This window comes from Pseudomonas putida (genome assembly GCF_005080685.1).
Classification (GTDB): Bacteria; Pseudomonadota; Gammaproteobacteria; order Pseudomonadales; family Pseudomonadaceae; genus Aquipseudomonas; species Aquipseudomonas putida_V.
Genome location: NZ_CP039371.1, coordinates 569997 through 1492742, shown reverse-complemented (window position 1 = coordinate 1492742; position 922746 = coordinate 569997). Strand labels below are relative to the sequence as shown.

Annotated in this window: 837 protein-coding genes, 16 tRNA genes, 6 rRNA genes, 2 other RNA genes, 20 pseudogenes and 2 riboswitches (1 of these 883 cut by a window edge); of the genes and pseudogenes, 367 read left to right on the top strand and 514 right to left on the bottom strand. The window is 63.0% G+C overall.

Annotated elements, in window-relative coordinates; genetic code table 11:
• The 19 genes and pseudogenes from E6B08_RS07140 to E6B08_RS07050 form a co-directional block, all read right to left on the bottom strand.
• Positions 1–443 carry the beginning of a glycoside hydrolase family 5 protein gene (locus tag E6B08_RS07140; RefSeq protein ID WP_238349345.1) on the bottom strand. It extends 691 nt beyond the left edge of the window, so the window shows 443 of its 1134 coding nt (coding positions 1–443); it begins with the start codon at positions 441–443; the stop codon falls past the left edge of the window.
• A 172-nt stretch (positions 444–615) separates the two neighbouring features.
• Complete coding sequence (locus E6B08_RS07135) at positions 616–1344, bottom strand: adenosylcobinamide-GDP ribazoletransferase (protein WP_136913382.1); 729 nt, start codon at positions 1342–1344, stop codon at positions 616–618.
• Between the two features lies 1 nt (position 1345).
• A pseudogene (gene cobC / locus E6B08_RS07130) lies at positions 1346–1902 on the bottom strand (alpha-ribazole phosphatase family protein).
• A complete protein-coding gene (gene cobT / locus E6B08_RS07125; protein ID WP_136913381.1) occupies positions 1899–2954 on the bottom strand; it encodes a nicotinate-nucleotide--dimethylbenzimidazole phosphoribosyltransferase in 1056 nt (351 codons plus the stop codon). The pseudogene cobC and the gene cobT overlap by 4 nt, the downstream one beginning before the upstream one ends.
• Positions 2951–3472, bottom strand: coding sequence for a bifunctional adenosylcobinamide kinase/adenosylcobinamide-phosphate guanylyltransferase (cobU, locus tag E6B08_RS07120; protein WP_136913380.1), 522 nt, complete (start codon positions 3470–3472; stop codon positions 2951–2953). Before cobU ends, cobT begins: the two co-directional genes overlap by 4 nt.
• Before the next feature lies 1 nt (position 3473).
• Complete coding sequence (locus tag E6B08_RS07115) at positions 3474–4928, bottom strand: cobyric acid synthase (RefSeq protein WP_136913379.1); 1455 nt, start codon at positions 4926–4928, stop codon at positions 3474–3476.
• Entirely contained in the window at positions 4925–5917 is a 993-nt protein-coding gene (gene cobD / locus E6B08_RS07110) for a threonine-phosphate decarboxylase CobD (protein WP_136913378.1), read from the bottom strand. Before cobD ends, E6B08_RS07115 begins: the two co-directional genes overlap by 4 nt.
• Positions 5910–6818, bottom strand: a complete 909-nt coding sequence (gene cbiB, locus E6B08_RS07105; protein WP_136913377.1) for an adenosylcobinamide-phosphate synthase CbiB — start codon at positions 6816–6818, stop codon at positions 5910–5912. Before cbiB ends, cobD begins: the two co-directional genes overlap by 8 nt.
• Positions 6815–7465, bottom strand: coding sequence for a 5,6-dimethylbenzimidazole synthase (gene bluB / locus E6B08_RS07100; RefSeq protein ID WP_136913376.1), 651 nt, complete (start codon positions 7463–7465; stop codon positions 6815–6817). Before bluB ends, cbiB begins: the two co-directional genes overlap by 4 nt.
• Positions 7462–8757, bottom strand: a complete 1296-nt coding sequence (locus E6B08_RS07095; RefSeq protein ID WP_136913375.1) for a cobyrinate a,c-diamide synthase — start codon at positions 8755–8757, stop codon at positions 7462–7464. Before E6B08_RS07095 ends, bluB begins: the two co-directional genes overlap by 4 nt.
• Positions 8754–9365, bottom strand: a complete 612-nt coding sequence (cobO, locus tag E6B08_RS07090) for a cob(I)yrinic acid a,c-diamide adenosyltransferase (RefSeq protein WP_136913374.1) — start codon at positions 9363–9365, stop codon at positions 8754–8756. Before cobO ends, E6B08_RS07095 begins: the two co-directional genes overlap by 4 nt.
• Before the next feature lie 121 nt (positions 9366–9486).
• Positions 9487–9708: riboswitch (cobalamin riboswitch) on the bottom strand.
• Positions 9709–9762: 54 nt separating this feature from the next.
• Positions 9763–9972, bottom strand: coding sequence for a hypothetical protein (locus E6B08_RS07085; protein ID WP_136913373.1), 210 nt, complete (start codon positions 9970–9972; stop codon positions 9763–9765).
• Between the two features lie 117 nt (positions 9973–10089).
• Positions 10090–12054, bottom strand: a pseudogene (locus E6B08_RS07080) (dermonecrotic toxin domain-containing protein); the annotation flags it as partial.
• Positions 12055–12072: 18 nt separating this feature from the next.
• Positions 12073–12306, bottom strand: coding sequence for a hypothetical protein (locus E6B08_RS07075; RefSeq protein WP_136913371.1), 234 nt, complete (start codon positions 12304–12306; stop codon positions 12073–12075).
• A gap of 111 nt (positions 12307–12417) precedes the next feature.
• Positions 12418–12951: a C40 family peptidase gene (locus tag E6B08_RS07070; RefSeq protein WP_136913370.1), complete on the bottom strand. Its 534-nt coding sequence runs from the start codon at positions 12949–12951 to the stop codon at positions 12418–12420.
• Positions 12952–13092: 141 nt separating this feature from the next.
• Positions 13093–13728, bottom strand: a complete 636-nt coding sequence (locus E6B08_RS07065) for a C40 family peptidase (protein ID WP_136913369.1) — start codon at positions 13726–13728, stop codon at positions 13093–13095.
• A 126-nt stretch (positions 13729–13854) separates the two neighbouring features.
• Positions 13855–14559, bottom strand: coding sequence for a DnaA regulatory inactivator Hda (hda, locus tag E6B08_RS07060; RefSeq protein ID WP_133331767.1), 705 nt, complete (start codon positions 14557–14559; stop codon positions 13855–13857).
• Positions 14560–14716: 157 nt separating this feature from the next.
• Positions 14717–15790 carry an AI-2E family transporter gene (locus tag E6B08_RS07055; protein ID WP_136913368.1) on the bottom strand — a complete coding sequence of 358 codons (1074 nt, stop codon included), beginning with the start codon at positions 15788–15790 and terminating at the stop codon, positions 14717–14719.
• A 12-nt stretch (positions 15791–15802) separates the two neighbouring features.
• The gene (locus E6B08_RS07050; RefSeq protein WP_136913367.1) at positions 15803–16864 is read right to left on the bottom strand and encodes a DUF2066 domain-containing protein; all 1062 of its coding nucleotides are present in this window, start codon (positions 16862–16864) and stop codon (positions 15803–15805) included.
• Positions 16865–17360: 496 nt separating this feature from the next.
• Between E6B08_RS07050 and purM the strand changes: the two genes are divergently transcribed.
• The 4 genes from purM (at position 17361) to E6B08_RS07030 (ending at position 20150) form a co-directional block, all read left to right on the top strand.
• Positions 17361–18419 (top strand): phosphoribosylformylglycinamidine cyclo-ligase, encoded by a 1059-nt coding sequence (purM, locus tag E6B08_RS07045; protein WP_136913366.1) that lies wholly within the window; start codon positions 17361–17363, stop codon positions 18417–18419.
• Complete coding sequence (gene purN, locus E6B08_RS07040; protein WP_136913365.1) at positions 18419–19072, top strand: phosphoribosylglycinamide formyltransferase; 654 nt, start codon at positions 18419–18421, stop codon at positions 19070–19072. Before purM ends, purN begins: the two co-directional genes overlap by 1 nt.
• A gap of 8 nt (positions 19073–19080) precedes the next feature.
• Positions 19081–19791, top strand: a complete 711-nt coding sequence (locus tag E6B08_RS07035; protein WP_136913364.1) for a DUF3108 domain-containing protein — start codon at positions 19081–19083, stop codon at positions 19789–19791.
• A gap of 176 nt (positions 19792–19967) precedes the next feature.
• Positions 19968–20150, top strand: coding sequence for a hypothetical protein (locus E6B08_RS07030; protein WP_136913363.1), 183 nt, complete (start codon positions 19968–19970; stop codon positions 20148–20150).
• A gap of 46 nt (positions 20151–20196) precedes the next feature.
• On the opposite strand, the gene E6B08_RS07025 is transcribed toward E6B08_RS07030, so the two are convergent.
• The 7 genes from E6B08_RS07025 to E6B08_RS06995 all read right to left on the bottom strand — a co-directional run bounded on the left by E6B08_RS07025 (position 20197) and on the right by E6B08_RS06995 (position 28556).
• Positions 20197–20736 carry a DUF2058 domain-containing protein gene (locus E6B08_RS07025; RefSeq protein WP_136913362.1) on the bottom strand — a complete coding sequence of 180 codons (540 nt, stop codon included), beginning with the start codon at positions 20734–20736 and terminating at the stop codon, positions 20197–20199.
• Between the two features lie 24 nt (positions 20737–20760).
• Entirely contained in the window at positions 20761–21594 is an 834-nt protein-coding gene (gene mazG, locus E6B08_RS07020) for a nucleoside triphosphate pyrophosphohydrolase (RefSeq protein ID WP_136913361.1), read from the bottom strand.
• 113 nt (positions 21595–21707) lie between these two features.
• Positions 21708–23948, bottom strand: a complete 2241-nt coding sequence (gene relA / locus E6B08_RS07015; RefSeq protein ID WP_136913360.1) for a GTP diphosphokinase — start codon at positions 23946–23948, stop codon at positions 21708–21710.
• A 96-nt stretch (positions 23949–24044) separates the two neighbouring features.
• On the bottom strand, positions 24045–25403 hold the full coding sequence (gene rlmD / locus E6B08_RS07010; protein ID WP_136913359.1) for a 23S rRNA (uracil(1939)-C(5))-methyltransferase RlmD: 1359 nt from the start codon (positions 25401–25403) through the stop codon (positions 24045–24047).
• Entirely contained in the window at positions 25404–26303 is a 900-nt protein-coding gene (cysM, locus tag E6B08_RS07005; RefSeq protein ID WP_136913358.1) for a cysteine synthase CysM, read from the bottom strand.
• Positions 26304–26435: 132 nt separating this feature from the next.
• On the bottom strand, positions 26436–27836 hold the full coding sequence (locus tag E6B08_RS07000; RefSeq protein ID WP_136913357.1) for a sensor histidine kinase: 1401 nt from the start codon (positions 27834–27836) through the stop codon (positions 26436–26438).
• A gap of 3 nt (positions 27837–27839) precedes the next feature.
• Positions 27840–28556, bottom strand: a complete 717-nt coding sequence (locus E6B08_RS06995) for a response regulator transcription factor (protein WP_136913356.1) — start codon at positions 28554–28556, stop codon at positions 27840–27842.
• Between the two features lie 191 nt (positions 28557–28747).
• On the opposite strand from E6B08_RS06995, the gene E6B08_RS06990 reads away from it, so the two are divergent.
• The 5 genes from E6B08_RS06990 to E6B08_RS06970 all read left to right on the top strand — a co-directional run bounded on the left by E6B08_RS06990 (position 28748) and on the right by E6B08_RS06970 (position 33923).
• Positions 28748–31504, top strand: coding sequence for a response regulator (locus E6B08_RS06990; protein WP_136913355.1), 2757 nt, complete (start codon positions 28748–28750; stop codon positions 31502–31504).
• Positions 31505–31685: 181 nt separating this feature from the next.
• Positions 31686–32675: a 2-hydroxyacid dehydrogenase gene (locus E6B08_RS06985; RefSeq protein WP_136913354.1), complete on the top strand. Its 990-nt coding sequence runs from the start codon at positions 31686–31688 to the stop codon at positions 32673–32675.
• 31 nt (positions 32676–32706) lie between these two features.
• Positions 32707–33144 (top strand): hypothetical protein, encoded by a 438-nt coding sequence (locus tag E6B08_RS06980; RefSeq protein ID WP_136913353.1) that lies wholly within the window; start codon positions 32707–32709, stop codon positions 33142–33144.
• Positions 33141–33545: an META domain-containing protein gene (locus E6B08_RS06975; protein WP_136913352.1), complete on the top strand. Its 405-nt coding sequence runs from the start codon at positions 33141–33143 to the stop codon at positions 33543–33545. The genes E6B08_RS06980 and E6B08_RS06975 overlap by 4 nt, the downstream gene beginning before the upstream one ends.
• Positions 33546–33692: 147 nt before the next feature.
• Entirely contained in the window at positions 33693–33923 is a 231-nt protein-coding gene (locus E6B08_RS06970; RefSeq protein WP_136913351.1) for a ubiquitin-like protein, read from the top strand.
• A gap of 23 nt (positions 33924–33946) precedes the next feature.
• Here the strand turns inward: E6B08_RS06970 and E6B08_RS06965 are convergent, their stop codons facing one another.
• Positions 33947–34411, bottom strand: a complete 465-nt coding sequence (locus tag E6B08_RS06965; RefSeq protein ID WP_133331749.1) for a TlpA disulfide reductase family protein — start codon at positions 34409–34411, stop codon at positions 33947–33949.
• Between the two features lie 85 nt (positions 34412–34496).
• Here E6B08_RS06965 and arsC point away from each other — a divergent pair, with 85 nt between their 5' ends.
• From arsC to E6B08_RS06950, 3 genes are read left to right on the top strand one after another with little or no spacing between them, the layout of a single operon-like run.
• Entirely contained in the window at positions 34497–34850 is a 354-nt protein-coding gene (gene arsC / locus E6B08_RS06960; protein WP_136913350.1) for an arsenate reductase (glutaredoxin), read from the top strand.
• Entirely contained in the window at positions 34847–35452 is a 606-nt protein-coding gene (gene wrbA / locus E6B08_RS06955) for an NAD(P)H:quinone oxidoreductase (RefSeq protein ID WP_136913349.1), read from the top strand. Before arsC ends, wrbA begins: the two co-directional genes overlap by 4 nt.
• Positions 35445–35858: a DUF2069 domain-containing protein gene (locus E6B08_RS06950; protein ID WP_136913348.1), complete on the top strand. Its 414-nt coding sequence runs from the start codon at positions 35445–35447 to the stop codon at positions 35856–35858. Before wrbA ends, E6B08_RS06950 begins: the two co-directional genes overlap by 8 nt.
• Positions 35859–35990: 132 nt before the next feature.
• On the opposite strand, the gene E6B08_RS06945 is transcribed toward E6B08_RS06950, so the two are convergent.
• Positions 35991–36662, bottom strand: a complete 672-nt coding sequence (locus E6B08_RS06945; protein WP_136913347.1) for a DNA-3-methyladenine glycosylase I — start codon at positions 36660–36662, stop codon at positions 35991–35993.
• A gap of 4 nt (positions 36663–36666) precedes the next feature.
• The gene (gene ttcA / locus E6B08_RS06940) at positions 36667–37491 is read right to left on the bottom strand and encodes a tRNA 2-thiocytidine(32) synthetase TtcA (protein WP_136913346.1); all 825 of its coding nucleotides are present in this window, start codon (positions 37489–37491) and stop codon (positions 36667–36669) included.
• 262 nt (positions 37492–37753) lie between these two features.
• Between ttcA and E6B08_RS06935 the strand changes: the two genes are divergently transcribed.
• Both E6B08_RS06935 and E6B08_RS06930 read left to right on the top strand, forming a co-directional pair.
• On the top strand, positions 37754–38353 hold the full coding sequence (locus tag E6B08_RS06935) for a Yip1 family protein (protein ID WP_136913345.1): 600 nt from the start codon (positions 37754–37756) through the stop codon (positions 38351–38353).
• A gap of 143 nt (positions 38354–38496) precedes the next feature.
• Entirely contained in the window at positions 38497–38991 is a 495-nt protein-coding gene (locus E6B08_RS06930) for a SprT family zinc-dependent metalloprotease (RefSeq protein ID WP_136913344.1), read from the top strand.
• Between the two features lie 72 nt (positions 38992–39063).
• Here the strand turns inward: E6B08_RS06930 and E6B08_RS06925 are convergent, their stop codons facing one another.
• The 4 genes from E6B08_RS06925 to E6B08_RS06910 all read right to left on the bottom strand — a co-directional run bounded on the left by E6B08_RS06925 (position 39064) and on the right by E6B08_RS06910 (position 43431).
• Complete coding sequence (locus E6B08_RS06925) at positions 39064–40386, bottom strand: dicarboxylate/amino acid:cation symporter (RefSeq protein ID WP_136913343.1); 1323 nt, start codon at positions 40384–40386, stop codon at positions 39064–39066.
• Positions 40387–40717: 331 nt separating this feature from the next.
• On the bottom strand, positions 40718–42064 hold the full coding sequence (locus E6B08_RS06920) for an ATP-binding protein (RefSeq protein ID WP_136913342.1): 1347 nt from the start codon (positions 42062–42064) through the stop codon (positions 40718–40720).
• Positions 42061–42738 carry a response regulator gene (locus E6B08_RS06915; protein ID WP_136913341.1) on the bottom strand — a complete coding sequence of 226 codons (678 nt, stop codon included), beginning with the start codon at positions 42736–42738 and terminating at the stop codon, positions 42061–42063. The genes E6B08_RS06920 and E6B08_RS06915 overlap by 4 nt, the downstream gene beginning before the upstream one ends.
• Before the next feature lie 87 nt (positions 42739–42825).
• Positions 42826–43431 carry an outer membrane beta-barrel protein gene (locus tag E6B08_RS06910; protein ID WP_136913340.1) on the bottom strand — a complete coding sequence of 202 codons (606 nt, stop codon included), beginning with the start codon at positions 43429–43431 and terminating at the stop codon, positions 42826–42828.
• A gap of 136 nt (positions 43432–43567) precedes the next feature.
• On the opposite strand from E6B08_RS06910, the gene E6B08_RS06905 reads away from it, so the two are divergent.
• Both E6B08_RS06905 and E6B08_RS06900 read left to right on the top strand, forming a co-directional pair.
• On the top strand, positions 43568–44359 hold the full coding sequence (locus tag E6B08_RS06905) for a dienelactone hydrolase family protein (protein WP_136913339.1): 792 nt from the start codon (positions 43568–43570) through the stop codon (positions 44357–44359).
• A 205-nt stretch (positions 44360–44564) separates the two neighbouring features.
• Positions 44565–45266: a 4'-phosphopantetheinyl transferase family protein gene (locus E6B08_RS06900; RefSeq protein WP_136913338.1), complete on the top strand. Its 702-nt coding sequence runs from the start codon at positions 44565–44567 to the stop codon at positions 45264–45266.
• A gap of 2 nt (positions 45267–45268) precedes the next feature.
• On the opposite strand, the gene E6B08_RS06895 is transcribed toward E6B08_RS06900, so the two are convergent.
• Together E6B08_RS06895 and E6B08_RS06890 are read right to left on the bottom strand one after the other, a co-directional pair.
• Entirely contained in the window at positions 45269–46876 is a 1608-nt protein-coding gene (locus E6B08_RS06895) for an ATP-binding protein (protein WP_136913337.1), read from the bottom strand.
• Complete coding sequence (locus E6B08_RS06890) at positions 46873–47571, bottom strand: response regulator transcription factor (protein ID WP_136913336.1); 699 nt, start codon at positions 47569–47571, stop codon at positions 46873–46875. The genes E6B08_RS06895 and E6B08_RS06890 overlap by 4 nt, the downstream gene beginning before the upstream one ends.
• A gap of 767 nt (positions 47572–48338) precedes the next feature.
• On the opposite strand from E6B08_RS06890, the gene E6B08_RS06880 reads away from it, so the two are divergent.
• The 3 genes from E6B08_RS06880 to E6B08_RS06875 all read left to right on the top strand — a co-directional run bounded on the left by E6B08_RS06880 (position 48339) and on the right by E6B08_RS06875 (position 53229).
• Positions 48339–51218: a ribonucleoside-diphosphate reductase subunit alpha gene (locus E6B08_RS06880; protein ID WP_136913334.1), complete on the top strand. Its 2880-nt coding sequence runs from the start codon at positions 48339–48341 to the stop codon at positions 51216–51218.
• Positions 51219–51380: 162 nt separating this feature from the next.
• Entirely contained in the window at positions 51381–51512 is a 132-nt protein-coding gene (locus E6B08_RS31290; protein ID WP_265411738.1) for a hypothetical protein, read from the top strand.
• A gap of 466 nt (positions 51513–51978) precedes the next feature.
• The gene (locus E6B08_RS06875; protein WP_136913333.1) at positions 51979–53229 is read left to right on the top strand and encodes a ribonucleotide-diphosphate reductase subunit beta; all 1251 of its coding nucleotides are present in this window, start codon (positions 51979–51981) and stop codon (positions 53227–53229) included.
• A gap of 548 nt (positions 53230–53777) precedes the next feature.
• On the opposite strand, the gene E6B08_RS06865 is transcribed toward E6B08_RS06875, so the two are convergent.
• The 15 genes from E6B08_RS06865 to tagH form a co-directional block, all read right to left on the bottom strand.
• On the bottom strand, positions 53778–54233 hold the full coding sequence (locus E6B08_RS06865; protein WP_136913332.1) for a hypothetical protein: 456 nt from the start codon (positions 54231–54233) through the stop codon (positions 53778–53780).
• Positions 54234–54265: 32 nt separating this feature from the next.
• Complete coding sequence (locus tag E6B08_RS06860; RefSeq protein ID WP_136913331.1) at positions 54266–54697, bottom strand: hypothetical protein; 432 nt, start codon at positions 54695–54697, stop codon at positions 54266–54268.
• Positions 54694–55599: an NAD synthetase gene (locus E6B08_RS06855; protein ID WP_416194371.1), complete on the bottom strand. Its 906-nt coding sequence runs from the start codon at positions 55597–55599 to the stop codon at positions 54694–54696. The genes E6B08_RS06860 and E6B08_RS06855 overlap by 4 nt, the downstream gene beginning before the upstream one ends.
• A gap of 113 nt (positions 55600–55712) precedes the next feature.
• Entirely contained in the window at positions 55713–56612 is a 900-nt protein-coding gene (gene tagQ, locus E6B08_RS06850; protein WP_136913330.1) for a type VI secretion system-associated lipoprotein TagQ, read from the bottom strand.
• Between the two features lie 71 nt (positions 56613–56683).
• Positions 56684–58462, bottom strand: a complete 1779-nt coding sequence (locus E6B08_RS06845; RefSeq protein ID WP_136913329.1) for a formylglycine-generating enzyme family protein — start codon at positions 58460–58462, stop codon at positions 56684–56686.
• Complete coding sequence (locus E6B08_RS06840) at positions 58455–59657, bottom strand: FtsX-like permease family protein (protein WP_136913328.1); 1203 nt, start codon at positions 59655–59657, stop codon at positions 58455–58457. Before E6B08_RS06840 ends, E6B08_RS06845 begins: the two co-directional genes overlap by 8 nt.
• Positions 59657–60361 (bottom strand): ATP-binding cassette domain-containing protein, encoded by a 705-nt coding sequence (locus E6B08_RS06835; RefSeq protein ID WP_136913327.1) that lies wholly within the window; start codon positions 60359–60361, stop codon positions 59657–59659. The genes E6B08_RS06840 and E6B08_RS06835 overlap by 1 nt, the downstream gene beginning before the upstream one ends.
• Positions 60361–63378, bottom strand: a complete 3018-nt coding sequence (locus tag E6B08_RS06830; RefSeq protein ID WP_136913326.1) for a serine/threonine-protein kinase — start codon at positions 63376–63378, stop codon at positions 60361–60363. The genes E6B08_RS06835 and E6B08_RS06830 overlap by 1 nt, the downstream gene beginning before the upstream one ends.
• Before the next feature lie 8 nt (positions 63379–63386).
• A complete protein-coding gene (locus E6B08_RS06825; RefSeq protein WP_136913325.1) occupies positions 63387–64106 on the bottom strand; it encodes a PP2C family protein-serine/threonine phosphatase in 720 nt (239 codons plus the stop codon).
• Positions 64103–64759 carry a type VI secretion system-associated protein TagF gene (gene tagF / locus E6B08_RS06820; RefSeq protein ID WP_136913324.1) on the bottom strand — a complete coding sequence of 219 codons (657 nt, stop codon included), beginning with the start codon at positions 64757–64759 and terminating at the stop codon, positions 64103–64105. The genes E6B08_RS06825 and tagF overlap by 4 nt, the downstream gene beginning before the upstream one ends.
• Positions 64756–68265, bottom strand: a complete 3510-nt coding sequence (gene tssM, locus E6B08_RS06815; protein ID WP_136913323.1) for a type VI secretion system membrane subunit TssM — start codon at positions 68263–68265, stop codon at positions 64756–64758. The genes tagF and tssM overlap by 4 nt, the downstream gene beginning before the upstream one ends.
• Entirely contained in the window at positions 68262–69575 is a 1314-nt protein-coding gene (locus E6B08_RS06810; protein ID WP_136913322.1) for a DotU family type VI secretion system protein, read from the bottom strand. The genes tssM and E6B08_RS06810 overlap by 4 nt, the downstream gene beginning before the upstream one ends.
• Positions 69576–69798: 223 nt before the next feature.
• Complete coding sequence (gene tssK, locus E6B08_RS06805; protein ID WP_136913321.1) at positions 69799–71133, bottom strand: type VI secretion system baseplate subunit TssK; 1335 nt, start codon at positions 71131–71133, stop codon at positions 69799–69801.
• Between the two features lie 15 nt (positions 71134–71148).
• Entirely contained in the window at positions 71149–71646 is a 498-nt protein-coding gene (tssJ, locus tag E6B08_RS06800) for a type VI secretion system lipoprotein TssJ (protein ID WP_136913320.1), read from the bottom strand.
• A 39-nt stretch (positions 71647–71685) separates the two neighbouring features.
• Entirely contained in the window at positions 71686–73095 is a 1410-nt protein-coding gene (gene tagH / locus E6B08_RS06795; protein ID WP_136913319.1) for a type VI secretion system-associated FHA domain protein TagH, read from the bottom strand.
• 393 nt (positions 73096–73488) lie between these two features.
• Between tagH and tssA the strand changes: the two genes are divergently transcribed.
• From tssA to E6B08_RS06730, 13 genes are all read left to right on the top strand, one after another.
• On the top strand, positions 73489–74520 hold the full coding sequence (gene tssA / locus E6B08_RS06790; protein ID WP_136913318.1) for a type VI secretion system protein TssA: 1032 nt from the start codon (positions 73489–73491) through the stop codon (positions 74518–74520).
• 72 nt (positions 74521–74592) lie between these two features.
• The gene (gene tssB, locus E6B08_RS06785; RefSeq protein WP_050703367.1) at positions 74593–75108 is read left to right on the top strand and encodes a type VI secretion system contractile sheath small subunit; all 516 of its coding nucleotides are present in this window, start codon (positions 74593–74595) and stop codon (positions 75106–75108) included.
• A gap of 11 nt (positions 75109–75119) precedes the next feature.
• Positions 75120–76616, top strand: coding sequence for a type VI secretion system contractile sheath large subunit (tssC, locus tag E6B08_RS06780; protein WP_136913317.1), 1497 nt, complete (start codon positions 75120–75122; stop codon positions 76614–76616).
• A gap of 43 nt (positions 76617–76659) precedes the next feature.
• The gene (locus tag E6B08_RS06775; RefSeq protein WP_136913316.1) at positions 76660–77148 is read left to right on the top strand and encodes an Hcp family type VI secretion system effector; all 489 of its coding nucleotides are present in this window, start codon (positions 76660–76662) and stop codon (positions 77146–77148) included.
• A gap of 162 nt (positions 77149–77310) precedes the next feature.
• Entirely contained in the window at positions 77311–77826 is a 516-nt protein-coding gene (gene tssE / locus E6B08_RS06770) for a type VI secretion system baseplate subunit TssE (RefSeq protein ID WP_133331713.1), read from the top strand.
• On the top strand, positions 77823–79685 hold the full coding sequence (tssF, locus tag E6B08_RS06765) for a type VI secretion system baseplate subunit TssF (RefSeq protein ID WP_136913315.1): 1863 nt from the start codon (positions 77823–77825) through the stop codon (positions 79683–79685). Before tssE ends, tssF begins: the two co-directional genes overlap by 4 nt.
• Complete coding sequence (tssG, locus tag E6B08_RS06760; RefSeq protein WP_136917342.1) at positions 79649–80698, top strand: type VI secretion system baseplate subunit TssG; 1050 nt, start codon at positions 79649–79651, stop codon at positions 80696–80698. The genes tssF and tssG overlap by 37 nt, the downstream gene beginning before the upstream one ends.
• Entirely contained in the window at positions 80691–83366 is a 2676-nt protein-coding gene (tssH, locus tag E6B08_RS06755) for a type VI secretion system ATPase TssH (protein ID WP_136913314.1), read from the top strand. The genes tssG and tssH overlap by 8 nt, the downstream gene beginning before the upstream one ends.
• A gap of 11 nt (positions 83367–83377) precedes the next feature.
• Positions 83378–85315: a type VI secretion system tip protein VgrG gene (locus E6B08_RS06750; protein ID WP_136913313.1), complete on the top strand. Its 1938-nt coding sequence runs from the start codon at positions 83378–83380 to the stop codon at positions 85313–85315.
• A 12-nt stretch (positions 85316–85327) separates the two neighbouring features.
• Entirely contained in the window at positions 85328–85762 is a 435-nt protein-coding gene (locus E6B08_RS06745; RefSeq protein WP_136913312.1) for a DcrB-related protein, read from the top strand.
• A 9-nt stretch (positions 85763–85771) separates the two neighbouring features.
• Positions 85772–90130 (top strand): RHS repeat-associated core domain-containing protein, encoded by a 4359-nt coding sequence (locus E6B08_RS06740; RefSeq protein ID WP_136913311.1) that lies wholly within the window; start codon positions 85772–85774, stop codon positions 90128–90130.
• Positions 90131–90132: 2 nt separating this feature from the next.
• On the top strand, positions 90133–90795 hold the full coding sequence (locus E6B08_RS06735; RefSeq protein ID WP_136913310.1) for a hypothetical protein: 663 nt from the start codon (positions 90133–90135) through the stop codon (positions 90793–90795).
• A 172-nt stretch (positions 90796–90967) separates the two neighbouring features.
• The gene (locus E6B08_RS06730) at positions 90968–91489 is read left to right on the top strand and encodes a hypothetical protein (RefSeq protein WP_136913309.1); all 522 of its coding nucleotides are present in this window, start codon (positions 90968–90970) and stop codon (positions 91487–91489) included.
• Positions 91490–91525: 36 nt separating this feature from the next.
• Here the strand turns inward: E6B08_RS06730 and E6B08_RS06725 are convergent, their stop codons facing one another.
• The 21 genes from E6B08_RS06725 to E6B08_RS06625 form a co-directional block, all read right to left on the bottom strand.
• Positions 91526–92326 carry an IclR family transcriptional regulator gene (locus E6B08_RS06725; protein ID WP_136913308.1) on the bottom strand — a complete coding sequence of 267 codons (801 nt, stop codon included), beginning with the start codon at positions 92324–92326 and terminating at the stop codon, positions 91526–91528.
• Positions 92327–92386: 60 nt separating this feature from the next.
• The gene (locus E6B08_RS06720; RefSeq protein WP_136913307.1) at positions 92387–93697 is read right to left on the bottom strand and encodes an MFS transporter; all 1311 of its coding nucleotides are present in this window, start codon (positions 93695–93697) and stop codon (positions 92387–92389) included.
• Between the two features lie 95 nt (positions 93698–93792).
• Positions 93793–94941: a galactonate dehydratase gene (dgoD, locus tag E6B08_RS06715; protein WP_136913306.1), complete on the bottom strand. Its 1149-nt coding sequence runs from the start codon at positions 94939–94941 to the stop codon at positions 93793–93795.
• Between the two features lie 40 nt (positions 94942–94981).
• On the bottom strand, positions 94982–95611 hold the full coding sequence (locus tag E6B08_RS06710) for a 2-dehydro-3-deoxy-6-phosphogalactonate aldolase (protein WP_136913305.1): 630 nt from the start codon (positions 95609–95611) through the stop codon (positions 94982–94984).
• Between the two features lies 1 nt (position 95612).
• Entirely contained in the window at positions 95613–96623 is a 1011-nt protein-coding gene (locus E6B08_RS06705; protein ID WP_136913304.1) for a 2-dehydro-3-deoxygalactonokinase, read from the bottom strand.
• Between the two features lie 325 nt (positions 96624–96948).
• Positions 96949–97848: a LysR family transcriptional regulator gene (locus E6B08_RS06700; RefSeq protein WP_136913303.1), complete on the bottom strand. Its 900-nt coding sequence runs from the start codon at positions 97846–97848 to the stop codon at positions 96949–96951.
• Positions 97849–97909: 61 nt separating this feature from the next.
• Positions 97910–99931: a pyridoxamine 5'-phosphate oxidase family protein gene (locus E6B08_RS06695; protein ID WP_136913302.1), complete on the bottom strand. Its 2022-nt coding sequence runs from the start codon at positions 99929–99931 to the stop codon at positions 97910–97912.
• A gap of 27 nt (positions 99932–99958) precedes the next feature.
• Positions 99959–100582 (bottom strand): glutathione S-transferase family protein, encoded by a 624-nt coding sequence (locus E6B08_RS06690; protein ID WP_136913301.1) that lies wholly within the window; start codon positions 100580–100582, stop codon positions 99959–99961.
• 124 nt (positions 100583–100706) lie between these two features.
• Positions 100707–101261, bottom strand: coding sequence for a UPF0149 family protein (locus tag E6B08_RS06685; RefSeq protein WP_136913300.1), 555 nt, complete (start codon positions 101259–101261; stop codon positions 100707–100709).
• A 97-nt stretch (positions 101262–101358) separates the two neighbouring features.
• A complete protein-coding gene (locus tag E6B08_RS06680) occupies positions 101359–103002 on the bottom strand; it encodes an acetolactate synthase large subunit (RefSeq protein ID WP_136913299.1) in 1644 nt (547 codons plus the stop codon).
• A gap of 47 nt (positions 103003–103049) precedes the next feature.
• Positions 103050–103778 (bottom strand): transporter substrate-binding domain-containing protein, encoded by a 729-nt coding sequence (locus tag E6B08_RS06675; RefSeq protein WP_136913298.1) that lies wholly within the window; start codon positions 103776–103778, stop codon positions 103050–103052.
• A gap of 97 nt (positions 103779–103875) precedes the next feature.
• Positions 103876–105129, bottom strand: a complete 1254-nt coding sequence (locus E6B08_RS06670) for an OprD family porin (RefSeq protein WP_136913297.1) — start codon at positions 105127–105129, stop codon at positions 103876–103878.
• A gap of 95 nt (positions 105130–105224) precedes the next feature.
• On the bottom strand, positions 105225–106541 hold the full coding sequence (locus E6B08_RS06665) for an MFS transporter (RefSeq protein WP_136913296.1): 1317 nt from the start codon (positions 106539–106541) through the stop codon (positions 105225–105227).
• A 63-nt stretch (positions 106542–106604) separates the two neighbouring features.
• The gene (locus E6B08_RS06660) at positions 106605–107657 is read right to left on the bottom strand and encodes a lactonase family protein (RefSeq protein WP_136917341.1); all 1053 of its coding nucleotides are present in this window, start codon (positions 107655–107657) and stop codon (positions 106605–106607) included.
• Positions 107658–107915: 258 nt separating this feature from the next.
• Positions 107916–110588 carry an aconitate hydratase AcnA gene (gene acnA / locus E6B08_RS06655; RefSeq protein WP_136913295.1) on the bottom strand — a complete coding sequence of 891 codons (2673 nt, stop codon included), beginning with the start codon at positions 110586–110588 and terminating at the stop codon, positions 107916–107918.
• Positions 110589–110736: 148 nt separating this feature from the next.
• Positions 110737–111627 (bottom strand): LysR family transcriptional regulator, encoded by an 891-nt coding sequence (locus E6B08_RS06650; protein WP_136913294.1) that lies wholly within the window; start codon positions 111625–111627, stop codon positions 110737–110739.
• A 135-nt stretch (positions 111628–111762) separates the two neighbouring features.
• Positions 111763–111878: ribosomal RNA gene (gene rrf / locus E6B08_RS06645) — 5S ribosomal RNA — on the bottom strand.
• 147 nt (positions 111879–112025) lie between these two features.
• Positions 112026–114918 (bottom strand): 23S ribosomal RNA (locus E6B08_RS06640).
• 247 nt (positions 114919–115165) lie between these two features.
• Positions 115166–115241: transfer RNA gene (locus E6B08_RS06635), tRNA-Ala, on the bottom strand.
• Between the two features lie 6 nt (positions 115242–115247).
• Positions 115248–115324, bottom strand: a tRNA-Ile gene (locus E6B08_RS06630).
• A 79-nt stretch (positions 115325–115403) separates the two neighbouring features.
• Positions 115404–116940: ribosomal RNA gene (locus E6B08_RS06625) — 16S ribosomal RNA — on the bottom strand.
• Together the 16S, 23S and 5S rRNA genes with 2 tRNA genes alongside form the textbook arrangement of a ribosomal RNA operon.
• Positions 116941–117928: 988 nt before the next feature.
• Between E6B08_RS06625 and E6B08_RS06620 the strand changes: the two genes are divergently transcribed.
• Complete coding sequence (locus E6B08_RS06620) at positions 117929–118804, top strand: formate/nitrite transporter family protein (protein ID WP_136913293.1); 876 nt, start codon at positions 117929–117931, stop codon at positions 118802–118804.
• 4 nt (positions 118805–118808) lie between these two features.
• Here E6B08_RS06620 and E6B08_RS06615 read toward each other — a convergent pair whose 3' ends face one another.
• Positions 118809–119903: an MBL fold metallo-hydrolase gene (locus E6B08_RS06615; protein ID WP_136917340.1), complete on the bottom strand. Its 1095-nt coding sequence runs from the start codon at positions 119901–119903 to the stop codon at positions 118809–118811.
• A 130-nt stretch (positions 119904–120033) separates the two neighbouring features.
• On the opposite strand from E6B08_RS06615, the gene E6B08_RS06610 reads away from it, so the two are divergent.
• Positions 120034–121107, top strand: coding sequence for a diguanylate cyclase (locus E6B08_RS06610; RefSeq protein ID WP_136917339.1), 1074 nt, complete (start codon positions 120034–120036; stop codon positions 121105–121107).
• A 15-nt stretch (positions 121108–121122) separates the two neighbouring features.
• Here E6B08_RS06610 and E6B08_RS06605 read toward each other — a convergent pair whose 3' ends face one another.
• Positions 121123–121443, bottom strand: a complete 321-nt coding sequence (locus E6B08_RS06605; RefSeq protein ID WP_136913292.1) for a DUF2025 family protein — start codon at positions 121441–121443, stop codon at positions 121123–121125.
• Between the two features lie 185 nt (positions 121444–121628).
• Between E6B08_RS06605 and E6B08_RS06600 the strand changes: the two genes are divergently transcribed.
• The gene (locus E6B08_RS06600; protein WP_136913291.1) at positions 121629–122843 is read left to right on the top strand and encodes a GAF domain-containing sensor histidine kinase; all 1215 of its coding nucleotides are present in this window, start codon (positions 121629–121631) and stop codon (positions 122841–122843) included.
• Between the two features lie 16 nt (positions 122844–122859).
• Here E6B08_RS06600 and E6B08_RS06595 read toward each other — a convergent pair whose 3' ends face one another.
• From E6B08_RS06595 to E6B08_RS06575, 7 genes are all read right to left on the bottom strand, one after another.
• Positions 122860–123729 carry an HlyD family secretion protein gene (locus E6B08_RS06595; RefSeq protein WP_136913290.1) on the bottom strand — a complete coding sequence of 290 codons (870 nt, stop codon included), beginning with the start codon at positions 123727–123729 and terminating at the stop codon, positions 122860–122862.
• 11 nt (positions 123730–123740) lie between these two features.
• On the bottom strand, positions 123741–123947 hold the full coding sequence (locus E6B08_RS06590) for a DUF1656 domain-containing protein (RefSeq protein ID WP_136913289.1): 207 nt from the start codon (positions 123945–123947) through the stop codon (positions 123741–123743).
• Positions 123934–125922: an FUSC family protein gene (locus E6B08_RS06585; RefSeq protein WP_136913288.1), complete on the bottom strand. Its 1989-nt coding sequence runs from the start codon at positions 125920–125922 to the stop codon at positions 123934–123936. The genes E6B08_RS06590 and E6B08_RS06585 overlap by 14 nt, the downstream gene beginning before the upstream one ends.
• Before the next feature lie 183 nt (positions 125923–126105).
• Positions 126106–126222, bottom strand: a complete 117-nt coding sequence (ccoM, locus tag E6B08_RS31380; protein ID WP_322349406.1) for a cytochrome c oxidase subunit CcoM — start codon at positions 126220–126222, stop codon at positions 126106–126108.
• A 134-nt stretch (positions 126223–126356) separates the two neighbouring features.
• Complete coding sequence (locus E6B08_RS30785) at positions 126357–126518, bottom strand: hypothetical protein (RefSeq protein WP_192938625.1); 162 nt, start codon at positions 126516–126518, stop codon at positions 126357–126359.
• A 67-nt stretch (positions 126519–126585) separates the two neighbouring features.
• The gene (locus tag E6B08_RS06580; protein WP_136913287.1) at positions 126586–126915 is read right to left on the bottom strand and encodes an aspartate-semialdehyde dehydrogenase; all 330 of its coding nucleotides are present in this window, start codon (positions 126913–126915) and stop codon (positions 126586–126588) included.
• Between the two features lie 100 nt (positions 126916–127015).
• Positions 127016–127711, bottom strand: coding sequence for a M949_RS01915 family surface polysaccharide biosynthesis protein (locus E6B08_RS06575; RefSeq protein WP_136913286.1), 696 nt, complete (start codon positions 127709–127711; stop codon positions 127016–127018).
• A gap of 130 nt (positions 127712–127841) precedes the next feature.
• Here E6B08_RS06575 and rapA point away from each other — a divergent pair, with 130 nt between their 5' ends.
• Together rapA and E6B08_RS06565 are read left to right on the top strand one after the other, a co-directional pair.
• Entirely contained in the window at positions 127842–130688 is a 2847-nt protein-coding gene (rapA, locus tag E6B08_RS06570; RefSeq protein WP_136913285.1) for an RNA polymerase-associated protein RapA, read from the top strand.
• A 176-nt stretch (positions 130689–130864) separates the two neighbouring features.
• Positions 130865–133129 carry a putative bifunctional diguanylate cyclase/phosphodiesterase gene (locus E6B08_RS06565; RefSeq protein WP_136913284.1) on the top strand — a complete coding sequence of 755 codons (2265 nt, stop codon included), beginning with the start codon at positions 130865–130867 and terminating at the stop codon, positions 133127–133129.
• Here the strand turns inward: E6B08_RS06565 and E6B08_RS06560 are convergent.
• A complete protein-coding gene (locus E6B08_RS06560) occupies positions 133029–133916 on the bottom strand; it encodes an NAD(P)-dependent oxidoreductase (RefSeq protein WP_136913283.1) in 888 nt (295 codons plus the stop codon). The two genes, E6B08_RS06565 and E6B08_RS06560, sit on opposite strands and share 101 nt — an antisense overlap.
• 196 nt (positions 133917–134112) lie before the next feature.
• Here E6B08_RS06560 and E6B08_RS06555 point away from each other — a divergent pair, with 196 nt between their 5' ends.
• Positions 134113–136296 carry a hypothetical protein gene (locus E6B08_RS06555; protein ID WP_136913282.1) on the top strand — a complete coding sequence of 728 codons (2184 nt, stop codon included), beginning with the start codon at positions 134113–134115 and terminating at the stop codon, positions 136294–136296.
• Between the two features lie 190 nt (positions 136297–136486).
• Here E6B08_RS06555 and E6B08_RS06550 read toward each other — a convergent pair whose 3' ends face one another.
• Positions 136487–136789, bottom strand: a complete 303-nt coding sequence (locus E6B08_RS06550) for a DUF2288 domain-containing protein (RefSeq protein ID WP_136913281.1) — start codon at positions 136787–136789, stop codon at positions 136487–136489.
• 357 nt (positions 136790–137146) lie between these two features.
• Here E6B08_RS06550 and E6B08_RS06540 point away from each other — a divergent pair, with 357 nt between their 5' ends.
• From E6B08_RS06540 to nhaA, 8 genes are all read left to right on the top strand, one after another.
• Complete coding sequence (locus E6B08_RS06540) at positions 137147–138262, top strand: branched-chain amino acid ABC transporter substrate-binding protein (protein ID WP_136913280.1); 1116 nt, start codon at positions 137147–137149, stop codon at positions 138260–138262.
• A gap of 230 nt (positions 138263–138492) precedes the next feature.
• Positions 138493–139416 (top strand): high-affinity branched-chain amino acid ABC transporter permease LivH, encoded by a 924-nt coding sequence (gene livH / locus E6B08_RS06530; RefSeq protein WP_023379080.1) that lies wholly within the window; start codon positions 138493–138495, stop codon positions 139414–139416.
• Positions 139413–140669: a high-affinity branched-chain amino acid ABC transporter permease LivM gene (locus E6B08_RS06525; RefSeq protein ID WP_136913279.1), complete on the top strand. Its 1257-nt coding sequence runs from the start codon at positions 139413–139415 to the stop codon at positions 140667–140669. The genes livH and E6B08_RS06525 overlap by 4 nt, the downstream gene beginning before the upstream one ends.
• On the top strand, positions 140666–141433 hold the full coding sequence (livG, locus tag E6B08_RS06520) for a high-affinity branched-chain amino acid ABC transporter ATP-binding protein LivG (RefSeq protein ID WP_136913278.1): 768 nt from the start codon (positions 140666–140668) through the stop codon (positions 141431–141433). Before E6B08_RS06525 ends, livG begins: the two co-directional genes overlap by 4 nt.
• Positions 141434–142135, top strand: a complete 702-nt coding sequence (locus E6B08_RS06515) for an ABC transporter ATP-binding protein (RefSeq protein WP_136913277.1) — start codon at positions 141434–141436, stop codon at positions 142133–142135.
• A 217-nt stretch (positions 142136–142352) separates the two neighbouring features.
• A complete protein-coding gene (locus E6B08_RS06510) occupies positions 142353–143027 on the top strand; it encodes a COG3650 family protein (RefSeq protein WP_136913276.1) in 675 nt (224 codons plus the stop codon).
• Between the two features lie 103 nt (positions 143028–143130).
• Positions 143131–144738: an NAD(P)/FAD-dependent oxidoreductase gene (locus E6B08_RS06505; RefSeq protein ID WP_136913275.1), complete on the top strand. Its 1608-nt coding sequence runs from the start codon at positions 143131–143133 to the stop codon at positions 144736–144738.
• A gap of 220 nt (positions 144739–144958) precedes the next feature.
• Entirely contained in the window at positions 144959–146134 is a 1176-nt protein-coding gene (gene nhaA / locus E6B08_RS06500; protein ID WP_136913274.1) for a Na+/H+ antiporter NhaA, read from the top strand.
• Between the two features lie 873 nt (positions 146135–147007).
• Here the strand turns inward: nhaA and E6B08_RS06495 are convergent.
• The 6 genes from E6B08_RS06495 to dinG all read right to left on the bottom strand — a co-directional run bounded on the left by E6B08_RS06495 (position 147008) and on the right by dinG (position 155258).
• Positions 147008–147472: a glycine zipper 2TM domain-containing protein gene (locus E6B08_RS06495; RefSeq protein ID WP_136913273.1), complete on the bottom strand. Its 465-nt coding sequence runs from the start codon at positions 147470–147472 to the stop codon at positions 147008–147010.
• Positions 147473–147658: 186 nt separating this feature from the next.
• Positions 147659–148306, bottom strand: a complete 648-nt coding sequence (pdxH, locus tag E6B08_RS06490; protein ID WP_136913272.1) for a pyridoxamine 5'-phosphate oxidase — start codon at positions 148304–148306, stop codon at positions 147659–147661.
• Positions 148307–148324: 18 nt separating this feature from the next.
• Positions 148325–149335, bottom strand: coding sequence for an OmpA family protein (locus tag E6B08_RS06485; protein ID WP_136913271.1), 1011 nt, complete (start codon positions 149333–149335; stop codon positions 148325–148327).
• A gap of 98 nt (positions 149336–149433) precedes the next feature.
• Entirely contained in the window at positions 149434–150579 is a 1146-nt protein-coding gene (locus E6B08_RS06480) for a serine hydrolase domain-containing protein (RefSeq protein WP_136913270.1), read from the bottom strand.
• A 167-nt stretch (positions 150580–150746) separates the two neighbouring features.
• On the bottom strand, positions 150747–152984 hold the full coding sequence (locus tag E6B08_RS06475) for a beta-galactosidase (protein WP_136913269.1): 2238 nt from the start codon (positions 152982–152984) through the stop codon (positions 150747–150749).
• Positions 152985–153113: 129 nt separating this feature from the next.
• Positions 153114–155258: an ATP-dependent DNA helicase DinG gene (gene dinG / locus E6B08_RS06470; protein ID WP_136913268.1), complete on the bottom strand. Its 2145-nt coding sequence runs from the start codon at positions 155256–155258 to the stop codon at positions 153114–153116.
• A 98-nt stretch (positions 155259–155356) separates the two neighbouring features.
• Between dinG and E6B08_RS06465 the strand changes: the two genes are divergently transcribed.
• A complete protein-coding gene (locus E6B08_RS06465; RefSeq protein WP_136913267.1) occupies positions 155357–155821 on the top strand; it encodes a CopD family protein in 465 nt (154 codons plus the stop codon).
• A gap of 42 nt (positions 155822–155863) precedes the next feature.
• Here E6B08_RS06465 and E6B08_RS06460 read toward each other — a convergent pair whose 3' ends face one another.
• The 4 genes from E6B08_RS06460 to E6B08_RS06445 form a co-directional block, all read right to left on the bottom strand.
• Positions 155864–156622 (bottom strand): collagen-like protein, encoded by a 759-nt coding sequence (locus E6B08_RS06460; RefSeq protein ID WP_136913266.1) that lies wholly within the window; start codon positions 156620–156622, stop codon positions 155864–155866.
• Positions 156615–156890, bottom strand: coding sequence for a DUF1145 domain-containing protein (locus E6B08_RS06455; protein ID WP_136913265.1), 276 nt, complete (start codon positions 156888–156890; stop codon positions 156615–156617). The genes E6B08_RS06460 and E6B08_RS06455 overlap by 8 nt, the downstream gene beginning before the upstream one ends.
• A 50-nt stretch (positions 156891–156940) precedes the next feature.
• The gene (locus E6B08_RS06450; protein ID WP_136913264.1) at positions 156941–157654 is read right to left on the bottom strand and encodes an OmpA family protein; all 714 of its coding nucleotides are present in this window, start codon (positions 157652–157654) and stop codon (positions 156941–156943) included.
• An 88-nt stretch (positions 157655–157742) separates the two neighbouring features.
• Positions 157743–158432 (bottom strand): OmpA family protein, encoded by a 690-nt coding sequence (locus tag E6B08_RS06445; protein ID WP_136913263.1) that lies wholly within the window; start codon positions 158430–158432, stop codon positions 157743–157745.
• A gap of 158 nt (positions 158433–158590) precedes the next feature.
• On the opposite strand from E6B08_RS06445, the gene E6B08_RS06440 reads away from it, so the two are divergent.
• From E6B08_RS06440 to pdeM, 10 genes are all read left to right on the top strand, one after another.
• Entirely contained in the window at positions 158591–159085 is a 495-nt protein-coding gene (locus E6B08_RS06440) for a DUF6231 family protein (RefSeq protein ID WP_136913262.1), read from the top strand.
• Positions 159086–159087: 2 nt separating this feature from the next.
• Positions 159088–159564, top strand: coding sequence for a YchJ family protein (locus E6B08_RS06435; protein WP_136913261.1), 477 nt, complete (start codon positions 159088–159090; stop codon positions 159562–159564).
• Between the two features lie 2 nt (positions 159565–159566).
• Positions 159567–160043: an LEA type 2 family protein gene (locus E6B08_RS06430; RefSeq protein ID WP_136913260.1), complete on the top strand. Its 477-nt coding sequence runs from the start codon at positions 159567–159569 to the stop codon at positions 160041–160043.
• Positions 160044–160050: 7 nt separating this feature from the next.
• On the top strand, positions 160051–160254 hold the full coding sequence (locus E6B08_RS06425) for an SEC-C metal-binding domain-containing protein (RefSeq protein ID WP_012313055.1): 204 nt from the start codon (positions 160051–160053) through the stop codon (positions 160252–160254).
• A gap of 205 nt (positions 160255–160459) precedes the next feature.
• Positions 160460–162901, top strand: coding sequence for a penicillin acylase family protein (locus E6B08_RS06420; protein WP_136913259.1), 2442 nt, complete (start codon positions 160460–160462; stop codon positions 162899–162901).
• A gap of 377 nt (positions 162902–163278) precedes the next feature.
• A complete protein-coding gene (locus tag E6B08_RS06415) occupies positions 163279–164295 on the top strand; it encodes a ligase-associated DNA damage response exonuclease (protein ID WP_136913258.1) in 1017 nt (338 codons plus the stop codon).
• Complete coding sequence (locus E6B08_RS06410; protein WP_136913257.1) at positions 164292–165950, top strand: ATP-dependent DNA ligase; 1659 nt, start codon at positions 164292–164294, stop codon at positions 165948–165950. Before E6B08_RS06415 ends, E6B08_RS06410 begins: the two co-directional genes overlap by 4 nt.
• A 119-nt stretch (positions 165951–166069) precedes the next feature.
• Positions 166070–167185 carry a succinylglutamate desuccinylase/aspartoacylase family protein gene (locus E6B08_RS06405; RefSeq protein ID WP_136913256.1) on the top strand — a complete coding sequence of 372 codons (1116 nt, stop codon included), beginning with the start codon at positions 166070–166072 and terminating at the stop codon, positions 167183–167185.
• A gap of 67 nt (positions 167186–167252) precedes the next feature.
• Positions 167253–169697 (top strand): ligase-associated DNA damage response DEXH box helicase, encoded by a 2445-nt coding sequence (locus E6B08_RS06400; RefSeq protein WP_136913255.1) that lies wholly within the window; start codon positions 167253–167255, stop codon positions 169695–169697.
• The gene (gene pdeM / locus E6B08_RS06395; RefSeq protein WP_136913254.1) at positions 169694–170350 is read left to right on the top strand and encodes a ligase-associated DNA damage response endonuclease PdeM; all 657 of its coding nucleotides are present in this window, start codon (positions 169694–169696) and stop codon (positions 170348–170350) included. Before E6B08_RS06400 ends, pdeM begins: the two co-directional genes overlap by 4 nt.
• Here pdeM and E6B08_RS06390 read toward each other — a convergent pair whose 3' ends face one another.
• Both E6B08_RS06390 and dcd read right to left on the bottom strand, forming a co-directional pair.
• Entirely contained in the window at positions 170351–170578 is a 228-nt protein-coding gene (locus tag E6B08_RS06390) for a hypothetical protein (RefSeq protein ID WP_136913253.1), read from the bottom strand. It lies immediately after the preceding gene.
• A 99-nt stretch (positions 170579–170677) separates the two neighbouring features.
• On the bottom strand, positions 170678–171244 hold the full coding sequence (gene dcd, locus E6B08_RS06385; RefSeq protein ID WP_012313046.1) for a dCTP deaminase: 567 nt from the start codon (positions 171242–171244) through the stop codon (positions 170678–170680).
• A gap of 324 nt (positions 171245–171568) precedes the next feature.
• Here dcd and E6B08_RS06380 point away from each other — a divergent pair, with 324 nt between their 5' ends.
• A complete protein-coding gene (locus E6B08_RS06380; RefSeq protein ID WP_027594207.1) occupies positions 171569–171778 on the top strand; it encodes a cold-shock protein in 210 nt (69 codons plus the stop codon).
• A 111-nt stretch (positions 171779–171889) separates the two neighbouring features.
• Here the strand turns inward: E6B08_RS06380 and apbC are convergent, their stop codons facing one another.
• Positions 171890–172984: an iron-sulfur cluster carrier protein ApbC gene (gene apbC, locus E6B08_RS06375; protein WP_136913252.1), complete on the bottom strand. Its 1095-nt coding sequence runs from the start codon at positions 172982–172984 to the stop codon at positions 171890–171892.
• 160 nt (positions 172985–173144) lie between these two features.
• On the opposite strand from apbC, the gene metG reads away from it, so the two are divergent.
• The 8 genes from metG to E6B08_RS30780 all read left to right on the top strand — a co-directional run bounded on the left by metG (position 173145) and on the right by E6B08_RS30780 (position 178834).
• On the top strand, positions 173145–175184 hold the full coding sequence (gene metG, locus E6B08_RS06370) for a methionine--tRNA ligase (RefSeq protein WP_136913251.1): 2040 nt from the start codon (positions 173145–173147) through the stop codon (positions 175182–175184).
• A 91-nt stretch (positions 175185–175275) separates the two neighbouring features.
• Positions 175276–175554: a hypothetical protein gene (locus E6B08_RS31060; RefSeq protein ID WP_238349289.1), complete on the top strand. Its 279-nt coding sequence runs from the start codon at positions 175276–175278 to the stop codon at positions 175552–175554.
• Between the two features lie 32 nt (positions 175555–175586).
• Positions 175587–175814 (top strand): hypothetical protein, encoded by a 228-nt coding sequence (locus tag E6B08_RS31055; protein WP_238349288.1) that lies wholly within the window; start codon positions 175587–175589, stop codon positions 175812–175814.
• A complete protein-coding gene (locus E6B08_RS06360) occupies positions 175811–176794 on the top strand; it encodes an RnfABCDGE type electron transport complex subunit D (protein WP_136913250.1) in 984 nt (327 codons plus the stop codon). Before E6B08_RS31055 ends, E6B08_RS06360 begins: the two co-directional genes overlap by 4 nt.
• The gene (locus tag E6B08_RS06355; RefSeq protein ID WP_136913249.1) at positions 176791–177393 is read left to right on the top strand and encodes an RnfABCDGE type electron transport complex subunit G; all 603 of its coding nucleotides are present in this window, start codon (positions 176791–176793) and stop codon (positions 177391–177393) included. Before E6B08_RS06360 ends, E6B08_RS06355 begins: the two co-directional genes overlap by 4 nt.
• Entirely contained in the window at positions 177386–177910 is a 525-nt protein-coding gene (locus tag E6B08_RS06350) for an Rnf-Nqr domain containing protein (protein ID WP_136913248.1), read from the top strand. The genes E6B08_RS06355 and E6B08_RS06350 overlap by 8 nt, the downstream gene beginning before the upstream one ends.
• Positions 177911–177914: 4 nt before the next feature.
• On the top strand, positions 177915–178553 hold the full coding sequence (nth, locus tag E6B08_RS06345) for an endonuclease III (protein WP_136913247.1): 639 nt from the start codon (positions 177915–177917) through the stop codon (positions 178551–178553).
• A gap of 104 nt (positions 178554–178657) precedes the next feature.
• Positions 178658–178834, top strand: coding sequence for a PA3496 family putative envelope integrity protein (locus E6B08_RS30780; protein WP_192938624.1), 177 nt, complete (start codon positions 178658–178660; stop codon positions 178832–178834).
• Positions 178835–178879: 45 nt separating this feature from the next.
• Here the strand turns inward: E6B08_RS30780 and E6B08_RS06340 are convergent, their stop codons facing one another.
• A complete protein-coding gene (locus tag E6B08_RS06340; protein WP_136913246.1) occupies positions 178880–179506 on the bottom strand; it encodes a response regulator transcription factor in 627 nt (208 codons plus the stop codon).
• A 352-nt stretch (positions 179507–179858) separates the two neighbouring features.
• Here E6B08_RS06340 and E6B08_RS06335 point away from each other — a divergent pair, with 352 nt between their 5' ends.
• Positions 179859–180320, top strand: coding sequence for a hypothetical protein (locus tag E6B08_RS06335; RefSeq protein ID WP_136913245.1), 462 nt, complete (start codon positions 179859–179861; stop codon positions 180318–180320).
• A gap of 875 nt (positions 180321–181195) precedes the next feature.
• Here the strand turns inward: E6B08_RS06335 and E6B08_RS06330 are convergent.
• Positions 181196–182413, bottom strand: coding sequence for an argininosuccinate synthase (locus E6B08_RS06330; protein WP_133331831.1), 1218 nt, complete (start codon positions 182411–182413; stop codon positions 181196–181198).
• 126 nt (positions 182414–182539) lie between these two features.
• Positions 182540–183496, bottom strand: a complete 957-nt coding sequence (locus E6B08_RS06325) for a flagellar protein MotY (RefSeq protein ID WP_136913244.1) — start codon at positions 183494–183496, stop codon at positions 182540–182542.
• Between the two features lie 130 nt (positions 183497–183626).
• On the opposite strand from E6B08_RS06325, the gene pyrC reads away from it, so the two are divergent.
• A complete protein-coding gene (gene pyrC / locus E6B08_RS06320) occupies positions 183627–184673 on the top strand; it encodes a dihydroorotase (protein WP_136913243.1) in 1047 nt (348 codons plus the stop codon).
• Between the two features lie 59 nt (positions 184674–184732).
• A complete protein-coding gene (gene rnt / locus E6B08_RS06315) occupies positions 184733–185344 on the top strand; it encodes a ribonuclease T (protein WP_236409926.1) in 612 nt (203 codons plus the stop codon).
• A gap of 67 nt (positions 185345–185411) precedes the next feature.
• Here the strand turns inward: rnt and E6B08_RS06310 are convergent, their stop codons facing one another.
• Positions 185412–186014 carry a peroxiredoxin gene (locus E6B08_RS06310; RefSeq protein WP_136913241.1) on the bottom strand — a complete coding sequence of 201 codons (603 nt, stop codon included), beginning with the start codon at positions 186012–186014 and terminating at the stop codon, positions 185412–185414.
• Between the two features lie 210 nt (positions 186015–186224).
• On the opposite strand from E6B08_RS06310, the gene E6B08_RS06305 reads away from it, so the two are divergent.
• Entirely contained in the window at positions 186225–186446 is a 222-nt protein-coding gene (locus E6B08_RS06305; RefSeq protein ID WP_136913240.1) for a bacterioferritin-associated ferredoxin, read from the top strand.
• 200 nt (positions 186447–186646) lie between these two features.
• Complete coding sequence (bfr, locus tag E6B08_RS06300) at positions 186647–187120, top strand: bacterioferritin (protein ID WP_136913239.1); 474 nt, start codon at positions 186647–186649, stop codon at positions 187118–187120.
• A gap of 65 nt (positions 187121–187185) precedes the next feature.
• On the opposite strand, the gene grxD is transcribed toward bfr (E6B08_RS06300), so the two are convergent.
• Complete coding sequence (grxD, locus tag E6B08_RS06295) at positions 187186–187521, bottom strand: Grx4 family monothiol glutaredoxin (RefSeq protein WP_136913238.1); 336 nt, start codon at positions 187519–187521, stop codon at positions 187186–187188.
• A gap of 91 nt (positions 187522–187612) precedes the next feature.
• Complete coding sequence (locus E6B08_RS06290) at positions 187613–189721, bottom strand: molybdopterin oxidoreductase family protein (protein WP_136913237.1); 2109 nt, start codon at positions 189719–189721, stop codon at positions 187613–187615.
• Positions 189722–190085: 364 nt separating this feature from the next.
• Here E6B08_RS06290 and argF point away from each other — a divergent pair, with 364 nt between their 5' ends.
• A complete protein-coding gene (gene argF / locus E6B08_RS06285; RefSeq protein ID WP_136913236.1) occupies positions 190086–191006 on the top strand; it encodes an ornithine carbamoyltransferase in 921 nt (306 codons plus the stop codon).
• Positions 191003–192112 carry an ABC transporter ATP-binding protein gene (locus E6B08_RS06280; protein WP_136913235.1) on the top strand — a complete coding sequence of 370 codons (1110 nt, stop codon included), beginning with the start codon at positions 191003–191005 and terminating at the stop codon, positions 192110–192112. The genes argF and E6B08_RS06280 overlap by 4 nt, the downstream gene beginning before the upstream one ends.
• A 104-nt stretch (positions 192113–192216) precedes the next feature.
• On the opposite strand, the gene ybaK is transcribed toward E6B08_RS06280, so the two are convergent.
• Entirely contained in the window at positions 192217–192687 is a 471-nt protein-coding gene (ybaK, locus tag E6B08_RS06275) for a Cys-tRNA(Pro) deacylase (protein WP_136913234.1), read from the bottom strand.
• 50 nt (positions 192688–192737) lie between these two features.
• Complete coding sequence (locus tag E6B08_RS06270; protein ID WP_136913233.1) at positions 192738–192992, bottom strand: hypothetical protein; 255 nt, start codon at positions 192990–192992, stop codon at positions 192738–192740.
• Between E6B08_RS06270 and E6B08_RS06265 the strand changes: the two genes are divergently transcribed.
• The 4 genes from E6B08_RS06265 to glpD all read left to right on the top strand — a co-directional run bounded on the left by E6B08_RS06265 (position 192991) and on the right by glpD (position 198010).
• Positions 192991–193842: an MIP/aquaporin family protein gene (locus E6B08_RS06265; protein ID WP_136913232.1), complete on the top strand. Its 852-nt coding sequence runs from the start codon at positions 192991–192993 to the stop codon at positions 193840–193842. The two genes, E6B08_RS06270 and E6B08_RS06265, sit on opposite strands and share 2 nt — an antisense overlap.
• A 51-nt stretch (positions 193843–193893) precedes the next feature.
• Positions 193894–195393: a glycerol kinase GlpK gene (gene glpK / locus E6B08_RS06260; protein ID WP_136913231.1), complete on the top strand. Its 1500-nt coding sequence runs from the start codon at positions 193894–193896 to the stop codon at positions 195391–195393.
• A gap of 147 nt (positions 195394–195540) precedes the next feature.
• Positions 195541–196296, top strand: coding sequence for a DNA-binding transcriptional repressor GlpR (gene glpR / locus E6B08_RS06255; protein WP_136913230.1), 756 nt, complete (start codon positions 195541–195543; stop codon positions 196294–196296).
• Positions 196297–196471: 175 nt separating this feature from the next.
• Positions 196472–198010 carry a glycerol-3-phosphate dehydrogenase gene (glpD, locus tag E6B08_RS06250; RefSeq protein ID WP_136913229.1) on the top strand — a complete coding sequence of 513 codons (1539 nt, stop codon included), beginning with the start codon at positions 196472–196474 and terminating at the stop codon, positions 198008–198010.
• Positions 198011–198050: 40 nt separating this feature from the next.
• On the opposite strand, the gene E6B08_RS06245 is transcribed toward glpD, so the two are convergent.
• Complete coding sequence (locus tag E6B08_RS06245) at positions 198051–202451, bottom strand: NEL-type E3 ubiquitin ligase domain-containing protein (protein ID WP_192938623.1); 4401 nt, start codon at positions 202449–202451, stop codon at positions 198051–198053.
• A 329-nt stretch (positions 202452–202780) separates the two neighbouring features.
• On the opposite strand from E6B08_RS06245, the gene E6B08_RS06240 reads away from it, so the two are divergent.
• The 7 genes from E6B08_RS06240 to E6B08_RS06210 all read left to right on the top strand — a co-directional run bounded on the left by E6B08_RS06240 (position 202781) and on the right by E6B08_RS06210 (position 209649).
• Positions 202781–203698, top strand: a complete 918-nt coding sequence (locus tag E6B08_RS06240) for a glutamate/aspartate ABC transporter substrate-binding protein (RefSeq protein WP_136913227.1) — start codon at positions 202781–202783, stop codon at positions 203696–203698.
• 142 nt (positions 203699–203840) lie between these two features.
• Positions 203841–204587, top strand: coding sequence for an amino acid ABC transporter permease (locus tag E6B08_RS06235; protein ID WP_136913226.1), 747 nt, complete (start codon positions 203841–203843; stop codon positions 204585–204587).
• The gene (locus E6B08_RS06230) at positions 204588–205259 is read left to right on the top strand and encodes an amino acid ABC transporter permease (protein ID WP_136913225.1); all 672 of its coding nucleotides are present in this window, start codon (positions 204588–204590) and stop codon (positions 205257–205259) included.
• Positions 205256–205990 carry an amino acid ABC transporter ATP-binding protein gene (locus tag E6B08_RS06225; protein WP_136913224.1) on the top strand — a complete coding sequence of 245 codons (735 nt, stop codon included), beginning with the start codon at positions 205256–205258 and terminating at the stop codon, positions 205988–205990. The genes E6B08_RS06230 and E6B08_RS06225 overlap by 4 nt, the downstream gene beginning before the upstream one ends.
• A gap of 68 nt (positions 205991–206058) precedes the next feature.
• Positions 206059–207963 (top strand): sensor histidine kinase, encoded by a 1905-nt coding sequence (locus tag E6B08_RS06220; protein WP_136913223.1) that lies wholly within the window; start codon positions 206059–206061, stop codon positions 207961–207963.
• Positions 207960–209288 (top strand): sigma-54-dependent transcriptional regulator, encoded by a 1329-nt coding sequence (locus E6B08_RS06215; RefSeq protein ID WP_136913222.1) that lies wholly within the window; start codon positions 207960–207962, stop codon positions 209286–209288. Before E6B08_RS06220 ends, E6B08_RS06215 begins: the two co-directional genes overlap by 4 nt.
• Positions 209289–209313: 25 nt before the next feature.
• Complete coding sequence (locus E6B08_RS06210; RefSeq protein ID WP_136913221.1) at positions 209314–209649, top strand: GlpM family protein; 336 nt, start codon at positions 209314–209316, stop codon at positions 209647–209649.
• A 13-nt stretch (positions 209650–209662) separates the two neighbouring features.
• On the opposite strand, the gene E6B08_RS06205 is transcribed toward E6B08_RS06210, so the two are convergent.
• On the bottom strand, positions 209663–210658 hold the full coding sequence (locus E6B08_RS06205) for an alpha/beta fold hydrolase (protein WP_136913220.1): 996 nt from the start codon (positions 210656–210658) through the stop codon (positions 209663–209665).
• A gap of 197 nt (positions 210659–210855) precedes the next feature.
• Between E6B08_RS06205 and metR the strand changes: the two genes are divergently transcribed.
• On the top strand, positions 210856–211773 hold the full coding sequence (metR, locus tag E6B08_RS06200) for a transcriptional regulator MetR (RefSeq protein WP_136913219.1): 918 nt from the start codon (positions 210856–210858) through the stop codon (positions 211771–211773).
• Here metR and E6B08_RS06195 read toward each other — a convergent pair.
• The gene (locus tag E6B08_RS06195) at positions 211757–212170 is read right to left on the bottom strand and encodes an NUDIX hydrolase (RefSeq protein ID WP_136913218.1); all 414 of its coding nucleotides are present in this window, start codon (positions 212168–212170) and stop codon (positions 211757–211759) included. The two genes, metR and E6B08_RS06195, sit on opposite strands and share 17 nt — an antisense overlap.
• Before the next feature lie 140 nt (positions 212171–212310).
• On the opposite strand from E6B08_RS06195, the gene E6B08_RS06190 reads away from it, so the two are divergent.
• Positions 212311–216591: a DEAD/DEAH box helicase gene (locus tag E6B08_RS06190; RefSeq protein WP_136913217.1), complete on the top strand. Its 4281-nt coding sequence runs from the start codon at positions 212311–212313 to the stop codon at positions 216589–216591.
• A gap of 121 nt (positions 216592–216712) precedes the next feature.
• Entirely contained in the window at positions 216713–218323 is a 1611-nt protein-coding gene (locus E6B08_RS06185) for an FMN-binding glutamate synthase family protein (protein WP_136913216.1), read from the top strand.
• 186 nt (positions 218324–218509) lie between these two features.
• Here the strand turns inward: E6B08_RS06185 and E6B08_RS06180 are convergent, their stop codons facing one another.
• Positions 218510–219856, bottom strand: a complete 1347-nt coding sequence (locus E6B08_RS06180; protein ID WP_136913215.1) for a glycosyltransferase family 39 protein — start codon at positions 219854–219856, stop codon at positions 218510–218512.
• A 671-nt stretch (positions 219857–220527) separates the two neighbouring features.
• Here E6B08_RS06180 and E6B08_RS06175 point away from each other — a divergent pair.
• The 3 genes from E6B08_RS06175 to E6B08_RS06165 all read left to right on the top strand — a co-directional run bounded on the left by E6B08_RS06175 (position 220528) and on the right by E6B08_RS06165 (position 225052).
• Positions 220528–223665 (top strand): transglycosylase domain-containing protein, encoded by a 3138-nt coding sequence (locus tag E6B08_RS06175; protein WP_136913214.1) that lies wholly within the window; start codon positions 220528–220530, stop codon positions 223663–223665.
• A 90-nt stretch (positions 223666–223755) separates the two neighbouring features.
• Positions 223756–224301 (top strand): PadR family transcriptional regulator, encoded by a 546-nt coding sequence (locus E6B08_RS06170; protein ID WP_136913213.1) that lies wholly within the window; start codon positions 223756–223758, stop codon positions 224299–224301.
• On the top strand, positions 224294–225052 hold the full coding sequence (locus tag E6B08_RS06165) for a siderophore-interacting protein (protein WP_136913212.1): 759 nt from the start codon (positions 224294–224296) through the stop codon (positions 225050–225052). Before E6B08_RS06170 ends, E6B08_RS06165 begins: the two co-directional genes overlap by 8 nt.
• A gap of 135 nt (positions 225053–225187) precedes the next feature.
• Here E6B08_RS06165 and E6B08_RS06160 read toward each other — a convergent pair whose 3' ends face one another.
• Positions 225188–225823, bottom strand: coding sequence for a Pr6Pr family membrane protein (locus tag E6B08_RS06160; protein WP_136917337.1), 636 nt, complete (start codon positions 225821–225823; stop codon positions 225188–225190).
• 1 nt (position 225824) lies between these two features.
• The gene (locus E6B08_RS06155; RefSeq protein WP_133332077.1) at positions 225825–226046 is read right to left on the bottom strand and encodes a VF530 family DNA-binding protein; all 222 of its coding nucleotides are present in this window, start codon (positions 226044–226046) and stop codon (positions 225825–225827) included.
• A 172-nt stretch (positions 226047–226218) separates the two neighbouring features.
• Between E6B08_RS06155 and E6B08_RS06150 the strand changes: the two genes are divergently transcribed.
• The 4 genes from E6B08_RS06150 (at position 226219) to E6B08_RS06135 (ending at position 234112) form a co-directional block, all read left to right on the top strand.
• A complete protein-coding gene (locus E6B08_RS06150; protein WP_136913211.1) occupies positions 226219–228258 on the top strand; it encodes a TonB-dependent receptor in 2040 nt (679 codons plus the stop codon).
• A 307-nt stretch (positions 228259–228565) separates the two neighbouring features.
• On the top strand, positions 228566–230977 hold the full coding sequence (locus tag E6B08_RS06145) for a glucose/quinate/shikimate family membrane-bound PQQ-dependent dehydrogenase (protein WP_136913210.1): 2412 nt from the start codon (positions 228566–228568) through the stop codon (positions 230975–230977).
• A gap of 170 nt (positions 230978–231147) precedes the next feature.
• The gene (gene lon / locus E6B08_RS06140; RefSeq protein WP_136913209.1) at positions 231148–233568 is read left to right on the top strand and encodes an endopeptidase La; all 2421 of its coding nucleotides are present in this window, start codon (positions 231148–231150) and stop codon (positions 233566–233568) included.
• A gap of 148 nt (positions 233569–233716) precedes the next feature.
• Positions 233717–234112, top strand: coding sequence for a protease inhibitor I42 family protein (locus tag E6B08_RS06135; RefSeq protein WP_136913208.1), 396 nt, complete (start codon positions 233717–233719; stop codon positions 234110–234112).
• A 7-nt stretch (positions 234113–234119) separates the two neighbouring features.
• On the opposite strand, the gene E6B08_RS06130 is transcribed toward E6B08_RS06135, so the two are convergent.
• Both E6B08_RS06130 and E6B08_RS06125 read right to left on the bottom strand, forming a co-directional pair.
• Complete coding sequence (locus tag E6B08_RS06130; RefSeq protein ID WP_136913207.1) at positions 234120–235040, bottom strand: alpha-xenorhabdolysin family binary toxin subunit B; 921 nt, start codon at positions 235038–235040, stop codon at positions 234120–234122.
• A 3-nt stretch (positions 235041–235043) separates the two neighbouring features.
• Positions 235044–236237: an alpha-xenorhabdolysin family binary toxin subunit A gene (locus E6B08_RS06125; protein WP_136913206.1), complete on the bottom strand. Its 1194-nt coding sequence runs from the start codon at positions 236235–236237 to the stop codon at positions 235044–235046.
• A gap of 237 nt (positions 236238–236474) precedes the next feature.
• On the opposite strand from E6B08_RS06125, the gene cmoA reads away from it, so the two are divergent.
• Together cmoA and cmoB are read left to right on the top strand one after the other, a co-directional pair.
• Positions 236475–237218 carry a carboxy-S-adenosyl-L-methionine synthase CmoA gene (gene cmoA / locus E6B08_RS06120; RefSeq protein ID WP_136913205.1) on the top strand — a complete coding sequence of 248 codons (744 nt, stop codon included), beginning with the start codon at positions 236475–236477 and terminating at the stop codon, positions 237216–237218.
• Positions 237215–238171, top strand: a complete 957-nt coding sequence (gene cmoB / locus E6B08_RS06115) for a tRNA 5-methoxyuridine(34)/uridine 5-oxyacetic acid(34) synthase CmoB (protein WP_136913204.1) — start codon at positions 237215–237217, stop codon at positions 238169–238171. The genes cmoA and cmoB overlap by 4 nt, the downstream gene beginning before the upstream one ends.
• Positions 238172–238225: 54 nt before the next feature.
• On the opposite strand, the gene pdxJ is transcribed toward cmoB, so the two are convergent.
• The 10 genes from pdxJ to rpoE form a co-directional block, all read right to left on the bottom strand.
• On the bottom strand, positions 238226–238948 hold the full coding sequence (gene pdxJ / locus E6B08_RS06110; RefSeq protein ID WP_416194388.1) for a pyridoxine 5'-phosphate synthase: 723 nt from the start codon (positions 238946–238948) through the stop codon (positions 238226–238228).
• A gap of 61 nt (positions 238949–239009) precedes the next feature.
• Complete coding sequence (gene recO, locus E6B08_RS06105; protein WP_136913202.1) at positions 239010–239693, bottom strand: DNA repair protein RecO; 684 nt, start codon at positions 239691–239693, stop codon at positions 239010–239012.
• A 69-nt stretch (positions 239694–239762) separates the two neighbouring features.
• Positions 239763–240665: a GTPase Era gene (era, locus tag E6B08_RS06100; RefSeq protein ID WP_136913201.1), complete on the bottom strand. Its 903-nt coding sequence runs from the start codon at positions 240663–240665 to the stop codon at positions 239763–239765.
• Positions 240658–241347 carry a ribonuclease III gene (gene rnc, locus E6B08_RS06095; protein WP_136913200.1) on the bottom strand — a complete coding sequence of 230 codons (690 nt, stop codon included), beginning with the start codon at positions 241345–241347 and terminating at the stop codon, positions 240658–240660. The genes era and rnc overlap by 8 nt, the downstream gene beginning before the upstream one ends.
• A gap of 161 nt (positions 241348–241508) precedes the next feature.
• On the bottom strand, positions 241509–242363 hold the full coding sequence (lepB, locus tag E6B08_RS06090; protein ID WP_136913199.1) for a signal peptidase I: 855 nt from the start codon (positions 242361–242363) through the stop codon (positions 241509–241511).
• A gap of 5 nt (positions 242364–242368) precedes the next feature.
• The gene (gene lepA / locus E6B08_RS06085; protein ID WP_136913198.1) at positions 242369–244168 is read right to left on the bottom strand and encodes a translation elongation factor 4; all 1800 of its coding nucleotides are present in this window, start codon (positions 244166–244168) and stop codon (positions 242369–242371) included.
• A 183-nt stretch (positions 244169–244351) separates the two neighbouring features.
• The gene (locus E6B08_RS06080) at positions 244352–245749 is read right to left on the bottom strand and encodes a DegQ family serine endoprotease (RefSeq protein ID WP_416194387.1); all 1398 of its coding nucleotides are present in this window, start codon (positions 245747–245749) and stop codon (positions 244352–244354) included.
• Between the two features lie 210 nt (positions 245750–245959).
• Entirely contained in the window at positions 245960–246931 is a 972-nt protein-coding gene (locus tag E6B08_RS06075; protein WP_136913196.1) for a MucB/RseB C-terminal domain-containing protein, read from the bottom strand.
• 12 nt (positions 246932–246943) lie between these two features.
• Complete coding sequence (locus E6B08_RS06070) at positions 246944–247534, bottom strand: sigma-E factor negative regulatory protein (RefSeq protein WP_136913195.1); 591 nt, start codon at positions 247532–247534, stop codon at positions 246944–246946.
• Between the two features lie 31 nt (positions 247535–247565).
• Positions 247566–248147: an RNA polymerase sigma factor RpoE gene (gene rpoE, locus E6B08_RS06065; protein WP_003252049.1), complete on the bottom strand. Its 582-nt coding sequence runs from the start codon at positions 248145–248147 to the stop codon at positions 247566–247568.
• Between the two features lie 435 nt (positions 248148–248582).
• Between rpoE and nadB the strand changes: the two genes are divergently transcribed.
• Positions 248583–250187, top strand: a complete 1605-nt coding sequence (gene nadB / locus E6B08_RS06060; RefSeq protein WP_136913194.1) for an L-aspartate oxidase — start codon at positions 248583–248585, stop codon at positions 250185–250187.
• Here nadB and E6B08_RS06055 read toward each other — a convergent pair.
• A complete protein-coding gene (locus tag E6B08_RS06055) occupies positions 250174–250632 on the bottom strand; it encodes a protein YgfX (RefSeq protein WP_136913193.1) in 459 nt (152 codons plus the stop codon). The two genes, nadB and E6B08_RS06055, sit on opposite strands and share 14 nt — an antisense overlap.
• On the bottom strand, positions 250616–250870 hold the full coding sequence (locus tag E6B08_RS06050; protein ID WP_136913192.1) for a succinate dehydrogenase assembly factor 2: 255 nt from the start codon (positions 250868–250870) through the stop codon (positions 250616–250618). The genes E6B08_RS06055 and E6B08_RS06050 overlap by 17 nt, the downstream gene beginning before the upstream one ends.
• A 135-nt stretch (positions 250871–251005) precedes the next feature.
• On the opposite strand from E6B08_RS06050, the gene E6B08_RS06045 reads away from it, so the two are divergent.
• Together E6B08_RS06045 and E6B08_RS06040 are read left to right on the top strand one after the other, a co-directional pair.
• Positions 251006–251947 (top strand): YgfZ/GcvT domain-containing protein, encoded by a 942-nt coding sequence (locus E6B08_RS06045; RefSeq protein ID WP_136913191.1) that lies wholly within the window; start codon positions 251006–251008, stop codon positions 251945–251947.
• 54 nt (positions 251948–252001) lie between these two features.
• A complete protein-coding gene (locus E6B08_RS06040) occupies positions 252002–252808 on the top strand; it encodes an HDOD domain-containing protein (protein ID WP_136913190.1) in 807 nt (268 codons plus the stop codon).
• Between the two features lie 88 nt (positions 252809–252896).
• On the opposite strand, the gene E6B08_RS06035 is transcribed toward E6B08_RS06040, so the two are convergent.
• Both E6B08_RS06035 and E6B08_RS06030 read right to left on the bottom strand, forming a co-directional pair.
• Positions 252897–254276, bottom strand: a complete 1380-nt coding sequence (locus E6B08_RS06035; RefSeq protein WP_136913189.1) for a sensor histidine kinase — start codon at positions 254274–254276, stop codon at positions 252897–252899.
• On the bottom strand, positions 254269–254940 hold the full coding sequence (locus E6B08_RS06030) for a response regulator (protein ID WP_136913188.1): 672 nt from the start codon (positions 254938–254940) through the stop codon (positions 254269–254271). Before E6B08_RS06030 ends, E6B08_RS06035 begins: the two co-directional genes overlap by 8 nt.
• Positions 254941–255140: 200 nt before the next feature.
• On the opposite strand from E6B08_RS06030, the gene E6B08_RS06025 reads away from it, so the two are divergent.
• The 5 genes from E6B08_RS06025 to E6B08_RS06005 all read left to right on the top strand — a co-directional run bounded on the left by E6B08_RS06025 (position 255141) and on the right by E6B08_RS06005 (position 260597).
• Positions 255141–256430, top strand: a complete 1290-nt coding sequence (locus E6B08_RS06025) for an OprD family porin (RefSeq protein ID WP_136913187.1) — start codon at positions 255141–255143, stop codon at positions 256428–256430.
• A 34-nt stretch (positions 256431–256464) separates the two neighbouring features.
• A complete protein-coding gene (locus E6B08_RS06020) occupies positions 256465–257445 on the top strand; it encodes a Bug family tripartite tricarboxylate transporter substrate binding protein (RefSeq protein ID WP_136913186.1) in 981 nt (326 codons plus the stop codon).
• Positions 257446–257596: 151 nt separating this feature from the next.
• Positions 257597–258055 carry a tripartite tricarboxylate transporter TctB family protein gene (locus tag E6B08_RS06015; protein WP_136913185.1) on the top strand — a complete coding sequence of 153 codons (459 nt, stop codon included), beginning with the start codon at positions 257597–257599 and terminating at the stop codon, positions 258053–258055.
• A 3-nt stretch (positions 258056–258058) separates the two neighbouring features.
• A complete protein-coding gene (locus E6B08_RS06010) occupies positions 258059–259573 on the top strand; it encodes a tripartite tricarboxylate transporter permease (RefSeq protein ID WP_136913184.1) in 1515 nt (504 codons plus the stop codon).
• Positions 259566–260597: an AbrB family transcriptional regulator gene (locus E6B08_RS06005; protein ID WP_136913183.1), complete on the top strand. Its 1032-nt coding sequence runs from the start codon at positions 259566–259568 to the stop codon at positions 260595–260597. The genes E6B08_RS06010 and E6B08_RS06005 overlap by 8 nt, the downstream gene beginning before the upstream one ends.
• Positions 260598–260706: 109 nt before the next feature.
• Here E6B08_RS06005 and ung read toward each other — a convergent pair whose 3' ends face one another.
• On the bottom strand, positions 260707–261399 hold the full coding sequence (ung, locus tag E6B08_RS05995; protein ID WP_136913181.1) for a uracil-DNA glycosylase: 693 nt from the start codon (positions 261397–261399) through the stop codon (positions 260707–260709).
• Between the two features lie 127 nt (positions 261400–261526).
• Here ung and E6B08_RS05990 point away from each other — a divergent pair, with 127 nt between their 5' ends.
• Positions 261527–262633, top strand: a complete 1107-nt coding sequence (locus E6B08_RS05990; RefSeq protein WP_136913180.1) for an enoyl-CoA hydratase/isomerase family protein — start codon at positions 261527–261529, stop codon at positions 262631–262633.
• A 17-nt stretch (positions 262634–262650) separates the two neighbouring features.
• Here the strand turns inward: E6B08_RS05990 and E6B08_RS05985 are convergent, their stop codons facing one another.
• Complete coding sequence (locus E6B08_RS05985) at positions 262651–263097, bottom strand: hypothetical protein (RefSeq protein WP_136913179.1); 447 nt, start codon at positions 263095–263097, stop codon at positions 262651–262653.
• Between the two features lie 140 nt (positions 263098–263237).
• Here E6B08_RS05985 and E6B08_RS05980 point away from each other — a divergent pair, with 140 nt between their 5' ends.
• The 6 genes from E6B08_RS05980 to E6B08_RS05955 all read left to right on the top strand — a co-directional run bounded on the left by E6B08_RS05980 (position 263238) and on the right by E6B08_RS05955 (position 268625).
• Positions 263238–263459 (top strand): cysteine-rich CWC family protein, encoded by a 222-nt coding sequence (locus E6B08_RS05980; RefSeq protein ID WP_136913178.1) that lies wholly within the window; start codon positions 263238–263240, stop codon positions 263457–263459.
• A 31-nt stretch (positions 263460–263490) separates the two neighbouring features.
• Entirely contained in the window at positions 263491–264183 is a 693-nt protein-coding gene (locus E6B08_RS05975; RefSeq protein ID WP_136913177.1) for a 16S rRNA pseudouridine(516) synthase, read from the top strand.
• 344 nt (positions 264184–264527) lie between these two features.
• Entirely contained in the window at positions 264528–265412 is an 885-nt protein-coding gene (locus E6B08_RS05970) for an alpha/beta fold hydrolase (protein WP_136913176.1), read from the top strand.
• A gap of 111 nt (positions 265413–265523) precedes the next feature.
• Positions 265524–265597: transfer RNA gene (locus tag E6B08_RS05965), tRNA-Gly, on the top strand.
• A 211-nt stretch (positions 265598–265808) separates the two neighbouring features.
• A complete protein-coding gene (locus E6B08_RS05960; protein WP_136913175.1) occupies positions 265809–267506 on the top strand; it encodes a SulP family inorganic anion transporter in 1698 nt (565 codons plus the stop codon).
• 108 nt (positions 267507–267614) lie between these two features.
• Complete coding sequence (locus E6B08_RS05955) at positions 267615–268625, top strand: DUF4917 family protein (protein ID WP_136913174.1); 1011 nt, start codon at positions 267615–267617, stop codon at positions 268623–268625.
• Between the two features lie 11 nt (positions 268626–268636).
• Here E6B08_RS05955 and E6B08_RS05950 read toward each other — a convergent pair whose 3' ends face one another.
• The 3 genes from E6B08_RS05950 to E6B08_RS05940 all read right to left on the bottom strand — a co-directional run bounded on the left by E6B08_RS05950 (position 268637) and on the right by E6B08_RS05940 (position 270776).
• Entirely contained in the window at positions 268637–269137 is a 501-nt protein-coding gene (locus tag E6B08_RS05950; RefSeq protein WP_136913173.1) for a helix-turn-helix transcriptional regulator, read from the bottom strand.
• A gap of 2 nt (positions 269138–269139) precedes the next feature.
• Positions 269140–269415: a hypothetical protein gene (locus tag E6B08_RS31050; RefSeq protein WP_136913172.1), complete on the bottom strand. Its 276-nt coding sequence runs from the start codon at positions 269413–269415 to the stop codon at positions 269140–269142.
• A 146-nt stretch (positions 269416–269561) separates the two neighbouring features.
• Entirely contained in the window at positions 269562–270776 is a 1215-nt protein-coding gene (locus tag E6B08_RS05940) for a class I SAM-dependent methyltransferase (protein WP_136913171.1), read from the bottom strand.
• Positions 270777–271038: 262 nt separating this feature from the next.
• Here E6B08_RS05940 and bglX point away from each other — a divergent pair, with 262 nt between their 5' ends.
• The 4 genes from bglX (at position 271039) to E6B08_RS05920 (ending at position 278084) form a co-directional block, all read left to right on the top strand.
• A complete protein-coding gene (gene bglX / locus E6B08_RS05935) occupies positions 271039–273327 on the top strand; it encodes a beta-glucosidase BglX (RefSeq protein WP_136913170.1) in 2289 nt (762 codons plus the stop codon).
• Between the two features lie 86 nt (positions 273328–273413).
• A complete protein-coding gene (locus tag E6B08_RS05930) occupies positions 273414–275171 on the top strand; it encodes a sensor histidine kinase (RefSeq protein ID WP_136913169.1) in 1758 nt (585 codons plus the stop codon).
• Positions 275165–276499 carry a sigma-54-dependent transcriptional regulator gene (locus E6B08_RS05925; protein WP_136913168.1) on the top strand — a complete coding sequence of 445 codons (1335 nt, stop codon included), beginning with the start codon at positions 275165–275167 and terminating at the stop codon, positions 276497–276499. Before E6B08_RS05930 ends, E6B08_RS05925 begins: the two co-directional genes overlap by 7 nt.
• Before the next feature lie 265 nt (positions 276500–276764).
• Complete coding sequence (locus E6B08_RS05920) at positions 276765–278084, top strand: MFS transporter (RefSeq protein ID WP_136913167.1); 1320 nt, start codon at positions 276765–276767, stop codon at positions 278082–278084.
• Between the two features lie 765 nt (positions 278085–278849).
• Here the strand turns inward: E6B08_RS05920 and E6B08_RS05915 are convergent.
• Positions 278850–280028 (bottom strand): integrase core domain-containing protein, encoded by a 1179-nt coding sequence (locus E6B08_RS05915; protein ID WP_136913166.1) that lies wholly within the window; start codon positions 280026–280028, stop codon positions 278850–278852.
• Positions 280029–280239: 211 nt separating this feature from the next.
• Positions 280240–280992, bottom strand: coding sequence for a hypothetical protein (locus E6B08_RS05910; protein ID WP_136913165.1), 753 nt, complete (start codon positions 280990–280992; stop codon positions 280240–280242).
• 351 nt (positions 280993–281343) lie between these two features.
• Between E6B08_RS05910 and E6B08_RS05905 the strand changes: the two genes are divergently transcribed.
• Positions 281344–281631, top strand: coding sequence for a hypothetical protein (locus E6B08_RS05905; protein ID WP_136913164.1), 288 nt, complete (start codon positions 281344–281346; stop codon positions 281629–281631).
• A 115-nt stretch (positions 281632–281746) separates the two neighbouring features.
• A complete protein-coding gene (locus E6B08_RS05900) occupies positions 281747–282352 on the top strand; it encodes a flavin reductase family protein (RefSeq protein WP_136913163.1) in 606 nt (201 codons plus the stop codon).
• A 13-nt stretch (positions 282353–282365) separates the two neighbouring features.
• On the opposite strand, the gene E6B08_RS05895 is transcribed toward E6B08_RS05900, so the two are convergent.
• Positions 282366–282599, bottom strand: coding sequence for a hypothetical protein (locus tag E6B08_RS05895; RefSeq protein ID WP_136913162.1), 234 nt, complete (start codon positions 282597–282599; stop codon positions 282366–282368).
• Positions 282600–282665: 66 nt separating this feature from the next.
• The gene (locus E6B08_RS05890) at positions 282666–282959 is read right to left on the bottom strand and encodes a putative quinol monooxygenase (RefSeq protein WP_136913161.1); all 294 of its coding nucleotides are present in this window, start codon (positions 282957–282959) and stop codon (positions 282666–282668) included.
• 219 nt (positions 282960–283178) lie between these two features.
• Between E6B08_RS05890 and E6B08_RS05885 the strand changes: the two genes are divergently transcribed.
• Positions 283179–284099 (top strand): AraC family transcriptional regulator, encoded by a 921-nt coding sequence (locus tag E6B08_RS05885; protein WP_136913160.1) that lies wholly within the window; start codon positions 283179–283181, stop codon positions 284097–284099.
• Positions 284100–284108: 9 nt separating this feature from the next.
• Here E6B08_RS05885 and E6B08_RS05880 read toward each other — a convergent pair whose 3' ends face one another.
• Positions 284109–284723 (bottom strand): NAD(P)-dependent oxidoreductase, encoded by a 615-nt coding sequence (locus E6B08_RS05880; RefSeq protein ID WP_136913159.1) that lies wholly within the window; start codon positions 284721–284723, stop codon positions 284109–284111.
• A gap of 106 nt (positions 284724–284829) precedes the next feature.
• Between E6B08_RS05880 and E6B08_RS05875 the strand changes: the two genes are divergently transcribed.
• Positions 284830–285738 (top strand): LysR family transcriptional regulator, encoded by a 909-nt coding sequence (locus E6B08_RS05875; protein ID WP_136913158.1) that lies wholly within the window; start codon positions 284830–284832, stop codon positions 285736–285738.
• Positions 285739–285821: 83 nt separating this feature from the next.
• Positions 285822–285995, top strand: a complete 174-nt coding sequence (locus tag E6B08_RS30775; RefSeq protein WP_192938622.1) for a hypothetical protein — start codon at positions 285822–285824, stop codon at positions 285993–285995.
• 19 nt (positions 285996–286014) lie between these two features.
• On the opposite strand, the gene E6B08_RS05870 is transcribed toward E6B08_RS30775, so the two are convergent.
• The gene (locus E6B08_RS05870; protein ID WP_136913157.1) at positions 286015–286884 is read right to left on the bottom strand and encodes an isocitrate lyase/PEP mutase family protein; all 870 of its coding nucleotides are present in this window, start codon (positions 286882–286884) and stop codon (positions 286015–286017) included.
• A gap of 366 nt (positions 286885–287250) precedes the next feature.
• Here E6B08_RS05870 and E6B08_RS05865 point away from each other — a divergent pair, with 366 nt between their 5' ends.
• Positions 287251–288702 carry an MDR family MFS transporter gene (locus E6B08_RS05865; protein ID WP_136913156.1) on the top strand — a complete coding sequence of 484 codons (1452 nt, stop codon included), beginning with the start codon at positions 287251–287253 and terminating at the stop codon, positions 288700–288702.
• Between the two features lie 80 nt (positions 288703–288782).
• Here the strand turns inward: E6B08_RS05865 and E6B08_RS05860 are convergent, their stop codons facing one another.
• Positions 288783–289415 carry a TetR family transcriptional regulator gene (locus E6B08_RS05860; protein WP_136913155.1) on the bottom strand — a complete coding sequence of 211 codons (633 nt, stop codon included), beginning with the start codon at positions 289413–289415 and terminating at the stop codon, positions 288783–288785.
• A 256-nt stretch (positions 289416–289671) separates the two neighbouring features.
• Between E6B08_RS05860 and ttgA the strand changes: the two genes are divergently transcribed.
• The 6 genes from ttgA to E6B08_RS05830 all read left to right on the top strand — a co-directional run bounded on the left by ttgA (position 289672) and on the right by E6B08_RS05830 (position 298622).
• Positions 289672–290826 carry a toluene efflux RND transporter periplasmic adaptor subunit TtgA gene (ttgA, locus tag E6B08_RS05855; protein ID WP_136913154.1) on the top strand — a complete coding sequence of 385 codons (1155 nt, stop codon included), beginning with the start codon at positions 289672–289674 and terminating at the stop codon, positions 290824–290826.
• Between the two features lie 3 nt (positions 290827–290829).
• Positions 290830–293982: a multidrug efflux RND transporter permease subunit TtgB gene (gene ttgB, locus E6B08_RS05850; RefSeq protein ID WP_136913153.1), complete on the top strand. Its 3153-nt coding sequence runs from the start codon at positions 290830–290832 to the stop codon at positions 293980–293982.
• Positions 293979–295433, top strand: coding sequence for an AdeC/AdeK/OprM family multidrug efflux complex outer membrane factor (locus E6B08_RS05845; RefSeq protein WP_136913152.1), 1455 nt, complete (start codon positions 293979–293981; stop codon positions 295431–295433). Before ttgB ends, E6B08_RS05845 begins: the two co-directional genes overlap by 4 nt.
• A gap of 225 nt (positions 295434–295658) precedes the next feature.
• A complete protein-coding gene (locus E6B08_RS05840; protein ID WP_136913151.1) occupies positions 295659–296912 on the top strand; it encodes an OprD family porin in 1254 nt (417 codons plus the stop codon).
• Positions 296913–297103: 191 nt separating this feature from the next.
• Entirely contained in the window at positions 297104–298027 is a 924-nt protein-coding gene (locus tag E6B08_RS05835) for a LysR family transcriptional regulator (RefSeq protein ID WP_136913150.1), read from the top strand.
• 70 nt (positions 298028–298097) lie between these two features.
• Complete coding sequence (locus tag E6B08_RS05830; protein WP_136913149.1) at positions 298098–298622, top strand: DUF962 domain-containing protein; 525 nt, start codon at positions 298098–298100, stop codon at positions 298620–298622.
• A gap of 152 nt (positions 298623–298774) precedes the next feature.
• Here E6B08_RS05830 and pcaC read toward each other — a convergent pair whose 3' ends face one another.
• From pcaC to pcaR, 7 genes are all read right to left on the bottom strand, one after another.
• Entirely contained in the window at positions 298775–299170 is a 396-nt protein-coding gene (gene pcaC / locus E6B08_RS05825) for a 4-carboxymuconolactone decarboxylase (RefSeq protein ID WP_136913148.1), read from the bottom strand.
• 10 nt (positions 299171–299180) lie between these two features.
• Positions 299181–299972 carry a 3-oxoadipate enol-lactonase gene (pcaD, locus tag E6B08_RS05820; protein ID WP_136913147.1) on the bottom strand — a complete coding sequence of 264 codons (792 nt, stop codon included), beginning with the start codon at positions 299970–299972 and terminating at the stop codon, positions 299181–299183.
• An 11-nt stretch (positions 299973–299983) separates the two neighbouring features.
• Positions 299984–301336: a 3-carboxy-cis,cis-muconate cycloisomerase gene (locus E6B08_RS05815; protein ID WP_136913146.1), complete on the bottom strand. Its 1353-nt coding sequence runs from the start codon at positions 301334–301336 to the stop codon at positions 299984–299986.
• A 9-nt stretch (positions 301337–301345) separates the two neighbouring features.
• Complete coding sequence (locus tag E6B08_RS05810) at positions 301346–302635, bottom strand: MFS family transporter (RefSeq protein WP_136913145.1); 1290 nt, start codon at positions 302633–302635, stop codon at positions 301346–301348.
• Positions 302636–302820: 185 nt separating this feature from the next.
• Entirely contained in the window at positions 302821–304026 is a 1206-nt protein-coding gene (pcaF, locus tag E6B08_RS05805; protein WP_192938684.1) for a 3-oxoadipyl-CoA thiolase, read from the bottom strand.
• Between the two features lie 207 nt (positions 304027–304233).
• On the bottom strand, positions 304234–305580 hold the full coding sequence (locus E6B08_RS05800; RefSeq protein WP_136913143.1) for an MFS transporter: 1347 nt from the start codon (positions 305578–305580) through the stop codon (positions 304234–304236).
• Positions 305581–305900: 320 nt separating this feature from the next.
• Positions 305901–306776: a pca regulon transcriptional regulator PcaR gene (gene pcaR, locus E6B08_RS05795; protein ID WP_238349287.1), complete on the bottom strand. Its 876-nt coding sequence runs from the start codon at positions 306774–306776 to the stop codon at positions 305901–305903.
• Positions 306777–307217: 441 nt separating this feature from the next.
• On the opposite strand from pcaR, the gene E6B08_RS05785 reads away from it, so the two are divergent.
• Both E6B08_RS05785 and E6B08_RS05780 read left to right on the top strand, forming a co-directional pair.
• Positions 307218–307418: a hypothetical protein gene (locus tag E6B08_RS05785; protein WP_136913141.1), complete on the top strand. Its 201-nt coding sequence runs from the start codon at positions 307218–307220 to the stop codon at positions 307416–307418.
• A 302-nt stretch (positions 307419–307720) separates the two neighbouring features.
• A complete protein-coding gene (locus tag E6B08_RS05780) occupies positions 307721–309193 on the top strand; it encodes an inorganic phosphate transporter (protein WP_136913140.1) in 1473 nt (490 codons plus the stop codon).
• A gap of 110 nt (positions 309194–309303) precedes the next feature.
• Here the strand turns inward: E6B08_RS05780 and E6B08_RS05775 are convergent, their stop codons facing one another.
• Complete coding sequence (locus E6B08_RS05775; protein ID WP_136913139.1) at positions 309304–310779, bottom strand: helicase HerA-like domain-containing protein; 1476 nt, start codon at positions 310777–310779, stop codon at positions 309304–309306.
• A 98-nt stretch (positions 310780–310877) separates the two neighbouring features.
• Here E6B08_RS05775 and E6B08_RS31430 point away from each other — a divergent pair.
• The 5 genes and pseudogenes from E6B08_RS31430 to E6B08_RS05755 all read left to right on the top strand — a co-directional run.
• Positions 310878–311966, top strand: a pseudogene (locus E6B08_RS31430) (cache domain-containing protein); the annotation flags it as partial.
• A gap of 90 nt (positions 311967–312056) precedes the next feature.
• Positions 312057–312821 (top strand): methyl-accepting chemotaxis protein, encoded by a 765-nt coding sequence (locus E6B08_RS31425; RefSeq protein WP_416194386.1) that lies wholly within the window; start codon positions 312057–312059, stop codon positions 312819–312821.
• Positions 312822–313041: 220 nt separating this feature from the next.
• Positions 313042–314163, top strand: a complete 1122-nt coding sequence (locus E6B08_RS05765; protein ID WP_136913137.1) for a glycosyltransferase family 4 protein — start codon at positions 313042–313044, stop codon at positions 314161–314163.
• Entirely contained in the window at positions 314156–314920 is a 765-nt protein-coding gene (locus E6B08_RS05760) for a DUF2334 domain-containing protein (protein WP_136913136.1), read from the top strand. Before E6B08_RS05765 ends, E6B08_RS05760 begins: the two co-directional genes overlap by 8 nt.
• Complete coding sequence (locus tag E6B08_RS05755; RefSeq protein WP_136913135.1) at positions 314917–315909, top strand: lysylphosphatidylglycerol synthase transmembrane domain-containing protein; 993 nt, start codon at positions 314917–314919, stop codon at positions 315907–315909. The genes E6B08_RS05760 and E6B08_RS05755 overlap by 4 nt, the downstream gene beginning before the upstream one ends.
• On the opposite strand, the gene purU is transcribed toward E6B08_RS05755, so the two are convergent.
• Positions 315910–316761 carry a formyltetrahydrofolate deformylase gene (gene purU, locus E6B08_RS05750; RefSeq protein WP_136913134.1) on the bottom strand — a complete coding sequence of 284 codons (852 nt, stop codon included), beginning with the start codon at positions 316759–316761 and terminating at the stop codon, positions 315910–315912. It lies immediately after the preceding gene.
• A 296-nt stretch (positions 316762–317057) separates the two neighbouring features.
• Here purU and mvaT point away from each other — a divergent pair, with 296 nt between their 5' ends.
• Positions 317058–317435: a histone-like nucleoid-structuring protein MvaT gene (mvaT, locus tag E6B08_RS05745; protein WP_136913133.1), complete on the top strand. Its 378-nt coding sequence runs from the start codon at positions 317058–317060 to the stop codon at positions 317433–317435.
• Between the two features lie 71 nt (positions 317436–317506).
• On the opposite strand, the gene sbcB is transcribed toward mvaT, so the two are convergent.
• The 3 genes from sbcB to E6B08_RS05730 all read right to left on the bottom strand — a co-directional run bounded on the left by sbcB (position 317507) and on the right by E6B08_RS05730 (position 319858).
• Complete coding sequence (gene sbcB / locus E6B08_RS05740; RefSeq protein ID WP_136913132.1) at positions 317507–318943, bottom strand: exodeoxyribonuclease I; 1437 nt, start codon at positions 318941–318943, stop codon at positions 317507–317509.
• Between the two features lie 45 nt (positions 318944–318988).
• Positions 318989–319348 carry a PilZ domain-containing protein gene (locus tag E6B08_RS05735; RefSeq protein WP_136913131.1) on the bottom strand — a complete coding sequence of 120 codons (360 nt, stop codon included), beginning with the start codon at positions 319346–319348 and terminating at the stop codon, positions 318989–318991.
• A gap of 123 nt (positions 319349–319471) precedes the next feature.
• Complete coding sequence (locus tag E6B08_RS05730; RefSeq protein ID WP_136913130.1) at positions 319472–319858, bottom strand: tetratricopeptide repeat protein; 387 nt, start codon at positions 319856–319858, stop codon at positions 319472–319474.
• A gap of 181 nt (positions 319859–320039) precedes the next feature.
• On the opposite strand from E6B08_RS05730, the gene pyk reads away from it, so the two are divergent.
• Positions 320040–321494: a pyruvate kinase gene (gene pyk, locus E6B08_RS05725; protein WP_136913129.1), complete on the top strand. Its 1455-nt coding sequence runs from the start codon at positions 320040–320042 to the stop codon at positions 321492–321494.
• Between the two features lie 140 nt (positions 321495–321634).
• Here the strand turns inward: pyk and E6B08_RS05720 are convergent, their stop codons facing one another.
• Complete coding sequence (locus E6B08_RS05720; protein ID WP_136913128.1) at positions 321635–322555, bottom strand: iron-sulfur-binding ferredoxin reductase; 921 nt, start codon at positions 322553–322555, stop codon at positions 321635–321637.
• 241 nt (positions 322556–322796) lie between these two features.
• On the opposite strand from E6B08_RS05720, the gene E6B08_RS05715 reads away from it, so the two are divergent.
• The 6 genes from E6B08_RS05715 (at position 322797) to E6B08_RS05690 (ending at position 336612) form a co-directional block, all read left to right on the top strand.
• Positions 322797–324320, top strand: coding sequence for a fumarate hydratase (locus E6B08_RS05715; protein WP_136913127.1), 1524 nt, complete (start codon positions 322797–322799; stop codon positions 324318–324320).
• A 176-nt stretch (positions 324321–324496) separates the two neighbouring features.
• Entirely contained in the window at positions 324497–326440 is a 1944-nt protein-coding gene (locus E6B08_RS05710) for a hypothetical protein (protein ID WP_136913126.1), read from the top strand.
• 112 nt (positions 326441–326552) lie between these two features.
• A complete protein-coding gene (locus E6B08_RS05705; RefSeq protein WP_136913125.1) occupies positions 326553–329180 on the top strand; it encodes a hypothetical protein in 2628 nt (875 codons plus the stop codon).
• Positions 329177–331663, top strand: a complete 2487-nt coding sequence (locus E6B08_RS05700; protein WP_136913124.1) for an RHS repeat-associated core domain-containing protein — start codon at positions 329177–329179, stop codon at positions 331661–331663. Before E6B08_RS05705 ends, E6B08_RS05700 begins: the two co-directional genes overlap by 4 nt.
• Before the next feature lie 21 nt (positions 331664–331684).
• Positions 331685–334129: an RHS repeat domain-containing protein gene (locus E6B08_RS05695; protein ID WP_192938621.1), complete on the top strand. Its 2445-nt coding sequence runs from the start codon at positions 331685–331687 to the stop codon at positions 334127–334129.
• Positions 334130–334164: 35 nt separating this feature from the next.
• Entirely contained in the window at positions 334165–336612 is a 2448-nt protein-coding gene (locus E6B08_RS05690) for an RHS repeat domain-containing protein (RefSeq protein WP_136913122.1), read from the top strand.
• A gap of 23 nt (positions 336613–336635) precedes the next feature.
• Here E6B08_RS05690 and E6B08_RS05685 read toward each other — a convergent pair whose 3' ends face one another.
• From E6B08_RS05685 to E6B08_RS05655, 7 genes are all read right to left on the bottom strand, one after another.
• On the bottom strand, positions 336636–337226 hold the full coding sequence (locus E6B08_RS05685; RefSeq protein ID WP_136913121.1) for a GNAT family N-acetyltransferase: 591 nt from the start codon (positions 337224–337226) through the stop codon (positions 336636–336638).
• A gap of 147 nt (positions 337227–337373) precedes the next feature.
• Positions 337374–337952: a DJ-1/PfpI family protein gene (locus E6B08_RS05680; protein WP_136913120.1), complete on the bottom strand. Its 579-nt coding sequence runs from the start codon at positions 337950–337952 to the stop codon at positions 337374–337376.
• A 51-nt stretch (positions 337953–338003) separates the two neighbouring features.
• Positions 338004–339161, bottom strand: coding sequence for a phospholipase D-like domain-containing protein (locus tag E6B08_RS05675; protein WP_136913119.1), 1158 nt, complete (start codon positions 339159–339161; stop codon positions 338004–338006).
• 1 nt (position 339162) lies between these two features.
• Positions 339163–339744: a YceI family protein gene (locus E6B08_RS05670; RefSeq protein WP_136913118.1), complete on the bottom strand. Its 582-nt coding sequence runs from the start codon at positions 339742–339744 to the stop codon at positions 339163–339165.
• A gap of 43 nt (positions 339745–339787) precedes the next feature.
• Complete coding sequence (locus E6B08_RS05665; RefSeq protein ID WP_136913117.1) at positions 339788–340084, bottom strand: amidase; 297 nt, start codon at positions 340082–340084, stop codon at positions 339788–339790.
• On the bottom strand, positions 340081–341148 hold the full coding sequence (locus E6B08_RS05660; protein WP_136913116.1) for a serine hydrolase domain-containing protein: 1068 nt from the start codon (positions 341146–341148) through the stop codon (positions 340081–340083). The genes E6B08_RS05665 and E6B08_RS05660 overlap by 4 nt, the downstream gene beginning before the upstream one ends.
• A gap of 139 nt (positions 341149–341287) precedes the next feature.
• Positions 341288–342175, bottom strand: a complete 888-nt coding sequence (locus E6B08_RS05655; RefSeq protein ID WP_136913115.1) for an acyl-CoA dehydrogenase — start codon at positions 342173–342175, stop codon at positions 341288–341290.
• Between the two features lie 158 nt (positions 342176–342333).
• On the opposite strand from E6B08_RS05655, the gene olsB reads away from it, so the two are divergent.
• Together olsB and E6B08_RS05645 are read left to right on the top strand one after the other, a co-directional pair.
• The gene (gene olsB, locus E6B08_RS05650) at positions 342334–343089 is read left to right on the top strand and encodes an L-ornithine N(alpha)-acyltransferase (RefSeq protein ID WP_136913114.1); all 756 of its coding nucleotides are present in this window, start codon (positions 342334–342336) and stop codon (positions 343087–343089) included.
• Complete coding sequence (locus E6B08_RS05645) at positions 343089–343877, top strand: lysophospholipid acyltransferase family protein (RefSeq protein WP_136913113.1); 789 nt, start codon at positions 343089–343091, stop codon at positions 343875–343877. The genes olsB and E6B08_RS05645 overlap by 1 nt, the downstream gene beginning before the upstream one ends.
• 124 nt (positions 343878–344001) lie before the next feature.
• Here the strand turns inward: E6B08_RS05645 and E6B08_RS05640 are convergent, their stop codons facing one another.
• The gene (locus E6B08_RS05640) at positions 344002–344586 is read right to left on the bottom strand and encodes an ACP phosphodiesterase (RefSeq protein ID WP_136913112.1); all 585 of its coding nucleotides are present in this window, start codon (positions 344584–344586) and stop codon (positions 344002–344004) included.
• Positions 344587–344749: 163 nt separating this feature from the next.
• On the opposite strand from E6B08_RS05640, the gene E6B08_RS05635 reads away from it, so the two are divergent.
• Both E6B08_RS05635 and E6B08_RS05630 read left to right on the top strand, forming a co-directional pair.
• Positions 344750–345052 (top strand): ArsR/SmtB family transcription factor, encoded by a 303-nt coding sequence (locus E6B08_RS05635; protein WP_136917335.1) that lies wholly within the window; start codon positions 344750–344752, stop codon positions 345050–345052.
• A gap of 29 nt (positions 345053–345081) precedes the next feature.
• On the top strand, positions 345082–346131 hold the full coding sequence (locus E6B08_RS05630; protein WP_136913111.1) for an alkene reductase: 1050 nt from the start codon (positions 345082–345084) through the stop codon (positions 346129–346131).
• A 54-nt stretch (positions 346132–346185) separates the two neighbouring features.
• Here E6B08_RS05630 and E6B08_RS05625 read toward each other — a convergent pair whose 3' ends face one another.
• From E6B08_RS05625 to E6B08_RS05615, 3 genes are all read right to left on the bottom strand, one after another.
• Entirely contained in the window at positions 346186–347010 is an 825-nt protein-coding gene (locus E6B08_RS05625) for an ATPase (protein ID WP_136913110.1), read from the bottom strand.
• An 87-nt stretch (positions 347011–347097) separates the two neighbouring features.
• Entirely contained in the window at positions 347098–348093 is a 996-nt protein-coding gene (locus E6B08_RS05620) for an NAD-dependent epimerase/dehydratase family protein (protein ID WP_136913109.1), read from the bottom strand.
• 49 nt (positions 348094–348142) lie between these two features.
• Entirely contained in the window at positions 348143–349033 is an 891-nt protein-coding gene (locus E6B08_RS05615; RefSeq protein WP_136913108.1) for a LysR family transcriptional regulator ArgP, read from the bottom strand.
• Positions 349034–349154: 121 nt separating this feature from the next.
• Between E6B08_RS05615 and E6B08_RS05610 the strand changes: the two genes are divergently transcribed.
• From E6B08_RS05610 to E6B08_RS05570, 9 genes are all read left to right on the top strand, one after another.
• Entirely contained in the window at positions 349155–349754 is a 600-nt protein-coding gene (locus E6B08_RS05610; RefSeq protein WP_136913107.1) for a LysE/ArgO family amino acid transporter, read from the top strand.
• Between the two features lie 206 nt (positions 349755–349960).
• Positions 349961–350557, top strand: a complete 597-nt coding sequence (locus E6B08_RS05605) for a superoxide dismutase (RefSeq protein ID WP_028635149.1) — start codon at positions 349961–349963, stop codon at positions 350555–350557.
• Positions 350558–350873: 316 nt separating this feature from the next.
• On the top strand, positions 350874–352925 hold the full coding sequence (locus E6B08_RS05600) for a putative bifunctional diguanylate cyclase/phosphodiesterase (protein ID WP_192938620.1): 2052 nt from the start codon (positions 350874–350876) through the stop codon (positions 352923–352925).
• A 145-nt stretch (positions 352926–353070) separates the two neighbouring features.
• Positions 353071–354408 carry an imelysin family protein gene (locus E6B08_RS05595; protein WP_136913105.1) on the top strand — a complete coding sequence of 446 codons (1338 nt, stop codon included), beginning with the start codon at positions 353071–353073 and terminating at the stop codon, positions 354406–354408.
• A 310-nt stretch (positions 354409–354718) separates the two neighbouring features.
• Positions 354719–356146: a di-heme oxidoredictase family protein gene (locus E6B08_RS05590; protein WP_136913104.1), complete on the top strand. Its 1428-nt coding sequence runs from the start codon at positions 354719–354721 to the stop codon at positions 356144–356146.
• Positions 356147–356163: 17 nt separating this feature from the next.
• Positions 356164–357228 (top strand): imelysin family protein, encoded by a 1065-nt coding sequence (locus E6B08_RS05585; RefSeq protein WP_136913103.1) that lies wholly within the window; start codon positions 356164–356166, stop codon positions 357226–357228.
• Between the two features lie 2 nt (positions 357229–357230).
• Positions 357231–358328 carry a DUF1513 domain-containing protein gene (locus E6B08_RS05580; protein WP_136913102.1) on the top strand — a complete coding sequence of 366 codons (1098 nt, stop codon included), beginning with the start codon at positions 357231–357233 and terminating at the stop codon, positions 358326–358328.
• Positions 358329–358562: 234 nt separating this feature from the next.
• The gene (locus E6B08_RS05575) at positions 358563–359711 is read left to right on the top strand and encodes an efflux RND transporter periplasmic adaptor subunit (RefSeq protein ID WP_136913101.1); all 1149 of its coding nucleotides are present in this window, start codon (positions 358563–358565) and stop codon (positions 359709–359711) included.
• Positions 359712–359723: 12 nt separating this feature from the next.
• Positions 359724–362768, top strand: coding sequence for a multidrug efflux RND transporter permease subunit (locus E6B08_RS05570; RefSeq protein ID WP_136913100.1), 3045 nt, complete (start codon positions 359724–359726; stop codon positions 362766–362768).
• 52 nt (positions 362769–362820) lie between these two features.
• On the opposite strand, the gene E6B08_RS05565 is transcribed toward E6B08_RS05570, so the two are convergent.
• The 5 genes from E6B08_RS05565 to colR all read right to left on the bottom strand — a co-directional run bounded on the left by E6B08_RS05565 (position 362821) and on the right by colR (position 366525).
• Positions 362821–363048, bottom strand: a complete 228-nt coding sequence (locus E6B08_RS05565) for a hypothetical protein (protein ID WP_136913099.1) — start codon at positions 363046–363048, stop codon at positions 362821–362823.
• Entirely contained in the window at positions 363048–363746 is a 699-nt protein-coding gene (locus E6B08_RS05560; protein ID WP_136913098.1) for a lipopolysaccharide kinase InaA family protein, read from the bottom strand. Before E6B08_RS05560 ends, E6B08_RS05565 begins: the two co-directional genes overlap by 1 nt.
• A gap of 6 nt (positions 363747–363752) precedes the next feature.
• On the bottom strand, positions 363753–364433 hold the full coding sequence (locus E6B08_RS05555) for a class I SAM-dependent methyltransferase (protein ID WP_136913097.1): 681 nt from the start codon (positions 364431–364433) through the stop codon (positions 363753–363755).
• 108 nt (positions 364434–364541) lie between these two features.
• Positions 364542–365852, bottom strand: a complete 1311-nt coding sequence (locus E6B08_RS05550; protein ID WP_136913096.1) for a sensor histidine kinase — start codon at positions 365850–365852, stop codon at positions 364542–364544.
• Complete coding sequence (colR, locus tag E6B08_RS05545; protein WP_003255215.1) at positions 365842–366525, bottom strand: two-component system response regulator ColR; 684 nt, start codon at positions 366523–366525, stop codon at positions 365842–365844. Before colR ends, E6B08_RS05550 begins: the two co-directional genes overlap by 11 nt.
• A 179-nt stretch (positions 366526–366704) precedes the next feature.
• Between colR and E6B08_RS05540 the strand changes: the two genes are divergently transcribed.
• Entirely contained in the window at positions 366705–367433 is a 729-nt protein-coding gene (locus E6B08_RS05540) for a phosphatase PAP2 family protein (protein ID WP_136913095.1), read from the top strand.
• A 156-nt stretch (positions 367434–367589) separates the two neighbouring features.
• On the opposite strand, the gene groL is transcribed toward E6B08_RS05540, so the two are convergent.
• The 5 genes from groL to E6B08_RS05515 all read right to left on the bottom strand — a co-directional run bounded on the left by groL (position 367590) and on the right by E6B08_RS05515 (position 372257).
• The gene (gene groL, locus E6B08_RS05535) at positions 367590–369230 is read right to left on the bottom strand and encodes a chaperonin GroEL (protein WP_136913094.1); all 1641 of its coding nucleotides are present in this window, start codon (positions 369228–369230) and stop codon (positions 367590–367592) included.
• A gap of 48 nt (positions 369231–369278) precedes the next feature.
• A complete protein-coding gene (locus tag E6B08_RS05530) occupies positions 369279–369572 on the bottom strand; it encodes a co-chaperone GroES (protein WP_009395550.1) in 294 nt (97 codons plus the stop codon).
• A 266-nt stretch (positions 369573–369838) separates the two neighbouring features.
• Positions 369839–370300 carry an FxsA family protein gene (locus E6B08_RS05525; RefSeq protein ID WP_136913093.1) on the bottom strand — a complete coding sequence of 154 codons (462 nt, stop codon included), beginning with the start codon at positions 370298–370300 and terminating at the stop codon, positions 369839–369841.
• A gap of 65 nt (positions 370301–370365) precedes the next feature.
• Positions 370366–371097: a HugZ family protein gene (locus tag E6B08_RS05520; protein ID WP_136913092.1), complete on the bottom strand. Its 732-nt coding sequence runs from the start codon at positions 371095–371097 to the stop codon at positions 370366–370368.
• A gap of 149 nt (positions 371098–371246) precedes the next feature.
• Positions 371247–372257: a DUF481 domain-containing protein gene (locus tag E6B08_RS05515; protein WP_136913091.1), complete on the bottom strand. Its 1011-nt coding sequence runs from the start codon at positions 372255–372257 to the stop codon at positions 371247–371249.
• Positions 372258–372410: 153 nt separating this feature from the next.
• Between E6B08_RS05515 and E6B08_RS05510 the strand changes: the two genes are divergently transcribed.
• Together E6B08_RS05510 and E6B08_RS05505 are read left to right on the top strand one after the other, a co-directional pair.
• Positions 372411–372764 carry an MGMT family protein gene (locus E6B08_RS05510; RefSeq protein WP_136913090.1) on the top strand — a complete coding sequence of 118 codons (354 nt, stop codon included), beginning with the start codon at positions 372411–372413 and terminating at the stop codon, positions 372762–372764.
• Between the two features lie 43 nt (positions 372765–372807).
• Positions 372808–374355, top strand: coding sequence for an AmpG family muropeptide MFS transporter (locus E6B08_RS05505; protein ID WP_136913089.1), 1548 nt, complete (start codon positions 372808–372810; stop codon positions 374353–374355).
• 131 nt (positions 374356–374486) lie between these two features.
• Here E6B08_RS05505 and E6B08_RS05500 read toward each other — a convergent pair whose 3' ends face one another.
• From E6B08_RS05500 to E6B08_RS05485, 3 genes are all read right to left on the bottom strand, one after another.
• On the bottom strand, positions 374487–375725 hold the full coding sequence (locus E6B08_RS05500) for an MFS transporter (protein ID WP_136913088.1): 1239 nt from the start codon (positions 375723–375725) through the stop codon (positions 374487–374489).
• A 225-nt stretch (positions 375726–375950) separates the two neighbouring features.
• Entirely contained in the window at positions 375951–376793 is an 843-nt protein-coding gene (locus E6B08_RS05490; protein ID WP_136913086.1) for a mechanosensitive ion channel family protein, read from the bottom strand.
• A gap of 115 nt (positions 376794–376908) precedes the next feature.
• Positions 376909–377394 (bottom strand): YajQ family cyclic di-GMP-binding protein, encoded by a 486-nt coding sequence (locus E6B08_RS05485; protein ID WP_054884610.1) that lies wholly within the window; start codon positions 377392–377394, stop codon positions 376909–376911.
• A gap of 102 nt (positions 377395–377496) precedes the next feature.
• Between E6B08_RS05485 and E6B08_RS05480 the strand changes: the two genes are divergently transcribed.
• The 3 genes and pseudogenes from E6B08_RS05480 (at position 377497) to E6B08_RS05470 (ending at position 381052) form a co-directional block, all read left to right on the top strand.
• Positions 377497–378414, top strand: coding sequence for a putative 2-dehydropantoate 2-reductase (locus E6B08_RS05480; protein ID WP_136913085.1), 918 nt, complete (start codon positions 377497–377499; stop codon positions 378412–378414).
• Positions 378415–378453: 39 nt separating this feature from the next.
• Positions 378454–380484, top strand: coding sequence for an ATP-binding protein (locus E6B08_RS05475; RefSeq protein WP_136913084.1), 2031 nt, complete (start codon positions 378454–378456; stop codon positions 380482–380484).
• Positions 380481–381052 (top strand): annotated as a pseudogene (locus E6B08_RS05470) (cob(I)yrinic acid a,c-diamide adenosyltransferase). The gene E6B08_RS05475 and the pseudogene E6B08_RS05470 overlap by 4 nt, the downstream one beginning before the upstream one ends.
• A gap of 135 nt (positions 381053–381187) precedes the next feature.
• Here the strand turns inward: E6B08_RS05470 and E6B08_RS05460 are convergent.
• From E6B08_RS05460 to secA, 4 genes are all read right to left on the bottom strand, one after another.
• A complete protein-coding gene (locus E6B08_RS05460; protein WP_136913082.1) occupies positions 381188–382132 on the bottom strand; it encodes a Nudix family hydrolase in 945 nt (314 codons plus the stop codon).
• The gene (locus E6B08_RS05455) at positions 382129–382761 is read right to left on the bottom strand and encodes a glutathione S-transferase family protein (protein WP_136913081.1); all 633 of its coding nucleotides are present in this window, start codon (positions 382759–382761) and stop codon (positions 382129–382131) included. The genes E6B08_RS05460 and E6B08_RS05455 overlap by 4 nt, the downstream gene beginning before the upstream one ends.
• Before the next feature lie 89 nt (positions 382762–382850).
• Complete coding sequence (gene argJ / locus E6B08_RS05450) at positions 382851–384068, bottom strand: bifunctional glutamate N-acetyltransferase/amino-acid acetyltransferase ArgJ (protein WP_136913080.1); 1218 nt, start codon at positions 384066–384068, stop codon at positions 382851–382853.
• A 191-nt stretch (positions 384069–384259) separates the two neighbouring features.
• Positions 384260–386995, bottom strand: a complete 2736-nt coding sequence (gene secA / locus E6B08_RS05445; RefSeq protein WP_136913079.1) for a preprotein translocase subunit SecA — start codon at positions 386993–386995, stop codon at positions 384260–384262.
• A 344-nt stretch (positions 386996–387339) separates the two neighbouring features.
• Between secA and E6B08_RS05440 the strand changes: the two genes are divergently transcribed.
• A complete protein-coding gene (locus E6B08_RS05440; protein ID WP_136913078.1) occupies positions 387340–387798 on the top strand; it encodes a DUF721 domain-containing protein in 459 nt (152 codons plus the stop codon).
• 52 nt (positions 387799–387850) lie between these two features.
• Here the strand turns inward: E6B08_RS05440 and lpxC are convergent, their stop codons facing one another.
• The 18 genes from lpxC to rsmI all read right to left on the bottom strand — a co-directional run bounded on the left by lpxC (position 387851) and on the right by rsmI (position 407264).
• Complete coding sequence (gene lpxC, locus E6B08_RS05435) at positions 387851–388762, bottom strand: UDP-3-O-acyl-N-acetylglucosamine deacetylase (protein ID WP_136913077.1); 912 nt, start codon at positions 388760–388762, stop codon at positions 387851–387853.
• Between the two features lie 112 nt (positions 388763–388874).
• Complete coding sequence (gene ftsZ, locus E6B08_RS05430) at positions 388875–390071, bottom strand: cell division protein FtsZ (protein WP_133329862.1); 1197 nt, start codon at positions 390069–390071, stop codon at positions 388875–388877.
• A gap of 55 nt (positions 390072–390126) precedes the next feature.
• Entirely contained in the window at positions 390127–391383 is a 1257-nt protein-coding gene (gene ftsA / locus E6B08_RS05425) for a cell division protein FtsA (protein WP_136913076.1), read from the bottom strand.
• 14 nt (positions 391384–391397) lie between these two features.
• Positions 391398–392267 (bottom strand): cell division protein FtsQ/DivIB, encoded by an 870-nt coding sequence (locus E6B08_RS05420; protein ID WP_136913075.1) that lies wholly within the window; start codon positions 392265–392267, stop codon positions 391398–391400.
• 5 nt (positions 392268–392272) lie between these two features.
• Entirely contained in the window at positions 392273–393229 is a 957-nt protein-coding gene (locus tag E6B08_RS05415) for a D-alanine--D-alanine ligase (RefSeq protein ID WP_136913074.1), read from the bottom strand.
• Positions 393226–394674: a UDP-N-acetylmuramate--L-alanine ligase gene (murC, locus tag E6B08_RS05410; RefSeq protein ID WP_136913073.1), complete on the bottom strand. Its 1449-nt coding sequence runs from the start codon at positions 394672–394674 to the stop codon at positions 393226–393228. The genes E6B08_RS05415 and murC overlap by 4 nt, the downstream gene beginning before the upstream one ends.
• Positions 394667–395746: an undecaprenyldiphospho-muramoylpentapeptide beta-N-acetylglucosaminyltransferase gene (gene murG / locus E6B08_RS05405; protein ID WP_136913072.1), complete on the bottom strand. Its 1080-nt coding sequence runs from the start codon at positions 395744–395746 to the stop codon at positions 394667–394669. The genes murC and murG overlap by 8 nt, the downstream gene beginning before the upstream one ends.
• Positions 395736–396950, bottom strand: coding sequence for a putative lipid II flippase FtsW (gene ftsW / locus E6B08_RS05400; protein ID WP_136913071.1), 1215 nt, complete (start codon positions 396948–396950; stop codon positions 395736–395738). The genes murG and ftsW overlap by 11 nt, the downstream gene beginning before the upstream one ends.
• Positions 396947–398293 carry a UDP-N-acetylmuramoyl-L-alanine--D-glutamate ligase gene (gene murD / locus E6B08_RS05395; protein ID WP_136913070.1) on the bottom strand — a complete coding sequence of 449 codons (1347 nt, stop codon included), beginning with the start codon at positions 398291–398293 and terminating at the stop codon, positions 396947–396949. Before murD ends, ftsW begins: the two co-directional genes overlap by 4 nt.
• 6 nt (positions 398294–398299) lie before the next feature.
• Complete coding sequence (mraY, locus tag E6B08_RS05390; protein ID WP_136913069.1) at positions 398300–399382, bottom strand: phospho-N-acetylmuramoyl-pentapeptide-transferase; 1083 nt, start codon at positions 399380–399382, stop codon at positions 398300–398302.
• Entirely contained in the window at positions 399382–400749 is a 1368-nt protein-coding gene (locus E6B08_RS05385; RefSeq protein WP_136913068.1) for a UDP-N-acetylmuramoyl-tripeptide--D-alanyl-D-alanine ligase, read from the bottom strand. The genes mraY and E6B08_RS05385 overlap by 1 nt, the downstream gene beginning before the upstream one ends.
• Positions 400742–402232 (bottom strand): UDP-N-acetylmuramoyl-L-alanyl-D-glutamate--2,6-diaminopimelate ligase, encoded by a 1491-nt coding sequence (locus E6B08_RS05380; RefSeq protein WP_416194370.1) that lies wholly within the window; start codon positions 402230–402232, stop codon positions 400742–400744. The genes E6B08_RS05385 and E6B08_RS05380 overlap by 8 nt, the downstream gene beginning before the upstream one ends.
• A complete protein-coding gene (locus E6B08_RS05375; RefSeq protein WP_192938682.1) occupies positions 402229–403977 on the bottom strand; it encodes a peptidoglycan D,D-transpeptidase FtsI family protein in 1749 nt (582 codons plus the stop codon). Before E6B08_RS05375 ends, E6B08_RS05380 begins: the two co-directional genes overlap by 4 nt.
• Complete coding sequence (gene ftsL / locus E6B08_RS05370; protein ID WP_136913066.1) at positions 403977–404270, bottom strand: cell division protein FtsL; 294 nt, start codon at positions 404268–404270, stop codon at positions 403977–403979. Before ftsL ends, E6B08_RS05375 begins: the two co-directional genes overlap by 1 nt.
• Complete coding sequence (gene rsmH, locus E6B08_RS05365; protein WP_136913065.1) at positions 404267–405214, bottom strand: 16S rRNA (cytosine(1402)-N(4))-methyltransferase RsmH; 948 nt, start codon at positions 405212–405214, stop codon at positions 404267–404269. Before rsmH ends, ftsL begins: the two co-directional genes overlap by 4 nt.
• Positions 405211–405666, bottom strand: coding sequence for a division/cell wall cluster transcriptional repressor MraZ (gene mraZ / locus E6B08_RS05360; protein WP_011535546.1), 456 nt, complete (start codon positions 405664–405666; stop codon positions 405211–405213). The genes rsmH and mraZ overlap by 4 nt, the downstream gene beginning before the upstream one ends.
• 308 nt (positions 405667–405974) lie before the next feature.
• An RNA gene (rnpB, locus tag E6B08_RS05355) (RNase P RNA component class A) lies at positions 405975–406334 on the bottom strand.
• A gap of 54 nt (positions 406335–406388) precedes the next feature.
• Positions 406389–407264 carry a 16S rRNA (cytidine(1402)-2'-O)-methyltransferase gene (gene rsmI, locus E6B08_RS05350; RefSeq protein ID WP_136913064.1) on the bottom strand — a complete coding sequence of 292 codons (876 nt, stop codon included), beginning with the start codon at positions 407262–407264 and terminating at the stop codon, positions 406389–406391.
• A 187-nt stretch (positions 407265–407451) separates the two neighbouring features.
• On the opposite strand from rsmI, the gene E6B08_RS05345 reads away from it, so the two are divergent.
• The 4 genes from E6B08_RS05345 (at position 407452) to E6B08_RS05330 (ending at position 410895) form a co-directional block, all read left to right on the top strand.
• Positions 407452–409269, top strand: a complete 1818-nt coding sequence (locus tag E6B08_RS05345) for a penicillin-binding protein activator (RefSeq protein ID WP_136913063.1) — start codon at positions 407452–407454, stop codon at positions 409267–409269.
• Entirely contained in the window at positions 409269–409640 is a 372-nt protein-coding gene (locus E6B08_RS05340) for a YraN family protein (RefSeq protein WP_136913062.1), read from the top strand. The genes E6B08_RS05345 and E6B08_RS05340 overlap by 1 nt, the downstream gene beginning before the upstream one ends.
• Positions 409641–409726: 86 nt before the next feature.
• Complete coding sequence (locus E6B08_RS05335) at positions 409727–410320, top strand: phosphoheptose isomerase (protein WP_136913061.1); 594 nt, start codon at positions 409727–409729, stop codon at positions 410318–410320.
• Positions 410317–410895: a BON domain-containing protein gene (locus E6B08_RS05330; RefSeq protein WP_136913060.1), complete on the top strand. Its 579-nt coding sequence runs from the start codon at positions 410317–410319 to the stop codon at positions 410893–410895. The genes E6B08_RS05335 and E6B08_RS05330 overlap by 4 nt, the downstream gene beginning before the upstream one ends.
• A gap of 57 nt (positions 410896–410952) precedes the next feature.
• On the opposite strand, the gene E6B08_RS05325 is transcribed toward E6B08_RS05330, so the two are convergent.
• The 7 genes from E6B08_RS05325 to rplM form a co-directional block, all read right to left on the bottom strand.
• Positions 410953–411384 (bottom strand): ClpXP protease specificity-enhancing factor, encoded by a 432-nt coding sequence (locus E6B08_RS05325; RefSeq protein WP_136913059.1) that lies wholly within the window; start codon positions 411382–411384, stop codon positions 410953–410955.
• A gap of 10 nt (positions 411385–411394) precedes the next feature.
• Positions 411395–412018: a glutathione S-transferase N-terminal domain-containing protein gene (locus E6B08_RS05320; protein ID WP_136913058.1), complete on the bottom strand. Its 624-nt coding sequence runs from the start codon at positions 412016–412018 to the stop codon at positions 411395–411397.
• 120 nt (positions 412019–412138) lie between these two features.
• Positions 412139–412918, bottom strand: coding sequence for a cytochrome c1 (locus tag E6B08_RS05315; RefSeq protein WP_136913057.1), 780 nt, complete (start codon positions 412916–412918; stop codon positions 412139–412141).
• Positions 412918–414129, bottom strand: a complete 1212-nt coding sequence (locus E6B08_RS05310) for a cytochrome b (protein ID WP_136917333.1) — start codon at positions 414127–414129, stop codon at positions 412918–412920. Before E6B08_RS05310 ends, E6B08_RS05315 begins: the two co-directional genes overlap by 1 nt.
• Positions 414129–414722 carry a ubiquinol-cytochrome c reductase iron-sulfur subunit gene (petA, locus tag E6B08_RS05305; RefSeq protein ID WP_136913056.1) on the bottom strand — a complete coding sequence of 198 codons (594 nt, stop codon included), beginning with the start codon at positions 414720–414722 and terminating at the stop codon, positions 414129–414131. Before petA ends, E6B08_RS05310 begins: the two co-directional genes overlap by 1 nt.
• A 263-nt stretch (positions 414723–414985) precedes the next feature.
• Positions 414986–415378 (bottom strand): 30S ribosomal protein S9, encoded by a 393-nt coding sequence (gene rpsI / locus E6B08_RS05300; protein WP_009404633.1) that lies wholly within the window; start codon positions 415376–415378, stop codon positions 414986–414988.
• Positions 415379–415392: 14 nt separating this feature from the next.
• On the bottom strand, positions 415393–415821 hold the full coding sequence (gene rplM, locus E6B08_RS05295; RefSeq protein WP_008097538.1) for a 50S ribosomal protein L13: 429 nt from the start codon (positions 415819–415821) through the stop codon (positions 415393–415395).
• A gap of 257 nt (positions 415822–416078) precedes the next feature.
• Here rplM and E6B08_RS05290 point away from each other — a divergent pair.
• A pseudogene (locus E6B08_RS05290) lies at positions 416079–417118 on the top strand (NADP(H)-dependent aldo-keto reductase).
• Between the two features lie 296 nt (positions 417119–417414).
• Complete coding sequence (locus E6B08_RS05285) at positions 417415–418311, top strand: GlxA family transcriptional regulator (protein WP_192938680.1); 897 nt, start codon at positions 417415–417417, stop codon at positions 418309–418311.
• 33 nt (positions 418312–418344) lie between these two features.
• Here the strand turns inward: E6B08_RS05285 and zapE are convergent, their stop codons facing one another.
• The 3 genes from zapE to E6B08_RS05270 form a co-directional block, all read right to left on the bottom strand.
• Positions 418345–419439 carry a cell division protein ZapE gene (zapE, locus tag E6B08_RS05280; RefSeq protein WP_136913055.1) on the bottom strand — a complete coding sequence of 365 codons (1095 nt, stop codon included), beginning with the start codon at positions 419437–419439 and terminating at the stop codon, positions 418345–418347.
• A gap of 105 nt (positions 419440–419544) precedes the next feature.
• Positions 419545–420894: a tryptophan--tRNA ligase gene (locus E6B08_RS05275; RefSeq protein WP_136913054.1), complete on the bottom strand. Its 1350-nt coding sequence runs from the start codon at positions 420892–420894 to the stop codon at positions 419545–419547.
• A 24-nt stretch (positions 420895–420918) separates the two neighbouring features.
• Positions 420919–421554, bottom strand: a complete 636-nt coding sequence (locus E6B08_RS05270) for an alpha/beta hydrolase (RefSeq protein WP_136913053.1) — start codon at positions 421552–421554, stop codon at positions 420919–420921.
• A 135-nt stretch (positions 421555–421689) separates the two neighbouring features.
• On the opposite strand from E6B08_RS05270, the gene E6B08_RS05265 reads away from it, so the two are divergent.
• Complete coding sequence (locus tag E6B08_RS05265) at positions 421690–422127, top strand: YhcB family protein (RefSeq protein WP_136913052.1); 438 nt, start codon at positions 421690–421692, stop codon at positions 422125–422127.
• Positions 422128–422294: 167 nt separating this feature from the next.
• Here E6B08_RS05265 and E6B08_RS05260 read toward each other — a convergent pair whose 3' ends face one another.
• On the bottom strand, positions 422295–423491 hold the full coding sequence (locus E6B08_RS05260) for a methionine gamma-lyase (RefSeq protein ID WP_136913051.1): 1197 nt from the start codon (positions 423489–423491) through the stop codon (positions 422295–422297).
• A 127-nt stretch (positions 423492–423618) separates the two neighbouring features.
• Here E6B08_RS05260 and E6B08_RS05255 point away from each other — a divergent pair, with 127 nt between their 5' ends.
• The gene (locus E6B08_RS05255; RefSeq protein WP_136913050.1) at positions 423619–424098 is read left to right on the top strand and encodes an Lrp/AsnC family transcriptional regulator; all 480 of its coding nucleotides are present in this window, start codon (positions 423619–423621) and stop codon (positions 424096–424098) included.
• Between the two features lie 1564 nt (positions 424099–425662).
• Here E6B08_RS05255 and E6B08_RS31420 read toward each other — a convergent pair.
• The 4 genes and pseudogenes from E6B08_RS31420 to E6B08_RS05235 all read right to left on the bottom strand — a co-directional run.
• A pseudogene (locus E6B08_RS31420) lies at positions 425663–425821 on the bottom strand (hypothetical protein); the annotation flags it as partial.
• A 462-nt stretch (positions 425822–426283) separates the two neighbouring features.
• The gene (gene cysN, locus E6B08_RS05245; RefSeq protein WP_136913048.1) at positions 426284–428185 is read right to left on the bottom strand and encodes a sulfate adenylyltransferase subunit CysN; all 1902 of its coding nucleotides are present in this window, start codon (positions 428183–428185) and stop codon (positions 426284–426286) included.
• Between the two features lie 16 nt (positions 428186–428201).
• Positions 428202–429119 (bottom strand): sulfate adenylyltransferase subunit CysD, encoded by a 918-nt coding sequence (cysD, locus tag E6B08_RS05240; protein ID WP_054884652.1) that lies wholly within the window; start codon positions 429117–429119, stop codon positions 428202–428204.
• A 142-nt stretch (positions 429120–429261) separates the two neighbouring features.
• The gene (locus E6B08_RS05235; protein ID WP_136913047.1) at positions 429262–430020 is read right to left on the bottom strand and encodes a Nif3-like dinuclear metal center hexameric protein; all 759 of its coding nucleotides are present in this window, start codon (positions 430018–430020) and stop codon (positions 429262–429264) included.
• A 157-nt stretch (positions 430021–430177) separates the two neighbouring features.
• Here E6B08_RS05235 and algW point away from each other — a divergent pair, with 157 nt between their 5' ends.
• Positions 430178–431338 (top strand): Do family serine endopeptidase AlgW, encoded by a 1161-nt coding sequence (algW, locus tag E6B08_RS05230; protein ID WP_136913046.1) that lies wholly within the window; start codon positions 430178–430180, stop codon positions 431336–431338.
• 192 nt (positions 431339–431530) lie between these two features.
• On the opposite strand, the gene E6B08_RS05225 is transcribed toward algW, so the two are convergent.
• The 4 genes from E6B08_RS05225 to E6B08_RS05210 all read right to left on the bottom strand — a co-directional run bounded on the left by E6B08_RS05225 (position 431531) and on the right by E6B08_RS05210 (position 435688).
• Positions 431531–432295 carry an amino acid ABC transporter ATP-binding protein gene (locus tag E6B08_RS05225; protein ID WP_033702861.1) on the bottom strand — a complete coding sequence of 255 codons (765 nt, stop codon included), beginning with the start codon at positions 432293–432295 and terminating at the stop codon, positions 431531–431533.
• Between the two features lie 10 nt (positions 432296–432305).
• A complete protein-coding gene (locus E6B08_RS05220) occupies positions 432306–433403 on the bottom strand; it encodes an amino acid ABC transporter permease (RefSeq protein WP_136913045.1) in 1098 nt (365 codons plus the stop codon).
• A 10-nt stretch (positions 433404–433413) separates the two neighbouring features.
• Positions 433414–434592 carry an amino acid ABC transporter permease gene (locus E6B08_RS05215; RefSeq protein WP_136913044.1) on the bottom strand — a complete coding sequence of 393 codons (1179 nt, stop codon included), beginning with the start codon at positions 434590–434592 and terminating at the stop codon, positions 433414–433416.
• Positions 434593–434659: 67 nt separating this feature from the next.
• Entirely contained in the window at positions 434660–435688 is a 1029-nt protein-coding gene (locus E6B08_RS05210; RefSeq protein WP_136913043.1) for an amino acid ABC transporter substrate-binding protein, read from the bottom strand.
• A 332-nt stretch (positions 435689–436020) separates the two neighbouring features.
• On the opposite strand from E6B08_RS05210, the gene E6B08_RS05205 reads away from it, so the two are divergent.
• Positions 436021–436677 (top strand): alpha/beta hydrolase, encoded by a 657-nt coding sequence (locus tag E6B08_RS05205; RefSeq protein ID WP_136913042.1) that lies wholly within the window; start codon positions 436021–436023, stop codon positions 436675–436677.
• A 101-nt stretch (positions 436678–436778) separates the two neighbouring features.
• On the top strand, positions 436779–438257 hold the full coding sequence (rhlB, locus tag E6B08_RS05200; protein WP_136913041.1) for an ATP-dependent RNA helicase RhlB: 1479 nt from the start codon (positions 436779–436781) through the stop codon (positions 438255–438257).
• Between the two features lie 191 nt (positions 438258–438448).
• Here rhlB and moaE read toward each other — a convergent pair whose 3' ends face one another.
• From moaE to E6B08_RS05175, 5 genes are all read right to left on the bottom strand, one after another.
• Entirely contained in the window at positions 438449–438895 is a 447-nt protein-coding gene (gene moaE, locus E6B08_RS05195) for a molybdopterin synthase catalytic subunit MoaE (RefSeq protein ID WP_136913040.1), read from the bottom strand.
• Positions 438896–438897: 2 nt separating this feature from the next.
• A complete protein-coding gene (locus E6B08_RS05190) occupies positions 438898–439143 on the bottom strand; it encodes a MoaD/ThiS family protein (protein ID WP_136917331.1) in 246 nt (81 codons plus the stop codon).
• Positions 439143–439613, bottom strand: coding sequence for a cyclic pyranopterin monophosphate synthase MoaC (gene moaC / locus E6B08_RS05185; RefSeq protein ID WP_136913039.1), 471 nt, complete (start codon positions 439611–439613; stop codon positions 439143–439145). The genes E6B08_RS05190 and moaC overlap by 1 nt, the downstream gene beginning before the upstream one ends.
• Before the next feature lie 224 nt (positions 439614–439837).
• Positions 439838–441232, bottom strand: a complete 1395-nt coding sequence (locus E6B08_RS05180) for a PhoH family protein (RefSeq protein ID WP_136913038.1) — start codon at positions 441230–441232, stop codon at positions 439838–439840.
• A 281-nt stretch (positions 441233–441513) separates the two neighbouring features.
• Complete coding sequence (locus tag E6B08_RS05175; protein ID WP_136913037.1) at positions 441514–442653, bottom strand: polysaccharide deacetylase family protein; 1140 nt, start codon at positions 442651–442653, stop codon at positions 441514–441516.
• A 149-nt stretch (positions 442654–442802) separates the two neighbouring features.
• On the opposite strand from E6B08_RS05175, the gene yaaA reads away from it, so the two are divergent.
• From yaaA to E6B08_RS05100, 15 genes are all read left to right on the top strand, one after another.
• A complete protein-coding gene (yaaA, locus tag E6B08_RS05170) occupies positions 442803–443582 on the top strand; it encodes a peroxide stress protein YaaA (RefSeq protein ID WP_136913036.1) in 780 nt (259 codons plus the stop codon).
• 1196 nt (positions 443583–444778) lie between these two features.
• Complete coding sequence (locus E6B08_RS05165; RefSeq protein ID WP_136913035.1) at positions 444779–446095, top strand: nucleotide sugar dehydrogenase; 1317 nt, start codon at positions 444779–444781, stop codon at positions 446093–446095.
• A gap of 76 nt (positions 446096–446171) precedes the next feature.
• Positions 446172–447653, top strand: coding sequence for a mannuronan synthase (gene alg8 / locus E6B08_RS05160; protein ID WP_192938619.1), 1482 nt, complete (start codon positions 446172–446174; stop codon positions 447651–447653).
• A gap of 36 nt (positions 447654–447689) precedes the next feature.
• Positions 447690–448856: an alginate biosynthesis protein Alg44 gene (locus E6B08_RS05155; RefSeq protein ID WP_136913033.1), complete on the top strand. Its 1167-nt coding sequence runs from the start codon at positions 447690–447692 to the stop codon at positions 448854–448856.
• Between the two features lie 13 nt (positions 448857–448869).
• Positions 448870–450297 (top strand): alginate biosynthesis TPR repeat lipoprotein AlgK, encoded by a 1428-nt coding sequence (gene algK, locus E6B08_RS05150; protein WP_136913032.1) that lies wholly within the window; start codon positions 448870–448872, stop codon positions 450295–450297.
• Positions 450294–451772, top strand: a complete 1479-nt coding sequence (locus E6B08_RS05145; RefSeq protein WP_136913031.1) for an alginate export family protein — start codon at positions 450294–450296, stop codon at positions 451770–451772. The genes algK and E6B08_RS05145 overlap by 4 nt, the downstream gene beginning before the upstream one ends.
• Before the next feature lie 19 nt (positions 451773–451791).
• Positions 451792–453351: a mannuronan 5-epimerase AlgG gene (gene algG, locus E6B08_RS05140; RefSeq protein ID WP_136913030.1), complete on the top strand. Its 1560-nt coding sequence runs from the start codon at positions 451792–451794 to the stop codon at positions 453349–453351.
• A gap of 13 nt (positions 453352–453364) precedes the next feature.
• A complete protein-coding gene (locus E6B08_RS05135; RefSeq protein ID WP_136913029.1) occupies positions 453365–454816 on the top strand; it encodes an alginate O-acetyltransferase in 1452 nt (483 codons plus the stop codon).
• A gap of 8 nt (positions 454817–454824) precedes the next feature.
• Positions 454825–455919 (top strand): mannuronate-specific alginate lyase, encoded by a 1095-nt coding sequence (locus E6B08_RS05130; protein ID WP_136913028.1) that lies wholly within the window; start codon positions 454825–454827, stop codon positions 455917–455919.
• 120 nt (positions 455920–456039) lie between these two features.
• Entirely contained in the window at positions 456040–457500 is a 1461-nt protein-coding gene (locus E6B08_RS05125; RefSeq protein WP_136913027.1) for an MBOAT family O-acyltransferase, read from the top strand.
• A gap of 11 nt (positions 457501–457511) precedes the next feature.
• On the top strand, positions 457512–458669 hold the full coding sequence (locus E6B08_RS05120; protein ID WP_136913026.1) for an alginate O-acetyltransferase: 1158 nt from the start codon (positions 457512–457514) through the stop codon (positions 458667–458669).
• Positions 458670–458690: 21 nt separating this feature from the next.
• Entirely contained in the window at positions 458691–459338 is a 648-nt protein-coding gene (locus tag E6B08_RS05115; RefSeq protein WP_136913025.1) for an alginate O-acetyltransferase AlgF, read from the top strand.
• A gap of 35 nt (positions 459339–459373) precedes the next feature.
• Positions 459374–460828, top strand: coding sequence for a mannose-1-phosphate guanylyltransferase/mannose-6-phosphate isomerase (locus E6B08_RS05110; RefSeq protein WP_136917330.1), 1455 nt, complete (start codon positions 459374–459376; stop codon positions 460826–460828).
• Positions 460829–460967: 139 nt separating this feature from the next.
• Entirely contained in the window at positions 460968–461432 is a 465-nt protein-coding gene (locus tag E6B08_RS05105) for a multidrug transporter (protein ID WP_136913024.1), read from the top strand.
• Between the two features lie 128 nt (positions 461433–461560).
• Positions 461561–462385, top strand: coding sequence for an SDR family oxidoreductase (locus E6B08_RS05100; RefSeq protein WP_136913023.1), 825 nt, complete (start codon positions 461561–461563; stop codon positions 462383–462385).
• Between the two features lie 146 nt (positions 462386–462531).
• Here E6B08_RS05100 and E6B08_RS05095 read toward each other — a convergent pair whose 3' ends face one another.
• From E6B08_RS05095 to E6B08_RS05075, 5 genes are all read right to left on the bottom strand, one after another.
• Positions 462532–462993, bottom strand: coding sequence for an SDR family NAD(P)-dependent oxidoreductase (locus tag E6B08_RS05095; RefSeq protein ID WP_136913022.1), 462 nt, complete (start codon positions 462991–462993; stop codon positions 462532–462534).
• 13 nt (positions 462994–463006) lie between these two features.
• Complete coding sequence (locus E6B08_RS05090; protein WP_136913021.1) at positions 463007–464455, bottom strand: efflux transporter outer membrane subunit; 1449 nt, start codon at positions 464453–464455, stop codon at positions 463007–463009.
• Positions 464452–465513: an HlyD family secretion protein gene (locus E6B08_RS05085; RefSeq protein WP_136913020.1), complete on the bottom strand. Its 1062-nt coding sequence runs from the start codon at positions 465511–465513 to the stop codon at positions 464452–464454. The genes E6B08_RS05090 and E6B08_RS05085 overlap by 4 nt, the downstream gene beginning before the upstream one ends.
• Positions 465514–465541: 28 nt before the next feature.
• Positions 465542–467083 (bottom strand): MFS transporter, encoded by a 1542-nt coding sequence (locus E6B08_RS05080; RefSeq protein WP_136913019.1) that lies wholly within the window; start codon positions 467081–467083, stop codon positions 465542–465544.
• Positions 467084–467316: 233 nt separating this feature from the next.
• Entirely contained in the window at positions 467317–468225 is a 909-nt protein-coding gene (locus E6B08_RS05075) for a LysR family transcriptional regulator (protein ID WP_136913018.1), read from the bottom strand.
• Positions 468226–468493: 268 nt separating this feature from the next.
• Here E6B08_RS05075 and E6B08_RS05070 point away from each other — a divergent pair, with 268 nt between their 5' ends.
• Entirely contained in the window at positions 468494–468943 is a 450-nt protein-coding gene (locus E6B08_RS05070; protein ID WP_136913017.1) for a universal stress protein, read from the top strand.
• A 78-nt stretch (positions 468944–469021) separates the two neighbouring features.
• On the opposite strand, the gene E6B08_RS05065 is transcribed toward E6B08_RS05070, so the two are convergent.
• From E6B08_RS05065 to E6B08_RS05050, 4 genes are read right to left on the bottom strand one after another with little or no spacing between them, the layout of a single operon-like run.
• Positions 469022–469885 (bottom strand): HlyD family secretion protein, encoded by an 864-nt coding sequence (locus tag E6B08_RS05065; protein WP_136913016.1) that lies wholly within the window; start codon positions 469883–469885, stop codon positions 469022–469024.
• Between the two features lie 10 nt (positions 469886–469895).
• A complete protein-coding gene (locus E6B08_RS05060) occupies positions 469896–470096 on the bottom strand; it encodes a DUF1656 domain-containing protein (RefSeq protein WP_008097766.1) in 201 nt (66 codons plus the stop codon).
• Positions 470097–470100: 4 nt separating this feature from the next.
• Positions 470101–472278, bottom strand: a complete 2178-nt coding sequence (locus E6B08_RS05055; protein WP_136913015.1) for an FUSC family protein — start codon at positions 472276–472278, stop codon at positions 470101–470103.
• Positions 472275–473804 (bottom strand): efflux transporter outer membrane subunit, encoded by a 1530-nt coding sequence (locus tag E6B08_RS05050; protein WP_136913014.1) that lies wholly within the window; start codon positions 473802–473804, stop codon positions 472275–472277. The genes E6B08_RS05055 and E6B08_RS05050 overlap by 4 nt, the downstream gene beginning before the upstream one ends.
• A gap of 191 nt (positions 473805–473995) precedes the next feature.
• Here E6B08_RS05050 and E6B08_RS05045 point away from each other — a divergent pair, with 191 nt between their 5' ends.
• Both E6B08_RS05045 and E6B08_RS05040 read left to right on the top strand, forming a co-directional pair.
• Positions 473996–474943, top strand: a complete 948-nt coding sequence (locus E6B08_RS05045) for a LysR family transcriptional regulator (protein WP_136913013.1) — start codon at positions 473996–473998, stop codon at positions 474941–474943.
• Positions 474944–475028: 85 nt separating this feature from the next.
• Complete coding sequence (locus E6B08_RS05040) at positions 475029–476006, top strand: 2-hydroxyacid dehydrogenase (protein ID WP_136913012.1); 978 nt, start codon at positions 475029–475031, stop codon at positions 476004–476006.
• A gap of 24 nt (positions 476007–476030) precedes the next feature.
• Here E6B08_RS05040 and E6B08_RS05035 read toward each other — a convergent pair whose 3' ends face one another.
• From E6B08_RS05035 to E6B08_RS05020, 4 genes are all read right to left on the bottom strand, one after another.
• Positions 476031–477002 carry a glycosyltransferase family 2 protein gene (locus tag E6B08_RS05035; RefSeq protein ID WP_136913011.1) on the bottom strand — a complete coding sequence of 324 codons (972 nt, stop codon included), beginning with the start codon at positions 477000–477002 and terminating at the stop codon, positions 476031–476033.
• Positions 476999–477373: a GtrA family protein gene (locus E6B08_RS05030; RefSeq protein ID WP_136913010.1), complete on the bottom strand. Its 375-nt coding sequence runs from the start codon at positions 477371–477373 to the stop codon at positions 476999–477001. The genes E6B08_RS05035 and E6B08_RS05030 overlap by 4 nt, the downstream gene beginning before the upstream one ends.
• 426 nt (positions 477374–477799) lie before the next feature.
• Positions 477800–479056, bottom strand: coding sequence for a glucosyltransferase domain-containing protein (locus E6B08_RS05025; RefSeq protein WP_192938618.1), 1257 nt, complete (start codon positions 479054–479056; stop codon positions 477800–477802).
• Between the two features lie 380 nt (positions 479057–479436).
• Complete coding sequence (locus E6B08_RS05020) at positions 479437–480333, bottom strand: DMT family transporter (protein WP_136913008.1); 897 nt, start codon at positions 480331–480333, stop codon at positions 479437–479439.
• A gap of 188 nt (positions 480334–480521) precedes the next feature.
• On the opposite strand from E6B08_RS05020, the gene E6B08_RS05015 reads away from it, so the two are divergent.
• Positions 480522–481400: a helix-turn-helix domain-containing protein gene (locus E6B08_RS05015; RefSeq protein WP_136913007.1), complete on the top strand. Its 879-nt coding sequence runs from the start codon at positions 480522–480524 to the stop codon at positions 481398–481400.
• An 18-nt stretch (positions 481401–481418) separates the two neighbouring features.
• On the opposite strand, the gene E6B08_RS05010 is transcribed toward E6B08_RS05015, so the two are convergent.
• From E6B08_RS05010 to E6B08_RS04985, 6 genes and pseudogenes are all read right to left on the bottom strand, one after another.
• On the bottom strand, positions 481419–483719 hold the full coding sequence (locus E6B08_RS05010) for a TonB-dependent siderophore receptor (RefSeq protein ID WP_238349342.1): 2301 nt from the start codon (positions 483717–483719) through the stop codon (positions 481419–481421).
• A gap of 319 nt (positions 483720–484038) precedes the next feature.
• Complete coding sequence (locus E6B08_RS05005) at positions 484039–485022, bottom strand: FecR family protein (protein WP_136913006.1); 984 nt, start codon at positions 485020–485022, stop codon at positions 484039–484041.
• Positions 485019–485590: pseudogene (locus E6B08_RS05000) on the bottom strand (RNA polymerase sigma factor). The gene E6B08_RS05005 and the pseudogene E6B08_RS05000 overlap by 4 nt, the downstream one beginning before the upstream one ends.
• A gap of 3 nt (positions 485591–485593) precedes the next feature.
• On the bottom strand, positions 485594–485920 hold the full coding sequence (locus E6B08_RS04995) for a DUF3325 domain-containing protein (protein ID WP_136917328.1): 327 nt from the start codon (positions 485918–485920) through the stop codon (positions 485594–485596).
• Positions 485920–487488, bottom strand: a complete 1569-nt coding sequence (locus E6B08_RS04990) for a PepSY-associated TM helix domain-containing protein (RefSeq protein ID WP_136913005.1) — start codon at positions 487486–487488, stop codon at positions 485920–485922. The genes E6B08_RS04995 and E6B08_RS04990 overlap by 1 nt, the downstream gene beginning before the upstream one ends.
• Positions 487485–487787 carry a DUF3649 domain-containing protein gene (locus E6B08_RS04985; protein ID WP_136913004.1) on the bottom strand — a complete coding sequence of 101 codons (303 nt, stop codon included), beginning with the start codon at positions 487785–487787 and terminating at the stop codon, positions 487485–487487. The genes E6B08_RS04990 and E6B08_RS04985 overlap by 4 nt, the downstream gene beginning before the upstream one ends.
• A gap of 232 nt (positions 487788–488019) precedes the next feature.
• On the opposite strand from E6B08_RS04985, the gene E6B08_RS04980 reads away from it, so the two are divergent.
• Positions 488020–488367: an HPF/RaiA family ribosome-associated protein gene (locus tag E6B08_RS04980; protein ID WP_136913003.1), complete on the top strand. Its 348-nt coding sequence runs from the start codon at positions 488020–488022 to the stop codon at positions 488365–488367.
• Positions 488368–488488: 121 nt separating this feature from the next.
• Positions 488489–488791, top strand: a complete 303-nt coding sequence (locus E6B08_RS04975) for a DUF3509 domain-containing protein (RefSeq protein ID WP_136913002.1) — start codon at positions 488489–488491, stop codon at positions 488789–488791.
• A 2-nt stretch (positions 488792–488793) separates the two neighbouring features.
• On the opposite strand, the gene E6B08_RS04970 is transcribed toward E6B08_RS04975, so the two are convergent.
• The gene (locus E6B08_RS04970; protein ID WP_136913001.1) at positions 488794–489099 is read right to left on the bottom strand and encodes a hypothetical protein; all 306 of its coding nucleotides are present in this window, start codon (positions 489097–489099) and stop codon (positions 488794–488796) included.
• A gap of 113 nt (positions 489100–489212) precedes the next feature.
• Positions 489213–489683, bottom strand: coding sequence for a phosphate-starvation-inducible protein PsiE (locus E6B08_RS04965; RefSeq protein ID WP_136913000.1), 471 nt, complete (start codon positions 489681–489683; stop codon positions 489213–489215).
• 228 nt (positions 489684–489911) lie between these two features.
• Between E6B08_RS04965 and E6B08_RS04960 the strand changes: the two genes are divergently transcribed.
• Complete coding sequence (locus tag E6B08_RS04960) at positions 489912–490175, top strand: YebG family protein (protein ID WP_136912999.1); 264 nt, start codon at positions 489912–489914, stop codon at positions 490173–490175.
• 140 nt (positions 490176–490315) lie between these two features.
• Here E6B08_RS04960 and E6B08_RS04955 read toward each other — a convergent pair whose 3' ends face one another.
• The gene (locus E6B08_RS04955; RefSeq protein WP_136912998.1) at positions 490316–491335 is read right to left on the bottom strand and encodes a Glu/Leu/Phe/Val dehydrogenase family protein; all 1020 of its coding nucleotides are present in this window, start codon (positions 491333–491335) and stop codon (positions 490316–490318) included.
• Positions 491336–491459: 124 nt separating this feature from the next.
• Here E6B08_RS04955 and E6B08_RS04950 point away from each other — a divergent pair.
• A pseudogene (locus E6B08_RS04950) lies at positions 491460–492265 on the top strand (SirB1 family protein).
• Here E6B08_RS04950 and maiA read toward each other — a convergent pair.
• Genes maiA through hmgA form a run of 3 tightly spaced genes read right to left on the bottom strand, consistent with a single transcriptional unit; the run spans position 492259 to position 495496 of the window.
• Positions 492259–492891, bottom strand: a complete 633-nt coding sequence (gene maiA, locus E6B08_RS04945; RefSeq protein WP_136912997.1) for a maleylacetoacetate isomerase — start codon at positions 492889–492891, stop codon at positions 492259–492261. The pseudogene E6B08_RS04950 and the gene maiA sit on opposite strands and share 7 nt — an antisense overlap.
• A 13-nt stretch (positions 492892–492904) precedes the next feature.
• Positions 492905–494197, bottom strand: a complete 1293-nt coding sequence (gene fahA, locus E6B08_RS04940; protein WP_136912996.1) for a fumarylacetoacetase — start codon at positions 494195–494197, stop codon at positions 492905–492907.
• Positions 494198–494200: 3 nt separating this feature from the next.
• Complete coding sequence (hmgA, locus tag E6B08_RS04935) at positions 494201–495496, bottom strand: homogentisate 1,2-dioxygenase (protein WP_136912995.1); 1296 nt, start codon at positions 495494–495496, stop codon at positions 494201–494203.
• Positions 495497–495616: 120 nt separating this feature from the next.
• Here hmgA and E6B08_RS04930 point away from each other — a divergent pair, with 120 nt between their 5' ends.
• Positions 495617–496399, top strand: coding sequence for an IclR family transcriptional regulator (locus tag E6B08_RS04930; protein WP_136912994.1), 783 nt, complete (start codon positions 495617–495619; stop codon positions 496397–496399).
• Positions 496400–496621: 222 nt separating this feature from the next.
• On the opposite strand, the gene E6B08_RS04925 is transcribed toward E6B08_RS04930, so the two are convergent.
• From E6B08_RS04925 to E6B08_RS04915, 3 genes are all read right to left on the bottom strand, one after another.
• Positions 496622–497527, bottom strand: a complete 906-nt coding sequence (locus E6B08_RS04925) for an alpha/beta fold hydrolase (protein ID WP_136912993.1) — start codon at positions 497525–497527, stop codon at positions 496622–496624.
• 171 nt (positions 497528–497698) lie between these two features.
• Positions 497699–498385, bottom strand: coding sequence for an LrgB family protein (locus E6B08_RS04920; RefSeq protein ID WP_136912992.1), 687 nt, complete (start codon positions 498383–498385; stop codon positions 497699–497701).
• Positions 498375–498761, bottom strand: a complete 387-nt coding sequence (locus E6B08_RS04915; RefSeq protein ID WP_136912991.1) for a CidA/LrgA family protein — start codon at positions 498759–498761, stop codon at positions 498375–498377. Before E6B08_RS04915 ends, E6B08_RS04920 begins: the two co-directional genes overlap by 11 nt.
• Positions 498762–498859: 98 nt before the next feature.
• On the opposite strand from E6B08_RS04915, the gene E6B08_RS04910 reads away from it, so the two are divergent.
• Positions 498860–499738 (top strand): LysR family transcriptional regulator, encoded by an 879-nt coding sequence (locus tag E6B08_RS04910; protein WP_136912990.1) that lies wholly within the window; start codon positions 498860–498862, stop codon positions 499736–499738.
• A gap of 19 nt (positions 499739–499757) precedes the next feature.
• Here the strand turns inward: E6B08_RS04910 and E6B08_RS04905 are convergent, their stop codons facing one another.
• Positions 499758–500213, bottom strand: a complete 456-nt coding sequence (locus E6B08_RS04905; RefSeq protein WP_136912989.1) for a flavodoxin — start codon at positions 500211–500213, stop codon at positions 499758–499760.
• Between the two features lie 104 nt (positions 500214–500317).
• Here E6B08_RS04905 and E6B08_RS04900 point away from each other — a divergent pair, with 104 nt between their 5' ends.
• Complete coding sequence (locus tag E6B08_RS04900; protein WP_136912988.1) at positions 500318–500746, top strand: PAS domain S-box protein; 429 nt, start codon at positions 500318–500320, stop codon at positions 500744–500746.
• A gap of 59 nt (positions 500747–500805) precedes the next feature.
• On the top strand, positions 500806–501423 hold the full coding sequence (locus E6B08_RS04895) for a hypothetical protein (RefSeq protein WP_136912987.1): 618 nt from the start codon (positions 500806–500808) through the stop codon (positions 501421–501423).
• Here E6B08_RS04895 and E6B08_RS04890 read toward each other — a convergent pair.
• Positions 501408–502340 (bottom strand): MerR family transcriptional regulator, encoded by a 933-nt coding sequence (locus E6B08_RS04890; protein ID WP_136912986.1) that lies wholly within the window; start codon positions 502338–502340, stop codon positions 501408–501410. The two genes, E6B08_RS04895 and E6B08_RS04890, sit on opposite strands and share 16 nt — an antisense overlap.
• A gap of 164 nt (positions 502341–502504) precedes the next feature.
• Between E6B08_RS04890 and folM the strand changes: the two genes are divergently transcribed.
• The 3 genes from folM to E6B08_RS04875 are packed head-to-tail and all read left to right on the top strand — an operon-like array spanning position 502505 to position 503849.
• On the top strand, positions 502505–503209 hold the full coding sequence (gene folM / locus E6B08_RS04885; protein WP_136912985.1) for a dihydromonapterin reductase: 705 nt from the start codon (positions 502505–502507) through the stop codon (positions 503207–503209).
• A 9-nt stretch (positions 503210–503218) separates the two neighbouring features.
• On the top strand, positions 503219–503515 hold the full coding sequence (locus tag E6B08_RS04880) for a DUF1244 domain-containing protein (RefSeq protein ID WP_136912984.1): 297 nt from the start codon (positions 503219–503221) through the stop codon (positions 503513–503515).
• Entirely contained in the window at positions 503508–503849 is a 342-nt protein-coding gene (locus E6B08_RS04875; RefSeq protein ID WP_192938617.1) for a HopJ type III effector protein, read from the top strand. Before E6B08_RS04880 ends, E6B08_RS04875 begins: the two co-directional genes overlap by 8 nt.
• Before the next feature lie 27 nt (positions 503850–503876).
• On the opposite strand, the gene E6B08_RS04870 is transcribed toward E6B08_RS04875, so the two are convergent.
• The 5 genes from E6B08_RS04870 to E6B08_RS04850 all read right to left on the bottom strand — a co-directional run bounded on the left by E6B08_RS04870 (position 503877) and on the right by E6B08_RS04850 (position 507587).
• Positions 503877–504785 carry an alpha/beta fold hydrolase gene (locus tag E6B08_RS04870; protein WP_136912982.1) on the bottom strand — a complete coding sequence of 303 codons (909 nt, stop codon included), beginning with the start codon at positions 504783–504785 and terminating at the stop codon, positions 503877–503879.
• Positions 504786–504850: 65 nt separating this feature from the next.
• Entirely contained in the window at positions 504851–505537 is a 687-nt protein-coding gene (locus tag E6B08_RS04865; protein WP_136912981.1) for a GNAT family N-acetyltransferase, read from the bottom strand.
• Between the two features lie 157 nt (positions 505538–505694).
• Positions 505695–506906 carry an enoyl-ACP reductase FabV gene (fabV, locus tag E6B08_RS04860; protein ID WP_136912980.1) on the bottom strand — a complete coding sequence of 404 codons (1212 nt, stop codon included), beginning with the start codon at positions 506904–506906 and terminating at the stop codon, positions 505695–505697.
• Between the two features lie 175 nt (positions 506907–507081).
• Positions 507082–507348 (bottom strand): PepSY domain-containing protein, encoded by a 267-nt coding sequence (locus tag E6B08_RS04855; RefSeq protein WP_136912979.1) that lies wholly within the window; start codon positions 507346–507348, stop codon positions 507082–507084.
• Positions 507349–507407: 59 nt separating this feature from the next.
• Complete coding sequence (locus tag E6B08_RS04850) at positions 507408–507587, bottom strand: hypothetical protein (RefSeq protein ID WP_136912978.1); 180 nt, start codon at positions 507585–507587, stop codon at positions 507408–507410.
• Here E6B08_RS04850 and E6B08_RS04845 point away from each other — a divergent pair.
• Complete coding sequence (locus E6B08_RS04845; protein ID WP_136912977.1) at positions 507571–508749, top strand: acetyl-CoA C-acetyltransferase; 1179 nt, start codon at positions 507571–507573, stop codon at positions 508747–508749. The two genes, E6B08_RS04850 and E6B08_RS04845, sit on opposite strands and share 17 nt — an antisense overlap.
• A gap of 171 nt (positions 508750–508920) precedes the next feature.
• Here E6B08_RS04845 and metE read toward each other — a convergent pair whose 3' ends face one another.
• Positions 508921–511230, bottom strand: coding sequence for a 5-methyltetrahydropteroyltriglutamate--homocysteine S-methyltransferase (metE, locus tag E6B08_RS04840; RefSeq protein ID WP_136912976.1), 2310 nt, complete (start codon positions 511228–511230; stop codon positions 508921–508923).
• Positions 511231–511458: 228 nt separating this feature from the next.
• Between metE and E6B08_RS04835 the strand changes: the two genes are divergently transcribed.
• Both E6B08_RS04835 and E6B08_RS04830 read left to right on the top strand, forming a co-directional pair.
• Complete coding sequence (locus tag E6B08_RS04835; RefSeq protein WP_136912975.1) at positions 511459–513018, top strand: methylenetetrahydrofolate reductase C-terminal domain-containing protein; 1560 nt, start codon at positions 511459–511461, stop codon at positions 513016–513018.
• An 85-nt stretch (positions 513019–513103) separates the two neighbouring features.
• Positions 513104–514060 carry a bile acid:sodium symporter gene (locus E6B08_RS04830; protein ID WP_136912974.1) on the top strand — a complete coding sequence of 319 codons (957 nt, stop codon included), beginning with the start codon at positions 513104–513106 and terminating at the stop codon, positions 514058–514060.
• Here E6B08_RS04830 and E6B08_RS04825 read toward each other — a convergent pair.
• From E6B08_RS04825 to E6B08_RS04815, 3 genes are read right to left on the bottom strand one after another with little or no spacing between them, the layout of a single operon-like run.
• Positions 514024–514767 (bottom strand): type 1 glutamine amidotransferase, encoded by a 744-nt coding sequence (locus E6B08_RS04825; protein WP_136912973.1) that lies wholly within the window; start codon positions 514765–514767, stop codon positions 514024–514026. The genes E6B08_RS04830 and E6B08_RS04825 overlap by 37 nt on opposite strands.
• A 20-nt stretch (positions 514768–514787) precedes the next feature.
• Positions 514788–515681 carry a dihydrodipicolinate synthase family protein gene (locus E6B08_RS04820; RefSeq protein ID WP_136912972.1) on the bottom strand — a complete coding sequence of 298 codons (894 nt, stop codon included), beginning with the start codon at positions 515679–515681 and terminating at the stop codon, positions 514788–514790.
• A 43-nt stretch (positions 515682–515724) separates the two neighbouring features.
• Entirely contained in the window at positions 515725–516507 is a 783-nt protein-coding gene (locus tag E6B08_RS04815) for an aldolase (protein ID WP_136912971.1), read from the bottom strand.
• A gap of 137 nt (positions 516508–516644) precedes the next feature.
• Here E6B08_RS04815 and E6B08_RS04810 point away from each other — a divergent pair, with 137 nt between their 5' ends.
• From E6B08_RS04810 to E6B08_RS04800, 3 genes are all read left to right on the top strand, one after another.
• Positions 516645–517181, top strand: coding sequence for a helix-turn-helix domain-containing protein (locus tag E6B08_RS04810; protein WP_136912970.1), 537 nt, complete (start codon positions 516645–516647; stop codon positions 517179–517181).
• 106 nt (positions 517182–517287) lie between these two features.
• Complete coding sequence (locus tag E6B08_RS04805) at positions 517288–517584, top strand: DUF3144 domain-containing protein (RefSeq protein ID WP_133329634.1); 297 nt, start codon at positions 517288–517290, stop codon at positions 517582–517584.
• A 168-nt stretch (positions 517585–517752) separates the two neighbouring features.
• Positions 517753–518448 carry a DUF1963 domain-containing protein gene (locus tag E6B08_RS04800; protein ID WP_136912969.1) on the top strand — a complete coding sequence of 232 codons (696 nt, stop codon included), beginning with the start codon at positions 517753–517755 and terminating at the stop codon, positions 518446–518448.
• Between the two features lie 34 nt (positions 518449–518482).
• On the opposite strand, the gene E6B08_RS04795 is transcribed toward E6B08_RS04800, so the two are convergent.
• The gene (locus E6B08_RS04795) at positions 518483–519469 is read right to left on the bottom strand and encodes an emopamil-binding family protein (protein ID WP_136912968.1); all 987 of its coding nucleotides are present in this window, start codon (positions 519467–519469) and stop codon (positions 518483–518485) included.
• A 91-nt stretch (positions 519470–519560) separates the two neighbouring features.
• On the opposite strand from E6B08_RS04795, the gene E6B08_RS04790 reads away from it, so the two are divergent.
• On the top strand, positions 519561–519863 hold the full coding sequence (locus tag E6B08_RS04790) for a hypothetical protein (protein WP_136912967.1): 303 nt from the start codon (positions 519561–519563) through the stop codon (positions 519861–519863).
• A 266-nt stretch (positions 519864–520129) separates the two neighbouring features.
• Positions 520130–520753, top strand: coding sequence for a hypothetical protein (locus tag E6B08_RS04785; RefSeq protein ID WP_238349286.1), 624 nt, complete (start codon positions 520130–520132; stop codon positions 520751–520753).
• A gap of 278 nt (positions 520754–521031) precedes the next feature.
• Here E6B08_RS04785 and E6B08_RS04780 read toward each other — a convergent pair whose 3' ends face one another.
• Complete coding sequence (locus E6B08_RS04780; protein WP_136912965.1) at positions 521032–521838, bottom strand: hypothetical protein; 807 nt, start codon at positions 521836–521838, stop codon at positions 521032–521034.
• 154 nt (positions 521839–521992) lie between these two features.
• On the opposite strand from E6B08_RS04780, the gene E6B08_RS04775 reads away from it, so the two are divergent.
• The 6 genes from E6B08_RS04775 to E6B08_RS04750 are packed head-to-tail and all read left to right on the top strand — an operon-like array spanning position 521993 to position 525947.
• A complete protein-coding gene (locus tag E6B08_RS04775) occupies positions 521993–522343 on the top strand; it encodes a metalloregulator ArsR/SmtB family transcription factor (protein WP_136912964.1) in 351 nt (116 codons plus the stop codon).
• Between the two features lie 9 nt (positions 522344–522352).
• Positions 522353–523642: an arsenic transporter gene (locus E6B08_RS04770; RefSeq protein WP_136912963.1), complete on the top strand. Its 1290-nt coding sequence runs from the start codon at positions 522353–522355 to the stop codon at positions 523640–523642.
• 9 nt (positions 523643–523651) lie between these two features.
• The gene (locus tag E6B08_RS04765) at positions 523652–524122 is read left to right on the top strand and encodes an arsenate reductase ArsC (RefSeq protein ID WP_136912962.1); all 471 of its coding nucleotides are present in this window, start codon (positions 523652–523654) and stop codon (positions 524120–524122) included.
• On the top strand, positions 524122–524856 hold the full coding sequence (gene arsH, locus E6B08_RS04760) for an arsenical resistance protein ArsH (RefSeq protein ID WP_136912961.1): 735 nt from the start codon (positions 524122–524124) through the stop codon (positions 524854–524856). The genes E6B08_RS04765 and arsH overlap by 1 nt, the downstream gene beginning before the upstream one ends.
• 15 nt (positions 524857–524871) lie before the next feature.
• Positions 524872–525417, top strand: coding sequence for an arsinothricin resistance N-acetyltransferase ArsN1 family B (locus E6B08_RS04755; protein ID WP_136912960.1), 546 nt, complete (start codon positions 524872–524874; stop codon positions 525415–525417).
• Between the two features lie 56 nt (positions 525418–525473).
• On the top strand, positions 525474–525947 hold the full coding sequence (locus E6B08_RS04750) for an OsmC family protein (protein WP_136912959.1): 474 nt from the start codon (positions 525474–525476) through the stop codon (positions 525945–525947).
• 26 nt (positions 525948–525973) lie between these two features.
• Here the strand turns inward: E6B08_RS04750 and E6B08_RS04745 are convergent, their stop codons facing one another.
• On the bottom strand, positions 525974–527629 hold the full coding sequence (locus E6B08_RS04745) for a GGDEF domain-containing protein (RefSeq protein WP_136912958.1): 1656 nt from the start codon (positions 527627–527629) through the stop codon (positions 525974–525976).
• Positions 527630–528012: 383 nt separating this feature from the next.
• On the opposite strand from E6B08_RS04745, the gene E6B08_RS04735 reads away from it, so the two are divergent.
• Positions 528013–528636 carry a glutathione S-transferase family protein gene (locus E6B08_RS04735; protein ID WP_136912957.1) on the top strand — a complete coding sequence of 208 codons (624 nt, stop codon included), beginning with the start codon at positions 528013–528015 and terminating at the stop codon, positions 528634–528636.
• A gap of 62 nt (positions 528637–528698) precedes the next feature.
• Here the strand turns inward: E6B08_RS04735 and E6B08_RS04730 are convergent, their stop codons facing one another.
• Both E6B08_RS04730 and E6B08_RS04725 read right to left on the bottom strand, forming a co-directional pair.
• Entirely contained in the window at positions 528699–528968 is a 270-nt protein-coding gene (locus tag E6B08_RS04730) for a DUF3077 domain-containing protein (RefSeq protein ID WP_136912956.1), read from the bottom strand.
• 324 nt (positions 528969–529292) lie between these two features.
• Positions 529293–529535 (bottom strand): hypothetical protein, encoded by a 243-nt coding sequence (locus E6B08_RS04725; RefSeq protein ID WP_136912955.1) that lies wholly within the window; start codon positions 529533–529535, stop codon positions 529293–529295.
• A gap of 535 nt (positions 529536–530070) precedes the next feature.
• Here E6B08_RS04725 and E6B08_RS04720 point away from each other — a divergent pair.
• Positions 530071–530481, top strand: coding sequence for a GNAT family N-acetyltransferase (locus E6B08_RS04720; protein WP_238349341.1), 411 nt, complete (start codon positions 530071–530073; stop codon positions 530479–530481).
• 168 nt (positions 530482–530649) lie between these two features.
• Here the strand turns inward: E6B08_RS04720 and E6B08_RS04715 are convergent, their stop codons facing one another.
• Together E6B08_RS04715 and E6B08_RS04710 are read right to left on the bottom strand one after the other, a co-directional pair.
• Complete coding sequence (locus E6B08_RS04715) at positions 530650–531105, bottom strand: GFA family protein (protein WP_136912954.1); 456 nt, start codon at positions 531103–531105, stop codon at positions 530650–530652.
• Between the two features lie 97 nt (positions 531106–531202).
• Positions 531203–532045, bottom strand: coding sequence for a LysR family transcriptional regulator (locus E6B08_RS04710; RefSeq protein WP_136912953.1), 843 nt, complete (start codon positions 532043–532045; stop codon positions 531203–531205).
• Between the two features lie 102 nt (positions 532046–532147).
• Between E6B08_RS04710 and E6B08_RS04705 the strand changes: the two genes are divergently transcribed.
• Positions 532148–532537 carry a tautomerase family protein gene (locus tag E6B08_RS04705; RefSeq protein WP_136912952.1) on the top strand — a complete coding sequence of 130 codons (390 nt, stop codon included), beginning with the start codon at positions 532148–532150 and terminating at the stop codon, positions 532535–532537.
• A gap of 429 nt (positions 532538–532966) precedes the next feature.
• Here E6B08_RS04705 and E6B08_RS04700 read toward each other — a convergent pair.
• Together E6B08_RS04700 and E6B08_RS04695 are read right to left on the bottom strand one after the other, a co-directional pair.
• Positions 532967–533042 (bottom strand) — tRNA-Thr (locus tag E6B08_RS04700).
• A gap of 52 nt (positions 533043–533094) precedes the next feature.
• Positions 533095–533523, bottom strand: coding sequence for a pilin (locus E6B08_RS04695; protein WP_136912951.1), 429 nt, complete (start codon positions 533521–533523; stop codon positions 533095–533097).
• Between the two features lie 328 nt (positions 533524–533851).
• On the opposite strand from E6B08_RS04695, the gene E6B08_RS04690 reads away from it, so the two are divergent.
• Genes E6B08_RS04690 through yacG form a run of 4 tightly spaced genes read left to right on the top strand, consistent with a single transcriptional unit; the run spans position 533852 to position 536749 of the window.
• Positions 533852–535060 (top strand): type II secretion system F family protein, encoded by a 1209-nt coding sequence (locus E6B08_RS04690; protein WP_136912950.1) that lies wholly within the window; start codon positions 533852–533854, stop codon positions 535058–535060.
• Between the two features lie 2 nt (positions 535061–535062).
• Positions 535063–535929, top strand: coding sequence for a prepilin peptidase (locus tag E6B08_RS04685; RefSeq protein WP_136912949.1), 867 nt, complete (start codon positions 535063–535065; stop codon positions 535927–535929).
• Entirely contained in the window at positions 535929–536552 is a 624-nt protein-coding gene (gene coaE / locus E6B08_RS04680) for a dephospho-CoA kinase (RefSeq protein WP_136912948.1), read from the top strand. The genes E6B08_RS04685 and coaE overlap by 1 nt, the downstream gene beginning before the upstream one ends.
• A complete protein-coding gene (yacG, locus tag E6B08_RS04675; protein WP_136912947.1) occupies positions 536549–536749 on the top strand; it encodes a DNA gyrase inhibitor YacG in 201 nt (66 codons plus the stop codon). The genes coaE and yacG overlap by 4 nt, the downstream gene beginning before the upstream one ends.
• A gap of 197 nt (positions 536750–536946) precedes the next feature.
• Here the strand turns inward: yacG and E6B08_RS04670 are convergent, their stop codons facing one another.
• Complete coding sequence (locus E6B08_RS04670) at positions 536947–537630, bottom strand: energy-coupling factor ABC transporter permease (protein WP_136912946.1); 684 nt, start codon at positions 537628–537630, stop codon at positions 536947–536949.
• 104 nt (positions 537631–537734) lie between these two features.
• Here E6B08_RS04670 and E6B08_RS04665 point away from each other — a divergent pair, with 104 nt between their 5' ends.
• From E6B08_RS04665 to E6B08_RS04655, 3 genes are all read left to right on the top strand, one after another.
• Entirely contained in the window at positions 537735–538364 is a 630-nt protein-coding gene (locus E6B08_RS04665; protein WP_136912945.1) for a DUF1780 domain-containing protein, read from the top strand.
• A 132-nt stretch (positions 538365–538496) separates the two neighbouring features.
• Entirely contained in the window at positions 538497–538670 is a 174-nt protein-coding gene (locus E6B08_RS04660; protein ID WP_136912944.1) for a DUF3094 family protein, read from the top strand.
• 84 nt (positions 538671–538754) lie between these two features.
• Positions 538755–540050, top strand: a complete 1296-nt coding sequence (locus E6B08_RS04655; protein ID WP_136912943.1) for an NAD(P)/FAD-dependent oxidoreductase — start codon at positions 538755–538757, stop codon at positions 540048–540050.
• Between the two features lie 197 nt (positions 540051–540247).
• Here the strand turns inward: E6B08_RS04655 and E6B08_RS04650 are convergent.
• From E6B08_RS04650 to rluD, 6 genes are all read right to left on the bottom strand, one after another.
• A tRNA-Lys gene (locus E6B08_RS04650) sits at positions 540248–540323 on the bottom strand.
• Positions 540324–540329: 6 nt separating this feature from the next.
• Positions 540330–540406: transfer RNA gene (locus E6B08_RS04645), tRNA-Pro, on the bottom strand.
• A 4-nt stretch (positions 540407–540410) separates the two neighbouring features.
• Positions 540411–540486 (bottom strand) — tRNA-Asn (locus tag E6B08_RS04640).
• A gap of 442 nt (positions 540487–540928) precedes the next feature.
• The gene (gene clpB / locus E6B08_RS04635; protein ID WP_136912942.1) at positions 540929–543493 is read right to left on the bottom strand and encodes an ATP-dependent chaperone ClpB; all 2565 of its coding nucleotides are present in this window, start codon (positions 543491–543493) and stop codon (positions 540929–540931) included.
• A 249-nt stretch (positions 543494–543742) separates the two neighbouring features.
• On the bottom strand, positions 543743–544483 hold the full coding sequence (pgeF, locus tag E6B08_RS04630) for a peptidoglycan editing factor PgeF (protein ID WP_136912941.1): 741 nt from the start codon (positions 544481–544483) through the stop codon (positions 543743–543745).
• A complete protein-coding gene (gene rluD, locus E6B08_RS04625) occupies positions 544480–545442 on the bottom strand; it encodes a 23S rRNA pseudouridine(1911/1915/1917) synthase RluD (protein ID WP_136912940.1) in 963 nt (320 codons plus the stop codon). Before rluD ends, pgeF begins: the two co-directional genes overlap by 4 nt.
• Before the next feature lie 147 nt (positions 545443–545589).
• Between rluD and E6B08_RS04620 the strand changes: the two genes are divergently transcribed.
• The 10 genes from E6B08_RS04620 (at position 545590) to E6B08_RS04575 (ending at position 555488) form a co-directional block, all read left to right on the top strand.
• On the top strand, positions 545590–546609 hold the full coding sequence (locus E6B08_RS04620) for an outer membrane protein assembly factor BamD (RefSeq protein ID WP_136912939.1): 1020 nt from the start codon (positions 545590–545592) through the stop codon (positions 546607–546609).
• A 94-nt stretch (positions 546610–546703) separates the two neighbouring features.
• Positions 546704–546925: a PP0621 family protein gene (locus E6B08_RS04615; RefSeq protein WP_136912938.1), complete on the top strand. Its 222-nt coding sequence runs from the start codon at positions 546704–546706 to the stop codon at positions 546923–546925.
• A 256-nt stretch (positions 546926–547181) separates the two neighbouring features.
• Positions 547182–547967: a FadR/GntR family transcriptional regulator gene (locus tag E6B08_RS04610; RefSeq protein WP_416194369.1), complete on the top strand. Its 786-nt coding sequence runs from the start codon at positions 547182–547184 to the stop codon at positions 547965–547967.
• Between the two features lie 92 nt (positions 547968–548059).
• Positions 548060–549262, top strand: a complete 1203-nt coding sequence (locus E6B08_RS04605; protein WP_136912936.1) for an ABC transporter substrate-binding protein — start codon at positions 548060–548062, stop codon at positions 549260–549262.
• 66 nt (positions 549263–549328) lie between these two features.
• Positions 549329–550189: a branched-chain amino acid ABC transporter permease gene (locus E6B08_RS04600; RefSeq protein WP_136912935.1), complete on the top strand. Its 861-nt coding sequence runs from the start codon at positions 549329–549331 to the stop codon at positions 550187–550189.
• Between the two features lie 2 nt (positions 550190–550191).
• Positions 550192–551211: a branched-chain amino acid ABC transporter permease gene (locus E6B08_RS04595; protein ID WP_136912934.1), complete on the top strand. Its 1020-nt coding sequence runs from the start codon at positions 550192–550194 to the stop codon at positions 551209–551211.
• Positions 551211–551963 carry an ABC transporter ATP-binding protein gene (locus tag E6B08_RS04590; protein WP_136912933.1) on the top strand — a complete coding sequence of 251 codons (753 nt, stop codon included), beginning with the start codon at positions 551211–551213 and terminating at the stop codon, positions 551961–551963. Before E6B08_RS04595 ends, E6B08_RS04590 begins: the two co-directional genes overlap by 1 nt.
• Positions 551963–552658: an ABC transporter ATP-binding protein gene (locus E6B08_RS04585; RefSeq protein ID WP_136912932.1), complete on the top strand. Its 696-nt coding sequence runs from the start codon at positions 551963–551965 to the stop codon at positions 552656–552658. The genes E6B08_RS04590 and E6B08_RS04585 overlap by 1 nt, the downstream gene beginning before the upstream one ends.
• Positions 552659–552799: 141 nt before the next feature.
• On the top strand, positions 552800–554077 hold the full coding sequence (locus E6B08_RS04580; protein ID WP_136912931.1) for a Zn-dependent hydrolase: 1278 nt from the start codon (positions 552800–552802) through the stop codon (positions 554075–554077).
• 1 nt (position 554078) lies between these two features.
• Positions 554079–555488 carry an amidase gene (locus E6B08_RS04575; protein WP_136912930.1) on the top strand — a complete coding sequence of 470 codons (1410 nt, stop codon included), beginning with the start codon at positions 554079–554081 and terminating at the stop codon, positions 555486–555488.
• A 130-nt stretch (positions 555489–555618) separates the two neighbouring features.
• Here E6B08_RS04575 and thiO read toward each other — a convergent pair whose 3' ends face one another.
• The 5 genes from thiO to E6B08_RS04550 are packed head-to-tail and all read right to left on the bottom strand — an operon-like array spanning position 555619 to position 558443.
• Positions 555619–556713, bottom strand: coding sequence for a glycine oxidase ThiO (gene thiO / locus E6B08_RS04570; RefSeq protein ID WP_136912929.1), 1095 nt, complete (start codon positions 556711–556713; stop codon positions 555619–555621).
• Positions 556714–556746: 33 nt separating this feature from the next.
• Positions 556747–557136 carry a type IV pilin protein gene (locus tag E6B08_RS04565; protein ID WP_136912928.1) on the bottom strand — a complete coding sequence of 130 codons (390 nt, stop codon included), beginning with the start codon at positions 557134–557136 and terminating at the stop codon, positions 556747–556749.
• 1 nt (position 557137) lies between these two features.
• Positions 557138–557608 (bottom strand): hypothetical protein, encoded by a 471-nt coding sequence (locus E6B08_RS04560; protein ID WP_136912927.1) that lies wholly within the window; start codon positions 557606–557608, stop codon positions 557138–557140.
• A complete protein-coding gene (locus E6B08_RS04555) occupies positions 557608–558246 on the bottom strand; it encodes a PilW family protein (protein WP_136912926.1) in 639 nt (212 codons plus the stop codon). The genes E6B08_RS04560 and E6B08_RS04555 overlap by 1 nt, the downstream gene beginning before the upstream one ends.
• Complete coding sequence (locus tag E6B08_RS04550) at positions 558243–558443, bottom strand: type IV pilus modification PilV family protein (RefSeq protein WP_136912925.1); 201 nt, start codon at positions 558441–558443, stop codon at positions 558243–558245. Before E6B08_RS04550 ends, E6B08_RS04555 begins: the two co-directional genes overlap by 4 nt.
• A gap of 110 nt (positions 558444–558553) precedes the next feature.
• On the opposite strand from E6B08_RS04550, the gene E6B08_RS04545 reads away from it, so the two are divergent.
• A complete protein-coding gene (locus tag E6B08_RS04545; RefSeq protein WP_136912924.1) occupies positions 558554–559033 on the top strand; it encodes a GspH/FimT family pseudopilin in 480 nt (159 codons plus the stop codon).
• Between the two features lie 37 nt (positions 559034–559070).
• Here the strand turns inward: E6B08_RS04545 and ispH are convergent, their stop codons facing one another.
• From ispH to murJ, 6 genes are all read right to left on the bottom strand, one after another.
• The gene (ispH, locus tag E6B08_RS04540) at positions 559071–560018 is read right to left on the bottom strand and encodes a 4-hydroxy-3-methylbut-2-enyl diphosphate reductase (protein ID WP_136912923.1); all 948 of its coding nucleotides are present in this window, start codon (positions 560016–560018) and stop codon (positions 559071–559073) included.
• Positions 560019–560032: 14 nt separating this feature from the next.
• On the bottom strand, positions 560033–560470 hold the full coding sequence (gene fkpB, locus E6B08_RS04535; protein WP_136912922.1) for an FKBP-type peptidyl-prolyl cis-trans isomerase: 438 nt from the start codon (positions 560468–560470) through the stop codon (positions 560033–560035).
• Positions 560463–560978: a signal peptidase II gene (gene lspA, locus E6B08_RS04530; RefSeq protein ID WP_136912921.1), complete on the bottom strand. Its 516-nt coding sequence runs from the start codon at positions 560976–560978 to the stop codon at positions 560463–560465. Before lspA ends, fkpB begins: the two co-directional genes overlap by 8 nt.
• On the bottom strand, positions 560971–563802 hold the full coding sequence (gene ileS / locus E6B08_RS04525) for an isoleucine--tRNA ligase (RefSeq protein ID WP_136912920.1): 2832 nt from the start codon (positions 563800–563802) through the stop codon (positions 560971–560973). The genes lspA and ileS overlap by 8 nt, the downstream gene beginning before the upstream one ends.
• Positions 563799–564749 carry a bifunctional riboflavin kinase/FAD synthetase gene (gene ribF / locus E6B08_RS04520; protein ID WP_136912919.1) on the bottom strand — a complete coding sequence of 317 codons (951 nt, stop codon included), beginning with the start codon at positions 564747–564749 and terminating at the stop codon, positions 563799–563801. The genes ileS and ribF overlap by 4 nt, the downstream gene beginning before the upstream one ends.
• A 118-nt stretch (positions 564750–564867) precedes the next feature.
• Positions 564868–566406: a murein biosynthesis integral membrane protein MurJ gene (gene murJ, locus E6B08_RS04515; protein ID WP_136912918.1), complete on the bottom strand. Its 1539-nt coding sequence runs from the start codon at positions 566404–566406 to the stop codon at positions 564868–564870.
• Positions 566407–566656: 250 nt separating this feature from the next.
• On the opposite strand from murJ, the gene rpsT reads away from it, so the two are divergent.
• Entirely contained in the window at positions 566657–566935 is a 279-nt protein-coding gene (gene rpsT / locus E6B08_RS04510; RefSeq protein WP_136912917.1) for a 30S ribosomal protein S20, read from the top strand.
• A 179-nt stretch (positions 566936–567114) separates the two neighbouring features.
• Here the strand turns inward: rpsT and E6B08_RS04505 are convergent, their stop codons facing one another.
• From E6B08_RS04505 to mrcB, 17 genes are all read right to left on the bottom strand, one after another.
• Positions 567115–569415, bottom strand: coding sequence for a PqiB family protein (locus E6B08_RS04505; protein WP_136912916.1), 2301 nt, complete (start codon positions 569413–569415; stop codon positions 567115–567117).
• Complete coding sequence (locus E6B08_RS04500) at positions 569408–570031, bottom strand: paraquat-inducible protein A (protein WP_136912915.1); 624 nt, start codon at positions 570029–570031, stop codon at positions 569408–569410. The genes E6B08_RS04505 and E6B08_RS04500 overlap by 8 nt, the downstream gene beginning before the upstream one ends.
• Positions 570018–570677, bottom strand: a complete 660-nt coding sequence (locus tag E6B08_RS04495) for a paraquat-inducible protein A (protein ID WP_136912914.1) — start codon at positions 570675–570677, stop codon at positions 570018–570020. The genes E6B08_RS04500 and E6B08_RS04495 overlap by 14 nt, the downstream gene beginning before the upstream one ends.
• Before the next feature lie 161 nt (positions 570678–570838).
• A 5S ribosomal RNA gene (rrf, locus tag E6B08_RS04490) occupies positions 570839–570954 on the bottom strand.
• A 147-nt stretch (positions 570955–571101) separates the two neighbouring features.
• Positions 571102–573994, bottom strand: a 23S ribosomal RNA gene (locus E6B08_RS04485).
• A 247-nt stretch (positions 573995–574241) separates the two neighbouring features.
• A tRNA-Ala gene (locus tag E6B08_RS04480) sits at positions 574242–574317 on the bottom strand.
• A gap of 23 nt (positions 574318–574340) precedes the next feature.
• A tRNA-Ile gene (locus E6B08_RS04475) sits at positions 574341–574417 on the bottom strand.
• A gap of 86 nt (positions 574418–574503) precedes the next feature.
• A 16S ribosomal RNA gene (locus tag E6B08_RS04470) occupies positions 574504–576040 on the bottom strand.
• Positions 576041–576584: 544 nt separating this feature from the next.
• Positions 576585–577196 (bottom strand): protein-methionine-sulfoxide reductase heme-binding subunit MsrQ, encoded by a 612-nt coding sequence (gene msrQ, locus E6B08_RS04465; protein WP_136912913.1) that lies wholly within the window; start codon positions 577194–577196, stop codon positions 576585–576587.
• Complete coding sequence (gene msrP, locus E6B08_RS04460; RefSeq protein WP_136912912.1) at positions 577196–578209, bottom strand: protein-methionine-sulfoxide reductase catalytic subunit MsrP; 1014 nt, start codon at positions 578207–578209, stop codon at positions 577196–577198. The genes msrQ and msrP overlap by 1 nt, the downstream gene beginning before the upstream one ends.
• Positions 578210–578287: 78 nt before the next feature.
• Positions 578288–579139: a CDP-diacylglycerol--serine O-phosphatidyltransferase gene (gene pssA, locus E6B08_RS04455; RefSeq protein ID WP_136912911.1), complete on the bottom strand. Its 852-nt coding sequence runs from the start codon at positions 579137–579139 to the stop codon at positions 578288–578290.
• Between the two features lie 151 nt (positions 579140–579290).
• On the bottom strand, positions 579291–580307 hold the full coding sequence (ilvC, locus tag E6B08_RS04450; RefSeq protein ID WP_003250043.1) for a ketol-acid reductoisomerase: 1017 nt from the start codon (positions 580305–580307) through the stop codon (positions 579291–579293).
• Between the two features lie 55 nt (positions 580308–580362).
• Entirely contained in the window at positions 580363–580854 is a 492-nt protein-coding gene (gene ilvN / locus E6B08_RS04445) for an acetolactate synthase small subunit (protein WP_003250040.1), read from the bottom strand.
• Between the two features lies 1 nt (position 580855).
• Entirely contained in the window at positions 580856–582580 is a 1725-nt protein-coding gene (locus E6B08_RS04440; RefSeq protein ID WP_136912910.1) for an acetolactate synthase 3 large subunit, read from the bottom strand.
• A 409-nt stretch (positions 582581–582989) separates the two neighbouring features.
• The gene (locus tag E6B08_RS04435; RefSeq protein ID WP_136912909.1) at positions 582990–583322 is read right to left on the bottom strand and encodes a YqcC family protein; all 333 of its coding nucleotides are present in this window, start codon (positions 583320–583322) and stop codon (positions 582990–582992) included.
• Positions 583322–584089, bottom strand: a complete 768-nt coding sequence (locus E6B08_RS04430) for a tetratricopeptide repeat protein (RefSeq protein ID WP_136912908.1) — start codon at positions 584087–584089, stop codon at positions 583322–583324. Before E6B08_RS04430 ends, E6B08_RS04435 begins: the two co-directional genes overlap by 1 nt.
• A gap of 15 nt (positions 584090–584104) precedes the next feature.
• Entirely contained in the window at positions 584105–586426 is a 2322-nt protein-coding gene (gene mrcB, locus E6B08_RS04425; RefSeq protein ID WP_136912907.1) for a penicillin-binding protein 1B, read from the bottom strand.
• Positions 586427–586542: 116 nt separating this feature from the next.
• On the opposite strand from mrcB, the gene E6B08_RS04420 reads away from it, so the two are divergent.
• The gene (locus E6B08_RS04420; protein WP_136912906.1) at positions 586543–588105 is read left to right on the top strand and encodes an AAA family ATPase; all 1563 of its coding nucleotides are present in this window, start codon (positions 586543–586545) and stop codon (positions 588103–588105) included.
• A 151-nt stretch (positions 588106–588256) separates the two neighbouring features.
• Complete coding sequence (locus tag E6B08_RS04415) at positions 588257–588535, top strand: TfoX/Sxy family protein (protein ID WP_136912905.1); 279 nt, start codon at positions 588257–588259, stop codon at positions 588533–588535.
• A gap of 182 nt (positions 588536–588717) precedes the next feature.
• On the opposite strand, the gene E6B08_RS04410 is transcribed toward E6B08_RS04415, so the two are convergent.
• From E6B08_RS04410 to E6B08_RS04395, 4 genes are read right to left on the bottom strand one after another with little or no spacing between them, the layout of a single operon-like run.
• Entirely contained in the window at positions 588718–589605 is an 888-nt protein-coding gene (locus E6B08_RS04410; RefSeq protein WP_136912904.1) for a ChaN family lipoprotein, read from the bottom strand.
• A gap of 9 nt (positions 589606–589614) precedes the next feature.
• Entirely contained in the window at positions 589615–590382 is a 768-nt protein-coding gene (locus tag E6B08_RS04405; protein WP_136912903.1) for a heme ABC transporter ATP-binding protein, read from the bottom strand.
• Positions 590382–591365 carry a FecCD family ABC transporter permease gene (locus tag E6B08_RS04400; RefSeq protein ID WP_192938678.1) on the bottom strand — a complete coding sequence of 328 codons (984 nt, stop codon included), beginning with the start codon at positions 591363–591365 and terminating at the stop codon, positions 590382–590384. The genes E6B08_RS04405 and E6B08_RS04400 overlap by 1 nt, the downstream gene beginning before the upstream one ends.
• A 50-nt stretch (positions 591366–591415) precedes the next feature.
• Entirely contained in the window at positions 591416–592291 is an 876-nt protein-coding gene (locus tag E6B08_RS04395; RefSeq protein WP_136912901.1) for a heme/hemin ABC transporter substrate-binding protein, read from the bottom strand.
• 149 nt (positions 592292–592440) lie between these two features.
• On the opposite strand from E6B08_RS04395, the gene E6B08_RS04390 reads away from it, so the two are divergent.
• Positions 592441–592758 (top strand): Rieske (2Fe-2S) protein, encoded by a 318-nt coding sequence (locus E6B08_RS04390; RefSeq protein WP_136912900.1) that lies wholly within the window; start codon positions 592441–592443, stop codon positions 592756–592758.
• Here E6B08_RS04390 and sfsA read toward each other — a convergent pair.
• A complete protein-coding gene (gene sfsA, locus E6B08_RS04385; protein WP_136912899.1) occupies positions 592748–593461 on the bottom strand; it encodes a DNA/RNA nuclease SfsA in 714 nt (237 codons plus the stop codon). The two genes, E6B08_RS04390 and sfsA, sit on opposite strands and share 11 nt — an antisense overlap.
• The gene (locus E6B08_RS04380) at positions 593461–594633 is read right to left on the bottom strand and encodes a pyridoxal phosphate-dependent aminotransferase (RefSeq protein ID WP_136912898.1); all 1173 of its coding nucleotides are present in this window, start codon (positions 594631–594633) and stop codon (positions 593461–593463) included. The genes sfsA and E6B08_RS04380 overlap by 1 nt, the downstream gene beginning before the upstream one ends.
• 211 nt (positions 594634–594844) lie before the next feature.
• Between E6B08_RS04380 and dksA the strand changes: the two genes are divergently transcribed.
• The 14 genes from dksA (at position 594845) to E6B08_RS04305 (ending at position 614589) form a co-directional block, all read left to right on the top strand.
• Positions 594845–595291: an RNA polymerase-binding protein DksA gene (gene dksA / locus E6B08_RS04375; protein ID WP_136912897.1), complete on the top strand. Its 447-nt coding sequence runs from the start codon at positions 594845–594847 to the stop codon at positions 595289–595291.
• 63 nt (positions 595292–595354) lie between these two features.
• Positions 595355–596242: a tRNA glutamyl-Q(34) synthetase GluQRS gene (gluQRS, locus tag E6B08_RS04370; RefSeq protein ID WP_136912896.1), complete on the top strand. Its 888-nt coding sequence runs from the start codon at positions 595355–595357 to the stop codon at positions 596240–596242.
• A 142-nt stretch (positions 596243–596384) separates the two neighbouring features.
• The gene (locus tag E6B08_RS04365; RefSeq protein ID WP_010796831.1) at positions 596385–596561 is read left to right on the top strand and encodes a hypothetical protein; all 177 of its coding nucleotides are present in this window, start codon (positions 596385–596387) and stop codon (positions 596559–596561) included.
• Positions 596545–599520 (top strand): sensor histidine kinase, encoded by a 2976-nt coding sequence (locus tag E6B08_RS04360; protein ID WP_192938616.1) that lies wholly within the window; start codon positions 596545–596547, stop codon positions 599518–599520. Before E6B08_RS04365 ends, E6B08_RS04360 begins: the two co-directional genes overlap by 17 nt.
• A gap of 4 nt (positions 599521–599524) precedes the next feature.
• The gene (locus tag E6B08_RS04355) at positions 599525–600976 is read left to right on the top strand and encodes a sigma-54-dependent transcriptional regulator (RefSeq protein WP_136912894.1); all 1452 of its coding nucleotides are present in this window, start codon (positions 599525–599527) and stop codon (positions 600974–600976) included.
• 1467 nt (positions 600977–602443) lie between these two features.
• Entirely contained in the window at positions 602444–603835 is a 1392-nt protein-coding gene (locus tag E6B08_RS04345) for a polynucleotide adenylyltransferase PcnB (protein ID WP_136912893.1), read from the top strand.
• Positions 603832–604311, top strand: a complete 480-nt coding sequence (folK, locus tag E6B08_RS04340) for a 2-amino-4-hydroxy-6-hydroxymethyldihydropteridine diphosphokinase (protein ID WP_136912892.1) — start codon at positions 603832–603834, stop codon at positions 604309–604311. Before E6B08_RS04345 ends, folK begins: the two co-directional genes overlap by 4 nt.
• Before the next feature lie 261 nt (positions 604312–604572).
• Entirely contained in the window at positions 604573–605373 is an 801-nt protein-coding gene (panB, locus tag E6B08_RS04335) for a 3-methyl-2-oxobutanoate hydroxymethyltransferase (RefSeq protein WP_136912891.1), read from the top strand.
• Positions 605370–606233, top strand: coding sequence for a pantoate--beta-alanine ligase (gene panC / locus E6B08_RS04330; protein ID WP_136912890.1), 864 nt, complete (start codon positions 605370–605372; stop codon positions 606231–606233). Before panB ends, panC begins: the two co-directional genes overlap by 4 nt.
• Before the next feature lie 214 nt (positions 606234–606447).
• Complete coding sequence (pgi, locus tag E6B08_RS04325) at positions 606448–608112, top strand: glucose-6-phosphate isomerase (protein WP_136912889.1); 1665 nt, start codon at positions 606448–606450, stop codon at positions 608110–608112.
• Between the two features lie 100 nt (positions 608113–608212).
• Positions 608213–608575, top strand: a complete 363-nt coding sequence (locus E6B08_RS04320; protein ID WP_136912888.1) for a hypothetical protein — start codon at positions 608213–608215, stop codon at positions 608573–608575.
• A gap of 154 nt (positions 608576–608729) precedes the next feature.
• Entirely contained in the window at positions 608730–610664 is a 1935-nt protein-coding gene (gene acs, locus E6B08_RS04315; protein ID WP_136912887.1) for an acetate--CoA ligase, read from the top strand.
• Positions 610665–610704: 40 nt separating this feature from the next.
• Entirely contained in the window at positions 610705–611574 is an 870-nt protein-coding gene (locus tag E6B08_RS04310) for an oxygenase MpaB family protein (RefSeq protein ID WP_136912886.1), read from the top strand.
• Positions 611575–611652: 78 nt separating this feature from the next.
• Positions 611653–614589, top strand: coding sequence for a DUF748 domain-containing protein (locus tag E6B08_RS04305; RefSeq protein WP_136912885.1), 2937 nt, complete (start codon positions 611653–611655; stop codon positions 614587–614589).
• Between the two features lie 84 nt (positions 614590–614673).
• Here the strand turns inward: E6B08_RS04305 and E6B08_RS04300 are convergent, their stop codons facing one another.
• The 16 genes from E6B08_RS04300 to rlmE form a co-directional block, all read right to left on the bottom strand.
• Positions 614674–615027 carry a BON domain-containing protein gene (locus E6B08_RS04300; RefSeq protein WP_136912884.1) on the bottom strand — a complete coding sequence of 118 codons (354 nt, stop codon included), beginning with the start codon at positions 615025–615027 and terminating at the stop codon, positions 614674–614676.
• A 286-nt stretch (positions 615028–615313) separates the two neighbouring features.
• Positions 615314–617419, bottom strand: a complete 2106-nt coding sequence (gene pnp / locus E6B08_RS04295) for a polyribonucleotide nucleotidyltransferase (protein WP_136912883.1) — start codon at positions 617417–617419, stop codon at positions 615314–615316.
• A 249-nt stretch (positions 617420–617668) separates the two neighbouring features.
• Positions 617669–617938 carry a 30S ribosomal protein S15 gene (gene rpsO, locus E6B08_RS04285; protein ID WP_012274241.1) on the bottom strand — a complete coding sequence of 90 codons (270 nt, stop codon included), beginning with the start codon at positions 617936–617938 and terminating at the stop codon, positions 617669–617671.
• Positions 617939–618086: 148 nt separating this feature from the next.
• Positions 618087–619004 (bottom strand): tRNA pseudouridine(55) synthase TruB, encoded by a 918-nt coding sequence (truB, locus tag E6B08_RS04280; RefSeq protein ID WP_136912881.1) that lies wholly within the window; start codon positions 619002–619004, stop codon positions 618087–618089.
• Positions 619005–619007: 3 nt separating this feature from the next.
• Positions 619008–619406, bottom strand: a complete 399-nt coding sequence (gene rbfA, locus E6B08_RS04275; RefSeq protein ID WP_028632620.1) for a 30S ribosome-binding factor RbfA — start codon at positions 619404–619406, stop codon at positions 619008–619010.
• A gap of 118 nt (positions 619407–619524) precedes the next feature.
• Positions 619525–622062: a translation initiation factor IF-2 gene (gene infB / locus E6B08_RS04270; protein WP_136912880.1), complete on the bottom strand. Its 2538-nt coding sequence runs from the start codon at positions 622060–622062 to the stop codon at positions 619525–619527.
• 27 nt (positions 622063–622089) lie between these two features.
• Positions 622090–623571 (bottom strand): transcription termination factor NusA, encoded by a 1482-nt coding sequence (nusA, locus tag E6B08_RS04265; protein WP_136912879.1) that lies wholly within the window; start codon positions 623569–623571, stop codon positions 622090–622092.
• A gap of 59 nt (positions 623572–623630) precedes the next feature.
• Positions 623631–624089 carry a ribosome maturation factor RimP gene (gene rimP, locus E6B08_RS04260; RefSeq protein ID WP_192938677.1) on the bottom strand — a complete coding sequence of 153 codons (459 nt, stop codon included), beginning with the start codon at positions 624087–624089 and terminating at the stop codon, positions 623631–623633.
• A 130-nt stretch (positions 624090–624219) separates the two neighbouring features.
• Positions 624220–624296 (bottom strand) — tRNA-Met (locus tag E6B08_RS04255).
• 100 nt (positions 624297–624396) lie between these two features.
• Positions 624397–624482 (bottom strand) — tRNA-Leu (locus E6B08_RS04250).
• Between the two features lie 21 nt (positions 624483–624503).
• Positions 624504–624896 (bottom strand): preprotein translocase subunit SecG, encoded by a 393-nt coding sequence (secG, locus tag E6B08_RS04245; RefSeq protein ID WP_136912878.1) that lies wholly within the window; start codon positions 624894–624896, stop codon positions 624504–624506.
• A gap of 4 nt (positions 624897–624900) precedes the next feature.
• Positions 624901–625656, bottom strand: a complete 756-nt coding sequence (gene tpiA / locus E6B08_RS04240) for a triose-phosphate isomerase (protein WP_136912877.1) — start codon at positions 625654–625656, stop codon at positions 624901–624903.
• Positions 625657–625722: 66 nt separating this feature from the next.
• Complete coding sequence (glmM, locus tag E6B08_RS04235) at positions 625723–627063, bottom strand: phosphoglucosamine mutase (RefSeq protein ID WP_136912876.1); 1341 nt, start codon at positions 627061–627063, stop codon at positions 625723–625725.
• A 16-nt stretch (positions 627064–627079) separates the two neighbouring features.
• A complete protein-coding gene (folP, locus tag E6B08_RS04230) occupies positions 627080–627931 on the bottom strand; it encodes a dihydropteroate synthase (protein ID WP_136912875.1) in 852 nt (283 codons plus the stop codon).
• Between the two features lie 8 nt (positions 627932–627939).
• Positions 627940–629844 carry an ATP-dependent zinc metalloprotease FtsH gene (ftsH, locus tag E6B08_RS04225; RefSeq protein ID WP_136912874.1) on the bottom strand — a complete coding sequence of 635 codons (1905 nt, stop codon included), beginning with the start codon at positions 629842–629844 and terminating at the stop codon, positions 627940–627942.
• A 201-nt stretch (positions 629845–630045) separates the two neighbouring features.
• Positions 630046–630672, bottom strand: a complete 627-nt coding sequence (gene rlmE / locus E6B08_RS04220; protein ID WP_133330418.1) for a 23S rRNA (uridine(2552)-2'-O)-methyltransferase RlmE — start codon at positions 630670–630672, stop codon at positions 630046–630048.
• 102 nt (positions 630673–630774) lie between these two features.
• Between rlmE and yhbY the strand changes: the two genes are divergently transcribed.
• Complete coding sequence (gene yhbY / locus E6B08_RS04215) at positions 630775–631083, top strand: ribosome assembly RNA-binding protein YhbY (protein WP_054892619.1); 309 nt, start codon at positions 630775–630777, stop codon at positions 631081–631083.
• A gap of 161 nt (positions 631084–631244) precedes the next feature.
• Here the strand turns inward: yhbY and E6B08_RS04210 are convergent, their stop codons facing one another.
• From E6B08_RS04210 to grpE, 8 genes are all read right to left on the bottom strand, one after another.
• A complete protein-coding gene (locus E6B08_RS04210; protein ID WP_136912873.1) occupies positions 631245–631685 on the bottom strand; it encodes an MFS transporter in 441 nt (146 codons plus the stop codon).
• Entirely contained in the window at positions 631663–632145 is a 483-nt protein-coding gene (greA, locus tag E6B08_RS04205; RefSeq protein ID WP_192938615.1) for a transcription elongation factor GreA, read from the bottom strand. Before greA ends, E6B08_RS04210 begins: the two co-directional genes overlap by 23 nt.
• On the bottom strand, positions 632142–635363 hold the full coding sequence (gene carB, locus E6B08_RS04200) for a carbamoyl-phosphate synthase large subunit (RefSeq protein ID WP_136912872.1): 3222 nt from the start codon (positions 635361–635363) through the stop codon (positions 632142–632144). Before carB ends, greA begins: the two co-directional genes overlap by 4 nt.
• A 106-nt stretch (positions 635364–635469) precedes the next feature.
• On the bottom strand, positions 635470–636606 hold the full coding sequence (carA, locus tag E6B08_RS04195) for a glutamine-hydrolyzing carbamoyl-phosphate synthase small subunit (protein WP_136912871.1): 1137 nt from the start codon (positions 636604–636606) through the stop codon (positions 635470–635472).
• Positions 636607–636805: 199 nt separating this feature from the next.
• The gene (dapB, locus tag E6B08_RS04190; RefSeq protein WP_136912870.1) at positions 636806–637612 is read right to left on the bottom strand and encodes a 4-hydroxy-tetrahydrodipicolinate reductase; all 807 of its coding nucleotides are present in this window, start codon (positions 637610–637612) and stop codon (positions 636806–636808) included.
• Positions 637613–637625: 13 nt separating this feature from the next.
• Entirely contained in the window at positions 637626–638750 is a 1125-nt protein-coding gene (gene dnaJ / locus E6B08_RS04185) for a molecular chaperone DnaJ (protein ID WP_136912869.1), read from the bottom strand.
• A gap of 203 nt (positions 638751–638953) precedes the next feature.
• Entirely contained in the window at positions 638954–640879 is a 1926-nt protein-coding gene (gene dnaK, locus E6B08_RS04180) for a molecular chaperone DnaK (RefSeq protein ID WP_136912868.1), read from the bottom strand.
• A gap of 101 nt (positions 640880–640980) precedes the next feature.
• Positions 640981–641535, bottom strand: a complete 555-nt coding sequence (grpE, locus tag E6B08_RS04175) for a nucleotide exchange factor GrpE (RefSeq protein WP_136912867.1) — start codon at positions 641533–641535, stop codon at positions 640981–640983.
• A 190-nt stretch (positions 641536–641725) separates the two neighbouring features.
• Between grpE and recN the strand changes: the two are divergent.
• Positions 641726–643398: pseudogene (gene recN, locus E6B08_RS04170) on the top strand (DNA repair protein RecN).
• Between the two features lie 75 nt (positions 643399–643473).
• Here recN and fur read toward each other — a convergent pair.
• Positions 643474–643878 carry a ferric iron uptake transcriptional regulator gene (fur, locus tag E6B08_RS04165; RefSeq protein ID WP_016391775.1) on the bottom strand — a complete coding sequence of 135 codons (405 nt, stop codon included), beginning with the start codon at positions 643876–643878 and terminating at the stop codon, positions 643474–643476.
• Between the two features lie 97 nt (positions 643879–643975).
• Between fur and E6B08_RS04160 the strand changes: the two genes are divergently transcribed.
• A complete protein-coding gene (locus E6B08_RS04160) occupies positions 643976–644515 on the top strand; it encodes an outer membrane protein assembly factor BamE (protein WP_136912866.1) in 540 nt (179 codons plus the stop codon).
• Positions 644516–644581: 66 nt separating this feature from the next.
• Here E6B08_RS04160 and E6B08_RS04155 read toward each other — a convergent pair whose 3' ends face one another.
• Positions 644582–645016 carry a type II toxin-antitoxin system RatA family toxin gene (locus tag E6B08_RS04155; protein WP_136912865.1) on the bottom strand — a complete coding sequence of 145 codons (435 nt, stop codon included), beginning with the start codon at positions 645014–645016 and terminating at the stop codon, positions 644582–644584.
• Between the two features lie 162 nt (positions 645017–645178).
• Here E6B08_RS04155 and smpB point away from each other — a divergent pair, with 162 nt between their 5' ends.
• The gene (smpB, locus tag E6B08_RS04150; protein WP_133330396.1) at positions 645179–645661 is read left to right on the top strand and encodes an SsrA-binding protein SmpB; all 483 of its coding nucleotides are present in this window, start codon (positions 645179–645181) and stop codon (positions 645659–645661) included.
• A 124-nt stretch (positions 645662–645785) separates the two neighbouring features.
• On the opposite strand, the gene E6B08_RS04145 is transcribed toward smpB, so the two are convergent.
• Positions 645786–646553, bottom strand: a complete 768-nt coding sequence (locus E6B08_RS04145; protein WP_136912864.1) for a GntR family transcriptional regulator — start codon at positions 646551–646553, stop codon at positions 645786–645788.
• A 255-nt stretch (positions 646554–646808) separates the two neighbouring features.
• Here E6B08_RS04145 and E6B08_RS04140 point away from each other — a divergent pair, with 255 nt between their 5' ends.
• The 8 genes from E6B08_RS04140 to E6B08_RS04105 all read left to right on the top strand — a co-directional run bounded on the left by E6B08_RS04140 (position 646809) and on the right by E6B08_RS04105 (position 656947).
• Entirely contained in the window at positions 646809–648479 is a 1671-nt protein-coding gene (locus E6B08_RS04140; RefSeq protein ID WP_136912863.1) for a lactate permease LctP family transporter, read from the top strand.
• Positions 648480–648540: 61 nt separating this feature from the next.
• Positions 648541–649686, top strand: a complete 1146-nt coding sequence (lldD, locus tag E6B08_RS04135; protein WP_136912862.1) for an FMN-dependent L-lactate dehydrogenase LldD — start codon at positions 648541–648543, stop codon at positions 649684–649686.
• 80 nt (positions 649687–649766) lie between these two features.
• Entirely contained in the window at positions 649767–652577 is a 2811-nt protein-coding gene (locus E6B08_RS04130; protein ID WP_136912861.1) for an FAD-binding and (Fe-S)-binding domain-containing protein, read from the top strand.
• 326 nt (positions 652578–652903) lie between these two features.
• Positions 652904–653185 (top strand): hypothetical protein, encoded by a 282-nt coding sequence (locus tag E6B08_RS04125; RefSeq protein WP_136912860.1) that lies wholly within the window; start codon positions 652904–652906, stop codon positions 653183–653185.
• 150 nt (positions 653186–653335) lie between these two features.
• Positions 653336–653587, top strand: coding sequence for a DUF3077 domain-containing protein (locus E6B08_RS04120; protein WP_136912859.1), 252 nt, complete (start codon positions 653336–653338; stop codon positions 653585–653587).
• Positions 653588–653723: 136 nt separating this feature from the next.
• Positions 653724–654017 (top strand): hypothetical protein, encoded by a 294-nt coding sequence (locus tag E6B08_RS04115; protein ID WP_136912858.1) that lies wholly within the window; start codon positions 653724–653726, stop codon positions 654015–654017.
• A gap of 102 nt (positions 654018–654119) precedes the next feature.
• Positions 654120–654511: a transfer-messenger RNA gene (ssrA, locus tag E6B08_RS04110) on the top strand.
• Positions 654512–654784: 273 nt separating this feature from the next.
• A complete protein-coding gene (locus E6B08_RS04105) occupies positions 654785–656947 on the top strand; it encodes a methyl-accepting chemotaxis protein (protein WP_136912857.1) in 2163 nt (720 codons plus the stop codon).
• 43 nt (positions 656948–656990) lie between these two features.
• Here the strand turns inward: E6B08_RS04105 and E6B08_RS04100 are convergent, their stop codons facing one another.
• From E6B08_RS04100 to E6B08_RS04070, 7 genes and pseudogenes are all read right to left on the bottom strand, one after another.
• Positions 656991–658937, bottom strand: a complete 1947-nt coding sequence (locus tag E6B08_RS04100; RefSeq protein WP_136912856.1) for a response regulator — start codon at positions 658935–658937, stop codon at positions 656991–656993.
• Positions 658927–659793 carry a sensor histidine kinase gene (locus E6B08_RS04095; RefSeq protein ID WP_136912855.1) on the bottom strand — a complete coding sequence of 289 codons (867 nt, stop codon included), beginning with the start codon at positions 659791–659793 and terminating at the stop codon, positions 658927–658929. The genes E6B08_RS04100 and E6B08_RS04095 overlap by 11 nt, the downstream gene beginning before the upstream one ends.
• Positions 659786–660796 (bottom strand): ATP-binding protein, encoded by a 1011-nt coding sequence (locus tag E6B08_RS04090; RefSeq protein WP_136917325.1) that lies wholly within the window; start codon positions 660794–660796, stop codon positions 659786–659788. The genes E6B08_RS04095 and E6B08_RS04090 overlap by 8 nt, the downstream gene beginning before the upstream one ends.
• Positions 660793–661197: an anti-sigma regulatory factor gene (locus tag E6B08_RS04085; RefSeq protein WP_136912854.1), complete on the bottom strand. Its 405-nt coding sequence runs from the start codon at positions 661195–661197 to the stop codon at positions 660793–660795. Before E6B08_RS04085 ends, E6B08_RS04090 begins: the two co-directional genes overlap by 4 nt.
• Entirely contained in the window at positions 661194–661556 is a 363-nt protein-coding gene (locus tag E6B08_RS04080; protein ID WP_136912853.1) for an STAS domain-containing protein, read from the bottom strand. The genes E6B08_RS04085 and E6B08_RS04080 overlap by 4 nt, the downstream gene beginning before the upstream one ends.
• A gap of 4 nt (positions 661557–661560) precedes the next feature.
• Complete coding sequence (locus tag E6B08_RS04075) at positions 661561–662409, bottom strand: STAS domain-containing protein (RefSeq protein ID WP_136912852.1); 849 nt, start codon at positions 662407–662409, stop codon at positions 661561–661563.
• A 179-nt stretch (positions 662410–662588) separates the two neighbouring features.
• Positions 662589–663188: pseudogene (locus tag E6B08_RS04070) on the bottom strand (PDDEXK nuclease domain-containing protein); the annotation flags it as partial.
• On the opposite strand from E6B08_RS04070, the pseudogene E6B08_RS04065 reads away from it, so the two are divergent.
• Positions 663188–663316, top strand: a pseudogene (locus tag E6B08_RS04065) (DUF1016 N-terminal domain-containing protein); the annotation flags it as partial. The pseudogenes E6B08_RS04070 and E6B08_RS04065 sit on opposite strands and share 1 nt — an antisense overlap.
• Positions 663317–663520: 204 nt before the next feature.
• Here E6B08_RS04065 and gabP read toward each other — a convergent pair.
• From gabP to E6B08_RS04050, 3 genes are all read right to left on the bottom strand, one after another.
• Positions 663521–664912, bottom strand: coding sequence for a GABA permease (gene gabP / locus E6B08_RS04060; protein WP_136912851.1), 1392 nt, complete (start codon positions 664910–664912; stop codon positions 663521–663523).
• Between the two features lie 1163 nt (positions 664913–666075).
• Complete coding sequence (locus E6B08_RS04055) at positions 666076–667419, bottom strand: MFS transporter (RefSeq protein ID WP_136912850.1); 1344 nt, start codon at positions 667417–667419, stop codon at positions 666076–666078.
• Between the two features lie 95 nt (positions 667420–667514).
• On the bottom strand, positions 667515–668456 hold the full coding sequence (locus E6B08_RS04050; RefSeq protein ID WP_136912849.1) for a 2-hydroxyacid dehydrogenase: 942 nt from the start codon (positions 668454–668456) through the stop codon (positions 667515–667517).
• Between the two features lie 99 nt (positions 668457–668555).
• Between E6B08_RS04050 and E6B08_RS04045 the strand changes: the two genes are divergently transcribed.
• Positions 668556–669443, top strand: coding sequence for a LysR family transcriptional regulator (locus E6B08_RS04045; RefSeq protein WP_136912848.1), 888 nt, complete (start codon positions 668556–668558; stop codon positions 669441–669443).
• Positions 669444–669536: 93 nt separating this feature from the next.
• Here E6B08_RS04045 and gudD read toward each other — a convergent pair whose 3' ends face one another.
• The gene (gene gudD / locus E6B08_RS04040) at positions 669537–670892 is read right to left on the bottom strand and encodes a glucarate dehydratase (protein WP_136912847.1); all 1356 of its coding nucleotides are present in this window, start codon (positions 670890–670892) and stop codon (positions 669537–669539) included.
• Positions 670893–670911: 19 nt separating this feature from the next.
• A pseudogene (locus E6B08_RS04035) lies at positions 670912–672263 on the bottom strand (MFS transporter).
• A 262-nt stretch (positions 672264–672525) separates the two neighbouring features.
• Here E6B08_RS04035 and E6B08_RS04030 point away from each other — a divergent pair.
• A complete protein-coding gene (locus tag E6B08_RS04030) occupies positions 672526–673224 on the top strand; it encodes a FadR/GntR family transcriptional regulator (RefSeq protein ID WP_136912845.1) in 699 nt (232 codons plus the stop codon).
• Between the two features lie 192 nt (positions 673225–673416).
• On the opposite strand, the gene E6B08_RS04025 is transcribed toward E6B08_RS04030, so the two are convergent.
• From E6B08_RS04025 to E6B08_RS04010, 4 genes are all read right to left on the bottom strand, one after another.
• Positions 673417–674427 (bottom strand): zinc-dependent alcohol dehydrogenase family protein, encoded by a 1011-nt coding sequence (locus E6B08_RS04025; protein ID WP_136912844.1) that lies wholly within the window; start codon positions 674425–674427, stop codon positions 673417–673419.
• A gap of 102 nt (positions 674428–674529) precedes the next feature.
• Positions 674530–675120: an HAD family hydrolase gene (locus E6B08_RS04020; protein ID WP_136912843.1), complete on the bottom strand. Its 591-nt coding sequence runs from the start codon at positions 675118–675120 to the stop codon at positions 674530–674532.
• Positions 675117–675986, bottom strand: a complete 870-nt coding sequence (tesB, locus tag E6B08_RS04015; protein ID WP_136912842.1) for an acyl-CoA thioesterase II — start codon at positions 675984–675986, stop codon at positions 675117–675119. The genes E6B08_RS04020 and tesB overlap by 4 nt, the downstream gene beginning before the upstream one ends.
• Positions 675987–676075: 89 nt before the next feature.
• On the bottom strand, positions 676076–676648 hold the full coding sequence (locus E6B08_RS04010) for a GNAT family N-acetyltransferase (RefSeq protein WP_136912841.1): 573 nt from the start codon (positions 676646–676648) through the stop codon (positions 676076–676078).
• 163 nt (positions 676649–676811) lie between these two features.
• On the opposite strand from E6B08_RS04010, the gene E6B08_RS04005 reads away from it, so the two are divergent.
• The 3 genes from E6B08_RS04005 to E6B08_RS03995 all read left to right on the top strand — a co-directional run bounded on the left by E6B08_RS04005 (position 676812) and on the right by E6B08_RS03995 (position 679886).
• Positions 676812–677498 carry a histidine phosphatase family protein gene (locus E6B08_RS04005; protein WP_136912840.1) on the top strand — a complete coding sequence of 229 codons (687 nt, stop codon included), beginning with the start codon at positions 676812–676814 and terminating at the stop codon, positions 677496–677498.
• Between the two features lie 82 nt (positions 677499–677580).
• A complete protein-coding gene (locus tag E6B08_RS04000) occupies positions 677581–678495 on the top strand; it encodes a histone deacetylase (protein ID WP_136912839.1) in 915 nt (304 codons plus the stop codon).
• A gap of 149 nt (positions 678496–678644) precedes the next feature.
• Positions 678645–679886 carry a TIGR03862 family flavoprotein gene (locus E6B08_RS03995; protein ID WP_136912838.1) on the top strand — a complete coding sequence of 414 codons (1242 nt, stop codon included), beginning with the start codon at positions 678645–678647 and terminating at the stop codon, positions 679884–679886.
• Positions 679887–680027: 141 nt separating this feature from the next.
• Here the strand turns inward: E6B08_RS03995 and E6B08_RS03985 are convergent, their stop codons facing one another.
• From E6B08_RS03985 to E6B08_RS03970, 4 genes are all read right to left on the bottom strand, one after another.
• Positions 680028–681356 (bottom strand): DEAD/DEAH box helicase, encoded by a 1329-nt coding sequence (locus tag E6B08_RS03985; RefSeq protein ID WP_136912837.1) that lies wholly within the window; start codon positions 681354–681356, stop codon positions 680028–680030.
• 55 nt (positions 681357–681411) lie between these two features.
• Positions 681412–682323, bottom strand: a complete 912-nt coding sequence (gene yedA, locus E6B08_RS03980) for a drug/metabolite exporter YedA (protein WP_136912836.1) — start codon at positions 682321–682323, stop codon at positions 681412–681414.
• A gap of 231 nt (positions 682324–682554) precedes the next feature.
• On the bottom strand, positions 682555–683034 hold the full coding sequence (locus tag E6B08_RS03975; RefSeq protein ID WP_133330296.1) for an NYN domain-containing protein: 480 nt from the start codon (positions 683032–683034) through the stop codon (positions 682555–682557).
• 64 nt (positions 683035–683098) lie between these two features.
• Positions 683099–683875, bottom strand: a complete 777-nt coding sequence (locus tag E6B08_RS03970; RefSeq protein WP_136912835.1) for a DUF2076 domain-containing protein — start codon at positions 683873–683875, stop codon at positions 683099–683101.
• Between the two features lie 155 nt (positions 683876–684030).
• Between E6B08_RS03970 and E6B08_RS03965 the strand changes: the two genes are divergently transcribed.
• Both E6B08_RS03965 and E6B08_RS03960 read left to right on the top strand, forming a co-directional pair.
• Positions 684031–684687, top strand: coding sequence for a YciC family protein (locus E6B08_RS03965; protein WP_136912834.1), 657 nt, complete (start codon positions 684031–684033; stop codon positions 684685–684687).
• Between the two features lie 62 nt (positions 684688–684749).
• Positions 684750–685829: an endonuclease/exonuclease/phosphatase family protein gene (locus tag E6B08_RS03960; protein ID WP_136912833.1), complete on the top strand. Its 1080-nt coding sequence runs from the start codon at positions 684750–684752 to the stop codon at positions 685827–685829.
• Positions 685830–685836: 7 nt separating this feature from the next.
• On the opposite strand, the gene E6B08_RS03955 is transcribed toward E6B08_RS03960, so the two are convergent.
• Positions 685837–686718 carry a LysR family transcriptional regulator gene (locus E6B08_RS03955; RefSeq protein ID WP_136912832.1) on the bottom strand — a complete coding sequence of 294 codons (882 nt, stop codon included), beginning with the start codon at positions 686716–686718 and terminating at the stop codon, positions 685837–685839.
• A gap of 148 nt (positions 686719–686866) precedes the next feature.
• Here E6B08_RS03955 and E6B08_RS03950 point away from each other — a divergent pair, with 148 nt between their 5' ends.
• The 7 genes from E6B08_RS03950 (at position 686867) to accC (ending at position 693143) form a co-directional block, all read left to right on the top strand.
• Positions 686867–687292 (top strand): VOC family protein, encoded by a 426-nt coding sequence (locus E6B08_RS03950; RefSeq protein WP_136912831.1) that lies wholly within the window; start codon positions 686867–686869, stop codon positions 687290–687292.
• 219 nt (positions 687293–687511) lie between these two features.
• Positions 687512–688822 carry an MFS transporter gene (locus E6B08_RS03945; RefSeq protein WP_238349284.1) on the top strand — a complete coding sequence of 437 codons (1311 nt, stop codon included), beginning with the start codon at positions 687512–687514 and terminating at the stop codon, positions 688820–688822.
• Between the two features lie 28 nt (positions 688823–688850).
• Positions 688851–689609 carry a 5-oxoprolinase subunit PxpB gene (gene pxpB / locus E6B08_RS03940; protein ID WP_136912829.1) on the top strand — a complete coding sequence of 253 codons (759 nt, stop codon included), beginning with the start codon at positions 688851–688853 and terminating at the stop codon, positions 689607–689609.
• On the top strand, positions 689606–690550 hold the full coding sequence (locus tag E6B08_RS03935; RefSeq protein ID WP_136912828.1) for a biotin-dependent carboxyltransferase family protein: 945 nt from the start codon (positions 689606–689608) through the stop codon (positions 690548–690550). The genes pxpB and E6B08_RS03935 overlap by 4 nt, the downstream gene beginning before the upstream one ends.
• Complete coding sequence (locus E6B08_RS03930) at positions 690543–691307, top strand: LamB/YcsF family protein (protein WP_136912827.1); 765 nt, start codon at positions 690543–690545, stop codon at positions 691305–691307. Before E6B08_RS03935 ends, E6B08_RS03930 begins: the two co-directional genes overlap by 8 nt.
• A 33-nt stretch (positions 691308–691340) precedes the next feature.
• Positions 691341–691778 carry an acetyl-CoA carboxylase biotin carboxyl carrier protein gene (gene accB, locus E6B08_RS03925; RefSeq protein WP_136912826.1) on the top strand — a complete coding sequence of 146 codons (438 nt, stop codon included), beginning with the start codon at positions 691341–691343 and terminating at the stop codon, positions 691776–691778.
• A gap of 9 nt (positions 691779–691787) precedes the next feature.
• Positions 691788–693143, top strand: a complete 1356-nt coding sequence (gene accC / locus E6B08_RS03920) for an acetyl-CoA carboxylase biotin carboxylase subunit (protein ID WP_136912825.1) — start codon at positions 691788–691790, stop codon at positions 693141–693143.
• A 10-nt stretch (positions 693144–693153) separates the two neighbouring features.
• Here accC and csiR read toward each other — a convergent pair whose 3' ends face one another.
• Positions 693154–693846, bottom strand: a complete 693-nt coding sequence (gene csiR, locus E6B08_RS03915) for a DNA-binding transcriptional regulator CsiR (protein WP_136912824.1) — start codon at positions 693844–693846, stop codon at positions 693154–693156.
• Positions 693847–694027: 181 nt separating this feature from the next.
• Between csiR and glaH the strand changes: the two genes are divergently transcribed.
• The 5 genes from glaH (at position 694028) to E6B08_RS03890 (ending at position 699408) form a co-directional block, all read left to right on the top strand.
• Positions 694028–695014 carry a glutarate dioxygenase GlaH gene (gene glaH, locus E6B08_RS03910; protein ID WP_136912823.1) on the top strand — a complete coding sequence of 329 codons (987 nt, stop codon included), beginning with the start codon at positions 694028–694030 and terminating at the stop codon, positions 695012–695014.
• A 57-nt stretch (positions 695015–695071) separates the two neighbouring features.
• On the top strand, positions 695072–696313 hold the full coding sequence (lhgO, locus tag E6B08_RS03905) for an L-2-hydroxyglutarate oxidase (RefSeq protein WP_136912822.1): 1242 nt from the start codon (positions 695072–695074) through the stop codon (positions 696311–696313).
• Between the two features lie 123 nt (positions 696314–696436).
• Positions 696437–696931 (top strand): hypothetical protein, encoded by a 495-nt coding sequence (locus tag E6B08_RS03900; RefSeq protein ID WP_136912821.1) that lies wholly within the window; start codon positions 696437–696439, stop codon positions 696929–696931.
• A 408-nt stretch (positions 696932–697339) separates the two neighbouring features.
• Positions 697340–698503 (top strand): ATP-binding protein, encoded by a 1164-nt coding sequence (locus E6B08_RS03895; RefSeq protein WP_136912820.1) that lies wholly within the window; start codon positions 697340–697342, stop codon positions 698501–698503.
• 623 nt (positions 698504–699126) lie between these two features.
• Positions 699127–699408: a DUF3077 domain-containing protein gene (locus E6B08_RS03890; protein ID WP_136912819.1), complete on the top strand. Its 282-nt coding sequence runs from the start codon at positions 699127–699129 to the stop codon at positions 699406–699408.
• Between the two features lie 92 nt (positions 699409–699500).
• Here the strand turns inward: E6B08_RS03890 and E6B08_RS03885 are convergent, their stop codons facing one another.
• Positions 699501–700454: an IS110 family transposase gene (locus tag E6B08_RS03885; protein WP_136912818.1), complete on the bottom strand. Its 954-nt coding sequence runs from the start codon at positions 700452–700454 to the stop codon at positions 699501–699503.
• A gap of 272 nt (positions 700455–700726) precedes the next feature.
• Between E6B08_RS03885 and E6B08_RS31415 the strand changes: the two genes are divergently transcribed.
• Complete coding sequence (locus tag E6B08_RS31415; RefSeq protein WP_136912817.1) at positions 700727–701152, top strand: DUF3077 domain-containing protein; 426 nt, start codon at positions 700727–700729, stop codon at positions 701150–701152.
• Here the strand turns inward: E6B08_RS31415 and E6B08_RS03875 are convergent.
• The 9 genes and pseudogenes from E6B08_RS03875 to hrpB (E6B08_RS03835) all read right to left on the bottom strand — a co-directional run.
• Positions 701108–701542, bottom strand: coding sequence for a hypothetical protein (locus tag E6B08_RS03875; RefSeq protein WP_136912816.1), 435 nt, complete (start codon positions 701540–701542; stop codon positions 701108–701110). The genes E6B08_RS31415 and E6B08_RS03875 overlap by 45 nt on opposite strands.
• A gap of 413 nt (positions 701543–701955) precedes the next feature.
• A complete protein-coding gene (locus E6B08_RS03870; protein ID WP_136912815.1) occupies positions 701956–702555 on the bottom strand; it encodes a hypothetical protein in 600 nt (199 codons plus the stop codon).
• Positions 702556–702764: 209 nt separating this feature from the next.
• Entirely contained in the window at positions 702765–703127 is a 363-nt protein-coding gene (locus tag E6B08_RS03865) for a hypothetical protein (RefSeq protein ID WP_136912814.1), read from the bottom strand.
• Between the two features lie 10 nt (positions 703128–703137).
• On the bottom strand, positions 703138–703602 hold the full coding sequence (locus E6B08_RS30955; protein ID WP_202877486.1) for a hypothetical protein: 465 nt from the start codon (positions 703600–703602) through the stop codon (positions 703138–703140).
• Between the two features lie 246 nt (positions 703603–703848).
• Positions 703849–704346, bottom strand: coding sequence for a DUF2247 family protein (locus tag E6B08_RS03855; protein WP_136912813.1), 498 nt, complete (start codon positions 704344–704346; stop codon positions 703849–703851).
• Between the two features lie 10 nt (positions 704347–704356).
• Positions 704357–714439: a hemagglutinin repeat-containing protein gene (locus E6B08_RS03850; protein WP_136912812.1), complete on the bottom strand. Its 10083-nt coding sequence runs from the start codon at positions 714437–714439 to the stop codon at positions 704357–704359.
• A 2-nt stretch (positions 714440–714441) separates the two neighbouring features.
• A pseudogene (locus E6B08_RS31410) lies at positions 714442–715287 on the bottom strand (filamentous hemagglutinin N-terminal domain-containing protein); the annotation flags it as partial.
• Positions 715288–715310: 23 nt separating this feature from the next.
• A complete protein-coding gene (locus tag E6B08_RS03840) occupies positions 715311–717044 on the bottom strand; it encodes a ShlB/FhaC/HecB family hemolysin secretion/activation protein (protein ID WP_136912810.1) in 1734 nt (577 codons plus the stop codon).
• Positions 717045–717159: 115 nt separating this feature from the next.
• Positions 717160–719307 (bottom strand): annotated as a pseudogene (gene hrpB, locus E6B08_RS03835) (ATP-dependent helicase HrpB); the annotation flags it as partial.
• Between the two features lie 89 nt (positions 719308–719396).
• Between hrpB (E6B08_RS03835) and E6B08_RS03830 the strand changes: the two are divergent.
• From E6B08_RS03830 to E6B08_RS03810, 5 genes are all read left to right on the top strand, one after another.
• Positions 719397–721670, top strand: a complete 2274-nt coding sequence (locus E6B08_RS03830) for a hypothetical protein (protein WP_136912809.1) — start codon at positions 719397–719399, stop codon at positions 721668–721670.
• The gene (locus tag E6B08_RS03825) at positions 721657–723753 is read left to right on the top strand and encodes a site-specific recombinase (protein WP_136912808.1); all 2097 of its coding nucleotides are present in this window, start codon (positions 721657–721659) and stop codon (positions 723751–723753) included. The genes E6B08_RS03830 and E6B08_RS03825 overlap by 14 nt, the downstream gene beginning before the upstream one ends.
• Positions 723740–724351: a hypothetical protein gene (locus tag E6B08_RS03820; RefSeq protein WP_111533185.1), complete on the top strand. Its 612-nt coding sequence runs from the start codon at positions 723740–723742 to the stop codon at positions 724349–724351. The genes E6B08_RS03825 and E6B08_RS03820 overlap by 14 nt, the downstream gene beginning before the upstream one ends.
• A complete protein-coding gene (locus E6B08_RS03815) occupies positions 724344–725750 on the top strand; it encodes a tyrosine-type recombinase/integrase (protein ID WP_136912807.1) in 1407 nt (468 codons plus the stop codon). The genes E6B08_RS03820 and E6B08_RS03815 overlap by 8 nt, the downstream gene beginning before the upstream one ends.
• Positions 725751–726214: 464 nt before the next feature.
• Complete coding sequence (locus E6B08_RS03810; RefSeq protein ID WP_192938614.1) at positions 726215–726775, top strand: hypothetical protein; 561 nt, start codon at positions 726215–726217, stop codon at positions 726773–726775.
• Between the two features lie 52 nt (positions 726776–726827).
• Here E6B08_RS03810 and istB read toward each other — a convergent pair whose 3' ends face one another.
• Both istB and istA read right to left on the bottom strand, forming a co-directional pair.
• Complete coding sequence (gene istB, locus E6B08_RS03805; RefSeq protein WP_136912806.1) at positions 726828–727583, bottom strand: IS21-like element helper ATPase IstB; 756 nt, start codon at positions 727581–727583, stop codon at positions 726828–726830.
• A 20-nt stretch (positions 727584–727603) separates the two neighbouring features.
• On the bottom strand, positions 727604–729118 hold the full coding sequence (gene istA, locus E6B08_RS03800; protein ID WP_136912805.1) for an IS21 family transposase: 1515 nt from the start codon (positions 729116–729118) through the stop codon (positions 727604–727606).
• A gap of 184 nt (positions 729119–729302) precedes the next feature.
• Between istA and E6B08_RS03795 the strand changes: the two genes are divergently transcribed.
• The 3 genes from E6B08_RS03795 (at position 729303) to E6B08_RS03785 (ending at position 731035) form a co-directional block, all read left to right on the top strand.
• The gene (locus E6B08_RS03795) at positions 729303–729695 is read left to right on the top strand and encodes a hypothetical protein (RefSeq protein ID WP_238349283.1); all 393 of its coding nucleotides are present in this window, start codon (positions 729303–729305) and stop codon (positions 729693–729695) included.
• A gap of 26 nt (positions 729696–729721) precedes the next feature.
• A complete protein-coding gene (locus tag E6B08_RS03790) occupies positions 729722–729910 on the top strand; it encodes a type II toxin-antitoxin system Phd/YefM family antitoxin (protein ID WP_238349282.1) in 189 nt (62 codons plus the stop codon).
• Between the two features lie 462 nt (positions 729911–730372).
• Positions 730373–731035 carry a hypothetical protein gene (locus E6B08_RS03785; RefSeq protein ID WP_136912804.1) on the top strand — a complete coding sequence of 221 codons (663 nt, stop codon included), beginning with the start codon at positions 730373–730375 and terminating at the stop codon, positions 731033–731035.
• 80 nt (positions 731036–731115) lie between these two features.
• Here E6B08_RS03785 and E6B08_RS31045 read toward each other — a convergent pair.
• The 3 genes and pseudogenes from E6B08_RS31045 to E6B08_RS03770 form a co-directional block, all read right to left on the bottom strand.
• Positions 731116–731325 (bottom strand): annotated as a pseudogene (locus tag E6B08_RS31045) (hypothetical protein).
• Positions 731322–731711 (bottom strand): hypothetical protein, encoded by a 390-nt coding sequence (locus tag E6B08_RS03775; RefSeq protein ID WP_136912803.1) that lies wholly within the window; start codon positions 731709–731711, stop codon positions 731322–731324. Before E6B08_RS03775 ends, E6B08_RS31045 begins: the two are co-directional and overlap by 4 nt.
• A gap of 27 nt (positions 731712–731738) precedes the next feature.
• The gene (locus E6B08_RS03770; RefSeq protein WP_136912802.1) at positions 731739–732104 is read right to left on the bottom strand and encodes a hypothetical protein; all 366 of its coding nucleotides are present in this window, start codon (positions 732102–732104) and stop codon (positions 731739–731741) included.
• 17 nt (positions 732105–732121) lie between these two features.
• Here E6B08_RS03770 and E6B08_RS03765 point away from each other — a divergent pair, with 17 nt between their 5' ends.
• Positions 732122–732571, top strand: coding sequence for a 3'-5' exoribonuclease (locus E6B08_RS03765; protein ID WP_136912801.1), 450 nt, complete (start codon positions 732122–732124; stop codon positions 732569–732571).
• Here the strand turns inward: E6B08_RS03765 and E6B08_RS03760 are convergent.
• The 6 genes from E6B08_RS03760 to E6B08_RS03735 all read right to left on the bottom strand — a co-directional run bounded on the left by E6B08_RS03760 (position 732561) and on the right by E6B08_RS03735 (position 735751).
• Entirely contained in the window at positions 732561–732863 is a 303-nt protein-coding gene (locus E6B08_RS03760) for a nucleotidyltransferase family protein (RefSeq protein ID WP_136912800.1), read from the bottom strand. The two genes, E6B08_RS03765 and E6B08_RS03760, sit on opposite strands and share 11 nt — an antisense overlap.
• Positions 732864–732949: 86 nt before the next feature.
• Complete coding sequence (locus E6B08_RS03755; protein WP_136912799.1) at positions 732950–733159, bottom strand: hypothetical protein; 210 nt, start codon at positions 733157–733159, stop codon at positions 732950–732952.
• Between the two features lie 62 nt (positions 733160–733221).
• Positions 733222–733452, bottom strand: a complete 231-nt coding sequence (locus E6B08_RS03750; protein WP_136912798.1) for a hypothetical protein — start codon at positions 733450–733452, stop codon at positions 733222–733224.
• A 218-nt stretch (positions 733453–733670) separates the two neighbouring features.
• A complete protein-coding gene (locus E6B08_RS03745; protein ID WP_104444417.1) occupies positions 733671–734039 on the bottom strand; it encodes a histone-like nucleoid-structuring protein, MvaT/MvaU family in 369 nt (122 codons plus the stop codon).
• Positions 734040–734190: 151 nt separating this feature from the next.
• Complete coding sequence (locus E6B08_RS03740; protein WP_136912797.1) at positions 734191–735366, bottom strand: DUF3800 domain-containing protein; 1176 nt, start codon at positions 735364–735366, stop codon at positions 734191–734193.
• 16 nt (positions 735367–735382) lie between these two features.
• Complete coding sequence (locus E6B08_RS03735) at positions 735383–735751, bottom strand: hypothetical protein (protein WP_136912796.1); 369 nt, start codon at positions 735749–735751, stop codon at positions 735383–735385.
• Positions 735752–735991: 240 nt separating this feature from the next.
• Between E6B08_RS03735 and E6B08_RS03730 the strand changes: the two genes are divergently transcribed.
• The gene (locus tag E6B08_RS03730; RefSeq protein WP_136912795.1) at positions 735992–736336 is read left to right on the top strand and encodes a stress-induced protein; all 345 of its coding nucleotides are present in this window, start codon (positions 735992–735994) and stop codon (positions 736334–736336) included.
• Between the two features lie 54 nt (positions 736337–736390).
• On the opposite strand, the gene E6B08_RS03725 is transcribed toward E6B08_RS03730, so the two are convergent.
• The 3 genes from E6B08_RS03725 to E6B08_RS03715 form a co-directional block, all read right to left on the bottom strand.
• Positions 736391–737671 carry a Y-family DNA polymerase gene (locus tag E6B08_RS03725; protein ID WP_136912794.1) on the bottom strand — a complete coding sequence of 427 codons (1281 nt, stop codon included), beginning with the start codon at positions 737669–737671 and terminating at the stop codon, positions 736391–736393.
• The gene (locus E6B08_RS03720) at positions 737658–738086 is read right to left on the bottom strand and encodes a LexA family protein (protein ID WP_136912793.1); all 429 of its coding nucleotides are present in this window, start codon (positions 738084–738086) and stop codon (positions 737658–737660) included. The genes E6B08_RS03725 and E6B08_RS03720 overlap by 14 nt, the downstream gene beginning before the upstream one ends.
• An 84-nt stretch (positions 738087–738170) precedes the next feature.
• Positions 738171–739088, bottom strand: coding sequence for a bifunctional helix-turn-helix transcriptional regulator/GNAT family N-acetyltransferase (locus E6B08_RS03715; RefSeq protein WP_136912792.1), 918 nt, complete (start codon positions 739086–739088; stop codon positions 738171–738173).
• A 190-nt stretch (positions 739089–739278) separates the two neighbouring features.
• On the opposite strand from E6B08_RS03715, the gene E6B08_RS03710 reads away from it, so the two are divergent.
• Positions 739279–739971 carry a DUF421 domain-containing protein gene (locus E6B08_RS03710; protein ID WP_039612654.1) on the top strand — a complete coding sequence of 231 codons (693 nt, stop codon included), beginning with the start codon at positions 739279–739281 and terminating at the stop codon, positions 739969–739971.
• 245 nt (positions 739972–740216) lie between these two features.
• The gene (locus E6B08_RS03705; protein WP_136912791.1) at positions 740217–741011 is read left to right on the top strand and encodes an OBAP family protein; all 795 of its coding nucleotides are present in this window, start codon (positions 740217–740219) and stop codon (positions 741009–741011) included.
• Positions 741012–741188: 177 nt separating this feature from the next.
• Here the strand turns inward: E6B08_RS03705 and E6B08_RS03700 are convergent, their stop codons facing one another.
• Positions 741189–741380: a hypothetical protein gene (locus E6B08_RS03700; protein ID WP_136912790.1), complete on the bottom strand. Its 192-nt coding sequence runs from the start codon at positions 741378–741380 to the stop codon at positions 741189–741191.
• A gap of 98 nt (positions 741381–741478) precedes the next feature.
• A complete protein-coding gene (locus E6B08_RS03695; RefSeq protein WP_136912789.1) occupies positions 741479–742387 on the bottom strand; it encodes an alpha/beta fold hydrolase in 909 nt (302 codons plus the stop codon).
• Positions 742388–742727: 340 nt separating this feature from the next.
• On the opposite strand from E6B08_RS03695, the gene E6B08_RS03690 reads away from it, so the two are divergent.
• Positions 742728–743291, top strand: a complete 564-nt coding sequence (locus tag E6B08_RS03690; protein WP_059394583.1) for an isochorismatase family protein — start codon at positions 742728–742730, stop codon at positions 743289–743291.
• Positions 743292–743334: 43 nt separating this feature from the next.
• On the opposite strand, the gene E6B08_RS03685 is transcribed toward E6B08_RS03690, so the two are convergent.
• From E6B08_RS03685 to E6B08_RS03670, 4 genes are all read right to left on the bottom strand, one after another.
• Entirely contained in the window at positions 743335–743529 is a 195-nt protein-coding gene (locus E6B08_RS03685; protein ID WP_080709236.1) for a helix-turn-helix domain-containing protein, read from the bottom strand.
• A 183-nt stretch (positions 743530–743712) separates the two neighbouring features.
• On the bottom strand, positions 743713–744213 hold the full coding sequence (locus E6B08_RS03680; protein ID WP_009681418.1) for a ferritin-like domain-containing protein: 501 nt from the start codon (positions 744211–744213) through the stop codon (positions 743713–743715).
• A 24-nt stretch (positions 744214–744237) separates the two neighbouring features.
• On the bottom strand, positions 744238–744468 hold the full coding sequence (locus E6B08_RS03675) for a hypothetical protein (protein ID WP_136912788.1): 231 nt from the start codon (positions 744466–744468) through the stop codon (positions 744238–744240).
• A 15-nt stretch (positions 744469–744483) separates the two neighbouring features.
• The gene (locus E6B08_RS03670; protein ID WP_029886731.1) at positions 744484–745362 is read right to left on the bottom strand and encodes a manganese catalase family protein; all 879 of its coding nucleotides are present in this window, start codon (positions 745360–745362) and stop codon (positions 744484–744486) included.
• Positions 745363–745624: 262 nt separating this feature from the next.
• Between E6B08_RS03670 and E6B08_RS03665 the strand changes: the two genes are divergently transcribed.
• Positions 745625–746134, top strand: a complete 510-nt coding sequence (locus E6B08_RS03665) for a ferritin-like domain-containing protein (protein ID WP_029886732.1) — start codon at positions 745625–745627, stop codon at positions 746132–746134.
• 61 nt (positions 746135–746195) lie between these two features.
• Positions 746196–746417: a DUF2061 domain-containing protein gene (locus tag E6B08_RS03660; RefSeq protein WP_009681421.1), complete on the top strand. Its 222-nt coding sequence runs from the start codon at positions 746196–746198 to the stop codon at positions 746415–746417.
• Here the strand turns inward: E6B08_RS03660 and E6B08_RS31040 are convergent.
• Both E6B08_RS31040 and E6B08_RS31035 read right to left on the bottom strand, forming a co-directional pair.
• Positions 746414–746701 (bottom strand): hypothetical protein, encoded by a 288-nt coding sequence (locus E6B08_RS31040; RefSeq protein WP_029886733.1) that lies wholly within the window; start codon positions 746699–746701, stop codon positions 746414–746416. The genes E6B08_RS03660 and E6B08_RS31040 overlap by 4 nt on opposite strands.
• A 103-nt stretch (positions 746702–746804) precedes the next feature.
• Positions 746805–747245: pseudogene (locus E6B08_RS31035) on the bottom strand (DNA polymerase ligase N-terminal domain-containing protein); the annotation flags it as partial.
• A gap of 205 nt (positions 747246–747450) precedes the next feature.
• On the opposite strand from E6B08_RS31035, the gene E6B08_RS03645 reads away from it, so the two are divergent.
• The 3 genes from E6B08_RS03645 to E6B08_RS03635 are packed head-to-tail and all read left to right on the top strand — an operon-like array spanning position 747451 to position 750258.
• Positions 747451–748653 (top strand): zinc-dependent alcohol dehydrogenase, encoded by a 1203-nt coding sequence (locus E6B08_RS03645; RefSeq protein WP_009681423.1) that lies wholly within the window; start codon positions 747451–747453, stop codon positions 748651–748653.
• 13 nt (positions 748654–748666) lie between these two features.
• Entirely contained in the window at positions 748667–748900 is a 234-nt protein-coding gene (locus E6B08_RS03640) for a PLD nuclease N-terminal domain-containing protein (RefSeq protein ID WP_009681424.1), read from the top strand.
• 32 nt (positions 748901–748932) lie between these two features.
• A complete protein-coding gene (locus E6B08_RS03635) occupies positions 748933–750258 on the top strand; it encodes an SDR family oxidoreductase (protein ID WP_009681425.1) in 1326 nt (441 codons plus the stop codon).
• Between the two features lie 57 nt (positions 750259–750315).
• Here E6B08_RS03635 and E6B08_RS31030 read toward each other — a convergent pair.
• A pseudogene (locus E6B08_RS31030) lies at positions 750316–750594 on the bottom strand (hypothetical protein).
• A 267-nt stretch (positions 750595–750861) separates the two neighbouring features.
• Between E6B08_RS31030 and E6B08_RS03625 the strand changes: the two are divergent.
• Both E6B08_RS03625 and E6B08_RS03620 read left to right on the top strand, forming a co-directional pair.
• On the top strand, positions 750862–751314 hold the full coding sequence (locus E6B08_RS03625) for a response regulator (RefSeq protein WP_009681427.1): 453 nt from the start codon (positions 750862–750864) through the stop codon (positions 751312–751314).
• A 136-nt stretch (positions 751315–751450) separates the two neighbouring features.
• Positions 751451–751669, top strand: a complete 219-nt coding sequence (locus E6B08_RS03620; protein ID WP_004573951.1) for a general stress protein — start codon at positions 751451–751453, stop codon at positions 751667–751669.
• 376 nt (positions 751670–752045) lie between these two features.
• On the opposite strand, the gene E6B08_RS03615 is transcribed toward E6B08_RS03620, so the two are convergent.
• Positions 752046–753593 carry a sensor histidine kinase gene (locus tag E6B08_RS03615; protein WP_059394586.1) on the bottom strand — a complete coding sequence of 516 codons (1548 nt, stop codon included), beginning with the start codon at positions 753591–753593 and terminating at the stop codon, positions 752046–752048.
• A 183-nt stretch (positions 753594–753776) separates the two neighbouring features.
• Between E6B08_RS03615 and E6B08_RS03610 the strand changes: the two genes are divergently transcribed.
• Positions 753777–754154 (top strand): response regulator, encoded by a 378-nt coding sequence (locus tag E6B08_RS03610; RefSeq protein ID WP_024652013.1) that lies wholly within the window; start codon positions 753777–753779, stop codon positions 754152–754154.
• 32 nt (positions 754155–754186) lie between these two features.
• Here E6B08_RS03610 and E6B08_RS03605 read toward each other — a convergent pair whose 3' ends face one another.
• The 4 genes from E6B08_RS03605 to ligD all read right to left on the bottom strand — a co-directional run bounded on the left by E6B08_RS03605 (position 754187) and on the right by ligD (position 758124).
• Positions 754187–754597 (bottom strand): response regulator, encoded by a 411-nt coding sequence (locus E6B08_RS03605; RefSeq protein WP_136912787.1) that lies wholly within the window; start codon positions 754595–754597, stop codon positions 754187–754189.
• A gap of 83 nt (positions 754598–754680) precedes the next feature.
• A complete protein-coding gene (locus E6B08_RS03600) occupies positions 754681–755115 on the bottom strand; it encodes a DNA methylase (protein ID WP_136912786.1) in 435 nt (144 codons plus the stop codon).
• Entirely contained in the window at positions 755112–755336 is a 225-nt protein-coding gene (locus tag E6B08_RS03595) for a DUF2188 domain-containing protein (protein WP_136912785.1), read from the bottom strand. Before E6B08_RS03595 ends, E6B08_RS03600 begins: the two co-directional genes overlap by 4 nt.
• Positions 755337–755340: 4 nt before the next feature.
• Positions 755341–758124, bottom strand: coding sequence for a DNA ligase D (ligD, locus tag E6B08_RS03590; RefSeq protein WP_136912784.1), 2784 nt, complete (start codon positions 758122–758124; stop codon positions 755341–755343).
• Positions 758125–758761: 637 nt separating this feature from the next.
• Here ligD and E6B08_RS03575 point away from each other — a divergent pair.
• Positions 758762–759724, top strand: a complete 963-nt coding sequence (locus E6B08_RS03575) for a hypothetical protein (protein ID WP_136912783.1) — start codon at positions 758762–758764, stop codon at positions 759722–759724.
• A gap of 371 nt (positions 759725–760095) precedes the next feature.
• Here E6B08_RS03575 and E6B08_RS03570 read toward each other — a convergent pair.
• From E6B08_RS03570 to E6B08_RS03550, 5 genes and pseudogenes are all read right to left on the bottom strand, one after another.
• Positions 760096–760233 (bottom strand): annotated as a pseudogene (locus E6B08_RS03570) (transcriptional regulator); the annotation flags it as partial.
• A gap of 347 nt (positions 760234–760580) precedes the next feature.
• Positions 760581–761147 (bottom strand): hypothetical protein, encoded by a 567-nt coding sequence (locus E6B08_RS03565; RefSeq protein WP_136912782.1) that lies wholly within the window; start codon positions 761145–761147, stop codon positions 760581–760583.
• A gap of 81 nt (positions 761148–761228) precedes the next feature.
• Positions 761229–761612, bottom strand: coding sequence for a hypothetical protein (locus E6B08_RS03560; RefSeq protein WP_136912781.1), 384 nt, complete (start codon positions 761610–761612; stop codon positions 761229–761231).
• Positions 761613–761614: 2 nt separating this feature from the next.
• Positions 761615–762085, bottom strand: coding sequence for a hypothetical protein (locus E6B08_RS03555; RefSeq protein WP_136912780.1), 471 nt, complete (start codon positions 762083–762085; stop codon positions 761615–761617).
• A 42-nt stretch (positions 762086–762127) separates the two neighbouring features.
• Entirely contained in the window at positions 762128–762526 is a 399-nt protein-coding gene (locus E6B08_RS03550; RefSeq protein WP_136912779.1) for a DUF6957 family protein, read from the bottom strand.
• Positions 762527–762670: 144 nt separating this feature from the next.
• On the opposite strand from E6B08_RS03550, the gene E6B08_RS03545 reads away from it, so the two are divergent.
• On the top strand, positions 762671–763132 hold the full coding sequence (locus E6B08_RS03545) for a helix-turn-helix domain-containing protein (protein WP_023089457.1): 462 nt from the start codon (positions 762671–762673) through the stop codon (positions 763130–763132).
• Positions 763133–763192: 60 nt separating this feature from the next.
• Here E6B08_RS03545 and E6B08_RS03540 read toward each other — a convergent pair whose 3' ends face one another.
• The 3 genes from E6B08_RS03540 to E6B08_RS03530 are packed head-to-tail and all read right to left on the bottom strand — an operon-like array spanning position 763193 to position 767272.
• Positions 763193–763411: a hypothetical protein gene (locus E6B08_RS03540; protein ID WP_238349281.1), complete on the bottom strand. Its 219-nt coding sequence runs from the start codon at positions 763409–763411 to the stop codon at positions 763193–763195.
• Between the two features lie 52 nt (positions 763412–763463).
• The gene (locus tag E6B08_RS03535; protein WP_136912777.1) at positions 763464–765656 is read right to left on the bottom strand and encodes a DEAD/DEAH box helicase; all 2193 of its coding nucleotides are present in this window, start codon (positions 765654–765656) and stop codon (positions 763464–763466) included.
• Positions 765653–767272, bottom strand: coding sequence for a dsDNA nuclease domain-containing protein (locus E6B08_RS03530; protein ID WP_136912776.1), 1620 nt, complete (start codon positions 767270–767272; stop codon positions 765653–765655). The genes E6B08_RS03535 and E6B08_RS03530 overlap by 4 nt, the downstream gene beginning before the upstream one ends.
• 224 nt (positions 767273–767496) lie before the next feature.
• Between E6B08_RS03530 and E6B08_RS03525 the strand changes: the two genes are divergently transcribed.
• The gene (locus E6B08_RS03525; RefSeq protein ID WP_136912775.1) at positions 767497–768477 is read left to right on the top strand and encodes an IS5 family transposase; all 981 of its coding nucleotides are present in this window, start codon (positions 767497–767499) and stop codon (positions 768475–768477) included.
• A gap of 130 nt (positions 768478–768607) precedes the next feature.
• Here E6B08_RS03525 and hrpB (E6B08_RS03520) read toward each other — a convergent pair whose 3' ends face one another.
• Both hrpB (E6B08_RS03520) and E6B08_RS03515 read right to left on the bottom strand, forming a co-directional pair.
• Positions 768608–771124 carry an ATP-dependent helicase HrpB gene (hrpB, locus tag E6B08_RS03520; protein WP_136912774.1) on the bottom strand — a complete coding sequence of 839 codons (2517 nt, stop codon included), beginning with the start codon at positions 771122–771124 and terminating at the stop codon, positions 768608–768610.
• Positions 771125–771337: 213 nt separating this feature from the next.
• Positions 771338–771751: pseudogene (locus tag E6B08_RS03515) on the bottom strand (DEAD/DEAH box helicase); the annotation flags it as partial.
• 117 nt (positions 771752–771868) lie between these two features.
• Between E6B08_RS03515 and E6B08_RS03510 the strand changes: the two are divergent.
• Together E6B08_RS03510 and E6B08_RS03505 are read left to right on the top strand one after the other, a co-directional pair.
• Positions 771869–772288 (top strand): polyribonucleotide nucleotidyltransferase, encoded by a 420-nt coding sequence (locus E6B08_RS03510; protein ID WP_136912772.1) that lies wholly within the window; start codon positions 771869–771871, stop codon positions 772286–772288.
• Between the two features lie 23 nt (positions 772289–772311).
• Positions 772312–773181 (top strand): cation diffusion facilitator family transporter, encoded by an 870-nt coding sequence (locus tag E6B08_RS03505; RefSeq protein ID WP_136912771.1) that lies wholly within the window; start codon positions 772312–772314, stop codon positions 773179–773181.
• Between the two features lie 11 nt (positions 773182–773192).
• Here E6B08_RS03505 and E6B08_RS03500 read toward each other — a convergent pair whose 3' ends face one another.
• Entirely contained in the window at positions 773193–774029 is an 837-nt protein-coding gene (locus E6B08_RS03500; RefSeq protein ID WP_136912770.1) for a DUF6515 family protein, read from the bottom strand.
• A gap of 394 nt (positions 774030–774423) precedes the next feature.
• Here E6B08_RS03500 and E6B08_RS03495 point away from each other — a divergent pair, with 394 nt between their 5' ends.
• Positions 774424–774900 carry an Lrp/AsnC family transcriptional regulator gene (locus E6B08_RS03495; protein ID WP_003249795.1) on the top strand — a complete coding sequence of 159 codons (477 nt, stop codon included), beginning with the start codon at positions 774424–774426 and terminating at the stop codon, positions 774898–774900.
• Positions 774901–774918: 18 nt separating this feature from the next.
• Positions 774919–775122 carry a DUF2788 domain-containing protein gene (locus tag E6B08_RS03490; RefSeq protein ID WP_133330244.1) on the top strand — a complete coding sequence of 68 codons (204 nt, stop codon included), beginning with the start codon at positions 774919–774921 and terminating at the stop codon, positions 775120–775122.
• A 52-nt stretch (positions 775123–775174) separates the two neighbouring features.
• On the opposite strand, the gene E6B08_RS03485 is transcribed toward E6B08_RS03490, so the two are convergent.
• The 4 genes from E6B08_RS03485 to E6B08_RS03470 form a co-directional block, all read right to left on the bottom strand.
• Entirely contained in the window at positions 775175–775804 is a 630-nt protein-coding gene (locus E6B08_RS03485) for a pseudouridine synthase (protein ID WP_136912769.1), read from the bottom strand.
• Between the two features lie 6 nt (positions 775805–775810).
• Positions 775811–777274, bottom strand: coding sequence for an AMP nucleosidase (amn, locus tag E6B08_RS03480; protein WP_136912768.1), 1464 nt, complete (start codon positions 777272–777274; stop codon positions 775811–775813).
• Positions 777275–777343: 69 nt separating this feature from the next.
• The gene (locus E6B08_RS03475) at positions 777344–778999 is read right to left on the bottom strand and encodes an acyl-CoA dehydrogenase family protein (protein ID WP_136912767.1); all 1656 of its coding nucleotides are present in this window, start codon (positions 778997–778999) and stop codon (positions 777344–777346) included.
• A 95-nt stretch (positions 779000–779094) separates the two neighbouring features.
• A complete protein-coding gene (locus E6B08_RS03470) occupies positions 779095–781086 on the bottom strand; it encodes a hybrid sensor histidine kinase/response regulator (protein ID WP_136912766.1) in 1992 nt (663 codons plus the stop codon).
• 265 nt (positions 781087–781351) lie between these two features.
• Between E6B08_RS03470 and E6B08_RS03465 the strand changes: the two genes are divergently transcribed.
• The 4 genes from E6B08_RS03465 to E6B08_RS03450 all read left to right on the top strand — a co-directional run bounded on the left by E6B08_RS03465 (position 781352) and on the right by E6B08_RS03450 (position 784824).
• Positions 781352–782149: a hydroxymethylpyrimidine/phosphomethylpyrimidine kinase gene (locus E6B08_RS03465; RefSeq protein WP_136917322.1), complete on the top strand. Its 798-nt coding sequence runs from the start codon at positions 781352–781354 to the stop codon at positions 782147–782149.
• A 14-nt stretch (positions 782150–782163) separates the two neighbouring features.
• Positions 782164–782787 carry a thiamine phosphate synthase gene (thiE, locus tag E6B08_RS03460; RefSeq protein WP_136912765.1) on the top strand — a complete coding sequence of 208 codons (624 nt, stop codon included), beginning with the start codon at positions 782164–782166 and terminating at the stop codon, positions 782785–782787.
• Positions 782788–782804: 17 nt separating this feature from the next.
• Positions 782805–784088: a glutamate-1-semialdehyde 2,1-aminomutase gene (gene hemL, locus E6B08_RS03455; protein WP_136912764.1), complete on the top strand. Its 1284-nt coding sequence runs from the start codon at positions 782805–782807 to the stop codon at positions 784086–784088.
• A 190-nt stretch (positions 784089–784278) separates the two neighbouring features.
• Positions 784279–784824 carry a tetratricopeptide repeat protein gene (locus E6B08_RS03450; RefSeq protein ID WP_136912763.1) on the top strand — a complete coding sequence of 182 codons (546 nt, stop codon included), beginning with the start codon at positions 784279–784281 and terminating at the stop codon, positions 784822–784824.
• A 3-nt stretch (positions 784825–784827) separates the two neighbouring features.
• Here the strand turns inward: E6B08_RS03450 and E6B08_RS03445 are convergent, their stop codons facing one another.
• A complete protein-coding gene (locus E6B08_RS03445; RefSeq protein ID WP_136917321.1) occupies positions 784828–785154 on the bottom strand; it encodes a DUF1820 family protein in 327 nt (108 codons plus the stop codon).
• A 184-nt stretch (positions 785155–785338) separates the two neighbouring features.
• Here E6B08_RS03445 and E6B08_RS03440 point away from each other — a divergent pair, with 184 nt between their 5' ends.
• The 4 genes from E6B08_RS03440 to lnt are packed head-to-tail and all read left to right on the top strand — an operon-like array spanning position 785339 to position 789195.
• A complete protein-coding gene (locus E6B08_RS03440; protein ID WP_136912762.1) occupies positions 785339–786337 on the top strand; it encodes a PhoH family protein in 999 nt (332 codons plus the stop codon).
• Positions 786330–786803, top strand: a complete 474-nt coding sequence (gene ybeY / locus E6B08_RS03435) for an rRNA maturation RNase YbeY (RefSeq protein ID WP_136912761.1) — start codon at positions 786330–786332, stop codon at positions 786801–786803. Before E6B08_RS03440 ends, ybeY begins: the two co-directional genes overlap by 8 nt.
• A gap of 26 nt (positions 786804–786829) precedes the next feature.
• On the top strand, positions 786830–787669 hold the full coding sequence (locus E6B08_RS03430; RefSeq protein WP_136912760.1) for an HlyC/CorC family transporter: 840 nt from the start codon (positions 786830–786832) through the stop codon (positions 787667–787669).
• Between the two features lie 8 nt (positions 787670–787677).
• Positions 787678–789195, top strand: a complete 1518-nt coding sequence (gene lnt / locus E6B08_RS03425) for an apolipoprotein N-acyltransferase (protein WP_136912759.1) — start codon at positions 787678–787680, stop codon at positions 789193–789195.
• A gap of 152 nt (positions 789196–789347) precedes the next feature.
• Here lnt and E6B08_RS03420 read toward each other — a convergent pair whose 3' ends face one another.
• Together E6B08_RS03420 and E6B08_RS03415 are read right to left on the bottom strand one after the other, a co-directional pair.
• A complete protein-coding gene (locus tag E6B08_RS03420; RefSeq protein WP_136912758.1) occupies positions 789348–790109 on the bottom strand; it encodes a YdcF family protein in 762 nt (253 codons plus the stop codon).
• 127 nt (positions 790110–790236) lie between these two features.
• Positions 790237–790551: a hypothetical protein gene (locus E6B08_RS03415; RefSeq protein ID WP_133330217.1), complete on the bottom strand. Its 315-nt coding sequence runs from the start codon at positions 790549–790551 to the stop codon at positions 790237–790239.
• A gap of 225 nt (positions 790552–790776) precedes the next feature.
• Here E6B08_RS03415 and leuS point away from each other — a divergent pair, with 225 nt between their 5' ends.
• The 5 genes from leuS to E6B08_RS03390 all read left to right on the top strand — a co-directional run bounded on the left by leuS (position 790777) and on the right by E6B08_RS03390 (position 796866).
• Positions 790777–793383, top strand: a complete 2607-nt coding sequence (leuS, locus tag E6B08_RS03410; protein WP_136912757.1) for a leucine--tRNA ligase — start codon at positions 790777–790779, stop codon at positions 793381–793383.
• A gap of 60 nt (positions 793384–793443) precedes the next feature.
• Positions 793444–794049, top strand: coding sequence for an LPS assembly lipoprotein LptE (gene lptE / locus E6B08_RS03405; protein WP_136912756.1), 606 nt, complete (start codon positions 793444–793446; stop codon positions 794047–794049).
• A gap of 37 nt (positions 794050–794086) precedes the next feature.
• A complete protein-coding gene (gene holA, locus E6B08_RS03400) occupies positions 794087–795124 on the top strand; it encodes a DNA polymerase III subunit delta (RefSeq protein ID WP_136912755.1) in 1038 nt (345 codons plus the stop codon).
• Positions 795125–795324: 200 nt separating this feature from the next.
• Positions 795325–795489, top strand: a complete 165-nt coding sequence (gene arfA / locus E6B08_RS03395; RefSeq protein ID WP_016489355.1) for an alternative ribosome rescue factor ArfA — start codon at positions 795325–795327, stop codon at positions 795487–795489.
• A 60-nt stretch (positions 795490–795549) separates the two neighbouring features.
• A complete protein-coding gene (locus E6B08_RS03390) occupies positions 795550–796866 on the top strand; it encodes a lytic murein transglycosylase (protein WP_136912754.1) in 1317 nt (438 codons plus the stop codon).
• 148 nt (positions 796867–797014) lie between these two features.
• Here the strand turns inward: E6B08_RS03390 and E6B08_RS03385 are convergent, their stop codons facing one another.
• From E6B08_RS03385 to E6B08_RS03325, 13 genes are all read right to left on the bottom strand, one after another.
• Positions 797015–797953: a S66 peptidase family protein gene (locus tag E6B08_RS03385; protein ID WP_136912753.1), complete on the bottom strand. Its 939-nt coding sequence runs from the start codon at positions 797951–797953 to the stop codon at positions 797015–797017.
• 86 nt (positions 797954–798039) lie between these two features.
• Positions 798040–799056 (bottom strand): lipoyl synthase, encoded by a 1017-nt coding sequence (lipA, locus tag E6B08_RS03380; protein ID WP_136912752.1) that lies wholly within the window; start codon positions 799054–799056, stop codon positions 798040–798042.
• Positions 799057–799058: 2 nt separating this feature from the next.
• Entirely contained in the window at positions 799059–799706 is a 648-nt protein-coding gene (gene lipB, locus E6B08_RS03375; RefSeq protein ID WP_136912751.1) for a lipoyl(octanoyl) transferase LipB, read from the bottom strand.
• Positions 799706–799981 (bottom strand): DUF493 domain-containing protein, encoded by a 276-nt coding sequence (locus E6B08_RS03370; protein WP_136912750.1) that lies wholly within the window; start codon positions 799979–799981, stop codon positions 799706–799708. Before E6B08_RS03370 ends, lipB begins: the two co-directional genes overlap by 1 nt.
• A 73-nt stretch (positions 799982–800054) precedes the next feature.
• Positions 800055–801215: a D-alanyl-D-alanine carboxypeptidase family protein gene (locus tag E6B08_RS03365; RefSeq protein WP_136912749.1), complete on the bottom strand. Its 1161-nt coding sequence runs from the start codon at positions 801213–801215 to the stop codon at positions 800055–800057.
• Between the two features lie 218 nt (positions 801216–801433).
• Positions 801434–802435: a septal ring lytic transglycosylase RlpA family protein gene (locus tag E6B08_RS03360; RefSeq protein ID WP_136912748.1), complete on the bottom strand. Its 1002-nt coding sequence runs from the start codon at positions 802433–802435 to the stop codon at positions 801434–801436.
• Entirely contained in the window at positions 802435–803457 is a 1023-nt protein-coding gene (gene mltB, locus E6B08_RS03355) for a lytic murein transglycosylase B (protein WP_192938674.1), read from the bottom strand. The genes E6B08_RS03360 and mltB overlap by 1 nt, the downstream gene beginning before the upstream one ends.
• A 5-nt stretch (positions 803458–803462) precedes the next feature.
• Positions 803463–804566 carry a rod shape-determining protein RodA gene (gene rodA / locus E6B08_RS03350; protein WP_192938673.1) on the bottom strand — a complete coding sequence of 368 codons (1104 nt, stop codon included), beginning with the start codon at positions 804564–804566 and terminating at the stop codon, positions 803463–803465.
• A gap of 38 nt (positions 804567–804604) precedes the next feature.
• Positions 804605–806494, bottom strand: a complete 1890-nt coding sequence (mrdA, locus tag E6B08_RS03345; protein ID WP_136912745.1) for a penicillin-binding protein 2 — start codon at positions 806492–806494, stop codon at positions 804605–804607.
• A gap of 16 nt (positions 806495–806510) precedes the next feature.
• Positions 806511–806978 carry a 23S rRNA (pseudouridine(1915)-N(3))-methyltransferase RlmH gene (rlmH, locus tag E6B08_RS03340; protein ID WP_136912744.1) on the bottom strand — a complete coding sequence of 156 codons (468 nt, stop codon included), beginning with the start codon at positions 806976–806978 and terminating at the stop codon, positions 806511–806513.
• A gap of 9 nt (positions 806979–806987) precedes the next feature.
• Complete coding sequence (gene rsfS, locus E6B08_RS03335) at positions 806988–807407, bottom strand: ribosome silencing factor (protein ID WP_136912743.1); 420 nt, start codon at positions 807405–807407, stop codon at positions 806988–806990.
• Positions 807408–807450: 43 nt separating this feature from the next.
• On the bottom strand, positions 807451–808143 hold the full coding sequence (nadD, locus tag E6B08_RS03330; RefSeq protein ID WP_136912742.1) for a nicotinate-nucleotide adenylyltransferase: 693 nt from the start codon (positions 808141–808143) through the stop codon (positions 807451–807453).
• A complete protein-coding gene (locus E6B08_RS03325) occupies positions 808112–809383 on the bottom strand; it encodes a glutamate-5-semialdehyde dehydrogenase (RefSeq protein WP_136912741.1) in 1272 nt (423 codons plus the stop codon). The genes nadD and E6B08_RS03325 overlap by 32 nt, the downstream gene beginning before the upstream one ends.
• 488 nt (positions 809384–809871) lie before the next feature.
• Here E6B08_RS03325 and E6B08_RS03320 point away from each other — a divergent pair, with 488 nt between their 5' ends.
• Positions 809872–810564, top strand: a complete 693-nt coding sequence (locus E6B08_RS03320) for a DNA-3-methyladenine glycosylase (RefSeq protein WP_136912740.1) — start codon at positions 809872–809874, stop codon at positions 810562–810564.
• Positions 810565–810567: 3 nt separating this feature from the next.
• Positions 810568–811884 (top strand): bifunctional DedA family/phosphatase PAP2 family protein, encoded by a 1317-nt coding sequence (locus E6B08_RS03315; protein ID WP_136912739.1) that lies wholly within the window; start codon positions 810568–810570, stop codon positions 811882–811884.
• Positions 811885–811906: 22 nt separating this feature from the next.
• On the opposite strand, the gene E6B08_RS03310 is transcribed toward E6B08_RS03315, so the two are convergent.
• Genes E6B08_RS03310 through E6B08_RS03300 form a run of 3 tightly spaced genes read right to left on the bottom strand, consistent with a single transcriptional unit; the run spans position 811907 to position 813582 of the window.
• Positions 811907–812497 carry an LON peptidase substrate-binding domain-containing protein gene (locus E6B08_RS03310; RefSeq protein ID WP_136912738.1) on the bottom strand — a complete coding sequence of 197 codons (591 nt, stop codon included), beginning with the start codon at positions 812495–812497 and terminating at the stop codon, positions 811907–811909.
• Positions 812498–812506: 9 nt separating this feature from the next.
• Entirely contained in the window at positions 812507–813223 is a 717-nt protein-coding gene (locus E6B08_RS03305; protein WP_136912737.1) for an LrgB family protein, read from the bottom strand.
• On the bottom strand, positions 813220–813582 hold the full coding sequence (locus E6B08_RS03300) for a CidA/LrgA family protein (protein ID WP_136912736.1): 363 nt from the start codon (positions 813580–813582) through the stop codon (positions 813220–813222). The genes E6B08_RS03305 and E6B08_RS03300 overlap by 4 nt, the downstream gene beginning before the upstream one ends.
• Before the next feature lie 143 nt (positions 813583–813725).
• Between E6B08_RS03300 and E6B08_RS03295 the strand changes: the two genes are divergently transcribed.
• The 3 genes from E6B08_RS03295 to E6B08_RS03285 all read left to right on the top strand — a co-directional run bounded on the left by E6B08_RS03295 (position 813726) and on the right by E6B08_RS03285 (position 816656).
• Positions 813726–814181 (top strand): MaoC family dehydratase, encoded by a 456-nt coding sequence (locus E6B08_RS03295; RefSeq protein ID WP_136912735.1) that lies wholly within the window; start codon positions 813726–813728, stop codon positions 814179–814181.
• Between the two features lie 70 nt (positions 814182–814251).
• Positions 814252–815985 (top strand): C13 family peptidase, encoded by a 1734-nt coding sequence (locus E6B08_RS03290; RefSeq protein ID WP_136912734.1) that lies wholly within the window; start codon positions 814252–814254, stop codon positions 815983–815985.
• Between the two features lie 26 nt (positions 815986–816011).
• Positions 816012–816656: an oxidoreductase gene (locus E6B08_RS03285; protein WP_136912733.1), complete on the top strand. Its 645-nt coding sequence runs from the start codon at positions 816012–816014 to the stop codon at positions 816654–816656.
• Positions 816657–816745: 89 nt separating this feature from the next.
• On the opposite strand, the gene E6B08_RS03280 is transcribed toward E6B08_RS03285, so the two are convergent.
• From E6B08_RS03280 to E6B08_RS03265, 4 genes are all read right to left on the bottom strand, one after another.
• Positions 816746–817033, bottom strand: coding sequence for a YceK/YidQ family lipoprotein (locus tag E6B08_RS03280; protein ID WP_136912732.1), 288 nt, complete (start codon positions 817031–817033; stop codon positions 816746–816748).
• Positions 817030–817659, bottom strand: coding sequence for a flavin prenyltransferase UbiX (gene ubiX / locus E6B08_RS03275; protein ID WP_136912731.1), 630 nt, complete (start codon positions 817657–817659; stop codon positions 817030–817032). The genes E6B08_RS03280 and ubiX overlap by 4 nt, the downstream gene beginning before the upstream one ends.
• Positions 817656–819005 carry a UDP-N-acetylmuramate:L-alanyl-gamma-D-glutamyl-meso-diaminopimelate ligase gene (gene mpl, locus E6B08_RS03270; protein WP_136912730.1) on the bottom strand — a complete coding sequence of 450 codons (1350 nt, stop codon included), beginning with the start codon at positions 819003–819005 and terminating at the stop codon, positions 817656–817658. Before mpl ends, ubiX begins: the two co-directional genes overlap by 4 nt.
• Positions 819006–819071: 66 nt before the next feature.
• The gene (locus E6B08_RS03265) at positions 819072–820913 is read right to left on the bottom strand and encodes a sigma-54-dependent Fis family transcriptional regulator (RefSeq protein ID WP_416194367.1); all 1842 of its coding nucleotides are present in this window, start codon (positions 820911–820913) and stop codon (positions 819072–819074) included.
• Between the two features lie 406 nt (positions 820914–821319).
• Between E6B08_RS03265 and E6B08_RS03260 the strand changes: the two genes are divergently transcribed.
• From E6B08_RS03260 to E6B08_RS03215, 9 genes are all read left to right on the top strand, one after another.
• Complete coding sequence (locus tag E6B08_RS03260; RefSeq protein ID WP_136912729.1) at positions 821320–822840, top strand: aldehyde dehydrogenase family protein; 1521 nt, start codon at positions 821320–821322, stop codon at positions 822838–822840.
• 227 nt (positions 822841–823067) lie between these two features.
• Positions 823068–824516, top strand: a complete 1449-nt coding sequence (gene eat / locus E6B08_RS03250) for an ethanolamine permease (protein ID WP_136912728.1) — start codon at positions 823068–823070, stop codon at positions 824514–824516.
• 49 nt (positions 824517–824565) lie between these two features.
• Entirely contained in the window at positions 824566–825960 is a 1395-nt protein-coding gene (locus E6B08_RS03245) for an ethanolamine ammonia-lyase subunit EutB (protein ID WP_136912727.1), read from the top strand.
• Positions 825961–825969: 9 nt separating this feature from the next.
• The gene (eutC, locus tag E6B08_RS03240; RefSeq protein WP_136912726.1) at positions 825970–826788 is read left to right on the top strand and encodes an ethanolamine ammonia-lyase subunit EutC; all 819 of its coding nucleotides are present in this window, start codon (positions 825970–825972) and stop codon (positions 826786–826788) included.
• A 109-nt stretch (positions 826789–826897) separates the two neighbouring features.
• Positions 826898–827356: a GNAT family N-acetyltransferase gene (locus E6B08_RS03235; protein WP_136912725.1), complete on the top strand. Its 459-nt coding sequence runs from the start codon at positions 826898–826900 to the stop codon at positions 827354–827356.
• Between the two features lie 262 nt (positions 827357–827618).
• Positions 827619–828266 (top strand): DedA family protein, encoded by a 648-nt coding sequence (locus E6B08_RS03230; RefSeq protein ID WP_136912724.1) that lies wholly within the window; start codon positions 827619–827621, stop codon positions 828264–828266.
• A gap of 7 nt (positions 828267–828273) precedes the next feature.
• Complete coding sequence (locus E6B08_RS03225; RefSeq protein ID WP_136912723.1) at positions 828274–829089, top strand: zinc-dependent peptidase; 816 nt, start codon at positions 828274–828276, stop codon at positions 829087–829089.
• Positions 829090–829181: 92 nt separating this feature from the next.
• Positions 829182–829709: an inorganic diphosphatase gene (gene ppa / locus E6B08_RS03220; RefSeq protein WP_136912722.1), complete on the top strand. Its 528-nt coding sequence runs from the start codon at positions 829182–829184 to the stop codon at positions 829707–829709.
• 178 nt (positions 829710–829887) lie between these two features.
• On the top strand, positions 829888–830598 hold the full coding sequence (locus E6B08_RS03215) for a LexA family transcriptional regulator (protein WP_136912721.1): 711 nt from the start codon (positions 829888–829890) through the stop codon (positions 830596–830598).
• Positions 830599–830854: 256 nt separating this feature from the next.
• Here E6B08_RS03215 and E6B08_RS03210 read toward each other — a convergent pair whose 3' ends face one another.
• From E6B08_RS03210 to E6B08_RS03200, 3 genes are all read right to left on the bottom strand, one after another.
• Positions 830855–831511, bottom strand: coding sequence for a hypothetical protein (locus E6B08_RS03210; protein ID WP_192938613.1), 657 nt, complete (start codon positions 831509–831511; stop codon positions 830855–830857).
• Positions 831504–832169 (bottom strand): hypothetical protein, encoded by a 666-nt coding sequence (locus E6B08_RS03205; protein ID WP_136912719.1) that lies wholly within the window; start codon positions 832167–832169, stop codon positions 831504–831506. Before E6B08_RS03205 ends, E6B08_RS03210 begins: the two co-directional genes overlap by 8 nt.
• A 166-nt stretch (positions 832170–832335) precedes the next feature.
• Positions 832336–834513 (bottom strand): TonB-dependent siderophore receptor, encoded by a 2178-nt coding sequence (locus E6B08_RS03200; protein ID WP_136912718.1) that lies wholly within the window; start codon positions 834511–834513, stop codon positions 832336–832338.
• Between the two features lie 356 nt (positions 834514–834869).
• Here E6B08_RS03200 and E6B08_RS03195 point away from each other — a divergent pair, with 356 nt between their 5' ends.
• The 3 genes from E6B08_RS03195 to E6B08_RS03185 all read left to right on the top strand — a co-directional run bounded on the left by E6B08_RS03195 (position 834870) and on the right by E6B08_RS03185 (position 837923).
• Positions 834870–835562: a response regulator transcription factor gene (locus E6B08_RS03195; RefSeq protein WP_136912717.1), complete on the top strand. Its 693-nt coding sequence runs from the start codon at positions 834870–834872 to the stop codon at positions 835560–835562.
• A complete protein-coding gene (locus E6B08_RS03190; RefSeq protein ID WP_136912716.1) occupies positions 835562–836908 on the top strand; it encodes a sensor histidine kinase in 1347 nt (448 codons plus the stop codon). The genes E6B08_RS03195 and E6B08_RS03190 overlap by 1 nt, the downstream gene beginning before the upstream one ends.
• Positions 836909–837002: 94 nt before the next feature.
• Positions 837003–837923 carry an alpha/beta hydrolase gene (locus E6B08_RS03185; RefSeq protein WP_136912715.1) on the top strand — a complete coding sequence of 307 codons (921 nt, stop codon included), beginning with the start codon at positions 837003–837005 and terminating at the stop codon, positions 837921–837923.
• Here E6B08_RS03185 and E6B08_RS03180 read toward each other — a convergent pair.
• Positions 837914–838936, bottom strand: a complete 1023-nt coding sequence (locus E6B08_RS03180) for a zeta toxin family protein (protein ID WP_136912714.1) — start codon at positions 838934–838936, stop codon at positions 837914–837916. The genes E6B08_RS03185 and E6B08_RS03180 overlap by 10 nt on opposite strands.
• Positions 838937–839023: 87 nt before the next feature.
• A complete protein-coding gene (locus E6B08_RS03175) occupies positions 839024–840229 on the bottom strand; it encodes an RtcB family protein (protein ID WP_136912713.1) in 1206 nt (401 codons plus the stop codon).
• Between the two features lie 90 nt (positions 840230–840319).
• Positions 840320–840461, top strand: a riboswitch (FMN riboswitch).
• Positions 840462–840540: 79 nt separating this feature from the next.
• On the opposite strand from E6B08_RS03175, the gene ribB reads away from it, so the two are divergent.
• From ribB to E6B08_RS03150, 5 genes are all read left to right on the top strand, one after another.
• Positions 840541–841191, top strand: coding sequence for a 3,4-dihydroxy-2-butanone-4-phosphate synthase (gene ribB / locus E6B08_RS03170; RefSeq protein ID WP_136912712.1), 651 nt, complete (start codon positions 840541–840543; stop codon positions 841189–841191).
• Between the two features lie 457 nt (positions 841192–841648).
• A complete protein-coding gene (locus E6B08_RS03165; RefSeq protein WP_008092375.1) occupies positions 841649–841891 on the top strand; it encodes an exodeoxyribonuclease VII small subunit in 243 nt (80 codons plus the stop codon).
• Entirely contained in the window at positions 841888–842775 is an 888-nt protein-coding gene (gene ispA, locus E6B08_RS03160) for a (2E,6E)-farnesyl diphosphate synthase (RefSeq protein WP_136912711.1), read from the top strand. The genes E6B08_RS03165 and ispA overlap by 4 nt, the downstream gene beginning before the upstream one ends.
• Positions 842776–842884: 109 nt before the next feature.
• Positions 842885–844780 (top strand): 1-deoxy-D-xylulose-5-phosphate synthase, encoded by a 1896-nt coding sequence (gene dxs, locus E6B08_RS03155; RefSeq protein ID WP_136912710.1) that lies wholly within the window; start codon positions 842885–842887, stop codon positions 844778–844780.
• Positions 844781–844886: 106 nt separating this feature from the next.
• Positions 844887–846758: a TonB-dependent receptor domain-containing protein gene (locus E6B08_RS03150; RefSeq protein WP_136912709.1), complete on the top strand. Its 1872-nt coding sequence runs from the start codon at positions 844887–844889 to the stop codon at positions 846756–846758.
• Here E6B08_RS03150 and E6B08_RS03145 read toward each other — a convergent pair.
• From E6B08_RS03145 to nrdR, 11 genes and pseudogenes are all read right to left on the bottom strand, one after another.
• Positions 846736–847544 (bottom strand): annotated as a pseudogene (locus tag E6B08_RS03145) (cobalamin-binding protein). The gene E6B08_RS03150 and the pseudogene E6B08_RS03145 sit on opposite strands and share 23 nt — an antisense overlap.
• 13 nt (positions 847545–847557) lie before the next feature.
• Entirely contained in the window at positions 847558–848175 is a 618-nt protein-coding gene (ribA, locus tag E6B08_RS03140; protein WP_136912708.1) for a GTP cyclohydrolase II, read from the bottom strand.
• 128 nt (positions 848176–848303) lie between these two features.
• Entirely contained in the window at positions 848304–849047 is a 744-nt protein-coding gene (locus E6B08_RS03135; RefSeq protein ID WP_136912707.1) for a substrate-binding periplasmic protein, read from the bottom strand.
• Between the two features lie 16 nt (positions 849048–849063).
• Positions 849064–849567 (bottom strand): phosphatidylglycerophosphatase A, encoded by a 504-nt coding sequence (locus E6B08_RS03130; RefSeq protein WP_136912706.1) that lies wholly within the window; start codon positions 849565–849567, stop codon positions 849064–849066.
• Complete coding sequence (gene thiL / locus E6B08_RS03125; protein ID WP_136912705.1) at positions 849564–850526, bottom strand: thiamine-phosphate kinase; 963 nt, start codon at positions 850524–850526, stop codon at positions 849564–849566. The genes E6B08_RS03130 and thiL overlap by 4 nt, the downstream gene beginning before the upstream one ends.
• Before the next feature lie 18 nt (positions 850527–850544).
• Positions 850545–851045 (bottom strand): transcription antitermination factor NusB, encoded by a 501-nt coding sequence (nusB, locus tag E6B08_RS03120; RefSeq protein ID WP_136912704.1) that lies wholly within the window; start codon positions 851043–851045, stop codon positions 850545–850547.
• The gene (gene ribE, locus E6B08_RS03115) at positions 851042–851518 is read right to left on the bottom strand and encodes a 6,7-dimethyl-8-ribityllumazine synthase (RefSeq protein ID WP_133330105.1); all 477 of its coding nucleotides are present in this window, start codon (positions 851516–851518) and stop codon (positions 851042–851044) included. The genes nusB and ribE overlap by 4 nt, the downstream gene beginning before the upstream one ends.
• A gap of 92 nt (positions 851519–851610) precedes the next feature.
• Positions 851611–852702, bottom strand: coding sequence for a bifunctional 3,4-dihydroxy-2-butanone-4-phosphate synthase/GTP cyclohydrolase II (gene ribBA, locus E6B08_RS03110; RefSeq protein ID WP_136912703.1), 1092 nt, complete (start codon positions 852700–852702; stop codon positions 851611–851613).
• A gap of 17 nt (positions 852703–852719) precedes the next feature.
• Positions 852720–853385 carry a riboflavin synthase gene (locus E6B08_RS03105; RefSeq protein ID WP_003255399.1) on the bottom strand — a complete coding sequence of 222 codons (666 nt, stop codon included), beginning with the start codon at positions 853383–853385 and terminating at the stop codon, positions 852720–852722.
• A 40-nt stretch (positions 853386–853425) separates the two neighbouring features.
• Positions 853426–854556, bottom strand: coding sequence for a bifunctional diaminohydroxyphosphoribosylaminopyrimidine deaminase/5-amino-6-(5-phosphoribosylamino)uracil reductase RibD (ribD, locus tag E6B08_RS03100; protein WP_136912702.1), 1131 nt, complete (start codon positions 854554–854556; stop codon positions 853426–853428).
• A gap of 2 nt (positions 854557–854558) precedes the next feature.
• Positions 854559–855023, bottom strand: coding sequence for a transcriptional regulator NrdR (gene nrdR / locus E6B08_RS03095; protein WP_192938612.1), 465 nt, complete (start codon positions 855021–855023; stop codon positions 854559–854561).
• 105 nt (positions 855024–855128) lie between these two features.
• Here nrdR and E6B08_RS03090 point away from each other — a divergent pair, with 105 nt between their 5' ends.
• Genes E6B08_RS03090 through trxA form a run of 3 tightly spaced genes read left to right on the top strand, consistent with a single transcriptional unit; the run spans position 855129 to position 857159 of the window.
• Entirely contained in the window at positions 855129–855581 is a 453-nt protein-coding gene (locus E6B08_RS03090) for a YbaY family lipoprotein (protein WP_136912700.1), read from the top strand.
• Positions 855581–856240 (top strand): class I SAM-dependent methyltransferase, encoded by a 660-nt coding sequence (locus E6B08_RS03085; protein ID WP_136912699.1) that lies wholly within the window; start codon positions 855581–855583, stop codon positions 856238–856240. The genes E6B08_RS03090 and E6B08_RS03085 overlap by 1 nt, the downstream gene beginning before the upstream one ends.
• Positions 856241–856271: 31 nt before the next feature.
• Positions 856272–857159, top strand: coding sequence for a thioredoxin (trxA, locus tag E6B08_RS03080; protein WP_136917320.1), 888 nt, complete (start codon positions 856272–856274; stop codon positions 857157–857159).
• A 449-nt stretch (positions 857160–857608) separates the two neighbouring features.
• Here the strand turns inward: trxA and E6B08_RS03075 are convergent, their stop codons facing one another.
• Positions 857609–857950 carry a hypothetical protein gene (locus tag E6B08_RS03075; protein ID WP_136912698.1) on the bottom strand — a complete coding sequence of 114 codons (342 nt, stop codon included), beginning with the start codon at positions 857948–857950 and terminating at the stop codon, positions 857609–857611.
• 132 nt (positions 857951–858082) lie between these two features.
• Between E6B08_RS03075 and E6B08_RS03070 the strand changes: the two genes are divergently transcribed.
• The 5 genes from E6B08_RS03070 to E6B08_RS03050 all read left to right on the top strand — a co-directional run bounded on the left by E6B08_RS03070 (position 858083) and on the right by E6B08_RS03050 (position 861964).
• Positions 858083–858658 carry a DUF2796 domain-containing protein gene (locus E6B08_RS03070; protein WP_136912697.1) on the top strand — a complete coding sequence of 192 codons (576 nt, stop codon included), beginning with the start codon at positions 858083–858085 and terminating at the stop codon, positions 858656–858658.
• Positions 858659–858660: 2 nt separating this feature from the next.
• Entirely contained in the window at positions 858661–859371 is a 711-nt protein-coding gene (locus E6B08_RS03065; protein WP_136912696.1) for an ATP-binding cassette domain-containing protein, read from the top strand.
• On the top strand, positions 859371–860636 hold the full coding sequence (locus E6B08_RS03060; protein WP_136912695.1) for an ABC transporter permease: 1266 nt from the start codon (positions 859371–859373) through the stop codon (positions 860634–860636). The genes E6B08_RS03065 and E6B08_RS03060 overlap by 1 nt, the downstream gene beginning before the upstream one ends.
• 10 nt (positions 860637–860646) lie before the next feature.
• Positions 860647–861171, top strand: a complete 525-nt coding sequence (locus tag E6B08_RS03055; RefSeq protein ID WP_416194366.1) for a DUF3299 domain-containing protein — start codon at positions 860647–860649, stop codon at positions 861169–861171.
• Positions 861172–861280: 109 nt separating this feature from the next.
• Positions 861281–861964 carry an OmpW/AlkL family protein gene (locus E6B08_RS03050; protein WP_136912694.1) on the top strand — a complete coding sequence of 228 codons (684 nt, stop codon included), beginning with the start codon at positions 861281–861283 and terminating at the stop codon, positions 861962–861964.
• A gap of 362 nt (positions 861965–862326) precedes the next feature.
• On the opposite strand, the gene E6B08_RS03040 is transcribed toward E6B08_RS03050, so the two are convergent.
• On the bottom strand, positions 862327–863259 hold the full coding sequence (locus E6B08_RS03040; protein ID WP_136912692.1) for an NAD-dependent epimerase/dehydratase family protein: 933 nt from the start codon (positions 863257–863259) through the stop codon (positions 862327–862329).
• On the bottom strand, positions 863252–864136 hold the full coding sequence (locus E6B08_RS03035) for a sugar nucleotide-binding protein (protein WP_136912691.1): 885 nt from the start codon (positions 864134–864136) through the stop codon (positions 863252–863254). Before E6B08_RS03035 ends, E6B08_RS03040 begins: the two co-directional genes overlap by 8 nt.
• Positions 864137–864387: 251 nt before the next feature.
• Here E6B08_RS03035 and E6B08_RS03030 point away from each other — a divergent pair, with 251 nt between their 5' ends.
• Together E6B08_RS03030 and E6B08_RS03025 are read left to right on the top strand one after the other, a co-directional pair.
• The gene (locus E6B08_RS03030; protein ID WP_136912690.1) at positions 864388–865428 is read left to right on the top strand and encodes a hypothetical protein; all 1041 of its coding nucleotides are present in this window, start codon (positions 864388–864390) and stop codon (positions 865426–865428) included.
• 14 nt (positions 865429–865442) lie between these two features.
• Positions 865443–866237 (top strand): TSUP family transporter, encoded by a 795-nt coding sequence (locus tag E6B08_RS03025; protein WP_136912689.1) that lies wholly within the window; start codon positions 865443–865445, stop codon positions 866235–866237.
• 3 nt (positions 866238–866240) lie between these two features.
• Here E6B08_RS03025 and E6B08_RS03020 read toward each other — a convergent pair whose 3' ends face one another.
• Positions 866241–867050, bottom strand: a complete 810-nt coding sequence (locus tag E6B08_RS03020; RefSeq protein ID WP_136912688.1) for an XRE family transcriptional regulator — start codon at positions 867048–867050, stop codon at positions 866241–866243.
• A 176-nt stretch (positions 867051–867226) separates the two neighbouring features.
• Here E6B08_RS03020 and E6B08_RS03015 point away from each other — a divergent pair, with 176 nt between their 5' ends.
• Positions 867227–868669, top strand: coding sequence for an alanine/glycine:cation symporter family protein (locus tag E6B08_RS03015; RefSeq protein WP_136912687.1), 1443 nt, complete (start codon positions 867227–867229; stop codon positions 868667–868669).
• 72 nt (positions 868670–868741) lie between these two features.
• Entirely contained in the window at positions 868742–869731 is a 990-nt protein-coding gene (locus E6B08_RS03010) for an asparaginase (protein ID WP_136912686.1), read from the top strand.
• A gap of 95 nt (positions 869732–869826) precedes the next feature.
• Here the strand turns inward: E6B08_RS03010 and E6B08_RS03005 are convergent.
• From E6B08_RS03005 to fdnG, 7 genes are all read right to left on the bottom strand, one after another.
• Positions 869827–869922 (bottom strand) — tRNA-Sec (locus E6B08_RS03005).
• Positions 869923–869928: 6 nt separating this feature from the next.
• Entirely contained in the window at positions 869929–871851 is a 1923-nt protein-coding gene (gene selB, locus E6B08_RS03000; protein ID WP_136917318.1) for a selenocysteine-specific translation elongation factor, read from the bottom strand.
• Entirely contained in the window at positions 871848–873275 is a 1428-nt protein-coding gene (gene selA, locus E6B08_RS02995; protein WP_136912685.1) for an L-seryl-tRNA(Sec) selenium transferase, read from the bottom strand. Before selA ends, selB begins: the two co-directional genes overlap by 4 nt.
• Before the next feature lie 159 nt (positions 873276–873434).
• Positions 873435–874355 (bottom strand): formate dehydrogenase accessory protein FdhE, encoded by a 921-nt coding sequence (gene fdhE / locus E6B08_RS02990; protein WP_136912684.1) that lies wholly within the window; start codon positions 874353–874355, stop codon positions 873435–873437.
• Positions 874356–874359: 4 nt separating this feature from the next.
• A complete protein-coding gene (locus tag E6B08_RS02985) occupies positions 874360–875019 on the bottom strand; it encodes a formate dehydrogenase subunit gamma (RefSeq protein ID WP_136912683.1) in 660 nt (219 codons plus the stop codon).
• Positions 875016–875966, bottom strand: coding sequence for a formate dehydrogenase subunit beta (fdxH, locus tag E6B08_RS02980; protein ID WP_136912682.1), 951 nt, complete (start codon positions 875964–875966; stop codon positions 875016–875018). Before fdxH ends, E6B08_RS02985 begins: the two co-directional genes overlap by 4 nt.
• On the bottom strand, positions 875966–879034 hold the full coding sequence (gene fdnG, locus E6B08_RS02975) for a formate dehydrogenase-N subunit alpha (protein WP_136912681.1): 3069 nt from the start codon (positions 879032–879034) through the stop codon (positions 875966–875968). The genes fdxH and fdnG overlap by 1 nt, the downstream gene beginning before the upstream one ends.
• A gap of 816 nt (positions 879035–879850) precedes the next feature.
• Here fdnG and E6B08_RS02970 point away from each other — a divergent pair.
• Together E6B08_RS02970 and E6B08_RS02965 are read left to right on the top strand one after the other, a co-directional pair.
• On the top strand, positions 879851–880126 hold the full coding sequence (locus E6B08_RS02970; RefSeq protein ID WP_136912680.1) for a hypothetical protein: 276 nt from the start codon (positions 879851–879853) through the stop codon (positions 880124–880126).
• A 4-nt stretch (positions 880127–880130) separates the two neighbouring features.
• Complete coding sequence (locus tag E6B08_RS02965; protein ID WP_136912679.1) at positions 880131–880403, top strand: DUF3077 domain-containing protein; 273 nt, start codon at positions 880131–880133, stop codon at positions 880401–880403.
• A gap of 48 nt (positions 880404–880451) precedes the next feature.
• Here E6B08_RS02965 and E6B08_RS02960 read toward each other — a convergent pair whose 3' ends face one another.
• The 3 genes from E6B08_RS02960 to E6B08_RS02950 form a co-directional block, all read right to left on the bottom strand.
• Complete coding sequence (locus E6B08_RS02960) at positions 880452–880934, bottom strand: hypothetical protein (protein ID WP_136912678.1); 483 nt, start codon at positions 880932–880934, stop codon at positions 880452–880454.
• Between the two features lie 223 nt (positions 880935–881157).
• The gene (locus tag E6B08_RS02955; RefSeq protein ID WP_136912677.1) at positions 881158–881706 is read right to left on the bottom strand and encodes a single-stranded DNA-binding protein; all 549 of its coding nucleotides are present in this window, start codon (positions 881704–881706) and stop codon (positions 881158–881160) included.
• A 9-nt stretch (positions 881707–881715) separates the two neighbouring features.
• Complete coding sequence (locus E6B08_RS02950; RefSeq protein WP_136912676.1) at positions 881716–883110, bottom strand: MFS transporter; 1395 nt, start codon at positions 883108–883110, stop codon at positions 881716–881718.
• A gap of 129 nt (positions 883111–883239) precedes the next feature.
• Here E6B08_RS02950 and uvrA point away from each other — a divergent pair, with 129 nt between their 5' ends.
• Positions 883240–886074: an excinuclease ABC subunit UvrA gene (gene uvrA, locus E6B08_RS02945; protein ID WP_192938611.1), complete on the top strand. Its 2835-nt coding sequence runs from the start codon at positions 883240–883242 to the stop codon at positions 886072–886074.
• A 71-nt stretch (positions 886075–886145) separates the two neighbouring features.
• On the opposite strand, the gene bfr (E6B08_RS02940) is transcribed toward uvrA, so the two are convergent.
• From bfr (E6B08_RS02940) to birA, 50 genes are all read right to left on the bottom strand, one after another.
• Entirely contained in the window at positions 886146–886610 is a 465-nt protein-coding gene (bfr, locus tag E6B08_RS02940) for a bacterioferritin (RefSeq protein WP_133330047.1), read from the bottom strand.
• A 162-nt stretch (positions 886611–886772) separates the two neighbouring features.
• Positions 886773–888212, bottom strand: a complete 1440-nt coding sequence (locus E6B08_RS02935; RefSeq protein WP_136912675.1) for a catalase — start codon at positions 888210–888212, stop codon at positions 886773–886775.
• Positions 888213–888387: 175 nt separating this feature from the next.
• Complete coding sequence (gene rplQ, locus E6B08_RS02930) at positions 888388–888774, bottom strand: 50S ribosomal protein L17 (RefSeq protein ID WP_003255451.1); 387 nt, start codon at positions 888772–888774, stop codon at positions 888388–888390.
• A 42-nt stretch (positions 888775–888816) separates the two neighbouring features.
• The gene (locus tag E6B08_RS02925; RefSeq protein ID WP_003255452.1) at positions 888817–889818 is read right to left on the bottom strand and encodes a DNA-directed RNA polymerase subunit alpha; all 1002 of its coding nucleotides are present in this window, start codon (positions 889816–889818) and stop codon (positions 888817–888819) included.
• A 22-nt stretch (positions 889819–889840) separates the two neighbouring features.
• Positions 889841–890461: a 30S ribosomal protein S4 gene (rpsD, locus tag E6B08_RS02920; RefSeq protein WP_009681977.1), complete on the bottom strand. Its 621-nt coding sequence runs from the start codon at positions 890459–890461 to the stop codon at positions 889841–889843.
• A gap of 15 nt (positions 890462–890476) precedes the next feature.
• On the bottom strand, positions 890477–890866 hold the full coding sequence (gene rpsK / locus E6B08_RS02915; RefSeq protein WP_003255454.1) for a 30S ribosomal protein S11: 390 nt from the start codon (positions 890864–890866) through the stop codon (positions 890477–890479).
• Between the two features lie 18 nt (positions 890867–890884).
• The gene (rpsM, locus tag E6B08_RS02910; protein ID WP_003255457.1) at positions 890885–891241 is read right to left on the bottom strand and encodes a 30S ribosomal protein S13; all 357 of its coding nucleotides are present in this window, start codon (positions 891239–891241) and stop codon (positions 890885–890887) included.
• Positions 891242–891372: 131 nt separating this feature from the next.
• Positions 891373–891489 carry a 50S ribosomal protein L36 gene (gene rpmJ / locus E6B08_RS02905; RefSeq protein ID WP_002555468.1) on the bottom strand — a complete coding sequence of 39 codons (117 nt, stop codon included), beginning with the start codon at positions 891487–891489 and terminating at the stop codon, positions 891373–891375.
• Positions 891490–891519: 30 nt separating this feature from the next.
• A complete protein-coding gene (secY, locus tag E6B08_RS02900; RefSeq protein WP_016393394.1) occupies positions 891520–892851 on the bottom strand; it encodes a preprotein translocase subunit SecY in 1332 nt (443 codons plus the stop codon).
• The gene (gene rplO, locus E6B08_RS02895) at positions 892852–893286 is read right to left on the bottom strand and encodes a 50S ribosomal protein L15 (RefSeq protein WP_023382625.1); all 435 of its coding nucleotides are present in this window, start codon (positions 893284–893286) and stop codon (positions 892852–892854) included. It abuts the gene before it with no gap.
• A 3-nt stretch (positions 893287–893289) separates the two neighbouring features.
• Entirely contained in the window at positions 893290–893466 is a 177-nt protein-coding gene (rpmD, locus tag E6B08_RS02890) for a 50S ribosomal protein L30 (RefSeq protein ID WP_029614570.1), read from the bottom strand.
• 2 nt (positions 893467–893468) lie between these two features.
• Positions 893469–893969, bottom strand: coding sequence for a 30S ribosomal protein S5 (gene rpsE / locus E6B08_RS02885; RefSeq protein ID WP_003255465.1), 501 nt, complete (start codon positions 893967–893969; stop codon positions 893469–893471).
• Between the two features lie 3 nt (positions 893970–893972).
• The gene (rplR, locus tag E6B08_RS02880) at positions 893973–894323 is read right to left on the bottom strand and encodes a 50S ribosomal protein L18 (protein WP_009397496.1); all 351 of its coding nucleotides are present in this window, start codon (positions 894321–894323) and stop codon (positions 893973–893975) included.
• A 10-nt stretch (positions 894324–894333) separates the two neighbouring features.
• Positions 894334–894867 carry a 50S ribosomal protein L6 gene (rplF, locus tag E6B08_RS02875; protein WP_060478898.1) on the bottom strand — a complete coding sequence of 178 codons (534 nt, stop codon included), beginning with the start codon at positions 894865–894867 and terminating at the stop codon, positions 894334–894336.
• 12 nt (positions 894868–894879) lie between these two features.
• Positions 894880–895272, bottom strand: coding sequence for a 30S ribosomal protein S8 (rpsH, locus tag E6B08_RS02870; protein ID WP_019097628.1), 393 nt, complete (start codon positions 895270–895272; stop codon positions 894880–894882).
• 209 nt (positions 895273–895481) lie between these two features.
• Positions 895482–895787 (bottom strand): 30S ribosomal protein S14, encoded by a 306-nt coding sequence (gene rpsN, locus E6B08_RS02865; protein WP_009681970.1) that lies wholly within the window; start codon positions 895785–895787, stop codon positions 895482–895484.
• A 13-nt stretch (positions 895788–895800) separates the two neighbouring features.
• The gene (gene rplE / locus E6B08_RS02860; protein ID WP_003255474.1) at positions 895801–896340 is read right to left on the bottom strand and encodes a 50S ribosomal protein L5; all 540 of its coding nucleotides are present in this window, start codon (positions 896338–896340) and stop codon (positions 895801–895803) included.
• A 20-nt stretch (positions 896341–896360) separates the two neighbouring features.
• On the bottom strand, positions 896361–896675 hold the full coding sequence (gene rplX / locus E6B08_RS02855; RefSeq protein ID WP_003255476.1) for a 50S ribosomal protein L24: 315 nt from the start codon (positions 896673–896675) through the stop codon (positions 896361–896363).
• Between the two features lie 11 nt (positions 896676–896686).
• Positions 896687–897055 carry a 50S ribosomal protein L14 gene (rplN, locus tag E6B08_RS02850; protein WP_008089810.1) on the bottom strand — a complete coding sequence of 123 codons (369 nt, stop codon included), beginning with the start codon at positions 897053–897055 and terminating at the stop codon, positions 896687–896689.
• A 23-nt stretch (positions 897056–897078) separates the two neighbouring features.
• The gene (gene rpsQ, locus E6B08_RS02845) at positions 897079–897345 is read right to left on the bottom strand and encodes a 30S ribosomal protein S17 (protein ID WP_008089812.1); all 267 of its coding nucleotides are present in this window, start codon (positions 897343–897345) and stop codon (positions 897079–897081) included.
• A 2-nt stretch (positions 897346–897347) separates the two neighbouring features.
• A complete protein-coding gene (rpmC, locus tag E6B08_RS02840; RefSeq protein ID WP_002555481.1) occupies positions 897348–897539 on the bottom strand; it encodes a 50S ribosomal protein L29 in 192 nt (63 codons plus the stop codon).
• Positions 897539–897952: a 50S ribosomal protein L16 gene (gene rplP / locus E6B08_RS02835; protein ID WP_003255479.1), complete on the bottom strand. Its 414-nt coding sequence runs from the start codon at positions 897950–897952 to the stop codon at positions 897539–897541. The genes rpmC and rplP overlap by 1 nt, the downstream gene beginning before the upstream one ends.
• Before the next feature lie 12 nt (positions 897953–897964).
• Positions 897965–898651, bottom strand: coding sequence for a 30S ribosomal protein S3 (gene rpsC / locus E6B08_RS02830; protein WP_003255481.1), 687 nt, complete (start codon positions 898649–898651; stop codon positions 897965–897967).
• A gap of 13 nt (positions 898652–898664) precedes the next feature.
• Positions 898665–898997: a 50S ribosomal protein L22 gene (rplV, locus tag E6B08_RS02825; protein WP_003103908.1), complete on the bottom strand. Its 333-nt coding sequence runs from the start codon at positions 898995–898997 to the stop codon at positions 898665–898667.
• A gap of 11 nt (positions 898998–899008) precedes the next feature.
• Positions 899009–899284 carry a 30S ribosomal protein S19 gene (gene rpsS / locus E6B08_RS02820; RefSeq protein WP_003255482.1) on the bottom strand — a complete coding sequence of 92 codons (276 nt, stop codon included), beginning with the start codon at positions 899282–899284 and terminating at the stop codon, positions 899009–899011.
• 16 nt (positions 899285–899300) lie between these two features.
• Positions 899301–900125, bottom strand: a complete 825-nt coding sequence (gene rplB / locus E6B08_RS02815) for a 50S ribosomal protein L2 (protein WP_003255483.1) — start codon at positions 900123–900125, stop codon at positions 899301–899303.
• A gap of 14 nt (positions 900126–900139) precedes the next feature.
• A complete protein-coding gene (rplW, locus tag E6B08_RS02810; RefSeq protein ID WP_003255484.1) occupies positions 900140–900439 on the bottom strand; it encodes a 50S ribosomal protein L23 in 300 nt (99 codons plus the stop codon).
• Complete coding sequence (gene rplD, locus E6B08_RS02805) at positions 900436–901038, bottom strand: 50S ribosomal protein L4 (protein WP_003255485.1); 603 nt, start codon at positions 901036–901038, stop codon at positions 900436–900438. The genes rplW and rplD overlap by 4 nt, the downstream gene beginning before the upstream one ends.
• Before the next feature lie 12 nt (positions 901039–901050).
• Entirely contained in the window at positions 901051–901686 is a 636-nt protein-coding gene (gene rplC / locus E6B08_RS02800; protein WP_028633080.1) for a 50S ribosomal protein L3, read from the bottom strand.
• Between the two features lie 80 nt (positions 901687–901766).
• A complete protein-coding gene (gene rpsJ / locus E6B08_RS02795; RefSeq protein ID WP_003186070.1) occupies positions 901767–902078 on the bottom strand; it encodes a 30S ribosomal protein S10 in 312 nt (103 codons plus the stop codon).
• A gap of 141 nt (positions 902079–902219) precedes the next feature.
• Positions 902220–903413 (bottom strand): elongation factor Tu, encoded by a 1194-nt coding sequence (gene tuf, locus E6B08_RS02790; protein WP_054881963.1) that lies wholly within the window; start codon positions 903411–903413, stop codon positions 902220–902222.
• Positions 903414–903440: 27 nt separating this feature from the next.
• Positions 903441–905588: an elongation factor G gene (gene fusA, locus E6B08_RS02785; protein ID WP_136912674.1), complete on the bottom strand. Its 2148-nt coding sequence runs from the start codon at positions 905586–905588 to the stop codon at positions 903441–903443.
• Positions 905589–905618: 30 nt separating this feature from the next.
• A complete protein-coding gene (rpsG, locus tag E6B08_RS02780; RefSeq protein ID WP_003246741.1) occupies positions 905619–906089 on the bottom strand; it encodes a 30S ribosomal protein S7 in 471 nt (156 codons plus the stop codon).
• A 107-nt stretch (positions 906090–906196) separates the two neighbouring features.
• A complete protein-coding gene (gene rpsL / locus E6B08_RS02775; protein WP_003255492.1) occupies positions 906197–906568 on the bottom strand; it encodes a 30S ribosomal protein S12 in 372 nt (123 codons plus the stop codon).
• A 211-nt stretch (positions 906569–906779) separates the two neighbouring features.
• Positions 906780–910979, bottom strand: coding sequence for a DNA-directed RNA polymerase subunit beta' (rpoC, locus tag E6B08_RS02770; RefSeq protein WP_136912673.1), 4200 nt, complete (start codon positions 910977–910979; stop codon positions 906780–906782).
• Positions 910980–911043: 64 nt separating this feature from the next.
• The gene (rpoB, locus tag E6B08_RS02765) at positions 911044–915117 is read right to left on the bottom strand and encodes a DNA-directed RNA polymerase subunit beta (RefSeq protein WP_136912672.1); all 4074 of its coding nucleotides are present in this window, start codon (positions 915115–915117) and stop codon (positions 911044–911046) included.
• A 220-nt stretch (positions 915118–915337) separates the two neighbouring features.
• The gene (rplL, locus tag E6B08_RS02760) at positions 915338–915703 is read right to left on the bottom strand and encodes a 50S ribosomal protein L7/L12 (RefSeq protein WP_003255496.1); all 366 of its coding nucleotides are present in this window, start codon (positions 915701–915703) and stop codon (positions 915338–915340) included.
• 80 nt (positions 915704–915783) lie between these two features.
• Positions 915784–916284 (bottom strand): 50S ribosomal protein L10, encoded by a 501-nt coding sequence (rplJ, locus tag E6B08_RS02755; RefSeq protein WP_136912671.1) that lies wholly within the window; start codon positions 916282–916284, stop codon positions 915784–915786.
• Between the two features lie 196 nt (positions 916285–916480).
• Positions 916481–917176 carry a 50S ribosomal protein L1 gene (rplA, locus tag E6B08_RS02750; protein WP_136912670.1) on the bottom strand — a complete coding sequence of 232 codons (696 nt, stop codon included), beginning with the start codon at positions 917174–917176 and terminating at the stop codon, positions 916481–916483.
• Positions 917176–917607: a 50S ribosomal protein L11 gene (rplK, locus tag E6B08_RS02745; RefSeq protein WP_011531881.1), complete on the bottom strand. Its 432-nt coding sequence runs from the start codon at positions 917605–917607 to the stop codon at positions 917176–917178. Before rplK ends, rplA begins: the two co-directional genes overlap by 1 nt.
• A 119-nt stretch (positions 917608–917726) precedes the next feature.
• Positions 917727–918260 carry a transcription termination/antitermination protein NusG gene (gene nusG / locus E6B08_RS02740; protein WP_003255501.1) on the bottom strand — a complete coding sequence of 178 codons (534 nt, stop codon included), beginning with the start codon at positions 918258–918260 and terminating at the stop codon, positions 917727–917729.
• 9 nt (positions 918261–918269) lie between these two features.
• Positions 918270–918638 carry a preprotein translocase subunit SecE gene (secE, locus tag E6B08_RS02735; protein WP_136912669.1) on the bottom strand — a complete coding sequence of 123 codons (369 nt, stop codon included), beginning with the start codon at positions 918636–918638 and terminating at the stop codon, positions 918270–918272.
• 44 nt (positions 918639–918682) lie between these two features.
• Positions 918683–918758: transfer RNA gene (locus tag E6B08_RS02730), tRNA-Trp, on the bottom strand.
• 54 nt (positions 918759–918812) lie between these two features.
• Positions 918813–920006 (bottom strand): elongation factor Tu, encoded by a 1194-nt coding sequence (gene tuf / locus E6B08_RS02725; protein ID WP_054881963.1) that lies wholly within the window; start codon positions 920004–920006, stop codon positions 918813–918815.
• 78 nt (positions 920007–920084) lie between these two features.
• Positions 920085–920160 (bottom strand) — tRNA-Thr (locus E6B08_RS02720).
• Between the two features lie 29 nt (positions 920161–920189).
• A tRNA-Gly gene (locus tag E6B08_RS02715) sits at positions 920190–920263 on the bottom strand.
• Positions 920264–920287: 24 nt separating this feature from the next.
• Positions 920288–920371: transfer RNA gene (locus tag E6B08_RS02710), tRNA-Tyr, on the bottom strand.
• 152 nt (positions 920372–920523) lie between these two features.
• Positions 920524–920949 (bottom strand): hypothetical protein, encoded by a 426-nt coding sequence (locus E6B08_RS02705; protein WP_136912668.1) that lies wholly within the window; start codon positions 920947–920949, stop codon positions 920524–920526.
• A 7-nt stretch (positions 920950–920956) separates the two neighbouring features.
• Positions 920957–921706: a pantothenate kinase gene (locus E6B08_RS02700; protein ID WP_136912667.1), complete on the bottom strand. Its 750-nt coding sequence runs from the start codon at positions 921704–921706 to the stop codon at positions 920957–920959.
• Positions 921696–922655, bottom strand: a complete 960-nt coding sequence (gene birA, locus E6B08_RS02695) for a bifunctional biotin--[acetyl-CoA-carboxylase] ligase/biotin operon repressor BirA (protein ID WP_136912666.1) — start codon at positions 922653–922655, stop codon at positions 921696–921698. The genes E6B08_RS02700 and birA overlap by 11 nt, the downstream gene beginning before the upstream one ends.
• Positions 922656–922746: the final 91 nt, after the last annotated feature.

The window sequence follows — 922746 nt, the reverse complement described above, 5'->3', positions numbered from 1 at the left end:
GCGAGCTTTTCCGGCGCAGGCTCGTTGATCAGGTTATAGGCAGCAATGGCTGGATGGTCCTTGAGTTCCGCCGCCAGGTCGCGCCAGAATTCGGCAGCCTGGGTCCAGTAGGCCTTGTCTTGCCACAAGCGGTCGTCGAACTGGCCTTGGTTGTTCTGCGACCAGCGCATGCCAGGCAAGGACAGTGGCGCGATGACGACCTTGAGACCGGCCTGGTGAGCGCGGTCCAGGGTGCTGCGCAATTGCTTCAGGTCGGCAGCCGGCAAGCCTTGGTAGTGGTCGGCGTTGCCGAGCAGGAAATCGCGCTGCGCGGGCTGCCATTTGTCGTAGGACAGTCTCACCCAGCTAGCGCCATAACCCCTCAGGGCATCGAAGTAGGATTGATCGGGCGGCAGACGATTGAAGCTATTGCCACCATGGCGCGGGGTGTCCCAGAAGTCGATGAGGTCGGCCGCGAAGACAGGCGCGGTCAGTACTGCCAACCAGCCAGCGAGGATCAGCTGCAACATGTGGGCCTCCCTGGCCGTTGGAGAAAGAAGCCGAGATTACCCCATACGGCTTGCCAGGCAGGGACAGAAGCATTGCCGGACATTGCCGCCAGCGCCGGGGCCGGCCCTACAATGCCAGCCCCAGCAGCACGGTGAGCTCCAGCAACTCCAGCATCGCCCCGGCCGTATCCCCGGTCGTCCCGCCGAGCCGCCGGCACATCGAACGACGCAAGCAGAAGAACACACCCGTGGCCACCAGCAGCGGCCAGAACGCCACCCAGCCACCCAGCAGCAGGCAGCCCATCGCGCTGGCGAGCAGCACCCAGCCTGCGGCCCGGCGCGGCAAATGCTCGGCCAGCGCCTGCCCCAGGCCGCCCTGGCGCACATACGGCGTGCCAAGGAACAACCCGAGCATCGCTGCCCGCCCCACCACCGGTGCCAGCACCAGCAATCCACCCGCTCCACGCTCGACCAGCACCCACAGGGCGCAGAACTTGAGCAGCAGGGTCAGCACCAGCGTCACCACGGCAATCGGCCCGCTGCGCGGATCCTTCATGATCCGTAACGTGCGCTCGCGATCACCAAAACCACCAAGCCAGGCGTCGGCGGTATCGGCCAGTCCATCCAGATGCAACGCGCCGCTGAGCATGACCCACAAGGCCAGCAGCAGGGCTGCCTGCAACGGTGCCGGGGTTCCTTGCAACAGATGGCTGGCCAGCCACAGCAGCACCCCGAACAGCAGCCCCACCAGCGGATAGCACAGCAGCGAACGCCCCATGTCACGCGGCTCGGGCATGCTTGCCAGGCGCACCGGCAGGCTGCTCAGAAACTGCAAGGCGATCCACAATGGCAGCATTTCACTCCCCCTCGACCAACGATCCATCGGCGTTCACCTGCAGACGCACCAACGCGCCGTGGCCGACCTCCACCTGCATCAGCTGCGCCCGGGCAGCCCACGGGCCTTGGCCAGCAACAGGCGCATCACACCGCCGTGGGTCACCAGCAGCACGCGCTTGCCGGCATGTTCCGCGGCCAGGCGGCCGATCGCATTCAGTACGCGTTCGGCAAACGCGGCGACCGGCTCACCGCCAGGCGGGGTAAAGCCGTAGGGGTCGGCCCAGAAGCGCCCCAACTCATCGGCCTGGTCCTGCATGATCTGCAACGCGCTACGGCCTTCCCACTCGCCGAAATGCAGCTCCTGCAGGTCCGCCTCCAGTTGCACCGGCAGGCCTAGGGTCTCGGCGAAGCGCGCACAGCGCTGCAACGGAGAACTGATCAGGATCTGCCACGGCCCCGCTGTGAGCAGTGCCTCGCGCATCTGCATCCAGCCCTTTGCGGTCAATGCATCGTCCAGGCTGCCGCGAAAGCCGCCGCCTTGCTCGGTCTCACCATGGCGCAGCAGGTCGAGGATCATGCCGGGCGGTCCGCCACTGCCGCTTCGGCGAAGGTCGCCATTTGCCCATGCAGCGCGCAGGCCAGGCGCATCAACGGCACGGCCAGCGCCGCGCCACTGCCTTCCCCCAGGCGCAGGCCCAGGGCCAGCAATGGCTCGGCCTGCAGGGCTTCGAGTACAGCCTGGTGGCCTGGCTCGGCGCCCTGGTGAGCGAACAGTAGCCAGTCCTGGCTCTGCGGGTTCAGGCGAACGGCCAGCAGCGCCGCGACACTGCAGATGAAACCATCGACCAGCACCGCGATACCCGCCTGGGCGCAGGCCAGATAGGCGCCAGCAAGCGCGGCGATCTCCAGGCCACCGACGCAGGCCAGCACCCGCAGCGGCTCGTCGGCGCGCAAGCCATGCAGCGCCCGCGCCCGTTCGATGACCTCGGCCTTGTGCCGTACCCCGGCTTGGTCCAGGCCGGTACCCGGACCGCTGAGCGTCAGCGCCGGGCAGTCCAGCAGGACACAGGCCACGGCGGCGGCGGCCGTGGTGTTGCCAATGCCCATTTCACCGCCGATGAACAGCTGTGCGCCGCCCTCGGCTGCGCGTAACGCGCTGTCGCGCCCGGCCTGCAAGGCGGCCTGCAACTGACCGTCGGTCATCGCCGGCTGGCGGGCGAAGTTCGCGGTACCGGCCGCCACGCGTAGATGACGCACACCTGGCAATGCCAGGGCAAGGTCGACGGTGCCCAGGTCGACCACCTCGAGATTGGCCCCCAGCTCGCGGGCCAACACACTGATAGCTGCGCCGCCGCTGACGAAATTGCGCAGCATCTGCCCGGTTACCGCTTGCGGATAGGCCGAGACTCCCTCCTCCACCACGCCGTGGTCACCCGCGAACAGGCCGATCGCGACCCGCTCCAGGCTGGGCCGCTCGCAGCCTTGCAGGCCGGCCAGGCGCTCGGCCAGGCCTTCAAGACGGCCCAGCGAGCCGGCGGGCTTGGTCAGTTGCCGCTGGCGCTCGCGGGCCTGCTGCAGGGCGGTGTGGTCAAGCGCTTGGCAAGCGTCGCGCCACCAGGTCTGGGTCATAGTGCGGGTCCTTTGAGCATGAGAGGCAGGCCGGCCACGGTCAGCACCACGCGCTGGCAGCGCTCGGCCACTGCCTGGTGCAGCCAGCCGGCCTGGTCGACGTAACGGCGGGTCAGCTCGCCCATGGGCACCACGCCCAGGCCGGTTTCATTGCTGACCAGGATGATCGTGCCGGGCAGTCGCTCCAGGCACTCGAGCAATGCATCGCGCTCCGCGGCCAGGCGCTGGTCGTCTTCGAGCATCAGCAGGTTGGTCAACCACAGCGTCAGGCAATCGACCAGCAGGCAGCGCCCGGCAGCGGCTTCGGCACGCAGCACGCGGGCCAGTGCCAAGGGCTCCTCGATAAGCCCCCATGCGGCAGGCCGGCGCTCGCGGTGCAGGCGCACGCGTTGGTTCATTTCACCATCCAGCGGCTCGCTGGTGGCGATGTAGGTGACCGGCAGGCCGCTGTCACTGGCCAATTGCTCGGCCAAGCGGCTCTTGCCCGAGCGGGCACCGCCGAGAATCAGGTTGCGCATGTCAGGCGACTCCACAGAGTTGGCGCAGCAGCGTGGTGTCCAGGTGGTTTTCCACCAGGTCGGCCAGGCGCTCGATGTCGCGTTCGCGCAGGGCCTCGTAGTCGACCTGTTGCACGTCCTCCAGGCCCGCCCAGCGCAGCAGCGCAGCGCACGACTCGGGGCCTTCGAACAGGCCGTGCAGGTAGGTGGCGAGAATCTGCCCATCGGCGCTGATCGCGCCGTCGCAGCGGCCATCGGCCAGTTGCACGGCAGGCTGCTCCAGGGCCGGGCCACGGGTGACGCCGGCATGAATCTCATAACCGGCCACCTTCGATGCTGCCAGGCTCAAGGTCCCGGTGACGTTACGCAGTTGCTTGTCGGCTTCCAGCACCGTGGCGTAATCGAGCAGGCCAAGCCCAGGACTGGAGCCGGCCGCTCCTTCCAGACCGAGCGGATCGTGCACCTCTCGGCCAAGCATCTGCAGCCCACCACAGATGCCGATGAGCTTGCCGCCATAGCGCAGGTGGCGGTCTATGGCACTGTCCCAACCGCGCTCACGCAACTGGGCAAGGTCACCACGCACGCTCTTGGAGCCAGGCAGGATGATCAAGTCGGCCGCGGGGATCGGCTGCCCCGGGCCGATGAACTGCAAGTCCACCTGCGGGTGCAGGCGCAATGGGTCGAAATCGGTATGGTTGCTGATGCGCGGCAGCACCGGCACGATCACCTTGAGCACGCGTTCGGCCTTGTGCGCCTGGCGCACGTCGATGCCATCCTCGGCTTCCAGGTGCAGGTCGGTGACGTAGGGCAGCACGCCCAGAACCGGTTTGCCGGTGCGCTGCTCGAGCCAGTCCAGGCCCGGCTGGAGCAAGGCGATGTCGCCACGAAAACGGTTGATGACGAAGCCCCTGACCCGCGCCTGCTCGCTTGGCGAGAGCAGCTCGAGGGTGCCGACCAGGTGGGCGAAGACTCCCCCACGGTTGATGTCGGCGACCAGGATCACCGGGCAGTCGACCGCCTCGGCGAAGCCCATGTTGGCGATGTCGCCAGCGCGCAGGTTGATCTCGGCCGGCGAGCCCGCTCCCTCGACCAGCACCACCGGGTAGGCGGCGTCCAGGCGCTGGTGCGAAGCCAGGACCGCCTGCATGGCGATGGCCTTGTAGTCGTGGTAGGCCACCGCGTTCATGCTGGTGACCGCGCGACCATGGATGATCACCTGGGCACCGGTATCGCTGTTGGGCTTGAGCAGCACCGGGTTCATGTCGGTGTGTGGCGCCAGCCGGCAAGCCTGCGCCTGGACAGCCTGGGCGCGGCCGATCTCGCCACCGTCGGCGGTCACGGCGCTGTTGAGCGCCATGTTCTGCGGTTTGAACGGCACCACGTCGACGCCCTGGCGCAGCAGCCAGCGGCACAGGGCAGTGACCAGCGTGCTCTTGCCAGCATCGGAGGTGGTGCCTTGCACCATGAGGGTGGTCATGCCGTTTCCTTCTGATAGGCGGCCAGGGCCTGGGCCAAGCGGCGTTCGTCCGCGCCGTTGGCGGGCAGGCCCAGGCGTACCGCCGCAGGCTGCACGAACAGGCGCACGAGGATGCCGCGGCGGGCGAGAAATTCATGCAGTTGCGCGGCGTCTTCGCGGCGCACGTACTGGAACAGGTCACAGCCGCCGTCGGGCGCCAGCGCGTGCTCACGCAGCAACGCGGCGAGACGCTGGCTGGCCATATTGCTGCGCGCCATTTGCTGCGCATGCGCGGCCTGGTCGGCGAAGCACGCCTGGGCAAGCACCCGGGTCGGACCGCTGACGGTCCACGGCCCAAGCGATTCGGCCAGGCGCTGCAGCAGCGGCAGTTCGGCGACCACACAGCCCAGCCGTACACCAGCCAGACCGAAGAACTTGCCGAACGAGCGCAGCACGATCAGGCCGCGGCGCTCGGCACAATCGACCACGCTGTGCGCGGGCGTGTTGTCCATGAACGCTTCGTCGACCACCAGCCAGCCGCCCCGCGCAGCCAGCCGCGCATGCCACTCCAACAGGCGCTCGCGTGGCACGCAGCGGCCGGTGGGGTTGTTGGGGTTGACCAGCACCAGCACGTCGAGGCTGTCGAGTACTGCATCGACCCCGTCATCAGCGAGCTCGACCAGCTCATGACCGGCGCGCTGCCAGGCCAGCGGATGCTCGGCGTAGCAAGGCGACAGCACGCCGACCCGACCAATCTGGCGCAGTGTCGGCAGGGCCTGGATCGCGGCCTGGGAACCTGCCACCGGCAACAATTGGCGTGCGCCGTAGTAGCGACGCGCCGCCTCTTCCAGGCCGTCCTCGGTCTCGGGAAGCCTGGCCCAGGCTTGCGTGGGAATCGGCGGGATCGGGTAAGGCCATGGGGCAATGCCACTGGACAGGTCGAGCCAGTCTTCGCGAGGGATGCCGTAGTGCCGCACCGCCCTCAACAGGCGGCCACCGTGCTCAAGCATAGAAGTAGCCTCCAAGGGCGATCAGCAGCAGCCATAGCCACACGCCGCGCTGCACCAGGTTCCAGCCGCGCTCGATGGCGTCGGCGTCGGCCATCGGCCCCTCGCCCAGGCGCGGGCGGTCGTGCAACTCTCCGTGGTACACAGCCGGGCCTCCCAGCTCGACCGCCAGGGCACCGGCACCGGCAGCCATCACCGGCCCGGCGTTGGGGCTGTCCCACAGGGGCGCTTGTTTGCGCCAACAGGTCAGCGCCAGGCGGGTCTTGCCAAGCAGCGCATAGGTCAGCGCCACCAGCCGTGCCGGGATGTAATTGAGGACGTCATCGATACGCGCCGCACACCAGCCGAAGCGCTCGAAGCGTTCGTTGCGGTAGCCCCACATCGCATCCAGGGTATTGCTCAGACGATACAACACAACCCCCGGCGCGCCTGCCACCACGAACCAGAACAGCGCGGCGAACACCGCATCGCTGCCGTTCTCCAGCACCGACTCGGTGGCCGCCCGCGCCACGGCGGGCTCGTCCAGCTCGCGGGTTTCGCGGCTCACCAGGTAGCCGACCCGTCGCCTCGCCTCTTCCAGGTCGCCCACGCGCAGTGCATTGGCCACCGGCAACACATGCTCGCCCAGGCTGCGCAGGCCCAGGGCGCAGTACAGCGCCAACACTTCCACCAGCCAGCCGATATAGGGCAGCCAGGAAAGGATCAACGCCACCAGGGTCAACGGCACCACGGCCAGGAACCAGGCGCTCACGCCATGGCTGCGCCAGCCACGCCCACCGGCATTCAGGCGCCGCTCCAGGCCCGAAGCCAGGTTGCCAAAGCCCACCAGCGGATGGCGCCGGCTCGGCTCGCCCAACAAGGCATCCAGGGCCACCCCGGCCATGGTCAGCAAGGCCACGCTCATGGTTGCTCTCCCCAGCGGTTTTCAAACAGCATGTCGCTCAAGGGCCGTTCCTCGGCCCAGTGTTCCTGCACCAGCATGGGCGCGGCATAGAATTCGTGGACTGGCCCCAGGCACAGCACCGCCACCGGCTTGGCGCCGGCCGGCATGCCCAGCAGCTGGGCCAGGGCCAGCGGGTCGAACAACGACACCCAGCCCATGCCCAGGCCCTCGGCACGGGCCGTCAGCCACAGGTTCTGGATGGCGCAGGCGAGCGACGCCAGGTCCATTTCCGGCAGGGTGCGGCGGCCAAAGATGTGCGCCTCGCGCTTGTCCATCAATGCCGCCACCAGCACCTCGGCGCAATCGTCGATGCCTTCGACCTTGAGCTTCATGAACGCGTCGGAGCGCTCGCCCAGGGCCTCGGCCGTGCGTACCCGCTCCTCTTCCACCAGAGCCTGGATACGCCCGCGCAGATCGCGCTGGCTGATGCGGATGAACCGCCACGGCTGCATCAGGCCGACACTCGGCGCCTGGTGCGCGGCAGCCAGCAGACGCCCTAGCACCTCGGGGGCCACCGTGCCACCGGCGAAATGGCGCATGTCGCGGCGTTCGCCGATGGCCCGGTAAATGGCCGCGCGCTCGGCAGCGCTGTAGGCATGCTCGTTCATGGTCGCAGCAACGCCGCCGTCGCTTCTGGGTTGGAGGGGAAATAGAAGTGCACGTACGAGGCGGTCAGGCGCCCCAGGCGATACACCGCTTCGTTGCCGCGCCCGCCATTGGGGCTCTGGCCGCGGGCGATCGGCTGCAGTTCGGTGCTGGTCAGCGAATGGTGATAGGTGTGGCCACGCAGCGTGCCTTCGGGCAACTCCACCGCTTGCAGGGCCAAGGCCGCCAGACGCTTTTGCATCGTTGCCTCTCCGGGCAACAGGCCGAGCAGCTCGGTGCGCTCGCCGGCCACGTCGGTCAGGGCTTCGAGCAGATAGAGCATACCGCCGCACTCCGCCAGCAAAGGCTTGCCGGCAGCATAATGGGCACGGATCGCCTCACTCATCGGCATGTTGGCGGCCAGCGCGTGGTGGTGCAGTTCGGGATAGCCGCCCGGCAGGTACAGGCTGTCCACTTCCGGTAGTTGGCGATCGTGCAGCGGCGAGAAGAACGCCAGATGCGCGCCCAGCTGACGCAGCAGGTCGAGGTTGGCGCCATAGGTGAAGGCAAACGCTTCGTCCCGCGCCACGCCGATGCGCACGCCGCCCAGTGAAGTGGCGAGCGCCTTTGGCTCGGGTTCGGCGAAGGCCACCGGAGGCGGCAGCGTGGCATCGCAACTGGCGCCTAGCGCTTGGGCGGCGGCATCCAGGCGGGCATCCAGGTCGTTCAATTCGCTGGCCTGGACCAGCCCCAGATGACGGCTGGGCAACTCGATGCCACGCTCGCGTGACAAGCCACCATACCAGCGCAGGCCTTCGGTCAGGCTGCCTTCGAGCAGTTGCGCATGGCGCAGGCTGCCGACACGGTTGGCCAGCACGCCCGCGAACGGCAGGTCGGCCTGGTAACGGGCCAGGCCAAGGGCCAGGGCGCCGAAGGTCTGGGCCATGGCCGTGCCATCGATCACCGCCAGCACCGGCACGCCGAAATGCCGCGCCAGATCGGCACTGGACGGGGTCCCATCGAACAGGCCCATGACCCCTTCGATGAGGATCAGGTCGGCCTCGTCAGCCGCTTCCCACAACATCCGGCGGCTTTCCTCGGCGCCGATCATCCACAGGTCGAGCTGGTACACCGGCGCGCCGCTGGCGCGTTCGAGAATCATCGGGTCGAGGAAATCGGGCCCGCACTTGAACACCCGGACCTTGCGTCCGAGGTTGCGGTGCAAACGAGCCAAGGCCGCGGTGACGGTGGTCTTGCCCTGGCCGGATGCCGGCGCCGCGATCAACACCGCCGGGCAGTGACGCGATCGGCTCACAGTTCGACGCCCTTCTGCGCGCGGATGCCGGCCTGGAAGGCGTGCTTGAGCATGCCCATCTCGGTCACGGTATCGGCCATGTCGATCATTTCCGGCTTGGCCGCACGACCGGTGACGATCACATGCTGCATCGGCGGGCGGGCCTGGAGGTCGGCCAACACCTGGTCGAGGTCGAGGTAGCCGTGCTTGAGGGCGATGTTCAGTTCGTCGAGCACCACGAACTGTACAGACGGGTCCTGCAGCAACTGCCGCGAAACCGCCCAGGCCGCTTCGGCAGCGGCGATATCGCGCTGGCGGTCCTGGGTTTCCCAGGTGAACCCCTCGCCCATCACGTGATAGCGCACCTGCTCGGGGAAGCGCCGGAAGAACAACTCCTCGCCAGTGCTGTTGCGGCCCTTGATGAACTGCACCACGCCGCACTGCATGCCATGGCCCAAGGCCCGGGCGAGCATGCCGAAGGCCGAGCTGCTCTTGCCCTTGCCGTTGCCGGTCAGGACCAGCAGCAAGCCGCACTCGTTGGGGGAATTGGCGATACGCTCGTCGATGACCGCCTTCTTGCGCTGCATGCGCGCCAAGTGGCGTTCGTCGCGTTCGGTGGTTTCGCTCATCTGGGTTCTCCGCTGGCTGACGCCACGCGAAAAAAGCGGCGACAGATCGATAGGCAGGCAAACGGAGAGCGCGCAGGAGCCGCGGCCACAGGCCACGGTGCACCGCGCATCACCCTCCGTGATGCCGTTGGCAGTAACAGGCCGGTCTCCGGGCTTGTGAGTGGGACTGGGCCCGGGCCTGCGCGCCTTCCCGGGTACCGCTACCCAGTGGCCATGCGCGGCCTTCATCTCACCTACCGTTGCGGGGGCAGCGCCGGAATCGCGCCTTGCTGGCGCCCACCGGCTTCCCAGTTTCACCCTGCTCAGTCGAGGCTGGCAGGGCACCTGAAACACGCGCGAAGGTTAGAGGGTTGCACCCTGAGCGTCAATCGAACGGGGGCAATTGGCGCACGCCCGGTCAATCGCCGAAGAACCGGTCGACCAACGCCTGCTCGCGCAGTCGCAAGCGGTACAGTGCCTTATCGAACAAGGCGCCGGTACGCAGGTCGTACATCGGCCCGGAAGCTGGCTTGGCCACTTTGCTCAACGACACCAGGATGAAGCGGTAGCCTTCGCCATACACCTGCTTGAGCGAGTCGACGCGAAAATGGTTGCCAGGGAGAAACACTGTCTCCGCCTCATCCCAATACATCGAGAAGGCACTGATTGGCGTACCCCCTGGTAATGCCCCGTCGGCAATTCGAAGATCACCGAGCTGTCGTCGAACAACCAATGCCGCTCGCCTTCAGTGATCAGCTCGGCGGCGAAACTGGGGGGCCATGTAGGGGTTTTCGGTGAACGAGGTGAAGTCGGTATTGACCAGCACGTCACCGACGACGATCTGGCCAGTGCGAAAATGTCGCCCTCCCGTGCCGCGGCTATCGGAGCCACCGCGAAATAGCGTGACTTCGTTGCTTTTCGGCAGTTGCTCCAGGGAGTCGGCCAGGTCCTTGATGTAGTCGGTTTCGTCACCGTAGCGGTAGCTACCCGTGCGAAAGACATCGTTGATCTTCGCATCGCTGTCGGTGTAGTACTCGATCAATGCATTGTAGTAGCGTCCATCGGCGTCCCGGTAGCTGTACTGGCGAGCACCTTCACCGAGCACGCAATCCAGGCCATGCACGTCGACGTCCGGCACCTGCCCAGGTGCCAAGGTCGGTATCTGGGCGTTCTTGAGCAGACGTTTCTGTCGGGATATGGCGCGGGCAGACGCGATCTGCGTACGACTGACGTCATAGCGCACATACTCGTCCCACAACGCTGACGGCTCACTGGCCATTGCGGGCAAGGACGGTGGACTGCCACCTATCAGGTTCGGCGGTGCCAACAACTGCCATTCACCGCTGGCATCGAGACGCACCGGGCGCAATGGGCCAAAAGCGAAGGGATTGTCCGGCGGCACGATCAACCACGCGGACAACTCGTGACTAAAGCGTACCCGGTAGGTCAAGCCCTGCATCTCGATCCAGTAGCTGCCATCGGGCCGGATCTGGATACCCCGCAGCGGCCCCTCATTCACCAACTCGGCCAGCACCAGGTCATTGACGTCCAACTCTGCCAGCAACATGCCCGGAGCCTCGGCCGCCTGCCAGTGCTCGAGCGTGGCGTGCACCTCGTGCATCGGCGCCTGGTAGGCCAACATGGCGAAACTGGTCTGAAAACCGATGTCGGTCAGGTACAACGCGCCAAACAGGCTTTCGAGCATGGCCTGGCGCAAGGCGTCCTTGCGCATCTGGGCATCGCGGGCTCGGGCAGCAGCATCGACATCGAGCGCTACCTTGGTGAACGTGGCGCCCAGAATGGTCAGGGCCACGGGCCAACCCAGCGGTGCCAACCCACCAAACACATTGAGAAAGGCCGCCAGGTACCCGCGCAGCATGGCCTTGCGCAGCTCGGCGTTATCCAGCATGGTCTGGGCACTGCGCGCCATTTCCAGCCCGGCTTTTTCCGCCATTCGGGCGAAAACACTGCCCTGGAACGTACGCTGTCTGGTGTGCAAGATGGCCAGCGCATCCTCGACCGTGGCGCTGTCGGCAATGCTGCGCAAGGTCGCTTTCGCTTCGTTCAGGCGCGTCTGGTCGCCCTGGTCATCCACGGTCGCCTCGGCATAGTCCGTCAAGGTGGCGAGGTTGCCCAGCGTCAGTCGTAACCATTGCGCGACCGCCAGCTCATCGGTAAAACCGCGCATGCCCTGAGCCTGCCAGGGCACCCAGAGCAACGTGCGACCGTCGCTGGCGTGCAAGGTGTAGAAGGTGTCCCGGCTGTCTCGCGCCAACTGGTAGGCCTTGACCTCCAGCACCGTCGATGCACTGTGCTGGCGCAATTGCTCCAGGGACGGCATCTGGTGCGGTGCCAGCCCGGCGATCACCAGGCTGCGCAGACGCACCATGTCGGTGGCATCAATGAGCCCTGCCCGGCGCGCCTGCTCGGTTTCGCCGAGCAGGGTGACTTTGGCCAATACGCGAAAGTCGTCGCCATAGGTAGCCCAGAAACGCTCCACCTGCGCACGGTACAGCACGGCGAAATCCAACGCCCAGAGGTCGGCCTGCACCGCACTGCCGAGCATGGGTACTTCGTTGCGCTCCTCGAAACGGATGGCATGGCGGCCTTGCCGGTAAAACCCGCCATAGAGGTCCAGCTCATCCGGGGCATGTTGAAAGTGCAAGTCGAAACGCTGGATCACCAGCTCGACCAGGCTCAGCGAACGAACTGGGGTACCGCCGTGCTGTCAGCCGGTGAAGGTGCGACTGCTGGTACTGGCGCTGTCGAACTGATGCCACCAGACGAACCGGGGGTCGATGTTCTTGCCGGTATGCTTGCGCAGGATGCGTCGTGCGTGCTCGATCGCCAGCACGAAGGGATCGGGATAATCACCGATGATCTGGTCGATCAGACGTACCCACGCCTGGCCGGTCTGCAGAGCCTCGAATTCCAGCTGCGCCCGTACCGTTAGGTCACTCATTTCCCGCTCCGCCGTGGTAGTTATCGAGCAGTGATGCTCGCAACTCGCGCGGCCACTTGGCGGTACAGTGTTATGGCTTGCTACCAGGGACCGGGCCGGCCCCCATCGCGGTCAGGGATTCTGTGCCAGGTGCCCCGATGGAATCACTCGCTTGGCCTGCAGGTAGGCCTTGGACCAGTAGCTGTTGGACAGGTAGTCCAGCCGCACCGTGCCGCCTGAAGAGGGCGCGTGGACGAAGCGCCCCTCGCCCACGTAGATACCGGCATGGCTCACCTGCGACCCACCGTTGGTGGCGAAGAACACCAGGTCACCCGACTGCAGCGAATTGATCGCCACCGTCGGCGCGCGCATGACGATCATGTCGCGGGTGGTGCGCGGCAGGCTGATGCCGGCGGCATCGCGATACACGTAGCCGATCAGGCCGCTGCAATCGAAGCCGGAATCCGGTGTGTTGCCACCCCATCGATACGGTGTGCCGACCAGACCGATGGCGCGGATCAGCACGTCGTCCGCCACTGGCGAGACCTCGGCCTGGCTGTAGGTGACCTGCGGCTGTACCACCGGCGGCGGTGCCGGGGCACGGCTGGAACAGGCGGCAAGCAATGCCACCAGGGAAAGAAATGCAAAACGCGCCATCATCGCCATGGCCAGAACATCCTGTCTGAGACCGCACGGCCGCAGTCGAAAAGAGTTGAGAATTTAGATTAGACGCTTTCTGTAAATGCGCACGGCGGCGAGCTTTTTTCAAAGCATCGCCGCCGCGAAAGAGGATATATCAATTTGATATCAGTTGCGCGCGATATTGGTCGGCGCCATGGCCAAGGCACGCTTGGCTTCGATGAAGGTCTTGCTCCAGTAGCGATCACCGAGGTTGTCGATGCGTACGCCACCGCTGCGGCGGCTGCTGGAGTGGATGAACTGGTTGTCACCCAGGTAGATGCCGGCATGGCTGACGCGGCCACGGCCATTGGTGCTGAAGAACAGCAAGTCGCCTGGCTTGAGTTTGTTGCGGGCCACTTTCGGGGCATCGACGTTGATCATTTCGCGGGTCGAGCGCGGCAGGGTCATGCCGGCCTCTTCACGGAACAGGTAGCCGATGAAACCGCTGCAGTCGAAGCCGGACTTCTCCGAGGTACCGCCAAAGCGGTAGCGGGTGCCGATCAACGACATGCCGCGCTCGAGAATGCTGTCGGCCAGGGCCGGCAACTGGTAGGGCTTGCTGCTGGAAAATGCCTGAAGGTCATCTTCAGTGGCCACTTCCTCTTCGCCGAACACGGACGAAGCAGGCGTGGTTGCCTTGGCGGCCGAATGAGCGGCGACCGAAGGGTGATCCTCCGTCTGCGAGACCGGGCCATGGGAGGCGCAGCCGAACAGCAGGGTCACGAGTGCGAGTGGCACGAGGGGTGCGAAGCGCTTGAGCATGGGCACGACCGTGTCTTTAATCCTTTAGAAGGGTGCGACTATGCCTTCTATCAGGATCATTTGCAAATTTTATCGAAAAAGATGTGACTTTTCCTGATTGCGGCTGCAGGCCAGGTTTTACGGGGCCTACCAGCCCAGTGTTTCCTTGAGGAAGGGGATGGTCAGCTTGCGTTGCGCCTGCAACGAAGCCTGGTCGAGGCGCTCGAGCAGGTCGAACAGCGCGCTCATGCTGCGCGTGCCGCGGGTGAGGATGAAATGCCCGACCTCGTCGGTCAGGTGCAGGCCGCGGCGTGAGGCACGCAGTTGCAGGGCACGGAGCTTGTCTTCGTCGGACATCCCGCGCATCTGGAAGATCAGCGCCAGGGTCAGCCGCGACTTGAGGTCGGCGAGCTTGATCGGCAGTTCACGGGGCGAACTGGAAGCAGCCAGCAGCAAGCGCCGGCCACTGTCGCGCAGGCGATTGAACAGATGGAACATGGCCTCTTCCCAATCGGCCTTGCCGGCGATGACGTGCAGGTCGTCGATACACACCAGCTCGTATTGCTCGAGGTGATCGAGCAGTTCGACGCCGCGATCGAGCAACTGTGCCAGGGGCAGATAGACGGCGGGCTCGCCCAGTTGCTGGAAGCGGTGGGTAGCGGCCTGCAACAGGTGGGTACGCCCCACGCCCTGCTTGCCCCACAGGTAGATGAGGCTTTCGGTCCAGCCGGCGTCGGCCTCGCATAACCGCTCGACATAGCCCAACGCCGCGGCATTGGCGCCCGGGTAGTAGTTGATGAAGGTAGCGTCATCGCGTAGACGCACACCCAGGGGCAACTGGATCGGTTTCATGCTGACGGGCGGTCGAGGGGACCCTTTCTGAACAGTGTGCAAAGTCTATACCTGCAACGCGGGCGGCACAATCGCGCAGGCGCAGACCCCAAGTAAAATCAACGAGTTGCGCCACTGCCGGCGACACCTGCAATGATCGCCGGCACACCATCGGCGCTCAGAGCTCGGGGTCGACATCACCGCCGTACATGTCCGACTCCTTGTACAGGTCGTGCACATGGCGCAGCAGTACCATGATCACCGCCGCCACCGGCAATGCCAGCAGCACCCCGGTGAAGCCGAACAACTCGCCACCGGCAAGGATCGCGAAGATCACCGCCACCGGGTGCAGCCCGATGCGATCGCCCACCAGCAGCGGCGTCAGCACCATGCCTTCGAGGGCCTGGCCGACCATGAAGACGGCCACGATGCCCAGCAGCGGGTACAGGTCGCCACCGAACTGGAACAGACCTGCCAGCAATGCGGCGCCGATGCCGATGATGAAGCCCATGTACGGCACGATCGCGGCAAGGCCCGCGAGCATGCCGATCAACAGGCCCAGCTCCAGGCCCACCAGCATCAGCCCGGCGGAATAGATGAAGCCCAAGGCGACCATCACCAGCAGTTGCCCACGGACGAAGGCACCGAGCACCTCATGGCACTCCCCGGCCAGCCCCACCACCTGCGATTCGCGCTGGCGCGGCAGCAGGCTGCGCAGCTTGGCCATCATCAGGTCCCAGTCGCGCAGCAGGTAGAAGCCCACCACCGGAATCAGCACCATGTTCGCAAGCCAAGCCAGCAACGCCAGGCTCGAGGCGGTAGCGTGGGACAACAGCATGCCGACGATGTCGGTGGTCTGGCCCATGTGCGCGCCAATGGCCGCCTTGATCTTGTCGAACTTCCAGAAGCCATCGGCCAGGCCCAGGCGGGTCTGCACCCACGGCAATGCCTGGTGCTGCAGCCAGTCGAGCATTTGCGGCGCCAGTTCGTACAGGCGCACCAACTGCTTGGCCAGCATCGGCACCAGCACCAGCAGCAAGGCCAGCAGCACCAAGGTGAACAGCCCGAAGACCACCACCACGCCCCAGGTGCGCGACAGCCCCAGGCGCTCCAGGCGGTCGACCAGCGGATCGGCGAGGTAGGCCAGCAGTATGCCGACCAAGAACGGTGAAAGAATGTTGTGCAGGCTATACAGCAGCACAGCGACCAGCAGTGCGATGCCCAGCCAGATCCAGCGGCGTGTGTCCATCATGTGCAAGGCCCCTTACCAGCGAAAACGCAGGCCGTCGAACGGCTTGGGCGCAGCTGGCTGCGGGGTGCCGCCAGGCTCTGGCGTGGCGGCCGGTGGGCTGGCGGGCGCCGCAGGTACCGGCTCGGCCGCGACCTCCTGAAGCTTGGCCAGGCTCAACTGCGCACGCAGCTGCTCGCGATTGGCGGTCACGGCGTAGGTCAGCGTATCGCCTTCAGCCATCTGCAGACGCGGGCCATAGGGTTCGAGCACACGCCCGAGCTCGGCATAGCGTTGCAGGTTGGCGCCCTTGAACTGCACCTGCAGGGCGTCGCTGGCACCGGGCTTGGTCACGTAGCGTGGCGCCAGACGGCTGCTCACCGCCAACATCACCGCATCGGCCAGGGCGGCCTGGTCGGCACCTTCGGCGCTGCCCTGCTCACGCTGATCGCCCAGCCACAGCTGCCACTTGCCTTGCCACTTGCCGTCGGTTTCATGGGCATGCACGGCTAGCAGGGCATCGGCGGCGTAGCGCTCGGAGGCGCTGCGTAGTGGCGCAGCATCACTGCCTTCGAGCGTTTCGGCATTGGCCACCAACTGCTCCTGCAGATCGGCCAGAGGCAGGCGCAGCGGCAGGCCGCGGTGCTGGGCGGCACGTCGCAGCGGCTCGGCACTGGCCTGGCCGTCGCCGACCAGGCTGCTGCCATCGACATTGTCGTTGAGCCACCAGCCGATGATCGAGGGACGGTTGCTGCCCCACATGGCCAGGCCGGCTCGGCGCAAGGCGCGCTCGGTGCTACCAGGGTCGAACTCCACCACCACCGACTCCGGCGGGCCTGCCTCGGTGCCGACCTGGTTGATGATCTGTTGCGGGTCCTTGCGCAGGTCGGCCAGCGCCGGGCTCTGCACTGCCTTGGGGTCGCCGGTCAGGCGCAGTACCAGGGTTTCCAGGGCCTTGCCAGTGGCCTGGGTGCGCGCCTCGGCGCCTTGGCCATCGAGCGGTTCGCGCACCTGGTAAAGACCGGAAACGGTTGCGGCTTGCGTGGCGACGCTGGCCAGGGCCAGGCATACAGCTACCGATAAGTTGAGAAAACGCATGGAGGATTCCTGTCCGGATGACAAATGGCGCGGGGCCTGTCGTGCTGGCTGTGACCGCCGACGAGGCGAAACGCTCCCCACGGGCGGGCATTTCGTGCCGTAGCCTTTCCTATACCTTATACAGCCACCCGGGCGGCAACCAGTCGCAGCCACGCAATGGCGCTTTTTTTTGGTTCTTCAGGGATTGTCGGGGAATTGGCTTGGCTTGTTGCCATTGAGATTGGGGACGGTCCATTTTGTGTAGCGCCGCTACATCCCTCGGACCCGCCACCCAATCCCAAAGCCCCAGCCCAAAACCCAAAAACCCAACCCGTGAAGCACCTTATTTCATGTTTTGATCGCCTGCCCGTCGGCCTGAGGATGGCCGCTGCACGGCAACCCTGATAAAATCGCGCGCCTTCACAGACCTCTGACGTTTCAGGCAGCCGCCGCTTCAATGCCGGCCTTGGCCGTCGCGGTCGTTTTTAGAATCCCTCCCTCCTAAAGGCCTGGATCAATGAGCAAGCAACCCTCCCTGAGCTACAAGGACGCCGGTGTAGACATCGACGCCGGCGAAGCACTGGTCGAACGCATCAAGGGCGTCGCCAAGCGCACCGCACGCCCTGAAGTCATGGGTGGCCTGGGTGGCTTCGGCGCCCTCTGCGAGATCCCGGCCGGCTACAAGCAGCCGGTGCTGGTCTCCGGCACCGACGGCGTCGGCACCAAGCTGCGCCTGGCACTGAACCTGAACAAGCACGACAGCATCGGCCAGGACCTGGTCGCCATGTGTGTCAACGACCTGGTGGTGTGTGGCGCCGAGCCGCTGTTCTTCCTCGACTACTACGCCACCGGCAAGCTCAACGTCGACGTGGCTGCCACCGTGGTCACCGGCATCGGCGCCGGTTGCGAACTGGCCGGCTGCTCGCTGGTCGGTGGTGAAACCGCCGAAATGCCTGGCATGTACGAAGGCGAGGACTACGACCTGGCTGGCTTCTGCGTTGGCGTGGTGGAAAAGGCCGAGATCATCGACGGCTCCAAGGTCGCCACTGGCGACGCGCTGATCGCCCTGCCATCCTCGGGCCCGCACTCCAACGGCTACTCGCTGATCCGCAAGATCCTCGAAGTGTCGGCCACCGACATCGAGAACACCCAGCTCGACGGCAAGCCGCTGACCGACCTGCTGATGGCCCCGACCCGCATCTACGTCAAGCCGCTGCTGCAGCTGATCAAGAAAACCGGCGCGGTCAAGGCCATGGCCCACATCACCGGTGGTGGCCTGCTGGACAACATCCCGCGCGTACTGCCGAAAAACGCCCAGGCAGTGGTCGACGTGGCCAGCTGGCAGCGCCCGGCGGTGTTCGACTTCCTGCAGGAAAAAGGCAACGTCGACGAACACGAAATGCACCGCGTGCTGAACTGCGGTGTCGGCATGGTCATCTGCGTCGCCCAGGACCAGGTCGAAGTCGCCCTGAACGAACTGCGCGCCGCGGGTGAGCAGCCATGGGTCATCGGCCACATCGCCGAGGCAGCCGAAGGTGCCGCCCAGGTCGTGCTGAACAACCTCAAGGCACACTGATGCCGAGCACGCCTTGCAACGTAGTGGTACTGCTGTCGGGCTCCGGCAGCAACCTGCAAGCCCTGATCGACAGCAGCAGCGCCGAAAACAGCCCGGTCCGTATCCGCGCGGTGGTGTCCAACCGCGCTGATGCCTATGGCCTGCAACGGGCCGCAGCCGCGGGCATCGACACGGTGGTGCTCGAGCACACCGGGTTCGACGGCCGTGAAGCCTTCGATGCCGCGCTGATGGCGCGCATCGACGGCTTCGCCCCGGACTTGGTGGTGCTCGCCGGTTTCATGCGCATCCTCAGTGGCGATTTCGTGCGCCACTACCAGGGCCGCCTGCTCAACATCCACCCGTCGCTGCTGCCCAAGTACAAGGGCCTGCATACCCACCAGCGGGCATTGGAAGCAGGCGACGCCGAGCATGGCTGCAGCGTACACTTCGTTACCGAGGAACTCGATGGCGGGCCTCTGGTCGTACAGGCTGTGGTAGCGGTGGCGCCTGACGACACGGCCGAAAGCCTGGCCCAGCGCGTCCATCATCAGGAACACCAGATCTACCCGCTGGCGGTGCACTGGTTTGCCCAAGGGCGCTTGCGCCTGGGCGAACAGGGTGCGTTACTGGATGACCAACCGCTGCCGGCCAGTGGTCACTTGATCCGACCCTAGGAGAATTTATGCGTCGCGCCCTGCTCTTGGCTCTCGCCGTGCTCGCCCTGCCCCTCCAGGCAGCTGAACTCAAGCCCTTCTCGGCCAGCTACACCGCCGACTGGAAGCAGCTGCCCATGAGCGGTACCGCCGAGCGCAGCCTGGTCAAGAATGCCAACGGTACCTGGGACCTTAACTTCAAGGCTTCCATGATGATCGCCAGCCTGACCGAGCAAAGTACCCTGCGCATGGAAAACGACACCCTGCTGCCGCAGAAGTACCACTTCGAACGTGGCGGCCTGGGCAAGGCCAAGAAGGTCGACCTGGACTTCGACTGGTCGAGCAAGAAGGTCACCGGCAAGGACCGGGGCGATGCCATCAACCTGCCGCTCAACCGCGGCGTGCTCGACAAGTCGTCCTACCAGCTGGCCCTGCAACATGACGTGGCCGCCGGCAAGAAGAGCATGACCTACCAGGTGGTCGACGGTGATGAGATCGATACCTACGACTTCCGCGTGCTGGGCACCGAGAAGGTCAGCACCAAGACCGGCCAGGTCGATGCAGTCAAGGTCGAGCGCGTGCGCGACCCGAGCCAGAGCAAGCGTATCACCGAGCTGTGGTTCGCCAAGGACTGGGACTACCTGCTGGTGCAACTGCGCCAGGTCGAGACCGATGGCAAGGAGTACGTGATCGTGCTGCAGGACGGCACGGTCGATGGCAAGTCGGTGAAAGGCAACTGATCCAGCATTGCCGGCAACCCAGGAGCCCCGCCTTGTGCGGGGCTTTTTCCTATCTGCTGCGCCGTTTTCATGAAACTTGTTTCATGGCCGTTTTATTTACTTAGGCTGCTAACAAACTCTATAAAGGGGTTGTGCGACACAGTGTCGCAGCCAACCTCAAGAAGTGGAGTTTAACGATGACTGTCCATGTAACCGAACGCGACGAATCGAAAATGTCCCACGAAGGCCTGGCCGCTGGCGTGCGGATCTGGGATGTGCACCAACAGGGCGAACTGGTGGGAATGTTCCACAGTGAGCACGAGGCTCACCTGTACCGGGTAGAACTCGAAGAGCTGGAAAGCCAGCGCGGTACGCAATGACACAGACTTTCCAAAAAAAACCCCGCCTAGGCGGGGTTTTTCGTGCTTACCACATCAAGTCGTCTGGAATCTTGTAGGCCGCATACGGATCATCCTCGTCGGCTTCCTCGACATGGGTGTTGAGCAACAGGATGCGATTGGCATCGCGCTCCTGGATCTTCACCGCCGCTTCGCGCGGGATCACTTCGTAGCCGCCGCCATGCGAGACGATGGCCAGCGCGCCGTTGCTCAACTTGCTGCGCATCAGCGCGTTGACGGCGATACGCTTGACCTTCTTGTCATCGACGAAGTTGTAGTAGTCCTCGGTGGTGAGCTTGGGCAGGCGGGTCGCTTCGATCAACTGCTTGATCTGCGCGGCGCGGGCCTTCTGCTCGGCCTTTTCCTGCTGTTGGCGATTCAGCTCCTGGTCGCGCTTGGCCTTATCGGCCATGGCTTCCTTGGCCAGCCGCTGCTGGGTGTCGTCTACCTCGACCTGGCCTTTATGCTCCAGGCGTTTCTGTTTCTTCTCGGCCTTGTTGGCCTGGGAAACCTGTTTCTGGTTGACCAGACCGGCTTTGAGCAATTGGTCGCGAAGGGAAAGGCTCATGTTTTCACTCACTTATGCATCAGCTCAGCCGCAGCTGGGCAGGTTCTTTTCCTGACGCTTGGCTTCCCCCCAAAGGGCATCCAGTTCGTCAAGGTTACAATCTTCGATCGGCCGACCGCTGTCGCGCAATGCCTGTTCGATGAAGCGAAAGCGCCGCTCGAACTTGCGATTGGCCCGACGCAGGGCATTTTCCGGGTCGTGCTTGAGGTGGCGGGCCAGGTTGACCGTGGCGAACAGCAGGTCGCCGAGTTCGTCTTCGAGGGCGTCGCTGTCGCCATCGGCCATGGCTTGCAGGACTTCATCGAGTTCCTCGCGGACCTTGTCCAGCACCGGCAAGGCCTCAGGCCAGTCGAAGCCGACGGTGGCCGCGCGCTTCTGCAACTTGGCCGCGCGCGACAGCGCGGGCAATGCCGCCGGTACGTCGTCGAGCAGCGACAACTGTTCGGGCGTGGTTTTCTCGGCGCGTTCCTCGGCCTTGATCTCTTCCCAGCGCGACTTGACCTGGGCCTCGCTCAGGCTGGGTGTATCCAGCGGCGCGTAGAGTTCGCCGGTGGGGAATACATGGGGATGGCGGCGGATTAGCTTGCGGGTGATGCTGTCGACCACGCCATCGAACGCGAAGCGCCCCTCCTCCCGAGCCAGCTGGCTGTAATAGACCACCTGGAACAATAAGTCGCCAAGCTCGCCCTGCAGGTGCTCGAAATCACCGCGTTCGATGGTATCGGCAACCTCGTAGGCCTCTTCGAGGGTGTGCGGGACGATGCTCGCGTAGTTCTGCTTCAAGTCCCACGGGCAGCCGTACTGCGGGTCGCGCAGGCGGGCCATGAGGTGGAGCAGGTCTTCGAGGGTGTAGGTCATGTAAGCAGGTCCTTCAGTGACAACTTCTTCGCGGGACAAGCCCGCTCCCACCGTTACCCTGCTTGAACCAGGATGTGGGAGCGGGCTCGCCCCGCGAAGGGCGCGCCGTGGCGTCAAGGGGTTCGATTACGCCGCGTCTCGATGATGTTCGGCAGCTGCGAGATCCTCCCCAGCAACCGCCCGAGGGCATCCAGGCCCGGAATCTCGATGGTCAGCGACATCAGCGCGGTGTTGTCTTCCTTGTTCGAGCGGGTGTTGACCGCCAGCACGTTGATCTTCTCGTTCAGCAGCACCTGCGACACGTCGCGCAGCAGCCCCGGCCGGTCGTAGGCACGGATGACGATATCGACCGGGTAGGTCTGCACCGGGATCGGCCCCCAGCTCACCTGGATGATCCGCTCCGGCTCGCGCCCCGCCAACTGCAGCACCGAGGCGCAGTCCTGGCGGTGGATACTGACCCCACGGCCCTGGGTGATGTAGCCGACGATGGCGTCCCCAGGCAGTGGCTGGCAGCAGCCGGCCATCTGCGTGAGCAGGTTGCCGACGCCCTGGATCTGAATGTCGCCACGCTTGCCACTGCGGATGCCGGTGGGCTTGCGCAGCGGCAGTTCGATCTGCTCGATGCGCTCGGGCTCCAGCAATTGCTGGGCAGCGTTGACCAGGGGCGCCAGGCGCAGGTCGCCAGCACCGAGGGCTGCGAACATGTCCTCGGCGGTCTTGACGTTGGTCTTCTCCGCCAGGCGCTCGAAGTCGACCTGTGGCAAGCCCAGGCGGCTGAGCTCACGCTCGAGCAGGGTCTTGCCGGCGGCGACGTTCTGGTCGCGGGCCTGCAGCTTGAACCAGTGGACGATCTTTGCCCGGGCGCGCGAGGTGGTCACGTAACCCAGGTTGGAGTTCAGCCAGTCGCGGCTCGGGTTGCCGTGCTTGCTGGTGATGATCTCCACCTGCTCGCCGGTCTGCAGGCTGTAGTTGAGCGGCACGATACGCCCGTTGATCTTGGCGCCACGGCAGTTGTGGCCGATCTCGGTGTGCACGCGGTAGGCGAAGTCCAGCGGCGTCGCCCCCTTGGGCAGGTCGATGGCGTGACCGTCAGGGGTGAACACGTAGACACGATCGGGCTCGATGTCGACGCGAAGCTGCTCGGCCAGGCCGCCGATGTCGCCCAGTTCTTCATGCCATTCGAGCACCTGGCGCAGCCAGGAGATCTTCTCTTCGTAGTGGTTGGAGCTGGACTTGACGTCGGTGCCCTTGTAGCGCCAGTGGGCGCAGACGCCAAGCTCGGCTTCCTCGTGCATGCCGTGGGTACGGATCTGCACTTCCAGCACCTTGCCCTCGGGGCCGATCACCGCGGTATGCAGCGAGCGGTAGCCGTTCTCCTTGGGGTTGGCGATGTAGTCGTCGAATTCCTTGGGAATGTGCCGCCACAGCGTATGCACGATGCCCAACGCTGTGTAGCAGTCACGCACCTCCGGCACCAGCACGCGCACCGCACGCACGTCGTAGATCTGGCTGAATTCCAGGCCCTTGCGCTGCATCTTGCGCCAGATCGAATAGATGTGTTTCGCCCGGCCACTGATGTCGGCCTTCACGCCGGTGGCCAGTAGCTCGTTCTGCAGTTGGTTCATCACGTCGGTGATGAACCGCTCGCGGTCCAGCCGGCGCTCGTGCAGCAGCTTGGCGATCTGCTTGTACTGATCGGGTTCGAGGTAGCGGAAGGAGAGGTCTTCCAGCTCCCACTTGATATGGCCGATACCCAGGCGGTGGGCCAGAGGCGCATAGATGTCGAACACCTCGCGCGCAACGCGCAGGCGTTTTTCGTCATCGGCAGCCTTGACCGCGCGGATCGCGCAGGTGCGCTCGGCCAGCTTGATCAACGCCACGCGGACGTCGTCGACCATCGCCACCAGCATCTTGCGCAGGTTCTCGACCTGCGCCTGGGAGCCCAATACCAGCGACTGGCGCGGGCTTAGGCTGGCACTGATGGCGGCCATGCGCAGCACGCCGTCGATCAGCTTGGACACCACCGGACCGAATCGCTGGCCGACTTCGGCCAGGGTCACCTTGCCCTCACGCACCGAGCGGTAGATAACCGCCGCGACCAGCGAGTCCTGGTCGAGTTTGAGGTCGGCGAGGATTTCGGCGATTTCCAGGCCAGCCTGGAAGCTGGACGTACCGTCGGCCCAGGAATGCTTGGCCGGGTTGCCCTTCTTCTCGACCTCCAGAGCGAACTCGCAGGCCTCCTTCAACGCCAGTCGGTCCAATGCCGAGTCGACGCTCACCACATGATCCAACCATGCTTCGAGATTGATACTGCCGTCGGTGTTGACCGGCTGGTGCACTCTCACCTGTACCATCTTTGTTTTACCTTTCCATGCAGCGCACCACTCGGGTGCACTGGCGATCACCGTGTGGCTTCCAATCCCTGGAAGCCGCACCAAGGGGCCAGACTGCTAGCCCACTTCGAATAACGCCATGGCCTCGACATGCGCCGTCTGAGGAAACATGTCGAGAATCCCGGCCCTTTTTAACCGATACCCTTGGGCGACCAGTACCTGGGTGTCGCGTGCCAGCGTGGCCGGATTGCACGAGACGTAGACCAGGCGCTTGGCCTTGAGGCGTGCGATGCCTTGCACCACCTCGAAAGCCCCGTCGCGCGGTGGATCCAAGAGTACCGCAGAAAAGCCTTCGGCGGCCCATCCGGCGCCAGCCAAAGGCTGCGATAAATCGGCCTGAAAAAACGCCGCGTTATGCACAGCGTTGTTCCGGGCATTGGCCGCGGCCCTGTCGACCATGGCCTGTACACCTTCCACTGCCACCACCTCGCGTGCCTGCCTGGCCAGCGGCAGGGCAAAATTGCCCAATCCGCAGAACAGGTCGAGGATTCGCTCGTCGCCCTGCGGCGCGAGCCAGGCCAGGGCCTGCTCGATCATCGCCGTGTTGACCTGGGCGTTGACCTGGACGAAATCGCCCGGACGCCACGCCAGCTCCAGTTGCCACGGCGCCAGGGCAAAGCCCAGCTTGGCGCCAGGATCCACAGGTTCGGGCTCGCCTTCACCCTGCAGCCAAAGCTGCGCACCCGCTTCATCGCAGAAGGCACGCAAGCGTGCCAGGTCGTCGTCCGGCAACGCCGAAACGTGGCGCACCAGCACCGCCTCGGCGGTACCACTGAACAACTCCACATGACCGATGGACTGAGGCTTGGTCAGCGAGCGCAACACGGTCGGCAGATGACGAAGAATAGTTTGCAAAGGCTGTACCAGCACGGCGCAGTCATCAATGGCGACAATTTCCTGGCTGGCTTCGGCACGGAAACCCACGTCCAGTCGACGCGCCTTGACGTCCCAACGCACCGCAACCCGCGCCCGGCGCCGGTAGCCGAACTCCGGCCCGCTCAGGGGCGCGGCCCACTCGTCGGGCTGCACGCCGGCGACCCGCTGCAGTTGCTCGGCCAGGGTGCGCTGCTTGAGCGCCAACTGGGCCTCGTGCGGCAGGTGCTGCAGGTTGCAGCCACCACATTGCTGGTAGAACCGGCACGGCGCCTCGCGCCGCTCGGGGCTGGCTTGCAGCACCCGCTCCAGGCGCGCCTCGACCACTTTGCCCCGGGCGTTGAGCACGCGGGCCTCGACCGCTTCACCGGCCAAGGCACCACTGACGAACCAGGTACGCCCCTCGACGAAGGCGATGCCACGGCCGTCACCGGCCAGGCGCTCGATGTCCAGGCGCTGCTTCTTGCCCACGGGGACCTGGGGCGTGCGATTGCCACCGGCCGGCTGGAAGCGCAGCCCGGTACTGGGTTTCTTTCTGGACATTTAGCTCGGGTCGAACAGGCCGGAGGACAGGTAACGGTCGCCACGGTCGCAGATGATCGCGACCATCACGGCGTTTTCCACTTCGCGGGACAGGCGCAACATGCCAGCGACCGCGCCGCCGGACGATACGCCGCAGAAGATGCCTTCTTCGCGCGCCAGGCGGCGAGTGGTGTCCTCGGCCTCCTGTTGGGACATGTCCAGCACGCGGTCGACGCGGGTGGCGTCGAAGATCTTCGGCAGGTAGGCCTCGGGCCAACGGCGGATGCCTGGGATGGCCGAGCCTTCCATCGGCTGCAGGCCGACGATCTGCACGTTGGGGTTCTGCTCCTTGAGATACTGCGAGCAACCCATGATGGTACCGGTGGTCCCCATGGAACTGACGAAATGGGTGATGGTGCCCTGGGTCTGCTGCCAGATCTCCGGGCCGGTGCTGGTGTAGTGGGCGATCGGGTTGTCGCCGTTGGCGAACTGATCGAGCACCATGCCACGGCCTTCGGCCTGCAACTTCTCGGCGAGGTCGCGAGCGCCTTCCATGCCCTCCTCCTTGGTCACCAGGATCAGCTCGGCGCCATAGGCGGTCATCGCGGCCTTGCGCTCTGCCGTGGAGTTGTCGGGCATGATCAGGATCATCTTGTAGCCCTTGATCGCCGCCGCCATCGCCAGGGCGATGCCGGTGTTGCCGGAGGTGGCTTCGATCAGGGTGTCGCCGGGCTTGATCTGGCCGCGCAGTTCGGCGCGGGTGATCATCGACAGCGCCGGGCGGTCCTTCACCGAGCCGGCGGGATTGTTGCCTTCGAGCTTGAGCAGGAGGGTATTGCTGGTTTCGCCAGCAATGCGCTGCAGGCGAACCAGAGGCGTATTGCCGACGCAATCGGCGATGGTTGGGTACTGCAAGGTCATGGCGTGCTTCACAATCCGGACGGCAGGGGCGCCTATCATACCGGCAAACCCTTCGCGGCCATATCACGCAATCTGTGGTCGGTATAGCTACAAGCTATAAGGACGCTTTGCGGCGGGCCGGCTCCCGTGTTTTCAGGAACTTGGCTGCGCTTGCAGGAGCCGACTTGCCGGCGATACGGCCGCTACCGCCTGTGCATGAGCCGGCAGGCGCATGCACAAGCGCAGCCCATGCTTGCCGTTCTCCGCCCACAAGGTCCCGCCCTGGCGCTGGATGGCGCTGCGGGCGATGCTCAACCCCAGGCCGAAACCGCCGTCCCCAGGGCGTGAACCATCGAGTCGGGAGAACGGCGCGAAGATTCGCTCAAGGTCTTGCTCTGCCACCCCGCCGCCTTCGTCTTCCAGCCACAACCGCCAGTAGTTGCCCTCGCGCAACCCACCCAGGCGCACCAGGCCGTTCGCCGGCGAATGACGAATGGCATTGCGCAGCACGTTTTCCATGGCCTGGGCCAGGTGGTTGAGGTTGCCCTGGACCCAGCAGTCGGCCGGCAGCTCACAGCGCAGCCGCGCAGGCGCCCAACCGCTCTCGTAGCAGGCATCCTCGGCGAGCAGGTCCCAGAGGGCCTGGACCTGGATCGGTTCGAGGTTCATCGGTGCGCGCTCGGCGTCCTGCCAAGCCAGTTGCAAGGTGCCCTCGACCAACTGCTGCATGCAGTCGACCTCGCGCCCCAGGCGTTCGCGCAGGCGCTGCAGGTCGGTTTCACCGTCGCAGGCCACGCGCAGGCGGCTCAACGGGGTGCGCATTTCATGAGAGAGGTCACGTAGCAATTGCTGCTGCATCGCCACCGTGCCCTGCAGGCGCTCGGCCATCTGGTCGAAGGCCCGCGCCAGCTCGCCCAGCTCGTCATGGCGGGCAGTGGTTCGCGCATCCAGGCGCGCCGAAAGCTGGTCGGCGCGCCAGGCGTTGGCCTGCTCGCGCAACTGGTTGAGCGGAACGATCAGCATACGGTACAGGCCCACGCACAACAGCAGGGTGAACAGCCCCGGAATGACGCCGTTGGTGACGATCTGCCAGAACATGCGCAACTGGCCTGGGTTGAAGCGCTGTGGCAACTCCATCACCAACATGCCCTGCTCCGGGGCTGCGGGAAACGGCAGGCGCAACCAGGGCTGATCGACGCTGCGCCGGCTCATGGGCCAGTCGGCTCCGCGCAGGCGGGTCAGGCGCTGCATGATCTGAGAGCCAAGGACGGCGCTGTCGAGCGGCTGCAGGTGCATGTCCAGCACCCCGATCCAGCCCCGCTCGCGCTGGCGCATCTGCGCCACCCAAGCGTCCAGCCCCACTCGCCCGCCGCTACGCCAGGCCTGCTCGGCCTCGGCGGCGTAGCCACGCAGCACCTGCCGGGCCGGCTCGCTGAGAAACGCGTTGCGGGTTTCCATGTGGCGGCCCCAGGTGTAGCTCAGGCCAATCATCAGCAGGCAGAACCCCACGAGCAGGATGGCCAGCTTCCAGAACAGCGAGTGACGGTCGAGCATGCTTCAACCCACCTCGCCGGCACTGAGCACGTAACCCTTGCCCCACACGGTGCGGATCTGCCGCTCGTGATAACCGATACCCTTGAGCTTGCGGCGGATCTGGCTGACGTGCATGTCCAGGCTGCGATCATGCCGCGAATAGCCCCGCTGCAGCACCTGCTGATAAAGGAAGGGCTTGCTCAAGACTTCGTCCAGATTGCGGTTGAGTACCTCCAGCAGGCGATACTCGCTAGGCGTGAGCCCGGCGCGCTGACCATTGAGGCTGACGTCGCAGGCGCCATCGTCGAAACCCAGTTCGCCATTGGCAGGCTCGGGCGCCGGCATATGGCGGCGCTCCAGCGCCACCCGACGCAGAATCGCCTCGATGCGCACCTGCAACTCGGCCATGCTGAACGGCTTGGGCAGGTAGTCGTCGGCCCCACGCTGAAAACCGCTGATGCGATCGGCCTCGGCGCCCAGCGCCGACATCAGGATCACCGGGGTGGCGCTGTGCCGGCGCAACTGGGCCAGCGCGTCGAGGCCATTGAGCCCAGGCAGCAATATATCCATCAGGACCACGTCGAACGCCTGCCGGCCAGCGGCTTCCAGACCCTCCAGGCCATTGCGACACCAGGTGACCTGAAAACCACCGCGCTGCAGCTCTTCGTGCAGGTAGGCACCGAGCACCGGATCGTCCTCGATGGCGAGGATACTAGAGGTGTGAATAGCTACGGGATTCATTGGCAACTGCCATGCATTCTCAATTGCGCAATTATTGTGCATGCAAGACATCCAGGCAACAGCCCATCGACCAACGCCCGCCACGAGAAACGATATGAAATACAAATGAGTGCATTACATCGGCGAGCGGAGTAACTTTCCGCTTTGATCCGCCACGCAGGCGGTGTGCAGGCACATGACAGGAGACAGGTGTGCTCGATCGTTGGGGAATCAGAAGCCGGGTCATGCTGCTGGCCTTGCTGCCCGCCAGCCTGATGGCTTTGGTACTGGGCAGCTATTTCACCTGGCTGCAGCAAAGCGAGCTGCGCACCCAGTTGCTGCAGCGCGGCAAGATGATCGCCGAGCAGTTGGCGCCATTGGCCGCCCCTGCCCTGGCCCGCAGTGCCGGCACGCAGCTCGAACGCATTGCCGCGCAGACCCTGGAACAGGCCGACGTGCGCGCGGTGGCGTTCCTCGCCCCGGACCGCACGCGCCTGGCCCACGCCGGCCCGAGCATGCTCAACCAGGCGCCCAGTGGCGGCACCGGCACGCAATTGCTGCAACGCAGCGGCAACGATGCCACGCGTTACCTGATGCCGGTATTCGGCCACCACCGCGACCTGGCGACCGATGCCGTTCCCGCCGAAGCCGAGCGCTTGCTCGGTTGGGTCGAGATCGAGCTGTCCCACGACGGCACCCTGCTGCGCGGCTACCGCAACCTGTTCACCAGCCTGTTGCTGATTCTCGTCTGCCTGGCCTTGAGCGGCTTGCTGGCGCTGCGCATGAGCCGGGCGATCAACGATCCGATTGCGCGCATCAAGCATGCGGTCAACCAGCTCAAGGACGGCCACCTCGAAGAGCGCCTGCCGACGCTGGGCAGCCATGAACTGGACGAGTTGGCCGGCGGCATCAACCGCATGGCCGAAACCTTGCACAGTGCCCACGAGGAACTGCAGCACAGCATCGACCAGGCCACCGAGGACGTACGCCAGAACCTCGAGACCATCGAGATCCAGAACATCGAGCTGGACATGGCGCGCAAGGAAGCCCTGGAAGCCAGCCGCATCAAGTCGGAGTTCCTGGCCAACATGAGCCACGAGATCCGCACGCCGCTCAACGGCATCCTCGGCTTCACCCATCTCTTGCAGAAAAGCGAGATGACGCCGCGTCAGCTCGATTACCTGGGCACCATCGAAAAGTCCGCCGACAACCTGCTGGGAATCATCAACGAGATCCTCGACTTCTCCAAGATCGAGGCCGGCAAGCTGGTGCTCGACAGCATTCCGTTCAACCTGCGCGACCTGATTCAGGACACCCTGACCATCCTCGCCCCGGCCGCGCATGCCAAGCAGCTCGAACTGCTCAGCCTGATCTACCGCGACACCCCGACCTCGCTGATCGGCGACCCGCTGCGGCTCAAGCAGATCCTCACCAACCTGGTCAGCAATGCCATCAAGTTCACCCGCGAGGGCACCATCGTCGTGCGCGCCATGCTCGAGGATGAGCAGGAAGACAGCGCACAGTTGCGCATCAGCGTGCAGGACACCGGTATCGGCCTGTCGCCGCAAGACGTGCGCACGCTGTTCCAGGCCTTCAGCCAGGCCGACAACTCGCTGGCACGCCAGCCTGGCGGCACGGGCCTGGGCCTGGTGATCTCCAAGCGCCTGATCGAACAGATGGGCGGCGAGATCGGTGTCGACAGCACGCCGGGCGAAGGCTCGCAATTCTGGATCAGCCTGAACCTGCCCAAGGCCCTCGACGACATCGAAGAGCGCCCGCTGCAACCCTTGCTGGGGATGCGCGCGGCCATCGTCGACAGCCATGAGCTGGCACGCCAGGCGCTGGAGCACCAACTCGAGGACTGCGGCCTGAGCGTCAGCCTGTTCGGCTCGTTCGAGCAACTGCTGCAAGCGGTCCAGGCCGCAAGCCAGGCTGGCCAGCCTTTCGACTTCGCGGTGCTGGGCGCCAACCTGGGCAACCTGTCGCCCGAGCAATTGGGCCAATACCACCAGAAACTCGAACGCCACCATTGCCAATGCGTGGTGCTCTGCCCCACCACCGAGCAGGCGCTGTACCACCCCTACCTGCCCAATGGCCACGGCCAGCTGCTGTCCAAGCCCAGTTGCACGCGCAAACTGCGCCGGCTGCTGCTGGAACTGGTGCAGCCGCGTCGTCCGCTGGGCGAAGCGGGCAAAGTCAGCGGCCAGCAGGCGCCGAAGATCCTCTGCGTCGACGACAACGCCGCCAACCTGCTGTTGGTCAAGACCCTACTCGAAGACCTCGGCGCCGAGGTGTTGGCGGTGGACAACGGCCAGGCCGCGGTCCAGGCCGTGCAGGACGAACCGTTCGACCTGGTGCTGATGGACGTGCAGATGCCGGGCATGGACGGGCGCGCCTGCACCGAACAGATCCGCTTATGGGAAAACACCCGCAGCGCCAGCCCGCTGCCGATCGTCGCCCTCACCGCCCACGCCATGGCCAACGAGAAACGCGCCTTGCTGCACAGCGGCATGGACGACTACCTGACCAAGCCGATCAGCGAGCGGCAACTGGCCCAGGTGGTGATGAAATGGACCGGCATGAGCCTGGGTACGTCTACGCCGGACCTGCTCAGCGAGCAGCAGGGCGAGGCGCACGAACTGCCGGTGCTCGACCCCGACGAGGGACTGCGCCTGGCTGCCGGCAAGGCGGACCTGGCGGCCGACATGCTGGCCATGTTGCTGGCGTCGCTGCACAGCGACCAACAAGCCATTCGTACCGCCCGCGAGAACGAGGATCGCAACCTGCTGATCGAGCAGGTGCACCGCCTCAATGGTGCCACGCGCTATTGCGGTGTACCCCAGCTGCGCGCCGCCTGCCAGCGTAGCGAGACCTTGCTCAAGCAGGAGAACCCGCAGGCGCAACAGGCGCTGGACGAACTGGATGCGGCGATCGACCGGTTGGCCGAACAGGCGCGTCTAAGCGCCTGAAGTGGCGGGCTGCGAAGCCTCTGTGGGAGCGGCCTCGTGTCGCGAAAGGGCCGCGACGCGGCCCGGCAATAGCTATAGCGCAACTGATATCGTGGGGCCGCGCTGCGGCCCCTTCGCGACACAAGGCCGCTCCCACACCTGGTCGCGGCGTTCCTGAATCTCATGCTCGAGGAGTTTCACCATGCGCGCCCTGTTGTTCAGCAGCCAGCACTACGACCAGGAAACCTTCACCCAGGCCGCCAGCGACCGCGCCCTGGACCTGCACTTCCAATCGGCCCGCCTGACCCTCGACACCGCCGCCCTGGCCCAAGGCTACGAGGTGGTGTGCGCCTTCATCAACGACGAACTGGACGCGCCGGTACTGGAACGCCTGGCCGCCGGTGGCACCCAGCTGATCGCCCTGCGCTCGGCCGGCTACAACCATGTCGACCTGGTGGCCGCGCAGCGCCTGGGCCTGGCCGTGGTGCGGGTGCCAGCCTACTCGCCACACGCCGTGGCCGAACACGCCGTGGCGCTGATCCTGGCCCTGAACCGGCGCCTGCACCGCGCCTACAACCGCACCCGCGAAGGCGACTTCACCCTGCACGGGCTGACCGGCTTCGACCTGCATGGCAAGACCGTGGGCGTGGTCGGCACCGGCCAGATCGGCGTGGCCTTCGCCCGCATCATGGCCGGCTTCGGCTGCCAGTTGCAGGCCTACGACCCCTACCCCAATCCCGAGCTGCTGGCCCTCGGCGCGCGTTACCTGGAACTGCCCGAGCTGCTGCGCCAGTCCAGGATCATCAGCCTGCACTGCCCGCTGACCGAGCAGACCAAGCACCTGATCAACGCCCGCAGCCTGGCCGAGCTGCAGCCTGGCGCGATGTTGATCAACACCGGGCGTGGCGCGCTGGTCGACACGCCGGCACTGATCGACGCGCTGAAAAGCGGTCAGCTTGGCTACCTCGGCCTGGATGTCTATGAAGAGGAAGCGCAGTTGTTTTTCGAGGACCGCTCGGACCTGCCCCTGCAGGACGATGTCCTGGCCCGGCTGCTGACCTTCCCCAATGTGATCGTCACCGCGCACCAGGCGTTTCTCACCCGCGAAGCGCTGGACGCGATCGCCGCCACCACGCTCGACAACATCATCCGCTGGGCGGCGGGTAATCCGCAGAATCTGGTCACGGGTTGATGCTAGGATACGCGGCATTTCTGGAGGACCCATGGTCGAGCACGATTTCCGTTACACCCTCTTCAACCCGCAACACACCCTGATCGAGTGCCGTGCACTGGTGCCGGGCCGCTACCAGGTCACCGGCAATGGCGGCTCGATGCACAAGGGCGACGTCCTGCTGGTCACCCTCAAGGGCAGCAAGGACCTGGCCATGCGCCTGACCGTGGAAAGCGTGCGCCACCTGATCAACCCACGCGGTCAGTGGGTCGCCGTGGCCACGGGCCCTGTGTTCAACGAACTGGAGATCCTCAACTGGCAGGTCGCCTGTGACCGCTGCGAGGCGCTGCTGGACTTCGAGTTCGCCGTCGACGCCAAGCTCGGGAAAAAAGCCCGCCAGCCGGCCGCGACCGCACGCATCGCCGAACTGGGCTGGGCCAGCCAGGGCGAGAAGCACCTATGCCCGCGTTGCCAGGAGAGCGCCGAGTGAAGAATGTGCTGACCGGCGTGCTGATCGCCACCGGCCTGCTAGGCTGCGCGGCTGAACCCTCCAAGCTGCAGCAGGAGCGCAGCTATGTGCTGGAGTGGATCGGCGAACGGCCGTTGATCGACTACAGCCACCTGACCCTGACCTTGGCCAGCGATGGCCGGGCGTACGGCAATGCCGGCTGCAACCACTGGTTCGCGCCCTACACCCTGGACGGCGAGCACCTGAGCTTCGGCAAGGTCGGCAAGACCCGCAAGCTCTGCGCCCCAGCGTTGATGGAACAGGAAGCGCGCTTCCTCCAGGCGTTGGAGACGGTGCAGCGCTGGGATGTGTCGCCAGTCGAGCAGCTGCGTTTCTGGCCGGCCGAGGGCAAGCCGTTGCGGTTCTGGCCTGAGGAAGGCTGAGCCGCTCGCTTGAACGTGGCCGATCATGCAAGCTCGGCAATGGGCTGACACCGCGATCAAGCCAAGGAATACCTGACAGTTTTGCCAGTTGCTGGAGAGCAACAGCAGGTTGATAGTTGTTGCTCATTCATCGATAGGTGCACTGACATGAAGATCTTCGTGTCGACACTCACCGGTAAGACCTTCACAGTTGAAGTCGAGCCTGGTGACAAGGTTGAGGACGTCAAGGCGAAAATCGAGGACCAAGAAGGCATTCCGCCAGATCAGCAGCGGCTCATTTATGCTGATAAGCAGCTTGAAGATGGAAGGACTCTCTTTGATTACAACATTCAGAGAGAGTCGACTCTTGAGTTGGTACTGAGGCTGCGCGGAGGTTAGTCCAATCCCTCAGGCCCACGAGATCAGGCGCCTTTGAGTGCCTTGATCTTCGCCTGCAGCCCTTCCAGGGTCTGCTCGCCCATCAGTTGCTCACGCACCTTGCCCTTGTCATCGATGATGTAGGTCACCGGCAGCGCCTCGCTGCGCGGCAGGTCGTAGCGCTCGGCCGGGTCCTGGGCGAGCACGGTGAAGCCGATGCCCAGGGTGTCGGCAGCCTGTTTCAGGTCCTGGCCCTGCAAGCCATCGAAGTTCACCCCCACCACCTTGATGCCCTGCCCCTCCCACTGCTTGGCTGCGGTGTTCAGTTCGGGAATTTCGGTCCGGCACGGGCCGCACCATTCCGCCCAGTAGTTGAGCACCAGCCAGTGCCCGTCGATCTGTTCGGCCTTTACCGTGTTGCCGTGCTGGTCCACGCCGTAGTCGGCACCGCAACCACCGAGCAACAGGCTCGCGGTGATGGCCAATACTGCTGCCAAACGCCTTGCCATGGGTCAATCCTTCTCGAAGTTTCAAGCGAAAGGGTCAGTCGCAATGGTTAGAATAGCCGCCACACCCCGCTGGATGCGAACCGACATGACCGACCTTACGCTCTATCATAACCCGCGCTGCTCCAAATCCCGCGGCGCCCTGGAACTGCTCGAAGCCCGTGGCCTGGCGCCGACCATCGTGCGTTATCTCGATACCCCACCCGACGCCGCCACCCTCAAGGCGCTGCTCGGTAAGCTGGGCATCGCTGCGCGCCAGTTGCTGCGCACCGGCGAAGACGAATACAAGGCACTGAACCTAGCCGACCCGGCGCTGAGCGATGCGCAACTGATCGCTGCCATGGTCGAACACCCCAAGCTCATCGAGCGCCCCATCCTGGTGGCCGGTGACAAGGCCGTGATCGGTCGTCCGCCGGAGAAAGTCCTGGAGCTTCTGCCATGAGCGAGCCGTACATCCTGGTGCTGTATTACAGCCGTCACGGCTCGACCAGCGAAATGGCCCGGCACATCGCCCGCGGCGTCGAAATGGCCGGCCTGGAAGCGCGCCTGCGCACCGTGCCGGCGATTTCCACCGAGTGCGAAGCGGTCGCGCCGGACATCCCGGCCAGCGGCGCGCTGTACGCCACCCTCGACGATTTGCGCCACTGCGCCGGCCTGGTGCTGGGCAGCCCGACTCGCTTCGGCAACATGGCCGCGCCGCTCAAGTACTTCCTCGATGGCACCAGCAGCCTGTGGCTGGGTGGTGAGCTGGTGGGCAAGCCGGCCGGGGTATTCACCTCCACCGCCAGCCTGCACGGCGGCCAGGAAACCACCCTGCTGTCGATGATGCTGCCGCTGATGCACCACGGCATGCTGGTGATGGGCCTGCCGTACAGCGAGTCGGCCTTGCTCGAGACCCGCGGCGGTGGCACCCCGTATGGCGCCAGCCATCATGCCGGCGCCGACGGCAAACGCGAACTCGACCCGCACGAGATCGCCCTGTGCCGCGCCCTTGGCCAACGCCTTGCCAGCACTGCCAAGGCCCTGGAGGCCCAACGTGGCTAGAAAGCCCAAGGTGTTGCCGACACTGCAGTGGCTGGTGCCGCGCCTGCGCCTGACCCGGGCGCTGAGCCTGGCATTTTTCCTCGGTCTGGTCGCCCTGCTGGTGGTGAACAACCTGTGGTTCGCCAACCTGCACGGTGCACGGGTCGAGGTGATCCTGGCGATCGAGCTGGTGCCCTTGCTGTTGCTGCTACCCGGGATGCTGCTGGGCAGTGCCCGGGCACATGCCTGGACCTGCTTCGTGGTGAACATCTACTTCATCAAGGGCGTGCTGGCGGCGTTCGACCCGGCTCGGGCGGTGTTCGGCTGGGTCGAGGTGCTGGTCAGCCTGGGGTTGTTCGTCAGCGGGCTGCTGTACACGCGCTGGAAGTTTCAGTTCGAACGGCGCGTGGCGGGCGAAGGGCGTTAGTTTCTTCGCGGGCGAGTCGGGGCGCCGAGCCGCCGCTCCCACAGGATTTGCACCGCCATTGAACCTTGTGGAGTCACAGTGGGAGCGGCGGTTCGGCGCCGCGACTTGCCCGCGAAGAGGACGCCACAGGACTCAATGGTTGACGGTATGCGCCAGCATCACCGACAACTGGCACAGCGGTCGTCCGCTTTGCTCGTGCCACTGGTTGAACGCTTGCTGCACCAGGGCCAGGTCGCGCTGACTGGTCGGCTGCTTGTCGATCACCTTCTGTGCAATCAACGCCGCCGCCATGTCCTCGGTAGGGATGAACGTATCCTTGCCGACCATGCGCAGGAAACGCGGCGCCGACAATCCACCCAGCTGGTTGCCATGCTTGGCCAGGTACTTCCACAGGCCGACGATATCGGTCACCGGCCAGTCGGCGATGAACGCGCCGAAGCTGCCCTTCTGCCTGGTCACGTCGAGGATCATCTGGGCATTGCGCGGTACGCTCTTGAGCTTGCCCAGGTGGCGGATGATGCGCTCGTCCTGCATCAACCTCTCCAGGTGCTCGGCGCCCATCAACACCACTTTCTCCGGATCGAAGCCAAAGAACACCTGCTCGAACGCCGGCCACTTGGCATCCACCAGGCTGTGCTTGAGCCCGGCGCGGAACACGCGCCGGGCCAGGGTCGACAGGTAGCGATCATCGCTGATGTCGCGCAACTGCGCCGGAGTGTGCGGCTGCGGCAGGAAGGCCTCGAGGGCCTGGGCCGAGCCGAAGCGGTTCAGGCAGTATTCATGCAGCCACTGGTAATCGCGCATGGGCTCAGATGTTCAGCACGTCGAGGAAGCGCGGGGTGGCGCTCTCGTCGATCTTCAGGCTGGTGAAGTCGAACAGGTTGCGGTCGGCGAGCTGCGACGGCGCCACGTTCTGCAGGGCGCGGAAGATGCTTTCGGTACGCCCCGGGTGCTTGCGCTCCCACTCCACCAGCATGTCCTTGACCACCTGGCGCTGCAGGTTTTCCTGCGAGCCGCAGAGGTTGCACGGGATGATCGGGAATTCCTTCATGTCCGAGTAGGCCTGGATGTCCTTCTCGCTGCAGTACGCCAGCGGGCGGATCACCACGTTGCGACCATCGTCGGCACGCAGCTTCGGCGGCATGCCCTTGAGCGAACCGTTGAAGAACATGTTGAGGAAGAAGGTCTCGACGATGTCGTCGCGGTGGTGCCCAAGCGCCATCTTGGTCGCGCCGATCTCGTCGGCGAAGGTGTACAGGGTGCCGCGACGCAGGCGCGAGCACAGCGAGCAGGTGGTCTTGCCCTCTGGCACCAGTTCCTTGACTACCGAGTAGGTGTCCTTCTCGACGATGTGATACTCGACACCCAGTTCCTTCAGGTACGCCGGCAGCACGTGCTCGGGGAAGCCCGGCTGCTTCTGGTCCATGTTCACCGCGACGATGTCGAACGTGATCGGCGCCACCTTCTGCAGGTGCAACAGAACGTCGAGCATGGTGTAGCTGTCCTTGCCGCCGGACAGGCAGACCATGACCTTGTCGCCATCCTCGATCATGTTGTAGTCGGTGATGGCTTCGCCGGCGAGACGACGCAGGCGTTTTTGCAGTTTGTTCTGGTTGACCGAGAGGGTGCCCATAGCGCTTGGATCCGCGAGGTGTGACAAAAGGCGGGTATTTTACGCACAAACGGCGCGATGCTGTAGGCATTCCGTCAAAGACTTCAAGGGAATCAGCCCGGGCATTGACAGCGCAATTTGCTCTAAAAAGCCGGGTTTGTGCAGGGTACGGCTTCCTATACTGCGTCATAAGGCCACATTACCGCTTGCATCGGTGTCCTGGCCTCGGGCCGCTTGCGCTCCATGTGGGGGGCGATTGGCAACACTGAGAGGAGTGACCGGCATGATTCATCACGTAGTGGGGCTGTTTACCCATCCGGATCAGGAGTGGCGGGAAATCCGTGGCGAGGAAGAAAGCATCAGCCACATGTACCTGACCCATACTTTGATTTTGGCGGCGATCCCTGCCGTTTCGGCGTTTATCGGCACAACCCAGGTCGGCTGGGTGATCGGCGGTCGGCCAGCGGTGATGCTGACCATGGAAAGCGCGCTATGGATGAGCATCATGTCCTACCTGGCGATGCTCGCCGGGGTAGCGGTGATGGGGGCGTTCATCCACTGGATGGCGCGCACCTACGACGCAACCCCGTCCATGGCCCAATGCGTCGCCTTCGCCACCTACACCGCCACCCCGCTGTTTCTCGGCGGCCTGGCGGCGCTGTACCCGCACCTGTGGCTGGGCATGATGGTCGGTACTGCGGCCATCTGCTACACCGTCTACCTGTTGTATGTCGGCTTGCCGACCTTCATGAACATTCCATCGGATGAAGGCTTCCTGTTCTCAAGCTCCGTGCTGGCAGTGGGGCTGGTGGTACTGGTGGCGATCATGGCCGCGACCGTGATCATCTGGGGACTGGGCGTGGGGCCCGTCTACACCAACTAGCTGCACATCAGAACAGATCGACCGACACCGGAGCATCAAGCCAGGGGCCGCTGCAAAGCGGCCTTTGCCTGTGCGCTGACAAGCGGCTCGGCAGGTTGAAGGGGCTTGCGGCATAATTGCCGTTCGAGGAGAACCACCCTGCCATGCCCGAGCTGCTCAAGCAACGCGTCGAAACCTGTTACCAACAAGCCGAAACCTTCTTCAAACGCCCCTTCCCGCGCCCGGAAATCAGCTTCAAGCTGCGCGGCCAGAAGGCCGGCGTCGCCCACCTGCACGAAAACCTGCTGCGCTTCAACCTGCAGCTGTACCGCGAAAACCAGGAAGACTTCCTGCGCCAGACGGTTGCCCACGAAGTGGCGCACCTGGTCGCCCACCAACTGTTCGGCGACCGTATCCAGGCCCATGGCGAGGAATGGCAACTGATCATGCGCGGCGTCTACGAACTGCCGCCCAACCGCTGCCACAACTATGAAGTGCAGCGGCGCGTGGTGACCCGCTACATCTATCGCTGCCCGTGCCCGGAGAGCGATTTCCCGTTCACCGCGCAGCGCCACAAGCTGGTGCGCCAGGGGCGCCGCTACCTGTGCCGGCGGTGTCGGGAGATATTGGTGTACAGCGGTGAGACCCGCTTCGAGTGATCGGGCCTCTGCAAGATTCACAGGCATGAAAAAGGCGACCCGAGGGTCGCCTTGTTCATTGCAGCATCACGATCAGCGAACCGGAGTCTCGGCGACACCCAGGTCATCGGTCGGTGCATTCAGCTCCAGCGGCGCGCCACCGGAAGCCAGCTCCGAGGCCAGCTTGTCGTTGTCCATCTCTTTCACCCACTTGGCCACCACCACGGTGGCGACGGCGTTGCCGACCAGGTTGGTCAGGGCGCGGGCTTCGGACATGAAGCGGTCGATGCCGAGGATCAGCGCCAGGCCGGCAACCGGCAGGTGGCCGACGGCCGACAGGGTGGCGGCCAGCACGATGAAGCCCGAACCGGTTACGCCGGCAGCACCTTTGGACGCGACCAGCAGCACCAGCAGCAGGGTGATCTGGTGGGTGATGTCCATGTGCGTGTCGGTGGCCTGGGCGATGAACACCGCAGCCATGGTCAGGTAGATCGAGGTACCGTCGAGGTTGAACGAGTAGCCGGTCGGGATCACCAGGCCAACCACCGATTTCTTCGCGCCCAGGCGCTCCATCTTGGCCAGCATGCGCGGCAGGGCCGATTCCGACGAGGACGTACCCAGTACGATCAGCAGTTCTTCACGGATGTAGCGGATCAGCTTGAGTACGCTGAAGCCGTGGGCACGGCAGATACCGCCCAGCACCACCAGCACGAACAGCAGGCAGGTGATGTAGAAGCAGGCCATCAGGTAGCCCAGTTGCACCAGCGAACCCACGCCGTACTGGCCGATGGTGAAGGCCATGGCACCGAAGGCACCGACCGGGGCCAGCTTCATGATCATGTTGATGATGTTGAACATGACATGGGCGAAGCGGTCGATCAGGTCCAGCACCGGCTTGCCGTAGCTGCCCAGGCGGTGCAGGGCGAAGCCGAACAGCACCGAGAACATCAGCACTTGCAGGATGTCGCCGTTGGCGAAGGCGCCGACCACGGTGTTGGGGATGACGTTGAGCAGGAAGCCGACGGTGGTCTGCTGCGCGCCGGCGGCGGCATAGGCGGCCACGCTGCTGGCGTTCAGGGTGCTGACGTCGATGTGCATGCCGGCGCCCGGCTGGACCACGTTGACCACGACCAGGCCGATGATCAGGGCGACGGTGGAGACGATTTCGAAGTACAGCAGCGCGTAGCCGCCGGTCTTGCCGACCGACTTCATGCTCTGCATGCCAGCGATGCCGCTGACCACGGTACAGAAGATGATGGGCGCGATGACCATCTTGATCAGTTTGACGAAACCATCACCCAGCGGTTTCAGGGCGACGCCGGTTTCGGGGTAGAAGTGGCCAAGCAGGATGCCGATGGTGATGGCGACCAACACCTGGACATACAGGGATTTGTACAGCGGCTGACGAGTCGTCATGGCTAATTTTTCCTCAAGTGTGCCGGGTTCACCCTTCCCAGGGTGGCGGCACCTGAATCGCTAACCCCCCTGCACCTGGGGAGATTTGTCGTTGTGTTCGAGCTGCCTTCGCAGGCCTCTGTCCAGACTGATAGCAAGGGCGATGCCAAAATGCCCAGCGAGGGTGCAGAGGCCGTGTTTACAAGGGAAAAATGCCCTGGGACGGGGCGATTTGCTTGAGGAATGATGGCGGATTTCCGCCCGATGGCGGGATTTGTACAGGGGGGCTGGCGGGAATCCGCCTGGCAGGTGTTCAGCCTGTACCGGCGAAAGGGCCGGCACAGGCTACGCATCAATCCAGATGAAAGGTGATGCGGAAAGCCGCCCCACCCAGCGGCGAATCCTCCAGGCTCAACTGGGCGTCGTAGCTCTCGACGATGTCCTTGACCACCGCCAGGCCGATACCCTGCCCCGGATGCTGCCGGTCCAGCCGCTCGCCGCGCTCGAGAATCCGCTCGCGTTGGTCGACCGGCACGCCTGGCCCGTCATCCTCCACCGCCAGCACCATCCGGCCCGGCGCTTGTTCCAGGCTCACGCGGACCTGCCCCAGGCACAGTCGATAGGCGTTTTCCAGAAGGTTACCGAGCAATTCCAGCAACGCGCCCTGCTCCATCGGCACCTGGGCCTGCTGCGGCACCTCGATATCCACCCGCACCTGCTTGTCACGGTAGACCTTGGTCAGCGTGCTGCACAGGCTGTCCAGCACGGGTCGCAATTGCACCGAATGACGCACCAACCCGCTTTTGCGCAAGCTGGCGCGCTGGAGTTGGTAATCGATCTGTTGGCTCATGCGCTCGATCTGGGTCTGCAGTACCCGTGCCTGCTCGCGTTCGCCGTTGCGCTGGACCATGCTTTCACCCACCCCTTGCAACACTGCAAGGGGGGTTTTCAGGCTGTGCGCCAGGTCGCCAAGCGAGTCCCGGTAGCGCTGGCGCTGTTCGCGCTCACTGCGCAGCAGGCGGTTCAGCGAACCGGTAAGACGTAGCAATTCACGCGGGTGCTCGCGGCTCAGCCCGTCGCGGGCCCCGGTCTCGACCTCGTCCAGTTCCAGGCTGAGCCGGCGCAACGAACGCAGCGCCCAGGTCAGGCCGGCCCAGAGCAGCGCCAGCAAGGTCAGCAAGGCCGCGCCAAAGCCCAGGTAGAGGTCTTCGCGCAGGCCATCGAGGGTGTGTTCGTACTCCCGCACCGGCTGCAGGGCGACGATGCTGTAGGCCGCGCTTTGCCCGCCGAGCAGCTTGACCTCGACGTCATAGACGAAGAATTCCTCGCCATCGTCCTGGTGAATACGGGCGAACTCGTTGCCGCGCCCATCGTAGCGGGGGCGGTAGTTGATGTGCTTGTCGACGGTGGCCTTGGAACGCCACACCAGTTGCCCGTCACGGTCGAAGATGTAGCCGAGCAGGCCGGTGTACGGCAGGTTGTAGCGCTCGTCCGGCAGTGTGTCGGGCATCTGCAGATGGGCCTGCTCGATGCGCGCCGCGGAGATCAAGGTGGTCACGTCCGAGGCCAGGCGCTGCTCGATCGACTCCTGCAAGGCCAGGCTGAAGGCCTTCTGCAGGGCCGGCAGCATGGCCAGCATGAACAGCAAGGCCAGCACGGTGCCGGCCAGCATCAGGCGTACCCGCAGCGAGCGGATCATCGGCAGCGCTCGGTGAACAGGTAGCCCAGGCCACGCACGGTGTCGATCGGCTTGAAGCCATGCTCGCCCTCAAGCTTGCGCCGCAGGCGGCCGACCAGCACCTCTATGACATTGGGATCACGCTCCTCGTCGTCGGGGTAGAGCTGCTCCATCAGGCGATCCTTGGCCACCACCTGCTGGTGATGACGCATGAGGTATTCGAGGATGCGGTATTCGTAGGCGGTCAGCGCCAGCGGTTGCTCTTCCAGGGTCGCCTGCTTGCGGTTGAGGTCCAGTACCAGGGGGCCGGCGGCGATGGTCGATTGGGTGAAGCCGCTGGAGCGGCGCAACAGGGCGTTCAGGCGCGCCTCCAGCTCTTCGAACTGGAAGGGCTTGACCAGGTAGTCGTCGGCGCCGGCGGCCAGGCCTTCGACCTTGTCCTGCCAGTTGCCGCGGGCAGTGAGGATGAGGATGGGGAAGGTCTTGTCCTGGCTGCGCAGTCGGCCGATCAATTCCAGGCCACTCATGCCGGGCAGGCCCAGGTCGATCACGGCCAGGTCGAAATGGTACTGCTCGGCCTGGTACAACGCTTCCTCGGCGTCACCCACGGCCTGGACCACGTGGCCGCTTTCGCCCAGGCGGGTGTAGAGGTGATGGCGTAGCAGGGCTTCGTCCTCGACCACCAGCAGTTTCATGTGCGGCTCCTTGTTTGGTAGCAGATCTGAGGCCCTATTGCCGGCAAGCCGGCGATAGGGCCTGTACAGGTTACCCTGTGAATCGAGTCAGAACTTGTAGTTGGCCGACAGGTAGGTCTGCGCGCTGCTGTGCAAGCGCAGGGTGCCAGCCTTGGGCCCGCCATGCTCGCCCACTTCGGTGGCGGCGTTGGTGCGCAGGTAACGATAGCCCAGCTCGACCGAGGCTTTGTCGGTGAGTTCCTGGATCACGCCGGCCTGCAGGCCCACCGCATAACCGTAGTCCTTGTCGCGGCTCATGCCGGGCGAGTCCTGGGTCATCTTGGTGAGACCGGCGGAACCGCCGCCGAACAGTTTGGTGGTGTCGCCAACCGGCAAGAACATATCGTAGCTGCCGAGCAGGTTTTCCTGGCGCAGCTTAAGTCCGCTGTGGTCGCCGGAGACGTTGTCGTAGGTCATGTAGTAGCGGCGTTCTTCGTTGATCTTACCGACCCGCACGCCCCAGGTATCGTCCTTGCCGATGATACCGTCGGCATTGAGGTGGTCGGTGTTGCGCTGCAGCAGCCCGGATTTCTTCACTTTGTCGCTGGTCTGGCCGTAGGTCACGCTGGCGAAGTTTTCGTCGGCGGCCTGGACAGTGGTGATACCTGCGGCGCAAACGGCCAGGGCGGCGATCAGGGAAGGAAGGGTTTTCATGGTTTGACACTCCGTAGTGGGCGTTGCCTGTGTGTGAAGCTAGAGTAAGGAAGGCCCCCTGAACCGTGGCTGAACCCTGGCTGAACCTTGGCTGAACGACTTGAACGCCGACTTTTCCCGAACATGGAGCGTAAACATGCGTGCCCTGCTGGCCCTGACCCTGATGTGCCTCGCCACGCTCGCCCAGGCGGCGGTGCAGACCCGCGAAATCCGCTACCAGGACGCCGACGGCAATGCCCTGATCGGCTACTACGCCTACGACGACGCCGTGGAGGGCAAGCGCCCCGGCATCGTCGTGGTGCATGAATGGTGGGGGCTGAACGACTACGCCAAGCGCCGCGCCCGCGATCTCGCCGCGCTCGGCTACAACGCGCTGGCCATCGACATGTACGGTGACGGCAAGAACACCGAGCACCCTGCCGATGCCAAGGCGTTCATGATGGAAGCGACCAAGGATCCGCAGGCAGCGGCCAAGCGCTTCGAAGCAGGGCTGGAGCTGCTCAAGCTGCAACCGAACATCAACAAGCATCAGCTGGGCGCGGTGGGCTACTGCTTTGGCGGCAAGGTCGTGCTCGATGCCGCGCGGCGTGGGGACAAGCTCGACGGCGTGGTGAGTTTCCATGGGCCACTGGCCACTCAGTCGCCGGCCAAGCCTGGCGTAGTGCGGGCAAAAATCCTGGTGGAGCATGGCGCAGCCGACAGCATGGTGCCCGAACAACAGGTCGCAGCGTTCAAGGCAGAGATGGATGCAGCCAAGGCCGACTATGAGTTCGTCAGCCTGCCTGGAGCCAAGCACGGCTTCACCAACCCGGATTCCGACCGTTTGCGCCATGGCAAGCACGGCGGACCGGACATCGGCTACAACAAGGAAGCGGACGAGAAGTCCTGGGCGGACATGCAGGCATTCTTCAAGAAGGCGTTCGACTGAGCCCGACAGGCCACGCCAAAACGGTGCGAGCGGATTTGTATTGTGGGAGCGGCCTTGTGTCGCGATTGGGGCGCGCAGCGGCCCCAGAACATGAGTAGCGCCCTGCCAGTGCCGGGCCGCTGCGCGCCCCACTCGCGACACAAGGCCGCTCCCACCTGGTTTCAGTGACTCCCACGCTGTCCGTTTGGCTGGCACAATACCCGCCATGAACACACTCCCCGCTTGCTGTTCCCCGCTCCAGCATCATTGGCCATTGCCCCAGCCACTGCCCGGCGCGGTGCTGGTCAGTTGTGCCTTCGATCCGGCAAACCTGGCCGCCGACGACTTCCAGCGCGCCGGCATCACCCCCAGCGCCAGCCTGCAACGCTCGGTGGCCAAGCGCCAGGCCGAGTACCTGGCCGGTCGCGTCTGCGCCCGCGCCGCCCTGCAGCGCCTGGATGGCCGCGACTACGTGCCGGGCACCCACGAGGACCGCTCGCCGATCTGGCCGACGGGTATCCACGGCTCGATCACCCATGGCAAGGGCTGGGCCGCCGCCGTGGTCGCCGCCGACGGCAGTTGCCGGGGCCTGGGCCTGGACCAGGAGGCATTGCTGGACGACGATCGTGCCGAGCGGCTGCTGGGTGAAATCCTCACCCCGGCGGAGGTCGAGCGCCTGGACCGCAAGCAGATGGGCCTGGTCGTCACCCTCACCTTCTCGCTCAAGGAGAGCCTGTTCAAGGCGCTGTATCCGCTGACCCGACAACGCTTCTACTTCGAACATGCCGAGGTGCTGGCGTGGTCCGCAGACGGCCAGGCGCACCTGCGCCTGCTCACCGACCTATCGACCGAATGGCGCCACGGCGCCGAGTTGCAGGCCCAGTTCAGCCTGCACGACGGCCATCTGCTCAGCCTGGTCAGCGTCTAGGCCTACTGCGGCGCCTGCTCGCGGGGCCAATCGAGGCTGAAACAGGCGCCACCGAGCTCGGGACTGCGTCCCACCGAGGCGCGGCCAGCGTGCCAATAGATGATCCGCCGCACGATCGACAGACCCAGGCCGTGCCCACCGGAGGCGCGGGTGCGGCTGTCGTCGAGGCGGGTGAAGGGGGTGAAAATCCGATCCCAGACCCCTTCGGGAATGCCCGGGCCATCGTCCTCCACGTCAATCCGGCAGCGTTGCTGGCCTAATTGGTAGCTCAGGCGCACTTCGCTGCGGGCGTGGCGCAGGGCGTTGCTCACCAGGTTCTGCAAGGCCCGGTGCAGGTAGCGTGGTTCGGCCTCGACCCAGGCTGGCTCGCTGCCCTGGGCCTGGCAACTGCCGCGCAGCAGCCGGACCTCGACATTCAGCGGTGCCAGCTCGTCGATCACCCGGTCGAACAACACATCGAGGTCGACCCGTTCGAACTCAAGTGCCGGCGCGCCTTGCTCCAGGCGGGCATAGGTGAGCATCTCGTCGACCAGCCGGTCGAGATCCTGGATATCGCCATCCATGCCGGCCAGGTGCTTGGCCCGCGCTTGCTCGGTCGGCGCGCTTTCGATCATCTCCAGGCCAAAGCGCAACCGCGCCACCGGTGTGCGCAACTCGTGGGAAACCGCCCGCACCAGTTCGCGCTGCATGTTCAACGAGCGCTGCAGGTGCTCGGCCATGCCGTTGAACGCCGCAGCCAGGCGCCCCACCGAGTCGGCATCGGCAGCCGGCACGCGGGTGTCGAGGCTGCCTTGGGCAATCCGCGTGGCGGCGACTTCCAGGCCCGACACGCGCCGCTCCAACTGGCGTACCAACAAGTACACCACCAGGCCGATCAAACACAGTCCGAGAAAGGTGATGAGGATCAACAACTGCGGTGGGTAGGGATTGAGTTGATGCAGCGGCCCGATCTCCAGCACCCAGGGCGAGCCCGGAACACCCGCGAACACGCGAATGGCATCGCCGTCCGGGCCCAACGCCATGACCGTGTCGCCCTCCTCCACCCGGCGCCGCTGGTCATCGTCCAGACCGACCCGCTCCAACCGCTGGAGGGCCACGCCGAAACCAAAACCCTTGCTCTGGCGGATGTCCGCCAGGCGTTGCTGCTGTTCGGTCACCGGGTAACGCACCAGCTCGTCGGTCAGCAAGTACAGGGTGGCGCGCGCCAACTGCTCGCTCACCTGCTTGATCTGCGCCACCAGCAACAGATCCTGCTGGCCGACCTTGCGCAGCACCTGCGCGGCATGCGGCCCGGTCTGCTCCACCACCACCAGGCCACGATACAGCCGCGCACGCTGGACGCCATCGAGACTACGCGCCGACATCGGCTGCAGCGCCAGGGGCACGCCGAGCAGGCGCTCCCAGATCAGCAGCGAGCGCTTGCGCTCGGTGTCATCCTGCTGCGCCAGGTTGTCGGCCATCAGGCTGAAAGTGCCCTGGGCCAGGCGCTCGCGGTGTTGGGCAGCGCGTACCTCGTTGACCAGGTGCAGGCTGAGCACGCCCAACAGCGCCACCAGCACCAGCACGGCGAGCATGCCGCCATAGATGCGCAGGAAGATCGAGTTGTTCATGGGGCATCGCCGACGAACAGGTAGCCTTTGCTGCGCAATGTCTTGATCAGCCGCGGATGATCTGGATCGTCGCCGATGCGGGGGCGAATGCGCGAGATCCTCACGTCGATGGAGCGGTCCTGGCCGTCATAGCCGACGCCGCGCAGCGAGGTGAAGATCTGCTCGCGCGAAAGCACCTTGCCGGCGTTGCTGGCCAGCAGCCAGAGCAGGTCGAATTCAGCCCCGGTCAGCTCGATCGGTTGCTCGCCCAGCCAGGCCTCGCGTAGGCGGTTGTCGATGCGCAGCGCACCGAAGGCCAGAGCCTGGCCTTTGCCTTGGGCGGGCTCGCTGCGCCGCAGCAGGGCCTGGATGCGCGCCAGCAACAGGCGTGGGCGCACCGGCTTGCAGACGTAGTCGTCGGCGCCCAGGTCCAGTCCCTGAACCTGATCGAGTTCGTCGCTGCGGGCGGTGAGCATGAGGATGGGGCCTGGGTATTGGCCGCGGACCCGCCGGCAGATGCTCAGACCGTCTTCGCCGGGAAGCATCAGGTCGAGCACCACCAGGTCGGGCTGGCTGTCGAGGATCCGGCGCACGGCGCGGGCGCCATCGTGCTCGATGGCCACATCGAAGGCGTTGGCCTGCAGGTATTCGGCGGTGAGTTCGGCCAGGCGAGGGTCGTCTTCGACGATGAGGATGCGGGGTGCGGGGTGCGCCATGGCTTCGTGCCTTTTGTTGTTCTACTGCCGGTGCTGGCCCCTTCGCGGGTAAACCCGCTCCTACAGGATGATCACCGCCCGCTGGGAACGGCGCAGTACCTGTAGGAGCGGGTTTACCCGCGAAGGGGCCAGCACAAGCAACGATGATCGTTAACCAAAGAGCAATATCTGCCCAGGATACTAAGGGCTGCCCAGGGCACTGCCAAGCCGCCGGACGGTCCCCTCGACTGAACCGTTTTTTGTGATAGGGTTCGCGCCCGAAAAAAACTGCCTCGGGGCGGCGACGCAGAGAAAAATAGTGCAAACCTCTTGGTATAAGGCCTACAGCGAATACCCACCCTTCACTCACAAAGTACGCACAAGTTATCCACAGGCGATCGCCTTGCAAAGCCCCCGAGACCGCATTATCTTGTATCCCTATCGCAGCGAACCACTAGATATTGGGTTTGGCTCACAATCGCCAACACCAGCCAGCGGAGAAATTCAAGCGAAATTTCTCGCAGGTTTTACGTGGTTCCATCAGCCAAACCGCTCCAGCGGAAGCATTGAGAGCAACAGCTTTTGGTCGTGGACCAACAGCATTTGACTTCGGCCAGGGAGCGGCAGGTTTTTTGCCCCTTATTCCTGATCTGTCCCGAAGTCGGTACGCCCGAGCGGGCGGATGCGCGTGCATGTCGCATCCCCCAGCGGGCCATCGAGCAAGTGGACGGAACGGTGGGCGCGCAAAACGCGCCTGAACAATATAGAAACTGTGGAGACACCCACCCATGCAAACCGACACAACTCGCGAGAACTCGCAGGCCAAGGTGCCGCAGGCCGCCGATGCCAACCAGGATCTGGCTGCCACCGCCCCTGGCCAACTGCGCGTGATCAAGCGCAACGGCACGGTCGTCCCCTACACCGACGACAAGATCACCGTGGCCATCACCAAGGCGTTCCTCGCAGTTGAAGGTGGCACCGCCGCCGCCTCGTCGCGCATCCACGATACCGTTGCGCGCCTGACCGAGCAGGTCACTGCCACGTTCAAGCGCCGCATGCCATCGGGTGGCACCATCCACATCGAAGAAATCCAGGACCAGGTCGAACTGGCCCTGATGCGCGCCGGCGAGCAGAAGGTCGCCCGCGACTACGTGATCTACCGCGACCAGCGTGCGAAAGAGCGCGCCACCCGCGCTCACACCGACGCCGTTGTCGAGCCGCACCCAAGCATCCGCATTACCCTGGCCGACGGCAGCCTGGCGCCGCTCGACATGGCGCGCCTGAACACCATCATCAGCGAAGCCTGCGAAGGCCTGGCCGAAGTCGATGGCGACCTGATCCAGCGCGAAACCCTGAAGAACCTGTACGACGGCGTGGCCGTGAAGGACGTCAACACCGCCCTGGTGATGACCGCCCGTACCCTGGTAGAGCGCGAGCCGAACTACTCGTTCGTCACCGCCCGCCTGCTGATGGACACCCTGCGCGCCGAAGGCCTGGGCTTCCTGGGCGTGGCCGACAGCGCCACTCACCACGAGATGGCCGACCTGTACGCCAAGGCCCTGCCGGCCTACGTCGCCAAGGGTATCGAGTTCGAACTGCTGAACCCGGAACTGGCCAACTTCGACCTGGAAAAACTGGGCAAGGCCATCGACCACGAGCGTGACCAGCAATTCACCTACCTGGGCCTGCAGACCCTGTACGACCGCTACTTCATCCACAAGGATGGCGTGCGCTTCGAACTGCCGCAGGTGTTCTTCATGCGTGTGGCCATGGGCCTGGCGCTGGAAGAAAAGGACAAGGAAGCCCGTGCGATCGAGTTCTACAACCTGTTGTCGTCCTTCGACTACATGGCCTCGACCCCGACCCTGTTCAACGCCGGTACCCTGCGCCCGCAGCTGTCGAGCTGCTACCTGACCACCGTTCCGGACGACCTGTCGGGCATCTACCACGCGATCCACGACAACGCCATGCTGTCGAAATTCGCCGGTGGCCTGGGCAACGACTGGACCCCTGTACGTGCACTGGGCTCCTACATCAAGGGCACCAACGGCAAGTCCCAGGGCGTCGTGCCGTTCCTCAAAGTGGTCAACGACACCGCCGTCGCGGTCAACCAGGGTGGCAAGCGCAAGGGCGCTGTCTGTGCCTACCTGGAAACCTGGCACCTGGACATCGAAGAGTTCATCGAGCTGCGCAAGAACACCGGTGACGATCGTCGTCGTACCCACGACATGAACACCGCCAACTGGATCCCTGACCTGTTCATGAAGCGCGTCTTCGACGACGGCAAGTGGACCCTGTTCTCGCCATCGGAAGTGCCAGACCTGCACGACCTGACCGGCAAGGCCTTCGAAGAGCGCTACGAGTACTACGAAGCCCTGACCGAGTACAACAAGATCAAGGTGTTCAAGACCATCCAGGCCAAAGACCTGTGGCGCAAGATGCTGTCGATGCTGTTCGAGACCGGCCACCCATGGCTGACCTTCAAGGACCCGTGCAACCTGCGTTCGCCGCAGCAGCACGTGGGCGTGGTCCACAGCTCGAACCTGTGCACCGAGATCACCTTGAACACCAACAAGGACGAGATCGCGGTCTGCAACCTGGGCTCGATCAACCTGCCGAACCACATTGTCGACGGCAAGCTGGACACCGCCAAGCTGCAACGCACCGTGAACACCGCCGTGCGCATGCTCGACAACGTGATCGACATCAACTACTACTCGGTGCCGCAAGCGCGTAACTCGAACTTCAAGCACCGTCCGGTCGGCCTCGGCATCATGGGCTTCCAGGATGCGCTGTACCTGCAGCACATCCCGTACGGCTCAGACGCTGCCGTCGAGTTCGCCGACAAGTCGATGGAAGCGGTCAGCTACTTCGCCATCCAGGCTTCCTGCGACCTGGCCGACGAGCGCGGTGCGTACGAGACCTTCCAGGGTTCGCTGTGGTCCAAGGGCATCCTGCCGCTGGATTCGCAACAGATCCTGATCGAGGCCCGTGGCCAGAAGTACATCGACGTCAACCTGGAAGAGACCCTGGACTGGGCGCCGGTACGTGCCCGCGTGCAGAAAGGTATTCGTAACTCGAACATCATGGCCATCGCGCCGACCGCGACCATCGCCAACATCACCGGCGTGTCGCAGTCCATCGAGCCGACCTACCAGAACCTGTACGTGAAATCGAACCTGTCGGGCGAGTTCACGGTGATCAACCCGTACCTGGTCCGCGACCTGAAGGCCCGTGGCCTGTGGGACTCGGTCATGATCAACGACCTGAAGTACTACGACGGTTCGGTTCAGCAGATCGAGCGTATCCCGCAAGAGCTGAAGGACCTGTACGCTACCGCGTTCGAAGTCGAGACCAAGTGGATCGTCGATGCCGCCTCGCGTCGCCAGAAGTGGATCGACCAGGCCCAGTCGCTGAACCTGTACATCGCCGGCGCCTCGGGCAAGAAGCTGGACGTGACCTACCGCATGGCCTGGTACCGTGGTCTGAAGACCACCTACTACCTCCGTGCCCTGGCCGCGACCAGCACCGAGAAGTCGACCATCAACACCGGCAAGCTCAACGCCGTTTCCAGCGGTGGCGACAGCGCCCCGGTCCAGGCAGCCGGCCCTGCGCCAGTGCCGAAGGCCTGCGCGATCGACGAGCCTGACTGCGAAGCCTGCCAGTAAGGCCTGATGCCGCGCGGGGTGCCCACGGGCGCCCCGCGCGGCATTTTTGTATCCGTGTCACCGAGAGGCCTTACCCCCTGCGTTGCACCCTGGGTATTGGGTAAAAGAGCACGACCGGCGCCGTCCTGGCACCGGCCTGATCATTACCCTGAGGGCGTTCACATGGCTCGGAAAAAACCCGCGACACGCAAGATTGGCCGCAACGCCGAAACCGGCCGTTTCACCACGGTCGAAGAGGCGCGCAAGCATCCTCGGACCCATGTGGTCGAGACACTGCGCAAGCGCTGCAATTAGGCGCCCATCGCCGGCAAGCCGGCTCCTACAGGTACCCCAGTGCGCCGAGGTACCTGTAGGAGCCGGCTTGCCGGCGACTACGCTTGAAAAACACAACATCTAGTGCACTAAAAATATTCCACCGCAACATGTGGTAGATCCAGACATTTGCCGCTACACTCTCCTCCCGTGGAAAACGACACGAGATACGTGAACGGATGCGCGCAAAACCGGTCGAAAAATTACCCCGTCCGCACGTGTTGCGCGTCCCGATTCCGAGCGAATTCCGTTATACTTCGCGCCCTTTTGTTCACGTGCCCTGGCCCCTTCCGAGGCTTGGCCAGGCACATGCCAGAACACATTCAGATGTAAACGAGAGTCAGCCTCTCGAGCTGTCCTAACGCCGTAACGGCCTTGCGTACAGGCATCACACTTTTACTATCCAACCGGTTGCCCGAGGGTGACCCTCAAGCAGGAGCCAATGACCATGCTGAGCTGGGACGAATTCGACAAGGAAGACGGCGAAGCCGCCGCCAAAGGCGCCGCAGCCCCACAGGGCAACGCCGCAGCCACTCTGGACAAGCTCGACAGCGCCGGCGGTGCCGCCGCCCTGGAAGCCCGTGCTGCCACTGCCGCCGACTCCGAGGCGGTGAAGCGCGCCAAGGCCGCCCTCGACGCCCTCGACATCGCCGAAGGCCTGGCCGAGCTGGAAGGTTCCTCGGCCCGCGTCGCCGTTGACGAAAAGCGCATGATCAACTGCCGCGCCGACCTCAACCAGCTGGTACCGTTCAAGTACGACTGGGCCTGGCAGAAGTACCTCGATGGCTGTGCCAACCACTGGATGCCGCAAGAGGTCAACATGACCGCCGACATCGCCCTGTGGAAGAGCCAGGACGGCCTGACCGAGGACGAGCGCCGCATCGTCATGCGCAACCTCGGCTTCTTCTCCACCGCCGACTCGCTGGTCGCCAACAACCTGGCCCTGGCCGTGTACCGCCTGATCACCAACCCGGAGTGCCGCCAGTACATCCTGCGCCAGGCCTTCGAAGAGGCGATCCACACCCACGCCTACCAGTACTGCATCGAGTCGCTGGGCATGGATGAAGGCGAGATCTTCAACATGTACCACGAGATCCCATCGGTCGCGAAGAAAGCCGCCTGGGGCCTGAAGTACACCCGCGCCATCTCCGATCCGGAATTCAACACCGGCACCGTCGAGACCGACAAGGAGCTGCTGCGCAACCTGATCGCCTACTACTGCGTACTGGAAGGCATCTTCTTCTACTGCGGCTTCACCCAGATCCTGTCGATGGGTCGCCGCAACAAGATGACCGGCGTTGCCGAGCAGTTCCAGTACATCCTGCGTGACGAGTCGATGCACCTGAACTTCGGTATCGACGTGATCAACCAGATCAAGATCGAGAACCCGCACCTGTGGGACGCAGCGATGAAGGAAGAAGCGACCCAGATGATCCTGCAAGGGACCCAGCTGGAGATCGAATACGCCCGTGACACCATGCCGCGCGGCGTGCTGGGCATGAACGCAGCGATGATGGAGGACTACCTCAAGTTCATCGCCAACCGTCGTCTGACCCAGATTGGCCTGAAGGAAGAGTACCCGGGGACCAACAACCCGTTCCCATGGATGAGCGAGATCATGGACTTGAAGAAGGAGAAGAACTTCTTCGAGACTCGGGTTATCGAGTATCAGACCGGTGGGGCTTTGAGCTGGGATTGATGTTCCTAGGTTGAATCAGCATTGAAGAAAGGCTGCCGAGAGGTGGCCTTTTTTATTGGGCGTCTTGGTAGTTGCAGCGTCGCGGATATCGAGCGCCGCCACGCATTTACAGACCCTTCCTACAGCCAACGATACTGTGAACACATCCCACGGACGTTAGCTTGTACAAGCGCTAAGAACGCTTCGCAGCGCAATCCCGTTCCCGTTAGCAACGGCTCTTCTATTTCCGGAAGGCCCACCATGATCGATCAATTCCCCCCCACCCTCTTCACCCGCCACAACCGCCCGCTCCACGCCCTCTGGCTCGAATCCCAAGTCTGGTTCTGCGCCCAGGAGCTTGGTCGGATGGCTGGCCGGCATTACGACCATCACGGCGTCCGCCGACTCGACCCCGACCAGCACCGCAGCGTGCGCCTACACCGTCATGGCCTGTACCAAGACACCCGCTCCTACAGGGCCAGCACCGTTCACCGAGGGGGCGGTGGGTATCTAGGTCGGGTCCATCGGAGTGCCGAGCGCCGCGCACCGGACTAAGGCCGGTCATGCGGCTATTCGGCCTCGGTCGGGGGCTCCACCCGCTCTACCACCACCTGCATACGGCTGGTCATGTCCGTCACGATCACCTGCCCTTCGGCATACTCCGGGGTCAGCATCAGCGAACGAATCAGGTGCTGGCTGGTGCCCTTTTTGATGTTCTCGAACGCCACGATGATCGTTTCGTTGCGCCAGTTGCTGATATCGAAACCACCCGCAGCGATGAATTCGCGGATGTCGCGCTCGTCGTCGAAGACCTTGGCAGGCAGGATCAGCAAACGGTCCTTCAGGAACACTTCGTAGTACTGGCGCGTGCCCGCTGGCCAGTTGTGCGCCATCACGTGCTCGATGCGCCAGTGATGGACGTTGTTCTCATACACCACGACCCGTTCGACCTTGTGCCCGTTGCAGGCGGCGAGCAGTGGCAAAAACAGGTATCCGAGCCCGGTACGCAGGCGGCGCAATATCATCGAAAATTGCCTCGTTGTATCAGTGAGAGTGGTCACTTCAGCGCCTGACGGTTGGCCCTGCGAATCTGCCGGTACTCTACCAGTTGAACGCGCATCTCTCGGTAGCGCTGACTGTTGACGATCAACAACGCCGTCAAGCCGAACAGCAATATCGAGACGTAACCGCCCATGTGCGGTCGGTAGCCATAGCTCGGCAGCACGGCGAGAAGCGCAATCACGACCAGCCCAATCACCCCACGCACGCCCCAGGCATAGCCGCGCACCATGGCGATATGCGAAGCCGCACTCACCACCGCTACCAGGGCCAGCGCCATGACGGGCTGCGCGCGGTCGGGGCTACGCAGATAGGTGGAGAATACCAACGAGACGGTGCCGCCCAATGTCAGGCAGGACAGGAAAAACTCGGCGATGAACACGCCGAAATAACGGGAAAGAAATCGCTGTAGTTCCTGGCCACGTGTCACTCGCTGATCTCCTCGTAAAGCCCCACTGCAACCGATTGCACGAAGCTACTGCTGCCAAAGCCAGACAACGCGCCGATCGAATCCTGGATAAGGGTCTTGGTGGCGTGCTGGATCTCTGTGGGGGTAAAACGCTTGATCGCCGTGCCCGCAGCTTGCTGCAGCTTGAGCTGCTTGGCCGTGAGCGACGGGTGCTTGATCAGCAATAATTCCTTGGCCAGTGCCTTGCGTTGCTGGCGGCTGAGGTTATGGAACAGCTCTGTCCAGCCTTTACCGGTCGCGGCCTTACGCACTTGCAGGAAACGCACCGTGGTCGCGCCCGAGGCGCCGACGCCCAGCAGCGAGACACCATCGAGGATACCCATCACAGTCTGCACGGTGTCGTTGTTATCGAGCCAGTCGTTCTGCTCCGGGTCGTTCATTTCGTTGTAAACGCGATAAGCGCCCATCATGCACTGCCCGGTACCCGCAGCGGCAGCCGCGTAACCCACTGCAGTGAGGGTCAAGCTGGCGCCGGCGGTGAACGGTACGGCGACGGTGCCACTGAACATGACGATCCAACCCAGGGCTGCCGACAGGCAGGTGGCGGTCGCATTCACGGCCTCGCTGACGACCTTGCGCTCCCGAGCGCCGGTCTGCAACTGGGTCATGAACTGTTCGGGCGAGGTATAGGGCGGCGCCTCCTGCAGGATGATGCGCTTGGGCGCGATGCTGCAGATCGGCTGAAATTCACGTAGCACGATGACGTTGTACTGGGCATCGATATAGACGACGCCTGCGCCGACGATGCCAGGGTCGGCATCGATGGCCCTGAACAGCTTCTGCTGATCGAGACTCAACAACAGACGCTGACGCGCCATCTGCTGGCGGTTGCTGCCCAGCACATCGGGCAATAGATCATTCACGACAACTCTCCTTCGGTCGACAAGCCGCTGCGCCGGCCCACGCACTTGCCCGGCAGGTCAGAAGACCTGCTCGGGGCTGCACGTGCGCTGGCGCGAGCGCAACGAAGCGTGGGTTACACGTTCGGGCAAGGCACCGGCGCCCAGTCACCCATGTCGGGGCTGCGGCACATTTTGTTGACCTGGTCCACGCCGGCATTGGCCACCTGCTGGGCCTCGGCCTTCTTGGCGGTGGCGTTCTGCAGGGTCTTCTCGGTGGCAACGGCCTCTTGCGGCACCGCCGTGTTGGTTTTCTTGGCCTGGGTCTTCTTGCCAGTGGTCTTGGCCGGTGCGGCCACGGTAGCGACTTCGGTACGCGCCACACCTACTTGCTTGAGGTCTTGCTCATAGGCCTGGGTGTAGCTGTCGAGGTTTTCCGCGACACGGCCATTGACGGTGGCCAGCAGCTTGTTCGACTCCTGCAGGCCGGAGACGATCTCGGCCAGGCGCTTGCGCCCTTCGGTGTCGTTGATGCGGTTGGCCTTGCGGCCTTCGATCAGGCTGCTGAATTCACGCTGGTAGCAGCTCTGCGAAGCCTTGGCATAGGCAGTGGTGCGGTCCAGGTCGGCAGCGCTCTTGTCGATGTCGGTGGCGTACGAGGCGATGCGTTGCTTGTCGTCGCTGATCTGCTTCTGGCGCTCGGTGTAGTAACCGGCTGCGCCGCCCACCAGGGCACCGCCCGCTGCACCGATGGCGGCGTTGCGGCCACGGTTTTCCTTGTCGACCAGGGCACCGGTCAGGGCACCGCCGAGCGCACCGATGACCGCACCGCTGGCAACCGACTTGGTCATGTCGCCGTCGGTGGAGCGCAGGTGTTGCACCGGCTCGTAGCAGCTCGGGTAGTACTCGACCTTGGTCGTGGCACCGACCTTGGAGATCGGCGAGCTGGAGCAGCCGGCCAGCAGAACGGTGCTGAAGCCTGCTGCCAGCAGCAGGGTGGAACGGGCCTGGGAGGCCGTGATGAAGGTCTTGAACATGTCGCTTTCTCACGTGGGTGGGTCGAAACGGGGGGCTCATGCCACCCCGGGGTTACGTCAGGCAGAAGCCACTACGAAGGCCGCGCGGCGGCCGATGCCAGGAGCTCCTTGAGGATCGTCGCCGGGTCGGCCCGCCGGTTCTGGCGGTACTCCCCAACGTGGCGGACGAACAGGGTGGCGCGGCTGACCAGGCTGTTGCCCAGGACCGGCTTGCGATTGAGCTCTTCCTTGACCCGCTGGAACTGCGCCTGGATCACCGCATCGGTGTAGCGCGTGCCACTGGCCAGGTTGTCGATGTAGATCGCCACCGCGCCGTCGAGGGCGGAGCGCCCGTTGGCGATGGCTGCGGCGTACATGCGCACGGTGGTCTGGTCGCCGCGTGCCTTGGCCTCGGCCTGAGTGTTGCGCAGGTTGGTCAGGCGGATGTTGTAGTTGTTGATGGTCTCGGCCACCAGCGCGGCCGACTGGATCAGGTTGCCGGCGGCTTCTTCGCGCTGGCGGCCGATCAGCGAGACGCTGCGCTTGAGTTCTTCGTTGACCAGGCCCAGTTCGGCCTGCTGGCGTGGGTCGACGGTGGCGGCGATGATGCTGTCCAGGCGCTTGGTCGGGTCCTGGGCGGCGTCGATGTCGTCGGTCAGGCTGGCCAGGCGGCCCTCTTTCTGCCATTGCTCGAACAATTCCTGATAGCGCGAACGGGGCGCCGACAGGGCACCGATGGCGACCCGGAAACCGGTGGTCTCGTTGCGCTGCTCGGTACCATCGGCGCCGAACAGGGGGTATTCGCGGCGCATGCCAGTGAACAGCGTGCCCTCGCCTTCGAGGTAGTTGCCGCCCTTGACCACGAAGCCGCCATAGGCGCCTTGCAGCCTGCCGGCATGCACCAGTTGGAACGATTCCTGGACCATCTCGGCGGCATTGCCGATCACATCGAACAGCCCCAGCGGGTTGGGCAGCTTGGTGCCGATCGGCATCAGCCGCGCAGCCTGGCCAGTGCCGCCGGCCACCTGGTTGAACACCGCCCAGTCGCCCAGCGGCCCGTCGCTGTCACTGCCCTGGACCTTACGTGGGAACAACCGCCCTTCCAATTCCTGGCGGCTCACCGCCGAGCCGCCACGGGCAGCGAACTCCCACTCCACCTCGGTCGGCAGGCGCACGAAGCCGACCCCGCCCTCCTCGGCCTTGCTGCCACGGCCACTGACCGGCAGCAGGTCGCGGTGATTCTTGAGCAGCCAGGCGCTGTACACCGCGGCAAAGCGCTCGGCCTCGAAACGCGACAGCTTGACCTTGGGCAGGCGCCCCGCCGCCGTGGTCTCGGGCTGGCAGGCCGGGGCTGCCTCGCCACTGGCCAGCGACTGGGCCTGGGCCATCACCTGGGCGTATTGGCGCGCGGTGACCTCGTACTTGCCGATGAAGTACATCATCGGCTTGAGCGGGCCGCCCTGGTCGAGTTTCGGCAGGCTTGGCGCGACAGCCTTCTGCCACGCGGGAGACAGGTCCTGCAGGCCAAACTGGCCATTGATGAAATCGCGTCGGTAGCCGGAGATGAACGACTGCTTGTAGCCGGCCTCTCCTTCGCTGAACGGGTAGCCGAGGTTGACCTCGCGGTCGTCCAGACTGCCCTGGGCCAGTACGTAGACGCTGCGCAACACCAGCTCGCCGCCGCATGGCAGCGGGAGGCTGACATCGCCCGGCAACGGCTTGGGGTTGTCGAGCTTGGCGCTGTCGACCGGCTGCGCCGAAGTGCGAGCCGGGGCGCCGGGCTTGGCCGGCTGCTCGTCGCCAGGCGAACAGGCCGCCAGGCTCAGGGTCGACAGGATCAGGGCCGCGGCCCCGAGGCGAAGGTCAGACATCACGGATTCCTTGGCTGGCATCGATGCGCGCCACCCGCCAGCCGCCCAGAGCAGCGGCGGCCATACTGGCCAGCAGCACGGCGCTTAGCGCAACGAGGTAGTGCATGGGCAACAGGTGGCAGGCGTATTCGCCCGGCACCTGCATGAACATTCGGTTGAGGCCGTGCTCGGCCAACAGGTACAGCGCCCCGGCAGCCGCCGCCGCCAGCACGCCGCTGTACAGCGCCTGCAGCACCACGAACAGCAACAGCGCCGCTGTGCCAAAGCCCAGCAGGCGCAGCACCGCCAGCTCGCGCTGCTTGCGCTGCACCGCCGCCACGGCACCTGCGGCGATGGCCGCCACGGCACCCGCCACGGCCAGGCTGGTGATGATCCAGAACACCAGGTCGAGGTTGCGGCTGAGAGTCTGCACCTGGGCGATCTGCGCCGCCTGGGTCGACACCAGCCACTTGCGCGCGGCGAAGTACTCACGCAGCGGCTCGACGTCGGCAAGCCCGCGGGCGTACAGGCGAAACGCCGGATACACCCGCTGGGCGTCGCTGCCCGGGGCCTCGCCTGGCCAGCCCAGCGCAGGCACGGCGAGCCCATCGCGGTAGTCCTCGACAGCCTCGAGCAGGGACGTCGAGGCGAACAGGCCATCGCGCTCGAATGCTACCAGCGGCAGCACGGCCGCCACCTGCACGGCTACCTGGCGCCATTGCACCTGGCCGGCCTGCTGGCGGCTGAAGCTGGCCTGCAGCTCATCGCCGGCGTGGGCGCCAAGCTTCTCGGCAGCGGTGAAGCTCAGCACTACCTGTTGCACGCCAACCGGTGGCGCAACCTGCTGCAGCAGCGGGTCACCGGCGGCAGTGGGGACCATCTCGACGGTCACCCCGCGCCCCTTGGCCGGCATCAACAGTTCGGCAGTGGCGGCGATCTGCCGGGTGCGGGGAATGGCAAAGGCCACGTCGGGACGCTGCGCCAGTTCATGGATCAGATCGGCGCGGAAACGGCCGCCACCCAGGGGAATGATCTCGCGCACGGCAGGGTCGCGTTGCAGCCGCTCGGTCAGGCTACCGACCAGGCCGAACTTGAGCCCGAACAGCACCAGCAGCGGAGCGATCACCGCGACCAGCGCCAGCACGCTGCACGCCGACAACCGCGCATCGTTGCGGTAGTCCTGCCAGGCCAGGCCGGCGATCAACCCGGGGCGCATCAGGCGGCTTGCTCCACTGTGGCCGTCACACCGCCGTCGGCATCGCGTCGGCAGGCCATGCGCAGCACGCTCAGCCCGGCGCGGCGCGCCAGTGCTTCGTCGTGGGTGGCGACCACGCAGGTTACCTGGCGCGCCTGCGCCTCGCGCAGCAGCAACTGCATGACCCGCTCGGCGTTCACCGGGTCGAGCGCCGCAGTGGGTTCGTCGGCCAGCAACAACGCCGGCGCATGGGCCAGGGCCCGGGCGCAGCTGACCCGCTGGCGTTGGCCAAGGGACAGCGCAGCCGGCTTCTTGGCCAGTTGATCGTGCACGTCCAGCGCTTCGGCCAGGCGCTCGACGCTGCCGTCCTCGCCCAGCCCCAGCAATTGCCGCGGCAGCCGGATATTGCCACGTACATCGAGAAACCCCAGCAACCCGCCCGCCTGCAGCACGTAGCCCAGTTGCCGGCTACGCAGCGCGGCAAGCTGGTCGAGGCGGCGCTGGCGCCACAACCCGGCAACGTCGGTTTGAGCAAGGACGAAGCCCTCGGCGACGTCCGGCGCCAGCACCAGCGCCAACAGGTCGAGCAAGGTGCTCTTGCCGCAGCCGCTGGGGCCAACCAGGGCCACTCGCGCCCCCGCCGCCAAGTGCAGGCGGTCGACCTGCAGGCTGTAGCGCTGGGCCCCCTGCCCGCGCGTCTTGCGCACCCCGTGCAGATCGATCATCACGGCAGCGTCGACAAAGGAACACGGTACAAGGCATCACCCGGTTCGGCCTTGCCGAAGCGCACCCAGTTGGCCATGTCGTTGTGGAAGGTCTCGTACAGGCGGATCTTCGAGTCGAGCTCGTCGATGAAGTCCTCCTGCTCGGCCACCGACAGCGACAGCCACAGGTCCTGGGTCATGCTCAGCGACTTGCTGCGGTACGGCAGCCCTTCGAGGTATTCGCCCAAGACGCCGCCCTGGGCCAGGTTGGCGCCCTTGCGCAGGGCGCCCGGGTCGCGGCTCATGTAGGCACTGGCGCTGGCGATCTCGTTGAAGAAGTCGCCCGGCGAACTGCGGGTCTTGCGCGCGGCGTCGACGATCAGCTTGAGCGACTGCTGCAGGTCGTTGAGCTGCAGCTTGGTCAGCATCACGCACACCTGCAGGCTCGGCAGCGCCGGGTTGGTCAGGTCGCGGTCGGCGGCCCAGGCACCGACCAGCTGCGGCGCCTGGCTGGCGCTGTGACGGCCGAGGAAGTCCATGTGCATGGCGTAGCCGATGGCCTGGGACTTGGCCGCCAGACTCGCGCCTGCGCTCAGTTGCGGCACGGCCTGGGGCTGCTGCTCGCGCACCTGGTGCACCAGCTCGGCGAAGGTCGAGCCGATCTCGCGCACACGCTCGCCAAAGGCGCCGACATCGCCGCCCGGTACGCCCACGTACAGGTCGCCGATCTGCGGGTTGCTGTCGGCGGTGAGTACCCGGTACTGGCTCTCGGCCGAGGCATGGTTCTTGACACCGGCTGGCGTGCGCAGGTGCAGGGCGTAGATCTTGATCTGCTTGCTCAACGCGGCCTGGCGCACCTCGGCTTCGTTCATCTGGGTGCTGCTGTAGGGGTCGTTCTTGCGCAGGGCGCCGGCATCGCTGACCAACAGGACGATGCGCCCGCCATAGCCGGACCAGTCCATGCCCTCCACCGCCTGCATCACCCCGGCGAAGGCATCTTCGTTGAACGAATGGCTGGACACGCTGGTGGCCTTGACCTGCGCGGCGGCCTTGAGGAAGCGCGCCGGGTCGCGCCCCTCCTCCAGGCTGACCAGGGTCTTGCTCAGGTAGTCCAGGCCCGGGGTGCGCTTGACGCTGTTGCGAAAGCCGACCAGGCCGAAACTGACGCTGTCCAGCTCGCCACGCGCCGCCAGCTGCTGCTGCAGTTCGCTGACCACCTGGCGCACGCGGTCGATGTAGGGCTGCATCGAGACCGAGGTATCGACTACCAGGACGATGCCGGTACGGAAGCTGTTGTCCGCCGCCACTGCCGCGCCGGCCGCCCTGGGCGCGCTGTCGCGGGCGCTGGCGCCGGGGTCGATGGAGGCGACGTTGAGCAGTTGCACCGGCTGGCCGTCGGCGTCGAAGCTCTCGCGGTAGTCGAAGATCGGCATCAGGTAGAACTGGTTCTGCGGCACTGCGCTGGCCGCCGGCTCCAGGGCCAGCACCTGGGGCACCTCATCGGGCTCGTTCTGGGCCTTGAGCAAATCGGCGCGGGCCTTGCCGGTATCGTCGAGCAGCTGCTGCACATCGTCGGCCTGGCGCATGAACATCACCGGCGAACGGCCCGAACGCTCGGTGAACTTCAGTACCAGGCTCTGCTTCCAGTCGCTGGTCTGCGCCGCCAGCAACCAACCTTCGCGCTGGCCATCGCTGGAGGCACCGACCTCCAGCCACTGCTGGCCGTCGATGTCCTTGCGCTGGTACACGTACAGCACCGAGAACGCCGGCAGCGGCTCGCCCGATGCATCGCCGGGCTTGGCCAGCAACTGCGCCTCGGGCTTGCTCAGCACACGCTGGAACAGGGTCTTCTTGCCTGGCATCAACAATGGCCGGCCATCTTCGCTCACGGCTGGAGGCGGTGTGTTCGGGGTGACCGGCTCGCTCCCAGCCTGCACCGCGGGCACCTGCGAAGCCGCATCATCGTTGCCACCGAGCAACCAGAAGAACGTCACGCCCAGGCCCAGTGCGGCGGCAATGGCCAGCGCCAGCACAGCCTTGGCCGGTTTGCCCGAGCCGGATTCGAGCGCTGCCGCTGGCTTGGGCCGAAGCTGCTCCATGCCTGGCTCGGGCTTGGCGGGGGACGGCGGCACAGGCGCCGCTGCGGCTTGCGGGATATCGATTGAAACCGGCGTCAGTCCGCCAAGGTCGGCCTTCACAGGCTCGGCCAGGGGCAACGGCCGGATTACCGTGCTGTCGTTGTCCTCAGCCGGCAGGCGGTCGAGTGCGGCCAGCAGTGCGGCGGCATCGGCAAAACGCTCGGCAGGGTCCTTGGCCAGCAGCCCGCGCAGGATCTCCTGGTAGCGGCCATGTTCGATGGGTAACTCCGGCAGCGGCTCGGTCAAGTGCGCCAGCGCCGTCGACAGCGCATCGGTGCCACGGTAGGGCAGCTCGCCAACGAGGATCTCGTACAGCACCACACCCAGCGCATAGAGGTCGGCACGCCCGTCGATGTCCATGCCCCGCGCCTGCTCCGGGCTCATGTAGCTGGGCGTACCGACGGCGAAGCCGGCCTGGGTGAACTGGGTGCGGTCATCCAGCGACTTGGCGATGCCGAAGTCCGAGAGCACGGCGGTGCCGTCGGCGCGGAACAGGATGTTGGCGGGTTTGACGTCGCGGTGCACCAGGTCCTGGGCGTGGGCATAGCCCAGCGCCTGGGCGATCTGGCGCACGTACAGCAGCCCCTGTTCGGGCGAGAGGCCTGCGCCGATGCGCTCCTTGAGCGTGCCGTTGGGCAAGTACTCCATGGCCATGTAGTACAGCTCGCCGACATTGCCGATGTCGTGGATGGTGGCGATGTGCGGGTGCGACAGCCGCGCCAGGGTGCGCCCTTCGCGCAAGAAGCGCTCGCAGAAGGTGGGGTCGGCGGCAAGGCTGGCGGCCATCACCTTCAGCGCCACCTTGCGCTGCAGCGAGCGCTGGGTAGCCAGGTAGACGCTGGCCATGGCGCCCTGGCCAATCTCGCTGTCGATGTCGTATCCGGGAATCTGCATGTTCATGGTGCTCTTCAGTTCGCCTTCACGACCACGGCGGTGATGTTGTCGGGAGCGCCACGGGTCAGCCCCAGGTGCACCAGGCTGCGCACCACCTGGTAGGCGTCGGCGTGGCCGAGCACGTCGGCGATCTCGTGGTCCTCGGCGGTCTTGTTCAGGCCATCGCTGCACAGCAGGTAGGTGTCGCCGGGCTGTACCTGCACGCTGACGGCCTGCAGTTCGAGCCTGTCCTGCACGCCGATGGCGCGGGTGACGATGTTGCCGCGTGGGTGTACACGGGCCTCGGCCTCGTTGAGCAGGCCGCTGTCCTGCAGCTCCTGGACGTAGCTGTGGTCGTGCGACAGGCGCTCGATGCGGCCACCGCGCAGGCGGTACAGGCGGCTGTCGCCGGCCCACAGGCCCACGGCCTGGTCGCCACGTGCGGCCAGCACCACCACGGTGCTGCCCATCATCGTCACGCCACGGCGCACGGTCTCCTCGCGCACGGCGTGGTTGACCCGGCCCAAGGTGTCACGCACGGCCTGGGTGAGATCCTCCAGGCCATCGACGATCGGCAGCTGGCGCAGGCTGTCCACCGCCAGGCTGCTCACGTAGTCTCCGGCAGCGTGCCCGCCCATGCCATCGGCGACGGCCCACAGGCCATCCCAGGTCAGTTCCAGGCAGGCATCTTCGTTGACCTTGCGAACCATGCCGACATGGCTGTAGCTCGCCGCGCTGTAGTGCATGCCGCTCATGCCGGGCCGCCCTCGCAGCCCAACAAAAAGGCGGCGAACTGGTCGCTACGCGGCAGGCCCTGGCTACGCTTCAGGCCCGGGGCAATGCGCTCGCTGCCCTGCCCCCACCACAGGCTCACGCCCTCACAGGCGCATTCGGCCAAGGCCGAAGTCCTGTCCTGTGGCGTCACCGCATCCAGCCGCTGCAACCCGCCCACGGTCATACGCGAACCCTGTGGGAGCGGCCTTGCGTCGCGAAAAGGCTGCAAGGCAGCCTCGAAGTCCTCGAACGCCGCATCAGGCTCAAGCGTTCCCAACAATGCCCGTTCGACACCTTCGAACCAGTCGTCAGCCCCGCCGACCACACCAGCCACAGCCCCCCCAGGCTCCAGCACCTGGGCCACGGTCAGCGGAAAGTACCGCCCGACCCGGTCGATGCTCGGCATCAGCACACCCACCACCGCATCCGCCCCGCACACACCCGGCGCCAGCGCAAAGCGCCACAGCGGGCTGATCAGATAGGCCTGCAGCCACTGCTCGCCCAATGCCTGCTGGCTGGCCTGAATACCGGCGGCCAGCCACTGGTCCCAGGGCTGGATGAAAGTCTGCGGCAGGCCGCGGCTGACGAAGTCGCCACGGCAGGCCAGTTTTCCGTAGAAACCCACGTCGTTCACAGATGCTCCGGCAAGCTGAAACCGCTGACCACTCGGCTGCGGAACGGGTTGAAGGCGCTGCTGGCACGCAGCTCGTACGAGACGCTGGCGCCATCGACGCGCAAGCGCAGATTGAAGCGCTCCGGCGAGCTGCCGGCCACCAGGTCGGACTGGTCGAGCAGGCGGAACCACGCCCATGGGCCTTCGACGGTCAGCCCCGAACGGCCACTGGCCGAAGGCGGCGTGATCGACAGGCGGACCACACCGATGCTGTTGGGGTTGGGCCATTGCAGCGCCACCGGGCGGCTTGGCCCGTGGTCGTAGCTGACCTGCTGGCCGTCGAGGTCGAGCAGGAACTGGGTGATGGTCGCGTCCATCGCCACCGGCTTGAGTTCGAAGCGCACGCCCGGCTGCAGGCCGCTGCCGCTGCGGAAGAAGGCATCGCGGATGGTCGCGGCGCGCTGGAAGGTGTACAGCACGCCGCTGTTGATGCCGAGCTTCTGCGCAGCACCGGGCTGCCAGCTCCACGGCGTGCTGGAGGTGTTGACGTAGGGCTGCAGGTACTTGCGGAAGTAGTTGTCCATCACCCCGCCAACCCCGAAGAACTGGCCGAAGTCCTCCAGGGTGGCATCCCGCGAGCTGCCGGCGACCATCGGGTAGCGGCCGCTCAGCGACTGGCGGTAGACGTTGACCACCTCGCTCGACCAGGCGGCGTTGAGCTGATTGCGTACCCCGCCCATGACGATGTTGTGGGTGGAGCCGAGCACCGAACTGACCAGGTTCTGCACTACCTTGGGCTGGCGCGCCGCACCCAGGGCGACGCGCTGGGCCGCGGCCTGCGCCTGATTCTTGGCCTCGCCGAGCAAGGCGTCGCCACTGGCGCCGACCATCGCGCTGACCTGCACGTAGAGCGCGTTGAGGTCGGTGAGCAGGCCGTCGATGGCCGCTGGCTGACCTTCGCCGGTGTCGACCAGCGTGGCCAGGTCGGCGAAGTGCGCGGTCACGGGGTCGACCGCGCGCGCTGCGTCGGTGTCACTCGGCATTGGCGCGTCGCCCAGTAGCCCGCCGAGGCGTTGACGCAACTGGTCGACGCCGGCCTGCTCGGCCTTGTCCTTGACCTTGTCGAGGGTGGTCGGCTGCCCCAGGTTGGTCTCGTGGGCCACCGCCTGCAACAGTTGCTTCATAGGCGAGGTAGGGCCGGACAGCACCCGCAGTACGTCGGCAGCCTGCCCGACACTGGTGATCGGCACGAAATCCAGGTCGTCGAGCAAGGCATCCCAGTGGCGAATGTAATCCTGGTAGTAAAGCTGCTGCACGTCGTCTGCCAGGCGCTTGGCATCGCCCGCCTCGCCCGGCGCACGGCCCAGCACCCAGCGCTCTTCGGCAAGCGTGGTGCTCTGCGCCAGGCTCGCGGCGAGAAATGCCTTGCGGTAGCCCTCCACGGTGAACAGCCCTGGCAATGGCTCGCTCAGGGGCTTGCCGTTCTTGAAGCGGAACACCAGCGCGGCATCGCGACCGGCTGCCTCGCTGACGCGCAAGTCACTGACGCCAGCGGGCAGCTTCTGGCGTTTGACCCGGTCGTACACGCGCTGGGCCACCGGCAGTTGCTGCAACTGGCGACGGGTATCGTCGATCAGGCGCTGGTCCAGGCGGGCATTCGGCGGGCGCTTGTCGAACAGCGCCGCCAGGTGCTGCTCCAGGGCCTGGCGCAGGTCGGGCGCAAGATCGCGAGGCAGTTGCCGCTCCCAGTCGAGGGTGATCCAGGCCTTGAGGAACTCGGGGTCGTAATGCTCGCCGTCGGCCAGCATCAGGTAGGCCTTGAGGCCTTCGTAGAGGTAGTCGGACGGGCCGCCGGCGTACAACTGCTCCTCGATGCGGGTGACCAGGCGCGGGGCGAAGATGGCGATCAGCAGCTTGCGGTAGAGGCTCTGCGATTCGCTTTCGAGCATGTCGCCCTGGTACAGGCCCAGGCCCTCGGCCCAACCGGGCGGATCATCGGCCAGGCGCCGCACGGCGTTGAGCAGCGGCAACACGTCGACCACGTTGCGCTGCGCCGGGCTCAGGCCCTGCACGCTCTTGCCCAACGGCTGCAGACGGCTGTCGACTTCGGCGATGTACTGCTGGTTGGCGCGGTAGCTGAGCGTCCACAGAGTGCCGACCAGCACCACCAACGCCACGCTCAGTGCCAAGGCGCCACGGGCGATCCACTTGCGCCGCCGCTCCACCTTGGGGTTGCTGCCGACCAGGCCACGCTCGGCGAAGGCGACCGCGCTGAACAGTTTCTCGATGAAGTAGCTGCGCCCGCTGCCGCTCTGGCGGGCCAGGTGCGCACGGTCCAGGCCCATGCTCTGCGCCATGCTGCCGATCAATCGGTCGATGGGGCTGCCTTCCTGGGTGCCGCTGGTGAAGTACACACCACGCAGCAGGGCACGGTCCTCGAAGGCATTGGGCTTGAAGACGCCGTCGAGGAACAGCTTGAGGTTGCCACGCAAGGCGGCGAACTGCTGCACGAAGCCATAGATCAGGTCGCGCCGGGCCGGGTCGCGCTCCTGCTGCAGGCGCTCGACCACGCGTTCGCCGAGGCGCTGTTCGAGTAGCCCGAACTCATTGCCGAATTGCGCCAGCGGGTCGCTGCCACCCTGCTCCAGGGTATCGAGCGGGAAGGTCATGCCCCACACCTGGGCGCGTTCGTCCTTGCCCAGGTTGTCGAAGAATTCCATGAAGCCCGGCACCAGGTCGAGCTTGGTCAGCATCAAGTACACCGGGAAGCGCACGCCCAACTGGCTGTACAACTCCTGGATACGGGCGCGGATGGCTGCGGCATGCGCCGCGCGCTCGGCGTCGCTACCGAGCAACAGGTCGGACAGGCTGATGGCGATGAACGCGCCATCGATCGGGCGACGTGAACGCTGGGTCTTGAGCAGGTCGAGAAAGCCCAGCCAGGCGGCCTTGTCGACCTGGGCGTGGCTGTCCTGGGTGGTGTAGCGGCCCGCGGTATCGAGCAGCACGGCCTGGTCGGTGAACCACCAGTCGCAATTGCGCGTGCCGCCCACGCCTCGAATGGCGCCTTCGCCCAGTTGCGCGGCCAGCGGGAAGTGCAGCCCCGAATTGACCAGCGCGGTGGTCTTGCCCGAGCCGGGCGGGCCGATGATCACGTACCACGGCAACTCGTACAGGTTGCGACGCTCGTCACCGCCGAGGCGGGCTTTCTTGAGCAGCGCCAGGGCTTCGTCCATGCGCTGGCGCAAGGTCGCCAGCTCTTCGGCGGTGGCCACGCTGGCAGGGTCCGGCGCGGTTTCGGCGGCCAGGCTCTGCATCACCTTGGCCGCCTGCCGGCGCGCCTGCACGATGCGCCAGGCGCGGTAGCCGATCCAGGCAGCGAACAACAGGACGATCAGCGCCCAGCGCGCGGCCGCGGGCGCCAGCACATCGAGCAACGGCCCGACGAACCAGATGATCAAGCTCAAGGCGATCAAGCCCAGCAGCGGGATCACCCAGCGAATGAGAAAACCGACAAACGCCTTCACTCGACGCCCTCCGCCAGAACGGTGATTTCTACCCGGCGATTCTTCGCCCGGCCTTGCGCGGTGTCGTTCGACGCCAGCGGCTCGGTGTCGCTCAGCCCCTGGGCACTGAAGCGCTCGGGTTGGCCTGTGCGCGCAGCGAGAATGGCCTTGACCTCTTCGGCTCGCGCCTGGGACAACGCCCAGTTGGACGGGAAGCGCAGCGTGGCGATGCGCTGGTTGTCGCTGTGGCCGCTGACCCGGACGTTACCCTTGACCTTGGCCACGGCCTCGGCGATGCGCAGCATCAGGGGCTGGAAGTCGCCCTTGATGCTGGCGCTGGCACTGGCGAACAACTCGTCGCCACGGATGGTCACCACCGAGCGGTCCACGGCATCCTCCACGGCGACGCGGCCCGCCTTGATGTCTTCGGCCAGGAACCCGGCCAGGCGCGGGCGCTCCACGGGCTTGGGTTGAACTACCGGGCGGTCCATGGCCTGCACCGGAATTTCACCCAACGCATGGATGCCACGGAACACCGGCTCGGCGTCGGCGGCCAGCTTCAGGCGCAGGCCGAACAGCACCAGCAGCAACAACGCCAGGGCCACGGCCAGGCCGACCCAGGGCGGCACGAACTGCGCCAGGCGGTCACGGCTGACGGTCACCCCGCGCCAATGCGGCGACAATTCGCGCTCACGTTCGCCACGAGCGCTGCGGATGGCTGCCGCGGTGCGCTCGCGCAGGGCTTCGAGCTGGGCGCGGCCATCGTTCATGACGCGATAGCGACCTTCAAAACCGAGGCTGGTGCACAGGTACAGCAGCTCCAGCAGATTCAGGCGTTCGCGTGGGCTCTGCAGGCAATGCTCCATCAGCTGGAACACCTTCTCGCCACCCCAGGCCTCGTTGTGAACGGTGATCAACAGGCTCTGCCGGCCCCAGTCACTGGCACTGCCCCACGGCGTGCTGAGTACCGCTTCGTCCAGGGCGGTGCACAGCGCATAACGCGCCAGCAGCACCTCGTTGCGGACGATACCGGCGGCTTCGGCGCGCTCCTCGAACTGGCGCAGATAGGCCAGCAACTGCGCCCGCAAGCTGGCCGGCGCCGGGTGGGCGATGGTGTTGCGCAGACGGGTGAGCAAGGCCAGCAACGGCCCGGCCGCCTGTTCGAGCGGGTTCAGGCCCACGCCCTGGCCTGGCGCCAGGGGCTCGGCAGGCACCTGCAACGGCGGCGGCGCGGCCTGCGCGCCTGTCGCGGCGGCCGGTTGCGGGCCGCGGCCACCGGGGCGTGGCATGAACTGGGTGCGGTCGTTGGCCTGTGGGTCGTCCGGGTGCATCGCGGCTTAGTCTCCAGTCCTTGCAAAGGGGGTGGCGCAGCGGGACGCATTGATGCGGACGCTGTGGGAGCGGCCTTGTGTCGCGATTGGGCTGCGCAGCGGCCCTGGCGGGATTTGCCGTGATGCGGAAATTCGGGGGCCGCGCTGCGGCCCTTTCGCGACACAAGGCCGCTCCCACAGGGCACTCGGTATGGCTGACAAGTCAGTATCGAAAATCATGGCTTCACCCTCGAATGGCCCAGAAGGCCAGGCTCAAGCCGGGGAACTCGCCGGCGACGTAGAAGGCGAAGCCACCGGAGTGCTGCAGTTGCTTCCAGTGCTCGCTGCCACGGTCGAGCTCGAAGTAGGTGGAGCCGGCGTGGAATGGAATCTGCCGCGGCGCCACCGGCAACGGCAGCAGGCCGATACCCGGCAGCTGCAGATTGACCAGGTCGCGGATGTGCTCCACCGAACCGATCTTGCTTTGCTGGCCGAAACGGCTGCGCAGGGTCTCGCTGGGCACATCGGCGCGCACCACCAGGATGAAACTGGCGCTGTCGAGCAGGCTGCGGTCGGCGAGCATGCCGACGTGGATGCCGTAGGCCTTCTCGACGATGGGAATAGCCACCGCCTTGCTGTCGATCAACGTCGACAGGGCCTCGCGCAGCGCGGCCATCACCGGGGCGAAGGTCGCGGCCAGGTCGTCGTGCTGGTACACCGGGAAACTGTGCGGGCGACGGCCATCGCGGGTGAAGGTGGCGAACTCGCCGGCCAAGGCCACCAGTTCGCTGTACAGCCGTTCGGGATGCAGCGGGCTGAGTTGGTTGAGGTGCTCGACCAGCGGCTGGGCGCGGTTCACCAACTGCAACAGCATGAAGTCGGCGATCTCCGAAGCGCCGCCATTGGCCGAGGCCACCACGCGTCCGGCCAGCGCTTCGCCACGTTGGTGCAACAGGCCCAGCAGCTCGCCGCAAAAGCCTGAAAGCTGTTGGCTGGCCGCCACGTCGAGCACTGGCGGGATATAGCTGTCGTCCACCACCAGCGCTCGGTCGGCGCGCTTTTCACGGATGCGCAGCATGCCCAACGCGGCATGGTCGCTCAGGCCATCCTCGCTGCGCAGCAGGCGCAGGGCGCGGCTGCCCAGTGCCAGCGTGGCGCGATTCTCGAACGGTGCGTTGTCGTCGCGCACTTCGCTGACCCGGCTGATGTAGCGGGCACCGGCGACAGCTTCGCCCTCGTCGACGGTGTCGCGGGCACCGGCACGCTTGAGCGGCAGGCCCAGGTGGATGATCCCGTCGCGCAGTTCGTCCGGCACCTCCAGCGGTGCAGGCGGCAGGTCGTCGCGGGGGATGTCGAACGGCGTGCCGTCGGGCAGCAGGCCGCGGGCGCTGAGGATCGCCAGCTTGCCCTGGGCCAGCAGGCCCTGGTCGAGCAGCAGTTCCGAGAAGCCCCAGGCAGCGGCGCTCAATGGGCGGCTGCGGGCGTCGACCAGGTGCTCCAGGTAGCGGTCGTGCTGTTGGAAGTGCTGGGTCGAGATGAACATGCCTTCCGACCAGACCACGCGATTGTTCCAGGACATGGGGGCTCCGATTGCCTAGCGCACAGGCAGAGGTTGTGGGGTGGCCACGGCGCTGCGCACGGCACGCACATCGAGGCTGATCTGATAGTCACGGGGTGGCACAGCCAGCACGCTGCGCCACTGGGCCTGGTCGATCTCGCGGTAACCGACCACCAGGCCGAGCTGGCGGGTGGCCGGGTCGAGCGGGCGCTCCAGGCGCAGTTGCTCGCCGGGCTGCAGCAGCACTTCGTCCTGGTCGATCAGGTCGGCACCGAGCGTCGCCTGGGCACGCTCGGCCAGGGCGAAATAATCAGCGCGGGCGAAGGCTGCGCTGTTCTTCAACTCATACAGGCGGACCCGTACCGGCGCGGGCGTGCCGCCAGCGCCTGGATTGAGCCCGGCGGCAGCACTGAAATACAGGGTGACGGCCGAGCCATTGGCCGCGCTGTCGGCGGCGGGGGCTTGGGCTGCGTCCTTGCTGCAGGCACTGAGCAGCACCAGGGTCAGTGCTGCGATCAGTCGTGTCGCGTTCATCCTCGTCCTCATGACGTACTGTGGTCTTCCTGTGCTCGCTCAGGAGCGTTGCAAGCGGCTGTTGTGGGCCTCGTAGGCACGGCTGAACTCGCGGCCGAACAGGTCCTGGAAATCGTCTTCGGCTTCCTGGGAAATCTGCCCGTAGAGCTCGGTAAACTGCTGCCAGCAGTGCGCCTGGCGCGAGCCACCGAACAGCTTGGCCAGCCCGCCGGCGGGCGCCAGGCGCTGCTCCAGCCGGGCCGGCTCGAACCGTGCGAGCAGGTGCTTGATCGCGGCTTCCACACCGGCCATCACGGCCAACTGGTGGGCGCGCACATCGTCGAAGCTCTCGCGCACGGCCTGGTCCGGCCCCATGAACGCCTCGTTGCCGTGGCGCAGCAACAGCAGCAGCGCTTCATCGGCGTTGGGAGCGAATTTCAAGGGGTTGTTCTGCACCGGGGCGATGGTGGTCTGCTGCATGCGGAACTCGCCCTTGAGGCTACTGCGTGCGCGCAGCACGTCGATCAGGCCCTCGACCATCAAGCGGTAGCTGCGGCCGATGGCCTCCATCTGCGCTGCGGCATCGGCGGCATCGATGCGCAAGTGCTCGATGCCGGCGCCGCGCAGGAACGCCAGAAGCTGCGCATCGCCGGTTACGGCCGCTGCCGGTGGCGCAGCGACAGGTGCGGCTGTCGGCTGTTCAGCGACGAGCTCGGCCTGCTGCGCAAGCGGAACCATCGGCATCGGCGCGGGTGCGACGGTCGCGGGCGGCTCTACTGCTGGTGCGGGTGCGGGAGCCGGAGCCGGAGCCTGCGGCGTGTCGAACAGGTTCCAGTCTTCCGGAATCATCCCCGGCGCGGCAGCTTCGACCACAGGCGCAGGCGGTGCCGGTGGCACCACCGGGGTCGGCGGCCGGAAATCATGCTGCTGGGCCGGCACATGGTCGGGCTGGCTGATCGGTGGCACGCTCGAAGGGCCGAGGAAATCGAACAGGTCGGGCAGCGTATCGTGGCTCGATGCGCCCTGCAGGAACGCTGCCGGCGCGCCGGAAATCGCAGGGCTGGCAACCACCGGAGCCGATACCTGGTTGGCCATCAGCGCCTCGAAACTGTGTGGCTCGGGCTCGCTGCCAACGGTGGCGCAAAGACCGGCGTCGATGCGCGCCTGAATCTCGTACTCACCTATTCGGATAACTTCGCCGTCCATCAACGGTTCACTGTTGCCGCGACGCAAGCGAATACCGGCGTGTACTAATTCCACACCATTGGTACTGTTATCGGTCAAATAATAACGGCCATCCTTGAACTGGATCACACAATGCCTGGCCGATACGAGCCGCTCTGGATCAGGAAGAACCCAATCATTATCCGCCGAACGGCCAACAGTGATGGCACCGGTTTCCAGCAACTTCTCCGGGCATTGCCCGGGAGTAATCTTGTGATAACTGGTGATAGTCAGGCAAAGTGCCATCACGCCTCCTTGCATATATTTGAAACGCAAAGCCATTCATTTGAATGGTTTTATCCAGCCATTCAAATGAGTGCCAAACCCTTTGATAACAAAGGGTTTCACGCGAAATACCGAATATTGGCCTGGGCATTCAACCCTTTTTTTCAGGCACTTTCATGGCAGCCGACAAATGGTACTCGGTGGCTGCCAACTGGGTCACACCCGCTGTTCGGGCGCGTAGCTTACCTTGACACTCGCGAACAAATAAACCATAAATGCGCAACTTCGAAGTACCAAAACGATATCACAATGATATCACCTCGGTGCTCTTTGCCAAGTTTGTGCGCCCGTTCACATTTGTAACTTCGCACAAGAACCTGCCCCACCACGGGCCGATATGGAGATCGATTTCTGGTGAACTCATCGCAGTTGCTCGCCGCTGTTTCTGCAGACTTTCCCTGCGGCGATGACCTCGAATACGACGCCGATTTCCTGCAACTGGAACGTGATGCCCAGGGCCGCCCCGAGCGTGTGATGGGCGACGCGATCCAGCCCGCCGAGCCGCCCCAGTGGCGCGATATCGAACAGGCCTGCACTGCCCTGCTGCAGCGCAGCAAGGACCTGCGCATCACCCATTTCCTGCTCCAGGCCAACCTGGCCCTGCATGGCCTGCCGGGCCTTGCCGCCAGCCTCGAACTGATCCGCGACCTGCTCGGCGAGTACTGGCTGTACCTGCACCCGCAGCTGGACGCCGCCGACGACAACGACCCCACGGTACGCGTCAATGCCCTCTGCGGCCTGACCTGCGACACCAACATCGGCCTGCTGCGCGACGCCGTGCTGGTGCGCTCGCGCGCCTTCGGCCCGGTCACCTTGCGCGCCGCCCTGCATGCTGCTGGCGTGCAGCACTTCGCCAGCGAACAACTGAGCGCCGAGGAACTGGCTGCCGCGCTGCGTGACGCTGATGACGAGCAGTTGCAGCAATGCCACCAGGCGCTGCAACTGGCGCGCGAAGCCGTGGACGCCATCGAGACGCGGGTCAACGACCAGGTGGGCTCGGCCAGCGGCGTCGACCTGTCGGCCCTGCGCCAGCCCCTGCGCCAGGTGCAGCAGGTGCTGGGCGACTACGGCCCGGCCGGTACGGTGCCTGCACCAGAGGCCGCTGCCGCGCCTGCCGACGACACCGTTGCCGACCAGCCCGCCGCCAGCAACGTCAGTGCAAGGCCCACCGCACGGCCTGGCGAGATCAGCAGCCGTGAGGACGTCCAGCAGAGCCTCGACCGCCTGTTGCAGTACTACGCCCGCCACGAACCTTCGAGCCCGCTGCCGGTGCTGCTGCACCGGGCCAAGAAGCTGGTCAATGCCGATTTCGCAACCATTGTCCGCGACCTGATTCCCGATGGCTGGTCGCAATTCGAGAACCTGCGCGGCCCCGAGGACGACTGACGCCCTCGCGCCGCATCCATACCGACGCCCGCAACGAACAGAGCCGCCGCACCGGCGACCAGGAGGAACAACGTGGCGAAAGACAGCTCCCAGAAATTCATCGCGCGCAACCGCGCGCCGCGGGTGCAGATCGAATACGACGTCGAACTCTACGGCGCCGAGAAAAAGGTCCAGTTGCCGTTCGTCATGGGCGTGCTCTCCGACCTCGCCGGCAAGCCGGCCGAGCCGCTGCCGGCGGTGGCCGACCGCAAGTTCCTGGAAATCGACGTCGACAACTTCGACTCGCGCCTGAAGGCGATGAAGCCACGCGTGGCCTTCAACGTGCCCAACGAACTGACCGGGGAAGGCAACCTGAGCCTGGACATCACCTTCGAGAGCATGGACGACTTCAGCCCCGCCGCCGTGGCGCGCAAGGTCGATGCCCTCAACCAACTGCTCGAGGCGCGCACCCAGCTGGCCAACCTGCTGACCTACATGGACGGCAAAACCGGAGCCGAGGACATCATCCTCAAGGCCATCAAGGACCCGGCCTTGCTCCAGGCCCTGGCCAGCGCGCCGAAACCCGCCGACAACGAGCCCAAGGCCTGAGGAGACAGCCCATGAACGATCCATTGCGCGACGCCCAGGCCCAACCGGCCGCGGGCACCCAGGACCCGAGCGAATTCGCAAGCCTGCTGCTGCAGGAGTTCAAGCCCAAGACCGAACGCGCCAAGGAGGCGGTGGAAAGCGCCGTGCGTACCCTGGCCGAACAGGCCTTGGCGCAGACCAACCTGGTCTCCAACGATGCCATCGGTTCGATCGAGCAGATCATCGCCGCCATCGATGCCAAGCTCACCGCCCAGGTCAACCAGATCATCCACCACGACGACTTCCAGAAGCTGGAAAGCGCCTGGCGTGGCCTGCACTACCTGGTCAACAACACCGAGAGCGACGAGCAACTGAAGATCCGCGTGCTCAACGTCTCCAAGACCGACCTGCACAAGACCCTGAAGAAGTTCAAGGGCACCGCCTGGGACCAGAGCCCGATCTTCAAGAAGCTGTACGAGGAAGAGTACGGCCAGTTCGGCGGCGAGCCCTATGGCTGCCTGGTCGGCGACTACTACTTCGACCAGTCGCCACCGGACGTGGAACTGCTGGGCGAAGTGTCGAAGATCTGCGCCTCGATGCACGCGCCGTTCATCTCCGCCGCCTCGCCGACCGTCATGGGCATGGGCTCGTGGCAGGAGCTGAGCAACCCGCGTGACCTGACCAAGATCTTCACCACACCGGAGTACGCAGGCTGGCGTTCGCTGCGTGAATCGGAAGACTCGCGCTACATCGGCCTGACCATGCCGCGCTTCCTGGCGCGCCTGCCCTACGGCGCCAAGACCGACCCGGTCGAGGCCTTCGCCTTCGAGGAAGACACCGACGGCGCCGACAGCAGCAAGTACACCTGGGCCAACGCCGCCTACGCCATGGCCGTGAACATCAACCGCTCGTTCAAGTACTACGGCTGGTGCTCGCGCATCCGTGGCGTGGAATCGGGCGGCGAAGTGCAGGGCCTGCCGGCGCACACCTTCCCCACCGACGACGGTGGCGTGGACATGAAGTGCCCGACCGAGATCGCCATCTCCGACCGCCGCGAAGCGGAACTGGCCAAGAACGGCTTCATGCCGCTGCTGCACAAGAAGAACACCGACTTCGCCGCGTTCATCGGCGCCCAGTCGCTGCAGAAACCGGCCGAGTACGACGACCCGGACGCCAGCGCCAACGCCAACCTGGCCGCGCGTCTGCCGTACCTGTTCGCCACCTGCCGCTTCGCGCATTACCTCAAGTGCATCGTTCGCGACAAGATCGGCTCGTTCAAGGAAAAGGACGAGATGCAGCGCTGGCTGCAGGACTGGATCCTCAACTACGTCGACGGCGACCCGGCGCACTCCACCGAGACCACCAAGGCCCAGCACCCGCTGGCAGCGGCCGAGGTGGTGGTCGAGGACGTCGAAGGCAACCCGGGTTACTACAACTCGCGCTTCTACCTGCGCCCGCACTACCAGCTCGAAGGGCTGACCGTGTCGCTGCGCCTGGTGTCGAAGCTGCCTTCGGCCAAAGGGGCCTGATGCCCCGCCCACCCGTTAATCGACACGCAATTTCGAGGACATCATGGCTGTAGATATTTTCATCAAGATCGGCGACATCAAGGGCGAGTCCAACGACAAGGCGCACAAGGACGAGATCGACGTGCTCAACTGGAGCTGGGGCATGTCCCAATCCGGCAACATGCACATGGGCAGCGGCGGCGGTTCGGGCAAGGTCAACATCCAGGACCTGTCGATCACCAAGTACATCGACAAGTCCAGCCCCAACCTGATGGCCCACTGCTCCAGCGGCAAGCACATCGACAAGGTCAAGCTGACCGTGCGCAAGGCGGGCGGTGAAAGCCAGGTCGAATACCTGATCATCAACCTCGAAGAAGTGCTGATCAGCTCGCTGAGCACTGGCGGCTCGGGCAGCGACGATCGCCTGACCGAGAACGTGACCCTGAACTTCGCCAAGGTCACCGTCGACTATCAGCCGCAAAAAGCCGACGGCAGCAAGGAAGGCGGACCGATCAAGTACGGCTGGAACATCCGTTCCAACGTCAAGATCTGACGTGGCCAACCCCTGTGGGAAATCTCCTGCCGATTGCGCTTCCTGTAGGAGCGGGCTTGCCCCGCGAAACAGACGCCGCGGTACATGGCACCGGCTTTGCCGGTGTTCGCGGGGCAAGCCCGCTCCTACAGGGTCCCCCTCATCTCTGCGAGACCTTCTGAAGTGGTAGCCGAGATTGCCGCCCGTGACCGCCTGCAGCCTTCGCTGCTCGATCGCCTGACCGACGACGACCCGGGCAACCCGCAGGAAGCCCCCGACAAGCGCGTGCTCAGCCTGCAACAGCTCAAGGCGTCGGTGCTGCGCGACCTGGCCTGGCTGCTCAACACCACTTCGCTGCTGGACGCCAGTACCACCCTCAACGCCCCCGCCGGCGCCTCGGTGGTCAACTACGGCTTGCCCGCCCTGGCCGGCAACAGCGCTTCGAACATCGACCTTAACGTGCTGGAGCGCATCATCCACCAGGCCATCGTCACCTATGAGCCGCGCATCCTCGCCCATACCCTGAAGGTGCGCGCCCAGGCAGCGCCCGGGCAGATGAACGCCAACGCCCTGAGCTTCGAGATCGAGGGCGACCTCTGGGCCCAGCCCGCCGCCCTGCCCCTGTTGCTGCAGACCGACGTCGACCTGGAATCCGGGCATGTCAGCGTGGCGCCGGCCGACCGCAGGAGGCGTGCATGAATCCACGCCTGCTGGAGCTGTACAACCAGGAACTGCAGCACATCCGCGAAGGTGCCGCTGAGTTCGCCAAGGAATACCCGAAGATCGCCGGACGCCTGACGCTGTCCGGCATCGAGTGCGCCGACCCCTACGTCGAACGCCTGCTCGAAGGTTTCGCCTACCTCACCGCGCGGGTGCAACTCAAACTCGACGCCGAGTACCCGACCTTCACCCACAACCTGCTGGAAATCGCCTACCCGCACTACCTGGCACCCACGCCGTCGATGACCGTGGTGCAGTTGCAGACCGACCCGGACGAGGGTTCGCTGGCGGCCGGTTTCCAGCTGTCACGGGGCAGCGTGCTGCGCGCCAACCTGGGCCGCAATTCACAGACCCCGTGCGAGTTTCGTAGCACCCAGGACGTGACCCTGTGGCCGCTGCAGGTGGCCCGCGCCGATTACTTCGGCAACCCCGGCGCGGTGCTCGGGCGCCTGGCCGCCAGCGTGCCGCAGGCCCGTGCCGGCTTGCGCCTGACCCTGCGCAGCGGCGCCGAAGTGCCCTTCGCCAGCTTGCCGCTGGCTCACCTGCCGCTGTACCTGAACGGCGCCGACGAAACCCCGTTCCGCCTCTACGAGCAATTGCTGGGCAGCGCCTGCGCGGTGTTCGTGCGCCAGCCCGGAGCCGACTGGGTCGAACGCATCCCGGTGGAGCAAGCCTTGCGCCCATGCGGCTTCGATGACCACGAAGCGGCGTTGCCAGTGGTGCCCCAGGCATTTCAGGGTTACCGCTTGCTGCAGGAGTACTTCGCCCTGCCGCAACGCTTCCTGTTCGTCGACTTCGCGGGCCTCGAGCGCGCGGTGCAGCGCTGCAGCGGCCAGGAACTGGAGGTAGTGGTGCTGTTCGAGCGCTTCGACCAGAGCCTGGAAAGCAGTGTCGGCGCCAGCCAGTTCGTGCCGTTCTGCACGCCGGCGATCAACCTGTTCCCGCGCCGGGTCGACCGCCTGCACCTGACCGACCGGGTACACGAGCACCACGTGATCGCCGACCGTACCCGGCCCACCGATTTCGAGATCCATTCGCTGCAGCGGGTCACCGGCCACGGCACCGGGCCGGATCAGGAGTTCCTGCCGTTCTATGCGGTGCGCGACCCCTCGCGCTATGGCCGCGACCAGGCTTATTACATCGTGCGCCGTGAGCCACGGGTGCTGTCCAGTGAGCAGCGGCGCAACGGCACCCGCTCCAGCTACATGGGCAGCGAGACCTTCGTCAGCCTGGTCGACGGCCAGCAGGCGCCCTACCGCCATGACCTGCGCCAACTGGGCATCACTGCCCTGTGCAGCAACCGTGACCTGCCGCTGTTCATGAACGTCGGCGACGGGCGCAGCGACTTCAGCCTGGCCGACAGCGCGCCGGTCGCCGGCGTGCGTTGCCTGGCAGGCCCCAGCCGGCCCAAGGCCAGCCATGCTCACGACAACCGTGCCTGGCGCCTGATCAGCCAGCTGTCGCTCAACTACCTGTCCTTGGCCGAGCAAGGCCAGGGCGCAGCCGCGCTGCGCGAACTGTTGCGCCTGTACGGCGATCCTCAGGACAGCGCCTTGCAGTTGCAGATCGACGGCCTGCGCGAGGTCAGCAGCAAGCCTTGCACCCGGCGCCTGCCGATGCCCGGACCGATCGTCTTCGGCCGTGGCCTGGAAATCACCCTGACGTTCGAGGAAAACGCCTTCCGCGGCACCGGCGTGTTCCTGCTCGGGGCCGTGTTCGAGCGCTTCCTGACCCGCTACGTGTCGATCAACAGCTTCACCGAAACCGTGCTGCGCACCAGCGAACGTGGCGAGATCATGCGCTGGACCGCCAAGCCCGGGCGCAGGCCGACCCTGTGAGCATCCTCCAGGCCATGCAGGCCGAGCCCTGGGAGTACGATTTCTTCCAGGCCTTGCGCCGCCTCGAGGCAGAACACCCCGAGCTGCCGCGCTTCGGCCACTCGCTGCGCCTGGCCGACGAGCCGGTGCGCCTGGGGCAGCGCCTGGACTGCAGCTTCGCCCCGGCGACTCTGGCCTCGGTCGATGCCGCAGAGGACGGGCCGGCGCGCCTGGAGCAGTTCTTCTTCGGCCTGGGCGGGCCCAACGGCCCGCTGCCGCTGCACCTGACCGAATACATGCGCGAGCGCCAGCGCAACCATGCCGACTCGACCAGCAAGGCCTTTCTCGACGTCTTCCACCATCGCCTGCTGAGCCTGTTCTACCGGGCCTGGGCCGAGGCGCGCCCGACCGTCAGCCACGACCGCCCCGGCGATGACTACTGGGCCGCTCGCCTGGCGGCGCTGAGCGGTCGTGGTCAACCGGAACTGCTCGGCCAGGGTCCGCTGGCCGATACCGCCAAGCTGCACTGGTCGGGCCATCTGAGCGCGCAGACCCGCTACCCCGACGGCCTGTGCAGCATCCTCAGCGGGTACTTCGGCGTACCGGTGACGCTTGAGGAATACGTCGGCCAATGGCTCGAACTGCCCGAGCGCAGCCAGCTCGGCGTACGCGCCAATCGTCTGGGGGTGGACCTGTGCCTGGGCCGCTACGTCTGGGATCGCCAGCACAAGTTCCGGCTGTGCCTGGGCCCGCTCAGCCTCGACCAGTACCACGCCCTGCTGCCCGGAGGACAGGCCTTCGTCGAACTGGCGGCGTGGGTCGCCGAATACCTGGGCCAGGAGCTGGACTGGGACCTCAACCTGATACTCGCGCAGGACCAGGTGCCGGCGCTGCAACTCAATGCTGGCCAACGCCTGGGGTTCGATACCTGGCTAGGCCGCCCATCGCACGACGCACGCGACCTGAAGCTGGCCCGGTACTACGCCGACCAGCCGGCCGCCGCCCCACTGACAAGGAACCAGGACCATGGGTGAAATAAGCCGCGCCGCGCTGTTCGGCAAACTCAACAGCGTCGCCTACAAGGCCATCGAGGCCGCCACGGTGTTCTGCAAGCTGCGGGGCAACCCTTACGTAGAGCTGGTGCACTGGCTGCACCAGTTGCTGCAGTTGCAGGACAGCGACCTGCACCGCATCGTGCGCCAGTTCAACGTGGAACCGGCGCATCTGGCCCGCGACCTGACCGATGCCCTGGATCGGCTGCCACGTGGCTCGACCTCGATCACCGACCTGTCGTCACAGGTGGAGGAAGCGGTCGAGCGCGGCTGGGTGTACGGCAGCCTGATGTTTGGCGAAAGCCAGGTGCGCACCGGCTATCTGCTGGTCGGCATCCTCAAGACGCCGAGCCTGCGCAATGCCCTGTTGGGCCTGTCGAGCGAGTTCGCCAAAGTGAAGATCGAGGCCTTGAGCGAGCGCTTCGACGAGTATGTCGGCGACTCGCCGGAGAACCACCTGGCCGCCACCGACGGCTTCAGCGCTGCGGTCCCCGGTGAAGCCAGTGGCGCCGTGGCCCCGGCGGCGATGGGCAAGCAGGAGGCGCTCAAGCGCTTCACCGTCGACCTCACCGAACAGGCCCGCAGCGGCAAGCTCGACCCCATCGTCGGACGCGACGAGGAGATCCGCCAGCTGGTCGATATCCTCATGCGCCGCCGGCAGAACAACCCGATCCTCACCGGCGAGGCTGGCGTCGGCAAGACTGCGGTGGTCGAAGGCTTCGCCTTGCGCATCGTCGCCGGCGACGTGCCGCCGGCGCTCAAGGACGTCGAGCTGCGCAGCCTGGACGTTGGCCTGCTGCAGGCCGGCGCCAGCATGAAAGGCGAGTTCGAACAGCGCCTGCGCCAGGTGATCGAAGACGTGCAGGCTTCGCCCAAGCCGATCATCCTGTTCATCGACGAAGCCCATACCCTGGTGGGGGCCGGGGGCGCGGCCGGGACCGGCGATGCGGCCAACCTGCTCAAGCCGGCCCTGGCCCGTGGCAGCCTGCGCACGGTGGCGGCGACCACCTGGGCCGAGTACAAGAAGCACATCGAGAAGGACCCGGCACTGACTCGCCGCTTCCAGGTGGTGCAGGTCGACGAGCCAAGCGAGGCCAAGGCCTTGCTGATGATGCGTGGCGTGGCCTCGACCATGGAGAAACACCACCAGGTGCAGATTCTCGACGAAGCACTCGAGGCCGCCGTGAAGCTGTCGCACCGCTACATTCCGGCGCGGCAATTGCCGGACAAGTCGGTCAGCCTGCTGGACACCGCCTGCGCCCGCGTGGCCATCAGCCTGCATGCGGTGCCGGCCGAGGTCGACGACAGCCGGCGACGTATCGAGGCGCTGGAAGTGGAGTTGGCGATCATCGCCCGGGAAGCGGCCATCGGCGTGGATACCACACAGCGCCAAGCCCAGGCCGAAACCCTGCTGGCCGAAGAACGCCAGCGCCTGGCCACGCTGGAGGGCCGCTGGGCCGAGGAAAAGGCCTTGGTCGACCAACTGCTGGCCACCCGTGCGCAACTGCGCGAGCAGGTTGGCGTGGTCGACCAGGAAGTGGCGACGCAAGGCAGCCATGAGCTGCGCGAATCCCTGGTCGACCTGCAGCGGCGCCTGAGCACCCTGCAGGGCGAGACCCCATTGATTCTGCCGACCGTGGACTACCAGGCGGTGGCCTCGGTGGTGGCCGACTGGACCGGCATCCCGGTGGGGCGCATGGCACGCAACGAGATCGAGACCGTGCTCAACCTCGACAGCCACCTGGCCAAGCGCATCATCGGCCAGGACCACGCGCTGAAGATGATCGCCAAGCGCATCCAGACCTCCCGCGCCGGCCTGGACAACCCGAACAAGCCGATCGGCGTCTTCATGCTCGCCGGCACCTCGGGCGTGGGCAAGACCGAGACCGCCCTGGCCCTGGCCGAGGCGCTGTACGGCGGTGAGCAGAACCTGATCACCATCAACATGAGCGAGTTCCAGGAAGCCCACACCGTCTCCACCCTCAAGGGCGCCCCACCCGGCTACGTCGGCTACGGCGAAGGCGGCGTGCTGACCGAGGCGGTGCGCCGCCGACCGTACAGCGTGGTGCTGCTGGACGAGGTGGAAAAAGCACACCCGGACGTGCACGAGATCTTCTTCCAAGTCTTCGACAAAGGGGTGATGGAAGACGGCGAAGGCCGCCAGATCGATTTTCGCAATACCCTGATCCTGCTCACCACCAATGCCGGCACCGAGCTGATCGCCCGCACCTGCAACGACCCACAGGCCCTGCCCGATCCGGACACGGTGGCCACCTCGCTGCGCAAGCCGCTCCTGGAAATCTTCCCGCCGGCGCTGCTTGGCCGCTTGGTGACCATCCCCTACTACCCGCTCAGCGACGCCATGCTCAAGGCCATCACCCGCCTGCAGCTTGAGCGCATCCGCAAGCGCGTGGAGGGCACGCACAAGGTCGGCTTCGCCTACGACGAAGGCGTGGTGGACCTCATCGTCTCGCGCTGCAGCGAGACCGAAAGCGGTGGCCGCATGATCGACGCCATTCTCACCAACGGCCTGCTGCCGGACATGAGCCGCGAGTTCCTCACCCGCATGCTCGATGGCAAGCCGCTGGCCAGCGTCAGCATCAGCCGCCGCGACAACGACTTGCACTACGACTTCGGCGCCGCCGACTGACAGGATCGACCATGCTGTTCACGCAGTTCACGCGCCTGGCGCGAATCGACAGCCCCTTGGGGCCGGACAAGTTGATCCTTGCCGAGATGGGCGGCAGCGACGAGCTCGGCCGCCCGTTCGACTACGAGCTGCGGCTGACCAGCGACGACCCGGCCATCGACCTCAACGCCCTGCTGGGCAAGCCGATGTGCCTGAGCGTGCAGCAGGACCTGGGCACCTCGCGGCACTTCCACGGCATCGTCGCCCGCTGCAGCCAGTCGGTGGACCAGGGCCAGTTCGCCAGCTACCGGGTCACCCTGCGCCCCTGGCTGTGGTTGCTGACCCGCACCAGCGACTGCCGCATCTTCCAGCACCTGAGCGCGCCGCAGATCATCAAGCAGGTGTTCCGTGACCTGGGTTTCTCGGACTTCGAGGACGCCCTGAGCCGCAGCTACCGCGAGCGCGAATACTGCGTGCAGTACCGCGAGACCAGCTTCGACTTCGTCAGCCGACTGATGGAGGAAGAAGGCATCTACTACTTCTTCCGCCATGAGCAGGAACGCCACGTGCTGGTGCTGGCCGACGCCTACGGCGCCCATCCGCAGGTGCCGGGGTACGAGAGCGTGCCCTACTACCCGCCGGACGGGCAGCATCGCGAACGCGACCACATCAACGACTGGCACCTGGCCCAGGAGGTCCAGCCAGGTTCGCTGGAACTCAACGACTACGATTTCCAGCGCCCCAGCGCGCGCATCGACGTGCGCTCGGCCATGCCGCGTCCACACCAGGCCGGCGACTACCCGCTGTTCGACTACCCTGGGGCCTACGAGCAGAGCCAGGACGGCGAGCACTACGCGCGCACCCGTCTGGAGTCGTTGCAGAGCCTGCATGAGCGGATCGAGCTGCGCGGCAACGCGCGCGGCCTGGGCAGCGGCAACCTGTTCAGTCTGAGCGGCTTCACCCGCCAGGATCAGAACCGCGAGTACCTGATCGTCGCCGCCCGCTACTACGTGCATCAAGAGCGCCTGGAGAGCGGCAGCGGCGGCGGCGAGGCGCAGTTCGAAGGCAACCTCAGCTGCATCGACGCGCAACAGAGCTTTCGCCCCCAGGGCAGCACCGTGCGGCCCATCGTCAAGGGCCCGCAGACCGCTGTGGTGGTCGGCCCGGCTGGCGAGGAGATCTGGACCGACCAGTACGGACGGGTCAAGGTGCACTTCCACTGGGACCGCCACGATCAGTCCAACGAGAACAGCTCGTGCTGGATCCGCGTGTCGCAGGCCTGGGCCGGCAAGAACTGGGGCTCGATGCAGATCCCGCGGATCGGCCAGGAGGTCATCGTCAGCTTCCTCGAAGGCGATCCCGACCGGCCGATCATCACCGGGCGGGTGTACAACGCCGAGCAGAGCGTGCCCTACGACCTGCCCGCCAACGCCACGCAAAGCGGCATGAAGAGCCGATCGAGCAAGGGCGGCAGCCCGGCCAACTTCAATGAAATCCGCATGGAGGACAAAAAGGGCGCCGAGCAACTGTACGTGCATGCCGAGCGCAACATGGACACCGTGGTCGAGCAGAACCAGACCTTGTCCGTGGGCATCAACCGCAGCCAGACCGTTGGCATGCTCGAGACCATCACCATCGGCCAGGACCGCATCCGCGCCGTGCGCCGCGACGACATGCTGCTGGTCGGTGCCAGCAAGACCGACAGCGTCAGCACCAGCTACCTGATCGAAGTGGGCGAGAACCTGCGCCTGGTCTGCGGCAAGAGCGTGATCGAGCTCAATGCCAGCGGGCAGATCAACATCAGCTGCGAGCAATTCAGCTTCCATGCCAAGCAGGACGCCGAGATCAACACCGACGGCACCCTTGACCTGAACGTTGGCAGCGGCGCGCAGACCGCGCCGGACAACCAGGGCGTGAAAAAGACCATCGACGACGCGGTGAAGGCCCTCTTCCCCAACGCCGGCAAGTAACGAGACTTCCCCATGAACTACCGCCTCAACGAATTCCGCCTGGCCCTGCCCGACACCGCCGTGCAGGACAGCAGCATCAACATCCTGCGTTTCGACGCCCTGGCCACCTCGCTGATCGTCAGCCGCAGCCTGCTGGCCGAGGGCGAGACCTTGCAGAGCAACTTCGACGGTCAGTTGCAGCGCCTGCAGCAGCAGGTCAAGGACCTGCGCATGCAACCGGCCCAGGCCGTGCAGGTGGGTGCCGGCCAGCCCATCGCAGCCATCGAGCTGAGCAGCCAGTTCAGCAAGGGCCAGGAGAAGGTCTACCAGTACCAGTTGGCCCTGGTGCTGCCGGGCACGCGCAAGATGTTCGCCCTCAGCTACGTCAAGGCGAGCCCCCTGGGCGCGGCCGAGGCTGCGCACTGGGCAGCCATCAAGCAGTCGCTCGACTTCGACAACCTCGGCTGACCCTGCGCCATGTCCGACGCCTTGTGGGCCGCGCGCGAAGGCGACGCGCTGATGCACACCTCGATGCTCGCCGACATCGTCGGCGGTGTGCTGGAGATTGCCGCCACCGTGGCCATCGGCGCCCTGGCCACTGCAGCGGTGGCTGCGGCATTCGGCCTGACCGTGGCCACCGGCGGCCTGGGCTGCTTCGTGCTCGGCGCAGTGGTCGGCCTGGTGGTGGGGGTGGTCATGGCCAAGACCGGGGCCGATACCGGGCTCAGTCGATTATGCGAGGGCATCGGCAACTTCCTGTTCCCGCCCTCGGTGCAGGCGACCATCGCCAGTGGCTCGTCGAACACCAAGACCAACGGCAAGCGCGCCGCCCGTGCCGCCGGCATCGTCACCGGCCCGCCGGCGCCGCTGGAACAGGCCGGCGCCGAGGCAGGCGAGGCCAAGGAAGAAAGCTTCCTCGACATGGCCAAGGGCTTTTTCTCGCAGATGTGGCGACCGACCGTGGCCACGCCTGCGGCCAACACCCAGGAAGCGCCCGACGACAAGATCGCCTGTACCAAGCACCCGGCGATGCCACCCCAGTACCTGGCCGAGGGCTCCAGCAAGGTGCTGATCAACGGCCACCCTGCCTGCCGCAGCGGTGACCGCAGCACCTGCGAGGCGGTGATCGTCGATGGCGGCCTGGTGTCGAACAACGTGCGCATCGGCGGCGAGCCGATCGTGGTGCGCGAGATCCGCAGCGGCAAGACGCCGGGCATCGGTTTGGCGGTGACCGCGCTGATGCTGCTGCGTGGGCGCGGGGGCAAGTTCTATAGCAAGTTTGGTTGCATGTTGGTGGGCGGGGTCAGCAGCTTCGTCACCGGCCAGGTGACAGGCGCCCTCACCCAGGCCATGGCAGGTTCGCCAAACCCGGTGCATGCCGCCACCGGCGCGAAAATCCTGTGCGCCGAGGATGATCTGGATTTCACCGTGCAGGCGACCCTGCCGATGGTCTGGCAACGCTTCTACAACAGCCACGACGAGCGCGTCGATGGCTTGTTTGGCGCTGGCTGGAGCCTGCCCTACGAGGTTTCGGTGCAGGTCGATCCGGGTGATCGTCTGGTCCTGATCGATGAGCAGGCACGCCGGGTGGAAATGGGCGTCATCCCGCTGGGCGATGCAGTGTTCAGCGTCGGTGAGGGGCTCAGCGTGCGCCGCGCCCACCACGGCGAGTTGCTGACCGAGAGCCGCGAGGGCGAGTATCGCCTGTTCCAACCGACTCCTGGGCGGCCGGAGCGGTTGCGCCTGAGCCAGGTCGGCGATCGTAACGACAACCGTATCTATCTGGACTACGACGACCGGGGCCGTCTTTGCCAGTTGCGCGATGCCTTCGATCAGGTGCGTGTGGTGCTGAGCTACAGCGAACAATGGCCGCAACGGGTCAGCCACGTGGACCATCAGGCAGCCGACGGTCAATCGCGACGACTGGCCAGTTATCGCTACGACGCCAGCGGCGATCTGGCCCAAGTGCTGGACGGTGCGGACCAGGTGGTGCGCAGCTTCGCCTACGACCCTGCCAGGCGCATGATCGAACACCGCACCGGCAGCGGCCTGCGCTGTTTCTATGAATGGGCGCAGCATGACGACGGCTGGCGGGTGGCACGGCATTGGACCGACGCAGGTGACAGCTACGTTTTCGAGTACGACCTCGCTGCTGGCATCACCCGCGTGACCGACAGCCTCGATCGCGTTGCCGTGCGCCACTGGAACGAGCAGTACCAGATCATCGCCTACACCGATGAACTGGCGCGGACCTGGCGTTTTGAATGGAACGACGAGCGCCAACTGCTGGCGGCGAGCGACCCGATGGGTGGGCGTTGGCAGTATTTCTACGATGCGTCGGGCAACATTGCCGAAACCATAGACCCACTGGGACGCAGCGAGTCCACCGAGTGGCTGGAACATTGGTCGCTGCCGCGCAGCCAGACCGATCAGGCCGGCCAGCGCTGGTCCTTCGCCTACGATCAACGCGGCAACTGCATACGCGAAACAGACCCGCTGGGCCAACACACCCAGTATCGCCATGACAACCTGGGCAATCCCGTCGAGATCATCGACGCCAACGGTTCGAGTCGGCACCTGCGCTGGAATGACCTGGGGCTGCTGGTCGAACACAAAGATTGTTCCGGATACCTCACCCGCCTTGGTTACGATCCGTTGGGCCATCTGCAGTCAATCACCGACGCCCAGGGCGAGCGCACCGAGTACCATCACGATGGCAAGGGTCGCTTGCGCAGCGTGACCCTGCCCGATGGTCGTAGCGAAACGTTCGAACTCGACGGTGCTGGCCTGTTGATCCAGCACCTGGACACAGCGGGTCATGTCACCCGATACCAGCGTAATCGCCGCGGCCAACTGGAGCTGCGCATCGACCCGCTGGGCCGGCAGGTACGCTACCAGTACGACGGTTACGGTCGCCTGCTTGCCCTCTACAACGAAAATGGCGAGGCCTACCGCTTCGATTGGGACGCGGGCAACCGCTTGATCGCAGAACACGACCTCGACGCAAGCTCGCGACGCTACCAGTACGATGCGCTGGACCATCTTGAGCAAGTGACTTTCGTACCCGCGCCAGGCAGCGAGCAAGCACCGATCGTTCATCGCATGGAGTACGACGCGGTCGGCCGGCTTCTCACTCGCCATACCGCTGATGCACGTACCGACTACAGCAACGACCCGCTGGACAACGTAGTCGCCATTCGCCGCACCGCCCTGGACGGCCAGGTAGACGAGCTGGACTTCGTCTTCGATGCGCTCGGCCAATTGCGCGAGGAACGCAGCGCCGACGGCAGCGTGCAGCACCAGTACGATCCGTTGGGCAACGTCACCCGCACGCGGGTGCCCGATGGCCGCTGGATCAACCGTCTGTACTACGGCAGTGGGCACTTGCACCAGGTCAACCTCGACGGGCAGGTGGTGTGCGATTTCGAGCGTGATCGCCTGCACCGCGAGACCCTGCGTCTGCAAGGCACCCTGGCCACCCAGCGTCTTTACGACCGCACCGGGCGCCTGCGTACCCTGCTCCGCCGACCGGCATCGCAACCCAGCCAGTTACCGGCGCCGAGCCAACTGCGCTATCGGTTCGACGCTGCCGACCAACTGGCGATGCGCGAGGTGCAGCACCCGGGCATGGGCTATCTGCAGGCACTCCAGCACGATGGCAGCGGCCATGTGCTGGGCAGCCAGGACAGCCCCAGCGGGCAGCGGGAGGCATTCCGCTACGACCCGGCGGGCAACCTGCTCGACCCGGCAGCTGTCGGCGCAGGCTTGGTCAGGCACAACCGCCTGGTCACCTTCGAGGACAAGCGCTACCGCTACGACGGCTTCGGTCGGCTGGTGGAAAAACGCAGCCGCCGACGCGGCACCCAGCATTTCCACTATGACGCCGACCACCGGCTGATACGGGTGCGCAACCTGCACCCCGGCCGCGAGCGCATCGTCGACATGCGTTACGACCCAATGGGCCGGCGCACCGAAAAGATCGAATCGACGCTGGACGGCCAGGTGGTCTGCCGCACCCGCTTCAGCTGGAGTGGCCTGCGCCTGCTCGGCGAACAACGCAACGGGCTGTCGACGCTGTATCTATACGAGGACGATGGCCATGAACCGCTCGCCCGTGTCGACGGCCAAGGCGCACATCAGCAACTGCGCCACTACCACAACGACCTCAACGGGATGCCTGAGCAACTGACCGACGACCACGGCCAGGTGGTATGGTCGGCGCGCTACCTGACCTGGGGCATGAGCTGGGAGGAACAGCGGGCCACGAGGCTGGTCGAGGAACAGAACCTGCGTTTTCAGGGCCAGTACCTGGATCGCGAAATCGGTTTGCACTACAACCTGTTCCGTTTCTATGACCCAGATATCGGTCGTTTCACACAGCCTGATCCGATCGGGCTGGCCGGTGGCTTGAATCTGTATGCTTATGCGCCCAATCCATTCACTTGGATCGACCCGTGGGGGCTGCTCAAGGAGGGCGAAACCGCAGGGTATGGTGCCAAAGCGCACCGGGGCGATGGTTTGGAAGCCCATGAGATCCTGCGCAACAAGTTCCTGCAGGACGTCGGACTGGCGCCGAAAAAGCGTCGGATGCGCGGCAACCCATCCATTGCCCTGACACCCAAGCACCACGACCGAGTACACGCCGCCGAGAACCGCTTGCGCAAAGCCATGGGCATAAAGCACAACCAGATGCTTAAGAGCGGCAGGCTGGAAATCCGCTTGATGTCCCAAGCCATCTACCAATCGTTGGTCCGCCACGGGCATGTCACAATCCAACAACTCAGAACCGCTCGGCGGTACGCCAAGTCGTTCGCCAAAAGCAAGGGGTGTTACTAGCCATGAAGAAAATCGTGCTTTCCCAACACAATCGTGGCTTCGGCCAGGTAGGCGGTGGGGCTTTGCTCAAGGACATCGCGCTGTGGCCCGCGAATCCGGAAACCGGCGAATTGCTAACACCTGTTCTAACGTTGACCGAGCGTTTCCAGGCGGCGACGTTCATCCCACCGGGCATGGCCATTACCGTCTTTCTCGCTGCCGAGCGCCAGTCGGGTGGCAGTTTCAACCGCACGCTCCAACGTCGCTACACGGTCAATCAGCAGTCGGAACTAAAGGCTGCTATCAACAGCGGTTTTGCTCGGGTAATACTCCATGAACTGGCCGACCATTCACTCGAACCCAGCGATCATCCCTTATTGCTAAATCGCGCATTCATCGACTTCGAAGACATGAGCGATGACGAAGAGCAGGAGGAGCATGAGGACGAGGACAGTGGAATCGACTTGAGCAAGTCCAGCGGCCGGCCATGCTGGCTGCAAGATCCGATCTACGAACCACAACGCTACATGTTCATGATGCAACTCCTTGATGCGGACGTGGCCGAAGCGAGCCCTCAGCACGAGGGATTGTTCGCCGAGGGTATTGGCTACCTGTTCGTCGACTTGCAAGCTCGTCGCGGCAAGGAAGGTGACGAAGCCGGATTTTTCTTTATCCAGTTCACGTGATGCCAAACCAACATCTCCGGCGGTTACTTCGCTCGTGGCTCCGGAGCACGAGGGCATTTTCCTGGATGGCGTTGGTTTCGTGTTTCTGGACAAGCAGGTGTGTTGTAAAAACAAGGCGACGAGGCTGGTCTGTTCCTTGTTCAGTACGCCTGAATAGGCGCAGGCTCACGCGATGCTGATAGGTAACACACGAACACTGGCCATCGAATATCGCGTGGCCAACCCGGAGTCGATGACCGGGCATGCCCGCCTCTGGTTCGCGAGCCAATCGCTGGGCAGTCTGGAAGACCGGATCTACCTGGACGGATACCTGTTGGGTTGCTTGCTCGACATGAGAAAGAAACCGCTTCTGACCGCGCGCTATCAGGGCAAGGACGACCATCAACTGTTCAGCACCCTGAATCAGGACCTGGAATCCTGGGATGAAGACGACGACAAGGACTTCAGCGAGGAGGCTCGCCCCTACTTGCTCATCTGCGGGACGTTGTTCGATTGCTACACGGTGTTCTCTTACCGGTTGGACGAAACGCACGGACGAATCATGTGGCACATCACCTGCGACGAGGAAAACACACCCTTCGAGGACCTTAGAACCGCGTCTCGCGATGTGCATTTCGCGACCTTTGACTACACCGAGCTCGCCAGTCTGATCAGCGAACTCCGGTCAGTGCTCGAAGGCGGCAAAGGGCATTGACCACCGCCGAACGGTAGGGTCCTGTAGAGCCCGCGCTCACGCCCGCTTGCACCCCAACTCCGCCGACAACCGCGCCGTCACCGCCTTGATCACCGGTACCAGCTCGCGCATCTTCTGCTCGGGCATGTACGGCACGGTGCTGGCCACGCTGATGCCGGCGACGATGTGCCCACTGGCGTCCCTGATCGGCGCCGCGACGCAGCGGATCGACGGTTCGTTGTCTTCCAGGTCGAAGGCATAGCCGCCCGCCACGTACTCGACCATGCGCTGTTCGAACTGCGCCCAGCTCTGTTCGGTGTGGCTGGGCCAGAAGCTGCTCTTGCCGCCTACCGGCAGGCTGGTCTCGTACAAGCGCTGCCACTGAGCCGGGGTGTCGTCGAGCATCAATGCCTTGCCGATACCGGTGCGCGCCAACGGCATGCGATGGCCCACCCGCGAGCGCATCTCCGGGCCGTTGCGCCCTGGGGTCTTGTGCAGGTAGAGCACTTCGTCACCCTCGCGAATCGCCAAGTGGATGGTGTCGCCGGTGAGCGCCGACAACTCGTCCAGGTACGGCCCGGCGAGGGTGACCAGGGGCAGTTCCTCACGGGCCTGGAAACCCAGTTCGATCAGCTTCGGGCCGAGCAGGTAGCCCACCTGCGGCAGCACCCGCAGGTAACGCTCGTCGACCAGGCAACTGACCAGGCGGTGGGTGGTGCTGCGGGTGGTACCGAGCGCCTGGGCGATTTCCTTCAGGTCGCGGGCACCCGCGGCCACCGCCTGCACCACGGCCAGGCCGCGCAGCAGGGTCTGGGTGCCGGTTGGCGCGGCAGCGGATTTCGAAGCGTCTTCCTGCATGGGCAGCCTTTAACGTTGAACCAGGGAGCAGGCGGCATTATGTTCGCCCGCCGGCCACGACTACAACTCGATACGCTCCACCTTGCCCACCAGCAGGATGTACGACAGGGCACCGGCCAGCGCCACCAGCGAGATGTAGGTGATGGCCGGAGCGAACGAGTCGCCGCTGGCAAGGAAACCGATGACGATCGGCGTGACGATCGCCGACAGGTTGCCGATGAAGTTGAACACCCCGCCGGTCAGCCCGAGCAAGCGCGCTGGCGCCAGGGTCGAGACCAGCGACCAGGTGATCGAGGCCAGGCCGTTGCCGAAGAACGCCAGCGCCAGGAAGGCGATCACCCAGGCGGTGGAGTCGACGAAGTTGGCGCCGATGATCGCCGTTGAAATCAACAGTCCGCCGATGATCGGCAACTTGCGGGCGAAGCCCACGCTGGCGCCACGGCGGATCAACCAGTCGGAGAAGAAGCCCGAGCAGAGCACGCCGACGAAGGCCGCCAGGAACGGCAGCGAAGCCAACAGGCCGGACTTGATGAAGTCCATGCCACGGTATTTGACCAGGTAGGTCGGGAACCAGGTGAGGAAGAACCACAGCGTCGAATTGAGGCAGAACTGGCCCAGGTAGATGCCCCACAGCTTGCGTTTGCTCAGCACCACGCCCAGGTCGGTCCAACTGAACCGGGCCTTGACCTTGGCTTGCTCGGCCTGGATATCGACCAGGCCGCCACCTTCGCGGATCAGCTCGATCTCGCCGTCGTTGACGCCCTTGAAGTCGCGCGGCTCGCGATACACCGCGTACCAGATCACGGCCCAGAGAATGCCCACCGCGCCGGTAGCGACGAACACCATGTGCCAGCCGTACTGGTGTTGCAACCAGGCCAGCACCGGGGTGAGGAAGGCCAGGCCGACGAACTGCCCGGACGTGTAGAAACCAATGGCGGTGGCGCGCTCGCGTTCGGGGAACCAGGTGGTGACCACGCGGCTGTTGATTGGGTAAGCCGGAGCCTCCAGGGCGCCGACCGCCATGCGCAAGACGAACAGGGCGATGAAGCTGGCAGCGAAGCCGAGCAGCACCGTGGCGATCGACCACAACGCCAGCGCGGCTGTGTAGAGGATGCGCGGCGGCACCCGATCGACCAGCCAGCCACCGGGAATCTGCATGGCGGCGTAGGTCCAGCCGAAGGCGGAAAAAATCAGACCGACATGAATCGGGTCGATGCCCAGGTCACTGGTCAAGGCAGGTGCTGCAATGGACAGGTTGCTGCGGTCGAGGTAGTTGATCACCACGGTGATGAACAACAGCACCATGACGAAGAACCGCTTGCGGCTGGGTGTCGCCAACGCAGCCTGCCCGGTCAGGGTATTCGGATGCATGGGAAGTGCCTCTTCTTATGTTTATTGAGGTCGCGGTTGGCCCAGGGTGCATGCAGGCCCCTGGGCCTTGGGCTCTGGAGTGGCTCAGCGGCGCATCACCACTCGGCGAAGCTGCCGTCGGCGTGGCGCCAGATCGGGTTGCGCCAGCGGTGGCCGAGCGCTGCGCGCTCGATGACGTATTCCTCGTTGATCTCGATGCCAAGGCCCGGCCCGTTGGGAATCTTCACGAAGCCCTGGTCGTAGTCGAACACGCCGGCATCCTTGACGTAGTCGAGCAGGTCGTTGCTCTCGTTGTAGTGGATGCCCAGGCTCTGCTCCTGGATGAAGGCGTTGTAGCAGGCCGCGTCGAGCTGCAGGCAGGCAGCCAGGGCGATCGGGCCCAGCGGGCAGTGCAGGGCCAGCGCCACGTCGTAGGCTTCGGCCATGTTGGCGATCTTGCGCGTCTCGGTGATGCCACCGGCATGCGAGGCATCGGGCTGGATGATGTCGACGTAGCCTTCGCTTAGCACGCGCTTGAAGTCCCAGCGCGAGAACAGCCGCTCACCCAGGGCGATCGGCGTGCTGGTCAGCGGCGCCAGTTCCTTGAGCGCTTCGTAGTTCTCGCTGAGCACCGGCTCTTCGATGAACATCAGCTTGTAGGGGTCGAGCTCTTTCATCAGCACCTTGGCCATGGGCTTGTGCACCCGGCCATGGAAGTCGACGCCGATGCCCACGTTCGGACCCACGGCATCGCGTACGGCAGCGACGTTGGCCAGGGCCTGTTCGACCTTGTCGAAGGTATCGATGAACTGCAGCTCTTCGGTGCCGTTCATCTTCACCGCGGTGAAACCGCGTGCGACCGCTTCCTTGGCCGCGCGCGCGGTGTCTGCCGGGCGGTCGCCACCGATCCAGGAGTACACACGGATCTTGTCGCGGACCTGGCCGCCGAGCAAGTCGCTGACCGACACGCCGAGCGCCTTGCCCTTGATGTCCCACAAGGCCTGGTCGATGCCGGCCAGGGCGCTCATGTGCACCGCGCCGCCGCGGTAGAAGCCACCGCGGTAGAGCACGGTCCAGATATCTTCGATGTTGCGCGGGTCCTTGCCGATCAGGTAGTCGGCCAGTTCCTCGACGGCGGCAGCCACGGTGTGGGCACGCCCTTCCACCACGGGCTCGCCCCAACCGGTCACGCCCTGGTCGGTCTCGACCTTGAGGAAGCACCAGCGCGGCGGCACGATGAAAGTGGTCAGCTTGGTGATTTTCATCTTGTTATCTCTCTTGTTGGATGCGGCGCCCTGGGCGCCGTCAGAGGTCTTGGCCGAGCGCGGCCCAGGCAGCGACATAGGCCTCGGCATTGGCCGCCACTTGCGCTGGGGTCATGCCCGGCTTGTACAGGCCGGAGCCGAGCCCGAAGCCCCTGGCGCCAGCGTCGAAGAACTGCTGCATGTTGCCGGGGTTGATACCGCCGACCGGGGCCAGGATGGTCCCGGCGGGGAGCACGGCGAGCCAGGCTTTCACCACCGCAGGGCCCATCTGCTCGGCGGGAAACAACTTGAGCACATCGGCACCTTCGGCGAGGGCCGCGAACGCCTCGGTGGGGGTGGCCACGCCTGGGCTGAGGAACAATCCCGCAGCTTTTGCCGCACGCAATACCTGGGGGTCGCTGTGCGGCATGACGATCACCTGCCCGCCTGCGGCCTTGACCTGTTCGACCTGTGCCGGGGTGAGCACGGTGCCCGCGCCGATCAGGCAATCGGCGGGCAAGGTGTCACGCAGGATGCGGATGCTGTCGAAGGGGGCCGGCGAATTCAGCGGCACCTCGATGACGCGAAACCCTGCGCGGTACAGGACTTCGCCGATGGCCGCCGCTTCTTGCGGGCGCAGCCCGCGCAGGATCGCGATCAGGCCGTTTTGCGCCAGTGCTTGCTTGAGCATGTCAGAGCTCCATTGAAGGGGAAGGAATCGCGGCGTGGCCTACCAGCCCCGCCGCCACGGCCAATTGCCACAGGCCACGCTCGGTGGCCTGCTCGGCCTGGTCCACCTGAGGGAAGCCGCACGCCTCGAGGGCGCGCTGGTAGCGAGCGCAGAGGCTGGCATTGCCGATCAGCAGCACCGAGGGCAATGCCATGGCCTTGCGCCGACGCCGTTGCACGGTGGCAAGGGCGGCCAGCTCGTGGCCGATCAGCAGGCCGGAAAGGTAATCGGGCTGGGCTGTCGCACTCAGTTCGCCGGTCAGGCCCAGACAGCGAGCGCTGAAGATGGTCGACAACGGGCCACTCTCACCGTCTGCCGACAGGGCCACCTGCACGCCGCGGTCGAATGCAGCGGCGTCGAAGCCCTGGCCGCGCTGCTGGGTGCGGCCGAGGATGCTGTGTTCGCTGAGCACGGCGAATACCTCGCCCGTCATGAAGGTATCGAAGCGTTCAATGCAGCCTTCGGCCACCTGCACCCATTTCGAATGGCTGCCCGGCAGGCCGATCAGCAGGTCACCGGCCGCCTCGCCGGAGACGCTGTGCAAAACACCGAGCACCTGGGTTTCTTCACCACGCATCACGTTCGGCAGCGTCGAGCGCTGGATCACGCCGGGGACGATATGCACCTCGGTGCCGCGGCGGCTGCGCACGATCTGCAGGGAGGAGCCCAACGTGGCGACGTTGGCGGGCGTCTCGCGGTAAGCCGCTTCGCGCCAGCCCTGCGCGCTGCCGACCATGCCGCAGGCGATCACCGGCAGCTCCGGCTGGGCGTCGAGCCAGTCGCCACAGGCGTCGTCGAACGCCAACTCGAAGCCGTCGCTGCACGGCTGGCCGGCGACAAGGCGGGGCGTCTTGGGCAACTGCATGATGCCCGACGTCAGCGAGCGCTGGGCGAGCACCTGCCCGTCCTGGGCCAGTTTGTAAGCACGGAGGGAGGTCGTTCCCCAATCGAGCGCGATCAATTGCGCCTGCATCGCTTCACCTGTTCTGTTCTTGGCAGTGAGTGAGCGGGACTATAAACCTAGGCGCGGGGAAATACCAATATATAAACATGCATCCCACATATTGGGAATAGACGAATAGAACGTGCCGCTGGCTTGGCGGCGAAGCAGATACAGCGGGGTACCTGTGGGAGCGGGCTTGTCCCGCGAATGGGGCGACGCGGTGGATGGCACCGGCTTCGCGGTGTTCGCGGGACAAGCCCGCTCCCACAGATCCCCGCTAAATCAATGAGTTATGTTTGTTCTATGAGAGCGGGCTTGCCCGCGAGGCAGACACCGCCGCCCCAACGCGCGCGCCTCAGTTCAGGTAGCGGTGCTCGCCCAGCATGCTCACCAGCAAGTCGATGAAGGCCCGTACCTTGGCCGAGCCGTACTTGCTCTCGCGGTGCAGCACATGGATCGGCCAGGGGGTCTCCTCGAAGTCTTCGAGTACCGTGCGCAAACGCCCGGCGACCAGGTCATCGGCCACTTGGTAGGACAGCAGGTGGGCAATGCCCAGGCCGGCAGTGGCGGCAGCGATCGCCGCATCGTTGCTGGTGACGTTCAGCCGCGGTTTGACGCGGACCGACAGCGGTACCTGAGCTTCGCGGAATTTCCACTCCAGGCCCGCGCCCACGCCGTTGGCGGCGATCAACGCATGTTGCGCCAGCTCGCTGGGATGGCGCGGCGTACCATGGCGTGCCAGGTAGTCGGGCGATGCGCACAGCAACCGGCGTACCTGGCCTACCTGGCGCGCCTTGAGCCCGGAATCGGGCAACGGGCCGATACGCACCGCAACGTCCATGCCCTCCTCCACCAAGTTCACCACCCGGTCGAGAAACAACGCCGAGACGTCCACCTCCGGATAGGTCTGCAGGTAGCGCACGATGCAGGGCATGACGAAAAACTTGCCGAACAGCATCGGCGCGGTCACCGCCAGGTTGCCACGTGGCGCGGCATTGACCCCCGCGGCAGCCTCATTGGCCTCGCGCAGGCTGGCGAGGATGTTGCGGCTGTCTTCCAGGTAGCGGCTGCCGGCCTCGGTCAGGCGCACGCTGCGCGTGGTGCGCAGCAGCAACTTGACCCCGAGGCTTTCCTCCAGCGCCCCGACCGCGCGGGTCACCGCCGCCGCTGAAATGGCCAGGCGACGGGCGGCGGCGGCGAAGCTTTCGAGCTCGCCGACCGCCACGAACACACGCATCAGGTGGATATGGTCCATGCCGCCTCCAGGGCATCAAAGGTTTGGAGATTATCCCTTATCCACGCTGCATGAGGTCGTCTCAGATATCCAGCACCAACGGCTGCTCGCTGCTCGCCGGCACGGCGCAGCAAATCAGCACCTCGGCGTCTGGCGGCAGCTCGGCCGGCGGGTTGGGGTAATGCACCTGGCCACTGATCAACTTGGTCCGGCAGGTGCCGCACGAGCCACCCCGGCAACTGAACTCGGGGGCGAGCCCACGGGCCTCGGCCAGCTCCAGCAAGGTACCGCTGCCGGGCGCCCAACGCGCTTCCTTGGCGGACCCTGCGAAATACACCGGTACGGCTTCGCTGGCAGCGGGAGGCTGTTGCAGGGTCGGCTGATCGCCATCGCCATGACGCCGCAGCGTGGAAGGGCCGAACGCCTCGGCGTGGATTCGACCATCCGCCACCCCCACGGTGCGCAAACCTTCATAGAGGTCCTGGGTGAACGCCCCTGGCCCGCACAGGTAGAAGTCGTAATCGTCCAGTGCCAGGTTCGCCTTGACCTGCTCGATACCGAGGCGGCCTGCATGCTCGTAATCACGCCCCGGCACAGCGTCTGGCTCCGGTTGGCTCAGCGAACGGTGCAGGCGCAGCAGGCCACCGGCGCGCTGTTGCAAGGCGGCAAGCTCCTTCTGGAACGGCAGGTCGGCCAGGCTACGGGCGCCGTGGAACAGGTAGATAGGCCGGGCGGTGCCCCCCGCCAACTGTTCGCGGAGCATGGCGATCAGCGGCGTGATGCCCACCCCGGCACCTATCAGTACCAAGGGTCGGGGGCTGTGGCTATCGAGGATGAAGCTGCCCATGGGCAAGCGCACTTCAAGCCTGTCACCCACCTCGATGTGTTCATGCAGGTAGCGCGAAGCCGGCCCTTGCGCTTTGACGCTGATCCGCAGCTGGCCGTCCGATGGCGCGTTGGAGAGGCTGTAGGTTCGGATCAGCGGAGCCTGCCCCGGCAAGGCGATACGCACCGGTATGTGCTGGCCTGGCACGAATGCCACAGGCGTGTCCGTCGCCAGGTGAAAGGAGCGGATGTCCCGGCTTTCCTGCTCGATGCGCACCACCTGCCAGCCCAGCCACTGGCGTTCGCGGCGCTGCTGCTGGAGGCGCTGCTCGGCCTCGCGCCAGGTTCCGGTGAGCAGGCTGGTGGGCGCATATTCATGGAACGTCCAGCGCAGCGACAGCGCCGCGGGACGCCTCACCACCTGCTCGACCTCCACCACCCAGAGCCGCTCGGCGCCCTCGAACGCCTGGATCAGCGGGCTGTCGAGGATCACCTCGGTGCGTCCGCTGATCTGCAGCACATCACCACTGCGAAAATCCACGAACAACAGCCCGGCCCGTGGGTTTTCCAGCAAGTTGCCAAGGGTGTTGAAATGCAGATTGCCGGCGTAGTCGGGGATGGTCAGGCGATTGCCTTCGACGCGGACGAAGCCCGGTCGCCCGCCACGGTGCGAGACATCGACCGCACGCTGGCCGCTGGCATCGGTGAAATAGCTGGCGACGAAGAAAGTATCGGCGCCCTCGATCATCCTCGTCGCCGCCGCATCGAGGCTGCTCGAATCCTGCCGCGGGCCGGCCGGCTCCGCGACGCGAACATAATCACGCAGCTGGATGTACTGGGGACAATTGCCAAAAGACTGCTGCACCCGCACCTGCAGCAGGCCGTCAGCCGACGCCTGCAGCACGCCATTGAGGCGGTTGCGCCGCCGCGTATGCAACTCGATGCCCAATAGGCCGATGGCCTCCCCCGCCGCCAGGCCCGCAGCCGCCGGGTCTTCGCTGCCGGGTGCGGCGTGGATCAGCAACTGCCTCGGGTCGGGCGATTCGACGAAACCTTCCGGCCCCTCGAGCAGGGTCGCCCAAGGCCGGCCAGCGGCATCCACGGTGCCGGCGACCATGAACGGCAATTGCTGGAAGAAGGTCCGGTGCTGGTCGGGCATGTGGTCACGGATGACCTTCTGCCCGAACGCCTCCATGCGCTGCGCTACACCGGCGCGTTCCTGCAGGCGTTTTTCGCCGACATGCCAGGGCGAAAGGTCAGGCTTGGGAATCTGCTGCATGGCCGTACACCTCACTGGGAGAATGGCTCAGGCGCGGGTCTCCAGACCCACGGCGGTACGCGGCATGCCGACGAAGCCCGGCAGCGCTTCGATGCGTGCCAACCAGGCGCGCACGTTGGGATAAGCGTCCAGCGAGACATTGCCCTCAGGGGCATGGGCGATGTAAGAGTAGTTGGCGATATCGGCAATGGTGGGCTCGTTGCCGACCAGGAACGGGGTCTTGCCAAGCTCCGCGTCCATGACCTTGAGTAGGGTGTGAGCGCGAGCGATGACTTCGTCGCTGTTGAACGAGGCGCCGAACACCGTGACCAGGCGGGCGGCAGCCGGGCCGAAGGCCAACGGCCCGGCGGCGACCGACAGCCAGCGCTGCACCCGGGCGGCGCCGAGCGGGTCGCGGGGCAACCATTGGCCACGCGCATCGTAGGTGCTGGCAAGGTAGACGAGGATGGCGTTGGAGTCGGCGAGGACCGTGCCGTTGTCATCCAGCACCGGCACCTGGCCGAACGGATTCAAGGCCAGGAAGTCCGGCTGTTTGTGCGCCCCCTTGGCCAGGTCGACGAACACCAGCTCGGCAGGCAGTTCGAGTAGCGACAGCATCAGCTCGATGCGATGGGCGTGGCCGGACTTGGGGAAGTTGTAGAGTTTGATCATGATCGGGCTCCTGGGCGGCACCGGGCTGGTGCGGGTCAGGAGCCATGCTGCGCCCGTTCCGCTGGCAGTAGAATCAGCGCCGGGAGCAATCCATAATTTCGCTAAGCGAAATAATCCTGTCGGCTCAGTGCCGCTGCTGCTTCTGGTACCGGTACAGTCCCCGCGACGCCTCGACCACCTGCGGCACACACGCCTGCAGTTCATCGAAACTCATGGCATCGAGCACTTCGAAATTGTCTTCCAACCCATGCAGCGAAATGGCCTTGAGCAAGCGGTCCTGCTCGGGCGGCAGTTCGCCCCAACCGGCCACCTGGGTACCGCGCATGTAGCCGAAGCACCACTCTTCCATGATCACTGCCGGCCCCTCCTCGGCTTCGCTCTGCTCGAACAGCGGCTCGAAGTGCTCAAGGTCGTCGGCCAGGGTTTCGCCGATCTGATGGGCATAACGCAGCATCAGTGCCGTGTAGGCCTCTTCGTGGGCGGGTTTCTTGAATTTGGGGACCTTGCCACCGGCCACGGCAGGCAGCCATTGCTCGGGATTGATGCGGGTCGGGGAACTGGCCAGGGCGGTGAAGAAACCGTTGAGCTCGGCCAGGTTGAGCACCGAATAGTCGTTGCCGTAGGTGATCAGCAGGTCTTCGAGGCGGTCGAGTTCTTTGTCGCTGAGCGCGGGGAGCATGGGTGGGTGTCCTGGAAGGCAGATTTGCCTGCACCCTAGCACAAAAGCATCGCCGGCAAGCCGGCTCCTGCTGGAGCCGGCTTGCCGGGATCAGGCCTTACACCGCCAGCGCGCGCTCACGCAGCTCGCTGTTGAGGATGCGGTCGTTCTCGCTGTAGTCGACCGGGCAGTCGATCACGTGCACGCCTGGGGTCTTGATGCAGTGCTCGAGCAGCGGCAGCAAGGCCTCGGCGCTTTCGACGCGGTGGCCATTGGCACCGTAGGCTTCGGCGTACTTGACGAAGTCCGGGTTGCCATAGTCCAGGCCAAAATCGGTGAAGCCCATGTTGGCCTGCTTCCAGCGGATCATGCCGTAGCCGTCGTCACGCAGGATCACCACGGTGATGTGCATGCCCAGGCGGACTGCGGTTTCCAGCTCTTGGCTGTTCATCATGAAGCCGCCGTCGCCACACACCGAGATCACCGGGCGATCCGGGTACACCAGGTGCGCCGCCATGGCCGATGGCAGGCCAGCGCCCATCGTCGCCAAGGCGTTGTCCAGCAGCACGGTGTTGGGCTTGTGCGCCTTATAGTTGCGGGCGAACCAGATCTTGTAGATGCCGTTGTCCAGGGCCACGATGCCTTCGGACGGCAGCACGCGACGGATGTCGGCGACCAGGCGCTGCGGGTAGACCGGGAAGCGGTCGTCATCGGCGCCTTCGGCGATCTGCACTTCGTTGGCTTCGCGGATCGCCAGCAGGCGGGTGAAGTCCCAGTGCGAGGTGTCGCCCAGCGCTTCGCCGATCTGCCACACGGCGTTGGCGATGTCGCCGATCACTTCGACCTGGGGGAAATACACGGCATCGACCTCAGCCGAGCGGAAGCTGATGTGAATGACTTCGGTGCCGCCACGGACCATGAAGAATGGCGGCTTCTCGATCACGTCGTGGCCGATGTTGATGATCAGGTCGGCCGCTTCGATGGCGCGGTGAACGAAGTCACCGGACGACAGCGCAGCGTTGCCGAGGAAGCGTGGGTGACGCTCGTCGACCACGCCTTTACCCATCTGGGTGGTGATGAACGGGATGCCAGTGTTGTCGATCAGTTGCTTGAGGACCTTGGCGGTCATCTTGCGGTTGGCGCCGGCACCGATCACCAGGATCGGGCTGCGGGCCTTCTGCAGCTTCTCGACGGCGGCTTCGATGGCCACGTGCTCGGCCAGCGGGCGACGGTGCAAGCTACGCGGGATCGGCAGGGCATCGGTCTGCTCGGCGGCGATGTCTTCCGGCAGCTCCAGGTGCACGGCGCCCGGCTTCTCTTCTTCGGCCAGGCGGAAGGCTTCACGCATGCGCGCCGGAATGTTGTCGGCCGAGGCGAACTGGTGGGTGTACTTGGTGATGGGGTCCATCATGCCGCACACGTCGATGATCTGGAAACGGCCTTGCTTGGACTTCTTGATCGGCTTCTGGCCGGTGATCATCATCATCGGCATGCCGCCGAGATAGGCGTAGGCACTGGCGGTCACCAGGTTGGTCGCACCAGGGCCCAAGGTCGACAGGCTGACGCCGGTCTTGCCGGTCAGGCGGCCATAGGTGGCGGCCATGAAGCCCGCGGACTGCTCGTGGCGGGTCAGTACCAGCTTGATCTTCGACTTGCGCAGGGATTCCAGCAGGTCGAGGTTTTCCTCACCAGGAATGCCGAACACATACTCGACACCTTCGTTTTCCAGGCATTGCACAACGACATCGGCGGCCTTGGCCATCTTGCTTGTAACCTCAAGTGATATTGCGGTGGTGAATCCAGGAGTCTTCAGCGCGGTGCGCTGACGTCGGATTGTCCGGTGGCAAGCAGAGCCCCCCGAACAAATCCTTGACGTAGGCAACGTTCGATAAAGTCACGTACAAATTCAGCCGAATTGTCGCACCCACGCGGTACCGCCATGGCCTGGCGGATGGCAGTGAATGCACCGTCCAGCACGCGGTAGCGCGGATCGGCTTCTGCGGCCTTGTGCAAAGGCTGCCGTACACCGGCCGCCGCGTCGAGGTTTTCTTCGAAGAATTGATCGACGGCAGCGGCGGACGTGTCGGCGCGCACCAGTTCGGCGTGCTGCAAGGTGCGGCTGAGGAACAGGTCGTAGGCCGCACCCTTGCCCACCGCCAGGCGCAAACCTGGCTGGTCGAGGTCGTCGACGTGCTGGTACGGGGCGTCGCGCTTGACCAGGTAGGTGCCTTCGATCAGCACGTAGGGCTCGCTGAAGGCGATCTGCGCTTCGCGTACCGGTTCGATGGCGAGGAAGGCCAGGTTCCAGGCGCCTTGCTCGAGGTCGGCGAAGACTTTGCCGGCGGCATCGTAGGTGCGCATGCGCAGGGTGACGCCGAGTTCTTCGGCGAGGGCCTTGGCCAGGGCGACCGAGACGCCTTGGGGTTCGCCGTCTGGGCCGCGCTGGGCGAGGACCGGGTTGCCGAAGTTGATGGCGGCGGTGAGGATGCCGCCGGGGGCAAGTTCGGCGAGGAGTTCGGGGGTGATGGCGATGGGCATGGAGTTCTCCGTTGTCTCGGCGGGCCTCTTCGCGGGCAAGCCCGCTCCCACAGGATTTGCGCAATCCCTGCGGGAGCGGGCTTGCCCGCGAAAGACTTCACCAGATAGGCAGGGTGTAGGACACGATCAGGCGGTTCTCGTCGGCGCCACGGGCAAAGTTGGAACGATAGGCGGCATTACGCCAGCGAACGCCGACATTCTTCAAGGGCCCGCTCTGGATCACATAGGCGATATCGGTATTGCGCTCCCACTCACGGCCCTCACCTGCCAGGGTGGCGGCATCGGCATGGTCGCCCTTGACGTAGCGGGTCATGAAACTCAGGCCAGGCATGCCCACTGCGGCGAAATCGTAGTCGTAGCGCAACTGCCAGGAGCGCTCGCCGGGTTCGGCGAAGTCGTTGATCTGGATGTAGTTGGTCAGGTACGGGTCGGTGCCGTTGAGGAACGGCATGGAGGTTTCGCCATTCATCTTCTGCAACCCCAGGGCAAAGGCATGACCGCCCAGGCTGTAGGTGAACATTCCGCTCAGCGCGCCGCTGTCGATGTTGCCACCCCGGGCGTTACCGGCGTCCTCGCTGAGCATGTAGCGCAGATCGCTCTTGAGCTTGCCGGGGCCAACGTTCCACACATGGTTGATACCGAAGAAATTCTGCCGGTACACATCCTGCAGCTCGGCGTACTGGTAACTCAGGGTCAGTTGCTTGCCTAGCGCATAATCAGCACCGCCGACCCAGTAATCATCCCCCTCCACTGCTCCGGCAAAGCGCCGGTTCTTGTTGTTCAGGGTGATCTTCGTGGCGTTGGTCGAGTCGCGATCGGTCATTCGGTCGAAGCGTGCAGCAGTAAACGTCAGGCCGTCGATCTCCCTGGCGGTGAACAAGCCACCCTCGAAGGTCTGCGGCAAGATGCGACCGGTGTTGGCCTGCACGGTCGGCAGCTTGGGGATCAGCGTGCCGTACTTGAGCTCGCTGGCCGAGACCTTGACCTTGGCGGTCAGGCCCAGGCGGCTGAACTCATCGGCGGCGCGACCATCGTCATGCACCGGCAGCAAACCGGAACCGGCGCGGTCCGGGCTGGAGTCGAGCTTGATGCCGAGCATGCCCAGGGCGTCCAGGCCGAAGCCGACGGTGCCAGGGGTGTAACCAGAGCGAAAATCGAAGAGAAAGCCCTGGGCCCACTCTTCACGCTTGGACTGTCCGGCACCATCACGAAAGTCGCGGTTGAAGTAGTAGTTCTGCAGTTGCAGGCTGGCCTTGCTGTCGTCGAAAAAGCCTGCGGCGTCGACGGGGCTGGCCAGCAGGCAGGGGGACAGGGAAATCAGGGTACGCAGGATGTTCTTGTTGTTGTGCATCTGGCGGGTCCGTATGGGCGACAGGAAACCAGAGGCCGCGTCGCGGCCCCTTCGCCGGCAAGCCGGCTCCTACAGGTTCGAAGGGGATTCGAGGGTCAGTGCGCGGAGGCCGGTACCGGGGGATCCAGTTCCTTGTTGCCCACGCGCATCAGCACCGTCATCAGGAAAGCCACCAGCAGCAGCGCGCTGAGGAACATCAGGCCGGTCGCAGCGCTGCCGCTCTGGCCCTTCACCACACCGATCAGCGACGGCCCAGCGAAGCCGCCGAGGTTGCCAATGGAGTTGATCACGGCGATCGACACGGCAGCGGTGGCTCGGTCGAGGAACAACGTCGGCAGCGCCCAGAATGGCGACTTGAAGCTGTAAAGCCCGGTGAGCGCAACACAGATCATCGCCATCGAGGCCACGGGGCTGGGCAGCATCGCCGCGCCCACCAGGCCCAGCGCCGCCACCGCCAGCGGTATGGCCGAGTGCAGCTTGCGCTCGTCGCGTCGGTCGGAGCTGCGCGACCACAGCACCATCAGGATCGTCGCGACGATGTACGGCAGCATGGCGATCAGGCCGATCTGGGTGTGGGTCAGGCTGCTGGAGAAGCCCTTGATGATCTGCGGCATCCAGTAACCGACGCCGAGGCTGCCGCACTGGTAGACGAAATAGATGAACGCCAGGTAAAGCACCTTGGGGTTGACCATGGTCTTGAACACGCTCAGGCGCTTGACGTTCTTGCGGCTCTGGCGATCGCGCTCGAGCTCGGCAAGCAGCCAGTCCTTCTCGGCTTGGCTCAACCACTTGGCCTGCTCGGGCTTGTCGGTGAGGAAGAAGAAGCAGGCCACACCGAGGAACACCGCCGGCACGCCTTCGAGGAACAGCATCCAGCGCCAGCCGCTCCAGTCGAGCCACTTGATGTTATCCATGATCCAGGTCGAAAGCGGCGCACCGATGATATAGCTGACCGGGATCGCTGCGGTGAACAGCGCCACGGTGGTGGCTAGTTCCTTGGAGCGGAACCAGTAGGTCAGGTAGACGATCACGCCGGGGAAGAAGCCAGCTTCGGCCACCCCCAGGAAGAACCGCAACACATACAGCTGGTTGGCGGTCTGGGCGAACGCGGTGGCGGCCGCGATGGCGCCCCAGGTCACCAGGATGCGAGCGATCCACACCCGCGCGCCGTACTTGTTGAGCATCACGTTGCTCGGCACTTCGAACAGAAAGTAGCCGATGAAAAAGATCCCAGAAATGAAACCGAAGGCCTCGCTGGTCAGGGCGAGTTCCTTGTTCATTTCCAACGCGGCGTAGCCGATGTTGGCGCGGTCCAGGTAGGAAACGATGTAGAGCAGGAACATGAAAGGAATGATGCGCAGGGTGACTTTGCGCACCGTTGCCTGCTCATCGACTGTCTTGTTGTTGTTCATGGCGACCTCACTGTGGGGCAGGCCATGGCCCGCCCCTTGTCATTGTTATCTGTGCAGCACGGTTCAGGCAGAAAAAACCATGCACACCGGACTACCGGTCGAAACCGAGAACCCGGTCTTGCTCAAGCGTCCGTGCTGCGCATCGACTGCCAGGGCAATGATGCTGTCGCTGTCTTCGTTGAGGGCGAAGACGAAGCGCTGGTTGGGGGTCAGGGCAAAGAAGCGTGGGGTCTTGCCGGCAGTCGGCTCTACCTCGACCAGGCTCAGCAGGCCGCTCTGGGCATCGATGGCGTACACCGCGATGCTGTCGTAGCCGCGGTTGGAGGCGTACAGGAAGCGGCCACTGCGGTCGACTTCGATTTCCGAGGCGCGGCTGTTGCCGGTGAAACTCGCCGGCAACGAGGAAAGAATCTGCAGCGGGTGCAATGCGCCGCTCAGCGGGTCGAAGCGGTAGGTGGTGACGGTCGAGTCCAGCTCGTTGACCACATAGGCCAGCGGCGCCTTCGGGTGCAACGCCAGGTGCCGTGGGCCGGCGCCCTCGCGGGTGGTAACGAACGGCTGATCGGCGGGGAACAGCTTGCCGTTGTCGAAGCGGAAGCTGAACACCCGGTCCAGCCCTTTGTCCGGCACCAGGACGAAATTGCCCGAAGCGTCGAAAGGATTGAAGTGTGGTTTGGCGAAGGGCTGCTCGACGCGATGTGGGCCGGTCGGGCCTTCGAGCTTGAGCAACTGGTTGAGGCTGCCCAGACGGCCATCCTGCTCGACGTTGAGCACGGCCAGGCTGCCACCGATATGGTTGGATACCACCAGGAAGCGCTCGCTCGGATCCAGTGCCAGGTGCACCGGGTTCTTGCCCTCGCAGCTCTGGCGGTTGAGAAAGCTGAGCTTGCCGCTGGCTTTGTCGACGGCGAAGGCGCTGATTTCGCTGAGATCGCCATGCACGGTGTAGAGGCGGTTGCCAGCGCGATTCAGCGCCAGGAACGATGGATTTACCAGATCGCCGACCACCTGGACCTTGTCCAAGGTGCCGGCTTGCTGGTCCAGGCGATAGACCGTGATGCCGTCGCCCCGGGCATTGCGCTCGCGGGTGGTGCGAGAGCCGACATAGGCGTACATAGGGGTTGTTCTCCCATTTGCGGATACGTTGGAATCCTGGCTGCCAGCGGCCAGGGCGATCCCCGGCGGCAGCAGCGTGCCGAGCAGCGACACACCGGCCGCAGCACTCAGCTGTTGAATGAAGGTGCGTCGGTGCAGCCCCGCTTGGGCTTCAGGCAGGCGCGTTGCCGCGCCCTGATCGTCGCCTTGCATGCTGTCTTCCTTTTTTGTTGTTGTGAGGAGTACAGGGCGGCCCCAGGCGGGGCCTCTGATAAAGGGTCAAGCGCGCGTGCGTCGCACCACCTTGCGGATCACGTAGGGCAGCACGCCACCGTTGGCCAGGTAACGGATCTCCTGCTGCGAATCGAGGCGCGCCACCAACTCGGCCTCGTCGCGACGACCATCGGCACGCAGGATCTGCAGGCGAATGCGGTTCTCGCCCACCGTCAGCTCATCCAGGCCGATGAAGTCGAAGCGCTCGCTGCCATCGAGCTGCAGGTCGTCCACGCCCTGCCCTTGCGGGAACAGCAGCGGCAGCACGCCCATGCCGATCAGGTTGCTGCGATGGATGCGCTCGATGCTACGCGCGACCACTGCACGCACGCCGAGCAGGGCCTGGGCCTTGGCTGCCCAGTCGCGGCTGGAGCCGGCGCCGTAGTTGATACCGGCAAACACCACCAGCGGCGTGCCGGCATAGCTCTGCGCGGCCTCGAACAGTGGCAGGCACTGGCTGTGGTCGGCGTTCCAGGCCCAGGCACCGACACCGGGCTGCAGGTCACCGAGCAAGCGGTTACGCACCGACTTGTTGGTGAACGCGCCGCGCAGCATGACTTCGTGGTTACTACGACGAGTGGAGTACTGGTTGAGGTCCTGAGGGTCCTCGCCGCGTTCGAGCAGCCATTGCCCGGCCAGGCTGTCGGCGGGGATCGCCCCGGCAGGGGAAATGTGGTCGGTGGTCACGTTGTCACCCAGTACCATCAGCGCGCGGGCACCGTGGATCGCCAGGCTGGGGTTGGCCTGCGCCTTGACCTCGGCCAGGTACTGCGGGCGGCGCAGGTAGGTGGACGCGGCGTCCCAGGGGAACTGCACGCTGCCTTCGGCAGACAGGGCCTGCCAATGGTGTGTACCGTCCCAGACCGTTGCCAGGCGTTGGCGGAAGAACTCGGGTTTGACTACTTGGGCGACCAGGGCAGCCACTTCGTTGTCGCTTGGCATCAGGTCATGCAGGTAGACCGGCTTGCCGTTGGCATCCTCGCCAAGCGCTTCGCGGGTCAGGTCGGTGTCGATACGCCCGGAGATGGCAAACGCTACGCACAGTGCGGGCGAAGCCAGGTAACCGGCGGGCACCTTGGGGTTCACCCGGCCTTCGAAGTTGCGGTTGCCGGAGAGCACCACCACGCCCTTGAGGCCTTGATCGGCAAAGGCCTCGACATGTGTTTCGAGCTTGCCGGAGTTGCCGATGCAGGTCATGCAGCCGAAACCGGCCAGGTCGAAACCGAGCGCGGAAAAGTCTTGCAGCAGGTCGGCTTCGGCGAGGTAGTCGGCTACCACCTGAGAACCGGGCGACAGCGAGGTCTTGACCCAGGGTTTGCGTTGCAGGCCCAGGCGCCGGGCGTTACGGGCCAGCAGGCCGGCCTGGATCATCTGCGCCGGGTTGGCGGTGTTGGTGCAACTGGTAATGGCCGAGAGCACTACCGCGCCGTGGCTGATCGGGGTCTTGAAGGTAGGCTCGAAGAACTGTTGCTCGGAAGGGCCGGCAATCAGATTCGCACCACCGAGCACTTGTTCGCGGAACGACGCGCCGGCAGCCGACAGCGGCTGGCGTTGGTGTGGCTGGTACGGGCCGGCAACGCTCGGCTCGATACTGGCGAGGTCCAGCTCGATCAGTTCGTCGAACTCGGGTTCGGGGAGGTCGTCGCGTCGGTGCAGGCCCTGGGTGTGCATGTAGGTCGCGGCCTGCAAACACAGTTCGGCGCTGCGGCCGGTGAGCTGCAGGTAGTCCAGGGTCTGATCGTCGAACGGGAAGAAGACTACGGTCGCGCCATACTCAGGGGCCATGTTGGCCACTGTGCCGCGGGCCGCCCAGCCAAGGCTCGACAGCCCAGGGCCGGTGAACTCGACAAACTTGCCGACCACCGACCGCTGGCGAAGGATCTCGGCTACATGCAGGGACAGGTCGGTAGCGGTCACGCCCGGGCGCAAGGCGTTGACGACCCGCAAGCCGATGACCTTGGGAAAGTTGATCGGCACCGGTTCGCCGACCATCGCGGCCTGCCCTTCCAAGCCACCCACACCCCAGCCGAGCACGCCGATGGCGTTGATCATCGGGGTATGGCTGTCGGTGGCGACCATGTCGTCGGGATGCAGCAGCCGCTGGCCGTCTTCGGTGCGGCTTTCCCACACCACCTTAGCCAGAGCTTCCATGTTCATCTGATGGATGATGCCGGTGCCTGGCGGGATCACACCGAAATTGTCGAGGCTCTTCTGCGCCCACTTGATGAAGCGATAGCGCTCGCTGTTGCGGCGGAAATCGATGTCCAGGTTCTGCTCGACGGCATCGGCTTCGGCGTATCGCTCGACGATCACCGAGTGGTCGATGGTCAGCACGGCGGGGATCTGCGGATTCATGGCGCTGGGATCGCCACCGAGCTCGGCGACCACGTCACGCATGCCGGCGAAGTCGGCCAGGGCTGGCAGGCAGGTGGTGTCGTGGAACATCAGGCGGTTGGGCTGAAAGGGTACTTCGCAATCCGGGCCTAGACCGATGGCTCGGGCCAGCACGGGTGCCAGCGCGTCGGGAGTGCAACGGGCGACATTCTCCAGAAGGATGCGAATGGAGTAAGGCAGACGTTGCAGCTGGCTGGCGCTTAGCAGCTTTTTCAGATCGATGTAGACGAATTGCGCCTGGTCGATCTCGAGGGTACTCATCAGGTCGCGGGCAGTGTCGGTCATGCGCGTATCGCTCGGTTTCTTATCGTTGTGGTTGGCCATGACGTAGACGTCGGGCTCAACGGATAAGGCGATACTAGGGGGCAGAGGCGCTGGTGAAAATTGATCAATTACCACGGCAGCGTTCTCCAATGGAGAACGCTCGACGGGGTTAGTCGACGGGTTGACTGAGGTGATCGATGAAGGTTCGCAGGGTCGGCGCGGCGGCCTCATCCTTGCGCAGGACCAGCAACAGCGAGCGACGCGCCCAGGGTTCGTTCAATACCACGCGCTTGAGCCGATAGCTGCGCAAATAAGGCTCGACCACGCTGCGTGGCAGCACTGCCAGACCGAGGCCGTTCGAGACCATGCGACACATGCAGTCGAAGCTGCTGATGCGGATGCGCAGCTTCAGCGATTGGCCGAGCTTGTCGGCCTCGCGGGTCAGCAGGGCATGCAAGGAGCTGTCGAGGTGGGGGCCAACGAACTCGTGCTCGATCAACTCGTTGAACTGCACCGATTTGAGCGATGCCAAGGGGTGGTTGCCTGGCACCACCAGCGTCAGTTCGTCGTGGCGATATGGGAGGGTTTCCAAGCCTTGGGCGGGAGTATGCGAGGCAATGATGCCCAAATCCGCCCTGCCATCGGCAACCGCACGAATTACCGCCGAGCCGACCCGCTCTTCGATATCGAACTTGATCTGCGGGTAGCGCTCGGCAAAGCCAGCCACGTCCTGGGGGAGGAACTGCGACAGCGCCGAGGTGATGGCATGGATACGGATATGGCCTTTGACACCGGCGGCGAACTCACTGAGCTCATTGTCGAGCTGGGCCATGGTCTGCTTGAGCTGGCGTGCGTAGAACAGCAGCGACTGGCCGGCCGGGGTCAACTCGACACCACGGGCATTGCGAATCAGCAGCGGCGAACCGATCTGGGCCTCCAGCTCGCTGATGCGTTTGCTGACGGCCGAGACGGCCAGGTGCTTGATGCCTGCGGCGCGGGTGAGGTTGCGCTCCTGGGCGACGGTGATGAAGAGGTCCAGGCTGGTGAGGTCGTAGCGCATGACGGGTACGGGTAGCTGTTCAGGAGGCACACCATACGCTTGGGACATTATCACCGGCAAGCCGGCGCCTGCATCGCTAGCGCAGAAAGACAAAACCCCTATCTGCTCGCGCAGATAGGGGTTTTGCGAAATGAATCTTGACGATGACCTACTCTCACATGGGGAAACCCCACACTACCATCGGCGATGCATCGTTTCACTGCTGAGTTCGGGATGGGATCAGGTGGTTCCAATGCTCTATGGTCGTCAAGAAATTCTGTTGCCAGAATGTCCAGATGGACAGCCCAGCGAATTCGGATATGTGAATTTGTGCTGCTTTTAATTTGTGAGCCGAATTTTCGGTTCTTTCGTCTTCACCACCACAATTTGGCTCGGCGCGCAAATTGCTTGGGTGTTATATGGTCAAGCCTCACGGGCAATTAGTATTGGTTAGCTCAACGCCTCACAGCGCTTACACACCCAACCTATCAACGTCGTAGTCTTCGACGGCCCTTTAGGGGATTCAAGATCCCAGTGAGATCTCATCTTGAGGCAAGTTTCCCGCTTAGATGCTTTCAGCGGTTATCTCTTCCGAACATAGCTACCCGGCAATGCCACTGGCGTGACAACCGGAACACCAGAGGTTCGTCCACTCCGGTCCTCTCGTACTAGGAGCAGCCCCTCTCAAATCTCAAACGTCCACGGCAGATAGGGACCGAACTGTCTCACGACGTTCTAAACCCAGCTCGCGTACCACTTTAAATGGCGAACAGCCATACCCTTGGGACCGGCTTCAGCCCCAGGATGTGATGAGCCGACATCGAGGTGCCAAACACCGCCGTCGATATGAACTCTTGGGCGGTATCAGCCTGTTATCCCCGGAGTACCTTTTATCCGTTGAGCGATGGCCCTTCCATACAGAACCACCGGATCACTAAGACCTACTTTCGTACCTGCTCGACGTGTTTGTCTCGCAGTCAAGCGCGCTTTTGCCTTTATACTCTACGACCGATTTCCGACCGGTCTGAGCGCACCTTCGTACTCCTCCGTTACTCTTTGGGAGGAGACCGCCCCAGTCAAACTACCCACCATACACTGTCCTCGATCCGGATGACGGACCTGAGTTAGAACCTCAAAGTTGCCAGGGTGGTATTTCAAGGATGGCTCCATGAGAACTGGCGTCCCCACTTCAAAGCCTCCCACCTATCCTACACAAGCAAATTCAAAGTCCAGTGCAAAGCTATAGTAAAGGTTCACGGGGTCTTTCCGTCTAGCCGCGGATACACTGCATCTTCACAGCGATTTCAATTTCACTGAGTCTCGGGTGGAGACAGCGCCGCCATCGTTACGCCATTCGTGCAGGTCGGAACTTACCCGACAAGGAATTTCGCTACCTTAGGACCGTTATAGTTACGGCCGCCGTTTACCGGGGCTTCGATCAAGAGCTTCGCTTGCGCTAACCCCATCAATTAACCTTCCGGCACCGGGCAGGCGTCACACCCTATACGTCCACTTTCGTGTTTGCAGAGTGCTGTGTTTTTAATAAACAGTCGCAGCGGCCTGGTATCTTCGACCGGCGTGGGCTTACGCAGCAAGTGCTTCACCCTCACCGGCGCACCTTCTCCCGAAGTTACGGTGCCATTTTGCCTAGTTCCTTCACCCGAGTTCTCTCAAGCGCCTTGGTATTCTCTACCTAACCACCTGTGTCGGTTTGGGGTACGGTTCCCAGTTATCTGAAGCTTAGGAGCTTTTCTTGGAAGCATGGCATCAACCACTTCGTCGCCTAAAGGCAACTCGTCATCAGCTCTCGGCCTTGAGATCCCGGATTTGCCTAAGATCTCAGCCTACCACCTTAAACTTGGACAACCAACGCCAAGCTGGCCTAGCCTTCTCCGTCCCTCCATCGCAATAACTGGAAGTACAGGAATATTAACCTGTTTTCCATCGACTACGCTTTTCAGCCTCGCCTTAGGGACCGACTAACCCTGCGTCGATTAACGTTGCGCAGGAAACCTTGGTCTTTCGGCGTGGGAGTTTTTCACTCCCATTGTCGTTACTCATGTCAGCATTCGCACTTCTGATACCTCCAGCAAGCTTCTCAACTCACCTTCACAGGCTTACAGAACGCTCCTCTACCGCATCATCATACGATGATACCCGTAGCTTCGGTGCATGGTTTGAGCCCCGTTACATCTTCCGCGCAGGCCGACTCGACTAGTGAGCTATTACGCTTTCTTTAAAGGATGGCTGCTTCTAAGCCAACCTCCTAGCTGTCTAAGCCTTCCCACATCGTTTCCCACTTAACCATGACTTTGGGACCTTAGCTGACGGTCTGGGTTGTTTCCCTTTTCACGACGGACGTTAGCACCCGCCGTGTGTCTCCCATGCTCGGCACTTGTAGGTATTCGGAGTTTGCATCGGTTTGGTAAGTCGGGATGACCCCCTAGCCGAAACAGTGCTCTACCCCCTACAGTGATACATGAGGCGCTACCTAAATAGCTTTCGAGGAGAACCAGCTATCTCCGAGCTTGATTAGCCTTTCACTCCGATCCACAGGTCATCCGCTAACTTTTCAACGGTAGTCGGTTCGGTCCTCCAGTCAGTGTTACCTAACCTTCAACCTGCCCATGGATAGATCGCCCGGTTTCGGGTCTATACCCAGCGACTAAACGCCCTATTAAGACTCGCTTTCGCTACGCCTCCCCTATTCGGTTAAGCTCGCCACTGAATATAAGTCGCTGACCCATTATACAAAAGGTACGCAGTCACCTAACAAAGTAGGCTCCCACTGCTTGTACGCATACGGTTTCAGGTTCTATTTCACTCCCCTCTCCGGGGTTCTTTTCGCCTTTCCCTCACGGTACTGGTTCACTATCGGTCAGTCAGTAGTATTTAGCCTTGGAGGATGGTCCCCCCATATTCAGACAAAGTTTCTCGTGCTCCGTCCTACTCGATTTCATTGATAAGAGATTTTCGTGTACGGGGCTATCACCCACTATGGCCGCACTTTCCAGAGCGTTCCACTAATCTCAAATCAACTTAAGGGCTGGTCCCCGTTCGCTCGCCACTACTAAGGGAATCTCGGTTGATTTCTTTTCCTCAGGGTACTTAGATGTTTCAGTTCCCCTGGTTCGCCTCTTGCACCTATGTATTCAGTACAAGATACTCAGCTTGTGCTGAGTGGGTTCCCCCATTCAGAGATCTCTGGATCACAGTCTGTTTGCCGACTCCCCAAAGCTTATCGCAGGCTACCACGTCTTTCATCGCCTCTGACTGCCAAGGCATCCACCGTATGCGCTTCTTCACTTGACCATATAACCCCAAGCAATCTGGTTATACTGTGAAGACGACATTCGCCGAAAATTCGTACGTTGCGCTTTCGCGCAGAACTCACAAATTTTACCTTAGCCTGATCCACCAGCAGTGAAACTGGTGTTCAGTCTATATCTATCACATATCCGAATTTTTAAAGAACGATCTGACAAAAGCCAGAAATCAACATTCATTCACGAATGTTCATTTCTAAGTTCTGATCAAGTACTACGCGTTACAGCAAACGTGGTGGAGCCAAGCGGGATCGAACCGCTGACCTCCTGCGTGCAAGGCAGGCGCTCTCCCAGCTGAGCTATGGCCCCGCATATTGGTAGGTCTGGGCAGATTTGAACTGCCGACCTCACCCTTATCAGGGGTGCGCTCTAACCAACTGAGCTACAGACCTATATAGGGTCTTGATCGTCTTCAACTTCTTGAATCAAGCAATTCGTGTGGGAGCTCATCAGCAGGCTGATGTCGTCGATTAAGGAGGTGATCCAGCCGCAGGTTCCCCTACGGCTACCTTGTTACGACTTCACCCCAGTCATGAATCACACCGTGGTAACCGTCCTCCCGAAGGTTAGACTAGCTACTTCTGGTGCAACCCACTCCCATGGTGTGACGGGCGGTGTGTACAAGGCCCGGGAACGTATTCACCGCGACATTCTGATTCGCGATTACTAGCGATTCCGACTTCACGCAGTCGAGTTGCAGACTGCGATCCGGACTACGATCGGTTTTGTGAGATTAGCTCCACCTCGCGGCTTGGCAACCCTCTGTACCGACCATTGTAGCACGTGTGTAGCCCAGGCCGTAAGGGCCATGATGACTTGACGTCATCCCCACCTTCCTCCGGTTTGTCACCGGCAGTCTCCTTAGAGTGCCCACCATAACGTGCTGGTAACTAAGGACAAGGGTTGCGCTCGTTACGGGACTTAACCCAACATCTCACGACACGAGCTGACGACAGCCATGCAGCACCTGTGTCAGAGTTCCCGAAGGCACCAATCCATCTCTGGAAAGTTCTCTGCATGTCAAGGCCTGGTAAGGTTCTTCGCGTTGCTTCGAATTAAACCACATGCTCCACCGCTTGTGCGGGCCCCCGTCAATTCATTTGAGTTTTAACCTTGCGGCCGTACTCCCCAGGCGGTCAACTTAATGCGTTAGCTGCGCCACTAAAATCTCAAGGATTCCAACGGCTAGTTGACATCGTTTACGGCGTGGACTACCAGGGTATCTAATCCTGTTTGCTCCCCACGCTTTCGCACCTCAGTGTCAGTATCAGTCCAGGTGGTCGCCTTCGCCACTGGTGTTCCTTCCTATATCTACGCATTTCACCGCTACACAGGAAATTCCACCACCCTCTACCGTACTCTAGCTTGCCAGTTTTGGATGCAGTTCCCAGGTTGAGCCCGGGGCTTTCACATCCAACTTAACAAACCACCTACGCGCGCTTTACGCCCAGTAATTCCGATTAACGCTTGCACCCTCTGTATTACCGCGGCTGCTGGCACAGAGTTAGCCGGTGCTTATTCTGTCGGTAACGTCAAAACAGCAAGGTATTAGCTTACTGCCCTTCCTCCCAACTTAAAGTGCTTTACAATCCGAAGACCTTCTTCACACACGCGGCATGGCTGGATCAGGCTTTCGCCCATTGTCCAATATTCCCCACTGCTGCCTCCCGTAGGAGTCTGGACCGTGTCTCAGTTCCAGTGTGACTGATCATCCTCTCAGACCAGTTACGGATCGTCGCCTTGGTGAGCCATTACCTCACCAACTAGCTAATCCGACCTAGGCTCATCTGATAGCGCAAGGCCCGAAGGTCCCCTGCTTTCTCCCGTAGGACGTATGCGGTATTAGCGTTCCTTTCGAAACGTTGTCCCCCACTACCAGGCAGATTCCTAGGCATTACTCACCCGTCCGCCGCTGAATCAAGGAGCAAGCTCCCGTCATCCGCTCGACTTGCATGTGTTAGGCCTGCCGCCAGCGTTCAATCTGAGCCATGATCAAACTCTTCAGTTCAATACTGCTTGGGTTTTTAAGAAACCCTAAACTTGGCTCAGCAATCTCAAATGACTATGTGATTTCTCGCATGGTCACTTGTGATGCTGATAATCTTTTTGACTATCAGTCCGTACTCACAAGCACCCACACGAATTGCTTGATTCAATTTGTTAAAGAGCGTTTGGCTAAGAGCGCTTCGTCTCAACCGAGGCGCGCATTCTACGCTTTCCTCATTTCGTGTCAAGCGTTTATTTTGAAGTTTTTTCCGAGAAACTCGTTTAGCTTCAAACACTTGACTCGCTGCGATCTCTCGTAGCGGGAGGCGAATAATACAGCGTTTAAAACCGCTGTCAACTGCCTTTTTCACCGCTGCCGATCAGTTGATCGAAGCCCTTTCAGCGTCACCGAACTATCTAACTCGTTGAATCTCAAGGAGTTTTTCGTTCCGTTGTCGCTGGAAGTGGTGCGCATTATAAGGAGATTCGAAACGGCGTCAACAGGTAATTTGATGAAAATCAGATATTTAGGGAAAAGGACCGCGTTGAGGCCACCAGGGGCCCGCCACAACACCTTCAGCGCCCATGAGATCGAGCGCCGCCCGCGCGGCGCATTGCGACGCAAGGCCGCTCCCACATCTGTTTCGGGCCAATTATGTCTGGTAGGGCATGGTTGCCAGCCTGGTGGGCCCGGGGCGATATTTGTTTTGGCGCCGGGCGCACCACGATATTTCGTGGTGCCGCCAAAGGCGAACAACCATGGCCTGACAGAAAGTGGCACGTTGCAACAAATGTGGGAGCGGCCTTGCGTCGCGATGCGCCGCGCGGGCGGCGCTCGATTTACGCGCCGCTGCAAGAGCCATGGCGTACACCTCCCCGCCTCACCCCAAACTCCACGGCGAGCCCCTTACCCCCTCACCACAAAACCCACAGCGCCCCTCCCCCACCCCGCAACTATTCCCGCCACATTCGATCTGTTAGAGAACCACCCCCACCAGAGCGTAACGGCCATGAGCGATGCGCAGAACGAGAAAACCCCCGGCCTATCCCCAGACGAGGAACAGGAGGTCAGCCACAACCAGCCGCCCAGGGCCGCCGTGCTCCACGAAATCATTCGCAGCCAGGGCGATCAGGAGCTGGAACGAACCGTCGCCGCCCTCTGGTGGTCGGCCCTCGCCGCCGGGCTGACCATGGGCTTGTCGCTGATGGCCATGGGTTTGCTCTACGCTCGCCTGCCCGAAAGTCCAGGCGCCCAGGTCATCGCCAGCCTTGGCTACAGTGTCGGTTTTCTCGCCGTCATCCTGGCACGCCAACAGCTGTTCACCGAAAACACCCTGACTGCCGTGCTACCACTGATGACTGCCCCTACCCTACGCAACCTGGGCCGCCTGCTGCGTCTGTGGAGCGTGGTGCTACTGGGCAACCTCGCGGGCACCCTACTGGTCGCCTGGGTGATGCTCGAGCTGCCGATCTTCGATAGCAAGACCGATGTCGCTTTCCTCGAAGTCGGCCGCAAGGTGATGACCAACGACATCAGCCAGATGGTCGCCAAGGGCATCGTCTCAGGCTGGATGATCGCCACCATGGTCTGGATGATCCCATCGATGGAGCACGCCAAGATCTGGATCATTCTGACCATCACTTACTTGATGGCACTCGGGGACTTCACCCATATCGTCGTAGGCTCGGTGGAAGTGTCCTACCTCGTATGGGCCGGCGATGAAACCTGGAGCCGTTTCTGGCTGGAGTTTGCCCTGCCGACCCTGCTGGGCAATATCATTGGCGGCAGCTTCATCTTCGCGTTGATCAGCCATGCGCAAGTACGCAGCGACAGCGGCAAGCCACCTTCGCAGCTATTAAAGGAAGAAAAGCGCGCCGACGGTTGATACCTCAGCGCACGGCCACCGAGCGTTCGCGCTCGTGATCGCGCTGGCGCAGGGGCATGGGCTGCCACCAGTTCTGCCCCGCATGCGGCGAGTCGAGGCTCACCCGCTCGCCCATCTGCGGTGTGCACAACCGCACCTGGGCCTCCTGGCTGAGGGCGAGGATCCGTTCGAACGGCTCCTGCCAGCCATGGATGGATAAGTCGAAGGTGCCGTTGTGGATCGGCAACAGCCAGCGCCCGCGCAGGTCAAGGTGGGCTTGCAGGCTCTGCTCGGGCTGCATGTGCACGGTCGGCCAGGCCACGTTGTAGGCGCCGGTCTCTATAAGGGTGAGATCGAAGGGGCCTAAGCGTTCGCCAATTTCACGAAACCCGTCGAAATACCCCGTGTCGCCACTGAAGAACACACGCAGGTGTTCGTCGATGATGACCCACGATGCCCACAACGTCCGGTTGCTGTCGAACAGCCCACGGCCAGAAAAATGCTGCGCCGGCGTGGCGACAAAACGTACCCCGTCGACCTCGGTTTCCTGCCACCAGTCGAGCTGTGTCACCTTCTCGGCCGCAACGCCCCAGCCGATCAGCACGTCCCCAACGCCCAACGGGGCCAGGAAGCGCTCGGTCCTGGGGGCTAGCTGCCGGATTGCCTGCTCGTCCAGATGATCATAATGGTCATGGGAAAGGATCACCGCAGCCAGCGGCGGCAGTTCTTCCAACGCCAGCGGCGGCGCATGGAAGCGCAAGGGGCCAGTCCACTGCACTGGCGATGCGCGTTCGGCGAACACCGGGTCGGTTATATAGAAGCGCCCGCGCAGCTTCAGCAATACTGTGGAATGGCCCAACCGCCAGAGGCTGTGGTCGGGTGCATCGAGCACCTGCTGGCGGGTCATGGCTTGCATGCGGATCGGTGTGGCGGGGCGGGTTTCGGGGGGTTTGCGCAGGAACAGGTACTTGAGCCCGATACGCAGCTTTTTCAGCACACCATCACGCGGCTGCACGACCTGGTTGTGGAAGCGTCCGTCGCGCTGGGGAGCCGGCTCACCGGCAGGGGTAGCCATGGGCGTCATGAGCAGCAGCACTCCAATCAGCAGGAAAGCCTTCATCTTACCCCACAGTGGTCGCATCAACCGTGAAATGGCTTGCAAGGTCATTTTTCGATCATGAAGCAGTGTTCAACAATATTCACGCGAGTTATGCGATAAACGGCGCCTCAGCAGAAGAACGACAACCATGATGGACAATCGAACCGGCAAGGGACTTTCTTTCGTCAAGCGGATCTATCTGCCGCGCATCATCGGCCTGGGCATTGGCCTGCTCAGCGTCATGGCTGCGGTACAACCGCTGTCGCCGCCGCCCTGGGTCTGGGCGCTGCTGCTGTTCAATGGCCTGGCCTGGCCCCATGTGGCCTACTACTGGGCGCTGCGTTCACGTACGCCCTACCAGGCGGAACAACGCAACCTGGTGCTCGATTCGCTGCTGGGTGGGTTCTGGACCGCCACCATGCAGTTCAACCCGCTGCCCAGCGTGACCGTGTTGTCGATGATGACCATGAACAATGTAGCTGCTGGCGGCAAGCGCCTGGTGGTGTGTGGCGCGTTGGCACAAGTGGCAGGCATGCTGCTGTCTATGGCGCTGTTCGGCTTCCACGTGCAACCCGATGCCACCCCTTTGCAAGTGTTTGCCTGCTTGCCCATGCTGACCCTCTACCCCCTGGCATTGGGGCTGGTCTGCTACCAGTTGGCCTTCAAGTTGGCCGAGCACAAGCGCAAGCTGCGTGACCTGAGCCTCACCGACAGCTTGACCGGGCTACTCAACCACGGCGCCTGGAAGGATCTGCTGCTGCTCAGGTTCCAGGACTGCCAACAGCAGCAATTGCCCGCCGTAATCGCGCTGATCGACGTCGACCATTTCAAGACCATCAACGATACCTTCGGCCATGTGGTCGGCGACGGCGTGCTACGCCAGATGAGTGAGGAACTCAAGCATAACCTGCGTGAAGGCGACCAGGCCGGACGCTACGGCGGCGACGAATTCTGCGTGATCCTGCCAGGCACCAACGAGGCCCAGGCGTGCCAGGCCATGGAGCGCTTGCGCGAACAGGTGGCCGCCTATCGCAACCCGCAGCTGCCGCAACTGCGCATCAGCCTGAGCATCGGCCTGTCGGCCTTCCACGCCGACCTCGAATCGCCGGAGCATTGGCTGGAGCAGGCGGACCAGGCGCTGTACACCGCCAAGCACCAGGGGCGCGACCAGGTCAACTTCGCCCAGCTCGAGGCAGGCCCGTTGCGGCTGGCCTACCCCGACTGAACGGCCCTCGACCTGTCAGCGCAGATTTCGCTCGGCGACGATCTCCGGCAAGTCGGTGCGCTGTAGATAGATGCGCAGTGGCTCGCCAATATGCAGGCGGTCGTCCACATGCTGCTCCAGCAGCAATGCCAGGCGTTCTCGGCACAAGCTCATGCGCACCCCGGAAACCGGCCGCCAGACGAATTCGCTGCAAGGGGTGATGCTGTCGTCGGCCACGTCCATGCCGAACGAGTCCTGCGAAAAGCGCACGATATGCTCGCCACGCTTGCCATGAAAACCGACGAAGCCTTGAAGCTGGTCGGCAGCGCTGCAGATATCCTGGGATGTAATGGCCATCGCGTAACCTCGCAATAAAATCGAAAGTGACGCACGCCGGGCAGTGAGCGGTCGCCTCTGATGGGCAACGCGCCGAACAAGCCTAACGTAACTACCAACCCGCTTGCCAAGGTTTTCCAGCATGGCCCGCCAGGCCCGCTAGACTGGTACTTCGAACTCGTTCGTCGCCAACATTGGGACCGTACATGACCGACGCCATCATTTCCGATATCGCCACCATCGGCCGTATCAAGGCCGTGCCCGCCATCCTCCAGGTCATCTGCGAAACCACCGGCATGCGTTTCGCCGCCGTGGCCCGCGTCACCGACAGCAGTTGGACCGCCTGCGCAGTGCTCGACACCCTCGGCTTCGGCCTCGGCGTAGGGGGTGAGCTGGATGTGCAGAGCACGCTGTGCCATGAAGTGCACCACACGCGGCGCACCATCGTGATCGACAAGGCCAGCGCTGACGAAGAGTACTGCCAGCACCACACGCCACGGATCTACCGCTTCGAAAGCTATATCTCGGTGCCGGTACTGCGCACCGATGGCCGCTTCTTCGGCACCATCTGCGCGCTCGACCCCACCCCGGCGTCGCTCAAGGGTAGCGCCATCCAGCCGATGATGGAGTCGTTCGCGCGCCTGCTCTCGCTGCAGATCGAAAGCGAGGAAAACGCCCAGCGCACCGAGCTGGCCCTGCGTGAAGAGCGTGCCATGGCCGAGTTGCGCGAGCAGTTCATCGCCGTGCTCGGCCACGACCTGCGTAACCCGCTGTTCGCCATCACCGCAGGCGCCGAGCTACTGGCCCAGCGCCTGCCGGACGACAAGAACCGCGCCATCGCCCGTCATATCCACACCTGCGGGCGGCGCGGCTCGCAACTGGTACGTGACGTGCTGGACTTCGCCCGTGGCCGACTGGGCGACGGCATCCCCTTGAACCTGCAGCCCTGCCCTGACCTTGCCGAAGGCATCAAGCACGTGGCCTCGGAGCTGCAGCGGGTACACCCGGACCGCCAGATCATCCTGGAACTGGGCGACATCGGCGGTTTGTTGTGCGACCGTGAACGCGTGACCCAGTTGCTGTCCAACCTCATCGCCAACGCCCTGAGCCATGGCGAGCCTGGCGGCCCGGTGACGGTCTGCGCTGCAATCCAAGCCGATGAGTTCGTGCTCAGCGTGCACAATCGTGGTGAACCGATTGCCGCGCACACCCTGGCGCAGCTGTTCCAGCCGTTCTCAAGACCGGTGTCGGACACGCCGCGCCAGGGCCTTGGCCTGGGCCTGTACATCGCCGACCAGATTGCCATATCCCACGGTGGACGCATGGATGTGCAGTCAAACGAGGCGGACGGGACCCTGTTCAGCTTCCATCTGCCGATGAATCGCCTGCCCCCTTCGCCGCGCCGAACCGGCGCCGCCTGACCGCCCCGGCCGAGCCTCAGCGCTCGGGCTGGTCGTCGTGCACCTGCACGCTGGCGGTCATGCCGGCACTCAAGGTGACGCCGTCCGGCACCTCGTCGAGGCGGATACGTACCGGTATGCGCTGGGCCAGGCGTACCCAGTTGAAGGTCGGCTCGACCTCTGGCAGCAATTGGCTGTCGGGGTTGCTGTTGCTGTCGGTGATACCTCGACCGATGCTTTGCACATGGCCAGGCATCGCCTCGCCCGCGCCCATCAGCCACACCTTGACGGTATCGCCCACGCGAATGCGCGGCAGTTTGGTTTCCTCGAAGTAGGCCTGGATATAGAACGTCGCGTCATCGACCAGCGCCATTACCGACTCGCCGGTATTGACGTAGTTGCCCTGGGCCAGGCGCAAGTTGGTGACATGGCCGTTGCGCGGCGCACGCACTTCGCTACGCTGCAGGTTGATCTGCGCCACCTGCAACAGCGCCTTGGCTTCATCCAGTTCACCGCGAGCGATGGCCGCATTGATCTGGGCGTTCTCGCGCAACTCGGCACTGATCGCCTCAGGCCCCAGGGCGGTCCGCCGCGCGGCTTCCCGTTCGCGCAGGCGCAATTGCTGGGCACGGGTTTCGGCAACCGCCTTGGCCTGGTCGAAAGCGGCCTGGAAACGCTCGCGATCGATGCTCATCAACAGGTCGCCTGCCTTGACCTGCTGGTTGTCGTGCACGTTCAGTTCGCGCACCCAACCCGACACGTCGGGAGCAATCACCACCACATCGGCCCGCACCCGCGCATCACGCGTCCATGGGGTCAGCATGTAGTACTGCCAGAGCTGGTAGCCGGCGAACACGGCAAGGGCCACCACGCACAGGGTGACCAGGGTACGTACGGCTGCACGCATCGACTTACTCCTTACAAGGGCCCCAGCAGACGTACCACCAGGAACAACACACAAACGAACAATGCCGCATCGAACAGGGCTTCATGCCAGATCCAGCGTCCCAACGGGGTCGCCTGGACCACCAGGCGCAGCACCCCGGTCAGCACCAGGGCCATCAACACGTACACCAGAAACGGGCTGAGCAGCACTCCGCCCAGCGCCCACTCACGCAACCCCATGGGCTTCCTCCTGCCAGCGGCACCACTTGCGCCAACTTTTCTGCAATTGCAGGACCGCGCCCATGGCCAGGCGCAACGGGTCGCTGCCGGGCTGCAGGCGCAGTACTTCCATGAAGCGTTCGCTGGCGGCATCGAGTCGCTCGCCACGCCCAGGGCCAGGCCCCTGCTCGAGAATCTGCTCGACCTGTCGCAGGTATTCGCGCTCGGCATTGCCCAACGGCGCTTGGGCGACCGCCAGACACATGCGCAAGTGCACCAGTTCGTCGCCGATATCCAGGCCATGCAGGCCATCGTCCCAGCGCTTGCGTTCGGTCTCCGGCAGCTCGCCGGCATGCCGGGCCAGTTGCATCAGGCGGTCGGCCATACGCCCACCAAACCAGCTGTCGGCACCCCGCAGGTCACGCCGGGTAAGGCGCACCAGGTCGCTCTGGGTGGCGGCGCGCAGGCGCCGACCGAGCCATTTCGGGTGGCGGATCACCACCAGGCGGAACGCCATCACCGCGGCGCCGACGCCCAGCAGCATGGCCTGGGCGCTGTTGAGCATATTGGCGACGTCGAACTGCATCGCATTGAGCGGCGCCACCAACACGATGAAGTGCAGGCAATAGGAAGTCGCCGTGGCGCCGGTGCGCGGGTGAGCCATGCCCAGCGCCCCGAGAAACAGCGGCACGCCCATGCCCAGGCAGAGCATGGCGAAGCTGCTCCACTGAGGCAGCAGGATTTGCCCGACCAGAAAAGCCGCGGGGATTGCCAGCAAGATGCCGCGCAGGAAGCTCAGGCCGATCTGCGCACCGTTCTCGCGGCTGGCGAACAAACTGCAGACCACGCAGGTGAGCACCAGCCCGCCCGGCGCCGACGGCCATGCCGTGGCCAGCCAGAAGGCGCTCATCACCAGAAAGGCCAAGGCGCTGCGCGAGCCGAACAGCAGCGCCAGGGGCAGATCACGGTGCACGGCCAGGCCCTGGCCGCCATCGGTCGGCGCCCTGCCCGCCTCGACGTCGTCCAGCGCCTGCGTCGCGGCCATGGCGTAATCCAGCAGCAGCGCCGTCCGGGCCAGGCAGTAATGCTCGACGGAGCTGATCCGCTCGTCCTGGGCGGCGTCCCAGATACGCTGGCGCAACAGCAGCAGGCTGGGTTGATCGGGCTTGTCCAGCAGCGCGCGCACCTCTGTAAGCCAGGGCGCCAGTCGCTGCGCCTCGCTTTCGTCGAGTTGCCGCCACTGGCGTCGCACCGAACGGGAAATACGCAGCAGGACCATCAGTTTCTGGCTCAGGCCGCGAATGGCCTTGGCCCGCTGACGGCCACGACGGCCTTCGAACCAGGCGTTTTCGCGCTGGGTATCGATGGCCACCACACGCCCGAGTATTTCCAGCAATCCCTTGCGCGCCTCATCCTCGCCGCCGAGCATGGCGCTGGCGGCCTGCAATCCACACTGCCACGCCTGGCGCGCCTGGCCCGACAACTGCTGCTCGACCCGCAACGGCCAAAGCAAGGCACTGGTGGCGGTGGCGCAGAAGATGCCCAGGCAGATCTCGGTGCACCGCGCCACCGCCTGGTCGAAGACCCGCAGCGGGTGATCGACCGAAGGCAAGGCAATGATCGCGGCGGTGTAGCCGGCCAGGACGAAAGCGTAGGCCCAGGCACTGCGCAGTTGGGTGGAAGCTGCCGTGCTCAACGCCAGCCACAGCGCCAGGGCGATCAGGAACAGGCCCGGCGTCTGGGCGAACAAGGCGATGAACACCACCGACATGACGGTACCGACCAGGGTCCCGGCCAGTCGCGCCAGGCCCTTCTGCACCACCATGCCAGACAACGGCTGGGCAACGATGAACGCGGTCATCAAGGCCCAGGACGGTTGCTCCAGGCCCCAGCGCATCGCCAGCCACAACGCCAGGCCGCCGCCAAGCAAGGTCTTGATGGCGAACTTCAGGGCAAGAGGCGTTGGCGCGAAAAGGGCCTGAAAAGTGATGGGCACGAACCGTACCTTGAGCGGGGAGTTAGCTACACGATAGTCAATGCGGCAAGGATACTGCGCCAGCAATTAATTAGCTAGCTAATCATCTAAGAGACCGACCACTGCTTGAATGCAATTTCAGGCAAAAAAAATGGGCGACTCGAAGTCGCCCTAAATGCCTTGCGTGCTCGTGAACCTGAAAGGTCAGCGCGGTTTGCGCCTGTTCGCGTCCTTCCAGATGAAAAGTCCCAGACCGGCAAAGAACACCAACATCAACCCGACCGTTACCACGCCAGCGATAACCACATTGTCGAAGAACATGTTGGCCTCCCGTTCGTGTGCCGTTGTCCGATGGGTGCAAGGTATCGAATAACACGGGCAGGAAAATTGACCAGGGTCAATGGTGCCCGGGGCCGGGCACGCGAGGCGGGCGCAGGGTTGACCTGCGTCAAGGTTCAGCGCTTCTTGGGCTTGCCCTTGGGTTTCTTTTTCTTCGATGTGCCGAGCGGCATCGCCTGCTCGAAGGCCTGGCGCACCTCGTTGAGGCGTTTTTCCTTGAGGTCGTGGATGCGCTTGGCGCGTTCGGCATCGAAGTCGATGAGGTTTTCTTGGCTCATGGGTGGGCTCGACGATCTGCAGAGACTTGCATGATGAAGCCAGGCGGCGGCGGTGACCAGCCCCGCCTCAGACTTCGATGTCGACCAACAAGCCCTGACGCGCATGCTCGCCCATCAGCGGGGCCACCGGCACGGTATTGTCGGCGTTGACCTCGTCCCCAGGCACCGCGCTGTAGCGGTCCTCATCGGCCTTGGCGTTGCGGCGCTGCTGCCGGCGCTGCTCGTCGCGCAGCAGCAGGGCCTGCTCCTGCGGGTCGCGCTGGTGTTTCAGGTCGATGGCGGTTTCACCCGAGGACGGCTGCGCAGGCACTACCGGCTTGATATCCGGGGTGGGCTTGACCGGATCTTGCTGAGAGGTAACGGGCACGGCACTGAGCGGGATGATCGGCGGCAGCATGATGGTTCTCCTGTGCCTACTGTGTCGGCCGGCCCACATTCGCCTTGAGCATGAGCGAACGAGGATGTGCGGGCGGTCACACGCCCATGCTGACTTGCAACTACTCGGCTTCGTCGTCGGGGTCGTCGTCCGGGGCCGGGCTGGCCTCGCTCCACGGACGCTTGTAGACCTGCTGCCAGACCTCGTCCATGTGATCGCGCACATACTGCGGAGCCTGCTTCAGCGAGGCGCTGTCTTCGCGATCGCCGCCGATCGGCTCTTCGCCGGCCGGGGTGATCAACGACTGGCCGGTGATGGTATAGGCAGCCTGGCCTTCGCGCAGTTCGATGGCGATGTCGTGCGGGTCGATGCCGCCGCCACAGAACGCGTGGCTGGCCACGGTGACCTCGGCCACGCCGTCCTTGTTGAGATCGGTCACGTCGCTGACGTCGCTGTAGAAGTCGACGTCCAGATCCAGGCCCGCGCAGGTGGTTTCCTGCTCGACCTGCCAGCGCGCCTTGAAGGCATCGTTGCCGGAGCTGCGCCCATAGAGCGTGGCCTTGAGCACCACCTTGTCGACTTCCTGCTCGGTCTGCCCGTCGACGGCCTGGCCGTCGACGCGGCTCAGCACCAGCACCGCCTCACCGTCGCGGTCTCGGAAATGCACACTCTTTATAGGCGTCTGCACGCCGAGCACCTCCAATTGCTCGACCGGGATCGGCGCCAGGGTCTCGAATTCCTTCTGTTCGCATCCGGCCAGGAGCAGCAGACTGCCCAGGCCCAGGCAGAGGTTGAGCGAGCGGTGCTTGAGCGGCATGGCGGTACTGAGCCCTCATGGCATGACGATATGACGCAATGAAACAGCTAGACTGTGGTCTTCACCACTTTGGTCTGCCCGGCCGATCCGTTAACATAGCCGGCTTTTTCATCGCGGGAGTTCAGCCAGTATGGCGCAGCAGTATCAACCGGGGCAACGCTGGATCAGCGACAGTGAAGCCGAGCTCGGCCTGGGTACCATCCTGGCCCAGGATGGCCGCTTGCTGACCGTGCTGTACCCAGCCACGGGCGACACCCGCCAGTACTCCCTGCGCAATGCGCCGCTGACCCGCGTGCGTTTCTCGCCAGGTGACCAGATCACTCACTTCGAAGGCTGGAAGCTGACCGTGCGCGAAGTCGAGGATATCGACGGCCTGATGGTCTACCACGGCCTCGATGGCCAGAACCAGCCACGCACGCTGCCCGAAACCCAGCTGTCGAACTTCATTCAGTTCCGTCTGGCCAGCGATCGCCTGTTCGCCGGGCAGATCGACCCGCTGTCCTGGTTCTCGCTGCGCTACAACACCCTGCACCATACCAGCACGCAGATGCAGTCGTCGCTGTGGGGCCTGGGCGGTTGCCGTGCGCAACCGATCGCGCACCAGCTGCACATCGCCCGTGAAGTTGCCGACCGTAGCGCGCCGCGGGTGCTGCTGGCCGACGAAGTGGGCCTGGGCAAGACCATCGAGGCCGGCCTGGTGATTCACCGCCAGTTGCTCTCTGGCCGCGCCAGCCGCGTGTTGATCCTGGTACCGGAAAACCTCCAGCACCAGTGGCTGGTGGAAATGCGCCGGCGCTTCAACCTGCAGGTTGCGCTGTTCGATGCCGAACGTTTCATCGAGAGCGATGCCAGCAACCCGTTCGAGGATGCCCAGCTGGCCCTGGTCGCCCTGGAATGGCTGGTCGACGACGACAAGGCCCAGGACGCACTGTTCGCCGCTGGCTGGGACTTGATGGTGGTCGACGAAGCCCACCACCTGGTATGGCACGAGGAGCAAGCCAGCGCCGAATACGCCCTGGTCGAGCAACTGGCCGAGGTCATCCCTGGCGTGCTGCTGCTCACCGCCACCCCCGAGCAGCTCGGACAGGACAGCCACTTCGCTCGCCTGCGCCTGCTCGACCCCAACCGCTTCCACGACCTGGCGGCATTCCGCGCCGAGAGCGAGCACTATCGCCCGGTGGCAGAAGCCGTGCAGGAGCTGCTCGACGAGGGCCGCCTGTCACCCACCGCGCACGCGACCATCCAGGGCTTCCTGGGCGCCGAAGGCGAGGCCCTGCTGGCTGCGGTCAGCGACGGCGACAGCCAGGCCAGTGCCCGCCTGGTCCGTGAACTGCTCGACCGCCATGGCACCGGCCGCGTACTGTTCCGCAACACCCGCGCGGCGGTCCAGGGCTTCCCGGAGCGCAACCTGCACCCCTACCCGCTGGCCAATCCAGAGGCGTATCGCGACCTGCCTGCCGGCGAGCATGCCGAGCTGTACCCGGAAGTTGCCTTCCAGGCCCAGGGCGAGAGCAGCGACGAAGAGCGCTGGTGGCGTTTCGACCCACGCGTCGACTGGCTGATCGACACCCTGAAGATGCTCAAGCGCACCAAGGTCCTGGTGATCTGCGCCCACGCCGAGACCGCGATGGACCTCGAGGACGCCCTGCGCGTACGTTCGGGCATCCCCGCCACGGTCTTCCACGAAGGCATGAGCATCCTTGAGCGCGACCGCGCTGCCGCCTACTTCGCCGACGAGGAGTTTGGCGCCCAGGTGCTGATCTGCTCGGAAATCGGCAGTGAAGGCCGCAACTTCCAGTTCGCCCATCACCTGGTGATGTTCGACCTGCCGGCCCACCCCGACCTGCTCGAGCAGCGTATCGGCCGCCTCGACCGCATCGGCCAGAAGCACACCATCGAACTGCACGTGCCCTACCTGCAGGACAGCCCGCAGGAGCGCCTGTTCCAGTGGTACCACCAAGGCCTCAACGCCTTCCTCAATACCTGCCCGACCGGCAACGCCCTGCAACATCAGTTCGGCCCGCGCCTGCTGCCGATGCTCGAAGGCGGTGACGGCAAGGCCTGGGACGCCCTCGTTGCGCAAGCCCGCGGCGAGCGCGAACGCCTGGAAGCCGAACTGCACAGCGGTCGCGACCGCCTGCTGGAGCTCAACTCCGGTGGCGCCGGTGAAGGCCAGGCATTGGTCGAGGCGATCCTCGAGCAGGACGATCAGTTCGCCCTGCCGATCTACATGGAAACCTTGTTCGACGCCTTCGGTATCGACAGCGAAGACCACTCGGAAAACGCCCTGATCCTCAAGCCAAGCGAGAAGATGCTCGATGCCAGCTTCCCCCTGGGCGACGACGAAGGCGTGACCATCACCTACGACCGTGGCCAGGCCCTGTCGCGCGAAGACATGCAATTCCTGACCTGGGAGCACCCGATGGTGCAGGGCGGCATGGACTTGGTGCTGTCCGGCTCGATGGGCAACACCGCGGTGGCGCTGATCAAGAACAAAGCCCTCAAGCCCGGCACCGTGCTGCTCGAACTGCTGTTCGTCAGCGAGGTGGTGGCGCCGCGCAGCCTGCAGTTGGGCCGTTACCTGCCGCCTGCCGCGCTGCGCTGCCTGCTCGACGCCAACGGCAATGACCTCGCTTCGCGAGTGGCCTTCGAAACGCTCAACGATCAACTCGAAAGCGTACCGCGGGCCAGTGCCAACAAGTTCGTCCAAGCCCAGCGCGACGTATTGGCCAAGCGCATCAGCGGCGGTGAGGCGAAGATCATGCCGACCCATGTCGAGCGCGTCGCCGAAGCCCAGCGCCGCCTGGCCGCCGAAGCCGACGAAGAACTGGCGCGCCTGACGGCGCTCAAGGCAGTCAACCCGAGCGTGCGCGACAGCGAAATCGACGCCCTGCGCAAGCAGCGCGAAGAGGGCCTGGCGATGTTGGAAAAGGCCGCGCTGCGCCTGGAGGCGATTCGCGTGCTGGTCGCAGGCTGAGGTCCCTGCCTCCATTCCCAGGCACGGGGCATGGGGGCACGGCTTGGTTAGAACGCTTGAATAGCATATCAATAACCAAATACCATAAAGCAATGTGCCATTAGTGTGTCGAGGTCAGGCCAGCCTTTCTATACTGCTTCTGCAACCGTCATGCATCCGCGACGAAGAGGCAACCAATGGAATGGCTGGGGCTGCACCTGTTCACTGAACTCCCGGCCAGCGGTCGGCTGATCCTCGATTGCCGCCACGAACCGGTGCTCCTGGTCGTGGCTTTCGGCGTGGCCATCGCGGCCTGCTTCGCGACCCTCGACATGGTCGAACGTCTCTCCCACGGCGAAGACCCCATGGCCCATCGCCGCTGGCGGCTATTGGGCGCCTGCTGCCTGGCCGGTGGCATCTGGGCCATGCATTTCATCAGCATGCTGGCCTTCCAGGCACCGCTGGAAATCCATTACGACGTCTCGCTGACCGGCCTTTCCCTGCTGATCGCGCTGGTCGCCGCCTGGCTTGCGATGAGCAGCCTGGACCGCCAGCACATGCGGCCACGCCATTACCTCCAAGGTGCGGTGCTCATCGGCCTGGGTATCGTGTCCATGCACTTCGTCGGCATGGCTGCGCTGCAAACCGGCGCCCACCAGTACTACCAGAGCGGCCTGCTGCTCGTCTGCGTCACCATCGCCATCCTCACCAGCCTTGCCGCGCTGCTGCTGGCGCATGGCCTGAGCAAAGGCAGCGGCAGCAAGCACCTGTCGCTCAGACTCGGTGCCAGCGTGCTGATGGCCTGCGGCATCGTCGCCACCCACTTCACCGGCATGTCGGCCATGACCCTGGTACTGCCGGATGACACCCCGCTCAGCCTGGTTTCAGGCGACAACCGCGTGCAGTTGGGCTTGACCATCGCCGTCATCGCCTTGCTGATCAGCGCCAGCAGCCTCAGCGCGGCGTTGGCCGACAAGAAGCTGCAAAGTAAGGAACACGACCTGCGCCGGGTAAACACGCTGCTCAACCAGCTGGACCTGGCCCGCGCCCAATTGCAGCAAGCCGCCCACTACGATGCCCTGACCAACCTGCTGAACCGCCGCGGGTTCAACCAGGTGTTCGCCGAGCGTCTCGCCGAACAGTCCGTCGACGGCCATCGCATGGCCGTGATGTTTCTCGACATCGATCACTTCAAGCGCATCAACGACAGCCTCGGCCACGCAGCCGGAGACGAACTGCTCAAGGTGATCGCCGACCACATCCAGGCGGCCACGCGTAGCCAGGACCTGGTGGCACGCCTGGGTGGCGACGAGTTCTGCGTGGTCACCAGCCTCAAGAGTCGAGACGAAGCCCGTCATCTGGCGCAACGCATCATGCAGCGAATGAAGGACCCCATCGAACTGGGCGGCCGGCGCATGGTGATGACCACCAGCATCGGCATCAGCGTCTACCCGGAAGATGGCGTTACCGCCAACGAGCTACTCAAGCATGCAGACCTGGCGCTCTACCAATCCAAGGGCGCTGGGCGCAACAGCCTGAACTTCTTCGACAACGGCCTGCGCAGCCGCGCCACCCTGGAGCTGCAACTGGAAGAGGAACTACGCGTCGCGCTACTCGAGGAGCGTGGCCTGTGCGTGCACTACCAGCCAATCTATAACGCAGCCACTGGCCAGGTGGCCAAGCTCGAGGCGCTGGTGCGCTGGCAACACCCGCAACATGGAATGCTGAGCCCCGACCGGTTCATCTGCATCGCCGAGGCCAATGGCCTTATCGCCGACCTCGACCTCTGGGTGCTGCGTCGCGCCTGCGAGGATCTGGCCCGCTTGGTACACCACGGCTACACCGACCTCAAGGTCACGGTAAATTGCTCGGCGCTGACCCTGGGCCGCGACGCATTGGTCAGCGAAGTCCAGATGGCGCTGCGTCACGCGGGCCTCGGCGCCCAGCATCTGGAACTGGAGGTCACGGAAAACGCTTTGATGGGCGACATCGCGCGCACGATCAACTTGCTCAAGCGTATCCGCACCCTGGGCGTGGCGCTGTCGATCGACGATTTCGGCACCGGTTACTCGTCACTGGCCTACCTCAAACGCCTGCCACTGGACGTACTGAAGATCGATCGGTCGTTCCTGCAGGACGTACCCGACAACCAGAAGGACCGCGAGATCATCCAGGCTATCATCATCATGGCCCATACCCTGCACCTGAAGGTGATCAGCGAAGGGATCGAGACGATCGAGCAGCACGCGTTTCTCGCCGATCACGGCTGTGACTACCTGCAAGGCTACCTGCTGAGCCGACCACTGCCGTTCGCCGAGCTACGGCCGATTCTCGAGTCGCTGGAGCGCAACCAAACTTCGTTCATTGCGGGTCGCGATAAAGCGCCACCAGAGTCGCCGGGTCTTTTTCCAGATAACCCTGGCTACCGTGCAGGCGCATCAGTTGTGCGGCAAGGCCACTGATCGGCGTCGCCGAGCCTTGCTCCCGGGAATATTTCACGGCGCCATCAAGGTCCTTTAGCAGTGTGCGCACATGCCACTTGATCGGCTCGAAGCGGCTCTCGGCCATCTGCGGCGCGAGTATCTGCAGGGGCTTTGAGTCGGCAAAACCACCGGCCAACGCCTCGGCGAGCAGGCTCGCATCCACCCCTGAGCGTTCCGCCAGCGCCACCACCTCGGCGATAACCAGCGCGTTGCAGGCCACGATCATCTGGTTGCAGGCCTTGGTCACCTGCCCCGCCCCCACTGCGCCCATGTGCGTCACGCGCTGCCCCAGCACCTGCAGTACCGGGCGGGCCCGGGCAAGGTCGCCAGCCTCGCCACCGACCATGATCGCCAGGCTGCCGGCTTCGGCCCCAGGTGTGCCGCCCGACACCGGCGCATCCAGCCAGGCGATGCCGCACTGAGCGGCCAACGCCGCGGCCATTTCACGGGTGGCGGTAGGCTCCAGGCTGGAAAGATCGATCAGCAACTGCCCGCTGCGTCCGCCCTGGGCAATGCCCTGCTCACCGAACACCACGTCCCGCACCACCGCCGTATCCGCCAGGCACAGCAATACCATGTCGCTGTCACGGCACAGTTCGGCCGGGTTGCTGGCCAGGCGTGCGCCGGCTTGCACCAGCTCGGCGCATTTGTGCGGGCTGCGGTTCCACACGGTGAGCGGGTAACCGGCCGCCAGCAGCCGCCGGCACATCGGCAGGCCCATCAGGCCGATTCCAGCGAACCCCAGCGAAGGCAATGCAGTACTCATGAACGACTCCAGAGAGAAGATTAAAGAAGCGCGGTTTTTTGACGATGCAATGCCGGTGCGATGGAAACAGACTTAGAAGAAGTCAGGCAAACCCCTATCGCATCCGTGAAAGGCGCACTGATAAAGTCGCCCCGTTACCAATGATGGCCAGATGACATCCCGTCCAACAGCCAACCACCCAGGCAAATGGCGCACTATGACCTCTAAGAACATTTCTGCCAATGCGCTCTCCGAGTCGACGATTGCGTTCACCTCGCCGAATGCCGGCGCCGTTGCTGACCCATTTCCGGTACGTGCCACCCAGCCTGGCCAGTATCTGTACTTCACCGAACAGGATATCCAGCGCATCCTCGACAACCTCGACGGCCTGCGCGACCTGGTGTTCCCGCAGAACCTGCACATCGAGGACGAAAACCAGCTGCGACTGGAACAGCAGTTCCCTTCGGTATGCCTGATCGGCCTCGGCCGCTGCGGGTCGAACATCGCCCTGGACGTGGCCGAGCTGGTCTACAACGCCCGCACCTTCTTCCTCAACGAGTTCAACAACGAGGACCGCAACCGCGCCGAATCCGGCTACAGCCCGGCGCGCTGGATCCGACAGAACCTGCGTTTGGTACAGAACAAGGCGGCCAAACCGGTGTTCCTGGTGGAACCGCTGGTGATGCTAGGCGACCTGGACAAGGACATTGCCGGGCGCATCCGTTTCTCGCGCAAGGGTGAGCGCGGCGGTTTCCTGCGCGACTACAGCAAGATGAAGATCATGGACCTGTCCGAGGTGCACGCCGGCGGTGCCGGTAACGCGCCGATCCTCGGCCAGTACCTGGCCAAGATCATCCTCAACAAGGACACCCAGCGCTTTTCCAGCAGCGACTGGAAGCTGATCCACTCGTACCTGATTGACTCCTGCGGCATCAAGGCCAACCAGTCGCGCCTGTACTTCTACATTTTCAGTGCCGGCGGCGGTACCGGCTCGCGCATGGCCTCGGAATTCGGCCTGGCCCAGCAGTATTCCTACATGAACAAGACCTTCGACACCAAGCCGGCCGAGGAAAACGACGGCAAGAGCGGGCATTCGTTCGTGTTCGAGCCGATCTTCACCAGTGGTATCTGCGTGCTGCCCAATGCCTCGGACCACCGCAGCGAAATGTCCGAAGCGCTGCACATCAACGCCGGGCGGTTGCTGTGCAAATACCTTTCGGAAGAATGGGACTTCTCGTACAACTTCGATAATGAAGACAGCAGTGAAGCCAGTGTCATGGGGCGCATCCGCCCTTGGAACGCGATGATGCTCATCTCCAACGACATCATGCGCTACGCCGAGGAAAGCGATGACGGCACGATCCATAACATCGACGTCAACGCCATGGAAAAGCACGCCAACCAGTACATTTCCCAGCAAATCTTCAACATCCTCACCGCCCAGGCGGTAACCACCGACTACGACCAGAACTACTTCCGGCGTGCGGGCATCGATATCGGCGAAACCATCCGCCTGGATGCCAACGACCTGTTCATGAGCCTGGCCGGCCCGGTGGCCATCGCCTATGCCGAGTCGGTGGTGCCGGAGATTCCTGCCCAGGGTTCGGACAAGTTCAAGGTGTTCGAGCGGGAGATGCCGCGCCTGGACATCGACGACCTGTTCCTGCGCTCGATCGATCTGCCGCACTTCAACAAGCAGACCCAGGCAATCGAAGGCATCAGTTTGCTGCCGATCGAGTCGCGTCGCTACCGCGCAGCCCTGGAGCAGTACAAGGCCTCAGGCTATGACGCTGCCGCCCTGCACGACCTGCATTTCTTCAAGAATTGCTCGTCGGTGGTGTCGATCGTCTCGCTGCCCAAGGATTACAAGCTGTCGTACATGGACCTGAACCGGTTGAAGACGCACCTCAACAGCCTGTTCCCCAACACCACGCTCAAGCGCTACGCGCTGGTCATCGGCGCCTCGGCGAATCTTTCGCTGACAACGCTGATCGCCAAGAGCCCGTGCCTGTCGGACGACTTCCTGACGCTGATCGTGGCGTTCATCAAGCGCTGCTTCGCACGCACGCCCTACCGTTTCGATGACACCCTGGACAACGCCATTCTCGAGTTCATCACCAGCGAGCACTTCGATGAAGCTCGCATCGACGACCTGCTCAACGAGTTCGAGAACCCGGCGAAGATCCTCGATACCAACTGGTATGCAATCAAGCCGATGTACGAGAAGAAGTACCGCGAGTTGATCAACGACAAGAGCCGCTTCGTGTCGATCAACGATATCCGCCTGTCGCGCGAATGCGTGAAGAAGGCGGTGAAGTACCTGCGCGAGATCTTCCGTCATCGCATCGGCAAGACCCGGGTGATTTCCCTGAACAACCACACCGGGCGGGTCGACTACTGACCTTGATTGGGCCGTCTCCAAGCCCTTCGCGGCACTTTGGCGCGAGGGGCCGCGAGGCAGCTTTCATTACGCATCCCGTAAACTGTTACCGCCACGCCGAATTGTTACCGACCTCTACCCCGTCTGAGCGCGAGCAAGCACCTAAACGGGGCGCGTGCGCGATTTCGCGCACCATCAACGCTCCAGCGATTCAGTCGCCCTTCGCCTGGATCACGATGAACGGCGAAACAACCACTGCCCATATCTCTGGATCGCGGGTTTGCAGGTCGAGCGCTTGTTCGGCCGACACCGGCCCGACGGTGCCATCACTGCGCCACTTGGCGAAGATCTCGCTGCGATTCTCGGCCATCGCCTCGGCTACGGTAATCAGGTCGAGGGACGGGTCGACCCAAATCAGGTCACCTTTGGCCCAGAAGCGCTCCAACGCTTTCCACTCGATGGTCGCCGTCTCGCCGAGCAATTTGGCATAGAGGGTGCTTGTTTGATCAGTCATGGGTTATCTACCGCAGAATTCGGCCAATTAAAAAGGCCGGCATTTTTGCAGAAAAACCCGGTTTCAAATACGTAATTTGGTCGATTGGCCCTGAAATCCCAGGCCACAGCGATGAGTAAAGGCAAATTGATGGCGCCTTTTCATATCTTTGTGTCGACCAAGCGACAAGCCCGGACCTTGGCACTTTTAGCCCGCTTTTCAAGCGCTCGACGAGGGCTCTACACTGTACCGGTACAGTTCCGGGAGATTTTCCGGGGAGTCGAGCAAGTGGCATGGCGTGGCCATTGCCCAAGCCCGACCGGTCTGTAGACCTGGCCGCCAGGACTCTAAGAATTACAACAGAATGAGTGGAGCATTATGATCAAGATTTCCAAGCTGTTCGCCGCGATGGCACTGGCCGGCGTTGCCAGCCAGGCATTTGCCGCCGATACCATCAAGATCGGTATCGCCGGTCCGAAAACCGGTCCGGTCACCCAATACGGCGACATGCAGTTCATCGGCGCCAAGCAGGCCATCAAGGACATCAACGCCAAGGGCGGCGTGGATGGCAAAATGCTCGAAGCCAAGGAATACGACGACGCCTGCGACCCTAAACAGGCCGTGGCGGTCGCCAACAAAGTGGTCAACGACGGCGTCAAGTTCGTCATCGGCCACCTGTGCTCCAGCTCCACCCAGCCAGCGTCCGACATCTACGAAGACGAAGGCGTAATCATGATCACCCCGGCCGCCACCTCGCCGGAAATCACCGCCCGTGGCTACAAGCTGATCTTCCGCACCATCGGTCTGGACAGCGCCCAGGGCCCAGCGGCCGGCAACTACATCGCCGACCACGTCAAGCCGAAAGTCGTCGCGGTCCTGCACGACAAGCAGCAGTACGGTGAAGGCATCGCCACCGCGGTCAAGCAGACCCTCGAGCAGAAAGGCACCAAGGTTGCCGTGTTCGAAGGCCTGAACGCCGGTGACAAGGACTTCTCCTCGATCATCCAGAAGCTCAAGCAGAACAACGTCGACTTCGTCTACTACGGTGGCTACCACCCAGAGCTGGGCCTGATCCTGCGCCAAGCCCAGGAAAAAGGCCTGAAGGCCAAGTTCATGGGCCCAGAGGGCGTGGGTAACGACTCGATCTCGCAGATCGCCCAGAACGCCTCCGAAGGCCTGCTGGTCACCCTGCCGAAGTCGTTCGACGCCGACCCGGAGAACAAGGCCATCGTCGATGCCATCAAGGCCGATGGCAAGGACCCTAGCGGCCCGTTCGTGTTCCCGGCGTACTCGGCCGTGGAGCTGATCGCCAAAGGTATCGAAGCGGCCAAGTCCGAGGACACCGAGAAGGTGGCCGAGGCTATCCACGCCGGCTCCTTCAAGACCCCGACCGGCACCCTGTCGTACGACGAGAAAGGCGACCTGAAGGACTTCAAGTTCGTGGTCTACGAATGGCACTTCGGCAAGCCGAAGACCGAAGTATCCCCTCAGTAACTGCGTGACTAATAGCTGACCGAGAAGCCCACTGTGCGAGCAGTGGGCTTTGTTTTACGAGGTTCATGGACCAGATTCCCGCGATCCGGGAGCCGGTTCACCTGAAAATCTTAAAACCGTCACCCGCGGTTTCCTGGCCGTGCCCTGCCATCGTTGCAAAGACCACGAGGCAGCCCACAGGGGTCACCCCCCGCCAGTGAAATGCAAATCAGGTTTTTAGGAGCGCTGTAATGCCTGAGATCTACCATTTCTTCCAACAACTGGTTAATGGATTGACCATCGGCAGCACCTACGCCTTGATCGCCATCGGCTACACGATGGTGTACGGCATCATCGGCATGATCAACTTCGCCCACGGCGAGGTGTACATGATCGGTTCCTACGTGGCCTTCATCGCCCTCGCCGGCCTGGCCATGATGGGCATCCATTCGTTGCCGATCCTGATGACCGTCGCGTTCGTCGCGACGATCTTCGTTACCAGTGCCTACGGCTACAGCATCGAACGGGTTGCCTACCGGCCCCTGCGTAACAGCAACCGTCTGATCCCGCTGATTTCCGCCATCGGCATGTCGATATTCCTGCAAAACACCGTTTTGCTTTCCCAGGATTCCAAGGACAAGTCCATCCCCAACCTGATCCCTGGGAGCTTCTCCTTCGGCCCGGGCGGCGCGGAGGAGGTACTGGTTTCCTACATGCAGATCCTGGTGTTCGTGGTCACCCTGGTGGCCATGACCTGCCTGACCCTGTTCATCTCCCGTTCCCGCCTGGGGCGCGCCTGCCGCGCCTGCGCCGAGGACATCAAGATGGCCAACCTGCTGGGCATCAACACCAACAACATCATCGCCCTGACCTTCGTCATCGGCGCCGCCCTGGCGGCGGTAGCAGCCGTGCTGCTGAGCATGCAGTACGGGGTGATCAACCCCAACGCCGGCTTCCTGGTGGGCCTCAAGGCCTTCACCGCAGCGGTATTGGGCGGCATCGGCAGCATTCCGGGCGCCATGCTCGGCGGCCTGGTGCTGGGCGTGGCCGAAGCGTTCGGCGCCGATATCTTCGGCGACCAGTACAAGGATGTGGTGGCCTTCGGTCTTTTGGTTCTTGTCCTGCTGTTCCGGCCGACCGGCATCCTGGGCCGTCCGGAGGTTGAAAAAGTATGAACAGAAATCTCAAACAGGCGTTCTTCAGCGCCTTGCTGGTCTGGGCCGTGGCATTCCCGGTGCTGGGCCTGAAGCTCAGCATCGACGGCATCAGCCTGGTGGTCCACAGCCAAGGATCGTTCACCATCGGCATCATCGCCGTCTGCTCGCTGCTGATGTTCCTGCGCGTGCTGTTCGACCGGCAATGGAGCGCGGTCATGGGCCGTCGCTCGGACCGCAAGCTGATCCCACCGGCCGTGAGCAACTACCTGACCCTGCCCAAGACCCAGCGCTACGTGATCATGGGCCTGATCGTCGCGGCACTGGTGTGGCCGTTCTTCGGCTCGCGCGGGGCGGTCGACATCGCCACGTTGATCCTGATCTACGTGCTGCTGGGCCTTGGCTTGAACATCGTGGTTGGCCTCGCTGGCCTGCTCGACCTGGGTTACGTCGGCTTCTACGCCGTGGGTGCGTACAGCTACGCGATGCTCTCGCACTACCTGGGCTGGAGCTTCTGGGTCTGCCTGCCGATCGCCGGCCTGATGGCCGCCACCTTCGGCTTCCTGCTCGGCTTCCCGGTGCTGCGCCTGCGCGGTGACTATTTGGCGATCGTGACCCTCGGCTTCGGCGAGATCATCCGCTTGTTCCTGCGCAACCTCACCGACTGGACCGGCGGCCCCAACGGCATCAGCAACATCCCCAAGCCGGAGTTCTTCGGCCTGACCTTCGAGCGCCGCGCCGCCGAGGGGATGCAGACCTTCCATGAGTTCTTCGGGCTGCAATACAACTCGATCAACAAGGTCATCTTCCTCTACCTGGTGGCCCTGCTGCTGGCCCTGCTGGCGCTGTTCGTGATCAACCGGCTGCTGCGCATGCCGATCGGCCGCGCCTGGGAAGCCCTGCGCGAGGACGAGATCGCCTGCCGCGCATTGGGCCTGAACCCCACCGTGATCAAGCTCTCGGCCTTTACCCTCGGCGCCTGCTTCGCCGGTTTCGCCGGCAGCTTCTTCGCCGCGCGCCAGGGCCTGGTGACGCCGGAGTCGTTCACCTTCATCGAGTCGGCGATCATCCTCGCCATCGTCGTGCTTGGCGGCATGGGCTCGCAACTGGGCGTGATTCTCGCGGCCATCGTGATGATCCTGCTGCCGGAGCTGATGCGTGAGTTCAGCGAATACCGGATGCTGATGTTCGGTGCGCTGATGGTGTTGATGATGATCTGGCGTCCGCAAGGCCTGCTGCCTATGCAACGTCCCCATATGGAGCTGCGTCGATGAGCCGCGAAATTCTGCAAGTCAGCGGCCTGAGCATGCGCTTCGGCGGCTTGTTGGCGGTCAACGGCGTGGGCCTGACCGTCAAGGAAAAACAGGTGGTGGCACTGATCGGCCCGAACGGCGCCGGCAAGACCACGGTGTTCAACTGCCTGACCGGTTTCTACAAGCCCAGCGGCGGCACCATCCTGCTCGATGGCCAGCCGATCCAGGGCCTGGCCGGCCACCAGATCGCCCGCAAAGGCGTGGTGCGCACCTTCCAGAACGTGCGCCTGTTCAAGGAAATGACGGCACTGGAAAACCTGCTGATCGCCCAACACCGCCACCTGAACACCAACTTCTTCGCCGGCCTGTTCAAGACGCCCAGCTTCCGCCGCAGCGAGAAAGAGGCCATGGAGCGGGCACAGTACTGGCTGGATAAGGTCAACCTGACCGAGTTCGCCAACCGCACCGCAGGCACCCTCGCCTATGGCCAGCAACGCCGCCTGGAAATCGCCCGCTGCATGATGACCCAGCCGCGCATCATCATGCTCGACGAACCGGCAGCGGGCCTGAACCCAAGAGAGACCGAAGACCTCAAGGCATTGATCGCCTATCTGCGCGAATCCCATGACGTGACCGTGCTGCTGATCGAGCACGACATGAAACTGGTGATGAGCATTTCCGACCATATCGTCGTCATCAACCAGGGCACCCCCCTGGCCGACGGCACGCCGGAGCAGATTCGCGACAATCCTGATGTGATCAAGGCCTACCTGGGGGAAGCGTAAATGCTGAAGTTCGAGAACGTTTCCACTTTCTACGGCAAGATCCAGGCGCTGCACAGCGTCAACGTGGAGATCAACCAGGGCGAGATCGTCACCCTGATCGGTGCCAACGGCGCCGGCAAGTCGACCCTGCTGATGACCCTCTGCGGCTCGCCGCAGGCGCACAGCGGCAGCATCAAGTACCTGGGTGAGGAACTGGTCGGCCAGCCCTCCTCGCACATCATGCGCAAGAGCATCGCCGTGGTCCCCGAGGGCCGCCGCGTGTTCGCCCGCCTGACCGTCGAGGAGAACCTGGCCATGGGCGGGTTCTTTACCGACAAGGGCGACTATCAGGAGCAACTGGACAAGGTCCTGCAACTGTTCCCACGGCTGAAGGAACGTTTCGTCCAGCGTGGCGGCACCATGTCCGGCGGCGAGCAACAGATGCTGGCCATCGGCCGCGCACTGATGAGCAAGCCCAAGCTGCTGCTGCTCGACGAGCCGTCGCTGGGCCTGGCGCCGATCATCATCCAGCAGATCTTCGACATCATCGAACAGTTGCGCCGCGATGGCGTGACGGTGTTCCTGGTGGAGCAGAACGCCAACCAGGCGTTGAAGATCGCCGACCGGGCCTATGTGCTGGAGAACGGCAAGGTGGTGATGCAAGGCACTGGCGAGGCCTTGCTGACCGACCCGAAGGTGCGCGACGCGTACCTGGGTGGTTGATGGAGAAAAGGCCTTCGGGCCTTTTTTTCTGCCTGGGGGTTTTGGGTTGCCTGTACCGGCCCCATCGCCGGCAAGCCGGCTCCTACCGCGATTGCTTCGGACCTGTAGGAGCCGGCTTGCCGGCGATGGGGCCGGTACAGGCAACCGAGAACTTGTGATCCGCACCCAGCCTGAGTAACGTGGCCAGCTCTTTCGCAACAGATTGCCGGAGCCCACCATGCGCCTCACCCCTTCCCTGCTGCTTGCCGCGGCCCTGCCCCTGTTCGGCGGCTGCCAGATGCTGGCGGACACGCCCAGCGACCCGAACATCGGCACCACGCGCATGCAGGGCGAACTGAGCGCCGGGGGCGGCCAGCTGCTGTTCAAACCGTGCCACGAAAGCCGCCAATTCGTGATCAACGATGCAGCCGGCACCGGCATCCTCCAGGAAGCCGCCAACCTCGCCACGGACGCCAACGCCAAGCTGTTCGCCGACGTGCGTGGGCGCCTTACCGGCAGCAAGCAGGCCACTACCGACGGCCAGCTCGACGTCCGCGCACTGTACCGCCTGACGCCCTCGCCACAGGCCTGTGACGACCCCAACTTCAAGCAGCTGACCCTGCGTGCCAGCGGCAACGAGCCGTTCTGGGCGGTAAAAGCCAGCGGCCGCGGGATGGTCATCGAACGTCCCGGCAAAGACCCATTGCCCCTGCCGTTCCTCGAAGAAGAAATCCCCGGCGGTGGCCTGACCCTGTCCAGCGAAGCCAACGGCGAGCGCGTGGAACTGTGGGTCGCCCCGCAGCGCTGCGTCGACAGCGCCAGCGGCGCGATCAACCACCTGCGTGCCGAACTGCGCATCGACGGGCAGACCCTGCAAGGCTGCGGCTACTACGGTGGCGCGCGCGACAACTGATCGCCGGGCGCTTTTATCCTGCCAGTAGGGGCGGCGAACAGCTTATACTTGGCGGTTTGTGTAAAGCCGCCGGCCGCCCATGGCCGGGATACTGGACCCTGCCATGCTACGAATCACCGAACTGAAGCTGCCCCTGGATCATCCCGACGAAGCGCTGCGCGAGGCCATCGTGGAGCGCCTGGGCATCAGCGACGAGCAACTGCTCGGTTTCACCCTGTTCAAGCGCAGCTACGATGCGCGCAAGAAGAACAGCGAGCTGCTGTTCATCTACACCATCGACCTCGAGACCAGTAACGAAGCGGAACTGCTGCGCAAGTTCGAAGGCGATCGCAACATCGGCGTTGCCCCGGACACACGCTACCAGTTCGTCGGCCAGGCCCCTGAAAACCTGCAGGAGCGCCCGATCGTGGTCGGTTTCGGCCCGTGCGGCATCTTCGCCGGGCTGCTGCTGGCGCAGATGGGCTTCAAGCCGATCATCCTCGAACGTGGCAAGGAGGTGCGCCAGCGCACCAAGGACACCTGGGGTCTGTGGCGCAAGAGCGTGCTCAACCCCGAGTCCAACGTGCAGTTCGGCGAGGGCGGTGCCGGTACCTTCTCCGACGGCAAGCTGTACAGCCAGATCAAGGACCCGCAGCACCATGGTCGCAAGGTGCTCGAGGAGTTCGTCAAGGCTGGTGCGCCGGACGAGATCCTCTACATCAACAAGCCGCACATCGGTACCTTCCGCCTGACGGGCATGGTCGAGCAGATGCGCCAGGACATGATCGCCCTGGGGGCCGAAGTGCGCTTCCAGGAGAAGGTCACCGACCTGCTGGTCGAAGACGACCAACTGACTGGCGTGGTCCTGGAAAGTGGCGAGCAATTGCATTCCCGCCATGTGGTCCTGGCCCTGGGCCACAGTGCCCGCGACACGTTCCGCATGCTCCATGCCAAGGGCGTGTACATGGAAGCCAAGCCATTCTCGGTCGGTTTCCGCATCGAGCACCCGCAGACATTGATCGACAAGGCGCGCCTGGGCAAATACGCCGGCCACCCGAAACTGGGCGCAGCCGACTACAAGCTGGTGTACCACGCCAAGAACGGTCGTTCGGTCTACAGCTTCTGCATGTGCCCGGGCGGCACCGTGGTTGCGGCCACCAGCGAGCCTGGTCGGGTGGTCACCAACGGCATGAGCCAGTATTCGCGTAACGAGCGCAACGCCAACTCCGGCATCGTCGTCGGCATCGATCCGGAGCGCGATTACCCAGGCGGTCCATTGGCAGGGATCGAACTGCAGGAGCGCCTCGAAGCCCACGCCTACGTCATGGGTGGCAGCAACTACCAGGCACCGGCGCAGCTGGTCGGCGACTTCGTTGCAGGCAAGCCGTCCACCGCGCTGGGCAGCGTCGAGCCTTCGTACAAGCCGGGGGTGACCCTGGGTGACCTGGCGCCGAGCCTTCCGGATTTCGCCATCGAGGCGATCCGCGAAGCGCTGCCCGCGTTCGATCGCCAGATCAAGGGCTATAACCTGCACGACGCGGTGCTGACCGGCATCGAGACGCGTACCTCCTCGCCACTGCGTATCACCCGTGGCGCGGATTACCAGAGCCTCAACCTCAAGGGGCTGTTCCCGGCGGGTGAAGGGGCTGGCTATGCCGGCGGCATCCTCTCGGCCGGTGTCGATGGCATTCGCATTGCCGAGGCAGTGGCGCGGGACATGCTCGGGTTGTAAATCGACGTTGCGGCTACTGGCCCCATCGCCGGCAAGCCGGCTCCTACAGGTACGATGCGATCGTTGTGGGAGCCGGCCTGCTGGCGATAGGGCCGTCGACAACATGTGTAAATTCCCACCCCACTTTTAGAACTCTCCTCCCCCTCTCCCGCCAACAGCATCTAGGCTTGCCTCAGGCCTGACCCGACCTGCCCACTCACTCATGGAGAGCATATAGCCCGTGCGTAGGCTCCTCACCCGCTTCTTCCAACTGGAAGCCGCCAGCGGCCTGCTGCTGATCGCTGCGGCGATTCTGGCGCTGGTCATCAACAACTCACCGCTGTCCCACGTCTATAGCGTCCTGCTCGATGTTCCGGTTGCCGTGCAGGTCGGAGCACTGGAAATCGCCAAGCCCTCGCTGCTGTGGATCAACGACGGCCTGATGGCCCTGTTCTTCCTGCTCATCGGCCTGGAGGTGAAGCGCGAGGTAGTGGATGGCCAGTTGTCCAAGCCCTCGCAGGTCATCCTGCCCGCCACGGCTGCCATCGGCGGCATGGTGGTACCGGCGCTGATCTATTGGTCGATCAATCGTGACAACCCGGCGGCGGTAGCCGGATGGGCCATTCCCATGGCCACCGACATCGCCTTCGCCCTTGGCGTGTTGGCGTTGCTCGGCAAACGGGTACCGGTATCGCTGAAGTTGTTCCTGATGACCTTGGCGATCATCGACGACCTGGGAGCGATCATCGTCATCGCCCTGTTCTACTCCGGCACCCTGTCGAGCGTGTCGCTGGTACTGGCCGCTGCCTGCCTGATCGTGCTGCTGACCATGAACCGGCTTGGCGTGACCAAGCTCGGCCCGTACCTGGTGGTCGGCCTGATTCTCTGGGTGTGCGTGCTCAAGAGCGGCGTGCACGCCACCTTGGCCGGCGTTGCCCTGGCTTTGTGCATTCCGCTGCGCACCCGCCATGCCGAAGCCTCGCCGCTGCTGGCCTTGGAGCTTGCCCTGCAACCCTGGGTGGCCTACGCCATCCTGCCGTTGTTCGCCTTCGCCAACGCCGGTGTGTCGCTGGCCGGCATAAGCCTGGACAGCTTCACCCACCCTGTGCCGATGGGCATTGCCGTGGGCCTGCTGCTAGGCAAGACCGTAGGGGTGTTTGGCTTGACCTGGCTGGCGGTGAAATTGCAGTTGGCAGCACTGCCCAGTGGCGCCAGCTGGGGGCAGTTGCTGGGGGTGGCGATTCTCTGCGGCATTGGCTTCACCATGAGCCTGTTCGTCGGCTCGTTGGCCTTCGTACCTGGCAGCAGTGAGTATGCCGGCATGGACCGAATGGGGATTCTTAGCGGCTCGTTCTTTGCCGCACTGATCGGTTACGGGGTCACTGCGATGGCCAGTCGTAAGCGCAGTGCAGAATGATTGAGCCGGCAGAATAAAAGGTTCTTCACGGATTGTCGGGAAGTTGGCTTGGCTTGGCTTGGCTTGGCTTGGCATTTAGATCGTGAGCTGATCCATTGTGTGTAGCGGCGCTACTGGCCCCTTCCGCCTTTACGGCGGGCTCCTTTGTTCTTGGACAAAGGAGCGCAAAACCGCTCGCTCCTGCATCCGGCCCTCCGCTGCGCTACGGGTCCCCTCGCTTCGGCGCCTTCCGGGCCCGCGCGGCCTACGACTTGCTCCGCAAGTCTACATCTCGCGCCTTCGGCTACGCCGAAGGGTGCTGCGCACCTGGCCCTACAGGCGCCTACGCTCGGCCTCCTGACGTCGCGAAGTTAGCGGCGGCGCCTGCACTGGCGTTATCTTCGAAAGAGACACCGCGCTATCCGCTACAACACAAAGCGATAGGTAAACCGCGAGAGCGCAGCGATTCGCCTGCCGTTGCTCTGGCTGTTGATCTTGCTCTGGCTGTTGATCTTGATCTTGATCTACCCGCGACCTCAGGAGGCCGAGCGTAGGTGGCTGGAGGGCCAGGTGCGCAGCACCCTCCGGCGTAGCCGGAGGCGCGAGATGTAGACTTGCGGAGCAAGTCGTAGGCCGCGCGGGCCCGCAAGCCGCCGGAGCGAGGGAACCCCGAAGCGCAGCGTAGGGGCCGTATGTGGGAGCAGGCGGTTTTGCGCTCCTTTGTCCAAGAACAAAGGAGCCCGCCGTAAAGGCGGAAGGGGCCGCTAGCGCCGCTACACAAACTGGACCGTTCCCAGCCTCAAGGCCAAACCAGCCCCCCCGACACTCCCTGAAGAACCAATAAAAAACCCCGACTAGCCACACCAGTCGGGGTTCTTCGAAGCCCTACCGCGATCAGTGAGCGACGCGGCTGGTGCCATCGACGGTCATGATGCGTACGCGATCACCAACACGGAAGATTTCGTTCTCCTGTACCGCCTGGACATAGGCACGCATGCTGCCGTCATCCTCACGCACGGTGATCTCGACGCCCTGGGTACGGGTCAGGCCTTCTTCAGCAGCGGAACCTGCCAGGCCACCGGCAACGGCACCGATGACTGCCGCCACGATACTGCCGCGACCGCCACCTATGGCACTACCCGCCACACCACCGACAACGGCACCGGCGCCGCCGCCGATCGGAGTCTTGGTGCCTTCGATCTTCACCGGGCGCAGGGATTCGATGGTGCCCATGCGCACGGTCTGCACGCGACGGGCCTCATCACGGGAGTAGCTGTCGCCAGACAGGTTCGAAGCACAGCCACCCAGCAACAGCGACATGGCAGTGAAGCTCGCCACCAGCAAAGCGGATTTACGCATAGGGGAAATCTCCTTGAGTCAGGTGTCCATTAGACGCCGCGGCCAGCCGGGTGTCACGAGACATACGTAACAATTTCAGTTTCATTCAGCTCCAGTACAGCCCAGCCTGGGCCGTACCGGTTACCTGCAGCCTTGGACCAAGGATAGTCGCAGATTGCACCATCTCGAACGCCTGGAAGGCTGGTGTCAGGGAGCGAGGCGCTCGCGAAGCCAACTGGCGTCGACCATCCGGTAGTTCAGGCGATCGTGCAAACGGCTCGCCCGACCTTGCCAGAACTCGATGCGCTCGGGCAGCAGGCGGTAGCCGCCCCAGTGTTCGGGGCAATGCGGTTGGGTATCGCTGAAGCGTGCCTCGGTGGCCTTGACCAGCCGCTGGAGCTCCTCGCGATCGGCAATCACCCGGCTCTGCGGCGACGCCCAGGCGCCCAGGCGGCTACCCAAGGGGCGCACCTGGTAGTAATCGTCCGACTCCTTGGCCGTGACCTTTTCCACCCGTCCCTCGATGCGCACCTGACGCTCCAGCGCCGGCCAGAAAAACGTCATGGCGGCGAAGGGGTTGGCCAGCAGTTGCTGGCCCTTGGCGCTGTCGTAGTTGGTGAAGAAGGTGAAGCCACGCTCGTCGAGCCCCTTGAGCAACAACACCCGGCAGTGCGGTCGCCCCTGGCCGTCGACAGTGGCCAGGGTCATGGCATTGGCCTCCACCGGTGGCTGCTCGGTCTTCACCGCGTCAGCGAACCACTGTTGGAACAGGGCGAACGGCTCGCCCGGGGCCTGGGCTTCTGCCAGGCCGTCACGGGTGTAGTCGCGGCGCATATCGGCCAGGGATTGAGTCATGGCTCAGGTCCTTGAAAATCAGTTGCTCTTGGCGGGGGTGTTGGCGGCTACCTTGTTGTCGGTGGCGGCCTTCTTGGTCGCTGCCTTGGCCGGAGCGGCCTTCTTCTTGGCTGCGGTCTTGGCCGGCGCCTTGGACTTGGCGACGGTTTTCTTCGCAGCCGGCTTGGCGGCAGGCTTGGCTGCGGCCTTGACGCTGGCCTTGCCCTCGGCAGCCTTGGCAGCCGGCGCCTGAACGGTCTGCGCCGCGACCATCGAGGCGGCAGCGGACGAACCAGGCGTCTGGTACTTCGCCAGCAGCGCGATCATGGTGTTCTGCGGGGTCAGGAGCATTTCCACGCGGCGGTTCAACGCCCGGCCTTCGGCACTATCGTTGGCAGCACGCGGCATTTCAGAGCCCATGCCCTTGAGCATCAGGCGATCACGTTGCAGGCCGCTGAGGCGGAAAATGGCCGAGACCGAGGCGGCACGCTCCAGGCTGAGCTTCTGGTTAGCGGCGTTGACGCCACTGCTGTCGGCATGGCCGAGGATCAGCACGGCAGTCTTGTTATCGCCCTCGACGGTCTTGGCCACACGGGTGATCGGGCCCAGGCTCAGTGGCAGCAGCATGTTCGGCCGATCCGGGTTGTAGGACCCGTCCACCGGCAGGGTCACCGCCAGCACGTTGTCACGGCGCTCCAGCTCCAGCTTGCTGTCCTTGATGGCTTCACGCACCTTGGGTTCGTACTCGTCGAGCCAGGCCTGGGTGGCTTTCTGGTCGATCTTCGGCACCGCTGCCGCCTTGGCCTGTTTGTCGTCACCGCCGAAAGGCCACCACCAGCGGGCACCGCTTTCAGCCTTGGCTTCGGACTTGGCCTCTGACTTAGCCACCTTTTCGGTCACGGCTGCCTTCACTTCCTGGTCGGCCACCTGGTCCGAACCAAATGGCCACCAGCTCAGGCCGCCCTCCTTGGAAGCATCCTGAGAATGGCTGGCGCAACCGGTCATGGCGGCCATGCACAGAGCGAGTGCTAAAGTTTTGTGTGAAGACATCAGCGATACACCATGAAAATTAAAGGAATTTTGCCCGCGCATTGAGGCGTTGGCATTGAGGATAGTCAAAGGATCCGGCCAATACCCGCATTACCCGATCAAAGGCAACTGCCAAGTACACGCACCAGCTTTTGCGCCCTGGGGTCCATCAACACGTAGGGGCCGAGTGTGTTGACGACGAAACCGAAAGCGACGTCATGTTCCGGGTCGGCAAAACCGACCGAGCCACCTGCCCCCGGATGCCCGAATGCGCGGGCGCCGAGGCCGAACGTGGCATTGGCGACTTCTGGCTGATCGAGCATGCAGCCCAGGCCAAAGCGAGTCTGGGTCAGCAAGGTCCGGTCCCGGCCGAAACTGTGTTCGCGGGTCAGCTCATCGAGCAACTCGGACTCGAGCAGGCTGCCGTCCAGCAGGCCGGCATAGAAGCCCGCCAGGCTACGGGCGTTGCCATGGCCGTTGGCCGCAGGCTGTTGCATGCGTCGCCACTCGGGCTTGTTGGTGCTGGTGAGAATTGCCGGAGGGTTGGTGAACGCGCGGGTCGACAAGGCTTCGGGCTCACGCATGGTCACCTGCAGCAGGCGCTGCGCCGCCGCATCGCCGGGGTTGCCCTTGCCGCGGGCGATATGTGCCACGCGATGAAACTCTTCGTCCGCCAGGCCGACGTGGAAGTCCAGGCCCAGGGGCCTCGCGGTACGGGCCACGATCGAGTCGCCGGGACCACGGCCATCGGCGCGGCGGATCAGCTCACCGATCAGCCAGCCATAGGTGATCGCCGCATAGCCGTGTTCGCTGCCCGGCGTCCACCAGGGCGTTTCCGCGGCCAGTGCATCGACCATGGTTTGCCAGTCGTACAGGGCTTCGGCGGGCAGCAACTCACGAATGGCCGGCAAACCGGCACGATGGCTGAGCAACTGGCGCAGGGTGATGGACTGTTTGCCCGCCTGAGCGAATTCTGGCCAATAACGGGTGACAGGCGCATCCAGCGCCAGCTTGCCCTCGCCGACCAGTTGCAGCGCAGTGACTGCGGCGAAGGTCTTGGTGCAGGAGAACAGATTGGCGATGGTGTCGCTGTGCCAGGCCTGATGACCGTCCTTGTCGGCGCTGCCGGCCCATAGGTCGATCACGGTCTCGCCGCCGACCTGGATGCATAACGCTGCGCCACGCTCCTGCGGATCGTCGAACAGCTCGGCGAATGCATCGCGCACCGCCTCGAACTTCAGCTCATAGTGACCCTGGATCTGCACCCGCCTTTACTCCATCCGACCTTGCTGGCAAAGGCATGCATTGTTTCAGTAGTTGAGGCGTTTGCAAACTGGGTCTAGCTAGAAGGTCGTAAGGAAAAAGTTCCCAAGGGCGAGTGCTTTTTCCGGCCCGAACCCGTCTCGTCATGCCGACGGGACGGGCCGCGGGCTCAAGGTGCCGGTTTTGCCAGCTGGGCGCGCAACTGACCGATGGTCTGCTGATTGACCTTGCGCACTGCATCGATGAAGCCCGAATAAGGCACGTCGGTGATCGCCACCAGCCCCAGGTGGCCGTTCTCGCCATCGAGCAAGCGCCCGCTGGCCGGTTGGTCGAGGTACTGGAACCAGTGCGCGCCAACGATCATCGGCTGGGCCAGCGCGGCTTTGAGGAAGTTGCCATAGGCCGGCCCACGGTCCTCCTCCCGCGCGACTTCCAGCGGCCCTGGCCAGAACGGCCCGCGGTCGCGCGACCCGAACTGGAACTCGCTCACCAGCACCGGCTTGTCCAGTTCGGCCAGGCGAGCGAAGTCGTAGCCGTCCTCGGGCTTGAGCGTATAGAAGTTGAAACTCAGCACATCGCAGAATTCGGCGCAGGCCTTGACCGCTTCCGGGGTGTTCACGGCATAGCGGCCGCCCAGCAGCAGGTGATTGGGCGCATGCCATTTCAGCGCATCGGAGATGGTCTTGAAGTAGGTCTCGGCGAACACCTGCTGGAAGTGCTGGAAGTCGCGCTCGATCTCAGGGTGCTCCGGATCGGGCAGAGGTGCCTCGAAGCCTGGGTCCTCCATCAATTCCCAGGCCTTGAGATCAATGCCCCAGGCCTTGGACAGGCCTTCCTGGTTGCGGTACTTGTCGCGCAGTTGCTTGAGGAACGCGCGCTTGGCAGGTACGTCGGTGGTCAGCCGCAACGTGCCGTAGGCCAGCCCATAGCGTGCCTGTGGAGCGTCGCCGGGCGCCGCCCAGGCCAGTTCGTTGTCGGCAAAGTAGCCGATCAGCCAGGGGTCGTCACGATGGTCGCGCGCAGCGATGGCCACGGCCCGTTCGGTGGCCATGGCGAAGCGCGGGTCGAACGGATCGGGCATACGGCCCCACCAGTCCATGCCGGTACTGATGCTGGCGTAATCGCCGACGATCGACAGTGGCAGGGTATAGGCCATGCGCTGGGCCAGGCCCAGCGCCGGATCGCTCCAGTTACCCAAGGTGTTGAAGCCCCAGGCCTGCAGGCGGTCCAGCGTGTGGCCCTGCCAGCGTGCGGCGTCCAGCGCCAAAGGCGGGCAGGCCACAGGCGGCTGCTCCGGGGAATTGGCCGAACAAGGCTTGCCATAGGTGCGCTGAAGGTTGGCGGCGTAGAAGTCGAACCAGCGGCCCTGCTTGAAGCCACGCCCCTGGGACGAAGCGTTGCCGTCGTCGTTGTTGCCGTCGCCATAGAAGGCAGACTGGGCATCGCCTTCACCCGGCAGGTTCTGGAACATGGCCTCACGGCCCGTGACGTAGGTGCGGCCATCGCTGGCGGTCACGGCGTTGACGCCCAGGGAATAGAACGGGTGCCCCTCGGGAGTGACCAGATACCAACGGCCATCACGCTTTTCGGTGCGGAAAAAACCCTTGGCCTCGAACGCAGGCCCCGCGACGAAGCCACCGTAGGTATCCAGCTGCTGCTTGCCGCGCTCGGCCAGCCAAGCCTTGAGCTGCTGCTGTTCACGGCTGTCGGCGGCCTTGAGTTGCTCGTCGTTGACGATCTTTTCTGGCCAGCGGGCGCGGGTGGACTGGCCGTAGCCGTCGATCAGCCCTTGATAGGCTGCCTTGTAGGCCAGGTCGTCATCCTGTACCCCGACCTTTTCGATCAGTAGGCTCTGTGCCACCTTGGGCTTGGGGATACTCAGGCTGACCGCCACCACCTGCTTGAGGTCGATTTCCCCGGCACTGCTGGCCAGCAGCAGGCGTTGGCCTTCATGGACCCAGGGCATCGGCGGCCCAGCACGCATACCCTGGCTCAGCGGCGAAGTAGCCTTGAGCGGCACCATGACCGTCTGTGCCGGCCCCGCCGGTAGATCGACACGGCTGGTCAGGCTGCGACCATCGCTGCTCTGCACCGTGACATCCACGGTCAGCGCCCAGTCCATGCCGCTTTGCAGGCGCAAGGTGAGAAACTGCCCGCCCGACCAGTCCCAGGCGCCCTGTTGGGGGCTGAGGCGCAGGGTCGGTCGTTCCACCGGGTTGAATACCACCCGCCGCAACACCTCGCCTTCGGCCGTCTGCTCGGCGTTGTACTGCGGCATGCCGGCATTGTCGGTCGCCACCTCGACCACCGAGGCCGGGCGCACGAAGCTGAACAGCATCTGATTCGCTGCCAGCAGCGGCATGCTGAACAACAAGCTGACTAGCAATGGCAGGGTGCGGCGGATCATGGGGCTGAGGTTCTCCTTCCAGGGCCTGGGATCGTGTCGCGCAATGGGGCGGTTCGACTACCGCCCCTGCAATCCATCAAGGCGCACGATTGAGTGATGGACAACGCACCGGCACACAAGCTCCGGGCGTCAGCTGATTTCCCGCCGGAACGGCGGCAGCGCGTTGAGAATAGCCTTGCCGTAGCGTTGAGTGACCAGACGCCGGTCGAGCAAGGTGATGACGCCGCGGTCCTGCTCCGTACGCAACAGGCGACCACAGGCCTGGATCAGGCGCAGTGAAGCATCGGGCACGGCGATTTCCATGAACGGGTTACCGCCACGCGCTTCGATCCACTCGGCCAAAGCCGCCTCGACCGGATCGTCCGGCACGGCGAAGGGGATCTTGGCGATGACCACGTGCTCGCAATATGCCCCGGGCAGGTCGACACCCTCGGCAAAACTGGCCAGGCCGAACAGCACACTGTGCTGACCGTCGTCGACCCGCGCCTTGTGCTTGTTGAGGGTTTCCTGCTTGGACAGGTTGCCCTGGATCAGCACCAGCTTGCGCCAGTCACGGTCCAGACCATCGAACACATCCTGCATTTGTTTACGCGAGGAGAACAGCACCAGCGCGCCGCGGGCCTCCTCGACGATCTGCGGCAGTTCGCGGATGATCGCCGCGGTGTGCGCGGTCGCATCGCGCGGGTCGGCCTTGAGGTCGGGGACCCGCAGCAGGCCGGCATCGCCATGCACGAAGGGGCTGGGTACCACGCAGGTCACGGCATCGCGGGGCAGCCCCGAGCGCATGCGGAAACGGTCGAACTTGCCCAGGGCAGTGAGCGTTGCCGAGGTGACCAAGGCTCCATGGGCAACGCTCCACAGGCTGCGTCGGAGCATTTCGGCGGCCAGAATGGGGCTGGCATTGACTTCGATGTCGAACAGCGCACCCGTCTCGGCCAGGGTCAACCAACGCGCCATCGGCGGGCTGTCTTCCGGGTCTTCGGCGGTAAAGGCGGTCCACAGCTCCCAGTTGCCCTGGGCGCGAGTCACCAGGCTGCCGAACAACGGGTACCATTCCTCGGCCTGGTGGCTGGCGATGCCGATGTTGACCTCGCCATCCATGCCTTCCTTGAGCAGGTCGGCAAGGCGCGTGAACAGATCGTTGAGCCGGGCAAAGCCCTTCTTCAACTCGATGCCCACCTCGCGCATCTGCTCCGGCACCACACCCCCCTCGAAGCGATAACGCGGGCGCTCACGGCCTTCGGTGTCCTCGCCTGGGCGGAAGTCGGCAACCTGCTCGCACAGGGTGAACATGAACTGCTGCTGGGTGCGCACCTCGCGCGCCAGCTCCGGCACCTGTTCGATCAACTTGCCCAGGTCGCCGGGCAGCGGATGCTGGGCCAGCAGTTTGGTCAGGTTCTTGGCGGTCTGCTCGAGCCAGTCGGCGGTGGAGCGCAGGCGCGAATAGTGAGCGAAATGGCCAATGGCCTTGTCTGGCAGATGGTGGCCTTCGTCGAACACATAGATGGTGTCGCGCGGATCGGGCAGCACCGCGCCGCCGCCCAGGGCCAGGTCGGCCAGGACCATGTCGTGGTTGGTGACGATCACATCGACCTTGCCCATGCCTTCGCGCGCCTTGTAGAACACGCACTGCTGGAAGTTCGGGCAGTGGCGCCCGGTGCATTGGCTGTGGTCAGTGGTCAGGCGTGCCCAGTCCTGGTCTTCCAGGGCCTCGGGCCAGCTGTCGCGGTCACCGTCCCAACGGTTGCCGGCGAGCTTCTCGATCATGCTGTTGAACAGCTTCTGGCTTCGCTCGTCGACCTCGATGTGAAAGCCTTCTTCCTCGAACAGCTGGGCCGTGGCGGACTGCGCGTGGCCCTCCTGCAACAGGACGTCGAGCTTGGACAGGCACAGGTAGCGACCGCGCCCCTTGGCCAGGGAAAAGCTGAAATTGAGGCCGCTGCTGCGCATCAGGTCGGGCAGGTCCTTGAAGACGATCTGCTCCTGCAGGGCGACGGTGGCGGTGGCGATCACCAGGCGCTTGCCGGCGGCCTTGGCGGCGGGGATGGCCGCCAGGCTGTAGGCGACCGTCTTGCCGGTACCGGTGCCCGCCTCGACTGCCACCACGGCAGGCTCGCCGGCACGGCGACCCTCGTCGTCGCACGCGATGTCGCCAAGCACCTTGGCGACTTCGGCGATCATCAGGCGCTGGCCATAGCGCGGCTTGAGGCTCTTGGCTTCGAGAAAACGCGAGTAGGCGCCCTGGATGGTGGCTTTGAGTTCGTTGCTGATCATAGTCTGCAGGCGCCCGGAGGGCTGGATATATTTTCAGTGTTTCGCATGGGGCGGCTATCATACCCCGCTATTGCCCTTTATGCCGCATGGAGATCCGGATGCTCGCCTTTGCCCTGCCCTACACACTGCATGTCCTGGCCGCCCTGGTATGGGTTGGCGGCATGTTCTTCGCCTGGCTGGTACTGCGTCCGGCCACGGTTGCAGCCCTGGAGGGGCCTGCCCGGTTGCGCCTTTGGGTGGAAGTTTTCCGACGTTTCTTCGGCTGGGTCTGGTTGGCCGTGGTCATTTTGGCGATAAGTGGTATCGGCATGTTGCACATGCGCTTCACGGGCTTCGAGACCGCGCCACGCTATGTGCAGGTGATGATCGGCGGTGGCATCGTCATGTTCGCGTTGTTCATGCGTATCCAGGCCTTGCTGTTGCCTGAGCTGAAAACCGCAGTGCAGGATGAAGACTGGGCCACGGGTGCCGCAGTGCTTGGCCGGATCCGCCGTATGGTCGGCATCAACCTGTTGCTGGGGCTTGCCGTGGTCGCAGTGGCAAGCTCCCGTATCATGCTCTGAGCGCGCCCGCCCCAGGCAAACGCAGCGGGGCCTGCACCGCGATCAGAGACGTTGCAGGATCAGTTCCCCGGCCGCGCCAGCCAGGCCAGGCTGGCCTGCTTGCCCTGGCCGACCATTGGCACCGGCATCGGTGCGGTACACCAGGCAGCCCTTGCTAGCACCACCCTTGCCCGCCTTGCCGGCGGCACCGGCCTTGCCTGCTGCGCCGCCATCCAGACGCACCACGATACGTTCCTCGGCAAAGCCCTGTGGCACGCTCAGGCGGACTCGCCCGCCAGGTGCGCCATCGTGTCCGTTACCCCCATCGTCGCCATTGGCGCCTCGGCTGGCCTGGCCCCAGGTGCAGCCGCCGGCTTGGCCATTGGCACCATCGAGGCCGACGTACCCAGGGGCGCCAGCGCCGCCACGAGCGTCGATCGCCAGCCGCTCGGCATCGAGTTCATCGAGCTTCAGGTCGAGGTTGCGCCCCGACCGGGCGGCGCGCTCATAGCTGCCCGGCGCGCCGGGGGCGCTGAATTCGCTGCCTGGGCCCAAGCGGGCGGAGCGTGCCTCGATCAGCAGTGGGCTGTCCGAGGGGGCGATGGCGATCCGGGCATTCTGCCCCAGTTCGAGGTGGTCGATACGCAGCTCGGTGAGCGTGGCAGGCAACAGCAGGGTGGCCGAATCATCCACACGCAGGTGCTCGAGATGCACGCTGGCCGACTTGTTCGGCAGGCGCAGCATCGAGTTGGCGGCAACGTCCAGGCTATCGGCCTGGGCCAGCGGAGCGGCCAATGCGGCCAACAACATCAATTTACGCACGACTCGGCGCCTCCTGCGGTCGGGGAATGGACATGACATGGAAAATACCCGTCAGCAGGATTTGCAGACGGTCGAACCAGCGATGGCTGCGGCCACGCAGGCTGCCATTGAAGCACAGTACTTCGAGCAGGTGCAGGCCCAGCAGCGCGATACCGGCGGCATTGATCAGCAGATTGAACGGCAGCGGTTGCGGCATCAGCCAGTTCGCCAGCACCACCCACCAGAACGCTACGGTCAAAGCCTTGCCCAGCCCAAGGATGAACGCCATGTCCTACCTCCCTTTCGTTCGTTGTCAGACGGTCACGCAGGCGCCTCGCTTCAGTTCAGGTGCAGGTCGACCCGACGGTTGTGCGCCCGTCCTTCTTCGGTGTCGTTGTCGGCGATCGGCTCGCTTTCCCCGCGGCCCTGGCTGGTCACCTTGTCCGGAGCCAGCCCCTGGCTGATGAGGTACTGCGCGACGCTGCTGGCCCGACGCTCGGACAGTGCCTGGTTGTAGCTGTCGGACCCGACGCTGTCGGTATGACCGACCACCCTGATGCGCGTCACGCCCAGTTCCTGCAAGCGCGGCAGCAGGCTTTGCAGACGTTGCTCGCTGCCCGGCGTCAACTCGGCGGAGTTGAAGGCGAACATCACCTGTCCCTGGTCGTCGAGGGTGATCACCTCGGCTTTGGGCTCTGGCGCGGGCTGGGAAGGCGGGTACTGCGGCAACGGGCACCCCATGTGGTCGACCGGGGTGTTGGCCGGGGTATCGGCGCAGCGGTCGCGGCGGTCGAAGACGCCGTCGCCATCTTCGTCACCATCCTGGGCAAAGCAGATCAGGCCACCGGCGATCGCACCGAGGGCACCGCCGCCGGCAGCCCAGCTGGAACTCTCGATAGCGCCCAGGCCACCACCGACCAGGCCGCCGAGCAGGCTGCAGATGGGCCAGTTGCGTTGATTGAGGGGCGCGCTGCCATCGCTGTGGGTCGCACAACCGGTCAATAGGCCGCAGACCACCAGCAGCGGCAATGCCGCTTTCGACATGACACTCATGATGAATGCTCCTGTGTGGCCGGCCGCTACCGGCTACACAGGATTAAAGACGCACCCGCACCAGTTCTCAAGGCGCGGGCGCGCGCCGTCAACGCTGGATCTTGATCTCGGTGCGACGGTTCATGGCGCGGCCTTCTTCGGTGGCATTGTCCGCCACTGGCTGGGTCTCGCCAGCACCCACGACCGATATGAAGCTGCTGCGCGGCACGCCACTTTCGACCAGGTAATCGGTCACCGAGTGGGCACGACGCTCGGACAGTTTCTGGTTATAGCTGTCGGAGCCGACACTGTCGGTGTGGCCGGTCACACTCAACCGAGCGCTCGGGGCTTCCTGTTTCAGGCGCGTGGCGACCGTGTTCAAGCGTTCCTTGTCGCCAGCGGTCAGGCGCGCCGAATCGAACTCGAAGCGCACGTCACGGATGACGATGACTTCTTCCTTCTGGACCACGACCTCTTCAACCGGTGCTGGTGGTGGCGGGCAACCATTGGCATCGACCTGCACGCCGCGCGGGGTGCCGGGGCACTTGTCGCGGCTGTCCGGCACGCCGTCACCGTCCTCGTCGCCATCGCCATGCGACCAGCAGTAACCCGCCGCCAGGCCGCCGCCGAGCAGCGCTCCCCAACCGGCCCAGCTGGAACTTTCGATAGCGCCCAAGGCAGCACCGCCTACACCCCCGACGGCAGCACACTTCGGCCAGTCGGTTTTTTGCAAACCTGCACAACCAGTCAACACACTGGTGAGCAGGACCAGAGGTATCGCTGCGCGTACTATGCTCATTCGTTGCGTCTCCTAGGGGGAATCGACATAACGCCGATCAGTGGCAGTAAAGACCGCGTGATCGATCCCTGCCAGCAATAAGCCACGACAGGGTCAGTTGCCCTTTGCCCGCACGCGCCAGCCCCGCTAGTCTTGGGCCACCTGAACGAGGATTGGCAATGACCGACGGTTTTTCCCAGCGCACGCCGCAACAAGCCCTGGCCGCCCTGCTGGAGCGCTTCACTCCAACCCGCCTGTTGCTGGTGGGCTCGCATTTCCCGGCCCTGGACGCCTTCGCCCAGGCCCACCCCGGCGTGCACATCGTCAGCGCCGCGCCAGGCCCGCTCCCTGCCGAAGTGGCGGCGCAACGCTTCGACCTGGCGATCCTGGTCGACTGCCTGGAGCATCTGCCCAAACGTAGCGGGCTTGAACTGCTGGGTGGCATCCGCAATCTCAATGCAAGCCGGGTCGCGGTACTGGCCGACCTGACCGCGTGCGGCTGGCAAGACACCGACTTTTTTGCCCTGGCGCTGTCGGCCAGCGAGAAATTTCGCCGTGACGAGCAGCAATTGAGCCTGTTCACCTATGATTTACACGATTACAAGCAGGTCCCGGACTGGCTCAACGCCAAGTTCTGGGCCAACCCTGAAAACTTCGGCAAGTATTGGTGGTGACGATGAGTGTCTCGGTATGCCCCTGTGGCAGCGGCAACCTGCTCGACGCCTGCTGCGGGCATTATCATGCCGGTACCCCGGCGCCGGACGCACAGGCGTTGATGCGCTCTCGCTACAGCGCCTACGTGCTGGGCCTGGTCGACTACCTGGTGGCGACTACCCTGCCGGCCCAGCAAGCCGGCCTGGACCGTGCCGCCATGGCGCACTGGAGCGCCCAGAGCACCTGGCTGGGGCTGGAGGTGGATGGCGCCGAGGTACTCGGCGGCCAGCCCGAGCACGCTTTCGTCACCTTCACCGCGCGCTGGCACGACCAGGCGGGCGATCATCAGCACCACGAGCGCTCGGCGTTCGTCCAGCATGCAGGGCGCTGGTACTTCATCGACCCGACCGTCAAGCTCCAGGCACAGCGCAACGACCCCTGCCCCTGCGCCAGCGGGCAGAAATTCAAGAAGTGCTGCGCAAGCTACGTGGGTAGCTGACGGTGGCGGCCCTGGCGCGTACTTTCCTGCTTGGCGCCCTGCTGGCGCTGCTGGCAGGCTGTGCCAGCTGGGGCGGCAGCGACTGGCGCGAGCCTGAGGTGCATCTGCTGCGGGTCGAGACGGTCAAGGCCCGGCTGCACCAGCAGGAGTTCGTCCTGCACCTGCAGGTGGTGAACCCCAACGACAGCCGGCTGTTCATCCGTAACCTGGGCTATTCGGTGCGCCTCAACGACCTGCTGCTGGTCGAGGACGAAGAAAGCTTGTGGCGTAGCGTAGGCGGCCACGCCGAGCGCACCTTCAAGATCACTGCACGGACCAACCTGTGGCAGCACCTCAAGCCGCTGGCCAAGCTGCTCAGAAGCAAGCAGCCGTTGCACTATCGCCTGCAGGCCGAACTGAACACCGGGTTGATCGTCCATCGGAGCCTGCACTTGTCGCGCAGTGATGAGATAATGCCCGGCGATCTCATACCGGAGTAACCCTGCAATGACCCAACAACCCCATGTCCATGGCCCCGACTGCAACCACGGTCACGATCATCACCATGATCACGACCACGGCCATGTACACGGCCCGCACTGCAACCACGGCCACCAGGAGCCGGTGCGCAACGCCCTGAAGGACGTCGGCCGCAACGACCCCTGCCCCTGCGGAAGCGAGAAGAAGTTCAAGAAGTGCCACGGTGCCTGAACGCAAAGCCCGCGTTGCGCAATTGCTCTGAGAAACGCAGCTGCCTTCGGTGCCAGCCGAAGGCAGTCCTGCCCAGCCAATTCATGGAACAGCGCCCCCTGCGCTACCACTCGTAAATAAAGCTTCGCGGCACCTTGCACAGCGGCTGTGCGCTCACTACCTTAGCGCCTTTCCAAACCCGCCACGCCCTGCAGGAGCCCTTGTCATGGCCGCCCCCGTCCTTCCTCCCTTCCGCCCGCGGTTCGTCACCGCCGCCACGTTGCTCGGCATGCTCGGGCTCGCCGGTTGTCAGATGGGTGTGCAACAGGACAGCGTTCCCCCCACCACCGGGGTGCAACCGCTCAAGGGCCTGGCACAGAACGTCTCGGTCCGCCGCAATGCCATGGGCGCCCCTCTGATCGAGAGCAGCAGCTTCCATGACGCACTGTTCAGCCTCGGCTACGTGCATGCTGGCGATCGCCTGGAGCAGATGCTGGCGATGCGTTTGCTGGCCCAGGGCCGCCTGGCCGAAATGGCCGGCCCCGATGCGCTGGATATCGACCGCCTGATGCGCGCCGCCAACCTCAAGCAGAGCGCGGCCCGGCAGTACGCCGATGCATCCCCCCGGCTAAAGCGCTTCTTCGAGGTTTACGCCCGTGGCGTCAACGCCTACTTGTTCCGCTACCGCGACCGACTGCCAGGCGAGCTGGCCAGCAGTGGCTACCGCCCCGAGTACTGGAAGCCCGAAGACTGCGCCCTGGTGTTCAGCCTGTACGCCTTCAGCCAGTCGGTGAACCTGCAGGAAGAGCTCAGCGCCCTGACCCTGGCGCAACAGGTCGGCATCGACAAGCTGGCCTGGCTGCTGCCCGGCGCGCCAGACGAACCATTGGCCGAAGCGGAACTGGACAAGCTCAAGGGCCTGTCCCTGGCCAGCCAGTTACCGGGCCTGCCAGCCCTGGCCGCCACCAGCCAGAAACTCGCCGACCTCGGGCTGCTGGGCAGCCCCGGCTCCGCCAACCTGGCCCTGGCGCCGCAGCGTAGCCGCAGCGGCAAGAGCCTGCTGGCCAGCGACAATCGCGCCGCCTGGGCCCTGAGCCCGGTGCAGATCCAGACCCGCAAGTACCAGGTGGCAGGCCTGTCGCTGCCCGGCCTGCCAATCGTGCTGGCTGGCTACAACGGCAAACTGGCCTGGAGCAGCAGCGCGGTGATGGCCGACAACCAGGACCTGTACCTGGAACAGTTGCGCCACCAGGGCAGCCAGGTCACCTACCTGGCGGACGGCAAGTGGCTGCCGGCCCGTTCGCGCAGCGAAACCTTCTTCGTCCGCGGCCAGCGCCCGCAGCGCGAGGTGATGTACGACACCCGCCACGGCACCCTGCTGGCACAACCCGGCAATGCCAGCCTGGGCCTGGCCCTGAACCTGCCACAACTGCAGGGTGACCGCAGCCTCGATGCCCTGTTCGACCTGACCCGTGCGCAAAACGTCGAGCGCGCCTTCGACAGCACCCGCGAAGTGGCCAGCGCTGCGCTGAACTTCGTCTTCGCCGAACCCGAGCACATCGGCTGGCAGGTCAGCGGCCGCTACCCCAACCGCCGCGAAGGCCAGGGCCTGCTGCCCTCGCCGGGCTGGGACGGGCGCTATGACTGGGATGGCTACGCCGACCCGATGCTCCACCCCTACGACCAGGACCCGCCCGCCGGCTGGATCGCCCACGCCAACCAGCGCAGCCTGCCGCGCGGCTATGGCATGCAACTGTCCAGCACCTGGTATTACCCCGAGCGCGCCGAGCGCCTGGCCCAGTTGGCTGGCAACGGCCGGCATGACAGCCGCAGCCTGATGGCCCTGCAGAACGACCAGACCACCCTGATGGCGGAAAAACTCAAGCATATGTTCGAGGCTCCTGGCATGGCCCAGCCACTCGAACAGGCCATCGCCAAGCTGCCGGCGCTCGAGCGCGACCGAGCACGCAATGCCTTGACCCGGCTCAAGGCTTTCGATGGCCGCCTGAGCCCAGTCTCGGCAGATGCCGCATTGTATGAGTTGTTCCTCCAGGAAGTGGCCCGACAGACCTTCCTCGACGAACTCGGTCCGGAAGGCGGCCCGGCCTGGCAGGCCTTCGCCAACAATGCCCGGTTGTCCTATTCGGCCCAGGCCGACCACTTGCTCGGCCGCGACGACAGCCCTTTCTGGGACGACCGCGCCACCGCGCAGCAAGAAGACAAGCCGATGATCCTCGCCCGCAGCCTGGCGGCGGCGGTGGACACCGGCATGGCCCGCCTGGGCAACGACATGCGCACCTGGCAATGGGGCAAACTGCATCAATACCGCTGGCCAGCGCCGGCCTACCATGGCCTGGGCGATGCCATCAGCCGCTCGCCGCTCGCCGCAGGTGGCGACTTCAGCACCTTGGCTCTGACGCCATATGCCTGGGGCCGGAATTTCGACACCTACCTGCCGGCCTCGGCGCGCATGATCGTCGACTTCGGCCAGGCCGAGCCGCTGCAGGTACTGACCAGCAGCGGCCAGTCCGGCAACCCGGCCAGCAAGCATTTCGGCGACGGCCTCGATGCCTGGTTCCAGGGACGCTTCAGCAGCCTGCCGCTGCAACCGCAGAATTTTGCCCGGGCGTATGGCAACCAGCGCTTGACGTTGGTGCCGGGGCGGTGAGGGTGACGGTGCAGGCAACGTGCGCTTGAGGCATGCGGTGCCGCTGAAATCGAGCGCCGCCCGCGCGGCGCATCGCGACGCAAGGCCGCTCCCACATCTGTTTCGGGCCAATTATGTCTGGTAGGCCATGGTTGTCAGCCTGGGCGCACCACGATATTCCGTGGTGCTCCCAAAGGCGAATAATCATGGCCTGACAGACAGTGGCACGTTGCAACAAATGTGGGAGCGGCCTTGCGTCGCGATGCGCCGCGCGGGCGGCGCTCGATATCCGCCACAACGGATATCTCCAGGCAGGCACCTATCCCCGAAATCCCACCCGAACTTCCCCACCCCACCACCGCTCCTAACTGGTAACCCTCCACCCAGCAGGCAGCGCCATGGATCTCGTCATCGCCCGCCCCGAAGGCCTGTATTGCCCACCCGGCGATTTCTACATCGACCCCTGGCGGCCCGTGGAGCGTGCGGTGATCACCCACGGCCATGGCGACCACGCGCGCACCGGCAATGGCCACTACCTCACTGCCGCCCCCGGCGCCGGCATCCTGCGCAGCCGCCTCGGCCAGGACATCAACCTGCAGACCCTGCCCTACGGCGAGCGTCTGGTGCACCATGGGGTCACGCTCAGCCTGCACCCAGCCGGCCACGTACTGGGCTCGGCCCAGGTCCGCCTGGAATACCAGGGCGAAGTCTGGGTGGCCTCCGGCGACTACAAGGTCGAGCCAGATGCCACCTGCACGCCCTTCGAGCCCGTGAGTTGCCATACCTTCATCACCGAATCCACCTTCGGCCTGCCGATCTACCGCTGGCCGCCGCAGGCCGAGATCTTTACCGACATCAACGCCTGGTGGCGCGCCAACAGCAAGCTGGGCAAGGCGTCGGTGCTGTTCTGCTACGCCTTTGGCAAGGCCCAGCGCATCCTCCACGCACTGGACCCAGGCATCGGCCCGATCCTGGTGCATGGTGCGGTCGAGCCGCTGAACCGCGTTTACCGCGAAGCCGGTGTCCAACTGCCCGACACCCGCCACGCCAGTGACCTGCCGCGCAACGACCCGTTGATGCGCCAGGCCCTGGTGCTGGCCCCGCCCTCCGCCGGTGGCAGCAGTTGGATGCGCCGCTTCGGCGACTACAGCGATGCCTTCGCCAGCGGCTGGATGCGCTTGCGTGGTACGCGGCGGCGGCGAGGTGTAGACCGAGGCTTCGTGCTCTCCGACCACGCCGACTGGCCGGGGCTGCTCTGGGCTATCGGCCAGACGGGTGCCGAGCGGGTGATGGTCACCCATGGCTCGGTCAATGTACTGGTGCGCTACCTCAGCGAGCAGGGCCTCGATGCCCGTGCCTTCGTCACCGAGTACGGCGAGGAAGACGATGCTACGGCGACGGAGGCCGAGGCATGAAGGCCTTCGCCGACCTCTACCTGCGCCTCGATGCGACTACCTCGAGCAACGCCAAGCTGGAGGCGCTGCGCGATTATTTTGCCAGCGCCCCACCCCAGGACGCCGCCTGGGCGGTGTACTTCCTGGCCGGCGGACGCCCGCGGCAACTGGTGCCGACCCGCCTGCTGCGCGAGCTGGCGACCGCCCTCGCCGGGCTACCGGACTGGTTGTTCGAGGAAAGCTACCAGGCGGTGGGCGACCTGGCCGAAACCATCTCGCTGCTGTTGCCGGAACACCCCCACGCCAGTGACGACGGGCTGGCGCATTGGGTGGAGGTCAACCTGCTACCGCTGCGTGGCCTGCCTGCGCAAGAAATCCAGCAGCGCCTGCCGTCGCTGTGGGCACAACTGAACCGGCCCAGCCTGATGCTCTGCCTGAAGCTGGTCACCGGCAGTTTTCGCGTGGGCGTGTCGAAATTGCTGGTCACCCGCGCCCTCGCGCAACTGGCTGGCCTGGACGCCAAGCGGGTCGCCCAGCGCTTGGTGGGTTATACCGACATCAGCCACCGTCCCAGTGCCGAGGGCTACCTGAAACTGATCGCCGCCGAGAGTGCCGACGAACACAGCCAGCGCGGTGGCCAGCCCTATCCGTTTTTCCTCGCCCATGCGCTGCAAGCCCCTACCGAGCAGTTCGACACCCTGCTCGGTCCCCCCAGCGACTGGCAGATCGAATGGAAGTGGGACGGCATTCGCGCCCAGGTGGTCAAACGCGACGGGCAGGTGTGGATCTGGTCGCGTGGCGAGGAACTGGTCACAGAACGTTTCCCGGAACTCCATGCCTTGGCCCAGGCCCTGCCGGACGGTGTCGTGCTCGATGGCGAGATCCTGGTCTGGAAGCCCGGCAACGCTACCGACGTACCCGCCGTGCAGCCCTTTGCCCTGCTCCAGCAACGCCTGGGCCGCAAGACCCTGGGCAAGAAGCTGCTGGCCGACGCGCCCGTGGTGCTGCAGGCCTATGACCTGCTCGAATGGCAGGGCGAGGATTGGCGCAATCGCCCACAGCATGCGCGGCGCAGTCAGCTGGAACGCCTGGTCCAGGCGTATCCGCTGGCGCCCTTGCTGTTGTCACCGTTGCTCGCAGGCCCGGACTGGACCGATCTCGCCCGCCAACGCGAACAGTCCCGCAGCCTGGGCGTCGAAGGGCTGATGCTGAAACAGCGCGAGGCGCTCTATGGTGTCGGCCGGACCAAGGACATGGGGCTGTGGTGGAAGTGGAAGATCGACCCGTTCAGCGTCGATGCGGTGCTGATCTACGCTCAGCGCGGCCATGGCCGACGCGCCAGCCTCTACAGCGACTACACCTTTGCCGTGTGGGACGCACCGGCCGGCACCCCCGAGCGTAAGCTGGTGCCGTTTGCCAAGGCCTATTCCGGGCTCAGCGACGAAGAAATGCGCAAGGTCGACGCCATCATCCGCAAGACCACGGTGGAAACCTTCGGCCCGGTGCGCAGCGTCAGCCCGACGCTGGTGTTCGAGTTGGGCTTCGAAGGCATCGCGCTGTCCAAGCGCCACAAGAGCGGGATTGCCGTGCGTTTTCCACGCATGCTCCGCTGGCGCCTGGACAAACCGGTGGATCAAGCCGACGACCTGGCGACCTTGCAGGCGCTGCTGGCCTGAACAACCGCGTCGGCTTGTCGGCGATGGGCGACGCGGTAAAGCACGATCGGCAAAACTATGCTTCTATCTCTGTGCCGACCCGTGTCGCAGACCGTTTTCGCCACGCAGCCAGGACCACCATGCACCATTCGACCCACGACCTCCTCTCCCCCGTACCCGGCATCACTCGCCAGCTCCACAGCTTCCACTTCGGCCCCCGAGGTGGTGGCAAGGTGTACATCCAGGCCTCGCTGCACGCCGACGAACTGCCCGGCATGCTGGTTGCCTGGCACCTCAAGCGCAAGCTGGTGGAGCTGGACCGCCAAGGCCGCTTGCACAAGGAGATCGTCCTGGTACCGGTGGCCAACCCGGTGGGTTTGGAGCAGGTACTGCTGGACGCACCGCTGGGGCGATTCGAACTGCAGAGCGGCGAGAACTTCAACCGCAATTTCGTCGACCTGTCCGACAGCATCGGCGACCAGATCGAGGGCCATCTGACCCAGGATACGGCTCACAACGTCGCACTGATCCGTGAATACCTGCGCCGCGGCCTGGACGCCCATCCGGCGCGCACGCCGCTGCAATCCCTGCGCCTGACCTTGCAGCGCCTGGCCTGCGATGCCGACATGGTGCTAGACCTGCACTGCGACTTCGAAGCCGTCGAGCACTTGTACACCACCCCCGAGGCATGGCCACAGGTCGAACCGCTGGCTCGCTATCTCGGTGCGCAGGCCAGCCTGCTGGCCACCGATTCGGGCGGGCAGTCGTTCGACGAATGCTTCAGCCTGGTCTGGTGGCAACTGCAGCAACGCTTCGGCAAGCGCTATCCGATACCGCTCGGCAGCTTCTCGGTCACCGTCGAGCTGCGCGGTCAGGCCGATGTCAGCCACGAACTGGCGGGCAAGGATTGCCAGGCCCTGATCGACTTCCTCACCCATGCCGGGGTGATCGAAGGCCCCGCCGCGCCCATGCCGCCCCTGCCGCGGGCAGCGACGCCGCTGGCTGCGGTCGAGCCGGTGGCGGCGCCGCTGGGTGGCCTGCTGGTCTACCACGCCCGGCCCGGTCAATTTCTCGAAGCCGGCCAGTTGATCGCCGAAGTCATCGACCCGCTCAACGACCGCGTCACCGCCGTACGGAACAGCCAGGCCGGGTTACTGTACGCCCGTAGCGTCAGGCGCATGGCCACGACCGGCATGGTCATCGCCCACGTCGCAGGCGAAGAGGTGTATCGCAGCGGCTACCTGCTGGCCAACTGATCCGGTAAAACCAACACGCCCGAGGCGGGGTCAGTAGAAGCACACCCTGCCAAGGACGCCGCGCCCGATGCCCGCCTCTTCCGACCTCGCCAATGCCTGGTTCGCCTCCCGCGACTGGACGCCCTTCGCCTTCCAGCGGCGGGTCTGGGCGGCGGTTGAGCGCGGCGAGTCGGGCCTGCTGCACGCCAGCACCGGCGCCGGCAAGACCTACGCCGTCTGGCTCGCCGCGCTGCGCGCCTTCGCCAGGCAACCGGCTGGGCGCCTGCCGGCACCGTTGCAAGTGCTGTGGATCACCCCGATGCGCGCCTTGGCCGCCGATACCGCCCGTGCGCTGCAGGCTCCGCTGGATGAGCTTGGGCTCGACTGGCGCGTGGGCGTACGCAGTGGCGACACCGGCAGTGCCGAACGCGCACGCCAGGCCCGACGCCTGCCCAGTGCCCTGATCACCACACCGGAAAGCCTGACCTTGCTGATGACCCGCGCGCAGGCCGGCGAAGACTTCGCCAGCCTGCGCCTGGTGGTGGTGGACGAGTGGCACGAGCTGCTGGGCAACAAGCGCGGCGTGCAGTTGCAACTGGCCCTGGCGCGTCTGCGCCGCTGGCACCCGGGACTGGTGGTCTGGGGGTTGTCGGCTACCCTGGGCAATCTGCAGCACGCGCTCGAAGTCCTGGTGCCGGCTGGCGGGCTGCTGGTGCAAGGTCGCCAGGACAAGCGCCTGCTGGTCGACACCTTGCTGCCAAGCGCCATAGAGCGCTTTCCCTGGGCCGGGCACATGGGCCTGAAGATGCTCGCCCAGGTCGCCGCCGAAATCGACACCAGCGCCAGCACACTGGTCTTCACCAATACCCGCGCCCAGGCCGAACTCTGGTACCAGGCCCTGCTCGATACCCGGCCCGACTGGGCCGGCCTGATCGCCTTGCACCATGCCTCGCTGGCCCGCGACACCCGCGACTGGGTCGAACGCAGCCTCAAGCAGGGCACGCTGAAGGCAGTGGTGTGCACCTCCAGCCTCGATCTCGGGGTGGACTTCCTGCCCGTGGAGCGCGTCCTGCAGATCGGCTCGGCCAAGGGTATTGCCCGGCTGATGCAACGCGCCGGCCGCTCGGGCCATGCGCCTGGAAGGCCTTCGCGAATCACTCTGGTGCCGACCCACAGCCTGGAACTGGTCGAGGCGGCCGCTGCGCGCAGCGCCGTGGCTGCCGGCCACATCGAGGCGCGCCGCTCACCACGGCTGAGCATGGACGTGCTGGTGCAACACTTGGTGAGCATGGCTTTGGGCAGTGGTTTCCGCCCGGCCGAACTGCTGCGCGAGGTACGCAGCACCTGGGCCTTTCGCGAGCTGCGCGACAGCCAGTGGCAATGGGCGCTGGACTTCGTCCGCCATGGCGGCAACTCGCTCAGCGCCTACCCCGACTACCAGCGGGTCGAGGCCCACCCCGACGGCATCTGGCGGGTGGCCAACGAGCGCCTGGCGCGGCGCCACCGGATGGGCATCGGCACCATCGTCAGCGACGCCAGCCTGCAGCTCAAGTACTGGAGCAAGGGCGGTGGCGGCAAGCACCTGGGTAGTGTCGAGGAAGCGTTCATCGCCCGTCTGCGTCCAGGCGACACCCTGTTGTTCGCCGGCCGGGTGCTGGAGTTGGTGCGGGTGGAAAACATGACCGCCTACGTGCGCCGCAGCACCTCGCGCAAGGCGGCGGTAGCGCGCTGGAACGGCGGGCGCATGCCGCTCTCCAGCGAACTGGCCGATGCCCTGGTGGCGCAACTCGATGCCGCCGCCCAGGGACGCTACGAAAACCCCGAGCTGCGTGCCGTACGGCCTCTGCTGGCGCTGCAGGCGCAATGGTCGGCGCTACCCACGCAACGGACGCTGTTGGCCGAGACCCTGACAACGCGCCAGGGATCGCACCTGTTCCTCTACCCGTTCGCCGGGCGCATGGCCAACCTGGGCCTGGCCAACCTGATCGCCTGGCGGGTCAGCCGGGTGCAGCCGTTGTCGGTGTCGATCGCCGTCAGCGACTATGGCTTCGAACTGCTCAGCCCCAGCGAAGTCGACTGGGCCCGCTACCTTGCCGACGCCCTGTCGACCGAGCGACTGCTGGAGGACGTGCTGGCCAGCCTCAATGCCGGTGAGATGGCCCTGCGGCGCTTTCGCGAGATCGCGCAGATTTCCGGCCTGGTGTTCGGCGGCTATCCCGCTGCACAGAAGAGCACCCGGCAGATACAGGCTTCCAGCGGATTGTTCTACGAAGTCTTTCGCAAGCACGATGCCGACAACCTGCTGCTCGGCCAGGCGCGGGACGAGGTGCTGCGCGAGGAGTTGGAGATCGAGCGGCTGCAGCGCCATTTGCTGAAAATGAGCGCGTTACACCTGGACCTGCGCCCCCTGTCACGCCCAGGCCCCTTGGCCTTCACCTTGCTGGTCGAAGGCATGCGCGAAACCCTGAGCACCGAGAAACTGGCGGACCGCATTGCGCGCATGGTCGCGGATCTGGAGAAAGTGGCGGGATGAACTACCTGGCGATCGAGCACTGTGGCCAGACGCTCTGGCTGCTGCCGGACAAGGCCCTCTACTGGCCAGCACGCAGAACCTTGCTGGTGGCCGACGTGCATATCGGCAAGGCCGCGAGCTACCGCGCGCTGCACCAACCGGTGCCCAGGGGCACCACCACGGCGACATTGACGCGCCTGGATGCCTTGCTGGCCGCGTTCGAATGCGAGCAATTAATCGTGCTCGGCGACTTCCTCCACGCCCGCCATGCCCACGCCCCCGCCACCCTGACCCGCTTGCGGACCTGGCGGGCGCAGCATGCCGACCTGCACATCGTGCTCATACGCGGCAACCATGACCGCCATGCAGGAGACCCTCCAGCCGACCTGCGTATCGAAATGGTCAACGAGCCCTGGCTGGTCGGGCCGTTCGCCCTGTGCCACGAACCCGAACCGCACCCGACACATGCCGTACTGGCCGGGCACGTGCACCCCGTGTTCATGCTACGCGGGCGCGGTCGACAGCGGCTGCGGCTACCATGCTTCGTGATCGATGCACGGGTCAGCCTGCTGCCGGCCTTTGGCGAGTTCACCGGTGGTTGGAGAGTCGACCCGCTGCCAGGCAACCGGGTGTTCCTGGCAGGGGCGGATCAGGTCTGGGCGCTGCAGGGCTGATCAGGCGACCGGGGCAGGCGGTGGATCGTCGGGCAAGGTTGGCTCGCCGGGTTCCATGGGTGGGTCATCACCCGGCTGGGGGGCCGGCGAAGGGTCGGGATCGGGTTGTCCCGGAATACCGCCTGCGTGCATCGGCAGCGGATGCGCCAGCAAGGTCCAGGCCAGCAGGCCGACCTGGTTGGGCTGCAGAACAGCCAGCTTCGCACTGATTGCGGGATCTAGTTTCATTGGCGACTCCTGACAGGGGCCGATGCGCGTCATGCGCATGCGGCACTGTTCAGAACGTTGGAGTGCCAACGCGGGAAGGAATTCCCCGCGCTCGTCGGCTCAGGTGCGCGGCAGGGTGACGCCGCGCTGGCCCTGGTACTTACCGCCACGGTCCTTGTAGGACACTTCGCATTCTTCATCGGACTCGAGGAAGAGCATCTGCGCCACGCCTTCGTTGGCGTAGATCTTCGCCGGCAGCGTGGTGGTATTGGAGAACTCCAGGGTCACGTGGCCTTCCCACTCCGGCTCGAGTGGCGTGACGTTGACGATGATGCCGCAGCGCGCGTAGGTGCTCTTGCCCAGGCAGATGGTCAGGACGTTGCGCGGAATGCGGAAGTACTCGACGGTGCGCGCCAGGGCGAAGGAGTTCGGCGGGATGATGCAGACGTCGCTCTTGACATCGACGAAGCTGCCGGCGTCGAAGTTCTTCGGGTCGACAGTGGCCGAATTGATGTTGGTGAAGACCTTGAATTCGTCGGCGCAGCGCACGTCGTAGCCATAGCTGGAGACGCCGAAGGAGATGACTCGGCTGTCGTGCTCGCCGCGCACCTGGCGCTCGACGAACGGTTCGATCATGCCGTGTTCCTGCGCCATGCGGCGAATCCACTTGTCCGATTTGATGCTCATGGCGGGGAGTCCTGAAGAGTTGCGGAGAAAAAACCAAGGCGCATCTTACCGGTCCCGGCGCCCAGGTTAAAGTTCCATGCCGCATCCCGCGCGGGACGGGCCTGCAGCGGCCGTCGATCCGAATTACGGTAAAGCGCCTTCTGGGCATTGGCAGGTCGCGGAAAGTGGGTTAAGGTGACGCCACTGTGCTGCACGTGACACCGAGAATCTCTAGTTTGATGCACGATCCTGATCGGCCCATCGCTGAATTTTCTGCTCTCTTTGCGCTCAGTCCCGGGCAGGGTTTTTCCTGACCGTTATCAAATTGTCCAAGGAGACAGAAAAATGTCCAACCGTCAAAACGGTGTTGTTAAGTGGTTCAACGATGAAAAAGGCTACGGCTTCATCACCCCTCAGTCGGGCGACGACCTGTTCGTGCACTTCAAAGCCATCCAAGCTGACGGCTTCAAAACCCTGAAAGAAGGCCAGGCTGTTACTTTCGTCGCTACCCGCGGCCAGAAAGGCATGCAGGCTGAAGAAGTTCAGATCGCCTAAGTCGATCTCGCTTCCTCGCTTTCAAAAAACCCGCCTTCTGGCGGGTTTTTTTATGCCGATCGAAAATTGCGTGGAGATGATCGCCAGCAAGCCGGCGACCACCTCGATGAATCAGTCCTCGCTGATGGTGATGCTCGGCATCGCTGGCGCCGCCGCCTCCTGCAGGACGATCCGCGCACCGACCTGACGTGCCAGCTCCTGGTAGACCATGGCGATCTGGCTCTGCGGCTCGGCGATGGCCGTGGGCTTGCCGCTGTCGGCCTGCTCGCGGATCAGCATCGACAATGGCAGCGAGGCCAGCAGCTCGACGCCATACTGGGCCGCCAGCTTCTCGCCACCGCCTTCGCCGAACAGGTGCTCGGCATGGCCGCAGTTCGAGCAGATGTGCACGGCCATGTTCTCCACCACGCCCAGCACCGGGATATTGACCTTGCGGAACATTTCCACGCCCTTCTTGGCGTCCAGCAATGCCAGGTCCTGCGGGGTGGTGACGATCACCGAACCGGCCACCGGGACCTTCTGCGCGAGGGTCAGCTGGATATCGCCAGTACCCGGCGGCATGTCGATCACCAGGTAATCCAGGTCGTCCCAGGCGGTCTGGGTCACCAACTGCAGCAGCGCACCCGAGACCATCGGACCGCGCCAGACCATCGGTGTGTTGTCATCGGTGAGAAACGCCATCGACATGACTTCCACGCCATGGGCCTTGATCGGCACGAACCACTTCTGTTCGCGTACCTGCGGCCGCGTCCCCTCGGGAATGCCGAACATCACACCCTGGCTGGGGCCGTAGATGTCGGCATCGAGGATACCCACGCGAGCGCCTTCGCGAGCCAGCGCCAGGGCCAGGTTGGCCGCGGTGGTGGACTTGCCGACGCCGCCCTTGCCCGAGGCGACCGCGACGATGTTCTTCACGTTGGCCAGCGCCGGCACCTGGGCCTGGGCCTTGTGCGCGGCGATCACGCAGTCGATCGACACCTCGGCGCTACTGACGCCGTCGAGATTCTCGATGGCGGTACGCAGTACCTGCGCCCAGCCGCCCTTGAACAGGCCGGCGGCATAGCCCAGCTGCAACTGGACCGCGACCTGCCCACCCTGGATGTCGATGGCGCGCACGCACCCGGCGCTGACCGGGTCCTGGTTCAGGTAGGGATCGGTGTACTGGCGAAGCACACCTTCGACGGCGGCACGGGTGACGGCACTCATGGAGACTCCCATTGGCAAACGATTTAGTGAATCAGGCGCCTATCCTAACCCGTCAATCGTCAGCAGATGCGTCCTTGGGGTGAAATATCTTCGCCAGCCCTTTATAGTGGCCGATCAACCTAATTTTTTACCCCGTCGCCAGATAAGTAGCCGAGCCACCATGTCCGAGCCACGTCAGATTCTCGTCACCAGCGCCCTGCCCTATGCCAATGGATCCATCCACCTTGGCCATATGCTCGAGTACATCCAGACGGACATGTGGGTGCGCTTCCAGAAACTGCGCGGCAACCAGTGCATCTACGTCTGCGCCGACGACGCCCACGGCTCGGCCATCATGCTGCGCGCGGAAAAGGAAGGCATCACCCCCGAGCAGCTGATCGCCAATGTCCAGGCCGAACACAGCGGCGACTTCGCCGACTTCCTGGTCGACTTCGACAACTTCCACTCGACCCACTGCGAAGAAAACCGCGAGCTGTCCAACCTCATCTACACCCGCCTGAAAGATGCCGGGTACATCGCCACCCGTTCGGTCACCCAGTACTACGACCCGGAAAAAGGCATGTTCCTGGCCGACCGTTTCATCAAGGGCACCTGCCCCAAGTGCGCGGCCGAAGACCAGTACGGCGACAACTGCGAGAAGTGCGGCGCGACCTATGCACCCACCGAGCTGAAAAACCCCAAGTCGGCGATTTCCGGCGCCACCCCGGTGCTGCGTGATTCCCAGCACTTCTTCTTCAAGCTGCCAGACTTCCAGGCCATGCTGCAGCAGTGGACCCGCAGCGGCACCTTGCAGGACGCCGTGGCCAACAAGTTGGCCGAATGGCTCGACTCCGGCCTGCAGGAATGGGACATCTCCCGTGATGCGCCGTACTTCGGCTTCGAGATCCCCGGCGAGCCTGGCAAGTTCTTCTACGTCTGGCTGGATGCGCCGATCGGCTACATGGCCAGCTTCAAGAACCTCTGTGCGCGCCGCCCGGAACTGGACTTCGACGCCTTCTGGAATGCCGACTCCAAGGCCGAGCTGTACCACTTCATCGGCAAGGACATCGTCAACTTCCACGCCCTGTTCTGGCCAGCCATGCTCGAAGGCGCAGGCTACCGCAAGCCGACCGGCATCAACGTGCATGGCTACCTGACCGTCAACGGCGCCAAGATGTCCAAGTCGCGCGGCACCTTCATCAAGGCCCGCACCTACCTGGACCACCTGCAGCCCGAATACCTGCGCTACTACTACGCCGCCAAACTGGGCCGCGGCGTCGACGACCTCGACCTGAACCTCGAGGACTTCGTGCAGAAGGTCAACTCAGACCTGGTCGGCAAGGTCGTCAACATCGCCAGCCGCTGCGCCGGCTTCGTCCACAAGGGCAATGACGGCGTGCTGGTGGCAGGCGACGCCGCCCCCGAGCTGACCGAGGCATTCCTGGCCGCCGCGCCGTCCATCGCCGAGGCCTACGAGGGCCGCGACTTCGCCCGTGCCATGCGCGAGATCATGGCACTGGCCGACCGCGCCAACGCCTGGATCGCCGACAAGGCGCCATGGTCGCTGGCCAAGCAGGAAGGCAAGCAGGCCGAGGTCCAGGCGATCTGCGCCCAGGGTATCAACCTGTTCCGCCAGCTGGTGATCTTCCTCAAACCGGTGCTGCCGGTACTGGCCGCCGACGCCGAGGCGTTCCTCAATGTCGCGCCGCTGACCTGGACCGATCACCTGGCGCGCCTAGAAAACCACCAGCTGAACGCCTTCAAGCCGCTCATGAGCCGCATCGATCCGGCCAAGGTCGAGGCGATGGTCACCGCCAGCAAGGAAGACCTGGCTGCCACCCAAAGCGCAGTCCCGGCAGGTAACGGCGAGCTGGCCAAGGATCCGCTGTCGGCCGAGATCGAATTCGACACCTTTGCTGCCGTCGACCTGCGCGTAGCGCTGATCGTCAAGGCCGAGGCCGTTGCCGGTGCGGACAAGCTGCTGCAACTGACGCTGGACATCGGTGACGAACGCCGCAACGTGTTCTCCGGCATCAAGTCGGCGTACCCGGACCCTTCCAAGCTGGAAGGCCGCCTGACCATGATGGTTGCCAACCTCAAGCCGCGCAAAATGCGCTTTGGCATTTCCGAGGGCATGGTCATGGCGGCCGGTCCTGGCGGTGAAGAGATCTACCTCCTGAGCCCCGACAGCGGCGCCAAGCCAGGTCAACGTATCAAGTAAGTCCCCAAGCCCCGGCCTCAGCGCCGGGGCTTTTGCATCCGCTGGCGACCTCGGCCGACATGCTGAGCGGATGACGGCTATCGTCATTGCCATGAACGATTCCGTCTTGCTACTGGTCGGCGCCGTGCTGATCAATCTCCTGGCCTCGAACGCCTCAGCGCATCAACGCAAGGCGCTGGGGCCAACCTGCGCACTATTGATCGCGCTTGGAGTCAGCGGTGGCTATCTGCTGGACAGCCGGCTGCTGGCCCCCTGGCAACTGCAAGACCTGCGCCTGTTCGTCTTGCTGCCCTGGCTGGCACTGCTGGCCTGGGCAGTGCCCATGCCCTGGCCAGGCTGGGCTTCGCGCGAGGGCATCTCGGAACGCTAGCACTTCTGGCGGTGAACGTGCTGGTGGCAGGCTTGATCTTGCACCTTGGCGACCGCCACGACAGTTTGCCAGCGGGAATGGCCTGGGGCGTGCTGGGCGGCCTGGGCTTGTGGCTGGCCTGGGAGCTGTTCGACGACCTACGCCAGCGCACACAGCACGACGGTGTGCCAGCCGCTCTGCGCGGCCTGCCCATCGAACTGCTCGGCGCTGGCGTCATGGCCATGGCGTTCAGCGGACTCAACGGGCTGTTCTCACAATGAGCCAGACACAATCCATCGATGCCCAGCGCCTGCGCCAGACCATGGGCCTGGTATTGCTGGCCAGCACCCCCGGCGTGCTGGCCCTGTTGTGGCAATACGGTTGGGGCGTGGTGTTCAATTTGCTGCTGACCACCCTGGCTGCGCTGGCCAGTGAAGCGTTGCTGCTGACCTTGCATAAACGCCCTGTCGGCGCCACCCTCGGCGACGCGAGCGCGCTGGTCACGGCGGTACTGCTGGCCATCGCCCTGCCTCCCGCTGCGCCGTGGTGGCTACCGGTGATTGCTGCATCCGTTGCCATCGGCGTGGGCAAGCAGGCCTTCGGCGGGGTGGGCCGCAACCCCTTCAACCCGGCCATGGTCGGCTATGCCTTCGTGCTGCTGAGCTTTCCGCTGCAAATGAATCACTGGCCAGGACAGTCAGGCGACCTGCTGGGATGGCTGCAAGCGGTGTTCGCTGGCGGCGCGCCAATCGATGCCTGGGCCCAACCCACGGTGCTCGATGGATTGCGTCACAACCGCAGCCTGACCATCGACGAACTGTTCGCAAGCCATCCTGGTTTCGGCGCGGTCGGCGGACGGGGTAGCGAGTGGGTCAACCTGGGTTTTTTGCTCGGAGGGCTGGCGCTGCTGCAACGCAAAGTCATCAGCTGGCATGCTCCCGCAGGGTTGCTTGCGGGCTTGGGGCTGTTCAGCCTGCTGGCGTGGAATGGATCGGGGTCGGACTCCAATGGCTCCCCGCTGCTGCACCTGTTCTCTGGCTCGACGATGCTGGCAGCCTTCTTCATCATCACCGAACCTGTCTCGGCACCCAAGGCTGCGCTGGCCAAGCTGCTGTATGGCTTTGCTGCAGGGCTGCTGATCTATCTGATCCGCACCTGGGGCAGCTACCCCGACGGCACCGCTTTCGCGGTGCTGCTGGTGAACCTCGCGTCTCCCGGCCTTGAACGATTTGCAGCACGCCGCCAGCAGGCCGCGCCATGAGCGCTGGCGTACGCAGCACCCTTGCCGTGATCGTGATCGCGGCGCTGGCACTGTCGGCAACGCTGGCCTGGCGACAGTGGACCGAACAAGCCAGGGCCCATGCCCTGGTACACCTGCAAATCGAGCAGAGACTGGCCGTCCTGCCCGCGCAAAGCTATGACAACCAGCCACTGGACACCCCGCTCGCGCTCCCCGAACCCCAGCTGCCGAACAGCCGGATCCTGGCGGGTTATCTCGCGACCCTGGCGACACAGCCCACGGCGGTGCTGCTGATCAGCCAGACCCAAGGCTACTCCAGCGCCATCACCCTGGGCATCGCGATAAGCCCCGATGGACGCCTATTGGCCAGCCGCGTCATCGAACAGCAGGAAACCCCGGGGCTGGGCGGCCGTCTGGGCGACCCGCAAGTGGGTTGGTTGGCGCAATTTGCCAATCGCCGAGCAACGGACAAGTGGATGCTCAAGCGCGATCACGGTGACTTCGACCAGCTGGTCGGTGCCACGGTCACCTCCCGAGCGGTGATGGAGGCGCTGCAGGAAGCCTTGGGCTACTTCGACCAGCATCGCAACGAGCTCCTCGGAGTACCCGGCCATGAATAGGCTCCACCTGCTGGCCGTGGGCCTCGCACCCTTGCTGGGTGCCACCCAGACCTTCGCTCAAGGCAGCCTGATTGGCCTGTACGCCGTGACCCTTACGGCACTGCATCACGTTTTTCTGACACCGCTACGCAGCCAGTTGAGCGGCCCCGCCTACCGCCTGGCCAGCCTGGTGTTGCTGGCCGCCCTCGGCAGTTGCATGCAATTGGCTCTCGCGGCGTGGGCATTGCCCTTGGCCATCGAGCTTGGGCACTGGCCAGCGCTGTGCGCCGTGCAATGCCTGCTGATCGACCATCTGCTCGGTAAATCACCGGGCTGGCGACCATTGGCCATGTACTTGATCGGCCTGTTCTGCGCCAGTGTGCTGATTGGCGCCTGCCGCCAGGGGCTTGGTCAGTGGACAGGCATGCAATTGGCAAACCTCGCCCCCGGCGCATTGATGGTGCTCGGATTAGTGCTGGCCTTGTACAATCGATTGAAAACGGGCAAAGCCCGACCAAGCCGTGAAGGAAAGCCCTGATTCCATGAATGCCGCCAAACGCCTCGAAATCTTTCGCAGGCTGCACGAAGACAACCCGGACCCGAAGACCGAACTGGCCTATACCACTCCTTTCGAATTGCTGGTTGCCGTGACCCTATCGGCACAATCCACCGACGTCGGCGTGAACAAGGCTACGGCGCGGTTGTTTCCGGTTGCCAATACCCCCGAGGCCATCTATGCGCTGGGCGTCGAGGGCTTGAGCCAGTACATCAAGACCATCGGCCTGTACAACAGCAAGGCGAAGAATGTGATCGAGGCCTGTCGCCTGCTCATCGAGCGTCACGGTGGCCAGGTCCCGCAAACTCGCGAAGCCCTGGAGGCCTTGCCAGGCGTAGGCCGCAAGACCGCCAACGTGGTACTCAACACGGCCTTCCGGCAGCCGACCATGGCCGTGGACACGCATATTTTCAGGGTCAGCAACCGCACCGGTATCGCACCGGGCAAAACGGTGCTGGAGGTCGAACGCAAGCTGGTCAAGTTCGTCCCCAAGGATTACCTGCTCGACGCACACCATTGGCTCATTCTCCACGGCCGCTACGTCTGCCAGGCGCGCAAGCCCCGCTGTGGGAGCTGCCGGATTGAGGATCTGTGCGAATTCAAACACAAGACCTCGGACGATTGAGCCGATAGTAAAAAAGCTGGCACTGCGATTGAAAAAATCTTTTTTACCAAGCTTCGCTTTCTCGTTATAAGGACGGCCAATGGCCCCTTGGCTTGGAGCGACTCATGAGTACCGACAAAGAAGACCTGTCGATCGAAGATGACATTGACACCGTGGAGGACGATGTAGAGCCTCAAGTGGAAACGGCGAAGACCAACCTGAGCAAGCGCCGCACCATCGATAACCTGCTGGAGGAGCGCCGTCTACAGAAGCAGTTGGCCGACTTCGACTACGACCTGTAGTGCCGCTGGAAAGCCGCCGCACGGGGGCTTTCCGGGGTCTGCCTATCACACCAGGCCGTGGCGCTGGGCGAGTTCGATCAGGTCGACCAGTGAGCGGGCGTTGAGCTTCAGCAACAGACGTGTCTTGTAGGTACTGACCGTCTTGTTGCTGAGGAACATGCTTTCGGCAATTTCCTTGTTGGACCGTCCCCTGGCCAGCTGTTGCAGGACTGTCATTTCCCGCGCCGAAAGCCGGTCGACCATTTCCGTTTCGCTGCCACCTCCCAATCGGCCCCGCGACTTGTGCAGGGCCTGATTGGGGAAGTAGCTGTACCCTGACAACACCGCCTTGATCGCGCTGAGCAGCTCGGTGAGTTCCTGTTGCTTGCACACATACCCCGCCGCTCCCGCCTGCATGCAGCGCATCGAAAAATGCCCAGGGGCCTGTGACGTCAATACCAGCACGCGGCTGCGAGGGCTGACACCGGTTACCCGGGTGATGACTTCGAGACCATCGAGCTTGGGTATACCGATGTCGAGCACGACGATGTCCGGCAGATAATCCCGAACCAGTTGCAAGGCAGCTACACCGTTGTCGGTCTCGCCGACGATATCGTAGCCATGCCGCTCCATCAGCATGCGTACGGCCAGGCGTATGACCGGATGATCATCCACAATAAGGACTTTATTCATGCGATATCCATTCAACAATATTTTAGTTTTGAAGCGCCACAATAACCGAGCAAAACCTCGGAGCGCGCAACCATTCCCTGTTTAAACACATGAATAGATAAAACCTACAGCGATCAGCGAAAATTCCTACACGCAATAGTTGCTAATCAACTTAATTTCTAACAGGCGAAACGCTAACAAAGCACCCGCAAGGTGCCCAGTTGCCATTGCAACAGCGACTTGAGAGATTTTTCGCTTTTACGTCGGTATCGAAGTTATCGGGAAAGTGTTCAGCAACAGGAAAGACTTGGCACTTCTCCTGCGTCTGCGTAACCGCTATCGATAGCTGGAAGATCTGACGGAGGCCACGCCATTGGCCCGCTTACAACCTGTCGCGCCACTCACTATCATCGCTATATTCGCCGGCATAGCCGAGGCTTCGGCCCTGGCTACGCTGCCGTTTCTCAGCGAGCACAGCCAAGCGCTGTATACCTGGTTCCTGGTGGGCTTCCCGTTCTTCCTGACGGCGCTGTTCTTCATCACGCTGAACTTCAACTACAAGTCGTTCTACAAGCCCGACCCGCGTCGAGCAGCCGCGCGACGCGCCAATACGACAAGCGAAGCACTCGCCGAGCGGACGGAAAATGCTGGAACTTCAACCGTCACGCTTTCCGGGCCAGCAGCACAACGAATGATCGAGAGCCAGATCCTACACTCCCTGGCGCAAGCCGGATCGGGCGAGTGCCATTGGGTGTTCTATAACCAGGACAAGCGCCAATGCATACGCTTTTCGCTCACCGAACTGCCTGAAGAGGCAGCCACCGACGCACCCTGACCCACCTAGAGAACAGGCACAAAAAGGTTCTTCACGGATTTTCGGGGAGCTGGCTTGGCTTGGCTTGGCTTGGCTTGGCTTGGCATTAGATCGTGAGCTGATCCATTGTGTGTAGCGGCGCTACTGGCCCCTTCCGCCTTTACGGCGGGCTCCTTTGTTCTTGGACAAAGGAGCGCAAAACCGCTCGCTCCTGCATCCGGCCCTCCGCTGCGCTACGGGTCCCCTCGCTACGGCGCCTTCCGGGCCCGCGCGGCCTACGACTTGCTCCGCAAGTCTACATCTCGCGCCTTCGGCTACGCCGAAGGGTGCTGCGCACCTGGCCCTACAGGCGCCTACGCTCGGCCTCCTGACGTCGCGAAGTTAGCGGCGGCGCCTGCAATGGCGTTATCTTCGAAGGAGACACCTCGCTATCCGCTACAACACAAAGCGATAGGTAAACCGCGAGAGCGCAGCGATTCGCCTGCCGTTGCTCTGGCTGTTGATCTTGATCTTGATCTTGCTGTTGATCTTGATCTACCCGCGACCTCAGGAGGCCGAGCGTAGGCGGCTGGAGGGCCAGGTGCGTAGCACCCTTCGGCGTAGCCGAAGGCGCGAGACGTAGACTTGCGCAGCAAGTCGTAGGCCGCGCGGGCCCGCAAGACGCCGTAGCGAGGGGACCCGTAGCGCAGCGGAGGGCCGTATGTGGGAGCAAGCGGTTTTGAGCAACTTTTTCCAAGAAAAAAGTTGCCCGCCGTAAAGGCGGAAGGGGCCGGTAGCGCCGCTACACAAAATGGACCGTTCCCAGTCTCAATGCCAAACCAGCCAGCTCCCCGACAATCCGTGAAGAACCAAAAAAAAACCCCGGCCTGAGCCGGGGTCGATACAACGAGGTTGCCTCAGAGCAGCGAACGGCCCTTGTTGGCTGCAATGCGCATGCGCAGTGCATTGAGCTTGATGAAGCCAGCAGCGTCAGCCTGGTTGTAGGCGCCGCCATCTTCCTCGAAGGTCGCGATGTTGGCATCGAACAGCGAGTCGTCGGACTTGCGACCGACCACGGTGACGTTGCCCTTGTACAGCTTCAGACGCACGACGCCGTTCACGTTGACCTGCGAAGCGTCGATCATCTGCTGCAGCATCACACGCTCCGGGCTCCACCAGTAGCCGGTGTAGATCAGGCTGGCGTACTTGGGCATCAGCTCGTCTTTCAGGTGAGCGACTTCGCGGTCCAGGGTGATCGATTCGATCGCACGGTGGGCCTTGAGCATGATGGTACCGCCCGGGGTCTCGTAGCAGCCGCGGGACTTCATGCCGACATAGCGGTTCTCGACGATGTCCAGGCGGCCGATGCCGTTGGCACCGCCGATGCGGTTCAGGTCGGCCAGCACGGTCGCTGGCGTCTTCTCGACGCCGTCGATGGCGACGATGTCACCGTTGCGGTAGGTCAGCTCGATGTAGGTCGCCTGGTCGGGGGCGTTCTCCGGGGAGACGCTCCAGCGCCACATGTCTTCTTCGTGCTCGGTCCAGGTATCTTCCAGGACACCGCCTTCGTAGGAGATGTGCAGCAGGTTGGCGTCCATCGAGTACGGCGATTTCTTCTTGCCGTGGCGCTCGATCGGGATGCCGTGCTTCTCGGCGTAGTCCATCAGCTTCTCGCGGGACAGCAGGTCCCACTCACGCCATGGGGCGATGACCTTGACGCCTGGCTTGAGTGCATAGGCACCCAGCTCGAAACGCACCTGGTCGTTGCCTTTGCCGGTGGCGCCATGGGAAATGGCATCGGCGCCGGTTTCGTTGGCGATTTCGATCAGGCGCTTGGCGATCAGCGGACGGGCGATGGAAGTACCCAACAGGTACTCGCCTTCGTAGACGGTGTTGGCGCGGAACATCGGGAACACGAAGTCACGCACGAATTCTTCGCGCAGGTCATCGATGTAGATCTCTTTGACGCCCATCGCCTGGGCCTTGGCGCGAGCCGGCTCGACCTCTTCGCCCTGCCCCAGGTCAGCGGTGAAGGTCACCACTTCGCAGTCGTAGGTATCTTGCAGCCACTTGAGAATCACCGAAGTATCAAGGCCGCCGGAATACGCCAATACGACCTTTTTTACGTCCGCCATGCCATCACTCCACGGGGTTGTACGGAAAGGGATCGATTCTACCGGCCTTGCGCAAGAATTTACAGTGGGGCGACAGCTTCTGACGACAAAGCGACAGTATCTGTCGTCAGTGCGACGAGTGGTCGATCAGGACGATTTAGTCGCCGGTGGAGCGCCCTTCGCGTCGGTTGCGGGAGCTTGAGGCGACTGGGGCGCAGGGGCCACTGGCGTCGGGGCTGGATTCTCGACCGGCGCAACGCGGTCCAGCTCGATGTTCACACGGCGGTTGCGCGCTCGGTTGGCGGCACTGTTGTTTTTCACCAGCGGATAGCGCTCGCCATGGAAACGCACGCTGATCTGCTCTTCCGGCACGCCATGGGCCTTGAGGTACTCGGCCACGGCCAGCGCGCGCCGGCGCGAGGTGTCGCGGTTGGTCAGGCGGTTGCCACTGTTGTCGGAATGGCCATTGAGCTCGATGCGATTAACCGATGGGTCGGCCTTCAGGTAGTCGAGGATCACGTCCAGGCGCGCACGGGCCGAGGCATCCAGGTCGATGCCGCCGCCAGGGAAGCCGACCTGGGTCTGGCGGATCTGGTCGAAGTTCATCGGCAGCATCTTGCCGGCGCAGGCCTGGTAGTCGCTGTAGGCCTTGGCGAAGCTCACCGGCAGCACGCGCACCTCCATGGCCCTGCCGCCCTCACCGGTGTAGTTGCGCACCACCGTGCTGCGGCCATCGAGCAAACCATTGATCAAGCGGCTGGCCTGGCCCTGGGACGAGGTGAACAACACACCGGTGCGGGACATGCGCACCGCGCCCAGATTGACATCGCCACGCCCCGGTTGCCAGGGCGCGGCGGCGGCCAGCAGGGTGGCAGACCCGGCGCCCAGCACGTTGCTGTCCGAGCGCAAGCGAAACACCGGTTGCTCGCCTGCCCGACGCACGAATTCGCCACTGCCGAAGCCGTCGATAGGCTGGATCAGACGGCATTCGAACTGGTCGCCCTCGACCTTCCAGGCGACATTCTCCATGCGGGTCTGGAAGGTCAGCGCGCCCGCCGGCAGGCTGGCGAACAAGGTGAACAGGGCTAGGTAACGCTGGCGCACGGGCGGCTCCACATATTTTGACGGCTTACCTGGAGGCTATCGGGCGCTGGAGGGAAAACTTGAAGCCCGTGCTCGCCCCAGGGTTTTCCGGTAGCATTGGGCCTTGAGTTCGACCCGCCTGGAATCCCCAATGTCCGATCGCCTGACCCTCCTGCGTCCCGACGACTGGCACATCCATCTGCGTGATGGTGCCGTCCTGCCTCATACCGTTGCCGATGTGGCGCGCACCTTCGCCCGTGCCATCATCATGCCCAACCTGGTTCCGCCGGTGCGCAATGCCGATGAGGCCAGTGCCTATCGCGAACGCATCCTCAACGCTCGCCCGGCCGGTAGCCGCTTCGAGCCGCTGATGGTGCTGTATCTAACCGACCGCACCAGCCCCGAGGACGTCCGTGCAGCGAAGGCCACTGGCTTCGTGTACGCCGCCAAGCTGTACCCGGCCGGCGCCACCACCAACTCCGATTCCGGCGTCACCAGCATCGACAATATCTTCCCAGCGCTCGAGGCCCTGGCCGAAACCGGCATGCCGCTGTTGGTGCACGGTGAAGTGACGCGCAGCGAGATCGACGTGTTCGACCGCGAGAAGCGTTTCATCGACGAGCACCTGCGCCGTGTGGTCGAACGTTTCCCTACGCTGAAGGTGGTGTTCGAGCACATCACCACCTCCGACGCCGCGCAGTTCGTCAGCGAAGCCCCGGCCAACGTCGGCGCCACCATCACTGCCCAGCACCTGCTGTACAACCGCAACCACATGCTGGTCGGTGGCATTCGCCCGCACTTCTACTGCCTGCCGATCCTCAAGCGCAACACCCACCAGGTGGCGTTGCTGGACGCAGCCACCAGTGGCAACCCGAAGTTCTTCCTCGGCACCGACTCCGCGCCGCACGCGCGTCATGCCAAGGAAAACGCCTGTGGTTGCGCCGGTTGCTACACCGCCTATGCGGCGATCGAGCTGTACGCCGAAGCGTTCGAGCAGCGCAACGCACTGGATAAACTGGAAGGCTTCGCCAGCCTCCACGGCCCGGCCTTCTATGGCCTGCCGGCGAACACCGACACCATCACCCTGGTGCGCGAGGAGTGGACCGCCCCGGATAGCCTGCCGTTCGGCGAGCAGACCGTCGTGCCGCTGCGTGCGGGCGAAAAACTGCACTGGCGCCTGCTGGAGGACAACGCGTGAGCGAAGACCTCTACGAAGACGACCAGGACGTCCAGCCCGGCAGCGGCTCGCGCCATCCAATGGCCGAACGCTTTCGCGGCTACCTGCCCGTGGTGGTGGACGTCGAGACCGGTGGTTTCAACAGCGCCACCGACGCCCTGCTGGAAATCGCCGCCGTGACCATCGGCATGGACGAGAAAGGCTTCCTGTTCCCGGAGCACACCTACTTTTTCCGGGTCGAGCCATTCGAAGGGGCGAATATCGAGCCTGCAGCGCTGGAGTTCACCGGCATCAAGCTGGATCACCCCCTGCGCATGGCGGTGAGCGAGGAAAGCGCCCTGACCGACATCTTCCGTGGCGTGCGCAAGGCGCTCAAAGCCAACGGTTGCAAACGGGCGATCCTGGTCGGCCACAACAGCAGCTTCGACCTTGGCTTCCTCAACGCTGCGGTGGCACGCAACGATCTCAAGCGCAATCCGTTCCACCCGTTCTCCAGCTTCGACACGGCCACCTTGGCCGGCCTCGCCTATGGCCAGACCGTTCTGGCGCGGGCCTGCCAGAGCGCCGACATCGACTTCGACGGGCGTGAAGCACACTCGGCGCGCTACGACACCGAGAAAACCGCCGAGCTGTTCTGCGGCATCGTCAACCGCTGGAAAGAGATGGGCGGTTGGCGCGACTTCAACGACTGATCGCCATCGGACAATCTTGAAGCACAAAAAAACCGGCCACCAGGGCCGGTTTTTTTGTGCTTGGCAATTACAGCTTGCCGGCGTTCTCGCTCAGGTAGGCAGCGACGCCTTCTGGCGAAGCGGTCATGCCCTGGTCGCCTTTCTTCCAGTTGGCAGGGCAGACTTCGCCGTGCTCTTCGTGGAATTGCAGGGCGTCGACCAGACGCAGCAGCTCGTCCATGTTACGGCCCAGTGGCAGGTCGTTGACGATCTGCGAACGGACAACGCCGTTCTTGTCGATCAGGAAAGCGCCACGGAAGGCCACGCCGCCTTCGGACTCGACGTCGTAGGCCTTGCAGATTTCGTGGGAAATGTCGGCAGCCAGGGTGTACTTGACCTGGCCGATGCCGCCACTGTTGACCGGGGTGTTACGCCAGGCGTTGTGGGTGAAGTGCGAGTCGATCGAGACGCCGATCACTTCCACGCCACGAGCGGCGAAGTCAGGAATGCGGTTGTCCAGGGCGATCAGCTCGGACGGGCAGACGAAGGTGAAGTCCAGTGGGTAGAAGAACACCAGGCCGTACTTGCCCTTGATGGCCGAGGCCAGGTTGAAGCTGTCGACGATTTCGCCGTTGCCGAGGACGGCTGGGACGGTGAAGTCGGGGGCTTGTTTGCCAACGAGTACGCTCATTGTAATCTCCTGATGAGGTTGAAGAACCGTTTGCCGGCCAAGCGATGGCCCGACATCCTACAAAGGCCGACCATCATACACGGCTTCTCATGACAGGCCGAATCCAACCGCCGGTCGCTCAAGCGCGGCCCTGCCGCAATGTGCTTTGACAAGCATTCTCATTACCATTACTCTCCAACCCATCGACTCAACCAGCGATGGTCCGACTTTATGTATGTGTGTCTTTGTGTCGGCGTGACCGACGGCCAGATCCGCGACGCGATCTATGAAGGATGCTGCAGTTACAAGGAAGTCCGAGCCGCGACCAATGTCGCCAGCCAGTGTGGCAAATGCGCCTGCCTGGCCAAGCAGGTGGTCCGGGAAACCCTGACCGAGTTGCAGGTGAGTCAACAGGCCGCCCTGCCCTACCCGGTGGAATTTACCGCCGCCTGAATCCATCGATTTCAAAGAACCGGACCCAGTGTCCGGTTTTTTTATGCCCGCAATTCAATAAGTTAGCGTTCCAACGCGGTTCACAAACATTCTTATTCCTATTAATTTTCACTTAGTATTCAAGAACTTAGGTTTGACAGCCCCCGATATCGGGCTCAAACTTCCTGTATTGGCACTCTTCTACAGGGCAGGAACCCGCAATGAAAGGCGACGTAAGCGTCATCCAGCATCTCAACAAGATCCTCGGAAACGAGCTGGTCGCAATCAACCAGTACTTCCTGCACGCCCGCATGTATGAAGATTGGGGCCTGAACAAGCTCGGCAAGCACGAGTACACAGAATCCATCGACGAGATGAAGCACGCTGACAAATTGATCAAGCGTATTCTGTTCCTCGAAGGCATTCCCAACGTTCAGGACCTGGGCAAGCTGCTGATCGGCGAGCACACCAAGGAAATGCTCGAGTGCGACTTGAAGATCGAGCAGAAAGGCCTGGTCGATCTCAAGGCCGCCATCGCCCATTGCGAAACCCTGGGCGACTTCGGTTCGCGTGACCTGCTCGAAGATATCCTCGAGTCCGAGGAAGAGCACATCGACTGGCTGGAAACCCAGCTGGGCCTGATCGACAAGATCGGCATCGAGAACTACCTGCAGTCGCAGATGGGCGAGGAATGATTCGCCACTGCTGATTCTCAGGCATAAAAAAACCCGCTCATGGCGGGTTTTTTATGACCTGAAAATCAGGCTTCGGAAGCCTTGGCCTTGGCGGCCGCTTCCTTGATCAGGGTTTGCAGCTCACCCTTTTCGAACATTTCCAGCATGATGTCGCTGCCGCCGACCAGCTCACCGCCGACCCACAGTTGCGGGAAGGTCGGCCAGTTGGCGTACTTGGGCAGGTTGGCGCGGATTTCCGGGTTCTGCAGGATGTCGACGTAGGCGAACTTCTCGCCACAACCCATCACGGCCTGCGATGCACGCGCAGAGAAGCCGCACTGCGGGGCATTCGGCGAGCCTTTCATGTAAAGCAGAATGGTGTTGTTGGCAATCTGCTCTTTGATCGTTTCGATGATATCCATGTAGCACCTCGGCTGAACTTTCCGACGCAAATGTCGGCACGGTGACGCATTGTAACGGAAACCCGATCAGCATGCTCGGCCTTGCCGCGCTTCAAGCGGCCTCTATCTGCACAGGCACGCCATTGAGCGCGGCGTTGCCTGAGATCGGGTCGCGCAGGCGCTCGTCAGTGAGGTCATTGGCGCTCACGCCGGCCTGCGCCTGCGCGACTCGCAGGTGCACGCCAAGGCGAGCATGGCCGAAGCCATGGGGCAGGCTGACCACGCCGGGCATCATGTCCTCGCAGGCCTGCACCTCGACCTCCAGGATGCCGGTGCGCGAACTTATCCGCACCCGTTGGCCATCTTGCAAGTGCCGCTGTCGCAGGTCTTGCGGGTGCATCAACAGTTGATGGCGTGGCTTGCCTTTGACCAGGCGATGAAAGTTGTGCATCCACGAATTGTTGCTGCGCACATGACGCCGGCCAATCAACAACAACTCGCCAGGCGCAGGCGGCGCCTGCCGAGCCAGCCGCTGCAGGTCATCGAGCAGCAACTGCGGCGCGACCTCGACGGCATTGCTGGCGGTAGCCAGGCGTCTGCCGAGATTGGCGCGCAACGGGCCAAGGTCCAGGCCATGGGGGTGTTGCTCCAGGGTTGCCAATGAAAGGTTCCAGTCCGAGGCCTCGCCGTAGCGCCCGCTGCGAAGGGCGTGGTCGATCATGCGCGAGGGCGCCAGGGTGGGCCTGAGTTCGACCCCGGCTCGCCTGGCGAACGCCTGGGCCAGACCAACGAAGATCTCCCAGTCGTGCAACGCCCCTTCCGGCTTGGCCAGGATCGCCCGGTTGAACCGGGTCACGTTGCGCACCGCGAGCAAATTGAAGGTGCTGTCGTAATGGTCGTTCTCCAGTGCCGAAGTGGATGGAAGGATCAGGTCGGCATGGCGAGTGGTCTCGTTGATATAGAGGTCGATGCTGAGCATGAAGTCCAGATCCGCCAGCGCCTGGTCCAATTGCCGGCCGTTGGGGGTGGACAGCACCGGGTTGCCCGCCACGGTGACCAGGGCGCGCACCTGGCCCTCGCCAGGCGTCAGTATCTCCTCGGCCAAGGCTGCCACCGGCAATTCGCCGCCGTATTCGGGCAGGCCCGAGACCCGGCTCTGCCAGGCATTGAAGTGGCCGCCCGCAGTGCTCGCCACCAGGTCCACGGCAGGCTCCGTGCACAGCGCCCCGCCTTCGCGGTCGAGGTTGCCGCTGACCAGGTTGATGACTTGCACCAGCCAGTGGCACAAGGTGCCGAAGACCTGGGTCGAGACGCCCATGCGGCCATAGCAGACCGCCTTGTCGGCTGCAGCGAAATCCCGGGCCAACTGGCGGATTTGCGCGGCGCCGATGCCACAGTGCGCGCTCATGGCCTCGGCGCTGAACGGCGCGATCGCCTCGCGCAGCTGTTGCAACCCATTGACCGGCAGATGCGAGCCGCGCGCCAGCCCTTCGGTGAACAGGGTATTGAGCAGTGCGCAGAGCAATGCGGCATCGCCGCCTGGGCGCACGAACAGATGCTGGTCGGCCATCGCCGCCGTTTCGCTGCGCCGCGGATCAACCACCACCAGCCGCCCACCGCGTGCGCGCAGGGCCTTCAGGCGCTTCTCGACGTCCGGCACGGTCATGATGCTGCCATTGGAAGCCAACGGATTGCCACCGAGGATGAGCATGAAGTCGGTATGGTCGATATCGGGAATCGGCAGCAGCAGGCCGTGGCCGTACAGCAGGTGGCTGGTCAGGTGCTGGGGCAACTGGTCGACCGAGGTGGCGGAGAAGCGGTTGCGGGTCTTGAGCAACCCCAGAAAGTAGTTGCTGTGGGTCATCAGGCCATAGTTGTGCACGCTGGGATTGCCCTGGTACACCGCCACGGCGTTGCGCCCATGGGCCTGCTGGACCGCCCAGAGCCGGTCGGCCGCCAGGGCGAACGCCTCTTCCCAATCGATAGCCTGCCACTGCTCGCCCACGCGCTTGTGGGGCTGGCGCAGGCGGTCCGGATCGTCCTGGATATCCTGCAGGGCCACAGCCTTGGGGCAGACATGGCCACGGCTGAACGGGTCCAGCGGATCGCCCTTGATCGACAAAATCCGTGACCGTCCGTCGTCGTCCCGGCCGACCTCGATGCTCAACCCGCAGATCGCTTCGCATAGGTGGCAGGCACGGTGATGCAGGGTCTTGGTCATGGCCGCCTCGCCCTCTTGTTAGGTCAGCCCAGACTATGCGCCCTGCCCCCAGTGCCTGCCAGCGTGCTTCGCGGCGTGAATCGCGCGACATCAGCCTGGCCATGGGCGACCCCCGATTTGCCAAATCGCCGGCAAGCCGTGTACAACCGCTGTAGCAAATAAAGAACAGCAGCGAAGTTCGGGGCAACGACACCCTTTGCAACAGTGACGCTGTTTCTCCCCTTGGTTTCAGGCGACATTTAATTATAGTATTGCGCCTTTCCCTATTTCGTCCGCCCCGTGCGGCTTACGCCGCAGGTCACTCCCGTTGTCAAAAAAAACCATACGGTCGACCTGCATACCGTTGCAGATAAGGTAGTCAAACATGAGCGCTAGGCACTTTCTCTCCCTGATGGATTTCACCGCTGACGAATTGCTCGCCGTGGTCCGTCGAGGCATCGAGCTGAAGGACCTGCGTAACCGCGGCGTACTGTTCGAACCGCTGAAAAACCGCGTGCTCGGCATGATCTTCGAGAAGTCCTCGACCCGCACCCGCCTGTCGTTCGAGGCCGGCATGATCCAGCTCGGCGGCCAGGCGATCTTCCTTTCGCCACGCGACACCCAACTGGGTCGCGGCGAACCGATCAGCGACAGCGCCATCGTCATGTCGCGCATGCTCGATGCCGTGATGATCCGCACCCATGCCCACGGCACCCTGACCGAGTTCGCCGCCAACGCTCGCGTGCCGGTGATCAACGGCCTGTCGGACGAGTCGCACCCGTGCCAGTTGCTGGCCGACATGCAGACCTTCCTCGAGCATCGTGGCGCCATCCAGGGCAAGACCGTGGCCTGGGTCGGCGACGGCTTCAACATGTGCAACTCGTACATCGAGGCAGCCGTGCAGTTCGATTTCCAACTGCGCATCGCCTGCCCCGAAGGCTACGAGCCCGATCCACGCTTCCTGGCCCTGGGCGGCGAGCGCGTGCAGATCGTCCGTGACCCGCGTGAAGCCGTGAAAGGTGCGCACCTGGTGACCACCGACGTCTGGACTTCCATGGGCCAGGAGGAGGAAACTGCACGGCGCCTGGCGCATTTCGCGCCTTACCAGGTCACCCGCGAACTGCTCGACCTGGCGGCACCCGACGCCCTGTTCATGCACTGCCTGCCCGCCCACCGTGGCGAGGAAATCAGCCAGGACCTGCTCGACGACCCTCGTTCGGTCGCTTGGGACCAAGCTGAAAACCGCCTGCATGCGCAGAAGGCCCTTCTCGAATTCCTTGTCGAACCGGCTTACCACCACGCATGAGTCAACCCCTACTGCTAAACCTGCGCGACCTCGCCTGTGGCTATGGCGACCAGCGCATCGTTCAGAACCTCAACCTGCACCTGAACGCAGGCGACATCGGTTGCCTGCTCGGCTCATCGGGCTGCGGCAAGACCACCACCTTGCGCGCCATCGCCGGCTTCGAACCGGTGCATGAGGGTGAAATCCAGCTGGCCGGCGAAGTCATTTCCCGGGCAGGCTTCACCCTGGCACCGGAAAAACGTCGCATCGGCATGGTGTTCCAGGACTACGCGCTGTTCCCCCACCTCACCGTGGCGCAGAACATCGCCTTCGGCATTGCCAAGCACCCCAACCAGGCGGCAGTCATCCAGGAGATGCTGGACCTGGTCAAGCTTGGCGGCCTGGGCGGGCGTTACCCACACGAATTGTCCGGCGGGCAGCAGCAGCGGGTAGCCCTGGCCCGGGCACTGGCCCCGGAACCGCAACTGCTATTGCTCGACGAGCCGTTTTCCAACCTCGATGTGGAATTGCGCCGGCGCCTGAGCCATGAGGTTCGCGACATTCTCAAGAGCCGTGGTACCAGCGCGATCCTGGTCACCCATGACCAGGAAGAAGCGTTTGCCGTCAGCGACCATGTGGGTGTGTTCAAGGAAGGTCGCCTGGAGCAGTGGGATACCCCCTACAACCTGTATCACGAGCCGCAGACCCCCTTCGTCGCCAGTTTCGTCGGCCAGGGATACTTCATTCGCGGCCAGATGAGCAGCCATGATGCCGTCACCACCGAACTCGGCGAACTGCGCGGCAATCGTGCCTACGGCATGGCGCTGGGCAGCTCGGTGGACGTGCTGTTGCGCCCGGACGATATCGTGCATGCGCCCGACAGCAGCCTGCGCGCCAGCGTCATCGGCAAGAGCTTCCTCGGTGCCTCGACCTTGTACCGCCTGCAACTGCCGACCGGTAGCCAGCTCGAGGCGATCTTCCCGAGCCACATCGATCACCAGGTGGGTGAGGAAGTGGGCATCGATGTCGCGGCCGATCACTTGGTGCTGTTCGCGGCGCCTGGTAGCGTCGCGGCGCAACTGCCACGCCAGGAGAACGGCGTGCGTCGATACAGTTCGGCGACCTAACACCAACGCCTTCGTGGGCCGCGTTGCGGCCCATCGTCGGCAAGCCGGTTCCTACAGAAAACAGCACCGCTCGGATAGGAACCGTCTGATCGGTGATACTCCCCTCAACCCCGACCGATTCCGGCGAACACACCCTTGGTATGCTCGGCCAGCACCGCGGCCGCCAGCTCCACCTCCAACCCGCGCCGCCCAGCGCTGACATGAATGGTCGCAAAGTTCTGCGCGGTCTCGTCGATGAACGTGCGCAGGCGCTTCTTCTGCCCCAACGGGCTGATGCCGCCGACCAGGTAACCGGTAGCACGCTGCGCCGCCATGGGGTCGGCCATTTCGCACTTCTTCACCCCTGCCGCATGCGCCAGCGCCTTTAGATCCAAGGTTCCGCCCACCGGTACCACCGCCACCAACAGCTCGCTCTTTTCAGTGCTGGCCAGCAGTGTCTTGAACACCTGCTGCGGATCGAGGCCGAGCTTTTCCGCGGCTTCCAGCCCATATGAAGCCGACTTGGGGTCGTGCTCGTAACTGTGCACGCGATGTTCGGCGCGCGCTTTCTTCAGCAAGTCGAGGGCGGGGGTCATGGGGTGCTCCGATCTGGGACTGGACGGCGGCTACTTTAGGGCAAATCCCGTCAAGCGGCCAATCTAGCGCCAATGCGCGCCTCTAGCGCGGCATTTACGCCTTGAATACGGCGCCGAATCGTGACCGACCGTTCACTTTCGACCTTTGACATCAGCGTTTCTTGTCTATATTTTTTCGTTTGTGAATAATCAGTGCACTCAAAATGTGCATTTTTCAACATCCGCCTGGCGTCAATGGGGATCGACTCCAGGCCTTGCTGTCGAGCGCTTAGCGCCTCACAACAAAAACAATCGAGGTCATACATGACGACTGCTCTTCGCGAACCCACACTGTCCAGCCAGTGCCTGGCAGAGTTCCTCGGCACCGCGCTACTCATTTTCTTCGGCACCGGCTGCGTTGCCGCCCTCAAGGTCGCAGGAGCCAGCTTCGGCCTCTGGGAAATCAGCATCATCTGGGGTGTGGGGGTGAGCATGGCGATCTACTTCACCGCCGGCGTATCCGGTGCGCACCTCAACCCGGCCGTAAGCATTGCCCTGACCCTGTTCGGCAGCTTCGAACGACGCAAACTGCCGTTCTACATGCTCGCCCAGATTGCCGGCGCTTTCTGCGGAGCGGCACTGGTCTACACGCTGTACAGCAGTCTGTTCTTCGATTTCGAACAAAGTCACGCCATGCTGCGTGGCAGTGCCGAGAGCCTCGAACTGGCCTCGGTGTTCTCCACCTATCCACACCCTGCCTTGTCCATCGGCCAGGCATTCCTGGTCGAAATGGTGATCACGGCCATCCTGATGGCCGTGATCATGGCCCTCACCGATGATAACAATGGTTTGCCGCGTGGCGCGCTGGCACCGTTGCTGATCGGTTTGCTGATTGCGGTGATCGGCAGCGCCATGGGTCCACTGACCGGGTTCGCGATGAACCCTGCTCGTGATTTCGGGCCAAAACTGATGACTTTCCTCGCCGGATGGGGCGAAATCGCCTTCACTGGGGGGCGGAGCATCCCTTATTTCCTGGTACCGGTATTCGCGCCGATTCTTGGCGCATGCCTGGGTGCCGCAGGCTACCGCAGCCTGATTGCACGCCACCTGCCGGTGGCGCAGAGCGCGGATGCCGAAACCTCTGACAATTGCCGGGGCGATACCCAAGTCAGCTGACGCAGCCGCGTGCCCAAGCCCCGACCTCCTTTACTTGCAAGGCCTACGACCATGACAGACACCCAGGATAAGAACTACATCATCGCCCTGGACCAGGGCACCACCAGTTCGCGGGCCATCATTTTCGACCGCGACGCCAACGTGGTAGGGACCTCGCAGCGCGAGTTCGCCCAGCATTATCCGCAAGCCGGCTGGGTCGAGCACGATCCGATGGAAATCTTCGCCACACAGAGCGCGACCATGGTCGAGGCCCTGGCCCAGGCCGGCATCAGCCACGCCCAGGTGGCAGCACTGGGTATCACCAACCAGCGTGAGACCACGGTGGTTTGGGACAAAGAAACCGGTCGCCCGGTGTACAACGCCATCGTCTGGCAATGCCGCCGCAGCACCGAGATCTGCGCCCAGCTCAAGCGTGATGGCCACGAGCAATACATCCGCGAAGCCACGGGCCTGGTCACCGATCCGTACTTCTCCGGCACCAAGCTGAAATGGATCCTCGACAACGTCGAAGGCGTACGTGAACGCGCCGAGCGCGGCGAACTGCTGTTCGGCACCATCGATACCTGGCTGATCTGGAAGTTTTCCGGCGGCAAGGTGCACGTCACCGACTACACCAACGCCTCGCGCACGCTGATGTTCAACATCCACAGCCTGCAATGGGACGACCAGTTGCTGGAGATCCTCGGCATCCCGCGGCAGATGCTGCCCGAGGTGCGCCCCTCCTCCGAGGTGTACGGCCATACCAAGAGCGGCATCGCCATCGCCGGTATCGCGGGTGACCAGCAATCGGCGCTGTTCGGCCAGATGTGCGTGGAGCCCGGCCAGGCCAAGAACACCTATGGCACTGGCTGCTTCCTGCTGATGAACACCGGCGACAAGGCGGTGAAATCGTCCCATGGCCTGCTTACCACCATCGCCTGCGGCCCTCGCGGCGAGGTGGCCTACGCCCTCGAAGGCGCGGTGTTCAACGGCGGCTCGACCGTGCAGTGGCTGCGCGACGAACTGAAAATCGTCAACGACGCCCTGGACACCGAGTACTTCGCCAGCAAGGTCAAGGACAGCAACGGCGTGTACCTGGTACCGGCGTTCACCGGCCTGGGTGCGCCCTACTGGGATCCGTACGCGCGTGGCGCATTGTTCGGCCTGACTCGCGGGGTGAAGGTCGACCACATCATTCGTGCGGCCCTCGAATCGATCGCCTACCAGACCCGCGATGTCCTCGACGCCATGCAACAGGACTGCGGTGAGCGCCTGTCCGAGCTGCGCGTGGACGGCGGCGCGGTGGCCAACAACTTCCTCATGCAGTTCCAGGCCGACATCCTCGGCACCTGCGTCGAACGCCCGAAAATGCGCGAGACCACGGCCCTGGGCGCCGCCTACCTGGCGGGCCTGGCCAGTGGCTTCTGGAGTGGCCTGGAAGAGCTGCGCGACAAGGCGATCATCGAGCGCGAGTTCAGCCCGCAGCTCGACGAAGTACACAAGGAGAAGCTGTACGCGGGTTGGAAGAAAGCGGTCGAGCGCACGCGCGATTGGGAAGATCACGAGGCCTAACAGCAAACGATAGCCATCTTCTGTGGGGGCGGCTCCGTGCCGTTCCTACAGAAAAACCTCTGATCCCAAGCCTGATAGTCCACTGGCCGTCATCCCTTTCCTACGGCATCATTGCAGAATTTGTCCGGCAGCCCCAAAGGACCGCCCATGAATCTGCCCCCTCGCCAACAACAAATCCTCGAACTGGTGCGCGAACGCGGCTATGTCAGTATCGAAGAAATGGCGCAGTTGTTCGTCGTGACCCCGCAAACCATCCGTCGCGATATCAACCAGCTCGCGGAGCTCACCCTGCTGCGCCGCTACCACGGCGGTGCCGCCTACGATTCGAGCATCGAGAACACGGCCTACGCCATGCGCGCCGATCAGATGCGCGATGAAAAGCAACGCATCGCCGAAGCCGTGGCGCGGCAGATCCCCGACCATGCCTCGCTGTTCATCAACATCGGCACCACCACCGAGTCCATCGCCCGGGCGCTGCTCAACCACAGCCATCTCAAGGTGATCACCAACAACTTGCACGTGGCGTCGATCCTGGCTGCCAAGGATGATTTCGAGGTGCTGGTGGCCGGCGGCACGGTGCGCCGCGACGGCGGTGTGGTAGGCCAGGCCAGTGTCGACTTCATCAGCCAGTTCAAGGTCGACTTCGCCCTGGTGGGCATCAGCGGTATCGACGAGGATGGCAGCCTGCTCGACTTCGACTTCCAGGAAGTGCGGGTTTCCCAGGCGATCATCGCCAATGCCCGGCAGGTGGTCCTGGCGGCCGACTCGAGCAAGTTCGGGCGCAATGCCATGGTCCGCCTGGGCTCGATCAACCTGGTCGACTGTTTGGTGACCGATCAGGCGCCGACGGTGGCGCTGGGCGAGTTGCTGAACCAGTACAAGGTGCGGCTCGAAGTGGTGTAAGGGTTCTCCGGAGCCCTGTCACCTCGCACAAATTTTCGTTTTTGTTCATTTCGCGTCATCCGATCAGTTTTTTCTATAGACACTGACTGGCGACCGCCCTCCTGTTGCGCTAATATTTTCGCAAACGAACATTGATGTTCACATTCGCTACGAACGCCCTCAGGAGGCCTTGCCCGTGTCCCAGCCCGTTTCGTCCCAGCCCCCACTCGCCGACTGCTACGACCTCGCCGTGATCGGCGGTGGCATCAATGGCGTGGGCATCGCTGCCGATGCCGCGGGGCGCGGGTTGAAGGTGTTCCTTTGCGAAAAGGACGACCTGGCCCAACACACCTCCTCAGCCAGCAGCAAGTTGATCCATGGTGGCCTGCGCTATCTGGAGCACTACGAGTTCCGCCTGGTGCGCGAAGCGCTCGCCGAGCGCGAGGTACTCCTGGCCAAGGCCCCGCACATCGTCAGGCCGATGCGCTTCGTGTTGCCGCATCGTCCACACCTGCGCCCCGCCTGGATGATTCGCGCCGGCCTGTTCCTGTATGACCACCTGGGCAAGCGCAAGCGCCTGGGCGCCTCGCGCAGCCTGCGCTTCGGCCCCGGCTACCCGCTCAAGCCAAACATCACCCGTGGTTTCGAATATGCCGACTGCGCCGTCGATGACGCCCGCCTGGTGGTGCTCAACGCCATGGCTGCCCGCGAACACGGCGCACACATCCATACCCGCACCCGTTGCCTGCGCGCCGAGCGCGTCGATGGGATCTGGCAGGTGGAGTTGCAACTGGCCGACGGCAGCCTTCGCAACATTCGCGCACGCGCCTTGGTCAACGCTGCCGGGCCGTGGGTCGCGACCTTCATCAAGGACGACCTCAAGCTCGATGCGCCTTATGGCATCCGCCTCATCCAGGGCAGCCACATCATCGTGCCGCGTCTGTACGAAGGCGAACATGCCTACATCCTTCAGAACGAAGACCAACGCATCGTCTTCTGTATCCCCTACCTCGAGCGCTTCACCCTGATCGGCACCACCGACCGCGAATACAGCGGCGACCCCGCCAAGGTAGCGATCACCGAGCAGGAAACCGACTACCTGTTGAACGTGGTCAACGAACACTTCAATCAGCCGTTGAGCCGCGCCGACATCCTGCACACCTACTCCGGCGTCCGCCCGTTGTGCAATGACGAATCGGACAACCCCTCGGCAGTGACCCGCGACTACACCTTGGCGTTGTCGGCCAGTACCGGCCAAGCGCCGCTGCTGTCGGTGTTCGGCGGCAAGCTGACGACCTACCGCAAGCTGGCGGAATCGGCCATGGCCGAACTCAAGCCGTTCTTCACGCAGATGCGTGGTAGCTGGACGGCCGCGGCGCCGCTGCCAGGCGGTGAACAGATGACCACCGCGCAAGCGCTGGTGGACCAGTTGCTGGGCAAACACAGCTGGCTGCCCGTCGATATCGCCAAGCGCTGGGCGGTTACCTATGGCAGCCGCGTCTGGCAGATGCTCGACGGCGTCAGCGGCCCGGACGACCTGGGCCAGGCCATCGGGGGCGGCCTGTTCGGGCGCGAAGTGGACTACCTGCGCGACATCGAGTGGGCGGCCGACGCCGACGACATCCTCTGGCGCCGCACCAAGCTCGGCCTGTTCACTAGCCCGACCGAACAGCAGGCCCTGCGCGCTTATCTGAATCGGTCGCAAGGCGACAACGACCAGATCAGCGCAGCCTGAGCACGGTCCAGGCTGCGGCTCCGAGGGGCCTCAACAGGGTTTACTGCAGCCAGCGTTGGCAGGCAGTTTCGGCCAGTGAATGCCGCAGCTGCCGCTCGGCAGCCTGCAAGGCCAACATGAGATTGTTCGCACGCTGCAGGTACTGCTCTTCGCTGATTGTGCCTGCGCTTGAAAGGGCCTGAGCCCCCTCCAGCTGCGCGTGGAACGGATCGGCCAGAGCGGCGAAATCGGCAGAATGACGCTGTTGGACATGGCCATCCCAGAAAGGCCGTTCGGCCAATGAGTCGACCACGGCCTGCACGCTCTCGGCCTGCAGAATCTCACGCTCGGCATTATCGATGTCCCCGACCGTAACCCTGGCGGATCCAGGATAATGCATGCGCCTGGGCTGCTCGGGCAATCCGAGTCGCCGTGCCAGCCTGACCCGGTAGAACAAGCGTGTTTCGATCTCATCCACCAGCGTGGAAGGGGATTGCCCCGCCTGAGCACCCTCCAGGCGAGCCATGGCCTGACGGTCGGCCTCATGAAGCGCCTGTGTATGGGCAGCTGCGATACGATCAACTTCATCCAGGCGATACAATCCGCGCCCCAATTCCACCAGACGTCTTTCGACCTGGGCATCCGCCTGCTCGACGACAACTTGGTGGCCCAGCATGCCCACCTCCAGTTGACTCAGAATCAGCAACAATCGGTCCTCGCAGGTTCGCGCACCGCCTGTCTCGTTGAACACGAACCACCTCAGCGACTCGTGTTGTTCGCAAGCCTCGAGAATATGCCAGACGCGATCCCGATAGTCCCAGGTGGAGTAGCCGAACTCTTCAGTGCGAGTGAAATCCGCAAGAAAGCGAAAGAGATCGGCTGAGCCTGCTTCGCTGCTCAACCGATTCCATAAGCTCGTACGGCGAGCACGCCTATTGCTCGTATCATTACCTAACCATTCGGCCAGAACGGCATCATTGTTGGCTTGATGTGCCCGCGCGATCCCTTGGCGCGGGATAGAGGCCCCTCTAGCGGCCTCCAGTGCAACTCGGCTCTCCTCATTCAGTGGGTTATCGTGTAACACCATGCGCTGCAGGCTGCTACCCAATGCTTGCAACTCTGCGCGTACCTCGCGCAGACGATTGTCTCGATAGTCCACCAAACTCCGCCAGGGCAGCTCCTGAGGCGAGTGTGGCAAGTCTTGCAGGTTGCATCCACGCAAGGAAAACAGGCGCAGGAATCTCAATCCCTCGACGGCGGGCGGTCGCAGCAGTGGGTTGTAACTTAGGTTAAGCGTGTGCAACCGCGAGAGCGCTTGCAGCCGACGCTCACCCGCCGGGTCGAGAACGATACGATTGCGTGAAAGATCGAGCCGCCTGAGCTGGCGCAACTGTTCCAGTCCCTCGGGAACGATCATCAAGCGGTTGTCCGCGAGGTCCAGCTCCACGAGATTGGGGAAGCGACCGAGGAAATCCGCATCAATCTCCCTGAGGTCCATATTGCGTAAGCTCAATCTGCGCACATGGTCGAAGCTCAACCCCGTAGGCAGCTCCGGCAAGGTGTTGATCCATTCACCCTCGATCATCAACTCATACTCGCCATCCAACCCCACCAATTTGCGCCGCCAGCAGCGACGCAGCGCAGTCGCAACGCGACGGCGACGCAGGGCCCGCAACGGGTTACTCCAATGGCCGCGCCAATCTCGCAAACTGCTGCGCAATAGCGTCAACTGCCGCTGCAGCTGGCTGTAATGCTGCCAGAGGTCGACATGCTGATTGATCAGTGGCAGAAGGTAATGCTCCAGTTGCGTGTCGGTCATCGTCGGGAATATCTGGTGTATTCCTCTGCGACAGGCTTGCCGCCCATTACCGGGGCGCCCACTCAACGGGTAACCGAATCGACCATCGCCCAGACGCCGAGGTAGTCGCACCCCGACACCCACCGGCGCCATGCCTATGTGCTTCGCGGCTTGCGCGCGGTCGGCGCTTGCCTGGTGCAACAGCAGGTCGGCCAGCTGCAGCTCACCCGAATCGGCAGGGGACAACTGGGCCAGTTGCTCGTCGTCCATGCTCAGCCACAAGGCTCGCAAAAGGCTGTCGGAGGCTAAAGCATGGACTGCACGCGGACCGTCCAGCAGTTGATAGCCCTGTCCTGTCGCCAGAATACGTCTTGCCGATGCAGTGGCCGGGGCCGATGACTGCAACGAAGGCGTGCGATCCAGACCACCATCGTAGATCTCCACCCTGACGTCGGTCCATGGCGCGATTCGCTCGATCAAGCCCACTGCCAGCCGACGCGTGTCAGCATTGACAGCCGCTCGCTGACACAGGCCGGCGCAAGCGCGATCAAGCCGGGCGTCATACAAGTGCCAGCGAGCACGCTCGGCGAGACTGAGCGGTACCCGTCCGCTGCGACCAAGCTCGGTAATGTGCTGAGCGGTTGCCGATACGAGGATTTCCCGCGTCGCACGCAACGACAGGCCCGGAAAGTCACGCATCACCACGGACTCATCGGCGTTCGGAGTTTTCTCACGTGCCTGCATATGCTGTTCGAAGGCTTCACCTTGCAGCTCGGGATGCTGGTCATGGGCCTGATAGCGGTCGAACGCATCGAGCAAGCGAGCAGGCGCAGCCGCCCCTTCGACATGCAAACCACGCAGTTGCTCCTCGTTGAAACCGGTGCATAGGAGTAGATCGTCAGCGGCCGCGTCGGATACCGCCGCAAACTGGCTGCTCAATCGCTGCAACAGGTAGGTGCTGCCCTGCCACTCCTGCGGTAACTCAAACGCGTGCCGCCAACCGCCACTGCCGTTATGCTCCAGGAGGGGAGCAGCTGTACCGCTGCGGTTTGGATGGGTAACACGCCACGCATGCTCCTGGGCGTCTTCGCTCACGGTATAGACGTTTTCCTGCACACGCAGACGCCAGCGATCGCCTACCTGGATTTTCTGCCCGAATGGCTCATCGAGCGCGGGCAACCTGAAGGCGGACAAGCTTCGCTCATTGAGCATCACTGACGCCGAATCAGAGACCGACGGAGCCAAGTTGTCGACGAACGCTGCACGCTTGAAGGCGCCTGCCAATGCGTTCCCCCCCGTTGCCATCACCGCGCCAAGGGCAATCGTCTCGGCCACGCCAAAGAAGTGACCCAGCGCCTCCTGTCGATCACCCAGCCGCCAATCTTGGTAGCCCTCATAGACCTGATCGACGAGCTGTACGGCACCTACGGCCAACATGACCTCACCCAGTACCGGAACGAACATGCCGATCAGACCAAGCAAGTCCAACCCTCCCGAGAGATAGCCCTGCAAGCGCTGACGACGATCGGCTTCGTCTTCTTCGTCCGTTGCCACAGCCAGCACCCGAGCATCATCGAGCAACGTGTCGATGCGCTGAGCACGCAGATGCTCGAACAACGGTATGGCGATCTGAGTGTTCCGGCCATCGAGCTCGACCGTACGGCCCCACTTGCTGGTCTTGAGTAAGCCGGCGAGCACGCTGAAGAACCCCGGCCGGTCCCGCTCGCTGACAAAACGCAGAAAAAACTGGCGGTAATCTCGCCCGCGCAGGCGCAAGGCAATCATGTCGTAAAGAGCCTGCCATGAAGCATGGCGGCTCATCTCGCCCTGCGGATCGCCAGGAATCCAGGCAATCACAGCCTCGACCTCGGCATCCTCGGTAGGTCGTGCCTCCACGGCCACGATGCCACGCATGCATTTTCCCAACAGATACAGCTGACGAGGCCGAACGATCCCCGCGAGTGGCGGTACGATAGGGTTAAACGAAGCAATCGGCACCATCTGCAGATAACTGCGCTCGTCCAGCTCATCCTTGAGCCTGGCCAAGCGCACCGCAACATCGAGATGGGCCCTGAAGCTTTCTTCAAACAAGCTGGCCAGTGCCTGGCGCCGTTCGCCGGGTGCATCTGCGGGCTGGTCACTGGGCCGCAACTGAGTATTGAGCAAGGCCTGATAACCACCGCCCAGGTCGAGGCGTCGGCACAATGCGGCGAACTGCTCCAGCGAAAGCGACAACCGTTGCCCCTGCGCATTTTCCAGGCGCCCCTGGCGCAACAGCGAAGGTTGCGTCTCGCTAAGGTGGAAGTTGTGCAGCGCTGCAGCCAGAAGGCTTTGGGTGGAGGTAGACACCACGCGTTGCACCGGCAGGGTAGCCGCTGGCGAAGGCACTATTTGGGTGTGATTAACAGTGACGTGGCTCGCCTGGACATCCGCATTGGCCACTCCCGCCTCGCTCAGGGCACGCATCAGCAAAGGAGCAGCGTAGGCAGCCAGGTCCGGAATACTGCTGAGTCTGGCGGCCAGGCTGTGACTGGCGACCTGCTGTCGGTGCAATGCCTGGTGCAGCGCGCGAATTCGCTCAGGCTGGGAGCGGACAAGCCAGGCTGGAAGTCGGCTGGCAATCAAGGTGTCGATAGAGTCGGGGGCAAAAATGGCCTCTGGCATGGGCGTAGTCCTGGTAGGTGAAGTGTCGATCACATCACCATCGAGCTTTGCCTTGGCGGTACATACAGCATTGCACGCACGCCACCTCGTTCGGATTACCGAACACATATAAGCCACTCGTACGGATTCCCGGACGCTCTATCCCAGCCCTTAGCGTCAAAAAAGATTCATACCCCCGGTTTTCGCGGCTTATGATCGATATCGGGGGCTTGGCACGACTCATGCTCTACACTCTTCAACCGAATGCACATCGCTTCATGCTGTATTCGCTGAACGAAGAGCCCCGCCAACGGCTCCATAAGAAAAACAAACACGTCGAGGAAAATTTGATGCGTATCGTTCGTCAATTGCTGGGCGCCGCCATCGCGGCTGCGGTCATCGCTTCGCCGGCCATGGCCGAAGAGCTGACCGGCACACTGAAGAAGATCAAGGATTCGGGCACCATCACTTTGGGCCACCGCGACTCCTCCATTCCGTTTTCCTACCTGGCCGGCAAGCCCGAGCCCGTGGGCTACTCCCACGACATCCAACTGGCTGTCGTCGAGGCCCTGAAGAAGCAACTGGGCACCGACATCAAGGTGCGCTACAACCTCGTCACCTCCCAAACCCGTATTCCACTGGTGCAGAACGGCACCGTCGACCTCGAGTGCGGCTCTACCACCAACAACGTCGAGCGCCAGCAGCAAGTCGGCTTCTCGGTCGGCATCTTCGAAGTCGGCACCCGCCTGCTGACCAAGGTCAAGGACGGTCAGCCTTCCTACAAGGACTTCCCGGACCTGGCCGGCAAGAACGTCGTGACCACCGCCGGTACCACCTCCGAGCGACTGCTCAAGGCGATGAATGCCGACAAGCAGATGAAGATGAACGTGATCTCCGCCAAGGACCACGGCGAAGCCTTCAACATGCTCGAAAGCGGTCGCGCCGTGGCGTTCATGATGGACGACGCACTGCTCGCCGGCGAAATGGCCAAGGCCCGCAAGCCTAGCGACTGGGTCATCACCGGTACCCCACAATCGTACGAAATCTACGGCTGCATGGTGCGCAAAGGTGACGATGCGTTCAAGAAAGCGGTCGATGATGCCATCGTCGGGTACTTCAAGTCGGGCGAGGTCAACAAGAGCTACGACAAGTGGTTCCAGCAGCCAATCCCGCCGAAGGGCCTGAACCTGCAATTCCCGATGAGCGACGAGCTGAAGAAACTGATCGCCGAGCCCACCGACAAGGCCGCGGACGAGAAGAAGTCCTGATCCCCAGATAGTGGCCTGGTGCTCGACAGCACGAATCAATTCTGCAGGCCACTCATTAGTGTCTAACCTTTCATCCGAGGGCGCATGCCGCCCTTGGATGCTCGAAGGTGCCCGTGAAACAACCGTCTGAGGGGAAATCCCGATGAATTACAACTGGGACTGGGGCGTGTTCTTCAAGTCCACCGGCGTGGGCAGCGAAACCTATCTGGACTGGTATATCACCGGCCTGGGCTGGACCATCGCCATCGCCATCACCGCCTGGATCATCGCACTGTTGCTGGGGTCGCTCCTTGGCGTCATGCGTACCGTGCCCAACCGTCTGGTATCGGGCATCGCCACCGCCTATGTGGAGCTGTTCCGCAACGTGCCGCTGCTGGTGCAGCTGTTCATCTGGTACTTCCTGGTACCGGACCTGCTGCCTGAAGGGCTGCAGGAATGGTTCAAGCAAGACCTGAACCCGACCACTTCGGCACTGATCAGCGTGGTCGTCTGCCTTGGCCTGTTCACTGCCGCACGGGTCTGCGAGCAGGTGCGTACCGGTATCCAGGCGCTGCCAAAAGGCCAGGAAGCTGCCGCCCGTGCCATGGGTTTCAGCCTCCCGCAGATCTACAACAACGTGCTGCTACCACAGGCCTACCGGATCATCATTCCGCCGCTCACCTCCGAGTTTCTCAACGTCTTCAAGAACTCCTCGGTTGCCTCGCTGATCGGCCTGATGGAGCTGCTGGCGCAAACCAAGCAGACCGCAGAGTTCTCCGCCAACCTGTTCGAGGCGTTCACCCTCGCCACGTTGATCTACTTCACCCTGAACATGGGCCTGATGTTGCTCATGCGCCTGGTCGAGAAGAAAGTCGCCGTGCCCGGTCTGATTTCCGTGGGAGGCAAGTAAATGGAAATGGATTTCAGCGAAATCATCCCCGCCCTGCCCGCCCTCTGGGACGGCATGATCATGACCCTCAAGCTGATGGTCATGGGCGTGGTCGGCGGTATCGTGCTGGGTACGCTACTGGCGTTGATGCGCCTGTCGTCGAGCAAGCTGCTGTCGAATGTCGCCGGCGCCTACGTCAACTACTTCCGCTCGATCCCGTTGCTGCTGGTGATCACCTGGTTCTACCTGGCCGTGCCGTTCGTGCTGCGCTGGATCACCGGCGAAGACACCCCGGTGGGTGCGTTCACCTCCTGCGTGGTCGCCTTCATGATGTTCGAGGCCGCGTACTTCTGCGAAATCGTCCGTGCCGGCGTGCAGTCGATCTCCAAAGGGCAGATGGGCGCTGCGCAAGCGCTGGGCATGAACTATTCGCAGACCATGCGCCTGATCATCCTGCCCCAGGCCTTCCGCAAGATGACTCCACTGCTGCTGCAGCAGAGCATCATCCTGTTCCAGGACACCTCGCTGGTGTACACCGTTGGCCTGGTGGACTTCCTCAACTCGGCACGCTCCAACGGCGACATCATCGGGCGCTCCCATGAGTTCCTGATTTTCGCCGGGGTCGTCTACTTCCTCATCAGCTTCTCCGCTTCGTGGCTGGTCAAGCGCCTGCAAAAAAGGATCACCGTATGATTTCCATCAAGAACGTCAACAAGTGGTACGGCGACTTCCAGGTACTGACCGACTGCAGCACCGAGGTGAAGAAGGGTGAAGTGGTGGTGGTCTGCGGCCCTTCGGGGTCGGGGAAATCCACCCTGATCAAGTGCGTCAACGCACTGGAGCCATTCCAGAAGGGCGACATCGTGGTCGATGGCACCTCGATTGCCGACCCGAAGACCAACCTGCCCAAGCTGCGTTCGCGGGTGGGCATGGTGTTCCAGCACTTCGAGCTGTTCCCGCACCTGACCATCACCGAGAACCTGACCATCGCCCAGCGCAAGGTACTCGGCCGTAGCGAAGCAGAGGCCACCCAGAAAGGCCTGGCCCTGCTCGAGCGCGTCGGCCTCAGTGCCCACGCCAAGAAGCACCCTGGCCAGCTCTCCGGTGGCCAGCAACAGCGGGTGGCGATCGCCCGTGCGCTGGCCATGGACCCGATCGTCATGCTGTTCGACGAACCAACCTCGGCACTGGACCCGGAAATGGTCAGCGAGGTACTGGATGTGATGGTGCAACTGGCCAACGAAGGCATGACCATGATGTGCGTGACCCACGAGATGGGCTTTGCCCGCAAGGTCGCCAACCGGGTCATCTTCATGGACAAGGGCAGCATCATCGAGGACTGCACCAAGGACGAGTTCTTCGGTGACCAGAGCGCCCGCGACCAACGCACCCAACACTTCCTCAGCAAGATCCTGCAACACTAAGTCGGCAACCGTTTCCGCTGCCCGGGCACCTTCGGGCAGCGGACGCTGGTCGTGACAAGGCCACTGTGATGAAATGCGACCCCTCGCTTCTTCTCCCTGCCAAGCCTGTCGTGAAATCCCGCCTGATTCGCCAATTGCTGCTACCGCCGTTGATCATCCTGCTGATGGTCGGCCTGGGTTTTGCCGGCTATCTGATCAGCGAGAGCAACGGCATCCGCACCTTGAGCGAAAACGGCGAGCGCCAGCTCGAGCTGCATGCGCGCACGGTCGAGAGCGAAATCAGCAAGTACACCTATTTGCCGAGCCTGCTGGAACTCGAAGACAGCGTCTCGCAACTGCTCACCGATCCCGACGGCGGCAACCGCCAGGCCGTCAACGAATACCTCGAAGGCCTGAACCGGCGTAGTCGCAGCCGGGCGATCTTCGTTCTCGACACCAACGGCCGGGTGCAGGCCAGCAGCAACTGGCGCGATGCCGACTCGTTCCTCGGCGAGGACCTGTCGTTCCGGGCCTACTTCCAGACCGCCGTGCGCGGTGAGCCAGGGCGCTTCTACGGGATCGGCAGCACCACGGGCGAGGCCGGGTACTACCTGGCCCACGGCCTGGAGGAACACGGCAAGATCATCGGCGTGGCGGTCATCAAGGTACGCCTGGACACCCTCGAAGAGCGCTGGCAACGGGCGCGCCTGGAAGCCTTCGTCAGTGACGAGAACGGCATCATCATCCTCTCCAGCGATCCGGCCCGGCGGCTCAAGTCGGTACGCCCGCTGACCCCGCAGATCAAGGAGCGGCTGGCCCGCAGCCTGCAGTACTACTGGTGGCCGCTCAACGAGCTGGAGCCGCTGGACCGCGAGATCCTCGCCGACGGCGTGGAAAAACTCACCTTCCCGGCCAACCTCGAGACCGCCCACGGCACGCCCCACGAAGTCACCTACCTGGCCCAGACCCGGCGCCTGGTCGATACGCCGTGGCACTTCACCCTGCTGACGCCGCTGCAGGACCTGCGCCGCGAATCGATGGTGCAAGGTGTATTGGTGGCCGTGGCCTTCGCCCTGCTGGCGATCCTCGGCATCGCCTGGAACGAGCGACGCAAGGTGATCGCTACTCGGCTTGCCGCGCGCGAGGCACTGGAAGAGGCCAACAGCCAGCTGGAACGGCGCATCACCGAACGCACCGCCGACCTGCGCGCCAGCAACGAACGGCTCAAGGGCCAGATTCGCGAACGCCGCCACGCCGAGCAGACCCTGCGCCATGCCCAGGACGAGCTGGTTCAGGCCGGCAAGCTGGCGGCCATCGGGCAGATGTCGACCAGCATCGCCCACGAATTGAACCAGCCGCTGGCCGCCCTGCGCACGCTGTCAGGCAACACCATTCGGTTTCTCGAACGCGGCGCGCTGGACACCGCGACCACCAACCTGCGTACCATGAACGAGTTGATCGACCGCATGGGCCGCATCACCGCGAGCCTGCGCTCGTTCGCCCGGCGTGCCGACGACAGCGGCCAGGCTTCGCTGGCCAAGGCCGTGGAGGCCAGCCTGCAGCTGTTGGGCAACCGCATCAGTGGCTGCCGGCTGCAGGTACATAGCCAGCTCGACGACCCGCAGCTGGCCATCGACCAGACCCGCCTGGAGCAGATCCTGGTCAACCTGATCGGCAACGCCCTGGATGCCATGACCCACCAGCCCCAGCCGCAACTGTGGCTCGAAGGCGAGATGCAGGGCGACAAGTACCGCCTGCGCGTGCGCGACAACGGCCACGGCATCGACAACGAGGCGCGCAAGCACCTGTTCGAGCCCTTCTTCACCACCAAACCAGGCGAACACGGCCTGGGCCTGGGCCTGACCCTCTCGGCGAGCCTCGCCGCCGCCGCCAAGGGCAGCCTGAACGTCGAGCACCCCGCCAGCGGCGGCACGGCCTTCGTGCTCGCCCTGCCCTTGGCCAACCCTATTCAGGAACCTGCGGAGCACCCATGAAGCCAACGCCTCTCACCGTCCTGATCGTCGAAGACGACCCGCATGTGCTGCTCGGCTGCCAGCAGGCACTGGCCCTGGAGGACATCGCCTGCGAAGGTGTCGGCAGCGCCGAACAAGCCTTGGAACGCGTCGGCGATGACTTCGCCGGTATCGTCGTCAGTGATATCCGCCTGCCCGGCATCGATGGCCTGGAGCTGCTCAACCGCCTCAAGGCCCGCGACCGCAGCCTGCCGGTGGTGCTGATCACCGGCCATGGCGATATCGACATGGCCGTCGGCGCCATGCGCAACGGCGCCTACGACTTCATGGAAAAGCCGTTCTCCCCCGAGCGCCTGGTCGATGTGGTACGCCGCGCCCTGGAGCAACGCGGGCTGTCGCGCGAGGTGTCGGCCCTGCGCCGGCAACTGGCCGAGCAGGGTAGCCTGGAGGGGCGCATCATCGGGCGCTCGCCGGCGATGCAGCACCTGCGCGAGCTGATCGCCAATGTTGCCGATACCTCGGCCAACGTACTGATCGAAGGCGAAACCGGCACCGGCAAGGAGCTGGTCGCCCGCTGCCTGCACGATGCCAGCCGGCGCCACGGCCAGCCCTTCGTGGCGCTCAACTGCGGCGGCCTGCCGGAGAACCTGTTCGAAAGCGAGATCTTCGGTCATGAGGCCAACGCCTTCACCGGTGCCGGCAAGCGCCGCATCGGCAAGATCGAGCACGCCAATGGCGGCACGCTGTTCCTTGACGAGGTCGAGAGCATGCCGATCAACCTGCAGATCAAGCTCCTGCGGGTATTGCAGGAACGCACCCTGGAGCGCCTGGGCTCGAACCAGAGCATCGCGGTGGACTGCCGGGTGATCGCCGCGACCAAGGCCGACCTCGATAGCCTGGGGCAGAGCGGCCAGTTCCGCAGCGACCTGTACTACCGGCTGAACGTGGTGACCCTGGAGTTGCCGCCGTTGCGCGAGCGCCGCGAAGACATCCTGCAACTGTTCGAGCACTTCCTGGAGCAGTCGGCGTTGCGCTTCGACCGCCAGGTGCCGACGCTCGACAGCCAGACCCTGTCGCGCCTGATGGCCCATGACTGGCCGGGCAACGTGCGCGAACTGCGCAACGTCGCCGAACGGTATGCCCTCGGCCTGCCGGCGTTCAAGAAAGGGGTCGGTGGCGGCGCCAGCCAGGGCCTGGGTTTTGCCGAGGCGGTGGAGGCCTTCGAACGCAATCTGCTGAGCGATGCATTGCAACGCACCGGTGGCAATCTCAGCCAGGCCAGCCAGGAGCTGGGCATGGCCAAGACCACCCTGTTCGACAAAGTGAAAAAGTACGGCCTCGGCTGACCCCAACCCCTTCTGGATAGACAACGTGGATCTGGTTTTCAAAGCTGCCTTGGGCGCTGGCGTGGTAGTCCTGCTGGCGATCCTGTCGAAGACGCGCAACTACTACATCGCCGGCCTGGTCCCGCTGTTCCCGACCTTCGCCCTGATTGCCCACTACATCGTCGGCAAGGGCCGTGGCGTGGACGCCCTGAAGACCACCATCGCCTTCGGCATGTGGTCGATCATCCCCTACTTCGTGTACCTGGCGACGCTCTACGTGCTGGTCGATCGCCTGCGCCTGGAGGCGTCGCTGGCCCTGGCCACCGTCGCCTGGCTGATGGCAGCGACGGTGCTGGTTACCCTATGGGTGCGCCTGCACTGAGGCGCCTGCCGGCTTACAGCCCGGCCAGGTGGGTCATGTCCTGCCGGTGCGCTTGCAGGTAGGGCAGCACGGCGCCCAGCAGGGGCGCCTTGAACGGCGCCTGGAAGCGGTGCGCCAACCCCGGGATCAGGCGCAACTGGCTGCCCTGGATGTGCGCGGCCAGGTGCACCCCGTGCATCACCGGCAGCAATGGATCGGCCGTGCCGTGCACCACCAGGGTTGGCACGCGCAATTGATTGAGCAGCTCGACCCGGCTCGGCTCGGCCAGTATCGCCATAATCTGGCGCTTCGCCCCCTCGGGGTTGAACGCCCGATCGTAGGCGGCTGCCGCCTGTTGCAACAGGGTCTGACGATCGTCGTGCACCTGCGGGCTACCCAGTGCCGCCAGCAGGTCGGCCTGCTGTTCGATGGCCACCTCGCGGCTGGGCGCACTGCGCCGGGCCAGCAGCGCTACCAGCGCCGGGGCCGGTGCCGGCAGGCCTGCCGCACCGGAGCTCGACATCACCAAGGTCAGGCTGCGCACACGCTCGGGCGCCATGGCAGCCATGTGCTGGGCGATCATCCCGCCCATGCTTACGCCCAGTACATGAAACTGCTGGATCTGCAGGGCGTCCATCAGGCCCAGCCCGTCATCGGCCATGTCGGTCAGGGTATAGGGCGCGGTCACTGCCAAGCCCAGCTTGTAGCGCAGCAGTTCGACGGTCAGGTTGGCCGCAGGTGGCGGCTGGTTCCAACGCGACAGGCCGGCATCGCGGTTGTCGTAGCGAATCACCCGGAAACCTTGGCGGCACAGGGCCTCGACCACGTCGTCGGGCCAGTGGATCAATTGCCCGCCAAGGCCCATGACCAGCAGCAGCGCCGGGTCGCGAGGCGCACCGACGCTCTGGTAGACCAGGCTGATCTCGCCCACCTCGGCACGTTGCACCGGTACATCGGTGGCGCAACGCTGTTCGGCGAACGCCATTGGCATGCTGAATAGAAAGAAGACAAGAACACGTAAAGCCCGCATGAAAGAAACACCAGAATGCAGATCCCCAGTAGATCGCGAGTCTGATGAATTCCATGCGTTCGCGCTGCCACAGTTCAGTGACAGTTTGATGACCGCTGCCGAGCGGTCACTGACAGTCACCTGTCGACAGACGCAGCAACATGAGGGAAACTCAACTCGTCCCGTTTGTTCCCCCATTTTCGTTCCCGGAGTCAGCCGTGCTGGAGATGCGTCACCTGAAAACCCTTCATGCCTTGCGCGAGGCCGACAGCCTGGTGGAGGCCGCCGAGCGCCTGCACCTGACCCAGTCGGCGCTGTCGCATCAGTTCAAGGAACTTGAAGAGCGCCTGGGCCTGCCGCTGTTCGTGCGCAAGACCAAGCCGATTCGCTTCACCAGCGCAGGCCTGCGCCTGCTGCAACTGGCCGACGCTACCTTGCCGCTGCTGCGCGGCGCCGAGCGCGATATCGCGCGGCTGGCCGGCGGCACGGCCGGACGCCTGCACATGGCCATCGAATGCCATAGCTGCTTCCAATGGCTGATGCCGACCATCGACCAGTTCCGCGATGCCTGGCCGGAAGTGGAACTGGACCTGGCTTCGGGCTTCGCCTTCGCCCCCCTGCCCGCCCTGGCGCGCGGCGACCTGGACCTGGTCGTCACCTCCGACCCGCTGGACCTGGCCGGTATCACCTACGTGCCGCTGTTCACCTACGAGGCCATGCTCGCGGTGGCCAACCAACACCCGTTGGCGAGCAAGCCATATATCGTGCCCCAGGACCTGATCGACCAGACACTGATCACCTACCCGGTGGAACGTGATCGCCTGGATATCTTCACCCGTTTCCTCGAACCCGCCGACATCGAGCCTGCCGCCGTGCGCACCTCGGAGCTGACGGTGATGATGATGCAATTGGTGGCCAGCGGCCGTGGCGTCTGTGGCATGCCGCACTGGGCATTGCACGAGTACAGCTCGCGGGGCTACGTGAAGGGCAAGCGCCTGGGCGAGAAAGGCCTGTTCGCCACGCTCTATGCCGCGGTGCGCACCGACATGCTCGATGCGCCCTACATGCGCGACTTCCTGCTGACCGCCAAGGACACCTCGTTCGCCACCCTCGACGGCGTCAGCGCGGTGCGTTGAGCGCCTGGCGGTACAGCGGCAGGATCAGGTCGCGGGTCAGGGGCGCCAGCGCCAGGGCTGGCGCCTGATCGGGGGCCAGCCAGACCACCTCTTCGATTTCCGCGGCGGGAGTGACCACGGCGTCGGTCTCGACCCGGAACAATTGCGCCTGCACCTCGAAACCCGGCTCGTTGGCCGCCGGGGCACTGAACTGGCCCAGGTGGCTGGCCTGGGCCGGGTCGATGCGCAGGCCAAGTTCCTCGTGCAGCTCACGCACCAGGGCCTGCACAGGCGTCTCGCCGGCGTCGATGTTGCCGCCAGGTTGCATGAAGGCCTGGGTGCCGCGCTTGCGTACCAGCAGGGTACGACCCTGAGAGTCGATCAGCAGGGCGGCGGCGATGCGGATGGTGTTGGGCATGGGGGGCTCGCTGGGAAAAGTGAAATGGCGTCTCTACCGGCCTTATCGCCGCCAGACCGGCGACAGGGCCGCATCAGTCTACCGGGATCCGCGACGAACGGCCCCTTGCTAAAACCGATCATCCCCACCATAACCACTACATGAACCTGCCAGCCCACCAGCACCCGGTGCTCGAGCTGTTTCACCCTGCCGTCGGCGCCTGGTTCCGTCGCCATTTCGCCACGGTCACCGACGCTCAGGCTCGCGCCTGGCCGCTGATCCATGCCGGCCAGTCGATGCTGCTCGCCGCCCCGACCGGGTCCGGCAAGACCCTCAGCGCCTTCCTTGCGGTACTCGACGAACTTTTCCGCGCGGGCCTGGCCCACGGCGGCGAACTGCCCGCGCACACCCAGGTGGTCTATGTCTCGCCGCTCAAGGCGCTGTCCAACGATATCCGCCTGAACCTGCAAGCCCCGTTAGAAGGCATCGCCCAGCAGCTCGACGAACAGGGCCTGCCAGCACCGCGCATCACCACTGCGGTGCGCACCGGTGACACCCCGCAGAAAGAACGCGCAGCCATGCGCAAGCTGGCCCCGCACATCCTGGTCACCACCCCCGAATCGCTGTACGTATTGATGGGCTCGGCCTCCGGACGCCAGGGCCTGGCCAACGTGCACACGGTCATCGTCGACGAGATCCACGCCCTGGCCGGCAACAAGCGCGGATGCCACCTGGCACTGACTCTGGAACGCCTGCAAAGCCTGTGCGGCCGACCGTTGCGGCGCATCGGCCTGTCAGCCACCCAACGTCCGGTGGAGCGGGTCGCGCAGTTTCTGGTCGGCCAGCATCGCCCCTGCGCGATCGTCGACGTCGGCCATGCGCGCCAGCGCGACCTGGCCATCGAGGTGCCGCCGGTACCGCTCGGCGCGGTCATGGCGACCGATGTCTGGAACCTGGTGTACGACCGCCTGGCCGCCCTGGCCCGCGAACATCGCACCACCTTGGTATTCGTCAACACGAGGCGCCTGGCCGAGCGCCTGACGCGCCACCTCAGCGACCGCCTGGGCAAGGAAGCGGTCGCCGCGCACCACGGCAGCCTGGCCAAGGAGCTGCGCCTTCAGGCCGAGCAACGCTTGAAGAGTGGCCAGTTGCAGGTCCTGGTGGCGACCGCCTCGCTGGAGCTGGGCATCGACATCGGCGATGTCGACCTGGTCTGCCAGATCGCCTCGCCGGGCTCGATTGCCGCGTTCCTGCAACGGGTGGGCAGGTCCGGACACCAGGTCGAGGGCACTCCCAAAGGCCGCCTGTTCCCCACCTCGCGCGACGACCTGATCGAATGCGTGGCCTTGCTCGACTGTATCCGTCTGGGCGAACTCGACCAGTTGCACATCCCCAAGGCACCGCTGGACGTACTCGCCCAGCAGATCGTCGCCGAGACCAGCAACCAGGACTGGCCGGAACAGGCGTTGTTCGACTGCCTGCGCCAGGCCACGCCCTACGCCGACCTCGACATTGGCCACTACCAGGCCCTGCTGCGCATGCTCGCCGAGGGCTACAACGGCCGCCAGGGCGTACGCAGTGCCTACCTGCACCGCGATGCGGTCAGCGGCATGCTGCGCGGGCGCCGGGGCAGCCAACTGACCGCGCTGACCAGCGGCGGGACCATTCCCGAAACCGCCGACTATGCCGTGCTGCTCGAACCCCAGGCGCTGAACATCGGCAGCGTCAACGAGGACTTCGCGGTGGAGAGCATCGCCGGCGATATCTTCCAGTTGGGCAATGCCTCGTACCGCATCCTGCGGGTCGAGCCCGGACGTGTGCGCGTGGAAGACGCCCACGGGCTGCCGCCGACCATCCCGTTCTGGCTGGGCGAGGCGCCGGGGCGCAGTGACGAGTTGTCCGCCGCAGTGGCGCGGCTGCAGGCCCGTCTCGACGAGCAGCTGGCGCTCGCCGGCGGCGACTTCGCGCAGGTTCTGGCCTGGCTGCAGGCAACCTTCGAGCTGGGCGAGGACAGCGCCAGCCAATTGCTCGACTACCTGGGTCGCACCCGCGAAGTGCTCGGCGCCCTGCCCTCCCAGCAGACGCTGGTGATGGAGCGCTTTTTCGACGAGTCCGGCGGTACCCAGCTGATCATCCACTCGCCCTATGGCAGCCGGATCAACCGGGCCTGGGGCCTGGCGCTGCGCAAGCGCTTCTGCCGCACGTTCAATTTCGAACTGCAGGCGGCGGCCAGCGAGGATGCGATCGTGCTGTCGCTGTCCACCAGTCACAGCTTCGAACTGGACGAAGTCTGGCGCTACCTGAACAGCCGCAGCGCCGAGCCCATCCTGGTCCAGGCACTGCTCGACGCGCCGTTGTTCGGCGTGCGCTGGCGCTGGAACGCCGCCGTTGCCATGGCCCTGCCGCGCTATGTTGGTGGGCGCAAGGTAGCGCCGCAGATCCAGCGGATGAAAAGCGAGGACCTGATCGCCGCGGTGTTCCCAGACCAGATCGCCTGCCTGGAGAACCTCGCCGGCGAACGGGAGATCCCGGAACATCCCCTGGTTGAACAAACGCTCGACGATTGCCTCCACGAAGCGATGGACAGCGAAGGCTGGCTGGCCCTTTTGCGGCGCATGGAAAGCGGCGAGGTGCGCCTGCTCAGCCGCGACCTGCCCGCGCCCTCGCCGCTGGCCTCGGCCATTCTCAATGCGCGGCCCTATGCCTTCCTCGACGACGCGCCGCTGGAAGAGCGGCGCACCCAGGCGGTACTCAACCGACGCTGGAACGAAGTGCACAGCGGCGACGACCTGGGCGCGCTGGACGCCGATGCCATTGCCGCCGTGGCTGCAGAAGCCTGGCCGCAGCCAACCCGTGCCGACGAGATGCACGAAGCCTTGATGAGCCTTGGCGCCATCAACCAGGAGGAAGTCCAGGCCAACCCCGGCTGGGACCTGCTGCTGCGGCAACTGGCCAAAGGTGGCCGCGCCCTGCGCCTGCCGGATCACAAGCTGTGGCTGGCCCGCGAACGACAGAACCTGTTGCAGGCGGTATACCCAGGTGCGCGCGCCGAGCCGCAACTGCCGCTGCTGCCCGGTTTTGACCAAGTCATCGAGCCCGACAACGCCCTGAGCGAACTGCTACGCGCACGCATGAGCGGCCATGGCCCGTTGACCCTGGCGCAGATCGCCGCGCCACTGGGCAAGCCAGGCCCGGCGGTGGAGCAGGCACTGGCCCGCCTGGAAGCCGATGGCTATGTGCTGCGTGGCCATTTCAGCCCAGGGCAGGCCAACGTGCAGTGGTGCGAACGCCACCTGCTGGCGCGCATCCATCGCTACACGGTCAAGCGCTTGCGCCGCGAGATCGAGCCGGTCAGCCTGCAGGACTACATGCGCTTTCTTTTCGACTGGCAGCACCTGGCTGCCGACGCACGCCTGCGCGGGCCACAGGCAGTGGCCGAAGTGCTGGGCCAGTTGCAGGGGTTTCCCAGCGCAGCCGGGGCCTGGGAAGCCGAGTTGCTACCGGCGCGCATCGCCGACTACAGCCCGCATTGGCTCGACGAGGCCTGCCGCAGCGGGCAGTTCAGTTGGTGCCGACTGGCGGCGACGGTCTCCAGCAATACCTTGTCGAGCACGCCCCTGGTGTTGCTGGCGCGTGAACACCTGGCGCAATGGCGCAGCCTCGCCCCGGTGCCGGCGCTGGACGAGCTGGGCGCACGTGCGCAACGCGTGCATGCCGTGCTGCAGGAGCAAGGGGCGCTGTTTTTCGACGAACTGGCGCAGGAGGCCCACCTGTTGCCCAGCGAGCTCGAAAGCGCCCTACAGGGGCTGGTCGGCGCCGGGCTGGTCGGTGCCGACAGCTTCAGCGGCCTGCGCAGCCTGATCACCCCGGCGGCTAAACGCTCATCGCGCAATAGCCGGCGCGGCCATCCGCCGATCTCCAGCAGCATGGCCCATGCCGGACGCTGGGCACTGCTGCGCCGGGGTACTTCAACGTTGGACGAGCACCAGCGCCTCGAGCACATCGCCCACGCCCTGCTGCGCCGCTACGGGGTGATCTGCTGGCGACTGCTGGAACGCGAAAGCGATGTGCTGCCGCCCTGGCGCGATCTGCTGCGCTGCTACCACCGCCTGGAGGCGCGCGGTGAGATTCGTGGCGGGCGCTTCATCGCCGGGCTCGCTGGCGAACAATTCGCCTTGCCGGAGGCAGTCGGCTTGCTCAGGCAGGTACGTCGGCGCGAACCCACCGGCGTGCTGACGGTGATCAGCGCCAGCGATCCGTTGAACCTGATCGGCTCACTGCTGCCCGGGGCGAAAGTGCCGGCGATCAGCGGCAACCGCCTGCTCTATCGCGATGGCGTGCCAGTAGCGGCGCGAGTGGCCGGGCGCTACAGCTACCTGGTCGAGGCCTCGCCAGAGCAACAGCAAAGCTGGCACCAGAAATTGCTCCGCGACATGCTTTGAGCCATTTCTTTCGCGAATCATTTTCGATACCCCGATTTTAATTTTCAACCGCTGCGCATCCCGGCTATGTTCGACGTTTGCCCAGGCCCTGAGCCTGACCGAGCCATCGCAAGGACCCTGTATGAGCCTGTCACTTCTCAGTCGCTATGCCGTCTTCGCCGCCTGCGTGTTGTTCACCCTGGCGACCCTGCCGCTGCTGCACCACGAATGGTTGTGGCCATTCACCTTGACCACCGGCGTGCTCAGCCTGATCGGCCTGTTCGACTTGCTGCAGAGCCGCCACGCGGTGCGCCGCAACTATCCGATCCTCGGCAACATCCGCTATCTGGTCGAAGGCATCCGCCCGGAAATCCGCCAGTACCTGCTGGAGGCCGACAGCGAGGCACTGCCGTTCTCCCGCGCGCAACGCTCGCTGGTGTACGCGCGCGCCAAGAACGAGGGCGCGGACAAGCCTTTCGGTACCTTGATCGACGTGTACCAGTCGGGCTTCGAGTTCATTGGCCACTCCATGCGCCCCGCCCCGCTCGCCGACCCGGCGAGCTTTCGCATCATCGTGGGTGGGCCGCAGTGCACCCAGCCCTACTCGGCTTCGATCTTCAATATCTCGGCGATGAGTTTCGGCGCACTCAGCGCCAACGCCATCCGTGCCCTCAACCAAGGTGCCAAGCTCGGTAACTTCGCCCACGACACCGGCGAGGGCAGCATCAGCCCTTACCATCGCGAGCACGGCGGCGACCTCGTCTGGGAACTGGGCAGCGGTTACTTCGGTTGCCGCACCGCCGATGGGCGCTTCGATCCGCAGCGTTTCGCCGAACAGGCGCGCAACCCGCAGGTGCGGATGATCGAGATCAAGATGAGCCAAGGTGCCAAGCCCGGCCACGGCGGCATTTTGCCCAAGCACAAGGTAACCCAGGAAATCGCCGAGACCCGTGGCGTGCTGATGGGCGAGGACTGCATCTCGCCCTCACGCCACAGCGCGTTTTCCACCCCGGTCGAGATGATGCACTTCATCGCCCAACTGCGTGAGTTGTCCGAAGGCAAGCCGGTGGGCTTCAAGCTCTGCCTGGGCCATCCGTGGGAGTTCATGGGCATCGCCAAGGCCATGCTCGAGACCGGCATCCTGCCCGACTTCATCGTCATCGATGGCAAGGAAGGCGGGACCGGCGCAGCACCGGTGGAGTTCACCGACCACATCGGCGTGCCGCTGCGCGAGGGGCTGCTGTTCGTGCACAACACCCTGGTCGGCCTCAACCTGCGCGACAAGATCAAGCTGGGTGCGAGCGGCAAGATCGTCAGCGCCTTCGATATCGCCAGCGTGCTGGCCATCGGCGCCGACTGGGCCAACTCGGCCCGTGGCTTCATGTTCGCCATCGGCTGCATTCAGTCGCAAAGCTGCCACACCAACAAATGCCCGACCGGCGTTGCTACCCAGGACCCGTTGCGCCAACGTGCGCTGGTAGTGCCGGACAAGGCCCAGCGGGTGCTGAACTTCCACCACAACACCCTGCGCGCCCTGGCCGAAATGCTCGCTGCGGCGGGGCTGGAACACCCGGCGCAGTTGGAGGCAAAGCATCTGGTACGACGCGTGTCGGCCACCGAGATCAAGCTGTTCTCGCAGATGCATGTGTTTCTCAAACCCGGCGAATTGCTGACCGGCGAGATCAGCGGCGAGTTCTATTCGCGCATGTGGCGGATGGCGAGGGCCGACAGTTTCGAACCGCATGCCGCTTAGTGCGTGAGGTTCACCTTCCTGCAGACGAGGGCGCAACGAACAGCAATGCTCGGGATGTGCCCTTGCCGATCTCGTCCTGTTTGATCAAGGACCGTTCGAGCTCGCGCTCGGCGGTCGATACCTTTCCATCGCTTAGCCACCACATTCGCTTGTGTTGTCGCACCAGCATCGACGGATTGGTCACGATCAGTTGGAGCGAAGCAGGATAAAGCGGTCGGTCATTCTTCTTGGCGGGGTGTCGCTATATACATACAGGGGTTGACCTGACTTGTTGTAGAAGTCGAGGATCAATGGCGATGTGCCGGCCACGAGAACATCGCCGGGCTGCCAACGCTTGCCGACCTCGGCCATGACGCAATCCAGCCGATTGCCGATCCAACTGGTTCCCCCGTTCAGATTCGACGATTGCGTATAGAGGTAGACCAGCCCCACGCCCTCGAGCGCGAGACAGGTGCCCAATGACAATGCCAGCCGATACCAGGATAGCCTGGAGAAGAAGATCGCCAGCAGTATGGGCATGCAGAGCAAGGCAAAGAGCAAATAGCGCTCCATGAACATAGGTCTGTAGTAAGAGCCGAACCAGGCAGCCAGGAGCGGAACGCAACAGAAGCCAGCCAGTATCCAACAGAGCCGACCACGCGTCTGATCCAGGCGAACCGCAAGGGCCCCGGCGATCAGCAAGATGGCTAGCAGCAGCGACATCAGCACAGCGACATAGGGCGCCTCGACACCCAGGGTGAACGCTCGCCATGTGGCAAGTGGCAACGTCTGGACGCTGGGGCGCTCGATCCAGTTCAACCCCCTGGGCTCCGTTGCCTGCCGGAGCATCGTTGCCAGCCAGGGCAACAAGGCCAGAGCGATGGTCAAATTGCACAACCACCAAGACCGCGCCAGGATCAAGCGACGACCGCCATCGCCGCGGAGCAACGCTACGCACACCCAACTGGCCATGGCCGCCAGCAACGTGAAGTAATGGGTATACATGCCGAGGATCATCAGCAGCATATAGGCCAACAGGTAGCCGCTGCGTTGCTGCCTGGTCCATGCCGACAACGCGTACAACGCCGATAGCATCAAGAAGCCGTGCATGGCGTACATGCGTGTTTCCTGGCTGTACCGCACGGCGATGGGAAACAGGGCGAGCAACAGGCCCGCCATTACCACCGTCGGCCAGGCGTATACACGGCGTACGAGCAACATTCCCACCGCTACCGTGGCCGTACCGAACAGGACGCTCAAGCCCCGCACAGCCAGTACGCTGTCGCCCAACCCGACCATCCAGTAATGCAGTACCAGGTAATACAGGGGTGGATGCACGTCAGATGCCGTGAAATAGATCATCTGCTCGAGGGGCAGGCGCGCTAGCCATACACTGAACGCCTCGTCAAACCAGATAAGCGGTACGCCGACCTGGTTGAGGCGGGCGATGACGGCTATCAGCAAGATCAATCCGACCGTCCCCACCTTGCTCAGGCTTGCCGCTCGCCATGATGAAGGGGTAGTTGCGGACATTTCCGACGTTCGTTCCAGCATCCTTGCGGCCTCCCAAGCTCCCCACTGTCAAGCTTGGCGATATTCAGTCGGTAGAGCTACTGACAGAATTATCAGTTGACAGCCTGGCTTGCCATTGAGACTGGCAAAGATCCATTTTGTATAGCGCCGCTCCTGGCGTTATCTTCGATAGACAGACCGCGCCAGCCGCGCCTACACGAAACGAAGGTAAACAGCGAGAGCGCAGCGATTCGCCTGCCGTCGCTCTGGCTGTTGATCTTGCTGTTGATCTTGATCTACCCGCGACCTCAGGAGGCCGAGCGTAGGCGGCTGGAGGGCCAGGTGCGCAGCACCCTCCGGCGTAGCCGGAGGCGCGAGATGTAGACTTGCGCAGCAAGTCGTAGGCCGCGCGGGCCCGCAAGTCGCCGAAGCGAGGGAACCCCGAAGCGCAGCGTAGGGGCCGTATGTGGGAGCAAGCGGTTTTGCGCTACTTTGTCCAAGAACAAAGTAGCCCGCCGTAAAGGCGGAAGGGGCCGGTAGCGCCGCTACACAAAATGAATCGTGCCCACTCTCAATGCCAAACCAAGCCAAGCCCCCCAGACAATCCGTAAAGAACCTTTTCAACCCACGGATTCGACAATTTTTTCACCTCACCCCGCCAACGTCTAAGCTTCAGGCAAGCAAGACGAAAACACCTGGCCGGATTGAAGACTATGGGCGCACTGTGGCAATCGGAACCAAGCAGAACGGAAGCACCCACGACACCTCAGGCCGAAGTGCCACAGCCTAAGTCCCCACGTCAGCGCCGGCTGTGGTGGCGGCTGATCCTGCTGATCCTGCTGGTGGCGATCATCGCCATCGGCTTCGCCGCGTATGACGAGTTCCGTACCTCCAACCTGCAATCACGTGAATTCAGCCGCCTGGCCGGTACCCTCACCTACTCCCTGCAACGCGGCCCGAGCGACGCTATCGTCTACCCCGGCGAAGGGCCTTTCGACAAACGCCTGGGGTATAGCGCACTGGGCGAGTTCCTGCCGCGCCTGCTCAAGCGCGACTACCTGATCAGCGAGCAGGTGCAGTTCTCGCCAGCCTTGATGAGCTACGTCAACCATGGTCTGTTCGCCCCCTACATAGAGAAGATCCAGGCCGGGCTGTCGATCACCGACTGCCGCGGCGACACCCTCTACCAGTACAACTACCCGCAGCATCTGTATCCCGACTTCGCTGCCATCCCGCCCGTGATGGTCAACAGCCTGCTGTTCATCGAGAACCGTGACCTGCTGGATACCAAGGACCCGCGCAACAACCCGGCCGTGGACTGGCCACGTTTCGCCAAGGCCGCCTACAGCCAGGTGGCCAAGTACCTCGCCCTGCCGGGCCAATCCGCCGGGGGCAGTACCCTCGCCACGCAGCTGGAGAAGTACCGCCACTCGCCCGACGGCCTGACCGTCTCGGGGGCCGAGAAGATCCGCCAGATGATTTCCGCCAGCGTGCGCGCCTACCAGGGCGGCCCGGACACCACAGAGGCGCGGCAACGCATCGTGCGCGACTACCTCAACAGTGTGCCGCTGTCGGCAGTACCAGGGCATGGCGAGGTACACGGCATGGCCGAAGGCCTGCGCGTGTGGTACGGCGCCGACTTCGACCAGGTCAACCAGGCCCTGACCTCCACCGCCAGCGACGCCGAGAGCATGGCCGCCCGCGGCCTGGCCCTGCGCCAGGTGCTGTCGCTGATGATCGCCCAGCGCCGGCCGTCGCATTACCTGTCCAAAGGCCGCACGGAGCTTGCCGAACTCACCGACTCGCACATCCGCGTGCTGGCCGCCAACAACGTGATCGATCGCCCCCTGGCCGACGCGGCCCTGGCCAGCAAGGCGATATACCGCGACTGGGTGGCGCAACCGACCATCGTGCCGATCATCACCAACAAGGGCATCAGTCTGGCACGCAACCGCCTGGCTGGGATGCTCAATCGCCCGTTGTACGACCTCGACCGCCTCGACCTGTCGGCCACCAGCACCTTGCAGGCCGACCTGCAGGTCCAGGTCAGCCAGTATCTGAAAAACCTCGCCGACCCCGAGTTCGCCGCGCAGATGGGCCTGATCGGCGAACGCCTGCTGACCTCCAAGACCACCGACCAGGTGAGCTACAGCTTCACCCTGTTCGAACGCACTGGCGATGGTTCGCGGGTCCGGGTGCAGACCGACAGCACCGACCAGCCGTTCGACATCAACGAAGGCAGCAAACTGGAACTCGGCTCGACCGCCAAGCTGCGCGTGCTCACCACCTACCTGGAAATCATCGCGGAGCTGCACGACAAGTACGCAGGCAAGCCGGCTGCCGAGCTGAAGAAGGTCGAGGTCGCCGAACTCGACCGCATCACCCAGTGGTCGCTGGAGTGGCTGGCGCTAAACAGCAAGAACCAAAGCCTGGATGCCATGCTCGACGCAGCGCTCGACCGCAAGTACTCGGCCAACACCGGCGAGGCGTTCTTCACCGGGGGCGGCATGCACGTGTTCAACAACTTCCGCAAAGAGGACAACGGCCGCAACCCGACCCTCAAGGATGCCCTGCGCGAATCGATCAACCTGCCGTTCATCCGCCTGATGCGCGACATCGTGCGCTACGTCACCTACCAGCAGCCGTACAACCGCGTACCGTTGCTCAAGGACGATTCCGACCCACGCCGCCAGGAATATCTGGCCCGCTTCGCCGACAAGGAAGGCTCCAACTACCTGATGCGCTTTTGGAAGAAGTACCAGCGCAAGACCTCGCAGCAGCGCCTGGATACCTTCCTCGACAGCATGCGCGTCACCCCGCAGCGGCTGGCCGCGGTGCACCGCTACCTGTTCCCCGAGGCAGGCCAGGAAACCTTCAACGCCTTCGTGCGCGCGCACAGCAAGGACGACAAGGCAGCGCTGGCCAAGCTCACCGACGGACGCCTGGTGGAGATGTACGACGCCTATGGCCCCGGCAAGTACGACTTGCCCGACCAAGGCTTCATCGCCAAGGTCCACCCGCTGGACCTGTGGTTGCTCGGCTACCTGCTGAAAAACCCCAGCGCGACCCTGACCGAAATGCTCAACGCCAGCCACTTCGAGCGCCAGGAAGTCTATGGCTGGCTGTTCAAGAGCCGCCACCAGGGCGCCCGCGATAGCCGCATCCGCACCATGGTCGAGATCGAGGCCTTCACCGAGATCCATCAGCGCTGGAAGCGCGTGGGTTACCCGTTCGACCATCTGGTGCCATCGCTGGCCACCGCGATCGGCAGCTCCGGCGACCGGCCAGCCGCCTTGTCCGAGTTGGTCGGTATCATCCAGAACGATGGCGTGCGTCTGCCGACCCTGCGCATCGACACCCTGCACTTCGCCGCCAACACGCCCTACGAAACCAAACTGATCAGCGACCCGGACCGCGGCCAGCGCATCCTTCCGGTGGAAGTGGCGCGAGCGCTCAAAGGTGCCATGTCGCAGGTGGTCGATGCCGGTACCGCCCGGCGAATCTCCGGCAGCTTCAAGCTGCAGGACGGCACTCCACTGGTGATGGGCGGCAAGACCGGTACCGGCGACAACCGCATCGAGAGCTTCGGCGCCGGCGGCCGGCTGATCGGCTCGCGTTCGCTCAACCGGACCGCCACGTTCGTGTTCTACCTGGGCGACAACCACTTCGGCACCCTCACCGCATTCGTACCGGGCAAGACCGCCGAGGCATTCAAGTTCACCTCGGCGCTGCCTGTGCAGGTACTCAAGGGCATGGCGCCGATCCTCATGCCGTACCTGCAGCCGGGCAACCCGAACGAGTGCAAACCGCCGCAGGTGGCCATACGTTCGGGCAACCCATCGAATAGCTAGATGAGAATCATCGGCATTTAGAGGCTTGTGTTTAGATATATCTTGAGTAATATCTTGCGATATATCTAAACACACACGGAGCCTCACCCCATGCGCGATCCCTACGCCCATGATCCCTTGGAGCGCCGCCCCGGCCGCGGTGAGCGTGGCCCCCGGGTATTCGCCCCCGGCGACCTGAAGCTGTTGATCCTGTCGATGCTCGCCGAGCAGCCTGGCCACGGCTACGACCTGATCCGCCAGATCGAAAAACTCTTCGATGGCAGCTACAGCCCGAGCCCCGGGGTCATCTACCCTACCCTCAACTTTCTTGAGGAGGCCGAGTTGATCAGCGGCCAGCCCCAGGGCAGCAAGCGCCTCTACGCCATCACCGACGCTGGCCGCCAGGCCCTCACCGAACAGGCGGTCGCCCTCGACGGCGTGCGCATGCGCATCGACGTCAGCAAGCGCGCCCTGCGCGGCCATGATCGCCCGCCGGAAATCCACGAGGCGGTCGGCAACCTGCGCCACGCCTTGCACATGCACAGTGGCCGCTGGACTCCGGAAGAGATCGAACGGGTCCGCAGCCTGCTCAACGAAACCGCCAAGGCCATCGCCTCCGGGCCGGCCGCCCTTGTCACGGAGAACACCCATGAGTGACACCATTCACCGCGTCAACCACGAAATTCGCCGCCGCCGCCTGGAGGTGCTGCGCGTCACCGACCTGACCCCACGCATGCGCCGCATCACCGTGGGCGGCCCGGAGTTGCAGGGTTTCACCAGCCTGGGCACTGACGACCATATCAAGCTGTTGTTCGCCGAAACGCCCGAACAGCAACAGGCCCTGGAGGCCGGGGGCCTGGGCCGGGATGGCGGCGTGCGACCGACCATGCGCGAATACACGCCACGGCGCATCGACCTGGTCGCCAACGAACTGGACATCGATTTCGTCCTGCACGGCGACGGCCCCGCGTCGACCTGGGCCGCCCAGGCGGCGCCCGGACAGGTACTGAACATCGCCGGGCCACGGGCATCGATGGTGGTGCCCGACATCTTCGAAAGCTACCTGCTGATCGGCGACGAAACCGCCATTCCGGCTATCGGCCGGCGTCTTGAGGAACTGCCAGCCGGTCGCAAAGTGCTGGCGGTGATCCAGATCGAGGACGACCAGGAGCGCCAGCCGCTGCCAAGCCAGGCGCAGGTCGAAGTGATCTGGGTGAAACGTGAGGAAAACCTGCTGGCGCTGATCCAAGGGCTGACACTGCCTGCGGGCAAGCTGTACAGCTGGGTGGCCTTGGAGAAATCACTGACCCGCCAGGCCAAGGCGCTGCTGCTGGACAAGGGCGTGGCGGACGATGCGCTCAAGGCCGCGGCCTACTGGCGCGCCGATGGGACTGCGGACGACGAGTGATTCGTCGTCTGTCCTGCCCCCATCGCCGGCAAGCCGGCTCCTACACGATGGCAACTCGCCTTTGAATTGCGCTGCAGACGTTGAGGCGCGCCCTATGTGTAGGCGCCGGCTTGCCGGCGATAGGGCCCCTACGACCTACGCGAAACCCCGCGACGCCCGCCACCGGTCCAGTCCCAGCAACACCAGGCCGATAGCCCAGAACCCCGCCAGTACCCCCAGCGCATTGAGCATGACCTGCCCATACCCGAGGCTGGCCACATCGATGAACGGATAGGCATACACGCCGATCTCACTCCCCCGCCACAGCGCATAGGCGAAATACACCGCCGGATACAACGCCCACAGCGCCAGGTGCCAGAGCCGCAGGCTGCCCTTGGGGACCTCGGACCACCAATACAGCACGTATAGCAGCGGCATCACGTCGTGCAGCAATTCGTCCGCCAGCCACTGCCAGCCCTCGGGATGCCAGAGGTGGCGCAGCAACAGGCTGTAGGCGAGCGCCACCAGCACGATGCTTGCAGCCACCGCCGAACTCACCGCAGGCGACAGGAAAAAGCGCCTCGCGCGGCCCTCATGGCCGAATGCGGCGTAACTGAGCACCGTCGCCACCAAGGTATTGCTCAGCACCGTGAAGTAACCAAACACATTGACCAGGCCGCCGATCAGGCTGGCCTGTTCCTGCCAGCGGGCCAGCAGCACCAGGTAGACCTGCACCGCCAGGGCGAACCAGCCAAGCACGGCCGCTGCGGTCAACCACGGGCGGGCCGGCAGCTCAGGCATTGCGCTGCAATTTGACGTAGAGCTGCTCGACCTTCTCCCGCGCCCAGGGCGTCTTGCGCAGGAAGGTCAGGCTCGACTTGATGCTCGGGTTGCTCTTGAAGCAGCGCACGTCGACGCGCTCGGCCAGGCCCTGCCACTGATAGTGGGCGACCAGTTCGGTGAGGATCTGCTCCAGGGTCTTGCCGTGCAGCGCATTGTGTTGGGCCGTGCTCATGCCAGTGCTCCGTAAAAGATGCGCACCTTACACGAGTGTAGTGGCCGATGCTGAGCACGATGCTCGCGGCGCCCTTGCAGAAAGCGCTGGCCAAGGCTCAAGTCCCTGTGCTGAAATAGTGATGTTATACAGTAACAATACAAAAGAATCTGCCAAGGAACGCCTCGCCCCCATGCAGCACATCCCGCTACGCCTCTCCCCCCTCGCCATCGCACTCTGGCTGGCCGCTTCACCCAGCCAGGCCGTGGAACTCGCCCCCCAGGTCATCACCGCCAACCCGCTGGGCAATGGCCAACTCGCCGCGCCCAGCACCGTGCTCGAAGGCGACGACCTGCTCCAGCAGCAACATGGCAGCCTGGGCGAAACCCTGAACAAGCAACCCGGTGTCGCGTCCACCTGGTTCGGCCCCGGTGCCAGCCGACCGGTGATTCGTGGCCTGGATGGCGATCGCATCCGCATTCTGCGCAACGGCGTCGGTGCCCTGGACGCCTCGTCGCTGTCCTACGACCATGCGGTGCCTCTGGACCCGGTCACCGTCGACCGCGTCGAGATCGTGCGCGGCCCGGCAGCGTTGCTGTATGGCGGCAATGCCATCGGTGGCGTGGTCAACACCTTCGACAACCGCATCCCCGACGCCCCCATCGAGGGCATCCACGGGGCCGGTGAACTGCGCTATGGCGGTGCCGACACCACTCGCAGCAGCGCCGGCAAGCTGGAAGCCGGCAACGGCGCATTCGCCCTGCATCTGGATGCCAACAGCCGCCAGTTCAACGACCTGCGCATTCCCGGTTATGCGCAAAGCTCGAACGTGCGCGACGCTGACAATCCCGGCAAACACGGGCGCCTGGAGAACAGCGACGGGCGTCAGGATGGCGGCGCCATCGGCGGCAGCTACCATTGGGACCACGGCTACGCGGGCCTGTCCTACAGCCGCTACGACAGCAACTACGGCTCGGTGGCCGAGTCGGGTGTGCGCCTGGACATGAAGCAGGACCACTACGCCTTCGCCTCGGAACTGCGCGACCTCGACGGGCCGTTCAGTTCGGTCAAAGTCGATGCCGGCTACACCGACTATCAGCACAGCGAGATCGAAGAAGGCGAGGTGCACACGACCTTCAAGAACAAGGGCTACGAGGCCCGCATCGAGGCCCGCCACCAGCCGCTGGGGCCGCTGGAGGGGGTGATCGGCGCGCAGGTCAGCCGCAACGAATTCTCCGCCCTGGGTGAAGAAGCCTTCGTCCCGCACACCGATACCGACAGTCTGGCGCTGTTCGCCCTAGAGCAATGGCAGGCTACCGAGCGCCTGAACCTCAGCCTGGGTGCACGCATGGAGCACACTCGGGTCGACCCGGACGCCAAGGGCAACGAGAACTTCGTCGATGCCGACAGCAGCAGTACCTTCAACGCTTACAGCCTGTCGTCCGGCGCGGTCTACCAACTCGACCCGGTGTGGGCCGTGGCGGCCAACCTGGCCTATACCGAGCGCGCCCCGACGTTCTACGAGCTGTACGCCAACGGCGCGCACGTGGCCACCGGCGCCTACGAGGTCGGCGATGCCAATCTGAACAAGGAAAAGGCGATTTCCGCCGACCTCGCGCTGCGTTTCGACAACGGCACCCACAAGGGCAGTGTCGGCGTGTTCTACAGCCACTTTCGCAACTACATCGGCCTGATCGGCACCGGCAACCTGCGCGAAGGCCATGACCACGACCATGATGAAGACGACCACGACCATGACGAGGACGGCTTCCCCGAGTACCAATACCAGGGCGTACGCGCACGTTTCTATGGCATCGAAGCCCAGGACCGCTGGCAATTGCTGGAAAATCGCTACGGCAGCTTCGCCCTCGAGCTGTCCGGCGACTATACCCGGGCCAAGAACCTCGACAGCGGCGAACCCCTGCCGCGCATCGCTCCCCTGCGCCTGAACAGCGGGCTGGTCTGGGAACTGGACCGCTGGCAGGCACGGGTCGACGTGCAGCATGCCGCGTCGCAACACCGCAAGCCGGACAACGAAACCAGCACCGATGGCTACACCACCTTGGGTGCCAGCGTCGGTTATCGCTTCGATATCGGCCAGAGCCAATGGCTGGCATTCGTGCGGGGCGAAAACCTGACCGACCAGACCGTGCGCTATGCCAGTTCCATCCTGCGCGACATCGCGCCGGCCCCGGGGCGCAGCGTCGAGGTTGGGCTGCGAACCACCTTCTGAGCCATGCCCATCGCCGGGCCTACCGGCGATGGGCTCGCTACTTTTACCGAATCGGCAACGATTCCCTGCGACAATTTGTCTTTTTTTCACGCTGGCACCGCTATATCCTCCCGCCCAAGCTGAAACGATTAATCCGATCCAGATAGCGTCCTGAACAGTGAGCCCTCCACGGCCCGCTGCGCTTGGCCGTTTTTTATTCAAAAGACGATTTTCAAAAGACAGCGCTGTCTTGTGCGGAACAATCAATGCCGGCTGCTACTACTGTAATTGCGCAAGCACTGAAATTTGACCTGACGGAGTACGTAAGATGAGCACCGAAGGTGCCAAGAGTGAAAAACACCGGCTGCCGCGCATCATGGGCGTGTTGCTGCTGTTGATGGGCCTGGCCTTGCTGGCAGGAGGCATCAAGCTGAGCCAGGTGGGAGGATCGCTCTATTATCTGATTGCAGGGATCGGCTTTGCCCTGAGCGGCATCCTGCTGCTGGCCAAGCGTCGCATCGCCCTGGGTCTGTATGGCCTGGTGCTGCTCGGCAGCACCGCCTGGGCGGTGCTGGAAGTCGGCCTGGACTGGTGGCAACTGGTGCCACGCCTGTCGCTGTGGTTCGCCATCGGCCTGGTCCTGCTGCTGCCCTGGGCGCGGCGCCCGCTGATCGGTCCGGCGGCCAAGGCCAACACCGCCCTGCTTGGGGTCGCCGTGCTGGCATCCGGCGCCTGCGCGCTGGCCAGCCAATTCACCCATCCTGGCGAAGTGTTCGGCGAAATAGGCCGCCAGAGCAGCGAAATGGCCAGCGCCGCACCGTCGATGCCCGACGGTGACTGGCAGGCCTATGGCCGCACCGAACATGGTGATCGCTACTCGCCGCTGCGCCAGATCACCCCGCAGAACGCCTACCGTCTGGAAGAAGCCTGGCGCATCCAGACCGGCGACCTGCCGACCGAGAACGACCCGGTCGAACTGACCAACGAGAACACCCCGCTCAAGGCCAACGGCATGCTCTACGCGTGCACCGCCCATGGCCGGGTGCTGGCCCTCGACCCCGACACCGGCGCCGAGATCTGGCGTTTCGACCCGCAGATCAAGAGCCCGACCAACACCTTCAAGGGCTTCGCCCACATGACCTGCCGCGGCGTCTCGTACTATGACGAGAACAGCTACGTCAGCCGCGACGGCAGCCCCGCACCGAAGGTATCCGATGCAGGTCAGGCGGTAGCGCTGGCCTGCCCACGCCGCCTCTACCTGCCCACCGCCGACGCCCGCCTGATCGCCATCAACGCCGACAACGGCCGGGTTTGCGAAGGTTTCGCCAACCAGGGCAGCATCGATCTCAGCACCGGTATCGGCCCGTTCACCGCCGGTGGCTACTACTCCACCTCGCCCGCGGCGATCACCCGCGAACTGGTGATCATCGGCGGCCACGTCACCGACAACGAGTCGACCAACGAGCCCTCTGGCGTGATCCGTGCCTACGATGTGCACGACGGCCGCCTGGTCTGGAACTGGGACAGCAACAACCCCGACGACACCAAACCATTGGCCGCTGGCAAGATGTACAGCCGCAATTCGGCCAACATGTGGTCGCTGGCCAGCGTCGACGAGAAACTCGGCCTCATCTACCTGCCGCTGGGCAACCAGACCCCCGACCAGTACGGGGCCAACCGCACCCCAGGCGCCGAAAAGTACAGCGCCGGCGTAGTGGCGCTGGACCTGGCCACCGGCAAGGCGCGCTGGAACTACCAGTTCACCCATCACGACCTGTGGGACATGGACGTGGGCAGCCAGCCGACCCTGGTGCACCTGAAGACCGACGACGGCGTCAAGCCGGCGATCATCGTCCCCACCAAGCAAGGCAGCCTGTACGTGCTCGACCGCCGCGACGGCACGCCGATCGTGCCGATCCGCGAAATCCCGACACCGCAGGGCGCGGTGGCTGGCGACCACACCGCACCGACCCAGGCGCGCTCGGACCTCAACCTGCTGGGCCCGGAGCTCAGCGAACAGGCCATGTGGGGCGCCACCCCGTTCGACCAGATGCTGTGCCGCATCCAGTTCCGCGAGCTGCGCTACGAAGGCCAGTACACGCCGCCGTCCGAACAGGGCAGCCTGATCTACCCGGGTAACGTCGGGGTGTTCAACTGGGGTGGCGTGTCTGTCGACCCGGTGCGCCAGCTGCTGTTCACCTCGCCCAACTACATGGCCTTCGTGTCGAAAATGGTGCCGCGCGAGCAGGTTGCCGCCGGGAGCAAGCGCGAAAGCGAGACCAGCGGCGTACAGCCCAACACCGGTGCGCCGTACGCGGTAATCATGCACCCGTTCATGTCGCCCTTGGGCGTGCCGTGCCAGGCACCGTCCTGGGGCTACGTGGCGGCCATCGACCTGTTCACCAACAAGGTGGTGTGGAAGCGCAAGAACGGCACCACTCGCGACAGCACGCCAGTGCCGCTCGGCTTGCCGGTGGGCGTACCGAGCATGGGCGGCTCGATCGTCACCGCCGGCGGCGTCGGCTTCCTTGCAGGTACCCTCGACCAGTACCTGCGCGCCTACGACACCAACGACGGCAAGGAGCTGTGGAAGGCCCGCCTGCCTGCCGGTGGCCAAGCCACGCCGATGACCTATACCGGCAAGGACGGCACCCAGTACGTGCTGATCGTCGCCGGCGGCCACGGCTCGCTGGGCACCCGGATGGGCGACTACATCATTGCCTATAAATTGGCAAAATAAGTCTCCCGGGCCCTGATGCCCCTATCGCCGGCAAGCCGGCTCCTACGGGAGCAAGGCTTGCCGGCAATAGCCGGAAACACTTCACCTCCTCGCTACCTCCCTTCGTCTACCATTGAAACCCACCACCGTCCGCCCCATCTAAGCACCATAGTCATTCACGCAGGTGCCCCATGAGCGACCAGCAGGATTTCCCCGAACAACCCGACGAACACAGCACGGTCGATCACCTCGATGCCCAGGCCGGCCACGGCCACGCCCTCGCCCTGCCCGGCCAGCAGTTGCCGGACAAGGTCTACGTGATACCGATCCACAACCGCCCGTTCTTCCCGGCCCAGGTGCTGCCGGTGATCGTCAACGAAGAGCCCTGGGCCGAAACCCTCGACCTCGTGGCCAAGACCCCACACCACTCCCTCGCGCTGTTCTTCATGGACACTCCGCCAGAAGACCATCGCCATTTCGACACCTCCGCCCTGCCCGAGTACGGCACGCTGGTGAAGGTCCACCATGCCAGCCGTGAGAACGGCAAGTTGCAGTTCGTCGCCCAGGGCCTGACCCGGGTGCGCATCCGCACCTGGCTCAAGCATCACCGTCCGCCCTACCTGGTCGAGGTCGAGTACCCACGCGAGCCCGCCGAGCCTACCGACGAGGTCAAGGCCTACGGCATGGCCCTGATCAATGCGATCAAGGAGCTGTTGCCGCTCAACCCGCTGTATAGCGAAGAGTTGAAGAACTACCTCAACCGCTTCAGCCCCAACGACCCCTCGCCGCTCACCGACTTTGCCGCGGCGCTGACCTCGGCCACCGGCAACCAGTTGCAGGAAGTGCTCGACTGCGTGCCCATGCTCAAGCGCATGGAAAAGGTCCTGCCGATGCTGCGCAAGGAAGTCGAGGTCGCACGCCTGCAGAACGAGATTTCCGCAGAGGTCAACCGGCAGATCGGCGAGCACCAGCGCGAGTTCTTCCTCAAGGAACAGCTCAAGGTCATCCAGCAGGAACTGGGGCTGACCAAGGACGACCGCAGTGCCGACCTCGAGCAGTTCGAGCAGCGCCTGGCAGGCAAAACCCTGCCCGAGCAGGCGAAAAAACGCATCGACGAAGAAATGGGCAAGCTGGCGATCCTGGAAACCGGCTCCCCCGAGTACGCCGTTACCCGCAACTACCTGGAATGGGCCACGGCCCTGCCGTGGGGCGTGTATGGCGACGACAAGCTCGACCTCAAGCATGCGCGCAAGGTGCTCGACCAGCACCACGCGGGGCTGGATGACATCAAGGATCGCATTCTCGAATTCCTTGCCGTAGGTGCCTGGAAAGGCGAGATCAGCGGCTCCATCGTGCTGCTGGTCGGCCCGCCCGGCGTCGGCAAGACCAGCATCGGCAAGTCGATCGCCGAGTCGCTTGGCCGCCCGTTCTACCGCTTCAGTGTCGGCGGCATGCGCGACGAAGCCGAGATCAAGGGCCACCGTCGCACGTATATCGGTGCGCAACCCGGCAAGCTGGTGCAGGCGTTGAAGGAAGTCGAGGTGATGAACCCGGTGATCATGCTCGACGAGATCGACAAGATGGGCCAGAGCTACCAGGGCGACCCGGCCTCGGCCCTGCTCGAGACCCTGGACCCTGAGCAGAACGTCGACTTCCTCGACCACTACCTGGACCTGCGTCTGGACCTGTCGAAAGTGCTGTTCGTGTGCACCGCCAACACCCTCGACTCGATCCCCGGCCCCTTGCTCGACCGCATGGAAGTGATCCGCCTGTCCGGCTACATCACCGAGGAGAAGCTGGCCATCGCCAAGCGCCACCTGTGGCCCAAGCAACTGGTCAAGGCTGGCGTGGCAAAGACCAGCCTGAGCATCAGCGACAGCGCACTGCGCGCGGTGATCGAGGGCTACGCCCGTGAGGCCGGGGTTCGCCAACTGGAGAAACAACTCGGCAAACTGGTGCGCAAGGCGGTGGTCAAGCTGTTGGAGGAACCCGAAGCCAAGCTCAAGATCGGGCCCAAGGACCTCGAAGCGGCGCTCGGCATGCCGGTGTTCCGCAGCGAGCAGGTACTGGCCGGCAAAGGCGTGATCACCGGATTGGCCTGGACCAGCATGGGCGGTGCCACGCTGCCGATCGAGGCGACGCGAATCCACACCCTGAACCGTGGACTAAAGCTCACCGGCAAGCTCGGCGATGTGATGAAGGAATCTGCAGAAATCGCCTACAGCTATGTCAGCTCCAACCTCAAGCAGTTCGGTGGCGCGCCGGGCTACTTCAACGAGGCCTTCATCCACCTGCACGTGCCCGAGGGCGCTACGCCCAAGGACGGCCCGAGCGCCGGGGTGACCATGGCCAGTGCACTGCTGTCACTGGCACGTGACCAGGCGCCGAAAAAAGGCGTGGCCATGACCGGTGAGCTGACGCTCACCGGTCAGGTGCTGCCGATCGGCGGAGTGCGGGAGAAGGTGATCGCCGCCAAGCGGCAGAAGATCTACGAACTGATCTTGCCCGAGGCCAACCGTGGCGATTTCGAAGAGCTGCCCGATTACCTGCGAGAAGGCTTGACGGTGCACTTCGCCAAACGCTTCGCCGACGTGGCCAAGGTGTTGTTCTGATCGATCGCCGGCAAGCCGGCTCCTACAGGTACAGCGCTTCGGCGATTTTCCGTAGGAGCCGGCTTGCCGGCGATGAGGCCCTTGCCGAGCGCACAAAAACCAAGCGTCATCGGTTATCCTCAGGCCATCGTTTGCCTCCGGAGCCACCATGTCCGCCCCTCGCCTGCTCGTTCCCCTGAGCCTTGCCTTGCTGGCAGCCTGTGCCCAACAGCCGCAGAACAAACCCGCCGCACTGGATGCCGACAGCGAATGCCCAAAGCGCCTGCTGGTGGGCCAGATCGTTAACCTGACCCTGCCCAGCAACCCCTCCACCGGGTATCGCTGGCGGGTTCAGGACGCGGCCCCAGGTGTGCTGCGCAGCCTCGGCCCAGAAGTCTATGCCGCCCCCGAGGACAGCGGTCTGGTCGGTACCGCCGGCGAATCCACCTGGCGCTTCCTGGCCGAGGCGGCAGGTGACGGCCATCTGGTCCTGGTCTATCAACAACCCTGGGCCCCGGAAGTGCAACCGGTGCAGACCTTCGATTGCGAAGTCCGGGTACGCTGAGCGCAGGTCAAACCGCTTCGATCCGCCGACGCAGCGCCAGCAGATAGTCACGGGCCTCACCCAGAGCGGTGACCAAGTCATGTGGTTCGGTGGATCCCCGAATCGTGGACGAGACCGCCTGCCAGTGCACCGTGAACTTGCTGGCCTGCTCCAACCAAGGCTCGCGCAGCGCCAGCAGTTCACGTGCACCCACCAACTGCCCGCTCCTTGCCTGGGCAGCTTGCAGATGCCGTTGCAACTCCTGCAACAGCCGCTTTTGCTCCTCCAGTTGAGCGGCAAGCCGCCCCCGTGCATCCAACACATCGGAAAACCTGCGCCCTTGCTCAAGCAGGTCGAGGTTCTGGTTCAACTTTTCCAAGGCTGCCTTGACCAATCCCACGCTGAAGGTGGGATCGCTGAACGCGGACAGCATGACATCGATATCTTTTTCCAGGGGGATGAGGTTGCGCAGCGCCTTCTGTACCGAGGGTCGATCCAAGGTGTTTAGCAGCTCATCGACTTCGGACAAGCGCTTGCGCTGCGCGGCGATCAACTGCTCCTGGCGTTCCACCGCGGCGCGACTGCTGACGATGCGCTGATCGTTGTCCTCGGCTACCGCAGTGAGCGGGGGTGATCGGTAACGCGTCACGCGCTCGACCGCCTGGGCAATCTGTGCCATTTCCTCATTCAGGAACTGGCACGAACGAAGCAGGTCCTCCTCGGTCGCCGTCGAGGAGAATTCAAGGTCCAGATTTAACGCCACCAGCCCACTGATCACATTTTCCCGCAGAATATCGTTACCCCCCTGTATCAACCCTTTCAAATCGCGCAAACGCTCGCGAAGGGCCGGGACCATGCCGACAGTCTTGCTGTGATAAAGGTCGTTCAAGCGACTTTCGATAGACAGCATTGACCCCATGTCCGGTAGATCGTCTGCTTTGATATCCATGATTTATTCGTCTCCTTCAAGTTCGAGCGATGTGTTGAACAGCCGGGAAAGCTGGACCGAGATGTCCTGGATATTGTTCCAAGGCCTGATGACCCGCTCGAACGAAGTGACAAAGTGACGAAGCTCCAACTGGGTAGACACGCGCTCGGCTCTTCGGAAGGAATGTTCCACATAGGCTTCCAGGAGAATCCAGACATCTTCCAGATTCTTTGCCGCCACACTGACGTCAACCAGACGAAACTGTATGTCCAAAATATGCTCACCGATGGTTTCGAATCCACCGACGTCACCAATAAGCGCTTTGATGTCGCGGTCCACCTGCGCGCGTTGTTTAATCAGTTCGTTCTTTTCCTTTCTGACCTTTTCAGCTTTGGCGCCGAAGATGCCACCGGTCACGATGAGCCCGAAAGGGCCAAACGCCAAGCCGGAGAAGGAAACACCGACAAAGGTTTTGTATTGGCCCAACTTTAGTTGTATGGCCTCGTCCAACTCGGTAAGCGTCTGCTGCAGCTCGACCAGTTTTCCGGGAACGGAGTGGCTCTTGACATGCGCAAACAAGGCATCGGTCATGGGCTTGAGATTTTCGCTGATGTCATCGCCGAAGCGGTCGACAAGCGCCCTTATGTGTTGAATGTTGCTGCGCTGGTGCAGAACATCCTCTTTGATCAACGAGAGGTGGGCGTCGACCTGCTCGCGGAAGGTCTTGCCATCACCGTTCATGAAGGCCGCGCCACCCAGAGCCTTGCTGTCGACCTGGGCATTCCACGAGTCCATGGCCTTGATCTGCGCTATCAGTGCAGCGCCTTCCGTGATGATTGACTCGGCAAATACCTGCAAGCCGGCACCTAATTGCTTGCAGCCGTCTTCGATCGCATCCCAGGAGTTGGCATGCGCACGCAGATTGTCAAACAGCACTTTCACGTCGGCAACGTCGATCTGCAAGATGGCGAAGGCTCGGTTTGCCTCAATCTCCCGATGACTGGGCAAACGTCCAACGGCACGTTCATAACGTTTGATAGTTAATAGATTGTCCGAACTAAAAAGGAATGCCGGATCATTTTTCTTGTGATCGAACAGTTGACTGGGCACCAAGGCTGCGCGCTGCTCGCAGTCCAATTCTTCAAAGGCGAAGGACTTCCTAGGTGTTGCTCCATCCGACGCGAATAGCGCTGAATACTCAATACTTTCGCTTACCATACGATGCCTCTAATGGTTCAATAGACAGTGGACTACGTGAGCGACTTTAAACATGTCCACTGCGCTGGGAAGTCGGGATTATTACGATACCCGGGGAGAAAGATCGCCGTTCTCAGTCAGAGCTTTGATAAAGGGAAACAGTCCCCACCCCACGGCCCGTCGCATTGGTCCGATCATTAGGCAGCGATGGCGGGTTTTGGCTAGAATGGCGCCCCGTTTCCCAGCACGAGCGACACCGTGAGCAAGCAACCCGACCGCCTTTTCGCCCAGCCTCTGGAACAGGTGCCCGATTTCGTCTTCAACGAGGACGTGGTGCGCGTGTTCCCGGACATGATCAAGCGCTCGGTGCCCGGTTACCCGACCATCGTCGAGAACCTCGGCGTGCTCGCCTCCCGTTTCGCGCAACCGAACACCGCCCTCTATGACCTCGGCGCCTCGCTGGGCGCGGTGACCCAGTCGCTGCGCCGCCATGTACGCGCTGAAGGCTGCCGAGTGATCGCGGTGGACAACTCGGCCGCGATGGTCGAGCGCTGCCGGCAATACCTGGCCGCCCAGGACTCCATGTTCCAGGAACTGCTGCCAGTGGAAGTGCTGGAAGCCGATATCCTCGCCCTGCCCTTGCAACCGACCTCGGTGGTGGCAATGAACTTCACTCTGCAGTTCATCGCTCCAGACCAACGCTTGGCGTTGCTCGGTCGCATCCGCCAGGCGCTGCTGCCCGGTGGCGCACTGATCCTCTCGGAAAAACTGCGTTTTGCCGACGACGAAGAGCAGACCCTGCTCAATGAATTGCACCTGGACTTCAAGCGCGCCAATGGCTACAGCGAACTGGAAATCGCCCAGAAACGCAGCGCCATCGAGAACGTGATGAAGCCCGACACCCTCGACGCCCACAAGGAACGACTGCACGCCGCCGGTTTCAGCAAGGTGGTGCCATGGTTCCAATGCCTCAATTTCGCATCGCTGATAGCCCTGCCATGATCGATTTGTCTTCCCTGGTCCGCCGCCTGGCGGGCACCCCACTGGCTTCCTGGTCACAAGGCCTGCAAGCCCAACTCGACGCCAAGATGGAAAAAGGCCATGGCGACCTCGATCGCTGGCGCGGTGCGCTGGAGGCCCTGCCTTGCCTGCAACCGAGCGAGATCGACCTGGTCGATGGCCTGCGCCTGGACTGCGCTTGCGACGATGCCACCCGCGCGCAGATGCGCGAGGCGTTGATGGGCCTGTCGCCCTGGCGCAAGGGCCCGTTCGACCTGTTCGGCGTGCACGTCGACACCGAGTGGCGCTCGGACTGGAAATGGTCGCGGGTCAACCCGCACCTGAACCTCAAAGGCAAGCGTGTGCTCGATGTCGGCTGTGGCAACGGCTATTACCAGTGGCGCATGCTTGGCGCGGGGGCCGACATGGTCATCGGCGTCGACCCCAATTGGCTGTTCTTCTGCCAGTTCCAGGCCGTGCAGCAGTACTTGCCGGACTTGCCTGCCTGGCACCTGCCGTTCGCCCTTGAAGAACTGCCAGCCAACCTCGAAGGTTTCGACACGGTGTTCTCGATGGGTGTGTTCTACCATCGCCGCTCGCCGATCGAGCACCTGCTGGCGCTCAAGGACTGCCTGGTCAAGGGGGGTGAGCTGGTCCTGGAGACCCTGGTGATCGAAGGCGACGAGCAGCACGTGCTGGTGCCCGAGGACCGTTACGCGCAGATGCGCAACGTCTGGTACCTGCCGTCGGTTCCGGCGCTGGAGCGTTGGCTGCGGCGGGCGGGCTTCAGCGACGTACGCTGCGTGGACGTCAGCGTGACCAGTGTCGAGGAGCAGCGCAGCACCGAGTGGATGCGCTACCAGTCGCTGGGCGACTTCCTCGACCCCAACGACCACAGCAAGACCATAGAAGGCTTGCCGGCGCCACGTCGCGCTACCTTGCTGGCGCGCAAGTAGCGCCTGTGACCGGCAAGCGGCTCCTGCAGGAGCCGGCTTGCCGGCGCTGCGGCCTCAGCGCGAAGCCGCGACGATCAGCGCCTTCATTTCCGCCACCGCGGCCTTGAAGCCGACGAACAGCGCATGGGCCACCAGCGCGTGGCCGATGTTCAGCTCATTGATGCCCTTGATTGCCGCCACCGCCTCGACGTTGTGGTAATGCAGGCCGTGGCCCGCATTGACGATCAACCCCTGGCCCACGCCAAACGCCACGCCATCCTTGATGCGCTGGAGCTCCTCGACGACCTCGGTCGGCGTCTCGGCGTCGGCGTAGCGGCCGGTGTGCAACTCGATGGCTGGGGCACCGACACGGCGCGAGGCCTCGATCTGGCGCTCGTCGGCATCGATGAACAACGATACCTCGGCGCCGGTGCGCGCCAGGCGCTCGACCGCAGCCTTGATCCGCGCCTCCTGGCCGGCCACATCCAGGCCACCCTCGGTGGTCAGTTCCTGGCGGGTTTCGGGCACCAGGCAGATGTGCGCCGGGCGAATCTTCTCGGCGAAGGCCATCATTTCTTCGGTGACGCCCATCTCGAAGTTCATGCGGGTCTGCAGCACGTCCTTGAGCAGCAGCACGTCACGCTCCTGGATGTGCCGGCGGTCTTCGCGCAGGTGCACGGTAATGCCGTCGGCACCGGCTTCCTCGGCATCCAGGGCGGCCTTGACCGGGTCCGGGTAACGCGTGCCCCGGGCCTGGCGCAGCGTCGCCACGTGGTCGATGTTGACGCCAAGAAGCATGCGGTTGCTGTGAGTCACGAAAGGCTCTCCTGATGGTTTAGCGCTACAGGATACGACGTGCTCATCGCTTGCGAAACAGTTCCCGGCTGACCAGCGGTTTTGGCCCCAGATGCACTGCCAGTGCCTGGCGCATCAGGCGCTTGGCCGCGAGCAAGGCACCGGGGGCGTCCCAATCGGCCTGGGCCAGGGCCAACAGCTCGGTGCCCTTGAACAACCCCGGCTGCACCAGCTCGACGCGCTCAAGGCCAGCGTCGACCCGCAAGCGGTAGAGGCCGCCGGCATCCACGGGAAGGTCGTTGACGTCATGATCCAGGGCGAAGGCATAGCCCAGGTCGTCCAGCAGCCGCCACTCGAACGAGCGCAACAGCGGCTCCAGCGGCCGGCCGGCGGCCAGCGCCTGCAAGGTCAGGGTGTAGTGCTCGAACAAGGCAGGATGTGGGGCTTCGGCTGGCAGCAGGCGCATCAGCAGCTCGTTGAGGTACAGGCCGCTGAACAGCGCGTCGCCATGCAACCAGGCGGCAATGCCCTGGGTGTCCAGGCGCCCGACGTTCTTCAGCTCGCCGCGCCCGCGCAGCTCCACTTCCAGCGGCACGAAAGGTCGCACCAGGCTACCGCCCTTGCCCCTGGCGCGGCGCAGTACTGCACGTATCCGGCCTTGGGGCGTGAGGAAGTCCACCAGCGCGCTGGTTTCCTTGTAGGCGCGGCTGTGCAGCACATAGGCCGGCTGGGCGTCAGGTTGTTCCATGAAAGATCACTCGCCCGGGGGGAGACCGCACTTGGGCTGCTGTGCAGCCCATCGCCGGCAAGCCGGCTCCTACAGGTCGCCGTAGCCCAGCGAACGCAGGGCTCGCTCGTCGTCCGACCAGCCACCTTTGACCTTGACCCACAGGTTGAGCATGACCTTGGAGTCGAACAGCACTTCCATGTCCTTGCGCGCCTCGGAACCGATGCGCTTGATGCGCTCGCCCTTGTCACCGATGATGATCTTCTTCTGCCCGTCCCGCTCGACCAAGATCAGCGCATGAATGTGCAGCACATGGCCCTGCTGCTTGAACTCTTCGATTTCCACGGTGATCTGGTACGGAAGCTCGGCACCCAGCTGGCGCATGATCTTCTCGCGTACCAGTTCGGCGGCGAGGAAGCGGCTGCTGCGGTCAGTGATCTGGTCTTCCGGGAAGAAGTGATCGTTTTCTGGCAGGTGTTTGGCGATCTGCGCCTCGAGTGCCTCGAGATTGTGCCCCTGCTGCGCGGAAATCGGCATCACTTCAGCGTTCGGCAGTTGCTCTTGCAGCCACTGCAGGTGCGGGATCAATTCGGCTTTTTCTTCCATGCGATCAGTCTTGTTGACCGCGATGATGAGCGGACCGGTCACGTACTGAACCCGCTCGAGCACCAGTTGGTCCTCGTCCGTCCAGCGGGTCCGATCAACCACGAAGATCACCACGTCGACGTCCTTCAGGGCCGCCGAAGCGTTACGGTTCATGTAGCGGTTCAGGGCTTTGTCGTTGGCCTTGTGCATGCCGGGGGTATCGACATAGATCGCCTGCACGTCACCCTCGGTCTTGATGCCGAGCATGTTGTGGCGGGTGGTCTGCGGCTTGCGCGAGGTGATCGCCAGCTTCTGGCCGAGGATATGGTTGAGCAGCGTCGACTTGCCCACGTTGGGGCGGCCGACGATGGCCACGTAGCCGCAGCGGGTCGGATTGCTATCAGTCATTGCCATTCTCCACGCCCAGGGCGATCAATGCGGCGGCAGCGGCGACCTGCTCGGCGATACGCCGGCTGACGCCCTGGCCACGGCTCTTGTTGTTCAGCAGCACCACTTCGCATTCGACGAAGAAGGTACGGCAATGCGGTTCGCCCTGGATGTCCACCACCTCGTAGCGTGGCAGGTCGCAGCCGCGCGATTGCAGGAACTCCTGCAGGCGCGTCTTCGGGTCCTTGTTGGTGTCGACCAGGGTCAGGCCGTCGAACTCATTGGCCAGCCAGTCGAGGATGCGCTCGCGAGCGGTCTGCATGTCGGCATCCAGGTAAATGGCGCCGATTAGCGCCTCGAGAGCGTCGGCAAGGATCGACTCACGGCGGAAACCGCCGCTCTTGAGCTCGCCCGAGCCCAGGCGTAGGTATTCGCCAAGGTCGAAGCCACGCGCCAGGCGGGCCAGGGTCTCGCCCTTGACCAGGCGGGCACGCAGGCGCGACAACTGGCCTTCGCGGGCCTGCGGGAAACGCTCGAACAGCGCTTCGCCGGCCACGAAGTTGAGAATGGCATCACCGAGGAATTCCAGGCGCTCATTGTTGCGCCCGGCATAGCTGCGATGAGTCAGGGCCAGGAGCATCTGCTCCTGGTTCTTGAAGGTGTAACCGAGCTTGCGCTCAAGACGGGCAAGGGAAGCACTCATGCGGCCACCCGTGGGTTGTTCAACGCGTTGTTCAAATCAACATCCTGGAAGACTGTTTGGCTGTGGTCCACCGCATCGGGCGGCGGATCTCTCGATCCCTGAGAACACAGCCTATGTCAGAAATGCATTCGGCGCTGTCTGCTGGACAGCGCCGTTGGGTATCAATGGATCAGACCGACCCGTGACAGGTTGGGGAAGTGGCTGAGCTTGGGCTCTGGCCAACTCATCCAAACCGCGAAGGCCTTGCCGACGATGTTGCGGTCCGGAACCATGCCATGCAGCGCCTGGGGGATATTCGGATCGTCCCAATAGCGGCTGTCGTTGGAGTTGTCGCGGTTGTCGCCCATCATGAAGTAGTGGCCGGCCGGCACGGTCCATTGCTGGTCCGGCGGCATGCGATAACGGGTCATTTCCTTGCGGATCAGGTGCTCGGCCTCGCCCAGCTTCTCCTTGTACAGCTCGGCGCTGCCCAAGGTGCCCGGCTCGGCGCCGACCAGCTGCTCGGCGACCGCCTGGCCGTTGACGTACAACCGCTTGTCACTGGTATAGCGGATCTGGTCACCCGGCAGGCCGACTACACGCTTGATGTAGTTGACGTTGGGGTCGCTGGGATAGCGAAAGACCATCACGTCGCCGCGTTGCGGGTCACCCACCTCGATGACCTTCTTGTCGATCACCGGCAAGCGAATGCCGTACGAGAACTTGTTGACCAGAATGAAATCGCCCACTTCCAGGGTCGGTTTCATCGACCCCGAAGGGATCTGGAACGGTTCCACCAGGAACGACCGCAACACCAGCACGATGAACAGCACCGGGAAGAACGACTTGCCGTACTCGACCAGCAACGGCTCCTTGTTCAAGCGCTCGACCACGGCCATTTCTGGCTGGGTGACGCTGCCCTGGTAGTTGGCGACCGCCGCCCGCCGGCGCGGGGCCAGGAACAGCAGGTCGATCAAGCCCAACAGACCGCAGACGGCAACGGCGATGACTAGCAACAGCGGGAAATTTAGCGACATAGGACCTAGCTATCCAACCTGAGCACGGCGAGGAAGGCTTCTTGTGGAATTTCCACGTTGCCCACCTGTTTCATGCGTTTCTTACCGGCCTTCTGCTTTTCCAGCAACTTCTTCTTACGGCTGACGTCACCGCCGTAGCACTTGGCCAGTACGTTCTTTCTGAGCGCCTTGACGGTTGTACGCGCGATGATCTGGCCGCCAATGGCTGCCTGGATCGCCACATCGAACATCTGCCGAGGAATCAGTTCCTTCATCTTCTCGGTCAACGCACGGCCTTTGTAGGCCGCGTTGTCGCGGTGCACGATCAATGCCAGGGCATCGACCTTGTCGCCGTTGATCAGCACGTCCAGCTTGACCAGGTTGGCCGACTGGTAGCGATCGAAATGATAGTCCAGCGAAGCGTAGCCGCGGCTGGTGGACTTGAGGCGGTCGAAGAAGTCCAGTACCACCTCGTTCATCGGCATGTCGTAGCGCACCTGCACCTGGCTGCCGAGGAACTGCATGTCGCGCTGCACGCCACGTTTCTCGATGCACAGGGTGATGACGTTGCCCAGGTGCTCCTGCGGCACGAGGATGGTCGCAGTGACGATCGGCTCGCGGAAATCGGCCACGGCCGAGACGTCAGGCAGCTTCGACGGGTTGTCGACGGTGACGGTCTCGCCGGTCTTGAGCTCGATCTCGTAGATCACGCTTGGCGCGGTGGTGATCAGGTCCAGGTCGTACTCGCGCTCAAGGCGCTCCTGGATGATCTCCATGTGCAGCATGCCGAGGAAGCCGCAACGGAAGCCGAAGCCCAGGGCGTCGGAGCTTTCCGGCATGTACTGCAACGAGGAATCGTTGAGCGTCAGCTTCTGCAAGGCGTCGCGGAAATCTTCGAAATCGTCGGAGCTGACCGGGAACAGGCCTGCGTAGACCTGCGGCTGGATCTTCTTGAAGCCCGGCAGCACTTCGACCTCAGGGGTCGTGGACAGGGTCAGGGTGTCACCGACCGGCGCACCATGGATGTCCTTGATGCTGGCAATGATGAAGCCCACTTCGCCGGCTTTGAGGTCGGCAGTCTGGGTGTGCTTGGGGGTGAACACACCGACGCTGTCGACCAGGTGCACCTTGCCGGTGGACTTGACCAGGATCTTGTCGCCTTTCTTGACGCGGCCGTGACGCACGCGCACCAAGGAAACGACGCCCAGGTAGTTGTCGAACCAGGAGTCGATGATCAGCGCCTGCAATGGCGCTTCGATATCGCCCTCAGGGGACGGGATGGTCTGCACCAGGCGCTCGAGCACCTCGTCGACGCCCATGCCGCTCTTGGCGCTGCAGGCCACGGCGTCGGTGGCGTCGATGCCGATGATCTTCTCGATCTCGTCCTTGACGCGGTCCGGGTCGGCCTGGGGCAGGTCCATCTTGTTCAGCACCGGCATCACCTCGAGGCCTTGCTCGATGGCGGTATAGCAGTTGGCGACCGATTGCGCCTCGACGCCCTGGCCGGCATCCACCACCAGCAGCGCGCCTTCACAGGCCGCCAGCGAACGCGATACTTCATAGGTGAAGTCGACGTGGCCGGGGGTATCGATGAAGTTCAACTGGTAGGTCTTGCCGTCCTGCGCCTTGTAGTTGAGCGTGACGCTGTGGGCCTTGATGGTGATCCCGCGCTCACGCTCCAGGTCCATGGAGTCGAGCACCTGGGCTTCCATTTCGCGCGCCGTCAGGCCACCGCACATCTGGATGAAACGGTCGGCCAGCGTCGACTTGCCATGGTCGATGTGGGCGATGATGGAGAAATTGCGGATATGACTCAAATCACTCACAGATCAACACTCGAAAAGGCTGCGAGCCGGACGCCCGCCGAAAAATAGCCGGGAATTGTACCTCAAGCTTCAGGGTTATGGGAGATTCCTCGATCGGCTGTCCATTAACGTTTCGTCACGGCAAACAAGGGGTTTCATGAAAAAGGGCAGCCGAAGCTGCCCTTTTCTTACTTCAATACCAGCTTATTCAGCCAGTTTGAAGGTGATGAAGCTTGCACGGCCCTGACGCAGGACACGCATGGACACCGAACGGTTCTTCGGCAGCTCCTTGGCGATCTCGGTGAACTGCTTGGCCGAGGCGATCGCCTGGTTGTTCAGGTGGCTGATGACATCACCCGGACGCAGGCCGATCAATGCCGCAGGGCCTTCCTGGACCTCCTTGATGACCACACCACCCTTGAGCTCGAGCGATTTCTTCTGGTCGTCGGTCAGGTCGGTCACCGAAACACCCAGACGGTTGCTGCTACGCTCTGCGCCACTCTGGGCACCAGAAGCGATATCGGCGTCGTCGTCCGGCAGTGCGCCAACGGCGACGTCCAGATTCTGGCGCTTGCCATTGCGGATGATCTCGAGCTTGGCCTTGTCGCCGTCCTTGAGGCTGCCCACCAGGTGCGGGAGGTCGGCGGACATGACGATCGGCTGGCCGTTCATGCTCAGGATCACATCACCCACCTGCAGGCCACCCTTGGCTGCCGGGCCACCTTCGAGCACCTGGGCGACCAGTGCGCCAGCAGGCTTGTCGAGGCCGAACGATTCAGCCAGGTCCTTGTTGACCTCCTGGATCACCACGCCCAGCCAGCCACGGCTGACCTTGCCGTCCTTTTTCAACTGGTTGGAAACGTCCAGCGCCACGTCGATCGGGATGGCAAACGACAGGCCCATGAAGCCGCCGGAACGGGTGAAGATCTGCGAGTTGATCCCCACGACCTCGCCCTTCATGTTGAACAGCGGGCCACCGGAGTTACCCGGGTTGATCGCCACGTCGGTCTGGATGAACGGCACGTAGGTGTCGTTGGGCAAGGTACGGCCCTTGGCACTGACGATACCTTTGGTCACCGAATGGTCGAAGCCAAACGGCGAACCGATGGCCAGCACCCATTCACCGACCTTAAGTTTTTCCGAATCGCCGAGCTTCACGGTCGGCAGATTCTTGCCATCGACCTTGAGCAGGGCCACGTCGGTGCGCGGATCGGTGCCGACCAGCTTGGCCTGCAGCTCGCTGCGGTCCGACAGGCGGACGATGATCTCGTCGGCATCGGCCACGACGTGATTGTTGGTCAGCACATAGCCATCGCTGGAGATGATGAAGCCCGAGCCCAGCGACTGGGCTTCACGCTGGCGATCGCCACGCGGCGAGCGGGGCTGCTGCGGAATGTTGCGCTCGAAGAACTCGCGGAACATCGGCGGCAGGCCTTCGAGGTCAGGCATCTGCCCGCCGGCGAGGCGGTCTGGCAGCTTTTGCTTGGTACTGATGTTGACCACGGCCGGCGAGGCCTGCTCGACCAGGGTGGTGAAGTCCGGCAGGGCTTCGTCGGCCTGGGCAGTGAGCACCTGACCGAGCATGAGCACGGCGGCGAACATCGACAGATAGGATTTCAAGCGTGGTATTGACATACGGCTCCCGTCACAACGAGCGTAGTTAGCAGTTAAGCCCCTGCAAATGCAGGAAAGGCCAGACTCCGAGAAGCCTGACCTATAGAAAATTTGGCGAAGGATTGCAAATGACAATGCTTTAATTTCATTTCAGCCACGGGTCTCCGAGACTTGGCACGGCTGAAAAAAGGCGCACCGTTACTGGCGCGCCTGGCTATCCTGGGGCCGCATCGACAGTGCTACGCGCTCGGCAGTACCCAAGGGTACCTCGCCCACCACGGTGACCATCACCTTGCCCTTGGGCGTATTCAGGTGCCGCGAGACCGCTGCGGTCGGGCCAAGCTGGGTGCGGGTGTCAGTGCCCACATCGCCGCTGATGGGCTCGAGGAACACCGAGAACCGGGTCAGGCCGTCGTCGTACATCAAGCTGCTCACGGTGCTACCGCGCTCGCTGTCGCGACGCACCGAGCTGTTGATCAGCTCGAAACCCGGCGGCAGCCAGTCCGAACGCCAGCCGACCACGCTTTCCCCGGCAGGCTGACTGCCCCGCTCCACCGGCTTGCAGGCCGCACTGGCATGCAGGTCGGCATCGCTTGGCACGTCATCGGTGTCCAGGCGAGTCATCTGGAAGCGCTCGAGCAACTGCCCCTTGTCGTTGAGCATCAACGAGCGCAACGGCAGCCCGGTGCGGCGGTCGAGGTGCAACTCGAAGCCATAGCGGTGCTGGTCGCGCGGAGTCAGGGTGACGATCACCGCATCGCGGTCGGCCACCCTGGACTTGCCGGCTACGCTCAGGTCGTACCAACTCATCAGCTTGAGGGGATCGAGAACACGCGGCGCCGAATTCGACGGCGCGGCGCCAGCCAGATCACTGGCCAACGCCCCGCTCACGCATTGCACCTTGCCATCCACGCGCACCACTTCCTGGGCGGCGCCATCGAGCTGCAGGAGCCGCTCGCTGACCTTGCCGTCCTGGACGCGATGCCAGATATCGTGGGAAGAAAAGCTGCCGTTACGTTCGTAGACGAAGGAGCCTTGGTAACTCTGTTTTTGCTCGGCCTGTGCCAGCTTGTTCAGCCATTCGCTCGCCTCTGGCGAGGAATTGGCCGCCAACGCTGGCACCGTCATGCAGCTGCCTAGCAGCAGCGACAGGAGAGGTAGCGCGCGCATGGTCCTCCTTACTTAACGGTTTTCCAGGCTGGCGGCGCGTGCGTAGGGCAGAGCGGTTTCGGTGCCCTTGAGCGCGGATTCCTGGGCGTGTTGGCGCAGGTAGCCTGGCAGGCGTTGATCCCAGCCGGCCTGGTTCTGCAGCACGCCGTTGGCCATCGGCCCGGTCGGTTGCTCACTGCTCTCACTATAGCCTGCCAATACGGCTGGGCCTTGGCTTTGTGGCATGCTCAGGCCTTGTTGGGCAGGCTGCTGGGAAGCCAGCTCGGCACCGGTGATTTCGTCCTGGTTGTACATGCGCACACCCGCCAGCACCGCAACGGTCACCGAGGCGGCAACGGCCAGGCGGCCAATGCTGCGCCACGGGCCCTGCTTGGCCTTGGCCGGCACGGCCTCATCGGCCAGTGCAGCGGATACTGCCGAGGCGATATCCAGTTTAGGCAGCAGCAGTTCCTTGTGCATGGCTGCGCGAGCGACCTGGTAACGCGACCAGGTGGCACGGGTTTCGGCATCGTCGGCTGCATTGAGCACCCGACGCAATTCCAGTTCGTCCGCTTCGTTATCCATTACCGCGGACAGCGATTCCTGCAAAGCTTCACGACTCATGGCGGTTCCTCTCTTGGCTGTCGCCGCTGTCTCAGGTTTCCTGCAACAGAGGCTGCAGGGCTTTGTCTATGGCCTCCCGAGCGCGGAAGATTCGAGAGCGCACGGTACCCACCGGACATTGCATGACACTGGCAATGTCTTCGTAACTCAACCCATCGAACTCACGCAGGGTCAATGCCGTGCGCAGGTCTTCGGGCAGTTGCTGGATGGTGCGATGGACGGTGCCTTCGATTTCATCCCGCAACAACGAGCGCTCTGGGGACTCGAGATCCTTGAGACCATGATCGCCGTCGTAAAACTCCGCATCCTCGGAGCTCACATCACTGTCAGGTGGCCGTCTTCCACGGGACACCAGGTAGTTCTTCGCCGTGTTGATGGCGATGCGGTACAGCCAGGTATAAAACGCGCTGTCACCGCGGAAATTGCCAAGCGCACGGTATGCCTTGATAAAGGCTTCCTGCGCCACATCCTGGGCTTCGTGGGTGTCGTGAACGAACCGCACGATCAACCCCAGAATCTTGTGCTGATACTTCAGCACCAACAGATCGAACGCTCGCCGATCGCCGCGCTGCACGCGCTCGACCAGCTGCTGATCCTCTTCCTGGGTTAGCATGAACACTCCTCAATGAACCTGAAGGAGCGTTGCAACAGCCATCGTTCAGGCTTGCAAACATAGACTCGGGCTTTGCGCAAAAGTTCTCCCCTCCAAGCAAGTTTCCTGCGGCCCTTGGTCGGCTCGCACGGAAGACGCGGCGCGGTCAGGACCGCCGGCGTCGATAATCAGGTTTCGAATACGCGGGTGCCAGCCCGGATAGAGCTGCCGCCCTGCGTCGCCGTGGCAATGTGCCGGCATGCGGGCAGCCTTCATAGGATTTCCGGGGCTGTCGGAAAGTTCCCACGAAGATTGCTTCGCCTTGCAGGCGGCATGGAAATTGGCCACCTGAGGCTGCTATAAAGGCAACCCGGCCAGCATTCACGATAGTTTCACATTGCCATCGGCGCGTGACTATTGTGCCGCGCCCCCTCCGAAGATTACTAGTGTCCCGACATGAGCCAACAATTCCAACATGATGTCCTGGTGATCGGCAGCGGTGCAGCCGGTCTCAGCCTGGCACTGAACCTCCCCAGCCACCTGCGCGTCGCGGTCCTGAGCAAGGGCGACCTGGCCAACGGCTCGACCTTCTGGGCCCAGGGCGGCGTCGCCGCGGTGCTGGACGACACCGACACCGTGCAATCACATGTCGAGGACACCCTCAATGCCGGCGGCGGCCTGTGCGACGAGCAGGCGGTGCGCTTCACCGTGGAACACAGCCGCGAGGCGATCCAGTGGCTGATCGAGCAGGGTGTGCCGTTCACCCGTGACGACCGGCACAGCGTCGATGATGGCGGCTTCGAGTTCCACCTCACCCGCGAAGGCGGCCACAGCCACCGGCGCATCATCCATGCCGCCGACGCGACCGGCGCGGCGATCTTCAACACCCTGCTGGCCAAGGCCCGCCAGCGCGCCAACATCGAGCTGCTGGAACAACGCGTGGCCGTCGACCTGATCACCGAGCGGCGCCTGGGCCTGCCGGGCGAGCGCTGCCTCGGGGCCTACGTGCTGGACCGCAACACGGGTGAAGTGGACACCTTCGGCGCACGCTTCACCGTGCTGGCCACCGGTGGCGCAGCCAAGGTCTACCTCTATACCAGCAATCCCGACGGCGCCTGTGGCGATGGCATCGCCATGGCCTGGCGTGCCGGCTGCCGGGTGGCGAACCTTGAGTTCAACCAGTTCCACCCGACCTGCCTGTACCATCCGCAGGCCAAGAGTTTCCTGGTGACCGAGGCCCTGCGCGGCGAAGGCGCGTTGCTGCGCCTGCCCAACGGCGAACGCTTCATGCCGCGTTTCGACCCACGTGAGGAACTGGCGCCACGCGATATCGTCGCACGTGCCATCGACCACGAAATGAAGCGCCTGGGCGTCGATTGCGTGTATCTCGACATCACCCACAAGCCGGCCGACTTCATCAAGCAGCACTTCCCAACGGTCTACGAACGCTGCCTGGGCTTTGGCATCGATATCACCCGCCAGCCGATTCCGGTGGTACCTGCCGCGCACTACACCTGCGGCGGCGTGATGGTCGACGATCGCGGCCACACCGACGTGCCCGGCCTGTATGCGATCGGCGAGACCAGTTTCACCGGCCTGCACGGCGCCAACCGCATGGCCAGCAATTCGCTGCTCGAATGTTTCGTCTACGGCCGCGCTGCCGCCGCCGACATCCAGGCCTGCCTGGACCAGGTCCAGATGCCCAAGGCCTTGCCGTGCTGGGACGCGAGCCAGGTGACCGACTCGGACGAGGACGTGATCATCGCGCACAACTGGGACGAACTGCGGCGCTTCATGTGGGACTACGTGGGTATCGTGCGTACCAGCAAGCGCCTGCAACGCGCCGAGCACCGCGTTCGCCTGCTGCTGGACGAGATCGACGAGTTCTACAGCAACTACAAGGTCAGCCGTGACCTGATCGAACTGCGCAACCTGGCGCAGGTGGCGGAACTGATGATTCGCTCGGCGATGCAGCGCAAGGAAAGCCGTGGGCTGCACTACACCCTGGATTATCCGGGGATGCTCGAGGAAGCCAGGGACACCATTCTCAGCCCGGTGTGACGGCGGCCCAGCGCCTGCGGCTGAATTTCAGCCTGACCCGCAGGCGTCGGTGCTGCTCCGCCTCCAGGGCATCGGCCGGCACGCACTGGCTTTGGGCAAACCAGCGCCCGGCCCTGACGTAGCGCAACACCACCAATCCTGGTAACGCCACGCTGTCGCGGCACAAGCGCACCGGTTGCCAGCCCAGCGCCCGGCTGAATACCCACCAGCCATGCGCATCCCGACGCAGGCCAGTCACGGCGTGCGCATGGGTGAGTACGATACGGTTGGGGATAGCCCAGCGGGCGTGGACGATGCAGGTTGCAGCGAGCGCGAGGGACAGCCACCCAGGCAGCGCACTGACCCACAACGTCAGCATCGCCAGGGCCTGGCAGCTCAGGTAGGCCGTCAGCAGCAGGCGCGAGCCTTGCCAACGGCACTGGAAGCATTCACTTGGGCTGGACACGATCCAGGATGATGCGGACCATGCGCTGCAGCTCCGGGTCTTCGGACTCGGTGCGCTCCATGAACCAGCCGAACATGTCCTGGTCTTCGCAGGCCAGCAGCCGAATGTACAGTTCACGGTCCGCTTCGCTCAGGCTCGGGTAGACCTCCTGGGTGAAAGGCACCAGCAGCACGTCCAGCTCCAGCATGCCGCGGCGGCTGTGCCAGAAAAGCCGGTTGAGTTCAGTTTGTTCGACCATGGGGCCCTCCTCGAATAGGTCGCGCAGTATACCAAGCGGCGAACGCAGCGGCACAAGGCGTTGGTCTAGTCACCTACCTATTTTGTTACCAGCGTTCTATGATGGCCACCAGTCTTTAAGCCACCGCGATGACCCATGGCCGATTCCGCTTTCTACAGCCCCCTGTCCCACGAGGGCATCCTCGCCGTCCGCGGCTCGGACGCCGGCAAGTTCCTGCAGGGTCAGCTGACCTGCAACATCAACTACCTGAGCCTCGAGCACGCCAGCCTCGGCGCCCGTTGCATGGTCAAGGGGCGGATGCAATCGAGCTTCCGCATCCTGCCCGAGGGCAACGGCTACCTGCTGGCCATGGCCAGCGAGTTGCTCGAAGCGCAACTGGCCGACCTGAAGAAATACGCCGTGTTCTCCAAGGCCACGCTGACCGATGAAAGTGCCGCCTGGGCCCGCTTCGGCCTGCAGCATGGCGAGGCGGCGTTGCAGGCGCTGGGCCTGCCGGCACCTGCCGAGGCCGGGGCCACGGTGCGTAACGCCGGGCTCATCGCGATCGCCGTATCGCCAGGGCGCGTCGAACTGTGGGTACCTGCCGAACAGGCCGACGCCGTACGCGCAACCCTGGCTACCACACTGGAGGAGGCCAGCCTGAACCTGTGGTTGCTGGGCCAGGTCCGCGCCGGTATCGGCCAGGTCATGGGGCCGACCCGCGAGCTGTTCATCCCGCAGATGATCAACCTGCAGGCCGTTGACGGCGTGAGCTTCAAGAAAGGCTGCTATACCGGCCAGGAAATCGTCGCCCGCATGCAGTACCTGGGCAAGCTCAAGCGTCGGCAGTACCGGCTGGCCCTGGAGCAGCAGGAGGTGCCGACGCCTGGCACGGAGATCTTCTCGCCCACCCATGGCTCCTCGGTCGGCGAAGTGGTCCTGGCCGCCAGTGCCGGCCAGGGCTGCGAATTGCTTGCCGTGCTCAGTGCCGAAGCCGTGGCCGACGACAACCTGCACCTGGGTAGCCTGGGAGGCCCGCGCCTGGAGGTGCTGAGCCTGCCTTACGAACTGGATCGCGACCGGGAAATCCAGCGCTGACCCCTCTGCCCCGCTGCCTGGCGGGGCCGCACCACCATTGCCGTAGAGAAGCCCATGAACAAGCTGGCCGAAATGGTCCAAGCGCAATTGCTCGATGCCATCAGCAACGACGACCTGGTCCTGCCCACCCTCCCGGAAGTTGCCCTGAGCATCCGTGATGCCGCCGAGGACAGCGAGATCAGCGTGGCCGCCCTGAGCAAGGTGATCGGCCGCGATGCGGCGCTCTCGGCACGCCTGATCAAGGTGGTCAACAGCCCCCTGCTGCGTGCGGCGGTGGAAGTCACCGACCTGCATACGGCGATTACCCGGCTGGGCATCAACTACAGCTGCAACCTGGCCATCGGCCTGGTGATCGAACAGATCTTTCATGCCCGCTCGCCGGCAGTCGAGCAGAAACTGCGGGATATCTGGGCCAACAGCCTGGAAGTGGCCGGCATCAGCTATGAATTGTGCCGTCGCTACACCCAACTCAAACCGGACCAGGCCACCCTTGGCGGCCTGGTCAACCAGATCGGCGCGCTGCCGGTGCTGATCTACGCCGAGGAACACAACGAGCTGCTGTCCGACCCGGTGTGCCTGCATTACGTGATCGAACAGATCCAGCCGGTGTTGGGGGACAAGATCCTGTCGTCGTGGGAGTTTCCCGAGCAATTGGTCAATCTGCCGAGCCAGGTGCAGGATCTGGATCGGCACACCGACAAGGTGGACTACATCGACATCGTGCAGATCGCCCGTTGCATTAGCCAGCGTGGGCGCAGCCGGCCACTGGCGGCGCTGCCGGCGTACCGGCACCTAGGGCTGCCGTTTGGCACCGAGCTGGAGATTGGCGAGCTGCTCGAGGCCCGGAGCATGTTGCGCTGACGGGTGGTTTGTCCGTACCGGCCCTTTCGCGGGTGAACCCGCTCCTACAGGACCTGGGCCACCCGTGAAGGGCCGGTACGACAGCGAATCAATCGGCGGGGAAACTTACCCGCACCTTCAACCCGCCCTTCTCCCCATCATGCAGGCTGATCTGTGCCAGGTGCGCCCGGCAGATCTCACCGACGATTGCCAGGCCCAGGCCACTGCCCTGGGCGCTGCGTCGATAGAACCGCTCGAACACGCGCGCACGCTCCTCCTCGGGAATCCCCGGGCCATCGTCCTCGACTTCGAGCACCGCCGGCGCCACAACCCGCAGGATCACGTTCCCCCCCACCGGCGTGTGGGCCAGGGCGTTGTCGACCAGGTTGCTGAGCAACTCGTTGAGCAGGGTCGGCTCCCCTTTGAGCCACACCGGCTGCTCGGCCTCCAATGCCAAGGCCACGCCACGCTTGTGCGCAAGTGGCGCCATGGCCATGCCCAGCTCGCGCGTGAGCTGGCTCAGGTCCAGGCGCTGGGCGCCCCCTTCGGCAATCGCCCGGGCCCCGTTCTCCACGCGCGCCAACGACAGCAGCTGATTGGCCAGGTGGGTCAGGCGATCGGTGCCCTGGACCGCAGCGTCCAGGGTCTGGCGCCACTGCTCGGGCTGCTCCGAGCGCAGGCCCAGTTCGACCCGCGCCTTGAGCGCTGCCAAGGGTGTGCGCAACTCGTGGGCGGCATCGGCGATGAACTGCGCCTGGCGCTCGAACTGCGCGCGCAGGCGCTCGGTGAAGTGGTTGAGCGCGCCCACCAGCGGCCGCAGCTCGCGCTGCACCGGTACCACCGGCAAGGCTCGCAGGTCGTCGGGCTGGCGTTCTTCGACCGCCGAGCGCAAGCGTTCCAGAGGCCGCAGCGCGGCGCTGACGGCAAACCAGACCATCAGCAACGCGCCGAGCGCCAGCATCCCCAGGCGCAACAAGGTATCGGCCATCAACCCCCGCGCCATGCGTACCCGTGCTTCTTCGGTTTCCGCCACGCGGATCTCGGCCATGCCATTCATGTTCGGCTCGCTCACCGCCCGCAGCAGGCTCACCACACGCACGTCCTGGCCGAGGTACGTGGCGTTGTAGAAGCGCGCCAGCGCCGGGTAGTCATCGGTGCGGGGCGTACCCGGCGGTGGCGATGGCAGGTTCTCGTAGCCCGAGATCAACGTGTGGTCGATGTCCAGCACCTGGTAGTAGATGCGCCCGGCACTGTCGTAGGCGAACGTGTCCAGGGCCACGTAGGGCACATCGGCGCTCAGGCTGCCGTCACGCTGCGAAAGGCCGGCGGCGATGGTCCGCGCCGAGGCCAGGAGAGTACGGTCGTAGGCAGTGTCGGCCGCCTCGCGGCCGTTCCAGTACGCGCTCAAACCACTGGCCAGCATCAGCACCACCAGCAGCAGCGCCAGGTTACCCAGCAGCCGCCCGCGCAGGCTGCCGGCGTCACGCATCGCGATGCTCGAGCAGGTAGCCCAGGCCCCGGAAGGTGACGATGCCCACCGGCTGGCCGTCGAGCTTCTTGCGCAGGCGATGGATGTAGATCTCGATGGCGTCCGGGCTGGCTTCCTCGTCCAGGCCGAATACCTGAGCGGCCAGTTGCTCCTTGCTCATCACCCGGCCTGGGCGGGCAATCAGGGCTTCCAATACGCTCTGCTCGCGCAGGGTCAGGGTCAGGTTGTCCTCGCCCAGGCTGAAGCGCCGGGTGTCCAGGTCGTAGACCAGCGGCCCGCAGCGCTGCTGGCGCTCGCCACCGAGCACGCTGCGGCGCAGTAGGGCCTTGACCCGGGCCTCGAGCTCGCTCAGCTCGAAAGGCTTGGCCAGGTAGTCGTCGGCCCCAAGGTTCAGGCCATGAACGCGGTCCTTGACGTCGCTGCGCGCGGTCAACATCAGCACCGGCAGGTTCTTGCCGCGACCGCGCAGGCGCGCCAGCACCTCGAAACCGTCCATGCGCGGCAACCCGACATCGAGCACCGCCACGGCATACTCCTCGCTGGCCAGGGCCAGGTCGGCGGCCACGCCGTCATGCAGCACATCCACGGTCAAGCCTTGGCTCTTGAGGGCCAGGGCCACGCTTTCAGCCAGTTGCAGATGGTCTTCGACCAGCAGCACACGCATCGGATTCTCCCCTGCTCGGGTGGGCGGTGGCGCGGAGTTTACCGCTGTCCTCGGCCCTGTGAAGCCCTTTGTAGCAATCCTTTTACAGTGAAAGGTTGGTGAAAGGTTCGTTACCTAGCATCGCACCACGGTCGCACTACGCGCCGAAAAAAGCACCAGCAAGGTGCAACGAATAAGAACAAAAAAACGGAGTCATCCCGATGCTGTCATCGCAGCCTCAGGCGTTCGCGCCTAGCCGTTCCCTGTCCGCACGTCCCTCTGCCCTCGCCAGCGCCCTTGCGCTTGCCGGCGCCGCCCCGCTGAGCCAAGCCGCCTTCCTCGAAGACAGCACGGCCACCTTCGAAACCCGCAACATGTACTTCAATCGCGACTTTCGCGATGGCACCAGCGCGCAGCAATCCAAGCGCGACGAGTGGGCCCAGGGTTTCATGCTCAACTTCGAGTCCGGCTACACCGAAGGCACCGTGGGTTTCGGCCTGGATGCGCTGGGCATGCTGGGCATCAAGCTCGACTCCAGCCCCGACCGCGCCGACACCGGCCTGCTGCCCACCCATGACGACGGCAGGGCCGCCGACGAGTATTCCAAGCTCGGCCTGACCGGCAAGGTGAAGGTGTCGCAGACCGAACTGAAGATCGGCACCCTGATGCCGGAGCTGCCCACCCTGCAGCCCAACGACGGGCGCATACTGCCGCAAACCTTCGAAGGTGGTCTGCTCACCTCGCGGGAGATCAAGGGCCTGACCTTCACCGGCGGGCGCCTGGACAAGGCCAAGGATCGCAACGACAGCAACTGGGAAGACCTCGCCCTCAACAACAAGAATGGCCGTTTCGGCGGTACGTTCAGCGCCGACAACCTGGCCCTGGCCGGCCTGGACTACCAGTTCAGCGATCGTCTGACCGGCAGCTACCACTTCGCCCAACTCGACGACATCTACCGCCAGCACTTCATCGGCCTGGTCGCCAGCCAGCCGTGGGGCCCAGGCACCTTCGGCGCCGATCTGCGCCTGGCCCTGAGCGACGACGCAGGCCAGGCCAAGGCCGGGCGCATCGACAACACCACGTTCAACGGTATGCTCAGCTACGCCCTGGGCGGCCACAAGGTCAGCGCCGCCTGGCAGCAACTGTCCGGCGACAGCGCCTTCCCGTACGTCGATGGCGCCGACCCGTACCTGGTCAACTTCGTCCAGATCAACGACTTCGCCGGCGCCGACGAGCGCTCCTGGCAAGCGCGCTACGACTACAACTTCGCGGCCCTCGGCGTCCCTGGCCTGACCTTCATGACCCGCTACATCAGCGGCGATAACGTCAGCCGCGCTGCTGGTGGCGAAGGCAAGGAGTGGGAGCGCAACACCGAGCTCAAGTACGTGGTACAAAGCGGCCCGCTGAAAAACGTCGCCGTGCGCCTGCGTAACGCCACCTTCCGCTCGAACTTCGCCCGCGATGCCGACGAAGTGCGCCTGCTGGTGAGCTACAGCGTGGCCCTCTGGTAACACCCCATAACAACAACGCCCACGGAGATAGACGATGACCTTTCCACTGCGCCGCCTCGCCCTCGCCACTGGCTGCCTGCTGCTGGCCAGCAGCGCCATCGCTGCCGAACCGAAACGCCCCGAATGCATCGCGCCGGCCTCGCCCGGCGGTGGTTTCGACCTGACCTGCAAGCTGGTGCAAAGCGCCCTGGTACAGGAAAAAATCCTCAGCAAGCCGATGCGCGTCACCTACATGCCTGGTGGTGTCGGTGCGGTGGCGTACAACGCCGTTGTCGCCCAGCGCCCCGGCGATGCCGGCACCCTGGTGGCCTGGTCCAGCGGTTCACTGTTGAACCTGGCCCAGGGCAAGTTCGGCCGTTTCGACGAGAACGCGGTGAAATGGCTGGCAGCCGTTGGTACCAGCTATGGCGCCATCGCGGTGAAAAACGATTCGCCCTACAAGACCCTCGACGACCTGGTCGCGGCCCTGAAGAAAGACCCAAGCAAGGTGGTGATTGGTTCCGGCGGCACCGTTGGCAGCCAGGACTGGATGCAGACCGCGCTGATCGCCAAGGCCGCCGGCATCAACCCGCGCGATCTGCGCTACGTGGCCCTGGAAGGCGGCGGCGAGATCGCCACTGCGCTGCTCGGCGGTCACATTCAGGTGGGCTCCACCGATATCTCCGACTCCATGCCGCATATCCAGAGCGGCAACATGCGCATCCTCGCGGTGTTCTCGGAAAACCGCCTGGACGAGCCGGAAATGAAGGACATCCCCACCGCCAAGGAACAGGGCTACGACATCGTCTGGCCAGTGGTGCGCGGCTTCTACCTCGGGCCGAAGGTAAGCGACGAAGACTACGCCTGGTGGAAAGCCTCGTTCGACAAGATGCTGGCCTCGGAAGACTTCGCCAAGCTGCGTGACCAGCGCGAGCTGTTCCCGTTCGCCATGACCGGCGAGGAGCTGGATGCCTATGTGAAGAAGCAAGTGGCTGACTACAAGGCGCTGGCCAAGGAATTCGGCCTGGTTCAGTAAGCCGCTTACACCAACCCGCCGATCCCTGTAGGAGCGGGTTTACCCGCGAATGCGTCAGCCCAGACTCCACCGCTGGAGCGACGGGCGCCTTCGCGGGTAAACCCGCTCCTACAGCGACCGTGTCGTGCCGTAAAACAACGAGGATTTCCCAATGATCCTGCAACGCATTTTCGCCCTGGCCCTGCTGGCGGTATGCGCCGCCCTGGCCGTCATGGCCTGGCCCTACCAGGCCGCGTTTTCCTATGAGCCGGTGGGGCCACGCGCCTATCCGCTGCTGATGCTCGGCCTGATGAGCCTGGGCCTGCTGTACCTCGCCATCCGCCCGACACCCATCGTGCACAAGGACGACGAACCCGAGCTCGACCGCGCCACACTGATCAAGATCGCCACCTGCATCGGCCTGCTGCTGGTCTTCGCCAGCACCTTCGAAGCCCTGGGCTTCATCATCAGCTCGATCCTGGTCGGCATCCCCATGGCCCGCCTGTATGGCGGCCGCTGGTTGCACAGCACCCTGGTGGTGGTGGGCATGAGCCTGTTCCTCTATTGGCTGTTCGATCGCGTCATGGACGTACCCCTGCCCCTTGGCCTGCTGAGCGTACTGGAGAACTGACACATGGATACCTTGAGCTACCTGGGCCAGGGCTTCGGCGTCGCCCTGAGCCCCTACAACCTGGTCACCGCCCTTTCCGGCACCCTGATCGGCACCGTGGTCGGCCTGCTGCCGGGCCTGGGCCCGATCAACGGCGTGGCCCTGCTGATCCCGATCGCCTTCGCCCTCGGCCTGCCGCCGGAGTCGGCATTGATCCTGCTGGCCGCGGTGTACCTGGGCTGTGAATACGGCGGGCGGATCAGCTCGATCCTGCTGAACATCCCCGGCGAAGCCTCCACCGTGATGACCACCCTGGACGGCTACCCGATGGCCCGCAACGGCCTGGCTGGCGTGGCCCTGTCGCTGTCCGCCTGGAGTTCGTTCATCGGCGCCCTGATCGCCACCTGCGGCATGGTGCTGTTCGCCCCGCTACTGGCGAAATGGGCGATTGCCTTCGGCCCGGCGGAGTATTTCGTGCTGATGGTGTTCGCCATCGTCTGCCTGGGCGGCATGGCCGGCGACAAACCGCTGAAGACCTTCATCGCTGCGTTGATCGGCCTGTTCCTCTCGGCGGTCGGCATCGACGCCAACAGCGGCGTCTACCGCTTCACCGGTGACAGCGTGCACCTGGCCGACGGCATCCAGTTCGTGGTGCTGGTACTGGGCCTGTTCTCCATCAGCGAAATCCTCCTGCTGCTGGAAAAGACCCACCATGGCCACCAGGCGGTCAAGGCCACCGGACGCATGCTCTTCAACTTCAAGGAAGCGGCCTCGGTGTTCGTGGTCAACATCCGCTGCGGCCTGCTCGGTTTCATCATGGGCGTGTTGCCTGGCGCAGGTGCCACTTTGGCCAGTGCCGTGGCCTACATGACCGAAAAACGCATCGCCGGCACCAGCGGCAACTTCGGCAAGGGCGATGCCCGCGGCCTGGCGGCCCCGGAAACCGCCATCGGCGCCTCCTGCTGTGGCGCCCTGGTACCGATGCTGACCCTGGGCGTACCGGGCTCGGGCACCACCGCGGTGATGATCGGCGCACTGACCCTGTACAACATCACCCCCGGCCCGCTGCTGTTCGAGCAACAACCAGACATCGTCTGGGGCCTGATCGCCTCGCTGTTCATCGCCAACATCATGCTGGTGATCCTGAACATCCCGATGATCCGCATCTTCACCCGCATCCTCGCCGTGCCGAACTGGGCGCTGGTACCGGTGATCGCGATCATCACCGGTATCGGCGTCTATGCCGTGCACGCCACCACCTTCGACCTGTTCCTGATGGTTGGCATCGGCATCATGGGCTACATCCTGCGCAAGCTGGACTTCCCGCTGTCGCCGATCCTGCTCGGCTTCATCCTCGGCGGCTTGATGGAGCAGAACCTGCGCCGGGCGCTGTCGATCTCCAACGGCGAACTGGGCATCCTCTGGTCGAGCCCGATCAGCCTCTCGGTGTGGGTGCTCACCGCCTGCATGCTGACCCTGCCGCTGCTGCGCATCTGGCGCAAGCGCAGCCTGCAGCGCCGGGCCCTGGCCGATGCCTGACCGGTCGTTGCCGCTGTACTGGGCCACTGGGCTGGTCGGCCTTGCCGGCGGTTTTGCCGCCAGCAAGGTCGGCTGGCCTTTGCCATGGATGGTCGGCGCGTTGCTGGCGATCATCCTGGTGCGCTGCCTGACACCCTGGCAGCTGTCGGAAATCCCCAATGGCCGCAAATGCGGGCAGTGCATCATTGGCATCGGCATCGGCCTGCATTTCACCCCAGCGGTGATCGAGCAGGTGGCCAGCCACTTCGCGTTGATCTTCTTCGGCGCGCTGTTCACTACCCTGTCCAGCGTGATCAGCGTGTGGTTGTTGCGCCGCACTGGCGAAGACCGTGCCACGGCATTCTTCGCCAGCATGCCCGGGGGCTCGGGTGAGATGGTCAATCTCGGCGCACGCAACGGCGCGGTGCTCAGCCAGGTGGCGGCAGCGCAGAGCCTGCGGGTGCTGGCGGTAGTACTGTGCGTGCCGGCCCTGTTCAAGTTCCTGCTTGGCGATGGCGTGGCGCTGAATCACACCGGCAGCGTGAGCTGGGAGTGGCTTGCGTTGATCGTGCCGGCAGGCGTGGCGGTCGGTTTCGCCTGGCAACGTCTGCGCCAGCCCAATCCTTGGCTGTTCGGCCCACTGCTGGTGGCCGCGACCGTGAGCCTGGCGGGCGACCTGCAGATCGCCTTGCCCAATGGCGCCAGCCAGATCGGCCAGTGGTTGATCGGCAGTGGCCTGGCGTGCCACTTCAACCGGGCGTTCTTCCGCCGCGCGCCATCGTTCCTGGGGCGCACCTTGTTCGCCACGGCGCTGTGCATGTTGATTGCCGCCAGCGCCGCATGGGGGTTGAGCGTATTGACCGCGCTTGACCTGCGCTCGCTGACCTTGGGCATGATGCCCGGCGGCATCGCCGAGATGAGCCTGACGGCGGAGACCCTGCAACTGTCGGTGCCGCTGGTGACGGCGTTGCAGGTGATGCGCTTGTTGTTCGTGCTATTTCTGGCCGAGCCGTTGTTCAGGTGGTGGAACGCCAACCAGCCTTGATCGCGTCGCCCTCTTCGCGGGTAAACCCGCTCCTACAGGATCTCCATTGCCCTTGAGGATGGTGGGGGACCTGTAGGAGCGGGTTTACCCGCGAAAAGGCCACCGCGAACTACAACGGCGGCAACGCCCAATTGATCGGCGCCAACCCCCGCTGCTCGAGAAACCCATTGGCCCTGCTGAAATGCCCGCAGCCAAGGAACCCTCGATACGCCGACAGCGGCGACGGGTGCACCGATTTGAGCACCAGGTGCTTGGTGCCATCGATCAGCTTCTGCTTGCTCTGGGCATGCGAGCCCCACAGCAGGAACACCACGTTCGGGCATTGCTCGCTGACCACCTGGATGATCCGGTCGGTGAAGAACTCCCAGCCGCGCTTGGCATGCGACGCGGCATTGGCCCGTTCCACGGTCATCGTCGTGTTCAGCAGCAGCACGCCCTGGTCGGCCCAGCTTTGCAGGCAACCATGGTTGGGGATGGGTATGTTCAGGTCGCGCTGCAGTTCCTTGTAGATGTTCACCAGCGAAGGTGGCGTGGCGATGCCTGGTTGCACCGAGAAGCACAGGCCATGGGCCTGGCCGGGGCCGTGGTAGGGGTCCTGGCCGAGGATCACCACCTTCACGTCGTGCAGCGGCGTGGAGTTGAGCGCGTTGAATATCAACGGCCCTGGCGGATAGATCTCCTTGCCGGCAGCGTGCTCCTGGCGCAGGAACTCGCGCAGCTGATGCATGTAGGGTTGGTCGAACTCGCCACGCAAGGCGGCCTTCCAGCTCGGTTCGAGTTTGATGCGATCGTCGTCAGTCATGGAGCCATCCGTAAACAATGGCGCGACACTAGGTAACGCGGCCCCTGCTTGTCAATCGATCCGACCGACGACCGGCATGATCGGCGTGGCAAGCCATACTGGGGAGATGACTTGCGCGAGGTAGTCCATGTCCATTCACTGCGAGGTACTCACCGGTGTCGATGGCGCTCGTATCGGCATCGCCACCCTGGATGCGCCCAAGGCGCTCAACGCCCTTAATCTGCCGATGATCGAACGGCTCGGCGAACAACTGCACGAATGGGCCCGTGACCCCGGCATCGTCTGCGTGCTGCTGCGGGGCAACGGCGCCAAGGCGTTCTGCGCCGGCGGTGACGTCCGCGCCCTGGCCCAGGCCTGTCGCGATCACCCAGGCAGCGTGCCGCCACTGGCTGCCAGTTTCTTCGCCGCCGAATACCGCCTCGACTACGCCCTGCACACCTACCCAAAGCCGCTGCTGTGCTGGGGCCATGGGCATGTGCTCGGCGGCGGCATGGGGCTCTTGCAAGGGGCCTGCGTGCGTATCGTCACGCCCAGCAGCCGGCTGGCGATGCCGGAGATTAGCATCGGGCTGTATCCGGATGTGGGCGCCAGCTGGTTCCTCGCCCGGCTGCCCGGCAAGCTCGGGCTATTTCTCGGCCTGACCGGCGCCCCAATCAATGCTCGCGACGCATTGGACCTGGGCCTGGCCGACCGCTTCTTGGGTGACCAACAGCAAGACGCCCTGATCGAGGAACTGCTGCAACTGAACTGGCAGGAACAGACCGCCCTTCAGTTGAACAGCTTGCTCAAGGCCGAGCAGCATCGCGCCAGCGCCCAACTGCCGGCGGCGCAATGGCTGCCGCGCAAGCAGAGGATCGATGAGTTACTGGATGTCGCCGACGCCGCGGCAGCCTGGCGCGCACTGGAAAGCCTGAAGCACCACAGCGACCCGCTGCTGGCCGAAGCGGGCCAGCGCCTGCACGAGGGCTGCCCGCTGACGGCGCACCTGGTGTGGGAACAGATCAGGCGCGCCCGGCACCTGTCATTGGCGCAGGTGTTCCAGATGGAATACACCTTGAGCCTGAACTGCTGCCGCCACCCGGAATTCAGCGAAGGGGTACGTGCCCGCCTGCTGGACAAGGACAACCAACCGCGCTGGCACTGGCCCGACGTGTCACAGGTACCGGCGGCGGTGGTCGAGGCGCACTTCACCAAGGCTTGGGAGGGGCGCCATCCATTGGCTGACCTCGGCTGACAGCGGCTCTTCTTGCCTTAGCGCTGCCAGTTGCGGTTGCGCTCGCCACGCATGCCGTCGGGTCGGCGGTCGCGGTCACCACGGCCGCTGGAATGCCAGCGGTCATTCTGGTAGCGCTGGCTGTTGTTGCGGTAATCGTGACGGTCCCGGTCACGTCCGTAATCATGACGCTGACGATTGCCATAGTCGTTGCGCGGGTTGCCATGCCACTGGTTCATGCCTGGCCGCGGGTGGCCCTGATAGTGATGCGGCGCGGGTGCCGGCCGGTAGTAGCGTGGTGCGGGCTGATAGTAATATCGAGGCTGCGGCGCTCCATAGTAACGGTCATAGCGGTAGTACCCGGGGTTCACATACCCACCGCTGTAGTAGGTATCCGAGCGATAATAGCCTCCGTCGCCATAATAGGGCGCGCAGGCGGAAGTCATCAGGCCCAACAGGGCGATCAGTAGAATTCGATAGGACATGGCGGCCTCCTGGACCGCAGGGATGCCCGGCCAACGGCGTTGGCGAGCGCCGGCGAGCACACGCTCATCGGCATTGATTAAGACAACTGCGCCGAGGTGCAGTGCCCTTTGTGCAATAATTTGAAACAGGTAGATACAGCGTGAACGATCCCCTGCGCTGCCCCGCGTGCGGTGCTCTCAACCGATGCACCCTGGCCGATCCGCGCACCGCCACGCAGCCCTGCTGGTGCTTCTCGGTCAGCATCGACCCCGCCGTGTTGCAGGCACTTCCCGACGAACTGCGCGACCGTGCCTGCCTTTGTCCGGCGTGCGCCGCAGTCGAGCAACAATTGGCCGCACAAGTGACGCCGCCGACACGATAGACTGCGCCCCCCGATCGATACCGACCTTGCCATGCGCCTCGACCGCTTCTTCGCCAATCTGCCCTGCTACAACCGCCAGCAAGTGCGCCTGTTGCTGGCGCAGCGCCGTGTGCGGCTGGACGGCGAATGGGTGGCCGACCCGCAAAGCGAGGTCCGCGAGTTCAGCCGAGTCGAGGTGGACGACGAGGTGATCCAGGCCGGTCGCCCGGCGCGCTACCTGATGCTGCACAAGCCAACCGGATGCGTCAGCGCCACCCAGGACCCGCAACACCGCACCGTCCTCGACCTGTTGCCGCACCCACTGCGCGAAGACCTGCACATCGCCGGGCGCCTGGACTACAACACCACCGGCCTGCTGATCCTGACCAACGACGGCCAATGGTCGCGGCGCCTGACCCAACCGCAGACCAAACTGCCCAAGCATTATCTGGTCGAGACCGAGGACGAGATCGGCGCGCACTACGCCGCCACGTTCCAGCAAGGCCTGTATTTCGCCTTCGAGAACCTCACCACGCAGCCCGCCCAGCTGGATATCCTCGGCCCGCGCAAGGCGCGGCTGGCGATCGTCGAAGGCCGCTATCACCAGGTCAAGCGCATGTTCGGTTTCTTCGACAACAAGGTGCTGGGGCTGCACCGCGAGAGCATGGGCGCGATCCACCTTGACCCGGCACTGGCCCCTGGGGAGTTTCGCTCGCTCACCGCCGAGGAAGTCGCCTCGGTCTGAAGGCCAGGCGATGTACGGACGTCATACGACCGCTTGGCGGTTCAGGTCATATTTCTCCCTGAGCGGCCCTTGCGGGAACACCGCCTCGCTGCTTGACTGCTAATTCGTCGGTCTGCATGTGACCCGTTGGTCACTCTCGCAGTCCAAGACGCCTTTTTGCCGGCCACCCAAGGCCCAGATGCCCTGGGGCACGGCAGATTGCCCGCCAACAACAATACCGTCGACACGCCTGCCAAGGATCGACACAGGGCCCCGGGTTTTAGCTTCAGGCAAATGCCTACCTGTCATAAAGCACGTGCACCCTAGGTGACGCGAATACCCTTTTTGCGCCAGGAGTCGATGACATGAGGCCAGAAATCGCTGTACTTGATATCCAAGGTCAGTATCGGGTTTACACGGAGTTCTATCGCGCGGATGCGGCCGAGAAGACGATCATCCTGATCAACGGTTCGCTGGCTACCACGGCCTCGTTTGCACAGACGGTGCGCAACCTGCACCCGCAATTCAACGTCGTGCTCTATGACCAGCCCTATGCGGGCAAGTCCAAGCCGCACAATCGCCAGGAACGGCTCATCACCAAGGAGACCGAGGCCTACATCCTGCTGGAGTTGATCGAGCACTTCCATGCCGATCACGTGATGTCGTTCTCGTGGGGCGGAGCCTGCACCCTGCTGGCGCTGGCGCACCAGCCTCGGCTGGTGAAAAAGGCGGTGGTCAGCTCATTCTCGCCGATCATCAACGAACCGATGCGCGACTACCTCGACCGCGGTTGCCAGTACCTGGCCGCGTGCGATCGGTACCAGGTGGGCAACCTGGTCAACGACACCATCGGCAAATACCTGCCGTCGCTGTTCAAGCGCTTCAACTACCGCCACGTGAGCAGCCTGGACAGCCACGAATACGCGCAGATGCATTTTCATATCAACCAGGTGCTGCAGCATGATCTGCAGCGGGCACTGACTGCGGCGCGCAACATCGATATCCCGGTGCTGTTCATCAACGGCGACCTTGACGAGTACACCACCGTCGACGATGCCCGGCAGTTCGGCCGCCATGTGGACAAGAGCCACTTCAGCGTGATCCGCGATGCCGGGCACTTCCTCGACATGGAGCACAAATCCGCCTGTGAAGCCACCCGCGACGCCTTGCTCGGCTTCCTCAAGCCGACCGCGCGTGAGCACCGACCGCGTTACAACCACGCGCAGGAGCAGCATGCACTGGCCATCTGAGCACATCGGCGACCTGGGGTCTCGACCCGCAGGCTACAGGCCGCCGACACGCTTTTTTATAACATGGGCTTCTAATTGCCGGCCGTTTCTGGTACAAAGTCGACCGTTCAAGCGGGTATAGTTTAGTGGCAAAACGAAAGCTTCCCAAGCTTTAGTTGAGGGTTCGATTCCCTCTACCCGCTCCACATCGCATTCCCCCGCATGGCGTTCCAGCAACGTCATCGCTGTCAAAAGGAGCCTCGGCTCCTTTTTTCGTTTCTGTCCTTTCGTTGACCTGGCCCAGGGCGCCCTCCCCCACGTTTCGCTTGAATGCGCAGCGCACGTGTCGGCTTGCAAGCGAAACGGCCAATGGCGAATATGCTTCAAGGATTCGCGAAACATCCTGAAAGGACTGCCATGTTTCTTTCCCGCTGGCTCCCGGGCCTCGCCAACCTGCTGCACTATCGCCGCGAGTGGTTTTCCGCCGATCTCCAAGCCGGGCTATCGGTCGCCGCGATCCAGATCCCCATCGCCATCGCCTATGCGCAGATCGTCGGCCTGCCGCCGCAATACGGCCTATACGCCTGCGTACTGCCGATGATGATCTACGCCCTGGTGGGCAGTTCGCGCCAGTTGATGGTCGGCCCCGACGCCGCCACCTGCGCGATGATCGCTGGCGCCGTGGCGCCACTGGCCATGGGCGAGGTGCAGCGCACCGCGGAGCTGGCGGTCATCGTCACCGTGCTGGTCGGGGTGATGCTGATTGCCGCCGGGGTGGCCCGTGCCGGCTTCATTGCCAGCTTCTTCTCGCGGCCGATCCTGATCGGCTACCTCAACGGTATCGGCCTGAGCCTGATCGCCGGGCAATTGTCCAAGGTGGTGGGGTTCAAGATCGAGGGCGACGGTTTCATCCTCAGCCTGATCAACTTTCTCCAGCGCCTGAACGAAATCCACTGGTTGAGCCTGGCCATCGGCCTCGGCGGGCTGGCCCTGCTGATCTGGCTGCCACGGCGCTACCCTCGCCTACCCGCCGCGCTGGTCACGGTGGCGGTGTTCACCCTGTTGGCCGGCGTGTTCGGCCTGGACCGTTTCGGTGTCGCCATTCTCGGCAAGGTGCCGGCGGGAATACCCCAGCTGGCCTGGCCCCAGACCAACCTGGCGGAAATGAAAAGCCTGATGCGCGATGCCCTGGGGATCGCCACGGTGAGTTTCTGCAGCGCCATGCTCACCGCTCGCAGCTTCGCTGCACGGCATGGTTATGCGATCAACGCCAACCACGAATTCGTCGCTCTTGGCGTGAGCAACCTCGCTGCCGGCATTTCCCAAGGCTTCGCCATCAGCGGCGCCGACTCGCGCACTGCGGTCAACGACATGGTCGGCGGCAAGAGCCAGTTGGTGGGCATCATCGCCGCGCTGGTCATCGCCTTGATCCTGTTGTTCTTCACCGCGCCAATGGCCTGGATCCCCCAGGCAGCGCTGGGCGCCGTGCTGCTGATGGCCGGTTGGGGGCTGATCGACGTCAAGTCGCTGCCGCTGATCAGGCGCCTGAGCCGCTTCGAGTTCTGGCTGTGCCTGCTGACCACGGTCGGCGTGCTGGGCCTGGGTGTACTGCCCGGTATCGTCTTCGCCGTGACCCTGGCGATCCTGCGCCTGTTGCACACGATCTACCAGCCGACCGACGCGGTACTGGGCTGGCTCCCCGGCACCGAGGGCCAGGTCGACATTCGCCGGCACAAGGACGCCCGCACCGTACCAGGCCTTGTGGTGTACCGCTTCGACGACGCGATCCTGTTCTTCAACGCCGACTACTTCAAGACGCGCCTGCTCGAGGCCATGCAGCACGAAAACGAGCCCAAGGCCGTGCTGTTCGACGCCGAGGCTGTCACCAGCATCGATGTCAGCGGCATCGCGGCACTGCGTGAAGTGCGCGATACCCTGGCCGCCCAGGGCATCCACTTCGCCATCGCCCGCGCTCGCGGGACCTTCCTGCGCATGCTGGTGCGCTCGGGCATGGCCCGGGAGATGGAAGACAAGCTGCTGTTCGGTTCGGTACGAGCGGGGATACGGGCGTATCGCGTGTGGCGGAATCGGCAACGGCAGGAGACCTCTGTCTAGCAAAAATGGACGACTTCACAGATCGAATGAGACAAGCTTTTGCAGGGTGCAGCCTCGCACGGCGTGCTAAAGTCCCCGCCGTTTCCCGCTTTGCCGAATGGACCGCGCATGCCAGCTCTCGACGCCCGACTTGCCCCTTGGCCAGAACTCAACCAGCGCCACCCCTGCGACGCCCTGCTGCTCGGCAATGGCGCCAGCCGCGCGCTATGGAAGCCGTTTGGCTATTTCTCGCTGTTCGAAGAGGCCCAGCGCGCTGGTCGCAAGAAAGGCCTGGGGGTCAGTGACCAGGCGTTGTTCAAGTCCTTGGGCAGCGAGCTGTTCGAGCCGCTGTTGAGCACGCTCAACCACACGGTAAGGGCCAACGCCGCGCTGGCCATCAACTCAACCGCGCCGCTGAACCGCTATTACTCGATCAAGGAAGCGCTGATCCATGCCGTGCGTACGGTGCACCTGCCGTGGCCGCTGATGCCTGCCACCAGCCTGGCGGCGATCAACCAGGCCTTGCATGGCTACCGCAGCGTGTACACCAGCAACTATGACCTGATCCTGCCCTGGGCCATGCAACACGCTGCGCAAGGCTTTGCCACGCTGTTCGACGAGCAGGGTTTCTTCGACGTGCGCCGCACGCGCAGCGAGGGCACCCGCGTCCTGCACCTGCACGGCGGCCTGCACCTGCTCAAGCTGCCCGACGGCAGCACGCGCCAGCGCAGTGCCGAAGCCGGCGAACTGCTGGACGGGTTTGCCGTGAACATTCCGGGTGAAGTGCCATTGTTCGTCAACGAAGAACGCAGCGAGGAAAAACTGCGCGCCATCCGCAGCTCCGACTACCTCACCTGGTGCCTCGGTCAACTGGCACAGGAAAGCCAAGGTCTATGCCTGTTCGGTCAGCATCTGGACAGCAGCGACCAGCACCTGCTCGATGCGATCCGCGAGGCACGACCGAAGCATCTTTCAATCGCCATCCGGCCATTGAGCGAAGCGTCGGTGATCAACCAGAAGCAGCATTTCATCGACCGCTTCGGTGACCTGCCGACAACCACCCTGCACTTCTTCGACGCCAGCACGCATCCGCTGGGCGCCGCGGAGCTCGCTATCGAGGCGCCCAAGGCGCACCGCTGAGCCGCTTCGGTTTACTGGCTGGCGCCCCCAAAGACACGCTCATGGGCACGGGAGACATTGACCGACATGGCGACTCGTGCCAGTTCCATGATCTCCTGGCCGATGGAGTAGGTTCCTCGCGCGTGTAGCCAGGCCAATACATCCGCTAGATGCCACAGCGATACGCTGCCTTCATGGATGGGCGCCGGGAAGCTGTGCATATGTGAGAGCATCAACTTGCGCATGTTCTGACGCGATACGCCAATCATTTCCGCGACGTCGGTAAGCCCGACCAGATCAGGTGTCGCTTCGATCAACCGAGCGCTGGGCACAGCCGTTCGCACGTCATTCAAAGCACTTTCGATGGCTTCTCTGGCCGAGCGGGATTCACGCGCGAAAGCTAGCGCCAGGCGACCTGGTTGGCCAATACCGATCACTGCATCGTCACAGCCTGCTTCAGCGAGCCGCTCGAGCAATACGTCGACGTTTTCATCTTCCGGAAGTTGGTACTTGAGGGTGAATTCGTATTCCATTGCTACTTCTCCTCACCGGCCGCCGATATCTCGATAACTGGGCCACGGGTGCAATTACTCACGATTCGCTTCAACTGACGAGCGAAGTTTCCGGGATTTTTTGGAGTGCTCCAGATACTGGTGATGCAAAACTCACCGCATCGACAATCGGCATCGTTGTAGGGGCAATACATCTTTCCCCAACAGTGCCCTCCTCCCGCCACGACTTTCCATCCTTGTGACTCAGCGTGCCTGAGGGCTCGTTCGACCTCTTTCGCGGCATGACTGGGGCGTGACATCAGCTTTCTCCAGTGTGGGCTCATAGCCACAAGGTTGTCAAATGACAACTTCGTGCAGTTCGAGCGGTGAAGACACACTACAGAGCCTTGTTGCTACTGCCACCGCCATTGGAGCGCCATCGGAAGGTTCCCACGGAAATTCAGGATCAGATCAATCCATCGCCCCGCAACAACGTCTCCAAGCAATGCTCCTGCACACCATAAAACGCCTTCAGCTGGGCAATCTTCGCCAACAGCACCTGGCTATCCACTGGCTGACGCCGCTTCACCGCAAGAATCATCTTGTTCTTGTTGGTGTGCTCCAGCGAGATGAACTCGAACACCTTGGTCTCGTAACCGCAAGCCTCCAGGTACAGCGCGCGCAGGCTGTCGGTGAGCATCTCGGCCTGTTGGCCCAGGTGCAGCCCGTATTGCAGCATCGGCTGCAGCAGACCGGGGCTGTGCAACTGGGGGCGGATCTGCTTGTGGCAGCACGGCGAACACATGATGATCGCGGCATTGCAGCGGATGCCGGTGTGGATGGCATAGTCGGTGGCGACGTCACAGGCGTGCAGGGCGATCATCACCTCGATGGCCTCCGGCACCACGCTGCGCACGTCGCCGCATTGGAATTCCAGCCCTGGATGGTCCAGGCGTGCGGCAGCGGCGTTGCACAGGTCGACCATGTCCTGGCGCAGTTCCACGCCGGTCACCTCGGCCTCGCGGCCCAGGGTGTCACGCAGGTAATCGTGCATCGCGAACGTCAGGTAGCCCTTGCCCGAACCGAAGTCGGCCACGCGCAGCACTTGCTCGGCAGGGATCGGTGCGCTGGCAAGGGCATGGTCGAAGACTTCGATGAACTTGTTGATCTGCTTCCACTTGCGCGACATCGCAGGAATCAGCGCCCCTTGCGCATCGGTCACGCCCAGATCACGCAGGAACGGGCGCGATAGCGTCAGGTAGCGCTTCTTCTCTCGGTCGTGTGCCACCGCAGCTGCGGCCTCGCGCGGCGCCTGGGCGCCGTGGCGCTGGAGCATCGGCTTGCCCTTCTTGCTGAAGGTCAGTTGCAACTCGCCATCGGCATCGAACAGGTGGGCATTGCGAAAACCTTCCGGCAGCAACTCGGCGACCAGCGACTGGGCCTCGTCCAGCGGCAGGTTGCGGGTGATGTCGCGGGTCTGGTGACGGTAGACCAGCGACAGGCAAGGCTGGCCCTTGACCTGCAGCGGCTTGGCGATGATGCGCTGCAGGGTCTGGTCGGCGCCCACCGGGCGGGCCAGCACCAGTTTGACCAAGGTGTTGCCGTGCAGGGCAACGCCGAGCTGGTCGAGGAATTGGGCACGCGCATCCGGCGTGGTGGAAGCGGAAGTTGGGGCGGACATGGAAAGCGGGTGCCTCGAATAGCGGGGAGCGCGGGGCGCAATGCCGCGCATTCTACGTCGACGGCCGGGCCAGGCGAAGGCTTTCGCGATGGGCGTGGCATCCCACCTGGTTGATGCCGATAAGTTCTACACTAACGGATTCAGGCATAATCCCCGCCTGGCAGACATGCCACTGGCATGAACAACAACATTCGCCTGAACATTTCGCCCACGCGCGTAGCCCCACCTGGATACGGCCAAGGCCCCGACCACGGAATTCACGATGAAATTGTCTTTGCTGGGCCTGGCCATGGGCCTGGCCACTCAGGCCGCCCTTGCCGCCCCCACCGCCCCACCCCTGCAAGACAAGCAGGCTTTCATCGATCACCTTATCGGGCAAATGACCGAGGCCGAGAAGATCGGCCAGTTGCGCCTGATCAGCATCGGCCCGGAAATGCCCCGCGAGAAGATCCGCGAGGAAATCGCCGCAGGCCGCATCGGCGGCACCTTCAACTCGCGCACCGCGCCCGAGAACCGGCCGATGCAGGATGCCGCCATGCGCAGCCGGTTGAAGATCCCGATGTTCTTCGCCTACGACACCGTCCACGGCGAACGCACCATCTTCCCGATCGGCCTGGGCCTGGCTGCCACCTGGGACATGGACGCCATCGCCAAGGTCGGCCGCACCTCGGCCATCGAGGCCTCCGCCGATGCGCTGGACATGACCTTCGCGCCGATGGTCGACATCGCCCGTGACCCACGCTGGGGACGCACCAGCGAAGGTTTCGGCGAAGATACCTACCTGACCTCGAAGATCGGCCAGGTGATGGTCCGTTCGTTCCAGGGCAGCAGCCCGGCCAACCCCGACAGCATCATGGCCATCGTCAAGCACTTCGCCCTGTACGGCGCGGTGGAGGGCGGGCGCGACTACAACACGGTCGATATGAGCCTGCCGAAGATGTACAACGACTACCTGCCACCCTACCGCGCCGCGCTCGACGCTGGTGCCGGCGGCGTGATGGTGGCGCTCAACTCGATCAATGGCGTGCCGGCCACTTCCAATACCTGGCTGATGAACGATCTGCTGCGCAAGCAGTGGGGCTTCAAGGGCGTGACCATCAGCGACCACGGCGCCATCCAGGAGCTGATCCGCCACGGCGTGGCCCGGGATGGCCGCGAGGCCGCCAAGCTGGCGATCAAGGCCGGCATCGACATGAGCATGAACGACACCCTCTACGGTCAGGAACTGCCGGGGCTGCTGAAATCCGGCGAAGTCTCCCAGGCCGAGCTGGACCAGGCGGTACGCGAGGTGCTGGGCGCCAAGTACGACATGGGCCTGTTCAAGGACCCGTACGTGCGCATCGGCAAGGCCGAGACCGACCTCAAGGACTACTACGGCGACGAGCGCCTGCACCGCGACGCCGCCCGCGACGTGGCGCGGCGCAGCCTGGTGCTGCTGGAAAACCACAAGCAGACCCTGCCACTGAAGAAAGCCGGCAGCATCGCCCTGGTCGGGCCGCTGGCCGATGCGCCCATCGACATGATGGGGAGCTGGGCGGCCGACGGTAAGCCACAACATTCGGTCACCGTCCGCGAAGGCCTGCGCCGAGCCCTGGAGGGCAAGGCCAAGCTGGTCTATGCCAAGGGCTCCAACGTCACCGGCGACAAGGCCATCCTCGACTACCTGAACTTCCTCAACTTCGATGCGCCGGAAATCGTCGACGACCCGCGCCCTGCCGCCGTGCTGATCGACGAAGCGGTCAAGGCCGCCAAGCAGTCCGACGTGGTGGTCGCCGTGGTCGGCGAATCGCGTGGCATGTCCCACGAGTCGTCGAGCCGCACCACCCTGCAGATCCCGGCCGTCCAGCGTGAGCTGATCAAGGCCCTGAAAGCCACCGGCAAGCCACTGGTGCTGGTGCTGATGAACGGCCGTCCCCTGTCGATCGGCTGGGAACGCGAACAAGCCGATGCCATCCTGGAGACCTGGTTCGCCGGTACCGAAGGCGGCAACGCCATCGCCGACGTGCTGTTCGGTGACTACAACCCATCGGGCAAGCTGGCCATCACTTTCCCGCGATCGGTCGGGCAAATCCCGATGTACTACAACCACACCCGCATTGGCCGGCCGTTCACGCCAGGCAAACCGGGTAACTACACCTCACAGTACTTCGAAGAACCGAATGGTCCGCTCTATCCGTTTGGCTACGGCCTGAGCTACAGCACCTTCGAACTGTCGGGATTGAGCCTCTCGGCCAAGGAGCTCAAGCGTGGCGGCGCACTGGAGGCCAGGGTCACGGTGAAGAACACCGGCAAGCGTGATGGCGAGACCGTGGTGCAACTCTACTTGCAGGATGTCTCTGCCTCGATGAGCCGCCCAGTGAAGGAACTCAAGCACTTCCAGAAAGTGATGCTCAAGGCAGGCGAGTCGCGCACCCTGAGCTTCAAGCTCAGCGAGGACGACCTGAAGTTCTACAATGCCCAGCTACAGCGAGTGGCCGAACCTGGCGAGTTCAATGTCCAGGTCGGGCTCGATTCCGAGACGGTGCAGCAGGCGAGTTTCGAACTGCAATAACCGATGCTGGTCTGTAACGGCCCCTTCGAGACGTCTGAGCGCCGCGAAAGGGCCGGCCCCGATACCCCCAATCTGGACCGCGCCCAATGCCGTTTTCCTTTCGCGCCCTGCGCCTGGGGCTGATCATCCTGCTGATCCTGGTCGGCACCGCCCTGAGCGCCGGCTGGGCCATGCATCAGGCCAAGCGCCAGGCGATGGAGGACGATGCACTGCGCGCCAGCCAGCAATTGGTGTTGTACGCCAACGCCCTGCAAACCCTGATCGACCGCTACCGGGCGCTGCCCGCCGTACTGGCGCTGGACCCACAACTGATCGAAGCATTGAGCGGGCCGGTCAGCGACACCACCCGCGATGCGCTCAACCACAAGCTCGAACGCATCAACGGCGCGGCCAAGTCTTCCACCCTCGAGTTGCTCGACAGCACGGGCCTGGCGATCGCCGCCAGCAACTGGCGACTGCCGACCACCTACGTCGGCTCCAACTATGCCTTCCGGCCCTATTTCAAGGCCGCCCGCAGCCTGGGCAGCGGCCGTTTCTACGCCGTCGGCGTCACCAGTGGCGTACCGGGGTATTTTCTCGCCAACGCCATCAGCGACGAGCAGGGTCGTTTTCTCGGCGCCATGGTGGTCAAGCTGGAGTTCCCGGAACTGGAGCGCGAGTGGCGCCAGGGCAGCGATGTGCTGCTGGTCAGCGACGCCCGCGGTATCACTTTCATCGCCAATCAGGACGGCTGGCGCTACCGTGAGCTCAAGCCGCTGGGCAGTGGCGACCGTGCCGAGCTGGCCGAAACCCGCCAGTACGACAAGCAACCCCTGGTGCCATTGCAGCATCAGGTACTGACCCGCTTCGCCGCCAACAGCTACCTCAGCCGCGTCCAGGGCCCGGAAGGCAGCGCCGAATACCTGTGGGAGCGCTTGCCGTTGGAAGGCGAACCCTGGACCTTGCACTTGCTGCGCAAGCCCCAGGTAGAAGCCGCCGGACGCAACGCGGCCCTCGGCGCCGCTGCGGTCTGGTTGAGCCTGGTCTTCGCCGCACTGTTCGTCAGCCAACGCCTGCGCCTGGCTCGTCTGCGCCGGCGCAGCCGCGAAGAGCTCAAGCGCCTGGTCGAGGAGCGCACCCGCGAGTTGCGCACCGCCCAGGAAGGCCTGGTGCAATCGGCCAAGCTGGCTGCGCTGGGCCAGATGTCGGCAGCCATGGCCCATGAAATCAACCAGCCGCTGACCACCCAGCGCATGCAGCTCGAAACCCTGCGCCTGCTGCTCGACCATGGCCGCCACGAAGAGGCGCGCCAGGCCCTGGAGCCGCTGGAGCAGATGCTCACACGCATGGCCGCGCTCACCAGCCACCTCAAGACCTTCGCCCGCAACAGCCCGGTCGGCCTGCGCGAACGCCTGGACCTGGCGGTGGTGGTCGACCAGGCCCTGCACCTGCTGGAAACGCGGATCCGTGGTGAAAATGTCGAGGTGGCCCTGTACCTGGCGCGTCCGGCCTGGGTGCGCGGCGACGCCATCCGCCTTGAACAGGTATTGATCAACCTGCTGCGCAACAGCCTCGACGCCATGGCCGACAAGCGCTACAAGCGTCTGGAGATCCGCATCGAGCCAGAGGGGCCACAGTGGCGTCTGAGTGTCCTCGACACGGGCGGCGGCATTCCCGACGCGGACCTGGCACGGATCTTCGATCCCTTTTTCACGACCAAGCCCGTGGGTGAAGGGCTCGGTCTTGGCCTGGCGATTTCCTACGGTATCGTTCACGAAAGCGGTGGCCAGTTGCACGCCGAGAATCTGCCTGGCGGGGCCCGCCTGAGCCTGACCCTGCCCCGAGACCTGGAGCCTGAATGTTGAATTCCGTAATCGTCGTCGACGACGAAGCCAGCATCCGCGCCGCAGTCGAACAGTGGCTGAGCCTTTCCGGCTTCAGCGTGCAGTTGTTCGCCCGCGCCGAGGACTGCCTGGCCAAGCTACCCCGGCATTTTCCCGGGGTGGTGATCAGCGATGTGCGCATGCCAGGCATGGACGGACTGCAATTGCTCGAACGCCTGCAGGGCGAGGACCCCGACCTGCCGGTGATCCTGCTCACCGGCCACGGCGACGTGCCGATGGCAGTCGAGGCCATGCGTAACGGGGCCTACGACTTCCTGGAAAAACCGTTCACGCCGCAACACCTGCTGGGCAGCCTGCGCCGCGCCCTGGAAAAACGCCAGCTGGTGCTGGAGAACCGCCGGCTACATGAACAGGCCGACTTCAAGTCGCGCCTTGATGCCACCCTGCTGGGTATGTCCGAAGGCCTGCAGCAGTTGCGCCGGCAGGTGCTGGACCTTGCCAACCTGCCGGTCAACGTGCTGATTCGCGGCGAAACCGGCAGCGGCAAGGAGCGTGTGGCGCGCTGCCTGCACGACTTCGGCCCGCGCGCCGACAAGCCCTTCGTCGCACTCAATTGCGCGGCGATCCCCGAAGCGCTGTTCGAGGCCGAGCTGTTCGGCCATGAAAGTGGCGCGTTCACCGGCGCCCAGGGCAAGCGCATCGGCAAGCTGGAGTATGCCAACGGCGGCACGCTGTTCCTCGACGAAATCGAGAGCATGCCCCTGGCCCAGCAGGCCAAGCTGCTGCGGGTGATCCAGGAGCAGAAGTTGGAGCGGCTGGGGGCCAACCAGAGCATCAGCGTCGACCTGCGCATCATTGCCGCAACCAAGCCCGATCTGCTTGAGGAGGCCCGTGCCGGGCGCTTTCGCGAGGACCTGGCGTATCGCCTGAACGTCGCCGAACTGCGCCTGGCGCCATTGCGCGAACGGCGCGAGGACATCCCGTTGCTGTTCGAGCACTTCGCCCGCGCGGCTGCCGAACGGCTGGGCCGCAGCGCCCCGCCGCTGTCGGGGCCGCAGTTGGCGCAACTGCTGGCGCACGAATGGCCGGGCAATGTCCGCGAACTGGCCAATGCGGCGGAGCGCCATGCCCTGGGGCTCGGCGCTCCGAGCATCGCAGCGACGCCGACCGGGCCGGCGTTGGCCGAGCAGATGGAAGCGTTCGAGGCGCAGTGCCTGCGTACGGCGTTGCGCCAGCACGGCGGCGAGATCAAGGCGGTGATGGAAGCACTGCAATTGCCGCGGCGCACGCTGAACGAGAAGATGCAGCGGCATGGGCTGGTGCGGGAAGATTTTCTTCCACGCGAATAGGCGGATTTCCGCTTATCGAATCGGTTTAATAGGCGGAAGATCGCTTACTTTCAGAAAATGGGGCTGCTTTGCAGCCCTTCGCGGGCACGCCCCCTCCTACAGAGGGCGGCGCTACACGTCAGTATCGATGGGGCTTTCACGGCTGCGGTGAAGCTGTAATGCCCTCAAATGAATCACGGCGCACCCGTTTGGCACACCTTCTGCAAGTGTCCTGGCAAGCTGCGCCTCGGCGCGCTCCACAACAACAAAAGAGAAGGTATCCCTGATGGATAACGCCACCACCCTGCCAGCCGGGGCGGCCCTCGCGCCTGCTGCGGAAAAAACCACCTCCAGCCGTCTCAAGTCGATTTTCAGTGGCTCGATCGGCAACATGGTCGAGTGGTACGACTGGTACGTCTACGCCGCATTTTCCCTCTATTTCGCCAAGGCATTCTTCCCCGCTGGCGACACCACCGCACAACTGCTCAACACCGCCGCGATCTTCGCCGTGGGCTTCCTCATGCGCCCGATCGGTGGCTGGCTGATGGGCCTGTACGCCGACCGCAAGGGCCGCAAGGCAGCGCTGATGGCCTCGGTCCTGCTGATGTGCGCAGGCTCGCTGGTCATCGCCCTGACCCCGGGTTATGAAACCATCGGCGTCGCCGCGCCGATCCTGCTGGTCGTCGCACGCCTGTTGCAGGGCCTGTCGGTGGGCGGTGAATACGGCACCTCGGCCACCTATCTCAGCGAGATGGCCACCAAGGAACGCCGTGGCTTCTTCGCCAGTTTCCAGTACGTGACGCTGATCTCCGGCCAACTCATCGCCTTGGCGGTACTGATCGTCCTGCAGCAGGTGCTGACCACCGAAGAACTGTATGCCTGGGGCTGGCGCGTACCCTTCGTGATCGGCGCGCTGTGCGCGGTGGTGGCCCTGTGGCTGCGCCGTGGCATGGAAGAAACCAGCGCCTTCACCAAGAAGGAAAAGGCCAAGGAAAGCCAGATGCGCACTCTTATGCGCCACCCCAAGGAAGTGCTGACCGTGGTCGGCCTGACCATGGGCGGCTGCATGGCCTTCTACACCTACACCACCTACATGCAGAAGTACCTGGTCAACAGCGTGGGCATGAGCATCAGCGACTCGACCACCATTTCGGCGGCCACGCTGTTCCTGTTCATGTGCCTGCAACCGATCGTCGGCGGCCTGTCCGACAAGATCGGCCGACGCCCGATTCTGATCGCCTTTGGCGTGCTCGGCACCCTGTTCACCGTGCCGATCCTGAGCACCCTGCAGAGCGTTCAGACCTGGTGGGGCGCATTCTTCCTGATCATGGCGGCACTGATCATCGTCAGCGGCTACACCTCGATCAACGCGGTGGTCAAGGCCGAGCTGTTCCCTACCGAGATCCGCGCCCTGGGTGTCGGCCTGCCTTACGCCCTGACCGTGTCGATCTTCGGCGGTACTGCCGAGTACGTGGCCCTGTGGTTCAAGAGCGCTGGCATGGAAAGCGGCTTCTATTGGTACGTCACTGCGGGTATCGCTTGCTCGTTGCTGGTGTATGCAACCATGAAGGACACCAAGCAGCACTCGCGGATCAATACCGACTGATCGTGTTGTAACCGCAGTCGAAAGGGGCGTCCGGTAAATTCGGCGCCCCTTTTTTTGTGGTTCATGGATTGTCGGGGGAGTTGGCTTGGCTTGGCTTGGCTTGGCTTGGCTTGGCTTGGCATTTAGATCGTGAGCTGATCCATTGTGTGTAGCGGCGCTACTGGCCCCTTCCGCCTTTACGGCGGGTCCCTTTTTTCTTGGAAAAAGGGACGCAAAACCGCTTGCTCCTGCATCCGGCCCTCCGCTGCGCTACGGGTCCCCTCGCTACGGCGCCTTCCGGGCCCGCGCGGCCTACGACTTGCTCCGCAAGTCTACATCTCGCGCCTTCGGCTACGCCGAAGGGTGCTGCGCACCTGGCCCTACAGGCGCCTACGCTCGGCCTCCTGACGTCGCAAAGTTAGGGGCGGCGCCTGCACTGGCGTTATCTTCGATAGACAGACGGCGCTAGTCGCTGCAACACAAAGCGATAGGTGAACCGCGAGAGCGCAGCGATTCGCCTGCCGTTGCTCTAGCTTTTGATCTGCTCTTGATCTTGCTGTTGATCTTGATCTACCCGCGACCTCAGGAGGCCGAGCGTAGGCGGCTGGAGGGCCAGGTGCGCAGCACCCTCCGGCGTAGCCGGAGGCGCGAGATGTAGACTTGCGCAGCAAGTCGTAGGCCGCGCGGGCCCGCAAGCCGCCGAAGCGAGGGAACCCCGAAGCGCAGCGTAGGGGCCGTATGTGGGAGCATGTACGGGTCACCCTCATGGGTTACACAAAAGTTCGTTCACATAGGTGACAACACCTGAAGTCTTACATAACCATCATCGGCTTCTCGCTCATCGACCCTGCCGAGAATGATTGGGCCGAAAATAACATCCCACACCCCATCCCCGACCCGCTCCAGCCCAATGGTCTGGTGCTTGAGCACATAACCTACATAGATCCTCAAACCCCGGCGGTTGACGATGCCACTACAATCAGCTTGCAGGCTCTCGATATGACTGGGGTAAGTCATTTCGGGTAGTTGCTCCGGAAACGGGCGTGGCGAAGGCTGATAACAGGACGCCGGCGTTTTCTGCTTCAGCGCTTCGTGCAATCGCTCGTAATTGTAGTGTTGCCGAAAGCGGTCGAAGTGCCGCTGTTGAGCCTCCCAAGCCACTGCAGGCGGGGATGGAAGCGTACTTTTGAGTGTCCGGTGCATACGCTCGTGCCGACCATTTTGCTCCGGCCTGCCAGGCGCAATACGTTCAGGAATAATGCCCAGGCGCAGCCACCAAATGGACAGCTGGGAGAGGCCTGCGCGTCCTTTACTCGCAAACGGCACGCCGTTATCGGTTCGGATACGTTCAGGTAGCCCGTTTTCGCGAAAGACCTCAGCGAACACAGCCTGTGTCTCCAGGAAGTTCGTGTTGGCCATGCTGTGGCACGCAAGCAAGAAGCGACTGGCGTGATCCATGATCGTCAACGGATAGCACCAGACCCCTGCTCCTGTCAGAAACTGGCCTTTGTAGTCCGCAGTGAATAGCTGATTGGGCGACTCCGCTTTCTCCAATGGCTTGGGATAGACCGCTACACGCTGACGCAGGCGTCGCGGTTTGATCAGCTCGGCCTTCTTGAGGATGTTGTAGATCGTGGTCTTGGAGGGAGGCGCCTGGTCGGGAAAACGCGCCTGCAATGCTGCCTGGATCTTCTTGGGTCCAGGCTCCGTCTGGCCTTGACCACGCAGCTCGATGATGGCCTCGCGAACGGCGACGGGTACAACCCAGTCTTGTGTCAGCCGGCGACGATTGCGCTCCTCCAGGCCCGCCGGGCCCTCTTTCTCGTACCGCTCGACCCATTTGTATCCGGTCTTTCGACTGATCTCGTAGGCCTCGCAGAGGGCGCTGAAGCTAGGCGGACCCTGCAGGTAATCCGCGATGAAAAGCGTTTTCATGTCCATAGGTTTCAGCTCTCGCCAAGGCATGGTCAGATCCTCGAAAAACCGACCCTGCCAGTTAAAAACTGTTACCTATGTGCGTGAACTGATTTGTAACCCATGTGGGTGAGTCATACCAGCAAGCGGTTTTGAGCAACTTTTTCCAAGAAACAAGTTGCCCGCCGTAAAGGCGGAAGGGGCCAGTAGCGCCACTACATCCCTCGGATCCGCCACCCAATACCAAGGCCCCAGCCCCAACTCAAGACATCTCCAACGCCTGGCGCGGTTCACGCCGCTGGTACCAACTCGCCATCAGCACCAGCACCAGCAGTACCCCACCCAACACCGCAGACGAGCCAACGGTACCGAAATCCAGCCCCCCCTTCTCATGAGGCTTGGTCAGGAAGTCACCCAGGGTGGCGCCGAATGGACGGGTGAGCACGAAGGCCACCCAGAACAGCACCACGCCGGAAATCCGCGTCCAGTAGCGGGCCACGACGACCAGGGCGATGGCACTGCCGATCAGCAACGCACCTCCGGCAAAGCCCAGGCCCGAGTCATCCGCCAGGTAGTCACCCAGCGCAGTGCCCAGGGTGTTGGAGAACAGGATCGCCACCCAATAGAAGATCTCGCCCTTGCGGTTGCTGATGCGAGTGACATCGAGCGGGTTGCCGCTAAGGCGCCAAGCGAGGAACGTGAGCAGCAGGATGCCGATCAGGAGCGCCGAGCCGGCGGCATAGCCCAGGCCCAAGGTGCGGTCCATGAAATCCGACATGGTGGTGCCCGCGGTGCTAGTGGAGAGGATCACCAACCAGTACAGCATGGGGTGGTAGCGCCGTGAGTACAGCTGGCCGAGCAAGGTCAGCAGGAACACGCCGATCAACAGCATCGAGCTTACCGCGTAGCCGACATTCAACGTCATCGACAGCAGGTCACCGGCCGTTTCGCCAAGGGTGGTGGCGCAGATCTTCATGACCCAGAAGGCCAGCGTGATTTGCGGAAGTTTGTTCATCGTTTGCCGCTCCAGGGTTGAGTGCGGCGAGGGTGCTGAGCCAAGCCTGAAAAATCGGTGGGCAATAGATGAAAAAAGTGTTTACCAGATACTTCTAAGGCATTTTTCGTTCTTAACTCGCCATTAATTCTCATCCGGCACCCTGAGATGACTGGATGAAGCGCCGCACCCGCCGTGGACGCCGCTTCCTTGTCCCACAGCCATCGCAACAGCTGGGGCACAATCACGGAGACACACATCGATTAAATCGATTCTTAAGCGCTATTTTTTGCGCTTTTTAATCAAATTATTCGGCGTAGGATTAAACCCATAGAAACGAACAACCCATCGCACCCCAAAGGAGCAACAACCATGAAAAACAAACTGATCCTCACCCTGGCTCTCTCGGTCTTCGCTGCTGGCGCCTTCGCCGAAGATGGTTTCGACCGTACTAACGCCCACAGCTTCTCTGCCGTTCAAAGCCAGTCGGCCACTTATGCTGAAGATGGCTTCGACCGCACCGGCGCACAACGCTTCGCTGAAGACGGCTTCGACCGCACCGGCGCACAACGTTTCGCTGAAGACGGCTTCGACCGCACCGGCGCACAACGCTTCGCTGAAGACGGCTTCGACCGCACCCAAGCGCACCGCATCAGCTGATCACTGATGCGCGTTCCCAGCCCGGCCAGTCCGGGCTTGATCATTCCCAGGCGGCCTCGGGCTTGGCACACTAGACGCCTCGTCCCCAAGAGGTGGGCCTGTCAGCCCAACGCAGATGTACTACTACGAACCCGCCAAAGGCCACGGCCTGCCCCATGATCCATTCAACGCCATCGTCGGCCCGCGTCCGATCGGCTGGATTTCCTCCCAAGACCGCGACGGCCAGTTGAACCTGGCGCCGTACAGTTTCTTCAACGCCTTCAACTACATCCCACCGATCATCGGTTTCTGCAGCGTCGGGCGCAAAGACAGCCTGAACAACATCGAACAGACCGGTGAGTTCGTCTGGAACCTGGCCACCCGCCCCTTGGCCGAGCAGATGAACCAGAGCTGTGCAGCCGTTGCAGCGGATGTGAACGAATTCGAACTGAGCGGCCTGACAGCCACCCCCTCGAGCATCGTCAAGGTCCCGCGCGTGGGAGAAACCCCGGTGGCCTTCGAATGCAAGGTGAGCCAGATCGTGCAACTCAAACGTGCCGATCAGGAGCTGGTCCCGAGTTGGTTGATCCTCGGCGAAGTCGTGGCTGTACACATTGCCGAACACCTGCTCAAGGACGGTATCTACGACACCGCAGCCGCCGAGCCGATCTTGCGTGGCGGTGGTCCGGCGGACTATTTCGAGCTGGGCAATGTGTTCAAGATGAGGCGCCCACACGTGTGACGCGCAGCGCCGATCACCAGATCAGCTGACCTTCCTCGTCAACGCCCTGCAGGCGTTCGAGCTCGGTGCAGGCGGCCGCGTCGGCCGCCATGGCACTGTTGAACACCTGGTCTTCGAGCACCTTGTGAAAGCGCGGTGCGCCGCCCATGCCCAGGGCCTTGACCGCAATGGCGGCGTTGTAGCCACCACCTTCCACCGGGACCATCGCCGAAACCGCTTCGAAGCGCGGGAATTCTCTACGTGCCATGTTGCTTTCCGCTTGATTGATCGAAGGGCGGCATCTTACTGCATTTGCCTGTTCCAGCCCCATGCGTCAATCGAAGGTGTGCAGGTCAAGACTGCGCAATACCTGCGCCTGCACCAGTTCACCGAACACATCGAGCGTGGGCGATGCGAAATAGCCGCTCATCGCCTGATGGTCGCGCCAGCTGCCGCTGAGCAACCACAGGTCATCATCGGCCTGCGAGCGTTGCACGGTGAAACTCAGGCAGCCAGGGGTGCGCAACGAAGGTTCGAGCAAGTCGCGCAGGCGTGCACCGAGCTCGGCCGAGCGACCGCTGCTGGCACGGATGAAAGCCAGATGAGTGACCGGTTGTCGTAGGGTCATTGCACGATCTCCTTGAAGCGGGCGGACGTAAACAGCAGGCTGCCAAGATTAGGGCGCCACGCGCGCGGTGCGTTAGGCCAATACTGCTCGCCGATTGCCTGATCCTGCGACACAGCAGGATCAGGCAATCGGCAGGCAGGTTTCGACTAGCGCCCGGCAGTGTCCAAACTTATGCTGCGTCGACCAGCACACCGCTGCAAGAAAGCCAGGAACGCCATCATGACCACCGCCCCGTCCATCGAACCGACCCTGGAAGCGCAACGTCAGGAACTGGCCGAGCTCATCCGTCGTCACGCCGGCGAGCCCCACGGCCCGGCATCGGCCATCGACGACCTGTATTTGGTGCGGTATACCGAGAACGTCCGCTCGGTACCGACCTTGGCCCAGCCGGCCCTGTGCATTCTGGCGCAAGGCAGCAAGAGCCTGTTCCTCGGCGACGAGCAATATGCCTACGACCCGCTGCACTATATGGTGGTCTCGGTCACCTTGCCGCTCAGCGGCGTGAAGCTCGACGCCAGCCCGGAAAACCCCAGCCTGGGTCTGCGCCTGGACCTGGACGCGGCCGAGATCAGCCGGCTGATTGCCGAAAGCGGACCGATGCTGGTGCCGAACCTGCCGTCCGGACGAGGCTTGTATGTGGAGCGAACCGACCCGCAGTTGCTCGACGCGCTGTTGCGGCTGATCCGCCTGCTGGACTCGCCACGCGACATCGCCATGCTCGCGCCGCTGATCCGTCGGGAAATCCTCTACCGTCTGCTGCGTGGGTCGCAGGGTTATCGGCTGTACGAAATCGCTTTGGCCAATAGCCAGACCCACCGCGTCAGCCAGGCCATCACCTGGCTCAACCAGAATTTCCAGCACCCCCTGCGCATCGAGGACCTGGCCCGCGAGGTCAATCTCAGCATGTCTACCCTGCACCACCGTTTCAAGGCAGTGACCTCCATGAGCCCGTTGCAGTATCAGAAGCAACTGCGCCTGCAGGAGGCCCGGCGGTTGATGCTCAACGATGGGCTGGAGGCGGCGGTGGCGGCGTACCGCGTAGGCTATGAAAGCCCTTCGCAGTTCAGCCGGGAATACAGCCGGCTGTATGGTGCGCCGCCGATCCGCGATGTGGCGCGGTTGCGCGCCAGTGCTAATTGAACGCCAGGCTCAGTAACCGACCGTGAAACGCTGGCGCGAATGCTTTGGCTTTTCCAGCTCATCGAGCATGGCGATGGCGAAATCGGCAAAGGTGATCCAGCTTTTGCCATCGGCCCCGATCAGCAGGTGGTCCTTGCCCAGCGTATAGTGCCCGCGGCGCTCGCCTTCGACGAACTCCGCCGACGGCGACAGAAAGGTCCAGTCCAGCGTCTGCTCCTGGCGCAGCACCTCGAGAAAACGCCCGCCGGCACTGGCTTCGGCCTTGTAGGCTTCAGGAAAGTCGGGGCTGTCGATCACCCGCTGTCCGGAAGGCAGCAGCAGGCTACCTGCGCCCCCCACCACCAGCAGCCGCTTGACCCCGGCTCGCTTGACCGGCTCGATGATGGCCTGGGCTTGCACGGTCGAGAAATGCACCGCGCTCAGCACTGCATCGACGCCCGTGACCGCCTGCTCAAGTGCCGCGCTGTCCTTGGCATCCAGCGCCTGCACGGTCACCCCTGCACGGCCTTGCAGCGGCGAAGGATCACGGGCGATGGCCACGACACTGTGGCCTCGGCGCAGGGCCTCCTCCAGCAACTGGCTGCCAGCGCGGCCGGTGGCACCGATGATTGCGATCTTGCTCATGGGAAACACTCCGTCGGTTGAATGGAATGTTCAACAGCTTAGTTGCCCGATTCGTGGCAAAAAATGCGATGCTCCGACATAGTTTGTTTCTGAAATCGGGCAAATCATGGACCGTCTGAACGCCATGCGCGTTTTCGTCACCGTCGTCGACTTGGGCAGCCAGTCGGCGGCGGCGGACCACCTGCAGTTGTCTCGGCCAGTGGTATCACGCTATTTGGCGGAGCTGGAAGATTGGGTTGGCGCGCGGCTGATGCAGCGCACCACACGCAAGCTCAGCCTTACCGCCGCCGGGCAGGAAACCCTGCCCCGTTGTCGCCAGTTGCTCGACCTCGCCGGCGATCTGCAAGCCGCGGTGCAACAGCCTGGCGATGCGCCGAGGGGCGCGTTGCGCATCAGCGTCAGCACCTCGTTCGGCCAGGCGCAGTTGGTCGATGCGGTGGCCGAGTACGTGCAGCGTTATCCCGGCGTGAAGGTCGAACTGCAGATGCTCGATCGCACGGTGAACCTGGTGGACGAACGCATCGACCTGGCCATCCGAACCAGCAACGACTTGGACCCGAACCTGATTGCCCGGCGCCTGAGTGTGTGCCGTTCGGTGATCTGCGCGACACCGGTTTACCTGCGCGAACATGGCACGCCGCAGCGGGTCGAGGATCTGAGCCAGCACAACTGCCTGACCCACGCCTATTTCGGGCACAGCATCTGGCATTTCGAGGTGGACGGCGAGCAGGTCGCGGTGCCGGTGACAGGGAACATCACCGCCAACGAGGTACTGGCCCTGCAGAAGGCGACGCTGGCTAGCGTAGGCATCGCGATGCTGCCCACCTACCAGGCGGCCGCAGCCTTGCGCAGTGGCGAGTTGCTGCGCCTGTTGCCCGAGGCCCGACCGCAAGACCTGAACCTGAACGCGGTATACACCTCGCGCAAGCACATGCCGGCGACCTTGCGCAGCATGCTGGACTTTCTCGCTCAACGCTTCACGGACGAACCGGATTGGGACCGGGATCTGTATTGACGAACCGGCGACAGCGCCGATGAAAGCCCGCACATTGTCTATGCTTACCTGTATCACCTGTTGCTGAACAGGAGGTAAGCAACATGGGCATCAAATCAAGAAGAATCGCCCTGGTAGTGGCACTGTTGGCGGTCGCGGGGCTTTACGGCTCGGCCTGCTGGCGGGCCGAGTTGCTGCGCGAGCAGCCCAACTCGGCAGCCAGTTGCGAGCAACCCCACTGCGTGCCCCACAGCGCAACCTTGAGCGCCGTGCGTTGAAGCCACGGCGCCCAGGCGCTTACTCTTCGACGCTCATGTACTCCTTGGCCCAGCGGATGTAGTCCTCGGGCTGGGTGTAGGTGTGCGAGAGCTCGGTGGCACTGAGGTTTTCAGAACGGTTCTGCTGGCCGCGCTGCAGGCGCAGGCAGTCGTAGGTGGCCTTGATCGCGGCGAAGTACGCGGCGTGGCCATCGACCACCACGCGCACGCCCAGGCGCGCCAGGCGCTCGTCGTCACGCAGGTTCGGATTGCCGTAGGTCACCAGCATCAGCGGCACGGTCAGGTGTTCGGCGATCTGCTCGAGTTGCTCGAAATCCTTCACGCCCACCATGCAGATACCGTCGGCACCGGCCTTCTGGTAGCTCTGGGTGCGCACGATGCACTCTTGCGTGGTGAGCACGCCAGCATTGGTACGGGCGATGATCGACAACGACGAATCCACCCGCGCCTCGAGGGCCGCGCGAATCTTGCCGACGCCTTCGTCGACCGGGATCAGGTCGGTGGACTTGCGACCGAATTGCGCCGGCAACAGGGTGTCTTCGATGGTCAATGCAGCGACCCCGGCACGCTCCAGTTCGATCACCGTGCGCATGACGTTCAACGCATTGCCATAGCCATGGTCGGCATCGGCCAGTACCGGCAACTGGGCCACGCGACCGATGCGAGTGGCCTGCTCGACGAATTCACTGAGGGTGATCAGGGCGAAATCCGGGGCCGCCAGCACCTGCAACGAGGCGACCGAGCCGCCGAGAATACCGACTTCAAAGCCCAGGTCGGCGGCGATTCGCGCCGACATGGGGTCGAACACCGAGGCGGTGTGATAGCACGCACCTGAAGCGAGCAGCTCGCGGAAGGCAATACGCAGATCTTGATGGGAAGCCTTGGGCATGATCACTCCGCTTGAAAGGTAAAATTGAACGGTTGCTACCGACCCCTGAATCGGGTCTACCTGACCTGTTCCAACCGTCGCCATCTGGGCGGTCATGCTCGACATGCAGGCAGAGGAATATAAGGTGTGGGATACAGCGGCGCGGAAAACCTGCGGCATTTTGCTGCACCACGCTGGTGCAAGCCCCGGTTTTCAGCCTCTGTGGCGCTGTCACGATATCACGCAGCCATGTCGCACTGGATGAAAGCGCCAATGCCGATCTTGCATAGGGGATGCAAATAGTACATAGGAAGCTACCTAACTCCGGTTACAATCCTGGGAATCCGCGAAGGAACCACCGCCATCGCGCTCGAACAAGGTAATGTCGTGACTGCTGCCCTGCCCCCCGCCGCCTTGCGCAACGTACTCAGTGCGTTGATGCTGGCCATCTTCCTCGGTGCCCTGGACCAGACCATCGTCGCCGTGTCCATGCCCGCGATTTCCGCCCAATTCAATGACGTCGGCCTACTCGCCTGGGTGATCTCCGGCTACATGGTGGCGATGACCGTGGCGGTGCCGATCTACGGCAAGCTGGGTGACCTGTATGGGCGCCGACGCATGATCCTGACCGGCCTCAGCATCTTCACACTGGCCTCGATCGCCTGCGCCCTGGCCCAGGACATGCAGCAACTGGTACTGGCGCGGGTGCTGCAGGGCATCGGCGCCGGCGGCATGGTCTCGGTGAGCCAGGCGATCATCGGCGACTTCGTGCCGCCGCGCGAACGTGGGCGCTACCAGGGCTATTTCAGCAGCATGTATGCCATCGCCAGTGTCGCCGGCCCAGTACTGGGCGGTTGGTTGACCGAGTACCTGTCCTGGCGCTGGGTGTTCTGGATCAACTTGCCGCTGGGGCTGTTCGCCCTGTGGGCGATCCGCCGGGCCCTGGCAGACCTGCCGATGACCACCCGCCAGGCCCGCGTCGACTACCTGGGCGCCGTGTTGCTGGTGCTCGGCCTTGGCAGCCTTTTGCTGGGCATCACACTGGTCGGCCAGGGTCAGGCCTGGACCGCGCCCGCCGTGCTGGCGATGTTCGCCTGTGCCATGCTCGGCCTGGCACTGTTCATCGCCCATGAGTGGCGCTGCCCCGAGCCACTGTTGCCGATGCAGTTGTTCGCCAATCGCGCCGCCGTATTGTGCTGGGCGGTGATCTTCTTCGCCGGCTTCCAGTCGATTTCCCTCACCATGATCATGCCGCTGCGTTTCCAGGGCATCACCGGCGCAGGCGCCGACAGCGCGGCGCTGCACCTGTTGCCACTGGCCATGGGGCTGCCGATGGGGGCGTTCTATGGCGGAAGGATGACCAGCCGCACCGGTCGCTACAAGCCGCAAATCGTTGCCGGGGCGCTGTTGATGCCGCTGGCCATCGGCGCAATGGCAGTGATCCCGCCACAAGCGGGTTGGCTCAGCGGTGTCTGTATGCTGCTGACCGGGATCGCCTGCGGGCTGCACTTCCCGACTGCGCTGGTGGGCACGCAGAATGCCGTGGAGCCAAAGGACATCGGCGTCGCCACCAGCACCACCAACCTGTTCCGCTCGCTCGGCGGCGCCATGGGCGTGGCCTGCATGTCCAGCTTGCTGCTGGCGCTGTTGCAGCACAATGGTTTCGCCGCGGTGGGCAACCCTTTGCTGGGCAGCCTGCAGGCCGGCGAAGCGGACCCGGCGACTCAGGCCCGCCTGCTGGAAACGTTCCGCCATGTGCTGCTGGCCAGTGCCGCGGTGGCGTTGCTGGGACTGGTAGCGGCGCTGGCGCTGCCAGATCGGCAGTTGCGCGGACGCTGAACGCTGGAGGGGCGTTAATCCCCTCTTAATCTACTCTTAATCATTTGGGGAAACACTTCCTCACAATCCTTCACAAAGTGTCATTTGCGCAGCGCTGGGCTCAAGCGCAGCATATCGAGCCCTGCGTCGACCCATTTTTCGGCATCACCCAGCAGATCGAAGCTGTCAGGCAGCAACAACCAGCGGCCGATCAGGCCATCAATGTAGGCAAACAGGGTGACCGCCGCGCGCTGCACATCCAGGTCGGCGGGCAACTGGCCGCGGCGTGCAGCATTGGCCAGCGCCAGGGTGATGCCCTCATGACAATCCAGCACCGCGCCCTGGCGCTGCTGGCGAATTTCACACATGTCGTCGGTAAACTCGCACTTGTGATGCAGAATTTCGTTGATACGCCGGGTACGGGCATCGAGCACCAGGTCATGAACCACCTGCAGCAGCAGCTTGCGCATGCAGCCGAGCGGGTCGAGTTCATCTTCGCTTTCACTGGCCCGAGCCAAGTGGTCATGGGTCTCGTGCAAGCTGTCGAGCAGCGCCTGCACCAGTTCCGCCTTGTTGCTGAAGTGCCAGTAGATCGCGCCGCGGGTCACCCCCGCCAACTCGGCGATATCGGCCAAGGTGGTACGCGCGATACCGCGCTTGTAAAACGCCTTCTCCGCGGCCTCGATGATCTGGGCGCGGGTTTCCAGCGCTTCTTCTTTTGTTCGACGGACCATGGCAGTAAGACCTCATCTGCGCCCGCAGGCCTTTTGCTCGCGGGGAAACCGCCGGGGGCACCTCTGCGGGGCACCTGCCGGATGGGCTAATCAAGAGCTGCGATGGTAGCGAACTACCATCCAGCGGTATTTACAAACAACCGTGAATGTAAGTATATTCGTTAGTAAGCTACTTATCCACTCGATAAGATTTTTTCTGACAAGACTCTTCCATTACTCTTGAGCGTCTACCTGCTCTAGCGACCCGAGGATCCTCATGCAATTCAAGCCAGCCGTTACCGCTCTGGTTTCCGCCGTCGCCCTGGCAACCCTGCTCAGTGGCTGCAAGCAAGAGCAAGCAGCCCCCGCAGCCCAGGCCCCTCTGGTCGGTGTGATCACCCTGCAGCCCCAGCCTTTCACCCTCACCTCGGAACTGCCAGGGCGCACCACCGCCTTCCGCGTCGCCGAAGTGCGTCCGCAGGTGAACGGCATCATCCTCAAGCGCCTGTTCAAGGAAGGTAGTGAGGTCAAGGAAGGCCAGCAGCTGTACCAGATCGACCCATCGGTATACGAAGCCACCCTGGCCAATGCCCAGGCCAACCTGCAATCCACCCGTTCGTTGGCCGAGCGCTACAAGCAATTGATCGACGAGCAGGCTGTGTCGAAGCAGGAATACGACGACGCCAATGCCAAACGATTGCAGGCCGAAGCTACGCTCAAAAGCGCGCAGATCGACCTGCGTTACACCAAGGTCCTGGCACCGATCAGTGGCCGCATCGGCCGCTCCTCGGTCACCGAGGGCGCGCTGGTGAGCAATGGCCAGACCAACGCCCTGGCGACCATCCAGCAACTCGACCCGATCTACGTCGACGTGACGCAGTCCACCGCCGAGCTGCTGAAGCTGCGCCGCGACCTGGAAAGCGGCCAGCTGCAGAAAGCCGGCGACAACGCCGCCTCGGTGCAGTTGGTGCTCGAAGACGGCAGCCTGTTCAAGCAGGAAGGCCGCCTCGAATTCTCCGAAGTGTCGGTTGACGAGACCACTGGCTCGGTCACCCTGCGCGCGGTCTTCCCCAACCCCGACCACACCCTGTTGCCTGGGATGTTCGTGCATGCGCGGCTCAAGGCCGGGGTCAACTCCAAGGCCATCCTGGCACCGCAGCAGGGCGTGACCCGCGACCTCAAGGGCGCGCCGACCGCGCTGGTGGTCAACCAGGAGAACAAGGTCGAGCTGCGCCAGCTCAAGGCCAGCCGTACCCTGGGCAGCGACTGGCTGATCGAGGAAGGCCTGAATCCGGGCGACCGCCTGATCACCGAAGGCCTGCAGTACGTGCGCCCTGGCGTCGAGGTCAAGGTCAGCGACGCCACCAACGTCAAGAAGCCAGCGGCCCCCGACCAGGCCAACGCGGCCAAAGCAGACGCCAAAGCGGAGTAAACCATGTCGAAGTTCTTTATCGATCGCCCGATCTTCGCCTGGGTGATCGCCTTGGTGATCATGCTGGTCGGTGCCCTGTCGATCCTGAAGTTGCCGATCAACCAGTACCCGAGCATCGCGCCGCCGGCCATCGCCATCGCCGTGACCTACCCGGGCGCCTCGGCGCAGACCGTGCAGGACACCGTGGTGCAGGTGATCGAGCAACAGCTCAACGGTATCGACAACCTGCGTTATGTGTCCTCGGAAAGTAACTCCGACGGCAGCATGACCATTACCGCCACCTTCGAGCAGGGGACCAACCCCGACACCGCGCAGGTCCAGGTCCAGAACAAGCTGAACCTGGCCACCCCGCTGCTGCCGCAAGAAGTGCAGCAGCAAGGTATCCGCGTCACCAAGGCAGTGAAGAACTTCCTGATGGTGATCGGCCTGGTGTCCGAAGACGGCAGCATGACCAAGGACGACCTGGCCAACTACATCGTCTCCAACATGCAGGACCCGATCTCGCGGACTGCCGGTGTCGGTGACTTCCAGGTGTTCGGCGCCCAGTACGCGATGCGTATCTGGCTCGATCCGGCCAAGCTGAACAAGTTCCAGCTGACTCCGGTCGACGTCAAGACCGCGGTCTCCGCGCAGAACGTCCAGGTGTCCTCCGGCCAGCTCGGCGGCCTGCCGGCCATGCCGGGTACCCAGCTCAACGCCACCATCATCGGCAAGACCCGCCTGCAGACTGCCGAGCAGTTCGAGAAGATCCTGCTCAAGGTCAACACCGACGGCTCGCAGGTACGTCTGGGCGATGTCGCCACGGTCGGCTTGGGTGGCGAGAACTACGCGGTCAGCGCGCAATTCAACGGCAAGCCGGCCTCGGGCCTGGCGGTCAAGCTGGCCACCGGCGCCAACGCCCTGGACACCGCCAAGGCGCTGCGCAAGACCATCAGCGAACTCGAGCCGTTCTTCCCGCCAGGGGTGAAGGCCGTATTCCCGTATGACACCACTCCGGTGGTCACCGAGTCGATCAGCGGGGTAATCCACACCCTGATCGAGGCGGTGGTGCTGGTGTTCCTGGTGATGTACCTGTTCCTGCAGAACTTCCGCGCCACCATCATCACCACCATGACCGTTCCGGTGGTGTTGCTGGGTACCTTCGGCATCCTCGCCGCCGCAGGCTTCAGCATCAACACCCTGACCATGTTCGCCATGGTCCTGGCCATCGGCTTGCTGGTGGACGACGCCATCGTCGTGGTGGAGAACGTCGAACGGGTGATGTCCGAGGAAGGGCTACCGCCCAAGGAGGCGACCAAGCGCTCGATGGGCCAGATCCAGGGCGCCCTGGTCGGTATTGCCCTGGTACTGTCGGCGGTACTGCTGCCGATGGCCTTCTTCGGCGGCTCCACCGGCGTGATCTACCGGCAGTTCTCCATCACCATCGTCTCGGCCATGGGCCTGTCGGTGCTGGTGGCGTTGATCTTCACCCCGGCGCTTTGCGCGACCATGCTCAAGCCGCTGAAAAAGGGCGAGCACCATGTCGCCAAGGGTGGCTTCTTCGGCTGGTTCAACCGCAACTTCGATCGCAGCGTCCAGGGTTACGAGCGCAGCGTCGGCACCATCCTGCGCAACAAGGTGCCGTTCCTGTTGGCCTATGCGCTGATCGTGGTCGGCATGATCTGGCTGTTCGCCCGCATCCCAACCGCCTTCCTGCCCGAAGAAGACCAGGGCGTGCTGTTCGCCCAGGTGCAGACACCGGCCGGTTCCAGTGCCGAGCGCACCCAGGTGGTGATCGACCAGATGCGCGAGTACCTGCTCAAGGACGAAGCCGATACCGTGTCGTCGGTGTTCACCGTTAACGGTTTCAACTTCGCCGGTCGTGGCCAGAGCTCGGGCATGGCGTTCATCATGCTCAAGCCGTGGGACGAGCGCTCGAAGGAAAACAGCGTGTTCAACCTGTCGACGCGCGCCCAGCAGCACTTCTTCAGCTTCCGCGACGCGATGGTGTTCGCCTTCGCCCCGCCAGCGGTACTCGAACTGGGTAACGCCACCGGCTTCGACGTGTTCCTCCAGGACCGCGCCGGTGTCGGCCACGCCAAGCTGATGGAAGCGCGCAACCAGTTCCTGGCCAAGGCCGCGCAGAGCAAGATCCTCAGTGCCGTGCGTCCGAACGGCCTGAACGATGAGCCGCAGTACCAGCTGACCATCGATGACGAGCGTGCCAGCGCCTTGGGCGTGACCATCTCCGACATCAACAACACCCTGTCGATTGCCCTGGGTGCCAGCTACGTCAACGACTTCATCGACCGTGGCCGGGTCAAGAAGGTGTACATCCAGGGTCAACCGAACTCGCGGATGAGCCCGGAAGACCTGCAGAAGTGGTACGTGCGCAACGGCGCTGGCGAGATGGTGCCGTTCTCCTCCTTCGCCAGTGGCGAATGGACCTACGGCTCGCCGAAGCTTTCGCGCTACAACGGCGTTGAAGCGGTTGAGATCCTCGGTGCCCCGGCTCCGGGCTACAGTACCGGTGAGGCCATGGCCGAAGTCGAGCGTATCGCTGGCGAGTTGCCAAGCGGCATCGGCTACTCCTGGACCGGCATGTCCTACGAGGAAAAACTCTCCGGCTCGCAGATGCCGGCACTGTTTGCCCTCTCGGTCCTGTTCGTGTTCCTCTGCCTGGCAGCCTTGTACGAAAGCTGGTCGATCCCGATCGCCGTGGTCCTGGTGGTGCCCTTGGGTATCATCGGTGCACTGATCGCCACCAGCCTGCGGGGCCTGTCCAACGACGTGTACTTCCTGGTCGGCCTGCTGACCACCATCGGCCTGGCGGCGAAGAACGCCATCCTGATCGTCGAGTTCGCCAAGGAACTGCACGAGGACGGACGCAGCCTGTACGACGCGGCTATCGAAGCGTGCCGCATGCGTCTTCGCCCAATCATCATGACCTCGCTGGCGTTCATCCTCGGCGTGGTACCGTTGACCATCTCCAGTGGCGCCGGCGCAGGTAGCCAGCACGCCATCGGTACCGGGGTGATCGGCGGTATGATCAGTGCGACCGTGCTGGCGATCTTCTGGGTACCGCTGTTCTTCGTCGCAGTGTCGTCGCTGTTCGGCAGCAAAGAGCCGAAAAAAGACGCCACCCCTGAAACTCCACGTTATGAGGCTGGGCAATGACCAAGTCTTTGTTATCCCTGGCGGTAACCGCTTTCATCCTTGGCGGCTGCTCGCTGATTCCCGACTACCAGACCCCGGAATCGCCGGTGGCGGCGCAGTGGCCGCAAGGCCCTGCGTACTCGCCGACCCAGTCGGCCGACGTTGCCGCCGCCGAGCAAGGCTGGCGCCAGTTCTTCCACGACCCGGCGCTGCAGCAGCTGATCCAGACCTCGCTGGTGAACAACCGCGACCTGCGCGTGGCGGCACTGAACATCGACGCCTACCGCGCCCAATACCGCATCCAGCGCGCCGACCTGCTGCCGGCGGTCTCCGCCACCGGCAGCGGCAGCCGCCAGCGGGTGCCGGCGAACATGTCGACCACCGGTGAATCGGGCATCACCAGCCAGTACTCCGCCACCCTCGGCGTCAGTGCCTACGAGCTGGACCTGTTCGGCCGGGTGCGCAGCCTGACCGAGCAAGCCCTGGAAACCTACCTGTCCAGCGAGCAGGCGCGCCGCTCCACGCAGATCTCCCTCGTGGCGAGCGTGGCCAACGCCTACTACACCTGGCAGGCTGACCAGGCGCTGCTGAAGCTGACCCAGGACACCCTCAAGGCCTACGAGGAAAGCTACAACCTGACGCGCCGCAGCAACGAAGTCGGCGTGGCCTCCGCGCTCGACGTCAGCCAGGCGCGTACCGCCGTGGAAGGCGCGCGGGTCAAGTACTCGCAGTACCAACGTTTGGTCGCCCAAGACGCCAACAGCCTGGCCGTGTTGCTCGGCACCGGCATCCCGAGCAACCTGCCGCAACCGCTGGAGCTCGGTGCCGACCAACTGGCCGAAGTACCGGCTGGCCTGCCGTCCGACATCCTGCAACGACGTCCGGACATCCAGGAGGCCGAGCACCTGCTCAAGGCCGCCAACGCCAACATCGGCGCGGCACGTGCGGCGTTCTTCCCGAGCATCAGCCTGACCGCCAATGCCGGCAGCCTGAGCCCCGACATGGGTCACCTGTTCGCAGGCGGCCAGGGCACCTGGCTGTTCCAGCCGCAGATCAACCTGCCGATCTTCAACGCCGGCAGCCTGAAAGCGAGCCTGGACTACTCCAAGATCCAGAAGGACATCAACGTCGCCAAGTACGAAAAGACCATCCAGACCGCCTTCCAGGAGGTTTCCGATGGCCTGGCGGCGCGCAAGACCTTCGAGGAGCAGTTGCAGGCGCAACGCGACCTGGTGCAGGCGAACCAGGACTACTACCGCCTGGCCGAACGTCGCTACCGCATCGGTATCGACAGCAACCTGACCTTCCTCGACGCCCAGCGCAACCTGTTCAGTGCCCAGCAGGCACTGATCAGCGATCGCCTGTCGCAGCTGACCAGCGAGGTCAACCTGTACAAGGCGCTCGGTGGTGGCTGGTACGAGCGCACCGGCGACGCCAATCAACAGGCCTCCGTGGCCGCGCCGCAAGGCTGATTGGCAGCAACCCCGAAGAGCCCACCCTAGCGGTGGGCTTTTTGTTGCGTGGCTGTCCGTGGCGAAGAATGCCCGGTGCAATCACTGAATTAACCAAACAGAACATTAGCGTTCGATTATCGCCCAGTACCGTTTGCGACGAATTGCCTCAGCCCCTCCCCGCCCCGCACCATCCCCTCACGCAATACCCGGCTCGACCCAATAAAAACAAGAGATCCAAGACACATGAGCACTTTGCAACCCGCACGCCAGCTGCTGCCCGGCCTGTTGGCCATGTCCTGCGCCCTCCCCGCATTCGCTGCTGAAAGCGGCTTCCTGGAGGACGCCAAGGCCACCCTCAACCTGCGCAACTTCTACATCAATCGCAACTTCGTCGACCCTGCCCATCCGCAGGGCAAGGCCGAAGAGTGGACCCAGAGCTTCATCCTCGATGCCCGCTCGGGCTTCACCCAGGGCACGGTCGGCTTCGGCGTCGACGTGCTCGGCCTGTATTCGGTCAAGCTCGACGGCGGCAGGGGCACCACCAACACGCACCTCTTGCCGGTCCATGACGATGGCCGCCCCGCCGATGATTTCGGTCGCCTCGGCGTGGCCCTCAAGGCCAGGCTGTCGCAGACCGAACTGAAAGTCGGCGAATGGATGCCCGTGCTGCCCATCCTGCGCTCGGACGACGGCCGCTCGTTGCCACAGACCTTCCGCGGGGGCCAGCTCACCTCGCGTGAGATCGACGGCCTGGTGCTGTACGCCGGCCAGTTCCGCGGCAACAGCCCACGCAACGATGCGAGCATGGAAGACATGTCGCTCAACGGCCGCGCCGCGTTCACCTCCGACCGCTTCAACTTCGGTGGCGGCGAGTACACCTTCAACGACAAGCGCACGATGATTGGCTTGTGGGATGCCCAGCTCAAGGACATCTACCGCCAGCAATACCTCAACCTGGTCCACAGCCAGCCACTGGGCGACTGGACCCTGGGCGCCAACCTTGGCTACTTCATCGGCAAGGAAGACGGCGCCGAACGCGCCGGCAAGCTCGATAACCGCGCAGCCTCCGCAATGCTCTCGGCGCGCTACCAGGGCCATACCTTCTATGTCGGGCTGCAGAAGATCAGCGGCGACGATGCCTGGCTGCGGGTCAACGGCACCAGCGGCGGCACCCTGGCCAACGACAGCTACAACTCGAGCTTCGACAATGCCAAGGAGCGCTCCTGGCAAGTGCGTCACGATTTCAACTTCGCCACCGTCGGGGTCCCAGGGCTGACCTTGATGAACCGCTACATCAAGGGCGACGAAGTCACGACCGGGGCCATCGACGATGGCAAGGAATGGGCGCGCGAGACCGAGTTGGCCTACGTGGTGCAGTCGGGGTCGTTCAAGGACCTTTCGGTGAAGTGGCGCAACTCAACCATGCGCCGGGACTTCAGCACCAATGCGTTCGATGAGAACCGGTTGATCGTGAGTTATCCGCTGAATCTTCTCTGAAGTCACCGGCCTCTTCGCGGCTAAAGCCGCTCCTACAGGATTTGCGCTGCACCTGTAGGAGCGGCTTTAGCCGCGAAAGGGCCGGACGCCACGACAAATAACAAAAAGACATAAACAAATCCAAAAACCGTCTTTGACGACATATGCTGTAACAGCTTAAATCGAGCCCTGTTTCCGCCGCAGAGCCCGACATGGACCTTCGCCAACTGCGCTATTTCATCGCCCTCACCGAGTACCGCAGTTTCGTCCGCGCCGCCGAAGCCATGGGCATCACCCAACCCGCCTTCAGCCGGGCCATCCAGGGCCTGGAGCAGACCTTCGGCTGCCCGCTGGTGGACCGCGCCAGCAAGGCCCTGCCGCCTACTCCCGAGGGCCTAGTGGTGTTGCAACATGCCCGTCGCCTGGTGCAGGGCGCCGCCCAGTTGAGCAACGAGGTGCTGCAGATGACCAAGCTCGACGCCGGCGAGCTGCACTTCGGTAGCGGCCCCGCCCTGGCCGTGCGCCTGGTCCCGGAGGCGCTGAGGCATTTCATCGACAGCCACCCCGGCATCCGCACTGCGTTGCTGGTGGATAACGCCGAGCGCCTGGGCCAGGCCCTGCGCCGCGAGCAGATCGAATTCTTCGTCGACGACATCCGCCCGTTCGAAGCCGACCCCAATTTCCATACCGAACCGCTCACGCCGCGCCCCGGCCTGTTCTTCTGCCGCCCCGGCCACCCGCTGCTGGCAAAGGACAGCCTGTCGACCAACGACCTGTTCAGCTATCCGCTGGCCAGCGCCCTGCTGGCACCCGGCGTGCGCAAGCGGTTGGCCAACCTGAGTGGGCGCAACGACTTCACCCCGCACTTGCAGACCGAGCACCTGGACGTGCTGCGCAGCGTGGTCCAGGCCAGCGATGCCATCGGCACCGCCAGCGAGGAGGCCGTGGCCGAGGACCTTGCCAGTGGCCGCCTGGTGCGCCTGCACTGGCGCAACCTGCCCCCGGCGCTGGAGGTGCTCAGCGTGCGCTGTGGGGTGGTTAGCCGCAGCGGCTACCGCCTCTCGCCGGCGGCGCGGGCGATGATCGAGACGCTGGTGGGGCTGGATGCGCCATCACGGGCTGCTGCCATTCGCTGAACTGATGATGGTGGTGGCTTGGAGCTATCCTCAGCTATATGGGTTTCTGCTCACCCAGGGAGGAACAACAATGAAAACCCTCGTCGAACACCTGAGCCAGTACGCCAATTACCATCGCGACCCACGCAACATCGCCAGCCATTTCGTCGGCATCCCCTTAATCGTGGTGGCCGTGACCATCCTGCTGTCACGTCCGGGCTGGGACCTGGCCGGGATCTGGTTGTCTCCTGCCCTGCTCGCGGCGGCGGCTTCGGTGTGGTTCTACCTGCGCCTGGACCTGCGCTTCGGGCTGGTCATGGGCGCGCTGCTGGGGCTGTGCCTGTGGCTGGGTCAGGCACTGGCGATACAGCCAACCGGGCTGTGGCTCAGCGCGGGGGTGGGTGCGTTCGTGGTGGGCTGGATCATCCAGTTCGTCGGCCACTATTACGAAGGCCGCAAGCCGGCATTCGTCGATGACGTCAGTGGCTTGATCATCGGGCCGCTGTTCGTGGTAGCCGAGGCGGCTTTCATGCTGGGGCTGTGCGCGCGGTTGAAGCAGGCCGTGGAGGCCAAGGCGGGGCCGGTAGGGATACGGCAGAAGAAAGCTACGGTGTGATCAGTACCTACACAGCACAACCCATAACTCGTCGCGTAATCAGGCTCTGTGGGAGCGGGCTTGCCCCGCGAACACCGGCGAAGCCGGTGCCATTCACCGCGTCGCCTCATTCGCGGGACAAGCCCGCTCCCACAAGGGCCCCAGTTTCTTGCTCAGGACTGACGCGACTCCACACCCAGTTCGTCCCACACCGATTCGGCGAGGTGGAACGTGGCGTTGGCGGCAGGAATGCCACAGTAGATCGCGCTCTGCATCAGCACTTCCTTGATCTCGTCGCGGGTCACGCCGTTGTTGGCCGCGGCGCGCAGATGCAGCTTCAGCTCGTCATTGCGGTTCATGCCGATCAGCATGGCGATGGTGATCAGGCTGCGGGTATGACGCGGCAGGCCGGGGCGGGTCCAGATATCGCCCCAGGCATGGCGGGTGATCATTTCCTGGAACTCGCCATTGAAGTCGTTGAGCTTCTCCAGGCTGCGGTCCACGTGGGCATCGCCCAGTACCGCGCGGCGTACCTGCATGCCGGCGTCGTAACGCTGCTTCTCGTCCATGGCGTGCTCCTCAGTGGGCCAGCAGGAAGTCGAGCACGCGGCGGCTGAACGCCTCGCCGATCTCGACGTTGGACAGGTGCGCAGCCGGGAAGTCGACATACTCGGCGCCGGCGATGCCGTTCTGCATGAAGCGGCCATGTTCCGGGGTGGTGACCACGTCAGCAGTGCCGGCGACGATCAGCGCAGGCACCTGGATGCTTGCGAGCTGCTCCCGGTAATCGGCATCGCGCACCGCAGCGCAGTTGGCCGCATAGCCTTGCGGGCTGGTCTGGGCGAGCATCTGGCAGATGCGTTGGGCCTCGTCCGGCTGGCGCTCGACGAAGGCCGGCGTGAACCAGCGGGCCAGCGAGGCATCGCGCAGGTCGACCATGGCCTGCTGGCCACCTTTGAGCACGGTGTCGATGCGGGTGTTCCACACCTCGTCGTTGGCGATCTTGGCGGCGGTGTTGCACAGGGTCACGCTGTGCAGGCGCTCGCCGGCATTGATGCCCAGCCACTGGCCGATCAGGCCGCCCATCGACAGGCCGACGAAATGGGCCTTGGAGATGTCCAACGCATCGAGCAAGGCCAGCACGTCACGGCCGAGCTGCTCGATGGTGTAGAAACCTTCGCTGACCAGCGACGCGCCATGGCCACGGGTGTCGTAGCGCAGCACACGGAAATGCTGGCTCCACAGCGGAATTTGCTGGTCCCACATGCCAAGGTCAGTGCCAAGCGAGTTGGACAGGAGCAGTACCGGCGCATCGGCCGGGCCATCGATTTGGTAGTTCAGTACGCCATCGGCCAGTTGCAAGTGCGCCACAGCGGTCTCCTTCAGGCAGTGAAACGTTGATGTTCGGCCACCGCCCGCGCCACCCAGACGCGGGCCTGGCCCAGGTAATGGGCGGGATCGAGCAGGCGATCGAGTTCTTCTGCGGTCAGTTCGGCGCTGACCTGCGCATCGTCGCCGAGCACGGCGCGCAGGTGCCGCTGTTCGGCCACGGCGCGCTGGCAGCATTGTTCCAGCAGGTGGTGGGCACGGTCGCGACCAAGGCGCTGGGCGAGGACGATGCTCACGGCCTCGGCCAGCACCAGCCCTTGGGTCAGGTCGAGGTTGCGGCGCATGCGCTCGGCGTCCACTTCCATGCCGTCGGCGATCACCTGGGCCTGGCGCAGGGCGCCGGAGACCAGGCAGCAGATTTCCGGCAGGGTTTCCCATTCGGCATGCCACAGCCCGAGGCTGCGCTCGTGTTCCTGGGGCATTGCGCTGTACAACGTCGACAGCAGACCTGGCACCCGGGTGGCAGCGCCGATCAGCACCGCCGCACCCACGGGGTTGCGCTTGTGCGGCATGGTCGACGAGCCGCCTTTGCCAGGCGCCGACGGCTCGAACACCTCGCCGGCTTCGGTCTGCATCAGCAGGCTGAGATCCCGGCCGAACTTGCCCAGGGTGCCGGCCACCAGGCCCAGTACCGAGGCGAACTCCACCAGGCGGTCACGCTGGGTGTGCCAGGGTTGCTCTGGCAGGCTCAGCCCAAGCTGTGCGGCAAGGGCCTCGGCCACCGGCATCGCCTTGGCGCCGAGTGCGGCAAGGCTGCCGGAAGCACCGCCGAACTGCAGTACCAGTAACCGCGGACGCAGCTCCTGGAGGCGCTGGCGATGGCGCGTCAAGGCGCCGAGTACGCCAGCCAGCTTCATGCCCAGGGTCACCGGCGTGGCATGCTGCAGCCAGGTACGCCCCACCAGCGGCGTGTCGGCGTGCAGCAAGGCCTGGCGCGACAGGCTGTCGGCCAGCTTGCCGAGGTCGGCTTCGATCAGGTCCAGGGCGTCGCGCAGCTGCAGGATCAAGCCGCTGTCCATCGCATCCTGGCTGGTCGCACCCAGATGCACATAGCGCTCGGCCTCGGGCACGCCACTGGCAATCACCTTGCCCAACGCCTTCACCAGCGGGATCGCCGAGTTGCCTGCCGTGGCGATGGCGTCGGCCAGGGCGGCCACGTCATAGCGCTCGGCCTGGCAGGCCGCCTCGATGGCCGCTACCGCGCCGTGCGGCACCAGCCCTACCGAGGCCTCGGCTCGCGCCAGGGCCGCCTCGAAATCGAGCATGCCCTGCAGGCGGCCACGGTCGCAGAAGACCTCGCGCATGGCCGGCGCGGTGAAGTAGGCGTCGAACAGTTGATTGGTCATGCCACGTCCTTAGTCGTCATGGTGCAGGTACGCCGCCTGCTTCGGCAGGCGCAGGCTGAACAGGAAGGCGATCGCCATCATCGCGGTCACGTACCAGTAGAAGGTGTTTTCCATGCCCAGGGTCTTCAGGCCCAGGGCCACGTACTCGGCCGAACCGCCGAACATCGCGTTGGCGATGGCATAGGCCAGGCCCACGCCCAGCGCACGTACCTGCGGCGGGAACATCTCGGCCTTCACCAGGCCGCTGATCGAGGTGTAGAAACTGACGATGCACAGCGCCACGGACACCAGTACGAACGCCATGAACGGGCTGGTCACGGTCTTCAGGGCCATCAGCAGCGGCACGGTGAAGATCGTGCCGAGGGCGCCGAACAGCAGCATCGAGTTACGTCGACCGATCCGGTCGGAGAGCATGCCAAAGAACGGCTGCAGGACCATGAACAGGAACAGAGCGCCGGTCATCACGTAGCTGGCGTTCTTCGCGGTCATGCCCGCGGTGTTGACCAGATACTTCTGCATGTAGGTGGTGAAGGTGTAGAAGATCAGCGAACCACCGGCGGTATAGCCGAGCACGGTGACGAAAGCCGCCGCGTGGTTACGGAACAGGCCTTTGATGGTACCGGCGTCCTTGTCCTTGCGGGTTTCGGCGCTGCTGGTCTCGTGCAGCGAGCGGCGCAGCATCAGCGAGATCAACGCGGCGATGGCACCGACCACGAACGGAATGCGCCAGCCCCAGGCACGCAGTTCGTCCTCGGTCAGCACTTGTTGCAGGATCACCACCACCAACACCGCCAACAGTTGGCCGCCAATCAGCGTCACGTACTGGAACGAGGCGAAGAAGCCGCGCTGGCCGCGCAGCGCCACTTCACTCATGTAGGTCGCAGTGGTGCCGTATTCACCGCCCACCGACAGGCCCTGGATCAGGCGGGCGAGCAGCAGCAGTGCCGGTGCCATTGCACCGAGGGTGGCATAGGTAGGCAGGCAGGCGATCATCAGCGAGCCGAAGCACATCATCAGCACCGAGATCATCAGCGAATTCTTGCGCCCATGACGGTCGGCCAGGCGGCCGAAGATCCAGCCACCGATCGGACGCATCAGGAAGCCTGCGGCGAACACCCCGGCAGTGTTGAGCAATTGCACGGTCGGGTCGTCGGAGGGGAAGAATGCCGGGGCGAAATAGATGGCGCAGAAGGCGTAGACGTAGAAATCGAACCACTCGACCAAGTTGCCCGAGGAAGCACCGACGATGGCAAAGATGCGCTTACTGCGCTCTTCCCCGGTGTAATGAATTGAGGTCATGGGGGTTTTACTCCTAGAGGGGTTACAGGCAAGTCTAGACATACCTAGTAACACACTCGTTCCGCTTTGGGGCAGGCAATTGGCCTTGAGTCGAAGTTACCGGCCCCATCGCCGCCGAGCTGGCGCCTACAGGGTTGCGTGGTTCCCTATCGAGGCTGGCTTGGCGACGCTGAGGCCGGTAAGAGTCAAACTCGCTCGATTGCCAGTGCCAGACCCTGGCCCACACCGACGCACATGGTCGCCAGGCCTTTACGGCCGCCGCTCTTCTCCAGCTGGTGAAGCGCGGTGAGCACCAGGCGCGCGCCGCTCATGCCCAGCGGGTGGCCCAGGGCGATCGCGCCGCCATTGGGGTTCACCTGCGGCGCATCGTCGGCAACGCCCAATTCACGCAGCACCGCCAGGCCTTGGCTGGCGAACGCTTCGTTGAGTTCGATGACATCGAAATCAGCCACCGCCACGCCCAGGCGCTCGGTCAGCTTGCGCACCGCCGGCACTGGCCCGATGCCCATGACGCGCGGCGCCACACCGGCGCTGGCCATGCCCAGAACGCGTGCACGCGGGGTCAGGCCATGCTTCTTGACCGCTTCGGCCGAGGCCAGGATCAGCGCCGCAGCACCATCGTTGACGCCCGAGGCGTTGCCGGCGGTAACCGTCTTGTCCGGGCCGTTGACCGGCTTGAGCTTGGTCAACGCCTCGAGGGTGGTGTCGGGACGCAGGTGCTCGTCGCGCTCGACCACGGTCTCGCCCTTCTTGTGGACGATGCGCACCGGCACGATCTCTTCGTCGAAGAAGCCGGCAGCCTGGGCCGCGGCTGCCTTTTGCTGGCTGCGCAGGGCGAAGGCGTCCTGGTCGGCGCGCGATACCTGGTAGTCGTCGGCCACGTTATCGGCGGTTTCCGGCATAGAGTCGACGCCGTACTGCTTTTTCATCAGCGGGTTGATCAGGCGCCAGCCGATGGTGGTGTCTTCCAGCTTCATGTTGCGCGAGTAGCCGCTTTCGGCCTTGCCCATCACGAATGGCGCACGCGACATCGACTCGACGCCACCGGCGATCGCCAGCTCCATCTCGCCACTGGCGATGGCGCGGAACGCCGTGCCGATGGCGTCCATGCCCGAGGCGCACAGGCGATTGAGGGTCACGCCCGGCACGGTATCCGGCAGGCCCGCCAGCAGCAGCGCCATGCGCGCCACGTTGCGGTTGTCCTCACCGGCCTGGTTGGCGCAGCCGAAGAACACTTCGTCGAGCTGATCCCAAGCCACCTGCGGGTTGCGCTCGATCAGCGCCTTGAGCGGCACCGCCGCCAGGTCGTCGGCGCGCACGCCGGCCAGGGCGCCGCCGAAACGGCCGATCGGGGTACGGATGGCATCACAGATGAATACGTCGCGCATCAGACTTCTCCTGCCACATGGCCGTGGGCCGCGGCGGTATGGTTTTCGATCCTGGTCAGGGTCCTAAGTGGAATCCAGATTAAGGAGAGTACCGGTACTGGACAATCCGATAATCGACTATATGTGCGGTTATCGAACTGATTATTGCGTTCCTAACTACTTCCATGGCGCCTGTCGCCGGGCTGATGGCGACAGGCCTATGCCATGCAGTCAGGTCGCGTCGGCGTGGCTGACCAGCCCCTTGACGATCACGCCCACCGTGGCCAGCGCCGCCGGCACCAGCAAGGCAGTCAGCACCTGCTCGAAGTTCCAGCCCAGGCCCAGCAGGGTTGCACCGCTCCAGGCGCCGAGGATCGCGCCGAAACGGCCGATACCGAGCATCCACGATACCCCCGTGGCCCGGCCTTGGGTCGGATAGAAGCGTGCGGCCAGCGAAGGCATGGCCGACTGCGCGCCGTTGACGCACATGCCCGCGATCAGCACAAGGGTGGCGAGCAGGGTGATGTTGCCCAGACTCTGGCCCACGGCGTAGGCGAATACCCCAGCCAGCAGGTAGAAGAGGCCGATGACCTTGTGCGGGTTGTAGCGGTCCATGGCCCAGCCGACGATCACCGCACTGAGCACCCCGCCGAACTGGAACAACGCGCCGATGAACGCTGCCTGCTCCATGCTCGCGCCGCTGTCACGCATCAGCGTCGGCAGCCAGCTGGTGAGCAGGTAGACGATGACCAGGCCCATGAAGTAGGTCAACCACAGCAGCAAGGTACCCACGCCGTAGGTGCCCGAGAAGATCACCGCGAACACGTTGCGAGCTGCCACCGCCTTCTGCTCCGGCACGCTGAAGCTACCGGCCTGGGCCACCACTTCGGGCGCGATGGGCGCCAGCGTCTTGCGCACCTTCTCGGTGCCGCGGTTGCGGACCACCAAAAAGCGCGCCGACTCCGGCAGCCACACCATGAGCACCACCACCAGCAGCAGCGGCAGCACACCACCGATCACCAGCAGGCTGTGCCAGCCATAGGCCGGGATCATCTTCGCCGAAAGGAAACCGCCACCGGCCATGCCCAGGTTGAAACCACAGAACATGCTGGTCACCAGCAGCGACTTGAGGCGCTCCGGGGTGTATTCGGACAGCAGGGTGGTGGCATTGGGCATGCCTGCCCCCAGCCCCAGGCCAGTCAGCAGGCGCAGCACCAGCAACTGGTCGACATTGGTCGCGTAGGCCGAGGCCAGGCTGAAACCACCGAACACCAATACCGCGCCCACCAGCACCACCTTGCGACCGAACCGGTCGGCCAGCGGCCCCGAACCGAGGGCGCCGAACACCATGCCGATGAGCGCCGCGCTCATCACCGGGCCGAGGCTGGCACGGTCGATACCCCATTCCTGGGACAAGGCCGGTGCGATGAAGCCCATGGCCGCCGTGTCGAGGCCGTCGAGGAAGACAATCAGGAAGCAGAGGATCACGACTCGCCATTGATAAGCGGAGAGTGGCTGCTGGTTGATGAAAGTTTGAACGTCGAGGCAATTGCCGACAGTGGTTTGCGGTTTGTTCATTGTTGTTATCCAGATGTAGGGCACAGGCACGTCACTGCACATGGGCGATAGGCGCAGTTTCGGTAAGCAAATGAAGGTGGCCTGGGTCAGCCTGGATAAAACAGATCTGCGCACGGGTGCGGCCGTGGCAGGCGTGGGACAGTAATCATGCTGTGTGCCTCTGATGTTTTTCTTGTCCGGTCGGCACAGCCGACCGCTGCCAAGACATTAATCAGCGACTGGAGAGCGCGCAATTCGCCTGGGACGACACTGTGCGTTTATCGCACAGGAATGGCGCATGAGAGGTCGATAATGGGGCCGCGCCGGGCCCCTTCCCTGAATCAGCCAAACAGTTGGTGGCAGAGGTCGCGGCTGGCCGCCAGCAGAATCGGCAGGAAGCGCTGCTCCAGCTCGCTGCGGCTCACCCGGCCGACATGGGTGCTGACGTTGAGCGCCGCCAGTACCTGCCCGGAGGCGTCATAGATCGGCACGGCGATCGAGCGCAGGCCCTGCTCCAGCTCCTGGTCGACCACGCACCAGCCCTGCTCGCGCACTTGCTGGATACAGGCGAACAGCGATTCGGCGTCGTGCAGCGTGCGACTGGTGCGCGCCTTGAGGTCGGCCCGTTCCAGGTATTCGCGCAGGCTGGTGTCGTCCAGTGCCGCCAGCAGGATACGCCCCATGGAGGTGCAGTACGCCGGCAGCCGTCCGCCTACCGACAGGTCGACCGAGATCAGCCGCTCGACCGTGGCCGAACGCGCGATATATAGAATGTCGTCGCCTTCCAGCGTGGCCATGTTGGCCGCTTCGTGCAGTTTGTCGCTGATGCGGTCCAGATAAGGCTGGGCAGACACCGCCAGCGGTGTCGACGACAGGTAGGCGTGGCCCAGGGTGAGCACCTTGGGCAGCAACGAATAGGTGCGGCCGTCGGTGGTGGCGTAGCCGAGCTTGATCAGTGTATGCAAGCACCGCCGCACGGCAGCGCGGGGAATTTCCGTGCGGTGGCTGATCTGGGCGATGGTCAGGTGACGCTTGCGCTCCTGGAAGGCCTGGATCACTGCCAGGCCTCGGGCCAGGGAGGTCATGAAGTCCGGATCGCCGGTGAAAGCCTGGATACGCTTGGCCGGCGAGGCCACGATCGGCGGCGCCAGGGCTGGAGCAGCAGCGCGCCCCGGCTCGGTGTTGGCGGTCTCGACGGCCTGGGTTTCGTCGTTCATCGGTCACCTCAAAAAAATCGCTGGTTCGTGCGATTATCGAACGAACGGCCGATAATCGCAATTGACCGCTGCCACATTTGCTTATACCTTGCTCATGCCACATGTGGCTTCTTTGGAGAGACTGGTCAGGTACCCACCGTAGAAGTCCCCAGGCAACGGCCTCGCCTCGTGCGGGGCCGTTTTTATTTGTGCCTGCGCGTTTGCGAACTTTTCCAGCTCAACCTTTTCAAACTTGGTATGAGCACATGGATACACTTCCCCCGCTCTCGAACACTATGTCACGCCGGGTCAACATTGGGTAAAGATGCCTGCCGGGTGTTTGCTCGATTGCTATAATCTCCGCGACTGGCTGGATACCGCACCGGAAATGGCGCAATGCCTATCTGGCACTTTCCTGCGCACGCCAGGCGAACGACCCTTCAACTTGAATCAGGTACTACTGTGACGAAAGACGAACTGCGCGCCGAACTCGAGCGCCAGGCTGAACGTTACAAGGAAGTTTACGGTGGCGAAGTCACCACCTATGCCGCTCAACCGGATCCCGAGCGTAAACCATGGCGCAAACGCGCCAGCATCCGTGACCAGGCCTTCAACGAAGAGCTGGAGAAAATGGAAAAGGAACTGCGCAGCGACGGCGCTTGATCCTGATGGTCTGCTCGCCCGCGTCGTCCGAGGCGGGCCGATCTTTACCGCCAGGCTGAAGATGAAATGGAATTACACAAATTTCATACATTCGTTTGAATTCATGAGTACTCGAAAAATACCCTGTATTTTCTGATTTTTTCTAGACGTTAGCCGAATTTAACCAGCTTTTCCTAAGCTTCCGCTTCGCTTCGCCGGTGCGAGAAGCCGTTTGCAGGATTGCCATCGGTCAGTAGCGGGTGCATCGATTGCCAAGGTTTTCTGGCATAATCCGGCCCCCCTATGACCGCCAGACAACCTTCATGATCGATTTATTCAGCGGACTGGATGCCTGGGTATTGGTGAGCCTGCTGCTCGCCCTGACCTTCGTGCTCGCATTCGAGTTCATCAATGGCTTTCATGACACCGCAAACGCGGTAGCCACCGTCATCTATACCAAAGCCATGCCACCGCACCTGGCCGTATTCTTCTCCGGGGTGTTCAACTTCCTCGGCGTGCTGCTGGGCGGCGTCGGGGTGGCCTATGCCATCGTGCACCTGCTGCCGGTCGAGCTGCTGATCAATGTGAACACCGGCCATGGCCTGGCCATGGTGTTCTCCTTGCTGGCCGCTGCCATCACCTGGAACCTGGGCACCTGGTACTTCGGCATTCCCGCCTCCAGCTCGCACACGCTGATCGGCTCGATCCTCGGCGTTGGTCTGGCCAACGCCTTGATCAACGGCATCCCGTTGGGTGACGGGGTCAACTGGCAGAAGGCGATCGACATCGGCCTGTCGCTGGTGGTCTCGCCTTTGGCCGGCTTCGCCGTGGCCGCGCTGGTGCTGATCGGGCTGAAATGGTGGCGCCCGCTGTCGAAGATGCACAAGACGCCGGAACAGCGTCGCAAGCTCGACGACAAGAAGCACCCACCCTTCTGGAACCGTCTGGTACTGGTGATTTCGGCAATGGGCGTGAGCTTCGTGCACGGCTCCAACGATGGCCAGAAAGGCATCGGCCTGATCATGCTGGTGCTGATCGGTATCGTCCCGGCCAAGTTCGTGCTCGACCTCAACAGCACCACCTACCAGATCGAGCGTACCCGCGACGCCACCCTGCACATGAGCCAGTTCTACCAGCGCAACGAAGCGACGCTGGGCGAATTCCTGGCCCTGGGCAAGGCCAAGTCCGGCGACCTGCCAGCGCAGTTCAGTTGCAACCCGCAGCAGACCGAACCGACCATCGCCGCCCTGCAGACCTCGCTCAAGGGCGTGACCGACTACCACGACCTGGACGCCGACAAGCGTGTGGAAGTGCGTCGTTACCTGCTGTGCCTGGATGACACCGCGAAGAAGGTCGGCAAACTGCCAGGCCTGGACGCACGCGAGAAGTCCGACCTCGAGAAGCTGCGCAAGGACCTGACCGCCACCACCGAATACGCACCGTTCTGGGTGATCGTCGCCGTCGCACTGGCCCTGGGCCTGGGCACCATGGTCGGCTGGAAGCGCGTGGTCCTGACCGTTGGCGAGAAGATCGGCAAACAGGGCATGACGTACGCCCAGGGCATGTCGGCGCAGATCACCGCAGCCTGCGCCATCGGCATGGCCAACGTGTTCAGCCTGCCTGTGTCGACGACCCACGTACTGTCGTCCGGCGTGGCCGGCACCATGGTCGCCAACAAGAGTGGCCTGCAAGGCGGCACTGTGAAGACCATCCTGTTGGCCTGGGTACTGACCCTGCCAGCCTCGATGGGCCTGGCGGCCGGGCTGTTCTGGCTGGCGTCCAAGGCGCTGGCCTGAGTGATGCTGCTGTGAAAAAGGCGCCTTCGCAGGCGCCTTTTTCGTGAGTGTCGTATCTGTCTGGGCCTCATCGCCGGCAAGCCGGCTCCTACAGGCAATGCAGCGTCGCGTTACCTTTTCTTCTTGCCCAGCAACGACCCCATCAAACCGCGCACCAACTGGCGCCCCAACTGGTTCGCGGCCTGGCGCACCGCTGACTTGATCGCCTGCCCCGCCGCGCTCTGCAGGAAATCCCCGGCCTTGTCGGCCAGGCTTTCCTCGTCCGCCTTGGGCACCGGGGCCGGCTCCACCGGCTCACCCTTGCGTTGGGTCAGCATTTCATACGCCGATTCGCGATCGACCGGCTTGTCATAGCGCCCGAGCAATGGCGACGAGGCGATCAGGGCGCTGCGCTCGGCCGCGGTCAGTGGACCTATCCGCGATTGTGGAGGTGCCACCAATACCCGCTGGACCATCGCCGGGGTGCCCTTTTCCTCCAGCGTGCCGACCAGCGCCTCGCCAATGCCCAGTTCGGTGAGCACCGAGAGGGTATTGAAGGCCGGATTGGGGCGGAAACCATCAGCCACGGCGCGCAACGACTTCTGCTCCTTGGCGGTGAAGGCGCGCAGCCCATGCTGGATACGCAGGCCCAACTGAGCCAGCACGGCATCGGGCAGGTCACCCGGCGACTGGGTCACGAAGTACACCCCCACCCCTTTCGAGCGAATCAGCCGCACCACCTGCTCGAGGCGGTCCTGCAGGGCCTTGGGCGTGCCGTTGAACAGCAAATGGGCCTCGTCGAAAAACAGCGCCAGCACCGGTTTGTCGGCATCGCCACGCTCGGGCAACTGCTCGAACAACTCCGCCAGCAGCCATAGCAGGAACGTCGCGTAGACTTTCGGCGCCTCGTGCACCAGGCGGCTGGCATCGAGCAGGTGAATCCGGCCGCGGCCGTCCGTCTCGACCCGCAACAGGTCTTCGAGCTGCAGTGCCGGCTCACCGAACAGCGCCTCGGCGCCCTGCTGCTCCAACGTCGCCAGGCGTCGCAGCAGGGCCTGGGTCGAGGCGCCGGTCATCAGCGCGCTGTCCTCGCCAAGCAACTGCGGGTTGTCCTTGAGGTGGCTCAGCAACGCCTTGAGGTCCTTGAGGTCGAGCAGCAGCAACCCCTCGCGATCCGCCACCTTGAACGCGGCGTACAACGCCGCTTGCTGGCTGTCTGTCAGTTCCAGCAGGTTGCCCAGCAACAAGGGCCCCATGTCGGTAAGGGTGGTGCGCAGCGGGTGGCCGGACTGACCGGCAATGTCCCACAGGCTGACCGGGTAGGCCTTGGGCACATGCCCCAACCACGGCATGCCGGCAATGCGCTCAGCCACCTTGCCCTGGGGTGCGCCCGCCGCGCCGAGGCCACACAGGTCACCCTTCACATCAGCAGCGAAGACGGCCACGCCGGCATCGCTGAACACCTCGGCCAGGTGCTGCAGGGTGACGGTCTTGCCGGTCCCGGTGGCACCGGCGACCAGCCCGTGGCGGTTGGCCAGGCGCATGGCCTGGCCGACTGGCTGACCGTCCTGGCCGGCCCCTACCACTATCTGCGAAGTATCCGTCATCTTGTTTCATCCTCTGTTCAAGCTTTGCAGCCCAGTGGCCGATATCTACGGTGAGATTCGCGTGAAAGACAGTAACAACCCTAAAAGGACTTAGCGGGATGTTGCACTGTTTGGCAGCTATTTGCGTGCGAACACCCGATTTAAACCTTAGCGGAACCGATTACGCCATGAACAGAAGCCTTCGATTCAGCCACAAGATTCTTTTAGCAGCCTCGCTGATCGTGATACTCGCTTTCAGCCTATTCACACTCTACAACGACTATCTCCAGCGTAATGCGATCAGGGCCAACCTGGAAAACTATCTCTCCGAGATGGGCGAATCGACGTCTACCACTATTCGTAACCTGTTCGATGGCCGTATCAAACTGGTGGAAAACCTGGCGCAGAACATCGCCCAGTCGCCCGCCACGGCCGAAACCCTGATGGGCCAGAGCGCCCTGACCTCGAGCTTCCTTACCGTGTACCTGGGCAAGGTCGACGGCGGCTTCAGCGTGCGCCCGGATGCGACCATGCCCGACGGCTACGACCCACGTACCCGACCCTGGTACAAGGATGGCATGAACGCCACTGGCGTCATGCTCACCGAACCCTACATCGACATGACCACCAACAAGATGGTCATCGGCATCATCGACAAGGTGTCGTCCAGCGTCGGCGTGGTCGGTGGCGACCTGGCCCTCGATGGCCTGGTGCAGATCATCAACTCGCTGAACTTCGGCGGCATGGGCTATGCCTTCCTGGTCAACGACCAAGGCAAGATCCTGGTACACCCGGACCAGACCCTGGTGATGAAGTCGCTGTCGGACCTGTTCCCGAACAACCCGCCGAGGCTGACCAGCGACCTGACCGAAGTCGAGACCGATGGCCAAGCCCGCCTGCTGACCTTCACCCCGATCAAGGGCCTGCCCTCGGCCAACTGGTACATCGGCCTGTCGGTGGACAAGGACAAGGCCTTCACCATGCTCAGCACCTTCCGCACCTCGGCGGTGATCGCCACGGTGGTCGCAGTGGTGATCATCATCGCCCTGCTCGGCCTGCTGATCCGTGTGCTGATGCAGCCACTGCACACCATGACCCGCGCCATGGAGAACATCGCCGAAGGCGAAGGTGACCTGACCCGCCGCCTGGCCATCCACAATCACGACGAGTTCGGCATCCTCGGCGCTGCCTTCAACCGCTTCGTCGAACGGATCCACGAATCGATCCGCGAAGTGTCGTCGGCCACCGAGCAGGTCAACGAAGTGGCCCTGCGGGTGATCAGCGCCTCGAACTCGTCGATGAGCAACTCCGACGAGCAGTCCAACCGCACCAACAGCGTCGCCGCCGCCATCAACGAACTGGGCGCCGCCGCCCAGGAAATCGCCGGCAACGCCGCCCAGGCCTCGCAACACGCAAGCTCGGCGCGTCTGCTCGCCGAAGAGGGCCAGCAGGTAGTGGAGCGCAACATCGACGCGATGAATCGCTTGTCGGACCTGATCGTCACCTCCAGCGCGCACATCGAGACCCTCAACAGCAAGACCGTGAACATCGGCCAGATCCTCGAAGTGATCACCAGCATTTCCCAGCAGACCAACCTGCTGGCGCTCAACGCTGCGATCGAGGCGGCGCGCGCCGGTGAAGCCGGCCGCGGCTTCGCTGTGGTCGCCGATGAAGTACGCAACCTGGCGCACCGCACCCAGGAGTCGGCGCAACAGGTGCAGACCATGATCGAGGAGCTGCAGGTCGGCGCCCGCGAGTCGGTCGAGACCATGGGCCAGAGCCAGCGCCACAGCCAGGACAGCATGGAAATCGCCAACCAGGCCGGCGAGCGCCTGGACAGCGTGACCGTGCGCATCGGCGAGATCGATGGCATGAACCAGTCGGTTGCCACTGCCACCGAGGAGCAGACCGCCGTGGTCGATTCGATCAACATGGACATCAACGAAATCAACATGCTCAACCAGGAAGGCGTCGAGAACCTGCAAGCGACGTTGCGCGCGTGTTCGGACCTTGAACAGCAGGCAACCCGACTGAAGCAGCTGGTGGGAAGCTTCCGGATTTAACCGACAGACCGCGCCGCCTTTTCGCAGGTAAACCCACGCCTGCAGGAATCGTACGACCCCAGGGATTTCGATCATCCTGCAGGCGTGGTTTACCCGCGAAGCATCTCCCACCCCATCCAAGCCCGATCGAACAAACTATCCTTCAGGTAGGTCAACTTCTAGGTGCGTCATCGCCGGCGGGTTACAGCCGGATGACAGACCCGAAGACGATCCTGGAGGGATGCTGATCGTGCACATCGCCGACATCACCATGTTCTACGCCCCGGCCAGTGGCGGCGTACGTACCTATCTTGATGCCAAACACCACCGTCTCGACGCCATCCCAGGCGTAAGCCACAGCCTGTTGATCCCCGGTCGCAACGCCTGTCATGAAAACGGCGTCTACCAGGTACCCGCCCCACCGCTGCCTTTCGGCAAGGGCTATCGCTTTCCGGTCCGCCTCGCGCCGTGGTGCAATGTGCTGCGACGACTACAGCCCGACCTGATCGAAGTCGGCGACCCCTACCTGACCGCCTGGGCCGCGCTGGAAGCACGGCGCAAGCTGGATGTGCCGGTGATCGGCTTCTATCACTCCGACCTGCCGCTGTTGGTGAGCAACCGCATGGGTAACTGGTTCACGCCGAACGTCGAGGCGTATGTCAGCAAGCTCTACGGCAACTTCGACCGGGTCCTGGCGCCCAGCCAGGTCATGGCCGACAAGCTGCGCCGCCTTGGCGTGCGCGATGTACACGTGCAGCGCTTGGGTGTCGACCTGGCCACCTTCCACCCCGAGCATCGCGATCCGCAGCTACGCGCCGAGCTCGGCATCCCCGACACCAGCCGGCTGCTGATCTATGCCGGGCGCGGCTCACGCGAGAAGAACCTGCCAGTGCTGCTCGCATGCATGCAGCGTCTGGGCCGCCCCTATCACTTGCTGCTGGTAGGCTCGAACATGCCGGCCGCAGTGCCCGACAACGTCAGCGTGATCGACCACTTCTGCCCACCCCATGAAGTGGCCCGATTGATGGCCAGCGCCGACCTGCTGGTACACGCTGGCGACCAGGAAACCTTTGGCCTGGTGATCCTCGAAGCGATGGCCAGTGCCACGCCAGTGGTTGCGGTGCGTGCAGGTGCCTTTGGCGAGTTGGTCAACGAGCAGTGCGGTCGCCTGTGCCGGGCCAACGATGCCCAGGCCATGGCCCACGCCGTGCGCGAGGCGTTCGAAGCCGGTGTACGCAAGTTGGGCATGCAGGCCCGCCGCCACGTCGAGCAGCATTACTCGTGGGATACCGTGGTCAGTGGCCTGCTGCAACACTACCAGGCGGTGCTTGGCCACCAGCCACAGGTGCGCGCCCATGGTTGAAAACGGTACCGCCCCGCGCAGCCTGATGCTGGTGCTGCACGATATGGCGCCTGAGACCTGGCCGGACTACCAGCCGTTCGTCGAGGCCGTCGATGCCCTGGGTAACGTGCCGATGACCTGCCTGGTGGTGCCGGACTTTCACCACCGCAACGCGTTGGCCGGAGCCCCCGATTTCTGCCGTTTGCTGGAACAGCGCCTGGCACGGGGCGACGAACTGGCCCTGCATGGCTTCTACCATGCCGACGATGGCCCCCCGGCGCGCAGCCCCAGAGAATTCTTCATGCGCCGTGTGTACACCCACGAAGGCGAATTCTTCACCCTCGACCAAGCCCAGGCCCTGCAACGCCTGGAGGCAGGGCTGGCGGTTTTCCAGCAGCAGGGTTGGCCGGTCCATGGCTTCGTCGCACCGGCCTGGCTGATGAGCGAGGGTACCCGCCAGGCCTTGCGCCGCCTTCCACTGCGCTACACGAGCACACCACAGCATCTCTATCGACTGCCGGAGTTCACCGCCATCGACGCCCCCGGCCTGGTGTGGAGCGCCCGTAGCGCCTGGCGCCGCGGACTGTCCAAGGTACTCTGCGAGTGGCAGCGCAAGCGCTGGCGCGAGGCCGCTACCCTGCGCCTGGGTCTGCACCCGGTGGACATGCGCCACCACAGCTCGCGGCAGTACTGGCTCGATACCCTCGAAACCCTGCTGAACCAAGGCCGCGAACCTTTGACCAAGGCCGCCTGGCTGCAGCGCCAGGCAAGCGCATGAACCGCTTGGGCTGGCTGGGCCTGGCCCTGCTGTTCGCCATGCTGGTGCCGGCCCTGCTCGGCGGCGACGAGTTGTTGCCACGGCTCAAGGCATTCGACGGCGGTCTGCTCACGAGCCTGCTGGGGATGATCCTGTTGTGCTGGGTGATCAACGCCGTGCGCCTACGCCTCTTGCTCGGCCAGCACGGCGCCCAACTAGGCCGGGTGCGCAGTCTAGGCGTGGTAATGGCCACCGAATTCGCCATCTGCACCACACCCGGCGGCAGCGGTGGGCCGCTGACCCTGATGGCCTTGCTGGCCCGCGACCGCATCGGCCCTGCGCGCAGTGGCGCGGTGTTCGCCATGGATCAGCTCAACGATCTGGTGTTCTTCTTCTGCGCGATGCTGGCGATTGCCGGGTACGCCCTGTTCCACAGCCTGGGACGCAGCCAGCAGGGCATGCTGCTAGGCAGCGCGATGCTGTTGTGCTCGGCACTGGCGGTGATCATCGTCCTGTTGCGCTATCGCCACGGCGTGATGCGTTTCAACGGTCAGCTGTTGCGCAAGCTTGGCATGTCGCCCCGGCGCAGGCTGCGCTGGGCACGCAAGCTGCTGCGCTTCATCGGCGCCCTGGCGCAGACCTGGCGGCTGCCCAAGCGCACCCTGGCATTGGTGTTCGCCCTCACCTGCGCGCACTGGAGCCTGCGCTACAGCGTGCTGTACCTGGTATTGCGCGGCTTGGGAGTGGAACTTGCGTGGATTCCCAGTTTCCTGGTGCAGATGCTGTCGCTGAGCGCGGGCCAGTTCAGCCTGTTGCCAGGCGGTGCAGGGGCCGCCGAGTTGACCTCGGCCAGCCTGCTCGCGCCGCTGGTCGGCAGCTCGACGGCGGCTGCGGCGATCCTGATCTGGCGCGCCGTCACCTACTACTTCTACCTGTTGGCCGGTGGGCCGGTGTTCGTCTGCCTGGTGGCGCGTCCACTGCTGGAGCGCCGCAGGCGACAGGCAGGTTGATCAGTCGAACACCACGGTCTTGTTGCCGTGCACCAGCACGCGGTCCTCCAGGTGATAACGCAGGCCGCGGGCCAGCACCATCTTCTCGACATCACGGCCGAAGCGCACCATGTCCTCAATGCTGTCGGCATGGTTCACACGTACCACATCCTGCTCGATGATCGGGCCCGCATCCAGTTCCTCGGTGACGTAGTGGCAGGTCGCGCCGATCAACTTGACGCCCCGCAGCGCCGCCTGGTGATAAGGCTTGGCACCCACGAACGACGGCAGGAAGCTGTGGTGGATGTTGATGACTTTTTCCGCGTAGTCCTGGCACAGCTGTGGCGGCAGGATTTGCATGTAGCGGGCCAGTACCACGACATCGGCGCCATGCTCCTGGACCAGGCGCGACACTTCGGCGAAGGCTGGTGCCTTGTCCTTCGGGTCGACCGGCACGTGGAAGAACGGGATACCGTGCCACTCCACCATGCTGCGCAGGTCGTTGTGGTTGGAGATCACGCACGGGATCTCGCAGTCCAGCTCATCGGTGTGCCAGCGGTGCAGCAGGTCGGCCAGGCAGTGGGACTCGCGGCTGGCCATCAGCACCACGCGCTTCTTTTGTGCCGAATCGGTGATGCGCCAGGTCATGGAGAACTCTTCGGCGATCGGCGCAAAGGCTTCACGGAAGGCCTCGATACCGAACGGCAGAGATTCGGCGCGGATTTCATGGCGCATGAAGAACCAACCACTCTGTTCATCCGAGTGGTGGCTGGCTTCGTTGATCCAGCCATTGTACAGGGCCAGGAAATTACTGACTTTCGCCACGATGCCAACACGGTCGGGGCAGGCGATCACCAGACGATAGGTGCGCATGAATGAAACTCCAGAACTTCGCAAAGGCGCCCATTCTAGCGGCCTGCAGTGAAAAACGCAGTAATCATTGCGCCGAGCGGCCGTGCTCGACAGCCGCTGCGTCATCCCGCGACGGCGTCACAGCATCTGTTACGAGACATGACGAATTGTAGGACCCAAAGTAAATTTTTCTTAACCTGGGAAATATGTTGTTTCCTAGTAGTTAAGAGGATTGCGCTTATTTATATGTTTACTTGAGAGTATGGCCTGTCTATTATTGGCCTCACATTTCCCGAACTCGCACTAAGGACCACTCCATGTCCCTGATCAACGAATACCGCGCCACCGAAGAAGCCATCAAGGAACTTCAGGCCCGCCTGGCCAACCTGTCGCAGGATGACAAGCTGAAAAAAGAACTGGAGTTCGAAGGCAAACTGCGTGCGCTGATGGGTGAATATTCCAAGTCGCTGCGCGACGTGATTGCCCTGCTCGACCCAGAATCGAAACTGAGCAAGGCCCCACGTGGCGCCAGCAAACCTGCCACCACCAAGCGTGCGCGCAAGGTCAAGCAATACAAGAACCCGCACAACGGTGAAGTGATCGAAACCAAGGGCGGCAACCACAAGACCCTGAAAGAGTGGAAAGCCAAATGGGGTGGCGACGTGGTTGAAAGCTGGGCGACCCTGCTGGACTGATAGCAGTCCGCGACAATTCGTCGCGTCATAACAACAACGCCGGCTCACCGCCGGCGTTGTTGTTTGTACATTCAAGCGGTAATAGCGTATTGCTCACGCAACGCCTGGGCATGTGCCTGCCAGGCATCCAGAACCCGGCGCCCGGCCTCGTCCGTATCGGCCCAGGCGGCCTGCCTGGCCTGCTCGAAATCACCGAGTGTATTGGGCGCACCGAACGACGGGTCGGACAAACGCTGCTGGCAGAATGCAAACCAGCGTTGGCGCTCCTCGGCGCCGAGTGTCTCGGGGAAGTTTCGGGCGCGATAACGGAACAGTAATTCCGGTAGGCGCGGGTCATCGAACATCCAGTGCCCGTGGCCCAATTGCGCAGGCTCCAGCGTGCGAACTTGCTCGCACAAGCGACGATCACGGTCTCCGATGAATCCGTCATACAGTTGCTGTTCCGGATCGTCGCAAGGGGCAAATTCTTCCGGGCCATAAATGGAGTCCAGCTTGTCTTGCCATTGCCCCTGCTGATGGGCCAGCTGTTCGCCACGTGCTTGCAATAGCGCCATATCCACGCCGAGCCGTTGTTGATCGACGGGGCGCAATACCGAGAGCGGCGCCAGTACCGGGCAACGGTTGATCTGCACCAACTTCAACGGCACGGGTAATTCACCTTCGGCCAAGTCCTCGTGCCGCGTGTACAACCGCTTGCGCAGCACTTCGGCACTTTCCCGCAATAACGGTAGGGTTTCCTGCTGCAGGTCGCAGACTATCAATGCATTGCGGTTACGCGGGTGCCACGCCAGTGGCAAGACCACGCCCAGATAATTACGCGCTGCAGAAAAACGCCCGGATATATGTACCAGCGGCTGCAACAAACGCACCTGCTCCATGACTTTGTGCTTGCTGCGCAATTGGAACAACCATTCATACAACTTGGGCTGGCGCTGGCGAATCAGCCGCGCCAGGGCAATGGTCGCCCGTACGTCGGAAAGCGCCTCGTGGGCGTGGCCATGTTCGATGCCGTTGGCCTTGCTGAGCAGCTCCAGGCGCAGGCTGGTGCGCCCGTCCTGCTGCGGCCAATGGATGCCCTCGGGGCGCAGGGCATAGGCGGTGCGTACCACGTCGATCAGGTCCCAGCGGCTGTTGCCGCCCTGCCACTCGCGGGCATAGGGGTCGAAGAAATTGCGATAGAGGCTGTAGCGGGTGACTTCATCGTCGAAACGCAGGGTGTTGTAGCCCGCCCCGCAGGTGCCGGGGCGCGACAGCTCGGCGTGCACGCGGGTCATGAATTCGGCTTCGCACAGGCCCTGCTTGGCCAGTTGCGCCGGCGTGATGCCGGTTACCAGGCAAGCCATCGGATGCGGCAGGATGTCGTCGGAAGGCTGGCAGAAGAGGTTGACCGGCTCGTCGATCTCGTTCAACTCGAAGTCGGTGCGCACGCCTGCTACCTGCAGCGGGCGGTCACAGCGCGGGTTGATGCCGGTGGTTTCATAGTCGTGCCAGAAAATGCTGGAGCTCACGGGGTCGTCCTTATCGAGGTCGCCCCGATTCTAACCCACGTACTTTCAGGCGGAAGCGTTGGCCGGCCTGAAACTGAAATAGTCGCGCAGCGAGCGGACGAATTCCTCGTACTCGCGGGGCGCTTGCAGCAACATGAAACCGGAATCGTAATGGCCAGGGGTCTGGTCTTCGCGGCACCACAGGCAGCTCGCGGTGAGGTCGACCAACTGCTGGCCATTGCCAGGCAGCGGCAGACGCAACTGCAGCTCGTAGTCCGGGCCAACCAGGACCGGTAACTGGCTGATCAGCATCAACCCGTCCTCGGAGGCATTACCCAACTGGCCGATCGACTGATCGGTAAAGCGGTTGTACACCTTGAGCACGCAGGGGAGCTGGTGTCGTTCGATATGGCGCTTGATGAACATGATCGCAAGTGCAGTCCGTACCCGATGCCAGGAATACGAGGAACTGGCGGTTGTCGTTACATCTTGCTTACAGGTTACTCCAGGCTGCGCGGCAAATCCCGTTAAATAAAAGATACCTTGGTGTTAACGCCAAGGAGAGGTGGCGACCGGGCTCGCCACGGCCGGCTCGCCACGGCGGTAGTGGCCCAGCTTTTCCAAGGTCTGCAGACGAGCCTGAGCGCGGTAGGCGTATTCGTTGTGCGGGTACTGCTGGATCAGGTACTCGTAGGTCTGGGCCGCATCGACGAACAGTTGCTGGCGCTCCAGGCACTGGCCACGCAGCAGCGACACCTCGGGGTGGATGAACGGTCGTGCACGGCTGGTGCGGTCGACCTGCGACAGTTCCAGCATCACCCGCTGGCAGTCGCCACGGTCGTAGGCGCGGTAGGCATTGTTCAAGTGGTGGTCCATGGACCAGCGGGTGCAGCCGACGGTGCTGACCGCCAGTGCCAAAACAATCAGGGCTCGCATGGGGGAATCTCCTTTGATGCCAGGGTATCGGCCTTTGCCCACAAATCTTCACACCGTTTTGCAAGGATACCCCGCCCGTTCAAACGCCACCCTGCGCCGTTTGCAGGTAGTGCAACGGAACAATGACTACAGCGCGATTCAGGAGTAGCCTTTCGCTGCGCTTCACTATAGGAGTCTGTGCATGACCATCCGCCGTACCAAAATCGTCGCCACCCTTGGCCCCGCCAGCAATTCGCCGGAAGTGATCGAACAGCTGATCCTCGCCGGCCTGGACGTGGCACGCCTGAACTTCTCCCACGGCACCCCGGACGAGCACAAGGCACGTGCGCGCCTGATCCGCGACATCGCCGCCAAGAATGGCCGCCACGTCGCACTGCTGGGCGACCTGCAGGGTCCGAAGATCCGCATCGCCAAATTCAGCAACAAGCGCATCGAATTGAAAGTCGGTGACAAGTTCACCTTCTCCACCGCGCACCCGCTGACCGAAGGCAACCAGGACATCGTCGGGATCGACTACCCGGACCTGGTCAAGGACTGCGGCGTCGGCGACGAACTGCTGCTCGACGATGGCCGCGTGGTCATGCGCGTCGAAACCGCCACCGCCGATGCCCTGCATTGCGTGGTGATCATCGGTGGCCCGCTGTCGGACCACAAGGGCATCAACCGCAAAGGTGGCGGCCTGACCGCTCCGGCCCTGACCGAAAAGGACAAGGCCGACATCAAGCTGGCCGCGGAAATGGACCTGGACTACCTGGCCGTTTCGTTCCCGCGCGATGCCAGCGACATGGAATACGCCCGCAAGCTGCGCGACGAAGCCGGTGGCAGCGCCTGGCTGGTCGCCAAGATCGAACGTGCCGAAGCCGTGGCCGACGACGAGACCCTCGACCAACTGATCGCCGCCTCTGACGCGGTGATGGTCGCTCGTGGCGACCTGGGCGTGGAAATCGGCGACGCCGAGCTGATCGCCATCCAGAAGAAGATCATCCAGCACGCCCGCCGCAACAACAAGGCGGTGATCGTGGCGACCCAGATGATGGAGTCGATGATCCAGAACCCGATGCCGACCCGCGCCGAAGTGTCCGACGTGGCCAACGCCGTGCTGGACAACACCGATGCGGTGATGCTGTCGGCCGAAAGCGCCGCCGGTGCCTATCCGATCGAAGCGGTCCAGGCCATGGCGCGCATCTGCCTGGGTGCCGAGAAGCACCCGACCAGCCAGAAGTCCAGCCACCGCCTGCATACCACCTTCGAGCGCTGCGACGAGAGCATCGCCCTGGCGGCCATGTACACCGCCAACCACTTCCCGGGCGTGAAGGCGATCATCTCCCTGACCGAGAGCGGCTACACCCCGCTGATCATGTCGCGCCTGCGCTCGCACGTGCCGATCTTCGCGCTCTCGCCGCACCGCGCCACCCAGGCCCGCGCCTCGATGTTCCGCGGCGTCTATCCGATCGCCTTCGACCCGGCTGCACTGCCGGCCGACAAGGTCAGCCAAGCTGCCGTGGACGAGCTGATCAAGCGCGGCCTGGTGGAACAGGGTGACTGGGTGATCCTGACCAAGGGCGACAGCTACCACACCATAGGTGGCACCAACGGCATGAAGATCCTGCATGTCGGTGATCCGCTGGTCGGTTGATCCTGCGCTAAAGAGGACCGCTTTGCGGTCCTATCGCGACACAAGGCCGCTCCCACACCTACCGCGCAATCCCTGGTATGCGATAGATGTGTGGGAGCGGCCTTGCGTCGCGAAAGGAGGGCGAAGCCCTCCCGGCTCACTCAGGCATGCTCGACGAACTCATCGGCGAACACCTGCCCCCGCGGCACCCCGGCAATGAACAGCCGCCGGGCAAACCGCTCGACACTCCCCGGCGACCCGCACAGCAGCGCCACCGTCTGCCGCGAGGATGGTCGCAACCCCGCCAGCGCACTTTCCAGCGCCTCTGCCAGTACACACTCGACACTCACCCCGGCCAGCGCCTGCAATGGCCCGGCCAGATAATGCCCTGCGTGATCGCGCGCCACGTGCATCACCTTGATTTCGCCCTGATGCCCCTGGCGCTGCGCCTCGCGCAGGATGCCCCACAACGGCGCCAGCCCGGTGCCCGCCGCCAGCAACCAGAGCGGTCGTTGCTGCCAGTCCGGATCGTAGTGCAACGCGCCGCCGCGCAGCTCGCCCAGGCGCAGTTGGCTGCCGATCTGCACGCCACGCAGCTGGTCGCAAAAAGCGCCTGGCCGCTGGCAATCGATATGAAACTCCAGGAAGTCATCTTCACCCGGGAGGCTGGCCAGGGAGTAAGGGCGGGCTACCGTACCCAGCCACAGCACCAGGTGCTGTCCGGCCTGGTAGCGTAGCGCACGTTCCGGTCGCAGGCGCAGGCGCAGCACATCGCCGAACCAGTCCACGGCGCAGACCTGGGCCGGCACGCCGTCGCGCAGCGGGTCGAATGCCGCCACATGCAGATCCTCGACCACCCGGCATTGACAGGCCAGACGCCAGCCCTGGGCGTGCTTGTCCAACGCCAGGGCCTCGGGCCGGGCATCCGCCGGCTGCCCGGCCAGGCAATGCACCAGGCAGGCATGACAACTGCCGGCACGGCAGCTGTAGGGCACGTTGAGGCCTTCCGCGTTCAGAGCGTCGAGCAGATTGCTGCCGGCTGGCACCGTCCAGCGGCGCTCGCCCACGCAGAGTTCGGGCATTTCGGGGATCTCCAGGTTGCATAGCGGTGTTCATCGTACATCCCCAGCAAGAACGATGCCCGCGCATTGCCGACCATGGTCCTGACCACGCGCAGGTGTTTCGCTCGTTGAGGCGCGCTATACTGCCGCGCCCTTTTGCGTCGGCCAGCCTGCCGGCGCGCCTTGCAAGGCGTTTCGACACGCTGGTCGGCACCGTCGAGCGTCTTTTTGAATGTTCCCGTCTTTAAGAGGAGCGCGCTGCATGACCGTGATCAAGCAAGACGACCTGATTCAGAGCGTCGCCGATGCCCTGCAATTCATCTCGTACTACCACCCCGTCGACTTCATCCAGGCGATGCACGAAGCCTACCTGCGTGAAGAATCGCCCGCCGCACGCGACTCGATCGCCCAGATCCTGATCAACTCGCGCATGTGCGCCACCGGCCACCGCCCGATCTGCCAGGACACCGGTATCGTCACCGTGTTCGTCCGCGTAGGCATGGACGTGCGCTGGGACGGCGCCACCCTGAGCGTCGACGACATGATCAACGAAGGTGTGCGTCGCGCCTACAACTTGCCTGAGAACGTCCTGCGTGCCTCGATCCTGGCCGACCCGGCCGGCGCCCGCAAAAACACCAAGGACAACACCCCGGCCGTCATCCACTACTCCATCGTCCCCGGCGACAAGGTCGAAGTCGACGTCGCAGCCAAGGGCGGCGGTTCGGAGAACAAGTCGAAGATGGCCATGCTCAACCCGTCCGACTCGATCGTCGACTGGGTCCTGAAGACCGTCCCGACCATGGGCGCTGGCTGGTGCCCGCCTGGCATGCTCGGCATCGGCATCGGCGGTACCGCCGAGAAGGCCGCGGTGATGGCCAAGGAAGTGTTGATGGAATCCATCGACATCCATGAGCTGAAAGCCCGCGGTCCGCAGAACCGCCTCGAGGAAATCCGCCTGGAGCTGTTCGAAAAGGTCAACCAACTGGGCATCGGCGCCCAGGGCCTGGGCGGCCTGACCACCGTGCTCGACGTCAAGATCATGGATTACCCAACCCACGCCGCGTCCCTGCCGGTGTGCATGATCCCGAACTGCGCTGCCACCCGTCACGCCCACTTCGTGCTCGACGGCTCCGGCCCGGCCGAGCTGGAAGCACCGTCGCTGGACGCCTACCCGGAAATCGTCTGGGAAGCCGGCCCGAGCGCCCGCCGCGTCAACCTCGACGACATCACTCCGGAAGAAGTCGCCAGCTGGAAACCGGGCGAGACCATCCTGCTCAACGGCAAGATGCTCACCGGTCGCGACGCTGCGCACAAGCGCATGGTCGAGATGCTCAACCGTGGCGAAGAGCTGCCGGTCGACCTCAAGGGCCGCTTCATCTACTACGTCGGCCCAGTCGACCCGGTCGGTGACGAAGTGGTAGGCCCAGCCGGCCCGACCACCGCGACCCGCATGGACAAGTTCACCCGTCAGATCCTCGAGCAGACTGGCCTGCTGGGCATGATCGGCAAGTCCGAGCGCGGCCCGACCGCCATCGAAGCGATCAAGGACAACAAGGCCGTGTACCTGATGGCCGTCGGCGGCGCCGCTTACCTGGTGGCCCAGGCGATCCGCAAGTCCAAGGTCCTGGCCTTCGCCGAACTGGGCATGGAAGCGATCTACGAGTTCGAGGTCAAGGACATGCCGGTCACCGTCGCGGTCGACAGCAATGGCGAGTCCGTGCACATCACCGGTCCTGCCCTGTGGCAGAACAAGATTGCCCAGAGCCTGGCAGTCGAAGTCAAGTAAGCATCATGCACATGAAAAACCCGGCGCAAGCCGGGTTTTTTATGTTGGCGATAAGCGATAGTTCACGAGGAACTACTACCCCTTTCGCGATCACTTCCCTAGCGGGTCTGCCAGTACTCCCCGAATGGCCGGTTGTTTACCGTGGCTTCTCCATTCAGTACCGCTAGGTGAACGCGATGAAAGATGTACCAACTCTTCCCAGCTCTGTGGATGCGTGGCTGTGGAATTTTGAACTGACACTGGGGTCGTCGGCCCCCATGGCTTTCAATAATGGCCGGCAACAAATCAAAGTAAACGTCGAAGTCCAAGCCAATGAACATACCGGCCTGGCGATCACCCCTGAGCAACTCGAGAGTATTACCTTGGTCGTGAAACAAGCGGACGGTAGTTATGCGCCGCTTTCGACCGACCCACGCCAGGCGTGGTTCTATTCGAAAGAGCACGACCCTCGATTCGACTATTACCCGACCTTGAACACGTTCACAGCCTCGAGCCCCGTCGCTCGCGTGTTATTCGATGCGCCGAAAACAGTTTCCTTTTTCGTGTCGAGCCGTGCCACCGCGGGAAGCCAACTGGCCCTGCGCGCCCGAATCACCCAGTCACCGGGCGTCCATTACTATACGGATAACATCCCGTTCGACTCATCCCTTGAACTGACGGCCATGGCCGCACCCTCTTCGTCTTTTCCCGAAGACTATATATTCGAACAAGTACGCGATGAGGGTTCCGTTGCCAGTGGCACCTTCATTCATGAGTGGGCGCTGTCGCCACGCACTGTTGATTTTGCCTATGCCGAGTTCTTGAAATACGACAGGCGCGGCATGATCCGCTGGCATGAGCGCGCTTTCGACGAGCGCTTTGCCACTCATGTCGGTATCGCCCTGCCGGGCGATACACACGTGCACTACGATGAAACATTGGGGTTACAGGGTGACTTTGTCGACAATCGAAAAGTGCACCATGTCGACCATGTTTCCGACGGCCAGCTCGTAGTACTGGCCCAAGGCGATCACCATATTCCATACTTCTCGGGAGCGCCACGCCGAGAAGGACCCTGCACCCTGCACGCTGTGGACAGGCACGGGACCTCTCACTATCTCAATATCGGTTTCGACGGCAAGCAGCGCGTCGATCTGCGGGTCACGACCCGGCGAGCGCCCAGGCCAAGGTCCGCATCGACCGCTCACCTGGATTTCTTCCAGGTACGCGGCCTCAACAGTGATCAGGACAACACCCAATGCGTGCTGTACGCAAACGGCTATCAGCAGACGCCGATCACCGTAGTCGTGGGAGCACGTAACCATCGCGGTGAGATAATCGAAGTGCCTGATCATATTCTGGATCAGGTCGAATTCATCGATTACAACACCGGCGCCCGCCTGCCACCCAGCCAGTACAGTATTTCCCGGTTCAAAAATCCCTGCTTCGATTTTCATCCTTCCAACTTCACCGCGCGTCACTTTACCTCGCGTAACGCCAACTTCTCTGGACAGGGAAGCAGCAGGACGTTCTACCTTTCCACCAAGGCCGTCGGAACGACCAAACTTGGCGCCAGGCTCACCTATGGCGGTCGAACGTACCACACCAACAACCGCGCCACTGCCACTGGCGGCGATGTGATCAGTGGCCGCTCGAACAGTTCTGCTTCACTGCGCGGGCTTTCTCAAGACTATACGTTCAGGGCGGATCGTTTCAGCGTGGAACGCGTCGATTTGAAAAGCGGCGACAACTGGGACCTCGACCGATACGAACTCAGGTTCAGCGACCCTAATTACCAGATCCGCTACAGTGAACACACGCCCTCCCACCAAAACAACTGGCACTACCGTCGTGAGTCTCGTGGCTTTTATCAACAAGCCGCTTATCAAGTGAATGATACCCGGGAAATCATCTACCCGAACTTGACCATCACCAATCGAAGAATCGCGTTTCCGATCAATACCCCGCGAGGTGTCGCGCATGCCATTCGCCTACGCACGCGCCTGGGACCACCGTCGCCGAAACGAAACGGCTCGACAAAAGTTACTTACGTCGACCAATACGGTAACCGCCATCCGCTTTGGCTGAATCCCGCTGCTGGCGGCAACCTGCTTAAAGTGTCCGACCGAGACGAAAGTTGATCACTTCTTTCTGCTTTTGACTCCATCTTGACTCGTCAACCGTTCCGAGGCTTTCGGGTCCGGGGCGGTTGCCAGGCAATGGGCAATCTAAAAACATCCGGTGAATTCAACCATGCCCTCCTCCAACTCCGCTGAAATCCATTCTCAGTCGAACAACTTTCTTGGCGTTGTCCAATCTGCGGTCAACGACCGAACCGGACAGTTCAACCTGAGCATCAGTCTTCCCTCGCTACTGGCCAACAACCTGGCCGGCCCTGCCCTGCAACTGAACTGGGCGTTCAACTCGCTGGCCTCGCAAAGCGACCTGGGCTATGGGTTGGGCTGGTCGCTGCTGATGACCCGCCTGGTCGTGGATCAGGTCGCCTCGTCCTTGCAACTGCGCACAGGTGAGAACTTCGCAGTTGATAACAAAAAGTCCGACTGGTCCAACGGCGGTACCTTGGTCTTCCACGACTACAAACTCAAGGCCATGCAGGTGACCCGCCTGAACGCCCGCCAGTATCGTATCTACCACAAGAACGGCGAAACAGAGATTCTCACGCAAGCCGGCCGCAGCAACCGCTACGTGCTGACTGAATTGCGTTCGCCCGAAGGCCGCCGCCTGCATCTGCAATGGCGCTCCACCCGACAGTCGGACTTCCTCGCCGAGGTCAGGGACGAACAGCGCCCCCTGGTCCGATTCGAGCGCAGCGGCGGCGATGTGAGCGTTCGGCTCGACCCCGACGATCGCCCCAGCACAGTGCGATTCAGAACCAACAACCAACGCCTGAGCAGCGTACAGGTATCACTGATCGACAAGCCGTTCCATTTCGCCTACCGACGACTGAGCGTAGGCAACGGCACGCAACTGCTGTTTCCGCGGTCGGTTAAAGGGCCGCTGGGGGCATCCGATACAATCCATTGGTCGACCCGCCAGACGCATCGTGTGCCACGAGGCGGTCCGTTCGAGTACCTGCCACGCGTGACCAGTTGGACGCACAGCACTGGCGACCCAGCGAATGCGCTGCACCGCACCTACCGCTGGATCGGCCAGACCAACTTCCTTGGCTATGGCAGCATCGGCAGGTTCGACTGGGTCACTGGCCGCGACAACCTGTATCAAGTCAACAAGGAATATCGCTACAGCGTCATCGAAACCCAGAAGGACCATCAAGGCCAGACACTCACCACCATCACCCGGCAGTGGGATCGATTCCACCTGTTGACCCGGGAAACCACGGTCATGGGACGTTTCGAGGTGGAAACGGCGAACACCTATGGCATCGACCCCGACAAGACCTGGGAACAACAGTCGGCGGCGAGCCAACTGCCTCACGCCGTCAGCACTACCTATCGGCACCTGGGCAGCGACGAGTCTCGCACCGAAACCACTACCTACCGTTACGACGACTACGGCAACCTGCTGTCGACGACCTTGCCCACCGGCGTGTGCGAAGTATATTCGTACTACCCCGCGTCAGGCGTAGTGGATGAATGTCCGCCAGATAGCACCGTCATGGTGCGCCACATGGCCAGCAAAACCGTCACGCCCGCCAAGCTGGCCGACGGCAGCCACGGCGGGGCGCCGATACTGCGTACACGTTACCGCTACGAACAACTGCCATCGCTGATCGCCGATGAGCCTGCCCACACCGTGGTCGTCAGCGAGGCACTTGAAGACCTTTCCGCTGGCAAGCTGCTCGAGCACACGGTACAGGCCTACCAGCGCACTGTCGGCCCGCACTACGGTGAACTGATTCGCGCCAGCACGACCCTCAATGGCATCACCACCACCACCGAATACCACCATGTACTGGACCAGGGGCTACTGAGCACCACCACCGTGGTTCAGGGCTTCGAAGGAGACGCAGTCAATCGGTCCAGCAGCCGACAGGCACGCTGTCGCCTGAGCGGCCTGACCGCTTGGGAGGAAAGCGCGGCAGGCAGCCGCACCTGTTATCACTATGACCTGCTGGGCCGCATCATCGCTACCGTACTGGCAGCAGACAGCGACTACCAAGCCAGCCGTAGTTGCGATTATCACCTGGACGACACCTTCGTCCACGCCAATGCGCCCCAGGAAATCCTCGGTTATCTCCCCCGTGCCTGCCTCGAAGAAACCGACACCACGGGCCAACGCAGGCGGACCTGGCTCGATGGCGCAGGCCGCGCGGTCGCAGTGCAACTGGAAGACCGCGACGAAGCGCCGGGTGAGTTTCGCCTGGTCGGCTGCACCCAGTTCGATGCGCTGGGACGCACGACTGTCACGACCGAGTTCGACTGGTTCCCAGGGCAATCTCAGCCACTCAAACTGACCGGTAAAACCTCCTACGATGCCTCGGGCCAGATCTATACCCATACCGCTCCAACGGGCCTGCTGTCGATCACCTGCCAGGACCCGATCGCCATGCGCTCCGAGCATTGGCAGCAGGGGCCTTCAGGCCAGACCAGCGCGAAGCAGGTGACCTCGGTCAACCTGGCTGGCAGCCCGGTGCGCCAGGATCTGCTCGATCAGCAAGGACGTCTGGTGCGTACCACGCGCTTCGTTCGCGACGGCCTGGACCGCATCATCGAAGAGCACTTGCTGGCCAGCGACCAGCCAAACTCGCCCCGTATCACCCGGCGTCGCTACGACGCTTACGGCCGCATCGAACGTTTGACCCGTGAAGATGGCGCGCACATCGTCACGACCTATGCAGCCCACAGCGATGGCCCTCACCCCACCTCCGTCAGCCTGCAATATCCCGAGGCCAAAGGATGACTGGCCGTCCTCTCAACCTCGTCCTCGGCCGTCAACGTTTCGACGGCCTGGGGCGCCAGTTGCGGGTCGAAAGCGGAGGGCGGGCCACGCAGCATCTGTACCGGCCTGGGCAATTGCAGGCCACCGCCAACCTGCTCGCCGACGGCCAGCGCATCGCGTTCAGCTACGAGCCCGCGCTGGACAATGCCATTACGCGGATCCAGCCTGAGGGCGAGGCTGACCACCAGTTCACCTATGACCCGAACCTGGGACTCATCGCCAGCACCAGCGGTCCGCTGGGTACGCAGACGATCACCTACAGTCCCAGCGGCAAGCCGATACACGACAGCTGGGCCATCGACGGTACCACGCACACCACGTACTGGCGCTACAGCCTCACCGGCCGATCGCTAGGCTTCATCGATGCCGAGGGCGCCGATCATCAACGCCTCTACGATGACTTTGGCAGGCTGCAGCAGTGCGCCACAGGCAGTGTGCTCACGCGTATCCACTACGACGAGTTCTCCCGACCGACTTGCTACCTGACCCATGACACGCACAACGGCAACCGCCTGGAGCAGCGGCTGGTGTACGATCACCTGGGCCGTGAGCATATGCGGACCTGCCACGTCACCCTGGCCTGCGGTACCGAACGCACCGTGAAGCAGAGCCTGGTTTTCACCGACCTGGACCAAGTTGCCAGGCGCGTGTGGGACGACGGCGCACGCAACGGCGTGGAAACCTTCGGCTATGACGTGTGTGGCCGCCTGCACACCTACACGGCATCGCCCGAAATCGCGCCCCTGGACCCCTTTGGCAATCGGGTGATCGAACAGGTCTTCACGTTTAATAGGCTCGATGGCTACGAGCAGGTGATCTCGACCTACGCCGATGGCAGCAGCGACACCGCGACATTCCACTACGACAACCCGGCAGACCCGAGCCAACCGACGCGCATCGAGCACAGCCATACTTCCTGGCCCTGCGAGATAACCTTGCAATACGATGCCTGTGGCCGGCTTGTCGGCGACAGCCTGGGGCGCCGCATGCGCTGGGATGCCCAGGGTCGCCTGAGCAAGGTTGACTACCAGGGTGCCACTTGCCAATACGGCTATAGCCCCAGCGGCGAACTCAGCGATCGGATCGTCGACGGTGTGCTCACGCGCAGTTTCCACAGCGCCGGTCAGTTGACCCATGAACGTTGCGGCGACGATGTCGTCCGCATCGTGACCGATGCAGGCCAACTTTTCGCCCTGGGACGCTTGAGCGCAGGCGTGCGCCAGGGCAATACCACCCTGCTTGGGTGCGATGCCCAGGGCAGCGTGCTTGTCGAGGCCGACGAGGCCCTGCGCTTGCGCCAGTACACCGCCCATGGCGCCGAACCGGACCAGCCACACGCCCTGAGCACCCCCTACGGGTATACCGGGGAGCGCCGGGAGCCATTGACCGGCTGGTACATCCCAGCAGGCTATCGCCCCTATGATCCGCTGCTGATGATGTTCCTCGCGCCTGATAGCGAGAGCCCGTTCGGCCGCGGCGGTATCAATGCCTACGCATACTGCGGCGGCGATCCGGTGAACCGCGTCGACCCAGACGGCCATTCCTGGTGGAAATGGCTGGTGGCCGGCATCGGTCTCGTGCTCGGCGCTGTCGCTACGGTCGCCAGTTTTGGCGCTGCCGCACCGGCCTTCGCCGCAGTGGCCGCCGGCGGGATTGGCGCACTCACAGCGAGCGGCGCGGCGTCCATCACCGCAGCGACACTTGGGGCGGTTTCACTGGGAACCGGTATCGCGTCGACCATCATGGAGGCGGTGGACAAAGACTCCAAGGCAGCCAGCGTCCTGGGGTGGATTTCGCTGGGCACGGGGTTGGCCGGTAGTGCGGTTGAAATAGGCCCTCGCCTGGCTCACGCGTCACACAAGGCCAGCCGCTTGGTTGGCCGCACGGCGCGCAAGGCGGGTGGTAGCTCGGGCAAGTCGGCAGGGCCAAGCGCAGGAAGGCAGCCAGCGCAAAGGATTGGTGATTCCAGCGTGCTCTTCGAAGCCAAGCCCGGCAACCATGACGTCGTCTTCCACGAAAACTTCCTCGGCACCGGCACGGCTGCCTTTGAAACCCATGGCCATCCGTTCAGCAGCAAGCTGATGAATGGCCAAGGGCGATATCGGAGCGCCCTGAAGGTTGCGCTCAATGACATCGAACCTCAGCTCCGACAGGTGAACTATCCGCAAGGCAAGGAACTGATTCTCCTGGCCTGTGAAGGCGGGTCTTCGGGGGCCGCGCAAAAAGTGGCGACGGCATTGCAGCGCCCCGTCAGAGGCTACGCGCAACCCATCTATACGACACATCCGCAGTTTTCCCAGTCCCTGAGGGTTACCAACCACGCTCGCCATTCGAATCTGCCAACGGAGTCCATCGGCTTCTGGGAGCGATTGAAGGGTGCCAAAGGCCCCTTCGTTGATCGAAGCGATAGGCGATTCGCCACATCGTCCCTCTATTTTCCATAAGCCATTTAGAGTCAAATGCCCATGTCTATTTCAAGCCTTATCGGCACGCAGAACTTCGACGGCCTAGGTCGTCAGCTCAGCGTCGTCATTGGTGGTCGCACCACCCTCTCCCATTACTCGACCAAACAGCTACCGCCCCGTGCCAACACCTTTGCCGATGGCAGCCGCATCACTTTCGGCTACCTGGCAGCGTTGGACAACGTGGTGGAGCAAATCCAACCCCACGGCGAGCCCGCCAATAATTTCACCTACGACCCTCTCCTTGCGCAGATCAGCTCGGCTACCGGCGCGCTGGGCACCCAGCGCATGACCTACACTGCCAGCGGTAAGCCCAGCACCAATCGCTGGGCCGTCGACGGCAGCGAGCACGTTACCACCTGGCGCCACAGCCTCAGCGGCCGGTTGCTAGGCTTCGAAGATCCCAGCCAGATAAACCACACGCGTCAACACGATGCTTTTGGCCGCCTCATCCAGGTGGTGGTGGGCGACGTTACCTGTAACATCACCTACGACGAGTTCTCCCGGCCGCGCAACTACACCACTATCGATGCCGTCAGCGGAAATCAACTCCTGCAAAAGCTCGGTTATGACAGTTTTGGCCGCGAACGCACGCGTACCTTTAGGGCCACGCTCGCCGGAACGGTCCGTCAGCAGACGCAGACCCTGACCTACAACGACCTCGACCAAGTCGTGGCCCGGCATTGGCAAGACGACGAGCGCAAAGGCAGCGAGCGGTTCGACTACGACTTGCTTGGGCGTTTGAGCCACTACAGCGCCGACCCGGCCGTGGCGCCTGAAGACCCGTTCGGCAATCGCGTCGTCGAGCAACGCTTCACCCTGACGCCGCTCGATGGCTACGCCAAAGTGGTGACCAGCTACGTCGACGGCAGCCGCGACGAGGCTGAATATCACTACGACAACGCCCAAGATCCCTGCCAGGTCAGCGCCATCAGCCACACTCACCGCAGTTGGCCGGCACGCATCGAGCTGCGCTATGACGCCCGCGGCCGGCTGCAGTCCGACAGCCTCGGCCGCAGGTTGAGCTGGGATGCCCAGGACCGCGTGACCCGGGTCGAGTACCGCGGGCAGGTGTGCGAGTACGCCTACGACCCCAGCGGCAACCTGGCAGACCGCCGCGTCGATGGCGTGCTGAGCCGCAGTTTCCACAGCGCCGGCCAGCTGACCCATGAACGACGTGACGATGAGCTCACGCACCTGGCCGCCGACGCCGGCCAGTTGTTCGCCGTCACCCGCCTGCGCGCCGGGGTGCGTCAGGGCCTCACTACCCTGCTCGGCTGCGATGCCCAGGGCAGCGTACGGGTCGAGGCCGACAACAGCCTGCGCAGCCGCCGCTACACCGCCCACGGCGCCGAGCCGGGCCAAGCGAGCCCGGCCGACAATCCCTTCGGTTACACCGGCGAACGCCGCGAACCGCTCAGCGGCTGGTACATCCCCGCCGGCTACCGGCCCTACGACCCGCTGCTGATGATCTTCCTCGCCCCGGACAGCGAAAGCCCGTTCGGCCGGGGTGGCCTGAATGCCTATGCCTATTGTGGCGGCGACCCGGTCAACCGCATCGACCCAGACGGACACGCCTGGTGGAACTGGCTAGTGGCCGGTATCGGTCTGGTGCTCGGTGCCGTAGCCACGGTGGCAAGCTTCGGCGCGGCGGCGCCGGCGGTCGCTGCTTTGAGCGCCGGAGGCTTGGCGGCGCTGACCGCCAGCGGTGCAGCCTCAATCGCGGCGGCCACGCTCGGTACGGTGTCGCTGGGCACCGGTATCGCCTCGACGGTCATTGAGGCCGCTGGCAAGGATTCGAGGGCCGGCGAAATCCTTGGCTGGGTGTCACTCGGCACTGGCCTGGCAGGTTCGGCGCTGGAAATAGCACCCAAGGCGGCCAGCGCCGCGGCAAAACTAGGCAGGTCGATTGGCCGGGCCAAGACCAGCCCAGGCCTCAAAGCGCCGATTCAGACGGTGGGGCAAAGCGATATTTTCTTGATCAACCCCAAAACCAACAAAGTCGATGTCGCGTTTCACCGCAACCTGCTCAACAGCTCGGAAGCAGCGTTTGAAACCCACGGTTCGAATATCGGGTGGCTGGATGACACCTTCGGCAAGCACCGCAGCGCGGGTGCAGTCGCTCGGCGTGATATCGCGCCGCGGTTGAATCAACTGCCGGACTACGTCGCCGACCCCAACAAACCCCTCGTCCTCCTCTCCTGCCACGGGGCCAATACCTGCGCGGCACAGAATGTAGCGAATGCTCTGAAGCGCCCGGTAAAAGCGTTCGAAGGCGCGCTTCTGATACCGCCACCCAGCGATCTGAATCAACCGATACGGCTCAGCAATAGCTTCGGTCCCAGTAATGGTTTGTATCAAAAATCGACATTACCCCACGTGATCCCATTCCAGGCACCTGACAGCAACATCGGCTTTGCCGTGCCCAGAATTTTCTATCCACGTTAGCAGTACGCCTTTGTTCTGATTCAGCAGGTGCCAATATGACCACACCTCCACCATTCGAGCCGACTTCACTGGGCAGCCGAAGCTTTGATGGCCTGGGCCGGCCGCTCAGCCTCAACGTTGGCGGCCGCACCGTCGACTATCACTACACCCGCGGGCAACTGCCACCCAGCGCCCGCACCCTGGCCGACGCCAGCAGCGTCAAGTTCGGCTACATCGCCGCCTTGGACAACCAGGTCGCGCGTATCGAACCGGCCAACGAACCTACGCGCACCTTCGATTACGACCCGGCCTTGGCCCTGCTGGCTAGCGCCAGCGGCCCGCTAGGCCAACAAACACTGCACTACAAGCCCAGCGGCAAGCCCGAGAGCGAAGCCTGGAGCATCGACGGCGCCGAGCATGTCACCCGCTGGCGCCACAGCCTCGCGGGGCTGCTGCTAGGCTTCGAGGATGCCAGCAACACCGCACATAACCGCCACTACGATGCGCATGGCCGACTGCAACGCATCGAAGTCGGCTCGGTGACCAGCACCATCGCCTACGACGTGTTCTCCCGGCCGCACAGCTACACCACTGTCGATGCCGTCAGCGGAAACCAACTTCTGCAAAAGCTCGGTTATGACAGTCTTGGCCGCGAACGCACGCGTACCTTTACTGCCACGCTCGCCGGAACGGTCCGTCAGCAGGCGCAGACCCTGACCTACAACGACCTCGACCAAGTCGTGGCCCGGCATTGGCAAGACGACGAGCGCAAAGGCAGCGAGCGGTTCGACTACGACTTGCTTGGGCGTTTGAGCCACTACAGCGCCGACCCGGCCGTGGCGCCTGAAGACCCGTTCGGCAATCGCGTCGTCGAGCAACGCTTCACCCTGACGCCGCTCGATGGCTACGCCAAAGTGGTGACCAGCTACGTCGACGGCAGCCGCGACGAGGCTGAATATCACTACGACAACGCCCAAGATCCCTGCCAGGTCAGCGCCATCAGCCACACTCACCGCAGTTGGCCGGCACGCATCGAGCTGCGCTATGACGCCCGCGGCCGGCTGCAGTCCGACAGCCTCGGCCGCAGGTTGAGCTGGGATGCCCAGGACCGCGTGACCCGGGTCGAGTACCGCGGGCAGGTGTGCGAGTACGCCTACGACCCCAGCGGCAACCTGGCAGACCGCCGCGTCGATGGCGTGCTGAGCCGCAGTTTCCACAGCGCCGGCCAGCTGACCCATGAACGACGTGACGATGAGCTCACGCACCTGGCCGCCGACGCCGGCCAGTTGTTCGCCGTCACCCGCCTGCGCGCCGGGGTGCGTCAGGGCCTCACTACCCTGCTCGGCTGCGATGCCCAGGGCAGCGTACGGGTCGAGGCCGACAACAGCCTGCGCAGCCGCCGCTACACCGCCCACGGCGCCGAGCCGGGCCAAGCGAGCCCGGCCGACAATCCCTTCGGTTACACCGGCGAACGCCGCGAACCGCTCAGCGGCTGGTACATCCCCGCCGGCTACCGGCCCTACGACCCGCTGCTGATGATCTTCCTCGCCCCGGACAGCGAAAGCCCGTTCGGCCGGGGTGGCCTGAATGCCTATGCCTATTGTGGTGGCGACCCGGTCAACCGCATCGACCCAGACGGACACGCCTGGTGGAACTGGCTAGTGGCCGGTATCGGTCTGGTGCTCGGTGCCGTAGCCACGGTGGCAAGCTTCGGCGCCGCCGCCCCGGCTTTCGCAGCTGTAGCAGCCGGCGGCCTGGGCGCGCTGACCGCCAGCGGTGCAGCTTCGATCACGGTCGCGACGCTCGGCGCGGTGTCACTGGGCACCGGCATCGCCTCGACGGTGCTCGAAGCGGTCGACAAGGACTCCAAGGCAGCCGGTATTCTCGGTTGGGTCTCACTGGGCACCGGCCTGGCAGGGACGGCGCTGGAAATCGCGCCCAAGGCCGCCTCGGCAGTCACAGCCAAGGCCGGAAGATTGGTAGGCAGGGGGGCGAGCAAGAGTGCCAGCAAAGCCAAAGCGTTGCCCGCAAGCCTCAAGGGTTCAGCACAGGACCAGACCAAGGATGTGTTCTTCTTCCCCGACTACGACGGCAAAGGGACGCCTGCGTTCATTACCCATGGTGCGCCCGACGGCACTTTGCTTTCCAAGCACCACGGCTGGTTGCCAGCGGACGAGCTAGCCCGCCTGGAAATCAAGCCGGAACTGGATCTGTTCACCCAGGCCGGCCTGAGCAATCCTGACAGCCATCTGTTGCTGATTGCCTGCCGGGCATGCGACACCGGGGCCGCGCAGCAGGTCGCCAACGCCATACGGTGGCCCACCATTGCCCCGTTCGGCAAGACCATCTTCGAGGACTTTCCCGGCTCGATCCAAAGCATGCTTCAAGGCAGCGGGCATGGTCGCGTGTTCTCCGAAACGGCGACCTTGCCTTCACACCTCAAGCTCCGCGCGGGCTCGGCAGGACGTGTCGACGCCATATGGAACATCTACTTGCCGCAGTGAACCCGCGCTGGCAGCCAGGCGGATCACACCGGCAGCGCCTTGAGCCAGAACGACATGATCTTGGCCGACAGCTCGGGGTCATCGAGGTCTCGCCAGCTGTAGGCGGTACGCAGCGACGGTTCATGCAGAAAACCACGGTTGCGCCAGAAGCCATGCAGCGGCTTGTAATTCTCCGGCCTGCGTGGATGACCGGCCGGGCGTTCCACGGTGCAGAAGGCGCAGTAGTCGAACTCGGCCAGCTTATGGGCGTAAGACTCGCGCTCGATGAAAAAGCGCACACCCAGGCCCTGCCCCCGGTATTGCGGCGTTACCACCGAATCAGCGAAATAGTAGACGCTGGCCGGGTCACGGCCCTGACCCAGGAACGGTTGCTGAAACGCCTCGGCCACATCCACCAAAGGCAGTCCCGTCGAGGCGCCGACCACCTGCCCCTGGTCCAGGGCCAGCACCACCAGGCTGCGACCAGAGCCAGCGTAGGTTGAGAAGTATTCGGCTTCGGACTCCAGGTTTCCGTCGTAAAGGTAGGGAAACTCACGCAACACCGTCAGGCGCAGGCGAGCGAGGTCATCGATGTAAGGCGCGATAGCGGCGCCGTGCAACAGGCGGATTTCCATGCTTGGCGGTCGTTTTGTCGTAGTGGATGACACGCTCGGCTAAACCGGGCTCGTAGCCAAACCCTATCACCCGCACCGCTGCGCCGCCTTTCCCCTGCACGACAGGTATTGTTCCAGGACCGCTACCGGGCCCGCAGCATCGGCCCTTCAGGCAATACGCGTCCCGAGCACCTTGAGGAACGCCGCCAGCCATGCCGGATGCGCCGGCCAGGCCGGTGCCGTGACCAGATTGCCGTCTACATGCGCCTGGTCCACCGCGATGTCGACGAACTTCCCGCCCGCCAGGCGCACCTCCGGCGCACAGGCCGGGTAGGCGCTGCATTCGCGGCCTTCGAGCACGCCGGCTGCGGCCAACAACTGCGCCCCGTGGCATACCGCTGCAATCGGCTTGCCGGCCTGGTCGAAGGCCTTGACCAGCGCCAGCACCCGCTCGTCCAGGCGCAAATACTCCGGCGCTCGGCCACCGGGAATGAGCAAGGCGTCGTAGCCCTCGGCACGCACCTGGACGAAGTCGTAGTTCAAGGCAAAGTTGTGCCCCGGCTTCTCGCTGTAGGTCTGCTCGCCCTCGAAGTCATGGATCGCGGTACGCACCGTCTGCCCGGCGACCTTCTCGGGGCAAACCGCATGCACGGTGTGGCCGACCATGGTCAGTGCCTGGAACGGCACCATCGCCTCGTAGTCCTCGACGTAATCACCCACCAACATGAGAATCTTCTTCGCCGTCATCGCATCCGCTCCTGGCAGTACCTGTGAACAGTCAATGCAAGATAGTAGCTATCAGTTGCGACGGTCGAGCAGATTGACCACCAACCGGTCGAGCCAGCCCCATAGCCGCTGTTTCACCCGGCGCCAAAGGGGCCTGGCGTTCCAGTGGTCGAGGTCGACTTCCTCGCTCTGGGCGAAATCGCGCTCGAAACTGGCCAGCACGGCAGCGGTCAGCGCCGGGTCGAGCGCCTCGACGTTGGCTTCCAGATTGAAGCGCAGGTTCCAGTGGTCGAAATTGCAGGAGCCGACACTCACCCAGTCGTCCACCAGCGCCATCTTCAGGTGCAGAAAGCACGGCTGGTACTCGAAGATCCTCACCCCGGCGCGCAACAAGCGTGGGTAGTAACGGTGCCCCGCGTAGCGCACCGAGGGGTGATCGGTCCGTGGGCCGGTGAGCAGCAGGCGCACGTCGACGCCCTTGCCGGCCGCCCGTCGCAGCGAGCGGCGCACGCTCCAGGTGGGCAGGAAATACGGCGTGGCCAGCCATACCCGCTGCTTGCCGCTGTTCAGCGCGCGCACCAGCGAGTGCAGGATGTCCTGGTGCTGGCGGGCGTCGGCATAGGCCACCCGGCCCATGCCCTGCCCTTGCGCCGGCACCTTGGGCAAGCGCGGCAGACCGAAGCCCTCGGCCGGGCGCCAGGCGGTACGGCGGTTGTTGGCGTGCCACTGGCGGTCGAACAGAAGTTGCCAGTCGATCACTACCGGCCCCTGCATGCGCACCATCACCTCGTGCCACTCCGATTGCGCGTGACCCGGAGTCCAGAACTCATCGGTAACCCCGGTGCCCCCGACGACCGCCCAGCGTTCGTCGACCAGCAGCAGCTTGCGGTGGTCGCGGTAGAGATTGCGAAAGCCCCGGCGCCAGCGCAAGCGGTTGTAGAAGCGCAGGTAGACGCCGGCCTCGGTCAGGCGTTCGCGCAGCGCCGTGCCGAAGGCCAACGAGCCATAGTCGTCGAACAGGCAACGCACCCGCACCCCGCGCCGAGCCGCGCGCTCCAGCACCTCGACCACCGCCTGCGCGCACTCGCCGGCCTCGACCAGGTACAGCTCGAGGTCGACCTGGTATTCGGCCTGTTCGATGGCCTGAAGCATGCGCGGGAAGAATACCGGGCCATCGACCAGTAGCTCGAACTGGTTTCCTTCGCGCCAGGGGAAGACCGGCCCCGGCATGTCAGCGGGCGTTGAAGATCAGCACCGCATTGACCGGTACCGTCGGGTTGATGGACTTGAGCTTGGCGAATTTGCGCAAGCTCTCCAGGCCCGGCATCAGGTCGTAGTCCCCGGCGCGCAGCACCAGCGGCTCCAGCGTGACCACCTGGAAGCGTCGCTGGTCCAGGCGCGTGGCCAGCAGCAGTGCGTTGTAGCTGTGCGATTGGCCATGCAGGGTGACCGTCAGCGGCAGGCGCAGCTCGATCTGCGCACCATCGGCAAGGTCGTTGAGCGGCCTGAGGTCGAGCTGCGCCTTGACCGTGGCTTCGGCGAACTGCTTGACCTCGAACAGATCGTCGCGCATGCGTTCGTCACGCAGGGGGATGCCACTGCTCACCGAGTCCATCTCGATACGCAGGTTGGCCGTGCCCTTGCGATCGACGCTGCCGTGCAGCACCAGGAAGCGGTGCACCTCGGCGGTGTCGCCGTTCTTGCCGGTGACGAACGACAGGCGAGACGACTCGCCATCGAGGTGCCAGTTGGCGTGGGCGGGCAGGCAGAATGCCAGCAACAATGCGGGGAGAATACGGGGCAGCTTGAACATGGCGAATCTCATGAAACGAGGCGCCAACCTTACCCAACCGCCCTCATGGCAGCAAGCGGCAGCCCTCGCGCCCACCCTGCCACCGAGCCTGATTTCGCCGGCCCAGCCCTTCGGCGGTCACCAACCGTTGCGGCCCGTCTTCCACGAGCGAGGCCAGGGGGAGCCATTGCTGCACATAGCCGCGGCAATAGGCCTGGTCGAAGCCCATCACGAAGCGGCACGAGCAATATTCCTTGGCCGAGTATGCCGAGAGGATCCGTGGAAAGTCCGACAGCGCCTGGCGCTCATACCAGGCCCAGCCGATCAGGATGATCAGCACCAGCCACAGCAGCCGCTTCATGGCCGCTCCCCGGCTACTGCGGCCAGCACGCGTCTTAGCAACTCGTTGTGGCTGTAGCTGGCGTCTCGATCGTCGGCGTAGCGCACGATGACCAGTTGTTGCGCGGGCAGCACGTACAGCGCTTGGCCCCAATGGCCGAGCGCGGCATAGGTCGTGTTCGGGGCGTCCGGCCAGGGTGCCTGGCCGCCTGCCAACGGCTGATTGAGCCACCAGTGGCCGCCGGGGTTGGCTTCGCCCGGCATGGCCTTGGCCTGGGCGAACGAGGTGGTGTTGAACGCGACCCAGCTCGCCGGCAGCAGCTGGCGGTCGCCCCAATGCCCGTCACGCTGCATCAGCAGGCCGATACGCGCCAGGTCGCGGGCCGTCAGGTAGAGATAGGAAGAGCCGACATAGGTGCCGCTGCCATCGCGTTCCCAGGTGGCAGAGGTGATGCCCAGCGGCTCGAACAAGGCTCGCCAGGGATAGTCGGCATACGCCTGCTCACCGACCATGCCGCGCAGGGCGGCGGCCAACACGTTGCTGTCGCCGCTGGAGTAGAGAAAGCGCGTGCCTGGCGCTTGGGCAGCAGGGCGCGCTGCCGTGTAGGCGGCCATGTCGTGGCGCCCACGGGTATAGAGCATCGCCACCACCGACGACTTCAGCGGCGCGTATTCGTAGTCTTCCTGCCAATCCAGTCCACTGGCCCAATGCAGCAGATCGGCCAGGGTGACCTCGGGGTGAGCCTGCATGGGGGAGTAGAAGCGTGCGGCCGGATCTTGCAGCTGGAAGCGGCCTTGGCCTTGGGCCACACCCAGCAGCGTGGCCAGCACGCTCTTGCTGACCGACCAGGTCAGGTGCGCGGTGTCGGCGCGGGTAGGTGCGCTGTAGCGCTCGTGGATGATGCGCCCGTCGCGGATGATCAGCAGGGCATCAGTGCGGATGCCGCTGCGCTCGGAGGGGTTGCGCCGGGGGAAGGCGTAGGCGTCGACGGCCTTCCAGTCGATGGCGGTGTGGTCGACGGGCCAGTCCTCGGCCCAGGCGGGTAGGGTCAACAGGCCGATGATCGTGTACAGGATCTTGAGCATGCGGGGGCCTTTTCAGGGCCGCTGCGCACCCCATCGCCGGCAAGCCGGCTCCTACACAGGATAAGGTAGGAGCCGGCTTGCCGGCGATGGGCTGCAAAGCAGCCCACGGATCCAATGGATCACACAGCTTTTCAGGCCTTCATGACAATCCTGCAGCCTCCCAGGCCTTGGCCAGGCGTTTTTCTCGCGCTGCAGTGGCCAACGCCAGCACCCCCTGGTCCCGCTGCCACAGTTGTGCCCACTGCTCCGGCCCCGCCAGCAGCGCCTTGTCGATCGCCCCGCGGAGCTCCTGGAACTGCGAGAACAGCCCGCCCAGCAGCAAGTGACAACCCACGCTGTCGGCGCACTGCCGGCTGCCCTCGGCACAGCCCGCCAGTAATCCCAGCAGACGCAGGCGCAATTCCTGCGGCCAGGCGCATGCCTGGCCCACGCCATACAACCAAGCGGTCAACGCCGTCAGCACGTACAAATCTTCGAGCGAGCGAAACGGTTTCACGTAGTCGTCCCAGCCGTCCCCGGCGAGCAACTCGCACGCCGCCTGCTGCAGGCGTAGGCGGCCATGCCCGACCTCGGGCATCAGCGGCAAGGTCGGCAAGGCCTCGAGGCTGACACCTGGCTCTCCTGGGTAGACCACCGCCAGGCTCAGGCGCGGCGCATCGCCCTGGCCTTCGCTGCGCGCCGCCACCAGCAGCCATTCGGCGTCCAGCCCGGCGGTGACGAAATCCTTGTCGCCGCTAAGGCGCAGTCCATCCAGGCGCACCTGCATGTCGGCCGCACGCACGCTGCGTCGCTCGGTGGCGCACAGCGCACCAAGGCCAGCCGGGGCGCTGGGCCAGAGCACGCGCAAGGCGGCCTGGTAGCCGACCAGGAAGGCCAGACCCGGCGTTGCCATGGACCGCCCGCCCAGCACCGCCAGCTCGAATGGCGCGACCGCGCCCAGCCGCTCGCCCAAGGCGCCATAGGTCTCGCCCAGCGTGCCTGCGAAGGGATGACGGAACGGATCGTTGAGACGTTGCAACCAGGCCATGGAAGGCTCCTCTCAAGGGGTGCGGCCGAATGGTGTCGCGGGGTGTCATGCAAGCATCACCAAAGGTTCACAGGCGTGACACTGCATCTACCTAGGCTGACTTTGCACAACAAAGCCGACCGGCCGCAACCCTCTTGGCTAGCTTAGGGAGACTCGCAATGACTCGGATCGCTCACTCTGGCGACAACAGCAACGCACGCCGCCTGCAAGCCGAACGCCTGGTCGGCGCCACGGCCCTGCAGGAAGCCCAGGCGTTGCGCTACAAGGTGTTCAGCGCGCAATTCAAGGCCAAGCTCAAAGGTGCCGAACAGGGCCTGGACATGGACGAATACGACGTTCACTGCCGCCATATCGGGGTTCGCGACCTCAACACCGGCGAGCTGGTGGCCACCACCCGCCTGCTCGACCACCAGGCCGCCAGCAGCCTCGGCCGCTTCTACAGTGAAGAGGAATTCAGCCTGCACGGGTTGCTGCAATTGCAAGGCCCGATCCTCGAACTGGGTCGCACCTGCGTGGCGCCTGACTACCGTAACGGCGGCACCATCGCCGTACTCTGGGGCGAACTGGCCGAGGTGCTCAACGAAGGCCGCTACAGTTACCTGATGGGCTGCGCCAGCATCCCCATGCAGGACGGCGGCGTGCAGGCCCATGCGGTGATGCAGCGCCTGCGCGAACGCTACCTGTGCACCGAACACCTGCGCGCCGAGCCCAGAAAGCCGCTGCCCAACCTGGCCCTGCCCGGCAATGTCATCGCCGAGATGCCTCCGCTGCTCAAGGCGTACATGCGCCTGGGCGCGAAGATCTGCGGCGAGCCTTGCTGGGACGAGGATTTCCAAGTGGCCGACGTGTTCATCCTGCTCAAGCGCGACGACCTCTGCCCGCGCTACGCCCGTCACTTCAAGGCGGCGGTCTGATGCCCAAGCTGCGGGTGATCGCCCGCCTCACCCGGTTGATCCTGGTCCTGCTGCTGGGCCTGTGCATGGCCAGCGTCATCGCGGTCGGTGAGCGCCTGGGGCTGAAAGCCTCGCTCGCGCATCGCCAGCGCTGGGCCTGCCTGTTCATGAAACGCCTGGTCGCCGCCCTGCCCTTCGAGGTGCAGGTGAGCGGCGAACTGCCACAACGGCCGATGCTGTGGGTCAGCAACCATGTGTCCTGGACCGACATCCCGCTGCTCGGCATGCTCCTGCCCCTGTCGTTCCTGTCCAAGGCCGAAGTGCGCCATTGGCCGCTGGCGGGCTGGCTGGCCGAAAAGGCCGGCACCTTGTTCATCCGCCGTGGCGGTGGCGACAGCCAGCGTCTGCGCGAGCAGATCGGCGAGCAACTGGGGCTGGCCCGGCCGCTGCTGATCTTCCCCGAAGGCACCACCACCGACGGGCGCCAGTTGCGCACCTTCCACGGCCGCCTGCTGGCCGGCGCCATCGACCGTGGCATGGCGCTGCAGCCGGTGGCGATCCAGTACCTGCGCAATGGCGAGATGGACCCGATTGCACCGTTCATTGGCGACGATGACCTGGTCTCGCACCTGATGCGCTTGTTCGCCGAGCCGCGGGGGCAGGTACGGATCCAGTTGCTGCCGGCGATCGGCAGCGTGGGCAAGGAGCGCGCGGCCTTGGCGTTCCAGGCGCAGCAGGCGATCCATGGAGCGTTGTTCGGGGTCGAGGAGGTCGAGGTGGCGCCGCGGCGGCAAGCGCGGGCGGCCTGAGTTATCCACTGTCTGTGTCGGCCCTTTCGCGGGGCAAGCCCGCTCCCACAGATACCCCACAGTACCTGACAACTATGGAGTGTCTGTGGGAGCGGGCTTGCCCCGCGAAAGGGCCGACACAGGCTTAACTGTCAGCCGCACGCCCCGCCGCCGCAAACGCCTGCAGCTGCGGATAGAACTCCCGAAAATCCGCCAACAGCGGCTCATACAACCGCTCCAGTTCCCCCATCACCCCGTGTATCCCCTCCGGCCGGGACAACCGCCGCGCTATGCCGTTGAACACCTGCTCGAGGGTCGCGAAATCGCCATAGGCGCCAAGCCAGTCATCCGCCGCCATGAACGGCGCAATGCGCGCCAGCCGCCCTGGCAATTGGGGCTCGGCCAGCAACACCCGATAAAAGTCCCCGGTGAACTGCTCCAGCGGCTGCTCGGCATAATCGGCCCAGTGCCGCGCCAGGCAGTGGTCGAAAAACACATCCAGCACGATCCCGGCAAAGCGCCGCCGCGCTTGCGGAAAGCGCGCCAATGCCGCCAGCACCAGCGGGTGCCGATCGGTATAGCTGTCGATGTGTCGATGCAAACGGATCGCCGCTTCCAGCTCGGGAGCGAAGCGGCCCTCCAGCGAGCCCTTGACGAAATCGCCGTACAGGCTGCCGAGCAGTTGTTGCGGCGCGGGGCCGCCGAGGTGCAGGTGCGCGAGGTAGTTCATGCGCGCATTCTAGCACCGCCATTCCCTGTATCGCCGCGCCCCGATATAGCCATTGCTGATCAGCTCAGAACCCCTTCGTATTTGTTTATCGCGAAATACCGATTTATATTTCGGAAAAATTCGATACACCGTGATACCACAGGCCTGAACCATGGCAAGCGATATGGCACTCGATCTCGACGACATCATCAAGGCACTGGCCCACCCGGTGCGGCGCGAAATCCTCAACTGGTTGAAGGACCCCGCCGCGCAGTTCCCCGACCAGTACCACAGTACCGAGCAAGGCGTGTGCGCCGGGCAGATCGACCAACGCTGCGGCTTGTCGCAGTCGACCGTCTCCGCCCACCTGGCCACCTTGCAGCGCGCCGGCCTGATCAGCAGCCAGAAGATCGGCCAGTGGCACTTTTTCAAACGCAACGAGGAAACCATCCAGGCCTTCCTCGAACAGCTGCGCCAGACACTCTGATTTCCACTCTTGTTTGCGAGGTAAACCGTATGACCACGCTGTTCAGCCCCCTGACCGTGGGCGACCTGCAATTGCCCAACCGCATCATCATGGCCCCGCTCACCCGCTGCCGCGCCGACGAGGGCCGGGTACCCAACGCGCTGATGGCCGAGTACTACGTGCAACGTGCCAGCGCCGGGTTGATTCTCAGCGAAGCGACCTCGGTCAGCCCGATGGGCGTCGGCTATCCGGACACCCCGGGCATCTGGAACGACGAACAGGTACGCGGCTGGACCAACGTCACCCGCGCCGTGCACGCCGCGGGTGGGCGTATCTTCCTGCAGCTGTGGCACGTGGGGCGAATCTCCCACCCGAGCTACCTCAACGGCGAGCTGCCGGTGGCCCCGAGCGCCATCCAGCCCAAGGGCCATGTCAGCCTGGTACGCCCACTGACCGACTTCCCGACCCCACGCGCACTGGAAACCGAAGAAATCGCCGACGTCGTCGAGGCCTATCGCAATGCAGCGGAAAACGCCAAGGCCGCCGGCTTCGATGGCGTGGAGATCCACGGCGCCAACGGCTACCTGCTCGACCAGTTCCTGCAGAGCAGCACCAACCAGCGCAGCGACCGCTACGGCGGCTCGCTGGAAAACCGTGCACGGCTGCTGCTGGAAGTCACCGATGCCGCCATCGAGGTGTGGGGTGCCGGCCGCGTCGGTGTGCACCTGGCGCCGCGTGCCGACTCCCATGACATGGGCGATGCCAACCGCGCCGAGACCTTCACCTATGTGGCGCAAGAGCTGGGCAAGCGAGGCATCGCCTTCATCTGCTCGCGAGAGAAAGAGGCCGACGACAGCCTCGGCCCACTGATCAAGGAAGCGTTCGGCGGCCCCTACATCGTCAACGAGCGTTTCGACAAAGCCAGTGCCACGGCCGCCCTGGCCAACGGCAAGGCAGACGCGGTGGCGTTCGGCGTGCCGTTCATCGCCAACCCGGACCTGCCGGCCCGGCTGGAAGTGGATGCACCCTTGAACCAGGCACATCCGGAAACCTTCTACGGCAAGGGACCGGTGGGCTACATCGACTACCCACGGATGTGACCCCGCCCATCGCCGGTAGGCGCCGGCTTGCCGGCGATGGCCCCGCAACCGACCTCAAGGCCGGGCGTTGATCTGCTGCTGCAGGTTCTGGATCTGGCTTTGCAGGGTGTTCAGGTTACGCGTGGTCTGCCCACGGAACGCATCGAACTCCTGCACCGAGGCGCCGCTTGCGGCCGCCGTAGGTCGGTTTTCTACCTGGCTCTTGAGCACCAGTACATCCTGCTCCAGGCTCTCGATCGCCGCACTCGGGTTGCCCTGCTTCTTCAGCGCTGCCACGTCGTTGCTCAGGCTCTTGAGCTGGCCATCGAGCTTGCCACCATCGACCTGACCCGACTTCAACGCCGCGAGCTCGCCGTTCACGGCCTTGAGCTGGGCCTGCAACTGGGTCTGCAATTCGGTCACCGCTTTTTGCTGCTCACGGGTGTCGGCCAGGACCTGTTCCAGGCGCTTGCCCAGGTCGCCAGCCTGCCCGGCCACGCCCTGCTGTTGCTTGCCCTGCTCGGCAAGGCTCGCCTGCAACTGGCGGATCTGCAGCTTCAACGCTTCGCTGCCGGTGTTGACCGTCGACTCGCTGGCATCGACCTTGCCACTGATCGCCTGCAAGCGCCCCGCCGCTTCCTCGCTGATCCGAGCGAAGCTTTCCTGGGTCGCCACCAGCTGCTGCTCCATCAGCGAGATCTGCTGGAAGCTCCACCAGCCCAAGCCTGCCAGGGCAATGAACGAAGCGCCCAGCAACGCCCAGAGCGCCCCGGTGGCTGCAGGCCGTGCGGCCTTCTGGCGGCTGCGCGCCACGTGTGCCGGCAGCAGTTCATCGTCATCCGGGGTACCGGCACGCAGGGTGGGTACGTCATCGAAATCATCACGGGCATCGTTACGCATGGGTGCATTCAACCGCGGTAGTAGCAAAGGGACATGAGTATAAACCGCTTGCGCGGCGCACTGATGACCATCATCGGCCGATCAGGTTCACTGGCCCAGTGGCTGATGTTTCCACCAGGCGCAGAATTCATCCAGTGCCGTCCATAGGCTGACCTTCGGCTCGTAGCCCAGGTAATGCCGGGCCCGGCTGATATCGAGGGTGAAGTCGCGGCTCATCACCTGCATGCCCAGGCGTGACAGCGTCGGCTGCGGTCGGCCCGGCCACATCAGACAGGCGACCTCGTTCAGCGCCGCCACGCTGTAGGCCAGGCCGAAGGAGCGATAGCGGGTGACCTGCGGCAGCTGCATCTGGCGCATCACGTAGTTGACCACATCCCACAGCGGGACCGGCGCGCCGTTGCTGATGTTATAGGCCTGGCCCAGGGCCCGGTCCTCGGCGAACAACGCGGCGAGCAGTGCCTCGTTGAGGTTTTGCACACTGGTGAAGTCGGCCTTGTTCAGGCCATTGCCGATGATCGCCACGCGCTGTTTGCGCTGCATCTGCATGAGCTGCGGGAAAATGCTCGCGTCGCCGGCCCCGGTGACGAAACGTGGACGCAGCGCCAGCACCTCCAGACCGAATTCCTGGGCGCCAAACACCTTCTGTTCGGCGAGGTACTTGGTGCGCCCGTAATGGTCATGGAAGCGCCGCGGCACCTGGTCCTCGCGCAGGCCCAGGTGCGACCGGCCATCGAAATAGATCGACGGCGAAGACAGGTGCACCAGGCGCCGCACGTGCTCCTTCAGGCAGCCTTCGACCACGTTTTCAGTGACCACCACGTTGGCCTGATGAAAATCCTGGTAGCGCCCCCAGTTACCCACCGCACCCGCGCAATGCACCACGGCGTCGACCCCCTGGCACAGTCGCCGAGCCAATTCGGCATCGCCCAGGTCGCCGGGAATGAACTGCGCACCCCGCTTGACCAAGTGCTCGACGCCCTCGGCGCGGCGGCCGTTGACCCGCACCTCCAGGCCCTGCTCCAGGGCAAAGCGCGCAAAGCGCCCGCCGATGAAACCGCTTGCCCCGGTAACCAGAATTCGCATGTATGACCCTGCCTTGCCAGATTTCAGATGCTACAGACGCCAGCCGCGCCTACAACGGCACCAGCCATTGCCCTGCGGTATGCCGCAGGTGCTCGGTCAGTTGCGCGAGCAATTGCCCACCACTGCGCCAATGATGCCAGTACAACGGCACATCGATGGGCGTATCGGCGCAAATTTCCACCAATCTACCCGTGGCCAACTGATCGCGGGCCTGCAACTCGGGCACCAGCCCCCACCCCAGTCCGGCTTCGGTCATGCGCAGGAAGCCTTCGGACGAAGGGCACAAGTGGTGCAGGAAACCATCCTGGATACCGAGTGATGCCAGATACCGATGCTGCAGGAAATCGTCCGGCCCGTAGACGATCGCCGGTGTCCTGGCCAGGCGCTCGGCCAGGAACCCTTGTGGGAAATAGCGCGCCATGAACTGCGGACTGGCCAATGCCCGATAGCGCATGGCGCCAAGCGCAAGGCTGCGCGCCCCGGCCACCGGTCGCTCGCTGCCGCACAGGCAGGCGGCGACCTCGCCGGCCCGCATCCGCTTGAGGCCTACGTCCTGGTCTTCCACCACCAGGTCGGTCAGCAACTGGTGCTCGGCGCAGAAGGTGCCCACGGCACCAGCCCACCAGGTGGCCAGGCTGTCGGCATTGAGGGCGATGCGCAGGCGTTCCGGCACACCTTCCTCGCCAAGCGCCGGTACCTGGCGCTGCACGTCACGCTCGAGCAGCCGCACCTGCTGTACATGGTTGAGCAACTGCCGCCCCACCTCGGTGGGGCTTGGCGGCGTGGCGCGCACCAGCACCGGCTGGCCGACCCGCGCCTCGAGCAGCTTGATGCGCTGGGACACCGCCGATTGCGACAGACCCAGAACCTGGGCGGCGCGCTCGAAGCCGGCCTGTTCGATCACCGCCGCGAGGGCAGCGAGCAGCTTGTAGTCGAACATCGATTTCCCTAATGACGGATCAGCATTATTTGTTTTTCTTATACACCGCCGACTCGCACAATGGCCAGCATCCCAACGTCATTGCACGCCCCTCCCAGGGCGTTCTCGGAGTATTCCCACCATGTGGCAAAGTTATCTGAATGGCATGCTCGTGGCCTTCGGCCTGATCATGGCCATCGGCGCGCAGAACGCCTTCGTCCTGGCCCAGAGCCTGCGCCGCGAGCACCACCTGCCGGTGGCAGCCTTGTGCGTGGTGTGCGACGCCATCCTGGTAGCCGCCGGGGTATTCGGCCTGGCCACGGTGCTGGCGCACAATCCGACGCTGCTGGCGATCGCCCGCTGGGGTGGCGCCGTGTTCCTCATCTGGTACGGCGCCAAGGCCCTGCGCAGTGCCTGTTCCAAACAGAGCCTGCAGCACCAGCAAGGCCAGGGCACGCGTTCACGGCGGGCGGTGCTGCTCAGTGCCCTGGCGGTCACCTTGCTCAACCCTCACGTGTACCTCGACACCGTGTTGCTGATCGGCTCGCTCGGTGCCCAGCAGAGCGTGCCCGGCGCCTACGTGGCCGGCGCGGCGAGCGCCTCGCTGGTGTGGTTCTCGACCCTGGCCCTGGGCGCGGCCTGGCTGGCACCCTGGCTCGCACGCCCGGCCACCTGGCGGATGCTCGACCTGATGGTCGCGGTGATGATGTTCGCGGTGGCAGCGCAGTTGATCTTCAACTGACCCACAGACCCGCATGCCGCCGATCGGCAACCGCGGGCCGCTCTGGAACCTCTATTCCCTATCTTTGTTGCGTGGTTATGCGCCTGGGCCGGTGCTATGATCCAGCCCTCGCGTCGCAAAAAGAGTACAAACTCGCCGACGCACATCGGGCCGCCCGTGATCGGCCTTGCGCAAACCGCAAACAGACCTGAATCAGGAGATCCACCATGGCTTTTGAATTGCCGCCGCTGCCGTACGCCCACGATGCCCTGCAGCCGCACATCTCCAAGGAAACCCTGGAGTATCACCACGACAAGCACCACAACACCTATGTCGTGAACCTGAACAACCTGGTCCCAGGCACCGAATTCGAAGGCAAGACCCTGGAAGAGATCGTCAAGAGCTCTTCGGGCGGCATCTTCAACAACGCCGCTCAAGTCTGGAACCACACCTTCTACTGGAACTGCCTGTCGCCAAACGGCGGTGGCCAGCCTACCGGTGCCCTGGCCGAGGCCATCAACACCGCTTTCGGTTCCTTCGACAAGTTCAAGGAAGAGTTCACCAAGACTTCGGTCGGCACCTTCGGTTCCGGTTGGGGCTGGCTGGTGAAGAAAGCCGACGGCTCCCTGGCCCTGGCCAGCACCATCGGCGCCGGCTGCCCGCTGACCAGCGGCGACACCCCGCTGCTGACCTGCGACGTCTGGGAACACGCCTACTACATCGACTACCGCAACCTGCGTCCGAAGTACGTCGAGGCGTTCTGGAACCTGGTCAACTGGGCGTTCGTCGCCGAGCAGTTCGAAGGCAAGACCTTCAAGGCCTGATTCATCTCAGACCTGACCGAAAAAACCCGGCCCTGTGCCGGGTTTTTTCATCGTCGCGCAAAAGCGCTGGCGCACGGTTGCTGAACAATCCCCGCCCCACCGACGGATTTCCCGCCGGCTCTTGCTCCACACCGATAGCGCGCTAACATCAAACTTCGGGAAAGAGGACACAGCGCCCTAAAGCCGCAGGCGTTGGCGACCGATATACTGCCAGGGGCGAGCCAGGACGTTGGCACTGCCCAGGGGCACCGGTCGATAGTGTATTGCCGACGATGATGGCAAAATGCTGCTATGCGCATGGATTAAGGAAACCCCATTGAAGCTGGAATTGCGGGACAGCTTATCGATCAAGTTGCTCAGGGTCGTGCTTCTATCGGCGCTGGCGGTCGGCGTCGTGCTCAGCTGCGCGCAGATCGTCTACGACACCTACAAGACCCGCCAGACCGTGGACAACGATGCCCAGCGCATCCTCGACATGTTCCGCGATCCGTCCACCCAGGCGGTGTACAGCCTCGACCGGGAAATGGGCATGCAGGTGATGGAAGGCCTGTTCCAGGACGAGTCGGTGCGCATGGCCTCGATCGGCCACCCCCACGAAACCATGCTCGCGGAAAAGTCCCGGCCCCTGCGCGACATGTCCATGCGCTGGCTGACCGACCTGTTTCTGGGCCAGGAACGTACCTACAGCATCGACCTGGTCGGCCGCGGCCCGTACAGCGAGTACTACGGCGACCTGAGCATCACGCTCGATACCGCCGACTACGGCGAAGACTTCCTGATCAACGCCGTGATCATCTTCATCTCCGGCGTGCTGCGCGCGCTGGCCATGGGCCTGGTGCTGTACCTGGTGTATCACTGGCTGCTGACCAAGCCGCTGTCGAAGATCATCGAGCACCTCACGCAGATCAACCCCGACCGCCCCAGCCAGCACCAGATCCCGCAGCTCAAGGGCCACGAGAAGAACGAGCTGGGCATCTGGGTCAATACGGCCAACCAGCTGCTGGCCTCGATCGAACGCAACACCCACCTGCGCCACGAGGCCGAGAACAGCCTGCAGCGCATGGCCCAGTACGACTTCCTCACCGGCCTGCCCAACCGCCAGCAGTTGCAGGCGCAACTGGACAAGATCCTCGTCGATGGCGGGCGCCTGCAGCACCGCGTGGCGGTGCTGTGCGTGGGCCTGGACGACTTCAAGGGCATCAACGAGCAGTTCAGCTACCAGGTAGGTGACCAGTTGCTGCTGGCCCTGGCCGACCGCCTGCGCGCCCACAGCGGTCGCCTGGGCGCCCTGGCGCGGCTCGGTGGCGACCAGTTCGCCCTGGTCCAGGCCAATATCGAGCAACCCTACGAAGCCGCAGAGCTCGCGCAAAGCATCCTCGACGATCTCGAAGCGCCGTTCGCCGTGGACCAGCAGGAAATCCGCCTGCGCGCCACCATCGGCATCACCCTGTTCCCCGAGGACGGCGACAGCACCGAGAAGCTCCTGCAAAAGGCCGAGCAGACCATGACCTTGGCCAAGGCCCGCTCGCGCAACCGCTATCAGTTCTATATCGCCAGCGTCGACAGCGAGATGCGCCGACGCCGCGAGCTGGAAAAAGACCTGCGCGAAGCGCTGCAGCGCAACCAGCTGTACCTGGTGTACCAGCCCCAGGTCAGCTACCGCGACCAACGCGTGGTCGGCGTCGAGGCCTTGCTGCGCTGGCAGCACCCAGAGCTGGGCATGGTTCCACCCGACCAGTTCATCCCCCTGGCCGAGCAGAACGGCAGCATCATCGCCATCGGTGAATGGGTGCTCGACCAGGCGTGCCGGCAGTTGCGCGAATGGCACGACCTGGGCTTCTGCGAGCTGCGCATGGCGGTCAACCTGTCGACCGTGCAACTGCACCACAGCGAGCTGCCACGCGTGGTCAACAACCTGTTGCAGGCCTACCGCCTGCCACCACGCAGCCTCGAGCTGGAAGTCACCGAGACCGGCCTGATGGAGGACATCAGCACCGCCGCCCAGCACCTGCTGAGCCTACGCCGTTCCGGGGCGATGATCGCCATCGACGACTTCGGTACCGGCTATTCCTCGCTCAGCTACCTGAAGTCGCTGCCGCTGGACAAGATCAAGATCGACAAGAGCTTCGTCCAGGACCTGCTCGACGACGATGACGACGCGACCATCGTTCGCGCCATCATCCAGCTGGGCAAGAGCCTGGGCATGCAAGTGATCGCCGAAGGCGTGGAAACCGCCGAGCAGGAGGCCTACATCGTCGCCCAGGGCTGCCACGAGGGCCAGGGCTACCACTACAGCAAACCCCTCTTGGCCCGGGAAGTGACCCACTACCTCAAGCAGGCCCAGCGCAACCACGCCTCGATGCTGTAGCCCCACAACCGGTTACATCGCAACACCTGCAATTACACGAATATGCGCATAGCCCCCTTTACAGCAAATGCAAATCTTTCGCATGATGTTGCCGTTTCGCATGCCACTGCACACCGTCCAACCACACGACGCAGGAAAACCAATAATGATTCGAATGCCTCTGGCCTCCGCCAGTCTGCTGGCCATCGCCATCGCTCTTGCCGGTTGCGGCGAGGGCAAGGATGACAAGGCAGCCGCTCCGCAAACTCAGGCGCCTGCTGCCGCCAGCACCGCAGCCGCTGCGCCGGGCGCTGTCGACGAAGCGGCCGCCAAGGCCGTGGTCAAGCATTACGCCGAGATGGTCTACGCCGTGTACAGCGACTCGCTGAGCACCGCCAAGACCCTGCAGACCGCAGTCGACGCTTTCCTGGCCAACCCCAACGACGACACCCTGAAAGCCGCCAAGGCTGCTTGGGCCGCCGCTCGCGTACCGTACCTGCAGAGCGAGGCGTTCCGCTTCGGCAACACCATCATCGACGACTGGGAAGGCCAGGTGAACGCCTGGCCCCTGGACGAAGGCCTGATCGACTACGTCGACAAGAGCTACGAGCACGCCCTGGGCAACCCGGCCGCCAGCGCCAACATCATCGCCAACACCGAGATCCAGGTCGGCGAAGAGAAAGTCGACGTCAAGGACATCACTCCCGAGAAGCTCGCCAGTCTGAACGAGCTGGGCGGCTCCGAAGCCAACGTCGCTACCGGCTACCACGCCATCGAGTTCCTGCTCTGGGGCCAGGACCTCAACGGTACCGGCCCAGGCGCCGGTGCCCGTCCGGCTTCCGACTACCTCGAAGGCAAAGGTGCCACCGGTGGCCACAACGAGCGTCGTCGCGCCTACCTGAAGGCGGTCACCCAGCTGCTGGTGCAGGACCTCGAGGAGATGGTCGGTAACTGGGCGCCGAACGTCGCCGACAACTACCGCGCCAAGCTCGAAGCCGAGCCTGTGACCGACGGCCTGCGCAAGATGCTGTTCGGCATGGGCAGCCTGTCGCTGGGCGAACTGGCCGGCGAGCGCATGAAGGTCTCGCTGGAAGCCAACTCGCCTGAAGACGAGCAGGACTGCTTCAGCGACAACACCCACTACTCGCACTTCTACGACGCCAAGGGCATCCGCAACGTCTACCTGGGCGAGTACACCCGCACCGACGGCACCAAGATGACCGGCCCGAGCCTGTCGTCGCTGGTGGCCAAGGCCGATCCGGCCGCCGACGCGACCCTGAAAGCCGACCTGGAAGCCACCGAGGCGAAGATCCAGGTCATGGTCGACCACGCGCTCAAGGGCGAGCACTACGACCAGCTGATCGCGCCTGACAATGCTGCCGGCAACCAGATCGTGCGTGACGCCATCGCCTCCCTGGTCAAGCAGACGGGCTCGATCGAGCAGGCTGCGGGCAAGCTGGGCATCGACAACCTGAACCCAGACACCGCCGATCACGAATTCTGATTGGTGAATCCGCGGTAACGAGTTCACTTAAGCATGCAGGGGCTGCTGCGCAGCCCTTTCGCGACACGAGGCCGCTCCCACATTGTCCATGCTTGCCCTGTAGATAGGGGCTTTCACGGTCAGTGTGGGAGCGGCCTTGTGTCGCGATGGGCCGCAACGCGGCCCCAATGCCGACGATGTAAAACTTAAGTGAACAGCATTAGCCTTCGAGCCACCATTTTCATGCAGCAATTGCAAATTGCTCTTATTCAATCTTTCTCACTTTGCTAAGCTTGCTCGCCGGTTTTTTCGCTCTCGCCCAGGATCGTAGATGTCCTTGTCGCTCTCCCGACTCCCCTGCCTGCTGCTGGCCCTCGCCCTCGCCGCCTGTGACGACGCTCCGCGTTTCACCCAGGCCGAGCCCGGCGAAGCGTTGTCGGGCGGCCAGGCGACGGTGAAACGCAGCGACCGCAACGCTTTTTCCATGCCCTCGGCCAATCTGTCGCCCGAGCAGCGCGTGGACTTCGCCGTGGGCAACAGCTTCTTCCGCAATCCGTGGGTGATCGCCCCTTCCACCACCACCGCGCGCGACGGCCTGGGCCCGCTGTTCAACACCAACGCCTGCCAGAACTGCCACATCCGCGATGGCCGCGGCCACCCACCCGAACCCGATGGCAACAATGCGGTGTCGATGCTGGTGCGCCTGTCGATCCCCGACCAGCCCTACTACGCCAAGGTCATCGAGCAACTCGGCGTGGTGCCGGAGCCAACCTATGGCACCCAGTTGCAGGACATGGCCGTGCCCGGCGTGGCGCCGGAAGGCAAGGTGCGCATGAGCTACGAGCCCGTGCCGGTGCGCTTTGCCGACGGTTACCAGGTGGAGTTGCGGCGCCCGACCCTGCAGATCACCCAGCTGGGCTACGGGCCGATGCACCCGGACACGCGTTTTTCCGCCCGCGTGGCACCGCCGATGATCGGCCTCGGCCTGCTCGAAGCCATCCCCGAAGCCGATATACTCGCCGGCGAAGACCCCGACGACCGCAACCACGATGGCATCCGCGGCCGCGCCAACCGGGTCTGGGACGACGCCCTGGGCAAGACCGTGGTCGGGCGCTTTGGCTGGAAGGCCGGGCAACCCAACGTCAACCAGCAGAACGTGCACGCCTTCGTTGGCGACATGGGCCTGACCAGCACCCTGCAACCCAAGGACGACTGCACCGCCGCGCAGACCGACTGCCTGGCCCAGCCCAACGGCGATGGCGCCGACGGCGAGAAAGAGGTCAGCGACAACATTCTGCGCCTGGTCACCTTCTACACCCGTAACCTGGCCGTGCCGGCGCGCCGCGACGTCGACTCGCCGCAGGTGCTGGCCGGCAAGAACCTGTTCCACCAGGCCGGTTGCCAAGGCTGCCATACCCCGCAATTCACCACCGCCAGCCAAGCCGCCGAGCCGGCATTGGCGAACCAGCTGATCCGCCCCTACAGTGACCTGCTATTGCATGACATGGGCCCCGGGCTTGCCGACGAGCGCAGCGAATTCGCCGCCAATGGCCAAGACTGGCGCACCCCGCCGCTGTGGGGTATCGGCCTGACCGAAACGGTCAGTGGCCACACCCAATACCTGCACGACGGCCGTGCCCGCAACCTGCTCGAGGCCGTGCTCTGGCACGGTGGCGAAGCCCAGGCCGCGCGCGACCACGTACTGGCTTTCGATGCCGAGCAGCGCGCCGCGTTGCTGGCCTTCCTGAACTCACTTTAACGCGCAAGGAGCCGGGCATGTTCCGACCCAAACTGTTGTTCACCAGCCTCGCCGCACTCGCCCTCGGCGCCTGCTCGCCGCAGGACCAGCAGGCCGTGACCTCGGCGGCGATCGCCAAGCAGGTGATCCTGCCGACCTACAGCCGCTGGGTCGAAGCCGACCGCGGGCTCGCAGCCAGCGCCCTGGCCTACTGCCAAGGCAAGGAAAGCCTGGAAACCGCTCGCGCCGACTTCCTCAACGCGCAAAAGGCCTGGGCCGAGCTGCAACCCCTGCTGGTCGGCCCGCTGGCCGAAGGCAACCGCGCCTGGCAGGTGCAGTTCTGGCCCGACAAGAAGAACCTGGTCGGCCGCCAGGTCGAGCAACTGGTCAACGGCGACAAACCCATCGACACCCAGAGCCTGAGCAAGGCCAGTGTGGTGGTTCGCGGCCTGTCGGCCTACGAGTACATCCTGTTCGACAGCAAGCCCGACGTCGCCAGCGACGAGCAGAAGGCCCGCTACTGCCCGCTGCTGGTCGCCATCGGCGAGCATCAGAAGGCCCTGGCCGAAGAAATCCTCAAGGGCTGGAACAGCACCGACGGCATGCTCTCGCAGATGACCAAGTTCCCCAACCAGCGCTATGCCGATTCCCACGAGGCGATCGCCGACCTGCTGCGCTCCCAGGTCACCGCCCTGGATACCCTGAAGAAGAAGCTCGGCGCGCCGATGGGCCGCCAAAGCAAGGGTATCCCGCAGCCGCTGCAGGCCGAAGCCTGGCGCAGCCACTCGTCGATCCGGAGTCTGGAAGCCACCCTCAAGGCTGCCCAGGCCGTCTGGGTCGGGGTCGACAACCAGGGCCTGCGCGGCTTGCTGCCCAGCGATCAGAAGGCCCTGGCAGATAAGATCGACGACGCCTACGCTACCTCGCTCAAACTGCTGGCCGACAACCAGAAGACCCTGGGCGAGCTCTTGGCCGACGAAGCCGGCATGCAGGCGCTCAACCAGATCTACGACAGCCTCAACGTCGTCCACCGCCTGCACGAGGGTGAGTTGGCCAAGGCGTTGAACATCCAGCTGGGCTTCAATGCCAACGACGGTGACTGATCATGTTGCGACGCCAGGCCCTCAAACTCGGTAGTGTATTGCTCAGCGCCCTGACCCTGGGCGGCTGGAGCCTGTTGCGCAACAAAGGCAGCGAACCCCTGCTGCTGTCGGCGCGTGATGACGGCGACGGCAAGCATTATGCGGTCGGGTTTCGCCTGGACGGCACCCAGGTGTTCAGCACCCAGGTGGGCCAGCGTTGCCATGCCATCATCAACCACCCCGAGCGGCCGATCGCCCTGTTCGTCGCGCGCCGACCAGGCACCGAAAGCTACCTGATCGACCTGCGCGACGGGCGCCTGCTGCAAACCATCGTCTCGCAGCCCAATCGCCATTTCTATGGCCATGCGGTGATCCACAAGGACGGTGAATGGCTGTATACCACCGAGAACGACACCACCGACCCAGGCCGTGGCGTGCTGGGTGTGTACCGTTTCGAGGGCGAACGCCTGGAGTACACGGGGGAGATCCCGACCCACGGCATCGGTCCCCATGAAGTCGCCTGGCTGCCCGATGGCGAAACCCTGATCGTAGCCAACGGCGGCATCCGCACCGAGGCCGAGAGCCGCGTCGAGATGAACCTCGACGCCATGGAGCCGAGCCTGGTCCTGATGCAGCGCGACGGCACCCTGCTGAGCAAGGAGACCCTGGCCCAGCAGATGAACAGCGTACGCCACCTCGCGGTGGGCAGCGACGGCACCATCGCCGCCTGCCAGCAGTTCATGGGCGACGCCGACACCACCGCCGAGTTGCTGGCGATCAAGCGTCCGGGCGAGCCGTTCAAGGCGTTCCCGGTGCCGGAGCGGCAACTGCAGTCGATGGCCCAGTACACCGCCAGCGTCGCCATCCACAGCGACCTGCGCCTGGTGGCGCTGACCGCGCCACGGGCCAACCGGCTGTTCGTCTGGGACCTGGACAGCGGCGCGGTGCGGCTCGATGCGCCGATGCCCGATTGCGCCGGGGTCGGGGCGGTCAAGGATGGTTTCGTGGTCACGTCCGGCCAGGGCCGTTGCCGCTATTACGACTGCCGCAAGGCGGACCCGGTCGCGCAGCCGATGAACCTGCCATCGGGGTTCTGGGACAACCATCTGCACCTGGTCTGATCGTTCGTCTGTCTGAACCGGCCCTTTCGCGGGCAAGCCCGCTCCTACAGGATCTTCACCCATTTCGAACCGGGAGCAGATCCTGTAGGAGCGGGTTTACCCGCGAAGAGGCCCGCTCAGGCAATGCATTTCCCCCCGCGCCAAAAACAGTCAATACTTCCCCCATCCACACGTGGGCAGGATCGCCCGTTGTCGTGTCAGAACCTATAACAAAGCAGCCAAGGAATCGGACCTATGTTGCGCCGCCGCATGCTCATCATGTTGGCCGTCGTTCTGCTGATCGTGCTGGCGCTGGGGGGGTACAAAGCCTTCTCGATCTACCGGCAGATCCAGGTGTTCACTGCCCCCAAGCCGCCCATCACCGTCGCGGCCGCCCTGGCCGAGGAACGCCTGTGGCAAGAGCGCCTGCCGGCCGTCGGTAGCCTGAAGGCCCTGCAAGGCGTCGAGCTGAGCCTGGAGCAGGCCGGCACGGTGAAGACCCTGCACTTCGATTCCGGCCAGCGGGTCAAGGTCGGCCAGTTGCTGCTGGAGCTGGACAGCGACCAGGAAACCGCCTTGCTCGGCACCGCCGTGGCCGACCTGGGCCTGGCCAAGGTCGACTATGGCCGCGGCAGCCAGCTGGTCGGTGACTCGGCCATCTCCAGGGGTGAGTTCGATCGCCTGACCGCGCAGTACCGACGTAACCAGGCAGTGGTCGATCAGCTCAAGGCCTCGCTGGCCAAGAAAAGCATCAACGCCCCCTTCAGCGGCACCATCGGTATCCGCCAGGTCGATGTCGGCGACTACCTGGCCAGTGGCACGGTGATCGCCACCCTGCAAGACCTGTCCAGCCTCTACGTCGACTTCAACGTGCCCGAGCAGGCCCTGCCGCACCTGAGCCAGGGTCAGCAGGTGCTGGTCCAGGTGGCGGCCTATCCGGGCCAGACCTTCCCCGCCAGCCTCAGCGCGATCAACCCCAAGGTCGACGAAGCCACCCGCAACCTGCTGGTGCGCGCGACCATGGCCAACCCCGACGGCAAACTGCTGCCGGGCATGTTCGCCAGCCTGCTGGTGCTGTTGCCCGATCCGCAGCCGCAGGTGGTGGTGCCGGAAAGCGCCATTACCTACACCCTGTATGGCAACTCGGTGTATGTCGCCACAGCGAAGAAGAACCCGCAAGGCCAAGCCGAGCAGGACGACCAGGGCCAGCCGCAACTGACCGCCGAGCAACGCACCGTGCGCACCGGTGAGCGTCGCGATGGCGTGGTGGTGGTAAGCGAAGGGCTGCGCGCTGGCGAACAGGTGGTCACCGCCGGGCAGCTCAAACTGACGCCCGGTGCGGCCATCCGTATCGGCAAGGACCAGGCCCTCAAGCCCGAGCAACGCTCGCCGGCAAAGGACTGACAGGAGGCTGGCATGGCGCTCACCGACCCGTTCATCCGCCGCCCGGTGCTGGCCTGCGTGGTCAGCCTGCTGATCCTGCTGCTCGGCGTACAGGCCTGGAGCAAGCTGCAGATCCGCCAATACCCGCAGATGGAAAACGCCCTGATCACGGTGACCACCGCCTATCCCGGGGCCAACGCCGAGACCATCCAGGGCTACATCACCCAGCCCCTGCAACAGAGCCTGGCCAGCGCCGAGGGCATCGACTACATGACCTCGGTGAGCCGGCAGAACTTCTCGGTGATCTCCATCTACGCGCGCATCGGCGCCGACAGCGACCGCCTGTTCACCGAACTGCTGGCCAAGGCCAACGAAGTGCGCAACCAGTTACCCCAGGATGCCGAGGATCCGGTTCTGGCCAAGGAAGCTGCCGATGCCTCGGCGCTGATGTACATCAGCTTCTACAGCAAGCAGATGAGCAACCCGCAGATCACCGACTACCTGTCACGGGTGATCCAGCCAAAGCTTGCGACCCTGCCGGGCATGGCCGAGGCCGAGATCCTCGGCAACCAGGTGTTCGCCATGCGCATCTGGATCGATCCGGTGAAACTGGCCGGGTTCGGCCTCTCGGCGGTCGACGTGACCAATGCCGTGCGCCGCTACAACTTCCTCGCCGCCGCCGGCGAGGTCAAGGGCGAGTACGTGGTCACCAGCATCAATGCCAGCACCGAACTCAAGTCGGCCGAGGCCTTCGCCGCCCTGCCGGTGAAGACCTCCGGCGATACCCGCGTGCTGCTCGGCGACGTGGCCCGGGTCGAGATGGGCGCGGAAAACTACGACACGGTCAGCTCGTTCGATGGCATTCCCTCGGTGTACATCGGCATCAAGGCCACCCCCGCGGCCAACCCGCTGGAAGTGATCAAGGAAGTGCGCAAGGTCATGCCCGAGCTGGAAAGCCAGCTGCCCTCCGCGCTCAAGGTATCGATCGCCTACGACGCCACGCTGTTCATCCAGGCCTCCATCGACGAGGTGATCAAGACCCTGGGCGAGGCCGTGCTGATCGTCATCGTCGTGGTCTTCCTGTTCCTCGGCGCGCTGCGCTCGGTGCTGATCCCGGTGGTGACCATCCCGCTGTCGATGATCGGCGTACTGTTCTTCATGCAGATGATGGGCTATTCGCTGAACCTGCTGACCTTGCTGGCGATGGTGCTGGCCATCGGCCTGGTGGTGGACGATGCCATCGTCGTGGTGGAAAACATCCACCGCCATATGGAGGAAGGCAAGTCGCCGTTCGACGCGGCGCTGGAAGGCGCCCGCGAGATCGCCATGCCGGTGGTGTCGATGACCATCACCCTGGCTGCGGTGTACGCGCCCATCGGTTTTCTCACCGGGCTCACGGGCGCCCTGTTCAAGGAGTTCGCCCTGACCCTCGCCGGTGCGGTGGTGATCTCGGGCATCGTCGCCCTCACCCTGTCGCCGATGATGTGCGCGCTGCTACTGCGCCCGGAACAGAACGCCAGCGGCCTGGCCCACCGCCTCGACACGCTCTTCGAGCGCCTCAAGGTACGTTACCAGCAGTTGCTGCATACCACCCTCGACAGCCGGCCGGTGGTGCTGGTGTTCGCCGTGCTGGTGCTGTGCCTGATCCCGGTACTGCTCAAATTCACCCAGAACGAACTGGCGCCCAACGAGGACCAAGGGGTGATCTTCATGATGAGCAGCTCGCCGCAGCCGGCCAATCTCGACTACTTGAACGCCTACACCGACCAGTTCACGCCGCTGTTCAAGACCTTTCCGGAATACTACTCGTCGTTCCAGATCAACGGTTTCAACGGCGTGCAAAGCGGCATCGGCGGCTTCCTGCTCAAGCCCTGGAACGAGCGCGAGCGCACGCAAATGGAGCTGCTGCCGCAAGTGCAGGCCAAGCTCGAGGAGATCAGCGGCCTGCAGATCTTCGGCTTCAACCTGCCCTCGCTGCCCGGTACCGGCGAGGGTCTGCCCTTCCAGTTCGTGATCAACACCGCCGGCGACTATCCGGCATTGCTGGAGGTCGCCCAACGGGTCAAGGAGCGCGCCCAGGCCTCGGGCAAGTTCGCCTTTCTCGATATCGACCTGGCCTTCGACAAACCCGAGGTGGTCGTCGACATCGACCGGGCCAAGGCCGCGCAGATGGGCGTGTCGATGGACACCCTGGGCGGTACCCTGGCGACCTTGCTGGGCGAGGCCGAGATCAACCGCTTCACCCTGGAAGGCCGCAGCTACAAGGTCATCGCCCAGGTCGAGCGTCCTTACCGCGACAACCCCGGCTGGCTGAACAACTACTACGTGAAGAACGATCAAGGCCAACTGCTGCCACTGTCGACCCTGATCAGCCTCAGCGACCGTGCCCGGCCGCGCCAGCTCAACCAGTTTCAGCAGCTCAATTCGGCAATCATCCAGGGCGTGCCGATGGTGAGCATGGGCGAGGCCCTGCAGACCGTGCGCGACATCGCCCGCGAAGAAGCGGCGGAGGGCTTTTCGTTCGACTATGCCGGCCAGGCCCGGCAGTTCGTGCAGGAAGGCAGTGCCTTGTGGGTGACCTTCGGCCTGGCGCTGGCGATCATCTTCCTGGTACTGGCAGCGCAGTTCGAAAGCTTCCGCGACCCTCTGGTGATCCTGGTGACGGTGCCGCTCTCGATCTGCGGGGCGCTGTTGCCGCTGTTCCTGGGTGTCTCGAGCATGAACATCTATACCCAGGTCGGCTTGGTGACGCTGATCGGCCTGATCACCAAGCATGGCATCCTGATCGTCGAGTTCGCCAACCAGTTGCGCGAAGAGCGCCAACTGACGGCACGCGAGGCGGTGGAACAAGCGGCGGCCATTCGCCTGCGCCCGGTGCTGATGACCACCGCAGCGATGGTATTCGGGATGGTGCCGTTGATCCTGGCGACAGGCGCCGGCGCCGTGAGCCGCTTCGACATCGGCACGGTGATTGCGACCGGCATGTCGATCGGAACCCTGTTCACCTTGTTCGTGTTGCCCTGCATCTACACGCTGCTGGCGCACAGGACAGCAGCCAAGCAGCCAGTGGTTGCCTGACCAAAAGCAGAGGCCCGGCAATTGCCGGGCCTCGAACACTTCGCACAGTCACTCAGCCAACAGGCCGCAAGCCCTGTCGCAAGCCAAACAGGAACAGCAACAGATCATGATCCGGCTGCGCCGTCTGCTGTACCTTCACCGTGCGCGGCAACGGGCACTGCTCGGCCATCTCGGCCTTGCTGAACACCACAGGCCGCGGTTCGTCCCAGGCAGCCACCGCCACGGTGGTCACCGCCAGGCCGGCCAACAGGAACAAAGCTCGTGCGATTTCTAGTTTCATCACTCTAAACCTTTGACAGCGCTGCCAAACGCCATCTGGTAAAAGTAGAGCAGGGTTTGCCATTGCGCTTCATTGAACGACGAATGGCGACGTAGCTGGCGCAAGTCATTGGAGGCTGCGCGCTGGCAGCTGATACGCCGTCGGCACTTCTCAAGGTCGAGCAAGGCGACCTCGGCCCTGGCTTGCTCGCCAGCGCCGGTTATCTTGACGAACACATGCTTGCCATACAGGCAGCCGTGCTGCCAGTGGCCCAGGTGCATGCGCGCCAGGTTGTCGGCAAGGTCCTTGAGCATGCGCTCGTGCACCACCTGCGGATAGCGCTCCCAGGCGCCTTCGGCCATCCAGGTGTCGAGGTCGACGAAACCGTCGAGGGCCTCGCTGACCAGCAGGGCCTGCCACTGATGCTCGGCATCACGCTGGGCACCGGCGAAGACGATGCGCGGCACGCGCACACCGAGTTGCTCGAAACTGTGCAGCGCATCCAGTTCGCGCAGCACGGTCGGCCGGCCGAACGGATAGCGCAGGCTGCGATAGATATGCCCGACCTGGCGCTTGGCGTACAGCAAGTGTCCGTCGGCATCGTTCAGGCGTTGCACGCCACTTTCCCCGCCGCGCCGCTGGTTGGGTTCCTCGACCCATTCACCTTGCTGGCGCCAGAAGTAATCGAACCGAGATTCCCCATTCTGGGCTACAACCATCAAACACTACCCCTTGCGCAATACGTAGACTCGCCACATGGCATAGAACGGCAGGAAGTCCAGCCGTTCCTGGATGCGGAAGCCCGCGTCAACAAATTCCTGCTCGACAGTTTCCGCCGGTAACACGAAGCGGTTCTGGTAACTGTCCTGCTGGGCCTTGGCGCTGCGTCGCTGTTCGAGCTTGCGGCGCCGCCACGCCTTGAAATTACCGTCCACCCACAGCGAAAGAATCACGCTGTCACGGCTAACTCTCTGAAACTCCGACAGAATAGTCCTACGATGGGCCGCTTCGCCAATGTGATGGAACAGACGCATGCAGAAAATGCTGTCCACCGCGTTGTCCGGCAGGTCGATGTCGAATGCCGATGTCTGCAAGGGCCGTACCCGCGCCACCACTTCGGCTGGCTGCGAAGCGCAAGCAGTCTGGATCATCGCCTCGGAATTGTCGGCGCCAATGATCACCCGGTTCGGTTTTTCCGCCAGCAACGGCCAGAAGCGTCCGGCACCGCACGGCAGATCGAGCACCAGCCCCGGCTCGCCGGCCAGGGCCAGGGCACGCCGGGCCAGTTGTTCGTCGCGCTTGTGGGACAGACGCCGGGCCAGGCCATCCTGGTGCTTCATGAAATATTCACGGGCGTGCTGCTGGTCGTACTTGTCGGAAAATTCGAGCTTGATGGGGCTACGCACTTGAGCATCTCCTGACTCCAATCCGCTGACTTTAGGAAAGCGAGCGTAGGAATCAGGTCATGCCCGTGTGAAAAAAATGTCATCTGCTCCGGGGTATGTTGCCAAGTATTACCCCGCGTGGCCGCCTTCGTCAGGCTTCGCCGGGCCCCGGCTCAGGTCCACCTGGAAGCGGCAACCATGGGGCGAGGTCGCCGTCAGGGTCACGCGCCAGCCCTGGTCGTCGCAGATCCGCTGCACCAGCGACAAGCCCAGGCCCAAGCCTTCGCCGCGGCGTTCGTTACCCCGCACGAAGGGTTGGAACATCGCCTCGCGCTGCTCTTCCGGAATGCCCACGCCGCTGTCCTCGACACTGAAGCCGTTGGCTTCCAGGCTCAGGCGGATATAGCCACTGTCGGTATAGTGCGCGGCATTGCGCAGCAGGTTGCCCATCACCGACTGCAGGAACGTGGCGTTGTACAGCACCGGGCTGGCGCTGACACGGCCATCGAAGTACAGGGCCAAGCCCTTTTGCTCGATGGTGTCGCGCCACACGCCGATGAGTTCGTCGGCCACTTCGCGCAGGGTCGCGCGCGAGGCCACCGCGCCTTCGTCGCGCTGCGCGCGGGCCAGCATCAGGAAGGTCTTGACCAGTTCGCGCATCTCTTCGGTCGCCCGGGCGATACGCTCCACCTGGTTACGCGAGCGGCTGTCCAGCGCAGGGTTTTCCATCAGCAGCTCGCAGGAGGTCGCCAGCACCATCAAGGGGGTGCGCAGCTCGTGGCTGACATCGCTGGTGAACAGTCGCTCACGGGTCAAGGCGTCACGCAGTCGGCCCAGGGTATCGTCGAAGGCCACGGCCAGCTGGCCAACTTCGTCGGCCGCATAATCGGGCGCCAGGGGCGGGGCCAGGCCGAGCAACTGGTCGCGGTGGCGCACCTGGCGCGCCAGGCGGATGACCGGCGCCATCACCCGGCGCGCCAGCAGCCAGCCAAGGGTCACTGCCAGCGCCAGGCTGAGCACGAAGCCCACCACCACCACCGCGAACAGCACGCGCTCGCGCTCCTCGAAATCGCTCTGGTCCTGCAACAGCACATAGCGCCGGCCGTCGACGATCTCGACCATGGCGTGGTAGGAAAGCTGGTCGCGGAACACCTCGTGGAAACCCTCGTCGAGGTGGCGCAGGTCCTTGGGCAACTCGAAATCGTCACGCCCGCCACTGAAATAGAACAATTGGTCGGGGCGCGGCCGGTGGCTCCAGTCGCTGATGCTGTCCATGCGCAGCAGACGCTGCAGGTCACCGCCTAGCACCGAGGAAATGAGCCGTTCCTCGACCAGATGCACGGTGCCGACGATGCCGAACGCGAATGCTCCCGCCACCAGGGCGCTCATCAGCGCGAAGGCGATGATGATGCGCTGGGCAAGGCTTTGCTTAAACTCCATCGCGGCCCTCGGCGAGGCGATAGCCGACGCCATGGACGGTATGCAGCAAGGGTTTCTCGAATGGCTTGTCGATCACCTGGCGCAGCTGGTGGACGTGGCTGCGCAGGCTGTCGCTGTCGGGACAATCGTCGCCCCAGAGGGCCTCTTCCAGCACCTCGCGACGCAGCACGTGCGGACTCTTTTGCATCAGCACCGCCAACAGCTTGAGCCCGACCGGGTTGAGCTTGAGCAGACGGCCCTGGCGGGTGACTTCGAGGGTATCGAGGTCGTAGCTCAGGTCGGCCACCTGCAGGGTACGCCGCCCTCCGCCCTGGGCCCGGCGCAGCACCGCCTCGATTCGCGCCGCCAGCTCGGACAGGGCGAACGGCTTGAGCAGGTAGTCGTCGGCACCGGAGCGGAAGCCCTGCAGGCGGTCGTCCAGCTGGTCACGGGCGGTGAGCATGATCACCGGGGTATCGCGCCGGGCGTCTTCGCGCAGGCGCTTGCACAGGGTATAGCCATCGATACCCGGCAACATGATGTCGAGGACGATCAGGTCGTAGTGTTCGGTGGCCGCCAGGTGCAGGCCGGACAGGCCGTCCTGGGCGCAGTCGACGGTGTAGCCCTTCATGCCGAGGTAGTCGGCCAGGTTGGCGAGGATATCGCGGTTGTCTTCAACCAAAAGAATGCGCATCGGGTTCTCCTGTGCGGCGCTTCGCAGTGGTGCGCGGCAGGCGCAGCTTAAGGCGATTGCCCGCACGGTGCCAGCCCTGAGGAAAAATACCGCAGTTGACGGTTTTTTCACTCAGCCTTCACGTGCACAGCATAGCGCCAACCCGACAATGCCGGCCTTACCGTCGCCCTGGAGTCCTTATGCAAGTACCGACCCGCCCTCGCCCGCTCAACTTCTGGCTGTACCTGGGCATACCGCTGGCCACCGCACTGGGCCTGGTTTTGCTGGAGCTGACCTCCGTCGACATGGACATCGCCAACCTGTTCTACGACCCCGTGGCCGGGGCCTTCATCGGTCGTCACAGCTACTGGCTGGAAAACATCCTGCATGACCGGGTCAAGCAAGGCGTGATCCTGCTCGGCGTCTTGGCACTGGTGGTATTTGCCCTGAGCTTCTTCTACAAGCGGCTGTTCGGCTGGCGCCGCGAACTGGGTTGCCTGGTGCTGGCATTGGGCTTGTCCACCGCCTTCGTCACGCCATTGAAAAAGGTGACCCAGGTGCAGTGCCCATGGAGCCTGTCGCAGTTCGGGGGCAAGGAAACCTACAGCAATCTGCTCGAGCCGCGCCCTGCCACCGACAAACCTGGATTGTGCTGGCCGGGTGGCCACGCGGCGACCGGATTCTGCCTGTTCGGACTGTTCTTCATGCTGCGCGACCGGCGCCCGCGCCTGGCCCGGGTAGCCTTGGCAGTGGCATTCGTGGCCGGGTCGATACTGTCGGTCGGGCGGATGATGCAGGGCGCGCATTTCCTGTCGCACAACGTGTGGACGGCGGTGTTCTGCTGGTTGATCGGGTTGGGCTCGTATTACCTGGTGCTGTATCGAAAGGGCATGGCTGAGGTGCCAGCCGCCGAGCACCGCGTCGCCTGATTCACGGGCACGCCCGCTCCCATCGAACAAAACATAACTCATTGATTTAGCGGGGATCTGTGGGAGCGGGCTTGTCCCGCGAAGAGGCCCGAACAGGAAAACGAAAAAGCCCCGCACTAGGCGGGGCTTTTTCTTGGTGCAGGGGGTAAGGCTGGCTTACATCATGCCGCCCATGCCACCCATGCCGCCCATGTCAGGCATGCCAGCAGCTGGCTTGTCTTCCGGCAGGTCGGCAACCATGGCTTCGGTGGTGATCATCAGACCGCCGATCGAAGCTGCGGCTTGCAGGGCCGAACGGGTGACCTTGGCTGGGTCGAGGATACCCATCTCGATCATGTCGCCGTATTCGCCGGTTGCAGCGTTGTAGCCGTAGTTGCCCGAACCTTGCTTGACCTTGTCAGCGACAACGCTTGGCTCGTCGCCGGCGTTGGCGGTGATCTGACGCAGCGGAGCTTCGACAGCGCGACGCAGCAGCGAGATACCGACGTTCTGGTCTTCGTTGTCGCCTTTGAGGTCGACAATGGCAGCCAGGGCGCGAACCAGGGCAACACCACCGCCAGGCACCACGCCTTCTTCGACGGCTGCACGGGTAGCGTGCAGGGCGTCTTCGACGCGGGCTTTCTTCTCTTTCATTTCAACTTCGGTGCCAGCACCGACCTTGATCACGGCAACACCGCCAGCCAGCTTGGCCAGACGCTCTTGCAGCTTCTCACGGTCGTAGTCCGAAGAGGTTTCTTCGATCTGGGCACGGATCTGCTTGACGCGTGCTTCGATGTCGGCGTCGACGCCAGCACCATCGATGATGGTGGTGTTTTCCTTGGACAGGATGACGCGCTTGGCGTTACCCAGGTGCTCCAGGGTGGTGGTTTCCAGGGTCAGGCCGATTTCCTCGGAGATGACCTGGCCACCGGTCAGGACAGCGATGTCCTGCAGCATGGCCTTGCGGCGATCGCCGAAGCCAGGCGCCTTGACCGCTGCAACCTTGACGATGCCGCGCATGTTGTTGACTACCAGGGTAGCCAGCGCTTCGCCTTCGACGTCCTCGGCAACGATCAGCAGTGGACGGCCGGCCTTGGCAACGGCTTCCAGAACTGGCAGCAGTTCGCGGATGTTGGAGATCTTCTTGTCGACCAGCAGCAGCAGCGGGCCTTCCAGCTCGGCAACCATGGTGTCCGGCTTGTTGACGAAGTAAGGCGACAGGTAGCCACGGTCGAACTGCATGCCTTCGACGACGGACAGTTCGTTTTCCAGGCCCGAGCCTTCCTCGACGGTGATCACGCCTTCTTTACCGACTTTTTCCATGGCTTCGGCGATGATTTCACCGATGGAGCTGTCGGAGTTGGCGGAGATGGTGCCAACCTGAGCGATGGCCTTGGAGTCGGCGCATGGCTTGGACAGGTTCTTCAGCTCGGCGACGACGGCGGCGGTGGCCTTGTCGATACCGCGCTTGAGGTCCATCGGGTTCATGCCGGCGGCAACGGCCTTCAGGCCTTCGTTGACGATGGCCTGGGCCAGGACGGTAGCGGTGGTGGTGCCGTCACCGGCAGCGTCGTTGGCCTTGGAAGCGACTTCCTTGACCAGCTGGGCGCCCATGTTCTCGAAGGCGTCTTTGAGCTCGATCTCTTTGGCGACGGAAACGCCGTCCTTGGTGATGGTCGGCGCGCCGAAGCTCTTGGCCAGGACCACGTTGCGGCCTTTCGGGCCCAGGGTCGCTTTTACCGCGTCAGCCAGAACGTTGACACCAACCAGCATTTTCTTACGAGCGGAATCGCCGAATTTTACGTCTTTAGCAGCCATGATCGTTTAATCCTTGAAATTCTTTGGAGTAACGGGAAGTCGGGAAAATCAGCCTTCGACAACGGCGAGGATTTCGTTCTCGCTCATTACCAGCAGGTCTTCGCCGTCGACTTTCACGGTGTTGCTGCCCGAGTAAGGGCCGAAAACCACTTTGTCGCCTACTTTAACGGCCAGCGCACGTACTTCGCCGTTGTCCAGGATGCGACCGGTGCCGACGGCGACGACTTCGCCGCGGTTTGGTTTTTCAGCGGCCGAACCCGGCAGGACGATACCGCCAGCGGTTTTCGATTCTTCTTCGCTGCGACGGATGACTACGCGGTCATGCAGAGGACGAAGCTTCATTGTCGATCTCTCCCAAATTGTGGTTTTCATCGGCCGGTGTCGACACCGGCGGGTTGTTGCGGTCCGGCGTTGCCGGGAGTGGCCCGCGACGGGCGAGCCACCTGTGTCATGTCTGGTGTCGCCACCAGAAACCTTGCGGTGACCACATACATGAGGTCGCCCGAAACGATTACAAGGTCTTGAATATAAAATTTTTCATCGAAACGTTCCTTCCACGCCAGGCACAACGAAAAACGGCCCCTCTCGGGGCCGTTGCAAACGGGTGATCACTTGTCGCGGCGCTCGTACTCGCCTTCGATGACATTGGGCCGCTGGCCGGCATCGCGCGGCCGGGCCTGGAACGGGTCATCCTGGAACGCCCGCTGGCGCATGGCCTGCTCCTCGGCGCGCTGGCGCATCTTGCGCGCAGCCAGGTGACGGGTGAACGGCAGCAGGCAGAGTACGCCCAGCACGTCGCTGATGAAGCCTGGCAGCAGCAACAGGCCACCACCGACCGCCATCATCATGCCCTGGAACATGTCTTCGGCGGGCAGCTCGCCGCGTTGCAGGCTTTCACGGGCACGCAGGGCAGTGGCGAGGCCTGCCACGCGCAGCACCAGCACACCCAGTGCGGAACCGGCGATGATCAGCAGCAGCGCCGGGAAAAAACCGATGGCGGCGCTGACTTTGACGAAGACGAACAACTCCAGCACCGGAAAAATCAGAAACAGCAGTAGAAAAGCACGCATCAAGGGTTCCTCTACGGAAGATAACCTTCCAATAAGACCTCAGATGGATGCGCGCGCTCCGGATTTCAAGCCTCGGCCGTGGCAGCGGCCGGCCATTGGTCGGTGCGGGCCAGCGAAACCAGGGCTTCGCGGATTTGTGTCGGTGTGTTGCAAGGGTTCGGGAACGGCAACCAGTAAATACCCTGGCCGATGCGCAGGTGCATGCCTTCGCTGTCGATGCCGACCATCTGCGCCTGCGTATGACGCGGCAGGCCGGTGAGCTCGACATAGTGTGCGATGGCAGTGGCGTGGTCGGCATTCATGTGCTCGATCATGCTCGCCTCGGCCTTGCCGGCGAAGGGGTTGGCCAGGGTGACCTGGTCGAGCCAGTGGATCGCGCCGAAACCACCGATGTAGCGGTGGCGCACCGGCTGCAGGACCCAGAAGTCGAAGTCGTGGGCCTTGTGGTAGTTGGCGGCGTCGGGGAAGTAGCGGTAGTAACGCTCGGCGGCGGCCTCGATGGCCTGCGGATCTTCGAGCTTGTGCGCCTCGGCCATCACGGTCAGGCGACCGACGGCCTGGACATCCTCGGCCTCGCGCTCGCCGACCAGCAGCGAGCACTTGGCGTCCTTGTGCAGGTTGTGGGTGTGCTGGGCGATGCGGCTGATGAGGATCAACGGGTTGCCCTGGGCATCCAGGCAATAGGGCACCACCGAGCCGAACGGAAAGCCAGGCATCGACTTGGAATGGGTCGAGAGCACGCCGCGGTATTCCTTGAGCAGCAATTCCCGAGCGGGGCGGATGGCGTTGGTACTCACTTGAGGGCGGCTCCTGGCATCAGACTGGATGGGGACAAGATAAGCATTATCACCTGCCCGTGCCAATGGGGCGGATGACCGACGTACGCGCCTGCCCTTGGTGGGAGCGGCCTCGTGTCGCGAAAGGGGCGCAAAGCCCCCCCGAGGGCTTACCAGGTCACACCGAACCCTGCGGTGTAGCGGGTCTTGTCCAGGTCGCTGTCACGCGTGCCGCTGATGATGTCCTTTTCCGCCTTGAGGTTGAGCGAAGCCCACTCGGTGACCTTGTAGCGCAGGCCGACTTCGGCATCCACCGAGTAGTCGGCGACACCGCCTAGCGGCTTGGCGAACTCGCCGTTGGTGAACAGCTGGATGTTCTTGCCGATCAGGTAGCGGGTGTAGTCCCACTTCACCGCCGCCGAATAGAAATTGTCCTTGGCACCGTCCTGATATTCGAAGTCGGTGCGGTTGATCAGCGAGCCCAGCGAGAACGCGCCCAGCTCGTCATCCCAGAACTGGTAGCCAGGGCCGGTACCGACGGTGCGCTGGCGCGCGAGGTCTTCGATCTGGTCGCGCTTGTACTCGGCCCGGCCCTGCCAGAACCACTTGTCGGTGATGAAACGGTCGAGGGCGTACTCGGCGCTCCAGTTGTCGGTGGTGGTGACGTCGTCCTGGGTCTCGCGGTTGTATTCGCCCTCGGCGTTGTGCCGCCAGCGACCGTGGCGGGCAGTGGTCTTGAAGCTGATGTCGTAGTCGTCGGTGTCGGTTTCGGCGCGCTTGTAGTCCATGGCCACATCGACGTTGCCCTTCCAGGAGAAGTCCTCGACCAGCGGCTTGGGCTTCATGATCTGCTGGATGCTGGCAAGGTCCACGGTCTTGGGGGCTTCGCCATTGGCCAGGGTCACCTTGCCAGGCTCGGCGGCACTGAGCGACTTGGCCTTCTCGCCGCTGTAGGCGTCTTGCTTGACCAGCAGTTCCTGGTCGCTTTCCAGAGTCTGGACCTGCTTCCAGTCCAGGGCGATGGTGCCGCCGTAAGGCGTGTCGAGCACCAGCTTGCCACCATCGAAGACCTTGATGGTGCCGCTGAGCTTGTCACCGTTCTTCATGAAGACAGTATCGGCGAACGCCGGGGTGGCGCAGAGAGAAACGGCTAACGTGCACAGCAAGAATCTAGAATACATAAGCGGGCTACAGGTTCGATTTGACGAAAAAAGCCGGGCATTATCCAGATACCGACGACCAGAGCAAGGACAGACCCAAGACCATGCCGTTGAGTTCAACTCTCATTAACGCAACCGCTCGTCCGGTTTCATCGCAGCCCCCGGGAGGCGCTGATGTCCGCTGAATTGCACCCCGCACCGGATACCCCCCAGGCCCGACGAACGGCACTCTACTCGGTGCTGGGACAAGTACCCGAGGGCAAGGTGGTCAGTTACGGCCAGCTCGCCGAACTGGCGGGGCTTGGCCGAGCGGCGCGCTGGGTTGGCCGAACCCTCAGTCAGCTACCGGCCGATACCCGCCTGCCCTGGCACCGGGTGCTCGGTGCCGGCGGTCGCCTGAGCCTGGCGCTGGGCACGCCAGGTGGCGACGAACAGCGTGCACGGCTACGCGCAGAAGGTGTGAATGTGGCCAATAATCGTGTGGATATGACCCGCCATGGCTGGCGCCCGATGGAGCACAGCGGTTAGAGTGCGCGCTTTGTCTTCGCAAACTTGAGGCAGATGTTGGCCCATGCCCCGTAAAACCTGGCGCGCTGCGCTCGCCGCCTATGCCAGCCCGTCAACCCTGGTACTTCTGCTGCTCGGATTCGCCGCCGGCTTGCCCTACATGCTGGTGTTCTCGACCCTGTCGGTGTGGCTGCGCGAGGCCGGCGTGGCCCGCGAGACCATTGGCTACGCCAGCCTGATCGGCCTGGCCTATGCCTTCAAATGGGTCTGGTCACCGCTGCTCGACCAGTGGCGCCTGCCGGTGCTCGGCCGCCTCGGGCGGCGGCGCTCGTGGCTGTTGCTGTCACAGGCGCTGGTGGTGCTCGGCCTGGTCGGCATGAGCCTGTGCGACCCGCAACAACACCTGTCGTGGTTGATCGCCCTGGCGGTACTGGTGGCTTTCGCCTCGGCCACCCAGGACATCGCCGTCGATGCCTATCGCCTGGAAATCGCCGACGATCAACGTCAGGCCGCTCTGGCCGCCAGCTACATGGCCGGCTACCGGGTCGCTGCCCTGCTCGCCACCGCCGGCGCCCTGTTCTTCGCCGAATGGTTCGGCTCAACCGGCTTCGCCTATCTGCACAAGGCCTGGGCCGGAACCTACATGCTGTTTGGCGTGATGATGCTACCCGCGCTGTTCACCACTCTGATCATGCGCGAGCCCGACGTGCCGATGCGCACCCAGATCTCGGCAGCGCGCTACGGCCTGGTGCACCAGATGGCGTCGGTGTTCGTGCTGATCATCCTGCTGGTATCGGTGCCTGCCAGCTTCACGCAGATGTTCAATACCGGCTGGTCCAGCGTCATCTCGGGCGACGCCACCCCACTCGATCTGCTGCTCGAGGACCGCGCCTTCCTGCGCCTGATCCTCTACGTATCGCTTACCTGGGCGTGCCTGTCGGGTATGGGGCGCCGCGGCCTGGCGCCGGTGCTGACGCCGATCAACGACTTCATCACCCGCTACCGCTGGCAGGCCCTGCTGCTGCTTGGGCTGATTGCGACCTATCGGATGTCGGACACGGTGATGGGCGTGATGGCCAACGTGTTCTATATCGACATGGGCTTCACCAAGGACCAGATCGCCAGTGTCAGCAAGATCTTCGGCCTGATCATGACCCTGGTCGGTGCCGGTGCTGGCGGCCTGCTGATCGTGCGCTTCGGCATCCTGCCGATCCTGTTCATCGGCGGTGCGGCCTCGGCGGCCACCAACCTGATGTTCGTGATGCTGGCAGACATGGGGCCGAACCTGAAAATGCTGGTGGTGACCATTTCCCTCGACAACTTCAGCTCGGGCCTGGCCACTTCGGCGTTCGTCGCCTACCTGTCGAGCCTGACCAACCTGAAGTTCTCGGCTACCCAATACGCCCTGCTGAGCTCGATCATGCTGCTCTTGCCACGCCTGATCGGCGGCTACTCGGGCGTGATGGTGGAGAAGTTCGGGTATCACAACTTCTTCCTGATCACCGCGCTGCTGGGCGTGCCGACGTTGATCCTGATCGCGCTGCACTGGCGCCAGGAAGTGGGCAAGGGAAAGCAGGAACCGGTTGAGGATTCGGCGGCCGAGCGGCCCTGAGCCTTGGTTGTCGTCCGTACCGGCCTCTTCGCGGGCAAGCCCGCTCCTACAGGATCTTCACCCATTTCGATTCCGGTGATGATCCTGTAGGAGCGGGTTTACCCGCGAAAGGGCCGGTACAGATACCCTCTTTACCCGGCCACGACCCCTGGCCGCCCACCGACCACCCACCACAACGGCCACAGCGCCAACGCCCCGGCCAACCCAGCCGCCAGGGCGAAATGCAACAGGCTGTCCCCTGCCCCGATCATCGCCAGCAACGCGCCACCCAGGCCCAGCAAGGCGATGGTGATCATACCCAGCATCGCCGAGACCAGCCCCTTGCTCTGTTCGCTGGCGAACAACGTCATGCGATACAGCACCGCATTGGCCACCCCCAGACCGAGGGCGTAGAGGGACATGCCGGCGACCACGCTGGTCACGGTCGGCCAGTACCAGCTCGCCAGCACCATCAGGAACAACCCCGCCAGGTAAGGCCACAGCGCCCCACGCACCAGCGCCGGCAACGGGTAGCGATCGGCGATGCGGTTGATGATCAGGTTGCCGATGATCAACCCGCCGAACACCGGCAACTGCCACAAGGCGTACTCCATGGTGCTCAACCCCTCGTCATGGATCAGCAACACCGGCGACAAACCGATCCAGCCGATCAGCGGCAGGCCCACCAGGCCCAACGCAGCGCTACCAGCAACGAATCGGCGGTTGGCCAGCAACTGCCCATAGCCTGCCAGCAAGGGCAGCAGGTGGATCGGCGTGAATGCCAGGCGCGAACCATCGCGCCGCTCCACCCCCAGGGTTTCCGGCATCAGCCGGTACAGCAGCAGCCAGGTCAGCACCGCGCCGACGGCGAACGCCACGAACAGCCAGCGCCAATCCAGCCATTGCAGCATCAAGGTGCCCACCAGCGGCCCAAGCAGCGGCGAGAGCAAGGCGATGTTGGCCAGCAGCGCCATCATGCGCACCGCATCGGCTTCGCTGAAGGCCTCGTTCAACGCCGGATAACTCACCGTCACGACGAAGCCAAGGCCCACGCCCTGCAACAGCCGCAACAGGTTGAACAGTGCGATGTCCTGCACCCAGTAGGTGGCTAGGCAGGCCACGCCAAAAGCGGCACACCCCACCAGCAGCAAGGGCCGGCGCCCGTAGCGGTCGGCCAGCGGGCCGATCAGCCACTGCAGGACCACACCGCCGAGCAGGTACAGGTTCAGGGCATGGGGGATGTATTGCGGGCTGGCGTCGAGGTGCTCGACCACCACCGGCATGGCCGGCATGACGGCGTCACTGGCGAGGTAGGTCAGCAGTTCGAACAGGGCCAGCGTCAAGCCGAACAACAAGGCTCGCAGGGGGGTGATGTACAGCAGTGGTTTCATGGTGGCGTTTCGGGTGGAAGCAGGAGGGGTCAGGGTATATGCCAGAAATGGCGGGACGTTGCTGTGAACAAGTGTAAAAGACGGAAAAAGTCGGGGCCGCCTTGCGCCCCTTCGCGGGACAAGCCCGCTCCTACAGGTGCTGCGCTGGATTCGAAAACTGCGCAGTACCTGTAGGAGCGGGCTTGTCCCGCGAAGGGCCGCAAAGCGGCCCCGGTCGTCGAGCGGTTACTGCGCCGCAGTCTCCTGCACCACGCGGATCACCCGCTGCGGGAATGGAATGTCGATGCCTTCGGCGCGCAGGCGGTCACGGGCCTGCTCGTTGAGCATGAACATCAAGCTCCAGTAGTCCGCGGTCTTGACCCAGACACGCAGGGATACCGTGATCGAGCTGTCGCCCAGCTCCGAAATCACCGCCGCTGGCGCAGGGTCTGGCAACACACGTGGGTCCTTGGCCAGCTCCAGCAGCACTTCCCGGGCCTTCTGCAGGTCGGCTTCGTAATCGACACCGACGTTGAACACCACCTGGCGGGTCGGCTGGCGGTTGGTGTTGGTGATGATGCCGTTGGACAGGGTGCCGTTGGGCACGATGACCGTCTTGTTGTCACCGGTGCGCAGCACGGTGTGGAAGATCTGGATGCTGTCGACGGTACCGCTGACGCCTTGGGCCTCGATCCAGTCGCCGATGCGGAACGGGCGGAACAGCAGGATCAACACACCGCCGGCGAAGTTCGCCAGGCTGCCCTGCAGGGCCAGGCCGATGGCCAGGGTGGCACCACCGATGGCCGCCACGAACGAGGTGGTCTCGATACCGATCATCGACGCCACGCTGATCGCCAGCATGAGCTTCAACACGACATTGGCCAGGGTTCGAATGAACCCTTGCAGCGCCGGATCGTGAACCTTCAGCCCGACCACCCGGGCCAACCGGTCGCTGACCAGGTTGGTGATCCACCAACCGATGGCCAGGGTCAACAACGCCAGCAGCACACGGCTGCCGTACTCCATGATCAAGGGGACCCAGGTCTGCGACTCGCGAACCAGCTGATCGACCTCAGCGTTCAAATCCATATCCATCTCCTGATGCCGAACGGCAACTGCACTAAAAAACCGGCCGCGGGGCAATCAGCGGCCTCGGAACCGGTGGACAGTACCAGCGCCAGCTCGGTTCCGGATCAAGCCTGGCTCAGTCGCGGAAGTTGTTGAACTGCAGCGGCATGTCGAATTCCTTGGTGCGCAACAGGGCAATGGCTTCCTGCAGGTCGTCACGCTTCTTGCCGGTGACGCGCACCTGCTCGCCCTGGATGGCAGCCTGGACCTTGAGCTTGCCGTCCTTGATGGTGGCGACGATCTTCTTCGCCAGGTCCTTGTCGATGCCTTCGCGGAACTTGGCTTCCTGTTTCTTTTCCTTGCCGGAGGCGTACGGGTCCTTGGTCTCCAGGCACTTGACGTCGATCTTGCGCTTGACCAGGGCCAGGCGCAGGATCTCCAGCATCGCCTCGAGCTGGAACTCCTCCTCGGCGGTCAGCACCACGGTCTGTTCCTTGTCCTTGAACTCGAAGCTGCCTTTGCCCTTGAGGTCGTAGCGGCGGTCGAGATCCTTGATGGCGTTGTCGACTGCGTTCTGTACTTCGTGCTTGTCCAGTTCCGATACCACGTCGAACGACGGCATGGCTATCCTCCATAAAATGCGTGCGCGCTCGGTCTGAAGATGGAGCGCGTCAGGGTTAGGGGGTTAAAATGCGGGCTCATTATAACGGGTTGCGAAACGCAGATGAGCAGCACCTGGCATATTCTCGGCGCCGGTAGCCTCGGCAGCCTCTGGGCTTGCCGCCTGGCCCACGCAGGCAAGGCGGTACGGCTGATCCTGCGCGACCAACGCCGCCTGCAGGCTTACCAGCAGGCCGGCGGCCTGACCCTGGTCGAGCACGACCAGGCGCGCCAATACGCGATCCCTGCCGAAACCGCCGACGCTGCCGGGCCGATTCACCGCCTGCTGGTGGCCTGCAAGGCCTATGACGCCGCGCCGGCACTGGCGCAACTAGCCCCTCGCCTGGCCGAGGGCGCCGAACTGGTGCTGCTGCAGAACGGCCTGGGCAGCCAGGACGAAGTCGCCGACCAGGCCCCGCACGCTCGCTGCATCTTCGCTTCCAGCACCGAAGGGGCGTTTCGCGAGGACGACTGGCGCGTGCGGTTTGCCGGGCATGGCTTCAATTGGCTGGGCGACCCGGCCAACCCTGCCCTGCCGGAATGGTTCGACGACCTGCAGGACGCCGGCATCCCCAGCCAGTGGACGGTGGATATCCTCACCCGGCTGTGGCGCAAGCTGGCCCTCAATTGCGCGATCAACCCCCTGACCGTGTTGCATGAGTGCCACAACGGTGGGCTGCTGGAGCACCTGGGCGAAGTCGAACAACTGTGCGAGGAGCTGGGCCTGCTGCTGCACCGCTGCGGCCAGCCTGAAGCTGCGCAGGACCTCGCCGAGGAGGTGCAGCGGGTGATCCTCGCCACCGCCGCCAACTACTCTTCGATGTACCAGGACGTGCGCGCCAACCGGCGCACCGAAGTGCACTACCTGCTCGGCCACGCCTGTCGCGCTGCCGCGCGTCACGGCATGACCGCGGAGCGGCTGGAACACCTGCACCAGCGCCTGGTCGATAACCTGCGGGCCCGTGGCTTGCCCAGCGCCTGACGCTGGCACCTTGAATCGGATACGGACATTGCCTTGCCCATGACCTTGCGCAAACGCCTGGAAAACCTCCCGGTCGGGCAGAAGTTGCTAGCGGCGTTGCTGGTGTTGCTGGTAACCATCCTGCTGGTGGCCAACCTGACCTTCATCAGCGCCGCCTACTGGATCACCCAGGAGAGCATGGCGCCCCAGGCCTTGCAGACCATCGGCCGCCTGGTCTCCAACCCGCAACTGTCGGCCCGTGCCGGCGACGACAGCGACTCGGCCACGGCGCTGCTGCAGGAGTTGGACAGCTACACGCCCTTGCGCGCCGCAGCCATCTACGGCGGCGATGGCCGCCTGCTGGCACAGTTGCAGCATGGCGAGCCGCTGACCCTGCCCAAGCGCTACCGCAACATCGATAGCTGGCGCCTGATGGAGTTTCGCAGCACCCAGCTGATACGCCTGCCGCGTGACGCCAGCCCTCCGGCCCACCTGTTGCTGGTGGCCAGCAGCGAACTGCCCACCGCCTTCTATACCGGCACGCTCAGCGCCAGCCTGGCGATCCTGGTGTTCAGCATCCTGTTGTGGTTGATCATCGCCCGGCAGATCAAGCGCCTGATCACCCAGCCGATCAACCAGCTCGAAGAGCTCAGCCGCCAGGTCACCCGGGAAGAAAGCTACGCCTTGCGCGCCACGCGTGGCAACGACGATGAAATCGGCAGCCTGGCCGAGGCGTTCAACACCATGCTGTCGCGCATCGAAGCCCGCGAGCAACAGCTCAAGCGCACCCGTGACGAGTTCCAGAGCGCCTACGACCAAGCCCAGGGGCTGGCCGAGGAGACCCGCCACACCAACCGCAAGCTGGAACTGGAAGTCCAGGTTCGCAGCAAGATCGAGAAGAAACTCACGGGCTTTCAGAACTACCTCAACAGCATCATCGACTCCATGCCCTCGGCGCTGATCGCCCTCGACGAGCAGCTCTACGTCACCCAGTGGAACCACGAGGCCACGGTGCTTTCCGGCACGCCGCTGGACGAGGCGCTGAACCAACCGATCTTCATCGCCTTCGAGCCGCTCAAGCCCTTCCTGCCGCAACTCAAGGAAAGCGTCGAGAAGCATCGGGTGGCGAAGATCGAGCGGGTCACCTGGCCCAAGGGCGACGACCTGCGCCACTACGCCCTAACCTTCTACCCGCTGATGGGTGGCGGCGGCCGAGGCGTGGTGATCCGCATCGACGACATCACCCAGCGCCTGTCGCTGGAAGAGATGATGGTGCAGTCCGAGAAGATGCTGTCGGTAGGTGGCCTGGCCGCCGGCATGGCCCACGAGATCAACAACCCGCTCGGGGCGATCCTGCACAACGTGCAGAACATCCGCCGTCGCCTGTCACCGGACCTGCCGCGCAACCAGGAGCAGGCCGAGGAGCTGGACATCGACCTGTCGAGCGTCAACCGCTACCTTGAAAGCCGCGAAGTGCCGCAGTTGCTCGACGGCATCCAGCAGGCCGGTGCACGAGCAGCCAAGATCGTCACCCACATGCTCAGCTTCAGCCGCCGCAGCAACCGCCAGTTGGCGCCTTGCGACCTGCCTGGGTTGATCGACCAGGCCGTGGAGATCGCCGGCAACGATTTCGACCTGACCATCGGTTTCGATTTCAAGGGCCAGGCCATCGTCCGCCAGTTCGACCCCAACCTGGGCCCGGTTCCGTGCACCGCCAACGAATTGGAACAGGTGCTGCTCAACCTGCTGAAGAACGCCGCCCAGGCCATTCACCTGCGCCCGCAACCCAGCGAACCGGGGCGCATTACCCTGCGTACGCGGCTCAACCCGCCGTGGGCGGAAATCCAGGTCGAGGACAACGGCGTCGGCATGCCCGAGGCCGTGCGCAAACGCACCTTCGAGCCGTTCTTCACCACCAAGGAAATCGGCCAGGGCACGGGGCTCGGGCTATCGGTTTCGTATTTCATCATCACCAACAACCACAAGGGGCAGATGGAAGTGCAATCCACGCCCGGCCAAGGCACCTGCTTCACCTTGCGCCTGCCCCTTGGCCAGCCCGCGCCTGCGGCGCCTGGCAAGACGGAGGCATGACCATGGGCTACCGCCTGTCGAAGATCTACACCCGCACGGGCGACCGAGGCGAAACCGGCCTGGGCGATGGCCGCCGGGTGCCCAAGGACCACCCACGCATCGAGGCGATCGGCGAGGTCGACAGCCTCAACAGCCAACTCGGGCTGCTGCTGGCCGGGCTGGCCGAACAGGGGCTGGATGAGGTCAGTGAGGTATTGGCGCCGTGCCAGCATCGCTTGTTCGACCTCGGGGCGAGCTGGCGATGCCCAGCTACCAGGCGTTGAGCGAGGCCGAGGTGCAGCGGCTGGAGGCTGCGATCGATGCATGGAACGAGGAATTGGGGCCGCTGAAGAACTTCATCCTGCCCAGTGGCTCGGCGCTGGTGGCCCAGGCCCATGTTTGCCGCAGCGTGGCCCGCAGTGCCGAGCGGCGTTGCCAGCAGTTGAATGCGCTGGAGCCGCTGGAGGGGGTTGGGTTGGCGTATATCAACCGGCTTTCGGACCTGTTGTTCGTCGCGGCGCGGATCATCGGGCGGCGGCAGGGGGTGGCTGAGGTCTTATGGCAGCCGGCGGATAAGCCTCAGGGCTGATATCGCCGGGGCTGCCTTGCAGCCCATTCGCGGGACAAGCCCGCTCCCACAGGAGCTCTGCAAGCTACAAGATCAGGGCGATATCCGTGGGAGCGGGCTTGTCCCGCGAATGGGCCGCAAAGCGGCCCCAGATACTCAGGCCTCCGGCCAGAATGCGCGAATTCCGGCAACACCCTGGGCTCCGGCATTCCAGGCCTTCTCCCGCTCACCCGGGCCCACCCCTCCCAGCAGGTAAACCGGCTGGTTGAAGCCCGAAATCAAGCGCTGCGCCTCATCCCACCCCAATGGCACTGCCTCGGGATGGGTCTGGGTCGCCTGCACCGGCGACAGGGTGACGAAATCCACCCCCATCTGCTCAGCCAGCGCCAGCTCTTCGGCACTGTGGCACGACGCCGCCAGCCAGCGCTCCTTGGGGAACGGACGGCCTTTGGCTGCATACTTGCGCAGCTGGGCCGCCGTCAGGTGCCAACCCGCGGACGGGAAGTCGCCCAGCCATTCCAGCGGCCCCTTGAGCATCAGTTGCGCCTTGCCAGCGCACAGGCCCACCGCATCCACCGCAACATCCCGGTACTTGGGGTCGTACATGTCCGGCGCCCGCAGCTGGATCAGGCGGATACCACTGGCCACGGCCTTCTGGATGCCCTTGAGCAGCTCGGGTGTGTCCAGGCCATCGGGCGTGATCAGGTAGCGGTCGGGCAGCCGGGCGGCAGCGACGATCGGCTTGTTGGCTTCAGGGAAGTCGTACTGCGCCAGGTCACGAGGTGCCACCCAGGCCAGTGGCTGGCCCTCGGCACCGTGCGGCTCGCCGCTGAACGCCTCGACCTCGCGTACATCCAGCAGTACCTGCTTGTCCGGGTAGTCGTGGCTGACTTCGATCAGCGGCCGTGAACGGCTCACCTCGATCCCAAGCTCCTCGCGCAACTCACGGACCAGCGCCGCTTCGGCGCCCTCGCCCGCTTCCACCTTGCCGCCGGGAAACTCCCACAGGCCGCCCTGGTGCTGGGTTTCGGCACGTCGGGCAATCAGGATGCGCCCGTCGGCACCACGGATCACCGCGGCCACTACATGGATCCGCTTCACCCTTCACGCTCCGCCAGGCCGGCTTTCTGCCAGGCCTGGAAGACCGGCCACTGGTAGATGGTCTCGATGTAGGCCGCGGCCTCGGCCGGTACTTCCACGCGGTAGGTCCGCAGGCGCACGGCCACAGGGGCGAAGAAGGCATCGGCAAGGGTCGGCTTGCCGAACAGGAACGGCCCGCTGTCCTTGGCCACCAGACGGCATTCGGACCACAGCGCGACGATGCGATCGATGTCGATCTGCACCTCCAGCGGAACGTTCTCCAGCGCTTCGTCGCGCGACAGGTCGAACGGCATGGCGCCACGCAGGGCGAAGAAGCCGCTGTGCATCTGCGCGCAGGCCGAACGGGCCTGGGCTCGGGCGGCCACGTCGGCGGGCCATAGCTGGGCGCCGGGGTGTTGCTCGTTGAGGTATTCGGCGATGGCCAGGGAATCGGCGATCACGCCGTGCTCGGTCTTGAGCAGCGGCACCTTGCCGGTGGCGGAGAATGCGAGGAGGCGCTGGCGGGTGTCGGGCTGGTTGAGTTTGATCAGCGTTTCTTCATAGGGCACGCCGGCAAGCTCAAGGGCCAGGGCACCCCGCAACGACCAGGAGGAATACAGCTTGTCGCCGATGATCAGGTGATAGGTCATGGTTCGGCTCCATTTCCGAGGGTATTCGGGCTGCGTCATGGCCATCGTCGGCACGCCGGCGATGACCTTGAAGCAGCCCTGGGATGGCATCAGGTACGGTATTCGGCGTTGATCTTCACGTACTCGTGGGACAGGTCGGTGGTCCAGATCGTTTCGCTGCACTGGCCACGGCCCAGCTCGATACGGATGGTGATCTCTTCCTGCGCCATGACCTTCGAACCCTGCTCCTCGGTGTAGCTCGGGCTGCGTCCGCCTTGGCTTGCGATGCACACGCTGTCCAGGTAGACGTCGATCAGGCTGACGTCCAGCTCCGGCACGCCGGCACGGCCAACCGCTGCAAGGATGCGGCCCCAGTTCGGGTCGGAGGCGAACAGCGCGGTCTTGATCAGCGGCGAATGGGCCACGGCATAGCCGACGTCCAGGCACTCCTGATGGTTACCACCGCCATTGACCTGAACGGTAACGAACTTGGTGGCGCCTTCGCCATCACGGACGATGGCCTGGGCCACTTCCATGCACACCTCGAATACCGCCTTCTTCAGCGCTTCGAACAGCGCGCCGCTGGCCTCGGTGACTTCCGGCAGGTTGGCCTTGCCGGTGGCGATCAGCATGCAGCAGTCGTTGGTCGAGGTATCGCCGTCGATGGTGATACGGTTGAACGACTTGTTGGCACCATCGAGCATCAGGTCCTTGAGCACCTGTGGCGCGACCTTGGCGTCGGTGGCGATGTAGCCGAGCATGGTCGCCATGTTCGGGCGGATCATGCCGGCGCCCTTGCTGATGCCAGTCACGGTGACGGTCACGCCATCGTGCTGGAACTGGCGGCTGGCGCCCTTGGGCAAGGTGTCGGTGGTCATGATGCCGGTCGCGGCTTCAGCCCAGTTGTTTTCCGACAGGTCGTCCAGCGCAGCCTGCAGCGCGCCTTCGATCTTCTCGACCGGCAGTGGCTCGCCGATCACACCGGTGGAGAACGGCAGCACCGACTCGGCCGGCACCCCGGCAAGCTCGGCCAGCTTGGCGCAGGTGCGCTCGGCCGCGGCCAGGCCTGGCGCGCCGGTGCCGGCGTTGGCGTTGCCGGTGTTGGTCAGCAGGTAACGCACGGTGCCCTGTACGCGCTGCTTGGAGAGGATCACCGGCGCTGCGCAGAAGGCGTTGAGGGTGAACACGCCAGCGACGCTGGAGCCCTCGGCGCAACGCATGACCACTACATCCTTGCGCCCTGGGCGCTTGATGCCGGCAGACGCGATGCCGAGTTCAAAACCCGGAACCGGGTGCAGGGTGGGCAAAGGACCAAGACCAACAGCCATTAGAGCGCTCCTAGAAAATACGGTTGATATCGAAAGCGGGGCCGCTTCGCGACCTTTTGCGACACAAGGCCGCTCCCACCTGGGGAGGCGCAGCATTTCAGCTGCGCGCTATCCCTGTGGGAGCGGCCTTGTGTCGCGATAGGGCCGCAAAGCGGCCCCAGGATGATGCAGCGTATACCAGCTTGTTCAGATCATTCGATCTGACCATGGCAGTGCTTGAATTTCTTGCCCGAACCACACCAGCACGGCTCGTTGCGGCCCAGCTTCTGATCGTTGCGCACCGGTGCGGTGGCCACGGCCACTTCGGCGCCCTCTTCAGCTTGCAACTCGCTCTCCAGGCCCGGCGCGGCGGCATGCTGGAACTGCATGCGGCTGGCCAGTTCCTCGGCCTCACGGCGCAAGCGGGCTTCTTCCTCGACTGGGTCTTCGCGGCGTACCTGAACGTGCGACAGCACGCGGATGGTGTCGCGCTTGATCGATTCGAGCAGTTCCTGGAACAGGGCGAACGACTCGCGCTTGTACTCCTGCTTCGGGTTCTTCTGCGCGTAACCACGCAGGTGGATACCGTGACGCAGGTGATCCATGGTCGACAGGTGGTCTTTCCACAGGTCATCGAGCACGCGCAGCAGGATCTGCTTCTCGAAGGTACGCAGGGCTTCGATGCCGGCCTGGTCTTCCTTCTCGGTGTAGGCGCTGGTGATTTCGTTCAGCAGCTTCTCGCGCAGGGTCTCTTCGTAGAGGTGATCGTCCTCGTCGAGCCACTGCTGGATCGGCAACTTCATGGCGAAATCGCTGGCCAGGGAAGCTTCGAGGCCGGCCACGTCCCACTGCTCGGGCAGCGACTGCGGCGGGATGTGCTGGCTGATGGTGGCATCGAGCACTTCCTGGCGGAATTCGGCGATGGTGTCGCCGATGTTCTCGGCCGCCAGCAGGCTGTTGCGCATGTGGTAGATCACCTTGCGCTGCTCGTTGGCCACGTCGTCGTATTCGAGCAGTTGCTTACGAATGTCGAAGTTGCGGCCTTCGACCTTGCGCTGGGCCTTTTCGATGGCATTGGTGACCATGCGGTGCTCGATGGCCTCGCCGGACTGCATGCCCAGGGCCTTCATGAAGTTCTTCACCCGGTCGGAGGCGAAGATGCGCATCAGGCTGTCTTCCAGCGACAGGTAGAAGCGGCTCGAGCCCGGGTCGCCCTGACGGCCGGAACGGCCACGCAGCTGGTTGTCGATACGGCGCGATTCGTGGCGCTCGGAAGCGATCACGTGCAGGCCGCCCGACTCGATGACCTGCTGGTGACGCTTCTGCCAGTCGGCCTTGATCTGGGCGATCTGTTCGGCGCTGGGGTTTTCCAGGGCGGCGACTTCGGCTTCCCAGTTACCGCCCAGGAGAATGTCGGTACCACGGCCGGCCATGTTGGTGGCGATGGTCAGCGCGCCCGGGGCACCGGCCTGGGCAATGATCTCGGCTTCTTTTTCGTGGTACTTGGCGTTCAGTACCTTGTGGTCGATCCCTTCCTTTTTCAGCAGGTTCGACATGTGCTCGGACGTTTCGATGGTGGCGGTACCCACCAGCACCGGACGGCCGACGACCATGCTTTCCTTGATGTCGGCGATGATCGCGGCGTATTTCTCGTCGGCGGTCAGGTACACCAGGTCGTTGAAGTCCTTACGCGCCAACGGCTTGTTCGGCGGGATGACCATCACGTTGAGGCCGTAGATCGACTGGAACTCGAACGCCTCGGTGTCGGCGGTACCGGTCATGCCGGACAGCTTGGTGTAGAGACGGAAGTAGTTCTGGAAAGTGGTCGAGGCCAGGGTCTGGCTCTCGGCCTGGATGTTCAGGTTCTCCTTCGCCTCGATGGCCTGGTGCAGGCCCTCCGACAGGCGGCGGCCCGGCATGGTACGGCCGGTGTGCTCGTCGATCAGCAGGACCTGACCGTCCTGGACGATGTATTCGACGTTGCGGTGGAACAGCTTGTGCGCACGCAGGCCAGCGTAGACGTGGGTCAGCAGGCCGAGGTTGTGCGCGGAATAGAGGCTTTCGCCCTCGGCCAGCAGACCGGCCTGGGTGAGCATCTCTTCGATGAACTGGTGACCGGCTTCGTTGAGCTCGACCTGGCGGCTCTTCTCGTCGATGGTGAAGTGGCCTTCCTGGGTGACCTGGCCTTCGACTTCTTCGATGTGCTGGGTCAGACGCGGGATCAGGCGGTTGATCTCGATGTACAGCTTGGAGCTGTCCTCGGCCTGGCCGGAGATGATCAGCGGAGTACGGGCTTCGTCGATGAGGATCGAGTCGACTTCGTCGATCACGGCGAAGTTGAGTTCACGCTGGAACTTCTCTTCCTGGCTAAACGCCATGTTGTCGCGCAGGTAGTCGAAACCGAATTCGTTGTTGGTACCGTAGGTGATATCGGACGCGTACGCGGCGCGCTTTTCTTCCGGTGGCTGGAATGCCGAGACAATACCTACGGTCAGGCCGAGGAATTCATACAGCGGACGCATCCAGTTGGCGTCGCGGCGGGCCAGGTAGTCGTTGACCGTGACCACGTGCACGCCCTTGCCGGACAATGCGTTGAGATAGACGGCCAGGGTACCGACCAAGGTCTTGCCTTCACCGGTACGCATTTCTGCGATCATGCCCTCGTGCAGGGTCATGCCGCCGATCAACTGTACGTCGAAGTGGCGCATGCCCATCACGCGCTTGCCGGCCTCACGGGCGACGGCGAACGCTTCGGGCAGCAATTGGTCCAGTGTCTCGCCTTTGGCCAAGCGCTCCTTGAACTCTGCGGTCTTGGCACGCAGTTGCTCGTCGGAGAGGGCCACCATCTTCTCTTCGAAGGCATTGACGATAGCTACCGTCTTGAGCATGCGTTTGACTTCACGCTCGTTCTTGCTTCCAAAAAGTTTTTTTAACAAAGGCGCAAACATATCGGCAGGATCTTCCACACGTAGGGATGGAGGGCGGCCCCATGAGTCGCCCGTGCAGCCCTGAGGCCGCATGCGAACGAGCATTCTACCCGGAAACGATGGTGAGGAAAGTGGTGGATTTCCACGATGCTGGCACAGCGCTTTGGCGGGGGCTTTTCTAAGATATGGGCATTTTGCGTGAGTTCAACCCGCGGATTCATGAAACGTAGCGAGAATGACTCGTAACCGAAGGCGCCCCTTTCGCGGGCGATCCCGCTCCCACAGGTAATAGGGCGCTCTCGACTAGACCGGCCCCGCTGGTGAAGGTGTTAGACTGACCGCCTTGCCACCTGACGCTCATGCCCATGGCCTTCAAACCCACCCCCGCCCAGCCGCCGTCCACACTGCTGCGCCAGAACCGCCCGCTGCGCCTGCTGCTGAACCAGGCCGAGCGCCTGGCGCACTTGCAGCGGCTGCTGGAGAGCCAGCTGCAACCGGCTGCCCGCGAGCATTGCCACTTGGCGTCCTGGCGCGATGGCACGCTACTGCTGGTGGTGACCGATGGCCATTGGGCAACCCGCTTGCGCTACCAGCAGAAACGCCTGATGCGCCAGCTACAAGCCCTGGAGGCTTTCGGCAACCTGCAACGGATTCTTTACAAGGTGCAGCCACCGCTGGTACCGACCAAACGCGGAAGGAACACCACCGAGCTGTCCGGCAATGCCGCCGAAAGCCTGCGCGACACCGCCGAAGGCATCGCCGACCCCCAGCTGCGCGCTGCCCTCGAGCGCCTGGCCAGCCACGCGCAAAAGGAAAAAGACTGACATAAAAAAGGCCACCCGAAGGTGGCCTCAATGAACTAGAGAGTGTTCGAACTTACACGGCCGCAACAGGGCGCATGTATGAGATCGGTGCCGTACTGGCATCTTCGAAAGTGACCACTTCCCAGGCATCTGTCTCGGCGATCAGCTTGCGCAACAACTGGTTGTTCAGCGAGTGGCCGGACTTGTAGCCCTTGAACTCGCCGATCAGGCTGTTGCCCAGCAGATAGAGGTCGCCGATGGCGTCGAGGATCTTGTGCTTGACGAATTCGTCTTCGTAGCGAAGGCCGTCTTCGTTGAGCACGCCGTTCTCGTCGACCACGATGGCGTTCTCGACACTGCCGCCAAGCGCGAGGTTGTGCTTGCGCAGGTACTCGATGTCACGCATGAAACCAAAGGTCCGGGCGCGGCTGACTTCCTTCACGAACGAGGTGCTGGAAAAGTCGACGCTGGCACTTTGGGTCCGGTCGCGCAGCACCGGGTGATCGAAGTCGATCTCGAAGCTCACCTTGAACCCATCGAACGGCAGGAAGGTAGCGCGCTTGTCGCCCTCCTCCACTGTCACTTCGCGCAGGATACGGATGAATTTCTTGGCTGCGTCCTGCTCTTCCAGGCCGGCAGACTGAATCAGGAATACGAAGGGACCGGCGCTGCCATCCATGATCGGCACTTCCGAGGCGGAGAGCTCGACGTAGGCGTTATCGATGCCCAGACCCGCCATGGCGGAGAGCAGGTGCTCGACCGTATCGACTTTGACGTCACCGTTGACCAGGGTCGTCGACATGGTTGTTTCGCCGACGTTGGCCGCGCGCGCCGGGATTTCGACCACAGGGTCGAGGTCGGCGCGACGGAAGACGATGCCGGTGTCAACAGGTGCAGGCTTGAGGGTCAGGTAGACCTTCTCCCCGGAGTGCAGACCGACACCTGTGGCACGGATGGTATTCTTCAGGGTGCGTTGTCTAATCATGGCATTGGCCGCTTCAGCGCAAATTGCGAACAGGTATCAACAAAGGCTGGGGATAATAACAGACCCGGCCTTTGCTGAACACCAATCACCCCTATACCCCTGATAAATTCCATTAATCGGCCTGACGACGCAGGAAAGCCGGGATATCCAGGTAGTCCAAGTCATCCTGAGGGTTGAGTTTAGCTGCCGCTGCGGCACCTGCATGGGCCTGGTTGCGCATCACGGTCGGACGCTCCAGGTCGCGGTAGTTGACCGAAGGCTGCTCCTGGCGCGCTGGCGCAGGGTTGGAAGCCTCGTAGGCCTGCTGCGCGGTCTGCAGGGTGTTGTCGACCACTTTCACCGGCTTCTCGATGCGTGCGCCCAGGCCGGTCGCGACCACGGTCACATGCAGTTCGTCGCGCATGTCCGGATCGATCACGGTGCCGACCTTGACCATCGCGTGGTCGGAGGCGAAGGCTTCGATGATGCTACCGACGTCGGAGTACTCACCCAGCGACAGGTCCGGACCTGCGGTGATGTTCACCAGGATGCCGCGGGCGCCCTGCAGGTTGACGTCTTCGAGCAGCGGGTTGCGAATGGCCGCTTCGGTGGCTTCGCGAGCACGGTTCGGGCCGCTGGCGCAACCGGTACCCATCATCGCCATGCCCATTTCACCCATCACGGTGCGCACGTCGGCGAAGTCGACGTTGATCATGCCTGGACGCTTGATGATATCGGAGATACCACGCACGGCGCCGGCCAGTACGTCGTCGGCCTTGGCGAAGGCGGACAGCAGGCTGGCATCCTTGCCCAGGATGGTCAGCAGCTTCTCGTTGGGGATGGTGATCAGCGAGTCGACGCTCTCTGCCAGCATGCGGATGCCCTCGTCGGCGATCTGCATGCGCTTGCGGCCTTCGAACGGGAACGGACGGGTCACCACCGCGACGGTGAGGATGCCCATTTCCTTGGCCACTTCGGCGATGATCGGCGCAGCGCCGGTACCGGTACCGCCACCCATGCCGGTGGTGATGAACACCATGTTGGTGCCCTGCAGCACCTCGGCGATGCGCTCACGGTCTTCCAGCGCGGCCTGGCGGCCGACTTCCGGATTGGCACCGGCACCCAGGCCCTTGGTCACACCGGTACCCAGTTGCAGGATGGTGCGGGCGCCGATGTTCTTCAGCGCCTGGGCATCGGTGTTGGCGCAGATGAACTCGACGCCTTCGATGTTGCTTTTGACCATGTGGTTGACGGCATTGCCGCCACCACCGCCGACGCCGATCACTTTGATGACCGGGCTTTGCGGGACGTTGTCTACGAGCTCGAACATTTTCCCTCTCCTTTCAGTTCTCTAGTTGTCGCGCCTACCACTACTGCTTTGAAACTTAGAAGTTGCCCTGGACCCAGCGCTTGAATCGCTCAAGCACTGGAGCCTTCGGTTCATCGCCATAGCTGTTGTTGCTGCTGTTGCCGGTCAGGGGCAGGTCCTCGGACTGCTTTTGCAGGCCGTAGGTGAGCAAGCCCACGCCGGTGGAATAGATCGGGTTGCGCACCACGTCGCTCAGCCCCCGAACGCTGTGCGGCACGCCGAGGCGTACCGGCATGTGGAAGATTTCCTCGGCCAGTTCCACGGCGCCTTCCATTTTCGCGGTACCGCCGGTGAGGACGATGCCGGCTGGCACCAGGTCCTCGTAGCCGCTGCGACGCAGCTCAGCCTGGATCAGGGTGAAGAGCTCGTCGTAACGCGGCTCCACCACCTCGGCCAGGGCCTGGCGCGACAGTTCACGCGGTGGGCGGTCGCCCACGCTCGGCACCTTGATGGTCTCGCCGGCACCGGCCAGCTTGGCCAGGGCGCAGGCGTAGCGGATCTTGATTTCCTCGGCGTACTGGGTCGGTGTACGCAAGGCCATGGCGATGTCGTTGGTGACCTGGTCGCCAGCGATCGGGATCACTGCCGTGTGGCGAATCGCGCCTTCGGTGAAGATCGCGATGTCAGTGGTGCCGCCACCGATGTCCACCAGGCACACGCCCAGTTCCTTCTCGTCGTCGGTGAGCACCGAGTACGCCGAAGCCAGCTGCTCGAGGATGATGTCGTCGATTTCCAGGCCGCAGCGACGCACGCACTTCTCGATGTTCTGCGCCGCGTTGACCGCGCAGGTAACCACGTGGACCTTGGCTTCCAGGCGCACGCCCGACATGCCCAGCGGCTCGCGCACGCCTTCCTGGTTGTCGATCACGTAGTCCTGCGGCAGGGTGTGCAGCACGCGCTGGTCGGCGGGAATGGCCACCGCCTGGGCGGCATCGAGCACGCGCTCGAGGTCGGCGAGGCTGACTTCGCGGTCGCGAATGGCGACGATGCCGTGGGAGTTCAGGCTGCGGATGTGGTTGCCCGCCACGCCGACGAACGCCGAGTGGATACGGCAACCGGCCATCAGCTGGGCTTCCTCAACCGCACGCTGGATAGACTGTACGGTCGACTCGATGTTCACCACCACGCCCTTCTTCAGGCCGCGGGATGGGTGGGTGCCGATCCCCACGATCTCCAGGGTACCGTCCTCGCCGACTTCACCCACCAGCGCCACCACCTTGGAGGTGCCAATGTCCAGCCCGACGATCATTTTTCCGCTATGCGCGTTTGCCATGGTCCTGCCTCTCTCTAATTCTTCGCAACGGCGGGTTGGGCCGTCGTCGGTGCAATCGGTTCCCGCCAACCAACGGCAAGTCCGTTGGCGTATCGCAGATCGATGCGGGCGATGTTGGTGATCTGCTCTTTAAGCGTCTTGTCGTAAATGGCAATGAAACGGCGCATCTTCTCCACCAGATGATCGCGCCCCAACAGCAGCTCGATGCCTGGCCCGGCGCTACCGGCACCGGTGGTCAGGAACCAGCTGCCTCGCTCGCGCAGCTCCAGGCGAGCGATGGAGAAGCCCAAGGGGCGCAGCATCTGGCTCAATACCTGATACTGCTGCATGACTTGCTGCTGGGCGCGCTGCGGGCCGAACAACTGCGGCAGGTGCTCGTAGTTGGCCAGCTCGCGGGGGGTGAAGGCCTGGCCCTGGTTGTTGAGCAAGGCTTCATCACCCCAGCGTGCCACTGGCAGCTGTTCTTCCAGACGCACCACCACTTCGTCCGGCCATACCCGACGCACTTCGGCGTGGGCGATCCACGGCATCTGCTCGAGCTCGGCGCGCATGGCGGTGAGGTCGACGCTGAAGAAGCTGGCAGCGACGTACGGCGCGATCCGCTGCTGCACCGCCTGCTGGCTGATGTAGCTGAGGTCGCCCTGCACGGCGATCTTGGTGATCGGGCGGTCGGCGTACGGCATCAGGCGGATGGCGCCTTCATAAGCGCCAAAACCTGCGGCAACCAGCAACACCGGCCACAGCAGGCGCTTGAGGCCTCCCAGGCTCGGCTTGGGCAGGCGCGACGACATCGGCTCATCGGCCACCAGTCGACTGGCGCCACGAGGCACCGGCTTGCTACGGCCGGGGGCTGGTTGCTGATGACGTAACATCGCGCCTTGCATGGCTGTTAACCTCGCGTCTCGACGCTGTCGGCCAGGATCGCCAGCACCAGTTGCTGGAAGTCCAGGCCGGCCGCGCGGGCCGCCATGGGCACCAGGCTATGGTCGGTCATGCCGGGTGCGGTGTTGACTTCGAGCAGCCAGAACCGGCCCTGCTCGTCCTGCATCACGTCCAGCCGGCCCCAGCCCTCGATGCCGATGGCATCGCAGGCGCGCGCGGTCAGGTCGATGAGCTCTTGCTCCTTGGCACTGTCCAGCCCACAGGGAATGCGGTACTGGGTGTCATTGGCGATGTACTTGGCGTCGTAGTCGTAGAACACGTGCGGGGTGCCCAGGGCGATCGGCGGCAGCACCTGGCCACGCAGTACCGCGATGGTGAACTCCGGGCCGTGAATCCATTGCTCGACCAGGACTTGCGAATCGTAACGGGCGGCATCCCGCCAGGCGGCGACCAGCTCTTCCACGCTGTTCACCTTGGCCATGCCGATGCTGGAACCTTCATGGGCAGGTTTGACGATCAACGGGAAGCCCAGTTCCGTACCGGCTGCAACGCAATCGTGCTCGCTGGCCAGCACCGCGTGGCGCGGGGTCGGAATGCCCAGGCTCTGCCACACCTGCTTGGTGCGCAGCTTGTCCATGGCCAGGGCCGAGGCGAGGATGCCGCTGCCGGTGTAGGGGATGCCCAGGCACTCGAGCAGGCCTTGCATGCTGCCGTCTTCACCGCCACGGCCGTGAAGGATGATGAAGGCGCGGTCGATGCGCTCGTTCTGCAGGCGTGCCAGCAAGTCGTCACCCACGTCGATGGCGACCACGTCGACACCCGCGTCGGTCAACGCCGCGATTACCGCAGCGCCGGACTTCAACGAAACTTCACGCTCGGCGCTCTTGCCACCGTAGAGCACGGCGACGCGGCCGAACGCCTTGGCGTCCAAGGTCGAGTGCAGCTTGTCGTAGGCGCTGGTCATTTCGACTTCTCCTGCTTGGCGCCAGCGAACAGCGGGCTTTTCATCAATTGCGGAGCCAGGCCACCGACGTCACCGGCACCCTGACACAGCAGGATGTCGCCGGCACGCAGCAGCGGCTTGACCAGCGGCGCCAGCTCGGCGCCACGTTCGATGTAGATCGGGTCCAACTTGCCGCGCTGGCGGATGCTATGGCACAGCTGACGGCTGTCGGCGCCGGGGATCGGCTCCTCGCCGGCCGGGTAGACCTCCATCAGCAGCAGCACGTTGGCATCGCCCAGCACCTGGACGAAATCGTCGTACAGGTCGCGGGTGCGGCTGTAGCGGTGCGGCTGGTAGACGATCACCAGGCGCCGGCTCGGCCAGCCGCCACGCACGGCCTTGATCACCGCGGCGACCTCGGTCGGGTGGTGGCCGTAGTCGTCGACCAGCATCACGCTGCCGCCTTCGACCGGCAGTTCGCCGTAGACCTGGAAGCGTCGGCCCACGCCCTGGAAGCCGGACAGGCCCTGGACGATGGCTTCGTCGCTGATGCCTTCGTCAGTGGCGATGGCGATGGTGGCCAAGGCATTGAGCACGTTGTGGTTGCCCGGCATGTTCACCGACACCTCGAGCGGCTCGCAGTCGCGGCGCAGCACGGTGAAATGGGTCTGCATGCCCTGCTGGCGCACGTTGATGGCGCGCACATCGGCCTCTTCGCTGAAACCGTAGGTGACGGTCGGGCGCTTGACCTGCGGCAGGATCTCGCGCACCACCGGATCGTCCAGGCACATCACCGCCAGACCGTAGAACGGCAGGTTGTGCAGGAACTCGACGAAGGTCTTCTTCAGCTTGTTGAAGTCACCTTCGTAGGTGGCCATGTGGTCGGCGTCGATGTTGGTGACCACGGCGACCATTGGCTGCAGGTGCAGGAAGCTGGCGTCGCTTTCGTCGGCTTCGGCGATCAGGTAGCGGCTGGTGCCCAGCTGGGCATTGGTGCCGGCAGCGGTCAGGCGGCCACCGATGACGAAGGTCGGGTCCAGGCCACCGGCAGCGAACACCGATGCCAGCAAGCTGGTGGTGGTGGTCTTGCCATGGGTGCCGGCCACGGCCACGCCGTGGCGATAGCGCATCAGTTCGGCGAGCATCTCCGCGCGCGGCACCACCGGGATGCGGCGCTCCAGAGCGGTGGCCACTTCCGGGTTGGCCGGGTTGATCGCGCTGGACACCACCAGCACATCGGCATTGGCAGCGTTCTCGGCGCGATGGCCGACGAAGATCTCGGCGCCGAACGACTCCAGGCGCTCGGTGACCGGCGACGCCTTGAGGTCGGAACCAGACACTTCATAGCCCAGGTTCAGCAGGACTTCGGCGATGCCGCACATGCCCACGCCGCCGATACCGACGAAGTGGATGCGCCGGATACGGCCCATCTTCGGCTGGGGCATGGCTTTCTGGCTTTCAACCATGGGCCACCTCCAGGCAGATATCGACCACGGTGCTGGTTGCGGCAGGTTTGGCCAGGCGCCGTGCGGTGCCGGCCATGGTGTGGAGTTTCTCGGGTTGCATCAGCACCTCGTTCAGGCGTTCAGCGAGTTGCGCTGCGCCAGTCGTAGCTTGTGGCATCAGGAAGGCGGCGCCCTCCCGAGCCAGGTATTGGGCATTGTGGGTCTGGTGGTCGTCGATCGCGTGGGGCAAAGGCACCAGCATCGAGGGCAGGCCTGCCGCCGCCAGTTCGCTGACGGTCAGCGCGCCGGCACGGCACACCACCATGTCGGCCCAGCCATAGGCCTGGGCCATGTCCGTGATGAACGGCTCTACCTGAGCCTCGACACCCACTTCGCGATAACGCTCGGCGGTGATCGCCGCGTGCTGCTTGCCGGCCTGGTGGAACACCACGGGCCGTAGGCTTTCCGGCACTTCGGACAGGGCCTTAGGCAACAATTTATTCAATGGTTCCGCACCCAGGCTGCCACCGAGCACCAACAGCCGTGCCGGGCGTTCGCCGAGAGCCTCGCGGGGCGCCTCGAGGAACAGCTCAGGGCGCACCGGATTACCGGTGGTACGTAGCTTGTCATTGCCCTGGAAAGTGCCTGGGAAGGCTTCGCAGACACGTGCCGACAGCGGCACCAGCAAGCGGTTGGCGGTACCGGCGCGGGCATTCTGCTCGTGGATCACCAGCGGCACGCCACACAGGCGCGCAGCCACACCGCCGGGGCCGGTGACATAACCGCCGAAGCCCAGCACGCAGACCGGCTTGAGCTCACGGATGATGCGCCGCGCCTGGAGCACGGCTTTGACCAGGGTGAACGGAGCCTTGAGCAGCGACAGCTTGCCCTTGCCACGCAGGCCGCTGACCTGGATCAGGTGCAGTGGCAACCCGGCCTGGGGAACCAGTTCGTTTTCGATACCACGCGGGGTACCCAGCCAGTGCACGCTGTAGCCACGGGCCTGGAACTCGCGGGCGCAGGCCAGGGCCGGGAACACGTGCCCACCGGTGCCGCCAGCCATGATCAGTACGTTCTTGCCGTCAGCGGCCATGACTGGTCTCCTCGGCAAAATCGCTCTCGTTGAATTCGTGTTCCTCGCTGCCCAGGTGCGTACGGCTCTCCCACTCGATACGTAGCAACAGGCCTACGCAGGCACAGCAGATCACCAACGAACTGCCCCCGTAGCTCAGGAACGGCAAGGTCAGGCCCTTGGTCGGCAGCAAGCCGACGTTCACCCCGATGTTGATCAGGAACTGGCCAATCCACAGGAATGCGAGGCCGAAGGCCATGTAGGCGGCGAAGAACTGTTTGGCCTTCTCGGCCCACAGCCCGATGTACAGCGCGCGCACGGTGACGAAGACGAACAGCGCGATGGTCACCAGCGAGCCGACCACACCGAGCTCTTCGGCGAGTACCGAGAACACGAAGTCGGTGTGCGCCTCGGGCAGGTAGAACTGCTTCTGCACGCTGTTGCCAAGGCCCACGCCGAGCCATTCGCCACGGCCGAAGGCGATCAGCGCCTGGGTCAGCTGGTAGCCGGAACCGAACTGGTCGGACCAGGGGTCGGTGAAGGTGATCAGGCGCGCCATCCGATACGGCTGCGCCTGGACCAGAATGAACACCGCCACCACCGCCAGCACCACCATCAGACTGAAGCGGAACAGCCCCACCCCGCCGAGGAACAGCATGGCTGCGGCTGCGCCCATCATCACCACGGTGGCGCCGAAGTCCGGCTCCATCAGCAGCAGGCCGGCCATTGGCAGCAGTACGATGAACGGCTTGAAGAAGCCCATCCAGCTCTCGCGAACCTCGGTCTGCCGGCGCACCAGGTAGCCGGCCAGGTAGATGACCACGAATACCTTGGCGATTTCCGAAGGCTGGACGTTGAAGAAGCTGAAACCGATCCAGCGCATCGAGCCGTTGACCTCGCGGCCAATGCCCGGCACCAGCACCATCACCAACAGGCCGAAGGCGCCGATCAGCATCATGAAGCCCATGCGCTGCCAGGTCGCGATCGGTACCATCATCGTCGCGCCGCAGGCAACCAGGCCCAGGGCCACGTACACCAGATGACGGAACATGTGGTACAGCGGGTTACCCGACTGCACGGCGGCCACTTCCGAGGACGCCGAGGTGATCATCACCAGGCCCAGGCCGAGCAACGCCAGGCAGCCAGCCAGGAAGGCGAAGTCCAGGTCGATGCCACGGCCGCTGATCAGCGGCGACGGATAGGGCTTGAGGATGCCGAAGATCATGCCAGCCCCTCCGCCGCCTGGGCGAACAGGCGCCCACGCTCTTCGAAGTTCTTGAACATGTCGAGGCTCGCGCACGCTGGCGACAGCAGCACCGCATCGCCCGGCTGGGCCAGATCGGCGCATTGCTCGACGGCTTCGGCGAGGGTCTTGACCCGCATCAATGGCACGCCGTCGCCCAGCGCATCGGCCAGGCGCTCGGCATCGCGGCCGAGCAGCACCACGGCGCGGCAGAAGCGCTCGACCGGCTCACGCAGGGCGGCGAAATCGGCGCCCTTGCCATCGCCACCGGCGATCAGCACCAGCTTGCCATCGATGTCCGCACCCAGGCCTTCGATGGCGGCCAGGGCCGCACCGACGTTGGTGGCCTTGGAATCGTCATACCAGCCCACGCCGTTGCGCTGGCGCACCCATTGGCAGCGGTGGGCAAGGCCGGCGAATTCACGCAGGGCCTCGAGCATCGGCTCGAACGGCAGACCGGCGGCGTGGCCCAGGGCCAGGGCCGCCAGGGCATTGCTCTGGTTGTGCGCGCCACGGATCTTCAGCTCGCGCACCGGCATCAGGTTGCTGAACTCGAAGGCCAGGTACTTCTCGCCATCGACCTCGCGCAGACCGAAGGCCTTGAAGTCGGGCTGGTTGAGGCCGAATGTCCAGCATGGGCGGCCTTCCACCGGCAGCGGCCGGCTCAGGGCGTCCTGGCGGTTGACCACCACCTGGCGGGCGCCGCGGAAGATCCGGTGCTTGGCCAGGTGATAGGCCGGCAGGCCGCTGTAGCGGTCCATGTGGTCTTCGCTGATGTTCAGCACGGTGGCCACTTCGGCATTGAGCTGGTCGGTGGTTTCCAGCTGGAAGCTGGAAAGCTCCAGGACATACAGTTCGACGTCATCGTCGAGCAGGTCCAGGGCCGGGGTACCGAGGTTGCCGCCGACGGCCACGCGCTTGCCGGCCTTGGCCGCCATTTCGCCGACCAGGGTGGTCACGGTGCTTTTCGCGTTGGACCCACTGATCGCGATGATCGGCGCCTTGGCATGACGGGCGAACAACTCGATATCACCCGACAGCACCACGCCACGCGCAGCGGCCTGCTGCAGCGCCGGGGTGGCCAGGGCAAGGCCTGGGCTCACGTAGAGTTCGTTGGCGCGGCACAGGAAATCGACATCCAGCTCGCCACAGCGTACTTCCACCTGCGGGTAGTCACGACGCAGGGTGTCCAGTTCCGGCGGTTGCTCGCGGGTGTCGGCGACCGCAAAGGCAATGCCCCGGCTCGCCAGGAAGCGAACCAGGGACATGCCGCTCTTGCCGAGGCCGACAACGATGCGGAATTGGTCGGAAGCGATCAGTGACACGCTCGTCTACCTCAGTTTCAGGGTTGCAAGGCCGACCAGCACCAGAATCACGGTGATGATCCAGAAACGGACGATCACCCGTGGCTCAGGCCAGCCCTTGAGTTCAAAGTGGTGATGGATCGGTGCCATGCGGAACACGCGCTTGCCGGTGAGCTTGAACGAGGCGACCTGGATCACCACCGACAGGGTCTCCATGACGAACACGCCACCCATGATGAACAGCACGATTTCCTGGCGCACGATCACCGCGATGGTGCCCAGCGCCGCCCCGAGGGCCAGTGCGCCGACGTCGCCCATGAAGACCTGCGCCGGGTAGGTGTTGAACCACAGGAAGCCTAGGCCGGCACCGATCAATGCACCGCAGAACACGATCAGCTCGCCCGAGCCCGGCACGTACGGAATCAGCAGGTACTCAGCGAACTTCACGTTGCCCGACAGGTAGCAGAAGATGCCCAGGGCGCCGCCCACCATCACGGTCGGCATGATCGCCAGGCCGTCGAGGCCGTCGGTGAGGTTGACCGCGTTGCTCGAGCCGACGATGACGAAATAGGTCAGGACGACGAAGCCAACACCCAGCGGGATGGTGACGTCCTTGAGGAACGGCACGATCAGCGTGGTCTCGACGCTGGTCGGGGCGGTCATGTAGAGGAACAGCGCTGCGCCCAGGCCAAACACCGACTGCCAGAAATACTTCCAGCGGCTCGGCAGGCCACGCGAGTTCTTCTCGATCACCTTGCGGTAGTCATCGACCCAGCCGATGGCCCCGAACAGCAGGGTCACGATCAACACGGTCCAGACATAGCGGTTGGTCAGGTCAGCCCACAGCAAGGTACTGATGGCGATGGCGGACAGGATCAGCGCGCCCCCCATGGTCGGGGTGCCGGACTTGGACAGGTGCGATTGCGGGCCGTCGTTACGAACGGCCTGACCGATCTGACGGATCTGCAGGGTACGAATCATCCACGGCCCCAGCCACAGCGCCAGGGACAACGCCGTCAGTACACCCAGGATCCCGCGCAGGGACAGGTACTGAAAGACCGCGAAGCCTTTGTGGAACTGTTGCAGATACTCGGCCAACAGCAGCAGCATTAATGTTTCTCCCCGCTGGCACCGCACAGTGCAGCCACGACGTTTTCCATCGCAGCGCTGCGCGAGCCCTTGATCAAGATTGTGGTTTCGCTGGCTGACTCGGCACGAACGGCCTCGATCAGCTCAGCTTGAGTGGCGAAATGGCGGCCATTGGCGCCGAACGCCTGGACCGCATGAATCATGTTGGTACCGACCGCATACAGGGCATCGACCTTGCCGCGGGCATAGTCGCCCACCTGCCGGTGACCCTCTTCGGCCCATTGCCCCAGTTCGCCGATATCGCCGAGCACCAGAACGGTGCGCCCGGAAAAGCCGGCGAGTATATCAACGGCGGCGCACATCGAGGTGGGATTTGCGTTGTAGCTGTCGTCGATCACCCGCACCCCGTTCGGGGCGATCTGGGCCACTGTGCGGCCCTTGACCGGCTGCACCGCGCTGAGCCCGGCGGCGATGCCGCTCAGGGTCAGACCAACGGCATGCGCGGCAGCGGCAGCGGCCAGTGCATTGCTCACGTTGTGGGTACCGAGCAGATTCAGTTGCACGGCGACACTGCCGTCCGGCCCATGCAGGGTGAAAGACGGGCAGCCACGGGCATCGCGGCCTATGTCGCTGGCATGCAAGTCGGCTTGCGGGTTGTCCAGGGCGAAGCTCAGCACGCGATGGCTACCGGCACGCTTGCGCCAGATGTCGAACGCCTTGTCGGCCAGGTTGAGGATGGCCGTGCCGCCCTCGCCCAGGCCTTCGAGAATCTCGCCCTTGGCCTCGACGATTTTCTCCGGGCCGCCGAATTCGCCGACATGGGCGGTGCCAGCATTATTGATGATGACCACCTGCGGCTGGGTCAGGCCTACGGTGTAGCGGATTTCGCCAATGCGCGAGGCGCCCAGCTCGATCACGGCGGCGCTGTGCTGCGGAGCGATCTCCAGCAGGGTCAGCGGCGCGCCGAGGTCGTTATTGAGGTTGCCGCGGGTGGCGTGCACCGGGCCACGGGTGCGCAGGATGCACGCGAGCATCTCCTTGACCGTGGTCTTGCCGCTGGAGCCGGTGATGGCCACCACCGGCTTGTCGAAGGCGGCACGGTTCAGCGCGCCGAGCTGACCCAGGGCCAGGCGGCTGTCGGCGACCACCAGCTGCGGCAGGTCGACATCGTCGATTTCCCGCTCGACCAACGCGGCAACGGCGCCCTTGGCCTGCACGTCGGCCAGGTAGTCATGGCCGTCGAAGCGCGGGCCGGCCAGGGCGACGAACAGTTGGCCGGCGCCGACGCTGCGGCTGTCGATGCTGACACCGGTGAAGCTGGCGTCATCCCCCACCAAACGCGCATTCAATGCGCCGGTCAACTGGCTGAGGATCATGGGCTTAAGCATGTGGAGCCTCCCAGGCTGCAAGTGCCTTTTCGGCTTCGATCAGGTCGGAGAAGGCATGGCGCTGGCCATGAATCTCCTGGTAGTCCTCGTGCCCCTTGCCGGCGAGGACGATGACGTCGTCTGCCGCTGCGGTGGCGATCAGATGGGCAATGGCTTCGCCACGGCCGGCGACGAACTCGACCTGTTCGGGCTTGGCGAAGCCAGGGCGAATGTCGTCGAAAATGCGCAGCGGTTCCTCCGAGCGCGGGTTGTCGTCGGTGACCAGCACGCGGTCGGCCAGGCGCTCGGCCAACTCGGCCATCAGCGGACGCTTGCCGCGGTCACGGTCACCACCGCAGCCGAACAGGCACAGCAGGCGGCCATGGGCATGCGGGCGCAGGGCCTGGAGTACTTTTTCCAAGGCATCGGGGGTGTGCGCGTAGTCGACCACCACCAGCGGCTTGTCGCCACCACCCAGGCGCTGCATGCGACCAACCGGGCCCTGCAGCTGCGGGGTGACGTTGAGAATTTCGTCCAGCGCGAAGCCCATCGCCAGCAGCGTGGCCACGGCGGCAAGCATGTTGCTCAGGTTGAACCGGCCCAACAGCTGGCTGCGCAGGGTGCGTTCGCCCTGGGCGGTGACCAGGGTGGCGCGCACGCCATCGTCGCTGAACAGCGCTTCGCGGCAGAACAACGAGGCCTCGCGGTCGTCCAGGCTGTAGCTGATCAGGCGGGTCTCGATGTGCTCTGGGCTCGGGCGACGAGCAAAATCGGCTGCCAGGCGGCGCCCGAAATCGTCGTCCAGGTTGACCACCTGGCAACGCAGATTCGGCCAGGCGAACAGCTTGGCCTTGGCCGCCTCATAGGCCTCCATGCTGCCGTGGTAATCGAGGTGATCGCGTGACAGGTTGGTCATCACCGCGATGTCGAACGCCAGGGCAGCCACACGCCCCTGCTCCAGGGCATGGGAGGACACTTCCATCGCGACGGCCTTGGCACCGGCCTTTTTCAGGTCGTTGAGCGTCGACTGCACGGCGATCGGGTCTGGCGTGGTCAGCCGGCCGCTTTGCAGCTTGCCGTAGAAACCGGTGCCCAGGGTGCCGATCAGGCCGCAGGGCTTGCCCAGGGCATCGAGTGCCTGGGCGATCAACTGAGTCACGCTGGTCTTGCCGTTGGTGCCAGTGACCCCGACCAGATCGAGCTGGCGGCTGGGCTCGCCATAGAAGCGGCCGGCGATGTCCGACAGTTGCGCGACCAGGCCCTTGACCGGAATCAGCGGCACGTCGGTCAACGGCAACACGGTGGCGCCCTGCTCTTCGTAGGCCACTGCGGCGGCGCCACGGGCCAGGGCATCGGCGATGTGTCCGCGGCCGTCGACCTTGGCCCCCGGCACGGCCAGGAACAGGTCACCGGGACGTACCTGACGGCTGTCCAGGCTGAGTTCGCGGATCAACGGGTCGCGGCTGGCGTGGGCGAACAGCTTGCTCAATGGCATCGTCATCATCCACGCCCTCCCTTGGCGGGTACCGCAGCGGCCGGCGCCGCGTTGACCTGTGCCTGCTCGCTCGGCGGCGGCAGGTTGTCAGGCGCCACGTTCATCAGGCGCAGGGTGCCCGACATGACCTTGCTGAAGACCGGCGCCGACACCAGGCCGCCGAAGTAGCCGCCCTTGCTCGGCTCGTCGATCACCACGACGATCGCGTAGCGCGGGTCGCTCATCGGGCCGAAGCCTGCGAACAGCGAGCGGTAGGCGTTTTCGGTGTAGCCCTTGGAGCCGACCGTGGCCTTGCGCGCCGTACCGGACTTGCCAGCCACGTGATAGAACGGCACCTGGGCGCGGTATACGCCGCGCGGCGCCTCGATCACCTGCTGGAGCATGCCCTGGACGGTTTCGGCGGTTTCCTTTGGAATCGCCTGCACCGACTCAGGCGCCTTGTCGACCTTGAGAATGGACAGCGGCACCATCTTGCCGTCGTTGGCCAGCGCCGCGTAGGCATGCACCAACTGCAGGGCGGTGACCGACACGCCGTAGCCGTACGACAGGGTCGCGGTTTCGGCCTTGCGCCACTCGCGGTGGTTGGGCAGGTTGCCGACGCGCTCGCCCGGGAAGCCCAGGCCGGTGTACTGACCCAGGCCCAGCTGCGACATGACCCGGTAGATCGCCTCGCCGCCGATATCGAAGGCCACCTTGCTCATGCCGACGTTACTGGAGTTGATCAGGATGCCGGTGAGATCGAGGACCGGACCCTCGCTGCGCGACACGTCCTTGATGGTGTAGCGGCCGATCTGCAGGCTGCCCGGATAGACCTCGACCTTGTCGGTGGGCTTCCAGCGACCACTTTCGAGCGCGGCGCTCATGGAAATCGGCTTGACCGTAGAACCCGGCTCGAACACGTCGATGATCGCCCGGTTGCGCATCGCGGCAGGGAACATGCTGCGACGGTTGTTCGGGTTGTAGGTCGGCTGGTTGACCATGGCCAGCACTTCACCGGTCTTCACGTCCATGATCACCAGGCTGCCGGCCTTGGCGTCCTGCTCGGCGATGGCGTTGCGCAGCTCGCGGGTGGCCAGGTATTGCAGGCGCAGGTCTATCGACAACGCCAAGGTCTTCCCGGCCTTGGCGTTCTTGGTTACCTGGATGTCCTTGATCAGCCGGCCGCGCCGGTCCTTGATCACCTGCCGCTTGCCGGGCACGCCGGCCAGCCATTCGTCGTAGGCCAGTTCGACCCCTTCGCGGCCGTGGTCATCCAGGTCGGTGAAGCCGACCATGTGCGCGGTGACGTCACCTGCGGGATAGAAGCGGCGGAACTCTTCCAGGCCGTATACGCCCGGCACCTTGAGGTCGAGCACGTGCTGACCCTGCTCCGGGGTCAGGCCACGGACCAGGTAGATGAATTCCTTGCTGGCCTGCTGGGTCAGGCGGTCGGCCAACTGCTGCGGGTTTTGCCCGAGCGCGGCGGCCAACTGCGGCCAGCGGTCTTTCGATGCCTGCATTTCCTTGGGGTTTGCCCACAAGGTGGTGACCGGGGTACTCACCGCCAATGGCTCGCCATTGCGGTCGGTGATCAGCCCGCGGTGCGCAGGAATCGGGATGTGACGCAGACTGCGGGCATCGCCCTGGCCCTTGAGGAAGTCGCGATCGACCACCTGCAGGTCGATGATGCGCCAGCAGATAGCGCCGACCATCACCGCCAGCAGGCCGATGACCACGCGGAAGCGCCAGGGATAGAGTGCGCCTTCAAGCTTCATCATGGCGCCACCATCCGCACTTCGTCAGCTGCGGGCACGCGCATCTTCAGCTGTTCGGAGGCCAGGCTCTCGATACGGCTGGAGGCGGTCCAGGTACTTTGTTCGAGAATCAGCCGGCCCCATTCGGCCTGGGCCTTGTCACGCTCGTTCAGTTCACCGTAAAGGGTATTGAGCAGCTGGCGGTTCCAGTGCGCGCTATAGGACACGGCGATGGCTGAAATCAGCACAGCGACGAACAGCAGGAGCATCAGGAAGCTCCCGCCCGGTAGTGGCTTGGCGAATAGCCGGCTCACCGAAGTTTCTCCGCCACCCGCATGACGGCGCTGCGCGCCCGCGGATTGGCCTTGAGTTCGGCGTCGGAGGCGAACTGCGCCTTGCCGATGAGGCGGACTTTTGGCTCGAAGACCTTGTGCTGCACTGGCAGGTTGCGCGGCAGATTGTCGGCTTCGCCCTTGACCAGTTTGCGCATGAACAACTTGACGATGCGGTCTTCCAGCGAGTGGAAGCTGATCACCGCCAGGCGGCCGCCCACTTCCAGCGCGTCGAGTGCGGCTTCGAGGCCAGCCTCGAGGTCGCCCAGCTCATTGTTGACGTGGATACGCAGGCCCTGGAAGGCGCGGGTGGCAGGGTTCTTGCCTTTTTCCCAGGCCGGGTTGGCGACCTTGAGCACTTCGGCCAGGTCGGCCGTACGGGTGAACGGCTGGGTCTCGCGGCGCTCGACCACGGCACGTGCCATGCGCCCGGCAAAACGCTCTTCGCCGTATTCCTTGAAGACCCGGGCGATTTCCTCGACCGGCGCCGTGGCAATGAACTCGGCGGCGCTGATGCCCTGGTCGGGGTTCATGCGCATGTCCAGCGGGCCGTCATTGAGGAAACTGAACCCACGCTCAGGGTCGTCGAGCTGCGGCGACGACACGCCCAGGTCGAGCAGCACACCGCTGACCTTGCCGCTCAGGCCGCGCGCGGCCACTTCATCGCCGAGCTCGGCAAAGCTGCGCTGCACAATGACAAAGCGGCCGTCTTCGGCCGCCAGCGCTTGCCCGGTGGCAATCGCTTGAGGATCCTTATCGAACCCCAGCAGCCGCCCTTGCGGCCCGAGCTTGCTGAGGATCAGCCGGCTGTGTCCGCCACGCCCGAAGGTGCCGTCCAGATAGCAACCGTCGGCGCGCAGGGCCAATGCCTCGACAGCTTCGTCGAGCAGGACGGTGATGTGGTTGAAGCCGCTATCTATGGTCACAGGATCAGGTCACGTAAATCGTCGGGCATCGCGCCCGGTTGTTGAATAGCTGCGAGGTCGGCCGCCGAAACCGCGTTCCAGGCATCCTCATCCCACAGCTGGAATTTGTTCAGTTGCCCCACCAGCATCGCCTTCTTGTCGAGCTTGGCGTACTCACGCAGACGGGGCGGCACCAGGAAACGCCCACTGCCATCGAGCTCCAGGTCCACCGCATTGCCGATCAGCAAACGCTGCAGGCGACGGTTTTCCTCACGCAACGACGGCAAGGCGCGCAACTTGGCTTCAATCTGTTCCCACTCATCGAGGGGATAAACACACAAGCAGGGGTCCACGGCGTCGATGGTCACGATCAGCTGACCATTGCAACGCGAATCGAGCTCGTCGCGGTACCGGCTCGGCATTGCGAGACGGCCCTTGGCATCGAGGCTGACGGCGTTGGCTCCGCGGAACACGGCTGCGATTCCTCATAATGTTAGCTTTTTTGTGTCAGAAAACCCACTTCATCCCACTTTCTGCCACTTGCGCACACTATAGGAATCCGTCCGCTGCACCGTCAAGGCACGTTCATAAGGAAAACCCTTACGGGACCGAGATTTAGCGCAACAAAGGAAGGGGGAGGGATTACCGGGACAAGAAAAAAACGTGAAAAATCAAACCCACTCAAACGGATCGAGTTCAAAGTTAAAGTGATTTATTAAGAGTAAGATCTTTTCGGTATTACCAAGACGCTTCTGCTATCGATTCAAGCAGGGAAGGAAAGGTGGAGAGTCGATCTGTAAGCCGGGTTTTGTCGAGGACAGTCATTCCTCTACGACGGCCATCACTGGACGCCTCTAGCAACCTACCCGGTTCCGACGCGGGCCACGCCTGATGGAACCCTATTTGGTCTTGCTCCGAGTGGGGTTTACCTAGCCACGAACTGTTGCCAGCCGTGCGGTGCGCTCTTACCGCACCTTTTCACCCTTACCGGCACCGAAGTGCTTAGGCGGTTATTTTCTGTGGCACTTTCCGTAGGCTCGCGCCTCCCAGGCGTTACCTGGCACTCTGCCCTATGGAGCCCGGACTTTCCTCCCCCCGCCTTTGTGGAACAAAAGCGAGCAGCGACTGTCCGATCGACTCTCCGCCGACAAGGTTACCGGCAGGCACGCCCAAGAACAAGCGATACCGCCATCCCTTACTGGGAATTCTGTTTTTCCAGGGCCGCCTGATACAGCAGGTTCTTGCGCACACCCGTGATTTGGGCCGCCAACGCTGCCGCACGCTTGAGTGGCAGTTCCGCCAGCAACAGGTCGAGCACGCGCATGGCCTCGGCGCTGATCGCCTGCTCACCCTCGGGCGCCGCCCAACCACCGACCAGCACCACGCATTCGCCGCGCTGCTGATTGCTGTCGCCGGCCACGAAAGCGCGCAGTTCGGCCAGCGGCAGGCCCTTGAGGGTCTCGAAGGTTTTGGTCAATTCACGAGCCAGCAGCGCCGGGCGCTCCCCTCCGAACACCGCCTCCATGTCCTCGAGGAATTCGAGGATGCGGTGCGGCGCTTCGTAGAAGATAAGGGTGCGCGGCTCTTCCTTCACCTGCTCCAGGCGCGCGCGGCGCCCTGCGGCCTTGGCCGGCAGGAAGCCTTCGAAGATGAAGCGATCCGATGGCAGACCTGCGGCAGAAAGCGCGGCGATCAGCGCACACGCTCCCGGCACCGGCACCACGTTCACCCCCGCCGCCCGGGCCTGGCGGACCAGGTGATAGCCAGGGTCGGAGATCAGCGGCGTACCGGCATCGGAGACCAGCGCCACGTCCTCGCCGGCCAGCAGCTTGGTGATGAAGCGCCCGCCTTCGTCGCGCTCGTTGTGTTCGTGGCAGGCCGCCAGCGGCGTGTCGATACCGAAGTGCTGCAGCAAGCGAATGGAATGCCGGGTGTCCTCGGCGGCGATCAACGCCACGCCACCCAGCACCTTCAGCGCGCGCGCGCTCATGTCGTCGAGGTTGCCGATCGGCGTCGCGACCACGTACAGCGTACCCACCGCGGATTTCGAAGCCCCTGCCACATCAGTCACTGCGCACACCTGTCTTTCGGATCAAAAGCGCCATTGTAGCCCGAGCACCTGTAACAGCGCGCAAAGAACTTCGCCGCCCGGCCATTTCATGGCGCCTATAGTGAAGGTTCGACGCCGCCAAGATCGCGCCCGCGCCCCGGCTTGGGTACAATTGCCGGCCAACTTGATCGAGTAACAGGACTTTTACATGATCGCTTGCCTGCGGCTGTTCACAGCCCTCTGCTTCGCTGCCCTGCTCGCAGCCTGCGCCAGCTCGCCCTCATCCAGCCTGGGCGAACTGCCACGCACCCCGGATGCCAGCATCGAACAGCTGCTCGACAAGGCGGCCAACAGCAAGTCCGCCGAGGATGCCGCGCTGCTGCGCCTGAGCGCCGCGGATCTCGCCTACAAGCAGAAAGACTTCCCCCGCGCCGCAGGCATTCTCCAGCAGGTACCGCTGGACACGCTCAAGCCCGCCCAGCAGGTCTTCGCCAGCACCCTGGCAGCGGAACTGGCCATGAGCCGCAACCAGCCCAAGGCGGCCCTGAGCGCCTTGTCGCACCCGAGCCTGGCGCGCGTCGGCGAACTGCCGGAAGCCCAGCAGGCACGCACCTACAGCGTTCACGCTGCCGCCCTCGAAGCCGACGGCCAGGCCCTGGCCGCCGCCCAGCAGCGCGTGCTGCTGGCCCCGCTGCTCAGCGACCAGGCGGCCAGCGCCAACGATGACTCGATCTGGGCCCTGGTCGCCTCGCTGCCGGCCGAGCAACTGCAACAGCCTGCCAGCGATGCAACCCTGGCCGGCTGGACCAGCCTGGCACTGGCAGTGAAAAGCGCCGGCACCCTGGAGCAGCAACAGGCCGCCATCGACACCTGGCGCGCACAGCACCCCGACCACCCAGCCGCCAAGCAACTGCCCACGGCACTGGTCAAGCTCAAGGAACTGGCCAGCCAGCCGCTGACCAAGATCGCCTTGCTGCTGCCCCAGGAAGGCCCGTTGGCCAACGTGGCCCGCGCCCTGCGCGATGGCTTCATGGCGGCGCACTTCCAGGCCCAGCAAAGCGGTCAGCCAGCGCCGGCTGTGCAGGTCTTCGACAGCTCGCGCATCAGCTCGCTGGACGACTTCTACCGCCAGGCGCAGGCCGCCGGCGTGCAACTGGTGGTCGGACCACTGGAAAAACCACTGGTTAAAAAGCTCGCTGCCTACCCACAACTGCCGATCACGACCCTCGCCCTGAACTATGCCGAAGCCGGTCAAAAGGCTCCGCCGCAGTTGTTCCAGTTCGGCCTCGCCGCCGAGGACGAAGCCCGCGAAGTATCCCGCCGCGCCCGCGCCGATGGCATGGTCCGCGCGGTAGCCCTGGTACCAAGCGGCGAATGGGGCGACCGCGTGCTCGCCGCCTTCCGCCAGGACTGGGAAGGCAACGGCGGCACCCTGCTCGCCGCCGAACGCATCGCGCAACCGGTCGCCCTGGCCCAGCAGATCGCCGACCTGTTCCAGCTTCGCCAGAGCGAGGCACGCGCCAAGAGCTTGCAAAGCACCGTAGGTGGCAACCTCTCGGCGCAGCCATCGCGCCGCCAGGACATCGACTTCATCTTCCTCGCCGCCACCCCGCAGCAGGCCCAGCAGATCAAGCCGACCCTGAACTTCCAGTACGCCGGCGACGTGCCGGTCTACGCCACCTCGAACCTGTACAGCGCCAGCGGTGACGTAAACCAGTACAACGACATGAACGGCATCCGCTTCTGCGAAACGCCGTGGCTGCTCGATACCAACAACAGCCTGCGCCAGCAGGTGGTGCAACAGTGGCCTCAAGCTGCCGGCAGCCTGGGCCGCCTGTATGCCATGGGCGTCGATGCCTACAGCCTGGCGCCACGCCTGGACCAGCTCAAGGCACTGCCTGACAACCGCGTGCAGGGCCTGTCCGGCAGCCTGAGCATCAACCCCGGCCAGCGCATCGAGCGCCAGCTGCCATGGGCCGAGTTCTCCGGCGGCCAGGTCAAGCGCCTGCCCGATACCCCCCGCTGATGGCAGATGCATCGCCTACCAGTGCCGGCAACAGCGCGGAAAACCATGCCCTTGGATACCTCCAGGGGCAGGGCCTGCAACTGCTGGCACGCAATTGGCGATGCAAAGGCGGCGAGCTTGATCTGGTCATGCTCGACGCCGATACAGTAGTATTCGTCGAAGTCCGCTATCGGCTACACGCGAGCTTCGGCGGCGCCCTCGGCAGTATCGACGGGCGCAAGCAGAAAAGGCTGGTGCTTGCCGCCAGCCTTTTTCTACAAAAGGAGCCCCGTTGGGCCGAACACCCCTGCCGCTTCGACGTAGTCGCCCTGCAGGGCAGCCACCACGCAGGCCAACCGCTTCAATGGTTGAAAAACGCCTTCGAATGCTGAACCCAATCCGTTTTTTTTGCTCTATGTTTCGCGGGCTGGTCCCTGTTGCGCGCAGCAAAGGCCGCCGCCCCATTTAAGGTCACCAGATGGACATGCAATCCCGAATTCGCCGGCTGTTCCAGGCCAGCATCGATACCAAGCAACAGGCGATGGACATCCTGGCACCGCACATCGAGCAGGCCAGCCTGGTCATGGTCAACGCCCTGCTCAACGAGGGCAAGATGCTTGCCTGTGGCAACGGCGGCTCGGCCGGCGACGCCCAGCACTTCTCGTCCGAGCTGCTCAACCGCTTCGAGCGTGAGCGCCCGAGCCTGCCCGCCATCGCGCTGACCACCGACAGCTCGACGCTGACCTCGATCGCCAACGACTACAGCTACAACGAAGTCTTTTCCAAGCAGATCCGCGCCCTGGGCCAGCCTGGCGACGTGCTGCTGGCGATTTCCACCAGCGGTAACTCGGCCAACGTGATTCAAGCGATCCAGGCGGCACATGATCGCGAAATGATTGTCGTAGCTATGACTGGACGTGACGGTGGCGGCATGGCCTCGCTTCTGCTGCCCGAGGACGTGGAGATCCGCGTTCCTTCGACCGTGACCGCACGCATCCAGGAAGTCCACCTGCTGGCGATCCACTGCCTATGCGACCTGATCGACAGCCAACTGTTCGGGAGTGAAGAATGATCCCCAAGCGCCTCGGCCTGATGGCCCTGACCCTGTGCCTGAGCGTTACCGGCTGCAGCTCGGTACTGACCTCGACCCGCAACTCGCCGATCGAGGATGATCGCGGCACGCGCACCATCGGCAGCAAGATCGACGACTCGTTGATCGAAACCAAGGCCTCGGTGAACATCGCCAAGGCCAGCCCCGACCTGGACAAGGGCTCGCACATCGTCGTCAGCAGCTACAACGGCATCGTCCTGCTTGCCGGACAGACGCCGCGCGCCGACCTCAAGAGCCTGGCCGAGCAGACCGCCAGCCAGGTGCAGCGGGTCAAGAAGGTGCACAACGAGCTGCAGGTGATGCAGCCCTCCTCCATCCTGGCACGTAACAACGACGCCTGGCTGACCACCAAGATCAAGACCCAAATGCTGACCGACAACGCCGTGCCCAGCTCGCGCATCAAGGTCATCACCGAGAACGGTATCGTCTATCTGCTGGGCCTGGTGACCCAACAGGAGGCCAACTCGGCCACTGCCGTGGTGCAAGGCGTGTCGGGCGTGCAGAAGATCGTCAAGCTGTTCGAGTATATCGACTGATCCACTGGCACGGGTGCAGGCAAAGAAAAAGGCGATCCGGTTGGATCGCCTTTTTTGTTACTTGACCACTTTCAGGCTAGGCCGACCGCTAGGGCGCGGCGGCTGCCCGCCACCAGTGGGCGGGCCATCGTCATCCGGCTCGACACCTTCGTCTTCGAGTTCTTCATCCTCCATCACTGGCGGCTCGAGCTCGAACACCATGCCCTGGCCATTCTCCCGGGCATAGATGCCGAGAATGGCGCCGGCTGGCACGTACAGCGAGTGGGCGACGCCACCGAAGCGGCCCTCGAAGCTCACTGCCTCGTTATCCATGTGCAGGCTGCGCACGGCGCTGGGCGAGATATTCAGGACGATCTGGCCATCACTGGCGAAACCCTGGGGTACCTGGACCGCCGGGTATTCGGCGTTGACCAGCATATGAGGGGTGCAATCGTTGTCGACGATCCACTCGTACAGTGCTCGAACCAGATAGGGGCGACTGGAGTTCATCAACGGCTCCTTAAAGCTTGCGCATTTCACGCTCTGCGGAGGACAGGCTCGCCTGGAAAGGCTCGCGGGCGAACTGTCGCTCCATGTATTCCAGCAGCGGCTTGGCTTGCCGCGGCAACTCGATACCCAATAATGGCAAACGCCATAATATGGGCAATAGACAACAATCGACCAGGCTTTGCTCATCGCTCATGAAGCAGGCGAACTCGGCGAACACCGGGGAAACGCCGGTCAGGCTCTCGCGCAACGCCTTGCGTGCATCGGCACGGGCCGCCTCGGAACTACGCGAGTCGAGCACGATGTCCGCCAGCGCGCACCAGTCGCGCTGGATGCGGTGGATCAGCAAGCGGCTGTTGCCGCGCGCCACCGGATACACCGGCATCAACGGAGGGTGCGGATAACGCTCCTCGAGGTATTCCATTACCACGGTCGATTCATACAACGCCAGGTCGCGGTCGACCAGGGTCGGCACGCTGCCATAGGGGTTCGCTTCGATCAGCTTGGGCGGCAGGCGAGCGGGGTCGACGTCGATGATCTGCACGCCGATGCCTTTCTCGGCGAGCACCAGGCGCACGCGATGAGAATAGTGATCGGCGGGATCGGAATAGCAGGCTAACCTGTTGGTCGCGCCCATGTACGGCTCCTCGCATGGGGATGCTTGTAAGACTGCAAATGCAAACGCGCCCTGGAGGCCCCCACGCATTTACGCGGGAACGCCCAGGGCGCGTTCAACTAACCAGAAACTACTGCGTGATCAGTGCACGTCCTTCCAGTATTCGCGCTTGAGCAAGTAGGCGAACACGAAGAAGAAAGCCAGGAACAGCAACACGTAGGTACCGATGCGCTGGCTTTCCAGTTTGACCGGGTTGGCCGAATAGGCCAGGAAGGTCACCAGGTTCTTGACCTTCTCGTCGAACTGCTCGGTCGTCAGGGTACCGGAATTCGGCGTGATGGTCAGCTGGTCGCAGGCTTCATGGGTGAGCGGCGTGCCGGTCAACGGGTCGAATTGCTTCTTGCCATCGACCACGCTCTGCACCTGCTTGCAACCAATTACCTGGTTACCCTGCAAGCCTACCAGCACGTTGGGCATGCCGACGTTGGGGAAGACCTTGTTGTTCACCCCGTAAGGCCGCGACTTGTCCTCGTAGAAGCTGCGCAGGTAGGTGTACAGCCAATCGTTGCCGCGCACCCGCGCCACCAGGGTGAGGTCGGGCGGTGCCGCACCGAACCAGGTCTTGGCATCGCTCGGCTGCATGCCGATCTTCATGTGGTCGCCGATCTTGGCGCCGGTGAACACCAGTTTCTCGAGCATCAGCTCATGGGGGATATCCAGGTCATCGGCCACGCGCTCGTAGCGCTGGAACTTGGCACTGTGACAGCCCATGCAATAGTTGGCGAAGGTGCGTGCACCGTCTTGCATTGCGGCCTTGTCGGTGAGATCGACATCGACCTTGTCCAGCTCCAGACCCTGCTCGGCAGCGAAGGCGAAGGCAGGCATCACTGCCAGCAGAAAAACTGCAATCAACTTTTTCATCAGCCAGTCACCCTTTCCGGAACCGGTTTGGTCTTCTCGAGCCTTGTGTAGAACGGCATCAGCAGGAAGTAGGCGAAGTACAGCACCGTACAGACCTGCGACAACAAGGTACGCCCAGGGGTTGGCGCCAGTACGCCAAGCACGCCGAGGATGACGAAGGCCACGCAGAACACCAGCAGGAAGAGCTTGCTCAGCCAGCCCTTGTAGCGCATCGAGCGCACCGGACTGCGGTCGAGCCAGGGCAACACGAACAGCACGGCGATGGCCGCCCCCATGGCGATGACGCCCATCAGCTTGTCCGGCACCGCCCGCAAGATCGCGTAGAACGGCGTGAAGTACCAGACCGGGGCGATGTGCTCAGGTGTCTTGAACGCGTTGGCCTGCTCGAAGTTGGGTTTTTCGAGGAAGTAGCCGCCCATTTCCGGGAAGAAGAACACGACCGCGCAGAACACGAAGAGGAACACCACGACACCGACGATATCCTTGACGGTGTAGTACGGGTGGAACGGAATACCGTCGAGGGGAATGCCGTTTTCGTCCTTTTTCTTCTTGATGTCGACGCCATCGGGGTTGTTCGACCCCACCTCGTGCAAGGCTAGGATGTGCAGCACCACCAGGCCAAGGATCACGATCGGCAGCGCCACCACATGGAGGGCGAAGAAGCGGTTGAGGGTGATGCCGGAAATCAGGTAGTCACCGCGGATCCACTGCGTCAGGTCATCGCCGATCACCGGGATGGCGCCGAACAACGAGATGATCACCTGGGCGCCCCAGTACGACATCTGGCCCCAAGGCAGCAGGTAACCCATGAAGGCTTCGGCCATCAACGCCAGGTAGATCAGCATGCCGAACAGCCAGACCAGCTCACGCGGCTTCTGGTAGGAGCCGTAGAGCAGGCCACGGAACATGTGCAGGTAGACGACGATGAAGAATGCCGACGCACCGGTAGAGTGCAGGTAGCGCAGGATCCAGCCGTACTCCACGTCGCGCATGATGTACTCGACCGAGGCGAAGGCCTCTTCGGCCGACGGCGTGAAGCTCATGGTCAACCAGACACCGGTGACGATCTGGTTCACCAGCACCAGCAGTGCCAGGGAGCCGAAGAAGTACAGGAAGTTGAAGTTTTTCGGCGCGTAGTACTTGCTCAGGTGATCTTCCCACATCTTGGTGGCGGGGAAGCGCGCATCGACCCAGTCCATGAACTTGCTCATCATGCGTTCTCCTGATCGACGCCGATGACGATGATGTCGTCAGACTCGTACGAATGCGGCGGCACCGGCAGGTTGAGCGGTGCCGGCTGAGACTTGTAGACACGCCCCGCGAGGTCGTAGTGGGAACCATGGCAAGGACAGAAATAACCGCCGACCCACTTTGGACCGAGGTCGGCAGGCGCCACCTCCGGACGGAAGGTGGGCGAGCAGCCAAGGTGGGTACAGAGACCGACGAGGATGAGGATTTCCGGCTTGATCGAGCGCACCTGCGGGTCGACATAGGTCGGCTGCACGGACGCCTTGGATTCGGGGTCGGAGAGCTCGCCAGTGATCTTCTTGAGGTTGCCCAGGATCTCTTCCGTTCGCCGCACGATGAACACCGGCTGGCCACGCCATTCGGCCACCATCTGCTGCCCGGGTTCGACCTTGGCGACATTGACCTTCACCGGTGCGCCGGCAGCCTTTGCCTTGGCACTGGGAAACCATGACCCCACGAACGGTACCGCAGCCCCCACTGCCCCCGCCGCCCCGACCACGGATGTCGCGGCTACGAGGAAGCGGCGCCGGCCTGTGTTGACGCCGTCATTGCTCATTCAGTCCTCTCCCATCAGCTTGCTTGGCCTGTTGAACCAGGCCTGTACTTAGGTTGTGTCAGTGGCACCAAAAACGGTCGCCATGGTAAGAAACAAATCCACACAGTGACAAGGTGATTACCCCGACCAACGGCGACAACCCGCGCTTTGCTTGATCTGCGTCTATGCGACAAGCGGTCACCGACATGCTGACAGGTTAGTTCAAGCCCAAAAAAAAAGCCCGGTTCCAAGGAACCGGGCTTTTTTCGACTGCCGAAGCGGTATTAACGCTTGGAGTACTGAGGACGCTTACGCGCTTTACGCAGACCCACTTTCTTACGCTCGACTTCACGAGCGTCGCGGGTGACGTAGCCAGCACGACGCAGAGCGCCACGCAGGGTTTCGTCGTATTCCATCAGAGCGCGGGTGATACCGTGACGGATCGCACCGGCTTGACCGCTGACACCACCACCGGCGACGGTGACGTAGATGTCGAACTTCTCGACGGTCTCGGTCAGCTCCAGCGGCTGGCGAACAACCATGCGAGCGGTTTCGCGGCCGAAGAACACGTCCAGAGAACGGTTGTTGATGGAGATGTTACCAGTACCCGGACGCAGGAAAACGCGAGCGGTTGCGGTCTTGCGACGGCCAGTGCCGTAATTTTGAGTCGCCGACATAATGAACTATCCCGTTAGATCTTCAGTTCTTGAGGCTGCTGAGCAGTGTGTGGGTGAGCAGCACCCGCGTACACTTTCAGCTTACGGTACATGTCGCGACCCAGCGGGTTCTTAGGCAGCATGCCTTTGACCGCGGTTTCGATAACACGCTCAGGGGCCTTGGCGATCAGCTTCTCGAAGTTGATTTCCTTGATACCGCCCGGGAAGCCGGAGTGGGAGTAGTACATCTTGTCGGAAGACTTGGCGCCAGTTACACGAATCTGCTCGGCGTTGATGACGACGATGTAGTCGCCGGTGTCAACGTGCGGGGTGTATTCTGGTTTGTGCTTGCCACGCAGACGGCTAGCGATTTCGGTAGCCAGACGACCCAGGGTCTGGCCAGCGGCGTCGACTACGAACCACTCGCGCTTTACTGTTTCCGGTTTAGCAGTAAAAGTTTTCATTCTCTAAAGCCTCAGAGGCCGCCCAGCGAAAAATAGACGGCGAATCTTACTGGATAGTGCGCAGATTGCCAAGGGCAAACGCGCAGCCGAACGCTGACGCTTTTGGGGGCTCGGGTCGGGCACGCCAATGTTCGACGGGGTTCTTCCTGCGTGGTGGTGCATCACTTCCGCCACGCGGAGAGGTGCCGAATTATCCAGATTGCGCGAAAAATTTCAACCTGCTTTTATGGGCTTCTTTGCCAAGGAGTGTCTTCCCGATGGAATACCGCAAGCTCGGTCGTACCGACCTCGACGTCAGCGCCCTTTGCCTGGGCACCATGACCTGGGGTGAGCAGAACACCCAGGATGAGGCCTTCGAGCAGATTTCCCGGGCCAAGGCCCGCGGCATCAACTTCATCGACACCGCCGAGATGTACCCGGTGCCGCCACGCCCGGAAACCTACGCGGCCACCGAGCGCATCATCGGCAACTGGTTCCGCGCCAACAGCGACCGCGACGACTGGGTACTGGCGAGCAAGGTCGCCGGCCCGGCAACGGCATCAGCCACATCCGCGACGGCCAGCTCAAGCACAATCGCCAGCACATCGTGGCGGCGCTGGATGCCAGTCTCGAGCGCCTGCAGACCGACCGCATCGACCTCTACCAACTGCACTGGCCGGAGCGCAGTACCAATTTCTTCGGCAAGCTGGGCTACCAGCACCTGCCCCAGGACCACTTCACTCCGCTGGAAGAAACCCTCGAGGTGCTCGACGAACAGGTGCGTGCCGGCAAGATCCGCCACATCGGTCTGTCCAATGAAACGCCATGGGGCACCATGAAGTTCCTGCACCTGGCAGAAAGCCGCGGCTGGCCACGTGCGGTGTCGATCCAGAACCCGTACAACCTGCTCAACCGCAGCTTCGAAGTCGGCCTGGCGGAAGTGGCGATTCGCGAACAATGCGGGCTGCTGGCCTACTCGCCGCTGGCCTTCGGCATGCTGTCGGGCAAGTACGAGAACGGCGCACGGCCGGAAAACGGCCGCCTGACCCTGTTCAGCCGCTTCGCCCGCTACTCCAACCCGCAGACGGTTGCAGCGTGCAGCCGCTACGTTCAACTGGCCAAGGACCACGGCCTGGACCCGGCACAGATGGCCCTGGCCTTCGTCACCCGCCAGCCCTTCGTGACCAGCAACATCATCGGCGCCACCAGCCTGGAACAACTGGACAGCAACCTGGCGAGCCTGGACCTGAACCTCAGCGACGAGTTGCTGGCGGCGATCGAGGCGATCCACCAGGACCAGCCGAACCCGGCGCCTTGAGCTGAGTTCAGTGTCGCCTGCTCCCACAGGATCTGACCGCGCCCGAGATCGAAGCGGTACCTGTGGGAGCGGGCTTGTCGGGGCGCCGAACCGCCACGAAGAATGCGACGCGATCCATCGGGGTAGACACACCAGCCAAAAAATAAGACGATCCAGCCGGTGATTGACCACTCTACCCTATAAGAACAACGACAATGATGTTTACCCAACCCCCGGCGTCATTGCGCCGCGTATGCATCCTGGCCATCGACAAGGTGTTCGCATCGACCCTGATGCAGGCCAAGGATTTCTTCCATCTGGCCAGCCTGCGCTACAGCAAGCAACTGGGGCTGGGGCTGCAACCGATGTTCGAGATCGCCCTGGTAAGCCCGGACGGGCAGCCCGTGGACAGCTTCAGCAACGTGCAGCTTCCGGTCGACGGCGGCCTGATCGATGCCGACGTGATCGTTCTCCCGGCGTTCTGGGACGACTTCGACAACCTCGTGCAACGCTATCCGCAAGTGCTGCCCTGGCTGCGCGAGCAGCATGCCCGCGGCGCGGTGCTGTGCGCCGAGGCCAGTGGGGTGTTCTGGCTGGCCGAGGCCGGGCTGCTCGATGGCAAGGAGGCGACCACCTACTGGCGCTTCTTCGCCAGTTTCGCCGAGCGCTTTCCCAAGGTCCGCCTCAACCAGGACAAGCACCTGACCGACGCCGACAACCTCTACTGCGCCGGCGGCACCACGTCGGCCTGCGACCTGTACATCTACCTGATCGAGCGTTTCTGCGGCGCCAACGTGGCCCGCGCGGTGTCGCGCGACATCCTCTATGAGGTGCAGCGCAACTACACCCCCGGGCGCATGGGCTTCGGCGGCCAGAAGCTGCACCAGGACCTGATCATCCTGCAGATCCAGCACTGGCTGGAGGAACACTTCGCCGACAAGTTCCGCTTCGAGGACGTGGCTCGCAACCATGGCATGAGCATCCGCAACTTCATGCGCCGCTTCCAGGGCGCCACGGGCGACAAACCGCTGCACTACCTGCAGCGGCTGCGGATCGAGACGGCCAAGGGGCTGCTGTCGAGCACGCGCAAGAGCATCAAGACCATCAGCTACGAGGTGGGATACGACGATGCCAGCTTCTTCGCGCGGCTGTTCCGCCAGCATACCGAGCTGTCGCCGAACCAGTATCGCCAGCAGTTCATGCAGGAGGCCTGAAAGCAACCGGGGCTGCGCAGCAGCCCCGGCGATTTACGGCTTGTGCGCCCGCGACAGAAATTCGTGGGACTGCATCTCCAGCAACCGGCTCAGGGTGCGCTGGAACTCGAAGGCCAAGCGCCCACCGGTGTACAGGTCCTTGAGCTCGACCTCGGCCGAGATGATCAGCTTGACGTTGCGGTCATAGAACTCGTCGACCATGTTGATGAAGCGGCGGGCGATGTCGTCGGTGGCGACGCCCATCTGCTCGACGTTGCTCAGCAATACAGCATGGAAGATCTTGCCCAGCTCGATGTAGTCGTTCTGGCTGCGCGGCCCATCGCACAGGGCGCGGAAGTCGAACCAGGCGACGTCGTCGCAGGTACGCAGGGCGTTGATCGGACGGTTCTCGATCATCAGCACGTCGTTCTCGACGGCCTGGGTGCATTCCGGGGTCAGCGCCTTGAAGCTGGCGCGCATGCTCTGGTGCGCCGCCTCGTTGAGCGGGAAATGGAACAGTTCGGCCTGTTCCAGGTGACGCAGGCGATAGTCGACCCCGCTGTCGACGTTCACCACGTCGGTGTACTGCTTGATCATGGCGATGGCCGGCAGGAAGCGCGCGCGCTGCAGGCCGTCCTTGTACAGGCCGTCGGGGACGATGTTGGACGTCGCCACCAGCGACACGCCGTTCTTGAACAGCTCCTCCATCAAGGTGCCGAGGATCATCGCATCGGTGATGTCGGAGACGAAGAATTCGTCGAAGCAGATCACCTTGGCTTCTTCGCTGAAGCGCTTGGCGATGATGGTCAGCGGGTTCTTCTCACCCTTGAGGGTTTTCATCTCCTCGTGCACGCGCTTCATGAAGCGGTGGAAGTGCGTACGCATCTTCTGCTTGAACGGCAGCGCCTCGAAGAAGGTATCGACCAGGTAGGTCTTGCCTCGGCCTACCCCACCCCAGAAGTACAGCCCCTTGACCGGCGTCTGCTCCTTCTTGCCGAACAGCTTGCCGAACATGCCCGGCTTGTTGTTCTGCGCGTGCACCAGGTCGTCGTACAGGCGCTGCAGGTGACGCACCGCAGTCTCCTGCGCCGCATCATGGAAGAAGTCGGGACGTTTCAGATCTGCTTGATATCGTTCTAGGGGCGTCATGATTCGTTAGCGAGGCAACAAAAAACGGGCCGTCACTGTAGCGAGCGGCCCGCCTTATGGCAATCAGACTTGCGTCAATATGCCTCAGCAGATAGGCAATATGCCTCAGTCCGGCTGCGGAGCAAGTGCTTCGCGCAGGGTCTGGATCGCCGCATCACGCGTTTCGGCCGCCTCGAACTGCGGCCCTTCGGCCACCTGCTCGCCGTTCAGCCACAGGCTGAAGCCCAGGCCGTCGACCCGAACATCGGCCTCGCCACCTTGCTGCAGCTGCTTGCTCACGGCGCCTGCGCTCTTGCCGTCGGCGAAGCTGCGCGACAGCAGCAGTTGCTCACCATCGGCGGCCAGCAGGCGGAAACGGAAGCTGCCGTCCTCGTCGCGGAAGCTGACGAACCGCGCGGTCTTGGCGGCCTTCTTCTTCACCTCGGTGGTGGCTTGCACGCTGCTGCGGAACGAACGCAGGCCAACGGCCTCGCGCAGTTGCTCGAGGAACGGGGTGGCGATCTTGCGGGCCTTGGCGGCGCCGGCCAGGAGGATGTCCTCCAGGTCGGACGGGCGCGAGATCAGCTGGTGATAGTGGTCGCGCTTCTCGGCCAACTGGCCGTCGAGCAGCTGGAACAGACGCTGCTTGGCCTCGCCCCAGCCCAGGCCCTGCAACAGCTCTTCGCGGAACTCGGCGCACTGGGCCTGGGTGGAGAAGGCCTGGAACAGGGTGAACAGGTGCGAGTTGTCCGGGTCTTTGGCCTCGCCCGGCGCGCGCGAGTCGGTGACGATGCGCGAGATGGCGTCCTTCATGTCCTTGGCGCTGGTGAACAGCGGGATGGTGTTGTCGTAGCTCTTGGACATCTTGCGACCGTCCAGGCCCGGCAAGGTTGCCACGCTTTCCTCGATCACCGCCTCGGGCAGGGCGAAGAAATCCTTGCCCTGGCCGAACAGGTGGTTGAAACGCTGGCCGATGTCGCGGGCCATCTCCACGTGTTGGATCTGGTCACGGCCGACCGGCACCTTGTGGGCGTTGAACATCAGGATGTCGGCCGCCATCAGCACCGGGTAGCTGTACAGGCCCATGGTCACGCCGGCGTCCGGGTCTTCGCCGTTTTCCACGTTCTTGTCCACCGAGGCCTTGTAGGCATGGGCGCGGTTGAGCAGGCCCTTGGCACTGACGCAAGTGAGCAGCCAGGTAAGCTCGGGGATCTCGGGGATATCGGACTGGCGGTAGAAGGTCACCTTGTCCGGATCCAGGCCACCGGCCAGCCAGGTGGCGGCGATTTCCAGGCGCGAGCGCTGGATGCGCAGCGGGTCGTCGCACTTGATCAGGGCGTGGTAGTCGGCCAGGAAATAGAACGAATCGGCACCCGGCTGCTGGCTGGCGACGATCGCCGGACGGATGGCCCCGGCGTAGTTGCCCAGGTGCGGGGTGCCGGTGGTGGTGATACCGGTGAGAATGCGCGTGGTCATGGTGTTCGCTTATTCAGGCTTGGCTCAGTTCGAAAGGCGCGGCAGCAGCAGATCCTTCAGATCGGTCAGCTTGCCATGGAAGAAGTGTCCGCATTCTGCCACTTTCAGCAGCTCATGGGGGCGCGTCAACGCGTCGGACCAGGCGTAAACCAGCTGCGGATCCACGACCTCATCGGTATCGGGCTGGACCAGGCTGATCGGGCAACGTTGCGGCAGCGGGAATTGGTCGGTCAGGCGCATCACCGCCGGGGCGATCATGAACAGGTGCTGCAAGGCCACGCCCTGGGACTCCAGGCGGCCGGCCAGGCTGGTGGCGACGAAGCCGCCGAACGAGAAGCCCATCAGCACCAGCGGCAGCTGCGGGTGGCGTTCGCGCAGCCAGGCAGCGGCGGCCTCGGCATCGGCGACCTCGCCGGCCCCCATGTCATGGCTGCCAGCACTCTGGCCGACGCCGCGGTAGTTGAAGCGCAAGGTCACGTAGCCGGCATCGCGGGCGGTGCGCTGCAGGGTCGAGACCACCTTGTTGAGCATGGTGCCGCCCTGGACCGGGTTGGGGTGGCAGATCAGTACCGCGCCACGGGCATCGGCCACGTCCAGGTACAAGGCTTCCAACTGGCCACTGGGGCCATCGATGAACAAGGGGGTTTCGCGCACGAGCAAGGTACTACTCCGTGACCTCGGGTTGGGTCGATTCGTCTAGCTGAAGAATTCTGTTCTGATTTGCGATCGCTCGCGGTATACAGCGCAGGTCTGAGCCGTTAACGTAAAGCAAAGCCGTTTATAGAGGAAGGACTCGTGGAACTCTCGCTCCTTGTTTGGTTGTTGCCAACCCTGGCCCTGGTCATCGGCGTGGCGGTCGGTTTCATCGCGGCCCGTCTGCTGCCCAATGCGGCGCCAAGCAGCACCCAGCGTCAGCTGGACGATATTCAGAAACGCTTCGACAACTACCAGCACGAAGTGGTGACCCACTTCAACAGCACTGCCGTGCTGGTGAAGAAACTGACCCAGAGCTACCAGGACGTCCAGGACCACCTGGCGGACGGCGCCAATACCCTGGCCCTCGACGACCTGACCCGTCAGCGCCTGCTGGCCGCCCTGCACTCCGAAGCCGCACAGGGCCCACGCGACCGCCTGACCCCACCGAAGGACACCGCCGAAGTGCCACGCGACTACGCGCCGAAGTCGCCGAACTCGCCGGGCATGCTCGACGAGAGCTACGGGCTCAAGCGTTGATTCGCTAAAATAGCATGCAAGAAGGCCTCGCGAGAGGCCTTTTCTGTGGGTGACATCTACTGGCCCTTTCGCGGGTAAACCCGCTCCTACAGCATTTGCACAACTCTCAAACACCGCGCACTACCTGTAGGAGCGGGTTTACCCGCGAAGAGGCCGGCACCGACAACCTAGCTGCAGGCCTCCAACGCCTGCCCGATATCCCCCAACAAATCCTCCACATCCTCCAACCCGACCGACAACCGCACCAACCCCTCGGAAATCCCATGGTGCGCCCGCTCCTTCGGCGTATAGCTCGAATGGGTCATGCTCGCCGGATGCTGCGCCAGCGATTCGGCATCGCCCAGGCTCACTGCCCTGGCGAACAGTTGCAGGGCATTCATGAACCGTCGCCCGGCCTCGATCCCGCCCTTGAGCTCGAACGCGATCATCCCGCCCGGCTGGCGCATCTGCCGCTGGGCCAGGTCGAACTGGGCGAACGAGGTCAGTCCGGGATAGTGAATCAGTTCGACCTGCGGCTGGCGGGCGAGCAACTCGGCGACCTGCTGCGCGTTGGCGCAATGGCGGTCCATGCGCAATGCCAGGGTCTTGATGCCACGCATCAGCAACGCCGCATCGTGGGGCGACAATACCGCCCCGGTCATGTCCTTGAGGCCCTCCAGTCGGATCCTGTCGATCAATCCCTTGCGTCCGACCACCAGGCCGGCGGTGATATCGCCATGGCCGCTGAGATACTTGGTGGCCGAATGCACAACGAGGTCCGCCCCAAGCTCCAGAGGCCGCTGCAGGTAGGGCGTGCAGTAGGTGTTGTCGACCACCACCTGCAGGTCGTGCCCTCGCGCGGCCTCCACCACTGCCGCGATATCGACCAGTTGCATGTTCGGGTTGGCCGGGGTCTCGAAATAGATCATCCGCGTCTTGTGGGTGATGGCTGCTTTCAACGCCTTGGGGTCGTTGAGATCGACATGGCGGACCTTGATCCCGAACTCGCCAAGGCCATGGTGCATGTAGGCGAACGTGCAGCCGTAGACGGTACGCCCGACGATCAGTTCGTCGCCGGGACGCAGCAAGGTCCACAAGGTCGAGGTAATGGCCCCCATGCCCGAAGCGAGCGCCAACCCCGCTTCGCCGCCCTCCAACGAGGCCATGCGCTGCTCCAGCAGGGCCAGGGTCGGGTTGGAGATGCGGCTGTAGAAATGCCCACCCTCCTCCCCGGCAAAGCACGCGGCACCGTACTCGACGGTAGGAAAAGCGTAGGTCGCGGTCTGGTAGACCGGCGGCACCAGGGCGCCGCCGTGGGAGAGCGGGTCGTAGCCGTGATGGATTGCTCGCGTGGAAAAACCGCTGTTGTTAGGGGAGGCGCGCATGGCAACAACCTCTGGTGGTTTGTTCTAAGCTTATGCCACCAGGCAGCCCGAATTTTTCCAAAATTGCCCACGCAATCTGGCGTGTTTTGGAATGAAAACAATAAAAAGCCCTTCAGGAGGGCACAACATGCCCAACACACTCGACCGTACCGACCGCGCTCTGCTCGCTGCCTTGCAGGACAACGCCCGACTGACCGTTTCGGAATTGGCCGATCAAGTGGCGCTGACCACTTCACCGTGCTGGCGACGGGTCAAGTTGCTTGAGGACAATGGCTACATAACGGGGTATCAGGCCATTCTTTCACCCAAGTCGTTGGGGTTTGGCGTGACGGCGTTCGTCAGCATCATGATGGATTCGCATACCAAGGACATGGCGGTGGCGTTCGAAAGGCGGTTGATGGAGATACCGGAGATCGTCGCCTGCCATAACATTTCTGGGCGATATGATTTTCTGCTGGAGATATTGGCGCGAGATTTGGAATCGTTTGGGGAGTTTACACGCGAGGTGTTGCAAAGGTTGCCAGGGGTGAAGGAGATTTATTCGAGTTTTTCTTATAAAGCGGTGAAGCAGAAGCGGGTGATTCCGGTATCGGAAAGGCACATGTGAATACCCTTCTAACTTTTAGCAGCTTCCTTATTCGAGAACTTCAGTTTAAGCCCCGTTGAGTCACACCATACTCACATTAATCCTCATAGACTTAGAAAGTCCACTGACACAACCAATGTAAGAATATTCACCTTCGAATAAGGAAAATCTCCTACCAGAACCAGAGAAAATCGAGGTATTCAGCAGGATATTCCACAACCAAAATGGCGCTACCTCTACACGCGCGAGCACGTCATGAAGCCACTAAGCCTTATAGTAGTATTAGCTCTCTCCGGATGCAGCCACTGGTCCTGGAATCCAAACAACAAGAACACAACATTTAAGTGCGACATGGACCCGTACCGACAAGGTTGCGAGAGAGATGTAGACTACGAGCAACATTACAAATTAATCCAAACCCCACAACACTGAACCCATCCTACACCGTTCACAACCAAAATAGCTCCAGGCACACCAACCAAGTATTTGTTGATTAACCCTGAAGCTATCTGCAAGCGGATATGAATTCTAGGAATTATGGAAAATCATGCTTAATTTTAAAAACTGGCTTAAGTTCTTGTGGTAGATCAACATGCGGAAATATCTTCTCCCGCCGACGAAGTCGCCCCGGTACAAATCCTGTACGGGCCCACCTGACTTCCCCGCTCCTACCATCATAGATTTCTATATTCCCTGTATCTGTAACCGCTAGATGATTATTGCGCCAATAGGACGTATCTCGGGTTTCCGTGGCTTGGGCCGACCATATCCGGCCACGGGAGGGATCATAAAGAAAACCGGAGTTCTGGATTATGAAGTGAAGAGCCTCCCGCTTCCTGAGTTTAAAGGTGTAGCTGTGCTGCTGTTTTTCATTGGCCAGCCAGATCACGACGCCGCGATCCTCAAGCACCAAGTTTCCATCAGGTCGAAGGCGGAGCGCATACCGTCCGTTAGGTGATTTTATGAAATCGCCTGCATGCATAGCCTGGTTCGGGGGGAGGACAACCCCACCAGAACCCCGGAACCGCTCGATGTGAACTTTTCTGTATTTACCCATTTTTATAAACCTTAATCAAGGACCCGTTGAACCCTAAAGCAATCGCTAAGCGAGCCAGGGCATCCATAATCCCAGATCAGATAAAAGTGAAACCAGTTGGAAAGATCACCTAGCCAGCAACTTGGATTTTCCTACGACCACGCTTGAAATTTCATTCTTGAAAACATCATTTTTCGAGATCACTTCCATGACAGATTAATCTGACATAACCCCCTCAAGCACAAAAAAGACCAATAAACTTTAGATACGTTATCGTCATATGCACCCTGCTTTCGGGCGGGGAAAATGGCTTCTTTACGAATACAACCATGAAAGCAGTTCAAATGCGATATGCCCCCACATGCAGTTCTGCTTAAACCCAGCAGAGCTAGTCCATCACATTGAAAGCCAAGACCCTTTGGAGTCGTCTCGATATCGTGTCGTACTCACCAAGCGGTCGCGCGCGATTGTCATTGGCGTTACTGGCCAAAAACAAGCGTAGGAGCGAGCGCAGCTCGCGATGCGGGGTTTCTCACACAGCATCAACGCTTACATAGCACCACGCTGACGCAGCACATCCAGCACCTGCTTCACACCGTCCTCGATGCTGGTTACCTGGGTATCGATCACTACATTGGCGTCCAGCGGCACATCGTACGGGAAGCTCTCGCCCGGGATGTTGTCGCCGCCAGCGGCGTACAGGCCTTGGGAAAAGGGGGCGACTTTATTTTCCTGCTATGTATTTCCCTGCTCCAATCAGTTCCCGGGAAATGCATCGAGCAGACGAGGCAGGTCGGCCTCAAACTAAATAGGAAAATAAATCGTCCCTTTCACCGATGGGCCATCTTTCGGCTGGTGTCCTTCCGAATGGCGAGGCAGGGCCGCTGGTGCTTGCCTTGGTTGCAGGGGCGGGTTTGAGATCCAGCGCCGCCCCGCCCAACCCAAAAACGAAAAAAACCCGCCGAAGCGTAATGCTGTTCACTTTAGATCGTCGGGGCCGCTTTGCGGCCCTTTCGCGGCACAAGGCCGCTCCTACAGAGTCCGCGGTAGCCAGTGAATTTTGGCTTACGAGGTCAGTGTAGGAGCGGCCTTGAGCCGCGATGGGCTCCGAAGCAGCCTCAAGTGAACAGCACTACTGCCGAAGCAGGTTTTTCCATACAACATCAACGCTTAGATAGCGCCACGCTGACGCAACACATCCAGCACCTGCTTCACACCTTCCTCGACGCTGGTGACCTGGGTATCGATCACCACATCGGCGTCCAGCGGCACATCGTACGGGAAGCTCTCGCCCGGGATGTTGTCGCCGCCAGCGGCGTACAGGCCTTGCGGGTCGCGCTCGCGGCAGGCCAATGGCGAGGCCTGGACGTAAACGGTGACCAGACGGTCCTTGCCGATCAGCGCCTTGGCCTGTTCGCGGCCTTCGGCGTCCGGGGCCACGAAGGCGGCCAGGGTCAGCATGCCGGCTTCGTTGAACTGGCGCGCCACATGGGCGGCGCGGCGCCAGTTCTCGGTGCGACCGGCGCGGTCCTGTGGCAGGCCCTTGTTCAGGTCGTGGCGCAGGTTCTGGCCGTCGAGCACGTAGACCGCACGGCCCATGTCGAACAGCTTGCGCTCCACGGCATAGGCCAGGGTGCTCTTGCCCGCGCCCGACAGGCCGCTGAACAGCACGGTGGCCGGCTGCTGGCCAAAGCGCAGGGCACGCTCTTCGGTGGATACATGGGCCAGCTTGCCATGCTGGCCGGTGCTGCCGTGCGGCAATACCGGCGGGGCGATGATCATGCCGGCGCCAACGGTGCCGTTGGTCAGGCGGTCGATGACGATGAACGCACCGGTGGTGCGGTTGCTGTCGTAACCGTCCAGGGCGATGGCGCTGTCCAGGGACACCTTGACGCGGCCGATCTCGTTCAGTTGCAGGGCGCTGGCAGCGTCCTTCTCGAGGGTGTTCACATCGACCTTGTGGGTGATGCTGGCAATCGAGCCCGGCACGTAGCTGGTGGCGCGCTTGATGTCGTACTTCTTGCCCGGAAGCATCGGCTCCTCGGCCATCCACACCAGCATGGCGTCGAACTGGTCGGTCACCGGCGGTACATTGTCGGCGTGCACCAGCAGGTCGCCACGGGAGATGTCGATCTCGTCTTCCATGGTCAGGGTCACGGCCTGGCCGGGCCCTGCATTTTCCAGTTCGCCCTCGTAGGTGACGATGGACTTGACCCGGCTGCTCTTGCCCGACGGCAGGACGACGATCTCGTCACCCTTGTGCACCACGCCACTGGCCAGGGTACCGGCGAAGCCGCGGAAGTTCAGGTTCGGACGGTTGACGTACTGGACCGGGAAACGCAGGTCGGTGAAGTTGCGGTCGGCCGAGACTTCGACGGTCTCGAGGATTTCCATCAGCGCAGGGCCGGTGTACCACGGCGAACGCTCGCTGCGGTTGACCACGTTGTCGCCCTTGAGCGCCGACATCGGCACGAAGTGCAGGCTGCTCGGGGTCAGGTTGATGGCCTCGGCGAACTTCAGGTAGTCGGCCTTGATCGACTCGAAGACCTGCTCGTCGAAGCCCTTGAGGTCCATCTTGTTGACCGCGACGACGATGTGCTTGATGCCCAGCAACGAAGCGATGTAGCTGTGCCGGCGGGTCTGGGTCTGCACGCCGTAGCGGGCGTCGACCAGGATGATCGCCAGGTCGCAGGTCGAGGCGCCGGTGGCCATGTTGCGGGTGTACTGCTCGTGGCCCGGGGTGTCGGCGATGATGAACTTGCGCTTGGCGGTAGAGAAATAGCGGTAGGCGACATCGATGGTGATGCCCTGCTCGCGCTCGGCCTGCAGGCCGTCGACCAGCAGCGCCAGGTCGACTTCCTCGCCGGTGGTGCCGGACTTCTTCGAATCGCGGGTGATGGCCTCGAGGTGGTCCTCGTAGATCATCTTCGAATCGTGCAGCAGGCGCCCGATCAGGGTGCTCTTGCCGTCATCCACGTTGCCGCAGGTGAGGAAACGCAGCAGTTCTTTACGCTCGTGCTGAGCCAGATAAGCGAGGATGTCTTCGCTGATCAAATCGGATTGGTGCGACATGGAGTAACCCTGAAAATTAGAAGTAGCCCTGACGTTTCTTGTCTTCCATGGAACCGGCGCCATCGTGGTCGATGACCCGGCCCTGGCGCTCGGAAGTGCGCGTCAGGAGCATTTCCTGAATGATGTCGGTGAGCGTCTCGGCTTCCGACTCGACAGCGCCCGTCAACGGGTAGCAGCCCAGGGTACGGAAACGCACCTTCTTCTTGACGATGCGCGCTTTCTCTTCCTCGGAGAGGTGCTCGAGGATGCGATCGTCGTCGATCATGATCAGGGTGCCATTCTTCTCGATCACTTCACGCTCGGCAGCGAAGTACAGCGGCACGATCGGGATACCTTCGAGATAGATGTACTGCCAGATGTCCAGCTCGGTCCAGTTCGACAGCGGGAAGACGCGGATCGACTCGCCCTTGTTGACCTTGCCGTTGTACACGTTCCACAGCTCGGGACGCTGGTTCTTCGGGTCCCAGCGGTGCTTGCTGTCACGGAACGAATAGACGCGCTCTTTGGCCCGGGACTTTTCTTCGTCGCGGCGGGCACCGCCGAAGGCGGCATCGAAACCATGCTTGTCCAGCGCCTGCTTGAGGCCCTGGGTCTTCATGATGTCAGTGTGCTTGGAGCTGCCATGGGTGAACGGGTTGATGCCCTGCGCCACACCCTCGGGGTTGACGTGGGTGATCAGTTCCAGGCCCATTTCCTCGACCATCTTGTCGCGGAAGCGGTACATCTCCTGGAATTTCCACTGGGTGTCGACATGCATCACCGGGAACGGCAGCTTGCCTGGGAAGAAGGCCTTGCGCGCCAGGTGCAGCATCACGGCGGAATCCTTGCCGATCGAGTACAGCATCACCGGGTTGTCGAACTCGGCGGCCACCTCGCGGATGATATGGATGCTTTCCGCCTCCAGCTGTTTCAAGTGCGTCAGTTTGTCGACCATGGCTACTCACGAAAAACGATCTTATGGACGGCCTACGGGCCGTGTTCGAGCGAGCCACTTTATCACAGCGGGTAATTCTATTTAGGAGGCGGCCTAGATCGAAAAGGTCTAACCATATGACTGGGGGTTTGGGCCCTGCCCGTCAGATCGGATTCGGACAATCGATGAACAGGTGCTCCAGGGCAAAGCGCCGCGCGAGGTAATCGCCCAGCGCCTGCACGCCATAGCGCTCGGTGGCATGGTGACCGGCGGCGATGAAGCTGATGCCGTTTTCGCGGGCACTGTGGAACGTCTGCTCCGAGGCCTCGCCGCTGATGTACAGGTCGACCCCGGCGGCGATCGCCGTGTCGATGAAGCCCTGCCCTCCGCCGGTGCACCAGCCGACTCGGCGGATCACTTCGTCGCCTTCGACCAGCAGCGGCTCGCGCCCCATCACTTCCTGCACCCGGCGCGCGAAGTCGCGCGGGGTCATCGGCTCGGCGAGCGAGCCGACCAGCCCCACCACCTTGGCATCGTTGGGGTCCAGTGCGCCCTCGACAGTGATATCCAGCTGGCGCGCCAATTGCACGTTGTTGCCGACTTCCGGATGCACGTCCAGCGGCAGGTGGAAGGCCAGCAGGCTGATGTCGTGCTTGAGCAGGGTCTTCAGGCGGCGCTGCTTGATCCCGGTGATGCACGGGTTCTCGCCCTTCCAGAAGTACCCATGGTGCACCAGCACCAGGTCGGCTTCGGCCTCGACTGCCGCGTCCAGCAATGCTTGGCTGGCGGTCACGCCACTGACGATGCGGCTGACCTGTGGACGGCCTTCGACCTGCAGGCCATTGGGGCAGTAATCCTGGATTTTCGCGCTGCCCAGGTAGCGCTCAGCTTCCTCGACCAAGGTGTTGAGTGCGACGGCCATGGAAAATCTCCTCGAAATCTGCGCTTTTCTCGGGCCCAACGCCCGTATAATGCCCGCCATTATGGGCCGTCGCTGGCATCGGGGGAACCGGTGTATGATCGCGCGCGTTCGCGCCGCATCGCGCAGTCATTGGTCCCCGCCCACTCAGGATTCGTTCATGTTCAAGGCTTTGCGTTACTTTGGCTGGCCCCTGCTCACCGGTGTATTGATCGCCATGCTGATCATCCAGCGCTTCCCGGAATGGGTCGGGCTGCCCAGCCAGGACGTCAACCTGCAGCAGGCGCCGCAGACTTCGCGGATCATGCAGGGCCCGGTGTCCTACGCCGATGCCGTGACGCTCGCCGCCCCGGCGGTGGTCAACCTGTACACCACCAAGGTCGTCAACAAAAGCGCCCACCCGCTGTTCGAAGACCCGCAGTTCCGCCGTTTCTTCGGTGACAACCTGCCCAAGCAGCGGCGCTGGGAGTCGAGCCTGGGCTCGGCGGTGATCATGAGCCCCGAGGGCTACCTGCTGACCAACAACCACGTCACCAGCGGCGCCGATCAGATCGTGGTGGCACTCAAGGATGGCCGGGAAACCCTGGCCCGGGTCATCGGCAGCGACCCCGAGACCGACCTCGCGGTGCTGAAGATCGACCTCAAGAGCCTGCCGGCGATCACCATCGGTCGTTCCGACAACATCCACATCGGCGACGTCTCGCTGGCCATCGGCAACCCGTTCGGGGTTGGCCAGACCGTGACCATGGGCATCATCAGCGCCACCGGGCGCAACCAGTTGGGCCTGAACAACTACGAAGACTTCATCCAGACCGACGCGGCGATCAACCCGGGCAACTCCGGTGGTGCACTGATCGATGCCAACGGCAACCTGATCGGCATCAACACTGCGATTTTCTCCAAGTCCGGCGGCTCCCAGGGCATCGGCTTCGCCATTCCGGTGAAGCTGGCACTGGAGGTGATGAAGTCGATCATCGAGCATGGCCAGGTGATTCGTGGCTGGCTGGGCATCGAAGTGCAGCCGCTGAGCCAGGAACTGGCCGAGTCGTTCGGCATGGAGGGGCGCCCGGGCATCGTGGTTGCCGGGATCTTCCGTGACGGCCCGGCGCAGAAGGCCGGGTTGCAACTGGGCGACGTGATCCTCAGCATCAATGGCGAGCCGGCCGGGGATGGTCGCAAGTCGATGAACCAGGTGGCGCGGATCAAGCCGAACGAGAAGATCACCATCGAGGTGATGCGCAACGGTCAGCAATTGAAGCTGATCGCCGAGGTGGGACTGCGACCGCCACCTGCGCCGGTGGCCACGCCGGAAGAGAAATAACGCAAGGCTTGAAGCCTTTCCGCAATCCTGTGGGAGCGGCCTTGCGTCGCGAAAGGGCTGCGTAGCGGCCCCAGGGAATCAGCTTTGCTGCGGATATCGCCGGGGCCGCTTTGCGGCCCTTTCGCGGCGCAAGGCCGCTCCTACAATTGACATCAGCATTATCAAGGGGGCCGCAGAGCGGCCCCAGTTGCATCAATGCAGGATCTGGCTGAGGAACAGCTTGGTCCGATCGCTACGGGGCCGATCGAAGAACTCATCCGGCGCCGCCTGCTCGACGATCTCCCCCTTGTCCATGAAGATCACCCGGTTCGCCACGGTGCGGGCGAAGCCCATCTCGTGGGTCACGCAGAGCATGGTCATGCCGTCCTCGGCCAGGCCCACCATGGTGTCGAGCACTTCCTTGACCATTTCCGGGTCAAGCGCCGAGGTCGGCTCGTCGAACAGCATGATCTTCGGCTTCATGCACAGCGCCCGGGCAATCGCCACGCGCTGCTGCTGGCCGCCGGAGAGCTGCCCGGGATACTTGTGCGCCTGTTCGGGAATACGCACCCGCTCCAGGTAGTGCATGGCGATTTCCTCGGCCTTGCGCCGTGGCATCTTGCGCACCCACATGGGTGCCAGGGTGCAGTTTTCCAGGATGCTCAGGTGCGGGAACAGGTTGAAGTGCTGGAACACCATGCCGACCTCACGGCGGATCGCCTCGATCTGCTTGAGGTCGTTGGTCAACTCCACGCCATCGACGACGATGCGCCCCTGCTGATGCTCCTCCAGGCGATTGAGGCAACGGATGGTGGTGGACTTGCCCGAACCGGACGGCCCGCACAACACGATACGCTCACCCTGGCGCACGTTCAGGTTGATGTCCTTGAGCACATGGAACTGGCCATACCATTTATTGACGCCCTGCATCTGGATGATGCCTTCGGGGCCGGCAGGCTGCTTGATCGCTTCACTCATTACGAAACTCCTAACGCTTGTGGCCAGTGTCCAGCTTGCGCTCCAGGTGCATGGAGTAGCGGGACATACCGAAACAGAAAATCCAGAACACCAGGGCGGCGAACACGTAGCCCTCGGTCGCCATGCCCAGCCAGGCCGGGTCGGCCGCTGCCTGCTTGACGCTGTTGAGCAGGTCGAACAGGCCGATGATGATCACCAGGCTGGTGTCCTTGAACAGGGCGATGAAGGTGTTGACGATGCCGGGGATCACCAGCTTGAGCGCTTGCGGCAGGATCACCAGCCCCATGGCGCGCCAGTAGCCCAGCCCCATCGCCGCAGCCGCTTCGTACTGCCCCTTGGGGATGGCCTGCAGGCCGCCGCGCACCACCTCGGCGATGTACGCCGACTGGAACAGGATGACCCCGATCATCGCCCGCAGCAGCTTGTCGAAGCTCATGCCCTCGGGCAGGAACAACGGCAGCATCACCGACGACATGAACAGCACGGTGATCAACGGCACGCCGCGCCAGAACTCGATGAAGGTCACGCACACCACCTTCACCGCCGGCATGCGCGAACGCCGCCCCAGTGCCAGCAGGATGCCCAGCGGCAAGGCGCCGACGATGCCCACGGTGGCGATCACCAAGGTCAGCATCAAGCCGCCCCACTGACTGGTGGCGACCGTCTCCAGCCCAAGGTAGCCGCCGTGCAGCAAGGTGTAGGCAAGAATCGGGTACAGCACCAGGAAGCACAGGCCGTACAACGCCTTGCGCGGGAAGCGGTTGATGAACAGCGGCGCGGCGCCGAGCACTGCCAGCCACACGGTCAGGTCAACGCGCCAGCGCAATTCGGCCGGGTAGTAGCCGTACATGAACTGGCCAAAGCGCTGCTGCACGAACATCCAGCAGGCGCCCTCCTTGGTGCAATCGGCGCGGGTGGTACCGACCCAGTTGGCGTCGAGGATCGTCCATTGCAGCAGCGGCGGTACGATCAACCACACCAGGTAAAGGGCGAACAGGGTGAGCAGGGTATTGAGCCAACTGGAGAACAGGTTGGCGCGCATCCATGCGAGCACGCCGACGGTCTTCACCGGTGGCGGCATGTCAGGTTTGAAAACATGTGCAGTCACGGGCGTCTCCTCATCGCTCGATCAGCGCAATGCGCTTGTTGTACCAGTTCATCAGCAGGGAAATGCTGAGGCTGATGGCGAGATAGACACTCATGGTGATGGCGATCACCTCGATGGCCTGGCCGGTCTGGTTGAGTACGGTGCCGGCGAACAGCGAAACCATTTCCGGGTAGCCGATACCGGCTGCCAGCGACGAGTTCTTCGCCAGGTTCAGGTATTGGCTGGTCAACGGCGGGATGATCACCCGCAGCGCCTGGGGAATGATCACCTTGCGCAGGGTCGGGCCATCGCGCAGGCCGAGCGAATGGGCGGCTTCGGTCTGCCCATGGCTGACCGAGCGGATGCCGGAGCGCACGATCTCGGCGATGAACGCCGCGGTGTAGATGGTCAGCGCCAAGGTCAGCGCCAGCAGTTCAGGGATCAACACCCAACCGCCAACGAAGTTGAAGCCCTTGAGCTGCGGCACTTCCCAGTGCACCGGGCTGCCGAACAACAAGGTGCAGGCGCCTGGAATGACGATCAGCAGCGCCAAACCCGCCCAGAACTTGTGGAACGGCTCGCCGGTTTCGTCGAAACGTTTGTTGGCGTAACGCACCATCGCCACGATCGCTACCAGCGCCAGCGCAAGGGCGATGACGAACGGCCAGAAGCCGTCGGCCATGGAGGCGCCCGGCATGTTCAGGCCTCGGTTGCTGATGAAGAAGGTGTCATCGATGTTGATGCTGCCACGCGGCCCTGGCAGGGTCAGGAAGACCGCGAAATACCAGAACAGGATCTGCAGCAGCGGCGGGATATTGCGGAAGGTCTCCACGTACACCGTCGCCAGCTTGTTGATCATCCAGTTCGGCGACAACCGCGCCACGCCGATGATGAAACCGAGGATGGTGGCCAGAACCACACCGATGAACGTGACCAGCAGGGTATTGAGCAGGCCGATGACGAACACCCGCGCATAGCTGTCGGACTCCACGTAGGGAATCAGGTGCTGGGCGATGCCGAAGCCGGCACTGCGGTCGAGGAAGTCGAAGCCCGAGGTGATGCCCCGGTGTTGCAGGTTGGTTTGCGTGTTGTGGAACAGGTACCAGCCCAGACCGACCACGAATACGATCGTGACGATCTGGAACAGCCACGCGCGCACACGTGGATCACTCAGGGACAAACCCTTTTGTGCGCCGATATGATTTTGCATGAAATGCCCCGAAAAGTAGGGAGTCGAACAGCCCGCGGCGGCGGTATGCCGCCGCGGGGTGCATCCATCAGCGCACAGGTGGCGCGTATTGGATGCCGCCGTTGTTCCACAGGGCGTTCATGCCACGGTCGATCTTCAGGTCGGTGCTCTGGCCAAGGTTCTTCTCGAACACTTCGCCATAGTTGCCGACTTGCTTGACGATCTGCACTACCCAGTCCTTGGGCAGCTTGAGGTCCTTGCCGTACTCGCCGTCGGTGCCCAGCAAACGGGCAACGTCAGGGTTCTTGGTGGCCTTGGCCTCGGCTTCGACGTTTTTCGAGGTGATACCCGCCTCTTCGGCGTTGAGCATGGCGAACAGGGTCCACTTGACGATGCTGAACCACTCCTCGTCGCCCTTGCGCACTACCGGGCCCAATGGCTCCTTGGAAATGGTCTCCGGCAGCACCACGTAGTCGCTCGCCGCCGCCAGCTTGGAGCGCTGGGCGAACAGCTGCGACTTGTCCGAGGTCAGCACGTCGCAACGACCGGATTCCAGCGACTTGGCGCTTTCGTCGGAGGTGTCGAAGGTGATCGGGGTGTACTTGAGGCCATTGGCACGGAAGTAGTCGGACACGTTCAGCTCGGTGGTGGTACCCGCCTGGATGCAGATGGTCGCGCCGTCGAGCTCCTTGGCGCTGGATACGCCGAGCTTCTTGTTGACCAGGAAACCGACGCCGTCGTAGTAGGTGACGCCAGCGAACACCAGGCCCATGCCCGCATCGCGGGAGCTGGTCCAGGTGGTGTTGCGCGACAGCACGTCGACCTCGCCGGACTGCAGCGCGGTGAAGCGCTCCTTGGCGTTGAGCTGGCTGAACTTGACCTTGGTAGCGTCGCCGAACACGGCGGCGGCCACGGCGCGGCAGACATCGGCATCGATGCCAATGATCTTGCCCTGGGCATCGGGGACCGAGAAACCAGGGAGGCCGTCGCTCACGCCACACTGGACGAAGCCCTTCTTTTTAACCGCATCGAGGGTGGCGCCGGCCTGGGCGGTACTCACGGCGCCCAGTGCGGCGGCAGCGGTCAGGACTGCCAGGGTGGTTTTCAACATCTTCATTCACAACCTCCAAATTGCTCTTGTTGTTCGAGCCGGAATTGCACCGCGCCCTTTTGAGGCGCATCCGACCCTTGTTGGCTTGTTCTTGGGTCAATGGCGCAATGGGCTGTTCTATGACAGCCTTCGCGTGCAGAGGGTGTTACCGTCACCGGCTGGCCCTGCGCATCGGAGGTTTAATAGCAAAGCGCGTACCACACTGGGCGGCTTAAGCGTTTAAGCCCCTCGTCAAGTAGGCAAAGTTGTATCGTTGCGACATTCTTTTTCGACGCGAACATGTCGATGCCTGGAATTCGGGCACACCTTCACCATTGCCGCACTCTTTCGGAGCAGTCATGACCAACCCGTTGATTCTCGAACCTCAGAAAACCGCCGATGCCTGTGTGATCTGGTTGCACGGCCTGGGTGCCGATCGTTACGACTTCCTACCTGTGGCCGAATTCATGCAGGAACGGCTGCTGAGCACCCGCTTCATCATGCCCCAGGCGCCCACCCGGCCAGTGACCATCAACGGTGGCTATGCCATGCCCAGCTGGTACGACATCAAGGCCATGAGCCCGGCGCGGGCCATCGACGAGGCGCAGCTCGAAGCATCGGCGCAGCAGATCATCGACCTGGTCAAGGCCGAGCAAGCCAAGGGCATCAACCTGTCGCGTATCTTCCTGGCCGGTTTCTCCCAGGGTGGCGCCGTGGTGCTGCACACCGCGTACGTAAAGTGGCAGGAAGCACTTGGCGGGGTGATCGCGCTGTCGACCTATGCCCCGACCTTCCATGAGGGCCACACCCTGAGCGCTTGCCAGCAGCGCACGCCAGCGCTGTGCGTGCATGGCGTGCACGACCCCGTGGTGATCCCATCCATGGGCCGCACCGCCTTCGAATACCTCAACACCTGGGGCGTGGCTGCCCTCTGGCAGGAATACCCCATGGAGCACGAAGTGGTCGTGGCAGAGCTGGCCGACATCCACAGCTGGCTGAGCAAGCAATTGCAATAAGCGGGGCTCGCCTGTAGTTGTAGGTTTAATCCACTACGCCGCGCCCAGTTCTTGCATTACACTCCCCCGCGTACATTCCTTAATCAGTTGATGAGACGATCGTGCTCAAGGCACTCAAGAAAATATTCGGCAAGGGAGACGCCGCGCCACAGGCCGTCGATCCCGTCGCCAGCGCGCCGGCCCCCGCGCCCGCGCCCGCCCCACAGGCTCAGCCAGACGCCGCCGCGGCCCAACCACGCAGCAAGCCTGCCCATAAACCCGCTGCGGCGGCTGCCGAAAAGGCCTCCGAGCCGCGCACCGAGCAACCTGCCAAGGACAAGCCACGGCGCGAACGCAAGCCCAAGCCCAAGCCCCAGGCGAGCCTGTGGAAGCCCGAGGACTTCGTGGTCGAGCCGCAGGAAGGCAAGACCCGCTTCCACGACTTCAAGCTCTCCAACGAGCTGATGCACGCCATCCATGACCTTGGTTTCCCCTACTGCACGCCGATCCAGGCACAGGTCCTGGGTTACACCCTGCGCGGACAGGATGCCATCGGACGGGCCCAGACCGGCACCGGCAAGACTGCGGCGTTCCTGATCTCGATCATTTCCCAGTTGCAGCAGACGCCACCGCCCAAGGAACGCTACATGGGCGAGCCGCGTGCGCTGATCATCGCGCCAACCCGCGAGCTGGTGGTGCAGATCGCCAAGGACGCCATGGCCCTGACCAAGTACAGCGGCCTGAACGTGATGAGCTTCGTCGGCGGCATGGACTTCGACAAGCAGCTCAAGGCCCTGGAAGCGCGCCATTGCGACATACTGGTGGCCACGCCCGGACGCCTGCTGGACTTCAACCAGCGCGGCGACGTGCATCTGGACATGGTCGAGGTGATGGTGCTCGATGAAGCCGACCGCATGCTCGACATGGGCTTCATTCCCCAGGTGCGCCAGATCATTCGCCAGACGCCGCCCAAGAGCGAGCGCCAGACGCTGCTGTTCTCGGCCACGTTCACCGATGATGTGATGAACCTGGCCAAGCAATGGACCACCAACCCGGCCATCGTCGAGATCGAGCCGGAAAACGTCGCCAGCGAAACCGTAGAACAGCACGTCTACGCGGTGGCCGGCAGCGACAAGTACAAGCTGCTGTACAACCTGGTGACCCAGAACAAGTGGGAACGGGTCATGGTGTTCGCCAACCGCAAGGACGAAGTGCGACGCATCGAGGAAAAACTGGTGCGCGACGGCATCAATGCCGCGCAGCTGTCGGGCGACGTGCCGCAGCACAAGCGCATCCGTACCCTGGAAAACTTCCGCGAAGGCCGCATCAGCGTGCTGGTAGCCACCGACGTGGCGGGCCGCGGCATCCACATCGACGGCATCAGCCACGTGATCAACTTCACCTTGCCGGAAGACCCCGACGACTACGTGCACCGCATTGGCCGTACCGGCCGCGCTGGCACCAGCGGCGTGTCGATCAGCTTTGCCGGCGAGGACGACTCGTACCAGTTGCCGGCGATCGAGGAGTTGCTGGGGCGCAAGATCAAGTGCGAGATGCCGCCGGATGAACTGCTCAAGCCGGTGCCGCGCAAGCATCATTGATTTTTCAGGGTGCTGCCTATCCCTTGTGGGAGCGGCCTTGTGCCGCGAATGGGCCGCGAAGCGGCCCCGGCAATTTCTGCATCGACGCTGGATCATGGGGCCGCTTCGCGGCCCATTCGCGACACAAGGCCGCTCCCACAACGTGACAGTCCTACACGGTGACAGTCCCACCTGGTGGTAGTCCCACCCGGCTACCAGCGCCCAGCCGCATCCTGGTCGCTTTGTCTGCCTTCGACCCACCGCGGCCCTTCCTGGGTATTTTCCTTCTTCCAGAACGGCGCCCGGGTCTTCAGGTAATCCATGATGAAGTCGCAGGCCTCGAACGCCGCCTGCCGATGAGCACTGGCCACGCCGACGAAAACGATCGGCTCGCCCGGCTCCAGTGCACCGATCCGATGCAGCACCTCGACCTTGAGCAGCGGCCAGCGCTGCTGAGCCTCGGCCTCGATCTTGGCCAGGGCCTTCTCGGTCATGCCCGGATAGTGCTCGAGAAACATCCCGGCCACTTCCCGGCCATCATTGAAATCGCGCACATAGCCGACGAAGCCGACCACCGCACCCACGCCGACGTTGGCCGCGTGCATGGCATTGACCTCGGCACCTGGGTCGAAAGCACCTTGCTGCACTCGCACTGCCATGTTCAGCCTCCCGTGACCGGCGGGAAGAATGCGACTTCATCGCCGTCTTCCAACGGCTCATCCAGCCTGCACAACTCCTCGTTGCGCGCGCACATCAGGTTCTGCTCGGCCAGCACGGCATACTGCCCACCCTTGGCCAGCAGGGCCTGGCGCACATCGTCGATCACCAAGAATTGCCCCTCCACGCGCTCGGCGTCACATCCGAGCCTTTCGCGGTAGCGGGCAAAGTACATCACCTTGACCTTCATCACGCCTCCACCTTGTAGTGGCCACTCTTGCCGCCCAGCTTCTCCAGCAGGCGCACCTGCTCGATGACCATGCCCTTGTCGACGGCCTTGCACATGTCATAGATCGTCAGCGCCGCGACGCTGGCAGCAGTCAGTGCTTCCATTTCCACACCGGTCTGCCCGGCCAGCTTGCAGCGCGCGACGATATGCACCGCATCCTGCCCTTCGGCGCGCAGCTCGAGCTTGACGCTGGTCAGCATCAGCGGATGGCACAACGGGATCAGGTCGCTGGTCTTCTTCGCCGCCTGGATGCCGGCAATCCGCGCCACGGCGAACACATCGCCCTTGGGGTGCTCGCCGTCGACGATCATCTGCAGGGTCTGCGGCAGCATGCGCACACGCGCCTCGGCAACGGCCTCGCGCTCGGTCACGGCCTTTTCGGTGACGTCGACCATGTTGGCCCGCCCCTGGGAATCAAGATGTGTCAGCACTGCTCTGCTCCTGTGAAGGGAACAGAGAGTGTAAACCCGTGGGTCAGGTTTGAGCAGTAGGATCTATATGACAACGAGGCGCGAGCACGTGTGGGAGCGGCCTTGCGTCGCGAAAGGGCTGCGCAGCAGCCCCGACGATTTCTGCATCGCTGCCGAAATCCCGGGGCCGCCCGGCGGCCCTGTCGCGACCCAAGGCCGATCTCACACGGCCCGGTCTGTAGCGGTTACAGATGCGACTCGGCGTACTCGGCCAGCACCGAGCGTGGCACACCCTGCAGGGTGATGTGCACGCCATGGGGGAAGTCCTTGAAGCGCTCGGTCAGGTAGGTCAGGCCCGAACTGGTCGCGGACAGGTAAGGTGTGTCGATCTGCGCCAGGTTACCCAGGCAGACCACCTTGGAACCGGAGCCGGCACGGGTGATGATGGTTTTCATCTGGTGCGGCGTGAGATTCTGGCACTCGTCGATCAGGATCAGGCTCTGCTGGAAGCTGCGCCCGCGGATGTAGTTCAGCGACTTGAACTGCAGCGGTACCCGTTCGAGGATGTACTCGACACTGCCGTGGGTGCTTTCGTCGTCCATGTGCAAGGCTTCGAGGTTATCGGTGATCGCTCCCAGCCACGGCTCCATCTTCTCCGCCTCGGTGCCGGGCAGGAAGCCGATCTCCTGGTCCAGGCCCTGCACGCTGCGGGTGGCGATGATGCGCCGGTAACGCTTGCTGACCATGGTCTGCTCGATGGCTGCAGCCAGGGCGAGGATGGTCTTGCCCGAACCCGCCGCGCCCGTCAGGTTGACCAGGTGGATATCCGGGTCGAGCAAGGCGAACAGCGCCAGGCTCTGGTGGATGTCGCGCGGCTTGAGGCCCCAGGCTTCCTGGTGCAGCAACGGCTCCTGGTGCAGGTCGAGCAACAGCAGCTCGTCGTTGCGAATGCCTTTGATCCAACCGACGAAACCCTGCTCATCGATGATGAACTCATTGATGTGCACCGCCGGCAGGTTGTCGATCAATTGCACACGATGCCAGGTGCGCCCACGCTCCTGGCGCGTATCGACCTTGCTGACCCGATCCCAGAACGAGCCGGTGACCGAATGGTAGCCCTTGGACAGCAAGGACACGTCGTCGACCAACTGGTCGGTGCTGTAGTCCTCGGCGGCGATGCCGCAGGCACGCGCCTTGAGGCGCATGTTGATGTCCTTGGTGACCAGCACGACGTCCAGGTCGGCGCGCTTGCCCTTCAACTCAAGCAGTTGGTTGATGATGATGTTGTCGTTGAGGGTTTCCGGCAACAGCCGGTTCGGTTCGCTGCGCGGACTCATCAGAATCGACAGATAACCCTTGGGTCCGCTCTTGCCACGCTGGATCGGCACGCCCTGCTCGACATCGCTGGGCGAGGCATCTCCAAGGGTCTGGTCGATCAAGCGGATGGCCTGGCGACATTCGGCGGCGATGGTGTGTTTCCCGGTCTTGAGCTTGTCGAGTTCCTCCAGCACCGTCATCGGCAGGGCGACATGGTGCTCCTCGAAGTTCAGCAATGCGTTGGGGTCGTGTATCAGGACGTTGGTATCGAGCACATAGAGGATTGGCTGGGTGGAGGAAGGGTTGCGTCCTTGGTCATCCATACTCGGTCACCTTATGTCGAAGCCACACGGCGCGTTCTGTTACGCCGCAGAGTGACGACCGTTCTCCCCGTATCCGCGTTGCTACGGGCGGGAAGCGAACCTGGCAAGGTGGGCCTGGATGACGCCACCTGTGCTGCAGGAATCGGCTGTCTGGTTTCTTCATACAGCAAAAACGATGACTAAAAAAAGTCTTTTTACGTGTCGGTGAAGTTTATTTTGCTGAATGACGACCGACACTTGGCGCGCATCCCGGTCAGGACTACAGTCAAGAAGTATGCCTGCTATCGAGCGTATGGACTGCGGTAAGCGTAATCGCGGCATCCTTCCCAACCGATGCCGCTTTGCGCCGTGTTGTGCAGCAACCATTCCACCGCCTGCTGTGCCTTGGGCAGGCTGTCGTGGAACTGGATCACCCCTTTGCGCCAGAGCAGCATCAAGGTCATCACCCGCTGGGCCGAGGCCTCGGCCGAAAGCGCGCCATCGTCCAAGGCATCGATATCCCACAACGACACCTGCAATTGCTGGCTGGCCATGAATGGCTCGCCGTCGGCGCGACGCTGGCCATATGGCGGCCGGAACAGCGGCACGTACTGCTCCGGCAGGTCGGCCTGGACCCGCGCCTGGCTGCGCCGCAGGGAATCCTGCCAGCCCTGCCATTGGGCGTGGGAGCGGTATTCCCAGCCCTGGATGCCCACGCACTGGCCTTTGTAGAGGCGGGCAATGGCCTGCGCAGAGCCACTGTCGCGCCGCTGTTGCAGGCGATTGCCTATGACGAAGAACGTCCCCTGCAGGCGCTGCTTGCGCAGGTAGCCGGCCAGAAGGTCGGTACTGGCGCCATCGGGGCCAGGGCCACCGACGAAGGTCAGGAGGAACATGCGGTCGTTGAGTTCGTCGCCGTTGCGCTCGTGATCGGACAGCCGCTCGACTTCGCTGCTGGTCTGCGGCAACAGCGCCGCCTTGCGCAGTTGCTCGTCCAGGTAGCGAACATGGAACTGGTGGCTAGGCTCGGTCCAGTCTGCATAGAACTCACCAACATCACTGGCGAACGTCGCCGAACGAGTACGCAACTCAGCCATCGAGGTAACCGGGTAGCAGAACGAGGCGTCCTGCTCGCAACTGCCTTGGGCCTGCTGGTAGCCCTGCCACAAACGCTGCCACATGCGCGCCCGCACCGCCCTGATCTTTTGCAGGTTGATCTGTCGTAGCCCGAGCCGTGCAGCCAAGGCGCTGTCGTCCAGCAACTCGCTCTCGTGCAACACCCGAGCGAACGACAGAATCTCGGCCCGCGAGGCGACGTCGAACAGTGCCGGGCTGTCCAGTTGCTCGGGCCAGACGCTGCGCTCGAGGCTGGCCGGCGGCAACGGGGCGGCCTGGGCGGGCAGGCTCAGCAGGGCGGCCAGCAAGGCCAGGGCGATGCGCACGTTCGGTTCTCCGCTAGGGCAAACGCGCACTATAGCGTCTCGGCGGTAGGGTCCGGGAGCACCCAATGGCCTGAGACTATCGCCTGCATAGTTTGGCGTTACCTCCCCCACCCCGTAGAATCGCGGCAACGATTTCAGGAGCCGACCCGATGCTGACGGTGATTTCCCCCGCCAAGACCCTCGACTACGACACCCCGCCGGTGACAGACCGTTTCACCCTGCCTCAGTACCTGGACGATTCCCAGCAGCTGATCGAGCAGCTGCGCGAGTTGTCGCCAGCACAGATCAGCGAGCTGATGCACCTGTCGGACAAGCTCGCAGGGCTCAATGCCGCGCGTTTCGGCAGCTGGACGCCTGACTTCAACACGACCAACGCCAAGCAGGCGTTGCTGGCCTTCAAGGGCGACGTGTACACCGGCCTCGATGCCCAGACCCTGCAGGACGCCGATTTCAGCTATGCCCAGGATCACCTGCGCATGCTGTCCGGCCTGTACGGCCTGTTGCGTCCGCTCGACCTGATGCAGCCATACCGCCTGGAGATGGGCACCAAGCTGGCCAACGCCCGCGGCAAGGACCTGTATGCCTTCTGGGGCACGCGCATCAGCGAATGGCTGAATCAGGCCCTGGCCGAACAGGGTGACGATCTGTTGCTGAACCTGGCCAGCAATGAGTACTTCAGCGCGGTCAAGCGCAGCGCGCTCAAGGCCCGCGTATTGAATGTCGACTTCAAGGACCAGAAGAACGGTCAGTACAAGATCATCAGCTTCTATGCCAAGAAAGCACGCGGCATGATGAGCCGCTTCGTGATCCAGGAACGCATCGCCGACCCCGAGCAGCTCAAGCGCTTCGACGTGCAGGGCTACTACTACAGCGCCGAGCACTCCAAGCCAGACCATTTGGTGTTCTTGCGCGACCATCCGGTTGATTGATTGGGCCTGACGTGCGGGTTGTCGCGCGGCGCATCGCGAAGCGTTCGCTTGGGATTTGCAGTGCCGCACAAATCGAGCGCCGCCCGCGCGGCGCATCGCGAAGCGTTCGCTTGGGATTTGCAGTGCCGCACAAATCGAGCGCCGCCCGCGCGGCGCATCGCGGGACAAGCCCGCTCCCACATTTGTTGCAACGTGCCTATGTCTGTCAGGCCATGGTTGCCAGCCTTGTCGGCCCGGCGCGGTATTTGTGTTGGCGCAGGGCGCACCACGATTTTCCGTGGTGCCACCAAAGGCGAGCAACCCTGGTCTCTCAGACATAGGCACGTTGCAACAAATGTGGGAGCGGGCTTGTCCCGCAATGCGCCGCGCGGGCGGCGCTCGATATCTGCAGCACCAAAAATCCAGAGCGCACATCTCCCCCTCCCCCTCTCCCCCTCCCGTACAATCACCTACCCCCGCACCGCGATGACGCACACCCTCCATAGCCAATATCGCCATATTTACGACGCCAAAAAATCGCCATGCATCGGCTTATCGCAAAACGCCATAAGACCGTTCGTAGTTTTTTGACGATTTTTGAAAAATATTTTTTCATGATGGCATATAAGCATCCCGTGTAAGGATCGCCCTTTATATACCGGGACGAAACCCCGGCGTGCCATCAGAATGAAACTATTTTGCGCTGAAGAATTATTTAGAAATCTTTCATCGAGGCGGAACCCAGCCAGGAACTTCTGCTACGACCCATCGCTCATAGTGCCGTAACGATTTTCCTCCCCCTGCGGTGTGAGAGATGACTTACACATGACAACAGCAGGTATCCACTACCCGCTTGGTTAACCCAGATAGGTATTCCCGGTTTTCCGGAAACCTCATCAACGTAGGAGAGTCGCGCCCCCCTAAATTCGTCCTAGTGGTTGATTTCAAAGGATTTATCCACTTGAAAAAACAAGCACAGCAACGCGCCAAGTAGCGCATTGCAATAAAGACGGCTGCATTTCAGGGCACGCCTTTTAATTACTGGCCTTTAACTGCCAACTTAGAGTGCACAACTTTGCGCACTCCGGATTTATTCATGCCTGCGCTCGGCGAAGTGACAATTCGTCATGGATCCGTGCGCCTGAAAACTGTTGTTAATCAACCCAGTCCGGCTCTTCCCGGAGGAGCTGGCGTGATAAACACATGAGGTGATTGCGATGCGTATCAGCATCTTTGGTTTGGGTTATGTGGGTGCGGTCTGTGCAGGTTGCCTGACGGCACGGGGCCATGAAGTGATCGGTGTGGATGTGTCCAGCACCAAGATCGACCTGATCAATCAGGGCAAGTCGCCCATCGTCGAACCGGGCCTGGAAGAACTGCTGCAACAAGGCATCGCCAACGGCCGCCTGCGCGGTACCACCGACTTCGCCGAGGCCATCCGCGCCAGCGACGTGTCGATGATCTGCGTCGGTACCCCAAGCAAGAAGAACGGTGACCTGGGCCTTGAGTACATCGAATCGGTGTGCCGCGAAATCGGCCACGTGCTGCGCAACACCGAGCGCCGCCACACCATCGTGGTGCGCAGTACCGTACTGCCGGGCACCGTCAAGAACGTGGTGATCCCGATCATCGAAGACTGCTCCGGCAAGAAAGCCGGTGTCGACTTCGGCGTCGCGGTCAACCCCGAGTTCCTGCGTGAAAGCACCGCCATCAAGGACTACGACCAGCCGCCGATGACCGTCATCGGTGAATTCGACAAGGCCAGCGGCGATGTGCTGCAAGCCCTGTACGAAGAACTCGACGCGCCGATCATCCGCAAGCCGATCGAAGTGGCCGAGATGATCAAGTACACCTGCAACGTCTGGCACGCCACCAAGGTCACCTTCGCCAACGAGATCGGCAACATCGCCAAGGCCGTTGGCGTCGATGGCCGCGAGGTGATGGACGTGGTCTGCCAGGACAAGGCGCTGAACCTGTCCCAGTACTACATGCGCCCGGGCTTCGCCTTCGGTGGCTCGTGCCTGCCCAAGGACGTGCGCGCCCTCACCTACCGCGCCTCGAGCCTGGACGTGAAAGCGCCGCTGCTCGACTCGCTGATGCGCAGCAACGAATCCCAGGTGCAGAACGCCTTCGACCTGATCGAAGCCCACGACAAGCGCAAGGTCGCCCTGCTCGGCCTGAGCTTCAAGGCCGGCACCGACGACCTGCGCGAAAGCCCGCTGGTGGAGCTGGCCGAGCGCCTGATCGGCAAGGGCTACCAGTTGGACATCTACGACGAGAACGTCCAGTACGCCCGCGTCCATGGCGCCAACAAGGAGTACATCGAGTCGAAGATCCCGCACGTGTCCTCGCTGCTCAACGACGACTTCCAGAAGGTCATCGACAACGCCGACGTGATCGTCCTGGGCAACCGTGACGAGCAGTTCCGCGCCTTGGCCCAGCAGGCTCCGGCCGGCAAGCAGGTCATCGACCTGGTCGGCTTCATGAGCAAGCCGACCTGCACCACCAGCCGTACCGAAGGCATCTGCTGGTAAGCCCTCGGCCGGGCGACGCGGGTTCCCCCCCCCCCCGCGTCGCCCTTTTTTCCCGATTTTTCGACGGATGCTGAACATGCAAAGGCTCCAGACAGTGCTGTTGCAGTGCGCCGGTTGGCTGGCCTACATGAGCCTGCTCATGCTGATCGCCCTGGCCCTGCCCGCCGATATCTTCGACTCGCAGTCGAAGCACTTCATCTTCCTGGTCGGTGCGGTCGGCATCTGGCGTTACTCCATGGGCGCCACCCATTTCATCCGCGGGATGATCTTCCTCTACGGCGTCTACCCCTACCTGCGCCGCAATGTGCGCAAGATGGGCGAGGCTGCCGACCCGTCGCATGTGTACCTGATGGTCACCAGCTTCCGCATCGAAGCCTTGACCACCGCCCAGGTGTACAGCTCGGTGATCCGCGAGGCGATCGACTGCGGTTTCCCCACCACCGTGGTCTGCTCGCTGGTGGAAATGTCCGATGAGCTGCTGGTGAAGAGCCTGTGGGCCAAGTACAACCCGCCCGAGCACGTCAAGCTGGATATCGTGCGCATCGCCGGTACCGGCAAGCGTGACGGCCTGGCCTATGGCTTCCGCGCCATCTCGCGCATGCTGCCGGACGAGAACGCCGTGGTCGCGGTGATCGACGGCGACACCGTGCTGGGCGAAGGCGTGGTGCGCAAGACCGTACCGTGGTTCAAGCTGTTCCCCAACGTCGGTGGCCTGACCACCAACGAATTCTGCGAAGTGCGCGGCGGCTACATCATGAGCGAGTGGCACAAGCTGCGCTTCGCCCAGCGCCACATCAACATGTGCTCGATGGCCCTGTCCAAGCGCGTGCTGACCATGACCGGGCGCATGTCGATGTTCCGCGCAAGCGTGGTGACCAACCCCGAGTTCATCGCCGACGTCGAAAGCGACTCGCTGATGCACTGGCGCCTGGGCCGCTTCAAGTTCCTCACCGGTGACGACAAGTCGAGCTGGTTCAGCCTCATGCGCCTGGGCTACGACACCTTCTACGTGCCCGACGCCGCCATCAACACGGTCGAACACCCGCCGGAAAAGAGCTTCCTCAAGGCCAGCCGCAAGCTGATGTACCGCTGGTACGGCAACAACCTGCGGCAGAATTCCCGCGCCCTGGGCCTGGGCCTACGGCGCCTGGGGCTGTTCACCAGCATCGTGCTGTTCGACCAGCGCGTGTCGATGTGGACCAGCCTGCTGGGCCTGACCGTCGCGGTGATCGCCAGCCTCAAGTTCGGCCTCGGTTTCCTGCTGGTGTACCTGCTGTGGATCGGCATCACCCGCCTGATCCTGACCATCATGCTGCTGTGCTCGGGGCACAACGTCGGCCCGGCCTATCCGCTGATTCTCTATTACAACCAGATCGTCGGCGCGCTGATGAAGATCTACGTCTTCTTCCGCCTCGACAAGCAGTCCTGGACCCGTCAACCGACTGCCCTCAAGCGAGACCTCGCCAGTTTTCAACAATGGTTCAACACCTGGTCCTCGCGGACCATGACCTTCTCGGCCGCCAGCATCTTCGTCGCTGTGCTGTTCATGGTCGTATGAGCCCAACCGGATCGGAACTAACAGGAACAAACCACCATGAATACCGCCGTGAACGTCAATGTCGTGCATGAGTCCGAAGCCCAGCGCCAACACGCCCGGGTGCGCATTCCAGCCAAGCTGCGCTTCCTGGACAGCGAGCGCCAAGCCCACGATGTGAAGGTCGAGGACCTCTCCGCCGGTGGCCTGAGCTTCCACACCAAAAAGCATCTGTCGGTCGGCGAAGTGCTGCGCGGGCGTCTGCAGTTCGTGGTCGACAACCTGGGTCTGTCGATGGATATCGAGTTCCAGGTACGCTCCTACCACGCCGCCGACGGCCGCACCGGGGCGCAGTTCCAGAACCTCGAGCCGCGCGATATCTCGACCCTGCGCCACATCATCACCAGTCACCTGTCCGGTGAACTGATCACCATCGGCGATGTGCTCAGCACCCTGCAGCGCGACAACTTCACCAAGGCGCGCAAACAGAAGGACGCAGGCGCCGGCCTGTCTGCCTTCGGCCGTGTCAAGGCGGTCGGCGTGACCCTGGGTGTATTCGTGATCGGTGTCGCAGCCTTCGGCTTCGTCGCCAAGTCGCTGTACGGCATGTACTTCGTCAGCCAGGCCGAAGCAGGCGTGGTCGCGGTGCCCACCACCAACATCACCATGCCGCGTGACGGCACCGTGCAGAGCCTGGTGCAGAGCGGCGGCCAGATCGCCAAGGGCGCACCGCTGGCGAGCTTCACCACCAGCATGCTGGACATGCTCAAGGGTGGCCTGGGCGACTCGCAGCTGGAGCCGGCGAAGATCGAGGAACTGTTCGGCAAGCAACTGTCGGGCACCCTCACCAGCCCTTGCGACTGCGTGGTCGCACGGCAGCTGGTGGACGACGGCCAGTATGCCGCCAAGGGCCAACCGATCTTCCAGCTGGTCCCGCGGACCACCACCGCATTGGTCGAGGCGCGCTTCACCTATCGCCAGCTCGACAAGGTCAAGCCAGGTACCCGGGTCAACTTCCAGGTGGCCGGCGAAGACCAGGTGCGTACCGGTCAGGTCGTGAACAGCAGCAGCCTCGACAGCGAAAACCTGGCAGCCGACATCCGCGTGCAGATCAAGCCTGACGAAACCCTGCCCGCCGAGCTGGCCGGCCGCCCTGCCGCCGTCAGCAGCGATCGTGGCCCTTCGCTCGACTGGCTGATCGACAAAGCCGTGGCCCGTGGTCTGTAAGAGGATCTCTGCGATGATTCCCCACAAGAAAAGCGCGAGCCTGGGCCTCTGCGCCCTGGCAGCGGCCATCGCCCTGGCCGGCTGTGCCGGCCTGCCAGACCAGCGCCTGGCCAACGAGGCGCTCAAGCGCGGCGACACCGCCCTGGCCGAGCGCAACTACAAAGCCCTGGCCGACCTCGGCTACAGCGATGCGCAGGTAGGCCTGGCCGATGTCCAGGTCGCCTCGCGCGATCCCAAGCAGATGCGTGAAGCCGAGGCCACCTACCGCGCCGCGGCTGCCACCTCGTCCCGTGCCCAGGCGCGCCTCGGCCGCCTGCTGGTCGCCAAGCCCGACAGCACCCAGGCCGAACGTGAAGAAGCCGAGACCCTGCTCAAGCTGGCTGCCAAGCAAGGCGAAGGCAATACCCTGATTCCACTGGCGATGCTCTACCTGCAATACCCGCAGAGCTTCCCCAACGTCAACGCCCAGCAACAGATCGACCAATGGCGCGCCGCCGGCAATCCGGAAGCGGGCCTGGCCCAGGTCCTGCTGTATCGCACCCAGGGCACCTACGACCAGCACCTGGGCGAAGTTGAGCAGATCTGCAAGGCGGCACTGAGCAGCACCGACATCTGCTACGTGGAACTGGCCACCGTGTACCAGAAGCGTGCCCAACCCGACCAGCAGGCCGCCTTGATCGACCAACTCAAGTCCGCCTACGCCAGAGGCGTGGTGCCGGCCACACGCGTCGACAGCGTCGCCCGCGTACTGGCCGACCGCAGCCTCGGCCAGACCGACGAGAACACCGCCAAGGCTCTGCTCGAACAAGTGGCCCCGGCCAACCCCGCCTCGTGGGTCAGCCTGGCACAGTTGCTCTACGACTTCCCCGAGCTGGGCGACACCGACCAGCTGATGGCCTACATCGACAAGGGCCGCGAAGCCGAGCAGCCGCGCGCCGAATTGCTGCTGGGTCGCCTCTACTACGAAGGCAAGGCGGTGCCGGCCGACGCCAAGAAAGCCGAGCAGCACCTGCAAGCTGCAGCCGATGCCGGCGAGCTCAGTGGCCACTACTACCTGGGCCAGTTGTACCGCCGTGGCTACCTGGGCAGCGTCGAGCCGCAAAAGGCCGTCGACCACCTGCTGGTCGCCGCCCGTGGCGGCCAGAACAGCGCCGACTACGCCCTGGCCCAGCTGTTTGCCGAGGGCCGCGGCGTGCGCACCGACAACACCAATGCCTGGGTATTCGCCAAGCTCTCGCAGCTCAACCCGACGCCGCAGTCCACCGAACTGCTGCAACAGATCGACACGCAGCTCACGCCAGACCAGCGCAGCCAGGCCCAACGTCTGCTCGACCAGGAAACCCAGGCACGCGGCAACATGGCCCATGGCGCCGATAGCACCCTGGCCCTGGAGGCCATGCAAGACGACGACCAAGCAGTAGATGGTGAGGATTCGCTATGACGCTCAACCCCTTCGTGAAAGCCGGCATCGGCCTGAGCTTCGCCCTGCTGTGGTCGTGCCCGACCCTTGCAGACATGACCGCCCAGAAGAACTTCGGCCTCGACGTGAAGATCACCGGCCAATCGGAAGACGACCGCGACCTGGGCACCCGCTCCGGTGGCGATGTCAACGGCCTGGGTCTCGACCTGCGCCCTTGGGTGTATGGCGAGCGCGGCAACTGGAGCGCCTACGCGATGGGCCAGGCAGTGACCGCCACCGACACCATCGAGACCGACACCCTGCGCCAGAACGACGATGGCAGCAGCACCGACACCGCCGTCGACGGGCGCGAACAGGACAAGAGCTACCTGGCCCTGCGCGAGTTCTGGGTCGGCTACAGCGGCCTCACCGCCTACCCGGGTGAGCAACTGCGCCTGGGTCGCCAGCGCCTGCGCAGCGACGACGGCATGTGGCGCGACACCAACATCGAAGCGCTGAACTGGACCTTCGACACCACCCTGCTCAAGGCCGACCTGGGCGTGGCCCAGCGCTTCAGTGAATACCGCACCGACCTCACTGAACTGGCGCCCGAGGACAAGGACCGCACCCACGTCTACGGCAACGTCGCCGCGCAATGGACACCCGGCCACTGGGTCGGCCTGCGCGCACACCATACCCATGACGGCGGCAGCCTGAAGAACCCCGGCGAAACCGTCGACGGGCTGGACAAGACGCGTACCGGCGACCTCACCTGGCTGGGCCTGGAGGCCAACAGCGACGCCTACAACTGGCGCAACGACCACACCGTCAACTACTGGGGCAGCGTCACCTGGCTGACCGGCGATCGCGACACCTTGAGCACCCAGCAAGTCGGTGACGATCGGGTCGCCACCGGCAAGCAGAGCGGCGACGTCAATGCCTGGGCCACCGACCTCGGTATCCGCCTGCGCCTGGATCCGCAATGGCAGATCGGCGCGGCCTATGCCCGTGGTAGCGGCGGTGGCGGCGACGACGGCTCGAACAACTTCGAGCAGACCGGCCTCGAGAGCAACCGCTCCAACTTCACCGGTACCCGCTCGCGCGTGCATCGCTTCGGCGAAGCCTTCCGCGGCGAACTCGGCAACCTGCAGGCCGCCACCCTGTTCGCCTCCTGGCAGCTGCGCGAGGACTACGACGCCAGCGTCATCTACCACAAGTTCTGGCGCGTCGACGACCAGCAGAACATCGGCTCCAGCGGCATCAACGCAGTGGTCAACGACAACGGCGTGAACCGCCCGCTGGTCGATGGCGAGAAAGACCTCGGCCAGGAAATGGACGTGGTCGTCACCAAGTACTTCAAGCAGGGCCTGCTGCCGGCGTCGATGAGCCAGGCGATCGACGAGCCGTCCGCCCTGGTGCGCCTGCGCGCCGGTGTGTTCAAGCCGGGCGATGCCTACGGCAAGGAAGCAGACTCGTACATGCACCGCGCCTTCGTCGATGTGATTTGGCGCTTCTGACGCCGGGAGAGGACCTGTCATGAACCTTCACCCGCACCTTCGCCACAGCCTCCTTGCCAGCGCCTTGCTGCTGGCAAGCGGCCTGGCCGTTGCCGCCGAACCCGCGGTCATCGCCAAGGAACTGCAGCAGGCCAAGACCTACACCGTGTCCAGCGCGCCGGTCGAGCCCCTGCACATGGACCCACCCAAGCTGCCCGACCTCAGCGGCTACACCGCCGAGGCCGTGCAGAAGAAAATCGACCGCAGCCACAAGGGCAAGGTCAGCATCCGCCGCATGTTCCAGGAGGACACCCTCAAGGAATTCGTCGGCGGCGACAACAAGGCGGCCGAGTGGGTGCAGCGCCAGCATGGCATCCCCCAGGCGATCTTCGTCGACGACGGCCATATCGACCTGGCCGAGCTGAGCAAGAAGGTGCCCAACCAGTACCTGCGCGAAGTCGAGCCTGGGGTCTACCTGGCACGGCTGCCGATCGTGGTCGGCCAGAAAGGCATCCTCGAGATCGATGGCAAGGTCAAGGAGCTGCGCCTGTCCGAGGAAGGCGGCGCGTTCATGGTCAACGACGGCAAGCTGTTCGTCACCGACACCAAGGTCACCGGCTGGCGCGAACAGGCCAATGGCCCTGCGACCTTCCGCTCGCCGAGCGCATTCCGCCCGTTCCTGCTGTCGTGGGGCGGCACCGAGACCTACATCGTCAACACCAAGATGGCCAGTTTCGGGTATGCCAAGTCCAAGTCCTATGGCGTGAGCATCTCGCAGTACACCCCGAACATGGCCAAGCAGATGGGCCGCGCGGAGCCGACCGGCTGGATCATCGGCTCGACGTTCAGCGACATGTGGTACGGCTTCTACTGCTACGAGACGTCCGACTTCGTGGTCAAGGACAGCACCTACCACGACAACATCGTCTACGGCATCGACCCCCACGACCGCTCGCACCGCCTGATCATCGCCGGCAACACGGTGTACGGCACCAAGAAAAAGCACGGGATCATCGTCTCGCGTGAGGTCAACGACAGCTGGATCATCAACAACAAGAGCTACGACAACAAGCTCTCGGGTGTGGTGATCGACCGTAACAGCGTCAACAACCTGATCGCCTACAACGAGATCTACCGCAACCACACCGACGGCATCACCCTGTACGAAAGCGGCGACAACATGATCTGGGGCAACAAGCTGATCAACAACCGCCGCCACGGCATTCGCGTGCGTAACAGCGTGAACATCCGCCTCTATGAAAACATCGCCTTCGCCAACGGCCTGGTGGGCGTCTACGGCCACATCAAGGACCTGTCCGATACCGACCGCGACATCGCCCTCGACCCGTTCGACACCAAGGTCTCGCTGATCGTGGTTGGCGGCGAACTCGTCGCCAACGGCTCCGGGCCCTTGTCCATCGACTCGCCGCTGTCGGTCGAGTTGTACAAGGTGAAGATGCTCGCCCCGCGCAAGGCCAGCGGTATTTCCCTCAATGGCGTGCTGGGCGAACGCCAGGACGAAATTCTCGACCTGTTGGTACGCCAGCAGAAAGCCGTGCTGATCGACCCGGTCGAACGCCAGACCGAAATGATCGATTAAGGAAGCCCAGACCATGACTCCACACCTGATGAAACTGCTGGGCCTGTCCGCCGCACTGCTGGCCATCAGCCAGGGCGTGCGCGCCGACGAGGTGAAGGCCCCGAGCTTCACCGCCGAGCCTTGCTGCCAGTTGTGCCCCGAGGCGCACGACGCCAGCCGCTACACCACCCGCTATCAGCAGAACTTCACCACGCTGGTGCAGGCCCAGGGCGACTGGCTGTTCCGTACCCGCGAAGACCTGCGCACCGAGTTCGACACCACCCCAGGCGGCTACAAGCGCCTGCAGCAAGTGCACGACGCGTTCAAGAAGCGCGGCGTGGAACTGGTGGTGGTGTACCAGCCGACCCGTGGCCTGGTGAACCGCAACATGCTCAACCCTGCCGAGAAGGCCGCCTTCGACTACCAGAAGGCCTTGGGCAACTACAAGAACATGCTCCAGCGCTTCGCCAAGATGGGCTACAACGTGCCCGACCTGTCGCCGCTGACCAACGAGCAACTGGCCGCCGCCGACCAGGGCAAGGACTTCTACTTCCGCGGTGACCAGCACTGGACGCCGTACGGCGCCGAGCGCGCGGCCAAGATCGTGGCCGACACAGTGCACCAGATGCCAGCCTTCGAAGGCATCCCGCGCAAGGAATTCGAGACCAAGGTGTCCGGGCGCATGGGCAAGACCGGCACCTTGCACAACGTCGCCGGGCAGCTCTGCGGGACTCGCTACGCCATCCAGTACATGGACCAGTTCGCCACCGAGCCGAAGGCGCAGGACGGTGGCGAGGCCAGCGGCGACGACCTGTTCGGTGACTCGGGCAACGCCGAGATCACCTTGGTGGGTACCAGCCACAGTGGCAAGAACTACAACTTCGCAGGTTTCCTCGAGCAGTACATCGGTGCCGACGTGCTCAACGTCGCCTTCCCCGGTGGCGGCCTGGAGGGGTCGATGATCCAGTACCTGGGCAGCGAGGAATTCCGGACCAAGCCACCGAAGATCCTCATCTGGGAATTCTCGCCGCTGTACCGCCTGGACCAGGAAACCATCTGGCGTCAGATCCTCGCCCTGCTCGACGATGGCTGTAACGCCCGCCCGGCAGAGATGAGCGCCAGCGCCACGCTCAAGCCCGGCAAGAACGAACTGATGGTCAACGGCAAGGGCGGCGTGCTGAAGAACCTGATCAACCGCAACCTGCAGATGGACATCAAGTACGACGACCCTTCGGTCAAGGTCCTGCAAGCCACCTTGTGGTACCTCAACGGTCGCCACGAGGACATCAAGCTGGAGAAACCGGAAACCTCCGACACCGACGGCCGCTTCGTCTTCCAGATGCGCGAGGACGAGGACTGGGCCAGCCAGAACCTGTTGGCACTCGAGATCCAGGGGCCGGAAAACGGCACCCAGAAGGTCGAGGCCAAACTGTGCAAACGCAACAACTACGCCGTGCCTGCGCAGACTGCGCAAGCGGGCCAGTGAGGTGACTCATGAAACGTCTATGCACACCCGCCGCTCTCGCCCTGGTCCTGTTCGGGGGCGCCGCGCATGCCGCCCTGGTACCGCCCCAGGGCTACTACGAGGGCATCGAGAAGCTCAAGACCAGCGATGGCAACTTCAAGTGCGAGGCAGCGCCCACGCCATTCACCGGTGCGCTGCAGTTTCGCAGCAAGTACGAAGGCTCGGACAAGGCCCGCTCGACGCTCAACCTGGTCTCGGAAAAAGCCTTCCGTGACTCCACCGCCGACATCACCGCGCTGGAAAAAGGCGTGAGCAAGATGGTCGGCCAATACATGCGCGACGGCCGCCCCGCGCAGCTCGACTGCACCCTGACCTGGCTCGGTACCTGGGCACGGGCCAATGCGCTGCTGTCGACCGACTACAACCACACCGGCAAGTCCATGCGCAAATGGGCGCTGGGCAGCATGAGTGGTTCGTGGCTGCGCCTGAAGTTCTCCAACTCGCAGCCGCTGGCCGCGCACCAGGCCGAGGCCGAGGTGATCGAGAAGTGGTTCGCCCGCCTGGCCGAGCAGACCGTGCGCGACTGGAGCGACCTGCCGCTGGAGAAGATCAACAACCATAGCTACTGGGCCGCCTGGTCGGTCATGGCCACCGCCGTGGCCACCGACCGCCGCGACCTGTTCGACTGGGCGGTGAAGGAATACAAGATCGGCGCCAACCAGGTCGACGACCAAGGTTTCCTGCCCAACGAGCTCAAGCGCAAGCAACGCGCCCTGGCCTACCACAACTATGCCCTGCCGCCGCTGACGATGATCGCCAGCTTCGCCCAGGCCAACGGCGTGGACCTGCGTGCCGAGAACAACAGCGCCCTGCAACGCCTGGCGCAGAAGGTGCTGGTCGGCTCGCTCGATCCGAGCGCGTTCCAGTCCCGCAGCGGTAACAAGCAGGACATGGGCGACTTGCGTATCGACAGCAAGTACGCCTGGCTCGAGCCCTACTGCAGTCTCTACACCTGCAACGGCGCCACGGTGCTGCGCAAGCGCGGCATGCAGCCGTTCGACAGCTTCAGGCTGGGGGGCAACCTGACCCGGGTCTACGACCCAAGCTCGCTGCAGAAGAAATAACGCATGTACCTGTGGGGACGGGCCCGCCCGCCCCCACGGAAAAATGGTGACCTTCCTCGTTATTCGTGGGGGGTTTGGGGGGCGCTTTGCCCTGTGCTGTGAACAATTAGGAGAACCGGGATGGTCTTCTCGTCCAACGTGTTCCTGTTCCTGTTCTTGCCGATATTCCTCGGCTTGTATTACCTGAGCGGGCAACGCTATCGCAACCTGCTGCTGCTGGTCGCCAGCTACATCTTCTACGCCTGGTGGCGGGTGGACTTCCTGGCCCTGTTCGCCGGCGTCACCTTGTGGAACTACTGGATCGGCCTGAAGGTCGGTGCCGCCGGCGTGCGCACCAAGCCCGCACAGCGTTGGCTGCTGCTGGGCGTCGGCGTCGACCTGGCGATCCTCGGCTACTTCAAATACGCCAACTTCGGCGTCGACAGCCTCAACGCGATCATCAGTTCGTTTGGCCTGGAGCCGTTCATTCTCACCCACGTGCTGCTGCCGATCGGTATCTCGTTCTACATCTTCGAGTCGATCAGCTACATCATCGACGTGTACCGCGGCGACACCCCGGCCACCCGCAACCTGATCGACTTCGCGGCGTTCGTGGCGATCTTCCCGCACCTGATCGCCGGCCCCGTGCTGCGCTTCAAGGACCTGGTCGATCAGTTCAACAACCGCACCCATACCCTGGACAAGTTCTCCGAAGGCTGCACCCGCTTCATGCAGGGTTTCATCAAGAAAGTGTTCATCGCCGACACCCTGGCGGTGGTCGCCGATCACTGCTTCGCCCTGCAGAACCCCACCACTGGTGACGCCTGGCTCGGCGCCCTGGCCTACACCGCGCAGCTGTACTTCGACTTCTCCGGCTACAGCGACATGGCCATCGGCCTTGGCCTGATGATGGGCTTCCGCTTCATGGAGAACTTCAAGCAGCCCTACATCAGCCAGTCGATCACCGAGTTCTGGCGCCGCTGGCACATCAGCCTGTCGACCTGGCTGCGCGACTACCTGTACATCACCCTGGGCGGCAACCGCAAAGGCACTTTCAACACCTACCGCAACCTGTTCCTGACCATGCTGCTGGGCGGTCTGTGGCACGGTGCCAACTTCACCTACATCATCTGGGGCGCCTGGCACGGCATGTGGCTGGCGATCGAGCGCGCGCTGGGCATCGACACCAACCCGCAGCGCTTCAACCCGGTCAAATGGGCAGTCACCTTCCTCCTGGTGGTAATCGGCTGGGTGATCTTCCGCGCCGAGAACCTGCACGTCGCCGCCCGCATGTACGGCGCCATGTTCAGCTTCGGCGAGTGGCAACTGTCGGAACTCAACCGCGCCCAGCTCACCGGCCTGCAAGTGGCGACCCTGGTGATCGCCTACATCACCCTGGCGTTCTTCGGCCTGCGTGATTTCTACCGCAACGCCACCCCGCCGGCCGCCATGCGCACACCGGCGCAGGTCAACACCGATGGCTCGATCGGCCTGGACTGGACCCGGGTCATGAGCCGCGCGCTGATCCTGCTGCTGTTCGCCGCCTCGATCCTCAAGCTGTCGGCGCAGAGCTACTCGCCGTTCCTTTACTTCCAGTTCTGAGGTTGACGACCATGACCCGGACATTACGCATCACTTATTCGCTGTCGTTCCTCGGCCTGCTGGTCGGGCTCGGCGCCTGGTCGGTCGGCGGCCTGGAAAGCTTCAACCGCACCGGCCAGATGACCCTGCTCGACGGCAAGCTGGCCAAGGCCGCCGAGACCCACTACGACGAGCAATTCCCGATCAAGCGCCTGGGTACCAACCTCTGGGCCGCGCTGGACTTCAAGCTGTTCAACGAAGGCCGCCCAGGCGTGGTGCTGGGCCGCGACCAATGGCTGTTCAGCGACGAGGAGTTCAAGCCCACCGCCGGTGCCGAGCAGCTGATGCAGGAAAACCTGGCGCTGATCCAAGGTGTGCGCGAGACCCTGCAGAAGCATGGCAGCCAACTGGTGCTGGCGATCGTTCCGGCCAAGGCTCGCCTCTATGCCGAGTACATGGGCAAGGAGCAACCGGCCAGCTTGCACGATGACCTGTACAACCAGTTCCACGCCCAGGCGCGCCAGGCCAACGTGTTCGCCCCCGACCTGATGGCCCCGATGGAGCAGGCCAAGACCCGCGGCCAGGTATTCCTGCGTACCGACACGCACTGGACGCCGATGGGCGCCGAGGTCGCGGCGCAGGCAGTGGCCGAGGCGGTCAGCCGCCAGAAAATGCTCAGCGGCGAGCCGCAGACCTTCGTCACCGAAGCCGGCAACACCGCCCCGTACAAGGGCGATTTGACCAACTTCCTGCCACTGGACCCGCTGTTCAGCAACTTGCTGCCAACCCCAGACAACCTGCAACAACGCAAGACCCGTCCAGTCGAGGCCGAAGGCGACGGTGGCGATGCCCTGTTCGCCGACGCCCAGATCCCGGTGGCGCTGGTAGGTACCAGCTACAGCGCCAACCCGCACTGGAACTTCCTCGGCGCGCTGCAGCAGGCCCTGCGCAGCGACGTCGCCAACTACGCCGAGGACGGCCATGGCCCGCTGCTGCCGATGCTCAAGTACCTGCAAAGCGACGCCTTCAAGGACGCCGCGCCACAAGTGGTGGTGTGGGAATTCCCCGAACGTTATCTGCCAATGAAAAACGACCTCAGCAGCTTCGATCCGCAGTGGATCGCGCAGCTGAAAAGCTCCCGTAAATCCGAAGAAAACCTGGCGCTGTCGTCCAACCGGACGAGCCACTGATCGATAGAGAGGAACACGCACATGACTACCAAGACTTCCATTGCCAAAGCCCTCACCCTCGCGGCAGGCCTGTCTCTCGCTTCCATGCAGGCCTTTGCCGGCGCCGACGCCGCCCTGTACGGCCCGAGCGCACCGAAAGGCTCGACCTTCGTGCGCCTGTACAACGCCAGCAGCGCGCCGACCGCAGCCACTGTGGGCAACACCCAGATCAAGCAGGTCGGCGCCCAGGCCAGCAGCGACTTCAGCTTCCTCCCAGGCGGTGACTACACCGCCCAGGTCGGGGGCAAGAACGTGCCGGTCAAACTGGCCGCGGACAAGTACTACACCCTGGTCAACACCGCCAGTGGCGCCCCGCAGCTGATCGAAGAAGCGCCCTTCAAGAACAAGCAAAAAGCCCTGGTCCGCGTGCAGAACCTGAGCGACCAGCAACTGACCCTGAAGACCGCCGATGGCAAGACCGAGGTGGTCAAGCCGGTGGCGGCCAAAGGTACTGGCCAGCGTGAAATCAACCCGGTCAAGGTCAGCATGGCGCTGTACGCAGGAGACAAGAAAGTCGGCGACGTCAAACCCGTCGCTCTGGAGCGCGGCGAAGCAGCCGTGCTGTATGTAACCGGTTCCGGCAACAGCTTGTCGCCGGTGTGGGTAACTCGCCCCGTGGCTAGCAACTGATCCCCCTGCCTCTTAACGACTATTGGAGAAACATGATGATCCCGGTAATTCTTTCTGGTGGTAGCGGTTCCCGTCTGTGGCCTCTGTCGCGCAAGCAGTTCCCCAAGCAGTTCCTGGCATTGACCGGCGAACACACCCTGTTCCAGCAAACCATCGAGCGCCTGAGGTTCGAGGGCATGGACGTACCGCTGGTGGTCTGCAACAAGGACCACAAGTTCATCGTCCAGGAGCAACTGAGCGCCCTGAAGCTGGAAACCCAGGGCATCATGATGGAGCCGTTCGGCCGCAACACCGCGCCAGCAGTGGCGATGGCCGCCATGAAGCTGATCAACGAAGGCCGCGACGAGCTTATGCTGGTGCTGCCCGCCGACCATGTGATCGATGATCAGAAAGCCCTGCAACGTGCCCTCGCCCTGGCCACCGTGGCCGCCGAAAACGGCGAGATGGTGCTGTTCGGCGTGCCGGCGACCAAACCGGAAACCGGCTACGGCTACATCCGTTCGAGCCAGGACGCCCTGCTCCCCGAAGGCGTGGCGCGGGTCGCGCAGTTCGTCGAAAAACCCGACGAAAAACGCGCCGCCGAATTCGTCGCCTCCGGTGGTTACTTCTGGAACAGCGGCATGTTCCTGTTCCGTGCCAGCCGCTTCCTCGAAGAACTGAAGAAGCACGATGCGGACATCTACGACACCTGCCTGCTGGCCCTGGAGCGCAGCACCGAGGACGGTGACGTGCTGAGCATCGACGAAGCCACCTTCGCCTGCTGCCCGGACAACTCCATCGACTACGCGGTGATGGAAAAGACCCAGCGTGCCTGCGTGGTACCGATGTCGGCCGGCTGGAGCGACGTAGGCTGCTGGTCGTCGCTGTGGGCCGTGCACGACAAGGATGCCGACGGCAACGTCACCAAGGGCGACGTGGTGGTGCAGGACAGCCGCAACTGCATGATCCACGGCAACGGCAAGCTGGTGTCGGTGATCGGCCTGGAGAACATCGTCGTGGTCGAGACCAAGGACGCGATGATGATCGCCCACAAGGACAAGGTCCAGGGCGTCAAGCAGATGGTCAAGACCCTCGACGAACAGGGCCGCAGCGAGACCCAGAACCATCTCGAGGTGTACCGTCCGTGGGGCTCGTACGACTCGGTGGACATGGGTGGCCGCTTCCAGGTCAAGCACATCACCGTCAAGCCCGGTGCCAGCCTGTCGCTGCAGATGCACCACCACCGCGCCGAGCACTGGATCGTGGTGTCCGGCACTGCCGAAGTGACCTGCGACGAGAACGTGTTCCTGCTCACCGAAAACCAGTCGACCTACATCCCGATCGCCTCGATCCACCGCTTGCGCAACCCAGGCAAGATCCCGCTGGAGATCATCGAAGTGCAGTCGGGCAGCTACCTGGGCGAGGATGACATCGAGCGCTTCGAGGATGTCTATGGGCGTACTTCGACGCCGATGGAGCGTGGCGTTTCGGTGAAGACCATCGCGCAGTAAAGCTTCAAGCAGCAACGAAAGCGGGACGGTGGTGGGCCTACGGGGGTGGGCTCACCACCGTCCCGCTTTTGCTTGTGGCTTGCAGCTTGTGGCGTGCCGTTCCAAGATGATCCGAGACCCGAATGGAATTCGCCCACACATGATCATCGGTGCCCTTCTCATCCTCACCTGGCTGGTACTGCTGTTGCGCTATCCGGCCAAGGCGCTGCCTATTTCCCTGGCGGCCGTGTGCGGCCTTGCCCTGGTCGCCCTGTTCGTCGCCTGGCAAGACACCCGCGAAGCCTCGCGCCTGGCGCGCCTGGACCTGCGCCTGAGCTATGCCCCCGACCAGTGCCCAGCCGATCGAGCCTTGCAGGTGCACATGAAAAACGGCAACAAGGTGCCGCTCACCGAATTGCGCTGGCGCGTGGCTGCCTATGCGCCGGGTGACAGCGTGAACCTGGCGGAAAACACCTATAACGCGCCGCGCTATCGGGGGCCAGGCGAACTGCAACCTGGAGCCGAGTGGAAGGACTGCCTGCCGCTGCCGCCGCTGCGGTCCGGGTACCGGCCGCAGACCCTTGAGTTCCGTGCTGAACGGCTGCAAGGTACGTTTGCCAACTAGATTTCCTAGTGTCTGTGCCGGCCTCTTCGCGGGCAAGCCCGCTCCCACAGGTACCTTGTGGGAGCGGGCTTGCCCCGCGAAAGGGCCGGCACAGAAACACAACAGCCCCAAACCACAGGCCCGCTTCCATGCCCACCGTCCTCATCACCGGTTGTTCCAGCGGCATCGGCCGCGCCCTGGCCGACGCCTTCCGCGATGCCGGCCATGACGTCTGGGCCACCGCCCGCAAGGCCGAAGACGTCGAAAGACTCGCCACCGCCGGCTTCACCGCCCGCCAACTGGACGTCAACGACAGCGAGGCCCTGGCCCGCCTGGCCGAGGCGCTCGAAGCGCAACATGGCCGCCTCGACATGCTGATCAACAATGCCGGCTACGGCGCCATGGGCCCCTTGCTCGACGGTGGCGTGGACGCCATGCGCCAGCAATTCGAGACCAACGTGTTCGCCGTGGTCGGCGTGACCCGCGCCCTGTTCCCCCTGCTGCGCCGCGCCCGGGGCCTGGTGGTGAACATCGGCAGCGTGTCGGGTGTGCTGGTGACACCCTTCGCCGGCGCCTACTGCGCGTCCAAAGCCGCCGTGCACGCCCTGAGCGATGCCCTGCGCCTGGAGTTGGCGCCGTTCGGGGTGCGAGTGATGGAGGTGCAGCCCGGCGCGATCGCCTCGCATTTCGCCAGCAATGCCCAACGCGAGGCGGCACAGGTACTGGCGGCCGACTCGCCGTGGTGGCCATTGCGCGAGCATGTCGAGGCACGGGCCCGGGCTTCGCAGGACAAACCGACCGCCACGGCGGTATTCGCCAAGGGCGTGCTGGCGGCTACGCGCAAGCGCCCGGCTCCGGCGTTGGTGCGTCTGGGCAATGGCAGCACAGCGTTGCCTCTGCTGGCGCGCCTTCTGCCACAGCGCGTGCTCGACGCCGTATTGCGCAAGCGCTTTGGGCTCACGCGCCCGCTCTAGACCGATGTTCTTCATCCAGGAGATTGGGGTCGCTTTGCGACCCTACCGCTACTGCATAGTTCTCAAATCCCAAGGGGGAACCTGTGGGAGCGGGCTTGCCCGCGAAGGGCCGCAAAGCGGCCCCAATCGCTGCAAGGCACAACCCTTTAGCCGGGCTGTGCACAGGAGGCCAGCAACACCACCCGCGCCGCCACCTCTGCAGGTGAGCCCATCGGCACCCCATGCACCGCCACCTCGGCCAAGGCCGGCAGCGCGCTGTCGGCCGGCAGGATCACCTGCCCCCAACAGCGTGCGGCCATGCCCACGGCGTAATGGCGCCACAACGCGTCGCCAACGCCGAGGGTATCGACCAGGATGTCGGTGTGCGGCACGCGCTCGATCAGTGCCCGTGCGCCTCCCTCAGTGACCAGATCCAGCGCGATGCCGATGATCCGCGCCTTCGGCAACTGCTCGCGTACCGCCCTCAGCGCGGCATCGACAGCTGCCTGACTGCGGCCATTGAGCACCACCTCGACGCCCGCGCCAGCCAGGCCAATGGCGATCGCCAACCCCACGCTCGAGGTAGCACCACACACCACGGCGCGCTTGCCGTTCAAGGCCAGATGCATCGCGAGTCCTCGATCAGGCCTTGGCAGGCTGCTCGTCGAACGCCTGCCAGCCGCCACCGAGTGCCTTGTAAAGGCCCACCAGCGCCTGCGAGACCGCCGCCGAGCTGTCGATCCACTGCTCTTCGCTGGCCAGCAATGCGCCCTGCACGCTCAGCACGTTGAGAAAGTCCACGGCCCCTTCGACGTACTGGCGCTGGGCGGTCTCCAGGGCAATGCGGTTCTGTCGCACGGCCTCGGCCAGATGGTCGCGGCGCAGCTGGCTGGCGTTGTACAAGCGCAGCACGTCGTCGATCTCATGCCAGGCGCCGAGCACCACCTTGCGGTAGTTCAACGCCGCTTCCTGCTGCTGCGCCTCGCGCAGTTGCAGGGTGCCCTTGAGCCGGCCACCCTCGAAGATCGGCAACGACAGCTGTGGGCCGAAGGCGAAGCGGCGCGAATCCCAGGCACCGAAATCCGCCAGCTGCATAGCCTGGAAACCGACACTGCCAGACAGCCGAATGCTCGGGTAGAAGTCAGCCTTGGCCACGCCGATGCTGGCCGTGGCGGCATGCAGCCGCGCTTCGGCCTGGCGGATGTCGGGGCGCCGCTCGGCAAGCTCCGAGGGCAGGCCGATGGCGAAGGTCTGCTGTGGCGTCGGCACCTCGCCGCCTTCCAGCAACTCGGCCTGGAGGCTGCGCGGCGGCTCGGCGGCGAGCAGGCTGAGGGCATTGATCAGGTCATCGCGCCGGGCTTCCAGGGTCGGCAAACGCGACTCGATGGAGGCGACCTGGGCACTGGCCTGGGCAACGTCCAGGCGGGTGGCGACCCCCTCGGCCTGGCGGTCTTCGGACAGCTTCAGGCTGTGCTGGGCGACCTTGAGGTTGTCTTGGGTGACCTCCAGGGTGTGCTGTACCGCACGCAACTGGATGTAGTTGCCGGCGGTTTCCGAGAGCAGTGCCAGGAGCACGCCACGGCGGTCGTTTTCCGCCACCTCGACGCTGGCATCGGCCGCTTCGACCTGACGCCGCACACGGCCCCAGAGGTCGAGCTCCCAACCGGCGACCAGATCGCCCTGCCACAGGTTGAAGGCCGACTTGCCGGCATTTCCGGAAGGGTCGCTCAGGCCTTCGGCACTATTGCGCGCCCGGCTGTAGCCGACGTTGGCATCCACCGACGGCGTCTGCTCGGAGGCCACGGTACTGCGCAAGGCGCGGCTTTGCAGCAAGCGCGCACTGGCCATCTGCAGGTCCAGGTTGCGCTCGGCGACCCGCTGGATCAACGCGCTCAGGCGCGCATCGTGGAAGCTGTCCCACCAGCGCAGTTCAAGGGGCTCGGCCTGCGGCTGGCTCGCCGCTGCCTCGCCCTGCAAGGGCAACCATCGTTGCGGCGCCTGGCTGTCGGGGCGCTGGAAATCGGGGCCAAGGGTGCAGCCGGCGAGCAGGACGGCCAGCAGCACCGGGCTCAGGCGCAAGGCGGGTTTCATCGTGCACTGACCTCCTCGCCCTTGAGGTTGTCGCCGTGGGTGTCGATGGTGGCTTCCACCGACATCCCCACGCGCAGGCGCTCGAGCAAAGGCTGACCATCATCGAAGACGATCTTCACCGGAATGCGCTGCACCACCTTGGTGAAGTTGCCGGTGGCGTTGTCTGGCTTGACTGCAGCGAAGGTCACGCCGGTAGCCGGGGCGATGCTTTCGACATGCCCGTGCAGGGTCTCGCCGGCAAAGGTATCGACACTGATGCTCACGGGTTGGCCAGGCTGCACATGGGTCAGCTGGGTTTCCTGGAAGTTGCCGACCACGTAAGCGTGCTGCAACGGCACCACCGAAAGCAGTCGCGCACCTGGATTGACGAACGCACCGACACGTACCGCCCGCTCGCCGACCATACCGTCCACCGGCGCGGTGATGCGGGTATAGGAGAGATCCAGCTGGGCTTTCTCAAGGCCCGCCTCGGCCCGCTTGAGCTGGCCATCGGCACTGGCGACCTGGGCGCTGAGAATATCCACCTGCTTGCGGGTGGCCACCAGCGCCGCCTGGGCATTGGCCAGGCGCGCCCGCGCCTGGTCGACGCGGCTGCGTGCCTGCTGGGCGTTCTGCACGGTGCCGGCGCCCTGCTCGGCCAGGCGGCTGTAGCGGTTGACCTCATGGTCGGCGAAGGCCGCCTCGGCTTGGGCCGCTTTCACCGCCGCCTCGGCCTGGGCGATCAGCGAGCCCTGGCGGTCGAGCGTGGCGCGGGCATCGGCGCTCTGCGCCTGGGCCACCAGCAACTGGGCCTGGGCAGCGTCGAGCGCAGCCTGGTAATCACGGGCGTCGATCGTCGCCAGCAACTGGCCGGCGCGCACTTGCTGGTTGTCTTCGACCAGCACTTCCTTGATGAAGCCGGAGACCTTGGGCGCGACCACCGTGTAGTCGGCGATCACGTAGGCGTCGTTGGTGCTCTGGCGCCGGTCGCTGCCGAGCATCCAGGGGCCGATCAGGCCCGCCAGCACGGCCACGGCGATCACCGAGCCGATCACGATTGTCTTGCGGTTGTTGGTCATTTTCAGCGGTCTCGAATTCATCCAGGGGTCAGGCCACCGCACGCGGCGGATAGACCCGGGTAGGCACGAAAGGAATCAGGCAGATCAGCGCCACGGCGATGCCGGCCATGACCAGGTAGAGGTCGGCCGAGGTCAGCACCAGCGCCTGGTCGTGGATGCGCTTGGCCAGGCCCGCGGCGCTGTCGTCGATCAACGGCGCGTTGCCCAGGCTGTCCACCAGGTGGTTGGAATGAAAGTGCCGGCGCAGGGTGCCGAGGGCATCGATCAGGCCGCCGGCGATGACTGCCGACAGGCCCTTCACGGTGTTGAACCAACTGGAGGCGAATGGGCCTTCCTGCGGGGTCATGCCGTTGGTGGACAGCATCAGCAGCGGCAGCACCGCCATTGGCTGGCCGAACACCTGCAGCAGGTAGAACGGGTAGAAGTCGCCACGGATCCATTCGGAGGTCAGCAGGCTGCTGCCCACGCAACTGACCGCCAGCATCGCCAGGCCTGCGGCCAGCACCCAGCGGCAGTCCACCGCGCGGATGTTGCACAGCGCCGCGGTCAACGGCAGGGCGATCAACTGCGGCATGGCCACCAGCATCATCAACGGGCTGGTCTGCGCCGGACGGTAGCCCTGGATTTGCGCGAGGTACGCCGATGGGATGCTGCCCACGCCGGAAAGCACGATCAGTACACCGGCCAGGGTCACCAGGGCGAAACTCAGGTTGCGCCGCGACAGCATGCGCAACTGGAAGAACGGCAACGGCTCGGACCACTCGTTGTACATGAACAACGCCAGCAGCAGCACGCCGCCGCCCAGCAACCAGCTGATCAGAGGCGAATCGAACCAACCCCAGCGGTCGCCCAGCGACAGACCGAGCACGATGCAGGTGATGGCCGGCAGACCGAGCAGCACGCCGCGCCAGTCAAACTGCTTGAAGCGCTCCAGGCGCAGCGGGTCCTGGGGCAGGCCCCAGCCGACGCAGAACATCGCCAGTCCGGCCGGCAGGATGATCTGCCAGAACGCCCACTGCCAGCCGACATATTCGGTCCACAGCCCGGCCAGGGGCGTACCCAGGTTGGGGCCGAAGGTAGCGGTCAGGGCATAGCCGGCCAGGCCATAGACCTTGATGCCCGGCGGCAGGAAGCGCAGCGCCACGCTCATCAGCATCGGCGGCAGAGCCCCGGAGGCCAGGCCCTGGGCGATGCGTAGCAGCATCAGGCTGTGCAGGTTGGGGGCAAAGGGCTGGAGCAGGCCGAGCACGGCGAACAGGCCGATCGCGGTCATGCTGAAGCGGCGCAGGGAAAATGTCGTGGCGAGCCAGGGCGAAAAGGCCATGGCCGACACCGAAGCCGCGCTGTACACCGCCAGCAGCCACGCGCCTTCGTCGGCACCGATGCCCATGGCGCCGCGGATGTCGGCCAGGGAGATCTTGGTCACCGCTTCGTTGAGGCCGGCGCACAGCACGGCCAACAACACCCCGAGCAACCCGACCACCACCCGCACGCCGAAGGCCGTCTGCGCGGGCGCGGCCGGCGCAGGGGCGGCGGCAATCGCGGCAGAGGGGGCGGACAGCGAACTCATGAACAGACATCTCCAGCAATGGTTTTCAGGCTGGACAAGTCTAAGAAGGTCGAATGCTTACGAAAACTGACTTCTCGGCAGGTTTAAGTTGCGTCTGGTGCAATCCAGGTGGATCGGCGCTGTGTGCTTCGCGGGCAAGCCCGCTCCTACAGCCTCACCACAGCTTTCGAGTATCTGAGGCCTCTGTGGGAGCGGGCTTGCCCGCGAATAGGCCCGTATGAACGCAGCAAGACTCAAGGATCGACACTGCAAACCGCCTTCAGCGTCTGGCGCAACCAACGATGCGCCGGGTCGTTGTGATACCTCGGGTGCCAGGCCTGCAACACGTTGACCCGCTCCAGCGGCACCGGGATCTCGAACGAGCGCAGCGGCAGGCCAAGCTTGTGCACGCTGTTGAGGATGTTGGCCGGCATCGGCAGCAGCAGGTCGGAATCCGGCAACGAGAACAGCGCCGAGTGGAAGCTGGGCGTGATCAGCGCTACCCGCCGCTGCACCTTGAAGTTGGCCAGCTCCACATCGATCGGGCCGTTGGCTCGGCCACGCCGCGACACACTGATCTGTGGATAACAGGCAAAGCTTTCCGGGGTGATCGGCGCGTCGAAGATCGGATGATCACGCCGCGCCAGGCCCACGTACCACGTCTGGAACAGACTCTGCACCTTGATTTCCGGGCCCAGGTCGACGGTGGAACTGATGATCAGATCGGTTCGCCCGTCACGCAGCACACTGTCGTCGTCCCCGCCGGGGCTTTCCGGCACGAAGCGCAGCACCGTGCGCGGCGCCTGTTCGTGCATGCGGCGCAGCAGTGGCGCGCCGTACAGGGCGATGAACAGGTCGTTGGTGCGAATGTTGAAGGCCCGATCGAGCCTCGGCAGGTCGACCTCACCCGCGCCACGGAACACCTCGCCGGCCTGCTCCACCAGCGCCGCCACCTGCTCGCGCAAGGCCAGCGCCCGTGGCGTGGGTACCAGGCCACGGCCAGCGCGCACCAGGATCGGATCGCCCAGGGCATCGCGGATGCGCCCCAGGGTTCGGCTCATCGCCGCCGGGCTCAGGTTCATGCGCTGCGCCGCACCGACCACGCTGCCTTCGTCGAGCAGGGCGTCGAGGGCGACGAGCAGGTTCATGTCCGGGAGTTGCATGGCCGTGTTCCGTAACAGCTGTGGGAAGGTCATGGTAACAGCAGGACGTTGCACCAGACGCAATGCGCTCGTGCGTGGGGGAGCATTTATTCACCGGCCGTGTTAGGCCTTAAATGAAGCATTGGCAGGTCCGGCCCTTTCGCGGGCAAGCCCGCTCCCACAGGTACCGCACTGCACTTGGGCATTGCGCAGTTCCTGTGGGAGCGGGCTTGCCCGCGAAAGGGCCGGACCTGCAAGCACATCAGCCAGCCCAAGCCAAGGATCCCGCATGCCCCGTCCAGTCCTGATCGCCATCGATGCCTCCCCCGCCGCCAGCGCCCTGCTCGCCTTGGCCCTGCGCTACTGCCGCCCCGACGAGCACGAACTGCACGTACTGCTGGCCATCGACTCGACCTTCGCCGTGCACGACAAGCCCGCGCCCTACACCGCCGAGGAACTGGAGGAATACCCAGCCGCCTGCGAAGAACAACGCCTGGGCGACAGCGCCGTGACCGATGCCGTGCGCCAACTGCAAGCCGCCGGCTTCGCGGCCCACGGCTGCATGGTCGCCGGCCAGCCCGTCGATGCCATCGTCGACAAGGCCAATGAACTGAACTGCGAGTTGATCGTCATGGGTCACCGCCACCTGTCTCGACTGGGGCGGCTGCTGGATCCGTCGATCAGCGCCAAGGTGATCGACCTGGTGCAGGTGCCAGTGCTGGTCGGGGCTGCTTCCTAGCAGTCACTAGCGGTGCAGCCAACCCAGTTTGACCACGCTTGGGGAAATCCGTCATAGCGGGTAAGCCAAGGTTTCAATTCAGGGCTCCTCGCTTGGCTTCACCACCACCGTACAGGTCGTCCCCGCCGCCAGCAAAAAGCCCTCCGGCACTTCATCGATATGAATCCGCACCGGTACCCGCTGCGCCAGCCGCACCCAGTTGAAGGTCGGGTTCACATCGGCGATCAGCTCGCGGCTCTGCGGGTTGTCGCGGTCGTAGATGCCGCGGGCGATGCTCTCCACATGCCCCTTGATACGCTCGCCACTCATCATCTGCAGCTCGGCCTGGTCACCGACCCTGACGTGCGGCAGCTTGGTTTCCTCGAAGAAGCCATAGACCCAGAACGAGTTCTCGTCGACCACCGCCATCACCGCTTCACCGGTACGGGCGTAGTCGCCTTTGTGGATGTTCAGGTTGGTCACGTAGCCATCGACGGTGGCGACGATGTGAGTGCGCTTGAGGTTCAGTTCGGCCGCGGCCAGCTCGGCCTGGGCCTGCTGGTAGTCGGCCTGGGCGGAGTTGGCGATGTTGCTGGCATCGTCGCGGTTTTCCTTGGAGATCACCAGGTTGTCCAGGTCGGCGCGGCGCTTGGCGTTGACCTTGCGCATTTCCCAGGTGGCCTTGCGCGAAGCGACCAGGGCCTTGGCCTGCTCCACCGCCAGCTGGTAATGCTCGGGGTCGATCTGGATCAACAGGTCGCCCTTCTTCACTCGCTGGTTATCCTTGACCGGTACATCCACCACATAACCCGGCACATCGGCGGCGACGTTGATGATATCGGCGCGCACGCGACCGTCGCGGGTCCACGGCGTGGTCATGTAGTGCAGCCACAACTGGCGACCGATCGCCACGGCAGCGGCCAGCACCAACAAGGTAGCGATCAGGCTGAAGAACTTTTTCATCGAAGGTTTCTCACCAGTAGAGCGACAGCGCCAGGGCGCCGAACAAACAAACGAACAGGGACAGGCGCAGCAGCGCCGGATGCCAGAAAAAGCGATAGCCGTCATGGCTGGCGATGAACCGGTCCAGGCCCCAGGCCAGGCCCAGGGCGAACAGGAACATCAGGGTCATGGTGGGCATGTACACGCCATGGAAGGCGATTTCACGGGGCATGGATTCAGGGAGCATCGTGCAATCCTTTCGCCGGGGCCAACGGCGACTGTGGGTCGAGCAGGGAAGAACGGATGAAGTGCAGGTAGCTCTGCACGCGGCGCAGCACCGAGGTGTCGAAGTGCCGGGCGAATGGCTCGTCGGTGGCCTGCACACGGCTGATGGCGTGATCCACCGCCACCAGGGCGCGCTCGTGATTGCTGGCACTGGGCTGCAGGAACAACCGCGTCAGCGCCCGCCCCATGACCCGGATGGCCTGGCGCCACGGCTGCGATTCGGCATAGGCCGGGTGGATCGGCGCACGTGCCTGCTCCTTGCGCAGCTCGATGACGGCGTGGCCGATCTCCAGCACGGTGAACATCCAGCCCATCAGCTCGCTCTGCACCTTGGGTTTGCCGGCGGCCAGGCCATACGCCTGGTGCAGCAGGTCGCGGGTACGGCTCTCGAACGCCGAGCCGAGCCCGCGCAGGCGCCCGCCGATGGCGAACAACACCTGCTCGCGCAGTTCCTGCTCCAGGCGGCTCCACAACCAGCGACTGTTGGGCGGCAGGATGATCGCCCCGGCTGCGGCGCAGACGAACATGCCGATGACCATGCCGATGTAGTCGTTGATGAAGGTGTACGGGTCATAGACGGTGAGGTTGTTGGGCACCGAGCCGATGGCGAAGAACACCAGCAAGCCAATCCCGTAACCTGCGTAGGCAGGCCGTGACGAGAGAAACGCACCGAGCACGAACACCGGCGCCAGGACCATGCACAACAGCGGGAAACCGTCGATCCAGGGGAACACGAAGAAGGTTTCGAAGAAGCCGATGAAGGCACCGAACGCCGTGCCGCAGGCCATCTGGAAGGACATCCGCTTGGGGTTGGGCGAGGCCGCCGAAAGGCCCACGGTGACCGTGGCGATCAGGGTCATCATGGCCCCGCTGGGCCAGTCGCTGAGCAGCCAGTAGCTGCCCAGCAGCAGCAGCACCGCCGACGCCCGCAGGCCTGCGGCAAGCGACACCAGCCAGCTGGTCTGCGCCACGTAGGGCTCGTCCCATTGCTCCCGCTCGTGCCGGTGCGCGGCCAGCGAGGCGTGGGTCTCGGCGTAGCTGAACATCTCATCGACGAAGCGGTACAGCAACTCGAAGGCGGTATGGAAGTCGAGCAGATCGGACTCGCTGGGGTCGGTGGCCAGGTAGTCGGCGCGCAGGCCGCGCACCTGGGCCTGCAGGCCTTCCTTGTAGGCGGCAAGCTCGAGGGTCAGGCGCAGCGCGTCGGCGTCGGTCAGGGCGCGGCCGACGTAAGGTTGCAGCAGCTCGATCAAGGTATCGAGGCCTGGCTCGATGGCACTGACGATCTGCGCAGGCCCGCGTGCACGCAGACGCTCGATCAGCCGGTGCAAGGCGTTGAAGCGCGTGGTGATGGCCATGAACTCGCTGTTCATGCGCACCAGGCGGCCAGAGCGGCGGCGCATGTGCGGGTCTTCGAAGGCGGTGACGTTGCGCAGGCTCTCAAGCCCTACCGCCTCGGCGACGAAGCGCACGTTGCTGGTTTCGAAGCGGTCGCGCTGGCTGTCGCCACGCAGGGCTTCGACCACCACCCCGGCGAATACGCCAAAGCGCTGGTACAAGGCGTTGCGCATGGCCGCGCTGGCCGACTGCGGCAGGATCGCGGCGCTGACGAAGGTCGACACGAGGATGCCCAGGGCGATTTCCAGCACCCGCCAAACAGCAGCCATGAACGCCTGGTCAGGGTGTTGCAGCACCGGCAGGCCGATCATCGCCGCGGTGTAGCCCGCCAGCACGAAGCCATAGGCGCGGAAGGTGCGGTAGCGCATGGCGCCGGCCGAGCACAAGCCCACCCACAGCGCCAGGCTGGGCAGGAACAGCTCGGTGTTCTGCGGGAAGATGGCGATCAATGCCACCATCATCGCCGAGCCGGCCAAGGTACCGAGCACCCGGTAGAAGCTCTTGGCGAACACATGCCCGCTCTGCGGCTGCATGACGATGAACACGGTGATCATCGCCGTGCGCGGCTGCGGCAGCTCCAGGCGCATGGCCAGCCACAGGGTGATGAACGCTGCGGCCAGCACCTTGAAGATGTAGACCCAGGTCACCCCATCGGTGCGCGCCCAGGCAAAGAAGCCCCGGCGCCACTCCAGGCTCTGCAGCCAGCGCACGGGCAAACTGGAAGTGCTCATTCGGCGGTGTCCGGCTTCTTGTCGAAAATGGCCAGGGTGGCCGGGGTCCTGGGCGCCGCCTGGCGCTCTTCGCGCGGCACGTCGTTGCCGGCCTGCAGGCCGCCGCCCAGCGCCGTCACCAGTTCGGCATGGGCGATCAGGCGTGCGGCCTGCACCTGTTGCTGGATCTGCTGCTGACGGAACAACAGGGTCTGGGCGTTGAGCACATTGAGGTAATCGGTGAGGCCACGCTGGAAGGCGACCATGGCGATGTCGTAGGTCTTCTGCGCGGCGGCTACCGATTCAGCGGCAAAATGCGACTGTTGCTTCATCGATTCGCGGCGGATCAGCTGGTCGGAAATGTTCTTCAGCGCACCGACCACGGTCTGGTTGTACCGCGCCACGGCCACGTCGTACCCCGCCGAGGCCACGCCCAGTTGCGAGCGCAGGCGACCGCCGTCGAAGATCGGCAAGCTGATGGCCGGGCCGACGTTGTAGTTGAACTTGCGCCCGGTGAGGAATTCCAGCGGGCCACCGCCGGTAGCCATGAAGCCCAGGCTGCCGACCAGGTCGACGTTGGGGAAGAAGCCCGCGTGGGCGACGTCGATGCCACGCGCCTGGGCCGCGACCTGCCAGCGGCTGGCGACGACGTCGGGGCGCTGGCCGACCAGCTCGGCAGGCAACGTCGAGGGCAGCTTGAGCGGCGCCGCCAAGGCCAGGCTGGGCCGCTGCAACTGCGCACCCTCCCCCGGCCCCTTGCCGGCGAGGGCGGCCAGCTGGTTGCGGGTCAGGGCGATTTCCTCGTCGAGGCTGTCGATCTGGCGATGGGTCTCGGGCAGCGGCGCCTCGGCCTGGCTGACTTCGAAATGGGTGCCAATGCCGGCGTCGAGGCGGCGCTTGGCCAGGGCCAGGATCTGCTCTTGCTGCTCGAGCTCGGCCTTGACGATGTCGCGCTGGGCAAAATGCAGGCTCAGCTGGATGTAGGCACGCACCACGTTGCTCTGCAGTTCGAGCTGGGCCTGGCGGGCTTCGGCCACGCTCATGTGCGCCTGGTCCACGGCCTGCTCGCTGGCGTTGCGTTCGCGGCCCCACAAGTCGAGGGCGTAGCTGAAACCGATGGCGGCGTTGTTGTCCCAGGTGTTGGCACCCGCCAACTCACCAGGGCCGTAGAACTGGTCCTCGGGCCAGTTGTGGCGCTTGAGCGAGGCCTGGCCGTTGGCCTGGAGCTTCTCGGCCGACTCGACCACACCGGCCATGGCCTTGGCTTCGCGGACCCGCGCCGTGGCCATGGCCAGGCTCGGGCTGCCGGCCACGGCCAGGGCCACCCACCGGTCCAGCTGTGGATCGCGGTAGGCTTGCCACCACTGTTGGGCGGGCCAATGGGCATCGGTCGCGGCGTCGCGAATGGCCGCGTCGGTGGTCAAGGTGTTGGCTTGCAGCGTCTTGCTTTCAGGGGCGATGCCCCAAGTTCCGATACAGCCGCTCAAGGTAAAGCTAAGGGCACAGGCACTGAACGCTTGGAGCGTTCTGATGATGCGACGCGGCACAGCTGCGATTTCCCGAGGAAGAAGTGGAGGGGCCGGGCAATTCTAGGGGGCAGCCGCACTGGCGATAAGCGTATATTCCTGCGAATCTTTGTTACCGAAACAGCGATAATCCGCCTTTGGTCGAAGGCAGAATTTAATAACTTTGCCGTTACTTCGTGACACAATTTCGCCCTCAACATCGAGAGTGACCCATGGACACCCTGCAAAACATGCGTGCTTTCAGTTGCGTAGCCCAACTCGGCAGCTTCACCGCCGCCGCGGCGCAACTGGATACGACCACCGCGAACGTGTCGCGGGCGGTCTCCAACCTGGAAGCCCATCTGCAAACCCGGCTGCTCAATCGCACCACCCGGCGCATCGCCCTGACCGAAGCCGGCAAGCGCTACCTGATGCGTTGCGAACAGATCCTCACCTACGTCGAGGAGGCCGAAGCCGAGGCCAGCGACGCCCATGCCCGCCCCGCCGGGCAGTTGAAAGTGCATTCGATGACCGGCGTGGGCCAGCACTTCGTGGTCGATGCCATCGCCCGCTACCGCGAATCGCACCCTGACGTGACCTTCGACCTGACCATGGCCAACCGCGTGCCTGACCTGCTCGACGAGGGTTACGACGTGTCCATCGTGCTGGCCACCGAACTGCCGGACTCAGGTTTCGTCTCGCAGCGCCTGGGCATCACCTACAGCATCGTCTGCGCGTCCCCGGAGTACGTGGCCAAGCATGGTTTCGCGCACAAGCCGGCCGACCTGCTCAAGCACGCCTGCCTGCGCATGGTCAGCCCAGTGATCCCGCTGGAAAAATGGCTGTTCGATGGTCCGGAAGGCCAGGAGCTGGTCAACATCACCACCTCGCCTTTCCAGGTCAACTCGGCCGATGCCATGAAGACCGCGATCCGCTGCGGCATGGGCATGGGCGTATTGCCGATCTACTCGGTAATCGACGGTTTGCGCGACGGCAGCCTGGTGCGGGTGTTGCCCGAGTATCGGTTGCAGGAGCTGAACCTGTACGCGATCTATCCGTCGCGCCAGTACCTGGACGCGAAGATCAAGACCTGGGTCGAGTACCTGCGCAATTCGCTGCCGGAGATATTGGCGGCCCACGAGGCCGACCTGAAGACCCATGAATTGTTGATCGCCAACTGAAAAAGCTGCTGCACGGCGGTGGGGGTCAATGGTAGGTTGCTAATCAATAATTACCTCACCTACCGCCTTGCAGAGAAGTAGCCCGATGAAAAAGACCGTCCTGGCCTTCAGCCGCATCACCCCGGCCATGGCCGAGCGCCTGCAGCAAGATTTCAACGTGATCCTGCCGAACCCCAAGCTCGGCGACATCAATGCCCAGTTCAATGAAGCCCTGCCCGAGGCCCACGGCCTGATCGGCGTCGGCCGCAAGCTGGGCCGCGCGCAGCTCGAAGGTGCCGGCAAGCTGGAAGTGGTGTCGAGCGTATCGGTCGGCTACGACAACTACGACCTGGACTACTTCAACGAGCGCGGCATCGCCCTGACCAACACGCCCGACGTGCTCACCGAAAGTACCGCAGACCTCGGCTTCTCGCTGATCATGGGCTGCGCACGCCGCACCGCCGAACTGGACGCCTGGACCAAGGCCGGCAACTGGACCGCGACCATCGCCCCGCCGCATTTCGGCAGCGACGTGCACGGCAAGACCTTGGGCATCGTCGGCATGGGCAACATCGGCGCGGCCGTGGCCCGTCGCGGTCGCTTTGGCTTCAACATGTCGATCCTGTATGCCGGCAACAGCCGCAAGACTGCGCTGGAACAGGAACTAGGCGCGCAGTACCGCAGCCTGGAGCAACTGCTGGCCGAGTCCGATTTCGTCTGCATCGTGGTGCCGCTGTCCGACGCCACGCGCAAGCTGATCGGTGCCCGTGAACTCAAATTGATGAAGCCCAGCGCCTTCCTGATCAACATCGCCCGTGGCCCGGTGGTCGACGAAGCGGCGCTGGTCGAAGCCTTGCAACAGGGCACCCTCCGTGGCGCCGGCCTGGACGTGTACGAAAAGGAGCCGCTGGCCGAATCGCCACTGTTCCAGTTGCCCAATGCCCTGACCCTGCCGCACATTGGCTCGGCCACCGCCGAAACCCGCGAGGCCATGGCCAACCGGGCGATGGACAACCTACGCGCGGCGCTGCTGGGTGAGCGGCCACGCGACCTGGTCAACCCGCAGGTGTGGAAAGCCCGCTGAAGCGCCAGCGACGCCCCGACAGGTTCAGCGATCGTCTGTCGGGGCAGCGCATGGGTGTGCATGAAGGCTCGCGCTGCGGCCTATGACTTCACGCACTACATACCGTGGCCGGTGCTTGGTCTCCTGGTAGATGCGGCCGATGTACTCGCCGAGAATACCGATGCCGATCAATTGCACCCCACCCAGAAACAGCATGGTCACGATCAACGAGGGGTAGCCCGGCGCGTCGCTACCATGCAGCAACTGGTCGATGATCCGGTACGCGGCAACCGCCAAGGCGCACAGCGACACCACGGCACCGACGTAGCTCCACAGCCGCAGCGGCAAGGTGCTGAACGAGGTGATGCCATCGAGGGCCAGGTTCCACAGTCGCCAGAAGCCGAACTTGCTGCAGCCGGCGACACGCTGTGGCCGGTCGTACTCGACGACCTCGGTACGAAAGCCGACCCACGACAACACGCCTTTCATGAACAACTGCTGCTCCGGCAGTTGCCTGATCGCCACCACCACCTTGCGGTCCAGCAGGCGAAAGTCGCCGACGTTTTCCTCGATCGAGGTCGAGGCAATCCTGTTGTGCAGGCGGTAGTACAGCCCGGCAGTCCAGCGCTTCAATGCGCTGTCCGATTCACGGCTGCGGCGCTTGGCCAGGACGACTTCGGCGCCGTTGCGCCAACGCTCGATCAAGGTGGCGATGAGTTCGACGGGATCTTGTAGATCGACATCCATCGGCACCACCACATCGCCATCGGCATACTCCAGACCGGCGAACAACGCTGATTCCTTGCCGAAATTACGCGAGAAGTTGACCACAGAAACCCACTCGTCGGCCCTGGCCAGGTCCGCGCAAATGGCCTCGGTGGCATCGACGCTGCCATCGTTCACGAACAGGATCTCGACGATGATGCCCTGCAAGGAGGGCTCCTCACGCACCGTGCGGTAGAAGTGCTCGAGTGTCTCCTCCTCGTTGAATACCGGGACGATCAGGGTCAGTTTCATGGTTCACTCCGTTTGAACACCACAGCGCGCGAGTAGGCGTAGCCAATGACCAGGCTGGCCGCGGAAAAGCTCACCAGGGTCAGCCACGGTGCCAGCCCGGCCCAGTCGGCCAGCGCGCCGAGCAGCAGGCTCAAGCTGCCCATCCCGGTCAAAAAAAGTAGATAGCGCGTGCCCGAAGGCCGCACCGCGAAGGTGAACGCCGCATTGGCGAAATATGACAGGCTCGCCGCCACCCCGAAGGCGGTCAGGTTGCTCAGCGCCTGGCTTGCCCCGATGCCCAGGTGCAACAGCAGGAACACCAGCCAGTGGCAACCGGTGTTGATCGCCCCGACCAGGGCGTAACGGCACAGTTGTCGGCTGATCGCCCTCATTCGTACAGATGCTCGATCGCGGGGGGCGACTTCATCACCACATGCCCTTCGCCATCGACTATATGGGTCCAGGAATCCGCCTCGCTTTGGACTCTGTCGGCTACCAACGAGCGCCATATGTCATCCATGTAGGGGGAGTCACCCACCGCAACGAGCAGAACGTGTAAGGTCAAGGCTCCCAGAAACAGCAACCGAAGTTGGCGCTGTGACAACGCTCCGTGTTGTAACTGGGGTACCTGCATCCTTTCGGCTCCGAGCAGCGTGAATGCCGCCCAGTCTCTCCCTTCATACCATGCAGCGCACCTGGCAGTTCTACCAGTTGCGCGGTGAGGTCATCTTTGTTTTCCCTACACCGGTGCCAGCATCCTGGGCTTGCTACACCCAAGTCTTTTCGATCCTAGAAACACCGACCAGTGCAGCAATGTGTTACCAACTCCAACCAAACCGTAGCGCACGAAGCTTCGCACTGGAGTACTCGTTTGCAATACCGGTTCCTTGCGGCAATTTGATCAGGACATAAGCGTCATTACCGACACGGTGGATGTCATAAAGTTTACGGGTGAGCAGCGGGGTCGGGGCTTGATCTCGAACTTGCTCACGATTGAGGGGTGGTCGCTGATAACGGACCTGCGCGCCCTCGACCCCTTCCTCCAGCAACATTTCCGGAAGGAGCACGTACCAGGATGGATCAAGAAGCTCAATGACCGGCATATGACTCAAGCTCCCCGAAGCTGCTGGCACCCAGAGCCGGTCCTGCCAGAAGCCAAGCACGTAGTACCGCTTCGCTTCCGCTATCGCTGGCTGTGATGAGATGTCATAGGCCAATGACTGAGTGATCGACTGGTGTAACGTTTTTTGCCACACCAGTACACGCCCATACGCAAACGAAAGCGTAAGCATGGGCAACAGTGCCAAGATCAGAACCCCCATGCGCAAGCGCGGCGAAGTGGCCAATGCGCCATGCACGAAAAAAAACGCCATTGCTAGCACCACTCCCAGCCCCATAGCGGTACAAGGCGTGAGATCGAAGTCCGCCAAAAATAAGAGGATGCCGGGGATGCACGCCACGATCAAAGGTATCGTCAACCACAGTACAGCCCCCAAGCCTAAGCGCTCGCCAGCAGGGTAAGGACGGCGCCATAGCTGCAGCGTTTCCCGCCGCAGGCCTATAAGGACAATGGCCAACAGGCCTAGACATAACCAGCTAATCCATGGTGTGAGTAGCAAGTCGACCATCTTCGTCGTCAGCGCAAGGCGACGACGCATTTCTCCGAGCCATTGCCCGTCAAGAACCAGAAGGCTGGACCGCTCTCGACTCGCCACCATCCATGAGCAACTCAGAAAGAACAGGAGTGTACCCGCCATCAACTGACCCAAGCGCACCAGGGCGAAACGGATCAGTGGTACAAGACGCTTTCCGGCCATGACTTGCCGTATGACCTCGATACCACACAAGCCTGCCGCCACGCTCACGCTCGGCTGGTACAGTGCCGCGCCTGCAGCAATCATCACTGCACCTGCCAACCAGTATTTACGGCGCTCAACGTCCAGGGTCATTGCCCAAATCGCGCAAGCCAATGACAGCGCCATCCCAGCACCATCATATTGATAGGACAGGTTCTGCAGAAAAAATGGCTGCAACCAGAGAGGGAGTACAACCAGTATGGAGCTGAACGTTGGCACCCTGAACCAGTGCTGAACCAGTCGGATTAGGGAGCGCTAGTGACCACTACGGCAAGCAACAACGGTAACGGGTAAATGTTCACCGCTCCTGGCCCGAACCCGAGTACCGCATTGAGCACGACTATCAATGGGCGGCCGACCAGCATCCAATCATTGAATGCACCATGTTGACGAGCAATGTCGTCAAGCATTGGCATATCAGCCATCAGCAGCGGTGTCACATGCAGCGTTAGAACTGCACAGCAGAACAACCAGGCCTGCTTCCCCGTGAGGGGTTGATCCCACGATGACATTCTGACTCCTCGGCTAGCCGATCCAGAGGAGTCTACTTCGACGTCACACATGCGCATCTAGCAGTTTTACCAGTTGTGTCGATCAGCTTAACGTGCAATGGCCTGAATGGGTTGAACCCGTGGCTTGCGAAACACCAGCACGTTACCCGCCATCACCGCCAGCAAACCCAACAACGCCGGTGGCGTCCACTGATAGCCTTCGGCATAGGCCGACACGTTCAGCGCCACCAATGGGAACAACACCGTGCAGTAGGCCGCCCGCTCAGGCCCCATTCGCCCGACCAGGGTCAGGTACGCAGTGAAGCCGATCACCGAGCCAGGGATCACCAGGTACATCAACGAACCCAGGTAGCGGGCGCTCCAGTCCATGGTGAACGGGATGCCGCTGAACAGGCAGTACAGCCCCAGCATGGCGGCCCCGTAGAGCATGCCCCAGGCGTTGGTGGTCATGGGTTTGAGGCCGGCTTTCTGCTGCATGCTCGACAGCATGTTGCCGGCCGAGAAGCACAGCGTACCGAGCAGTGCCAGGCCCAGGCCGTACAAGGTTTCGCGGCTGGCGGTGTGGTGCGACAGCTCCGGCCAGAACAGCAGGCCGAGCCCGAGCAGGCCCATTGCCCCGCCGCCGAGGACGTTGCTGGCGATCTTCTGGCCGAAGAACACCCGAGCGTTCAGCGCATTCCACAGTGTCGCGGTGGAAAACACCACGGCGATCAGGCCGCTGGCGATCCACTGGCTGGCGGTGAGAAAACACATGAAGTTGACGCAGAACAGGCACAACCCCTGGGCCAGGCAGATCAGATGGCCGCGCCGGTGCATCGGCTGCAGGCGGCGGGTCAGCAACAGGATGGCGAACAGCACCAGGCCAGCCAGGGCGAATCGGTAGGCGATGGATACCGGGATGGCGACCACTCCCAGTTGCAGTTTCAGGGCAATCCAGGTGGTCCCCCAGATAACAACGGTGAGCAGGTAAAGCGAGAGGTTCATGACAGTGGTCCTTGAATGCGGTGCCCGGTAGGAGCTGGCTTGCCAGCGATTCGAGGGCGCAGCCCTCGCCAGCCCCACCAGTGTTCATCCGCCACCACCCCCGCGCTTGCATAAACTTGCGCTTATCCACCGCGCCCCGCTGCCAACCACGCCCAAGCGCAGTACGATAGCGGTCAGAGGAATCGCCCATGACCCCATTGACCCAGCTGCAAGTGTTCAACGCCATGCACGCCTCGCCCCACGCCCGGCTGGAGCTGAGCGCACACCTGGGCGATGGCCTGGCTGCGGCCTTGTGGAGCAACCGCGACGATGCCCGCGACTACCAGGCGCCGAGTCACCACACGCTGTCGTGCTACATCGCCGACGGCACCGGCACCTTTCGCCGCCAACGCCCCTCCGAAAAGGGCGCGCCCGACAAACTGTGCATCATGCCGGCAGGCCATGAGTCGAACTGGGTGGTCAACGGGCCGATCCGCCTGGCCCACCTGTACATCAGCGAGGCGCAATTCGCCCTGGGCTGCGTGCGCCTGCTCGACCGCGAGCCGCGGGAGCTGCAATTGCAGGAAGCGACCTTCCTCGACGCCCCCCGACAATCGCTGCGCTTTCGCCAGCTGATCGCCCTGGCCTGGGACGAGCCCGGCGAACGCCTGCTGGCCAGCAGCCTGGCGCACGAGATCGTCGACCATGCCGTGCTCAGCCAGGTCGGCCTACGCCAAGGCTTGCGTTTGAAAGGCGGGTTGGCGCCGAGCCTGCGTCGGCAGCTGGTCGACTACATCGAAGCGCATCTGGACCAGCCGATCACCCTCGGCGAGCTGGCGCTGCGTTGCAACCTGTCGGAATACCACTTCGCCCGCATGTTTCGCGCAAGCTTCGGCTTGCCGCCGCACCAGTACCTGCTGGCGCGCCGGTTGCACCGGGCGTGCCGGTTGCTGCGCCTGGGCGACCTGCCGTTGGGGCAGGTGGCCCTGGCCTGCGGGTTCGCCAGTGCCAGCCATTTCAGTAATCGATTTCGCCAGGCGGTCGGGGCGACGCCTGGCGAGTATCGCTTGGCATTCGCGGGTAGCTGACGGCCTCTTCGCGGCAGCTCAGAACTCGAACGTACTCGACAGGCTCACCTGCCGCGCATCGCCGATGGCGACGAAATACTGGTTCACCGCCGAGCTGTAGTACACCTTGTCGAACAGGTTCTTCACGTTCAGTTGCAAGCGCACGTTGTGCTCCTCGAGCTTGGTCTCATAGCTGGCGAAGGCATCCGCCACGGTGTAGCTGGGCAGGTCGAAGGTATTGGTGGAGTTACCTGCGCGCTTGCCTACGTAACGTGCTCCTGCACCGAAGCGCAGGCGGTCGCCGCCGAACAGGCTGCCGAAATCGTACACCGCCGACAACGACCCGCTGTGCCTGGCCACGTTCTGCAGGCGGTTACCCTTCAGGTCCGGGTCCTTGGTCACCTTCGCATCGGTAAAGGCATAGCTGCCGATCAGGCTCCAGCGGTCGGTCAACTGGCCGGTCAGGTCGAGCTCGACACCCCGTGAGCTGACTTCGCCGGCATTGCTGTACACCGTCTCGCCCGCAGTGCTGTCGTAGTTGGACACCAGCACGTTGCGCTTGGTGATGTCGAACAGTGCCAGCGTCCCGGTAAGCTGGCCAGGCATGTCGAGCTTGGCGCCCAGCTCCCACGACTTGCCCTCCTCCGGCGCAATCGACGAATCGATCGTCACGCCCCCGGTCAGCGGGGCGATGGTCGAGTTGGGCTTGAACGACTCGCTGTAGCTGCCGTAGAACGACAACTGGTCATCGACCTGGTACACGACGCCTGCATGCGGCACCCAGGTCTGGCCGTCGATGTCGGTGTTGGCCTTGAACGGGCGGCCACGACCGGCGTACTGGTCGTACTGCTGGAAGCGCGCACCGACCACCAGGATCCAGTGCTCGTCCAGGTGCAGCGCGTCCTGCACGAACACCGACTCGGTGCGCAGCTTGTCGGTCTGGTCGCTGTCGCTGGCGCGCACGTTGGTGCCCTCGACTTCCTGGCCGTACACCGGGTTCAGGTAGCTGAAGGTCGACTGCGCGGTCTGGCGGATCAGGTCGCCCCGGTAGATCTTGCGATCCTCGTGGTCGACCCCGAGCAGCAGGTCATGGCGCATCCCGGCCAGCTCCAGGCTGCCATCGAGGCTGACGGTGACGAACTGGTCGCGGCTCATGGCGTTGTGCGTGCCATCGATGCTGCGTGACAGCGTACCGGTGGCTTCGTCGACACCGGTCACACGGACCTGGCTGGCATCGTAGGTCTCGCGGTTGAAGCTATAGCCAGCATGCAGCTTCCAGTCGTCGCTCAACGGGTGATCGACCTCCAGGCGGTACAGGTCCGAACGCCCTTCCATGTCGTTGAACGGCTCGTCCAGGCGCCGCGTCGCCGGGATGTTCAGCGGGTGGCCGTTGTTGCCGAAGGCCGTGCCGCGGTCGAAGGGATAGAGGAATTCACGGTGCTCGTAGGCCAGCACCACCTGGGTGTCCTCGCCGAGCCAGGCCAACGACGGCGCCACCATCGACTCGCGGTGCACCCCGTAGTTGCGCCAGTAGTCTTCGTCCTCGTGGTCGACGATCAGGCGGTAGGCCAGCGGGCTATCGCCCAGCGCACCGGTGCTGTCCAGGCCACCGCCGCTGCCGTTCTTGCCGCTGCCGTAGGTGGAGCCGCGCAGGTTCAGCGCCGTGTACTGTTGCAGTTGCGGGCGCTTGCTGACCACGTTGATCACCCCGCCCGGGTCCTGGATGCCATACAGCAAGGAGGCCGGCCCCTTGAGCACCTCGACCCGCTCGGTGCTGGCATTGAGGCTGCGGCCCTGCACCAGCGGCATGCCGTCGCGCATGATCGAGCCATCGCGGTTGTCGCCAAAACCACGCTTCATCACCGTGTCGGAAGTCCCGCCGAAGTTGTTGCCCTGGGTGATGCCACTGACGTTGGCCAGGGCGTCGTCGAGGTTGCGCGGGGCCTGGTCGCGGATCACCTGGGCCGGGACCACGTTGATCGCCTGGGGTACTTCCTGGGTGCGGGTCTGGCCACGCATGATCGAAGCCGTAGCTGGCGGCTGGTAGCTGTAGCTGTCCAACTGCGAGGTGACAGTGGTGGCCTGCAGGTTGAGCGCACCCGAGGTGTCCAGTGGCTCCAGGGTCAGGGTGTGGGCGTCGACGCGGCGCCAGGTCAGGCCCGAACTGCCCAGCAACTGCTGCAACGCCTGCTCGGCGCTGAAACTGCCGTTCAGCGCCGGGGCCTGGAACACCGGCAGTTGCAGGGTGTAGACCACGCTCTGCCCGGTGGCCTGGCTGAACGCGTTGAGCGCCTGGGCCAGGGGCTGGCTTGGCTGGGCGAACACATGCACCGCCGACAGCTCGGCGGCATTGACCCGCGGGCGGCGATCAGCGCCGGGAACAGGGAAAGACCGAGCCAGAGGGGGACGCAACGCGAGGTGAACTTCATGGACACTGACCTGTGAGAGGGATATAGCTGCGAATGAATCGCACTTTCACCTACTACACGGATGCCGCCTGCAGTTACCTCACCCGGTGATGAAAATTATTTTGCCTGCCGTGGCCAGGCCTCTGTAGGGGCGGGTTTACCCGCGAAGCAGACGCCGCATTGCGTGGCACGTGCTCCGCAGGTGTTCGCGGGTGAACCCGCTCCTACAAGGGACCTTTTGGGTCGCAGGGTTAGCGAATGACGGTCAGGCGCCCGAGCACGGTATGCCGCGAGAAGCCCAGCACCTGGCCCAGCGAGTCGAGCGCCTGCAACGGTTCGCCGGTCGGGAAGCTGCCACTGACCTTGCGCTGGCCCAACGCGCTGTCGAGCAACATGATCCGCCCAGGGTAATAACGCTGCAGGTCGTCGAGCACTTGGGCCAGCGGCACCTGGTAGTAATTCAGCCAGCCCTGGCGCCAGGCCAGCCGGCTGGCGCTGTCCACGGATTGGATGTCGCCTGCCTGGCCCTGGGCGTACGCCACTTGCTGATCGGCCGTCAGCTCGCGCATGGTCTGCCCCTCGGCCGGCGTCACCCCCACCCTTCCGCTGCGCACCGTGACGTGTGTGGCAGCACCCAGCTCGCGCACCTCGAACTGGGTACCGAGCACCCGCACCTCGCCCCCGCCCGCCTCCACCAGGAATGGCGCGCCAGTATGGGTCACGTGGAAGAACGCCGCGCCACGCAGCAGCCGTACCCGACGCTGGCCATGGTCGAAGTCGACAGCGATGGCGCTGCCGGCATCCAGGGTCAGTTGCGAGGCATCGGCCAGGGTCACCTGCTGCAGGCTATCGCCGCTGCTGTAGTCGGCCTGCAGGTCCTGCAACCAGTACTGCGGGTGCCAGCCAGCGCCCGTGCCCACCGCCAACACCAGACAGGCCGCGGCAGCCAACGCCCCGGCGCATTGGCGCCAGGCACGCCGGGCCGGGGGCTTGGCCATGGCTTCGAGGTAGGGACGCAGGCTGTCGTGCTCCTGCTCGGCCAAGCGCGTCGCCGGGCCGGTGCTGCGCTGCCACAGCGCCTGGGCTTCGGCGTAGGCCTGCCGGTGCGCCGGGTCGGCCAGCAACCAGCGCTTGAACGCAGCGCTATGTGCCTGCTCGGGCTGCTCGTTGATCCGGCTCAGCCAATGCAAGGCTGCCTGGGATGGATCGGAGGTGGTGGCATGCTGGCGGTTCATCGTCTGGCGCTCCCTGGCCCGCGTGCTGGGGCGGGCTCGGCGACACTCGCCTTGCACGCTTCGAGGGCGCGCATCATATGCTTTTCCACCGCGCTCTGGGACAGTTGCATGGCCTTGGCGATCTCGCCGTACTTGCAGCCGTGCACACGGTTGAGCAAGAAAATCTGCCGGGTGCGTTCCGGCAAGGTACGCAAGGCGGCCTCGATGCGTTGCAGGTCGTCCTCGACTTCCAGGGCATGCTCCGGCGCTCCGGCCACCTCGCCTTCCTCCACGCTCAAGCTCGCTTCTGCCAGGCGCTCGCGGCTGCCCTCACTGCGCAGGTGGTCGATGGCCAGGTTACCCGCGCAGCGCAGCAGGTAGGTGTCCAACGCCTCGACCTTGACCTCGGGCGACGCCAGAAGCGCAGGAACAACTCCTGGACCAGGTCCGAGGCGGTCGCCCGGCAGCCGACCCGGCGGCTGACCAACGCCTCCATGCGCGCCCGCTGGGCCAGGAATACCTGGAGAAATCGCGCGCGCGCCCCCGTGCTATCGGCCTCGGTGTCGGCGATGTGGCCCGGTTCGCTCACCGGCTACGCGCCAAACACGGCCAACAGCGGGCCGAGCACCACGCTGAAAGCGGCAAGCCCCAGCAGCACTCGAGGCTGATACGGCAGGCCGAACACCCAGAGCGTGGCCCCGGCCATCAACACCGCGATCCACTCGACCAGGCCGTGGGCCCAGCCACGCACCTGCACCGCCAGCACCAGCGACAGCACCAGCAGCGCCCAGCCGCCGATGCGCAAACCGCGCAGCGCCGTATGGCCAGGTTTGCGCCCGAGCAGCTCGGCGGCGTGTTTTTCCATGGCCAGGCACAGGGCGGCGAACCCCGCATAACCGATCAGGGCAACGCTCAGCATCATTTCACCTCGGCCACTTCAGTCACCGCCTGGACTGCGCGGGGTGCGCGCTTGGGCTTGGGAGTGCGCAGCATCTTGCTGGCAGCCCAGGCGAGAAACGCACCGGCAGCCAGCGCAGTCAGGTCGAAGCCGGCCATGGCCCAGTCACCCGCCGGCAGCGAATGGTTCAAGCCCTGCCCGGTGACCAACCCGTTGAGCAACGGCAGCGAGGCAAAGGCCGCAGCGCCCAGCGCCAACTGCTCGCCCCAGGCGCGTCGCCCAGGACGCAGCGCCGCGTGCACCAGCGACAGTGCCCAGGCCAGGAAGAACAGGTTCACCTCCCAGTCGGCGCGCCCCGCCAGCCCATTGGGCAACAGGCGGTTAGCCCAGAAGAAGGTCGCCACACCCAGCAGCAGGCCACTCATGCTGACGATATTCAACACCTCGACCAGGCGCAACTCGCCCGGCAGTCGCTCGCTCTTGGCATGCTTGAGCTGGCGCTTGCCCAGCCACATCACCAGCCCGGTGCCGATCACCGCGGTGCCGGCCAGGCCGAAGGCGAAGTACAGCCAGCGCAACCATGGCCCGGCATAGTTACCCATGTGCAGGCCGGCAAAACTGAAACTGGTGAGCATGGTGGCGCTCTCCGCCGCACCCTGGCTCAGCATCGCGCCACTGCCACCGTCGAATGTCCAGTTGGCGCTACGTCGGTAGGGCACATGGTCGGCCGCCGACTGGCTGAAGGTGACCCGGGCATTGCGATCGCCCGGGTTCTGCACCTGGACGTAACCCATGCGCGCCCCTGGCGCCAACCGCTGGACCTGCTCATAGAGCCCGGCCAGCGGCACCATTGGCGTTGCGACATTGGCCGACTTGGGCGCTTCGTCGCGGCCGAACACCTCACTGAAGTACCCCCCGGTATTGCCGCCATAGCTGGCCAGGATGCTGGCCGGCATGACCATGTACATGAACAGCACCAGGCTGCTGTAGCTGATCATCAGGTGGAACGGCAGCACCAGCACGCCGATGGCGTTGTGGCCATCCAGCCAGGAGCGCTGCCCCTTGCCAGGGCGGAAGGTGAAGAATTCCTTGAAGATCTTCTTGTGGGTGATGATGCCCGTGACCAGGCCCAGCAGCATGATGAAGGCGCAGAAGGTCGACAGCCAGCGACCCCACGGGTGCGGCATCTCCAACTGGAAGTGGAAGCGGTAGAAGAACTCGCCACCCCGGCTTTCACGCGCCTCGACCGGCTCGCCGGTGCTGGCGTCGAGTTCCTTCTGGACGAACCCACGGCGCCCGCCCTCGGGGTCGCGCCAGCCCACGCTCAGGCCCGCGTCGCGCTCGCTGGGCAAGCGAATCATCCAGCCCTCGGAATGCCCGGCATTGCGCTCGAGGTAGCGTTGGGCCAGCGCCAGGCTGGCCTGCGGGTCGAGCGCATGGCGGCGGATTTCCGGGTGGGTCCAGTGGTTCACCTCTTCCTTGAAATACGACAGCGTACCTGTGAGGAAGATGGCGAACAGCAACCAACCGAAGATCAGGCCGGTCCAGGTGTGCAGCCAGGCCATGGCCTGGCGGAAGCCTTCCTTCATGGTGTCTTCATCCAGTAGGCCAACCCGCTCGCCAGCCCCAGCAGCAAGCTTGGCAGCAGCACGCCAAGCCAGGCACGCCACGCACTGCGGCAGGCGAAGCACCAGATGAAGGCCAGCAGGTAGAACACGAACGACAGCATCATGCCGGTCATGGTCGCGTCGACCCGGCTCATCGGCGCCAACAAGGTGATGGCGATGCTGGCCATGGACGCCAGCAGGTAACCGCCGAACAAAGCGGCCAGGCTGCGTGAGGTGACGCCCAGGCGGTAGCTCAGTGAGGGGCCGGCTTTGCTTTTCATGGCGGGGTTCGTAAAAATCGGGCCCTAATAGTAATGATTTGAATTCTCATAAGCAAAGCCTGTGCGACCCAACGGTTTGCAATGGGCTATTTGCAACAGGAAATTTATTTTCAAAAGGGGCTTGAATTCGTCCCGCCGTTGCCTGACCTTAGAGTCAAGAGACGCAGAAATATCAGGGCCCTCAAAGGCCTAGGCGCGCCTCTCTGCGAGCAAGCTGAATAAGGATTGAATCATGCAAATCCAGGTCAACAGCAGCAACCATATCGAAGGCAACATCCGGCTCAACGAGTGGGTCCGCGCAACGCTGGAAAGCACACTCGAGCGCTATGACGACAGCCTCACCCGCCTTGAGGTGCACTTGCGCGACGAGAACGGCGCCAAGCCCGGCCCGCATGACAAACGCTGCCAGATCGAAGCTCGCCCCAAAGGCCACCAGCCGATTTCCGTCACCCACACCGCAGGCTCGCTGGATCAGGCCGTAGACGGCGCCGCCAGCAAGTTGAACAACGCTCTGGAACACTTCTACGGCAAGCTGCGCAGCAAGCGCGGCGCCCTTGAACTGACCGACCCGGAGGCCTGATCGCCCGCCCCTCGACGCCCGGCCCTGTGCCGGGCGTTTTCGTTGGTATTGATCAACGGACCTGAACCAACCAGTCGATTGGCCGGTCAACCCTGCAGTCATTCATTTGCAGATTTCGACCATGCACAATCCATTCGACCAGATCAGCGACGCCTTCGCCCCCGAATACCGCGTGAACCTGAGCATCGAACGCCTGGACGGCAGCATCATGCTGACCCTCTCCGATGATGCCGGCGTGGTTGCCAAGCGCTTGATCAGCCAGAGCCAACGCAACGACCCGGCGCGCCTGCAGAGGGTGATCGACAGCATCCGCCTGGGCCTGGCCATCGAGCACGGCCAGAACCCCCTACAGGTGCTGGCCGCCCTGACCGGCGATGTCCGCCACGAAGGCAAGCCATTCGCCGCTGTCGCCGTGGCTAACTGAGCTCAGCGCAGCGCCAGCAGCATTCGCCCGATCATCCGTTCGATGTCCTGCAGGCGCAGGCCCTCGACACGGTGCTCGGGTTCGAACGTGTCCGGGCGATGGAACAGCCCTATCAGCCCTATGTCGTAGGTAGGCTCCTCGCCCTGCTCCAGCCAATGCAGCGATTCCTCGAGCAACGTGCGCGTGCGCACCACCTCCCTGTCGACGACATAGGCGATTTCGTTGACATGCACGGTGTCCGGGTCAATTCCGTGGGGCCCCAGCGCTTCGTGCAGGTAGGCGCGGACGGCTTCGGTTTCATAACGCATGCTGATCTCTCCAGATTGAAGACGCTCCGTCTACGCGACCCTCTGTCACGCAACCGGCGTCGGTCCAGATTGAACAGCGGCGCACGCCACCGCCCGCACTACATAGCTACCACTCACCTGCCCTCGTCCACTTCCTTGCCGTTGGCATCGAGCACCTTGGTCGAGGGATAGCGGTACGAGGCGTAGCGCACCACCAGGATCGAGAACGCCAGGAGCAGAATGCCACCGCACAGGTAAAGCAGGCCTTCGTCCGGCGCCTTGTGGTGCGACACGTCACCGATCAACAGGCGCGTCAGCGCGGTGATCGCCACGTACAGCAGGAAGCGGATCGGCATGTGGTTGGTCTTGAAGTAGATGCCCACCATCGCACCCAGCTCGAGGTAGATGAACAGCAGCAGGATGTCATCGACGCTGATCCCGCCCTTGCCGAGCATGTCGAGAAAGGTCACTACCGCCGCGTAGGCGGTGATCGCGCCGATGCCGAACAAGGCCAGATAGTGGAATGCTTCCACGCACAGGTTGCCCAGTGAGTCGGCCGAGCCATGCAGGCCCTTGCGCAGCTTTTCAGCCCATTTGATGTTCACGATGTCCGATTCCCCGATACGACATGAAGGATTGTGCGTCACGGCTGTGACGCTTTTGCCATGCAGTTAAAGGGCCATGCCCCTCGCTTGGAAGGCGACCGATTGCCGCAAGGCACGTGTGAACTACCCTTTCGACTGAACTTTCGGTTGCGCAATGGTGGCAATGCCATTACTGTATGCGCATACAGTATTTGTTGTATCAACCAGCAAAAGGCATAGAGGTGATGAATGGCCGTCGAAGTGGTGTACCGCAGCAGCCGCGACCCGGAGCGCTTGTTCATGGATAAGGCCGAAGCAGATCGTCATGACAAGATGCTCGAGCTGGCCGAACGCCTGGCCGAGGTTCTGCAAAAGGCAGTCCCTTCGCTGACCGAGCAGCAGGTCGAGGAAGCGGGCATCTACATGGCCAAGAACCGCGATGTGTTTGCGCGGGCGTTCAAGAGCCAGCCCGATGCGTTGGCCGAGTTGCTCGATGGGGCAGCGGCCGAGTAGACATTTTTTGCGTCTTTACTGGCCTCTTCGCGGGCAAGCCCGCTCCCACAAGTACCCCGCCCTAGACAAATTCAGCGGCGGTCCTGTGGGAGCGGGCTTGCCCGCGAAGAGGCCACTAAAAATAAGCAAGTATCTGCCGGTCAGCCGTATAGCAACCGCTCGGCCAACATCTGCGCCACCCTCGCCGGTGAACGCTTTTCGGCTTGGGCATGGGCAAACACTTCGGTCAGCCGCGAGGGAATCCGCGCCAGGTGCGCGGTGATGGTGCCCAGCTCCTCGCCCCGATGGCGCAGCGCCACGTAGATCAAGCCACCGGCATTGATCACGTAATCGGGGGCATACAGAATCCCCCGGGTTTCCAACTGGTCCGCCACCTGCAAGGTGGTCAGCTGGTTGTTCGCCGACCCCGCCACCGCAGCACAACGCAGCTGCATCACGCTCTGGCCGGTGAGCACCGGCCCCACGCCGCACGGAGCGAAGATATCGCAGGGCGTGCTCAGCAACGCTTCGTTGGGCACCGGCCGGGCGTCGAACTGTTCCACCGCGAGCCGCACGCGCCCAGGGTCCAGGTCGCTCACCAGCAACTCGGCACCCGCTGCGTGCAGTTGTTCGGCCAGGGCGTAGCCAACATTGCCCAGGCCCTGTACCGCCACCCGCAACCCTTCCAGGTTATCGCTGCCCAGGCGAGCCATCGACGTGGCGCGAATACCCGCGAAAACGCCCATGGCCGCGTGCGGCGATGGGTCGCCCGAGGCCGTGGTGCTGGTGACATGCGGCGTGGATTGGGCGATGCAGTCCATGTCCAGGGTCGAGGTGCCGCTGTCCACGGCAGTAATGAAGCGGCCTTGCAGGGTATCGACGAAACGCCCGAACGCTTCGAACAGCGCGGCGCGGTTTTCCACATGCGGGTTGCGTATGATCACCGCCTTGCCACCGCCAAGCGCCAACCCCGCCAGCGCAGCCTTGAAGCTCATGCCCTGGGCCAGGCGGATAGCATCGGCCATGGCGCTTTCATCGTCGGCATAAGGCAGATACCGGCAGCCGCCCATCGCCGGCCCCAAGTGTTCGCTGTGGATGGCGACCACGGCCTTCAGACCTGTGCTCGGGTCGACGAACAGGTGCAGGGACTGGGTACGGGTGCTTTGCATCAGCGCGAACATCGGCGGGCTCCCCCTAGAGGTGCTCTCACCAGTATAGGCATCGTCTTACAGCACACGTGGCCGACGGACCACTGGACGAAAACCCTTGCCAGGGCTAAACATCTAGACGTGTGCGGAGAAACCCATGAACCCACGTCAATCCTGCCTGGCCTGCCTGGAACGCGAGCCGGTCGCCCTGCTGGAAGCTGCCTTGTGGATCGCCGTCGAGCATGACCGAAGTGTGGACCCCGCCACGGGCCTGGCCACACTGCGCGACCTGCAACGCGAAGTCAGCGCCCGCCTGCCCATTCTTCCCCTGGCCGAACTCGCCCAACCGTTGTTGCGCCAGTTGAATGCGCACGGCTTCCAACAGGACGAGTACCACCCGCTGCGCCCCAGGTGGCATTGATGGACAAAGTCCTGCAGCGCCGCCGCGGCCAGCCGTTGACCTTGGCCATCCTGGCCCTGGAACTGGCCCAGCGGTTATCCATTCCGTTGGAGGGCGTGGGCTTTCCCGGTCACTTCCTGCTGCGCGTGCCCGGTGCCGATCACCTGCTCGACCCCTGCGGCGGCCGTCGCCTGTATCCCACCGACTGCCGCGACCTGCTCGCACGCCAATTCGGGCCGCAGGTGGCACTGAGCGCCGAGCACCTGCGTACCGTTACCCCGCTGCAGATGCTCCAGCGCCTGTCACGCAACCTGCGCCAATTGCACAGCAGCGAAGGAGATCACCTGGCGGCGCTGGTCGATGCCGAACGGGTGATGCAGCTGGGCCCGGTACAAGTGGGCGACTACCTGGCACGTGCCTCGCTCTACCAGCACCTGGAGTGCCCCCAGGCCGAGCGCTTTGACCTGGAGCATGCGCTGCTGCTCACCGACGATCCGGTGCAGCGCCTGAAGCTCACCGATCGCATCGGCCAGCTACCTACGATCAACCGTTCGATTCACTGAGCGGGTGTATCCGGCTGGCACGACGGGTGCGCCGCGTTGAACGCTGGATGTTGCGCCGCCAACCCTGCCACCCGTCGAATTCGTGGGTAGGCGCCAAGGTCGATGTTGAAACGCTCGGCCGCGTAAACCTGGGGGACCAGGTACACGTCGGCCAGCCCCGGCGCAGCGCCGAAACAAAAACCCTGGTCACCGATCAACTGCTCCACCGCCGCCAATCCCTGGCCAATCCAATGGCCGATCCAGGCATTGATCTGTGCCTCGTCATGCCCCGCCTCGCGCAGCCGGTTGAGCACGCTGACATTGTGCAGCGGGTGGATATCGCAGCCGATGATCGCCGCCACCGCCCGCACCTGGGCGCGCTCGAGCGGGTCGGCCGGCAACAGCGCAGGCTGGGGCTGCAGCTCTTCGAGATACTCGATGATCGCCGGCGACTGCAGCAGCAGCTGGCCCTGCTCGGTGCGCAGTGCCGGCACCCTGCCCTGGGGATTCAGCGCCAGGTAAGCGGCGCTGCGCTGCTCGCCCTTCAGCAGGTTGACCGGCAGCGCGTGATAGCCCAGGCCCTTGAGCGCCAGGGCGATCCGCACTCGGTACGAGGAGGTGGAGCGGTAATAGCCGTACAACTCCATCGCCACATCCTCCTCAGTTGGCCGCCACCACGATGCCGCGGCATTCGCCGAAGCCGATGCTGGCCACACCGTCACGCTTGCAGCGAGCGCGCAGGATGATCTCGTCGCCGTCCTCGAGGAACTTGCGCAGCTCACCGCTGGCCAGCTCCACGGGATGCTTGCCGCCCTCGGTGATCTCCAGCAGGCTGCCATACGAACCCGCGTCCGGGCCCGACAACGTGCCCGACCCGAACAGGTCACCGGGTTGCAGTTGGCAGCCATTGACGCTGTGGTGGGCGATCAGCTGGGCAACGGTCCAATACATGTTCAGGGTATTGCTCAAGCCCAGGCGATGGGCCGGCAAACCCTGCTCGCGCATGCGCAGGGTCTGCAGCAGTACCTCCAGCTCGATATCGAACGCTCCCTGCGCCTGGTCGTTACCATCGAGCAGGTACGCCAGTGGCTGCGGGTCGCCCTGCGGGCGTGCAGGCTGAGCGCAGCGGAACGGCGCCAAGGCCTCGGCGGTGACCACCCAGGGCGACAGCGTGGTGATGAAGCTCTTCGACAGGAACGGGCCCAGCGGTTGGTATTCCCAGGCCTGGATGTCGCGGGCCGACCAGTCGTTTAGCAGGCACAGCCCGGCCAGGTGCTGGCCCGCCTCGGCGATATCGATAGCCTCGCCCATCGCATTGCCCTGGCCGATCCAGATACCCAGCTCCAGCTCGTAGTCCAGGCGCGCACAGGGGCCGAACGTCGGCACGGTGTGCCCTGCCGGCAGGGTCTGGCCCTTGGGCCGGCGCACATCGGTGCCCGACGGGCGTAAGGTGGACGCGCGGCCGTGGTAGCCGATGGGCACGTACTTGTAGTTGGGCAGCAGCGGGTTGTCGGGGCGGAACAGCTTGCCGACGTTGGTGGCATGCTGGATGCCGACGTAGAAATCGGTGTAGTCGCCCACCTTGGCCGGCAGGTGCATCTGGCAAGCGCTGGCCGGGTACAGGGCAGAGGCCAGCGCCGCCTGATGTTCGCTGTGCTCGCCAAGCAGCACCAGCAGCCGCTCGCGCAGGGCGACGCGGGCAGTGCTACCTAGCGCGAAGAAAGCGTTCAGGGCACCGCCACGGGTCGCCTCGACAGCGGCCTTGGCCTGCCCTTCGAACAGGCCAGCGGCGAGCACTGCCTCGAGATCGAGGATGGCATCGCCAATGGCCACGCCACAGCGCGGCAGCTCACCCGAGCGGCTGAAGATACCCAGCGGCAGGTTCTGCAGCGGGAAATCGCTGTGTCCGTTGGCGTGTTCGACCCAACTGCGGGCAAGGGCGGTGTGGTTCATGGGTTATCTCCGGTTCGGGTTGAAGGTGCTCGGCAAGGTGGCCCAGCAACTATCGTAGTCGGCCTGCAACTGCGGGCTGGCGAGGGCCTCGCTGCTCGGGCGCAGCACCTGGCTGGTCTCGAACATGAAGGCCATGGTGTCGTCGATCTTGTGTGGCGCAAGTTCCGCGTGGGTGGCCTTGTGGCAGGTCTCGGCATCGGGGCCGTGAGCACTCATCACCCCGTGCAGCGATGCACCGCCAGGCAGGAAACCTTCGGCCTTGGCATCGTAGGCGCCGTGAATCAGGCCCATGAATTCGTTCATCAGGTTGCGGTGGAACCACGGCGGACGGAAGGTGTTTTCGGCGACCATCCAGCGCGGCGGGAAGATGACGAAATCCATGTTGGCCAAGCCATGCACACTGGTCGGCGAAGTGAGCACGGTGAAGATCGACGGATCGGGATGGTCGAAGCTGACCGTGCCCAAGGTGTTGAAGCGGCGCAGATCGTATTTGTACGGCACGTTGCTGCCATGCCAGGCGACCACGTCCAGGGGCGAATGAGCAAGCTCGCAGGCCCAGTGCTCGCCGAGGAACTTCTGCACCAGTTGAACAGGCCCTGTGGCTTCTTCGTAACGGGCCACGGGGGTGAGGAAATCGCGTGGGTTGGCCAAGCCATTGCTGCCGATCGGGCCCAGATCGGGCAGGCGCAATGGCGCGCCATGGTTCTCGGCAATGTAGCCGCGCGCCTGGCCGTCGAGCAGCTCGACGCGAAATTTCATGCCACGCGGGATCACCGCGATTTCCTGCGGCGCGACGTCCAGCACACCCAGTTCGGTCGCGATGCGCAGGCGCCCCTGTTCCGGCACCAGCAGCAGTTCGCCGTCGGCATCGAAGAACACCCGATCCATCGAACGGTTGGCGCGGTAGATGTAGACGCTGACGCCTGCCGGCTTGTCGGCGGCTGCGTTGGCGACCATGGGCAGCCAGCCCTCGATGAAGTCCGTGGCCTGGCTCGGGATCGGTTGCGGGTTCCAGCGCAGGCGGTTGGGCGTGGCGGCGCCCAACGGGCCACTGACGGGCTGGCGGGCCAGACGCTCGAAGCGTGGATGCAACGCCGAGGGGCGAATGCGGTACAGCCAGGTGCGGCGCAACTCGCTGCGGGCCATGGTGAAGGCGGTGCCTGACAACAGTTCGGCATACAGCCCGTAGGGCGCCTGTTGCGGGGAATTCTGCCCCACCGGGAGTGCTCCCGGCAGTGCTTCGCTGGCGAATTCGTTGCCGAAACCGCTCAGGTACTGAAGGTCGGTGTCGCGGTTCATCGCTGCCTCCGGACGCTGCATTGTTTTTATCGTAATCGGATTACGAATAACGTAATTTGCTCGCGACCAGACGTCAAGCTATAAAGGCGCCAACCGAAGACTGCGGAAATCCAGATCGCCATGGCCAAAGCCAGCTCCCCTGCCGACAACGGCAAGCAGAAAGTCCGCTCGGCGGAAGTCGGCACCGATATCCTCAAGGCCCTTGCCGAGCTTGCACCGTCCACCTCGCTGTCGCGTCTGGCCGAGCATGTGCAGATGCCGGCGAGCAAGGTCCACCGCTACCTGCAGGCGCTGATCGCCAGTGGCTTCGCCGAACAGGACGCAGCCACCAACCATTACGCGCTGGGGCGCGAGGCCCTGCGCGTAGGCCTCGCGGCGCTGGCCAGCATCGATGTGCTGAAGATCGCCGCGTTGCCACTTTCGCAACTGCGCGATGAACTCAACGAGAGTTGCTTCCTGGCGGTGTGGGGTAACCAAGGCGCGACCGTAGTCACCATCGAGCCGGCGGTGCGCGCGGTCACGGTGGTGACGCAGATCGGCTCGGTGCTGCCGCTGCTCAGTTCGAGCACAGGATTGGTGTTCGCCAGTTACCTGCCGACCCGCGAGACCGTGGAACTGCGCGACCGCGAGCTGCTGGCGCTGGGGCAGACCGCAGCCGATTACCAGACGCTGCTGGCCGGCATCCGCGAGCGGGGCCTGCACCATGTGCACGGTTTGCTGATGCCAGGGGTGGATGCCTTGTCGGCGCCGGTGTTCAACGCCATGGGCGAGATCGCCGCGGTGATGACGGTGGTAGGGCCGACGTCGATCTTCCATGCCGATGAACAGGGCCCGGCAGCGCAGCGGCTGTTGACTGCAGCGCGGGAAACGAGCTGGCGCATGGGCTATTCGCCGAGCGCCTGAGCGGCGTCGGCACTTTTACCCGAAACGTAAAGGTGAATGTCATAAGCGACTATTTTTCCCTCAGGATCAAGCGCTTATTCTTAACTCACTGGCTGGCACGAAGGGCACTCCCCCCGCCTTTCGGGCCTGCGAGGTTCACCGACGTTGATTTTGAAGCTCCTTGATCTAACGTCTCGATTGGCCGCTGCGCTTGCAGCGGCTTTTTTTTGCCTGCGCGCCCGCTCAGGACCAGGCCAGCAACGGCTCGCCAACGCTCAGTTGCTGCTCACGAAAGGCCAGGTAATGGCGCAGCACCTGCACCGGCGCCTCGGTATGCGGGTAATGTCCGATACCTTGCAACTGCACGGTGTCGGCCGCAGGCACAAGTTGCCGATAGCGCTCGACCATGCGAGCCCCGGACACCGGGTCGACCACACCATTGATCATGCGCAGCGGCACGCCTTCACGCTGCAGCGCCCCCACCCAACGCTCACGATGCACCCGCCGCTCGGGCAGGTAGCCCACCAGCTTGTGCAGGATACGCAGCCCCCGGTTCGAGGTGACCAGGCTCCAGCAATCGTCCAGCGCGCTTTCGCTGGGATGGGTGCAAGGGCCGTAGATCTGGGTGACGTTGCGCACCAGGTCGTCGCGCCCGAACGAGCGCCCCACCAGCCAGCCCAGCGGACTCAATAACAGCTTCTGCACCAGCAGTACCTGGCAGCTTTCGGGGAACAGACCGCTGTTGAGAAACACGCAACTGGCGATTTCGGCGCGCTGCTCGTGGTGCCGGGCCAACAGCTCCTGGGCTACGCTGCCGCCGTAATCGTGGGCCAGCAGATGCACCGGTCGGTCGATGTTCAGGTGGCCGAGCAAGGCTTGCTGCAGGTCGGCCTGCTCCATCAGGCTGTAGTCGTGATCGAGCGGCTTGGATGAGTCGCCGAAGCCGAGCATGTCGCAGGCAATCAGGCGAAACCGCTGGGCCAGCGGTGCCCACAGGTAGTGCCAGTCCCAGCTGGCCGTGGGAAAACCGTGCAGCAGCAGCAAGGGCTCGCCCTGCCCTGCAGTCCAGTAGCGAATGTGCTGGCCCCGGAAGGAGAAGCTCTGACCCCGGGTTCGCCACACGCACAGGGGAATCTCGGCCAAAGGCATCACAGTGGCCCCGGTTGCAGTGAGACGGGATACGGCAAGGCTGCGGTCATTGCAATTCACCTCGGCACTTTCTTGTGCACTATGTCGAGGCAGAGTCTAACCAGCAGCCTTCGCTGAGGAACTTGCGTTTCCAGCCAGCTTGATGACTGAGCGAGTCAGTGGCGCGAACGGTCAGAGTGCCATGGCCACCAGCGGCGCGGCGAACAGGTTGAGCAAGCCGGTCAGGACCATCACCAGCCCGGCCACCGAGCCTTCCTCGCGGCCCACTTCCTGCGCCCGACTGACGCCGGCGCCATGGGCGCCGACGCCGAACAGGGCGCCACGGGCCAGCGGCGTGCGCAGCGGCAGGTAGCGCAGCAGGATGCCGCCGAACAGGGCGCCGAGCACACCGGTGAACATCACGAACACCGCGGTCAGTTCCGGCACGCCACCAAGGTCCTGGGCCACGGGCATGGCAAACGGCGTGGTGATCGAACGCGGCACCAGCGACAGGCTGGTGGTGGTATCCAGCGACAGCAGGTGCGCCAGCCCCCAGGAACTGCCGATCGACGCCGTGCTGCCGGCCAGCATGCCGATCAGCAAGGCCGGCCAATGCCGTGCCAGCAGTGCCCGCTGTTGCCAGATCGGCACGGCGAAGGCCACGGTCACCGGGCCCAATACGCCCATCAGCCAGTGAGTGTTGCGGGCATATTCGGCATAGGCGGTGTGCAAAGGCACCGCCACCGCCAACAGCAAGGTGGGCACCAAGATCAGCGGCGAGAACAGGTAGCGCCCGCTGCGCCGATACAGCCAGCGGCTGCCCAGGTAAGCCAGCAGGGTCAGCGCCAACCAGAACAGTGGCATGGGTTCAAGGCTCATGGCGCAACCTCCAGCGGCACACCAGCTCGACCGTACCGGCGGTGACCACCATCACCATCAAGGTACTCACGGCAATCACCAGCAGGATGCGCCAGCCCTCGGTGCGCATCAGCGCACCGTAGTCGAGCAGGCTCATCAGCGCGGGGATGAAGAACAGCAGCATTTCGGCCATCAGCCAGCCGGCGCCCAATTGCAGGGTGGCGGGCTTGACCACGCCGCAGGCAAACAGCACCAGCAGCAACGCCAAGCCCATCACCCCTCCGGGGATCGGCCAGCCCAACCAGGCGGCGAGCTGCCCGCCTACCAGGAACAGGGCCAGCAACACCGCCAGTTCAGCGAACAGGCGAACAATCTTTTTCAATAACGCGGGTTTCATGGACAGGTTTCCTCGACACGCTCACATTCTAGAATTTGCCTGCCTAGGCCAGAAGCGAATTGTTAGACTGATCGCCATTCCAGAATGGAATCCAGAGCATGGAATTCAAACAGCTGCGCAGCTTCATCGAAGTGGTGCACCGCGGGGGCTTTACCCAGGCGGCGCAAACACTGCACATCAGCCAGTCGGCAGTGAGCAAGCAGGTAGCCCAGCTCGAGCAAGATGTGGGCCAGCCATTGCTCGAGCGCCAGGCATCGAACCTGCACCTGACGGCGGCCGGACGCATCGTCCTGGAGCGCGGGGAGGCACTGCTGCGCCAGCGCCAGGAGCTGCTGGCCGAACTCGACGACCTCAGCCAGATGGCGCGCGGCGAGCTGCGCCTGGGGTTGCCGATGCTGGGCAGCGATGCCTTGTTCGCCGGCTTGTTCGCCGAATACCGGCGACGCCACCCGAACATCACCATCCAGCTGCTCGAAGGTGGGAGCCGCAGTGTCGAGCAGGCGATACGCAGCGGCGAGTTGGAACTGGGTGGCAGCCTCACGCCCAGCGACCCGGCATTCGACTACCAGCCGTTCTGCAACGAACCGCTGGACGCCATGCTCCCGGCCGGGCATGCCCTGGCCGGTCGCGCCGAGGTGGCGCTGGGGCAATTGGCCGATACGCCCTTTCTGCTTTACCAGCGCAGCTTCGTGCTCAACGACCGCCTGCTCAAGGCTTGCCTGCAACAAGGCTTCACCCCGAAAGAAGGTGGTCGCAGCGGGCAGGCGGATTTTCTCGCAGCACTGGTGGCGGCAGGCCAAGGCGTGGTGCTGTTGCCCCGTGTAGTGGCACAGGCGCTGGAACGCCCCGGGGTGGTGCGCCTGCCGCTGCGCGCGCCGGACTACCTGCGCTGGGACATCGCCTTCATCTGGCGGCGCGGGGCCTATCTGTCGCGGGCAGCGCAGGCCTGGTTGGCGTTGGTGCGCGAACGAGGATAGTGGGCAAACCGGCTTCAGCTCAGCCGCGCAACGCCTGGGCGAACTCGGCCAGCCACGGTTCGGCATCGGCCTCGGGGGTAACGGTCTCGCTGGCGTCCAGGCGCAACATGGGCTGTACTTCCCGCAGGCCCAGTTCGGCGAACAGTTCACGCACCTGCTCGCCGCCGCCGCAGTAAGTGTCGCCGTAGCTGGAATCGCCCAGGGCGATCACCGCGCCAGGCAGGCCACGCCAGGCCGCTGGGAGGGTATCGCGCAGGCTGCAGTAAAGCGGCATGAAGTTGTCCGGCAGTTCGCCCATGCCAGTGGTCGAGGTCACCGCCAGGAACGCCTCGGGGGCGAAGCCTTCGATGTCCTGCTGGGTAGCCCGGGCAGCGTGCCAGGCATCGAAACCGGCAGCCTTGAGCAGGCCCTGGGCATGGCGGGCGACTTCTTCGGCGGTGCCGTAGACCGAGCCGGAAATAATGACGACTTTCATCGGGGAGAGGATTCCGAAACTGACTGAAAACGTAGGATACTAGCATCCGGCGCTGGCAAAAGGCTGCCTCTACCAAAGTCCCCTTCTCGCCCAATGGCCCGAACATGATCAACGCGCACCTGCTGCAATCCATGGTCGATGCGTCCAACGATGGCATCGTGGTCGCCGAACAGGAAGGCGATGACACCATCCTGATCTACGCCAACGCCGCCTTCGAGCGCCTCACCGGCTACAGCCGCGACGAAATCCTCTACCAGGATTGCCGCTTTCTGCAGGCCGACGACCGCAACCAGCTCGGCCGCGCACGTATTGGCAAGGCCCTCGCCGAGGGCCGGCCGTGTCGCGAAGTGCTGCGCAACTATCGCAAGGACGGCAGCCTGTTCTGGAACGAGCTGTCGATCACCCCGGTGCGCCACGAAGCCGACCAGCGCCTGTATTTCATCGGTATCCAGAAGGACGTCACCCGTCAGGTCGAACTGGAACGGGAGCTGGCCGAATTGCGTGCCAGTGCAAAATCCGACGAACGCATCTGAACCAAGTTGATCGGGCACGGTCCATGCCGAAGAAGAAATCTCCACCGCAGAGTTCGACCATGCACGCAAAAGCGATCCTGACCCAGGATGAGCTGGATTTCATCCAAGACATGCAGCACATGCCGCAATTGAACCAGGCCGACCCCATGTCGGGCCTGCTGGTCAATGGCGACCGTCGCATCCAATCCTTGTTGGCCCGCCTGGTTGCCAACGAGCAGGTCACCCTGCAGGCGCAGTTCAACAACCAGCAGATCAGCTTCCCGCTGCAACTGGTAGAAGACGAATTCCATGCCGTGCACCTGCAGCTGGGTTCGCCGGAAATCTACGAGGACGGCCCGCTTCTGCGCGCCTGGCGTCTGTCCATGGACGAGCCCAGCGCTTTGCTCGACGCCCAGGGCCAGGCCAGCGGCCTGTTGGTCAGGGACATTTCCTTCCGCGGCGCGCTACTGGAAGTACGCGGCCTGCCCGAGGCTCCGGCACATTTCGAGTTGCGCTTCGCTCCGGCCGGTATCCCAGCGATCCTCCTGCGTGGCGAGCTGCGCCGACGTATCGGTCCGGACCTCGCCGCCTATGACCTGGGCCAGACCCGCGGCGCCGAAGTCGAGCGACTGCGCGACTACATCCTCCAGGCCCACCGCCAGGCACACCCCGAGCTGCACACTCAGCTGTCGAGCTGACCTGCCAGGCAGCGCGCCAGGCGTCGACGCATCAACCCGCCCTCGGCGCCAAGGCAGGCCACCGCACTGTCGGCCAGGTCGTCTTGGGCCATTTCCGCCGCCTCGCCAGCGAGTAGCAGTGGGCAGCCCAGCCCCGGCAACAGCCGCGCCAGGCGCTTGTTCAGCGCCATGCCAGGGGCTTGGTTGGAAAACAGCACCAAAGCATCGGGCTGCAGCCGCTCGCAGACCAGGGGCAGTTCGTCCATGGGCTGCCCTGGCGCCAACGGCATGACCTCCACCTCATCCCCGCTCAATTGCAGGCTGGCCACCAACAGTTCCAGCTCCCGGCACTGCTCGCTCATCGGCGCCAGCAACACCCGCTGGGCACGCGGGGTTTGTAACACCTGCAGCCGGGCCTGCACGCGGGTCCGCAGGAACTGGTCGAGAAACAGCCATTCGCTGGCTTGCCCGAACGCGCCCTGCTCAGCCGCCATGCCAAGCCACACCGGCATGAAGATTTCGGCGAACACCTGGTCGAGGGTGTGGCTGACGAACACCTGGTCGAACAAACGGCCGAGCTGCGCCGGGTCGAAGCTGCGTACCACATCACGCACCTGCGCCTGCAATCGCAGATTACCGGGGGCGGCCAGCGGGCTACCGAGCCGCGCCCGATCGCGGGCAAGAATGCTGCCCACCTTGCTCACCGCCACGCCACGCTCCAGCCAGCCAAGAATGCGCCGGATGTCATCGATATCGGTCTGGGAGTAAAGACGATGGCCGCTGTCGGTGCGGGTCGGCTGGATCAGCCCGTAGCGGCGCTCCCAGGCACGCAGGGTCACTGGGTTGACGCCGGTGAGGCGAGCGACTTCACGAATGGGGAACAGGTCCTGGTGCTCCAGTCCTGCCACGTTGAGCAAGGCCGAAACCTGTTTGTTCATCTGCCTGGCCACCTGTACACGCGAATTTGAAGGGTAGTCTACTACGTCGGATTGCGTCGTAGGGGCGAAGCCTCGGCCCAGCCCGCCGCGGGGCCATACAAGAGGGAAACAGTTCGGGTATGCTGGGTCTCTGATGAAACGACAGACAAGTTGACCGCCCCGACATGAACAGCCCTATCCTCATCACCGGTGCCAGCCAGCGTGTCGGCCTGGCCCTGGCGCGCGAACTGGCGCAGGCCGGCCATACCGTGGTCACTGCCAGCCGCACCGTGCAAGCACAGTCAGCGCACCCGAATATCGTGCAGTTCCAGGCCGACCTGTGCCAGGCCGAAGACCGCCAGGCGCTGATCGACCACCTGCATGGCCATTACGATGGCTTGCGCGCAGTCATCCACAATGCCTCGCTGTGGCTGGACGACGGCCTGGACAACCTCGAGACCATGTTCCGCCTGCACGTCGAGGCGCCCTACCACCTCAACCTGGCGCTCGGCGAGCTATTGGCCAAAGAGGGCAAGGCGGCAGGCAAGGCAGACATCATCCACATCTGCGACGAGACCTCGTCACGCGGCAGCAAGAGCCACATCGGCTATGCCGCGACCAAGGCTGCCTTGCAGAACATGGTATTGTCCTTCGCCGAGAAGTACGCGCCCGCCGTGCACGTCAACGGTATCCTGCCCGGCCTGCTGATCCTCAAGGAAGGCGGCGACGAGGCCTACCGCCAGCAAACCCTGAAGAAGGCCCTGCTGGAATTCGAACCCGGCGCCGGCCCTCTGATCGAAACGGTCAAGTACCTGCTCGCCAGCCAGTACAGCACCGGCAGCCAGGTGGTCATCAATGGTGGCCGCCACCTGAAGAACCGCATGACCTGAGAGAACATCATGACCTCCCAACAACAGCTCGAACTCGAAGCCGCCGCGTTCCGGCGCCTGGTCGAACACCTGCAGACGCGCACCGACGTGCAGAACATCGACCTGATGAACCTCTCCGGCTTCTGCCGCAATTGCCTGTCCAAGTGGTACAAGGCCGCCGCCGACGAGCGCCAGATCGACCTGAGCCTGGATGACGCACGTGAAGCGGTGTACGGCATGCCCTACGCCGAGTGGAAAGCCCAATACCAGAAAGAAGCCAGCGCCGAACAGCAAGCGGCGTTCGAAAAAGGAAAACCTCGTGACTGATCTGAACACCCTGCGCGCCAGCCTCGCTGGCGGCGAACACGCCTTCGCCGACACCTTGGCCTTCATCGCCGCGAACTACAGCTACCAGCCCCAGGCCTTCAACAACGGTGGTGTGGAAAACGCCGCCGGGCAGAACGAAGGTTCGTGCAAGACCCTCGGCCTGGCCCTGCTCGAAGGCCTGAGCGACCAGGAGGCCCTGCTGGCCTTCGGCGAGCATTACCGCAGCGTGCTGGCCACTCCCGAGGGCAGCGATCACGCCAATATCCGTGCCTTGATCCAGCACGGCCTGGCCGGCGTGAAGTTCGCCGCCCAGCCGCTGTCGCGCAACGCCTGATGCACCAGGGCCAGGCGCAGGCAGCGCTCAGGCGATGACCTGCCCTGGCCCTCCCGCCTGCAGCGCGCCGCGCTGCAACCATTCCAGCGCAATCGGCCACAAGCTGTGGCGGAAGCGATCATGGAAAAACGCGAAGTGTCCGATCTCGCTCACTGAGATATCCACAGGCGCCAGACGCAAGTGCACACGCTCGGCGTGGGCCAGGTAGTTCAGTAGACGCTCGGTCGCGGCCACCGTGCCGAACGGGTCGTCGGTCAGGCTGATGGCCAGGGTCGCGGCGCGAACCTGGACGAACGGCACGGCTGGCAGCAGTCGCCCGCTGGGGCGCTGTTCGTAGCGCGGGGTCCGCGTGGTCCAGTCGCGCACCACACCCGCCGGGGTGTCTTCCAGCCAACCCAGGCGCTTGCCGGGGAAATACCCGAACACACCGGTGAGCAGGGGCATCAGCACATGCCATTTACCCAACAGCCGCCAGCGCTGGTCGGCGGCATAGTCGCGCCAGTAGGCGAACTGCGCGCCCACCATCACCACCCGCCGTATCTGCTGCGCCGAGGGCGCCAGGCCCACCGCGCAACCGCCGAAACTATGCCCCACCACATCCACTGGCTGGCCGGGAAAGTGCCGGGCGGCATGCACCAGCATGGCCTCGAAATCCAACTGCCCCCAGTCGCTCCAGGATGCCTGGAATCCGCGCAAGGAAGCTGGGCGCGATTCGCCGATGCCCCGGTAATCGTAGGTCAGCACGTCGCAGCCCTGGGCGAACAGATAGTCGGCAAAGCGTGAATAGTAGCGGCAGCGTACGGAGGTCGCGGCGTTGATGATCACCAGCGGCCGCTGTGGGTCGTGTGCGGCATGCCGCCAACAGAAGCCGCCTAGGCTGTAGCCGTCGGCGGCAGGTTGGCGAAAGGGCGTGGCGGGTTGGGTCAGGCTGCTCATGGCGCGCTCTCGATCGTTGTGCGCCAACGCTAGCATCAAAACCTCGGGTCGGTCACGGCAAGCGCTCAAGCGCTCGGCAGCGCCCGCGCCACGCCTGGCTTGCGCAGCACTTCGAGGCGCGAGCCGTGGTAGCGTGTTTCGCGGAACAACTTGAAACGCCCGAACAGGCAGTACACATGCATGACCCGCCCTTGCTCGTGATAGCCCATGCGCAGGTGCAGCTTCATGGCCGGCACGTTGTGCGTCTCGACCACGTCCACCACCTTGTGGCAGCCCTTTTCGCGCATGGTGTTCCACAATGCGACCTGGGCGGTGACCGACAGTTCGCTGCCAAAGTAGCGGCGGATCATCTCGCCGCCGAACTCGAAGAATTCCCCTGGCTTCACCGGGAAGGTGCAGCCGTAGTAATGCTTGTCGTGATAATCGACCACGCTGGCCCAGATGAAAGCCACGGCATCGCCCTGCTCGTCCAGGTACATGTGCCCGGTGTGGCCGGCGGCGGCCAGTTCACGCATGGTTTCGACGCGGTCGCCGAAATGGCGGGCGAAGGCATCAGCATTGGCGGTGGTGATCGTCACCAGGGTCACCGGCGGGTGCTCCTTGAGCTTGCAGGGCGGCACCGGGGAGACCAGGTCGCGCTCCATCCACAGCAATTCCCAATGGAAGAACACATAACGTTCGAACAACGTCTTGCAGGTGCGCTTGAGCCCTTTGCGCTTGATTCGTTCTTGTAGTTGTCGCAGTACGCGCATGCACGCCTCCTCGGCCACGGCGTTATTGCCCAGCCCCTGAAAGCGGTATAGATGGCGGCTATAGCAAATAGCCAGCGAGAGAAGTGTTGCAGAATGTTAACGAGGTTGGAACGAAACCGGACACCTGCGCAAAACAGGTGCCCGGTCAAAGGCTTGCTTACAGCTCGACGCAGTCGAACCGTACGTCGGTGGCCACGTCTTCGTCGTAGTTGACGTCAGCACGCTCGAAACCGAACAGGTTGAGGAACTGCTTCTTGTAACCGGCGTAGTCGGTCAGCTCGAACAGGTTCTCGGTGGTCACCTGTGGCCACATGGCCTTGCAGGCGTCCTGCACGTCGTCGCGCAGTTCCCAGTCGTCCAGACGCAGGCGGTGCTTCTCGTCGACCTCGGCCGGCTTGCCATCTGCACGGTACATGCGGTCACGGAACATGCGGTCGAGTTGGTCCTGGGTGCCTTCGTGCACGCCTTTTTCCTGCATGATCTTGAAGACCATCGACAGGTACAGCGGCATCACCGGAATGGCCGAGCTGGCCTGGGTGACCACCGACTTGAGCACCGCCACGTTGGCGCCGCCCTTGATCTCGCCGGCCAGTTTCTGGTCCAGGCGCAGTGCGGTCTCGTCCAGGTCCTGCTTGGCCTGGCCCAGGGCGCCGTGCCAGTAGATCGGCCAAGTGATCTCGGTGCCGATGTAGCTGAAGGCCACGGTGCGGGCGCCTTCGGCCAGCACGTCGGCACCGGCCAGGGCGTCGATCCACAGCTGCCAGTCCTGGCCACCCATGACGGTGACGGTGTCGGCGATTTCCTGCTCGGTGGCCGGCTCGATGCTGGCCTCGATGATGGTGTCCTTGTTGGTGTCGATGGCGGTCGACTTGTACGGCTGGCCGATCGGCTTGAGCGCCGAGCGCACCAGTTCGCCGGTCTGCGGCAGCTTGCGCACAGGCGAAGCCAGCGAGTAGATCACCAGGTCGACCTTGCCGCCCATGTCGTTCTTGATCAGCTCGATGACCTTGGCGCGGGCTTCGTCGGAGAAGGCGTCACCGTTGACAGACTTGCTGTACAGGCCCTCGGCCTTGGCGAACTTGTCGAACGCGGCGGCGTTGTACCAGCCTGCGGTGCCGGCCTTGGTCTCGGTGCCAGGCTTCTCGAAGAACACGCCCAGGGTGTCGGCCTTGAAGCCGAAGGCTGCGGTGATGCGCGCTGCCAGGCCGTAGCCGCTGGAAGCACCGATGACCAGGACCTTCTTCGGGCCATCCTCGCGCACGCCCAGCTTGCGGGTGGCTTCGATCTGGTCACGGACGTTGAGCTCGCAGCCCTTCGGGTGGGTCGTGGTGCAGATGAAACCGCGGACCTTAGGATGAATGATGGCCAATGTCTGTACCTCGTCAGGTTTATGCCGGGGGAAGCGCCGCCAGCGGCGATTCCGATTGATCAGAGGGTGAGACTACCCCTGCAGGTTATCCGACACATATTAAGGGGTGACGAGGGCGATTCGAAAGCGCGAAGGCGTGCCACAGGCGGCGCACGCCTACGCGATGGCGGCAGGGTCAGTCCTCGTACTCGGTCTTCACCGCGTTACCGGTGACCGGATCGTGGTAGATCTCGACCTTGCGGCCATCCGGGTCGGTGCCATAGATCTCGTAGCAATTGCCCTGGGTGACCTTGAACTTGGTGATCGTGTAACCCTCTTCCTTGAGCTGGTCCTGAAACTCCTGTGGGTCTTGCCAGCTGGCCTTGTCGGCGTCGGTGCACTGGGTAGCGGCAAACACTGCGCCGCAGCCGAACAGCAGGGGAAGTACAAGCAGGGTACGCATGGCGAAAAGCTCCAGTCGGTTGAGTGAAACGACACGATGCGCGTCAAGCAACTGAAAGCTTAGCCAGCCTGCCGGCCCTTCACCGGGCTGACGTTGAGCGCGATTGATTGGCTTTTCACATCAATCGAGCAGAAAAACAAACTTAACAAATCAGCCAAACCCACCGATGCTGGCGACATACCGCGCCCTCGCGGCGCATCACCCTGCACGGAGAACAACAACATGAACGACGTGGTCATCGTCGCCGCAACCCGTACCGCCATCGGCAGTTTCCAGGGAGCGCTAGCGCAAGTGCCGGCCGTCGACCTGGGTGCGGCGGTGATCAAGCAGTTGCTGCAGCAAACCCAGCTGGACCCGGCGCAGGTCGATGAAGTGATCCTCGGCCAGGTGCTCACCGCCGGTGCCGGGCAGAACCCCGCACGCCAGGCCGCGATCAAGGCCGGCCTGCCCTACAGCGTGCCGGCGCTGACCCTGAACAAGGTCTGTGGCTCGGGCCTCAAGGCCCTGCACTTGGCGGCCCAGGCCATCCGCTGCGGCGATGCCGAGGTGGTGATCGCCGGCGGCCAGGAGAACATGAGCCTGGCCCCCTACGTGATGCCGTCGGCCCGTACCGGCCAGCGCATGGGCCATGGTCAGTTGATCGACAGCATGATCAGCGACGGCTTGTGGGATGCGTTCAACGACTACCACATGGGCATCACCGCCGAGAACCTGGTAGAGCAATACGGCCTGACCCGTGAACAGCAGGATGCGTTCGCCGCCGAGTCGCAGCGCAAGGCCGTGGCGGCCATCGAGGCTGGGCGTTTCAGTGACGAGATCACGCCGATCGTGCTGCCACAGAAAAAGGGCGAGCCGAAGGTGTTCGAACGCGACGAGCAACCGCGCGCCGACACGACCGCCGAGTCGCTGGCCAAGCTGCGCCCGGCGTTCAAGAAGGACGGCAGCGTGACCGCCGGCAACGCCTCGAGCCTCAACGATGGCGCGGCAGCGGTGCTGATGATGAGCGCGGCCAAGGCCCAGGCCCTGGGCCTGCCGGTGCTGGCCCGCATCGCGGCCTATGCCAGCGCCGGCGTCGACCCGGCGATCATGGGCATCGGCCCGGTTTCGGCGACCCAGCGTTGCCTGGGCAAGGCCGGTTGGGCCCTGGCCGACCTGGACCTGATCGAGGCCAACGAAGCCTTCGCTGCGCAGGCATTGTCGGTAGGCAAGGCGTTGGCGTGGGATGCGGCGCGGGTCAACGTCAACGGCGGGGCGATCGCCCTGGGTCACCCGATCGGCGCCTCGGGCTGCCGGGTGCTGGTGACCCTGCTGCACGAGATGATCAAGCGCGATGCCAAGAAAGGCCTGGCCACGTTGTGCATCGGCGGTGGCCAAGGCGTGGCGTTGGCGATCGAGCGTTGATCGCCTGAAGCGCAATCGTCCTGCCTTGCACCTGACTGTGGGAGCGGCCTTGTGTCGCGATAGGGCCGCATAGCGGCCCCATAATTTGACGGCACTGCGGTATTTTGGGGCCGCTGCGCGGCCCTATCGCGACACAAGGCCGCTCCCACGGAATCACCAGCGAGCTCGTCCCTAGGCCGCCAGCGACGCCCGCAACTCCCGCGCTGCCGCGACCATGTTCACCAGCGCCGCCTCGGTCTCGGCCCAGCCGCGGGTCTTCAGCCCGCAATCGGGGTTGACCCACAGCCGCTCGGCCGGAATGCGCTGGGCTGCCTTGCGCAGCAGCGCGACCATCTCCTCACGGCTCGGCACTCGCGGTGAATGGATGTCATACACGCCTGGGCCGATCTCGTTGGGGTAGGCAAAGCGCTCGAATGCCTCCAGCAACTCCATGTCCGAACGCGACGTTTCGATGGTGATCACATCGGCGTCCATCGCCGCGATCGACTCGATCACATCGTTGAACTCGCTGTAGCACATATGGGTGTGGATCTGCGTCTCGTCACGCACCCCGGACGCACACAGGCGGAAGGCCTCGGTCGCCCATTCCAGGTAATGCGCCCAGGCACCTTTGCGCAGTGGCAGGCCCTCACGGAACGCGGCTTCGTCGATCTGCACGATGCGGATACCGGCAGCTTCCAGGTCGACCACCTCATCGCGAATCGCCAGGGCCAACTGCCGAGCCTGCACTTCGCGGCTCACGTCCTCGCGCGGGAACGACCACATCAGCATGGTCACCGGGCCCGTCAGCATGCCCTTCATCACTTTGCTGGTAAGGCCTTGAGCGTATTTGATCCACTCCACCGTCATGGCCTGCGGGCGGCTCAGGTCACCGAAGATGACCGCCGGTTTCACACAGCGCGAACCATAGCTCTGCACCCAGCCGAAACGGGTGAACAGGTAGCCATCGAGCTGCTCGGCGAAGTACTCGACCATGTCGTTGCGCTCGGCCTCGCCGTGTACCAGCACATCCAGGCCGAGGTTCTCCTGGATCTCCACGGCATGGCGGATCTCGCTGTGCATGGCTTCGACATAATCGCCCTCGGTCAGCTTGCCCTGCTTGAACGCCTGCCGAGCCAGACGAATGGCTGACGTCTGTGGGAAAGAGCCGATGGTGGTGGTCGGATAGGGCGGCAGATTCAGGCCAGCACGCTGCTTGGCGATGCGTTGCTCGAAAGCCGAGCGACGCTGGCTGTCGGCGGGTGCAATGGCGGCCAGGCGCGCCTGCACAGCGGGCTTGTGGATACGCAGCGACGCGGCGCGACTGGCCTGGATGGCGCGGCTTCGCTCAAGCGCCGCGACCACTTCGCCAGCGCCTGGTTGGTTGACCGCCTGGGTCAGCAGCGCCACCTCCTGGCACTTCTGCACGGCGAAGGCCAGCCAGCCCTTGAGTTCGGCGTCGAGCTGGTCTTCACGGGCCAGGTCGACCGGACTATGCAGCAGAGAACACGAAGGCGCGACCCACAGCCGCTCGCCCAGGCGCTCGGCAGCGTGTTGCAGCACCGCCAGCGCTTTGTCCAGGTCGCACGCCCAGACGTTGCGGCCGTTGACCAGGCCCAGCGAAAGGATCTTGTAGGCCGGCAGGCGGTCGAGGATGGTCGGGTACTGATCCGGCGCACGCACCAGGTCGATGTGCAGGCCGTCGACCGGCAGGTTGGCCGCCAGGCCGAGGTTTTCCTCCAGGCCGCCGAAGTACGTGGCAATCAGCTTCTTCAGCGGCGCACGCTGCAGGATGTTGTAGACGCGCTCGTAGGCGTTTTTCCATTCCTGTGGCAGGTCCAGCACCAGGATCGGCTCATCGATCTGTACCCATTCCACGCCCTGCGCGGCCAGGCGGTTGAAGATCTGGTCATACAGCGGCAGCAGGCGATCGACCAGGTCCAGCTTGTCGAAGTCGGCGCCCTTGGTCTTGCCCAGCCAGAGGTAGGTCAACGGGCCGATCACCACCGGCTTGACCGCATGGCCCAGGGCCCTGGCCTCCTCGACCTCCTCGAACAACTGCTCCCAGCTCAGGGCGAAGGCCTGGTCTTCGGTGAATTCGGGGACCAGGTAGTGGTAGTTGGTGTCGAACCACTTGGTCATCTCCTGGGCATGGGCGCCGCCACAGCAAGCACTGGCGTCGTGGCCGGCCACAGAGCCGCGGGCCATGGCGAACAGGGTCTGCAGCGTTGGCTTGGCACCCTCGTGGCCGCGAAAACGTTGCGGGATCACGCCGAAGGTCAGCGAATGGGTCAGCACCTGGTCGTACCAGGCGAAGTCGCCGACCGGCAGCAGGTCGATGCCGGCGTCCTTCTGCACCTGCCAATGGTTGGCACGCAGCTCGCGGCCGACGGCGCGCAGGCCAGCTTCGTCGAGTTCGCCCTTCCAGAAGGCTTCCTGGGCCTTCTTCAGCTCGCGGTCGCGGCCGATACGCGGAAAGCCCAGGTTGTGTGCCAGTGCCATGTCTTGTCCCTCAGAATCGGTGAAAATGATGAGGGCCATTTTCGGCTCGACGCCATCTTGAGACAAACTCATTTAATTTGAGATGAAATCAAGTTCCACTCATGATCGAATGACCGCCCTCCTGTTCCCGATGTCTCGATCAGAGCACCACCTTGCGCCCCCGGACAAGCCTTGGAGCCAGCGCTCATCGGACAATGCAACCCTGACCCGACCAGGTGATACGGCGCCATGAACCTGCTGAAAACCGCGCTGCACGATCGCACCTTCGTCTGCGTGATGGAGTTCGTGCCAAAACCTAGCGCTGAGCGCTTCGCTGCGATGCAGGCGATCATGGACCGCAAGCAGTTGTGCGGCTGGCCGTTGACCGTTGCCATCGGCGACCGCGTGGCCAGCGCCCTGGACCTCTCCCCGCTCGACGCCCTGGACAGCTTCGCCACGCCGCTGCCGGCCCTGCCGCACTTCTCGGGCAAGGATCGCGAGCGTCATCATCTGCTGGCGCAACTGCGGCGCATGCAGGCTGCCGGGCAGGAGCAACTGCTGATTCTCACTGGCGACCGCTTGCCTGGACACCAGCCCGGCGAGCGCCCGGTGCGCTACCTGGAGTCGGTCGCGGCGCTGCAGATCGCCCGCCAGGCCTGCCCGAACCTGCTGCTGGGCGCGGCGCTCAACCCGTTCAAGTACCGCGAGGAAGAAGGCGGCGCGCAGTATTTCAAGGCCGAGAAAAAACTCGCCGCCGGGGCCGACTTTCTCACCCTGCAACTGGGCTTCGATGCCCGCAAGCACCACGAAGCCTTGCTGTGGATGCAGCGCCAGGCCCAGCCCAAGCCACTGCTGGCCTGCCTGATGAGCCTGACCCATGGCCGCGCCGCGATGCTCGAACACGTGGCCGGGGTGACGGTGACGCCGTCGATGCTGGACATGCTCGAAGCCGAGGCGGCCGAGTCCAAGGCCTACGCCCAGGCTCGCAGCGTCGATCGCCTGGCCTTGCAGATCATCGGGGTCAAATTGATGGGCTACGCCGGGGTGCACCTGTCGGGCATTCACGCACTCGAGCAACTGCTGGCTTTGGAAACACGCCTGGAACATTGGCAAAGCCGTCTGCACACCCTCGAGCAGTGGGCCCCGGAATGGGCGGCCAGCTGGCAGATGCCCGGCCTGCCGGCCGTGACATTTCATCCCCCGCAGGGCAGCTGGCGCCTGGGCGAAACCCGCAGCAGAGCCTCGTTCAAGGAAAAGGCCCGTTACCACCTGCTGCACGGCGCGCATTCGCTGCTGTTCAGCCGGGAGAACTGGTTGAGCAAGACCTTTGGCTGGGCGGTCCGGCAACCGTTGTGGGCTAGCCCCGCTGGCGCACGCGTTTTGCACCGCCTGGAGCGCAGCGCCAAGCGCCCAGTGGTGGGCTGCGATACTTGTGGCCGTTGCCGCCTGGAAGACACCCTGTACATCTGCCCGGAGACCTGCCCCAAGGGCCTGGCCAATGGCCCGTGCGGCGGCACCACGCTGAACCGCTGCGAGTTCGGCGACCGCGAATGCATCCACAGCGTCAAGTACCGCACCGCCATGGCAGTGGAGCAAACCGCCGTGCTGACGCAACGGCTGATTCCCTGCATCAGCGCCGAGAGCCGCCACCAGAGTTCGTGGCCGGCGTGGTTCGATGCGGCGCAGCCCCAGTTCGGCGCGCCGTTGAGCCCGGAGCCGATGCTGCGGCAGGAAGCGAGCGTGAACGCTGAATCGTCCAGCCCTTGTAAAACGCGAAGTAGTAAGGCCTTCGCCGAAGCACAAAGGTGATAACAACCTCGCTTGGGTTGCGCCTGAGCGCATTCGAGTCATTATCCTGTGCACACGCTTTTGACCACGGCACAGGATGTCTCTTTTGACCCGCGACCAACTCGAAACCCGGCAAATTCCGATCTACTTCACCGCCGTCATCGCAGCCGCAGCTTTCGGCCTGTCGTCCCCTGCCAGCGCCAGCCACTTGCAGGCTTGGGTGACCCCGGCCATCGCCGTGTTGATGTATGCGATGTTCCTGCAGATCCCGTTTCTCGACCTGCGCCAAGGCGTGGCCAACCGCCGGTTCATGGCAGCGCTGCTGCTGGCCAATTTCGTGCTGGTGCCGCTGCTGGTCTGGGCGGCTACCCGAGGCCTGGTCGAGCACCCGGCGCTGCTCATCGGCGCGCTGTTGGTGCTGTTGACCCCGTGCATCGACTACGTGGTGGTGTTCACCCACATCGGCAAGGGCGACTCACGCCTGACCCTCGCCGCCACGCCGGTGCTGTTGCTGCTGCAATTGCTGCTGCTGCCGGTGTACCTGGCCTGGATCCTCGGCGACAGCGGCGCCGTGGCGCTGTCGATCAAACCGTTCGTGGAAGCCTTCGTGCTGTTGATCGTGGTGCCGCTGCTGCTGGCCGTGCTGACCAGCGCCAGCGCCCGCCGGCATCGCCCTGTCGCGGCCTGGAACGCGGCCTGGGCATGGATGCCGGTGCCGGCGATGGCGCTGGTACTGGTGGCAGTGATCGGCTCGCAGATCGCGGTGGTGCTGCACGATTTCGACAAGCTGTGGCCGGTGATCCCGGTGTACCTGTGCTTCATGCTGCTGGCCCCGCTGCTCGGCCTGCTGTCGGCGCGGCTGCTGCGCCTGCCGGTGGCCCAGGCCCGTTCGGTGACCTTCAGCGCGGCAACGCGCAACTCACTGGTGGTGCTGCCACTGGCGCTGGCGCTGCCGGAAGACCTGCGCACGCTGGCGGCAGCGGCGGTGATCACCCAGACCCTGGTCGAGCTGGTCTGCGAACTGGTTTACGTGCGCGTGGTGCCGGTCGTGGTGCGGGACTGATAAGCCTCGACCAGCTTGTCGAGAAACCCGAACAGCTTCTGGTTCATCTCATCCCAGCTTTGCGCTCGCAACGCCTCGGCCTGTTGCACGAAGCGCCGATCGGTCAATGTGACCAACTCCTGCTCGCAGGCCGCGATCAGACCTTCGACGACTTGCGCGGTGAACTCCATGTGGCACTGGAAGCCGTACACCAGGTTGCCGTATTCGACGATCTGCCGCGGGCAGCCCTCGCTCACGGCCAACACCTTGGCCTCAGGGGTCAGCCCCGGCATGTCGTTGTGCCAATGCCCCACCTGCAGCACATCGCCGAAATGCGCGACCTTGTCGTTGGCCATGCCTGCAGCGGTAAGGCTGATCGGAAACTTGCCGATCTCCTTTTCCGGGCTGTGCGCGAAGCGCGCACCCAGCGCTTCGCCAATGAGTTGCGAGCCAAGGCAGACGCCCACCACAGCCTTGCCAGCGGCGATTGCCTGGTTGATCAACCGGCACTCGGCTGCCGCATCGAAGTGGGGGCATTGCTCGCGGGTGGTAGCCGGGTCTTGCGGGCCGCCCAACACCACCAGTAAATCGATGGCATCGGCGTTTGCGGGCAGCGGCTCATGGGCATGGACCCGGGAGTAGCTGGCCTCGAAGCCGCGCTCGCGCACCCAGGTTTCATAGGCGCCAGGTGCTTCGAACGCTTCGTGAACGATGAAATGGACTTTCATGGCGGATCTCTTCAGTTGCATCAATTGCCGGGCACCAGTGCATCCAGCAGGCCCTTGAGGTGGGTATTGCCCTGGGTATCCAGTGGTTGCAGGGGCAAACGCGGCGCTCCGACATCCAGGCCAAGCAACTTCAATCCGGCCTTGACGGTGGTGGGCAAGCCACGGCGGGTGATGTACTCAAGCAACTCGTACTGGCGGTAGAACAGCGCACGCGCTTGTTGCAAATCGCCGCTCTGCACTGCGTCCCACAACGCCAGGTTCAGCGCCGGGATCAGGTTCGGCGCGGCGGTGCACCAGCCGCTCGCCCCGGCCACCAATGCCTCGAGGGTAAGCGGGTTGCAGCCGTTGTAGAACGCTACCTTGCCGTTGGTGGCCTGATACAGCCGGTGCATGCGCTGGATATCGCCGGTGCTCTCCTTGACCATGGTGACGTTCTCGACTTCCCCGAGAACGCGCAGGATCAGCTCCACCGACAGGTCGGTACCGCTGGTGCCCGGGTTGTTGTACAGCATGATCGGGATGTCGATCGCCGCGCCCACTGCCTTGTAGTGATCGACGATCTCGTTGTCGGTCAGCTTCCAGTAGGACGCAGGCAGCACCATCACTGCCGTGGCACCACAGGCCTCGGCCAGTTGCGCACGTTGCACGGTGCGTGCAGTGGTCAGGTCCGAGACGCTGACGACGCTGGGCACGCGCCCGGCAATCCTCTCCTGGCTGTAGCGCACCACCGATTCCCACTCACTCTCGGCGAGATAGGCACCTTCGCCGGTGCTGCCCAGCGGGGCGATGGCATGCACGCCGGATGCGATCAGGTTGTCGATGGATAGGCCCAGGGCGTCCAGATCGATCGAGCCGTCCGCTTTGAAAGGTGTGATGGTGTAGCCGATGACGCCGCGAATCTGAGGTGTGGACATAATCGAGACCTTTGCCGTTTTCCAGGAATGAGTACAGCGTCAATCAGCCCAGGCAGTCGCCATGGGCACGCAAGGCACGACGTGCGTAATAGCTGAACGCAGCGCCATGACGTTTGGGCGTGGAGATCCAATCATGGGCTTCCTGGCCCAAGGCTTGGGGAATGGGGCGAATCTCGCCGGCGGCCATGGCCAGCAGTTGCATCTTCGCGGCACGCTCGAACAGCAGCGCCAGCACACAGGCCTCTTCGATCGAACCGCCAGCGATGAGCAGGCCATGGTGGGAAAGCAGGATGGCGCGCTTGTCGCCAATCGCCCGCGAGATGATCTCACCCTCTTCGTTGCCGACCGGCACGCCGGGCCAGTCCTTGAGGAAGGCGCAGTCCTCGAACAGCGGGCAGAGGTCCATGTGTGAAATGGCCAGCGGCACTTCGAGCATCGACAGGGCGGCACTGTGCAACGGATGGGTATGGATGATGCAGTTCACATCCTGGCGCGCGCGGTACAACCAGCTGTGGAAGCGATTGGCCGGATTGGCCATGCCGCGGCCGCTGAGCACGTTGAGATCCTCGTCCACCACCAGCAGGTTGCTCGCCGATATCTCGTCGAAGCCCAGGCCAAGCTGTTGCGTATAATAGGTCCCCGCCTCTTCTGCCCGCGCCGTGATCTGTCCGGCCAGGCCCGAGTCGTGGCCGCCGTCGAAGAGAATGCGGCAGGTCAACGCGAGCTTCTGCCGTGGGGTATAGGTGTTATCGACCAGCGCCGTCAGCATCTGCTTTTCTGCGAGCTGGACGAGCTGGTCCTTGGGGGTTTGCATAGTCGTAGTCACGAGCGGCACCTGATCAAAAAGTAGGCGATGTTTGCCTGGCGGCCGCTGCAACGGCTTCAGGACACTTGGTAATCCTAATGACACCTTGTGTCATATTCAAGATGTGTGTGTCATCAATTTCGAAGGAACAGCCCTGGATGTCGGTGCAGCTGAGAATTTTGCGTAAGAAGATGGGCATGACCCTGGAGCAGTTGGCCGGGCAGACCGGATTGACCAAGAGCTACCTGTCCAAGGTCGAGCGCGGCATGAGCTCGCCGTCGATCGCCGTGGCGCTGAAACTGGCCAAGGCGCTGAATGTCCAGGCGGAGGAATTGTTCAGTGACGAAGCCGTGCCGGCCGAGGGCTACAGCCTGGTTCGCCGGCAGCAGCCCGGCGTGTCTGGCGAACAGCCGGGGTCGGCCCACGTGCCGCTGGCGCGGCACATCGGCCAGCGCGCATTGCTGCCGTTCATGGTCTATCCGCCGCGCTCGTTCGGGCATTCGGCGTTCAAGGAGCATCTGGGCGAGGAGTTCATCTTCGTCCACCGCGGCAGTGTCGAGGTCGATTTCGGCAACGAGCGCCTGACCTTGGAGCAAGGCGATGCACTGCATTTCAACGCGCAGAAGTCGCACCGCATTCGTACCGTTTCAGAGGTGCAGGCGGAGTTGCTGGTGGTGGTGCACAGTTCGGAATGACCGCCTGCCAGGCGGGCGCATCCGCTCAGCTGCGACCAGGTCTGGTAGGCTTTGCTGGCTCACCTCCCGACCAGGCAACACCGACATTGGCAAACAGGTACCCCTCATGACCCAGCCCACCGACCAGGCCTTCTACGACCGCGCCGACGCGCACATCCAGCTGGCCAACGAACAGATCGAAAAACTCGAGGACCTCGGCCGGGTCAGTGCTTCGACGACCTTCGCCGCCGCACGCTTCAACGCCTGGATGAGTGCCCGCAGTTTCAAGTCGGCAGCGCAGATGGCAGAGGCCAAGGCAGAACTGATGAAGTACTTCTGCGAACAGTATCGGCTGATGCTCGAAGACAATCTCGACGAGCATATCGAGCAGTTCGACCGCTATGTGCTGGGCAAGGAAGGCTGACTCTGGCGCCGGGAACCCCACTGAAGAACGGCTACCGATCGCCTTGATGTGGCGAACCCGATGGGCTACCTCAGCGAGTGACAATCAGACACACATAAGGGCTCGCATGAAAGAGTCACATGCTCGTATGAATGGCAGCAACATCGAAACTGTCCGCAGGAGTACGATATGGACATCGAAGCGATCAAACGATGCCTGGTCCGCCCCGCCACGAAGTTCGTAGCCGGTGGTTTCAGGCCGACCCATCAAGACAATGAAAGCTGGCTCGGCAAGGTCTTCCTATTCCGGCCCGGCGAAGACATCCCGCTTGACGAAGCAGGCGAGCAGATGCTGCCCTATGCGCAGTTCCACCTGCCCGCACTGCCCTACTGTAGTCCGGCCCTGAAAGGGATACGGGTACTGACCGTGTTCCTCTCGCAGCGCCTGCCCCAGCCCTTCGAACCAATGGGCAGCAACTGGCTGGTTCGCGAATACCGCGATGACCAAACCTTGGTGCGCAAAGACCTCACCGTCCCCCACTCGCACCTCAAGCCCTTCCCATTGAAAGCCGAGCGGATCGCCGAGGACTGGCCGCTGTGGGACGGCGGCGGAGTTCCGGTGGAGGTCGAGGACCATGTCCTAGAACTGGAACGCCAGGGCAAGCTCGACTGCTACTATGACCTGGTCACCCATTGCTACGAGCACAAGATCGGCGGTTACCCGTCGTTCTGCCAGTCGGGAGTGGAGCCCGAGGAAGGATTCGAGTTCGTGTTTCAGATCTGCTCGGATGCCAAGATAAACCTGAACGTGGTGGACAGTGGCAGCCTGATGTTCTGGAAAAACCCCACCACGGGTGCCTGGGCTTTGTACTACGACTTCTACTGAACACTGCTGCCCCACCTTGGACACCTGCCGGCGTTCAGGGCACCACGACCGCATCGGGATACGGATCGCCCAGCTTGCGGCTCGGACGCACCTGCAGCACGTCTCCCGCCAGGCTGTGCACCACGGTGTTACCGCCCTCGATGGGGGTGTTGGTGCGTCGGTCCAGGGCTTGCGCATCAACCGGCACGCTGAACAGCAACTGGCCCTTGTAGTGCTCCACATGAACATCGGCGGGGTACTGCACCGGGCCGAAATCGGCGGGTTGGTTGAGCGTGCCGTCCCAGCCTCTCGCCGGCCCGTAAGGGCGCTCACCGCGCATGCTGAACCAGCGCAGCGCCATGCCCAGCTGGGTGATCGAAGCCTCGTCGGCCCTGGCATCCCATCCGTCGCGGTCGAGAAACAGCGTCACCGGCCCCGGCCAGACGATGCCCCCCAGTTTCGTACCTGCCGCCAGGGTGCAGTGGTACAGCTGCCAGTCGGCGAACCTCAATTGCGCCTTGGGCGAGATCTTGAACTCGACCTGCCCGGCCTCGCAGCGCCATCCTTCTATCTCGTGCGCGGCCAGCGTCTGCAGCGTCGCGTCGTAACCCCTTAGTTTGAGGCTGCGTACCTGGAAGCCCTTGATGTTGCCCGGAGCGCACTCGAATTCGGCGCCGTCCAAGCTCTGCAGGCCATAAGGAAGCGGCTTGCCCGTCCAGTCGTTGGTCGGCTCCGGGTAGTCCAGGTGGACGCGGGTGCCTGCCGGCAGCACCAGGTCGCCGAGTACTTCCTCATGCTCCAGGCGCGGATTGTGCGCGCGCCATTCCTGCCAGTGACTGAAGTTGAGTTCGACATAGGGTACGCAGCCCACCGCCAGCAGCACGCCCAGCAGCCCGTAGCGCCAACGCCGCGCCAGCATGTAGCGTCGGCTGCGCGGGATCAGCCAGGCCACCAGCCAGGCGATCAGCAGCCAGAGGAACACTTCGGAAAAGATGAAGATCATGTAGCCGAGCAGCATGAGCGGCATGTCGATAGGGATCATGGACGTCCTTGTAAACCCCGATGCAGGCTGCGCAGAATAATCCAGGCTGCGCGTAGTCCCAAGCGCTCTTCATTCAAGGAAAGCACCCGGCATGATGCCCGATGACGCTCTACGGTTTACCCGCCGCCTGGCCTTCTTCTCGATCGCGGTGGTGCTATTCGGCGCCGCCCTGGCGCTGTATGTGCTGATGTCACGCACCAGCTCGCCTATCGACATACGCGGCATCCTGGCGCTCGCCGTGCTGTGGCTCACCAACCTGGTATCGATGCTGTTGAACGCGGTCTACTGGTTCATCCGCCGCTCACCCAAGGAAGTGTTGGTGACCGTCGGGGTACAGGCCGTACTGGTCGTGCTCGGGGGGATCCCACTGGTGTGGCCCGATACGTTCTTCTAGAGCAAACCACGGAAATCGAGACTGGTCATCGAGGTCTGAGGGACGACACATGCCCTCCATCATGCAAACCGTCATTCTCCTCTACCGTGCTTGGCAGTCTGTCCGCCACGCCGCCTGTGGTCGACACGCAATCTCGCGTAATGCTATTTAGCCATTACCACACGCCCTTCCATAGGCTTTCACATAGCAGATGCCATTCCATGTCTTTCGTACCTTCATTCTTTGAATTCCTGATTACCCACCTCCAGCAGGAAGAGCGCCGTCGCATGCTCGCATCCATGGCCGTTACCACTGCGCCTGAGTTGTGGCTCAGCCTCGAGGCGGCTGCATTGCTGGACATCCACCGTGATCGCTTCGACCTGGGGGAGCCTTTGAGCGAGCGCCACAATGTGCCCCGCTGGCTGGTGGCTGCCGAGCGCAAGAAGGTGGATATCTGGGTCGAAGACCAACTCGCTGAGCAGCCACCACACGCGCTGGAATTCAAAGTTGTCCACAACAACAAGAATGCCTACCAGAAGATCTACGAAATTCGCTACGACCTGGAAAAATTCATCCCCAACACGCAATGGAACGAGCAAGCCAATCGCTGGGGTATCGTGCTGCTGGTGTTCCATAACTTCTACGATGACCAAAGTGGCGGATATGTCCGGCACAAGGATTTCGACAATTGCCAGCGCATGCTCGAAGCCTTCAAGCATGGGCTGCAAGACGACAACGAGTGGTACGCAAACGCACCCAAACTGGAGTTGGTGGCCGAGCCGACGTTGCTGTTCGACATGAACAGCGCCAACTACATCGATGCAGCCAAGGGCGAATCGGCCCTCTATATGGCACTGGTGCGCAAGAAACTGGATCCCGATGTGGCCGACAACGAGCATCGCCGAGTGTGATGCCAATTACGTAAGGCAACACCGCCAGGGTATGGCACGGGCTGCGCCCGTGTTCGCGGGTAAACCCGCTCCTACAGATACTGCGCCGAAACTGAGACAGCGGTGGTCCTGTGGGAGCGGGCTTGTCCCGCGAATGGGGCGACGCGGTGGATGGCACCGGCTTCGCCGGTGTTCGCGGGACAAGCCCGCTCCTACAGATCCCTGATAAATCAATTAGTTATGTTTTTTCTATGAGAGCGCATAGCTGCGCAAGGGATGCCTCTGGCCGAGGCTGAACCTCAGATTTTCGGCTTCACGGCCTTCGCTTGTTCGTCGGCCAGTTTCTGCTTACGGTCGGCTTCTTCCTTCGCATCCCGTGCCGCGAGTTCATCGAACATGCCTTTGGCATCGGTGATAGTGATCGTGTAATACGGCACCATCATGTCAGGTTGCGTCGCAGCGTGAACCGAAACGATCTTGCCGCATTTGGGGCTGAAGGAGCGCGGAGCGGTGACCGATACGCCCGGAATAGTGGTGGTGGTGCCGTTTCCTTGACATGGCGCCACGCCCGATCCGGTCCATTGCTTACCGTCGCGGAAGTACTGCCAGTTGAAGCCGAGCGTGCCGATTTTCGTCGTGCCCGAAGGCTGGCCGAACTTCTCGATCAAGGCCTCCTTGAGCGCATCGAGCTTGATGCGCCCCCCTTTGTCGAAGCGTTGCACGCGGGCGACGAACCAGACCTTGCCAGCATCATTGAGTAACGCTGCAAACTCGTCCGAAGGCCCGCCTGCGTTGTTGGAGCCCGTCCATGGCATCAGGTCGTTGGTTTTTGCCGTGACACCGGCTTCCTGGCCATTGGTAAGCATCAACGGGGTGATTTCATAGTTGGCGTTCGCCTCGGCGATGGCCGCCTTGGCCTCTGCCAACGAAGAACCGATGGCGACGCCCGAAATGTCGTCTGCTGCCAATGTGGCCGTGCTGGTGAGAGTGGCGAACACAGCGGCAGCCAGAATGTTCAGCCCCTTGCGCTGAACCGATCTGCAAGCGGGGTTGCGGTCCTGTGCTTGCTCTTCTTTAAGTTCGTTTGCAACAAAAGCGAATTGCATGAGACCTCTTCCTGAAGTCGATTGAAGGACGCGCAAAATATCACATTCGATTCATCCGCTCCGAGGAGCCAAAGGCAGATGACCGGAGGCCTTTGCAACCCAGATCTATATATGCGTAAATCCGAATATTCGAATCTACAGATGAAAGGCCCCCATGCCCCTCTCCCCTCCTGCTGTATTCAAGTGCCTCGGTGATGAAACCCGGGCGCGGATCATGCTGATGCTGTTCGCAGAAGGCGAGCTGTGCGTGTGCGAGCTGATCTGGGCACTCGATGACAACCAGCCGAAAGTCTCCCGCCACCTGGCCCAGCTTCGGGCCTGTGGGCTGCTGGAGGATCGCCGCCAGGGCCAGTGGATCTACTACCGGCTGCACCCCGAACTCCCCGAGTGGATCACCCATGTCCTCCAGGTAACGCTCGAAGCGCACCGCAATTGGGTGCATGGCGACCAAGCGCGCCTTGCCTCCATGGAAGGTCGCCCCGTCCGACACGTTTCGTGCTGCTGAGGTCCGCCAATGCTCATCGCCGCCCTGATCTTCATCTTCACCCTCACCCTGGTCATCTGGCAGCCCAAGGGCCTCGGCGTTGGCTGGAGCGCTGCCGCCGGGGCGATCTTGGCGCTGCTCACCGGCGTGGTCAGCCTCGGCGACGTGCCCGTGGTCTGGCACATCGTGTGGAACGCCACGGCCACGTTCATCGCGGTCATCATCATCAGCCTGCTGCTCGATGAAGCCGGCTTCTTCGAGTGGGCGGCCCTGCACATGGCACGCTGGGGGCGGGGCCACGGCGGGCGGCTGTTCGCACTGATGGTGCTGCTGGGCGCTGCCGTATCGGCCCTGTTCGCCAACGACGGCGCGGCGCTGATCCTCACACCCATCGTCATCGCCATGCTCACCGCCCTGCGCTTCAGCCCTGCCGCCACCCTCGCCTTCGTCATGGCTGCGGGCTTCATCGCCGACACCGCCAGCCTGCCCATGGTCGTGTCCAACCTAGTGAACATCGTTTCCGCCGACTTCTTCGGCGTGGGCTTCGGCGAGTACGCCTCGGTGATGTGGCCGGTGAACCTGGTGAGCGTCGCGGCTACGTTGCTGATGCTCTGGCTGTTCTACAAGAAGGACATCCCCGCCCAATACAACCCCCGCCAACTGGCCGAGCCCAAACGCGCCATCCGCGACCCGGCCACGTTCATCGCCGGCTGGTGGGTGCTGGCCCTGCTGCTGGCCGGCCTGTTCGCGCTGGAGCCGATGGGCATCCCCATCAGCGTGGTCGCGGCGGTGTGCGCGGTGATCCTGCTGGTGATCGCCGGCAAGGGCCACGTCATCTCCACCCGCAAGGTCATCAGGCATGCGCCATGGCAAGTGGTGGTGTTTTCCCTGGGCATGTACCTGGTGGTCTATGGCTTGCGCAACGCCGGGCTGACCGAGGCCTTCACCGCCCTGCTCAACCTGCTCGCAGGCCTTGGCCTGTGGGCCGCCACCCTGGGCACGGGTGTCGCGGCGGCGCTGTTGTCCTCGGTGATGAACAACATGCCCAGCGTGCTCATCGGCGCACTTTCGATCCAGGGCAGCGAAGCCACCGGCGTGGTCCATCAAGCGATGGTGTACGCCAATGTCATCGGCTGCGACCTGGGCCCGAAGTTCACCCCCATCGGCAGCCTCGCCACCTTGCTGTGGCTGCACGTGCTGGCGCAGAAGAACATCCGCATCACCTGGGGTTACTACTTCAAGGTGGGCACCCTGCTGACCCTGCCGATCCTGCTCGTGACCCTGGCCGCGCTGGCCGTGCGGCTGAGCCTCACTGCCTAGGAGCCCTGCATGAAAGTCTTGTTCATGTGTACCGCCAACAGTTGCCGCAGCGTGCTCTGCGAGGGCCTGTTCAATCACCTCGCCCCCGCCGGCATGACCGCCGTGAGTTCCGGCAGCTTCCCCAGCGGGCGCTTGAACCCACGAGCAGTGAGCACGCTCGACGGCCTCGGGGTGGATACCTCTGCGCTGTACAGCAAAGGCTCCGAAAGCTTCCAGGACAGCCCTCCCGACATCGTCATCACCGTGTGCGACAAGGCGAACGGCGAGCCTTGCCCGGTGTTCTTCGGCCCGTCGGTGAAAAGCCACTGGGGCCTTTCGGATCCGTCGGACGTGCAAGGCAGCGATGAGGACGTCCAGGCGGCCTTCGACGCCACCGTCGCCCATATCCGCAGGCGCTTCGCCGCCTTCTTCGCCCTCGACCACAGTGCGCTCGGCCCCACCGAGCTCAAGCTCGCACTGGACCGGATTGGAGAACGCTGATGACCGACTTCCCGACGCAGCCCCCGCAGGACTACCCAAGCCTGGACCTCGACCTGTTCGATGCGCCGAGCCTGGACAAGCTCACCCGGCAGGCGGCGCCAGCCCACAAGCCGCGCATCCTGCTGCTCTACGGGTCGACCCGCGAGCGCTCGTTCAGCCGTCTGCTGACCCAGGAAGCTGCGCGTATTCTGGAGCTGATGGGCGCCGAAACGGTCGTCTTCGACCCCTCCGGCCTGCCGCTGCCCGATGACGCGCCGATCGACCATCCAAAGGTGCAGCAACTACGTGACCTGGTGATGTGGTCGGAAGGCCAGGTGTGGTGTTCGCCCGAGCGCCACGGCGCGATGTCCGCCGTGTTCAAGGCGCAGATCGACTGGATACCCCTGGCGCTGGGCGCGGTGCGCCCCTCCCAGGGCAAGACCCTGGCGGTGATGCAGGTGTGCGGCGGCTCGCAGTCGTTCAACACGGTCAATCAGCTGCGTGTGCTGGGCCGCTGGATGCGCATGATCACGATCCCCAACCAGTCGTCCGTGCCCAAGGCATTCCTGGAGTTCGACGAAAACGGGCGCATGAAGCCATCCTCGTACTACGACCGCGTGGTCGATGTGATGGAAGAGCTGATGAAGTTCACGCTGCTGGTGCGGGGACGGGAGGCGTATATGGTGGATCGGTACTCCGAACGCAAGGAAAGTGCCGACGCGCTCTCCACGCGTGTTAACCAACGGTCCATCTAGCCTTCAGGAGCCCCCATGATCAACATCCGAGTCGCGGCGCCAGCGGACGCCGCTGCAATCCAGGCCATCTACGCCCCCGTGGTGCGGGATACGGCAATCTCCTTCGAGCTGGAGCCGCCATCGGCTGCAGAGATGGCCAAGCGCATCGAAGCCACGTTGCCGCTGTATCCCTACCTGGTGGCGGAGCGGGATGGCCAAGTGGTTGGCTATGCGTATGCCAGCCAGCACCGTGCTCGGGAGGCTTATCAGTGGTCGGTGGATGTCACGGTGTATATCGCGGGCCATGCCCATCGCAGTGGCATTGGCCGGGCGTTGTATGAGCGGTTGTTGCCAATCTTGGAGCGCCAGGGGTTTCATGCGGCGCATGCTGGCATCGCACTACCCAACGAAGGCAGCGTGGGGCTGCATGAGGCGTTGGGGTTCACGCATATTGGTACGTATCCGGAAGTGGGGTTCAAGCATGGGCGCTGGCATGACCTGGGGTACTGGCGACGCGGGCTGAGCCAGGCGATGCCGCCGCATTCCATCGTGCCGTTCGGGCAGTTGACGTCAAAGGGGTAATAGCTCGGGTATAAAGGAGACAGCTGCGTTTTTCATTCATCGATAAGCGAGGGAATATGAAGGAACATACTTACACCGTCGACGTAAGCTGGCAGGGAAACACCGGTGAAGGGACGGCCAGCTATACGGCCTACCAGCGCGACTTCATCATCGAAGCCTCCGGCAAGGCTTCCATTCTCGGCTCCGCCGACCCCGCCTTTCGCGGCGATGCCCAACGCTGGAACCCGGAAGACCTGCTGCTCGCCTCGCTTTCTGCCTGTCACAAACTTTGGTACCTGCACATTTGCGCCGTGAACAAGGTGAACGTGCTGGAGTATGTCGACCAGCCCGTTGCGTGGATGAGCGAAGGGAATGGCGAGCGCAAAGGGCATTTCCGGGAGGCCCAACTACGGCCACAGGTCGTCATCAGCAAACACTCGGATATCGATCTGGCCATGCGCCTACATGACCAGGCGCATCACGAATGTTTCATCGCAAACTCAGTGAATTTTCCGGTCGGTTGCCAGGCATCCATCCGGCATCAAGACTGAAGACCGTGGGCGGTGCGCAGGGAGCTTCATGCCTGCGCTGTGATACTGGCCTTGCTTTGGAACATGGCAGTGTCGGCCTTGAAGATCAGTTCGTCGAGGTGTTCGCCATCTTCCGGGTACCAAGCCAACCCTAGGCTCCCGCTGACGTTGATATGGCTGTTTTTCCAAGGGATGGGCAAGGCAACGGCCTCACAGATCTCCTGGGTAATGCGCTGGATATCGCTTCTGCAATGCGCACCGTCGAGTAGCAAGACAAACTCGTCACCGCCCATACGCGCGGCGATTTCAAACTCGCGGATATGGGATTTGATCGCCGAAGCTGCATGGATCAGGATGGCATCGCCCGCCTGATGGCCGAAACAGTCATTGATCTGCTTGAAGTTGTTCAAATCGATGTAGCACAGCGCCAATTGCTCGCCATGCCGCTTGGCGTCGAGCAGCTTCTGGCTGGCGAAGGGAATGAAACTATTGCGATTGGGTAAGCCCGTCAGGCTGTCATAGAAGGCCAGCTTGCGGACTTCCTCTTCGGCGAGCTTGCGTAATTTAATCTCTTTACGCAGATGGCGCTGAACGTTCAGCAGCACCAACGTGAACATCAGCGCCAGCGCGCAGCCAATACTGATCAGGATGATCGTCTTGCGCAGCCGCTCGACGAGCTGAGGCGGGTTGGGATCATAAATGAAGTTTTCCAGCCCCTTGATATCGCTGACCATGCCCAATTCGAGGAAAGTTTCAGCCATACGTTGCCAGCGCCCTGGATTCATATGGCCGATCTCGATCAAGTCGGATACCACCAGAGGACGCATCGCTTTAGCTTCAAATTCGAGGTGGGCGCGGCTTTTCTGCACCGCATACTGATCGATCAGCAGGTCGATGATCTGTTCGGGGTTATCCATCGCGTAGCGCCAGCCCCGTAACGTGGCGCGGCGCAAAGCCTCGACCCGCTGCGGATTGTCGTCGATCTCGGACTGGCTGGTGAACAGGATGTCGCTGTAGAAATCTATCCCGTAGGTGGCGGGCGAAATAACGTTGTACGCCACGCCGCGCTGTTGCAGGTAGAAAGGCTCGTTGGTCAGGTACGAGTTGAACGCCGTCACTTTGCCGTTGGCCAGATCCTCGACTTTATAACTGCTGGGTAGCAGGTTCAGTTTCTCAGGAGGTATACCCTCGCTGCGGAACATCGCGAGAAAATCGGCATCGGTCTGTGCATCCATCAACATCACCGGCTTGCCGATCAAGTCGTGCACAGTGCGAACATCGTTGTCGGTACGCGCCAGCAGCACGGAGGGGGAATGCTGGAATATTACCGCCAGCGCAACCAACGGCTTTCCATTCAGGCGTGCGTAGAGCAGTTCGCTATTGGCTTCGCCGTATTGGGCCCGCCCGGAGAGCACTTCCTCGACCGGCGTAATGTTGGGGCCGCCCTCGTGCAAGCGCACTTCCAGCCCTTCTTCGCGGTAATAGCCCTGTGCGATGGCGGCGTAGTAGCCGGCAAATTGAAACTGGTGCGTCCAACGTAGCTGTACATCAATGACCTGTAGGCCGCCATTGGGTTGGTTGGCCGGGCTCGCCCACGCAGCCTGAACCCAGAGCAGCCCGAAACACAGCAGTCGACGCAGCCGAACCAGCAGAAGTCTCTCCGGCGGGCATGGCGTGCTAGAGGAGCAACAGAGGCTGCGCATATTGATCGTCCCTGAATCGCGCTTATTGTTAGTGCGCAAGGCGTGGACGGCATTGTGGCATCACTGATGCTGGGCCAGCAATCGCATGTCGGGGGTGACAAAGGCGTGTTCAGTGGCTTTATCAACTCCCCTGTAGGAGCGGGCTTGCCCGCGAACACGGGCGTAGCCCGTGCCAGACAACGCCGTTTCATGGGCCGGCCTCTTCGCAGGACAAGCCCGCTCACAGGAACCACGGCCAACCTCACAGCCTGCATCGGTCCCTGTGTTTGCAGTGGATGCTTGAATGGCACCTGAACACGTAGACAATCTCTAATTCCAGGACATATTACTGACAAGAACGGGATCCATACGAAGTATCCGTTCCCCGATCATAAGGACATGAAATGCTACAAATACTGGGCAAGGCTTCCTCGATCAACGTGCGCAAGGTGCTCTGGACCTGTGCCGAGTTGCAGATTCCCTTCGAGCGACACGACTGGGGTTCTGGCTTCAGGGACACCGCCACCCCCGAATTCATGGCGCTGAACCCCAACGCGATGGTGCCGGTGATCGAGGACGATGGGTTCGTGGTCTGGGAGTCCAACACGATCATCCGCTACCTGGCGAACCGGGCCGACGCCGTTCATCTTTATCCGAAAGAGGCAAAAGCCAGGGCCCGGGTAGATCAGTGGATGGATTGGCAGGCTAGCGACTTCAACAAGTCATGGAGCTACGCCTTCATGTCGCTGGTCAGGCGAAGTGCTGCCCATCAGGACCCAGAAGCCCTGGCACAAGGGTGTCGAGAGTGGACCAGGCACATGGCGATCCTGGACAGACAACTCGACACCACGGGCGCGTACGTCAGTGGCGGCGAGTTTTCCCTGGCGGATATCCCGATCGGCCTTTCGGTGAACCGCTGGTTCGAAACGCCGCTGAGCCATACGGACTTTCCTGCGGTGAGCGCCTACTACGAGCGCCTGAGCGAGCGTGCCGGCTTCCGCCTTCATGGTCGCAACGGCACGCCGTGAAGTCATCCCCGCGCGAAATCCGCCTGGCCGGTTTGGAGCGCAGCGCAGCTACTGCCCTGCGCCTAGCGCATCATCCCCAACTCGGCATCATCCATCAGTGCCTTGGCCAACGCGCTCAGATAGTGTGCTGCCCAGAGCGATGACGAGTCCTCCTCCATCAGGCCATTGAGGGTCAAGTCACGCACATAGCCCATCAATTCCGACGCCTGTTCATGCGCGTGCTGGCAGGGAATGCCGGATTCGACGCAGAACAGTGGTTGGGTGTGGCCTTCGCCCTGGTAAAACCTGGTCTTGCCGACAGTGGTTTTGCTGTCGTTATCGTCCGTGGACATGGTTGTATCTCCCTGACTATCTAGGTGCCTGGGCTGACCCCAGCGCCTCGGCTCGTTGCCATGGCAAACCAACGCCCCGCAGGAGCGACGCCCGGTTTGTCAAGTTACGCCGCCCAAGGGGAACGCTGGTTTGCCAGCACTGGAGCCAGACCAGGCGAAACTTGGTGTCGATGCGGATGAGTAGAAGCCATTGGATTGCCCGGGCTGGTCGTCACGCGATCCCCGTGCCCACATGCTCAACGCCGCACGACAACAGCCGCCGCCAAACCCTGTAGGAGCGGGCTTGCCCGCGAAGAGGCCCTGCCAGACAAAACAGGCTTCGGCTCAGTGCAACGTTTGACGATTCGCCGGAATCCGGATGTGTGGCAACGCTGGGTTGACCGGCTTTCGTAAGGTTTCTGGCTCGTGCTTTGACGTTATGGTCAGCAGCTTGGCTGGTGCGTGGAACTGCAGCAGGACGGCCTGGTGAGCGGCACCTTCCGCGCAGAGGCTGTGGTCTGCGGCGATCTTGAAGGCGACCTCCAGGGGGCTGGGGCTTTGAGGTGGATCGGGAACCAGTTTCAACATTCCTATATCTCCGGTTTGATGCCTCCGCGTCGCTGTCAAACGTAGGGGTGGCAACTGTGCGTGGGTTGACAGACCGGCGGATATAGGAAGAACCGGCGCACGCAAGCGTGCCCGCACGCACAGCTGCCATAAACGGCGCTGCATACCTATATACCTCGCGGCCTGTCAAAGCCGATCGCTGATTGCAGCGACGAATCGAGACTAGGACGCTTGTGTGTAGGACCGCAACGGAAAATAGGTGTGGGAAGTATCTTTGGGAAATGGACTACAAGGAAGTGGGGAAATCTGATTTTCAATAGGCTAGTCGCAGTTCCAAGTCGCGCGAGGCTGCGTCTGGCCTGTTCTTATTCTTACATCGATTCCACATGCCCAGCACGGACGGCCTTTCAAGCTTGCTTGATTTCAGTTAGCGCGTCAGCTATGCGGGTGGTATGGCAAACTCTCCCTTTTTGAGGAAGCCTTGCGAGGATCACATGATGATTCGACGATTCAGAACCGGAGATGAGATTGCGCTGTTCCGTGCTTTTACTCTGCCATTCATGACACCGCGTCACGCGATTACACTCACGATCAGGTCGATGCCTGGGCGCCTGTCGATCTTGATCCGAAGCTCTGGGCGGAACACCTCCAAGATCTTCGCCCGTTCGTGGCTGAGATTGACGGGGAAATAGTGGGTTACGCTGATATTCAACCGAACGGATATATCGACCACTTTTTTGTGTCGGGTACTCATCCGCGTCAAGGGATAGGCTCTTTACTCATGAAGCGAATCCATGAAGAAGCTAAGTCACTTGATATTGTCGAGCTTACTTCAAATGTCAGCAAAACAGCTGAAGCGTTCTTTGTATCGCACGGGTTTCATGTGGTGCAGCGCAGGTTTCCGGTCTGTCGGGGTGTAACGCTGCAGAATGCATTTATGCAGAAAACCCTGCAATACGACGCATGAATGCCCCAGATCAATCTCGAGTAACTGCACTCGACCAGTTCAGACCTTCGTAACAGAAATTAATGGGCAAGCGTTATTATTCCAATGGCCATCGAAAACCAGGGGAAGAAAAAAGGGACGGATTGGCTTTCACCAAAAGCGTCAAAGCAAATGTCCCTCAATCAGCCCTCACCCTTGACCACAGTCCGAATTACCTTCGTACCGCAACCATCCCGCAACCTCCGCGCCCCCGCCTACCCGATCCTTGGGATGAACACGCCCTTCACTAACAGCCACCTCTGCAAAATCAAACGGGCTCATCCCCTCAATACAAGCAACATTGACCCCATACTGGTCCGGCGCAGAACGCCGTTGGTGGAAGGTGTAGATGCCGCACTTCGAGCAGAAGTAGTGCTTGGCTTCCCGTGTATGGAACTGATAAAGGGTCAGCGCCTCTTCCCCTTGGGTGACAGTGATATCGCCCAGATTGGCCGACACCACCACGGCCCCCCGCATACGGCAGAGCGAGCAGTTGCACCTGCGCGCGGTACGCAGACCATCGGTCAAGCGCAGTGAAAACCGCACTGTTCCACAATGGCAGGCGGCTTGGTAAACAGGGCGATCATCTTGTTTTTCATCAGTCATAGCGTTTCCCTAGCCTGAGAAGCCAACCCGGATACTCACGGGGCAAGACCAACATTCATGTCCATTAGCCTGAAACTGTGATGTCTCGCCCCGAACCCTATGCGAGATAACCCTGCAACAATCGCCGCACATTTTCCACTAGCGCAGACTCCCCCTTGCGCGGAGGAAGCAGCAAGAACCTGGCCTGCGCCAACACCGGCAAGCCAGTCCTGTAAGGCTCCACCCCCTGCGGTACAGCACTCGCATTAAGACACGCAATGCCAAGCCCTGCCCTCAATGCCGACTGCAACCCCGCCACCCCTGAAGTCGAGTAAACGATCTCGTAATCGACATGGGCCCGTTCCAACACCTGGCAACTGTACTCCGACAATCCGCACCCGCTGATCGCGAGCAGTGGCAGCGGCTGCCCAGGCTCTGGAACCCAGCCAGCAGCGGCGACCCATTGCAGTGGTTCCTGCCTCACCTCAAAGGTGTTGGATGTGGTCACGCGCTCGTTAAAACGCATGGCCAAGCCAATGTCCAGGTAGTCACTGGCCTGATCAATTTCCAGGCTCTTTTTCATCACTACATGAAGTCGAAGCCGTGGATGCCATTCACGTAGTTTTTTCAGCAGACCGGCAATGTCGTCGGGGCGGAAGTAATCGGTGATCGCCAGGCGTATCTCCCCTTCGAACTGTTCGCCTCGAACATCGGACAGCGCCCGCTCGCCCAGGGTGAGGATTTGCCTGGCGTGGCGCAAAAGTCGTTCACCCGCAGGAGTGGGACGAACGCCTTGCTTGCCGCGAATGAGCAACTCGACGCCAACGGCACCTTCCAGCTTTCGCAGCTGTTCGCTGATGGCGGAGGTCGAGCGAAACAGGGATGGAGCGGCTGCAGAGATGCTGCCTGCGTCACAGACCGCCAGGTAGACGTGGAGGTGGGCCAGGTCGAAGTGGTACATGGAGGTTCCGGATAAGCAGGAAGATGAGCACTGATTTTCCCGCTTTTTAGGATGATGTTCAAAGGCTAAGTTACAGGCACACCACCTACGAGGATTACCGAAATGCCTGGTATCACCCTGACCTTATCCGGCGCGCCAGATACTGCCTTGGCGTCCCAACTCAGCCGTGAGCTGACTGCACTGACTGCACGCGTGCTGGACAAGCAGCCTTCACAAACGATGGTGATCGTTCGGTTCGTCGATTCTGGATTGTGGTTCATCGACAGTGAATCGCTTGAGAGCTTGGGGAGGAATAGCTTTCGCCTGGAGGTTACGATCACCGACGAGACGACGACGGTGGAGCAGAAACGGCGGTATCAGCGGGAGTCGTATGAATTGCTTTCGGAGCGTATCGGGAATGTGCATCCGCATTCGAACGTTCACCTGATAGATGTGCGAGCTACGGCTTATGGTTATGGCGGGGTGCCGCAGGCTGCGAAACTTTGGGGCTGATAAGGAAATAGGGACGGATGCTTAGGTCTTGTGTGGGGGTGGGTGGCACGGGCTGCGCCCGTGTTCGCGGGGCAAGCCCGCTCCCACAGGAGGAGGGGGATTTTTGAGAGGCTCGCTTGGCGATGGATCGGGCGGGATCCTGGAGTTATCTCTAGGCGGCGAAATCAATATCTAGAAAACTTTGGGTTTTACCCCCGTGAACATTGGACGTAACCGGAATGCTGGAGATCGGTTATCTCAAAAACCGTCGATTCATAACTGGAAAACGGCGGACTCGTAAGCGCGTTTGCAGCCCTCCGAGACCAACCTCGAGGATTTGTCTGGATAAGGTCAGACTACCTGCGCCCGGCAATGTGTTCGGCGAGCTGCAGAGATCATCGCCGTGTTCGAGACACAAAAAAGGCCTGCATCGCTGCAAGCCTTGATGTGTGGTGCCGGAGACAGGAATCGAACCTGCGACCTTCGCGTTACGAGTGCGCTGCTCTACCGACTGAGCTACACCGGCGTGTAGCGCAACGTACCACTGCCGCCGTCGTTACGCAAACCCCTGTTTCGCCTTACTTATTCCCCGCCCCCACCGCTGCCGCGCAGCCTTTGGGCGCCAGGTCCTCTTCGACCGTGGTGGCGCAACTCCACCCCGTGGCCGAGCGGGTCAGGGTCACGCTCTTGCCCACTACATTGGCCGGTGCATCCACCAGGGTGCAGGTAATGCTGCCACTGCCCTCGGCCGCCTTGCCCTGCGCGGTGATCGCGCAATGCGCCGTGCCCGCCTGGCCGCCCAGCGCAGCCACGTCGGCGACGTCCTTGCCTTCGTTCAGGCGCAGGTCCATCGGGGTCTTCAGCGCCGAGATTTCCAGCAACCCCGCCGCGGCCTTGCTGCGCGATTGGTGGTCGGTGTACATCGGCAGGGCGATGGTCGCGAGGATGCCGATGATCGCCACGACGATCATCATTTCGATCAGGGTGATACCGCGTTGCCCTTTCATCCACTCTCTTCCTTTTGCAAACATGTACGCATTGAGGTCGTGCTTACCCCAAGCCGGCAGCGGCGCAGTAGGCCTGAACAGACACCTTTTGTCACCCCTGCAAGCCACGGATTCGGGCTCGCCTGAACTACTCTAGTGAGCACCAGGGAAACATGCCCTATGAATGGCGGAGCAAGCTGTTTCGTGAATTTGCGGTGGCTGTTTTGGCCCCTTCGCGGCAGCTCGACGCCTCGATGACTCGCCCCCAAAGGATTTGGGGTGATCTGAAGATCGCAGAACCTGTGCGGGCTGGAACTGGCTCGGCGCACGGGCAGAAAAGGACCTTTGCATGGCACGATCTACACACCTGTATGCCTGGCACGGCACCGACCTCGATGGCCGGCCCATCAACGGCGAAACCCATGGGCGCAGCCCGGCGTACGTGCGCGCCGGGCTGCAGCGGCAGGGTATTCGTATCGCCCGGGTGCGACCGGCCAGCCGGTGGGTCTGGCGTTGGCCGCAGGCGGCAAGCAAGGCAGACCCGGCGGGCTTCAGCCGGCAGTTGGCGACCTTGCTCAAGGCCGGGGTGCCGTTGTTGCAGGCGTTCGAGGTGATGGGGCGCAGTGGGTGCAGCAAGGCTCAGGCCGAGTTGCTGACGCGCATGCAACAGGATGTGGGCGCTGGGCTGGGGCTGGCGGATGCGTTGCAGCGCCACCCGCGCTGGTTCGATGGGCTGTATTGCAACCTGGTGCGGGTGGGTGAACAGTCGGGCACGCTCGATCGGCAACTCGAACAACTGGCCGACATGCTGGAGCAGCGCCAGCTACTGCGCAGCCGGGTACGCAAGGCGATGGCCTATCCCCTCTTGCTGTTGCTGACGGGGTTGGCGGTGGCGACGCTGTTGCTGCTGGAGGTGATCCCGCAGTTCCAATACCTGTTCGCGGGCTTCGGTAATGAATTGCCGGGCTATACGCAATGGGTCATCGACTTATCCACAGGGCTGTCGCGATATGGCCTGTTCTTGTTGGTGCTGCTGGTGATGATGGGCGTGGGGATAAATGTGCTCCATCGGCGGCATGCGCCAGCACGCTTGTGGATATCTCAGCAGGTGTTGCGTTTGCCGGTGGTTGGCCAACTGCTCGGGCAAGCGGCATTGGCGCGGTTTTGTCGTAGCCTGGCCACGGCCTATGCCGCTGGGGTGCCCTTGCTGGACGCACTGGGCACAGTGGCCAATGCCTGTGGGAGTGAGTTGCATGAACAGGCCACTTTGCGCATCCGCCAGGCCATGGCCAATGGGCAGGGGCTGAGCCAGGCAATGGCCAGCGAGGCGTTGTTCCCGCCGCTGCTGGTGCAACTGACGGGCATCGGCGAATCCAGCGGCACGCTGGACCAGATGCTGGAACGGGCCGCTGTGCATTACGCCGAGCAGGTCAGCCAGGCGCTGGAGCAGTTGACCCGCCTGCTGGAGCCGTCCATCGTGCTGATCCTCGGGCTGCTGGTAGGCGGCCTGGTAGTGGCGATGTACTTGCCGATCTTCCAGTTGGGTAGCCTGATCTGATCATGAATGCGTGGACCTTGCTGGCGCAACAGCCAGCCTATTTCATCACCTTGGCCTGCGTGCTCGGCCTGGTGGTGGGCAGTTTCCTCAATGTGGTGGTGTATCGACTGCCGATCATGCTGCAGCGGCAATGGCAGCGGGACGCACAGGAGGTGCTCGGGCTGCCGGCCACCGAGCACGAGCGCTTCGACCTCTGCTTGCCGGCTTCGCACTGCCCGCATTGTGGCCAGACGGTGCGGGCCTGGCAGAACATCCCGCTGCTCAGCTACGTGGCCCTGCGGGGGCGGTGCGCCAGTTGCCACACGCGCATCAGCCCCCGCTACCCGCTGGTGGAAGTGGCCACCGCGTTGCTGTCAGGCGTGGTGGCCTGGCATTTCGGCGCCAGCGCCGCGGGGTTGCTGGCCCTGCCATTGACCTGGGGCCTGCTGGCCTTGAGCCTGATCGACGCCGAGCACCAGGTACTGCCGGATGTGCTGGTGTTGCCGATGCTGTGGCTGGGGCTGATCGCCAATGCCTTTGGCACCTATGTGCCGCTGGCCGATGCGGTATGGGGAGCGGTGGCCGGGTATCTGAGCCTGTGGACGGTGTATTGGGCGTTCAAGCTGGTGACGGGCAAGGAAGGCATGGGATATGGCGACTTCAAGCTGCTGGCGATGATCGGCGCCTGGGGTGGCTGGCAGATACTGCCGGTCACCTTGGTGCTGTCGTCGCTGGTCGGGGCGCTGGTTGGCCTGTGCCTGTTGCGTTTGCGTGGCCGGGCACTGGGCACGGCGATACCGTTTGGGCCCTATTTGGCCATCGCGGGGTGGATTGCGCTGCTCTGGGGTGATGAAATGTACGCCTCTTACCTGCAACTGCTTGGATTCTGATGACCACTGCAGCTTTCACTCCCTGGATTCTCGGCCTCACGGGCGGCATCGGCAGCGGCAAGAGCGCGGCTGCCGAGCGCTTCGTCGAGCTTGGCGTGCACCTGGTCGATGCCGACCAGGCGGCGCGCTGGGTGGTCGAGCCTGGCCGGCCGGCGCTGGCGAGCATCGTCGAGCGCTTTGGCGCTGGCGTGTTGCTGGACGATGGGCAACTGGATCGCTCGGCGCTGCGCCAGAAGATCTTTGCCGACCCGGAGCAGCGGCGTTGGCTGGAAGCCCTGCTGCACCCGTTGATCGGGCAGGAGATCTTCAGCTACCTGGCCAAGGCGGAGTCGCCGTATGCGGTGTATGTGTCGCCGTTGCTGATCGAGTCGGGGCAGTACCAGAAGGTCCAGCGGGTGCTGGTGATCGATGCGCCCCAGGCGCTGCAGGTGCAGCGGACCCTGGCGCGCGACAACACCAGCCCCGAGCAGGTGCAGGCCATATTGCAGGCGCAATTGGCCCGCGAAGAGCGCTTGCGGCATGCCGACGATGTGGTGGTGAACGACCACGACCTGGCTGCGCTGCATGGGCAGATCGATCGCCTGCACGATTTTTACCTGACTTTACGAGGAGGCCAGGCATGAGCCAGCCATTGACCGTCGAATGCCCTACCTGCGGCGCACCTGTGGAATGGAACGAGAAAAGCGCGTTTCGGCCGTTTTGTTCGGATCGATGCAAGCTGATCGACCTGGGGGCTTGGGCGGCGGAGGATCACAAGATACCGGGGTCGGAAGATTCCGAAGATGAGTTGTATTCGGGGGATCTGGAGCCTCGGCACTGATCGCGCAGGCATGGGGGGCTTTTGCAGGAGCGGCTTTTTGTGGGAGCGGCCTTGTGTCGCGAAAGGGCCGCAACGCGGCCCCTGGGTTTCAGCAGTGCTGCATCGAGCCTGGGGCTGCTGCGCAGCCCTTTCCGACCGGTCCGGCGCTCCGGCAAGGCCGCTCCCACAACGTGGGGGGTACCGATGCGGGCCTGGAGTCAGCGTTCGTCGTCCTTCCACGGGGCCTGCAGGTAGCGGGTGCGGTTGAAGGTTTCGAGCCACTCGGGGCAAAACACCACCAGAGCGCTGATCACCATGCCGTTGATGAAGGCCTCCGGGAACATCATCAGCCACAGGTAACCGACGAAGTCGCTGAGCCATTCCGGCATGGCGAACAGGCCATCCCACCACAGCAGGCCCAGCGCGGCCAACAGGCACACCAGCACGGTCAGCGCCGCCGGGAAAAACCCCGCGCAGAAGATATAGACGAACAGGTTGCGCGGCTGCGCCCGCTCGACCAGGATCGCGCACACTTCGGTCACCAGCACCGGCAGGCCGATCAGCAACAGGCCATTCACGCCCAGCGCCGCCAGGTCATAACGCCCCAGCACCAGCAAGCCCAACTGGGCCATGAAGCCACCGAGCACGGCCAGCGGCCAGTCCAGCAGCAAGGTCACCGCCGTCATGCCGATGAAGTGATACGACACGCCGGTGTCGAAATCGCGGCGCACCAACCACAAGGCGAACAGGCAGAAAACCGTGCCGAACAGCAGATGCTGCCGCCGTCTGTCCGTGAACAACTCCACCCAACGGACACGGCTCGCCGCCCAGCCCAACAGCGGTAGATAAACCAGCCAACCCACGGTCAGGCTGGTGCCGGACAAGACCTGCGCGCTGATCACCACCACCTCGTTCGAGCTGTCATTTTCTCGAGTCTATACCCTGTCGCCGATTCCCACGGCCAAACAAGCTCTTACGTTCACAATTGCCGACTAAGCTTGTTCCCATGGATGACTCCGACTACCTACGCCTGCTTACCATCCAGGCCGAACAAGCCAACGCCTTTCTCTCCAATGCGCGCAAATGGGAGCGTGAGCGGTGGGTGTGCCAACGGTTGCTGCAGGGGCTGAACATCCCCTATCGCAGCGAAGAATTCATGCCGGCCGGCCAGGAGCCGCCCGACGTGTTGTTTCGCGATGCGGCGTTCGAGGTGTTTTTCGTGCTCGACGAGGGGCGGCGGCTGAACGATGAGTGGCGCGAAGAGCTGCAGCGCCGGCGCAGCGCGTTCTCCCTGGCGCAACTGGTGCGCCGCGAGGCGCGCCCACGGCGGATCAGCGCGGCGGAGCTGCTGGGGCGCCTGGCGCCGACCTTGCGCAAAAAGGCGCACAACTACCGGGAACGCGGGCTGGACCTGGGCGAACTGGACATCATCGCGTTCTCCAGCCTAAAGCGCGAAGTGCTCGACCTCAACACCCACTTCCCGCCGCCCACCGAGTACCTGCGCCAGGGTTGGCGCTCGCTGTCGCTGGTGGGGCCGACCTTCGCCCGGGTGCTGTTCGCCCACCCCGATGCGCCGGACTTCCTGCGCGGTAACCTGGGGCGCAGCATCGTGTTCGACGTGGGTATCAGTCTTTGATCCACTGCCGAGTGTGTTTGCGATGGCGTACACTCGGCGCCAGGGATAGAAAGCATTATCATTTGTTTCAAGCGCTTGCACGAACGCTGTAGCGTTTGTGCAGTCACAAACGTCTATCTGACGAGGCCCATCATGACCAGCCGACTGAATCCGGACGATCAGCGTCGTGTCGATGAGTATCTGCGCACCCCTCAGCACCAAGTCGAGCGCCGGCCCTTCCGGCCGCTGCTGCTCCTGGTACTGGTGGTGGTCGTGACCATCGTGCTGGGCCTCGTTAGCCGCCTGCTGGGTGGACTGGTGCTATGAGCTGCCTTGCGCTCGCCCTCCCCTCGTGCAGTTTGCGGCCGGCCGAAAAGGCCACGAATTCCGTAAACCTTATGAGATATCCCCATGACTCATCGCATCGTGATTGTCGGCGGCGGCGCCGGCGGCCTGGAACTGGCGACCCGCCTGGGTAAGACCCTGGGCAAGCGCAAGCAGGCCGAGATCACCCTGGTCGACGCCAACCTCACGCACATCTGGAAGCCGCTGTTGCACGAAGTGGCCGCAGGCTCGCTCAACTCCTCGGAAGACGAACTGAACTACGTGGCCCAGGCCAAGTGGAACCACTTCAACTTCCAACTCGGACGCATGAGCGGGCTGGACCGCGAAGGCAAGCAGATCCAACTGGCCGCCACCCTCGATGAAGAGGGCCGCGAATTGCTGCCTGCGCGTACCCTGGGCTACGACACCCTGGTGATCGCCGTGGGCAGCAACACCAACGACTTCGGTACCCTGGGCGCAGCGCAGCACTGCCTGTTCCTGGACACCCGCAAGCAGGCCGAGCGCTTCCACCAGCAATTGCTCAACCACTACCTGCGTGCCCACGCCGGCGACGTGGCCAGCGAGCAGATCAGCGTGGCCATCGTCGGCGCCGGCGCCACCGGCGTGGAGCTGGCGGCCGAGCTGCACCATGCCGCACACGAACTGGCAGCCTATGGCCTGGACCGCATCCAGCCCAAGGACATGCACATCACCCTGATCGAGGCTGGCCCACGGGTGCTGCCTGCCCTGCCGGAGCGCATCAGTGTACCGGTGCACAAGACCCTGGAAAAACTCGGCGTGACGGTGATGACCAACGCAGCAGTGAGCGAAGTGACTGCAGATGGTCTGAAAACTGCCAGCGGCGAGGTCATCCAGGCGAGCCTCAAGGTGTGGGCGGCGGGCATTCGTGCACCGGGCTTCCTCAAGGACATCGACGGGCTGGAAACCAACCGGATCAACCAGCTGGTGGTGCGCCCTACCCTGCAGACCACCCGCGACGACGATATCTTCGCCTTCGGTGACTGCGCCGCCTGCCCGCAGCCGGGTAGCGATCGCAACGTGCCGCCGCGGGCACAGGCCGCGCACCAGCAGGCTTCGATGCTGGCCAACAGCTTGAAGGCGCGCCTGGAGAACAAGCCGCTGCCGACCTATGCGTACAAGGACTACGGCTCGCTGGTGTCGCTGTCGCGGTTCTCGGCGGTGGGTAACCTGATGGGCAACCTGATGGGCAGCGTGAAGCTGGAAGGCTGGCTGGCGCGGATGTTCTATGTGTCGCTGTACCGGATGCACCAGATGGCGCTGTATGGGTTCTTCCGGACGGCGATGATGATGCTCGGGAGCAAGATCGGGCGGGGCACCGAGCCTAGATTGAAGCTGCACTGAAGATTGGTGGGGGCGCGTTGCGCCCCTTTCGCGACACAAGGCCGCTCCCACAGACTGACCGCGCCCCCTGGGAGATCGCGATCTGGTTGTGAGTGCGGCCTTGTGTCGCGAAAGGCCTGCAAAGCAGGCCCAGCGTTCTGGCAGATAAATCCAAGGCAAAAGAAAAAGGGCATCTCATTCGAGATGCCCTTTTTACATGGTGGGTCGTGTAGGATTCGAACCTACGACCAATTGGTTAAAAGCCAACTGCTCTACCAACTGAGCTAACGACCCGGAAAATGGTCGGGGTGAGGGGATTCGAACTCCTGACATCCTGCTCCCAAAGCAGGCGCGCTACCGGACTGCGCTACACCCCGAAATTGGCTCCGCGACCTGGACTCGAACCAGGGACCCAATGATTAACAGTCATTTGCTCTACCGACTGAGCTATCGCGGAACTGAACTTCGTACAACTCCGAAGACTGTGTGAGCTTCGGACTCTTTAGCTATCCGCTTTCGCGTTGTCGCTGCTGAGGCCGGCTATTCTACATTCTTCGTTTTGCTTGTCAACCACTTTTTTTCATTCAACTTACTGATTTGTAAGTTGTTTTGCGATCCCCGATGTTGCTGGTGATTCGCTTAGTGCCTGACAGCGGGGCGTATATTAGGGGCACTCGATTTTAGATGCAAGCAAAAATTTCAAAATTTTCAGCAAGTTATCTGGGGGTGCCGGAAAGCCTGGATTTTACGGGGTCTGGGCCGGCCCTTTCGCAGGCAAGCCCGCCCCTACAGGGGGCGATGCGATGCGTGTAGGAGCGGGTTTACCCGCGAAAGGGCCACCCTAGACACACAAAAAGCCCCGCAGATGCGGGGCTTTTGTTTACAGCAGCGACAACCGATCACTCGAAGACGATTTCGTCCCCTTCCACCTTCGCGGTGATCGCCGTACCCGGCAGGAACTTGCCGGCCAGGATCAACTGCGCCAACGGGTTCTCGATCCAGCGCTGGATCGCCCGCTTCAGCGGACGTGCGCCATACACCGGGTCGTAACCCACGGCGATCAGCTTGTCCAACGCCTCCGGGCTCAGGCTCAAGGCCAGCTCGCGTTCGGCCAGGCGGCTGCGCAGGCGGCCGAGCTGGATTTCGGTGATGCCGGCGATCTGGTCGCGGCCCAGTGGCTCGAACACCACCACTTCGTCGATCCGGTTGATGAACTCCGGACGGAAGTGCGAACCCACCGCATCCATCACCGCAGCACGTTGCGCCTCGCGATCGCCCACCAGCTCCTGGATCTGCGCCGAGCCCAGGTTGGAGGTCATCACGATCACCGTGTTGCGGAAGTCCACGGTACGCCCATGGCTGTCGGTCAGGCGGCCGTCTTCAAGCACTTGCAGCAATACGTTGAACACGTCCGGGTGGGCTTTTTCGACCTCGTCCAGCAGCACCACCGAGTACGGTTTGCGGCGCACGGCTTCGGTCAGGTAGCCGCCCTCCTCGTAACCCACATAGCCTGGTGGAGCGCCGATCAGGCGAGCCACGGAGTGTTTCTCCATGAACTCGGACATGTCGATGCGCACCATGGCCTCTTCGGTGTCGAACAGGAACTCGGCCAGGGCCTTGCAGAGCTCGGTCTTGCCCACACCGGTCGGGCCGAGGAACAGGAACGAGCCACTGGGCCGGTTCGGGTCGGACAAGCCGGCACGCGAACGGCGCACGGCGTTGGCCACGGCAGTGACTGCCTCGCCCTGGCCGATCACGCGCTGGTGCAGCAGCTCTTCCATCTTCAGCAGCTTCTCGCGCTCGCCTTCGAGCATCTTGGACACCGGAATACCGGTCCACTTCGACACCACTTCGGCGATTTCTTCCTCGGTCACCTTGTTGCGCAGCAGCTGGTTCTCCGACTTGCCGTGCTGGTCGACCATCTGCAGGCTGCGCTCCAGGTCCGGGATCACCCCGTACTGCAGCTCGGCCATGCGGCTGAGGTCACCCTTGCGCCGGGCCGACTCCAGCTCCTGGCGGGCTTGCTCGATCTTTTGCTGGATCTGCGCAGAGCCCTGCACTTCGGCTTTTTCAGAGGCCCAGATTTCCTCCAGGTCGGAATACTCGCGCTCCAGGCGCTCGATTTCCTCGGTGAGTTTTTCCAGGCGCTTCTTGGCGGCCTCGTCTTCTTCTTTCTTCAGCGCCTGCGATTCCACCTTCAGCTGGATCAGGCGACGGTCGAGGCGATCGAGCACTTCCGGCTTGGAGTCGATCTCCATGCGGATGCGGCTGGCCGCTTCGTCGATCAGGTCGATGGCCTTGTCCGGCAGCTGGCGGTCGGTGATGTAGCGGTGGCTGAGCTTGGCCGCGGCGATGATCGCGCCATCGGTGATGGCCACCTTGTGGTGCACCTCATAACGCTCTTTGAGGCCGCGCAGGATGGCGATGGTGTCTTCCTCGCTCGGCTCTTCGACCAGCACCTTCTGGAAGCGGCGCTCGAGGGCGGCGTCCTTCTCGATGAACTGGCGGTACTCGTTGAGGGTGGTGGCGCCCACGCAGTGCAGCTCGCCACGGGCCAGGGCCGGCTTGAGCATGTTGCCGGCGTCCATGGCGCCCTCGCCTTTGCCGGCGCCGACCATGGTGTGCAGCTCGTCGATGAACAGGATGATCTGGCCTTCCTGCTTGGACAGCTCGTTGAGCAAGCCTTTCAAGCGCTCTTCGAATTCGCCGCGGTACTTGGCACCGGCGATCAGCGCGCCCATGTCCAGCGCCAGCAGGCGCTTGCCCTTGAGGCCGTCGGGTACTTCGCCATTGATGATGCGCTGGGCCAGGCCCTCGGCGATGGCGGTCTTGCCGACGCCAGGCTCACCGATCAGCACCGGGTTGTTCTTGGTCCGGCGTTGCAGCACCTGCACGGTGCGGCGGATTTCGTCGTCACGGCCGATCACCGGGTCGAGCTTGCCTTCCTCGGCGCGCTTGGTCAGGTCGACGGTGTACTTGTCCAGGGCCTGGCGCGATTCTTCGGCATTGGGGTCGTTCACCGCCGCGCCGCCACGCAGGTTGTTGATGGCGTTTTCCAGGGCCTTCTTGCTCACGCCCTGGCCGAGCAGCAATTTACCGACCTTGCTGTTCTCGTCCATGGCAGCGAGCAGCACCAGTTCGCTGGAGATGAACTGGTCGCCTTTCTGCTGGGCCAGGCGGTCGGCCTGGTTGAGCAGGCGTGCAAGGTCCTGCGACATGTTCACGTCGCCGGTGGGGTTCTGGATTTTCGGCAGTTGGTCCAATTCCTTGGTCAACGCCTGGCGCAGGCTGTTGATGTCGAAACCGACCTGCATCAGCAGCGGCTTGATCGAGCCACCTTGCTGGTCGATCAGGGCCTGGAGCAGGTGCAGCGGTTCGATGGCCGGATGGTCCATACCCACGGCCAGGGATTGGGAATCGGATAACGCCAGTTGCAGCTTGCTGGTCAAACGGTCTATTCGCATGGGATACCTTCCTATTAGGGCAGGTCGGAGCGATGGACAGCGCCTGTAATGTAGAAACCTGCCAGAGATGACCAATAGATGAGGCTGATTCTGGAAGATTCAAGCGTAGTGGGTTTGACCGGGGTCAACCTGAGAGATTGGTGCTGGGCCTTTCGCAGGCCAGCCCGCTCCCACAGAAAGCCTCACTGGATTCGGATCAGGCGAGGGACCTGTGGGAGCGGGCTTGCCCGCGAAAGGGCCGCTACTGACTCAACGCGGCTCCAGCCACACCAGGGAAGCGAACCGCCCCCCTTGCGGAGTCCGGCGATAGGAGAAGAAGCGCGGATCACTGACCGTGCAATACCCGCCCCCATAAACAGCCGTGACCCCACGCGCCGCCAGGCGAATCCGCGCCAGCGCATAGATGTCGGCCATCAACTTGCCCGGCCGCTCACCCTCGACGAAGGCCCTGGCGGCCTCCGGGTGCACGGCGGTAAAGGCATCGCGCACTTCCAGCCCCACTTCGAAGGCCTGTGGCCCGATGGCCGGGCCCAGCCACACCAGCACCTCTTCAGGTGCCAGCGCCAGCCGGTCGAGGGTGGCTTCCAGCACACCACCGGCCAAACCGCGCCAGCCGGCATGGGCCGCTGCCACACGGGTACCGGCGCGATCGCAGAACAGCGCCGGCAGGCAGTCGGCAGTCATCACGGTGCAGGCGATACCGGGCTGGTCGGTCCAACTGGCATCGGCCTCGGCGACCACGCCCGGGTCGGCGTCGGCCACCACCAGGCCATGCACCTGCTTGAGCCAGGCCGGCTGGATGGCGAACGCTTGGCTCAAGCGGCGGCGGTTCTCGGCGACCGCTGCAGGCTCGTCGCCCACGTGGTCGCCGAGATTGAAGGATTCATAGGGCGGCTGGCTGATGCCGCCCTCGCGGGTGGTGACACAGGCCCGCACCGAGGCCGGGGCCGGCCAGTCGGGGAACAGCAGGGCCTGGGTCAGGCCGCTCATCCGATGAAGCTCTCGCGGTCCTGGTTGAGCAGCGACAGCAGCCAGACGAAGTCGTCGGGCAGTGGCGATTCCCATTCCATGCGTTCACCGGTGGTCGGGTGCACCAGCGCCAGGAAGCGTGCGTGCAGCGCCTGGCGCGGGAAGGTCTTGACCGCCTGGACCATGGTCTGGCTGGCCGCCGGTGGAATACGGAAGCGGCCACCGTAGGTCTGGTCGCCGACCAGCGGGAAGCCGACGTGGGCCATGTGCACGCGGATCTGGTGGGTACGGCCGGTTTCCAGCTTGACCCGCACGTGGGTGTGCGAGCGGAAGCGCTTGAGCACCCGGTAGTGGCTGATCGCAGGCTTGCCGCCGTCGGTCACCGCCATGCGCTGGCGCATGCCGCCGTGACGGCCGATCGGGGCGTCGATCTTGCCGCCGGCAGTCACCACGCCGACCACGATGCATTCATAGATGCGGCTGACCGAGCGCTTTTGCAGCTGGTCGACCAGGTTGGTCTGTGCTTGCAGGGTCTTGGCCACCACCATCAGGCCGGTGGTGTCCTTGTCCAGGCGGTGGACGATGCCGGCACGCGGGACATTGATGATGTCCGGCACGTGGTGCAGCAACGCGTTGAGCAAGGTGCCGCTGGCATGCCCGGCTGCCGGGTGCACCACCAGGCCGGCCGGCTTGTTGATCACCAGGATCTGGTCGTCTTCGTAGACGATGTCCAGCTCGATGTCTTCGGCCTCCCACTCGCCCTGGGCTTCCTGCTCGGCGTCCAGCGCCAGCAGCGAGCCACCATGGACGATGTCGCGCGGACGCACGACCGCGCCGTCGACCGTCAGGCGGCCCTCTTTGATCCACGAAGTAAGCCGCGAACGCGAATACTCGGCGAACAATTGGGCGGCGACCTGGTCGAGGCGTTGCCCGCCCAGTTCGGACGGTACCTCTGCGCTAAGTTGAATGATCTCGGACATGCTCGATTCGGCGGGCGCACAGCCTTTGGTTTCGGCTGCGCGCTTGTGGTTAAATACGGCTTCTTTTGCCCCGGGCTCGGCCGGGGTGGTCATCATAACAGGACGGCACCGCCCAAGACAGCGGCCGTCAAAGGGACGCAAGCCGCTATGCAAGTGAAACACCTGCTGCTGATCGCCATCCTCGGGCTCACCGCGGCCTGTTCCTCCAACAAGGAAGTCATCGACGAGAACCTCAGCGAAGCCGAGCTGTACCAGCAGGCTCAGGCTGACCTGGACAACTCCAGCTACACCAGCGCCGTGAACAAGCTCAAGGCCCTGGAGTCGCGCTATCCGTTCGGCCGCTACGCCGACCAGGCGCAGCTCGAGCTGATCTACGCCAACTACAAGAACTCCGAGCCCGAGGCCGCCAAGTCGGCTGCCGAGCGCTTCATCCGCCTGCACCCGCAGCACCCGAACGTCGACTACGCCTACTACCTCAAGGGCCTGACCTCGTTCGACCAGGACCGTGGCCTGCTGGCGCGCTTCCTGCCGCTGGACATGACCAAGCGTGACCCGGGTGCCGCCCGCGACTCGTACAACGAGTTCGCCCAGCTCACCAGCCGCTTCCCCAACAGCCGCTACGCGCCGGACGCCAAGCAGCGCATGATCTACCTGCGCAACCTGCTGGCTTCCTACGAAATCCACGTGGCCGACTACTACCTGAGCCGTCAGGCCTACGTCGCCGCCGCCAACCGTGGCCGCTACGTGGTGGAAAACTTCCAGGAAACCCCGTCGGTCGGTGATGGCCTGGCGATCATGGTCGAGTCGTACCAGAAGATGCACCTGGACGAACTGGCCGCCACCAGCCTGGAAACCCTGAAGCTCAACTACCCGGACCACCCGAGCCTGGCCGGCGGCGAGTTCCAGCCCAAGCAGACCGAATCCGATGGCCGTGGCTGGCTGTCCAAGGCCACCCTGGGCCTGATCGAGACCAGCACGCCGCTGCCGCCGGGTGAAACCCGTGCCAACCAGGATGTGGTCAAGCAGTTCCAGGACGCCCGCGACGAAATGCCGACCGAGCTGTTGCCGCTGGACGAGGACGGCAACCCGATCCTGCCGGAAGGCCCGAAAGTCGCCGAGAAGGACCGCTCCTGGTTCAGCTACATGACCTTCGGTCTGTTCGACTGATTTCAGCTGCAACAAGAAAGGGAGGCCCGAGGCCTCCCTTTTTTATTGGCCGCGTCCTAGACTGTCGGCTTCCCATTTCGACAAGCTGGACACCATGGTTCGCCTACTTTTCTGGATCGCCCTGATCGCCGCCGCGGTATGGCTGTGGCGCAAGTTCAAGATCAGCCAGCAATCGCACCCCGAGCCCAAGCTCGACGCGCCGTTGAAGATGGTGCGCTGCGCCCACTGTGGCGTGCACCTGCCCAATGATCGGGCGCTGCAGCTGGGCAACGACTGGTATTGCAGCCAGAAGCACCTGGAGCAAGGGCCAGGCTGAGTATCAGCCCTGGAAACCCGAGCAATCCCTGTGGGAGCGGCCTTGTGTCGCGATAGGGGCGCGCAGCGGCCCCAGCGATCGATGCAGCGCTGCTGAAATCCTGGGGCCGCGTTGCGGCCCATCGCGACACAAAGCCGCTCCCACAGTGGCTAGACCAACCCTCACTTATCCCTCCCCGACCCTTTCACATCATTTGCGACCCCTCGCATTGACCCAGCCGGGTAACTTTCGCTAAATCCTATTTATCCGCATAAATATGAAAAATAGCGAAATGCTCAAACCCAAACCCAAACGCAAGCGCCAGAAGCTGTCCGATGTGATCGTCGAATCGGTCAAGCGCTCGATCGTCACCGAGGCCCTGCACCCAGGCGACCGCCTGCCCACCGAGCGCGAGCTGATGGAACACTTCGAATGCTCCAAGGGCACCGCCCGCGAAGCGCTCAAGGCGCTGGAAGTCGAAGGCCTGGTCAGCACCCGTACCGGCCCCAGCGGCGGCGCCTACCTCAACGAGGTCGGCACCGAGCCGGCCAGCCGCGCTTTGCGCAACTACCTGCACTTCCAGCACCTCGACGGCGAGCAGGTGTACCAGCTGCGCAAGGTCATCGAGGTGGAGCTAGCGGTGTCGGTGATGGGCAAGCTCAGCGCCGAGGACTACGCCGCGCTGCAAGCCAACATCGACTTCTGCAGCGCCCCGGAAGACAGCGAACAGGGCCAGCGCGAGCAGCGCCTGGCGGAGCTGGAGTTCCACAACCTGCTGGCCGACCGCTGCCCCAACCCGCTGCTGCGCTTCATGGCCACCTTCCTCAACGACCTGCTGCGCGACCTGGTGGTGCTGAAAAAGGCCTACCTGCCCAAGCGCCAGCAATTCGCCGCCGCCAACATCGACTACCACAAACACCTGCTCATCGCCTTGCAAGCGAGTGACGAAGCCGCCGTGCGCCGGCTGATGCACGAGCACATGTGCGACGCCGAACACCATATGACCGCGCTCGAAGGCGAGGTCGCCCGCAACTTCCTCCTGGAGTTCGCCCACAACCACTGAAACCGCCTGGACAGAGGCCTGCACACAGGCCCGGCCGTACCCGCTTTGCCATTGCCGCTCCTGCCTAATAACCACAAACAAGGAGTTCACCCATGCAAAGACGTACCCTGCTCAAGGCAGGCCTTGCCCTGGGTGCCCTAGGTAGCCTCCCGCTGGGGGCGCACCGGGCATTCGCCGACGAACCGCTGACCTTCTACGGGCTCAAGTCCATGTCTGGCGCGTTCGCCAGCTACGGCAAGTACGCCGACATGGGCTCGCGCCTGGCCATCGCCGAATACCCACAGCTGCTCGGGCACCCGCTCAAGTACAAGGTCATCGATACCGAGGGCAACGCCGGCAAGGCCGTGCGCAAGGTGCAGGAGGCCATCGGCCAGGATGGCGCGCGGTTCTTCCAGGGCTGCACCCTGTCGTCCTCGGCCCTGGCGGTGTCGAAGGAAATCCACAAGGCCGGCGGCGTGTTCATGACGCCCGTCGGTGCCGACGAAATCACCGGCAAGGACTGCAATACCTCGACCTTCCGCTGGTCAGTGCCCACCTACGGCGCCATCCGCGAGACCCTGGTGCCGATGATCCGCACACTGCCCCAGGCCAAGCGCTGGTACACCATCACCCCGCAATACGTGTTCGGCGATGCGCTGCTGGACAACGCCCGCAAGGTGTTCGCCGAGTTCGGCGTCGAGCACATCGGCAACAGCTACCACTCGCTGCAGGAGCAGGAGTTTTCCGGCTACCTGACCAACGCCATCGCCGCCAAGCCCGACGTGGTGGTGCTGCTCAACTTCGGCAGCCAGGCGTCCAACGCCCTGCGCCAAGCGGTGAACTTCGGCATCAAGGACCGCATGAAAGTGCTGATGGTGTGGTCGGCCGGGCTCGATCAGTTCCAGGAGCTGGGCAGCGACATGCTCGAAGGCGTGTACCTCGGCGCTCAGTACTGGCACCAGGTCGACACGCCGCTGAACAAGCAACTGGTCGCCGCCACGCGCAAGGCCTACGGCATCAACCCCAACTACCCGCTCGCCGCTGACTACATCGGCACCAAGGTGATGCTCGAGGCCATCGTCAAGGCCGGCAGCCTGGACGGCGCCGCGGTGTCCGCCGCCCTGCAGGGCATGCGCTTCCAGGGGCCGACCGGCGAAGAGCTGATCCGCCCGGGCGACCACCAGGTGCTCAAGGACTATTACCTGCTGCTGGGCAAGGCCCAGGGGCAGATGCGCGACGAGGACGACCTGGCCGAAGTGATCAGTTCGGGCCGCTCGTTCGTCGAGGTCGACCACACCGGATGCACCCTGGCCTGACGCCACGGCGCTAGTCACAAACACTCTGTACAGGCAGCCGCCTCGCGCGCTGTCGAGGGCACGCTCATGCTCGATTTGTACCTGTTCCAACTGCTCAACGGCCTGGGCCTGGGGATGATCTACTTCCTCATCGCCGTTGGCCTGACGATCATTTTCGGCCTGCTCAACTTCGTCAATTTCGCCCATGGCGCGTTTTTCCTGCTGGGCGCCTACCTGTGCTACACCGCCGTGGCGCTGACCGGCAACTTCTGGCTGGCCTTGCTGATCGCCCCGCTGGTGGTGGCGGCGCTGGCCTGGGCGGTCGAGCGGCTGTTGATCAAGCGCATCTACCACTTGCCGCACACCTTCCAGATCCTGGTCACCCTGGGGATCGCGTTGATCATCCAGGAAGCCTCGATCCTGATCTGGGGCCCGGTGGGCAAGAACATCGCCGTGCCGCCCGAGCTGCGCGGGGTGTTGATCGTCGGCGACTTCATCTACCCCTACTACCGGCTGTTCCTGATCGGCTTCGCCGCGCTGATCGGCCTGGGGCTGTGGCTGCTGCTGGAGCGCACGCGCTTCGGCGCCCTGGTGCGCGCTGGCAGTGAAAGCACCGAAACCGTGTCGCTGCTGGGCACCAACATCTTCCGCCTGTTCTCGCTGACCTTCGCCCTTGGCGTGGGCCTGGCGGGAGTCGCGGGCGTGTTGTTCGCCCCGCTGCGCGGTGCCCAGCCGTTCGTGGGGCCGGAGATCCTCGGCATCGCCTTCGTGGTGGTGGTGATCGGCGGCATGGGCTCGTTCGGCGGCGCCCTGGTCGGTGGCCTGCTGGTGGGCGTGGTGCAAAGCATGATGACCAGCCTCTGGCCGCAAGGCGCCAGCCTGATGATCTACGGCGCGATGGCGGCGGTGATCCTGGTCCGTCCCTATGGCCTGTTCGGGAGAGCATGACGATGAGCGAGAAAAACCCATTGCCTGTAGGCAAAGGCCGCAGCCCTACCCTGCTGTTGCTGGTGCTCGTCAGCCTGGTGGCGCTGCCACTGGTGCTGCCTTCGGCCACCCTGGCCACCGAGATCCTGATCTTTGCCCTGGCCGTGCTGGCCTGCAACCTGCTGCTCGGCTACACCGGCCTGCTGTCGTTCGGCCAGGGCATCTTCTTCGGCGTAGGGGCCTATGGCGCGGCGTTGCTGATGATCCATCTGCACTGGGGCATGTTCGCGGCGCTGTTGGGCGCGGCATTGTTCGGCGCCTTCCTGGCGCTGCTGGTGGGCGCGCTGGCCATCCGCCGCAAGGGCATCTACTTCGTCATGCTGACCTTGGCCTTCAGCCAGATGGCGTACTTCCTGGCCTACACCCTCAGCGGTTGGACCGGCGGCGACAACGGCCTGCTCGACGTACCACGGCCGAACATCGAAGTCGCCGGCCATGTGCTGGTGGACCTGGCCGACCCACGGCATTTCTACGTGTTCGTGGCGGTGCTGTTCCTGCTGATCTTCGCCGGCGCCTTGCGGGTGATCCGCTCGCCGTTCGGTAGCACGCTGCTGGCCATTCGCGAGAACGAGACCCGCGCCGCCGCCATCGGCTACGACGTGCGCCATTTCAAGATCCTGGTGTTCATGCTGTCCGGCGCCATCACCGGTATCGCCGGGGCGCTGTACGCCATGCTGCTGCATTTTGCGCCGCTGTCAAACATCGACCTGATGATGAGCGAAAACATCCTGATCATGACCATCGTCGGCGGCACCGGGTCGTTGTTCGGCTCGCTGCTCGGTGCCGGCGCCATCGTGGTGCTGGGCGATGTGCTGTCGGAGCTGTGGCCACGCTGGCTGATGCTGCTGGGGGCGATCCTGATCCTGGTGGTGGTGTTCATGCGTGGAGGCCTGTGGGGCGGCCTGGCCGACCTGGGCAAACGCCTGCTGCCGTCGCGTTCGGCAGAGGCCAAGGCCGCCGCCAAGACCAAGGAGACCCTGTGATGAGCGACTACCTGCTGCAGACCCACAACCTGGAGCTGGCCTACGGGCCGTTCCGTGCGGTGGATGGCGTCGACCTCAAGGTCCGCGCCGGCACCATCCACACGGTCATCGGCCCCAACGGCGCCGGCAAGACCAGCCTGTTCCACTGCCTGACCGGCGAGCGCCAGGCCACCGGCGGCAAGATCCTGTTCAACGGCCAGGACATCGTCCGCAAGCCATCCCACGGCCGGGTGGCGCTGGGCATGGCGCGCTCGTTCCAGCTCACCAGCCTGTTCCAGAACCTCAGCGTGCGCGAGAACCTGCGCCTGGCCGCCCAGGGCCGCGATGGCCTGGGCGCGCTGAACTTCTGGCGCAGCGTGGAGCACAAGCGCAGCCACTGGGACACCGCCGACCAGGTGCTCGAGCGGCTCAAGCTCGGCAACCGCGCCGATACCCTGGCCGGCGAGTTGTCGCACGGCCAGCAGCGGGTGCTGGAGGTGGGCATGTCGATCTGCGCCAAGCCGACCCTGCTGATGCTCGACGAGCCCACCTCCGGCATGGGCATCGACGACATCCCGGTGATGACCGAGCTGATCAGCGACCTGGGCCGCGACCATACCGTGCTGCTGATCGAGCACAACATGAGCATCGTCATGTCGATCAGCCAGCGCATCACCGTCATGAGCCACGGCCAGATCCTGGTCGAGGGTACCCCGGACCAGGTGCGCAACGACGAACGCGTGCGCACCGCCTACCTTGGAGAGGCCGCCTGATGCTCGACGTCGATTCGATCCATTCCTACTACGACAAGAGCCATGTGCTCGAAGGCGTCTCGCTGAAGGTTGGCGCGGGCGAACTGGTGACCCTGCTCGGGCGCAACGGCGCCGGCAAGACCACCACCTTGCGCAGCATCCTCGGCATCGTCCGCCCGCGCCAGGGGCAGATCACCTTCAACGGCGAGGCGCTGGTCGGCCGCGAGATCTTCGACATCGCCCGGCGTGGCATCGCCCTGGTGCCGGAGCATCGCGGAATCTTCCGCCAGTTGAGCGTGGAGGAGAACCTCAAGATCGCCGTGCGCAAGGACAGCCGCTGGCAGCTCGAAGACGTGTACGGCATGTTCCCGCGGCTCAAGGAGCGGCGGCGCAACGGCGGCTTCGCGCTGTCGGGGGGCGAGCAGCAGATGCTGGCCATCGCCCGCGCCCTGCTCAACGACCCCAAGCTGCTGATCCTCGACGAGCCGACCGAGGGCCTGGCGCCGGTGATCGTCGATGAGCTGGTGAAGATCTTGCGGCGGATCAAGGGCGAGGGGCTGTCGATCCTGTTGGTGGAGCAGAACCTGATGGTCTGCGATGCCCTCGCCGACCGGCATTACGTGTTGGAACAGGGACGCGTGGCCTACCAGGGCAGCGCGGCGCAGTTCCGTGAGGATCCGAGTATCAAGAACCGGTATCTGGCTCTGAGCGCCTGATCCAGGCCTGCTTTTCTGTGCCGGCCTCTTCGATCCCACAGGTACCCCGCTGTCCTCAGGAACTGTGTTGTACCTGTAGGAGCGGGCTTGCCCGCGAAGAGGCCGGCACAGGCACAACCATTGCTACAGGAGAGACGCCCCATGAACACCCGCATCGATCCCTCGCAACACCTGCTCGGCCAAGGCCCGCTGGTCAGCCGCGAGCGCCTCTGGCAGTCGCTGATGGACCTCGCCCAGCTCGGCGCCACCGCCAAGGGCGGCGTCTGCCGCCTGGCCCTCACCGACCTCGACCGCCAGGCCCGCGACCTGTTCGTGCGCTGGTGCGAGGACGCCGGCTGCACGGTCAGCGTCGACGCCATCGGCAACATCTTCGCCCGCCGCCCAGGCCGTAACCCGGCACTCGCGCCCGTGATGACCGGCAGCCATATCGATACCCAACCCACCGGCGGCAAGTTCGACGGCTGCTACGGGGTCATGGCCGGGCTCGAAGTGCTGCGCACCCTCAACGACCTGCAACTGACCACCGAGGCCCCACTGGAAGTGGTGGTCTGGACCAACGAGGAAGGCTCGCGCTTCCCGCCCTGCATGATGGGCTCGGGCGTGTTCGCCGGTAAGTTCGGCCTGCAGGAAACCCTGGACAAGGTCGACGACCAGGGCCTGTCGGTGGGCGCGGAACTGGCGCGCATCGGCTACGCCGGGCCGCGCGTACCGACCGGGCATGCCGTGGGCGCCTACTTCGAGGCGCATATCGAACAAGGCCCGGTGCTCGAAGACCAGCGCACCACCATCGGCGTGGTCCAGGGCTGCCTCGGGCAGAAATGGTTCGACCTGGTGCTCACCGGCGTCGAGGCCCACGCCGGCCCCACTCCGATGCACCTGCGCAAGGATGCGCTGGTCGGCGCAGCGGAGGTGGTCGCGGCGGTCAATCGCGTGGCCCATGCCCACCAGCCGCACGCCTGCGGCACGGTCGGCTGCCTGACCCTGCACCCGGGCTCGCGCAACGTCATCCCCGGCCAGGTGCAAATGACCATCGACCTGCGTCACCTCGATCCCGAGCACCTGGCTGCCATGGTCGGCGAAGTGCGCGAGGCCATCGAGGCCGCCAGCGCCAAGCACGGGTTGAGCTACCAACTGACGCCAACGGCCGACTTCCCGCCGCTGTACTTCGCCGGACAGTGCGTCGACGCCGTGCGCCAGGGTGCCCGCGCCCTGGGGCTGAGCCACATGGACATCGTCAGCGGCGCCGGCCACGACGCGATCTTCCTCGCCGAGCTGGGCCCGGCGGGCATGATCTTCGTGCCATGCGAAGGCGGCATCAGCCACAACGAAATCGAGAATGCCGCGCCACAGGACCTGGCCGATGGCTGCGACGTGCTGCTGCGCGCCATGGTCCAGGCCGCCAACCAGGGAGCCCATTGAAATGAGCGAGAAAACCGCAATCGGTGAATTCACCGCCGTCGAACTGCTCGACCTGTATCAGCGCCGCGCCCTGTCGCCCATGGAAGTGATCGACGACGTGCTGGCGCGCATCGACCTGCACAACCCGGCGGTGAACGCTTACTGCCACGTCGACGGCGAAGGCGCCCGCGCCGCCGCCCGCGCCAGCGAGCAACGCTGGCAGCGCGGTGCCCCGTGTGGCCGACTGGACGGCGTGCCAGCCTCGATCAAGGACCTGACCCTGACCCGCGGCATGCCGACCCGCAAGGGCTCGCGCACCACCTCCGGGGCCGGGCCATGGGAAGTCGATGCGCCGTTCAGCGCCTTCATACGTGAAGCCGGCGCGGTGCTGGTAGGCAAGACCACGACGCCGGAATTCGGCTGGAAGGGGGTCACCGACAACCCGCTGTACGGCATTACCCGCAACCCGTGGGACACGCGCCTGACCGCTGGCGGCTCGTCGGGAGGCGCTGGCGCTGCGGCAGCGCTGAACCTTGGCGTGTTGCACCAAGGCAGTGACGCAGGCGGCTCGATTCGCATTCCCTGCGCCTTCACCGGCACCTTCGGCATCAAGCCGACCTTCGGCTACGTGCCGCAGTGGCCGGCCAGCGCCATGACCGTGCTGTCGCACCTGGGACCGATGACCCGCACGGTCGAGGACGCGGTGCTGATGCTCGATTGCGTGGCTCACCCTGATGCTCGCGATGGCCTGGCCGGGGCACCTCGGCAGGCGCCGTGGCTGGGTGAGCGACAAGACCTGAGCGGCCTGCGCATCGCCTACAGCGCAGACTTCGGCTATGTGAAGGTCGCCCCGCAGATCGCGGGGTTGGTCGCGCAGGCCGTGGAACGCCTGGCACGGTTGGGGGCGCAGGTGGAAGCGGTCGATCCGGGTTTCGCTGATCCGCTGGAGACGTTCAATACCTTGTGGTTCGCTGGCGCTGCGCGCTTGGCCAGCGGCTTTACCGATGAACAGCGGGCGATGATCGACCCTGGCCTGCGCTGGATTGCCGAGCAGGGCGAGCGGATCGGTTTGCGCGAATATACCGAGGCGCTGGAGGCACGGGCGGATCTGATCGCCAAGATGAATGCCTTCCACCAGCGCTATGACGTACTGGTGTCACCGATGTTGCCGTTGGTGGCGTTCGAGGCGGGGCACAACGTGCCGCCAGGATCGGGGATGGCGCAGTGGATGGAATGGACGCCGTTCAGCTACCCGTTCAACATCACCCAACAGCCAGCGGCCTCGGTGCCTTGTGGGTTCACCCGGGAGGGGTTGCCGGTGGGGTTGCAGGTGGTGGCCGGGCGGTTCGCCGATGAGCAGGTGCTGCGGGTGTGCAAGGTGTATGAGCAGCATTATCCGAGCCGGCATCTGCAGGCGCCGATTGGCGGTTGAGCGTGGTTGGCTGCACCGGCCCTTTCGCGGGACAAGCCCGCTCCCACAGGTTATTGCAGCCTCTGGAAGCGTGCTCGGGCCCTGTGGGAGCGGGCTTGCCCGCGAAGAGGCCGGAAACACCAGCGCTGGATCAAATCCGCCCCGCTGGCGCATACGGCGCAGGGTCGATGATCGGCTCGGCGCCGGTCAACAGGTCGGTGAACAACTGGCACGATGCCGGCGCCAGCACCAGCCCATTGCGGTAGTGCCCGCAGTTCAACCACAGCCCGGCATGCCCCGGCACCGGCCCGATGTACGGAATGCCTTCCGGCGAGCCCGGCCGTAACCCCGCCCAATGCCCCACCACCTCGGCATCGGCCAGCTGCGGCAGCAACTCCACCGCCGAGGCCTTGAGGCTGGCCAGCGCATCCTTGGTCGGGGTCTTGTCGTACCCGGCATGTTCCAGGGTGCTCCCCACCAGAATATGGCCGTCGCGACGCGCAATGGCATAGCGCCCCTTGGCCAGGACCATGCTCGGCAAGAAGTCCGCCGCGCACTTGAACAGGATCATCTGGCCCTTCACCGGCTCTACCGGCAAGGCCAGGCCCAGCGTGGCCAGCAGGTCGCCGCTCCAGGCCCCGGCGCTGAGCACCACCTCGTCTGCGGCCAGCACACCGCTGTCGGTCTGCACGCCAGTCACTCGCCCATCCTGCTGCTCGAATCCACTGACCTGGCAATGCTCGCGCAAGGTCACGTTGGGCAGCGCCAGCAACGCCGCCTTCAACGCCTTCACCAGGCGCGGGTTGCGTACGTTGGCCACACCAGCCATGTAGACCGCTCGTTGGTAGCCTGGGCCCAGCACCGGCACTGCGTCGTACACCGCCGAGATATCCACCGCACTGAGTGGCCGCTGCTGGCGGGCAGCCCAGGCCAACGCCTCGGCTTCGTCATCCAGATCCAGCCAGTACAGGCCGGTGGTGTGCACTTGCGGGTCGAGCCCGGTACTGGCGAACAAGCGCTCGCCCAGCTGTGGATAAAAATCCTGCGACCAGTGCGCGAGGGCCGTCACCGCCGGGCTGTAGCGCCAGGGGTAGAGCGGCGAGACGATGCCGCCGCCAGCCCAGGACGATTCACGACCGACTTCACCCTGATCACAAACCACCACCTGGCCGACCTTCGCCGCCAGGTTGAACGCAGTCAGCAGGCCGATCACGCCGCCGCCGACAATCACTACTCGCTTGCTCATCCGTCGATCCAAACATTTGAAATAGACAAAACTTCAGCTTCCCCAACAGCGCTCGGCGCCTTCCCGGCTGCCCGGGTTGGCTCGCCGACCGGCCTGGTCGAGTTGAAAATCGCCACAGCGGTCATCCGCCATCAAGCCAGGCACCAAGCGCCGCGCATGCAGCGTGAAGTGCTCGGCATCACGTTCGGCTCGCAGGCTGTAATGGCGGTTGCCACCGGGCAGCGCAGGGTCGCCTTCGGCGTAGCTGCCGGTACGGGTACGGTGGCGCTCGAGCGTCAGCGCGGCATCATGCAGCAGGCCAACCACTTCGCTGCGTGCGGCTCGCCTGAGCTGGTCGCTGTAACTGGGGTAGGCAATGGCTGCCAGCATGCCGGTCACGGCCACCACAATCAATAACTCGATCAGGCTCATTCCTTGCTGCATGTCAGTCCTCGCGGGGTCTCTGGCGCCAGAGCAGGCGCTGGGGTGCCTGTGCTTGAGCGGTTGGTAGCGCGTACACCGCTTCCAGTACCTGGCGGTTCTCGACCTGCCGGCTGACCGCCGTGACCCTGACCAGCGTTGCCGGCTGGTCGCTCAGGTGCGTGGCGCGGGTGCTCATGCCGAGGTTCTGCACCTGGAAATAGCCACTTGGCGTGGCATGCCATTGGCCAAGCAATCGATGAGGATGCTTCGGTGGCTGACAGCCATTGCACACGCCAGGCAACAGGGCCGGCAATCTGGCCGCTGCGACGGACAGCGTCTCTTCGGCCTGCTCAAACCCCTTCAAGCCTTCGCCCAGAATGCGCGTCATGCGTGCTTCCTGCTGCGCATCGGTCAACGCCGAGGCGGCCAGCAGGCCAAGCAGCAGGCTCATGACCAGCGCCAGCAACAGCACCACCCCGCGCTGGCGCGTCATCAGCCAAGCACCGGGTTGCGCACTGCCACGCTCAGCGCATGCCGTTGCTCGATACCCAAGGTGGGCTCGAACAGGGTCAGCTGGATATCCACGCGCTGCTCGCTGCCCTCTCCGACCACGGTCACGCGCAGGTCGCGCACATGGTCGATCAGCGGCTGGTTGCTTGCACCCTGCCGAAACATCAGCACGGTGCCGACGAGCTGGTAACGGTGCCGGCTGATCGCTACGGCCAGATGCTGGCCTTGCACGCGCCCATTTCGTACCTGGACGTCGCTGAGGCAGTCGGTCAGCAGGGTCCAGTCCGGATCGCCGGGCATACCGGGCAACCGCGCGACCACAAGGGCCAGGCCATCGTGGTTAGCAAACAACGGCTGGGCGAACGCAGCATGGTCGGCAGGGTCTTGGAAATCCTTAGGCTCCAGGCGCAGGCAGCCGAACATGCCGGCCATGCGGATATCCTGGGCCATGCGCAGCAGTGCCAGGCGGGCATCATCCTGCAGGCGTGTGGCCATGCCCTGCAGGCGCCAGGACTCGTGGGCCGAGACGAATACACGGCTAGCGGTCGTCAGCAACGCCAGGCCGATGGTCAGCGCCAGCAGCATTTCCAGCAGACCGAAACCCCGTTGCCCCGGCTTCATGGCTGTCCACCTCTGGCTGCCCGGGCCCGCTCCTGTTCGGCATGCGCGGCTAGCGCAGCCTGTGTATCGCCCAATGCAGCCTCGGTAGCCCTCAGGGCCTGCAGTTGCAGTGACGCCGCGGCGAACAGCCCGACTGCCAACACCCCCATGGCCAGCAAGACCTCCAACAGGGTCATCCCTCGTTGCTGCTCACGCATCCCTGCTCCCTTCACGACATTTCCCGCCAAATGCTTTGAACCTGCCCGACTGGACCTCATGTCCAATGAGCAAGAAGCTAAAGCCAAGCACTTCCAGGGAGGAATGCACGGTGAAGCAACAGGGAGTAACACTGATACAAATGCTGTTCGCGTTGGCCGTGGCCATGTTGCTCACGCAACTCGGCATGCCCGCCTACGCCCGCTTGAGCGATGACCTACACCGCGCAGCCGCCGCCCGGGATCTCGCCCGGTCGCTGCGCAGCGCCCGCAGCCATGCCTTGCTGCAAGGCCAGGCAGTGATGGTGGAGGCTGTGGATAACGATTGGGGCAAGGGATGGCGGGTCATGCTTCGACACAATCGGCAGGTGTTGCGCGAGCACAGGCTCAACCGCCAATTGACCATCGCGGACAATCTGGGTAGCCAGGTGGCATTCAGCGAACAGGGGATTCCGCTGGGGCGGGGTAACGGCACCCTGGAGGTATGCGAGCGAGACGCGCCGAGCAGCCAGTACCGGGTGGTGCTTGCGACCAGCGGCCGGGTCAGCTTGAGGACGGATGAGGTGGAACGGTCGCTGTGTGCAGGGTCTTGATGCCCTATCGCCGGCAAGCCGGCGATAGGGCCGCCGATCAAATCAACGAGCGGACGCGCAATTCCTTGGGCATCGAGAACGTGATGTTCTCCGGGCGCCCGTCGAGCTCTTCGGCACCGGTAGCCCCCCAGGCCTTGAGCTGCTCGATAACCCCACGCACCAGCACCTCGGGGGCCGAGGCACCGGCGGTGATACCGATTTGCGCGGCATCGCCGAACCAGCCGCGCTGCAGGTCCTCGGCACCGTCGATCAGGTAGGCCGGGGTACCCATGCGTTCGGCCAGCTCACGCAGGCGGTTGGAGTTGGAGCTGTTCGGGCTGCCCACCACCAGCACCACATCGCATTCGCCGGCCAGTTGCTTGACCGCATCCTGGCGGTTCTGGGTGGCGTAGCAGATGTCGTCCTTGCGCGGCCCGCCGATGTTCGGGAAGCGCGCACGCAGGGCATCGATGACCCGACTGGTGTCGTCCATCGACAGGGTGGTCTGGGTGACGAAGGCCAGGTGGTCCGGGTCGCGCACCTGCAGCTGGCCAACGTCTTCCTCGTCTTCGACAAGGTAGATGGCGCCGCCGTTGCTGGCGTCGTATTGCCCCATGGTGCCTTCGACTTCCGGGTGCCCTTCGTGGCCGATGAGAATGCACTCACGGCCATCGCGGCTGTACTTGGCGACCTCGATGTGCACCTTGGTCACCAGCGGGCAGGTGGCGTCGAACACCTTCAGGCCACGGCCAGCGGCTTCCTGGCGCACGGCCTGGGAAACACCGTGGGCGCTGAAGATGACGATGACATCGTCCGGCACCTGGTCCAGCTCTTCGACGAAGATGGCGCCGCGGTTGCGCAGGTCTTCGACCACGAACTTGTTGTGCACCACTTCGTGACGCACGTAGATCGGCGGGCCGAAGACTTCCAACGCGCGGTTGACGATCTCGATCGCCCGGTCGACCCCCGCGCAGAAGCCGCGAGGGTTGGCGAGTTTGATTTGCATGCTCGGCTCCAGGCTTACAGGGCCTTCACCTCGAGGATCTCCACCTCGAAGGTCAGGGTCTTGCCAGCCAATGGGTGATTGAAGTCGATGGTCACCTGGCCATCGTCGAACGCTTTGACCACACCCGGCAGCTCGGTGTTGGCGGCGTCGTTGAAGATGATCAGCAGGCCTTCGGACAACTCCATGCCCTCGAATTGGGACCGCGGCATGGTCTGCACGTTCTGCGGGTTCGGTTGACCGAAGGCGTTTTCCGGCTCAACCACCACGGTGCGCTTGTCGCCGGCCTTGAAGCCGAACAACGCAGCTTCGAAGCCTGGCAGCAAGTTGCCGTCGCCGACCTTGAAGGTGGCCGGGGCCTTGTCGAAGGTGCTGTCGACGGTGTCGCCGTTTTCCAGGTGCAGAGCGAAGTGCAGGGTGACTTCGGTGTTCTGGCCGATACGGGTGTCAGTCATGGACAGGATCCTCCGACTTCTTGCTCTTGAACATATCCAGCGCCAGCATCACCGCACCGACGGTGATGGCGCTGTCGGCCAGGTTGAAGGCCGGGAAGTAATGGCGGTTCTGCCAGTGCACCAGGATGAAGTCGACCACGTGGCCCAGTACGATGCGGTCGTACAGGTTGCCGATCGCTCCACCGAGCACCAGCGCCAGCGCCACGGCCAGCCAGGTCTCGCCGCGCCCCAGGCGCTTGAGCCAGACCACCAGCACCGCACTGACCACCACGGCGATCAGGGCGAACAGCCAGCGCTGCCAGCCGGCGCCGTCGGCCAGGAAGCTGAAAGCGGCGCCAGTGTTGTAGGCCAAGGTCCAGCTGAAGTAGTCGGGAATGACCACGATCTGCTGATACATGGTCAGTGCGTTGTTGAAATACAGCTTGGTGGCCTGGTCGAGGACCAGTACCAGCAAGCTCAGCCACAGCCATGGAAGGCGCCCGAAGCGCCCTGCCGAGGGGTTAGGCATAGTGGCGCACCTCACCGGAGCCGCTCAGGTTGTCGACGCAACGCGAGCAGATTTCCGGATGCTCCGGATGGCTGCCGACGTCGGCGCGGAAGTGCCAGCAACGGCCGCACTTGGCATAGCCGGACTTGACCACTTGCAGCTTGAGGCCTTCGACTTCGGTGGCCACGGCTTCAGCCGGGGCCTGCGCGAACGGCACCACGCTGGCGGCCGAGGTGATCAGCACGAAGCGCAGTTCGTCGCCCAGCTTGGCCAGGTCGGCGCTCAGGCCTTGCTCGGCGAACAGGGTGACTTCGGCCTGCAGGTTGCCGCCGATGACCTTGGCACTGCGCTGGTTTTCCAGCTCCTTGTTCACCGCGGCCTTGACCGCCATCACGCGGTCCCAGTAGGCGCGGTCCAGCTCGGTGCCTTCAGGCAGCTCGGTCAGGCCTTGGTACCAGCCGTTGAGCATCACCGACTCGTTACGCTCGCCCGGCAGGTACTGCCAGATTTCGTCGGCGGTGAACGCCAGGATCGGCGCGATCCAGCGCACCAGCGCCTCGCTGATGTGGTACAGCGCGGTCTGGCAGGAACGACGGGCGACGCTGTTGGCGCCGGTGGTGTACTGGCGGTCCTTGATGATATCGAGGTAGAAGCCGCCCAGCTCCTGTACGCAGAAGTTGTGGATCTTCGAATAGACGTTCCAGAAACGGTACTCGCTGTAGTGCTCTTCCAGCTCGCGTTGCAGCAGCAAGGTGCGGTCGACGGCCCAACGGTCCAGCGCCAGCATGTCCGCTGGGGCCAGCAGGTCGCGGGCAGGGTCGAAGCCGGACAGGTTGGAGAGCAGGAAGCGCGCGGTGTTGCGGATACGCCGGTAGGCGTCGGCGCTGCGCTGCAGGATCTGCTCGGACACGGCCATCTCCCCGGAGTAGTCGGTGGCGGCAACCCACAGGCGCAGGATGTCGGCGCCCAGGGTGTTGTTGACCTTCTCCGGCTCGATGGTGTTGCCCAGCGACTTGGACATCTTGCGGCCGCTCTCGTCCACGGTGAAGCCGTGGGTCAGCAGCTCGCGGTACGGCGCATGGCCGTCGATGGCGCAGCCGGTCAGCAACGAGGAGTGGAACCAGCCGCGATGCTGGTCGGAGCCTTCCAGGTACAGGTCGGCGCGCGGGCCGGTGGCGTGGCCGATGTTGTGCGAGCCACGCAGCACGTGCCAGTGCGTGGTGCCGGAGTCGAACCACACGTCCAGGGTGTCGGCGATCTTGTCGTACTGGCCGGCTTCCTCGCCGAGCAGTTCGGCGGCGTCCAGCTTGAACCAGGCCTCGATGCCTTCTTGCTCGACGCGCTTGGCCACTTCTTCCATCAGCTCGACGGTGCGTGGGTGCAGTTCGCCGGTCTGCTTGTTGAGGAAGAACGGGATCGGCACACCCCAGTTACGCTGACGCGAGATGCACCAGTCCGGGCGGTTGGCGATCATCGAGTGCAGGCGCGCCTGGCCCCAGGCCGGGACGAACTTGGTGTCCTCGATGGCCTTGAGGGCACGCTCGCGCAGCGGCTCGCCGGTGCTCGGTTGCTTGTCCATGCCGACGAACCACTGCGCGGTGGCGCGGTAGATCAGCGGGGTCTTGTGGCGCCAGCAGTGCATGTAGCTGTGGCTGATGGTTTCGGTGTGCATCAGCGCACCGACTTCGCTCAGCTTGTCGACGATGGCCGGGTTGGCCTTCCAGATGAACTGGCCGCCGAAGAACGGCAGCGACTCGACGTACACGCCGTTGCTCTGCACCGGGGTGAGAATGTCGTCGTTGACCATGCCGTAGCGCTTGCAGGTGACGAAGTCGTCTTCGCCGTAGGCAGGCGCGGAGTGGACCACGCCGGTACCGGCGCCCAGCTCGACGTAGTCGGCCAGGTACACCGGCGACAGGCGGTCGTAGAACGGGTGGCGGAAGTTGACCAGCTCCAGGGCCGAGCCCGGGGCGGTGGCGATGACCGAGCCTTCGAGGTTGTAGCGCTTGAGGCACGACTCGACCAGCTCTTCGGCCAGCACCAGCAGGCGCTCGCCGGTGTCGACCAGGGCGTACTGGAACTCCGGGTGGATGTTCAGCGCCTGGTTGGCTGGGATGGTCCACGCAGTGGTGGTCCAGATCACGATGGCGGCCGGCTTGGCCAGCGCGGCCAGGCCGAAGGCGGCGGCCAGCTTGGCCTCGTCGGCGGCTGGGAAGGCCACGTCGATGGTCTGGGATTTCTTGTCGGCGTACTCGACCTCGGCTTCGGCCAGGGCCGAACCGCAATCGAAGCACCAGTTCACGGGCTTGAGGCCCTTGAACACGAAGCCTTGCTTGACCATCTCGGCCAGGGCGCGGATTTCACCGGCTTCGTTGGCGAAGTTCATGGTCTTGTAGGGGTTGTCCCAGTCGCCCAGCACGCCCAGGCGGATGAACTCGGTCTTCTGGCCTTCGATCTGCTCGGCGGCGTATTCGCGGCACAGCTCGCGGGTGCGGTCGGCGGTCAGGTGCTTGCCATGGGTGACCTCGACCTTGTGCTCGATTGGCAGGCCGTGGCAGTCCCAGCCCGGTACGTACGGGGCGTCGAAGCCGGACAGGGTCTTGGAGCGGACGATCATGTCCTTGAGGATCTTGTTCAGTGCATGACCGATGTGGATCTTGCCGTTGGCATAGGGCGGGCCGTCGTGCAGGACGAACTTCGGACGATCCTTGCCAATTTCGCGCAGCTTCTGGTACAGGCCAATGCTGTCCCAGCGCTGCAGGATCTGCGGTTCGCGCTGAGGCAGGCCGGCCTTCATGGGGAAGGCGGTGTCCGGAAGGTTTAGCGTGGCTTTGTAGTCGGTCATTTCAGGCTCTTCGTTAGCGGTTGAGCGTGCCAATGTGCACGTGCGGCGGCGATGTCCGCGTCGATCGCCGACTTCAGCGCCTCCAGGGAGGCGAAACGCTGCTCTTCACGCAGCTTGTGGTGGAACTCCACCGTCAGGCGCCGGCCATAGAGATCGCCGGCATAATCCAGTAGATGAATCTCGAGGTGCGGGCGCCCGTCACCGTTCACGGTGGGGCGCACGCCGATGTTGCCGACGCCCGGCCAGGCCTTGCCGTCGATCTCGATGCTGGCCAGGTAGACCCCGGACAGCGGCACGCGGCGGCGCTTTAGCTGGATGTTGGCAGTGGGCGTGCCGAGCTGGCGCGCCAGTTTCTGGCCATGCAGCACGCGCCCGGTAATGCTGTAGGGGCGACCAAGCAGGTGTTCGGCGAGTTCGAAGTCGGCGGCCGCCAGGGCCTTGCGTACTTCCGTGCTGCTGACCCGCAGGCCATCCTGGATCACCGTGTTGGCGGCCTCGACGGTGAAACCGTACTGCTTGCCAGCCTCGATCAGGAAGGCGAAATCGCCAGCGCGGTCGCAGCCGAAGCGGAAGTCGTCACCCACTTCGAGATGCCGCACGCCGAGGCCGTCGACCAGGATCGCCTTGACGAAGGCATCGGCGCTGAGCTTGCTCAGGCGCTGGTTGAAGGCCAGGCACAGGACCCGGTCGATACCTTCGCCGGCCAGCAGCTCGACCTTGTCGCGCAGGCGCGCCAGGCGGGCCGGGGCGGCATCGGGGGCGAAGTATTCGCGCGGCTGTGGCTCGAAGATCACCACGCAGGTCGGCAGGCCCAGGGCCTGACCACGCTCGCGCAGGCGCGCCAGGATTGCCTGGTGGCCTCGATGTACCCCGTCGAAGTTGCCAATGGTGGCGACACAGCCCCGGTGCTCGGGGCGCAGGTTGTGAAGACCTCGAACCAGCTGCATAACGCGCTTCTTGCTCATAAAGTGGCCGATTATAACCACACCCGGGCCTCGGCGACAGGCGCCAACGCCCAGGGGTGGCATGGAATACGAAAAACCGACGCCTGGCCGACCTGCGCCGTCAGTGCAAGGCCCGACGGGCAAAATGCCGTGGGCGGAAACCGCACAGGTACAGGCAGCCGAAGTACGTCACCACGCCCGCCAGGATCAGCGCGCCCAAACGCAGGAAACGCTCGAGCATGTGGCCCTGCGCCCAGGCCGGCATGTAATGCATGCCCAGCAGCAGCACTCCGGACATCAGCGTCACCGCCAGCACCAGCTTGGCCAGGAACATGGCCCACCCCGGCTGCGGCTGGAACATCTTGTGGCTGCGCAGCTTCCAGTACAGCAGGCCGGCGTTCAGGCAGGCACCGAGGCTGATCGCCAACGCCAGGCCCGCATGCTTGAGCGGGCCGATCAGCGCCAGGTTGAACAGCTGGGTGCAGACCAGGGTGAAAATCGCGATGCGCACGGGCGTGCGGATATTCTGCTGCGCATAGAAGCCCGGTGCCAGTACCTTGACCAGGATGATCGCCATCAGGCCGACGGAATAGGCCACCAGCGCGCGTTGGGTCATGGCCGCGTCGGTGGCGCTGAATTTGCCGTACTGGAACAGGCTGACGGTCAGTGGCTCGGCCAGGATCGCCAGGGCCAGGGTACACGGCAGCACCAGCAGGAAGCACAGGCGCAGGCCCCAGTCGAGGATCCGCGAGTATTCCTCGCGGTCCTTGTTGGCGTAGGTCTTGGCCAGGGTCGGCAGCAGGATGGTGCCCAGGGCCACGCCGAGCACGCCGGAGGGCAGCTCCATGAGGCGGTCGGCGTAGTACATCCAGGATACCGAGCCTGCCACCAGGAACGAGGCGAAGATGGTGTTGATGATCAACGAGATCTGGCTCACCGAAACGCCGAGGATCGCCGGCAGCATCTGCTTGAGCACGCGCCACACGCCGGTGTCGCGCAGGTTGAGGCGGGGCAGCACGAGCATGCCGATCTTCTTCAACGCTGGCAGTTGGTACAACAGCTGCGCCAGGCCACCCGCCAGCACGCCCCAGGCGAGCGCCATGATCGGTGGATCGCAGTAGGGCGTGACGAACAGGGCGAAGCCGATCATCGCCACGTTGAGCAGGGTCGGCGTGAACGCCGGCACCGAGAAGCGGTTCCAGGTATTGAGGATCGCGCCCACCAGCGACGACAGCGAGATCAGCAATATATAAGGAAACGTCACCTGCAACAGGGCAGTGGTCAGGTCGTATTTTTCGGCGCTGTCGACAAAACCCGGCGCGGTGACCCACACCACCCAGGGCGCGGCCAGGATGCCGACGGCGGTGACCAGGGCCAGGACCAGGGTCAGCAGGCCACTGACATAGGCGACGAACGTGCGGGTGGCCTCCTCGCCTTGCTGGGTCTTGTATTCGGCCAGGATCGGCACGAACGCCTGGGAAAAGGCACCCTCGGCGAAGATCCGGCGCAGCAGATTGGGCAGCTTGAAGGCAATGAAAAAGGCGTCGGTGGCGATGCCGGCACCGAAGATCCGCGCCAGGATGGTGTCGCGCACGAAGCCCAGCACCCGTGAAATCATGGTGATGGAGCTGACCGCGGCCAGGGATTTGAGCAGGTTCATCGAAAAGTTTCACGCCAATGGCAGGGGACGCTGCCAGAGCGCGCCCGAATGTGCGATACTCCCGCGCCTTCGCAGGGGAACCAAAAATTCCCGAGTTTACAGGTCACGCGGCAGAAAGGAATCTTTCCGGCGCGAAGACCCACCGCTCAGCGGATCCCTGCAGGTGGCCTTGACATCCGCTCGACTCATCGGCATGATTCGCGGCCTATTTTGTTTGCTATTTACCTAAAGTCTTTCGAGGAGCTCGACGGTGGCCAACTCACCTTCCGCCAAGAAACGTGCAAAACAGGCTGAGAAGCGTCGCAGCCACAACGCCAGCCTGCGTTCCATGGTCCGCACCTACATCAAGAATGTAGTCAAAGCCATCGACGCAAAAGACGCCGACAAAGCGCAAGCCGCTTACGTTCTGGCTGTGCCTGTAATCGACCGTATGGCCGACAAGGGCATCATCCACAAGAACAAAGCTGCTCGCCACAAAGGCCGTCTGAATGGCCACATCAAGGCGCTGAAAGAAGCTGCAGCTGCCTAAGCGACGTTTCAGTCGAAAAACCGACCCTAGGGTCGGTTTTTTATTGCCTGCATGTAGGAGCGGCCTTGTGCCGCGATGGGCCGCAAAGCGGCCCCGTTCGAAGTAAGCCCGGTGCCTGGGGACCGCGTTGCGACCCTTCGCGGCACAAGGCCGCTCCTACACAGGGGTTTGCGTCGCTGCTACTTGCCTAAGGGAATCTTCGGTGCCCACTGCAGCCAGGCATCTTCTGGCTTTTCGAACAGGGCGAAGGTCTGCTGTGGTCGGGCCGGATTGCCCATCTGCTCGCCCTCTGGCGTGGCAAAGGCAATACCACCATCGATCAGCGTCTCAAGCGACTCCGTGCGCACGGTCGCGCCTTTGAACAGCCCCCAGTCGAAACCGAATCCACTGCTGTTCCAGAAGCGGCTGCCACCGCGCACCAATGCCGCGTAGCGGGGCTCGATGAGGATGTGGATAAGTACCCGGTCGGCGGTCTGCCCCAGTTCGAAGCCGGTCACCTTGCCCACCGCCACCTCGCGATAGGTCACGGGCACGCCTGGCTTGATCGAACCACGCCGTGGGGCGCTCAGGGTCAATGGCAGGCCGACTTCGGTGCCTACCACCTCCGGCGCTTCGCCCAGGGCGATGAAGTCACGCTGCGGGCCCTTGTCCTTGGCGGCCGGCTGCACTTCCAGGTACTGGCCGCCGATCAGCGTATCGAGGTTTTCGGTACGCACCAGGCCCAAGGCCGGCTTGACCACCCAGAATTGCGTACCGACGCGGGCAATGCGGTCCGCCGCCTCGGTAATGCGCGCACGCAGCAAGACGGCCTGCAGGTCGTTGGTCAGGTCGACGCTTTCGACGCTACCTACGTCCAGCCCCTTGAAGCGGATCGGCGTACCCGGCTTGAGGCCATCGGCGCGATCGACACGGATGGTCACCAAGGTACCGCTGCGGTTCACCTCCTCGAGGCTTTCCATCAGGCGGAAGCGCGGGATACGCCGTTTGAGCGCGACGTTGGGCGCGGGCGTGTCGAAGGCGATACCACCGGCCATCAAGGTCTGCAGCGACTCGCTCTTGATCTTGATGCCCGACAGGCCACCGGTAAGGGTGATGCCGCTGACGTTCCAGAAGCGCGACGAACCGTTGACCAGGTTCTCGTATTCCTTCTCGATGTGCACGCCGATCAGGATGCGCTTGCTGTTACGGGCGAACTGGTAGCTCTGCACGCTGCCGACCTTGACCTGGCGGTACATGACCGGACTGCCGACCTCCAGCGAACCAAGGGTATCGGCGAACAGCACCAGGTGCAGGCCAGGGGCCTTGAGGTCTAGCGGCGGGGCCTTGGCCCGCGCCTCGAACTCACGTTGCGGCTTGGCGCCCTTCTCGCCTGGACGGATGGCAATGTAGTTACCCTTCACCAGGGCCTCGAGGCCAGTGATGCCCGCCAGGGAAATCGACGGCTTGACCACCCAGAACTGCGTACCGTCGACCAGGTAGTCTTCAGTGAGCGGATCGAGGGTCAGCTCGGCCATGGCACTGCCGAGGTTGTCCTCCATCTTCAGGGTCTTCAGCGAGCCGACCTGGATGCCCTTGTACATGACCGGCGTGCGGCCGGCCTGCAGGCCTTCGTAGTCGCTGAGCTTGACCTTGACGCGGATCCCGGCCTGGGCGGCGTCGAAGTCGTCATACAGGCGAAACGGCAGGCTCGGGTCGGTGGGCGGGCTGTCCTTGCGGTATTCCGGGGTGGCGAAGGCGATACCGCCGGCGACGATGCTCGACAACGATTCGCTGCGCACTTTGACCCCGGACAGGTTGGCATCGATGCTGATGCCGCTGGCGTTCCAGAAACGCGTGTGCTTGCGCACCAGGTTGGCGTATTCGGGCTGGATGAAGACCTTGACCTCGACGGTGTCGTGGTCGTCGGTGAGCCGGTAGCTCTTCACCACACCGACCTGGATCTGCTTGTAGAACACCGGGCTGTCGCGGTTGAGCGAACCGAGCCGGTCGGCCTTGAGGGTCAGGTGCAGGCCGGGCTCGCTATCGGACAGCGGCGGCGCCTCGGACAGCGCGGTGAAGCGCTTGGTCTTCTCGCCTTCACCGGGGCTCACGGCAATGTAGTTGCCCGAGACCAGCGTCTCCAGGCCCGAGATACCGGCCAGGGTCACGCTGGGCTTGACCAGCCAGAAACGCGTGCCAGTGGTCAGGTGCGGCTCGGCAGCCTTGTTCAGCTCGATGGTGGCGATCACCCCCTGGTTGCTGCCCTGGGCATCGAGCACCAACGCCTTGACCTTGCCGACCGGCATGCCTTTGTAGATGACTTCCGTCTTGTTGGCGACGATGCCTTCGCCGGTCTCGAAGCGCACCTCGATCTCGACGCCGGCATCGCGGTAGGCCTGCCAGGCCAACCAGCCGCCGATCATCAACGCGATCAGCGGCAGGATCCAGATGGCCGACCAGTTCGAAGCAGGGCGGGTTTTAGCCGTAGGCACATCACTCATGGTCGTCATCCGACTCCGTGTTATCCCAGATCAGTCGGGGATCGAAAGTTAAAGCAGCAAGCATTGTAAGAATCACCACACTGGCAAAGGCGACAGCGCCCAAATTGGCTTCGACGCTGGCAATACGACCAAAATTCACCACCGCCACCAGAATGGCGATAACGAAGATGTCGAGCATCGACCAGCGCCCGATGAATTCGATGAAGCGGTACATCCATATGCGTTGGCGGGCCGACAGCGGTTGGCGTCGCTGCACGGAATACAGCAGCAGGCCGATCCCTACCAGCTTGAAGGTCGGCACCAGGATACTGGCGATGAACACCACGGCGGCGATGGGGATCATGCCGTGCTTGAGCAGGGTGATCACGCCGGACATGATGGTGTCGGGGCTGCCCTGCCCCAGGGTACTGACCGTCATGATCGGCAAGATGTTGGCCGGAATGTACAGAATCGACGCGGTGATCAGCAGTGCCCAGGTGCGCACGATGCTGTTCGGGCGCCGCCCATGGACCACCGCGCCACAGCGCGTGCACGTTTGTGTGCTGCCATCGTCAACCTGGCGGTTGAGCTCGTGGCATTCATTGCAGACCAGAATGCCTGCATCAATCGCCCGCATGTAGATCTTCCCCTGACAGTGCATCCCAGATCTGGTGTGGCGACATCACCACCTCGAGCCAGACCTGAACCAGCAACAAGCTGATGAAGCAGAACAGGCCCAGACCCACCGTCAGTTCGGCCAGGTCGACCAGTTTGACGATGGCGACCAGCACGCCCATGAAGTACACCTCGAGCATGCCCCAGTCCCGCAGGTGATGGTAAATGCGGTAGCACAGAAGGCCATAGCTGCGCCCGGCGTTCAGGCGGATGCTGAGCAGTACCAGCAACTGGCAGAGCAGCTTGAGCAAGGGGATGGCCATGCTGCACAGAAACACCACCACTGCCACACCGCGCATCTCTGAGTTGTACAGGCCCAGCACGCCGCTCCAGACGGTGTCGTCCGAGTTCTGACCGAGCAGGTGCAGTTGCATGATGGGCATGAAGTTGGCGGGCACGAACAACAGCAAGGCCGTCAGCACCAGGGCAAGGCTGCGATTGACCACATTGTGCCGGTGGGCGTACAGCTCGTAGCCACAGCGCGGGCACAGGGCTTTTTCACCGTGCTTGAGCTCCGGCTTGCGCAGCAGCAGGTCGCATTCGTGACAGGCTACCAGCTGGTTGAGCGGCAACTGGTCCAAGGCTTCGGTATTGAGGGGGTCGGGCATCTCGGGGTTCTGAATAGATACGTGGGCTCTATTCTAGTGTTCTGACTCGAAATGTGGGAAGGCAATGAGGGCTCTATCGCTGGCAAGCCGGCGCCTGCATCGATAGCGCAGAAAGACAAAACCCCTACCTGCTCGCGCAGCTAGGGGTTTTGCGAAATGAATCTTGACGATGACCTACTCTCACATGGGGAAACCCCACACTACCATCGGCGATGCATCGTTTCACTGCTGAGTTCGGGATGGGATCAGGTGGTTCCAATGCTCTATGGTCGTCAAGAAATTCTGTTGCCAGAATGTCCAGATGGACAGCCCAGCGAATTCGGATATGTGAATTTGTGCTGCTTTTAATTTGTGAGCCGAATTTTCGGTTCTTTCGTCTTCACCACCACAATTTGGCTCAGCGCTCAAATTGCTTGGGTGTTATATGGTCAAGCCTCACGGGCAATTAGTATTGGTTAGCTCAACGCCTCACAGCGCTTACACACCCAACCTATCAACGTCGTAGTCTTCGACGGCCCTTTAGGGGATTCAAGATCCCAGTGAGATCTCATCTTGAGGCAAGTTTCCCGCTTAGATGCTTTCAGCGGTTATCTCTTCCGAACATAGCTACCCGGCAATGCCACTGGCGTGACAACCGGAACACCAGAGGTTCGTCCACTCCGGTCCTCTCGTACTAGGAGCAGCCCCTCTCAAATCTCAAACGTCCACGGCAGATAGGGACCGAACTGTCTCACGACGTTCTAAACCCAGCTCGCGTACCACTTTAAATGGCGAACAGCCATACCCTTGGGACCGGCTTCAGCCCCAGGATGTGATGAGCCGACATCGAGGTGCCAAACACCGCCGTCGATATGAACTCTTGGGCGGTATCAGCCTGTTATCCCCGGAGTACCTTTTATCCGTTGAGCGATGGCCCTTCCATACAGAACCACCGGATCACTAAGACCTACTTTCGTACCTGCTCGACGTGTTTGTCTCGCAGTCAAGCGCGCTTTTGCCTTTATACTCTACGACCGATTTCCGACCGGTCTGAGCGCACCTTCGTACTCCTCCGTTACTCTTTGGGAGGAGACCGCCCCAGTCAAACTACCCACCATACACTGTCCTCGATCCGGATGACGGACCTGAGTTAGAACCTCAAAGTTGCCAGGGTGGTATTTCAAGGATGGCTCCATGAGAACTGGCGTCCCCACTTCAAAGCCTCCCACCTATCCTACACAAGCAAATTCAAAGTCCAGTGCAAAGCTATAGTAAAGGTTCACGGGGTCTTTCCGTCTAGCCGCGGATACACTGCATCTTCACAGCGATTTCAATTTCACTGAGTCTCGGGTGGAGACAGCGCCGCCATCGTTACGCCATTCGTGCAGGTCGGAACTTACCCGACAAGGAATTTCGCTACCTTAGGACCGTTATAGTTACGGCCGCCGTTTACCGGGGCTTCGATCAAGAGCTTCGCTTGCGCTAACCCCATCAATTAACCTTCCGGCACCGGGCAGGCGTCACACCCTATACGTCCACTTTCGTGTTTGCAGAGTGCTGTGTTTTTAATAAACAGTCGCAGCGGCCTGGTATCTTCGACCGGCGTGGGCTTACGCAGCAAGTGCTTCACCCTCACCGGCGCACCTTCTCCCGAAGTTACGGTGCCATTTTGCCTAGTTCCTTCACCCGAGTTCTCTCAAGCGCCTTGGTATTCTCTACCTAACCACCTGTGTCGGTTTGGGGTACGGTTCCCAGTTATCTGAAGCTTAGGAGCTTTTCTTGGAAGCATGGCATCAACCACTTCGTCGCCTAAAGGCAACTCGTCATCAGCTCTCGGCCTTGAGATCCCGGATTTGCCTAAGATCTCAGCCTACCACCTTAAACTTGGACAACCAACGCCAAGCTGGCCTAGCCTTCTCCGTCCCTCCATCGCAATAACTGGAAGTACAGGAATATTAACCTGTTTTCCATCGACTACGCTTTTCAGCCTCGCCTTAGGGACCGACTAACCCTGCGTCGATTAACGTTGCGCAGGAAACCTTGGTCTTTCGGCGTGGGAGTTTTTCACTCCCATTGTCGTTACTCATGTCAGCATTCGCACTTCTGATACCTCCAGCAAGCTTCTCAACTCACCTTCACAGGCTTACAGAACGCTCCTCTACCGCATCATCATACGATGATACCCGTAGCTTCGGTGCATGGTTTGAGCCCCGTTACATCTTCCGCGCAGGCCGACTCGACTAGTGAGCTATTACGCTTTCTTTAAAGGATGGCTGCTTCTAAGCCAACCTCCTAGCTGTCTAAGCCTTCCCACATCGTTTCCCACTTAACCATGACTTTGGGACCTTAGCTGACGGTCTGGGTTGTTTCCCTTTTCACGACGGACGTTAGCACCCGCCGTGTGTCTCCCATGCTCGGCACTTGTAGGTATTCGGAGTTTGCATCGGTTTGGTAAGTCGGGATGACCCCCTAGCCGAAACAGTGCTCTACCCCCTACAGTGATACATGAGGCGCTACCTAAATAGCTTTCGAGGAGAACCAGCTATCTCCGAGCTTGATTAGCCTTTCACTCCGATCCACAGGTCATCCGCTAACTTTTCAACGGTAGTCGGTTCGGTCCTCCAGTCAGTGTTACCTAACCTTCAACCTGCCCATGGATAGATCGCCCGGTTTCGGGTCTATACCCAGCGACTAAACGCCCTATTAAGACTCGCTTTCGCTACGCCTCCCCTATTCGGTTAAGCTCGCCACTGAATATAAGTCGCTGACCCATTATACAAAAGGTACGCAGTCACCTAACAAAGTAGGCTCCCACTGCTTGTACGCATACGGTTTCAGGTTCTATTTCACTCCCCTCTCCGGGGTTCTTTTCGCCTTTCCCTCACGGTACTGGTTCACTATCGGTCAGTCAGTAGTATTTAGCCTTGGAGGATGGTCCCCCCATATTCAGACAAAGTTTCTCGTGCTCCGTCCTACTCGATTTCATTGATAAGAGATTTTCGTGTACGGGGCTATCACCCACTATGGCCGCACTTTCCAGAGCGTTCCACTAATCTCAAATCAACTTAAGGGCTGGTCCCCGTTCGCTCGCCACTACTAAGGGAATCTCGGTTGATTTCTTTTCCTCAGGGTACTTAGATGTTTCAGTTCCCCTGGTTCGCCTCTTGCACCTATGTATTCAGTACAAGATACTCAGCTTGTGCTGAGTGGGTTCCCCCATTCAGAGATCTCTGGATCACAGTCTGTTTGCCGACTCCCCAAAGCTTATCGCAGGCTACCACGTCTTTCATCGCCTCTGACTGCCAAGGCATCCACCGTATGCGCTTCTTCACTTGACCATATAACCCCAAGCAATCTGGTTATACTGTGAAGACGACATTCGCCGAAAATTCGTACGTTGCGCTTTCGCGCAGAACTCACAAATTTTACCTTAGCCTGATCCACCAGCAGTGAAACTGGTGTTCAGTCTATATCTATCACATATCCGAATTTTTAAAGAACGATCTGACAAAAGCCAGAAATCAACATTCATTCATGAATGTTCATTTCTAAGTTCTGATCAATTGCTACGCGTTACAGCAAACGTGGTGGAGCCAAGCGGGATCGAACCGCTGACCTCCTGCGTGCAAGGCAGGCGCTCTCCCAGCTGAGCTATGGCCCCGTATTCTAGGCTGCACCATGTAATGGTAGGTCTGGGCAGATTTGAACTGCCGACCTCACCCTTATCAGGGGTGCGCTCTAACCAACTGAGCTACAGACCTATAACAGGGTCGCGTTACAGCATCGTCTTTATACAAAGAATCAAGCAATTCGTGTGGGAGCTCATCAGCAGGCTGATGTCATCGATTAAGGAGGTGATCCAGCCGCAGGTTCCCCTACGGCTACCTTGTTACGACTTCACCCCAGTCATGAATCACACCGTGGTAACCGTCCTCCCGAAGGTTAGACTAGCTACTTCTGGTGCAACCCACTCCCATGGTGTGACGGGCGGTGTGTACAAGGCCCGGGAACGTATTCACCGCGACATTCTGATTCGCGATTACTAGCGATTCCGACTTCACGCAGTCGAGTTGCAGACTGCGATCCGGACTACGATCGGTTTTGTGAGATTAGCTCCACCTCGCGGCTTGGCAACCCTCTGTACCGACCATTGTAGCACGTGTGTAGCCCAGGCCGTAAGGGCCATGATGACTTGACGTCATCCCCACCTTCCTCCGGTTTGTCACCGGCAGTCTCCTTAGAGTGCCCACCATAACGTGCTGGTAACTAAGGACAAGGGTTGCGCTCGTTACGGGACTTAACCCAACATCTCACGACACGAGCTGACGACAGCCATGCAGCACCTGTGTCAGAGTTCCCGAAGGCACCAATCCATCTCTGGAAAGTTCTCTGCATGTCAAGGCCTGGTAAGGTTCTTCGCGTTGCTTCGAATTAAACCACATGCTCCACCGCTTGTGCGGGCCCCCGTCAATTCATTTGAGTTTTAACCTTGCGGCCGTACTCCCCAGGCGGTCAACTTAATGCGTTAGCTGCGCCACTAAAATCTCAAGGATTCCAACGGCTAGTTGACATCGTTTACGGCGTGGACTACCAGGGTATCTAATCCTGTTTGCTCCCCACGCTTTCGCACCTCAGTGTCAGTATCAGTCCAGGTGGTCGCCTTCGCCACTGGTGTTCCTTCCTATATCTACGCATTTCACCGCTACACAGGAAATTCCACCACCCTCTACCGTACTCTAGCTTGCCAGTTTTGGATGCAGTTCCCAGGTTGAGCCCGGGGCTTTCACATCCAACTTAACAAACCACCTACGCGCGCTTTACGCCCAGTAATTCCGATTAACGCTTGCACCCTCTGTATTACCGCGGCTGCTGGCACAGAGTTAGCCGGTGCTTATTCTGTCGGTAACGTCAAAACAGCAAGGTATTAGCTTACTGCCCTTCCTCCCAACTTAAAGTGCTTTACAATCCGAAGACCTTCTTCACACACGCGGCATGGCTGGATCAGGCTTTCGCCCATTGTCCAATATTCCCCACTGCTGCCTCCCGTAGGAGTCTGGACCGTGTCTCAGTTCCAGTGTGACTGATCATCCTCTCAGACCAGTTACGGATCGTCGCCTTGGTGAGCCATTACCTCACCAACTAGCTAATCCGACCTAGGCTCATCTGATAGCGCAAGGCCCGAAGGTCCCCTGCTTTCTCCCGTAGGACGTATGCGGTATTAGCGTTCCTTTCGAAACGTTGTCCCCCACTACCAGGCAGATTCCTAGGCATTACTCACCCGTCCGCCGCTGAATCAAGGAGCAAGCTCCCGTCATCCGCTCGACTTGCATGTGTTAGGCCTGCCGCCAGCGTTCAATCTGAGCCATGATCAAACTCTTCAGTTCAATACTGCTTGGGTTTTTAAGAAACCCTAAACTTGGCTCAGCAATCTCAAATGACTATGTGATTTCTCGCATGGTCACTTGTGATGCTGATAATCTTTTTGACTATCAGTCCGTACTCACAAGCACCCACACGAATTGCTTGATTCAATTTGTTAAAGAGCGTTTGGTTAAGAGCGTTTCGTCTCAACCGAGGCGCGCATTCTACGCTTTCCTCATTTCGTGTCAAGCGTTTATTTTGAAGTTTTTTCCGAGAAACTCGTTTAGCTTCAAACACTTGACTCGCTGCGATCTCTCGTAGCGGGAGGCGAATAATACAGCGTTTAAAACCGCTGTCAACTGCCTTTTTCACCGCTGCCGATCAGTTGATCGAAGCCCTTTCAGCGCTACCGAACTATATAACTCGTTGAATATCAAGGAGTTTTTCGTTCCGTTGTCGCTGGAAGTGGTGCGCATTATAAGGAGATTCGAAACGGCGTCAACACTTAATTTGAAGATAATCAGATATTTAGGGGAATAGGCCGTATCGAGGCTGGCCCACCGCCATTCAAGCCTCCCTCCCCCGCCTCCTGACCAACCTGGGCAACCGCCGAGAAACGGCAGGGATGCGCAACACCATCAACACACCCCCAATGAAGGCATACATAGCCCACTCCCTCAGGTCCGACCTGACGATCCACAAAAAATGCAGCAACCCCAACCCAAGAATCACATACACAAGCTTGTGCAGCTTCTTCCATCGCGCACCCAGCCGTCGCTGACTATAACGGTTGGACGTGACCGCCAACGCCAGCAACCCGACAAACCCGAGCGCCCCCACAATGATGTAGGGCCGCTTGCGCAATTCCACTGCCAACTGCCCCCAGTCCAGGCCGAGGATGAAGAACAGGTAGGCCAGGATGTGCAGCACTATATAAGCAAAGCACCACAGCCCCAGCTGCCGGCGCATCACGATCCAACCCGACCACCCCGTCAATTTCTGCAACGGCGTCATGCTCAGGCACACCAGCAGGAAAGTCAGCGCACCAAGCCCGACCCGGTCCATCAGGATCTTCCCCGGATCAGGCCCAAGCTGGCCCATGCCCGCCTCATACAACCAGCACAGCGCAAGCAGGCATCCGATTACGAAGATCGCCAAGCGTAACCAGGGATAGCGCATCAATAGTTCTTCCGTAGATCGAGCCCCGTGTACAGCGACGCAACCTCATCGGCATAGCCATTGAACATTTGGGTCTCCCGCACATTCGGGCTGAACAGGCCGCTGGGCAGGCGCCGCTCACGCGCCTGACTCCAGCGTGGGTGATCGACCTGCGGGTTGACGTTGGCATAGAAGCCATACTCGGTAGGCGCCAGGCCCTCCCACGTGGTGCCCGGTTGCTCGGCGACCAGGCTGATGCGCACGATCGACTTGATGCTCTTGAAGCCATACTTCCACGGCACCACCAAACGCAGCGGCGCGCCATTCTGGTTAGGCAACTCACGGCCATACATCCCCACCGCCAGGATTGCCAACGGGTGCATGGCCTCGTCCAGACGCAACCCTTCTCTGTATGGCCAGTCGATCAGGGCGAAGCCCGAGCGCTGCCCAGGCATGTGCTGCGGGTCATCGAGCGTCTCGAACCGCACATACCGCGCCTTCGAGGTGGGCTCCACCTGCTTGAGCACCTGCGCCAGCGGGAACCCCAGCCACGGGATCACCATCGACCAGGCCTCGACGCAGCGCAGCCGGTAGATACGCTCCTCGAGCTGGTAGGGTTTGACGAAGTCTTCCAGCGCATAGCGCCCGGGCTTGCCCACCTCGCCATCGACCACCACGTTCCAGGGTTCGGTCTGCAGGCTGCCGGCATTGGCCGCCGGGTCGCCCTTGTCGGGCCCGAACTCATAGAAGTTGTTGTAGTGGGTGGCGTCCTTGAATGGTGTGATCGCCTCACCCTGCACGGTCACCGCCTGCCAGCGCGTGGCAGCGAGCTTGTCGGCGAACCAGCCTGGCGCGGCGCCCGCCTCGACATCGGCATAGCGGCTGGCCTCGGCCGCTCGCCCGACACCCGGCAAGGCACCCAGGGCGATACCTGCCAGGGACGCACCCAGCAGCTTGCGGCGGGAAAGATAGAGATGTTCGGGGGTGATCTCCGCTGCCTTGCAGTCGGAAGACCTGGGAAGCTTGATCAGCATGGCGGCTCCACAGCACTGGATAACGGATGTACCAGTAAGACTATGGAGCCGGAGGGTTATTCCACCATTAAATCATTATCAGGATTTACGGCGGCGCGAACGCAACAGGAACTGGATCGGCCCGGATGCTGCGTAGGCGAGGAAGATCAGCAGCAAGATACGCGGTGGGTCGCTGAACACCACGGCGAACACCAGCACCACGGCAAGGATCGCCACGAACGGCACGCGGCCCTTGAGGTCGAGCTCCTTGAAGCTGTTGTACTTGATGTTGCTGACCATCAGCATGCCGGCGGCAGCCACCAGCAGCGCCACCAGGAACGACAGCTTCGAACCCTGGATGCCGTAGTCGCTGAACGCCCAGACCGTACCGGCCACGACGCCGGCCGCGGCCGGGCTGGCCAGGCCGATGAAGTAGCGCTTGTCGGCGGTACCGACCTGGGTGTTGAAACGTGCCAGGCGCAATGCAGCGCCCGCGACATAGATGAAGGCGACCATCCAGCCGACCTTGCCCATGTCGCCCAGCGCCCAGCCAAAGGCCAGCAATGCCGGCGCCACACCGAAGGCGACCATGTCCGACAGCGAGTCGTACTCGGCACCGAAGGCGCTCTGGGTATTGGTCATGCGCGCCACGCGGCCATCCAGGCCATCGAGGACCATGGCGACGAAGATAGCGATGGCGGCAAAGGCGAAGTATTTGCTCGCCTCGCGTGGGTCACCGGCACTCAGGGCGCTCTGTGCGCTCATCGAACTGATGATCGAATAGAAACCGGCGAACAGGTTGGCGGTGGTGAACAGGTTGGGCAACAGGTAGATGCCGCGATGACGCACCTTGCGCCCTTCGGCGTCATGACCTTCTTCAATGTGCTCATCGACAGGTAGCAGGCTTTCGGCGTCGGAGGGCTTGTTCGGCTCTTCGGGACGTTCGCTCATGGAGGGTACCTTGCAACAGGATGGAAAATGTTCGACAACGGGCCCGCAAAACAGGTTCTGACAGCGGACCTCTGGCCTGCTTTATACCAGATGCGCGCTGCCAGAACGAAAAAACGCGGCCGAAGCCGCGTTTTTCATGTTTCGAGAAGACTCAGTTCTTGGTCTTGTCGACGATCTTGTTGGCCGAGATCCAAGGCATCATCGAGCGCAGTTGCTCACCGATGATTTCGATGCCGTGGGCAGCGTTGTTACGACGCTTGGCAGTCATCGATGGGTAGTTGGTGGCACCTTCGGAGATGAACATCTTCGCGTACTCGCCGTCCTGGATGCGCTTCAGAGCGTTGCGCATGGCCTTGCGGGATTCTTCGTTGATGACTTCTGGACCAGTGACGTACTCACCGTACTCGGCGTTGTTGGAGATCGAGTAGTTCATGTTGGCGATGCCGCCTTCGTACATGAGGTCAACGATCAGCTTCAGCTCGTGCAGGCACTCGAAGTAGGCCATTTCCGGCGCGTAGCCAGCTTCGACCAGGGTTTCGAAACCGGCTTTGACCAGCTCGACGGTACCGCCGCAAAGAACAGCCTGCTCACCGAACAGGTCGGTTTCGGTCTCGTCCTTGAAGGTGGTTTCGATGATGCCGGTACGACCGCCACCGACGCCCGAAGCGTAGGACAGGGCGACGTTCTTGGCGTTGCCCGAGGCGTCCTGGTAGATGGCGATCAGGTCAGGGATGCCGCCGCCTTTGACGAACTCGGAGCGAACGGTGTGGCCTGGAGCCTTTGGCGCGATCATGATCACGTCCAGGTCGGCGCGCGGCACGACTTGGTTGTAGTGGATCGAGAAGCCGTGGGAGAAGGCCAGGGTAGCGCCCTTCTTGATGTTCGGCTCGATCTCGTTCTTGTACAGAGCGCCCTGGAACTCGTCCGGGGTGAGGATCATGACCAGGTCGGCAGCGGCGACGGCGGTAGCCACGTCGGCAACTTTCAGGCCGTGGGCTTCAGCCTTGGCAACGGTAGCCGAACCTTTACGCAGACCGACGGTAACGTCTACACCGGAGTCCTTCAGGTTGCACGCTTGAGCGTGGCCCTGGGAGCCGTAACCGATGATGGCGACTTTCTTACCCTGGATGATGGAAAGGTCGCAGTCTTTATCGTAGAAAACTTTCATGAAAATACCCCTGGTTATATCTCGGCCCCTGCGGAGCCATTGCTAGTTTTTGAATTTAGATGCTGAGCACTTTGTCGCCACGGGCAATGCCGGTAACGCCGCTGCGCACGGTTTCGAGAATCGATGCAGTGCCGATCGCCTGGATGAAGCTGTCCAGTTTGTCGCTGGTGCCGCTCAGTTGCACGGTGTACACGCTGGCGGTCACATCGACGATCTGGCCACGGAAGATATCCGTGGTGCGCTTGATCTCGGCGCGCTGGGCACCGGTGGCCTTGACCTTGACCAGCATCAGTTCGCGCTCGATGTGGGCGCTTTCCGACAGGTCGACGAGTTTCACCACCTCGACCAGCTTGTTCAGGTTCTTGGTGATCTGTTCGATCACTTCGTCATGGCCAACGGTGGTCAGCGTCAGACGCGACAGGGTCGGGTCTTCGGTCGGCGCCACGGTCAGGCTTTCAATGTTGTAGTTGCGCTGGGAGAACAGGCCGACCACGCGAGACAAGGCACCGGGTTCGTTTTCCAGCAGCAGGGAAATGATATGCCGCATATCAGGTACGCTCCGTCTTGCTCAGCCACATGTCACGCATCGAGCCATCCTTGATCTGCATCGGATAGACGTGCTCGCTGCGGTCGACCGCGATGTCGATGAACACCAGGCGGTCTTTCATCGCGAAGGCTTCTTCAAGCTTCGGCTTCAGGTCCTTCAGGCTGGTGATGCGGATACCCACATGACCATAGGCCTCGGCCAGCTTGATGAAGTCAGGCAGCGACTCGACATAAGAGTGCGAGTGACGGCCGTTGTAGGCCATGTCCTGCCACTGGCGGACCATACCCAGCACACCGTTGTTCAGGTTGACGATCTTGACCGGCAGGCCGTACTGCATGCAGGTCGACAGCTCCTGGATGTTCATCTGGATGCTGCCTTCGCCAGTCACACAGGCAACGTCCTGATCCGGGAAGTTGAGCTTGACGCCCATCGCCGCCGGGAAACCGAAGCCCATGGTGCCCAGGCCACCGGAGTTGATCCAGCGGTTAGGCTTGTTGAAGCGGTAGTACTGCGCCGCGAACATCTGGTGCTGACCGACGTCGGAGGTGACGAAGGCGTCGCCATTGGTCACTTCGCACAGGGTCTCGATGACTTTCTGAGGCTTGATGACGTTGCCGTCGCCCTTGTCGTAAGGGAACAGCTCGCCGTTGCCACGCCATTCGTCGATCTGCTTCCACCAGGCATCCAGCGCCGCCTTGTCAGGTTGCTCGCCGATTTCCTTGAGGATGCCGAGCATCTCGCTGAGCACGCTGTCGACCGGACCTACGATCGGCACGTCGGCCTTGATCATTTTGGAGATCGACGCTGGGTCGATGTCGATGTGGATGATCTTGGCGTTCGGGCAGAACTTGGCCGGGCCGTTGACCACGCGGTCGTCGAAACGCGCACCGACAGCGAAGATCACGTCGGCGTTGTGCATGGCCATGTTGGCGGTGTAGCTGCCGTGCATGCCGAGCATGCCGAGGAACTGGCGGTCGGTACCCGGGAAGCCACCCAGACCCATCAGGGTGTTGGTGACCGGCAGGTTCAGCGACTTGGCGATTTCGGTCAGGGCTTCGGAGCCACCGCCGAGGATCACGCCGCCACCGGAGTAGACGATCGGGCGCTTGGCGGCCAGGAGCATCTCGGCAGCCTTACGGATCTGGCCGGAGTGACCACGTACCGCCGGGCTGTACGAACGCAGCTTGACCTTCTTCGGATAGACGTATTCGAACTTCTCGGCCGGGTTGGTCATATCTTTTGGAATGTCGACCACGACCGGACCTGGACGGCCGGATTGCGCCAGGTAGAACGCCTTCTTCAGAACTTCGGCGATCTCGGTCGGGTGCTTGATCATGAAGCTGTGCTTCACGATCGGCCGCGAGATACCGATCATGTCGGTTTCCTGGAAGGCATCGGTGCCGACCATGGTGCTGGGCACCTGGCCAGACAGGATGACCATCGGGATGGAGTCCATGTAGGCGGTGGCAATGCCGGTGATGGCATTGGTGGCGCCTGGGCCGGAAGTCACCAGCACCACGCCGGCCTTGCCGGTGGCACGGGCGTAACCGTCCGCCATATGGGTAGCCGCCTGCTCGTGACGAACCAGGATGTGTTCCACTTCCGGTTCTTTGAACAGTGCGTCATAAACATGAAGGAGAGCACCACCAGGGTACCCGTAGATGTGCTTAACGCCTTCGTCACGCAAGAAGCGGACGACCATTTCAGCGCCGGATAAAAGCTCCACGTTGTTCACCTCTAAAACGCCAGAATACCGCCCTCACTGGGCGGGTCTTAATAGGTTTACTGCCAAGCAGAGCATGAGCGAACGTTCAGCACTGACTGAGCAAGTATTGGGAATTCCCCAGAGTGTTGCGGGGTTATCCCACCCAGCGCGAGGTAACGCGTTGCGGGGTGTAACAAGTCGGCGCGGGTGTGCGCCTCATGATCTGCTTAGCGGGTCTGCTTCTGGCAGTCCCTCTACAGCGGAAACTGGATTCTTCTGATTCGCGGCCTACAAGTCAAGAAAAATTATTGCCAATTTTTCCCCAAGATGAATTCGTTCCACCACTAAAAACCAACTCAGCAGCAGAAAAATTAAGATTTCCACAAAAAAGGGCCACAATCTGCGGCCCTTAAAGGAAAAAGAGAAGAAATCAGGCGCAAGCGCCGATCAATTGGTCGAATGCTGCCAACAAACGGCGCAGCTCGCGACTCTGCTCCGGGCGGTCGGTGAACACGGTTTCGGCCATGACCAGGATGCCGGAGGCATTGGGCAGCGGGTGACCATGCTCGAGGATGAGCTTCATGCGGGGCAGGAAAATCCACTGCAGCCACTGCTCGAAGGCCATGCTGTCGACCGCGAACGGTACGGTGCTGGCCAGCGCCTCGGCATTGGGCGCCTCTGCGCTCCACCAGCCCTGCACTTGCAGTTCGCGCTCGATCAGCAGCAGGTGGTCGGCGATTTCCAGGATGCGCGGCTCGACCATCACGAGTTTACCTGCGCCTTTTGCCGCGCCAGGGCCGCACCGGCACTGTCACCCTGCTTCTCGCGGGCCTGGGCGATGGTGTTCCACAGCTCGGCTTGCAGGTCCGGCCGGCCATTGGCGTAGGTCAGGGCGCGGCGCGCCAGCTGCTCGGCCTGGGGCGCATCGCCCTGGGACAGGCGCACCTGGGCCAGGCGGAACAGCACCTGCGGCTCACGCGGGGCGATACGCTGGGCACGTTCCAGGCTCGATGCAGCGCCATTGAAGTCGCCACCGCCCTGTTGCTGCTGGGCGGTGGTGAGCAGCGCCAGCACCGGGCCGTCGAGCTGTTCGTCCGCCGACAGGCCACCTGCGGCTGCAGTGCTACGCGGGATGCCGGTAGGCGCACTGCTGGCGGCCGGGGTATTGCTCATGGCAGCGATGTCGAACGGTTCGTCGGCGATCGGGTTCGGATTGGTGGTGATCGGCGCGGAACTGATCGCCCCACCGGTAACCGGCCCAGGCGTGATCGGCGTGGTGCTGATCGGCGTGGCACCGGAGCCTTGCGGAATCATCACCGTCACACCCGAATCCTCGGGCAGCGATTGCGCCTGGGCGGTGCCACCGCTCGGGCCGGCCGCTGTCCGGTTGGCCGAGACCCGCTCACCGTTGGAGACGCGGGTGCTCGAATCGACCACCGGGATGTTGCCCCGTGGAACGCTGGAGCAACCCTGGAGCACTACCAGTGCCGTCACGGCAGGAAACCACCACTTTTTCACTTCACACCTCATCAATGCTGCCGCAGCTTAGTTCATCCAGCCTTTGACCCAGTCCATGACCGACTCCGCCGGATTTTGCTCGCCGCCACAGGTCGCGCCGGCGGCTGGTTCACTCCCGCGAATATACGGCATCTGCACCGCTCCCGGACAGCTACTGTCGGAACCCTGGCCGTTGTAGGGATCGATCCAGGCCTGCACCACGTTATCCGGCTGTGGCATGTCCAGCGGCAGCGGGTCGGCCTTGCGCATGAAGCTGGTCCAGACCTGCAGCGCGCCGGTAGCACCGGTGAACGGCGTCTTGCCGTTGTCGTCGCGGCCAAGCCATACCACTGCCAGCAGGTCCTGGCTGAAGCCGGAGAACCAGCTGTCGCGCGAATCGTTACTGGTACCGGTCTTGCCCGCCAGGGTCAACGACCTTGGCAACACGTTGTACACCGAACGGCCGGTACCTTCGCGCATAACCCGCTGCATGGCGTTCTGCACCAGATAGATGGCACCTGGGTCGAAGGTTTGCTGGATCTGGAACGGATAACGCTTGAGCGGCTCGCCTTCGGCAGTGAGCACGCTGCGAATGCCGCGCATCGGCGTATTGAAGCCGCCGTTGGCGATGGTCTGGTACATGGTCGCGACCTGCATCGGCGACATGCCGCCAGCGCCCAGCAGCATGGCCGGGAAGGGCTGCCAGTCGACGTTCACGCCCAGCCGGCCGATGGTCTTGATGACGTTCGGCACGCCGACTTCCAGGCCGAGCTTGGCGGTAGACAGGTTCAGCGAGTTGGCCAGCCCCTGGTACAGGTAGATGGTGCCATGGGCGCGTCGGTCGTAGTTCTGCGGGCGCCAGACCTGGCCATTGGCACCCTTGACCGAGAACGGCTCATCCTGCACCCAGCTGGTCAGGGTGTACTTGCTGGGCTGTTCGAGCGCAGTGAGGTACACCGCCGGCTTGACTAGCGAGCCGATCGGACGCGAGGCGTCGATGGCGCGGTTGAAGCCCGCGAAACCCGCCTGGCGGCTGCCGATCAAGGCCTGTACCTCGCCGGTTTCCGGATTGGTGACGACCATCGCCGACTCCACTTCGTCGGCGCCCTTGCGCCCGGTCAGGCGCTTGAAGGTCTCGCTCATGGCGGTCTCGGCCTTCATCTGCAGGATCGGGTCGAAACTGGTGAAGATGCGCAGGCCTTCTTCGGTCAAGTCTTCGTCGCGGTAGTCCTGGCGCAGCTGACGCTTGACCAGGTCGAGGAAGGCCGGGAACGAGCTGTCCGCCAGGCTGCCACGCTTGGTCACGCCCAGTGGCATCTTCTTCGCCGCCTCGACCGCTTCCTTGCTCGCCACGCCCTGCTCGGCCACCAGGTCGAGTACCAGGTTGCGGCGCGCCAGGGCACGCTCGGGGTAACGGCGCGGGTTGTAGTAGGACGGCCCCTTGACCATGCCCACCAGCAAGGCGATCTGGTGCAGTTTGAGTTCCGACAGCGGCTGGCTGAAGAAGAACTGGCTGGCCAGGCCGAAGCCGTGCACGGCGCGCTGGCCGTCCTGGCCGACGAACACCTCGTTGAGGTAGGCCTCGAGGATTTCGCGCTTGTCGTAATGCATCTCGAGCAGCACGGCCATCATGGCCTCGGTCAGCTTGCGGCTGAGGCTGCGTTCGCTGGTCAGGTAGAAGTTCTTCACCAGCTGCTGGGTCAGCGTACTGCCGCCCTGGCGCATCGAGCCTGACGAGGTGTTGACCCACATCGCCCGGGCGATCGACTTCGGCGACACACCGAAGTGGCTATAGAAGTCGCGGTCTTCGGTGGCCACCAGGGTTTCGAGCAGGTACGGCGGCACCTGGTCGATCTTGATCAGGATGCGATCTTCGAGATTCTTGGGGTAGATGCCGCCGATCATCAGCGGCTCGAGGCGCACGACGTCGAGCTTGCTGCCATTGGCACCGGCGAGGCCCGCGACGTAGTCGCCCGAGAAGCGCACGCGCACAAACTGCGCCGGCTCCATGCCCTCGTAGAACTGGAAGCCACGGGTATTGAGGTCGACGGTATTGCCGTTGACCGACACCGCGCCCGGGCCGTCGGCCGCGGTTTCCCGGCGGTAGCCCAGGGCGTCGAGTTCGGTGAGGAAGTCGGTCTTGCTCAGTTTCTGGCCGGTGAACAGCTCCAGTGGGCGTGCATAGACCTTGGCTGGGATGGTCCAGCGCTTGCCGGAGAACTTCTCCTGGACGATGGCATCGAGGTAAACCGCGAAGCCGGCGACGATCACCAGGCCGACCAGGCTGAGCTTCAAGGCCCAGCCCAACCAGGCGCGTGAGCGGCTGTTCGGGGCTTTTTTAGGGGTACGGGGATTTCGGGTTCGAGTCATGGCGGCGGATTATACGCACTTTATAAAGGCTGGGCAGGCGCCCTCTGGCGGTATGCAGGGACGGCACCATTGACCATAATGGCGCATTCGAATTCCCTGCCCAGGAAGGATTTCCAGTGAGCCAAAGCTTGATCAACGCGTTGCAGAACCCCGCCCTGTACCCTCACCCGGTGGACGGGTTCAAACTCATCGAGACGCATATTTCCTGGGTTCTGCTCACCGGCGAGTACGCCTACAAGATCAAGAAGCCGATGAATTTCGGCTTCCTCGACTTCACCAGCCTGGACCAGCGCGGGCACTTCTGTAACGAAGAATTGCGCCTGAACCAGCGCCTGACCGACGGTCTGTACCTGGAGGTATTGCCGATCACCGGTAGTGCCGAGCAACCGCAGATCGGCGGTGACGGCGTGGCGATCGAGTACGTGCTGAAGATGCGCCAGTTCCCCCAGGACCAGATGCTCAATACCCTGCAGGCCAATGGCGAGCTCAACGCCGGTCACATCGACCAGATGGCCCGGCAGATCGCCGAATTCCACTTGCAGGCGCCCAAGGTGCCGGTCGACCACCCGCTGGGCACGCCTGAAAGCGTGATGGCCCCGGTCGAGCAGAATTTCGAGCAGATTCGCCCGTTCCTCACCGACAAAGCCGACCTGCAACAACTCGAAGCCCTGCAAGCCTGGGCCCGCAGCAGCTTCGAGCGCCTGCACGGCCTGCTCGAGACGCGCAAGGCCGATGGCTTCATCCGCGAGTGCCACGGCGACATTCACCTGGGCAACGCCACCCTGATCGACGGCAAGGTGGTGATCTTCGACTGCATCGAGTTCAACGAGCCGTTCCGCCTGACCGACGTCTATGCCGATGTCGGCTTCCTCGCCATGGACCTGGAAGACCGCGGCCTCAAGTGCCTGGCGCGGCGTTTCGTCAGCCAGTACCTGGAACTGACCGGCGACTACGCAGGCCTCGAGCTGCTGAACTTCTACAAGGCCTACCGCGCCCTGGTGCGCGCCAAGGTCGCGTTGTTCAGCCTGTCGCCCGAGTCCGATGGCGTACAGCGCGCCACGACCCTGCGCACCTATCGCAACTATGCCAACCTGGCGGAAAGCTACAGCGCCATTCCATCGCGCCTGCTGGCCATCACCCATGGCGTGTCGGCCGTGGGCAAGAGCCACGTGGCCATGCGCCTGGTCGAAGCCCTGGGCGCTGTACGGGTGCGCTCGGACGTGGAGCGCAAGCGCCTGTTCGGCGAACAGCAGGGCGACAAGACCGGCCAATTGGCAGCGGGCATCTACGATCAGGACGCCAGCGCCGCCACCTACCAGCGCCTGCACGCGCTGGCGGCGACCATCCTGCGCGCCGGCTTCCCGGTGGTGCTCGATGCCACCTACCTCAAGCATGCCCAGCGCCAGGCCGCTGCAGAAGTGGCCAACGCCACCGGCGTGCCACTGTTGATCCTCGACTGCCAGGCGCCGGAAGCGGTTATCGCCAGCTGGCTGCAACAACGCCAGGCCGAAGGCGGCGACCCGTCGGACGCCACCCTCGAGGTGGTCAAGGCCCAGCAGGCCAGCCGCGAGCCGCTGGACGCGCAGGAGCAGGCGCACAGCAAGCGTGTGGATACCCAGGACAGCAGCAGCATGGACCAGGTGATCGACCAGGTTCGTCAGCGCCTGCCAGGACTGTAAGCACTGTTGAAGCCCCATCGCCGGCTTGCCGGCGATGGGCTCAGCCCTCACCCATGGCAAAACGCCGCGTATTTCCCATCCCCCGCTACACTCCTCTCTGACTCACCCACGATGCACCCCCATACCCATTCGGCCATCGCCAGGAGGCTCGATGAACGATGAGTTGCAGCATCTGAAAAATCTCGGCAAGACCTCCGCCCAATGGCTGCACGCAGCCGGCATCCACAGCGCATCGGATTTGCGCAGGCTGGGGGCGGTAGGCGCCTATCAGGCGGTGAAGACCCGAGGTTTCCGGGCGTCGAAGGTGCTGCTGTACGCCATCGAAGGCGCGCTGCTGGACATGCACTGGAACGATTTGCCCGCCGAACGCAAGGAGGCGCTCAACCAGCAACTCGATGCGAAGAACCCGGCGCAAAAAAATTCGAAATAAATGGAGAAAGGGGATTGACGACTAAATGAGAATCGTTATGATTATCACAACTGGTCGCGAGATCAGTTGGATAAACTGAAAGCCCCTGGTTCGGACTCTCAGATTATCTCCTCATCAGGCTAATCACGGTTATTGACCCGGCACTTTGCCGGGTCTTTTTTTGCCTGTGTGTTTTGAAGCGATCACTTGCGTAATTGGGCGCAGTAATCCTGCTCGGGTGTCGCAGGCGTGTACCACACGTAGTCGGCCATCCCGGGCTCGACCTTTTCGCCGACTTCGGCCAGCAGCAGCACCTTGCTCTGCCCTTTCGCACCCAGGTCGGCCAGGTGCAGGGGCACGCCCAGGTCCTTGCGCGCATGATAGGCACCGGTCAACAGCAATGCCGGCTCAGGCGCCGCCAGCAAACGCTCGGCAATACGCCGGTCGCGCTGTTGCTGAACGGCCAGCATGGCCGGTAGCTGGCCCTCCGGGAGCAGGCCGCAGTGCCCGGCGCGCACCTGTTCGAGCAAGGCCGCCCGCACCGCCGGTGCATTCGACTGCTCGCCTGCCAACGCGGCTGGCTGCCGATAGGCCTGGCGTATTTCAGCGGGCGAGAGGTTGGCCGCCAGCAGCGGTACATGGCTTTGCAGCGCTTCACGCACGATCGGACCATACAGTTGCCAGTCCCAGCCCTCTTGCCAATCCAGCGCCTTGGGCAGGTCGGCTGGCAGCGAGGCTTGCCCTGCGAGGGCATCGACCCGGGCCTGCTGCTCAGGTTGCAGCATCTCCAACAGCAGGCTGCCCTGCGTGCGACGGGCCTGCAGGGCGCGTATCAGCCACAGTTGCAAGGCATGGTGGTCGGGATTGTCGTGCTTTTCGCCCACCAGCACCCGCGGCGCATCGGCCAAGGCCTGCACCAGCGCCTGCGGGGTGACCAGTTGCCCGCTGGCCAGGTCGCGAATTTGGCCGAGGGTGGCGTCGTCGCGCCCCTCGCTCCCTTGCCAGGCGGGCAGCGCTGGTAGGCTGGCCTGGCAACCTCCGAGCGCCAGCAACAGGCACAACAATGAGCTGCACAGCAGTGGATGACGCATTCGAGCCTCCTAGCGCGTGATGATCAGCGGGTGCCCCCGTTCCGGATGGGGCTGCACCAGTACTTCGATGCCGAACACTGCCTTGAGCGAAGCCGGCGTCAGCACCTGCTCGGGGGATGCCAGCGCATGGCCGCGCCCCGCTTCGAGCAACAGGATACGATCACAGTAACGGGCGGCCAGGTTCAGGTCATGCAGGATCACCAGCACCGCAGCCCCCCGGTCGGCGAAACTGCGCACCGCCTGCAAGGTGGTGTGCTGGTGCAGGGGGTCGAGCATCGAGGTCGGCTCGTCGAGCAGCAGCGTGGTGCCCTGCTCGCCTGGCCATAGCTGGGCCAGGACCCGGGCCAGGTGCACCCGCTGACGCTCGCCTCCGGATAACGCCAGGTAGCTGCGACCCAGCAAGTGCCAGGCATCCGCGGCACGCAACGCAGACTCGACGATTTCACCGTCACGCTGCTGGCCACTGCCGTGCGGTAGACGGCCCATGCCCACCACTTCCTCGACGCGAAAGGCAAAGCCCAGGCTGGACACCTGCGGCAGTACCGCCAGGCGCTGCGCCCGTGCCTGCCCCGGCCAGCGCTCCAGGGCCTGGCCGTCGAGGCTCACGCGGCCGTGGCTGGGCGCCAGCTCGCCGCACAGGGCACCGAGCAGGCTGCTCTTGCCCGCGCCGTTGGGCCCGAGCACGCCCAGCACCTGGCCGGGCAGCAGTTGCAGGTCGATATCGTGCAGTACGTCGTGGGTGCCCCGGCGCACCCGCAGGCCTTCGGCTTGAAGCATCAACTGCGCCCTCGCACCAGCAGGAACAGGAAGAACGGTGCACCGATGAAGGCGGTGACGATGCCGATCGGCAGTTCCGCCGGCGCCAGGGCCAGGCGCGCCACCAGGTCGGCGAACAACAGCAGGCTGCCACCGGCGAGCAGCGAGGCTGGCAGCAACACCCGGTGATCAGGCCCGGCCAGCAGCCGCACCAGGTGCGGCACCACGAGGCCGACGAAGCCGATCAGGCCAGCCGCCGCCACCGCAGCGCCGACCCCCAACGCCGTGCAGAACACCAACTCACGCTTGAGCCGCTCCACTTCGATTCCCAGGTGACGTGCCTCCGATTCGCCGAGCAACAGCGCATTCAGCGCCTGCGCCCGCCGTGGCAGCCACAGCGCGACCGCCAGGGCCACCAGCAGCAATGGCCACAGCCGCTCGTAACTGGCGCCGTTGAGGCTGCCCAGGTTCCAGAACGTCAGGGTGCGCAGGGTGGCGTCATCGGCAAGGTAGGTGAACAGCCCCACCGCCGAGCCGCCCAGGGCGGTCAGGGCGATACCGGCCAGCAACATGGTGGCGACGTTGGTCTGGCCATCGCGGCGTCCCAGTCGATACACCAGCGCCGTCACCCCCAGCCCACCGATGAAGGCGCAGGCCGACAACAAATAAGGCGCAAAGGCCTCGGGCAGGCCGCCCACCCAACTGCCGCCAACGATCGCCACCGCCGCCCCCAGCGCTGCACCACTGGCGACCCCGACCAGACCGGGGTCGGCCAGGGGGTTGCGAAACAATCCCTGCATGGCCACTCCGGACAACGCCAGCACCGCGCCGACCGCAAGGCCCAGCAGGGTACGTGGCAGGCGGATCTGGCCAAGAATCAGTTCGGCCTGCTCAAGGCCATCGCTAGCGATGGGCATGCCGAGCAGGCGCAGGCCCGCGCGCAGGGTATCGAACAGCGGCAGGCTGACCGGGCCCAGGGCCAGCGATAGCCACACCGCCAGCAGGCACAGCAGGGTCAGGCAGACGAACAGCGTGCGGGGCTGGATCCGTTGCCTCATCGAGCTGGACTTGCCGGGTAGAAGGTTATCGCAAGGTTTTGCAGGGTTGCCGGCAGACGCGGCCCGAGGCCACCCACCAGCAAGGTCGGGTCAAGCACGACCAGGCGCTTTTCACGTACCGCACGCGAGCTGGCCAGGGCGGGGTTTTCCTTCAACAGCGCCTGCAACGCCTGCTCGCCGTCCAGCGCCCGATCGGTATACACCACCACGTCCGGGTCGAGGGCCGCCAGCGCCTCGTTGGAGAAGTTCTTGTAGCCCTGATGCTCGCCCAGGTTCCGCGCCCCGGCCTGGCGCAACAGCCAGTCGCCCGAAGTGCCCGATCCTGCAATCAGCGGCTTGGCGCCCGCATGACCGACCAGCAGCAGGACACCTGGCGTCTTGTGCTGGGACTGCGCCTGCTTGACCTGCGCCTGCACCGCTTCGAGCTGTTGGTGATAGTCGGCGGTCAGTTGCGCGGCCTTCTGTTCGGCGCCGAGCAATGCCCCCAGGTGCTTGAGGTTGTCGTCCACCGCGGTAAGTTCGGCCTGGCTCGAGAACAGCTCCACGCGCACCCCTGCCTTGCGGATTTGCGCCAGCACCGGCGGCGGCCCCATTTCCTCGGTGCCGACCAGCACATCCGGGCGCAGGCTGAGAATGCCTTCGGCCGACAGCGCCCGCTGGTAACCAATGCTGGGCAGCGCCTTCAGCGATTCGGGGTGCTGGCTGGTGGTGTCGACGCCGACCAGGCGCGACTCGCCGCCCAGCGCGCTGATCCACTCGCTCAACGCCCCGCCGGCGCTGACCCAACGCTGCGGCAGATCGGCGGCCAGGACCTGGGTGGAGGCCACGAGGGCAGCGCACAGGGCGAGCACGGCAGCAGGACGACGCATCATCGGATTCCTTCTCAAGGCAGGCCTCGCGCCTTGTGGCGGGCGGCGGAACTGCGCACCATAGACGGCCAGCGCAGCGAATGCGGGCAATTTGATAATTATTCGCATTGGCACGTCAAGCCATCACTTTGTTTCATGAGTCGTCCCTGCCCATGCACTTCCTTTGTACCTCCCAGGCCCTGGCCGAAGGCCAGAGCCGCGCCTTCAGCGTAGACGGCATCGACCTGTTCGGCGTGCGTCGTCGGGGCCAGGTATACCTGTACCGCAACCGCTGTCCGCACAAGCGCATCCCGCTGAACTGGGCCGAGGATGCCTTTCTCGATGACAGTGCCAGCCTGATCCACTGCGCCCATCACGGTGCGTTGTTCCTGATCGACAGCGGCGAATGCGTGGCCGGCCCCTGCGAGGGCGAGGCACTGCAGGCCCTGGGCTGCCGGGAAGACAGCCAGGGCGTCTGGCTCACTGCATGAGCAGCACCGGCAGTGGGCGATCGATGACGATACCCTCGGCATCCAGCCGCGTGCCATACGCCAGCACCTCGACCCCCTCCGCCACTGCGGCGCGCAGCGCCTGGGCATAGCCGGCATCGATCTCGTCGGCCGGGCGCACGGCCTCGACGCCGGTGAGATTGACGCAATACAACTGCACTGCGCGGATGCCTTGGCGGGCCAGCGCCGCCAGCTCGCGCAAGTGCTTGGCACCCCGCTGGGTCACCGCATCGGGGAACGCTGCCACGGCGCTGTCCGGGTAACCCAGGGTCACGCTCTTGACCTCGACGTAGGCCGGGGCGCCGTCGAACTCCAGGCGAAAGTCCACCCGGCTGCGCTCTTCGCCGAAAGCCACTTCGCGTTTGAGCGCGGTGAACCCGGCCAGTTCGGTGATCACCCCGGCCCGTAGCGCCTCCTCGACCAACGCGTTGGCACGGCCGGTATTGATGCAGGCCAGACGCCCCTGGGGCGTCTCGCTGATTTCCCAAGTACCCGGCAGCTTGCGCTTGGGGTCGTTGGAACGGCTGAACCAGACCTGCCCACCTTCACGCATGCAGTTGAGCATGGAGCCGGTATTGGGACAGTGGATGGTCAACTGCTCGCCATTGGCCAACTCGATGTCGGCCAGGAAACGTTTGTAGCGGCGCAGCAAGCGCCCTTGCTCGAGTGAAGGAAAGATCACGATCAGCCCTGCCAGCTCTTCAGGCCACGGGCGATGCGCTGCACCGCCTCTTCCAGGCGCGGCAGGCTCTGGGTATAGGCAAAGCGCACATGATGGCCGGCCAGATGGCGACCGAAGTCCAGGCCAGGGGTGAAGGCCACGTGCTCGGTTTCCAGGAAGTGCCGGCAGAAGGCGAACGCGTCACCGCCAAAGGCGCTGATATCGGCATACAGGTAGAACGCGCCCTGGGGCTCCACGGCGATGCCGAAACCCAGCGCGCGCAGCGCTGGCAGCAGGTAGTCGCGCCGACGGGCGAATTCGGCGCGGCGCTCCTCGAAAATCGCCAGGGTTTCGGGCTCGAAGCAAGCCAGTGCGGCATGTTGGGCCATGCTCGGGGCACTGATGTAGAGGTTTTGCGCGAGTTTTTCCAGGTCGGCCACGGCATTGGGTGGTGCAACCAGCCAACCGAGACGCCAACCGGTCATGCCGAAATACTTGGAAAAACTATTCAGGACGAACGCCTGGTCGTCCACTTCCAGCACGCTCGGCGCGTCCATGCCGTACGTCAGGCCATGGTAGATCTCGTCCACCACCAGGTGGCCATGGCGCTCGCGGGTGGCCTTGGCCAGGCTGGCCAGCTCTTCACGACCGAGCACGGTGCCGGTGGGGTTGGCCGGCGAGGCGACCAGCGCGCCGACGGTATCCTTGTCCCAGTAGCGTTCGACCAGATCGGCCGTCAGCTGGTAATTGACCTCCGGCCCCACCGGCACCAACTGCGCGCCACCTTCGACCAGGCGCAGGAAGTGGCGGTTGCAGGGGTAGCCTGGGTCGGCCAGCAGCCAGTGCTTGCCAGGGTCGACCAGCAGGCCGCTGGCCAGCAGTAGCGCGCCGGAGCCACCCGGGGTGATGAGGATGCGCTCGGGGTCGATGGCCAGGCCGTAGCGCTGGGCATAGAAGCCCGAGATGGCTTCGCGCAGCGCCGGCAGGCCGCGGGCGGCGGTGTAGCGAGTGTGCCCGGCGGCCAGAGCGGCCTGGCCTGCGGCGACGATCGGTGCTGCGGTGGTGAAGTCCGGTTCGCCGATTTCCAGGTGAATCACGTCATGCCCCGCCGCTTGCAACTCGTTGGCCCGAGCCAGCAGCGCCATGACGTGGAAGGGTTCGATGGCGCGGCTGCGCGCGCTGTAGGGGTGGGCCATGACCTTCTCTCGATTGCGTCTAAACTGTTGATTCTACCTTTGCGTGGCATCGAACGTGCGGCGCAGGCCGCTGTCAATACATGGGATCGGGCGGGGTAGCGCATTCCCGATCTAATCTGGTAAGTTCGGCGGCTCGCAGTCGCAGGGCCGGCGGGTGCCGGAGATGGAGCAGCCTGCGCATTGGATCAGATGAGTGAGAGGCGGTCTATTCATGTCCACCGTAGAAAAGCAAAAAACCGGTCAAACCATGTACGGTGTCGAGCCCTATAAAGAGACCAAGGGCGAAGAGTACATGGGCGAGCCCATGAAGAAGCACTTCACCAAGCTGCTCAATGCTTGGAAGGGCGAGCTCATGCAGAGTGTGGATCGCACCGTGGACCACATGAAGGACGAAGCAGCCAACTTCCCCGACCCGGCCGACCGCGCCAGCCAGGAAGAAGAGTTCGCCCTGGAATTGCGTAACCGCGATCGCGAGCGCAAGTTGATCAAGAAGATCGACAAGACCCTGCAGAAAATCCAGGACGACGAGTACGGCTGGTGTGACTCCTGCGGCATCGAGATCGGCCTGCGCCGCCTGGAAGCCCGTCCGACCGCGGACCTGTGCTTCGACTGCAAGGAAATCGCCGAGAAAAAGGAAAAGACAGTCGGCAAAGGCTGATCTTTCTTTCAGCAAAACGGGGCGCATCATGCGCCCCGTTTCATTTATATACCCCCGAATACCATGACCGACTCCCGCTACATCGGACGCTTCGCCCCTACCCCCAGTGGCTTCCTGCACTTCGGCTCGCTGGTCGCCGCCCTCGCCTCCTGGCTCGATGCCCGCGCCGTCGGGGGTCGCTGGTTACTGCGTATGGAAGACACCGACCCGCCCCGGGAAATGCCCGGCGCCCGCGATGCGATCCTGCAGACCCTGGAACGCTATGGCCTGGAGTGGGATGGCGAGGTGATCTACCAGAGCCAGCGGCATGAAGCCTACGCCAACGTGGTCGAACGCCTGTTCAACATGGGCCTGGCCTACGCCTGTACCTGTTCGCGCAAGCAGCTCGAGGGCTACAACGGGATCTACCCCGGTTTTTGCCGTGATGCCGGGCATGCACGCGAAGGGGCGGCCATCCGCTTGCGTGTGCCGGAGTTGATCTACCGCTTCAGCGACAGGGTCCAGGGCGAGTTCCAGCAGCATCTTGGGCGCGAGGTGGGGGATTTCGTCATCCAGCGACGCGACGGCCTGTACGCCTATCAGCTGGCGGTGGTGCTGGACGATGCCTGGCAAGGTGTTACCGACATCGTGCGTGGCGCCGACCTGCTGGACAACACACCGCGCCAGCTGTACCTGCAGGAATTGCTGGGTTTCTCGCAGCCGCGCTACCTGCATATTCCACTGATCACCCAGCCCGATGGGCACAAGCTGGGCAAGTCGTACCGTTCGCCGCCGTTGCCCGCCGACCAGGCCACCCCTTTGTTGCTGCGCGCATTGCGGGCGCTGGGGCAGGAGGCCGAGGCGCAGTTGCTGACGGCGACGCCGGCCGAGGTGCTGGCAGTGGCACGCCAGCGCTGGAGGCCCGAGGCGATCGCCCGCCGGACGACGGTGGCGGAGGCGGATTTGCATTGAGGCAGGTCCGGCCCGTTGTTCAAAAACAAAAGCCCAATAATTTCAAACCCTTGGCGAACACTACCGATTCCCGCTAGCATCGCCCCAGCCATTTGCGCCAATAATAAGTCCAAGCCCGCAGCGCCCAATCAACGAGGCCAGCATGTACATCTATCGTTTGGTCCTGCTCCTGGTCGTGGGGATCTACCTGTTCTCCCCGGCCATCATGGACTGGTGGATCGATCCGACCGGTGCCTGGTACCGCCCTTATCTGCTCTGGCTGATCCTGATCGTCGTCACCTTCATCCTGCAGAGCCAACGAGATGCCGATGAGCTTTAGCCTGACCCAGATGATCCTGATCAGCGCCGCGTACCTGCTGGTACTGTTCGGCGTGGCCTGGATCAGCGAGCGCGGGCTCATCCCCCGCTCGATCATTCGCCACCCACTGACCTACACCCTGTCGCTCGGTGTCTATGCCAGCGCCTGGGCGTTCTACGGCTCGGTGGGCCTGGCCTATCAATATGGCTACGGTTTCCTGGCCTGCTACCTGGGAGTGTCGGGGGCCTTCTTGCTGGCGCCGGTGCTGCTGTACCCGATCCTCAAGATCACCCGCACCTACCAGTTGTCTTCACTGGCCGACCTGCTGGCATTTCGCTTCAGAAGCACCTGGGCCGGGGCACTGACCACGGTGATCATGCTGATCGGCGTACTGCCGCTGCTGGCCCTGCAGATCCAGGCGGTGGCCGATTCGATCAGCATCCTGACCGGCGAGCCGGTCAAGGCACGGGTGGCGTTCGCCTTCTGCACATTGATCATCCTGTTCACCATCTTCTTCGGCTCGCGGCACATCGCCACCCGGGAAAAACACGAAGGCCTGGTGTTCGCCATCGCCTTCGAGTCGGTGATCAAGCTGCTGGCCCTGGGGGGCATCGGCCTGTACGCGCTGTATGGTGTGTTCGGCGGCCCGCACCAACTGGAAGTGTGGCTGCTGCAGAACCAGACGGCCCTCACCGCGCTGCACACGCCACTGCAGGAAGGTCCCTGGCGGACCCTGCTGCTGGTGTTCTTCGCCTCGGCCATCGTCATGCCGCACATGTACCACATGGCCTTCACCGAGAACCTCAACCCGCGCTCGCTGGTCAGCGCCAGCTGGGGCCTGCCGCTGTTCCTGCTGCTGATGAGCCTGGCTGTGCCGTTGATCCTCTGGGCAGGCCTGCGCCTGGGTGCCAGTACCAACCCCGAGTACTTCACCCTGGGCCTGGGCATCGCCGCCAACAGCCCGGCCCTGGCCCTGCTGGCCTATGTCGGGGGGCTGTCGGCCGCCAGCGGGTTGATCATCGTCACCACCCTGGCGTTGTCGGGCATGGCCCTCAACCACCTGGTGCTGCCGCTGTACCAGCCACCGGCCGAGGGCAATATCTATCGCTGGCTGAAGTGGACCCGGCGGGCGCTGATCGTCGCCATCATCACCGCCGGGTTCATGTTCTACCTGACCCAGAACAACCACCAGAGCCTGGCCAACCTGGGCATCGTGGCGTTCGTGGCGACCTTGCAGTTCCTTCCCGGGGTGCTCTCGGTGCTGTATTGGCCCACTGCCAACCGACGCGGCTTCATGGCTGGCCTGCTGGCCGGCACCCTGGTGTGGATGGTGACCATGCTGTTGCCGCTGCTCGGCAACCTGCAGGGCTTCTACATCCCGTTGCTGGACATGATCTACGTCCTCGACGACACCAGCTGGCACATGGCAGCCATCGCCTCGCTGGCAGCCAACGTGCTGCTGTTCACCCTGATCTCGCTGTTCACCAATGCCAGCAGCGAGGAAGTCAGCGCCGCTGAGGCCTGCGCCGTGGACAACGTGCGCCGGCCGCAACGCCGCGAACTGCACGCCGCCTCACCCCAGGAGTTCGCCACGCAACTGGCCAAGCCCCTGGGCGCCAAGGCCGCGCAAAAGGAGGTGGAACAGGCCCTGCGTGACCTCTACCTGCCCTTCGACGAACGCCGCCCTTATGCCCTGCGCCGCCTGCGCGACCGCATCGAGGCCAACCTCTCCGGCCTGATGGGCCCGAGCGTGGCCCAGGACATGGTCGAGACCTTCCTGCCCTACAAGTCCGGTAACGAAAACTACGTGACCGAGGATATCCACTTCATCGAAAGCCGCCTGGAAGACTACCACTCGCGCCTGACCGGCCTGGCCGCCGAGCTCGATGCCCTGCGCCGCTACCACCGCCAGACGCTGCAGGAGCTGCCGATGGGTGTGTGCTCGCTGGCCAAGGACCAGGAGATCCTGATGTGGAACAAGGCCATGGAGGAGCTGACCGGCATCGCCGCCAAGCACGTGGTCGGTTCGCGTCTGGTGACCATCTCCGAGCCGTGGCGTGGGCTGCTGCAAGGGTTCATCGACCTGCCCGACGAGCACCTGCACAAGCAGCGCCTGGCGCTCGACGGCCAGCCACGCTGGCTGAACCTGCACAAGGCGGCCATCGACGAGCCTCTGGCGCCGGGTAGCAGCGGCCTGGTGCTGCTGGTCGAGGACCTCACCGAGACCCAGGCCCTGGAAGACAAGCTGGTGCACTCCGAGCGCCTGGCCAGCATCGGGCGCCTGGCCGCTGGCGTGGCCCACGAGATCGGCAACCCGATCACCGGCATCGCTTGCCTGGCGCAGAACCTGCGCGAGGAGCGCGAGGGCGATGGCGAGATCATCGAGCTGTCCGGGCAGATTCTCGAGCAGACCAAACGCGTGTCACGCATCGTCCAGTCGCTGATGAGCTTCGCCCATGCCGGCGGCAGCCACCAGAACAGCGAGGAGCCGGTGTGCCTGGCCGAGGTGGCGCAGGATGCCATCGGTCTGCTGGCATTGAACCGGCGCAATTTCGAAGTACAGTTCTTCAACCTTTGCGACCCGGAGCACTGGGCCGAAGGGGATCCGCAACGGCTGGCGCAGGTGCTCATCAACCTGTTGTCCAACGCCCGCGATGCCTCCCCGCCCGGCAGCGCCGTGCGCGTGCGCAGCGCTGTCAGCGAGCACACCGTGGACCTGATCGTCGAGGACGAAGGCAGCGGCATCCCGAAAAGCATCATGGACCGCCTGTTCGAACCGTTCTTCACCACCAAGGACCCAGGCGAGGGAACCGGACTGGGGCTCGCTCTGGTCTATTCCATCGTGGAAGAGCATTATGGGCAAATCACCATCGACAGCCCGGCCGACATCGAACGGCAACGTGGCACCCGGATCCGCGTGACCCTGCCCCGGCATGTCGTAGCGACGTCCCCTGAAATTCGAGACCGTCGAGAGAATTGAATCAATGCCGCACATTCTGATCGTCGAAGACGAAACCATCATCCGCTCGGCCCTGCGCCGCCTGCTCGAGCGGAACCAGTACCAGGTCAGCGAAGCCGGCTCGGTGCAGGAAGCCCAGGAACGCTTCAGCATTGCCACCTTCGACCTGATCGTCAGCGACCTGCGCCTGCCAGGCGCCCCGGGTACCGAGCTGATCAAGCTGGGTCAGGGCACTCCGGTGCTGATCATGACCAGCTACGCCAGCCTGCGTTCGGCAGTGGACTCGATGAAAATGGGCGCGGTGGACTACATCGCCAAGCCATTCGACCACGATGAGATGCTCCAGGCCGTGGCCCGCATCCTGCGTGATCGGCAAAACACCCCTGCGCCAGCGCCCATGGCCGAGCCGCGGGCCAATGGCAAGGCGCCAGCGGCCGACAAGGCCAGCGCGGCCTCGGCCAACGGCGAAATCGGCATCATCGGCTCGTGCCCGCCGATGCAGGACATGTTCAGCAAGATCCGCAAGGTCGCGCCCACCGACTCCAACGTACTGATCCAGGGCGAATCCGGTACCGGCAAGGAGCTGGTCGCGCGCGCCCTGCACAACCTGTCACGCCGGGCCAAGGCGCCGATGATTTCGGTGAACTGCGCGGCCATTCCAGAAACCCTGATCGAGTCGGAGCTGTTCGGCCACGAGAAGGGCGCGTTCACCGGTGCCAGCGCTGGCCGTGCCGGCCTTGTGGAAGCCGCCGACGGCGGCACGCTGTTCCTCGACGAAATCGGCGAGCTGCCCCTGGAAGCCCAGGCGCGCCTGCTGCGCGTGTTGCAGGAAGGTGAAATCCGCCGGGTCGGCTCGGTGCAGTCGCAAAAGGTCGATGTGCGCCTGATCGCCGCGACCCACCGCGACCTGAAGAACCTGGCCAAGGCCGGTCAGTTCCGTGAAGACCTTTATTACCGCTTGCACGTGATCGCGCTCAAGTTGCCGGCCCTGCGCGAACGCGGTAGCGACGTCAACGAGATCGCCAACGCGTTCCTGGCCCGACAGAGTGCGCGCATCGGCCGTGACGACCTGCATTTCTCTGCAGATGCCGAACAGGCGATCCGCCACTACAGCTGGCCGGGTAACGTGCGTGAACTGGAAAACGCCGTGGAGCGTGCGGTGATTCTCAGCGAGAGCCCGGAGATTTCCGCCGACCTGCTGGGCATCGACATCGAGCTGAGCGACCTGGACGACGACGACCTGCTCGACAACCCGCCAGCGCTGGTCAACGGCAACGCCAGCAACAATGCCAGTCACGAGCCGACCGAAGACCTGTCGCTGGAGGACTACTTCCAGCATTTCGTGCTCGAGCATCAGGACCATATGACCGAGACCGAGCTGGCCCGCAAGCTCGGGGTCAGCCGCAAGTGCCTGTGGGAACGTCGTCAGCGCCTGGGTATTCCGCGGCGTAAGAGCAACGCTACCAGCGATAACTGATCGCGCCGGGGGCGGGTGTTCTGCCTGTTCCCGCTTGGCTTGGCTTGGCTTGGCTTGGCATTTAGATCGTGAGCTGATCCATTGTGTGTAGCGGCGCTACTGGCCCCTTCCGCCTTTACGGCGGGTCCCTTTTGTCTTGGCAAAAGGGACGCAAAACCGCTCGCTCCTGCATCCGGCCCTCCGCTTCGCTACGGGTCCCCTCGCTACGGCGCCTTCCGGGCCCGCGCGGCCTACGACTTGCTCCGCAAGTCTACATCTCGCGCCTTCGGCTACGCCGAAGGGTGCTGCGCACCTGGCCCTACAGGCGCCTACGCTCGGCCTCCTGACGTCGCGAAGTTAGGGGCGGCGCCTGCACTGGCGTTATCTTCGAAAGAGACACCGCGCTATCCGCTGCAACACAAAGCGATAGGTAAAGGTAAGCGAGAGCGCAGCGATTCGCCTGCCGTTGCTCTGGCTTTTGATCTGGCTTTTGATCTTGATCTACCCGCGACCTCAGGAGGCCGAGCGTAGGCGGCTGGAGGGCCAGGTGCGCAGCACCCTCCGGCGGAGCCGGAGGCGCGAGATGTAGACTTGCGGAGCAAGTCGTAGGCCGCGCGGGCCCGCAAGCCGCCGAAGCGAGGGAACCCCGAAGCGCAGCGTAGGGGCCGTATGTGGGAGCAAGCGGTTTTGCGTCCCTTTTTCCAAGAAAAAAGGGACCCGCCGTAAAGGCGGAAGGGGACGGTAGCGCCGCTACCCCTCTCGGATCCCCCCCCACAGCCAAAGCCAAAGCCACACCCCCAAGCCCAAAGCCCAACCCCAGGTAACACCCCTCCCCCAAGGAAATTTGTTACCCCAGCCTTCAAACCGTAACAGTTGCCGAGGCGTACGGTAACGAAACGGCACCATTTTGGCCCATCACCGACCGACAAAAATCACCCAACCCATTGATTTCATTGAGTTTGCAAAAGTTGGCACGGCACCTGCTATATGCTTAGTACAAAAACAATAACAAGCACTGCAACCAAAATAAGAACAAGACGAAACGGCTCACGCACAATAAAAACAAGACGGCGGAGGCGCAGCTAACTGATTCTTTTGGAGAGGATGCATGTTTGGGGCTTGCCCCACGACCAGGCAGAGAACAACAAAAACTGCACTATAGCAGCGCCTGAACTGGTTGGATCGATTGATCAGCATGACGTCAGCGGCCAAAGCAATCCGTTTGCTCTTAACCCTCGGTTTGGGGTCGTCCACAAGCTTTGAGATTTGTGGACAGGGCACTCAACAAAAACAAGAAGCCCAGCAGAAAAACAATAAGAGCACGCAACGACTTCTTGGGGAGCTTAGGCTCCCCTTGTCGTTTCTCCCCTCCCGGAATCCCTTCCCTGCGATCGCCTACACCATTCGCAGAGTAAATGCTAGAATCCCCGCCTATCATGCGGCCATTCTCCTATTCTTGGCCGATCATTCCTTCAAACAGTGCATCCCATGCTGAAGAAGCTGTTCCAGTCGTTCCGCCCGCCCGTACCGGGCCAGCACCACAGGCGCACCACGCCTGAAGTGATCAACAAGAGCCAGCACTCGCTGCAGCGCCATCAGTTCAGCCGCCACGCGGTGAACATCGTCGAGCGCCTGCAAAGCGCCGGTTACCAGGCTTACCTGGTCGGTGGCTGCGTCCGCGACCTGATGCTGGGCATCACCCCCAAGGACTTCGACGTCGCCACCAGCGCCACGCCCGAGCAGGTCCGTGCCGAGTTCCGCAACGCGCGCATCATTGGCCGTCGCTTCAAGCTGGTCCACGTGCATTTCGGCCGTGAGATCATCGAAGTCGCGACCTTCCGTGCGCACCACTCGGACGAAGACCAGGGTGACAGCCATCGCTCGTCGCACAACGCCAGCGGTCGCATCCTGCGCGATAACGTCTATGGCACCCTGGAAGAAGACGCGCAGCGCCGCGACTTCACCATCAACGCCCTGTACTACGACCCGGTCAGCGAACGCATCCTCGATTACGCCAACGGCGTGCACGATGTGCGCAACCGCTTGCTGCGCCTGATCGGCGACCCGACCCATCGTTACCAGGAAGACCCTGTGCGCATACTGCGCGCCGTGCGCTTCGCCGCCAAGCTCGACTTCGGCATCGAGAAGCACACCGTCCAGCCGATCCGCGAACTCGCGCCGCTGCTCAGGGAAATTCCGCCGGCCCGCCTGTTCGAGGAAAGCCTCAAGCTGTTCCTCTCCGGCCAGGGCGCGATCGCCTTCGAGATGCTGGTCGACCTGCAGTTGTTCGAGCCGCTGTTCCCGGCCAGCGCCCAGGCCCTCGACGAGCGCCCGACCTACACCCACACCTTGATCAGCCAGGCGTTGAACAACACCGACCTGCGGGTCAAGCAGGGCAAGCCAGTCACCCCGGCCTTCCTCTTCGCCGCCCTGCTCTGGCCAGCCCTGCCGGGCCGTGTGCTGCACCTGCAGAACCAAGGTGTGCCACCGATCCCGGCCATGAACGGCGCCGCCCACGACCTGATCGCCGAACAGTGCCAACGCATCGCCATCCCGAAGCGCTTCACCCTGCCGATCCGGGAAATCTGGGACATGCAGGAGCGCCTGCCACGGCGCAGCGGCAAGCGTGCCGACCAGTTGCTCGACAACCCGCGTTTCCGTGCCGGTTACGACTTCCTGTTGCTGCGTGAAAGCGCTGGCGAGGAAACCGACGACCTCGGCCAATGGTGGACCGACTACCAGGACGCCCACGACAGCGAGCGCCGCGAGATGATCCGCGAGCTGGGCAGCCGTGACGACGGCAGCAGTGGTGCCGGCCCCCGCAAACGCAAGCGCAGCAACAGCAAGCGCAAGCGCTCGGATGACGAGGCCAGCGAGTGACAACGCGTGCCTACGTAGGCCTGGGCAGCAACCTCGACGCTCCCGCCGAGCAGCTGCGCAGCGCATTGCGCGCGCTCGACGAGCTCGACGGCTGCCAGCTGGTGGCCAGCTCCGCGCTATATACCAGCGACTCGCTGCTACCCGGCCAGCCGCGCTACACCAATGCCGTGGCCGCGCTGGACACCGCCCTGGAGCCCTTGGCCCTGCTCGACGCCCTGCAGGCCATCGAGAATGATCAGGGCCGCGTGCGCGCCGAACGCTGGGGTCCGCGCACGCTCGATCTGGACATCCTGCTGTTCGGCGAACAGGTGCTCGACCTGCCGCGTCTGCAAGTGCCGCATTACCACATGCACGCCCGCCCCTTCGTGCTCTATCCCCTGGCCGAACTGGTACCCAGCGACTTCCGGCTGGCCGACGGCCGCGCCCTTGCCCAGTTGCTGCAAGCCTGTCCGTTCGTCGGCCTCGAGCGCCTATAGAGGGCGCCATCGGCCGCCTGCGGGCTGCGGTAACGCCAGTAACACCTGCCCCGTAACAATGCGGTAACAGGATGATTGACTTCCCACACCTTGCTCACGACTATAGGCGTCCCTGTGTGGCACCAACGTGCCGCATACCCGTATCTAGGCCCGGACGGACCTGTGCCCGAACATCACAGACGATGATGTGCCGCTCCGGAAGATGACTACACGCGTTGTCCGCAGTCGTTTTTCACAGCGCCTGAACGAGGATTTTCCTAAATGCCTGAAGTAACGCTGACCACCCTGCATGGCCTCAAGGCCAAAGGGGAAAAGATCACCATGCTGACCTGCTACGACGCGACCTTCGCCCGGGCTGCCAGCCAGGCCGGCGTCGAGGTGCTGCTGGTGGGCGATTCCCTGGGGATGGTCCTGCAGGGCCACGACAGCACCCTGCCGGTAACCACCGCCGACATGGCCTACCATACCGCCTGCGTGAAGCGTGGTAACGATGGCGCGCTGATCCTCACCGACCTGCCGTTCATGGCCCATGCCACGCCCGAACAGGCCTTCGCCAACAGCGCCACCCTGATGCAGGCCGGTGCGCACATGGTCAAGATCGAAGGCGCCGCCTGGCTGGCCGAGACCATCCGCCTGCTCGCCGAGCGCGGCGTGCCAGTGTGTGCGCACATGGGCCTGACCCCGCAAACCGTCAATGTGCTGGGCGGCTACAAGGTCCAGGGTCGTAACGAAGCCCAGGCACGGCAGATGCGTGCCGATGCCATCGCCCTGGAGCAAGCCGGCGCCGCCATGCTGCTGCTCGAGTGCGTACCCAGCGAGCTGGCCAAGGAAATCACCCACGCCGTGAGCATTCCGGTGATCGGGATCGGCGCCGGTAGCGCCACCGACGGCCAGGTGCTGGTGCTGCACGACATGCTCGGGCTGTCGTTGAGCGGCCGCGTGCCCAAGTTCGTCAAGAACTTCATGGCCGGCCAGCCGGACATCGCCAGCGCCCTTGGCGCTTACGTCAAGGCGGTCAAGGACGTCAGCTTCCCCGGCGACGAACACGGGTTCAGCGCATGAATACAGTCAAGACCGTGCGTGAGCTGCGCGCTGCCGTGGCGCTCGCGCGCAGCGAAGGCAAGCGCATCGGCTTCGTGCCGACCATGGGCAACCTGCACAGCGGCCATGCCGCACTGGTGACCAAGGCGGCGCAACGCGCCGACTTCGTGGTCGCCAGCATCTTCGTCAATCCGCTGCAGTTCGGCGCCAACGAAGACCTCGACACCTATCCGCGGACCCTCGCCGCCGACCAGCAGCGCCTGCTCGATGCCGGCTGCAACCTGCTGTTCGCCCCCACCGTCGACGAGATGTACCCCGACGGCATGACCGTACAGACCCGGGTCAGCGTGCCACAACTGTCCGACGGCCTGTGCGGCGCCAGCCGGCCCGGGCACTTCGAAGGCGTGGCGACCGTGGTCAGCAAGTTGTTCAACATGGTCCAGCCGGACCTCGCGGTATTCGGTGAAAAGGACTTTCAGCAGTTGGCGGTGATCCGCGCCATGGTGCGCGACCTGAACATGCCGATCCAGATCATCGGCGAGCCGACCGTGCGCGCCGAGGACGGCCTGGCGCTGTCGTCGCGCAACGGCTACCTGACGACCGACCAGCGCGCCACCGCCCCGGTGGTCTACCGCACGCTCAAGCAACTGGGCGAGGCGATCGGCGCCGGCCAGGTCGACTTCCCGACATTGGTCGAACAGGGCAAGCAGCAACTGCTGGCTGCGGGCCTGCGTCCGGACTACCTGGAAGTTCGCCACGCCGTGACCCTGCGCCCGGCGACCTTCGGCGACCGCGACCTGGTGATCCTGGTGGCGGCGTACCTGGGTAACACCCGCTTGATCGACAATTTGTATCTGCACTTGGACGAACAGACCGCGTGATGCAAGGGCTGCCTTGCAGCCCCTTTCCGACGCTTCGACGCCTGGCTGAGGCCGCTCCTACAGGGGCGGCCTCAGCTGCAGATTGATCCTACGCAATTCCTCTGCACTCCCCCCATTCCCTGCGCGCAGGCTATGCCTATAATGATGGCCAGCCTGAACCTGGCAGTGACCGGCAAGGTCCAAGGCCACACCACGCACCAAGGAATTCCGCGCAATGGCGTATTACCGTACACCCCACGATGTTACGGCCCTGCCAGCCTGGCAGGCACTCCAGCAACACCGCGACGCCATGCAGGGCTTCAGCATGCGCGAAGCCTTCGCCGCCGACGAAACGCGTTTCGACCAGTTCTCGCTGAGCAGCTGCGGGCTGTTCCTGGACTACTCGAAGAACCTGATCACCGAGCAGACCCGTGATCTGCTGGTGAATCTGGCCAACGAGGTTGACCTGCAGGCAGCGATCAAGTCGATGTTCAGCGGCGAGATCATCAACGCGTCAGAAGGCCGCCCGGTGCTGCACACCGCCCTGCGCCGCCCGGTGGGCGACAAGCTCAGCGTCAACGGCGTCAACGTGATGCCCGAAGTGCACAAGGTGCTCAACCAGATCACCGAGCTGGTAGGCCGCATCCACGACGGCCTGTGGCGCGGCTACAGCGAAAAGCCGATCACCGACGTGGTCAACATCGGCATCGGCGGCTCGTTCCTCGGCCCCGAGCTGGTGTCCGAAGCCCTGCTGCCCTATGCCCAGCGCGGTGTGCGTTGCCATTACCTGGCCAATATCGACGGCAGCGAATTCCATGAGCTGTCGGCCAACCTGCGTGCCGAAACCACCCTGTTCATCGTCTCGTCGAAATCGTTCAACACCCTCGAGACCCTGAAGAACGCCATGGCCGCGCGTACCTGGTACCTGGCCCAGGGCGGCTCGGAAGCCGAGCTGTACCGCCACTTCATCGCCGTTTCCAGCAACAAGGCCGCCGCCGTGGCCTTCGGCATCCGCGAAGAGAACATCTTCCCGATGTGGGACTGGGTCGGCGGGCGCTACTCGCTGTGGTCGGCCATCGGCCTGCCGATCGCCCTGGCCATCGGCACCGCCAACTTCAAGGAGCTGCTGTCCGGTGCCTACACTATGGACCAGCATTTCCAGACCGCGCCGTTCGACAAGAACATGCCGGTACTGCTGGCCCTGCTCGGGGTCTGGTATGGCAACTTCTGGGGCGCCAAGAGCCACGCGATCCTGCCGTACGACCACTACCTGCGCAACATCACCAAGCACTTGCAGCAGTTGGACATGGAGTCCAACGGCAAGAGCGTGCTGCAGGATGGCACCCCGGTCAAAACCGATACCGGCCCGGTGATCTGGGGTGGCGTCGGCTGTAACGGCCAGCATGCCTACCACCAACTGCTGCACCAGGGCTCGCAGATGATCCCGGCCGACTTCATCGTGCCGGTGGTCAGCTTCAACCCGGTGGCCGACCATCACCAGTGGCTGTATGCCAACTGCCTGTCGCAGAGCCAGGCACTGATGCTCGGCAAGACCCGTAGCGAAGCCGAGGCCGAGCTGCGTGCCAAGGGCCTGAACGAGGCAGACATCGCCAAGCTCGCCCCGCACAAGGTGATCCCGGGCAATCGCCCGAGCAACACCCTGGTGGTCGAGCGCATCAGCCCACGCCGTCTGGGCGCACTGGTAGCGATGTACGAGCACAAGGTATTCGTGCAGAGCGTGATCTGGGGTATCAACGCCTTCGACCAGTGGGGCGTGGAGCTGGGCAAGGAGCTCGGCAAGGGCGTTTACCAGCGCCTGGTCGGCAGCATCGAAGAAGGTGCCGAGGACGGCTCGACCCAAGGCCTGATCAACTACTTCCGCGGACGCCACCGCGGTTGACCTGGCCGTGCCGGGCGCGCCTGCTGCCGCGCGCCCTGGCACAAGCTGCAACATCTTGTTAAGGTGCGCCCCTTTCAACCATCCAAGTGAGAGGGATCTTATGGATAGGCTCAAGGCCACCATCTTCGGCAGCATGAAATCCGGCTATTACTTCCGCCAGCTGGTATTCGGCGCCATCCTCGGCGCGCTCTTCATCACCGGCAAGATCAAGAGCAGCCCCGACCTGCCGCTGGGCGAAATCGCCATGGCACTGGTCAGCACCGTGCTGTACCCCTACTCCCGCTTCGTCTACGAAAGCATCGTCGGCTTCATCATGGGTAACAACCTGTTCGTCGTGCCGGGGCTGATCCTGCTGCTGGTGAAGTTCTTCACGATGATCATGTGCTGGTTCCTGGCGATCTTCATCGCACCCTTGGGGCTTGCCTACATCTACTGGAAAGTCGGGCGACCCACCGCCGAATGATCGCATCAGGGCCCACTTCATGTGGGCCCTGTCGTTTTCGGGCCAAGCCCCTTCCCACCCCCTATTGGCAGACCAGGCGAACGCTGCCTGGCTACACTTGTCCATCGAATAGCCGTTGCAGTCCATCGCCCCAACAAGAGCAGGACCACCCGCCATGTTCGATATCCGCAACTACCCCCAGGCCTTGGCCGTGAGCCAATCCGCCGCCCTCAGCCACGACGACTACCAGCGCCTGTACCGCCAGTCAGTGGAGGACCCCGATACTTTTTGGGCCGAACAGGCCAAGCGCCTGGACTGGATGAAACCCTGGTCGAGCGTGCAGCAATGCGACCTGAACAGCGGCACCGCACGTTGGTTCGACGGTGCTCAGCTCAACGTCAGCTACAACTGCATCGACCGCCACCTGGCCCAGCGTGGCGAGCAGACCGCCCTGCTCTGGGAGGGTGACGAGCCCACGGACTCCAAGGCCATCAGCTACCGCGAGCTGCACCGCGAGGTCTGTCGCCTGGCCAATGCCTTGAAGGCACGCGGTGTGGGCAAGGGTGATCGGGTCTGCATCTACATGCCGATGGTGCCCGAGGCTGCCTATGCCATGCTCGCCTGCACGCGCATCGGTGCCATTCACTCGGTCGTGTTCGGCGGCTTCTCCCCCGATGCCCTGCGCGACCGCATCCTCGATGCCGACTGCCGCACCGTGATCACCGCCGACGAAGGCGTGCGCGGTGGCAAGCGCATCCCGCTCAAGCAGAACGTCGACAAGGCCCTGGCCAGTTGCCCCGGCGTCAGCAGCGTGTTCGTGGTGCGCCGCACCGGCGGCCAGGTGACGTGGACCGACGACCGCGATCTCTGGTATCACGAGGTGACTGCCACGGCGGGCGACGATTGCCCGCCCGAGCCGATGGACGCCGAAGACCCGCTGTTCATCCTGTACACCTCCGGCAGCACCGGCAAGCCCAAGGGCGTGATGCACACCACCGCCGGCTACCTGCTGCAGGCCACGCTGACCTTCAAGGTGGTGTTCGACTACCGCGACGGCGAAGCGTTCTGGTGCACCGCCGACGTCGGCTGGGTCACCGGGCACAGCTACATCGTCTACGGCCCACTGGCCAACGGCGCGATCAGCCTGATGTTCGAAGGGGTACCCAACTACCCTGACACCTCGCGCTTCTGGCAGGTGGTGGACAAGCACAAGGTCAATATCTTCTATACCGCGCCTACCGCCCTGCGCGCACTGATGCGTGAAGGCCCCTGGCCACTGCGCAACACCTCGCGCAAAAGCCTGCGCCTGCTCGGCAGTGTCGGCGAGCCGATCAACCCGGAAGCCTGGGAATGGTACTTCGAGGAAGTCGGCCAGCAACGCTGCCCGATCGTCGATACCTGGTGGCAGACCGAGACCGGCGGCATCATGTTGACCCCGCTGCCGGGCTCGCCGGTGTTCAAGCCCGGGTGCGCCACCCAGCCGATGTTCGGCGTGCAGCCGGTGCTGCTGGACGAAAAAGGCCAATTGATCGAGGGCGCCGGGGCCGGCATGCTGGCGCTCAAGGCCAGTTGGCCGGGACAGATCCGCAGTGTCTACGGCGACCACCAGCGCATGGTCGACACCTACTTCAAGCCCATGCCCGGCTACTACTTCACAGGTGACGGTGCCCGCCGCGACGCCGATGGCCATTATTGGATCACCGGGCGTGTCGACGATGTGATCAACGTCTCCGGGCACCGTATCGGCACTGCCGAAGTGGAAAGCGCCCTGGTGCTGCACGACAGCGTGGCGGAGGCGGCAGTGGTCGGCTACCCGCACGACCTCAAAGGCCAAGGGGTGTACGCGTTCGTCACGCCGATGAACGGCGTCAATGCCAACGATGCGCTCAAGGCAGAGCTTCTGTCGCTGGTCAGCAAGGAAATCGGCAGCTTCGCCAAGCCCGAGCTGATTCAGTGGGCCCCGGGCTTGCCCAAGACCCGCTCGGGCAAGATCATGCGGCGTATACTGCGCAAGATCGCCTGCAACGAGCTGGAAAACCTGGGCGACACTTCAACCCTGGCCGACCCGAGCGTGGTCCAGGGGTTGATCGACAACCGCCTCAATCGCTAGCCGGCGGCCTTGCCATGGCCGCCCTGAATGACAGGTCGCCATGGAAGCCCTACGCCGCCGTATCGAAACCCAGGTCATGAGCCTCACCGGGCTGGCCCTCGGCCAGCTCGACTTGGAGTCGCCCAAGGGCGACCCCGGGTTGTTCGGCCCACACAGCATCAGCTGGCGCGTGCATGGCGACTTTCCGAGCATGCTGGTTGGCGGCATCAGCGCCTTGCTCCTGCAACTGCTGCATCCGGCCGCCTTGGCCGGGGTGTGGGACCACTCCAACTTCCGCGGCGACCTGCTCGGCCGCCTGCGCCGCACCAGCCAATTCATCTCCGGCACCACCTTCGGCTCCACCCGCGATGCCGAATGGCTGATCGCCAAGGTGCGTGACATCCACCTCAAGGTCACTGGCACAACGCCCGATGGCCGGCCCTACGCCGCCAGCGACCCTGACCTGCTGACCTGGGTGCACGTGGCCGAAGTCAGCCGTTTCCTCGCCGCCCACCTGCGTTACCGCGACCCGCACCTGCCCCGCCAGGAGCAGGACCGCTACTACGACGAAATCGCCCTGATCGCCGAGCGCCTGGGCGCCCGAGACGTGCCGCGTTCCTGCCAGCAGGTCGACGACTACCTGCACGCCATGCGCCCGCACTTGTGCTGCGACGCCCGCAGCCGCGAGGTGGTCGAGATCCTCCTCGCCGCACCCGCGCCCAGCCGCCTGGCGCAGCCGGTAGGTAAATTGATGCTGCAGGCGGGCATCGATCTGCTGCCTTCGTGGGCCAGCGACATGCTTGCCCTGCAGCAAGGCGCGCTGCGACGACAGCTGGTGCGCCAGGGGCTTCTACACACCGCGCCGGTATTGCGCTGGGCCATGCGCGATGGCTCGGCACAGCGGGCCAAACGGCGCATGGGCATCGAGTGATGGCATTTGGTCCGTTCAGCGGAACCGATTTAACGTGCCATACTCCAAGCACTCCTGCTTAGCCAGACGAAGCGACACATGTACAAAGGACTGATACGCGCCCTCGGCGCGCTGCTTGCTCTCGTAGCCCTGTATAGCCTGCTTGGCTTCCTGATTCTCCCCGGCATCGCGTTGCGCGTCGCCAACCAGCAACTGGCGCAATACGCCACGGTGCCCGCGCATCTGCAGCGCATCGAGCTCAACCCGTTCAGCCTCGAGCTGACCCTGTGGGGCCTGCAGATCGGCGAGCCCGGCAAGGAACAGGTCGGCTTCGAGCGCCTGTACGCCAACCTGGCGCTCGACAGCCTGTGGAGCGGCGCCTTGCACCTGGATGCCGTGGAGCTCGACAAGCCCCGCAATGAGGTGCTGTTCGCCAAGGAGGGCACGCTCAATCTTACCCAGCTGTTCAAATTGCCACCCAGCGAGGCCAAGCCCGACGAGCCGCCGAGCGACCCGTTCCCGCTGCGTATCGGCAGCATCAAGCTCAGCGGTGGCTACCTGCATTTCGAGGATGCACGCCCGAGCGAGCCGATCGAATTCATCTACGACGACATGAACCTGGAGCTGAAGAATCTCAGCACCCTGCCGGACGACAACGCCGACATGACCTTGGTGGCCAATGGCCCCAACGGTGGCCGTATCGACTGGGCCGGCACCCTGAGCCTGTCGCCGATCGCCTCGCAAGGCACGCTGAAAGTCACTGACGCCAAGATGAAGCTGTTCTGGCCCTATGTCCGCGATGCCGTGCCGCTGGTGCTGGAAGATGGCGTGGTCAACCTCGATACCCACTACAAGCTAAACCTGGCCAAGGAAACCGAGCTGCTGCTGGACAACCTCTCGCTGCGCGTCGCCCCTTTCGCCATCAAGGCCCCGGATGATCGCCAACTGGCGCGCCTGGCCAGCCTCGAGGTCAGTGAAACGTCCATCGACCTGGCCAAGCAACGGGTCACCGTCGGCAAGATCCGCAGCGAAAAACTCGAGACCTGGGCCGCACTGGAAAAGGACGGGGAACTGGATTGGCAGAAGCTGTTCGCCAGCCAACCGGCAAAAGCCTCGCCAAAGGAAAAGGCCGAGCCGGCCGCCGCCGCGCCCACTACCGAGGAAAAGGCCGCCGCCGCGCCCAGCAAGCCTTGGCAGGTATTGCTCAAGGACGTGCAACTGCGCAATTACCAGGTGCACCTGGCCGACCGCAGCCAGAAGGAACCGGTGGCCCTCGATGTCGGCCCATTGAACGTGGACATGCAGGGCTTCGACAGCCTCAACCAGTCGCCCTTCACCCTCAAGCTCGACACCGGTATCGGCAAGCAGGGCAAGCTGCAGGCAGCGGGCCAGGTCAACCTGGCGCCGGTCACCGCCAAACTCGACGTGAGCACGCGTGACATCGACCTGCGCGTGGCCCAGGCATACATCAGCCCGTTCATCCGCCTGGAGCTGCGCAGCGGCATGCTCGCCAGCGACCTCAAGGTCGACCTCAAGAGCACCGAGCCGCTGGCCTTCACCGTGGCCGGCAAGGCCCAGGTCAACCAGTTGCACACCCTGGACACCATCAAGGACCGCGACTTCGTCAAATGGCAGCAGGTCAACGTCGATGGCCTTTCCTACGTGCACGGCGATGCCCTGTCGATCGACAAGGTGACGTTGCTGCAACCCTATGCACGCTTCATCATCAACGAAGACCGCACCACCAACGTCGATGACCTGCTGATCCCCCAGCCGGCCACCCCAGCCTCCAGTGCCCAGGCCAAATCGACCAGCAGCCCGGCCAGCAAACCACTGGGCATCCGCATTGGCCAGATCGCGATCAACGATGGCTCGGCCAACTTCGCCGACCTGACCCTGACGCCGAACTTCGCCACCGCCGTCCAGCAACTGAATGGCCAGATCGGCACCATCGACAACCGCAAGCCGACTCCGGCCAAGGTCGACATCAAAGGCAAGGTCGACCGCTATGCGCCAGTCACCATCAAGGGCGCGCTGAATCCGTTCAACCCGTTGGCCAGCCTGGACATCGCCACCAGCTTCAAGCGTGTCGAGCTGACCACACTGACGCCCTATTCCGGCAAATTCGCGGGTTTCCGCATCCGCAAGGGGCGATTGAACCTCGACCTGCATTACCTGATTACCAATGGCCAACTCAAGGCCGAGAACAAGGTAGTGGTCGAGCAACTGCAATTGGGTGAGAAGGTCGACAGCCCCGATGCGGTGGATCTGCCGATCCGCCTGGCGGTGGCTTTGCTCAAGGATACCGAGGGCAAGATCTCCATCGAGCTGCCCGTTACCGGCGACCTCAACAACCCACAGTTCAGCGTGATGCCAATCGTCTGGCAGACCCTGCGCAACCTGGTGTTGCGCGCAGCCCAGGCGCCGTTCAAGTTCATCGGCGGACTGATTGCCGGCGGCGGCGCGCAGGACCTCGGCAGCGTGGCCTTCGCACCGGGCTCCAGCGAACTCAGCGGCGACGCCCAGGGCGCTCTGGACAAACTGGCGGCGGCCTTGCAGAAGCGTCCGGAATTGCGCCTGGAAATCGAAGGCACCAGCGCCCAGACCAGCGACGGCCCACTGATCGCCCAACAGCGCCTGGAGCGCGAGTACCAGGCTACCTGGTACAAGATCCTGCAGCGTCGTGGCGACAAGGTGCCGGCCAATGCCTCGATGCTCACCGTCGATGACAGCGACAAGCCGGCCATGCTCGAAGGCATCTACCGCAACCGCCTGAAGCAGCAGCCACCGGCTGAATGGGAGAAGCTGAGCCGCGACGAGCGCACCGCCAAACTCCGCGAGGCAGTGATCAAGTCGTGGGCGGAAAGCGCCTCGCTGTTGCGTACCCTGGGCCAGGAACGGGCCAGCAGCATCAAGGACTACCTGGTCGACAAGGGCAAGCTCGAAGATGACCGGGTGTATTTCATCGACACCACCCTGGGGCAGGCCGAGAGCGATGGCCGAGTGATCACGCCGATGCATCTGGACGCTGAGTGATCGCGACCTGAAAAGAAAAGCCCCGGCAGATGCCGGGGCTTTTTTACATCGGTGGCCAAATCCGTCTGGCCGTCGGGACATTCCTTATTCGGCTTTCAGGCCGTCAGACATAACGCTCTTGACGCCTTTGATGTTCTTGGTGATGCGTACCGCTTCTTCTTTCTGCGCCTGGGTGACCGCTACATCCGAGGACAGCGAAACGACACCTTGGCTGGTCTCGACTTTGATGTCCGTGCCAGGAATACCTTTTTCGGTCACCAGATCGGCTTTGACCTTGGTGGTGATCCAGGTGTCGGAGCCTTCTTGTTTAGCATTGTCCACTGTGTTGGCAGCCAGCATGACAGGGGCCTGGGCTGGCGCTTGTGCGGCGAAGGCGCCGTTGGCCAGGGTCAGGGTCAGGGCGGTAGCAGTAGCGGCAGCAATGGCAAACTTCTTCATGTGGGTCACTCCTGTTTTTCGAAAGGTCTGCGCCGTGGTTCCTGGCGTCAGGTACAGAAGTAATTGCATGCGCTGTGCCAGCTTTTCCGTTTCGCCTGAAGCCTTATAAATCAATGACTTAAGTCATTACCCAGGGAGCCTGCATCGTGCAATCTGCAATGCCGGCGGAAAAACCCTATGCAAGATGCATGTTCGCAACGGCGCATTTCATTGCAGGAGTAGCCATTGTGCCATTCACCAGGCACAAAAAAGGGCCCCGAAGGGCCCTTTTCATTACTGCAGTCGCTTAGACGCCAGAGGCCTTGGCCGCAGCAACGTCTTTGATCGACAGTTTGATACGGCCGCGGTTGTCCACGTCCAGTACCAGCACTTCGACTTCCTGGCCTTCTTTCAGCACGTCGGTGACTTTCTCGACGCGCGCATCGCTCAGCATCGAGATGTGCACCAGGCCGTCCTTGCCAGGCAGGATGTTGACGAAGGCGCCGAAATCGACGATGCGCTCGACCTTGCCGACGTAGATCTTGCCGATCTCGGCTTCGGCGGTGATCCCCAGGATGCGCTGCTTGGCAGCATCTGCCGCTTCCTTGGTTTCGCCGAAGATCTTGATCGAGCCGTCGTCTTCGATGTCGATCGAAGCCTTGGTCTCTTCGCAGATCGCGCGGATGGTGGCACCGCCTTTACCGATGACGTCACGGATCTTGTCGGTGTCGATCTTCATGGCGATCATGGTCGGCGCGTTGGCCGACAGTTCGGTGCGCGACTCGCCGATGATCTGGTTCATCTGGCCGAGGATGTTCAGGCGCGCTTCCAGGGCCTGGCCCAGGGCGATCTCCATGATCTCTTCGGTGATGCCGTTGATCTTGATGTCCATCTGCAGTGCGGTAACGCCTTTGGCAGTACCGGCAACCTTGAAGTCCATGTCGCCCAGGTGGTCTTCGTCACCCAGGATGTCGGTCAGGACCGCGAACTTCTCACCTTCCTTGACCAGGCCCATGGCAATACCGGCAACCGGCGCCTTCATCGGCACACCGGCGTCCATCAGGGCCAGGGAAGCACCGCAGACCGAAGCCATGGAGCTCGAACCGTTGGACTCGGTGATTTCCGAAACCACACGGATGGTGTACGGGAACACGTCAGCGGCAGGCAGCATGGCCTGGACCGAGCGACGGGCCAGACGACCGTGACCGATTTCACGACGGCCGGCACCACCCATGCGACCACACTCGCCTACCGAGAACGGCGGGAAGTTGTAGTGCAGCATGAAGGGGTCTTTCTTCTCGCCTTCGAGGGTATCCAGCAGCTGGGCGTCACGGGCAGTACCCAGGGTCGCGACGACCAGGGCCTGGGTTTCGCCACGGGTGAACAGCGCCGAACCGTGAGTCTTGGGCAGTACGCCGACTTCGATGTTCAGCGGACGCACGGTCTTGGTGTCACGACCGTCGATACGTGGCTTGCCGTTGACGATGTTCTCGCGAACGGTGCGGTATTCGATCTCGCCGAAGATGTCCTTCACTTCGCCGGCCGATGGCTGGCCTTCTTCACCGGAGAACTTGGCGATCGCCTGATCGCGCAGCTCGCCCAGGCGTGCATAGCGGTCAGCCTTGACGGTGATGGTGTAGCCCTGCGAAATGGCTTCGCCGAATTCAGCGCGGATGGCGTTGAACAGCTCGGTGTTGGCAACGGCTGGTTTCCAGTCCCAGGTCGGCTTGGCAGCTTCGGCAGCCAGCTCCTTGACGGCCTGGATAACGGCCTGGAATTCGTCGTGGGCGAACAGTACCGCGCCCAGCATCTGGTCTTCGGTCAGCTCTTGGGCTTCCGATTCAACCATCAGTACGGCCGACTCGGTACCGGCGACGACCATGTCCAGGCTCGAAGCAGCCAGTTGCTCGTAGGTCGGGTTCAGCAGGTAGCCGGTGCTCTCGTGGAAGGCAACGCGGGCAGCGCCGATCGGGCCTTCGAACGGAATGCCGGAGATGGCCAGGGCAGCCGAGGTACCGATCATCGCAGCGATGTCCGGATCGGTCTTCTTGCTGGTGGAGACGACGGTGCAGACGACCTGCACTTCGTTCATGAAGCCTTCTGGGAACAGCGGACGGATCGGACGGTCGATCAGGCGCGAGGTCAGCGTCTCTTTCTCGGAAGGACGGCCTTCACGCTTGAAGAAGCCACCCGGGATCTTACCGGCGGCGTAGGTCTTTTCCTGATAGTGGACCGACAGCGGGAAGAAGCCCTTGCCTGGATCGGCCTGCTTGGCACCGACCACGGTCACCAGCACGGTGACGTCGTTGTCGACGGTGACCAACACGGCGCCGGTCGCCTGACGGGCGATACGGCCGGTTTCGAGCGTTACGGTCGATTGACCGAACTGGAATTTCTTGATTACCGGGTTCACGGTTTCCTACCTTTTCAGTGGCTCTTGGGGGAACTGGTTTCTTGCGAATTCTTGGGCAGAACGGGGAATCGGCCCCATTGACCGTCCAGATACAACACGAGGCTGGGAGCCTGGCGCCAAGCGGAAAAACCGCTCAGCACTGCCAGGCTGCCAACCTCGGAGATACGCGTGGCGTGTCCGACGCCAGCACTGCAAAGCAGCGCTGGCGAAGCCTGCAACACGCCATGCACACCACTGACCAGGCCGCTATTAGCGACGCAGGCCCAGGCGACCGATCAGGGCGCTGTAACGAGTGGTGTCTTTGCCCTTCAGGTAGTCCAGCAGCTTACGACGCTGGTTAACCATACGGATCAGGCCACGACGCGAGTGGTGGTCTTTACCGTTGGCCTTGAAGTGGCCTTGCAGCTTGTTGATGTTCGCGGTCAGCAGAGCGACCTGAACTTCCGGGCTACCCGTGTCGCCAGCAGCTTGCTGGAAGTCGGTAACGATTTGAGCTTTTTCTTCAACGCTGAGGGCCATGTGGCTTCTCCTGATAAACGGATCCCGCATGCGGGGTCCAATAGGCCAGGGACAAATCCCTGTATTAATAAAAAAGGTGTGACCGTGCCTACTGACAGCCACCCTTGGTTCCCCAGTCTCCGGCGTTAGCCTCGGCCTGTGGTTTCGATCATTCCGACCGAATCAATCGACGCGGCGCAATGCGCCCGTCTTCGCTCACTTCACCGATACCGATGAAGCGACCATTGTGATCCTGTACCCGAACCATGCCGAATTGCGGCGCGTCCGGAGCCCGTACTGCCTGCCCATGCAGCCAGTAGAAGGCACTGTGTTCCGACAGGCACACCAGGGGCCAGTCTTGCAGGCCACTGTCGGCTGGCATCAGGAAGCGATCGAGCGCTTCGTTGCCGCCTTCGGCGTGGGCCTGCTCGAGTTCCTCGAGGGTGACCGTCTGGGCCAGTTGGAATGGCCCGGCTTGGGTTCTGCGCAGCTCGGCGACGTACGCGCCACAGCCCAGAGCCTCGCCGATATCCTCCACCAGGGTGCGGATATAGGTGCCTTTGCTGCAACCAACCGACAACCGCGCACGGGTGCCTTCGCACTCGAGCAACTCCAAGCGGCCAATAGTAACAGAACGCGCCTCGCGCTCCACTACCTCTCCTGCACGTGCCAGCTTGTAAAGCGGCTGGCCGTCACGCTTGAGTGCCGAGTACATCGGCGGTACCTGGCTGATCGGGCCACGAAAACGCGGCAGCACAGCCTCGATATCGGCGCGACCAACGGTCACCTCACGCGTCTGCAAGACCTCGCCTTCAGCGTCGGCGGTGGTTGTAGTCTGACCCATCTGCATGACCGTTTCGTAGCCCTTGTCGGAATCGAGCAGGTACTGCGAAAACTTGGTCGCCTCGCCGAAGCACAATGGCAACACGCCGGAGGCCAACGGGTCGAGGCTGCCGGTGTGACCGGCCTTCTCGGCGTTGAGCAGCCAGCGGACCTTCTGCAGCGCGGCGTTGGAGGTGAACCCCAGGGGCTTGTCGAGCAGGATGATGCCGCTGACGTTGCGGCGGATACGTTTGACCTGGGCCACCGCTTACTCCTTGGTGTCCGGCTCGTCGGCATCCTTGTGCAGGCGGTCTTCGGCCACCGCACGCTCGATCAGCGCCGACAGGTGAACACCACGGCTGACGCTTTCATCGAAATGGAAGTGCAGTTGCGGCACGCTGCGCAGCTGCATCGAGCGGCCCAGGTGCAGGCGCAGGAAGCTGGCAGCGCTGTTCAGCGCCTTGAGCGATTGCTGCACGGCGTCCGGGGTTTCTTCGCCCATGACGGTGATGAAGACCTTGGCATGGCCCAGGTCGCGGCTGACATCCACGGCGGTGATGGTCACCAGACCGACACGTGGATCCTTGACTTCGCGGCGGATCAGCTCTGCCAGCTCACGCTGCATCTGATCACCGATACGTTGGGTACGGCTGTATTCTTTGGCCATTCTTGCTACCTGTAACTTAAAGCGGCAAACGCCCGGTCAAGCTGAAGCCTGACCGGGCGTTACCTTCAGAGGCGCTGCCAGCCCACTTGGGGCGGGACCTGCACCACGGCTCGGCCCCTTACAGGGTACGAGCCACCTGGACTTTCTCGAAGACTTCGATCTTGTCGCCGACCTTGACGTCGTTGTAGCTCTTGACGCCAATACCGCACTCCATGCCCGAACGCACTTCGGCAGCATCGTCCTTGAAGCGACGCAGCGATTCCAGCTCGCCTTCGAAGATGACCACGTCGTCGCGCAGTACGCGGATCGGACGGTTGCGGTACACGGTACCCTCGATGACCATACAGCCAGCGATGGCGCCGAACTTCGGCGAACGGAACACGTCACGTACTTCTGCGACACCCAGGATGTTCTCGCGAACATCGCTGCCGAGCATGCCGGTCAGGGCTTTCTTGACGTCTTCGATGATGTCGTAGATCACGTTGTAGTAACGCATATCCAGACCTTCCTGCTCGACGATCTTGCGCGCACCGGCATCGGCACGCACGTTGAAGCCGAACAGCACCGCGTTGGACGCCAGCGCCAGGTTGGCATCGCTCTCGGTGATACCACCGACGCCGCCACCGATCACGCGAACCTGAACTTCGTCGTTGCCCAGGCCCGACAGCGAACCCTGCAGTGCTTCCAGGGAACCGCGCACGTCGGTCTTGAGGACGATGTTGAGGGTCTTCTTCTCTTCCTGACCCATGGTCTCGAAGATGTTTTCCAGCTTGCCGGCGTGAGCACGGGCCAGCTTGACCTCGCGGTACTTGCCTTGACGGAACAGGGCAACTTCACGGGCCTTCTTCTCGTCGGCAACCACGGACAGCTCGTCACCGGCTTCCGGAGTGCCATCCAGGCCGAGGATCTCGACCGGGATCGACGGGCCAGCTTCCTTCACAGGCTTGCCGTTCTCGTCGAGCATGGCACGCACGCGGCCATAGTTCGAACCGCACAGGACCATGTCGCCCTGACGCAGGGTACCGTCCTGAACCAGGATGGTCGCCACGGGGCCGCGGCCCTTGTCCAGACGCGATTCGACCACTACGCCACGACCTGGAGCGGTCGGGGTCGCGGTCAGCTCGAGGATCTCGGCCTGCAGCAGGACGGCTTCGAGCAGTTCGTCGACACCGGTACCCATCTTCGCCGAAACCTTGACGAACGGAGTGTCGCCACCCCAGTCCTCGGAGGTCACGCCTTCGACGGCCAGTTCGTTGCGGATGCGATCGAGGTCGGCACCCGGCTTGTCGATCTTGTTCACCGCGACCACCAGCGGAACGCCAGCTGCCTTGGCATGCTGAACGGCTTCGCGGGTTTGCGGCATCACGCCGTCGTCCGCCGCCACCACGAGGATGACGATGTCGGTGGCCTTGGCACCACGAGCACGCATCTGGGTGAACGCAGCGTGGCCCGGGGTATCGAGGAAGGTGACCATGCCGCGGTCGGTTTCCACGTGGTAGGCACCGATGTGCTGGGTAATACCACCGGCTTCGCCAGCGGCAACCTTGGCACGACGGATGTAGTCGAGCAGCGAGGTCTTACCGTGGTCGACGTGACCCATCACGGTCACCACCGGTGCACGCGACTCGGTCTGGCCTTCGAACTTCAGCGATTCGGCCAAGGAGTCTTCCAGGGCGGTGTCGCTGATCAGAGTGACCTTGTGGCCAAGCTCTTCGGCGATCAGCTGAGCGGTTTCCTGGTCGAGCACCTGGTTGATGGTGACCGGAGTACCCAGCTTGAACATGAACTTGACGACTTCGGCGGCCTTGACCGACATCTGCTGTGCAAGCTCGGAGACGGTAATGGTCTCGCCGATGGTCACGTCACGGATGACGGGGCCGGTCGGGTTCTGGAAGCCGTGCTGGTTACGCTTTTTCAGCTTGCCCTTGCCACCACGACCGCGACGAGCGCCATCGCTCTCTTCGTCGGTGGTGCGCGGTGCGGCACGAGGAGTCGGAGCCTTTTCCTTCTCCTTGACCTTGACCTTGATCGACACGCGCGGCGCCTCGCCACGACCGCCACGACGATCTTCGTCACGGGCACGGCTTTCGTTGCGACGGGTCTCGTCCTTCTTGCGCTCGGCGGCACGGGCAGCGGCGTCTTCGGACGCCGGAGCTTCGGCTACGACTGGAGCCGCGGCCGGAGCCGGCGCGGCTTCGGTCGAGGCAGGCGCAGCGGCAGGCGCGCTGGAAACAACTTCGGCAGCCTGACGGCGAGCCTGTTCCTCGTTGCGCTGGCGAACTTCGGCCTCGACCTTTTCGCGAGCGGCGTTTTCGGCCGCGCGGCGCTCTTCCAGCTCACGCTTCTGCTCAGCCTGGATTTCTTCCGGGCTGCGCTGAACGAATACTTTCTTCTTGCGTACTTCTACGCTGATGCTTTTGCTACCGGCGACACGCAGCGTGCTGGTGGTCTTGCGCTGCAAGGTAATCTTGCGCGGCTCTTCCGCCTTGCTCTTGTGGCTGCTCTTCAAATGGGTCAGCAGCGTCTGCTTTTCATTGTCGGTCACTACCTGACCGGCGTCGGTGTGCGGCAGACCTGCCTCACGCATCTGCTGCAGCAGGCGCTCTACCGGTGCCTCGACCTCTTGGGCCAGTTCTTTCACCGTGACTTGCGTCATGCACTTCTCTCCTCAGGCCGCGCCTAATTACTCGAACCAGTGGGCTCGGGCGGCCATGATCAACTTGCCGGCACGCTCTTCGTCGATGCCGTCGATGTCGAGCAGGTCGTCAATCGACTGCTCGGCCAGGTCTTCGCGGTTAACCACGCCGCGCACCGCCAGTTCAGCCGCCAGGTCCTTGTCCATACCCTCCAGGGAGAGCAGGTCGTCGGCCGGGTGGGCGTCTGCCAGTTTTTCTTCGGTAGCGATGGCCTTGGTCAACAAACGGTCCTTGGCCCGAGCGCGGAGCTCGTCGACGATTTCTTCGTCAAAGCCATCGATGTTGAGCATTTCTTCCAACGGTACGTAGGCAATCTCTTCGAGGCTGGTGAAGCCTTCGTCGACCAGCACTTGGGCCAGCTCCTCGTCGACTTCCAGTTCCTCGATGAAATTGCGCAGGATGTCGCCGGTTTCAGCCTGTTGCTTGGCCTGGATATCCTTCTCGGTCATCACGTTCAGGGTCCAGCCGGTGAGCTGGCTGGCCAGGCGAACGTTCTGACCACCACGGCCAATGGCCTGGGCCAGGTTGTCCTCGGCGACGGCGATGTCCATGGCATGGGCATCTTCATCAACGATGATCGCCGCGACTTCAGCCGGCGACATGGCGTTGATGACGAACTGCGCCGGGTTCTCGTCCCACAGGACGATATCCACACGCTCGCCGCCCAGCTCGCCGGATACGGCCTGGACGCGCGACCCACGCATGCCGATACAGGCACCTTGTGGGTCGATGCGCTTGTCCTTGGAGCGGACGGCGATCTTGGCGCGCGAACCCGGATCACGGGAAGCGGCCATGACTTCGATGAGGCCTTCGGCGATTTCCGGCACTTCGATGCGGAACAGTTCGATCAGCATCTGCGGCGCGGTGCGCGACAGGATCAGCTGAGGACCGCGGTTCTCGGTGCGGATTTCCTTGAGCAGCGCACGCAGGCGCACGCCGACACGGAAGGTCTCACGTGGAATGATGTCTTCGCGGGCCAGCAGCGCTTCTGCGTTGTTGCCCAGGTCGACGATGACGTTGTCGCGGGTGACTTTCTTGACGGTGCCGGAGATGATCTCACCAACGCGTTCGCGGTAGGCGTCGACCACCTGGGCGCGCTCGGCCTCACGGACCTTCTGCACGATGACCTGCTTGGCGGTCTGGGCGGCGATGCGGCCGAATTCGATCGACTCGATCTTCTCTTCGATCACGTCACCGACCTTGGCTTCCGGATGCGTCTCGCGGATCTTGCTCGGCCAGGTCTCGATCGCCGGGTCATCGAGGTCGTCTTCCTCGACCACGGTCCAGCGACGGAAGGTCTCGTAGCTACCGGTGTGGCGGTTGATTTCCACACGCAGGTCGACTTCGTCCTCAAAACGTTTCTTGGTCGCAGTGGCCAGGGCCACTTCCAGCGCCTCGAAAATGACGCCGGGCGGTACGCCCTTTTCGTTGGATACCGATTCAACAACCAGCAGTACTTCTTTGCTCATCGTACGCCTCGCCTTGCGCAAGCCATTGGGCCCGGATAGTCCGCCGGGCCCGGCACGTCTCAGTCAAAACTGGGAATAATATTGGCCTTGTCGATCGAGTCGATCGGCAACAGGAACTCGTGATTGTCCACCTGGACCACCACATCCTGCTCCTCCACACCGCGGAGAAGGCCCTGGAAGTTACGACGACCTTCGAAGGGCGTACGCAGCTTGATCTTCACTTGCTCGCCGGCATGCGAAGCAAACTGTTCTAGCGTGAACAGCGGGCGATCCATGCCAGGAGAGGACACCTCAAGGGTATATTCGGAGCTGATCGGATCTTCCACATCGAGGATTGCGCTGGCCTGACGGCTGACCGCTTCGCAGTCGTCCACCAGGATCCCGCCCTCCTTGTCGATGTAAATACGCAGTATCGAATGCTTACCTTGGGAGATGAACTCGACCCCCCAGCATTCGTAGCCCAGACCCTCGACAACCGGGGCCAACAAGGCCTGCAACTGTTCTAGCTTGCTCGACACCTGAACCCCCTCGTGCATGCTGTGCAAATAAAAAATGGGCGAAGCGCCCATCCCTGAAAGCGCCGTTGGACAACGACGCCAATAACTGTTCGGCTAGCAAAAAGCCCCTGAAAAGGGGCTCCGCTGAAGCTGGTTGCGGGGGCTGGATTTGAACCAACGACCTTCGGGTTATGAGCCCGACGAGCTACCAAGCTGCTCCACCCCGCGACAAAGCTGGGGCGAAAGTATAAGACCGAACCCTGTGCAGGGTCAATCCAAGACCTCCACCTGCAAGAAAGCCCGCTAAAGCGGGCTCTCAAGCTTCAATTGGTACCGAGAAGGGGACTCGAACCCCTACACCCTATGGGCACAACCACCTCAAGGTTGCGTGTCTACCAATTCCACCACCTCGGCAATACTACTACTTGAAACCCGTTACTTCTGCTCTTCGGCTGGAGGAGGTACGTCACCTTGAGGGGTGGTTTCGCTCTTCTGCTGCTGGAGCACCGGTACATCATCATTTACTGCCGGCTTCTGCTCTTTCACTTCCAACACTGCTGGATCTGGCAGACCTGCTGAAGTTAGCTCGTGAGCCTTCTCCTTTGCGAAGTATCCTAACCCAAGTGCTGTCAAAAAGAAAGTGGCAGCGAGTATAGCAGTAAACTTACTCAGGAAGGTAGCAGAACCTTGGCTTCCGAACACAGTATTAGAAGCACCTGCGCCGAAAGATGCACCTGCTTCCGCACCTTTACCCTGTTGCAGCAACACCAGCACTACCAGCGAGAGTGCTGCCAACAGATGAAAAACAACGATAACTGTTTCCAGCATTTGTTCAGTTTCCTGCGGCGCGACAAATTGCACCGAATTCGTCTGCGTTCAGGGAAGCTCCACCAATGAGCCCCCCATCGATATCCGGCATGCCGAACAGTTCGGCCGCATTGGCCGCCTTCACGCTGCCGCCGTAGAGAAGCTGCACACGTTCGGCAACTTCGGCGTCCTGCGCCGCCAACTGGGCTCGGATGGCTGCATGCACATCCTGCGCCTGTTCGGGCGAGGCCGTCAAACCTGTGCCAATGGCCCAAACAGGCTCATAGGCGATAACCGCATTGGCAAAAGCGGCAACACCGAACGCGTCGATGATACTGCTTAGTTGACGCCCTACAACTTCCAGCGTCCTGCCCGCCTCGCGCTCTTCGAGAGTTTCCCCTACGCAGAGTACTGGCTTCAAACCACTTGCCTGGGCAGCTGCAAACTTGCGATTCAGTACCTCGTTAGTTTCGCCGATAATCTGGCGACGCTCCGAGTGACCAATCAACACCAACTTGCAGCCGGCTTCGGCCAACTGACTCGGAGCAACTTCCCCGGTCAGCGCGCCCTGTTCGGGCTGTACAGCTGAATTCTGTGCGCCAACGATGATTTTCGTTCCTGCCAGGCCATCGACGACATCGTTGATGAACAAGGCCGGTGGAAACACCGCGACTTCCACTCCGCTCGACAGAGCCAGATTGCTCAGGCCTCGGGTCAGCTCAGCGACGCTGGCGCGGGTACCGTGCATCTTCCAGTTACCAGCTACCATGGGGCGACGCATGCTTTACCTCGTCGGTCAAAGTGGGCGCAGATAGTACCCAACCCTATCTGCGCTGGCAAGGCCCTTTCAAATACAAACTTCACCAACCAGCTTGGCCAGGGCCTCTGCATGGCGGCGCACCTGACTTTCGTCGTCGCCTTCGACCATCACGCGCACCAAAGGCTCGGTGCCCGACTTGCGCAGGAGCACCCGGCCACGGCCAGCCATGTCCTCGGTCGCCTTGGCGCTGGCCTCCTTGACCGCAGGATGCTCGAGCGGGTCGACGGTGCTGGCACCGTAGCGCACGTTGATCAACACCTGCGGGCATTTGCGCACGGCCTGACGGGCTTGCGCCAGGGTTTCGCCACGGCGCTTGAGGCCCATCAGCACCTGCAGCGCGGCGATGATCGCGTCACCTGTGGTGGTGTGGTTGCAGCAGACGATATGCCCGGAGTTCTCGCCACCGATCTGCCAGCCACGCTCGAGCAGCTCGGCCATGACGTAACGATCGCCAACCTTGGCCCGCACGAACGGGATATCCAGTTCCTTGAGCGCCAGCTCCAGCCCCAGGTTGCTCATCAGGGTACCGACCGCCCCGCCTTCGAGCTTGCCACGCTCGTGCAGGTCTCGCGTGATGATGTACAGCAGCTCGTCACCATCGACGATGGCGCCGGTGTGATCGACCATCAGCACCCGGTCACCGTCACCATCGAAGGCGATGCCCATGTCGGCATGCCCGACCAGCACCGCAGCCTGCAGCGACTCGATATGGGTCGAGCCGCAGCTTTCGTTGATGTTCAGCCCATCGGGCTGGGCGTGCAGCACGGTCACTTCAGCGCCGAGCTCGCGGAATACGCTTGGCGCCACTTTGTAGGTGGCACCATGGGCGCAGTCGATCACCAGCTTGAGGCCCTCGAAGCTGGTGCTGCTGGGCACGCTGCTCTTGCAGAATTCGATGTAGCGACCGGCCGCGTCGTTGATGCGCGACACCTTGCCCAGCTTGCTCGACTCGACCACGCTCATCGGTTGGTCGAGCAACTCCTCGATCATCAGCTCGACCTCGTCGGGCAGCTTGGTGCCCTGCCCGGAGAAGAACTTGATGCCGTTGTCATCGTGCGGATTGTGCGACGCACTGATGACGATACCGGCTTCGGCATGGAAGGTACGGGTGAGGTAGGCGATAGCCGGGGTCGGCATCGGCCCGAGCAGCAGCACGTCGGCGCCTGCAGCGGACAACCCGGCCTCGAGCGCCGATTCGAACATGTAGCCGGAAATCCGCGTGTCCTTGCCGACCAGTACCTGGCACTTGCCCTGCTTGCGGAAGGCCATGCCCGCCGCCCAGCCGAGCTTGAGCATGAAATCCGGAGTGATCGGGTATTCCCCGACGCGGCCACGGATGCCGTCGGTACCAAAATATTTTCTGCTCATAACGACTCCAATGTGCTTATTCGGCGTTCTGGACCGCAGCGATCATGCGCACGACGTCGACCGTTTCGGCCACGTCGTGAACCCGCAAGATGCTCGCACCCTTGGTCATGGCAAGGGCGGCCAGGGCCAGGCTGCCGTACAGCCGCTCAGCCACCGGGCGATCCAGGGTAAGGCCTATCATGCTCTTGCGTGAAACACCCACCAGCAGCGGGCGTCCCAGGCGGTAGAGGGCTTCCATGTGTTTGAACAGGCTCAGGTTGTGCTCGAGGGTCTTGGCAAAACCGAAGCCCGGGTCGAGGACGATGCGTTCAGCACCGATACCAGCGGCAGCGCACGCAGCCATCCGCTGTTCAAGATAGCGCGTAACGTCGGCCGTCACATCGTCATAGTGCGGGGAGTCCTGCATGTTGCCCGGCTCGCCGCGCATGTGCATCAGGCACACCGGCAAGCCGGTGTCGGCGGCAGCATCCAGCGCACCGTCGCGCTCCAGGGCGCGCACGTCGTTGATCAGGCCGGCCCCCAGGCGGGCGGACTCGCGGATCACGGCGGGCGTGGAGGTATCGACCGAAATGACCACGTCCAGACGGCTGTTGATCGCCTCGACCATCGGCGCCACGCGCTCCAGCTCTTCGGTGACCGACACCGCCCGCGCCCCAGGGCGCGTCGACTCGCCACCGATGTCGATCAGCGTGGCGCCTGCGGCAACCATGGCCTCGGCGTGGCGCAGCGCCTCGTCGCGCTGGCTGAAGCGCCCGCCATCGGAGAAGGAGTCGGGGGTGATATTGAGAATACCCATGACATGGGTACGGGAAAGATCAAGAACCCGGTTGCCGCAAGGCAACCGGGTCGGGTACTGCTTGGAGCTCATAGATGCCCTTAGTGTTGAGCCGCTGGGCCGCCGATCGGCGATTCCGGGCGGTCACCCTGAGGTGCCGAGGTACCCGAAGCCGAATCGTCATCCCAGTCGCGTGGTTCACGCGGGGTACGGCCAGCCATGATATCGTCGATCTGTTCGGCGTCGATGGTTTCGTACTTCATCAACGCTTCGGCCATGGCATCGAGTTTGTCGCGGTTGTCGGTGAGCAGTTGCTTGGCCGTGGCATAGCACTGGTCGATGATGCTGCGCACTTCGATGTCGATCATCTTGGCGGTTTCGCCCGAGACGCTGGCGTGCTGGCTGCCGGCGCTACGGCCGAGGAATACCTCGCCCTCCTCTTCGGCGTACATCAGCGGGCCGAGCTTCTCGGACAGACCCCACTTGGTGACCATGTTCCGGGCAATCTGGCTGGCGCGCATGATGTCGTTGGATGCACCGGTGGTCACGCCGTCGAAGCCCAGGGTCATTTCCTCGGCGATACGGCCGCCGTACAGCGAGCAGATCTGGCTGATCAGCGCGCGTTTGGACAGGCTGTAGCGGTCTTCTTCAGGCAGGAACATGGTCACACCCAGGGCACGACCACGCGGAATGATCGATACCTTGTAGACCGGATCGTGCTCAGGCACCAGGCGGCCAACGATAGCGTGACCGGCTTCATGGTAAGCGGTGTTCTGCTTCTCTTTCTCGGACATGACCATGGTCTTGCGCTCGGCGCCCATCATGATCTTGTCCTTGGCCAGTTCGAATTCCTTCATCTCGACCAAGCGCTTGTTGGAACGTGCGGCAAACAGCGACGCTTCGTTGACCAGGTTGGCCAGGTCGGCACCGGAGAAGCCTGGAGTACCACGGGCAATGACTGCGGCGTTGACGTTGTCGCCCACCGGCACCTTGCGCATGTGCACCTTGAGGATCTGCTCACGACCACGGATATCCGGCAGGCCGACCACCACCTGGCGGTCGAAGCGGCCGGGACGCAGCAGCGCCGGGTCGAGTACGTCGGGACGGTTGGTGGCGGCGATGACGATGATGCCATCGTTCATTTCGAAGCCGTCCATCTCGACCAACAACTGGTTGAGGGTCTGCTCGCGCTCGTCGTGACCGCCGCCCATGCCGGCGCCACGGTGGCGACCGACGGCGTCGATTTCGTCGATGAAGATGATGCACGGTGCGTGCTTCTTGGCCTGCTCGAACATGTCACGAACACGGCTGGCACCTACACCGACGAACATTTCGACGAAGTCGGAACCGGAAATGGTGAAGAACGGCACCTTGGCTTCACCGGCGATGGCCTTGGCCAGCAAGGTCTTACCGGTACCAGGCGGGCCGACCATCAGCACGCCACGCGGGATACGGCCGCCCAGACGCTGGAACTTGCCCGGATCGCGGAGGAATTCGACCAGTTCGCCCACTTCTTCCTTGGCTTCGTCGCAGCCTGCGACGTCGGCCAGGGTGGTCTTGACCTGGTCTTCGGACAGCAGACGCGCCTTGCTCTTGCCGAAGCTCATCGGCCCGCCCTTGCCGCCAGCGCCGCCTTGCATCTGGCGCATGAAGAACATGAACACGGCGATGATCACCAGGATCGGGAAGCTGGCGACCAGCAACTGGGTCCAGATGCTCTGCTGCTCGGGCTGCTTGCCTTCGACGGTGACGTGGTTGTCGACCAGGTCGCCGATCAGGCCATTGTCGGTAATGGCCGGGCGAACGGTCTTGAAGTTGTCGCCGTCGGTGCGCTTGCCGGTAATGATGTAGCCGTCGACGGTCACGCGCTCGACTTTCCCGTCTTTTACCTGCTGGATGAAGTCGGAGTAGTTGAGGGTCTGCGGCTCGTTAGGGCTGGAGAAGTTGTTCATCACCGTCACCAGGACAGCTGCGATGATCAACCACAGGATCAGATTCTTTGCCATGTCGTTCAATTCGCTACCCTCTGAGGCCGGCGCACGACGCAGCCGTGCCTCGCATGATATTCATCGCCCTAACTTACTACATTACCTACGCATCCGCAGGCACCGTCTGTAACCCTTTGTGAAACCTAGACTACACGAAGTTCGGACGATCCTGACGGAGCAGCCGATTGGAAATAACTATCGGCCACCCCGCTACACGCCTCATGCCCCCTTGTATCCCCGGGCCAGCAGATACTGCTCGCGGGAGCGATCCCGCGATGACGAAGGCTTGCGCATCTGTACCTTGTCGAACTTGCTACGTACGTCCTTGAGGTACACATCGAAGCCTTCGCCCTGGAAAATCTTGATCAGGAAGTCACCGCCGGGCTTGAGCACGCGGGTTGCCAGATCGAGGGCCAGCTCGCAGAGGAACATGGCACGCGGAATGTCCACCGCGGGCGTACCACTCATATTGGGGGCCATGTCGGAAATCACAAGGTCTACGTGCGAATCGCCGACCGCTTCGAGAATGCGCTGCAGCACTTCATCTTGGGTGAAGTCCCCCTGAATGAAGGTCACATCGGCGATCGAATCCATTTCCAGGATGTCGGAAGCGATCAGACGCCCCTGCCCACCAATCAGACGACTGGTCACCTGGGACCACCCCCCCGGGGCCGCGCCGAGGTCGATTACGCTCATGCCAGGACGGATCAGGCGGTCTTTCTCCTGGATCTCCAGCAGCTTGTAGCTCGCACGCGAGCGGTAGCCATCCTTCTGCGCCTGCTTCACAAAAGGATCGTTGAAATGTTCTCGCAGCCAGTTTGCGCTGCTTTTGGAACGTTGTACCACGGGGCACCTCGATGATATGCGTCGTGATTGACTGGGCGGAGCCGGTGGCCCTCGGGTAAAATGCCGGTCAATTTTACAGAATCAGACGGAAAGGGTCAGATTATGCCGCTCAATAACGAGCAGAAGAAGCAATACAAGTCCATTGGTCATGACCTGAAGCCGGTCCTGATCGTTGCTGGCAACGGTTTGAACGAAGGCGTGATCGCCGAGCTGGAGCGCGCACTGGCCGACCACGAGCTGATCAAGGTCGAAATTCGCTCGGAAGATCGCGAAGAGCGTGCCGCCGCCATTGCCGAACTGTGCAAGGCAGGCCGTGCCGAGCTGGTACAGACCATCGGCAAGAAGGCACTGATCTACCGCAAGAATCCACAGCCGAACAAGCAGCTGTCCAACATCCACCGTTACAAGTAACGGCTAAGGGCCGCCAACCTGACGCGGCACCTGTGGGAGCGGCCTTGTGTCGCGAAAGGGCCGCAAAGCGGCCCCTTGATATCAGCACCGATATTGCTGGGGCTGCCTTGCAGCCCTTTTCGCGACACAGGGCCGCTCCCACAAGGAGCCGAGCCATCGGGCTAACGCCGAGATTTGACCGGGACTGGTTGGGCAACCAGCACGATGCCGGAGAAGCCCAGCACCAGGAAGCAGAACATCTGCCAGCGCTCGCCCACCGAGATACCGTAGCGCAAGGTGTAGTACCCCACGCAGGCACCGAAGCCGAGCAACAGCATCTGGCCACGGAACTGCCGCCACCAGGCCGCCAGGCCGTCCACCCGCGCCAGCACCGCCAGCTGGGTCAACAACCCGAGCAAGGCCACGCCGATCAACCAGCGGTCGATCTGCCCGGCAACATCCTGCACCAGCAAAGGCGCAAGGCCACTGACCTTGAGCGCCGGCACCAGCCCCACGTGGAACACCCACAGGCCACCGACCCAGAAAACCTGGGCCAGTTGCCAGAGGATACCCTCGAGGGATGGCGCCCGCAGGCGCCGATCAGATGTGCTTGACTTCGACAATCTCGTACTCGACCGTGCCGCTTGGCGTCTCGACGACGACAGTATCGCCTTCTTCCTTGCCGATAATGGCACGGGCAATCGGCGCACCGCTCGAGAGCTTGCCCTGTTTCACGTCAGCTTCATCCTCGCCAACGATCTGGTAGCTCACCTCTTCATCGGTTTCGGTATTGGCCAGCACCACGGTGGTACCGAAAATCACCTTGCCGGTGTGAGGAATGGTGGTCACATCGATCACCACCGAGTTCTGCAGACGGCCTTCGATATCGCGGATCCGCGCCTCGACCATGCCCTGCTCTTCACGAGCGGCATGGTATTCGGCGTTTTCCTTGAGGTCGCCCAGCTCGCGCGCTTCACCGATTGCCTGGCTCAGTCGCGGACGTTCGGTCTTGCTCAGGAACAGGAGCTCCTCTTCCAGGGCGCGAGCGCCCTGGACGGTCATCGGGTACTTGGTAATGCTCATGCTTTGAGTCCTGCATGCAGATCCTGCAAGCGACGAACGGTCTTCTCAGGGCCGAATTTCAGCGCTTCGCAGATGGCTTCACCGGCCGCAATGGTGGTGGTGCAGTAAATCTTGTGCTGCAACGCATTGCGACGAATCGAGTACGAATCGGCGATCGACTGACGACCTTCGGTGGTATTGATGATCAGGGACACTTCGTCGTTCTTGATCATGTCGACCACGTGCGGGCGACCTTCGGTCACTTTGTTCACGCGGCGCACTTTCAGGCCGGCGGCTTCGATGAGCTTGGCGGTACCTGCAGTTGCGACCACTTCGAAGCCCAGGGCGATCAGGTCGCGGGCAACGCCAGCCACTTGTGGCTTGTCGTCGTCGCGCACGCTGATGAAGGCGGTACCGCCGGTCGGCAGCACTTCGCTGGCACCCATCTGGGCCTTGGCGAAGGCTTCACCGAAGCTGTCGCCCACCCCCATGACTTCACCGGTCGATTTCATCTCAGGGCCGAGGATCGGGTCAACCCCTGGGAACTTGGCGAACGGGAAGACGGCTTCCTTGACGCTGTAGAAGTTCGGGATGATTTCCTCGGTGAAGCCCAGCTCCTTGAGGGTTTTGCCGGCCATGACGCGGGCCGCGATCATCGCCAGCGAAGTGCCGATGCACTTGGAGACGAAAGGCACGGTACGCGAAGCGCGCGGGTTGACTTCGATCACGTAGATCTTGTCGCCCTGCAGGGCCAGCTGCACGTTCATCAGGCCGACGACGCCCAGCTCCAGGGCCATTTTCTTGACCTGTACGCGGACCTCGTCCTGCACTTCCTTGCTCAGCGAGTAAGGTGGCAGCGAGCACGCCGAGTCGCCGGAGTGAACGCCGGCCTGTTCGATGTGCTGCATGATCGCGCCGATCACCACGTCGGTGCCGTCACAGACCGCATCCACGTCCATCTCGATGGCGCAGTTGAGGAAGTGGTCGAGCAGTACCGGGCTGTCGTTGGACACCTGGACCGCTTCACGCAGGTAGCGCTTGAGCTCGTCCAGTTCGTAGACGATTTCCATGGCTCGACCGCCCAGTACGTAGGACGGGCGAACGACCAGCGGATAGCCGATGCTGCCAGCGGCGCGAATGGCCTCTTCTTCGCTACGCACGGTGGCGTTTGGCGGCTGCAGCAGGTTCAGGCGCTGAACCATCTGCTGGAAGCGCTCACGGTCTTCGGCGCGGTCGATGGCGTCCGGGCTGGTACCGATGATCGGTACACCGGCTTCTTCCAGGGCGCGGGCCAGTTTCAGCGGGGTCTGGCCGCCGTAGTGGACGATCACGCCCTTGGGCTTCTCGACGCGGCAGACTTCCAGCACGTCTTCCAGGGTCAGCGGCTCGAAGTACAGGCGATCGGAGGTGTCGTAGTCGGTGGAGACGGTTTCCGGGTTGCAGTTGACCATGATGGTCTCGTAACCGTCTTCACGCAGCGCCAGTGCGGCGTGCACGCAGCAGTAGTCGAACTCGATACCCTGGCCGATACGGTTCGGGCCACCGCCGAGGATCATGATCTTGTCGCGGGTCGACGGGTTGGCCTCGCACTCTTCCTCGTAGGTCGAATACAGGTAGGCGGTATCGGTGGCGAACTCGGCAGCGCAGGTGTCGACGCGCTTGTAGACCGGGAACACTTCCAGCTTGTGGCGGTGGCGGCGCAGGTTCTTGTCGGTGATGCCGAGCAGCTTGGCCAGGCGCTGGTCCGAGAAGCCCTTGCGCTTGAGGCGCAGCATGTAGTCCTTGTCGATGGCCGACAGGGCCAGGGTCTTGACCTTCTCTTCTTCCTTGATCAGGTCTTCCATCTGCACCAGGAACCACAGGTCGATGCCGGTCAGCTGGAAGATTTCTTCGATGGTCATGCCCGAACGCATGGCGTCGGCGACGTACCAGATACGCTCGGCGCCCGGCACGGTCAGTTCGCGCTTGAGGATGCTGGCGGCTTCAGCGCTGGCCAGGTCGACTTTCGGGTCAAGGCCGCAGGCGCCGACTTCCAGGCCGCGCAGGGCTTTCTGCAGGGACTCCTGGAAGGTGCGACCGATGGCCATGACTTCACCCACGGATTTCATCTGGGTGGTCAGGCGCGCATCGGCTTTCGGGAATTTCTCGAAGGCGAAGCGTGGCAGCTTGGTGACGACGTAGTCGATCGACGGCTCGAAGGACGCCGGGGTGCGACCGCCGGTGATGTCATTCTGCAGCTCATCGAGGGTGTAGCCGATGGCCAGCTTGGCGGCGATCTTGGCGATCGGGAAGCCGGTGGCCTTGGAAGCCAGGGCGGACGAACGCGATACTCGCGGGTTCATCTCGATGACGACCATGCGACCGGTGTTCGGGCAGATACCGAACTGCACGTTGGAACCGCCGGTTTCGACGCCGATCTCACGCAGCACCGCCAGCGAGGCATTGCGCATGATCTGGTATTCCTTGTCGGTCAGCGTTTGCGCTGGGGCAACGGTGATCGAGTCGCCGGTGTGCACGCCCATCGGGTCGAAGTTCTCGATGGAGCAGACGATGATGCAGTTGTCCTTCTTGTCGCGGACCACCTCCATCTCGTATTCCTTCCAGCCGATCAGCGATTCGTCGATCAGCAGTTCCTTGGTCGGCGACAGGTCCAGACCACGGGTGCAGATCTCTTCGAACTCTTCACGGTTGTAGGCGATGCCACCACCGGTGCCGCCCATGGTGAACGACGGACGGATGATGCACGGGAAGCCGAGCTTCTCGAGGACCGCATTGGCCTCTTCCATGCTGTGGGCGATACCGGAGCGCGGGCACTCCAGGCCGATGTCTTTCATGGCCTTGTCGAAGCGCGAACGGTCTTCGGCCTTGTCGATGGTGTCGGCATTGGCGCCGATCATCTCTACCCCGAACTTTTCCAGAACGCCGTGGCGCTCCAGGTCCAGGGCGCAGTTCAACGCGGTCTGGCCACCCATTGTCGGCAGAACGGCGTCAGGGCGCTCTTTTTCGATGATCTTGGCCACCGACTGCCACTTGATCGGCTCGATGTAGGTGGCGTCGGCCATGGCCGGGTCGGTCATGATGGTGGCCGGGTTGGAGTTCACCAGGATGACGCGGAAACCTTCCTCGCGCAGGGCTTTGCAAGCCTGGGCGCCGGAATAGTCGAATTCACAGGCCTGGCCGATCACGATCGGGCCAGCGCCAAGAATCAGGATGCTTTTGATGTCTGTACGTTTTGGCATGGTTGTCACTCAAATCCGCGGGTCAGTCGGCAAGCCGTCTTGAACAATCTGGGTCAGGCGCTTCCGGGCGCGGCACATACCGCCCCGGGGCCTTGATGCAGGATGCTCAGCGGCGCTTGGCCATGGCATCGGTGAAACGATCGAACAGTGGCGCGACGTCGGTCGGGCCTGGGCTCGCTTCAGGGTGCCCCTGGAAGCTGAACGCGCTCTTGTCGGTGCGCTCGATGCCCTGCAGGGTACCGTCGAACAGCGACTTGTGGATGGCGCGGACGTTGCCCGGCAGGGTGGCTTCGTCGACGGCGAAACCGTGGTTCTGGCTGGTGATCATGACCACGCCGGTGTCCAGGTCCTGGACCGGGTGGTTGGCACCGTGGTGGCCGTGGCCCATCTTGACGGTCTTGGCACCGGAGGCCAGGGCCAGCAGCTGGTGGCCGAGGCAGATGCCGAACACCGGAATCTCGGTCTCGAGGATTTCCTTGATCGCCTGGATGGCGTAATCGCAAGGCTCGGGGTCACCCGGGCCGTTGGACAGGAACACGCCATCCGGATTCAGTGCCAGCACTTCACTGGCCGGGGTTTGCGCCGGCACCACGGTCACGCGGCAGCCACGGGCGACCAGCATGCGCAGGATGTTCAGCTTGACGCCGTAGTCGAAGGCAACCACGTGGTACGGCAGGTCGGCCGCGTCGATGGTCGGGTGGCTGTCGGTTTTCAGCTCCCACACGCTGGAACGCCACTCGTAGCGCTCGGTGGTGGAGACAACCTTGGCCAGGTCCATGCCCTTGAGGCCAGGGAAGGCGCGAGCAGCGGCGATGGCTTGCTCTTCGGTGATGTTGTCACCGGCCAGGATGCAGCCGTTCTGGGCGCCCTTTTCACGCAGGATACGGGTCAGGCGACGGGTGTCGATGCCGGCGATGGCGACGACGTTGTTGGCCTTCAGGTACTCAGGCAGCGACTGGGTGTTACGCCAGTTGCTGGCCAGCAGCGGCAGGTCGCGGATGACCAGGCCAGCGGACCAGACGCGGTTCGACTCTGCGTCTTCCGGGGTGGTACCGGTGTTGCCAATGTGCGGGTAGGTCAGGGTAACGATTTGCTGGGCGTAGGAAGGGTCTGTAAGGATTTCCTGGTAGCCGGTCATAGCAGTGTTGAACACCACCTCACCAACGGTCTGACCGTCGGCACCGATGGCTTCACCGCGAAAAATACTGCCATCGGCAAGGGCGAGTATGGCTGGCTTTGTCAAGAAGACCTCCCGTAAATCAAGCATGAAAGGGCGATCGCAGGTTGCAAAAAAGCGGAGTGACGTATGGACACGTCACCCCGCTTTCATGTGCTGAATTCAATTCGCTGCGCGCTTTTAGTGGACACACTAAAGCTGTAGCTTACAGAAAAGAGCGTTTCCGGTCTACCGCAAATGCGACAGAGGGTTACTGCGCCAACCCTCAACGCAGCTCGAGCACGTCCTGCATGTCGTACAGCCCAGGCTCCCGACCATCGAGCCACAGTGCAGCACGCACGGCGCCCTTGGCGAAGGTCATGCGACTGGAGGCCTTGTGGGTGATCTCGACGCGCTCGCCTTCGGCAGCGAACAGTACGGTGTGATCACCCACCACATCGCCGGCACGCACGGTGGCGAAGCCGATGGTCTGGCGATCACGCGCACCGGTCTGCCCTTCGCGACCATATACGGCCACTTCGCGCAAGTCACGCCCCAGCGCCTGGGCGACCACTTCACCCATGCGCAGCGCGGTACCCGATGGCGCATCGACCTTGTGCCGGTGGTGGGCTTCGAGAATCTCGATATCCACATCGTCACCCAGCACCCGCGCGGCAGTATCGAGCAGCTTCAGGCAGAGATTGACGCCGACGCTGAAGTTGGCAGCGAAGACGATCGGGATTTCCTTGCCCGCCTCGACCAGCAATTCCTTCTCTTGCGGGGTGAAACCGGTGGTGCCGATGACCATGGCCTTGCCCGCCTTACGGCAGAAGGCCAGGTTCTTCAGGGTCACCGACGGATGGGTGAAGTCGATCAGCACGTCGAACTCGTCGGCGACCTTGGTCAGGTCGTCGGAGATCGGCACGCCGATACGGCCCAGAGCCGCCAGCTCACCTGCATCGGCACCGACCAAGGTGCTGTCCGGACGATCGATGGCCGCCGTCAGGCCGGCCTGAGGCGCTTGTTGCTGCACGGCCTCGACGAGGGTCTTGCCCATCCGCCCAGCCGCGCCCATCACTGCAATACGTCGCATAACCTGTTCCTTGTCAGAGATCACCGAAGAAGCGCTTGACACCTTCGAACCAGCCACTGGCTTTCGGCGAATGGGAGCTGTCACTGTCCAGTGAATCGCGGAACTCTTCGAGCAATTCACGCTGGCGACGGCTGAGGTTGACCGGGGTTTCCACCGCCACGCGGCACAGCAGGTCGCCGGCAGCACCACCCCGCACCGGCGCAACGCCCTTGCCACGCAGACGGAACTGCTTGCCGGTCTGGGTGCCTTCGGGGATCTTCAGCTTCACGCGGCCATCGAGGGTCGGCACTTCCAGTTCGCCACCCAGGGCAGCGTCGGTGTAGCTGATCGGCACTTCGCAGTACAGGTGCTTGCCATCACGCTGGAAGATCGCGTGCTCACGCACGTTGATGACCACGTACAGGTCGCCGGTCGGGCCACCATGGGTCCCCGCCTCGCCTTCGCCGGACAGGCGGATGCGATCGCCGGTATCGACACCGGCCGGCACCTTGACCGACAGGGTCTTGTATTCCTCGACACGGCCTTCGCCGTGGCACGAGGTGCAAGGGTCGGTGATGATCTTGCCCTGGCCATGACAACGCGGGCAGGTCTGCTGCACCGAGAAGAAGCCCTGCTGCATGCGCACCTGGCCGATACCACCACAGGTCGGGCACGCCGCCGGGGACGAGCCTTTCTTGGCGCCGGAGCCATCGCATGGCTTGCATTCGACCAGCGTGGGAACGCGGATGTTGACCGTGGTGCCACGCACCGCTTCTTCCAGGTTCAGCTCCAGGGTGTAGCGCAGATCGCTGCCGCGCTGGGCACCGCCACGCGAGCCACCACGGCCACCGCCGAAGAAATCACTGAACACATCGCCGAAGATGTCGGAGAAGTTGGCGCCACCGAAGCCGGCACCGCCGCCACCCATGCTCGGGTCGACGCCAGCGTGGCCGTACTGGTCGTACGCTGCACGCTTGCTCGCATCGGACAGCACTTCGTAGGCCTCGTTGGCCTCCTTGAAATGCTCTTCCGACTCCTTGTCGCCGGGGTTGCGGTCGGGGTGGTACTTCATCGCCAGGCGGCGATAGGCCTTTTTGAGGTCACCTTCACTGGCGCCACGCTCGACACCCAGCACCTCATAATAATCACGCTTTGCCATAGGTCATTTGCACTCTTGGGGGCGTTCGGCATACCTCTGCGCTATGCGCTGTGCCGCAACACCTGCCAACCTCCGAGAGGCTTTGACAGATGCTGTAAAAATTCTCGTATTCCAGACACACCAACGCGGGAGCAAGCCCCGCGCGGCGACATCCTACCAGCTCACCGCCAAACGGCGGTGGGCTGGCCGACAACATGCAGGCATTACTGCTTGTTGTTGTCTTTCACTTCCTCGAACTCGGCGTCGACCACGTCGTCGTGCTTGGCTTCCGGCTCGGCCTGCTGCTGGGCGCCGCCCTGAGGCTGCTCACCCTGCTCGGCGTACATCTTCTGGGCAACCGGCGCGGAGACCTTGGACAGTTCCTCGACCTTGGCGTCGATGGCAGCCTTGTCGTCGCCTTTGACAGCAGCCTCCAGCGCGACCACGGCAGCCTCGATGGCCGTTTTTTCTTCCGCGGTGACCTTGTCACCGGCGTCAGCGACCATCTTGCGGGTCGAGTGAACCAGCGCATCACCCTGGTTACGGGCAGCGGCCAGCTCTTCGAACTTGCGGTCTTCCTCGGCATTGGCCTCGGCGTCACGCACCATGCGCTCGATTTCATCGTCCGACAGGCCGGAGTTGGCCTTGATCACGATCGACTGCGACTTGCCGGTGGCCTTGTCCTTGGCGCTCACGTGCAGGATGCCGTTGGCGTCGATGTCGAAGGTCACTTCGATTTGTGGCACACCGCGTGGTGCTGGCGGAATGTCGGCCAGGTCGAACTTGCCCAGCGACTTGTTCTGCGCAGCCTGCTTACGCTCACCTTGCAGCACGTGGATGGTCACGGCGCCCTGGTTGTCGTCGGCAGTCGAGAACACCTGCGACTTCTTGGTCGGGATGGTGGTGTTCTTCTCGATCAGCGGGGTCATCACGCCGCCCATGGTTTCGATACCCAGAGTCAGCGGGCTGACGTCCAGCAGCAGTACGTCTTTTACATCACCGGCCAGGACCGCACCCTGGATGGCAGCGCCCATGGCGACCGCTTCGTCCGGGTTGACGTCCTTGCGCGCTTCCTTGCCGAAGAAGTCGGCAACGGCTTTTTGCACCAGCGGCATACGGGTCTGGCCGCCGACCAGAATCACGTCGTCGATCTTGCTGGCGTCGATGCCGGCGTCTTTCAGGGCGATGCGGCATGGCTCGATGGTGCGCGAGACCAGGTCTTCGACCAGCGATTCCAGCTTGGCGCGGGAAATCTTCACGTTCAGGTGCTTAGGACCGGTAGCGTCTGCAGTGATGTACGGCAGGTTGACGTCGGTCGACTGAGCAGAGGACAGCTCGATCTTGGCCTTTTCAGCGGCTTCTTTCAGACGCTGCAGAGCCAGTGGATCGTTCTTCAGGTCCATGCCGGACTCTTTCTTGAACTCGTCCACGAGGTAGTCGATCAGGCGCATGTCGAAGTCTTCGCCACCCAGGAAGGTGTCGCCGTTGGTGGCCAGTACTTCGAACTGGTGCTCACCGTCGACTTCGGCGATTTCGATGACCGAAACGTCGAAGGTACCACCACCGAGGTCATAAACGATGACGGTGTGGTCGCCCTTGGCCTTGTCCATGCCATAGGCCAGCGCAGCAGCGGTCGGCTCGTTGATGATGCGCTTGACGTCCAGACCGGCGATGCGGCCGGCGTCTTTGGTGGCTTGGCGCTGGCTATCGTTGAAGTAGGCCGGAACGGTGATGACCGCTTCGGTCACAGGCTCGCCGAGGTAATCTTCGGCGGTCTTCTTCATTTTCTTCAGGACTTCGGCGCTGATCTGCGGCGGAGCCATCTTCTTGTCGCTGGCTTCAACCCAAGCGTCGCCGTTGTCGGCCTTGACGATCTTGTAAGGCACCAGCTTGATGTCTTTCTGCACGACGTCTTCTTCGAAGCGGCGACCGATCAGACGCTTCACGGCGAACAGCGTGTTGTGCGGGTTGGTGACCGCCTGGCGCTTGGCCGACTGGCCGACGAGGATCTCGCCATCGTTGGCGTAGGCGACGATCGAAGGGGTGGTACGTGCGCCTTCGGCGTTTTCGATGACCTTGACGCTACCGTTTTCCAGGATGGAGACGCACGAGTTGGTGGTCCCCAGGTCGATACCGATGATTTTACCCATGTTAACTCTCCCGAAACTTGAATTTGGTGGCAGCCGCTACTCTGGGCAACTGCGGTAATACTTGAACGCTTGACACTTAGATGGGGATGCCCCGATCAATTTCAAGCCTGTTCATCGATAGAAGGTTGCGGCGCGCTCGGCGCCTTGCTGACCACCACCATGGCGGGGCGCAACAGGCGGCCGTTGAGCAGGTAGCCCTTCTGGAACACCTTGAGCACGCTGTTGGGCTCGGCATCGGCGCTTTCCTGCATCGCCATGGCCTGGTGGTGCTCGGCGTTGAACGGTTCGCCGTGCGGATCGACCGGCTCGAGGTTGTAGCGCTTGAGGGTGTCGTGGAACATCTTCAGGGTCAGCTCGATACCTTCGCGCATCGGCTTGATGGTCTCGTCGTCGGCGCTGGACAGCTCCAGGCCACGCTCCAGGCTGTCGATGACCGGCAGCAGGTCGCCCGCGAACTTCTCCAGGGCGAACTTGTGGGCCTTCTCGACATCCTGCTCGGCGCGGCGGCGCACGTTCTGCAGGTCGGCAACAGCGCGCAGGGACTGGTCCTTGGCCGCAGCCAGCTGCTCCTCGAGCTCCTGAATGCGGGCATCGGTGTTGTCTGCGCCAGCTTCTTCGGCGTTAAGGTTCTTCTCATCCAGCTGTTCGTCAGCCATTGGGGTTCTCCTTCGCGATTTCTGTAGTGCGAGCCAAGCTCGTCGTGTCTGCCGGCTATATGGGGTCGGAAAAACCAGGTTCAAGGGCCGACTGCCTATCGAACGCTCAGGAAAATCTCCGAGCGGCCCTTGGCAGGGTCGAAAAAACTACTGTATAAATAACCAGACATGACCTTCGGGAGTCGTCCTCATGCTGGTGCACCTGTCCATCCACAACTACGCCATCGTCGAACACCTCGACCTCGAGCTTGCTCGCGGCATGTCCGTCATCACCGGCGAGACCGGCGCGGGCAAGTCGATCATGCTCGACGCCCTCGGCCTTGCCCTTGGCGACCGCGCCGACAGCGGCGTGGTGCGCCCCGGCGCGGACAAGGCGGACATCCTCGCCACCTTCGACCTGGCCGACATCCCCGAGGCAGGCACCTGGCTGGCCGAGCGCGACCTGGCCAACGATGGCCCGTGCATCCTGCGCCGGGTGATCACCGCCGAAGGCCGTAGCCGCGGCTATATAAATGGCACGCCCTGCCCGCTCAGCGACCTCAAGGCCCTGGGCGAGCTGCTGATCGACATCCACAGCCAGCATGAGCACCAGTCGCTGCTCAAGACCGATACCCATCGCCGCCTGCTGGACGAATACGCCGGCGCCATCGACCTGGCCCGCCAGGTACAGCTGGCCGCCAAGCGCTGGAACCAGACGCGCCTGGAGCTCGAGCGGCTGACCAACTCCGGCGACGAGCAACGCGCCCGCCACCAGTTGCTCAGCTACCAGCTCGAAGAGCTCGACAATCTCGGCCTGGGCGAAAACGAACTGGAGCTGCTCGAGCAGGAGCACAAGAACCTGACCAACGCCGAGGCGCTGTTCGGCATCTGCCGCCAGGTCATCGACCAGTGCAGCGAGAGCGATTCGGGCAACGTGCTCAGCGCCCTCACCTCCAGCCTCAATCGCCTGGGCGCTGCCGCCAATGCCCCAAGGCACTCGGCGAAGCGGCCAACATGATCGCCAGCGCACAGATCCAGGTCGAGGAGGCGGTGGGCGAACTCAACCGCTTCCTCGACAACTTCGACGCCGACCCCATGCGCCTGCAGGCCCTGGAAGAACGCCTCGACACTATCTATACCCTGGCCCGCAAGCATCGCGTACACCCTACGGAGCTGCCGCACCTGCAGCAGCAGTTGATGGATGAACTCGAAGGCCTCAATGCCAGTGACGAAGCACTGGAGCGCCTGGCCGAGGAACAGGCGGCTTTCGCCCAGCACTACAAGGCCAAGGCCACCGAACTCAGCGCCTTGCGCCAGCAGGCTGCTCGCCAGCTGGCCGTCGCGGTCGAGCAGGAGGTGCAGCGCCTGGGCATGCCAGGCGGGCGTTTCTGCATCCAACTCACGCCCAACGAAGGGAGCGAGCTGTCACCCCACGGCCTGGAGCAGATCGAGCTGCTGGTCAGCGCCAACCCCGGGCAGCCGCTCAAGGGCCTGGCCAAGGTTGCCTCGGGCGGTGAGCTTTCGCGTATCAGCCTGGCGATCCAGGTGATCACCGCGCAGACCTCGCGCATTCCTACCCTGGTCTTCGACGAAGTGGACGTGGGCATTGGCGGGCCTACCGCCGAGATCGTTGGCCAATTGCTGCGTCGCCTCGGCGAGCGTGGCCAGGTGCTGACCGTGACCCACCTGCCACAGGTGGCCGCGCAAGGTCATCACCACCTGTTCGTGCACAAGGTGCGCAACAGCGACACCACCCACACCGCGGTGGCCAGCCTGGGCAAACGCGAACGGGTCGAGGAAGTCGCACGCATGCTGGGTGGCATCGACCTGACCAAGGAGTCGTTGGCCCATGCGCGCAAGATGGTAGTTTCCGGCAAGGCCTGACGCCTTCGTTTGGCCAGCCGAAAAGCACAAAGGCGACCCTAGGGTCGCCTTTGCTATCTATAACGATCTAAATCGTTACTTCTTTTTACGCACATACAGGACCAGGTTATGGTCCACCAGCTCGTAGCCATGTTCAGCCACGATCTCTCTTTGGCGGCGCTCGATTTCAGCGTCCATGAATTCGATCACTTCGCTGGTCTCCACGTTGACCATGTGGTCGTGGTGACCGCCGTCAGCCAGTTCGAAGACCGCGTGGCCGCCGTCGAAGTTGTGGCGAACCACCAGGCCTGCCGCTTCGAACTGAGTTAGAACGCGATACACGGTTGCCAGACCGACGTCCTCGCCCGCTTCCATCAGCGCCTTGTAGACATCCTCCGCGCTCATGTGACGTTGCTCGGTAGAATCGAGCATTTGTAGGATCTTGACTCGAGGCAGGGTCACCTTGAGACCGGCTTTGCGCAATTCGCTATTTTCAACCATGGTCAGCTTTCTCGCCGATGCTGCTTCGCAGCTTCTCTTAATACGGGTATGATCGGTGTTTACGTTGTCCAGCCAAGATAGTGGAAGTCGCCCACCGATGCAAAACACCAAGCTCTTGCTAACCAGCCTCACCCTCGTGGGACTGCTCGCACTCGCCGGTTGCTCGTTTCCCGGGGTTTACAAAATCGACATCCAGCAGGGCAATGTCGTCACGCAAGACATGATAGACCAATTACGCCCCGGAATGACCCGTCGGCAAGTAAGGTTTATCATGGGCAACCCCCTCCTCCAGGACACCTTCAACACCAATCGTTGGGACTACCTGTACAGCCTGCAGCCAGGCGGCGGTAAACGCCAGCAGGAACGCATGAGCGTGTTCTTCAACGACAGCGACCAACTGGTCAGCCTGTCTGGCGATTTCATGCCGGGCGTTAGCCGCGACCAGGAAATCCTCGGCGGCAGCGGCGATACCACGGTCAACCCGGCCACCGAAGGCCAGGCACCCGCCCAGCCGGAACAGCCGCAAGAGAAGCCGGCCAAGCCAGGCTCGACCGAAGAGTCGATCCAGCGCGAGATCGATACCATCGAGACCACGCCGGTCCCGACGCCAGCACCGCTGGAAACCTCGCCGCAGTAATTGCAGCGCAGGCAAAAAAAAGCCCGGACCATGGTCCGGGCTTTTTGTTGGCGCCGCGCCGACGCCTCAGCTGTGGAGCTGTTTGGCACGCTGGCAGAAAGCATCCACCAGGGTGTTCGCCGCCTGGTTGAACAGCGGCCCGAGGGTGGCGCGCACCAAGGGGCCTGCGTAGTCGAACGACAGGTCCAGGCTGATCTTGCAGGCCTTTTCGCCCAGCGCCTTGAATACCCACACACCGTGCAACTGGGTGAAGGGCCCCTCTTCCAGATTCATTTCGATCGATTGCCCAGGCACCAGCACATTGCGCGTGACGAACTGCTGGCTCATGCCGCCCTTGGCCACTTCGAGCTTGGCGCGCATGCTCGTGTCGCTGGCTTCGAGCACCGTCGAGTCCGAGCACCACGGCAGAAACTGTGGGTAGCTGGCCACATCGTTGACCAGATCGTAGAGCGCCTGGGCAGGGTACGGCAGCAGGGCGGAGCGTTGAATATGGGTAGTCATCCAGGCATCACTTCCAAGGCTGGGTGGCGGCGCTTCGCAGCGTGCCGAAAACAGAATCTGTACATGTGACAGGCTTTGTATTGTCCGGTATTCATCGCAGTGGCTCAAGCACACCGAAATCCCATAGCCGATGACGCGCCGACTGCCTATAATGCGGCCCCTATGGCTAAGCAAAAGAAACATCCGACCGGGACCATCGCGCAAAACAAGAAAGCGCGACACGATTACTTCATCGAACACAAGTTCGAGGCCGGACTGGTCCTGTCCGGTTGGGAAGTAAAGAGCCTGCGGGCCGGCAAGGCGCACCTGACCGACAGCTACGTGCTGCTCAAGGATGGCGAAGCCTGGCTGTTCGGCAGCCACATCACCCCGCTGACCACCGCCAGCACCCACGTCATCGCCGACCCGATCCGCACGCGCAAGCTGCTGCTGAACAAGCGCGAGCTCGAGCGCCTGGAAGCGGCCGTGGCGCAGAAGGGCTATACCTGCGTGGCGTTGGCGCTGTACTGGAGCAAGCACCTGATCAAGTGCGAGATCGCGCTTGGCAAGGGCAAGAAGGAGTTCGACAAGCGCGACGTCGTGCGCGAACGCGACTCCAACCGCGAGCTGCAGCGTGCGGTGCGCAACAAGGGCAAGGAAGACTGAGTCTTCTTTAGCCTGCTGCGGCCCTTTCGCGGGACAAGCCCGCTCCCACAGGATCTGCGCTGACCGAAGCTCGGCACAGATCCTGTGGGAGCGGGCTTGTCCCGCGAATGACCCAATACAGCTTTCAGCGCCCGCTGCGCCGCTCTGCCCGCGCCACCCGCTGGGCCTCGTCCTGGGCTTCTTCGAGCACTTCCTGCACATAAAGAATGTGCCGGCTCGACACCTCCCGCGCCTCCTCCGCCCTACCCTCGACAATCGCCTGGTACAACTCGCGGTGCTGACTGATCAGCATGTCGCGCGTCTCTGCCCGCTGCTGATACATGCCACCGATGTTGGTCACCACGTTGCGCTTGAGCAGGTCGAACAACCCACGGATGGTGTGCAGCAACACGGCGTTGTGACTGGCCTCGGCGATGGCCAGGTGGAATCGCGCATCGGCCGCGCCCTCTTCTGCCCGCGTAACCTCATCGGCCCGGGCATAGCAGTCCAGCAAGACGTCGAATGCCGCCTTCAGCCGAATCCGGTCGGGCTCGGTGGCACGCTGAGCGGCGTAATAGGCGCATGACGCCTCAAGCGTATGGCGAAATTCCAGCAGGTCGCGCTGGGCCTCGGTACTGTGCTCGAGCAATTGCAGCAAGGGGTCACTGAAGGTCGAACCCAGCGACTCGGCGACGAAATTGCCGCCTCCCTGGCGACTGACCAACAGTCCCTTGGCCACCAGCTTCTGGATCGCCTCGCGCAGCGACGGGCGTGATACGCCGAACTGTTCGGCCAGGGCGCGCTCGGCCGGCAGCCGCTGCCCAGAGGTCAGGGTGCCTTCCAGAATCATCGCTTCCAACCGATCGACGATATCGTCGGACAAGCGCCGTTGGCGGACCTGATCAAAAACCATCACATGCTCTCCACAGACCCCCAGCCAAATTCGGGGGGCGGCTATTCTCACTGATTCGCGCCGTGTCAGCACCCATCAGTTGAGGTTTTTTGCAGCCGTTCAGCCACCGCCCATCGTCACTCGACCAAAGTTTCGCCAAGGACAAATTGACACAGCCATGAGCGCGCTTTTAACCTAGCGACCAGACATTGTAAATTGGTCTTACCAATTATCCAATGCCAGTGCTGACCAACAACAATTAGGGGCCACCCCACTATGCAAACCTGGCAACAACTCTATACCCCACTCGGAAGTCTGGGCCTGTCTGCCCTGGCAGCTGTGATTCCAATCGTCTTCTTCTTCCTCGCCCTCGCCGTGTTCCGCCTCAAGGGCCACGTCGCCGGCAGCATCACCCTCGCACTGTCGGTCCTGGTCGCGATCTTCGCCTTCCAGATGCCTGTCGACATGGCTCTGGCTGCTGCGGGCTACGGCTTCCTCTACGGCCTCTGGCCGATTGCCTGGATCATCGTTGCCGCGGTGTTCCTGTACAAACTCACGGTCAAGAGCGGCCAATTCGAAGTGATCCGCAGCTCGGTCCTGTCGATCACCGACGACCAGCGCCTGCAGGTGCTGCTGATCGGCTTCTGCTTCGGTGCCTTCCTCGAAGGCGCCGCCGGCTTCGGCGCGCCCGTGGCCATCACCGCCGCATTGCTCGTGGGCCTGGGCTTCAACCCACTGTACGCCGCAGGTCTGTGCCTGATCGCCAACACCGCACCAGTGGCCTTCGGCGCCTTGGGCATCCCGATCATCGTGGCCGGCCAGGTCACCGGCATCGACGCCTTCCACATTGGCGCCATGACTGGCCGCCAACTGCCGCTGCTGTCGCTGTTCGTGCCGTTCTGGCTGGTGTTCATGATGGATGGCCTGCGCGGCGTGAAGGAAACCTGGCCGGCCGCCCTGGTCGCCGGCCTGAGCTTCGCCGTGACCCAGTATTTCACCTCGAATTTCATCGGCCCGGAACTGCCGGACATCACCTCGGCCCTGGCCAGCCTGATCTGCCTGACCCTGTTCCTCAAGGTCTGGCAGCCCAAGCGCTCGTTCGCACAAGCCAAAGGCAGCGTCGGCGCCGCCGTGGTCGAGCCGAGCGGCAGCCAACCGACCCCGTACAGCTTCGGCGAGATCTTCAAGGCCTGGTCGCCGTTCCTGATCCTCACCGTACTGGTGACCATCTGGACCCTGAAGCCGTTCAAGGCAGCCTTCGCCCCAGGCGGCGCGATGTACAACTTCGTGTTCAACTTCGCCATCCCGCACCTGGACCAACTGGTGGTCAAGACCGCCCCGATCGTCGCCGCGCCGACCGCCATGCCAGCGGTGTTCAAGCTCGACCCGATTTCCGCCACCGGTACCGCGATCTTCCTCTCGGCGCTGATTTCCATGGCAGTCCTGAAGATCAACTTCAAAACTGGTCTGACCACTTTCAAGGAAACCTTCTGGGAGCTGCGCTGGCCGATCCTGTCGATCGGCATGGTGCTGGCCTTCGCCTTCGTCACCAACTATTCGGGCATGTCCTCGACCATGGCCCTGGTCCTGGCCGGCACCGGCGCTGCGTTCCCGTTCTTCTCGCCGTTCCTCGGCTGGCTGGGCGTGTTCCTGACCGGCTCCGACACTTCGTCCAACGCCCTGTTCAGCTCGCTGCAGGCGACCACCGCGCACCAGATCGGGGTCAACGACACCCTGCTGGTGGCCGCCAACACCAGCGGCGGCGTGACCGGCAAGATGATCTCGCCGCAGTCGATCGCCGTGGCCTGCGCCGCCACCGGCCTGGTGGGCAAGGAATCGGACCTGTTCCGCTTCACCGTCAAGCACAGCCTGTTCTTCGCCACCATCGTCGGCCTGATCACCCTGATCCAGGCCTACTGGCTGACCGGCATGCTGGTTCAACACTAAAGTGAAAGGGGCCGGGCGCCCTGGCGCCCGGCATCTCCTTCAACCAACGCTGCGAGAATCCATGATCATTTCCGCCTCCACCGACTATCGCGCCGCGGCCCAACGCAAGCTGCCTCCCTTCCTGTTCCACTACGCCGACGGCGGCGCCTATGCCGAATACACCCTGCGCCACAACGTAGAAGACCTGGCGAGCATCGCCCTGCGCCAGCGTGTGCTGAAGAACATGTCCGAGCTCAGCCTCAAGACCGAGCTGTTCGGCGAAACCCTGAGCATGCCCGTAGCCCTCGCTCCGGTAGGCCTCACCGGCATGTACGCCCGCCGTGGCGAAGTGCAGGCGGCACGCGCGGCGGCGGCCCATGGCATTCCGTTCACCATGTCCACCGTGTCGGTGTGCCCGATCGAAGAAGTCGCTCCGGCCATCGACCGACCGATGTGGTTCCAGCTGTATGTACTGAAAGACCGCGGCTTCATGCGCAATGCGCTGGAGCGGGCGAAGGCCGCCGGGGTGAAGACCCTGGTGTTCACCGTCGACATGCCGGTGCCCGGCGCCCGCTACCGCGACGCCCACTCTGGCATGAGCGGCAAGAGCGGGCCGATGCGCCGCGTGCTGCAAGCCATGACCCACCCCGAATGGGCCTGGGACGTTGGTGTCATGGGCCGTCCGCACGACCTGGGCAACATCTCCACCTACCGTGGCAACCCCACCGGACTTGCCGACTACATCGGCTGGCTCGGCGCCAACTTCGACCCGTCGATTTCCTGGAAAGACCTGGAGTGGATTCGCGACTTCTGGGATGGCCCGATGATCATCAAGGGCATCCTCGATGCCGACGACGCGCGTGACGCGGTCAAGTTCGGTGCCGACGGCATCGTCGTCTCCAACCACGGCGGTCGCCAGCTCGACGGCGTGCTGTCCAGCGCCCGCGCCCTGCCGGCCATTGCCGATGCGGTCAAGGGGGACCTGAAGATCCTCGCCGACTCCGGCATTCGCAGCGGCCTCGACGTGGTGCGCATGATCGCCCTGGGTGCCGACAGCGTCCTGATCGGCCGCGCCTTCCTCTGGGCCCTGGCCGTGCATGGCCAGGCCGGGGTGAAAAACCTGCTGGAGCTGTTCGAGAAGGAAATGCGCGTGGCCATGGTGCTCACCGGCGCCAAGTCGATCAGCGAGATCACCCGCGACTCGCTGGTCCGCGAACTGGGCGCCTGAGCGCCTGCCTTGAGAAACACCGCCTGAATGACCGGGGGCACAACGGCGCGCGAGACGCCGTGACCCTTTGAGGAGATTGCATGAGCTTGCCTGCTGCATTCCTGCGTGATGTCGAGCGCCTGATTCCCGCCGAACGCCGTTTCGACGACCCCACCTCGACCTTGGCCTTCGGCACCGATGCCAGCTTCTACCGGCTGATCCCCAAGCTGGTGGTGCGGGTCGAGTCCGAGGACGAGGTGGTCGGGCTGATTCACCTGGCCCAGCGCGAGCGCGTGCCGGTCACCTTCCGCGCCGCCGGCACCAGCCTTTCAGGGCAGGCCATCAGTGACTCGCTGCTGATCGTGCTCGGCGATAACTGGAATGGCCGAGAGATCCGTGGTGCCGGCGAGCAGATCCGCCTGCAACCGGGTGTCATCGGCGCCCAGGCCAACGCCTGGCTCGCTCCGTTCGGGCGCAAGATCGGCCCTGATCCGGCTTCCATCAATGCCTGCAAGATCGGCGGCATCGTCGCCAACAATGCCAGCGGCATGTGCTGCGGCACGGCGCAAAACACCTACCACACCCTGGCCGGCATGCGCCTGGTGCTGGCCGACGGCACGCGCCTGGACAGCGAAGACCCGGCCAGCGTGGCCGCCTTCGAACGCAGCCACGCCGACCTGCTCGAGGCCTTGGCTCGGCTCGGTCGCGAGACCCGTGCCAATACCGAACTGGCCGACCGCATCCGACACAAATACCGACTGAAGAACACCACTGGCCTGTCGCTCAATGCGCTGGTGGACTACGACCAGCCGCTGGATATCCTCCAGCATCTGATGGTCGGGTCCGAAGGAACCCTGGGCTTCATCAGCGCGGTGACCTACGACACCGTGCCCGATCACCCACACAAGGCCAGTGCGCTGCTGGTGTTCCCCAGCGTCGAGAGTTGCTGCCGCGCGGTGACCGTGCTCAAGCGCCAGCCGGTGTCGGCGGTGGAGTTGCTCGACCGCCGCAGCCTGCGCTCGGTGCAGGACATGCCGGGCATGCCGTTGTGGGTAAAAGGCCTGTCGGCCAATGCCTGCGCATTGTTGATCGAGTCCCGCGCCGCCAGCCAGAGCCTTCTGCACGAGCAACTTGGCCAGGTCATGGCGTCGATTGCCGACTACCCGCTGGAGCAGCAGGTGGACTTCAGCGAAGACCCGCAGGTGTACAACCAGCTGTGGAAAATCCGCAAGGACACCTTCCCGGCGGTCGGCGCCGTGCGCGAGACCGGCACCACGGTGATCATCGAGGACGTGACCTTCCCCGTCGAGCAACTGGCCGAGGGCGTCAATCGCCTGATCGAGCTGTTCGACAAGCACCACTACGACGAAGCGATCATCTTCGGCCACGCCCTGGAGGGCAACCTGCACTTCGTCTTCACCCAGGGCTTCAACAGCCCCGAGGAAGTCGCCCGCTACCAGGCCTTCATGGACGACGTGGCGCAGTTGGTGGCGGTGGAATTCGGCGGATCGCTCAAGGCCGAGCATGGCACCGGGCGCAACATGGCGCCGTTCGTGGCGCTGGAGTGGGGCCAGGATGCCTACCAGCTGATGTGGGCGCTCAAACGCCTGCTCGACCCCAACGGCATTCTCAATCCCGACGTGGTGCTGAGCGAAGATCCGGACATCCACCTGAAAAACCTCAAGCCCTTGCCGGCGGCCGACGAGATCGTCGACAAGTGCATCGAGTGCGGCTTCTGCGAACCAGTCTGCCCGTCCAAGGGGCTGACCCTGAGCCCACGCCAGCGCATCGTCATGTGGCGCGATATCCAGGCGAAAAAGCGCGCTGGCATCGACACCCGCGAACTGCTGCAGACCTACCAGTACCAAGGCATCGACACCTGTGCCGCCACCGGCCTTTGTGCCCAGCGCTGCCCGGTGGGCATCAACACCGGCGAACTGGTGAAGAAGTTGCGCTCCCAGGCCGCCAATCATGAAAAGGCTGCCGACTGGCTGGCCGAGCACTTCCAGACCGCGCTGGGCGGCGCGCGCCTGACCCTGACTGCCGCCAACACCGCGCGCAAGCTGCTCGGCGCGCCGCGCCTGGCGCGCTGGAGCACGGCCTTGAGCAAGACCAGCAACGGCCGCCTGCCACAGTGGACACCGGCGATGCCGCAACCAGTGCGCGACCTGACCTTCGGCCCGGCGAGCAACGATGCCCGACCGCGCGTGGTGTACCTCGCCGCCTGCGTGTCGCGGGCGATGGGCCCGGCCTACGCCGACCGCGAACAGAGCACGCTACTGGACAAGACCCGTTCGCTGCTGGAAAAAGCCGGCTATCAGGTGGTGTTCCCGGACAACGCCGACAGCCTGTGCTGTGGCCAGCCGTTCGCTTCCAAAGGCTACCCCGAGCAGGCCGAGCACAAGCGCCAAGAGTTGATCAACGCCCTGCTGCAGGCCAGCCGTGGCGGCCTCGACCCCATCTATTGCGACACCAGCCCATGCACCCTGCGCCTTGTGCAGGACATGGCAGACACCCGGCTGGACCTGTACGACCCGGTGCGGTTCATCCGCACTCATCTGCTCGACCGGCTGGAGTTCACCCCTCAGGACGAGCCGGTGGCCGTGCATGTGACCTGCAGCACCCAGCACCTGGGCGAAAGCCAGGCGCTGATCGACCTGGCGCGGCGCTGCAGCAAGCAGGTGGTTGTACCCGAAGGAATTCATTGCTGTGGGTTTGCCGGGGACAAGGGGTTCACCACGCCGGAGCTCAATGCCCACTCGCTGCGTAGTTTGAAGGATGCGGTGCAGCATTGCAGCGAGGGGATCTCGACCAGCCGGACGTGCGAGATCGGGCTGTCGAGCCATAGTGGGATCGATTACCACGGGTTGGTCTACCTGGTGGACCGGGTGACGCGTCCGCGGAGCATCTGACGATACGGATCCTACAGAAGGTTCAGATCCCTCCTACGCACAAGTGGTAGGGATTTGCAGCCTTTGGAAATATCCTACGAGTCGCGTCGACACGCGTCTGATTGTCCCGAAAATCCTGGCTCCCTAGGCTGTTCGAGTCGCTGGTGTTCAGCGACCGGGCGTGGAACCCCGGCCTAGCATTCTGGAGCGTGTCGTTAATGGCGGCTGTACGCGGGAGGCCTCGTGCCTACCGAGTACTCCTGAATGCACTCGGGTTCCACCCCGTGTACAGCTGCCACCCTTCCTGTGGAACGGAAGCGGCAGTCCTTCAGCATTCAGGAGACTGCATGAAAAAAATCGTCCCCGACTCACCGCATTTCTACCAGATCCCCGACGGCACCACCCTCTGCAACGCCATCATCGAGCGCCATGTGCCCTTGAACCATGTGGTGATGAACGTCACCCATTACCTGATGATCGCCTATAACCGATGCCGCTATGCCGTCGACAGCATCGAAGATGAAGCCATGCGCGAATCGGTCGAGAACGGCCTGCGCGCCATGCAGATTGCCTGGGCTCAGGCGGATGCCTTGTTGTTGGCATTGGAGCGCAAACCAAGCCTGCATTGATAGCGGCCTAACCGGCCTCTTCGCGGGTAAACCCGCTCCTACAGGTACAGCGCCAACTTCAAACTCGGCGCTGTACCTGTAGGAGCGGGTTTACCCGCGAACACCGGCTCCGCCGGTGCCATCCCCCACCGAATTCAGGAAACCGCCCCAATGGACACAACCGACCCCACCCGCACCACCACCGCCGGCATCGAAACCTTCGACCTGTTCCGCCTGCAACCCGGCATCCCCTTCGACCACGCCTTCAGCCAACTCTCGATCCTGCTCGGCTGCATCCGCCACCTCACCACCGAGGCCGAAATGGAAAACGACCGCAAGGCTGGCAGCGCCGCGCGCATCCTCAGTGAAATGGCCAAGGCGCTGATCGACGACATCGAACTGGGCCTGAACAAGTCCCACTGACCCCTGCGGGAGCGGCCTGCAACATCTCGCCACACACCGTCATGCCGCCCCGCCATCATCGCGATTGAACCGCCGCAAATCCGCCACAGTCAACCCTTACAGGCCCACCCTCCAGAGGCCCTACAAGGAGACACCCATGAAAGGTACCGCGCTTTCGGCCCTGTTCGCGGCCGCTACCCTCCTGGCTTCGCCGGTGTTCGCCGCCGACGACCTGTGCGCCATCAACCTGCAGAAGATCGGCAACAGCATGGCCACCGCCGGCGCCACTTCCGAAGGCCTGGACAAGGCCGTCACCGAACAGGTCGACGAGGCCAAGGCCGCCCAGGCTTCGGGCGACAAGGAGAAATGCATCGCCCTCACCAGCAAGGTGCTGGAGCACTTGGAAAAAACCGAGAAAGGCAGCGGCTCGGCCGGCGGCAGCGGTGCTTGAGCCCTCGCGGCGCGGGCGACCCGGCCTGCTGTCGACGTCGCTCGCACAATCACGTATACTGGCCGCACGTGCCGAAAGGTACGTAAGCTAGAGCTGTAGCGTGGGGCCGATTAGGATTCGACGCCGGTTGCGAAACTCTAGGTGCATGCCGAGTTGGTAACAGAACTCGTAAATCCACTGTTGCAACTTTCTATAGTTGCCAATGACGAAAACTACGAGGGTTACGCTCTCGCTGCGTAAGCAGCTGAGCCCGCTCTCCTGGTAGCTTCGGCTCCAGCAATCACCAGGGGATGCCTGTAAACCCGAAGTGATTGTCATACAGAACAGGATCGTCGTGTAGCACGTTGGGGGCAAAGCGACTAAAACTTACCCAACTCGTCCAAAGCACCCTGCCCGTCGGGCGGCTGCGGATTAACTCAGTAGACACGGCTAAGCATGTAGTACCGACAGCGGAGTACTGGCGGACGGGGGTTCAAATCCCCCCGGCTCCACCAAATCCTCAGAAAAAGACGTCCCCGGACGTCTTTTTTTGTGCCTGACATTCACCGGATTCAAGTCACCGCTCGAACACTCGGTCTTCCTGATATCGACCTTGGCTACCTGCGCACTCATGGTGCGCACATCGCACCAATTTGGCATCTCACAAGACCACCTTCCACTCGCACGCCCCCTCAACCCCTGCTCCTCGCGGAATCGTTAGCCCCCTCACGACCTGGCGCAAAAATTGCTATCAGTTTGCCATCAAACTATAACAACAGGGGCTATCAATGACGCTCGCAAGCCACGCCATGCAGCTCTCTTCCAGCGAAAAACGCTGGCTACCGTGGTTCGGCAAGACCGGGAAGCTCTCCATGGGCTGGTCATGCCGGCTCAATCAATCTGCCTACCCGGTAATCGAACAGACCTTCGAAGCCATCGCCCAAACCCGCGTGCGCCTCCTGCAAAACTGGGCACGCGAACAATGGGAGCACCTGGCCGAACTGGCCGAGCATTTCAGCGACGACCTGACCCAACTCGACCACACACTGCTGGCGGACAAACTCCACCGGGCCGAAGACATTTCCGAACTGTTCGTCGTCGACATCAGCGGCGCTGTCATCACGTCGACCTGGGACCGCCGCGACGGCCAGCCGCTCGCGCACCACAAAGCCCTAGCACAAGGCCTCAAGGCGCCCTTCCTGCACGGCCCCTACAGCGACCCGCTCACCCTGCAGATCGGCCCGTCATCGTCGCGCTTCCACGATGCCGTGACGCTGATGTTCTACCAGCCACTGAAAGTCGCCGGCAAAACACTCGGCTGCCTCTGCGCCCGCGTGCCGAACGATGTCCTCGGCGACCTCATCCAGCGCGAGGCCGGGCACATCTTCGCCGAGTCGGGCGACAACTACCTGTTCATGGCGCAATCGCATTTCGACCCGACCCTGCAACCTGGCACCGCCCTGTCGCGCTCGCGCTTCGAGGACGGCACTTTCAGCCATGGCGAAAACCTCAAGAGCGGCGTGCACACGCCCTGGTCCACGGTGAAGATCCAGCAACACACCGAATTGGAGCTGCGCTTCACCGACCCTGCGACCAAGCAACTGCACCCTGGCGTGCGCGAAACCATCCGTCATGGCTCGAACCTGTTCGTGACCTACCCCGGTTACTCCGACTACCGCCACATTCCGGTGGTCGGCAAGGGCATCACCTTTCAGTTGCCGGGCTCGCCCGACCGCTGGGGGATGATGTGCGAGGCCGATCTCGAAGAGGTCTATCGCCGTCGCTCGCTCACCCATGGGTTGATGAAGCCGTACGTGGCCACCATGGCCGGACTGCTCGGCTGCAACGTGGCCGTGCAGCATTACGCCGGTCTGTCCCAAGGCATGAACGACGCGGTCATGCTGCTCAGCATGCTCTGCGCCGCCGTGCTCTTCAGCAGACTCGGGCCCAAGCGCCTGGCTGCGCGCCTGAACGGCATGACCGACGTGCTGCGCACCATCGCCGAAGGCGAAGGCAACTTGCGCCAGCGCCTGGACATCACTGTCATGGCCAATGATGAGAGCGGCGACATGGGGCGCTGGATCAACAGTTTCATCGACCGCCTCGATTCGGTGGTCGGCCAGGTGGTCAAGGCCAGCCGCAACGTCGGCGCCACCAACCAGATGATGCTCCAGCGCAGCCAGCAGGCCAGCCTGACCTCCAGCGAAGTGGCCGATGCCGTGCACCAGATGATGATCATCGTCGAGGATCAGCTTGGCGAAATCCAGCAGGCCTCGGCCAGTGCCGAACAGATGAAACAGGCCATGGACGAAGTCGTCAGCCGCGCCCACGAACAATTCGTCTCGGTACAAGCCGGCACGCAGTCGATTCGCGACGTGGTGCAGCGGTCGTCTTCGAGCGTGCAGTTGCTCGACAGCCGCATGACCCAGATCGGCAACATCACTGGGTTGATCAGCGACATCACCAGCCAGACCAACCTGCTGGCGCTCAATGCCGCCATCGAGGCCGCACGGGCAGGTGACCACGGGCGCGGTTTCGCCGTGGTGGCCGAGGAGGTCCGCAACCTGGCCGCTCGTACCTCGCGAGCCGCCGATGACATCCGCAGCATGGTCGAAGGCCTGCAGAACGAGACCCAGAAGGCCGTCAGCTTCATGGAAGAAGGGGTCAAGAACGTGGATGACAGCCTGCGCCTGGCCGAGGATGCATCATCGGAAAACGTGCAGTTGCATCAAGCCGTGGAGAGCATGTTCGCCATCATCCAGCAACTCAACGCCCACAGCCTGGCGTGCGGCAAGACCATCGAGAAGGTCGACCAGTCTTCGGCCGAGATGCGCCAGACGGGGGTGGTGCTGCAGAACAGTGCGCAGACGATGAAGGTCAATGCCAACAAGCTGGAGAAGCTGGTGGGGCAGTTCGAGGTGAGCGGCGACGGCGATCGGGCGGCGGCCTGAACGAAGGGGTGGTCGGCGCGCCTGCAACGAGGCGCACAGCCTTTCACCCCAAGCGCACCACCGCATGCTTCACCTTGTCGAGCAGCTCCGACAATTTGAACGGCTTGACCAGCATGTCCATCCCGGTGCCCAGGAATGCCTGGCGATCCAACGCCGCATCGGCATACCCGGTCATGAACAGCACTGGCAAACCTGGCCGGTGCATCCGGGCGATGTCCGCCAGCTCACGCCCACTCAGGGTCGGCAGGCCGACGTCGGTCAGCAGCAGGTCGATGACCCCCTCACCTTGCAGGTACTCCAGCGCCTCGTCGATGGTCGACGCCAGCGTGCAGTTATACCCCTCCTCGCCCAACGCCTCGGCGACCGACAGCCGCACCGAGGCCATGTCCTCGACGATCAGCACATGCTCGCCATTGCCTTGCTGGTCATCGTCCACCTCGCGTTCCACGGCCACCGCCGCCTCGGCGCTGGCCGGTAGCAACAATGTCACTTCGGTGCCCTTGCCGACCACGCTGCGCAGCTCCACATGCCCACCGGACTGGCGGGCGAAGCCATAGATGGTCGACAGGCCCAGGCCGGTGCCCTGGCCGAGGGGTTTGGTGGTGAAGAACGGGTCGAAGACCTTGTCGAGCAACTCCGCCTCGATCCCACTGCCGTTGTCGCGCACGGTCACCGCCACGTACGCGCCGTCAGCGAGGTTGGGGTCGCCATGGCTCCAGGCCGCCGAGGTGTTGACCCAGATCTGCCCGCCCTTGGGCAAGGCATCGCGGGCATTGATCACCAGGTTGAGCACCGCGCTTTCGAGCTGCACGGGGTCGACCAGCGCGATGGCCGGTCGACTGGACAGTTCGAGGGTCAGGGTGATGCGTTCGCCGATGGTGCGGGTGAGCAGTTCTTCGAGTGAGCGCACATGCTGGTGGACGTCCACCGGGCGCGTGTCCAGCGGCTGCTGGCGAGCGAAAGCCAGCAGCCGGTGGGTGAGCACGGCGGCGCTGTTGGCCGAACTCAGCGCCGCCTCGGCGTACTTGGGCACCTTCTCCACGCGGTTTTCCGCCACCCGCTTACGAATGAGTTCGAGGCTGGTGATGATGCCGGTGAGCAGGTTGTTGAAATCGTGGGCGATGCCGCCGGTCAGGCTGCCTAGAGCGTCCATCTTCTGCAATTGCAACAGCTGCGCCTCGGTGCGCACGCGCTCGGCGACTTCCTTGGCCAACTGGCTGTTGGCGTCGTCCAGGCGCGCCAGGTGCGAGCGTTCGCGGTGGCGGTGCTCGGTGATGTCTTCGACGAAGACCAGGCACAAGCCCGGCGCCTGGTAGGGCGAGAGCTGCCACTCGGTGTCACGCGGCTGGCCGTGCAGGCGCATGCCCAAGGTACCCTTCCAGCGCTGGCCCGCCGCCAGGTGCTGGCGCAACTCTTCGAGCGCCGCGTCCTGGCCGTCGGCGAAGCATTCGTGCAGCCGCTGCGGGTCGCGGTTGTCCTGCACCAGGTGGGCGAAAGCATGGTTGCATTCGTGCACCTTGAGCTCGCCGTCGAGCACGGCGATGGGCGCAGACACCCCGCGGAAGATTTCCTGGAAGCGCGCCTCGCTCTGGCGCAGGGCGCGTTCGGTGTCGCGCACGCGCAGCAAGGTGCGCAGCGTGGCAAGCAGTACGTCGGGGTCTACCGGGTGGATCAGGTAGGCGTCGGCGCCGGCGTTCAGGCCGGTGATGATGTCGCCGCTCTGGATCGACGCCGCCGACACGTGAATCACCGGCAACAGTGCGGTGCGGCTGTCCTGGCGCAACAGCCGGACGATGTCGAAGCCGCTCATGTCTGGCAGGTTGACGTCGAGAATCAGCGCATCCACCTGTTCGTCGCGAATCAACGCCAGCCCTTCGCCGCCGGTACCCGCTTCGAGCACTTCGTAGCCCTGCGCGCTGAGGCGGCGGCGCAGGGCGTAGCGGGTGGCGACGTTGTCGTCGACGATGAGCAGGCGCAGGTCAGGTTTCATCCACGCTCTCCTGGGCCAGGGCCAGAGGAATGGTCACGAAGAAGGAAGAGCCTGTCCCGGGCTCGCTGTGCACACCGACCTCGCCGCCCAGCAACGTAGCGAAGCGCTTGCACAGCGACAGGCCCAGGCCGGTGCCACGCAGGCGCTTCTGCAGCGGCGAGTCGACCTGGGCGAAATCCTCGAACAGCGTGCCCAGCAGCTCGGGAGCGATGCCGATGCCGGTGTCGCTGACGGCGAAACGGATGTTGCCCGCCTCGACCAGTTGCGCCGATACCCGCACTTCACCGCGGGTGGTGAACTTCAAGGCGTTGGAAATGAAGTTGCGCAGGATCTGCGCGAGCTTCTTGTCGTCGGTAAAAAGCCGCGGCAAGCCCACCGGCTCCTCGAAAATCAGGTCGACCGCGGTGGCATCGACGATCGGCCGGAACATGCCGCGTAGCGCGGCGAACAGGTCGAACATGTCGAACCAGGCCGGCGAGATGGTGATGCGTCCGGCCTCGATCTTGGCCAGATCGAGCAGGTCGTCGACCATGTCGGAGAGCTCGCGGGTGGCAGTGCTGACGAAAGCCACCTGGCGGTGCTGCTCTTCGGACAGCGGGCCATCCAACTCGTCGGCGAGCAGGCTGGTGATGCTCAGGATCGAGCCCAGCGGGGTGCGGAACTCGTGGCTCATGTATGACAGGAAGCGGCTTTTCAGGTCCGAAGCCTGGCGCAGTTGCTCGGCCTGCAGGTCCAGTTCGGCGTACAGGGCCAGCACGCCCTGGTTGGTTTCTTCGAGCTCGGCGCGCAAGGCGTCGTTCTCGCCCTGCAAGCGAGCGATCAGCGCGGCCTGTTCGGTGGTGGTGGGTTCAGCCATGGGTAGGCTCCAGGTCGATGACCAGTACCGTCACGTCGTCCCGCCCTCGGCAGAAATCGCGGTGCAGCACGGCAGCAATCACGGCCGGGTGACGGTGCACCAGGCCAGGGTAGTCTTGAAGGTTCCAGCGCGACTGCAGGCCGTCGCTGTAGAGGATCAGCAGATTGCCAGTCACGTCAGCGTAGTCGAAGACCTGGGCCTTGCGGTACTGCCCGCCGAGGAAGCCCGCCAAAGAGGCCAGGCCGCGCGCCTTGGTCGGCGTTACCAGGCTGGCGCCGATGTTGCCGATACCGGTGAAGCTGAGTCGACCGGTGCTCGCGTCATACTGGGCGATGGCCGCGGCGCCTCCGCGGGTTCCGCTCATGGCCAGGTGCATGCGCTCGATCAGCAGCAGCGGGTCGAGAAAGGCGTCCTCGGCGAACGCGGCAGCGGCGCTCTGGGCCGCCTCTTCGGCCTCGGGGCCATGGCCCAGGCCATCGACCAGCAGGGCACTGAGCCGCCCTTGGGCAAGCACCACATGCCAGGTGTCACCACAGGCGGGATCGTCGTGCAGTGCATGATGACTGACGCCGATGCGCAGATCGCTACCTTTGGCATCGCGCCGGTACAGGCGCGCCATGACCACGGAACCGCCAGCGTCGGTATGGATGTCGAACACTTCGGCCAGGCGCGCGATGGCGCCCAGGCCGATGCCTTGGGTGCCACCGGTCGAGTAGCCATCGGCCAGGCAGATCTCGGCATCGAAGCCACCGGCCTGATCGACGGCCAGTAGTTCGACACCCGCGCCATTGGCACCGGGCACCGCCCGCAGCTGCAAGGTGCCCCGCCCGGCATGCTTGAGCACGTTGCTGGCAAGCTCGGTGGCCAGCAAGGCCACCCGCCCGGCGTCTTCGCCGTCGAAGCCTTGCTGCTCGGCCAGGCGCTGCGCGGTGCGCCGGGCATGGCCGATCTGGCTGGCCTCCTCCAGGGGCAATACCAGCGTCCTGCTGGCAGGGATGTTCATATCCATCGTGTGATCGTCACCCGCGTGCCCTCGCCGGGCGCGGTGTCCAGTTCGAACTCGTCCACCAGGCGCCGAGCGCCGGTCAGGCCGAGCCCGAGGCCGTTGCCCGATGTCCAGCCGTCGGTCAGGGCCAGCTTCAGGTCGGCGATGCCAGGGCCTTCGTCGCGAAACAGCAAGCGCACGCCAGTACGGCCCGCTTGTTCGAGCACCTGCCAATCCATGTCACCGCCACCGCCATAGACCACGGTGTTGCGTGCCAGCTCGCTGACGGCGGTCACCAGCTTGGTCAGGTCAACCAGGCGCATGCCGCAGTCGCTGGCGAGCTTGCGCGCCAGTTGCCGGGCCAGTACCACATCCTGCTCGATACGCACCGGCAGGCTGCCACTGTGCTCGCTGTTCATAGGCGCCTCACATGCTGGCTGAGCCGCTGCATGCCACGCTCTACGTCCAGCGCCGTGCTGACCCCAGGCAGGGTGAGGCCCAGTTCCACCAAGGTGATGGCCACGGCCGGCTGCATGCCCACCAGCATCACCTGGGCGTCCATCAGCCGCGACAGGCTGGCGATGTCGGCGATCATCCGGCCAATGAACGAGTCGACCATGTCCAGCGCCGAGATGTCGATCAACACGCCAGCGGCGGAAGTCGCGCTGATACGGTCGGTGAGGTCCTCCTGCAGACGCATGGCCAGCTTGTCGTGCATGTCGACCTGGATCGTCACCAGCAGGAACTCGCCCATTTGCAGAATCGGGATACGCTCCATGGGCCTATCCCTGCCCGTCCAGGCTGACGCCCAGGCGCTTGAGCGCCAGCTTCAGGGCATCGGCGAGGTTGGCCTTGGTGGTCAGGGTGCCCAGGTCCAGGCCCAGGTGCACGATGGTCTGCGCGATCTGCGGACGTACGCCGCTGATGATGCAGTCGGCGCCCATCAGGCGGATGGCAGTGACGGTCTTGAGCAGGTGTTGGGCAACCAGGGTATCGACGGTCGGCACGCCGGTGATGTCGATGATGGCGATTTCCGAACCGGTATCGACGATGCGCTGCAGCAGCGATTCCATCACCGTCTGGCTGCGTTGCGAATCCAGGGTGCCGATCAGCGGCAGCGCCAGCACGCCATCCCACAGCTTGACCACTGGGGTGGACAGTTCCAGCAGTTCTTCCTGCTGGCGCTTGATCACCGCTTCACGGGTCTTTTGATAGGTGCGGATGGTGTGCATGCCGAGCGTATCCAGCAGCTCGGAGATGACCCACAACTGTTCGGCCAGGCGCGCCGGGTCATCGCGGAAATGCGTTTGCAGCAGACCGAACAGCGGGCCCTTTAGGGCGAAGATGAAATACGCTGCCTGGTGGGAGTCGTGGCCCAGTTGCGCACGGCTGGCCGAGAGTTTTTCCAGGAAACGGCGGGTTTCTTCCCACTCCAGATCGGCGATGCCACCGCTGCCTGATTGCAGGCCATCGACGAACAGTTGCAGGAAGTCGCGGGTTTCCTGCAACACGGTCTGTTCCCTGAGATTGCGGTTGGCGCCGTTGGCCTCCAGGGCCGCTGTCCATTGAGTCAGCAGTTGCGCCTGGTTGTTCTTGATGCTGTCCAACGTGCTGTCGTGCAGTGCTACCATTTTTCTTCGCTCCTATGCGGGTGGGCCGGCATCCCCATAAACGGCCGACCTGCAAAGAATGACATTTAGCGGTGAAAATAGTTGTGGCATTGAAAAAGATAATTGCAATGGGCCATCCATGATGCGCCGCAGGGCTTGGGATGGCCGCAGTGGAAGGGATGCCAGACACCGGAGCCGCGCTAAGCGCCCTGTTCTTCAACGGAGCCCAAGGCATAGAACTCATGCAACTTCGCCTGCAGCAGCGCCTTGTCCGGCAGACGCGTCTGGTACTGCGCGATCAACGCGGGGGACACACTGCGATTGAGCGCGTACTCGACCACTTCGTCCTCCTTGCTGGCACACAACAGCACCCCGATGGCCGGGTTTTCATGAGCCTTGCGCTCGTTGGTCCAAGGCCTCGAGATAGAAATCGAGCTTGCCCAGGTACTCCGGCTCGAAGCGACCGACCTTTAGCTCGATCGCGACCAGACAGTTAAGCCTGCGGTGGAAGAAGAGCAGGTCCAATGCGAAGTCCCGGCCTCCCGCCTGCAGAGGGTATTGGGAACCGACGAAGCAGAAATCCCGGCCCAGCTCGACCAGGAACGCCTTCAGGCGCTCCATCAATGCGCGGTGCAAATCGGCTTCGGCATGGCCTTGGGGTAACCCCGGAAACTCGACCATGTAGGCATCTCGAAAACGTCCATTGCCGCCGGATATTGCTGCTTCAGTGCTGCCGAAGCCTTTGTCGGGCTGGCAATGCTGCGTTCGAAAAGCGAGGTCTTGAATTGGCGCTCCAACTGAGAAAGTGTCAGCACTGCTGACACAATTGCCGTGGACCAAGAATCTGACCATTCTCACCCTGAGCAAACTACCCGAGGAGCGTGAGTTCTACTTGCGCCGGGCCATCCAGGAGAAGTGGTCGAGCCGGGGTCATCCTTTCCCGAAGCGAGGGCATTGGGCGTTTGTGGTTCTTGATGTTGCCCACTCATGAAGCGACTCCCTGTGTGAATACCCCAGAAAGTCTACTCCCGAAGAGGCGCCGCCCCGCCCCTGGCAACCTCGAACACGTGTTTCAAAAAGCAAAGGGCACCCATCCACTGGTGCCCTCGGCCCTACCGCAAGGTGAACGCGTTCACCCCATCGACCGCGCCCCCACCGTCTGCGCATGGCCCCGCGAGGTGACGATCCCCAGGAAGGAAATCACGATCGCCAGGCCCAAGGTCGAACTCACTTCCGCACGATGCTCGGGTGTATACATCATCACCGCCAGCGCCCCGCCGATGAACAGGATCACCGCCCAGGTCAAGTACGGGAACAGCCACATGCGGAATTTCAGCTCGGTGTTCTCGCGCTCCAGGCGGCGACGCATGCGCAGCTGGGAGATGGCGATGACCAGGTACACCAGCAGCGCGATGGCACCTGAGCTGGCCAGGAGGAACTCGAACACGCCCTTCGGCGCAAAGTAGTTGAGCACCGCGATGGCGGCGCCGATCAACGTGCTGCCGAACACCGCGGCGCGCGGCACACCGACCTTGGAGGTCTTGTTGAGCATCGCAGGGGCATCGCCACGCTTGGCCAGGGAATACATCATCCGCGAAGCAATGTAGATCGACGAGTTCATGCAGCTGGTCACCGCCACCAGCACTACCAGGTCGACCATGAAGCCGGCATTGGGGATGTTCATGATCTCCAGTGCGCGCTGGTACGAACCCACCACCGCCAACTGCGGGTCGTTCCACGGCACCACCGAGATGATCACGAAGATCGACAGGATGTAGAAGGTGCTGATCCGCCAGATCACCGAGCGCGTGGCCTTGGCGATGTTGCGCGACGGGTCGCTGGATTCGGAGGCGGCGATGGTCACCGCCTCGGTGCCGATGAAGCTGAACATCACGGTGATGAACGCGCCGATCACCGCCGACCAGCCCTTGGGCGCGAAGCCGCCGTGCTCGGCCATCAGGCCGCTGAGGCCGCTGACCTCGCGGTTGGGCAGCCAGCCCATCAGGGCGGCGAAGCCCAGGCCGATGAAGCCGAGAATGGCGGTGACCTTGAGAATGGCGAACCAGAACTCGAACTCGCCATACTTGGCCACGCTGAACAGGTTGGTGCCGGCCAGCAGCACCACCGAGGCCAGGGCGAATATCCAGCTGGGGATGTCCGGGAACCAGGCATTGAGCACGTGCCCGGCGGCCAGCGCCTCGATCGGAATCACCAGCACCCAGAACCACCAGTACAGCCAGCCGATGGTGTAGCCGGCCCAGCGGCCGATGGCTTGGTCGGCATAGGTGGAGAACGATCCGGTGTCGGGATGCGCCACGGCCATTTCGCCGAGCATGCGCATGACCAGCACCACCAGGGTCCCGGCCACGAAGTAAGAAATTATGGTGGCAGGCCCGGCCGCCGCGATGGCGTGCCCGGAACCCACGAAAAGTCCGGCACCGATGATGCCCGCGATGGACAGCATCGTTACATGACGCGGCTTGAAACCTTGTGCAAGGTTGCCATCAGATCCCACGGTGTTCATTGATCTTGTTCTCTTTTTGCTGACACAAGGAAGGACGGGCAGGCGTAGGCGAAAAAAGCTCCTTGAAGACGAGGGGAATGACACGTCGCTCACGCTCTGTTGTTGACCTTCTGCACGCTTTACAGAGCAACGCACCAGCAATTCGGGGTCCATTTAAGCCCCCTGCGGCGCCGGGAATTTACACGAGAACGTCCCGTAGGTGCGCGATCACGACAACGCATTTCCATTCGCGCCAGATGTCGCGAATGGCATGTCTGGATGCGCCATCGGGTCGTCTGGAGGTTCCGCTTTTCATTTGGGTGTGGTTGGGTAGGTACAGGTAAAAAAAGGTTCTTCACGGATTGTCGGGATTGGGCTTGGCTTGGCTTGGCTTGGCTTGTTGGCATTGAGATTGGGAACGGTCCATTTTGTGTAGCGGCGCTACTGGCCCCTTCCGCCTTTACGGCGGGTCCCTTTTTTCTTGGAAAAAGGGACGCAAAACCGCTCGCTCCTGCATCCGGCCCTCCGCTGCGCTACGGGTCCCCTCGCTACGGCGCCTTCCGGGCCCGCGCGGCCTACGACTTGCTCCGCAAGTCTACATCTCGCGCCTTCGGCTACGCCGAAGGGTGCTGCGCACCTGGCCCTACAGGCGCCTACGCTCGGCCTCCTGACGTCGCGAAGTTAGGGGCGGCGCCTGCACTGGCGTTATCTTCGAAAGAGACACCGCGCTATCTGCTACAACACAAAGCGATAGGTAAACCGCGAGAGCGCAGCGATTCGCCTGCCGTTGCTCTGGCTTTTGATCTGGCTTTTGATCTTGATCTACCCGCGACCTCAGGAGGCCGAGCGTAGGTGGCTGGAGGGCCAGGTGCGAAGCACCCTCCGGCGTAGCCGGAGGCGCGAGATGTAGACTTGCGGAGCAAGTCGTAGGCCGCGCGGGCCCGGAAGGCGCCGAAGCGAGGGAACCCCGAAGCGCAGCGTAGGGGCCGTATGGGGGAGCAAGCGGTTTTGCGCTCCTTTGTCCAAGAACAAAGGAGCCCGCCGTAAAGGCGGAAGGGGCCGGTAGCGCCGCTACACACAATGGATCAGCTCACGATATAAATGCCAAGCCAAGCTCCCCGACAATCCGTGAAGAACCAAAAAAAAGCCCCGGTCTCCCGGGGCCCTGTTGCTCAGGCGTCTGCCTACGCCTGTCCGGTACGCTCGAAGCGCCGGGCCAGCAACAGGTAAGCGAGGATTCCCAGCACGCCATGGGCGGCCACGAACCAGAGTGCGTTGTTGAACGAGCCGGTGGAGGCCACCACGTAACCGATCACCAGCGGCGTGACGATGCCGGCGATGTTGCCGATGCCGTTGAACACACCGCCGCACAGGCCGACCATCTTCTTCGGCGCCACATCCGACAGTACCGCCCAACCCACCGCCGCCAGGCCCTTGCCGAAGAACGCCAGGGTCATCAAGGCAATCACCGCGGCGTTGCCGTCGACGTAGTTGGCCAGCACCAGGCTGGTGGACAACGCCATGCCGATCACGAACGGAGTCTTGCGGGCCTTGGAAGGATGCACGCCACGGCTGATCAGCCAATCGGAGAGGAAACCGCCGAGAATGCCGCCGGTGAAGCCGCAGATCGCCGGCAACGCGGCGACCCAGCCAGCCTCCATGATGGTCATGCCGCGGCCCTTGATCAGGTAGATCGGGAACCAGGTGATGAAGAAATAGGTGAGCGCGGTGATGCAGTACTGGCCCAGGTACACCGCCCACAGGTTGCGGCTGGTGAACAACTGCATCACTTCGGCACGGGTCGGCTTGCTCTTGGCGGTCTTGCGTTCTTTTTCCAGGTCGACCAGTGCACCACCCTCACGCATGTAGTCGAGTTCTTCGCGGCTGAGCCCCGGGGCGCTATGCGGCTCATGGTAGAGGCGGAACCACACCAGGCTCAGCAACAGCCCCAGCACGCCCATCCAGATGAACACCTGCTCCCAGCTGAGGGTGTGGGTCATCCAGGCCATCAGCGGGGCGAACACCACCACTGCCATGTACTGCGCCGAGTTGAACAAGGCCGATGCCGTGCCCCGCTCACGCGTGGGGAACCAACAGCTGACTACCCGCGAGTTGGCCGGAAACGCTGGCGACTCCACCAGGCCGAGCATGAAGCGCATGGAGAACAACGCCACCGCCGCCGAAGCGCCCGCCAGGCCCATCCAGCCCACGGTGCCCTGCATCAAGGTGAACAATGACCAGAGGATCAGGCTGACGCCATACACCCGGCGCGCGCCGAAGCGGTCGAGCAACCAGCCGCCGGGGACCTGGCCAAGGGCGTAGGCCCAGGCAAAGGCGGAAAACACCATGCCGAGCATCACCGGGTCCATGCCCAGGTCCTTGAGCACCTCGGTACCGGTGATCGACAGGGTGGCGCGGTCGGCGTAGTTGATGACGGTGATGACGAAGATCAGCGCCAGGATCAGGAAGCGATGGCGATTGACCCCAGCCAGTGCCTGCGGTGCGGCGACGGCGGATTTGCTGTTCATGTGACCCTCTTGCTTCTCGATGGAAGCGATTGTTCTTGTGAAGAGAAGGTGTGGCCTGTGGGCCTTGTGATACGCCGGCTTGCCGGCGATGGCGGCTATGCGCGATTGGGTGGCATCTCCCCTCGGAAACAGGCAGCCAGGTTGTCGAGCACCATCTGCCCCATCTCCAGCCGGGTCTGCAGCGTGGCGCTGCCCCGGTGCGGTTGCAGGCTGGCCTGGTTGAGGTCGCGCAGCGCAGGCGGCACATGCGGCTCGTCGACGAACACGTCCAGCCCGGCGCCGGCGATACGCCCTTCGCGCAGCGCCTCGACCAGTGCCGGCTCATCCACCAGCTTGCCGCGCGCCACGTTGATCAGGTAACCCTGCGGCCCGAGCGCTTCGAGCACTTCGGCGGTCACCAGCACCTGGCCGCCATCGGCGGAGGCGGCGACCACCAGCACGTCCACCGAACGCGCCAGTTCCACCAGGTCGGCCTCGTAGCGGTAACCCGAGCCCGGCTGTTCGCGGCGCCCGTGATAGGCGATGCGCATGTCGAAGGCGGCGGCGCGGCGGGCGATGGCCTTGCCCACCTGGCCCAGGCCGACGATGCCCAGGTCGATGCCGCTGACCTTGCGCGCCAGCGGCAGGTTGACCGTGCCCCACAAGCCATCGCGCACCAACCGCTCGCCCTCGCCCAGTCGGCGCAAGGTACTGATGATCAGGCCCAGAGCCATGTCGGCGACATCGGCGGTGAGCACACCCGGTGTGGTGGTCACGTGAATGCCGCGGCTGGCCGCATGGCGCAGGTCCACGGCGTCGGTACCGATGCCGCTGATGGCGATGATGTTCAGGGCAGGCAACTGGTCCATCAGGGCGTTGGACAACCCCTTGGCGCCACCGGTGACCACACCGCGAATGCGTGGACCGACTTCGTCGAGCAGCTGTTGCGGGTTGCTCTGCTGGTACAACCGGTGCACCTGGTAGGCAGCGACCAGCTGGGCATCGATGGCCTCGGGCACGGGCTGGGTCAACAGCACGTCGATGGTGTTCTGGTTCATCGTGGGTATCCGGCAGTTCGAAGACATGGGTCGATGCTAGGCCGGCATTTGATACAGGTCTAATATAGATGCTGGATCGAATAATTCAGGAATTGAATCATGGAGCTGCACCAGCTGCGTTGCTTCGTCGCCGTTGCCGAAGAGCTGCATTTCGGCCGTGCGGCCACCCGCCTGCACATGACCCAGCCGCCGCTGAGCCGGCAGATCCAGCTGCTGGAACATTCGCTCGGGGTGTTGTTGCTCGAACGCAACAACCGCCAGGCGCGGTTGACCCTTGCCGGCATGAGCTTTCTCGAAGACGCCCGGCGCATCCTGCATATCGCCGAGACCGCCAGCCACTCGGCCCGGCGGATCGCCCACGGCGAGGCCGGCCGGTTGACCCTGGGTTTCACCGCAGTGGGCGCCTACAGCATGATCCCGCGCCTGCTGGTGCACGCCGGCAAGACCCTGCCGGATATCGAACTGATGCTCAGCGAAAGCGTTTCCAGCACCCAGGTGCATGACCTGGAAGCCAGCCTGATCGACATCGGCCTGGTTCGCCAGGTGCTGCCCAGCGCTCGCGTCGAGTACGTGCCGATCCACCGCGAACCGTTCGTGGCCGCGCTGCCAGCCGGGCACCCGTTGAGCAGCCGCGAACGGCTCAGGCCGGACGACTTCCACGAACAGCCGTTCATCATGTACAGCGCGGGCGAAGGGCGTTACCTGCATGACCGCATCGCCAACCTGTTCGCCCGACACGAGGTACAGCCGCGTTATCTGCACCGGTTGGGGCAGACCCACTCGGTGCTGGGATTGGTCAATGTCGGCTTGGGTTGCGCGGTAGTGCCGGCCTCGGCGCAGGCGTTGCGCCTGGAGCAGGTGGTGTTCAGGCCGCTGCAGGGGATGGAGCAGCAGGCGGAGATCTTTCTGGCGTATTGCCGAGATAACCCGAACCCGGTGTTGGTGGCGTTCGTGGCGATGGCGCGGGGGTTTTTCGAAGCAGGATAAATGGCGCTGGCCCCTTCGCGGGACAAGCCCGCTCCCACAGGTTCTGCGCCCAGCCTGTGGGAGCGGGCTTGTCCCGCGAAGAGGCCCTATGGCTCACCGCACCAGGCAAGGCCGCTTGTTATCGAACTGCCACCCCGGAATCAGGAACTGCATCGCCACGCTGTCATCCCGTGCGCCCAGCCCCATGTTGCGGTAGCACTCGTGCGCCTTGGCCAACTGGTCTTCGTCGATTTCCACGCCCAGCCCCGGTCGCTCTGGCACTCGCACATGGCCATCGACGATACGCAGTGGGTCACGGGTCAGGCGCTGGCCGTCCTGCCAGATCCAGTGCGTGTCGATCGCGGTGATCTCGCCCGGCGCCGCCGCCGCCACCTGGGTGAACATGGCCAGGGAAATGTCGAAGTGGTTGTTCGAATGCGAACCCCAGGTCAGGCCCCAGTCGTTGCACATCTGCGCCACCCGCACCGAACCCTGCAAGGTCCAGAAGTGCGGATCGGCCAGCGGGATGTCCACCGATTGCAGTTGGATCGCGTGGCCCATCTGCCGCCAGTCGGTGGCGATCATGTTGGTGGCGGTCGGCAAGCCGGTGGCGCGGCGGAACTCGGCCATCACCTCACGGCCCGAATAGCCATTCTCGGCGCCGCACGGGTCCTCGGCGTAGGCCAGCACATCGTGCTTGTCGCGGCACAGGGCAATGGCCTCCTTGAGCGACCAGGCGCCATTGGGGTCGAGGGTGATGCGCGCTTCGGGAAAGCGCTCGGCCAGGGCGGTCACCGCTTCCATTTCTTCCTCGCCACGCAGCACGCCGCCCTTGAGCTTGAAGTCGCTGAAGCCATAGCGCTGCTTGGCGGCTTCGGCCAGGCGTACTACCGCCTCGGGGGTCAGCGCCTTTTCGTGGCGCAGACGGAACCAGTCGTCGTCGGCATCGGCTTCGTTGCGGTAGGCCAGGTCGGTCTGCTGACGGTCGCCGATGTAGAACAGATAGCCCAGCATCTTCACCGCATCGCGTTGCTGGCCTTCGCCGAGTAGCGCCGCCATGGGTACGTTCAGGTGCTGGCCAAGCAGGTCGAGCAAGGCCGACTCGATGGCGGTGACTGCGTGCACGGTGATGCGCAGGTCGAAGGTCTGCAGGCCACGGCCAGCCGAATCACGGTTGGCGAAGGTCTGGCGCATGGCGTTGAGCACGCGCTGGTAATGGCCGATCGGCTGGCCGACCACCAGGCTGCGGCTGTCCTCCAGGGTCTGGCGGATCTTCTCGCCACCGGGCACCTCGCCCAGCCCGGTATTGCCGGCGCTGTCGCGCAGCACCACGACGTTGCGGGTGAAGTACGGGCCGTGGGCGCCACTGAGGTTGAGCAGCATGCTGTCGTGGCCAGCCACCGGGATCACGCGCAAGTCGGTGACCACGGGCGTTTGGGTATGGAGCGCGGGTGTCGTCTGCATGTTCATGGTTGTTGTCTCGCAGTCATCAGTGGGTCTGACTCAAGGACGAAGGGCCTTGAGGTCATGGGAAGGAACGCCCTTGGGGCGGGTACGGACGAAGAACACGGCGATGGCCGCCAGCACCGAGGTCACGGCCAGGCCATACAGCCCGCCCTGGATCGACCCGGTCTGCTGCTCGAGCAGCCCGAAGGTGGTGGGGGCGACGAAGCCGCCGAGGTTGCCGACCGAATTGATCAGTGCGATCACCGCCGCGGCGATACGTGCATCCAGGTAGCCCTGCGGAATCGGCCAGAACAGCGACGAGGCCGACTTGAAGCCGATGGCGGCGAAGCAGATGGCGACGAAGGCGAATACCGGTCCACCGGTGGTGGACATGAACATGCCGAGAGCAGCGACCACCAGCGCACCGGCCACCCAGGCCTGCTGGAACTTCCAGCGGCTGGAACCGGCGGCGAAGGCGTACATGGCCAGGATCGAGATCAGCCATGGGATGGAGTTGAAGAAGCCGACCTGCAGATCGCTCAACTCGCCCATGCGCTTGATGATGCTCGGCAGCCAGAAGGTCGCGGCATAGATGGTCAGTTGGATGCAGAAGTAGATCAGGCAGAACAGCACGATCTGGCGGTCCTTGAGCAGGCTCCAGACCGAGGGTTTGACCACGCCGGACGCTTCGCGCTCGCGCTGCTCGCGGTCGATGGTGTCGACCAATGCATCCTGCTCGGCCTGGCTCAGCCACTTGGCATCCTGGGGTTTGGAGTCGAGCCAGAAGAACACGAAGAAGCACAGCGCCACCGAGGCCATGCCTTCGATGAACAGCATCCACTGCCAGCCGTGCAGGCCCATGCCCTGGATCTGCATCAGCGCCCCGGCCAAGGGACCTGAGATCAGCGAAGCCAGTGCCGAGCCGCTGAGGAAGATGGCAATCGCCTTGCCCCGCTCGGCCGCCGGCAGCCAGCGGGTGAAATAGTAGATAACGCCGGGGAAGAAGCCCGCCTCCGCTACACCCAGCAAAAAGCGCAGCACATAGAACTGGGTTTCGTTCTGCACGAAGGCCATGGCCGTGGCCACCAGGCCCCAGGTGAACATGATGCGGGTCAGCCACAGGCGCGCACCGACACGTTGCAGCAGCATGTTGGAGGGCACTTCGAACAAGGCGTAGCCAATGAAGAATAGGCCGGCGCCAAAACCGTAGGCGGCGGCGCTGATACCCAGGTCGCTTTCCAGGTGCGGGCGGACGAAGCCGATGTTGACGCGATCGAGGTAGTTGACGATGAACATGATGACAAACAGCGGCAGGACGTGGCGCTTGACCTTGGTCACGGCGCTGGCCAGGGCGTCGCCTTCATTCCGGGCAGACGGAGCGAGGGTGTCGTTCACTTGTGGATCTCCCACTAATTGTTTTTGTGCGGGTCGGGTTGTCGGGCAGGACAATGGGGTGGAGCATATGCGCGGCAAGGTTGTACGACAAGATGGGTAACGGCGTCGAAAAGACAAAGTACAAGCTGATTAATGGCGATATTGCTGCGAAATAGCGTTTATCTTGTAGAACACTCTCGTGCTACGCCAGGAAAAAAGCGGCAGAAAATATTTTTATCGATTAACTTGTCATACAAGCCAGCACCTGCCACGGAGTCCGCTCATGCCCCAACCTGCCGCCCCACGCAGCCACAGCCGTGCACACGACCTGGTCTCGCGCCTGACCCAGCAAATCCTGTTGGGCACCTTCAAGCCCGGCGACAAGCTGCCCTCGGAAAACACCTTGGTGCGCGAGCATGGGGTCAGCCGCACCGTGGTGCGCGAAGCCCTGTCCAAACTACAGGCTTCGGGATTGGTAGAGCCGCGTCACGGCATCGGCACGTTCGTGATCGAACGTCTGGCCCAGGGCAGCCTGCGGGTGGGTGCGGAAAACGCCGCGAGCGTGCGCGACCTGCTGGAATTGCGCATCGGTTTGGAGGGCCAGGCGGCCGCCCTCGCGGCCGTGCGCCGCGATGACAAGCACCTGGCACGCATGCGCCAGGCCCTGGACGACTACCAGGATCTGGCGGCCGCCGGAGACAGTTGCATCGAGGCGGACCGTCGCTTCCACCTGTTGATCGCCGAGGCCACCGGCAACCTGTACTTCAGCGAAATGATGGCGCAACTGGGCAATGGCCTGATCCCACGTAACCGCATGGCCCTGGCCGAGCGCGCCGGGGCGAACCTGGCGCGGCATGCCTACCTGGCCAACCTGGAGCACGAGGCGATCCTCAATGCCATCCGCCGCCAGGACCCGGATGCGGCGCGGGCAGCGATCTGTTTGCACCTGTCCAACAGCCGGGATCGGTTGTTGCCGGATTGATGATTGCCAGGTAACCCACACTTTTTCTTGTGGGAGCGGCCTTGCGTCGCGAAAGGGCCGCATAGCGGCCCCATACCCTTGGCTTCGGCGCTGAAATCGAGGGGCTGCTGCGCCGCCCTTTCGCGACGCAAGGCCGCTCCCACAAGGACCGCGTCAGGTCTGCAACCCCAACGTCAGCACTGTCTTGAGGTTTTACCAGGTCAAACAGATCTTGCCGAAATGCCGGTTACTCTCCTGGTAGCGGAACGCTTCGACGATCTGCTCCAGCTCGAAGTGCTTGTCCACCACAGGCCGCAGGCCATTGGCGTCGATCGCCCGGACCATCGCTTGCTGCTGCGCGCGGCTGCCCACCAGCACGCCTTGCAGGCGGATCTGCCGCACCAACGCCTGCACCAGCGGCAGTTGCCCGGCCACACCCGTGAGAATGCCGATCAGCGACACATGCCCGCCGATCCGTGCAGCGATAATCGATTGCTCCAGGGTCGCCGGGCCACCCACTTCGATCACATGGTCGACGCCGCGATTGCCGGTAAGCTCACGTACCTTCTCGCCCCACGCTGGGGTGCTGCGGTAGTTGATCAGGTGGTCGGCGCCCAGGGCCTTGAGGCGTTCGAGCTTGGCATCGCTGGACGAGGTGGCAATCACCGTGGCACCGGCCAGCTTGGCGAACTGCAGGGCGAAGATCGACACCCCGCCGGTGCCTTGCACCAGTACGGTGTCGCCAGGTTTCAGGTGATCGTCGCTCATCAGCGCACGCCAGGCAGTGAGGCCGGCGGTGGTCAGGGTGGCGGCCTCGGCGTGGCTGAAGCCCTGGGGTGCGAGGGTGAAGGAGGTGGCGCGGGCGGTGACCTGCTCACGGGCATAGCCGTCGATGCCGTCGCCGGGCACGCTGGCGAAGCCTTCGAGCAGGGGCTGGCCGTCGATCCAATCGGGGAAGAACGTGCTGACGACAGGGTCGCCGACCTTGAATTCGCTCACGCCGGCGCCGATCGCAACGACTTCGCCAGCACCATCGGCCATAGGGATGCGTCGCTCGCTCGGGCCCCACATGCCGCTGACCACGGCGAAGTCGTGGTAATTGAGGGAACTGGCGTGCAGCCGCACGGTGATCTCGCCGGCCTGCGGCGCGGGGGCTTCGCAGGTGCCGACTTCGACCTTGTCGTAGCCGCCGCCGGGTTTCACGTAGATGGCTTTGTGGGTCATGGCAGGGGTTCCATTCACGGGGAAGACAAGGGTTCAGCATAGTCAGTGGCGGCCCTTTCGCGGCGGTTCGGCGCGAAAGGGCCAGCACTGACACGCCGAATCTCAGCCCAGCATCCCCTGCAACGCCCGACAATCCGCCGCATGCCAGTCCGCCAGCTGCGGCCAGGGATTGTCCGGCAGGTTGACCAGCACCGTGCGCGTCCCCGCCGCCCGCCCGCAATCCAGATCGAATCGATAGTCGCCCACCATCACCATCTCGCTGGTCGGCACGCCCCAGGCGTCGGCGATCTTCAGCAAGCCATCCGGGCTCGGCTTGGGCGCCGCTTCGTCACGCCCGAGAATGTGCTCGACCGGGAAGCAATCCGCCAGGCCGATGGCCTCCAACGTGACATGCGCCAGCTCCCGTGCATTGCGGGTGAGGATGCCCAGCCGGCAACCGCGCCCGGCCAGCTCACGCACCAGCGCCACCGCACCCTCGGCAGCGGTCGAAGCCACCGCCAGGTCGCGCTCGTGCTCCAGCAGCCAGGCATGCTTGGCGGCTGCCAGTTCGGCCGGCAAAGCCGCCAGGTGGGTGAGGATGTCGTCCTCGGGCGGAATGCCCAACGCCACGCGAATGGCGGCGAAGTCGTGCACCGCCACGGTCAGGGTGCCGTCCATGTCGAACACCCAATTGCGGATCTCGCCGAGGCTCATGCCCAGTCCTTGCGGTGTCGGATCAGGCCTTCCTGGGTCGACGACGCCACCAGTTTGCCGGCGCGGTTGAAGATGCTGCCGCGGCAGAAGCCACGGGCGTTGCCGGCCCAGGGGCTGTCGGTGGCGTACAGCAGCCAGTCGTCGGCACGCAGGTTGCCGTGGAACCACAGCGCATGGTCGAGGCTGGCGATCTGCATGTCGCGGTGCCACACCGACTTGCCGTGGGGCAACAGCGAGGTGGTCAGCAGACCGAAGTCCGAGGCGTACGCCAGCAGGTACTTGTGCAGCGCCGGCACGTCCGGGAGCACGCCATCGGCGCGGAACCAGGCGTACTTCACCGGGTCGCCCGGTTTGGGGTTGTACGGGTCGCGCTCGGTCACCGGGCGGATCTCGATCGGCTTGGCGCACAGCACCTTGTCGCGGATCCGCTCGGGCAGCAGGTGGGCCATGGGCTGGGCCAGCTCGACCTCGGTCGGCAGGTTTTCCGGGCCGACCACGTCGGGCATCTGCGTCTGGTGCTCGAAACCCTCTTCGTCGTACTGGAACGACGCGCTGAGGGTGAAAATGGTCTGGCCTTTCTGGATCGCGGTCACCCGACGGGTGCTGAAGCTGCCACCATCACGCACGCGGTCCACCGAGTACACCACCGGCAGGGTGGCATCGCCCGGGCGCAGGAAGTAGCCGTGCAGCGAATGCACATGGCGCGAATCCTCCACCGTCTGGCTGGCCGCCGACAACGACTGGCCCAGCACCTGGCCACCATACAGTTGGCGGAAGCCCAGGTCCTGGCTGCGCCCACGGAACAGGTTCTCCTCGATCGACTCCAGGCTCAACAGGTCGACCAAGTCGTCCAGCACATGACTCATTGGAAATTCTCCTAGCTAGGCATCACAGCTCTACTGCGGTCACAGGTTCGAATGATACAGGGTTTGTCATCGGCGCCACGCATGGAGGGTCATTCAGAGCGCAGGGTCTGCTCCCAGTGCGGGCGGTCCATGCGGTAGAGCACGTGACGGCGCAACGGGTGGCCACTGGGCAGGCGCGGGTGTTCGAAGCTGCCTTCGAGGTCCTGGACCATGCCGATGGCCTGCATGACCTTCTGCGATGGCAGATTGCTCTCGGTCGTGAACGACACCACCTCTTCCAGGCGCAATTGGGCGAAAGCACACCGCAGGCAAGTCCACGCCGCCTCGCTGGCGAAGCCCAGGCCCCAGTGCCGCCGGGCCAGGCGCCAGCTGATTTCCACCGCCGGGGCGAAGGGCGCGTCGAAGTCGACGTTGAGCAGCCCGGTCATGCCGATGAAGGCGCCGCTGTCGGTGCGCTCCAGGGCCCACAGGCCGAATCCGTATTCGTTGAAATGGCCACGGATACGGCCGATCAGCGCCGCCGCTTCCAGGCGCGTCAGGGGCGCGGGGAAGTAACGCATCACCTGCGGATCGGCGCACATCGCGGCAAACTCGCGCAGGTCGTCATCCTGCCATTGGCGCAGCAACAGGCGGGCGCTGTGCAGTTCGCGGATGGGGCTCATTGAGGGGCTCCGGTTTTGCGGTGTGTCAGCCTACAGCGTAGGCGTACGGCGCATTTTCACCCAACACTGCAGTGCCAATGCAATTTTCACGGCGTCTTCACCAGGCCCCGACAGCACGCTTCGCACAATGCCTGCCATCCAACGCTTGCCATCGGAGCCACGCATGCTGCCTAGCACCACCCTGGGACACTCGGCCATCCACCTGCGACGCAAGCGACGGCTGTCGCGCAAGGCCCTCGGCGCCGCCCTCGGCCTGTGCATGGTCGTGGCGGCATTGACCACCTGGCTGGCGACGAGGACGCACATCGTGGACCTTGGCAACGAACGGCAGTTGAGTGACAGCGGCCTGCTCCAGGATTGGGCCGAGGGCGCGGTGATCGTGATGATCCGCCACGCCGAGCGCTGCGACAGCGCCCCCGGCCCGTGCCTGGACGACGGCACCGGCATCACCGTGGCCGGCAGCGAAGCGGCCATGCGCGTCGGCGAGGGCCTCCACACGCTGGGACTGGCAAGCGCCGACCTGCTCAGCAGCCCGAAACTGCGCACCCGGCAAACCGCGCACTTCATCCTCGGCCAGGCCGTGGAAAGTGAAGACTGGCTGGAAAGCTGCGACCGCACGTTCGCCAGCGAGGCGCTGGCGCGCAAACGGGCCGGGCACAACCTGGTGCTGGTGACCCACAACGGTTGCATCGACCACTTCCAGCGCGAGCAAGGGGTGGCTGGGGGCGAACGCGAGAGCGGGTATGCCAGTGCGTTGTTCGTCTCGGTCGATGCCAACGGCAAGACGCGCATCCTGGGCCGGCTGAACGAGCCGGATTGGCGGCGGGTGCTGGCCAGCGCCGGGAGATAGCATCGCAGCCATCGTCTACAGGGCGGGCGCGACCCCTGCCATCCATGGCAAGATCAGCGCTGGCCCCCATTGCGAATGCCCCATGCCGTTGCCGCTGATCTACCACGACGACTACAGCCCGGAATTCCCCGCCGAGCACCGCTTCCCCATGGACAAGTTCCGCTTGCTGCGCGACCACCTGGTCGACAGTGGGCTGGTCAACGACCAAGACTTGTTGCGCCCGGAAATCTGCCCCAACGACATCCTCGCCCTGGCCCATGACCGCGACTACATCGAGCGCTACATGAACGGCGAGCTGTCCCGCGAGGACCAGCGCCGCCTCGGCCTGCCCTGGAGCGAGGCCCTGGCCCGGCGAACCGTGCGTGCGGTGGGTGGCTCGCTGCTGACCGCCGAGATGGCCCTGCAGCATGGCATCGCCTGCCACCTGGCCGGCGGCACCCACCACGCCCACTACGATCACCCGGCCGGGTTCTGCATCTTCAACGACCTGGCGGTCATCAGCCGCTATTTGCTCGAAGCCGGGCGCGTGCACCGGGTACTGATCTTCGATTGCGACGTGCACCAGGGCGACGGCACGGCGCGCATCCTTCACGACACGCCGGAGGCGATCACCGTGTCGCTGCACTGCGAGCAGAACTTCCCGGCACGCAAGGCTCACAGCGACTGGGACATCCCGTTGCCGCGAGGCATGGGCGACGCTGCCTACCTGAAGGTGGTGGACGATGCGCTGAACTACCTGCTGCCGCTGTACCGCCCCGACCTGGTGCTGTACGACGCCGGCGTCGACGTGCACAAGGACGATGCCCTGGGCTACCTGCAACTGACCGACGAAGGCCTGGCCGCACGTGACGAACAGGTGCTGCGCCACTGCCTGGGCCGCGACATTCCCGTGGTCGGCGTGATCGGCGGTGGCTACAGCAAGGATCGCCAGGCGTTGGCCCGGCGCCACGGTATCCTGCACCACAGCGCGGCGCGGGTCGTCGGTTGTTCACAATGACTGTGGAACCGCTTGTGGATAACCTCTGTGAAAGGCCCTGCAGCCCTCGGCCGGCGTGGCCTGCGTAGACATGATCATTTTTTGACCAGTGCTTCCGATGGCCGCGGCAGGCTAGAATGTGCGCTCTTTTCCACAGCCTGCTGCCCGCCATGTCCGATATTCACCGCGCATCCCCTCCCCTCGCCGTCGTCATCGGCGGCGGCCCGGCCGGCCTCATGGCTGCCGAAGCAATGGCCCAGGCGGGCCTGGCGGTACAGGTGTTCGACGCCATGCCATCGGTAGGGCGCAAGTTCCTGCTGGCCGGCGTGGGCGGCATGAACATCACCCATTCGGAAGCTTATCCACAGTTCAAGGCACGCTACGCAGAGCGCCAGGACCAGATCGACGCCCTGCTGCGCGACTTCGACGCCGATGCCCTACGGCAATGGATCCATGGCCTGGGCATCGACACCTTCGTGGGCACCTCGGGCCGGGTCTTTCCCACCGACATGAAAGCCGCGCCGCTGCTGCGCGCCTGGCTCAAGCGCCTGCGCGACAGCGGCGTGGTTATCCACACCCGCCACCGCTGGCTGGGCTGGAATGCCGATGGCAGCTTGCGAATCGCTTATCCACAGGGTGAATTGCAGCTGCAGGCCGACGCCGTGGTGCTCGCCCTGGGCGGCGGCAGTTGGGCACGGCTGGGCTCCGATGGGGCCTGGCAGCCACTGCTGGCCGAGCGGGCTGTGGATATCTCGCCATTGCAGCCGAGCAACTGTGGGTTCGAGGTCGAGGGCTGGAGCGCGGTGCTGCGCGACAAGTTCGCTGGCTCACCGCTGAAGAACATCGCCCTGGGCATGCCCGGCATGGCGTCGCGCAAAGGCGAGTTCATTCTCACCGCGCAAGGGGTGGAAGGCAGCCTGGTGTATGCCTGGTCGGCGCCACTGCGCGAGGCCATCGCCCGTGACGGGCAGGCCACGCTGCTGCTCGATCTTTTGCCGGACAAGCCTGTGGACAACATTGCCAAGGCGCTGGCCAGGCCACGTGGATCACGCTCGATGGCCAAGCACCTGCAAGGGCAGTTAGGTATCGACGGGGTCAAGGCGGGCATGCTGCGTGAGCTGACCGATGCGGCCACGTTCGCCGATCCGCAGGCGCTGGCGCGGGCGATCAAGGCGCTGCCGATCACGTTGGTACGTACCCGGCCGCTGGACGAGGCGATCAGCAGTGCCGGCGGCGTGCGCTTCGAGGGGCTGGATGCGGGGTTGATGGTGAAGGCGCTGCCGGGCGTGTTCTGTGCTGGCGAGATGCTCGACTGGGAAGCGCCGACGGGTGGGTATCTGTTGACCGCGTGCTTTGCCAGTGGATTGCGGGCGGGGAGAGCGGCGGCAGGCTGGGTGAAATCCACACGCTGACACATGCTCAATTTCTAACAACCAGCGCTATTCCCTGTAGGAGCGGGCTTGCCCGCGAACACCGGCGTAGCCGGTGCCATGCACCGCGGTGTCTGGTTCGCGGGTAAACCCGCTCCTACAGGAGGCTGCGTCAGTTTCGGGTCATGGCTTACGCTTGCGCGGCCCGCCGTTGAAGCTCGGCACCTTGCGCACGGCCTTCACCTGCGCAGGGGCGGCGTTCTCTTCACTGTCCATCCACCGCCCCAGGCCACGCTTGGCGCTGTTCTCCTTGGGCTTCTTGGGCTTTTTCGGCTTCTTGATCACCTGGCCACTGGCATCGGTCATCGGCACCCGGTGGTCGGGAATGAAATCCGGCTCGTCATGACGCGGCAGGGTCTGGCGAATGAGGGTTTCGATCGATGCCAGCAACTGCACTTCATCGGCACACACCAGCGAGATCGCCTCCCCCTTGTTGCCCGCCCGGCCAGTACGGCCAATGCGGTGCACATAGTCCTCGGCGACGATCGGCAGGTCGAGGTTGACCACCAGCGGCAAGTCGTCGATGTCCAGGCCTCGGGCGGCTACGTCAGTGGCCACCAGCACCTGCACCTCACGCGCCTTGAAGCTGTCCAGGGCGCGCTGACGCGTGGCCTGGGGACGATCCCCATGGATGCCGTCGGCATTGACGCCCTCGCCCAGCAGGCGTTCGACCAACTGGTCGACGCCATTGCGGGTCTTGGCGAACACCAGCACCTGCTTCCAGCGCTGCTTGCGCAGCAGGTGGCAGAACAGGTCGGCCTTGCGCTTCTTGTCCACCGTCACCAGCCACTGCTTGACCGTGGTGGCGGCAGCATTGCGCGGGCTGACCTCGACGCTCAGGGGGTCGTTCAGCGCCAGCCCGGCGAGCATGCGGATCTGCTCGGAGAAGGTCGCCGAGAACAGCAACGTCTGGCGCTTGCGCGGCAAGGCGGCGTACACCGCCTGCAACTCCTCGGCGAAGCCCAGGTCGAGCATGCGGTCGGCTTCGTCGAGCACCAGGGTCTGCACCTGGTTGAACTTGATCGCGTTCTGCCGGAACAGGTCGAGCAGCCGGCCGGGAGTCGCCACCAGCAGGTCGACGCCGCGGCGCAGCCGCATCATCTGCGGATTGATGCTGACGCCGCCGTACACCGCGTAGGTGCTCAGCGGCAGGTTTTCGGCGTACTCGCGGACATTGGCATGGACCTGCTCGGCCAGCTCGCGGGTCGGCACCAGCACCAGGGCGCGGATCGAGTTGCTGGCGACCTTCTCGCCTTCCAGGGCCAGGCGTTGCAGGACCGGCAGGGCGAAGCCGGCGGTCTTGCCGGTGCCGGTCTGGGCTGCGGCCATCAGGTCGCGGCCGGCCAGCACGGCTGGGATGGCCTGGGCCTGGACCGGGGTCGGAGAGTTGTAGCCCAAATGCTGCAAGGTACGCAGCAGGGGTTCGATCAGGCCGAGTTTGGCGAAATTCATGGCAATACCGTCAGGGGGTTCAGCGAAGGCGGCAAGTTTACCGCAATGCCCTGCCCTACTTGCAGATTTCCCCTTCCAGCGGCCGCGCCGGCCGGCGCCACTGCGGCAGGCCGATCAGCACCACCGCGCTGATGATCACCGCCATGGCCAGGCACTCCTCGGCGCCGATGCGCTCGCCCGCGAAGGCGATCCCCAGCAGCACCGCGACCGCCGGATTGACATAGGCGTAGCTGGTGGCGGCGGCCGGGCGCACGTGCTTGAGCAGGTACATGTAGGCGCTGAACGCCAGGATCGAGCCGAACAGCACCAGGTAGGCCAGTGCGCCCCAACCGGCGGCGCTGGGCATTTGGGTCATGCGCTCGCCCGACACGGCGCTGCCCAGCAACAGCACCGCACCGCCGACGAGCATCTCGGCGGCACTGGCCATGGGGCCTGCGGGCAGCGGCAACGATTTGCTCCAGACCGAGCCAAAGGCCCAGGACGCTGCGGCGAACAGGATCAGCGCCGCGCCGATGGGGCTGGCCTGCAGGTTCGAGCCCAGGTTGAGCAGGCCGATGCCGACCAGGCCGAGGGCGATCCCGGCCCATTCCAAACGCGAGTTGCGCTGGCCGAACAGCAAGCCGAACAACAGGGTGAACAGCGGTACGGTGGCAACGGCCAGCGCCGCCACGCCCGAGGCGACCCCGGCATGCTCGGCCACGGTCACGCCGCCGTTGCCACAGCTGAGCAGCAGAAAGCCGATCGCCCCTGCCGCCCGCCATTGCGGCCATGTGGGTGCCGGCACGCCGCGCCAGCGCAAGAAGCCGTAGAGCAGAGCGCCGGCGACCATGAAGCGCACACCGGCCATCAGCATCGGCGGCCAGGACTCCACGCCAATGCGGATGAACAGGTAGGTGGAGCCCCAGATCAGGTACAGGGCGAGAAAAGCGCCGATGAGCAACAACGGGAAGCGGCGGGAGGCAGGCATGGCAGGGGCACTCTAAATCCGTTTACGGGCGCCCCAGTTTAGTGCGCTGACCGAGTAAAGATAAGCGCATGCCGTGAGATAGTTTGTGCCTGTCAGATCGAGCGACGCCCGCGCGGCGCATCGCGGCACAAGGCCGCTCCTACATTTGTTGCAACGTGCCTATGTCTGCCAGGCCATGGTTGCTCGCCTTTGGTGGCACCACGGAATATCGTGGTGCGCCCTCGCGCACACTCAATGCCGCAACAACAACCGCCCCTCGATCGGCACATAACGGCTGGCTGCACGTATCAGCGACAACGCCGTCAACCCTGGCACGCCATACACCACCGCCTCGGTGCCATGGCGCTGGATCACCCGCTCGAGCAACAGGTCGAAATCACCGTCGCCAGAGGCCAGCACCACCTGGTCGACCCGGCTGGCCGCATCGATCACATCCAGCGTGATGCCCACGTCCCAGTCGCCCTTGGCCGAGCCGTCGCTGCGCTGGATGAACGGCTTGAGCCGCACCTCGAAGCCCAGGTTGCGCAGGATCTGCTGGAACTGTTGCTGCTTGCTGTCGCCACGGTCGATGGCATAGGCGAAGGCCTCGACGATCTGCCCTTCGCGGCTGACGTCGGCCCACAACGCGGTGTAGTCGAAATGGCAACCGTGCGCCTGGCGCACGGTGTAATAGAGATTCTGCACATCGGCGAACAACGCGATCTTCTTCACGACATACCCTCGGCAGAAAGGGGCGCACCGCGCCCCTGAAAATGCCCGCAGTATGCCAGAGCCGTCAGACGTAGGAGTCGTCGTCGGAGAAGAAGCCGCCATCGTCGTTGCCATAATCGCTGTCGTAGCCGCTGTCGGCATAGCCACCCTGGTCGCCCCAGCCGCCGTTGTCGGCGACCTGCTGCTGGCCACCCTGGTCCTGCCAGCCGCCGGTATCGCTGGCCGGCGCAGGTTCTTCCTTGATCACCTCGACCACTTCCTCGGGCTGCGAGTGGTGGTTGAACAAGCTGCTGATGCCCTGCGCCAGCAGCACGCCACCGGCCACGCCCGCAGCAGTTTGCATGGCCCCGCCGAGGAAGCTGCTGGCGCCGCCACGGGCCGGTGCCGCGCCAAAGCCGGGCTGCTGCGTCTGAGGCGCGGCGTAGCCAGGGGCGGAGGGTTCACGCCAGCCGCCACCGGGAGCCACTGGCCGCTGCGGTTGGGCCTGGGGTTGGAACTGTGCCTGGGCTTGCGCCTGTGGCGCAGGCGCCGGGTTGCGCGAGCCGAACAGGCCGGACAGGAAGCCACCACCGCCGCTGCTGGCCTGGCCACGGCTGGCCTCGGCCTGGGCACGGGCCTGCTGCAGCTCGGCCTCGAGTTGCTTGTTCTGCTCGTCCAGGCGCTTGAGCGCCGCTTCCTGCACGAGAATCGCCTGGGCCATGTAGTACGGCGCGGCCGGTTGCTGACGCAGGTGCTCCTCGATGCGCGCCTGGGCCTGGGCGTCACGCGGCTGGCTCGGGTCCTCGGCTTGCTTGATGCGGCCGAACAGGCCGTCGATCAGGGTTTGTTCTTCAGTGTTCATTGGGCTACCTCATGGGGGAGCGGGACATCGGACAGTGTCAAGATGGGGCGCTCGGGCAGTGGATTCAATCATCCGAACGGTGAAAGTTTTTTCAGCAAGTGACCGCCCTGGGCTAAAGTTAGGCCCCTGTTTTGACTGTCCTGTGATGTCGACCCATGAATCCGCTTAGCGTTTTGCGTGACTCCCTCTACTTCTTCCGCTCCCACTTGGGCAACATCGTCACCCTGTGCCTGCCGTTGATCGTGCTCGAGTCCCTGCTCTCCCAGCTGCTGATGAGTCAGCTCGGCGAGCGCTCGGGGATGGCCGCTGCCACGGCGGTGGGCCTGGCGCTGTACCCGCTGTACAACGCCGCGCTGATTCTCTACCTCGACACCCGCAGCAATGACCAGCAGATCGCCAACCGCGATCTGCTGGCGCGCGCCGCGCAGCTCTGGGCTCCCCTGGTCATGTTGCTGGTGATCAGCTTCCTGCTGATCATCGCGGGCTTGGCGCTGCTGGTCATTCCGGGAATCTGGATCATGATCAACCTGGTGTTCGCCGAATACCTGCTGGTGCTGCGCGGCATGCCGGTGATGCAGGCGATGCGTGCCAGCGCCGCGATGACCACCGGCAATTTCCTGCGCATCCTGGTCTGCCTGCTGGCGGTGCTGGCGCCGCTGTGGCTGATCGATGCACTGCTGATGACGGCATTTCCCGATCCCGCGCCAGGGGTCGAGCTGCTGCTCGACAGCCTGAACGGCTTCCTCAGCCTGTTCATCACCGTGGTGTTGTACCGCCTGTTCATGCTGCTGGAGGGCGAAGCCGGCGCTTGAGCTGGCCCGCCGACGAACGGCTCGGTTATGCTGGCCCCCACCCGCACCGACAAGCCGAGCCGATGACCCGACTACTGCGCAACGTCCTGCTGCTCCTCCTCCTCCTGCTGGCCCTGCTGTGGTTGCTCGCCAACCACCTGAGCTGGCAGCCCGCGCAACGCGAGGCCGTGCCGGTGGCGTGCCAGGGCAATCCGGCGCCGCTGCAGGCCGGGCAGGCGCTCAAGGTCATGACCTGGAACGTGCAGTACCTGGCCGGCAAGCGCTACGTGTTCTGGTACGACCAGGGCCGCGGCGACGACACCCGGCCCAGCCCCGAGGACCTGGCGTTCAACCTCGATGAAGTGGCCCGGGTCATCCGCGCGGAGCAGCCCGACGTGGTGCTGCTGCAGCAACTGGACAAGAACACCAAGGCCACCGACTACCAGGACCAGCTGGCGCTGCTGCGCGAGCGCCTGGCCGACCTCTATCCCTGCACCGCCCAGGCTTACGACTGGCAGGCCGGGCTGGTGCCCGATCGGCATGTGCTCGGCAGTGTCGGCCGCACCCTGGCCACCCTCAGCCGCTACCCGATCGGCAAGGCCGAACGCCTCGCCTTGCCCAACGATGCCGGCAACGCCCTGCAGCGCCTGTTGCAACCGCAACCGGGGCTGCTGGTCAGCTACCTGCCCATCGCAGGTGGCGGACGCCTGGCGGTGCTCAACACACGCCTGTCGCCCTACCGCCCCGGCAGCGACGTGCAACGCCGCCAGGTCGCCCATGTGGCCAAGGTGCTCGATCGCCTGGAAGGCCAGGGCACGCCCTGGGTGATCGGCGGCGACTTCAACCTGCTGCCGCTGGGCCAGTACCGGCGCCTGCCGCCAGCGCTGCGCGGGGCCTACCCGGCCGACAGCGACCTGCACCTGCTGTGGGACAAGTACCCGCTGATTCCCAGCAATGCCGAAGCCAGTGGCGCCGAACGCGATGCCTGGCTGACCCACTTCCCCAATGACCCGGCAGCCAACGGCCCGGACCGCACGCTGGACTACCTGCTGCACAGCCCTCGGCTGCTGCGCCAGGATGCCAAGGTGCTGCAGCAGGACACCCTGCAGATCTCCGATCACCTGCCGGTGCTCGCCCACCTGCTACTGCCGCCCCGCCCCTGAACGGGCGTCATCCCGCAGCCGCCTTGCCGGCCTGAGCCTCCAGCAGCCCGGCGAGGATCATCACCGGCTCGTTCGGGCTGCGGCTTGAGTGATGCACCAAGCCGATATCGCGATAGAACGTATGCTCGCCCAGGTCCAAGGCCCGCACACCGGCCGGCCAGGCCTTGTGCCCGACGGTCTCGGGCACGATGGCCACGCCGACGCCATTGGCCACCAGCTTGCCGATGGCCTCCAGTTCATCCAGTTCGCACAGCTCGCGGGGGGTGAAGTGCATCCGGCGCAGAAAGCGGTCGACCTGGCGTCCACCGAACGAGGCGCGGTCGTAGCGGATGAACGGCTGGCTGGCGAGCAGCTCGCGCCAGTCCTCCTGCGGGGCCCTTTTCGGCACCAGCAAGCGGTAGGGCTCGTTGGCCAGTGGCCGCCACTTAAGGTCGCTTTGCAAGGCGAATGCCGGGTGGATGATCACTGCCAGGTCGATCTCGCCGGCATCGACCTGGTCGAGCAGCTCCATCGACAACCCCGGCAACACCCGCGAGCGCAGGTTCGGCCACTGCTGGTGGAAGCGCGCCAGGGCACCGGGCAGGAGCATCCGCTGGACCGAGGCGATGGCGCCCAGGCTCACCCGTTGCGGCGCCAGGGTCTCGGGCGCTGGCGAGCCGAGGTTGTTGTACAGGCGGATCAGCTCCTGGGCCTGTTGCAAGGTCTGGTAACCCACCGAATTGAGGTGGGCACTGCGCCCGGTCCGGTCGAACAGCTCAAGGCCAAGTTCGCTTTCCAGGCGGGCGATCTGCGCGCTCACGGCTGCCTGGGTGAGGCCGATCTTCTGCGCGGCGGCGGCAAAAGTGCCCTCCCGTGCCACGGCGACCAGGGTCTTCAGTTCACGGATCATTGATAAATTTTCTTTGTGTATTTCAAAAAAATATATTGTTTTTTTTGTTTGTCGGCTACCCCTAAGATGGCTCCAAGGCGTAGGGCACCTGGCCGAATCCGACCGGCCCCGAGCGCCTCATCAAAACGACAAGACTGGAGCCCCACTGATGAGCCTCTCCCCTTTCCACCTGGCAATCCCTGTATACGACCTCCCGGCCGCTCGCGCCTTCTACGGTGACCTGTTCGGCCTGGCCGAAGGCCGCTCCAGCACCCACTGGGTCGACTTCGATTTCTATGGCCACCAGTTGGTCATCCACGAACAACCCAAGACCGCCAGCCAGGAGTCGGCCCACACCAACGCCGTGGACGGCCACGACGTGCCGGTGCCGCACTTCGGCATCATCCTCAGCTGGGACGAGTGGGAAGCCCTGGCCGACCGCCTGCAGGCCCGCGAAACCAAGTTCGTCATCGAGCCCTACGTGCGCTTCAAGGGCCAGGTCGGCGAGCAGGCCACCATGTTCCTCTTCGACCCCTGCGGCAATGCCCTGGAGTTCAAGGCCTTCAAGGACATGAGCCAGCTGTTCGCCAAGTGACCGACCACGCGGCGCCGAATCAGTAGTCGGCGCCGTAGACCTAAAAGAAAAAACACCGCGCAGCCGTGCACTGCGCTGCCTTGCTTACTGCCCATCACAACCGGTTTGCCACGTGCAAACACATAAAAACAGGCGGCTCTGATCGCCTTACTAACAATCCGTTGGTTCCGTGAATGGTGATTTATGTCTCGCGTACTAGCCCCAGAGGGCCCGGGCTCCGTGCCTGCGCCTTCCCCTGTTGCAGCCCCCCTCTCCAGCGATAGCCGTTCGGTCAGCCGAAGGGCAGCCGTCGCCGCAGCTACCGGTACCGCCGTCGAGTACTACGAGTTTGGCGTCTATGGCTACATGGCCGCCGTCATCGCGCCGCTGTTCTTCCCCGGTGACAATCCAGCCGCCGCGCTGCTCGCCTCCCTGGCGGTATTCGGCAGCGCATTCCTGACCCGCCCGCTGGGCGGTATCGTGCTCGGCCGCCTGGGCGATCGCATTGGCCGTCGCGCCGTGCTGCTCACCACGGTGATCGGCATGGGCCTGGCCACCGCCCTGATCGGCTTCCTGCCGACAGCGGCGCAGGCCGGCATCCTGGCGCCGATCCTGCTGGTCATGATCCGCCTCGCCCAGGGCTTCTTCGCCGGAGCCGAAGTGGTCGGTGCGGCGGCCTTCGTCGCCGAATCCTCGCCTGCCCACCGGCGCGGCTTCTTCGGCGCCTTCACCCCGGTGGGCGTGGCGCTCGGTGGTGGTACCGCCGCCTGCGTGTGCGGCGTGATCACCCTGCTGCTGAGCCCCGAGGCGCTGCAGGAGTGGGGCTGGCGCGTGCCGTTCTTCCTCTGCGTGCCGCTGGTGATCCTGTCCTGCAAGATGCGCCACAACGTCGAGGAAACCCCCGAGTACCAGGCCTTTCTGAAAAAGGACAAGCCACCTGCCGCGCCGGTGCGCGAGGTCATGAGCCAGCACCTGGGCAAGGTGGTGCGCGTGGTGATTTTGGCCTTCGGCCAGAACGTCGGCTACTTCATCGGCATCGTGTTCATGAACATCTACCTGACCACGTACCTGAAGTTCGACAAGACCCACGTCTACTGGACCATCGCCAGCATCAGCTTCCTGGTGGCCGCGATGATGCCGTTCTGGGGTGGCGTGTCCGATCGCCTCGGGCGCCGGCGTACCTTGGCCATCGGCTTCACCGGCTACATCGTGCTGGTGGTGCCGATGATGATGCTGATGAACGGTGCGTCGATCTGGATGGCTGCCCTGGCGCTGCTGGTGGCGACTTTGCCGATGCCGATCATCCAGTCGGTGGGCTACCCGACCTATGCCGAACAGTTCCCGACCCGGGTGCGCTACACCGGCATGGCGATCGCCATCAACCTGGGCGCGATCATGGGTGGCGGCCTGGCGCCGTACCTGTCATCGGCGTTGATCGGGGCCACCGGCAACCTGCTGATGCCTGGCTACTTCCTGGCCGGTGCCGCGGCACTGAGCCTGCTGTCGCTGCTGTTCCTCAAGGAAACCGCAGGGCACCAGCTCGAGCGCTGACGCGCGCACCGAGGTAAACGAGATGAACATGTTGAAACCCGTAGAACCCCTGGACAGCGTCCAGGCCTGGACGCTGTCGCCCGCTGGGGACAGCTGCCTGGTCCTGAACTTCGGCGCTGTGCTCAGTGCCGAGCGCAACCGCCTGGTCGCACGCTGCGCCAGGCAACTCGATGCAGCGGCCAGGCAAGGGCTGCTGCCGGGCATTACCGACATCGTGCCGGCCATGGTGTCGCTGGGCATTCACTACCGCCCCGAGCAGATCGCCTGCCAAGGCGACGAAAGCCCCTACGAAGCCCTCGCGGCGCACCTCGAAGCGGTACTGCGCCAGGCCGACGACACCCAGGCCAGCGAGCCCAGGCTGATCGAGATACCGGTGTGCTACGGCGGCGAACACGGCCCTGACCTCGACGAGGTCGCACGGGGCCTGGGCCTCACGCCGCAGGCGCTGATCGACCTGCACAGCGGCCAGTGGCTGGACGTGCTGATGGTCGGCTTCGCCCCCGGCCATCCCTACATCGGCGTGCTCGACGAACGCCTCGACCCGCAGCGCCGGAAAAGCCCCCGCACCCAAGTGGCGGCGGGCAGCATCGGCCTGGCCAACCGCCAATCGGTGATCTACCCGCTGGAGCTGCCAGGCGGCTGGAACCTGATCGGCCGCACGCCGCTGAGGATGTTCGACGCCTACCGCGCCGAGCCCTGCCTGCTGCACAGCAGCGACAAGGTGCGTTTTGTGCCGATCGAACCCAGGCAGTTCGCCTCGTTGTCGGAACAGGAGCACACACGATGAGCCTCGTCGTACTCAAACCAGGCCTCTGCACCACGTTCCAGGACGCCGGGCGCACCGGCCACCAACACATCGGCGTGCCGGTGAACGGGCCGATGGACGCCCTGGCCCAGCAACTGGCCAACCTGCTGGTGGGCAACCCGCTGGGCCTTGGTACCCTGGAACTGACCCTGCAAGGGCCAACCCTGCGCTTCGATGCCGGCGCGCTGATCGCCCTGGCCGGTGCCGACCTTGGCGCCAGCCTCGACGGCCAGCCGCTGCTGCCCAATCAGGCGGTGCGGGTCAAGCCGGGCTCGCTGCTGGCATTCGCCCAACGCAAGGCCGGCGCCCGCGCCTACCTGGCGGTGGCCGGCGGTTTCAGCGCCGCGCCTGTACTCGGCAGCGTCAGCACCTACCGCCGCGGCGCCTATGACGGCGTACTCGGTCGGGCCTTGGTGGCCGGCGACCGGTTGGGCTTCGCCTCGAGCTTTCGCAATGCCCCGCGCATCGTGCTGCCCACCAGGCTGAACCGCATGCTCGAACGCGAGGCCGACGCCCCGATCCGCGTGGTGCCCGGCAGCGAGTGGCAGCACTTCAGCGACGAGGCGCACGCGCACCTGCTGAACGCCGAATACACCATCGGCAACGACTCCGAGCGCATGGGCTACCGCCTGCAAGGGCCGGCCCTGGACCTGCGTCAGCCGCTGGAGCTGCTCTCCGAGGCCGTGGCCTTCGGCACCGTGCAGGTGCCGCCCAACGGCCAGCCCATCGTGCTCATGGCCGATCGCCAGACCACCGGCGGCTACCCGCGCATCGCCAATGTCATCAGCGTCGACCTGCCGCTGCTGGCGCAACGCTTGCCCGGCGAAACCGTGCGCTTCGAGCTCACTACCCTGGCCAATGCCCAGCAACTGGCGGTGAAGCGCGCGCGGATGCTGGCGCAACTGGAGCACGCGCATGCCTGAGATCGATTTCAACAGCGACCTGGGCGAAGGCTTCGGCCTTTACCGGCTGGGCGATGACCAGGCGGTGCTGGCGCAGATCACCTCCGCCAACATCGCCTGCGGCTTTCATGCCGGCGACCCGCGCATCATGCGCCAGACCGTGGCGGCGGCGGTCGCGGCCGGGGTCGCGGTCGGCGCCCATCCCAGCTTCCCCGACCTGCAAGGCTTCGGCCGACGCAAGATGAGCCTGAGCCCGGACGAAGCCTACGAATGCGTGCTGTACCAGGTGGGCGCTCTGAGTGGCTTCGCCACGGCCCAGGGTACCCCCCTGCAGCACGTCAAACCCCATGGCGCGCTGTACAACCAGGCAGCCGCCGATCCGGCCCTGGCCCGCGCCATCTGCGAAGCCGTGCGCGACTTCGACCCAAACCTTTACCTGTATGGCCTGGCCAACAGCACGCTGACCGACGCCGGCGAAGCGCTGGGCCTGAAGGTGCGCCACGAAGTGTTCGCCGACCGCACCTACCAGGCGGACGGCACGCTGACCCCGCGTGGCCAGGCCAACGCGATGATCACCGACGCCGAGCAGGCGGTCGCCCAGATGCTGTGCATGCTGCGCGAAGGCCACGTGGTGGCCGTCGACGGCACCCGGGTGCCGGTGCGCGCCGACACCCTGTGCATCCATGGCGACCAGCCCGGTGCCGCCGCCTTCGCCCGCGCCATCCGCCAGGCCCTGACCCGCGAGGGCGTGAACGTGCGCGCCCCGCGCGCCGCCTGATAGCCCTCCCCTCATTACGTAGAACCAATGCCCATGGATATCGACAAACTCAACACCCTGATCGCCATTCTTGAAAAGTCCGACGTCGACGAACTGGAAATCAAGGAAGGCGACAGCAGCATCCGCGTCAGCCGCCACAACAAGACGCCGATCCAGCACTTGCACAGTGGCGCCACAGGCGCCGTCCCCGTGGCTGCGGCTGCCGAGCAAAGCGCCCCCGAACATCCCCGGCTCAAGGGCAATACCCTGCTCGCGCCGATGGTCGGCACCTTCTACCGCAAAGGCTCGCCCGAGGCGCCGGTGTTCGCCGAGGTCGGCCAGGTGGTACGCAAGGGCGACACCCTGTGCATCATCGAAGCGATGAAGATGATGAACCATGTCGAGGCCCACGCCAGCGGCACCCTCGAGTCGATCCTGGTCGAGGACGGCCAGCCGGTCGAGTTCAACCAGCCCCTGTTTTCCATTCTGTGAGGCCTGAGCATGGCGCATAAAACCCTGCACAAGGTGCTCATCGCCAACCGTGGCGAAATCGCCTTGCGCATCCTACGAGCCTGCAAGGAACTGGGCATCAAGACCGTCGCCGTGTATTCCACCGCCGACAGCGAACTGATGCACCTGGGGCTGGCCGACGAGACCGTGTGCATCGGCCCGGCGCCGTCGGCGCAGTCCTACCTCAGCGTGCCGGCGATCATCGCCGCGGCCGAGGTCACCGGGGCCACGGCGATCCACCCAGGCTATGGCTTCTTGGCCGAGAACGCCGACTTCGCCGAGCAGGTGGAACGCTCGGGCTTCGCCTTCATCGGGCCGAGCGCCGACACCATCCGCCTGATGGGCGACAAGGTCTCGGCAAAGCACGCCATGAAGCGTGCCGGCGTGCCGACGGTGCCCGGCTCCGACGGCCCGCTGCCCGAGGATGAGCGAGCGGCGCTGGCCATCGCCCGCGAGGTCGGCTACCCGGTGATCATCAAGGCCGCCGGTGGCGGTGGTGGCCGTGGCATGCGCGTGGTGCACCGCGAGGAAGACCTGATCAAGTCGGCCAAGCTGACCCGCACCGAAGCCGGCGCGGCGTTCGGCAACCCGATGGTCTACCTGGAGAAATTCCTCGGCAACCCGCGTCACGTCGAGGTGCAGGTGCTGTCGGACGGCCAGGGCAACGCCATTCACCTGTACGACCGCGACTGCTCGTTGCAACGCCGCCACCAGAAGGTGCTGGAAGAAGCCCCCGCCCCCGAGCTCGACGAACAGGCCCGCGCCGAGGTGCTGCAGCGCTGCGTGCAGGCCTGCATCGAGATCGGCTATCGCGGCGCAGGCACCTTCGAGTTCCTGTACGAGGATGGGCGTTTCTACTTCATCGAGATGAACACCCGGGTACAGGTCGAGCACCCGGTGACCGAGATGATCACAGGCGTGGACATCGTCGCCGAGATGCTCAGCATCGCCGCCGGCAACCGGTTGACCATCCGCCAGGAGCAGGTCAAGGTCCAGGGCCATGCCTTCGAGTGCCGGATCAACGCCGAGGACCCCGACACCTTCATGCCCTGCCCGGGCCAGGTGAAGCAGTTTCACGCCCCGGGCGGCAACGGCATTCGCGTCGACTCGCACCTGTACAGCGGCTACCGCGTCCCGGCCAACTACGACTCGTTGATCGGCAAGGTCATCAGCCACGGGCCGACCCGCGCGGCGGCCATGGCGCGCATGCGCAATGCGCTGGAAGAGATCGTCGTCGAGGGCATCAAGACCAACGTGCCGCTGCATCGCCGGCTGACCCGCGATTCGGGGTTCGCCGAGGGTGGCGTGAACATCCACTACCTCGAGCACCTGCTGGCCGAAGGTTGAGGCTGGGCCTCTACAAGAGACCCTGTTCGCGCTCGATGATCTGCTCGATGATCGGCACCGGCGTCAGCAGGTGATCGAGCATCATCCTGCTGGCCTTGTCGGCGTCGCGCCCGATGATCGCCTCGACCAGCTCGGCATGCTCGGCGCGCTTGAGGCGCAGCGCATCTTCCGATAGCACCGTGCGCTTGAGCCAGATCTGGCGGTAGCGCTCGGCCTGGTCCTGGAGAAAGGCCCGGGCCTGCAGCAGGCTCTTGGACCCGCAACCGCTGGCGATGGCACTGTGGAACGCCTTGTGCCGGGCGTCCCAGATCTCGACCATTTCCTGGGGCGTGTGCAACTCGACCACCTTCGACAACGTATGCGAGCGGGCGATGATCGAGGCCTCCCAGGCCTCGTCGCCGCGCTCGACGGCCAAGCCGACGATCATCGCTTCGAGATGCGCCCGCGCCTCGTACACGTCGCGCATCTCTTCCAGCGACATGCTCGCCACGCGGTAACCCTTCTGGTTGACCGAACTCACCAGACGCTCGGCGACCAGCCGCGCCAGCACCTCGCGCATCGGGCCAACGCCCAGCGCGTAGCGCTCCTTGAGGCTGCTCATCAACAGCTTTTCACCCGGCCGATAGGCGCCTTGGAGGATGTCGGCCTTCAAGCGCGCGTAGGCGGCATCCGATGCGGGTTCAGCCAGAGAAAGGTCATCCATACGGGGAATCCATTGCGAGATACCGCCGATCATACCGGAAATGGCGCTAGACCGGCTTTGCGTCTACGAACCCTATTTTTAAATACATAATTTAAAAATGTAGACATTTTGCATAAGTGACGATAATTTCCACTCACAGCCGCACCACACCCCATTCAGTACCGGCACCCCAGGAGTCGCCATGAACGCTTTCACCCAGATCGACGCACCTACCGTTCCCCAGCCCGTCGCCCTGCAAGGCTTCACCCTGCAGGCCACCGAACAGTCCGACCGCCTGCTGGAACTGCGCTTCCCGAAAGCCACGGTGGACGCGTTCGTCGCGGCAGTGGCGCAATGGCCGGTACAGGCGCTGGAGTACAAGTCGTTCCTGCGCTTCCAGGTCGGCAAGATCCTCGATGACATCTGCCAGGGCACCCTGCGCCCGGTCATCATCAACACCCTGCTCGATCGCAGCACCGGCGGCCTGCTGGTGGTGCCGGAAGGCCTGGATGATGTGAGCCAGGCCGAAGACATGGTGAAACTGTCGACCGCCGTTGCCCACCTGCTGGGCCGCTCGAACTTCGATGCCATGAGCGGCCAGTTCTATGCCCGCTTCGTGGTCGAGAACGTCGACAATTCCGACAGCTACCTGCGCCAGCCGCACCGCGTCATGGAGCTCCACAACGACGGCACCTTCGTCAACCAGATCACCGACTACGTGCTGATGATGAAGATCGACGAGCAGAACATGGAAGGCGGCAACTCGCTGCTGCAGCACCTGGACGACTGGACCGAACTCGACACCTACTACAAGCACCCGCTGGCCCGCCGCGTGATGCGCTGGACCGCGCCGCCCAGCAAGAACACCCGCGAAGACGTGTTCCACGCGGTGTTCGACACCGACGCCGCCGGCCGCCCGACCATGCGCTACATCGACCAGTTCGTGCAGCCGGAAAACTACGAGGAAGGCACCTGGCTGTTCCAGCTCGGCGAGTCGCTGGAAGGCAGCTCGACCAAGGTCTCGATCCCGGTGCCGGTGGGCTCGTTCCTGCTGATCAACAACCTGTTCTGGCTGCACGGCCGCGACCGCTTCACCGCCCACCCGGGCCTGCGTCGCGAACTGATGCGCCAGCGTGGCTACTTCAGCTTCCCGAAAATGCAGCACCACCGCGGCCAGACCTCCAACTGATACGCGACACGACAGCGACCGGATTTCCGGTCGCTTTCGTTTCGAGGGAACAGACTCATGTACGATTTCGTGATCATCGGTGGCGGCATTGTCGGCATGTCCACTGCCATGCAGCTGGCGGACCGCTATCCAGGGGCACGCATGCTCGTGCTGGAGAAAGAAAGCGGCCCGGCCCAGCACCAGACCGGCCACAACAGCGGCGTGATCCATGCCGGCGTGTACTACACCCCCGGCAGCCTCAAGGCCAAGTTCTGCCTGCAGGGCAACATCGCCACCAAGCGCTTCTGCGATGAGCACGGCATTCGTTACGATGAGTGCGGCAAGCTGCTGGTGGCCACCAACGAACTGGAAATGGAGCGCATGCGCGCCCTGTGGGAGCGCACCGCGGCCAACGGCCTGGAGCGCCACTGGCTGAGCGCTGGCGAGCTGCGCGAGCGCGAGCCGAACATCGTCGGCCTGGGCGGCATCTTCGTGCCCTCCAGCGGCATCGTCAGCTACGCCGAGATCACCGCCCAGATGGCCAAGGAGTTCCAGAAGAAAGGCGGCACCATCGTCTTCGGCAGCGAGGTCACGGCCCTGACCGAGCGGGCGGACTCGATCGTGGTGCAGACCGCGGGCGATACCTACACCACCCGCTACCTGGTGTCCTGTTCCGGGCTGATGGCCGACCGCGTGGTACGCATGCTGGGCGTCGAGCCGGGCTTCACCATCTGCCCGTTCCGTGGCGAGTACTACCTGCTGCCGCCGCAGCACAACCAGATCGTCAACCACCTGATCTACCCGATTCCGGACCCGTCGATGCCGTTCCTCGGCGTGCACCTGACGCGGATGATCGACGGCACGGTCACGGTGGGGCCGAACGCGGTGCTGGCGATGAAGCGCGAGGGTTATCGCAAGTCCGACGTTTCGTTGTCGGACCTTGCCGGCATGCTCGGCCACAAGGGCATTCGCAAGGTGCTCAAGGACAACCTGCGCCCGGGCCTGAGCGAGATGAAGAACTCGCTGTTCAAGGGCGGTTATCTCAAGACTGTGCAGAAGTACTGCCCGAGCCTGCGCAAGGAAGACCTCAAGCCCTACCCTGCTGGCGTGCGGGCCCAGGCGGTGTCCAATGAAGGCAAGCTCATCGACGACTTCCTGTTCGTCAACACCGCCCGCAGCGTGAACGTGTGCAACGCACCGTCGCCGGCGGCCACTTCGGCGATTCCGATTGGGGCGTATATCGTGTCGAAGGTGGAGGAGCAGGTGGGAGATAGCTTGGCGAAGGTGGTGGTGCAGGTGCCTCAGGCCAAGGCGGGGTGAGGTAGGCGTTGGGGCTGCGCCGGGCAGCCTCTCCTAGAACCTTTTCACGCTGCCTGTGGACTCAGGCCTGCAGCACGCTCCCAGGGAGCCGGGAAATCGCCCGGCCCCCCTTGGAGAGTAGTCATGTCAAACCCTGCCAGCGCTGATCTTTGGTACACACGCTCATTCACCGGCAAGCTCTATGTGCGCAAAGACGCAACCCTGATTCCCACCCGCCAGCATGCCTATGGTGCCGACCCGGACAGGCCCACCTATGAGCAGGCCTATTCCAACGACGGCTGGTTGCGCATGGGCGGCAGCGAACCTACCGTCTCGCTTGCATGCTCGTATCTGTCGAAAGGTCCGGATGGGCTGAGGTTCACGATCTCAGGCTGCGACGAAGACAGCGAGAGGAAGCTTGGCGTCAGCCGCAATGGCTACCTGGGTTTCTACAAAGTCGCCGCAGTCACCGATCCCTGGTTGATCGAGCCTGTCACGGTGGATGGCGATGTGCTCGTTTGTCGGCTCAAGGACCACCGGGGGCATGTAGTGAAGGCCGAGTTGGGCACAAGTGACCAGTACCTGAATGTGGAGACAGGCACTTCGCTCGAGTTCGCGATCATTTATGCGCCAGATTGAAGCTTGGTGATCCGATCTCACGCCTATGGGAGCGGCCTTGCGTCGCGAAAGGGCCGCGAAGCGGCCCCGACAATTCCCACGGCGGCGCCATCTTTCAAGCACCCCACTGCTCTTTCCCGTAAGACTTTTCCCAACCTGAAACCAGGAGTTGGCCCTTCCCCGACAGAGGGGTATCTAGGCGCCGGGAAACGCACTGGCCCGGCTCACGAGAGCTTTTCTCAAGGGCCCGCCGCCATGGGCGCCCAAGATATGAGGCCGCCAGCATTGGTTTCGGTAGGGCCGAAGAATCAGCCTCCTATAATCACTCTATAATTCTCTATAAAATTCTATAGACCGCCATTCGCACACCCCAAATAATTGGTCTATAGTCACTCTATAATTACCTATAAACCAGCCATGAGATCTGCCATGACCGAGACCGTGAGCGTTTACCATCGCCCCCAGTTAGCCAAACGCATTGCCCAACTGATCCTTAAGGTAGCGGTAGGAAGCTCTGCGAGCTCTGGAGTCTTCCTAGCTGCGCCTCGGCGTACCGGGAAATCCACATTTGCTCGCGAGGATCTTCGGCCTGCCCTTGAAGAGCAAGGAGCGTTAGTGCTCTACGCAGACCTCTGGAAAGACCCGATCAAAGACCCTGGCCTGGTCATCGTCAATACGGTTCGAGAGGCCGTCGGTAAAAACGAAGGATTCATAACGCGCTTGGCCAAATCGGCGGGTATGGAAAAGGTCGCCGTAGGAGGAATGAATTTCAGCCTGGACAAAGTTGGGCTTGGAAAAGACATTGATCTCACAGCCGCCCTGGTCGCGCTGTCGGATGAGTCAAAGAAAATGATCGTCTTGATCATTGATGAGGCACAGCATGCGATTACGACTGAAGACGGCGTAGCAGCCCTGTTTGCGCTCAAAGCAGCCAGGGACGAACTCAACAGTTCCTTACATCATGGCCTCCGTGTCGTTTGCACCGGCTCAAACAGGGACAAGCTGGCTATGCTCCGCAACAGCAAGGATCAAGCTTTCTTTGGGGCAGCCATGGTGCCATTCCCCACCCTAGATCAAGATTTCATCAACTGGATCTGTGAACACATTGATCTCCAATGTCAGCTAGATCCTTCCGAAGTATTCCAGCTTTTCAAGGACAGCGGCTTTCGCCCTGAACTGCTCGGAGCAGCAGCCGACCTGATTCGATTCGACTTCAGCATCGACCCCGAAGCGATACCTGAACGATTTGCCGAATTGGTGCGAGCTCAGGCAGACGAGCTGAACACCAACCTGAGAAAGGTGATACATAGCCTTACCCCCATCCAATCAGCCGTTCTTCGTGTCATGAGCGCAAAAGGCGAACACTATGCTCCATTTGAAGCGCCAACAATGCAGCTATACGCCAAAGCAATGGAGCAGGCTGGAATTGAAGCAGGGGATGTAAAGGCTGAGGTTCCAGGCGTTCAGCAAGCCCTTATCGCCCTTCAAGAGAAGAAACTGGTATGGAAAGCTTCGAGAGGTGTCTACGCGGTTGATGAGCAAGTAATCGTCGACATGCTTCATGATGACGGCCTGCTAGAAGGGTTGTCGTGATCGCATCTTACCGTTGAGTGCCCTTCAGATCTTTGTGTATCCCAGGTGAGCAAGGCAAACAGGGATCTGAGGTAAGAAAATCAGATTTCGGCTCTTTTCTGTAGGACGTTTCCCAAAGATACTGTTGCAGCCTATTTTCCGTTGCGGCCTGACCGGGATGCGTTCTAGTCTCGGGGTGTCGTTGCACATCAACGACCGGCTTTGACAGGCCGTCACGGTTAAATCGGTATGGCCTCCTTTATGGTAGCTGTATGTGGGGCACGCTTGCGTGCGCCGGGCTTACGATTTCCACCGGTCTGTCAACCCGCGTACAGCTGCCACCCTCTGTTTGACAGCAGAAGGTGGCCGCATCAGAAAGGAAATCGTAAATGCTTAAGATCGTTCCCGACCCACCGCATAACTCCCACTTCCCCCGAAGGCACTTGGCTCCAGCTCAACCGCGTCCCGGCCAGCCGCCGCGCGACTGAGCCACATCACGTCATGCCTGGCCTGACCTAATCGCGAGCGACCTTGCCTTAGATGTCCACCATTCCCTTCCCCTGGATTAACAGGCGGGCGTGTAGGAGCCGGGTTGCCGGCGATAAGGCCAGCCCAGGCACCCAAAACTTCAGGGAGATAAAACCATGCCCATGAACGATACCAGCCGCAGCTTCACAGTCGGCACAACCAAGTTCTACCAAGGTGAAAACCAGACCCAACCTTTGTTCTGCATCGAGCCCGGCATCCCTTGCCACTACGCTCGAGAACAAGCTTCGGAGTTAATGGGCTGCGCCCGCGACATGAGCATCGCTGGTGTGATGGACGACAAGCCTCAGTGCGTGTGGGCTGCGCACTACCTCAGCGCGCTGGCCAAGGCCCTGTTGGATGATGCTGAGTTGGGCATGAAGCGCAGAGATGTGTACTGACTTAGCCGGCCTCTTCGCGGGACAAGCCCGTTCCCACAAGTACAGCGTCGAGCCCAACAGCTGCGCGGATGCTGTGGGAGATTCTATGGTTTTCAGCAAACCAATTTCCCGCCTTTTGTGACGTATTCGTCCTGATTTTTCATCAGGGCGAATGCTACCCGCGCAAGCTTTCTTGCCAGGATTACTAAAGCTTGGGTTGTGGCTTTACCTGTGCTCCGATGCTGTTCGTAAAACCCTCTCCAGGCAGCCGATCTGCTGGCAGCCATCGCAGCGTTATGCAATAAGCGACGAATTTCTGAACAACCTCGCTTGGTGAGGCGGCGGCGTCCATTCTTTTGTCCGGAATCACTCACTCGCAGATCCATTCCCAAGAATGCAATGTACGAGTCACTGCTTTTGAATTCGCCCCTCATAAAAGCCATCACCAACGCGGTGGCGGTGAGAAAACCAATACCCTCTACCGCCTGGCAGCGAGCGACTTGCTCGTGCAGCCCAGCCTCTCGGAGTACTTCTTTAATCTTCTTTTGGATCAATTGATCCAGTCGATCTATCGACTTTAAGAAGGTCTCGAAGGCGGTTTTCAAAAGGCTTTCATTCGCCCAGCTTTGAGTCATAGCCGTGCGAGCAGTCACCAATCTGGCTCTGCGCCGAAGGAGACTCTGAAGCTTGCTGTAGACAGCAGGAGGCGGGCTCCAAGGGCGGAGGTCCTCACCTTCGTTTTTCAGAAAACGGGACAGCAACCGAGCATCAGACGGATCGGTTTTTACCCGCCCACCGACACTTTTTCTGTAGTTGCTGAGTTGAAAGCCATCGATGACATAAACCTCAAAACCCAGGTGATGGGCCAGCTCGACCAAGTCCAGGTGATAGACATTGGTTGCTTCAACTGCGATAGCAGTATTGAGAGGCTGCTGCTTCAGCCACCTTTTGATTTCGAGTTTGGAATTTTTCAGCCTGATGATCTCATCACGATCATCGTGATGGATAACCAGTTCTACTTTCGCGACATCCACCCCCATGATCAACTTGCTTACCTGCATTGCCATGGGCGGCTCCTCACGTTATGGTTTTTCGGCTTGAAGGGGTTTCACCCAGAGGCGCTGGCTTGCTTCTATCGTCGCTTGCAAACGATGCATTCTTTATCGGCGCTTTGGTGGAAGGGGTGGGGCGATGTCTCCCACGGTCTGTACTGCTGCGAACAGTCAGAATCGGGTATTTAGTCCCACCACCCCTTCAAGTCTAACCATACAAGCGGGCTTGTCCCGCGAACACGGGCGCAGCCCGTGCCATCCCCCACCAAACCCGAGGACAAAGCACCATGCCACCCTGCAAACCCTCCCGCATCCCGCCACCCGACGATCCACTGCCGCTGCCAACCTTTCGCTCCTCCCAATCCATCTTCACCGTGACCCCAACCACAACCCTCTCCTACGCCCAGGCAGAGGCGCAGAAATTGATGGAATGTACCCGTTATCTGAACCAGACCGGTGTATTGACGGGAGATCGTCGCATGACAGCGGCGTCCCACCACATCAGCGCCATGGTCAAAACGCTGTTGGATGAAATCGAACAGGGAATGCTGCCGTCGCGGCTTCGGGGGCAATATTACGCGTGCCCCTGCTGGGGCGTGATCGAATTGTCGGTCACGCTCTCACGCGGCGCATCGCCGGCAAGCCGGCTCCTGCATTTTTCAACATGCCTATGCAAAAGAGGCCGCGCGCCGCCCTTTCCAGTACCACCATAGGCTATAAGCCTTGGCCAACTCCGATGCGATCAAAAGACCCGACCAGAGCCATGGATTGATAGTAGGCAATAGCAGGATTACCGAAACCGAAGGAATCAAGAAAAAGAGGCGAAATGGTATTTGCGCTAGCGCCAAATAGGCACCCAGCTTTTTTCCACAGCACAGTAGGATGCCCGTAGCCAGAACAGAAATTTGGAGTGCGCCTCCCACCCAAACAAAAAACTCGAAATCTCCACCCCAGCGGCGTACGTTCTCAAGCGCGGCATTGAAGTCACTTAAAAACGGCACCATTCCCCGTGAAACACTGCCAGCGACAAGGATGAGCACATAAATAATATCTAACGCTCCCCACACGCGCAGCAGACATTGCCGCCTTCCTATGGAACTCATTTCGCCAACCTCACTCACCCTTAGCTTCATAACTGTCATTTGCTACCACTGGACGCCAATGCCACGAGCATCGACAAAAGCGGATAGATTTATTTAACAGAACCAAATAGGGGCAGGCTATCTCTATTCGTCTAGCGAAAAATAAATCCATCCCCATTTTGCCCAAGTTCCTTTTGCACCATCAGCCTTTTATGCGTTCTAGGAACTCTACTATTGCTAGCGGATCACGCTCCACAAGTTTTTCAAGTAAATCTTCTGCTGCCCAATGCAGAATCATGTCTCCTCCCCCCGTCCTTGCAGAGGATGAGATCAGGCAAAGGGGACAGATTTATTTAATAGAACCAAATAGGGGCAGACCATCCCTATTCGTCTAGCGAAAAATAAATCCGTCCCCATTTTGCCCGAAATAGCTCTTATTTCATATGCGAGCACGGACTGTAGACCTCTAGCACGTCAACCATATCATTGAGAATCAAGGTGGACGGCCCAGACGGGGCGACTACTGTCTGTCTCCTTTTTATTCCGGACGGCCTCTGAAAGTTTATCTCCGGCCCGTCAAAACTGTGTTGCCCATTAGAATGTAAATAATCAAACATATGCGCTTTAAAACGGGCGTTAATCTCATCTCGATCTGCCTGCAAAGGTCCGAGCATATAAGCTTTAGAATCAGTGAAGGCGAAAAAAAAACCATCCGCAGCTCTTCCGCCGGGGACAGTTGAGCAGATGACATCTTCGGATTTGAGAACGCGGGCCTGTACATACTTGCCGTTGACAAAATGAGCCATCACCAGACCATCCGGCGTAACGATTCCAATTCCTTTTTCGGGCTTGCACCCTGGAGCACTGCCGTAAGGATGAACACACCAGTTCATTCTCGACGAATCGATGATAGTACCCAGTATCAAGTCCTGACTCATCTGTTGCCTGGCTTCAGGGCTCTCGTACTGGTACACGTTACCTGAGCAAGCGCTGAGAGTGAACGCCGTGGCTATCATAGGAACAATACGCAGCATCGCCGGTCCTTTAGTTTTATATGAAGTATATAAAGGGGACAGCCCCCAATAATTAGTAAGAAAAGCGAGAAAAGGGGACAGATTTATTCAATAGAACTAAATAGGGGCAGGCCAACTCTATTCGTCTAGCGAAAATAAATCCGTCCCCATTTCTTTGCACTCCTAAGTAAGAGTCATTCAACCCTTTCCCTTTTTCCTCATTTCTTCTTCTATTGGTCCGACCCACTATTCCCCCGCAATGTCCACCATCGACAGCTCAGATCAGGTTCAAACATCACCCTTGCCTCTGAAATTAATTCAGCGAAACCAAATACAACGCGAACTCCCGCTCCTGACCCATCACGCACCACCTCAATTATCTCAACGTTTTCCGACGAAATTACCGCCACTTCCTGCTTGGAGAATCTCAACACAACCTGAAAAGACTCCATAATCGCACTAAATGAGAAATCCATTTCAAGATCGCTATTTCTTGACTTAATTGTGTAACTACATAACGCCAAGCTTGGGTCGACCTCGATAGGTTCGATACCAAACTCTTCCAAAAAATCATTTTCACTCAGAAATTTCATCATTGATCCCTTAATGAATCGGTATGACCGTACTCAGTTTACGGGTGCCATCCTCGAGAACTTGAAAAGTGCTTTGGAGGTTAGCAGCCTTGCCCGACGGCCCCATAAGTAACGACTCCCTAACCTCGAATGTCCCATACTGATTGGAGAATGTCTTGATCACATTTCCTTGCGTTTTAGCCGAAAGCGTTAGGTGATCGGTAAGCAACTGCCTTCCAGCGGCACTATCTGTAACCCCAAGCCGTTTCATCTCCAGCGCAAGCTGATTCGAGCGAGCAGCATTATGCGAGTTACTAGCCACGCGACCGAAAAGGTACTCAAATTTACCCGGCGCGATTTCGATTCGCTTTGCACCTACTAGATAATCCATAGCCTTCTGAACCTGCGCAAGCCCATCGCGCTCTGGCACACCGGCAGGCTTCGACCCTGCTTGCTTACCTACAGCGGCTCCTCCGATGAGCGCCAGACGCTCCATGGTCGGTGCCCACTCATTAAGGACATTACTGAGGTGTGCATAGCTATCAACCGAGCGCTCCAGCAGCGCTGTCTTGTACGATTCGCAGGTCGTTGTCCCACACTGAACGGACATCAGTGCGCCTATGCTATCGGCGATTTGAAGGCTCTTTTCCTTGGCCCTTTGAGGTCCATAGGTGTTCTGGGCCTCCTCGACATTCAGCAGGCTTTCATCGTCGTATTTCTGCTTCTCCCACTTTAGACCAACTTATCCAGAACGACTAGCTTGAAGCTCCTGTCTAAAAGACTCCAATACATCGGACCAATTCTTAAAAAGTTGACTCTCACCCTCTAAAGAAGGATCTATTGCCGGCATATACCGCACAATAGAAGCAATAGATTCCGGATAATTAAAATCCGCATATAGCTCTTCGACAAGCCCTAGTGGATTTCGATATCTATCCCTATTAAGAAAGACCCACAGAAAAATCAAAAAAACCCACGCTTTCTCCGCCCCCCCTACATCTCGCACATCTTTGACTGCGAGGCGACTAACGCACTCCTGGACATCATTGCCATCATCGCCACTCAAGCAGGCCAACTCATAGTGCTCCGCAGGAGAATCCGAAGAAAGCCTTTTAGCAGCATATTCAACCACTCCTTTTGAATTTAAGAAGCCGCGATCCAAACCGTACTTGATGTCTCCCCAACTCAACCATGGTGCTTCTGAGAAGCAAAAACCACCATCTAAAACTATTTGCTGCATACCGGACCTCTTATCTTGGTAATCTAGATGGAATTTGGTTAGGCATACCAGTAATCTTTCCGGCTGGGATAAACCTCTGATGAGTCAACTCACCCTTGGCGTTAACGAGCCACTCGAATATACCAGACTTGCCATCCACGGCCCCTTCCATCTGGGTAAGGTTGTACGACTTTCCATCCCCACCTCGGATGGTGAAAAGCCTTCCTTTTTCTGGGATCTGGTCAATCACATAACTGGGAGCACGATGAAGAGGGTCTTCTTTAAGTGCACTTCCGACAGGTTGTGCATTTTTTATCTCTTGGGCTGCATAACCTGCTCGCTGTCTTTCGAAAAGAGCAATATTCGATGCGGAATCTGTCGCTTTTGGACCAGAGACTAACCCGCTACTCTCCCCTTGACTACCCGCGCCGTTTAGCTCAACCCCCGTAGCTTGCTGACCACCACCTTTCCCCAACCGCCCGAGAGCACTAATCAGCCTTTTCCCCAACCCCCCCGCAGCCGCAACCTGCAGCACCTCCAACGCAACAGCTGTCCCCTCCCCGTATCGCTGCCGTATCAGCTCAAGCTGAATGGTGTCTATTGCCGCTTCATTCGACTCCGAGGCCAGCTGAATACCAATCGCAGCATTGACGTCTTCAAACCGCAGTTTCTCCATCGCGGCTGCGTTCAGCCCGCGCTCCGAGGCCAACTGCCTCATCAACCCCATGCATTGATCTGGATTGCTCTGGCAGAGCCCAGGCAGGCTTGCATTCCGGGCCGTGTCCAAATCTGCGTAGTACCTGAGGGTCTGCTGCTGACAAGCCTCGTCACTGCCACAGCCTTTGACTTTCTCGTTTCGCTCCAGAATCTCTTCATGCAGCAAATAGTTGTACTGAGTGGCACTTCCCGCCACCCAGGCCCCTTTCTGTAGGCTATCGGCAGACGCGTCGCCCTGCGTCGAAGCCGCCAGCACGCCGATCAATTGGGAGCTCATTATCAGCAAGCCCTTCTTGTCATCGACGGGCAGGCTGGCGTATTGCTTGGCAAGGCTATCTACCACGGCCTCGTTGACCCCAGCCGCCAGCGCTCCGGTACGGAAGTCGCCACCTGCCGCTTCCGCAGCCAAACCGCCCACCAAAGCATGCAGGCCGATCTTGCCGATGCTGCCGTCTTTCAACACGCCGGCAGTGGCATCCCCGACCAGATTGAAGCCGTAGGCCGCAAAAGCATTGGCCAGGCTACTGCGCATCGCATCGCTGAGGTTTCCTTCACCCCCCAATGCCCGGTCCACCAGCGCGGAGGTACCGCCTTGTAGCAACTGATTGGCTGTAAACTGGCCCACGCCTTGCCAGGTTCCCAGCCCGGCGGCCGACGTGACTGTCCCGCTATTCGGCAAGGCGGTCGAGGTACCGGTCTCCGTAGAGGTCCATTTGTCGAACAGCCCAGAGGTCAATCCAGCTGTCGTGCCGGCCACCGCATACCCACGCAGGGCATCACTGGACGTCACATCCTTGAGTACATCGCCCAGATTCCCACGGTTATTGATCGTGCTGACCGCACCGGTGCCCGCCATGCCGCTGAGCACTGCAGTGCCTGCCGCATTCAGCCAACCCGCCGACGTCGTCGCGGTAGCTGCTGCTGTGGCGCCAGCCATCGAGGTTCCGGTTCCAGCCGCTGCGATTGCTGTGCTGGCCGCCCCAGCCGTGAGGTAAGTCACGACGATCGCAATCACTATCTGAGCCCCAGCCCCCAACCCAGAATGGCTGTACTTCCAGCTATCGTGGACTTCCTGCACTCTGCGCCAATCCACATCACCGCGAGCCTCAGCGTCTTTCAACCAAGCGAGTTGAGGATCCGCCTCCACCATCGCATCAATGGTCTGACTCACGGTCTTCTGATCGATGTGCTTCAGGTCGACCTTCAGCCCTTCCACCGCCTTGATCGTCAGCGCCCCCTGAGCAAACAACTGACTCTGCCGCAGGGTCTCGTCGGTGCTGCCCTTGCCTTTCATGCTGTTCCAGGCAAGGTCACCTTTGGACTTCTCGTGACTCTCCTGATGCAGGTCTTTCACCCCTTCGAAGGTGATCCCCCCACCACTCTCCAGAGTCAGGTCCTTGCCACTCTCCAGCTTGGCGACCTGGTAGGTCTGATCGCCCTCGCTCTTGAGCGTCAGGTTGCCGCCTGCGTGGACTTCACTTCCCACGTGGGTTACCTGGGTAACCTCATCACGCTGGGTCTTCTTGCTCCCCCAGTCGCCCTTTTTCTTCATGTCGTACAGCGAATAATCGCTGTCTTGTTGCGCCAGCAGGTTCAACTGCCCACCCGCCACCAGATAGGCCTCATCCCCGGCAGTGACGCGACTTGAAACCAGATTGAGGTCGGTGCCGGATGCCAACACCACATCACCGCCAGCGACCACAGTACTGGCCACCTGCTGGACATGATCTTCCTGGCTCGTGACTTTTTTGGTCTTGCTCGCCGAATGTTGCTCATTGGCAGCGGACACCAAATTGATGTTTTCCGTCGCCGACATCACCACATCCCGCTTGGCCTCGATCGCACTGGCCACCGCACTGACATCGCGCCCCGCATTCACCGTCAGGTCCCGCCCAGCCTGCACACTCGACCCGTTCTGGGTCACGCTGCTGTCGGTATGGCGCACGCCGCGGTCATTGACCACCACCTGCTCGACCGAAGTCAGCTTCACATCGCGCCCGGCCTGCAGGGTAGTGTCGGCCCCACTGCTGAGCACCCCGCCGTCGTTGTTCAGATCACGCCCGGCCTTGATCGCCAGGTCGTTCGCCGCCTCCACCCGGGCGGCGGTGTCGACGAAGTCACGCTGCTGGGCGTAGCTGCCGTTGCTGCTCTGGTGCGAGGTCAGGGTGCGTTCGTTGATCACGTCCTGCACGGCAGCCAGGCTCACGTCGCGCCCGGCGATGATGCCGCCGGCCTTGTTCACCAGGTCGTTGCCGGCCAGCAGGTCGAGGCGGTTGCCGGCTTGCACCAGGCCGCTGTTGATCAGGTCGTTGCCGGCCTGGGCCGAGAGGTTGTTGCTGGCGCGCAGGGTGCCGACGTTGTCGAGGTTCTGCCCGGCGATCAGGCTGACGTCGTTACCGGCGATCAACGCGCCGTTGGGCGCCAGGCGGTCGGTGCCGTGGGCCAGGTAGAGCACCGGCACCAGCACTTGCTCGCCGTTCACCTCGGCGGTTTCCAGCCAGACGATGTCGTGGGTCAGGGCGGCGACCTGCTCGGAGGTCAGGCTCACGCCCACGGCCAGGTCGAGCTGTTGCTTGCTCTGGATGGCGTTGTCCATCAGGTACTTGAACAGCTGCTCGTCGCTGCTCTGGCCATCGATGAAGCGTTGGCCGGTGCGGGCGAGCACGGCTTGCTGGATCAGCTTCTGTTCGTAGAAGCCGTCGCCCAGGCGCTTGGCGCTGTCGTCGGGGTCGTACCCGAGGTTTTCCAGCAAGTAGTCGGAACTCATGAACTGCTTGAGGTCGGTGAGCACCGGGTTGGTTTCGATCAGGTACTTGTGCGGGTTGCTGCGCACGCTGCTGTCCGGCAGGCCTTGCACCCGGTCGATGGTGAGCGGGCCCTGGCCATTGAGCGCGGTCGCCTGGGTAATGCTGTCCTCCGCGCCCAGACGGGTGTCGACTGCGCTGGCGGGGCCGGCGCTAGCTGCCTGGGTACGCTCGGCGGTGCTCAATGCGGTACTGCTGGCGGTCGCCAGGCTGGCGTCGGCGGCACGAATGTCGTGCCCCTGTATCACCGGCAGGGGTTGCTGACGCTGAGCCAGGCCCAGGCTTGCGCCGCCAATGCTCCAACTCTGCGGGCCGCTGGCAGAGGTGCTGCCCGCCTCGCTGCTGAGGCGGAACAGGCCGTTCTGGCCGGTGGGCAGGCTGAAGCCTGGCAGCGCCAGCGGGTTGATTTGCTGCTGGGCGAGGTCCGGGGGCAGCTGCTGGTTGAGGGTGATACGGGTGGAGAACGCAGTGCCAGGCGCGGTGGTGTCGGTGCGCGCACCGCTGCCGATGTAGGCATAGCCCGGGCGCACCACACTGTTGTCGATGCCATTGCCGGCAGTGATGCTCACTGCGCCATTGGCCTGCATGACGGCGGCATAGCGCTGGTCACCCGAGGACAGTTTGCGGGTGCTGCCAAGGCTTACCAATTCGGCTTCGGTCTTGCCGATGAACTGGGCCAGGTCGGCTTCCAGCCCACCCAGGTTCGCGGGGTCGTAGCCCGCGCTCTCGAACCAGTACTTGTTGGTGATCGAGCTGGCGAGCTGATACAGCGACCCTGCATTGTTGGTGCGCTGCGAACGCACGATGCGGGTGGTCTCGGTCTCGCCGGTCTCCACGCCGGTGTTGGTCAGGTTGTCGACCGTGGCCACCAGGTTGCCGCCAGCGCCGATGGTGCTGCTGCTGTTGAGCAGGTAACCGCCGTGGATGGTCAGGTTGCCGCCGGTGGTGATGCTGGAGGCGGCACTGGCGTCGATGACTTCGAACTTGTCGCGCTGGACGATTTCCCAGACGTGGTTGCGCTTGCCGCTGCAGTCGCCGGCGTTGTAGCCCTCGATACAGGCGACTTCGCCGACGCGGGCGGTGTAGAGGCCTTTGTCATCGGTCTGCAGCACCGCACGCACGTTTTGAATGGTGCTGGCCGCCAGGCTCATGGACAGGTCGCTCTGCAGCGAACCGGAACTGTTGACGATGCTGTTGGCCAGGCCGCCCAGGCCATCGCGGTCGATGCTGAGGCGGCCCAGGCTGTAGACGTCGGCATAGCTGTTGGTCAGGCTGGCGACCCGCAAGCCCATGTCCTGGCCACTGAAGATCAGGCCGCCGTCGCTGTTGAGCAGAGCTCCGGTGGTCAAGGTCAGTCCCTCGCCCGCCCCCAGGGTGCCCTGGTTGCTGACGCCGCCGGCGCCGAGGGTGAGCCCGGCAGCCGAGGTCAACCGGCCAGCATTGTTCAACTGCCCCGCCACGGTAACGCGGGTGGCGCCGCCACCGGCAATGCTGCCCGTGCTGCCGAGATTCACCTGCCCGGCACCCAGGCCGAGGGTGCCGCGGCTGCTCAGGCGACCATTGCCGGTGTAGGTGCCGGTCAGATCGAGGCTGAGGCTGCCATCGCTGGCGATCAGGCCGTCATTGCTCCAGTTGCCGCCGCTGCCCACCAGCGCCTCGCTGGCCAGTAACTGTCCGCTGGCGGTCTGGCTGAAGTCGCCGACATTGACGCTCAGGCGCCCGGCCTGGATGACGTTACTGTTGCTCCAGCTGGAGGCGTTGAGGGTCAGGCCGCCGCGGGTGACGATGCTGCCGCCGGCGCCGGTGACGTTGGCGGTGCTGATGGCGAAGTTGCCGTTGCCGACGTGCAGCAGATTGCCGCCACCGTTGAGGAAACTGCCGACACCCAGGGAGAGATCGCTGTTGGCCGTTTCCAGGGTGCCGTTGCGGTTGTCGAACTGGCCACCGATCTGCAACCGCGTGGTGCCACCGCTGCCCAAGGCACGCAGTTGGCCGGTCTGGTTGTCGAGGCTGGCTGCGCTGATCGCCAGGGTGCTGTCGCTCTCGATGATGCCCAGGCGGTTGTTCAGTGCGCCGCTGAGGTCGAGGTCGATGCGTTGGCCGGCAATCTGGCCATCGTTGTCGCCACTGTTGTCGAAGCTGCCGCCGCTGACCTTGACCAGGCCCTGGGCGTACAAGCCGCCGTTGCGGTTGTCGAAGTCGGCGGTGGTGACCAGGGCGTCGCCGGCCTGCGCGGAGATCCGCCCACCGTAGTTGTCGATCCCCGCCAGGGCCTTGAGGGCGAGGGACTGCGCCTGGGTGATACCCCCTTGGCGGTTGTTGTTCAGGTCGTAGCCGTTCTTCAGCACGCCGCGCAGGTCGGCGTTGAGCGCGCCTTGCAGGCTCGACAGCACGCCGCCGCGGTTGTCCAGGTTGCCGGCCGTGACGCCGAGGTCGCCGGCGTCGGCAAGGAGGCGACCACTCTGGTTGTCGATATCACCGGCCACCAGCACCAAGGCACCCTGACTCTGCAGGGTGCCCTTGGCGTTGCCCAGGCTGGCGGCGCGCACGTCGAGGCCGCCGTTCTGGCTGTAGATCAGGCCATCGGCGCTGTTGTGCAGTTCGCCGTCAACCGCCAGGGTCAGTTGCTGGTTGGCCGCGACGGTACCGCGATTGCGGTTGTCCAGGCTGCTGGCGAACAGGCTCAGCAAGCCTTGGCTGGCGATCTGGCCGCCCTGGTTACCGACCTGGGTGGCGTCGATACGCAGCGGGCCGGCGCTGGCCAGCTTGCCGTTGTTGTTGGTCAGGGCGCCGAGCAGCTTCAGGGTCACGGCGGCGTTGCCGATCAGGCTGCCGGCGCTGTTGTCCAGGCTGTTGGCATTCACCTCCAGGGCCTGCTGGGCGCTGATGCTGCCGGCGCCATTGCCCAGGGCCATGGCGTTGAGGGTCAGGGCCGCGCCGCTGTCGATCAGGCCGCCTTGGCCGTTGTTCAGCAGGCCACGGATGGTCAGACGTTGCCCGCCCGCACTGGACAGGATGCCAGCGCCACTGTTGTCCAGGTTCGCCGCCGACACGCTCAGGGCCTGCTGGCTGACCAACGCGCCACCGGCGCTGTTCTGCAGGTCGCCGCTGACCTGTACATCAAGCGCGCCGCTGCGGCTGGACAAGGTACCTTGGTTGCGGTTGTCGAGGCTGCCCAGGTCGGCGCCCAGGCCTTGCCAGCCCGAAACCAGACCGCCCTGGTTGAGCAGGCGCTGGGCAGTGACATGCAACTGCCCGCTGCTGATCAGCTTGCCGGCACTGTTGTCCAGGCCACGGCCGGACAGGTCGAGGCCTTGCTGGCTGGAGATTTCACCGCTGCGGTTGCTGAGGTCGCGCAGATGATCGAAGGTCAACGCGCCAGCGGTCGTGATCAGGCCGCCGTCGTTGTTCAGGTCGCCTGTGGCACTGCCGAAGTCGAAGCGAATGGTGTTGCCCAACAGCGAGCCTGCCTGGTTGTCCACGGACCGGGCAGCGATATCCAGCAGGCCTGCGGCGTTGATCAGGCCTTGCTGGCCGTTGTTCAGACGGTCGAGCACCTGCAGGTCGAGGCCGCCACGGCTGCTCAGCGTGCCGCCGCTGTTGTCCAGGCTGGCAGCGTGAATATCGAGACTTTCGGCGGCGACCAGGCCTTTGATGGTGTTCAAGGCCTGGGCGATGCGCAGGGTCAGCGACTGGTTGCTCAGTACCTTGCCGCTGCCGTTGTCGAGGCTGCGGGCAGCCAGGGTGAAGGCCTGGGCCGAGGAGATCTCGCCGCCCTGGTTGTTCACGTCGCCGAGCTGCTTGAGCACCAGCAGCGGGGCATTGATCAGGCCCTGACGGTTATCCAGCAGGCCGTGGTTCAAGTCCAAGGTCAATGCGCTGTTGCTGAACAGTTGCCCACCTTGCTGGTCCAGACCAGTGGCATTGACCGCGAGCGCGCCGTCACTGGCGATGCGTCCGCCGTCGCGATTGCTCAGCTGACCGGCGGCCAGGTCGAGGCTGGCGCCACTGTCGATCCGGCCTTTGCGGCTGTTGTCGAGGCTGCTGGCCTCGATGCTGGCCAGCCCTTTGGCGCTGATGATGCCCTGGTCGGTGTTGGCGACCTGAGCGGCGCGCAGGTGCAGCGCGGCATCGGTGACCAGTTCACCGCCCTGGTTGAGCAGGTTGCCGGTGTGCTCGAGGGTCAACACACCTGCGCTGGACACACTGCCGGCGCGGTTGTCGAGTTCGCCGCTCGCCAGGCTCAGAGTGCCCTCGGCACTGATCAGGCCCTGGCGGTTGTCGAGCTTGCCTTGCAGCTTGGTGTCGATGGCGTGCTGGCTGAGCAGCAGGCCGCCGGTGTTGTCCAGGCTGTCACCGCTCATGCGCAGGCCGACCTGGCCAGAGAGCCCCCCCTTGCTGCGGTTGATCACCTCGGCGACGGCCATCTGCAACGAACCGGCGGCGAGTACCTTGCCGGCATCACTGTTGTCCAGGCGAGTACCGCCCAAGGTGACGTCAGCCTTGCTCGACAGCTCGCCCGCGCGGTTGTCCACCGCTGCGAACTGCAGATCGAGGTTGTGGGTGGCGCCTACCAGGCCGCCTTGACGGTTGTCGAGGGTGTCACCGCTGAGTGCCACGGCCCCGGTTGAAACCAGCACACCGGCCTGGTTGTCGAGGTTGCCGACCTGCGCGCTCAACTCGCTGCCAGCAGAGACCTGCCCCTGCTGGTTGACCAGGCTGCCGGCGCGGACGTCCAGGCGTTGATCGGCGATCAGCGTACCGCCCTGGTTGAGCAAGTCGCCAGCGACGACCAGTACCTGGTCGGCGCGACTGCTGATCAGGCCCTGGCGGTTGTCCAGGCTGGCGCTGTGCAGATCCAGGGCATCGGCCGAGACCAGCCCCTTGAGATTATTCAGCAGTTGGTCGATGCGCAGGGTCAGGCCCTGTCCGGCGATCAGTCGACCGTTGCGGTTATCCAGGCTGCGCGCCGCCAAGGTGAAGCTCTGGTCACTGGATATCTCACCTTGCTGGTTGTCGACTTCAGCGAGATTTTTCAGCACCAGCAGCGGCCCGTTGATCAGGCCCTGGCGGTTGCTCAACACGCCGTGGTTCAGGTCGAGGGTCAACGCAGCTTTGCTGAACAGTTCGCCGCCATCCTGGGTCAGGCCGGAGACGCTGGCGACCAGTGCCTTTTCACTGGCGATACGGCTGCCCTGGCCGTTGTTGACCTGACCCGCCGTCAGCTCAAGCCCCTCGCCACTGACCAGTTGGCCGCCCTGGAGATTGTCCAAGGTGCCGGTGGCGACCTTGGCTGCGCCGTTGCTGCTGAGCACGCCGAGCTGGCTGTTGTCGAGGCTGTGGCTGCTGATCGTCAGGTCGCCGTCGGTGGTGATCGAGCCCTGGCGATTGAGCAGCGCGTCTCTGCTGGTCACGGCCAGGCCCATGGCGCTGGAGAGCTTGCCGCTGTCGTTGTCCAGGTGGCCGAGATTGGCAGTGAGGTGCCCTTCGGCACTGATCAGCCCCTGAAGGTTGGCCAACCCGCCGCCCAGGCGAATATCCAGATCCTCGCCACTGACCAGGCGCCCCTGCTGGTTGTCCAATCGCTGGCCGACGATGCTCATCGGCCCTGTGGCAGACAGCAGGCCGAGGTTACGGTTGAGCACCTCGGCGACCTGCACTTGCAGCGTGGTGCCGGCCAGGACCTTGCCGCTGTCGCTGTTGTCCAGTCGGCTGCCTTGCAGGGTCAGGCCTTTGCTGGTGGAGATTTCCCCGCCACGGTTGTCGACTTCGGCCACGTTCAGTTGCAACGCGCTGGTGCCACCGACCAGGCCGTTGCCACGGTTGTCCAGGTGGGTGCCGGTGAGCAGCAGGTCACCCTGGGCTACCAGCTCGCCACTTTGGTTGATGATCCGACCAAGCTCGGCCACCAGCGCACGCTGGCTGGAAATCCGCCCGCCGCTGTTGTCCAGGCTGTCGGCTTGCAGACGAACCGGGCCGCCGGCACTGAGCAGGCCGCCACGGTTGTCCAACTGCGTACCGTCGTAGCTGAGGGCTGCCAGGCTGCTGAGCAGACCTTGCTGGCGATTGTCCAGGCTCGCGGCACGCACATCGAGCCCGGTCGCGGAAATCACCCCGCCTTCGTTGTTCAGCGCCTGGTCCAGATGCAGGGTCAGGCTCTGGTTGCCAAGCAGCTTGCCGAGGCTGTTGTCGAGGCTTCGTGCGATCAGCACGAACGCTTGGGCGCTGGAGATCTCGCCCTGGCGGTTATCCACGCTGTCGAGTTCATTCAGCGTCAGGCGCGGCGCATTGATCAGGCCGCCCTGATTGTTCAGATGGCCTTTGTTCAGTGTCAGGCTCAGTTCGCTGACGCTGGTCAGACGACCACCGTTGCTCTGGTCGAGCCCCGTGACATTGGCGGTGAGCGCCTGGTTGCTGGCGATACGCCCGGCATCGCCGTTGCTCACCTGGCCGGCCTTGAGGTCCAGCGTCTTGAGGCTGGTGAGCTGGCCGGCGCGGTTATCCACAGCGCCACTGGCCGTCAGGCCAAGGTGCTGGCCGGCGCGCACGGTCCCGGCAGCATTGTCCAACTGGCCGACCTTGGCGTTGACCACGGTCCGGCCTCGGTGCCCACCAGCTTGATGGTGTTGGCGTACATGCCGCCCAGGGCCGAGGAATCGATGGCCAACTGCGGCGCCTGGGAGGGGTCGCCAGCACGCGCAGTGGCGGCCAGCGTCTTTGCATCGACATCGTTGCTGCCGGCCACCACCGCCAGGTTGCGGGCCTGGATCTCGGCGTTGATCTTGGCACTGCGGGTGATGATCTCGAACTGATCGACATTGTTGGCGTTGAGCCCTGCCCCCTCGATGGCGACGCTGCCCTGCTCCACCTGGTAGCGCTGCAACTGGCCATTTTCGATGACCGGCTTGCCCGTGGTGAGCGTGGCCTTGGGCGTGTTGATGAAGCCGCAGCCATTGCAGGTGACGCCATAGGGGTTGGCGACGATGACATGGGCCGACTTGCCCGCCACCTCGGTGTAGCCCTTCAACTGGCTCGGGCTGCCACCGTTGACCTCGTTGAGGATGGTGCTGGCCGCACGCCCGCCCAGGTTGCTGTTACCGATGATGATCCCGCCCAGCTGGGTCGACTGGGTGCGCTCGGTGGCGTTGTTGAGGATCACGCCCTGCTGGCCGACGTTGTAGTCGCTGAACTTGTTGTGCGACAAGCCGGAACCGTTGGGCTTGGCGATATTGACGATGGGCACGCCATTGCCGGCCTGGCCGACGCTGGTGCCGCTGCCGTTGACCTTGATGCCGTCGGCCATGGCCACCAGCGGATGCCAGAACATCATGTTGGCCAGCATGAACGCCAGGCCACGCTTGGACAGGCCCCAGAAGGTCTGACGGGGTTGCAGGGCAGCCGAAGGCTGACGGGCCAGCAAGGCGAATTGACGAACGTCCATGTCGGTACTCGGAAAAATCGAAATTAGAGGTAGAAGTCCAGGCGGAAGTAGACCGGAGCCTCTCCCTGCTCGATGGCGCTCGGCCGCTCGAGGGAGTGGGCGAAGGTCACGCTGGCGGCCAGGTTCTTGCCACGGGCGAACAGTTCGATGGCATTGCTCGACAGCCGCCCGCTCTGCCCGCTGTTGTAGCGATCATGGCGAATGGCGCCGACGTCGTAGGCCAGGCCCAGGCCATACTCGGTCAGCGTTGGGCGTAGCCAATCCCAGGCCACCTGCCGGCTCCAGCGCAGGTCGTTGCGCCAGTAGTAGCCGCTGTCGCCGTTGAGGCTTTCGTCCTTGTAACCGCGTATCGACGACTGGCTGCCCAGGCTCATGCGCTGCGAGCTGAACAGTGGGTCCTCGCTGCGCTGGCCGGTGACCAGGCTGCTGAACAGCAGCGACTCGCCCCAGAGCTGCAGCGGCTGCAGGTAGCTGACCGTGGCGGTGTACTTGCGGTACCGGGCGTTGGCCAGGCGCTCGCCAGTTTTGGCGTCGCGCTGTTTTTCACGCTGGGCATCGAAGGCGCCGATGCCCTCCTGCATGCCCAGGTCGACGTTGATGAACGCGTTGCCGATACGCCGCCCGTGGTTGATACCGAACTGCGCTTCACTCAAGCGGTTGCTGTTGACGTCCACCTTGCTGTCTTCGATGAAGTTGTTGGTGCGCAGGTAGCTCAGGCCGGTGTTGAGGGAGGTCTTGCTCTGGGCATCGCGGTGGATCACCCGTTCCAGGCGCAGTTGGTGGCTCTGGCTGTCACCGGTCTGCTTGAAGGTGAAACCCCGCCCCTCGCCCAGTGCGCGGTACTCGTTCTGGCTGTAGCTGTAGCTGAGGTTCCACCAGCCGAACGGCAGGTTGTAATAGAGCATGGCGCTGCGCGAGGTCTTCTGGTGGTCGCTGATGGCATCGTGGCTGCCACGCAGCATCAGCTGGTCGGCCAGGCCCAACGGGCTGTCCCACTCCAGGCTGCTGCCCCACTGCTGCTCGCCGGTACTGCGCTGGCCATCGTTGCTGCGCGAGAGGCCCACGCGCCAGGGCTTTTGTGGGGTGTTGCGCACCACCACCTCGCTGCCTCCCACAGCCTTGCCTGGGGTCAGCTCCATTTGCGCCTGGTTGGAAGGCAGGCGGTTGAGTTGGTCGACCATTTGCTCGATCTGGCGCAGGTTCAGCAGGTCGCCAACGCTGCCGGGAAAGCTCATGTCCAACTCACGGGCCGAAAGCTTGCTGCCTTTAGCGGACTTCAAGCCCTCGATGCGGCCCTCGACCACGATGACTTTCAGGTGACCACTGGAAAGGTCTTGCTGGGGCAGGTAGGCACGGCTGGTGACCAGGCCTTTCCGGATGTAGAGATCGGTGATGCCCTTGAGCACCGCGTTGAGCTGCACGACGCCCAGGCACTGACCAACGTAAGGTTCTAGCAGGCGCTCACGCTCCGAGGAGGAAAGCGCATCGGCGCCGTCGAGCACGATCTCGTCGATCTGGAAGCAACGGCTGTCGCTGGGTGTTACCGGCGCCACCGTTTCGGCCTCTTTGCCGGGCAACTCCTTGAGTTGCTCCAGGCGCCGGTGCTGCTCTTCCAGCAGGCGGTTCTGGCGGTCACGGATCAGATCCTGGTCACCGGGCGTACTGATGGAGGCGGCACCGGCAATCGGAGAGAAAGCGACGAGCAAGGCGCACGCGAGCCAGCCATTGGCGCGCAAGCACAGGGAGGGGGAAAGCATGTTCGATCCTTCGAAACCGGGCAATGCGGCAAAAAGTCGATGATGTTAGGTGGCCATTATTTTGACGTCAATCAATCATCGACCTGCGGTATACATTTAGCGCCCAGGCCTGCAATCAGGTACCCCTTGGCTTGGCCCGGGCGGTGGCCTCGGCGATCAATGGGTCTTCGGGCCAGTAATGCTTGGGATAGCGGCCCTTCAGATCCTTCTTCACCTCGGCATAGGTGGTGCGCCAGAAGTTGGCCAGGTCCTGGGTCACCTGCACCGGCCGCCGCGCAGGCGACAGCAGGTGCAACTTGACCTGCTGACGGCCCTGGACGATGCGCGGGGTGTCGGCCAGGCCGAACAGCTCCTGCAGTCGCACGGCGAGGATCGGCGGGTTTTCGCTGTAGTCCAGGCGAATGTTCGAGCCCGACGGCACTGCCAGATGGGTCGGCGCCCACTCATCCAGGCGCTGCGGCAAGGGCCAGGGCAGCAGGTTGCGCAGCATCGAGGGCAGGTCCAGGGCGGCGAAATGGCTGAGTCGCGAGACCTTGCCCAAATAAGGCTGCAACCAGTCTTCCAGGCCAGCCAACAGCGCCTCGTCGCCCAGGTCGGGCCATTCGCTGTGGCCATCCTTTTCCAGGTCGAGCTGGCGCAGCAGCGCCACCCGCGCCTGCCACTGGCGCAGTTCCGCAGTCCAGGTGAGCAGGTTCAGGCCTTTGCGCCGTACCAGGCCGAGCAGCGCCTTGGCCCGGGCATCGTCATCCAGGCCCGGCAGCGGCTCGCGGCTGAGCACGAGCTCGCCGACCTTGATCTGGCGTTCGGCACGCAGCACTTGTTCGCGCTCGTCCCAGTCGAGGATATCGACCCGTTCGACCTGCTCGGCCAATACAGTGTCGAGCAATGCCGGATCGAATTCGGCCGCGAGATAAATGCGCTCTTCGCGCTGGCCCTGGCGGCTGCCAAGGTCGGCGATCACCAGCCATGGGCACTTCATCAGCGCATCGACCTCGGCGAACAGCGCTGCCCGACCATTGGCCAGGCGGTACTCGGCACCGCCTTCGCGCCGCTGCTGGGCGACGCGGTCGGGGTAGGCCAGGGCCAGCAGGGCGCCGAGCCAGCGCGAGTGCTCGGGGTCGGCCACCGCTGCCCGCGTCTTGCCCCGCAGCAGGCCACGGTACTGGCGGGCCAGTTGCCGGGCACGTTGCACCCCGCCCTGCCCGCCTCGGCTGGCCTTGCTCTCGCCGCTGAGCAACGCCAGCCGGCTGTGCAGGTCGGCACCGCCGCCACGCTGGATGTCGCGCTCGCCCAGCAAGGCCGCGACATCGCAGGCCATGCTCGCCAGGCCCAGGTCCTGGCCGCGCAGCAACAGGTGGGCGATGCGCGGGTGCGCCGGCAGTTCGGCCATGGCCTGGCCATGCTCGCTGAGGTGCTCGCGGCTGCCTGGCTTGAAGGCACCGAGCCGCGCCAGCAGGTCCTGGGCCTGGCCGTAGGCGGCAGCCGGCGGTTGGTCGAGCCAGCGCAACTGATCGGGCGTGACGCCCCAGCGGGCCAGTTGCAGGGCCAGGCCGGCAAGGTCGGCCTGGAGGATTTCCGCGCTGCCATGGGCGGCCAGTTGGTCATGCTGGGCCTCGGACCACAGCCGGTAGCACACGCCAGGCTCCAGGCGCCCGGCACGGCCGGCCCGCTGGGTGGCGCTGGCGCGGGAAATGCGCTGGGTATCGAGGCGAGTCATGCCGCTGCCTGGGTCGAACCGCGGCACCCGGGCCAGGCCCGCGTCGATCACCACGCGCACGCCGTCGATGGTCAGGCTGGTTTCGGCGATGTTGGTCGCCAACACCACCTTGCGCAGCCCCTTGGGTGGCGGGTCGATGGCGGCGCGCTGGGCATCGAGGTCGAGTTCGCCGTGCAGCGGGCAGAGCAGGATGTCCGGGCGCTGACCGAGCGCCTCCTGCAGGCGCTGGTGCACACGGCGGATCTCGGCCTGGCCGGGCAGGAACACCAGCACGCTGCCGGGCTGCTCGGCCAGGGCCTGGAGCACGCTGTCGACGACCCGCGGCTCGATGAACTCACCCGGCTGGAACGGCCGCCCCCAGCGGATATCCACCGGGTGCATGCGTCCTTCGCTGCTGATTACCGGCGCCGCGTCGAGCAACCGCGACAGGCGCTCGCCCTCCAGGGTCGCCGACATCAGCAGAATCTTCAGCGGCGGGTCGTCACGCAGCAGTTCACGGCCATTGAGGCTCAGTGCCAGGGCCAGGTCGGCATCCAGGCTGCGCTCTGAAAGTTTGCCGATTTGACAGATTGTCAAGGAACCTAAAAGCCTATACGATCCAGGCCACATGACAGGCTTTAAGAGAATCAAAAACCGTGACAATCATCAAAAGCAAGGCCTACCTCCACCACTACCCGCTGCAAGCCATCGATGATGAGCTGGCATGCAAGCTCTTGATGACGCCCACGACTATCAGTGAGCAAAAGGGGAATGCCCTCAAGCTTTTCGATTGCCATTGCCACTGCCTAGGTGAGCACTTGACCCTGACAAACCTGGATGCAGGGAAACTCACTTGGCTAGCCGAAAGCTTTCTTGGAAGCCTGAGCTCTGGCGATCTGTTCACACTTGAAGCTGACGTCATCCGGCAGCGCTCTGTCGCCGTTATCGAAATGCTCTCTGGCTTGGTCGATGCGCTTCCAGACCTGCAATTGCCAGTCTGGTCGCGCATTCGCTTGCCTCACTTCATTCAGGTATGGCGAGAGAGCAAGCACAAGCTAGACCCAGAGACCGTTTCTTTCTGGGCTGGGTGGGCGGTCAAGGGCAAGAAGGGCAAGCCGGTTTATCTCAAGCTGGCCGCGATGTATCACTCTCATGGCGCAGAATTCACCCGAGCCTTCCATGAAGCAGCCAGGCGCGACTCCCTAAAACGCGCCAAGGTCTCGAGTCCGATGCTCAATAAGCTCGCCGAGTTCATCTCTGAGCAAGGGTTTCGGTTCCCCCCTGCTGCTTTCCAGTCTCCAGAAATGATGGAGGAATTCTTCGAGCAGCTTTTCTGGCACTACCAAACCTCTGAATACGAGCGCAATGAAAACCCGGATCTGAATGGCCGCACTTTCAGAACCATGCGAAACCTAATTATCCGCTGCTTCCTTAAACCCGGCGTTTGGTCAGCCGACGAAGATTCAATTCCTCTTCCGCCTGGGAAGGCTCGCCCTGGGTCAGATCTCAACCTTACGACGAATAAACACGGTATCGAGATCAAAGATAAATTACTGACGGAAGTACCTGTGCACGTCACTGACATCCAAGCCATTGATCTGCTTTACGGGGAAATTACAAGTGACCTGTCATGCATCAAAAAATGGGCGATATCAGAGGTTCTGCAAATCAGAAAAGCCCAACGAACTCGGATCAGGGAAGCCAAGAACGGCACCTTCCTGAACCATTTCTACAAAAAACCCAGACTCAGCCTAAACTTTGACAAAGTTGGCGTCGCTAATATTTTCCGCACCTTTGAAGAAGAAGGCATGTGCACGACAGAACATGCACGCAGCCGTTACCGCATCAAGCTTCCGGCGCTTGCACAAAAGCTCGGCCTACCAACGACTTATAGTATGTTGCCGTTCCAGTGCTTACTTACTCTTTACCACCCGGAAATCACCACTACCTTCATGGACGACCTAGTGATTTGGGATGGCAAGAAAAGGGTTTCTTTCTCAAAGACCAATAAGGGCTATGAGCTTATTGGTTTCAAGGATCGACGTGGGAGCAAAAACTCTGAGCAAAAAATCTTGCTACACCCAAAGGCCGCCGCGCTCGTTCGCATGGTGGAAGAGATCACGGAACCACTACGACAGTATCTCAAAAAGCAAGGTGATCCAATCTGGCAGAAGCTCTTCCTGACCTGCGGAAATAGCTTTAACTATCCGAAAACAGCAGACAGCAATTGCCTGAATCGAACTGTAGTAGAAAAATACGCGTCCACACGAAAAAAATTCGTTGACAGCCTATCTCCCCACACCGCTAAAAGAGGCGACGACTTGGTGGATTTCATCAAGAAGCTATCTACCAGCAGGGTGCGTGCCCAGGCAGCTGTTGCTGATTATATTGAGAACCACAATTTGCCGAGGCTTGCCAGGAAGCTTGGCCACGCTTATATGAGTCGAGATTTGCTGGACTCCTACCTACCGACCGCAATCTACGACTTCTTCGCAACACGGTATGTACGTATCTTCCAGAAGGGCATCATCTGTGAAGCTATGAAGGACAGCGAATACCTGCTGCGAGCCTCCAAGTTTGACGACTTTGAGCAACTGCACGAATTCTTGAGCCGGTACACGCTCAAGGAGGTTCCAGAGAACCTCAAAACCAGGGAAGAAAACCTCTTGGCCGACGGCGAGATCGTGGAGGTGGGCGTTTCTGTATCTGCTGAAAGCATGACCGCGCTGATGTCCATCAGGCAGGCCGTGAAAACCAGCAAGACGCCACACTCTATTCGAGGACTGGCAAGGTACTGGGCGGCAGTTTGCGACATGGTCGAGAAGTACATCCATAAGGCTCGCGACAAAGCCCTGCAAGCTCACCTTGAAACTGCCATTAAGAACTGCAGCCCAAGCGCCTACGAGAAGATGATCCATGCAGTATCCTGAACACCTCGCACATTTCGCTGCCCTGTTCAAGAAGCGTGACTTAGCCCACTTCATGACGGCTCCCTGGCTTGTTTCTAGCTATAAGCATCCTGTGTGGAAGTACAATTTTGGGTTCAGGACAGACCAAGACTTGGACTGGCGTGTTCACCTGTATGACGGATCGTTATTAACCGATCCGCAGCACCTCAAGCTGCTCAACTCTTTGCAATGCTGGTTGATCGCTTCAACTGAGAATGCAGCTGGGCCCGGCTTCACCAATAGCTTGGCCTCCCAGGCGGCCTCTTTTCGGCGAACCCTGACGGTCATCGACCATATCCTTCAAAACGCTGAAGGTTTGGAATTGGTAGAACATGGCCTGAGCGCACTGACCTATGATGTGATGTGCGACATTCTCGAGCAGATCGGCACCAACAGCACCGTTGCTTTGAGCACCTATGATTGGAACAACCGCCTAGCGGACTACTGCATGTCCCTTCTGCAGACAACCGATCCTGAGGAAATTGAGGAATATCTAGAGAAGTACCCCACTCTTGCTGACATATCTCCTATTCAGCTTGAAGAGAATACGCTTCCGATCCCTTTGGATCTAATTCCACAAGTACGAGCCGCGCTTTATATCAATCGAATGTACCACACCAATCCAAATGGTGGTCTCAACGTTAACTCAGTTCGCGTCAGCGCTCTACTATACAAGGATACTTTGGCTGGAAAGAAGCGGCTCAAGCCGCTGCACAGCATTCTAGGTTTTATTTGGCGAAAAGATCGCTTCATTCGTGAGTTTGAAAGCGTTCCGGTCACGAATGGTACCCCAGACCGAATGACCAAACGGGACTTGGTATTGTACCGTACTGCATTTACATTCTTACAAAAGATCTCAACCCTCGACTTCAAGCTTCCCAGCAAAGAAGATCTCCGAGAAATTGCTGTCTATAAGGTTAGTGGAGCCGCAATGGGACGGTTCAAAAACGTCCCCACCCCAATTATCTTCAAATCGATCAAGGATGGGATCGAGTTTCACTTCAAACACGGCCCACAGCTTCTCAAAAGCTACATAAACATCGCCAAGTATTCTGTCAAACACAAAGTGAACATCACTGGCATTCCGGACGAGACTGTTGTCTCGCTCCTGGAACCCTCCATTGCTCAGCTTGGAGTGCAGTATCTGGGGGTTTCAACTCGTTCAAGCGGAAGAGATCCGGGGACTGAACTCAAAGAATCCAAGGAAGTGTACTTTGGCAAGTTAAGGGACAATGCAGGCCTGCTGGAGCTCATCGGGGTGTACTACGGAGCCATCCAGTTATTGGTCGGAGCAACCATGGCGAAGCGTGGCAGTGAGTTACGCGACCTCGACCCTACCAACTGCCTCAGCGAGGACAAAAGCTGGCTGATCGCCCGCATCGCTAAGTCCAGCCGAGGTCAAAAGGGCCGAAGGGCTCGGAATGCTCGCCCCATCGATCCCCTTGCAGCGGAGATGGTTCAGACGCTGATCGACTTTCAGAAGGAGCTGATCGAGGTTGGTTTCATCGATCACCACCTTCCGCTGTTCTCGTCGCCAGGCATCATCGGCACAAGCTCTCTGACGCCCTGCGACGTGTACCTCTACTACAAGAACATTGACCTGTTCTGCGACTACTTTGAGGTCGAGCGTGATAGCCAGGGGCGTCGTTACTACATCCGTCAGCATCAACTGCGGCGGTTTTTCGCGCTGGTCTTCCTTCACTGTGGCTACGGGGCCAGCGCGGGCATCCTCCAGTGGATGTTCGGACACACTGACCCCGCGCACATCTGGAACTACATCACCGAGGAGCTACCTGGCAAAGAGCTTCGGAACACTTTGTCGCAAGCCCTCAGCGAGCGTATCGCCAGTGGCGGCGCCACGCACTATACTGATGTGATTGACCTGATTGAGTCGAAATTTGGCACCCGAAGCGTGGCAGTAATGGACGCAGAAAAACTTGCAGACTACTTCGATTTCCTGATGGAAACCGATCAGATGACCATTGAGCCAGTATTTTTTGAAAGTGATACTGGCTTACGGGTAGACATACTTGTTGTTTTGAGGAAAAAAGATGAACTGGGATGAAGGCAAGGCCATTCAAACCGCCTCAATTGAAAACACGCGAAAGTTACTACTAGCAATAATAGCAACGCCGTCCAAGTACCTCGAAAACACCGAAATCAGGGATGCACTAATCAGCCAAGCATCCCTGGCAAGACTCGACCTGAGAACTAGCATCGAGGACGAGCCAATTTACATAACTCCGATAAGCCTAAACACCTTTAAGCAGCGAAGCGAAGAGCGCATGCCAGGTGGCTTCTCCGCAATTGACAGTCTTCGAAAAAATGCCGCACTGGCTATCAGAAAAGAAGAACAAAGACCACCTCCCGCAAAGAATAATAGAACTCGAGAGGCTATACTAGAGCAGCTTGCGGAGGCCAATCTGAGTCTAGATGTGCACAAACGCGCTAACTTGATACTCCTCCAGACCCTATCAGATGTTCGCAGCAAACTAGATGGCGTCGTAAGCGCCCAAGATGAAGTCACACGCAAGATTCGTGCTGCAGAGATATTGAAACGTATCACCGCAATAACCAGCTTGAACCCTGCGATGTATCAAATTCCGCCCATACAGAAAGCATCAGTCGTGTCCATTGCGGCCAAGGGCAAGAAAGATGACTGACAAATTCCTAGTAGAAACGCTTGATCATGTTGATCTGTTCCAAAGGTACGCAGGGGGCAAAACGCGCAAGCATTCCTTCTATAAATTTCCCTACATGAAATGGCCAAACAACGAGCCATGCAATATCGCCAACCTTTACTTACTTAAACTCTCCAAGAAACACGAACAAATCTCTGCCGATGGTCGCATGCAGGACAGCAAAGGCGGAACAATAGGCCAGTACGCGAGCTATATTAGCCAGCTAATAAAGCGTTGCTGGCAATACAGGATTGACCCCTACCATATAACCGATAAATTTTTTGAAGACTTCATTATTGAGCTTATTCAAGAGTCGGATCCTAGAAGACTAGACAAACCCAAGCGTAAAGACAGAACCACCCTAAATATTGGCAGAGAGTGCCTAAACTTTTTAACCTGGATCGGCGAGTTCCATGGCGACCCTAACTTCGTTTCTGAAAAGGGCACCATCAAGTTGACCACCGAGGAAGTCATTCGCACATTTAACAAGCACCATAAAGTAACGAAAACAACATCGCACCACTCCTTCCCTTTGCCCTTCCGCGAACATACTCGGAGTCCGATTTCCGAGCACAACGTTGATCGAATGGAGCAGGCAGTACGCGATTCTGAAAAATCCGAATTTCTTAAAGCTCGTCACCTTGCATTGCTTGCCCTCCTACAACACACGGGCGCTCGTCGTACAGAAATTGCATCTTTGACGACATCGGCCTTGCGAGATGCAATGCTTATGAAGTATCCGATGCTCAAATTTGTAACGCTGAAACGTGGCGAGAGCTTTGTTCGTGAGTTCCCAGTTAATGCTGTTGCACTAAAAGATGTCAAAGATTATTTGGCTTTGCGGCAAAAGCTAATAAAATCTCATCCAGAAAACAAAAATGACTATTTGTTTATATCAGACAGAACGGCTAAGCCGATAACCCCAGAGACCATAACCAAGATTGTAGCAAACATTAGAGATGCTGCCGGCATTGAAGAACAGGCATGCGCTCACATGTTCCGCCATGCATTCATCACCAACTTGTTCACGCTATTGGTTGAGCGGCACAAATTTGAAAGCAAGGATGAATTCGAGGCAGCACTGATTAGCGATAAAGAGTTTTTGCGCAAGGTCAAGGAATGGACAGGCCATAAGAGCGTTGAGTCCCTCAGAACCTACCTGACCAAGGTATTCGAAGGAGATAAGAGCATTGGTAATGCTGCGGAAAGCGTTCATCAAACTAATACGCTAAAGATCTATCAGAAAAAGTACGATGCCCTGTACAAAAAATTTAAGCTCAAAGAAATCACTCAAGATGAGTTTATGCGCCAGAGTGATGAGTTGATGGAGTTGCGTGATCTCGAGCTGTCCAGGTACGACCCCAAGCCCAGGTCTCTGTGACGGTAGGGAGTAGGTCGACCGTCCACAGCAGATAGCGATCTACCTAGCCCCCGTTTGGGGGAGTAACGACATGCGGTTTGGGCTTGTCCCCTCCGGGGGACGGCTCTCGTGAACCAAACCCCGGCTGCGCCCGGTTTTGGCCCTGCGGGCTTCCATCCTCAAGCCTCTGGCCCTTCGTGGGCCGGCGCGCTCCGCTTGCGGTCGTTACTGATAGCCGAGCAACCCTCCAAGACACTCCCCCCCGAAACCAACCTGGCGATGCCCTTCCCGCAGGCTCTTGCGGAGTAAATTTGCCTGACCTATGATCAGGCCAGGCGGTGATGGTCGCCTGGCGCCTGTTTCGCGAAGCAATAGCCCATCGTAGATACACCCCCTCGTTTTACATCGGCATGTCCCTAACCAGACGCTGCCCGGTGAACAGGCAATCGGTAACCAAAGTGTCGAATGGTTTTGGAGACTTTGCTATGTCCGATTTTTCCCCTATCAGCATCATCAAATCGCAAGCCAAGCAGCATGCTCGTGAACACGACATGAAGCTTTCTGCTGCCCAAGAAGCGCTTGCGCGTCAGGCAGGGTTCGAGGAGTACCACGAGCTCGTTGTCGTCGCCCGGCGAAACCCCACGGATCCTCGGCTGATGCTCGCCGCCTTTGGCGTGCGTGATTTCAAGGACGCGATTGACGAGGACGATGTGTTCTCCGAGCTGGATCAAGAGCTGAATCACATGCTGTCCGGCGCGATGGACGAGACTAACGCCAGTGAGTTCACCATCGGTGAAAGCGAGGTGGAGTCAGCCGCCTATGACGATGCGACTGGCGTACTCAGGTTGGGCATGTCTATCGACTGGGAAGGCAAACAGGATCCTGACCGTGTGTACTACGGCAGGGTTTTCTTCCTCAAGGCGGATGTTGACCTGATTCGGCGGGACGGCAGGTGGTCGCTCGGGGAAGACTGCGGATTCCACGACACTTGGACACCCAGCCCACGCTCATTTGGACACTCGTTCCACGCGCACTTGGACACCTGATCCACGTCCACTTGGACAGGCAGTCGGAGCGCAGCGACGCAGGGTTGCATTGTTAGTCTGAAGCCCCTGCCACCGTCAATTTCGTCGTGCGTTTACGCATCGATTCACCCTTCAGTTCGATCCGATAAGCGTTGTGCACCAGCCGGTCGAGGATTGCATCGCCCAGGGTCGGATCGCCGATCAGTGCATGCCATTTGTCCACCGGCATCTGGCTGGTCACCAACGTCGAGCGGCTGCCGTAGCGGTCGTCCAGCAGTTCGAGCATGTCGCGCCGTTGCGCTGCGCTAAACGGCGCCAGGCCCCAGTCGTCCAGGATCAGCAAGTCCGTCTTGGCATACCCCGTCATCAGTTTGGCGAAGCGCCCATCACCGTGGGCTAGGCCCAGCTCTTCCATCAGGCGTGGCAGGCGTAGGTAGCGCACGCTGTAACCATCGCGGCAGGCCTTGTGGGCCAGGGCGCAGGCGAGCCAGGTTTTGCCCACGCCCGTGGGGCCGCCGATGATCAGGTTCAGGCCATCGCGCAGCCATTGGCCGCTGCCCAGTTGCAGGATCAGCGACTTGTCCAGCCCACGAGGGCTGCGGTAGTCGATGTCCTCCAGGCAGGCGTTGTGGCGCAGCCGAGCAGCCTTGAGGCGGGTCGTCAGCCGTGTGTTTTCACGCTCGGTCAGCTCGCGGTCGACCATCAGGCCGAGGCGTTCGTCGAAGCTCAGGTCGTTGATGTCAGGCGTCGCCTGTTGCTCGCTCAGCGCTTTGATCATGCCGTGCAGGCGCAGGGTTTGCAGCTTGTCCAGGGTGGGGTTCGGTAGCATTTCAAGGTTCCTTGTTCAGGTCAGTGGTAGTAGCCAGGGCCGCGCAGGTTGGTGTGTTCGTCGGGCAGCAGGGGCAGGTTTTGCTGGGCCAGCGGCAGCCGTTCCAGCCCTTGGCGCAGGATCGATTCGAGGCTTTTGTAGCTGCACGCGCCCAGTGCCAGCGCACGCTGGCAAGCGGCCTCCAGCCGCGCTTCGCCGTGCTGTTTGCTCAGGCGCAGGATGCCCAGGCATGCGCGAAAGCCATGCTGCGGATGGATTCGGCGTTCGAGGATGTGGGCGATGACACCAGCGGTGTTGGGCCCGGTCTGCTCGGCCCAGCGGATCAGTCGCTGTGGCGTCCATTCGGCATGCTCGCGGTGGCTCTTGGGCATGTGCTCGGTTTGCGTGGTGTGGCGGCCTTTGTGCGGCGAGCGGCGGTGGCTGGCCACACGCTGGTTCGCGTGGAAGCACTCGACGGTCTGGGCGGTCAGGCGCACTTCGAGCTGGTGCTTCACCAGTTGGTACGGCACCGAGTAGAAGTGGCCGTCCACTTCGACGTGGTAGTCGATGTGGACGCGTACGTTTTTCCATTCAGCGTAGACGTAGGGCTGTTCCGGTAAGGCCTGCAACGCAGGTTGGTCGATGGCTTCGAAGGCCGACCGGCGTGAGCCGGGCAGCTTTTTGAAGGGCTTGTGGTTGAGCCGATCCAGCAGCAGTGCGATAGCGGTGTTGAGTTCGCCCAGCGAGAAGAACTGGCGGTTGCGCAATGCCGCCAGGATCCAGCGTTCAACCACCTGGACGCCGACCTCGACCTTGGCTTTGTCCTTGGGCTTACGCGCACGGGCAGGCACGACGGCGATGCCGTAATGCTCGGCCAGGTCGCGGTAGCTGGGGTTGATGTCGGGCTCGTAGCGATGCGCCTTGCTGACACCGCTGCGCAGGTTGTCGGGCACTAGGATCTGTGGGGCCGCCCCCAAAAATGCCAAGCAGCGCGCATGCGAGCCCAGCCAGTCAGGCAGCGTTTGTGACCAGGTGGCTTCGGCGAAGGTGTAACTGGATGCACCGAGAACGGCGACGAAAACCTGGGCCTGGCGGATTTCACCGGTCTGCCGGTCGATGACCGGTACGGTTTGGCCCGCGTAATCGACGAACAACTTCTCGCCGGCGCGGTGCTCCTGGCGCATGGCCACGTCGACCTTGGCGGCCCACAAGCGGTAGTGCTCGCAGAACCAGCTGTATTGGAAGCCTTGCGGGTGGCTGAGCCGGTACTCCTGCCAGAGCAGGGCCAGGGTTACGCCGGGGCGGCGTAGTTCGGTGTGCACCCATGCCCAGTCTGGTATCGGGCGTTGATCGCTGGGTACTGTTGGGGCCGGTGGGAACAGAAGCCGTTCTAGCTCGGCATCCGACAATGACGTTGGCCAAGTCAGCCCGCAGGCGTTGAACCGGTGCAGGTAATTGCCAGCACTGCCGCTACTGATTTGCAGGCTTGCGGCGATCTTGCGCACGGACAGGCCGGCGTCGAACTTTAGGCGTAGTACCTCTCGGATTTTACGCATGGATAAACGCTCCACGACGACCTCTTCGCTTCGAAAAAGAGGTCGATGGTAGTGAATAGTCCTGCGTTGCTGCCTGCCTGAGCTTGGGGCTGATCAGTGAGCGCTCACTGTCCAAGTGCTCGTGGAATCAGTGTCCAAGTGTTCGTGGAATGGGTGTCCAAGTCAGCGTGGAATCACTGTCCAAGTGTTCGTGGAATGGGTGTCCAAGTGCGCGTGGAATCCCCAGGAAGACGGTATTTCCATCACCGGGAGCGAAACGGATGCAGACCGTGATCGCAGGACTGAATGGGAGTACATGGAGCACCAGCAGGTCGCTGAAAGCGAGGAGCACCGCCCCAGCATGAGCATGGCGCAAGCGCTGGCCAATGAGCTGAAGATATCGCTGGAGGATGCGGAGCTTCTGGCAGAGGCCGAAGTAACCGCGAACACCTCGGATGACGGGATGATCTACAGCTACTGGGTGGACGTTGAGCCGTATGCCGAGGGAGCTCTGCGAGATGATCTGCTGGCCCGATTCGGCACCTTGGAGATCGAGCTGAACGTCAACTTCTTCGACGACATCCATCCTGAAATGTGAGTGAACTGGGGGGTGGCTGGCTTCGGATGCTGGCCACCTTCAACTCCGTGCATACCTTCTTCGCCATGGGAGGCTTCAGCATGCAGGTGATCAGCGCAACGCAGGCAAGACGGCGTTTCCGGAGAATCATGAAGCTCCTGCAGCAGGGGCACTCGTTCGTGATCACCAAGAACGGTAAGCCGGCCTGCAAGCTTGTGCCGCCTGAAGCGCCGTGACATGCGCACGGTGTGCGGAAAAATCCGCAAATAAATCCGAAAAACTAGAATACTTTCTCGCTGTAAGTCAGGCGTGGCAAGGGCTCCAGGGATTTCTTGAATCCGCAAATTTGCTGGCTCGCCCCTCCGGGGACAGCTGTCGTGCACCAAACCCTGGCAGTGCCCGGTTTTGGCCCTGCGGGCTTCCATCCTCTCGCCTATGGCCCTCCGGGCCGGCGCGCTCCGCTTGCGCTTCTGACCCGAAAAGGATGGTGACCTTTGTTCAGGCGGTTCCGTTCTGAATGTAGCGGTTCTGCCCGTTGGATGAGGCCACGCCATCTAGGCGTTTTGCTCGGGGTGTGCGATAAACCCGGCCTGGCGCCTGGCCGCTTCTGTTCGCTCTGTTCACATTGATCAGAGATAGGCCTTACAGGTTCAGGCCATCATCTTTGCAAGCTGAGTACACCGGTTTACATGACAACAATGGATGACCAAATCACAACGTTGCAAGAGCTCAGAATTCTGCTCTGCCTAATCCGCCATGCGGACGAAAAAGGAGGCGTTGACTTCAACAATTCCGATGTCACGGCTGATCTGGGTAGCCTTGTAGGCAACTGGAATGCACTGGAGTATCTGCTTTACAAGCTCGATCAAGCTGGAGTGGTCGACTACTCGGAAATTGGTGAGGATGGCTTCAAGCCAATTATCATCTGTTTCGTCGACGACGGCACTCACCGCTACGTCGCAGCATTGGCTGAGAAGATTGAAACGGAATACGTCGCCCTGGATCAGCGCATCACCGACATCCTGACTTTCAATCCCAGCGCCCTGACCAATCGAATCAGCGACACGAAGCGTCAGATAGATGAGGTCAACAAACACGTAGCATCAAACGAACTCCTCAAGCCGTTGTCCGGCCCACTGCGCGAGATTCAGAGCCATTTCGATAGCATCCGCGTGGTGTCAGAGGGTTATGAGCACATCTATAAAAATATCATTCGACCTGTCCAAGAGGAGGGTAAGTCAGGGGTTAAGGCTACGGTGAAGTGGGCCATCCTCAGCATCCTGATTTCCACAGCAATCTCGCTGGTTATCAGCAACTGGTCATTCTTGAAGGATGGAGTTAAGTCTTTGTTTGCTGCCTGATCCGCCCTCCTCCGGGCAGTCAGAACTTGGTGGCAATACGGCCTCATAACTCGGCGAGGCCCAACCACTCAGGCGGACTATCAGTGCTGGGTTTGAACCACCCTACCCAATAGGAGCAACTGGTAGTCGATGACGGTTTGATACAGGTGATCAGCCTCAAGACGGAGCCTTTCGACCTCCTCGGCTGGTCGCCCTTCATCCACAGCCTACTGATGGGCCCGGATGGCATGAAGAGCCTGCTGCAAGAGCGGCTCGCCGGCCTCTGCCATACCCAGGATCGTTCTCTTCATCGCGACCTCTTGCTGCGATGGGCGTTCAGGTGCTCAAGTTCCTGGTGCCACACGGCCACGAACTTCTCGAAGTCGCGCAGATAGGGCCCCTCTGCCAGGCGTGTAGAGCCAACACTCGCCGCTTGGAAGCGCTGCAGCCATGGCTCGGGGATGCTGTCCTCGACAACCAGCTGAATGCCGTTGTGGAGCTTCGTGGTGACGACATTGACGAGCTCCTGGGCGTAGAGCTGATCACCACTCACGATGTCCTGCAGGCCCTGGTCAACCTCGTCGAGTTCAGCCAGCACCTTTTCAGCGCGGGCATCTCCAGGCTGTAGATCGGCAAGTGCCCACAGCGCTCTGCGCCTCGCGATCTCCAGCCTCCGCAGCCGATGATCAATCGTCACATCACTTCTCCCTGCCGCAGGTGGACGTCACAGGCCAAGTTCGACTTCTAACTGCGATCCCCGCAAGGTACGGGTGAGCTCGCCTCTCGGCAGTCTTGCCAGGATCCCATCGGCGAGGTCATTGGCGTGCCGGGCGTACAACGTGACAACACCTGGTACAGGCACGCGATCCGGAACGAGGGCCCCGACTCGCACCTGGGCAATTTTCAGTATATTCACGACATCTGCGGGTAGCGTGTCGGTCGACAGGTGCTCGACGGTCGGCCTTGTGGGAGGGCTCGCTCCGTCCCACAGATCTACAATCGTTTCCCACAGCTTTTCGGGGCCGAGAAACGCCAAGGCGATTTCCCACAGGCAGCCTTCCTGGGACAATTTCAGGCGGGCCCTAGTCATTGCAGAGGTTCCAACAAATGAGGATCTTTCTCGATTGTGAGTTTACTCAGCTCACCGCGCAGGCAAAGCTGATCTCCCTGGCTCTTGTTGGCCAGGATCGCCGGGAATTCTACGTGGAAGTGATCGACGCGTGGCGAGAAGAAGACTGCAGTGATTTCGTGATAGAGATCGTACTGCCGCAGTTGTGGGGTGGTGAGTACGCCATGCCAATCATCGAGGCCAGAGCGGCGCTCCTGCGGTTGCTGGCAACCTATGACGAAGAGCTCGAGATTGTCACAGACGTACCTGCCTACGACTGGGAGCTGTTCTGCGAGCTCGCCTATGACGATGGGAAATGGCCCCAGAACGTGAGGAATTTCCCCACTGATGCCACGACCCTGACCGCGACGAACGATGGGGAAGAACTGCCTCACCATGCCCTGCTTGACGCTAGGATCATCGCAAGCATGTTCACAGCTACAGCGTAACCATCTCACGCTCAATGGATTGCCTGAGGTGCTCAGGCATGTTGTTGCAGACGTGGAAGTCGACTGGCACCCCCACCATGGCCTGGAGCTCATCCTCGAGCTCGGCGATGTCGAACAAGGAAATCTTGCCGGCCATTGCTGGAGGGATGATGGCGAGCAGATCAAGGTCACTCCCTTCGTGATCATCGCCTCGAGCAGCAGAGCCGAAGAGTTTGGGCTCAATGAAGCCATAGGCCTCGATGAGGCGCCGGATGTCCGCTTCCTTTCCTCGTATCGCGTCAGTGGGCCTCATGCCTTTCTCCAAGTTGCCGCTGAGCCGCGAGCAAAAGGCAAATTCTGCACTTTGCTGCAGGAGATCAGTCTCAGGTAGGCCATCTGTTAATGATCTTTTTCAGCGGGCCCGCCAAGAGCATGCAACTGGTAGTCGGTGACAGCCTGAAAACGATGCTCAGCCATCAACCGCAGACGCTCGAGCTCAATCCCCACGACTCCATCAGCCTGGGCCTGATGGTAAACCTTCAGCGCCTCCACAGCCTCGGTGTACAGCGGATGGTCGGGCATGAGCACCTTGCTCAGATCTCTTTTCATGATCCCTCCCTTTCGCCATAGCGATCCCACACGACGCGATGCCATCAAGGCTTGTGTTTAGCCTACCAATGCTGATCAGCCTGGACGGAATGGGCGTACATCAATGCTTCGTCGGCGAGCTCCAACATGTCAGCCAAGGTTCCTGAGTCTACGGCATGCGTATCACGTAGCGCATATGCGTGATGCAGAAGCTCCCTGTGATGTTTCTTAGGTGCGAGAAGCAGGGCCTCGGTGTCGTTGAGTAGCTGCCGCCACTCTTGGATCGACATTACGGGCAGATTGGTGCCTGTCATGGCGGCACTCCCTATTACTGTATGTGCATACAGTATTCGGAAAATGTCTGGCTGCATAGGTACTGCGGACGAAATGCGCCTGCGATGAGACCAGATCAGTTGCTGGAACGAGGCAGGCCTTCGCTGGGGGTGATGAGTCGCTCAGGTGTATCACCTGACAGCATCACAATAGAAAAAGCCCCCGTGAGGGGGCTTTAGCAAACCACCTGTGGAGCGCGTTACTGGGCGAGCCAGCCTTCCACCACATCAGAGCCGTACTCGGCTTTCCATTCTTTGAGCAGCTTGTGATTGCCGCCCTTGGTCTCGATGATTTCGCCGTTGTGCGGGTTCTTGTACTGCTTCACCTGCCGCGCACGACGCGGGGCCTTTTCAGCTGCAGCAGGAGCAGCGGTGCGGCGGCTGGCCTGCGGATCGAGGATGTTGATGATGTCGCGCAAGCTGTAGCCGTACTTGTTAAGCAGGTCACGAAGCTTGGTTTCAAATTCGATTTCTTTCTGCAGTTCGGAGCTACCTTTCAGCGCTTCCAGCTCTGCGAGTTGTGCTGCGAGTTGCTGTTCAAGCTGACGAAACTCTGCCAGACGAGACATATTCGATCCTCAAAGTTAAGGGAAACAGGCGGAACATCCTAAAGCATCCCGCGAGCGATGTCCTTTAATAGGACGTTGGTGCTGGATCTTCGTTCGGTTTAACTAGCCTGGAAACTTCTCGAGACAAGGAAATTATGCATGGCCTTATCAATCATTTGTCTGGGGCGAAGGCATCAAGTGAGGATAGGAGCTTCTCCAGATCCATAAGCCTGGACACCTTGATGATATCGTACTCACCACGACTACTCAGCTTATAGACCTCACGGGCCTTTTTGACACGCTCAAGCAATGGCACGACCACGCCAGATGCCATCTCCAAAAAGTCATTGATGTCGGCTCTTGTCTGCGGGATTTTGTAGCCTTTGGACGTACTTGTGATGATGACATCGGCGTCCCGCAGCTTCGCAATACCACTTGATCTGACCCGCTGCTCGGAGAGATCGCCAAAGCCTTTGTCACCGAGATGGGCCAAGATCGCGGCTGTAGGGATGTAATCCTTCGTGACGAACTCACTCTGAAATCTCAGGTAATCCAGGATGCTGACCTGTAGACGCTCGTCCTCGTCCGGGTGTTGGCCGGCCTTTTCGACGAAAAGTTCTGCTTGCCGGAGAGCTTCCTGATGCACCTGGTAGTCCGCGTAGCTGGACTCATCCATCGGCGGAGCAAGCAGCGAATTGAACTTGGGTGGCCACTCCAGAAGGCCGAGGGTCTGCTCGCGAAGGATCGTTTTATAGACCTCAGCAATATCGCCAACAGTCTTCTCCTCATAGATCTGGGCTACAGACCCCGCGAAGAAATCAGCGACCTGAATCAGGACATCATCCTTGCTGGATTTCGTCTGGAACGCATGGTCATCCCCGAAGAGATCATCGACGTAGCGATCTTGTACGTAGGCCTTCAGACTCTGCTGGAACTCAACTCCGCCATGCTCATCCACTGTCATCTGTAGATTGCGGCAGTTCCTGAAAAGCCGGCTGTAGAGCAATCCGTTGATATGCTTTACGAATGAGGTTTTGAATTGCAGGCCCCCATCTTTGTAGATGCGCTCCTTTTCCACCACCACGAAATAGAGCTTGATCGGAAGCTTCGCCAGGTCGGTAAGGATACGAACGCGTCGTTGAGCATCCTTCGCACGCACCTTACTGGACTTGATTTCGCCTGTCTGGAAGTGCTGCCGCCGAAGCTCCTCGGCACGCTGGTAGGCGGCCTGCAGGTCTTTCTCAGCCACAAGGATGGAGCAAACCACAAAGAAGCCAGAGCTCCCAGCCTTGGATGTGTCTAGGTCAGAGTTACCTGACTCATCAACAAAGGCATACGTTCTGTCCAATCAGGTGCCTCCCTCATCAATAGGTGGCTGTACTGCTACCAGGAGCGGGCCCTTCGCTGAATGTGTAGTTGATGACTACATCATCGCGGATGAGCACATCCAACGTCTTCTGCGTACCGGTGGTGGTGACCTTCATCGTCACAACATAGCTCTGCGCATGGGCAGAGCCAGAAGTGTACGTGTAGATCCACTTCTCATCGGTCTCGCTCACAGCACTCTTCGTGTATGGCTCACCGAACATATTTTTCAGCTCCGTTGTCGTGGTCTTTCCTTTGGTGATGCTCGCTACACCCGCCGATGGGAAGTCGCGCCCAGCGGTGTAGTGGGACGTGGCGCATGCACCGAGCAAGAAGCACATCCCAATGACAGCAATGAACCTGTTCATAGTCTTCCTTGAATAATCTGAAGCCCGAGCTTATCTCGCAACCAGGCCAAATGCCATCATCGGACATTCCTTCGCAATTTATCATTCACGTAGCAGCGACCTTTATTGTGCAATACGTTGCGCTTGGAGACCTTTCGCGCCCTCTGTCAGCTAATACAGAAGTAAAGGAATCCAGCCGATTCCGCCCAGCATCCGAAATAAACACAGGTTCCCCTGTGTGAACCGACGAGGTGCGAGATCATGACAAACGATCAAGACAAGACTGGCCAGCAAGGCGGCAGCACTCAGAACAACCCCGATGGCTTCGAGAACGATGCACACCGGCCATCTGAGCCAGGACAAAGAGGCGGACAGATGCCAGGTGGCCAGTCCAACATGGAACGGCAACATGAATCCCAAGGAGGCGGCCAGGGCTTAAGTGGCAACCACCAAGGTGATCAACAAGGAGCCGGCAGTGCAGTTCATCAAGGCGGTACGGGCGGCCATTCCACTGGGCCAAAGTCCGACAATGACCAGAGCGACCTTAACGAAGCTTCGCAAGCTGTACAAGACGAAGATAGCGGCATGACTGAAGACAACCGATGAGGTTGATCAGGGCCAGAGAAATGAAATCCCTGGCCTTGCTCAGGTACTACCACCCTATTTGCAGTAAACCGTCCAGAGCTCATCCACACGCGTTGTGAAGCTCTGGCTCATCATCTCTCGACGCATACCCCAGCTAGGATCTACAGGCACGCTAGCCAACCGCATCGTTCCCCTACCCCACCTGCCATTCACCGCATCGAGCACGCCCATCAGCTTCTCACTCGCCACCGGCTGTGCTGCCGCGAACAGGTCACCGGTAACCTCGTTAGGCTGGCTGAGGTCGAGCAGCAACACCTCTGCCTTGCTGTAGCGGAAACCCTCACGGAATATTCGCTCCACGCCCTCCTGCGCTGCCTTTGTCAGCAAACGCGTGTCGTCCGTTGGATACGGTAGCTCGACCAAGACACCGTTGGCGTATTTCGCCTCTTCCGGATTGAACATGCCAGTGCGGATGCTCACCCGTAGTCGTTTGCAAAGTGACTGCTGGGCACGGAGCTTCTCGGCAGCCCTGGACGTGTAGGTGGCCACCGCTTCCTTGATTGGGGCCAGTTCGGTGAGGCGGGTACCGAACATGCGGCTGCAGCAGATCTCCTTTTTGGGTGGGTCAGGCTCGTCCAGCTCGAGGCAGGCGGTGCCGGCCAACTCCCTGGCTGTCTTCTCCACTACCACGCTGAACTGCTTTCTGAGCGACCAGGCGTCGGCATGGGCCAGCTCCCAAGCAGTGCGGATATCCATTGCCGCCAGGTGGGCGGAAAGGCGACGACCGATACCCCAGACGTCTCCCGCATCGCATTTCTTGAGAACCCAGTTGCGCTTCACTTCATCGCGCAGATCTACAACGCCACCGGTATGGCTCTGCCATTTTTTGGCAGCATGATTGGCTAGCTTCGCCAAGGTCTTCGTCGAGGCAATACCGACGCCGACTGGGATGCCCGTGCGCCGGTATACCTCGGCTCGAATCTGCCTGCCCAGCCGCTCTAGATCTCCAGACATACCCGTGAGCTCAGCGAAGGCCTCGTCGATACTGTAGACCTCAGCTGCCGGCACCATGGACTCAATGACAGTCATGACGCGCTCACTCATGTCGCCGTAGAGCTCATAGTTCGACGAGCACGCCACGATGCCATGCTTACGGAGCTTGTCCTTTATCTGGAAGTACGGCTCACCCATCTTCACGAAAGGCTTGGCATCCGCTGAGCGAGCGATTACACAGCCGTCGTTGTTGCTCAACACCACTACCGGCTTGTTGCGAATGTCGAGGCGGAATACGCGCTCGCAACTGGCATAGAAGCTATTGCAGTCGATGAGGGCGAAGACTCGCTCAGGCTTTGTCATGACTGCGCACGCTAAAGGTGACAACACCCCATACCTGAAGCTCTTCACCCTCCAGCAGATACCTTGATGGGTAGCGCGGATTCTCCGATTTAAGCACCACTTGACTACCGTCACGGGCAAGGCGTTTGCAGAGCGGTTCGCAGTTCACTGCGGCGATGACAATGTGGCCTGGCTCAGCCTCGATGGAGCGATCCACTATCACGAGGTCGCCCGGGTAAATGCCGGCACCGATCATAGAGTCGCCCTCAACACGCACCAGGTATATGTGCGGCGCCCGGACGTCGAGCAGCTCATCCAAGGAAATGCGTTTTTCGAGATGGTCAGCTGCTGGCGAAGGAAAACCTGCCGGGACATGAAAGGCAAAGAGCGGGAGTTCCGCACCGCTTGGTTCGAGGGGGCCGAGGATGGTGACCATGACGAAAACGCCTATACTGTATATTCGTACAGTTAAGCGTTTTCTCGTCAGTTGGTCAATGCAGCCCGGACAAGCTGAAGACAGCTAGAGATCGCGAGCCCAGGTCTGGCTAATCAAATCTTTGCCGAAGCTGTTGACCTCCTCCTCTTCAATAAGCTCAAAACCGGCCCCCTGATAGAGCTTACGGGCGGTCGTGAGATTGCTGGTCGTCCAGAGGATCATCCTTTTGTAACCAGCCTGACGAGCGAATCGTAGTGTCTCATCAACCAGGCGCTTACCAATACCCAGGCCTCTCGCACGAGCGTCGACGTACAACATCCTCAGTTTGGCAGTGTTCTCGTCGTGCCGAACGACGAAAATTGATCCCACCACGTGGCCGCTCTGCTCTGCGATCCAGCAACGCTCGCGGGTGGGGTCGAATTCACGGAGGTACTTCGCCACGATCTCAGCCACCAAGGCCTCGAACTCAGAATTCCAACCGTACTCACCTGAGTAGAGTGCGGCCTGCTGCTGAACGACCAGCCCCATGTCGCCAGGCTGGGGATCACGTAGTAGGTAGGAGCGATCTGCTTTACCAAGAAGCCCTTCAATTTGCTTCATTGCCTCAGTCAGTTGCCGCTGCTGGGGCTCGGACAGAGGCTCAATTAGGGCCATCACCGCGTCTCGAGATACCTCCTCAAGCGATGCCAGGGTTCTCTGTCCCTCATGGGTCAGGTGGATCTCGTAAGCTCGAGCATCTTGGTCAGAGCGTACCTTCTCAATCAGGCCACGTTTCTCCAGGCCTGTTATTACCCTGCTCATATACCCAGCATCTAGGCTGAGGTGACTCCTAAGATCAACGCTGGTGAGTGGGCGACCTGCGCCAAGCTCAAATAGGATCCTAGCTTCAGTTAGGGAAAACTCTGATCGAAGCAGATGTTCGTCGAGCAACCCCATCTGGTGCGTATAAAAACGATTGAATGAGCGGATGACGTCTGCGCGCTCCCGCAAGGTGTTATGCATGACCAGTCTCAATGCTTGCTTTTAGCAATCATATCATTGCCAAAGGCAATCATGTCAATTCAAGTCTCCAGCCTCCCTGGCTTCCTAGCAACAACCAAGATTAGGTGTCTCGCTGACACCACCCCTGAACCAAGAACGCGAAATGCGGGTCAACCCGTAACAGGAGATTGCGAAGGATGGGTTACGGCAAATGGTTTCATTTGACCTGCAGCGGATGCTCATTGGCGAGTTCCCACTGACCTTTCTACTAGAGGTCGCTCTCCGCGTTTCAGCGGCGTTTCTAGCCGTATTCTTCTTTCTGAAATTCAGTGGTCGACGCGGAATTAGGCAGCTGTCCCGTTTCGAGCTCGTGGTGATCCTCACCTTGGGCTCAGCCGCAGGCGATGTTACCTTTTACGAAGATGTACCCCTCCTCCCGGTCGCATTGGTTTTCCTCACGCTTTTGCTGCTCTATCGCGGAACTGTCTACATGATGAGGCGCAGCAGAACATGCGAGGCCTGGATCGATGGGTTGCCCATCACGGTCGTAAAGGACGGAATGTACGAGATCCATTCGCTGCGGAATTTGAACATCTCGTCCAACGAGCTCTTCATGGAGCTGCGCCAACAAGGAGTGGAGCATCTCGGCCAGGTTCGACTCGGCCTATTGGAAACCGATGGCGATATCAGTCTGTATTTCTATGGGCCAGATGACACCCGGCCAGGGCTGTCGGTGCTACCAGTCGAACATCGTCCAGAGTACCTGGCGCCGCCGAACGCTGGCTTGCACTGCTGTGTCAGCTGCGGCTTCCCAACCTTCCATGAAGCTCAAGACTCAGTCGTGTGTGAACGCTGCGGACATAACGTCTGGTCACCTGCATTGGATACCGTGCGCAACCGCTAGACTAAATCCACTTTAAATGCGGGGTTGGACAGACAGCGCCTTCACCGTCGCGTGTATTCACGTCCTTTTCACATACGGTGTGGGAACGTTAGCTATCCCTACGTGTGATAGAAGCTCCCTTGCCCGCCTAGCAGCGGGCTTTCTTTTGCCCGCAAATTCTTCATCGACTCGGGCCATTCGTCCGCTGGGCTGTCCGCTTCATCGGCCAAGGCTGTCCTCTAAGGACACCAGCCAGAGCCGTTCTCATGCGACAGCTATTCCAAACGATAACTCTTCCCCTCGCCTGCACTCTGCTGTGGGCCTGCTCCGCTCCCGAAACGAAGTCTCCTGTGGAGACACCAGGCAGGCCCGAGTCTGCTAAAACCCAGCTGCTGGAAGCCGGCGCCGCGACGCTGCAGTCCAAGCCGCCCATTGAGGCCATCAATGCCTACCTGGATGGCTTTCACTTCTACAACGGCCATCCGGACGTGCAGATGGAAGCGCACCATTACTGCTCCATCCTCAACGAGGATGTCATTCAGTGCGTGATATTCGACGGCAATACCAAGGGTGCGAAGATCATGGGCGTCGAGTACATCATCGACGAGAAGCTTTTTGCCGGGTTGCCACCCAAAGAGAAGGCGATGTGGCACAGCCATGGTTACGAGGTCTCTTCTGGGCAGCTGATCGCTCCAGGCATTCCTGCGCCTGCTGAGCATGCCCTGATGGAGCGCCTGGCGCATACCTATGGGAAGACATGGCATACCTGGCACACCGATCAGGACAAAGCGCTGCCAGTGGGTGTGCCGCAGTTGATGATGGGCTTTACCGCAGATGGGCAGGCAGACCCGGCGATGGTCGAACAGCGCAATCGGCGCCTGGGTGTGGATGCTGCAAAAACCAAAGCTGAGCGGGCTGACATTCGTATTCCTGATGCAGATCCACAGGCGGATGGCTGGCAGCACGGTAATGTCATTCAAATCACCGATCCAACCGGTGCCCATGTACATCGCTCTTCAACTGCTACACCACCCCCTACAAATAGCCGATCCAGCCAATAGCGCCTGCATCAGCTTTGAGTGAATGGGGCCTTGGGCGAGTCCCCCTTCGGGAGAGCGGCTGTCGTGTACCGCACCCCTGGCGCTGCCAGGGTCACGGCCCTACCGGGCTTCCATCCTCTCGCCTCCGCCCCTCCATGGGCTGCGCGCTCCGCTTGCGGTGGTAAGTCGGAACGATTTTCATCGCGCAATATCCTGCTTGTAGCGTTCCGCGTATACCTGCATGACCATGAAAACGACGTTCGGGATCATCATGATGGTGATCATCCCCCAAAATCCGACTATCCCCCAGCCATGTAAGGCAGCGCCCAAAGCGATACCCAGCATTGAGAGCAGTACCTGCGACCACACGACCTTCCTTTGTCCCTTCATTCGAGTTCCTTGAGTTAACTCGTACAGCATTTTTTTCGGTTACAGCCTACATATCGACCCAAGCGCAACAGCTAATCGCGGGTTAGGCCAAATGGGATTCACTTGCTGAGAAATGTCAGAGCGGTGCGGGCAAACTTCTCCGGCTGGTCAAGCATTACGAAGTGAAAACTGCCGTCAATGCGCTTTAACCGGATGTCGCGTGCTGAGGTATAGGCCTGATGGAACATCGCATCCACGCTGGATGAAGGCACGCCATACATTGGGTCATATGCGTACACGACCTCCACCGGCACGGTGATGCGGCTGAGTTCAGGTCGCAAATCGGTGACCATCAATTCATAGACAGCATCGGCCACCGTTCTGCGATCCGAGCGGATACTGTCAGCGACCAAACCTGGCCTAAACGCTTCATTTTTAACAAGCCGAGCGATGGATGCAGTTTGCATGGCTTCGTTTTGCTCAGCAGATGCAGCCATTAGCGAATCACGCATCACAGCAGCAGGCGCTGTAGCAGTTTCGGTGGTGGCCGAAGGGTCGACTAACAAGCTGTAAAAGGGAAGCGCATCAACGATCAGCAATCGGCCCACCTGATCGGGATGGCGAGCTCCAAGCATCAAAGCTGCCTCTCCTCCCAGAGAGTGACCGATGATCACCGGTGCCTTGATCCGCTGAGAGTGGATGTAGTCAGCGATCTCTTCGACCGCAGGGGCAATGACTTTCCCCTTGGTTTCGGATACGGCAGGCGACCCGGCGAAACCTGCCAGCTCAACCAGGTGAAGGCGATAGCTTTGCCTTAATTTGGGGACTAGGTCATCCCATACCTTTCGAGACGATGCCAGGCCTGGGATCAATATGACGTCCTTGCCGGAACCTTCAACCTGCACAGAAATTCGCTGCAGGCTGAAATGCTCTGCTGGCTGGGACGATAGGTCTGCTGATGCCATTACCGGCCATGTCATCAACGAAAGCGTGGTTCCAACCATCGCGATGATTCTTCCAACGCGCATCAGACCCGCCCTTCTACGCAAAGCACTGCAAATTTTGCAGAACAATCACCTTTGAAAATAGTCGGCGTCATAGTCTCTCCTTGACCGTTGGCAAACGGACAGTATAAGGGCTTCAAAGCGCGGTGAAACCAGTAATCCGAGGTTCAGCTTGAGCCAAGGGGTGAAAAAAGTAGGCGTCCGCCCAACGCACCTTGCGTGAGCTGGGTCGGAATCCACTGACAGGTAGCAGCCCGTCCTTAGTGGCCTCGTTGCAGCACCGGCACCCTAGCGCGCCTGCGCTGCTTGTTGACGGGAATACGTTGCAGCACACTAAGCCTCCATCGTAAGGAGACGACCTCGCATGAAGGATACGCCTAGCATCCCCCTGATTATCCTCGATGTTCAGGATGCTATCGATCAACCTGTTTGGAATGGTAAAAGCCACCCTGGCTATTTGTCAGTTATCCAACGCCTTCTTTGGCACTGGCGATCCAGTGGCTGGCCTGTCCTTCATGTGAAGCATGATGAAGAAAATCCCACCTCCAGCTATTACGTTCATGGCCCTTGGAATGGGATCAAGAAAGAAGTGGCACCGGTAGAGGGCGAGATTGTCATTATCAAGCATGAGAACTGCGCATTCATAGGAACCCAATTGGATGCCATTCTCAAAAATATGCAAGTAAAACGCATTGTTTTGACGGGCGTTGTGGTTCACAACAGCATGGATGCCACTATCCGGGCCGGGAAAGCGCTTGGGTACGAAATTATTCTTCCTGCGGATGCCACGACTGCTGTACCCGTAACCGGGCCGCAAGGAACGTGTTGGGACGCCTTAACCGTTTATGAGCTGGCCTTGGCCATACTGGGCACTGAATATGCCCAAGTCATGTCATCAGAGGATGTGCTCGCTCAGCTCCGCCTATGAAGCAGCGGCAGGCCTCCACTGATGCGGTAGCAAGCGCCCGACTTCACTGGCCCGCTGCGTCGGCAGCCGCATCAGAACGTCCTTTGAACAAGTTGTCCCCCAGACGGGACTCCAGTTGACGCACTGAGTAACTAACCGCTGACTGTGTAACACGAAGCTTGGCCGCCGCACGGGTAAAATGTCTTTCCTGCGCCACTGCTAGAAATACGACGAGGTCGCTGAATTTGTCGCGGGCCATTGAAGCCGGCTAATGCAGATCCCAAAATTGTGGACTCTCTGCGATGTTCGTCAACTTCAAGGCACCGTCGTCGCTAAACTGCACAGAAGCGTAGCGCCTGACACAGTGTTGTCGAGAATGCACCAATTGGGTGGATGGATAGCGCTGTACAAGCCCGGCGCATCCTGCACCGGGCATCAGCCATCATTTTTCGAGTGTTGCCGCCTGGTTGCCACCTTCTTCAGCAATTGCAGAAAGCTTGTCGTCCGCTGCTTTTTCCTCGGCCAAGGTATCGCCCAGCAACGACACTGCTTCCTTCATTCCCAGGTGCTTGGCCATGGCGATCAGCGTTCCGTAGCTGGCGATCTCGTAGTGCTCCACCTTCTGGCAAGCCCCGATCAACGCTGCATCGAGCACCGCGCCTTTTTCGATTTCATCGAGTAGCTCCTTGCTCTCCTCGACCAGCCCCTCCATCGCAACGCACTTCATCCGCTTGAGCTTCAAGCCTGCCGACTCCACCAGTTGGTCGATGCGCTCGATCTGACCCTGGGTTTCGGCCAGGTGGGACGTGAAGGCGTCGGCCAACAATGGATTGGTGGCGGCCCTGGCCAACCGAGGCAGCGCCTTGGTGATCTGCTTCTCTGCGCTATACACGTCAGACAGTTCGTGGATAAACAGGTCTTCAACAGTTTTCCGTGCAGCCATTGGTTATCTCCTAGACGGTAGTGATCAGTGCAGGGTGTTACTCAGAAAAGTTTCTGGCCGCTCGACTTCCGGCGCATCGCCGGGAAGGTCGTTCGGTAGAAGCGAGCCGACTCCGAAGGTCATTACGGCCATGCGTACACGGAGAGCTCGACAGGCCAAGCGGGACTCAGCTTCAAATTCGGCCAACGCTTGACACATGAGGTGCTCAACGCCAACCAGGCGATGTGGCGAGGCTTTCTTGCGCAGAGTGTTCATGAAGCCTCCGGCAGCTCAGTCTTTGCCATTGATCAAGCCGGAGCCAAGATCCGCTCCGGTGACCGGGTTGGTGGTTGGATCGGACATCGTCCGAAGCTTCATCGCCTCGACCGTTTCAGCCTCGGCAGGAGTCAGCGTCACCGAAGCGGTGCCATCTCCCCCATCAACAGCTGCGGATGGATTTTCCACGTACTCCCACTCGCTGCCCTCGTTCCAAGGGCCGCGCACATTGGGCTCACCGGACATGTTGAAATACTTGTTGGTGAACTCCGGCATGCCGGGGAGCTTGCCTTGGGGGAAGTTCGGCTGAATGGCGTGAAGCGCCTTCTCAAAGGAAAGCTGATGGGCGATCTCTCGCGTCATGAGGAAGCCCAGCGCCTCTTTCACGCCTGGGTCATCAGTCACGTTCATCAGACGCTCGTAGACGATCTTGGCCCGCGCTTCAGCGGCGATGTTCGAACGAAAATCTGCTGTTGGCTCGCCTATGGTATCGACATAGGCAGCGCTCCAAGGGACGCCAGCCGAATTGGTGAGCGGAGCGCCGGCACCGTACAAGATGCTGGTGATATGGGAGTCGTTGCCCGCACCATTGATCGCTCGATACAACTCACCCTCCTCTTCTACGCCCTCTGCAAGGCGACCTTTGGCCCCTTTGTTGAGCATGACGATGATGGAGCCGACGATCTCCAGGTGACTGAGCTCCTCGGTCGCGATGTCCATGAGCAGGTCTTTACGCCCCGGATCGTCTTCCGCCAACGCTTGAGTGAAATAACGGCTAGCAGCCGCCAGTTCACCTTGAGCACCACCGAATTGTTCGAGCAACAGGTTCGCCAGACCTGGATTGGGCTGCGCTACTCGCACGGTATATTGCAAGCGCTTGTTATGGATAAACATGGCTATCTCCTCGCGGCTAGTCGAACGCCCATAATTATTTGTGAACGTCGTCTATGGCTGGGAGTGAGCTCCGTCTTACATCGTGCTAACCAACGCTCAACATTCAGGACGGGCGGCCACGCAGAAATAGTTCAAAGTGATTTTCCATGCAAATAAAAATAAATAGACTCCAATAGTTAGTGCGCAACACCATTCATCGTCTGAAACGAACAGTTCCTAAAGGACGGTTTCCCAATAATTCCCTCACAAAGGATATTTGACCATGGCGACTCCAACCGAGAACTTACTGGATTGGCTGCGTGATGCTCACGCAATGGAACAGCAAGCTGAGACAATGCTGAAGGGGCAAGCAGAGCGACTTGAGCACTATCCCAAACTTCGCGAGCGAATTGTTCAGCACATTGCAGAAACCGAAGGACAGCAGCGTCGGCTAGTGGAGTGCATCGAGCGCCTTGGCGGAAGCACATCGAAACTGAAAGACATGGCCGGCAAACTCATGGCGTTTGGCCAAGCTGTTGGCGGCATGGCGATGAGCGACGAAGTGGTCAAGGGCGCCATGGCTGGCTACGTGTTCGAGAACGTAGAGATCGCTTCCTACACGGTGCTCGTAGAAGCGGCTACATTCGCGGGCGACGAGCTGACGGCAGATGCGTGCCGTTCGATCCTCAAAGAAGAGATCGCCATGGCGAAATGGCTGGGTGAGCATTTGCCAGAAATCACACAAGCCTTCCTTTCTCGTTCTGCAACTCCGGATGTTGAAGCGAAACGCTGATTTCGAAAAGGCCGTATCGCGTTGATACGGCTCATTACTTTCCGTTGGGCCTCCAATCGATATGAAAGACTTTTCCGATATCAACTGCTGCCATTCCCGCCTTAAAGGGCCGCTATGGAAGACGTTGAGCTTTAGCGTCTTACACTTCTCGATAGCCTTTACCGTCGCCTACCTACTCACCGGCTCTGCATTGACAGGCGGACTGATTGCGATCATTGAGCCGGCTTGTAATACCGTTGCCTTTTATTTCCACGAAAAGGTGTGGCAACGTCTTCAGAGCTAATAATTAACAACTTTACTGCGCGGATCACTGGCAATCCTTCTGGCCCGTCCTACACCCCAGGCCAGTGCACGGGTCATCGATTCTCCTGGCCTAGCATCAAATGCTTCTTCGTGGAGTGGCATCCCAGTGGCCGCATAGACGCCGATAAAAACCTGGGTAGCCCCGGTTCGCGACAATCTCGTCTGTACGTCAATAACCGTTCCGTTGTCCAGTGTCTCATCATGGCTACGATGGGGAAGCACAGGGTCAGCCCACTTCCAGAAAACATCACCACGTATTCGCATGTCAGCCATCCTATGACTTTAGTATCATTTAGACATCACCTGACCTTAGCGGAGCAGCCCATCAACGCGAGCGCCAATTTCCGACAACGACGCTTTTCGGACAGCCGGTAACGGTCGCCCAACTCTTCAACGTGCCATCGAGCTCCGAGCGGAAGTCGTAATGCAGCCGTGTGGCGTCATGCTTCTGGACGCAGAATTGTAAGGCCTGAATCTTCCTGCTCGACTGCTTACGATTTCCAGACGGCTCTGGTGACGCGTCGAAATCTCGCATCCGGTTGTATTTCTCAAGGCTGGAGACATGGTTAGTGGATGGCGCATCGGGCTCGATGACGGCCTTGCCCAAAATCACCTCAACGAGCGTGGCCAGGGTTTTACGCTGAGCCTTGGCTTCAGCACTGAGGATCTGTACGGCCATGGTTTCACGCAGATCTGGGAGTGCTTCGCCAGCCTCCAATGCCTCCGCTTCTGTAAGCACTTGTACCTGCGAAAGCGCCTCAGGATGTGAGGCAGCGAACACCATGTATGCCAACATCGTGTCGTCCATCGCCACGCCCCTCGTTTAATCGGCCTGGCTCTTGTGGCACGGGCTCAGATCGTTCTGATACCGGTGTGGTCAGGAATGTTCAGCTTGAAATGTGGGCGTCGCGAATGAGTTTTAAGTACCACCGGACTTGTTCGGCTGAACTTTGCCATCTGTCATGGCTTCCCCTGCATACCTATCACGGAAAACGCCTGCAGGAGCTGACCTTATGAGAGCACTGACCTACCACGGAGCACACGACGTCAGGGTCGATAACGTCCCCGATCCCATCATTGAGCAGGAAGACGACATTATCCTCAGGGTCACCGCCACAGCCATTTGCGGCTCTGACCTGCACCTTTATCGAGGCAAAATTCCAGAAACCGAAGCGGGTGATATCTTCGGCCATGAGTTCATGGGCATCGTCGAAGATACTGGCAGTGCCGTCACCAATCTGCAGATCGGCGACCGCGTAGTGATTCCCTTCGTGATCGCGTGCGGCAGCTGTTTCTTCTGCCAGCACGACCTGTTCGCTGCCTGTGAAACCACCAACACAGGTCGTGGTGCGATCATCAACAAGAAGGGAATTCCCCCAGGCGCCGCGCTGTTTGGATATAGCCATCTCTATGGCGGTATCCCTGGCGGCCAGGCGGATTACGTGAGGGTGCCCAAGGGCAACGTCGGCCCGTTCAAAGTGCCCACCGCGCTGGCCGACGACAAGGTGCTGTTCCTCTCGGACATCCTGCCGACCGCTTGGCAGGCGGTCATCAATGCCGAAATAGGCCAAGGGTCATCGGTGGCGATCTACGGCGCCGGGCCGGTGGGCTTGCTGAGCGCCGCCTGTGCGCGAATGCTCGGCGCTCAGACCATCTTCATGGTCGACGACAACGATTATCGCCTGGCCTACGCACGAGAGGCCTACGGGGTCATACCGATCAACTTCGAGCAAGACGACGATCCCGCCGACAGCATCATCCGCCAGACGCCAGGCATGCGCGGCGTCGATGCGGTGATCGATGCGGTCGGTTTCGAGGCGAAAGGCAGCACTGCCGAAACGGTGATGACGGCGCTGAAGATCGAAGGCAGCAGTGGCAAGGCGCTGCGCCAGAGCATTGCTGCAGTGCGTCGCGGCGGAGTTGTCAGTGTGCCGGGGGTATACGCCGGCTTCATCCACGCCTTCATGTTCGGCGATGCCTTCGACAAGGGGCTCACCTTCAAGATGGGCCAGACCCATGTGCAGAAATACTTGCCTGAACTTCTTGAACACATCGAAGCAGGTCGCCTGCAACCAGAGCTGATCGTCACCCACCGCCTGGCCCTCGAAGAAGCGGCCATGGGCTACAAGATGTTCGATCAGAAGCAGGACAACTGCCGCAAGGTCATCCTCGTGCCAGGCGCGGCAGCGGGCACCTTGGGCCCTGACTTCGTGTAAAGGAGGCAAGCACATGAACGGTATCGCCAGCTACTCCTGGATTGCCGTCGCGGCAATCCTCTTGCTCATCGATCTGTGGGCCATCGTCAGCGTATTCCGGAGCGACAAGTCAGATGCAGTCAAAGCGGCCTGGGCCCTGCTGATCGTCGCCCTACCGCTGGTTGGCCTGGGTATCTGGGGCGTTGCTGGCCCACGCGGTATCAAGCGAGGTACTGGGCCCACTTCCGACGAGCACAGCAAAGGCTGACATTTCCGAGCTCCACTTACAGGGGTTTCAACATGATCGATCAAGCGACAGGCATGAAACCAGGCGAACGCTATCGCGTGGAAAACGTGGAGCGCGCTCATCAGTTCCCCGGCTTCTTTCAAGACGGGAAGTATTATCTCGGCCCTGAGCTTCTCACCGCCGTGGGATGGCTTGAAGGCACACAATTCATCTACGACAGCCTGGATGCCGAAGGTGAGCCCGTGTTTCCTAACCGGGAGGCGGGAATCATCGAAGGGCTGACTTTAACCCTGGTAGATGGCACCGCTCTGGGACTTTGCCGAGTCGAGGCCAGCGAAACCCTTGCTAACTTTGACGCCAGTACGTCGGGCACAAATGATGGAGCACTTGGCGATAGTTACCCGATCAAGGGCCCGCTTCGCGGCAAAGTCGTGGTGATCACTGGCGCTTCAAGCGGTATAGGTCGCGCCGCTGCGCACGCCTTTGCGTGCAAAGGTGCTCGCCTGGTACTCGCAGCACGCGACGAAGAGGCGTTATTCGACGTCCTGGATGAATGCACCGATTGCGGTACCGACGCCATAGCGATTATGACGGACGTCACCCGCAACGATCATGTTCAAGCGCTCGCCGAGCAGGCTGCAGAATTTGGCCATGGACGGATCGATATCTGGATCAACAATGCCGGGGTCGGCGCGGTCGGCAATTTCGAAGAAACGCCATTGGAGGCGCACGAGCAGGTCATCCAGACTGACCTGATCGGTTACCTGCGAGGTGCCTACGTCGCCCTTCCCTTCTTCAAGGCACAGGGCAGCGGTATTCTGATCAACACGCTGTCGCTGGGCAGCTGGGTGGCCCAGCCCTACGCCGCCGCTTATTCGGCGAGCAAATTCGGCTTGCGTGGACTGACCGAGGCATTGCGAGGCGAGCTGACTGGATATCCCAACATCCATGTCTGCGATATCTATCCAGCAGTCATGGACACACCTGGCTTCCGAGACGGTGGCAACTACACCGGACATACGCTGACACCGCCAAGCCCCGTATACGATCCCGAGATGGTGGCAAAGGCTATGGTGGCATGCGCAATCTCGCCTCGGGCTCACACCACCGTTGGCGCTGCAGCGCGCATCGCGCATTTGGCCAGCTACCTGATACCAGGGCTGCCTCTGTTGTCAGGGAAGCTGACGCGCTGGGGGATAAATCGCAGCCCCGTAGCCGCAGCATCATCAGGCAACCTCTTCGAGCCTCCAAGTGGCAGGAGAGGTATCGACGGAGGTTGGAGGAAGTCAAAAGATAAAACGCCCCTGCTGATCGGCGCAGCGGCGCTGGGAATCCTTTTGGGTATTACCCTCACACGTTCACGACGCAGGGATAGATAGAGAAGGTCTGCTTACAGAGGATTGAGCGTGGTTTCATTGCGAGATCACGTTCGATCCCTACTCTGCTGACGAGCTCCTGGGTTTAACCGGGCGATAGTCCTCCCCTGCTACCGCTCTCAGGTAAGCAGCGTCAGCCTCCAGACGAAGATCGCGCCATTCCTGCCAGCAGATAATCCCTCGACGATCCATCTCATCGGCTTGGCGAAGCAATTCCTCGTGATAATCGTCAGGCGAGTCCATGCGCAATGCCCTGTCTTCAAGCACCCGATATCAAACCGCCAAACAATTGAGTTTCAGCAATTGGGCGGCAGACAGGTTTTTCTCGAGTGTTCGCATCAGGAGGCCTCATATGCTGATGGAGGGTTGAGTCACGCAGATTGCAGAGGTTCAGTAGGGCGGTGTCAGCGGCATGGATGCGTCCAGATGGTCGCCCCCGTTATAGATCCGCTCACGGATGGGAATGGATGGCACTGACTCAAGTTGAAGTGAATTTTTTGAACGCTGGCGATGTCGTAGTGATGGCGCGCTGCTACGTCTTGCTGGAAGAAAGCAAGCAGACCTGGATGTCCCTCCCTTCCTGCAGCCGCATGTCCGAGTACACGTATGAAAGAGCTGCTTTCCGCTGCGAAGATAATTCGCCCAACTGTTCTCATCGTTGAGGACGAACCCATGATTCGAGAGCTTTTGACCCTGTACCTGGAAGAATGGGGGGCCATGGTGACAGCGGTGGCGACTGCCGATGACGGTAATGAGGCGTTGAGGAAGCAAGATTGGACGCTGCTGATAACGGATGTACAAACGCCTGGTTTACTCAATGGGGTTGATCTTGCCTGGATGGCAAGCCAGCAAAAACCTCAGACGCGCATCATTGTCATGAGCGGATACTACGAATTTGCAGGGAGAGTGTTGCCGCCAGGTGCGGAGTTCCTTCCTAAGCCGTGGCCAATAACCCAGCTCCAGGAACTGCTCTGCGCTCAGCTTAACCACGCCGACGGGGGTGGAAGGTCGGCGTCTGCCAAGCTTGATCTTTCCCAAACGTTCGCGAACAAAGCTTAAGGACGCCACACACGCCTGCACCGGTTCTTTCGCGCAACCCGTCGGCCTTGGCCAAAACCCACTGAGTAAACACCCCGCCCCAGGACGTCCGAGTTGAACACAGACTTTCCTGTGTGACGACATGAGGTGAAAGATCATGGCTAACAACCAAACCAATCGTGGCCATCAAGGTGGTACTGCTCAGAACAATCCTGGCAATTTTGCCAATGATCGCGAGAAAGCGTCGGAGGCAGGTCGCAAAGGCGGGCAGAGCTCAGGCGGCAACTTTGCCAACGACCGTGAGCGTGCCTCCGAGGCGGGCCGTAAAGGCGGGCAAAACAGCCACGGCGGCGGTCGCGGTAGTGAAAACCGGTAACTTGAAATGAGCCTGGCCGGGGTGCATGGCACTCTGGCCACTTTTTGAGAAAATGAAAGCGGTCTCAAGAAGACAGCGAAATGGGCAACAAGGGTTTGCCTCTCGCTCGAAGACGACCACCAACGAACACCAGCGCTAATGACGCTGCCGCTAGCAACAGGCTCACCCCTAGCATCTCGCTAGTGAGGTTGTGAAACCCTGAAACCGCAACGCCGATTATGGCTAACATTCCTGAAAGCCCAGCGTAACCTACCGCAGTCATCAGCCATCCCCAGTTACGCATACCCTACTCCTCCAATGATGATGCCAGGTCTCGAATCAGCCTGATTACGACCATACGCATTTGGCTAAGTGCCATCGGTGTGTGCAGGCGCGCCTAGAGTTTGAAGCGTACATGGATACAACTTTTACTATCCTGCCGATCAACCTCCACTGCCGCGCTACCGTAACCGGAATAGCTTTTGACCAATCGCATGCCAAGCCCTGTACCTGTCGGCTTAGGATAATTATCAGGGAAGCCGTCGCCCTCATCCCTGACGGTGAGTAGCGCATGGTCGCCGGCATGCTTGACGGCCACCTCAATGTCGCCCTTGCCATACTTGAGGGCATTCGTGATCAGTTCAGAAATCACCAGTCCCAAGGGCGCCATTCTTTCTGGAGGCAATACGAAGTCGTCAGCCTCCAGCGCAATTTTCCGGTCAGCCAAAGCCCTGCCCAGATCCCCCAGCAGAGCAGTGAGGTAGTCACGAGCACGAAGTTCTTGTTCTTCGGCAGCTTGGTACAGCCGCTCGTGAACCGTGGCAATGGTCACCACTCGGCCTGCGGCGGTTTCAAGTTGCAATTTGACCGCTGCATCAGGCGTGAGATTGGCCTGCAGCAAGAGTAGTGTGTTTACCAGGTGAAGGCTGTTCTTGACGCGATGGTGGATCTCTTCGAGATAGAGGTCGCTTCGGTTTTGCTTGCTATTCTGGGCCTCGATGAGCGACAGCAATTGAGCTTCATATTGATGACGCTCGGTGATATCTCGCGATACGGCAATCATTCGCTCGACCTTGCCGTCCACTCCGAGGATCGGCGCCACCGTCACGTCCCACCATTTTGGATCATCTGCAGAGATGGGGTGATAGGCCTCGAATCGAGCGGTTTCCCCGCTGCTGACCTTTCCCATAGCCTCGCAAACAAGTGAGCGAGACTCCTCGGGCCACAAGTCTTGCCACCTCTGGCCTTTTACATCCGCCAGCTGGGTAGCCAGGAAGAGTAGCCCGGTTTCGTTCATGAACTCGATCTCGCCACTTGAAGTCAGGATCTCGACCCAGTCGGGACTAGCGTTCAGAAGTGTTTCCGAATACGGATCGGGAAGAGGGATATCTGCTCCCGCAGATATTCGCTCAAGGGCCATGGAAATGACGTTCGAGATACCCTCCAAAAATACGAGATCGCTCTCTACAAAATCGTCCCCGTCACTGCTATCGGCTTCGAGAACGCCAAAGGGGCTAAGTACGCCCCGGATCGGGACGTTGATAGCCCTTTCGATTCCGTATTTCTTCAGCAGCTCCGGTGTTCGGAACCGGTGCTCCATGCCCAGATGGTTCGACAGCACTGGCCTGTAGGTTGCCAATGCATAGCCTGCCGGGCTTGCTTCATCGGCACCCACGGTAGCCTGACCGATGTCAGAAGCGTCCCAGCCCACACCGTGTGACAAGATGAAGCCTTCCCCCTCCTCAGCCGGCTGCAGCACCTTGGCGAAGCGAGTGCTCATCCCTTCAGCGACGACTTCACAGGCATGGGTCAACAACACATCCAGGTCAGTCACTTTCAAGGACATCACGCCGAACTCCACCACCAGTTCATGTTGGCGGTGCAGGCGAATGTGGGTCTTCTTCAAGGCCGCTCGTATGGTTTCGTCAGCTGGCAGCTGCTGCATAGTCTTCCCTTCAGATTGACGGTATACGCCCCGAAAACCGGGCAGAGCGTGAAGGCGGTTCGCTTGACGCCCTCCTACGATAGCCGCTAATGCCATGCGACGCTTGGCCCACCACTCATCGCTTCGGAGCAACGTCGTATGGCCGAGACGCCCTAACGCATACCAGAGGCGAGCTAACGACGCATGACCAAAACCATTTTGATCGTAGAAGACGACGAACTACTCAGAGACCTCACCGCAGAGAGTCTCTCGTCACTTTACGCGGTAACCATTACGTCCACGGCAAATGCTGACGAGGCGCTTCACCACCTTTCGCATGAAGAAACCCCTGCATTGGTAATGAGCGATATCCACATGCCTGGCAGCATGGACGGATTAGGTCTGGCGCACGTTATTTGGCGCAGGTGGCCTACCCTACCCGTGATTTTGACGTCAGGACACGCAATCATCGATACCCATTTACTTCCGGTGAGGGCGGCATTCCTGCCCAAACCGTGGGGGATTACCGATCTGGCCTCGCTGATTAACAAGCTGGTAACCCTGCCCGCCATCGAGGCTTAAGCAAACCATTGGGGGCGCAGATGCCTAATCACTCACTCGCCTGTATCTACGGAAGCAACGCTGAGTGCCTTACATATTGCGTCTGCTAGCTGATCAATCGACCATGGCTTGAACAGGTAGATCACAGGCGGGGTCACCAGCGACGCGTCCAGCTGATAGCCCGAGGTCAGAATCGCTGGCAGCCCAGGCCACCTCTCATGGGCCATGGAGATGAATTCCATTCCCTGAATGCTTCCAGGTACGCCGTGATCCACAACGATCAGCGAGCATTCATCTTTAAGGCTCAACATGCTGATCAAGGCATCTTCGGCGTTATCGAATGCAGCGCAGGCGGCGCCCAATTCGCTAAGAATTTCCACCAGCAAGGTTCGAAGCGTCGGATCGTCTTCTATGACGATCACTGTCTTCCCTGACAGCGACAAACCCTTGATGTCGAGCCTCATCAGCTACTCCAGTCCATAGTCCAATCACCGAGTGTTTCACTCATATGTCCGCACGTCGATGGGGGCTATAGGCCACCCTCTGCTCAGCGGCCGACCAACGTCGTCAAATGGGCCCGACCTTCGCGCAGGAATATCTCCACCGTCTTAGGGCCTATACCTTCAAACTCCATTAGCCAGCGTTTAAAACCCTCAATGCCTGTGGCTCCCGGCAGTGCCTCAAGTTGGGCAGCCAGTTCCACCTCAACCTTGTTGGCAAGGGCATGCAACCGTCGGGCGGTGGATTCGTCGTATCGTGTATACCCGGCCTGACCGAGTAACCTGACAAGTGCCGAATGAGAGGTTTGGAAAAGCTTCTGCGGCGTATTCAGCCCCTGCTCATGGACGAGGATTCGGTATGCCTTCACAGCCACGGTTGAGCGGATGGGCTTGCCCATGAGAAAACTGGCCAGCAACCATCTGAACAGGCCAAGGTCATCCGAGACCTCTATGCCGAGGTCACGGGCAGTTACGTCCTTCAACCTTTGCTACGACGCGGATCATCTGAGCGGGGGTAGGTACGCTCCTCTTCGATGGTGCCGTCGGCCTTGTGGATTTTCACCGAGGCGGTTTTACCTTCGAAGAACTCAGACAATGAGCTCACCAGCTCCTGCTTGGTGGTACTGCGTTTCGAAGCCCGTTCAGCTCCAGCCTTCTTGAGTTCCCAGCCGTCTGCAGTGGGGCTTACGTGGTAGTTGTCCATCGTTCTACTCCTTCTGTTTCATGCCGATCCGCTGTCTCATCTCTGACGTGATGAGCTGCTTCGTACTGGCCAGTTCCGCCCAAGGATCATCACCGCCGAGCTCATCCAGACGCTCCTGGAGGTTGGTGATGTTCCACCTCGCTGCGGACTTGAGCTCGGCGACCTCCTCTCGGTAAATCGGGACAGATACAGGTAGTCCTTCACGAGCCCTGGCCGCATAGACATTGACCGTCGTAGCGCCTTTAGCGTTTCGCAAATAGTCGATGAAGATTTTGCCGATGCGATTTTTCGGGCCGAGCACAGCCGAAAATCGATCTGGAATGAGCTTGGCGATGTATTTCACCACCGCCTGGCTGAAGGACTTCACCTCTTCCCATGAAGCCTTCGGAGTAAGCGGCACCATGATGTGGATACCCTTCCCTCCGCTGGTCTTCAGGAAGGACTGCAGGCCTAGTTCATCCAGCACCACCAGGGTGAGTTGTGTGGCCTCGACCATCGCCTTCCAAGGCAAAGCAGGATCTGGGTCGAGATCGAGGACGAAGCGATCAGGCTGATCAATGCGAGCGGTTGTGCCGTTCCAGGAGTGCAGCTCAATGGTGCTCATCTGCACCGCCCCGACCAGAGCTTCGACGCTGTTGATCACCATGCCGGCTTTGCCTGCCTCAGCCTTCGGCACGGTCGTGATGTTGGGTATCGCTAGGCGATCAGCATTCTTCTGAAAGAACAGATCACCTGTGATGCCTTCAGGCGCTCGCACGAGCGCAATGGGACGGTCTTTCAGGTGCGGCAAGAGCCAAGGTGAGACCTGGGCATAGTATTCGGCCAGATCACGCTTTGTGAGGCCGCTGCTGGGATCGATGACGCGCTCGGGGTGCGTGATCCTAACCTTACTGCTTGTTGGTTTGGTCGCCTCCGCTTTGGCGGATGTCGCTTTTTTCGGCGCGGGCGCCGGCTTCTCTTCCGTGATGTCCTTAGCGGGCTTGTCAGTGCGGATGCCATGGAAGACGGCATGTCGCACCACACCATCCGAGGTGATCTCAGCGAACATGACCTCAGCCAGGAGCTCAGGCTTCAACCAATGGATGCCCTTGGCGTCCACCCCCTTTGGCGGATTCGCCACCGGCACCTTTTTCTGCTCCAGGGGTTGCAGCGTCTGCAAGATGGTGGCGAGGGTCGATTCGGTGAACCCAGTACCAACCTTGCCGGCGTACCGAAGCTCTCCGCTGTCCTTATCAGTCAGGGCCAGCACCAGTGCTCCAAAGCCACTGCGCGCACCTTTGGGATCGGTAAAGCCAACAATCACGAACTCCTGGCGATGCTTGCACTTGAGCTTGATCCAAGAGTCGCTGCGCCTCGATACGTAGGGGCTACCCGAGCGCTTCCCAATCAGCCCCTCCATCCTCATCTGGCAGGCGCTGTTCATGAGCGCATCGACGTCCTCGGTAAAGTCGTCCGAGAATCGAAGCAAGGGATGCTCATTGCTTTCCATCACCTGTTTGAGCGCGGCTCGCCGCTGCTCCACAGGCACCAGGCGCAGGTCGGCGCCGTTGAGGTACGGAAGGTCGAACAGGTAGTAGATGATGCCCTGGCTCTTGCCCGCGTCGAACGCGTTCTGCAGCAGCTGGAAATCGGGTACGCCATCAGCGTTCGGGACGACAATCTCACCATCGAGCCAGGCGCTTTCCAAACCGAGCTGCTTGATGGCTGCGGCCTGCTTCGGTAGCTTGTCAGTCCAGTCATGTCCATTTCGTGTGAACAGGCGCACTTCGTCACCCTCGACTCGGCAGAGCATGCGATAGCCATCGAACTTGATTTCGAAGCGCCACTCACTGCCCTGCGGACTCGACTCGACGAGCGTGGCCAACTGCGGTGCTAGCTTCTCTGGGAGGTCTGCCGGTACTGCATGAGCCGTTCGGAGCGGCTCGGCTTTATCTGGTGACTCACTCGGAGAGGAGGATTTAGGCTTGCCTCGTTTCTTGGGAATGACGGTTCGGTCGCTGAGCACGCTGTTCGGCTGCTCCGACACGACATCGTAATCGGCGAGCGGTCTGGCCGACTCGTCCTGATGTTTGATGAGAAACCACTGCTCCTGCTTGCCTTCGATATTGGTTCGAACCAGATTCCACAGGCCTGACAGCTTCTCACCCTGCAGTTCGAACTTGAGTCGGCCTTTGCGGTAGGCCTCGTCCGGATCACCTTGAGGGATCCAGATACCGCGATCCCAGACGATCACCTCGCCGGCACCGTAGTGCCCTTTGGGAATCGTTCCTTCAAAGGTGGCGTAGTCGAGCGGATGGTCTTCGACATGCACCGACAGCCGCTTCACCTTTGGATCGAAGCATGGGCCTTTCGGTATGGCCCAGCTCTTGAGCGTGCCGTTTAGCTCAAGCCGGAAATCGTAGTGGAGTCTGGTGGCGTCGTGTTTTTGCACACAAAACTGCAAGGCGCGAGCGGATGAACGCTCCGAACGCTTTGCGGATTTCTCCGCACCCGATGGTTCAGGTGAGGCGTTGAAATCACGCATCCGGTTGTACTTTTCCAGGCCAGGGACGCTCGGGCCTTCCTTTTGAACGTCGCCTCTCCCGATAAGCGCTTGAATCAGCCCATCGAGGGAAACGCCTCGCTTGTTGGCTTCCGCCGTGAGGGCCTGGACTATCATGGTGTCACGCAGCGCCGACAGCGGCTCTCCGGCTTCCAGCGCTTCCGCTTCACTCAAGACTTGAACTTGGGCAAGAGCGTCCGGGTGATCTGCCGCAAAGATCATGAATGCCAAGGCCGTGTCGTCCATTCCCCGAACCCCCTCTGAGACCGTGTCCAAATTCGAGGCGGCAAAAAGGGCTTCAGTTCAGCGCGAGAGCCGAATGGGCAGGGCCTGGAGCAGTTCTACTGGGATGGTGAGAGTTAGCTCGCCACAGTTCGTGAATAAGCTTTCTTAGCGCAATCCGTCGGGCAAAAGCGAAATTCAAGTGAGCGAACTACCTGCTTTCAACCCTCCGGTTTGACAGACTTTCCTGTGTGCCACATGAGGTGAAAGGTCTTGGCTAACAATCAAGGTAATCGCGGTCATCAAGGCGGCACTGCTGAGAACAACCCAGGCAACTTCGCCAATGACCGCGAAAAAGCGTCTGGGAGATAGCATAAGGATCAACGTACTGGGGGCAGCTGTAATGGCGTGGTCACCACTAGCTCATCGAGGAGGAGACGCTTTTCCATGTGATCAGTAGCCAGAGAGGGGAAGCCGGCAGGCACCTGGAACGAATAGAGAGGGAGATCGATAGAGCTGGGGTCGAGAGTGGCGATGACGGGGATCATGTCAAGGAACGTATTTGCTGTACGCATATACAGTTAAGCGTTTTGATTGCATCTGGTCAACGTCGCCTCGCCAGCTCATGATGCTCGAATTCTCATACTAAAGGAGCTGCGACATGGACATCTGGGTGGTAAGGATCACCATTCTTCTTTTTGTCGTAGTCGCTCTAGGCATTGCAGCCCTATTGTGGCTGAACCCTGACACTCCGAGCAGTACCACCCAAATCGCAACACTCATGGGTGCTTTGGCACTGGCCTGTATTGCTATTAGCCCCATTTTGAAGCCGGAGAAAAAAATCAGCTTCTACACCCTCACGTTTTTTCGGGATACCACGCTCGGAGGGTTCATGGCAGGTCACGGCTACCATCCGTACTGGGCCAGAATGGGACAGCTCTTCGCTGGTTTGCCTTCGAGAAGTTCAGCGTTTGGGCCGGCGATGCTGGTCGAAACCGATCAAATTTTCGACTTCCTACAGGCCGCCACCATCAAACATTTAGCTCGCGATGTACAAGGTGCATGGGACGGTCAAACTGTCCGCCTTCCGGCTGTCTATGGAGTGCATCCCGGAGGTAAATATATACTTGGCACCACAACCCCTTCCGAAACACTTCAAGCAGCCGACATTCAAAAAGCGCTATCTGACAACCATTATGTAGAGCTACTGGAGCACGAAATTCTTCAAGTACCTCCGGGCACGAAGCTGGTCTCGAAAGGAGTAGGATCAGATAAGCACTTGGTGCTTGATGCGAACGGCTTTAAAGTTACCATTGGAACTGTCGGTTGGTCAGGGGCAACTTTAGGACTTCCCTTGTGGGGGATCATTGATCCGCCAGTAGACGAACCTACGCGTTACGAGATCCAGCAGTACACAGTAATGGTAATGGCAGAGACGCCATGGCTTCGAAGATACATGGCAGGTATCGAGTCCTACTGGAAATGGGTCGCTAATATAAACGAAAGATTCGAAGAAATTGACTGGAAAACGATTGATGCAGCGATGATCGACCAGAGCCGCCGAGGTGCTTATCCAAACGTACTGGAACAAGTGATAGAGCGATATACCCGACCTGCGCCATAAGCTCAGCGGGGCGACTCTGCATGAAGGCATAGATAATGAGGCCGGCGCGACCTCGAATGCTCTAAGTCCCGCTCCCTGCCAACTATAAGGCCCGCGAAAGCGGGCCTCTTCTGAACTGCTTGGAGTATCGCTTTCTCACCTTCCCTACCAGCTAGCCAGCCTGCGCAATGCTGAACCGCTCCAGGTTGTGCTGGTCACGGCTACCGGAAACAGCTAAACCAGTCCGGAGAGCCTTATCGCGGGTGAGTGAGTGCTGAATCTGCCACTCACCCATAATCGGAGGGCAAAAAAAAGCCCGCGATGGGGAGCGGGCCGGATGAATCGTAGAGATGTGGGGAAGCCTAACCCGCCCTTTGTGAAAATTACGTGAGCTCACCAAGCAGGCCACGAAGTTTGTTTTCAAACTCCATTTCAGCCTGAATGGCACCGTCATTTTTCATCGCTTCCAATTCTGCGAGCTGCTGAGCAAGCTGGAGTTCAAGGCGGCGGAATTCGGCAAGACGAGACATGGGGACGTGTTCCTTGGGGAGCTATGATCGGGCCAGATTACAGAAATTGCCGAAGAATGTCTTAACCATCTCAGGTCAAGTTTGCCCAAAAAATCTTTGACGAGGTGAAGCGACTCGACCTCTAAGACAATTGCTGTAACGCATTTCCTGGAATGTAACAACGCCAATGTTACATTCCAAAAACTACGTTACAAGCCCTATAAACAAGGGGTTTGACACCAAACGGCAAGCGGAGCGCGCAGGCCACGGATGGCTGAAGGCGTGAGGATGGAAGCCCGCAGGGCAAGGCCACACGAATGTGGGGCCTGGTTCACGACAGCCGTCCGCGAATGCGGCACGCCCTGAGGTCAGCGGTGCAGCTTGCTGAAACGCTCTACTAATAGGGCGGGTGCAATCGACTTCCACGTATCAAGAACTGAGGTTTTGTGAAATAGGTAAATACCGCAACCCACAAAGAATCCCCCTGTCAGCAGCCCTATGACTGAGGCGCCCGAGTTGATAAAAGCCCATTGCAGCGACATCGAGCGGCTGCCCATCAAAAAATCCGATCCGAAGACCAGGGCAATCCAACTCAAAACAAATGCCACAGCAGCCCAAATCGCAGCAATCACCCAGAAGTGCAACTGTACTTTATAACGCATGCTCGGCACGCGCAGGAGCCTTCCGCTGGCAGTCTTGGCTGCAAGAACAATTGCGGTATTTTTGACCTTATTTTTTGAGTTCTGCACGAGAGCATAGAACTCAACATGAGACCCTTTTTCCAGATCTTCATAGATCTGAATCGGAACTTTGACATTGGGAATTAATATCCCATCAACTTTCATGATGACCTGCACGAAACCCGTGAGATGCTCGAAAACTCGAATATCCTCTAGGCAGCCAGCAAATCTTAGGTATTCAAACTTTATAAACACTTACAGCTCCTTGCTCAATTCCCGAATGACAGGCAGGGGGAGGCCTTGAGCACAAGTCAATGTGCTCAGGTTCGATCTAAATCAGTGCAGCTGTGTATTGGGGAAGCGGTCTCCAACTAGGCGACAAAAATCCCTCAGGCTCCGGCGTCCACCATCACGGCGAAAGGTAGCCACGACGTACTTGGAGTTCATGGTCGTGATCACCCAAAACCTACCTTCTTTCTTGATAGCCACGATGTCGGAGGTTTTGATCAAGTGCCCATCGGCGAATCGGCCATGAGGCCCTTGCCGCACATGCCCAAAAACCACGCCAACGGCGCTCAGTCGATGAATGTGGACATTCACCAGAAACGCGGTGATCTCGCCTTCATACCCCTGGCCCACAGCCCGAGCGATCCGCAGCAGATCGAAATCGCTGTAGCGCTTAACGTGGAAGTCGACCGCTACCGTGTTGTCCTCTGTCATGCCTACGCCCTCCGGGGCCCTGCTGCAGCACTGGCCTGAGCCATACCACGTCGATACAGCTCTTTGACGCCGTTCAAGGAGTCGGCACCGAGACCAGGCTCATGCGTATCGACATACACAGCACCACCCTCTACTTCCAGGACACACACAGCGACACCAGCCTGGTTGTGTCCCATCGAGAGCGACATGAGCTTCTCCATCTTCCAACCATCATCCTTGTTCATCCAGGATGGGGTGACGGCTTGGACTTCCTGCACCACCAGGCTCTCGTCTTGCGCTACTAGCAGCTCGACGAGGCGCATCTCATCGTTGAGCATCTCCTCGTAGGCAACGAACCGATCCTCATGCCTGCGCTTGAGGCTGACGTGATACCAGTGAGTGGCCAGAGACCGGGTGACTGCATGAAAGTGAGCAAGGCCGTCCCCAAACATACCGACAGGGCCAGCCTGGTCTTGCGTGCTAATGCGGAACATCGTGGATCTCATCTGGGCAAGCCCACCTATGGGGCCTGCGGGTCAACATAAGCCGAATATTGTCTTCAGCGAGGCGGTCTGCTCACGACCAGGGCCAACCAGGACGTACACGGTGTTGCGCGTTTCGAACATGCACACGCCGTCGTAGGTCTTGCACAGCGTCGAACGCACCCATCCCCCTGGTGGGAATCGGCCCTCGCTGTCGTAGTTGACGCAATGGGAGTACAGGAACATCGGCTGCAGGCCTACAGACCGGACTCTGTCCAGCGACTGCTGCGGCTCATCGACGTGGAAGATGAGCCAGTCCTCAACCAAGCAATACGGCCTGCGAGGAAAGCGTTCGGCAAGCAGTGCCTCAATTTCGGGTTGGGACAGCGACGTCCCAGCGGAAGAGACGTGCCCTTCCTGGAGCAACTCGTGCTCTACGGAGCTATCAGTCACCAATTACCTCGGTATTCAAAACGACGAGGTGATGTGCGAACGGGAACGTAGCGGCAGATCGCCATTCGACTCACTCAAACCAATATATCTGTTTGAGCGAGCCTAGGCAAACGAGGCATACCGTCTCCTTTTGCGGAGGCAGAAATGCCGCTACGCCACTCTCTCGCCGCCGTGCTCCAGTCGCTCCGAACGCAGCAAGGTCTGTCTCAGCAGGAGATCTCTGGCCTTCTTCGTCAACAAACGATCAGCGAACTGGAAGCGGCTAGCTTCACGGCCACCATCGATACCGTGAGGGATCTGGCAATTTCACTGGGCATCAGCCCAGCTACCCTGTTCGCCATGGTCATTGCAGCGGAAAACCAACAGACGACTCACCAAGTGCTGATCGATGCAATCGTGGAAGCAGAGGCCTTGGGGAGAGCCAACGAGATTATGGAACGGCAGCCTCGCGAGATTGAGCATCCGCGAGTGACGGCTGCTAGAGAGAAGTGGAAGGCAGTGCAGGCGCTGAAAAAAGACGGCCTCACCCAGGCTGAGGTGGCGCGTGCTCTGGGGTATTCGAAGGGCACTGTGTGGCGGCTCTGGGAGCGGGAGCCTGGTAGCTAACCCTCAACCCTTTTCAACACAGCCCGTGCACTGACGCACTTCGGCGTCGACTGCATAGGCCTAGGGTTTGCGGACAAAATGCTTCAACCTCTCCCGCGCCTCCAACACTTGCTCACGTATCTCTTCAGGGTCGATGGACATGCGGCCCCTTGGCGTCACCTTGAGCGTCTTGAGGCTGTTTACCGCCTCGATGAACTCACGCTCACGTTGCTTTTCCCACTCGGGACGACGGTCGGTGTCAATGAGGCTCCAAAGTCTTTTCAAAATCTTCAAGGGCACTCCAACCACCTAGAAAACTGACACTCCAATGATACAGTTCTGGAGGCGGCTGTCACTTCCTCGAATTCGGATAAAGCGTTCTCGTCAAAAAAGAACGATCTACGGTGCCCATACTGAGCCAGCGAGACTCATGATCTCTTAGGAACTGAGCCATCTCATCCACATCGAGATCTTGAGGCACCTCAATCACACCGTTGACCCTCTGGAGAGTCTGAACAGGCACCCCCATCTCCTCTAGGCCAGCAAGACCGGGAGAGAGATGGTAATGCTCAAAAATGCCACGCAACCTAGAATAGTCAATCTTAGAGTTGATATTGTGTCTTTTGGCATACAGCTTCACCACATCTTCAAGAATACCTAGAAGCTTGGGAACGGTATGTCCGAAAATATTGATTACCACCTTTAGGTCATCATTGATGCAGATAGATAAGTCTTCAACCTCTCCTCTCTCCAAACGCGCCTTTGACTGATCAATCTGGGACTTGAAGTATTCGGCGTACTCAGAGGTGTACAAATAGTTTGTAAGCTTTGCGTGGATCACAGATGTGTTTTTCGTGGGAATACGTACCCTACGAAGGGCACCTGCTTGAAACCTAGTCACTGCCTCGGCTAAAACATTCAGAAACGTGGCAGAAGGCATCCAATGAAAAATTGCGGACTGCAGGTCGGACTCTGAGAGCATCTCCACAAAGGAGTATATCTCTCTGAACGTTTCTAAGCTGAAGGAGCTATGTCGCTTGAGCAAATCTACGCCGAATTCGTCAACATTCTCATCTCGTTCAAACCTAGCCTGAGAATAGTCACTGAGGTGTTCAGGCTGAACACCCACCAAGAGGTTCATTGGCGTCGTAGCATCTTGGATACCCAGGGGGATATCTACTTCCTGATTGAACGAGTCCTGTGGTATTGACTCAAGGCAGTATACCTTACCTACAAAATGAACCCCCATCCGACCAGCACGACCTTTAATATTACCATGCGTGAACTTGTCGATACTAAAATTGCCATCCCTATTGTCATATATGACAACATTTTTAGCAATCGTGTTAACCCCTTCAATAATCGTCGAAGTACAGATCAAATAATTGATCTCACCTCGATTGAAAAGATCAATAGTATATTGCTGCAACGCACGGGGCAATCCGCCAAAATGAAGCCCAATACCATTGCGCAACGCTAAGCAATAGTCCCAATCCCAATCATATTCTTCTGCCACCCAGTTCAGATGAGGACTATTAAACTTTGAGCCAAAACCATTGGCAGCTAAAGTCCTAGCAACGCCACCAGCAATAGCAGAAGACTTGCAGTAGATTATAGTGGCCTCCCCACGGCACTTCCCTGCAATAGCACGAATGGCTTCCTCTTTGCCTGCTTCGTCATTAGGGGACAAATCCAGTGACTCGACATCTAAAGCCACCGTATTAAAATCAGACGATATGAAAGTATACTCAAAACCGAGGCCAGCCAGGCCTGTGACACTATTGATAAATGGGCCAGTCATATAAAACTGCTTGGAGGCTTTGAGAAGCTTGCTCAATGCAATATTAAGCTCAATCACTCGCTCATTTTCGTAATCTATCTTGCCACTGGCTCGCTGCTGAAATGCAAGCTTATAAAATTCATCAATCACGAAAAAATCAATGTCTACGATATCTTGCCGCTCGTTGACCCTCTCTTGGGTCAGCACATAAATTACCTTGTCACCACTGGCCTGCTGCGAACTGTGGTGAATAATCTGATAAGTCTCTCCAAATCTATCTTGAAGCCGCCTGCGGGTCTCGTCGGCAAGTGCAATGGTAGGTACAACCAAAACCGCCCTACGCACTAAACCCAAACCAATAATGGAGTCTACAATCGCACTTTTGCCCATACTGGTAGGAGCGCTCAATACAACATTTCGACCAGACCTAAGAAGCTCGAACACCTGAAATTGCATTGAGTGGAAGACGATGTCGTCTGAGAATGGAGTTTGATAAATACCTAAAGCTGCTCTTTCGCTGACTGATACATCTTGAAACTCCTTCTTCAAGTACGGATATAGCCCGGCTTTACGCACAAGGTTCCGAAGTAACGGCGTATAGCTTGAGAACTTTGGCCTTGCATCTAAGGCACGGATCACCAAGTCTCTGCCCATATGCAGTGAAACAGGATTTGACAACAGCTTGTCAGCAGCTCGCAGATAAGTGAATGCTGAAGAACCTTGGGTATCAAGCAGCAACCTAGCACTGTCGTAAATACTGTTCATTGCTCATCTCGCATTTTCTTTTTCAACAAACCACATAAGTCGTCAAAACTAGGGGCCGCATAGATATAAAGCTCGACATTCAACTGAGCATAAACCGGATTACTTGCTAAATCTGATATAAAATCCACGAACAACTGGTACGCCTCCCGATACAAATCAGGCTCGTGACCTTTTGTCTCAGGAATAGTTAGCAACGCGGACTCATACCCGAAGAAAATAACAAATCTAAAGCGATCCAGATGATCCTCAAACGAGCTGCTCGTATCAAGAATCTCATCTACATCGTGCCTCAGGAGATAGGAGTCCTCTTTCACATCGAGAACTTTCTCCCTAACTCCATCCAGGCCGTTGACTATGTCATCGTAAAGAGCATCCCTCAGCTCAGTTAAGACTTGGGATACGGTTCTTGCTTTAGTTAGCTTACTGACTCCGAGCCACAACTCATCTCCACCTTTGGAGCGCTGGACAATATGGACATTTTCAAATACCTTCAAGTCGCCCTTTGAGTCCAAATAAAGTGTAGCGGGTATGGGCTGACTATCATGCCTCAATCGCATTACCGAATGCAGTAATGCATTCCCAAGAAATTGCTCTAGATCGTTCGTATTATCAGCGAGCCGCGACCTTAGTAGCCTGTACTTTTCAGTGGCGCTGGAACTATTGAAGTCAGCAATCTCATTTGGCCTCAGCAAGAGCTCGTCAAACCAGTGACAAATATTGCTAGCAATATGCTCATAGCGATACTGACCCATCTGGTAGCGCTGATGCAGGGCTAGCCCATTCCTACTAGGAACTGAACTTACAAATGGCGCCTGAAGTTGAACCAGGATATTTGGCAATTTCCGATGAACGTACACTTTCGCGTGAGAATTGCCGCGATCATAAAATAACACTTCAGCCTTGAACCAGGCGAGAAAATGATCTCGATGATAAGTTTTGTCATCCTCTACATAAACCCGCCTATCCAACGCACTTTTCTTAGTCATGGTGACAAGAATGTTAACCCATATATTTTCAACCACCGACTCGACGCTGAGAATCACGCCGTAAAGGCTTTGTGCGGCCCTTCTAATGTTATCCAGAGCGGTAAGCTCTATCTCTCTCAAGCTAGGTATCACATGCCACCAGCAGGCATCAACCCAGTCAGTTATCGAGTTCCCTGCCGGAGCGACATAATTTTTAAGCTTATCATTAAGCCCATCGATCAAATCTTGGCGACCAGGCTTCCCGCTCCGCTTCGATCTATCAATTTCTAGAAAATCCAAAGGATCTTTGCAATCCCTAGGAGACAGTATCCTAAACTTACACCGATCAAGGGGTGCCGATGCACACTGCATGGACTTGTGGACAATAGAGCTATTAGCAATAAGTTTATTGTTAGCGCCGCGAGAACGGATTGTTACTGTACTGATAGACCAGCGCGGCTTATCGGAAGTTTTAACCTGGATAAACTCTGTGTGCGTGCCATAGAGAATATCAATGTCATCAGTAACCTCGCACCTGACAGCCTCGATCTTCTTGTTGAGCAGCATCTCAGTTACGAAAAGCGCCGCAGCACAGTCCTGATAGAGGAATCCAAGCTTGGCTGCTACGCCGCCCGCATTACTCGAGTCCATCACCTACTTCCATGGCTTTTGGCGCTCAAGGCTATGTGAAATCAGAGGTGGCGTCCATGCCTAATGGCCATACGCCACCGAGGTAACGACAGAAGGCGAGCAGTGAACCATTAACTTCTACGAAAGGCCCTGTATTCAGGACTTCCTCGGCTTGGCTCTAGGGAAACTCTGAAGAGGACTTCCAGATTTGGCAGAATGCCTGATCTCACCCGCCGAGACGCCTGATGAAGCAGATGACCTTCGCCGATGCCGAGTACGCCGGCAAGCGCAAGCAGACCCGCAAGGAATTGTTCCTTATCGAGATGGATCAGGTGGTGCCGTGGAAGGGTTTGATTACCCTGATCGAGCCGCACTACCCGAAGGGTGAAGGCGGTCGTCCGGCCTATCCGTTTATGGCGATGCTGCGCATACATCTGATGCAGAACTGGTTCGGCTACAGCGATCCGGCAATGGAGGAAGCGCTCTACGAAACGACCATTCTGCGCCAGTTTGCTGGGCTGAGCCTGGAGCGCATTCCCGACGAAACCACCATCCTCAACTTCCGTCGCCTGCTGGAAAAGCACGAGCTGGCGGCAGGGATTTTGGGCGTGATCAATGGCTACCTGGGAGATCGCGGCCTGTCGCTGCGCCAGGGCACCATCGTCGATGCCACGCTGATTCATGCGCCGAGTTCGACCAAGAACCAGGACGGCAAGCGCGACCCGGAAATGCACCAGGCCAAGAAAGGCAATCAATGGTACTTCGGCATGAAGGCCCATATCGGTGTGGATGACGAGTCGGGCCTGGTGCATAGTGTGGTGGGCACGGCGGCCAATGTGGCCGATGTCACGCAGGTCGATAAGCTGCTGCACGGCGACGAAAACGTGGTCTGTGCCGATGCCGGTTATACCGGAGTGGAGAAACGCCCCGAGCATGAAGGTCGTCAGGTCATCTGGCAAATTGCCGCCCGGCGTAGCACCTACCAGAAACTGGGCAAGCGCAGCGTCCTGTACAAAGCCAAGCGCAAGATCGAAAAAGCCAAAGCGCAGGTAAGGGCGAAGGTCGAGCACCCGTTCCGGGTGATCAAGCGCCAGTTTGGTTATGTGAAGACGCGCTTCCGTGGCCTGGCCAAGAACACGGCACAGCTGCTGACGCTGTTTGCCCTGTCGAATCTGTGGATGGCCCGTCGACATTTACTGAGCAATGCAGGAGAGGTGCGCCTGTAATGTGGGGAATAGCCGCCGCGAGGTGCTCGCTGCGGCTAAAAAGACAGGAATGAGTCAGTGATCTGAGCGTTTTGGGTCGACTCGCCACTTTCAAAATCAGCGATGGTCGAAGCCGGCCAGAAGCACATGGCTACTTCAGACCATCCCTAGCCGTAGCCTCCGCCACCAATGGATCTTCAGGCCAATAATGCTTGGGGTATCTACCTTTGAGATCTTTCTTCACCTCGACATAGGTACTGCGCCAGAAGTTGGCGAGATCCTGGGTAACCTGCACAGGCCTACGGGCCGGCGACAGTAGATGGAGAATCAGCGGCTGCCTGCCCTGGGCAATGCGAGGGGTTTCTGCCAGACCAAACAACTCCTGAAGCCTCACTGCGAGGATCGGCGGATGCTGCGAGTAGTCGATGCGGATGTTCGAACCAGACGGCACCTGGATCGCCTGAGGTGCCTGGACTTCCAGCTCTTGTGGAAGCGGCCAAGGTAGTAGGTTTCTGACTATCGACGACAGATCCAGCTGGCTGAAGTGGCTGAGCCTCGTGACTTTGCCCAGGTACGGCGTGAGCCACTCTTCCAGCGTGTCGAGCAGATTGGCATCACTGAGATCAGGCCATTTGCTCTGTGCCTGACCATTCTGGATGTCCAGCTGACGCAGCAGATCGACCCGCGCCTGCCACTGCCGTAGCTCGGGGTTCCACGGCAGCAGCTCGATACCCTTACGCCTCACCAGGTTGACCAAGGCCAGCGAACGGGTTTGCTCATCAAGACTCGGCAGGGCTTTCGTCGACAAGATCAGCTGCCCAACCTTCAATTGCCGCTCAGCCTTCAGAACACCTTCCCTTTCGTCCCAGTCGACCTCATCGACAGACCTCACAAGGTCAGCCAGCTCGTCATCGAACAGAGCCGGATCGAGGTCACTCGCCAGGTAGATCCGTTCTTCGCGCTGCCCTTGCCGGCTACCCAGGTCGGCCACCACCAGCCACTCATGTTTGGTGAGGCCATCGGGCTCTGAGAACACCGCAGCACGACCGTTGGAGAGACGGTATTCGGATGCACTTGCACGCCTCTGCAGGCCGATTCGGTCAGGGTAGGCAAACGCCAGGAGGCACCCTACCCACCGTGGGTGATCGGGCTCGCTGACAAGGCTGGAGGCCTTCCCCCGTAGTAGGGATCGGTACTGCCGAGCCGACTGCTTCACCCGCTGAAGGGAGCCGCCACTACGACGTGAATGTTGCTCACCTGACAAGGCACTCAGCCTGGTGTGAAGGTCGGCGCCTGCTCCACGCAGGATGTCCTTCTCACCCAGCAGAGCCGCAATGTTGCAGGCCAGGTCATCCAGGCCCATCGCATTGCCTTTGATGAGCATGTGAGCGATCCGTGGATGCGCTGGGAGTTCGCTCATCGCCGAACCGTGCGGTGTGAGCTGTCCAGCATCATCGAGTGCGCCCAGACGCTTCAGCAGGTCTCTGGCTTGGCCGAAAGGAGCTGATGGAGGTTGGTCGAGCCAGGTCATCTCTTCTGGCTTCATTCCCCACCGGGCCAGCTGGAGTGCCAGAGCTGCGAGATCCGCCTGCAGGATCTCTGGGGTGCTGTAGCCGGCCATTTGCTCGTGCTGCGATTCCGACCACAGGCGATAGCAGACACCTGGCTCCAAGCGCCCTGCCCGCCCCGCACGCTGGGTAGCACTGGCCTTCGAGATACGCTGAGTGTCGAGTCGGGTCATGCCACTGCGAGGATCGAACTTCGGCACTCGCTCCAGACCACTGTCCACCACGACCCTGACGCCTTCGATGGTCAAGCTGGTCTCGGCGATGTTCGTGGCCAGTACGATCTTCCGGGAGCCCCTGGGTGCCGGGTCTATCGCGGCACGCTGAGCGTTCAGATCGAGGTCACCGTACAGCGGGCATACGATCACGTCTGGACGGCTGTTGAGCTGCTCCTTGAGATCTTCCGCCACCCGCCGAATCTCTGCCTGCCCAGGGAGGAAAACCAGAATGCTTCCCGACTGTTCATTGATGGCGGCCAGGCAGGTGTCAGTGACTCGCGCATCGATTCGCTCTCCCGGCTGATAGGGGCTACCCCAAACCGTCGAAACCGGATACATCCGCCCTTCACTGGTGACCACAGGCCCATCATTCAGCACCTTTGAAAGGCGAGCACCCTCCAGTGTTGCGGACATCAGGAGCAGCTTCAGTGGGGGCTCATCACGCAGCAGATCGCGGGCACTCAGGCACAGAGCAAGTGCAAGGTCAGAGTCAAGATTTCTAAGGTGGTACTCGTCGAAGATGACCACGCCCACCCCGTCCAGCGCAGGATCATCTTGGAGCCGGCGCGCCAAGATACCTTCGGTGACCACCTCGATCTGGGTTCGCGGGCCTACTTTGCTTTCAAGGCGAATGCGGTAGCCGACAGTCTCACCTACCTTCTCACCCAGTTCACTCGCCAAACGCTCAGCAGCCGCCCGAGCAGCCAGTCGACGAGGTTCGAGCATCAGGATCTTTTGATCACCAAGCCAAGGTTCGTTCAGCAGCGCCAGGGGCACCCGAGTGGTCTTGCCCGCACCAGGTGGCGCTTCAAGGATCACTTCGTTGCGGTTGGCCAGGGCCTCTCGTAGGTCTGGCAATACGAGGTCAATAGGTAGAGAAATCATCGAGGCTCCCAAATCAGGGAGGCAGTATACGCTGAGCGTTGAGGGTTGATTTGAGCTTGAGGATGCCAGTCAGGATCAGTGAGCTACCTAAGCGCACCATGAAAAGATAGGAAGAACGAGAGCAGAAGCGAGGGCAAAGCAGAGGCGGGAGCAGGAGCAGGAGCAGGAGCAGGAGCATCAAAGCCTTGTGGGCTTTGATTGAAAATCCTGACAAGCAAGAGCGGAAAAAGAGCTAATCAGCAAATCGTGAAACTCGTCGAAAATCAGCAGCCCCACACCTTCGAGCGCCGGGTCGGCCTGCAGGCGGCGGGTGAGGATGCCCTCGGTGACCACTTCGATGCGGGTGTTCGGCCCCACCTTGCTGTCCAGGCGAATGCGATAGCCCACGGTCTCGCCGACCTTCTCGCCCAATTCGCTGGCCAGCCGCTCGGCGGCCGCACGGGCAGCGAGCCGGCGCGGTTCGAGCATGAGGATGGTCTGCCCGGCCAGCCAGGGCGCATCGAGCAGCGCCAGCGGCACGCGGGTGGTCTTGCCGGCGCCGGGCGGCGCTTCGAGCACGGCTTCGTCGCGGTTTTCCAGGGCCTGGCGCAGGGCGGGCAAGACAGCATCGATCGGTAATGAAATCATGGTGGTCCTCGAACAGTGCGGCGAGTATAACGGCGAACCGAGCCTGCCCTATCATGGTCTTAGCTTCAGGTGCTGGCGCTTCGCTTGCCCTGCTGAATACCTTTTCCGGAGATTTACATGCGCATCCCATCCCGCGTCATCGGTGGCGCCCTCATCGTCACCCTGCTGACCCAGCTGACGGCCTGCGGCACGATTTTCTATCCAGACCGCCGCGGCCAGATCGGCGGCAAGATCGACCCCGTGGTCGCCGCAATGGATGCCATCGGCATCCTGTTCTACGTGATCCCCGGCCTGATCGCCTTCGGCATCGACTTCGCCACCGGCGCCATCTACTACCCGGGCGGGCGCACCGCGCAGGTCGACCCGGTCAAGCTGCGCGAGGCGGTGAACGCTGACGGCAAGGTCGACAACGTCAAGCTGCAGGCCATCCTGGAAAGCGAACTGGGCCAGCGCCTGCCGCTCAACGACCCACGCCTCATCCAGCACCGTGGTAGTGTCGAGCAACTGGCCGCCTACGGCCTGGTCCCTGCCGCCTGAACCACGAGGATGCCGCCCCGCGCATGATCACCTGCGCCGAACACCAGCGCCTCCTGCGTCTGGCCACCCGCGCTTCGCTGGCGGTGGCCAGCATCCTGGTCGTGAGCAAGGCGCTGGCCTGGTGGCTGAGCGGTTCGGTCAGCCTGCTGGCGGGCCTGACCGACTCGGCGCTGGACGCGGTGGCGTCGTTCCTCAACCTGCTGGCCGTGCACTACGCCCTGCGCCCGGCCGATGACGACCACCGCTTCGGCCACGGCAAGGCCGAGGCGCTGGCCGGCATGGCCCAGGCACTGTTCATCGGGGTCAGCGCGGTGCTCATCGGCCTGCAGGCGTTCGAGCGCCTGCAGACGCCACGGCCCTTGGGCGACACGGCGGTCGGCATCGGCGTGATGCTGCTGTCGCTGGCATTGACCGTCGCCTTGCTGGCCTTGCAGCGCAAGGTCATACGCCTGACCGGCTCGACCGCCGTGCGCGCCGACTCGCTGCACTATCGCTCCGACCTGCTGCTCAACGGCAGCATCCTGCTCGCCCTGCTGCTGGCACGCTTCGGCTGGCCGCAGCTGGATGCGCTGTTCGGCCTGGGCATCGCCCTGTACATCCTCTGGAGCGCGTTGCAGATCGCTCGCGAAAGCACGTCGATCCTGATGGACAAGGCGCTGCCTGGGGACATCGGCGAGGAGATGGCCGGGCTGGTGCTGGGCATACCTGGGGTACAGGGCGTGCACGACCTGCGCACGCGGGTGTCGGGCAACCAGTGGTTCGTGCAGTTGCACCTGGAATTGCCCGGGCAGTTACCGCTGCATGAGGCGCACGCCTTGTGCGTACGCGCCTCGGAGGTGATCCGCCAGCGTTATCCGCGGGCGGATGTGATGGTGCATGCCGATCCGGTGTGAGCTGCCCGGCCTCAGTTGACGCTATACCCTCGCCCGCTGAAGCAGGCCCCCAAGGCGCGCCGGTAATTGTCGGCGACATTGGCAGGTGGCGCGTAGGTCGCCGTGGCCGGGTCGAAACCGGACTGGCTGACCGCCCATCGGTGGCACTGGTAGCGGTCCTGGTCCTGTTGTTCCTGGCCCTGGCCGTACAGGGGATAGGCCACCACATCGTAGCCATTTGGCGCAGGCGCTACCGGCACCGGCGCAGGGGCTTGCGCGGGCGGGTTGACCACCACGTACTCCTGGCTGTCGGCCAGGTACTGGTAATAGGTGTCGGCGACCAGGAAGAACAACGCACCGCCCAGCCATACCTCGCGAGCGTAGGACGGCAGGTAGCCGACACGTACGCCGTACGGCGGGGACACCACCCGATAGCCGCCGCCATTGGGGCGATACCAGTAGCCGCCGGAGTAGAAATAGTCCTCGCCGCGATAGGGCACTTTCCAGTAGCGGTCCGGGAAGCGGTCGACCTGATGCCCCGGCCGGTACTGCGGCCCAGGTCCCCAGCCGTTGCCATGGCCGTCCGGACGGCCCTGCCAATCGCCACCGGGACGCTGGCCGCCCTGCCAATGGCCCTCACCGCCACGGTGCGGGATGTCCTGGTAATAGCCTTGCCGCGCAGGCTGGGTCTGGCGGACCTCGTCGCGCGAATTCAACGTCCGGCCGCCGCCGTTATCGTTCGAGTCTTGCGGGCCTGCACCGCCATGCCCCTCTCCAGGCCGCTCTCCAGGACCCTGGGCCTGCGCCCCGAGGCTGATCGCCAGGCCAAGCAAACCAACACCTGCCAACTGCCAGATGCGCGACTTCATGTTGTTCCTCTCGGTAATCAAACGCGTGGCGCCAGTTTACCGCGCCGCCACATCGCCCAGATGAAAATCGCGGGCATGAAAAAAGGGAGGCCGCTGGGCCTCCCTTTGGGAATTGTCGTCCGTGCTCGACACTTGTGGCGTCGGCTCACCTCGCATCGTCTTCTGGACGCTGCGTAGCCCGGGGGCCTGGCGGATCCTGTTGGATGGCTGGCCGCGACCGCCCGCCTGGGGCGCGTCGCCGTGGACTGTTGTCCGGGCAGTGATTCTGTAGGTAAAAAGATACGGGACCTGACCCAGCAGAGGATTGCGAAGATTGCACGGATAAATAGCACTTGCGCAATTTTTCACCCTGGATTGATAATTCAACGCAATCTGAACAGAAAAGGCCTTTTCCATGAGCAAACTTGACCGCTACGACCTGAGCATCCTCGCCGAACTGCAGCGCGACGCGCGCATTTCCAACCAGGAGCTGGCCGAACGCATCGGCTTGTCGCCTTCGCCATGCTCTCGTCGGGTCAAGCAACTGGAAGACGACGGCTACATCTCGCGCCAGGTCGCCCTGCTCGATCGCAAGAAGCTCGGCCTGAGCCTGACCGCCTACGTGCTGATCGGCATGGACCGCCACACCCCCGAGCGTTTCGAAACCTTCGAGGCGGCCATCCGCAACCTGCCGCAGGTATTGGAATGCAGCCTGGTAACCGGGATGGACGCCGACTATCAGCTGAAAGTGGTGGTGCCGGACATGGATCATTACCAGAAACTGCTGCTCGGCAGCCTGACACGCATCGAAGGCGTGACCAGCGTACGTTCGAGCTTCGTGCTCAACCAGGTATTGGCCAGCACCGAACTCCCCCTGACCCACCTGCGTTGATCGCCCAGGAGAACATCGATGGATCCCGCCGTATTCGAAGAGTGGATGATGATCGTCCTGGTCACGATCCTGATCGGTTTCATGGGTTTCATCGTCTGGGATTTGGCGAAAAAGTCCAAAGCCGGGCGATTTGGTACGCTGATTCTGTTTTTCGTGCTGGGGTTGGGGGTATTGGCCTTCATCATCAAGAGCGTGGTGGTGGCGTTTCTCGAAGGGGTCTAGCGTCTTCGCCGGCCATTCGCGGCGGTTCGGCGCGAATGGCCACCCAGCAGACCTACAGCCGGGCCTCGACCTCACGCCAGCAGCCCTGCTCCAACCCCTCCAGTGCCCACTTGCCAATGCGCACCCGTACCAGGCGCAAGGTCGGCAACCCGACCGCCGCCGTCATCCGCCGCACCTGACGATTGCGACCCTCACGGATCACCAGCTCCAGCCAGCGGGTCGGCACGCTCTTGCGAAACCGCACGGGCGGATTGCGCGGCCATAGTTGCGGTTCGTCCAGGCGCCGCGCCTCGGCCGGCAGGGTCGGCCCGTCGTTGAGCTCGACGCCATCACGCAGGCGTTGCAACTGCTCGTCACTCACCTCGCCTTCGACCTGCACCCAGTAAGTCTTGGCCAACTTGTGCTTGGGGTCGGCGATACGTGCCTGCAGGGCGCCATCGTTGGTCAGCAGCAGCAGGCCCTCGCTGTCACGGTCCAGACGCCCCGCCGGGTATACGCCGGGGATATCGATAAAGTCCTTGAGCGTGGCACGCCCCTCACCGTCGCTGAACTGGGTGAGCACATCGAACGGCTTGTTGAACAGGATCAGGCGTGGTTCGGCCGGCGGCGCCTTGGGCTGGCGACGCGGGCCAGTGGGCCGCGCCTGGGGGCGACGCGGCTTGGAACGGGGAGGCAGGGACATGGATCCTCAGCGGAACGGCGGTTCATCGAAGCTGCGCAGTTTACGCGAGTGCAACGAATTGAGCTCGGTACGCAGCAGGTCGAGGGCGGCGATGCCGATCTTCAGGTGCTGGCTGACTGCCCGGTTGTAGAAGGCATTGGCCGAACCGGGCAGCTTGATTTCGCTGTGCAGCGGTTTGTCGGAGACGCACAGCAAGGTGCCGTACGGGACCCGCAAGCGGTAGCCCTGGGCGGCGATGGTGCCGCTTTCCATGTCCACGGCCACGGCGCGCGAGAGGTTGATCAATGGCCGTTCCTGGGCCCAGCGCAGTTCCCAGTTGCGGTCGTCGTAGGTCAGCACGGTGCCGGTGCGCAGGCGTTTTTTAAGCTGCTCGCCACGCTCGCCGGTCACCTGCGCGGCAGCCTCCTGCAGCGCCATCTGCACCTCGGCCAGGGCCGGGATCGGGATGTTCGGCGGCACCACGCGGTCGAGAATGCCGTCCCGGCGCATGTAGGCGTGGGCCAGCACGTAGTCGCCGATGGTCTGCGACTGACGCAGACCGCCGCAGTGGCCGATCATCAGCCAGCAGTGCGGGCGCAGCACCGCCAGGTGGTCGGTGATGTTCTTGGCATTGGACGGGCCGACGCCGATGTTGACCAGGGTGACACCGTCGCCGTCGGCGGCGATCAGGTGGTATGCCGGCATCTGGTAGCGGTGCCACACCACGCCGGCCACCAGGGCCTGGGCTTCGCCGTTGTCCATGGACTTTTCGATGACCACGTTGCCTGGCAGCACCATGCGCACGAAACGCGGGTCGTCACGCAGTTGTTCGAGGCCATGGGTGATGAACTGGTCGACATAGCGGTGGTAGTTGGTCAGCAGGATCCAGGGCTGCATGTGCCGCCAGTCGCTGCCGGTGTAATGCACCAGGCGGCGCAGCGAGAAGTCCACCCGGGCGGCGTCGAACAGCGCCAGTGGCAGGCTCTCGGCGCTTTCCCAATCGTACAGGCCGTCGGCGATGTTATCGGTGGCCGCCGACAGGTCGGTGCTGGGGAACACCCGCGCCAGCTGGGCCGCGGTAATGCCACTGCCGGCCAGTTCGTCACCCTGGTCGACGACGTAGGGGTAGGGAATGTTCTGCTCGCTGACGCCGACTTCCACAGTAACGGTGTAGTCGTGCATCAGCGGGCGCAGTTGCTCCAGCAGATAGCCACGGAACGCCGCCGGCTGGGTGACGGTGACGCTGTAGGTACCGGCGACCTGCACCTTGGCATAGGCGCGCGTGGTGGCGGCGACCTCGCCCTGGCTGTAGTAGGTCAGGCGCAGCGCTGGGTAGCGGAACAGTGCGCGCTCGTCTGCGCCCGGCTCGGTACGGTCTTTCAGGTAACGCTTGAGGGCCTGGCTGAGGGCCCCGGTGGCCTGTTCATGCAGGGCCGCCAGACGATCGACGGCCTGTTCTGGGGTATCAACGACGATAAACGCTTGGCTCACACTGGGCTTCCTGTCTGGGCATGCATGGAAACATCTTGCCTGCCTTCCGTTGCAATTACACCCCCGTCGTCATCCGACCGGCCAGAGTGGCGTAGCCCGCGCCACCAGCGCCTCGACATCCACGCCACGGGGCAATGCGCCATAGGCCCGGCCACCACCCGCCAGGCGGCTCCCGATGAAGGCATCGCTGACCACGGTATTGCCCGCTTCGAGCAACAGCTTGGCCTGTAGCGCCAGGGCGATGTCCTCGGTCAGTTGCCGGGCGCGGTACTGGATGTCGCTGGTATCGGCGAACGCCCCCTTGAGGTTGCCGATGTGCATCGCCAGGCGGGGGTCGCCATGGCCATCGCCCAGTTCGGCGAACAGCGCTTCGAGCACACCCGGCTCCTTGGCCAGTGCCCGCAGTACATCGAGGCACTGCACGTTGCCCGAGCCTTCCCAGGTGGAGTTGACCGGCGCTTCGCGGTACAACCGCGGCAGGATGCTGTCCTCGACGTAGCCGGCACCGCCCAGGCACTCGGCAGCCTCGTTGATCATTCCCGGGGCGCGCTTGCAGATCCAGTACTTGCCAACGGCGGTGACCAGCCGGGCGAAGTGCGCCTGGCTCGGGTCGTCCAGTTGCTCCAGGGCCTGGCCCATGCGCAGGCTGAGCGCCAATGCCGCCTCGCTTTCCAGGGCCAGGTCGGCCAACACGTTCTGCATCAAGGGTTGTTCGTTGAGCAGACGCCCGCCGACCTTGCGGTGCGCACAATGATGGGCGGCCTGGGTCAGGGCCTGACGCATCAGGGCGCTGGAGCCGACCATGCAATCGAAGCGGGTCATCGCCACCATCTCGATGATGGTCGGCACTCCACGCCCCTCCTCCCCGACCATCCAGGCCAGGGCGCCGCGCAGTTCGATTTCGCTGGAGGCATTGGAGCAATTGCCGAGCTTGTTCTTCAGGCGCTGGATATAGAACTGGTTGCGGCTGTCGTCCGGGCGATGACGCGGCAACAGGAAGCAGGTCAGGCCCTTTTCGGTCTGCGCCAGGGTCAGGAACGCATCGCACATCGGCGCCGAGCAGAACCACTTGTGGCCGACCAACTCGTAGGCCTGGCCCGGCCCTGGGGTGCCGACCGGATAGGCCCGCGTGGTGTTGGCGCGCACGTCGGTACCGCCCTGCTTCTCGGTCATCGCCATGCCGAGGGTGACCCCGGCCTTGTGCCGGTCGCCCACGTTACGCGGATCGTACTCGCGGCTCAGCACCTTGGGCAGCCAGTACTCGGCCAGACCGGGCTGCAACCTCAGCGCTGGCACCGCGGCGAAGGTCATGGTCAGCGGGCAGCCGCTGCCGGCTTCGGCCTGGCTGTGCAGATAGGTCATGGAGGCCCGGGCCACATGCGCGCCAGCTCGCGGTTCGGCCCAGGGCAACGATGGCAGGCCATGTTCGACGGCGGTGCGCATCAGCTCGTGATAGGCCGGGTGGAACTCGACCAGGTCGATGCGATGACCATAACGGTCATGGCTGCTGAACTCGGGCTTGTGCGCGTTGGCCAGAAAGCCCGCCGCCATCAGCGGCCCACCGGCCAGGGCGCCGTAGGCATCGATCCGCGAAGCCGCCCAACCGGCGCCGAAGTGCCGTGACCACTCCTGCAGCGGCAGGTCGAGGCGGTACAGGTTGGCGCCGTCCAACGGTGGCGGCTGGTTGGTGACTTCGTGGGTTTCAGCGTACTGGTGCAGGTTCATCGGGTGCTCCTGGATCCGGGCATGCATGAACCCCCAGTGAAGCACCCCTCACCTGTCAGTCAAAGGGGCAAAAATGACTAAACGTGTAGTTGCCGCTAGAACCGCGTCACCCCGGACACTGCCCTGCCAGGCGGCATCTGCACCTGGGCCAGGCTCACCTCGAGGCTGAATTCGAAGCGGCTGCCCAGTCCCCGCGTCGATTCATGCGACAGACGGGCACCGAGCAGTTCGCCCATCTGCCGGCAGATCGACAGGCCAATGCCCAGGCCGCCATAGCGCCGGGTCATCGAGCCGTCGACCTGGAAGAAGCGCTGGTAGAGGATCGCCTGGTCGAGGTCGTCGAAACCGATGCCGCTATCACTGACGACGAAGCTCAGCGCCAGGCGCTCCGGCCCGAGGCGGCGGCCCCGGACCTGCACGACCACGCCACCCTGATGCGTGAACTTGAGACCGTTGTCCATCAGGCAGCCCAGGCAGCGCGCCAGTTTTTGCGCATCGCCCAGCAGTTCGTCAGGCACATCGGCAGGAATGTCCAGGCTCAAGTACAGCCCCTTGCCCAGGGCCTGGGCAGCGCGGCCGGAGCGCAGATCCTGGAGCATGCGCCGCAGGCCGAACGGCGTGGCCTGCACGCGCAGGCGCCCGGCCTGCAGCTCGGTGAGGGTGAGGATATCGTCGACCATCGCCATCATGTCCTGGGCCGAGCCTGACGCGGTGCGATGGTACTGGGCCATCTCACCTTCCATGGGCAGGGTGTGCATCAGCTCGAGCGAGCCGATGACGCCGTTCATCGGTGTGCGCAGCTCGTGGGTCACGGTGGCGAGGAATTCATCCTTCAGGCGATTGCTCCTGGCCAGTTGCTGGTTCAACTGCTCCAGGGTGCGGCCCGTGTCACGCAGGGCCTGCGCCTGCTGTTCGCGCAGGCTGTTGATGCGGTCGGCCAGTGCCAGCGACAGCAATGCCACCTCCAGTGCCGACCCGAGCTGGCTGGCATACATGGTGATGAACACATTGGGCAGGTAGCCCAGCACCATCAAGGTGTTGACCAGGCCACCGAGGAGAAACGCCGACCAGGCGATGATGAACCAGCGCGCCACCCGCAGGCCGCGCCACCAGGCATACAGCCCGGCGGCGAAGATGCTCACGGTGAACAGCAGCGCCAGCAGCGTGGCCATGCGCAGGGCGATGCCGTAGTGCAGGGTCACCGCCAGCACCATCACCAGCGCGCCACCGACCATCAATAGCTGCAGCAGCCGATCGAAACTTCGACTGATCTTGCCAAGGCGTAGGAAATGGCGGGCGAACTGGCAGCCGAACAGCCCTGCCGCGCCGATGAACAGAGGGGTGGCGGCGTTCGCCCACCAGGGGCTGTCCGGCCAGAAGTAGGCGACCCCGGCGCCGTTGACCGACACCTGGTAGAGCCCGAACGAGGCGATATAGAGAATGTAATAGAGGTAGCTGATGTCGCGCACGCTAAGGAAGATGAACAGGTTGTAGACCAGCATCACCAGCAATACGCCGTAGATCATCCCCAGCACGTACAGGCGCGTGGGCTGGGCCTCCATGTACGCCTCGGCGGACCACAGCGCCAGCGGCGCCTGGACAGAACCCTCGCTGTGCAGGCGCAGGTAGGCGGTGGTGGCCTGGCCGGGCTGCAGCGGCAGTTCGAACAGGTAGTTGTCCTGCTGGATCTGTCGGCTGCTGTAGGGCAGCGTATCGCCGGTGCGCTGGGCCAGCCGATACACGCCCTGGGCGTCCGGCAGGTAGAGCTCGAGGTGGTCCATCGGCGGGTAGGCCAGCTCCAGCAACCACTGCCGGGGCGCCGCGCCTGGCTGGGGCAGATAGCGCAGGTCGACCTTCAGCCAGAACACCGAGGTGGAATACCCGGCGTTGAGCACTGCTTCATGGTGGGTGCGAAAACGGCTGGCGAAGGCTTCGGAGCTGACCTGGGCAATGCTGGCGCTGCCATCCTGGTCCTCGAAGACCTGCATGACCCGGCCCAATGGTAAGTGCCGGGTGGCGTCGTCGAAATCGACCGCTCCGGCCAGTGCGGGCAGCAAGCCCAACAGCACGATCAGCAAATAGCGCATACAGCCCCAGCCTGGCCCGTCCAGTCGCGTCGCGGTTGCCTCCCATTCCTTTGAGACGACGAAATCCGGCAGGCTCCATTCATCGAGTTATCCGAGCACTCTAGCATAGCTTTACCCGCTATCAATCAGCCATCATCAAAGCTGAGAAAACCGCTCTAAATCAATGCTTTGCGCAAAATACACGAGGCGAAATTGACCACCGGATCAGCAAATCCCGTTTGTAGGACGATCCGCGCAAATGGGTTTGATGGTAAGCTCGCCGACCATGAATACCTACAGCTCCCGCCCCGTTGTCCTCTGTCTCTCCGGCCACGACCCCAGTGGCGGCGCCGGCCTGCAGGCAGATATAGAAGCCCTGATCGCCCAAGGCTGTCACGCCGCCCCTGCAGTGACCGCCCTGACCGTGCAGGATACCGTCAACGTTTCCGACTTCCGCGTGCTCGACCGCGAGTGGGTACTGGCCCAGGCCAATGCCGTGCTCGCCGACTCGACCGTGGCTGCGGTCAAGCTGGGCATGCTCGGTTCGATCGAGATGGTCGATACCGTGGCCGAACTGCTCGCCGCCCACCCGCACCTACCGATGGTCTGCGACCCGGTACTGCGCGCCGGCGGCGGTGGCCGCCTGGGCAAGGACGAGGTCGGCTACGCGCTGCGTGAGCGCCTGCTGCCGCTGGCCGCCATCGCCACGCCCAACCTGCCGGAAGCACGCATTCTCGCCGAGTTGCCCGAGGGCACGGCGGATGAATGCGCAGAGAAGCTCCTGCCGTTCTGCAGGCACCTGCTGATCACCGGCGGTCACGGCGACGAGGATGAAATCCACAATCGCCTGTACAGCCGCGACGGCCAGCGCCACACCTGGACCTGCCAGCGCCTGCCGGGCAGCTATCATGGTTCCGGTTGCACCCTGGCCAGCGCCCTGGCCGGCCGCCTGGCCCTGGGCGAGCAGCTCGAAAGCGCGGTTCGCAGTGCCCTGGACTACACCTGGCGGACCCTGCGCGACGCCGAGCAACTGGGCAAGGGGCAGTTCGTCCCGCGCCGCCTGCCCCTGGACTTCTGCTCCTGACACGAGGCCCTCCGATGAAGCTACGCGGTCTGTACGCAATCACCGATAGCCAGCTGCTCGCCGGCCGTTTCCTGTCCCATGTCGAGGCGGCGCTCGAAGGCGGCGTCTGCCTGTTGCAGTACCGCGACAAGAGCGACGACGCCGCGCGTCGCCTGCGCGAGGCCGAAGCGCTGATGAAACTCTGCGAGCGCTACGGCACCCAGTTGGTGATCAACGATGACGCCGAACTGGCCGCGCGCCTGGGCGTGGGTGTACACCTGGGCCAGACCGACGGCCCGCTGACCCCGGCCCGCGCCTTGCTCGGGCGCCATGCGATCATCGGCTCGACCTGCCATGCGCGCCTGGACCTGGCCGCGCAGGCTGCCCAGGAAGGCGCCAGCTATGTCGCCTTTGGCCGCTTTTTCAATTCCGTGACCAAGCCCGGCGCCCCTGCCGCCAGCCTCGATCTGCTGGAGCAGGCCCGGACCCAGGTCAAGCTGCCGATCGCCGTGATCGGTGGCATCACCCTCGACAACGCCGCCCCGTTGGTCGCCCATGGCGCCGACCTGCTGGCGGTCATCCACGGCTTGTTCGGTGCCGACAGCGCGCAGGAAGTCACCCGCCGCGCCCGCGCCTTCAACGCCCTGTTCGCTTGCTGATTTCGAGAGAAGATCCCATGTCCCGTTCCGAATCCCTGTTCGCCCAAGCCCAGAAGCACATCCCCGGTGGCGTCAACTCGCCGGTCCGCGCCTTCAAGAGCGTCGGCGGCACGCCGCTGTTCTTCAAGCACGCCGAAGGCGCCTACGTGGTCGATGAGGACGACAAGCGCTACGTCGACTATGTCGGCTCCTGGGGCCCGATGATCCTCGGCCACAGCCATCCCGAGGTGCTCGCCTCGGTGCGCAAGCAGCTCGAGCACGGCCTGTCGTACGGCGCGCCGACCGCCATGGAAACCGAAATGGCCGACCTGGTCTGCTCGATCGTGCCGTCCATGGAAATGGTGCGCATGGTCAGCTCCGGCACCGAGGCCACCATGAGCGCGATCCGCCTGGCCCGTGGCTACACCGGCCGCGACGCCATCATCAAGTTCGAGGGCTGCTACCACGGTCACTCCGACAGCCTGCTGGTCAAGGCCGGCTCGGGCCTGCTGACCCAAGGCGTGCCGAGCTCGGCGGGCGTGCCAGCCGACTTCGCCAAGCACACCCTGACCCTGCCGTTCAACGACATCGCCGCGGTCGAGAAGACCCTGAGCGAAGTCGGCAGCACCGTGGCCTGCATCATCGTCGAGCCAGTGGCCGGCAACATGAACTGCGTACCGCCGGCGCCAGGCTTCCTCGAAGGCCTGCGCGAGCAATGCGACAAGCACGGCGTGGTGCTGATCTTCGACGAAGTGATGACCGGTTTCCGCGTGTCGCTCGGCGGCGCCCAGGGTCACTACGGCATCACCCCCGACCTGTCGACCTTCGGCAAGATCGTCGGTGGCGGCATGCCGGTCGGCTGCTTCGGCGGCAAGCGCGAGATCATGGGCTGCATCGCCCCACTGGGCCCGGTCTACCAGGCCGGCACCCTGTCGGGTAACCCACTGGCGATGGCCGCAGGCCTGACCACGCTCAAACTGATCAGCCGCCCGGGCTTCCACGCCGAGCTGAGCGACTTCACCAGCCGCATGCTCGACGGCCTGCAGCAGCGCGCCGATGCCGCCGGCATCCCGTTCGTCACCACCCAGGCCGGTGCGATGTTCGGCCTGTACTTCAGTGGTGCCGACGACATCGTCACCTTCGACGATGTGATGGCCAGCGACGCCGAGCGCTTCAAGCGCTTCTTCCACCTGATGCTCGACGGTGGCGTCTACCTGGCGCCGAGCGCGTTCGAGGCTGGTTTCACCTCCATCGCCCACGGTGAAACCGAGCTGAAGATCACCCTGGATGCGGCTGAAAAGGCCTTCGCCGCGCTGAAATGACGGGGCAGCCTGTACCGGCCTGTGCGACGTGTCCGCGAAGAGGCCGGTGCAGGCAATAACTGCAGCGGCAATCAGCAGATGCTCCTTCAATAGAGAATTTCGAGTAAAACTTTGTAAGGTTGGCGCTGCTTATCCCATAATGTGCCACCAGAGACATTGGCCGTAGCTTTGCAGAGGTAAGTCGATCCCCATGAACCGCACCGGCCGCGCCCTGACCCTGGGCTGCCTGTTGCTTCTTCAGCCCCTGCTGGCCCTGGCGGAGGGCAGTAACTCGTTGCTGATTCCGGCAACGGGCCGCTGCACCCTGAATGTCCAACCGCAAGATCTGGAAAACGCCATCAAGGCCTGCGAAAAGATCGCCAGCGACGGGGATGCGCAGGCGCAGTACGAGCTGGGCGAGTTCTACTACACGCAAACGCCGAAAGCCCTGGACAAGGCCCTCAGCTGGTTCGAGAAGGCCTCGTTGCAAGGGCATGCCGAAGCCCAGTACCGCCTCGGCGCCATGTTCTTCCATGGCGAAGGGGTCAAGGCCAATAACGTGCAGGCGTACATCCTGCTCAAGATGGCCGCGGTCAACGGTGCCGAAGATGCGCTGGACATGGCCGACGAAGTGACCGAGCAAATGCACCGTGACGAGCTGGAACACGCCACCCAGGTGCTCGGCCAGATTTTCCGCAAGTACCTGCTGGAACTGCAGAACGCCGAAGGGCGCACGCCCTTCTCGCCGCTTCCCTGAGCCTTACTTCTCCGGCATCGGCATCGGGAACGGCATCACGTTGCCCCCGCCTTTGGCCTCGCTGATCTTCGCCGTCCCCAGCCGCTCCACTTCGTCGATGCGCACGATCGAATGCATGGGCACGAAACTGCGGATCACGCCCTCGAACTGAGTCTTGAGCTTTTCCTCGCTCGGGTCGACGACTACCTGGGTACGCTCCCCGAAAACGAATTCCTCGATTTCCAGAAAGCCCCACAGGTCGCTCTGGTAGATCTGCTTGGCATACATCTCGAAGACCTGCCCCTGGTTGAGGAAGATCACTTTATAGATGGCGGGTTCGCGTTTGCTCATGTTCGGCGGAATAACACATTCGTAGGAAAAGGCGCGCATGATACCCGTTCCGGCCACTTCGCGGGCAACTCAGGGCGCCGGAACGGGCCGCACGCCCCCTTGATCGTATCAGTGCTTTCGCCACTGCCCTTCTAGGGTTATTCTTGAGTTCACATTCATTGCCGTCGAGCGGCTAAAAACGACCTTGAACGCACCCATACAACCTCATCGTTTCATCCTCGAGCCCTTCGAGGCCAACCGTTTCGCCAACTTGTGCGGCCAGTTCGACGAGCACTTGCGCCTGATCGAACAGCGCCTGGCCATCGAGATCCGCAACCGCGGCAATCAGTTCGAACTGATCGGCGAACCCAAGACCACCTCCGCCGCCGAGCAGCTGCTGCGACGCCTCTACCGTGAGGCCAAGGCCACCGAGCTGTCGCCGGAAACCGTGCACCTGTATCTACAGGAGTCCACGGTCGAGAACATCGACAACCCGGCGGTCAACGAAGTCAGCGTCTCGCTGCGCACGCGCAAGGGCAACATCCGCCCGCGTGGCGTCAACCAGCAGCGCTACGTCAAGGAAATCCTCGCCAACGACATCAACTTCGGCATCGGCCCGGCCGGTACCGGCAAGACGTACCTGGCCGTGGCCTGCGCCGTCGATGCCCTGGAACGCGAGCAGGTGCGCCGCATCCTGCTGGTACGTCCGGCCGTCGAAGCCGGCGAGAAGCTCGGTTTCCTGCCTGGCGACCTGGCCCAGAAGATCGACCCGTATCTGCGCCCGCTGTACGACGCCCTGTACGAGATGCTCGGCTTCGAACACGTGGCCAAGCTGATCGAGCGCCAGGTGATCGAGATCGCCCCGCTGGCCTACATGCGTGGCCGCACCTTGAACAACAGCTTCATCATCCTCGACGAAAGCCAGAACACCACGCTCGAGCAGATGAAGATGTTCCTCACCCGTATCGGCTTCGGCTCGACCGCGGTGATCACCGGCGACATCACCCAGGTCGACCTGCCGCGCGGCACCAAGTCGGGCCTGGCCCACGTGATCGACGTACTTCGGGATGTACCGGGCATCAGCTTCACCCACTTCCAGCCCAAGGACGTGGTGCGTCACCCGCTGGTGCAGCGCATCGTCGAAGCCTACGACCGCTTCGACGCCCGCCAGGCCAAGCCCGAGGTCACCGGCAAAGATGCTTGAACTCGACCTGCAACGGGCCACGGATGCCGAGGCCCCGGATGACGCGGCTTTCCGTCGCTGGTGCGAGCTTGCCCTGCGCCAGCGCAGCGCCGACTCGGAAATGACCATTCGCCTGGTCGACGAAGCCGAAGGCCGCGAGCTCAACCATACCTACCGGCACAAGGACTATGCGACCAACGTGCTGTCGTTCCCGGCCGACGTGCCCGACGAACTGCTCGATATCCCGCTGCTCGGCGACCTGGTGATCTGCGTGCCAGTGGTCGAGCGCGAAGCAGCCGAGCAAGGCAAGGCGCTGGAGGCCCACTGGGCGCACCTGGTGATCCACGGCTGCCTGCACCTGCTGGGCTACGACCACATCGAAGACGCCGAGGCAGAGGAAATGGAAGCACTGGAACGGCAATTGCTTGCCGAACTGGGGCATCCCGACCCCTATGCCGACGACCAAACAGATTCCCTCACACACTGACATTGCAAGGATCACGAGTAACCGCCATGAGCGAAGATCGATCGAGCAACGGGCAAAAGTCCTGGTTGGGTAAACTGACCCAGGCTTTTGCCCATGAGCCGAAAAACCGCCAGGAGCTCCTCGAGCTGCTGCGCGAAGCCCATCAGAACAAGCTGCTCGACAGCGAAGCGCTGACCATCGTCGAAGGCGCCATCCAGGTCGCCGACCTGCAGGTGCGCGACATCATGGTCCCCCGCTCGCAGATGATCAGCATCAAGGCCCACCAGTCGCCTCGCGAATTCCTGCCGGCAGTGATCGACGCCGCGCACTCGCGCTATCCGGTGATCGGCGAGAGCCACGACGATGTGCTCGGCATCCTGCTCGCCAAGGACCTGCTGCCGCTGATCCTCAAGGAGAACGGCGACAGCTTCAACATCAAGGACCTGCTGCGCCCGGCCACCTTCGTGCCCGAGTCCAAGCGCCTGAACGTGCTGCTGCGCGAGTTCCGCGCCAACCACAACCACATGGCCGTCGTCATCGACGAGTACGGCGGCGTGGCCGGCCTGGTCACCATCGAGGACGTGCTGGAGCAGATCGTCGGCGACATCGAGGACGAGCACGACGTCGAGGAAGACAGCTACATCAAGCCGCTGCCCAGTGGCGACTTCCTGGTCAAGGCGCTGACGCCGATCGAGAACTTCAACGAGTTCTTCGACAGCGAGTTTTCCGACGATGAGTTCGACACTGTCGGCGGCCTGGTGATGAGCGCCTTCGGCCACCTGCCCAAGCGCAACGAGACCACCGAGATCGGCGCCTACAAGTTCCGGATTCTCAACGCCGACAGCCGGCGGATACACTTGCTGCGTTTGACCCCGATCACCCGCTAAGGACAATCATGCGTTGGATCACCCGCCCCGGCTGGCCCGGTAACCTGCTGGCCCTGGCGGCCGGCGCTTCCACCCTCCTGGCCCTGGCGCCGTTCGACTTCTGGCCGCTGGCCATCCTGTCGATCGCGCTGTTCTACCTGGGCCTGCGCGAGCTCAGCCCGCGCCAGGCCATGGGCCGTGGCTGGTGCTTCGGCTTCGGCCTGTACGGTGCCGGCACCTGGTGGATCTACGTCAGCATGAACACCTACGGCGGCGCCTCGCCGCTGCTGGCGATCCTGCTGCTGGTGGCGTTCTTCGCCGCCCTGGCCTGGTTCTTCGCCCTGCCCGCCTGGTTATGGGCGCGCTGGTTGCGGCGCAACGAAGCGCCTCTGGCCGACGCGTTGTGCTTTGCCGCGCTGTGGCTGCTGCAGGAGGCCTTCCGCGGCTGGTTCCTCACCGGTTTCCCCTGGCTTTACGCCGGCTACAGCCAGCTCGATGGCCCACTGGCCGGCCTGGCGCCGCTGGGTGGCGTCTGGCTGGTGTCGTTCGCCCTGGCGCTGAGCGCGGCGCTGTTGTGCAACCTGCATCGGCTGCGCGTGCGCCCATCGTTCCTGGCCGTAGGCGTGGTGCTGCTGCTGGCGCCCTGGGTAACGGGGCTGGCGCTCAAGGACCACGCCTGGACCAAACCCGCTGGCGAGCCGCTCCAGGTCGCGGCGTTGCAGGGTAACGTCGAGCAGGACCTGAAGTGGGACCCGGCGCACATCGATGCGCAGCTGGCGCTGTACCGCGACATGAGCTTCAGCTCCAAGCCGGTCGACCTGCTGGTGTGGCCGGAAACCGCGGTGCCGGTGCTCAAGGACCAGGCCCAGGGCTATATCGATGTCATGGGCCGCTTCGCCGCTGATCGCCATTCGGCGCTGATTACCGGGGTGCCGGTACGCGAAGTCGTGCATCACCAGCGCCGCTACTACAACGGCGTCACGGTCACGGGTGAAGGCGATGGCACCTACCTCAAGCAGAAGCTGGTCCCATTCGGCGAATACGTGCCGCTGCAAGACATGCTGCGCGGCGTGATCGAGTTCTTCAACCTGCCGATGTCGGACTTTGCCCGCGGCCCTGAGGACCAGCCTTTGCTGCAGGCCAAGGGGTACCAGATCGCTCCGTACATCTGCTACGAAGTGGTCTATCCCGAGTTCGCCGCAGGCCTTGCAGCGCGCAGCGACCTGCTGCTGACGATCAGCAACGACACCTGGTTCGGCAAGTCCATCGGCCCGCTGCAGCACCTGCAGATGGCGCAGATGCGCGCACTGGAGGCGGGTCGCTGGATGATCCGCGCCACCAACAACGGGGTGACCGCGCTGATCGACCCATTCGGGCGCATCACCACGCAGATTCCGCAGTTCGAACGCGCCGTGCTGTATGGCGAAGTGGTGCCGATGCAGCAGCTGACGCCGTACCTGCAATGGCGTTCGTGGCCGCTGGCGATCGTGTGTGTGCTGCTGTTTGGCTGGGCGCTGGCGGCTGGGCGGATTGCCAAGACGGTCTAGCCGGCGACGCCTTCCCTGTGTAGGAGCGGCCTTGCGCCGCGAAGGGCTGCGCAGCAGCCCCTGGATTCTGCTACGCCGGTGATGTCGGGGCCGCTGTGCGGCCCTTCGCGGCGCAAGGCCGCTCCTACACGGCGATCTGCGCCGGGTATCAATCAATAGAACAGCCGATACCCCACCAACCCCACCGCTTCATTGAGCAACTGCCCGCTCTGCCACATCGCCCGGCTCTCGGGCAGCAAACCCGCGAAAGGCCGGGCATGGTCGCCACCGAGGAACCCCATCGGCGCCGGCACCACCTCGAACCCGGCACGCTCGAAACTCCAGCGCGAACGCTGCATGTGCCAGGACTGGGTCACCAGCACCACCCGGCGAATGCCCAAAGGTTGCAGGACCTGGGCAGTGAACTGGGCGTTTTCCCAGGTGGTGCGGCTGGCCTCTTCCTTCCACTTCACCTCGACACCGAAGTCTTCATGCAGGCGATCAGCCATCAACTGCGCCTCGCTCGGCGGCGTGCCGTAGTGCAAGCCACCGCTGATCAGCAACGGCAGGCCGCTGGCCTTGGCCAGGCGGGCGGCGAAGCGCATGCGCTCCAGGGCCGTCGCGGTCGGCTGGTCGTCGCCGCCCCAAGCCATGTCGCCACGCTCGCGCCCGGCGCCCAGCACGACGATGGCCTCGGCCTTGTCGGCAAGCCCGGCCCAGGCCGTCAACGGCAACGGCGGCTCGGTTTCCAGCACCCGCGCCGATTCCTGCACCACCAGCGGCAGGCTCATCAGCCACAGGCCACCCAGGCCCAGGGCAAAGCACAGCGCCGCCAACCGTGGACGCCGCGTGCGCAGCCACCAGGCGGCAAGCAGCAGCAAGAACAGCAGGCCCGGCGGCAACAACCATTGTTTGATGAAAAAGCGAATCGGCATTGGCACACCTCCATGGAAGGCGTGCAGCCTAAGAGGATCGGCGCCAGGCAACAAGATGTCGCTGGCGCCGATCATGGGAAGTGTATTGAAGTACCGGGGCGCGATGACTTGCGCCGGTCCTGAACGGCTAGCGATGCGGCAGCGTCCTGGATCTCGCCGTACTGGCGGGGCGTCTCTTGTCCTTCAGCCAGATGATCTTCGCCGAGGTCGGTTCCGCTTGTGGGTAGGCACCGGCGCAGGCATTGCGGCGTTCCGGGAGGGAATCCAGGTAGGCCTTGATCACTTCGAACTCTGCGTGGCTAAGGCCGCGCAACTCCAGCTCAGCTGGCATCTCATCACGCAATCGCACCGATGTCCGGGCCACTTCCAGGGCCAGTCCAAGACGGTCGATCAGGCGTTCGTAAAGCTCCGGTTTGATTGCGGGTAGCTGCGTCTCTCCCATCCGTTCACCTCATTGAAGATAAGATATCTCCCCCCACAAGTGAGCTTAGCGTCACTGCAGAAAGCAGCCGGGCGCTGCGACCAGCGGGCATTCGCAATCAGGGTTTCCCACGATACGCGGCGCTGCTGTATGCTACGGCGTTCACTCTCACGACACCGGAGTGCCGGACGCAGCGAGGTTCCGCTGCCTGGAACAAGGTCTCTTCTCTCTCAGCAAAAAGTAGCCATGCACGAACAATACACGCCCCGTGATATCGAAGCCGCCGCCCAGAAGTTCTGGGACGAGCAACAATCGTTCGCTGTTACCGAACAGCCAGGCAAGGATACGTACTACTGCCTGTCGATGTTCCCGTACCCGAGCGGCAAGCTACACATGGGCCACGTGCGCAACTACACCATCGGTGACGTGATTGCCCGCTACCAGCGCATGCTGGGCAAGAACGTCCTGCAGCCGATGGGCTGGGACGCCTTCGGCATGCCGGCGGAAAACGCCGCGATGAAGAACAACGTCGCCCCGGCCAAGTGGACGTACGAAAACATCGACTACATGAAGACCCAGCTCAAGAGCCTGGGTCTGGCCATCGACTGGGCACGTGAAGTCACCACCTGCAAGCCGGACTACTATCGCTGGGAGCAGTGGCTGTTCACCCGCCTGTTCGAGAAAGGCATCATCTACCGCAAGAACGGGACCGTGAACTGGGACCCGGCCGACCAGACCGTACTGGCCAACGAGCAGGTCATCGACGGTCGCGGCTGGCGTTCGGGCGCGCTGATCGAGAAGCGCGAAATCCCGATGTACTACTTCCGCATCACCGACTACGCCGACGAGCTGCTGGAAAGCCTCGACGAGCTGCCGGGCTGGCCTGAGCAGGTCAAGACCATGCAGCGCAACTGGATCGGCAAGTCGCGCGGCATGGAAGTGCAGTTCCCGTTCGACCAGGCCAGCATCGGCCAAGAAGGCACCCTGAAGGTCTTCACCACCCGTCCTGACACCCTGATGGGCGCCACCTACGTCGCCGTCGCCGCCGAGCACCCGCTGGCCACCCAGGCCGCCCAAGGCGATGCGGCGCTGCAGGCATTCATCGACGAATGCAAGAGCGGTAGCGTGGCCGAGGCCGACATGGCCACCCAGGAGAAGAAGGGCATGCCCACTTCCCTGTTCGTCCAGCACCCGCTGACCGGCGAGAAGCTGCCGGTGTGGGTCGCCAACTACGTGCTGATGCACTACGGCGATGGCGCCGTGATGGCCGTGCCGGCCCACGACGAGCGCGACTTCGAGTTCGCCCACAAGTACAACCTGCCGGTCAAGGCGGTGGTCCGCACCAGCGCCGGCGATGAAGTCGGCAGCGAGTGGCTGGCGGCCTACGGCGAGCACGGTCAACTGATCAACTCCGGCGAATTCGACGGCCTGGACTTCGCCGGCGCCTTCGACGCCATCGAAGCCGCCCTGATCCGCAAGGAACTGGGCAAGTCGCGTACCCAGTTCCGCCTGCGCGACTGGGGCATCAGCCGCCAGCGCTACTGGGGCTGCCCGATCCCGATCATCCACTGCCCGTCCTGCGGCGACGTACCGGTGCCGGAAGACCAGCTACCGGTCACCCTGCCCGAAAACGTGGTCCCGGATGGCGCCGGCTCGCCACTGGCGCGCATGCCCGAGTTCTACGAATGCAGCTGCCCGAAATGCGGCACTGCGGCCAAGCGCGAAACCGACACCATGGACACCTTCGTCGAATCGTCCTGGTACTTCGCTCGCTACGCCTCGCCCAACTACGAAGGCGGCATGGTCGACCCGAAAGCCGCCAACCACTGGCTGCCGGTCGATCAGTACATCGGCGGTATCGAACACGCCATCCTGCACCTGCTGTACGCGCGCTTCTTCCACAAGCTGATGCGTGACGAAGGCCTGGTGACGTCCAACGAGCCGTTCAAGAACCTGCTGACCCAGGGCATGGTGGTCGCCGAAACCTACTACCGCGTGGCCAGCAACGGCGGCAAGGACTGGTTCAACCCCGCCGATGTCGAAGTCGAGCGCGATGCCAAGGCCAAGATCGTCGGCGCCCGCCTGAAGACCGACGGCCTGCCGGTGGAAATCGGCGGCACCGAGAAGATGTCGAAGTCCAAGAACAACGGCGTCGACCCGCAATCGATGATCGACCAGTACGGCGCCGACACCTGCCGCCTGTTCATGATGTTCGCCTCGCCGCCCGACATGAGCCTGGAATGGTCCGACTCCGGCGTCGAAGGTGCCAGCCGCTTCCTGCGCCGCGTCTGGCGCCTGGCCCAAGCCCATGTCGGCCAAGGTCTGCCCGGCAAGCTGGACGTCGCCGCCCTGGACGACGCGCAGAAGGTCATCCGCCGTGCCATCCACGCCGCGATCAAGCAGGCCAGCACCGACGTGGGCCAGTACCACAAGTTCAACACCGCCATCGCCCAGGTGATGACCGTGATGAACGTGCTGGAAAAGGCCCCGCAAGCCACCGCGCAAGACCGCGCGCTGCTGCAGGAAGGCCTGGAGGCCGTGACCCTGCTGCTGGCACCGATCACCCCGCACATCTCCCACGAGCTGTGGCAGCAACTGGGCCACGCCGAGGCCGTCATCGACGCCGCCTGGCCGGCAGTCGACGAAAGCGCCCTGGTGCAGGACACCGTCACCCTGGTGGTGCAGGTCAACGGCAAGCTGCGTGGCCAGGTAGAAATGCCCGCCGCCGCCAGCCGTGAGGAAATCGAAGCCGCCGCCCGCAGCAACGAGAATGTCCTGCGCTTCATCGATGGCCTGACCATCCGCAAGGTCATCGTGGTGCCGGGCAAGCTGGTCAACATCGTCGCCAACTGATGGCAACGCCCGCCCGCAGCATTGCGGGCGGGCGGAACAGGCTCAAGAGGGAGCAACAACATGATCAAACGCAATCTGCTGGTAATGGGCCTGGCCGTCGTGCTCAGCGCCTGCGGTTTCCAGCTGCGTGGTACCGGCACCACCGAACTCAGCCTGAAGGAAATGGACGTCAGCGCACGCAACGCCTACGGCGATACCGTGAAACAGCTGCGTGAAGTACTCGAGCGCAGCGGCGTCAAGCTAACCACCGCCGCGCCGTACCGCCTGGTCCTGACCAACGAAAGGGAATCCCAGCGCGCCGCCACCTACAGCGCCGGCAGCCGCTCGACCGAGTATGAGCTGACCACCCAGCTGGACTACAGCATTCTCGGCCTGAACAACCTCGAGCTGCTCAGCGACAAGCTGGAAGTGCGCAAGGTCTACGTGCATGACGGCGACAACATCACAGGTTCCGATCAGGAAGCCACCCAGGCCCGCGAAGAAATGCGCCGTGACCTGGTCCAGGGCATGGTCGTGCGCCTGCAGATGCTGACCCCGGCCCAGCTCGACCAGCTGCAGCAGGAAGCCGATGCCCGCGCCAAGGCCCAGGCCGAAGCGCTGGAGGCCGCTCGCCGCCAGCAGGACGAAACGCCGCAGCAGTCGCCACTGGAAATCCCGGCCAACTGAGCCGATGCGGGGCACCCAGGTGCCCCGCCCATTCCCCATGAAGCTCGCCCCCGCCCAACTCAACAAGCACCTGCAAGGCAATCTGGCCCCGGTCTACGTGGTCAGCGGCGACGACCCGCTGCTGTGCCAGGAAGCCGCCGACGCCATCCGCAACGCGGCACGCCAGCAAGGGTTCGACGAACGCCAGGTCTTCAGCGCCGACGCCAACTTCGATTGGGGCACGCTGCTGCAGGCCGGTAACAGCCTGTCGCTGTTCGCCCAACGTCGCCTGCTGGAGCTGCGCCTGCCCTCGGGCAAGCCCGGCGACAAGGGCGCCGCAGCGCTGATGGAGTACTGCGCCAACCCCGCCGAAGACACCCTGCTGCTGGTCAGCCTGCCCAAGCTCGATGGCAGCGCGCAGAAGACCAAGTGGGGCAAGGCCCTGATCGAGGGCGCGCACTGCCAGTTCATCCAGATCTGGCCAGTGGATGCCCAGCAACTGCCGCAGTGGATCAACCAGCGCCTGTCCCAGGCCGGGTTGTCGGCGCAGCGTGACGCGGTCGACCTGATCGCCGCGCGGGTCGAGGGCAACCTGCTGGCTGCCGCGCAGGAAATCGAAAAGCTCAAGCTGCTCGCCGAGGGCAACCAGATCACCGTTGAAACGGTGCAGTCTGCCGTTGCCGATAGCGCACGTTTCGATGTGTTCGGGCTGGTCGATGCCATCCTCAATGGCGAGGCGGCGCATGCGCTGCGCATGCTCGAGGGATTGCGCGGCGAGGGTGTCGAGCCGCCGGTGATCCTCTGGGCCCTGGCCCGTGAGTTGCGCCTGCTGGCCGGCCTGGCCCAGCAGTTCAGCCAGGGCGTGCCGCTGGACAAGGCCTTCAGCCAGGCCCGCCCGCCGGTCTGGGACAAGCGCCGGCCCCTGGTCAGCAAAGCCTTGCAGCGTCTTTCGGCGCGGCGTTGGGCCCAGCTGCTGCAGGATGCCCAGCGCATCGATGCGCAGATCAAGGGCCAGGCCGAGGGCTCGCCCTGGACCGGGTTGGCGCGGCTGGCGCTGCTGATGGCTGGGCAGCGACTGGTTCTGCCGCCGGAATAACGTGGGTCTGCTTCGCAGCCCATCGCGGCACATTGGATTCACGCGATACATCGGGATGACGCGATCCCTGTAGGAGCGGCCTTGTGCCGCGATGGGCTGCGAAGCAGACCCACGATCTCAACCATTGACACAATCAATTGGCCCCACCCGCCCCTCGGCCCTAAAGTGCGCCCCGACACCAACCCCCACGGGAACCCGCCATGAGCAAGAAGCCGAAAAAGCACGGCCCCAACAAGGCCAAGTCGATCGTCGCCCAACCACTGTTCCGCTGCCGCCAGGAACGACCGGACAAGGGCAAAGGCAGCTACCGCCGCGAAGCCTTCCAATCGAGAGATTGGGAGGCTTCTTACTTTTTGGCCGCATGAAAGCATCGAAAGCGCAGGCATGGTATGGTCGTCACCTGACCTGAATTTCTGGATCTGTGCATGCTCCTCAGTCTTCTCCCTCGCTGGGAATCCCGCCAGCTGATCGCAGCCTCGAGCTTCATCCTGCTTGTCGCCTGCGCGGAAAAACCCACGGCGGCCGACGCCCTGCCGCTGGCACCCGCCCAGCCCGCACCCGTGGTAACCCTGCCCAGCGCCACGCCTGACACCAGCACCGAAATCCAACCGCTGCAAACCTTCGCCCAATGGCAAGCCGGGTTCCGCCAGCAGGCCCTGCAGGCCGGCATCAGCGCAAGCCTGTTCGACCGTGCCTTCCTCGGTGTCACGCCCGATATGGACGTGATCAAGGCCGACCGTAGCCAACCCGAATTCACCCGCCCGGTCTGGGAATACCTCGAAGGCGCGCTGTCGCCGGTGCGCGTGCGCAAGGGCAAGAGCCTGCTCGAGGACAACGCCGAGCTGCTGACGCGCATCGAGCAACGCTATGGCGTCGATCGCCAGGTCCTGGTCGCGGTCTGGGGCATGGAAAGCAATTTCGGCCAGTTCCAGGGCAACAAGTCGGTGATCCGCTCGCTGGCCACCCTGGCCTACGAAGGCCGCCGCCCACAGTTCGCCCAGGACCAGCTGATCGCTGCCCTGCAGATCCTCCAGCATGGCGACATCCAGCCAGAGGCCATGCGCGGCTCGTGGGCCGGGGCCATGGGCCAGACGCAGTTCATCCCCACCACCTACAACACCCATGCGGTCGACTTCGATGGCGACGGCCGTCGCGACATCTGGAACAGCACGCCCGATGCCCTGGCCTCCACTGCGCATTACCTGCAGAGCTCGGGCTGGAAGGCTGGCCAGCCGTGGGGCTTCGAGGTGCAGGTACCGTCGGGCTTCGATTACTGGCAGGCGGACGGCACCCTGCGCAAGCCGGTCAGCGAATGGCTGCAGATGGGCGTGAAACTGCCGGCGGGTACCCAGTTGCCAGCTGGCAGCAACCAGCTACCCGCTGCCCTGCTGCTGCCTGCAGGCGCCCGTGGTCCGGCCTTCCTGGTGCTGGACAACTTCCGCGCGATCCTCAAGTACAACAACTCCTCGTCATACGCCATGGCCGTGGGCCTGCTGGGCGATCGTTTCTCGGGCTGGGGCTTCATCTCGGGCAGCTGGCCCAAGGATGACGTGCCGCTGAGCCGCAGCGAGCGTATGGAGCTGCAGAATTTGTTGAATGCCAACGGCCATGATGCAGGCAATGCCGACGGGATCATCGGCGCCAACACCCGCAAGGCCATCCGCAATGCCCAACAGGCGCAGGGCTGGCCGGCGGACGGGTATCCGACGCACCAGTTGCTCGAGAGTCTACGTCGCCCCTGAGGCCCCCGGGGGGCGCTTTGCGCCCCATCGCGGCACAAGGCCGCTCCTACAGGGATAGCGTCATCCCGATGGATCGCGTGGGCCAATGTATCGCGCCCTGTAGGAGCGGCCTTGTGCCGCGATGGGCTGCAAGGCAGCCCCAGCAATCTCAAGCCTCGAACAGATCCTGCTGCAACACCACCTGCTGCTGCTCACTGTCCAACAGCACCCGAGCCCCCAGCGGCAAGCACACATTCGGGTCGCAATGCCCACTGCGCCACCCCGCCAGCACCGGCACGCCCAACGGACCGAAGATCTCCAGCAACAGCGGCGTCATGGCCGCGACCGTGATCCCCGCAAAATCCCCCACCAGCACGCCCTTCAGGCCTTCCAGCTTGCCCGCCAGGCGCAACTGGGTCAGCAACCGGTCGACCCGGTACAACGGCTCGTTGACGTCCTCGATGAACAGGATCGCACCTTCGCAATCCAGCTCGCCGGGGGTCCCCAGCGTGGCGCCCAGCATCGACAGGTTGCCGCCAAGCAGGCGCCCCGTGGCCACACCCGGCACCACGCAGCTCAAGGGAAACTGGGCAGGATGGGCGATGGCATCGCCCCGCCGCACATGCCCGCCCAACTGCGCAATCAATGACGACTCGGTCGGCTGCAGCTTGGCCCCCAGCAGGTCGGCGTTGAGCATGGCGCCATGGAAGGTCACCAACCCGGCATGCTGGTTGAACACGCTGTGCAGCGCGGTGACATCGCTGTAGCCGATGAACGGCTTGGGATGGCGGCGAATCAGGTCGAGGTCGAGACGATCGAGCAGGCGCATGCTGCCGTAGCCGCCACGCATGCACAGGATGGCATCGATGGACGGGTCGGCGAAGGCATCGTGCAGGTCCTGCAGGCGCTGGGCATCGCTGCCGGCGAGGTAACCTTCGCTGGCGCTGACGCTCGGGTACAGCTGGCAGCGGTAGCCACGCTCGGTGAACCATTGCACGGCCTTCTGCGCGTCCAGCCGGGCCGGCCCGGCCGGCGCCACCACGGCGAAACGGGCCGTCGTGGACAACGTCTTGGGCAAGCGGGATTCAATGGTTTCGGCGCAGTTCATCGCAACTCCTTGCAACGCATCATTCTCAAACAAAAATGCCGATGCCACCTCACGGCGTGCATCGGCATGTGCGGCCCAGCCCAGGCTCAGAGCTTGATCTTGGCCTCGTGCGCCTGCTGGTCGGCATGGTACGACGAACGCACCAGCGGGCCGGAGGCGACGTTCTTGAAGCCCATCTTGTAGCCTTCCTCGGCGAACCAGGCGAAGGTGTCCGGGTGCACGAAGCGCTGCACCGGCAGGTGGCTACGCGAAGGCTGCAGGTACTGGCCGAGGGTCAGCATGTCGATGTCATGCTCGCGCATGCGGTGCATCACTTCGATGACTTCTTCGTCGGTCTCGCCAAGGCCGAGCATCAGGCCCGACTTGGTCGGCACGTGCGGAACCAACTGCTTGAAGCGCTGCAGCAGGTCCAGCGACCAATCATAGTCCGAACCCGGGCGTGCGGCCTTGTACAGGCGTGGCACGGTCTCCAGGTTGTGGTTGAACACATCCGGCGGCTCGTTGGCGGTGATCTCCAGGGCCACGTCCATCCGGCCGCGGTAGTCCGGAACCAGGGTCTCGAGCTGCACGCCCGGCGACAGTGCGCGGATTTCGCGGATGCAGTCGGCGAAGTGCTGGGCACCGCCGTCACGCAGGTCGTCACGGTCCACCGAGGTGATCACCACGTACTTCAAGCGCAGGTCGGCGATGGCAACGGCCAGGTTCTTCGGCTCGTCCACATCCAGTGGCTTCGGTCGACCGTGGCCAACATCGCAGAATGGGCAGCGACGGGTGCAGATGTCACCCATGATCATGAAGGTCGCGGTGCCACCGGAGAAGCACTCGCCCAGGTTCGGGCAGGAAGCTTCTTCGCAGACGCTGTGCAGCTTGTGCTTGCGCAGCAGCTGCTTGATGCGGTCGACCTCGGGCGATACCGGGATGCGCACGCGGATCCAGTCAGGCTTTTTCGGCAGTTCTTCGGTGGGGATGATCTTCACCGGAATGCGCGCCACCTTTTCGGCACCACGCAGTTTCACCCCGGCTTCCACCTTCTTCGGCGCTGGGCGCGGGGTGGCATCCTGGGTAGGGATCAGGTTCGGCACGGCTTCTTGCACAGTTGTCATAATCAGTCGATTCCGCCCGTCAGGGTCGTCTGCTCAGCATAGTCGAGGTGCTTGACCAGCTGTCCGCGCAGCCTTGTCCTGACCTCGTCGAGTTCGATCGGGCCTGCCAGGTCGCGCAGCTGGGTCATGGCCAGCCCCGCATACCCACAGGGGTTGATTCGGCGGAATGGCGCAAGGTCCATGTCCACGTTCAGAGCAAGGCCATGGAAGGAGCGGCCATTGCGGATTCGCAAGCCGAGGGAAGCGATTTTCGCTCCATCGACGTACACACCCGGGGCATCGGGCTTGGCCATGGCGGTGACGCCATAGCTGGCGAGCAGGTCGATCAACGCCAGCTCGATGCGGCTGACCAGGTCGCGCACGCCAAAGCCCAGGCGGCGCACGTCCAGCAACAGGTAGGCCACCAGTTGCCCGGGGCCGTGGTAGGTCACCTGGCCGCCGCGGTCGGTCTGCACCACCGGGATGTCTCCCGGCACCAGCAGGTGCTCGGCCTTGCCGGCCTGGCCCTGGGTGAACACCGCTGGGTGCTCGACCAGCCAGATCTCGTCCTGGCTGTCCGGGCCGCGCTGCTCGGTAAAACGACGCATGGCTTCCAGCACCGGTTCATAGGGCTGCAGGCCAAGCTGGCGAATACCGAGGCTGGATGCCATCAGAGCACCATTTTCACGATGCCGGTCGCGCGCAGGGCGCTGTTGATGTCGTGCAGCTGGTTCTCGCTTTCGGCAACGATGTGCAGCTGTACCGTGGTGTACTTGCCTTCCTTGCTCTGGCGCTCGGCCAGGGTGGACAGGTCGACCTTGGCATGCCGGCAAAGGATGTCGATCACCGTGTCCTTGAAACCGACAACGGTATCGCCGATGACCTTGATCGGGTAATCGGCGCAGGGGAATTCGATCTTGTGCGACTTGACGTCAGGTTCGCTCATGGCGGAAACGGCCTCGTAAGCCGTGGCAACAACAACGCCCCCGCGTGATACACGGGGGCATGCAGGTCACGTATCAGTTGAACAACCCGTAGAAGAATAGACGGATGCTATCCCACATACGGCGGAAGAAACCACCTTCCTCGACGCCATCGAGGGCGATCAGGTCGGCGCTGTGAACCACTTTCTCGTCCAGTTTGACTTCCACTTTGCCGATCACGTCACCTTTGGCGATCGGTGCGGTGAGCTGCGGGTTCATGGTCATCGAAGCGACCAGGCGCTTCAATTGGCCTTTAGGCATAGTCAGGGTCAGGTCGTTGGCGAGGCCTGCCTTGACCTGGCCGGTGGCGCCCTTCCAGACCGGGGCCTGGGTCAGCTCGGTGCCCTTCTGATAGAAGGTCTGGGTTTCGAAGAAGCGGAAGCCGTAGGTCAGCAGCTTCTGGGTCTCGGCGGCACGGGCCTGCTCGCTGTTGGTACCGAAGACCACGGCGATCAGGCGCTGGCCGTCACGTACGGCCGAAGCCACCATGCAGTAGCCGGCTTCCTCGGTATGGCCGGTTTTCAGACCGTCGACGGTCTTGTCACGCCACAGCAGCAGGTTGCGGTTGGGCTGCTTGATGTTGTTCCAGAAGAACTCTTTCTGCGAGTAGATGGCGTAGTGGGCCGGGTCGATGTCGATGATCGCGCGGGCCAGCAGGGCCATGTCGTGCGCCGAGGAGTAGTGCTCCGGGTTCGGCAGGCCGGTTGGGTTCATGAAGTGGCTGTTGCTCATGCCCAGGTCGGCGGCGGTCTTGTTCATCATGTCGGCGAAGGCGTCTTCGCTGCCGGCGATGTGCTCGGACAGGGCGACCGAGGCGTCGTTGCCCGACTGGATGATGATGCCATGCAGCAGGTCGCTGACGGTGACCTGGCTGCCGACCTTGATGAACATGCGCGAGCCGCCGGTACGCCAGGCGTTTTCGCTGACGGTGACCGGGTCGTTCTCGCCGATCTGGCCACGGCGGATGTCCAGGGTGGCGATGTAGGCGGTCATCAGCTTGGTCAGGCTGGCCGGCGGCAGGCGCTCGTCACCGTTGTTCTCGACCAGCACGTTGCCGCTGGAGGCATCCATGAGCACGTAGGACTTGGCGGCCAGTTGCGGTGGCGCCGGCATCATCTGCTCCGCTGCGAACGCAGCAGGCATGATCATCAGCAGTACGGGCAGGCAAAGGCGTTTGGCAAGGTTGGTGATGTTCATCCGTCTCTCGAAAATCGCTAATGGTCTGATGTTCCCTGGGCTACGTCATGTGCCCAGCGCCAGTCAGTCTAGTGTTGCGGCTGTACGGCCGCTTCGCCCGGAAAATGCGGCGTTATGTCGCTGCGGGCAAAAGCGGTCATTGTACATGGGCAGGCGTTGCAATTCATGACAAAACCGACAGCTTGGCTGTCGGTCTTTTCCCAAGGAAAGCGACGCGGTCAGTCGGCTGTGACCAGCTTGGCCTGCCCAAGGTTCGCCAGGCGAATGCTGTCCTGCGCCTGCTGGATCTCGCCCTGGCTGTTGATCGGCCCCAGGCGCACGCGGTGCAGGGTCTGCTGATTACGCACGATGGAGCTGATGAACACCGGCGCGCTGACCATGGTGCTCAGCTTCGAGCGCAACAGCTCGGCGGCGTCCGGGTTGGCGAAGGCGCCCACCTGCAGGAAGCTGCCGCCATTGGCAGCCGGCACATTGCCGCCGCCGACCTGCACGGGCACCACCGGTGCCGCATGCTGCTGCGCCGGTGGCGTCCATTGCTCGACGCGACCGGTGCTGGCAGGGACCGGCTGGGCCTGGGCCACCTGCGGCTCCTTGAGCACCAGCGGCGGCTGCTGGCCACGCTGGGCCCACCATTGCTGCGGGTCGATGCCTTCGACGCGCACATGCGCGGTGCCGATCTCGGCATAGCCGAGTTTTTTCGCCGCGGCGTAGGACAGGTCGATGATGCGGTCGGAATAGAACGGGCCACGGTCGTTGACCCGCAGGATCACGCTGCGGCCGTTGGCCAGGTTGGTCACCTTCACGTAGGCCGGCAGCGGCAGGGTCTTGTGCGCCGCGCTCATGCCGTACAGGTCGTACAGCTCGCCATTGGCGGTGTTCTGCCCGTGGAACTTGGTGCCGTACCACGACGCGGTACCCTCGGCGCGGTAGTTGCTCGACTGCTGCAAGGGATAGTAGGTCTTGCCCAGCACGGTGTACGGGTTGGCCTTGTAGGCTCCGGTGTGCACGGTCGGCGTGGCGTCGGGGATCTTGTTGACATCCACGTCCCACCACGGCGCGCCGTCCTTGTGCGCACGGTTGATGTCGAGGCCCGGTTGGGCGCGCACGACATTGCCGCTTTGCTGCGGGGTCGGGCGGCTGGAAGAGCAACTGGCCAGCAACACGCCGACGGCGAGGCAGGTCAGCAGCTTGAAGGAATTGCCAGAGATGATTGCGCGCATTACTTGACGCCCCGTGCTTGGACCAGCTGTTCCGAGAGCTGATGCACCGCCATGGCGTACATCACGCTGCGGTTGTAGCGAGTGATCGCGTAGAAGTTCTTCAGGCCCATCCAGTACTCGGGGCCGTTGTCGCCCTCCAGGCGGAAGGCGGTAACCGGCAGATCATCGCGCAGCGCATCATGACTCGACCAGCCCAACGCTCGCAACTCCCCGACGGTCTTGGCCGGCTCGATGCCGGTGGTCAGGCCTTCGTCGGCACGTTCGCCGAGCACCAGCGCGCGGCTCACCACCGGCTCGCCGGCGACCCAGCCGTGGCGCTTGAAGTAACTCGCGACGCTGCCAATGGCATCGTCGGGATCGTTCCAGATATTGATGTGGCCGTCGCCATCGAAGTCCACCGCGTAGTTGCGGAAACTGCTCGGCATGAACTGCGGCAGGCCCATGGCACCGGCGTAGGAACCCTTCAGGGTAAGCGGATCGAGCTGCTCTTCGCGGGCCAGCAGGAGGAACTCGCGCAGCTCCTTGCGGAAGAACTCGGCACGCGGCGGGTAATCGAAGCCCAGGGTCGACAGCGCATCGATCACCCGATAGTTGCCGGTGTTGCGGCCGAAGAAGGTCTCCACGCCGATGATCGCGACGATCACCTGGGCCGGCACGCCGTACTCCTGCTCGGCACGCGCCAAGGCGGCCTCGTGCTGGCGCCAGAAGTCCACACCCCGGGCGATGCGCGCGTCGGTGATGAACATCGGCCGGTATTCCTTCCACGGCTTGACCCGCTCGGCCGGGCGTGAAATGGCGTCGAGAATCGACTGTTTGCGCTGCACCTCGCGGAACACGCCCATCAGTTGCTCGCCGGCAAAACCATAGTCGCGCGTCATCTCGCCGACGAATTCGGCCACCTGCGGCGAGCCATCGTAGTCGCCGGCCTGCGCCTGCTGGACAGCGCCGAACAGGCCCACCGCACCGATCCACGGCGCACAACGGGCAGCCCAGTTACGCACTGCTTGCATGAAATTCTTCACCTTATTCAAACCTGCGCGATCCATTTGCGGTGCGTATGGATCGACATCAGAACGCCAAACGCTGACAGCAGCGTCACCAACGAAGTTCCGCCATAGCTGATGAAGGGCAGCGGCACGCCCACCACGGGCAGAAGGCCGCTGACCATACCGATATTGACGAACACGTATACAAAGAAGGTCATGGTCAGGCTGCCCGCAAGCAGCTTGCCGAATAGGGTCTGGGCCTGCGCGGTGATCATCAGCCCACGCCCGATCAGCAGCAGGTAGACGATCAGCAGCAGGCAGATACCGACCAGGCCGAACTCCTCGCCGAGCACGGCGATGATGAAGTCGGTATGGCTTTCGGGCAAAAAGTCCAGGTGCGACTGGGTGCCCAGCAGCCAACCCTTGCCGAACACCCCGCCGGAGCCGATCGCCGCCTTGGACTGGATGATGTTCCAGCCGGTGCCCAACGGGTCGCTTTCCGGGTCGAGGAAGGTCAGTACCCGTTGCTTCTGGTAGTCGTGCATGACGAAGAACCACATCGCCACCGCCACCGGCACGGCCGCCGCCAGCACGCTGAGGATCCAGCGCCAGCGCAAGCCGCCCATGAACAGCACGAACGCCCCGGACGCGAGGATCAGCAGTGCGGTGCCAAGGTCGGGCTGGCGCACGATGAGAATGAACGGCACACCGATCAGCACCAGGCTGATCGCCACATGCTTGAGATGCGGCGGCAGGGTGCGCTTGGACAGGTACCAGGCGATGGTCGCCGGCATGATGATCTTCATGAACTCCGAGGGCTGGAAGCGGATCACCCCGGGGATGTTGATCCAGCGCGTGGCGCCCATGGCGTTGTGACCCATCACGTCCACCACCACCAGCAGGCACACGCCCGCCAGGTACGCCAGGGGCACCCAGCGGGCCATGAAACGCGGCTCGAGCTGGGCGATGACGAACATCGACACCAGGCCGATGCCGAACGAACTGGCCTGCTTGAGCAGCAGGTCCCAGTCCTTGCCGCTGGCCGAATACAGCACGAACAGGCTGCCGGCGGCGAGGGTCAGGAGAATGATCAGCAAGGGGCCGTCGACGTGGATGCGCTGCAGGAAGCTGGCGCGTCGACGCATCACGTCCTCGCTGGAGAGCATGCGATCGAAATTGTTCTTCACGGGGCCGTTTCCTGGGCGACGGTGGCGGGCGCGAACTCGGGCTTGAGATGGCCACTTTCATCGAGCAGCCAGGCGTCCATGACCTGACGTACCACGGGGGCGGCGACACCCGAGCCGGACTCGCCGTTCTCGACCATCACCGAGACCACGATCTTCGGATCGTCGGCCGGGGCGAAGGCCACGAACAAGGCGTGGTCGCGGTGGCGCTCCTGGAGTTTGTTGCGGTCGTACTTCTCGCCCTGCTTGATCGCCACCACCTGGGCGGTGCCGCTCTTGCCGGCGATGCGGTACTGGGCACCGGCTGCGGCCTTGCGCGCGGTACCCCGGGCGTTGTGCATCACCTGCTCCATGCCATGGGTCACCTTGGCCCAATCGGACTTGTCGCGCAGGACGATATTGTCCATCGGATTCTCGTCCACCGGCGGCTGGCCTTCGATGGTCTTGGCCAGGTGCGGGCGGTTCCACACGCCCTTGTTGGCGATCAACGCGGTGGCCTGGGCCAACTGCAAAGGCGTGGCCTGCATGTAGCCCTGGCCGATGCCGAGAATCAGCGTTTCACCCGGGAACCAGGCCTGGCGCCGCGTGGCGCGCTTCCACTCGCGCGATGGCATGAGGCCGGCGGACTCCTCGAACATGTCGAGGGACACCTTCTGGCCGATGCCGAACTTGTTCATGTAGCTGGACAACCGGTCGATGCCCATCTTGTGCGCAAGGTCGTAGAAGTAGGTGTCGTTGGAGCGCATGATCGCCGTGTCCAGGTCGACCCAGCCGTCACCGGTGCGGTTCCAGTTGCGGTACTTGTGGTCGTAGTTGGGCAACTGGTAGTAGCCCGGGTCGAACACCCGGCTGCTGGCATTGACCACGCCGCTGTCCAGACCGGCGATGGCCACCGCCGGCTTGATGGTCGAACCTGGCGGATACAGGCCGCGCAGCACGCGGTTGAACAGGGGCCGGTCGATCGAATCGCGCAACTCGGCATAGGCCTTGAAACTGATGCCGGTGACGAACAGGTTGGGGTCGAAGCTCGGCTGGCTGACCATCGCCAGCACCTCACCGGTGCGCGGGTCGAGTGCCACCACTGCGCCACGGCGCCCACCCAGGGCGGCCTCGGCGGCTTCCTGCAGCTTGATGTCGAGGCTCAGCACGATGTCCTTGCCAGGCTTCGGGTCGGTGCGCTTGAGCACCCGCAGCACGCGGCCGCGGGCGTTGGTCTCGACTTCCTCGTAGCCCACCTGGCCGTGCAGCTCAGGCTCGTAGAAGCGCTCGATGCCGGTCTTGCCGATGTGGTGGGTGCCGCTGTAGTTCACCGGATCGAGGGTTTTCAGTTCCTTCTCGTTGATCCGCCCGACATAGCCCACCGAGTGAGCGAAATGCGCCCCCTGCGGGTAATGCCGGACCAACTGCGCCACCACCTCGACGCCCGGCAGGCGGAACTGGTTGACCGCCACCCGGGCGATCTGTTCTTCGTTGAGCTCGAACAGGATCGGCACCGGCTCGAACGGCCGGCGCCCCTGCTTCATGCGCTTCTCGAACAGGGCGCGGTCATCGTCGGTCAACTCCAGCACTTCGACGATGGTATCCAGTACTTGCTGCCAGTTACCCGCACGTTCGCGGGTCATCGACAAGCTGAAGCTGGGCCGGTTGTCGGCGATGATCACCCCATTGCGGTCGAAGATCAGCCCGCGGGTCGGTGGGATCGGCTGCACATGCACCCGGTTGTTTTCCGACAGCGTCGAGTGATAGTCGTACTGGATGATCTGCAGGTAGTACAGGCGGGCGATGAGCACGCAGATGAGCAGCATGACCGCCACTGCGCCGACCACGACGCGGTTGCGCACCAGGCGGGCGTCTTTCTCGTGGTCCTTGAGACGGATCGGCTGCGACATCGGACGGCTTACAGGCTCATTTGTGGTAAGGATGCCCGGACAACACGGTCCAGGCGCGGTAGATCTGCTCGCCGATGAGTATCCTTACCAACGGGTGCGGCAGGGTCAGTGGCGACAGCGACCAGCGTTGCTCGGCGCGTGCGCAGACCTCCGGCGCCAGCCCTTCCGGACCGCCCACCATCAGGTTGACCGTGCGCGCATCCAGGCGCCAGCGATCCAGTTCGGTCGCCAGCTGCTCGGTACTCCAGGGCTTGCCATGGACCTCGAGGGTGACGATGCGTTCCCCTGGCTGGACCTTGCTCAGCATGGCCTCGCCCTCCTGACGAATCAGGCGGGCGACGTCGGCATTCTTGCCTCGGGTGTTCAGCGGGATTTCCACCAGCTCCAGCGACAGCTCCTGGGGCAGGCGCTTGGCATATTCATGCCAACCGTCCTCGACCCACTTGGGCATGCGCGAGCCGACCGCGATCAGGCGCAGACGCACGGCGTGTCCTTATTCCCGGTCCTTGAGCTTGTCGGAGTAGTCGTGGCTGTTCTCCGGGCTGTGGTGCTTGCCATCGGCAGCACGGCTTTGCTCGGCACCCAGCCACAGGCGCTCCAGGTCGTAGAACTGGCGAGCGGCGGCGGTCATCATGTGCACGATGACGTCGTTCAGGTCCAGCAGCACCCAGTCGCTGTCGCCCTTGCCTTCTTCGCCCAGGGGCTGTGCACCCTCTTTTTTCACGGCCTCGCGGACCTTCTCCAGCATCGCGTTGATCTGGCGGTTGGAGGTACCGGTGGCAATGATCATGTAGTCGGTCAGGCTGTGCTTTTCACGCACGTCGATGACCTGGATGTCCTGGGCCTTGACGTCTTCCAGCGCGGCCTTGGTCAGCTCGACCAGCTTTTCGCCATTGATTTTCTGCTTGCTCATAAAAAACTCTTCAACTCGTTGGATGAGGCGCCGTGGGGCACCGTCAGTTAGGCACACGATACAGTTCGTGCGCCTCGATATAGGCCAGTACGGCGTCCGGCACCAGGAACCTCACCGATTTGCCGCTGGCCAGCAGCTGTCGGATCTGCGTGGCGGACACCGCGAGCGGGGTCTGCCAGACGAACGAAATATGCCCCGCCGGGCCGGACATGGCGGTGGGGTCGCTCACCGAGCGCGCAGCCAGAAGGTTGCGCAGCTCGTCTGGGGGTTCAACGTCGGCATCCGGGCGTTGCAGCACCAGGATGTGACAGTGTTGCAGCAGTTCTTCCCAGCGGTGCCAGCCCGGCAGGCCGCAAAACGCGTCCCAGCCCAGCACCAGGAACAACTGATCGTCGGCATGCAGCTCGGCACGCAGCGACTCGAGGGTATCGATGGTGTACGACGGCTTGTCGCGAGCCAGCTCGCGGGCATCCACGCTCAGGCGTTCGACGCCCTGCACCGCGCTGCGCACCATGGCCAGGCGGTCGTTCGCGGCCACCTGCGGCGTATCGCGGTGTGGCGGGCGGGCGTTGGGCAACAGGCGCAGTTCGTCCATCTGCATGAACTCGGCCACCTCCAGCGCGCTGCGCAGGTGACCGATGTGCACGGGGTCGAAGGTGCCGCCAAGAATGCCGATACGCCGGGCTGCCGGGGCCTTGCTCAACTCAGCAAGTCCCCTGGCCGCGCAGTTGACCATCGCCGATCACCACGTATTTTTCGCAGGTCAGGCCTTCGAGCCCGACCGGGCCACGGGCGTGCAGCTTGTCGGTGGAAATACCGATCTCGGCGCCCAGGCCGTACTCGAAGCCGTCGGCGAAGCAGGTCGGGGTGTTGAGCATCACCGACGCCGAGTCGACCTCGGCCATGAACTGGCGGGCCTGCACCTGGTGCTCGGTGATGATCGAGTCGGTGTGGTGCGAGCCATAGTGGTTGATGTGCTCGATGGCCTGGTCCAGGCCGTCGACGACGCGGATCGACAGGATCGCGTCCAGGTACTCGGTATGCCAGTCGTCTTCGCTGGCCGGCTTGGCCTCGATGATTGCCTGGGTACGTTCGCAACCGCGCAGTTCGACACCCTTCTCCTGGAAGCGGCGGGCCATTTCCGGCAGGAAGTCGGCGGCCACGCGCTGGTCGATCAGCAAGGTTTCCATGGCGCCGCAAATGCCGTAGCGATAGGTCTTGGCGTTGAAGGCCACCGCCCAGGCCTTGTCCAGGTCGGCGTGTGCGGCGACATAGACATGGCAGATGCCGTCGAGGTGCTTGATCACCGGCACGCGGGCATCGCGGCTGATGCGCTCGATCAGGCCACGGCCGCCGCGCGGCACGATGACGTCGACGAACTCGGGCATGCTGATGAGCGCGCCCACGGCTTCGCGGTCGGTGGTCTCGACCACCTGCACCACCGCCGCCGGCAGGCCGGCCTCGGCCAGGCCACGCTGGATGCAGGTGGCGATGGCACGGTTGGAGTGGATGGCCTCGGAGCCGCCACGCAGGATGGTGGCATTGCCGGACTTCAGGCACAGGCTGGCGGCGTCGATGGTCACGTTGGGACGCGATTCGTAGATGATGCCGATCACGCCCAGTGGCACGCGCATCTTGCCGACCTGAATGCCCGATGGACGGTAGCTCATGTCGCGGATGGCACCGACCGGGTCTGGCAGGCTGGCCACCTGGCGCAAGCCGGTGATCATGCCGTCGATGCGCGCAGGCGTCAGGGCCAGGCGGTCGAGCAGCGCAGGCTCCAGGCCGTTGGCGCGGCCTGCGGCCAGGTCCAGTTCGTTGGCTGCGGCCAGCTCGGCGCGTGCGGCGTCCAGCGCATCGGCGGCGGCCTGCAGGGCGCGGTTCTTCTGCGCGGTGCTGGCTCGGGCGATCACCCGGGAGGCCTGGCGAGCGGCGCGACCCAGGCGGGTCATGTAGTCAAGAACGGACTCGGTCATGGGTGCGGTGTCTTGGCAAAGGGGAAATCGGCTGATTATAACTGTCGCGCAGGTATACGCCCAGCGGCGGGTGGCGGATGGTAGAAAATGATGGGCTCGGTTTGGGATTTGCAGCGCATTGAAGATCGAGCGCCGCAAGGCCGCTCCCACATCTGTTTCGGGCCAATTATGTCTGGTAGGCCATGGTTGTCAGCCTGGTGGGCCCGGCGCGATATTGGTGTTGGCGCAGGGAGCACCACGATATTCCGCGGTGCCCCCAAAGGCGAGCAACCATGGCCTACCAGACATAATTGGCCCGAAACAAATGTGGGAGCGGCCTTGCGTCGCGATGCGCCGCGCGGGCGGCGCTCGATATCTGCGCCGCTACAAATCTCAAGCGCACCCCCCAAACCGAAACATACAGAAACCATTGTCCCACCCCGACCGTTCAGCCTCGATTAAGCCAATCATTGCTATCATCCCCGGCTTTATCGCCACGAACCGCCAGCATGCCAGCCCTTAGCCCCTGCCCTGCCCGCGTCCTGCCCGACAGTTTCTTCGACCGCGACGCCCAGACCCTGGCCCAGGCCCTGCTGGGAAAGGTCATCCGCCACCGCCACGGCGACCTGTGGCTGGCCGCACGCATCATCGAGACCGAGGCCTACTACCTTACCGACAAAGGCAGCCATGCCTCGCTGGGCTACACCGAAAAGCGCAAGGCGCTGTTCCTCGAGGGTGGGCACATCTACATGTACTACGCCCGCGGCGGCGATTCGCTCAACTTCAGCGCCCACGGCCCGGGCAACGCGGTGCTGATCAAGTCCGCCTACCCTTGGGTCGATGCCATCTCCGACGCCAACAGCCTGGCACAGATGCAGTTGAACAACCCGGACGCCAGCGGCAACCTGCGCCCAGCCGAACGCCTGTGCGCCGGCCAGACCCTGCTATGCCGTGCCCTGGGCCTGAAAGTGCCGCAGTGGGACGCCCAGCGCTTCGACCCCGACCGCCTGTACGTCGAGGACTGCGCCATCGACGTGCCGCGGGTGATCCAGACCACGCGCCTGGGCATCCCCCATGGCCGCGACGAACACCTGCCCTATCGCTTCGTCGATGCCGAATTCGCCCGGTTCTGCACGCGGAACCCGCTGCGTCGGGGGCAAGTCGAAGGGCGCGACTTCTTCATTCTCGAACAAGGAAGCTGAACCATGGGCCAATGGCTCGACAGCCTGACCGACTGGCTCGGCGCCAACCCCGAGTGGCTTGGCCTGGCGATTTTCGTGGTGGCCTGCGTGGAATGCCTGGCCATCGCCGGCATCATCGTGCCCGGTACCGTGTTGCTGTTCACCGTCGCAGTGCTCGCCGGCAGCGGCGCCCTGGGCCTGGGTGAAACCCTGCTGCTGGGCTTCCTCGGCGGCCTACTGGGCGACGCGCTTTCCTACACCATCGGCAAATATTTCCACCAGAACATCCGCCGTTTGCCTCTGTTGCGGCATCACCCGGAATGGATCGGCAGCGCCGAGAGCTATTTCCAGCGCTATGGCATCGCCAGCCTGCTGGTAGGCCGCTTCATCGGCCCGCTGCGGCCGATGCTGCCGATGGTCGCCGGCATGTTCGACATGCCCCTGCCACGCTTCATCGCCGTCAGCCTGCTGGCGGGCGCGGGTTGGTCGGTGGTCTACCTGCTGCCGGGATGGGCCACCGGTGCGGCCATGCGCCTGCCGCTGCCCGAAGGGTTCTGGCCGGAGGCCGCCGTGGTCGCTGCCACCTTGGCGGTGGTGCTGGGGCTGAGCCTGAACAGCAGCATCCGCGACCGCCGTCATGGCACGCGGCTGATCGCCGGACTGAGTTTCCTGGCCTTGGCCGGGGTATTTCTCGGCTGGCCACTGCTCCACGACCTCGACCAGGGCATCATGACCCTGGTGCAGGAGCATCGCAGCCAAGCCATTGATGGCACCGTGGTGCTGGTGACGCGCCTGGGCGATTTTCGCACGCAGTTCTTCCTCGGCGGCTTGCTGACCGGCTTGCTGCTACTGGCCCGGCAATGGCGCCACGCGATATTTGCCGGAGGCGCGCTGATGGGCACGGCCATCGCCAACGGCACCTTGAAGTGGCTGTTCGCCCGGGCCCGCCCGGAAGTCCTGACCGACCCGCTGACCAGCTACAGCATGCCCAGCGGGCACAGCTCGGCGTCGTTTGCGTTCTTCCTGGTGATGGCGGTACTGGCCGGTCGCGGCCAGCCGCCGCGCATGCGACTGACCTGGATAATGCTGGGGTGTGTGCCGGCGCTGTCGATTGCCCTGTCGCGGGTATACCTGGGGGCGCACTGGCCGACCGACATCCTTGCCGGGGCCTTGCTCGCCTGCTGCGTCTGCGCGTTGAGCCTGACCCTGGTGCAGCACCGCGCACCGCTGACCGCGTTGCCGCAACGGGTGTGGTGGCTGGTGGTGCCTTCGTGCGTGGCACTGCTGGCGTTCTTTGCCATGCATGCGCTGCCGCAGGCGTTGTTGCGGTATCAATATTGATTGATAGGGCCACTCGCAGCGATCAGGCGAACAACTCACCCTGGATCCGCTCCAGCAACCGCTGGATTTCCGCCAGCCGCTCCTGGGGCGAGTCGATGGCCAACAGGTCGAGCTTGTCTTCTTCCATGAACGGCAGCAGGTACGCCAGCTGATTGGCCAAGGCCTGGCGACCATCGACCGTGCGCGGCATGTCCAGGGCCTCGACCATCGGGTGTTCACCCAGCGCCAACAGCAGTGCCAGCAGGTCATCGTCCTGCTCGCCGAGCGCACTGTCCGGCTGCTCGGCAAGCCAACTCACCTGCCCCAGCATGAGCTGGTCCTTCTGCACCTCGGTCTGGGTCAGCTCGAACCGGCGCCCACCCTCCACGCGAATGCCGAGCAGGCCGTTGTCCTGCTGGACGAAATCACGGATCAGCGCCTCGCAGCCGATCGACGCCACCACTGGCGGCGCCTTGCCGACCTGCTCGCCCTCGAGAATGCAGACCACGCCGAAGCCTTCGCCCTGCTTCATGCAGCGGCCGATCATGTCCAGGTAGCGCGCCTCGAAGATCTGCAGATCCAGCAGGCACCCGGGAAACAACACGGTATTGAGGGGAAACAGCGGTAGCGTCATCACAACTCCTCAAGCCACCAGGCTGACCGCCAACGGCAGGAACACCGCCGTGGCCACCCCCATGAGACTCATAGCCAGCGCGGCGAAGGCGCCGCATTCGTCACTTTCCTGCAAGGCCACCGAGGTACCGACCGCGTGCGCGGTAATACCCAGGGACATGCCCCGCGCCTCCGGGCTGAGCACACCCAGGCGGGTCAGTAGCGCCGGGCCGAAGATCGCCCCGATCACCCCGGTGATCAGCACGAACACGGCTGCCAGCGCCGCCACCCCACCGATCTGCTCGGCCACCAGCATGGCGATCGGCGACGTCACCGACTTGGGCGCCATGGTCATCAGGATCATGTGGTCGGCGCCGAACCACCACCCCAGCAACACGCACGCCACGGTGGCGAACACGCCTCCGATTACCAGCGTAGTAAAGATCGGCCAGAACAGTTGGCGGATGCGCCGCAGGTTGAGGTACAGGGGCACTGCCAGGGCTACCGTGGCGGGGCCCAGGAGGATGTTCATGATCTCGGTGCTCTTGCGGTACTCGGCGTAGTCGATCCCGCACACCACCAGCACGCCGATCACCAGCAGCATCGACACCAGCACCGGCTGCAGGAAGATCCAACGGGTTTTCTCGTAGGCCGCCAGCACCAGCTGATAGGCGCCCAGGGTGATACCGATGCCGAACAGCGGATGATGCACCACCGCATCGACGGTGCCCTGCCAATCGAGGCTCATGGCTGCTCCTCGCGCGGCGCCTGGCGATGGATGAGCTTTTGCATCAGCACGCCGACGAATACCAGGGTAAGCAGGCACGACACCAGCAATGCACCGACGATGGCCCAGAAATCGGCGGCAATGGCCTTGGCGTAGACCATCACGCCGACCGCCGGAGGCACCAGCAACAGAGGCAGGTAGCGCAGCAGACTGCTGGCGGCCTCGTTCAAGGGCTTGCCGACCTCGCCCCGGGCCATGAGGAAGCACAGCAGCAACAACAGGCCGATGATCGGGCCCGGTAGAATCGGCACCAACAAATGATTGACCGCCGTACCCAGCAGTTGGAACAGCACCAGCCAGGTCAAACCACGCAACAGCATACGTCTCTCCTTCGGGCATCGCGGGCATTATAAGCACGCGGCGCCTATATGCCGATATTCGTCAAACTGCAGGCAACTTGACGGCAACGAACGGCCGTGCTGACCTTGCACTTTCGTGCCAACTGAAAGCCTGGAGAGTCGCCATGCCCTATGTACCGGTTACCGAGCTTGCGCAGCACGTTGGAAAGGAACTGGGTCGCTCCGACTGGCTGAAAATCGATCAGCAACGCATCGACCTGTTCGCCGAGGCCACCGGCGATTTCCAGTTCATTCATGTCGACCCGGAAAAGGCGGCGAAAACGCCATTTGGCTGCACCATCGCCCATGGTTTTCTCACCTTGTCGCTACTGCCGCTGCTGATGGAAGAAATCATGCTGCTGCCCGAAGGGCTGAAGATGGTGGTCAACTATGGCCTGGACAGCGTGCGTTTCGTGCAGCCGGTGAAAGTCGACAGCAAGGTCAGGCTCAAGCTGGAACTGCGCGAGGCCAGCGAGAAGCGGCCCGGGCAATGGCTGCTCAAGGCCACCGCCACCCTGGAGATCGAAGGCGAGGAAAAACCGGCCTATATCGCCGAGCCGATCACCCTCTGCTTCGTCTGAACGATTTTGGGGCTGCTACGCAGCCCCCATTCTGCGGCATACTCGGTAGATCTTTTGCCCGGGTTCCCCCATGCGTCCACTGTTGCCCCTCGCCTTGACCCTGTTGCTCGCCGCCTGCGGCGATGGCGAGTCGTTGTCGCCGCCGGACGCCCGCTTGCCCGACGGCGGACGCTACCGCGGCGAGGTGGTGAACGGCCTGCTGCAGGGCGAGGGACGTATCGACTACCCCAATGGCAGCTGGTACGCCGGCACCTTCAAGGATGGCCAGTGGCATGGCCAGGGCGAATGGCATGGCAGCAATGGCGAGGTCTACCGCGGCCAGTTCGCCGAAGGCCTGTTCCAGGGCCTTGGTGACCTGAGCACCCCCGGCAGCCACTACGCAGGGACCTTCAAGCACGGCAGGCGCGATGGCGAAGGCACGCTCAAGCAGGTCGATCAGACCTACCGCGGCCAGTTCAAGGACGACCAGTACGAAGGTGCCGGCGAGCTGGAACTGGCCGACGGCAGCCGCTACCAGGGCCTGTTCGCCAAGGGCCAGCCCAATGGCGCCGGTGTGCGCAGCGACGCCAGTGGCAACCAGTTCAGCGGCCACTTCGTCAACGGCCAGATCCAGGGCAGCGGCACCTACGACAGCGTCGACGGCGAGCAGTACATCGGCGAGTTCAAGGACAACCGCCTGGAAGGCCGGGGCCGCTACGAAAACGCCGACGGCGACGTGTGGATCGGTGAATTCAAAGATGGCTCGCTGCTTGGCGAGGGCGAAATGCTCGGCAGCGATGGCAGCCACTACAAGGGCGATTTCGTCGACTGGCGCTTCGACGGCCAGGGCACCTTGCAACTGCCCGATGGCAGCCACTACAGCGGCGGCTTCGCCAGCGATGCGTACCACGGCGCCGGGCGCCTGACCCTGGCCAGCGGCAAGGTGCAGGCCGGAGAGTGGGTGAACGGCGTGCGCGTACGCGACCAGCACGGCAAGCTGTTGCCCGACCCACTGGACCTGGCCTTGCTCAACCAGGGCCGCCTGCTCGACGAGGCACTGGCCAAGGTCCCGCGCTCGGCGCCGCCGATCCAGCTGTACAGCCTGGTGGTGGCCGGCGATGGCCAGCAGAGCGTGTTCATGCGCGAGGCCGACTACGTCAGCAACATGCTCAAGGTGCGCTTCGGCGCCCGTGGCCAGGTAACGCTGGTGAACCACCGCGACCAACTGGCCACCCGCCCGATGGCCACCCGCGAGAATCTCTCCCGCGCCGTGCGCACCCTGGCCGAGCGCAGCGGCCCCGAGGACCTGGTGTTCATCTACCTGACCAGCCACGGCAGCGCTGACCACCAACTGGTGCTCGACCAGCCGCGCCTGCAACTGGCCGACCTGTCCGCCGCCGAGCTGACCAGCGCCCTGGCCCCACTCAAGGACCGCGACAAGGTAATCGTCATCTCCGCCTGCTATTCCGGAGGCTACATCGCCCCGCTCAAGGACGACCGCACGGTGATCATGACCGCTGCGCGGGCTGATCGGGTGTCGTTCGGCTGCTCGGAAGAAGCCGATTTCACCTACTTCGGCGACGCCCTTTTCGCCCAGGCGCTGAACCAGACCGACGACTTGAAACAAGCGTTTGAACTGGCACGGGCCAACGTTGCCGAACGTGAACAACGGGAAGGATTCGAAGCCTCGGAGCCACAGATGTGGGCACCGCCTGCGGTACTGGCGCATTGGCAGCACCTGCGCCGGCAACAGGCCGAGGAAGCCTTGCGCAACGCCGCGCAGACCCGCTTGGAGGAGCAGGCAAAAACGCCCGGCAACCACTAAGCTTTGTGTAACAAGGGAGAGACATCATGTACTTGACGCCTCAGCATGTCCTGCTTGCCGGAGCCACGGGCCTTACGGGCGAACACCTGCTCGACCGCCTGCTGAACGAACCCACCATCAGCCGCGTGCTGGCCCCTACGCGCCGGCCGCTGGCCGAGCATCCGCACCTGGAGAACCCGGTCGGCGACCCCGCGGTGTTCCTGCCGCAACTGGCCGGGCGCGTCGACATCGCCTACTGCTGCCTGGGCACCACGCTCAAGCAGGCGGGTTCGGAACAGGCATTCCGCGCGGTGGACCTGGACATGGTCGTGGCGTTCAGCAAGCGTGCCCGGGAGATGGGCGCACGGCACTTGCTGGTGGTCAGTGCGATAGGCGCCGACCCCAAGTCGTCGATCTTCTACAACCGGGTCAAGGGTGAGATGGAAGAGGCGCTCAAGGCCCAGGACTGGCCGCAACTGACCATCGTGCGGCCGTCGTTGCTGCTGGGCGAGCGCATCGAGCCACGATTGGGCGAGAAGCTGGCATCGCCGTTCTCGAAGTTGATGCCCGGGAAATACCGCGGCATCGAGGCGTGCACCCTGGCGCGGGCGCTGTGGCGGCTGGCGCTGGAGGAAGAGGACGGCATCCGTATCGTCGAGTCGGATGAGTTGCGCAAGCTCGGCAAAAAATAGACGTTGCCCGTAACGGCCTCATCGCCGGCAAGCCGGCTCCTACCGGTCTATCACAGCGCCTGTAGGAGCCGGCTTGCCGGCGACAGGCTTCACAAACCACCGGTAGCCTGAAAGCCGATGCCCGCCGCCGTCAGCAACGACAGGGGCAGAAACAGGGTATCGAGCAGCATGCTCCCCGGCAGATCAAGGCGTGGATACTTCGGTGCCTCGGCGCCGAAGTGATCCTTGGGGCAGCACCCGCCATTGATCACATACATGTCCAGCCGGGTCCCGGCATACACCACCGGCGCGCCCGGCTGATTGGCGTCCAGGGTACGCACGGTGGCGCAGCCGCCAAGCGCCAGCGCGCCCAGCAGCCCCAGCAATGCGCCCCTCAATCATCGACCCCGAAGTGATGCTCGCCCCAGCGCGGCAGCATGTCCTGGGGAATGTTCAGCAGGTTGAGGATGCGCGCCACGACGAAATCGACCAAGTCATCGATGGTCTGCGGCTGATGATAGAAACCCGGCGCCGCCGGCAAGATCACCGCGCCCATCTGCGACAGCTTGAGCATGTTCTCCAGGTGGATGGTCGAGAGCGGCGCCTCGCGCGGTACCAGGATCAACTGCCGACGCTCCTTGAGGGTGACGTCGGCGGCGCGCTCGATCAGGTTGTTGCAGGCACCGGTGGCGATGGCCGACAGCGTCCCCGTCGAACAGGGCACCACCACCATCGCCGCCGGAGCGCCGGAGCCCGAGGCCACAGGCGACATCCAGTCTTCCTTGCCATAGACCCGCACCTGGCCGTCGGCGGCGCCGGTGTACTCGGTCAGAAACGCCTGCATCGCCTGTGGCTTGGCTGGCAAGACCACGTCGGTTTCGGTGGCCATCACCAGTTGCGCGGCCTTGGAGACGAGGAAATGCACCTCCCGGTCTTCGCGCACCAGGCAGTCGAGCAGACGCAGGCCATACTGCGCCCCGGAGGCGCCGGTCATGGCCAGGGTGATACGTTCCGGCCCGTTCACTTCAGGGCCTCGGCCAGTTTGCCGTGGAGGCCGCCGAAACCGCCGTTGCTCATGATCACCACGTGGGTGCCCGGGCGCGCCTGGCCCTTGACCCGCTCGATGATCGCTTCGAGGCTGTCGGCCACCACGCTCGGCACCTTGCACTGCGCGGCCGTGGCCGCCAGGTCCCAACCGAGGTTGGCCGGGGCGTACCAGATCACCTGGTCGGCGTCGTTGACACTGTCCGGCAGGCCATCGCGGTGCGCACCGAGCTTCATGGAGTTGGAGCGGGGCTCGATCACCGCGATCACCGGCGCTTCGCCGACGCGCTTGCGCAGGCCGTCGAGGGTCGTGGCGATGGCGGTCGGGTGATGGGCGAAATCGTCGTAGATGGTCACGCCCTGGACCTCGGCGACTGTTTCCATGCGGCGCTTGACGCTCTTGAAGGCGCTCAAACCGTCGATACCCATGGCCGGCACCACGCCCACATGGCGAGCGGCAGCCAGGGTCGCCAGGGCATTGGCGACGTTGTGCTGACCGGTCAGGGCCCAGTCGACCACGCCCTGCGACTCACCGTCGAACAGCACCTCGAAGCGCGAGCCATCGGCGCTGAGCAGCTTGGCTTGCCACTGGCCACCCACACCGGTGGTCTGCACCGGGGTCCAGCAGCCCATGCCGATCACCCGCTCCAACGCAGGCTCGGTGGTGGGGTGGATGACCAGGCCTTCGCTGGGAATGGTGCGTACCAGATGATGGAACTGCCGCTCGATCGATGCGAGGTCAGGGAAGATATCCGCATGATCGAACTCAAGGTTGTTGAGGATCGCGGTCCGCGGGTGGTAGTGCACGAACTTCGAGCGCTTGTCGAAGAAGGCGCTGTCGTACTCGTCTGCCTCGACCACGAAGAACGGCGTACCGCCAAGGCGCGCCGACACCGAGAAGTTCTGCGGCACGCCGCCGATCAAGAAGCCTGGGCTCATGCCTGCATGTTCCAGCACCCAGGCCAGCATGCTGCTGGTGGTGGTCTTGCCGTGGGTGCCGGCCACGGCCAGCACCCAGCGGCCTTGCAGCACATGGTCGGCCAGCCACTGCGGGCCCGACACATAGGGCAGGCCCTTGTTGAGCACGTATTCCACTGCCGGGTTGCCGCGCGACATGGCGTTGCCGACCACTACCAGATCGGGCGCCGGGTCCAGTTGCGCCGGGTCGTAGCCCTGGGTCAGTTCGATGCCCTGGGCCTCGAGCTGGGTGCTCATCGGTGGATAGACGTTGGCGTCGGAGCCGGTGACGCGGTGGCCGAGCTCCTTGGCCAATACCGCCAGCGAACCCATGAACGTGCCGCAAATACCTAGAATGTGAATATGCATGGTCGACCTCGCAAAACTTCGAGGCAGGGTAGCCCAGGGCGAAGAAAATCGCACACGATGTTTCGCTCAGGCGGCTCGGGTAATGCCGTGCTTGCGCAGTTTTCGATAGAGGGTATTGCGGCTGATGCCCAGTAGCTCGGCGACGCGGGTCAGGTGCCAGCGATTGGCCTCCAGGGTGGTCAGCAGGGCCTGGCGTTCGGCATCCTGCAACACTTCACGCCCCCCAAGAGCTTCAGGCATGTCACGACAACTGTGGGAGCTGGCTTGCCCCGCGAAGAGGCCAGCCGCGCCACCCTGATGACCTGGACGGTCGCCTTCGCGGGACAAGCCCGCTCCCACAGACGCCCCGTCGACTCTGATGATGGCGGGGAGATCCGAGAATTCGATATGTGCCCCGTCACACAACGCCACCAAGGTGCGCAGCACGGTACGCATCTGCCGCACATTGCCCGGCCAGGCGAAGTCCAGCAGCGCCTGCCGCGCCTGCGGCTCGATGGCGATGACCTGGCCCTGGGCTTCCTGACGCAGCAGCAGATCGAGCAGCGCCGCCTTGTCGCTGCGCTCGCGTAGCGCCGGCAACGCCACCTCCAGGCCGTTGAGGCGGTAGTACAGGTCTTCGCGGAAACTGCCCTGCTCGACCCGCTCGAGCAAGTCGCGGTGGGTGGCACTGACGATGCGCACATCCACCGCCTGCGGTTCGCCACCGATCGGCACCACCTGGCGCTCCTCCAGTACCCGCAGCAGGCGGGTCTGCAAGGCCAGCGGCATGTCGCCGATCTCGTCCAGCAACAAGGTACCGCCATCGGCCTGCAACAGTTTGCCGCGCATGCCTTCCTTGCGCGCCCCGGTAAAGCTGCCGCCGCGATAGCCGAACAGCTCGCTCTCGATCAGGTTTTCGGGGATCGACGCGCAGTTGACCGCCACGAACGGCTTGCCTCGTCGGGCGCTGGCCTGGTGCACGGCCTGGGCGAACGCCTCCTTGCCGCAGCCGGTCTCACCGCGCAGCAGCAATGGCACATCGCGCTCGAACACCCGCACGGCGCGCTGCAACTCGCGCTGCAGCACTGGGTCCAGCAGGCATACACCCGGAGCCGGCGCGGGCACCACGCTGGCCGGCAACGACCACAGCGGGCGCTGCGCCTGGCCGCGCAGGCTGGCGAACATCTGTCGGCCATCGCGGCTGCGCAGCGGCCATGCGGTGCTGGCCGAAGGCATGGCGCGGCTGAACAGCTCGTCGTGCCTGCAGGCGAAAAACGCCTCCATCGCCTGCCCCAGCACCTCGCCGCGCAAGCATCCGAGCAGGTTCAGCGCACCCTGGTTGGCCGCGCAGATGCGCCCATCGCCATCGAACGCCAGCAAGCCTTCGCCCACCAGCCCCGGCGACTCGGCCTGCAGGTGAAAGCGCAGCAGCCAGTGGCGCTCGAACTGGCGCAGGAAGTACGCACTTTCGATCAACTTGGCCGACAGGGTGACCAGCGCCATGGTGTGGAACTGGCTCTGGCGCGACACATCCGGGCGGGCCGACGACACGTCGAGCACCGCCAGCAACTCGCCATGCGGGTCGAACACCGGGCTGGCCGAGCAGGTCAGGCCGATGTGCCTACCGCGAAAGTGTTCGTGCTGGTGGATGGTCAGGGCCTGGCGCTCGACCAGGCAGGTGCCGATGCCGTTGGTGCCCTCGCGGGCCTCGCTCCAGTCGGCGCCCAGCCAAAGCCCCGCCCGCTCGAACACGCGCCGCTCAGTGGGCGCGGTGACGCAGTTGAGGATCACCCCGCGAGCGTCGGTTAGCAGCACCGCATGACCGGCTCCAGAGAGTTGCTGGTGCAGGCTGTTCATCTCGCCACCGGCGATTTCCAGCACCTGGCGCAGGCCCTCGCGGCTCTCCAGCAGGCGCTGATGCTCCAGCACCAGCGGCGCCTGGGCCCGTGCCGGGTCGAGGTGGTAGTCCTCCAGGCAACGCAGCCAGGAGCGGGCAATGGAAGGGTCACCTGTGGCCGCGCCCGGGCGACGGTATGTACCTGCCGGGCATGGCGGCTGAGATCGTTGCTCTGCATTTGTTGTTGTGCTCCGCAGATAGAGACTTCACGCCAGCATCCTCCACCCGAGCGGGCTTTGCAATGCAAGCGCCGCAGGCGTCTCACCAACGGTACAAAGTGTCACTCCCTGTTGCGCCAGGTCTGGCACAAGGCGCCCTGCTCCGACGCTGCGCAATTGCCCAAGTCATTGATTGCACTAGGGGTCGCCACGCTGGCCCGGGCTTTGCTCTACGCTTTTGAACTCCGCAACAAAACACACAATAGCCAGGAGACACACCATGCGTTACGCACATCCCGGTACCGAGGGCGCGAAGGTTTCCTTCAAGAGCCGCTACGGCAACTACATCGGTGGCGAGTTCGTAGCTCCGGTCAAGGGGCAGTACTTCGAGAATACCTCCCCGGTGAATGGCAAACTGATCGCCGAATTCCCCCGTTCCACTGCCGAAGACATCGACAAGGCGCTCGACGCCGCCCACGCAGCCGCCGATGCCTGGGGCCGCACTTCGGTGCAGGACCGCTCCAACGTGCTGCTGAAAATCGCCGATCGCATCGAACAGAACCTCGAGCTCCTGGCCATCACCGAAACCTGGGACAACGGCAAGCCAGTGCGTGAAACCCTCAACGCCGACATTCCCCTGGCCGTGGACCACTTCCGCTACTTCGCCGGCTGCATCCGCGCCCAGGAAGGTGGCGCTGCAGAAATCAACGAAGGCACGGTGGCCTACCATATCCACGAACCGCTGGGCGTGGTCGGGCAGATCATCCCCTGGAACTTCCCGATCCTGATGGCCGCCTGGAAACTCGCCCCGGCCCTGGCCGCCGGCAACTGCGTGGTGCTAAAGCCCGCCGAGCAGACGCCACTGGGCATCAGCGTACTGGTCGAGCTGATCGGCGACCTGCTGCCCAAGGGCGTGCTCAACATCGTCCAGGGCTATGGTCGCGAGGCCGGCGAAGCGCTGGCCACCAGCAAGCGCATCGCCAAGATCGCCTTCACCGGCTCCACCCCGGTCGGCTCGCACATCATGAAATGCGCCGCCGAGAACATCATCCCGTCCACCGTCGAGCTGGGCGGCAAGTCGCCGAACATCTACTTCGAAGACATCATGCAGGCCGAGCCGAGCTTCATCGAGAAGGCGGCCGAAGGCATGGTGCTGGCGTTCTTCAACCAGGGCGAGGTCTGCACCTGCCCATCGCGGGCACTGGTGCAGGAGTCGATCTACCCGCAGTTCATGGAAGCGGTGATGAAGAAGGTGCAGCAGATCAAGCGTGGCGATCCGCTGGACACCGACACCATGGTCGGTGCGCAGGCCTCGCAGCAGCAGTTCGAGAAGATCCTCTCGTACCTGGAAATCGCCGAGAAGGAAGGCGCCGAGCTGCTGACCGGCGGCAAGGTCGAGAAGCTCGAAGGCGCGCTGGCCACCGGTTACTACATCCAGCCGACCCTGCTCAAGGGCAACAACAAGATGCGCGTGTTCCAGGAAGAAATCTTCGGCCCGGTGGTCAGCGTCACCACCTTCAAGGACGAAGCCGAAGCCCTGGCCATTGCCAACGACACCGAGTTCGGCCTGGGGGCCGGGGTGTGGACCCGCGACATCAACCGCGCCTACCGCATGGGCCGGGGGATCAAGGCCGGTCGTGTGTGGACCAACTGCTACCACCTGTACCCGGCGCATGCCGCGTTCGGTGGCTACAAGAAATCCGGCGTCGGCCGGGAAACCCACAAGATGATGCTCGACCACTACCAGCAGACCAAGAATCTGCTGGTGAGCTACGACATCAATCCGCTGGGCTTCTTCTAAACCACGTTGCGGCATTCGCGGGCAAGCCCGCTCTCACAGGTCCCGTGCCGGCCTTGAACATGGCACATCACCTGTGGGAGCGGGCTTGCCCGCGAAAAGGCCGCCATTGACAGGCTCCATTGCCGTGCGGTTCCCGTGCACGAACCGCTCTGGCCCGCTTCCTGCAGTCTCGATCACCATCGGCCCGGAACCCCTCCGGCCCCCAAAGAAAAACAACAGGTGAATCCATGCCAAGCGATCATTCCGCCGGCACGCCGGCTGGTTCTTCCGTCGATTTCGAAAAGGTCGGTTCCGACTACTTCCAGCAACGCGAATTGAAAAAAGGCGCCGCCGGCTGGGTGCTGCTGGTCGGCCTGGGCGTGGCCTACGTCATCTCCGGCGACTACGCCGGCTGGAACTTCGGCCTGGCCCAGGGCGGCTGGGGCGGCATGTTCCTGGCGACCCTGCTGATGGCCACCATGTACCTGTGCATGTGCTTCTCGTTGGCCGAGCTGTCCTCGATGATCCCTACCGCCGGTGGCGGCTACGGTTTCGCCCGCAGCGCATTCGGCCCCTGGGGCGGCTTTCTCACCGGCACCGCGATCCTCATCGAGTACGCCATCGCGCCCGCCGCCATCGCCGTGTTCATCGGCGCCTATTGCGAGTCGCTGTTCGGCATCGGCGGCTGGATGATCTACCTGGCGTTCTACATCGTCTTCATCGGCATCCACATCTTCGGCGTGGGCGAAGCGCTGAAGCTGATGTTCATCATCACCGCCATCGCCGCCATCGCCCTGGCCGTCTTCCTTGTGGGCATGGTGCCCCATTTTGATGCAGCCAACCTGTTCGATATCGCCAAGACCGATGCGGTCGGGGCCAGCAGCTTCCTGCCGTTCGGCTATGTCGGCGTGTGGGCGGCAATCCCCTACGCCATCTGGTTCTTCCTCGCCGTCGAAGGCGTGCCGCTGGCCGCCGAGGAAACCAAGAACCCGAAACGCGACCTGCCGCGCGGCCTGATCGGCGCGATGCTGGTACTGCTGGCGTTCGCCCTGCTGATCCTGGTGGTCGGCCCTGGTGGTGCGGGCTCCGAAGCGCTGAAGGCATCCGGCAACCCGCTGGTCGAGGCCCTGTCCAAGGCCTACGGTGGCAGCACCTGGATGGGCAGCTTCGTCAACCTGGTGGGCCTGGCGGGCCTGATCGCCAGCTTCTTCTCGATCATCTACGCCTACTCGCGGCAGATCTTCGCCCTGTCGCGCGCCGGCTACCTGCCACGCAAGCTCTCGGAAACCAACAAGAGCAAGGCACCGGTACTGGCCCTGGTGATTCCCGGCATCATCGGTTTCGCACTGTCGCTGACCGGCCAAGGCGACCTGCTGATCCTGGTCGCGGTGTTCGGCGCGACCCTGTCGTACGTGCTGATGATGGCCGCGCACATCACCCTGCGCATCCGCCGGCCGAAGATGGAGCGCCCCTATCGCACCCCGGGCGGCATCGTGACCTCGGGCGTGGCTCTGGTACTGGCGTGCATCGCCGTGGTGGCGGGCTTCCTGGTCGATCCGCGGGTGGTGATTGGCGCCGCGGTGATCTATGGGGTATTAATTGCCTACTTTGCTTTCTACAGCCGCCACCACCTGGTAGCGGGTACGCCGGAAGAGGAATTCGCCGCGATCCAGCAGGCCGAAGAGGCCCTGCACTGATCGCCGACACCCGCCGCGGGCCTGGCCCGCGGCGCTCTGGAGATTCTGTATGGCAAGCATCAAACACACGGTGGGCAACCTGGTCTACCGCTTCGACAGCCTCCGGGAAGTCATGGCCAAGGCCAGCCCGGCGCGCTCCGGCGACTATCTGGCCGGCATCGCCGCCAGCAACGATGGCGAACGGGTGGCCGCTCAGATGGCACTGGCCGATATCCCCCTGCGCCACTTCCTCAACGAAGCGCTGATCCCCTACGAGCAAGACGAAGTCACCCGGCTTATCGTCGACAGCCACGATGTACAGGCGTTTGCCGCCGTCAGCCAGCTGACCGTCGGCGGCCTGCGCGACTGGCTGCTGAGCGATGCGGCCAACGAAGACAGCCTGCGCGCCCTGGCCCCGGGGCTGACCCCGGAAATGGCGGCTGCCGTGTCGAAGATCATGCGCGTGCAAGACCTGGTGCTGGTGGCGCAGAAGATTCGCGTGGTCACCCGCTTTCGCGGCACCATGGGCCTGCGCGGGCGCCTGTCGACCCGCCTGCAACCCAACCACCCGACCGACGAGCCGGCGGGGATCGCCGCGAGCATTCTTGACGGCCTGTTGTACGGCAACGGCGACGCGATGATCGGCATCAACCCGGCCACCGACAGCATCGCCTCGATCTGCGCCCTGCTGGAGATGCTCGACGCGATCATCCAGCGCTACGACATCCCCACCCAGGCCTGCGTGCTCACCCACGTAACCACGTCCATCGCCGCCATCGAACGCGGCGTACCCTTGGACCTGGTGTTCCAGTCGATTGCCGGCACCGAAGCGGCCAATGCCGGCTTCGGCGTCAACCTCAACGTGCTGCAGGAAGGCTATGAGGCAGGGCTGTCGCTGCAGCGCGGCAGCCTTGGGCAGAACCTCATGTATTTCGAGACCGGCCAAGGCAGCGCGCTATCGGCCAACGCCCACCATGGCATCGACCAGCAGACCTGCGAGGCCCGCGCCTATGCCGTGGCCCGGCATTTCAAGCCGTTCCTGGTCAACACCGTGGTCGGTTTCATCGGCCCGGAATACCTGTACAACGGCAAGCAGATCATCCGCGCCGGGCTGGAGGACCACTTCTGCGGCAAGCTGCTGGGCGTACCGATGGGCTGCGACATCTGCTACACCAACCATGCAGAAGCCGACCAGGACGACATGGACACCCTGTTGACCCTGCTCGGTGTTGCCGGGATCAACTTCATCATGGGTATCCCGGGCTCCGACGACATCATGCTCAACTACCAGACCACTTCGTTCCATGACGCGCTGTACGCACGCCAGACCCTGGGCCTGCGCCCCGGCCCGGAATTCGAGGCATGGCTGGAGCGCACCGGCATCTTCACCCAGGCCGATGGCCGAGTACGCTTTGGCGACAACCTGCCGCCGGCCTTCCGCCAGGCCCTGGCGCAGCTTGCATAGGACATGACCATGGACCCTCGCACGCCCTCCCCGGCCAACCCCTGGCTGGCCCTGCGCAACCTTACCCCGGCGCGCATCGCCCTGGGCCGCAGCGGCACCAGCCTGCCCACCGGGGCGCAGTTGGACTTCCAGTTCGCCCATGCCCAGGCCCGCGATGCCGTGCACCTGGCCTTCGACCACGCGACCCTGGCCGAGCAACTCAAGGCGCACGGTCGCGACAGCCTGGTGCTGCACAGCGCCGCCAGCGACCGCCATCAATACCTGCAACGCCCCGACCTGGGCCGACGCCTGCACGAGGACTCGGCGCAACTGTTGCGCGAGCACGCCCGGGCCAACCCGGGTGGCGTCGACCTGGCCATCGTCGTGGCAGACGGGCTCTCTGCCTTGGCGGTACATCGCCACACCTTGCCGTTGCTGGCGCGCTTTGAGGAACAGGCCGCCGCCGATGGCTGGCGCAGTGCGCCGGTACTCCTGGTGCAGCAAGGCCGGGTGGCCGTCGCCGATGAAATCGGTGAACTGCTCGGCGCCCGCATGACGGTGATGCTGATCGGCGAACGCCCTGGGCTCAGCTCGCCCGACAGCCTGGGCCTGTACTTCACCTACGCGCCCAAGGTCGGCCTGACGGACGCCTACCGCAACTGCATCTCCAACGTGCGCCTGGAGGGCCTGAGCTATGGCATGGCCGCACACCGACTGCTGTACCTGATGCGGGAGGCCTGCCGGCGGCAGCTTTCGGGAGTGAACCTGAAGGACGAGGCCGAGCTGCACAGCATCGACAGCGAAAACACCAACAGTAAAAAAGGAAACTTCCTCCTCGACGAAGGGTAAAGAACATGTCACGGAAGGCGGATTGTGCTGGCGACGCGCATTGGGGCAGCATGGCCCTGAACGCTGCTGGCATTCCGCCGTTTTTCCAAATGGACTCTGAGGGCCGCACATGCGCATCATCAAGGCAACCCTGGAACACCTCGACCTGCTGACCCCGCTGTTCGTCAAATATCGCGAGTTTTATGGGGAACTGCCCTACCCGGACAGTTCGCGAACCTTTCTGGAAAAACGCCTCAAGCGCGACGAGTCGGTGATCTACCTGGCGCTGCCGGACGACGACGATGGCAAGTTGCTCGGTTTTTGCCAGCTTTACCCGAGTTTTTCGTCGCTGTCGCTCAAGCGCGTGTGGATTCTCAACGACATCTACGTGGCCGAGGATTCGCGGCGCATGCTGGTGGCCGACCATCTGATGCGCGAGGCGCGCAAGATGGCCAAGGACACCCATGCGGTGCGCATGCGGGTGTCGACCAGTGCGAGCAACGAGGTGGCGCGCAAGACCTACGAATCCATCGGATTTCGCAAGGACACCGAGTTCGAGAACTACGTGTTGCCGATCAATTCCGATTGAGCGCATCGCCGGCAAGCCGGCTCCTACCGGTACCCCAGAGCGCCTCGATTGGTGTAGGAGCCGGCTTGCCGGCGATGCGGCCGGTTCAGCCCCCCAGTAACCCCCAGCTACAAACTCTCCGGGCACGATCCCCACATCGCCGTATAATGCCCTTTCCTGACATAAAGAAATTTACCCACCCGTAGGTTAAAAAACCCTACATCCTGGGCGTCGTCCGTCATCGCGTGCCCGTAGTCTCGGGTCAAGAACACAGGTGCTGTACATGGATTTCAACCCGCTGGACCTTATCCTGCATCTCGATACCTACCTCGACCTGCTGGTCACCAACTACGGCCCCTGGATCTACGCCATCCTCTTCACCGTGATCTTCTGCGAGACCGGCCTGGTGGTGATGCCCTTCCTGCCGGGCGATTCGTTGCTGTTCATCGCCGGCGCCGTGGCTGCCGGTGGCGGCATGGACCCGGTATTGCTGGCCGGCCTGCTGATGGCCGCGGCAATCCTCGGCGACAGTACCAACTACGTGATCGGCCGCACCGTGGGTGAACGCTTGTTCAACAACCCCAATTCGAAGATCTTCCGCCGCGACTACCTGCAGCGAACCCACGATTTCTACGAGCGCCATGGCGGCAAGACCGTGACCATGGCGCGTTTCCTGCCGATCCTGCGTACCTTCGCGCCCTTCGTCGCCGGCATCGCGCACATGCACTACCCGCGCTTCCTGGGCTTCAGCGTGGCCGGTTCGCTGCTGTGGGTGGGCGGCCTGGTGACCCTGGGCTACTTCTTCGGCAACGTGCCGTTCATCAAGCAGCACCTGTCGCTGATGGTGCTGGGCATCATCGTCCTGTCGCTGGTGCCGATGATCCTCGGCCTGCTGCGCGGGCGCCTGGGCCGCACGGCCAAGGCTCACTGATCGCTCCATGTGGTCGTTGAGCGCCTGGCGGCGCAAGCGCACCCTGGCGCGCTACCCGATCGACCCAGGGCTATGGCAGGTGATCCGCGAACGCCTGCCCATGCTCGATGGCATCAGCCAGGCTGAAGACCGCTGGCTGCGCGAGGCGTGCATCCTGTTCCTGCACGACAAGCACCTGACCACCCTGCCCGGGGTGGAACTGGACGACGAACAGCGCTTGTACCTCGCCGCCCAGGCACAACTGCCGCTGATGCACCTGGGCGAGTTGAACTGGTACCAGGGCTTCCACGAGATCATCCTCTACCCCGACGACTTCAAGAGCCCGCAACGCCACCGCGACGCCAGCGGCGTAGAGCATGTCTGGGACGGTGAGCACAGCGGCGAGGCCTGGCAGCAGGGGCCGGTGATCCTGGCCTGGCATGGCGTACTGGCCAGCGGCGGCTGGGATGCCTACAACCTGGTGATCCACGAACTGGCGCACAAGCTCGACATGCTCAACGGCGACGCCAATGGCCTGCCGCCCCTGCACCGCGATATGCACGTCGAGACCTGGGCCAGGGCGATGCAGCAGGCCTACGACGACCTCAACCGCCAACTCGACGCCAACCCGGACGCCGAAACCGCCATCGATCCCTATGCCGCGGAAAACCCGGCGGAGTTCTTCGCCGTTACCAGCGAGTACTTCTTCAGTGCGCCCGACCTGTTGCAGCAGGCTTATCCACAGGTGTACGCCCAGCTCGCGCTGTTCTACCGCCAAGCGCCGCTCGAACGCCTGCAGCGTTTGCAGGCCGAACACCCGGACTACCGCGAAAGCCACGCCTGATGCGCCCGCGCATCCGGCTGGGCGTGGCAGCCCCGAGTGGAATGTGTCTATAATCGCCGCCACTTTTTGAACAAACACGGGGGCATAGCCCAATGAGCTACAGCAAGATTCCGGCTGGCAAAGACCTGCCGAACGACATCTACGTCGCCATCGAGATCCCGGCCAACCACGCGCCGATCAAGTACGAAATCGACAAGGGCAGCGACACCCTGTTCGTCGACCGTTTCATGGCTACCCCGATGTTCTACCCAGCCAACTACGGTTTCATCCCCAACACCCTGGCCGACGACGGTGATCCGCTGGACGTGCTGGTCGTCACCCCGTACCCAGTCGCCCCAGGCTCGGTGATTCGTGCTCGCCCGGTCGGCGTGCTGAACATGACCGACGACGGCGGCGGCGACGCCAAGGTCATCGCAGTCCCGCACGACAAGCTGTCGCAGCTGTACGTCGACGTGAAGGAATACACCGACCTGCCTGCTCTGCTGATCCAGCAGATCGAGCACTTCTTCGCCAACTACAAGGATCTGGAGAAGGGCAAGTGGGTCAAGATCGAAGGCTGGGAAGGCGCCGACGCCGCCCGTGCCGCGATCACCAAATCGGTCGCTGCCTACAAAGGCTGATACCGGTTGCCAAAAAAACCCCGCCCAGGCGGGGTTTTTTTATGGGTATCTGCGGGTATGCATGGTAGAGCGTCCTGATGCGTCCTAGGCACTCGTCCTACAAAATGCCCATTTTCCTCGCATTCGTATCAACATCACGTTCATTTCCCTGCTCATATGCCGACGTTACACTCGGTCCATGAACATATCCGGTGAACGCCTCAAGGCTCTCCTCCAGGAGTATGGCCTGACCTCTTCCGAATTCGCTGCGCAGCGTGGTGTCTCGCCGCAGCACGTCAACAACTGGTACAAGCGCGGCATTCCGCTTGCACGCCTCGACGAATTGGCCGAGGTGTTTTGCGTCAACCGCCGCTGGCTGCAGAGCGGCGAAGGCCCCAAGCATCCCGCACCGCTCCTGCGCAGTGACCTGTCCGCGTCGCAGCCGGTCGATGCGCCGACGCTGCTCGGCGCCCAAAGTGGCTATATGCAGCAGGTGCCGCTGCACGCGCCGCACGAGGGCAAGCTGGTGCCTGTACCGGGCAACTACCTGCCACTGCCCGCCCAGGCGCTGCAGACCCTTGGCATCCCCAGTGAGGCGGCCATCTGCGTGGCCATGTCCGACAGCAACATGGCCCCGCTGATACCAAAGGGCGCCATCGTCGCCATCGACTGCAGCCTGACCCAGGTGATCGACGGCGAAACCTACGCCCTGCTCCACGATGGCGTGCTCAGGGTGAACAACCTCAGCCTGGGCCAGTACGGCACCTTGTGCCTGCACAGCCACGACCGCGAGCAGCACGCGCCCGAGCGTTACACCCGGGCGCAGCGACGCGCGCAAGGCCTGCAAATCCTCGGCTGGGTGTTCCACTGGTCGCATTTTCGTGGGCAGCGGCCTGGCGCATCGCGCTGATGGCAATTTTTACTGGGCATACGGCGCCGGCCCTTGTATGCTACGCGGCACACCAGCCCCGACCGGCGCAAGCCGCGATCCAGAGGGCTCGGCAACGTCCCACACGGCCGTTTGCCATCACTATTCGGCCCTTGATGGCCACACGTTTAAGGCGGTTGCGGCTTACCAAAAATTAGCCAAGAGCGTCCCCGAGAAGCCGGCCACAAGCCGGCTTTTTAATGCCTGCAACATTCTCGCCGCTCAGCACGGGGCACGCTTACGTGCCCAGCCGCTCCACGCCCGGGAACAACTGCCCCAACGTGCGTCGCGCCTGCGCGGCTTCAAGGTAGGCATACAACAGGCCGGTCAGTTCATCGAGCTGCAGCGCCCTACCCGCCAGGGTCGGTGTGCACACCCACACCTTGAGTCGCAGACCGCCGGCCAGCGCCACGGCATCCGGGGCCACCAGCGACTTGAAGCATGCGGGCTGCAACGTTGGGGCACGGCTGAACGCCGAGACCGAAAACACCAGCAAGGTACTCAGGCGTCGCTGGTCGATGTCGAACGCATCGAAGGTATGCCAGGGTAAAGGCACGGGGGAATTGGCAAAGCAGATCGTCTCGGGGGTCACGCCCAGCACCCGCTTGCCGTGGCGGCGGCGCAGCGCCTCGGCCAATGCCAAGCCGGCCAGACCCAGCGCCAGCAGCGGCAGGCCGCACCCCCACAGCAGCCATTTCACCGGCAGCGGAGTGTGCGGGCCGAAGACCAGCGGCAAAGTGGCCAGCCATAGGCCAACCGCAGCTAACAGCAATGCCAGCAATGCACACACCAGCGCCTTGCCGAGCGAACTTTCGTGAATCTCCAGCGACTCGCTCGGCCCGTCGGCGCAAGCCTGGAGATACTCCAGGTGCGCCTCGCGCTCGCGGTCATCCATTGGCCTGCAGGGCCTCCAGCTGGCGTTGGGCATGCGCTGCGTCGCGATAGGCGGCCAGCAGTGCGAGCACTTCCTCGTTGTCCAGCTTGCGCCCGCCGACCGCCAGGCCCGCGGACATGATGCGCAATTGCAGACGAGGCTTTCGAATCACCATCGTCTGGTTGCCGAAGAACTGCAACCTGGCGACGCGATGATCGGGCAGTACCGCTTCGTCACTCATGTTCAGCGTCTGCATCGTTACCAGCCCCTCATCCTTGATGCCGACATCCTCGACCTGGGCCATATCGACCGGCGTATCCAGGGTGTCGACGAACAGCTGGCGGCGGGTCAGGCGCATGAACACATGGGTGCCGGCATTGCGATGCTGCCAGCTCACCGCAGCCGAGATGACCGCCAAGAAGATGGCCGCCACGATCATGCCGGTCTTGCCCATGTTGAAGGCCAGGGCAAGCATCCCCAACGACACCAGCAGCATCACCGGCCCCCACACCTTGTAACGGCGCGAGTTGGTGAATTCGGTCTGTTCGGGTACACGCTCGATCATCTGCTTGAGTTCGGCGATCACGCGGTCGCGCTGGGCCGCGCGGGATTGATCGTATTCGGCGCTGAGCGAGCCGCTGAGGTTGGACAGCGAGTCCGGGTTTTCAGGAGTGGTCATGGGTATCGTCCCGGTTGAAAGGCCTGTATTGAAGTGGCCGAGTATCGACCTGCCAAGCTGGCAGGTCGCTATTCACAACAAAAAGGCCGTCGAGCACAACGCCAGATGCGCGGACTGTGCACGGGTTAACACTTGTGCTGACCACGCACACAGCGACGGGCGCGGCTCAGAAATCGTAGCGGGCACCGACCATCATGCTGCGCGAAGGGCCGTAGAAGTTGAAGGTCGAGGTCGAGCCCACCCGCGACAGGTAATCCCGGTCGAACAGGTTGTTGACGTTGAAGGTGGCGGTGAGTTTGTCGGTGACCGGGTAGGACAACATCGCGTCGACGGTGGCATACCCCGGCGCATCGATGCGCACGCCGCCGTTCTCGGCGTAGAAGTTGCTCATCGCCGAGACGCCGCCGCCGATGGCCAGGCCGTTCAGCGGGCCCTGGTCGATGGTGTACTTGGTCCACAGCGAAGCCTGGTTGCGCGGCATGATGAAGAACGTGGTCTCGGCATCGCCCTTGACCGTGTCGGTCTGCATCCAGGTGTAGCCGGCCAGCACTTCCCAGTTCTGCGCCAGCTTGCCGCTGACTTCGACTTCGGCGCCCTTGACCCGGGTCTTGCCGGACGCGACGGAGTCGGTGGTCGCCACGCCGTCAGCGTCGTAGACGGTAGTGGCGCGGTTCTTGTCAGTCAGGCGGAAGACCGAGAAGCGGGTATTGAGGTCGCCACCGAAGTAGCTGCTCTTCAGGCCGAATTCATACTGCTCGCCCTGGCGCGGCTTGAGGACCCGGCCATTGACGTCGGTGTCGGACTGCGGCTTGAACACCTGGGAGTAGCTGGCGTACAGCGCATGGGTGTCGGTGAGGTCGTAGACCACGCCGCCATACGGGGTGAAGCGGCCGTCGACGCGCTTGTCGTCTTCGGTGGTTGAGCCGCTGCTCAGGGTGGTGGTGTAGAAGTCACCGCGATACCAGCTGAATCGGCCACCAGCGATCAATGCCAGGCGCTCGACCGGGCGGAAGGTGACCTTGGAGTACAGCCCGTATTCCTCTTCCTGCGAACCGGTCTCGGTGCTGTAGTTCGGCGACGGCTTGGCGAACTGGGTCGGCGAGTAGCTGTTGACGTCGATGGTGCCCAGGGTGGTGGCGCCATTGAGGTATTCGGTGTCGTAGTTCTTGTAGTCGGTGCCGACCACGAACTCGCTGACCTGGCCGAAGGTTTCGAACGGCTGGCTGTAGCTGGCGTCCAGCGAGTAGGTGTCCTGGGTGAAGTCCCGCGCACTGGCCCGCAGCGAATTGGCACCGGTCTTGGCGTTGGTCGCGGTGAAGGCGTACAGGTAGTTGGTGTCGCGGTGCGAGCCGCGAGCTGCGATCCGGCCGTAGCCACCATTGTCGAAACGGTGGGTCAGCTCGGCAACCAGGTCGGTGGTCTTACCGTCGAAGTAGTTCCAGTCGGCACCGAGGAATTTGGAGTGACTGAAGTCGGGCACTTCACCGGACAGCGTAGCCGGGTAGCCATTGTGCGGGGTGATGTTCTTCACTTCGTGGATCAGGCCGAACGACAGCAAGGTGTCGTCATCCAGGTCGATGTCCAGCGCACCGTAGTAGCTGTTGCTGGTGTTGGCGTTGTAGTCCACTTCGCCGTTGGTGTCGTCACGCGAGGCGACGAAACGCCCGCGCACACGGCCTGCCTCGTCCAACGGTCCGCTCAGGTCGATTTCCTGATGGTTGGTGTCCCAGGTGCCGTAGCTGCCTTCGATGTGCCCCTGGAACTCGGCGGTCGGGCGCTTGCGCACCATGTTGACGATGCCGCCCAGCTCGCTGGTGCTGCTGAACAGGCCCGCCGGGCCGCGCATGATCTCGACGCGGTCGAAGGCTGCCAGCGAGGGTACGGTACCGAAGATGCTGGCCATGGGCGCCGGCAGGCCGTCGATGTTGAATTCGCTGTACTCATAACCACGGGCGTAGATCGACGAGCGGCCGCTGTCGTTGGTCAGGGTGCGCAGGCCGGCGGTGTACTTGGCCAGGTCATCGAGGTGCACGAACTGGCGGTCCTTGACGTAGTCCTGGGTGTAGACGGTGATCGACTGCGGGATGTCCTTGAGCGCGGCAGGGGTCTTGGTGCCCACGGTGGCAGCGTCGACGCTGTAGCCACCGGTCTGCTCCGACGGCAGCATGTCGTACAGGCGGTTGCCTTCGATGGTCAGCGCCGGCAAATCGAGCGAGCCATCCGCTTGCGCAGCCTCGGTCGCAACCGTTTCAGCCAGTGCCGACAACGAAAACGGCGCCAGCAGCCCCAGTACCAGCCAGCCCCGAACCCGACGCGAGCTCCCCACACCTTTGATACCGCTCATGACACACCTTTCAGTTGGATTTGCAGTGGACAGGACAGCAGCCGATTCGCTTGCACCGCGCCGAGGGGCTCGAACCCCTTTCTTGCGGGCAGCCGCCTCCCGCGACATGGTCGATACAGACGATGGGCAAGGAGAAGGGACCAGTGGCCTCAGCCACCTAAATGACAGTCAATCGCAAACGAAACCAGTTGCTTTTTGCGAACGATACCCGAGGGCAAGCAGGGGTGCAGCAGGATTAACCTTCTTAACACATGCCCGCGCAGGGTCGGGTCCGAGCAGTCCACGCGCGAGGATTGCCCTTGGGCGGCTCACAATGGGATGATGTAACTGATACAAATTCTCATTCAAGGTTCATCGTGCCCACATCTCTGCTGCTTGCCGAAGACGACCCGCGCCTGCGCCAGGACCTCGAACGCCATTTCCTCAGCCGCGATTTCCAGGTTCACGCCTGCGCCAGCGGCACCCAGGCCATGGCCGCGATCCAGCGTTCGCGCTTCGACCTGGTACTGCTGGATATCATGCTGCCCGGTATCGATGGCCTCAGCCTGCTTGACGAACTGCGTCGCCAGCAGGCCGTGCCGGTGATGCTGATGTCGGCGCTGGGTGCCGAGCAGGACCGCATCAGCGGCTTCACCCGCGGGGCGGACGACTACCTGCCCAAGCCGTTCAGCCTGGCGGAGCTGGATGCCAGGGTCGATGCGCTGTTGCGGCGGGTGGCCTTCGACCGTGGCACAGTCGTGCACAGCGGAGCCGGAAAGCTGCTGCTCGACCAGGACCGCCAGGATGTCGTTCACCACGGCAAGGCCGCTGGCCTCACGGCGTCGGAATTTCGCTTGCTGGCCACGCTTTGCGCTCACCCCGGCGAAGCCCAGAGCAAGGCCTTCCTGTATCAAACGGTGCTGCACCGGGCCTACACCCGACTGGATCGCGGCCTCGACGTGCACGTCTGCAACCTGCGCCGCAAGCTTGCCGATATCGATGCGCAGCACCTGCAGATCCAGGCCGTGCGTGGCCAGGGCTACATCCTGGTCGACACGGAGCAACCCTGATGCGCCGCCACCCCCTGCTGTGGAAACTGGCCATGCTGCAGGTCGGCTTCTGCCTGCTGCTGACCTGGCTGATCTGGACCTGGGGGCTGTCGGTCGAGCGCAAGAGCTATTTCCTCTCCCAGGCCGACCAGGACTACCTCGCACGCTATGCCCAGCAAGCCGAACAGGCCTGGAATCAGGGCGGCGCGGCGGGCGCCGAGGCCTTTCGCAGAAGCCTGGAGCAGGCCGAGGACACCTGGGCGGTAGTGCTCGGGCCATACTTGCAAAGCCTCGGCACCACGCCACTGAGCGCCGAGGAAGCCGGCCACCTGACGTTCATGCGCAAGCTCAACTGGCCGATGAGCCGCCGCCTGCGCGACGAACTGCCCTACGTCAGCATCGAGTTCCCTGATCACCCCGAGCAAGGCCGGCTGGTGATGCAACTGCCCGAACGCCTGCTGCCCACCGGCCTGACGCCCTGGACCCACGTCATCACCCACGGCGTCGCCCCGACCCTGCTCGCGCTGCTGCTGGGCCTGGCGTTGTATCGCCATCTCGTGGTGCCACTGAACCGCCTGCGCGATCGCGCCGACGCCCTGCGCGCCGACGATCTGGACAACCCAAGCCTGCTCCTGCAGGAACGCCGCGATGAACTGGGCGAACTGGCGCTAGCCTTCGAGCACATGGCCGGGCGCCTGCGCCAGAGCCTCGAGCAGCAACGCCTTTTACTGCGCACGCTGTCCCATGAACTGCGCACGCCGCTGGCGCGGTTGCGCATCGCCCATGACAGCGACCTGCCACCCGTGCAATTGCGCGAGCGCCTGGACCGCGAGGTCAACGACATGCAGAAGCTGCTCGAGGACACCCTGGACCTTGCCTGGATGGACACCGAGCAACCGCGGCTGACCACCGAACCGGTGCTGATGGTGTCGGTATGGGAGGCGCTGTGTCAGGACATCTGCTTCGAAAGCGGCTGGGACCGTGCACGCCTGCCCTGCTCGCTCGGCACCGACTGCGTCGTGCAGGTGCATCTGGACAGCCTGGCCCAGGCCATGGAAAACCTCATGCGCAATGCCATCCGCCACTCTCCGGAGCAGGGCCGGGTGCGCCTCGACGGCTGGCGTGAAGGCGACTGCTGGCACCTGCGCCTGAGCGACCAGGGCCCCGGCGTGCCGCAAGCGGACCTCGAACGCATCTTCAAGCCGTATCAGCGTCTTGCCGACAGCGGCGCAGGCTTCGGCCTGGGCCTGGCGATCGCCCGACGCGCCATCGAACTGCAAGGCGGCCGGCTATGGGCCAGTAACGCTCATCCCGGCCTTTGCCTGCATGTGCTGTTGCCCATGGGCGAGGAATGTTTAGAAAGTTAATGCGCTTTACCGCCAATCGATAGTGAATATCATCCAGGGTTTCGCCCACGGCGTGCATGCCTGCGCCTTTCCCGGACGCCCGATGAGATTCCCGATGAGCAAGCTGACCCTGTCCCTCGCCCTGGCACTGGCCCTTGCCGCCCCGGTCGCCCTGGCCCAGCCCGAACGCAACCAGAAGATGGACACCAGCCTGTTGCAACGTCAGGACCTGGCCTACCGCTTCAGTCACCTCGACCTCGACTCGGTCGACGGCCAGCGCCATTACCGCCTGTGGATCGGCAAGCCCGACCGCCCCGCCCCCGCCGCCGGTTACCCGGTACTGTGGATGCTCGACGGCAATGCCGCGATCGGTGCGCTGGATGCCGGCCTGCTGAACACGCTCGCCGCAGGCCAGGCGCCGCTGTTGGTGGCAGTGGGTTACCAGACCGATCAACGCATCGAGCGCGCCGGCCGGACCTACGACTACACCCCGGCGCTGCCGGGGCAGGCGCAGCAGCTCGACCCGTTGACCGGCCAGCCGAGCGGCGGCGTCGAGGTGTTTTTCGAGTTGCTGCGCCAGCGCATGCGGCCGATGGTCGCCAGCGTGGCGCCGATCGATCCGGCCCGCCAGACCCTCTGGGGCCATTCCTATGGTGGCCTGGCGGTCTTGCATGCGCTGTTCGCCCACCCAGACGAGTTCAGCGACTACGCCGCCGCCAGCCCGTCATTGTGGTGGCACGACGGCGCCATCGTGCACGAGGCCGAGGGCTTGCAACAACGCCTGGGGGACAGCCGTGCGCACCTGCTGCTGATGCGCGGCGCAGCCGAGCCGGCGCGCCCGGGCAAGCCGTCCAAGGGTGACGAAGAAGGGCCTGCACGCAGGCTCGCAGCGCAGCTGGGCAAGGTCCAGGGGCTAGAGGTACGCTTCGAGCGCTTCGACGGCCTTGGCCATGGCCCCATGTTGCCCGCCTCGCTGCGCCGAGTGATCGAGTCGATGTCCGATCACCAGCACGCCCGGTCTGTGCCTCAAGGGTAGATGTACTTGAGCACATACAGGCTCAGTTCGCGAAATGCCTCGACGGGAATGTTCGGCATTTGCACCTGTGCGCGCTGCAAGGTCGAGCAGCAGGCCTGAACCATGCGCTGGCGGGTCTCCTTGGCGATCATGCCGGCATGCACCACCTGTGCGTACTGCACATAGGAACACGGGAAGTCGGCCTCAGCGTTACGGACGATCTGGAATGTCCGATCCATCTGCGGGACGCGGGCGAATGGCTTGCCATTGTAGTCAGAATGCGCCACCAGATTTGTCGGCGCATCACATTGGCTGTGGCACAGCACCTGGCTTTCCATGTCGGTCTCGAAGCCTCGATGGTGCAAGGTGATCGACGAACCCGGCACCTTCGTGCAGGCGTTTTCGAAGGCATCGAGGATCGCCCGGGCATTGCCGTGCGATTCCTCGATCTTGGTCAGCGACAGGAAGCGATCGAGCTCTCCGTTGGCCACGCTTTTTACGCCCCGATCCAAGGTCGCCCAATGGCTGAACTCCTTTTTGCAGGCGATCATATGGACCTCGAACTGGTATCCCGCCTCAACGGCAATGGGTGGGAATTGGGCGAAGGCGGCTTTGTCGAGTGCGGTTTCCATGATGATGTTGTAGCGATTGTCGATGGCATAGGTCATCAGTTTCTTACCAAGCGCCCAGATGAAGTCCTCGGTGTACTTGTAGATATCCAGCACGCTTTCTTGGCTCATTTGCGCATAGGCAGGGTGCAACTGCCGGTACGACGGCAGATAAAGGCGTACGTAGTTTGCAAAGCGGCCGCTGGGAAGCAACGTGTTTTCCAGGAGGTAGGTCTTGCCCGCACCTTGGGCTCCCGCCAGGATGAGAATCTTCGGACTGGACGGGGCGTTCAGGTCGTCCGCGTCGCGAGTCTTGTCGAACACGGTGACGGCAAGCGTCTCGAATGCCGCGTCGACATCGGATTCGGTATGCGCGTAAAGCAGCGCCGTAGGGTCGGTCTTGGGTTTAACTTCGGAGTTGGTCAAGGGTGTGATCCTGATAGCTGCCCAATATGGGCGGGGCCTCACTCTAGGGCAGCGTACAGAACCGATGATGGTAGATAGCTGCTACCCTCACCCCTTCACGCAGACCACCTGGCGCAGGGTGTGCACGACTTCCACCAGCTCGCGCTGGGCCTGCATCACGGCGTCGATATCCTTATAGGCCATGGGGATCTCGTCGATGACGTCCTTGTCCTTGCGGCATTCGACATGGGCGGTGGCGCGCCGCTGGTCGGCAGTGTTGAATACCCGCTTGGCCTGGGTGCGGCTCATCACCCGCCCGGCGCCGTGGCTGCACGAGCAGAACGACTCGGGGTTGCCCAGGCCTCGCACGATGAAGCTCTTGGCGCCCATGGAGCCGGGGATGATGCCCAGTTGACCCCGCTGCGCGGAGACAGCGCCCTTGCGCGTGACCAGCACCTCGCGGCCGAAGTGCTGCTCCTTCTGCACGTAGTTGTGGTGGCAATCGACCGCCTCAAGGCTCGCCTCGAACGGCTTGCCAAGGGCCTTGCGGGTCGCGGCCACTACCGCCTGCATCATCAGCTCGCGGTTGTGCCGGGCAAAATCCTGCGCCCATTCAACCGCCTCGACGTAGTCGGCGAAATGGCGGCTGCCTTCCTCGAAGTAGGCCAGGTCCTTGTCCGGCAAGTTGGCCAGGTGCTGGCGCATGTCGGCCTGGGCCAGTTCGATGAACAGGTTGCCGATGGCGTTGCCGACCCCACGCGAGCCGCTGTGCAGCATGAACCAGACGCGGTCGGCCTCGTCCAGGCAGACCTCGATGAAATGGTTGCCGCCGCCGAGCGTGCCAAGGTGATGTCGGTTGTTGGTCTTTTCCAGCCGTGGGTACTTGTCGGTGATCGCCTTGAAGCGACCGGCCAGGGCGCGCCAGCGCGCATCGGCATGGCCCGGCACCTGGTCCCAGGCGCCCTGGTCGTGGCGGCCGAAGGTCTTGCCGTGGGGCACGGCTTTTTCGATGGCCGTGCGCAGGCCATGCAGGTTGTCCGGCAGGTCGCGGGCATGCAGCGAGGTGCGCGCGGCGATCATGCCGCAGCCGATGTCCACGCCCACCGCTGCCGGAATGATCGCGCCCACGGTGGGGATCACGCTGCCGATGGTCGAGCCCTTGCCCAGGTGCACATCGGGCATCACTGCCAGATGCTTGAAGATGAACGGCATCTTCGCGGTATGGGTGAGTTGGCGGCGGGCGTCGTCTTCGACCGGCACGCCGTCGGTCCACAGCTTGACCGGCTTGCCGCCGGTGATTTGCAGAATGTCCATGGCTGCTCCAATGAGGCCCTGCGGGCATGATACCGCCAAAGGTCGTACGCCAGCGGCTTGCCATACCGGTGGCGCAGTGCGGTATGCTTGCCGGGTCTTCAGGGCGGGGTGAAAGTCCCCACCGGCGGTAAATCGAAAGATGAGCCCGCGAGCGCCCCGGCCATGCCGGGGGTCAGCAGATCTGGTGAGATTCCAGGGCCGACGGTCATAGTCCGGATGAAAGAAGGCGTCAGCCAAGGGCCATTCGGGCGCCCTTGCGCGCGCATTTTGTTCGCCCCGAGACGTTCATCGACCTTTACGAGGAGCGTTTCATGTCTTCCAAGCTGTCCCAGCAATACCCCAACGTCACCGCCGCCATCGCCGCCTTCCAGGCCGGGCGCCCCGTGCTGCTGCTCGACGACGACGATCGCGAGGACGAAGCCGACATCGTCGCCGCCGCTGAAAACCTCTCGCTGCAGACCATGGCCATGATGATCCGCGATTGCAGCGGCATCGTCTGCCTGTGCCTGGACGAAGCCACCGTCGACGCCTTGCAGCTGGCGCCGATGGTGCAGAACAACCAGGCCCGCCACGGCACCGGCTTCACGGTCACCATCGAAGCGGCCGAGGGGGTCAGTACCGGCGTTTCGGCGCAGGACCGCATCACCACCATCGAAGCCGCCCTGCGCTCGACCGCGCAGCAGCGCCATATCGTCAGCCCAGGGCATGTGTTCCCGCTGCGCGCCCGCGACGGCGGCGTGCTGGCCCGCCGCGGCCATACCGAAGGGTCGGTGGACCTGGCGCGCCTGGCCGGCCTGCGCCCGGCTGCCGTGCTCTGCGAGCTGATGAACCCCGATGGCAGCATGGCCCGGGGCGAGCAGGTCGCGGTGTATGCGCGCCAGTACAACCTGCCGGTGCTGACCATCGAGGAACTGGCCCGCTATCGCGAGGCGCTGGTGGGGCTGGAGGTGGAGATCGCTTGATGGCGGGTGGGTGTTCGCCTTTGTAGGTGCGGCGCCGCGGATATCGAGCGCCGCCCGCGCGGCGCATCGCGACGCAAGGCCGCTCCCACATTTGCTGCAACGTGCCACTGTCTGTCAGGCCATGGTTGTTCGCCTTTGGCGCACCGCGGAAGACCGTGGTGGCCCTGGCGCCAACACAAATAGCGCGCCGGGCCCACCAGGCTGACAATCATGGCCTATCAGACATAATTGGCCCGAAACAGATGTGGGAGCGGCCTTGCGTCGCGATGCGCCGCGCGGGCGGCGCTCGATGTATGCGGCACCGCACGACTCAAGCGCACGCTTCGCGCACGCGGCGCTCGATACATGCACCACCGCCAAACCCCAGCCAAGCCCCTGCAACCCCCACACAAGTTTGCTCCCCCCGCCCCTCTCTGCTAGTGTCGCGCCGTTCTGACCAGCCACCGAGACAGTCGCCATGGCCCGCAAAAAAGCCTCCATCGATTTCGAACAATCCCTCGCTGACCTGCAAGCCCTGGTCGAGCGCCTGGAGAACGGCGAACTGTCGCTGGAAGACTCGCTGGCCGCGTTCGAACAAGGCATCGCCCTGACCCGCGATTGCCAGGGCGCCCTGGCCCAGGCCGAGCAGAAAGTGCAGATTCTCCTGGAACGCGACGGCGAGCTGGCCGCCCAGCCCTTCGACGCGGAGCCAGAGGCATGATCACCCGCTACCAGGCCAGCAGCCAGGCACGGGTCGACGCCGCCCTCGAACCGCTGTTCCAGGCGCCGTCCAAGGAGCTCGAGCGGCTCTATGCGGCCATGCGCTACAGCGTGATGAACGGCGGCAAGCGGGTCCGTCCGTTGCTCGCCTATGCCGCCTGCGAAGCCCTCGGCGCCCCCGCCGAACACGCCAACGGCGCCGCCTGCGCGGTCGAGCTGATCCACGCCTACTCGCTGGTGCACGACGACCTGCCGGCGATGGACGACGACGACCTGCGTCGCGGCCAGCCGACCACCCACAAGGCATTCGACGAAGCCTGCGCCATCCTTGCCGGCGACGGCCTGCAGAGCCTGGCCTTCAGTGCCCTGCTCGACCCACGCCTGAGCCCCCAGGCCGACACCATCCGCCTGGCCATGGTGCAGACCCTGGCCCAGGCAGCAGGCCCCGCTGGCATGGTCGGCGGTCAGGCTATCGACCTGGGCTCGGTCGGCATCAAGCTGGACCAGAAAGCCCTGGAATACATGCACCGGCACAAGACCGGCGCGCTGATCGAGGCCAGCGTGCGCCTCGGCGCCCTGGCCAGCGCCCGCGCTGAACAGGCCCAGCTCGACGCCCTGCAGACCTACGCCCAGGCCATCGGCCTGGCCTTCCAGGTGCAAGACGACATCCTCGACGTGGAAAGCGACACCGCCACCCTGGGCAAGCGCCAGGGTGCCGACATCGCCCGCGACAAACCGACCTATCCTGCCCTGCTCGGCCTCGAAGCGGCCAAGGCCTATGCGATCGAACTGCGCGAGCAGGCGCTGGTCGCACTGGAAGGGTTCGGCGAAAACGCAGAGCCTCTGCGAGCGCTGGCGCGCTACATCGTCGAACGCCGCCACTGATTGACCGGGCTGCTTTGCAGCCCTTGGCGGGCCAGCCCGCTCCCACAGGGGCAGCTTTTCCCACAATGGGGTAAACTGCCGCGTCTTCATATCTATAACGACTCGCCTGATGCCCACGACGTTTCAAGAGATCCCCCGCGAACGCCCGGTCACGCCGTTGCTCGACCGCGCTGACACGCCTGCCGGCCTGCGCCGGCTGGCCGAAGCCGACCTGGAGACCCTGGCCGACGAGTTGCGCCAGGAGTTGCTCTACACCGTGGGTCAGACCGGTGGGCATTTCGGCGCAGGCCTTGGCGTCATCGAACTGACGATCGCCCTGCACTACGTCTTCGACACCCCGGATGACCGCCTGGTGTGGGACGTCGGCCACCAGGCCTACCCGCACAAGATCCTCACCGGCCGGCGCAACCGCATGCTGACCCTGCGCCAGAAGGACGGCATCGCCGCCTTCCCACGCCGCAGCGAGAGCGAGTACGACACCTTCGGCGTCGGTCACTCCAGCACCTCGATCAGCGCCGCCCTGGGCATGGCCATCGCCGCCCGCCTGCAAAACGATCCGCGCAAGGCCATCGCTGTGATCGGCGACGGCGCGCTGACCGCGGGCATGGCCTTCGAGGCGCTGAACCACGCCCAGGAAGTGGACGCCAACATGCTGGTGATCCTCAACGACAACGACATGTCGATTTCGCGCAATGTCGGTGGCCTGTCCAACTACCTGGCCAAGATCCTCTCCAGCCGCACCTACGCCAGCATGCGCGAAGGCAGCAAGAAAGTGCTGTCGCGCCTGCCGGGTGCCTGGGAAATCGCCCGTCGCACCGAGGAATACGCCAAGGGCATGCTGGTGCCCGGCACCTTGTTCGAGGAACTGGGCTGGAACTACATCGGCCCGATCGACGGCCATGACCTGCCGACCATGATCGCCACCCTGCGCAACATGCGCGACCTCAAAGGGCCGCAGTTCCTGCATGTGGTGACCAAGAAGGGCAAGGGCTTCGCCCCGGCCGAGATCGACCCGATCGGCTACCACGCCATCACCAAGCTCGAGCCTGCCGACAAGCCCGCCGCGCCGAAGAAGCCCAGTGGTCCGAAGTACTCCTCGGTGTTCGGCCAGTGGTTGTGCGACATGGCCGCAGCCGACAACCGCCTGGTCGGCATCACCCCGGCGATGAAGGAAGGCTCCGACCTGGTGGCCTTCAGCGAACGCTTCCCGGAGCGCTACTTCGACGTGGCGATCGCCGAGCAGCACGCGGTCACCCTCGCCGCCGGCATGGCCTGCGAAGGCGCCAAGCCGGTGGTGGCGATCTACTCGACCTTCCTCCAGCGCGCCTACGACCAGTTGATCCACGACGTGGCGGTGCAGAACCTCGACGTGCTGTTCGCCATCGACCGCGCCGGCCTGGTCGGCGAGGACGGCCCGACCCACGCCGGCAGTTACGACCTGTCGTACCTGCGCTGCATCCCCGGCATGCTGGTGATGACGCCGAGCGACGAGAACGAACTGCGCAAGATGCTCAGCACCGGCCACCTGTACAACGGCCCGGCAGCCGTGCGCTACCCACGCGGCACCGGCCCCAACGCGCCGATCAGCGGCGACCTGGAACCGCTGGAAATCGGCAAGGGCGTGGTTCGGCGCAAGGGCCAGAAAGTCGCATTGCTGGTGTTCGGCGTGCAGCTGGCCGAAGCCCTGCAGGTTGCCGAGCAGATCGACGCCACCGTGGTCGACATGCGCTTCGTCAAGCCGCTGGATGAAGCCCTGGTGCTCGAACTGGCCGGCAGCCATGAACTGCTGGTGACCATCGAGGAAAATGCCATCATGGGTGGCGCCGGTGCTGCCGTGGGTGAGTTCCTGGCCCGTGAGGCGGTGGTCAAGCCACTGTTGCACCTGGGGCTGCCGGACATCTACGTGGAGCATGCAAAGCCTGCGCAGATGCTCGCCGAATGTGGCCTGGATGTGGCTGGCATCGAAGCCTCGGTGAAGGCCCGGATGGCCAAGTTGGGCCTGTAGGGCCCCTTCGCGGGACAAGCCCGCTCCCACAGGGATCCCACAGATTTCAAGACTTGTGGCGTGCCTGTGGGAGCGGGCTTGTCCCGCGAATACGTTGGAACCGCCAATGAAAAAATCTGCCTGTGCCGCTTTACTCTGCGCCCCCACATTCCTGCTGGCCGCAGAACGCGACGACGCGCTGAAACTCCCCGACGTACTCATCAGCGCCAACCGCCAGATCGAATCACGCACCGCCACCAGTGCCGCCAACACCGTCTTCACCCGTACCGACATCGACCGCCTGCAGCCCAGCAGCGTCACCGACCTGCTCACCCGCGTACCCGGCGTGCAGGTGGCGCCGACCGGTGGTCGCGGCAGCCTGCCGGGGATCTTCATCCGTGGCACCAAGGCGGCCCAGAGCCTGGTACTGGTGGACGGCGTGCGCATCGCGAACGCCACCTCCGGCGACAGCGGCCTGCAGTTTCTCGATGTCGACCAGATCGAGCGTGTCGAGGTGCTGCGTGGCTCGCGCTCGGCGCTGTACGGCAGCGATGCCATCGGCGGGGTGATCCAGATCTTCACCCGTCGCGCCAGCGGCCCCGGCCTGCAACCACGGCTGCGCCTGGCCGCCGGCAGCAACCACACCTGGCAACGTAGCCTGGGCCTGTCCGGCAACGACGGCGCCACGCGCTTCAACCTCGGTGCCAGCATGGACGAAACCGCCGGCATCGACGCCACCGGCCCCTCGTTCGCCAGCGACAACGACCACGACGCCTACCGCAACCAGTCGCTCAACCTGAGCCTCAGCCACACCTTCGGCGAGCGCTTCGAGGCAGGCCTGAACCTGCTCGACAGCCGGGGGCGCAGCGAGTACGACAATCCGTTCGGCCGCTTCGACCCGATCACGTTCGAAAGCTTCGGACAAAAGCCCTACACCGACTTCAGCGTCAGCAGCCTGGGCAGTTACATCGACGCCCAGTTGACCGAGACCTGGCACTCGCGCCTGGAAGCCGCCCACAGCGAAAATCGCGATGACAAACGCGACAAGCTCAGCGACGAACGTTTCGTGTTCAACACCTACCGCGACCAGGTCACCTGGCAGAACGACCTGGCGCTGGCCGAGCGGCACAACCTGCTGGTCGGCGGCGATTGGTACGAGGATCGCGTGCATGCCAGCACCGACTTCACCGAGGACAGCCGCTGGAACCGCGCCGCCTTCATCCAGCACCGCTACAGCGGAGAACGTTTCTCGACCGAGCTGGGTGTGCGCCGCGACCAGAACCAGCAGTTCGGCGGCAAGACCACCTGGAGCGGCAGCTTCACCCTGCCGCTCGACGCCCGCAACGATGTGCTGCTGTCGTACAGCGAGGGCTTTCGGGCACCGACCTTCAACGACCTGTACTACCCGCAGTTCAGCAACCCGGACCTCAAGCCGGAACGCTCCAAGAGCTATGAACTGCAATGGCGCAGCCAACTGACCGACGACAGCCGCCTGGAAACCTCGCTGTACCGCACCGACCTGCGCGATGCGATCATCTTCGGCCAGGATTCGATCCCACGTAACGTCGCCTCGGCCCGCATCAATGGCCTGGAACTGGCCCTCGACCAACAGTGGGGCGCCTGGCGCAGCCAGCTCGGCCTGGCCCTGATCGACCCACGCGACCGCGACAGCGGCCACACCCTCGCCCGCCGTGCCCGACGCACCCTCAGCGTCGATCTCGACCGCCAGGTCGGGCGCTTCCAGGTCGGGGCCAGTTGGCAGGCCGTGAGCGCCAGCTTCGACGACGAAGCCAACCGCAACCGCCTGGGCGGCTACGGCCTGCTGGGCCTGCGCGGTGGCTGGGCGGCAACCGATGAGCTCAAGCTGGAGCTGAAGCTGGATAACCTGCTGGACAAAGGCTACAGCCGCGCGCTGTACAGCTACGACGGCGCCAGCTATGGCTACCGCGAGGAAGGCCGCACTGCACTGCTGAGCCTCACCTGGACACCGGCGCTGTAGCGGCGAGCGAGGCGCACAGCCGGGCGGTCGCCTCGATCATCTGCCCGCTGGGGCGCTCGATCCCCTTGTCCGGCACCACCAGCAGGCGTCCGCCGGCCACTGCGTCGATGGCCGGCCAGGCTTTCCAGCTTTGCAGTTGCGCCGCATCACCCGCCAGGATGACCTGGGGATTGCGCAGCAACACCGATTCCACGCTCACCTGCGGCGCAGGCGGGGTCAGGTCGTCGAAGACATTGCGCGCACCGCACACGGCCAAGGCGTCGCTCACCACCTGCTGACCGCCAAGCGTATAAAGCGGTCGATCCCAGACCTGATAGAACACCCGAAGCGGTTGCTCGCGATGGTACTGGTCGCGCAACTGGCGCAAGCGCGCACGCAACGCGCCGGCATACGCCTGGCCCCGTTCGGCCAGGCCCAGGCGTTGGGCAAGGGTTTCGATCTGCTCGATCAACTGCGCGAGCGTGTGCGGCTCGGCGCTGTAGGTGGCGATACCCAGGCGCGAGAGTTGCTCGCGCTGGGCCGGGCGATGCTGCCCGGCCACAGCAGCAAGAGGTCGGGTCGCAGGCTCACCAGGCGTTCGAGGTCGAGTTGGCCCTGCCGGCCCACCGAGGGCAATGCCCGCAGGGCCGCAGGCCGGTCACCGCCATCGAGCACGCCGACCAGCAGGCCGTCGGCCTGCAGTTCGAGCATGATTTCGGTCATCGATGGCGCCAGGCTGATCACCCGCAGTGGCTCGGCCCGCGCGGAACAGGCCAGCACGGCCAGCAGGCAGAACAGCAGGCGCATCGGCGCGGCCTGGTCAGGCCTGGGGCACTTCGCCCTGGTGCTTGCTGCCCATCATGTGGCCGAGCTTGTCAGCCTTGGTAGCCAGATACAGGCGGTTGTGCGGGTTGTGCCCGGTGTGCAACGGCACGCGCTCGGCGACCGTGATGTGCATGTCGGTCAGCGCCTTGACCTTGCGCGGGTTGTTGGTCATCAGGCGCAGGGCCTTGACGCCCAGGTGTTCGAGCATTGGCAGGCACATGGCGTAGTCACGCTGGTCGGCAGCGAAGCCCAGGCGTTCGTTGGCCTCGACGGTGTCGGCGCCGCCATCTTGCAGTTCGTAGGCGCGGATCTTGTTCAGCAGGCCGATGCCACGGCCTTCCTGACGCAGGTACAGCAGCACGCCACGGCCTTCGCGGGCGATGGCCTGCAGCGCGGCTTCCAATTGCGAACCGCAGTCGCAACGCTGGCTGAACAGGGCATCGCCAGTCAGGCACTCGGAGTGCAGGCGCCCCAGTACCGGCTCGCCATCGGCGATATCACCCAGGCTCAGCACCACGTGCTCGCGGCCAGTGGCTTCGTCAAGAAAGCCATGCATGGTGAAAGTCGCAAAAGGGGTCGGAAGCTTAGAGGCGGCAACAAAGACGACGGGCACGTTGTGCTCCTGGATTAAGTAGGACATTTCTCAGGTAGCGATTGTATCAGCAGGTTGGCACGTATGGGCTCGCTGAATACCGTCGCTTAAGATCGAAAAGTTCGATGCTTATGGTGCCCGCCCAAGCTTTATTGCGGCTTGCTGTCGGGGCTGAACGGATATGGCTGCTTCCAGTGCTGGAAAATCGGCTTCAACTCGCCGCTGCGTACCAGTTCTGCCATGCGCTTGTCGAACAGCTCGCGCAAGGCCTTGGCCTGCTCGCTGCGGGCAAACGCCAGGTACAGCGGCAGCTCGGCGATGTGCGTGCGGTGAAAGCGCTCAGGCTGCGAGGCCTGGCCGAGCACGTAATCGACCTCGGTCTGCGCATCGATGTAGAAGTCCACCCGGTCGTGCTCGAGCATTGGCAGGATGCCTTCGCGGCGCTGGATCTCACGGAAGTTGCGCACGTTGGGCAGGTAGCTGCCATAGTCGTAGCCGCGCACCCAGGCCAGACGATACTGCCCGACGGTCTGCAGGGTCGGCACCGGCTTGCCGGCCAGGCCCAGGGCGTAGATGTGGTCCATATCGAAGTGCCAGCGCGGATACAGGTTGTCGTCGTTCTCCTCCTTGTACGAACCGACCCAGGCATCGGCTTCGCCACGCTTGACCAGCCCGATCGCTCGGCTGTACGGCGCGCTCTGGGTCACGACCTTGACCCCGGCCGGCTCGAACACCTTGCGCAGCACGTCCCAGGCCACTCCGCTGCCATCGGCGTTGGTGTAGTCGAGCCACTCCTCGCTGACCAGGTGCACCTGCTTGGGCAGGCCACCGGCGGCGGCCACCCAGGGAGCCAGGCTCAGCATCATCGCCAGCAACACAGTCCTCATGACCATCGCCCCACTCCCTGTATCAGCCCACCGCCCAGACCAGGACCTGCATGCCCAGCCAGGCGAACACACCGGCCAGGATATCATCAAGCATGATGCCCACGCCGCCATGCACGTGACGGTCGATCCAGCGAATCGGCCACGGCTTGAGGATGTCGAAGAAACGGAACATCAGGAACCCCGCCAGCAGCCACTGCCAACCATCGGGCACCAGCCACAGGGTGATCCACATGCCGACCATTTCGTCCCAGACGATGCCTTCGTGATCGTGCACGCGCAAGTCGGTGGCCACCTTGCCGCACAGCCAGAAGCCGAACAGCATGGTGATGCCCAGCAGCAGCCAGTAGCCCCAGTCCGGCAGCATCTGCCAGAGCGGAATGAACGGCAGGGCGACCAGCGAGCCCCAGGTACCCGGGGCCTTGGGCAGGGTGCCGGAGCCGAAGCCGAAGGCGATGAAATGCCACGGGTTGCGCCAGACCGAAGGCGGCACGAACTCCGCGGGCACCTGATTCGGGTGGTCGGTCACGGTGTCTCCCTAAAATGTTGATAGCCCCGCTGCTGCGGGGTGATGTCCTTGCCCTGCCGGTCGCGCAGGCTCACGCCCTGGCCTTCGAGCACCCGCCCGATGACATGGACGTCGGCCTGCGCCTGCAGGGATGAAAGTTGCCCGGGCGGCAGGGTGAACACCAGTACATAGTCGTCGCCGCCAGCCACTGCGGCCTGCAAGGCGCCCTGCGCACCGAGAAAGCCCTGCAAGGCGGATGACACCGGCACCTGATGCAGGTTCACTTCAAGCGCCACGCCGGACGCCTTGGCGATATGCCCGCAGTCGGCCAGCAGGCCGTCGGAGATGTCCAGCGCCGCCGTGGCGCGGCCGCGCAGCAGCTGGCCGAGGGCGAACTGCGGCGAAGGTGACCAGTAGTGATCGAGCAAAGGTTGCGCCAGCACGCTGGGCGCCTCGCGCTCGCCCAATACCAAGGGCAAGGCACCGGCGGCATTGCCCAGCTCGCCGCCCACGCACAACAGGTCGCCAGGCCTTGCGCCACTGCGGCGCAAGGCCTGGCCGGCCGGGACACGGCCGAACACGGTGACGGTGATGCTCAGCGGGCCACGGGTGGTGTCGCCGCCGACCAGGCTCAGGCCGCATTGCCGGGCCATGCGGTCGAGGCCCCCGGCATAGGCGCGCAACCAGTCCTCGCCGACTTGCGGCAGGGTCAGGGCAAGGGTGAAGGCAATCGGCGTCGCGCCCATGGCTGCCAGGTCGCTGGCGGCAACGGCCAAGGAGCGCTGGCCGAGCAGGCCAGGGTCGCAGATCTGGGGAAAATGCACGCCGGCAACCAGGGTGTCGGTTGACACCGCCAGTTGCTCGCCGGGAGGCAGGCCCAGCAGGGCGCAGTCGTCGCCGATACCTAGCGCCACGCCTTCGCCGCCCTGCGCGCATTGCGCGGCGGCGAAATAGTGGTTGATCAGCTCGAACTCACCCATGGCCAGGCAGCGCTGGAATCAGCGCTTGGCCGCCTTGACTTCCGCATCGCGCAGGATCGGCGCGAGCTTGTCCAGCACGCCGTTGACGAACTTGTGCCCGTCGGTGGCGCCAAACACCTTGGCCAGCTCCACGCCTTCGTTGATCACCACGCGGTACGGTACGTCGACACGCTTGATGAACTCCCAGGTGGACAGGCGCAGCACGGCCAGTTCGACCGGATCGAGCTCTTCCAGTGCGATGGTCATGCAAGGCGCCAGGGCCTTGTCGATTTCGCCTTTGATCGCCGGAACCCCGTGCAGGATTTCGCGGAAATAGGCACCGTCGACATCGGTGAAATCGTTATCGACCCGGAACTGCGCTTCGACCTCGTTCAGCGAATGCTGAGCCATGTGCCACTGGTAGAGCGCCTGGGTCGCGAGCTTGCGGGCTTCACGGCGCTTGGCGCTCTTCGAGGGCTTGCCGGCATCCGCGGGTTTTGGATCGCGCGGGTTGAAACGATCGCTTTCGTCGCTAATCACTTGGCCTCCAACTGCGCCAGCAGGCTGACCATTTCCAGTGCGGACAGGGCAGCTTCAGCACCTTTGTTGCCGGCCTTGGTGCCGGAACGCTCGATGGCCTGTTCGATGGAGTCGACGGTCAGGACACCGAAGGCCACCGGCACACCGAACTCCATGGACACCTGGGCCAGGCCCTTGGTGCATTCGCCCGCCACGTATTCGAAGTGCGGGGTACCGCCACGGATCACGGCGCCCAGGGCGATGATCGCGTCGTATTCGCTTTGCTGGGCGACCTTCTGTGCCACCAGCGGGATTTCGAAGGCGCCCGGGGCACGGATGATGGTGATGTCGCTTTCGCTGACGCCGTGGCGTACCAGGGCATCAACGGCACCGCTCACCAGGCTTTCGACGACGAAGCTGTTGAAGCGGCCAACCACCAAAGCATAGCGACCTTTGGGGGCGATGAAGGTACCTTCGATGGTCTTCAGGGTCATTCCGATAATCTCATGTTCAAGAGCGAGGCCGCGCGCTGGCGGCCTCGACAGGGGTCTGGACTCGAGCTGCAGGGCGTCAATGCCGCCTCAAGTCACTCGGAGGGCACGTATTCTACAACTTCCAGATCGAATCCGGATATCGCATTGAACTTCATCGGCGAACTCATCAGGCGCATCTTGCGCACGCCGAGGTCGCGCAGGATCTGCGAACCGGCACCGACGGTGCTGTAGGTGGTCGGCGCCTTGGTCGGCGCATCGCCCGCGCTTTCGCGGATGTGTGCCAGCAGCACGTCGCCGTCCAGCGGGTGGCCCAGCAGCAGCACCACGCCGCTACCGGCCTCGGCCACCGCGGCCATGGCCGCACGCAGGCTCCAGCGGCCCGGTTGCTTGACCAGCAGCAGGTCGCGCAGCGGGTCCATGTTGTGCACTCGCACCAGGGTCGGCTGTTCGGCGCAGATGGTGCCCAGGGTCAGGGCCATGTGCACGTCGCCTTCCACCGCGTCACGGTAGGTGACCAGGTTGAATTCGCCCAGCTCGCTCTCGATCGGCTGCTCGGAGACGCGCTGCACGGTGCGCTCGTGGATCATGCGGTAGTGGATCAGGTCGGCGATGGTGCCGATCTTCAGCCCGTGCTCGGCGGCGAACACTTCCAGTTCGGCGCGACGCGACATGGTGCCGTCGTCGTTCATCACTTCGCAGATCACGCCGCTCGGCTCGAAGCCGGCCATGCGCGCCAGGTCGCAGGCGGCCTCGGTGTGGCCAGCGCGGGCCAGGGTACCGCCAGGCTGGGCCATCAGCGGGAAGATGTGACCCGGGCTGACGATGTCCTCGGCCTTGGCGTCCTTGGCCGCTGCGGCCTGCACGGTGCGGGCGCGGTCGGCGGCGGAGATGCCGGTGGTGACGCCTTCGGCGGCCTCGATCGACACGGTGAACTTGGTGCCGAAGCCGGAGCCGTTGCGCGGCGCCATCAGCGGCAGCTTGAGCGTTTCGCAGCGCTCACGGGTCATCGGCATGCAGATCAGGCCACGGGCGTGCTTGGCCATGAAGTTGATGTGCTCGGGCAGGCAGCACTCGGCCGCCATGATGATGTCGCCTTCGTTCTCACGGTCTTCGTCATCCATCAGGATGACCATTTTGCCCTGGCGGATGTCTTCGACCAGTTCTTCGATGCTGTTGAGCGCCACTGGCACCCCCTTCTCAATCAGGATTTCAAGAAGCCGTTGGCGGCCAGGAAGCTTTCGGTAATGCCACTGCCCTTGCTCGGCTCGGCCGCCTTGTCACCCAGCAGCAGACGCTCCAGGTAACGGGCCAGCAGGTCGACCTCAAGGTTCACCCGACGCCCTGCGCGGTAGTCGGCCATGATGGTTTCGGACAGGGTGTGCGGGACAATGGTCAGCTCGAACTCGGCGCCATTGACCTCATTGACCGTCAGGCTGGTGCCGTCGACGGTGATCGAACCCTTGTGGGCGATGTACTTGGCCAGCTCCTTCGGCGCACGCACGCGGAACTGGATGGCGCGTGCGTTATCGCTGCGCGAGATGATTTCGCCGACACCGTCGACGTGACCGCTGACCAGGTGGCCACCCAGGCGGGTGGTGGGGGTCAGGGCCTTTTCCAGGTTGACCTTGCTGCCGCTCTTGAGGTCGATGAAGGCGGTGCGCTTGAGGGTCTCGACGCTGACGTCGGCCCAGAAGCCATCGCCTGGCAGTTCGACGGCGGTCAGGCACACGCCGTTGACCGCGATGCTGTCGCCGAGCTTGACGTCACCCAGGTCGAGCTTGCCGGTCTCGACGTAGACGCGCACGTCGCCGCCCTTGGGGGTCAGGCTGCGGATGGTGCCGATGGATTCGATGATGCCGGTGAACATGGTGCTTCCTCAGGAACGGTTGCGCGGGGCAAGCCCGGCATTATACGCCGGGCGCTGGCAGCGGGATGGCCGTGACCCGCCAGTCATCGCCCACTGCGCGCATTTCGATGATTTTCAGCCGGGGCGCCTCGCTCATCTGGCTCAGCGGCCAATCCAGCAGCGGCCGGGCTTGGGAGCCGAGGAAGGTGCCGGCGACGAACAGCTGGTATTCGTCGATCAACCCCTGCCGGGCGAAGGCGCCGACCAGGCCGGCGCCCGCCTCGAGCAGGATGTCGTTGACGCCACGGGCGGCCAGGGCGCGCAGCAACGCGGGCAGGTCGACCTGGCCATCGCCGCCGGGCAGGCTGAGCAGTTCGTGGCCGGCCTCGGCATACCGCGCGTCCGGCGCCTGGGCGGTGACCACCAGGGCCGGGCCGGCCTGGAAGAACGGCGCATCGAGCGGCAGGCGCAGGCGGCCATCGACCAGCACGCGCAGTGGCGTGCGGCTCAGTGCCAGCGCGGTGGTTTCGGCATCCAGGCCAAGCTCGGCGCCACGCACGGTCATCCGCGCGTTGTCGGCCAGCACGCTGGCGGCGCTGGTCAGCACCACGCTGGCGCGGGCGCGCAGGCGTTGCACCGCCGAGCGGGCAGCCGGGCCGGTGATCCACTGGCTTTCGCCGCTGGCCATGGCGGTGCGGCCGTCCAGGCTCATCGCCAGCTTGGCGCGCACGAACGGCAGCCCATGCTCCATGCGTTTGAGAAAGCCAGGGTTGAGCGCCCGGGCGTCGGCCTCGAGCACACCGCTGGCGACCTCGATACCCGCCTCGGCCAGGCGTCGCAGGCCAGTGCCTGCCACCTGCGGGTTGGGGTCCTGCATGGCCGCCACCACCCGCGCCACGCCGGCCTTGACCAGCGCCTCGGCGCACGGCGGGGTGCGACCATGGTGGCTGCACGGCTCGAGGGTGACGTAGGCGCAGGCACCGCGTGCGCGCTCACCCGCCTGGCGCAGGGCATGCACCTCGGCATGCGGCTCGCCGGCGCGCACGTGCCAGCCCTCGCCGACCACCTCGCCGTCGCGCACGATCACGCAGCCTACGCGGGGGTTGGGTTGGGTGGTGTAGACACCCTTGCGCGCCAGCTCCAGTGCGCGGGCCATGTAGTGGGCGTCGAGGATCGCGGTCTGGCTGGGCATGCTCACTCTTTGGCCGGCTCGCGGGCCAGACGGTCGATTTCTTCGCGGAATTCGTCGAGGTCGCGGAAGCTGCGGTACACCGAGGCGAAGCGGATATAGGCGACTTCGTCGAGCTTGCGCAGCTCGGCCATGACCATCTCGCCTACCACCAGCGACTTGACCTCGCGCTCGCCGGTGGCGCGCAGGCGGCTCTTGATGTGCGCCAGCGCCGCCTCCAGGCGTTCGACGCTGACCGGGCGCTTTTCCAGGGCCCGCTGCATCCCGGCGCGCAGCTTCTCTTCATCGAAGGGCTGGCGCGTGCCGTCCTGCTTGATCAGCCGGGGCAGCACCAGCTCGGCGGTTTCGAAGGTGGTGAAGCGCTCGCCGCAGGCGACGCATTCGCGGCGGCGGCGCACTTGTTCGCCTTCGGCGACCAGGCGCGAATCGATGACCTTGGTGTCGTTGGCACCGCAAAATGGACAGTGCATGGTGGCAGGCAACAAAAAAAGGGAGGGCCATGGTAGCGCATTGCACTGGCAAGACAAGACAAAGGGTTTACCATCCAGATAAATCTGCCCATGAAGGATGACCCCATGCAGCTTCGCGCGCTCGTCGTGCTGTGCCTTTCCGGCCTCCTCGCCGCCTGCGGCAGCGACCAGCCAAAGCCCGACCAGGCCCCGGCGCCCACCCCCGCCAAGGTGGCGAAAAAAGCCGACCCTTTGGGCCCGCTGCCCGCCTACCAGCGCGAACTGAGCGGCACCTTGCTGGAGATCCCGGCCGGCGCCGACGTCGAATTGGCCCTGCTGGTGATCGACGAGCGCGACCGCCCGCAGCGCCTGCTGGCCAGCAGCAACCTGACCGGTACCGGCCAGGCCCTGCCCTATCACCTGCGCTTCAATCCCGAGGCCTTCCCGGCCGGGGCCCGTGTCGAACTGCGCGGTCGCGCCAGCCGCTCTGGCCAGTTGATCCTGCATTTGCCACCGCTGCGCATCACCCAGGCCCAGACCCAGGCCACTGGCCCGCTGCGTTTCGAGAAAGCCCCATAATGGTCCCAAGCGCCCTGCAACAGGCCCTCACCGGCCTGATCGGCGAAGCGCGCCTGGTGGTCAGTGAGCTACCCGCGAGCCCGTTGAAACTGTGGTTGATCGACGACCAGAACATGGACCGCGCCTTCAGCAGCGAAGAAACCCGACGCATCCTCGAAGAGCCGCCCTACTGGTGCTTCTGCTGGGCCAGCGGCCTGGCCATGGCGCGCTACCTGGCCGAGCATCCGCACTGGGTGCAGGGCAAGCGCGTGCTGGACTTCGGCGCCGGCTCCGGCATTGCCGGCATCGCCGCCGCCCGCGCTGGTGCCCTCGAAGTGGTGGCCTGCGACCTCGATCCCTTGGCCCTGCAGGCCTGCCAGGCGAATGCCGCGCTCAATGGCGTGACCCTTGGCTATAGCAGCGATTTCTTCAGCGAAGCCGACCGCTTCGACCTGATCCTGGTGGCCGACGTGCTCTACGATCGCGCCAACCTGCCGCTGCTCGATGCCTTCCTCGGCCGTGGCCGGCAGGCACTGGTGGCGGACTCACGGGTACGCGACTTCAGCCATCCGCTGTACCGGCAACTGGGTACGCTCGATGCCCTGACCCTGCCGGACCTCGCCGAACCGCACGAATTCCGCAGGGTCAGCCTGTACCACGCCAGCCGCGAGCCTTTATAGTGGTGCCATTCACGGATTTGCGAGAGTCATGATGAGCCAAGCTCCCTATAGCGAAGAAGTCCCGTACATTTTCGACGCCACCGATGCCAACTTCCAGCAAGCGGTCATCGAGAACTCGTTCCACAAACCCGTGCTCGTCGACTTCTGGGCCGAATGGTGTGCGCCGTGCAAGGCGCTGATGCCATTGCTGGCGAAGATCACCGAGGGTTACCAGGGCGAACTGCTGCTGGCCAAGGTCAACTGTGACGTCGAGCAACAGGTGGTTGCCCAGTTCGGCATCCGCAGCCTGCCTACCGTGGTGCTGTTCAAGGACGGCCAGCCGGTCGACGGCTTTGCCGGCGCCCAGCCCGAGTCGGCCATCCGCGCCATGCTCGAGCCGCACGTGCAGATGCCCGCTGCGCCTGTTGCGGCGCCGCTGGAGCAGGCCAAGGCACTGTTCGCCGAAAGCCGCTTCGCCGAGGCCGAGGCGCTGCTGGTGGCGCTGCTGGGTGAAGACAACAGCAATGCCGAGGCACTGATCCTGTATGCCCGCTGCCTGGCCGAACGTGGTGAACTGGGTGAGGCCGAAGTGGTGCTCGATGCGGTCAAGAGCGATGAGCACAAGGCCGCCCTGGCCGGCGCCAAGGCCCAACTGACCTTCCTGCGCCAGGCCGCCAGCCTGCCGGAAGTCGCCGACCTGAAGAGCCGCCTGGCGCAGAACCCGGAGGATGACGAAGCCGCCTACCAGTTGAGCATCCAGCAACTGGCGCGCCAGCAGTACGAGGCGGCGCTGGACGGGCTGCTGAAGCTGTTCCAGCGCAACCGTGGCTATGAAAACGGGCTGCCGCAGAAGGCCATGCTGCAGGTGTTCGAACTGCTGGGCAGCGAACATCCGTTGGTGGGCGTGTACCGTCGCAGGTTGTCGTCGGCGATGTTCTGAGGCGTGCACTGGAGGGTTGCAGCGCCGCGAATATCGAGCGCTGCGCGGGCGGCGCATCGCGAAGCGTGCGCTGGAGAGTTGTGGTGCCGCGGATATCGAGCGCCGCCCGCGCGGCGCATCGCGAAGCGTGCGCTGGAGAGTTGTGGTGCCGCGAATATCGAGCGCCGCCCGCGCGGCGCATCGCGACGCAAGGCCGCTCCCACATTTGTTGCAACGCACCTATGTCTGATAGGCCATGGTTGTCAGCCTTGTTGGCCCGACGCGATGTTCGTGTGGGCGCCAGGGCGCACCACGATATTCCGTGGTGCCACCAAAGGCGGGTGGCCATGGCCTGACAGACATAGGCACGTTGCAACAAATGTGGGAGCGGCCTTGCGTCGCGATGCGCCGCGCGGGCGGCGCTCGATATCCGCACCACCGAAAACCGCCAGGCGAGCAAAAAGCCAACCTCACCCCACCCAGTGATACACCGGCGCATCCACGCCACTTTCCACCTTCACCTCGCTGCTATGGCGCAACCGCACCAGCAGCCGCTTGCCCGCCGCCGTACTCCCCGCCAGCCCTTCCAGCCGATCGAGCAGTTCCGGCCCGTTCATCTGCCCCGCCTGGCGCAGCAGGTCACGCGCTGCTGTCCACTGCCCGTCGTCTTGGCGTGGCGCCGCCGTGGTTGCGGCAGGCACTTCGGCTACCGCCGGCACATCCCTGGGACGCCCCAGTTGCGCCCACTCTTCAGGTTCGAGCTCGATGGTCAGGTCCACCGGCCAGTCACCAATCTGTCCACGAATTCTCACGATGCGTTCCTTGAAGCGAGGTCGATGGCGACCATGCTACAGCAACATGAAACCTGCGCCAGGCAGGCTGGCGAGGCGGATAAAAGTTGTTATAACATTACCAAACACATCTTCCCGCTTCCGGAGTCGTCCATGCGCCGCCTGCTGCTTGCCCTGCCCTTCGCCCTGCTGCCCCTGGCCGTGGCCCACGCCCACGACGAACATGAACACGACCATGCCCACGGCACGCTCGGCGCCCATGAACATGGCGTGGCCAAGCTCAATGTGGTCCTGGACGGCAACACCCTGGAACTGGAGCTGGACAGCCCGGCGATGAACCTGGTCGGCTTCGAACACGTCGCCAGCAGCGACGCCGACAAGGCCAAGGTGGCCGCCGTGCGCCAGCAGCTCGAACAGCCACTGAAGCTGTTCGGCCTGGCCGCCGCGGCAGGCTGCAAGGAAGACGCCCAGGAGCTGGAAAGTCCGCTGTTCGGCGATACTCCGCACGCCGACGACGATGGCCACGAGCACGAACATGGCCATGTGCACAGCGACATCGGCGCCCACTACCAGTTGACCTGCGCCGCTCCGGCCAAGCTCGCCCAGATCGACCTGGGCCCGCTGTTCAAGACGTTCCCGGCGACGCAGAAGATCAACGTGCAACTGATCGGCCCGAACGGCCAGAAAGGCCTGGAAACCAGCCCCACCCAGGCCACGGTCGAATTCTGAACATGAACCAGCCGCTGCTCGAACTGCATGACCTGGTGTTTGCCTGGCCCGGCCAGGCACCCCTGCTGGATATTCCCGCACTGCGCCTGGAGGCCGGCGAGGCGTTGTTCCTCAAAGGTCCCAGTGGCAGCGGCAAGACCACGCTGCTGGGCCTGCTGGGTGGGGTCAACCTGCCTGCCCAGGGCACCATCCGCCTGCTCGGGCAGGACCTCGCAGGCTTGGGCCAGGGCGCGCGCGATCGCTTTCGCGTCGATCACACCGGCTACATCTTCCAGCAGTTCAATCTGCTGCCGTTCCTCTCGGTGCGCGAGAACGTCGAGCTGCCCTGCCACTTCTCGCCCAGCCGCGCCGAACGTGCGGCGCGCCGCCATGGCAGCGTCGGCCAGGCCGCCGGGGTCCTGCTGGCCCACCTCGGGCTGGATGACCCGGCGCTGCTCGGCCGGCGGGCCGGCAGCCTGTCGATCGGCCAGCAGCAACGCGTCGCCGCCGCCCGGGCGCTGATCGGTCAGCCCGAACTGGTGATCGCCGACGAGCCCACCTCGGCACTCGATACCGATGCCCGCGAGGCGTTCATCCGCCTGCTGTTCGACGAATGCCGCGATGCCGGCGCCAGCCTGCTGTTCGTCAGCCACGACCAGAGCCTGGCGCCGCTGTTCGACCGCCACCTGTCGCTCGCCGAACTCAACCGCGCCGCCAAGCCCCGGGAGGCCTGATGTACCTGCTTCGCCTTGCCCTGGCCAGCCTGGCCAACCGCCGCTTCACCGCGTTCCTCACTGCCTTCGCCATTGCCCTGTCGGTGTGCCTGTTGCTGGCCGTCGAGCGGGTACGCACCGAGGCCCGTGCCAGTTTCGCCAGCACCATCAGCGGTACCGACCTGATCGTCGGCGCCCGTTCCGGATCGGTCAACCTGCTGCTCTACTCGGTCTTTCGCATTGGCAACGCCACCAACAACATCCGCTGGGACAGCTACCAGCACTATGCCCACGACCCACGGGTGAAATGGGCGATCCCGATTTCCCTGGGCGATTCGCATCGCGGCTACCGGGTGATGGGCACCACCGGCGACTACTTCAGCCATTACCAGTACGGTCGTCGCCAGCACCTGGAACTGAGCCAGGGCCGGGCCTTCGCAAGCGACCCGTTCGAGGTGGTGCTGGGAGCCGAGGTGGCCGAGGCCCTGCACTACAAGCTCGGCGACTCACTGGTGCTGGCCCATGGCGTGTCCGCCATCAGCCTGGTCAAGCATGACGACAAGCCGTTCACCGTGGTCGGCGTGCTCAAGCGCACCGGCACGCCGGTCGACCGCACCCTGCACATCAGCCTGGCCGGCATGGAAGCCATTCACATCGACTGGCACAACGGTGTGCCGGCCCGCGGCGCCGGGCGCATCAGTGCCGAGCAGGCCCGCACCATGGACCTGCAACCCACCGCCATCACCGCCTTCATGCTCGGCCTGAACAACAAGATCGCGACCTTCAGCCTGCAGCGCGAGATCAACGAGTACCGCAACGAACCTCTGTTGGCGATCCTTCCCGGCGTGGCCCTGCAGGAGTTGTGGAGCCTGATGGGCACGGCCGAACAGGCGTTGTTCGTGATGTCGGTGTTCGTGGTCCTGACTGGGCTGATCGGCATGCTCACGGCGATTCTCACCAGCCTCAACGAGCGCCGCCGGGAAATGGCGATATTGCGTTCGGTGGGCGCGCGTCCCTGGCATGTGGCCGGATTGCTGGTGCTCGAGGCGCTGGCGTTGGCGCTGGCCGGCTGCGTCGCCGGACTGGGCTTGCTGTACGCGGGCATAGCCTTGGCCCAAGGCTATGTGCAGGCCAACTATGGCCTGTACCTGCCACTGGCCTGGCCGAGCGCCCATGAATGGACGCTGCTGGCGATCATCCTTGGCGCTGCGTTGCTGATGGGCAGCGTGCCGGCCTGGCGAGCCTACCGGCAGTCGTTGGCCGATGGCCTGTCGATCAACCTCTGAGTGCCGTGTGATGATCCGAAACCTCAGCGCCCTCTTCGCGTTCATGCTGGCCTTCCTGGCGCTGTCTGCGCTGGCTGCCGAACCCCGCGAACTGGACTGGCCGACGCTGATCCCCGAAGGCGCGCCAGTCATCGCGCCGCAGCTCACGCCAATGCACGACCTGTCGCAATTGAGCGACGCCCTCGCCGAATCGGCGCCACCGGCCCATCAACAAGCGCCGGATGCGCCGGTGGAAAAGAGCCTCGACGGCCAGTTGGTCAAGCTACCGGGCTTCATCGTGCCGCTGGAAGTCAGCGAGGAAGGCCGCACCACCGAGTTCCTGCTGGTGCCGTACTACGGCGCCTGCATCCACGTGCCACCGCCACCGTCGAATCAGATCGTGCACATCTTCAGCGAAATGGGCGTGCGCGTCGAAGACCTCTACCAGCCCTACTGGATCGAGGGAAAAATGCAGGTCAAAGCCTCCAGCAGCGAGCTGGCCGAAGCCGGCTACCAGATGGAAGCCGAGAAAATATACGTTTATGAGCTGAAATGAGAACAGTTTCGTATTTGTAGACGCGCTTCTTTGAGCTGGGTCAAACTTTTGGCGTGAACGCCTCCGTACCATTGGACTACTCGATTACTCACGTCCTTTGGGAGCTTTCATGAACAAGTCCTTGCTCGGCGCCTCACTCGTTGCCCTGGCGCTCGCAGCCCCTGTCGCCAACGCCTACCAGGCGGGAGATATGATCCTTCGCGCTGGCGCCATCACCACCGCTCCCAATGAAGACAGCGGCGCCCTGAAATTCGATGGCGACAAGGTCTCGGGCACCAAGGCGACCCTGGACAGCGACACCCAGCTGGGCCTGACCTTCGCCTACATGCTCACCGACCACATCGGCCTGGAACTGCTGGCGGCCACGCCGTTCAAGCACACCGTGGGGGTCAAGGGCCTGGGCGGCGGCCTGGATGGCAAGCTGGCCGACATCAAGCAACTGCCGCCGACCCTGTCGCTGCAGTACTACCCGATGGAACCGACTTCCAAGTTCCAGCCGTACGCTGGCGTCGGCATCAACTACACCCTGTTCTTCGACGAAGACCTCAGCAGCCAGCGCAAGCAACAGGGCTTCAGCAACCTCAAGCTGCAGGATTCGGTAGGCTTCGCCGGGCAACTGGGCATGGACTACATGCTCACCGAAAACCTGTTGGTCAACGCCTCCGTCTGGTACGTCGACATCGACACCAAGGCCAGCGTCAACGGCCCGACCGCCCTGGGCTACAGCAAGACCAAGGTCGACGTCGATGTCGATCCATGGGTCTACATGGTCGGCCTGGGCTACAAGTTCTGACCTGCCAGGGGCACGAGAACAGCATCAACCCGATAGCAGCGTACTGGTGTTCACTTGAGAATGCCGGGGCTGCTGCGCAGCCCATCGCGACACAAGGCCGCTCCCACATTGTCCGTGAAGCCCCTATCTACAGGGCAAGCACGGACAATATGGGAGCAACTGTCTTGCTCAATTTCTAAAAGCTGGCGCGATCAATGTGGGAGCGGGCTCGCCCGCGAACACCGGCGAAGCCGGTGCCATTCACCGCGGCGTCTGCTTCGCGGGCAAGCCCGCTCCTACAGGATCTTCACCGCTGTCAAGGTCTGTGCCGTACCTGTAGGAGCGGCCTTGTGGCGTCAGGGCTGCGAGACAGCCCGCAGCTTTCAGCCCTTGCCCAGCAACCGCGCCAGCCCCTCGACCATCGGCGTCGGCTGCGGAAAATCGAAGCGCGCCAGCAGGCGCTGGTTGTCCGCCCGCGAATGGCGGATGTCACCCGAGCGTGCCTGGCCATAGCTGATCGCCGGCAGGCTGCCCACCACCTGCTCCAGCGCCTTGAGCAACTGGTTAAGTGAAGTGGCCTGGTTCAGGCCGATGTTCACCGCACCCTCTTCCACCTGCGCCTGCTCCAGGGCCTGCACCATCACCTGCACCAGGTCACCGACGTAGAGGAAGTCGCGGGTCTGCTCGCCGTCGCCGAACACGGTGATCGGCAAGCCCTGGCTGACCCGCTCGCTGAAGATGCTGATCACCCCGGAGTATGGCGAGGAAGGGTCTTGGCGCGGCCCGAAGATGTTGAAGAAGCGGAACACCACCGGTTCCAGCCCATGCTGGCGGCGGTAGAAATCCAGGTACTGCTCGCTGGCCAGCTTGTCCACGGCATAGGGCGTCAGCGGCGCCTTCGGCGTGTCCTCGGCAATCGACTGGCCTTCGCCATTGTTGCCGTAGACCGCAGCGCTCGAAGCGAACAGCACGCGGCGGATCCCCTGCACACGCATCGCCTCGCAGACGTTGAGGGTGCCGATGAAGTTGCTCTGGTGAGTCTTCACCGGGTCTTCGACCGAGGCCTGCACCGAGGCCACTGCGGCCAGGTGGACGACGGCATGGCAACCCTGCGCGGCACGCTGCACCAGCTCGGCATCGGCGACATCGCCCTCGATCAGGGTCAGGCGCGGGTTATCCAGTTGCAGGTTGTCGCGTTTGCCCGTGGACAGGTCGTCGAGGATGCGCACCGCGTAGCCTTTTTCCAGCAACGCATCGCACAGGTGCGAGCCGATGAAGCCGGCACCGCCGGTGATCAGGATGGGGGCGTCAGCCATGGCGATAGAATCTGTCCAGTAGTGGCGGCAAGCCTGCGCGCCAGGCGCGGGGCTTGATGCCGAAGGTGTGAAGGATCTTCTTGCAGGCCAGCACCGCGTGCTGCGGCTCTTCGCTGGCGTCGGGACGCGCGGCGTGGGCCTGCGCGGTCGGCGCCTGCACCGCCAACTGGCGATACTGGCCGGCCTCGGCGAGGATCGCCTGGCCCAGCGCCAGCAACGTGGTGGCCTCATTGCCAGCGTAATGATAGGTGCCCCACAGCGGCGCATTGCAATCGAGTTGTTTGAGCACCGAGAGGATCACCCGAGCGGCGTCGTCGACGGGCGTCGGGTTGCCGCGCCGGTCATCGGCCAGCAGCAGCTCCTGGGGCTGCTCGGCGCGGGTCAGGAAGCGGCCCAGCGCCCCGTCGATACTCTCGTCGAGCAACCAACCGAAGCGCAGCAGCACATGCTGCGGGCTGGCCGCGCGCACGCTCTGCTCGATGCGCCACAACGCCTGGCCACGCTGGCCGAGCGGTACGGGTTCGTCCTTTTCGCTGTAGGCCGTGGCGCGCGAGCCGTCGAACACCCGGTAGCTGGAAGGTTGTACCAGGGTGATCTGGTGGTGCTGGCACAACTCGGCCAGGCGCTCGACCGCACGTTCCTGCAAGGCCAGGCGCTGGTCACTGACCGACTCGGCCTGGAACCAGTCGAAGTAATAGGCCAGGTTGACCAGGGCATCGGGGCGATGATCGTCGAGCAACTGGGTGAGGGTGGCCGGGGTCCAGCCGTTTTCCGGGGGACGCGGCGCCAGGAATGCGATGTCCTCCTCGGCCCCGAGACGAATCAGCGCTTGCCCGAGGGCATTGCCACCACCCAACAGCATCAGGCGCATACGCATAGAGTCAGCAGATCCGAACAGGTTGATAGGGGAAAGCGGTCATTTTGCGGTTTCCTGCCAGGGAAGTCCAACACGCGGCCCGCGTCACTCCCACCGACGGTATTCAGCACAAACTCCAACGCTCAACACCTAGAGCAAAGGAAATTTCCTACCCAAGGCTAGGAGGCGGCTGTCTTTCATAACACAGCTCAACTGCATTGAATGGTGACTTGCCCACTTGCTGGCGAAAAACCGAATACAAGGAACGTTCAATGTACCACCCGGAAGTCGCACATCTGGATTTCAGCCACGAACAAAGCCAAGCCATTGCCTTGGCCAGCCAGGCAATCGCGGATTCAGGCGGCCCAGAGGCCAAGGGGTCGGCATTTCAGGCGTTCGCATCCGCCGAACACGTTCTGAAAACGCTAACCAACAACCAATGTGCGATGCTTCAGCGCTTCAGCGAAGGCGGCCTGTCTGCTCTGATGTGCAGACACATGATCCACGCCAACGACCCGATTCCCTTACAACTTCCCGATATCGACACATTGGCGAACAGTGCGCATTGCCAATACCTCGCCTCACGCAATCAACTGCTCCTGGCAATGGCACGCCATCGTGGTTTCGCTTTCGATATCGACAACGAGGGTAAACAAATTCGGCTGGTGGGTAACTTCAAGGGGGGCGGTTGGGTACCCCACTTCGACGAGCCGCCCAGCACCGAAGTTGAAGTCAGCTCACATGCCGGCTTGCGCCTGGGGCCACACACAGAAGCACCCTACAACTGCTCCACAGTTGCACACGATGGACACTCCCCAGCACCTTCTGCGCTGATACTCACCGCCCGCTGGAATCCTGCCGATGAACCCACTTATGTATTTCCGCTTCGAGACATCATTGAACGCCTCGGTAGCCTCGATGCGCTCGCACTGACTTCAGCATCCTTCAACTTCACCCGCAGTGACTGCTTTTCCGATGGCCAGGGTGAGGCAGGCAAATGCGTTTCGATGCTGCAGTTCGAGGCTAATGGAGGCTTTTCACTTCGCTACAACAGCTACCGCTTTTCTCTTGATGAGCAGGCACCCAGCACAGTCGCCCGCGCCTTCGCCGCCTTCGAGAAAATGCTCGATAGCGCCGAACCTCAGAAATTTGTCCTGCAACCTGACAACGCGTTGCTGATCAACAACTGCCGGGGCTTGCATGGTCGCGACAGGGTCCAGGATAACCGGCGCTTGCTCGTACGCCAGTTCGGATACGCCCCCTGCGCAGTACCCATAGTGCTGAGCAACGACCCTCTATTGGTCCAAGCGTGAGAGCGAGCGCCTGAATGATCGAACTCGACCTGACACTTATCCTCATGCTCGCGCTGGTTGCACTAATGGCCGGTTTCTTCGATGCAATTGCCGGGGGCGGAGGCCTGATAACACTCCCGGTCTTGTTCGTTGCGGGTATCGAGCCCTTGGCCGCCATTGCCACGAACAAGTTCCAGGCGGCCTCCGCTACGGTTTCAGCCACCTGCGCCTTTGCCCGTAAAGGCATGCTCGACTGGAGACGAGGTGGCCCCATGGCAGTCATGTCGTTTGCGGGGGGAGCCTTGGGCGCCTTATCGGTCAGCTACGTACCCAAGGCGGTTCTGCAAGCATGCGTACCCTTATTGCTGATTTTGGTAGCCGCCTATTTCGCCTTCAGCCCCAAACCGGACGAGCAAACGCGTAAGGCAAAGGTTTCAAGCAGCCTCTTCTGCCTCGCTGTCGCGCCCATCATCGGCTTTTATGACGGCATCTTTGGCCCTGGCGTTGGCTCGTTCTTCATGCTGGCCTGCGTGATTCTCCTAGGGCAGCACCTGATACAAGCCGTGTGCAACAGCAAACTACTGAACGCTGCTTGTAACCTGGGGGCGTTATCCGTGTTTGCCCTCAGCGGCGCGATCATCTGGCCGCTGGCGCTGGCCATGGCGATGGCCGCGTTCGCCGGTGCGCAGTTGGGGGCGCGCTGCGCAGTGCGCTTCGGGCCCCGGTTGGTCAAGCCACTCCTGGTGAGCGTGTGCTGCATCATGGCGGTCAAGTTGTTACTCGATACTGGCAACCCGCTCGCCGATTGGCTGCACGGGCTATTGTTCTGATGCTCACTCGATCTCGAACAAACCATTGCTCAGCGGTCCCACCGTCAGCCGCTCACGCACATCGTCGTCGATACGCGGGTCATCCGGTCGGTACAGCCTGACCTGGCGGTAGGCGTTGATGCGGTTGATTTCCTCGCCCAGGTATTCCCACACCACCCGGGTACAGGCCGGATTGCGGCGGTCACCGCTGGACACGCCGGTCTTGAGCCCATTGAGGCGGGTGATGCGGCTCTTGAAGCTGGGAATCAGGATGGTCTGGCTCATCTCGTTGAGCGTCAGCGACTCATAGTCGATGAGAAACAAACGGTCCTGCAGCTGGTAGGCCACGCCCAGGTACCGGCAGCGCACCTCGGCGTGCGGGTCGGTGGCGGTGGAGCGCTCCTGGCGCTCCTGGCGCTCGAAGACGAACTGCCCGCGCTCCTCGCGCAGGTGCACCAGCGACAGCAGGATCGAGCCTGGCACCGACATGCAGTTGGAGTATTCGAAGTAGTAACCACAATAGCGCGAGAGATTGCCGGCCTGCGCCTGCAGGGGCTGGAACAGCTCGCTGAGCGGGTCGCGCGGGGCCTCGGCCAGCGGCGACACGCGTGCGCCTATCAATCGGGCGAATTGCTCGGGCGGCAAGTTCAGCTCGTATTCCTCGACGCCGAAGAAGTCGCCGATGCGTTTGAGGTTGTAGGCCGTCGGGCGGCTCTGCCCACCCAGGTACTTGTTGAACTGGGCGCGGTTCATCGACAGCTGGCGGCAAACCTCGGAGATAGAGCGGTAATGGCTGCAGGCCAGTTTCAGATTGGTTGCGAAATGATCGCTCATGGCAAGACTCAGGTGACGCGAATGACGCCATTCTAGCATCAAGTCGCATCAAGTAAGAGCAACCCGCGAAATTGTAACCACAGTTGTCATGGCCAACCATGCGCCCCAACGAATAGCGGTGCGCCTGCCGCCCGCTGGTTTTTCCTGCGAACAATAAGAATCGAGGTCATTTCCCAATGCTCGAAGCACTCAACGATTTCCTTTCGGGGAAACTGCTCATCGTGCTGATCGTCGGTCTCGGCGGTTACTTCACCATCCGCTCGCGGTTCGTCCAGTTCCGTCACTTCGTCCACATGTTCGCTGTGTTCAAGGAATCGCTGCGTGGCCAGGCAGGCCAGTTGAGCTCGTTCCAGGCGCTGATGCTGAGCCTGGCCGGGCGCGTGGGTGCCGGCAACATCGCCGGTGTCGGTATCGCCGTGACCCTGGGTGGCCCAGGCGCGGTGTTCTGGATGTGGGTCACCGCCCTGGTAGGCATGGCCAGCAGCTTCTTCGAATGCACCCTGGCCCAGGTCTACAAGCGCGCCGATGGCGATGGTCTGTACCGCGGCGGCCCGGCGTACTACATCCAGCATGGCCTGAAGCGTAAAAGCATGGCCGTGGTGTTCTCGATCCTGCTGCTGGTCACCTACGGCTTCGCCTTCATCGGCCTGCAGTCGTACACCGTGACCCATTCGCTGCAGAACGCCTTCGCCTTCGATCCACGCCACACCGGCATCGTCCTGGCCGTGCTGCTGGCCATCACCTTCCTCGGTGGCATCAAGCGCATCGCCGCGGTCTCCGACCTGCTCGTGCCGATCAAGACCCTGGCCTACATCGGCGTCACCCTGTACGTGATCGCTACCCAGATCGAACACGTGCCGGCCATGCTGGAAACCATCTTCAAGAGCGCCTTCGGCCTTGACCCTGCGTTTGGCGGCCTGCTTGGCAGCGCCATCGTCATGGGCGTCAAACGTGGCGTATTCGCCAACGAGGCGGGCCTGGGCAGCGCACCGAACGTCGCCGCCGTGGCCGCCGTGAAACACCCGGGTGCCCAGGGCGTGGTGCAGGCCTTCAGCGTGTTCCTCGACACCTTCGTGATCTGCACCTGCACCGCGCTGCTGATCCTGCTGTCGGGCTTCTACACCCCAGGCTTCGAAGGCGATGGCATCGTCCTGACGCAGAACTCGCTGGCCGCCGTGGTCGGTGACTGGGGCCGCCTGTTCGTCAGCGTCGCGCTGTCGCTGTTCGTGTTCACCTGTATCCTCTACAACTACTACCTGGGCGAGAACAGCCTGCAGTTCCTGAGCCGTAACCGCGTGGTGCTGCTGGCGTTCCGTGCCCTGGTGCTGGCGCTGGTGGTGTGGGGCTCGATGCAGGATCTGTCGACCGTGTTCGCCTTCGCCGACATCACCATGACCTGCCTCGCGTTCGTCAACCTGGTGGCCCTGGCCCTGCTATTCAAGGTCGGCCTGCGGGTGATGCGCGACTACGACGACCAGCGCAAGGCCGGTATCGAACAGCCGGTATTCGATTCGAGCAAGTTCGCCGACCTGGACCTGGACACCAACGCCTGGCCGGCCAATCCACAGGCCGAAACAGCCGCTGACAAAGCCGCGGCCCAAGCCCAGCTGCAGCGCTGATATCCTGCGCCTCCCAGCCGCCCCGTTCGTGGGCGGCTGCTTCATCTCCGCTCACCGCTACGGATGCTTTCCATGCGTGCAGTCAAGAATCTTCTCGTTCTCTACACCGGCGGCACCATCGGCATGCTGGAAACCGCTGAAGGCCTGGCGCCGGCTGGTGGTTTCGATGCGCGCATGCGTGCGCACCTGGCCGTGCTGCCCGATGCTCCACAGGTGCAATGGACCCTGCAGGAAATGAACCCGCTGCTCGACAGCGCCAACATGCAGCAGCACAACTGGCTGGCCATGCGCGATGCCATCGTGGCGGCGGTGGAAGGCGCCGGGCACGACGGCGTGCTGGTGCTGCATGGTACCGACAGCCTGGCCTACAGCGCAGCGGCGCTGTCGTTCCTGCTGCTGGGCCTGCCGGTACCGGTGCTGCTGACCGGCTCGATGCTACCGGCCGGCGCACCGGGCAGTGACGCCTGGGGCAACCTGTGCGGGGCCTTGCGGCAGTTCGAGCAGGGCCTGGACGCTGGCGTGCAGTTGTACTTCCATGGCCAGCTGCTGCACGGTTGCCGCGCTTCGAAGCTGCGCAGCGAGGCCTTCGACGCCTTCGCCGTTCTGCCCCGCCACCGCGAGGGCGAACACGCTGCAACGCTGCCTGGCAAACTCGACTACCGCAAGCAACGCCAGCCGGTCAACCTGGCGGTAATGCCGGTGTTCCCAGGGCTGCAGGCCAATCACCTGCGTGGTGTGCTCGACAGCGGCGTGCAGGGCTTGCTGCTGGAGTGCTACGGCAGCGGCACCGGGCCTTCGGATGACCAGGCACTGCTGGAGGTGCTGCGCGAGGCGCGTGCACGGGGAGTGATGCTGGCGGCGATCAGCCAGTGCCCGGAGGGGGCGGTGGTGTTCGATACCTATGCGGCGGGCAACCGCTTGCGCGCAGCCGGGCTGGTCAGTGGTGGCGGCATGACCCGTGAGGCGGCGCTGGGCAAGATGTTCGCATTGCTCGGGGCCGGGCTGGATGTCGACGCGGCAGAGCAGTGGTTTGCCCTGGATCTGTGCGGGGAGCGGGCTTAGCTTCGTTCTTGAGAGCCTCTTCGCGGGTAAACCCGCTCCTACAGGAACGATGCAGATCCTTGTGTGCGGGCGTGCCTGCGAAAAGGCTAGAAAATTGGCGGAAGGCAGCGGGAGTCGAACCTGCCCGGGAACGGCTGCCGTCCCCAACCGGGTTTGAAGCCCGGCCGCGCCACCGGGCGCGATTGCCTTCCTTGAACTCAGTGCCTGGCCTGCTGCTGGGCCAGGGCGCTGTCGGCGCGGATGTGACGCTGGTCGGCAACCCTGCGGGTCAGACCGATGCGGTCGAAATACTCGAGCACCTGCACACTGCGCTTGCGACCGATGCCCAACATATCGCGAAACGCGGCAACCTGCACTACCGGCGTCTCGCTGGCCTGGCCGAGCAACAGCTCTGCCATGCGCTGCAGCGTCGCCTGCGGGTAGAACAGGTCACGCACCACCTGATGCACCAACCCCAACCGGGCCAGCTTGCGTAGCAGCAGGCGCACATCGGCCTCGGCACAGTTTTCCTCACTCGCCAGCGTCCGCACCCAGGGTGGGTCGAACTGCCCCTGCAGCAGGCGCGGTTGCAGGCGCGCCCACAACGCGTTGTCCGCTTCGCTCAACTGCACCTTGTGGTCGGGCAGGTGCAGCCAGGGCCCGCTGCTGGCAATCGCGCCGTCATCGAGCAACTCATCGACCAGACTGACGAAGGCCGGCCGCTCCAGCGGCAGGGCACAGAACCTGCGCAGGCGATCCCGGTCCGGGCCGAGCTGGTCGGGCTCCTGTTCGTGGAACAGCGCCAGTTGCGCCAACACCTGTTGCTTGAGCCCCTGCCACTGCGCGTCGGCAAACAACAACTGTCCTTGGCGTGTGGCGATGACCCGCACCTCGGCCGGCAGCTTCCAGGTATCGCGCAGGCGATTGAACTGACGTTCCAGGCGCTGCGGGTCGAGCCCGGAAGGGGCGCTGGCCAGCAGCGCCGGCAGCGCCTGCTCCAGGTCATCGGCATCGCGCAGTACCTGCAACTGGCGCAAACGCACCTCGCTGCGGCGTTGCCGGCTGGGCGCGAACGGGTCGAGCACCCGCCCGCCGCCCAAGGTACGCTGTGCACGCTGGTCACGCAGCACCAGGCGGTCGCCATGCACGGCCTGCAGCGGCGCGTTGAGCAACAGCTGGGCGAACATGCGCTGGCCTGCGGCAAGCGTCTCGCCTTCGAGCAGCGCGACCCGCGCGGTGACATCCTGGGTGCCGAGGTGCACATGCACCGCGCTGAAGTGTTCGAAAAGGCGCGTCTCGCCAGGCAGCAGGCTCAACTCGATGTCCACCCGGACGCTGGGCGCATGCAGCCAGTCGGGCACCAGCCAGTCGCCGCGATGCACCTGCTCGACCGCCAGGCGTTCGGCGCTGATGTTCAACGCCACCCGCTGCCCCGCCTCGGCCACCAGCGCAGCCTGGTTCTGCGCATGCAGGCCACGCACCCGCACCGGCTTGCCGGCCTTGCCCAGCAGCAAGGTATCGCCGGCACTGACGCGTCCGGCCAGTGCCGTACCCGTAACCACGACGCCTGCACCGGTGACGGCGAAGGCGCGGTCGACGGCCAGGCGGAAACCACCACGCACACTGCGCTGCCCCACCTGTTGGTCGGCCTCCAGCAATGCCAGGCGCAGGGCGTCGATCCCCTCTGCGGTAACGCTCGACAGCGGGAATTGCCGCGCACCGGCATACGGCCCCGGCGCCAGCAGCTCGGTAATCTGCGCCTGCACCTCGGCCAGGCGGGCCGGTTCGACCCGGTCGCATTTGCTTACCGCCACCAATGCCTGCGGGATTCCCAGCAGTTCGATGATCGCCAGGTGCTCGCGGGTTTGTGGCATCACGCCGTCGTCGGCGGCCACCACCAGCAGCACCAGGTCGATACCGTGAGCCCCGGCGAGCATGTTGTGGATGAATCGCTCGTGCCCCGGCACGTCGATGAAACCGGTCAACGGCGCACCATCGGCCAGGGCGGCGTAGCGGTAGCCGAGGTCGATGGTCATGCCGCGCGCGCGTTCCTCCTGGCGCTGGTCGCCGGCCTGGCCGGTGAGGGCCTGGAGCAAGGCGGTCTTGCCGTGGTCGATGTGGCCGGCGGTGCCGACGATCACTGCACCGGCCCCAGCTGCAAGGCGGGCAGTTGCGCCAGCCACTGCGCCTCATCGTCCAGCTGGCGCAGGTCGAGCCACAAGGCATCGTCGTCGATACGCCCGAGCACCGGCACCGGCAGGGCCCGCAGCGCCCGCTCCAGCACGTGCAGGCTGCGCCCGCGCAGCTTCTTCGTCACGTGTGGCCGCAGGCACAGCGCTGCGCTGGGCAGGCGCGCCACCGGCTGGCTGCCACTGCCGATCATGCCCAGGGCGGGCTCTACGCTCACGCCCCATGGCGCGCCCAGCTGCGCCGCCAGTTCGGGGGCCAGGCGCTCGGCCTGGGCCTGGATTTCGGCTTGAGAGCGGGTCAGCAGGCGTAAGCTGGGCAGTCGCTCGGCCAGGCGATCCGGATTGCGGTACAGCGCCAGCACGGCCTCGAGCGCGGCCAGGGTGATCTTGTCGACGCGCAAAGCGCGCTTGAGCGGGTTCTTCTTGATCTTGGCGATCAGCTCCTTGCGCCCGACGATGATGCCGGCCTGTGGGCCACCGAGCAGCTTGTCGCCACTGAAGGTGACGATGTCGGCGCCATCGTCCAGCGCCTGGCGTACCGTGGGTTCGGCAGGCAGGCCCCAGCGGGTCAGATCGAGCAGGCTGCCGCTGCCGAGGTCTTCGAGCAATGGCAGCTGGTGCTGGTGGGCAATGCGCGCGAGTTCGGCGGTCGGCACCTGGGTGGTGAAGCCCTGGATGCTGTAGTTGCTGCAGTGCACGCGCATCAGCAGGCCGGTGCGCGGGCCGATGGCGGCCTCGTAGTCGCGGGCGTGGGTGCGATTGGTGGTGCCGATCTCGTGCAGGCGCACACCGGCGCGGGCCATGATGTCGGGAATGCGAAAGGCGCCGCCGATCTCGATCAGTTCGCCGCGGGAGATGATGCCTTCCTTGCGCGCGCCGAGGCTGTTGAGCGCCAGCAGCACGGCAGCGGCGTTGTTGTTGACCACGGTGACGGCTTCGGCGCCGGTCAGTTCGCGGATCAGCCCTTCGATCAGATCGTCGCGGTCGCCGCGCTTGCCGGTGGCCAGGTCGAATTCGAGGTTGAGCGGATAGCGGGCGGCGGTCTGCATGGCCTCGACGGCCGCTTCCGGCAACAGCGCCCGGCCCAGGTTGGTGTGCAGCACCGTGCCGGTGAGGTTGAACACCCGGCGCACCTGGCTGCGCTGCGCAATGGCCAGGCGTTCACCGGCGCGGCCCAGCAGGACTTCGGCGGCAAGTTCCGCTGGGCTGAGTTGGCCGTTACGGGCCGGGTCGCGCAGGTCGTCGAGCAGTTGCCGCAGGGCGTTGAGCACGGCGTCGCGGCCGTGGCGGTCGATTAGCGGGAGACAGGCCGGGTGGCGCAGGAGGGTGTCGATCGAGGGCAGGCGTGGGGTTTCGCTGGCTGGGCTTGAAGACATCAGGTACTACCTTAACTGATCCGTTGTCTGTTCGGGCCTCTTCGCGGGCAAGCCCGCTCCTACAGGTACACCGCTGTTTTCAGAAACAACGGTGTACCTGTAGGAGCGGGTTTACCCGCGAAAAGGGCGACGCGGTAATTGCAGTGTAGACACTCCCGCCTAGCCAGGCGCGAGCATCAGGTTCGGCGCCAGCCGATGAAAGCCCTCCTCGTCCAAGCGGATATCCAGCGCCAGGCTGGCCAAGTCGTCGGCCAGCGGTTCGGCATAGGCGTCGTTTTCCAGGTAATGGTGCTTGAGGTAGCGCTGGCACCCCGGGCAGCACTCGGCCCGTAGCGGTGCCTTGCCCGGTGCATGGCGATCGTCCTCCAGGCTGGTGTAGCGCAGGCCCTTGCTCGACTCGCAGTACACGCACTTGACCCGCACCACATGCCATTCACAAGCGCACAGCGAACAGGCCAGGTAGCGCAGCCCATTGTGCTTGCCACGGTTACGCACCAGCCCGGCCATGGCCTGCGAGCCGCAGGCCGGGCACTGCGCCAGGCTCCCCGCCGGCTTGAGTTCGGCCTCGGGCAGCGCCAGCAGCCAGCTCGACCAGGCCGCTTGCAGCGCCGCGCCGAGGAATGGCACCAGCGCGGCTGGGACCGCGTCGTACTGGCCGGCGAGCAAGGCGATGCCCCAGCCCTTGCGCTGGCTCTCGGCACTGTCGCGCAGCGTCTGCACAGCCTTGCCCAAGGGGCCGTCGTTGGCCTCGTCGAAACCTTCCAGCAGTACCTGCAGCCAGGGAAGCCAAGGGCCTTCGCGCACCAGGCTGTCAGCCGCCAGCGGCGGCAGGCCGTGACTTATACACAGGCGCTGGCGCTCCTCGGCCACCGGCAAGCCACTGGGCGGGTTATCCACAAGCTGCTGCTGGAGACGACAGAGCCGCGCCACCAGCCGCAGGTAATCGCCCAGGGCGTTGCCCTCGGCCAACTGCGCCAAGCGCTCGGCGCGCCGTTCGAACAGATTGCGGGGCGGCAGGTGCAGGAACGGCGGCATCACCGCCGACGCTTCGATCTGCCCAGGTTCGAGTATCGTGCTCAAGCACTCATCCTTCTTTGCCTTGGTGGTCCGTCGGGGCCTTGTCGCCCGTCACATCGCGGTACCACAACTGATGATGTTTGCGCGCCCAGGCGCGACTCACCCAGCCATGCAGCATGGCGCCGATCGAGCCCTTGATCCAGATCCCGGCATAGATATGCACGATGATGCTGAGGATAAGCACGAACGCAGCCAGTGCGTGCAGCAACGTGGCCAGGCGAATGGACGTGATGCCGAAATACTCGCTGAAGTAGGCGCGCCAGATCACCACGCCGGTAGCCAGCAACACCAGCATGCACAGCAGCAGGGTCCAGAACAGGAGCTTCTGCCCGGCGTTGTACTTGCCGATCGGCGGCACGCCCTCCTCCTTGTTGAGCATCACTCGGTCGATTCGGCGCAGCCATAGCCGGTCGTTGGCGGTGATGAAGTTGGCGCGCCAGAACCGGATCACCAACCCGAGGAAGAACACGAACATCGCCACGCCGATGAACGGATGAAGAATCCGCGTCCACGGCCCTCCTCCGAACAAATGGCTGAACCAGAACAGCGCCGGGTGGAACAGCGCCAACCCCGATAACGCCGCCAGGATGAACAGAATCGCCACGATCCAGTGGTTGGTCCGCTCGTTGGCGTTGTAGCGCAGGATGGGTTTGTTTTCGTCGCTCATGGCCGCTGCTCCCCTTGCCCACCGGGCCGGTTCGGATCATAGACATGCACCGACGGGTCCACTTGGTGCACGCCATCGCCAGGTGGCGTCGGATGCTCCTCTTCCTCGACCCGCTGCGGGCCCACGCGCACGTAGTGGAAGAACCCGGCCAGCACCGCCGCGCCCATGGCCAGCAGCGCCAGCGGCTTGGTGAAGCCTTTCCACAAGCCCACCAACGGGCTGATTACCGGCTGGTCCGGCAGGCCGGCATACAGCTTCGGCGTGTCGGCATGGTGCAGCACGTACATCACGTGGGTGCCGCCGACACCATCGGGGTCGTACAGGCCGGCCTTGTCGTAGCCGCGCGACTTCAGGTCGACGATACGCTCGTCGGCATGCACCTTCATTTCCGCCTTGCTGCCGAAGACGATCGCCCCGGTCGGGCAGGTCTTCACGCAGGCAGGCTCCAGGCCCACGGTCACGCGGTCGGAGCACAGGGTGCACTTGTATGCCTTGTGGTCCTTTTGCGAGATGCGCGGGATGTTGAACGGGCAGCCGGTGATGCAATAGCCGCAACCGATGCAGTGGTCCTGGTTGAAATCGACGATGCCGTTGGCGTGCTTGATGATCGCCCCGGGGCTCGGGCAGGCCTTCAGGCAACCGGGGTCTGCACAGTGCATGCAGCCGTCCTTGCGGATCAGCCACTCCAGGTTGCCATCGTCGCGCTCGTGCTCGGTGAAGCGCATCAGGGTCCAGGTCTCGGCGGTGAGGTCCTGGGGGTTGTCGTAGGTGCCGTGGTTGTGGCCCACCTCGTCACGCAGTTCGTTCCACTCCGAACACGCCACCTGGCACGCCTTGCAACCGATGCACTTGGTGGTGTCGATCAGTTTGGCGACTTCTTCCAGCTGGCGTACCGAGGGCGGCACGGTGGTGGTGGCCGAGCGGGCAATGATGTCTTGGCTGGCCATCAGAGTTTCTCCACTTTGACGAGGAACGACTTGGACTCCGGCGTCTGCGTGTTGCCATCACCAAGGAACGGTACCAAGGTGTTGGTCAGGTAGCCGTGCCGGGTCGAACCGGTGAAGCCCCAGTGCAACGGGATACCGATCTGGTGCACGGTCTGGTTGTTGACCTGCAGCGGACGGATCCGCTTGGTCACCACCGCCACCGCGTCGATATGCCCGCGCTTGCTCGACACCCGCACACGGTCACCGGCCTTGATGCCCTTCTCGTTGGCCAGCACCTCGCCGATCTCGACGAACTGCTCGGGCTGGATGATCGCATTCAAGCGGCAGTGCTTGCTCCAGAAGTGGAAGTGCTCGGTCAGCCGATAGGTGGTGGCCGCGTAGGGGAACTCGTCGTGCGTGCCGAGCGAATCCCACACCGAATCGAACACGCGGCCAGCCGGGTTGCTGGTGGCCTTCTTGTTCTGGGGATGCAGCGGGTTGATCCCGATCGGCGTCTCGAACGGCTCGTAGTGCTCGGGGAACGGCCCTTCGGCCATTTTGTCGATGGCGAAGAAGCGCGCCACACCCTCGGGGTTCATGATGAACGGATTCATCCCCGCTTCGGGTGGCGAATCGACCTTGAAGTCGGGCACGTCGGTGCCGGTCCAGGCCTTGCCGTTCCACCACACCAGGCGCTTCTTCTCCGGGTCCCACGGCTTGCCTTGCAGGTCGCTGGAGGCGCGGTTGTAGAGGATCCGGCGGTTGGCCGGCCAGGCCCAGGCCCAGTTCTGCACCTGGTGCATGCCATACGGGTCGCTGTTGTCGCGCCGGGCCATCTGGTTGCCCTGCTCGGTCCAGCAGCCGGCGAAGATCCAGCAGCCCGAGGCGGTGCTGCCATCGTCCTTGAGCTGGCCGAAGCCCGCGAGTTGCTGGCCGGCCTTGATCTGCGCGCCGGTCGGGTCGGTCACGTCGCTCACCGCCCAGCCGTTCATTTCCTTGGCCAATTCCTCGGGGGATGGCTCATCGGCGATCTTGTACGGCCAGTTGATGTTCAACAGCGGATCGGGATAGGCGCCACCCTCGGCCTGATAGCGTTGACGCAGGCGCAGGAACAGCTCGCTCATGATCTGCACGTCGGTGCGGGTCTCGCCGGGGCCGTCGGCGCCCTTCCAGTGCCACTGCAGCCAACGGCTGCTGTTGACCAGCGAGCCATCCTCCTCGGCGAAACAGGTGGTGGGCAGGCGGATCACCTCGGTCTGGATGTTGGCCGTGTCGACATCGTTGAACGGCCCGGCGTTACGCCAGAACTCCGAGGTCTCGGTGGCCAATGGGTCCATGATCACTAGCCACTTGAGCTTGCCGAGGGCTGCGGTGACGCGGTTCTTGTCCGGCAACGCGGCAATCGGGTTGAAGCCCTGGCACATGTAGCCGTTGACCTTGCCCTGACTCATCATCTCGAACATGCGCAGCACGTCGTAGGCCGGTACGTCGAGTTTGGGCAGCCAGTCGTAGCCCCAGTTGTTCTCGGCGGTGGCATTGGCGCCATACCAGGCCTTCATCAGGCTGACGTGGAACTTGCCGTAGTTCTGCCAGTAGGACAATTGCCCCGGGCGCAGCGGCTTGGAGGCGCGCTTGTCGATGTAGGTGGCGTAGTCCTGCTCGGCATCGCCGGCCAGGGTGAGGTAGCCCGGCAAGGAGTTGGACAGCAGCCCCAGGTCGGTCAGGCCCTGGATGTTGGAGTGACCGCGCAAGGCATTGACGCCACCGCCGGGCATGCCGACGTTGCCCAGCAACAGCTGGACCATGGCCGCGCTGCGGATGATCTGCGCACCGATCGAGTGCTGCGTCCAGCCCAGCGCATAGAGGATCGTCATGGTCTTGCCCGGTACCGAGCAGGTGGCGATCTCTTCCCAGATCTTCATCATGGCGTCCTGCGGCATGCCACAGGTCATGCTCGCCAGTTCCGGGGTGTAGCGGCTGTAGTGCTGCTTCATCAGTTGGAACACGCAACGCGGGTGCTGCAGCGTCGGGTCGACCTTGGCATAGCCATCGTCGCCGAGCTCGTAACCCCAGCCGGACTTGTCGGCATACACCCGCTTGGCGGCGTCGTAGCCACTGAACAGGCCGTCTTCGAAGCCATAGCCTTCTTTGACGATGAACGACACGTCGGTGTAGTTGCGCACGTACTCGTGCTGGATCTTGTCGGTGCTCAGCAGGTAATTGATCAGCCCCCCCATAAAGGCGATGTCGCTACCGGTACGAATCGGCGCGTAGTAATCGGCTACCGAGGCGGTACGGGTAAACCTTGGGTCGACCACGATGAGCCGCGCCTTGTTGTGCGCCTTGGCTTCGGTCACCCATTTGAAGCCGCACGGATGCGCTTCTGCTGCGTTGCCACCCATCACCAGGACCAAGTTCGCGTTAGCGATATCGGACCAGTGGTTGGTCATGGCGCCACGGCCGTACGTCGGGGCAAGACTTGCCACCGTCGGGCCATGTCAGACACGTGCTTGGTTATCGAACCCCAGCATGCCTGTTGCGCGGACGACCTTGTGGGTCAGGTAACCCGCCTCGCTGGAGGCGGCAGATGCAGCGAGGAAACCGGTAGTGAGCCAGCGGTTGACGGTTTGGCCCTGGGCGTTCTTCTCGATGAAGTTGGCGTCGCGGTCTTTTTTCATCAGGTCGGCGACGCGGTCGAGCGCCTCGTCCCAGCTGACCCGCACCCACTCCTTGCTGCCCGGCTTGCGCACCTCGGGGTACTTGAGGCGGCTGGGGCTATGGATGAAGTCGAGCAGGCCCGCGCCTTTCGGGCACAGGGTGCCGCGGTTGACCGGGTGATCGGCGTCGCCTTCGATGTGGATGATGCTTTGTTTGACGTTCTTGCCCGCATCGCCCTGGCTGTACATGATCAGGCCGCAGCCGACCGAGCAGTAGGGGCAGGTGTTGCGAGCTTCTTTGGTATGCGCCAGCTTGAAGTGACGCACCTGCTCGGCGAACGCCGGCGTCGGGGCCATGCCCAGCGCCGCGAGGCTCGAGCCTCCAAGGCCGATACCGGCGACCTTGAAGAATTGCCGACGGTTGAGGTCCATCGTGCACTCCTGATCAGGTGGTGGACGCACGGAACATGGCCGGCGCCTCTTGGTAGTCACGGTGGCGGCTTTTTGATGGCTGCCAGAGGTTAAGACTAGTCAAGAATCGAGAAGGTGCGATGACATGGGTCATGGGGTGGGTGTTTGGGGTGTTGGGGTGTTCGCTTGAGAGATGCAGCGCCGTGAATATCGAGCGCCGCCCGCGCGGCGCATCGCGACGCAAGGCCGCTCCCACATCTGTTTCGGACCAATTATGTCTGATAGGCCATGGTTCCCAGCCTGGTGGGCCCGGCGCGATATCTGTATTGGCGCCAGGGCGCACCACAATATTTCGTGGTGCCTCCAAAGGCAGACAGCTATGGCCTGACAGGCGTAATTGGCCCGAAACAGATGTGGGAGCGGCCTTGCGTCGCGATGCGCCGCGCGGGCGGCGCTCGGTCTTGAGAACACCATAAATCTAAAGACAAGCCCCTAGCCGCCCCACCGCCAAACTCCCCGTAAGACATTTCCGAACTTGAAACTTAATACTTCAAGGTCGATTTGAAAGAGAACTATCCTACGACCGCTGCTGAACTATCGCTGTTGTCGGGAACATGCCCCAGGAATAACGTTTTCGGGTCGCTTCGGTGACCGGGTGTGAGAACCCGATGGATAGATCTAGTAGCACCGCAATGGTGGCCGTACGTGGGCAGGCTTCGGCCTGGCCGGGTCTCTTACTATTTCTTCCCCGGTTTCTCACCCCGCGTACGGCTGCCACCTTCAATCCGTGAGAAAGATCCAGGTGACAGTTCCTCTTCAAGAAATAGGAATGACACCATGAAAAAACACGTCCCCGACCCACCCCACCGCAAATCCCCCCGAACCCCATTCTTCACCGTCCAATCCGACATGTATCCACCCGACGCCCTGGCCCACGCCAGCGAACTCCTGCGTGGCGTCGCCGAGACCATCGACGAACACTGCCGCGCACGTGCAGGCGAACCCGGCATGGGCATGCTCGGCAACGCCATGCACGCCACCGAAATCGCCCACGAACTGGTCGAGCACGTACTGGCCTTTTTCCCCCGTGAACAATCGAAGCCGGAGGAATGAAGACATGGCAGACAAATCCAAACCCGTCACGACCGCCGGCGTGGAAACCTTTTTGGAGGTCGGCAACCCACCATTGGACTTACTACGCGTACAACCCGGCATCCCGATCGATGATGCCTACGAGCAAGTCTCCATCCTGTTGGGTTACATCAAGCACCTGGTGCGCGAAGGCGACATGGAAGATGACCACAAGTTGCTAGGTGCAGCGGATTATCTGAATGCCTTGGCCAAGGCGTTGATGAACGATATCGAGATAGCCAAGAACAGAGTGCATTGACCCACCCGGCCTCATCGCCGGCTTGCCGGCGATGCTTTGCGCGGGTTATTACGCGGCACCTCGATGCTGAGCGCCTGCTGGACAGATGAAAATCTTGAATTCGTTTTCACTCACGTAGCAAGCCTGCAGGCCTGTACTGACTGCCTTCCCCTCGGGATCGATTATTTCGTAGCGAGAAAGCAGATATGCCTCACGGCTCATGGAACCTTCAGTCCGCATCCGACTACCCGCCGCCGTCAAAGCAGAGCCTACCAATGCAACGAGGCCAGGTCTCATTTGCATGTGCTGCCAAAAGCTCATCCCTTTAGAACGGTAGTAGTAGATCTCCGAGGGTCCGTATATCAAAATCCAGATACTCAGCATCACAATTGCCGCGCCACAGATCAATAACAACCATCCTCCAAAATTGGCTGCAGCATGCTGATCTACATGATCCTCGTAGGCATCGAAGAACCCTGGAACCTCATAATTCTGGATGCTTTGCTTTAGCTTCACCTGCCCGTTGAATTTAGTTTCGTCCCGTTCCTGCATGATTCACTCCTTGAAAAAGTGAATCCTATTCAATTGGGACGGCACAAAGCGCAAACAGAAGCAACTTCAGAGATAGCCTACATAAATAAAAGAAACGACCATCAGAATGGATGGCGAAGCCAGACCAACCCATTCTGAAACGGTGCCGCGAGGCAAACAGCCATAAAAAAACCCAGGGCCAAGGCCCTGGGTTTCTGGTTCAGCTAGACGCCTACCGTTCGAATCAGAACGGAATATCGTCATCGAAGCTATCGAAGTCAGCCGCCGGCTGCGGAGCAGGCTGCTGTGGCGCCGGGCGCTGCTGTTGCTGCGGGCGCTGGGCCTGCTGGCGTGGCGGAGCCTGGTTGTACTGCTGCTGGCCACCACCTTGGTTGTAGTTGTTGCCACCACCCTGGTTGTATGGGTCGCCGCCCTGCTGCTGGCCTTGCGGACGACCGCCGAGCAACTGCATGGTGCCGCCCATGTCGACGATGATTTCGGTGGTGTAGCGCTTGATGCCGTCTTTTTCCCACTCGCGGGTCTGCAGCTTGCCCTCGATGTACACCTGCGAACCCTTGCGCAGGTACTCGCCGGCGATCTCGGCAACCTTGCCGAACAGCGACACACGGTGCCACTCGGTACGCTCGACCTTCTGGCCGGACTGCTTGTCGGTCCACTGCTCGCTGGTGGCCAGGCTCAGGTTGGTCACGGCGTTACCGTTGGGCAGGTAGCGGACTTCGGGATCCTGGCCACAGGTACCGACCAGAATGACTTTGTTAACCCCACGGGCCATAACGTTCTCCTAGGCTTCGCACGCCGATGAGGCTGGGTTTACCAAACGCTCGAGGGTCGTACGGTCCAAAATTTTCGTATCCAGTTTGATGTAGATGGCAGACTCTTCTGCCACCACTACGGCGTCGGTCACACCCGGCACGGCCAGCAGGCGCTCGGTCAGCCCGGCTTCCCGGACCGCCTCGGGCGTCAGCGGCATGCGCACGCTGGTCACGTACGGCGGCTCGTTCATGCGCAATGCAATGACCAGCCACACGGCACACAACACCGCGCAGCCGAGGAACACCATGTCCAACCCACCGTGCTGGAACAACCAGCCACCGAGAATTCCTCCCAGGGCGGCCCCGAGGAACTGGCTGGTGGAATACACCCCCATCGCCGTTCCCTTGCCGCCTGCGGGCGACACCTTGCTCACCAGCGAAGGCAGCGAAGCCTCCAGCAGGTTGAAGGCAGTAAAGAATACCACGGTGCCAATCACCAGTCCGCGCAAGTTGTCAGCCCACTCCCAGAAGAACACCTCCACCAGCAGCAGCACCGCCACCGAGCCGGCCAACACACGCTTCATCTTGCGCTTCTTTTCCCCGTAGATGATGAAGGGAACCATTGCGAAAAATGAGACGAACAGTGCGGTCAGGTACACCCACCAATGCTGCTCCTTCGGTAGCCCACCCCGTTCGACGAAGGCCAGGGGCAAGGCGACGAAGCTTGCCATGAGGATCGCGTGCAGGATGAAGATGCTCGCATCCAGACGCAGAAGGTCCGGATGCCGTAGGGTCGGCCCCAGGGCCTGGCGCGCCACACCCGACTCGCGATGCTGCAGGGTGCTGTGGGTATTGGGCACGACGAAGGCGATCAGGGCGATACCGACCAGGGCAAGTCCTGCGGTGGTGAGGAACAATCCTGACAGACCGAAAGCACGCGTCAGCAGCGGACCGACGACCATCGCCACAGCGAACGAAAGGCCGATGCTCATGCCGATCATGGCCATGGCCTTGGTGCGATGCTGCTCACGGGTCAGGTCAGACAACAGCGCCATGACCGCAGCGGAAATCGCCCCCGCGCCCTGCAGGATCCGCCCGGCGATCACGCCCCAGATCGAGTCGGCCTGGGCCGCCAGCACGCTGCCCAGGGCGAAGATCACCAACCCCAGGTAGATCACCGGCCGGCGACCGATACGGTCGGAAATCACCCCGAACGGGATCTGCAGCACTGCCTGGGTCAGGCCGTACGCACCAATGGCCAGGCCGATCAGCGCAGGCGTGGCACCCGCCAAGTCCATGCCATAGGTGGCCAGCACCGGCAGGACCATGAACATGCCCAGCATGCGAAAGGCAAAGACCAGGGCCAGGCCGCCTGCGGCGCGCGTTTCGCTGCTGCTCATGCGCTCGGTGTGGGTGTCGTGCATGGATTAACCTCGTGTGAACCGGCGGCGATTCTATCAGTCCGACAGCTTGACGGCATCTACGCGACGCTTTGCCGCGTGCTGGCAGTGCGCCGTATACTTCCTTGTTTATGCCCGCCAAGCGAGGCCGCAGTGGACAAGATCCTGATTCGTGGGGCACGGACCCACAACCTGAAGAACATCGACCTGACCCTGCCGCGCGACAAACTGATCGTGATTACCGGCTTGTCCGGGTCGGGCAAGTCGTCCCTGGCGTTCGACACGCTCTACGCCGAAGGCCAGCGCCGCTACGTCGAATCGCTGTCGGCCTATGCCCGGCAGTTCCTGTCGATGATGGAAAAGCCCGACGTCGACACCATCGAAGGCCTGTCACCGGCCATTTCCATCGAACAGAAATCGACATCGCACAACCCACGTTCGACCGTGGGCACCATCACCGAAATCTACGACTACCTGCGCCTGCTGTATGCCCGCGTGGGTACGCCGCGTTGCCCTGATCACGACATCCCGCTGGAGGCGCAGACCATCAGCCAGATGGTTGACCTGGTGCTCGAGCGCCCGGAGGGCACCAAGCTCATGCTCCTGGCCCCGGTCATCCGCGAGCGCAAGGGCGAGCACCTGGCGGTGTTCGACGAGTTGCGCGCGCAAGGCTTCGTGCGCGCGCGGGTCAACGGCAAGCTGTACGAACTCGACGAACTGCCCAAGCTCGACAAGCAGAAGAAGCACAGCATCGATGTCGTGGTGGACCGCTTCAAGGCCCGCGCCGACCTGCAGCAGCGCCTCGCCGAATCGTTCGAGACTGCGCTGAAACTCGCTGACGGCATCGCCCTGGTGGCGCCGATGGACGATGAGCAAGGCGAGGAGATGATCTTCTCCGCGCGCTTCGCCTGCCCGGTGTGCGGCCATGCGATCAGCGAGCTGGAACCCAAGCTGTTTTCCTTCAACAACCCGGCGGGTGCCTGCCCGACCTGCGATGGCCTGGGGGTTAAGCAGTTCTTCGACACCAAGCGCCTGGTCAACGCCGAGCTGACCCTGGCCGAAGGCGCCATCCGCGGCTGGGACCGGCGCAACGTGTATTACTTCCAGATGCTCGGTTCGCTGGCCGCGCATTATGGCTTCAGCCTCGAAGCGCCGTTTGGCGAGCTGTCGGCCGAGCACCAGAAGGTGATCCTGCAGGGCAGCGGCAAGCAGAGTGTCGACTTCAAGTACCTCAACGACCGAGGCGACATCGTCAAGCGCTCGCACCCATTCGAGGGCATCGTGCCCAACCTCGAGCGCCGCTACCGCGAGACCGAATCGGCCACCGTACGGGAGGAACTGGCCAAGTTCCTCGGCACCCAGCCGTGCCCGGATTGCCGCGGGACTCGCCTGCGCCGCGAGGCGCGTCACGTCTGGGTTGGCGAAAAGACCCTGCCGGCCGTGACCAACCTGCCGATCGGCGACGCCAGCCAGTACTTCGCCGCCCTGACCTTGACCGGCCGCCGCGGCGAGATCGCGGCGAAGATCCTCAAGGAGATCTGTGAGCGCCTGCAGTTCCTGGTCAACGTCGGCCTCGACTACCTGACCCTGGACCGCAGCGCCGAGACGCTGTCCGGTGGCGAGGCGCAGCGGATCCGCTTGGCCAGCCAGATCGGTGCCGGTCTGGTCGGCGTGATGTACATCCTCGATGAACCGTCCATCGGTCTTCATCAACGCGATAACGATCGCCTGCTGGCCACCCTCAACCACCTGCGCGACCTGGGTAACACGGTGATCGTGGTGGAACACGACGAGGACGCCATCCGCCTTGCCGACTACGTCGTCGATATCGGCCCGGGGGCCGGCGTGCACGGTGGCCAGATCGTCGCCGAGGGCACGCCCCAGGAAGTCATGGACCACCCCGACTCGCTAACCGGCAAGTACCTGTCCGGGCGCAAGAAGATCGTCGTCCCGGCCAAGCGCACCCCGCGCAACAAAAAGCTGCAACTCAAGCTCAAGGGCGCCCGCGGCAACAACCTGCAGAACGTCGACCTGGAGATCCCGATCGGCCTGCTGACGTGCGTGACGGGCGTGTCCGGCTCGGGTAAGTCGACGTTGATCAACAACACCCTGTTCCCCCTGGCAGCCACCGCCCTCAACGGTGCCAGCAGCCTGGAGGCCGCGCCGCACAGCAGCATGGACGGCCTGCAGCACCTGGACAAGGTGGTCGACATCGACCAGAGCCCGATTGGCCGTACGCCGCGCTCAAACCCCGCGACCTACACCGGCATCTTCACACCGATCCGCGAGCTGTTCTCTGGTGTGCCGGAGTCCCGTTCACGCGGGTACGGGCCAGGGCGTTTCTCGTTCAACGTCAAGGGTGGGCGCTGCGAGGCGTGCCAGGGCGACGGCCTGATCAAGGTGGAAATGCACTTCCTGCCGGACATCTACGTGCCTTGCGATGTGTGCAAGAGCAAGCGATACAACCGCGAGACCCTGGAGATCAAGTACAAGGGCAAGAACATCCACGAGGTCCTGGAAATGACCATCGAGGATGCCCGCGAATTCTTCGACGCCGTGCCGGCCCTGGCGCGCAAGCTGCAGACCCTGATGGACGTCGGCCTGTCCTACATCAAGCTGGGGCAGTCGGCGACCACGCTTTCGGGCGGCGAGGCGCAGCGGGTCAAACTGTCGCGCGAGCTGTCCAAGCGCGATACCGGCAAGACCTTGTACATCCTCGACGAGCCAACCACCGGCCTGCACTTCGCCGATATCCAACAGTTGCTGGATGTGCTGCACCGCCTGCGTGACCACGGCAATACCGTGGTGGTGATCGAGCACAACCTGGACGTGATCAAGACCGCCGACTGGCTGGTGGACTTGGGGCCTGAAGGCGGCTCCAAGGGCGGGCAGATCATTGCCTCGGGGACTCCGGAAGAACTGAGCAAGATGAAGCAGTCTTACACCGGGCACTACCTGAAACCCCTGCTGGAGCGTGACCGGGCCTGACCGTTCTCGCCGCCATGAAAAAAGCCCCTGGCACCATCGGTACCAGGGGCTTTTTTCATGCTGTGGATAACTTACATCTGCGATTGCAGGTAGTTTTCCAGGCCAATGGCCTTGATCAGCCCCTGCTGCTTCTCAAGCCAATAGGTGTGATCTTCTTCGGTATCGGCCAGTTGCGCGCGCAGGATGTCACGGCTGACGTAGTCCTTGTGCAGCTCGCACAGCTCGATGCCCTTGCACAGGGCGCCGCGCACCTTGTACTCGAGCTTGAGGTCGGCCTCGATCATTTCCGGGACGGTGGTGCCCACTTCCAGATCGTCGGCGCGCATGTCCGGGGTGCCTTCGAGCATGAGGATACGGCGCATCAGGGCATCGGCGTGCTGCGTCTCTTCTTCCATCTCGTGGTTGATACGTTCGTAGAGCTTGGTCAGGCCCCAGTCTTCGTACATACGCGAGTGAATGAAGTACTGGTCGCGTGCGGCCAGTTCGCCCTTCAGCAACGTGACGAGGTAGTTGATTACGTCCGGGTGGCCTTGCATCGCCCTGTTTCTCCATGTGAAAACGCCAATGAGCATAGTGTGAACCAGCTTTTGTTCGCGGTCACTGAAAAACGCGCAATTAGAAGCAAAAAATCGGTTAAACAGTAGTGATATTCATTGAAAAACCGCCCAAATGAGGGCGGTTCTTCTTATCACTTCGACTTAGGCGAGATTCACGCCCAAGGCCTTGGCGATCCCCTCTCCATAAGCCGGGTCGGCCTTGAAGAAGTACTGCAACTGGCGTTGGACCACATCCTCGCTGACGCCTGCCATGGTGCCGGCGATATTGTTGATCAGCAGCGCTTTCTGCTCATCGCTCATCAAACGGAACAGCGCCCCGGCGTGGCTGTAGTAATCGGTATCCTCGCGGTGATCGTGACGATCCGCCGCACCGTTCAAGGCCAGTGCCGGCTCGGCGTGGCGTGGCGACTGCTTCGGCGCATCGACGTAGCTGTTGGGCTCGTAGTTCGGCGCACTGCCGTAGCTGCCCGTCGCCATCGAGCCATCACGCTGGTAGCTGTTGACCAGGCAACGCGGCGCGTTCACCGGCAGTTGCTGGTGATTGGTGCCGACCCGGTAGCGGTGGGCATCGGCGTAGGCGAACACGCGGCCTTGGAGCATGCGGTCCGGCGACAGACCGACACCTGGGACCATGTTGCTCGGGCCAAATGCCGCCTGCTCGACCTCCGCGAAGTAGTTCAGCGGGTTGCGGTTGAGCTCCAGTACACCTACCTCGATCAGCGGGTAGTCCTTCTGCGACCAGGTCTTGGTCACATCGAACGGGTTCTCGGCGCGATTGGCCGCCTCGGCTTCGCTCATGACTTGAATGCATACGGTCCAGCGGGGGAAGTCACCGCGCTCGATGGCCGAGAACAGGTCGCGCTGGGCGTAGTCCGGGTCGGTGCCGGCCAGGCGTGCAGCCTCAGCCGGAGCCAGATTCTTGATGCCCTGCTGGGTCTTGAAGTGCCACTTCACCCAGGTGCGCTCACCTTGCGCGTTGATCAGGCTGTAGGTGTGGCTGCCGAAGCCGTGCATGTGACGATAGCCATCCGGGATGCCGCGGTCGGAGAAGAGGATGGTGACCTGGTGCAGCGCCTCGGGCGAGTGCGACCAGAAATCCCACATCATCTGGGCATTTTTCAGGTTGGTCTGCGGATGACGCTTCTGGGTGTGAATGAAGTCTGGGAACTTCAGCGGGTCGCGGATGAAGAACACGGGGGTGTTGTTACCGACGATGTCCCAGTTGCCTTCCTCGGTGTAGAACTTCACCGCGAAGCCGCGCGGGTCGCGCTCGGTATCGGCAGAGCCACGCTCGCCGCCAACGGTGGAAAAGCGCAGGAAGGTTTCGGTCTGCTTGCCAACCTGGTCGAACAACTTGGCACTGGTGTAGCTGGTGATGTCGCGGGTGACGGTGAACGTACCGTAGGCACCCGAGCCCTTGGCGTGTACACGGCGCTCAGGGATGTTCTCACGGTTGAAGTGGGCGAGCTTCTCGATCAGATGGAAGTCATCGAGCAACAGCGGGCCTCGGGGGCCGGCAGATCGGGAATTCTGGTTGTCAGCTACGGGTGCACCGCTGGCGGTGGTGAGAATCTTGCTCATGGGCTCTCCTTATCGGTCTCGAACGCCGGCTAATCGGCTTGGCTTGAAAGGAGTATCGACGAGCGGACGATCTAGAACAAATTCATTACCTGACTTGCATCAATAGAAATTAACAATGCATCTAAAAACAAAAAACCGGGCGCTAGGCCCGGTTCTTTGTAGCAGACAGAACGTCTTACTCGGCAGCTTCTACAGCACCGCCGACCGGACGATCAACCAGCTCGACGTACGCCATAGGCGCGTTGTCGCCAGCGCGGAAACCGCACTTCAGGATGCGCAGGTAGCCGCCCTGACGGGTGGCGTAACGCTTGCCCAGGTCGTTGAACAGCTTGCCTACGGCGGACTTCGAACGGGTACGATCGAAGGCCAGGCGGCGGTTCGCAACGCTGTCTTCCTTGGCCAGGGTGATCAGCGGCTCGGCAACGCGGCGCAGTTCCTTGGCTTTCGGCAGGGTGGTTTTGATCAGCTCGTGCTCGATCAGCGACACTGCCATGTTCTGGAACATAGCCTTGCGGTGAGAGCTGGTACGGCTCAGGTGACGTCCACTTTTACGATGACGCATGATTCATTCCTTACCAAACACTACGTTCGGTGATTACGACGATCAGGCGGTCGCCTTGTCGTCTTTCTTAAGACTTGCAGGCGGCCAGTTGTCGAGGCGCATGCCGAGAGACAGACCACGCGAGGCCAGTACGTCCTTGATTTCAGTCAGGGACTTCTTGCCCAGGTTAGGAGTCTTCAACAGCTCTACTTCGGTACGCTGAATCAGGTCGCCGATGTAGTAGATGTTCTCCGCCTTGAGGCAGTTGGCCGAACGTACAGTCAGTTCCAGGTCGTCAACCGGGCGCAGCAGGATCGGATCGATCTCGTCTTCCTGCTCGACTACGACAGGCTCGCTGTCACCTTTGAGGTCGACGAACGCGGCCAGCTGCTGTTGCAGGATGGTCGCAGCGCGGCGGATAGCCTCTTCAGGATCCAGGGTGCCGTTGGTTTCCAGATCAATGACCAGCTTGTCCAGGTTGGTACGCTGCTCAACACGGGCGTTCTCGACCACATAGGCGATACGACGCACCGGGCTGAACGAAGCGTCCAGCTGAAGACGGCCAATGCTACGGCTTTCATCTTCGTCGGTCTGACGGGAGTCGGCCGGCTCGTAACCGCGACCACGAGCTACGGTGAGCTTCATGTTCAGGGCGCCGTTGGACGCCAGGTTCGCGATTACGTGATCGGGGTTGACGATCTCGACATCGTGATCCAGCTGAATATCGGCAGCGGTAACCACCCCCGAACCCTTTTTCGACAAGGTCAGCGTAACTTCGTCACGACCGTGCAGTTTGATAGCCAGGCCTTTCAGGTTCAACAGGATTTCAATGACGTCTTCCTGAACACCTTCGATCGCGGAGTACTCATGGAGTACGCCATCGATCTCGGCCTCGACTACTGCACAGCCAGGCATGGAGGACAACAGGATGCGGCGCAGCGCGTTGCCCAGGGTATGGCCGAAACCACGCTCGAGAGGCTCGAGCGTGATCTTGGCGCGGGTCGGACTGACTACCTGCACATCAATGTGGCGGGGAGTCAGGAACTCATTTACCGAAATCTGCATGGATGCACCTATTTTCTAGCCCTTACTTGGAGTAGAGCTCGACAATCAGGTTCTCGTTGATGTCGGCGGACAGGTCGCTGCGAGCAGGAACGTTCTTGAAAACGCCCGACTTTTTAGCAGCATCCACGTCAACCCACTCAACGCGGCCACGCTGGGCGCAGAGTTCAAGGGCTTGAACAATGCGCAGCTGGCTCAGCGACTTCTCGCGAACCGCGACCACGTCACCCGGACGAACTTGGTAGGATGGAATGTTTACAGTCTTACCGTTGACGCTGATCGCTTTGTGCGAAACCAGCTGACGCGACTCGGAACGAGTCGAGCCGAAGCCCATACGGTAAACGACGTTATCCAGACGGCACTCGAGCAGTTGCAGCAGGTTTTCACCAGTTGCGCCTTTTTTCGAGGCTGCAGCTTGGTAGTAACCGCGGAACTGACGCTCCAGAACACCGTAGATACGACGGACTTTTTGTTTCTCGCGCAGCTGGGTACCGTAGTCGGACTGACGGCCACGGCGCTGGCCGTGGATACCTGGGGCTGCTTCGATGTTGCACTTCGATTCCAGAGCGCGAACGCCGCTCTTCAGGAACAGGTCGGTGCCTTCACGACGAGACAGTTTGCATTTTGGACCAATGTAACGTGCCATTCTTCTGTCTCCTGATTACACGCGACGCTTCTTCGGCGGACGGCACCCGTTGTGCGGGATTGGCGTCACGTCGGTGATGCTGGCGATCTTGTAGCCGCAGCTGTTCAATGCACGAACGGCGGACTCACGACCTGGACCTGGACCCTTGACGTTTACGTCGAGGTTTTTCAGGCCGTATTCCAGCGCAGCTTGACCAGCACGCTCAGCAGCGATCTGAGCTGCGAACGGGGTGGATTTGCGCGAACCACGGAAACCCGAACCACCGGAGGTCGCCCAGGACAAAGCATTGCCCTGACGGTCGGTGATGGTCACGATGGTGTTGTTGAAAGACGCATGGATGTGGGCGATGCCATCAACCACTGTCTTTTTGACTTTCTTACGAGGACGAGCAGCAGGTTTTGCCATGTCTATATTCCTGGGCGATTACTTGCGGATCGGCTTACGCGGGCCCTTACGGGTGCGTGCGTTGGTCTTGGTGCGCTGACCGCGAACCGGCAGACCTTTACGATGACGCAGGCCGCGGTAGCAACCCAGGTCCATCAAGCGCTTGATCTTCATGTTGATGTCACGACGCAGGTCACCTTCGGTGGTGAACTTCGCGACTTCGCCACGCAGGGTTTCGATTTGCTCGTCGCTCAGATCCTTGATCTTTGCGGCTGGGTTGACACCAGCGTCTGCACAAATCTTCTGTGCAGTTGTGCGACCGACACCATAGATGTAGGTCAGCGAGATAACAGTATGCTTGTTATCTGGAATGTTGACGCCTGCAATACGGGCCATTCAGTGGGACTCCAATTGACAGCTACCTACGCCCCGGAAGCCAAGAAATAGGGCGCGAGATAATATCGCTGTAGAAACGATTAATCAACCCAGCAGCACACTAGCTGCTGGGTTTGAAGCGCAGATCACACTCAGCCTTGGCGCTGCTTGTGACGCGGTTCCGCGCTGCAGATCACGCGCACGACGCCTTCGCGACGGATGATCTTGCAGTTACGGCACAGCTTTTTCACCGATGCACGAACTTTCATTACCGACTCCTCGAACCTTAAGGGGCTAAATCAGCGCAGCAGACCGCTGCCGCCGTAGCCTTTCAGGTTGGCTTTCTTCATCAGGGATTCGTACTGGTGCGAAACGAGGTGCGATTGTACTTGGGACATGAAGTCCATCACAACCACTACCACAATCAGCAACGAGGTCCCGCCAAGGTAGAACGGCACATTTGCAGCCACCACCAGGAACTGGGGCAGAAGGCAGACGGCCATCATGTAAAGAGCACCGAACATGGTCAAACGGGTCAGAACGCCATCAATGTAGCGTGCCGACTGCTCACCAGGACGGATACCCGGAATAAAGGCACCGGACTTCTTCAGGTTTTCCGCTACGTCTTTCGGATTGAACATCAACGCTGTGTAGAAGAAGCAGAAGAAAATGATCCCTGCACTAAACAGCAGAATGTTCAACGGCTGACCAGGAGCGATCGACTGCGAGATGTCCTGCAGCCAGCCCATACCTTCGGACTGACCGAACCAGGCACCCAGCGAAGCCGGGAACAGCAGAATGCTGCTCGCGAAAATGGCCGGGATAACCCCCGCCATGTTCACCTTCAACGGCAAGTGGCTGGTCTGCGCAGCGAAGACCTTGCGGCCCTGCTGACGCTTGGCGTAGTGAACGGCGATACGACGCTGACCACGCTCAATGAACACCACGAAACCGATAATCGCTACTGCCAGCAAACCGATAGCGACCAGGGCGAAAATGTTGATATCGCCTGTGCGTGCAGACTCGAAAGACTGCCCGATTGCTCTCGGAAGACCGGCAACGATACCCGCGAAGATCAACATCGAGATACCGTTGCCCACACCGCGCTCGGTGATCTGCTCGCCCAGCCACATCATGAACATCGCGCCTGCCACGAACGTGGAGACGGCGACGACATAGAAGCCCAGACCAACAGAAAACGCCACGCCCTGGTTGGCCAGGCCAATGGACATGCCAATGGCTTGGACCAGCGCCAGGATAACGGTGCCGTAGCGGGTGTACTGGCTGATCTTGCGACGGCCAGCTTCACCTTCCTTCTTCAACTGCTCCAGTTGCGGGCTGACCGCAGTCATCAACTGCATGATGATCGATGCCGAGATGTACGGCATGATCCCCAATGCAAAGATGCTCATGCGTTCCAGCGCGCCACCGGAGAACATGTTGAACAAGCTAAGAATGGTCCCCTCATTCTGCCGAAACAGATCCGCCAGACGGTCCGGATTGATGCCTGGAACCGGGATGTGCGCACCTATCCGATAGACGATGATCGCCATGAACAGAAAGCGCAGACGAGCCCAGAGTTCCGACATCCCGCCCTTACCGAGCGAAGAGAGAGCACCTTGCTTAGCCATTTATTCCTCGAACTTGCCGCCAGCTGCTTCGATAGCCGCACGCGCACCCTTGGTGGCTGCGATACCCTTGATGGTGACTGCGCGAGTGACTTCGCCAGACAGCATGATTTTCACACGCTGTACGTTCTGGCCGATCACGTTGGCATCCTTCAGGGATTGCACGGAAACCACGTCGCCTTCCACTTTAGCCAGCTCGGACAGACGCACTTCGGCGCGGTCCATGGCTTTCAGGGAAACGAAGCCGAACTTCGGCAGGCGACGGTGCAGCGGCTGTTGACCGCCTTCGAAGCCCGGAGCGATCGAACCACCGGAACGGGAGGTCTGACCTTTGTGGCCGCGGCCACCGGTCTTGCCCAAACCGCTACCGATACCACGACCCGGACGATGCTTCTCGCGACGGGAACCCGGCGCTGGACTCAGATCATTGAGTTTCATCGATTAACCCTCGACGCGCAGCATGTAGTAAGCCTTGTTGATCATCCCGCGATTCTCGGGAGTATCCTGGACTTCTACAGTGTGACCGATGCGACGCAGACCCAGGCCTTTAACGCACAGAATGTGGTTAGGCAGACGGCCGGCGGTGCTCTTGATCAGCGTTACTTTTACAGTTGCCATGATCAGAAGATCTCCTCAACGCTCTTGCCGCGCTTGGCAGCAATGGACTCAGGAGATTGCATGGCTTTCAGACCCTTGAAGGTGGCGTAGACCACGTTCACTGGGTTGGTCGAACCGTAGCACTTGGCCAGGACGTTCTGAACACCAGCAACTTCCAGGACAGCACGCATGGCGCCGCCGGCGATGATACCGGTACCTTCCGAGGCAGGCTGCATGTAAACCTTCGAGGCGCCGTGGGCAGCCTTGGTGGCGTACTGCAGGGTGGTGCCCTTCAGGTCAACCTGGATCATGTTGCGACGAGCAGCTTCCATAGCCTTCTGGATCGCGGCAGGTACTTCGCGCGATTTGCCACGGCCGAAACCAACACGGCCCTTGCCATCACCTACCACGGTCAGCGCGGTGAAGGTGAAGATACGGCCGCCTTTTACGGTTTTAGCTACGCGGTTAACTTGAACCAGCTTCTCGATGTAGCCTTCGTCGCGCTTTTGATCGTTATTTGCCATAACTTAGAACTCCAGCCCGCCTTCACGAGCAGCATCAGCCAGCGCTTTGACGCGGCCGTGGTACTTGAAGCCGGAACGGTCAAAGGCAACTTGAGATACACCGGCGGCTTTCGCACGCTCAGCTACCAGCTTGCCAACCTTAGTGGCCGCGTCGATGTTGCCAGTGGCGCCATCACGCAGTTCTTTGTCCAAGGTCGAGGCGCTTGCCAAAACCTTGCTGCCGTCGGCCGAAATGACCTGGGCGTAGATGTGCTGCGAGGAGCGGAACACGCACAGGCGCACGACTTCGAGTTCGTGCATCTTGAGGCGTGCTTTGCGAGCGCGACGCAGTCGAGTAACTTTTTTGTCGGTCATTTGCTAGGCCCTACTTCTTCTTGGCTTCTTTACGACGGACTACTTCGTCCGCGTAACGCACACCCTTGCCTTTGTAAGGCTCCGGCGGACGGAACCCGCGGATTTCAGCGGCCACCTGACCTACCAGCTGCTTGTCGATACCCTTGATCAGGATGTCGGTCTGGCTAGGAGTTTCAGCGGTGATGCCGGCTGGCAGTTCGTAGTCCACTGGGTGCGAGAAGCCCAGAGCCAGGTTCAGGACGGTGCCCTTGGCCTGTGCCTTGTAACCAACACCGACCAGCTGGAGCTTGCGCTCGAAGCCTTGGCTTACGCCCTGGACCATGTTGTTGACCAGAGCACGGGTGGTACCGGCCATGGCGCGAGCTTGCTGATCACCGTTGCGAGCGACGAAACGCAGCTCGCCAGACTCTTCGGTAACTTCAACAGACGAGTGAACGTTCAGTTCGAGAGTGCCTTTGGCACCCTTCACCGAAAGCTGCTGGCCGGCGAATTTGACTTCGACACCAGATGGCAGCTTAACGGGGTTCTTAGCGACGCGAGACATGCCTATCTCCCCTTAGAACACTGTGCACAGAACTTCGCCGCCGACACCGGCAGCGCGCGCAGCGCGATCAGTCATCACACCTTTGTTGGTGGAGACGATAGACACGCCCAGGCCGCCACGTACTTTCGGCAGCTCTGTGACGGACTTGTACTGGCGCAGGCCTGGACGGCTGGAGCGCTTCAGTTCCTCGATGACCGGACGGCCTTCGAAGTACTTCAGTTCGATCGACAGGGATGGCTTGGCCTCACCAGTAACCTGGTAGCCAGCGATGTAACCTTCGTCTTTCAGAACTTTGGCAACCGCGACCTTCAGGGTGGAGGAAGGCATGCTTACGACGGACTTTTCAGCCATCTGGGCATTACGGATGCGAGTTAGCATGTCCGCTAACGGGTCCTGCATACTCATGGGCTAGATGCTCCTGATACAAGAATTATTAGCCTTGCGGCTATCACAACCACCCGAGCGGACAGGGCAAAAAACCCAGGCTCAGGTGAGCCGGTCATTCTAGACACAAGGCAGAAACGAAACAAGCCCCATGAAGGGGCTTGTTCGATGGCGAGGTCACCGGCGGTCGGAAGATTGCTCCCCTCCCGCCGGGATCACACCTGCAGCACTTACCAGGAGGCTTTGACCAGACCTGGTACGTCACCGCGCATTGCAGCTTGACGCAGCATGTTACGGCCCAGGCCGAACTTACGGTATACACCGTGAGGACGACCGGTCAGGCGGCAACGGTTGCGCAGGCGCGAAGCGCTGGCGTCACGTGGTTGCTTCTGCAGCGCGACTACGGCAGCGAAACGCTCTTCTGGAGAGGCGTTGACGTTGACGATGGTCGCTTTCAGCTCAGCACGCTTCTTAGCGAACTTGGCTACCGTGAGCTGACGCTTCAGCTCGCGGTTTTTCATGCTCTTCTTGGCCATTTTCCTACTCCAATCAGTTGCGGAACGGGAACTTGAATGCACGCAGCAGAGCGCGGCCTTCGTCGTCCGAACGAGCAGTGGTGGTCAGGGTGATGTCCAAACCGCGCAGAGCATCGATCTTGTCGTAATCGATTTCCGGGAAGATGATCTGCTCTTTCACGCCCATGCTGTAGTTGCCACGACCGTCGAAGGACTTGGCATTCAGGCCGCGGAAGTCGCGAACCCGAGGCAGGGAGATCGCCAGCAGGCGGTCCAGGAATTCGTACATCTTGTCGCTACGCAGGGTCACCTTGACGCCGATCGGCCAGCCCTCACGGACTTTGAAGCCCGCGATGGATTTACGAGCGAAGGTCACGACCGGCTTTTGACCGGTGATCTTTTCCAGATCGGCTACAGCGTGCTCGATGACTTTCTTGTCACCGATCGCTTCGCCCAGACCCATGTTCAGGGTGATTTTGGTAACGCGCGGAACTTCCATCACGTTCGACAGCTTAAGTTCTTCCTTAAGCTTGGGAGCGATTTCGTTCCGGTAAATCTCTTTCAGTCGTGCCATGGTCTTCTACCTAGCAGTGTTCAAGCATCAACCGCTTTTTGGGTCGACTTGAAGACACGAATTTTCTTACCGTCTTCGACTTTGAAACCAACGCGGTCAGCCTTGTTGGTTTCGCCGTTGAAGATGGCAACGTTGGAAGCGTGCAGAGGCGCTTCTTTCTCGACGATACCGCCCTGAACGCCCGCCATCGGGTTAGGCTTGGTATGACGCTTGACCAGGTTCACGCCACCGATGACCAGACGGTCATCAGCCAGAACCTTCAGCACCTTACCGCGCTTACCTTTGTCTTTGCCGGCGATCACGATGATCTCGTCGTCACGACGAATCTTTTGCATGTCGGATCTCCTTACAGCACTTCAGGGGCGAGCGAGACGATCTTCATGAACTTCTCAGTACGAAGTTCACGGGTCACTGGCCCGAAGATGCGAGTGCCGATCGGCTCTTGCTTGGTGTTCAGCAGAACAGCAGCGTTGCCGTCGAAACGAATGATGGAACCGTCAGCGCGACGTACACCGTGACGGGTACGGACGACAACAGCGGTCATCACCTGGCCTTTTTTGACCTTACCGCGCGGAATTGCTTCCTTGACGGTTACTTTGATGATGTCACCGATGCCGGCGTAACGGCGGTGCGAACCGCCGAGAACCTTGATGCACATGACGCGACGAGCGCCGCTGTTATCGGCCACATCGAGCATGGATTGAGTCTGAATCATAAAATTTCTCCGACCCCTAGCCCTTAGACTTCAACAGCGCGTTCGAGGACTTCAACCAGTGCCCAGGACTTGGTCTTGGCCAGCGGACGGGTTTCACGGATGGAAACCTTGTCGCCGATCTTGCACTGGTTGGATTCGTCGTGCGCGTGCAGCTTAGTCGAACGCTTAACGTATTTACCGTAGATCGGGTGCTTTACGCGACGCTCGATCAGAACGGTGATGGTCTTGTCCATTTTGTCGCTGACGACACGGCCAGTCAGCGTACGGACGGTTTTTTCAGCTTCAGCCATGATCACTTACCTGCCTGCTGGTTGAGCACAGTTTTCACGCGAGCGATGTCACGCTTAACTTGCGAGAGCAGGTGCGACTGCCCCAACTGGCCAGTTGCTTTCTGCATGCGCAGATTGAACTGGTCGCGCAGCAAGCCGAGCAGTTGCTCGTTCAGTTGCTGTGCCGATTTTTCACGAAGTTCATTCGCTTTCATCACATCACCGTCCGCTTAACAAAGGAGGTGGCGAGAGGCAGCTTTGCAGCAGCCAGGGCGAAAGCTTCGCGCGCCAGCTCTTCAGAAACACCCTCGATCTCGTACAGGACTTTGCCTGGCTGGATCTGGGCAACCCAGTATTCCACGGAACCCTTACCTTTACCCATACGAACCTCGAGAGGTTTCTTGGAGATCGGCTTGTCCGGGAACACACGGATCCAGATCTTACCGCCACGTTTTACGTGACGGGTCAGGGCACGACGTGCCGACTCGATCTGGCGAGCGGTGAGGCGACCGCGAGCAACAGCCTTCAGGGCGAATTCGCCGAAGCTGACTTTGCTACCGCGCAGTGCCAGACCACGGTTGTGGCCGGTCATCTGCTTGCGGAATTTTGTACGCTTTGGTTGCAACATTTGGCGTACCCCTTACTTAGCAGCTTTTTTACGAGGCGCTGGTGCTTGTGGTTTCAGTTCTTCTTGGCGACCACCAATAACTTCGCCTTTGAAGATCCAAACCTTCACACCGATCACACCGTAGGTGGTGTGAGCTTCGTAGGTGTTGTAGTCGATATCGGCACGCAGGGTGTGCAGAGGCACACGACCTTCGCGATACCACTCGGTACGAGCAATCTCAGCACCGCCGAGACGACCGCTCACCTGGATCTTGATGCCCTTGGCACCAATACGCATGGCGTTCTGTACGGCGCGCTTCATGGCGCGACGGAACATTACGCGGCGTTCCAGCTGCTGAGCTACGCTCTGCGCAACCAGCATTGCGTCGAGTTCCGGCTTGCGGATCTCTTCGATGTTGATGTGCACAGGCACACCCATCTGCTTGGTCAGGTCCTGACGCAGCTTCTCGACATCTTCACCTTTCTTACCGATAACGATACCGGGACGAGCGGTGTGGATGGTGATGCGTGCAGTTTGAGCCGGACGATGAATATCGATACGGCTTACGGACGCGCTTTTTAGTTTGTCTTGGAGGTACTCACGCGTTTTCAGATCCTTCAACAGGTAATCTGCGTAAGTAGCACCGTCTGCGTACCAGACGGAGGTGTGCTCCTTGACGATTCCCAGGCGAATGCCAGTGGGATGTACTTTCTGACCCATCTGATCGACTCCGTTACTTGTCCGCAACCTTGACAGTGATATGGCAAGACCGCTTGACGATGCGATCAGCACGGCCCTTGGCACGTGGCATGATGCGCTTCAGCGAACGCCCTTCGTTGACGAAGACGGTGGAGACCTTCAGGTCATCAACGTCTGCGCCTTCGTTGTGTTCGGCGTTGGCTACGGCCGACTCGAGGACTTTCTTCATGATTTCAGCGGCTTTTTTGCTGCTGAAGGCCAACAGGTTGAGCGCTTCGCCCACCTTCTTCCCGCGGATCTGGTCGGCGACCAAGCGGGCTTTCTGGGCGGAGATTCGAGCGCCCGACAACTTAGCGGCTACTTCCATTTCCTTACCCCTTAACGCTTGGCTTTCTTGTCAGCCACGTGCCCGCGATAGGTGCGGGTACCGGCGAACTCGCCCAGTTTGTGGCCGACCATGTCTTCGTTCACGAGAACTGGGACATGCTGGCGACCGTTATGAACCGCGATGGTCAGACCGACCATTTGTGGCAGGATCATCGAACGACGCGACCAGGTTTTAACTGGCTTGCGATCGTTCTTCTCCACCGCCACTTCGACCTTCTTCAGCAGGTGAAGATCGATAAAAGGACCTTTTTTCAGAGAACGTGGCACTGTCGTATCCCTCTAGTTACTTGCGACGACGGACGATCATGTTGTCGGTACGCTTATTACCACGGGTTTTCGCACCCTTGGTTGGGAAGCCCCATGGCGATACCGGATGACGACCACCGGAGGTACGACCTTCACCACCACCATGCGGGTGGTCAACCGGGTTCATGGCAACACCACGAACGGTTGGGCGAACGCCGCGCCAGCGTTTGGCACCAGCTTTACCCAGCGAACGCAGGCTGTGCTCGGAGTTCGAGACTTCGCCCAGGGTCGCACGGCACTCAGCCAGGACTTTACGCATTTCACCAGAGCGCAGACGCAGGGTCACGTAGACACCTTCGCGAGCGATCAGCTGAGCCGAAGCACCAGCGGAACGAGCGATCTGAGCACCTTTACCCGGCTTCAGTTCGATGCCGTGAATGGTGCTACCTACTGGAATGTTGCGCAGCTGCAGGGAGTTACCGGCCTTGATTGGGGCCAGTGCACCTGCGATCAGCTGATCGCCAGCGCTCACGCCTTTAGGGGCGATGATGTAGCGACGCTCACCGTCTGCGTAGCACAGCAGGGCGATGTGAGCAGTACGGTTTGGATCGTATTCGATACGCTCGACAGTGGCTGGAATGCCATCTTTGTCGTTGCGACGGAAGTCGACCAGACGGTAATGCTGCTTGTGACCACCACCAACGTGACGAGTGGTAATGCGGCCATTGTTGTTACGACCACCAGACTTCGATTTTTTCTCGATCAGCGGTGCGTGAGGAGCGCCTTTGTGCAGCTCCTTGTTGACCACCTTGACCACGAAACGGCGGCCAGGGGAAGTCGGTTTGCATTTAACGATTGCCATGATGCACCCCTTCCTTACTCAGCACTGCTGCTGAAATCGAGATCTTGGCCTGGCTGAAGGGAGACGATCGCCTTCTTCCAGTCATTACGCTTGCCCAGACCACGTGCGGTACGCTTGGTTTTACCCAGAACGTTAACAGTCGACACGTTTTCAACTTTTACGTTGAACAGGCCTTCGACAGCTTTCTTGATTTCCAGCTTGGTTGCATCGGTAGCAACCTTGAATACGAACTGGCCTTTTTTCTCAGCCAGAACGGTAGCCTTCTCGGAAACGTGCGGGCCAAGGAGGACTTTAAATACGCGTTCCTGGTTCATCCCAGCAGCTCCTCGAATTTCTTCACGGCCGAGACAGTGATCAACACTTTCTCGTATGCGATCAGACTGACCGGGTCGGAACCTTGAACGTCACGTACGTCGACGTGCGGCAGGTTGCGAGCAGCCAGGTACAGGTTCTGATCAACAGCGTCCGAAACGATCAGTACGTCGCTCAGACCCATGCCGTTCAGCTTGTTCAGCAGATCTTTGGTTTTCGGGGCTTCGACAGCGAAGTCCTGAACCACGACCAGACGGTCGCTACGCACCAGCTCAGCGAGGATGGAGCGCAGGGCAGCGCGGTACATCTTCTTGTTGAGCTTCTGCGAGTGATCTTGAGGACGGGCTGCGAAGGTAACACCACCGCCACGCCAGATCGGACCACGAGTGGTACCAGCACGAGCACGGCCAGTACCCTTCTGACGCCATGGGCGCTTACCGCCACCAGCCACGTCGGAACGGGTCTTCTGCTGCTTGGTGCCCTGACGGCCGCCGGCCATGTAGGCCACGACTGCTTGGTGTACCAGCGTCTCGTTGAATTCGCCACCGAAAGTCAGTTCGGAAACTTCGATCGCCTGAGCGTCATTTACATTAAGTTGCATGTCAGTTTCCCCTTAACCGCGAGCCTTGACAGCTGGACGTACAACCACGTCGCCGCCAGTAGCGCCAGGAACGGCACCCTTGACCAGCAGCAGGTTGCGCTCAGCGTCTACGCGTACTACTTCCAGGGACTGAACAGTCACGCGCTCGGCGCCCATGTGACCGGACATTTTCTTGCCCTTGAACACACGACCAGGAGTCTGGCACTGGCCGATGGAACCTGGGACACGGTGCGACACGGAGTTACCGTGCGTGTTGTCCTGGCCACGGAAGTTCCAGCGCTTGATGGTACCGGCGAAGCCTTTACCTTTGGACTGACCGGTTACGTCTACCAGCTGGCCTGCAGCGAAGAGTTCAGCTTTGATCAGATCGCCAGCCTGGAAATCGCCTTCTTCAAGACGGAACTCCCAAACACCGCGACCAGCGGCAACGTTAGCCTTGGCGAAGTGGCCTGCCTGAGCGGCAGTCACACGCGAAGCACGACGCTCGCCGACAGTGACTTGCACTGCACGGTAGCCATCGGTTTCTTCAGTTTTGAACTGGGTGACGCGATTCGGCTCGATCTCGATGACCGTGACCGGAATGGAGACACCTTCTTCGGTGAAAATGCGGGTCATACCGCACTTGCGACCGATTACACCAATAGTCATGTTGTAAACCTCATGAGTGTACGGGGCTTTCACCCGCTATGGCCGCCCATTTCAGAGCGTTACACGACCAGACCGAAGTCTTAGCCGAGGCTGATCTGTACTTCCACACCTGCCGCCAGATCGAGCTTCATCAGCGCGTCAACGGTTTTATCCGTTGGCTGGACGATGTCCAGAACACGCTTATGAGTGCGAATCTCGTACTGGTCACGCGCGTCTTTGTTGACGTGCGGGGAAACCAGAACGGTGAAACGCTCTTTGCGGGTAGGCAGTGGAATTGGACCACGCACTTGTGCACCAGTACGTTTCGCGGTTTCCACGATTTCCTGGGTGGATTGGTCGATCAGGCGATGGTCGAAAGCCTTCAACCTGATACGGATTTGCTGATTTTGCATTGGATTTCAGACTCCAGGCTGTTCCCAACGGACGCACTACGCCCGCTAAAAGGAGGCGTGATTCTATAGACGCCCCCATTTAGTGTCAACCCAATAAAAAAAACCCCCGCTGAGCGGGGGTTTTTTCAATCGGTCGAGTGATTACTCGATGATTTTTGCTACGACGCCGGCGCCGACGGTACGACCGCCTTCACGGATAGCGAAGCGCAGACCGTCTTCCATTGCGATGGTCTTGATCAGGGTGACAGTCATCTGAATGTTGTCACCTGGCATTACCATTTCAACGCCTTCCGGCAGTTCGCAGTTACCGGTCACGTCAGTGGTACGGAAGTAGAACTGAGGACGGTAGCCTTTGAAGAACGGAGTGTGACGACCGCCTTCTTCCTTCGACAGGACGTAGACTTCTGCGGTGAACTTGGTGTGCGGCTTGACCGAACCTGGCTTGACCAGAACCTGGCCACGCTCAACGTCGTCACGCTTGGTACCACGCAGCAGAACGCCGCAGTTCTCGCCAGCACGACCTTCGTCCAGCAGCTTGCGGAACATCTCAACACCGGTGCAGGTGGTGGTGGAGGTGTCACGCAGACCAACGATTTCCAGCGGATCCTGAACGCGGACGATACCACGCTCGATACGACCGGTAACAACGGTACCACGACCCGAGATCGAGAATACGTCTTCGATCGGCATCAGGAATGGCTGGTCGATGGCACGAACTGGCTCAGGGATGTAGGCATCCAGAGTTTCTACCAGCTTCTTGACAGCGGTAGTGCCCATTTCGTTGTCGTCTTTGCCTTCCAGCGCCATACGAGCCGAACCGATGATGATCGGGGTGTCGTCGCCTGGGAAGTCGTAGGTGGACAGCAGGTCGCGAACTTCCATCTCGACCAGTTCCAGCAGCTCAGCGTCGTCTACCAGGTCAGCCTTGTTCAGGAAGACCACGATGTACGGAACGCCAACCTGACGGGACAGCAGGATGTGCTCACGGGTTTGTGGCATCGGACCATCGGCGGCCGAGCAAACCAGGATCGCGCCGTCCATCTGGGCAGCACCGGTGATCATGTTCTTCACGTAGTCAGCGTGACCCGGGCAGTCAACGTGAGCATAGTGACGAATGTTCGAGTTGTACTCGACGTGAGCGGTGTTGATGGTGATACCGCGCGCTTTTTCTTCCGGAGCCGAGTCGATCTTGTCGAACTCAACGACTGCCGAACCGAAAACTTCGGAGCAGACGCGAGTCAGAGCTGCGGTCAGAGTGGTCTTACCGTGGTCAACGTGGCCGATAGTGCCGACGTTAACGTGGGGAAGGGAACGATCAAATTTTTCTTTAGCCACGACAGTGAACCTCTTGCCTAAAGGGGATTAGCCTTGTTTTTTTACGAGTGCTTCGACGATGTTCGACGGAGCTTCGGCGTATTTGGAGAATTCCATGGAGTAGCTTGCGCGACCCTGAGACATGGAACGAACGTCGGTTGCGTAACCGAACATCTCTCCGAGCGGTACCTCAGCAGTGATTACCTTGCCGGACACCGAGTCTTCATTACCCTGGATCATCCCGCGACGACGGCTCAGGTCACCCATCACGTCACCCAGGTAGTCTTCCGGGGTTACAACTTCGACCTTCATGATCGGCTCAAGCACCACGCCACCGCCCTTCTGGGCCAGTTGCTTGGTCGCCATCGAAGCGGCGATCTTGAACGCCATTTCGTTGGAGTCGACGTCGTGGTACGAACCGTCGAATACCGTAGCCTTCAGGCCGAGCAGCGGATAGCCGGCAACAACGCCGTTTTTCATCTGCTCTTCGATACCCTTCTGGATCGGGGCGATGAATTCCTTAGGAATCACACCACCAACGACTTCGTTGGTGAAGACCAGACCTTCGGTGATATTGCCCTTCTCGTCGACGTCCGGCTCCGAGAAACGGATCCAGCAGTGACCGAACTGACCACGACCACCCGACTGACGAACGAACTTACCTTCGATCTCGACGTTGGATTTGGTGATCTTCTCGCGGTACGAAACCTGCGGCTTGCCGACGTTGCACTCGACGTTGAACTCGCGCTTCATGCGGTCAACGAGGATGTCCAGGTGCAGCTCACCCATACCGGAGATGATGGTCTGGCCGGTTTCTTCGTCGGTCTTGACGCGGAACGACGGGTCTTCCTGGGCCAGCTTGCCCAGTGCGATACCCATCTTCTCCTGGTCAGCCTTGGTCTTCGGCTCTACGGAGAGCGAAATCACCGGCTCAGGGAAGTCCATACGCTCGAGGATGATCGGCTTGTCGGCGTTGCACAGGGTGTCACCGGTGGTGACGTCCTTCATGCCGATCAGAGCAGCGATGTCGCCTGCACGTACTTCCTTGATCTCTTCACGCTGGTTGGCGTGCATCTGCACCATACGACCAACGCGCTCTTTCTTGCCCTTGACCGAGTTGATGACGGAGTCACCGGAGGTCAGGAAGCCCGAATAAACGCGGACGAAGGTCAGAGTACCAACGAACGGGTCGGTGGCAATCTTGAACGCCAAGGCCGAGAACGGCTCGTCGTCGTCAGCAGGACGCTCGTCGTACTGCTCTGGCTTGACTTCATCCTTCGGCACGTCGATCAGATCAGGGTGGATACCCTTGATCGCAGGGATCTCGGTTGGCGCAGGCAGGTAATCAATGACGGCGTCGAGAACCAGGGGAACACCCTTGTTCTTGAACGAGGAACCGCAGACAGCAGGAACGATCTCGCTCGCCAGGGTACGAATGCGCAGACCAGCCTTGATCTCTTCGACGGACAGGTCACCTTCTTCAAGGTACTTGTTCATCAGTTCTTCGTTGGCCTCGGCAGCAGCCTCGACCATGTTGTTGCGCCATTCGTTGGCCAGGTCTACCAGCTCGGCAGGAATCTCTTCCTCGCGATAGGAAGTACCTTTGTCGTCATCGTTCCAGTAGATGGCCTTCATCTTGATCAGGTCAACCTGACCCTGGAAGTCATCTTCAGCGCCGATAGCCAGCTGGACCGGAACCGGGGTGTGACCCAGGCGGTTCTTGATCTGGCCGATAACGCGCAGGAAGTTGGCACCAGCACGGTCCATCTTGTTCACGTAGACAACACGTGGAACGCCGTACTTGTTGGCCTGACGCCATACGGTTTCGGACTGCGGCTCAACGCCGGAGGTACCGCAGAACACAACGACCGCGCCGTCGAGTACACGCAGCGAACGCTCTACTTCAATGGTGAAGTCAACGTGGCCGGGGGTATCGATGACGTTTACGCGGTAGTTGTCATACTGACCACGGGAACCTTTCCAGAAGGTGGTAACGGCAGCGGAGGTAATGGTGATACCGCGCTCCTGCTCCTGCACCATCCAGTCGGTGGTCGCGGCGCCGTCATGCACCTCGCCCATCTTGTGGCTCAGACCTGTGTAGAACAGGATCCGCTCGGTAGTGGTAGTCTTGCCCGCGTCAACGTGAGCACAGATACCGATGTTACGGTAGCGGTTAATTGCTGTAGTACGAGCCATAAAGCCCTCGCAAAATGATTGATGCTTGAATTAGAAGCGGTAGTGCGAGAACGCTTTGTTGGCTTCAGCCATACGGTGCACGTCTTCACGCTTCTTGACTGCAGCACCTTTGCCTTCGGCAGCATCCAGCAGTTCGCCGGCCAGACGCAGAGCCATCGACTTCTCGCCGCGCTTGCGGGCGTAGTCTACGAGCCAGCGCATTGCCAGAGCGTTACGACGGGATGGACGAACTTCAACCGGGACCTGGTAAGTGGCACCGCCGACACGACGGGACTTTACTTCGACCAGCGGAGCGATGGCGTCGAGAGCTTTCTCGAAGATTTCCAGGGGGTCGCTGTTCTTGCGTGCTTTGACAGTATCCAGTGCACCGTAAACGATGCGCTCGGCTACGGCCTTCTTGCCGCTTTCCATCACGTGGTTCATGAACTTGGCGAGGATTTGGGATCCGTATTTAGGATCGTCCAGAATCTCACGTTTTGCTGCTACACGACGTCTTGGCATGATAAGCCCTCAAACGGTCTTCAGGTTAGCCCGGGACGTGGGTCTACGACCCCTGCCCGACCTTACTCTTATCGACTCAAAAAAAATGGATGCCTGCAAACGACCGATTACTTCGGACGCTTGGTACCGTACTTCGAACGACCCTGGTTACGGCCTTTAACGCCCGAAGTATCCAGAGAGCCGCGAACGGTGTGGTAACGAACACCTGGCAAGTCTTTTACACGGCCGCCACGGATCAGGACGACGCTGTGCTCTTGCAGGTTGTGGCCTTCACCACCGATGTACGAGGAAACCTCGAAACCGTTGGTCAGACGCACACGGCATACTTTACGCAGTGCCGAGTTAGGTTTTTTCGGCGTGGTGGTGTACACGCGGGTGCACACGCCACGACGTTGCGGGCAGTTCTGCAGCGCAGGAACGTCGGACTTCTCGACCGAACGCTTACGCGGCTGACGTACCAGCTGGTTGATAGTTGCCATCTACTAGCTCCACTGATTGTCTTGCGACTCTATTGTCTTGCAAGAAAGCCAAAAATTGGCGAGACGGAGCCTCACCAAATTTAAGGGTACAAAAGTCTACGGAGGATCTTGCACCCAGTCAAGACGAGGCCCCGGCCCTCCCCGCCCGGTCATCGGCAACAATTCATGTCATCGACGACCGTTCGGGGCTTGCCGGGGCCATGCCCTGTACTTAGTTACCGCTGGAATTCAACGCTTCGGTCAGTGCGGCTTCCACCTCACTGGCACTTACGCGCAGCGGTTTGTCGGCATCACGGCGACGCTTGCGCTCGCTGTGGTAGGCCAGACCGGTACCCGCCGGGATCAGACGACCCACGACCACGTTCTCTTTCAGGCCGCGCAGGTAATCGCGCTTGCCGGTGACGGCCGCTTCGGTCAGTACGCGGGTGGTTTCCTGGAAGGAAGCCGCGGAGATGAACGACTCGGTCGACAGCGAGGCCTTGGTGATACCCAGCAGCACACGGGTGAACTTGGAGATGAACTTGTCCTCGCTGGCGAGACGCTCGTTCTCTACCAGTACCTGGGTCAGTTCCATCTGGTCGCCCTTGATGAAGCTGGAATCGCCCGACTCGGAGATCTCGACCTTACGCAGCATCTGACGCAGGATGGTCTCGATGTGCTTGTCGTTGATCTTCACGCCTTGCAGACGGTAAACGTCCTGGATCTCGTTGACGATGTACTTCGCCAGCGCGCTCACACCCAGCAGACGCAGGATGTCGTGCGGATCGCTCGGGCCGTCGGAGATAACTTCGCCGCGGTTTACCTGTTCGCCTTCGAAGACGTTCAGGTGGCGCCACTTCGGAATCAGCTCTTCGTACGGATCGCTGCCATCGGTCGGAGTAATGACCAGACGACGCTTGCCCTTGGTTTCCTTACCGAACGCGATGGTGCCGCTGACTTCCGCCAGGATCGAGGCTTCTTTCGGACGGCGCGCTTCGAACAGGTCGGCAACGCGCGGCAGACCACCGGTGATGTCACGGGTCTTCGACGTTTCTTGCGGGATACGCGCGATAACGTCACCAACTCCGATCTGGGCACCGTCAGCCACACCGACCAGGGCGTTGGCCGGCAGGAAGTACTGAGCCGGTACGTCGGTACCTGGCAGGTACAGGTCCTTGCCGTTGGCGTCGACCATCTTGATTGCCGGACGGATTTCCTTGCCTGCGGCAGGGCGATCCTTGACGTCCAGAACTTCGATGTTGGTCAGGCCGGTCAGTTCGTCGGTCTGGCGCTTGATGGTGATGTTTTCTTCCATGCCCACGAAGGTCACGGTACCTTTCAGCTCGGTCACGATCGGGTGGGTGTGCGGGTCCCACTTGGCGACGATGGCGCCAGCTTCGACCTTGTCACCTTCCTTGACCGAAATCACCGCACCGTAAGGCAGCTTGTAACGCTCACGCTCACGACCGAATTCATCGGCAATGGCCAGCTCGCCGGAACGCGATACAGCAACCAGGTTGCCGTCAGCACGCTCGACCTGCTTCAGGTTGTGCAGACGCACCATACCGCCGTTCTTCACCTGGACGCTGTCGGCAGCCGAGGTACGGCTTGCAGCACCACCGATGTGGAACGTACGCATGGTCAGCTGGGTACCCGGCTCACCGATCGACTGAGCAGCGATAACGCCGACAGCTTCACCGATGTTCACCTGGTGACCACGCGCCAGGTCACGACCGTAGCACTTGGCGCAGATGCCGTAGCGGGTTTCGCAGTTGATCGGCGAACGCACGACGACTTCGTCGATGCTGTTCAGCTCGATGAACTCGACCCACTTCTCGTCGACCAGGGTACCGGCCGGAACGATGACGTCCTCGGTGCCCGGCTTGAACACGTCGCGAGCGATGACACGGCCCAGAACGCGCTCACCCAGCGGCTCGACAACGTCGCCGCCTTCGATGTGCGGGGTCATGACCAGACCCTGGTCGGTGCCGCAATCGATCTCGGTCACGACCAGATCCTGCGCCACGTCTACCAGACGACGAGTCAGGTAACCGGAGTTCGCGGTCTTCAGTGCGGTATCCGCCAGACCTTTACGAGCACCGTGGGTCGAGATGAAGTACTGCAGTACGCTCAGACCTTCACGGAAGTTCGCGGTGATCGGCGTCTCGATGATCGAGCCGTCCGGCTTGGCCATCAGACCACGCATACCGGCCAGCTGACGGATCTGGGCTGCGGAACCCCGCGCACCCGAGTCAGCCATCATGTACATCGAGTTGAAGGACTCTTGGTCGACTTCGTTGCCATCGCGGTCGATGACCTTCTCTTTCGAGAGGTTGGCCATCATCGCCTTGGACACTTCATCGTTCGCCTTGGACCACAAGTCGATGACCTTGTTGTACTTCTCGCCCTGGGTTACCAGGCCGGAGGCGTACTGGCTCTCGATTTCCTTCACTTCGTCGGTAGCGGTACCGATGATGCGAGCCTTCTCGTCCGGGATAACGAAGTCGTTAACACCGATGGAGACGCCGGAAATGGTCGAGTAGGCGAAACCGGTGTACATCAGCTGGTCAGCGAAGATCACGGTCTCTTTCAGACCTACCACGCGATAGCACTGGTTGATCAGCTTGGAGATCGCCTTTTTCTTCATCGGCTGGTTGACCACGTCGTACGGCAGACCTGCCGGTACAACCTGGAACAGCAGCGCACGGCCGACGGTGGTGTCGACGATGCGGGTGTTCTTGGTCACGCTGCCATCGCGATCCTTCACGGTTTCGTTGATACGAACCTTGATTTTCGCGTGCAGGGCAGCTTCGCCGGCGCGGAATACGCGGTCGACTTCCTGCAGGTCGGCGAATACGCGACCTTCGCCCTTGGCGTTGATGGCTTCACGGGTCATGTAGTACAGACCCAGTACAACGTCCTGCGACGGAACGATGATCGGCTCACCGTTGGCTGGCGACAGGATGTTGTTGGTCGACATCATCAGCGCGCGCGCTTCGAGCTGGGCTTCCAGGGTCAGCGGCACGTGAACGGCCATCTGGTCACCGTCGAAGTCGGCGTTGTACGCGGCGCAGACCAGCGGGTGCAGCTGGATAGCCTTGCCTTCGATGAGAACCGGCTCGAACGCCTGGATACCCAGACGGTGCAGGGTCGGTGCACGGTTGAGCAGTACGGGGTGTTCGCGGATCACCTCGGCGAGCACGTCCCAAACCTCTGGCAGCTCGCGCTCGACCATCTTCTTGGCGGCCTTGATGGTGGTCGCCAGACCACGCATTTCCAGCTTGCCGAAAATGAACGGCTTGAACAGCTCGAGCGCCATCTTCTTCGGCAGACCGCACTGGTGCAGACGCAGGGTCGGACCTACGGTAATTACCGAACGGCCGGAGTAGTCCACACGCTTACCGAGCAAGTTCTGACGGAAGCGACCTTGCTTACCTTTGATCATGTCGGCCAGGGACTTCAGCGGACGCTTGTTCGAGCCAGTGATGGCGCGACCGCGACGGCCGTTGTCCAGCAGGGCGTCGACCGCTTCCTGCAGCATGCGCTTTTCGTTGCGCACGATGATGTCCGGCGCCGACAGATCGAGCAGGCGCTTCAGACGGTTGTTACGGTTGATCACCCGACGATACAGGTCGTTCAGGTCGGAAGTCGCGAAGCGGCCGCCATCCAGCGGAACCAGCGGACGCAGGTCCGGCGGCAGCACTGGCAGGACGGTCAGGACCATCCACTCAGGCAGGTTGCCCGAGCCCTGGAAAGCTTCCATCAGCTTCAGGCGCTTGGACAGCTTCTTGATCTTGGTTTCCGAGTTGGTCTGCGGAATCTCTTCACGCAGGCGACCGATCTCGTGCTCCAGGTCGATAGCGTGCAGCAGCTCGCGGACAGCCTCGGCACCCATGCGGGCGTCGAAGTCGTCACCGAACTCTTCCAGCGCTTCGAAGTACTGCTCGTCGTTCAGCAGCTGGCCCTTTTCGAGGGTGGTCATGCCCGGGTCGATCACGACGTAGCTCTCGAAGTAGAGCACGCGCTCGATATCACGCAGGGTCATGTCCATCAGCAGGCCGATACGGGACGGCAGCGACTTCAGGAACCAGATGTGGGCAACCGGCGAGGCCAGTTCGATGTGCGCCATGCGCTCACGACGAACCTTGGCCAGGGCAACTTCAACGCCGCACTTCTCGCAGATCACACCGCGGTGCTTGAGGCGCTTGTACTTGCCGCACAGGCACTCGTAGTCCTTGACTGGGCCAAAGATCTTGGCGCAGAACAGGCCGTCACGCTCAGGCTTGAACGTACGGTAGTTGATGGTTTCCGGCTTCTTAACTTCACCGAACGACCACGAACGGATCATTTCAGGCGACGCCAGACCGATGCGGATGGCGTCGAACTCTTCGACTTGACCCTGGTTTTTCAGCAAATTCAGTAGGTCTTTCAAGGCCTTTCCTCCTGGCGGAGCAGGAAGCGGGCATTACCTGCCCCGCTCCCATTCGCGTCACGTGTTATTCGGTTTCCAGATCGATATCGATACCGAGCGAACGGATCTCTTTGATCAACACGTTGAAGGACTCGGGCATGCCCGGCTCCATACGGTGATCGCCATCCACGATGTTCTTGTACATCTTGGTACGGCCGTTCACGTCGTCCGACTTCACTGTGAGCATTTCTTGCAGGGTGTATGCCGCGCCGTATGCTTCCAGCGCCCACACTTCCATCTCCCCGAAACGCTGACCACCGAACTGCGCCTTACCACCCAGCGGCTGCTGGGTAACCAGGCTGTAGGAACCAGTGGAACGCGCGTGCATCTTGTCGTCCACCAAGTGGTTCAGCTTGAGCATGTACATGTAACCAACGGTCACAGGACGCTCGAACTTGTTGCCGGTGCGACCATCGAACAGCTGCATCTGGCCGCTTTCCGGCAGATCCGCGAGCTTCAGCATGGCCTTGATCTCACGCTCCTTGGCACCATCGAAGACTGGAGTTGCCATCGGCACGCCTTTCTTCAGGTTGTTGGCCAGTGCAATGATCTCTTCGTCGGAGAACTCTTCCAGCTTCTCCTGACGACCACCGATCTCGTTGTAGATCTCGGTGAGGAAGGTACGCAGCTCAGCGACTTTACGCTGCTCTTCGATCATGCGGTCGATCTTCTCGCCCAGACCCTTGGCCGCCAGGCCCAGGTGGGTTTCGAGGATCTGACCGACGTTCATACGCGAAGGTACGCCCAGCGGGTTCAGTACGACGTCGACCGGAGTACCGTTGGCGTCGTGCGGCATGTCTTCGACCGGCATGATCACCGAGACGACACCCTTGTTACCGTGACGACCGGCCATCTTGTCACCCGGCTGGATGCGACGGCGGATTGCCAGGTAGACCTTGACGATCTTCAGTACGCCCGGTGCCAGGTCATCGCCCTGCTGCAGCTTGCGCTTCTTGTCTTCGAACTTGTCGTCCAGCAGGCGACGGCGATCGACGATGTACTGCTGAGCCTTTTCCAGCTGCTCGTTCAGTGCATCTTCGGCCATGCGCAGTTTGAACCACTGGCCGTGCTCCAGACCGTTCAGGACTTCGTCGCTGATCACGGTGCCTTTCTTCAGGCCCGCGCCACCGTCGACAACCTGACCGTTCAGGGCCGCACGCAGACGCTCGAAGGTTGCACCTTCGACGATGCGAAACTCTTCGTTGAGGTCCTTGCGGATCTCGTCCAGCTGCATCTTCTCGATGGCCAGGGCGCGGCTGTCGCGCTCGACACCATCACGGGTGAAGACCTGTACGTCGATGACGGTACCCTTGGTGCCGGTCGGCACGCGCAGGGAGGTGTCCTTAACGTCGCTGGCCTTCTCACCGAAGATCGCGCGCAGCAGTTTTTCTTCCGGAGTCAGCTGGGTTTCGCCTTTTGGCGTGACCTTGCCGACCAGGATGTCGCCAGCACCGACTTCGGCACCCACGTAGACGATACCGGCTTCGTCCAGCTTGTTCAGCGCAGCTTCACCCACGTTCGGGATGTCCGCGGTGATTTCCTCTGGGCCAAGCTTGGTGTCACGGGCCACACAGGTCAGTTCCTGGATGTGGATCGTAGTGAAGCGGTCTTCCTGAACCACACGCTCGGACAGGCAGATGGAGTCTTCGAAGTTGAAGCCGTTCCACGCCATGAACGCGATGCGCATGTTCTGACCCAGCGCCAGCTCACCCATGTCGGTGGACGGGCCGTCGGCCATGATGTCGCTACGCTGAACCTTGTCGCCCTTGCTCACCAGCGGACGCTGGTTGATGCAGGTGTTCTGGTTCGAACGGGTGTACTTGGTCAGGTTGTAGATATCCACACCTGCTTCACCGGTCTCGACTTCGTCGTCATTGACGCGAACGACGATACGGCTGGCGTCGACCGAGTCGATCACACCACCACGGCGAGCGACCACGCAGACACCGGAGTCACGGGCAACGTTGCGCTCCATGCCGGTACCTACCAGCGGCTTGTCGGCGCGCAGGGTCGGTACCGCCTGACGCTGCATGTTCGAACCCATCAATGCACGGTTGGCGTCGTCGTGCTCGAGGAACGGAATCAGCGACGCTGCGACCGAGACAACCTGCTTCGGCGAAACGTCCATCAGGGTGACGTCTTCCGGCGCCTTGACGGTGAATTCGTTCAGGTGACGGACCGCTACCAGCTCGTCGATCAGCTGCTTCTTCTCGTTCATCGCGGCCGAAGCCTGAGCGATGACGTGATCGGCTTCTTCGATCGCCGACAGGAACACGATGTCGTCGCTGACCACGCCTTCCTTCACCACGCGATACGGGCTCTCGAGGAAACCGTACTGGTTGGTGCGGGCATAGGCTGCCAGGGAGTTGATCAGACCGATGTTCGGGCCTTCAGGCGTCTCGATCGGGCACACACGGCCGTAGTGGGTCGGGTGCACGTCACGGACTTCGAAGCCTGCACGCTCACGGGTCAGACCGCCCGGGCCGAGTGCGGAGACACGGCGCTTGTAGGTGATCTCGGAGAGCGGGTTGTTCTGGTCCATGAACTGCGAGAGCTGGCTGGAACCGAAGAACTCCTTCACCGCCGCCGCTACCGGCTTGGCGTTGATCAGGTCTTGCGGCATCAGGCCTTCGCTTTCGGCCATCGACAGACGTTCCTTGACCGCGCGCTCGACGCGCACCAGGCCAACGCGGAACTGGTTCTCGGCCATCTCGCCTACGCAACGTACGCGACGGTTACCCAGGTGGTCGATGTCGTCGACGATACCTTTGCCGTTACGGATGTCGACCAGGGTCTTGAGGACCTCGACGATGTCTTCCTTGCTCAGCACGCCCGAACCTTCGATCTCGGTGCGACCGATACGACGGTTGAACTTCATGCGGCCAACGGCGGACAGGTCGTAACGCTCGGCGCTGAAGAACAGGTTGTTGAACAGGGTCTCGGCGGCATCCTTGGTTGGCGGCTCGCCTGGACGCATCATGCGGTAGATCTCGACCAGAGCTTCCAGTTGGTTGCTGGTGGTGTCGATCTTCAGGGTATCCGAAATGAACGGACCGCAGTCGATGTCGTTGGTGTACAGCGTTTCGATGCGGACGACCTGAGCCTTGGCGATCTTGATCAGCAGCTCGGTGGTCAGCTCGGTGTTGCACTCGGCCAGGATCTCGCCGGTGGCCGGATGAACGATGGCCTTGGCGGTGGTACGGCCCAGCACGTACTCCATCGGCACGTCCAGCTGGTTGACGCCAGCCTTCTCGAGCTGATTGATGTGGCGCGCGGTGATACGACGACCCTGCTCGACGATGACCTTGCCGGTATCGTCCAGGATGTCCATGACCGCGACTTCACCACGCAGACGCTGAGGCACCAGCTCCAGGCTGAGTTTCTCGCCGGAGATGTGGAACACGTTGGTGGTGTAGAAGGTGTTCAGGACTTCTTCGGTGCTGTAGCCCAGCGCACGCAGCAGTACCGAGGCCGGCAGTTTGCGGCGACGGTCGATACGCACGAACACGCAGTCTTTCGGGTCGAACTCGAAGTCCAGCCACGAACCGCGGTAAGGGATGATGCGAGCGGAGTACAGCAGCTTGCCCGAGCTGTGGGTCTTGCCACGGTCGTGGTCGAAGAACACACCCGGCGAACGGTGCAGCTGGGAAACGATCACACGCTCGGTACCGTTGATAACGAAGGTACCGTTCTCAGTCATCAGGGGGATTTCACCCATGTAGACTTCTTGCTCTTTGATGTCCTTGATCGCTTTGTTCGACGATTCCTTGTCGAAGATGATCAGGCGCACCTTTACCCGCAGTGGGACCGCGAAGGTCACGCCACGCAGGACACATTCCTTCACATCGAAGGCGGGATCGCCCAGGCGGTAGCCTACGTACTCCAGGGCAGCATTGCCGGAGTAGCTGATGATCGGGAATACCGATTTGAAGGCCGCGTGCAGGCCGACGTCGCGGAAGTGATCCTTGGATGCTCCCGCTTGCAGGAATTCGCGATACGAATCCAGCTGGATGGCCAGGAGGTAAGGCACATCCATGACGTCCGGCAACTTGCTAAAGTCCTTGCGGATACGTTTTTTCTCAGTGTATGAGTAAGCCATCAGCGTTCCCCAGCTTGGTCACCTGCTTGTTTGGCTTCTCCCGGCGGGAGCAGCCAGAAAATCGTGCAAACCCCTTGGTTTGCGCCACCCACATGGGTGTCTTGCAGCTTGTTATCGGGGCCGGCATGACCGACCACCAATAACGGAAAAAGGCCGGTGGCATAAGCCACCAGCCATCAGCCCTTCGCTCAACGCTCGGACTGGAGTCGCAAGGTCGAGATTACTTCAGCTCGACTTTAGCGCCAGCTTCTTCCAGCTTCTTCTTAGCGTCTTCAGCGGCTTCTTTCGAAACGCCTTCAGCTACAACCTGAGGAGCGCCATCGACTTTCTCTTTGGCTTCTTTCAGGCCCAGACCGGTCAGCTCGCGAACGGCTTTGATCACGTTCACTTTCTTGTCGCCGGCTTCAACCAGAACGACGTTGAACTCGGTCTGCTCTTCAACAACGGCAGCAGCAGCAGCTGGGCCAGCAGCGGCAACAGCAGCGGTAACGCCGAAGGTTTCTTCCATTGCTTTGATCAGCTCAACAACTTCCAGAACGGTTTTCTGGCCGATTGCTTCGATGATTTGTTCGTTAGTCAGGGACATGACTTAAATCCTGTATTGGGGTGACAGCCTACGCAGCCATCAAATTAAACAAATGATTTTGAAAGAGTTTCGCGCACGCCTTAGGCTGCGGTAGCTTCTTTCTGGTCGCGAATGGCTGCCAGAGTACGAGCCAGCTTGCTGGTGGCGCCTTGGATCACGCTCATCAGTTTCGCAATAGCTTCGTCGCGGGTCGGCAGGGAAGCCAACACGTCGATCTGGTTCGCTGCAATCAGATTGCCGTCAAATGCGGCTGCCTTGATCTCGAACTTGTCCTGACCCTTGGCGAACTCTTTGAACAGACGAGCAGCAGCGCCCGGGTGTTCGTTCGAGAATGCAATCAGGGTCGGGCCTTTGAACGCGTCGTTGAGGATCGAGTACTCGGTGCCTTCAACAGCGCGCTTGAGCAGGGTGTTACGTACGACACGTACGTAAACGCCAGCTTCGCGGGCCTCTTTACGGAGTCCGGTCATTGCGCTTACAGTCACACCACGGGCATCGGCCACGACAGCGGACAGAGCGACTTTGGCAGCCTCGTTGACTTCAGCGACGATGGCCTTCTTGTCTTCGAGTTTAATTGCCACGGGTTTACTCCTGGTTTCTACCGTTTCATCTGGCCGAAGCCGGATGTCGTTTTGGTGTCTGATTCGGTAACGAATCGGGAGCACCATCTGCGTGGGCTGGTATTTTAAGGCTTGCGCCGCCTACGGTCTTGGATAGCCCCGCCAGGCAGGGACCCCAATTTTTGCTGGCGGCGCGACAGGTCGCGCCGCCATGTTCTTACACGTTCAGCGAGCTCTGATCGATGACCAGACCTGGGCCCATGGTGGTGCTCAGGGTAACACGCTTGACGTAGATACCTTTCGAGGAAGCTGGCTTGATACGCTTCAGGTCAGCGATCAGGGCTTCAACGTTTTCCTTCAGCTTGCCAGCTTCGAAGCCGATCTTGCCAACGGAGGTGTGGATGATACCGTTCTTGTCGGTACGGTAGCGAACCTGACCAGCCTTGGCGTTCTTGACGGCGCCGGCTACGTCTGGGGTCACGGTACCCACTTTCGGGTTAGGCATCAGGCCGCGAGGACCCAGAACCTGACCCAACTGACCGACAACGCGCATGGCATCAGGCGATGCGATGACGACGTCATAGTTCAGGTCGCCGCCTTTCATTTCGGCAGCCAGATCGTCCATGCCTACACGGTCAGCGCCGGCAGCCAGAGCGGCCTCAGCAGCTGGACCCTGGGTGAACACGGCAACGCGAACGGTCTTGCCAGTGCCGTGTGGCAGCACGGTAGCGCTACGAACGACCTGGTCGGATTTACGCGGGTCAACGCCGAGGTTAACGGCGATGTCGTAGGACTCTACGAACTTGGCAGCCGGCAGCGAAGCCAGCAGAGTTGCGGCCTCTTCGAAGCTGTAGGCTTTGCCTGCTTCGATTTTTTCGGCGATAGCCTTTTGGCGCTTGGTCAGCTTAGCCATTACACACCCTCCACGTTCAGGCCCATGCTGCGGGCAGAGCCAGCGATGGTGCGTACAGCTGCATCCAGGTCAGCGGCGGTCAGATCAGCCTGTTTAGCCTTGGCGATATCTTCCAGCTGAGCACGGGTAACGGTACCGACTTTAACGGTGTTCGGACGAGCCGAACCACTGGTCAGGCCAGCAGCTTTCTTCAGCAGAACCGAGGCAGGGGTGCTCTTGGTCTCGAAGGTGAAGCTACGGTCGCTGTAGACAGTGATGATCACTGGAGTCGGCAGACCTGGTTCTTGACCCTGGGTACGGGCGTTGAAGGCCTTGCAGAATTCCATGATGTTCACACCATGTTGACCCAGTGCTGGACCAACGGGTGGGCTTGGGTTGGCCTGGCCGGCCTTTACTTGCAGCTTGATGTAAGCCTGAATCTTCTTAGCCATGAGCTACTCCAAAATCGGGTACGAACGCCAGATGGCTCCCCGGATGACTTGCGTTTTATCCCAGTGACGACAAAACCCCGCAGCACACAGGGCTGCGGGGTATGGGATGCTTCGTCCGCCTAGACCTTTTCGACCTGGCTGAACTCGAGCTCCACCGGAGTGGAACGACCGAAAATGAGCACCGCCACCTGGAGGCGACTCTTTTCGTAGTTAACCTCTTCGACACTACCATTGAAGTCAGCGAACGGACCATCAATGACTCGAACCACTTCACCTGGCTCGAACAGCGTCTTGGGCTTCGGCTTATCGCTACCGTCGGCTACGCGACGCAGGATAGCTTCCGCTTCTTTATCGGTGATCGGCGCAGGCTTGTCTGCAGTACCACCAATAAAGCCCATCACACGAGGGGTATCCTTGACCAAGTGCCAAGTCCCTTCGTTCATCTCCATCTGGACCAGTACATAGCCAGGGAAGAATTTACGCTCACTCTTGCGCTTCTGGCCATTGCGCATTTCGACGACTTCTTCGGTCGGAACCAGAATCTCGCCGAAACCGTCTTCCATGCCAGCCAGCTTGACGCGCTCGATCAGGGAGCGCATTACATGCTTCTCGTAACCCGAGTAAGCATGCACAACATACCAACGCTTAGCCACGGGACACCTTTAGCCAACGATCAGGGAGACCGCCCAGCCGAGCAGGGAATCAAGACCCCACAGCAGCAGTGCCATAACCAGCACGACAGCCACGACAATCAGCGTGGTCTGGGTGGTTTCCTGGCGGGTCGGCCACACGACTTTACGGATCTCGGTACGAGCTTCCTTCGCCAGCGCAAAGAACGACTTACCCTTGGCGGTCTGCAAGGCAACGAAGCCTGCGACTGCAGCCAGAGCAAGAAGTGCAAGGACGCGATACAGGATTGGAGAGGCGGAGTAATATTGATTACCCACGACACCAACAACCACCAAAGCCACTACAGCCAGCCACTTGAACAGATCAAAACGCGTTTCTTGGGCTTCAGTCTTGGGAGTCATCGGGGAGGATCCTGTGAGAAGAAAGCCAATCACACCGAGGTGAATGGCAGGTCAGGAGGGAATCGAACCCCCAACCTACGGTTTTGGAGACCGTCGCTCTGCCAATTGAGCTACTGACCTTTAACGCTGTATCAGGCCGGCAATTATACCGGCCCGATCAAGTAAATCAACTACTTATTCAATAATTTTTGCTACGACGCCGGCGCCGACGGTACGACCGCCTTCACGGATAGCGAAGCGCAGACCGTCTTCCATTGCGATGGTCTTGATCAGGGTGACAGTCATCTGAATGTTGTCACCTGGCATTACCATTTCAACGCCTTCCGGCAGTTCGCAGTTACCGGTCACGTCAGTGGTACGGAAGTAGAACTGAGGACGGTAGCCTTTGAAGAACGGAGTGTGACGACCGCCTTCTTCCTTCGACAGGACGTAGACTTCTGCGGTGAACTTGGTGTGCGGCTTGACCGAACCTGGCTTGACCAGAACCTGGCCACGCTCAACGTCGTCACGCTTGGTACCACGCAGCAGAACGCCGCAGTTCTCGCCAGCACGACCTTCGTCCAGCAGCTTGCGGAACATCTCAACACCGGTGCAGGTGGTGGTGGAGGTGTCACGCAGACCAACGATTTCCAGCGGATCCTGAACGCGGACGATACCACGCTCGATACGACCGGTAACAACGGTACCACGACCCGAGATCGAGAATACGTCTTCGATCGGCATCAGGAATGGCTGGTCGATGGCACGAACTGGCTCAGGGATGTAGGCATCCAGAGTTTCTACCAGCTTCTTGACAGCGGTAGTGCCCATTTCGTTGTCGTCTTTGCCTTCCAGCGCCATACGAGCCGAACCGATGATGATCGGGGTGTCGTCGCCTGGGAAGTCGTAGGTGGACAGCAGGTCGCGAACTTCCATCTCGACCAGCTCCAGCAGCTCAGCGTCGTCTACCAGGTCAGCCTTGTTCAGGAAGACCACGATGTACGGAACGCCAACCTGACGGGACAGCAGGATGTGCTCACGGGTTTGTGGCATCGGACCATCGGCGGCCGAGCAAACCAGGATCGCGCCGTCCATCTGGGCAGCACCGGTGATCATGTTCTTCACGTAGTCAGCGTGACCTGGGCAGTCAACGTGAGCATAGTGACGAATGTTCGAGTTGTACTCGACGTGAGCGGTGTTGATGGTGATACCGCGCGCTTTTTCTTCCGGAGCCGAGTCGATCTTGTCGAACTCAACGACTGCCGAACCGAAAACTTCGGAGCAGACGCGAGTCAGAGCTGCGGTCAGAGTGGTCTTACCGTGGTCAACGTGGCCGATAGTGCCGACGTTAACGTGGGGAAGGGAACGATCAAACTTTTCCTTAGCCATCGATACAATCCTCCGCAGAAGAAATAGTCTTGCGCTGATAAAACAAAGGCAGATATTTTCATATCTGCCTTGTTTATATGGAGCTCTTGAGCGGACTTGAACCGCTGACCTCACCCTTACCAAGGGTGTGCTCTACCAACTGAGCTACAAGAGCGAAACACTTTGTGCAAAATCCAGCAAACTTGGAGCGGGTAGCGGGAATCGAACCCGCATCATCAGCTTGGAAGGCTGAGGTTCTACCACTAAACTATACCCGCGGAGCTTGCAGCTCTCGCTAAAACTGGTGGAGGGAGAAGGATTCGAACCTTCGAAGCTCTCGCAACGGATTTACAGTCCGTCCCCTTTGACCGCTCGGGAATCCCTCCAGATGTGGCCGGCATTCTATTTGTCTGCCGCCCTAGTGTCAAGCGCTTTTTCAAATTTTTTCAATCAAATCTGATGCTTAGCTACTTTGACACCGCTTCCAGCGCTACCACCTCAGTGGTGTTCCCTGTGAAGCGGGCGCCATTCTATCAAGCTATTCGCCAGTTGCAATACCCTCGCACAAAATAATTTTGTGTTTTAAGTCTTTGAAATCCTTGGAAAGACTTCCGAGAACCGAAGCATCCAGCAAACGCTCGCTTTGCGCGGCGATCTTGAGCCAGCGGCCATCGGCGCCCGGCAGCTGGCCGGCAACCGGCTCAGCCTCGATATCAAGGCTGAGCAGGCGCTGACGGAGCGCATCCAACTGCTCCTGCCCCGCTACGCCCCCTACTACCAGACACTCGTCGCGACGGCGGGCCGGTGCGGACACACCGGTTTCGCGCAACAACCGAATTTCTTGCTGATTACCCTTGTACAGCGACAGAGGCGCGACTTCCTTGACCTTCAGCGGGGCTTCCTGCTGGTGCCAGACGTAATAGACGATATTGAGCACCAGCAACAACAGAAACAACCAACGCATAGGCACCTCAATCCAACGGACAGGCCATTGCCAGGCCTACGAATACCAGGTCGGGAACGACACGCGCCTGGGGTACAGCTTCACGCACCAGTGGTGCATCGCCCCCGGTAAGGAACACCGTGAAATCATCTCCCCAATGTGCGCGCGCCTGCTCGAGCTGGGTGCGGGCAAACCCCTGGAGCATGAGCACGCAACCACGCTCGACCGCTTCGACCGTGGAGCGCCCGGGCTGAAGACTGGTCAACGCGCGCTCCGCGGATGCATCGTCATAGCGAATCCGTCGAGTGTGGGTACGTAGCTGACTGCGCATCAACGGCATGCCCGGACAGATGTAACCGCCCAGGTGCTCGCCATCGGCACTGACGAAGTCTGCCTTGGCGGCAGTCCCAAGATCGATGATCAGGCAAGCACCCTTGGCCAGGTGATAAGCCCCCAGCACCGCCAGCCACCGATCCATGCCCAAGCGCTGATAGTCCTCATAACCGTTACGCACACCGGCCATTTCGGCTGCCGGCTGAGCGACATGCGCCTGGACCCCGAATTCATGGGCAATCAGCGCGCACAGCACGGCGGTTTCTTCCTCACTGCGCACGCTGACGATGCGACAACCGGTCAACCGAGCCGTCGCGAGGCGGGTCACCGCACCGAGCAGCGCCTGGTCGGAGTCGACGATACCACCACCCACCATCGTCGCTTCGGCGGCGTGGATGACCCGCCACTTGATGAAGCTGTTTCCGCAATCGAGCTCAAGAATCATCACGCAACCTCAAACTGAGCTCACCACCACTGAAGCTCTTTTCCACACCGTCGACCTCAAGGCGTATCGCGCCCTGCCCATCCACCCCGAGCGCGATACCGTCGATGGTGGTAGTGCCTGCGATCAGCGAGACCTTTCGCCCCTGCCAGAGGTGCGCACGCTCCCACTCCTCCTGGAAAGCAGCAAACCCGTAGCGGCGATGGCGAGCCATCTCACGCTGTAGATGCTGACTGAGCTCGGCGACCAGACGATTTCGGTCGACTACCTGGCCCACTTCGCGGCGCATGGATGTCCATTGCTGATCGACCAGGTCATTGACCTGCATGTTCACATTGACACCAATCCCGAGCACTACATGACAGACATCGGCTGGATCACCGACCAACTCTAGCAGTATGCCGGTGATCTTCCGCCCATCTACCAATACATCATTGGGCCACTTCAGACCGACTTTCTCGAGACCGAAAGCTTGCAGGGTACGCATGACGGCAAGCCCCACCACCAGGCTCAAGCCCTCGAGCTGGCGCATGCCGCCATCGACGCGCAAGACCAGGCTGTAGTAGAGGTTCTCTGCAAATGGGCTGACCCATTGGCGCCCCCGCCGCCCTCTACCGGCACTTTGACGCTCGGCCAGCACCACGAACGGCGCAGCCTGCCCATCGGTTGCAAGACGCAAACCTTCGGCATTGGTGGAGTCAATGGTGTCATGAATGAAGACCGGCCAGCGCTCACCCTCGACGAAACCCGCAATCGCCTGCTCATCGAGCAGGACCAGCGGCGCCGCCAATTGATAACCGCGTCCACGGACCTTGTGAATGGTCAGGTTGAGTTCGCTCTCCAGGTGCTGCAGCTGTTTCCAAACGGCGCTGCGGCTTACACCCAGGGCGGCGCCCAGGGCTTCCCCAGAATGGAAGCGGCCATCCTTAAGAAGATTCAACAACTTCAGCATGCCAGTCTCGACTTGGAATAAGGCTGGCATGATACCTGTAGGCGCAGCCTCGTGTCGCGGAAAGGGTGCCAGCCAAACCCTCGATCCGGGG

Excerpts from the sequence above, each read along its gene's own strand:
- E6B08_RS06740 (WP_136913311.1), top strand. The coding sequence starts at position 85,772 with ATGTCCGACGCCTTGTGGGCCGCGCGCGAAGGCGACGCGCTGATGCAC.
- pgi (WP_136912889.1), top strand. The coding sequence starts at position 606,448 with ATGGCGTATTACCGTACACCCCACGATGTTACGGCCCTGCCAGCCTGG.
- E6B08_RS06010 (WP_136913184.1), top strand. The coding sequence starts at position 258,059 with ATGGATACCTTGAGCTACCTGGGCCAGGGCTTCGGCGTCGCCCTGAGC.
- E6B08_RS06170 (WP_136913213.1), top strand. The coding sequence starts at position 223,756 with ATGCGCGATCCCTACGCCCATGATCCCTTGGAGCGCCGCCCCGGCCGC.
- E6B08_RS05095 (WP_136913022.1), bottom strand. The coding sequence starts at position 462,993 with ATGCATCTGGCCTTGAACGGCAAGCGCGCCGTGGTGTGTGGTGCTACC.
- ftsA (WP_136913076.1), bottom strand. The coding sequence starts at position 391,383 with ATGGCAAACGCGCATAGCGGAAAAATGATCGTCGGGCTGGACATTGGC.
- pssA (WP_136912911.1), bottom strand. The coding sequence starts at position 579,139 with ATGAGCGAACGTCCCGAAGAGCCGAACAAGCCCTCCGACGCCGAAAGC.
- csiR (WP_136912824.1), bottom strand. The coding sequence starts at position 693,846 with ATGGATGACCTTTCTCTGGCTGAACCCGCATCGGATGCCGCCTACGCG.
- E6B08_RS04380 (WP_136912898.1), bottom strand. The coding sequence starts at position 594,633 with ATGGCCCACCCCTACAGCGCGCGCAGCCGCGCCATCGAACCCTTCCAC.
- E6B08_RS05755 (WP_136913135.1), top strand. The coding sequence starts at position 314,917 with ATGAACCGCTTGGGCTGGCTGGGCCTGGCCCTGCTGTTCGCCATGCTG.
- pcaR (WP_238349287.1), bottom strand. The coding sequence starts at position 306,776 with ATGAACGACGAAACCCAGGCCGTCGAGACCGCCAACACCGAGCCGGGG.
- E6B08_RS05560 (WP_136913098.1), bottom strand. The coding sequence starts at position 363,746 with ATGGTTGTAGCCCAGAATGGGGAATCTCGGTTCGATTACTTCTGGCGC.
- cobD (WP_136913378.1), bottom strand. The coding sequence starts at position 5,917 with ATGCTTGAGCACGGTGGCCGCCTGTTGAGGGCGGTGCGGCACTACGGC.
- E6B08_RS04140 (WP_136912863.1), top strand. The coding sequence starts at position 646,809 with ATGCAAACCTGGCAACAACTCTATACCCCACTCGGAAGTCTGGGCCTG.
- glpK (WP_136913231.1), top strand. The coding sequence starts at position 193,894 with ATGACAGACACCCAGGATAAGAACTACATCATCGCCCTGGACCAGGGC.
- arfA (WP_016489355.1), top strand. The coding sequence starts at position 795,325 with ATGAGCAAGAAGCCGAAAAAGCACGGCCCCAACAAGGCCAAGTCGATC.
- E6B08_RS03700 (WP_136912790.1), bottom strand. The coding sequence starts at position 741,380 with ATGAAGGGACAAAGGAAGGTCGTGTGGTCGCAGGTACTGCTCTCAATG.
- E6B08_RS04960 (WP_136912999.1), top strand. The coding sequence starts at position 489,912 with ATGGCCGTCGAAGTGGTGTACCGCAGCAGCCGCGACCCGGAGCGCTTG.
- E6B08_RS06305 (WP_136913240.1), top strand. The coding sequence starts at position 186,225 with ATGTATGTGTGTCTTTGTGTCGGCGTGACCGACGGCCAGATCCGCGAC.
- ftsH (WP_136912874.1), bottom strand. The coding sequence starts at position 629,844 with ATGGCAAAGAATCTGATCCTGTGGTTGATCATCGCAGCTGTCCTGGTG.
- E6B08_RS03365 (WP_136912749.1), bottom strand. The coding sequence starts at position 801,215 with ATGAACATCACCAACCTTGCCAAACGCCTTTGCCTGCCCGTACTGCTG.
- E6B08_RS04660 (WP_136912944.1), top strand. The coding sequence starts at position 538,497 with ATGACCAGCCGACTGAATCCGGACGATCAGCGTCGTGTCGATGAGTAT.
- E6B08_RS03965 (WP_136912834.1), top strand. The coding sequence starts at position 684,031 with ATGAATCCGCTTAGCGTTTTGCGTGACTCCCTCTACTTCTTCCGCTCC.
- E6B08_RS05960 (WP_136913175.1), top strand. The coding sequence starts at position 265,809 with ATGTTTCTTTCCCGCTGGCTCCCGGGCCTCGCCAACCTGCTGCACTAT.
- folP (WP_136912875.1), bottom strand. The coding sequence starts at position 627,931 with ATGAGCTCCAAGCAGTACCCGACCCGGTTGCCTTGCGGCAACCGGGTT.
- E6B08_RS02965 (WP_136912679.1), top strand. The coding sequence starts at position 880,131 with ATGGCAGACAAATCCAAACCCGTCACGACCGCCGGCGTGGAAACCTTT.
- algW (WP_136913046.1), top strand. The coding sequence starts at position 430,178 with ATGTTCAAGGCTTTGCGTTACTTTGGCTGGCCCCTGCTCACCGGTGTA.
- gudD (WP_136912847.1), bottom strand. The coding sequence starts at position 670,892 with ATGAACATGCAGACGACACCCGCGCTCCATACCCAAACGCCCGTGGTC.
- ttcA (WP_136913346.1), bottom strand. The coding sequence starts at position 37,491 with ATGGGCACCCTCTCGGTCAACCAGAACAAACTGCAAAAACGCCTGCGT.
- E6B08_RS04355 (WP_136912894.1), top strand. The coding sequence starts at position 599,525 with ATGCCGCACATTCTGATCGTCGAAGACGAAACCATCATCCGCTCGGCC.
- rlmD (WP_136913359.1), bottom strand. The coding sequence starts at position 25,403 with ATGTCCAGAAAGAAACCCAGTACCGGGCTGCGCTTCCAGCCGGCCGGT.
- secA (WP_136913079.1), bottom strand. The coding sequence starts at position 386,995 with ATGTTTGCGCCTTTGTTAAAAAAACTTTTTGGAAGCAAGAACGAGCGT.
- dxs (WP_136912710.1), top strand. The coding sequence starts at position 842,885 with ATGCCCACGACGTTTCAAGAGATCCCCCGCGAACGCCCGGTCACGCCG.
- E6B08_RS04990 (WP_136913005.1), bottom strand. The coding sequence starts at position 487,488 with ATGAAGGAAGGCTTCCGCCAGGCCATGGCCTGGCTGCACACCTGGACC.
- pyrC (WP_136913243.1), top strand. The coding sequence starts at position 183,627 with ATGTCCGATCGCCTGACCCTCCTGCGTCCCGACGACTGGCACATCCAT.
- rplO (WP_023382625.1), bottom strand. The coding sequence starts at position 893,286 with ATGAAACTCAATGATCTGAGTCCAGCGCCGGGTTCCCGTCGCGAGAAG.
- E6B08_RS03785 (WP_136912804.1), top strand. The coding sequence starts at position 730,373 with ATGGATGACCAAATCACAACGTTGCAAGAGCTCAGAATTCTGCTCTGC.
- E6B08_RS06935 (WP_136913345.1), top strand. The coding sequence starts at position 37,754 with ATGATTCATCACGTAGTGGGGCTGTTTACCCATCCGGATCAGGAGTGG.
- cysD (WP_054884652.1), bottom strand. The coding sequence starts at position 429,119 with ATGGTCGACAAACTGACGCACTTGAAACAGCTGGAGGCGGAAAGCATC.
- E6B08_RS03245 (WP_136912727.1), top strand. The coding sequence starts at position 824,566 with ATGGCAAGCATCAAACACACGGTGGGCAACCTGGTCTACCGCTTCGAC.
- rpsK (WP_003255454.1), bottom strand. The coding sequence starts at position 890,866 with ATGGCAAAACCTGCTGCTCGTCCTCGTAAGAAAGTCAAAAAGACAGTG.
- rplP (WP_003255479.1), bottom strand. The coding sequence starts at position 897,952 with ATGTTGCAACCAAAGCGTACAAAATTCCGCAAGCAGATGACCGGCCAC.
- E6B08_RS03325 (WP_136912741.1), bottom strand. The coding sequence starts at position 809,383 with ATGACCGAGTCCGTTCTTGACTACATGACCCGCCTGGGTCGCGCCGCT.
- colR (WP_003255215.1), bottom strand. The coding sequence starts at position 366,525 with ATGCGCATTCTTTTGGTTGAAGACAACCGCGATATCCTCGCCAACCTG.
- E6B08_RS30785 (WP_192938625.1), bottom strand. The coding sequence starts at position 126,518 with ATGAGCCAAGAAAACCTCATCGACTTCGATGCCGAACGCGCCAAGCGC.
- E6B08_RS07075 (WP_136913371.1), bottom strand. The coding sequence starts at position 12,306 with ATGAGTGACCTAACGGTACGGGCGCAGCTGGAATTCGAGGCTCTGCAG.
- fahA (WP_136912996.1), bottom strand. The coding sequence starts at position 494,197 with ATGAACCACACCGCCCTTGCCCGCAGTTGGGTCGAACACGCCAACGGA.
- E6B08_RS05845 (WP_136913152.1), top strand. The coding sequence starts at position 293,979 with ATGACCAAGTCTTTGTTATCCCTGGCGGTAACCGCTTTCATCCTTGGC.
- E6B08_RS07030 (WP_136913363.1), top strand. The coding sequence starts at position 19,968 with ATGACTGTCCATGTAACCGAACGCGACGAATCGAAAATGTCCCACGAA.
- E6B08_RS05840 (WP_136913151.1), top strand. The coding sequence starts at position 295,659 with ATGAGCACTTTGCAACCCGCACGCCAGCTGCTGCCCGGCCTGTTGGCC.
- E6B08_RS03385 (WP_136912753.1), bottom strand. The coding sequence starts at position 797,953 with ATGAACTGCGCCGAAACCATTGAATCCCGCTTGCCCAAGACGTTGTCC.
- ribD (WP_136912702.1), bottom strand. The coding sequence starts at position 854,556 with ATGCCCAGCCAGACCGCGATCCTCGACGCCCACTACATGGCCCGCGCA.
- mvaT (WP_136913133.1), top strand. The coding sequence starts at position 317,058 with ATGTCCCTGATCAACGAATACCGCGCCACCGAAGAAGCCATCAAGGAA.
- E6B08_RS05040 (WP_136913012.1), top strand. The coding sequence starts at position 475,029 with ATGAAAAAGACCGTCCTGGCCTTCAGCCGCATCACCCCGGCCATGGCC.
- yaaA (WP_136913036.1), top strand. The coding sequence starts at position 442,803 with ATGCTGACGGTGATTTCCCCCGCCAAGACCCTCGACTACGACACCCCG.
- mrdA (WP_136912745.1), bottom strand. The coding sequence starts at position 806,494 with ATGTCGCAGCCGATCCGTCTCAAGGACCACGAGAAAGACGCCCGCCTG.
- E6B08_RS06810 (WP_136913322.1), bottom strand. The coding sequence starts at position 69,575 with ATGCACCCGGACGACCCACAGGCCAACGACCGCACCCAGTTCATGCCA.
- E6B08_RS05810 (WP_136913145.1), bottom strand. The coding sequence starts at position 302,635 with ATGACCTCAATTCATTACACCGGGGAAGAGCGCAGTAAGCGCATCTTT.
- E6B08_RS05190 (WP_136917331.1), bottom strand. The coding sequence starts at position 439,143 with ATGAAGGTCAAGGTGATGTACTTTGCCCGCTACCGCGAAAGGCTCGGA.
- E6B08_RS04125 (WP_136912860.1), top strand. The coding sequence starts at position 652,904 with ATGAAAAAAATCGTCCCCGACTCACCGCATTTCTACCAGATCCCCGAC.
- E6B08_RS05575 (WP_136913101.1), top strand. The coding sequence starts at position 358,563 with ATGTTGCGCCGCCGCATGCTCATCATGTTGGCCGTCGTTCTGCTGATC.
- E6B08_RS02950 (WP_136912676.1), bottom strand. The coding sequence starts at position 883,110 with ATGCACGACACCCACACCGAGCGCATGAGCAGCAGCGAAACGCGCGCC.
- E6B08_RS05310 (WP_136917333.1), bottom strand. The coding sequence starts at position 414,129 with ATGAGCAAGTTCATGGACTGGGTCGATGCGCGCTTCCCCGCCACCAAG.
- glaH (WP_136912823.1), top strand. The coding sequence starts at position 694,028 with ATGAACGCTTTCACCCAGATCGACGCACCTACCGTTCCCCAGCCCGTC.
- E6B08_RS05235 (WP_136913047.1), bottom strand. The coding sequence starts at position 430,020 with ATGGCCGTCGCACTCAACACCTTGGTCGAGGAAGCTGAGCGCTACCTG.
- E6B08_RS05055 (WP_136913015.1), bottom strand. The coding sequence starts at position 472,278 with ATGAGCACTTCCAGTTTGCCCGTGCGCTGGCTGCAGAGCCTGGAGTGG.
- E6B08_RS06015 (WP_136913185.1), top strand. The coding sequence starts at position 257,597 with ATGATCCTGCAACGCATTTTCGCCCTGGCCCTGCTGGCGGTATGCGCC.
- istB (WP_136912806.1), bottom strand. The coding sequence starts at position 727,583 with ATGCTACCGAACCCCACCCTGGACAAGCTGCAAACCCTGCGCCTGCAC.
- E6B08_RS04580 (WP_136912931.1), top strand. The coding sequence starts at position 552,800 with ATGAACACCCGCATCGATCCCTCGCAACACCTGCTCGGCCAAGGCCCG.
- E6B08_RS06390 (WP_136913253.1), bottom strand. The coding sequence starts at position 170,578 with ATGAAACTAGATCCCGCAATCAGTGCGAAGCTGGCTGTTCTGCAGCCC.
- E6B08_RS05585 (WP_136913103.1), top strand. The coding sequence starts at position 356,164 with ATGTTCCGACCCAAACTGTTGTTCACCAGCCTCGCCGCACTCGCCCTC.
- E6B08_RS04310 (WP_136912886.1), top strand. The coding sequence starts at position 610,705 with ATGGAAGCCCTACGCCGCCGTATCGAAACCCAGGTCATGAGCCTCACC.
- rpsQ (WP_008089812.1), bottom strand. The coding sequence starts at position 897,345 with ATGGCTGAAGCTGAAAAAACCGTCCGTACGCTGACTGGCCGTGTCGTC.
- E6B08_RS04770 (WP_136912963.1), top strand. The coding sequence starts at position 522,353 with ATGCTCATCGCCGCCCTGATCTTCATCTTCACCCTCACCCTGGTCATC.
- rpsL (WP_003255492.1), bottom strand. The coding sequence starts at position 906,568 with ATGGCAACTATCAACCAGCTGGTACGTCAGCCGCGTAAGCGTTCGGTC.
- rplX (WP_003255476.1), bottom strand. The coding sequence starts at position 896,675 with ATGCAAAAGATTCGTCGTGACGACGAGATCATCGTGATCGCCGGCAAA.
- E6B08_RS03010 (WP_136912686.1), top strand. The coding sequence starts at position 868,742 with ATGCGTGCAGTCAAGAATCTTCTCGTTCTCTACACCGGCGGCACCATC.
- E6B08_RS06440 (WP_136913262.1), top strand. The coding sequence starts at position 158,591 with ATGACCGACGGTTTTTCCCAGCGCACGCCGCAACAAGCCCTGGCCGCC.
- E6B08_RS06590 (WP_136913289.1), bottom strand. The coding sequence starts at position 123,947 with ATGGGGTTGCGTGAGTGGGCGCTGGGCGGAGTGCTGCTCAGCCCGTTT.
- E6B08_RS05075 (WP_136913018.1), bottom strand. The coding sequence starts at position 468,225 with ATGCAACTCCCGGACATGAACCTGCTCGTCGCCCTCGACGCCCTGCTC.
- secG (WP_136912878.1), bottom strand. The coding sequence starts at position 624,896 with ATGCTGGAAACAGTTATCGTTGTTTTTCATCTGTTGGCAGCACTCTCG.
- E6B08_RS06475 (WP_136913269.1), bottom strand. The coding sequence starts at position 152,984 with ATGATCCGCCGCACCCTGCCATTGCTAGTCAGCTTGTTGTTCAGCATG.
- rpoB (WP_136912672.1), bottom strand. The coding sequence starts at position 915,117 with ATGGCTTACTCATACACTGAGAAAAAACGTATCCGCAAGGACTTTAGC.
- E6B08_RS06230 (WP_136913225.1), top strand. The coding sequence starts at position 204,588 with ATGGAAATGGATTTCAGCGAAATCATCCCCGCCCTGCCCGCCCTCTGG.
- E6B08_RS03840 (WP_136912810.1), bottom strand. The coding sequence starts at position 717,044 with ATGCTTTCCCCCTCCCTGTGCTTGCGCGCCAATGGCTGGCTCGCGTGC.
- rpsE (WP_003255465.1), bottom strand. The coding sequence starts at position 893,969 with ATGGCAAATAACGATCAAAAGCGCGACGAAGGCTACATCGAGAAGCTG.
- rplC (WP_028633080.1), bottom strand. The coding sequence starts at position 901,686 with ATGACTATTGGTGTAATCGGTCGCAAGTGCGGTATGACCCGCATTTTC.
- lpxC (WP_136913077.1), bottom strand. The coding sequence starts at position 388,762 with ATGATTAGACAACGCACCCTGAAGAATACCATCCGTGCCACAGGTGTC.
- E6B08_RS05315 (WP_136913057.1), bottom strand. The coding sequence starts at position 412,918 with ATGAAAAAGTTGATTGCAGTTTTTCTGCTGGCAGTGATGCCTGCCTTC.
- E6B08_RS02960 (WP_136912678.1), bottom strand. The coding sequence starts at position 880,934 with ATGCAGGAACGGGACGAAACTAAATTCAACGGGCAGGTGAAGCTAAAG.
- E6B08_RS06145 (WP_136913210.1), top strand. The coding sequence starts at position 228,566 with ATGAGCACCGAAGGTGCCAAGAGTGAAAAACACCGGCTGCCGCGCATC.
- E6B08_RS05930 (WP_136913169.1), top strand. The coding sequence starts at position 273,414 with ATGCCGTTTTCCTTTCGCGCCCTGCGCCTGGGGCTGATCATCCTGCTG.
- E6B08_RS07035 (WP_136913364.1), top strand. The coding sequence starts at position 19,081 with ATGCGTCGCGCCCTGCTCTTGGCTCTCGCCGTGCTCGCCCTGCCCCTC.
- E6B08_RS03200 (WP_136912718.1), bottom strand. The coding sequence starts at position 834,513 with ATGAGCGGTATCAAAGGTGTGGGGAGCTCGCGTCGGGTTCGGGGCTGG.
- E6B08_RS05210 (WP_136913043.1), bottom strand. The coding sequence starts at position 435,688 with ATGAAGATGTTGAAAACCACCCTGGCAGTCCTGACCGCTGCCGCCGCA.
- E6B08_RS06620 (WP_136913293.1), top strand. The coding sequence starts at position 117,929 with ATGAGCGATGCGCAGAACGAGAAAACCCCCGGCCTATCCCCAGACGAG.
- groL (WP_136913094.1), bottom strand. The coding sequence starts at position 369,230 with ATGGCTGCTAAAGACGTAAAATTCGGCGATTCCGCTCGTAAGAAAATG.
- E6B08_RS05870 (WP_136913157.1), bottom strand. The coding sequence starts at position 286,884 with ATGCCCAAGGCTTCCCATCAAGATCTGCGTATTGCCTTCCGCGAGCTG.
- tssK (WP_136913321.1), bottom strand. The coding sequence starts at position 71,133 with ATGTCCTGGAACAATCGCGTGGTCTGGTCGGAAGGCATGTTCATCTCG.
- E6B08_RS03260 (WP_136912729.1), top strand. The coding sequence starts at position 821,320 with ATGCGTTACGCACATCCCGGTACCGAGGGCGCGAAGGTTTCCTTCAAG.
- E6B08_RS04715 (WP_136912954.1), bottom strand. The coding sequence starts at position 531,105 with ATGACTGATGAAAAACAAGATGATCGCCCTGTTTACCAAGCCGCCTGC.
- E6B08_RS03085 (WP_136912699.1), top strand. The coding sequence starts at position 855,581 with ATGGTCCCAAGCGCCCTGCAACAGGCCCTCACCGGCCTGATCGGCGAA.
- E6B08_RS04155 (WP_136912865.1), bottom strand. The coding sequence starts at position 645,016 with ATGACTACCCATATTCAACGCTCCGCCCTGCTGCCGTACCCTGCCCAG.
- dnaJ (WP_136912869.1), bottom strand. The coding sequence starts at position 638,750 with ATGGCAAAGCGTGATTATTATGAGGTGCTGGGTGTCGAGCGTGGCGCC.
- E6B08_RS05070 (WP_136913017.1), top strand. The coding sequence starts at position 468,494 with ATGCCCCGTCCAGTCCTGATCGCCATCGATGCCTCCCCCGCCGCCAGC.
- purM (WP_136913366.1), top strand. The coding sequence starts at position 17,361 with ATGAGCAAGCAACCCTCCCTGAGCTACAAGGACGCCGGTGTAGACATC.
- E6B08_RS06690 (WP_136913301.1), bottom strand. The coding sequence starts at position 100,582 with ATGATCAAACTCTACAACTTCCCCAAGTCCGGCCACGCCCATCGCATC.
- E6B08_RS04575 (WP_136912930.1), top strand. The coding sequence starts at position 554,079 with ATGAGCGAGAAAACCGCAATCGGTGAATTCACCGCCGTCGAACTGCTC.
- E6B08_RS07000 (WP_136913357.1), bottom strand. The coding sequence starts at position 27,836 with ATGCTCGACCGTCACTCGCTGTTCTGGAAGCTGGCCATCCTGCTCGTG.
- infB (WP_136912880.1), bottom strand. The coding sequence starts at position 622,062 with ATGACGCAAGTCACGGTGAAAGAACTGGCCCAAGAGGTCGAGGCACCG.
- E6B08_RS31425 (WP_416194386.1), top strand. The coding sequence starts at position 312,057 with ATGAGCAACTCCGACGAGCAGTCCAACCGCACCAACAGCGTCGCCGCC.
- E6B08_RS06130 (WP_136913207.1), bottom strand. The coding sequence starts at position 235,040 with ATGGATATCAAAGCAGACGATCTACCGGACATGGGGTCAATGCTGTCT.
- E6B08_RS03790 (WP_238349282.1), top strand. The coding sequence starts at position 729,722 with ATGCTGGCCACCTTCAACTCCGTGCATACCTTCTTCGCCATGGGAGGC.
- leuS (WP_136912757.1), top strand. The coding sequence starts at position 790,777 with ATGCACGAACAATACACGCCCCGTGATATCGAAGCCGCCGCCCAGAAG.
- E6B08_RS03890 (WP_136912819.1), top strand. The coding sequence starts at position 699,127 with ATGCCCATGAACGATACCAGCCGCAGCTTCACAGTCGGCACAACCAAG.
- E6B08_RS03055 (WP_416194366.1), top strand. The coding sequence starts at position 860,647 with ATGATCCGAAACCTCAGCGCCCTCTTCGCGTTCATGCTGGCCTTCCTG.
- panB (WP_136912891.1), top strand. The coding sequence starts at position 604,573 with ATGCCTGAAGTAACGCTGACCACCCTGCATGGCCTCAAGGCCAAAGGG.
- E6B08_RS03510 (WP_136912772.1), top strand. The coding sequence starts at position 771,869 with ATGCGCATCCCATCCCGCGTCATCGGTGGCGCCCTCATCGTCACCCTG.
- E6B08_RS05635 (WP_136917335.1), top strand. The coding sequence starts at position 344,750 with ATGGCACTCGATCTCGACGACATCATCAAGGCACTGGCCCACCCGGTG.
- E6B08_RS04890 (WP_136912986.1), bottom strand. The coding sequence starts at position 502,340 with ATGAACAAACAGGTTTCGGCCTTGCTCAACGTGGCAGGACTGGAGCAC.
- E6B08_RS05065 (WP_136913016.1), bottom strand. The coding sequence starts at position 469,885 with ATGAAAAAGTTCTTCAGCCTGATCGCTACCTTGTTGGTGCTGGCCGCT.
- E6B08_RS06615 (WP_136917340.1), bottom strand. The coding sequence starts at position 119,903 with ATGAAGGCTTTCCTGCTGATTGGAGTGCTGCTGCTCATGACGCCCATG.
- E6B08_RS02955 (WP_136912677.1), bottom strand. The coding sequence starts at position 881,706 with ATGGCCCGTGGGGTTAACAAAGTCATTCTGGTCGGTACCTGTGGCCAG.
- argF (WP_136913236.1), top strand. The coding sequence starts at position 190,086 with ATGAGCGCTAGGCACTTTCTCTCCCTGATGGATTTCACCGCTGACGAA.
- E6B08_RS05780 (WP_136913140.1), top strand. The coding sequence starts at position 307,721 with ATGATCGATTTATTCAGCGGACTGGATGCCTGGGTATTGGTGAGCCTG.
- E6B08_RS04365 (WP_010796831.1), top strand. The coding sequence starts at position 596,385 with ATGTACATCTATCGTTTGGTCCTGCTCCTGGTCGTGGGGATCTACCTG.
- selA (WP_136912685.1), bottom strand. The coding sequence starts at position 873,275 with ATGTCTTCAAGCCCAGCCAGCGAAACCCCACGCCTGCCCTCGATCGAC.
- E6B08_RS04115 (WP_136912858.1), top strand. The coding sequence starts at position 653,724 with ATGAAAGGTACCGCGCTTTCGGCCCTGTTCGCGGCCGCTACCCTCCTG.
- ttgB (WP_136913153.1), top strand. The coding sequence starts at position 290,830 with ATGTCGAAGTTCTTTATCGATCGCCCGATCTTCGCCTGGGTGATCGCC.
- rapA (WP_136913285.1), top strand. The coding sequence starts at position 127,842 with ATGGCGCAGCAGTATCAACCGGGGCAACGCTGGATCAGCGACAGTGAA.
- fdxH (WP_136912682.1), bottom strand. The coding sequence starts at position 875,966 with ATGGCCAGCCAAGACATCATTGCCCGCTCGGCCACCACCACCGTGCCG.
- E6B08_RS03695 (WP_136912789.1), bottom strand. The coding sequence starts at position 742,387 with ATGCGCGTTGGAAGAATCATCGCGATGGTTGGAACCACGCTTTCGTTG.
- glpR (WP_136913230.1), top strand. The coding sequence starts at position 195,541 with ATGAATCTGCCCCCTCGCCAACAACAAATCCTCGAACTGGTGCGCGAA.
- E6B08_RS03560 (WP_136912781.1), bottom strand. The coding sequence starts at position 761,612 with ATGACAGAGGACAACACGGTAGCGGTCGACTTCCACGTTAAGCGCTAC.
- E6B08_RS04665 (WP_136912945.1), top strand. The coding sequence starts at position 537,735 with ATGGATGACTCCGACTACCTACGCCTGCTTACCATCCAGGCCGAACAA.
- E6B08_RS06595 (WP_136913290.1), bottom strand. The coding sequence starts at position 123,729 with ATGCGTGCAGCCGTACGTACCCTGGTCACCCTGTGCGTGGTGGCCCTT.
- E6B08_RS06730 (WP_136913309.1), top strand. The coding sequence starts at position 90,968 with ATGCTGATAGGTAACACACGAACACTGGCCATCGAATATCGCGTGGCC.
- E6B08_RS06240 (WP_136913227.1), top strand. The coding sequence starts at position 202,781 with ATGCGTATCGTTCGTCAATTGCTGGGCGCCGCCATCGCGGCTGCGGTC.
- E6B08_RS04320 (WP_136912888.1), top strand. The coding sequence starts at position 608,213 with ATGGATAGGCTCAAGGCCACCATCTTCGGCAGCATGAAATCCGGCTAT.
- E6B08_RS05800 (WP_136913143.1), bottom strand. The coding sequence starts at position 305,580 with ATGAACAAACCGCAAACCACTGTCGGCAATTGCCTCGACGTTCAAACT.
- E6B08_RS05530 (WP_009395550.1), bottom strand. The coding sequence starts at position 369,572 with ATGAAGCTTCGTCCTCTGCATGACCGCGTAGTCATCCGTCGCAGCGAA.
- dnaK (WP_136912868.1), bottom strand. The coding sequence starts at position 640,879 with ATGGGTAAAATCATCGGTATCGACCTGGGGACCACCAACTCGTGCGTC.
- E6B08_RS03885 (WP_136912818.1), bottom strand. The coding sequence starts at position 700,454 with ATGGCAATGCAGGTAAGCAAGTTGATCATGGGGGTGGATGTCGCGAAA.
- E6B08_RS03555 (WP_136912780.1), bottom strand. The coding sequence starts at position 762,085 with ATGTTCCGCATTAGCACGCAAGACCAGGCTGGCCCTGTCGGTATGTTT.
- dgoD (WP_136913306.1), bottom strand. The coding sequence starts at position 94,941 with ATGAAAATCACCAAGCTGACCACTTTCATCGTGCCGCCGCGCTGGTGC.
- rplF (WP_060478898.1), bottom strand. The coding sequence starts at position 894,867 with ATGTCTCGCGTCGCTAAGAACCCCGTTAAGCTGCCATCTGGTGTCGAA.
- E6B08_RS03015 (WP_136912687.1), top strand. The coding sequence starts at position 867,227 with ATGCTCGAAGCACTCAACGATTTCCTTTCGGGGAAACTGCTCATCGTG.
- E6B08_RS04590 (WP_136912933.1), top strand. The coding sequence starts at position 551,211 with ATGAGCGACTACCTGCTGCAGACCCACAACCTGGAGCTGGCCTACGGG.
- E6B08_RS06985 (WP_136913354.1), top strand. The coding sequence starts at position 31,686 with ATGCGCGCCCTGTTGTTCAGCAGCCAGCACTACGACCAGGAAACCTTC.
- E6B08_RS06045 (WP_136913191.1), top strand. The coding sequence starts at position 251,006 with ATGGCCGATTCCGCTTTCTACAGCCCCCTGTCCCACGAGGGCATCCTC.
- pgeF (WP_136912941.1), bottom strand. The coding sequence starts at position 544,483 with ATGAGCGGCCTGACCCAGGCCCTGCTGTTCCCCGACTGGCCGGCCCCG.
- E6B08_RS05615 (WP_136913108.1), bottom strand. The coding sequence starts at position 349,033 with ATGTTCGACTACAAGCTGCTCGCTGCCCTCGCGGCGGTGATCGAACAG.
- E6B08_RS05690 (WP_136913122.1), top strand. The coding sequence starts at position 334,165 with ATGACCACACCTCCACCATTCGAGCCGACTTCACTGGGCAGCCGAAGC.
- pxpB (WP_136912829.1), top strand. The coding sequence starts at position 688,851 with ATGTTGAAACCCGTAGAACCCCTGGACAGCGTCCAGGCCTGGACGCTG.
- E6B08_RS05020 (WP_136913008.1), bottom strand. The coding sequence starts at position 480,333 with ATGAACCTCTCGCTTTACCTGCTCACCGTTGTTATCTGGGGGACCACC.
- ispA (WP_136912711.1), top strand. The coding sequence starts at position 841,888 with ATGATCACCCGCTACCAGGCCAGCAGCCAGGCACGGGTCGACGCCGCC.
- E6B08_RS05440 (WP_136913078.1), top strand. The coding sequence starts at position 387,340 with ATGGCCTTCAAACCCACCCCCGCCCAGCCGCCGTCCACACTGCTGCGC.
- lipA (WP_136912752.1), bottom strand. The coding sequence starts at position 799,056 with ATGACAACTGTGCAAGAAGCCGTGCCGAACCTGATCCCTACCCAGGAT.
- glmM (WP_136912876.1), bottom strand. The coding sequence starts at position 627,063 with ATGAGCAGAAAATATTTTGGTACCGACGGCATCCGTGGCCGCGTCGGG.
- E6B08_RS06965 (WP_133331749.1), bottom strand. The coding sequence starts at position 34,411 with ATGGCAAGGCGTTTGGCAGCAGTATTGGCCATCACCGCGAGCCTGTTG.
- E6B08_RS03475 (WP_136912767.1), bottom strand. The coding sequence starts at position 778,999 with ATGAACCTGCACCAGTACGCTGAAACCCACGAAGTCACCAACCAGCCG.
- E6B08_RS05120 (WP_136913026.1), top strand. The coding sequence starts at position 457,512 with ATGACCCGGACATTACGCATCACTTATTCGCTGTCGTTCCTCGGCCTG.
- E6B08_RS05340 (WP_136913062.1), top strand. The coding sequence starts at position 409,269 with ATGGCAGATGCATCGCCTACCAGTGCCGGCAACAGCGCGGAAAACCAT.
- cobT (WP_136913381.1), bottom strand. The coding sequence starts at position 2,954 with ATGACCCAGACCTGGTGGCGCGACGCTTGCCAAGCGCTTGACCACACC.
- E6B08_RS06050 (WP_136913192.1), bottom strand. The coding sequence starts at position 250,870 with ATGGTCGAACAAACTGAACTCAACCGGCTTTTCTGGCACAGCCGCCGC.
- E6B08_RS06465 (WP_136913267.1), top strand. The coding sequence starts at position 155,357 with ATGCTCGCCTTTGCCCTGCCCTACACACTGCATGTCCTGGCCGCCCTG.
- E6B08_RS03070 (WP_136912697.1), top strand. The coding sequence starts at position 858,083 with ATGCGCCGCCTGCTGCTTGCCCTGCCCTTCGCCCTGCTGCCCCTGGCC.
- E6B08_RS03185 (WP_136912715.1), top strand. The coding sequence starts at position 837,003 with ATGAGCAAGCTGACCCTGTCCCTCGCCCTGGCACTGGCCCTTGCCGCC.
- E6B08_RS03855 (WP_136912813.1), bottom strand. The coding sequence starts at position 704,346 with ATGCAGCAAATAGTTTTAGATGGTGGTTTTTGCTTCTCAGAAGCACCA.
- E6B08_RS06405 (WP_136913256.1), top strand. The coding sequence starts at position 166,070 with ATGCACCATTCGACCCACGACCTCCTCTCCCCCGTACCCGGCATCACT.
- dapB (WP_136912870.1), bottom strand. The coding sequence starts at position 637,612 with ATGCGACGTATTGCAGTGATGGGCGCGGCTGGGCGGATGGGCAAGACC.
- E6B08_RS03465 (WP_136917322.1), top strand. The coding sequence starts at position 781,352 with ATGAATACCTACAGCTCCCGCCCCGTTGTCCTCTGTCTCTCCGGCCAC.
- accC (WP_136912825.1), top strand. The coding sequence starts at position 691,788 with ATGGCGCATAAAACCCTGCACAAGGTGCTCATCGCCAACCGTGGCGAA.
- E6B08_RS04585 (WP_136912932.1), top strand. The coding sequence starts at position 551,963 with ATGCTCGACGTCGATTCGATCCATTCCTACTACGACAAGAGCCATGTG.
- E6B08_RS30780 (WP_192938624.1), top strand. The coding sequence starts at position 178,658 with ATGAGTACCGACAAAGAAGACCTGTCGATCGAAGATGACATTGACACC.
- thiL (WP_136912705.1), bottom strand. The coding sequence starts at position 850,526 with ATGGGTGAGTTCGAGCTGATCAACCACTATTTCGCCGCCGCGCAATGC.
- E6B08_RS04810 (WP_136912970.1), top strand. The coding sequence starts at position 516,645 with ATGTCGGTGCAGCTGAGAATTTTGCGTAAGAAGATGGGCATGACCCTG.
- E6B08_RS05595 (WP_136913105.1), top strand. The coding sequence starts at position 353,071 with ATGATTCGAATGCCTCTGGCCTCCGCCAGTCTGCTGGCCATCGCCATC.
- E6B08_RS03625 (WP_009681427.1), top strand. The coding sequence starts at position 750,862 with ATGAAAGAGCTGCTTTCCGCTGCGAAGATAATTCGCCCAACTGTTCTC.
- E6B08_RS03290 (WP_136912734.1), top strand. The coding sequence starts at position 814,252 with ATGCGTCCACTGTTGCCCCTCGCCTTGACCCTGTTGCTCGCCGCCTGC.
- ftsW (WP_136913071.1), bottom strand. The coding sequence starts at position 396,950 with ATGATCTTCGGCATCCTCAAGCCCTATCCGTCGCCGCTGATCAGCGGC.
- E6B08_RS05590 (WP_136913104.1), top strand. The coding sequence starts at position 354,719 with ATGTCCTTGTCGCTCTCCCGACTCCCCTGCCTGCTGCTGGCCCTCGCC.
- era (WP_136913201.1), bottom strand. The coding sequence starts at position 240,665 with ATGACTGATAGCAATCCGACCCGCTGCGGCTACGTGGCCATCGTCGGC.
- hda (WP_133331767.1), bottom strand. The coding sequence starts at position 14,559 with ATGAAACCGATCCAGTTGCCCCTGGGTGTGCGTCTACGCGATGACGCT.
- E6B08_RS03020 (WP_136912688.1), bottom strand. The coding sequence starts at position 867,050 with ATGAGCGATCATTTCGCAACCAATCTGAAACTGGCCTGCAGCCATTAC.
- rpmC (WP_002555481.1), bottom strand. The coding sequence starts at position 897,539 with ATGAAAGCGAATGAACTTCGTGAAAAATCGGCACAGCAACTGAACGAG.
- E6B08_RS05675 (WP_136913119.1), bottom strand. The coding sequence starts at position 339,161 with ATGCCGGGGCCGGTCTTCCCCTGGCGCGAAGGAAACCAGTTCGAGCTA.
- E6B08_RS04010 (WP_136912841.1), bottom strand. The coding sequence starts at position 676,648 with ATGAGCCCCATCCGCGAACTGCACAGCGCCCGCCTGTTGCTGCGCCAA.
- E6B08_RS04000 (WP_136912839.1), top strand. The coding sequence starts at position 677,581 with ATGCCGTTGCCGCTGATCTACCACGACGACTACAGCCCGGAATTCCCC.
- E6B08_RS05045 (WP_136913013.1), top strand. The coding sequence starts at position 473,996 with ATGGACACCCTGCAAAACATGCGTGCTTTCAGTTGCGTAGCCCAACTC.
- E6B08_RS05970 (WP_136913176.1), top strand. The coding sequence starts at position 264,528 with ATGAGGCCAGAAATCGCTGTACTTGATATCCAAGGTCAGTATCGGGTT.
- E6B08_RS05705 (WP_136913125.1), top strand. The coding sequence starts at position 326,553 with ATGCCCTCCTCCAACTCCGCTGAAATCCATTCTCAGTCGAACAACTTT.
- mraY (WP_136913069.1), bottom strand. The coding sequence starts at position 399,382 with ATGCTGCTGCTGTTGGCCGAGTATCTGCAACAGTTCCACAAAGGCTTC.
- nadB (WP_136913194.1), top strand. The coding sequence starts at position 248,583 with ATGAGCCAACAATTCCAACATGATGTCCTGGTGATCGGCAGCGGTGCA.
- E6B08_RS07115 (WP_136913379.1), bottom strand. The coding sequence starts at position 4,928 with ATGACCACCCTCATGGTGCAAGGCACCACCTCCGATGCTGGCAAGAGC.
- E6B08_RS06670 (WP_136913297.1), bottom strand. The coding sequence starts at position 105,129 with ATGCACAACAACAAGAACATCCTGCGTACCCTGATTTCCCTGTCCCCC.
- cmoB (WP_136913204.1), top strand. The coding sequence starts at position 237,215 with ATGATCGATTTGTCTTCCCTGGTCCGCCGCCTGGCGGGCACCCCACTG.
- E6B08_RS06550 (WP_136913281.1), bottom strand. The coding sequence starts at position 136,789 with ATGACTGATCAAACAAGCACCCTCTATGCCAAATTGCTCGGCGAGACG.
- E6B08_RS04605 (WP_136912936.1), top strand. The coding sequence starts at position 548,060 with ATGCAAAGACGTACCCTGCTCAAGGCAGGCCTTGCCCTGGGTGCCCTA.
- E6B08_RS04615 (WP_136912938.1), top strand. The coding sequence starts at position 546,704 with ATGGTTCGCCTACTTTTCTGGATCGCCCTGATCGCCGCCGCGGTATGG.
- tpiA (WP_136912877.1), bottom strand. The coding sequence starts at position 625,656 with ATGCGTCGCCCCATGGTAGCTGGTAACTGGAAGATGCACGGTACCCGC.
- E6B08_RS06420 (WP_136913259.1), top strand. The coding sequence starts at position 160,460 with ATGGCCGCCCCCGTCCTTCCTCCCTTCCGCCCGCGGTTCGTCACCGCC.
- E6B08_RS04345 (WP_136912893.1), top strand. The coding sequence starts at position 602,444 with ATGCTGAAGAAGCTGTTCCAGTCGTTCCGCCCGCCCGTACCGGGCCAG.
- rplM (WP_008097538.1), bottom strand. The coding sequence starts at position 415,821 with ATGAAAACTTTTACTGCTAAACCGGAAACAGTAAAGCGCGAGTGGTTC.
- rpsC (WP_003255481.1), bottom strand. The coding sequence starts at position 898,651 with ATGGGTCAGAAAGTACATCCCACTGGCATTCGCCTGGGAATCGTCAAG.
- E6B08_RS06685 (WP_136913300.1), bottom strand. The coding sequence starts at position 101,261 with ATGCTCCCCGCGCTCAGCGACAAAGAACTCGACCGCCTCGAAGACCTG.
- E6B08_RS31050 (WP_136913172.1), bottom strand. The coding sequence starts at position 269,415 with ATGTCACGCCCCAGTCATGCCGCGAAAGAGGTCGAACGAGCCCTCAGG.
- pdxH (WP_136913272.1), bottom strand. The coding sequence starts at position 148,306 with ATGACTCAATCCCTGGCCGATATGCGCCGCGACTACACCCGTGACGGC.
- E6B08_RS06925 (WP_136913343.1), bottom strand. The coding sequence starts at position 40,386 with ATGACGACTCGTCAGCCGCTGTACAAATCCCTGTATGTCCAGGTGTTG.
- E6B08_RS05060 (WP_008097766.1), bottom strand. The coding sequence starts at position 470,096 with ATGCCCCGTGAAATCGCCTTCCATGGCGTGTACATGCCCACCATGACC.
- E6B08_RS03825 (WP_136912808.1), top strand. The coding sequence starts at position 721,657 with ATGCAGTATCCTGAACACCTCGCACATTTCGCTGCCCTGTTCAAGAAG.
- ung (WP_136913181.1), bottom strand. The coding sequence starts at position 261,399 with ATGACTGACGACGATCGCATCAAACTCGAACCGAGCTGGAAGGCCGCC.
- ileS (WP_136912920.1), bottom strand. The coding sequence starts at position 563,802 with ATGACCGACTACAAAGCCACGCTAAACCTTCCGGACACCGCCTTCCCC.
- E6B08_RS03025 (WP_136912689.1), top strand. The coding sequence starts at position 865,443 with ATGATCGAACTCGACCTGACACTTATCCTCATGCTCGCGCTGGTTGCA.
- E6B08_RS04920 (WP_136912992.1), bottom strand. The coding sequence starts at position 498,385 with ATGAGCCTTGAACCCATGCCACTGTTCTGGTTGGCGCTGACCCTGCTG.
- E6B08_RS06845 (WP_136913329.1), bottom strand. The coding sequence starts at position 58,462 with ATGTCTGACCTTCGCCTCGGGGCCGCGGCCCTGATCCTGTCGACCCTG.
- E6B08_RS03445 (WP_136917321.1), bottom strand. The coding sequence starts at position 785,154 with ATGAGCAAACGCGAACCCGCCATCTATAAAGTGATCTTCCTCAACCAG.
- E6B08_RS06565 (WP_136913284.1), top strand. The coding sequence starts at position 130,865 with ATGGAATGGCTGGGGCTGCACCTGTTCACTGAACTCCCGGCCAGCGGT.
- cobO (WP_136913374.1), bottom strand. The coding sequence starts at position 9,365 with ATGAGCGAAACCACCGAACGCGACGAACGCCACTTGGCGCGCATGCAG.
- E6B08_RS04915 (WP_136912991.1), bottom strand. The coding sequence starts at position 498,761 with ATGAAACCCGCGTTATTGAAAAAGATTGTTCGCCTGTTCGCTGAACTG.
- E6B08_RS06835 (WP_136913327.1), bottom strand. The coding sequence starts at position 60,361 with ATGATCGATCTGCACGGGGTGCGCAAGACGCGCGGGCAGGGGGCCCAG.
- E6B08_RS03320 (WP_136912740.1), top strand. The coding sequence starts at position 809,872 with ATGCCAGCCCTTAGCCCCTGCCCTGCCCGCGTCCTGCCCGACAGTTTC.
- E6B08_RS06515 (WP_136913277.1), top strand. The coding sequence starts at position 141,434 with ATGCTGAAGTTCGAGAACGTTTCCACTTTCTACGGCAAGATCCAGGCG.
- E6B08_RS06895 (WP_136913337.1), bottom strand. The coding sequence starts at position 46,876 with ATGAACAACTCGATCTTCCTGCGCATCTATGGCGGCATGCTCGCCGTG.
- E6B08_RS05670 (WP_136913118.1), bottom strand. The coding sequence starts at position 339,744 with ATGTTCAAGCTGCCCCGTATTCTCCCCGCATTGTTGCTGGCATTCTGC.
- mazG (WP_136913361.1), bottom strand. The coding sequence starts at position 21,594 with ATGACCTACACCCTCGAAGACCTGCTCCACCTCATGGCCCGCCTGCGC.
- fkpB (WP_136912922.1), bottom strand. The coding sequence starts at position 560,470 with ATGACTGACACCCGTATCGGCCAGAACACCGAAGTCACCCTGCACTTC.
- murC (WP_136913073.1), bottom strand. The coding sequence starts at position 394,674 with ATGGTTGAAAGCCAGAAAGCCATGCCCCAGCCGAAGATGGGCCGTATC.
- lnt (WP_136912759.1), top strand. The coding sequence starts at position 787,678 with ATGCGTTGGATCACCCGCCCCGGCTGGCCCGGTAACCTGCTGGCCCTG.
- birA (WP_136912666.1), bottom strand. The coding sequence starts at position 922,655 with ATGCTGAAGTTGTTGAATCTTCTTAAGGATGGCCGCTTCCATTCTGGG.
- rplV (WP_003103908.1), bottom strand. The coding sequence starts at position 898,997 with ATGGAAGTAGCCGCTAAGTTGTCGGGCGCTCGAATCTCCGCCCAGAAA.
- E6B08_RS04055 (WP_136912850.1), bottom strand. The coding sequence starts at position 667,419 with ATGAACAGCAAATCCGCCGTCGCCGCACCGCAGGCACTGGCTGGGGTC.
- E6B08_RS04120 (WP_136912859.1), top strand. The coding sequence starts at position 653,336 with ATGGACACAACCGACCCCACCCGCACCACCACCGCCGGCATCGAAACC.
- E6B08_RS06330 (WP_133331831.1), bottom strand. The coding sequence starts at position 182,413 with ATGGCGGACGTAAAAAAGGTCGTATTGGCGTATTCCGGCGGCCTTGAT.
- E6B08_RS04790 (WP_136912967.1), top strand. The coding sequence starts at position 519,561 with ATGATGCCCGATGACGCTCTACGGTTTACCCGCCGCCTGGCCTTCTTC.
- metE (WP_136912976.1), bottom strand. The coding sequence starts at position 511,230 with ATGGCACTGGCACACAACCTGGGCTTTCCGCGTATCGGCCGCGACCGC.
- purN (WP_136913365.1), top strand. The coding sequence starts at position 18,419 with ATGCCGAGCACGCCTTGCAACGTAGTGGTACTGCTGTCGGGCTCCGGC.
- E6B08_RS04020 (WP_136912843.1), bottom strand. The coding sequence starts at position 675,120 with ATGAGCCTCGGCGAGATCCGCAATTGGGTGTTCGACATGGACGGCACC.
- E6B08_RS05665 (WP_136913117.1), bottom strand. The coding sequence starts at position 340,084 with ATGAAGCGGCTGCTGTGGCTGGTGCTGATCATCCTGATCGGCTGGGCC.
- E6B08_RS06495 (WP_136913273.1), bottom strand. The coding sequence starts at position 147,472 with ATGCGTAAATCCGCTTTGCTGGTGGCGAGCTTCACTGCCATGTCGCTG.
- E6B08_RS03930 (WP_136912827.1), top strand. The coding sequence starts at position 690,543 with ATGCCTGAGATCGATTTCAACAGCGACCTGGGCGAAGGCTTCGGCCTT.
- E6B08_RS05990 (WP_136913180.1), top strand. The coding sequence starts at position 261,527 with ATGTCCATTCACTGCGAGGTACTCACCGGTGTCGATGGCGCTCGTATC.
- E6B08_RS05830 (WP_136913149.1), top strand. The coding sequence starts at position 298,098 with ATGAAAACCCTCGTCGAACACCTGAGCCAGTACGCCAATTACCATCGC.
- E6B08_RS05950 (WP_136913173.1), bottom strand. The coding sequence starts at position 269,137 with ATGGAATACGAATTCACCCTCAAGTACCAACTTCCGGAAGATGAAAAC.
- E6B08_RS03610 (WP_024652013.1), top strand. The coding sequence starts at position 753,777 with ATGACCAAAACCATTTTGATCGTAGAAGACGACGAACTACTCAGAGAC.
- E6B08_RS04620 (WP_136912939.1), top strand. The coding sequence starts at position 545,590 with ATGCAAGTGAAACACCTGCTGCTGATCGCCATCCTCGGGCTCACCGCG.
- E6B08_RS06310 (WP_136913241.1), bottom strand. The coding sequence starts at position 186,014 with ATGAGCGTACTCGTTGGCAAACAAGCCCCCGACTTCACCGTCCCAGCC.
- lptE (WP_136912756.1), top strand. The coding sequence starts at position 793,444 with ATGATCAAACGCAATCTGCTGGTAATGGGCCTGGCCGTCGTGCTCAGC.
- zapE (WP_136913055.1), bottom strand. The coding sequence starts at position 419,439 with ATGACGCCCCTAGAACGATATCAAGCAGATCTGAAACGTCCCGACTTC.
- E6B08_RS05420 (WP_136913075.1), bottom strand. The coding sequence starts at position 392,267 with ATGCAAGGCGCGATGTTACGTCATCAGCAACCAGCCCCCGGCCGTAGC.
- E6B08_RS05515 (WP_136913091.1), bottom strand. The coding sequence starts at position 372,257 with ATGTATTCTAGATTCTTGCTGTGCACGTTAGCCGTTTCTCTCTGCGCC.
- E6B08_RS05900 (WP_136913163.1), top strand. The coding sequence starts at position 281,747 with ATGTACTACTACGAACCCGCCAAAGGCCACGGCCTGCCCCATGATCCA.
- E6B08_RS06920 (WP_136913342.1), bottom strand. The coding sequence starts at position 42,064 with ATGATCCGCTCGCTGCGGGTACGCCTGATGCTGGCCGGCACCGTGCTG.
- E6B08_RS03760 (WP_136912800.1), bottom strand. The coding sequence starts at position 732,863 with ATGAGGCCCACTGACGCGATACGAGGAAAGGAAGCGGACATCCGGCGC.
- E6B08_RS05115 (WP_136913025.1), top strand. The coding sequence starts at position 458,691 with ATGACTACCAAGACTTCCATTGCCAAAGCCCTCACCCTCGCGGCAGGC.
- E6B08_RS04560 (WP_136912927.1), bottom strand. The coding sequence starts at position 557,608 with ATGACGCGCCAGCGCGGGGTGGTGCTGTTGCTGGCGCTGGTCATGAGC.
- E6B08_RS03205 (WP_136912719.1), bottom strand. The coding sequence starts at position 832,169 with ATGACCACTCCTGAAAACCCGGACTCGCTGTCCAACCTCAGCGGCTCG.
- E6B08_RS07070 (WP_136913370.1), bottom strand. The coding sequence starts at position 12,951 with ATGGCGATGATGGCGCGTTTTGCATTTCTTTCCCTGGTGGCATTGCTT.
- cysN (WP_136913048.1), bottom strand. The coding sequence starts at position 428,185 with ATGTCGCACCAATCCGATTTGATCAGCGAAGACATCCTCGCTTATCTG.
- bluB (WP_136913376.1), bottom strand. The coding sequence starts at position 7,465 with ATGAACGAGCATGCCTACAGCGCTGCCGAGCGCGCGGCCATTTACCGG.
- E6B08_RS06235 (WP_136913226.1), top strand. The coding sequence starts at position 203,841 with ATGAATTACAACTGGGACTGGGGCGTGTTCTTCAAGTCCACCGGCGTG.
- E6B08_RS06745 (WP_136913312.1), top strand. The coding sequence starts at position 85,328 with ATGAACTACCGCCTCAACGAATTCCGCCTGGCCCTGCCCGACACCGCC.
- algK (WP_136913032.1), top strand. The coding sequence starts at position 448,870 with ATGATTCCCCACAAGAAAAGCGCGAGCCTGGGCCTCTGCGCCCTGGCA.
- E6B08_RS06435 (WP_136913261.1), top strand. The coding sequence starts at position 159,088 with ATGAGTGTCTCGGTATGCCCCTGTGGCAGCGGCAACCTGCTCGACGCC.
- E6B08_RS07135 (WP_136913382.1), bottom strand. The coding sequence starts at position 1,344 with ATGCTGCCATTGTGGATCGCCTTGCAGTTTCTGAGCAGCCTGCCGGTG.
- E6B08_RS05875 (WP_136913158.1), top strand. The coding sequence starts at position 284,830 with ATGGACCGTCTGAACGCCATGCGCGTTTTCGTCACCGTCGTCGACTTG.
- E6B08_RS02700 (WP_136912667.1), bottom strand. The coding sequence starts at position 921,706 with ATGATTCTTGAGCTCGATTGCGGAAACAGCTTCATCAAGTGGCGGGTC.
- E6B08_RS06575 (WP_136913286.1), bottom strand. The coding sequence starts at position 127,711 with ATGCCGCTCAAGCACCGCTCGCTCAACCTCTGCCTGGGCCTGGGCAGT.
- rpsD (WP_009681977.1), bottom strand. The coding sequence starts at position 890,461 with ATGGCACGTTACATTGGTCCAAAATGCAAACTGTCTCGTCGTGAAGGC.
- E6B08_RS04085 (WP_136912854.1), bottom strand. The coding sequence starts at position 661,197 with ATGAACAGCGAGCACAGTGGCAGCCTGCCGGTGCGTATCGAGCAGGAT.
- E6B08_RS06185 (WP_136913216.1), top strand. The coding sequence starts at position 216,713 with ATGAGCCTGTCACTTCTCAGTCGCTATGCCGTCTTCGCCGCCTGCGTG.
- E6B08_RS05565 (WP_136913099.1), bottom strand. The coding sequence starts at position 363,048 with ATGAAACTAGAAATCGCACGAGCTTTGTTCCTGTTGGCCGGCCTGGCG.
- gabP (WP_136912851.1), bottom strand. The coding sequence starts at position 664,912 with ATGAACACCGTGGGATCTGATGGCAACCTTGCACAAGGTTTCAAGCCG.
- E6B08_RS04130 (WP_136912861.1), top strand. The coding sequence starts at position 649,767 with ATGAGCTTGCCTGCTGCATTCCTGCGTGATGTCGAGCGCCTGATTCCC.
- E6B08_RS03950 (WP_136912831.1), top strand. The coding sequence starts at position 686,867 with ATGAGCCTCTCCCCTTTCCACCTGGCAATCCCTGTATACGACCTCCCG.
- alg8 (WP_192938619.1), top strand. The coding sequence starts at position 446,172 with ATGCAAAGGCTCCAGACAGTGCTGTTGCAGTGCGCCGGTTGGCTGGCC.
- rplW (WP_003255484.1), bottom strand. The coding sequence starts at position 900,439 with ATGAACCAGGAACGCGTATTTAAAGTCCTCCTTGGCCCGCACGTTTCC.
- E6B08_RS06485 (WP_136913271.1), bottom strand. The coding sequence starts at position 149,335 with ATGTCTTCACACAAAACTTTAGCACTCGCTCTGTGCATGGCCGCCATG.
- E6B08_RS04825 (WP_136912973.1), bottom strand. The coding sequence starts at position 514,767 with ATGAAAGTCCATTTCATCGTTCACGAAGCGTTCGAAGCACCTGGCGCC.
- E6B08_RS05145 (WP_136913031.1), top strand. The coding sequence starts at position 450,294 with ATGACGCTCAACCCCTTCGTGAAAGCCGGCATCGGCCTGAGCTTCGCC.
- E6B08_RS03090 (WP_136912700.1), top strand. The coding sequence starts at position 855,129 with ATGCAGCTTCGCGCGCTCGTCGTGCTGTGCCTTTCCGGCCTCCTCGCC.
- E6B08_RS05905 (WP_136913164.1), top strand. The coding sequence starts at position 281,344 with ATGAAAAACAAACTGATCCTCACCCTGGCTCTCTCGGTCTTCGCTGCT.
- E6B08_RS06150 (WP_136913211.1), top strand. The coding sequence starts at position 226,219 with ATGCAGCACATCCCGCTACGCCTCTCCCCCCTCGCCATCGCACTCTGG.
- E6B08_RS05625 (WP_136913110.1), bottom strand. The coding sequence starts at position 347,010 with ATGCGTAACGATGCCCGTGATGATTTCGATGACGTACCCACCCTGCGT.
- tesB (WP_136912842.1), bottom strand. The coding sequence starts at position 675,986 with ATGAGTCATGTGCTGGACGACTTGGTCGACCTGTTGAGCCTGGAGTCG.
- E6B08_RS04100 (WP_136912856.1), bottom strand. The coding sequence starts at position 658,937 with ATGAAACCTGACCTGCGCCTGCTCATCGTCGACGACAACGTCGCCACC.
- E6B08_RS05085 (WP_136913020.1), bottom strand. The coding sequence starts at position 465,513 with ATGACCAACAACCGCAAGACAATCGTGATCGGCTCGGTGATCGCCGTG.
- E6B08_RS07055 (WP_136913368.1), bottom strand. The coding sequence starts at position 15,790 with ATGATGGACACACGCCGCTGGATCTGGCTGGGCATCGCACTGCTGGTC.
- E6B08_RS05165 (WP_136913035.1), top strand. The coding sequence starts at position 444,779 with ATGCGTATCAGCATCTTTGGTTTGGGTTATGTGGGTGCGGTCTGTGCA.
- E6B08_RS03235 (WP_136912725.1), top strand. The coding sequence starts at position 826,898 with ATGCGCATCATCAAGGCAACCCTGGAACACCTCGACCTGCTGACCCCG.
- E6B08_RS06350 (WP_136913248.1), top strand. The coding sequence starts at position 177,386 with ATGAATAGGCTCCACCTGCTGGCCGTGGGCCTCGCACCCTTGCTGGGT.
- rbfA (WP_028632620.1), bottom strand. The coding sequence starts at position 619,406 with ATGGCCAAAGAATACAGCCGTACCCAACGTATCGGTGATCAGATGCAG.
- E6B08_RS05180 (WP_136913038.1), bottom strand. The coding sequence starts at position 441,232 with ATGGATGACCAAGGACGCAACCCTTCCTCCACCCAGCCAATCCTCTAT.
- E6B08_RS05775 (WP_136913139.1), bottom strand. The coding sequence starts at position 310,779 with ATGACGGATACTTCGCAGATAGTGGTAGGGGCCGGCCAGGACGGTCAG.
- E6B08_RS06360 (WP_136913250.1), top strand. The coding sequence starts at position 175,811 with ATGAGCCAGACACAATCCATCGATGCCCAGCGCCTGCGCCAGACCATG.
- E6B08_RS06245 (WP_192938623.1), bottom strand. The coding sequence starts at position 202,451 with ATGCCAGAGGCCATTTTTGCCCCCGACTCTATCGACACCTTGATTGCC.
- E6B08_RS04835 (WP_136912975.1), top strand. The coding sequence starts at position 511,459 with ATGAACCTGCTGAAAACCGCGCTGCACGATCGCACCTTCGTCTGCGTG.
- E6B08_RS06695 (WP_136913302.1), bottom strand. The coding sequence starts at position 99,931 with ATGCAGCAGATTCCCAAGCCTGACCTTTCGCCCTGGCATGTCGGCGAA.
- ribE (WP_133330105.1), bottom strand. The coding sequence starts at position 851,518 with ATGACCCTGAAGACCATCGAAGGTACCTTCATCGCCCCCAAAGGTCGC.
- E6B08_RS05480 (WP_136913085.1), top strand. The coding sequence starts at position 377,497 with ATGAGCAGCACCTGGCATATTCTCGGCGCCGGTAGCCTCGGCAGCCTC.
- yedA (WP_136912836.1), bottom strand. The coding sequence starts at position 682,323 with ATGCCTGCCTCCCGCCGCTTCCCGTTGTTGCTCATCGGCGCTTTTCTC.
- E6B08_RS03505 (WP_136912771.1), top strand. The coding sequence starts at position 772,312 with ATGATCACCTGCGCCGAACACCAGCGCCTCCTGCGTCTGGCCACCCGC.
- E6B08_RS06825 (WP_136913325.1), bottom strand. The coding sequence starts at position 64,106 with ATGAGCGGCATGCACTACAGCGCGGCGAGCTACAGCCATGTCGGCATG.
- E6B08_RS05525 (WP_136913093.1), bottom strand. The coding sequence starts at position 370,300 with ATGCGTGCTTTTCTACTGCTGTTTCTGATTTTTCCGGTGCTGGAGTTG.
- E6B08_RS06680 (WP_136913299.1), bottom strand. The coding sequence starts at position 103,002 with ATGGCCAAGGCCGCCGATGTCGTTGTGCAATGCCTGGAAAACGAAGGT.
- E6B08_RS03285 (WP_136912733.1), top strand. The coding sequence starts at position 816,012 with ATGTACTTGACGCCTCAGCATGTCCTGCTTGCCGGAGCCACGGGCCTT.
- E6B08_RS04705 (WP_136912952.1), top strand. The coding sequence starts at position 532,148 with ATGCCTGGTATCACCCTGACCTTATCCGGCGCGCCAGATACTGCCTTG.
- E6B08_RS04805 (WP_133329634.1), top strand. The coding sequence starts at position 517,288 with ATGACCCAGCCCACCGACCAGGCCTTCTACGACCGCGCCGACGCGCAC.
- E6B08_RS05680 (WP_136913120.1), bottom strand. The coding sequence starts at position 337,952 with ATGACGGCGAAGAAGATTCTCATGTTGGTGGGTGATTACGTCGAGGAC.
- murG (WP_136913072.1), bottom strand. The coding sequence starts at position 395,746 with ATGGCCGCTGACGGCAAGAACGTACTGATCATGGCTGGCGGCACCGGT.
- E6B08_RS04030 (WP_136912845.1), top strand. The coding sequence starts at position 672,526 with ATGCCCCAACCTGCCGCCCCACGCAGCCACAGCCGTGCACACGACCTG.
- E6B08_RS05925 (WP_136913168.1), top strand. The coding sequence starts at position 275,165 with ATGTTGAATTCCGTAATCGTCGTCGACGACGAAGCCAGCATCCGCGCC.
- E6B08_RS05910 (WP_136913165.1), bottom strand. The coding sequence starts at position 280,992 with ATGAACAAACTTCCGCAAATCACGCTGGCCTTCTGGGTCATGAAGATC.
- E6B08_RS03645 (WP_009681423.1), top strand. The coding sequence starts at position 747,451 with ATGAGAGCACTGACCTACCACGGAGCACACGACGTCAGGGTCGATAAC.
- murJ (WP_136912918.1), bottom strand. The coding sequence starts at position 566,406 with ATGAACCTGCTCAAATCCCTGGCCGCGGTCAGCTCCATCACCATGATT.
- E6B08_RS06980 (WP_136913353.1), top strand. The coding sequence starts at position 32,707 with ATGGTCGAGCACGATTTCCGTTACACCCTCTTCAACCCGCAACACACC.
- E6B08_RS04160 (WP_136912866.1), top strand. The coding sequence starts at position 643,976 with ATGCAAAACACCAAGCTCTTGCTAACCAGCCTCACCCTCGTGGGACTG.
- E6B08_RS05330 (WP_136913060.1), top strand. The coding sequence starts at position 410,317 with ATGATCCCCAAGCGCCTCGGCCTGATGGCCCTGACCCTGTGCCTGAGC.
- E6B08_RS03430 (WP_136912760.1), top strand. The coding sequence starts at position 786,830 with ATGAGCGAAGATCGATCGAGCAACGGGCAAAAGTCCTGGTTGGGTAAA.
- E6B08_RS02985 (WP_136912683.1), bottom strand. The coding sequence starts at position 875,019 with ATGAGCGACGAAAACAAACCCATCCTGCGCTACAACGCCAACGAGCGG.
- E6B08_RS06180 (WP_136913215.1), bottom strand. The coding sequence starts at position 219,856 with ATGCTGGAACGAACGTCGGAAATGTCCGCAACTACCCCTTCATCATGG.
- E6B08_RS04755 (WP_136912960.1), top strand. The coding sequence starts at position 524,872 with ATGATCAACATCCGAGTCGCGGCGCCAGCGGACGCCGCTGCAATCCAG.
- E6B08_RS06650 (WP_136913294.1), bottom strand. The coding sequence starts at position 111,627 with ATGCGCTACGACCTCACCAGCCTGGACCTCTTCATCACCGTCGCCCAG.
- E6B08_RS04685 (WP_136912949.1), top strand. The coding sequence starts at position 535,063 with ATGAATGCGTGGACCTTGCTGGCGCAACAGCCAGCCTATTTCATCACC.
- E6B08_RS31060 (WP_238349289.1), top strand. The coding sequence starts at position 175,276 with ATGAACGATTCCGTCTTGCTACTGGTCGGCGCCGTGCTGATCAATCTC.
- rplL (WP_003255496.1), bottom strand. The coding sequence starts at position 915,703 with ATGTCCCTGACTAACGAACAAATCATCGAAGCAATCGGCCAGAAAACC.
- E6B08_RS05700 (WP_136913124.1), top strand. The coding sequence starts at position 329,177 with ATGACTGGCCGTCCTCTCAACCTCGTCCTCGGCCGTCAACGTTTCGAC.
- rpsM (WP_003255457.1), bottom strand. The coding sequence starts at position 891,241 with ATGGCCCGTATTGCAGGCGTCAACATTCCAGATAACAAGCATACTGTT.
- E6B08_RS04045 (WP_136912848.1), top strand. The coding sequence starts at position 668,556 with ATGGAGCTGCACCAGCTGCGTTGCTTCGTCGCCGTTGCCGAAGAGCTG.
- E6B08_RS06455 (WP_136913265.1), bottom strand. The coding sequence starts at position 156,890 with ATGGCGTTCATCCTTGGGCTGGGCAAGGCTTTGACCGTAGCGTTCTGG.
- E6B08_RS04900 (WP_136912988.1), top strand. The coding sequence starts at position 500,318 with ATGATCAACGCGCACCTGCTGCAATCCATGGTCGATGCGTCCAACGAT.
- E6B08_RS05765 (WP_136913137.1), top strand. The coding sequence starts at position 313,042 with ATGCTGATCGTGCACATCGCCGACATCACCATGTTCTACGCCCCGGCC.
- E6B08_RS03215 (WP_136912721.1), top strand. The coding sequence starts at position 829,888 with ATGAACATATCCGGTGAACGCCTCAAGGCTCTCCTCCAGGAGTATGGC.
- E6B08_RS03450 (WP_136912763.1), top strand. The coding sequence starts at position 784,279 with ATGAACCGCACCGGCCGCGCCCTGACCCTGGGCTGCCTGTTGCTTCTT.
- E6B08_RS03665 (WP_029886732.1), top strand. The coding sequence starts at position 745,625 with ATGGCGACTCCAACCGAGAACTTACTGGATTGGCTGCGTGATGCTCAC.
- tagQ (WP_136913330.1), bottom strand. The coding sequence starts at position 56,612 with ATGTTCAAGACCTTCATCACGGCCTCCCAGGCCCGTTCCACCCTGCTG.
- rpoE (WP_003252049.1), bottom strand. The coding sequence starts at position 248,147 with ATGCTAACCCAGGAAGAGGATCAGCAGCTGGTCGAGCGCGTGCAGCGC.
- E6B08_RS04880 (WP_136912984.1), top strand. The coding sequence starts at position 503,219 with ATGACCTCCCAACAACAGCTCGAACTCGAAGCCGCCGCGTTCCGGCGC.
- E6B08_RS06750 (WP_136913313.1), top strand. The coding sequence starts at position 83,378 with ATGCTGTTCACGCAGTTCACGCGCCTGGCGCGAATCGACAGCCCCTTG.
- E6B08_RS04910 (WP_136912990.1), top strand. The coding sequence starts at position 498,860 with ATGGAATTCAAACAGCTGCGCAGCTTCATCGAAGTGGTGCACCGCGGG.
- E6B08_RS06605 (WP_136913292.1), bottom strand. The coding sequence starts at position 121,443 with ATGGCCATTACATCCCAGGATATCTGCAGCGCTGCCGACCAGCTTCAA.
- lon (WP_136913209.1), top strand. The coding sequence starts at position 231,148 with ATGAGCGACCAGCAGGATTTCCCCGAACAACCCGACGAACACAGCACG.
- E6B08_RS07065 (WP_136913369.1), bottom strand. The coding sequence starts at position 13,728 with ATGCTCAAGCGCTTCGCACCCCTCGTGCCACTCGCACTCGTGACCCTG.
- mpl (WP_136912730.1), bottom strand. The coding sequence starts at position 819,005 with ATGCATATTCACATTCTAGGTATTTGCGGCACGTTCATGGGTTCGCTG.
- E6B08_RS05915 (WP_136913166.1), bottom strand. The coding sequence starts at position 280,028 with ATGCCTTGGCGAGAGCTGAAACCTATGGACATGAAAACGCTTTTCATC.
- E6B08_RS03675 (WP_136912788.1), bottom strand. The coding sequence starts at position 744,468 with ATGAACACTCTGCGCAAGAAAGCCTCGCCACATCGCCTGGTTGGCGTT.
- rplB (WP_003255483.1), bottom strand. The coding sequence starts at position 900,125 with ATGGCAATCGTTAAATGCAAACCGACTTCCCCTGGCCGCCGTTTCGTG.
- acs (WP_136912887.1), top strand. The coding sequence starts at position 608,730 with ATGTTCGATATCCGCAACTACCCCCAGGCCTTGGCCGTGAGCCAATCC.
- olsB (WP_136913114.1), top strand. The coding sequence starts at position 342,334 with ATGACTCGGATCGCTCACTCTGGCGACAACAGCAACGCACGCCGCCTG.
- petA (WP_136913056.1), bottom strand. The coding sequence starts at position 414,722 with ATGAGCAATGACGGCGTCAACACAGGCCGGCGCCGCTTCCTCGTAGCC.
- E6B08_RS04080 (WP_136912853.1), bottom strand. The coding sequence starts at position 661,556 with ATGGAGCGTATCCCGATTCTGCAAATGGGCGAGTTCCTGCTGGTGACG.
- thiO (WP_136912929.1), bottom strand. The coding sequence starts at position 556,713 with ATGAGCAAGCGAGTAGTGATTGTCGGCGGCGGCGTGATCGGCCTGCTG.
- E6B08_RS05655 (WP_136913115.1), bottom strand. The coding sequence starts at position 342,175 with ATGGCCTGGTTGCAACGTCTCAACGATCCGTTCCGTCATCCCTTCGCA.
- dcd (WP_012313046.1), bottom strand. The coding sequence starts at position 171,244 with ATGAGCATCAAATCGGACAAGTGGATTCGCCGCATGGCGCAGGAACAC.
- bglX (WP_136913170.1), top strand. The coding sequence starts at position 271,039 with ATGAAATTGTCTTTGCTGGGCCTGGCCATGGGCCTGGCCACTCAGGCC.
- pdxJ (WP_416194388.1), bottom strand. The coding sequence starts at position 238,948 with ATGCTTCTTGGCGTCAACATCGACCACGTGGCGACGCTGCGCCAGGCC.
- rplR (WP_009397496.1), bottom strand. The coding sequence starts at position 894,323 with ATGACCGACAAAAAAGTTACTCGACTGCGTCGCGCTCGCAAAGCACGC.
- E6B08_RS06165 (WP_136913212.1), top strand. The coding sequence starts at position 224,294 with ATGAGTGACACCATTCACCGCGTCAACCACGAAATTCGCCGCCGCCGC.
- E6B08_RS31415 (WP_136912817.1), top strand. The coding sequence starts at position 700,727 with ATGCCACCCTGCAAACCCTCCCGCATCCCGCCACCCGACGATCCACTG.
- E6B08_RS05110 (WP_136917330.1), top strand. The coding sequence starts at position 459,374 with ATGATCCCGGTAATTCTTTCTGGTGGTAGCGGTTCCCGTCTGTGGCCT.
- E6B08_RS05255 (WP_136913050.1), top strand. The coding sequence starts at position 423,619 with ATGCCCAACACACTCGACCGTACCGACCGCGCTCTGCTCGCTGCCTTG.
- E6B08_RS04610 (WP_416194369.1), top strand. The coding sequence starts at position 547,182 with ATGAAAAATAGCGAAATGCTCAAACCCAAACCCAAACGCAAGCGCCAG.
- msrP (WP_136912912.1), bottom strand. The coding sequence starts at position 578,209 with ATGCTGATCAAGCTTCCCAGGTCTTCCGACTGCAAGGCAGCGGAGATC.
- ybeY (WP_136912761.1), top strand. The coding sequence starts at position 786,330 with ATGCTTGAACTCGACCTGCAACGGGCCACGGATGCCGAGGCCCCGGAT.
- E6B08_RS06450 (WP_136913264.1), bottom strand. The coding sequence starts at position 157,654 with ATGAGTGTCATGTCGAAAGCGGCATTGCCGCTGCTGGTGGTCTGCGGC.
- E6B08_RS05490 (WP_136913086.1), bottom strand. The coding sequence starts at position 376,793 with ATGGATTTGAACGCTGAGGTCGATCAGCTGGTTCGCGAGTCGCAGACC.
- E6B08_RS06580 (WP_136913287.1), bottom strand. The coding sequence starts at position 126,915 with ATGCTGCCGCCGATCATCCCGCTCAGTGCCGTGCCCGTTACCTCTCAG.
- maiA (WP_136912997.1), bottom strand. The coding sequence starts at position 492,891 with ATGGAGTTGTACGGCTATTACCGCTCCACCTCCTCGTACCGAGTGCGG.
- E6B08_RS05080 (WP_136913019.1), bottom strand. The coding sequence starts at position 467,083 with ATGAGTTCGCTGTCCGCCCCCTCTGCCGCGATTGCCGCCGCCCCTGCG.
- E6B08_RS04405 (WP_136912903.1), bottom strand. The coding sequence starts at position 590,382 with ATGCTTCAAGCCGAAGGCCTGCGGGTGCGCCGGGGCACCCACGACGTA.
- yhbY (WP_054892619.1), top strand. The coding sequence starts at position 630,775 with ATGCCGCTCAATAACGAGCAGAAGAAGCAATACAAGTCCATTGGTCAT.
- folM (WP_136912985.1), top strand. The coding sequence starts at position 502,505 with ATGAACAGCCCTATCCTCATCACCGGTGCCAGCCAGCGTGTCGGCCTG.
- E6B08_RS05510 (WP_136913090.1), top strand. The coding sequence starts at position 372,411 with ATGTCCGCTGAATTGCACCCCGCACCGGATACCCCCCAGGCCCGACGA.
- E6B08_RS06880 (WP_136913334.1), top strand. The coding sequence starts at position 48,339 with ATGCAAACCGACACAACTCGCGAGAACTCGCAGGCCAAGGTGCCGCAG.
- E6B08_RS05890 (WP_136913161.1), bottom strand. The coding sequence starts at position 282,959 with ATGACCCTACGACAACCGGTCACTCATCTGGCTTTCATCCGTGCCAGC.
- E6B08_RS03315 (WP_136912739.1), top strand. The coding sequence starts at position 810,568 with ATGGGCCAATGGCTCGACAGCCTGACCGACTGGCTCGGCGCCAACCCC.
- E6B08_RS05605 (WP_028635149.1), top strand. The coding sequence starts at position 349,961 with ATGGCTTTTGAATTGCCGCCGCTGCCGTACGCCCACGATGCCCTGCAG.
- metG (WP_136913251.1), top strand. The coding sequence starts at position 173,145 with ATGTCCGAGCCACGTCAGATTCTCGTCACCAGCGCCCTGCCCTATGCC.
- E6B08_RS03310 (WP_136912738.1), bottom strand. The coding sequence starts at position 812,497 with ATGACGCTACCGCTGTTTCCCCTCAATACCGTGTTGTTTCCCGGGTGC.
- E6B08_RS06915 (WP_136913341.1), bottom strand. The coding sequence starts at position 42,738 with ATGAAACTGCTGGTGGTCGAGGACGAAGCCCTGCTACGCCATCACCTC.
- E6B08_RS04500 (WP_136912915.1), bottom strand. The coding sequence starts at position 570,031 with ATGCGGGCGATTGATGCAGGCATTCTGGTCTGCAATGAATGCCACGAG.
- E6B08_RS03360 (WP_136912748.1), bottom strand. The coding sequence starts at position 802,435 with ATGCGCGCAATCATCTCTGGCAATTCCTTCAAGCTGCTGACCTGCCTC.
- E6B08_RS04090 (WP_136917325.1), bottom strand. The coding sequence starts at position 660,796 with ATGAACATCCCTGCCAGCAGGACGCTGGTATTGCCCCTGGAGGAGGCC.
- E6B08_RS05940 (WP_136913171.1), bottom strand. The coding sequence starts at position 270,776 with ATGTCCGCCCCAACTTCCGCTTCCACCACGCCGGATGCGCGTGCCCAA.
- trxA (WP_136917320.1), top strand. The coding sequence starts at position 856,272 with ATGAGCCAAGCTCCCTATAGCGAAGAAGTCCCGTACATTTTCGACGCC.
- E6B08_RS03690 (WP_059394583.1), top strand. The coding sequence starts at position 742,728 with ATGAAGGATACGCCTAGCATCCCCCTGATTATCCTCGATGTTCAGGAT.
- E6B08_RS03065 (WP_136912696.1), top strand. The coding sequence starts at position 858,661 with ATGAACCAGCCGCTGCTCGAACTGCATGACCTGGTGTTTGCCTGGCCC.
- E6B08_RS06280 (WP_136913235.1), top strand. The coding sequence starts at position 191,003 with ATGAGTCAACCCCTACTGCTAAACCTGCGCGACCTCGCCTGTGGCTAT.
- E6B08_RS06355 (WP_136913249.1), top strand. The coding sequence starts at position 176,791 with ATGAGCGCTGGCGTACGCAGCACCCTTGCCGTGATCGTGATCGCGGCG.
- ttgA (WP_136913154.1), top strand. The coding sequence starts at position 289,672 with ATGCAATTCAAGCCAGCCGTTACCGCTCTGGTTTCCGCCGTCGCCCTG.
- hmgA (WP_136912995.1), bottom strand. The coding sequence starts at position 495,496 with ATGAACCGCGACACCGACCTTCAGTACCTGAGCGGTTTCGGCAACGAA.
- E6B08_RS06900 (WP_136913338.1), top strand. The coding sequence starts at position 44,565 with ATGAACACACTCCCCGCTTGCTGTTCCCCGCTCCAGCATCATTGGCCA.
- purU (WP_136913134.1), bottom strand. The coding sequence starts at position 316,761 with ATGCGCACCTATCGTCTGGTGATCGCCTGCCCCGACCGTGTTGGCATC.
- E6B08_RS06675 (WP_136913298.1), bottom strand. The coding sequence starts at position 103,778 with ATGCCCATCGCCATCACCCCCGAACTCCTCGCCGAACTTGCCCCCGGC.
- E6B08_RS06265 (WP_136913232.1), top strand. The coding sequence starts at position 192,991 with ATGACGACTGCTCTTCGCGAACCCACACTGTCCAGCCAGTGCCTGGCA.
- E6B08_RS06555 (WP_136913282.1), top strand. The coding sequence starts at position 134,113 with ATGACCTCTAAGAACATTTCTGCCAATGCGCTCTCCGAGTCGACGATT.
- E6B08_RS03175 (WP_136912713.1), bottom strand. The coding sequence starts at position 840,229 with ATGGACATTCTGCAAATCACCGGCGGCAAGCCGGTCAAGCTGTGGACC.
- E6B08_RS04095 (WP_136912855.1), bottom strand. The coding sequence starts at position 659,793 with ATGGCTGAACCCACCACCACCGAACAGGCCGCGCTGATCGCTCGCTTG.
- E6B08_RS04105 (WP_136912857.1), top strand. The coding sequence starts at position 654,785 with ATGACGCTCGCAAGCCACGCCATGCAGCTCTCTTCCAGCGAAAAACGC.
- E6B08_RS03895 (WP_136912820.1), top strand. The coding sequence starts at position 697,340 with ATGACCGAGACCGTGAGCGTTTACCATCGCCCCCAGTTAGCCAAACGC.
- ligD (WP_136912784.1), bottom strand. The coding sequence starts at position 758,124 with ATGGACGACACGGCCTTGGCATTCATGATCTTTGCGGCAGATCACCCG.
- ribF (WP_136912919.1), bottom strand. The coding sequence starts at position 564,749 with ATGCAGCTGGTTCGAGGTCTTCACAACCTGCGCCCCGAGCACCGGGGC.
- E6B08_RS05225 (WP_033702861.1), bottom strand. The coding sequence starts at position 432,295 with ATGAGTGAAGCGATCAAGCAGCCTGCCGGCCCCGAAGGCATCATCCAG.
- E6B08_RS02925 (WP_003255452.1), bottom strand. The coding sequence starts at position 889,818 with ATGCAGATTTCGGTAAATGAGTTCCTGACTCCCCGCCACATTGATGTG.
- acnA (WP_136913295.1), bottom strand. The coding sequence starts at position 110,588 with ATGACCGACACTGCCCGCGACCTGATGAGTACCCTCGAGATCGACCAG.
- E6B08_RS04075 (WP_136912852.1), bottom strand. The coding sequence starts at position 662,409 with ATGGTAGCACTGCACGACAGCACGTTGGACAGCATCAAGAACAACCAG.
- E6B08_RS03295 (WP_136912735.1), top strand. The coding sequence starts at position 813,726 with ATGCCCTATGTACCGGTTACCGAGCTTGCGCAGCACGTTGGAAAGGAA.
- E6B08_RS03035 (WP_136912691.1), bottom strand. The coding sequence starts at position 864,136 with ATGCGTATGCGCCTGATGCTGTTGGGTGGTGGCAATGCCCTCGGGCAA.
- E6B08_RS05125 (WP_136913027.1), top strand. The coding sequence starts at position 456,040 with ATGGTCTTCTCGTCCAACGTGTTCCTGTTCCTGTTCTTGCCGATATTC.
- E6B08_RS04865 (WP_136912981.1), bottom strand. The coding sequence starts at position 505,537 with ATGCGCGTACTGCGACAACTACAAGAACGAATCAAGCGCAAAGGGCTC.
- E6B08_RS05710 (WP_136913126.1), top strand. The coding sequence starts at position 324,497 with ATGAAAGATGTACCAACTCTTCCCAGCTCTGTGGATGCGTGGCTGTGG.
- E6B08_RS05570 (WP_136913100.1), top strand. The coding sequence starts at position 359,724 with ATGGCGCTCACCGACCCGTTCATCCGCCGCCCGGTGCTGGCCTGCGTG.
- E6B08_RS03685 (WP_080709236.1), bottom strand. The coding sequence starts at position 743,529 with ATGGCCCGCGACAAATTCAGCGACCTCGTCGTATTTCTAGCAGTGGCG.
- E6B08_RS06380 (WP_027594207.1), top strand. The coding sequence starts at position 171,569 with ATGTCCAACCGTCAAAACGGTGTTGTTAAGTGGTTCAACGATGAAAAA.
- E6B08_RS03545 (WP_023089457.1), top strand. The coding sequence starts at position 762,671 with ATGCCGCTACGCCACTCTCTCGCCGCCGTGCTCCAGTCGCTCCGAACG.
- E6B08_RS06220 (WP_136913223.1), top strand. The coding sequence starts at position 206,059 with ATGAAATGCGACCCCTCGCTTCTTCTCCCTGCCAAGCCTGTCGTGAAA.
- E6B08_RS03635 (WP_009681425.1), top strand. The coding sequence starts at position 748,933 with ATGATCGATCAAGCGACAGGCATGAAACCAGGCGAACGCTATCGCGTG.
- E6B08_RS06400 (WP_136913255.1), top strand. The coding sequence starts at position 167,253 with ATGCCCGCCTCTTCCGACCTCGCCAATGCCTGGTTCGCCTCCCGCGAC.
- secE (WP_136912669.1), bottom strand. The coding sequence starts at position 918,638 with ATGACTCCCAAGACTGAAGCCCAAGAAACGCGTTTTGATCTGTTCAAG.
- cysM (WP_136913358.1), bottom strand. The coding sequence starts at position 26,303 with ATGACCTTGCAGTACCCAACCATCGCCGATTGCGTCGGCAATACGCCT.
- E6B08_RS06195 (WP_136913218.1), bottom strand. The coding sequence starts at position 212,170 with ATGCCCAACACCATCCGCATCGCCGCCGCCCTGCTGATCGACTCTCAG.
- E6B08_RS04995 (WP_136917328.1), bottom strand. The coding sequence starts at position 485,920 with ATGCTGAGCGTTGCCCTGATCGGTTATGCGGGGTTCGCCGCCCTGTGC.
- E6B08_RS06155 (WP_133332077.1), bottom strand. The coding sequence starts at position 226,046 with ATGAGCACGGCCCAACACAATGCGCTGCACGGCAAGACCCTGGAGCAG.
- nusA (WP_136912879.1), bottom strand. The coding sequence starts at position 623,571 with ATGAGCAAAGAAGTACTGCTGGTTGTTGAATCGGTATCCAACGAAAAG.
- E6B08_RS05030 (WP_136913010.1), bottom strand. The coding sequence starts at position 477,373 with ATGAGGGCGATCAGCCGACAACTGTGCCGTTACGCCCTGGTCGGGGCG.
- E6B08_RS03040 (WP_136912692.1), bottom strand. The coding sequence starts at position 863,259 with ATGGCTGACGCCCCCATCCTGATCACCGGCGGTGCCGGCTTCATCGGC.
- E6B08_RS05385 (WP_136913068.1), bottom strand. The coding sequence starts at position 400,749 with ATGCTTAAGCCCATGATCCTCAGCCAGTTGACCGGCGCATTGAATGCG.
- E6B08_RS05005 (WP_136913006.1), bottom strand. The coding sequence starts at position 485,022 with ATGAACCGCCAGCATGCCACCACCTCCGATCCATCCCAGGCAGCCTTG.
- E6B08_RS05880 (WP_136913159.1), bottom strand. The coding sequence starts at position 284,723 with ATGAGCAAGATCGCAATCATCGGTGCCACCGGCCGCGCTGGCAGCCAG.
- E6B08_RS06600 (WP_136913291.1), top strand. The coding sequence starts at position 121,629 with ATGACCGACGCCATCATTTCCGATATCGCCACCATCGGCCGTATCAAG.
- msrQ (WP_136912913.1), bottom strand. The coding sequence starts at position 577,196 with ATGCGCTATCCCTGGTTACGCTTGGCGATCTTCGTAATCGGATGCCTG.
- E6B08_RS04930 (WP_136912994.1), top strand. The coding sequence starts at position 495,617 with ATGGCCAAAGCCAGCTCCCCTGCCGACAACGGCAAGCAGAAAGTCCGC.
- E6B08_RS03105 (WP_003255399.1), bottom strand. The coding sequence starts at position 853,385 with ATGTTCACCGGCATCATCGAATCCATCGGCACCATCCGCAGCCTGACC.
- rplE (WP_003255474.1), bottom strand. The coding sequence starts at position 896,340 with ATGGCACGACTGAAAGAGATTTACCGGAACGAAATCGCTCCCAAGCTT.
- eat (WP_136912728.1), top strand. The coding sequence starts at position 823,068 with ATGCCAAGCGATCATTCCGCCGGCACGCCGGCTGGTTCTTCCGTCGAT.
- E6B08_RS06035 (WP_136913189.1), bottom strand. The coding sequence starts at position 254,276 with ATGCGTGACGCCGGCAGCCTGCGCGGGCGGCTGCTGGGTAACCTGGCG.
- E6B08_RS03680 (WP_009681418.1), bottom strand. The coding sequence starts at position 744,213 with ATGGCTGCACGGAAAACTGTTGAAGACCTGTTTATCCACGAACTGTCT.
- carB (WP_136912872.1), bottom strand. The coding sequence starts at position 635,363 with ATGCCAAAACGTACAGACATCAAAAGCATCCTGATTCTTGGCGCTGGC.
- E6B08_RS05485 (WP_054884610.1), bottom strand. The coding sequence starts at position 377,394 with ATGCCGTCGTTCGACGTGGTATCGGAACTGGACAAGCACGAAGTACAG.
- E6B08_RS06720 (WP_136913307.1), bottom strand. The coding sequence starts at position 93,697 with ATGCATCCGAATACCCTGACCGGGCAGGCTGCGTTGGCGACACCCAGC.
- smpB (WP_133330396.1), top strand. The coding sequence starts at position 645,179 with ATGGCTAAGCAAAAGAAACATCCGACCGGGACCATCGCGCAAAACAAG.
- E6B08_RS05100 (WP_136913023.1), top strand. The coding sequence starts at position 461,561 with ATGCCCACCGTCCTCATCACCGGTTGTTCCAGCGGCATCGGCCGCGCC.
- E6B08_RS03755 (WP_136912799.1), bottom strand. The coding sequence starts at position 733,159 with ATGAAAAGAGATCTGAGCAAGGTGCTCATGCCCGACCATCCGCTGTAC.
- E6B08_RS05630 (WP_136913111.1), top strand. The coding sequence starts at position 345,082 with ATGACCACGCTGTTCAGCCCCCTGACCGTGGGCGACCTGCAATTGCCC.
- E6B08_RS03900 (WP_136912821.1), top strand. The coding sequence starts at position 696,437 with ATGTCAAACCCTGCCAGCGCTGATCTTTGGTACACACGCTCATTCACC.
- E6B08_RS04695 (WP_136912951.1), bottom strand. The coding sequence starts at position 533,523 with ATGAAAGGGCAACGCGGTATCACCCTGATCGAAATGATGATCGTCGTG.
- E6B08_RS05920 (WP_136913167.1), top strand. The coding sequence starts at position 276,765 with ATGGATAACGCCACCACCCTGCCAGCCGGGGCGGCCCTCGCGCCTGCT.
- E6B08_RS06135 (WP_136913208.1), top strand. The coding sequence starts at position 233,717 with ATGTCCGCCCCTCGCCTGCTCGTTCCCCTGAGCCTTGCCTTGCTGGCA.
- greA (WP_192938615.1), bottom strand. The coding sequence starts at position 632,145 with ATGAGCATTACCAAGTACCCGATGACCGTCCAGGGCGCTCGCGCCCTG.
- E6B08_RS03485 (WP_136912769.1), bottom strand. The coding sequence starts at position 775,804 with ATGTCCCTGCCTCCCCGTTCCAAGCCGCGTCGCCCCCAGGCGCGGCCC.
- E6B08_RS04765 (WP_136912962.1), top strand. The coding sequence starts at position 523,652 with ATGAAAGTCTTGTTCATGTGTACCGCCAACAGTTGCCGCAGCGTGCTC.
- ispH (WP_136912923.1), bottom strand. The coding sequence starts at position 560,018 with ATGCAAATCAAACTCGCCAACCCTCGCGGCTTCTGCGCGGGGGTCGAC.
- E6B08_RS06970 (WP_136913351.1), top strand. The coding sequence starts at position 33,693 with ATGAAGATCTTCGTGTCGACACTCACCGGTAAGACCTTCACAGTTGAA.
- E6B08_RS06005 (WP_136913183.1), top strand. The coding sequence starts at position 259,566 with ATGCCTGACCGGTCGTTGCCGCTGTACTGGGCCACTGGGCTGGTCGGC.
- E6B08_RS03500 (WP_136912770.1), bottom strand. The coding sequence starts at position 774,029 with ATGAAGTCGCGCATCTGGCAGTTGGCAGGTGTTGGTTTGCTTGGCCTG.
- E6B08_RS03530 (WP_136912776.1), bottom strand. The coding sequence starts at position 767,272 with ATGGACTCGAGTAATGCGGGCGGCGTAGCAGCCAAGCTTGGATTCCTC.
- E6B08_RS03605 (WP_136912787.1), bottom strand. The coding sequence starts at position 754,597 with ATGAGGCTCGACATCAAGGGTTTGTCGCTGTCAGGGAAGACAGTGATC.
- E6B08_RS03050 (WP_136912694.1), top strand. The coding sequence starts at position 861,281 with ATGAACAAGTCCTTGCTCGGCGCCTCACTCGTTGCCCTGGCGCTCGCA.
- E6B08_RS04775 (WP_136912964.1), top strand. The coding sequence starts at position 521,993 with ATGCCCCTCTCCCCTCCTGCTGTATTCAAGTGCCTCGGTGATGAAACC.
- E6B08_RS03670 (WP_029886731.1), bottom strand. The coding sequence starts at position 745,362 with ATGTTTATCCATAACAAGCGCTTGCAATATACCGTGCGAGTAGCGCAG.
- E6B08_RS03715 (WP_136912792.1), bottom strand. The coding sequence starts at position 739,088 with ATGCATAACACCTTGCGGGAGCGCGCAGACGTCATCCGCTCATTCAAT.
- moaE (WP_136913040.1), bottom strand. The coding sequence starts at position 438,895 with ATGGCAGTGCGAGTGCAGCAAGGTGCTTTCGACCCAGGTGCCGAGGTC.
- E6B08_RS04735 (WP_136912957.1), top strand. The coding sequence starts at position 528,013 with ATGCTACAAATACTGGGCAAGGCTTCCTCGATCAACGTGCGCAAGGTG.
- E6B08_RS06505 (WP_136913275.1), top strand. The coding sequence starts at position 143,131 with ATGCTACGAATCACCGAACTGAAGCTGCCCCTGGATCATCCCGACGAA.
- E6B08_RS06410 (WP_136913257.1), top strand. The coding sequence starts at position 164,292 with ATGAAGGCCTTCGCCGACCTCTACCTGCGCCTCGATGCGACTACCTCG.
- E6B08_RS05215 (WP_136913044.1), bottom strand. The coding sequence starts at position 434,592 with ATGCAAAATCATATCGGCGCACAAAAGGGTTTGTCCCTGAGTGATCCA.
- E6B08_RS04780 (WP_136912965.1), bottom strand. The coding sequence starts at position 521,838 with ATGCAATTCGCTTTTGTTGCAAACGAACTTAAAGAAGAGCAAGCACAG.
- rpmJ (WP_002555468.1), bottom strand. The coding sequence starts at position 891,489 with ATGAAAGTTCGTGCATCGGTGAAAAAGCTGTGCCGTAACTGCAAGATC.
- nadD (WP_136912742.1), bottom strand. The coding sequence starts at position 808,143 with ATGGTCAACTGCGCGGCCAGGGGACTTGCTGAGTTGAGCAAGGCCCCG.
- holA (WP_136912755.1), top strand. The coding sequence starts at position 794,087 with ATGAAGCTCGCCCCCGCCCAACTCAACAAGCACCTGCAAGGCAATCTG.
- E6B08_RS03190 (WP_136912716.1), top strand. The coding sequence starts at position 835,562 with ATGCGCCGCCACCCCCTGCTGTGGAAACTGGCCATGCTGCAGGTCGGC.
- E6B08_RS04505 (WP_136912916.1), bottom strand. The coding sequence starts at position 569,415 with ATGAGTGATGTGCCTACGGCTAAAACCCGCCCTGCTTCGAACTGGTCG.
- E6B08_RS06425 (WP_012313055.1), top strand. The coding sequence starts at position 160,051 with ATGACCCAACAACCCCATGTCCATGGCCCCGACTGCAACCACGGTCAC.
- E6B08_RS05105 (WP_136913024.1), top strand. The coding sequence starts at position 460,968 with ATGATCATCGGTGCCCTTCTCATCCTCACCTGGCTGGTACTGCTGTTG.
- E6B08_RS06705 (WP_136913304.1), bottom strand. The coding sequence starts at position 96,623 with ATGCAGGCGCAATTGATCGCGCTCGATTGGGGAACGACCTCCCTCCGT.
- E6B08_RS03305 (WP_136912737.1), bottom strand. The coding sequence starts at position 813,223 with ATGAGCCTCGATTGGCAGGGCACCGTCGATGCGGTGGTGCATCATCCG.
- accB (WP_136912826.1), top strand. The coding sequence starts at position 691,341 with ATGGATATCGACAAACTCAACACCCTGATCGCCATTCTTGAAAAGTCC.
- tuf (WP_054881963.1), bottom strand. The coding sequence starts at position 920,006 with ATGGCTAAGGAAAAGTTTGATCGTTCCCTTCCCCACGTTAACGTCGGC.
- E6B08_RS05610 (WP_136913107.1), top strand. The coding sequence starts at position 349,155 with ATGTGGCAAAGTTATCTGAATGGCATGCTCGTGGCCTTCGGCCTGATC.
- fusA (WP_136912674.1), bottom strand. The coding sequence starts at position 905,588 with ATGGCTCGTACTACAGCAATTAACCGCTACCGTAACATCGGTATCTGT.
- E6B08_RS03230 (WP_136912724.1), top strand. The coding sequence starts at position 827,619 with ATGGATTTCAACCCGCTGGACCTTATCCTGCATCTCGATACCTACCTC.
- E6B08_RS04985 (WP_136913004.1), bottom strand. The coding sequence starts at position 487,787 with ATGAAAAGCAAAGCCGGCCCCTCACTGAGCTACCGCCTGGGCGTCACC.
- pyk (WP_136913129.1), top strand. The coding sequence starts at position 320,040 with ATGACCATCCGCCGTACCAAAATCGTCGCCACCCTTGGCCCCGCCAGC.
- ybaK (WP_136913234.1), bottom strand. The coding sequence starts at position 192,687 with ATGACCCCCGCCCTCGACTTGCTGAAGAAAGCGCGCGCCGAACATCGC.
- cbiB (WP_136913377.1), bottom strand. The coding sequence starts at position 6,818 with ATGAGCGTGGCCTTGCTGACCATGGCCGGGGTGGCCCTGGATGCCTTG.
- rpsI (WP_009404633.1), bottom strand. The coding sequence starts at position 415,378 with ATGTCGGCGACTCAAAATTACGGCACTGGCCGTCGCAAGACCGCAACC.
- E6B08_RS04980 (WP_136913003.1), top strand. The coding sequence starts at position 488,020 with ATGCAAATCCAGGTCAACAGCAGCAACCATATCGAAGGCAACATCCGG.
- fur (WP_016391775.1), bottom strand. The coding sequence starts at position 643,878 with ATGGTTGAAAATAGCGAATTGCGCAAAGCCGGTCTCAAGGTGACCCTG.
- E6B08_RS05975 (WP_136913177.1), top strand. The coding sequence starts at position 263,491 with ATGCGCCTCGACCGCTTCTTCGCCAATCTGCCCTGCTACAACCGCCAG.
- E6B08_RS05860 (WP_136913155.1), bottom strand. The coding sequence starts at position 289,415 with ATGGTCCGTCGAACAAAAGAAGAAGCGCTGGAAACCCGCGCCCAGATC.
- livG (WP_136913278.1), top strand. The coding sequence starts at position 140,666 with ATGAGCCGCGAAATTCTGCAAGTCAGCGGCCTGAGCATGCGCTTCGGC.
- thiE (WP_136912765.1), top strand. The coding sequence starts at position 782,164 with ATGAAGCTACGCGGTCTGTACGCAATCACCGATAGCCAGCTGCTCGCC.
- E6B08_RS04435 (WP_136912909.1), bottom strand. The coding sequence starts at position 583,322 with ATGGTCGAGCCGCGCATCCTGGAAATCGCCGACCACCTGCTGCTGATC.
- E6B08_RS03370 (WP_136912750.1), bottom strand. The coding sequence starts at position 799,981 with ATGAGCGAACCTGACGTCAAGTCGCACAAGATCGAATTCCCCTGCGCC.
- rplD (WP_003255485.1), bottom strand. The coding sequence starts at position 901,038 with ATGCAACTTAATGTAAATGACGCTCAGGCGATCGAAGTTTCCGAACTG.
- mrcB (WP_136912907.1), bottom strand. The coding sequence starts at position 586,426 with ATGACTCGAACCCGAAATCCCCGTACCCCTAAAAAAGCCCCGAACAGC.
- E6B08_RS05505 (WP_136913089.1), top strand. The coding sequence starts at position 372,808 with ATGCCCCGTAAAACCTGGCGCGCTGCGCTCGCCGCCTATGCCAGCCCG.
- E6B08_RS06775 (WP_136913316.1), top strand. The coding sequence starts at position 76,660 with ATGGCTGTAGATATTTTCATCAAGATCGGCGACATCAAGGGCGAGTCC.
- E6B08_RS06070 (WP_136913195.1), bottom strand. The coding sequence starts at position 247,534 with ATGAGTCGTGAAGCTTTGCAGGAATCGCTGTCCGCGGTAATGGATAAC.
- E6B08_RS05580 (WP_136913102.1), top strand. The coding sequence starts at position 357,231 with ATGTTGCGACGCCAGGCCCTCAAACTCGGTAGTGTATTGCTCAGCGCC.
- E6B08_RS04415 (WP_136912905.1), top strand. The coding sequence starts at position 588,257 with ATGAACGATGAGTTGCAGCATCTGAAAAATCTCGGCAAGACCTCCGCC.
- E6B08_RS04050 (WP_136912849.1), bottom strand. The coding sequence starts at position 668,456 with ATGAACCAGAACACCATCGACGTGCTGTTGACCCAGCCCGTGCCCGAG.
- E6B08_RS05375 (WP_192938682.1), bottom strand. The coding sequence starts at position 403,977 with ATGAAGCTTGAAGGCGCACTCTATCCCTGGCGCTTCCGCGTGGTCATC.
- E6B08_RS06205 (WP_136913220.1), bottom strand. The coding sequence starts at position 210,658 with ATGCGGGCTTTACGTGTTCTTGTCTTCTTTCTATTCAGCATGCCAATG.
- E6B08_RS05735 (WP_136913131.1), bottom strand. The coding sequence starts at position 319,348 with ATGTTCATCAAGCGCCATATCGAACGACACCAGCTCCCCTGCGTGCTC.
- E6B08_RS06930 (WP_136913344.1), top strand. The coding sequence starts at position 38,497 with ATGCCCGAGCTGCTCAAGCAACGCGTCGAAACCTGTTACCAACAAGCC.
- E6B08_RS06025 (WP_136913187.1), top strand. The coding sequence starts at position 255,141 with ATGCTGTCATCGCAGCCTCAGGCGTTCGCGCCTAGCCGTTCCCTGTCC.
- E6B08_RS03490 (WP_133330244.1), top strand. The coding sequence starts at position 774,919 with ATGGATCCCGCCGTATTCGAAGAGTGGATGATGATCGTCCTGGTCACG.
- E6B08_RS04870 (WP_136912982.1), bottom strand. The coding sequence starts at position 504,785 with ATGAGCAGCCTGACCCAACCCGCCACGCCCTTTCGCCAACCTGCCGCC.
- E6B08_RS06020 (WP_136913186.1), top strand. The coding sequence starts at position 256,465 with ATGACCTTTCCACTGCGCCGCCTCGCCCTCGCCACTGGCTGCCTGCTG.
- E6B08_RS03730 (WP_136912795.1), top strand. The coding sequence starts at position 735,992 with ATGACAAACGATCAAGACAAGACTGGCCAGCAAGGCGGCAGCACTCAG.
- E6B08_RS04800 (WP_136912969.1), top strand. The coding sequence starts at position 517,753 with ATGGACATCGAAGCGATCAAACGATGCCTGGTCCGCCCCGCCACGAAG.
- E6B08_RS06525 (WP_136913279.1), top strand. The coding sequence starts at position 139,413 with ATGAACAGAAATCTCAAACAGGCGTTCTTCAGCGCCTTGCTGGTCTGG.
- nth (WP_136913247.1), top strand. The coding sequence starts at position 177,915 with ATGAATGCCGCCAAACGCCTCGAAATCTTTCGCAGGCTGCACGAAGAC.
- E6B08_RS03770 (WP_136912802.1), bottom strand. The coding sequence starts at position 732,104 with ATGACTAGGGCCCGCCTGAAATTGTCCCAGGAAGGCTGCCTGTGGGAA.
- E6B08_RS05130 (WP_136913028.1), top strand. The coding sequence starts at position 454,825 with ATGAAACGTCTATGCACACCCGCCGCTCTCGCCCTGGTCCTGTTCGGG.
- E6B08_RS06875 (WP_136913333.1), top strand. The coding sequence starts at position 51,979 with ATGCTGAGCTGGGACGAATTCGACAAGGAAGACGGCGAAGCCGCCGCC.
- E6B08_RS06190 (WP_136913217.1), top strand. The coding sequence starts at position 212,311 with ATGAACCTGCCAGCCCACCAGCACCCGGTGCTCGAGCTGTTTCACCCT.
- E6B08_RS06030 (WP_136913188.1), bottom strand. The coding sequence starts at position 254,940 with ATGCGTGTGCTGCTGGTCGAAGACCATCTGCAACTGGCTGAAAGCGTG.
- eutC (WP_136912726.1), top strand. The coding sequence starts at position 825,970 with ATGGACCCTCGCACGCCCTCCCCGGCCAACCCCTGGCTGGCCCTGCGC.
- E6B08_RS05415 (WP_136913074.1), bottom strand. The coding sequence starts at position 393,229 with ATGACCAGCGCCTACGACAAGCTGCACTCGACCTTGGACGCCAAGGCG.
- E6B08_RS03820 (WP_111533185.1), top strand. The coding sequence starts at position 723,740 with ATGAACTGGGATGAAGGCAAGGCCATTCAAACCGCCTCAATTGAAAAC.
- ccoM (WP_322349406.1), bottom strand. The coding sequence starts at position 126,222 with ATGTTCTTCGACAATGTGGTTATCGCTGGCGTGGTAACGGTCGGGTTG.
- E6B08_RS06995 (WP_136913356.1), bottom strand. The coding sequence starts at position 28,556 with ATGAATCCCGTAGCTATTCACACCTCTAGTATCCTCGCCATCGAGGAC.
- E6B08_RS06415 (WP_136913258.1), top strand. The coding sequence starts at position 163,279 with ATGGATCTCGTCATCGCCCGCCCCGAAGGCCTGTATTGCCCACCCGGC.
- E6B08_RS05475 (WP_136913084.1), top strand. The coding sequence starts at position 378,454 with ATGACCTTGCGCAAACGCCTGGAAAACCTCCCGGTCGGGCAGAAGTTG.
- rplQ (WP_003255451.1), bottom strand. The coding sequence starts at position 888,774 with ATGCGTCATCGTAAAAGTGGACGTCACCTGAGCCGTACCAGCTCTCAC.
- rpsH (WP_019097628.1), bottom strand. The coding sequence starts at position 895,272 with ATGAGTATGCAGGACCCGTTAGCGGACATGCTAACTCGCATCCGTAAT.
- E6B08_RS06665 (WP_136913296.1), bottom strand. The coding sequence starts at position 106,541 with ATGAACAACAACAAGACAGTCGATGAGCAGGCAACGGTGCGCAAAGTC.
- E6B08_RS05715 (WP_136913127.1), top strand. The coding sequence starts at position 322,797 with ATGACCGTGATCAAGCAAGACGACCTGATTCAGAGCGTCGCCGATGCC.
- grpE (WP_136912867.1), bottom strand. The coding sequence starts at position 641,535 with ATGGCTGACGAACAGCTGGATGAGAAGAACCTTAACGCCGAAGAAGCT.
- cobU (WP_136913380.1), bottom strand. The coding sequence starts at position 3,472 with ATGCGCAACCTGATTCTCGGCGGTGCCCGCTCGGGCAAGAGCCGCTTG.
- E6B08_RS05205 (WP_136913042.1), top strand. The coding sequence starts at position 436,021 with ATGACCAACCCGTTGATTCTCGAACCTCAGAAAACCGCCGATGCCTGT.
- E6B08_RS03470 (WP_136912766.1), bottom strand. The coding sequence starts at position 781,086 with ATGCGCTATTTGCTGATCGTGCTGTTGGGCTTGCTGCCCGCACTGGCC.
- E6B08_RS06830 (WP_136913326.1), bottom strand. The coding sequence starts at position 63,378 with ATGAACATGCAGATTCCCGGATACGACATCGACAGCGAGATTGGCCAG.
- secY (WP_016393394.1), bottom strand. The coding sequence starts at position 892,851 with ATGGCTAAGCAAGGTGCTCTCTCTTCGCTCGGTAAGGGCGGGATGTCG.
- recO (WP_136913202.1), bottom strand. The coding sequence starts at position 239,693 with ATGGAACAACCTGACGCCCAGCCGGCCTATGTGCTGCACAGCCGCGCC.
- nrdR (WP_192938612.1), bottom strand. The coding sequence starts at position 855,023 with ATGCACTGTCCATTTTGCGGTGCCAACGACACCAAGGTCATCGATTCG.
- E6B08_RS05275 (WP_136913054.1), bottom strand. The coding sequence starts at position 420,894 with ATGACCACGCGCATTCTCACCGGTATCACCACCACCGGCACCCCGCAC.
- E6B08_RS04025 (WP_136912844.1), bottom strand. The coding sequence starts at position 674,427 with ATGACCCACAAAGCCATCTACGTGAAACCCGGCGGCGGCTACGACAAG.
- E6B08_RS04905 (WP_136912989.1), bottom strand. The coding sequence starts at position 500,213 with ATGAAAGTCGTCATTATTTCCGGCTCGGTCTACGGCACCGCCGAAGAA.
- ppa (WP_136912722.1), top strand. The coding sequence starts at position 829,182 with ATGAGCTACAGCAAGATTCCGGCTGGCAAAGACCTGCCGAACGACATC.
- E6B08_RS05645 (WP_136913113.1), top strand. The coding sequence starts at position 343,089 with ATGCCCAAGCTGCGGGTGATCGCCCGCCTCACCCGGTTGATCCTGGTC.
- E6B08_RS03935 (WP_136912828.1), top strand. The coding sequence starts at position 689,606 with ATGAGCCTCGTCGTACTCAAACCAGGCCTCTGCACCACGTTCCAGGAC.
- E6B08_RS03865 (WP_136912814.1), bottom strand. The coding sequence starts at position 703,127 with ATGAAATTTCTGAGTGAAAATGATTTTTTGGAAGAGTTTGGTATCGAA.
- lspA (WP_136912921.1), bottom strand. The coding sequence starts at position 560,978 with ATGCCTAACCCCTCGGCAGGGCGCTTCGGGCGCCTTCCATGGCTGTGG.
- E6B08_RS04600 (WP_136912935.1), top strand. The coding sequence starts at position 549,329 with ATGCTCGATTTGTACCTGTTCCAACTGCTCAACGGCCTGGGCCTGGGG.
- E6B08_RS05760 (WP_136913136.1), top strand. The coding sequence starts at position 314,156 with ATGGTTGAAAACGGTACCGCCCCGCGCAGCCTGATGCTGGTGCTGCAC.
- E6B08_RS03495 (WP_003249795.1), top strand. The coding sequence starts at position 774,424 with ATGAGCAAACTTGACCGCTACGACCTGAGCATCCTCGCCGAACTGCAG.
- E6B08_RS06290 (WP_136913237.1), bottom strand. The coding sequence starts at position 189,721 with ATGACCAAGACCCTGCATCACCGTGCCTGCCACCTATGCGAAGCGATC.
- E6B08_RS03135 (WP_136912707.1), bottom strand. The coding sequence starts at position 849,047 with ATGGTCATGAGGACTGTGTTGCTGGCGATGATGCTGAGCCTGGCTCCC.
- E6B08_RS31040 (WP_029886733.1), bottom strand. The coding sequence starts at position 746,701 with ATGCGAATACGTGGTGATGTTTTCTGGAAGTGGGCTGACCCTGTGCTT.
- E6B08_RS04690 (WP_136912950.1), top strand. The coding sequence starts at position 533,852 with ATGGCACGATCTACACACCTGTATGCCTGGCACGGCACCGACCTCGAT.
- rnc (WP_136913200.1), bottom strand. The coding sequence starts at position 241,347 with ATGAGTGCTTCCCTTGCCCGTCTTGAGCGCAAGCTCGGTTACACCTTC.
- E6B08_RS06905 (WP_136913339.1), top strand. The coding sequence starts at position 43,568 with ATGCGTGCCCTGCTGGCCCTGACCCTGATGTGCCTCGCCACGCTCGCC.
- wrbA (WP_136913349.1), top strand. The coding sequence starts at position 34,847 with ATGAGCGAGCCGTACATCCTGGTGCTGTATTACAGCCGTCACGGCTCG.
- E6B08_RS05685 (WP_136913121.1), bottom strand. The coding sequence starts at position 337,226 with ATGGAAATCCGCCTGTTGCACGGCGCCGCTATCGCGCCTTACATCGAT.
- E6B08_RS03060 (WP_136912695.1), top strand. The coding sequence starts at position 859,371 with ATGTACCTGCTTCGCCTTGCCCTGGCCAGCCTGGCCAACCGCCGCTTC.
- E6B08_RS06840 (WP_136913328.1), bottom strand. The coding sequence starts at position 59,657 with ATGCGCCCCGGGTTGATCGCCGGCCTGGCCTGGCAGGACTACCGCAAC.
- E6B08_RS03735 (WP_136912796.1), bottom strand. The coding sequence starts at position 735,751 with ATGAACAGGTTCATTGCTGTCATTGGGATGTGCTTCTTGCTCGGTGCA.
- E6B08_RS06125 (WP_136913206.1), bottom strand. The coding sequence starts at position 236,237 with ATGGTAAGCGAAAGTATTGAGTATTCAGCGCTATTCGCGTCGGATGGA.
- E6B08_RS05320 (WP_136913058.1), bottom strand. The coding sequence starts at position 412,018 with ATGGGCGCGACCAACAGGTTAGCCTGCTATTCCGATCCCGCCGATCAC.
- E6B08_RS05730 (WP_136913130.1), bottom strand. The coding sequence starts at position 319,858 with ATGCGAGCCCTGATTGTTTTGGCACTGGCGGTCAGCACCGTCGGCTGC.
- E6B08_RS05380 (WP_416194370.1), bottom strand. The coding sequence starts at position 402,232 with ATGATGACGATGCCATTGAGCAAGCTGTTCGCCCACGCCAGCCGCGAC.
- E6B08_RS03720 (WP_136912793.1), bottom strand. The coding sequence starts at position 738,086 with ATGGTCACCATCCTCGGCCCCCTCGAACCAAGCGGTGCGGAACTCCCG.
- E6B08_RS05895 (WP_136913162.1), bottom strand. The coding sequence starts at position 282,599 with ATGGCACGTAGAGAATTCCCGCGCTTCGAAGCGGTTTCGGCGATGGTC.
- E6B08_RS30955 (WP_202877486.1), bottom strand. The coding sequence starts at position 703,602 with ATGGAGCGTCTGGCGCTCATCGGAGGAGCCGCTGTAGGTAAGCAAGCA.
- lldD (WP_136912862.1), top strand. The coding sequence starts at position 648,541 with ATGATCATTTCCGCCTCCACCGACTATCGCGCCGCGGCCCAACGCAAG.
- E6B08_RS05090 (WP_136913021.1), bottom strand. The coding sequence starts at position 464,455 with ATGAAACCCGCCTTGCGCCTGAGCCCGGTGCTGCTGGCCGTCCTGCTC.
- pdeM (WP_136913254.1), top strand. The coding sequence starts at position 169,694 with ATGAACTACCTGGCGATCGAGCACTGTGGCCAGACGCTCTGGCTGCTG.
- E6B08_RS04360 (WP_192938616.1), top strand. The coding sequence starts at position 596,545 with ATGCCGATGAGCTTTAGCCTGACCCAGATGATCCTGATCAGCGCCGCG.
- E6B08_RS04750 (WP_136912959.1), top strand. The coding sequence starts at position 525,474 with ATGAAGGAACATACTTACACCGTCGACGTAAGCTGGCAGGGAAACACC.
- E6B08_RS05455 (WP_136913081.1), bottom strand. The coding sequence starts at position 382,761 with ATGACCTATCACCTGATCATCGGCGACAAGCTGTATTCCTCCTGGTCG.
- E6B08_RS04655 (WP_136912943.1), top strand. The coding sequence starts at position 538,755 with ATGACTCATCGCATCGTGATTGTCGGCGGCGGCGCCGGCGGCCTGGAA.
- E6B08_RS04595 (WP_136912934.1), top strand. The coding sequence starts at position 550,192 with ATGAGCGAGAAAAACCCATTGCCTGTAGGCAAAGGCCGCAGCCCTACC.
- E6B08_RS06445 (WP_136913263.1), bottom strand. The coding sequence starts at position 158,432 with ATGAGCATAGTACGCGCAGCGATACCTCTGGTCCTGCTCACCAGTGTG.
- E6B08_RS04390 (WP_136912900.1), top strand. The coding sequence starts at position 592,441 with ATGCACTTCCTTTGTACCTCCCAGGCCCTGGCCGAAGGCCAGAGCCGC.
- E6B08_RS03620 (WP_004573951.1), top strand. The coding sequence starts at position 751,451 with ATGGCTAACAACCAAACCAATCGTGGCCATCAAGGTGGTACTGCTCAG.
- E6B08_RS03225 (WP_136912723.1), top strand. The coding sequence starts at position 828,274 with ATGTGGTCGTTGAGCGCCTGGCGGCGCAAGCGCACCCTGGCGCGCTAC.
- E6B08_RS03955 (WP_136912832.1), bottom strand. The coding sequence starts at position 686,718 with ATGATCCGTGAACTGAAGACCCTGGTCGCCGTGGCACGGGAGGGCACT.
- E6B08_RS04555 (WP_136912926.1), bottom strand. The coding sequence starts at position 558,246 with ATGAAGCCGGGGCAACGGGGTTTCGGTCTGCTGGAAATGCTGCTGGCG.
- rluD (WP_136912940.1), bottom strand. The coding sequence starts at position 545,442 with ATGTCCGAGATCATTCAACTTAGCGCAGAGGTACCGTCCGAACTGGGC.
- E6B08_RS04550 (WP_136912925.1), bottom strand. The coding sequence starts at position 558,443 with ATGCGTGAGCAGCAACGAGGGATGACCCTGTTGGAGGTCTTGCTGGCC.
- tssC (WP_136913317.1), top strand. The coding sequence starts at position 75,120 with ATGAACGATCCATTGCGCGACGCCCAGGCCCAACCGGCCGCGGGCACC.
- E6B08_RS06215 (WP_136913222.1), top strand. The coding sequence starts at position 207,960 with ATGAAGCCAACGCCTCTCACCGTCCTGATCGTCGAAGACGACCCGCAT.
- E6B08_RS04730 (WP_136912956.1), bottom strand. The coding sequence starts at position 528,968 with ATGTCCACGGACGATAACGACAGCAAAACCACTGTCGGCAAGACCAGG.
- E6B08_RS03995 (WP_136912838.1), top strand. The coding sequence starts at position 678,645 with ATGTCCGATATTCACCGCGCATCCCCTCCCCTCGCCGTCGTCATCGGC.
- E6B08_RS06270 (WP_136913233.1), bottom strand. The coding sequence starts at position 192,992 with ATGTATGACCTCGATTGTTTTTGTTGTGAGGCGCTAAGCGCTCGACAG.
- E6B08_RS05550 (WP_136913096.1), bottom strand. The coding sequence starts at position 365,852 with ATGGAGTTTAAGCAAAGCCTTGCCCAGCGCATCATCATCGCCTTCGCG.
- E6B08_RS02705 (WP_136912668.1), bottom strand. The coding sequence starts at position 920,949 with ATGCGTTGGTTGTTTCTGTTGTTGCTGGTGCTCAATATCGTCTATTAC.
- E6B08_RS03030 (WP_136912690.1), top strand. The coding sequence starts at position 864,388 with ATGTACCACCCGGAAGTCGCACATCTGGATTTCAGCCACGAACAAAGC.
- E6B08_RS05985 (WP_136913179.1), bottom strand. The coding sequence starts at position 263,097 with ATGTCCTATCGAATTCTACTGATCGCCCTGTTGGGCCTGATGACTTCC.
- E6B08_RS03165 (WP_008092375.1), top strand. The coding sequence starts at position 841,649 with ATGGCCCGCAAAAAAGCCTCCATCGATTTCGAACAATCCCTCGCTGAC.
- E6B08_RS03575 (WP_136912783.1), top strand. The coding sequence starts at position 758,762 with ATGGACATCTGGGTGGTAAGGATCACCATTCTTCTTTTTGTCGTAGTC.
- apbC (WP_136913252.1), bottom strand. The coding sequence starts at position 172,984 with ATGAGTGCCGTCACCCGTGCCGCCGTCGAAGGTGTGCTTCGCCAGTAC.
- E6B08_RS05345 (WP_136913063.1), top strand. The coding sequence starts at position 407,452 with ATGATCGCTTGCCTGCGGCTGTTCACAGCCCTCTGCTTCGCTGCCCTG.
- rodA (WP_192938673.1), bottom strand. The coding sequence starts at position 804,566 with ATGCGTCGACGCGCCAGCTTCCTGCAGCGCATCCACGTCGACGGCCCC.
- E6B08_RS05720 (WP_136913128.1), bottom strand. The coding sequence starts at position 322,555 with ATGCCCGAACTCTGCGTGGGCGAGCGCCGCTGGACGGTGCCAGCCGGC.
- rpsG (WP_003246741.1), bottom strand. The coding sequence starts at position 906,089 with ATGCCAAGACGTCGTGTAGCAGCAAAACGTGAGATTCTGGACGATCCT.
- E6B08_RS07050 (WP_136913367.1), bottom strand. The coding sequence starts at position 16,864 with ATGCGTTTTCTCAACTTATCGGTAGCTGTATGCCTGGCCCTGGCCAGC.
- E6B08_RS05620 (WP_136913109.1), bottom strand. The coding sequence starts at position 348,093 with ATGCGAATTCTGGTTACCGGGGCAAGCGGTTTCATCGGCGGGCGCTTT.
- E6B08_RS04895 (WP_136912987.1), top strand. The coding sequence starts at position 500,806 with ATGCACGCAAAAGCGATCCTGACCCAGGATGAGCTGGATTTCATCCAA.
- E6B08_RS03765 (WP_136912801.1), top strand. The coding sequence starts at position 732,122 with ATGAGGATCTTTCTCGATTGTGAGTTTACTCAGCTCACCGCGCAGGCA.
- tssF (WP_136913315.1), top strand. The coding sequence starts at position 77,823 with ATGAATCCACGCCTGCTGGAGCTGTACAACCAGGAACTGCAGCACATC.
- E6B08_RS06175 (WP_136913214.1), top strand. The coding sequence starts at position 220,528 with ATGGGCGCACTGTGGCAATCGGAACCAAGCAGAACGGAAGCACCCACG.
- E6B08_RS04925 (WP_136912993.1), bottom strand. The coding sequence starts at position 497,527 with ATGCCTTTGGCCGAGATTCCCCTGTGCGTGTGGCGAACCCGGGGTCAG.
- E6B08_RS06890 (WP_136913336.1), bottom strand. The coding sequence starts at position 47,571 with ATGGCGCACCCCGCACCCCGCATCCTCATCGTCGAAGACGACCCTCGC.
- E6B08_RS02935 (WP_136912675.1), bottom strand. The coding sequence starts at position 888,212 with ATGAGCAAGATTCTCACCACCGCCAGCGGTGCACCCGTAGCTGACAAC.
- E6B08_RS05325 (WP_136913059.1), bottom strand. The coding sequence starts at position 411,384 with ATGAACTCCAGTCGCCCCTATCTGGTTCGAGCACTGTACGAGTGGATC.
- E6B08_RS03210 (WP_192938613.1), bottom strand. The coding sequence starts at position 831,511 with ATGGATGACCGCGAGCGCGAGGCGCACCTGGAGTATCTCCAGGCTTGC.
- E6B08_RS03750 (WP_136912798.1), bottom strand. The coding sequence starts at position 733,452 with ATGACAGGCACCAATCTGCCCGTAATGTCGATCCAAGAGTGGCGGCAG.
- E6B08_RS04565 (WP_136912928.1), bottom strand. The coding sequence starts at position 557,136 with ATGCAGCAAGGAATGAGCCTGATCGAGTTATTGATTGTGGTGGCCGTG.
- lhgO (WP_136912822.1), top strand. The coding sequence starts at position 695,072 with ATGTACGATTTCGTGATCATCGGTGGCGGCATTGTCGGCATGTCCACT.
- E6B08_RS03660 (WP_009681421.1), top strand. The coding sequence starts at position 746,196 with ATGAAAGACTTTTCCGATATCAACTGCTGCCATTCCCGCCTTAAAGGG.
- E6B08_RS06560 (WP_136913283.1), bottom strand. The coding sequence starts at position 133,916 with ATGAGTACTGCATTGCCTTCGCTGGGGTTCGCTGGAATCGGCCTGATG.
- arsC (WP_136913350.1), top strand. The coding sequence starts at position 34,497 with ATGACCGACCTTACGCTCTATCATAACCCGCGCTGCTCCAAATCCCGC.
- E6B08_RS05835 (WP_136913150.1), top strand. The coding sequence starts at position 297,104 with ATGGACCTTCGCCAACTGCGCTATTTCATCGCCCTCACCGAGTACCGC.
- rpmD (WP_029614570.1), bottom strand. The coding sequence starts at position 893,466 with ATGGCAACTGTAAAAGTAACGCTGATCAAGAGCACCGCCGGCCGTCTG.
- E6B08_RS05155 (WP_136913033.1), top strand. The coding sequence starts at position 447,690 with ATGAATACCGCCGTGAACGTCAATGTCGTGCATGAGTCCGAAGCCCAG.
- algG (WP_136913030.1), top strand. The coding sequence starts at position 451,792 with ATGAACCTTCACCCGCACCTTCGCCACAGCCTCCTTGCCAGCGCCTTG.
- yacG (WP_136912947.1), top strand. The coding sequence starts at position 536,549 with ATGAGCCAGCCATTGACCGTCGAATGCCCTACCTGCGGCGCACCTGTG.
- E6B08_RS03535 (WP_136912777.1), bottom strand. The coding sequence starts at position 765,656 with ATGAACAGTATTTACGACAGTGCTAGGTTGCTGCTTGATACCCAAGGT.
- dksA (WP_136912897.1), top strand. The coding sequence starts at position 594,845 with ATGTCCACCGTAGAAAAGCAAAAAACCGGTCAAACCATGTACGGTGTC.
- E6B08_RS04005 (WP_136912840.1), top strand. The coding sequence starts at position 676,812 with ATGCTGCCTAGCACCACCCTGGGACACTCGGCCATCCACCTGCGACGC.
- bfr (WP_133330047.1), bottom strand. The coding sequence starts at position 886,610 with ATGCAAGGCCACCCGGACGTAATCAACTACCTCGTCACGTTGCTGAAG.
- E6B08_RS06725 (WP_136913308.1), bottom strand. The coding sequence starts at position 92,326 with ATGCAGGAAGACGCTTCGAAATCCGCTGCCGCGCCAACCGGCACCCAG.
- E6B08_RS05640 (WP_136913112.1), bottom strand. The coding sequence starts at position 344,586 with ATGAACTACCTCGCGCACCTGCACCTCGGCGGCCCCGCGCCGCAACAA.
- rplA (WP_136912670.1), bottom strand. The coding sequence starts at position 917,176 with ATGGCTAAGCTGACCAAGCGCCAAAAGGCTATCGCCGAAAAAATCGAA.
- rplK (WP_011531881.1), bottom strand. The coding sequence starts at position 917,607 with ATGGCTAAGAAGATTCAGGCTTACATCAAGCTGCAAGTAAAGGCCGGC.
- E6B08_RS03870 (WP_136912815.1), bottom strand. The coding sequence starts at position 702,555 with ATGCTGCGTATTGTTCCTATGATAGCCACGGCGTTCACTCTCAGCGCT.
- E6B08_RS04850 (WP_136912978.1), bottom strand. The coding sequence starts at position 507,587 with ATGACCACGTCGTTCATGTTGTTGTTCTCCGTGCAGGGTGATGCGCCG.
- E6B08_RS03960 (WP_136912833.1), top strand. The coding sequence starts at position 684,750 with ATGACCCGACTACTGCGCAACGTCCTGCTGCTCCTCCTCCTCCTGCTG.
- E6B08_RS05015 (WP_136913007.1), top strand. The coding sequence starts at position 480,522 with ATGACCCCATTGACCCAGCTGCAAGTGTTCAACGCCATGCACGCCTCG.
- E6B08_RS05335 (WP_136913061.1), top strand. The coding sequence starts at position 409,727 with ATGGACATGCAATCCCGAATTCGCCGGCTGTTCCAGGCCAGCATCGAT.
- E6B08_RS04975 (WP_136913002.1), top strand. The coding sequence starts at position 488,489 with ATGCACAATCCATTCGACCAGATCAGCGACGCCTTCGCCCCCGAATAC.
- rpsN (WP_009681970.1), bottom strand. The coding sequence starts at position 895,787 with ATGGCCAAGAAGAGCATGAAAAACCGCGAGCTGAAGCGTCAGCTCACG.
- E6B08_RS06710 (WP_136913305.1), bottom strand. The coding sequence starts at position 95,611 with ATGCTCAAGCAAGCACTGGCGCAAAACGGCCTGATCGCGATCCTGCGC.
- panC (WP_136912890.1), top strand. The coding sequence starts at position 605,370 with ATGAATACAGTCAAGACCGTGCGTGAGCTGCGCGCTGCCGTGGCGCTC.
- E6B08_RS04305 (WP_136912885.1), top strand. The coding sequence starts at position 611,653 with ATGTACAAAGGACTGATACGCGCCCTCGGCGCGCTGCTTGCTCTCGTA.
- E6B08_RS05695 (WP_192938621.1), top strand. The coding sequence starts at position 331,685 with ATGTCTATTTCAAGCCTTATCGGCACGCAGAACTTCGACGGCCTAGGT.
- E6B08_RS03745 (WP_104444417.1), bottom strand. The coding sequence starts at position 734,039 with ATGTCTCGTCTGGCAGAGTTTCGTCAGCTTGAACAGCAACTCGCAGCA.
- coaE (WP_136912948.1), top strand. The coding sequence starts at position 535,929 with ATGACCACTGCAGCTTTCACTCCCTGGATTCTCGGCCTCACGGGCGGC.
- E6B08_RS04430 (WP_136912908.1), bottom strand. The coding sequence starts at position 584,089 with ATGAGGTGTGAAGTGAAAAAGTGGTGGTTTCCTGCCGTGACGGCACTG.
- E6B08_RS03970 (WP_136912835.1), bottom strand. The coding sequence starts at position 683,875 with ATGAACACTGAAGAACAAACCCTGATCGACGGCCTGTTCGGCCGCATC.
- E6B08_RS06660 (WP_136917341.1), bottom strand. The coding sequence starts at position 107,657 with ATGTACGCCTATGTCGGCTCTCGCACCACCCGCGAGCGCAATGCCCGG.
- E6B08_RS06700 (WP_136913303.1), bottom strand. The coding sequence starts at position 97,848 with ATGGACCATATCCACCTGATGCGTGTGTTCGTGGCGGTCGGCGAGCTC.
- rpsJ (WP_003186070.1), bottom strand. The coding sequence starts at position 902,078 with ATGCAAAATCAGCAAATCCGTATCAGGTTGAAGGCTTTCGACCATCGC.
- E6B08_RS06340 (WP_136913246.1), bottom strand. The coding sequence starts at position 179,506 with ATGAATAAAGTCCTTATTGTGGATGATCATCCGGTCATACGCCTGGCC.
- E6B08_RS04395 (WP_136912901.1), bottom strand. The coding sequence starts at position 592,291 with ATGATGCGTCGTCCTGCTGCCGTGCTCGCCCTGTGCGCTGCCCTCGTG.
- E6B08_RS04955 (WP_136912998.1), bottom strand. The coding sequence starts at position 491,335 with ATGTTCGCGCTGATGCAAAGCACCCGTACCCAGTCCCTGCACCTGTTC.
- E6B08_RS31290 (WP_265411738.1), top strand. The coding sequence starts at position 51,381 with ATGGCTCGGAAAAAACCCGCGACACGCAAGATTGGCCGCAACGCCGAA.
- hemL (WP_136912764.1), top strand. The coding sequence starts at position 782,805 with ATGTCCCGTTCCGAATCCCTGTTCGCCCAAGCCCAGAAGCACATCCCC.
- E6B08_RS05885 (WP_136913160.1), top strand. The coding sequence starts at position 283,179 with ATGACCACCGCCCCGTCCATCGAACCGACCCTGGAAGCGCAACGTCAG.
- E6B08_RS06945 (WP_136913347.1), bottom strand. The coding sequence starts at position 36,662 with ATGCGCGATTACCAGTGGCTGCATGAATACTGCCTGAACCGCTTCGGC.
- tagH (WP_136913319.1), bottom strand. The coding sequence starts at position 73,095 with ATGGCACTTTGCCTGACTATCACCAGTTATCACAAGATTACTCCCGGG.
- grxD (WP_136913238.1), bottom strand. The coding sequence starts at position 187,521 with ATGGATATCATCGAAACGATCAAAGAGCAGATTGCCAACAACACCATT.
- E6B08_RS04745 (WP_136912958.1), bottom strand. The coding sequence starts at position 527,629 with ATGCGCAGCCTCTGTTGCTCCTCTAGCACGCCATGCCCGCCGGAGAGA.
- E6B08_RS03525 (WP_136912775.1), top strand. The coding sequence starts at position 767,497 with ATGAAGCAGATGACCTTCGCCGATGCCGAGTACGCCGGCAAGCGCAAG.
- lipB (WP_136912751.1), bottom strand. The coding sequence starts at position 799,706 with ATGGCATCCAGCCTCGGTATTCGCCAGCTTGGCCTGCAGCCCTATGAA.
- gluQRS (WP_136912896.1), top strand. The coding sequence starts at position 595,355 with ATGACCGACTCCCGCTACATCGGACGCTTCGCCCCTACCCCCAGTGGC.
- E6B08_RS03415 (WP_133330217.1), bottom strand. The coding sequence starts at position 790,551 with ATGGGAGAGACGCAGCTACCCGCAATCAAACCGGAGCTTTACGAACGC.
- livH (WP_023379080.1), top strand. The coding sequence starts at position 138,493 with ATGCCTGAGATCTACCATTTCTTCCAACAACTGGTTAATGGATTGACC.
- E6B08_RS04785 (WP_238349286.1), top strand. The coding sequence starts at position 520,130 with ATGCTCGCATCCATGGCCGTTACCACTGCGCCTGAGTTGTGGCTCAGC.
- E6B08_RS04710 (WP_136912953.1), bottom strand. The coding sequence starts at position 532,045 with ATGTACCACTTCGACCTGGCCCACCTCCACGTCTACCTGGCGGTCTGT.
- E6B08_RS03710 (WP_039612654.1), top strand. The coding sequence starts at position 739,279 with ATGGTTTCATTTGACCTGCAGCGGATGCTCATTGGCGAGTTCCCACTG.
- E6B08_RS04855 (WP_136912979.1), bottom strand. The coding sequence starts at position 507,348 with ATGCGTACCCTGCTTGTACTTCCCCTGCTGTTCGGCTGCGGCGCAGTG.
- E6B08_RS02970 (WP_136912680.1), top strand. The coding sequence starts at position 879,851 with ATGAAAAAACACGTCCCCGACCCACCCCACCGCAAATCCCCCCGAACC.
- E6B08_RS03150 (WP_136912709.1), top strand. The coding sequence starts at position 844,887 with ATGAAAAAATCTGCCTGTGCCGCTTTACTCTGCGCCCCCACATTCCTG.
- E6B08_RS04970 (WP_136913001.1), bottom strand. The coding sequence starts at position 489,099 with ATGCGTTATGAAACCGAAGCCGTCCGCGCCTACCTGCACGAAGCGCTG.
- ribB (WP_136912712.1), top strand. The coding sequence starts at position 840,541 with ATGTCTTCCAAGCTGTCCCAGCAATACCCCAACGTCACCGCCGCCATC.
- dinG (WP_136913268.1), bottom strand. The coding sequence starts at position 155,258 with ATGATCAGCAACGAACTCAAAGCCACCATCCAGGGCGCCTACTCGCGT.
- ilvC (WP_003250043.1), bottom strand. The coding sequence starts at position 580,307 with ATGAAAGTTTTCTACGATAAAGACTGCGACCTTTCCATCATCCAGGGT.
- clpB (WP_136912942.1), bottom strand. The coding sequence starts at position 543,493 with ATGCGAATAGACCGTTTGACCAGCAAGCTGCAACTGGCGTTATCCGAT.
- E6B08_RS05660 (WP_136913116.1), bottom strand. The coding sequence starts at position 341,148 with ATGCTCAAGATCCTGTACACGATCATCGGCCTGTTGACCCTACCCGCC.
- E6B08_RS05815 (WP_136913146.1), bottom strand. The coding sequence starts at position 301,336 with ATGACCAATCAACTGTTCGACGCCTACTTCACCGCGCCGGCCATGCGC.
- rplN (WP_008089810.1), bottom strand. The coding sequence starts at position 897,055 with ATGATTCAGACTCAATCCATGCTCGATGTGGCCGATAACAGCGGCGCT.
- E6B08_RS03390 (WP_136912754.1), top strand. The coding sequence starts at position 795,550 with ATGCTCCTCAGTCTTCTCCCTCGCTGGGAATCCCGCCAGCTGATCGCA.
- E6B08_RS03615 (WP_059394586.1), bottom strand. The coding sequence starts at position 753,593 with ATGCAGCAGCTGCCAGCTGACGAAACCATACGAGCGGCCTTGAAGAAG.
- tssH (WP_136913314.1), top strand. The coding sequence starts at position 80,691 with ATGGGTGAAATAAGCCGCGCCGCGCTGTTCGGCAAACTCAACAGCGTC.
- E6B08_RS04145 (WP_136912864.1), bottom strand. The coding sequence starts at position 646,553 with ATGGTTTTTGATCAGGTCCGCCAACGGCGCTTGTCCGACGATATCGTC.
- hrpB (WP_136912774.1), bottom strand. The coding sequence starts at position 771,124 with ATGATTTCTCTACCTATTGACCTCGTATTGCCAGACCTACGAGAGGCC.
- E6B08_RS06510 (WP_136913276.1), top strand. The coding sequence starts at position 142,353 with ATGCGCCTCACCCCTTCCCTGCTGCTTGCCGCGGCCCTGCCCCTGTTC.
- E6B08_RS05260 (WP_136913051.1), bottom strand. The coding sequence starts at position 423,491 with ATGCGCGCCTCCCCTAACAACAGCGGTTTTTCCACGCGAGCAATCCAT.
- bfr (WP_136913239.1), top strand. The coding sequence starts at position 186,647 with ATGAAAGGCGACGTAAGCGTCATCCAGCATCTCAACAAGATCCTCGGA.
- E6B08_RS06865 (WP_136913332.1), bottom strand. The coding sequence starts at position 54,233 with ATGATATTGCGCCGCCTGCGTACCGGGCTCGGATACCTGTTTTTGCCA.
- E6B08_RS04725 (WP_136912955.1), bottom strand. The coding sequence starts at position 529,535 with ATGTTGAAACTGGTTCCCGATCCACCTCAAAGCCCCAGCCCCCTGGAG.
- E6B08_RS06040 (WP_136913190.1), top strand. The coding sequence starts at position 252,002 with ATGAACAAGCTGGCCGAAATGGTCCAAGCGCAATTGCTCGATGCCATC.
- ilvN (WP_003250040.1), bottom strand. The coding sequence starts at position 580,854 with ATGCGGCATATCATTTCCCTGCTGCTGGAAAACGAACCCGGTGCCTTG.
- E6B08_RS30775 (WP_192938622.1), top strand. The coding sequence starts at position 285,822 with ATGGGCATCAAATCAAGAAGAATCGCCCTGGTAGTGGCACTGTTGGCG.
- E6B08_RS06075 (WP_136913196.1), bottom strand. The coding sequence starts at position 246,931 with ATGCGCGCGCTACCTCTCCTGTCGCTGCTGCTAGGCAGCTGCATGACG.
- E6B08_RS04820 (WP_136912972.1), bottom strand. The coding sequence starts at position 515,681 with ATGTCCACACCTCAGATTCGCGGCGTCATCGGCTACACCATCACACCT.
- tssJ (WP_136913320.1), bottom strand. The coding sequence starts at position 71,646 with ATGAACGCGACACGACTGATCGCAGCACTGACCCTGGTGCTGCTCAGT.
- E6B08_RS04300 (WP_136912884.1), bottom strand. The coding sequence starts at position 615,027 with ATGAAGAAGTTTGCCATTGCTGCCGCTACTGCTACCGCCCTGACCCTG.
- ftsZ (WP_133329862.1), bottom strand. The coding sequence starts at position 390,071 with ATGTTCGAGCTCGTAGACAACGTCCCGCAAAGCCCGGTCATCAAAGTG.
- E6B08_RS06540 (WP_136913280.1), top strand. The coding sequence starts at position 137,147 with ATGATCAAGATTTCCAAGCTGTTCGCCGCGATGGCACTGGCCGGCGTT.
- E6B08_RS03640 (WP_009681424.1), top strand. The coding sequence starts at position 748,667 with ATGAACGGTATCGCCAGCTACTCCTGGATTGCCGTCGCGGCAATCCTC.
- istA (WP_136912805.1), bottom strand. The coding sequence starts at position 729,118 with ATGCGTAAAATCCGAGAGGTACTACGCCTAAAGTTCGACGCCGGCCTG.
- E6B08_RS06080 (WP_416194387.1), bottom strand. The coding sequence starts at position 245,749 with ATGTTCGCCGCCGTGCTCATGCTCGGTCAGGTGCTCACTGCCCAGGCC.
- arsH (WP_136912961.1), top strand. The coding sequence starts at position 524,122 with ATGACCGACTTCCCGACGCAGCCCCCGCAGGACTACCCAAGCCTGGAC.
- argJ (WP_136913080.1), bottom strand. The coding sequence starts at position 384,068 with ATGGCTGTTGGTCTTGGTCCTTTGCCCACCCTGCACCCGGTTCCGGGT.
- E6B08_RS03595 (WP_136912785.1), bottom strand. The coding sequence starts at position 755,336 with ATGGACAACTACCACGTAAGCCCCACTGCAGACGGCTGGGAACTCAAG.
- E6B08_RS03815 (WP_136912807.1), top strand. The coding sequence starts at position 724,344 with ATGACTGACAAATTCCTAGTAGAAACGCTTGATCATGTTGATCTGTTC.
- E6B08_RS03810 (WP_192938614.1), top strand. The coding sequence starts at position 726,215 with ATGTCCGATTTTTCCCCTATCAGCATCATCAAATCGCAAGCCAAGCAG.
- E6B08_RS06735 (WP_136913310.1), top strand. The coding sequence starts at position 90,133 with ATGAAGAAAATCGTGCTTTCCCAACACAATCGTGGCTTCGGCCAGGTA.
- E6B08_RS03420 (WP_136912758.1), bottom strand. The coding sequence starts at position 790,109 with ATGCCGATTCGCTTTTTCATCAAACAATGGTTGTTGCCGCCGGGCCTG.
- relA (WP_136913360.1), bottom strand. The coding sequence starts at position 23,948 with ATGGTACAGGTGAGAGTGCACCAGCCGGTCAACACCGACGGCAGTATC.
- E6B08_RS03725 (WP_136912794.1), bottom strand. The coding sequence starts at position 737,671 with ATGACAAAGCCTGAGCGAGTCTTCGCCCTCATCGACTGCAATAGCTTC.
- E6B08_RS06225 (WP_136913224.1), top strand. The coding sequence starts at position 205,256 with ATGATTTCCATCAAGAACGTCAACAAGTGGTACGGCGACTTCCAGGTA.
- E6B08_RS03300 (WP_136912736.1), bottom strand. The coding sequence starts at position 813,582 with ATGCTGTTGCGTGGTTTGACCTGGCTGGTGCTGTTCCAACTGCTGGGT.
- E6B08_RS05955 (WP_136913174.1), top strand. The coding sequence starts at position 267,615 with ATGCCAGCTCTCGACGCCCGACTTGCCCCTTGGCCAGAACTCAACCAG.
- E6B08_RS03705 (WP_136912791.1), top strand. The coding sequence starts at position 740,217 with ATGCGACAGCTATTCCAAACGATAACTCTTCCCCTCGCCTGCACTCTG.
- E6B08_RS05035 (WP_136913011.1), bottom strand. The coding sequence starts at position 477,002 with ATGAAACTGACCCTGATCGTCCCGGTATTCAACGAGGAGGAGACACTC.
- E6B08_RS05135 (WP_136913029.1), top strand. The coding sequence starts at position 453,365 with ATGACTCCACACCTGATGAAACTGCTGGGCCTGTCCGCCGCACTGCTG.
- E6B08_RS05540 (WP_136913095.1), top strand. The coding sequence starts at position 366,705 with ATGCAAGTACCGACCCGCCCTCGCCCGCTCAACTTCTGGCTGTACCTG.
- E6B08_RS07025 (WP_136913362.1), bottom strand. The coding sequence starts at position 20,736 with ATGAGCCTTTCCCTTCGCGACCAATTGCTCAAAGCCGGTCTGGTCAAC.
- E6B08_RS04795 (WP_136912968.1), bottom strand. The coding sequence starts at position 519,469 with ATGATCCCTATCGACATGCCGCTCATGCTGCTCGGCTACATGATCTTC.
- rpsO (WP_012274241.1), bottom strand. The coding sequence starts at position 617,938 with ATGGCCCTCAGCGTTGAAGAAAAAGCTCAAATCGTTACCGACTTCCAG.
- E6B08_RS06610 (WP_136917339.1), top strand. The coding sequence starts at position 120,034 with ATGGACAATCGAACCGGCAAGGGACTTTCTTTCGTCAAGCGGATCTAT.
- E6B08_RS04845 (WP_136912977.1), top strand. The coding sequence starts at position 507,571 with ATGAACGACGTGGTCATCGTCGCCGCAACCCGTACCGCCATCGGCAGT.
- E6B08_RS06910 (WP_136913340.1), bottom strand. The coding sequence starts at position 43,431 with ATGAAAACCCTTCCTTCCCTGATCGCCGCCCTGGCCGTTTGCGCCGCA.
- pcaC (WP_136913148.1), bottom strand. The coding sequence starts at position 299,170 with ATGGACGAGAAGCAGCGTTACGACGCCGGCATGCAGGTACGCCGCGCG.
- rnt (WP_236409926.1), top strand. The coding sequence starts at position 184,733 with ATGGCCGAACGCTTTCGCGGCTACCTGCCCGTGGTGGTGGACGTCGAG.
- E6B08_RS04410 (WP_136912904.1), bottom strand. The coding sequence starts at position 589,605 with ATGCGTCATCCACTGCTGTGCAGCTCATTGTTGTGCCTGTTGCTGGCG.
- E6B08_RS03875 (WP_136912816.1), bottom strand. The coding sequence starts at position 701,542 with ATGAGTTCCATAGGAAGGCGGCAATGTCTGCTGCGCGTGTGGGGAGCG.
- E6B08_RS04495 (WP_136912914.1), bottom strand. The coding sequence starts at position 570,677 with ATGCCCGACCCCCTCAATACCGAAGCCTTGGACCAGTTGCCGCTCAAC.
- lepB (WP_136913199.1), bottom strand. The coding sequence starts at position 242,363 with ATGTCGCTAAATTTCCCGCTGTTGCTAGTCATCGCCGTTGCCGTCTGC.
- rsfS (WP_136912743.1), bottom strand. The coding sequence starts at position 807,407 with ATGAGCAAGCAGAAAATCAATGGCGAAAAGCTGGTCGAGCTGACCAAG.
- E6B08_RS05500 (WP_136913088.1), bottom strand. The coding sequence starts at position 375,725 with ATGAAACCACTGCTGTACATCACCCCCCTGCGAGCCTTGTTGTTCGGC.
- E6B08_RS03985 (WP_136912837.1), bottom strand. The coding sequence starts at position 681,356 with ATGAATTTCGCCAAACTCGGCCTGATCGAACCCCTGCTGCGTACCTTG.